The 922,746-nt window shown below is 45.2% G+C and carries 790 protein-coding genes, 14 tRNA genes, 15 rRNA genes, 2 other RNA genes, 7 pseudogenes and 13 riboswitches (1 of these 841 only partly in view); of the genes and pseudogenes, 635 read left to right on the forward strand and 193 right to left on the reverse strand.

The genetic code is table 11. The features are described 5' to 3' along the window. The 6 genes from dnaA (at position 1) to gyrB (ending at position 6,329) form a co-directional block, all read left to right on the forward strand. On the forward strand, positions 1–1,347 hold the full coding sequence (gene dnaA / locus MHI32_RS00005; RefSeq protein ID WP_036677741.1) for a chromosomal replication initiator protein DnaA: 1,347 nt from the start codon (positions 1–3) through the stop codon (positions 1,345–1,347). A gap of 197 nt (positions 1,348–1,544) precedes the next feature. Continuing rightward, entirely contained in the window at positions 1,545–2,687 is a 1,143-nt protein-coding gene (dnaN, locus tag MHI32_RS00010; RefSeq protein WP_036677739.1) for a DNA polymerase III subunit beta, read from the forward strand. 48 nt (positions 2,688–2,735) lie between these two features. After that, a complete protein-coding gene (gene yaaA, locus MHI32_RS00015; protein ID WP_036677736.1) occupies positions 2,736–2,963 on the forward strand; it encodes a S4 domain-containing protein YaaA in 228 nt (75 codons plus the stop codon). A gap of 23 nt (positions 2,964–2,986) precedes the next feature. Next, the gene (gene recF, locus MHI32_RS00020; protein ID WP_036677733.1) at positions 2,987–4,105 is read left to right on the forward strand and encodes a DNA replication/repair protein RecF; all 1,119 of its coding nucleotides are present in this window, start codon (positions 2,987–2,989) and stop codon (positions 4,103–4,105) included. A gap of 17 nt (positions 4,106–4,122) precedes the next feature. Next, positions 4,123–4,371 carry an extracellular matrix/biofilm biosynthesis regulator RemA family protein gene (locus tag MHI32_RS00025; RefSeq protein WP_036677731.1) on the forward strand — a complete coding sequence of 83 codons (249 nt, stop codon included), beginning with the start codon at positions 4,123–4,125 and terminating at the stop codon, positions 4,369–4,371. 47 nt (positions 4,372–4,418) lie between these two features. Then, the gene (gene gyrB / locus MHI32_RS00030; protein ID WP_036677726.1) at positions 4,419–6,329 is read left to right on the forward strand and encodes a DNA topoisomerase (ATP-hydrolyzing) subunit B; all 1,911 of its coding nucleotides are present in this window, start codon (positions 4,419–4,421) and stop codon (positions 6,327–6,329) included. Between the two features lie 80 nt (positions 6,330–6,409). Here gyrB and MHI32_RS00035 read toward each other — a convergent pair whose 3' ends face one another. Next, positions 6,410–7,285, reverse strand: a complete 876-nt coding sequence (locus MHI32_RS00035) for a YheC/YheD family protein (RefSeq protein ID WP_076276332.1) — start codon at positions 7,283–7,285, stop codon at positions 6,410–6,412. Positions 7,286–7,641: 356 nt separating this feature from the next. Between MHI32_RS00035 and gyrA the strand changes: the two genes are divergently transcribed. The 16 genes from gyrA (at position 7,642) to MHI32_RS00115 (ending at position 30,315) form a co-directional block, all read left to right on the forward strand. Beyond that, positions 7,642–10,206, forward strand: coding sequence for a DNA gyrase subunit A (gene gyrA, locus MHI32_RS00040; RefSeq protein ID WP_036677722.1), 2,565 nt, complete (start codon positions 7,642–7,644; stop codon positions 10,204–10,206). 256 nt (positions 10,207–10,462) lie between these two features. Next, entirely contained in the window at positions 10,463–11,560 is a 1,098-nt protein-coding gene (locus MHI32_RS00045) for an HD-GYP domain-containing protein (RefSeq protein ID WP_076124333.1), read from the forward strand. A gap of 380 nt (positions 11,561–11,940) precedes the next feature. Further along, positions 11,941–13,498, forward strand: a 16S ribosomal RNA gene (locus tag MHI32_RS00050). Between the two features lie 232 nt (positions 13,499–13,730). After that, a 23S ribosomal RNA gene (locus tag MHI32_RS00055) occupies positions 13,731–16,656 on the forward strand. Between the two features lie 127 nt (positions 16,657–16,783). Beyond that, a 5S ribosomal RNA gene (gene rrf / locus MHI32_RS00060) occupies positions 16,784–16,900 on the forward strand. Together the 16S, 23S and 5S rRNA genes form the textbook arrangement of a ribosomal RNA operon. Before the next feature lie 154 nt (positions 16,901–17,054). After that, on the forward strand, positions 17,055–18,671 hold the full coding sequence (locus tag MHI32_RS00065) for an ABC transporter substrate-binding protein (protein WP_076195273.1): 1,617 nt from the start codon (positions 17,055–17,057) through the stop codon (positions 18,669–18,671). Beyond that, on the forward strand, positions 18,668–19,657 hold the full coding sequence (locus MHI32_RS00070; RefSeq protein WP_076195271.1) for an ABC transporter permease: 990 nt from the start codon (positions 18,668–18,670) through the stop codon (positions 19,655–19,657). Before MHI32_RS00065 ends, MHI32_RS00070 begins: the two co-directional genes overlap by 4 nt. Further along, positions 19,654–20,520 carry an ABC transporter permease gene (locus MHI32_RS00075; RefSeq protein WP_139330225.1) on the forward strand — a complete coding sequence of 289 codons (867 nt, stop codon included), beginning with the start codon at positions 19,654–19,656 and terminating at the stop codon, positions 20,518–20,520. Before MHI32_RS00070 ends, MHI32_RS00075 begins: the two co-directional genes overlap by 4 nt. Next, a complete protein-coding gene (locus MHI32_RS00080; protein WP_076195269.1) occupies positions 20,520–21,284 on the forward strand; it encodes an ABC transporter ATP-binding protein in 765 nt (254 codons plus the stop codon). The genes MHI32_RS00075 and MHI32_RS00080 overlap by 1 nt, the downstream gene beginning before the upstream one ends. Next, a complete protein-coding gene (locus MHI32_RS00085; protein ID WP_076195266.1) occupies positions 21,275–22,024 on the forward strand; it encodes an ATP-binding cassette domain-containing protein in 750 nt (249 codons plus the stop codon). Before MHI32_RS00080 ends, MHI32_RS00085 begins: the two co-directional genes overlap by 10 nt. Before the next feature lie 21 nt (positions 22,025–22,045). Next, complete coding sequence (locus MHI32_RS00090; RefSeq protein ID WP_076195264.1) at positions 22,046–23,104, forward strand: aminotransferase class V-fold PLP-dependent enzyme; 1,059 nt, start codon at positions 22,046–22,048, stop codon at positions 23,102–23,104. Positions 23,105–23,106: 2 nt separating this feature from the next. After that, on the forward strand, positions 23,107–24,258 hold the full coding sequence (locus tag MHI32_RS00095) for an amidohydrolase family protein (RefSeq protein ID WP_076303492.1): 1,152 nt from the start codon (positions 23,107–23,109) through the stop codon (positions 24,256–24,258). 424 nt (positions 24,259–24,682) lie between these two features. Next, positions 24,683–26,240 (forward strand): 16S ribosomal RNA (locus tag MHI32_RS00100). A 232-nt stretch (positions 26,241–26,472) separates the two neighbouring features. Continuing rightward, positions 26,473–29,398: ribosomal RNA gene (locus MHI32_RS00105) — 23S ribosomal RNA — on the forward strand. A gap of 128 nt (positions 29,399–29,526) precedes the next feature. Beyond that, positions 29,527–29,643, forward strand: a 5S ribosomal RNA gene (rrf, locus tag MHI32_RS00110). Positions 29,644–29,901: 258 nt separating this feature from the next. Further along, the gene (locus MHI32_RS00115) at positions 29,902–30,315 is read left to right on the forward strand and encodes a hypothetical protein (protein ID WP_036678856.1); all 414 of its coding nucleotides are present in this window, start codon (positions 29,902–29,904) and stop codon (positions 30,313–30,315) included. A gap of 63 nt (positions 30,316–30,378) precedes the next feature. On the opposite strand, the gene MHI32_RS00120 is transcribed toward MHI32_RS00115, so the two are convergent. Beyond that, positions 30,379–30,903, reverse strand: a complete 525-nt coding sequence (locus MHI32_RS00120; RefSeq protein WP_076194944.1) for a hypothetical protein — start codon at positions 30,901–30,903, stop codon at positions 30,379–30,381. A 209-nt stretch (positions 30,904–31,112) separates the two neighbouring features. Here MHI32_RS00120 and MHI32_RS00125 point away from each other — a divergent pair, with 209 nt between their 5' ends. The 10 genes from MHI32_RS00125 (at position 31,113) to rsmI (ending at position 38,757) form a co-directional block, all read left to right on the forward strand. Further along, positions 31,113–31,298, forward strand: a complete 186-nt coding sequence (locus MHI32_RS00125; protein WP_036678851.1) for a sigma factor G inhibitor Gin — start codon at positions 31,113–31,115, stop codon at positions 31,296–31,298. 208 nt (positions 31,299–31,506) lie between these two features. After that, entirely contained in the window at positions 31,507–33,045 is a 1,539-nt protein-coding gene (locus MHI32_RS00130; protein WP_076194947.1) for an aminotransferase class I/II-fold pyridoxal phosphate-dependent enzyme, read from the forward strand. Further along, on the forward strand, positions 33,046–33,687 hold the full coding sequence (gene tmk / locus MHI32_RS00135; RefSeq protein WP_036678846.1) for a dTMP kinase: 642 nt from the start codon (positions 33,046–33,048) through the stop codon (positions 33,685–33,687). A gap of 126 nt (positions 33,688–33,813) precedes the next feature. After that, positions 33,814–34,143, forward strand: coding sequence for a cyclic-di-AMP receptor (locus MHI32_RS00140; RefSeq protein ID WP_036678844.1), 330 nt, complete (start codon positions 33,814–33,816; stop codon positions 34,141–34,143). A 51-nt stretch (positions 34,144–34,194) separates the two neighbouring features. Beyond that, a complete protein-coding gene (locus MHI32_RS00145; protein ID WP_036678842.1) occupies positions 34,195–34,638 on the forward strand; it encodes a YaaR family protein in 444 nt (147 codons plus the stop codon). 17 nt (positions 34,639–34,655) lie between these two features. Continuing rightward, positions 34,656–35,630 (forward strand): DNA polymerase III subunit delta', encoded by a 975-nt coding sequence (gene holB / locus MHI32_RS00150; protein ID WP_076099912.1) that lies wholly within the window; start codon positions 34,656–34,658, stop codon positions 35,628–35,630. A 139-nt stretch (positions 35,631–35,769) separates the two neighbouring features. Further along, positions 35,770–36,570, forward strand: a complete 801-nt coding sequence (locus MHI32_RS00155) for a stage 0 sporulation family protein (RefSeq protein WP_036678838.1) — start codon at positions 35,770–35,772, stop codon at positions 36,568–36,570. A gap of 30 nt (positions 36,571–36,600) precedes the next feature. Next, on the forward strand, positions 36,601–36,966 hold the full coding sequence (yabA, locus tag MHI32_RS00160; RefSeq protein ID WP_036678835.1) for a DNA replication initiation control protein YabA: 366 nt from the start codon (positions 36,601–36,603) through the stop codon (positions 36,964–36,966). 109 nt (positions 36,967–37,075) lie between these two features. Further along, a complete protein-coding gene (locus tag MHI32_RS00165) occupies positions 37,076–37,849 on the forward strand; it encodes a tRNA1(Val) (adenine(37)-N6)-methyltransferase (protein ID WP_036678833.1) in 774 nt (257 codons plus the stop codon). Continuing rightward, positions 37,846–38,757: a 16S rRNA (cytidine(1402)-2'-O)-methyltransferase gene (gene rsmI, locus MHI32_RS00170; protein ID WP_036678832.1), complete on the forward strand. Its 912-nt coding sequence runs from the start codon at positions 37,846–37,848 to the stop codon at positions 38,755–38,757. The genes MHI32_RS00165 and rsmI overlap by 4 nt, the downstream gene beginning before the upstream one ends. 419 nt (positions 38,758–39,176) lie before the next feature. On the opposite strand, the gene MHI32_RS00175 is transcribed toward rsmI, so the two are convergent. After that, a complete protein-coding gene (locus MHI32_RS00175; RefSeq protein WP_036678829.1) occupies positions 39,177–39,431 on the reverse strand; it encodes an AbrB/MazE/SpoVT family DNA-binding domain-containing protein in 255 nt (84 codons plus the stop codon). A 295-nt stretch (positions 39,432–39,726) separates the two neighbouring features. On the opposite strand from MHI32_RS00175, the gene MHI32_RS00180 reads away from it, so the two are divergent. The 13 genes from MHI32_RS00180 (at position 39,727) to MHI32_RS00240 (ending at position 52,369) form a co-directional block, all read left to right on the forward strand. Further along, positions 39,727–41,010 (forward strand): HD domain-containing protein, encoded by a 1,284-nt coding sequence (locus tag MHI32_RS00180; RefSeq protein ID WP_340011703.1) that lies wholly within the window; start codon positions 39,727–39,729, stop codon positions 41,008–41,010. 51 nt (positions 41,011–41,061) lie between these two features. After that, on the forward strand, positions 41,062–41,832 hold the full coding sequence (locus MHI32_RS00185; RefSeq protein WP_036678823.1) for a TatD family hydrolase: 771 nt from the start codon (positions 41,062–41,064) through the stop codon (positions 41,830–41,832). 198 nt (positions 41,833–42,030) lie between these two features. Then, a riboswitch (cyclic di-AMP (ydaO/yuaA leader) is annotated at positions 42,031–42,260 on the forward strand. A gap of 285 nt (positions 42,261–42,545) precedes the next feature. Further along, complete coding sequence (locus MHI32_RS00190) at positions 42,546–43,712, forward strand: 3D domain-containing protein (RefSeq protein ID WP_076105834.1); 1,167 nt, start codon at positions 42,546–42,548, stop codon at positions 43,710–43,712. 176 nt (positions 43,713–43,888) lie between these two features. Then, positions 43,889–44,440 carry a ribonuclease M5 gene (rnmV, locus tag MHI32_RS00195; RefSeq protein WP_036678817.1) on the forward strand — a complete coding sequence of 184 codons (552 nt, stop codon included), beginning with the start codon at positions 43,889–43,891 and terminating at the stop codon, positions 44,438–44,440. Further along, positions 44,437–45,321, forward strand: a complete 885-nt coding sequence (gene rsmA / locus MHI32_RS00200; protein ID WP_036678815.1) for a 16S rRNA (adenine(1518)-N(6)/adenine(1519)-N(6))-dimethyltransferase RsmA — start codon at positions 44,437–44,439, stop codon at positions 45,319–45,321. Before rnmV ends, rsmA begins: the two co-directional genes overlap by 4 nt. Before the next feature lie 164 nt (positions 45,322–45,485). Next, positions 45,486–46,388, forward strand: a complete 903-nt coding sequence (yabG, locus tag MHI32_RS00205) for a sporulation peptidase YabG (RefSeq protein ID WP_036678813.1) — start codon at positions 45,486–45,488, stop codon at positions 46,386–46,388. Between the two features lie 276 nt (positions 46,389–46,664). After that, positions 46,665–46,940 carry a Veg family protein gene (locus tag MHI32_RS00210; protein WP_019914493.1) on the forward strand — a complete coding sequence of 92 codons (276 nt, stop codon included), beginning with the start codon at positions 46,665–46,667 and terminating at the stop codon, positions 46,938–46,940. A gap of 143 nt (positions 46,941–47,083) precedes the next feature. Continuing rightward, positions 47,084–47,260 carry a small, acid-soluble spore protein, alpha/beta type gene (locus MHI32_RS00215; protein WP_036678812.1) on the forward strand — a complete coding sequence of 59 codons (177 nt, stop codon included), beginning with the start codon at positions 47,084–47,086 and terminating at the stop codon, positions 47,258–47,260. A 140-nt stretch (positions 47,261–47,400) separates the two neighbouring features. Further along, a complete protein-coding gene (ispE, locus tag MHI32_RS00220; protein ID WP_076138497.1) occupies positions 47,401–48,255 on the forward strand; it encodes a 4-(cytidine 5'-diphospho)-2-C-methyl-D-erythritol kinase in 855 nt (284 codons plus the stop codon). A gap of 75 nt (positions 48,256–48,330) precedes the next feature. Then, entirely contained in the window at positions 48,331–49,158 is an 828-nt protein-coding gene (gene purR / locus MHI32_RS00225; RefSeq protein ID WP_036678807.1) for a pur operon repressor, read from the forward strand. Positions 49,159–49,367: 209 nt separating this feature from the next. After that, positions 49,368–49,655 (forward strand): septation regulator SpoVG, encoded by a 288-nt coding sequence (gene spoVG, locus MHI32_RS00230; protein ID WP_020425826.1) that lies wholly within the window; start codon positions 49,368–49,370, stop codon positions 49,653–49,655. A gap of 272 nt (positions 49,656–49,927) precedes the next feature. Then, positions 49,928–51,328: a bifunctional UDP-N-acetylglucosamine diphosphorylase/glucosamine-1-phosphate N-acetyltransferase GlmU gene (glmU, locus tag MHI32_RS00235; protein WP_076138495.1), complete on the forward strand. Its 1,401-nt coding sequence runs from the start codon at positions 49,928–49,930 to the stop codon at positions 51,326–51,328. An 87-nt stretch (positions 51,329–51,415) separates the two neighbouring features. After that, positions 51,416–52,369, forward strand: a complete 954-nt coding sequence (locus tag MHI32_RS00240) for a ribose-phosphate diphosphokinase (protein ID WP_036678796.1) — start codon at positions 51,416–51,418, stop codon at positions 52,367–52,369. A gap of 88 nt (positions 52,370–52,457) precedes the next feature. On the opposite strand, the gene MHI32_RS00245 is transcribed toward MHI32_RS00240, so the two are convergent. Further along, positions 52,458–52,658, reverse strand: a complete 201-nt coding sequence (locus MHI32_RS00245; protein WP_036678792.1) for a hypothetical protein — start codon at positions 52,656–52,658, stop codon at positions 52,458–52,460. Between the two features lie 125 nt (positions 52,659–52,783). Between MHI32_RS00245 and pth the strand changes: the two genes are divergently transcribed. From pth to MHI32_RS00485, 48 genes are all read left to right on the forward strand, one after another. After that, entirely contained in the window at positions 52,784–53,344 is a 561-nt protein-coding gene (gene pth, locus MHI32_RS00250; protein ID WP_076130069.1) for an aminoacyl-tRNA hydrolase, read from the forward strand. Between the two features lie 84 nt (positions 53,345–53,428). Further along, positions 53,429–53,659: an anti-sigma-F factor Fin family protein gene (locus tag MHI32_RS00255; protein WP_036678789.1), complete on the forward strand. Its 231-nt coding sequence runs from the start codon at positions 53,429–53,431 to the stop codon at positions 53,657–53,659. A gap of 131 nt (positions 53,660–53,790) precedes the next feature. After that, the gene (gene mfd / locus MHI32_RS00260; RefSeq protein WP_038568019.1) at positions 53,791–57,315 is read left to right on the forward strand and encodes a transcription-repair coupling factor; all 3,525 of its coding nucleotides are present in this window, start codon (positions 53,791–53,793) and stop codon (positions 57,313–57,315) included. Continuing rightward, positions 57,302–58,342, forward strand: coding sequence for a peptidylprolyl isomerase (locus MHI32_RS00265; protein ID WP_340011708.1), 1,041 nt, complete (start codon positions 57,302–57,304; stop codon positions 58,340–58,342). The genes mfd and MHI32_RS00265 overlap by 14 nt, the downstream gene beginning before the upstream one ends. A 255-nt stretch (positions 58,343–58,597) precedes the next feature. Next, complete coding sequence (gene spoVT, locus MHI32_RS00270; protein WP_036678783.1) at positions 58,598–59,140, forward strand: stage V sporulation protein T; 543 nt, start codon at positions 58,598–58,600, stop codon at positions 59,138–59,140. A gap of 148 nt (positions 59,141–59,288) precedes the next feature. Then, positions 59,289–60,971, forward strand: a complete 1,683-nt coding sequence (locus tag MHI32_RS00275; RefSeq protein ID WP_076130071.1) for a polysaccharide biosynthesis protein — start codon at positions 59,289–59,291, stop codon at positions 60,969–60,971. A 27-nt stretch (positions 60,972–60,998) separates the two neighbouring features. After that, positions 60,999–62,498 carry a nucleoside triphosphate pyrophosphohydrolase gene (gene mazG / locus MHI32_RS00280; protein WP_076307262.1) on the forward strand — a complete coding sequence of 500 codons (1,500 nt, stop codon included), beginning with the start codon at positions 60,999–61,001 and terminating at the stop codon, positions 62,496–62,498. Between the two features lie 289 nt (positions 62,499–62,787). Further along, positions 62,788–63,060 (forward strand): HU family DNA-binding protein, encoded by a 273-nt coding sequence (locus MHI32_RS00285; protein WP_036678778.1) that lies wholly within the window; start codon positions 62,788–62,790, stop codon positions 63,058–63,060. Next, the gene (locus tag MHI32_RS00290) at positions 63,060–63,338 is read left to right on the forward strand and encodes an RNA-binding S4 domain-containing protein (RefSeq protein WP_076130073.1); all 279 of its coding nucleotides are present in this window, start codon (positions 63,060–63,062) and stop codon (positions 63,336–63,338) included. The genes MHI32_RS00285 and MHI32_RS00290 overlap by 1 nt, the downstream gene beginning before the upstream one ends. Positions 63,339–63,498: 160 nt before the next feature. Next, the gene (gene yabP / locus MHI32_RS00295; RefSeq protein WP_036678773.1) at positions 63,499–63,783 is read left to right on the forward strand and encodes a sporulation protein YabP; all 285 of its coding nucleotides are present in this window, start codon (positions 63,499–63,501) and stop codon (positions 63,781–63,783) included. Further along, the gene (gene yabQ, locus MHI32_RS00300) at positions 63,780–64,343 is read left to right on the forward strand and encodes a spore cortex biosynthesis protein YabQ (RefSeq protein ID WP_076186815.1); all 564 of its coding nucleotides are present in this window, start codon (positions 63,780–63,782) and stop codon (positions 64,341–64,343) included. Before yabP ends, yabQ begins: the two co-directional genes overlap by 4 nt. A gap of 24 nt (positions 64,344–64,367) precedes the next feature. After that, a complete protein-coding gene (locus MHI32_RS00305) occupies positions 64,368–64,703 on the forward strand; it encodes a septum formation initiator family protein (protein ID WP_076130075.1) in 336 nt (111 codons plus the stop codon). A 124-nt stretch (positions 64,704–64,827) separates the two neighbouring features. After that, positions 64,828–65,328, forward strand: coding sequence for a S1 domain-containing RNA-binding protein (locus tag MHI32_RS00310; RefSeq protein ID WP_036678766.1), 501 nt, complete (start codon positions 64,828–64,830; stop codon positions 65,326–65,328). Positions 65,329–65,671: 343 nt separating this feature from the next. Continuing rightward, entirely contained in the window at positions 65,672–68,179 is a 2,508-nt protein-coding gene (gene spoIIE, locus MHI32_RS00315) for a stage II sporulation protein E (RefSeq protein WP_340011712.1), read from the forward strand. 609 nt (positions 68,180–68,788) lie between these two features. Continuing rightward, on the forward strand, positions 68,789–69,535 hold the full coding sequence (locus tag MHI32_RS00320) for a VWA domain-containing protein (RefSeq protein WP_038568031.1): 747 nt from the start codon (positions 68,789–68,791) through the stop codon (positions 69,533–69,535). Continuing rightward, the gene (locus tag MHI32_RS00325; protein ID WP_094902328.1) at positions 69,519–70,463 is read left to right on the forward strand and encodes a serine/threonine protein kinase; all 945 of its coding nucleotides are present in this window, start codon (positions 69,519–69,521) and stop codon (positions 70,461–70,463) included. Before MHI32_RS00320 ends, MHI32_RS00325 begins: the two co-directional genes overlap by 17 nt. A gap of 36 nt (positions 70,464–70,499) precedes the next feature. Further along, positions 70,500–71,942: a tRNA lysidine(34) synthetase TilS gene (tilS, locus tag MHI32_RS00330; RefSeq protein WP_076130077.1), complete on the forward strand. Its 1,443-nt coding sequence runs from the start codon at positions 70,500–70,502 to the stop codon at positions 71,940–71,942. A gap of 46 nt (positions 71,943–71,988) precedes the next feature. Beyond that, positions 71,989–72,528 (forward strand): hypoxanthine phosphoribosyltransferase, encoded by a 540-nt coding sequence (hpt, locus tag MHI32_RS00335; RefSeq protein WP_036678757.1) that lies wholly within the window; start codon positions 71,989–71,991, stop codon positions 72,526–72,528. 109 nt (positions 72,529–72,637) lie between these two features. After that, entirely contained in the window at positions 72,638–74,692 is a 2,055-nt protein-coding gene (gene ftsH, locus MHI32_RS00340; protein ID WP_036678755.1) for an ATP-dependent zinc metalloprotease FtsH, read from the forward strand. A 259-nt stretch (positions 74,693–74,951) separates the two neighbouring features. Continuing rightward, the gene (gene nadA / locus MHI32_RS00345) at positions 74,952–75,890 is read left to right on the forward strand and encodes a quinolinate synthase NadA (RefSeq protein WP_036678753.1); all 939 of its coding nucleotides are present in this window, start codon (positions 74,952–74,954) and stop codon (positions 75,888–75,890) included. Between the two features lie 39 nt (positions 75,891–75,929). Beyond that, positions 75,930–77,546 carry an L-aspartate oxidase gene (gene nadB, locus MHI32_RS00350; protein ID WP_076130078.1) on the forward strand — a complete coding sequence of 539 codons (1,617 nt, stop codon included), beginning with the start codon at positions 75,930–75,932 and terminating at the stop codon, positions 77,544–77,546. Continuing rightward, positions 77,536–78,411 (forward strand): carboxylating nicotinate-nucleotide diphosphorylase, encoded by an 876-nt coding sequence (nadC, locus tag MHI32_RS00355; protein WP_076130079.1) that lies wholly within the window; start codon positions 77,536–77,538, stop codon positions 78,409–78,411. The genes nadB and nadC overlap by 11 nt, the downstream gene beginning before the upstream one ends. Further along, the gene (locus MHI32_RS00360) at positions 78,408–79,175 is read left to right on the forward strand and encodes a type III pantothenate kinase (protein ID WP_076305370.1); all 768 of its coding nucleotides are present in this window, start codon (positions 78,408–78,410) and stop codon (positions 79,173–79,175) included. The genes nadC and MHI32_RS00360 overlap by 4 nt, the downstream gene beginning before the upstream one ends. A 47-nt stretch (positions 79,176–79,222) precedes the next feature. Beyond that, a complete protein-coding gene (gene hslO / locus MHI32_RS00365; RefSeq protein ID WP_036678742.1) occupies positions 79,223–80,107 on the forward strand; it encodes an Hsp33 family molecular chaperone HslO in 885 nt (294 codons plus the stop codon). Between the two features lie 9 nt (positions 80,108–80,116). Next, complete coding sequence (locus MHI32_RS00370) at positions 80,117–81,061, forward strand: peptidylprolyl isomerase (protein WP_081383501.1); 945 nt, start codon at positions 80,117–80,119, stop codon at positions 81,059–81,061. Between the two features lie 141 nt (positions 81,062–81,202). Beyond that, positions 81,203–82,141 carry a cysteine synthase A gene (gene cysK / locus MHI32_RS00375; RefSeq protein ID WP_036678737.1) on the forward strand — a complete coding sequence of 313 codons (939 nt, stop codon included), beginning with the start codon at positions 81,203–81,205 and terminating at the stop codon, positions 82,139–82,141. A gap of 339 nt (positions 82,142–82,480) precedes the next feature. Continuing rightward, positions 82,481–84,094 carry an anthranilate synthase component I family protein gene (locus MHI32_RS00380; RefSeq protein WP_340011713.1) on the forward strand — a complete coding sequence of 538 codons (1,614 nt, stop codon included), beginning with the start codon at positions 82,481–82,483 and terminating at the stop codon, positions 84,092–84,094. Continuing rightward, positions 84,091–84,672, forward strand: coding sequence for an aminodeoxychorismate/anthranilate synthase component II (gene pabA / locus MHI32_RS00385; protein WP_036678733.1), 582 nt, complete (start codon positions 84,091–84,093; stop codon positions 84,670–84,672). Before MHI32_RS00380 ends, pabA begins: the two co-directional genes overlap by 4 nt. After that, complete coding sequence (locus tag MHI32_RS00390) at positions 84,669–85,550, forward strand: aminotransferase class IV (RefSeq protein WP_076130082.1); 882 nt, start codon at positions 84,669–84,671, stop codon at positions 85,548–85,550. The genes pabA and MHI32_RS00390 overlap by 4 nt, the downstream gene beginning before the upstream one ends. Next, complete coding sequence (folP, locus tag MHI32_RS00395) at positions 85,547–86,404, forward strand: dihydropteroate synthase (RefSeq protein WP_340011714.1); 858 nt, start codon at positions 85,547–85,549, stop codon at positions 86,402–86,404. Before MHI32_RS00390 ends, folP begins: the two co-directional genes overlap by 4 nt. A gap of 30 nt (positions 86,405–86,434) precedes the next feature. Then, entirely contained in the window at positions 86,435–86,797 is a 363-nt protein-coding gene (folB, locus tag MHI32_RS00400; protein WP_076138480.1) for a dihydroneopterin aldolase, read from the forward strand. 11 nt (positions 86,798–86,808) lie between these two features. Next, entirely contained in the window at positions 86,809–87,360 is a 552-nt protein-coding gene (gene folK / locus MHI32_RS00405) for a 2-amino-4-hydroxy-6-hydroxymethyldihydropteridine diphosphokinase (RefSeq protein WP_340011715.1), read from the forward strand. Then, complete coding sequence (locus tag MHI32_RS00410) at positions 87,312–87,521, forward strand: helix-turn-helix transcriptional regulator (protein WP_076099929.1); 210 nt, start codon at positions 87,312–87,314, stop codon at positions 87,519–87,521. The genes folK and MHI32_RS00410 overlap by 49 nt, the downstream gene beginning before the upstream one ends. Before the next feature lie 33 nt (positions 87,522–87,554). Beyond that, positions 87,555–88,571, forward strand: a complete 1,017-nt coding sequence (gene dusB / locus MHI32_RS00415; protein ID WP_340011716.1) for a tRNA dihydrouridine synthase DusB — start codon at positions 87,555–87,557, stop codon at positions 88,569–88,571. Between the two features lie 201 nt (positions 88,572–88,772). Then, positions 88,773–89,252: a transcription elongation factor GreA gene (gene greA / locus MHI32_RS00420; protein WP_036678719.1), complete on the forward strand. Its 480-nt coding sequence runs from the start codon at positions 88,773–88,775 to the stop codon at positions 89,250–89,252. A 248-nt stretch (positions 89,253–89,500) separates the two neighbouring features. After that, the gene (lysS, locus tag MHI32_RS00425) at positions 89,501–91,018 is read left to right on the forward strand and encodes a lysine--tRNA ligase (protein WP_038573979.1); all 1,518 of its coding nucleotides are present in this window, start codon (positions 89,501–89,503) and stop codon (positions 91,016–91,018) included. A 405-nt stretch (positions 91,019–91,423) separates the two neighbouring features. Continuing rightward, positions 91,424–92,981 (forward strand): 16S ribosomal RNA (locus MHI32_RS00430). A gap of 232 nt (positions 92,982–93,213) precedes the next feature. After that, a 23S ribosomal RNA gene (locus MHI32_RS00435) occupies positions 93,214–96,139 on the forward strand. Positions 96,140–96,267: 128 nt separating this feature from the next. Next, a 5S ribosomal RNA gene (gene rrf / locus MHI32_RS00440) occupies positions 96,268–96,384 on the forward strand. A 432-nt stretch (positions 96,385–96,816) separates the two neighbouring features. Then, the gene (guaB, locus tag MHI32_RS00445) at positions 96,817–98,274 is read left to right on the forward strand and encodes an IMP dehydrogenase (RefSeq protein WP_036679982.1); all 1,458 of its coding nucleotides are present in this window, start codon (positions 96,817–96,819) and stop codon (positions 98,272–98,274) included. Between the two features lie 125 nt (positions 98,275–98,399). Beyond that, positions 98,400–99,794, forward strand: coding sequence for a D-alanyl-D-alanine carboxypeptidase family protein (locus MHI32_RS00450; RefSeq protein ID WP_076187220.1), 1,395 nt, complete (start codon positions 98,400–98,402; stop codon positions 99,792–99,794). A 112-nt stretch (positions 99,795–99,906) separates the two neighbouring features. Continuing rightward, entirely contained in the window at positions 99,907–100,788 is an 882-nt protein-coding gene (pdxS, locus tag MHI32_RS00455; RefSeq protein WP_036679980.1) for a pyridoxal 5'-phosphate synthase lyase subunit PdxS, read from the forward strand. An 18-nt stretch (positions 100,789–100,806) separates the two neighbouring features. Then, positions 100,807–101,403, forward strand: a complete 597-nt coding sequence (gene pdxT / locus MHI32_RS00460; RefSeq protein ID WP_340011717.1) for a pyridoxal 5'-phosphate synthase glutaminase subunit PdxT — start codon at positions 100,807–100,809, stop codon at positions 101,401–101,403. Between the two features lie 74 nt (positions 101,404–101,477). Further along, complete coding sequence (gene serS / locus MHI32_RS00465) at positions 101,478–102,764, forward strand: serine--tRNA ligase (RefSeq protein WP_038568043.1); 1,287 nt, start codon at positions 101,478–101,480, stop codon at positions 102,762–102,764. Between the two features lie 67 nt (positions 102,765–102,831). After that, positions 102,832–102,920, forward strand: a tRNA-Ser gene (locus tag MHI32_RS00470). Positions 102,921–103,065: 145 nt separating this feature from the next. After that, positions 103,066–103,407 (forward strand): hypothetical protein, encoded by a 342-nt coding sequence (locus MHI32_RS00475; RefSeq protein WP_036679977.1) that lies wholly within the window; start codon positions 103,066–103,068, stop codon positions 103,405–103,407. Positions 103,408–103,418: 11 nt separating this feature from the next. Further along, entirely contained in the window at positions 103,419–103,571 is a 153-nt protein-coding gene (locus tag MHI32_RS00480; RefSeq protein WP_076138623.1) for a small acid-soluble spore protein P, read from the forward strand. A 105-nt stretch (positions 103,572–103,676) separates the two neighbouring features. Further along, positions 103,677–104,768: a hypothetical protein gene (locus tag MHI32_RS00485; protein WP_076130388.1), complete on the forward strand. Its 1,092-nt coding sequence runs from the start codon at positions 103,677–103,679 to the stop codon at positions 104,766–104,768. 104 nt (positions 104,769–104,872) lie between these two features. Here the strand turns inward: MHI32_RS00485 and MHI32_RS00490 are convergent, their stop codons facing one another. Then, positions 104,873–105,442: a GNAT family protein gene (locus MHI32_RS00490; protein WP_076187218.1), complete on the reverse strand. Its 570-nt coding sequence runs from the start codon at positions 105,440–105,442 to the stop codon at positions 104,873–104,875. Continuing rightward, positions 105,443–105,964: a tRNA adenosine(34) deaminase TadA gene (tadA, locus tag MHI32_RS00495; protein ID WP_076130386.1), complete on the reverse strand. Its 522-nt coding sequence runs from the start codon at positions 105,962–105,964 to the stop codon at positions 105,443–105,445. Between the two features lie 304 nt (positions 105,965–106,268). Between tadA and MHI32_RS00500 the strand changes: the two genes are divergently transcribed. Further along, on the forward strand, positions 106,269–108,596 hold the full coding sequence (locus MHI32_RS00500; protein WP_076280415.1) for a sensor histidine kinase: 2,328 nt from the start codon (positions 106,269–106,271) through the stop codon (positions 108,594–108,596). Next, a complete protein-coding gene (gene rluF / locus MHI32_RS00505; protein WP_036679985.1) occupies positions 108,586–109,287 on the forward strand; it encodes a 23S rRNA pseudouridine(2604) synthase RluF in 702 nt (233 codons plus the stop codon). The genes MHI32_RS00500 and rluF overlap by 11 nt, the downstream gene beginning before the upstream one ends. A gap of 113 nt (positions 109,288–109,400) precedes the next feature. Here the strand turns inward: rluF and motB are convergent, their stop codons facing one another. Together motB and motA are read right to left on the reverse strand one after the other, a co-directional pair. Further along, positions 109,401–110,216 carry a flagellar motor protein MotB gene (motB, locus tag MHI32_RS00510; protein ID WP_076130384.1) on the reverse strand — a complete coding sequence of 272 codons (816 nt, stop codon included), beginning with the start codon at positions 110,214–110,216 and terminating at the stop codon, positions 109,401–109,403. Further along, positions 110,200–111,000, reverse strand: coding sequence for a flagellar motor stator protein MotA (motA, locus tag MHI32_RS00515; protein WP_036679967.1), 801 nt, complete (start codon positions 110,998–111,000; stop codon positions 110,200–110,202). Before motA ends, motB begins: the two co-directional genes overlap by 17 nt. Before the next feature lie 206 nt (positions 111,001–111,206). On the opposite strand from motA, the gene MHI32_RS00520 reads away from it, so the two are divergent. Both MHI32_RS00520 and MHI32_RS00525 read left to right on the forward strand, forming a co-directional pair. Next, the gene (locus MHI32_RS00520) at positions 111,207–111,500 is read left to right on the forward strand and encodes a hypothetical protein (protein WP_036679966.1); all 294 of its coding nucleotides are present in this window, start codon (positions 111,207–111,209) and stop codon (positions 111,498–111,500) included. 228 nt (positions 111,501–111,728) lie between these two features. Beyond that, positions 111,729–112,016: a 4a-hydroxytetrahydrobiopterin dehydratase gene (locus MHI32_RS00525; protein WP_076130383.1), complete on the forward strand. Its 288-nt coding sequence runs from the start codon at positions 111,729–111,731 to the stop codon at positions 112,014–112,016. A gap of 81 nt (positions 112,017–112,097) precedes the next feature. On the opposite strand, the gene MHI32_RS00530 is transcribed toward MHI32_RS00525, so the two are convergent. The 6 genes from MHI32_RS00530 to MHI32_RS00555 all read right to left on the reverse strand — a co-directional run bounded on the left by MHI32_RS00530 (position 112,098) and on the right by MHI32_RS00555 (position 117,950). Next, positions 112,098–112,454: a cytochrome c gene (locus tag MHI32_RS00530; protein ID WP_036679962.1), complete on the reverse strand. Its 357-nt coding sequence runs from the start codon at positions 112,452–112,454 to the stop codon at positions 112,098–112,100. A gap of 127 nt (positions 112,455–112,581) precedes the next feature. After that, positions 112,582–113,067 carry a GNAT family N-acetyltransferase gene (locus MHI32_RS00535; protein WP_340011718.1) on the reverse strand — a complete coding sequence of 162 codons (486 nt, stop codon included), beginning with the start codon at positions 113,065–113,067 and terminating at the stop codon, positions 112,582–112,584. A gap of 189 nt (positions 113,068–113,256) precedes the next feature. Then, on the reverse strand, positions 113,257–113,709 hold the full coding sequence (locus MHI32_RS00540) for a C40 family peptidase (protein WP_232061490.1): 453 nt from the start codon (positions 113,707–113,709) through the stop codon (positions 113,257–113,259). Between the two features lie 44 nt (positions 113,710–113,753). Next, a riboswitch (cyclic di-AMP (ydaO/yuaA leader) is annotated at positions 113,754–113,896 on the reverse strand. 362 nt (positions 113,897–114,258) lie between these two features. After that, positions 114,259–114,687 carry a C40 family peptidase gene (locus MHI32_RS00545; RefSeq protein ID WP_076130394.1) on the reverse strand — a complete coding sequence of 143 codons (429 nt, stop codon included), beginning with the start codon at positions 114,685–114,687 and terminating at the stop codon, positions 114,259–114,261. Positions 114,688–114,744: 57 nt separating this feature from the next. Beyond that, positions 114,745–114,883: riboswitch (cyclic di-AMP (ydaO/yuaA leader) on the reverse strand. A gap of 218 nt (positions 114,884–115,101) precedes the next feature. Beyond that, complete coding sequence (locus MHI32_RS00550; RefSeq protein WP_076130393.1) at positions 115,102–115,932, reverse strand: hypothetical protein; 831 nt, start codon at positions 115,930–115,932, stop codon at positions 115,102–115,104. Positions 115,933–115,943: 11 nt separating this feature from the next. Continuing rightward, the gene (locus MHI32_RS00555) at positions 115,944–117,950 is read right to left on the reverse strand and encodes a M1 family metallopeptidase (RefSeq protein ID WP_340011719.1); all 2,007 of its coding nucleotides are present in this window, start codon (positions 117,948–117,950) and stop codon (positions 115,944–115,946) included. Between the two features lie 103 nt (positions 117,951–118,053). Between MHI32_RS00555 and MHI32_RS00560 the strand changes: the two genes are divergently transcribed. Next, positions 118,054–118,560 (forward strand): YwhD family protein, encoded by a 507-nt coding sequence (locus MHI32_RS00560; RefSeq protein ID WP_036679953.1) that lies wholly within the window; start codon positions 118,054–118,056, stop codon positions 118,558–118,560. Positions 118,561–118,639: 79 nt separating this feature from the next. Here MHI32_RS00560 and MHI32_RS00565 read toward each other — a convergent pair whose 3' ends face one another. Both MHI32_RS00565 and MHI32_RS00570 read right to left on the reverse strand, forming a co-directional pair. Further along, the gene (locus tag MHI32_RS00565) at positions 118,640–119,113 is read right to left on the reverse strand and encodes an AbrB/MazE/SpoVT family DNA-binding domain-containing protein (protein ID WP_038568063.1); all 474 of its coding nucleotides are present in this window, start codon (positions 119,111–119,113) and stop codon (positions 118,640–118,642) included. A 205-nt stretch (positions 119,114–119,318) separates the two neighbouring features. Further along, positions 119,319–121,385, reverse strand: a complete 2,067-nt coding sequence (locus MHI32_RS00570) for a PBP1A family penicillin-binding protein (RefSeq protein WP_340011720.1) — start codon at positions 121,383–121,385, stop codon at positions 119,319–119,321. Between the two features lie 181 nt (positions 121,386–121,566). Between MHI32_RS00570 and MHI32_RS00575 the strand changes: the two genes are divergently transcribed. The 3 genes from MHI32_RS00575 (at position 121,567) to argS (ending at position 125,497) form a co-directional block, all read left to right on the forward strand. Further along, a complete protein-coding gene (locus tag MHI32_RS00575; protein ID WP_340011721.1) occupies positions 121,567–122,745 on the forward strand; it encodes a hypothetical protein in 1,179 nt (392 codons plus the stop codon). Between the two features lie 626 nt (positions 122,746–123,371). Continuing rightward, positions 123,372–123,815 carry a DUF1934 domain-containing protein gene (locus MHI32_RS00580; protein ID WP_036679946.1) on the forward strand — a complete coding sequence of 148 codons (444 nt, stop codon included), beginning with the start codon at positions 123,372–123,374 and terminating at the stop codon, positions 123,813–123,815. Further along, complete coding sequence (argS, locus tag MHI32_RS00585) at positions 123,812–125,497, forward strand: arginine--tRNA ligase (RefSeq protein WP_036679944.1); 1,686 nt, start codon at positions 123,812–123,814, stop codon at positions 125,495–125,497. The genes MHI32_RS00580 and argS overlap by 4 nt, the downstream gene beginning before the upstream one ends. Positions 125,498–125,625: 128 nt before the next feature. Here the strand turns inward: argS and MHI32_RS00590 are convergent, their stop codons facing one another. Continuing rightward, a complete protein-coding gene (locus MHI32_RS00590; RefSeq protein WP_254857124.1) occupies positions 125,626–126,576 on the reverse strand; it encodes a S8 family peptidase in 951 nt (316 codons plus the stop codon). 676 nt (positions 126,577–127,252) lie between these two features. On the opposite strand from MHI32_RS00590, the gene rpoE reads away from it, so the two are divergent. The 35 genes from rpoE to MHI32_RS00765 all read left to right on the forward strand — a co-directional run bounded on the left by rpoE (position 127,253) and on the right by MHI32_RS00765 (position 154,912). After that, positions 127,253–127,801 carry a DNA-directed RNA polymerase subunit delta gene (rpoE, locus tag MHI32_RS00595; RefSeq protein WP_036679939.1) on the forward strand — a complete coding sequence of 183 codons (549 nt, stop codon included), beginning with the start codon at positions 127,253–127,255 and terminating at the stop codon, positions 127,799–127,801. A 325-nt stretch (positions 127,802–128,126) separates the two neighbouring features. Next, complete coding sequence (locus MHI32_RS00600; RefSeq protein ID WP_076130377.1) at positions 128,127–129,734, forward strand: CTP synthase; 1,608 nt, start codon at positions 128,127–128,129, stop codon at positions 129,732–129,734. A gap of 270 nt (positions 129,735–130,004) precedes the next feature. Then, positions 130,005–130,391, forward strand: coding sequence for a response regulator (locus tag MHI32_RS00605; protein WP_036679935.1), 387 nt, complete (start codon positions 130,005–130,007; stop codon positions 130,389–130,391). Between the two features lie 207 nt (positions 130,392–130,598). Next, positions 130,599–131,453 carry a class II fructose-1,6-bisphosphate aldolase gene (gene fba / locus MHI32_RS00610; RefSeq protein WP_036679934.1) on the forward strand — a complete coding sequence of 285 codons (855 nt, stop codon included), beginning with the start codon at positions 130,599–130,601 and terminating at the stop codon, positions 131,451–131,453. A 188-nt stretch (positions 131,454–131,641) separates the two neighbouring features. Then, positions 131,642–132,895, forward strand: coding sequence for a UDP-N-acetylglucosamine 1-carboxyvinyltransferase (locus MHI32_RS00615; RefSeq protein ID WP_036679932.1), 1,254 nt, complete (start codon positions 131,642–131,644; stop codon positions 132,893–132,895). Positions 132,896–133,059: 164 nt separating this feature from the next. Continuing rightward, positions 133,060–134,412 carry a transcription termination factor Rho gene (gene rho / locus MHI32_RS00620; RefSeq protein ID WP_036679930.1) on the forward strand — a complete coding sequence of 451 codons (1,353 nt, stop codon included), beginning with the start codon at positions 133,060–133,062 and terminating at the stop codon, positions 134,410–134,412. Between the two features lie 25 nt (positions 134,413–134,437). Beyond that, positions 134,438–135,715: a radical SAM protein gene (locus MHI32_RS00625; RefSeq protein WP_038568079.1), complete on the forward strand. Its 1,278-nt coding sequence runs from the start codon at positions 134,438–134,440 to the stop codon at positions 135,713–135,715. A gap of 121 nt (positions 135,716–135,836) precedes the next feature. After that, positions 135,837–136,034, forward strand: a complete 198-nt coding sequence (gene rpmE, locus MHI32_RS00630) for a 50S ribosomal protein L31 (RefSeq protein ID WP_036679927.1) — start codon at positions 135,837–135,839, stop codon at positions 136,032–136,034. Between the two features lie 117 nt (positions 136,035–136,151). Further along, an RNA gene (gene ffs, locus MHI32_RS00635) (signal recognition particle sRNA large type) lies at positions 136,152–136,420 on the forward strand. 137 nt (positions 136,421–136,557) lie between these two features. Beyond that, positions 136,558–138,327: a DNA polymerase III subunit gamma/tau gene (dnaX, locus tag MHI32_RS00640; RefSeq protein WP_076187199.1), complete on the forward strand. Its 1,770-nt coding sequence runs from the start codon at positions 136,558–136,560 to the stop codon at positions 138,325–138,327. 47 nt (positions 138,328–138,374) lie between these two features. After that, positions 138,375–138,686, forward strand: a complete 312-nt coding sequence (locus MHI32_RS00645) for a YbaB/EbfC family nucleoid-associated protein (protein ID WP_036679924.1) — start codon at positions 138,375–138,377, stop codon at positions 138,684–138,686. A gap of 38 nt (positions 138,687–138,724) precedes the next feature. Then, positions 138,725–139,324, forward strand: coding sequence for a recombination mediator RecR (gene recR, locus MHI32_RS00650; RefSeq protein WP_036679922.1), 600 nt, complete (start codon positions 138,725–138,727; stop codon positions 139,322–139,324). A gap of 137 nt (positions 139,325–139,461) precedes the next feature. Then, positions 139,462–139,713, forward strand: coding sequence for a DUF2508 family protein (locus MHI32_RS00655; protein WP_076187197.1), 252 nt, complete (start codon positions 139,462–139,464; stop codon positions 139,711–139,713). 33 nt (positions 139,714–139,746) lie between these two features. Next, positions 139,747–140,013: a pro-sigmaK processing inhibitor BofA family protein gene (locus MHI32_RS00660; protein WP_038568084.1), complete on the forward strand. Its 267-nt coding sequence runs from the start codon at positions 139,747–139,749 to the stop codon at positions 140,011–140,013. 302 nt (positions 140,014–140,315) lie between these two features. Beyond that, positions 140,316–141,873: ribosomal RNA gene (locus MHI32_RS00665) — 16S ribosomal RNA — on the forward strand. A 124-nt stretch (positions 141,874–141,997) separates the two neighbouring features. Then, positions 141,998–142,114 (forward strand): 5S ribosomal RNA (gene rrf / locus MHI32_RS00670). Positions 142,115–142,160: 46 nt separating this feature from the next. Continuing rightward, positions 142,161–142,237: transfer RNA gene (locus MHI32_RS00675), tRNA-Ile, on the forward strand. Positions 142,238–142,261: 24 nt separating this feature from the next. Beyond that, positions 142,262–142,337: transfer RNA gene (locus MHI32_RS00680), tRNA-Ala, on the forward strand. 169 nt (positions 142,338–142,506) lie between these two features. Further along, a 23S ribosomal RNA gene (locus MHI32_RS00685) occupies positions 142,507–145,432 on the forward strand. Positions 145,433–145,514: 82 nt separating this feature from the next. Next, positions 145,515–145,606: transfer RNA gene (locus tag MHI32_RS00690), tRNA-Ser, on the forward strand. A 30-nt stretch (positions 145,607–145,636) separates the two neighbouring features. Beyond that, positions 145,637–145,713, forward strand: a tRNA-Met gene (locus MHI32_RS00695). Positions 145,714–145,721: 8 nt separating this feature from the next. After that, a tRNA-Val gene (locus MHI32_RS00700) sits at positions 145,722–145,797 on the forward strand. A gap of 31 nt (positions 145,798–145,828) precedes the next feature. Next, positions 145,829–145,904: transfer RNA gene (locus MHI32_RS00705), tRNA-Thr, on the forward strand. 14 nt (positions 145,905–145,918) lie between these two features. Further along, a tRNA-Asp gene (locus MHI32_RS00710) sits at positions 145,919–145,996 on the forward strand. A gap of 62 nt (positions 145,997–146,058) precedes the next feature. Beyond that, positions 146,059–146,131, forward strand: a tRNA-Phe gene (locus MHI32_RS00715). 8 nt (positions 146,132–146,139) lie between these two features. Continuing rightward, positions 146,140–146,225, forward strand: a tRNA-Tyr gene (locus tag MHI32_RS00720). Positions 146,226–146,230: 5 nt separating this feature from the next. Then, positions 146,231–146,303 (forward strand) — tRNA-Lys (locus MHI32_RS00725). 149 nt (positions 146,304–146,452) lie between these two features. Beyond that, the gene (locus MHI32_RS00730) at positions 146,453–147,547 is read left to right on the forward strand and encodes a helix-turn-helix domain-containing protein (RefSeq protein WP_339189091.1); all 1,095 of its coding nucleotides are present in this window, start codon (positions 146,453–146,455) and stop codon (positions 147,545–147,547) included. 111 nt (positions 147,548–147,658) lie between these two features. After that, positions 147,659–148,780, forward strand: coding sequence for a sn-glycerol-3-phosphate ABC transporter ATP-binding protein UgpC (ugpC, locus tag MHI32_RS00735; protein ID WP_076126826.1), 1,122 nt, complete (start codon positions 147,659–147,661; stop codon positions 148,778–148,780). 210 nt (positions 148,781–148,990) lie between these two features. Then, positions 148,991–149,929, forward strand: a complete 939-nt coding sequence (gene hprK, locus MHI32_RS00740) for an HPr(Ser) kinase/phosphatase (RefSeq protein ID WP_036687047.1) — start codon at positions 148,991–148,993, stop codon at positions 149,927–149,929. 12 nt (positions 149,930–149,941) lie between these two features. After that, on the forward strand, positions 149,942–150,973 hold the full coding sequence (gene lgt / locus MHI32_RS00745; RefSeq protein WP_076126827.1) for a prolipoprotein diacylglyceryl transferase: 1,032 nt from the start codon (positions 149,942–149,944) through the stop codon (positions 150,971–150,973). A gap of 5 nt (positions 150,974–150,978) precedes the next feature. Next, on the forward strand, positions 150,979–151,635 hold the full coding sequence (gene ppaX / locus MHI32_RS00750) for a pyrophosphatase PpaX (protein WP_076126829.1): 657 nt from the start codon (positions 150,979–150,981) through the stop codon (positions 151,633–151,635). Beyond that, entirely contained in the window at positions 151,632–152,141 is a 510-nt protein-coding gene (locus MHI32_RS00755; protein ID WP_172628771.1) for an acyltransferase, read from the forward strand. The genes ppaX and MHI32_RS00755 overlap by 4 nt, the downstream gene beginning before the upstream one ends. A 293-nt stretch (positions 152,142–152,434) precedes the next feature. Further along, a complete protein-coding gene (locus MHI32_RS00760) occupies positions 152,435–153,643 on the forward strand; it encodes an acyltransferase (protein ID WP_076179137.1) in 1,209 nt (402 codons plus the stop codon). Between the two features lie 111 nt (positions 153,644–153,754). Then, positions 153,755–154,912, forward strand: a complete 1,158-nt coding sequence (locus MHI32_RS00765) for an acyltransferase (protein WP_339189093.1) — start codon at positions 153,755–153,757, stop codon at positions 154,910–154,912. 70 nt (positions 154,913–154,982) lie between these two features. Here the strand turns inward: MHI32_RS00765 and gntK are convergent, their stop codons facing one another. Beyond that, complete coding sequence (gene gntK, locus MHI32_RS00770) at positions 154,983–156,512, reverse strand: gluconokinase (protein ID WP_076303380.1); 1,530 nt, start codon at positions 156,510–156,512, stop codon at positions 154,983–154,985. A 280-nt stretch (positions 156,513–156,792) separates the two neighbouring features. Here gntK and MHI32_RS00775 point away from each other — a divergent pair, with 280 nt between their 5' ends. The 26 genes from MHI32_RS00775 (at position 156,793) to MHI32_RS00900 (ending at position 184,597) form a co-directional block, all read left to right on the forward strand. Continuing rightward, on the forward strand, positions 156,793–158,010 hold the full coding sequence (locus MHI32_RS00775; RefSeq protein ID WP_036687060.1) for an ATP phosphoribosyltransferase regulatory subunit: 1,218 nt from the start codon (positions 156,793–156,795) through the stop codon (positions 158,008–158,010). Between the two features lie 69 nt (positions 158,011–158,079). Next, on the forward strand, positions 158,080–158,718 hold the full coding sequence (hisG, locus tag MHI32_RS00780) for an ATP phosphoribosyltransferase (RefSeq protein ID WP_036687062.1): 639 nt from the start codon (positions 158,080–158,082) through the stop codon (positions 158,716–158,718). A 38-nt stretch (positions 158,719–158,756) separates the two neighbouring features. Continuing rightward, entirely contained in the window at positions 158,757–160,067 is a 1,311-nt protein-coding gene (gene hisD, locus MHI32_RS00785; protein WP_076126836.1) for a histidinol dehydrogenase, read from the forward strand. Then, complete coding sequence (hisB, locus tag MHI32_RS00790; RefSeq protein ID WP_036687073.1) at positions 160,054–160,662, forward strand: imidazoleglycerol-phosphate dehydratase HisB; 609 nt, start codon at positions 160,054–160,056, stop codon at positions 160,660–160,662. Before hisD ends, hisB begins: the two co-directional genes overlap by 14 nt. 1 nt (position 160,663) lies before the next feature. Next, positions 160,664–161,287 (forward strand): imidazole glycerol phosphate synthase subunit HisH, encoded by a 624-nt coding sequence (gene hisH, locus MHI32_RS00795; protein WP_076126837.1) that lies wholly within the window; start codon positions 160,664–160,666, stop codon positions 161,285–161,287. A gap of 42 nt (positions 161,288–161,329) precedes the next feature. Further along, a complete protein-coding gene (hisA, locus tag MHI32_RS00800) occupies positions 161,330–162,067 on the forward strand; it encodes a 1-(5-phosphoribosyl)-5-[(5-phosphoribosylamino)methylideneamino]imidazole-4-carboxamide isomerase (RefSeq protein ID WP_339189097.1) in 738 nt (245 codons plus the stop codon). Between the two features lie 1,113 nt (positions 162,068–163,180). Further along, entirely contained in the window at positions 163,181–163,939 is a 759-nt protein-coding gene (gene hisF / locus MHI32_RS00805; RefSeq protein WP_036687077.1) for an imidazole glycerol phosphate synthase subunit HisF, read from the forward strand. Beyond that, the gene (hisIE, locus tag MHI32_RS00810; RefSeq protein WP_076307320.1) at positions 163,936–164,649 is read left to right on the forward strand and encodes a bifunctional phosphoribosyl-AMP cyclohydrolase/phosphoribosyl-ATP diphosphatase HisIE; all 714 of its coding nucleotides are present in this window, start codon (positions 163,936–163,938) and stop codon (positions 164,647–164,649) included. Before hisF ends, hisIE begins: the two co-directional genes overlap by 4 nt. A gap of 14 nt (positions 164,650–164,663) precedes the next feature. Then, positions 164,664–165,491: a histidinol-phosphatase HisJ gene (gene hisJ / locus MHI32_RS00815; protein WP_076307319.1), complete on the forward strand. Its 828-nt coding sequence runs from the start codon at positions 164,664–164,666 to the stop codon at positions 165,489–165,491. A 26-nt stretch (positions 165,492–165,517) separates the two neighbouring features. Beyond that, a complete protein-coding gene (locus tag MHI32_RS00820; RefSeq protein WP_036687083.1) occupies positions 165,518–166,468 on the forward strand; it encodes a ribose-phosphate pyrophosphokinase in 951 nt (316 codons plus the stop codon). Between the two features lie 232 nt (positions 166,469–166,700). After that, on the forward strand, positions 166,701–168,440 hold the full coding sequence (locus MHI32_RS00825; protein ID WP_076277720.1) for a tetratricopeptide repeat protein: 1,740 nt from the start codon (positions 166,701–166,703) through the stop codon (positions 168,438–168,440). Positions 168,441–168,590: 150 nt separating this feature from the next. Beyond that, positions 168,591–169,544: a thioredoxin-disulfide reductase gene (gene trxB, locus MHI32_RS00830; protein WP_340011722.1), complete on the forward strand. Its 954-nt coding sequence runs from the start codon at positions 168,591–168,593 to the stop codon at positions 169,542–169,544. A 350-nt stretch (positions 169,545–169,894) separates the two neighbouring features. Then, positions 169,895–171,322: a glucuronate isomerase gene (gene uxaC / locus MHI32_RS00835; RefSeq protein ID WP_076192647.1), complete on the forward strand. Its 1,428-nt coding sequence runs from the start codon at positions 169,895–169,897 to the stop codon at positions 171,320–171,322. Positions 171,323–171,379: 57 nt separating this feature from the next. Then, a complete protein-coding gene (locus MHI32_RS00840; protein WP_076105201.1) occupies positions 171,380–172,384 on the forward strand; it encodes a LacI family DNA-binding transcriptional regulator in 1,005 nt (334 codons plus the stop codon). 157 nt (positions 172,385–172,541) lie between these two features. After that, positions 172,542–174,011, forward strand: a complete 1,470-nt coding sequence (locus MHI32_RS00845) for a tagaturonate reductase (protein ID WP_340011723.1) — start codon at positions 172,542–172,544, stop codon at positions 174,009–174,011. 33 nt (positions 174,012–174,044) lie between these two features. Beyond that, positions 174,045–175,535 (forward strand): altronate dehydratase family protein, encoded by a 1,491-nt coding sequence (locus MHI32_RS00850; protein ID WP_076219204.1) that lies wholly within the window; start codon positions 174,045–174,047, stop codon positions 175,533–175,535. Positions 175,536–175,742: 207 nt separating this feature from the next. Continuing rightward, positions 175,743–175,967, forward strand: coding sequence for a DUF1858 domain-containing protein (locus tag MHI32_RS00855; protein ID WP_076280344.1), 225 nt, complete (start codon positions 175,743–175,745; stop codon positions 175,965–175,967). A gap of 15 nt (positions 175,968–175,982) precedes the next feature. Then, positions 175,983–177,242 (forward strand): DUF438 domain-containing protein, encoded by a 1,260-nt coding sequence (locus MHI32_RS00860; RefSeq protein ID WP_339245657.1) that lies wholly within the window; start codon positions 175,983–175,985, stop codon positions 177,240–177,242. A 209-nt stretch (positions 177,243–177,451) separates the two neighbouring features. Continuing rightward, positions 177,452–178,402, forward strand: coding sequence for an ROK family glucokinase (locus MHI32_RS00865; RefSeq protein WP_036687097.1), 951 nt, complete (start codon positions 177,452–177,454; stop codon positions 178,400–178,402). 46 nt (positions 178,403–178,448) lie between these two features. Then, positions 178,449–179,348 (forward strand): RNase adapter RapZ, encoded by a 900-nt coding sequence (gene rapZ / locus MHI32_RS00870; protein WP_076126855.1) that lies wholly within the window; start codon positions 178,449–178,451, stop codon positions 179,346–179,348. Positions 179,349–179,402: 54 nt separating this feature from the next. Beyond that, positions 179,403–180,350, forward strand: a complete 948-nt coding sequence (locus MHI32_RS00875) for a YvcK family protein (RefSeq protein WP_169744815.1) — start codon at positions 179,403–179,405, stop codon at positions 180,348–180,350. 45 nt (positions 180,351–180,395) lie between these two features. Then, a complete protein-coding gene (gene whiA, locus MHI32_RS00880; protein WP_340011724.1) occupies positions 180,396–181,325 on the forward strand; it encodes a DNA-binding protein WhiA in 930 nt (309 codons plus the stop codon). 97 nt (positions 181,326–181,422) lie between these two features. After that, positions 181,423–181,692 (forward strand): HPr family phosphocarrier protein, encoded by a 270-nt coding sequence (locus MHI32_RS00885; RefSeq protein ID WP_036687106.1) that lies wholly within the window; start codon positions 181,423–181,425, stop codon positions 181,690–181,692. A gap of 169 nt (positions 181,693–181,861) precedes the next feature. Beyond that, positions 181,862–182,617, forward strand: coding sequence for an SIMPL domain-containing protein (locus MHI32_RS00890; protein ID WP_076126857.1), 756 nt, complete (start codon positions 181,862–181,864; stop codon positions 182,615–182,617). Positions 182,618–182,743: 126 nt separating this feature from the next. Then, a complete protein-coding gene (locus MHI32_RS00895; RefSeq protein ID WP_076310089.1) occupies positions 182,744–183,847 on the forward strand; it encodes a DUF4163 domain-containing protein in 1,104 nt (367 codons plus the stop codon). Between the two features lie 111 nt (positions 183,848–183,958). After that, the gene (locus MHI32_RS00900; protein WP_076186860.1) at positions 183,959–184,597 is read left to right on the forward strand and encodes a GDSL-type esterase/lipase family protein; all 639 of its coding nucleotides are present in this window, start codon (positions 183,959–183,961) and stop codon (positions 184,595–184,597) included. Positions 184,598–184,686: 89 nt separating this feature from the next. Here the strand turns inward: MHI32_RS00900 and clpP are convergent, their stop codons facing one another. Together clpP and MHI32_RS00910 are read right to left on the reverse strand one after the other, a co-directional pair. After that, positions 184,687–185,283, reverse strand: a complete 597-nt coding sequence (clpP, locus tag MHI32_RS00905; protein ID WP_036687113.1) for an ATP-dependent Clp endopeptidase proteolytic subunit ClpP — start codon at positions 185,281–185,283, stop codon at positions 184,687–184,689. A gap of 193 nt (positions 185,284–185,476) precedes the next feature. Continuing rightward, positions 185,477–185,551 (reverse strand) — tRNA-Arg (locus tag MHI32_RS00910). A gap of 268 nt (positions 185,552–185,819) precedes the next feature. On the opposite strand from MHI32_RS00910, the gene MHI32_RS00915 reads away from it, so the two are divergent. The 16 genes from MHI32_RS00915 (at position 185,820) to MHI32_RS00990 (ending at position 209,537) form a co-directional block, all read left to right on the forward strand. Further along, positions 185,820–186,872 (forward strand): sugar-binding domain-containing protein, encoded by a 1,053-nt coding sequence (locus tag MHI32_RS00915; protein WP_076126862.1) that lies wholly within the window; start codon positions 185,820–185,822, stop codon positions 186,870–186,872. A 113-nt stretch (positions 186,873–186,985) separates the two neighbouring features. Then, a complete protein-coding gene (gene gap / locus MHI32_RS00920) occupies positions 186,986–187,996 on the forward strand; it encodes a type I glyceraldehyde-3-phosphate dehydrogenase (protein ID WP_036687120.1) in 1,011 nt (336 codons plus the stop codon). A gap of 116 nt (positions 187,997–188,112) precedes the next feature. Then, complete coding sequence (locus MHI32_RS00925; protein WP_036687122.1) at positions 188,113–189,294, forward strand: phosphoglycerate kinase; 1,182 nt, start codon at positions 188,113–188,115, stop codon at positions 189,292–189,294. A 26-nt stretch (positions 189,295–189,320) separates the two neighbouring features. After that, positions 189,321–190,073: a triose-phosphate isomerase gene (gene tpiA, locus MHI32_RS00930; RefSeq protein WP_036687124.1), complete on the forward strand. Its 753-nt coding sequence runs from the start codon at positions 189,321–189,323 to the stop codon at positions 190,071–190,073. A gap of 1 nt (position 190,074) precedes the next feature. Continuing rightward, on the forward strand, positions 190,075–191,619 hold the full coding sequence (gpmI, locus tag MHI32_RS00935; RefSeq protein ID WP_076305439.1) for a 2,3-bisphosphoglycerate-independent phosphoglycerate mutase: 1,545 nt from the start codon (positions 190,075–190,077) through the stop codon (positions 191,617–191,619). A gap of 73 nt (positions 191,620–191,692) precedes the next feature. Beyond that, entirely contained in the window at positions 191,693–192,979 is a 1,287-nt protein-coding gene (gene eno, locus MHI32_RS00940; protein WP_036687130.1) for a phosphopyruvate hydratase, read from the forward strand. 231 nt (positions 192,980–193,210) lie between these two features. Beyond that, positions 193,211–193,444, forward strand: a complete 234-nt coding sequence (gene secG, locus MHI32_RS00945) for a preprotein translocase subunit SecG (RefSeq protein WP_076126868.1) — start codon at positions 193,211–193,213, stop codon at positions 193,442–193,444. A gap of 354 nt (positions 193,445–193,798) precedes the next feature. Continuing rightward, on the forward strand, positions 193,799–196,132 hold the full coding sequence (rnr, locus tag MHI32_RS00950; protein ID WP_340012688.1) for a ribonuclease R: 2,334 nt from the start codon (positions 193,799–193,801) through the stop codon (positions 196,130–196,132). A 1,289-nt stretch (positions 196,133–197,421) separates the two neighbouring features. Next, positions 197,422–197,901 carry an SsrA-binding protein SmpB gene (gene smpB, locus MHI32_RS00955; RefSeq protein WP_036687155.1) on the forward strand — a complete coding sequence of 160 codons (480 nt, stop codon included), beginning with the start codon at positions 197,422–197,424 and terminating at the stop codon, positions 197,899–197,901. A 201-nt stretch (positions 197,902–198,102) separates the two neighbouring features. Beyond that, positions 198,103–198,467: a transfer-messenger RNA gene (gene ssrA / locus MHI32_RS00960) on the forward strand. A 297-nt stretch (positions 198,468–198,764) separates the two neighbouring features. Beyond that, positions 198,765–199,127, forward strand: a complete 363-nt coding sequence (locus MHI32_RS00965; protein ID WP_340011725.1) for a hypothetical protein — start codon at positions 198,765–198,767, stop codon at positions 199,125–199,127. A gap of 404 nt (positions 199,128–199,531) precedes the next feature. Then, complete coding sequence (locus MHI32_RS00970; protein ID WP_076126891.1) at positions 199,532–199,897, forward strand: hypothetical protein; 366 nt, start codon at positions 199,532–199,534, stop codon at positions 199,895–199,897. 792 nt (positions 199,898–200,689) lie between these two features. Next, a complete protein-coding gene (locus tag MHI32_RS00975) occupies positions 200,690–206,041 on the forward strand; it encodes an S-layer homology domain-containing protein (RefSeq protein WP_340011726.1) in 5,352 nt (1,783 codons plus the stop codon). A 373-nt stretch (positions 206,042–206,414) separates the two neighbouring features. Continuing rightward, the gene (locus MHI32_RS00980; RefSeq protein ID WP_139329976.1) at positions 206,415–206,597 is read left to right on the forward strand and encodes a hypothetical protein; all 183 of its coding nucleotides are present in this window, start codon (positions 206,415–206,417) and stop codon (positions 206,595–206,597) included. A gap of 284 nt (positions 206,598–206,881) precedes the next feature. Further along, positions 206,882–208,189 (forward strand): aminoacetone oxidase family FAD-binding enzyme, encoded by a 1,308-nt coding sequence (locus tag MHI32_RS00985; protein WP_340011727.1) that lies wholly within the window; start codon positions 206,882–206,884, stop codon positions 208,187–208,189. A 31-nt stretch (positions 208,190–208,220) separates the two neighbouring features. Then, on the forward strand, positions 208,221–209,537 hold the full coding sequence (locus MHI32_RS00990) for an NAD(P)/FAD-dependent oxidoreductase (protein WP_076126895.1): 1,317 nt from the start codon (positions 208,221–208,223) through the stop codon (positions 209,535–209,537). Positions 209,538–209,699: 162 nt separating this feature from the next. On the opposite strand, the gene MHI32_RS00995 is transcribed toward MHI32_RS00990, so the two are convergent. Both MHI32_RS00995 and MHI32_RS01000 read right to left on the reverse strand, forming a co-directional pair. Next, positions 209,700–210,146 (reverse strand): YdeI/OmpD-associated family protein, encoded by a 447-nt coding sequence (locus MHI32_RS00995; RefSeq protein ID WP_340011728.1) that lies wholly within the window; start codon positions 210,144–210,146, stop codon positions 209,700–209,702. Positions 210,147–210,196: 50 nt separating this feature from the next. Beyond that, positions 210,197–210,667, reverse strand: a complete 471-nt coding sequence (locus MHI32_RS01000) for a DinB family protein (protein WP_340011729.1) — start codon at positions 210,665–210,667, stop codon at positions 210,197–210,199. 283 nt (positions 210,668–210,950) lie between these two features. Between MHI32_RS01000 and MHI32_RS01005 the strand changes: the two genes are divergently transcribed. After that, positions 210,951–211,148 (forward strand): helix-turn-helix domain-containing protein, encoded by a 198-nt coding sequence (locus MHI32_RS01005; RefSeq protein ID WP_076126901.1) that lies wholly within the window; start codon positions 210,951–210,953, stop codon positions 211,146–211,148. 82 nt (positions 211,149–211,230) lie between these two features. Here MHI32_RS01005 and MHI32_RS01010 read toward each other — a convergent pair whose 3' ends face one another. Beyond that, entirely contained in the window at positions 211,231–211,407 is a 177-nt protein-coding gene (locus MHI32_RS01010; RefSeq protein ID WP_169744731.1) for a hypothetical protein, read from the reverse strand. 345 nt (positions 211,408–211,752) lie between these two features. Here MHI32_RS01010 and MHI32_RS01015 point away from each other — a divergent pair, with 345 nt between their 5' ends. Further along, positions 211,753–213,906, forward strand: coding sequence for a pectate lyase (locus tag MHI32_RS01015; protein ID WP_340011730.1), 2,154 nt, complete (start codon positions 211,753–211,755; stop codon positions 213,904–213,906). Between the two features lie 143 nt (positions 213,907–214,049). On the opposite strand, the gene MHI32_RS01020 is transcribed toward MHI32_RS01015, so the two are convergent. The 3 genes from MHI32_RS01020 to MHI32_RS01030 all read right to left on the reverse strand — a co-directional run bounded on the left by MHI32_RS01020 (position 214,050) and on the right by MHI32_RS01030 (position 216,510). Next, the gene (locus MHI32_RS01020) at positions 214,050–214,271 is read right to left on the reverse strand and encodes a helix-turn-helix transcriptional regulator (RefSeq protein WP_076192621.1); all 222 of its coding nucleotides are present in this window, start codon (positions 214,269–214,271) and stop codon (positions 214,050–214,052) included. Between the two features lie 141 nt (positions 214,272–214,412). After that, positions 214,413–215,210 carry a WYL domain-containing protein gene (locus tag MHI32_RS01025; RefSeq protein ID WP_340011731.1) on the reverse strand — a complete coding sequence of 266 codons (798 nt, stop codon included), beginning with the start codon at positions 215,208–215,210 and terminating at the stop codon, positions 214,413–214,415. Then, complete coding sequence (locus MHI32_RS01030; RefSeq protein ID WP_340011732.1) at positions 215,197–216,510, reverse strand: WYL domain-containing protein; 1,314 nt, start codon at positions 216,508–216,510, stop codon at positions 215,197–215,199. Before MHI32_RS01030 ends, MHI32_RS01025 begins: the two co-directional genes overlap by 14 nt. Positions 216,511–216,739: 229 nt before the next feature. On the opposite strand from MHI32_RS01030, the gene MHI32_RS01035 reads away from it, so the two are divergent. The 3 genes from MHI32_RS01035 to MHI32_RS01045 are packed head-to-tail and all read left to right on the forward strand — an operon-like array spanning position 216,740 to position 221,411. After that, positions 216,740–217,531, forward strand: coding sequence for a nucleotidyltransferase domain-containing protein (locus MHI32_RS01035; RefSeq protein ID WP_340011733.1), 792 nt, complete (start codon positions 216,740–216,742; stop codon positions 217,529–217,531). A 25-nt stretch (positions 217,532–217,556) separates the two neighbouring features. After that, positions 217,557–218,822 (forward strand): class I SAM-dependent methyltransferase, encoded by a 1,266-nt coding sequence (locus MHI32_RS01040; RefSeq protein ID WP_340011734.1) that lies wholly within the window; start codon positions 217,557–217,559, stop codon positions 218,820–218,822. Positions 218,823–218,825: 3 nt separating this feature from the next. Continuing rightward, on the forward strand, positions 218,826–221,411 hold the full coding sequence (locus MHI32_RS01045) for a metallophosphoesterase (protein WP_340011735.1): 2,586 nt from the start codon (positions 218,826–218,828) through the stop codon (positions 221,409–221,411). 213 nt (positions 221,412–221,624) lie between these two features. Here MHI32_RS01045 and MHI32_RS01050 read toward each other — a convergent pair whose 3' ends face one another. The 3 genes from MHI32_RS01050 to MHI32_RS01060 form a co-directional block, all read right to left on the reverse strand. Then, positions 221,625–224,006, reverse strand: a complete 2,382-nt coding sequence (locus MHI32_RS01050) for a N,N'-diacetylchitobiose phosphorylase (protein ID WP_076306830.1) — start codon at positions 224,004–224,006, stop codon at positions 221,625–221,627. Positions 224,007–224,221: 215 nt separating this feature from the next. Next, on the reverse strand, positions 224,222–224,830 hold the full coding sequence (locus MHI32_RS01055) for a zf-HC2 domain-containing protein (RefSeq protein WP_076126916.1): 609 nt from the start codon (positions 224,828–224,830) through the stop codon (positions 224,222–224,224). Next, positions 224,827–225,309 (reverse strand): sigma-70 family RNA polymerase sigma factor, encoded by a 483-nt coding sequence (locus MHI32_RS01060; protein ID WP_036687188.1) that lies wholly within the window; start codon positions 225,307–225,309, stop codon positions 224,827–224,829. Before MHI32_RS01060 ends, MHI32_RS01055 begins: the two co-directional genes overlap by 4 nt. Before the next feature lie 205 nt (positions 225,310–225,514). Between MHI32_RS01060 and MHI32_RS01065 the strand changes: the two genes are divergently transcribed. After that, a complete protein-coding gene (locus tag MHI32_RS01065; protein WP_076126918.1) occupies positions 225,515–225,856 on the forward strand; it encodes a nitrous oxide-stimulated promoter family protein in 342 nt (113 codons plus the stop codon). A 48-nt stretch (positions 225,857–225,904) separates the two neighbouring features. Here the strand turns inward: MHI32_RS01065 and MHI32_RS01070 are convergent, their stop codons facing one another. The 5 genes from MHI32_RS01070 to guaD form a co-directional block, all read right to left on the reverse strand. After that, positions 225,905–227,056, reverse strand: coding sequence for a glycosyltransferase (locus tag MHI32_RS01070; RefSeq protein WP_076282660.1), 1,152 nt, complete (start codon positions 227,054–227,056; stop codon positions 225,905–225,907). A gap of 269 nt (positions 227,057–227,325) precedes the next feature. Continuing rightward, positions 227,326–228,405 carry a saccharopine dehydrogenase gene (locus MHI32_RS01075; protein ID WP_340011736.1) on the reverse strand — a complete coding sequence of 360 codons (1,080 nt, stop codon included), beginning with the start codon at positions 228,403–228,405 and terminating at the stop codon, positions 227,326–227,328. 94 nt (positions 228,406–228,499) lie between these two features. After that, positions 228,500–228,820 (reverse strand): metalloregulator ArsR/SmtB family transcription factor, encoded by a 321-nt coding sequence (locus MHI32_RS01080; RefSeq protein ID WP_076126921.1) that lies wholly within the window; start codon positions 228,818–228,820, stop codon positions 228,500–228,502. Between the two features lie 328 nt (positions 228,821–229,148). Further along, complete coding sequence (locus tag MHI32_RS01085; RefSeq protein WP_340011737.1) at positions 229,149–230,501, reverse strand: solute carrier family 23 protein; 1,353 nt, start codon at positions 230,499–230,501, stop codon at positions 229,149–229,151. Positions 230,502–230,539: 38 nt separating this feature from the next. Next, the gene (gene guaD / locus MHI32_RS01090) at positions 230,540–231,904 is read right to left on the reverse strand and encodes a guanine deaminase (protein WP_076279934.1); all 1,365 of its coding nucleotides are present in this window, start codon (positions 231,902–231,904) and stop codon (positions 230,540–230,542) included. Positions 231,905–232,215: 311 nt separating this feature from the next. Between guaD and MHI32_RS01095 the strand changes: the two genes are divergently transcribed. The 7 genes from MHI32_RS01095 to MHI32_RS01125 all read left to right on the forward strand — a co-directional run bounded on the left by MHI32_RS01095 (position 232,216) and on the right by MHI32_RS01125 (position 241,132). Continuing rightward, positions 232,216–232,404, forward strand: coding sequence for a hypothetical protein (locus MHI32_RS01095; RefSeq protein WP_036687195.1), 189 nt, complete (start codon positions 232,216–232,218; stop codon positions 232,402–232,404). Between the two features lie 87 nt (positions 232,405–232,491). Then, positions 232,492–233,214: a GntR family transcriptional regulator gene (locus MHI32_RS01100; RefSeq protein WP_076126926.1), complete on the forward strand. Its 723-nt coding sequence runs from the start codon at positions 232,492–232,494 to the stop codon at positions 233,212–233,214. Between the two features lie 292 nt (positions 233,215–233,506). Then, entirely contained in the window at positions 233,507–235,888 is a 2,382-nt protein-coding gene (locus MHI32_RS01105) for a phosphoketolase family protein (RefSeq protein WP_175618986.1), read from the forward strand. Between the two features lie 160 nt (positions 235,889–236,048). Then, the gene (locus MHI32_RS01110; protein ID WP_339189126.1) at positions 236,049–238,244 is read left to right on the forward strand and encodes an ABC transporter ATP-binding protein; all 2,196 of its coding nucleotides are present in this window, start codon (positions 236,049–236,051) and stop codon (positions 238,242–238,244) included. Continuing rightward, positions 238,237–238,770: a DUF1854 domain-containing protein gene (locus tag MHI32_RS01115; RefSeq protein ID WP_076126929.1), complete on the forward strand. Its 534-nt coding sequence runs from the start codon at positions 238,237–238,239 to the stop codon at positions 238,768–238,770. The genes MHI32_RS01110 and MHI32_RS01115 overlap by 8 nt, the downstream gene beginning before the upstream one ends. Positions 238,771–238,923: 153 nt before the next feature. Then, positions 238,924–240,246: an MFS transporter gene (locus tag MHI32_RS01120; RefSeq protein ID WP_339189128.1), complete on the forward strand. Its 1,323-nt coding sequence runs from the start codon at positions 238,924–238,926 to the stop codon at positions 240,244–240,246. After that, positions 240,218–241,132 (forward strand): polysaccharide deacetylase family protein, encoded by a 915-nt coding sequence (locus MHI32_RS01125; RefSeq protein ID WP_340011738.1) that lies wholly within the window; start codon positions 240,218–240,220, stop codon positions 241,130–241,132. Before MHI32_RS01120 ends, MHI32_RS01125 begins: the two co-directional genes overlap by 29 nt. A 36-nt stretch (positions 241,133–241,168) precedes the next feature. Here the strand turns inward: MHI32_RS01125 and MHI32_RS01130 are convergent, their stop codons facing one another. Continuing rightward, the gene (locus MHI32_RS01130) at positions 241,169–241,606 is read right to left on the reverse strand and encodes a hypothetical protein (RefSeq protein WP_076126935.1); all 438 of its coding nucleotides are present in this window, start codon (positions 241,604–241,606) and stop codon (positions 241,169–241,171) included. A gap of 816 nt (positions 241,607–242,422) precedes the next feature. Between MHI32_RS01130 and MHI32_RS01135 the strand changes: the two genes are divergently transcribed. The 6 genes from MHI32_RS01135 to MHI32_RS01160 all read left to right on the forward strand — a co-directional run bounded on the left by MHI32_RS01135 (position 242,423) and on the right by MHI32_RS01160 (position 255,118). Continuing rightward, entirely contained in the window at positions 242,423–246,763 is a 4,341-nt protein-coding gene (locus tag MHI32_RS01135) for a bifunctional 2',3'-cyclic-nucleotide 2'-phosphodiesterase/3'-nucleotidase (protein WP_340011739.1), read from the forward strand. Between the two features lie 227 nt (positions 246,764–246,990). Then, positions 246,991–247,074: transfer RNA gene (locus MHI32_RS01140), tRNA-Leu, on the forward strand. Between the two features lie 118 nt (positions 247,075–247,192). Beyond that, positions 247,193–248,587 carry an MATE family efflux transporter gene (locus tag MHI32_RS01145; protein ID WP_076218289.1) on the forward strand — a complete coding sequence of 465 codons (1,395 nt, stop codon included), beginning with the start codon at positions 247,193–247,195 and terminating at the stop codon, positions 248,585–248,587. Between the two features lie 165 nt (positions 248,588–248,752). After that, positions 248,753–249,853: a glycerol dehydrogenase gene (locus MHI32_RS01150; protein WP_076279938.1), complete on the forward strand. Its 1,101-nt coding sequence runs from the start codon at positions 248,753–248,755 to the stop codon at positions 249,851–249,853. A 216-nt stretch (positions 249,854–250,069) separates the two neighbouring features. Next, a complete protein-coding gene (locus MHI32_RS01155) occupies positions 250,070–250,414 on the forward strand; it encodes a hypothetical protein (protein ID WP_076179139.1) in 345 nt (114 codons plus the stop codon). Positions 250,415–250,810: 396 nt separating this feature from the next. Then, the gene (locus MHI32_RS01160) at positions 250,811–255,118 is read left to right on the forward strand and encodes a glycosyl hydrolase (protein WP_340011740.1); all 4,308 of its coding nucleotides are present in this window, start codon (positions 250,811–250,813) and stop codon (positions 255,116–255,118) included. A gap of 99 nt (positions 255,119–255,217) precedes the next feature. On the opposite strand, the gene MHI32_RS01165 is transcribed toward MHI32_RS01160, so the two are convergent. The 3 genes from MHI32_RS01165 to MHI32_RS01175 all read right to left on the reverse strand — a co-directional run bounded on the left by MHI32_RS01165 (position 255,218) and on the right by MHI32_RS01175 (position 258,761). After that, positions 255,218–255,973, reverse strand: a complete 756-nt coding sequence (locus tag MHI32_RS01165) for an SDR family oxidoreductase (RefSeq protein WP_076187062.1) — start codon at positions 255,971–255,973, stop codon at positions 255,218–255,220. A gap of 720 nt (positions 255,974–256,693) precedes the next feature. Then, positions 256,694–258,046, reverse strand: coding sequence for a HAMP domain-containing sensor histidine kinase (locus MHI32_RS01170; protein WP_340011741.1), 1,353 nt, complete (start codon positions 258,044–258,046; stop codon positions 256,694–256,696). Further along, positions 258,024–258,761 carry a response regulator transcription factor gene (locus MHI32_RS01175; RefSeq protein WP_076126944.1) on the reverse strand — a complete coding sequence of 246 codons (738 nt, stop codon included), beginning with the start codon at positions 258,759–258,761 and terminating at the stop codon, positions 258,024–258,026. The genes MHI32_RS01170 and MHI32_RS01175 overlap by 23 nt, the downstream gene beginning before the upstream one ends. Positions 258,762–258,921: 160 nt before the next feature. On the opposite strand from MHI32_RS01175, the gene MHI32_RS01180 reads away from it, so the two are divergent. Continuing rightward, entirely contained in the window at positions 258,922–259,569 is a 648-nt protein-coding gene (locus MHI32_RS01180) for a hypothetical protein (protein ID WP_340011742.1), read from the forward strand. Positions 259,570–259,664: 95 nt separating this feature from the next. On the opposite strand, the gene MHI32_RS01185 is transcribed toward MHI32_RS01180, so the two are convergent. Then, entirely contained in the window at positions 259,665–260,588 is a 924-nt protein-coding gene (locus tag MHI32_RS01185) for a DMT family transporter (protein WP_076279940.1), read from the reverse strand. 142 nt (positions 260,589–260,730) lie between these two features. Between MHI32_RS01185 and MHI32_RS01190 the strand changes: the two genes are divergently transcribed. Further along, positions 260,731–262,071, forward strand: a complete 1,341-nt coding sequence (locus tag MHI32_RS01190; RefSeq protein ID WP_340011743.1) for a PLP-dependent aminotransferase family protein — start codon at positions 260,731–260,733, stop codon at positions 262,069–262,071. A gap of 549 nt (positions 262,072–262,620) precedes the next feature. On the opposite strand, the gene MHI32_RS01195 is transcribed toward MHI32_RS01190, so the two are convergent. From MHI32_RS01195 to MHI32_RS01220, 6 genes are all read right to left on the reverse strand, one after another. Continuing rightward, entirely contained in the window at positions 262,621–263,931 is a 1,311-nt protein-coding gene (locus tag MHI32_RS01195) for a 6-phospho-beta-glucosidase (protein ID WP_076186244.1), read from the reverse strand. Between the two features lie 6 nt (positions 263,932–263,937). Further along, entirely contained in the window at positions 263,938–264,933 is a 996-nt protein-coding gene (locus MHI32_RS01200) for a BadF/BadG/BcrA/BcrD ATPase family protein (protein ID WP_076282644.1), read from the reverse strand. 30 nt (positions 264,934–264,963) lie between these two features. Then, the gene (locus MHI32_RS01205; protein ID WP_036687224.1) at positions 264,964–265,953 is read right to left on the reverse strand and encodes a LacI family DNA-binding transcriptional regulator; all 990 of its coding nucleotides are present in this window, start codon (positions 265,951–265,953) and stop codon (positions 264,964–264,966) included. Positions 265,954–266,088: 135 nt separating this feature from the next. Further along, positions 266,089–267,474: a sugar ABC transporter substrate-binding protein gene (locus tag MHI32_RS01210; protein WP_340011744.1), complete on the reverse strand. Its 1,386-nt coding sequence runs from the start codon at positions 267,472–267,474 to the stop codon at positions 266,089–266,091. Positions 267,475–267,526: 52 nt separating this feature from the next. After that, positions 267,527–268,405 carry a carbohydrate ABC transporter permease gene (locus tag MHI32_RS01215; protein WP_076305124.1) on the reverse strand — a complete coding sequence of 293 codons (879 nt, stop codon included), beginning with the start codon at positions 268,403–268,405 and terminating at the stop codon, positions 267,527–267,529. Then, the gene (locus MHI32_RS01220) at positions 268,402–269,295 is read right to left on the reverse strand and encodes a sugar ABC transporter permease (RefSeq protein WP_036687229.1); all 894 of its coding nucleotides are present in this window, start codon (positions 269,293–269,295) and stop codon (positions 268,402–268,404) included. Before MHI32_RS01220 ends, MHI32_RS01215 begins: the two co-directional genes overlap by 4 nt. A 362-nt stretch (positions 269,296–269,657) precedes the next feature. Between MHI32_RS01220 and MHI32_RS01225 the strand changes: the two genes are divergently transcribed. Next, entirely contained in the window at positions 269,658–270,455 is a 798-nt protein-coding gene (locus MHI32_RS01225) for a hypothetical protein (protein WP_076310074.1), read from the forward strand. On the opposite strand, the gene MHI32_RS01230 is transcribed toward MHI32_RS01225, so the two are convergent. The 3 genes from MHI32_RS01230 to MHI32_RS01240 are packed head-to-tail and all read right to left on the reverse strand — an operon-like array spanning position 270,450 to position 273,578. Further along, positions 270,450–271,799 (reverse strand): Mur ligase family protein, encoded by a 1,350-nt coding sequence (locus tag MHI32_RS01230; protein ID WP_340011745.1) that lies wholly within the window; start codon positions 271,797–271,799, stop codon positions 270,450–270,452. The genes MHI32_RS01225 and MHI32_RS01230 overlap by 6 nt on opposite strands. A gap of 14 nt (positions 271,800–271,813) precedes the next feature. Next, on the reverse strand, positions 271,814–272,962 hold the full coding sequence (locus MHI32_RS01235) for a hypothetical protein (RefSeq protein WP_340011746.1): 1,149 nt from the start codon (positions 272,960–272,962) through the stop codon (positions 271,814–271,816). Continuing rightward, complete coding sequence (locus tag MHI32_RS01240) at positions 272,928–273,578, reverse strand: N-formylglutamate amidohydrolase (RefSeq protein WP_076192573.1); 651 nt, start codon at positions 273,576–273,578, stop codon at positions 272,928–272,930. The genes MHI32_RS01235 and MHI32_RS01240 overlap by 35 nt, the downstream gene beginning before the upstream one ends. A 334-nt stretch (positions 273,579–273,912) precedes the next feature. Here MHI32_RS01240 and MHI32_RS01245 point away from each other — a divergent pair, with 334 nt between their 5' ends. The 4 genes from MHI32_RS01245 (at position 273,913) to MHI32_RS01260 (ending at position 278,327) form a co-directional block, all read left to right on the forward strand. Beyond that, positions 273,913–275,295 (forward strand): ABC transporter substrate-binding protein, encoded by a 1,383-nt coding sequence (locus tag MHI32_RS01245; protein WP_076126963.1) that lies wholly within the window; start codon positions 273,913–273,915, stop codon positions 275,293–275,295. A gap of 160 nt (positions 275,296–275,455) precedes the next feature. Further along, on the forward strand, positions 275,456–276,298 hold the full coding sequence (locus MHI32_RS01250) for a sugar ABC transporter permease (protein WP_036687240.1): 843 nt from the start codon (positions 275,456–275,458) through the stop codon (positions 276,296–276,298). After that, positions 276,298–277,131: a carbohydrate ABC transporter permease gene (locus MHI32_RS01255; protein WP_036687243.1), complete on the forward strand. Its 834-nt coding sequence runs from the start codon at positions 276,298–276,300 to the stop codon at positions 277,129–277,131. Before MHI32_RS01250 ends, MHI32_RS01255 begins: the two co-directional genes overlap by 1 nt. Before the next feature lie 164 nt (positions 277,132–277,295). Further along, positions 277,296–278,327, forward strand: a complete 1,032-nt coding sequence (locus MHI32_RS01260) for a LacI family DNA-binding transcriptional regulator (RefSeq protein ID WP_076126967.1) — start codon at positions 277,296–277,298, stop codon at positions 278,325–278,327. A 394-nt stretch (positions 278,328–278,721) separates the two neighbouring features. On the opposite strand, the gene MHI32_RS01265 is transcribed toward MHI32_RS01260, so the two are convergent. The 5 genes from MHI32_RS01265 to udk form a co-directional block, all read right to left on the reverse strand. After that, on the reverse strand, positions 278,722–278,952 hold the full coding sequence (locus tag MHI32_RS01265; RefSeq protein WP_254847760.1) for a hypothetical protein: 231 nt from the start codon (positions 278,950–278,952) through the stop codon (positions 278,722–278,724). A 22-nt stretch (positions 278,953–278,974) separates the two neighbouring features. Further along, on the reverse strand, positions 278,975–280,084 hold the full coding sequence (locus MHI32_RS01270; protein WP_340011747.1) for an endospore germination permease: 1,110 nt from the start codon (positions 280,082–280,084) through the stop codon (positions 278,975–278,977). Positions 280,085–280,108: 24 nt separating this feature from the next. Continuing rightward, on the reverse strand, positions 280,109–281,308 hold the full coding sequence (locus MHI32_RS01275; RefSeq protein WP_076126972.1) for a Ger(x)C family spore germination protein: 1,200 nt from the start codon (positions 281,306–281,308) through the stop codon (positions 280,109–280,111). 3 nt (positions 281,309–281,311) lie between these two features. Continuing rightward, positions 281,312–282,904 (reverse strand): spore germination protein, encoded by a 1,593-nt coding sequence (locus tag MHI32_RS01280; RefSeq protein WP_076126974.1) that lies wholly within the window; start codon positions 282,902–282,904, stop codon positions 281,312–281,314. 146 nt (positions 282,905–283,050) lie between these two features. Beyond that, the gene (gene udk, locus MHI32_RS01285; RefSeq protein ID WP_036687251.1) at positions 283,051–283,677 is read right to left on the reverse strand and encodes a uridine kinase; all 627 of its coding nucleotides are present in this window, start codon (positions 283,675–283,677) and stop codon (positions 283,051–283,053) included. Between the two features lie 157 nt (positions 283,678–283,834). Between udk and MHI32_RS01290 the strand changes: the two genes are divergently transcribed. Further along, complete coding sequence (locus MHI32_RS01290; RefSeq protein WP_076126976.1) at positions 283,835–284,935, forward strand: beta-eliminating lyase-related protein; 1,101 nt, start codon at positions 283,835–283,837, stop codon at positions 284,933–284,935. Here the strand turns inward: MHI32_RS01290 and MHI32_RS01295 are convergent. The 4 genes from MHI32_RS01295 to MHI32_RS01310 are packed head-to-tail and all read right to left on the reverse strand — an operon-like array spanning position 284,921 to position 289,961. After that, a complete protein-coding gene (locus tag MHI32_RS01295) occupies positions 284,921–286,237 on the reverse strand; it encodes a glycosyltransferase family A protein (protein ID WP_076126977.1) in 1,317 nt (438 codons plus the stop codon). The two genes, MHI32_RS01290 and MHI32_RS01295, sit on opposite strands and share 15 nt — an antisense overlap. Before the next feature lie 19 nt (positions 286,238–286,256). After that, positions 286,257–287,804 (reverse strand): sugar isomerase, encoded by a 1,548-nt coding sequence (locus tag MHI32_RS01300; protein ID WP_076126979.1) that lies wholly within the window; start codon positions 287,802–287,804, stop codon positions 286,257–286,259. Continuing rightward, positions 287,779–288,906 (reverse strand): polysaccharide pyruvyl transferase family protein, encoded by a 1,128-nt coding sequence (locus MHI32_RS01305; protein ID WP_076126981.1) that lies wholly within the window; start codon positions 288,904–288,906, stop codon positions 287,779–287,781. Before MHI32_RS01305 ends, MHI32_RS01300 begins: the two co-directional genes overlap by 26 nt. Then, positions 288,903–289,961, reverse strand: a complete 1,059-nt coding sequence (locus MHI32_RS01310; RefSeq protein WP_076126983.1) for a glycosyltransferase family A protein — start codon at positions 289,959–289,961, stop codon at positions 288,903–288,905. Before MHI32_RS01310 ends, MHI32_RS01305 begins: the two co-directional genes overlap by 4 nt. 220 nt (positions 289,962–290,181) lie before the next feature. Between MHI32_RS01310 and MHI32_RS01315 the strand changes: the two genes are divergently transcribed. The 5 genes from MHI32_RS01315 to MHI32_RS01335 all read left to right on the forward strand — a co-directional run bounded on the left by MHI32_RS01315 (position 290,182) and on the right by MHI32_RS01335 (position 295,595). After that, positions 290,182–291,408 (forward strand): Zn-dependent hydrolase, encoded by a 1,227-nt coding sequence (locus MHI32_RS01315; RefSeq protein ID WP_248549176.1) that lies wholly within the window; start codon positions 290,182–290,184, stop codon positions 291,406–291,408. Between the two features lie 281 nt (positions 291,409–291,689). Beyond that, positions 291,690–292,823: an alanine dehydrogenase gene (gene ald, locus MHI32_RS01320; RefSeq protein WP_248549175.1), complete on the forward strand. Its 1,134-nt coding sequence runs from the start codon at positions 291,690–291,692 to the stop codon at positions 292,821–292,823. Positions 292,824–293,033: 210 nt separating this feature from the next. Further along, positions 293,034–293,303 carry a hypothetical protein gene (locus MHI32_RS01325; RefSeq protein WP_280753361.1) on the forward strand — a complete coding sequence of 90 codons (270 nt, stop codon included), beginning with the start codon at positions 293,034–293,036 and terminating at the stop codon, positions 293,301–293,303. Positions 293,304–293,528: 225 nt separating this feature from the next. Further along, complete coding sequence (locus MHI32_RS01330; RefSeq protein ID WP_340011748.1) at positions 293,529–294,791, forward strand: helix-turn-helix domain-containing protein; 1,263 nt, start codon at positions 293,529–293,531, stop codon at positions 294,789–294,791. 75 nt (positions 294,792–294,866) lie between these two features. Further along, the gene (locus MHI32_RS01335; RefSeq protein WP_076186204.1) at positions 294,867–295,595 is read left to right on the forward strand and encodes a protein-glutamine gamma-glutamyltransferase; all 729 of its coding nucleotides are present in this window, start codon (positions 294,867–294,869) and stop codon (positions 295,593–295,595) included. A 155-nt stretch (positions 295,596–295,750) separates the two neighbouring features. Here the strand turns inward: MHI32_RS01335 and hflX are convergent, their stop codons facing one another. After that, positions 295,751–297,016: a GTPase HflX gene (gene hflX, locus MHI32_RS01340; RefSeq protein ID WP_076186202.1), complete on the reverse strand. Its 1,266-nt coding sequence runs from the start codon at positions 297,014–297,016 to the stop codon at positions 295,751–295,753. Positions 297,017–297,543: 527 nt separating this feature from the next. On the opposite strand from hflX, the gene MHI32_RS01345 reads away from it, so the two are divergent. Continuing rightward, complete coding sequence (locus tag MHI32_RS01345; RefSeq protein ID WP_076126993.1) at positions 297,544–298,344, forward strand: hypothetical protein; 801 nt, start codon at positions 297,544–297,546, stop codon at positions 298,342–298,344. A 50-nt stretch (positions 298,345–298,394) separates the two neighbouring features. On the opposite strand, the gene MHI32_RS01350 is transcribed toward MHI32_RS01345, so the two are convergent. Beyond that, positions 298,395–301,415, reverse strand: a complete 3,021-nt coding sequence (locus tag MHI32_RS01350) for a DEAD/DEAH box helicase (RefSeq protein WP_340011749.1) — start codon at positions 301,413–301,415, stop codon at positions 298,395–298,397. Next, entirely contained in the window at positions 301,412–303,058 is a 1,647-nt protein-coding gene (locus tag MHI32_RS01355; protein WP_076282393.1) for an SWIM zinc finger family protein, read from the reverse strand. Before MHI32_RS01355 ends, MHI32_RS01350 begins: the two co-directional genes overlap by 4 nt. A 409-nt stretch (positions 303,059–303,467) precedes the next feature. Between MHI32_RS01355 and MHI32_RS01360 the strand changes: the two genes are divergently transcribed. The 3 genes and pseudogenes from MHI32_RS01360 to MHI32_RS01370 form a co-directional block, all read left to right on the forward strand. Beyond that, positions 303,468–303,941: an Hsp20/alpha crystallin family protein gene (locus MHI32_RS01360; RefSeq protein ID WP_339189158.1), complete on the forward strand. Its 474-nt coding sequence runs from the start codon at positions 303,468–303,470 to the stop codon at positions 303,939–303,941. Between the two features lie 175 nt (positions 303,942–304,116). Then, positions 304,117–305,115, forward strand: a complete 999-nt coding sequence (locus MHI32_RS01365) for a J domain-containing protein (RefSeq protein ID WP_339189160.1) — start codon at positions 304,117–304,119, stop codon at positions 305,113–305,115. Positions 305,116–306,222: 1,107 nt separating this feature from the next. Beyond that, positions 306,223–307,893 (forward strand): annotated as a pseudogene (locus MHI32_RS01370) (AAA family ATPase); the annotation flags it as partial. 16 nt (positions 307,894–307,909) lie between these two features. On the opposite strand, the gene MHI32_RS01375 reads toward MHI32_RS01370, so the two are convergent. Both MHI32_RS01375 and MHI32_RS01380 read right to left on the reverse strand, forming a co-directional pair. Further along, positions 307,910–309,352: a recombinase family protein gene (locus tag MHI32_RS01375; protein ID WP_340011750.1), complete on the reverse strand. Its 1,443-nt coding sequence runs from the start codon at positions 309,350–309,352 to the stop codon at positions 307,910–307,912. Positions 309,353–309,422: 70 nt separating this feature from the next. Beyond that, positions 309,423–309,638, reverse strand: coding sequence for a hypothetical protein (locus MHI32_RS01380; protein ID WP_340011751.1), 216 nt, complete (start codon positions 309,636–309,638; stop codon positions 309,423–309,425). A gap of 114 nt (positions 309,639–309,752) precedes the next feature. On the opposite strand from MHI32_RS01380, the gene MHI32_RS01385 reads away from it, so the two are divergent. Further along, complete coding sequence (locus MHI32_RS01385) at positions 309,753–310,085, forward strand: LytTR family transcriptional regulator DNA-binding domain-containing protein (protein WP_340011752.1); 333 nt, start codon at positions 309,753–309,755, stop codon at positions 310,083–310,085. 632 nt (positions 310,086–310,717) lie between these two features. Here the strand turns inward: MHI32_RS01385 and MHI32_RS01390 are convergent. Continuing rightward, entirely contained in the window at positions 310,718–311,146 is a 429-nt protein-coding gene (locus MHI32_RS01390; RefSeq protein WP_340011753.1) for a helix-turn-helix transcriptional regulator, read from the reverse strand. A gap of 147 nt (positions 311,147–311,293) precedes the next feature. On the opposite strand from MHI32_RS01390, the gene MHI32_RS01395 reads away from it, so the two are divergent. The 11 genes from MHI32_RS01395 (at position 311,294) to MHI32_RS01445 (ending at position 315,999) form a co-directional block, all read left to right on the forward strand. Beyond that, positions 311,294–311,533 carry a helix-turn-helix transcriptional regulator gene (locus MHI32_RS01395; RefSeq protein WP_052414485.1) on the forward strand — a complete coding sequence of 80 codons (240 nt, stop codon included), beginning with the start codon at positions 311,294–311,296 and terminating at the stop codon, positions 311,531–311,533. Positions 311,534–311,546: 13 nt separating this feature from the next. After that, a complete protein-coding gene (locus tag MHI32_RS01400) occupies positions 311,547–312,311 on the forward strand; it encodes a BRO family protein (protein WP_340011754.1) in 765 nt (254 codons plus the stop codon). Between the two features lie 82 nt (positions 312,312–312,393). Beyond that, positions 312,394–312,525 (forward strand): hypothetical protein, encoded by a 132-nt coding sequence (locus tag MHI32_RS01405; RefSeq protein WP_256716097.1) that lies wholly within the window; start codon positions 312,394–312,396, stop codon positions 312,523–312,525. Between the two features lie 224 nt (positions 312,526–312,749). Beyond that, positions 312,750–312,974, forward strand: a complete 225-nt coding sequence (locus MHI32_RS01410; RefSeq protein WP_076308641.1) for a hypothetical protein — start codon at positions 312,750–312,752, stop codon at positions 312,972–312,974. Positions 312,975–313,017: 43 nt separating this feature from the next. Continuing rightward, on the forward strand, positions 313,018–313,221 hold the full coding sequence (locus MHI32_RS01415; RefSeq protein WP_340011755.1) for a hypothetical protein: 204 nt from the start codon (positions 313,018–313,020) through the stop codon (positions 313,219–313,221). Between the two features lie 203 nt (positions 313,222–313,424). Next, the gene (locus tag MHI32_RS01420; protein ID WP_340011756.1) at positions 313,425–314,300 is read left to right on the forward strand and encodes a YqaJ viral recombinase family protein; all 876 of its coding nucleotides are present in this window, start codon (positions 313,425–313,427) and stop codon (positions 314,298–314,300) included. A 2-nt stretch (positions 314,301–314,302) separates the two neighbouring features. Further along, complete coding sequence (gene recT / locus MHI32_RS01425) at positions 314,303–315,148, forward strand: recombination protein RecT (RefSeq protein WP_340011757.1); 846 nt, start codon at positions 314,303–314,305, stop codon at positions 315,146–315,148. A 71-nt stretch (positions 315,149–315,219) separates the two neighbouring features. Beyond that, on the forward strand, positions 315,220–315,423 hold the full coding sequence (locus MHI32_RS01430; RefSeq protein WP_340011758.1) for a hypothetical protein: 204 nt from the start codon (positions 315,220–315,222) through the stop codon (positions 315,421–315,423). Then, a complete protein-coding gene (locus MHI32_RS01435; RefSeq protein WP_340011759.1) occupies positions 315,423–315,641 on the forward strand; it encodes a zinc-finger domain-containing protein in 219 nt (72 codons plus the stop codon). Before MHI32_RS01430 ends, MHI32_RS01435 begins: the two co-directional genes overlap by 1 nt. After that, the gene (locus tag MHI32_RS01440; RefSeq protein WP_340011760.1) at positions 315,638–315,841 is read left to right on the forward strand and encodes a hypothetical protein; all 204 of its coding nucleotides are present in this window, start codon (positions 315,638–315,640) and stop codon (positions 315,839–315,841) included. The genes MHI32_RS01435 and MHI32_RS01440 overlap by 4 nt, the downstream gene beginning before the upstream one ends. Further along, positions 315,838–315,999: a hypothetical protein gene (locus MHI32_RS01445; RefSeq protein ID WP_179089667.1), complete on the forward strand. Its 162-nt coding sequence runs from the start codon at positions 315,838–315,840 to the stop codon at positions 315,997–315,999. Before MHI32_RS01440 ends, MHI32_RS01445 begins: the two co-directional genes overlap by 4 nt. Here the strand turns inward: MHI32_RS01445 and MHI32_RS01450 are convergent. Further along, positions 315,996–316,151, reverse strand: coding sequence for a toxin-antitoxin system protein (locus MHI32_RS01450; protein ID WP_143759290.1), 156 nt, complete (start codon positions 316,149–316,151; stop codon positions 315,996–315,998). The two genes, MHI32_RS01445 and MHI32_RS01450, sit on opposite strands and share 4 nt — an antisense overlap. Positions 316,152–316,272: 121 nt before the next feature. Between MHI32_RS01450 and MHI32_RS01455 the strand changes: the two genes are divergently transcribed. The 51 genes and pseudogenes from MHI32_RS01455 to MHI32_RS01705 form a co-directional block, all read left to right on the forward strand. After that, positions 316,273–316,479, forward strand: a complete 207-nt coding sequence (locus MHI32_RS01455) for a hypothetical protein (protein WP_340011761.1) — start codon at positions 316,273–316,275, stop codon at positions 316,477–316,479. 11 nt (positions 316,480–316,490) lie between these two features. Continuing rightward, the gene (locus tag MHI32_RS01460; protein ID WP_076298326.1) at positions 316,491–317,396 is read left to right on the forward strand and encodes a hypothetical protein; all 906 of its coding nucleotides are present in this window, start codon (positions 316,491–316,493) and stop codon (positions 317,394–317,396) included. After that, the gene (locus tag MHI32_RS01465; RefSeq protein ID WP_340012689.1) at positions 317,344–317,691 is read left to right on the forward strand and encodes a replicative helicase loader/inhibitor; all 348 of its coding nucleotides are present in this window, start codon (positions 317,344–317,346) and stop codon (positions 317,689–317,691) included. Before MHI32_RS01460 ends, MHI32_RS01465 begins: the two co-directional genes overlap by 53 nt. Positions 317,692–317,698: 7 nt before the next feature. Continuing rightward, a complete protein-coding gene (locus MHI32_RS01470) occupies positions 317,699–318,991 on the forward strand; it encodes a DnaB-like helicase C-terminal domain-containing protein (RefSeq protein WP_340011762.1) in 1,293 nt (430 codons plus the stop codon). Continuing rightward, positions 318,988–319,155, forward strand: coding sequence for a hypothetical protein (locus MHI32_RS01475; protein WP_340011763.1), 168 nt, complete (start codon positions 318,988–318,990; stop codon positions 319,153–319,155). Before MHI32_RS01470 ends, MHI32_RS01475 begins: the two co-directional genes overlap by 4 nt. A gap of 177 nt (positions 319,156–319,332) precedes the next feature. Then, entirely contained in the window at positions 319,333–319,770 is a 438-nt protein-coding gene (locus MHI32_RS01480) for a hypothetical protein (protein ID WP_340011764.1), read from the forward strand. A gap of 23 nt (positions 319,771–319,793) precedes the next feature. Then, positions 319,794–320,117, forward strand: coding sequence for a hypothetical protein (locus tag MHI32_RS01485; RefSeq protein ID WP_340011765.1), 324 nt, complete (start codon positions 319,794–319,796; stop codon positions 320,115–320,117). After that, positions 320,110–320,352 carry a hypothetical protein gene (locus tag MHI32_RS01490; RefSeq protein ID WP_340011766.1) on the forward strand — a complete coding sequence of 81 codons (243 nt, stop codon included), beginning with the start codon at positions 320,110–320,112 and terminating at the stop codon, positions 320,350–320,352. The genes MHI32_RS01485 and MHI32_RS01490 overlap by 8 nt, the downstream gene beginning before the upstream one ends. Continuing rightward, positions 320,349–320,681, forward strand: coding sequence for a hypothetical protein (locus MHI32_RS01495; RefSeq protein ID WP_340011767.1), 333 nt, complete (start codon positions 320,349–320,351; stop codon positions 320,679–320,681). The genes MHI32_RS01490 and MHI32_RS01495 overlap by 4 nt, the downstream gene beginning before the upstream one ends. Next, positions 320,678–320,908, forward strand: a complete 231-nt coding sequence (locus tag MHI32_RS01500) for a hypothetical protein (RefSeq protein ID WP_340011768.1) — start codon at positions 320,678–320,680, stop codon at positions 320,906–320,908. The genes MHI32_RS01495 and MHI32_RS01500 overlap by 4 nt, the downstream gene beginning before the upstream one ends. Continuing rightward, positions 320,905–321,372 carry a hypothetical protein gene (locus MHI32_RS01505; RefSeq protein ID WP_340011769.1) on the forward strand — a complete coding sequence of 156 codons (468 nt, stop codon included), beginning with the start codon at positions 320,905–320,907 and terminating at the stop codon, positions 321,370–321,372. Before MHI32_RS01500 ends, MHI32_RS01505 begins: the two co-directional genes overlap by 4 nt. A 30-nt stretch (positions 321,373–321,402) precedes the next feature. Further along, complete coding sequence (locus tag MHI32_RS01510; protein WP_076302250.1) at positions 321,403–321,651, forward strand: hypothetical protein; 249 nt, start codon at positions 321,403–321,405, stop codon at positions 321,649–321,651. A gap of 72 nt (positions 321,652–321,723) precedes the next feature. Beyond that, positions 321,724–321,870 carry a hypothetical protein gene (locus MHI32_RS01515; protein WP_179087643.1) on the forward strand — a complete coding sequence of 49 codons (147 nt, stop codon included), beginning with the start codon at positions 321,724–321,726 and terminating at the stop codon, positions 321,868–321,870. Beyond that, the gene (locus MHI32_RS01520) at positions 321,867–322,418 is read left to right on the forward strand and encodes a hypothetical protein (RefSeq protein ID WP_340011770.1); all 552 of its coding nucleotides are present in this window, start codon (positions 321,867–321,869) and stop codon (positions 322,416–322,418) included. The genes MHI32_RS01515 and MHI32_RS01520 overlap by 4 nt, the downstream gene beginning before the upstream one ends. A 2-nt stretch (positions 322,419–322,420) precedes the next feature. Further along, positions 322,421–322,621, forward strand: a complete 201-nt coding sequence (locus tag MHI32_RS01525; RefSeq protein WP_340011771.1) for a hypothetical protein — start codon at positions 322,421–322,423, stop codon at positions 322,619–322,621. A 20-nt stretch (positions 322,622–322,641) separates the two neighbouring features. Beyond that, the gene (locus MHI32_RS01530) at positions 322,642–322,860 is read left to right on the forward strand and encodes a hypothetical protein (RefSeq protein WP_340011772.1); all 219 of its coding nucleotides are present in this window, start codon (positions 322,642–322,644) and stop codon (positions 322,858–322,860) included. Beyond that, positions 322,857–323,273: a hypothetical protein gene (locus MHI32_RS01535; protein ID WP_340011773.1), complete on the forward strand. Its 417-nt coding sequence runs from the start codon at positions 322,857–322,859 to the stop codon at positions 323,271–323,273. The genes MHI32_RS01530 and MHI32_RS01535 overlap by 4 nt, the downstream gene beginning before the upstream one ends. 86 nt (positions 323,274–323,359) lie before the next feature. Continuing rightward, positions 323,360–323,542 carry a hypothetical protein gene (locus tag MHI32_RS01540; RefSeq protein WP_076189979.1) on the forward strand — a complete coding sequence of 61 codons (183 nt, stop codon included), beginning with the start codon at positions 323,360–323,362 and terminating at the stop codon, positions 323,540–323,542. A 40-nt stretch (positions 323,543–323,582) separates the two neighbouring features. Beyond that, positions 323,583–323,987 carry a YopX family protein gene (locus MHI32_RS01545; RefSeq protein ID WP_340011774.1) on the forward strand — a complete coding sequence of 135 codons (405 nt, stop codon included), beginning with the start codon at positions 323,583–323,585 and terminating at the stop codon, positions 323,985–323,987. Positions 323,988–324,526: 539 nt separating this feature from the next. Next, positions 324,527–324,871: a DUF1064 domain-containing protein gene (locus MHI32_RS01550; protein ID WP_340011775.1), complete on the forward strand. Its 345-nt coding sequence runs from the start codon at positions 324,527–324,529 to the stop codon at positions 324,869–324,871. Beyond that, positions 324,868–325,065: a hypothetical protein gene (locus tag MHI32_RS01555; RefSeq protein WP_340011776.1), complete on the forward strand. Its 198-nt coding sequence runs from the start codon at positions 324,868–324,870 to the stop codon at positions 325,063–325,065. Before MHI32_RS01550 ends, MHI32_RS01555 begins: the two co-directional genes overlap by 4 nt. A 110-nt stretch (positions 325,066–325,175) precedes the next feature. Continuing rightward, positions 325,176–326,144, forward strand: coding sequence for a hypothetical protein (locus tag MHI32_RS01560; RefSeq protein WP_340011777.1), 969 nt, complete (start codon positions 325,176–325,178; stop codon positions 326,142–326,144). 16 nt (positions 326,145–326,160) lie between these two features. Then, positions 326,161–326,310: a hypothetical protein gene (locus MHI32_RS01565; protein ID WP_340011778.1), complete on the forward strand. Its 150-nt coding sequence runs from the start codon at positions 326,161–326,163 to the stop codon at positions 326,308–326,310. 25 nt (positions 326,311–326,335) lie between these two features. Then, a complete protein-coding gene (locus MHI32_RS01570) occupies positions 326,336–326,758 on the forward strand; it encodes a hypothetical protein (RefSeq protein WP_076218545.1) in 423 nt (140 codons plus the stop codon). A 383-nt stretch (positions 326,759–327,141) separates the two neighbouring features. Then, on the forward strand, positions 327,142–327,345 hold the full coding sequence (locus MHI32_RS01575; protein WP_340011779.1) for a hypothetical protein: 204 nt from the start codon (positions 327,142–327,144) through the stop codon (positions 327,343–327,345). Positions 327,346–327,360: 15 nt separating this feature from the next. Then, entirely contained in the window at positions 327,361–327,567 is a 207-nt protein-coding gene (locus MHI32_RS01580) for a hypothetical protein (protein ID WP_076308617.1), read from the forward strand. Positions 327,568–327,582: 15 nt separating this feature from the next. Further along, positions 327,583–327,972 carry a terminase small subunit gene (locus tag MHI32_RS01585; protein WP_340011780.1) on the forward strand — a complete coding sequence of 130 codons (390 nt, stop codon included), beginning with the start codon at positions 327,583–327,585 and terminating at the stop codon, positions 327,970–327,972. Continuing rightward, complete coding sequence (locus MHI32_RS01590) at positions 327,969–329,690, forward strand: hypothetical protein (protein ID WP_340011781.1); 1,722 nt, start codon at positions 327,969–327,971, stop codon at positions 329,688–329,690. The genes MHI32_RS01585 and MHI32_RS01590 overlap by 4 nt, the downstream gene beginning before the upstream one ends. A 31-nt stretch (positions 329,691–329,721) precedes the next feature. Beyond that, positions 329,722–331,692 (forward strand): hypothetical protein, encoded by a 1,971-nt coding sequence (locus MHI32_RS01595; protein ID WP_340011782.1) that lies wholly within the window; start codon positions 329,722–329,724, stop codon positions 331,690–331,692. A gap of 269 nt (positions 331,693–331,961) precedes the next feature. Next, positions 331,962–332,093 carry a hypothetical protein gene (locus MHI32_RS01600; protein ID WP_339245898.1) on the forward strand — a complete coding sequence of 44 codons (132 nt, stop codon included), beginning with the start codon at positions 331,962–331,964 and terminating at the stop codon, positions 332,091–332,093. Positions 332,094–332,142: 49 nt separating this feature from the next. Beyond that, complete coding sequence (locus MHI32_RS01605) at positions 332,143–333,099, forward strand: hypothetical protein (RefSeq protein WP_340011783.1); 957 nt, start codon at positions 332,143–332,145, stop codon at positions 333,097–333,099. An 11-nt stretch (positions 333,100–333,110) separates the two neighbouring features. Further along, complete coding sequence (locus MHI32_RS01610) at positions 333,111–333,521, forward strand: hypothetical protein (protein WP_340011784.1); 411 nt, start codon at positions 333,111–333,113, stop codon at positions 333,519–333,521. A gap of 13 nt (positions 333,522–333,534) precedes the next feature. Next, complete coding sequence (locus MHI32_RS01615) at positions 333,535–334,545, forward strand: hypothetical protein (RefSeq protein WP_340011785.1); 1,011 nt, start codon at positions 333,535–333,537, stop codon at positions 334,543–334,545. 10 nt (positions 334,546–334,555) lie between these two features. Beyond that, positions 334,556–334,879, forward strand: coding sequence for a hypothetical protein (locus tag MHI32_RS01620; protein WP_340011786.1), 324 nt, complete (start codon positions 334,556–334,558; stop codon positions 334,877–334,879). Between the two features lie 5 nt (positions 334,880–334,884). Further along, positions 334,885–335,067 carry a hypothetical protein gene (locus MHI32_RS01625; RefSeq protein WP_339245910.1) on the forward strand — a complete coding sequence of 61 codons (183 nt, stop codon included), beginning with the start codon at positions 334,885–334,887 and terminating at the stop codon, positions 335,065–335,067. A gap of 192 nt (positions 335,068–335,259) precedes the next feature. Next, on the forward strand, positions 335,260–335,502 hold the full coding sequence (locus MHI32_RS01630) for a hypothetical protein (protein ID WP_340011787.1): 243 nt from the start codon (positions 335,260–335,262) through the stop codon (positions 335,500–335,502). An 11-nt stretch (positions 335,503–335,513) separates the two neighbouring features. After that, complete coding sequence (locus tag MHI32_RS01635; protein ID WP_340011788.1) at positions 335,514–336,125, forward strand: hypothetical protein; 612 nt, start codon at positions 335,514–335,516, stop codon at positions 336,123–336,125. A 4-nt stretch (positions 336,126–336,129) separates the two neighbouring features. Beyond that, positions 336,130–338,082 (forward strand): GDSL-type esterase/lipase family protein, encoded by a 1,953-nt coding sequence (locus MHI32_RS01640; protein WP_340011789.1) that lies wholly within the window; start codon positions 336,130–336,132, stop codon positions 338,080–338,082. A gap of 20 nt (positions 338,083–338,102) precedes the next feature. After that, positions 338,103–338,381: a hypothetical protein gene (locus MHI32_RS01645; protein ID WP_340011790.1), complete on the forward strand. Its 279-nt coding sequence runs from the start codon at positions 338,103–338,105 to the stop codon at positions 338,379–338,381. A 126-nt stretch (positions 338,382–338,507) separates the two neighbouring features. Further along, positions 338,508–339,335 carry an SGNH/GDSL hydrolase family protein gene (locus MHI32_RS01650; RefSeq protein ID WP_340011791.1) on the forward strand — a complete coding sequence of 276 codons (828 nt, stop codon included), beginning with the start codon at positions 338,508–338,510 and terminating at the stop codon, positions 339,333–339,335. An 84-nt stretch (positions 339,336–339,419) separates the two neighbouring features. Next, positions 339,420–341,228 carry a hypothetical protein gene (locus tag MHI32_RS01655; RefSeq protein ID WP_340011792.1) on the forward strand — a complete coding sequence of 603 codons (1,809 nt, stop codon included), beginning with the start codon at positions 339,420–339,422 and terminating at the stop codon, positions 341,226–341,228. 8 nt (positions 341,229–341,236) lie between these two features. Then, positions 341,237–341,797 carry a hypothetical protein gene (locus MHI32_RS01660; protein ID WP_340011793.1) on the forward strand — a complete coding sequence of 187 codons (561 nt, stop codon included), beginning with the start codon at positions 341,237–341,239 and terminating at the stop codon, positions 341,795–341,797. After that, entirely contained in the window at positions 341,794–343,203 is a 1,410-nt protein-coding gene (locus MHI32_RS01665; RefSeq protein WP_340011794.1) for a hypothetical protein, read from the forward strand. Before MHI32_RS01660 ends, MHI32_RS01665 begins: the two co-directional genes overlap by 4 nt. A gap of 10 nt (positions 343,204–343,213) precedes the next feature. After that, a complete protein-coding gene (locus MHI32_RS01670; protein ID WP_340011795.1) occupies positions 343,214–343,861 on the forward strand; it encodes a hypothetical protein in 648 nt (215 codons plus the stop codon). Positions 343,862–343,926: 65 nt separating this feature from the next. After that, positions 343,927–344,454 (forward strand): hypothetical protein, encoded by a 528-nt coding sequence (locus tag MHI32_RS01675; protein WP_076308605.1) that lies wholly within the window; start codon positions 343,927–343,929, stop codon positions 344,452–344,454. A 425-nt stretch (positions 344,455–344,879) separates the two neighbouring features. Next, positions 344,880–346,271, forward strand: coding sequence for a hypothetical protein (locus tag MHI32_RS01680; RefSeq protein ID WP_340011796.1), 1,392 nt, complete (start codon positions 344,880–344,882; stop codon positions 346,269–346,271). Positions 346,272–346,420: 149 nt separating this feature from the next. Then, complete coding sequence (locus tag MHI32_RS01685; RefSeq protein ID WP_076275586.1) at positions 346,421–346,651, forward strand: transglycosylase SLT domain-containing protein; 231 nt, start codon at positions 346,421–346,423, stop codon at positions 346,649–346,651. A 12-nt stretch (positions 346,652–346,663) separates the two neighbouring features. After that, entirely contained in the window at positions 346,664–351,322 is a 4,659-nt protein-coding gene (locus MHI32_RS01690) for a hypothetical protein (RefSeq protein WP_340011797.1), read from the forward strand. A gap of 241 nt (positions 351,323–351,563) precedes the next feature. Further along, positions 351,564–352,712 carry an N-acetylmuramoyl-L-alanine amidase gene (locus MHI32_RS01695; protein WP_340011798.1) on the forward strand — a complete coding sequence of 383 codons (1,149 nt, stop codon included), beginning with the start codon at positions 351,564–351,566 and terminating at the stop codon, positions 352,710–352,712. A gap of 2 nt (positions 352,713–352,714) precedes the next feature. Next, positions 352,715–352,984 (forward strand): holin, encoded by a 270-nt coding sequence (locus MHI32_RS01700; protein WP_076205571.1) that lies wholly within the window; start codon positions 352,715–352,717, stop codon positions 352,982–352,984. A 389-nt stretch (positions 352,985–353,373) separates the two neighbouring features. Further along, positions 353,374–354,375 (forward strand): annotated as a pseudogene (locus MHI32_RS01705) (AAA family ATPase); the annotation flags it as partial. A 57-nt stretch (positions 354,376–354,432) separates the two neighbouring features. Here MHI32_RS01705 and MHI32_RS01710 read toward each other — a convergent pair. After that, positions 354,433–356,010, reverse strand: coding sequence for a glycosyltransferase (locus tag MHI32_RS01710; protein WP_076278960.1), 1,578 nt, complete (start codon positions 356,008–356,010; stop codon positions 354,433–354,435). A gap of 435 nt (positions 356,011–356,445) precedes the next feature. Between MHI32_RS01710 and MHI32_RS01715 the strand changes: the two are divergent. The 7 genes and pseudogenes from MHI32_RS01715 to MHI32_RS01745 all read left to right on the forward strand — a co-directional run. Continuing rightward, positions 356,446–356,559: pseudogene (locus MHI32_RS01715) on the forward strand (peptidylprolyl isomerase); the annotation flags it as partial. A gap of 82 nt (positions 356,560–356,641) precedes the next feature. After that, positions 356,642–358,258: an ABC transporter substrate-binding protein gene (locus MHI32_RS01720; protein ID WP_076127005.1), complete on the forward strand. Its 1,617-nt coding sequence runs from the start codon at positions 356,642–356,644 to the stop codon at positions 358,256–358,258. Between the two features lie 69 nt (positions 358,259–358,327). After that, positions 358,328–359,278 carry an ABC transporter permease gene (locus MHI32_RS01725; RefSeq protein WP_076127007.1) on the forward strand — a complete coding sequence of 317 codons (951 nt, stop codon included), beginning with the start codon at positions 358,328–358,330 and terminating at the stop codon, positions 359,276–359,278. Between the two features lie 4 nt (positions 359,279–359,282). Further along, positions 359,283–360,128 (forward strand): ABC transporter permease, encoded by an 846-nt coding sequence (locus MHI32_RS01730; protein WP_036687295.1) that lies wholly within the window; start codon positions 359,283–359,285, stop codon positions 360,126–360,128. A 15-nt stretch (positions 360,129–360,143) separates the two neighbouring features. Continuing rightward, entirely contained in the window at positions 360,144–361,163 is a 1,020-nt protein-coding gene (locus MHI32_RS01735) for an ABC transporter ATP-binding protein (RefSeq protein WP_076127008.1), read from the forward strand. Then, positions 361,156–362,073 (forward strand): ATP-binding cassette domain-containing protein, encoded by a 918-nt coding sequence (locus MHI32_RS01740; protein WP_280753353.1) that lies wholly within the window; start codon positions 361,156–361,158, stop codon positions 362,071–362,073. Before MHI32_RS01735 ends, MHI32_RS01740 begins: the two co-directional genes overlap by 8 nt. A 33-nt stretch (positions 362,074–362,106) precedes the next feature. Beyond that, positions 362,107–362,556 (forward strand): hypothetical protein, encoded by a 450-nt coding sequence (locus tag MHI32_RS01745; protein WP_076192528.1) that lies wholly within the window; start codon positions 362,107–362,109, stop codon positions 362,554–362,556. Positions 362,557–362,649: 93 nt separating this feature from the next. Here the strand turns inward: MHI32_RS01745 and MHI32_RS01750 are convergent, their stop codons facing one another. From MHI32_RS01750 to MHI32_RS01775, 6 genes are read right to left on the reverse strand one after another with little or no spacing between them, the layout of a single operon-like run. Then, on the reverse strand, positions 362,650–363,519 hold the full coding sequence (locus tag MHI32_RS01750) for a metallophosphoesterase (RefSeq protein WP_340011799.1): 870 nt from the start codon (positions 363,517–363,519) through the stop codon (positions 362,650–362,652). A gap of 51 nt (positions 363,520–363,570) precedes the next feature. Beyond that, complete coding sequence (locus tag MHI32_RS01755; RefSeq protein WP_248549163.1) at positions 363,571–363,912, reverse strand: multidrug efflux SMR transporter; 342 nt, start codon at positions 363,910–363,912, stop codon at positions 363,571–363,573. Beyond that, entirely contained in the window at positions 363,909–364,697 is a 789-nt protein-coding gene (locus MHI32_RS01760) for an HAD family hydrolase (protein WP_076275939.1), read from the reverse strand. The genes MHI32_RS01755 and MHI32_RS01760 overlap by 4 nt, the downstream gene beginning before the upstream one ends. A gap of 15 nt (positions 364,698–364,712) precedes the next feature. Next, positions 364,713–366,059: an ABC transporter substrate-binding protein gene (locus MHI32_RS01765; protein WP_081387137.1), complete on the reverse strand. Its 1,347-nt coding sequence runs from the start codon at positions 366,057–366,059 to the stop codon at positions 364,713–364,715. 35 nt (positions 366,060–366,094) lie between these two features. After that, a complete protein-coding gene (locus MHI32_RS01770; protein ID WP_076127021.1) occupies positions 366,095–366,940 on the reverse strand; it encodes a carbohydrate ABC transporter permease in 846 nt (281 codons plus the stop codon). A gap of 25 nt (positions 366,941–366,965) precedes the next feature. Then, positions 366,966–367,847 carry a sugar ABC transporter permease gene (locus tag MHI32_RS01775; protein ID WP_076127023.1) on the reverse strand — a complete coding sequence of 294 codons (882 nt, stop codon included), beginning with the start codon at positions 367,845–367,847 and terminating at the stop codon, positions 366,966–366,968. Positions 367,848–368,066: 219 nt separating this feature from the next. On the opposite strand from MHI32_RS01775, the gene MHI32_RS01780 reads away from it, so the two are divergent. The 3 genes from MHI32_RS01780 (at position 368,067) to MHI32_RS01790 (ending at position 371,175) form a co-directional block, all read left to right on the forward strand. Beyond that, on the forward strand, positions 368,067–368,624 hold the full coding sequence (locus tag MHI32_RS01780) for a transcriptional regulator (protein ID WP_036687313.1): 558 nt from the start codon (positions 368,067–368,069) through the stop codon (positions 368,622–368,624). 209 nt (positions 368,625–368,833) lie between these two features. Further along, on the forward strand, positions 368,834–370,018 hold the full coding sequence (locus tag MHI32_RS01785; protein ID WP_081386372.1) for a polysaccharide deacetylase family protein: 1,185 nt from the start codon (positions 368,834–368,836) through the stop codon (positions 370,016–370,018). Positions 370,019–370,158: 140 nt separating this feature from the next. Beyond that, a complete protein-coding gene (locus MHI32_RS01790; protein ID WP_036687315.1) occupies positions 370,159–371,175 on the forward strand; it encodes an AI-2E family transporter in 1,017 nt (338 codons plus the stop codon). Positions 371,176–371,280: 105 nt separating this feature from the next. On the opposite strand, the gene MHI32_RS01795 is transcribed toward MHI32_RS01790, so the two are convergent. Then, on the reverse strand, positions 371,281–371,667 hold the full coding sequence (locus tag MHI32_RS01795; protein ID WP_038568262.1) for a hypothetical protein: 387 nt from the start codon (positions 371,665–371,667) through the stop codon (positions 371,281–371,283). A 256-nt stretch (positions 371,668–371,923) separates the two neighbouring features. Between MHI32_RS01795 and MHI32_RS01800 the strand changes: the two genes are divergently transcribed. From MHI32_RS01800 to MHI32_RS01840, 9 genes are all read left to right on the forward strand, one after another. Continuing rightward, positions 371,924–377,821 carry an S-layer homology domain-containing protein gene (locus MHI32_RS01800; protein WP_340011800.1) on the forward strand — a complete coding sequence of 1,966 codons (5,898 nt, stop codon included), beginning with the start codon at positions 371,924–371,926 and terminating at the stop codon, positions 377,819–377,821. Between the two features lie 406 nt (positions 377,822–378,227). Continuing rightward, positions 378,228–379,982 (forward strand): adenylate/guanylate cyclase domain-containing protein, encoded by a 1,755-nt coding sequence (locus tag MHI32_RS01805; RefSeq protein ID WP_340012690.1) that lies wholly within the window; start codon positions 378,228–378,230, stop codon positions 379,980–379,982. Next, positions 379,979–381,679 (forward strand): FecR domain-containing protein, encoded by a 1,701-nt coding sequence (locus MHI32_RS01810; protein WP_340011801.1) that lies wholly within the window; start codon positions 379,979–379,981, stop codon positions 381,677–381,679. The genes MHI32_RS01805 and MHI32_RS01810 overlap by 4 nt, the downstream gene beginning before the upstream one ends. A gap of 35 nt (positions 381,680–381,714) precedes the next feature. Beyond that, complete coding sequence (locus MHI32_RS01815) at positions 381,715–383,184, forward strand: stalk domain-containing protein (RefSeq protein ID WP_340011802.1); 1,470 nt, start codon at positions 381,715–381,717, stop codon at positions 383,182–383,184. 245 nt (positions 383,185–383,429) lie between these two features. Then, positions 383,430–383,969, forward strand: coding sequence for a MarR family transcriptional regulator (locus tag MHI32_RS01820; protein WP_076127028.1), 540 nt, complete (start codon positions 383,430–383,432; stop codon positions 383,967–383,969). Between the two features lie 25 nt (positions 383,970–383,994). Then, positions 383,995–385,449 (forward strand): aryl-sulfate sulfotransferase, encoded by a 1,455-nt coding sequence (locus MHI32_RS01825; RefSeq protein ID WP_076186164.1) that lies wholly within the window; start codon positions 383,995–383,997, stop codon positions 385,447–385,449. A gap of 22 nt (positions 385,450–385,471) precedes the next feature. Further along, positions 385,472–386,512 (forward strand): ABC transporter substrate-binding protein, encoded by a 1,041-nt coding sequence (locus MHI32_RS01830; RefSeq protein ID WP_340011803.1) that lies wholly within the window; start codon positions 385,472–385,474, stop codon positions 386,510–386,512. A 12-nt stretch (positions 386,513–386,524) separates the two neighbouring features. Beyond that, positions 386,525–387,262: an ABC transporter ATP-binding protein gene (locus tag MHI32_RS01835; protein WP_340011804.1), complete on the forward strand. Its 738-nt coding sequence runs from the start codon at positions 386,525–386,527 to the stop codon at positions 387,260–387,262. 54 nt (positions 387,263–387,316) lie between these two features. Then, positions 387,317–388,096 carry an ABC transporter permease gene (locus tag MHI32_RS01840; protein ID WP_036687327.1) on the forward strand — a complete coding sequence of 260 codons (780 nt, stop codon included), beginning with the start codon at positions 387,317–387,319 and terminating at the stop codon, positions 388,094–388,096. Positions 388,097–388,141: 45 nt separating this feature from the next. On the opposite strand, the gene MHI32_RS01845 is transcribed toward MHI32_RS01840, so the two are convergent. Beyond that, positions 388,142–388,909, reverse strand: coding sequence for a hypothetical protein (locus MHI32_RS01845; protein WP_076186158.1), 768 nt, complete (start codon positions 388,907–388,909; stop codon positions 388,142–388,144). Between the two features lie 279 nt (positions 388,910–389,188). Between MHI32_RS01845 and MHI32_RS01850 the strand changes: the two genes are divergently transcribed. The 7 genes from MHI32_RS01850 to MHI32_RS01880 all read left to right on the forward strand — a co-directional run bounded on the left by MHI32_RS01850 (position 389,189) and on the right by MHI32_RS01880 (position 394,755). After that, on the forward strand, positions 389,189–390,301 hold the full coding sequence (locus tag MHI32_RS01850) for an extracellular solute-binding protein (protein ID WP_076186156.1): 1,113 nt from the start codon (positions 389,189–389,191) through the stop codon (positions 390,299–390,301). 91 nt (positions 390,302–390,392) lie between these two features. After that, positions 390,393–391,313 carry an ABC transporter permease subunit gene (locus MHI32_RS01855; protein ID WP_076186154.1) on the forward strand — a complete coding sequence of 307 codons (921 nt, stop codon included), beginning with the start codon at positions 390,393–390,395 and terminating at the stop codon, positions 391,311–391,313. Next, the gene (locus MHI32_RS01860; protein WP_076186152.1) at positions 391,310–392,113 is read left to right on the forward strand and encodes an ABC transporter permease subunit; all 804 of its coding nucleotides are present in this window, start codon (positions 391,310–391,312) and stop codon (positions 392,111–392,113) included. The genes MHI32_RS01855 and MHI32_RS01860 overlap by 4 nt, the downstream gene beginning before the upstream one ends. After that, on the forward strand, positions 392,110–393,153 hold the full coding sequence (locus tag MHI32_RS01865) for an ABC transporter ATP-binding protein (protein ID WP_076127045.1): 1,044 nt from the start codon (positions 392,110–392,112) through the stop codon (positions 393,151–393,153). The genes MHI32_RS01860 and MHI32_RS01865 overlap by 4 nt, the downstream gene beginning before the upstream one ends. Before the next feature lie 4 nt (positions 393,154–393,157). Then, positions 393,158–394,033 (forward strand): alkaline phosphatase family protein, encoded by an 876-nt coding sequence (locus tag MHI32_RS01870; protein ID WP_340011805.1) that lies wholly within the window; start codon positions 393,158–393,160, stop codon positions 394,031–394,033. Positions 394,034–394,090: 57 nt separating this feature from the next. Further along, the gene (locus tag MHI32_RS01875; protein ID WP_036687337.1) at positions 394,091–394,408 is read left to right on the forward strand and encodes a hypothetical protein; all 318 of its coding nucleotides are present in this window, start codon (positions 394,091–394,093) and stop codon (positions 394,406–394,408) included. Between the two features lie 110 nt (positions 394,409–394,518). After that, positions 394,519–394,755, forward strand: a complete 237-nt coding sequence (locus MHI32_RS01880) for a hypothetical protein (protein ID WP_036687339.1) — start codon at positions 394,519–394,521, stop codon at positions 394,753–394,755. A 103-nt stretch (positions 394,756–394,858) separates the two neighbouring features. Here the strand turns inward: MHI32_RS01880 and MHI32_RS01885 are convergent, their stop codons facing one another. The 3 genes from MHI32_RS01885 to MHI32_RS01895 are packed head-to-tail and all read right to left on the reverse strand — an operon-like array spanning position 394,859 to position 398,218. Continuing rightward, positions 394,859–395,938, reverse strand: a complete 1,080-nt coding sequence (locus MHI32_RS01885; protein ID WP_036687341.1) for a mannose-1-phosphate guanylyltransferase — start codon at positions 395,936–395,938, stop codon at positions 394,859–394,861. Next, positions 395,931–397,037 carry a glycosyltransferase gene (locus MHI32_RS01890; RefSeq protein WP_340011806.1) on the reverse strand — a complete coding sequence of 369 codons (1,107 nt, stop codon included), beginning with the start codon at positions 397,035–397,037 and terminating at the stop codon, positions 395,931–395,933. Before MHI32_RS01890 ends, MHI32_RS01885 begins: the two co-directional genes overlap by 8 nt. Beyond that, entirely contained in the window at positions 397,037–398,218 is a 1,182-nt protein-coding gene (locus MHI32_RS01895; protein ID WP_076275948.1) for a glycosyltransferase family 4 protein, read from the reverse strand. Before MHI32_RS01895 ends, MHI32_RS01890 begins: the two co-directional genes overlap by 1 nt. A 216-nt stretch (positions 398,219–398,434) precedes the next feature. Between MHI32_RS01895 and MHI32_RS01900 the strand changes: the two genes are divergently transcribed. From MHI32_RS01900 to MHI32_RS01910, 3 genes are all read left to right on the forward strand, one after another. Beyond that, the gene (locus MHI32_RS01900) at positions 398,435–398,731 is read left to right on the forward strand and encodes a helix-turn-helix transcriptional regulator (protein ID WP_051491502.1); all 297 of its coding nucleotides are present in this window, start codon (positions 398,435–398,437) and stop codon (positions 398,729–398,731) included. Then, positions 398,697–399,641: a DUF1861 family protein gene (locus MHI32_RS01905; RefSeq protein WP_076186146.1), complete on the forward strand. Its 945-nt coding sequence runs from the start codon at positions 398,697–398,699 to the stop codon at positions 399,639–399,641. Before MHI32_RS01900 ends, MHI32_RS01905 begins: the two co-directional genes overlap by 35 nt. Before the next feature lie 87 nt (positions 399,642–399,728). Then, positions 399,729–400,313 (forward strand): 50S ribosomal protein L25, encoded by a 585-nt coding sequence (locus MHI32_RS01910; protein ID WP_076101172.1) that lies wholly within the window; start codon positions 399,729–399,731, stop codon positions 400,311–400,313. 64 nt (positions 400,314–400,377) lie between these two features. On the opposite strand, the gene MHI32_RS01915 is transcribed toward MHI32_RS01910, so the two are convergent. Continuing rightward, a complete protein-coding gene (locus MHI32_RS01915) occupies positions 400,378–402,675 on the reverse strand; it encodes a UvrD-helicase domain-containing protein (RefSeq protein WP_340011807.1) in 2,298 nt (765 codons plus the stop codon). Positions 402,676–402,967: 292 nt separating this feature from the next. On the opposite strand from MHI32_RS01915, the gene MHI32_RS01920 reads away from it, so the two are divergent. From MHI32_RS01920 to MHI32_RS01935, 4 genes are all read left to right on the forward strand, one after another. Beyond that, entirely contained in the window at positions 402,968–403,198 is a 231-nt protein-coding gene (locus tag MHI32_RS01920; protein WP_339189190.1) for a hypothetical protein, read from the forward strand. Between the two features lie 219 nt (positions 403,199–403,417). After that, positions 403,418–403,987, forward strand: a complete 570-nt coding sequence (locus MHI32_RS01925; protein WP_340011808.1) for a hypothetical protein — start codon at positions 403,418–403,420, stop codon at positions 403,985–403,987. 249 nt (positions 403,988–404,236) lie between these two features. Next, positions 404,237–405,073 (forward strand): DUF6492 family protein, encoded by an 837-nt coding sequence (locus MHI32_RS01930; RefSeq protein ID WP_076124729.1) that lies wholly within the window; start codon positions 404,237–404,239, stop codon positions 405,071–405,073. A gap of 2 nt (positions 405,074–405,075) precedes the next feature. Continuing rightward, positions 405,076–406,455: a sugar phosphate nucleotidyltransferase gene (locus tag MHI32_RS01935; RefSeq protein WP_340011809.1), complete on the forward strand. Its 1,380-nt coding sequence runs from the start codon at positions 405,076–405,078 to the stop codon at positions 406,453–406,455. A gap of 521 nt (positions 406,456–406,976) precedes the next feature. On the opposite strand, the gene MHI32_RS01940 is transcribed toward MHI32_RS01935, so the two are convergent. Then, positions 406,977–407,849 (reverse strand): Cof-type HAD-IIB family hydrolase, encoded by an 873-nt coding sequence (locus tag MHI32_RS01940; protein WP_340011810.1) that lies wholly within the window; start codon positions 407,847–407,849, stop codon positions 406,977–406,979. 305 nt (positions 407,850–408,154) lie between these two features. On the opposite strand from MHI32_RS01940, the gene MHI32_RS01945 reads away from it, so the two are divergent. Further along, the gene (locus MHI32_RS01945) at positions 408,155–409,396 is read left to right on the forward strand and encodes a DUF445 domain-containing protein (RefSeq protein WP_340011811.1); all 1,242 of its coding nucleotides are present in this window, start codon (positions 408,155–408,157) and stop codon (positions 409,394–409,396) included. Positions 409,397–409,821: 425 nt separating this feature from the next. Here MHI32_RS01945 and MHI32_RS01950 read toward each other — a convergent pair whose 3' ends face one another. Next, positions 409,822–410,961, reverse strand: a complete 1,140-nt coding sequence (locus tag MHI32_RS01950; protein ID WP_076282372.1) for a glycosyltransferase family 4 protein — start codon at positions 410,959–410,961, stop codon at positions 409,822–409,824. Positions 410,962–411,142: 181 nt separating this feature from the next. Here MHI32_RS01950 and MHI32_RS01955 point away from each other — a divergent pair, with 181 nt between their 5' ends. Continuing rightward, complete coding sequence (locus tag MHI32_RS01955; RefSeq protein WP_232061115.1) at positions 411,143–411,919, forward strand: YheC/YheD family protein; 777 nt, start codon at positions 411,143–411,145, stop codon at positions 411,917–411,919. Here MHI32_RS01955 and MHI32_RS01960 read toward each other — a convergent pair. Continuing rightward, entirely contained in the window at positions 411,912–412,727 is an 816-nt protein-coding gene (locus MHI32_RS01960; protein ID WP_076220534.1) for a hypothetical protein, read from the reverse strand. The genes MHI32_RS01955 and MHI32_RS01960 overlap by 8 nt on opposite strands. Before the next feature lie 280 nt (positions 412,728–413,007). Here MHI32_RS01960 and MHI32_RS01965 point away from each other — a divergent pair, with 280 nt between their 5' ends. From MHI32_RS01965 to yfcE, 5 genes are all read left to right on the forward strand, one after another. Beyond that, positions 413,008–415,512: a PAS domain S-box protein gene (locus MHI32_RS01965; RefSeq protein ID WP_339189200.1), complete on the forward strand. Its 2,505-nt coding sequence runs from the start codon at positions 413,008–413,010 to the stop codon at positions 415,510–415,512. Further along, complete coding sequence (locus MHI32_RS01970) at positions 415,509–416,132, forward strand: C39 family peptidase (RefSeq protein ID WP_340011812.1); 624 nt, start codon at positions 415,509–415,511, stop codon at positions 416,130–416,132. The genes MHI32_RS01965 and MHI32_RS01970 overlap by 4 nt, the downstream gene beginning before the upstream one ends. 107 nt (positions 416,133–416,239) lie before the next feature. Continuing rightward, positions 416,240–418,195, forward strand: a complete 1,956-nt coding sequence (gene pulA / locus MHI32_RS01975) for a type I pullulanase (protein ID WP_340011813.1) — start codon at positions 416,240–416,242, stop codon at positions 418,193–418,195. A gap of 249 nt (positions 418,196–418,444) precedes the next feature. Then, a complete protein-coding gene (locus tag MHI32_RS01980; protein ID WP_312151571.1) occupies positions 418,445–419,929 on the forward strand; it encodes a glutamate synthase subunit beta in 1,485 nt (494 codons plus the stop codon). A 125-nt stretch (positions 419,930–420,054) separates the two neighbouring features. Next, on the forward strand, positions 420,055–420,606 hold the full coding sequence (yfcE, locus tag MHI32_RS01985; protein WP_339189206.1) for a phosphodiesterase: 552 nt from the start codon (positions 420,055–420,057) through the stop codon (positions 420,604–420,606). Positions 420,607–420,616: 10 nt separating this feature from the next. On the opposite strand, the gene MHI32_RS01990 is transcribed toward yfcE, so the two are convergent. Beyond that, the gene (locus MHI32_RS01990) at positions 420,617–421,255 is read right to left on the reverse strand and encodes a LysE family translocator (RefSeq protein ID WP_340011814.1); all 639 of its coding nucleotides are present in this window, start codon (positions 421,253–421,255) and stop codon (positions 420,617–420,619) included. A gap of 19 nt (positions 421,256–421,274) precedes the next feature. Continuing rightward, positions 421,275–421,706 (reverse strand): Lrp/AsnC family transcriptional regulator, encoded by a 432-nt coding sequence (locus MHI32_RS01995; RefSeq protein ID WP_076124705.1) that lies wholly within the window; start codon positions 421,704–421,706, stop codon positions 421,275–421,277. A gap of 300 nt (positions 421,707–422,006) precedes the next feature. Here MHI32_RS01995 and MHI32_RS02000 point away from each other — a divergent pair, with 300 nt between their 5' ends. The 20 genes from MHI32_RS02000 (at position 422,007) to MHI32_RS02095 (ending at position 441,982) form a co-directional block, all read left to right on the forward strand. After that, positions 422,007–423,035, forward strand: a complete 1,029-nt coding sequence (locus MHI32_RS02000) for an agmatine deiminase family protein (RefSeq protein ID WP_076220272.1) — start codon at positions 422,007–422,009, stop codon at positions 423,033–423,035. Positions 423,036–423,088: 53 nt separating this feature from the next. Next, on the forward strand, positions 423,089–423,964 hold the full coding sequence (gene aguB, locus MHI32_RS02005) for an N-carbamoylputrescine amidase (protein WP_076124702.1): 876 nt from the start codon (positions 423,089–423,091) through the stop codon (positions 423,962–423,964). A gap of 229 nt (positions 423,965–424,193) precedes the next feature. Further along, complete coding sequence (locus MHI32_RS02010; RefSeq protein WP_340011815.1) at positions 424,194–425,009, forward strand: transporter substrate-binding domain-containing protein; 816 nt, start codon at positions 424,194–424,196, stop codon at positions 425,007–425,009. Positions 425,010–425,102: 93 nt separating this feature from the next. Then, positions 425,103–425,753 (forward strand): amino acid ABC transporter permease, encoded by a 651-nt coding sequence (locus MHI32_RS02015; protein WP_076124698.1) that lies wholly within the window; start codon positions 425,103–425,105, stop codon positions 425,751–425,753. A 10-nt stretch (positions 425,754–425,763) separates the two neighbouring features. Next, positions 425,764–426,486 (forward strand): amino acid ABC transporter ATP-binding protein, encoded by a 723-nt coding sequence (locus MHI32_RS02020; RefSeq protein WP_076282402.1) that lies wholly within the window; start codon positions 425,764–425,766, stop codon positions 426,484–426,486. A gap of 156 nt (positions 426,487–426,642) precedes the next feature. Continuing rightward, on the forward strand, positions 426,643–427,089 hold the full coding sequence (locus tag MHI32_RS02025) for a tellurite resistance TerB family protein (RefSeq protein ID WP_076185595.1): 447 nt from the start codon (positions 426,643–426,645) through the stop codon (positions 427,087–427,089). 124 nt (positions 427,090–427,213) lie between these two features. Continuing rightward, the gene (locus MHI32_RS02030; protein WP_076124695.1) at positions 427,214–427,810 is read left to right on the forward strand and encodes a TerD family protein; all 597 of its coding nucleotides are present in this window, start codon (positions 427,214–427,216) and stop codon (positions 427,808–427,810) included. A gap of 29 nt (positions 427,811–427,839) precedes the next feature. Continuing rightward, on the forward strand, positions 427,840–428,415 hold the full coding sequence (locus MHI32_RS02035) for a TerD family protein (protein WP_036687420.1): 576 nt from the start codon (positions 427,840–427,842) through the stop codon (positions 428,413–428,415). Positions 428,416–428,472: 57 nt separating this feature from the next. Then, complete coding sequence (locus MHI32_RS02040; RefSeq protein ID WP_036687422.1) at positions 428,473–429,054, forward strand: TerD family protein; 582 nt, start codon at positions 428,473–428,475, stop codon at positions 429,052–429,054. Between the two features lie 133 nt (positions 429,055–429,187). Further along, positions 429,188–430,468 carry a TerD family protein gene (locus MHI32_RS02045; protein WP_339189215.1) on the forward strand — a complete coding sequence of 427 codons (1,281 nt, stop codon included), beginning with the start codon at positions 429,188–429,190 and terminating at the stop codon, positions 430,466–430,468. A 27-nt stretch (positions 430,469–430,495) separates the two neighbouring features. Beyond that, positions 430,496–431,236: a TerC family protein gene (locus MHI32_RS02050; protein WP_036687425.1), complete on the forward strand. Its 741-nt coding sequence runs from the start codon at positions 430,496–430,498 to the stop codon at positions 431,234–431,236. 225 nt (positions 431,237–431,461) lie between these two features. Beyond that, entirely contained in the window at positions 431,462–432,670 is a 1,209-nt protein-coding gene (locus MHI32_RS02055) for an HpcH/HpaI aldolase/citrate lyase family protein (protein WP_232061116.1), read from the forward strand. A 76-nt stretch (positions 432,671–432,746) separates the two neighbouring features. After that, the gene (locus tag MHI32_RS02060; protein WP_076282401.1) at positions 432,747–434,057 is read left to right on the forward strand and encodes a phosphoribosyltransferase family protein; all 1,311 of its coding nucleotides are present in this window, start codon (positions 432,747–432,749) and stop codon (positions 434,055–434,057) included. Next, positions 434,038–435,189 (forward strand): cysteine protease StiP family protein, encoded by a 1,152-nt coding sequence (locus MHI32_RS02065; RefSeq protein ID WP_339189218.1) that lies wholly within the window; start codon positions 434,038–434,040, stop codon positions 435,187–435,189. The genes MHI32_RS02060 and MHI32_RS02065 overlap by 20 nt, the downstream gene beginning before the upstream one ends. After that, positions 435,186–436,019, forward strand: a complete 834-nt coding sequence (locus MHI32_RS02070; protein ID WP_076278940.1) for an HAD family hydrolase — start codon at positions 435,186–435,188, stop codon at positions 436,017–436,019. The genes MHI32_RS02065 and MHI32_RS02070 overlap by 4 nt, the downstream gene beginning before the upstream one ends. Beyond that, positions 436,016–437,071 (forward strand): ATP-grasp domain-containing protein, encoded by a 1,056-nt coding sequence (locus MHI32_RS02075; RefSeq protein ID WP_076185601.1) that lies wholly within the window; start codon positions 436,016–436,018, stop codon positions 437,069–437,071. The genes MHI32_RS02070 and MHI32_RS02075 overlap by 4 nt, the downstream gene beginning before the upstream one ends. A 34-nt stretch (positions 437,072–437,105) precedes the next feature. Then, a complete protein-coding gene (locus MHI32_RS02080; RefSeq protein ID WP_076278972.1) occupies positions 437,106–437,813 on the forward strand; it encodes a hypothetical protein in 708 nt (235 codons plus the stop codon). Positions 437,814–437,824: 11 nt separating this feature from the next. Next, entirely contained in the window at positions 437,825–438,925 is a 1,101-nt protein-coding gene (locus MHI32_RS02085) for a toxic anion resistance protein (RefSeq protein ID WP_036687432.1), read from the forward strand. 459 nt (positions 438,926–439,384) lie between these two features. Further along, positions 439,385–440,173: a formate/nitrite transporter family protein gene (locus tag MHI32_RS02090; protein WP_076124688.1), complete on the forward strand. Its 789-nt coding sequence runs from the start codon at positions 439,385–439,387 to the stop codon at positions 440,171–440,173. A gap of 192 nt (positions 440,174–440,365) precedes the next feature. Then, positions 440,366–441,982 carry an ATP-binding protein gene (locus tag MHI32_RS02095; protein WP_312150054.1) on the forward strand — a complete coding sequence of 539 codons (1,617 nt, stop codon included), beginning with the start codon at positions 440,366–440,368 and terminating at the stop codon, positions 441,980–441,982. Positions 441,983–442,072: 90 nt separating this feature from the next. Here the strand turns inward: MHI32_RS02095 and MHI32_RS02100 are convergent, their stop codons facing one another. Together MHI32_RS02100 and MHI32_RS02105 are read right to left on the reverse strand one after the other, a co-directional pair. Then, positions 442,073–444,400 (reverse strand): TPM domain-containing protein, encoded by a 2,328-nt coding sequence (locus MHI32_RS02100; protein ID WP_340011816.1) that lies wholly within the window; start codon positions 444,398–444,400, stop codon positions 442,073–442,075. A gap of 175 nt (positions 444,401–444,575) precedes the next feature. Beyond that, positions 444,576–444,719 (reverse strand): hypothetical protein, encoded by a 144-nt coding sequence (locus tag MHI32_RS02105; protein WP_167348483.1) that lies wholly within the window; start codon positions 444,717–444,719, stop codon positions 444,576–444,578. A gap of 305 nt (positions 444,720–445,024) precedes the next feature. Between MHI32_RS02105 and MHI32_RS02110 the strand changes: the two genes are divergently transcribed. Continuing rightward, on the forward strand, positions 445,025–448,147 hold the full coding sequence (locus MHI32_RS02110) for an EAL domain-containing protein (protein ID WP_076219205.1): 3,123 nt from the start codon (positions 445,025–445,027) through the stop codon (positions 448,145–448,147). 118 nt (positions 448,148–448,265) lie between these two features. Here MHI32_RS02110 and MHI32_RS02115 read toward each other — a convergent pair whose 3' ends face one another. Next, positions 448,266–449,360: a GGDEF domain-containing protein gene (locus MHI32_RS02115; protein WP_076282360.1), complete on the reverse strand. Its 1,095-nt coding sequence runs from the start codon at positions 449,358–449,360 to the stop codon at positions 448,266–448,268. A 234-nt stretch (positions 449,361–449,594) separates the two neighbouring features. Between MHI32_RS02115 and MHI32_RS02120 the strand changes: the two genes are divergently transcribed. Next, positions 449,595–451,109, forward strand: coding sequence for a methyl-accepting chemotaxis protein (locus MHI32_RS02120; RefSeq protein WP_076307959.1), 1,515 nt, complete (start codon positions 449,595–449,597; stop codon positions 451,107–451,109). Between the two features lie 75 nt (positions 451,110–451,184). Here the strand turns inward: MHI32_RS02120 and MHI32_RS02125 are convergent, their stop codons facing one another. Next, a complete protein-coding gene (locus MHI32_RS02125) occupies positions 451,185–451,700 on the reverse strand; it encodes a nucleotidyltransferase family protein (RefSeq protein ID WP_076124758.1) in 516 nt (171 codons plus the stop codon). A gap of 261 nt (positions 451,701–451,961) precedes the next feature. Here MHI32_RS02125 and MHI32_RS02130 point away from each other — a divergent pair, with 261 nt between their 5' ends. From MHI32_RS02130 to MHI32_RS02140, 3 genes are all read left to right on the forward strand, one after another. Continuing rightward, positions 451,962–453,566 carry a sensor histidine kinase gene (locus MHI32_RS02130; RefSeq protein WP_280513476.1) on the forward strand — a complete coding sequence of 535 codons (1,605 nt, stop codon included), beginning with the start codon at positions 451,962–451,964 and terminating at the stop codon, positions 453,564–453,566. Next, positions 453,563–454,291 carry a LytTR family DNA-binding domain-containing protein gene (locus MHI32_RS02135; protein WP_076134814.1) on the forward strand — a complete coding sequence of 243 codons (729 nt, stop codon included), beginning with the start codon at positions 453,563–453,565 and terminating at the stop codon, positions 454,289–454,291. Before MHI32_RS02130 ends, MHI32_RS02135 begins: the two co-directional genes overlap by 4 nt. Before the next feature lie 126 nt (positions 454,292–454,417). Next, complete coding sequence (locus MHI32_RS02140) at positions 454,418–455,674, forward strand: OFA family MFS transporter (RefSeq protein WP_139330079.1); 1,257 nt, start codon at positions 454,418–454,420, stop codon at positions 455,672–455,674. Positions 455,675–456,322: 648 nt separating this feature from the next. Here the strand turns inward: MHI32_RS02140 and MHI32_RS02145 are convergent. After that, positions 456,323–457,234 (reverse strand): helix-turn-helix domain-containing protein, encoded by a 912-nt coding sequence (locus MHI32_RS02145; protein WP_340011817.1) that lies wholly within the window; start codon positions 457,232–457,234, stop codon positions 456,323–456,325. Between the two features lie 190 nt (positions 457,235–457,424). Here MHI32_RS02145 and MHI32_RS02150 point away from each other — a divergent pair, with 190 nt between their 5' ends. From MHI32_RS02150 to MHI32_RS02230, 17 genes are all read left to right on the forward strand, one after another. Beyond that, a complete protein-coding gene (locus MHI32_RS02150) occupies positions 457,425–458,540 on the forward strand; it encodes a glycoside hydrolase family 88 protein (protein ID WP_076307957.1) in 1,116 nt (371 codons plus the stop codon). 127 nt (positions 458,541–458,667) lie between these two features. Next, a complete protein-coding gene (iolG, locus tag MHI32_RS02155; protein ID WP_340011818.1) occupies positions 458,668–459,714 on the forward strand; it encodes an inositol 2-dehydrogenase in 1,047 nt (348 codons plus the stop codon). Between the two features lie 38 nt (positions 459,715–459,752). After that, the gene (gene iolB / locus MHI32_RS02160; protein ID WP_340011819.1) at positions 459,753–460,583 is read left to right on the forward strand and encodes a 5-deoxy-glucuronate isomerase; all 831 of its coding nucleotides are present in this window, start codon (positions 459,753–459,755) and stop codon (positions 460,581–460,583) included. Between the two features lie 181 nt (positions 460,584–460,764). After that, positions 460,765–461,775, forward strand: a complete 1,011-nt coding sequence (locus tag MHI32_RS02165) for a LacI family DNA-binding transcriptional regulator (RefSeq protein ID WP_340011820.1) — start codon at positions 460,765–460,767, stop codon at positions 461,773–461,775. 261 nt (positions 461,776–462,036) lie between these two features. After that, positions 462,037–463,047, forward strand: a complete 1,011-nt coding sequence (gene iolC, locus MHI32_RS02170; RefSeq protein WP_248549135.1) for a 5-dehydro-2-deoxygluconokinase — start codon at positions 462,037–462,039, stop codon at positions 463,045–463,047. A 115-nt stretch (positions 463,048–463,162) separates the two neighbouring features. Then, positions 463,163–464,623 carry a CoA-acylating methylmalonate-semialdehyde dehydrogenase gene (locus tag MHI32_RS02175; RefSeq protein ID WP_076306530.1) on the forward strand — a complete coding sequence of 487 codons (1,461 nt, stop codon included), beginning with the start codon at positions 463,163–463,165 and terminating at the stop codon, positions 464,621–464,623. 26 nt (positions 464,624–464,649) lie between these two features. Continuing rightward, on the forward strand, positions 464,650–466,614 hold the full coding sequence (iolD, locus tag MHI32_RS02180; protein WP_340011821.1) for a 3D-(3,5/4)-trihydroxycyclohexane-1,2-dione acylhydrolase (decyclizing): 1,965 nt from the start codon (positions 464,650–464,652) through the stop codon (positions 466,612–466,614). Between the two features lie 39 nt (positions 466,615–466,653). Next, positions 466,654–467,550 carry a myo-inosose-2 dehydratase gene (gene iolE / locus MHI32_RS02185; protein ID WP_076278927.1) on the forward strand — a complete coding sequence of 299 codons (897 nt, stop codon included), beginning with the start codon at positions 466,654–466,656 and terminating at the stop codon, positions 467,548–467,550. 280 nt (positions 467,551–467,830) lie between these two features. Continuing rightward, on the forward strand, positions 467,831–470,080 hold the full coding sequence (locus tag MHI32_RS02190) for a helix-turn-helix domain-containing protein (protein WP_340011822.1): 2,250 nt from the start codon (positions 467,831–467,833) through the stop codon (positions 470,078–470,080). Positions 470,081–470,457: 377 nt separating this feature from the next. Further along, a complete protein-coding gene (locus tag MHI32_RS02195) occupies positions 470,458–472,068 on the forward strand; it encodes an extracellular solute-binding protein (RefSeq protein WP_340011823.1) in 1,611 nt (536 codons plus the stop codon). A 74-nt stretch (positions 472,069–472,142) separates the two neighbouring features. Then, entirely contained in the window at positions 472,143–473,045 is a 903-nt protein-coding gene (locus MHI32_RS02200; RefSeq protein WP_038568353.1) for an ABC transporter permease subunit, read from the forward strand. Positions 473,046–473,070: 25 nt separating this feature from the next. Next, complete coding sequence (locus MHI32_RS02205; RefSeq protein WP_038568356.1) at positions 473,071–473,943, forward strand: carbohydrate ABC transporter permease; 873 nt, start codon at positions 473,071–473,073, stop codon at positions 473,941–473,943. 34 nt (positions 473,944–473,977) lie between these two features. Further along, complete coding sequence (locus MHI32_RS02210) at positions 473,978–474,928, forward strand: TIM barrel protein (RefSeq protein ID WP_340011824.1); 951 nt, start codon at positions 473,978–473,980, stop codon at positions 474,926–474,928. Continuing rightward, positions 474,928–475,614 (forward strand): hypothetical protein, encoded by a 687-nt coding sequence (locus tag MHI32_RS02215; protein WP_340011825.1) that lies wholly within the window; start codon positions 474,928–474,930, stop codon positions 475,612–475,614. Before MHI32_RS02210 ends, MHI32_RS02215 begins: the two co-directional genes overlap by 1 nt. A 28-nt stretch (positions 475,615–475,642) precedes the next feature. Beyond that, positions 475,643–477,391, forward strand: coding sequence for a hypothetical protein (locus MHI32_RS02220; RefSeq protein WP_076192700.1), 1,749 nt, complete (start codon positions 475,643–475,645; stop codon positions 477,389–477,391). Between the two features lie 326 nt (positions 477,392–477,717). Beyond that, positions 477,718–478,326, forward strand: coding sequence for an RNA polymerase sigma factor (locus MHI32_RS02225; RefSeq protein ID WP_076192703.1), 609 nt, complete (start codon positions 477,718–477,720; stop codon positions 478,324–478,326). Beyond that, complete coding sequence (locus MHI32_RS02230; protein WP_076192705.1) at positions 478,287–479,249, forward strand: hypothetical protein; 963 nt, start codon at positions 478,287–478,289, stop codon at positions 479,247–479,249. The genes MHI32_RS02225 and MHI32_RS02230 overlap by 40 nt, the downstream gene beginning before the upstream one ends. A gap of 458 nt (positions 479,250–479,707) precedes the next feature. Here the strand turns inward: MHI32_RS02230 and odhB are convergent, their stop codons facing one another. Both odhB and MHI32_RS02240 read right to left on the reverse strand, forming a co-directional pair. Next, complete coding sequence (gene odhB / locus MHI32_RS02235) at positions 479,708–480,982, reverse strand: 2-oxoglutarate dehydrogenase complex dihydrolipoyllysine-residue succinyltransferase (protein WP_340011826.1); 1,275 nt, start codon at positions 480,980–480,982, stop codon at positions 479,708–479,710. 52 nt (positions 480,983–481,034) lie between these two features. Then, entirely contained in the window at positions 481,035–483,902 is a 2,868-nt protein-coding gene (locus tag MHI32_RS02240; protein ID WP_340011827.1) for a 2-oxoglutarate dehydrogenase E1 component, read from the reverse strand. A 470-nt stretch (positions 483,903–484,372) separates the two neighbouring features. After that, positions 484,373–484,457, forward strand: a riboswitch (cyclic di-GMP riboswitch). A 27-nt stretch (positions 484,458–484,484) separates the two neighbouring features. Between MHI32_RS02240 and MHI32_RS02245 the strand changes: the two genes are divergently transcribed. After that, the gene (locus MHI32_RS02245; protein ID WP_232061118.1) at positions 484,485–484,640 is read left to right on the forward strand and encodes an anti-repressor SinI family protein; all 156 of its coding nucleotides are present in this window, start codon (positions 484,485–484,487) and stop codon (positions 484,638–484,640) included. A gap of 107 nt (positions 484,641–484,747) precedes the next feature. Here MHI32_RS02245 and MHI32_RS02250 read toward each other — a convergent pair whose 3' ends face one another. The 8 genes from MHI32_RS02250 to MHI32_RS02285 form a co-directional block, all read right to left on the reverse strand. Next, positions 484,748–485,077 carry a helix-turn-helix domain-containing protein gene (locus MHI32_RS02250; RefSeq protein WP_340012691.1) on the reverse strand — a complete coding sequence of 110 codons (330 nt, stop codon included), beginning with the start codon at positions 485,075–485,077 and terminating at the stop codon, positions 484,748–484,750. A gap of 169 nt (positions 485,078–485,246) precedes the next feature. Further along, positions 485,247–485,855, reverse strand: coding sequence for a TasA family protein (locus MHI32_RS02255; protein ID WP_036682781.1), 609 nt, complete (start codon positions 485,853–485,855; stop codon positions 485,247–485,249). 90 nt (positions 485,856–485,945) lie between these two features. Beyond that, the gene (locus MHI32_RS02260; RefSeq protein ID WP_076124645.1) at positions 485,946–486,536 is read right to left on the reverse strand and encodes a signal peptidase I; all 591 of its coding nucleotides are present in this window, start codon (positions 486,534–486,536) and stop codon (positions 485,946–485,948) included. Position 486,537: 1 nt separating this feature from the next. Then, on the reverse strand, positions 486,538–487,713 hold the full coding sequence (locus MHI32_RS02265) for a hypothetical protein (protein ID WP_076219723.1): 1,176 nt from the start codon (positions 487,711–487,713) through the stop codon (positions 486,538–486,540). A gap of 378 nt (positions 487,714–488,091) precedes the next feature. Then, on the reverse strand, positions 488,092–489,069 hold the full coding sequence (locus tag MHI32_RS02270) for an aldo/keto reductase (RefSeq protein ID WP_076124641.1): 978 nt from the start codon (positions 489,067–489,069) through the stop codon (positions 488,092–488,094). Between the two features lie 52 nt (positions 489,070–489,121). Next, positions 489,122–489,337 (reverse strand): hypothetical protein, encoded by a 216-nt coding sequence (locus tag MHI32_RS02275; RefSeq protein ID WP_051491260.1) that lies wholly within the window; start codon positions 489,335–489,337, stop codon positions 489,122–489,124. Between the two features lie 90 nt (positions 489,338–489,427). Then, the gene (locus tag MHI32_RS02280) at positions 489,428–489,994 is read right to left on the reverse strand and encodes a PadR family transcriptional regulator (RefSeq protein ID WP_036682773.1); all 567 of its coding nucleotides are present in this window, start codon (positions 489,992–489,994) and stop codon (positions 489,428–489,430) included. A gap of 5 nt (positions 489,995–489,999) precedes the next feature. Further along, a complete protein-coding gene (locus tag MHI32_RS02285; RefSeq protein WP_036682771.1) occupies positions 490,000–491,520 on the reverse strand; it encodes an MDR family MFS transporter in 1,521 nt (506 codons plus the stop codon). A 266-nt stretch (positions 491,521–491,786) separates the two neighbouring features. Here MHI32_RS02285 and MHI32_RS02290 point away from each other — a divergent pair, with 266 nt between their 5' ends. The 9 genes from MHI32_RS02290 to MHI32_RS02330 all read left to right on the forward strand — a co-directional run bounded on the left by MHI32_RS02290 (position 491,787) and on the right by MHI32_RS02330 (position 500,067). Next, a complete protein-coding gene (locus MHI32_RS02290; RefSeq protein WP_076124636.1) occupies positions 491,787–492,134 on the forward strand; it encodes a metal-sensitive transcriptional regulator in 348 nt (115 codons plus the stop codon). A 53-nt stretch (positions 492,135–492,187) separates the two neighbouring features. Next, complete coding sequence (locus MHI32_RS02295; RefSeq protein WP_340011828.1) at positions 492,188–492,388, forward strand: copper ion binding protein; 201 nt, start codon at positions 492,188–492,190, stop codon at positions 492,386–492,388. Positions 492,389–492,501: 113 nt separating this feature from the next. Then, entirely contained in the window at positions 492,502–494,964 is a 2,463-nt protein-coding gene (locus MHI32_RS02300; RefSeq protein WP_340011829.1) for a heavy metal translocating P-type ATPase, read from the forward strand. A gap of 31 nt (positions 494,965–494,995) precedes the next feature. Next, the gene (gene nfsA, locus MHI32_RS02305; RefSeq protein WP_076185647.1) at positions 494,996–495,748 is read left to right on the forward strand and encodes an oxygen-insensitive NADPH nitroreductase; all 753 of its coding nucleotides are present in this window, start codon (positions 494,996–494,998) and stop codon (positions 495,746–495,748) included. Between the two features lie 195 nt (positions 495,749–495,943). Then, positions 495,944–496,852, forward strand: a complete 909-nt coding sequence (locus MHI32_RS02310; RefSeq protein WP_076124631.1) for an ABC transporter ATP-binding protein — start codon at positions 495,944–495,946, stop codon at positions 496,850–496,852. Between the two features lie 2 nt (positions 496,853–496,854). Next, the gene (locus MHI32_RS02315) at positions 496,855–497,589 is read left to right on the forward strand and encodes an ABC transporter permease (RefSeq protein ID WP_036682760.1); all 735 of its coding nucleotides are present in this window, start codon (positions 496,855–496,857) and stop codon (positions 497,587–497,589) included. A 4-nt stretch (positions 497,590–497,593) separates the two neighbouring features. Continuing rightward, the gene (locus tag MHI32_RS02320) at positions 497,594–498,748 is read left to right on the forward strand and encodes a sensor histidine kinase (RefSeq protein ID WP_076124630.1); all 1,155 of its coding nucleotides are present in this window, start codon (positions 497,594–497,596) and stop codon (positions 498,746–498,748) included. After that, positions 498,745–499,347, forward strand: coding sequence for a response regulator transcription factor (locus tag MHI32_RS02325; protein WP_036682756.1), 603 nt, complete (start codon positions 498,745–498,747; stop codon positions 499,345–499,347). The genes MHI32_RS02320 and MHI32_RS02325 overlap by 4 nt, the downstream gene beginning before the upstream one ends. 18 nt (positions 499,348–499,365) lie before the next feature. After that, a complete protein-coding gene (locus MHI32_RS02330) occupies positions 499,366–500,067 on the forward strand; it encodes a histidine phosphatase family protein (protein ID WP_340011830.1) in 702 nt (233 codons plus the stop codon). A gap of 521 nt (positions 500,068–500,588) precedes the next feature. On the opposite strand, the gene infC is transcribed toward MHI32_RS02330, so the two are convergent. Beyond that, positions 500,589–501,107, reverse strand: a complete 519-nt coding sequence (gene infC / locus MHI32_RS02335; RefSeq protein WP_280753311.1) for a translation initiation factor IF-3 — start codon at positions 501,105–501,107, stop codon at positions 500,589–500,591. 61 nt (positions 501,108–501,168) lie between these two features. Next, positions 501,169–502,074, reverse strand: a complete 906-nt coding sequence (locus tag MHI32_RS02340) for a LysR family transcriptional regulator (protein ID WP_076124625.1) — start codon at positions 502,072–502,074, stop codon at positions 501,169–501,171. Positions 502,075–502,184: 110 nt separating this feature from the next. Between MHI32_RS02340 and MHI32_RS02345 the strand changes: the two genes are divergently transcribed. From MHI32_RS02345 to MHI32_RS02365, 5 genes are all read left to right on the forward strand, one after another. Further along, complete coding sequence (locus tag MHI32_RS02345) at positions 502,185–502,589, forward strand: tautomerase family protein (protein WP_076124624.1); 405 nt, start codon at positions 502,185–502,187, stop codon at positions 502,587–502,589. A gap of 1 nt (position 502,590) precedes the next feature. Then, a complete protein-coding gene (locus MHI32_RS02350; protein ID WP_076124622.1) occupies positions 502,591–502,920 on the forward strand; it encodes a carboxymuconolactone decarboxylase family protein in 330 nt (109 codons plus the stop codon). Between the two features lie 84 nt (positions 502,921–503,004). Beyond that, positions 503,005–504,579, forward strand: a complete 1,575-nt coding sequence (locus MHI32_RS02355; protein ID WP_340011831.1) for a sigma-70 family RNA polymerase sigma factor — start codon at positions 503,005–503,007, stop codon at positions 504,577–504,579. 265 nt (positions 504,580–504,844) lie between these two features. After that, positions 504,845–507,235 (forward strand): ABC transporter permease, encoded by a 2,391-nt coding sequence (locus MHI32_RS02360; protein WP_280753307.1) that lies wholly within the window; start codon positions 504,845–504,847, stop codon positions 507,233–507,235. Between the two features lie 102 nt (positions 507,236–507,337). Then, a complete protein-coding gene (locus MHI32_RS02365) occupies positions 507,338–508,315 on the forward strand; it encodes a phosphotransferase (protein ID WP_076282338.1) in 978 nt (325 codons plus the stop codon). A gap of 47 nt (positions 508,316–508,362) precedes the next feature. On the opposite strand, the gene MHI32_RS02370 is transcribed toward MHI32_RS02365, so the two are convergent. After that, the gene (locus MHI32_RS02370; protein WP_076218986.1) at positions 508,363–509,256 is read right to left on the reverse strand and encodes a helix-turn-helix transcriptional regulator; all 894 of its coding nucleotides are present in this window, start codon (positions 509,254–509,256) and stop codon (positions 508,363–508,365) included. A 144-nt stretch (positions 509,257–509,400) separates the two neighbouring features. Between MHI32_RS02370 and MHI32_RS02375 the strand changes: the two genes are divergently transcribed. From MHI32_RS02375 to MHI32_RS02385, 3 genes are all read left to right on the forward strand, one after another. Continuing rightward, the gene (locus tag MHI32_RS02375) at positions 509,401–511,653 is read left to right on the forward strand and encodes a beta-L-arabinofuranosidase domain-containing protein (protein WP_340011832.1); all 2,253 of its coding nucleotides are present in this window, start codon (positions 509,401–509,403) and stop codon (positions 511,651–511,653) included. Positions 511,654–511,959: 306 nt separating this feature from the next. Continuing rightward, positions 511,960–513,675, forward strand: coding sequence for an ABC transporter ATP-binding protein (locus MHI32_RS02380; RefSeq protein ID WP_340011833.1), 1,716 nt, complete (start codon positions 511,960–511,962; stop codon positions 513,673–513,675). A gap of 35 nt (positions 513,676–513,710) precedes the next feature. Next, complete coding sequence (locus MHI32_RS02385; protein ID WP_076101239.1) at positions 513,711–514,193, forward strand: NUDIX hydrolase; 483 nt, start codon at positions 513,711–513,713, stop codon at positions 514,191–514,193. Positions 514,194–514,259: 66 nt separating this feature from the next. On the opposite strand, the gene MHI32_RS02390 is transcribed toward MHI32_RS02385, so the two are convergent. Further along, positions 514,260–515,156, reverse strand: coding sequence for a LysR family transcriptional regulator (locus tag MHI32_RS02390; protein ID WP_340011834.1), 897 nt, complete (start codon positions 515,154–515,156; stop codon positions 514,260–514,262). A gap of 339 nt (positions 515,157–515,495) precedes the next feature. On the opposite strand from MHI32_RS02390, the gene MHI32_RS02395 reads away from it, so the two are divergent. Beyond that, positions 515,496–516,167 (forward strand): O-methyltransferase, encoded by a 672-nt coding sequence (locus MHI32_RS02395; protein WP_076124611.1) that lies wholly within the window; start codon positions 515,496–515,498, stop codon positions 516,165–516,167. Between the two features lie 214 nt (positions 516,168–516,381). On the opposite strand, the gene MHI32_RS02400 is transcribed toward MHI32_RS02395, so the two are convergent. The 5 genes from MHI32_RS02400 to MHI32_RS02420 all read right to left on the reverse strand — a co-directional run bounded on the left by MHI32_RS02400 (position 516,382) and on the right by MHI32_RS02420 (position 521,844). After that, on the reverse strand, positions 516,382–518,328 hold the full coding sequence (locus MHI32_RS02400) for an ABC transporter permease (RefSeq protein ID WP_340011835.1): 1,947 nt from the start codon (positions 518,326–518,328) through the stop codon (positions 516,382–516,384). Next, positions 518,318–519,079: an ABC transporter ATP-binding protein gene (locus MHI32_RS02405; RefSeq protein WP_340011836.1), complete on the reverse strand. Its 762-nt coding sequence runs from the start codon at positions 519,077–519,079 to the stop codon at positions 518,318–518,320. The genes MHI32_RS02400 and MHI32_RS02405 overlap by 11 nt, the downstream gene beginning before the upstream one ends. A 106-nt stretch (positions 519,080–519,185) precedes the next feature. Continuing rightward, entirely contained in the window at positions 519,186–520,190 is a 1,005-nt protein-coding gene (locus MHI32_RS02410; protein ID WP_340011837.1) for a sensor histidine kinase, read from the reverse strand. Then, a complete protein-coding gene (locus MHI32_RS02415) occupies positions 520,187–520,876 on the reverse strand; it encodes a response regulator transcription factor (RefSeq protein ID WP_076124606.1) in 690 nt (229 codons plus the stop codon). The genes MHI32_RS02410 and MHI32_RS02415 overlap by 4 nt, the downstream gene beginning before the upstream one ends. A 77-nt stretch (positions 520,877–520,953) precedes the next feature. Further along, positions 520,954–521,844, reverse strand: a complete 891-nt coding sequence (locus tag MHI32_RS02420; RefSeq protein ID WP_340011838.1) for a TetR/AcrR family transcriptional regulator — start codon at positions 521,842–521,844, stop codon at positions 520,954–520,956. Between the two features lie 204 nt (positions 521,845–522,048). Between MHI32_RS02420 and MHI32_RS02425 the strand changes: the two genes are divergently transcribed. Beyond that, positions 522,049–523,572 (forward strand): DHA2 family efflux MFS transporter permease subunit, encoded by a 1,524-nt coding sequence (locus tag MHI32_RS02425; RefSeq protein ID WP_076124605.1) that lies wholly within the window; start codon positions 522,049–522,051, stop codon positions 523,570–523,572. 46 nt (positions 523,573–523,618) lie between these two features. Here the strand turns inward: MHI32_RS02425 and MHI32_RS02430 are convergent, their stop codons facing one another. After that, complete coding sequence (locus MHI32_RS02430) at positions 523,619–524,665, reverse strand: YncE family protein (RefSeq protein WP_340011839.1); 1,047 nt, start codon at positions 524,663–524,665, stop codon at positions 523,619–523,621. 185 nt (positions 524,666–524,850) lie between these two features. Here MHI32_RS02430 and MHI32_RS02435 point away from each other — a divergent pair, with 185 nt between their 5' ends. Together MHI32_RS02435 and MHI32_RS02440 are read left to right on the forward strand one after the other, a co-directional pair. Continuing rightward, a complete protein-coding gene (locus tag MHI32_RS02435; RefSeq protein ID WP_340011840.1) occupies positions 524,851–525,732 on the forward strand; it encodes a nucleotidyltransferase domain-containing protein in 882 nt (293 codons plus the stop codon). Between the two features lie 125 nt (positions 525,733–525,857). Then, entirely contained in the window at positions 525,858–526,607 is a 750-nt protein-coding gene (locus MHI32_RS02440; protein ID WP_312149627.1) for a WecB/TagA/CpsF family glycosyltransferase, read from the forward strand. A 607-nt stretch (positions 526,608–527,214) separates the two neighbouring features. Here MHI32_RS02440 and MHI32_RS02445 read toward each other — a convergent pair. From MHI32_RS02445 to MHI32_RS02475, 7 genes are all read right to left on the reverse strand, one after another. Further along, the gene (locus MHI32_RS02445) at positions 527,215–527,451 is read right to left on the reverse strand and encodes a hypothetical protein (protein ID WP_312149625.1); all 237 of its coding nucleotides are present in this window, start codon (positions 527,449–527,451) and stop codon (positions 527,215–527,217) included. A 231-nt stretch (positions 527,452–527,682) separates the two neighbouring features. Then, a complete protein-coding gene (locus tag MHI32_RS02450) occupies positions 527,683–528,516 on the reverse strand; it encodes an ABC transporter ATP-binding protein (RefSeq protein ID WP_312149659.1) in 834 nt (277 codons plus the stop codon). A gap of 34 nt (positions 528,517–528,550) precedes the next feature. Further along, positions 528,551–529,312 (reverse strand): ABC transporter permease, encoded by a 762-nt coding sequence (locus tag MHI32_RS02455; protein ID WP_036682669.1) that lies wholly within the window; start codon positions 529,310–529,312, stop codon positions 528,551–528,553. After that, complete coding sequence (locus MHI32_RS02460) at positions 529,309–529,602, reverse strand: MTH1187 family thiamine-binding protein (protein ID WP_036682688.1); 294 nt, start codon at positions 529,600–529,602, stop codon at positions 529,309–529,311. The genes MHI32_RS02455 and MHI32_RS02460 overlap by 4 nt, the downstream gene beginning before the upstream one ends. A gap of 78 nt (positions 529,603–529,680) precedes the next feature. Then, the gene (locus tag MHI32_RS02465; protein ID WP_076124596.1) at positions 529,681–530,730 is read right to left on the reverse strand and encodes an ABC transporter substrate-binding protein; all 1,050 of its coding nucleotides are present in this window, start codon (positions 530,728–530,730) and stop codon (positions 529,681–529,683) included. Positions 530,731–530,891: 161 nt separating this feature from the next. Further along, a riboswitch (TPP riboswitch) is annotated at positions 530,892–531,002 on the reverse strand. Between the two features lie 158 nt (positions 531,003–531,160). Next, on the reverse strand, positions 531,161–532,612 hold the full coding sequence (locus MHI32_RS02470; protein WP_052096734.1) for a hypothetical protein: 1,452 nt from the start codon (positions 532,610–532,612) through the stop codon (positions 531,161–531,163). 72 nt (positions 532,613–532,684) lie between these two features. Next, complete coding sequence (locus MHI32_RS02475) at positions 532,685–533,905, reverse strand: MFS transporter (RefSeq protein WP_076192749.1); 1,221 nt, start codon at positions 533,903–533,905, stop codon at positions 532,685–532,687. A gap of 160 nt (positions 533,906–534,065) precedes the next feature. Here MHI32_RS02475 and MHI32_RS02480 point away from each other — a divergent pair, with 160 nt between their 5' ends. The 7 genes from MHI32_RS02480 (at position 534,066) to MHI32_RS02510 (ending at position 539,600) form a co-directional block, all read left to right on the forward strand. Next, a complete protein-coding gene (locus MHI32_RS02480; RefSeq protein WP_036682665.1) occupies positions 534,066–534,485 on the forward strand; it encodes a pyridoxamine 5'-phosphate oxidase family protein in 420 nt (139 codons plus the stop codon). Positions 534,486–534,604: 119 nt separating this feature from the next. Continuing rightward, positions 534,605–535,279, forward strand: a complete 675-nt coding sequence (locus MHI32_RS02485) for a response regulator transcription factor (protein WP_038568445.1) — start codon at positions 534,605–534,607, stop codon at positions 535,277–535,279. Then, entirely contained in the window at positions 535,276–536,703 is a 1,428-nt protein-coding gene (locus MHI32_RS02490; protein WP_076304327.1) for a HAMP domain-containing sensor histidine kinase, read from the forward strand. Before MHI32_RS02485 ends, MHI32_RS02490 begins: the two co-directional genes overlap by 4 nt. A gap of 70 nt (positions 536,704–536,773) precedes the next feature. Next, a complete protein-coding gene (locus MHI32_RS02495) occupies positions 536,774–537,685 on the forward strand; it encodes an ABC transporter ATP-binding protein (RefSeq protein WP_076307938.1) in 912 nt (303 codons plus the stop codon). After that, on the forward strand, positions 537,682–538,398 hold the full coding sequence (locus MHI32_RS02500) for an ABC transporter permease (RefSeq protein WP_076124588.1): 717 nt from the start codon (positions 537,682–537,684) through the stop codon (positions 538,396–538,398). The genes MHI32_RS02495 and MHI32_RS02500 overlap by 4 nt, the downstream gene beginning before the upstream one ends. Before the next feature lies 1 nt (position 538,399). Then, on the forward strand, positions 538,400–539,134 hold the full coding sequence (locus MHI32_RS02505; RefSeq protein WP_076307937.1) for an ABC transporter permease: 735 nt from the start codon (positions 538,400–538,402) through the stop codon (positions 539,132–539,134). 100 nt (positions 539,135–539,234) lie between these two features. Continuing rightward, positions 539,235–539,600 (forward strand): metalloregulator ArsR/SmtB family transcription factor, encoded by a 366-nt coding sequence (locus MHI32_RS02510; RefSeq protein ID WP_036682656.1) that lies wholly within the window; start codon positions 539,235–539,237, stop codon positions 539,598–539,600. A gap of 452 nt (positions 539,601–540,052) precedes the next feature. Here MHI32_RS02510 and MHI32_RS02515 read toward each other — a convergent pair whose 3' ends face one another. Continuing rightward, positions 540,053–540,814, reverse strand: a complete 762-nt coding sequence (locus MHI32_RS02515) for a CPBP family intramembrane glutamic endopeptidase (protein ID WP_340011841.1) — start codon at positions 540,812–540,814, stop codon at positions 540,053–540,055. A gap of 264 nt (positions 540,815–541,078) precedes the next feature. On the opposite strand from MHI32_RS02515, the gene MHI32_RS02520 reads away from it, so the two are divergent. Together MHI32_RS02520 and MHI32_RS02525 are read left to right on the forward strand one after the other, a co-directional pair. After that, entirely contained in the window at positions 541,079–543,322 is a 2,244-nt protein-coding gene (locus tag MHI32_RS02520) for a heavy metal translocating P-type ATPase (RefSeq protein WP_076307936.1), read from the forward strand. Positions 543,323–543,503: 181 nt separating this feature from the next. Then, positions 543,504–545,546: a methyl-accepting chemotaxis protein gene (locus MHI32_RS02525; protein WP_340011842.1), complete on the forward strand. Its 2,043-nt coding sequence runs from the start codon at positions 543,504–543,506 to the stop codon at positions 545,544–545,546. A gap of 98 nt (positions 545,547–545,644) precedes the next feature. Here the strand turns inward: MHI32_RS02525 and MHI32_RS02530 are convergent, their stop codons facing one another. The 3 genes from MHI32_RS02530 to MHI32_RS02540 form a co-directional block, all read right to left on the reverse strand. After that, on the reverse strand, positions 545,645–546,607 hold the full coding sequence (locus tag MHI32_RS02530; protein ID WP_076124580.1) for an L-lactate dehydrogenase: 963 nt from the start codon (positions 546,605–546,607) through the stop codon (positions 545,645–545,647). Between the two features lie 400 nt (positions 546,608–547,007). After that, positions 547,008–547,508: a cytochrome c biogenesis protein CcdC gene (locus tag MHI32_RS02535; protein ID WP_036682651.1), complete on the reverse strand. Its 501-nt coding sequence runs from the start codon at positions 547,506–547,508 to the stop codon at positions 547,008–547,010. A gap of 207 nt (positions 547,509–547,715) precedes the next feature. Further along, on the reverse strand, positions 547,716–547,976 hold the full coding sequence (locus MHI32_RS02540; protein WP_036682650.1) for a GlsB/YeaQ/YmgE family stress response membrane protein: 261 nt from the start codon (positions 547,974–547,976) through the stop codon (positions 547,716–547,718). A gap of 250 nt (positions 547,977–548,226) precedes the next feature. Here MHI32_RS02540 and MHI32_RS02545 point away from each other — a divergent pair, with 250 nt between their 5' ends. Further along, complete coding sequence (locus MHI32_RS02545; protein ID WP_076304330.1) at positions 548,227–549,276, forward strand: lactonase family protein; 1,050 nt, start codon at positions 548,227–548,229, stop codon at positions 549,274–549,276. 129 nt (positions 549,277–549,405) lie between these two features. Here MHI32_RS02545 and MHI32_RS02550 read toward each other — a convergent pair whose 3' ends face one another. Continuing rightward, complete coding sequence (locus tag MHI32_RS02550; protein WP_340011843.1) at positions 549,406–551,673, reverse strand: alpha/beta hydrolase; 2,268 nt, start codon at positions 551,671–551,673, stop codon at positions 549,406–549,408. A 387-nt stretch (positions 551,674–552,060) separates the two neighbouring features. Here MHI32_RS02550 and MHI32_RS02555 point away from each other — a divergent pair, with 387 nt between their 5' ends. From MHI32_RS02555 to MHI32_RS02570, 4 genes are all read left to right on the forward strand, one after another. Next, complete coding sequence (locus MHI32_RS02555) at positions 552,061–553,188, forward strand: sulfate ABC transporter substrate-binding protein (protein WP_036682645.1); 1,128 nt, start codon at positions 552,061–552,063, stop codon at positions 553,186–553,188. Between the two features lie 93 nt (positions 553,189–553,281). Beyond that, complete coding sequence (gene cysT, locus MHI32_RS02560; protein WP_076124574.1) at positions 553,282–554,130, forward strand: sulfate ABC transporter permease subunit CysT; 849 nt, start codon at positions 553,282–553,284, stop codon at positions 554,128–554,130. A gap of 127 nt (positions 554,131–554,257) precedes the next feature. Further along, entirely contained in the window at positions 554,258–555,121 is an 864-nt protein-coding gene (gene cysW / locus MHI32_RS02565; protein ID WP_076101318.1) for a sulfate ABC transporter permease subunit CysW, read from the forward strand. Positions 555,122–555,238: 117 nt separating this feature from the next. Then, positions 555,239–555,463 (forward strand): YezD family protein, encoded by a 225-nt coding sequence (locus tag MHI32_RS02570; protein ID WP_076101319.1) that lies wholly within the window; start codon positions 555,239–555,241, stop codon positions 555,461–555,463. 721 nt (positions 555,464–556,184) lie between these two features. Here MHI32_RS02570 and MHI32_RS02575 read toward each other — a convergent pair. Further along, the gene (locus tag MHI32_RS02575) at positions 556,185–556,493 is read right to left on the reverse strand and encodes a hypothetical protein (protein WP_076134873.1); all 309 of its coding nucleotides are present in this window, start codon (positions 556,491–556,493) and stop codon (positions 556,185–556,187) included. A 179-nt stretch (positions 556,494–556,672) separates the two neighbouring features. On the opposite strand from MHI32_RS02575, the gene MHI32_RS02580 reads away from it, so the two are divergent. From MHI32_RS02580 to MHI32_RS02590, 3 genes are all read left to right on the forward strand, one after another. After that, positions 556,673–557,086: a GNAT family N-acetyltransferase gene (locus MHI32_RS02580; protein WP_081383325.1), complete on the forward strand. Its 414-nt coding sequence runs from the start codon at positions 556,673–556,675 to the stop codon at positions 557,084–557,086. Between the two features lie 230 nt (positions 557,087–557,316). After that, the gene (locus MHI32_RS02585) at positions 557,317–557,949 is read left to right on the forward strand and encodes an NAD(P)H-binding protein (RefSeq protein WP_340011844.1); all 633 of its coding nucleotides are present in this window, start codon (positions 557,317–557,319) and stop codon (positions 557,947–557,949) included. A 90-nt stretch (positions 557,950–558,039) separates the two neighbouring features. Beyond that, the gene (locus MHI32_RS02590) at positions 558,040–559,689 is read left to right on the forward strand and encodes an NAD(P)H-hydrate dehydratase (RefSeq protein WP_340011845.1); all 1,650 of its coding nucleotides are present in this window, start codon (positions 558,040–558,042) and stop codon (positions 559,687–559,689) included. Between the two features lie 16 nt (positions 559,690–559,705). On the opposite strand, the gene MHI32_RS02595 is transcribed toward MHI32_RS02590, so the two are convergent. Together MHI32_RS02595 and MHI32_RS02600 are read right to left on the reverse strand one after the other, a co-directional pair. Further along, positions 559,706–560,161 (reverse strand): hypothetical protein, encoded by a 456-nt coding sequence (locus MHI32_RS02595; RefSeq protein ID WP_076142073.1) that lies wholly within the window; start codon positions 560,159–560,161, stop codon positions 559,706–559,708. 31 nt (positions 560,162–560,192) lie between these two features. Next, the gene (locus MHI32_RS02600) at positions 560,193–561,092 is read right to left on the reverse strand and encodes an SDR family oxidoreductase (protein WP_340011846.1); all 900 of its coding nucleotides are present in this window, start codon (positions 561,090–561,092) and stop codon (positions 560,193–560,195) included. Positions 561,093–561,215: 123 nt separating this feature from the next. On the opposite strand from MHI32_RS02600, the gene MHI32_RS02605 reads away from it, so the two are divergent. The 4 genes from MHI32_RS02605 to sdaAA all read left to right on the forward strand — a co-directional run bounded on the left by MHI32_RS02605 (position 561,216) and on the right by sdaAA (position 563,954). Continuing rightward, complete coding sequence (locus MHI32_RS02605; RefSeq protein ID WP_076192767.1) at positions 561,216–561,791, forward strand: DUF4269 domain-containing protein; 576 nt, start codon at positions 561,216–561,218, stop codon at positions 561,789–561,791. 2 nt (positions 561,792–561,793) lie between these two features. Next, the gene (locus MHI32_RS02610; RefSeq protein ID WP_340011847.1) at positions 561,794–562,213 is read left to right on the forward strand and encodes a GNAT family N-acetyltransferase; all 420 of its coding nucleotides are present in this window, start codon (positions 561,794–561,796) and stop codon (positions 562,211–562,213) included. Positions 562,214–562,368: 155 nt separating this feature from the next. Beyond that, the gene (gene sdaAB, locus MHI32_RS02615; protein WP_076124558.1) at positions 562,369–563,079 is read left to right on the forward strand and encodes an L-serine ammonia-lyase, iron-sulfur-dependent subunit beta; all 711 of its coding nucleotides are present in this window, start codon (positions 562,369–562,371) and stop codon (positions 563,077–563,079) included. Further along, a complete protein-coding gene (gene sdaAA / locus MHI32_RS02620) occupies positions 563,076–563,954 on the forward strand; it encodes an L-serine ammonia-lyase, iron-sulfur-dependent, subunit alpha (protein WP_036682621.1) in 879 nt (292 codons plus the stop codon). Before sdaAB ends, sdaAA begins: the two co-directional genes overlap by 4 nt. Before the next feature lie 2 nt (positions 563,955–563,956). Here the strand turns inward: sdaAA and MHI32_RS02625 are convergent, their stop codons facing one another. Beyond that, entirely contained in the window at positions 563,957–564,259 is a 303-nt protein-coding gene (locus tag MHI32_RS02625; RefSeq protein WP_076124555.1) for a hypothetical protein, read from the reverse strand. A 62-nt stretch (positions 564,260–564,321) separates the two neighbouring features. Between MHI32_RS02625 and MHI32_RS02630 the strand changes: the two genes are divergently transcribed. Beyond that, a complete protein-coding gene (locus MHI32_RS02630; RefSeq protein ID WP_036682616.1) occupies positions 564,322–564,519 on the forward strand; it encodes a YwbE family protein in 198 nt (65 codons plus the stop codon). A gap of 73 nt (positions 564,520–564,592) precedes the next feature. On the opposite strand, the gene MHI32_RS02635 is transcribed toward MHI32_RS02630, so the two are convergent. Continuing rightward, complete coding sequence (locus MHI32_RS02635) at positions 564,593–565,315, reverse strand: HNH endonuclease signature motif containing protein (RefSeq protein WP_076185211.1); 723 nt, start codon at positions 565,313–565,315, stop codon at positions 564,593–564,595. A 366-nt stretch (positions 565,316–565,681) separates the two neighbouring features. Here MHI32_RS02635 and MHI32_RS02640 point away from each other — a divergent pair, with 366 nt between their 5' ends. From MHI32_RS02640 to MHI32_RS02690, 11 genes are all read left to right on the forward strand, one after another. Next, on the forward strand, positions 565,682–566,071 hold the full coding sequence (locus MHI32_RS02640) for a hypothetical protein (protein ID WP_249267764.1): 390 nt from the start codon (positions 565,682–565,684) through the stop codon (positions 566,069–566,071). A 52-nt stretch (positions 566,072–566,123) separates the two neighbouring features. Then, a complete protein-coding gene (locus tag MHI32_RS02645; protein ID WP_340011848.1) occupies positions 566,124–567,143 on the forward strand; it encodes a LacI family DNA-binding transcriptional regulator in 1,020 nt (339 codons plus the stop codon). Between the two features lie 394 nt (positions 567,144–567,537). Next, a complete protein-coding gene (locus MHI32_RS02650; protein WP_340011849.1) occupies positions 567,538–568,875 on the forward strand; it encodes a glycoside hydrolase family 30 protein in 1,338 nt (445 codons plus the stop codon). Positions 568,876–568,903: 28 nt separating this feature from the next. Further along, entirely contained in the window at positions 568,904–572,131 is a 3,228-nt protein-coding gene (locus MHI32_RS02655; RefSeq protein WP_340011850.1) for a cellobiose phosphorylase, read from the forward strand. Positions 572,132–572,340: 209 nt separating this feature from the next. Then, on the forward strand, positions 572,341–573,294 hold the full coding sequence (locus MHI32_RS02660; protein WP_051491255.1) for an ABC transporter permease subunit: 954 nt from the start codon (positions 572,341–572,343) through the stop codon (positions 573,292–573,294). A 17-nt stretch (positions 573,295–573,311) separates the two neighbouring features. Then, positions 573,312–574,202 (forward strand): carbohydrate ABC transporter permease, encoded by an 891-nt coding sequence (locus MHI32_RS02665; protein WP_036682603.1) that lies wholly within the window; start codon positions 573,312–573,314, stop codon positions 574,200–574,202. A 92-nt stretch (positions 574,203–574,294) separates the two neighbouring features. Beyond that, the gene (locus tag MHI32_RS02670) at positions 574,295–575,989 is read left to right on the forward strand and encodes an extracellular solute-binding protein (protein ID WP_340011851.1); all 1,695 of its coding nucleotides are present in this window, start codon (positions 574,295–574,297) and stop codon (positions 575,987–575,989) included. A 118-nt stretch (positions 575,990–576,107) separates the two neighbouring features. Further along, positions 576,108–578,018 (forward strand): histidine kinase, encoded by a 1,911-nt coding sequence (locus tag MHI32_RS02675; RefSeq protein WP_340011852.1) that lies wholly within the window; start codon positions 576,108–576,110, stop codon positions 578,016–578,018. Further along, a complete protein-coding gene (locus MHI32_RS02680; RefSeq protein WP_340011853.1) occupies positions 578,015–579,574 on the forward strand; it encodes a response regulator in 1,560 nt (519 codons plus the stop codon). The genes MHI32_RS02675 and MHI32_RS02680 overlap by 4 nt, the downstream gene beginning before the upstream one ends. Positions 579,575–579,647: 73 nt before the next feature. Beyond that, the gene (locus MHI32_RS02685) at positions 579,648–580,451 is read left to right on the forward strand and encodes an AAC(3) family N-acetyltransferase (RefSeq protein WP_340011854.1); all 804 of its coding nucleotides are present in this window, start codon (positions 579,648–579,650) and stop codon (positions 580,449–580,451) included. Between the two features lie 38 nt (positions 580,452–580,489). Beyond that, complete coding sequence (locus MHI32_RS02690; RefSeq protein ID WP_340011855.1) at positions 580,490–581,128, forward strand: histidine phosphatase family protein; 639 nt, start codon at positions 580,490–580,492, stop codon at positions 581,126–581,128. Positions 581,129–581,234: 106 nt separating this feature from the next. Here the strand turns inward: MHI32_RS02690 and MHI32_RS02695 are convergent, their stop codons facing one another. Then, positions 581,235–587,531, reverse strand: coding sequence for a 5'-nucleotidase C-terminal domain-containing protein (locus MHI32_RS02695; RefSeq protein ID WP_340011856.1), 6,297 nt, complete (start codon positions 587,529–587,531; stop codon positions 581,235–581,237). A 415-nt stretch (positions 587,532–587,946) separates the two neighbouring features. Next, positions 587,947–589,236 carry a serine--tRNA ligase gene (gene serS / locus MHI32_RS02700; protein ID WP_076124541.1) on the reverse strand — a complete coding sequence of 430 codons (1,290 nt, stop codon included), beginning with the start codon at positions 589,234–589,236 and terminating at the stop codon, positions 587,947–587,949. A gap of 401 nt (positions 589,237–589,637) precedes the next feature. Between serS (MHI32_RS02700) and ssuE the strand changes: the two genes are divergently transcribed. Continuing rightward, the gene (ssuE, locus tag MHI32_RS02705) at positions 589,638–590,186 is read left to right on the forward strand and encodes an NADPH-dependent FMN reductase (protein WP_036682586.1); all 549 of its coding nucleotides are present in this window, start codon (positions 589,638–589,640) and stop codon (positions 590,184–590,186) included. A 180-nt stretch (positions 590,187–590,366) separates the two neighbouring features. Here the strand turns inward: ssuE and MHI32_RS02710 are convergent, their stop codons facing one another. The 4 genes from MHI32_RS02710 to MHI32_RS02725 all read right to left on the reverse strand — a co-directional run bounded on the left by MHI32_RS02710 (position 590,367) and on the right by MHI32_RS02725 (position 596,569). Beyond that, positions 590,367–591,398, reverse strand: coding sequence for a ribonucleotide-diphosphate reductase subunit beta (locus MHI32_RS02710; RefSeq protein WP_036682584.1), 1,032 nt, complete (start codon positions 591,396–591,398; stop codon positions 590,367–590,369). A 284-nt stretch (positions 591,399–591,682) separates the two neighbouring features. Then, positions 591,683–594,016 (reverse strand): ribonucleoside-diphosphate reductase subunit alpha, encoded by a 2,334-nt coding sequence (locus MHI32_RS02715; protein WP_076142084.1) that lies wholly within the window; start codon positions 594,014–594,016, stop codon positions 591,683–591,685. A gap of 55 nt (positions 594,017–594,071) precedes the next feature. Continuing rightward, positions 594,072–594,587 carry an anaerobic ribonucleoside-triphosphate reductase activating protein gene (gene nrdG, locus MHI32_RS02720; protein ID WP_076124537.1) on the reverse strand — a complete coding sequence of 172 codons (516 nt, stop codon included), beginning with the start codon at positions 594,585–594,587 and terminating at the stop codon, positions 594,072–594,074. Further along, on the reverse strand, positions 594,584–596,569 hold the full coding sequence (locus tag MHI32_RS02725; protein ID WP_076124534.1) for an anaerobic ribonucleoside triphosphate reductase: 1,986 nt from the start codon (positions 596,567–596,569) through the stop codon (positions 594,584–594,586). The genes nrdG and MHI32_RS02725 overlap by 4 nt, the downstream gene beginning before the upstream one ends. A 241-nt stretch (positions 596,570–596,810) precedes the next feature. After that, positions 596,811–597,046: riboswitch (cobalamin riboswitch) on the reverse strand. Between the two features lie 378 nt (positions 597,047–597,424). Here MHI32_RS02725 and MHI32_RS02730 point away from each other — a divergent pair. The 5 genes from MHI32_RS02730 to MHI32_RS02750 all read left to right on the forward strand — a co-directional run bounded on the left by MHI32_RS02730 (position 597,425) and on the right by MHI32_RS02750 (position 599,918). Next, positions 597,425–597,733, forward strand: coding sequence for an MTH1187 family thiamine-binding protein (locus MHI32_RS02730; RefSeq protein ID WP_076124533.1), 309 nt, complete (start codon positions 597,425–597,427; stop codon positions 597,731–597,733). A gap of 92 nt (positions 597,734–597,825) precedes the next feature. After that, positions 597,826–597,897, forward strand: a tRNA-Thr gene (locus tag MHI32_RS02735). A 229-nt stretch (positions 597,898–598,126) separates the two neighbouring features. Further along, the gene (locus tag MHI32_RS02740) at positions 598,127–598,297 is read left to right on the forward strand and encodes a hypothetical protein (protein WP_340011857.1); all 171 of its coding nucleotides are present in this window, start codon (positions 598,127–598,129) and stop codon (positions 598,295–598,297) included. Positions 598,298–598,735: 438 nt separating this feature from the next. Beyond that, positions 598,736–598,915, forward strand: a complete 180-nt coding sequence (locus MHI32_RS02745) for a hypothetical protein (protein ID WP_076124531.1) — start codon at positions 598,736–598,738, stop codon at positions 598,913–598,915. Positions 598,916–599,114: 199 nt separating this feature from the next. Continuing rightward, positions 599,115–599,918 carry an undecaprenyl-diphosphate phosphatase gene (locus MHI32_RS02750; protein WP_076220559.1) on the forward strand — a complete coding sequence of 268 codons (804 nt, stop codon included), beginning with the start codon at positions 599,115–599,117 and terminating at the stop codon, positions 599,916–599,918. Between the two features lie 275 nt (positions 599,919–600,193). Here the strand turns inward: MHI32_RS02750 and MHI32_RS02755 are convergent, their stop codons facing one another. The 3 genes from MHI32_RS02755 to MHI32_RS02765 form a co-directional block, all read right to left on the reverse strand. Next, positions 600,194–600,409: a hypothetical protein gene (locus MHI32_RS02755; protein WP_076124528.1), complete on the reverse strand. Its 216-nt coding sequence runs from the start codon at positions 600,407–600,409 to the stop codon at positions 600,194–600,196. A 225-nt stretch (positions 600,410–600,634) separates the two neighbouring features. After that, complete coding sequence (locus MHI32_RS02760) at positions 600,635–600,964, reverse strand: hypothetical protein (protein WP_076124526.1); 330 nt, start codon at positions 600,962–600,964, stop codon at positions 600,635–600,637. Positions 600,965–601,843: 879 nt separating this feature from the next. Further along, positions 601,844–602,188 (reverse strand): DUF3221 domain-containing protein, encoded by a 345-nt coding sequence (locus tag MHI32_RS02765; protein WP_076124523.1) that lies wholly within the window; start codon positions 602,186–602,188, stop codon positions 601,844–601,846. A gap of 355 nt (positions 602,189–602,543) precedes the next feature. On the opposite strand from MHI32_RS02765, the gene MHI32_RS02770 reads away from it, so the two are divergent. Further along, complete coding sequence (locus MHI32_RS02770; RefSeq protein WP_076124521.1) at positions 602,544–602,957, forward strand: ASCH domain-containing protein; 414 nt, start codon at positions 602,544–602,546, stop codon at positions 602,955–602,957. Positions 602,958–603,156: 199 nt separating this feature from the next. Here MHI32_RS02770 and MHI32_RS02775 read toward each other — a convergent pair whose 3' ends face one another. Next, on the reverse strand, positions 603,157–603,549 hold the full coding sequence (locus MHI32_RS02775) for a hypothetical protein (protein ID WP_051491249.1): 393 nt from the start codon (positions 603,547–603,549) through the stop codon (positions 603,157–603,159). A 495-nt stretch (positions 603,550–604,044) separates the two neighbouring features. Further along, a riboswitch (cyclic di-GMP riboswitch) is annotated at positions 604,045–604,135 on the forward strand. Positions 604,136–604,243: 108 nt separating this feature from the next. Here MHI32_RS02775 and MHI32_RS02780 point away from each other — a divergent pair. The 10 genes from MHI32_RS02780 to MHI32_RS02825 all read left to right on the forward strand — a co-directional run bounded on the left by MHI32_RS02780 (position 604,244) and on the right by MHI32_RS02825 (position 616,030). Further along, complete coding sequence (locus MHI32_RS02780; protein WP_340011858.1) at positions 604,244–606,361, forward strand: choice-of-anchor A family protein; 2,118 nt, start codon at positions 604,244–604,246, stop codon at positions 606,359–606,361. Positions 606,362–606,510: 149 nt separating this feature from the next. After that, a complete protein-coding gene (locus MHI32_RS02785; protein WP_340012692.1) occupies positions 606,511–607,443 on the forward strand; it encodes an alpha/beta hydrolase in 933 nt (310 codons plus the stop codon). Positions 607,444–608,262: 819 nt separating this feature from the next. Further along, positions 608,263–608,652, forward strand: a complete 390-nt coding sequence (locus MHI32_RS02790) for a NusG domain II-containing protein (RefSeq protein WP_036681022.1) — start codon at positions 608,263–608,265, stop codon at positions 608,650–608,652. Then, on the forward strand, positions 608,636–609,193 hold the full coding sequence (locus tag MHI32_RS02795; RefSeq protein WP_076124520.1) for a Gx transporter family protein: 558 nt from the start codon (positions 608,636–608,638) through the stop codon (positions 609,191–609,193). The genes MHI32_RS02790 and MHI32_RS02795 overlap by 17 nt, the downstream gene beginning before the upstream one ends. Before the next feature lie 29 nt (positions 609,194–609,222). Then, the gene (locus MHI32_RS02800; RefSeq protein ID WP_076124518.1) at positions 609,223–610,077 is read left to right on the forward strand and encodes an ATP-binding cassette domain-containing protein; all 855 of its coding nucleotides are present in this window, start codon (positions 609,223–609,225) and stop codon (positions 610,075–610,077) included. Further along, complete coding sequence (locus MHI32_RS02805; RefSeq protein ID WP_076124517.1) at positions 610,068–610,970, forward strand: energy-coupling factor transporter ATPase; 903 nt, start codon at positions 610,068–610,070, stop codon at positions 610,968–610,970. Before MHI32_RS02800 ends, MHI32_RS02805 begins: the two co-directional genes overlap by 10 nt. Next, a complete protein-coding gene (locus MHI32_RS02810) occupies positions 610,963–611,754 on the forward strand; it encodes an energy-coupling factor transporter transmembrane component T (RefSeq protein WP_036681014.1) in 792 nt (263 codons plus the stop codon). Before MHI32_RS02805 ends, MHI32_RS02810 begins: the two co-directional genes overlap by 8 nt. A 43-nt stretch (positions 611,755–611,797) precedes the next feature. Beyond that, entirely contained in the window at positions 611,798–613,723 is a 1,926-nt protein-coding gene (locus MHI32_RS02815) for a U32 family peptidase (protein WP_076302343.1), read from the forward strand. Between the two features lie 97 nt (positions 613,724–613,820). Continuing rightward, a complete protein-coding gene (locus tag MHI32_RS02820) occupies positions 613,821–615,107 on the forward strand; it encodes an aspartate aminotransferase family protein (protein WP_076124513.1) in 1,287 nt (428 codons plus the stop codon). A 38-nt stretch (positions 615,108–615,145) separates the two neighbouring features. Then, positions 615,146–616,030: a UbiA-like polyprenyltransferase gene (locus tag MHI32_RS02825; RefSeq protein WP_036681005.1), complete on the forward strand. Its 885-nt coding sequence runs from the start codon at positions 615,146–615,148 to the stop codon at positions 616,028–616,030. 568 nt (positions 616,031–616,598) lie between these two features. Here MHI32_RS02825 and MHI32_RS02830 read toward each other — a convergent pair. The 4 genes from MHI32_RS02830 to MHI32_RS02845 all read right to left on the reverse strand — a co-directional run bounded on the left by MHI32_RS02830 (position 616,599) and on the right by MHI32_RS02845 (position 621,113). Beyond that, complete coding sequence (locus MHI32_RS02830; RefSeq protein WP_076124510.1) at positions 616,599–617,579, reverse strand: polyprenyl synthetase family protein; 981 nt, start codon at positions 617,577–617,579, stop codon at positions 616,599–616,601. Between the two features lie 16 nt (positions 617,580–617,595). Beyond that, complete coding sequence (locus MHI32_RS02835; protein WP_076124508.1) at positions 617,596–618,045, reverse strand: hypothetical protein; 450 nt, start codon at positions 618,043–618,045, stop codon at positions 617,596–617,598. Between the two features lie 245 nt (positions 618,046–618,290). Further along, complete coding sequence (locus MHI32_RS02840; protein WP_076124507.1) at positions 618,291–620,171, reverse strand: FAD-dependent oxidoreductase; 1,881 nt, start codon at positions 620,169–620,171, stop codon at positions 618,291–618,293. Positions 620,172–620,219: 48 nt separating this feature from the next. Next, positions 620,220–621,113: an FMN-binding protein gene (locus MHI32_RS02845; RefSeq protein ID WP_076124505.1), complete on the reverse strand. Its 894-nt coding sequence runs from the start codon at positions 621,111–621,113 to the stop codon at positions 620,220–620,222. A gap of 460 nt (positions 621,114–621,573) precedes the next feature. On the opposite strand from MHI32_RS02845, the gene MHI32_RS02850 reads away from it, so the two are divergent. The 5 genes from MHI32_RS02850 (at position 621,574) to MHI32_RS02870 (ending at position 625,888) form a co-directional block, all read left to right on the forward strand. Continuing rightward, positions 621,574–621,777, forward strand: a complete 204-nt coding sequence (locus MHI32_RS02850; RefSeq protein ID WP_036682530.1) for a CsbD family protein — start codon at positions 621,574–621,576, stop codon at positions 621,775–621,777. Positions 621,778–621,946: 169 nt separating this feature from the next. Continuing rightward, the gene (locus MHI32_RS02855) at positions 621,947–623,359 is read left to right on the forward strand and encodes an ATP-binding protein (protein ID WP_076179738.1); all 1,413 of its coding nucleotides are present in this window, start codon (positions 621,947–621,949) and stop codon (positions 623,357–623,359) included. Between the two features lie 104 nt (positions 623,360–623,463). After that, on the forward strand, positions 623,464–624,729 hold the full coding sequence (locus MHI32_RS02860) for an MFS transporter (protein ID WP_036682545.1): 1,266 nt from the start codon (positions 623,464–623,466) through the stop codon (positions 624,727–624,729). Between the two features lie 19 nt (positions 624,730–624,748). Further along, on the forward strand, positions 624,749–625,414 hold the full coding sequence (locus MHI32_RS02865) for an oxidoreductase (protein ID WP_076124502.1): 666 nt from the start codon (positions 624,749–624,751) through the stop codon (positions 625,412–625,414). A 93-nt stretch (positions 625,415–625,507) separates the two neighbouring features. Continuing rightward, on the forward strand, positions 625,508–625,888 hold the full coding sequence (locus MHI32_RS02870; RefSeq protein ID WP_036682524.1) for a RidA family protein: 381 nt from the start codon (positions 625,508–625,510) through the stop codon (positions 625,886–625,888). A 95-nt stretch (positions 625,889–625,983) separates the two neighbouring features. Here MHI32_RS02870 and MHI32_RS02875 read toward each other — a convergent pair whose 3' ends face one another. Then, the gene (locus MHI32_RS02875; RefSeq protein WP_076124500.1) at positions 625,984–626,751 is read right to left on the reverse strand and encodes a TspO/MBR family protein; all 768 of its coding nucleotides are present in this window, start codon (positions 626,749–626,751) and stop codon (positions 625,984–625,986) included. 463 nt (positions 626,752–627,214) lie between these two features. Here MHI32_RS02875 and MHI32_RS02880 point away from each other — a divergent pair, with 463 nt between their 5' ends. From MHI32_RS02880 to MHI32_RS02890, 3 genes are all read left to right on the forward strand, one after another. Continuing rightward, entirely contained in the window at positions 627,215–630,301 is a 3,087-nt protein-coding gene (locus MHI32_RS02880; protein WP_076193696.1) for a DEAD/DEAH box helicase, read from the forward strand. A gap of 33 nt (positions 630,302–630,334) precedes the next feature. Beyond that, a complete protein-coding gene (locus MHI32_RS02885) occupies positions 630,335–631,126 on the forward strand; it encodes a hypothetical protein (protein WP_076193698.1) in 792 nt (263 codons plus the stop codon). 141 nt (positions 631,127–631,267) lie between these two features. After that, positions 631,268–632,419, forward strand: coding sequence for a YCF48-related protein (locus tag MHI32_RS02890; protein WP_076282514.1), 1,152 nt, complete (start codon positions 631,268–631,270; stop codon positions 632,417–632,419). Positions 632,420–632,783: 364 nt separating this feature from the next. On the opposite strand, the gene MHI32_RS02895 is transcribed toward MHI32_RS02890, so the two are convergent. Further along, positions 632,784–633,512 carry a GTP pyrophosphokinase family protein gene (locus MHI32_RS02895; RefSeq protein WP_076218890.1) on the reverse strand — a complete coding sequence of 243 codons (729 nt, stop codon included), beginning with the start codon at positions 633,510–633,512 and terminating at the stop codon, positions 632,784–632,786. Positions 633,513–633,716: 204 nt separating this feature from the next. Between MHI32_RS02895 and MHI32_RS02900 the strand changes: the two genes are divergently transcribed. The 4 genes from MHI32_RS02900 to MHI32_RS02915 are packed head-to-tail and all read left to right on the forward strand — an operon-like array spanning position 633,717 to position 636,331. Beyond that, positions 633,717–634,508, forward strand: a complete 792-nt coding sequence (locus MHI32_RS02900; protein ID WP_076124493.1) for a zinc ribbon domain-containing protein — start codon at positions 633,717–633,719, stop codon at positions 634,506–634,508. Between the two features lie 40 nt (positions 634,509–634,548). After that, the gene (locus tag MHI32_RS02905) at positions 634,549–635,367 is read left to right on the forward strand and encodes a TrmB family transcriptional regulator (RefSeq protein WP_076124492.1); all 819 of its coding nucleotides are present in this window, start codon (positions 634,549–634,551) and stop codon (positions 635,365–635,367) included. A gap of 25 nt (positions 635,368–635,392) precedes the next feature. Further along, positions 635,393–635,695, forward strand: a complete 303-nt coding sequence (locus MHI32_RS02910) for a hypothetical protein (RefSeq protein ID WP_038568522.1) — start codon at positions 635,393–635,395, stop codon at positions 635,693–635,695. Positions 635,696–635,737: 42 nt separating this feature from the next. Further along, a complete protein-coding gene (locus MHI32_RS02915) occupies positions 635,738–636,331 on the forward strand; it encodes a xanthine phosphoribosyltransferase (protein WP_076101352.1) in 594 nt (197 codons plus the stop codon). Positions 636,332–636,444: 113 nt separating this feature from the next. Here MHI32_RS02915 and MHI32_RS02920 read toward each other — a convergent pair whose 3' ends face one another. The 3 genes from MHI32_RS02920 to MHI32_RS02930 form a co-directional block, all read right to left on the reverse strand. Then, positions 636,445–637,401: a diacylglycerol kinase family protein gene (locus MHI32_RS02920; RefSeq protein WP_052096739.1), complete on the reverse strand. Its 957-nt coding sequence runs from the start codon at positions 637,399–637,401 to the stop codon at positions 636,445–636,447. Between the two features lie 110 nt (positions 637,402–637,511). Continuing rightward, positions 637,512–637,850: a membrane protein gene (locus tag MHI32_RS02925; RefSeq protein ID WP_036682511.1), complete on the reverse strand. Its 339-nt coding sequence runs from the start codon at positions 637,848–637,850 to the stop codon at positions 637,512–637,514. A 93-nt stretch (positions 637,851–637,943) separates the two neighbouring features. Beyond that, the gene (locus tag MHI32_RS02930) at positions 637,944–638,933 is read right to left on the reverse strand and encodes a serine hydrolase (protein ID WP_076276043.1); all 990 of its coding nucleotides are present in this window, start codon (positions 638,931–638,933) and stop codon (positions 637,944–637,946) included. Positions 638,934–639,402: 469 nt separating this feature from the next. On the opposite strand from MHI32_RS02930, the gene MHI32_RS02935 reads away from it, so the two are divergent. The 7 genes from MHI32_RS02935 (at position 639,403) to MHI32_RS02965 (ending at position 645,467) form a co-directional block, all read left to right on the forward strand. Next, positions 639,403–639,591: a hypothetical protein gene (locus tag MHI32_RS02935; protein WP_019913840.1), complete on the forward strand. Its 189-nt coding sequence runs from the start codon at positions 639,403–639,405 to the stop codon at positions 639,589–639,591. Positions 639,592–639,994: 403 nt separating this feature from the next. After that, entirely contained in the window at positions 639,995–641,041 is a 1,047-nt protein-coding gene (gene coxB / locus MHI32_RS02940; protein WP_076124488.1) for a cytochrome c oxidase subunit II, read from the forward strand. A gap of 126 nt (positions 641,042–641,167) precedes the next feature. Continuing rightward, positions 641,168–643,015, forward strand: coding sequence for a cytochrome c oxidase subunit I (gene ctaD, locus MHI32_RS02945; protein WP_076124740.1), 1,848 nt, complete (start codon positions 641,168–641,170; stop codon positions 643,013–643,015). Continuing rightward, on the forward strand, positions 643,012–643,638 hold the full coding sequence (locus MHI32_RS02950) for a cytochrome (ubi)quinol oxidase subunit III (RefSeq protein ID WP_038568531.1): 627 nt from the start codon (positions 643,012–643,014) through the stop codon (positions 643,636–643,638). Before ctaD ends, MHI32_RS02950 begins: the two co-directional genes overlap by 4 nt. A gap of 5 nt (positions 643,639–643,643) precedes the next feature. Beyond that, a complete protein-coding gene (locus tag MHI32_RS02955; RefSeq protein WP_036682505.1) occupies positions 643,644–643,970 on the forward strand; it encodes a cytochrome C oxidase subunit IV family protein in 327 nt (108 codons plus the stop codon). 85 nt (positions 643,971–644,055) lie between these two features. Then, positions 644,056–644,976, forward strand: a complete 921-nt coding sequence (ctaG, locus tag MHI32_RS02960; RefSeq protein ID WP_339189351.1) for a cytochrome c oxidase assembly factor CtaG — start codon at positions 644,056–644,058, stop codon at positions 644,974–644,976. A gap of 26 nt (positions 644,977–645,002) precedes the next feature. Then, complete coding sequence (locus MHI32_RS02965) at positions 645,003–645,467, forward strand: DUF420 domain-containing protein (RefSeq protein WP_076124485.1); 465 nt, start codon at positions 645,003–645,005, stop codon at positions 645,465–645,467. 387 nt (positions 645,468–645,854) lie between these two features. Here MHI32_RS02965 and MHI32_RS02970 read toward each other — a convergent pair whose 3' ends face one another. Continuing rightward, on the reverse strand, positions 645,855–646,028 hold the full coding sequence (locus tag MHI32_RS02970) for a hypothetical protein (RefSeq protein WP_179088739.1): 174 nt from the start codon (positions 646,026–646,028) through the stop codon (positions 645,855–645,857). Positions 646,029–646,368: 340 nt separating this feature from the next. Here MHI32_RS02970 and MHI32_RS02975 point away from each other — a divergent pair, with 340 nt between their 5' ends. The 6 genes from MHI32_RS02975 to MHI32_RS03000 all read left to right on the forward strand — a co-directional run bounded on the left by MHI32_RS02975 (position 646,369) and on the right by MHI32_RS03000 (position 650,905). Beyond that, positions 646,369–647,097: a hypothetical protein gene (locus MHI32_RS02975; RefSeq protein ID WP_340011859.1), complete on the forward strand. Its 729-nt coding sequence runs from the start codon at positions 646,369–646,371 to the stop codon at positions 647,095–647,097. 61 nt (positions 647,098–647,158) lie between these two features. After that, positions 647,159–647,554 carry a GntR family transcriptional regulator gene (locus tag MHI32_RS02980; protein ID WP_076185182.1) on the forward strand — a complete coding sequence of 132 codons (396 nt, stop codon included), beginning with the start codon at positions 647,159–647,161 and terminating at the stop codon, positions 647,552–647,554. A gap of 18 nt (positions 647,555–647,572) precedes the next feature. Continuing rightward, positions 647,573–648,502 (forward strand): ABC transporter ATP-binding protein, encoded by a 930-nt coding sequence (locus MHI32_RS02985; protein WP_340011860.1) that lies wholly within the window; start codon positions 647,573–647,575, stop codon positions 648,500–648,502. Positions 648,503–648,506: 4 nt separating this feature from the next. After that, complete coding sequence (locus MHI32_RS02990) at positions 648,507–649,409, forward strand: ATP-binding cassette domain-containing protein (RefSeq protein WP_036676693.1); 903 nt, start codon at positions 648,507–648,509, stop codon at positions 649,407–649,409. Continuing rightward, entirely contained in the window at positions 649,402–650,682 is a 1,281-nt protein-coding gene (locus MHI32_RS02995; protein ID WP_076124479.1) for an ABC transporter permease, read from the forward strand. Before MHI32_RS02990 ends, MHI32_RS02995 begins: the two co-directional genes overlap by 8 nt. Positions 650,683–650,713: 31 nt before the next feature. Further along, positions 650,714–650,905: a hypothetical protein gene (locus MHI32_RS03000; protein ID WP_143762355.1), complete on the forward strand. Its 192-nt coding sequence runs from the start codon at positions 650,714–650,716 to the stop codon at positions 650,903–650,905. 459 nt (positions 650,906–651,364) lie between these two features. Here the strand turns inward: MHI32_RS03000 and MHI32_RS03005 are convergent, their stop codons facing one another. Genes MHI32_RS03005 through MHI32_RS03015 form a run of 3 tightly spaced genes read right to left on the reverse strand, consistent with a single transcriptional unit; the run spans position 651,365 to position 652,948 of the window. Next, positions 651,365–651,817, reverse strand: a complete 453-nt coding sequence (locus MHI32_RS03005; RefSeq protein WP_076185178.1) for a hypothetical protein — start codon at positions 651,815–651,817, stop codon at positions 651,365–651,367. Between the two features lie 40 nt (positions 651,818–651,857). Beyond that, entirely contained in the window at positions 651,858–652,379 is a 522-nt protein-coding gene (locus tag MHI32_RS03010; RefSeq protein ID WP_076185177.1) for a hypothetical protein, read from the reverse strand. Positions 652,380–652,393: 14 nt separating this feature from the next. Then, positions 652,394–652,948 carry a hypothetical protein gene (locus MHI32_RS03015; RefSeq protein ID WP_076124474.1) on the reverse strand — a complete coding sequence of 185 codons (555 nt, stop codon included), beginning with the start codon at positions 652,946–652,948 and terminating at the stop codon, positions 652,394–652,396. A 68-nt stretch (positions 652,949–653,016) separates the two neighbouring features. Continuing rightward, positions 653,017–653,180, reverse strand: a riboswitch (cyclic di-AMP (ydaO/yuaA leader). Between the two features lie 419 nt (positions 653,181–653,599). Continuing rightward, positions 653,600–653,789: riboswitch (cyclic di-AMP (ydaO/yuaA leader) on the forward strand. Between the two features lie 251 nt (positions 653,790–654,040). Between MHI32_RS03015 and MHI32_RS03020 the strand changes: the two genes are divergently transcribed. The 5 genes from MHI32_RS03020 to MHI32_RS03040 all read left to right on the forward strand — a co-directional run bounded on the left by MHI32_RS03020 (position 654,041) and on the right by MHI32_RS03040 (position 661,493). After that, complete coding sequence (locus tag MHI32_RS03020; RefSeq protein WP_076124472.1) at positions 654,041–654,457, forward strand: hypothetical protein; 417 nt, start codon at positions 654,041–654,043, stop codon at positions 654,455–654,457. A 216-nt stretch (positions 654,458–654,673) separates the two neighbouring features. Then, complete coding sequence (gene kdpA, locus MHI32_RS03025; RefSeq protein WP_340011861.1) at positions 654,674–656,350, forward strand: potassium-transporting ATPase subunit KdpA; 1,677 nt, start codon at positions 654,674–654,676, stop codon at positions 656,348–656,350. A 16-nt stretch (positions 656,351–656,366) separates the two neighbouring features. Then, positions 656,367–658,400, forward strand: a complete 2,034-nt coding sequence (gene kdpB, locus MHI32_RS03030; protein ID WP_076124469.1) for a potassium-transporting ATPase subunit KdpB — start codon at positions 656,367–656,369, stop codon at positions 658,398–658,400. Between the two features lie 55 nt (positions 658,401–658,455). Next, entirely contained in the window at positions 658,456–659,064 is a 609-nt protein-coding gene (gene kdpC, locus MHI32_RS03035) for a potassium-transporting ATPase subunit KdpC (RefSeq protein WP_076193779.1), read from the forward strand. Positions 659,065–659,168: 104 nt separating this feature from the next. Next, positions 659,169–661,493: a histidine kinase gene (locus tag MHI32_RS03040; RefSeq protein WP_076185175.1), complete on the forward strand. Its 2,325-nt coding sequence runs from the start codon at positions 659,169–659,171 to the stop codon at positions 661,491–661,493. A 99-nt stretch (positions 661,494–661,592) separates the two neighbouring features. Here the strand turns inward: MHI32_RS03040 and MHI32_RS03045 are convergent, their stop codons facing one another. Then, the gene (locus MHI32_RS03045) at positions 661,593–661,832 is read right to left on the reverse strand and encodes a glutaredoxin family protein (protein WP_076124465.1); all 240 of its coding nucleotides are present in this window, start codon (positions 661,830–661,832) and stop codon (positions 661,593–661,595) included. After that, a complete protein-coding gene (ytxJ, locus tag MHI32_RS03050; protein WP_340011862.1) occupies positions 661,829–662,155 on the reverse strand; it encodes a bacillithiol system redox-active protein YtxJ in 327 nt (108 codons plus the stop codon). Before ytxJ ends, MHI32_RS03045 begins: the two co-directional genes overlap by 4 nt. 228 nt (positions 662,156–662,383) lie before the next feature. On the opposite strand from ytxJ, the gene MHI32_RS03055 reads away from it, so the two are divergent. The 7 genes from MHI32_RS03055 (at position 662,384) to MHI32_RS03085 (ending at position 668,880) form a co-directional block, all read left to right on the forward strand. Next, positions 662,384–663,106 (forward strand): SDR family NAD(P)-dependent oxidoreductase, encoded by a 723-nt coding sequence (locus MHI32_RS03055; RefSeq protein WP_076124464.1) that lies wholly within the window; start codon positions 662,384–662,386, stop codon positions 663,104–663,106. A gap of 49 nt (positions 663,107–663,155) precedes the next feature. Beyond that, positions 663,156–663,791 (forward strand): ThuA domain-containing protein, encoded by a 636-nt coding sequence (locus MHI32_RS03060; protein WP_076185171.1) that lies wholly within the window; start codon positions 663,156–663,158, stop codon positions 663,789–663,791. Positions 663,792–663,936: 145 nt separating this feature from the next. Then, positions 663,937–664,329, forward strand: a complete 393-nt coding sequence (locus MHI32_RS03065; protein WP_076307920.1) for a MerR family transcriptional regulator — start codon at positions 663,937–663,939, stop codon at positions 664,327–664,329. A gap of 37 nt (positions 664,330–664,366) precedes the next feature. Continuing rightward, a complete protein-coding gene (locus MHI32_RS03070; protein ID WP_076124458.1) occupies positions 664,367–664,693 on the forward strand; it encodes a thioredoxin domain-containing protein in 327 nt (108 codons plus the stop codon). Between the two features lie 111 nt (positions 664,694–664,804). After that, positions 664,805–666,553: a spore germination protein gene (locus MHI32_RS03075; RefSeq protein ID WP_143763881.1), complete on the forward strand. Its 1,749-nt coding sequence runs from the start codon at positions 664,805–664,807 to the stop codon at positions 666,551–666,553. A 27-nt stretch (positions 666,554–666,580) separates the two neighbouring features. Further along, entirely contained in the window at positions 666,581–667,672 is a 1,092-nt protein-coding gene (locus tag MHI32_RS03080) for a GerAB/ArcD/ProY family transporter (RefSeq protein WP_076179795.1), read from the forward strand. Further along, positions 667,669–668,880: a Ger(x)C family spore germination protein gene (locus tag MHI32_RS03085; RefSeq protein ID WP_339171042.1), complete on the forward strand. Its 1,212-nt coding sequence runs from the start codon at positions 667,669–667,671 to the stop codon at positions 668,878–668,880. The genes MHI32_RS03080 and MHI32_RS03085 overlap by 4 nt, the downstream gene beginning before the upstream one ends. Before the next feature lie 28 nt (positions 668,881–668,908). On the opposite strand, the gene MHI32_RS03090 is transcribed toward MHI32_RS03085, so the two are convergent. Further along, positions 668,909–669,796: a CHAD domain-containing protein gene (locus MHI32_RS03090; RefSeq protein ID WP_340011863.1), complete on the reverse strand. Its 888-nt coding sequence runs from the start codon at positions 669,794–669,796 to the stop codon at positions 668,909–668,911. A gap of 239 nt (positions 669,797–670,035) precedes the next feature. Here MHI32_RS03090 and MHI32_RS03095 point away from each other — a divergent pair, with 239 nt between their 5' ends. Continuing rightward, the gene (locus MHI32_RS03095) at positions 670,036–670,929 is read left to right on the forward strand and encodes a hypothetical protein (RefSeq protein ID WP_340011864.1); all 894 of its coding nucleotides are present in this window, start codon (positions 670,036–670,038) and stop codon (positions 670,927–670,929) included. A gap of 102 nt (positions 670,930–671,031) precedes the next feature. On the opposite strand, the gene MHI32_RS03100 is transcribed toward MHI32_RS03095, so the two are convergent. Beyond that, the gene (locus MHI32_RS03100; RefSeq protein ID WP_340011865.1) at positions 671,032–671,811 is read right to left on the reverse strand and encodes a carbon-nitrogen family hydrolase; all 780 of its coding nucleotides are present in this window, start codon (positions 671,809–671,811) and stop codon (positions 671,032–671,034) included. Positions 671,812–671,975: 164 nt separating this feature from the next. Here MHI32_RS03100 and MHI32_RS03105 point away from each other — a divergent pair, with 164 nt between their 5' ends. From MHI32_RS03105 to MHI32_RS03140, 8 genes are all read left to right on the forward strand, one after another. Beyond that, complete coding sequence (locus MHI32_RS03105; protein ID WP_076304354.1) at positions 671,976–672,404, forward strand: MarR family transcriptional regulator; 429 nt, start codon at positions 671,976–671,978, stop codon at positions 672,402–672,404. 33 nt (positions 672,405–672,437) lie between these two features. Then, on the forward strand, positions 672,438–673,073 hold the full coding sequence (locus tag MHI32_RS03110; RefSeq protein WP_076101373.1) for a nitroreductase family protein: 636 nt from the start codon (positions 672,438–672,440) through the stop codon (positions 673,071–673,073). A 58-nt stretch (positions 673,074–673,131) separates the two neighbouring features. Continuing rightward, positions 673,132–673,425 (forward strand): putative quinol monooxygenase, encoded by a 294-nt coding sequence (locus MHI32_RS03115; protein WP_076282503.1) that lies wholly within the window; start codon positions 673,132–673,134, stop codon positions 673,423–673,425. 175 nt (positions 673,426–673,600) lie between these two features. After that, complete coding sequence (locus tag MHI32_RS03120) at positions 673,601–675,067, forward strand: phosphatidylserine/phosphatidylglycerophosphate/cardiolipin synthase family protein (RefSeq protein ID WP_340011866.1); 1,467 nt, start codon at positions 673,601–673,603, stop codon at positions 675,065–675,067. Between the two features lie 165 nt (positions 675,068–675,232). After that, positions 675,233–675,610 (forward strand): hypothetical protein, encoded by a 378-nt coding sequence (locus tag MHI32_RS03125; RefSeq protein ID WP_076279647.1) that lies wholly within the window; start codon positions 675,233–675,235, stop codon positions 675,608–675,610. 61 nt (positions 675,611–675,671) lie between these two features. After that, on the forward strand, positions 675,672–675,998 hold the full coding sequence (locus MHI32_RS03130; protein WP_036676741.1) for a metalloregulator ArsR/SmtB family transcription factor: 327 nt from the start codon (positions 675,672–675,674) through the stop codon (positions 675,996–675,998). A gap of 107 nt (positions 675,999–676,105) precedes the next feature. Beyond that, positions 676,106–677,869, forward strand: coding sequence for a SulP family inorganic anion transporter (locus tag MHI32_RS03135; RefSeq protein ID WP_340011867.1), 1,764 nt, complete (start codon positions 676,106–676,108; stop codon positions 677,867–677,869). A gap of 150 nt (positions 677,870–678,019) precedes the next feature. Next, entirely contained in the window at positions 678,020–678,715 is a 696-nt protein-coding gene (locus MHI32_RS03140) for a DUF1361 domain-containing protein (protein ID WP_038568569.1), read from the forward strand. Here the strand turns inward: MHI32_RS03140 and MHI32_RS03145 are convergent. Then, positions 678,712–679,029, reverse strand: coding sequence for an MGMT family protein (locus tag MHI32_RS03145; protein ID WP_076124439.1), 318 nt, complete (start codon positions 679,027–679,029; stop codon positions 678,712–678,714). The two genes, MHI32_RS03140 and MHI32_RS03145, sit on opposite strands and share 4 nt — an antisense overlap. Positions 679,030–679,244: 215 nt before the next feature. Here MHI32_RS03145 and MHI32_RS03150 point away from each other — a divergent pair, with 215 nt between their 5' ends. The 17 genes from MHI32_RS03150 (at position 679,245) to galU (ending at position 706,372) form a co-directional block, all read left to right on the forward strand. Beyond that, on the forward strand, positions 679,245–680,297 hold the full coding sequence (locus MHI32_RS03150; protein ID WP_076193723.1) for a LacI family DNA-binding transcriptional regulator: 1,053 nt from the start codon (positions 679,245–679,247) through the stop codon (positions 680,295–680,297). Between the two features lie 67 nt (positions 680,298–680,364). Continuing rightward, positions 680,365–682,779: a hypothetical protein gene (locus tag MHI32_RS03155; RefSeq protein ID WP_340011868.1), complete on the forward strand. Its 2,415-nt coding sequence runs from the start codon at positions 680,365–680,367 to the stop codon at positions 682,777–682,779. A 93-nt stretch (positions 682,780–682,872) separates the two neighbouring features. Next, complete coding sequence (locus MHI32_RS03160; RefSeq protein ID WP_076124434.1) at positions 682,873–684,273, forward strand: extracellular solute-binding protein; 1,401 nt, start codon at positions 682,873–682,875, stop codon at positions 684,271–684,273. Between the two features lie 34 nt (positions 684,274–684,307). Then, the gene (locus tag MHI32_RS03165; protein ID WP_081383334.1) at positions 684,308–685,285 is read left to right on the forward strand and encodes a sugar ABC transporter permease; all 978 of its coding nucleotides are present in this window, start codon (positions 684,308–684,310) and stop codon (positions 685,283–685,285) included. After that, positions 685,285–686,163, forward strand: coding sequence for a carbohydrate ABC transporter permease (locus tag MHI32_RS03170; protein ID WP_340011869.1), 879 nt, complete (start codon positions 685,285–685,287; stop codon positions 686,161–686,163). Before MHI32_RS03165 ends, MHI32_RS03170 begins: the two co-directional genes overlap by 1 nt. A 19-nt stretch (positions 686,164–686,182) precedes the next feature. Beyond that, positions 686,183–692,593 (forward strand): S-layer homology domain-containing protein, encoded by a 6,411-nt coding sequence (locus MHI32_RS03175; protein ID WP_340011870.1) that lies wholly within the window; start codon positions 686,183–686,185, stop codon positions 692,591–692,593. 2,253 nt (positions 692,594–694,846) lie between these two features. After that, positions 694,847–696,397, forward strand: a complete 1,551-nt coding sequence (locus tag MHI32_RS03180; RefSeq protein WP_217696914.1) for a spore germination protein — start codon at positions 694,847–694,849, stop codon at positions 696,395–696,397. After that, a complete protein-coding gene (locus MHI32_RS03185) occupies positions 696,394–697,548 on the forward strand; it encodes a Ger(x)C family spore germination protein (protein WP_339171077.1) in 1,155 nt (384 codons plus the stop codon). Before MHI32_RS03180 ends, MHI32_RS03185 begins: the two co-directional genes overlap by 4 nt. Positions 697,549–697,787: 239 nt before the next feature. Next, the gene (locus tag MHI32_RS03190; protein WP_340011871.1) at positions 697,788–698,900 is read left to right on the forward strand and encodes an endospore germination permease; all 1,113 of its coding nucleotides are present in this window, start codon (positions 697,788–697,790) and stop codon (positions 698,898–698,900) included. Between the two features lie 240 nt (positions 698,901–699,140). Beyond that, positions 699,141–699,602, forward strand: a complete 462-nt coding sequence (locus MHI32_RS03195) for a DJ-1/PfpI family protein (RefSeq protein ID WP_340011872.1) — start codon at positions 699,141–699,143, stop codon at positions 699,600–699,602. A gap of 81 nt (positions 699,603–699,683) precedes the next feature. Continuing rightward, positions 699,684–700,307 carry a hypothetical protein gene (locus MHI32_RS03200; RefSeq protein ID WP_076138393.1) on the forward strand — a complete coding sequence of 208 codons (624 nt, stop codon included), beginning with the start codon at positions 699,684–699,686 and terminating at the stop codon, positions 700,305–700,307. A gap of 21 nt (positions 700,308–700,328) precedes the next feature. Beyond that, complete coding sequence (locus MHI32_RS03205; protein WP_036676767.1) at positions 700,329–700,625, forward strand: antibiotic biosynthesis monooxygenase; 297 nt, start codon at positions 700,329–700,331, stop codon at positions 700,623–700,625. Positions 700,626–700,639: 14 nt separating this feature from the next. After that, a complete protein-coding gene (locus MHI32_RS03210; protein ID WP_340011873.1) occupies positions 700,640–701,458 on the forward strand; it encodes an aminoglycoside phosphotransferase family protein in 819 nt (272 codons plus the stop codon). A gap of 28 nt (positions 701,459–701,486) precedes the next feature. Continuing rightward, entirely contained in the window at positions 701,487–702,032 is a 546-nt protein-coding gene (locus MHI32_RS03215) for a DUF1697 domain-containing protein (RefSeq protein WP_076186269.1), read from the forward strand. 206 nt (positions 702,033–702,238) lie between these two features. After that, on the forward strand, positions 702,239–704,368 hold the full coding sequence (locus tag MHI32_RS03220) for a glycosyltransferase family 39 protein (protein ID WP_340011874.1): 2,130 nt from the start codon (positions 702,239–702,241) through the stop codon (positions 704,366–704,368). A 78-nt stretch (positions 704,369–704,446) separates the two neighbouring features. Continuing rightward, entirely contained in the window at positions 704,447–705,433 is a 987-nt protein-coding gene (locus tag MHI32_RS03225) for a glycosyltransferase family 2 protein (RefSeq protein ID WP_076138397.1), read from the forward strand. A gap of 18 nt (positions 705,434–705,451) precedes the next feature. Next, positions 705,452–706,372 carry a UTP--glucose-1-phosphate uridylyltransferase GalU gene (gene galU / locus MHI32_RS03230; protein ID WP_179088263.1) on the forward strand — a complete coding sequence of 307 codons (921 nt, stop codon included), beginning with the start codon at positions 705,452–705,454 and terminating at the stop codon, positions 706,370–706,372. Between the two features lie 390 nt (positions 706,373–706,762). Here galU and MHI32_RS03235 read toward each other — a convergent pair whose 3' ends face one another. The 3 genes from MHI32_RS03235 to MHI32_RS03245 all read right to left on the reverse strand — a co-directional run bounded on the left by MHI32_RS03235 (position 706,763) and on the right by MHI32_RS03245 (position 709,721). Then, positions 706,763–707,329 (reverse strand): FAD-dependent oxidoreductase, encoded by a 567-nt coding sequence (locus tag MHI32_RS03235; protein ID WP_076124415.1) that lies wholly within the window; start codon positions 707,327–707,329, stop codon positions 706,763–706,765. 128 nt (positions 707,330–707,457) lie between these two features. Further along, positions 707,458–709,041 carry a HAMP domain-containing sensor histidine kinase gene (locus tag MHI32_RS03240; RefSeq protein ID WP_076186276.1) on the reverse strand — a complete coding sequence of 528 codons (1,584 nt, stop codon included), beginning with the start codon at positions 709,039–709,041 and terminating at the stop codon, positions 707,458–707,460. Continuing rightward, a complete protein-coding gene (locus MHI32_RS03245; protein ID WP_038568592.1) occupies positions 709,038–709,721 on the reverse strand; it encodes a response regulator transcription factor in 684 nt (227 codons plus the stop codon). Before MHI32_RS03245 ends, MHI32_RS03240 begins: the two co-directional genes overlap by 4 nt. A 475-nt stretch (positions 709,722–710,196) precedes the next feature. Between MHI32_RS03245 and MHI32_RS03250 the strand changes: the two genes are divergently transcribed. From MHI32_RS03250 to MHI32_RS03260, 3 genes are all read left to right on the forward strand, one after another. Further along, positions 710,197–711,360: a glucose-1-phosphate adenylyltransferase gene (locus MHI32_RS03250; RefSeq protein WP_038568594.1), complete on the forward strand. Its 1,164-nt coding sequence runs from the start codon at positions 710,197–710,199 to the stop codon at positions 711,358–711,360. Between the two features lie 122 nt (positions 711,361–711,482). Beyond that, entirely contained in the window at positions 711,483–712,586 is a 1,104-nt protein-coding gene (glgD, locus tag MHI32_RS03255) for a glucose-1-phosphate adenylyltransferase subunit GlgD (RefSeq protein ID WP_036676786.1), read from the forward strand. Between the two features lie 100 nt (positions 712,587–712,686). Continuing rightward, positions 712,687–715,119, forward strand: a complete 2,433-nt coding sequence (locus MHI32_RS03260; RefSeq protein WP_076193750.1) for a glycogen/starch/alpha-glucan phosphorylase — start codon at positions 712,687–712,689, stop codon at positions 715,117–715,119. 86 nt (positions 715,120–715,205) lie between these two features. On the opposite strand, the gene MHI32_RS03265 is transcribed toward MHI32_RS03260, so the two are convergent. Further along, positions 715,206–715,685 carry a GAF domain-containing protein gene (locus MHI32_RS03265; RefSeq protein ID WP_036676791.1) on the reverse strand — a complete coding sequence of 160 codons (480 nt, stop codon included), beginning with the start codon at positions 715,683–715,685 and terminating at the stop codon, positions 715,206–715,208. Positions 715,686–715,913: 228 nt separating this feature from the next. Here MHI32_RS03265 and MHI32_RS03270 point away from each other — a divergent pair, with 228 nt between their 5' ends. The 4 genes from MHI32_RS03270 to MHI32_RS03285 all read left to right on the forward strand — a co-directional run bounded on the left by MHI32_RS03270 (position 715,914) and on the right by MHI32_RS03285 (position 718,921). After that, on the forward strand, positions 715,914–716,195 hold the full coding sequence (locus MHI32_RS03270; protein WP_036676794.1) for a hypothetical protein: 282 nt from the start codon (positions 715,914–715,916) through the stop codon (positions 716,193–716,195). Between the two features lie 184 nt (positions 716,196–716,379). Then, the gene (locus tag MHI32_RS03275) at positions 716,380–716,934 is read left to right on the forward strand and encodes a GNAT family protein (RefSeq protein WP_076279657.1); all 555 of its coding nucleotides are present in this window, start codon (positions 716,380–716,382) and stop codon (positions 716,932–716,934) included. A gap of 30 nt (positions 716,935–716,964) precedes the next feature. Then, the gene (locus tag MHI32_RS03280) at positions 716,965–718,473 is read left to right on the forward strand and encodes an MDR family MFS transporter (RefSeq protein ID WP_340011875.1); all 1,509 of its coding nucleotides are present in this window, start codon (positions 716,965–716,967) and stop codon (positions 718,471–718,473) included. A gap of 79 nt (positions 718,474–718,552) precedes the next feature. Continuing rightward, entirely contained in the window at positions 718,553–718,921 is a 369-nt protein-coding gene (locus MHI32_RS03285; protein WP_340011876.1) for a hypothetical protein, read from the forward strand. A 515-nt stretch (positions 718,922–719,436) separates the two neighbouring features. On the opposite strand, the gene MHI32_RS03290 is transcribed toward MHI32_RS03285, so the two are convergent. After that, positions 719,437–719,904 carry a MarR family transcriptional regulator gene (locus tag MHI32_RS03290; protein WP_036676802.1) on the reverse strand — a complete coding sequence of 156 codons (468 nt, stop codon included), beginning with the start codon at positions 719,902–719,904 and terminating at the stop codon, positions 719,437–719,439. 349 nt (positions 719,905–720,253) lie between these two features. Here MHI32_RS03290 and MHI32_RS03295 point away from each other — a divergent pair, with 349 nt between their 5' ends. The 3 genes from MHI32_RS03295 (at position 720,254) to MHI32_RS03305 (ending at position 723,753) form a co-directional block, all read left to right on the forward strand. Continuing rightward, positions 720,254–721,597, forward strand: a complete 1,344-nt coding sequence (locus MHI32_RS03295) for an MFS transporter (protein WP_340011877.1) — start codon at positions 720,254–720,256, stop codon at positions 721,595–721,597. Positions 721,598–721,756: 159 nt separating this feature from the next. Next, positions 721,757–722,497: an ABC transporter ATP-binding protein gene (locus MHI32_RS03300; protein ID WP_036676805.1), complete on the forward strand. Its 741-nt coding sequence runs from the start codon at positions 721,757–721,759 to the stop codon at positions 722,495–722,497. Then, on the forward strand, positions 722,476–723,753 hold the full coding sequence (locus MHI32_RS03305; protein ID WP_340011878.1) for an ABC transporter permease: 1,278 nt from the start codon (positions 722,476–722,478) through the stop codon (positions 723,751–723,753). The genes MHI32_RS03300 and MHI32_RS03305 overlap by 22 nt, the downstream gene beginning before the upstream one ends. 452 nt (positions 723,754–724,205) lie before the next feature. Here MHI32_RS03305 and MHI32_RS03310 read toward each other — a convergent pair whose 3' ends face one another. Then, positions 724,206–725,474: an NAD(P)/FAD-dependent oxidoreductase gene (locus MHI32_RS03310; RefSeq protein WP_076305669.1), complete on the reverse strand. Its 1,269-nt coding sequence runs from the start codon at positions 725,472–725,474 to the stop codon at positions 724,206–724,208. 394 nt (positions 725,475–725,868) lie between these two features. Here MHI32_RS03310 and MHI32_RS03315 point away from each other — a divergent pair, with 394 nt between their 5' ends. The 3 genes from MHI32_RS03315 to nadE all read left to right on the forward strand — a co-directional run bounded on the left by MHI32_RS03315 (position 725,869) and on the right by nadE (position 728,904). Then, positions 725,869–727,371 (forward strand): ATP-binding protein, encoded by a 1,503-nt coding sequence (locus tag MHI32_RS03315; protein ID WP_139330153.1) that lies wholly within the window; start codon positions 725,869–725,871, stop codon positions 727,369–727,371. Positions 727,372–727,491: 120 nt separating this feature from the next. Beyond that, positions 727,492–727,926 carry a BrxA/BrxB family bacilliredoxin gene (locus MHI32_RS03320; RefSeq protein ID WP_036676813.1) on the forward strand — a complete coding sequence of 145 codons (435 nt, stop codon included), beginning with the start codon at positions 727,492–727,494 and terminating at the stop codon, positions 727,924–727,926. 168 nt (positions 727,927–728,094) lie between these two features. Then, positions 728,095–728,904, forward strand: a complete 810-nt coding sequence (nadE, locus tag MHI32_RS03325; protein ID WP_076124401.1) for an ammonia-dependent NAD(+) synthetase — start codon at positions 728,095–728,097, stop codon at positions 728,902–728,904. 95 nt (positions 728,905–728,999) lie between these two features. On the opposite strand, the gene MHI32_RS03330 is transcribed toward nadE, so the two are convergent. After that, positions 729,000–729,827 (reverse strand): alpha/beta fold hydrolase, encoded by an 828-nt coding sequence (locus MHI32_RS03330; RefSeq protein ID WP_076124399.1) that lies wholly within the window; start codon positions 729,825–729,827, stop codon positions 729,000–729,002. 209 nt (positions 729,828–730,036) lie between these two features. Here MHI32_RS03330 and acpS point away from each other — a divergent pair, with 209 nt between their 5' ends. Then, entirely contained in the window at positions 730,037–730,435 is a 399-nt protein-coding gene (gene acpS / locus MHI32_RS03335; protein ID WP_076124398.1) for a holo-ACP synthase, read from the forward strand. A gap of 37 nt (positions 730,436–730,472) precedes the next feature. Beyond that, on the forward strand, positions 730,473–731,756 hold the full coding sequence (mutY, locus tag MHI32_RS03340; RefSeq protein WP_076124396.1) for an A/G-specific adenine glycosylase: 1,284 nt from the start codon (positions 730,473–730,475) through the stop codon (positions 731,754–731,756). A 713-nt stretch (positions 731,757–732,469) separates the two neighbouring features. Here mutY and MHI32_RS03345 read toward each other — a convergent pair. Continuing rightward, on the reverse strand, positions 732,470–733,078 hold the full coding sequence (locus tag MHI32_RS03345) for a superoxide dismutase (RefSeq protein WP_076220025.1): 609 nt from the start codon (positions 733,076–733,078) through the stop codon (positions 732,470–732,472). A gap of 482 nt (positions 733,079–733,560) precedes the next feature. On the opposite strand from MHI32_RS03345, the gene MHI32_RS03350 reads away from it, so the two are divergent. From MHI32_RS03350 to folE, 5 genes and pseudogenes are all read left to right on the forward strand, one after another. Further along, a complete protein-coding gene (locus MHI32_RS03350) occupies positions 733,561–733,980 on the forward strand; it encodes a GNAT family N-acetyltransferase (RefSeq protein WP_036676822.1) in 420 nt (139 codons plus the stop codon). Positions 733,981–734,170: 190 nt separating this feature from the next. Then, a complete protein-coding gene (gene lepB, locus MHI32_RS03355; RefSeq protein ID WP_076101394.1) occupies positions 734,171–734,779 on the forward strand; it encodes a signal peptidase I in 609 nt (202 codons plus the stop codon). 35 nt (positions 734,780–734,814) lie between these two features. Continuing rightward, positions 734,815–735,969: pseudogene (queG, locus tag MHI32_RS03360) on the forward strand (tRNA epoxyqueuosine(34) reductase QueG); the annotation flags it as partial. A 171-nt stretch (positions 735,970–736,140) separates the two neighbouring features. Continuing rightward, positions 736,141–736,392, forward strand: coding sequence for a YneF family protein (locus MHI32_RS03365; protein ID WP_036676828.1), 252 nt, complete (start codon positions 736,141–736,143; stop codon positions 736,390–736,392). Positions 736,393–736,437: 45 nt separating this feature from the next. Then, the gene (folE, locus tag MHI32_RS03370) at positions 736,438–737,031 is read left to right on the forward strand and encodes a GTP cyclohydrolase I FolE (protein WP_036676830.1); all 594 of its coding nucleotides are present in this window, start codon (positions 736,438–736,440) and stop codon (positions 737,029–737,031) included. Positions 737,032–737,149: 118 nt separating this feature from the next. Here the strand turns inward: folE and MHI32_RS03375 are convergent, their stop codons facing one another. Continuing rightward, positions 737,150–738,328 (reverse strand): Fe-Mn family superoxide dismutase, encoded by a 1,179-nt coding sequence (locus tag MHI32_RS03375; protein ID WP_076138416.1) that lies wholly within the window; start codon positions 738,326–738,328, stop codon positions 737,150–737,152. A 255-nt stretch (positions 738,329–738,583) separates the two neighbouring features. Here MHI32_RS03375 and MHI32_RS03380 point away from each other — a divergent pair, with 255 nt between their 5' ends. Continuing rightward, positions 738,584–739,960, forward strand: coding sequence for an MATE family efflux transporter (locus MHI32_RS03380; protein ID WP_340011879.1), 1,377 nt, complete (start codon positions 738,584–738,586; stop codon positions 739,958–739,960). Here MHI32_RS03380 and MHI32_RS03385 read toward each other — a convergent pair whose 3' ends face one another. Further along, positions 739,961–741,001: an alpha/beta hydrolase gene (locus tag MHI32_RS03385; protein WP_139329954.1), complete on the reverse strand. Its 1,041-nt coding sequence runs from the start codon at positions 740,999–741,001 to the stop codon at positions 739,961–739,963. A gap of 295 nt (positions 741,002–741,296) precedes the next feature. On the opposite strand from MHI32_RS03385, the gene MHI32_RS03390 reads away from it, so the two are divergent. After that, positions 741,297–742,040, forward strand: a complete 744-nt coding sequence (locus tag MHI32_RS03390; RefSeq protein WP_036676839.1) for an IclR family transcriptional regulator — start codon at positions 741,297–741,299, stop codon at positions 742,038–742,040. A 1,887-nt stretch (positions 742,041–743,927) separates the two neighbouring features. Here the strand turns inward: MHI32_RS03390 and acnA are convergent. Continuing rightward, on the reverse strand, positions 743,928–746,669 hold the full coding sequence (gene acnA / locus MHI32_RS03395; RefSeq protein ID WP_038568617.1) for an aconitate hydratase AcnA: 2,742 nt from the start codon (positions 746,667–746,669) through the stop codon (positions 743,928–743,930). Between the two features lie 450 nt (positions 746,670–747,119). On the opposite strand from acnA, the gene MHI32_RS03400 reads away from it, so the two are divergent. The 9 genes from MHI32_RS03400 (at position 747,120) to MHI32_RS03440 (ending at position 754,899) form a co-directional block, all read left to right on the forward strand. Continuing rightward, positions 747,120–748,154 carry an amidase domain-containing protein gene (locus MHI32_RS03400; protein ID WP_036679850.1) on the forward strand — a complete coding sequence of 345 codons (1,035 nt, stop codon included), beginning with the start codon at positions 747,120–747,122 and terminating at the stop codon, positions 748,152–748,154. A 20-nt stretch (positions 748,155–748,174) separates the two neighbouring features. Continuing rightward, positions 748,175–749,266, forward strand: coding sequence for a D-alanine--D-alanine ligase (locus MHI32_RS03405; RefSeq protein ID WP_076130522.1), 1,092 nt, complete (start codon positions 748,175–748,177; stop codon positions 749,264–749,266). Between the two features lie 45 nt (positions 749,267–749,311). Then, entirely contained in the window at positions 749,312–749,629 is a 318-nt protein-coding gene (locus MHI32_RS03410; RefSeq protein WP_036679853.1) for a hypothetical protein, read from the forward strand. After that, positions 749,626–750,633 (forward strand): UV DNA damage repair endonuclease UvsE, encoded by a 1,008-nt coding sequence (gene uvsE, locus MHI32_RS03415; protein ID WP_339246253.1) that lies wholly within the window; start codon positions 749,626–749,628, stop codon positions 750,631–750,633. The genes MHI32_RS03410 and uvsE overlap by 4 nt, the downstream gene beginning before the upstream one ends. Before the next feature lie 268 nt (positions 750,634–750,901). Beyond that, the gene (locus tag MHI32_RS03420) at positions 750,902–751,786 is read left to right on the forward strand and encodes an inositol monophosphatase family protein (protein ID WP_036679857.1); all 885 of its coding nucleotides are present in this window, start codon (positions 750,902–750,904) and stop codon (positions 751,784–751,786) included. Positions 751,787–751,801: 15 nt separating this feature from the next. Next, positions 751,802–752,068 (forward strand): hypothetical protein, encoded by a 267-nt coding sequence (locus MHI32_RS03425; protein WP_340011880.1) that lies wholly within the window; start codon positions 751,802–751,804, stop codon positions 752,066–752,068. Positions 752,069–752,133: 65 nt separating this feature from the next. After that, positions 752,134–753,456, forward strand: coding sequence for a stalk domain-containing protein (locus MHI32_RS03430; protein WP_340011881.1), 1,323 nt, complete (start codon positions 752,134–752,136; stop codon positions 753,454–753,456). Positions 753,457–753,557: 101 nt separating this feature from the next. Then, the gene (gene def / locus MHI32_RS03435) at positions 753,558–754,109 is read left to right on the forward strand and encodes a peptide deformylase (protein ID WP_036679906.1); all 552 of its coding nucleotides are present in this window, start codon (positions 753,558–753,560) and stop codon (positions 754,107–754,109) included. A 169-nt stretch (positions 754,110–754,278) separates the two neighbouring features. Then, positions 754,279–754,899, forward strand: a complete 621-nt coding sequence (locus MHI32_RS03440; protein ID WP_076130525.1) for a hypothetical protein — start codon at positions 754,279–754,281, stop codon at positions 754,897–754,899. Positions 754,900–755,463: 564 nt separating this feature from the next. Here the strand turns inward: MHI32_RS03440 and MHI32_RS03445 are convergent. After that, entirely contained in the window at positions 755,464–756,780 is a 1,317-nt protein-coding gene (locus tag MHI32_RS03445; protein ID WP_076305529.1) for a glutamate-1-semialdehyde 2,1-aminomutase, read from the reverse strand. 124 nt (positions 756,781–756,904) lie between these two features. Next, positions 756,905–757,951, reverse strand: coding sequence for an LCP family protein (locus MHI32_RS03450; protein ID WP_076282484.1), 1,047 nt, complete (start codon positions 757,949–757,951; stop codon positions 756,905–756,907). A gap of 105 nt (positions 757,952–758,056) precedes the next feature. On the opposite strand from MHI32_RS03450, the gene bcp reads away from it, so the two are divergent. The 4 genes from bcp (at position 758,057) to MHI32_RS03470 (ending at position 765,108) form a co-directional block, all read left to right on the forward strand. Further along, entirely contained in the window at positions 758,057–758,524 is a 468-nt protein-coding gene (bcp, locus tag MHI32_RS03455; RefSeq protein ID WP_340011882.1) for a thioredoxin-dependent thiol peroxidase, read from the forward strand. A gap of 123 nt (positions 758,525–758,647) precedes the next feature. Continuing rightward, on the forward strand, positions 758,648–762,931 hold the full coding sequence (locus tag MHI32_RS03460) for an acyl-CoA dehydratase activase-related protein (protein ID WP_340012697.1): 4,284 nt from the start codon (positions 758,648–758,650) through the stop codon (positions 762,929–762,931). Between the two features lie 216 nt (positions 762,932–763,147). Next, a complete protein-coding gene (locus MHI32_RS03465; RefSeq protein WP_076130529.1) occupies positions 763,148–763,600 on the forward strand; it encodes a MarR family transcriptional regulator in 453 nt (150 codons plus the stop codon). Next, positions 763,597–765,108, forward strand: coding sequence for a DHA2 family efflux MFS transporter permease subunit (locus MHI32_RS03470; RefSeq protein WP_076106051.1), 1,512 nt, complete (start codon positions 763,597–763,599; stop codon positions 765,106–765,108). Before MHI32_RS03465 ends, MHI32_RS03470 begins: the two co-directional genes overlap by 4 nt. 84 nt (positions 765,109–765,192) lie before the next feature. On the opposite strand, the gene MHI32_RS03475 is transcribed toward MHI32_RS03470, so the two are convergent. Both MHI32_RS03475 and MHI32_RS03480 read right to left on the reverse strand, forming a co-directional pair. After that, complete coding sequence (locus MHI32_RS03475) at positions 765,193–765,498, reverse strand: zinc ribbon domain-containing protein (RefSeq protein ID WP_052096752.1); 306 nt, start codon at positions 765,496–765,498, stop codon at positions 765,193–765,195. 95 nt (positions 765,499–765,593) lie between these two features. Next, entirely contained in the window at positions 765,594–766,535 is a 942-nt protein-coding gene (locus tag MHI32_RS03480) for a YafY family protein (protein WP_076130530.1), read from the reverse strand. A gap of 150 nt (positions 766,536–766,685) precedes the next feature. On the opposite strand from MHI32_RS03480, the gene MHI32_RS03485 reads away from it, so the two are divergent. Continuing rightward, entirely contained in the window at positions 766,686–767,948 is a 1,263-nt protein-coding gene (locus MHI32_RS03485; protein ID WP_076282482.1) for an MFS transporter, read from the forward strand. Positions 767,949–767,962: 14 nt separating this feature from the next. Here the strand turns inward: MHI32_RS03485 and MHI32_RS03490 are convergent, their stop codons facing one another. Further along, complete coding sequence (locus MHI32_RS03490; protein WP_076106058.1) at positions 767,963–768,631, reverse strand: DedA family protein; 669 nt, start codon at positions 768,629–768,631, stop codon at positions 767,963–767,965. 107 nt (positions 768,632–768,738) lie between these two features. Here MHI32_RS03490 and MHI32_RS03495 point away from each other — a divergent pair, with 107 nt between their 5' ends. The 3 genes from MHI32_RS03495 to MHI32_RS03505 all read left to right on the forward strand — a co-directional run bounded on the left by MHI32_RS03495 (position 768,739) and on the right by MHI32_RS03505 (position 773,590). Then, positions 768,739–770,112: a polysaccharide deacetylase family protein gene (locus MHI32_RS03495; RefSeq protein ID WP_340011883.1), complete on the forward strand. Its 1,374-nt coding sequence runs from the start codon at positions 768,739–768,741 to the stop codon at positions 770,110–770,112. Positions 770,113–770,244: 132 nt separating this feature from the next. Next, positions 770,245–771,603: a DUF58 domain-containing protein gene (locus MHI32_RS03500; RefSeq protein WP_340011884.1), complete on the forward strand. Its 1,359-nt coding sequence runs from the start codon at positions 770,245–770,247 to the stop codon at positions 771,601–771,603. Then, complete coding sequence (locus MHI32_RS03505; protein ID WP_340011885.1) at positions 771,572–773,590, forward strand: transglutaminase domain-containing protein; 2,019 nt, start codon at positions 771,572–771,574, stop codon at positions 773,588–773,590. The genes MHI32_RS03500 and MHI32_RS03505 overlap by 32 nt, the downstream gene beginning before the upstream one ends. 112 nt (positions 773,591–773,702) lie before the next feature. Here MHI32_RS03505 and MHI32_RS03510 read toward each other — a convergent pair whose 3' ends face one another. Further along, positions 773,703–773,891, reverse strand: coding sequence for a hypothetical protein (locus MHI32_RS03510; RefSeq protein WP_340011886.1), 189 nt, complete (start codon positions 773,889–773,891; stop codon positions 773,703–773,705). 181 nt (positions 773,892–774,072) lie between these two features. Between MHI32_RS03510 and guaA the strand changes: the two are divergent. The 18 genes and pseudogenes from guaA to MHI32_RS03600 all read left to right on the forward strand — a co-directional run bounded on the left by guaA (position 774,073) and on the right by MHI32_RS03600 (position 794,179). Then, positions 774,073–775,613: pseudogene (guaA, locus tag MHI32_RS03515) on the forward strand (glutamine-hydrolyzing GMP synthase). Positions 775,614–775,758: 145 nt separating this feature from the next. Next, positions 775,759–776,223 carry a hypothetical protein gene (locus MHI32_RS03520; RefSeq protein ID WP_076277883.1) on the forward strand — a complete coding sequence of 155 codons (465 nt, stop codon included), beginning with the start codon at positions 775,759–775,761 and terminating at the stop codon, positions 776,221–776,223. 202 nt (positions 776,224–776,425) lie between these two features. Continuing rightward, positions 776,426–776,524, forward strand: a riboswitch (purine riboswitch). 121 nt (positions 776,525–776,645) lie between these two features. Then, positions 776,646–778,046 carry an NCS2 family permease gene (locus tag MHI32_RS03525; protein ID WP_036679893.1) on the forward strand — a complete coding sequence of 467 codons (1,401 nt, stop codon included), beginning with the start codon at positions 776,646–776,648 and terminating at the stop codon, positions 778,044–778,046. A gap of 400 nt (positions 778,047–778,446) precedes the next feature. Then, on the forward strand, positions 778,447–778,971 hold the full coding sequence (locus MHI32_RS03530; protein ID WP_340011887.1) for a hypothetical protein: 525 nt from the start codon (positions 778,447–778,449) through the stop codon (positions 778,969–778,971). Beyond that, positions 778,958–779,545 (forward strand): hypothetical protein, encoded by a 588-nt coding sequence (locus MHI32_RS03535; RefSeq protein ID WP_340011888.1) that lies wholly within the window; start codon positions 778,958–778,960, stop codon positions 779,543–779,545. Before MHI32_RS03530 ends, MHI32_RS03535 begins: the two co-directional genes overlap by 14 nt. Positions 779,546–779,594: 49 nt before the next feature. Further along, positions 779,595–780,701: a glycosyltransferase 87 family protein gene (locus MHI32_RS03540; RefSeq protein ID WP_340012699.1), complete on the forward strand. Its 1,107-nt coding sequence runs from the start codon at positions 779,595–779,597 to the stop codon at positions 780,699–780,701. Then, positions 780,691–782,469, forward strand: a complete 1,779-nt coding sequence (locus tag MHI32_RS03545) for a phospholipid carrier-dependent glycosyltransferase (RefSeq protein ID WP_340011889.1) — start codon at positions 780,691–780,693, stop codon at positions 782,467–782,469. The genes MHI32_RS03540 and MHI32_RS03545 overlap by 11 nt, the downstream gene beginning before the upstream one ends. 97 nt (positions 782,470–782,566) lie before the next feature. Further along, positions 782,567–783,547 (forward strand): glycosyltransferase family 2 protein, encoded by a 981-nt coding sequence (locus MHI32_RS03550; RefSeq protein WP_038568643.1) that lies wholly within the window; start codon positions 782,567–782,569, stop codon positions 783,545–783,547. After that, positions 783,534–783,941: a GtrA family protein gene (locus tag MHI32_RS03555; protein ID WP_076130538.1), complete on the forward strand. Its 408-nt coding sequence runs from the start codon at positions 783,534–783,536 to the stop codon at positions 783,939–783,941. The genes MHI32_RS03550 and MHI32_RS03555 overlap by 14 nt, the downstream gene beginning before the upstream one ends. A gap of 102 nt (positions 783,942–784,043) precedes the next feature. Beyond that, the gene (locus tag MHI32_RS03560) at positions 784,044–784,316 is read left to right on the forward strand and encodes a hypothetical protein (RefSeq protein ID WP_340011890.1); all 273 of its coding nucleotides are present in this window, start codon (positions 784,044–784,046) and stop codon (positions 784,314–784,316) included. Positions 784,317–784,345: 29 nt separating this feature from the next. Then, complete coding sequence (locus MHI32_RS03565; protein WP_340011891.1) at positions 784,346–784,708, forward strand: class D sortase; 363 nt, start codon at positions 784,346–784,348, stop codon at positions 784,706–784,708. A gap of 113 nt (positions 784,709–784,821) precedes the next feature. Beyond that, a riboswitch (cyclic di-GMP riboswitch) is annotated at positions 784,822–784,904 on the forward strand. A 74-nt stretch (positions 784,905–784,978) separates the two neighbouring features. After that, positions 784,979–785,059: riboswitch (cyclic di-GMP riboswitch) on the forward strand. A 13-nt stretch (positions 785,060–785,072) separates the two neighbouring features. Further along, positions 785,073–785,882, forward strand: a complete 810-nt coding sequence (locus MHI32_RS03570) for a transglutaminase-like domain-containing protein (RefSeq protein ID WP_038568647.1) — start codon at positions 785,073–785,075, stop codon at positions 785,880–785,882. A 367-nt stretch (positions 785,883–786,249) separates the two neighbouring features. After that, positions 786,250–787,806, forward strand: a 16S ribosomal RNA gene (locus MHI32_RS03575). Between the two features lie 261 nt (positions 787,807–788,067). Continuing rightward, positions 788,068–790,997, forward strand: a 23S ribosomal RNA gene (locus MHI32_RS03580). A gap of 128 nt (positions 790,998–791,125) precedes the next feature. Next, positions 791,126–791,242 (forward strand): 5S ribosomal RNA (rrf, locus tag MHI32_RS03585). Between the two features lie 238 nt (positions 791,243–791,480). Further along, a complete protein-coding gene (locus tag MHI32_RS03590) occupies positions 791,481–792,233 on the forward strand; it encodes an acyl-ACP thioesterase domain-containing protein (RefSeq protein ID WP_076219763.1) in 753 nt (250 codons plus the stop codon). Positions 792,234–792,429: 196 nt separating this feature from the next. Next, positions 792,430–793,017 carry an RNA polymerase sigma factor gene (locus tag MHI32_RS03595; RefSeq protein ID WP_340011892.1) on the forward strand — a complete coding sequence of 196 codons (588 nt, stop codon included), beginning with the start codon at positions 792,430–792,432 and terminating at the stop codon, positions 793,015–793,017. Then, entirely contained in the window at positions 792,992–794,179 is a 1,188-nt protein-coding gene (locus MHI32_RS03600; RefSeq protein WP_076278145.1) for a DUF4179 domain-containing protein, read from the forward strand. Before MHI32_RS03595 ends, MHI32_RS03600 begins: the two co-directional genes overlap by 26 nt. 105 nt (positions 794,180–794,284) lie before the next feature. On the opposite strand, the gene MHI32_RS03605 is transcribed toward MHI32_RS03600, so the two are convergent. Together MHI32_RS03605 and tsaA are read right to left on the reverse strand one after the other, a co-directional pair. Beyond that, positions 794,285–795,202 (reverse strand): AraC family transcriptional regulator, encoded by a 918-nt coding sequence (locus MHI32_RS03605; RefSeq protein WP_339189441.1) that lies wholly within the window; start codon positions 795,200–795,202, stop codon positions 794,285–794,287. 50 nt (positions 795,203–795,252) lie between these two features. Next, positions 795,253–795,699 (reverse strand): tRNA (N6-threonylcarbamoyladenosine(37)-N6)-methyltransferase TrmO, encoded by a 447-nt coding sequence (tsaA, locus tag MHI32_RS03610; protein WP_076128454.1) that lies wholly within the window; start codon positions 795,697–795,699, stop codon positions 795,253–795,255. A gap of 127 nt (positions 795,700–795,826) precedes the next feature. Between tsaA and MHI32_RS03615 the strand changes: the two genes are divergently transcribed. The 18 genes from MHI32_RS03615 (at position 795,827) to ilvA (ending at position 818,039) form a co-directional block, all read left to right on the forward strand. Continuing rightward, positions 795,827–797,962 carry a DNA topoisomerase III gene (locus MHI32_RS03615; RefSeq protein ID WP_076128456.1) on the forward strand — a complete coding sequence of 712 codons (2,136 nt, stop codon included), beginning with the start codon at positions 795,827–795,829 and terminating at the stop codon, positions 797,960–797,962. 161 nt (positions 797,963–798,123) lie between these two features. Further along, the gene (locus tag MHI32_RS03620) at positions 798,124–799,347 is read left to right on the forward strand and encodes an MFS transporter (RefSeq protein ID WP_081393633.1); all 1,224 of its coding nucleotides are present in this window, start codon (positions 798,124–798,126) and stop codon (positions 799,345–799,347) included. A gap of 91 nt (positions 799,348–799,438) precedes the next feature. Further along, entirely contained in the window at positions 799,439–799,702 is a 264-nt protein-coding gene (locus MHI32_RS03625) for a DUF1294 domain-containing protein (protein ID WP_036680925.1), read from the forward strand. Positions 799,703–799,742: 40 nt separating this feature from the next. Continuing rightward, positions 799,743–800,177 (forward strand): universal stress protein, encoded by a 435-nt coding sequence (locus tag MHI32_RS03630; RefSeq protein WP_036680923.1) that lies wholly within the window; start codon positions 799,743–799,745, stop codon positions 800,175–800,177. Between the two features lie 233 nt (positions 800,178–800,410). Next, a riboswitch (purine riboswitch) is annotated at positions 800,411–800,512 on the forward strand. A 305-nt stretch (positions 800,513–800,817) separates the two neighbouring features. After that, the gene (purE, locus tag MHI32_RS03635) at positions 800,818–801,303 is read left to right on the forward strand and encodes a 5-(carboxyamino)imidazole ribonucleotide mutase (RefSeq protein WP_036680920.1); all 486 of its coding nucleotides are present in this window, start codon (positions 800,818–800,820) and stop codon (positions 801,301–801,303) included. Beyond that, positions 801,300–802,532, forward strand: coding sequence for a 5-(carboxyamino)imidazole ribonucleotide synthase (gene purK / locus MHI32_RS03640; RefSeq protein ID WP_076128458.1), 1,233 nt, complete (start codon positions 801,300–801,302; stop codon positions 802,530–802,532). The genes purE and purK overlap by 4 nt, the downstream gene beginning before the upstream one ends. A gap of 5 nt (positions 802,533–802,537) precedes the next feature. Beyond that, positions 802,538–803,833 (forward strand): adenylosuccinate lyase, encoded by a 1,296-nt coding sequence (gene purB, locus MHI32_RS03645; RefSeq protein WP_036680917.1) that lies wholly within the window; start codon positions 802,538–802,540, stop codon positions 803,831–803,833. Positions 803,834–804,111: 278 nt separating this feature from the next. Continuing rightward, positions 804,112–805,002, forward strand: a complete 891-nt coding sequence (locus MHI32_RS03650; RefSeq protein WP_076279486.1) for a phosphoribosylaminoimidazolesuccinocarboxamide synthase — start codon at positions 804,112–804,114, stop codon at positions 805,000–805,002. 124 nt (positions 805,003–805,126) lie between these two features. Then, complete coding sequence (gene purS / locus MHI32_RS03655) at positions 805,127–805,372, forward strand: phosphoribosylformylglycinamidine synthase subunit PurS (RefSeq protein ID WP_036680912.1); 246 nt, start codon at positions 805,127–805,129, stop codon at positions 805,370–805,372. A 5-nt stretch (positions 805,373–805,377) separates the two neighbouring features. Beyond that, the gene (gene purQ / locus MHI32_RS03660; protein ID WP_036680909.1) at positions 805,378–806,067 is read left to right on the forward strand and encodes a phosphoribosylformylglycinamidine synthase subunit PurQ; all 690 of its coding nucleotides are present in this window, start codon (positions 805,378–805,380) and stop codon (positions 806,065–806,067) included. Then, complete coding sequence (purL, locus tag MHI32_RS03665; protein WP_339189449.1) at positions 806,045–808,291, forward strand: phosphoribosylformylglycinamidine synthase subunit PurL; 2,247 nt, start codon at positions 806,045–806,047, stop codon at positions 808,289–808,291. The genes purQ and purL overlap by 23 nt, the downstream gene beginning before the upstream one ends. Beyond that, positions 808,276–809,772, forward strand: a complete 1,497-nt coding sequence (gene purF, locus MHI32_RS03670) for an amidophosphoribosyltransferase (protein ID WP_036680905.1) — start codon at positions 808,276–808,278, stop codon at positions 809,770–809,772. Before purL ends, purF begins: the two co-directional genes overlap by 16 nt. A 562-nt stretch (positions 809,773–810,334) precedes the next feature. Beyond that, entirely contained in the window at positions 810,335–811,375 is a 1,041-nt protein-coding gene (gene purM / locus MHI32_RS03675) for a phosphoribosylformylglycinamidine cyclo-ligase (RefSeq protein WP_076128465.1), read from the forward strand. Further along, positions 811,375–811,992 carry a phosphoribosylglycinamide formyltransferase gene (gene purN / locus MHI32_RS03680; protein WP_076128467.1) on the forward strand — a complete coding sequence of 206 codons (618 nt, stop codon included), beginning with the start codon at positions 811,375–811,377 and terminating at the stop codon, positions 811,990–811,992. Before purM ends, purN begins: the two co-directional genes overlap by 1 nt. Positions 811,993–812,198: 206 nt before the next feature. Further along, positions 812,199–813,746 carry a bifunctional phosphoribosylaminoimidazolecarboxamide formyltransferase/IMP cyclohydrolase gene (purH, locus tag MHI32_RS03685; protein ID WP_340011893.1) on the forward strand — a complete coding sequence of 516 codons (1,548 nt, stop codon included), beginning with the start codon at positions 812,199–812,201 and terminating at the stop codon, positions 813,744–813,746. 23 nt (positions 813,747–813,769) lie between these two features. Continuing rightward, positions 813,770–815,035: a phosphoribosylamine--glycine ligase gene (gene purD, locus MHI32_RS03690; protein ID WP_076142419.1), complete on the forward strand. Its 1,266-nt coding sequence runs from the start codon at positions 813,770–813,772 to the stop codon at positions 815,033–815,035. 287 nt (positions 815,036–815,322) lie between these two features. Continuing rightward, positions 815,323–816,618 (forward strand): SEC-C metal-binding domain-containing protein, encoded by a 1,296-nt coding sequence (locus MHI32_RS03695; protein ID WP_076128473.1) that lies wholly within the window; start codon positions 815,323–815,325, stop codon positions 816,616–816,618. 158 nt (positions 816,619–816,776) lie between these two features. After that, on the forward strand, positions 816,777–818,039 hold the full coding sequence (gene ilvA / locus MHI32_RS03700) for a threonine ammonia-lyase IlvA (protein ID WP_340011894.1): 1,263 nt from the start codon (positions 816,777–816,779) through the stop codon (positions 818,037–818,039). 87 nt (positions 818,040–818,126) lie between these two features. Here ilvA and MHI32_RS03705 read toward each other — a convergent pair whose 3' ends face one another. Together MHI32_RS03705 and MHI32_RS03710 are read right to left on the reverse strand one after the other, a co-directional pair. Further along, complete coding sequence (locus tag MHI32_RS03705) at positions 818,127–819,065, reverse strand: hypothetical protein (protein WP_340011895.1); 939 nt, start codon at positions 819,063–819,065, stop codon at positions 818,127–818,129. Positions 819,066–819,115: 50 nt separating this feature from the next. Beyond that, on the reverse strand, positions 819,116–819,778 hold the full coding sequence (locus tag MHI32_RS03710; RefSeq protein ID WP_076128474.1) for a DUF1129 family protein: 663 nt from the start codon (positions 819,776–819,778) through the stop codon (positions 819,116–819,118). A gap of 183 nt (positions 819,779–819,961) precedes the next feature. Here MHI32_RS03710 and MHI32_RS03715 point away from each other — a divergent pair, with 183 nt between their 5' ends. From MHI32_RS03715 to corA, 8 genes are all read left to right on the forward strand, one after another. After that, positions 819,962–820,162, forward strand: coding sequence for a hypothetical protein (locus tag MHI32_RS03715; RefSeq protein ID WP_340011896.1), 201 nt, complete (start codon positions 819,962–819,964; stop codon positions 820,160–820,162). An 818-nt stretch (positions 820,163–820,980) separates the two neighbouring features. Further along, positions 820,981–821,811, forward strand: a complete 831-nt coding sequence (locus MHI32_RS03720; RefSeq protein ID WP_076195105.1) for an alpha/beta fold hydrolase — start codon at positions 820,981–820,983, stop codon at positions 821,809–821,811. An 85-nt stretch (positions 821,812–821,896) separates the two neighbouring features. After that, positions 821,897–822,673 (forward strand): class III extradiol ring-cleavage dioxygenase, encoded by a 777-nt coding sequence (locus MHI32_RS03725; RefSeq protein WP_038568677.1) that lies wholly within the window; start codon positions 821,897–821,899, stop codon positions 822,671–822,673. 204 nt (positions 822,674–822,877) lie between these two features. Continuing rightward, positions 822,878–823,975: a DUF3048 domain-containing protein gene (locus MHI32_RS03730; RefSeq protein ID WP_076104156.1), complete on the forward strand. Its 1,098-nt coding sequence runs from the start codon at positions 822,878–822,880 to the stop codon at positions 823,973–823,975. A 202-nt stretch (positions 823,976–824,177) separates the two neighbouring features. After that, positions 824,178–824,795 carry a DUF47 family protein gene (locus tag MHI32_RS03735; RefSeq protein WP_036686871.1) on the forward strand — a complete coding sequence of 206 codons (618 nt, stop codon included), beginning with the start codon at positions 824,178–824,180 and terminating at the stop codon, positions 824,793–824,795. 13 nt (positions 824,796–824,808) lie between these two features. Continuing rightward, on the forward strand, positions 824,809–825,801 hold the full coding sequence (locus MHI32_RS03740) for an inorganic phosphate transporter (RefSeq protein WP_036686873.1): 993 nt from the start codon (positions 824,809–824,811) through the stop codon (positions 825,799–825,801). 131 nt (positions 825,802–825,932) lie between these two features. Beyond that, the gene (locus MHI32_RS03745) at positions 825,933–826,427 is read left to right on the forward strand and encodes a hypothetical protein (protein WP_340011897.1); all 495 of its coding nucleotides are present in this window, start codon (positions 825,933–825,935) and stop codon (positions 826,425–826,427) included. Positions 826,428–827,377: 950 nt separating this feature from the next. After that, a complete protein-coding gene (gene corA, locus MHI32_RS03750) occupies positions 827,378–828,337 on the forward strand; it encodes a magnesium/cobalt transporter CorA (protein ID WP_076136897.1) in 960 nt (319 codons plus the stop codon). Positions 828,338–828,419: 82 nt separating this feature from the next. Here corA and MHI32_RS03755 read toward each other — a convergent pair whose 3' ends face one another. After that, positions 828,420–828,980 (reverse strand): hypothetical protein, encoded by a 561-nt coding sequence (locus tag MHI32_RS03755; protein ID WP_038568686.1) that lies wholly within the window; start codon positions 828,978–828,980, stop codon positions 828,420–828,422. Positions 828,981–829,409: 429 nt separating this feature from the next. Here MHI32_RS03755 and MHI32_RS03760 point away from each other — a divergent pair, with 429 nt between their 5' ends. The 4 genes from MHI32_RS03760 to rlmD all read left to right on the forward strand — a co-directional run bounded on the left by MHI32_RS03760 (position 829,410) and on the right by rlmD (position 833,224). Next, the gene (locus MHI32_RS03760; protein WP_019913624.1) at positions 829,410–829,700 is read left to right on the forward strand and encodes a YerC/YecD family TrpR-related protein; all 291 of its coding nucleotides are present in this window, start codon (positions 829,410–829,412) and stop codon (positions 829,698–829,700) included. A gap of 3 nt (positions 829,701–829,703) precedes the next feature. Continuing rightward, complete coding sequence (locus MHI32_RS03765; RefSeq protein ID WP_340011898.1) at positions 829,704–830,474, forward strand: CbiX/SirB N-terminal domain-containing protein; 771 nt, start codon at positions 829,704–829,706, stop codon at positions 830,472–830,474. 230 nt (positions 830,475–830,704) lie between these two features. Continuing rightward, on the forward strand, positions 830,705–831,595 hold the full coding sequence (locus MHI32_RS03770) for a diacylglycerol kinase (RefSeq protein WP_036680719.1): 891 nt from the start codon (positions 830,705–830,707) through the stop codon (positions 831,593–831,595). 63 nt (positions 831,596–831,658) lie between these two features. Beyond that, positions 831,659–833,224 carry a 23S rRNA (uracil(1939)-C(5))-methyltransferase RlmD gene (rlmD, locus tag MHI32_RS03775; RefSeq protein WP_340011899.1) on the forward strand — a complete coding sequence of 522 codons (1,566 nt, stop codon included), beginning with the start codon at positions 831,659–831,661 and terminating at the stop codon, positions 833,222–833,224. A gap of 760 nt (positions 833,225–833,984) precedes the next feature. Here the strand turns inward: rlmD and MHI32_RS03780 are convergent. Continuing rightward, positions 833,985–835,775, reverse strand: a complete 1,791-nt coding sequence (locus tag MHI32_RS03780) for a flavocytochrome c (protein WP_340011900.1) — start codon at positions 835,773–835,775, stop codon at positions 833,985–833,987. Positions 835,776–836,047: 272 nt separating this feature from the next. Here MHI32_RS03780 and MHI32_RS03785 point away from each other — a divergent pair, with 272 nt between their 5' ends. From MHI32_RS03785 to scfB, 5 genes and pseudogenes are all read left to right on the forward strand, one after another. Beyond that, on the forward strand, positions 836,048–837,634 hold the full coding sequence (locus MHI32_RS03785; RefSeq protein ID WP_340011901.1) for a histidine kinase: 1,587 nt from the start codon (positions 836,048–836,050) through the stop codon (positions 837,632–837,634). Then, positions 837,609–838,391 (forward strand): response regulator, encoded by a 783-nt coding sequence (locus MHI32_RS03790; protein ID WP_076128491.1) that lies wholly within the window; start codon positions 837,609–837,611, stop codon positions 838,389–838,391. The genes MHI32_RS03785 and MHI32_RS03790 overlap by 26 nt, the downstream gene beginning before the upstream one ends. A 52-nt stretch (positions 838,392–838,443) precedes the next feature. Beyond that, positions 838,444–838,821: pseudogene (locus MHI32_RS03795) on the forward strand (hypothetical protein); the annotation flags it as partial. 390 nt (positions 838,822–839,211) lie between these two features. After that, a complete protein-coding gene (gene scfA, locus MHI32_RS03800) occupies positions 839,212–839,361 on the forward strand; it encodes a six-cysteine ranthipeptide SCIFF (RefSeq protein ID WP_076098734.1) in 150 nt (49 codons plus the stop codon). A 122-nt stretch (positions 839,362–839,483) separates the two neighbouring features. Beyond that, entirely contained in the window at positions 839,484–840,878 is a 1,395-nt protein-coding gene (gene scfB / locus MHI32_RS03805; RefSeq protein WP_340011902.1) for a thioether cross-link-forming SCIFF peptide maturase, read from the forward strand. Positions 840,879–841,460: 582 nt separating this feature from the next. On the opposite strand, the gene MHI32_RS03810 is transcribed toward scfB, so the two are convergent. Together MHI32_RS03810 and MHI32_RS03815 are read right to left on the reverse strand one after the other, a co-directional pair. Then, positions 841,461–842,468: a hypothetical protein gene (locus MHI32_RS03810; RefSeq protein WP_340011903.1), complete on the reverse strand. Its 1,008-nt coding sequence runs from the start codon at positions 842,466–842,468 to the stop codon at positions 841,461–841,463. Between the two features lie 917 nt (positions 842,469–843,385). Continuing rightward, complete coding sequence (locus MHI32_RS03815; protein WP_340011904.1) at positions 843,386–844,741, reverse strand: DNA cytosine methyltransferase; 1,356 nt, start codon at positions 844,739–844,741, stop codon at positions 843,386–843,388. Between the two features lie 1,389 nt (positions 844,742–846,130). Here MHI32_RS03815 and MHI32_RS03820 point away from each other — a divergent pair. Together MHI32_RS03820 and MHI32_RS03825 are read left to right on the forward strand one after the other, a co-directional pair. Beyond that, positions 846,131–846,577 (forward strand): helix-turn-helix transcriptional regulator, encoded by a 447-nt coding sequence (locus MHI32_RS03820; protein WP_340011905.1) that lies wholly within the window; start codon positions 846,131–846,133, stop codon positions 846,575–846,577. 2 nt (positions 846,578–846,579) lie between these two features. Further along, on the forward strand, positions 846,580–847,827 hold the full coding sequence (locus MHI32_RS03825; RefSeq protein WP_340011906.1) for an MvaI/BcnI family restriction endonuclease: 1,248 nt from the start codon (positions 846,580–846,582) through the stop codon (positions 847,825–847,827). 16 nt (positions 847,828–847,843) lie between these two features. On the opposite strand, the gene MHI32_RS03830 is transcribed toward MHI32_RS03825, so the two are convergent. Together MHI32_RS03830 and MHI32_RS03835 are read right to left on the reverse strand one after the other, a co-directional pair. Further along, positions 847,844–849,442, reverse strand: a complete 1,599-nt coding sequence (locus tag MHI32_RS03830; RefSeq protein ID WP_340011907.1) for a DNA cytosine methyltransferase — start codon at positions 849,440–849,442, stop codon at positions 847,844–847,846. A gap of 731 nt (positions 849,443–850,173) precedes the next feature. Further along, positions 850,174–850,422: a helix-turn-helix transcriptional regulator gene (locus MHI32_RS03835; RefSeq protein ID WP_340011908.1), complete on the reverse strand. Its 249-nt coding sequence runs from the start codon at positions 850,420–850,422 to the stop codon at positions 850,174–850,176. Between the two features lie 152 nt (positions 850,423–850,574). On the opposite strand from MHI32_RS03835, the gene MHI32_RS03840 reads away from it, so the two are divergent. From MHI32_RS03840 to MHI32_RS03895, 12 genes and pseudogenes are all read left to right on the forward strand, one after another. Beyond that, positions 850,575–851,072 (forward strand): hypothetical protein, encoded by a 498-nt coding sequence (locus MHI32_RS03840; protein WP_340011909.1) that lies wholly within the window; start codon positions 850,575–850,577, stop codon positions 851,070–851,072. 389 nt (positions 851,073–851,461) lie between these two features. Beyond that, a pseudogene (locus tag MHI32_RS03845) lies at positions 851,462–851,635 on the forward strand (nuclease-related domain-containing protein); the annotation flags it as partial. A 120-nt stretch (positions 851,636–851,755) separates the two neighbouring features. Continuing rightward, the gene (locus MHI32_RS03850) at positions 851,756–851,890 is read left to right on the forward strand and encodes a hypothetical protein (protein ID WP_340011910.1); all 135 of its coding nucleotides are present in this window, start codon (positions 851,756–851,758) and stop codon (positions 851,888–851,890) included. Positions 851,891–852,265: 375 nt separating this feature from the next. Further along, entirely contained in the window at positions 852,266–854,524 is a 2,259-nt protein-coding gene (locus MHI32_RS03855) for a DUF3578 domain-containing protein (RefSeq protein ID WP_340011911.1), read from the forward strand. Beyond that, positions 854,496–856,910, forward strand: coding sequence for a restriction endonuclease-like protein (locus MHI32_RS03860; protein WP_340011912.1), 2,415 nt, complete (start codon positions 854,496–854,498; stop codon positions 856,908–856,910). Before MHI32_RS03855 ends, MHI32_RS03860 begins: the two co-directional genes overlap by 29 nt. Before the next feature lie 623 nt (positions 856,911–857,533). Beyond that, positions 857,534–858,112, forward strand: a complete 579-nt coding sequence (locus MHI32_RS03865) for a sigma-70 family RNA polymerase sigma factor (RefSeq protein ID WP_340011913.1) — start codon at positions 857,534–857,536, stop codon at positions 858,110–858,112. Beyond that, a complete protein-coding gene (locus MHI32_RS03870) occupies positions 858,105–858,956 on the forward strand; it encodes a hypothetical protein (RefSeq protein WP_340011914.1) in 852 nt (283 codons plus the stop codon). The genes MHI32_RS03865 and MHI32_RS03870 overlap by 8 nt, the downstream gene beginning before the upstream one ends. Before the next feature lie 216 nt (positions 858,957–859,172). Next, entirely contained in the window at positions 859,173–860,285 is a 1,113-nt protein-coding gene (locus MHI32_RS03875) for a helix-turn-helix domain-containing protein (RefSeq protein WP_076282554.1), read from the forward strand. A 112-nt stretch (positions 860,286–860,397) separates the two neighbouring features. After that, positions 860,398–861,414, forward strand: coding sequence for an ABC transporter substrate-binding protein (locus MHI32_RS03880; protein WP_340011915.1), 1,017 nt, complete (start codon positions 860,398–860,400; stop codon positions 861,412–861,414). Continuing rightward, positions 861,411–862,232: an alpha/beta hydrolase-fold protein gene (locus tag MHI32_RS03885; RefSeq protein ID WP_340011916.1), complete on the forward strand. Its 822-nt coding sequence runs from the start codon at positions 861,411–861,413 to the stop codon at positions 862,230–862,232. Before MHI32_RS03880 ends, MHI32_RS03885 begins: the two co-directional genes overlap by 4 nt. 66 nt (positions 862,233–862,298) lie before the next feature. Continuing rightward, on the forward strand, positions 862,299–863,339 hold the full coding sequence (locus tag MHI32_RS03890) for an iron ABC transporter permease (RefSeq protein WP_076276960.1): 1,041 nt from the start codon (positions 862,299–862,301) through the stop codon (positions 863,337–863,339). After that, on the forward strand, positions 863,339–864,325 hold the full coding sequence (locus MHI32_RS03895) for an iron ABC transporter permease (RefSeq protein ID WP_162164281.1): 987 nt from the start codon (positions 863,339–863,341) through the stop codon (positions 864,323–864,325). The genes MHI32_RS03890 and MHI32_RS03895 overlap by 1 nt, the downstream gene beginning before the upstream one ends. A gap of 80 nt (positions 864,326–864,405) precedes the next feature. Here the strand turns inward: MHI32_RS03895 and MHI32_RS03900 are convergent, their stop codons facing one another. Then, entirely contained in the window at positions 864,406–864,945 is a 540-nt protein-coding gene (locus MHI32_RS03900) for a helix-turn-helix transcriptional regulator (protein WP_076128531.1), read from the reverse strand. 46 nt (positions 864,946–864,991) lie between these two features. Continuing rightward, the gene (locus MHI32_RS03905; protein WP_076279457.1) at positions 864,992–866,179 is read right to left on the reverse strand and encodes an ABC transporter permease; all 1,188 of its coding nucleotides are present in this window, start codon (positions 866,177–866,179) and stop codon (positions 864,992–864,994) included. A gap of 168 nt (positions 866,180–866,347) precedes the next feature. On the opposite strand from MHI32_RS03905, the gene MHI32_RS03910 reads away from it, so the two are divergent. Then, positions 866,348–867,472 carry an FAD-binding oxidoreductase gene (locus tag MHI32_RS03910; RefSeq protein WP_076128535.1) on the forward strand — a complete coding sequence of 375 codons (1,125 nt, stop codon included), beginning with the start codon at positions 866,348–866,350 and terminating at the stop codon, positions 867,470–867,472. A gap of 162 nt (positions 867,473–867,634) precedes the next feature. Here the strand turns inward: MHI32_RS03910 and MHI32_RS03915 are convergent, their stop codons facing one another. Then, complete coding sequence (locus MHI32_RS03915; RefSeq protein WP_076128537.1) at positions 867,635–868,087, reverse strand: Lrp/AsnC family transcriptional regulator; 453 nt, start codon at positions 868,085–868,087, stop codon at positions 867,635–867,637. 249 nt (positions 868,088–868,336) lie between these two features. Here MHI32_RS03915 and MHI32_RS03920 point away from each other — a divergent pair, with 249 nt between their 5' ends. Together MHI32_RS03920 and MHI32_RS03925 are read left to right on the forward strand one after the other, a co-directional pair. After that, entirely contained in the window at positions 868,337–869,869 is a 1,533-nt protein-coding gene (locus MHI32_RS03920; protein ID WP_339189550.1) for an MFS transporter, read from the forward strand. A 202-nt stretch (positions 869,870–870,071) separates the two neighbouring features. Next, complete coding sequence (locus MHI32_RS03925) at positions 870,072–871,238, forward strand: DUF4317 domain-containing protein (protein ID WP_076185135.1); 1,167 nt, start codon at positions 870,072–870,074, stop codon at positions 871,236–871,238. 73 nt (positions 871,239–871,311) lie between these two features. Here MHI32_RS03925 and MHI32_RS03930 read toward each other — a convergent pair whose 3' ends face one another. Further along, positions 871,312–871,845, reverse strand: coding sequence for an NAD(P)H-dependent oxidoreductase (locus MHI32_RS03930; protein WP_339189553.1), 534 nt, complete (start codon positions 871,843–871,845; stop codon positions 871,312–871,314). Between the two features lie 191 nt (positions 871,846–872,036). Between MHI32_RS03930 and MHI32_RS03935 the strand changes: the two genes are divergently transcribed. The 4 genes from MHI32_RS03935 to MHI32_RS03950 all read left to right on the forward strand — a co-directional run bounded on the left by MHI32_RS03935 (position 872,037) and on the right by MHI32_RS03950 (position 874,804). Continuing rightward, positions 872,037–872,402 (forward strand): helix-turn-helix domain-containing protein, encoded by a 366-nt coding sequence (locus MHI32_RS03935; protein WP_076219486.1) that lies wholly within the window; start codon positions 872,037–872,039, stop codon positions 872,400–872,402. Further along, entirely contained in the window at positions 872,384–872,953 is a 570-nt protein-coding gene (locus MHI32_RS03940; protein ID WP_076219485.1) for a hypothetical protein, read from the forward strand. The genes MHI32_RS03935 and MHI32_RS03940 overlap by 19 nt, the downstream gene beginning before the upstream one ends. Before the next feature lie 117 nt (positions 872,954–873,070). After that, positions 873,071–873,793 carry an MBL fold metallo-hydrolase gene (locus tag MHI32_RS03945; protein ID WP_076302895.1) on the forward strand — a complete coding sequence of 241 codons (723 nt, stop codon included), beginning with the start codon at positions 873,071–873,073 and terminating at the stop codon, positions 873,791–873,793. A gap of 252 nt (positions 873,794–874,045) precedes the next feature. Then, complete coding sequence (locus MHI32_RS03950; protein ID WP_076104110.1) at positions 874,046–874,804, forward strand: hypothetical protein; 759 nt, start codon at positions 874,046–874,048, stop codon at positions 874,802–874,804. 22 nt (positions 874,805–874,826) lie between these two features. Here the strand turns inward: MHI32_RS03950 and MHI32_RS03955 are convergent, their stop codons facing one another. Beyond that, complete coding sequence (locus MHI32_RS03955) at positions 874,827–875,768, reverse strand: AraC family transcriptional regulator (protein ID WP_339189558.1); 942 nt, start codon at positions 875,766–875,768, stop codon at positions 874,827–874,829. A 422-nt stretch (positions 875,769–876,190) separates the two neighbouring features. Here MHI32_RS03955 and MHI32_RS03960 point away from each other — a divergent pair, with 422 nt between their 5' ends. Continuing rightward, a complete protein-coding gene (locus MHI32_RS03960) occupies positions 876,191–877,210 on the forward strand; it encodes a glycoside hydrolase family 88 protein (RefSeq protein ID WP_076128555.1) in 1,020 nt (339 codons plus the stop codon). A 12-nt stretch (positions 877,211–877,222) separates the two neighbouring features. Further along, positions 877,223–879,385 carry a 1,3-beta-galactosyl-N-acetylhexosamine phosphorylase gene (gene gnpA, locus MHI32_RS03965; protein WP_076276968.1) on the forward strand — a complete coding sequence of 721 codons (2,163 nt, stop codon included), beginning with the start codon at positions 877,223–877,225 and terminating at the stop codon, positions 879,383–879,385. 83 nt (positions 879,386–879,468) lie between these two features. On the opposite strand, the gene MHI32_RS03970 is transcribed toward gnpA, so the two are convergent. Next, positions 879,469–880,992 (reverse strand): flavocytochrome c, encoded by a 1,524-nt coding sequence (locus MHI32_RS03970; protein ID WP_340011917.1) that lies wholly within the window; start codon positions 880,990–880,992, stop codon positions 879,469–879,471. Between the two features lie 483 nt (positions 880,993–881,475). Between MHI32_RS03970 and MHI32_RS03975 the strand changes: the two genes are divergently transcribed. The 7 genes from MHI32_RS03975 (at position 881,476) to MHI32_RS04005 (ending at position 890,697) form a co-directional block, all read left to right on the forward strand. After that, positions 881,476–882,363 carry a hypothetical protein gene (locus MHI32_RS03975; protein WP_254847754.1) on the forward strand — a complete coding sequence of 296 codons (888 nt, stop codon included), beginning with the start codon at positions 881,476–881,478 and terminating at the stop codon, positions 882,361–882,363. A gap of 141 nt (positions 882,364–882,504) precedes the next feature. Then, a complete protein-coding gene (locus MHI32_RS03980; RefSeq protein ID WP_340011918.1) occupies positions 882,505–882,894 on the forward strand; it encodes a VOC family protein in 390 nt (129 codons plus the stop codon). Positions 882,895–882,928: 34 nt separating this feature from the next. After that, complete coding sequence (locus MHI32_RS03985) at positions 882,929–883,798, forward strand: aminoglycoside phosphotransferase family protein (RefSeq protein ID WP_076185125.1); 870 nt, start codon at positions 882,929–882,931, stop codon at positions 883,796–883,798. Positions 883,799–884,470: 672 nt separating this feature from the next. Beyond that, positions 884,471–886,027 carry a glycosyltransferase family 39 protein gene (locus MHI32_RS03990; RefSeq protein ID WP_340011919.1) on the forward strand — a complete coding sequence of 519 codons (1,557 nt, stop codon included), beginning with the start codon at positions 884,471–884,473 and terminating at the stop codon, positions 886,025–886,027. A 31-nt stretch (positions 886,028–886,058) separates the two neighbouring features. After that, positions 886,059–886,307 carry a hypothetical protein gene (locus MHI32_RS03995; RefSeq protein WP_076128566.1) on the forward strand — a complete coding sequence of 83 codons (249 nt, stop codon included), beginning with the start codon at positions 886,059–886,061 and terminating at the stop codon, positions 886,305–886,307. 96 nt (positions 886,308–886,403) lie between these two features. Then, entirely contained in the window at positions 886,404–887,156 is a 753-nt protein-coding gene (gene yaaA, locus MHI32_RS04000) for a peroxide stress protein YaaA (protein ID WP_340011920.1), read from the forward strand. 175 nt (positions 887,157–887,331) lie between these two features. Continuing rightward, a complete protein-coding gene (locus tag MHI32_RS04005; protein WP_340011921.1) occupies positions 887,332–890,697 on the forward strand; it encodes a HEAT repeat domain-containing protein in 3,366 nt (1,121 codons plus the stop codon). A gap of 81 nt (positions 890,698–890,778) precedes the next feature. On the opposite strand, the gene MHI32_RS04010 is transcribed toward MHI32_RS04005, so the two are convergent. Next, positions 890,779–892,554 carry an ABC transporter ATP-binding protein gene (locus tag MHI32_RS04010; RefSeq protein ID WP_036684845.1) on the reverse strand — a complete coding sequence of 592 codons (1,776 nt, stop codon included), beginning with the start codon at positions 892,552–892,554 and terminating at the stop codon, positions 890,779–890,781. Beyond that, entirely contained in the window at positions 892,541–894,316 is a 1,776-nt protein-coding gene (locus MHI32_RS04015; RefSeq protein ID WP_076305246.1) for an ABC transporter ATP-binding protein, read from the reverse strand. The genes MHI32_RS04010 and MHI32_RS04015 overlap by 14 nt, the downstream gene beginning before the upstream one ends. A 274-nt stretch (positions 894,317–894,590) precedes the next feature. Between MHI32_RS04015 and MHI32_RS04020 the strand changes: the two genes are divergently transcribed. From MHI32_RS04020 to MHI32_RS04030, 3 genes are all read left to right on the forward strand, one after another. Then, positions 894,591–895,292 (forward strand): ABC transporter ATP-binding protein, encoded by a 702-nt coding sequence (locus MHI32_RS04020; protein WP_036684849.1) that lies wholly within the window; start codon positions 894,591–894,593, stop codon positions 895,290–895,292. A 13-nt stretch (positions 895,293–895,305) separates the two neighbouring features. Next, positions 895,306–897,951 carry an FtsX-like permease family protein gene (locus tag MHI32_RS04025; RefSeq protein ID WP_340011922.1) on the forward strand — a complete coding sequence of 882 codons (2,646 nt, stop codon included), beginning with the start codon at positions 895,306–895,308 and terminating at the stop codon, positions 897,949–897,951. A gap of 728 nt (positions 897,952–898,679) precedes the next feature. After that, entirely contained in the window at positions 898,680–899,132 is a 453-nt protein-coding gene (locus MHI32_RS04030) for a hypothetical protein (protein WP_340011923.1), read from the forward strand. 143 nt (positions 899,133–899,275) lie between these two features. Here MHI32_RS04030 and MHI32_RS04035 read toward each other — a convergent pair whose 3' ends face one another. Together MHI32_RS04035 and MHI32_RS04040 are read right to left on the reverse strand one after the other, a co-directional pair. Beyond that, entirely contained in the window at positions 899,276–899,722 is a 447-nt protein-coding gene (locus MHI32_RS04035) for a GNAT family N-acetyltransferase (RefSeq protein ID WP_076308491.1), read from the reverse strand. 21 nt (positions 899,723–899,743) lie between these two features. Then, entirely contained in the window at positions 899,744–900,733 is a 990-nt protein-coding gene (locus MHI32_RS04040; protein WP_340011924.1) for a DUF4003 family protein, read from the reverse strand. A 223-nt stretch (positions 900,734–900,956) separates the two neighbouring features. Here MHI32_RS04040 and MHI32_RS04045 point away from each other — a divergent pair, with 223 nt between their 5' ends. Next, positions 900,957–901,799: an aldo/keto reductase gene (locus MHI32_RS04045; RefSeq protein WP_340011925.1), complete on the forward strand. Its 843-nt coding sequence runs from the start codon at positions 900,957–900,959 to the stop codon at positions 901,797–901,799. Positions 901,800–901,843: 44 nt separating this feature from the next. On the opposite strand, the gene MHI32_RS04050 is transcribed toward MHI32_RS04045, so the two are convergent. Next, entirely contained in the window at positions 901,844–902,410 is a 567-nt protein-coding gene (locus tag MHI32_RS04050) for a TetR/AcrR family transcriptional regulator (protein WP_076305173.1), read from the reverse strand. A 194-nt stretch (positions 902,411–902,604) separates the two neighbouring features. Here MHI32_RS04050 and lpdA point away from each other — a divergent pair, with 194 nt between their 5' ends. From lpdA to MHI32_RS04065, 3 genes are read left to right on the forward strand one after another with little or no spacing between them, the layout of a single operon-like run. Continuing rightward, positions 902,605–903,999, forward strand: a complete 1,395-nt coding sequence (gene lpdA, locus MHI32_RS04055) for a dihydrolipoyl dehydrogenase (RefSeq protein WP_340011926.1) — start codon at positions 902,605–902,607, stop codon at positions 903,997–903,999. Continuing rightward, positions 903,996–904,625: an acetyl-CoA carboxylase biotin carboxyl carrier protein subunit gene (locus MHI32_RS04060; protein ID WP_076308495.1), complete on the forward strand. Its 630-nt coding sequence runs from the start codon at positions 903,996–903,998 to the stop codon at positions 904,623–904,625. Before lpdA ends, MHI32_RS04060 begins: the two co-directional genes overlap by 4 nt. Beyond that, positions 904,609–905,760 (forward strand): ABC transporter permease, encoded by a 1,152-nt coding sequence (locus MHI32_RS04065; RefSeq protein WP_340011927.1) that lies wholly within the window; start codon positions 904,609–904,611, stop codon positions 905,758–905,760. The genes MHI32_RS04060 and MHI32_RS04065 overlap by 17 nt, the downstream gene beginning before the upstream one ends. Before the next feature lie 20 nt (positions 905,761–905,780). Here MHI32_RS04065 and MHI32_RS04070 read toward each other — a convergent pair whose 3' ends face one another. Next, entirely contained in the window at positions 905,781–906,260 is a 480-nt protein-coding gene (locus MHI32_RS04070) for an NAD(P)H-dependent oxidoreductase (RefSeq protein WP_340012700.1), read from the reverse strand. A gap of 83 nt (positions 906,261–906,343) precedes the next feature. Between MHI32_RS04070 and MHI32_RS04075 the strand changes: the two genes are divergently transcribed. Further along, positions 906,344–906,637 carry a hypothetical protein gene (locus tag MHI32_RS04075; protein WP_340011928.1) on the forward strand — a complete coding sequence of 98 codons (294 nt, stop codon included), beginning with the start codon at positions 906,344–906,346 and terminating at the stop codon, positions 906,635–906,637. Between the two features lie 2 nt (positions 906,638–906,639). Here the strand turns inward: MHI32_RS04075 and MHI32_RS04080 are convergent, their stop codons facing one another. Continuing rightward, on the reverse strand, positions 906,640–907,578 hold the full coding sequence (locus tag MHI32_RS04080) for a YafY family protein (protein ID WP_340011929.1): 939 nt from the start codon (positions 907,576–907,578) through the stop codon (positions 906,640–906,642). 99 nt (positions 907,579–907,677) lie between these two features. On the opposite strand from MHI32_RS04080, the gene MHI32_RS04085 reads away from it, so the two are divergent. The 8 genes from MHI32_RS04085 (at position 907,678) to MHI32_RS04120 (ending at position 917,700) form a co-directional block, all read left to right on the forward strand. Beyond that, positions 907,678–908,127, forward strand: coding sequence for a VOC family protein (locus MHI32_RS04085; protein ID WP_076128596.1), 450 nt, complete (start codon positions 907,678–907,680; stop codon positions 908,125–908,127). Positions 908,128–908,367: 240 nt separating this feature from the next. Continuing rightward, positions 908,368–910,065, forward strand: a complete 1,698-nt coding sequence (locus MHI32_RS04090) for a hypothetical protein (protein WP_340011930.1) — start codon at positions 908,368–908,370, stop codon at positions 910,063–910,065. Between the two features lie 112 nt (positions 910,066–910,177). Then, positions 910,178–912,058 carry a PAS domain S-box protein gene (locus MHI32_RS04095; protein ID WP_076276980.1) on the forward strand — a complete coding sequence of 627 codons (1,881 nt, stop codon included), beginning with the start codon at positions 910,178–910,180 and terminating at the stop codon, positions 912,056–912,058. A 233-nt stretch (positions 912,059–912,291) separates the two neighbouring features. Continuing rightward, positions 912,292–912,636 carry a YojF family protein gene (locus MHI32_RS04100; RefSeq protein ID WP_076128602.1) on the forward strand — a complete coding sequence of 115 codons (345 nt, stop codon included), beginning with the start codon at positions 912,292–912,294 and terminating at the stop codon, positions 912,634–912,636. A 23-nt stretch (positions 912,637–912,659) separates the two neighbouring features. Further along, on the forward strand, positions 912,660–913,313 hold the full coding sequence (gene bshB2 / locus MHI32_RS04105; protein WP_340011931.1) for a bacillithiol biosynthesis deacetylase BshB2: 654 nt from the start codon (positions 912,660–912,662) through the stop codon (positions 913,311–913,313). Positions 913,314–913,516: 203 nt separating this feature from the next. Next, entirely contained in the window at positions 913,517–915,424 is a 1,908-nt protein-coding gene (locus MHI32_RS04110; RefSeq protein ID WP_340011932.1) for a flagellin, read from the forward strand. A gap of 165 nt (positions 915,425–915,589) precedes the next feature. Beyond that, entirely contained in the window at positions 915,590–916,963 is a 1,374-nt protein-coding gene (locus MHI32_RS04115; RefSeq protein ID WP_340011933.1) for a hypothetical protein, read from the forward strand. An 80-nt stretch (positions 916,964–917,043) separates the two neighbouring features. Next, positions 917,044–917,700 carry a SprT family zinc-dependent metalloprotease gene (locus MHI32_RS04120; protein WP_038574107.1) on the forward strand — a complete coding sequence of 219 codons (657 nt, stop codon included), beginning with the start codon at positions 917,044–917,046 and terminating at the stop codon, positions 917,698–917,700. A 57-nt stretch (positions 917,701–917,757) separates the two neighbouring features. Here the strand turns inward: MHI32_RS04120 and MHI32_RS04125 are convergent, their stop codons facing one another. Further along, positions 917,758–919,455 (reverse strand): PucR family transcriptional regulator ligand-binding domain-containing protein, encoded by a 1,698-nt coding sequence (locus MHI32_RS04125; protein WP_340011934.1) that lies wholly within the window; start codon positions 919,453–919,455, stop codon positions 917,758–917,760. A gap of 541 nt (positions 919,456–919,996) precedes the next feature. Here MHI32_RS04125 and MHI32_RS04130 point away from each other — a divergent pair. The 3 genes in view from MHI32_RS04130 to MHI32_RS04140 are tightly spaced (at most 3 nt apart) and all read left to right on the forward strand, a layout consistent with a single transcriptional unit that may run on beyond the window. Then, a complete protein-coding gene (locus tag MHI32_RS04130) occupies positions 919,997–920,707 on the forward strand; it encodes a DUF2877 domain-containing protein (RefSeq protein ID WP_340011935.1) in 711 nt (236 codons plus the stop codon). Between the two features lie 3 nt (positions 920,708–920,710). Beyond that, entirely contained in the window at positions 920,711–922,255 is a 1,545-nt protein-coding gene (gene fdrA / locus MHI32_RS04135; RefSeq protein ID WP_312148538.1) for an acyl-CoA synthetase FdrA, read from the forward strand. A gap of 1 nt (position 922,256) precedes the next feature. Continuing rightward, a protein-coding gene (locus tag MHI32_RS04140) for a DUF1116 domain-containing protein (protein ID WP_076098692.1) crosses the window boundary here: on the forward strand, positions 922,257–922,746 show its start. The gene runs 941 nt beyond the window's last position; the window shows 490 of its 1,431 coding nt (coding positions 1–490); its start codon is at positions 922,257–922,259; its stop codon lies off the right edge, out of view.

Genomic DNA, 922,746 nt, shown 5'->3' on the forward strand with positions numbered 1-922,746 from the left:
GTGGACAGCCATACTTCCGAATTATGGCAGCAAATTTTATCGATTATTCAAACCAAATTAAGCAAGCCGAGCTTTGATACCTGGTTTAAGGCTACTAAAGCGATAACCTTCAACTCCCAGGTTCTCATTATCTCGGCACCTACAACGTTTGCAGTAGAATGGCTGGAAAGTCGTTACACCAAACTGGTAGGAGCAACCGTCTACGAAGTCACAGGGAAACAAGTGGATGTAAAATTCGTGATTGAAGAAAGCAAGCCGCCTGAGCTTGTGGTTCAACAATCCGCTCCGACTCCCGTAGTATCAAGAGAAGAAGCACAAACGCATCTGCTCAATCCAAAGTACACTTTTGACACCTTTGTAATCGGCTCTGGGAACCGCTTTGCGCATGCAGCCTCACTGGCAGTAGCCGAAGCACCAGCCAAAGCATACAATCCCTTGTTTTTATACGGTGGTGTAGGTCTGGGCAAAACCCATTTGATGCACGCAATTGGGCACTATGTCCTGGAACATAACCCAAATAACAAGGTAATTTACATCTCGTCTGAGAAATTCACGAATGAATTTATCAATTCGATCCGTGATAACCGCGGTGAAAGCTTCCGTAACAAGTATCGTAATGTTGACATTTTGCTTATCGACGACATTCAATTCCTCGCTGGAAAAGAGTCTACACAGGAGGAGTTTTTCCATACTTTCAATGCGCTCCACGAAGAACGCAAGCAAATTATCATCTCCAGCGACCGACCACCAAAGGAAATTCCCACACTGGAAGAACGGCTGCGTTCCCGGTTCGAATGGGGCTTGATTACGGATATTCAACCACCAGATCTGGAGACCCGGATTGCGATTTTACGCAAAAAGGCTAAGGCAGAGAACCTTGATATCCCTAATGAGGCCATGATGTATATTGCCAACCAGATTGACACCAATATTCGTGAGCTTGAGGGTGCATTAATCCGGGTAGTGGCTTATTCTTCGCTTACCAACCAGGATGTAACCACTCATTTGGCAGCTGAAGCGCTCAAGGATATTATTCCTTCCAGTCGTCCCAAGATGATCACCATCGCTGATATTCAGCAAAAAGTCGGAGAATACTACAATTTGCGCCTTGAAGACTTCAAAGCACGCAAAAGAACCAAAGCCGTAGCGTTTCCACGTCAAATCGCAATGTATCTATCCCGTGAACTAACGGATTATTCGCTGCCTAAGATTGGTGAGGCTTTCGGAGGACGTGACCATACGACCGTAATTCATGCGCACGATAAAATTACACAGGCATTAAAGGTCGATCAGGAGTTGTACAAAGTGGTAAATAATCTTGCGGAGAAAATTAAAAATCCTTCCTAAGAGGAACAAAGAGCCTATACACAATCTATACACATGTGGGTAGGCTTAATTTTATGCTGTTTGGTGGGGTTATCCACATATTCGTCGCCCCTACTACTAATACTATTAAATAACTATAATAATTCATCATGTAAAGACGCGTAATTAACAGACTCAAATCCATCGAAATTCCCAATTTTTCAGCTAGGAGTGAAATCATGAAAATAAGCATTCTTAAAAATGAGCTCAACGAATCCATTCAACACGTATCCAAAGCTATATCCAGCAGAACAACAATCCCTATTTTGACCGGTATTAAACTGGAAGTTAGCCATCAAGGCGTCACATTAACTGCAAGTGATACCGATATTTCTATTCAATCGTTTATTCCAGCAGAGAATGACAGCCACACCATCGTGAAGATAGATCAGCCAGGAAGTGTTGTCCTTCCCGCTAAATTTTTTGTCGAGATTATTAAGAAGCTGCCCTCCAAAGAAATCCACATGGAAGTAAAAGAAGGATTCCAAACGTACATTTCTTCCGGATCCACTGAGATTCAGATGGTAGGTTTAGACCCTGAAGAATTCCCAGTGTTACCGAGCATTGAAGAGAATGACACGATCTCTCTACCAGGTGATTTGCTGAAAAATATGATTAAACAAACAGCCTTTTCTATTTCTACCCAAGAGACAACTCCGATATTAACGGGTATACTATGGAATCTGAGCGACAATGAGTTTAAGTTTACAGCGACTGACCGTCACCGCTTGGCAACAAGAGCTGCTAAACTTGAAGGCACGGAAAATGTCAATTTCGGAAATATTGTTATTGCCGGTAAAACCCTTAATGAGCTCAGCAAAATTATCCCTGACCAAAATATGCTGGTTGATATTGTCGTTGCGGATAATCAAGTTCTCTTCAAAATCGACAAAGTACTGTTTTATTCACGGATCCTAGATGGGATTTATCCTGATACTTCTAGAATTATTCCAACAACCTACAAAACAGAACTAACTTTAGATACAAAAAAATTAAGCGAATCGATTGATCGTGCTTATTTGCTGTCCCGGGAAGAAAAAACAAATATTGTTCGTATGCAGACGCTTGATCAAGGCGGTATTGAAATTTCTTCAAGCTCATCAGAGCTGGGTAAGGTTCGCGAGGAACTTGAAGTCATTGATTTCAAAGGTGAACCTCTCAAAATATCTTTCAACTCGAAATATATGCTTGATGTATTAAAGGTCATAGAGAGTGAGCAGCTCGTTATTGCATTTACAGGGATGATGAGTCCGATCATTTTGAAACCACTTGACCAAACCAATAGCTTGTATATCATTTTGCCTTACCGTACAACAAATTAATGCCAACATTCATGAACATGTGGATAAGTGGCTGAAAGGATAAAAACCATGAAAAAAATACTTATCCACAGTGGATACATTAAGCTGGACCAATTTTTGAAACTCGCAGATTGTGTATCCACAGGTGGAATGGCCAAAGCTTTATTGCAGGAAGGTCACGTATTGGTCAACGGAGAGGTAGAGGAACGGCGCGGCAGAAAACTTTATCCGGGTGACAAAATCGAAGTGCAGGATAACGGTACCTTTGAGGTTGAAGGCGGAGGAGTAAAAGAGTAGTACGCTAGGGGAGGAACCATTTCGTGTTTGTTAAAAATATCGGTCTGCAGCATTATCGGAATTACGGGCTGCTGCGTCTGGAGAGCCTGGGCGATGTGAATCTGATTCTGGGTCAGAACGCCCAAGGCAAAACAAACCTCATGGAGGCATTGTTCGTCCTGGCGATGACCAAAAGCCACCGCACCTCTAAGGACCGCGAACTTATCTCCTTCGATGCCCCCGGAGATGCAGCTCAGATCGTTGCCGAGGTGGAACGCAAGTATGGCGATCTCAAGCTGGAGCTCACCCTATCTGCCAAAGGTAAAAAAGCCAAGATCAATGGTTTGGAGCAGCGGCGCCTTAGTGAGTTTGTTGGATCTCTGAATGTGGTCATGTTTGCACCGGAAGATTTAGAGATTGTAAAAGGGACCCCTGGTATCAGACGGCGTTTTCTTGATATGGAGATCGGCCAAGTCCAGCCTAGTTATCTATTTCACCTACAGCAGTATCAAAAAATTCTCTTGCAAAGAGGTAATCTCTTAAAGCAATTATGGGGAAAAGAGGCTGCAGGGAAAGAGCTTCTGGAAATCTGGGATGCTCAACTTGTAGAGCATGGTGTTAAAATCGTCAAAAAAAGGAAACAATTCATAAAGAAGCTGCAAATATGGGCTGAAAGCATTCACCGGGGGATTACGAACGGCGGAGAAGAACTGAAATTGCTCTATGTCCCCTCTTTCGGCGATCGGGATGAGGAAGATGAAGCTGTCTTATTAGACAATTTTATGTTAAAGTTATCACAAACGAGAGAACAAGAAATCAGGCGCGGCATGACGCTGACGGGTCCCCATCGGGATGACCTGTCCTTTTTTATCAACGGAAGGGAAGCTCAGGTCTACGGTTCTCAAGGACAGCAGCGTACCACGGCTTTATCGCTTAAGCTGGCGGAAATCGAGCTGATCCATGAGGAAATCGGAGAATATCCTGTGCTGCTTCTTGATGATGTTTTATCCGAGCTTGATCCTTACCGCCAGACCCAGCTTATAGAAACCTTTCAAAGCAAGGTACAGACATTCATTACCGCTACCGGAATTGAGGGTCTGAATGCCGATAAATTAAAGGGCGCCAGCCTATTTCATGTTCATGATGGAAAAGTTGAGTTATAAAAGAGCGGAGGACGATCATGTATATTCATTTGGGCGGGGAGAAGATCATTAGGTCTTCGGAGTTAATTGCTATATTTGATATTTCGATTGAGAAATCTTCCAAGGTATCTAAGCAATTCGTTATTCACTCTGAGCAGGATAAGAAGCTTGAGCGGATTGGCGAAGAGGAAGCAAAATCTATTGTCGTAACTAAAAATATCGTGTATTACTCCCCCATCTCCTCCTCCACTCTTAAAAAAAGAGCCAAAATTTTGCTCGAAATATAACTTGCATTGGGTAACAAAGAGATAATCAGAAAGAAGTAGGTGAAGGCATGTCAATGAATCAACCGACATATGATGAGAGCCAGATTCAGGTACTGGAAGGGCTGGAAGCGGTTCGGAAACGTCCGGGCATGTATATTGGTTCGACTAGTTCTAAAGGTCTCCATCACTTGGTATGGGAGGTCGTCGATAATAGTATCGATGAGGCACTCGCAGGTTATTGTGACCGGATTCAAGTGATTATACATGAGGATAACGCGATCACTGTTATCGATAATGGACGTGGCATACCTGTAGGTGAGAATGTAAAGCTTAAGAAGTCGACGCTTGAAGTCGTAATGACCGTGCTGCATGCAGGCGGTAAATTCGGCGGTGGCGGATATAAAGTTTCCGGTGGTTTGCATGGTGTGGGTATCTCTGTAGTGAATGCCTTGTCTGAAAAGGTCCTTGTTAAGGTCAAACGTGACGGTCATATCTACCAACAGGAATATAGACGTGGTGCACCGCAGTATGATATCAAAATCGTTGGCGATTCAGATGAGACAGGAACGACTACAACCTTTCATCCGGATCCTGAAATATTTACGGAAACCACAGTTTTTGAATATTCGACACTGCTTACTCGTATTCGGGAGCTGGCTTTTCTTAACAAAGGAATCGAGCTTTCACTTCATGATGAGCGGACGGATGTCACCAACGTGTTCAAATACGAGGGTGGTATCGTTGAATATGTGAAATATTTGAATGAGAAAAAAGAAGCACTACATGAGGATCCGATCTACGTGGAAGGCTCACGCGATATGATCCAAGTTGAAGTGGCTCTCCAATATAACGATTCGTATACTGAGAACATCTACTCTTTTGCGAATAATATTAATACGCATGAGGGCGGAACGCATGAATCCGGCTTTAAAAGTGCGCTGACCCGTATCATCAACGATTATGCTCGTAAAGCGGGAGTACTAAAGGATAGCAATTCGAATCTGACTGGTGATGACGTACGTGAAGGATTGACAGCCATTATTTCTGTCAAAATTCCAGATCCACAATTCGAAGGTCAAACGAAAACTAAGCTCGGAAATAGTGAAGTGCGGGGTATCGTAGAATCACTGTTCGGAGAGAAATTACAAGAGTTCCTGGAAGAAAACCCAGCAGTGTCACGTCGCGTTCTTGAGAAATCACTTTCCGCTTCACGCGCGCGAGAAGCTGCTCGTAAGGCACGTGAGTTAACCCGTCGGAAGAGTGCGCTTGAAGTCAGTGCTCTGCCTGGTAAACTCGCCGACTGTTCATCCAAGGATGCCTCGATCAGCGAACTATACATCGTCGAAGGTGACTCAGCGGGTGGATCGGCTAAGCAAGGACGGGATCGCCATTTCCAAGCGATTCTACCGTTGCGTGGTAAGATCCTAAACGTTGAAAAAGCTCGCCTTGACCGTATTTTATCTAACGCGGAGATCCGCGCCATCATTACGGCTTTGGGCACAGGGATCAGCGATGACTTTGACTTATCGAAGGCTCGCTACCATAAAGTCGTTATTATGACCGATGCCGACGTCGATGGAGCCCATATTAGAACGCTATTATTAACGTTCTTCTATCGTTACATGCGGAAGCTAGTAGACGCGGGTTATATCTATATTGCACAGCCTCCTCTCTTTAAGATTGAGCGCAATAAGGTTATCCGCTACGCAGGCAGCGAGAAGGAACGCGATGATATTATCGCTTCTTTTGGAGAAAATGCTAAGGTTAACGTCCAACGTTACAAAGGTTTGGGAGAGATGAATGCAACCCAACTTTGGGACACAACGATGGACCCTGAGACCCGTATGATGCTCCAGGTTACGATTGAAGATGCGATGCTGGCAGATAGTATTTTTGATACACTTATGGGTGACAATGTTGAACCAAGACGTGACTTTATCCATGAGCATGCCAAGAACGTTAGATACCTTGATGTGTAAAAACAATATTTAATACAACCTCCGGCTTCTATTCCTAACGGAATGAGAACGCTGGAGGTTCTTTGATTTCAAGCTTCTTTTTAGGCTCTTGTAGATTGTTTATTGCGGGTCGAATAAGGGGATTTTCTTGCTTTTACACGTCCATAGGCTACGGCATAGCGATGTATTTTACGATAGATTGATTTATCAGGAAATAATTTGAATACAGCAATGGACGGAAGAGTGTTGACTTCCAGCAGCCACATATCCAGATGCTGATCCATGGCAATATCCAGACCAATCTCTTTGATTCCCGGATAGGCAGATTGAAGCTGTGCCGCGATTTGTATACCCAAAGCTTTTAAGTGATTGATCGTAACTAGGACTTCAGAGGGCGGCATATAATTTTTTAGCAGAGTACTTACGGAAAGGATACTGCCTCCACTGTGATAATTGGTGACGATTTTTTGAGGGGCAGCTACTCTTCCAAGCATTCCTGTTGTTTCCCATACTCCTGATGGAGTCTTTTGGGTAAGAACCCGAAGATCAAAAGGGCGGTCTTGATGACGCAGAAGGTCAATCCCTTTTTGAATCAAATAGGTTCGATTCTGAATTCGTTTCTGTAAGTTCTCATACAGCTCTTCTGGTGAGAAAAACACTTCCGCAGTCTTCCCATATCTTAAAATATACAAGATCTGTTCTTCGGGCTCTTCTTTATTAACGTTATCGAGGTCGGTACCGTGTTCAGCTTTCTGTTTGCTAGTGCTAAGAGTTACAGTACGCTGCTCAGCTCTCATTACACCGATACCATAACTTCCTCGATCTGGCTTAATATAGACCATTGTATATAACGCAAGCATCTCCTTAAGAGCATTGACATCGAATTTACGGGTATCAGGCACATATTGCAATAGAGAGTGATTTTGAAGGATGACTTTCGTTTTAGCCCATTTGCTTGGGACGCGTTGAATCTTCATTATCTTCCTCCTTATGAGTTTTGTGCAGGAATAGGTCCTTTGGGTTCCTTGTTGTAAAAAATGCAGTGGCAGCATAATCTTTGACAGCTGAAAATCAGGACAAGCTACCTAAACAATGGTATAATATAAGGATATGGGGTTATGCCTTATCGAACGATATTAGGATAATAAAACCGTGTTTCTTGTCTTTACAGTCTATGTAGTAAAGATATTTGCGGAAAGGGCAAATACCCTGATAAGCGCAAAAAGAAATCAATATTAGAAGATAAAAGGCTATCATGTTTAATTGTGCTACTTTTGTGAAAGTAATATAATTAAGGGTAGCGGTTTTTTAACTGAAGGAGGTCCAGCAACTCATGGCTGAACAAAATAACCCACAAGTCAAAGATCGGGACATTGGCGTGGAAATGCGTGAATCCTTTATGGATTACGCAATGAGCATCATTGTTAGCCGGGCTTTGCCAGATGTGCGGGACGGACTCAAGCCGGTTCACCGACGCATTTTGTTTGCGATGTCGGAGCTTGGAATGTCTGCGGATAAGCCTCATAAGAAATCTGCAAGAATCGTCGGTGAGGTTATCGGTAAGTACCACCCTCACGGTGACTCAGCTGTCTATGAAACAATGGTACGGATGGCTCAGGATTTCTCGATGCGCTATATGCTTGTAGACGGTCACGGGAACTTTGGTTCGATTGATGGTGATATGGCCGCGGCGATGCGGTACACAGAAGCCCGTCTCTCCAAGATTGCAGGCGAAATGCTTCGTGATTTGAACAAAGAGACAGTTGACTTCGCACCCAACTATGATGGTGAAGAGAATGAGCCGGTTGTATTGCCAGCCCGTTATCCGAATCTGCTCGTAAATGGGGTATCTGGTATTGCTGTAGGTATGGCTACTAATATTCCACCGCATAACCTTGGTGAAGTTATCGATGGTGTGCAGGCGATGATTAAGAATCCTGATATCACGCCAATGGAATTGATGGAGTTTATCCAAGGTCCGGATTTCCCTACGGCTGGATATATTTTGGGTCGTGAGGGCATTCGTCAGGCTTATCGTACGGGGCGTGGTTCAGTAACCATGCGTGCGAAGGCAACGATCGAAGAGAACAACGGCAAGGCTCGCATCATTGTGCATGAGCTTCCATACCAGGTTAACAAAGCAAGATTGGTTGAAAAAATCGCAGAATTAGTACGTGAGAAACGGATCGAAGGTATAACGGATCTTCGAGATGAGTCTGACCGTAACGGTATGCGTGTAGTTGTTGAGATGAGACGCGATGTTAATCCAAATGTAGTATTAAACAATCTATATAAACATACTTCTATGCAATCCACATTTGGGATCAACATGCTTGCCATCGTAAATAACGAGCCGAAAATTCTTAATCTGCGTGATGTACTTTATCATTATTTGCAGCACCAGATTGAAGTTATTCGTCGTCGTACTATATTTGATCTTAAAAAAGCTGAAGCACGCGCTCATATCTTAGAAGGTCTGCGCATTGCGCTTGATCATCTGGATGAAGTGATTGCGTTAATCCGTGCTTCACGGACAACTGATATAGCCCGCGAAGGATTAATGAGCACCTTTAGCCTCAGTTTAGAGCAGGCTCAGGCTATCCTCGATATGCGGATGCAACGTCTGACCGGTCTGGAACGGGAAAAGATCGAGAATGAATATAACGAATTGATCGTTAAAATTGCAGAGTACCGTGAAATTCTGGCTAACGAGCATCTTGTACTGGAAATCATCAGCAACGAGCTGCAGGATATCCGCGATAGATATTCTGATGAACGCCGGACAGAGATTACGGTTGGTGAAGAAAGTATCCTGGATGAAGACCTTATTCCACGTGAAGAGGTTGTTATCACTATTACACATACAGGATATATCAAACGTCTACCTGTCAGCACCTACCGCAGTCAGAAGCGCGGAGGTCGCGGAGTCATGGGGATGGACACCAAGGACCAGGATTTCGTGGAGCATCTCTTCGTGAGTAACTCTCATAACTATCTGATGTTCTTTACCGATAAGGGTAAAGTTTACCGGATTAAAGCTTATGAGATCCCAGAATTGGGCCGTACAGCCCGGGGGACGCCAATCATCAACCTGATTCAAATCGAACAAGGTGAGAAGATTAGTGCGGTAATCCAAGTGGAAGATGGCGATAGCGACAAATATTTATTCTTTGCTACCCGTGAGGGTATCGTGAAGAAGACGCCTCTTGGGGATTATAACAACATTCGTAAAGGCGGTCTTATTGCTATTAATCTTCGTGAAGAAGATTCCCTAATCGAGGTTAAGCTGACTGATGGACAGCAAAATCTCATTATCGGTACAGCTCGCGGAATGTCGATTACGTTCTCAGAGAATGATGTGCGTTCTATGGGACGTAGCGCGACTGGCGTTAAGGGCATTACGCTTGACGGTAATGACCATGTCATTGGTATGGACTGTGTCGATAAGGAGCTTGAGGTTCTGATTGTTACTACCAAGGGCTATGGTAAACGGACACCAGCCGGTGATTATCGTTCCCAGACTCGTGGCGGTAAAGGGATCAAGACCATTAATCTCACCGATAAGAATGGTCCTGTAGTGGGTCTTAAGGTCGTTAAGAAGGATGAAGACTTAATGATCATTACGACTAGCGGTACCCTGATTCGTACCAGCATGGATGGAATTTCTACTATGGGCCGTTATGCTCAAGGGGTTAAGCTGATTAACATCCGTGAGGATGACGCAGTAGCTACCCTGTGTAGAGCTGACAAGAACGAAGAGGATGAATCTGAGGAAGTGGAAGGTCTGGAAGGCTTGGAAGGGCAAGAAGGCCTGGATGGGCAAGATACAGTCGAGGAATCTGGCGATATTGATCAGCCTGAGATCCTGACTGAGGACGAAGACACTGACTTAGAATAGGTTGAATTCAAAAAAGAGCAAGGGCTTCTATTACAGAAGTTCTTGCTCTTTTTGTTGCTTTTTGAATGACCGATGCTTCAAAAAATAAAATAAATATTTTGAAAGAATAGTTTTCACTGCACTAGTGTCTTCCATTTATCCGTACTATAATTAGCCAATAGAATCCTATAAAGTACTAATTTCTCAGAAATTATCTGTCTTATCAATGTGAGGTAATGCTGGGTGTACGGCTTATAGAAATTAAGGGGCTGAGTATATGCCAAATATATTGGTTGGAGAAGTTAAAGCAGGCTCAAAGATAATAAAGGATGTAATTACACCTTTAGGGGGGACTTTATTCACTAAGGGAAAAATATTGCTCCCTCGTGATCTAGATATTTTACAGGCTTTTTTGATTGGGCAAGTGGAAATCGAAGGTGACCAAGGTGAGGCGAGTTCGGATGGAGCCAAAACAACAGCTAAGCAAGCTTCCCCTAAAGCTGGAGCCATTATCAACGAATCGATGTTGGCCAAGACTAATTCTCCTCTACATGATGAATACGATAAAATGCTCACTCTTATTAAGAACAGCTATCGATCGGTAACGGCAGCTTCACTTCCTATTTTTGAGCTTCGCAGTCAGTTAGAGACACTAATAGGTTATTTGAAGGATTATCATGTCTTGAAGTTTACACCGCGCACTTTAAAATATGAGGATTACAACTATCACAATGCTGTGTTGTCCGCGTTGACATCCTATAAAATTGCTCAGTGGTGTGGGTACCCACAAAAGGATTGGATGCAGATTGCTTTTGCAGGATTATTACATGATATCGGCAATGCAAAAGTAGACAGCTCACTTTTACAGAAACCGGAGTCACTTAACAATAGTGAAATAGAAGAGGTTCGCCGACACACTACATATGGTTATCAATTATTACGCAATGTTACAGCGATTAATGAAGGGGTAAGACTTGCCGCCTTGCAGCATCATGAGAAGATTGATGGCTCTGGTTATCCATTGAAGCTGGACGGCAGTCAGATTCATTTCTACGCTAAAGTAGTCGCAGTAGCAGATATATTCCATGCTATGACCTTAGAAAGAGCCTACAGAAGAGCACAGTCTCCTTATTTGGTACTAGAGCAGATTCTGACAGAAAGCTTCGGTAAGCTTGACCCAGTGATTGTGCAGACGTTTATACAGAAGAGTACTGATCTCTTTAATGGCACTAGAATCAAATTAAGTGATGGCCGTCATGGGGAGATTATCTTCACAGATCGCGCAAACCCTACACGTCCGATGGTTAAGATAGAGGAAACAATAGTTAATTTGATGTTGGAACGTGAATTGTATATTCAAGAAATCATTGCTTAGGGCGTAGGTACAAAGGAATAAGGCTGTGCTAGCCATTATATATTGCAGTATTGAGGCTTTTGGCAGCACAGTCTCTCATTTATCTAGTATATTTCAAAAAAACTCTTGCAATGCATCTCCATACATGATATATTCTAAGTCCGGCCAAGAAGTACACATGCCGAGCTCGAAAAAGAAGTTAAAAAAAGAGCTTGACATTAAATAGCCGAACATGATATAGTATAAGAGTTGCTGCTGAGACATTAAACGGCGCCAACGAGAACTTGATCTTTGAAAACTGAACAACGAGTGAGTAGGAAATCACGTAAGTGAAATCCAAAATTAGAGAATTAATTTTCTCGTCAGATGTTTCAAAATGAGCATATCGCTCTTTTCAATACTAATTGGAGAGTTTGATCCTGGCTCAGGACGAACGCTGGCGGCGTGCCTAATACATGCAAGTCGAGCGGAGTTGTTTTGAAAGCTTGCTTTCAAAACAACTTAGCGGCGGACGGGTGAGTAACACGTAGGCAACCTGCCCTTCAGACTGGGATAACTACCGGAAACGGTAGCTAATACCGGATAATTTCTTTTTTCTCCTGAGAGAAGAATGAAAGACGGAGCAATCTGTCACTGAGGGATGGGCCTGCGGCGCATTAGCTAGTTGGTGGGGTAACGGCCCACCAAGGCGACGATGCGTAGCCGACCTGAGAGGGTGAACGGCCACACTGGGACTGAGACACGGCCCAGACTCCTACGGGAGGCAGCAGTAGGGAATCTTCCGCAATGGGCGAAAGCCTGACGGAGCAACGCCGCGTGAGTGATGAAGGTTTTCGGATCGTAAAGCTCTGTTGCCAGGGAAGAACGTCCGGTAGAGTAACTGCTACCGGAGTGACGGTACCTGAGAAGAAAGCCCCGGCTAACTACGTGCCAGCAGCCGCGGTAATACGTAGGGGGCAAGCGTTGTCCGGAATTATTGGGCGTAAAGCGCGCGCAGGCGGCTATTTAAGTCTGGTGTTTAAACCTTGGGCTCAACCTGAGGTCGCACTGGAAACTGGGTGGCTTGAGTACAGAAGAGGAAAGTGGAATTCCACGTGTAGCGGTGAAATGCGTAGATATGTGGAGGAACACCAGTGGCGAAGGCGACTTTCTGGGCTGTAACTGACGCTGAGGCGCGAAAGCGTGGGGAGCAAACAGGATTAGATACCCTGGTAGTCCACGCCGTAAACGATGAGTGCTAGGTGTTAGGGGTTTCGATACCCTTGGTGCCGAAGTTAACACAGTAAGCACTCCGCCTGGGGAGTACGGTCGCAAGACTGAAACTCAAAGGAATTGACGGGGACCCGCACAAGCAGTGGAGTATGTGGTTTAATTCGAAGCAACGCGAAGAACCTTACCAGGTCTTGACATCCCTCTGAATCTGCTAGAGATAGCAGCGGCCTTCGGGACAGAGGAGACAGGTGGTGCATGGTTGTCGTCAGCTCGTGTCGTGAGATGTTGGGTTAAGTCCCGCAACGAGCGCAACCCTTAACTTTAGTTGCCAGCAGGTAATGCTGGGCACTCTAGAGTGACTGCCGGTGACAAACCGGAGGAAGGTGGGGATGACGTCAAATCATCATGCCCCTTATGACCTGGGCTACACACGTACTACAATGGCCGGTACAACGGGAAGCGAAGCCGCGAGGTGGAGCCAATCCCATCAAAGCCGGTCTCAGTTCGGATTGCAGGCTGCAACTCGCCTGCATGAAGTCGGAATTGCTAGTAATCGCGGATCAGCATGCCGCGGTGAATACGTTCCCGGGTCTTGTACACACCGCCCGTCACACCACGAGAGTTTACAACACCCGAAGTCGGTGGGGTAACCCGCAAGGGAGCCAGCCGCCGAAGGTGGGGTAGATGATTGGGGTGAAGTCGTAACAAGGTAGCCGTATCGGAAGGTGCGGCTGGATCACCTCCTTTCTATGGAGAATCGTTCTCTGCAATGAGGACATTCAAATCGGAAGTTTAACTTCCAAAACTCAGGTTTAGGCCTGTTACTCACTCGTTGCTCAGTTTTGAGAGTTTAAGCTCTCAAGTAAGACTTGATCCTTGAAAACTGGATACCGAAACGAATTTGCGTTTTAGAACATCTTTTAGCAACTTGTGTAAACAAGTAAATGTTATTAGTGAGATTTTTCTTCGGAAAAATCAAGGTTAAGCTAATAAGAGCACACGGAGGATGCCTAGGCGCCAGGAGCCGACGAAGGACGTGGCGAACAACGAAACTGCCTCGGGGAGCTGTAAGCAAGCTTTGATCCGGGGGTGTCCGAATGGGGAAACCCAGCTGTGGTAATTCGCAGTTACTCATTTCTGAATACATAGGAAATGTAGAGGCAGACCAGGGGAACTGAAACATCTAAGTACCCTGAGGAAGAGAAAACAATAGTGATTCCGTCAGTAGCGGCGAGCGAACGCGGAACAGCCTAAACCTAAGAGCTTGCTCTTAGGGGTTGTGGGACGTCTCACATGGAGTTACAAAGGAATATGGTAGGTGAAGAGGTCTGGAAAGGCCCGCGATAGAGGTAAAAGCCCTGTAACCTAAACTGTGTTCTCTCCGAGACGGATCCCGAGTAGTGCGGGGCACGTGAAACCCCGTATGAATCCAGCAGGACCATCTGCTAAGGCTAAATACTACCTGGCGACCGATAGTGAAACAGTACCGTGAGGGAAAGGTGAAAAGCACCCCGGAAGGGGAGTGAAATAGAACCTGAAACCGTGTGCTTACAAAAAGTCAGAGCCCTATTAATGGGTGATGGCGTGCCTTTTGTAGAATGAACCGGCGAGTTACGTTTAACATGCAAGGTTAAGCCGAGAAGGTGGAGCCGCAGCGAAAGCGAGTCTGAATAGGGCGAATTAGTATGTGGACGTAGACCCGAAACCGTGTGATCTACCCCTGTCCAGGGTGAAGGTGCGGTAACACGCACTGGAGGCCCGAACCCACGTACGTTGAAAAGTGCGGGGATGAGGTGGGGGTAGCGGAGAAATTCCAATCGAACTCGGAGATAGCTGGTTCTCCCCGAAATAGCTTTAGGGCTAGCCTCGGTATAAGAGTAGTGGAGGTAGAGCACTGATTGGGTGCGGGGTCCGCAAGGATTACCAAGCTCAGTCAAACTCCGAATGCCATATACTTATTGCCGGGAGTCAGACAGTGAGTGCTAAGATCCATTGTCAAAAGGGAAACAGCCCAGACCATCAGCTAAGGTCCCCAAGTGTGTGTTAAGTGGGAAAGGATGTGGAGTTGCACAGACAACCAGGATGTTGGCTTAGAAGCAGCCACCATTGAAAGAGTGCGTAATAGCTCACTGGTCGAGTGACTCTGCGCCGAAAATGTAACGGGGCTAAACACACCACCGAAGCTATGGCTAGATACTATGTATCTGGGGTAGGGGAGCGTTGTGTAGGGGTTGAAGGTGTACTGAAAAGAGCGCTGGACACTACACAAGTGAGAATGCCGGTATGAGTAACGAAAAGATCAGTGAGAATCTGATCCGCCGAAAGCCCAAGGTTTCCTGAGGAAGGCTCGTCCGCTCAGGGTAAGTCGGGACCTAAGGCGAGGCCGAAAGGCGTAGTCGAAGGACAACAGTTTGAAATTACTGTACCACCGTAATCCGCTATGAGCGATGGGGTGACGCAGGAGGGTAGTGACGCGGACTGATGGATGTCCGTCTAAGCAGTGAGGCTGATGTGTAGGCAAATCCGCACATCATTAAGGCTGGGCTGTGATGGGGAGCGAAAATTGTAGTAGCGAAGGTCATGATCTCACACTGCCAAGAAAAGCCTCTAGCCAGGAGAAGGTGCCCGTACCGCAAACCGACACAGGTAGGCGAGAAGAGAATTCTAAGGCGCGCGGAAGAACTCTCGTTAAGGAACTCGGCAAAATGACCCCGTAACTTCGGGAGAAGGGGTGCCCCGGTAGTGTGAATAGCACGAGGGGGCCGCAGTGAAAAGGCCCAAGCGACTGTTTAGCAAAAACACAGGTCTGTGCGAAGCCGCAAGGCGAAGTATACGGGCTGACGCCTGCCCGGTGCTGGAAGGTTAAGGGGAGTGGTTAGGGGTAACCCGAAGCTATGAACCGAAGCCCCAGTAAACGGCGGCCGTAACTATAACGGTCCTAAGGTAGCGAAATTCCTTGTCAGGTAAATTCTGACCCGCACGAATGGCGTAACGACTTGGGCGCTGTCTCAACGAGAGATCCGGTGAAATTTTAATACCTGTGAAGATGCAGGTTACCCGCGACAAGACGGAAAGACCCCATGGAGCTTTACTGCAGCTTGATATTGAATTTGGGTACGATCTGTACAGGATAGGTGGGAGCCGTAGAAATCGGAGCGCAAGCTTCGGTGGAGGCGCCGTTGGGATACCACCCTGATCGTATCTAGGTTCTAACCTAGTACCCTTATCGGGTACGGGGACCGTGTCAGGCGGGCAGTTTGACTGGGGCGGTCGCCTCCTAAAGAGTAACGGAGGCGTTCCAAGGTTCCCTCAGAATGGTTGGAAATCATTCGCAGAGTGCAAAGGCATAAGGGAGCTTGACTGCGAGACCTACAAGTCGAGCAGGGACGAAAGTCGGACTTAGTGATCCGGTGGTACCGCATGGAAGGGCCATCGCTCAACGGATAAAAGCTACCCTGGGGATAACAGGCTTATCTCCCCCAAGAGTCCACATCGACGGGGAGGTTTGGCACCTCGATGTCGGCTCATCGCATCCTGGGGCTGAAGTAGGTCCCAAGGGTTGGGCTGTTCGCCCATTAAAGCGGTACGCGAGCTGGGTTCAGAACGTCGTGAGACAGTTCGGTCCCTATCTGTCGTGGGCGCAGGAAATTTGAGAGGAGCTGTCCTTAGTACGAGAGGACCGGGATGGACGTACCGCTGGTGCACCAGTTGTTCCGCCAGGAGCATGGCTGGGTAGCTACGTACGGACGGGATAAGCGCTGAAAGCATCTAAGCGTGAAGCCCCCCTCAAGATGAGATTTCCCAATTAGTAAGACCCCTTGAAGACGACGAGGTAGATAGGTTGGAGGTGGAAGTGCAGCAATGCATGGAGCTGACCAATACTAATCGGTCGAGGGCTTATCCTATACGTAGAATGCAGATTCGTTTCGGATTCAGTTTTCAGGCATCAAGCCTGTAACACGCTTAGAAATTCATTGTCACTTCTGTGATGAACTGAATTTCACGCGGCAGCGTCTGTTTCACAGACGCATGTTTGGTGGCGATAGCGGAGGGGTTCCACGCGTACCCATCCCGAACACGACCGTTAAGCCCTCCAGCGCCGATGGTACTTGGACCGAAAGGTCCTGGGAGAGTAGGACGTTGCCAAGCACGCAAGACCACTGTTGAGTAATCGACAGTGGTCTTTTTGTTATGTATATTTACTTAAGGATTGTTGCAAATTAAATTATGTTTGACAGACTAGAGTGTTTAACCCATAATACAATTCATACTAAACATATAAGAATTATAGGGGGAGCGAATTATGTCGTACTTTAGTGTATCTATTAAGAAACCAATTCTGTTGGGGGCAATAGCAGTTTTGCTATTGATGTTAATTGCAGGGTGCTCGGGGTCTAATAATAAGGCTGATTCAAATAAAGAGGCACAGGAAAGTGCGAGTCCGGCAACTCAAAGTCCTCAAACTGCAGAACCTGCAACGGGAGGGACTTTCGTCTATGGACGACCTGCTTCTGTAACTTCGCTGGATTTGCATAATCAGATTACGTCCAACAATGCTTTTGCAATCGACAAAGTCTTTGAATCATTAGTCGCTTTTGACAGCAAAGGTGAAATTGTAGATTGGCTTGCTAAGTCACATAATATCAGTGAAGATGGTCTGACGTATACATTCGAGCTTCGTGATGGGTTGAAGTTTTCCAATGGTACGGATGTGACCGCAGAAGATGCTGTATTCTCTCTTGAGCGGCACTTGAAGGTAGGCGGCCCGCTTGCAATATCCGCAAAGGTCGACACAATCAAAGCGCAAGATAACAAAACGCTTGTTATTACACTTAAAGAGCCTTATACACCATTTATCTCGGAGCTATCTAATTTCTCAAATGGTATCCTTCCTAACAATTTCGGGGGAGTATCCGAAGAGGAATTCTTCAAGAAACCAATCGGTACGGGACCTTTTGTTGTTGAAACATGGGACACTGCTGGTGATCTGACCTTCACTAAGAATACATTCTACTGGCAAGAAGGTAAACCCTATATTGATAAGCTCGTTTATAAGCTGATTGAAGATGACAGCCAAGCGATTAACCAGCTGAAGGCTGGAGAAGTTAATGCTATTGAATCTTTGGCTCTGCAAAATGCCAATGAGATTAAAGACGGGGCTGACACTAAAGTAGTTACTAACGGTAGTTGGGTGACAGAGCAATTGTTCTTTAATACGTTGGATGAACATTTTTCTGATGTGCATGTCCGTCGCGCTCTGGCGCTGGCGCTTGATCGTGAGGGCTTGACCAAGGCGCTAACCTTTGGTTATGCACAAACAGCAAACTCATTGCTGCCAACAACGATTCCTTATAACGCAAATGATACAATCAAAGCACTGAACTTTAATATCGAAGCAGCCAAGGAGGAGCTTGCAAAATCTTCCTTCCCTAATGGCTTCACTACCAAATTACTTGTAGCATCCGGTAATAGCACAAGAGCTCAAGAGGCACAAATTATTCAGGCAGCGGGCCAAACGATCGGGATTAAGATTGAGATTGAATCGATTGAACTTGCCACTTTCCGTGAACGTTTCTTCGCATATGATTTTGCGGCAATGCTGAACAGTGGCCAAGCGGATTCCCCTGAAGCGAACTCAATTATTGCTTTCCAGACCGATCCGGAAGGCTTCAGCAAATCATATTGGACGCATTATACAAATGATGAAGTAACGAAGCTTCTATATGAGGGACAAAAAACTGCGGATGGCGATGAACGTGCACAAATCTATACTAAGCTGCTGCAGACCCTTGCTGATGAAGTTCCTTATATTCCTCTTTACTATCCAGATGTTTTAAAAGGTATTCGTTCTTCAGTTGACGGTCTCGTTGTTCTACCGAACGGCAGTGCCCGTTTCGAAGATGTCCGCATCAGCCAATGATGAATCTTAAGCAGGTGTTAAATCAACCGAAAGGAAGCAAGGGTTCTTACAACTGGCTTGTGATATCTCTTATAAAAGCATTGGCAGTGATCTTCTGCGTAATGATAGCAGTCTTTTTCATCATACGAATCGTGCCGGGAGATCCAGCAAAAATGATTTTGGGAGAATACAGCACCCCTGAGGCGCTCAAGAGTATGCATCATACTCTTGGGCTGGACCTCCCTTTATGGGAGCAATTCATCCGATTTGTGAAGACGCTGTTTACTCAAGGAGATACTGGAAACTCCATTATTATGGGGACATCAACAAGAGAGTTGATTACACAACGGGCCCCTGTTACTTTGCTGCTCATCGTGATGGCTTGTGTGTTGGCGATTTTTGTATCCCTTCTGCTCGCTACGGTAGCCGCTACGCATAAGGATAAACTGCTGGACCATTTGATACGTATTTTTCCTACAATTACTCTAGGTATGCCAATCTTCTGGGTTGGCTTACTTTTAATTTTGCTCTTTAGTGTCCGGCTTGGCTGGTTCCCTGTTGGGGGAGTAAGTGAAGGGTGGGTCGGAACCTTGCATAGTCTTGCACTTCCAGCAGTCACTGTTGCTTTTTCACAGGTTCCTACGCTTGTTCGTTCATTAAGAGCGCAGATGCTTGAAGTGTTAGAATCGGATTTTGTAGTCACCCTTAAGGCTGCGGGCATACCAAACAGGGTTATTTTATTTAAACATGTGCTGCGCAACTCTGCTCTTCCTACGTTAATGCTGCTGGGTGTGAATATTTCTTATTTAATCGGAGGCACCTTGGTCGTTGAGCAGGTATTTGGAATTAAGGGAATTGGCAGCTTATTGTTCACCTCAATTTCGAAACGGGACTTTCCGGTTATTCAAGGAATAGCACTTTACTGTGCGCTATCTGTTGTGATCATCAGTCTCTTGATTGAAATCATTTCCTGGTGGCTTGATCCCAGAACGAAAGGAAAACAATGAAAACTATAAGACTAGACTCGCGATTGTATGAAGACGGTAAGATAACAAGCGGCTTAAAGCGAATATGGAATACCCCATCACTTCTAGTGGGAATTATTATGTTTGCAGCTCTTATTCTCTTGACTGTGTTTATACCTTATATAAGTCCTTATGACCCCTCTGAGCAAAATTTGAGTGCCTTTTTACAGCCTCCGTCAGCCGAACATTGGTTGGGAACTGATCAATTAGGGCGTGATCTGTTTACCAGACTGGTTTATGCAGCGAGGACTGATTTGAAAATCATGGTCTTGGCAGAAATCATTCCCTTTTGCACAGGTGTATTTCTAGGAATGCTGGCAGGATATTACGGCAAATGGATCGATACAGTTATTACGCTGTTGTCAGATACATTCATCGCCTTTCCTTTTTATCTGATCGTTATTATCGTGGCTTTTGCAAGTGGAGCAGGAGAACGAGGCATTTATATTACTTTTATCTTTGTAGGATGGATTGTCTTTGCCCGTGTCGTCAGAGGTCTTAGTGCTTCTTTTCGTAATCAGGAATGGGTGGCGTCCGCTCAAACCTTAGGGCTACCAGGAGTGAAAATTATTTTGCGTCATCTCCTGCCGAATGTACTTCCGCAAGCCGTGGTCGTCCTTATGACAGATATGATTGGATTGCTTGTTGCCATTGTTACACTCGGGTATCTTGGTATCGGCATTACACCGCCAACTCCTGACTGGGGGACAATGATTTCAGATGGACAGCCCTTCATCACTACAGCTTGGTGGCTCTCGGCCGTTCCGGGATTTGCAGTGGTGTATACGGGGATAGCTTTGTCGCTCCTAGGTGATGGTTTGGCAGACATATGGAGGAAAAAATAATGTCTATACAACCCATTTTAGAAATAGAGGCGCTATCGCTGGCAGCTAAGTCAAATGAGAGATTGGTCAATAATGTTAGTTTTTCGCTGGGTAGAGGGGAGAGTCTGGGATTAGTAGGTGAATCGGGATCAGGAAAATCGCTTACGCTGCGTGCAATTTTAGGCTTGCTTCCAAATGGTGTTGAACAGACTGGTGGCACCATTAAAAGTGACGTAAGCAGTGCGATGGTATTTCAAGATCCAAGAGGTGCGCTTGATCCGCTCTGTACGGTTGTCAAACAACTGGCTGAAGTTGTGTATTACAGACAGAAAGTAAGCCGTAAGACTTCGCGGGTAATTGCACTGGAACTGCTCGAAAGGCTTGGTCTCCCCGATTCATTGAAGAAAAAGGACCGGTATCCGAGTCAGCTGTCAGGCGGTCAGTGTCAACGGGTAGTCATCGCTCTGGCACTGGCGTGCAAGCCAGGCATACTTCTCTGTGATGAGCCGACAACGGCACTGGACGTCACGGTTCAACGGCAAATTATTGAGACGATCACGAGCCTCCAGCATGAGCTCAGTTTTGCCATGGTATTTGTTACGCATAACCTAGCGATTGCAGCAAACTTGTGTTCACGGCTATGTGTAATGAAACAGGGACAGATTGTTGAGCAGGGCAATACCCTTGATATTTTACGAAATCCGAAAGACCCTTACACACAGATGCTGATTGATTCGGTGCTTCCTTTGCCAGAGCTTGAAGGGAGTAGAGACTCATGGAATTAGCCTTACAAATAAAAGATTTAACTGTTCATTATGGCGGCTTTACTGCACTGGATCATATCAATCTGAATCTTGAGCAGCACACCACCCTTGGGCTTGTTGGAGAATCTGGATCAGGGAAATCTACGCTGGCGCGAGTAATTGCTGGACTGATTGCCCCAAATGAGGGACAGATTCTGTTGGGAACCCAAGAATTAAAAAAGAAAAGAAGCCGTGAGCAGCACAAAACAATCCAGATGATTTTCCAAAATCCAGATGCTTCGCTAAATCCTAAACATTCGATTAGGCAAATTCTTTCCGAGCCCTTATTGTTTCATAAAATAGTGGGGCGTACAGATGTTGAACAAAGATGCAAAGAGCTTTTGAATCAAGTTCATTTAGAACAAAAGGCGTTAGACAAATTCCCGCATGAATTTTCCGGCGGCCAGCGTCAACGGATAGCGATCGCTCGTGCATTAAGTGTTGAGCCAAACATCCTGATCGCGGATGAACCTACAAGTGCGTTGGATGTATCTGTGCAGCTTAGTGTGCTCGAACTGTTCAATACGCTAAAGGCTGAGCTTAATCTCACCATGCTTTTTATTTCTCATGATCTAGGAGTAATCAATGCAATTAGCGATACGGTAGCAGTTATGCGGCAAGGAAGGCTCGTGGAGCAGAGTCCGCGGGACCAATTCTTCATCCGTCCTAAACATGAATACAGTTATGAGCTGTTGTCGGCGGTTCCGAAAATGCCAAAATAAAGTACATCAGGAGGTTTTTTTATGAACCGAGAACATAAAGGATACGTGCCACTTTCACTGGCTGAGTACAATAAGCTAACACATTTAATTTCCAAAGTCTTGTTTACTGAGCACCCTCCAGTTATTATTCCGGCTGAGGCAATCCTTGGAATCGAGGCGGTAGCCGCCGGAATAGCTGCACCCGGTCGAACCATTGTAAATATAGTAACAGGTCCTTATGGAAGTTTATTTGGAAAATGGCTTGAGCGGGGTGGAGCAACGGTTGTTGAAGTAAAGGTTCCTTTTGATGAAGTGGTCACTAGCGACCAAGTTGCTTCTGCGATTAAGGAGTTTAAACCTTGTGCCCTTTCTTTTGTTCAAGCTGAAGTGGTTACTGGAGGCTCTAATCCTGCTAAAGAAATATTTGAAATTGCAAAAGAATTCAATCTAATTACTGTGTCGGACTCCGTATCTGCGGTTGGGGGGGAGGCCCTGCTGGTGGATGAATGGTCCGTTGATTTTGCAGTTATAGGTGCGCAAAAAGCCTTAGCTGGACCCAACGGTGTTAGTGCCGTAAGTATTTCTCCACGTGGCTGGGAATTTCTTGAGTCGAATGAAAATGCTCCACGCAATTCTATCTTATCCTTGCTGGATCTGAAACCATCACTTGGAGACGCCGCGCCATTGCGGGTTGCCCCAAACATTCCTACGCTGGAGGCTAGAGCCTTGACTCAAGCTTTGACACGAATTGAAGAAGAAGGATTGGATCAAGTAATCAAACGCCATGAGCGAGCCGCAGCAGCTGCTGTAGCTGGTATTAAATCCTTGGGGCTTGAGCCTTGGCAAAAGGACAGCAGACATTATTCTACGCTGACTACAACGGTGCGGATTTCTGGAAAGCAAGAGTTGCGGATTGAGCAGCCTATAGGCATTGTGGCTCCCGGAGACGGAGAATTATTTGGCCATCTTCTACGGATCAACCATTTTGGAACGAATGCTGAGCGGCAAAGTGTGGAGAAGGCTATATCCACGCTTGCCGAACTGTTGAAACAAGACCCTGTTCAGGCATTAGCAGCTGTTCGGCTGGCATGGGGGGAATGAAGATGATTCATAAGCATCCAGAGCTGCAAACGTTCAATGACATTTTTATAGCAGGTATCGAAGGCAGACGTTTTGATGTCGTGATAAAGGATGGGCGTTTTTCATCCATTACTGAAGCGGAGCCGCATCAAGTAGAGTCAAATCTTGCAGGAACAGATCTGTGGCTAAGTCCGGGTATTATTGATCTTCATACGCATTTAGCTTGGACAGATTTTGACCACTCTGATCAATTGAAGCGCGATGCCAACGAGATCGAAATTATGCAGGCACAAGCTTTTGAAGCTACTCTTAGAACGGGTGTAACGACTGCCCGTGATGCAGGTGGGATTCTGCCGAGCACAGTGCAGCATCTTGTTCAGCAATATCAGCATCCATTAAGAGTGCAGACCAGTAGCGATATGATTGGAGCAGCAGATGCCCGTGGTCTTAAGCATTTAGAACAACGCATGGCGGAAATCTTTGCTACAGGAGCGGGTTGGATAAAAATCATGGCCACAGGCGGGCTTGGAGCACCTACCGAGAAAGTCGTTGACCCGATCTTTTCCGAAGAAGAGTTCTCGTTCATTGTTCGTAATGCACATGCCCATGATAAGAAGGTACTGGTTCATACCTGGGGCGGAGTGACGATAGACTGGTCCATCCAGGCCGGCGTGGAATCAATAGAGCATGGGATGTTTCTAACTGAGGATCAGGCAGGAAGACTTGCTAACTCGAGGGTAGCGTTTGTACCCACCACATCAATTTATCGTATTGCTGCAGACCCAAAAGGCGTTCTAGCGTTGAACCCGATCATTTGCGACCGAGCTGCCCGCGCTGCCGAATGTCATTCCAAGGCCATTCATTATGCAAAAAGAGAAGGCGTTCGTATTGGATTCGGTACAGATTATGCCACACCTGCACTACATGGCTATAACCTTCAAGAACTGGATACATTGATTGATTATGGCTTAACTCGGAGAGAAGCTTGGCAGGCTGCGACTAAAAGTGCTGCTGATATTCTGGGGAGCGGTAACGAGCTGGGACAAATTGCAGAAGGTTTTATTGCAGATGCTGTTGTTTTCAAAGCGGATCCATATGAAGCGCACAATGCGGAGGCACTTCGAAGCAATATCATTGCCGTAATTACTGGAGCGAAGGAAGCGGAATTAATCTAGAATCGTCTAAGCTTCTTCTAAAAAACAACTGTTATCTTCTGCAGTTGTTTTTTTACTTTCTAGATAATTAGATGATAAGGGGAGGTAGTTATTATAATACGATAATACATAGATGATGTTTTATGCTTTTGATTTTATATAAAAAAACTCTTGCAATGCATCTCCATACATGATATATTCTAAGTCCGGCCAAGAAGTACACATGCCGAGCTCGAAAAAGAAGTTAAAAAAAGAGCTTGACATTCAATGGCCGAACATGATATAGTATAAGAGTTGCTGCTGAGACATTAAACGGCGCCAACGAGAACTTGATCTTTGAAAACTGAACAACGAGTGAGTAGGAAATCACGCAAGTGAAATCCAAATTAGAGAATTAATTTTCTCGTCAGATGTTTCAAAATGAGCATATCGCTCTTTTCAATACTAATTGGAGAGTTTGATCCTGGCTCAGGACGAACGCTGGCGGCGTGCCTAATACATGCAAGTCGAGCGGAGTTATTTTGAAAGCTTGCTTTCAAAATAACTTAGCGGCGGACGGGTGAGTAACACGTAGGCAACCTGCCCTTCAGACTGGGATAACTACCGGAAACGGTAGCTAATACCGGATAATTTCTTTTTTCTCCTGAGAGAAGAATGAAAGACGGAGCAATCTGTCACTGAGGGATGGGCCTGCGGCGCATTAGCTAGTTGGTGGGGTAACGGCCCACCAAGGCGACGATGCGTAGCCGACCTGAGAGGGTGAACGGCCACACTGGGACTGAGACACGGCCCAGACTCCTACGGGAGGCAGCAGTAGGGAATCTTCCGCAATGGGCGAAAGCCTGACGGAGCAACGCCGCGTGAGTGATGAAGGTTTTCGGATCGTAAAGCTCTGTTGCCAGGGAAGAACGTCCGGTAGAGTAACTGCTACCGGAGTGACGGTACCTGAGAAGAAAGCCCCGGCTAACTACGTGCCAGCAGCCGCGGTAATACGTAGGGGGCAAGCGTTGTCCGGAATTATTGGGCGTAAAGCGCGCGCAGGCGGCTATTTAAGTCTGGTGTTTAAACCTTGGGCTCAACCTGAGGTCGCACTGGAAACTGGGTGGCTTGAGTACAGAAGAGGAAAGTGGAATTCCACGTGTAGCGGTGAAATGCGTAGATATGTGGAGGAACACCAGTGGCGAAGGCGACTTTCTGGGCTGTAACTGACGCTGAGGCGCGAAAGCGTGGGGAGCAAACAGGATTAGATACCCTGGTAGTCCACGCCGTAAACGATGAGTGCTAGGTGTTAGGGGTTTCGATACCCTTGGTGCCGAAGTTAACACAGTAAGCACTCCGCCTGGGGAGTACGGTCGCAAGACTGAAACTCAAAGGAATTGACGGGGACCCGCACAAGCAGTGGAGTATGTGGTTTAATTCGAAGCAACGCGAAGAACCTTACCAGGTCTTGACATCCCTCTGAATCTGCTAGAGATAGCAGCGGCCTTCGGGACAGAGGAGACAGGTGGTGCATGGTTGTCGTCAGCTCGTGTCGTGAGATGTTGGGTTAAGTCCCGCAACGAGCGCAACCCTTAACTTTAGTTGCCAGCAGGTAATGCTGGGCACTCTAGAGTGACTGCCGGTGACAAACCGGAGGAAGGTGGGGATGACGTCAAATCATCATGCCCCTTATGACCTGGGCTACACACGTACTACAATGGCCGGTACAACGGGAAGCGAAGCCGCGAGGTGGAGCCAATCCCATCAAAGCCGGTCTCAGTTCGGATTGCAGGCTGCAACTCGCCTGCATGAAGTCGGAATTGCTAGTAATCGCGGATCAGCATGCCGCGGTGAATACGTTCCCGGGTCTTGTACACACCGCCCGTCACACCACGAGAGTTTACAACACCCGAAGTCGGTGGGGTAACCCGCAAGGGAGCCAGCCGCCGAAGGTGGGGTAGATGATTGGGGTGAAGTCGTAACAAGGTAGCCGTATCGGAAGGTGCGGCTGGATCACCTCCTTTCTATGGAGAATCGTTCTCTGCAATGAGGACATTCAAATCGGAAGTTTAACTTCCAAAACTCAGGTTTAGGCCTGTTACTCACTCGTTGCTCAGTTTTGAGAGTTTAAGCTCTCAAGTAAGACTTGATCCTTGAAAACTGGATACCGAAACGAATTTGCGTTTTAGAACATCTTTTAGCAACTTGTGTAAACAAGTAAATGTTATTAGTGAGATTTTTCTTCGGAAAAATCAAGGTTAAGCTAATAAGAGCACACGGAGGATGCCTAGGCGCCAGGAGCCGACGAAGGACGTGGCGAACAACGAAACTGCCTCGGGGAGCTGTAAGCAAGCTTTGATCCGGGGGTGTCCGAATGGGGAAACCCAGCTGTGGTAATTCGCAGTTACTCATTTCTGAATACATAGGAAATGTAGAGGCAGACCAGGGGAACTGAAACATCTAAGTACCCTGAGGAAGAGAAAACAATAGTGATTCCGTCAGTAGCGGCGAGCGAACGCGGAACAGCCTAAACCTAAGAGCTTGCTCTTAGGGGTTGTGGGACGTCTCACATGGAGTTACAAAGGAATATGGTAGGTGAAGAGGTCTGGAAAGGCCCGCGATAGAGGTAAAAGCCCTGTAACCTAAACTGTATTCTCTCCGAGACGGATCCCGAGTAGTGCGGGGCACGTGAAACCCCGTATGAATCCAGCAGGACCATCTGCTAAGGCTAAATACTACCTGGCGACCGATAGTGAAACAGTACCGTGAGGGAAAGGTGAAAAGCACCCCGGAAGGGGAGTGAAATAGAACCTGAAACCGTGTGCTTACAAAAAGTCAGAGCCCTATTAATGGGTGATGGCGTGCCTTTTGTAGAATGAACCGGCGAGTTACGTTTAACATGCAAGGTTAAGCCGAGAAGGTGGAGCCGCAGCGAAAGCGAGTCTGAATAGGGCGAATTAGTATGTGGACGTAGACCCGAAACCGTGTGATCTACCCCTGTCCAGGGTGAAGGTGCGGTAACACGCACTGGAGGCCCGAACCCACGTACGTTGAAAAGTGCGGGGATGAGGTGGGGGTAGCGGAGAAATTCCAATCGAACTCGGAGATAGCTGGTTCTCCCCGAAATAGCTTTAGGGCTAGCCTCGGTATAAGAGTAGTGGAGGTAGAGCACTGATTGGGTGCGGGGTCCGCAAGGATTACCAAGCTCAGTCAAACTCCGAATGCCATATACTTATTGCCGGGAGTCAGACAGTGAGTGCTAAGATCCATTGTCAAAAGGGAAACAGCCCAGACCATCAGCTAAGGTCCCCAAGTGTGTGTTAAGTGGGAAAGGATGTGGAGTTGCACAGACAACCAGGATGTTGGCTTAGAAGCAGCCACCATTGAAAGAGTGCGTAATAGCTCACTGGTCGAGTGACTCTGCGCCGAAAATGTAACGGGGCTAAACACACCACCGAAGCTATGGCTAGATACTATGTATCTGGGGTAGGGGAGCGTTGTGTAGGGGTTGAAGGTGTACTGAAAAGAGCGCTGGACACTACACAAGTGAGAATGCCGGTATGAGTAACGAAAAGATCAGTGAGAATCTGATCCGCCGAAAGCCCAAGGTTTCCTGAGGAAGGCTCGTCCGCTCAGGGTAAGTCGGGACCTAAGGCGAGGCCGAAAGGCGTAGTCGAAGGACAACAGTTTGAAATTACTGTACCACCGTAATCCGCTATGAGCGATGGGGTGACGCAGGAGGGTAGTGACGCGGACTGATGGATGTCCGTCTAAGCAGTGAGGCTGATGTGTAGGCAAATCCGCACATCGATAAGGCTGGGCTGTGATGGGGAGCGAAAATTATAGTAGCGAAGGTCATGATCTCACACTGCCAAGAAAAGCCTCTAGCCAGGAGAAGGTGCCCGTACCGCAAACCGACACAGGTAGGCGAGAAGAGAATTCTAAGGCGCGCGGAAGAACTCTCGTTAAGGAACTCGGCAAAATGACCCCGTAACTTCGGGAGAAGGGGTGCCCCGGTAGTGTGAATAGCACGAGGGGGCCGCAGTGAAAAGGCCCAAGCGACTGTTTAGCAAAAACACAGGTCTGTGCGAAGCCGCAAGGCGAAGTATACGGGCTGACGCCTGCCCGGTGCTGGAAGGTTAAGGGGAGTGGTTAGGGGTAACCCGAAGCTATGAACCGAAGCCCCAGTAAACGGCGGCCGTAACTATAACGGTCCTAAGGTAGCGAAATTCCTTGTCAGGTAAATTCTGACCCGCACGAATGGCGTAACGACTTGGGCGCTGTCTCAACGAGAGATCCGGTGAAATTTTAATACCTGTGAAGATGCAGGTTACCCGCGACAAGACGGAAAGACCCCATGGAGCTTTACTGCAGCTTGATATTGAATTTGGGTACGATCTGTACAGGATAGGTGGGAGCCGTAGAAATCGGAGCGCAAGCTTCGGTGGAGGCGCCGTTGGGATACCACCCTGATCGTATCTAGGTTCTAACCTAGTGCCCTTACCGGGTACGGGGACCGTGTCAGGCGGGCAGTTTGACTGGGGCGGTCGCCTCCTAAAGAGTAACGGAGGCGTTCCAAGGTTCCCTCAGAATGGTTGGAAATCATTCGCAGAGTGCAAAGGCATAAGGGAGCTTGACTGCGAGACCTACAAGTCGAGCAGGGACGAAAGTCGGACTTAGTGATCCGGTGGTACCGCATGGAAGGGCCATCGCTCAACGGATAAAAGCTACCCTGGGGATAACAGGCTTATCTCCCCCAAGAGTCCACATCGACGGGGAGGTTTGGCACCTCGATGTCGGCTCATCGCATCCTGGGGCTGAAGTAGGTCCCAAGGGTTGGGCTGTTCGCCCATTAAAGCGGTACGCGAGCTGGGTTCAGAACGTCGTGAGACAGTTCGGTCCCTATCTGTCGTGGGCGCAGGAAATTTGAGAGGAGCTGTCCTTAGTACGAGAGGACCGGGATGGACGTACCGCTGGTGCACCAGTTGTTCCGCCAGGAGCATGGCTGGGTAGCTACGTACGGACGGGATAAGCGCTGAAAGCATCTAAGCGTGAAGCCCCCCTCAAGATGAGATTTCCCAATTAGTAAGACCCCTTGAAGACGACGAGGTAGATAGGTTGGAGGTGGAAGTGCAGCAATGCATGGAGCTGACCAATACTAATCGGTCGAGGGCTTATCCTATACGTAGAATGCAGATTTGTTTCGGATTCAGTTTTCAGGCATCAAGCCTGAAATACGCTTAGAAATTCATTGTCACTTCTGGTGATGAACCGAATTTCACGCGGCAGCGTCTGTTTGACAGACGCATGTTTGGTGGCGATAGCGGAGGGGTTCCACGCGTACCCATCCCGAACACGACCGTTAAGCCCTCCAGCGCCGATGGTACTTGGACCGAAGGGTCCTGGGAGAGTAGGACGTTGCCAAGCACATTAAGCCATTGTTGATTTATCAGCAGTGGCTTTTTTGTTTTTTTTGGACAAGAGTGTTATTCGAAGGGGAGTACAACATCTGAAGGGGCTGTAATTGAGTGACATTTTTGTTACCGACGCTGAGGTCGATACAAGTATAATAGATAAGTGCAAATAATAAGCAACATCTCTAATACGAAGGAACTACTCATAAATTCTAACTTTGAATTTTCTTGTGTCTTTAGATGCATTGTGGAGGTAAGGAGGATTTAAGGCATGAAACAAACGAGAATTATTAAGATATTAATTTTTTCGTGTATAGTAGCTTTAATACTGGCAGGCTGCGGTACGAAAGCCCCCAGCTGGGATGCTTTTGAGGGTGCGCTAAACGAGAAAAATTTCCCTGTGCCCCAAGAGGCGTACTCACCAGACCAGACTACGACAAACGTTGCTATGGATTATGTGCGTTATTCTTTACCTGGATTAAAGGAGAAGAACGGCATCCCAGAGGAGTATATGGATACTATTAAGGCCTGGGGATGGGTTGAACAGGAAGAGGAGAATACCGATTCATCTGGTGTTTTTCAGAAGGATGGAGTAACGGTTCATTTAACAGTGCATGATGATTATTTTATAGTTATGATTCCTAAAGAAAAGAAGGCCTTAATTAAAGGTCTTAAGACAAAATAAATAATCGCCGTCCTTTATGGATGGCGATTATTTATTTATATGCGAACACAGGTTAACTGTACTCTATTGAGAGTAATAGGAGGCATCGGATGGATTAAACTTCAGCATGCCTTCCTTGTTGCGTTGATTTATTTTGAACAGTGTATAGAGACGGGGCAATAAAAGCCACAAGTGGCAAATAATCAGGGATACTGTAAATGCCGGTGGAGACCAAAAAATAAAGAGAGCTGCAATACAAAGACCAATATAAAAATTATGTAACTGTACTTTACGGAAAATGCGGTAACTAATGTGTTGATCTGGCATGAAGCCAAGCCACGGGATTTTAAATGAGATGGACCATCTTTTTGAAATAGGATGCCCGGAGATTAGAAGTACTGAGCGTGAAATAACATATTGAACCCAGAACATAACCGGAGCAGCTATAATTAAGTAGAGAATACTCCACCAAGAAAGAAAGACTGTCTCGAGCACAAGGACCAAAAGAGGGAGCAAAATATAAACACGCAGCAGAGGTGCCGTTAGATTAATTTTTTTGATTAATTTATATTGATAGAATGTAGCAGCGCCTTTGGTGTTGGGTTCCATATAAAATAGACTAACCTCCTCACAGATTCATATGTTCTTAATATCGGCGAATGAAAGCATTTTATTAAACTATGGGCGAATATTCACCGATATAGGGGCAGCGGAATATATATAATACACGAAACGAAGGATATGAAAAAACTATGAAAAGGTTTAAAATGATAGAAGGTGTATCATACTGTTCTTAAAAGAGTCAAGGTGGGATGGTTATGGAACAGCAAACCGGGCAAGCTTGTATCATTTGTGGGCAGGAAAAAGAAGAAGGTATTGTGATTGTCTCGCATTTTATTTGTGAGGATTGTGAGGCAGAAATGATCCGTACCGAGGCAGAAGATGCTAAGTACCGTTTTTTTATTGGCCAGATGAAGAAGATCGGATTGCAAAAGAACGCTTAAGTAGAGTAACTCTGTTAATTGATGCGGATAAGAGAGCAGTCTGGATGAAAGATATAAGGGCTGCATTAGAGATATTCATATACGGCTTCCTCGTTGTTTAAGCGGGGGGAGCCGTTTTGCTGTTCAGTCAGATGCTTTTATGAGGAAACATAGGAGTTTCTGAATATTTACGTTAAAATAGAAGGAACCCTATGGGAAGGAATTTAATATGAATAAATTACAACGATGTAGGGCACCTGTATACGAAATGCTGGAGCAATATAGAATTGTGGGTAATATATCTTATCATGTGCCGGGACATAAAAATGGAGCGGCATATGACGGCGTAGAAGGCGCTGGGTTTCTAGATGAGGTCATGAAGTACGATGTTACGGAGATTACCGGTACGGATGATCTTCATCATCCTGAGGGAGTCATTAAGGAAGCACAGGAGTTGGCTGCGGATTGCTTTGGAGCAGAGGAGAGTTTTTTTCTAGTTGGCGGAAGTACGGCGGGTAACCTGGCGCTGATTCTAACGGCTTGCCCCGAGCCAGGAATGATTCTGATTCTTCAACGAAATGTGCATAAATCAGTGATTCATGGTCTTATGTTAGCTGGAGTGAGGGCTGTTTTCGTCGAGCCGCTAATTGATCCACTCAGCGGCTTGGCAGTAGCGCCGGCGGCAGAAGCTGTTGAGGCTGCACTTGCAGCCTATCCGGAAGCCGCCGCTGTATTTGTCACCATGCCCAATTACTACGGCATGGGCAGTGACCTTGCGCCCCTCGCGCGTATTTGCCACGACAGCGGTGTACCGCTGCTTGTCGATGAAGCGCATGGGGCGCATTACGGGCAGCACCCGGCACTGCCTGCCGGGGCGCTTGCTTGTGGCGCGGACGGCGTAGTGCAGTCCACGCACAAGATGCTCACTGCGATGACCATGGGCGCTATGCTGCATGTTCAAGGGCAGCGGCTCGACCGTGCCCTGCTCTCGCAGCGGCTCGCCATGGTGCAGAGCTCCAGCCCATCATATCCTATGATGGCGTCGCTTGATCTTGCCCGGCGGCTGCTGCACAGCCGGGGCAGCGATGCATTCACGGCGGGGCTGGCCGCCGTGGATGTCCTGCGGCGCGGCCTTGCCGAGCTGCCGCGCTATGGATTGGTGCAGCCGGCAGAGCCGCTGCACGACGGCACGCCGCTGCATAAGGCGGCGTACGAGACGCAGGACCCCTTCAAAGTCGTCATTTATGACGCCACCGGGGTCCTAGGCGGTTTCGAGCTGCAGCGCAGGCTCGAGGCTAAGGGCTGTGTGCCGGAGATGAGTGACGACCGGCACGTAGTGCTGCTGTTCAGCCTCGGTTCGAAGGCTGAAGATGCAGCAAGGTTATTGCAGGCGCTGCGGGAAATAGAGTCGGAGGATACATCCGAATCACCGCACACCGCTGGCATTTTAGAATCTCAAAATATTTCCACGTGGAACAATTTGAATGTTTTACAAATCTCGGTACCCGTTCCCTTCTCTTTGAAGCCGGTGTCAGCCAATGAGGTAGAAAGTATTAATCTTGAACACAGCGTGGGGAGAGTAGCTGCAGAAATGGTAATTCCCTATCCACCAGGCATTCCATTATTATATCCGGGTGAGGTCATCACAGATCAGATACAGCAAAGACTGACTGGTTTAGCTTATGGAGGCGCGAAGTTCCAGGCTTGTGCTGATCCGGTCTTACAGCGTATTAAGGTATACAACATTCAGAAGGGCGGAGAAGTATAAGTGGGCAAAGAAGGTTTCTTCATAACATTAGAAGGGGGCGAAGGCTCCGGAAAAACAACGGTACTGGGTAGAGTAGCAGCATATTTGCAGAATCGGTCCATGCCCTATCGAATTACACGTGAACCTGGAGGCATAGAAATCGCCGAAAAAATTCGCTCTATTATTCTGGATCCTGCCCATACTGCAATGGATGCACGTACAGAGGCATTGCTGTACGCTGCATCAAGAAGCCAACATCTCGCTGAAGTAGTAGAGCCAGCTCTTAGAGAAGGGCTTACAGTCCTCTGTGACCGCTTTGTAGACAGCAGTCTCGTTTATCAAGGACATGCAAGAGGATTAGGTATGGAAGAGGTGTGGAGTATTAACCGTTTTGCTATTGGAAATCGCATGCCCGATCTAACCTTTTATCTGGATGTAGACCCTGAGATTGGATTATCACGGATTGCGGCCAATCAAGATCGCGAAGTCAATCGTCTGGATATGGAGAGTCTTGCCTTTCATCAGAAGGTTCGTGAAGGTTATCATTTATTAATTAAGGCGAATCCGGAGAGAATAGTAGTTCTTGATGCAAACCGCCCTATTCATCTGGTAGAACAAGATATCGTGAGAACTCTTGAAGAGAGAGTATTAAAGGGTTTTTAGGGTGTTTTGTCTAATATAATAAGAGAAGTGGCATATAACTAAGCGTTTGCTTATGAAGTGAGGTTACTACTAAGAACACATTAAGTAGTAATACTCCATAAAACTTTTTTGGGAGGGAATGCGAAGATGAAGTTGATCATTGCAATTATCCAGGATAAAGACAGTAACCGGTTATCCAGTGAGCTAGTAAAAGCCAATTTCCGTGCTACCAAACTCGCAAGTACAGGTGGATTTCTGCGGGCGGGAAATACGACATTTATGATTGGGGTGGAAGACAGTCAGATCGAAGCTGTATTGAACGTTATCCGTAACAGCTGTAAAGTGCGTGAACAACTAGTCACTCCAGTAACTCCGATGAGTGGCACGACGGATTCCTATTTACCGCTCCCTGTTGAAGTACAGGTCGGTGGCGCTACTGTATTCGTGCTTCCTGTAGATCGTTTCGAACATTATTAAGTATAATATAAATGAGCAAGTCATTTACAAAAAAGGGGCGGTAGATAACCTTTGAAGATCAATCCGGGATATAGGCCCTTAAAGAGTGAGCTTCCAAATGCAGAAGGGGCTAATAAGCCTGTTCAGCAGAAATCGTTCTCTGACGTTTTTCAGCAGCAAGGTGAACAGAAAACCAAAGATGAACTAAACCGCCAGATCAAAGAAATACAGTCACAAGGCGACCGTTTATCTAAGTCTATGACCATTCGTGAACTCACCATTTACCGGATGATGATCAAAAGGTTTCTGGAAGAAACCGCTCGTAGAGGCGTTATACTGAAAGAGACACGTGGATGGGATAGACGTGGGCGGGGTAAGCGTTACAAGCTGCTTGAGGAAATTGATGCGGCTTTGCTATCTATGGCAGACGATCTGCTGAATAGTGAGCAGGGCCGAATAGATCTGTTGGGACGTGTTGGAGAAATTCGTGGGTTGTTAATCAACCTTTCTTTTTAAAGTTTTGGGAGGAAATTATGCCTTTTCATGATATAGTAGGCCAGGAGCATGCTAAACGGCTACTCCAAAATGCCTTGCGCAAGGATGCTGTGAGCCATGCTTATTTATTTACAGGACCAGCAGGCAGTGGACAAATGAAGACGGCGCTGATGTTTGCCCAAGCAATTTTTTGCACGGAAAGCAAGGATGACGCCTGTGGCGAATGTCTAGAGTGCCGAAAGGTTGAGCATGGAAACCATCCTGATTTGTCATTGCTGCAGCCCGACGGTGCAAGCATAAAAATAGACCAGATCCGTGAGCTGCAGCGTGTCTTTTCCTATCGATCTGAGGGTGTGAATCCAAAGGTTTATATTATAGATGGGGCAGACAAAATGACGGTACAAGCTGCCAATAGTTTGTTGAAGTTTCTGGAAGAACCGCCAGCTCCGGCAGTAGGAATCCTAATATCTGATAATAGTCGTTCTTTATTGCCGACGATTCAGTCACGGACTCAGCGGATCCCATTTAGTCCGTTAAATCCGGATATTATGCTTCAAGCGCTAGCAAGTGAGGGTGTGCCGATCCCCTTAGCTCGATGTGCAGTATCACTTAGTTCGGGACTTGATGGTTGCAGGGAACTTTTGGAACAGAATTGGTTTGCAGAAATGAGAAATCTAGTGTTACAATTAGCTAAGGAGTCCTTAAGCAAGGGCAGCTCCACGGTAGCAACTGCCGGGCAGAAGCTGTTCAAGACTGGGCTCGCTGAACATTTGGATATCCTTTTCAGCATGTTCCATCTATGGTTTAAAGATATGCTCTACTTCCTGTACCGTAAGCACGAAAGTATCGTTTTTATAGATCAGTTAGACTTTATTTCCAGGCATGCCCGTGGGCGCAGTGCGGAACAATGGGTGGCTTATATGGGATATGCTGCAGAGAGTACTAAGAAGCTGCGTTCCAATGCCAATGCCCAGTTGTGTCTGGAGCAGTTCTTAATCCGACTGGAAAGTTAAAGGATTAGCAATGATATATCCTCCGGATGTCGCTTTACCTGGAAGTATCGTTTTAGCAGACGAGGAAGGACAAGCATGGATCATCAGGGAGCGGACATGCCCATAGGTTCCTTTTACCGGCAAACAAGGGGGTTAATTTTTGTACAGCGTAGTAGGTGTCCGTTTTAAAAAAGCGGGTAAAATATATTATTTTGATCCACTTGATTTTCCGATTGAACGAGATCAATGTGTTATTGTTGAGACAGCACGTGGGGTGGAATACGGTAAGGTTGTCGTAGGCAAAAAAGAGGTGGAGGAGTCCGATGTTGTACTACCCCTCAAAAAAGTGATGCGTATTGCCGGAGAAACCGACGCACGCGTTGTTGAGGAGAACAAAAGCGCCGCTAAGGAGGCTTTTACCACCTGTTTAAATAAAATACGCGACCACGGTCTCAAAATGAAGCTCGTAGATGTAGAGTTTACTTTTGACCGTAATAAGATTATATTTTACTTTACGGCCGAAGGACGCGTTGACTTTAGAGAATTGGTTAAGGATCTGGCAAGTATTTTTCGGACCCGCATTGAGCTTCGGCAAATTGGGGTACGTGATGAAGCTAAGATGCTAGGTGGACTTGGACCTTGTGGACGAGTGCTTTGCTGCTCCTCTTGGTTAGGGGATTTTGAACCCGTATCCATAAAAATGGCCAAGGATCAGAACCTTTCACTTAATCCGACCAAGATTTCCGGACTTTGTGGACGTCTGATGTGTTGTTTGAAATTTGAGCATGACAATTATGAGAGTGTAAAGGAAGAAATGCCAGCGGTCGGCAAGATTGTCGTGACCTCATTGGGGGATGGCAAAGTAGTAGGGATCAATGCCGGAAACCGTACGGTTCATGTACAGTTGTTTGAAGTGGGCAAAGTTAAGGAACTTCCAATGGATGATGTTGTCGTCAAGTAAACCATATAAGGTTACTTTCGGGGTGGAAACTTGGAGAAGAAAAATATATTTGCACACATGCAGGATATGGAAGCGCAGATGGAAACGATGCGCGCCAATCTTGGAGAATGGAAACAGACGGTAAAAGAACTGATGGAAGCTAACCAGAGGTTAACTCTGGAGAATGAACAGCTTCGCAAAATTTTAAAGCGGGATGCACCTTTGGATCCTACCGTAGATTCTGCGGAGGCGGAAGCTCTTTTAGCTACCGGAGAGGGAACAGAAGAGGTTGTCGGGGAAGGTTATGACAACTTGGCTCGACTTTACCACGAAGGCTTTCACATCTGTAATGTTTATTTTGGACATTTACGCACGGAAGGTGACTGTCTGTTCTGTCTTTCTTTTCTTAATAAATGAGGATATCCAGCCGTAGGAGATTAATCCTACGGTTTTTTTTGAATTTTAGCCAATAGGCATATGCCTTTGAAACAAGTTTTTCTCATCAAAACCTTTAGGAGATTATTACATGACGAATTCTTTTAATGATATATCTGTCCCCTTGTTACCGACGGAGCGGGTGGATGATTTACTAACACATGACCTGCGCATTATTCAAAGTGATGAAGTATTTAGTTTTTCTATGGATGCTGTATTGCTTGCTCGTTTCGCCAGTGTTCCGCCACGTGGAAGAGTTCTAGATCTTTGTACGGGAAATGGTGTAATACCGATTTTAATGACTACCCGGACAAAAGCTTCTATAGAAGGCATTGAAATACAACCTCGTTTAGCTGATATGGCTCGTCGTAGCGTGGCTCTAAATGGCCTTCAGGATCAGGTTGTAATTCATGAAGGTGATTTGCGCGAGTTATATACTACCGCAGGACATGGTGTGTATGATGCAATAACGGTGAACCCTCCTTATATGCCGCTTAATGGCAGTGATCTGAAGCTGAACAACCATCAAGCTATGGCTCGCCATGAGATAGGCTGTACACTGGAGGAGGTCATTCAGGCTTGTGTGCGATTGGTTCGGACGGGCGGAAAGGTAAGTATGGTTCATAAACCACAACGGTTGGTTGATATTATCAGTCTTATGAGACAATATAGACTCGAGCCAAAGATTATTCGGTTTGTACATCCACGTGCCCATCTGGAGGCAAATATGGTATTAATCGAAGCTGCACGTGATGGAAAGCCTGAGGTTCGTTTACAACCACCGCTCATCGTATATAATGAGGACAATCAATACTGTCCAGAGATTATGGACATCTACTATGGTGCTAAAGAGGGTAAATCATGACGATATCATGCCAAAGCAGTTTTCAAAACAAGACTAATACCAGTACTCAGGAGACAACAGGGTCGCTTTTTCTGGTGGCTACACCTATCGGTAATCTGGAGGATATGACCTATCGTGCAGTCCGTACATTGCAGGAATGTGATATTATTGCCGCGGAAGATACGAGACAGACCCGAAAATTACTCAGCCACTTTGAGATTTCACCTTCGATGTTGTTTAGTTATCATGAGCATAATAAGGCCGCCAGTGGACCTGAGCTTGTACGCTATATAATAGAAGGAAAAAATTTGGCACTCGTCAGCGATGCCGGTTTACCAGCGATTTCTGACCCTGGAGCGGATCTTGTAGCCCTTGCAATAAGTCATGGAATTCCGGTGATTCCTATCCCTGGAGCTAACGCAGCGTTGTCAGCTTTGATCGCTTCTGGTCTATCTACGAATACGTTCACCTTTATCGGCTTTCTTCCCCGAGAGCGTAAGGACATCCGAGCAGTATTAAGTCCACTTCGTTCGGCTCAAGGCACTTTGTTGTTCTACGAATCTCCCCATCGCGTAGTTAAGACACTTGCTCATCTTCAAGAAGCATTCGGTAATCGCCAGATTGTGTTGGCACGTGAATTAACGAAAAGATATGAGGAGTTTCTACGCGGTTCGATTGAGGAATGTACACTATGGCTGGCTGAACATCCTCCGCTAGGCGAATATGTTATTGTCGTAGAAGGGGAGAGCAAGGAAGATGCAGAAATCGCAGAATCGGCGTGGTGGCGTCAGTTAAGCATTGAAGATCATGTAGCTCATTACGAAGCACAGGATGTACCACGGAAAGAGGCTATGAAAAAAGCGGCATCAGACCGGGGTGTAGCCAAACGGGATATTTATAATGCGTTGCTTGATAGAGCAGAAGAGTAAGTGTTATAGACGAATTCCTAGAATAACTAAGGATTTTCGGAGCCGTTTCGAGCTTGAGTGATTTATCTGTGGGTTAAATGTAATTTGTACAGTTATTTTTGAATTTTTTTATGTATTTGTTCGTTTAGTTGTACTTCATACAGTTATAAAGGTGGAAAGGATTGATTTCACGGAGATATAGGAAATATAAGTGTACAAAATACAATTAATTCGTTTAATGGTAAAAAGCATTTAAAATAACTGTAAGAAATACAACTAAGTATTACTAGTTCCGTCTTGAAGCACATTGCCCTTAGGGAGGGGATAACCAGGAGGGCAAACCCAGACATAAAAAATACCTCCCGCGGTCACGGGAGGTCAAGGAGATATGAAAAGGTTAGAATTAACAATTTGATTAGTTCTATTATATACTATTTAATTTAGTTTGTCACAGGGGTAGGGATGGAAGATATGCATTCATGACAAACTATTTTTCCTTTAAAGTAAGTTACGTTCTCAGCGTTGCCACAGAAAATGCAGGCAGGCTCATACTTTTTAAGCATAATCCGTTCGCCATCAACGTAAATTTCCAGTGCGTCCTTTTCGCCAATGCCAAGTGTACGGCGTAATTCAATAGGAATAACAACCCGTCCAAGTTCGTCTACTTTTCTTACAATTCCTGTTGATTTCATCATAACAATCGTTACTCCTCTCAATGTTCCAAAAACGTCATTATTCGACATTGTTCACTGTTTTATGATACTTATAATACCAACGATTCCCAAATCAGTCAACCTTTTTTCATAGGCTGAATAAGAAAATTTCCATAAGAACTTTGAATGTCCCTATAAAAATTAAGAATTACCCTGAAAGCATTTTGTCGATTTACCAAGACCAAAAATGATACTTTTCGACAAAGTACGACATAATTACTTATTATATACTGATATTAGTTAAAATCATATTAAATTATTAGAAGGAGTTGATCTCATGAAGCAGCCGCTCACGGAAGAAAAAGTTTTCAAGGATCCCGTTCATAATTATATTCACGTACAGGATACGATTATTTGGCGACTAATTAATACAAAAGAATTTCAGCGTTTACGCCGGATTCGCCAGTTAGGTACCTCATATCTCACTTTTCATGGTGCAGAGCATAGTCGTTTTTCTCATTCTTTAGGAGTATATGAAATTACACGCAGAATCATTTCGCAATTTGAGCGCAGCGGGTATAAGGATTGGATTCCTGAAGAAAGTTTGCTTACTTTGTGTGCGGCTTTGCTGCATGATTTAGGGCATGGTCCATTTTCACATTCTATAGAAGAAGCTTTTGAAATGAACCATGAGGATTGGACCTGCCGAATTATTTTGGAGGACACGGAGATCACCGAAATATTGCGTGATGTGGAGGAAGATTTTCCTCGTAAAGTAGCCTCAGTTATCTCTAAGACATATGAGCATGAAATTGTTGTCAATTTGGTTTCCAGTCCGCTGGATGCTGATCGTATGGATTATTTGCTGCGTGATGCGTACTATACAGGTGTAAACTATGGAACCATCGATATTGATCGGATTTTGAGAATGCTTCGTCCTTATAATGGGCGGATTGTAGTAAAAGAATCAGGTATGCATGCCATTGAAGATTATTTAATGTCGCGTTATCAAATGTACTGGCAGGTATATTTTCATCCGGTGACGCGCAGCTCTGAAATTATTTTGCGTCAAATCTTCCGTAGAGCTAAAGAATTGTTCCAAGAGGAGTACAAATTTCGCTTTATGATCGCTCCGCTGGAAGATCTCTTTCGAGGAGAAGTAACAGTGAAGCAATATTTAATGCTTGATGAGGCACTGGTACAGACTGCTTTTATGCAATGGACACTTGAAGAAGATGAGTTATTAAGCGACTTGTGTACCCGTTTTATTCATCGTAAACTGTATAAATATGTAGAGATCGAGAATTTGGATACAGATATGATTACGGAAATCCGCAGCAGTTTTGCGGGAGCGGGACTTAACCCAGAATATGACTTAGAGATTGATTATCCGACAGATTTGCCTTATGATGTGTTCCGTCCAGGAGCAGCCTTCGACAATAATCAAATTTTACTGCTTGATCGCAATGAGCAATTGCGGGAAATTTCAGAGGTATCGGATATTGTGCGCTCAATAAGCGGAATTCATCGTGGCAGATATCACCTATATTTCCCACAGGATAAGCTGAAAAAAGCCCTTACACAGTTGCCCTCTTCTGTAGCAGAGATTTTTGCAAAATAATACAAATATTTATGGAACTATTGATAAAAACAACAAGGAGTGAGCTTTAAAATGTATCTGTTCGACACACATACACATTTAGATGCGCCTCAATTCGACGAGGATCGCGAGGAAGTTATAGCTCGTGCAGTAGAGGCCGGAGTTAGCAAGATGATCAATATTGGATTTAATCGGGAAACGATCCCTTCAACGATGAAGCTGGCTGAATCTTATGATTATATTTATGCAGCGGTGGGCTGGCATCCACAGGATGCGATTGATATGAAAGAGGGGGACCTCGATTGGATCGCCTCTCTGTGCAGCCATGAGAAAGTGGTGGCCATCGGAGAGATTGGGTTGGATTATTATTGGGATACCTCTCCCAAGGATGTGCAGCAGGAGGTCTTCCGCAAACAAATTGGACTAGCCCGTGAACTAAAAATGCCAATCTGTATACATGACCGTGATGCCCATGAAGATGTCGTACGGATTTTACGGGAGGAAAAAGCAAATGAAATTGGTGGCGTAATGCATTCTTTCTCAGGCAGCTGGGAAACCGCAAAAATGTGTCTAGACCTAGGATTTCATTTGTCATTTGGAGGACCGATCACGTTCAAAAATGCCAGAGTGCCTAAAGAGGTGCTTGCACAGACGCCATTGGACAGATTATTGATCGAAACAGACGCTCCATATTTGACTCCACACCCCTTCCGAGGCAAGCGAAATGAGAGTGCTCATGTGAAGTTAGTAGCAGAGGCTGCGGCTGAAATTAAAGGGTTAACATGGGAAGAATTGGCTAAAATTACGTATGCGAACGCACTGGAACGATTTGGGATTGTCTGAAAACAGGAGTAAAACGGGTGAAAAATAGAGAATGGCCGATATATTAAACTTTTTTAATATAAAAACGGCTGATTATTACAATATTTTAACCATATATTTGCGTAAACGTGGTTGAATCGTCCTTTACAACATGCATCAAAACAGGATATCATCTTTTCAGTGATGTGAGCTGTTGTTATTGTGACAGCCATTGATTCATGGATCGTCTCGCTGAGTCTCCGTATGGAGAACGGGGGAACCAATATTGAACTGCCGCATGCCTGTATCTTGAATACGACTAGGAATTGCCGCAGAACAATATTTGATTTCTTCACGTGGTCTTTGGGGTGAATTTAAGGGCAACCGCCGTGAGCGGGTGACCTGAAATAGGGCGTCTCTCTTTCGTCCGAACCCGACAGCTAACCCCGTAAGCGCAAGTAAGAGAGGCAACCTCGTGCACAAACATTCCCGCGTATTCTGACATCGGAGAAGCCACGAAAGAGTCCTCAAGAGAACTCTTTTTAGGCTTCTTTATTTTTGAATAAACTGAATGTTGCCCGCATACTGTTATATAACAGGTGTAGGAGTAGCTGTGCCGAGCAGGCGATCCATGAGCAGGAGACGCTAAGTTAATACGTGCGTATCCTGTGACAATCTCAAATAGTTTCGTCAAAGAAATTCAGTCCTCATGATATACAAATTGACGACGAGGCTATGTAAGGAGGATGGAGAGAATGGGCTTATTCCAACCAGAGGTATCCCATGATTCGCAGTCATCCAGCAGGTCTTTCGCATTACGGTGGGAGCAAGTAAATACTCGCGTACTTTTACTTGCAGGTGTGATTTCAATCGCAATCGCGCTGTTAATTCTGCTGTACGTACACGGTCAAAGTAATAAACAATTAGTTTTAGTAATAGACGGGCAAACACAGACACTTGAAACGCGAGAAGCACTTCTTGGTGATGTGTTGGAGAAAGAGCAAATTTCGCTGCAGCCGCATGATGAATTATCTTTAGGTCTGAGTGATGAAATAAAAGACGGTGACCGTGTCGTTATCAATCGTGCGCAGAAATTTAGCCTTACTGCGGACGGAGCAACAAAAACGTTATATACGACCGAAGACACTATCGGTCAAGCGATTGACAAACTGGGTATCAACCTAGAAGGCTATGATAAGATTTTTCCTTCGTTAGACACCACCATCTCTGCTGACATGGAGATTAAGATCGTTCGTATCAACAAGCAAACGGTACAGCGAACAACTAACTTACCTTTCCGTGTTATTAAGACAGCAGATCCCTCCCTTACTGTGGGAACAGTTAGAGTGGCACAGGCAGGCAAACCAGGCGTCATGGTTCAGCATATTGAAAAGATCTATCAAGACGGAGAACTGGCCTCTATGCGCATGATCGGCAAGGAAGTACAAACGGTAACAAAAGATAAGATCATTGCCGTTGGTACTAAAGCACTTCCTAAGCCTACTGTAGTTGCTAAAGCTACAACAACTTCCAAATCAAGCACTACCTCCAAAACGACTAAAGTTAGCGCTAAGACTAAGAACGTCACAAGCAAGGCTGGCGTAGACTTTGAGTACAAGAAGATGATTAAGAACGTCTCCATGACAGCTTATTCGTCAGAAGAGCCAGGGATAGGTACTAAAACTGCCTCCGGAACACGCGTAACGGAAGGTCGTACAATTGCAGTAGATCCGAATGTAATTCCTATTGGCTGGTGGGTTTATATCGATGGGCTTGGATTCCGCCGTGCAGAGGATACTGGCGGTGCCATTAAAGGCAATAAAGTGGATGTCTATTATGATTCCCTGAGCCATGCTCGTAATTTCGGCCGTAAATCACGTACCGTTTATGTGATTGGACCTGTGAAACCAGAGCTTAACTAGAACTGAAGCTTTTGCAAAAAATCCTTTGATAAGCTATAGTGATGATAACCGTTAAGGAACGCTGGATGATCATTTCGTTGATCGCAGAGCAACCGCTCATCACTTATACATTCTTTAACCAAAAGAAGAGGAGCGAATCCTCTTCTTTTTGCTTTTTTTGGAAGGAGTCAAGAAATATGATTAAGGAATTAATCGTCGTTGAAGGCAAAAGCGATACCGTAGCCATTAAGCGTGCTGTAGAAGCGGATACCATTGAGACAGGCGGCTCTGCTGTAAACCGGACTGTAATTGCTAAGATCGCGCTTGCTATGGAACGTAGAGGGGTTATTATTCTTACGGACCCGGACCATGCTGGGGAGCGAATTCGTAAAATCGTTTCAGCGAAGGTGCCGGGCTGCAAGCATGCTTTTATTCCAGAGAAGGACGCAACTCGAAAAGGGGATATCGGTGTAGAGAATGCATCGCCAGAGGCGATTCGTCATGCGCTGCGTAATGTACATACCTCTTTTGAAGGAGCACCTGCTTTGATTGGTATTGATGATCTTATGGCCGCTGGAATGCTTGTACACCCTCGGGCTGCTGAAAGACGTATGGCACTTGGTAATTTGCTTGGAATCGGATATTGTAACGGCAAACAGCTGTACAAGCGGCTGGCGATGTTTGGGATTACGCGGGAGGAATTTGCCGGGGCTCTCGCCCAAATTGATCAGGGAGGCATTACTTCATGAGTGGTAGAGAGGAAATTTCGACTCCAAAACGGACCAAAGAGATTATTCAACGTTATGGATTCAAGTTCAAGAAAAGCCTGGGACAGAATTTTTTGATTGATCAGAATATTTTGGACAAGATTGTAGACGCTGCTGGACTAGATAGCGATTCTGGGGCGCTGGAGATCGGGCCGGGAATTGGAGCGCTGACGGAGCGTCTGGCACTAACAGCGGGTGCTGTAACTGCCGTAGAGATTGACCGTAGACTGATTCCAATATTAAAAGACGTACTTTCCCCCTATCCCCATGTTAAGGTTCGTAACGATGATGTCCTCAATGTGAACTTGCAGGAAATGTTCAAGGAAGATTTCACCACTGTGAACAAGGTCAGTGTGGTTGCTAACCTGCCTTATTATGTGACTACTCCGATTCTGATGAAGCTGCTCGAAGAGAAGCTTCCCCTTGATAACATCGTTGTAATGATTCAGAAGGAGGTTGCGGAGCGTATGGCTGCATCTCCAGGTGGAAAGGAATACGGAAGTCTTAGCATTGCCGTGCAGTACTACAGCGAGCCTGAGCTCGTCTGTATCGTGCCACGTACGGTATTCATCCCTCAACCTAATGTGGAGTCTGCTGTTATCCGTCTGAAGGTTAGAGAGCATCCTCCGGTAAAGGTGGAGAGTGAGAAGCATTTCTTTGAAGTGGTTCACGCTTCTTTCACACAGCGCCGCAAGACGATTGCTAACAATCTGAAGGCTCGTTACTTCCCTGAACAAGGACGTGAGCAGCTGGAGGCTTTACTCGCAGAAGCGGGTATTGAACCGACCCGTCGCGGAGAAACACTCAGTCTTGAAGAATACGCCCGCTTAAGCGGTGTTTTGCTAGCCGCTGGAATTGAATAAGCAATAGGAAACGGTTGTTGTCTTAAGGACGACAACCGTTTCTCGTAGAAATATAAGGATGTTATTCTGGTGGAGCATTATACATTCTTATATTTTAAAAATATGTTGAGTTATGAACCAACTGAGGCCTTTGCCCATACGATGGGGTAGAGGTGGTGGTTGTAATGAATTTAGGAGACTTGGTCGTTCGCAAATCTTATGGCGGTGATTTAACATTTCGTGTAGATAATATTGTGCAGGATAGAGCCGTCATTAAAGGCACAGATTTCCGCCTGTTGGCGGATTCTCCTCTGGATGACCTGGTTCAAGTGCCTCCTACCCGAATAACGGAACGGGGACAGCAAGCACAGATCAAAGCGAAGGAATCACTGACACAGCTGCGGAAGGACCGTCAGGAGCAAAGTCAGCGGAGCGGGGGAACCCTAACAGAGGGGACATGGGCTCCACCGTCCAAGGAAGCTCCTTATTTTGAAGTGCCAGGTAAAGTACTGCATCTGGATGGCGATCCGGCATATTTGAATAAGAGCCTTAGCTTATACGAGCAGCTGCGGATTCCCGCTGAAGGGCATCATGTTCATGAATCTGCAATGGCTGATACGTTATACCGGCTGTTGCCCCGTGTACGCCCAGATATTGTAGTGATCACTGGTCATGATGGGGTACTGAAGCAACAGCATACTTACGATCTGTATAGTCTGAATAGCTATAAAAATTCGCAAAACTTTATAGCTGCTATTAGGGTAGCTAGGGAGTATGAGCGGAATTTTGATGCGTTGACTATTGTTGCCGGTGCTTGTCAATCTCATTTCGAGGCCTTACTTGGAGCTGGAGCTAATTTTGCCAGTTCACCTGGTCGAATTTTGATCCATGCTCTGGATCCCGTGTATGTAGCAGCAAAATCATCCTTTACTTCCATCAGGGATACTGTAAATCTTAGCGATGTTCTGAATAATACCATCAGCGGCAATCAGGGTATTGGTGGTGTTGAGACCCGTGGCAGCTTCCGCATCGGAATGCCGCGACTGCAGAATCTGTCGGCGCTAAAAGTGACACCATCAGCCATTTAAGCGGCAGAGATAGGTCTATGGTGTCAGGAATATAGGTAATTTGAATGGGCTGAATAGAATATCCGAAAGAAAGGGTGAGCGCTGAGCTTAACCCTTTCTTTTTTTCTTTGTAATGCCTATATTACAGATAACAAGGATATTAGTCCGGCGCTGATTTCTCGCAAAAAAATTCCGTTGACAACGAAATATGCATCAACTATAATTAATTATTTATTTGCTTTGACATTGTCCTGAAAAAGTTGTATAATGGACAAGAAAAGAGGTGGTCGTCAGGTAATGGCTAATAACGCGCTGTTGGAAATCAAACGCAGTCTTGAAGCTCACGTCGGTCATAAGATCACATTGCGTGCAAACGGAGGTCGTCGTAAAACCGTTGAACGCACAGGTGTCCTGGAAGAAACGTACCCTTCTGTATTTATTGTCAAACTGGATCAGGAGCAGCAAACTTTTAAGCGAGTCTCCTATAGCTATGCCGATATACTTACTGAATCTGTGGAAATCACAGTTTGTGAAGACGATGGGCAGATGCGGATTATGTATATTAAAGCTTAATGTTTCACGAACAGTCTCCCTTGGAGGCTGTTTTTTGTTTGCGTTTTTTGGGACAAATATTTGGTGCATGATCCGTGTGCTAAGCAAGCATACTAATTGGGCAACGGGTTAATCATTTATTTTCATAAGGGAGGAATTCCGTAATGAGCCGCAGAAAACGAGGCATGATGTCGGAGGAACTGAAGACAGAGTTAGCCAAGGAGCTGGGTTTTTATGAAACCGTGGAACGTGAGGGCTGGGGTGGAATTACAACTCAAGACGCTGGCAACATGGTGAAAAAAGCGATACAGCTTGCTGAACAGGCTGCGCGGAAATCTTAAATTTTAGGCTATAAAGTGAATATTACTGAAAAAGGGTGCGTCTAAATGGCGACACCCTTTTATTATTGGACTTCATTAGAAGTTTCTCATATAATATGTTAAGTTGTTTTTACGGGAAAAGCTGAAGGTGGGTGAACGCCTTGAAAATGTATGAAAAGGCACCAGCTAAAATTAATTTGATGCTGGATGTGCTGCACAAACGTGCTGACGGTTTTCATGAGGTGGAAATGATTATGACCATGGTAGATTTAGCAGACCGCTTAGAGCTGTCTGAGCTGCCAAGGGATACTATTATAATATCAAGTCAGGCTGGTTATATTCCCCTGGACGAGAAAAATTTAGCTTTCCAGGCGGCAAGGCTTATTAAAGACCGTTATAACGTGAAGAGTGGGGTACATATCCATCTGGATAAAAGAATTCCGGTTGCGGCTGGCCTGGCTGGCGGCAGCAGTGATGCCGCAGCTACGCTACGCGGTCTAAACCGTCTGTGGCGTCTGGGTATTCCTGCACAGGAGCTACAGGAGCTTGGCGCTGAGCTGGGTTCTGATGTACCTTTCTGCGTCACAGGCGGCACAGCCTTGGCTACAGGACGAGGCGAAAAGCTGACACCAATCAATAACCCGCCACAATGCTGGGTTGTGTTGGCGAAACCACCGATCAATGTATCGACTGCAGAAGTGTATGGACGCGTTCGGAGCAATAATATAGCGGTTCATCCTTCTGCTCGAAAGATGCAGCAAGCGATAGAAGCTGGAGACTTTGGGGGCGTTTGCAACCATCTGGGCAACGTGCTTGAGGATGTTACCTTAAAGCTGCATCCAGAGGTTCAGCAGCTCAAGGAAGCGATGATAAAGCTTGGAGCAGATGGCGTACTGATGTCAGGCAGCGGACCTACCGTATTCGGGTTAGTGTCCAAGCAGTCTAAAGTAGCAAGGATTTACAACGGACTGCGAGGGTTCTGCAAGGAAGTCTACGCAGTGAGATCACTGAATTAGTCTGCTTCTCTTGTGTAAACCCGTACAAAAGTGATATATTTTTCTAAAATATTCGGTTTTGGCGAGGAGCATTCCGTGAAGAAATTAAAAAGAAGCCAACGTTTGGTAGACATGACTCAGTTTTTACTTGAGCGGCCGCATGAACTACTGCCGCTGTCTATATTTGCCGATCGCTATGGAGCGGCTAAGTCCTCCATTAGTGAAGATTTGGCAATCATAAAAGAAGTATTTGAAGGTGAAGGCATCGGAGAGCTGCAGACTTTAGCTGGTGCAGCGGGTGGAGTACGTTATATCCCGGTTATGCCTAAAGATATGGCGCTTACCTTTGTGCAGCGCTTATGTGTGCAGCTAGAGCAGACTGACCGGATATTGCCTGGCGGTTATTTGTATATGTCGGATCTACTTGGGTTGCCGTCTTTGATGGAACAGGCGGGTAAGATCATCGCAACGGCCTTTTACGGATCGGAAATCGATGTGGTGATGACCGTTGAAACGAAAGGCATTCCACTAGCCTATGCAACAGCAGCACAGCTAGGCTTGCCGGTAGTGCTTGTGCGACGTGACCATCAGGTTACAGAGGGATCAGCAGTAAGTATTAACTACGTATCAGGATCTCATAAAAGCATACACACAATGTCTCTCTCCAGACGTGCACTCAAGGAGAAATCGCGAGTACTTATCGTAGATGACTTCATGAAGGCGGGAGGGACTGTACGTGGTATGGTCGATCTGCTCGGTGAATTTAATGCCGAGGTTGCAGGGGTAGGCGTTTTAGTGGAATCAGGCGCTGTAGAGACGGAAGAGCGTCTGTTGCACGATTACGTGTCCTTGGTAAAACTAAGTGAAGTAGACTCGAAAGAGCGGAGAATTTCGGCGCATCCGGGCAACTACTTTTCCTCTTGATTAGCCATTCTCTTACATTTTCAAAAAGCGTGGAAATTGTCGAAAACGTAAGGAATATTAAGAAAACTACTCGATGTATGTCGAAAACAACATATCCCAAAAAATATATTTCTTTTTTAGGTATTTTATGGAATCAAAAAGAAGGAATTCGCTTTGCTGTGTGGAATTATACACCAAGTCTCTGATGGAAAAAGGTGGTGAACACACACATGCAAATTACGGATGTCAGACTCCGCCGCGTTAACTCTGAGGGGAGAATGAAAGCAATCGCATCCATTACCATCGATAACGAGTTTGTTGTTCATGACATTCGCGTCATCGATGGCAATAATGGGATGTTTGTTGCAATGCCCAGCAAGCGTACACCGGACGGCGAATTCCGCGATATCGCGCACCCGATCTCTTCGGGAACACGCGAGAAGATTCAATCCGCGGTTCTGGCCGAGTACGATCGCGCCGCTACGGAAGAAGAAGAAGTTATTGAAGAGGGAGCTTAGGCTTCCTCGGAAGACTGCTACCTTTTGGGTGGCGTAGGATCCGCCGTTTTTGATAAGATCACACCGACATACACTTCATGAATTAGCAGCCTGATCTTGCAAGAAAAGCTATTGCTGGTGAAGGATTTGACGACATCTTCGAAAGGCAGCGATAAATGCTTTTCTAACTTGGGGTTTATAGAAAAGAGAACCATGACTTCATGGTTCTCTTTTCTTTTTGCCCGGAATGAGATATATTCAGTAGTGAGTTCAAGAGTAGGAGGTTGGCATTCTTGAAAAGAATGGCTGTAGTACTTGCCGCAGGTCAAGGCAAGCGAATGAAATCTAAATTATATAAGGTGCTGCACCCCGTTTGCGGTAAGCCGATGGTAGGGCACGTGCTTGATACAGTAAAAGCGACCGGATGCCAGCGCACCGTTGTTGTTGTTGGGCATGGCGCAGAGAAAGTTAAGGCCTATGTAGGTGAAGGAGCGGAATACGTTCTGCAGGAAACTCAGCTCGGCACTGGCCATGCTGTCAAACAAGCAAAGGATTTACTTGCTGGCGAAGAAGGAACAACTATAGTTATTTGTGGAGACACACCACTCGTAACCACGGAGACCCTGGAAGGACTCATGGCGCTTCATGAACAGCGTAATGCGGCTGCAACCGTATTGACAGCTGTTATGGAAAAGCCTACAGGCTACGGAAGAATTATTCGTGGTGAAGATGGCGGCGTTCTGAAGATTGTAGAGCAGAAGGATTGCACTACTGAAGAAGATGCCGTTCAAGAAATCAATACAGGCACTTATTGTTTTGATAATGCTAAATTATTTGCTGCACTCGAGAAGGTAACGAACAGTAATAACCAGCAGGAGTATTATTTGACTGATGTGATTGGGATTCTTCGTTCACAAGGGGATACCGTATTAGGATATCAGACCCATGACGCAGCTGAGTCTATCGGCGTTAATGATCGTTTAGCTTTGTCCGAAGCGGAAGCCTTTATGCGTCAACGTATTAATCGTAAACACATGCTGGGCGGTGTGACCATCATTGATCCAGCCTCCACTTATATCGGAGCAGATGTAGTTATCGGATCAGATACTACGCTTTATCCAGGAACCATCCTGAAAGGGAAGACTGTAATCGGGGACAATTGTGTGATCGGACCGGCTAGTGAAATCGAAGACTGTCAGATTATGGATGATGCAACGATTAAGCAGTCCGTATTGAATCAAGCTCAAGTCGGCGCACGGACAACCGTTGGGCCTTTTGCCTATTTGCGTCCAGGCTCTGTGCTTGGAGAAGAGGTTAAGGTTGGAGATTTCGTCGAAATCAAGAATGCTACGATTGGTGACGGTTCAAAAGTGTCACATCTTAGTTATGTCGGCGACGCATCTGTAGGTAAGAATGTAAACGTCGGGTGCGGTGCGATTACCGTTAACTACGACGGGTATAATAAATTCAAGACAACAATCGCAGACGATGCCTTTATTGGCAGTAATGTTAACCTTATTGCTCCAGTTACTGTGGGCAAAGGGGCTTTTGTTGTAGCAGGTTCGACAATTACACGTTCCGTTTCCGAGAACGATCTGGCTGTAGCTAGAGTAAGACAAGAGAACAAACCGGGATATGCAGAGAAGATCCGTTCCCGTGCAAAAGCGAAGAAAGACCACTCGAGTCCATCGTAAAGCGTTGCTAAGAAGCGCCGGACGGACTTATATTTCCGCGCCGGCGCCTTTGGAAAGCTAAATTCCGTCACGGAGGGTTTATATTTTATGACTTATTGTGATTCCAAGTTAAAGATTTTCACCTGTAACTCCAATCCTAAGCTAGCTAGTCAAATTGCTGATTACATCGGGATTCCGATGGGTGAATCACACACCACAAGTTTCAGCGATGGAGAAATTCAGGTCAAGCTGTCAGAAAGCGTTCGGGGATGCCATGTTTATATTGTTCAATCCACTTGTGGCCCTGTAAATGATAACCTGATGGAGCTTTTGGTTATGGTAGATGCGCTTAAACGTGCCTCCGCAAAAAGCATCAACGTGGTTATCCCTTACTACGGATATGCCCGTCAAGATCGTAAAGCCCGTTCCCGTGACCCCATTACCGCTAAGCTGGTAGCGAATCTAATTGAAAAGGCTGGTGCTCACCGTGTAATCACGATGGATCTTCATGCCATGCAGATTCAAGGATTCTTCGATATTCCAGTGGATCACTTGCTTGGTGTACCGATTCTGGCTCAGTATTTCCGTTCCAAGCAAATCGAGAACCCAGTTGTCGTATCGCCGGACCATGGCGGTGTAGTACGTGCAAGAAAGCTTGCTGATTTCCTGAACGCTCCACTGGCTATTATAGACAAGCGTCGTCCAGAACCTAACGTCAGCGAAGTTATGAACATCATCGGTAATATCGAAGGCAAAACAGCCATCCTGATCGATGATATCATCGATACCGCTGGAACGATCGTACTTGGTGCTAATGCTTTGATGGAAGGCGGCGTGAAGGAAGTATACGCATGCTGTACACACCCAGTATTGTCTGGTCCTGCACACGAGCGTCTGGAGAATTCTCCAATCAAAGAAATTATCGTGACGGATACCATTCCAATTCGCAGCGCGAATCCAACCTCTAAGCTCAAGGTGTTGTCCGTGGCTCCACTTATGGGTGAGGCAATTATCCGCGTTCATGAAGAGTTGTCGATTAGTAAATTGTTCGAGATTGAATAAATATAAAGAATGAATAGTACAAAAGGGTTACACCTCCGTTCTCGGAGATGTAACCCTTATCGGCGTGCTACAGGTAGAACTACTGGATTTAATATCCGGGACGGGAGACAAAGGTGAATAAACTGCGGTTATAGAGTGTCCCTTGTAGCTCCACGAAAGCTTCGTCTACCGCTGTTAATACACCGATATCAATATGCACGTCGCCCTTGTATATTTCCACGGGCACAGCATATTGGATGTGGTACTGAAAATGGCGTTGATGTGTCAATAATTCGCCTTTGTGCGGCATGGGTTATCACCTGTCTTCGGAGTATAATTTCGCTCTGGTTGCACAGAGATATGTAGATTAGATCTATTGTACCAAAAACGGACTCCTCTTGCCGGAGAGCCCGAACGGAAAGGAAAGGTTCGATAATGAAATGGATTGTCGGATTGGGAAATCCCGGAACACAGTACGCGAAAACAAGGCATAATGTTGGCTTTATGGCTTTGGATGAGCTTGCTGCCCAGAACGGAATTGCCTTCAACCAGAGCAAATGTAAATCCGTCATCGGTGAAGGGGTCATTGGTGGCGTCAAAACCGTATTGATTAAGCCCATGACCTTTATGAACTTATCCGGTGAGGCCGTTCGCGCTTATATGGATTATTACAAAGTTCAACTTGAAGATATGATCGTCGTTTATGATGATTTGGATACAGAAATCGGAAAAGTCCGCTTGCGTTATCAAGGAAGCGCTGGTGGACATAATGGAATTAAATCCATCATACAGCATGTAGGAACACAGAATTTCAATCGGGTACGAATGGGTATTTCTCGTCCTGAGCCAGGTTTTGCTATTGTCGATTATGTTCTTTCTACTTTTCCTAAGAAGGAAAGCGATCCGCTTAAGCAAATGATCCTTAATACTTGTGATGCACTGGAATACAGCTTACAGCATTCATTCGAGCAGACAATGGCTAAGTTCAATGGTTAATCTGTAAACCCTGTTGTTTTTAAGGCTAAAGATGAAGCTGCCCGGACATACTGAAGGTATATAGTACCTTCAGGAGGCATATAGATGGCAATAAACTATGTTTGTAGGCACTGTAAGACATCTCTAGGCAGTATTAATAGAAGTGATGTTACAGAAATGCAGTTGGGCCTTCATTCCTTGACCCCTGCGGAGCGCAGAGATATAATAGCGTATAATTCAGAAGGTGAAATCACGGTAAAGGTTACTTGCGACTATTGCAAGGAGGCTTTAGAGAACAATCCGGAGCTTAGCCTGCTGACAAGTCCGCTTCAGTAAGGTGGAAGCGCCTGTCTCTATCGTCATCCGCAAGCCTTGGCGTTACAGCTGAGGCTTCTTTTCGATTCCAATCATAATAGGTGACGGTGGCTATGCCAACGTTAGCCTGTTTAGTAAGAGAGGTGCGCCTGTTGTTACAAGGTCTTATAGAAGCTTTTTCCAAGGATCCCGATTTCCAGTCTATCACCCATGGTGTTGCTGCAGGTATGAAAGAGCAGCTCATATCGGGGCTTACAGGTTCTGCTAGACAGATTATGCTTGCAGCATTACATGAAGAGACAACTCGTCCCTTACTTGTAGTGACTCATAATATGTTTTCGGCCCAGAAGATGGCCGATGATTTGCAGGAAGCGCTTTCTCCTGACCGGGTTCTGCTCTATCCCGCCAATGAACTAGTGGCTGCAGAAGCGGCTGTATCAAGCCCAGAGACACTGGCTCAGCGTATAGATGTGCTGACCAAATGCGCTCAGGGCTTCCGTGGTATTGTTGTAGTTCCTTACTCAGGAGTGCGTAGATTGCTGCCAGCCCCAGAGGTTATGGCAGAGGCACAAGTCACCGTTTCCCAAGATGGAACGCTTGCTCTGGATGAATTTTTGATGTCCATGATTGAAATGGGCTATGAAAGAGTAGAGCGGGTTGAAAATCGTGGTGAACTGAGCGTACGGGGTGGAATAATTGATTTTTATCCAATGACATCTCCTTTGGCTTATCGGGTTGAGTTATTTGACGATGAGGTTGATTCCATAAGAACTTTTGATCCAGTGGATCAGCGTTCTATTGATAAGGTACGTAGTGTGAAGATTACACCGGCTAAAGAGATTATAGCTAGTAGATTGCGCCAGGAATCTGCTTCTGCTGAAGCCTCAGCTATGATGGAGCGACAGTTGGAGAAGATGGCGGATCGCCAGGCGAAGCTCAGGCTGCGTGAAGAAATTGGCCGTGAGCTGGAAATGCTGCGGGAAGGTACTTATTTCCCGGAGATCTATAAATATATCAGTCTTTTATATCCTGAACGCTCTCATTTATTTGATTACATGGCCCAGGATACCATTCTTATTCTAGATGAGCCGACAAGACTGCTCGAAACGGCGAGACAGCTTGAACGGGATGAATCGGAATGGAACCTGCATTTGCTGCAAAACGGCAAATCATTGCCGGATCTAGATCTCTCTGTCGATACGGATGTTGTTATGTATCAGCGCCCGTTCCAAAGCCTGTTTATGTCAATCTTTTTACGTCAGGTTCCGCATATTCAGCCTCAGAACATTCTTGGATTTATCAGTCGTGGAATGCAGGATTTCCATGGCCAGATGAATGTGCTGAAATCGGAAATGGAGCGTTGGCAGAAGTCCGGTGTTAAGGTAATGATGCTTGCGAGCAGTGAGGAACGGATTGAACGAGTGCGCAGAGTTCTTTATGATTACGGCATTAACGAGCCGATGATTGTACAAGGAAATCTGGGTTCTGGTTTTGAGCTGCCCTCTATTCATCTAGCTGTTATAACTGAGGGAGAAATGTTCTCTCAGAAGCAGCGGAAGGCACGGAAGATCTCCAAAGGAATAGATAATGCAGAACGGATCAAGAGTTACACAGAGCTGAAAATCGGTGATTATGTCGTCCATCAGAACCATGGTATCGGAAAATATATGGGAATCGGCACGCTTGAGGTCAGCGGTATTCACCGTGATTACATGCATATTTTATATGCTGGCGGCGATAAGCTCTCAGTTCCGATTGAGCAGATTGACCTGATTCAGAAATATGTCGGTTCCGAAGATAAAGAGCCGAAAGTATATAAACTAGGCGGCAATGAATGGACACGAGTGACCAATAAGGTTCGTTCCTCCGTTCAGAATATTGCTGATGATTTGATAAAGCTATATGCTGAGCGCCAAAGTGCCGCAGGATATGGTTTTGAAAAGGATACACAGGAACAGCATGAATTTGAAGAAATGTTCCCTTACGAGGAGACCCGAGATCAGCTTCGGGCTATCGAAGAGATTAAGAAGGATATGGAACAAAACCGGCCAATGGACCGATTGCTTTGCGGTGATGTTGGGTATGGTAAGACTGAAGTGGCTATTCGGGCGGCTTTTAAATCAGCGATTGAAGGTAAACAGGTGGCGGTGCTAGTCCCGACAACGATTTTGGCTCAGCAGCATTATGAGACCTTCCGGGAACGTTTCGCTAATTACCCGCTCAATATTCAGGTCTTAAGTCGTTTCCGCAGCCGTAAAGAGCAGAACGAGACGATTAAAGGCGTTAGGGCAGGAACTGTCGACGTAGTTATCGGTACACATCGTCTGTTATCTCAGGACCTTGTATTCAAGGATCTGGGGTTATTAATTGTGGATGAAGAACAGCGTTTCGGCGTGACTCATAAAGAAAAGCTGAAAAAACTGAAAACGAATGTAGACGTTCTTACGCTGACTGCAACTCCAATTCCTCGTACGCTACATATGTCGATGCTCGGAGTGCGGGATTTGTCTGTCATTGAGACCCCGCCAGAGAACAGATTCCCTGTACAGACGTATGTAGTGGAGCATAGCCAGACCCTTACGCGGGAAGCTGTAGAGCGGGAATTAGCCCGTGGTGGTCAAGTCTATTATCTCTATAATCGTGTGCAGGGCATTCAAGAAATGGCTGCTCAAATCTCTATGCTTGTTCCTGAGGCTAGAGTTGGCATCGGACATGGTCAAATGTCGGAATCTGAGCTCGAGAAGACCATTCTCGATTTCCTTGACGGAGAATACGATGTGCTCGTCAGCACAAGTATTATTGAGACGGGCGTAGATATTCCGAACGTTAATACACTTATTGTGCATGATGCGGATAAAATGGGCTTGTCTCAGCTCTATCAGCTGCGTGGACGTGTAGGCCGGTCCAATCGGATCGCTTACGCTTATTTCACGTATCAACGGGACAAGGTGCTGACAGAGGTTGCAGAGAAACGTCTGCAGTCTATTAAGGAATTTACGGAGCTGGGCTCTGGTTTCAAAATAGCGATGCGAGATCTGTCTATTCGCGGTGCAGGTAACTTGCTGGGTGCAGAGCAGCATGGCTTTATCGCATCCGTGGGGTTTGATCTGTACTCACAAATGCTGGCGGAGGAAATTCGTAAGCGTAAGGTTACTGTGCTTGGGGAGGAAGATACATCCCTGAAAGAAGGCAATACAGTCATTGATTTGTCGATTGACGCGTATCTGCCGTCAGAGTATATTTACGACAGTATCCAAAAAATTGAAATTTATAAAAAAGTGGCGGCAGTAACCTCCTTCGATGATGCTTCCGAGCTTGAAGATGAGCTCTTGGATCGGTTCGGTGAGTTACCTGAAGCCGTGGTGAATCTACTATCGGTCGCTCGTTTGAAAGTGTATGGAAAAATGTATGGCATTGATTCCATGATTAGACGCGGAGATGATGTTACCTTGAATTTCTATGAGGGAAGTCTCGGCGCTTTAGACACAGCGAAACTCGCCAAAGTTGGAAATAGCTTCGAAAGACGTGTACAATTTGATAGGGATGCGAAAGCCAGTATCCGGGTCAAATCGAAAGATTTAAGTGATAAACAGCTGCTTGACTTGCTTGAACAGTTTCTTAAGGAAGCTAAACAGTCTTTTAAATCGAAGGGAGAACTACACAATGTCGTTAAATAAAACAAAATCATGGAAAGTGCTGCTCGTTTCATTGGCAGCGGCAGTTTCCTTTTCTATGCTAGCAGCATGTGGAAATAGTGCGGATGATAATCAAGCTGTGGCCACTTATAAAGGTGGAACGATTACACAAAAGGAATTTGCAATGGATCAAAAAATCATGAAATTTCTCTCTCCACAACAAGCGCAATATTTAGAGATCGATGCGTTTAAGGAGTCCATTCTGAAGCAAGAAGTGGGCTTTGAATATTTGGCTTCCCAAGCAACGGATGAAGCGAAAAAGCAAGCGGAGAAAGAAGCCGATACTCAAATCGCAAGCATTAAGGAACAGTTGGGCGATACCTATAAGAAGACATTGAAAGATGCTGACGTTACAGAGAAAGATATTCGTACTTATATGGAGCGTGTGCTGACAGTTTATCAGGATATGCTGCTTAAAGTGACTGATGATGAAGTTGTCAAAGAATTCGAAGCGACTAAAGGCGACTTTACGGTTGCCACACTGCGTCATGTGCTAATTGGTCTGACAGATGCAGACAACAAAGAGCGTACCAGCGAAGAAGCGCTTAAAATAGCGAAAGAAGTTAAGGCGAAGCTGGATGGCGGTGCTGATTTCGCAGCCATCGCTAAGGAATATTCTGACGATACTGGCTCTAAAGAGGCAGGCGGAGAATATAAAGATAAAGCTGTAGGCACTTATGTGGAGGAGTTTAAGAAGGCTGCTCAGACCTTGCCTCTAAATACCATCAGTGATCCTGTAGAAACTTCTTACGGTTACCACATCATCAAGGTGGAGTCCCGTACAGACAAGACTTTTGACCAGTTAACGGATGAGCAAAAAGAAGGCATTAAGAGCTCAATTGTATCCAAGAACCTAGAAACGTTCATGGAAAAGGATCTGGAAGGCATTATTGAGAACATCAATCTGCCAAAAAGCTCTGCTGCCGCCGATGAAACCGGAACAAATAGTGGAACAGAAGCCACTACAGCTCCAAGCGCATCCCCAAGTGCTACAGATGCCGCTGAATAAACATCGGTAAATATGGACAAGCTTACCTTAGAAAAGCCATCTTCACTTAAAGTGAAGATGGCTTTTTATTTCGCAGAAACGGTTGTAGAACTACCTTTATCTTGATGCAGATATTAATACATGTCAGCTTATGTATAAGGATCTGGGAAGAGATGAATACTATGGTCAGATATTACGATAAATCACTGGGATTATCCTTTCCCATAATGGACAGTAGTAAGACCATACTTCTTAAGAAAGCGGGGCACATGTGAAATGAAAGCTACTGGAATTGTTCGCCGTATTGATGACCTCGGACGCGTGGTTATTCCCAAAGAAATTAGACGTACTCTTCGTATTAGAGAAGGAGACCCACTGGAAATATTCGTCGATCGGGACGGTGAAGTCATTCTCAAGAAATATTCTCCGATTGGTGAGTTGGGTGACTTTGCAAAAGAGTACGCGGAGTCATTGTTCGAAGGTACTGGACACATTACGATGATTGCTGATCGTGACACCTTCATTGCCCTTGCAGGCGGCTCCAAAAAAGATTATTTGGAGAAACAGGTAGGAGTGCTGCTGGAGAAAGTCATGGACAGCCGTAAGACTGTGTTAGAAACCAATGAAGGCAGTTATGAAATTGCTAAAGATCATCCGGATTTGGTGTCCTCATATGTAGCCTCACCGATCATTTCCGGTGGAGATCCTATTGGTTGTGTAGTGATGGTGAGCAAGGATGATTCGGCGAAGATGGCGCAAATGGAAATAAAAATGGCCGAAACGGCTGCCGCTTTCCTGGGCAAACAAATGGAGCAGTAATCTTAATTTAGACCCCGCTTTCCTTTTGGTAAGATATACAAAGGGCAAACGGGGTTTTGTCGTTTACACAAAACCGTTTCTACTTGTGGGCATACATACGTTATAATATAGAAATTCATCCCATCAAAGTTGTAGAAGCAGGTATTATATGAAATCTAATACACAAACATCACGATTGCTGCAAGGCGCATTTATCCTTAGTGCCGCGGCCATTATCTCAAAGCTTATTGGCACACTTCAAAAAATTCCGCTGCAAAATCTAGGCGGAGATGCTGTATTTGGTATATACAACACAGTGTATCCCTTGTATACAATGCTGTTAACGGTAGCTATGCTAGGTCTGCCTGCGGCGATCTCCAAATTTGTCGCCGAAGCTTCGGCTGGGAGACGCGATGAAGAAGGCCGCCGGATTCTACTATTATCCGCGCTAATTACAGGCATCAGCGGCTTGATTATCGGCGCCATCACCTATGCAGGTGCACCCATCATTGCCGAATGGGTAGGTAACTCACATGTAATGCCTGCCTTGCGGACAAGCGCCTGGGGTCTGGCTGTTGTCCCTGTCATGTCAGCCATACGCGGGTACTTTCAGGGGCTGCATAATATGGTTCCTACAGCCGTGTCACAGATTGTAGAGCAGTCTGTACGGGTTACAGTGATGATTATTCTTCTGTTATATCTCACTTCGCAGGGAGCAGGAGCCGAGAGTATCGCTGCTGGCGCGCTGCTTGGTTCTGCCGGAGGGGGAGCCGCAGGGCTTGTAATTATGCTGCTGTACTTGAGACGTCACCGCCGGAGGGTAAAACAGGAAGCTGCTGCTGAAGTAGCTGCTGCTGTCGAAAGTCAGCGTGTAAGAGCGCTGGATGCAGGACATGGACTAGGTTCCAAACAAGGGTTTATGGGCATTAAAGCAGGTACACTGCTGGCTTATGGAATTCCCGTAATGCTAGGTGCACTGGCTATGCCTCTTATCGGTCTTGTAGATGTATTCACTGTGCCTCGACTGCTGTCGTCTGACGGAAGTGAAGTAGCTGCGATGGCCCAGTTTGGTGTGTACAATCGGGGTTTGCCACTTGTGCAGATTATAACGATGATTGCCACCTCACTGTCTGTTGTGTTCATTCCAGCTTTGGCGGAAGCGAAGTACAAGGGAGATATGAAGCTGATTGAGACCCGCTGCAGCTTGTCGCTGCGTTGGTTCTGGCTGTTAGGTCTAGCGGCCTCAGCGGGCCTTGCAGTGCTTGCTGAGCCGATTAATATGGCTCTTTACGGCGATACCGCTGGCAGCAGCACAATGACTTGGCTGGCTTTTACCGCTGTTGGCGGTACAGTCAGCATCATCTCTGCTGCGCTCCTGCAGGGCCTCGGCTACGTGCGCGCCCCGGCCCTGCACCTTTTGGCCGCCGCGCTGCTCAAGGCGGCCCTGAACCTGCTGCTGGTTCCGCAGCAGGGCATTACCGGCGCGGCCATCGCTGGCGTGGCCGCGCATTCGTTCGCAGCAGCGCTTAACGTGCTGCTGCTGTACCGCCAGGGCCATCTGCGGCTTCGCCTCGCAGATGCCCTGGCACGGCCCGCGCTGCTCACAGCGGGCCTGGCTCTTGCCGCCGCAGCTGCCAGCTGGGGCACTGGCGCCGCAGCTACGGCCGCTGGCATCGGCGGCGGACGCACCGCCAGCTTGGCGCAGAGCCTGCTCGGGGTGCTCGCAGGCTGCGTTGTCTTTGCCGTAGGTGCGGTGGTGCTGCGGCTGCTCAGCGAAAGCGAGCTTCGCCAGCTTCCGGGCATCGGCCCGTCTCTGGCGGACAAGTTCAAAAAGCTGCGTTTATTTCCATAATTAACCCGCTTAAAAGGAGGAACAGATATGAGTGCAACATTAACAGTTGTTGGTCTCGGGTCAGGTAATCCCGATCGGCTGACACTAGGAATTATAAAAAAACTGAAGGCAGCATCCGTTGTCTACGTTCGTACCCAAGAGCATCCAGTTATGGCTGCTCTCAACGAGCTTGAAATCGCCACGCAATCCTTTGATGGACTGTATGAAACATTAGCTTCGTTTCCTGAGGTTTATGCTGCAATTACTTCAAAATTGATTGAAGAGGCTCGCTCCGCCGCAGACGGTACAGATATTGTCTATGCGGTTCCGGGGCACCCCATGGTTGCAGAGTCAGCTGTTTCACAGCTGCGTCAGCGTTGCCCGGAAGAAGGAATAGAACTGCAAATATTAGGCGGGGAGAGTTTTCTGGACGAGGCGTTTGTGCGACTGGGGTTCGACCCTATTGAAGGCTTCCAGTTATTAGATGCTTCAGGCATTCGCAGCGCTCAGCTTCAACCTGAATTGCATACTCTGATTGGCCAGGTTTATGACAGCTTTACAGCTTCGGAGACAAAGTTATGTCTGATGGAGCTGTATCCGCCCGAATATGAAGTGGTGGTGGGTCATGCCCTTGGCGTGGAGAACGAAGAAAACATTGTGACTGTTCCTCTATACGAATTGGACCGGCTCGAGGGTTATGGCAATTTGTCTCTGGTCTATGTACCTGCGAATCGTGAGGAGAAGCTAAGAAATCGTACTTTCGCTCGCTTGCATGAGATTGTCGATATTTTGCGTAGTCCGGACGGTTGTCCGTGGGATCGGGAGCAGACTCATGAATCTTTGCGTAAAAATCTAATCGAAGAAACCTACGAAGTGCTTGAGACGATTGATGAGGATGACCCAGACCATATGAAAGAGGAGCTGGGCGATCTTTTGCTGCAGATCATGCTGCACTCCCAAATGGAAGAGGAGCTGGGCACGTTTGACGTATTTGACGTCATAGAAGGACTGAATGATAAGCTTATCTTCCGCCATCCCCATGTATTTGGTGACAAGAATGCGAATGATGCTGAAGAAGCTCTGATCAATTGGGAGGGCATGAAGGCAGAGGAGAAGCGGCGTAAAGGCGTGAAGCCAGAGGAATTATCCGCCCTCAGTGGGGTTCCGCGTGATTTGCCCGCTCTTATGAAGGCGTACAAGCTTCAGAAAAAAGCATCCAAGGTGGGCTTTGATTGGGACAACGCTACGGATTGCTTAGCTAAGGTTCGTGAAGAAATAGAAGAGCTGCAAGAAGCCATCGATACTGATGCAGCCGCCGAGGATCAAATTCTGGAGCTGGGCGACCTGTTATTTGCTGTTACCAATGTTGCCCGATTTATTGGCGCAGATCCGGAAGAAGCTTTAACCCGGACCAACCGCAAATTTGTGCGTCGGTTTCAGTATATCGAGCAAAGTCTGCGAGCCAAGGGTATGAGTGTAGAAGATAGTAGCTTGGAAGAGATGGAAGAGTTGTGGCAGGAGGCAAAGACTGAGGAACGAAAAGTATAGTAATTTTCTCAGACTATGTACGGTATACGGACCTTAAGATGAGGCAATGCTGTGAAAGTAGCATTCATCTCTGATTTAGATTATGGCGAGTAGTTTAATAGTGCTATAGAATAGATTCTGCGACGATTTCTGAGAAATAACTGTTTCTTTTTTTAAAAAACGACGATTCGTGGCAGGATTTTAAGATGACATCAAGAATATCATAAAGACGAAATGACGGCTTGCCCCATAATATGGCGGTGAATCTCGTTTCATTTATTTTTTCGTATCCTAGGAGGAACTTTAAATTATGAACAAGACAGATTTGGTAAACAACATTTCCGAGAAAAACGGATTGGCAAAAAAAGATGTAGAAGCAGTATTGAACGGATTCTTGGGTGAGATCACAGAAGCTTTGGCAAAAGGCGATAAAGTTCAACTGATCGGTTTCGGTACATTCGAAACTCGTAAACGTGCAGGACGTACTGGTCGCAACCCGCAAACGGGCACAACGATTGAAATTCCAGAATCAACTGTACCGGCATTTAAAGCTGGTAACAAGCTTAAAGAAGCCGTTAACTAATGCGTCTTGACAAATTCCTGAAAGTGTCCCGATTAATCAAGCGCCGTACAGTGGCCAAGGATGTGTCCGAACAAGGTCGGGTGCTGATTAACGGGCGGGAATCTAAGCCAAGTAGTGCAGTTAAGATCGGTGACGAGATTACTGTGCAATTTGGACAAAAGCTTGTAACGGTCAAAGTCGAAAAGCTAGTCGAAACGACTCGCAAGGACGAAGCCGCTGGTATGTATACTCTACTTCGGGAAGAGCCTGTTGCCAAAAGCACCGGCTTGGACTGGTAGGAGTAACATAGTTAATAGTAAAAAAGAAGGCACAACTTTTACATATTGTAGAGTTGTGCCTTCTTTTTTCTTTTTTTATCTCTCTTATTTTAGTGGATTGGAATGTTCTATAACTTCTTCTACTGCCATAGATTAGAGGTAAGAAGGAGGGGTACATGCTATGATCGAGCCAGGAAAGGTAAATAAACAGCATGATCTGCACATGCGCAGTCGTAAACAGCTAGAGTTGACGGGCGTGCAAAATGTGGAGAGCTTTGATAGCGAGGAATTTTTGCTTCGTACAGAACTCGGCCATCTCACCATTCGCGGGAATCATTTACATATCAAAAATTTAAGTCTGGAGAATGGACTGTTGTCCTTGGAGGGCAATGTACATTCCCTGATTTATCTAGATCCCGGATCGCAGGGCAAAAATAAAGGTCTACTCGGTAAGCTATTTAAATGAATCCTGCAGTTCAGTGGCTGACGCTGTTCTACATGATTTTGGCCGGGGTGACAATGGGACTGGCCTATGACAGCTACCGGGTGCTGTCGCTCAAGTTCAATTTTCCCAAATGGCTGAATGCCATGCTTGACCTGCTGTATTGGCTTTGTGCTGCTTTGTTTGTTTTTAGAATGCTCTATGCCGGAAATCAGGGGCAATTGCGATTTTATGTCTTTTTAGGTTTATTTCTAGGAATATGGATCTATTTTTTGATCTTCAGTGTTACGGTGCGGCGTTTTGTGTTAATGTTAATTCAATCGGTTCAGTATATGTGCAGATTGCTATGGAGACTTGTGGAGATTCTAATAGGTAAACCTCTTCGCTGGCTTTGGCGCCTTATTATAGGGTTGCTAGTGCTGCTAGGTCGTATTCTATTATTCATCCTTAAGCTTCTGCTGCGTCTAACGAAGCCAATTTGGGTATTACCAGTAAGGTGGATTTCTCCATGGTTATCTCGGCTTAAGCATAGCGCCTGGATCGTGAAGATTACTGGATGGATTACCAAATGGCGGAAACGCTGACCTTTGAATTAGGGGGTACGCTGCATGAACAGATTCACTGCGGAAGAGAAAAGTAATCCCAGCAAAAATTCGGCCGCAGGCGCGAAGAGAAGAAGAGTCATGTGGATTCTCTTTGTGGCAGTATTTTTTGGCTGGGCGGGTTATACTTACTTCAATCAAAGTGCGGCAATTACGGACAAGGGCGAGCAACTCGCCAAGAAACAAAAGACTAGTGAGAGTGTCACAGCATCTTTGAATCAACTGAAATATGAAGTGTCCAGACTTAATGATGATGAGTATATTGGCCAATTAGCGCGTAAATGGTACAATATCTATCCTCAAGGGGAAACTCCTATTCGAACAGAGCAATCAGAGCAATAATACTGGCTAAAAGAGGCTTTTACTCTGTTGCCTTGCTTTGCTCTTTACTGTATAATCAAATCACCGCAGACAGGATGACCTTAATATTCGTCTGTATATTTTTAAGGGAGGATCATTTTATTCTATGGCAATTGAAGTGGGCACCAAGTTAGAAGGCAAAGTGACAGGCATCACGCATTTCGGAGCATTTGTGGATCTGTCAGGAGGTGTCACAGGTCTCGTTCACATCTCGGAAATCGCCGATAATTACGTCAAGGATGTTAACGATCATCTGAAGATTAGTGATGTAGTAACCGTCAAGGTGATCAACGTCGATAAGGACGGCAAGATCGGACTTTCCATTAAGCAGGCTGTTGACAAGCCAGCATCGGAAGTACGTCCGCCTAGAGCTCCAAGACCAGAACGTCCTAGCGGCGGAGACCGTTTCGGCGGCGGTGGCGGCAGTGGTGGAGGCGGCGGTGGATTCAATCGTGAACGGGGTGGGCGTCCATTTAAGCCTGCAGCCGGTAAACCTTCATTCGAGGATAAAATGTCGCGATTCCTGAAAGACAGCGAAGAACGGATATCTTCGATTAAGAAGAACACAGAAGGAAAGCGCGGAGGCCGTGGAGCCAAACGCGTATAATCCAATACCTGTACATCATAAATAACCGCAAGGGCATTTCGCCCTTGCGGTTTTTTTGTCGTGTCATATAAACTTGCCGACAGCATCCATGTCATTCTCACATAACTCTAGGGCAATCGCTGGCGAATGACCGCCAGGCTTGCGCCTAAAACTGCACTGGAAACAAGCTTAAGGAGAAGCAACCTACTGCGCCGCAAGGGATCGATCTATTTTTTTAGGAATAATGAACAAAGGCTTTTTTGTCGGAAATTTCTTATGACTGTCCCTCCATTTCTGACAAACTTTCTCAAATGACCCGCTATATAATGAGAACCATAAATTCTTAAACGGGTGGTGTAGGGAAATGAGTAAAAGCAATGTGGTGAATTTGCCAGAGTGGACAAGAGTGGGAAGCGAAGATAAGAAGCAGAGACAAGCCTTAGGCACGCGTATTATAGCTTGGGGTCAGAAGCAGCGTTATATTCAGCTTATAACAGCGAAGAAGTGGATGCTTCTGTTAAGCTTTATGGGGTTTCTGCTAGGAAGAGCTATGATTCTGGACGAGCTGTCCCCTTTTGCTGTCGCATATTTTGCCGTCATTGTGTTTATGCGTCGAGACTCTATGTTACCTGTAGCAGGTGCTATTATAGCTGGAAGTCTCTTCACTCCGTTTCCGGGTGCCTTGGTTACTACGGCTGAACTAATTATATTTTTTCTTGTTTATAGAGGGCTTGAAAGTTTCGAACGAATAGATTTGTCTTATGCACCCCTTATGGTATTCGTATCCTCGTTTATGGTTGGCCTGTTCAAGATTGTTCTCGGACCGTCTCTTTCCTGGTACCCCTTTATGATGACAACTCTGGATGCTTTACTTGGGTTTGTTCTTACCCTTGTGTTCATTCAGGCACTTCCTCTACTAACTTACAAACAAAAGAGCAGATCGCTGAGGAACGAGGAGGTTTTATGCCTTATTATTCTGTTAGCCTCCGTAATGACAGGCCTTGTGGGCTGGACCCTTAATGGTTGGTCATTAGAGCATATATTGTCTCGTTATTTAATTCTGCTCTTTGCCATGGCGGGGGGCGCTCCCCTCGGTGCAGCTGTTGGGGTGGTGACGGGGTTGATCCTCAGCCTGGCCGATATCAGTGCTATCTATCAGATGAGTCTGCTTGCTTTCTCCGGAATGCTAGCGGGAATGATGCAGGGTGGGCGAAAGGGTGCGGTATCTATTGGCATGTTGCTAGGATCAACGATCCTTTCCGTCTATTTTACGGGTCCGGGTGATATGATGGCCTCAACATGGGAGACCTGTGCAGCAATAGTGCTGTTTCTAATAACGCCTAAGGCGATGATATCGGCGATTGCAAAATATGTACCGGGCACGTCAGATCATAGCCGATCTCAACATGAATATGCTCGCAGGGTCAGGGATCTGACTGCAGAACGGGTCACTCAATTCTCACAGGTATTCCAACAGCTCTCCAGTAGCTTTGGTCAGATTCCACGTGCTGGAGAAGTGGGCAAATCGGATCGTGAAATGGAAGATTTTATGAATACGGTCACAGAAGGAGCCTGCGCTGGCTGCATTCGCCGTACCCACTGCTGGGATGCAAAATTCTATCAGACATATAGATACATGACAGATATGATGACAACTGTTGAGGAATGCCCTGATATTACGGCTGCTCAGCTGCCACCGGAATGGAGCCGTATTTGTGGCAAAACCGGAGAAGTGCTTGAGGTCATGAAGGGACAATATGATCTCTACCAACATGATATGCGGTGGAAAAGACAAATATACGATAGTCGCCAATTTGTTGCCGAGCAGCTGTCAGGCGTGTCACAGGTTATGGAAGACTTGGCCAAGGAAATTAAGCGTGAAGGACAGGCCATGTATCGGCAGGAAGCACAAATCCGCGAGGCTCTTGAGAAATTGGGACTGTCTATTCATGGCATTGAAATTTTAAGTCTGGACCCAGGACGCGTAGAAATAGAAGTAGTGCACGCTTATAATCGCGGTTTTGATGAATGCCGTAAAATGATTGCCCCACTCCTCTCCGACATTCTGGATGAGAATATTGCTGTCATGAGTGAGACGGCGGTTCATCCCCGGGAAGGACTCTCGATGGTTACCTTTGGTTCAGCCAAAGCCTTTGAGGTAAACACGGGTGTGGCAGTTGTTTCAAAAGGTGGAGATATGCTGTCTGGCGATAGCTTCAGCACCGTAGAGCTTGGAAATGGCACTTTTGCAGTATCCATTAGTGATGGTATGGGGAATGGTGAACGGGCAAGGATGGAGAGCAGTGCCGCACTCGGCATGTTAGAAAAGCTGCTGCAATCCGGTATGGATGAAAAGCTGGCTGTAAAGTCGGTCAACTCAATTCTTTTATTACGCTCCCCTGATGAATTCTATGCTACTGTGGACATGGCTTTAATCGATCAATATTCTGCGCAGACAACGTTTATGAAGATTGCTTCAGCACCAAGCTTCATCCGGAGGGGGAGTGAGGTCATTCCAATAACCTCTAGCAATCTGCCGATAGGAATCATTAAAGATATTGATGTGGATTTAATCAGTATGCAGCTTCACCCTGGCGATATTTTAATTATGATGACCGATGGTATTTATGATGCGCCTGGATATGCCGTTAATAAGGAGATATGGATGAAACGGATGATCCAAGAGCTTGAGGGTGATGATCCTCAGGATTTAGCGGACAGCCTGTTGGAGAAAGTGATCCGTTATCAGGGCAATGAGATCCTTGATGACATGACTATTGTCGTCAGCCGTCTTGATCATTTCCATCCGGAATGGTCCAGCCTGCATATGCCGGGCATCGGCCGTATGGAGCGTCCGCGTACGGTAAGTTAGTTATTTTAGGTTTAGATTTAGATTTAGTAGGTTTTAATGTTGGGCACGCGCGAAGCGTCGTGTTGCTTGTATAGTTTAAGGCACGCGCAAGATATCGTGCTGCTTGGGGGGGCACGCGCGAAGCACCGTGTTGCTTGTATAGTTTAAAGCACGTGCAAGATATCGTGCTGCTTGGGGGCACGCGCGAAGCGTCGTGTTGCTTGTGAGTTTGTAGCACGCGTAAGGCGTCGTGCTAATGGAGGCAGTCGAGGCGAGTCCGTGATGTGTAACTCGCCGGCCTCTACTATTCTCGTTTCAATGGTCGGTTGACTTGGGGCGGAATCTGTAGATCTAAACTGTTTACTAGTGAAGGTATGGAACGGAGAGAAAGTTTGGAGCTGTAGAAGCGGAGCGTTCGCCTTTGTCCTCGGATTCCAACCGCGTGAGGCGGTTCTAATCAAGGAATCTGAGGACAACAGCGATCGAAAGCCCAAACATTTCTCGCAGTTCCACTATTCACTACCCCCCCCTATTTGATCGAAATTCCCCCACTTAATATCGACCGTTTGAAATCTCTCATTTCTGGATATGCTAGAAACAGAGGTTCAAACAAAGGGGGAGTTGAGGGTTATGAAGCAAATTATGCTCATTACTGACGGTTGTTCGAATGTAGGAGAAAGTCCGGTGTTGGCAGCGGCGCATGCCCTGCAGGAGGGAATCACCGTAAATGTGGTCGGTGTAGTTGATTATGGTACGATCGGTGAAATCGGCAGCCGGGAGATTGCTGACATTGCCAAGGCCGGGGGAGGCCTTAGCCGAATAGTCGGAACACCACAACTGGCGCAGACGATTCAGATGATGACACGCAAGACCGTGGTTCAGACGATCCAGCAGGCGGTTAATAAAGAGGTAAAAAAGATACTAGGCGACGGCTCACTGGATCAGCTGCCTCCTGTTCAACGTTCACAGGTTGTTACAGTTGTAGATGAACTGACAGAAACAACGCCGCTGCGCATTGCACTTCTTATCGATGCCAGTGCCAGTATGAAGCCTAAACTGGGTGCTGTGGAAGATGCAATCCGCGATTTGGCACTCAGTTTAGAAGCACGGGAAGGCAAGAGTGAGATCGCTGTGTTTCATTTTCCCGGAAATAACAGCAGTGAAGATGCCAAGCTTGACCTGGATTGGACGCATGACATGTCAGGTATTCGTACGCTATTCTCTAAATTACACATGAGAGGCGCAACACCGACTGGCCCAGCTATTTTCAAGGTGCTTGAACATTATCGTTATGATACACTGGATGAACATCGTGGACGCCGATTAAGCGATGACCACGACGAAAGAGAAGGGATGATTGGTGGGTATGTCGTCTAATCCGTCCTATCCTACTGGTACCTTAATTAACGGCAAATGGCGGGGTAACCGTTATGTCGTTGAGCGGATGCTGGGAAGGGGCGCGAACGGAACCGTATATCTTGTGCAAAGAGAAGGCAGACGGGAAAGGTACGCGCTAAAAATCGGATACGATACACTTGAACTTCAATCGGAGATCAATGTACTGACCTCGCTGCAATCGCGACGAAAGCGGAATGAACATCGGGCTCGTCGTGAGAATCCATTGTCTTCTTATTTTTTGGAAGCGGATGATTTTGCGAATGGGGATAATATCCCCTTCTATGTGATGAGGTATGTTGAAGGCAAACCGCTGCATCATTTTTTATCGAAAAACGGTCCCGATTGGTTAGGCCTGGTAGGTCTTGGTCTGCTTGAAAAGCTGCGCACACTTCATGAATGTGGATTTGTGTTCGGTGATTTGAAGCCCGAGAACGTCATGGTATCTAAATACGGTGAAGTGGAACTGATCGACTTTGGGGGCACAAGCCCTATTGGTCGTAGCGTGAAGCAGTTTACCGAATGGCATGATCGTGGTTTCTGGAATGCGGGCAGTCGAATCAGCGATGAGGGTTACGATCTTTTCGCATTTGCTGTGCTGTGTCTTCGTTTGCTCAATGAAGAAGGGCTCAAAAAGGCAGCCTTACAGCTGCCGCAGACGAGAAGTGTGGACGAATTATTTAAGCTGGCTAGAAATTTACCCAATAAGAAACTATCCTCCTGGATTTGTATGGCGTTAAAAGGGGGGTTCTCAGGCTCTGCGGATGCTACTGAGGTCTGGCGAAACCATATTTATAACTCGCGCAGAAAGCGCCCGGATAGTATGGACACCCCCCGGTGGTTAAAAAATGCATTCGCATTGTCTTTGTTTTTGCTCGCCTTTACGATTTATTGGGTATTCCGTTTTTGAACTCATACATATAGTTGGAGAGAGAGGGGGGCGCATATGGAGCAAATGAATGGACTGGTGGAGTCTGTATTGGAGTCAGCAGCCGAGCATGAGCTGTGGGCGCCCCATGACACCATTGTAGTCGCAGTTTCCGGCGGCCCGGATTCTGTGGCTCTTTTGCATGTTTTACATGAAATATCTTTAAAATTTATACCGCTTACCTTAATATGTGCTCATGTGAATCATGGATTTAGGCCGGAGTCGAAGGAAGAGGCAGAGCTCGTACGTGGTATGGCTGAAGAATTGGGACTGCCCTTTGAGTTTGCGGAATTCGATATTCCCTCCTTGGCTAAAGAGAGTGGACTTGGTCCTGAGGGTACTGCACGTGAGAAGCGGTACGAATTTCTGATTGATACGGCGCACCGATATGGGGCGCGTTCTGTTGCTCTGGCTCATCATGCTGATGATCAGGCAGAAACTGTAATTATGCGTCTATTACGCGGAAGTGGCTTATCTGGACTGTCGGGTATCAAGTGGAAAAGAACAGAAAAAAAGGTGGAACTCATTCGCCCATTCCTACGTATTAACAAAACAGCACTTTTAGGGTTATGCCAAAATGAAGGTTTCACTTATGCTGAGGATGCCACCAATCTGCTGACGAAATATAAGCGGAATGCCATTCGTTTGGAAGTTCTTCCTTTTCTGGAAAAGTATAATGGCAGAGTGAGGCAATCCCTCGTACAGCTTGCGGAAATTGCGGGAGCTGAAGATGAGTATATGGAAGCGTCTGCGGCAAAATGCTTTGAAGAGCTAGTTTCGGAAGGGGATGGGAAATACACCTTTAACAGAGCTTCATTTGCTGCCATACCCTCCGCTTTACAACGGCGTTTGATTAAACTAATATTAAATTATCTGTCGGCGGATTTATCTGCCCTTGATTTCCCCAAGATTGAAGCTGTACGTCGGGGAACGCTGCAGAGCTATCCCACCACCTGGAGCTTGGATTTGGGTGGAGGCCTGACTTGTGTGCGGCAATATGATAGTATCTTGTTCTCGTCCAAGCCCACGACGCCACAGGCAAGCTATACATATCGTCTGTTTTTACCGGACTCTGAGCTTAAATTGGAGGAAATAGGTAAGGTGATGTCGATGGCGGTACTGGAGAGAGAAAACTTTTTTGTACAGGGGGAGGATTATGGGAAGATGTCGGCTTGGTTTGACCGTGATGAACTGGTCTTTCCACTGACGATACGATCCCGATTGCCTGGAGATACCATAAGGATCATGGGATTAAACGGAAGCAAAAAGGTAAAAGATATTTATATTGATGATAAAATACCTGCTTCCGAACGGTCATTGATTCCCCTCGTTTGTGATGGTTTGGGCAATATCGTCTGGATTCCGGGCGTAAGACGCTCGATGCATGCCGCAGTAGGGCGGCACACGACCTCCGTACTTCTATTGTCTCTGGCAGAGCTGGATGACCACGAAGTCACGTAATGGTCGAAGTAAGTCTTTCATAGTATAACTTAGGAGGTTTCGCAAGTTGCAAAACGATATTCAAGAAGTATTGATCACCGAAGAGGAACTTCAGCAGAAAATTAAGGAGCTCGGTCGAACACTGAGCGAAGAATACGCAGGTCGTACCCCTTTAGTAATTTGTGTACTAAAAGGTGCGTTTATATTTATGGCAGATTTGGTTAAAGCCATTACAGTACCTGTTGAGATGGATTTCATGGCAGTGTCCAGCTATGGAGCATCCACCAAGTCCTCTGGAGTAGTCAAAATTATTAAGGATTTGGATGTATCGGTAGAAGGCCGCGATATCTTGATCGTTGAAGATATTATTGACAGTGGTCTTACACTCAGCTATTTAATTGAGTTGCTCCGCAACCGGAATGCTGCTACTATCTCTGTGGTTACCTTGTTTGATAAACCATCAGGCCGCACTGTTAATCTTGAAGCCAGCTACACAGGCTTCGTGTTACCTGACGAATTTGTAGTAGGCTACGGATTGGATTATGCCGAGCGGTATCGGAACCTCCCATATGTTGGAGTACTGAAACCTGAGATTTATTCCAATTGAACTAAGGACTGCCTCGATCATACGGATCGGATACCCACAACTTCCTTTATTTGAGGTGTCCCAAGAGGCTATGGTACAATAACTTGAGTGTTGTGAGAGGAGGTAGGGGATGAATCGGTTCATCCGGAATTCTGGTTTTTATTTGATTTTATTTTTAGTCGTGGTGGGTATTGTCCAGTTTGTGAGCAATGGAAATGAAGCCGCCGATTTCCCTAGATACGACGAGTTACGGCAGGAGATCAAGAACAACAATGTGAAGGATTTGACGGTTCAGTTTGAGGGTAATGCCTTTCTGGTCACAGGTGAGTATAGAGAGCTGCCTGCCGATACTAAATCGAAAAGCTTCTCCACATATATTCCTCCTACAGATGCCGCTATCAATGAACTGATTCAAGCCAGTGATGTTAATGGGATTGAATTAACTCAGAAGAAAATGGAAGGTACCAGCATTTGGCTGACATTCCTTTCTTCAATTATCCCACTGGTAATTATGTTCATCTTGTTCTTCTTCCTGTTTAACCAGGCGCAAGGTGGCGGCGGTAAAGTCATGAATTTCGGCAAGAGCAAGGCTCGGTTATATAATGAAGAGAAGAAGAAAATCAGCTTTGAGGATGTAGCAGGGGCGGACGAAGAGAAGCAAGAGCTTGTCGAAGTCGTTGAGTTCCTAAAAGATCCACGCAAATTTGCAGCTGTCGGCGCACGTATTCCTAAGGGCGTATTGCTTGTAGGTCCTCCGGGAACAGGTAAAACATTGCTTGCCCGTGCGGTAGCAGGTGAAGCTGGCGTTCCTTTCTTTAGTATTTCCGGTTCTGACTTTGTGGAAATGTTCGTGGGTGTCGGTGCTTCTCGGGTACGTGATTTGTTCGAGAATGCTAAGAAGAATGCTCCATGTATTATCTTCATTGATGAAATTGATGCTGTGGGTCGTCAGCGTGGCGCCGGTCTTGGTGGCGGACATGACGAGCGTGAACAGACGCTTAACCAATTGCTGGTTGAGATGGATGGATTCGGTGGTAACGAAGGCATTATTATTGTAGCGGCGACTAACCGCGCTGATATACTTGATCCGGCATTGCTTCGTCCAGGACGTTTTGACCGTCAAATTACGGTTGACCGTCCTGATGTGAAAGGCCGTGAAGCTGTACTTAAGGTTCACGCTCGTAACAAACCGCTTACGAAAGATGTAAGACTGGATGTTGTTGCTAAACGCACAACCGGATTCACAGGTGCTGATCTGGAGAATCTGCTGAATGAGGCAGCTTTGCTAGCTGCACGTCGTAACCGTAAAGATATTTCCATGATTGAAGTGGATGAAGCTATTGACCGTGTTATCGTAGGTACTGAGAAACGCAGCCGTGTGATCAGTGACCGCGAGAAACGTATTGTAGCTTATCATGAAGCAGGCCATACTATTGCAGGTTACTTCCTTGAGCACGCCGATATGGTGCATAAAGTTACTATTATCCCACGCGGACGTGCAGGCGGATATGTTATTATGCTTCCGAAGGAAGATCGGATGATCGTTACCAAGCAGGAGCTTTTGGATAAGGTTACTGGATTACTTGGTGGACGTGTTGCTGAAGAATTGTTTATTGGTGAGATCGGTACGGGTGCATACAGTGACTTCCAACAGGCTACGCGCATCGTGCGTGCCATGATTATGGAGTACGGTATGAGCGATAAGCTTGGACCTATGCAGTTCGGATCTTCTCAAGGTCAAGTATTCTTGGGTCGTGATATTGGGCATGAACAGAATTACAGTGACTCCATTGCTTATGAGATTGATCAGGAAATGCAGAACTTTATTACTTCGAGTTACGAACGTTGTAAAGATCTGTTGATCAAACACTCCAAAGAAATGCACTTGATTGCCAATACATTACTTGAGAAAGAAACACTTGAGCTTGATCAGATCACACAACTGATTGAACAAGGATTCCTTTCCGAGGATGGTAAACCAGAGGGTGGCGAAGGTGTTGCCCATGAAGTTGGCGAGCCTGTCATCGACAATATCGGTGATGTGCGAGTTCGCATTCAAGGCAAGCCTGAGGATGAACAGTCCACACTTCCTGACCTGTCGAAGGATATCCCGAATAACCCTGATTCTGAGGGTAATGACGGTTCCGGTGATGACAACAAAGGTGGGGGCACTAGCCTTACCTAATTGGGTCCACCATTCATATGATGTAAATTTATCCGGAGAACGTAACTGTTCTCCGGATTTTTTATTTTAATTTTTAAGGGATTCTATGCCTTAAAGCCTGTCCAGTTACATTGACAGAGGCTGGAACGTTGTGTACATTAGTGATTAATATTACTTACTATTTATATCAGCATGTTCATTTTTTCACCATGATGGCGCATGCCATTTGATAACATCATGTCGGCGAAAAGCCGCGAGGATTTAAGGGGGAGAACAATCGGTGGAAGCTCTGGCGCTTGAGCGCAAGCAGGAACAGAATCGAGAACTTCGTATACGTCTTGAACAGCTTAAAAAGGAACGAAACGCAATCATTTTAGCTCATTATTATCAACGTGATGAAATTCAGGAGGTTGCCGATTTCCGGGGCGACTCTTTTTTACTCGCTCAGAAGGCTGCAGAGACAGATGCAGAAGTTATTGTATTCTGCGGTGTTCATTTCATGGGGGAAAGTGCAAAAATTCTAGCCCCGAACAAAACCGTCCTTATTCCTGATGAACGTGCAGGCTGTCCAATGGCAGATATGGTCAATGTAGACGGTTTGCGTAAGCTAAAAGCTCAACATCCAAATGCTAAAGTAGTCACTTATATCAACTCGTCCGCCGAGATTAAAGCAGAAACCGATATTTGTTGTACCTCTGCTAATGCTGTGAAAGTAATCGAATCCCTTGACGCCGAAGAGATTATTTGGGTCCCAGATAAGAATCTTGGTCAATATGTACAAGATCAGACGGGCAAGAAGCTGATTATTTGGGAAGGCTATTGCAACACTCACGACATGTTGACCGTCAAAGATGTAGTAGAAATGAGAGCAAAATATCCAGATGCGGAATTTGTAGTTCATCCAGAGTGTCGTCCTGAAGTAGTCGCCATGGGTGACTATGTAGGCAGCACTACATCAATTCTGGAGTATTGCCGGAAATCGGATCGTAAGCAATTTATCGTTGGAACGGAAGATGGTACCGGATATCAGCTTCGTAAGGATAGTCCAGATAAAGAATTCCATTTTGCTACCAAATTTCTTGTTTGTCCTAATATGAAAGTTAATAATCTAAAAAAACTGGTGAAATGCCTGGAGACGATGAAGCCACAAATCTATGTACCGCCTGCTGTCGCCGACAAAGCCAGAACATCCCTAGAGCGCATGCTACAAGTCCGGTAGCATGCGCTACTCTTTCGTTGAAACAGGTGAAAAGCGGTCATGATTCCACAATATTTGGTTGATTTTGATCTTCGGGATATTCCTACGGTAAAGACAGATTGTATTGTTATTGGTTCAGGGATTGCCGGGTTATTCACAGCTATTAAAGCCAGTGAAGATCGGCGTGTCATAATGATCACAAAGAAATCAGTAATGGAAAGTAATACTCGCTATGCACAGGGGGGGATCGCAGCTGTTATAGCTGAGGATGATTCCCCTGCTTACCACCGGCAGGATACCTTAATGGCCGGAGCAGGTCTTTGCTCCTCAACAGCTGTCGATGCACTTGTTAATGAAGGGCCGGAAGGCGTTCATGAGTTAATTCGCTTAGGAACTCTGTTTGATAAGGAAGATGGGGTACTGGCTTTGACTCAGGAAGGTGCGCACAGCCATCGCCGTATTTTACATGCTAATGGGGATGCTACAGGTTATGAGATTGTTCGTGCATTGGCGGAACAGGTAGCCGAACATGAGAATATTGAGGTCTGGGATGATCATTATGTTATCGATCTCATCACTGAAGGTGGAGAATGTGTAGGCGCATTATTGCAACGGCCCGGTGGTGGAAGGTTGTTCCTGCAAGGGGATGCGACCATTCTGTGCTCTGGTGGAGCAGGACAATTATATCGATACACTACCAACCCAGAAGTAGCTACAGGAGATGGAGTAGCGATCGCCTATCGCGCTGGGGCTCATATACGAGATATGGAATTTATTCAATTTCATCCTACAGCACTTAGTTACCCGGGAGCTCCTAGATTTTTAATCTCCGAAGCTGTGCGTGGGGAAGGAGCAGTCTTGCGCAATATTAATGGAGAACGGTTCATGGAACGTTATCATGACCTGCTTGAGCTGGCTCCGCGGGATATTGTAGCACGAGCTATTGTAAGTGAAATGGAACATACTAAATCAACGTTCGTTTATTTGGATATTACACATGAATCTCCAGAGATGGTGAAGCATCGGTTTCCCACAATATATGAGACATGTATGGGCTATGGACTGGATATTACAAGTGATTGGATTCCAGTGGCTCCCGCTGCGCATTATATGATGGGGGGGATTAAGACCGATCTGAATGGAGAGAGCACTATCCCACGTCTGTTTGCTTGCGGAGAGGTTTCCTCCACAGGCCTGCATGGCGCTAACCGTTTAGCTAGTAATTCATTATCTGAGGCCATTGTATTCGGACAGCGTATTATTGATCGGATTCATGAGCTTTCCCCGCTGGACCGTGATGTTTTATCGGTTAACAGTAACGAGGGACGTGTAGATTCGCCAACTCAAGCTATTGTGGAACGTCGTTTGAAGCTACAGAAGGTAATGGTTCGATATGCCGGACTACGTCGTAACGAAGAGATGTTACTTAAAGGACTAGATGAATTAAAACGACAGCTGCCAATCTTTGGATCAGCTTTGTCCAAACGTGAGGAATATGAATTTGCTAATATGCTGACCTGCTGTTTGCTTGTGACAGAGTCTGCTCTGGCACGGGAAGAGAGCCGTGGGGCGCATTACCGTGAGGATTATCCGCAGCGGGATGATGATCAGTGGCGTAAGCACCTGCTTCAAATTCGCGAACTGGGAATAGTGGAGGAATTAAGCGATGATGTTTAATGGTTACAATGAAGAGCTAGTACAATCTATCAAGGCTTGGTTGCGGGAAGATGTTGGTTCCGGAGATGTAACCACGCAGATGACGATTCCAGTGGGCCATGAGTCCAAAGGGATTATTCATGCCAAGGAAGACGGGATAATTTGTGGCATCCCAATTGCAGAGTTGGTTTTTGAAATTGTGGATCCGACGCTTAGTTTTACAGCCCTTGTCGAGGAAGGTCAAGCTGTAACCAAAGGGACTGTAATTATTGAGGTTGAGGGCAGCACACATGCGATTCTAACAGGTGAGCGGCTTGCGCTTAACTTGATGCAGCGTCTTTCGGGTGTGGCATCACGTACAGCTTCTTTCGTGCAGGTGCTGGAGGGATTACCGACTCGTCTAGTGGACACACGTAAGACTACACCAGGTCACCGGATGCTAGAGAAATATGCTGTTCGTATTGGTGGAGGCTATAATCACCGTTTTGGCTTATATGATGCAGTTATGATCAAGGATAATCATATCAAAGGCGCGGGTGGTATTCGGCAGGCTGTAGGTCGTGCCCGGAAGAACATCCCGCATACGATGAGCATCGAAGTGGAGACCGAGAATTTAGAGCAAGTCGAAGAGGCGCTGGCAGCAGGTACTGATATTATAATGCTCGATAACATGTCTAACGATATGATGAAGCAAGCCGTGGCTAGGATTAAATCGAAAGCTCCGCATGTTAAGACAGAGGCTTCTGGCAATGTATCGTTAGAAACCTTACGCGGGATTGCTGAAACGGGTGTGGATGTGATTTCTGTCGGGCGCCTTACGTACTCCTTCTCCAGTCTGGATATCAGTCTAGACCTTAATGCCAAGAAGGAAGGGCCTTTGTCATGATGCTTGCTGTCGATATCGGTAATACCAATATTGTTCTCGGTGTATATAGAAAACGCGATTTGCTGCATCATTTTCGGCTAAGTACTGCGCGTCAATCGACCGTGGATGAATATGGAGTAATGATACACAATCTTTTTCACATGTCAGGTATATCTGTCAAAGACGTTGAAGGTGTAATTATATCTTCGGTTGTTCCGCCACTAGTTAAGACTATTGAGGATATGTGTATTAAATATATAGGGAAAGACCCATTGATTGTTGGACCAGGGATTAAGACGGGGCTTAACTTACGTTATGAGAATCCGCGTGAAATTGGCGCAGACCGGATTGTTAATGCAGTTGCTGCGATTGAACAATACAAATGTCCACTTGTCGTTGTTGATTTTGGTACGGCTACGACTTTTGATTGCATTGATGCAGGTGCTAATTATCTTGGTGGCGCGATTGTCCCCGGCCTAGGCATTTCAACGGAGGCATTATACCAGCGGGCATCTAAGCTGCCGCGAATTGAATTGGAGAAGCCTAAAAAGGTCATCGGGCGTAATACGGTGCACGCGATGCAGGCCGGGATTATTTTTGGCTATGCGGGTCAGGTTGAGGGCATTGTTAAACGAATTAAAGTCGAGATGAACGCTCCCGAACTGAAGGTTATTTCGACCGGAGGCCTTGCCTCGCTAATTGCGGGTGAAACGGACTGTATCGATGAAGTAAATCCTATGTTAACGCTAGAAGGATTAAGAATTATTTACGATCGTAACCAATAAAGATAAAGAAGCCTAAAAGGCGAAGAGATAGGAGGGCTATGCACCCAATGGAAAAAAAGAAGGATCGACTAATCCGCGGCACGGCTCTTAATGGTAAAGTGAGAGCGTTTGCTGTCCGCACAACTGAATTGGTTGAAGAACTGAGACGCAGACACGATACGTATCCAACGGCTACAGCCGCAATGGGACGTACAGTTACCGCTGCAGCCATGATGGGCGCTATGCTCAAGGGTAGTGAGAAGCTGAGTATTATGGTTAAAGGGAATGGACCGATCGGACAAATCGTTGCAGAATCCAATGCATTGGGAGAAGTGCGTGGTTATGTGCATAATCCTCACATTCATTTACCGAGCAATAGCATGGGGAAGCTGGATGTAGCTGGAGCGGTGGGAACTGAAGGGTTCATTGATGTTATAAAAGATTTAGGTATGAAAGAGCCGTACAGAGGTAGTATTCCTATTATCTCCGGGGAGCTTGGCGATGATTTCACCTATTATTTTGCGGTTTCTGAGCAAACTCCAGCTGCGGTCGGCCTAGGTGTACTGGTAGATACCGATGAGTCAGTAATTGTCGCTGGAGGATTTATTGTTCAGCTTCTTCCTGGTCTGACTGATGCGGAGATCACAGAGATTGAAAAAGCTGTAGGGGCGATGCCTTCTGTAACAGCGCTTCTCGATCAGGGGCTGGAGCCAGAAGAAATGCTGCGCTACCTGTTGCCGGATGCAGTGGTTATGGATGAACTGGATATTAACTTTGCTTGTCAGTGTTCGCGTGAGCGGGTAGAGCAGACATTGGTTAGCTTAGGACGGGATGAACTGGAGAGATTAATTGCAGAAGATGAACAGGCTGAAGTCGTATGCCATTTTTGCAATGAGGCTTATGTTTTCAATAAGGACGATTTACAGGTCATTTTAGAACAAGCGAATTCGTAGGGTATTGGGATGATGACGAGACAGGAACGTGCACTTCGCAATACGGTTATTATTCTAGCTGTAGCAACTTTAATGCTCGGGGGTCTATTATTCTGGAGTTTGCGCGCCATGGCCCTTCTTAAAGGAGATACAACAGACAATGAATCACCGGATGTAGCGACTGCAGGCGGACAACCGATAACGGATCAGCAGTGGATGGATGAGCTCAAAAAAAAGCATGGAGAAGAAGTGTTAATCAGTATGCTTAACCATATTGTCGTGAACATGGAAGCTAAGGCATTAGGAATTACCGTGACAGACGATGAGGTTAAGCAGGAACTGGCACGCACTATAGTTGGGTACGAATCAGAAGCGCAATATTATGCTCAAATGCAATCTCAGCTCGGATTATCTCGTCAGGAAGTGTTCGCAGAGACAGCTTATCGTCTGTCCTTACAAGCGATAGCCACGGTGGGCATTACAATCAGTGATGCCGATATAGATGCTTATTTAGAGCAAAATGCCGAGCGCTTCATTCCAAAAAAGGAAATGCAGCTTTCTATGATCAAGGTCTCATCCTATGAGAAAGGCCAGCAGGTAATGGATCGCTTGGAACAGGGTGAGGATTTCGCTGATTTGGCTAGGGAAGTGTCTATTGATGATGAGAGTCGGCAGCACGGAGGCAGCTTAGGCAAAGTAGAGGAAGATGACCCTTTTTGGCCAGAGGGAATGTTAAAGACTGCCGCTGGATTGGATGTGGGTGATATAGCCGGTCCAATCGAGACAGGGGAAGACTTCGCCATTATCCGCTTGGAGAGTATTCACTCTCCAGAAATGCCGGATCAGAAAGAAATTCGGGCGCTTGTACGTCAAGAGCTGGCTTTGGAGCAAGCCCCTCCCTTGCAGCAGGTGGAAAGCGATTTACGCAATAAATATGAGGTATCAATAAATATTGACAACAGCCTGCAAGATTGATAATATGATATTAACGTAAACCCTACCGTTTTAGTCGGAAATAACTGATGGTGGTCAACAATTTAAACTCCATACACAGAAGCATAAAGTCATAATTTACGTTCTTATATCGCATTTATCATTCTAAGGAGGTTTTTGCTCATGGCTAAAGTCGTTAACAACGTAACAGAATTGATCGGAGGTACTCCGCTCGTTCGTTTGAATCGTCTGGCACAGGAAGGCTCCGCAGATATTTATTTGAAATTGGAATATCAGAACCCGGGATCAAGCGTAAAAGACCGGATTGCAATCAGCATCGTGGAAGAAGCTGAGCGTGAAGGTCTACTGAAACCGGGAGGTACGATTGTAGAAGCTACTAGTGGTAACACTGGTATCGGCCTGGCACTTGTAGCTGCTGCTAAAGGTTATAAAGCAGTTATCGTAATGCCGGAAACAATGAGCTTGGAGCGCCGTAATCTCCTTCGCGCATATGGAGCGGAATTGGTGCTGACCCCAGGATCGGAAGGTATGAATGGTGCGGTTAAGAAAGCAGACGAAATTCTGAAAGAAAACCCAAGCTATTTCCCATCCGAGCAATTCAAGAATAAAGCGAACGTGAAGATTCACCGTGAGACTACTGGACCTGAAATTATTGACGCTATTGAATCCATCGGCGGTCCTTTGGATGCTTTTATTGCAGGTATCGGAACAGGCGGAACGATCACTGGTGCGGGTGAAGTGCTGAAAAGCCAATATCCTGATATTAAGATCTATGCTGTAGAACCTGCTGCTTCCCCAATCTTGGCTGGAGGCAAACCAGGTCCTCACAAAATCCAGGGTATCGGAGCTAACTTCATCCCTGAGATTCTGAACCAAGATATCTATGATGAAATCATCCACGTTGAGAATGATGAAGCTTTCGAAACTGCACGTCGTGTAGCTAAAGAAGAAGGCGTCTTGTCTGGTATTTCTTCAGGTGCTGCTGTATTTGCCGCTCTTAAAGTAGCTAAAGATTTAGGCCCTGGCAAAAAAGTAGTAGTCATTATCCCAAGTAACGGCGAACGTTACCTGAGCACACCACTTTACAATTTCGAAGCGTAATTGTTTGCAATAACGTAAATCTATAAGAGTCTTCATACCACTTTTTTGGTGGTGATGGAGACTCTTTTCGTTGATTTAAAAGGCATTTGGTACTTTGCATATATGGCAGGCTAGACGTGGTAATTTTATTATTGTTGAAAAAAGCTCTGGTTTTTGCAGAAAACGAAAAAATCATAATAATTTCCTATCGCTGAGGGCTTTTCAATCATGCCTTAAGTACAGTATACTGACAGGCAATATACTACTGACGATTGGACAAAACTAAGCAAATGCTTACGAAGCGAGTTTTATTGCGAAGTGATGTCTACGAAGTAATGGCTTCATAAAACTTTTAGGAGGATGGCTTTGGAAATCATAACAACCTGGAACGAGTGGGAACAATGGGCTGCTGAAGACTGGAGCATGTTTCCCTTGATTATAAAATCCCCCCGGTGCACCAACGAATTACCCGCGTCCTGGGAGCAAGCCTGGGAGTTAGCTTCCCAGTATTCTGTAGTTTTAGAAAGTGGTAAGGGTGGCCGTTATACGTACTTGGGCTTAAATCCTGTTTCGATATTGAAAGGCAAGGAGGATAACGCGGAAGTATTTAGCTTCCCTACTGAATCTTTGGAATCAGCATCAGTGGACGAGGAGAGGACACCTGAGGCAACAACACTGCATGGACAACCGCTGGAGCTACTGCAGCAATGGATGTCGGATTTTACGTCGCCTAAGTTAAAGGATGAAGATGTTCCTCCTTTCTCTGGTGGATGTATTGGATTCCTTGGTTATGATGTGGTTCGTTCTTTGGAACGATTGCCGTCTCTTGCCCAAGATGATCCTGGTTTTCCTGATTATCTTTTTATGAGGTTTGACGAGATATGGATTTATGATCACGAAGAGCATGTGCTGTATTGTGCTGTCCACGTTCCAGTTCCAGCAGACTGTGGGCTGGAGGATCTGCAAAATCTCTATCTTGGCAGTATAGAACAGGCTGGACAAATGGTAGAGCAGTGGCAGCTGATATCTTCAGCTGCAGGATTGGATGATGAGGCCGTGGGCAGCATTGAGGCCCTTACAGTTTCATCAGGAGAGTGGCCGGGCATGGCCTCGGCTTTCTCGCCTGAAAAGTTTCAGCAGGCAGTGGTGGACGTTCAGGAATACATCCGCCAAGGCGATGTCTTCCAAGTGAACCTCTCGCTGCGCCAGGAGGCGCAGCTGAAGTCCTCGCCGGAGGATGTTTACGAGTGGCTGCGCAAGCTCAACCCGTCCCCGTACATGGGGCTCTTGCGGTCGCCCGGCTTCGCGCTGTCTAGCGCTTCACCGGAGCTGCTCGTCAAGCTGCTCGGTGACAAAGTGAGCGCCCGGCCCATCGCCGGTACCCGGCGCCGGGGACTCACTCCCGCGGAGGATGCCGCCATGGAGGCGGAGCTTCGCGGGAGCGAAAAAGAGATCGCCGAGCATATCATGCTTGTCGATCTGGAACGCAACGACATCGGACGTGTCGCTGCATACGGTTCCGTCAGCGTGCCGGAGCTGATGACGGTGGAGCGCTACTCTCATGTGATGCATCTCGTTTCGCAGGTAGAGGGCCAGATTGCGCCGGATAAAGACGCTTATGCGGTTATTGCAGCTTTATTCCCGGGGGGAACCATCACAGGGGCTCCCAAGGTAAGGACAATGGAGATTATCGAAGAACTGGAGCCGGTTCGACGTGGACCCTATACAGGTTCGATGGGTTTTATTGACTATAACGGGAATATGGAATTAAATATTATTATAAGAACGCTGGCTGTAAAAGACGGGGTCGGATATATTCAGACAGGTGCCGGCATAGTGATCGATTCTGATCCCTACCGTGAATACCGTGAATGCCATAATAAAGCCAAAGCGGTAGTGAAGGCAGTACTCTGTAGTGAACTGCAGCAGGAATTGCCAGCTACCAGCGGAGCCGAAGGGGGAGTAGCACTGTGATCTTGGTCATCGATAATTATGATTCCTTTACGTATAACCTCGTACAGTATTTAGGTGAGCTTGGGGAAGAGGTTAAAGTGCACCGCAATGATGAAATTACCATCGAAGAGATTGAAAAACTGGCACCTGACCATATTCTGATTTCACCAGGCCCATGTACACCAAATGAAGCGGGAATTAGTCTGGAATTGTTGCATCATTTCAAGGGGATCATTCCGATCTTCGGCGTATGCCTTGGACATCAAGCGATTGGACAAGCATTTGGTGGCAATGTCATCCGTGCTGAGCGTTTGATGCATGGGAAGACATCGCCTATTTACCATAACGGGACCTCAGTTTTTGAAGGTCTGGAGTCTCCATTTACAGCTACCCGATATCATTCACTGATTGTAGAGCGGGAGAGTCTCCCAGATTGCTTGGAGATTACGGCTGAGACTGAAGAGGGGGAGATTATGGCATTGCGCCATAAAGAATATCCTATTGAAGGTGTGCAGTTCCACCCGGAATCTATTATTACGGATCATGGTCATACGATGCTGCGTAATTTCTTGAAACGGAGAGCCGGAGAAACGGCATGAAATATATAGGATTTAACAATGGTGTCATTGACGCCCGAGAAGCCGTGGTTTCTGCCTTGGATCACGGCTTTTTGTACGGCATTGGCTTGTTCGAAACCTTTCGGACCTATGGGGGAGTTCCCTTTTTGCTGGAGCGTCATTTGAAGCGTATGGCAGAGGGGTGCAAGGAACTGGGCATTCCATTTGAGGCAGAAGCGGCACATCTACTTGACTGGATTAAGCGCGTCATGGACAAAAATGAATTAAAAGAAGCTTATATACGCTATACCGTAACAGCCGGTGAGGATATTCTCGGATTACCTGCTGGTGATTATCAAAAGCCCAATCATTTGTTGTACATCAAAGCGCTGCCGAAAGTACCAGATAAGCTTAACAGTGAAGGCAAAGAGCTGCAGCTGTTGTCCTTGCGGCGTAATACTCCTGAGGGAACAGTGCGATTCAAGTCGCTGCATTATATGAATAACATTCTGGCTAAGCGTGAGCTTAGAGGGTATGCTTCTGCGGCAAATGGTGCTGAAGGACTAATGCTGACGGCAGAAGAATTTATTGCGGAGGGCATTGTCAGCAACATCTTTTTTATTAAAAACAACAGGCTCTATACCCCAGATCTCACCACAGGCATTCTTCCGGGAATTACCCGGGAAATGGTGCTGGAGCTGGCTCTTAGTGCAGGCCTTAGTGTTGAAGAAGGAACATATCACTGGGAGCAGTTGAAAGCTGCTGATGAAGTGTTTCTTACCAATTCCGTACAAGAAATTGTTCCTGTTACCGGGGTGTGGCACGGAGATGCAAGATTTACTATAGGTACTGGCCAGTGTGGAACAATTACTGCTGGCTTGATTTCATTATATAGAGATAGGACGGCGATTGCGAAATGAGACCAGTCCTCTTTAAGCGGACATACCGTTGTGGAAATACAGACTTGGAGTTAGGAAATCGAACATTGATTATGGGCATCCTTAATGTTACCCCTGATTCTTTTTCAGATGGAGGACTTTGGGATCATCCGGACAAAGCCGTTGAGCATGCGCTGCGTATGGCTGCAGAGGGTGCGGATATTATTGATATCGGCGGTGAATCTACTCGTCCTGGTCATCAACCGGTGGGACTTGAAGAGGAGTTAGCCCGTGTATTGCCTGTGATCGAGAGTATTCATAAGGCGGCACCTCATCTTCCGTTATCCATCGATACCTATAAAGCTGAGGTAGCCCGCCAAGCTTTAGCTGCGGGTGCTCATATCATTAATGACATATGGGGTTGTAAGGAAGATCCGGAAATGGCGGCAGTGGCCGCTGCTGCTGACTGTCCTATTATTTTGATGCATAACCGGCAGGACCGTAGTTATACGAATCTGAGTGCGGATATGTCGGCTGATCTTAAGGAAAGTATTGATCTTGCGTTAGCCGCAGGTGTTAAGCCGGCCAATATCATATTGGATCCAGGTATCGGCTTTGCTAAGGATTATAATGAAAACCTGCAGGCAATGATGCTTTTAGACGGGTTGACTGAGTTAGGCTATCCGTTGTTACTGGCGACATCCCGCAAAAAATTCATCCGCACGGTACTTGATTTGCCGTCTGATGATGTTGTGGAAGGCACCGCAGCTACAGTAGCTTTTGGTATTGCTCAGGGTTGCCAGATCGTACGTGTACATGATGTATCTCTAATTAAACGAACGGTTAAGATGTGTGATGCGATGTTGTATGCTGCACCTCCAGTGGTGCGTGAATAGCTATATTTTACGAAAAAGGGCGGATTAATCATGGATAAAATGACAATGCATCGCATGGAATATTACGGATACCACGGTGTATTTGAGGAAGAGCGTAAGCTGGGACAACGTTTTTACATTGATTTAGAGCTTGAGCTTGATTTGCAGGGTGCGGGCTTGAATGATGATTTGAATCAAACTGTGAATTATGCTGAAGTTCATGAATTAGTCAAAAATATTGTCGAAATAAAGTCTTTTAAGTTGATTGAAGCTTTGGCAGAATATATTGCATCCTCCGTACTGGACACTTATACTGTTATCAATGCAGTAACGGTTAAGGTAACTAAACCTCATCCGCCTTTCGACATTCATTTTCAGGGAGTGACTGTAGAGCTGCGCAGAACTAGAAAGTGAGAACAAGGTCCATGAATATACATTCCACCTCTGAAGAATCAGAGGCTTATATTGCTTTAGGGGCTAATTTGGGTGACCGCGAGGGCACACTGTCAGAGGCTTTGAACAGACTGGACGCTCATGATGAAATATCGGTGGTCCGCTGCTCCAAAGTTTACGAGACAGAGCCAGTAGGTTATTTAGATCAGCCGCAGTTTCTCAATATGGCAGCAGCTTTGCGAACGACACTTGCGCCCGAGTCCTTGCTGGAAGTGATGTTGGGGATTGAAACGCAGTTGGGTCGTATCCGGGATATCCGCTATGGACCGAGAACGGTAGATTTGGATTTGTTGTGGGTTGAGGGTCAGGTGCTCGATACACCACATTTAACGTTACCGCATCCACGCATGTTAGAGCGTGCTTTTGTATTGTTTCCGCTCAGTGACATCGTTCCACAGAATGAACAATCTTCCGGACTTCGCAAGCTGATTACAGCAGCGCTTCAAGACTTAGACGGGAAGGAAGGAATTCGGTTGTGGACAACAAGCGTTTGGGACGGAGGGTCAGGGCATTCCGTAAGCTAAAAGGGTATACTCAACAGGATCTTGCGGATCTTGCCGGAATTTCCTTGGCTGTGCTTGGTGCAGTCGAGAGGGGTAACAGACGATTAGAAGATCAAATTTTAGATAAAATTGCGAATGTTCTAGGGGTTACAACAGAAGAGCTTGTGGATCCCAACTCATAATTTCCAAGAATTAAAAGGCAGGAAGTGATACGAATGCTGAAGATTGGCGATATTGAGATGAAAAATCAGGTTGTTCTGGCACCTATGGCTGGCGTGTGCAATCCGGCTTTTCGTCTGATCGCTAAGGAATTTGGTACAGGTCTGGTCTGTGCGGAAATGGTAAGCGATAAGGCCATTATTCACGGAAATACACGTACTCGCGAAATGTTGTTTGTAGATGAACGGGAGAAACCGCTTAGTTTGCAGATTTTTGGCGGGGATAGAGCATCACTGGTGCAAGCAGCTAAAGTCGTTGATAAAGAAACCAATGCTGATATTATCGATATCAATATGGGATGCCCAGTGCCAAAAGTGACTAAATGTGATGCGGGAGCCCGCTGGCTTTTGAATCCCGACAAAATCTATGAAATGGTCTCTGCGGTTGTCGATGTTGTCGATAAACCGGTAACCGTGAAAATGCGGATTGGCTGGGATAGCGAGCATATTTTTGTCGAAGATAATGCGCGTGCGGTTGAACGTGCCGGGGGTAAGGCTGTCAGCGTACACGGTCGTACCCGGGAGCAGCTTTACACAGGCCATGCGGACTGGAACTACATCAAGATGGCAAAAGAAGCAGTTTCCATTCCCGTTATCGGCAACGGGGATGTTAATACACCTGAAGATGCTCGGGCTATGTTGGATCAGACTGGCTGCGATGGCGTAATGATCGGGCGTGGAGCACTAGGTAATCCTTGGATGCTGTATCGTACGATTCAATATTTGAGCACCGGCGAGCTTATGCCTGAACCTGGTTTGGATGAGAAGATTAAGGTTGCTATTCTTCATATGGATCGTCTGGTAGCTCTTAAGGGAGAAGCTGTAGCTGTCCGTGATATGCGTAAGCATATGGCTTGGTATTTAAAAGGCTTGAAGGCTGCCGCTAGAGTGAAGGATGTTCTTATGACAGAAACAAAACGCGATGGAATGGTGAGGATATTGAATGATTTTGTCGTTCAATTAAAGCATGAAGAAGAGAGCAAGGGCATTGAAATGTCTTCTTCTGCTGTATAATCGCCTTTTTTCTGCTGATATTTGAACACATCTGACTTTATATGTGGTGTCATTGACATTTTGTAGCGGTTCCAATATAATTTCACAGTATAAAATCGCCGTTACAGTAAGAGCAATGCAGCAGGGAGGGTTCTTATCCTTCTAGATTAGCATATAGTATGGTGTTTTCAATAATTGTATACGACAGGAGAATCGGTTGAGATGAGCGATAAAGAAGTCATCCTTACGCCGGACGGGCTAAAACGTCTGGAAGATGAGCTGGAGACCCTCAAATCCGTAAAACGCCGTGAGGTTGCTGAACGGATTAAGGTAGCGATTGGCTACGGAGATATCAGTGAGAACTCGGAGTATGAAGACGCGAAGAATGAGCAAGCTTTTATCGAAGGACGCGTTCTCACTTTGGAGAAGATGCTTCGCAACGCGCGTATCATCAATAGCGACGAGATCGTTACTGACGTAGTAAGTATTGGTGTTACTGTAAGTGTCGAGGATTTGGAATATGGGGACACTATGGAGTATACGATCGTAGGTACAGCAGAATCTGATCCACTGAATAACAAGATTTCCAACGAAAGTCCGGTAGGCAAAGCTATTATCGGAAAAAAAATAGGTACGGTAGTTGATGTTTCTACACCTGCAGGAGTTATTCAATATAAAATTCTCGATATCAGAATGAAGTAATATACAGACCTTAATGTCTGTAAATAGATGTGCTGCCATATGTATTAGTCATTTCACTGTACATAGGTAGATAAGGGAACATGTTTGGGAAAGCTTCCTTAGGGAAGCTTTTTTCAAATCATCCAGAAACGATAGGTAAAACAAACTGCTTATATTTTGAGCTGGAACGGGACTGTCCTCTAACTATGGAGACGGAGCCGTTTCTTCTTGTGTATATGATATTACTGAGTTATAAGGGGATGAATCGCATGACCGAGGAAATGAACAATGTGGACAATGCAGAGAACGAACTTAGTGAGCTTTTGCAGATCCGCCGTGCCAAACTGGACGAGCTAAGAGGACTTGGTATTGATCCTTTTGGCAAAAAATACGAGCGCACAGCTAACGCTGGCGATATCGTAGCTAAGTATGATGGACTTTCCAAAGAGGAATTGGACGAGCTTTCTGTTGAAGTGAGCATTGCTGGGCGTATTATGGCAAAACGCGTTATGGGTAAAGCCAGCTTTGCGCATATCCAGGACCTTAGCGGAAGAATTCAGCTTTATGTTCGTCAAGACAGCATTCCTGAAACTCAATACGCGGCGTTTAATGTTCTCGATCTGGGAGATATTATCGGCGTACGTGGAACAGTATTCAAAACCAAAACAGGCGAGACCTCCATCAAAGTGCATAATCTCGAAGTCTTGTCCAAATCCCTGCTGCCACTTCCTGAAAAATATCATGGTCTTAAAGATGTAGAACTGCGTTATCGCCAGCGCTATGTTGATTTGATTATTAATCCGGAAGTTCAACAGACCTTTATTGCCCGTTCAAGAATTATTCAATCGATGCGTCGTTATTTGGATTCACTTGGTTATCTTGAAGTTGAAACACCTACACTTCATACGATCGCCGGTGGAGCAGCTGCGCGTCCGTTTATTACTTACCACAACACACTTGAAATGCAGCTGTATATGCGGATTGCTATCGAGCTTCACTTGAAACGCCTTATCGTTGGCGGTTTGGAAAAAGTGTACGAAATCGGTCGTGTCTACCGTAACGAGGGAATGTCGACTCGTCATAATCCAGAGTTCACTATGATTGAGTTGTACGAAGCATATGCCGACTACAAGGACATCATGAATCTCACGGAGAATATGATTGCACATATTGCCCAAGAGGTATTAGGTACACAACTGCTGGATTACCAAGGCAAAGAGGTAAATCTGTCTCCAGGATGGCGTCGTGTAACTATGGTTGATGCTGTTAAAGAAGTAACCGGTGTTGATTTCAGCGTTCACATGACAGATGACGAAGCACAAGCTTTGGCAAAAGAACATCGTGTGCCTGTTGAGAAACATATGACGTTCGGTCATATCCTTAACGCTTTCTTCGAGCAATTTGTAGAGGAAACTCTAATTCAGCCAACCTTTGTAATGGGACACCCTGTTGAGATTTCACCACTTGCGAAGAAAAACGATGAGGATCCACGCTTTACCGATCGTTTTGAGCTGTTTATTGTGGGTCGTGAGCACGCTAATGCATTTAGTGAATTGAATGATCCGATTGACCAACGTCAACGCTTTGAGGCACAGATCCAGGAGAAAGAGCAAGGTAATGACGAAGCTCATGAGATGGATGATGATTTCATCCGCGCCCTGGAATATGGTATGCCGCCTACTGGCGGACTGGGAATCGGCGTAGACCGTTTGATCATGCTGCTTACCAATTCTGCATCGATTCGCGATGTATTGCTGTTTCCACATATGCGTAACCGTACTGAATAGTATCTATAGAACACAGGGCTTAAGGGAGCTGTCTAAGGGCAGTTCTCTCAGCTACTGTTGATTAGAAGTGGTGCTTTCACTTCATTGCTCCTATAGAATGTAGAGATTTAATATTAGTTTCAAAAAAACTCTTGCAATGCAACTCCATACATGATATATTCTAAGTCCGGCCAAGAAGTACACATGCCGAGCTCAAAAAGAAGTTAAAAAAAGAGCTTGACATTAAATAGCCGAACATGATATAGTATAAGAGTTGCTGCTGAGACATTAAACGGCGCCAACGAGAACTTGATCTTTGAAAACTGAACAACGAGTGAGTAGGAAATCACGTAAGTGAAATCCAAAATTAGAGAATTAATTTTCTCGTCAGATGTTTCAAAATGAGCATATCGCTCTTTTCAATACTAATTGGAGAGTTTGATCCTGGCTCAGGACGAACGCTGGCGGCGTGCCTAATACATGCAAGTCGAGCGGAGTTGTTTTGAAAGCTTGCTTTCAAAACAACTTAGCGGCGGACGGGTGAGTAACACGTAGGCAACCTGCCCTTCAGACTGGGATAACTACCGGAAACGGTAGCTAATACCGGATAATTTCTTTTTTCTCCTGAGAGAAGAATGAAAGACGGAGCAATCTGTCACTGAGGGATGGGCCTGCGGCGCATTAGCTAGTTGGTGGGGTAACGGCCCACCAAGGCGACGATGCGTAGCCGACCTGAGAGGGTGAACGGCCACACTGGGACTGAGACACGGCCCAGACTCCTACGGGAGGCAGCAGTAGGGAATCTTCCGCAATGGGCGAAAGCCTGACGGAGCAACGCCGCGTGAGTGATGAAGGTTTTCGGATCGTAAAGCTCTGTTGCCAGGGAAGAACGTCCGGTAGAGTAACTGCTACCGGAGTGACGGTACCTGAGAAGAAAGCCCCGGCTAACTACGTGCCAGCAGCCGCGGTAATACGTAGGGGGCAAGCGTTGTCCGGAATTATTGGGCGTAAAGCGCGCGCAGGCGGCTATTTAAGTCTGGTGTTTAAACCTTGGGCTCAACCTGAGGTCGCACTGGAAACTGGGTGGCTTGAGTACAGAAGAGGAAAGTGGAATTCCACGTGTAGCGGTGAAATGCGTAGATATGTGGAGGAACACCAGTGGCGAAGGCGACTTTCTGGGCTGTAACTGACGCTGAGGCGCGAAAGCGTGGGGAGCAAACAGGATTAGATACCCTGGTAGTCCACGCCGTAAACGATGAGTGCTAGGTGTTAGGGGTTTCGATACCCTTGGTGCCGAAGTTAACACAGTAAGCACTCCGCCTGGGGAGTACGGTCGCAAGACTGAAACTCAAAGGAATTGACGGGGACCCGCACAAGCAGTGGAGTATGTGGTTTAATTCGAAGCAACGCGAAGAACCTTACCAGGTCTTGACATCCCTCTGAATCCACTAGAGATAGTGGCGGCCTTCGGGACAGAGGAGACAGGTGGTGCATGGTTGTCGTCAGCTCGTGTCGTGAGATGTTGGGTTAAGTCCCGCAACGAGCGCAACCCTTAACTTTAGTTGCCAGCAGGTAATGCTGGGCACTCTAGAGTGACTGCCGGTGACAAACCGGAGGAAGGTGGGGATGACGTCAAATCATCATGCCCCTTATGACCTGGGCTACACACGTACTACAATGGCCGGTACAACGGGAAGCGAAGCCGCGAGGTGGAGCCAATCCCATCAAAGCCGGTCTCAGTTCGGATTGCAGGCTGCAACTCGCCTGCATGAAGTCGGAATTGCTAGTAATCGCGGATCAGCATGCCGCGGTGAATACGTTCCCGGGTCTTGTACACACCGCCCGTCACACCACGAGAGTTTACAACACCCGAAGTCGGTGGGGTAACCCGCAAGGGAGCCAGCCGCCGAAGGTGGGGTAGATGATTGGGGTGAAGTCGTAACAAGGTAGCCGTATCGGAAGGTGCGGCTGGATCACCTCCTTTCTATGGAGAATCGTTCTCTGCAATGAGAACATTCAAATCGGAAGCTAAGCTTCCAAAACTCAGGTTTAGGCCTGTTACTCACTCGTTGCTCAGTTTTGAGAGTTTAAGCTCTCAAGTAAGACTTGATCCTTGAAAACTGGATACCGAAACGAATTTGCGTTTTAGAACATCTTTTAGCAACTTGTGCAAACAAGTAAATGTTATTAGTGAGATTTTTCTTCGGAAGAATCAAGGTTAAGCTAATAAGAGCACACGGAGGATGCCTAGGCGCCAGGAGCCGACGAAGGACGTGGCGAACAACGAAACTGCCTCGGGGAGCTGTAAGCAAGCTTTGATCCGGGGGTGTCCGAATGGGGAAACCCAGCTGTGGTAATTCGCAGTTACTCATTTCTGAATACATAGGAAATGTAGAGGCAGACCAGGGGAACTGAAACATCTAAGTACCCTGAGGAAGAGAAAACAATAGTGATTCCGTCAGTAGCGGCGAGCGAACGCGGAACAGCCTAAACCTAAGAGCTTGCTCTTAGGGGTTGTGGGACGTCTCACATGGAGTTACAAAGGAATATGGTAGGTGAAGAGGTCTGGAAAGGCCCGCGATAGAGGTAAAAGCCCTGTAACCTAAACTGTGTTCTCTCCGAGACGGATCCCGAGTAGTGCGGGGCACGTGAAACCCCGTATGAATCCAGCAGGACCATCTGCTAAGGCTAAATACTACCTGGCGACCGATAGTGAAACAGTACCGTGAGGGAAAGGTGAAAAGCACCCCGGAAGGGGAGTGAAATAGAACCTGAAACCGTGTGCTTACAAAAAGTCAGAGCCCTATTAATGGGTGATGGCGTGCCTTTTGTAGAATGAACCGGCGAGTTACGTTTAACATGCAAGGTTAAGCCGAGAAGGTGGAGCCGCAGCGAAAGCGAGTCTGAATAGGGCGAATTAGTATGTGGACGTAGACCCGAAACCGTGTGATCTACCCCTGTCCAGGGTGAAGGTGCGGTAACACGCACTGGAGGCCCGAACCCACGTACGTTGAAAAGTGCGGGGATGAGGTGGGGGTAGCGGAGAAATTCCAATCGAACTCGGAGATAGCTGGTTCTCCCCGAAATAGCTTTAGGGCTAGCCTCGGTATAAGAGTAGTGGAGGTAGAGCACTGATTGGGTGCGGGGTCCGCAAGGATTACCAAGCTCAGTCAAACTCCGAATGCCATATACTTATTGCCGGGAGTCAGACAGTGAGTGCTAAGATCCATTGTCAAAAGGGAAACAGCCCAGACCATCAGCTAAGGTCCCCAAGTGTGTGTTAAGTGGGAAAGGATGTGGAGTTGCACAGACAACCAGGATGTTGGCTTAGAAGCAGCCACCATTGAAAGAGTGCGTAATAGCTCACTGGTCGAGTGACTCTGCGCCGAAAATGTAACGGGGCTAAACACACCACCGAAGCTATGGCTAGATACTATGTATCTGGGGTAGGGGAGCGTTGTGTAGGGGTTGAAGGTGTACTGAAAAGAGCGCTGGACACTACACAAGTGAGAATGCCGGTATGAGTAACGAAAAGATCAGTGAGAATCTGATCCGCCGAAAGCCCAAGGTTTCCTGAGGAAGGCTCGTCCGCTCAGGGTAAGTCGGGACCTAAGGCGAGGCCGAAAGGCGTAGTCGAAGGACAACAGTTTGAAATTACTGTACCACCGTAATCCGCTATGAGCGATGGGGTGACGCAGGAGGGTAGTGACGCGGACTGATGGATGTCCGTCTAAGCAGTGAGGCTGATGTGTAGGCAAATCCGCACATCATTAAGGCTGGGCTGTGATGGGGAGCGAAAATTATAGTAGCGAAGGTCATGATCTCACACTGCCAAGAAAAGCCTCTAGCCAGGAGAAGGTGCCCGTACCGCAAACCGACACAGGTAGGCGAGAAGAGAATTCTAAGGCGCGCGGAAGAACTCTCGTTAAGGAACTCGGCAAAATGACCCCGTAACTTCGGGAGAAGGGGTGCCCCGGTAGTGTGAATAGCACGAGGGGGCCGCAGTGAAAAGGCCCAAGCGACTGTTTAGCAAAAACACAGGTCTGTGCGAAGCCGCAAGGCGAAGTATACGGGCTGACGCCTGCCCGGTGCTGGAAGGTTAAGGGGAGTGGTTAGGGGTAACCCGAAGCTATGAACCGAAGCCCCAGTAAACGGCGGCCGTAACTATAACGGTCCTAAGGTAGCGAAATTCCTTGTCAGGTAAATTCTGACCCGCACGAATGGCGTAACGACTTGGGCGCTGTCTCAACGAGAGATCCGGTGAAATTTTAATACCTGTGAAGATGCAGGTTACCCGCGACAAGACGGAAAGACCCCATGGAGCTTTACTGCAGCTTGATATTGAATTTGGGTACGATCTGTACAGGATAGGTGGGAGCCGTAGAAATCGGAGCGCAAGCTTCGGTGGAGGCGCCGTTGGGATACCACCCTGATCGTATCTAGGTTCTAACCTAGTGCCCTTATCGGGTACGGGGACCGTGTCAGGCGGGCAGTTTGACTGGGGCGGTCGCCTCCTAAAGAGTAACGGAGGCGTTCCAAGGTTCCCTCAGAATGGTTGGAAATCATTCGCAGAGTGCAAAGGCATAAGGGAGCTTGACTGCGAGACCTACAAGTCGAGCAGGGACGAAAGTCGGACTTAGTGATCCGGTGGTACCGCATGGAAGGGCCATCGCTCAACGGATAAAAGCTACCCTGGGGATAACAGGCTTATCTCCCCCAAGAGTCCACATCGACGGGGAGGTTTGGCACCTCGATGTCGGCTCATCGCATCCTGGGGCTGAAGTAGGTCCCAAGGGTTGGGCTGTTCGCCCATTAAAGCGGTACGCGAGCTGGGTTCAGAACGTCGTGAGACAGTTCGGTCCCTATCTGTCGTGGGCGCAGGAAATTTGAGAGGAGCTGTCCTTAGTACGAGAGGACCGGGATGGACGTACCGCTGGTGCACCAGTTGTTCCGCCAGGAGCATGGCTGGGTAGCTACGTACGGACGGGATAAGCGCTGAAAGCATCTAAGCGTGAAGCCCCCCTCAAGATGAGATTTCCCAATTAGTAAGACCCCTTGAAGACGACGAGGTAGATAGGTTGGAGGTGGAAGTGCAGCAATGCATGGAGCTGACCAATACTAATCGGTCGAGGGCTTATCCTATACGTAGAATGCAGATTTGTTTCGGATTCAGTTTTCAGGCATCAAGCCTGAAATACGCTTAGAAATTCATTGTCACTTCTGGTGATGAACCGAATTTCACGCGGCAGCGTCTGTTTGACAGACGCATGTTTGGTGGCGATAGCGGAGGGGTTCCACGCGTACCCATCCCGAACACGACCGTTAAGCCCTCCAGCGCCGATGGTACTTGGACCGAAGGGTCCTGGGAGAGTAGGACGTTGCCAAGCACGCAAGACCACTGTTGAGTAATCGACAGTGGTCTTTTTGTTATGTAAATAAAGAATTCATTAGGCTATATTTTGAGATACTAAGATGGAGATAAGCGTGGCTTAAAAGGTGAACAGAGATGCATTGTGAATTTTTTACACACTAAATTGTCCGCCCAGCACGGACTAACGTCCAATAATTCGCTTACTCGGCGGCCGTTTTTTGAATACCTACTCTGATGATGTAATGTTCTTGACAGTCCAAATGCCCTTTGCTAAGATGGCAATAATATATTTTTGGATAAGCATCTCAAACCTTAATTGAAGATCTACACTTGTTCAGCCCCCAGATGTACAGAATTGTCTGTCGTGAATGGACTGGAGTCAAAGGTTCTTCTTTCATAAAGTTTGTAGGCGGGTATAATTTAAAACAACCGAGGAGGAATGACCCAGGTGTGGAAAGATAAGTTTGGTAAAGAAGGTCTAACTTTTGATGATGTGCTGCTGGTTCCGCGTAAATCTGAGGTACTGCCTAAAGAAGTGGATTTGACCACAGTTCTAAGTAAGAATGTGAAGTTGAATATTCCACTTATGAGTGCAGGTATGGACACAGTCACAGAAGCAGCCATGGCCATTGCAATTGCTCGTGAGGGTGGCATCGGGATTATACACAAGAATATGCCTGTAGAGCAGCAAGCGGAAGAAGTAGATCGTGTGAAGCGTTCCGAGAGCGGAGTTATTACGAATCCATTCTCACTTACGGCAGAACACATGGTATCTGATGCAGAGCTTTTAATGGGTAAATATCGCATTTCCGGAGTGCCGATTGTAGACAGTGACAATAAACTTGTCGGTATTCTGACTAATAGAGACTTACGCTTTATTCATGATTTCAATATTCAAATTAAAGAAGTTATGACACATGAGAATCTTGTAACAGCTGCTGTGGGTACAACCCTTCAGGAAGCAGAAGGTATCCTGCAACGTCATAAGATCGAGAAGCTTCCCCTTGTGGACGAGAATAATATTCTTAAGGGCCTCATCACCATTAAGGATATTGAAAAAGCTATTCAATTCCCTAACGGAGCCAAAGATGCACATGGCCGTCTACTTGTTGGAGCAGCTGTTGGTATCTCTAAAGACACCTTCGAACGTACTGCAGCATTAGTAAAAGCTGGTGTGGATCTGATTGTAGTCGATTCTGCACATGGTCACCACATTAATATTATTGAAGCGGTTCGCCAAATTCGTGAGCTATATCCTGATCTTACGATTGTTGCTGGTAACGTAGCTACAGGCGAAGCAACCCGTGAACTTATTGAAGCTGGTGCATCTGTAGTTAAAGTAGGTATTGGACCAGGATCGATCTGTACAACACGCGTTATCGCTGGTATCGGCGTACCACAGGTTACAGCCATTTATGATTGTGCGACAGTTGCTCGCGAGTACGGAATTCCTATTATCGCTGATGGCGGTATTAAGTATTCTGGGGAGATCACTAAGGCTATCGCAGCTGGTGCTCATGCTGTAATGATGGGAAGTATGTTTGCGGGTACAGAAGAAAGCCCAGGGGAATCTGAGCTTTATCAAGGCCGTAAATTTAAAGTATATCGTGGTATGGGCAGCATGAGTGCCATGAAACAAGGCAGTAAAGACCGTTATTTCCAAGATGATGATAAAAAGCTCGTTCCTGAAGGAATTGAGGGACGTATTGCTTTTAAAGGGCCTCTTTCTGACACTGTTCATCAATTGATCGGCGGATTGCGCTCAGGTATGGGCTATTGCGGTACGAAGTCATTGGAAGAACTGCGTAACGATACTTCTTTCATTCGCATCACAAGTGCTGGACTTCGTGAAAGCCACCCGCATGATGTGCAAATTACAAAAGAAGCACCAAACTATTCCGTATAATGGACTAACCGTATTATTTTTTGGACAGACAGGACTATTTCGTCCTGTCTGTCTTTTTTTGCGGGTACCCCTGTGTTAGAATAGAACAAGCTATTGATATGAGATTTAAAGGAGAGTCGTAATCATTGAAGCACAAACGAAAATTTAATGGTAAGCAAATTGTAATTAAGACAGCGACTGTAGGTCTGCTTTTAAATATGTTAATGAACCCTGTAATTCCAGCATTGGCTGAAGCGGGCAAAACTCCGGTTACAACCGAAGGTGCCGCAACTGCTACTGAAACTGCACCCAAGACCAACGCAGTTAAGATCCCTTCTGTGGAATCTCTTAACTTGGAATTGAGTTCTGCTATTCTAATAGAACCAACTACAGGCCAAGTACTTATGGCTCTAAATCCAGATACACCACTCCCACCTGCGAGTATGACCAAGATGATGACTGAATATCTTGTATCTGATGCCGTGAAAAAAGGAGACATCTCTTGGGATCAGAAAGTTATCATTCAAGAGAATGCTTCCAAACAGGTCGGATCACGAATTTTTCTGGCAGCTGGAGATGAACATACGGTTAAAGAGCTATACATAGCGATGGCTGTAGGATCGGCGAATGATGCCACGGTTGCTTTGGCAGAATTGGTATCGGGTTCAGAAGAACAATTCGTAGAACTAATGAATCAGACTGCACAGAAGATGGGCATGAAAAATACCTATTTTATTAACTCAACCGGACTTGATCGGGCAGACATGCCGAAGAAATTCCGTCCTGATCTTGATAAAGAGACTGTAATGTCAGCTAGAGATGCAGCTACTCTTGCTAAATTTATAGTTACTGACCACCCGGACTTCACTGAATTTACAACGATTCAGTCTTATAAATTCCGTGATCGGGATACAGCGCCGATCATTAACTACAACTGGATGCTGGAAGCTAACAAAAGTATCCCCAACTTTAAGGCATATGCTTATCCAGGTCTAGATGGACTGAAGACTGGCCATACCACAAATGCAGGTAACTGCTTTACCGGTACTGCTGTGCGTGATGGAATGCGTCTAATCAGTGTTGTTATGGGTGCTAACTCAGAGGCACATCGATTCACAGAAACAAAAAAAGTGCTCGACTACGGATTTAACAACTTTGAAATCAAACAGGTTGTAGCTCCGAAGGCTGTTATTGCTGGCACGGAAACAGTTCCGGTACTGAAAGGAAAGAATAAAGATGTTTCTATAGTTACTGATGAAGGAGTTTCTTTCATTGTTCCTAAGGGAACGGTTTCTCCTGAAGTTACTACAACTGTTGTAACAAATGACCCTGCAACTTTGGTTGCTCCTATAGCTCAATCCTCTAAAGTAGGTAAAGTTACCTATTCCTACAAGGCTGAAGGCATGCAAGCAGCACAGGAGAAAACAGTTAATCTGATCACAGTAGAGGAAGCTGAGAAGGCTGGCTGGTTCAAGTTGTTCCTTAGAGCGATTGGCGATTTCTTCGGTGATTTATTTTCAGGGATCAAGAACTTGTTCTAATGCAGTTTGGTGTCGAAATCAGCAGTAAATCCGAGTAAATGGGTTGTAGATTTCCCTTCATTGGGGTAAAATTACAAGTTAGATTAAGATAGATCATTCGGGGGGTTAGGACATGGAAACAGGTACATCGCGAGTTAAAAGAGGCATGGCAGAAATGCAAAAAGGCGGCGTCATTATGGACGTCATGAATGCAGAGCAAGCAAAAATTGCTGAGGCTGCTGGTGCAGTTGCTGTTATGGCTCTGGAACGCGTACCTTCTGACATTCGTGCAGCTGGCGGTGTAGCACGGATGGCCGATCCTACAATTGTAGAAGAGGTTCTCAAGGTGGTAAGTATCCCTGTTATGGCTAAGGCTCGTATCGGCCATTATGTAGAAGCGAAAGTTCTAGAATCTTTGGGTGTTGATTACTTGGATGAGAGTGAAGTTCTTACTCCTGCTGATGAAGTATTCCATATTGATAAACATGAGTTCACCGTTCCTTTTGTATGTGGAGCGAAGGATTTGGGAGAAGCACTGAGACGTATTAACGAAGGTGCCTCCATGATCCGTACAAAAGGTGAACCAGGAACAGGCAACATTGTTGAGGCCGTGCGTCACATGCGCTTTATCAACAGTCAAATCCGTAAAGTAACGAATTTGTCCAAGGACGAGCTATATAATGAAGCAAAGAACCTGGGAGTTTCCTACGAGCTGTTGCTCGAAGTACATGAGCTTGGCAAACTGCCGGTTGTTAACTTTGCCGCTGGGGGTGTAGCTACTCCTGCAGATGCTGCTCTTATGATGCATTTGGGTGCTGATGGTGTATTCGTAGGCTCGGGTATTTTTAAATCGGACAATCCTGAGAAATTTGCGCGTGCGATTGTTGAAGCCACTACACACTATACTGATTACAAACTGATTGCTGAAGTATCCAAGAACCTTGGTGCACCAATGAAGGGGATTGATATTGCAACTCTCACCCCGGCTGAACGTATGTCGGAGCGTGGCCGTTAATAGAGAGAAGGTTGTAGGATGAAGATAGGAGTATTGGCGCTGCAAGGCGCTGTTACGGAGCATATTGTTAGTATAGAGAAGACCGGTGCAGAAGGCGTGCCTATCAAGCGTGTGGAGCAGCTAGAAGAGGTTGAAGGCCTGATTATCCCCGGCGGAGAAAGTACAACGATTGGAAAGCTAATGCGGAAATATGGCTTCATAGAAGCCATCCGTGATTTTTCTGATCAGGGCAAGCCTATTTTTGGCACATGTGCGGGTATGATTGTGCTGGCCAAAAAAATTGCCGGTGGTGAACCGGGGCATTTGGAGCTGATGGATATTACCGTAGCCCGGAATGCATTCGGCCGCCAACGGGAAAGCTTTGAATGTGATCTGGAGGTTAAAGGCATTGATGAGCCGGTTCGTGCTGTGTTTATACGTGCACCGCTTATCAACGAGGTAGGACCTCGAGTTGATGTGCTTACCGTCTATAATGATGAGATTGTAACCGCGCGCGAAGGCAACTTGCTGGTGTGTTCTTTTCATCCAGAACTGACCGATGATTTCAGACTGCACCAATATTTTGCCGATATGGTAGAGGCGAATAGGGAAGTCCAACAACAAAATCGCATATAAAGAACATCCTGACTCTTTCAAAGCTGTAATCAGCATTTTGAAAGAGTTTAGGCTGTTTTCAGGAGGGAAACTTTGTGTTAGATGTAAAAATACTACGTAGTGATTACGCAAGAGTGGAAGAGGCTTTAGAAAAACGGGGCAAATCACTGGACTTAATTGCTGATTTTCCACAACTTGATTTGCGTCGACGTGAATTACTGCAAGAAACCGAAGGTCTTAAGAACCGTCGTAATACAGTTTCAGGTGAAGTAGCGAAAAAGAAAAAGAACGGCGAACCAGCAGATGATCTAATTACAGAAATGCGTACAGTGTCTGACCGGATTAAAGAGCTTGATGATGAAGTACGTGAACTGGAAGCTCAGATTGCTGATCTTACTATGAATATCCCTAATATTCCTCATGATTCAGTTCCAGTAGGGAAATCCGAGGATGATAACGTTGAATTACGCCGCTGGTCGGAGCCCAAAGAGTTCGGATTCACTCCGAAATCACATTGGGAGCTTGCGCAGCAGCTTGATATTATTGATTTTGAAGCTGCAGCAAAGGTTACAGGATCCCGGTTTGTTTTCTATAAAGGACTTGGAGCACGTCTAGAACGGGCGCTGATTAACTTTATGATGGATCTTCACAGTGGTGAGCATAACTATGAGGAAATGCTGCCGCCTTACATTGTAAACAAAGACAGCTTGTATGGTACAGGACAACTGCCTAAATTCGAAGAGGATCTGTTCAAGCTGCGGGATACCGAATACTATTTGATTCCTACAGCTGAAGTACCGGTAACGAACTACTATCGCGAAGAGATTTTGACGGCAGCTGACCTGCCTAAATACCATGTAGCTTACAGCTCTTGTTTCCGTTCTGAGGCGGGCTCGGCGGGCCGTGATACTCGCGGTTTGATTCGCCAGCATCAATTCAACAAGGTAGAGTTGGTGAAGCTCACCACCCCTGAATCCTCTTATGAGGAATTAGAAAAAATGACAGCAGACGCTGAAAGTGTGCTGCAGCTGTTGGGACTGCCTTATCGTGTACTTGGGTTATGTACGGCTGATATGGGCTTTACATCGGCTAAGACGTATGATTTGGAAGTGTGGTTGCCTGAGAGTGGGATGTACCGTGAGATCTCCTCTTGCTCAAATACAGAAGACTTCCAAGCACGCCGGGCAAATATTCGTTTCCGTAAGGATCCAAAATCGAAGCCTGAATTTGTTCATACGCTGAACGGCTCTGCTTTGGCGGTTGGACGTACGGTTGCTGCAATTCTTGAGAATTATCAGCAAGAGGATGGCAGTGTTCTGATTCCAGAATGCCTACAACCTTATATGCGCAATGTAAAATCGATACAACCAAAAACTATTTAAAGATATAGTTGCTTTTTCTTTGCATTGTATGGTACAATCCTAATGCATGTGAAATTTAAATGCATTTGGAGAGGTACCGAAGCGGTCATAACGGGGCGGTCTTGAAAACCGTTAGGGTGCAAGCCCACATGGGTTCGAATCCCATCCTCTCCGCCATTCCTTTATGAACTTAAAGAATAATTAGATAGAAACCGTTCCCTCTGGGGGACGGTTTTTTGTTTTGTTTGGTAGACCCAGTTCTATTGAGAATAAAAAGCTTCATTTCTCCGCAATGTATTAGAGAAGGAGGATGATCATAATCATGGATAGATCATTAGAAGTTGATCAGCATAAGCTTGTCTCAGCCTGGCAGGAGCGCTTGCCGGCGTTGATGGATGATGGGGATAGTTTCAGTGTGCTGGCGGATAATGGGGATCCGAATAGCTTGCTGATTCATTTTAATGCGGCAGGTCATCAAGGCTATTCGCTGGATTTTCGCTGCAAGTATGTAGATAGCAGAGAAGTGGCAGTGGATCTGCTGGATGTGGAACAGAGCGGTCTCCATATTGATGAGCGTAGTGATGCCGTACAGCAGCTGGCACAGCAATACTCACGGCAAATTCATGAATGTGCTCAGGCTCTTCAGAACTTGACCAATCCTTAGGAGGAATGAAAATGTCGAAACCAAAAAGTATCCCTGTTCCTGGGGCAGAGCCAACAAGTGGTGAGCGGAGAAAAGACCATACTCCATCAGGCCCAGAACCGCTTTCAGGTTCTAAAAAGGTGAAACAAGCGAACCATGTTGACCACCATAATCCACAAGGTTAACAAATAAAAACGTTAAGAATTTTAAAGAAGTGTTTCTTGATTTTTACAAATGGTTTATCATAGGAGGGGGAGAGATTTCTTTTACAATGGGAGAGGAGAACAATAATGAACAAAAAGTGGGGTTTGTCGGCCGCTGCATTGCTGCTTACAGCAGCAGTAATTCTGCCGGGATGTGCAAGTAAACAGGAGGCGCCAAAAGAGGCCTTAAAATCAGCCGCTACTAAAGCGACTACAATGTCATCTTATGAGATGAAGAGTAAATTCACGATCAACGATCTTACGATCGAGACTTCTGACGCTGAATCTGCTGCAATGACTACACAGGTACTTAGTATGCTTAAGAATGCTGATATTACCATTGATGGGGTATATCAAGCAGAGCCAATGCAGACAGAACTAACTATGGTTCTGAATCTGAAAGGCGATATGAGCATGAGCTTTAATGTTCCTATGGTAATGACTGCCGAGAAGTTGTATGTTAAGATTCCATCTATTCCTTTCGTACCGATTCCTGAGACAATCCTCAATAAGTTTGTAGAGGTTGATCTGAAGGCGTTGGCAGAGCAGGAGGGTGCAGAATTTAACCCAAGTACGATGGATACTCAAAAAATGCAGAAGCTGTCTAATGAAGTGGTGGACACTGTCCTAGCTGAATATGACGAAGAAAAATATTTTAACGAGATTGATCCCAAAGATGCTAATTTACCAGAAGGTGTGGAAGCTAAACAAGTCGTTCAGTTCCAAGTGACTAACGATAATGTTAAAGAAGCAATCACTATCTTGGTGAATAATGCCCTGCCAAAAATCATTGATATCGTAAGCAAGGAAGAATACAAGGATATGCTGCAGATTAAAGATGCAGATCTAGCTAAGGCTAAAGAAGAACTGACATCAGGTGAAGCTAGAACTGAATTGGATAAGGGCTTAGCTGATCTTGATAAGTACCTTACCATCAACCAGTTCCACTATAATACTGCGATCAATAAGGACGGATACGCTGTGTATCAGGATTTATTGATGGATGTTAAAGTAAATGATCCGGAAGATGGCACAAAAGTGGCCTTCTCAGTAAATGGAACGGGCCAATACAGCAAGATCAACGAAAAGCCGGTATTCAAGATTGGTATCCCTCAAGGTGATGATGTAATTACAATGGATCAACTTGGAGAAGAATTCGGTGGTTTGGGAACTTATTAATCCCAGTTCGCAAGATAAAGACCCGCATGAGGCGTATATTATACGCCCATGCGGGTCTTTTTTTAGGAAAAAAGTAGCGCTGATTCCTGCGACAATGCAGAATCCTATTTCTGTTCCTCTGTCAGCACATCTTCAGTTAAGATTGCGTAGGTTTGGTGATCCTGCCACTGTCCATTTATTTTAAGATACTGACGGGCAACCCCTTCAGGTTTAAACCCACTCTTCTCCAGGACTCTTCGGGAAGCTTCATTATGCAATAAAATAGCTGCCTGAACTCTATGTAGACCTAAGGCTCGGAAAGCATAGCCAAGGACTAATCCGACCGCTGCTGTCATATAACCTTGTCCTTGCATCCGATGATCCATTAAATATCCTAAATCAGCATATTGTGCTACACCTCGTGAGACGTTGGACAATGTGATCTGACCGATTAGCTGTCCATCCAGCAGATAAATGCCGAACATATAAGCTCTGTCCTGTAGGGCGTCCTCAATACGCTGATTGATGATCTGTTGCTGACTCTCCAGGGTAAAGAAGTGCTCATCACGTTTTGGCTCAAACGGTTCGTGGGTTACCCGGTTATTTAAACGAAGCTCCAGCAGGCTTTGTGCATCCTTAAGCTCAAGTGGAGAAATATAGATCCCTTGAGAGGTATGATATAGAGTAAGGGTCATTTAGGAGTCCTCCTTTTGTTTAATTGGCTTTTTACGTAAACGGCGAAAGAAGGAGGTGAGTAGATCTGCACATTCTTCTTGTAAAACATCCTGTATTACCTCAGTTCTATGATTAAATCGCGGCTCTTCAAGCAAGTTCATGAGGGTCCCGGCACATCCAGCTTTAGGGTCAGGCGTTCCATATACCGTGAGAGGCACTCTGGACTGCACTATTGCTCCTGCACACATCGGACAAGGTTCTAGGGTGACGTACAGCTGGCAATCCAGCAGACGCCAAGAATTCATGACATTGCTGGCCTCGCGAATGGCTACCATCTCTGCATGGGCTGTCGAATCCATTGTCGTTTCTCGTAAATTGTATCCACGTCCTATAATTTCACCATGTCGAACAATGACAGCGCCAATAGGAACCTCACCTAATGCCTCAGCTTTACGTGCTTCTGCGATCGCCTGCCTCATCCAATATTCATGAACCGCTTGTATATCTTCTGGCGATTCATTGGCTTTAATATTCAAGATCATCTTCCCTTCTTCTGTAACCATTGTACAACGAACAAATATTCGTTCTTAACAAAATGTGCATAACTCTGTGGATAACAGCCTACTTATACACATTTTTGTACACACCGGACTTTAATAATTTGTTTATATGTGCATAAGATGTGGATGGTTTCTTATATATTGTAGAGAAACACCTTTTGAATTTCAATATTTCGTGAATTAATAGGCTTGTTTTAAATGTCCTTTTCAAATGAGGGGGCAAAAGGTATGATGTTTATTATAGGCTCCGCAAGGATTTACCAGTGGATAAGAGGTGAATAACAGTTTGTCCATAAAGACAAAACTATCTGCTATTATTTTTGGAGCGGTACTGCTAATTTTAGCATTGAATCTGACATTTAACCTTTATGCCGCTCAGAATAATCTAAGAAATGAAAACGTAAATAATATGCAGATCACCGCTATGCAAATGGCTGTTTCTGTAGAACAAAGTAACTATAGCTCTAACTATGTAGAATATCAAATCGCGCATAACTTAAGAATGGCTGCCATCTTTGCCTCTAAGGAATTGGGTCCGGATTATAAGAATATAACCAACGCTCAACTTAAGGCCCTAACTTCCAAGTTGGGCGTGTCTAATATTTCAATTCTGGTAAAGACTGATAATGATATCGTGGTGACAAGGGCATCAAATCCGATTGATATTGGAATGTCCACTCAAGGTTGGGGGTACTGGTACCTTGCCCTTTTGGAGTTATTTGATAATCAGGAAGTCACTGTGGGGCAAGGTCAGTCATTGGATCATTTTTGGTCAGGCCCATTTGAATATTCAACCTACAATCCCGATTTCATTGAGAAGTGGGGTTATTATCATGATGAAGCAAGCAACTACATCATTAATCCTGTTATTCTCAATACTGCGGCAAGTGAATATATCGAAATCACCAACCCCGATCAAATTGTAGAGCGAACCAAAGAAGTTAATCCAGGGATTTTAGAGCTTACAGGATTTAATCCAACAACATTTGGTTTAGCAAGTATGGCGGGTGATGGAAGCGATGCATTTAAAAAGAAACTTGGCAACCGCCCAATTAAGTTCGGTACCTATACTTATGGTAATGTGGAGCAAGATAAAGCAGCTATTCTATTAGCTCAGCAGAAGCAGAAGCCAGTTACACTGGAGACGAAGGTACATGGGAAAAGAGTGCTCAAAAGCTTCATTCCTATTCAGAATCCTAAAATGGAGCCTTACGTAATCGGTGTAGTTTTGGATTATTCTGTGATTTCATCCGTAGTTCATGAACAATTAGCCAATTATTTGACTACGTCTCTGTTATTGCTGGCATTATTTTTGCTATGTAGTTACATACTTTCAGGTTTTATTACTCGTCCAATTCAGGCTATACTTGCCAAAGTCAATGACGTAGCGCGGGGTAAGTTCGAACCTCCATTAAAGGTAACCTCTCGTGATGAGTTAGGTCAATTAGCCTTGCGGATTAACGCTATGACTTCTCATCTTATGCAACGCACCAATCGTCTTAAGCAGACGCTGGAAGAGAACCGGGCGGTTAAGGAGCATTTGGAATCCGTAATTAACGGTACGTCGGATGCGATTCATACGTTGGATATGGAGGGACGAATCACTAGCACTAACAGAGCCTTTGAGGAGCTGTACGGATGGAGTGCAACAGAAGTGATAGGCAATATGCCATATCTTGTACCCGCGACAGCGCTTAAGCAAGAGGAAGAGCGGCTTGACGCGTTAAGAAATGGTGCAGTTCTGCCGCCGATCGAGACAGTGAGACTTAAACGGGACGGATCATTAGTTGAAGTTAGCGTTAGTACCTCGATAATTCGAGATGAAGAGGGTTATCCCCATTCCTTTATTCACGTTTCTCGTGATATGACGGAACGCAATCGAATGGAGGAGCTGCTTAGACGCTCTGAGAAACTAACTACAGTCGGCCAATTGGCCGCAGGAGTAGCTCATGAGATTCGTAACCCTCTTACCACGTTAAAAGGATTTCTACAGCTTCAACAGGAGAAGGAGCTCTTGGTTCCGCTTCATGTAGAGCTGATGTTATCCGAGCTGGAGCGGATTAATCTTATCGTCAGTGAATTTTTAATCCTGGCTAAGCCGCAAGCCGTTCATTTTCAGGAGAAAGATCTTCGCTACATATTAGGTGATGTAGTTTCTCTATTGGATAGTCAGGCTCATCTACATGATATTCAATTTAGTACGAAATTCTCTGAACAACCTGCTACTGTACATTGTGAAGAGAACCAGCTGAAGCAGGTATTTATTAATATTGTTAAAAATGCAATTGAGGCTATGCCTGAGGGTGGCGTCATTTCAATGGAACTGTGGAACTCTGTGGATTGCGTCTTTATTGTAATCAAAGATCAGGGTGAAGGGATTCCAGAGGACGTGCTGCCTAAGCTGGGTGAACCGTTCTTCACGAATAAGGAATCGGGGACTGGGCTTGGGTTAATGATTAGCCAGCGTATTATTCAGGCTCATAAGGGTCATTTGGAAATACAAAGTGAAGTTGGCCGGGGGACAACCGTTATGATTAAGCTGCCTGCAGCTGGAGGGGTTACACCTTGGCTTAACATTAAGGATGAACGGAGTGAAGAACAACGTGAGAATTAATAAATTCATCAGTGAGACAGGATACTGTTCACGCCGAGAAGCAGACAAGCTTGTGGATGCCGGCAGAGTTACGATCAACGGAGAGCCTGCTGTGCTGGGCAGTCAGGCTGTTCCGGGCGATGATGTGCGAATAGATGGTATAGCGCTTGAAACCTCAAGCCAGACGGTCTACATTGCTCTAAACAAGCCGGTTGGGATTACATCAACCACAGAACAGCATATCAAGGGGAATATTGTCGATTTTGTAGGTCATCATGAGCGTATATTCCCGATTGGTCGTCTCGATAAGGATTCGGAAGGATTAATCTTGCTTACTAATGATGGTGATATCGTTAATAAAATTTTGCGGGCGGAAGGCCGGCATGAAAAAGAATATGTGGTTACCGTGGACAGACCCATTACGCCTTCATTTATTACCGGCATGTCGAGCGGTGTGAAAATATTAGGTGAGAAGACGCTGCCCTGTGAGGTCACGCGTATTACGGAGCGTGTCTTCCGTATTATTTTGACAGAGGGCAAAAATCGCCAGATTCGTCGTATGTGCAGCGCTTTTGGCTATGAGGTGCGAAAGCTGCAACGCATTCGGATTATGAATATTCGCCTGGGGGCATTGCAAACGGGAGAATGGCGGGAGCTGTCTGCTGATGAGAAGAAAGAGCTTGGAGCTACGCTGAACTACGAGTTACTGTAGGAATGTTATTACAATGTTACAGGTCCATATAGAATGTAGTACTCGCAACAAAAAAAGAGCTGTCCGGGGTCTAAGACCTTTGGACAGCTCTTTTTATTACCTTACGAAATCACTTATTCAGCAGAGGGAACAATCCCTGTAAACTCTTTGGATTCTTGATATTTGCGAATAATGGAAACCTCTACCCGGCGATTCTTGCTTCGGCCGGTAGCTGTGTCATTATCCGAAATAGGATGATACTCGCCGTATCCAATCGCACTAAATTTGCGCGGATTTAGATTTGTGTTCTGCAGCAAAATCTTCATGAACTGAAGTGCCCGATCCGCACTCAGATCCCAGTTGGATGAATAGTTGCTATTGGAAATCGGAATATCGTCGGTGTGCCCTTGCACTACTACATCATAATCCGGGAATTGCTGCAGCATCGTTGAGATGGATTTAGCTAATTGCCGCGAATCATCCTTAACAATGGCTTGGCCAGAGGCGAACAATGCGTTATCACTGATCGTAATCATTAGCTGAGATTGATTAAGCTTCGTACTGAGCAGATCAGTTAGACCGTTGCTCTTAATATATTGATCGAATTGTTTCTTAAGCTTCTCTAAATCCTCTTGTTCCTTTTGTCGTAGCTTTGCCATTTCTGCTTCTTCAGCTTTCTTGGAAGTAGAGCTACCCATCTTATCATTTTTCCCCAGATCTTCTTGAGTTTTACTAGGCATTGCTGCCCGCTCTTCAAGAATGCCTGTACCGCCATTAAGTGCGGAACTGAAGGCTTGACTCATCTCTTCAAATTTCTTGGCATCCGTTGCGCTCATAGAATACATAACGATGAACAGAGCCACCAGAAGAGTCATGAGGTCGGAATAAGGTAACAGCCACGATTCATCGGCATGTTCTTCATGCTCTTCGTGTCTAGTCTTTTTGCTCACCTGATCCACCGTCCTTCTCATTTAACTTAACGCGTTGCGAAGGTGTTAGGAATACAGCAAGCTTCTGATTGATGGCAATAGTAGATACACCGGACTGTATGGACAAAAGACCTTCGACCATCATCATTCGAACTTCGATTTCTTGTTTGGAGAGACGTTTCAGCTTATTAGCAATAGGATGCCATAATACGTAACCTGTAAAGATACCAAGCAAAGTGGCGATGAAGGCAGCCCCGATTGCCGCAGCCAATTTATTCATATCACTCATATCAGCCAGAGCGGCGATGAGGCCGATAACCGCCCCGAGCACCCCAAGGGTAGGAGCATACATACCTGCCTGTGAGAAAATGAGCGCTCCTGCTTTATGTCTATCCTCTGTGGCGTGGATATCCTCCATGAGGACATCGCGGACAAAATCCTGATCATTTCCATCAATGATCATCCGCATGCCATTCCTGAGGAAGTTATCTTCTATTTCATCGACCTTTGATTCTAGAGCCAACAGACCTTCACGCCGTGTGATAGAAGCCCATTCCATGAACATAGTGATTAATTCGGGTTTACTGATTAATTTCTTTTTGATAAAAATCATTTTGAACAGACTTGGAATCTTTTTGACCTCGTTGAAAGGAAAGGCCATGAAAATAGACGCTGCCGTACCCACCAAGATAATAACGTAAGCAGCAGGTGTGGCCAAAGCATGAAGTGGAGCGTGCTTGAGGATCATGCCCCAGATTACAGCAACCAAACCAAAAATTAAACCAATTATTGTTGAAATTTCCATTTTGCACCTCGTCCGTGAGATTTAAGATGTGTTCCGACAATGCCGCGTATATCATCCTTGAAACAGCGGCAGGGCACTCTGTGCGAAACCGAATTAACGTATATTCTTATTTATCGACATCATTCGGTTTTTTGTGAAGTCATTTTTTCGGCTATAATGGATAAGGTAAGTAATTATTCATCTGTGAAGAAAACGGAGTGATATACGTGGGTGTAAAGCATGGTAGAGATTACGGTGAAATTCTAACAGATTTGACCGAAGCCGTCGGACGAATTTCCGATGGATATTTATTTTTTGAGATGGATCCGGACGAGTGGCAGGAACTACCCCAAGAATCAAAGCTGGAGGTATGGGAAGCATTGGCTGAGGATCTTTTCTTCGCGCTGGGTAATGAACCTATGATTGAAGTGGGGAGCGGTGTAATTATTTACGATAAGGACACGCATCGCATTAATATTTTAGTTGGCGAAGAGGATTTGGCTTCAGTGGTTTTGATTTAGGCAGAGGAGACGTCTGGACGTAATTTGCCCGTAGTTAGTAGCCCGTGTTAAAATTGATAAAGCCGAGTTATAATCGCTGGGATTTGTGAATACATTAAATCGAAAATATCGCCTTTATCCTGGCACATCCCTTGGACCTCAGAAGCTAAGGGATGTTTTGTTTAACGCCTAAGTCAAGTAAAGGGAACTGCGCACTTTACTGCAATTTTTTGTAAGGGAGGAAACGAATTGTTATTTACGGAAGAGGAACTGCGTGAGGAGATCACCAAGCTGGAGGGGTGGAAGCTGGATAATAATGTTATGGTGCGAAAATATATGTTCAGCCAATATATGAAGGGCATTGCGTTCGTTGATGAAGTAGCCACGATTTCAGAAGCCTTCGATCATCATCCACATATTACGATTGATTATAAAACAGTTACCCTGCGACTTGAATCTAATGAAGAAGATGGGATTACGGCTCTAGATCTTCGAGCGGCGCATGAATTTAATGAAGCCTTTGAAAAAAATCATTAGTTTAGCCAAAATCATAAAATAAACGCCCGTGCATAGATAGTCACCTATCTCATACACGGGCGTTTTTAGTTGCTTGATGGGTTACTTTTTCTCTGAGAGCCAGAGTGCGACGTTGGCGATCTCTTCAGGCGCTAGCTTTTCCTTAAAGGAAGGCATTTGACCACGTCCTTTAGTGACAATGCTGTAGATTTCCTCAGCGTCATGCTGGCCGCCTTCATTCTGAAGACTTGGTCCAACTCCACCTTGAAGCTGATCGCCGTGACAGGTGATACAGCTGGCTTTCACGGTTGCTTCTGCCTTTGCTGCGTCCAGTTGAACTACCGGCATCGTGGGCTTATTTTCTTCCGCTACCTCTTCTTTACCCGGAAGTGTAAACATGAGTACTACCGCAAAGGCACAGGCGGCAAAAAACAAACCGCTCATGATCCATTTCTGCATCCCAATTCGTCCCTTCTATGTAAGCTGCTCCCTACATTATAGCTTATGGTGAAGCGTTATCATAGGGTTTGTGACAAAAAAATGAACGAGAATACAATCATTCTTATGAAATATCTGGTATTTAATATCATTTGTCATAGACCATGCAATAAAAAGGTTTGTCTCCTGTAGGTGTGCGGCGTTCATACGTATCTGTAATCGTAAATCCACATTTTTGATAAGTTCGAATGGCGCGTTGGTTCCAGGTCAGGACTTCCAGATCTATCTCACGATCAGGATAACGATTCAAAGCTGTCTGGACGATGGCATCTACGAATAGTTTGCCTAAACCATGGCCGCATAGATCGGGGCGCATCCCAACTCCTAAACGAACGACTCCTTCCATCGGAAACAACTGTGCGAATCCGCACAAAACCTCTTGTTCATTTAATATGGAGACATATTGTTCCTCCCGGAGCTGCGGATCACCAAACTCGATGCCAAGAGCCTGCATCTGCTCCCACGGCATCCAGCCATAAATATTATATGGAGGCGTATAGCTCCACTTACAAATAGCTTCTCCGTGAATTGCCTCCATAGGAACTACATGAAAAGTTACCGAGGGATTTATCATAAAGTCAACGATCTCCTTTCACGAGGACATTGCTATATTACTAATTATATACAAAATGGGGGAGGTTCGACTCAGAAACTTTATATGAGAGGAATGTTTTACAAATTATGAGAGGGGTAAATAAGTAATAAGACAAAAAAACAAGCTCTCCTCCAAGAGTTACCTTGGAAAAGAGCCTATGTACGTTACTTATTGAACATCATCATTGTCTTCCGATTCAGCAGCAACCGATTGGTAAGCGTCTGTGCTCATAATGCGCTTAGCACCAACGTAGCGTTTCACGTAGTAGCTATCACTCAGAGAGCTAATCGTAACACCGCGTGAGGTAGAAGCGTGTGCGAACTTACCTTCACCGACATAAATGCCGACATGGGAGACACCTTTGCCACTTGTATTGAAGAATACAAGATCTCCGGCTCTTATATCATCACGGGAGATTGCTGTGCCCATTTGATATTGGGAACCTGATTGGTGTGGAAGGTTAATGCCAATCTTATCAAACACATACATTGTAAATCCGGAGCAATCAAATCCGTTAGTGGATATACCGCCGGATACGTATTTAGTACCGATGGCCTTGTCAATCACTTTATCCATTTTGGAATCTGCGAAAGCGCTTCCTGCTCCGATGGTGAGGATGATGGAAAAGCTTAGTACTGCTGCTGCTAACTTCTTCTTCAAAAGTGTATACCCCTTCCAAATGCCTACGAGGTTAGCTTAAGGGTTCGGTTGAAGGTCCCCTATGACCCCTCTATATAATGGAGGTCAATTCACCCAAAGTTGGTTCCCCCGTTTTCCTAATAGTTAGGAAACTCGGCTCATACTGTTGATTAGGATTAGCTTGTAATCAATACATGACAAAACCTTTGTAAATAACAACTTAATGATTACAAAAATGTTACTAAAATCTCACTGCGCTAATTGTAACAAACAGAAAGCCGCTTGGCAATCGTTTTTAACATATTAATGCAGAAAAATTGGCATTTTTACGGTAGAAAGGCATATGTAAGCGTTAATAATGACCTAATTTTTAATATAATTGCAATTTTTATCAAATAAACGTGTTTCAATTGGGCTCTATTAGTGTAAAAATATATTATGGAAAAAAGAAAAACCCGAATTTGATTACGGGAATAATCAGATTCAGGTTCATATAGTTGTAATTATGAGGTTATAGTTGTGAGGAAGGTTTCAATCGAAGGCTACAGCTTGATAAGCTGAAGTACTCATTACTCTTTTAGCGCCAACATAACGATTGGCCCAGTAGGCCTGACTGAGTGAAGTGATGGTCACTCCACGCGAAGAGGACGATTGTGCGAATTTTCCGTTTCCAACATAAATGCCGACATGGGATACTCCATTGCCAAGTGTGTTAAAGAACACTAGATCACCAGAACGCAGATTGCTTTTGGATACAGCAGTTCCAACGCTATATTGAGCTTTTGATGTACGAGGTAAAGTAAGACCCACATTCTTGAATACATATTTTGTAAATCCAGAGCAATCAAATCCGGCAGTGCTTGTACCTCCGGTTTTATAGGCAACTCCAATAGTCTTTGAGATTACAGTGTCCATCTTAGAGTCGGCAAAGGCGCTTCCTCCACCAATAGATAATGCCATTACAAGTCCTAGCGCCGCAGCGACGCATTTTTTTCTTAAATTATGTCTTTTCAAAAGATGTACTCCTTCCAAGGCCTGCGAGGTTAGCTTAAGGGTTCGGTAGAAGATTCCCTATGATCCCTGTAAAGCGAGATCAATTCACCCAAAATATGGTTCCCCCACTTCCCGGTGCAAAGGAATTAGGCGTGTTAAGCACCAAGAGAATGACGTTTCGACAGTTACACTTACGATAAATACATTTAGTTATGTAGGAATCGTTTCAATTGATTACAAAATTGTTACTAATAGCACAGGACTTATTGTAACAGAGCTTTTATGATTTTGCAAATACTCTTAAGTTATCCGTAATGAGAAAAAGTCCCAGCTCCTGAATACAGGAATTGGGACCTTTTTATTATGTCAAATAAGGTTAATTTATTGTGGAAATGCTTTGCTACACCATAGATGATATTGTGCAGAGATTCCCCACATTTTTAAGAGCGTAGAAGGTAGTGGTGAGATTTGCCGTATTATAAGTGCCGGCAGGCCGGGACAGAACAGACCCGTCAGTCCGCACACTAGCAGTAAGAGCAAGCCTCCCGCACCAAGTACAATGGAAACACCTATAGCAGGAATCAGTGACCGCAAGCAGATGAACAGTGAGGAGAACATTCCTGTACCGCCGGTGTAACCAAACTGCATATATAGAAGAAACAGGCGCACGATAAAAATATATATAAGCCATGCCAATACGTATGGTACTAAATGAAGTAACAAAGTGTAGTTAAACAAAGAGGATAAGAACAGCCCGTACATTTTTGGAGCAAGCCAGTAAAGCGGCAGCAGGGTCAGCACCCATTCGATTAGGCTAAAGACTAAGACAGGTAGTCCATAGATCTTCATGCCGGGGAAAAAGAACAGCCCGCGCTCGCCCTTTCGCTCCTGGTGCAGCTCATGCAGCAATCCTGCCCTTATGAAAGGAGAAAGCAGAAGTCGCAAGACAACAAGTCCTAGAAGCATCCATAACCAAGTGCGTATCGCAGGGTCAGTATTCAAGCTGAACTGTCCCTCGATATAATACAACAGTCTGCCCATACCGCTGCCGCCGGCGTCTTTATCTGGATAGCGCAGTAGAATTGGAATAATAGCAGATCGGATGAAACCATACATAAAGTAGCCCCAGAGCAGTCGGTAGATGAAGAGCAGAATTAAAATATAAAATTGCTCCTTCATGCTTTGCCAGCCGCGGGTTATCGATGTTCTCACAATCATTCACCTCACCAGACAAGAGTTCCGAGCACGGTTTCAAGTAGTTTAGTTACACTTAACGTCCAGCGAGAGAGCGTCTTGGGCTCTATTTCCGCCAGCCTAAAGTTGTTTAAATGTTTGCTCTCCAATAAGATGGAATGCTCAGGGTCAATCTCAGCAGAGAGAAGAGGATTATCGCTTAACAATTGAAACGTAGTCTCTGCTCCTTCACCGTTCCAGACCCGCTGCACCGAAGAGCTGTCGGCGAATGTGAATTTCACGGGAACATCAACGTAATGGCTCCCTTTATTTGAAATCTTCACTAATGATTCGTAGCTTTGAGCATCGCCGCTGTTATTTTTTTTAAAAGTAATCGTATCTACTGAGAAGTCAGGCGCACCATCACCATAAATGTAATCATCGAAATATGCCTGCCATGATTTTTTGGTTACCTTCTCAACGACTTTCTGAAAATCTGACGTAGCGGGATGCTGGAAACGGAACTTACGAGCGTAGGAGGACATGATGTTGTTCATTGCTTTGGTACCTACCTGGCGTTCGATATCTTTAAGTACAAGCTTGCCGCGGATATAAACATTTCGGCTATAGGAATCCGCCCCTGCATATTTCCACGTTTCCAGATTTAACGGCTCAGGTATAGTCACCAGGCTGGCCTGTAAAGGCAAATTAGACTTGATACCGTATTCTTGTTCCATAAGTCTGTCTTCGGCATAGGAAGTAAAGCTTTCATCCAGCCAAGCCTCTTCGAATTCATTACTGGCTACCATACCGTAGAAGTATTGATGGCCGATCTCATGAATGACGGTTCTTTCAAGTGAGGTATCTGGAGAAGAATCTGCGGCCCCAAAGGCTGTAATAAGTGTAGGATATTCCATTCCTCCCGCGCCGTTTCCCTCCTTAGGTGGGACGATAATAGACAGCGTAGAGTAGGGATAAGGGCCATACCATTTGCTGAAGTAGGTCAGGGCAGCCTTGGCAGCTTGAAGGTAACGCTCTTGTAAGTCTTTGTGCAGTGGGTCGAGATACACCTTAATTCGTACTCCAGGCACTTCCGGCGTAGAGAAAGCCTCCTCTGCTACTGTAAAATCAGGGGATGCAGCCCAAGCGAAGTCGTGGACATCATCGGCGTAGAACTGATATATTTTTTGATCTTGTTTGAGCTTGGCATTTTTTACAGGAAATCCGGTCGCAGCCACCGTATAGTTGGAAGGAACGGCAATCGTTACATTAAAGATGCCAAAATCACTGTAAAACTCAGAGGTCCCGTGATACTGATGCAGGTCCCAGCCTTCTTCTTTAACTCCGCGTGTGCCCTTAGGCTCGTATACACTAAGCTTAGGGAACCATTGCCCAGCCATAACGAAGTTACCTGAAGCACCCATGCGAGCAAAGATTTTGGGCAGCTGGACTTCATACTGAAGCTTAAGTGTTACACTTTCCCCACCATTAACAGGCTGAGGAAGATGTACCTTTAGAAGCGTCTTATCGTTGATATTGCCGTCATCAGGTTGAACATATTGCACTCTTTGCATTAGCGAAGTTCCCTCTGTCGTGCGCAGATCGGTCAGCGTCATATTTCCGAAGCCGTTCTCAGGCATGCTGTCGCCTCTGAGCGTCCCCCCGGATTCCTTCATAAAGGTGGTATCTGATGAGGCGAATGCATTTGGATACATGTGAAAATATAAATCACTTACTGGCTTTACTCCGGGGTGTGTCCAGGTTACTGTCTCAGAAGCTTTTAAGGTTTCTGTGTCAGGAACAAGCTGGACATCAATGTGATACTCGACTACCCGCTGGCTTAAAGCCTCCTCTGCCGGGACAGGCGCGCTCTCAGGCAATACCTGCTGTGGTACGGCTGCAGGCGCTGTGCCGCTGGAGGACTTGGCCTCTTTTGAAGCAAAGCTAGTAACAGAAGCTGTTGAGCTATCCCCTGAAAAGGCCCATATTCCTCCTCCCAGCAGCGCGAGGATGGCCAGGGTCGCAAAGATGATGTACTTTAATGACAGTGACTTCATAGTGTGATTCCTCCCGTGACAAGCATCTACGGGATGTATATGTTTGCAATCGCCGCATTATTAGCTAAAATTAAATTATTCGTAAGAGGAAGGGTGTGCACTCGTGGACAACATACAACCGGAGGGCAAGAAACAGATTGCCTTAAATATTGTGAACGCTAAAAGTAAACATAAAGGCTTTGGAGCAGGCTCTATAGATCTCAACAACGTTTCACCTGTCATTATTGATGGTGATGTGGCGGTTATTGATATCGGTGCCATGCATGCCAAGAGCAAGGTGGAAAAAGGAATTAAATTTTCCATGAATCGTGAAGATGTACCGAATGGAAGACAGGTTTGGGTGGTATGGGTAGCGGTAGACCGTACATTGGAAGCTCAATTTTATGGTGGAATCACAGCCTGTGAAATGTGGATTGATACAGAAGCGCGCCGCGGATGGAAAATTCTTGCCGAGCATGTCAATAAGCTGGATGCAGCTCTTAAACGCAAGATCGATGTGGCAGGGCTTGGAGCCATTGAGAAGTCGGCTCTCAAATCCCTTCTGATCTCTCATAATGAAGCATGGTGGAATGCATCCTCAGATGAGCTTAAAGCTGCACTGACTGAATAGTATAGGAGCCTCCAGAAGGGTTATCCGATATAAAAAAAGCTTCGACCTCCGGAAATAGGAGCGTCGAAGCTTTTTTAATTTATGATTTGCTTGTACTGCTAAGCTTGCGTTTGAGCTGACTCACTCTGGCTTGGCTAATCCCGAGGATTTCTGCAAGTTCTTTTTGGTTGGCATAGGGATGATCTTCAATAGCTTGTTCCAGACGTTGGCACATTTCCTCTGTCTTCGACTTTCGGATGCTGGTGTTGTGCTCTGGTGCCTCAACAACAAAATCCTCACGTGACTCTGGCAATTGAGACATGCGTTCAGGATCGACAATTTCTTTTAGACAGCTGCTACAAATAAACTGCTCTTTATAGTAGGTGACATGGTCGTGGCTTCTGCAAAATGTACACTCTGTCGAGGTGTACTTCCTAAGGACGATGATTTTTTCGTCTAAAACAAAAAATTCGATAGGATCACCAATGTCGATATTACGCGTCATACGGATTTCTGCGGGAACCACAATTCTCCCAAGACTGTCTAAACTCCGGATCATGCCTGTATCCTTCATCCCATGTCCCTCATTTACATCATTATATTTTGGTTTCTAATAACTATTATAGCAGTAATTGTGAGTTAAGAGAATGGGGTAAGCATAATAAATAAAACGGTTACATCCCTTATGCGACAAGTGATATTTGAATTTAGAAATCCTGTTGTTACTACAATATATGACTTATAAAAAAAGAAAAACCCCTTCAATATAAATGAAGAGGCTAATTCAACCACCAGCGTTTAATGTTCTTCCATAGGGAACGATTCTCTTCAGCAGGATCTACCTTGCTTTGTGTGTCATCGACAGCAGGAGCGGCGCCAGTTCCATGCAATTCGCAGTATTCGGTGGGCTCAGTTCCACTAATAAAGGTTTCCAGTTCTTTGTCGGGACATGCTGCTGTAGCAAGTTTACCGGATTGCGGATTGACGTATACGCTGACCACTCCATCTGGAATGGGGAAAATTTTTGGAGGGACATTTTCCAGCGCTTTTTCAGTAAATTGGGCGAAAATAGGAGCCGCACGCCGTCCGTCGGTAGTTGCGATGTCGCGCCCCTTGTCGTATCCAACCCAGACTGCCGTGGATAGCTCCGGGGTGAATCCTACCATCCAGCCATCTGTATCCGTAGTGCCGGTCTTGCCGGCTACCGGACGTTTGATTATGGAAGCCACACGATTGCCCGTCCCCCCAGTCTCGAATACCCCCTCCATTAAACGAGTCAGGACATAGGCAGCTGAAGGTTCTACGACGGTTACTCCTTTGGGTTGAGGTGCTTCATACAGGACCATGCCATTTGAATCGGTTATTTTTAGAATGGCTGTGGTCGGCATTTTCTGACCGCTGTTTCCAATTACAGCAAAAGCCGCAGCCATTTCAAGCGGACTGATCGGTGAAGTGCCTAGTGCCAGCGAAGGTACGCTTTGAAGTGGACTGTCAATGCCCATCTTCGCAGCCATTTCGCTCACTTTATCCGCGCCGATCTTCATAATTGTATTAACAGCATAGATATTGTCCGATGCTGCGATAGCTTGCCGCATATTAATTTCACCCAGATACTTATCCCCAAAGTTTCGGGGCTGATACGTTTTGCGGTTGTTATCATAATGAAACATCGTTGGCTGACTATTGAAGACCGAAAGTCCTGTCATCTCTTTGGAAGAGAGTGCGGCCAAATACATAATCGGCTTAAAGGAAGAACCCGGCTGGCGTGTGGTGGCCAAAGCATGATTGTACTGGTTGGTACGATAATTTTTTCCGCCGACCATTGCTTTGATGTAACCGGTGCGAGGATCGATGGATACAAGCGCAGTCTCCAGATCACTAGTTTGATCCATCTCTGTGTCAACAGCATTTTCTGCGGCATGCTGCATGTCAGGGTCAAGGGTGGTATAGACATTTAGTCCGCCTTGCTCCAGCTCATCATTACTGATGTGGAGCGATTCTATAGCCAAATTGCGGATATAATCCCGGAAATAAGGCGCAGCTACAAGCGTATCCTTTTGCCCTTGCGGCTTGAAGTTTAAGTTCTCTTGGACAGCTTGTCCGGCTTCTTCCTGAGTGATATTACCTAAATTCGCCATGACGGTCAGGATGATTCTCTGGCGGTTTTTAGCATTGTCCATGTGGTTGTATGGTGAATAATAGGTAGGTCCCTTTGGAATTCCAGCCAGCATGGTACTCTCTGCCAGGTCTAAATCAGCTGCAGATTTACCAAAATACATCCGTGAGGCTGCTTCAATGCCGTAAGCACCGTGGCCATAATAGATATTATTTAAATACATGTTCAGGATTTCATCTTTGCTGTATTTCATCTCCAGCTGCATCGTATAGACAGCTTCTTTAGCCTTGCGCGTCCACGTTTTTTCATGGGATAGGTAGAGGTTACGTGCGAGCTGTTGAGTTAGCGTACTAGCACCCTGCGACCGGTTCCCCTCTTCCAGATTGACAAGAACAGCTCGTGCCATCCCTTTCAGATCAAATCCGGAATGCTCATAAAATTTACGATCCTCGACTGCTAGTGTAGCTTCAATGAGCAGGGGAGAAATTTGACTTAATTTGACGGGTTCACGGCTGCGGCCGTCTGAGGTAAAGGTGGCAAGAACATTGCCCCGGGAGTCAAACAGCTTGGAGCGCACATCATCGCTAATCGGTGGAAGATCTTTTTGATATAGATAACCGAGCAGAGCTCCGGTGGTTAATACAAATAATATGATCAAGGCTGCCAGCAGCCGAAATAAACGCCGGAAGCGGCTTTTTCGTTTCGGTGGATTCGTTGATTCGCGTGTCATGGCACCAGACTCCTTTCTTTCATATTATGGGGAAGGATCTGGAAGGATATTCATTAGGGATATGGAGGGTAACAAATTGTTTCTATTTTGTGATTGTTTAAGGTAGATAGGGTATCCTCTCTGGCGGTATAACAGAGTAGGGATTGTGAGTAAGGGTATATACATATTAGGAGGTGTCATCATGAAATGGACGAAAAGGATTCATAAGACGACAATAACCGCCCTCTCGGCGACGCTTATTATGGTTTCAGGCTGGAGTGCACCTGTAACTTCTGTACATGCTGCACCAGCACCAGCGACTTGCGGCACGGGAGATCACGGCTTGCTACAGGCCCTGCAAAACAAGCATTCAGGCGATGTATCCACACCGCTTAGCTTTTCTGATGTTCAGTTTTTGAATGGGAATACCGGACGGGCAGCAGGTAACGGATTTATGATTGGTACCTCTGACGGAGGTTGCCATTTTCAAGAGATCTATCAAGGCCAATGGAGCTTCAAACAATTCGATTTTCCCGATAATGTACATGGCTTTGCTCTTGCTTCTGTAGAGGAGGGGCAGGCTCAATATTTAATTGGTACCTCTAACGGTGGCTCGGAGTGGAAGAGACTTTCGAACAATGCCGTCAGCTTTGAAAGAATAAATTTTATCGATAGTAAGAAAGGTTTTGCTTATGAGAGAGCCGCTACGTTTTACACCAAAGACGGGGGGCTGAGCTGGAGTAAAATTTCCACCCCACCCAATACACGAGGCGCTTATTTTAGTGACCGGAATACCGGCTGGGCGGTTGTAATCGTGCCGGGAAGCGGATATCGGGTAATGAAGACCACAGATGGAGGGGGAACTTGGAGCCTTTCATTGAAGGCGGCTTTTGCCGAGCCCGAGTTTGGACAAATCTCCGCTAAGGGAGATCAGGTCGCTGTAGTGCTCTATGGCGGTACGGGGATGAGTCAGACCTCTTACTCGCTGTATGAAAGTGCGAACAGGGGGAAAAGTTGGAATCGTGTGATCGCTCAGGAAACTGCCGGCGGCGGACCTGCACCAGGCAGTGGCAAGGCTGAATTCAATAAAGGGCCAGTCGCTGGCAAACCCGGGAACCTGCAGCTTGTGGGAAACAGCACATCTTTTTTAGTGGGATTTTCTCCAGCAGCAGAGAAAGTGGCAGTTGGACGCTCTTATAACGGCGGTAAGCAATGGACTAATCTTCCGGAGCTCGCTGGTTATGACGGGGTAATCTCCTTCACTAGTAATAAAGAGGGCTGGCTCGCCATCCGTGAGCTTGATTACTCTTCCTTGTATGTGACCAAAGACGGCGGAGCTTCATGGGAACGCAGGTTTTCTTTAAAAGTGATGACCCAATAATTCTCTTCAATAAAAAAATATAAGGGTCCGAAGTATTGTAAACATCGCAAATAGACAGCAGAGCAGCGATTCTCCGGATACTTGGAGAATCGCTGCTCTGTATTTTTTATCCTTGGTTGCTTGCTTGAATAGTACCCTTATCAGTGGCCTTATCAGATCCCTCATCCTCGGAGGGGTACGGACCCAGTTGACGTTATTTGCAAATTTTCGGCCTTTGGGATAGGGTTTCGGACTCCAGTAACACTATTGCCTAGAAAGAGGTTCAAATGGGTTGCTTTTTATGCCAATAGCGACTAAGGGGTCCGTTATCACACCGAATATGGAATCATACTGCGTTTAAGGTCATCTATGTCCGATAGGTGCTTGGTAGGTGCAAATATAATCGAAGTAAATGATATACATAGAGAATGGACGTTCAAAGTGTGCTTTTAATCATCAATATGGTAATATTTTATGTGCTTATGAAGATATGCTTGATTCTGTATTGAAATGCTTCTTTGAACTGGATTATAGTGTACAATGGGAAAGCGAAATAGGCCTTTGATTAATATAAAAATGTTTAAGCTTTGCCATTAGACGTTTTTCTTATGCAGAATGCAGAGGCTTGCAGAATGGAGGAACGTGTGATGCCTGAAATACAGTCTGACAAATATGATGTCTCTATTACGCTCGTGAGCCTTCAAGATGGTCAGCGAAATGTTATGGAAGCGAATGGAGAAGTAACATCCAAGGGACCGCATCTATATATTCAATATGAAGAATTAGAGCAGGGTCCTCGCGGAGAGGAAGTTTCTGTTCGTACAACGATAAAGATTGCAGGCAATCAACTGAAGCTAATCCGCCATGGCGGGATTCAGTCGGAGCAGAGCTTTGAAGCTGGACGGCGTCTGCCAGGATTCTACCGCTCGCCATATACGCAGTTCAATCTTTCTACGGAAACGAACAAGCTGGAAGTTGTGCGCGAAGGGCGTTCTTTAACGGTTGCCTGGGAATATGATTTGTACGTTTACGAGGAATTGACAGGAAAGTTCGCTATTAGTTTGCATATACAGGAGGAACCGAAATTATGACACATAGTAAGAATCCGTTAGAGCTTGTAAATGAACGGGTAAAAGAAGCCATCGCCGATGCGATTGTGAATGCTGGGCTGGTTGCACCGGAAGAGGTTCCGGATATTGTACTTGAAGTACCAAGAGATAAGGCGCATGGTGATTTGGCTACGAACGCTGCTATGCAGCTGACCAAAATTGCTAAACGTAATCCACGCCAGATTGCTGAAGCTATTATTGAGCATTTGGATACGAGCCGAGCTTCTATTGAGAAAGCGGAGATTGCAGGACCAGGCTTTATTAACTTTACCCTGTCTAAGAATTACTTGTACCCAATCATCAGCCTTGTTGCTGAGCAGGGGGATGACTATGGCCGTATTAATCTGGGTCAAGGTCAGAAGGTTGAAATGGAGTTCGTCAGTGCCAATCCAACGGGTAGCCTACATTTAGGGCATGCCCGTGGTGCTGCTGTCGGTGATGCGCTGTGTAATGTGCTTGATTATGCAGGTTATGAGGTGACCCGGGAATATTATATTAATGATGCCGGTAACCAAGTGGCTAATCTGTGTAAATCCATTGAAACCAGATACCTGCAGGAGCTGGGACAAGAGGCAGAAATGCCGGAAGATGGTTACCATGGTGAGGATATTAAGGGTTTTGCGAAGGAGCTTGTGGCAGAAAAGGGCGATACCTTGCTCGAGATGAGCCCTAGTGAGCGCGCTGCTTTTTTCCGGACCTATGGACTTAATAAAGAGTTGGATAAAATCAAACGTGATCTAGGTCTTTTCCGTGTAAACTTCGATATCTGGTTCAGTGAAACCTCGCTGTATGAGAACGGAGAAGTACTGCGCTCGCTGGACGAGCTCCGTGATCGTGGAGAAGTGTATGAGCAAGATGGGGCAACCTGGCTGCAAACGACAAAATACGGGGATGATAAAGACCGTGTCTTGATCAAAAATGATGGCACATATACCTACCTTACCCCGGATATTGCTTATCACAGCGATAAGTATGGCCGCGGTTACGATAAAATGATTAACATTTGGGGCGCTGATCACCATGGTTATATTCCGCGGATGAAGGCGGCAATGTCAGCCCTTGGCAATGATCCTGAGAAGCTAGTGGTTCTGATTGCTCAGATGGTCAGCCTGTTCCAGAATGGTGAAAAGGTCAAAATGTCCAAACGTACCGGCAAAGCGGTTACGATGGAAGATTTGATGGAGGAAGTAGGGATCGATGCGATTCGTTATTTCTTCACCATGCGCAGCATGGATTCTCATCTTGATTTCGATATGGATTTGGCGATCTCTACTTCTAATGAAAATCCTGTATTCTATGTTCAATATGCGCATGCGCGTATTTGCAGTATTTTCCGTCAGGCAGAGGAGCAAGGGATTTCTATCCCTGATTACGCTGAAATTGACTTCTCCAAGCTGACAGCAGTGCATGAATATGACCTGCTGCGCAAAATTGGTGAGCTCCCGGCAGAAATCGCTGTTGCGGCTGAAGGTTATGCTCCACATCGCCTCATTCGTTATGTATATGAGCTGGCTGCGATGTTCCACAGTTATTACAAAGCTGAACGTGTAATTACTGAGGATGCTGCTCAAACCGTGGCGCGTCTTGCTCTGCTGGGCGCAACACGTACTACTATTGCCAATGTACTGCGTCTTGTCGGAGTTTCTGCACCGGATCGCATGTAAATCAACAGCAAACGACAAAAAATCCGCCTTCCGGTTTTCTGGGGGGCGGATTTTTCTTTGCTGCCGTTCTTCGCACCGGCATCAGCTGCGCTAACGTCAGAGTGACCCACCCGGTGCCCGGGCGGGGTCTACACGTTCGCGGAGACCGAACGCTTCGCCCTTACTCCTGCTCTCAGCAGGCGTAGGGCATCGGCAGAGCCGCCGCCTAGGGATGCGCGGCGCTGCCCCTTACGCAGCCGCACCGGGGACGCGGTGCGGCGCAAGAGCAGCTTCAGCTCCCTTGGCGTGAGGCCCGGTCGCAGTGCGAGCAGCAGTGCGGCGGCTCCCGTGACATGCGAGGTCGCCATGGAGGTGCCGCTCATTTCTTTGTAGCCCTCCTTCAGCCAGCAGGAGGGCACGCCTTCGCCGGGCGCGTATACATCGATATATGAACCGCGATTGCTGAAGCCAGCAACCCGGTGTCTCTTATCGATGGCACCCACGGCTATCGTCTCGGGATAACGTGCGGGATAGTCCCCGCCACGTTTGCCGTCATTCCCAGAGGAGGCAATGACGGCGATTCCGGCCCGATACGCTTTTATAACCACATTGTGGAGCGCCTTGCTTCTAGTCTTCATTCCAAAGCTCATATTAATGACGTCGATTCGGTTCTGCACACACCAATCAATACCTAGCACAATATCGGATACATAGGCTGATCCACTATGATCAAAAGCCTTGACTGGATATAGCAGCGCTCGCGGCGCCACTCCCATCATTCCGCGATTCCCCCCTGCTGCCGCTAAGGTTCCGGCGATATGAGTTCCGTGCCCATTATCATCCAGCGGCAGCATTCCGCGGTGTAGTAGGTTGACTCCAGTGGCTAATGAATGCTTCAGATCGGGATGACGGTAATCCGCGCCGGTGTCAATGACGCCGATTTTGACGTGAACTCCGGTTGATTTAGACCATGCCTGAGGAGCATGAATCGCTTTCACCCCCCATGGGAGCGCTGCAATTCCGCTTTTTTCGTTAGCTATGGAATGGATTTGGATTTGCAGATCGTCTTCGACATTTAGAAGGTCTGCAAATCGGTTCATCAGCTTTCCGGCGGCAGCGGGCACGAAGAAGGCCCGAATCAGCGGAGATACCTGTACTTGCCGCAGCTCGGGCTGCTTTGCTTTTAGAGCCTTCCATTGGGAGAAAGCTCCGGCATACTGGCGGGGATCGTTGAAGGTAAGAATACGCCGCTCACCATTTTTGGGGGCAACCGATATTTCTTCAAGAAGCATGTTCCAAAATTTGTAATAGTCCATAGGTTTCGCTGTCCCTCCTCGGTGCCCTGCTGCCATATTGTATGAGCGGAGGGAGGGGTCCGAATGGGAACTTGCCCTTTTTTAAGGAAATGGGCTGCCCAGCGTGTCAAAAGACGGCGCTTTACATAAAATAAACAGAAGAGATTAAAACTCTCTTTGTAACATCCCGTAAGGAGCCGATCCTTGGCGTGGATACAGTCATGCGCGGAGGTCTTCCTCCGCCTTTTTAAATCCCATTTCTAAAAACTTTGGGTGCGGCGAACCTTGCTACAATTACATATCAACTCTTCTTGATGAAGACAGGTTTCCTGTATGGATAATAAGCAGGAGGCTTTTTCTGTTGGACGGTTCTTGCATTTGACTTGCATTTTGTTGTTAAATAGGTTTTACTTAGTTTTGTTAATGGATATTATTGAAATAAACCGTAATGTGAACAATGCGTGAGAGGAAGTGTCCTTTAGTGAGTACGCCACTCAATTTAAAGCTAGACCCTGAGAAAGTTAAAGAAATGCCAATGGTGGATCTTGCCTTTCTGGTGCTTAAAGCAGCCAATACACCGTATTATTACCGTGATCTGATGGTCGAGGTAGCCAAGTTACGCGGCATGACCGATCAAGAAAGCCAAGATACTATTGCCCAGTTATATACCGAGATTAACATTGACGGGCGTTTTGCCTGTGTCGGAACCAACCTTTGGGGACTGAAACGCTGGTATCCTCTTGAGCGCTCCGATGATCCGGTTGGTAACACTAAACGGGTGCGCATCATCAACGATGAAGACGACGATTTGGAAGATGACGATTTTGCTGATGAAGAAGAAAACTACACAGCTGAAGAAGAGGATTTCGACGCTATCGATGAAGATCGCGACGACCTCTATTCTGACGACGACAGCGAAGAAGAAGTCGACGAAGATGTCGTGATCGATGAAGATGACATAGACGAAGACGATACGGACGAAGACGATGCAGAAGATGGCGACGATGAAGATTCCGAGGATGACAAGTAAGATCAATAATCAGAAGAGTCTTGTCTGTGGCATAATTCCTCCCTTGACAGTGGGGGATCGTCAGAGTAAACTATTGCATGGGCTTATCATGTAAGTTAATAAACGTGTTTTCTAAAATAAAAAGTGCCCCGGTTCTACGGGTGTCACTTTTTTGTTTTTTTAGATGCAAAGTAGCTGTAGATTAATGGAATTTGAGGGATGACCGTTTATGTTTTCCCCGGTGAATTAAACTTTTGATTTCCCCTGTTTTGATGATAGTAAAACGGGTTACGATAAACACCATGTGCCGCTTTTATGTTTGGACTTTATTTAGGAGGGTTTTACAGTGACAAAGTATATTTTTGTAACGGGTGGCGTTGTGTCTTCCCTGGGTAAAGGCATTACCGCCGCTTCGCTGGGCAGGCTGCTCAAGAACAGAGGTCTAAAGGTAACGATTCAGAAATTTGATCCGTATCTTAACGTAGACCCTGGAACAATGAGCCCTTACCAGCACGGAGAAGTCTTCGTAACGGATGACGGTGCAGAGACTGACCTTGACCTTGGGCACTATGAACGGTTTATTGATATCAATCTGTCGAAGAACAGCAATGTGACGACAGGTAAGATCTATTCATCCGTAATCAGCAAGGAACGTCGTGGAGAGTACTTGGGTGGAACTGTACAAGTTATCCCGCATATTACGAATGAGATCAAAGAACGCGTGTTCCGCGCGGGCCGCGAGACCAACTCTGATGTTGTTATCACAGAGATCGGCGGTACTGTAGGGGATATTGAAAGTCTTCCGTTCCTGGAAGCGATTCGTCAAATCAAGAGTGATATTGGCCGGGAAAATGTGATGTATATCCACGTAACCTTGATTCCTTATATCAAGGCTGCTGGAGAAGTGAAGACGAAGCCGACACAGCATAGCGTTAAAGAGCTGCGCAGTATCGGTATTCAACCGAATGTCATCGTGTGCCGTACGGAATATGAGCTTTCTGCAGATATGAAAGCCAAAATCGCACTCTTTTGCGATATTGATGCTAATGCTGTTGTGGAATGCCGCGATGCTTCGACGTTATATGAAGTTCCATTGAACCTTCGTGATGAAGGATTGGACGAGATTGTTGTTAATCATTTGAAGCTTACAACACCTGCGCCAGATATGCGCGAATGGGAAAGTATGCTTAGCCGGATTCAGAAATTAGAGAAGACAGTAGAAATCGCAATTGTAGGTAAGTACGTAGCACTGCATGACGCTTATTTGAGCGTTGTTGAATCACTTTCACACGCAGGTTTTGCTGCGAATGCAGAGGTTAAGATCCGCTGGGTGAATGCAGAGGAAATTACGGATGAGAACGTGGACGAAATGCTGCGTGGTATTGGCGGTATTCTTGTTCCTGGTGGTTTCGGTGATCGGGGAATCGAAGGTAAAATCTCCGCTATTCGTTATGCCCGTGAGCAATTGATACCTTTCTTTGGCATTTGCCTTGGAATGCAGGTTTCTGTAATTGAATATGGCCGTTCTGTTCTTGGACTACAAGGTGCAAACAGCTCCGAAATCGATCCAAATACACAATATCCATTGATTGATTTGCTTCCTGAGCAAAAAGATATTGAAGATATGGGCGGCACTATGCGTCTTGGGTTGTATCCTTGTAAGATTATTCCGGACTCTCTGGCAATGTCTTGCTATGATGATGAACTGGTATATGAGCGTCACCGTCACCGGTATGAGTTCAACAATGCTTACCGTGACGAAATTGAAAAAGCAGGACTGGTTATCTCCGGAACTTCTCCGGATGGCCGTCTAGTTGAGATCGTAGAGCTTCCAGAGCATCCGTGGTTCCTCTCGGTTCAATTCCACCCGGAATTCACTTCACGTCCGAACCGCCCGCAACCGCTATTCCGTGAATTTGTCAAAGCCTCTTTGACGCATTCCGAGCAGCAATAATTTATACACAGACAGAAAGAACCCTCGGTTCTTAAATAGTCGAAGAGAGCCTTCATCCGAAGGCTCTCTTTTTGTATTACCCTTTAATAGAAATATTGTAACTGACATTTATTTCATTTTAGACTCTTTATTTACCCATTTTATCCAATTAGCAGGATTTGGACAGTAAAGCACGAATAATAGGTTTCGTATGGAGTAGTTTCTAAAGGGGCCGGTCGCTGTGGAGAGCGCGGTATAGTCAATCTGCCTTAATTTCTGGGAGGGTATCGTATGGAAAAGAAGAAAGTATTAATTGTCGATGATCAGAATGGGATCCGGATTCTTCTTATGGAAGTGTTCAATAGTGAGGGATATACAACATTTCAAGCGGCTAACGGAAAATTGGCATTAGACATTGTTCGCAGCGAGTCACCCGATTTGGTCTTACTCGATATGAAAATACCGGGAATGGATGGACTCGAGATTCTGAAGCATCTAAAGGAGATCAATCCGTCCATTAAGGTCATTATGATGACGGCATATGGTGAACTGGACATGATTAAGGAGGCGACCAAGCTAGGGGCGTTAATGCATTTTACAAAGCCGTTCGACATAGACGAAATGCGCGTAGCGGTAAACATGCATCTTCATAACAAGTCTGTGGATCAATGCAGTTAGAACGGTGATTTCTGTATCGGTCCTATTTCGCGTGGTGACTCCGAAGAGGATGAGTGTAATTGTTATATGGGCTGGATAAAAATCGTCCCACCGGGACATTTTTTTGTTTACCCTATTTAGTATTTGACACAGGATGTGCTATAATAAGCCTGTATGTGATGTCGGTTTAAAAACATAGCCAACCAACATTCTTAGGAGGATGAAACCATGCCATTAGTATCTATGACAGACATGTTGAACAAAGCACTTGAAGGAAAATATGCAGTAGGTCAGTACAACATTAACAACTTGGAGTGGACTCAAGCTATTCTTGGTGCCGCTGAACAAGAAAAATCACCAGTAATCCTTGGTGTATCTGAAGGCGCAGCACGCCACATGGGCGGCTTCACTACTGTTGTTAAAATGGTTGAAGGTCTAATTATTGACATGAATATCACTGTTCCTGTAGCTATCCACCTTGACCATGGATCTAGCTTTGATAAATGTAAAGCAGCAATTGATGCTGGATTTACATCCGTAATGATCGACGGTTCCCATCACCCAATCGATGAGAACATCGATATGACTAAAAAAGTCGTTGAATATGCTCACGCTAAAGGCGTTTCTGTAGAAGCTGAAGTAGGTACTGTTGGTGGACAAGAAGACGACGTTATCGGCGGCATCATGTATGCTAAGCTTGATGAGTGCGTACGTATTGTGAAAGAAACAGGTATCGACACCCTGGCTCCTGCACTTGGTTCCGTTCATGGACCTTACCATGGCGAGCCTAACCTCGGATTCAAAGAAATGGAAGAAATCCGTGACGCTACTAACATCCCAATGGTTCTTCATGGTGGTACAGGTATTCCTGAACATGACATCAAGAAAGCCATCTCCCTGGGTACTTCCAAAATCAACGTGAACACTGAGAACCAAATCGTGTTCGCAAAAGTGGTTCGCGAAGTTCTAGCTGCTAAACCTGATGCTTACGATCCACGTACATTCATCGCACCAGGCCGTGATGCAATCAAAGAAACCGTTATTGGTAAAATTCGCGAATTTGGATCCAACAACAAAGCCTAATCATTGTAGCTTCCGCCTCAGGTGGACAAGCAATTTGTTAAAGGATAGGGCTATTACTCTGTCCAGTTGAATAGTTTGATGAGGAAAGCACACCGCTTAGCCGGTGTCTTTCCATTTTCATCACTAAAAGTCCACAGCACGTATTGCCCACCCAGCTGCAATACACGTAGGGGGAAATTGATAAATCTATGGAAAAATTAATGATTGGCGGTGGACGTCCGCTAGAGGGCGTTGTAACCATCAGTGGAGCAAAGAATAGTGCCATCGCGCTTATTCCTGCGGCAATTTTGGCCGAATCTGAAGTTGTTCTGGATAATTTACCGTCCCTTAGTGATGTAGCCGTTTACTCCGAAATCTTGCAAGAGCTTGGCGCTAATGTATCCTGGTCAGGCAATCAGATGAGAATTGACCCTTCACGTATTGTATCTATTCCAATGCCCAATGGGCCGGTTAAGAAACTTAGAGCTTCGTATTATATGATGGGAGCTCTGCTTGGAAGATTCAAAGAAGCGACAATAGGTCTTCCTGGTGGCTGTAATTTTGAACCTCGTCCAATTGATCAACATATCAAGGGATTCGAGGCTTTGGGAGCAACAGTTACCAACGAACATGGTTCTATCCACTTATATGCAAAAGAGCTACGCGGTGCGAAGATTTATCTGGACGTATCAAGCGTAGGTGCCACTATAAACATCATGCTGGCGGCTTCACGAGCCAAAGGCTCTACAATTATTGAAAATGCGGCTAAAGAGCCTGAGATTATAGATGTAGCTACCCTATTGAACTCTATGGGCGCTGTTATTAAAGGCGCTGGTACAGAAACCATCCGGATCGAAGGGGTCTCGGAAATGCACGGTTGCCGTCATTCCATTATTCCCGATCGGATTCAAGCAGGAACTTATATGATTGCCGCTGCGGCTACGCGCGGTAATGTGTTGATAGATAATGTTATTCCTAAGCACTTGGAAGCCTTAACAGCCAAGCTTTTAGAGATGGGCGTGGATATTGAAGAGCTTGATGAAAGTATCCGAGTTATAGGTAGAGCTAATTATGAACATGCAGATGTTAAAGCACTGACCTATCCTGGATTTCCTACAGATTTACAATCTCCTATGACAAGTATGCTGACACAGGCAGAAGGGGTTAGTGTGCTTAGCGATTTCGTCTACAGCAACCGCTTCAAGCATGTGCCAGAGTTGGTAAGAATGGGCGCAAAGATTCGTGTTGAAGGCCGATCTGCAATTATTGAGGGCAGTAAACTTAATGCTGCTAAAGTAAAGGCAGCTGATCTGCGTGCGGGTGCAGCCCTTGTCATTGCCGGGTTAACAGTAGAAGATGGTATTACTGAAGTGACCGGCGTAGAGTATATTGATCGTGGTTATGATAATTTAGTGAGCAACCTTCGGCAACTTGGTGCTCATGTTTGGCGTGAGAATGAATAATATTAGGATATCCCGCTTGGAAGGAGTATTAATTTGCGGCCAAACCGCATATTTCCTTCCATTTGGGGTAATACTAACCTAATGAGCATTTTAATAGAATCATATTTTTGCCTAGTAGATAGACTAGGAAGAACTCATTTAAAAATTGAATAGGTGGTTATTACATGGATCTTCAAATTTCCGATCTGGAAGAAATGAAGCTGACCGAGTTATATAAGCTGGCCAAGAAATACCAGATTCCTTATTACGGACAGCTGAAGAAACGGGAACTGATCTTTGCGATCCTTCGGGCACAGGCAGAGCAGAGCGGTCTCATGTTTATGGAAGGCGTACTAGAAATTTTGCCTGAGGGCTATGGATTTCTTAGGCCGATTAACTATTTGCCCAGTGCTGAAGATATTTACATCTCAGCTTCACAAATTCGTAAGTTTGATCTCAGAAGCGGAGATCTTGTGTCTGGTAAATGTCGGACACCAAAAGAAAATGAACGATATTTTGGCCTGCTTCAAGTCAATGCAGTTAATGGCGAGAACCCTGCTAGTGCAGCGGAGCGTCTTCATTTTCCAGCATTAACACCACTTTATCCGCAAGACAAGCTACCGCTTGAAACATCCCCTACTCATTTGTCTACCCGAATAATGGATTTGCTCGCTCCTGTAGGTTTGGGGCAGCGGGGTTTGATTGTAGCACCTCCAAAAGCAGGAAAAACGCTCCTCTTAAAAGAAATTGCCAATAGTATTTCCACTAATAATCCTGAGATTGAGCTCTTTGTATTGCTGATTGATGAACGTCCTGAAGAAGTAACCGATATGCAGCGATCTGTAAAAGGCGAAGTGGTTGCATCGACGTTTGATGAGCTTCCAGAGAATCATATTAAAGTGGCTGAGCTTGTGTTGCAAAGGGCACTTCGTTTAGTTGAGCACAAGAAGGATGTAGTTATTCTTTTGGATAGCATTACGCGTCTGGCGCGTGCTTATAATCTGGTGGTTCCACCATCTGGACGTACACTTAGCGGGGGGATTGACCCGGCGGCTTTTCACCGGCCGAAGCGGTTTTTTGGTTCTGCACGGAATGTGGAAGAAGGCGGATCATTAACTATTTTGGCAACAGCATTAATAGATACTGGCTCGCGTATGGATGATATTATATATGAAGAATTTAAGGGTACCGGTAATATGGAGCTTCATTTGGACCGCAAATTGGCGGAACGCCGGATATTCCCAGCTATCGATATTCGTCGTTCAGGTACACGTCGCGAAGAAGTGCTCTTGAGCAAAGAAGAACTGGATACGATTTGGGCGATTCGCAAAAATATGAACGAGTCCTACGATTTTGTGGAGGGATTCATCAAAAAGCTGCGTGATACGAAGACTAATGCTGAGTTCTTGGCATCCTTTGACGTTGCTGGGGCAAAAACAACACCAAACGGGACTGCAAGTAACGGAGGCACCTCCAACAGCGGTACAGCTGCTCGTCGTACCACACGGGCGAAGACACCTTCAGTACCTACAACTTGAGAATTGATAATAAGAGGAGACTAACATGTATTTGGTATATGCCGACGGGCAAGGAAACGTATATGATCATCCCGAACTGTACGGGCTAGCCCGTAGTGGGGATATGATTGTTGAAATGCTGGAGGAAGAATTAATTCCATTACCAGAAGGTGCTACGCTCGTGGGCTTGCCTAGTACACGTGCTGTGGGTATGAATCCTGAGACGGGTGAAATGATGTCTTTGCCGGAAGGTTCGCAGGCTGTCGGAGCGCTGCTGCCGCAAGGCTACACTCGTCTATGTCTTCCTGGTTATGTGAAGACAGATAAGTCTTATAAGCTTCCTCTGTTTGGGTATTCGGCTGTAGTGTGGAAGGATGGCGGGTTCTATGTTGCGGCAGACCCTACCGATAATCCAGAGAAATGGAATCCACTTAATTGTGACAAAGAAGATCTTGAAGTCAGTGTTGGTGAGATGACAGCCAAATATCCTGATAACCGCCTCTATGAGCATCTTTCTAACTGTGCGCTTGGCTATGAATGCCTGACTTCCTCCAATACCTTTTTAGGGCGTTGGGAGGGCGGTGTACCCGTCTCTTATTCATGTAATGCTGGATGTTTTGGTTGTATTTCTGAGCAACCTGATGATAGCGGCTTTGTATCTCCGCAGACTCGGATGAATTTCCGGCCTACGGTCAACGAAATTTCACAAGTTATGTTGGAGCATTTAAAGACGCCTGAATCGATTATCAGCTTTGGACAAGGCTGTGAAGGGGAACCTTCCACGCAGGCAAAACTTATTATAGAAGCTATTCGTGAAGTGCGCTCGATTACTGATATGGGCTATATCAATATCAACACCAATGCGGGATTAAGCGATCATATGCGAGGAATCGTTGATGCTGGGCTCGATTTGATGCGTGTCAGCACAATCAGTGCCCTTGATGACCATTATAATGCTTATTACAAACCACGCGGTTATACATTGGCCAATGTAGAAAAATCTTTGAAATACGCTGCTTCGCAGGGGGTTTACACATCGATCAATTATCTGATCTTCCCTGGAGTGACTGATCGCGAAGAAGAGATTGAAGCGATGCTGGAGTTTGTAAGACGTACTGATCTTAAGCTTATTCAGATGCGCAATCTAAACATTGACCCGGAGAGTTATTTAGAGTTGATTCCTCCTGCCCAGGGTGAAATCCTTGGGATGAAGACGATGCTTGATATTTTCCGCGATGAACTGCCGGATGTAGTTATAGGCTCTTATACACATGTGCCACCAGCAGATATGGCGCGGGCTAAGCGGCGGGGAATCAATATTTAAGCAGCTAAAATGTAAAAATGAAACATATTGCCCAATTTGATATTTCGTGCTAAAATACCACAGTGTAATCATATAACTCTGGGTCCGCATGAGGCTTAGGGCATGAGAGGTGAAATTCAAAATGCAAGAAGCAATTCAACCAAAGTATAATGTAACTAAGGTAACCTGCGCATGTGGCAACACTTTCGAAGCTGGCTCTGTTAAACAAGAGCTTCGTGTCGAAATTTGCTCCAACTGCCATCCGTTCTTCACTGGCAAGCAGAAGTTCTTGGATGCCGGCGGTCGCGTTGATAAATTTAAGAAGAAATATGGTATCTAATTTGAACAGTCGCTTTGCGGCTTAACGGTTAGATTGAGCCCCCAGTTGTATAGCTGAGGGGCTCATTTTATGTCTTGGAGTTGATTTTTGTCCGAGCGTGAGCTATACTTATCTTCGCCGTGCTAGACGGGGAGGTAGCGGTGCCCTGTAACTCGCAATCCGCTGTAGCGAGGTTGAATTCCTGTTAGAGGTGCTATCGATGTGAGGCCTTGGTTCCTACGGGCTGTGTTGACAGTTGGGTCCTCCGCAATGAGTGCTTATGAACCTGGTCAGGTCCGGAAGGAAGCAGCCATAAGTAAGATTACTCTTGTGCCGGAGGGTGGCCTAACTCGAGCAGTCATGTAGGGTTGCCGCTTGGATCGTAGCCATCAATAACAGGTGCACGGTTTATAATTCTGTTTATCATAGCATCTTTGCCACAAGCAAAGATGCTTTTTGTTTTTGGTCAATAGCCGATGAATATAGTATAATAAATTTGCGACAAATGCCGGGAAAGCGGCAGCTTAAGAGAGGGTAATGCATAGTGGAACATATCGCGCTGTACCGTGCTTGGCGGCCGCAGTCGTTTCAAGACATGGTTGGACAACAGCACATTATCCAAACGCTGCAGAACGCAATTCGTGAACAGCGGGTTTCGCATGCCTATCTGTTCAGCGGTCCGCGGGGAACTGGTAAGACAAGTGCTGCTAAAGTCTTAGCTAAAGCGGTTAACTGTGAACGTGGGCCAGGTCCGGAACCTTGTAACGAATGTCCATCCTGCCTGCGAATCGCTGCGGGTAATGTAATGGATGTGCAGGAAATAGATGCGGCATCAAACCGGGGCGTAGAGGAGATTCGTGATCTGCGTGAGAAGGTGAAGTATGCACCTACCGAGGTGCGCCGTAAAGTGTATATCATTGATGAAGTGCATATGCTGACGACAGAAGCTTTTAATGCTCTATTAAAGACTTTGGAGGAACCGCCGTCACATGCGATGTTTATTCTTGCGACAACGGAACCTCACAAATTGCCGGCGACAATAATTTCCCGTTGTCAGCGTTTTGACTTCCGTAGAGTGGCGTTAGAAGAACAGACCGCCCATCTGACTGCTATTTGTGAGAAGGAAGGGATTACAGCGGATAACAACGCATTGCAGTATATTGCCCGTCTATCTGATGGTGGTATGCGTGATGCATTGAGCTTGCTGGATCAGATTTCATCCTTTACAGATGGTAATGTTACGTACGAGCAAGTGTTAGGAATGACAGGAGGAATTCCCTCCGAGCAATTTGCACGTCTTGCCACTGCCATATTAGAAGGTGATATGGGTCTTCTTCTGGAGCTCGTTGAGCAGCTTATGCATGAAGGTAAAAGTGCAGATAAATGCCTAGAGAATCTCATGTATTATTTCCGTGATTTATTGATGATTAAGATGGTACCCGAGGCCGATCAATTAACAGAGCGGGTGCTGAATCCTGCTGAATTTAAAGATATGGCCACCGCATTTTCTCGGGAGCGTCTATTTCAGATTGTAGATACAATCAATAAATACCTAGGTGAAATGAAATACGCAACACATCCTCAGACACTGTTTGAAGTGGCGCTGATGAAGCTTTGCAGCTTGCAGCAAGAGGTAAGTCAGAGCGCCGCATTTGCTCCGTTAGGTGAAACAAATGCCGGAGTAAGCACGAATAATTCGAGCGTTGACTCTGGTGAACTGGATCTTCTCAAAAGACAGATCGCAGCACTGGAGAAGAAGCTGGAACAGGCAATGCAATCCGGTGGTATTTCCGGAGGAGGGCGTGATGGTGCTCCTGCACCGAAATCGCACGCGGTTCCAACACCGCGGGTTTCCTCAGCCTCGAAAATGCCTCCTAACGTAGATAAGTTTATTGCTGGTAAGGATAGTCCCGATTTTGCAGCTATCTATAAACAGTGGAGCCTTGTCCTGCAGGGAGTAAAAGAGGAAAAGGTAACGGTTCATGCATGGTTTGTAGACGGTGAGCCAGTATCGATTATGGAGGATGCGGTACTTGTTGCATTCAAGAACACGATTCACCGCGATACTACTGAGAAGCCGGCAAACAGACAGGTTATTGAGAGTGTGCTTGCAGCGCGTCTAGGCAAACCTTATAGACTTGTAACCATGATGCTTCGTGACTGGAATGAAGCTGCCCAGAAGTCTGTGGGACAGACTGGCAAAGAAGAACTGCAATTGGAGCATGAACACGATACTGCAGAAGCTAAACCTGAACCTTGGATTGATGAGGCTATCCAGCTTTTTGGAGAAGACCTTGTTGTCATAAAAGAGTAATATAAACATACTAGCGCTAATTGCGCATTCCAAAGGAGAGACGATGTATGAATAATATGAACCAAATGATGAAGCAAGTTAAGAAAATGCAGGAGCAAATGCTTAAAGCTCAAGAGGAACTCGGAGGCAAGGTTATTGAGGGTTCATCAGGTGGCGGCGTAGTTACTGTTCAAGTAAACGGCCACAAAAAATTGCTGTCTATTCAAATTAAACCGGAAGCCGTTGATCCGGAAGATGTTGAAATGCTGCAAGATCTTGTAATCACTGCTGTAAATGATGCATTGACTCAAGCTGAAGAGCTTGCTAACAATGACATGGGTAAATTCACTGGTGGAATGAAGATCCCAGGCTTGTTCTAATAGCCCACTCCACTTCAGTCTAAAGGAGAATTATTAATTTGTATTATCCCGAACCGCTAGCTAAGCTGATCGATGCTTTTACGCGTTTGCCCGGGATTGGACCGAAGACAGCCGCCCGGTTAGCTTTTCATGTGCTTAACATGAAAGAGGATGAAGTCATTGATTTTGCAAAAGCGCTAGTAAGCGTCAAACGCAATCTTCACTATTGCTCGGTCTGCTGTAATATTACGGATACGGACCCATGTAAGATATGTCAGGACAAAACTAGAGATCCTTCAGTGATATGTGTGATTCAAGACTCTAAGGATTTGGTGGCTATAGAACGAACCAAGGAGTTTAATGGATATTACCATGTTCTTCAGGGTGCTATTTCACCTATGGAAGGTATCGGCCCTGATGATATTCGCCTGAAAGAATTATTGACCCGTCTGAGTGATGAGAGAGTAAGCGAGCTTATAATGGCGACTAACCCCAACATTGAGGGAGAAGCAACGGCGATGTACATTTCTCGTCTTGTTCGGCCGTTTGAGATTAAAATCACCAGGATAGCTCATGGCTTGCCTGTAGGTGGCGATCTTGAATACGCTGATGAAGTTACTTTGTCCAAAGCGTTGGAAGGCCGTCGCGAGCTATTCTAGCAGCTCTATAGTGGTATTTTTCAAAAAGGAAGCCCTCGGGTTTCCTTTTTTTTGTTCTAAGTTTGTCCCTATCCCGATATGAATGAGAATAACGAGATGTGTATTTTGCATCAAAATTATTCTGAGGAGGAATTGAAATGGGATGGTGGAGAGAGCTGTGGTGGGGAGTGGATAAGGAACAAGGCGAAAAGGAAAGTGAGGGATGGGAAACCCTCTTAGAGGTCCGTAAGGCGCATTCAGAGTGGGAGAGGGCGTACTTGATGTTCGACGAGGCGTTGGGACAGGATCAGATAGATTACGCGATATATATTTTGGAGGCTGCAGAACGTAAATATCAGATACATCTCAAACATGCAAAAAGCTTGGGGTTGAACAGCAGTCAAATATAAGGGCTTATAAATAAATGTATAAGGGGGATCTACATGCTTAGAATGATAGCTATGGGCGTATTGATATTATCCGTTATCTTATTAGGTTTAGTTGTATTTAGAAAAAAGCTGGGTTTTGGGTGGCTAAGTTTATTTGGGGTTCATTTGGTATTGGCTGCACTCGGGATATATGTAGTGAACTTCTCAGGTTTGCTCACGCAGGTGTATATCCCTTTAAACCCTGCAACTATAGGCGCAGTAACGGTTCTTGGGCTTCCTGGCGTGGTTATGTTGCTCGGATTAAGAATAATTTTATTTTAATGCTTGACGTGGCTTTGAAAAATATGATACATTAAGTCTCGCCCGTTTGGACAAGCTGTTGATTAACAACTTGCTGAAATGGTCAAGCGAAAAAAGAAATTAAAAAAATGCTTGACGAAAACAAAGGCGCTGTGATATATTATAAAGGTCGCTGCTGACAAGCAACGACGACGAAAGATGAGACATTGATCTTTGAAAACTGAACAACGAGTGAGTAGGAAATCACGTAAGTGAAATCCAAAATTAGAGAATTAATTTTCTCGTCAGATGTTTCAAAATGAGCATATCGCTCTTTTCAATACTAATTGGAGAGTTTGATCCTGGCTCAGGACGAACGCTGGCGGCGTGCCTAATACATGCAAGTCGAGCGGAGTTATTTTGAAAGCTTGCTTTCAAAATAACTTAGCGGCGGACGGGTGAGTAACACGTAGGCAACCTGCCCTTCAGACTGGGATAACTACCGGAAACGGTAGCTAATACCGGATAATTTCTTTTTTCTCCTGAGAGAAGAATGAAAGACGGAGCAATCTGTCACTGAGGGATGGGCCTGCGGCGCATTAGCTAGTTGGTGGGGTAACGGCCCACCAAGGCGACGATGCGTAGCCGACCTGAGAGGGTGAACGGCCACACTGGGACTGAGACACGGCCCAGACTCCTACGGGAGGCAGCAGTAGGGAATCTTCCGCAATGGGCGAAAGCCTGACGGAGCAACGCCGCGTGAGTGATGAAGGTTTTCGGATCGTAAAGCTCTGTTGCCAGGGAAGAACGTCCGGTAGAGTAACTGCTACCGGAGTGACGGTACCTGAGAAGAAAGCCCCGGCTAACTACGTGCCAGCAGCCGCGGTAATACGTAGGGGGCAAGCGTTGTCCGGAATTATTGGGCGTAAAGCGCGCGCAGGCGGCTATTTAAGTCTGGTGTTTAAACCTTGGGCTCAACCTGAGGTCGCACTGGAAACTGGGTGGCTTGAGTACAGAAGAGGAAAGTGGAATTCCACGTGTAGCGGTGAAATGCGTAGATATGTGGAGGAACACCAGTGGCGAAGGCGACTTTCTGGGCTGTAACTGACGCTGAGGCGCGAAAGCGTGGGGAGCAAACAGGATTAGATACCCTGGTAGTCCACGCCGTAAACGATGAGTGCTAGGTGTTAGGGGTTTCGATACCCTTGGTGCCGAAGTTAACACAGTAAGCACTCCGCCTGGGGAGTACGGTCGCAAGACTGAAACTCAAAGGAATTGACGGGGACCCGCACAAGCAGTGGAGTATGTGGTTTAATTCGAAGCAACGCGAAGAACCTTACCAGGTCTTGACATCCCTCTGAATCCGCTAGAGATAGCGGCGGCCTTCGGGACAGAGGAGACAGGTGGTGCATGGTTGTCGTCAGCTCGTGTCGTGAGATGTTGGGTTAAGTCCCGCAACGAGCGCAACCCTTAACTTTAGTTGCCAGCAAGTAATGTTGGGCACTCTAGAGTGACTGCCGGTGACAAACCGGAGGAAGGTGGGGATGACGTCAAATCATCATGCCCCTTATGACCTGGGCTACACACGTACTACAATGGCCGGTACAACGGGAAGCGAAGCCGCGAGGTGGAGCCAATCCCATCAAAGCCGGTCTCAGTTCGGATTGCAGGCTGCAACTCGCCTGCATGAAGTCGGAATTGCTAGTAATCGCGGATCAGCATGCCGCGGTGAATACGTTCCCGGGTCTTGTACACACCGCCCGTCACACCACGAGAGTTTACAACACCCGAAGTCGGTGGGGTAACCCGCAAGGGAGCCAGCCGCCGAAGGTGGGGTAGATGATTGGGGTGAAGTCGTAACAAGGTAGCCGTATCGGAAGGTGCGGCTGGATCACCTCCTTTCTATGGAGAATCGTTCTCTGCAATGAGGACATTCAAATCGGAAGCTCAGCTTCCACAATAGAACCTTCGGGTTCGAACACTCACTCGTGTTCAGTTTTGAAAGAGCAAGTCTCTTTCGTATGCGTTTGGTGGCGATAGCGGAGGGGTTCCACACGTACCCATCCCGAACACGACCGTTAAGCCCTCCAGCGCCGATGGTACTTGGACCGAAGGGTCCTGGGAGAGTAGGACGTTGCCAAGCGGACAACCAATTCATTGGTTGATTCACAATGTTATATATGTTATATGGGCTTTTAGCTCAGTTGGTTAGAGCGCACCTCTGATAAGGGTGAGGTCGGTGGTTCGAGTCCACCAAGGCCCACCATATAACATTATAGAGTAATTTTATGGGGCCATAGCTCAGCTGGGAGAGCGCCTGCCTTGCAAGCAGGAGGTCAGCGGTTCGATCCCGCTTGGCTCCACCATAAATTTTTAAATGAATAACTTTTTCAACTTGATCCTTGAAAACTGGATACCGAAACGAATTTGCGTTTTAGAACATCTTTTAGCATCTTGTGTAAACAAGTAAATGTTATTAGTGAGATGATTCCAAAGAGAATGTCATCGTATGATATTTTCCTGCGGAAAAATCAAGGTTAAGCTAATAAGAGCACACGGAGGATGCCTAGGCGCCAGGAGCCGACGAAGGACGTGGCGAACAACGAAACTGCCTCGGGGAGCTGTAAGCAAGCTTTGATCCGGGGGTGTCCGAATGGGGAAACCCAGCTGTGGTAATTCGCAGTTACTCATTTCTGAATACATAGGAAATGTAGAGGCAGACCAGGGGAACTGAAACATCTAAGTACCCTGAGGAAGAGAAAACAATAGTGATTCCGTCAGTAGCGGCGAGCGAACGCGGAACAGCCTAAACCTAAGAGCTTGCTCTTAGGGGTTGTGGGACGTCTCACATGGAGTTACAAAGGAATATGGTAGGTGAAGAGGTCTGGAAAGGCCCGCGATAGAGGTAAAAGCCCTGTAACCTAAACTGTGTTCTCTCCGAGACGGATCCCGAGTAGTGCGGGGCACGTGAAACCCCGTATGAATCCAGCAGGACCATCTGCTAAGGCTAAATACTACCTGGCGACCGATAGTGAAACAGTACCGTGAGGGAAAGGTGAAAAGCACCCCGGAAGGGGAGTGAAATAGAACCTGAAACCGTGTGCTTACAAAAAGTCAGAGCCCTATTAATGGGTGATGGCGTGCCTTTTGTAGAATGAACCGGCGAGTTACGTTTAACATGCAAGGTTAAGCCGAGAAGGTGGAGCCGCAGCGAAAGCGAGTCTGAATAGGGCGAATTAGTATGTGGACGTAGACCCGAAACCGTGTGATCTACCCCTGTCCAGGGTGAAGGTGCGGTAACACGCACTGGAGGCCCGAACCCACGTACGTTGAAAAGTGCGGGGATGAGGTGGGGGTAGCGGAGAAATTCCAATCGAACTCGGAGATAGCTGGTTCTCCCCGAAATAGCTTTAGGGCTAGCCTCGGTATAAGAGTAGTGGAGGTAGAGCACTGATTGGGTGCGGGGTCCGCAAGGATTACCAAGCTCAGTCAAACTCCGAATGCCATATACTTATTGCCGGGAGTCAGACAGTGAGTGCTAAGATCCATTGTCAAAAGGGAAACAGCCCAGACCATCAGCTAAGGTCCCCAAGTGTGTGTTAAGTGGGAAAGGATGTGGAGTTGCACAGACAACCAGGATGTTGGCTTAGAAGCAGCCACCATTGAAAGAGTGCGTAATAGCTCACTGGTCGAGTGACTCTGCGCCGAAAATGTAACGGGGCTAAACACACCACCGAAGCTATGGCTAGATACTATGTATCTGGGGTAGGGGAGCGTTGTGTAGGGGTTGAAGGTGTACTGAAAAGAGCGCTGGACACTACACAAGTGAGAATGCCGGTATGAGTAACGAAAAGATCAGTGAGAATCTGATCCGCCGAAAGCCCAAGGTTTCCTGAGGAAGGCTCGTCCGCTCAGGGTAAGTCGGGACCTAAGGCGAGGCCGAAAGGCGTAGTCGAAGGACAACAGTTTGAAATTACTGTACCACCGTAATCCGCTATGAGCGATGGGGTGACGCAGGAGGGTAGTGACGCGGACTGATGGATGTCCGTCTAAGCAGTGAGGCTGATGTGTAGGCAAATCCGCACATCATTAAGGCTGGGCTGTGATGGGGAGCGAAAATTATAGTAGCGAAGGTCATGATCTCACACTGCCAAGAAAAGCCTCTAGCCAGGAGAAGGTGCCCGTACCGCAAACCGACACAGGTAGGCGAGAAGAGAATTCTAAGGCGCGCGGAAGAACTCTCGTTAAGGAACTCGGCAAAATGACCCCGTAACTTCGGGAGAAGGGGTGCCCCGGTAGTGTGAATAGCACGAGGGGGCCGCAGTGAAAAGGCCCAAGCGACTGTTTAGCAAAAACACAGGTCTGTGCGAAGCCGCAAGGCGAAGTATACGGGCTGACGCCTGCCCGGTGCTGGAAGGTTAAGGGGAGTGGTTAGGGGTAACCCGAAGCTATGAACCGAAGCCCCAGTAAACGGCGGCCGTAACTATAACGGTCCTAAGGTAGCGAAATTCCTTGTCAGGTAAATTCTGACCCGCACGAATGGCGTAACGACTTGGGCGCTGTCTCAACGAGAGATCCGGTGAAATTTTAATACCTGTGAAGATGCAGGTTACCCGCGACAAGACGGAAAGACCCCATGGAGCTTTACTGCAGCTTGATATTGAATTTGGGTACGATCTGTACAGGATAGGTGGGAGCCGTAGAAATCGGAGCGCAAGCTTCGGTGGAGGCGCCGTTGGGATACCACCCTGATCGTATCTAGGTTCTAACCTAGTGCCCTTACCGGGTACGGGGACCGTGTCAGGCGGGCAGTTTGACTGGGGCGGTCGCCTCCTAAAGAGTAACGGAGGCGTTCCAAGGTTCCCTCAGAATGGTTGGAAATCATTCGCAGAGTGCAAAGGCATAAGGGAGCTTGACTGCGAGACCTACAAGTCGAGCAGGGACGAAAGTCGGACTTAGTGATCCGGTGGTACCGCATGGAAGGGCCATCGCTCAACGGATAAAAGCTACCCTGGGGATAACAGGCTTATCTCCCCCAAGAGTCCACATCGACGGGGAGGTTTGGCACCTCGATGTCGGCTCATCGCATCCTGGGGCTGAAGTAGGTCCCAAGGGTTGGGCTGTTCGCCCATTAAAGCGGTACGCGAGCTGGGTTCAGAACGTCGTGAGACAGTTCGGTCCCTATCTGTCGTGGGCGCAGGAAATTTGAGAGGAGCTGTCCTTAGTACGAGAGGACCGGGATGGACGTACCGCTGGTGCACCAGTTGTTCCGCCAGGAGCATGGCTGGGTAGCTACGTACGGACGGGATAAGCGCTGAAAGCATCTAAGCGTGAAGCCCCCCTCAAGATGAGATTTCCCAATTAGTAAGACCCCTTGAAGACGACGAGGTAGATAGGTTGGAGGTGGAAGTGCAGCAATGCATGGAGCTGACCAATACTAATCGGTCGAGGGCTTATCCTATACGTAGGATGCAAATTCGTTTCGGATTCAGTTTTCAGGGAGTCAAATTCCTGTTTGGATTGCTGTGGTACTGATATCGTTTGGAGAGATACCCAAGTGGCTATAAGGGGACCCTCTGCTAAGGGGTTAGACTGCGTAAGCGGTGCGTGGGTTCGAATCCCACTCTCTCCGCCATTTTCAATCCATAGCAATACTAATTATTGTGGCGGTGTAGCTCAGCTGGCTAGAGCGTACGGTTCATACCCGTGAGGTCGGGGGTTCGATCCCCTTCGCCGCTACCATAATACCTGGAGGCTTAGCTCAGCTGGGAGAGCATCTGCCTTACAAGCAGAGGGTCGGGGGTTCGATCCCCTCAGCCTCCACCATTTTCATCTTTTAGAATTGCTTTTACACCGTGCCGGTGTAGCTCAACTGGTAGAGCAACTGACTTGTAATCAGTAGGTTGGGGGTTCAAGTCCTCTCGCCGGCACCATTTTTAATTAATGCGGAACCGTGGTGTAGTTGGCCTAACATGCCTGCCTGTCACGCAGGAGACCGCGGGTTCGAATCCCGTCGGTTCCGCCATTTTTTCCACAAAATGAGTGGGAAGTGTAAGACTTTTCCGCTTAATTGTCATGTAATCTTATGGCTCGGTAGCTCAGTCGGTAGAGCAGAGGACTGAAAATCCTCGTGTCGGCGGTTCGATTCCGTCCCGAGCCACCTTTTTTGGGGGATTAGCGAAGTGGCCAAACGCATCAGACTGTAAATCTGCTCACGTACGTGTTCGGTGGTTCGAATCCATCATCCCCCACCATTTATGAGCCATTAGCTCAGTTGGTAGAGCACCTGACTTTTAATCAGGGTGTCGAAGGTTCGAGTCCTTCATGGCTCATCCCAAACAGAAAGTCACCACCTTAGGGTGGTGGCTTTTTTTGTGTTTTTATGTCGTATTATAGTAGCGCGCTGCTGTAGTGATTAACATAATATTAGAGAATATGCTAAAATAGGCGAAAAGAGCAAAAGTGGTGGAGTATGGTGACTATGGATAGCGAAACATTGCGGAAAAAGTTAGAGCAGCTCACCGGAAAGAAAACCGGAATCAAGCAGTTAGGGAGGCAACATTCAGCTTCTCTTTTTAGCCTGGGATTGGAAGCACAAGAACAGCCGGTAATCCATGAAGGTCATCTTTGGGCACCATTATATGAGACTGATGGACGTGTAACCGCTGTCTGGGTGGAATTGGATGGACTTAACTCTTTGGAAATACAATTAGTGAATTATGCAGTTCGAAACTTTGCAATTGCACTAAAAGCTACTGGGGTTAGAGAAGAAGGGGAAGCGGAGGCTCGGCAGCTGGGTATCTGGTTGAACACCGAACTGGAGCAAGAGAAAAATGACTCTGAGATACCCGATGAGATGGCTCTAAAGGGACGTTTATTCGGAGATATGGTTCCATTCCTACTTAGCAGTGAGAATGCACATAGCCCGCAGATCACTTATCGTTCCTTAATGAAGCTGCTGCGCAGCTATTTTGAGAATGAAATTCTGCTTATACCTCTTCAAGAAAAAGAATGGTTAATATTGGCCCGGAAGGAACTACTCACGGGCGGAGATGATAAGGATGAGGAAGAAGAGAGTGTAGATGAAATTCTGGCTCAGACCAGTATGGGCTTACACGAACTGATAGCCAGCGAATGGGTAGGTGTATTCCATTTGGCTGTAGCTCCGGCTATCGTTCCTGTTAAGGGATTGACGGGATCCGTGGCCTTGCTGAGGGAGACTATTGTACTCGGACGTATTTTCCAAGTGGGTGAATATATTCATTTACCTTGGGAGCTGCATTTGGAACGTTTGGTTAACAGCATTCCTGATGCACGGCGTAAACAGTTACTTGGACAGATTGGCGACTATTCTACCGTACTATCGGATAAAGAGATGCTGATGACCCTGGAGACGTTTTTTGAGATGGATTGTAATGTAAGTGAAACAGCCAAGAAGCTATATATTCATCGCAACACGCTTTTATACCGTCTGGACAAGATAAAACAGGAGACGGGTGCCGATGTGCGTAGCTTTGGGGACGCTGCTATTGTGAAGCTTACTATGCTTTTGTATAAAGTGACGAAAAGGAAATAGGTTTTTTGTGAACGTTACAAATAGCCACCGTGTCCCGTCTAGGGTAATATAAATGTACAAGGAAAAAAGAATTTTTCAATTAATCAATAATTAACTCGAGGGGGAAATACAATGGCAGGCGTACGTTTAGAGCATATTTTCAAAAAATACCCGGGTTCAGATAAAGCAACAGTAATGGATATCAATCTTGATATTAAAGATAAGGAATTTCTAGTATTGGTTGGACCATCCGGTTGCGGTAAATCCACAACTTTGCGTATGATCGCTGGTCTGGAAGAAATCTCCGAAGGTAAAATGTACATTGGCGATCGTGTAGTCAACGACGTTGCACCTAAAGACCGAGATATCGCGATGGTATTCCAATCCTACGCCCTGTATCCGCATATGAGCGTATACCAAAACATGGCTTTCGGTTTGAAACTTCGTAAAGTGAAGAAAGATGAAATCGACAAGAAAGTACGTGAAGCTGCTAGAATTCTCGATATCGAGCATTTGCTAGATCGTAAACCAAAAGCACTTTCCGGTGGTCAACGCCAACGTGTCGCTTTGGGACGCGCTATCGTACGTGATCCACAAGTCTTCTTGATGGATGAGCCTCTTTCCAACTTGGATGCTAAACTTCGTGGTCAAATGCGCGCTGAAATCACTAAACTGGTTAAACGCCTTGAAACCACTTGTATCTACGTAACGCATGACCAAACAGAAGCTATGACAATGGGTGACCGTATCGTAGTTATGTATGATGGTATCATTCAACAAGCTGCTTCCCCTGAAGAGTTGTACAATGAACCAACTAACCTGTTCGTAGCTGGATTTATCGGATCCCCTACAATGAACTTTATCAATGGTACTTTGTCCGAAGCAAACGGTTCTATCCGTTTCCGCGCTGAGAACCTTGATGTTGAAGTACCAGGCGGAAAAGCTCAAATCATCCGCAGCAAAGGCTACATTGGCAAAGAAGTAATTATGGGCGTTCGTCCAGAAGATATCCATGAAGAGCCAGTATTCTTGGAAGCTTCCCCGAACACAATCTTTACTTCATTGGTTGATGTAACTGAAAACCTTGGTCACGAAATGCTCCTTTACTTGAGCGGCCTTGGTAAATCTACTGTAATCGCTCGTGTAGATGGACGTTCCACTACTCGCGAAGGCAGCAAGCCAAAATTGGCTATCGATATGAACAAAGTTCACTTCTTCGATAAAGAATCCGAAGTTAACATTCTGTTGGGATAAGATCGCAGGATCTTTTCTCTCTTGATAAAGCCACCCGAAAGGGTGGCTTTATTGTTTAATTAGGGTCGTAATGGATAGGCGTTAAGATTGCATTCACAAGCGTTATCAATTAAGATAGCAGGAGAATTACCTCCGGAATTGTAATGAGATCGCTGTCAACCGGACGCAGTAAGCGGACATATACCGCAGGTGACGAAAGGACGAATTTACATGGCTAAGAAAGTAAAAGTATCTGAATTGGTACAACATTTTCAATTAGAGGTTATTTCCGGCCAGGAAGGTCTAAAACGACCTATTACGGTCGATGACCTGAATCGCCCTGGACTAGAGATTGCTGGTTATTTCGAATATTATCCGGAAGAACGTGTTCAATTATTAGGTAAGACAGAACTCGCATTCTTCTCCATGCTGCCTGAAGCTGAACGTAAAAGTAGGCTTCGTGGAATCTGTAATGACAATACCCCTTGTATCGTAATTACCCGTAGTTTGGATGTGCCACAGGAGTTAATTGATATAAGTAATGAAAAGGGACTTCCTGTGCTTCGTAGCTCGATGGCTACGACTATTTTCTCCAGCCGTTTGACGAGCTTCTTAGAAGGGAGATTAGCCCCTACAGCAACGATTCATGGTGTACTCTGTGATGTATATGGTGTAGGTATGCTGATTACTGGTAGTAGTGGTATTGGTAAGAGTGAGACAGCCCTTGAACTTGTAAAACGTGGACATAGACTGATCGCTGATGATGCCGTGGAAATCCGCCAGACTTCAGATAACCAGCTGCATGGTACAGCCCCTGAGTTGATCCGTCACTTGTTGGAAATTCGCGGAGTAGGTATCATTAACGTAATGACACTTTTTGGTGCGGGTGCTATCCGTAATCATAAACGGATTACACTTGTCGTTAGATTAGAGGCTTGGCAGCAAGACAAGCAGTATGACCGGCTTGGACTTGATGAGGAAACAACGCGGATTATTGATACCGATGTTCCACTTGTAACCATTCCTGTACGTCCAGGACGTAACCTTGCCGTTATTATTGAGGTTGCTGCGATGAACTATCGCCTGAAGCAAATGGGCTTTAATGCAGCCCTGCAGTTTACGAATAAGTTAACTGCAACCATATCTGAGGATATGGACGATCTCGATTAGGAGTGTGAGACAATGTTCCCATTAGCAATAGATCCTATTGTATTCTCAATTGGATCACTGCCTGTACACTGGTACGGGTTAATACTAGGGGTCGGTGCACTCGCGGGATTATTTCTTGCGATCCGCGAGGGCAAACGGTTCGGAATCCCGCAAGAATTCTTTATGGATATGCTGCTACTGGGTGTACCCTCGGCAATTATAGGGGCACGGATTTATTTTGTAGCTTTTAAATGGGACGATTATAAGCATAATCTGATAGACGTCTTTAAGATCTGGAATGGCGGCATCGCCATTTACGGCGCATTAATAGGAGCGATTATTTGCGGAATTATTTATTTCCGTTATAAGGGTTACCCTTTTTGGCGTATTGTTGATATTTGTGCACCTGGACTACTGGCGGGTCAAATGATTGGCCGCTGGGGAAACTTTGTCAACCAAGAGGCATACGGCAGCGTAGTTGAGGAATCTTTTTTACGGGATAAACTGCATTTACCTGACTTCATCGTTAATCAAATGTACATAGGAGATGCTTTTCATCATCCGACCTTCCTGTATGAATCTCTTTGGAGCTTACTAGGGATTGCGTTATTGATGGTTCTCCGTCGTCAGAAGTTTGTACGTGCTGGAGAAATCTTCATGTCTTACTTTATATGGTATTCCATCGGTCGGTTCTTCATCGAGGCTGTGCGTACTGACAGTTTAGCTTTTAACGGAAGTGCAGGACTGGCTTCGTTTATAAACGGCTTATGGAGTCCGATGGAATGGTTAGGTTTTGAACAAGGATATCTGGATCCTGCCTATGGTAATATTCGTATTTCTCAGCTGCTTTCTCTACTTATTATTGTGGCAGCTATATTGCTGATCGTTATTCGCAGAGTAACCGGAGAGCCTAAAGCACATTATTCTGACCCTATCGTATGTACTAAACCGATCCAAGCAGATACTGTAGTGCCAGAAAGCGCAGTAAATACACCGCAGAAAACTCGTCAAGGAACACAACCTGAGCAAGGACAGCCAGCGGATGGAGATAAGAAGGAGCAGTAAAACTTATGATAGAATGCGTTCTTTTTGATCTGGATGGAACGATTGTCGATACGAATGAGCTAATCATTAGCTCATTTATGTACGCGCTGAAGGACAATGGTCTGGCTCCACTGACCAGAGAAGAGATAATTCCGCATATGGGAACAACCCTTCAGCAACAGATGAGAGTATTCTCTGGACTAGAGGATGTAAATGGTACGTTAGAAAAGTCCTATCGTTCTTATAATAATGAGCATCATGATGAGTTAGTGCGTTCCTTTCCGCTTGTAAAGGAGACCATTGAGGAGCTCTCGCGTCGTGGGATCAAACTTGGGATTGTAACTACTAAGATCCGTCCAACAACGATCAAGACCCTGGAAAGGTTCGATTTACTTAAGTACATGGATACGATTGTGACTGTGAACGATGTTACTGAACCAAAGCCACATCCGGAGCCCGTACTGACAGCGGTCCACAACCTTGGTGTTGATCCTCGCAAAACCTTAATGATAGGTGACAGTGCAGTTGATATTCAATCAGCCAAAGCTGCCGGTGTATACGCTGCTGGAGTATCTTGGTCTTTGAAGGGCGAGGATACGCTCCGCAAGTATGATCCGGACTTTATCATCCATAACATGAAGGATATTATAGAAATTATGGAGCGAGGAACGAATGAATCGTGAGAAACGTAACCCGTTATCCAGTAGAAGGTCATAACTCACTTTGGTATATTTACCGTACGGTCAGCCCTTGGAAGGGTGTCCGCAACTTTATTTTTATTCAGATTGCCCGCTATTGTCCGATTCTACCGTTAAAGAATTGGATCTATCGACGGATGCTGGGGATGAAGGTTGGTAAACACACGGCTTTTGGTCTTATGGCAATGGTGGATGTGTTTTTTCCGGAGAAAATAACGGTAGGTGAGAATTCTATTATTGGTTATAACACGACGATTCTGGCGCATGAGTATCTGATCAAGGAATATCGTCTGGGCGAAGTGGTGATCGGTGAAAATGTATTGATCGGCGCGAATACAACGATTCTTCCCGGTGTAACCATTGGAGATTGGGCAGTTATAGCTGCTGGCTCCGTGGTGCACAAAAATGTGGCGGCTGGCTCTTTTGTCGGAGGCAATCCTCTGCGAGAGCTGCGCCCCTCTTCAACGGAAGAACATTCGGAACAAGTGTAAACGATGCTTTTTTAACCCTGCAGTTACATATTGCGTTTTTTTAGCGCAGGTTCTGCAGGGTTTCTTGCGTCTTAGAGAAGATTATTAAGGAAACTTTAAGTTCTTCTTAAGTTTTTAGAACAGATACATTCGATATAATTAGCGTTAGTGATAAGGCGAATCCCACGCTAGGCATTCAGCTTCAAATATCAGAATGTAAAATCAGCAGGTGCAGGCTTCCTGGTATTTTCAGTTTCCACATTCCGCTTAGCGTCTCTATGAACAACCATCATAGTAGAGAAGAGGAATATAATATGAACACTGCGAGACAGGAAAGGCTGCCCCAGCTGGATATTTTCAGAGCATTAGCGATCTTAGGCGTATTGCATGTGCATTCCTCATCTTTTGCCGCTGGAGAGCAGGCACTGCATTCCCCTTATTATTACTGGCTGAACTGGATCAACATTTTCTTTAAATTCGGTACGCCCTCATTTATTTTTCTGAGCAGCTTTGTATTGTTTTATAATTATTATGGGCGTCCTGTGACACGCAGCTTGATTATTAATTTCTACCGTCGTCGATTAAAGTATATTTTATTACCTTATCTGCTAGCCTCTATGGGCTATTACGCACTAACCTTATATGTGAACGGACGATTGACCCAGAACCTCGGTGGCAACCTGTACAGCTTTATTAGAGCGTTATTCTCAGGTTCCGCATATGCGCATTTGTATTTTGTATTTATCAGCATTCAGTTTTATTTGCTTTTTCCAGTACTGCTTAAGCTACTCCAGAGTTCCCGCTTTTTAATTAAATGGGCGGTTCCGCTCGGATTGGCACTTCAGTGGGGGTTTATTTTCTGGAATAAATACGAACTGCACATTGTTGAAAAAGGGAGCCTGGCGATCTCTTATCTGGCTTATTATATGATGGGTGCTTATATCGCAATTCACTTTGAGAAGGTGAAGACTTGGCTGATGAAGCCATGGAGGGGGCTAACTGCCAAGCAAAAAGGATGGACTGCCCTGTTAGTGAGCGGGTGGTTAATTGCAGCCTTTATCCATGTGCAGCTATGGTATGTGGCCCGCCATTTTGGGGTGTGGACGGATTCGCTGTGGTACGAGCTATTATGGAATGTCCATACGATGTTATCAGCATTGGTTCTGTTGTATGCTACATTCCTGATCTATCGTAAGGCCTCTCGCGGGATTGTTGCTTTTTTAACACGTTTGGGTGAACTCTCATTTGCGATATATTTGATTCATCCGCTATTGCTGGCGGTATATCGCAGGTTCCGATATCAGATTCCCCTAGAGTCGCTAACATATGTTTTGTTCATCTACGGAGGGCTTGTGGTCGCACTGGGAGGGAGCTGGCTTATTGTGCAGTTTGCTTTCCGGCGAGTTCCGGGTTCATGGATTATTTTTGGAAGCGTGCCTCGCTCTTTGGAATCCAGTCCGGAGGAAAAGTCAGGTTATATCTCTGAGGAACGGGCAAAGGGGTTCGTGCAGCAGGAGAAATAGCGTTAGAAGAAGGTCTGATACACGCACACGCTAAAACGTGGGGAAGTAGCCTTCATAATATTTGATTAAAAAGGCATCATTTCGATGCGGAGCTTAACAGGAGGAAAGATTATGAGACAAAAAGAAAGAATTCCGCAGCTGGATATTTTTCGGGCGATTGCTATTTTTGCAGTGCTGGCTATTCATGCTACTTCACGAACGTTGGCGGAGACACTAGGTACAAACATGTTTCATCCGTTCTTATTTATTAATAAATTCAGCCAGTTCGCCGTACCTTCATTCATATTTTTGAGTGGGTTCGTGCTCTTCTATAACTATATTGACCGTCCGCTGGGTGGCAAAACGCTAGGAAAGTTCTACACTAGAAGGCTGCTTTATATTATTGTGCCTTATGTAGTATTTTCACTGCTGTATTTTGCGTTAAAAATGAATGCCGGGAATACTTGGGGCTTACCTCCGGGGGAGATGGCTTCTAAGCTATGGAAGTATTTATGGACAGGAACGGCATATACGCATCTGTATTATATTATTATCATTATTCAGTTTTACGTGTTATTTCCGCTTATTTTGTGGTGTTTGCAAAAGGTTCGTCATCTGGCGGCTTGGGCGCCACTGATCGGGTTATTACTACAGTGGGGTTTTGTGCTGCTGAATAAATACATGACCAATCACGGGTATTGGCAGTTATCCAAGGGGAGTCTGGCGATCACTTATTTCTCGTATTTCCTGCTGGGTGCTGGGATTGCAGTGTATTACTCTTCTTTGAAAAAATGGTTAGTGCCTTCACGTGAAGGCTGGCGCGCCGGTAAAGGTCCGGTTTGGATTACGTTGTGGTTGTTATGGATTGTAGCAGGGGTTGTTCATGTTGAGCTATGGTTTAACAATTACACGAAAAAAACTGTCATCAACAGCTTATGGTATGAGGGTTTCTCTAATTTACATGCGCTGCTCTCTTGTGTGGTGCTGTTGCAAATCTCCTTCTTGCTCTATGGGGCGGGTCGTAGCTTGCTGACAAGACTTTTGGTATCTGTGGGAGCATGCTCCTTCGGAATTTATCTATTGCACCCTATGCTGCTGTATTTCTATAGAAAATTACCGTTTCACGGGGGTTCTCTTGCGTACATCGCAGCGATTGTAGGAGGATGGCTTGTTGCGCTGCTGGTTTCATGGCTGGCAGTGGCTCTCGTCTTCCGGTATGTGCCTGCGTCTTGGATTATTTTCGGATCAGGCGCACCAAAGAAAGCAAAAACAGGCTCCATAAGCGCATAGTCTACTGCTAGGTAATATAAAAGCGCCGGTCTCCCGTATATGCGGGTTGACCGGCGCTTTTATATTTTGTCTATTCTCCAGCTTGTTCCCGCTGAAACTCCGCAATAGCTTGATACTGGCTTTCCAGACTACGGTAGACGGAAATATAAATCGGCAGCAGCTGCTTGTACACTTTGGTATGTTCATCAATCGGATCATGCTGGTAAGTTGAACCGATCATGTCGAATACAACATCGAAGGAGTCCACACGGCCCGTTGCGTAAAGACCAAGCACTACTGCTCCGAGGCAGGAGCTTTCGATACTCTCCGGAATGATGACCTCTTGATCAAAAATATCAGACATCATCTGCCGCCAGACTGAGGAGCGGGCGAAGCCGCCTGTAGCCAAAATTTTGCTAGGACGCCCGATTTGCTCTTCCATAGCCAGCAGAACCATATACATATTGAAGATTACGCCTTCTAGTACCGAGCGAATCATATGCTCCTTATGGTGATTCATAGAAAGGCCGAAGAAGGAGCCACGAGCATCAGGATTCCACAGCGGTGCCCGTTCACCAGTTAAGTAAGGATGGAACAGAAGACCACCGCTACCTGCCGGAACTTGTTCCGCGATGCGCGTTAGAACCTCGTAAGGGTCAATGCCAAGACGTTTGGCGGTTTCGACTTCAGAAGCAGCGAACTCATCCCGTACCCAGCGGAACAACATACCGCCGTTATTAACGGGCCCTCCGATCACCCAATGTTTTGGGGTTAAGTTATAACAGAAGGTCCGTCCTTTAGGGTCGGTAAGCGGGTGATCCACTACGGTGCGAATCGCTCCGCTTGTTCCAATCGTAGCAGCCACTACACCGGGTTTAATCGCGCCTACGCCAAGGTTGGACAAGACACCATCACTGGCTCCTACGACAAAAGGTGTCGTGGGGAGCAGTAACAGCTCCTCTGCTAGACCGGGAAGCAGGCCTTGCATGATCTCTGTGGTGGGAACAAGCCGTGAGAGTTGATCTGGTGAAATATGGGCTATCTCCAGGGCCTCTTTATCCCACTCCAAAAGTTCAAGGTTGAGCATGCCTGTAGAAGAGGCAATGGAATGATCGATGATGTATTCGCCGAACAGCCGAGCGAATATGTATTCTTTTATAGAAATGAATTTATAGGCTTGTTGGAACAACTCAGGCTGCTCATCCCGAAGCCACATTAGCTTGGTAATCGGTGACATAGGATGAATAGGCGTTCCTGTGCGCAAGTACAACTCATGTCCGTTAAACTCGTTCTTCAGGCGAAGTGCAGACCCGGCACTACGGTTGTCAGCCCAAGTGATGCAGGCAGTAAGTGGTTTACCCAGCTGATCAATTGCAATGACACTGTGCATGGCTGAACTGAAAGAGACGAATAGGATCTTATCTGGAGATACGGCGCTTTGCCGCATGACATTAGAGAGGGTATGAAAGACTGCACGTAGGATTTGCTCTGGGTCCTGCTCCGCTATAGAAGGGGAGGGTTGATGCAAGGGATAACCCATATTCGCTTGTGCAACTATGGCTCCATTCTCCTCGAAGAGAACTGCCTTTGTACTTGTAGTACCAATATCAACGCCAATCATATAGGATTTAGTCAAGCGTTAGCCCTTCTTTCTAGGTGAAAGTATATTTTTAGAACACCAATTACAAAATTATGAAGTACAATCGTATTAGCTCATTATAGTATTCGATAAGCGGGGAGGCAAAAATAAAGAAAATGCCAAACGCTCAACTAAGGGTTTGATTGACGAAAAAGCAGTGAACATGATACGATATTGAAAATACTTTAATTTGCTACCACTTTACCATAGTAAAGTAAACATAAACAGTATCTAATGATAACTGACGAGGTGAACAATGAAGATGTCCAAACCAAAGGGATTTGAGAAGCCGTCTGGCGTTCGGGACTATCTGCCCCGGGCCGTAACGAAATTGCGCAAAATTGAGAACGATGTACTGCATTGCATGAGTCGCTGGGGATATCAGCAAATGATGACTCCAACGTTGGAATATTACGATACAGTTGGCGTGGCTAGCTCTACGTCCGACCAGAAGCTCTATAAATTACTTAACAATCGTGGTCAGGCTTTGGTGCTTCGATCAGAAATGACTGCCCCGGTTGCCCGTGTTGTTGCCTCTCTATTAAAGGATGAGCCACTGCCATTGCGTCTGTCATATCACGCGAATGTATTCCGTGCCATTGAGGAAGAAGCGGGGCGGGAAGCGGAGTTCTTCCAGACAGGTGTAGAGCTGGTAGGTGATGATTCACCTGAAGCTGATGCGGAGGTAGTTGCGCTTGCTATTTCTTCGCTGCAAGCCGCGGGTGTGAAGTCTTTTAAGATCGCTATGGGGCATGTAGGCTTTCTAAATGGGTTATTTCAAGAGGCACTTCCTGAACTGCCTGAGGCTCAAGAGGAGCTGAAAAGTCATTTGCTGGGCCGTGACTATGTTTCTTTCCGGGAGACTTTACGGCGGCTGGATCTTACAGAAGCGCAGAAGAACGAACTGGATGGGCTGCTGCGTCTGCGCGGAGGCAAGGAGATTTGTGGACAGGCGCTAGAGCTGAGCAATCATCCGCTCGCGCGTCATTCGATTGATCATTTGTGCAAGGTGTGGGAGGTGCTGGTCTCTTACGGCGTATCACAGCATGTACTGATTGATCTGACGATGATCGGGGACTTTTCCTATTATACTGGCATGACTTTTGAAGGTTATGCAGCGGAATTAGGATTTCCGGTATGCAGTGGTGGTAGATACGACAATCTGCTGCAACAGTTTGGGCGTCCGATCCCATCCACAGGATTTTCCTTAAAAACGAATCGCATCCTGGATGGTGTAACTGGAGTGGTCGAAGAGGAAGAGCTGCCTATTTTGATCCAATATGATGCGATTCGCAGAAAAGAAGGCTTGGAAGAGGCAACACGCCTGCGGTCAGAGGGTCATGCAGTCGTTACTAGACTTGCTGCAGGTCCAGAAGAGCTTGAAACGGTGAAGCGTTTGGATACGGACACGGTTGAAGCAGAGGGTGTACGGTACGGTGAGATCTATACATTCGTATCTTTTGTAAGTGAGCATGGCTGAGGATATCGCTAGTACAAAAAGCGATTAACATAAATTTTGCATGGAGATGGAAAAGGAGGCAACTTAACAATGGCACAGATATTGAAGGTGGCTATGCCAAAAGGCCGGATTTACGAAAAGGCTGCTGAGCTGTTCCGCCAGGCAGGTCTTCCGATTCCACCGGACGGTGAGGCATCACGCAAGCTTGTTATTCCGCTGCCTGAGGCAGGGATGGAGTTTATATTGGCGAAACCAGTAGATGTACCTACATATGTAGAATATGGCGTGGCGGATATTGGTATCGTGGGCAAGGATGTTTTGCTGGAGGAAGATCGTGATGTATACGAGCTGCTTGATCTTGGCATTGCCCGCTGCCGGATGTCGATCATCGGATTGCCGAACTGGCAGCCGGGAATTCAGCAGCGTGTAGCGACGAAATATCCGAATGTAGCTTCAAGGTATTTTAGGGAGCAGGGCCAACAGGTCGAGGTAGTGAAGCTGAATGGATCCATCGAGCTTGCACCACTGATTGGTCTGGCCGATCGTATTGTGGATATGGTAGAGACCGGGCAAACGCTGCGGGACAACGGATTAATCGAAATGAAGAGTATATTCGAAATTACAAGCCGCCTGGTGGCAAATCGTGTGAGCTATCGGATGAAAAATGAAGAGATACAGCAACTGTGTGACCGACTACAGGCAGTTATAGGGCAACCTAATTTGCGGTAGGCGGCAACAGATGTTAGGGGTAAAGGGAGGAACCAGCGATGAAGGTTGTGTCGAGCAAGGACTTTAAGCTAGAGCGGGAAGTGGAGTATGGTACGCCAGAGCAAAATCAGGCGGTAAAGGAAATTGTGGCCGCCATTAAAAAAGAAGGAGACACAGCGCTTCTTCGCTATACGGAGCAATTTGACCGGGTTGCACTTACGCCGAATCAACTGCGGGTAACGCCGGAAGAGCTTCAGGCAGCGTATGGCCGAGTAGAGCAATCTTTCGTATCTGCCATTCAAGCAGCTGCAGCCAATATCCGGGCGTTCCATGCCAGACAGAAACGGAATTCATGGATGGATTTGCAGCCGGATGGCACGATTCTGGGGCAGATTATTCGTCCGCTGAAGCGGGTAGGGGTATATGTACCTGGTGGCAAAGCAGCTTATCCCTCCTCGGTGCTGATGAACGTGATCCCAGCACAGATCGCGGGTGTGCCGGAGATCGTCATGGTGACTCCGCCATCCACCGGCGGTAAAGAAGGGATTGATCCTTACATCCTGGTTGCTGCTGCAGAAGCAGGTGTGAATGAAATCTACCGTGTGGGCGGAGCGCAGGCGGTAGCTGCTTTGGCTTTTGGGACGGAGAGCATAGCGCCGGTAGATAAAATATGTGGGCCCGGCAACATATACGTTGCGCTGGCTAAACGCGAGGTATATGGCGCCGTGGATATCGACAGTATCGCGGGTCCAAGCGAAATTGTCGTGCTGGCAGATGAGACCGCTGAGCCGGCTTATGTCGCAGCGGATCTGCTCTCGCAGGCCGAGCATGACGAGATGGCCTCGGCGATTCTGGTCACGCCATCGCAGAGCCTGGCGGATAACGTGGCGGCCGAAGTGGAGCGTCAGCTGCAAGAGCTGCCGCGTCAGGCGATCGCCCGTTCTTCGGTAGAGAATTACGGCGCGATCATTGTTGTGGAATCTATGGAGGAAGGGATCTCCGTAGTGAATAGACTGGCACCAGAGCATCTGGAGATTGTTGTCGAAGATCCTATGGGCCTCGTAGGCAGCATTGAGAATGCTGGAGCCATCTTCCTGGGAGCGTATAGCTCCGAGCCCGTGGGTGATTATTTTGCAGGGCCAAATCATATTATCCCAACCAATGGGACCGCACGTTTCTCGTCACCAGTGGATGTGGATGATTTTATTAAAAAATCAAGTCTGATCTATTACAGTAAGGAAGCACTCTTGCGTGATGGGAAGACCATTATAGAGCTGGCACGTCGCGAAGGCTTAGAAGGCCACGCACGAGCCATTGAGATTCGACTCAAGAACGAAGGAAAAGGTGGAGACGGATATGGAGAACAATAACGAACAGGCCCTGCGCCAAGCTGGATTAAGCCGTAAAACAAACGAGACGGATATAAAGTTGTCTCTTAACGTAGATGGAAGTGGAGTTTCAGAGCTGGAGACGGATGTTCCTTTTCTGAATCATATGTTGGATCTGTTCACGAAGCACGGACAATTTGACCTGTCTGTACAGGCGCGTGGAGACATCGAGATTGATGACCACCACACGGTTGAAGACATTGGGATCTGCCTAGGGCAGGCACTGCACGAAGCACTGGGTGATAAAAAAGGAATCAAACGTTATGCGAGTGTTTTTGTACCGATGGATGAGGCGTTGGCGCAGGTTGTGATCGATATCAGCAATCGCCCGCACTTTGAATATCGTGCAACCTATCCTTCACAGCAGGTGGGCAGCTTTTCGACGGAGCTTGTTCAGGAGTTCCTGTGGAAGTTCGCGCTCGAAGCACGGATTACGTTACATGTTATCGTACACTACGGTTCTAACACACACCACATGATTGAGGCTGTATTCAAAGCGCTTGGACGGGCGCTGGATGAAGCAACTTTGATTGATCCCCGTGTGAAGGGTGTGCCTTCTACGAAGGGAGTGCTGTAGGATGACTGTTGCAATCGTCGATTATGGCATGGGCAACCTGCACAGTGTGAGTAAGGCGGTAGAACGTCTCGGTTATGAGTGTGTAGTGACGGGTGATGCCGAGCAAATTCTCGCTGCTGATAGTGTCATTCTGCCAGGTGTCGGTGCATTTGGCGATGCGATGGGGCATTTGCGGGAGAATGGTTTGGATCTTGTCGTCAAACAGGTAGCCGCTGGAGAGCAGCCTCTGCTTGGGATCTGTCTTGGCATGCAGCTGTTGTTTAGCACCGGTGAAGAGCATGGCAGCCATGAGGGGCTAGATATTCTCTCGGGTTCAGTGGTGCGGTTCGCTCCTAGAGATGGCTATAAGGTGCCGCATATGGGGTGGAACAAGCTCAGCTTTAGACAGCCGGAGAATCCGCTTTTTGTTGGCCTTGAGGAGGGGCATGTGTATTTTGTCCACTCTTATCACGCGCTTGTAGCAAAAGAGAGTGATCTGCTGGCTGTCACGGATTATGGTTACCCAGTCACGGCTATTGTCGGGCAAGATAATGTGTTCGGTATGCAGTTCCATCCGGAAAAAAGCGGAGAGCTGGGAATCAAGCTGTTGGGTAATTTTTTGAAGATTAAGAGAGAGCGGGCGTAAGCCACGCTATAAATATAATGTAACGAAAGTGGGGAGCGCCAAATGTCTTCTTTTATTGTATATCCGGCGATTGATATCCGGGATGGAAAATGCGTCAGGCTGCAGCAGGGGGATTACAATCAGGAAACGATATACAATGATAGTCCACTAAAGGTGGCAAAATCATGGGAAGAGCAAGGTGGAAAGTTCATTCATTTGGTGGACTTAGATGGTGCGAAAGCGGGTCATCCTGTGAACGATGCGATTATCGGTGCTATTGCTGCTAATGCTAACGTTCCTGTGCAGGTGGGTGGCGGTCTTCGCAATCTTGCGGACGTAGAGAAATTGCTCGGACTTGGCGTTAGCCGCATTATTATCGGTACTGCTGCGATTAATGATCATGCTTTTACCGAAGAGGTATTGGCAAAATACGGCGATAAAGTCGCGATCGGCATTGATGCGCGCAACGGTTATGTTGCGACACACGGCTGGCTGAACACCTCTGAAGTACGTGCTGAAGCTCTTGCCAAGGAATTGGCGGCAAAAGGAGCCGAGACATTCATTTACACCGACATCTCCCGCGACGGGATGATGCAGGGACCGAACGTGGACGGTATCCTGTCCATGGCGCAGGCCAGCGGTAAAACTGTGATCGCGTCCGGCGGAGTCACCAGTCTTGATGATCTGTTGCGTCTGAACGTGCACAGCGGCAGCGGTGTAGGCGGAGCTATTGTTGGCAAGGCGTTATATACGGGCAATATTGATCTTTCTGGAGCTTTGCGAGCGCTTGGGCAGAAATAGCGTTGGGCGAGCGCGCTAATTGATGAGCGGATGAACAAAAAGACGACATGAGCTAGCCAAGGAATAGTGGATCAATGAAACAGACAGAACCAACGGTTAAAGAAATAGACTTAACAGTAACGTAGTGAACAAAAATCACTAAATCACCAAACTAATTAATAAACGAGCGAATGAACAAAAAGACAATAGATGAACTATTAAATGAGCAGTGGGTTAAAGAAATAGACGTAACAGTAAATGAGTAACTAATAATAATTAAATGAACGCCCAGAGAAGCAAACTAGCAAAAGTTAAACGAACAAACGAACAAACGAACAAACGAACAAACGAACAAACGAACAAACCAGCAAACCAGCAAAAGGGCTTAATAACAAAGCAACAAACCAACAAAAGAGCTAAAACAAACCAGCTGGCCAATAAAGCAACAAACCCAACTAGCTAATGTGTTTTCACTTTGCAAAAATCTCATCTCATTACGAATGGCATAACGACTTGAGCGCTGTTTCAACGAGGGATCCGGTGAAATTTTAATACCTGTGAAAATGGAGGTTACCCGCTAGCTAAAACCCGCTGCACAATCTGCTACAATAGGCGTAATGAGGCGGCGGGAAGGGTATTTTTCCTCGGATGATGATTTAAGTGTACTTTATACAGCTATTTTTCACATTTAGAGCTGATTAGCTAATTTAGTTGTATTTCGTGCAGCTATAACTCAGAGATGAGTTGCTTTATAAGCTTATCCCCAGATTTAGTTGTACGAAATGCAGTTAAAAGAGTAGCTTGCAAAAAGGTTGATAAAATAACTGCACGTTGTGCAACTAAATACTCGTGGGCTTGCAGGTGGCGTGAGCCCTTCCGACCACATAAGGGCCAAAACCGCGGAACATGAAGGTGTTATGGGTCAAGGAAGCGGCTACGAAGGGGTTAGCGATCATAGCACATGTTCAGCCGTGTGGGCTATGGTTCAGCCGGATGGACTATGATCCGCCATGCCTTCAATCGAGGTTTCCAAAGGGCAGGGGCCTTTGGGCTCCCCCTGGGCTAAGAGGGCTTTAGGGGGACGGACACACTTTAGGTGCTTGAAACGCTTTTTAAAGAAAGGGGGATTTCATAATGTTAGCAAAACGTATCATCCCCTGTCTTGACGTTAAGGATGGACGGGTAGTCAAAGGCGTTAACTTTGTGAATCTGCGTGATGCTGGAGATCCGGTAGAGCTAGCGGCGCTGTATGACCGCGAGGGCGCAGATGAGCTTGTGTTTCTCGATATATCGGCTTCCGTAGAAGGTAGAGCAACGATGATCGAGGTTGTGCGGCAGACCGCTGGTGAGATTGCCATTCCTTTTACAGTGGGTGGAGGGATCTCTACAACTGATGATATGAAAAGGATTCTTCGTGCAGGCGCAGACAAAATCGGCATTAATACGGCAGCCATCACTAATCCTCAGTTAATTTTGGACGGTGCTCGCCGATTTGGCTCCCAGTGTATTGTAGTAGCGATAGATGCTAAATATAATGAGGCTTTTGGTGAATGGGAAGTGTACACTCATGGCGGGCGTAAGCCCACCGGCATCCGTGCTCTGGCTTGGGCTAAAGAGGCTGAGAAGCTGGGCGCAGGTGAGATTTTGCTCACTAGCATGGATGCAGATGGCACAAAAGACGGCTTCGACCTGAAGCTAACCTCGGCAGTATGCGATTTGCTCAGTATTCCTGTGATTGCTTCTGGCGGCGCTGGGAAGAAGGAGCATTTTTACGATGTATTTACGGAAGGGAAAGCCGATGCGGGACTTGCGGCGACCATTTTTCACTATAAAGAGATTGCAATTAATGATTTAAAGGCAGATTTGAAGCAAAAAGGGGTAGAAATCCGATGAGCGAAACACAAAACAATACCACATTAAGCCAAAAAGAAGCTCTGGCAGGCATTCTCTGGAATGAAGCGGGTCTGGTGCCTGCCGTTGTTCAGGATGCTAGCAGTTTAGAGGTACTGATGGTTGCTTATATGAACTCCGAATCGTTACAGCTCTCACTGGAGAGTGGCCAGACTTGGTTTTGGAGCCGCTCGCGCAGCGAACTTTGGCATAAAGGCGGAACCTCAGGCAACACACAAGCTATTACCTCCATATCCTATGATTGTGATAGCGACACACTACTCGTGAAGGTTGTTCCTGAAGGACCAGCTTGCCATACTGGAGCTACGTCATGCTTTTTCCGTGAGATTCCTTTGAATAACCCAACAACGGATGCTTCGAAATCAGTGTCTAGTCTGACGGATGGTGAGCGTTTTGCTGTTCTTGGTGAGCTGGAGCGTGTGATTGCTGAACGGGAAGTGGAACGCCCGGAAGGCGCGTATACCACTTATCTGTTTGATAAAGGCGTGGATAAGATCCTCAAAAAGGTAGGCGAGGAAGCTTCCGAGACCATAATTGCCGCCAAAAATAAAGATAACGCCGAGCTGCGCCTTGAGGTCAGTGATCTGATCTATCATCTGTTGGTATTGCTGCAAGAGCGCAAGCTTCCACTGGATGAGATTATGGAAGAGTTGAGTACCCGTCACGAACGCCCACGCCGGGATCAGTACTAAGGGAGGACTGAGTGATGCATATTGATTACCACACGCATCATGAACGCTGTGGCCATGCCGTGGGTAAGCTTGAGGAGTATGTACAGCGCGGGATAGAGCTTGGACTTCAGCAGCTGGGATTATCCGACCACTTGCCGCTCATCCACGTAGATCCCGCCAGCTATTATCCAGAAATGGCTATGCCAATGGCTGAGCTGCCTCGTTATGTGGAGGAATGTCTAACCTTAAAGGAGCGTTACCGTGGAGTCATAGATCTGCGGGTGGGGCTGGAAGCCGATTATATCGAAGGCTATGAAGAGCAAATTCGCGAGATTTTGTCGCCGTATCCATGGGATTATCTTATAGGTTCTGTACATTTTCTTGGGGAGTGGGATATTACGGATCACCGCCAGGTTCATGGTTGGGAAAGCAGAGATGCGCTAGAGGTGTATCGTCTTTATTACGATGCGGTAAAGAAGTCAGCGTTATCGGGATTATATGATATTATAGGACATATGGATGTTATTAAACGGTTCGGTTATGGTCCACAAACACCGGAGGGCAAGGCTGAGGTGAGGGCGCTAGAGCTAGAGACCTTAAAGGTTATAGCGGATAGCGGAATCGCCATGGAGCTGAATGCTTCCGGACTTACGAAGCCTTGCGCTGAGATGTTCCCGGCGGAGCATCTGCTACAGGAGGCCCTAAAGCTCGGCATACCGCTGACATTAGGCTCTGATGCACATGATCCTACCAAGCTGGGGGACGGGCTGCAAGAGGCGCGTAGTATGCTTTGGCACACTGGTTTTCGTGAGCTGGCTATATTTGAGGGACGCCGCCGTACCACTGTTCAGTTCAAACTATAATAATTTATAATCCGCAGGAGGGTATTATGCATCATCAACAATTACGTATTTTTTCCGGTTCGTCGAATCCAAAGTTAGCGGCTGATATTGCGGAGCGACTTGGTGTTGAATTGGGGCAGATAAAGCTGACCCGCTTCATGAGCGGCGAGATTTACGTGCATTACGAAGAAAGCATCCGGAACTGCGACGTATTTTTGGTGCAATCCCTTTCGCATCCCATTAATGAGATGTTCGTGGAGCTGCTGGTGATGATAGATGCTGCCAAACGGGCTTCAGCTCGTACAGTGAACATTATTGTGCCGTATTATGGATATGCTCGGCAGGAGCGGAAGTCCGCACCCCGTGAGCCGATCTCGGCTAAGATGGTGGCTGATGTGCTGACGACCGCTGGAGCAACCCGCGTAATCACCATCGATTTGCACGCAGCGGCGATTCAAGGCTTTTTCAACATTCCGGTCGATCATCTGACTGCACTCGATTTGATCAGCAGCCATTTGAAAGCCAAGGCAATGTCTGATCTGGTCATTGTTTCCCCGGATGCAGGGCGTGCGTCTATGGCTGAGAAGCTGGCGAATAAGCTGGATTCACCTTTTGCCATTATGATCAAGAAGCGCCCAGCCCATAATGAATCGGTAATCACTCATGTCATTGGTGATGTCGAGGGACGGACACCTATCATTATTGAGGATCTGATCGATACTGGGACGACCATTGTGAATGTGGTAGAAGGTCTGAAGGAGAGAGGTGCGAAGGACAGTATTGTCTGCGCGACGCACGGATTATTCTCAGGGCCCGCGCTACAGCGGCTTGACCATCCTTCTATTCAGGAAGTGGTTACGACAGATTCTATTGCACTACCTGATGACCATTCAAGTCGGTTTACAGTATTATCTGTTGCACCGATGCTTGCTCAGGCCACACACATCATCCTCGAGGGTGGTTCGATCGATAAGCTATTTAGAGACGCGGGAATTTAATTCCCCGTCTTTTTTATTTTTTGTCAAAAAAGATGTTGTAAGCAGAGTGGTAGAGTCTTTCTCAACTTGAGATTCTCGCTGTCACATGTGGTATACTGTGTGGAGATACCCGCGCCCAATAAGGGAACGGAATAGCGATTAAGGATGGAGCTCCGGCATACCCCATAGGGCGCCGCCCTCCTATTTTTCGTTAGTATAAGGAAGCTTCTTATAAGGGAGGTGCCTTGCTTCCATGATTGAGAGAACTTCAGAGTATGAACTGGGGAATGATAATGTGATTCCTGTAACTCTGAATGCCAATTTTTTCTTTGAAAGAGCCGTTCGGTCCTTGGATCGCTTTCAATATGATAAGGCATTAAAGAATTTTCGCAAAGCTGTAGAGTACGAGCCGGAGAATCCGGTCAATCATTGCAACGTGGCTGGCGTATTATCAGAAATGGGTAATTATGAAGCGTCCAACGACATTTTAACCCATGTACTGGAGAATATTGATCCGGCAATGACGGAATGTTATTTCTATATGGCTAACAACTTCGCCAATATGGAAAGCTATGAGGAGGCAGAACGCTCACTCGTCACTTATCTCGAAGAAGATGTGAACGGTGAATTTCTGGCCGAATCGGAAGAATTGATGGAGCTGCTGCAATATGAGCTGGACCGTCCTGCTCCACTTATCCGGATTAGAAGCCGGGAAGGTGTAATAGAGCATGAGCGAGCCCGAGCACTGTTGGAGGAGGGCAAGTTTACACAAGCCGTCACTTTGCTTGAAGAGATTGTGAGCAATACGCCTGACTTCCTGGCGGCACATAACAACCTAGCCCTAGCGTATTTTTATATGGGTCGTTTTACCAAAGCTAAGGAATGTATTATGCGGGTGCTGGAGCTGGATTCCGGGAATTTGCATGCACTCTGTAACTTAGCGATCTTCCTTCAGTATGAAGGTGACCGCGGGCAACTGGATGGATTGTTACACCTTCTGGAGACCACCATTCCGTTTCATCAGGAGCATCTGTTCAAAATGGCCACCACCATGGGGATTCTGGGACGCCATAGAACCGCCTATGGCCATTTTAGACGTCTGTTGAAGGATGAAGAGGTCGGTGGCGACGCCAGTCTCTATCATTACTGTGCGGCAGCTGCCAGCAATAGTGGCCTGTATACAGAAGCCCAACGCTGCTGGCAGAAGGCGGCTAAGCTCGATCCGGAATCGGCTGTGCCGAGATTTTTTCTGGCTCAGCTGCAGCAGGCGCAGGGGGAAGGTAAAACGCTGTCGCTGGTCAGCTACAACTATCAGCTTCCTTTTCAGGAGCAGCTGAAGCTGTGGAAGGACAACAAGGGCAGCTTTACCGAAGAGGTGCGGAACAATCCGCTGCTTCGCTCTTCCTTCTTCTGGGCGCTCCGCTACGGGGATGCCAATACGAAGCTTCAGGTTACAGAAGCTCTGCGGTGGATCGAAGATGAAGAGATGTCCGAAATTCTGCAAGGACTTCTAAAGCAGCAGCCCTTGCAGGAAGAAAAGCTGCAAGAAGCGGCACTTCTTAGTCTGCAGCGGCTGATTGGAAGTGTTCCTGAAGAGAATGTGCTTCAGGAAGTCAAAGAAACCTCTTCCCCGCGTCTGAAGGGACTGCCGGAATGGAGAGAGGATTGGCAGAAAGTTATCGACCAGACCCTTAGTATGATGGATCGAAGATATGATGCAATCCACAAAAAAGATGCTGAATTACTGTGGAAGCAATTTCTGAGCAGCCTTTATCCGGATGTTCCGTTTATCCGTCATGCGAATGGCTGGTGTGCTGCCTTAGAATATCTAATTGCTAAAACGCATAACCTGCCGGTCACCTACCGTGAAGTAGCCCAGCGTTACAATGTTTCCGTTTCTATGGTCAGTCGTTATGCTCGGCGCATAGATGAGGAATGTAGTTTCGAGGGAAGTGTGAGCGACAGCCTTCCGCCATTTACCGAGAATATCTAAATCGATCATGTAGTATTTCGTAGAAACGGAGCCCTTTTTATATGTCTTGCGTAACGCTAATGTTCCTTATAGGGGCACCGAAGGCGGCTATGCTTGCCAAAAAAGGGCCCGTTTCTTCTAAATAAACCCTATTGTGAGGAGGCCACTGTTATGTACAAAACGATTGTAATCGGAACAGGCCCAGCCGGGCTTACTGCTGCAATTTATTTGGCACGTGCCAACCTAAACCCACTTGTGATTGAAGGTATGCAACCAGGTGGACAACTGACAACGACAACAGAAGTCGAGAACTTCCCAGGCTTTCCTGAAGGAATTCTAGGCCCGGATTTAATGGACAACATGCGCAAGCAGGCTGAACGTTTTGGGGCTGAATTTAAGAATGGTTGGGTGGATTCAGTTGATTTTTCACAGCGTCCATTTAAAGTGACTGTAGATGGATTGGGAGTATTAGAGGCGGAGTCAGTGATCATCTCAACCGGCGCATCTGCCAGATATTTAGGAATCCCCGGGGAGCAGGAGAATGTGGGCCGTGGGGTCAGCACTTGTGCTACTTGTGACGGATTCTTTTTCCGTGGCAAAAAGATTATTGTCGTCGGTGGTGGAGATTCTGCGATGGAAGAAGCCAGCTTTTTAACCCGATTCGCTTCCAATGTAACATTGGTTCACCGTCGTGATGAGCTTAGAGCTTCGAAGATTATGCAGGCTCGCGCACGGGATAACAGTAAGGTATCGTGGGCTCTTAACCGTACACCGCTTGAGGTTACAACCGACGAGTCTGGCGTTAAGGGGCTGACGGTTCGCAACAATGAGACGGGAATTGATGAACTCATCGAAGCGGACGGAGTGTTTGTCGCGATCGGGCACACGCCGAACACCGGATTTTTAGGGGGGCAAATTACGACCGATACCAACGGCTACATTGTGGTCAACCCTGGAACGACAGAAACGAACATCCCGGGCGTATTCGCTTGTGGCGACGTGCAGGATACCCGTTATCGTCAGGCAATTTCCGCAGCGGGATCTGGCTGTATGGCAGCAATGGATGCTGAGAAGTACCTAGAGGGCACGACGGTGCATGACTGGAGCGAAACACTGGATAGTTAATTTTGCGAGAAATCGTAGTCGATGACATATAAGCAGGTTATCCTTTTTCTAAAGGGTTGCCTGCTTTTTTCAATATTGGCGGGGCCGTGTCCAGATATTAAATATGTTGTTTATTTATTACCGCTCGGAAGTTAAAATAACTGTAACAATGTCTTTATAAAAAGACTTGCGCATTTTAAAAATACGTTTACAATGAAGATATAATGTTAACGTGAACAATTTACACAAACCCTATTATAAACAATAATTTTAAGTTTAAAATATTTATTAAGAAATCGACCGATTGAATAAATGTTCACGTTAAACTTTGTGTAACTCCCATTCGAACTTAAAGGAGAGCAGCAAACCTCATGAGTAAAAAATTCATGGATGAGAACTTCCTATTGTCGAGCGAGACCGCAATTAAGCTGTTTCATCATCATGCGAAAGACATGCCCATTATCGATTATCATTGCCACCTCAGTCCAAAAGAAATTTATGAGAACAAAACGTTCAACAATATCACCGAAGCTTGGCTGTATGGCGACCATTATAAATGGAGAGTGATGCGCGCTAACGGTATAGAAGAGAAATTCATTACTGGCGATGCCAGTGATTATGATAAATTTTTAGCTTGGGCTAGAACGGTTCCGATGATTATCGGGAATCCGCTATACCATTGGACGCATCTGGAGCTGCAACGTTTCTTCGGTGTATATGAGTTGCTGAATGAAGCTAACGCACCAAAAATTTGGGATGAAGTGAATAGACAGTTACAGGGTGAAGGATACGGAGCAAGAGATTTGATCATTAAATCGAAGGTGACTACGGTTTGTACTACCGATGATCCTGTAGATAATCTGGAATATCATGAGAAAATCAGTAATCTGAGTGGATTCAATGCTAGCGTTGTGCCGGGATTCCGGCCAGATAAAGCGCTTGAAATCAACCGTCCTACCTTCCAGCCTTGGGTAGCTCAGCTAAGCGAAGTTTCGGGAATGGCTGTTAAGAATTACGGACAGTTTCTTGCAGCATTGGAGAGCAGAGTGAGATTCTTCCACGCCAGAGCCGGCCGTGTATCTGACCATGCTTTGGATGCGGTAATGTTTGAGCCTACTACCTTGGAGGAAGCTACAGCTATATTCGCTAAAGCACTTTATGAAGGCACTGTAAGTGAGAGTGAAGAAAAGAAATATAAAGGATTCACGCTAGTATTCCTCGGCAAATTGTATAACGAGCTGGATTGGGCGATGCAATTCCATATTCATGCGCTACGGAATAACAACAGCGTAATGTTCGGACGTCTCGGACCTGACACGGGTTATGATTCTATCAATGACGGCGTGATTGCTAAGCCTTTGGCGGGTCTGCTCGATGCGCTGGATCGTGAGAATGCGTTGCCTAAGACCATTTTGTACTCATTGAACCCTAATGATAATCATGTTATTGCCAGTCTAATGGGTAGCTTCCAGGGCGGCGGTATTCCAGGGAAGATTCAATTCGGAACCGCATGGTGGTACAACGATAATAAAGACGGCATGCTGGAACAGATGAAGACACTTGCTAATCTAGGCGTACTTAGCCAATTTGTTGGGATGTTAACAGACTCCAGAAGCTTTTTATCGTATACCAGACATGAGTACTTTAGAAGAATCTTGTGTGATCTAGTAGGCTCTTGGGTAGAAGCTGGAGAAGCCCCGGATGATATGGAGTTACTGGGCAGTATGATTGAGAACATCTGTTACAATAACGCTGATCATTATTTTAATTTCTCGAAACAGGCATTGGTGACTAGGTAATCGTTATGATATCCTTACATGGAAGAGCCAAACCCGTTTAATAAGGAAGGTTGACCCATGGCACCTACAATCAAGGATATCGCCAAATTGGCGAATGTATCGCATACAACTGTATCGAGAGCACTTAACAATAGTCCACTAATTAAAGAGGTCACACGTAAAAAAATTGCCGAGATCGCTGCGCAAGTGGGTTACGTCCCTAATTACAATGCCAAAAGCCTTGTGATGCAGCGATCCTATACCATTGGTCTGTTCTTCACGAGTATTGCCAACGGCACAACTTCTGGTTTCTTCTCTGATACGATTCGTGGTGTAAATAGGGTCATAGATGTAGAGTACAATCTGTTCATCCGTGGGATCGACGATTATGCGGATTACTCCTCTATTCATCGCAAACGTTTTGATGGAATTATTCTAATGAGCCAGAGTGAAGCAGATAATAAATTCATTTACCATGTTGTCCAGCAAGGCATTCCAATCGTTGTGCTGAACCGGGAAATTGATGACCGTTCCATTATCAACATCATCTCGAACGACCGGGAAGGTGCTTATAATGCAGGCAAATACCTGATCGAAAACGGGCATCAAGACATTGCAATTATTGAAGGTGTCGAGGGCTTTAAATCCACACAGGAACGCAGAGATGGCTTTATAAAAGCTTTGATTGACCATAATATCCCTGTTCGTAATGACTACATGATAAGCGGTAGTTATGATATGCAAAGTGGATATGAGGCGATGGGCAAGCTGCTGGATCTCGAGAAGCCACCGACTGCTGTATTTTGCTCCAATGATGATATGGCGATCGGGGCTATGAAAGGCGTGTTTGAGCGAGGGCTGCAGGTGCCAAATGATATCTCTGTTGTTGGTTTTGACGACATTGGGTTTTCACTTTTTGCCAATCCTTCACTCACCACGGTCAAACGTCCTATTGAGAAGATTAGTGAGCAAGGCGCTCGCCAGCTGTTAAGCTTGGTCAAGGAACCCTCAGAAAAAGACGGGCGGATCTCGATCGAGACAGAGCTTATTGCCAGAGAATCAGTCAGGAAGTTGCAGAAGTAGAGGCTGCGCATAGCAGCCTGATCCTTTACCTTCGTAAAGGATTGCTATCTAAAATTTTCACGTGTGCATATATTTAATGAATTAGTAATATAAATATGATTTTGTATAGTTTATTTAATAAGTTTATCGTGTGCATTTACTATTAGGAGGCGTTAATATGAAAAGATTAAATAGTGATAATTGGACAGCTTACAAGCAGTATCCTGAGAAGGTTCTACAATTTGGCGAAGGCAATTTCATGCGCGCCTTTGTAGATTGGCAGATTCATACCATGAATCAAAAAACGGATTTCAATGGTGGAGTGGTTGTTGTACAGCCATTGGCTAACGGACTGGCAGAAATGCTGAATGATCAGGATGGGCTGTATACCCTTTATCTGCAAGGCATTAAAGACGGAGCGGCTGTAAAAGAACACGAGGTAATTAATTGTATTACGCGGACGCTTAATCCCTATTCACAGCATGAGGAGTATATGAAGCTGGCTGAGAACCCTGAGCTGCGCTTTATCGTGTCTAATACTACTGAAGCGGGAATTGCTTTTGAAGCTGGCGACAAGTTAACCGATACGCCGCAGAGTAGTTTCCCAGGCAAGCTGACGGCCTTATTGTACAAACGTTATCAAATTTTTAATGGGGAGGCTTCTAAAGGTTTTATCATCATTCCATGCGAGCTGATTGACCGGAATGGTGATGAACTCAAAAAGGTTATTTTGAAATATGCTGAGCTGTGGAATCTTGGAGAAGGTTTTGTGAACTGGTTGAATGAAGCTAATACCTTCTGCTGCAGTCTGGTGGACCGCATTGTTCCCGGTTATCCAAGAGACAGCATTGCCGAGATTACAGAAGAGCTGGGTTATGAGGATAAGCTGGTCGTTGTCGGCGAGCAATTCCATCTTTGGGTGATTGAAGGACCACAGTGGATTAAAAAGGAGTTTCCGGCTGAACTAGCAGGTCTTAATGTGCTGGTGGTGGATGACATGGCCCCTTATCGGACTCGTAAAGTGAGGATTTTAAACGGAGCTCATACAGCTATGACACCAGTAGCGTATTTGTACGGTATTGATACGGTTGCTGAAGCCATTGAGCACGAAGAGGTTGGGGCGTACGTGAAGTCCTTAATCTATGATGAGATTATTCCAACGCTGGATCTGCCGGCAGAGGAATTGAATTCTTTTGCAGACGCGGTATTAGAAAGATTCCTGAACCCTTATGTGCAGCATTACTTGATGAGCATTTCCCTTAATTCTATATCGAAGTTTAAGACAAGAGATCTGCCTTCTTTACTGCAATATGTAGAGGCCAAAGGACAATTGCCTGAAAAGCTTGTCTTCTCATTGAGCGCATTAATTGCCTTCTATAGAGGACGCAGAGGGGAAGAAAACATTCAACTGGCTGATGATGCGGATATTTTGGAATGGTTCGCCTCCTTATGGGGAGGATGGGATGGCACAGACACCGGGCTGCGCGCACTGGCCGTCGAAGTACTTGCCGCAACCAATCGCTGGGGCTGTGATCTGAATGAAGTGGCTGGACTTACTGACAAGGTGACAGAAGGACTGATTGGGATTGAGAAAAATGGCATGAAGCAAGCCTTAAAAGCGTTCGTGAAGAGACCGGCACACAACTAATACCCTGGAGGTGACAATGATATGATCAAGACGATGAAAGAAGTATTGCAGATTAATGAGGCTGATAATGTCGCTGTTGCACTAAAAGACTATAAAGCAGGCGACACCATTGTGATTGGTTCAAAAGAGATTAAAATTACTGAAGATATCGCTAGAGGCCATAAAATTGCACTATCCAGCATTAGCGAAGGTGAAAACGTATTGAAATATGGTTACCCCATTGGTCATGCTATAGCGTCTATCGCGCCGGGGCAGTGGGTGCATACCCATAACACTAAGACAAACCTAACAGGGGTAGAGGAATATACCTTTGAGCAGAAGCTGACGCCGAATCCTTTTGCAGCGGAGAATTTGACCTTTAAGGGGTATCGCCGCTTTGATGGATCTGTAGGTATCCGCAATGAGCTCTGGATCGTCCCTACTGTTGGTTGTGTGAATGGAGTGGCGGAGCAGATCATCAATATTTTCAAAGCAGAGGTTGGAGATATCGCACCTTTCGATAACGTGCTCGTGCTTAAGCATAACTACGGTTGCTCCCAGCTGGGCGATGATCATGACAATACACGTACGATTCTGGCTAACGCGGTTAAACACCCGAATGCGGGCGGCGTGCTTGTGCTCGGATTGGGCTGTGAGAATAACAATTTGCATATTTTTAAAGACATGCTGGGCAGCTATGATGAGGATCGTGTGCGTTTCCTTGTCTCCCAGGAGGTTGGGAATGAGATTGAAGAAGGCGTGAAGCTGCTGAAGGAAATCTACAATAATGTACAAGGTGATCAACGGGAAGAGGTATCACTCTCCGAGCTGAAGATCGGTCTGAAATGTGGAGGCTCCGACGGGTTATCCGGTATTACTGCGAATCCGCTCCTTGGACGTCTGTCTGATTATATGGCTGCTCAAGGCGGGACCACTGTACTGACAGAAGTGCCTGAAATGTTTGGTGCCGAAAAAATTCTAATGGAACGTGCTGCGGACGAAACTATTTTCAACAAAATTGTCGATCTCATTAATGACTTTAAGCAGTATTTTATGGACTATAAACAGCCGGTATATGAAAATCCTTCTCCAGGGAATAAAGCCGGAGGAATTACTACGCTTGAGGATAAATCATTGGGTTGTACTCAAAAATCCGGGAACGCTACAGTTATGGATGTCCTCAAGTACGGGGAGCTTATCACTAATAAAGGCTTAAATCTCCTTAACGCACCTGGCAATGATCTTGTGGCTTCCTCTGCACTGGCTGCTGCTGGCTGCCAATTGGTGATCTTTACGACCGGGCGGGGAACACCATTTGGTACATTCGTGCCTACGATGAAAGTATCTACCAATACCCCATTGTATGAAGGCAAACGTCATTGGATCGATTTTAATGCAGGTGTGTTGGTGGAAGATGGTTCTCCAGATGAGGTCCTGCGCAGCTTCATAAACTATATTATTGCGGTGGCCAGCGGTGAATGGGTTAATAATGAAAAGAATAATTTCCGTGAGATCTCCATATTCAAAACAGGAGTAACGCTATAATAAATCATTAATTAATGACAAATCAGGCTGTCTCTTATGCTTTTTAAGCGTAGGGGGCAGTTTTTTTAGGTTCACAGCATACATAATCCGTCTTAAAAAGAACGATAATTGCTTTCTTTTGAATTAGTGATTGCAATCACAATGGTCCTGTACGGCCTGTGCTAATCTTTTATTGAGAATAGTTCTCACATAAAGGAGAAGAGTCAGATGGAAAAAGTGCTGAGTTTGGATGAATCTATATTCGAGATGGTATCACGGCATCCGGAGGTCATCGAGATTATGGTAGAGCTGGGCTTTAAGGATATTGCCAAGCCTGGCATGCTGCAGACTGCTGGCCGTTTCATGACCTTATCCAAAGGAATTAAGCTGAAAAAAATGGATCTCGAGCACGTGAAGCAAACTTTTGAACGTCATGGTTTCGAGATTATTTAATAAAGGAGTGTTAATATGAGCGAACTGATTAACAACCGTGAAGTTGATGTGCCGGAACAGACTCGTCGCCAGGCTATGCTTAAGGAGATTATTAAAGAGCTGCATGCAGGGAAAAGTGTAGAAGAGGTTAAGGCGCGATTCGCCGAAGCTGTGGGTGATGTTACCGTAGCGGAGATTTCCGCGATGGAGCATTCATTAATGACCGAAGAAGGAATTCCGGTATCCGAGGTCCAACGTCTTTGTTCGGTGCATACAGCCATCTTTAAAGGCTCTATTGAGCAAATTCACCGCTCGTCCCAGCCCGAGGAGCAGCCAGGCCATCCAGTACACACCTTCAAATTGGAGAATCGTGAGATCGAAAAACTTGTTAACTTCCGCATGGATCTGCACGCAACAAAGTTTCAAAAGAATGATAGTGAGGAACTGATCTTCAAATTGTTGGAGGATCTTAGCTTGCTGCTGGATCTTGATAAACACTATAGCCGAAAAGAAAATCTGCTGTTCCCATACCTCGAAAAATACGGCATTTATGGCCCAACCAAGGTAATGTGGGGAGTGGATGATAATATCCGCCGTATGATTAAAGAGGCAAAAGCTGCGCTCAGCACTTATAGCGGAAACGCAGCAGAAATAGGCATTCAGCTTGAGGAGATCATCAAGGAAGTTAATGAAATGATCTTTAAGGAAGAAAATATTCTATTGCCCATGGCCCTGGACAAACTGACGGAAGATGAATGGGTCAAAATCGCCCGGGAGAGTGATGAGATCGGGTTCTGCCTAACCGCACCGGAGCAGGAGTGGATCCCTGAGCGGGCCGCTGAGCCGGACGGCACAGTGCTGGAAGAAACAGAAGGAGCTACGCCGCAAGGCGGGTTCATCCGTTTTGAGACAGGGTTGTTGTCACTGCATCAGCTGGAGACCGTACTCAACCATCTTCCTGTAGATCTAACCTTCATTGATGAGAATGATGTTGTCCGATATTTTTCACACGGGAAGGAACGTATCTTTGCCCGAACTAAAGCGGTTATCGGCCGTACAGTACAGAACTGTCATCCCCCGCAAAGTGTTCATGTGGTAGAGAAGCTTTTGGAAGACTTTAAGGCAGGCCGTAAGGATGCTGAAGACTTCTGGATCAATATCAAGGATAAGTTTATCTACATCCGTTACTTCGCTGTACGAGACGAGTCAGGCCAATATATGGGCACGCTAGAGTTCACACAGAATATCGCTCCAATCCGAGCATTAGAGGGCCAAAAGCGCATTTTATCAGAATAAATCGGTGCGTTGGGTTATTTTCCAGATAATAATATAGGTACAAGACTCTCTTACTTAGGCGTAAGGGGGTCTTTTTAGAATATAATAGAGTATACTCTTAAAATAAGGAATTCCCGGGTGTGTTGTCTTTCCTTGACCACAGAGAGGGCTTCTATTATAGTTGGTACTTAGGATTAACTATTTTAGTATAAAAAAAGGTGGCTTGTTACATGTCTGAGAATATCTACGTTGGCGTGGATTTGGGTGGAACTGCAATTAAGGTTGGAATCTGTAATGCTGAAGGTACCCTGCTACATACTTATGAGGGACCTACAGGAACTGCAGAGGGTGTCGATACTGTTATCGATAATATCGAGAAGTATGTACGCCAAATTGTGGAGGATTCCCCGTACTCTTGGGATCAGCTTGCAGGTGTAGGAGCGGGTGTAGCCGGGTTCACAAATATTCGTGAAGGAATCATCATCCTTGCGCCTAACATAGGATTTAGAGATGTGCCGATCCGTTCCATTTTGGAAGATCGTTGGAACAAGCCTGTCAAAATAGACAATGATGCGAATGTGGCTGCACTGGGCGAAGCTTGGAGCGGTGCGGGACGTGGCGTTGATAACTGTGTCTGCTATACGCTTGGAACAGGTGTCGGTGGCGGAATCATTATTAATGGAAAGATTTATCAAGGCTTTGCGGGATTAGCTGGTGAGCTTGGTCATATCACAGTAGTGCCGGATCTGGAAGCTATTCAATGCGGCTGTGGCAACATGGGCTGTCTGGAAACCGTTTCCTCCGCTACAGGTATTATCCGCATGGCTAATGATGCAGTAGCTCGTGGCGATCGCACTTCCCTCTCTATGGTAGAGAAGATTGCTGCGAAAGAAGTCTTTGATGCGGCTAAGGCTGGCGATGAAGTAGCTATCCGTATAGTGAATCGTGCAGCATACTATCTGGGTAAATCCATGGCTTCTGTTGCGGCTGTGCTTAACCCTGAAGTATTTATCGTTGGCGGCGGTGTGTCTAAGGCTGGAGATATTCTATTTGATGAGGTTCGTCGTGTGTTTGCGAAATTGACACCGGCTCCGCTTCAAACTGGTGTTTCGATTATTCCAGCTGAGCTTGGCAATGACGCAGGTATTGTTGGGGCTGCCGGCCTTTTGCTGCGTTCTTAAAAGACGGGAAGTATTCATATACTAAATCTAGGGAGGGGACGCTTTTATGACCGAATTGGACAATACCCCAACGGCTGGAGCCACCCTGATTATTATTACGGGAATGTCAGGTGCGGGGAAGACAATTGCTGTACAGAGTCTGGAAGACCTAGGGTTCTTCTGTGTCGATAATTTACCACCGGTGCTGATTCCCAAGTTCGCAGAGCTAATTGAACAATCAAAGGGTAAGATTGCCAAGGTAGCCCTTGTAATTGACCTGCGTGGTCGAGAATTCTTCACTGCTTTGTCTGAGTCTCTTGCCTATATCAAGGATGAGTCAACCATTGGCTGTGAGATCTTGTTTTTGGATGCTACAGATTCAGTACTTGTTCAGCGTTACAAGGAAAGTCGACGTCATCATCCATTAGCACCTAAGGGGCTGCCGCTTGATGGTATCAAGCTAGAACGTAAGATGCTTGAAGAATTGAAAAATTCAGCTACGTTATGTTTAGATACCAGCAGTATGAAGCCCGTACAGCTTAAGGAGAAGATCGTTTCACGGTTTTCGCATCTAGGAAAAAGTACGCTTTCCGTCAATATTACATCCTTCGGATTTAAGTACGGTATTCCTATTGATGCAGATCTTGTCTTCGATGTCCGCTTCTTGCCTAACCCACATTATGTGGACCATCTGCGGCCTAAAACCGGCCAGGACAGTGAAGTCTACGATTATGTAATGAAGTGGCCTGAAACACAGGTGTTCCTGACCAAACTGCTCGATATGCTTCATTTTCTAATTCCGCAATATCGTAAGGAAGGTAAGTCCCAGATTATCATTGGCATTGGCTGTACGGGAGGTAAACACCGTTCCGTAGCCATTTCCGAGTATTTGGGTAAAATGCTGGGCGTTAGCGAGACGGAATCCGTAACCGTTAGTCATCGGGATTCCGAGCGTGATCGGCACTAGAGAGAAGGGGTCATAGTGGCTGAAGAACAAAGACAGCGTCCACGTATCGTCGTTATGGGCGGTGGCACGGGGTTATCTGTTATGCTTCGTGGTTTAAAAGAGAAGCCATTAGATATTACTGCTATTGTTACCGTTGCCGATGATGGGGGAAGCTCTGGTATTTTACGCAGTGAACTGCAAATGCCTCCTCCTGGGGACATCCGCAACGTATTGACAGCTATGGCTGATGTTGAGCCGCTCATGGCAGAGATTATGAGATACCGTTTCAACACGGGTGAGGGACTAGCTGGTCATAGTCTCGGCAACTTGATTCTTGCTGCGCTCACGGATATATCCGGCGATTTCGTTACGGCTGTACGGGAGCTTAGTCGATTATTCGCTGTTCGCGGCCGGGTATTGCCTGCGGCCGGTGAAGCTGTAATCCTGCATGCAGAAATGTCGGACGGCACGATTATCACGGGGGAGTCTAAAATCCCTGAAGCTGGCGGGATCATCAGACGAGTGTCCTTGGAGCCGCCAGATGTAGAACCGTTGCCCGAAGCGCTTGAGGCGATTCGGAATGCAGATGCGATCCTGCTGGGTCCTGGCAGTCTGTATACGAGCATTCTTCCCAACCTGCTTGTTCCGAAACTGGCAGAAGCGGTTGTATCTTCGAATGCTATCAAAATTTTCGTCTGCAACGTAATGACTCAGCCGGGTGAAACGGATAACTATACCGTCAGCGACCATCTTCAAGCTGTATATGATCATATCGGGATCGATTTATTCGATTATGTTATTGTTAATGACGGTGAGATTCCGGAACAGGTCCAGACGAAGTACGCCGAGAAGGGCGCGCGCCCGGTGCAGCTTGATAAAGAAGCGCTGGATGGCAATGGATACAAGGTTATAGCCGATAAACTGGTTTTATTCCGAACTTATTTGAGACATGATACCGATAAGCTTAGTCATCACATTTATCAGCTTGTGCAGGATTGGATAAACAGAAACCCTAGGGTATAACTTATAGATGAGAACGAAGTACTTATCAAGAAAGAGGTGAGACCCTTGTCTTTTGCGGCCCTTACCAAAAAAGAGCTGACGATGGTGGAGAGTGAACCCTGCTGCGAGAAGGCGGAAATGTCAGCGCTTATCCGTATGAATGGATCTGTGCAGCTTTCAAGCAAAAAGGTTATTCTCGACATTTCGACGGAGAACGCCGCGATTGCAAGGCGGGTATATTCTTTACTTAAGAAATATTACCAGGTCCATATTGAGCTACTCGTGCGTAAAAAAATGCGTTTGAAGAAAAATAACGTCTATATCGTCAGAATCCCAAACCGTGTACAAGAGATCCTAAAGGATCTTAGAATTGTGTCGGAAGGATTTATTTTTACCGATGGTATTGATGATGAGATTGTTGGGAATAACTGCTGCAAGCGTGCTTATTTGCGCGGTGCCTTTCTGGCTGGCGGATCGGTTAATAATCCGGAAGGCTCCTCCTACCATTTGGAGATTTCCTCGATGTATGAGGAACATTGTAAAGCATTAGTGGATCTGGCTGGGGAATTCCACCTAAACGCACGCTGTATTGAACGTAAAAAAGGGTTCATTCTTTACATTAAAGAAGGCGAGAAGATTATTGAATTCTTAAGTTTGATTGGAGCGCATCAGGCGCTGTTCAAATTTGAGGATGTAAGAATTATGCGCGATATGCGTAATTCCGTGAATCGGATCGTGAACTGCGAGACCGCAAATCTCAACAAAACAATAAGTGCTGCGGTGCGGCAGATTGAGAATATCAAGCTGTTGCAGCGAGAAGTGGGACTGGAGAATTTGCCGGATAAACTGCGTGAAGTAGCAGAAATTCGAATGGCGCATCCAGATATCAACCTCAAGGAGGTTGGTGAAATGCTCAAAGGTACAGTCAGTAAGTCGGGAGTAAATCATCGGCTTCGTAAGATTGATGAGCTGGCGGACAAGGTTCGAGGCGGCTAATTACTTTTTTTCTAGTGTGGTTTACGTTATAATGATATAATAATATAAAATTAATGTGAAACTTTTGGGGAGAACTCAATTAGGGGGTAAGCGTTTCATGACAAAGCACCCGGTAGTTGTTCGGTTGAAGACAGGGCTTCATGCCCGACCGGCAGCATTGTTTGTGCAAGAAGCTAACAAGTTTTCGTCGGAGATTTTCGTGGAAAAAGATGATAAAAAAGTAAATGCTAAAAGTATTATGGGGATTATGAGCCTCGCTATCAGTTCCGGCACGGAGATTTACATTAGCGCGGACGGTGCGGATGCCGATCAAGCTGTAAACGCTTTGACAAGTCTGGTCAGCAAAGAAGAGCTTGAGAACCAATAATAGGAAGACAACATCGTTTCTGCTAGGAAGACTTTATTTATCGCATGACCAAAAGCCCTTCGGGGCTTTTTTTAATACCAAAAAATAGATGGAGAACGTGCAACATTTACCAAAATGACTCGTCTAGAGGATAATAACAAATCACAAGAAATGAAAGGGGCTGGCAAATATGAAAGGTTTATTGAAGAAAATTGGTTCAGTGATGATCGTAGGGAGTTTGTTAATTGGAGGGATCAGCATGAGTGGTGTTTTCCAAGGTCCTGCAAAGGCTTACGCAGATGAAGTGCAGAAAAATGTCGTTAGTGTAGTAGGTAAAGGCGAATTGTCCCTCAAGCCGGATATCGTATACTTGTCCATCGGTGTGGATACTACAGCCACAACTGCGCAAGAAGCGCAGAAGACCAATGCCGCTAAAATTCAGAAGATTATGACTTTACTGAAGAATACTTGGAAAATTGCAGATAAAGATATTCAAAGCACGCAGTTTTATGTGCAACCCAATTATAGTTACAGCGAAAAAGAAGGACAGCAAGTGAAGGGGTACAACGCCAATCATACGCTGTTAGTGTCTTATAGAGATCTGACCAAGGTTGGTGAATTGCTGGACGCTGCATCTGCGGCAGGGGCGAATAATATCGGAAATGCACGTTTTTCTGTGGAAGATACTTCTGCATTTGAAGCTCAGGTGATTGAAAAAGCGATGGCGAATGCAGATGTTAAAGCAGGGGCTATTGCTAAGGCAGCTAAACGCAGCTTGGGTCAAGTGATCACGGTCAGCCAAAATGATGGCGATATCACTCCGGTTTATTTTGAACAGAATCTAAAAATGAATATGGCTGCAGCAGATGCTGGTGCAAGCACATCCGTGCAACCCGGAGTAGTTAAAGTTACAACTCAGCTGAGCGTAATGTATGAATTGAAATAGTATCAGAACAAGGTGAATGCAGAGAGGAGAGGTGTCTTCCACTAGTAATAGTGGGGGGGCGCCTCTTTTTTTGTGTAAGTTCTCTACGATTCTGTTTAATAAATTGGAAAGGAGAGGAAAAATAAGATGATGAATATTATTTCAAAAGAATCAGCGCGCAAATGGGGCATAGGTCTGATGTCAGCAGGTTTATTGTTTGTTGGAGGCCTACTGCCCAGCGAAACGGGTTATGCAGCAGCTAGTAAAACGGAGAATAAAGCTATTGATTCGCGTATCGTTTTAAAGGCAAACGGGATAAATTCGTTGCAGGAAGGTATTTTGAAGGAAGGACTGGCCTGGATTCCCCTAACTTTTATGCGAGATGTGTTGGGATTACCGCTTGTGTATGATAAGAAGGAAAATGCGTACATGATTGGAAAAGGATCGACCAAGGCCAAGTTGATGTTATCCAGCTACGGTACTTCTGTGTGGGTGAACAACTATTTCATTCGAGAGTATGAAGGGAAGTTAATTAATAATCGCCTCTATGTTCCATCAGGATTGTTAAATGATTATATGGGTTATAAGGTAGATTGGAGTCGGGCCGCCAGTAGGCTGAATGTGGTGAACAGACCGCAGAACGCGCTAACGGTAACCACGGAAACTTATGCTAAAGATCGGGCAGAAGCTTTTATTCAGCTTGATTATCCGAAGATCAGTGGATTGGGCAACTCCAGTGCGCAACAAGCTATTAATAATACTTTGAAGGAAAGTGTTATGAAATTCGCGGCGGGTGCAGAACAGGATATCTCCGATCGAGATGGAGCAGAGCCCAAATACACCTATGATTCAGGTTATGTAGTGACCTACAATCAGAATGGTGTGATCAGCATAGTGATGCATCAGTATAGTGATACGGGCGGCGCCCATGGAATGACTAACCGTGAAGCCTTCACCTTCTCGCTTAAGGATGGTAAACGTCTACTGTTGGGCGACCTGTTTGGAGCTAATCCAAACTACAAAAAACAGCTGAATGCAAAGCTGAGCAAGCTGCTGAAGGCAGAGGATAGTTATTTGGGAGGATTCAACGGATTGAATACGGAGAAATATTTCTATCTGAAGGACGACAAGGTTGTTCTGTTCTTCCAATTATATGAGTACACAGCGTATGCTGCAGGCTTCCCTGAGTATACTTTTAGTTTCAAAGAGCTTTTGCCGGATGGCAGTAGCCCGTTTGCTGGCATAAAATAAATGGAAATGCTTCGTCTCCGCTAATGTCGGCACAAGACATCTCCCCCTTACCAGAGTTGTCTCTTGTTCATATGCTAAAGGGAGTAACTAGTTTATGAACGGGGGAGAGCTATGGGCTACCAATATACTGCAATTGGCGATTCCTTGACGACTGGATTTGGTGCTCTGCCAGGTAACGGTTTTGTACCGGTGTACCGTAGAATGGCAGAAGGGAGACTGCGGACTACTGTAGCCTCTACGAATTTAGGCGTGAACGGAATGACTACTTCAGAGCTGGAGCAGCGGCTGCGCGGAAATTCCATGATGCGTGAGGCCGTTCGAGTAGCCGATATCATCACTGTGTCTATCGGTGGTAATGATTTGATTCACGCGGCCAAATCAGCAGCAAGACAGCAAGGCAACTTATCCGCAGAACTGCGCAGATCGCTTCAGGAATGCAAACAAAATTTCTCTGCAATTATGAATATCCTTATACAATTGAAGGCGAGGACGCGTAGACCTTTTATCATTAGAATTGTGGGATTATATAACCCCTATCCTCAGGTGGTTGGTGCGACAGAGTGGGTCAGGCAGTTTAATCAATACGCAGCACAGTACAGCAGCCGAGTATGTGGATTTGCTTCGATTTACAGTGAGTTCGCAGGAAATGAGAGAGGGCTGTTATCCATTGATCATTTGCATCCGAATGGCCGGGGTTATCGCGTAATTGCCGAGAAGCTGGATGCGCTAGGTTATGGCGGGCTGGCTTAATTGGATTTAGGTCTTCTATAAAATATAAAGAGGCTGTGCTCTAACCATAACGGATAGAGCACAGCCTCTTTATATTTTTACTTTATAGCTTACACACCGCTAGGCAATGTCTTCTCGATTACTTTATCTACGATACCGTATTCAGCCGCGTCTGCAGCAGTCATGAAGTAGTCGCGATCTGTATCCTTCTCAATACGTTCTAGAGGTTGACCCGTACGTTCTGCTAGAATACGGTTCAGCTTATCGCGCAATTTAAGGATGCGGCGGGCACGGATTTCAATGTCCGTTGCTTGACCTTGAGCACCACCCAAAGGCTGGTGGATCATGATCTCGCTGTTAGGCAGTGCGAAGCGTTTGCCTTTGGCGCCAGCGTTTAGCAGGAAAGCTCCCATGGAAGCTGCCATACCCACACAGATGGTGGAAACGTCTGGTTTAATGTACTGCATTGTATCAAAAATAGCCATACCTGCAGTAATGGAACCGCCTGGGCTATTCACGTAAAGGTGAATGTCCTTGTCAGGATCTTCGGCAGCCAAGAACAGCATTTGTGCGATGATAGAATTGGCTACCACGTCATTAACCTCCGTTCCAAGGAAAATGATGCGGTCCTTCAGCAGGCGGGAATAGATGTCATAAGCGCGCTCGCCGCGGTTGCTCTGTTCTACTACCATAGGAATATAACTCACGTGGAAAACCTCCTTGATATTGGTTCTTCAAATGTATTCATTTTTACTCTTGCCGTATTACCCACATGATAAACAAATTCAAACAAAAAGTCAAAGAAAGTCAAACTTATATTCAAAAAAAAGAGCCGACAAGCGGCTCTTTGGTTAAGTAGTAGTATAGGCACTACTAAATTATGTGCAAAAATGAAATTAATGGCGCGCCCGCCAAGAATCGAACTTGGATCTCAGGCTTCGGAGGCCTACGTCATATCCATTGGACCACGGGCGCAACAAAAATGATTATAATACAATTTTTACACAATTGCAATGTAATATTAATACTGGACAAGCGCTCTAGGGACAGGCATCGGGCGCTATATCTTTTTCTGACCTTATTAATGTATAAGAAGACAAGCGCTTGAGAATTCTACTCTCGGAAGACTTGCGCTTCGAGCAATATTTGGTTAGAATATGGGTGGGACTTAAAAAGTTTACCCGGGACGTTTTGAGACCATGAACAAGGGAATAGAGGAAGACGAAGTTGCAGGAGTGAAAGTATGCGTAATTTATTAGATATCCAAAAGCAGCTTCTGCCTGATCTCATGGAAACCCTTAAGAGACGGTACACGATTCTTCATCAGATCATGCTGTCCGATATTATTGGGCGCAGAACGCTAGCCGCTTCGCTAGATATGACTGAGCGGGTACTGCGTGCCGAGACGGATCTTCTGAAATCGCAAGGGCTTATTGAGATCGAGAGTGTTGGCATGCGCATTAGCGCTGCTGGACGTAGACTGCTTGATTTGCTAGAGCCGGTTGTTAAGAGCCTATTTGGTCTGGATGAGCTGGAAGAGAAAATTCGAGCAACGTATGGTCTGGATAAAGTTATTGTAGTACCGGGTGATTGTGAGTCATCGCCGTTCACCAAACGAGAGCTTGGCCGAGCGGGTGCGAAAGCGCTGCTGAGTATACTTCGCGCAGATGATACAGTTGCCGTCACAGGTGGATCGACGCTTGCCGATATGGCTGATCAACTGGCACCGCCGTTGTCCCTTTCCTATAAGAACGCTTGGTTTGTTCCGGCGCGTGGAGGATTAGGAGAGAGTATGGAGATTCAAGCCAACACGATTGCCTCAACAATGGCAAAGCGGGTTGGAGCCAACTACCGGTTGTTGCATGTCCCTGATTTGCTTAGCGGGGATGCATACCAATCGCTGGCACTTGACTCTAATATTGGAGAGATTGTACAAACCATCCGTAGTTCGCGTATTATTGTACATGGGATTGGGGATGCCATTGAAATGACCCGCCGCCGCAAACTGGACGAGGCTACAGTCTCGGAAATCCAGGGTGAAGGGGCAGTGGCCGAATCTTTTGGCTATTATTTCAATGAAGAGGGTCAGGTTGTCCATACCATGCTTACGATGGGTCTACGTCTAGAAGATATTATCCGGACAGAGAAAGTCATCGGTATTGCAGGAGGCAAACCCAAGGCCAAAGCCATTCATGCCATGCTGCGTTTCGGGCAGGAGAATATTCTCGTCACGGACGAGGCTGCTGCAGTAGAAATAGGCAAGGAAATTGACAATCAACTACAGCTATCTTCGTAGTTTTTAGATTGCAGGCAATAACATACTTCTTGCATCATACTTAACATTGTTGTCATGACAGACCTCACCGTCTGTTTTGAATAAATAAAACGAATTCTAGGAGGAACTATTCAATGAGTGTAAAAGTTGGAATTAACGGTTTTGGACGTATTGGACGCCTTGCTTTCCGCCGTATTCAAAATGTAGAAGGTATCGAAGTGGTAGCAATCAACGACTTGACTGACGCTAAGATGCTTGCTCATTTGCTTAAATATGATACAACTCAAGGTAAATTCCAAGGTGATGTTGAAGTGCATGATGGCTTCTTCAAAGTCAATGGTAAAGAAGTTAAGGTTCTTGCTAACCGCAACCCTGAAGAATTGCCATGGGGCGACCTAGGCGTTGATATCGTACTTGAGTGCACAGGTTTCTTCACAACTAAAGAAGCAGCTGAAAAACACTTGAAAGGTGGAGCTAAGAAAGTAGTTATCTCCGCTCCAGCTACTGGCGACATGAAAACTGTCGTTTACAACGTTAACGATGACATTCTTGATGGTACTGAAACTGTTATTTCCGGCGCATCTTGCACAACTAACTGCCTAGCTCCAATGGCAAAAGTACTGAACGACAAGTTCGGTATCGTTGAAGGCTTGATGACTACAATTCATGCTTACACTGGCGACCAAAACACTTTGGATGCTCCACATGCTAAAGGTGACTTCAGACGCGCTCGTGCAGCAGCTGAGAACATCATTCCTAACACTACTGGTGCTGCTAAAGCAATCGGTCTGGTTATTCCAGAACTTAAAGGTAAATTGGATGGTGCAGCTCAACGTGTTCCAGTTGCAACTGGTTCCCTGACTGAACTTGTAACTGTTCTTGATAAGAGCGTTACTGTTGAAGAAATCAACGCAGCAATGAAAGCAGCTTCCGATCCAGACACTTATGGTTACACTGAAGATGAAATCGTATCTTCCGACATCAAAGGTATGACTTTCGGATCCCTGTTCGATGCTACACAAACTAAAGTATTGACTGTTGGCGACAAACAACTGGTTAAAACTGTTGCTTGGTATGACAATGAAATGTCCTACACTGCACAATTGGTTCGTACTTTGGAGAAATTCGCTAAAATCGCTAAGTAATTGACTTGATATAAGCAACATCTATAGAGCGGAAACAGAAATTCCTTGTTTCCGCTCTTTCTAAATGTATTTCTTGTTTCCTGCTAGAAACAATTTTGGGTGTGGAGGAATTAATCATGAACAAAAAAAGCGTCCGTGATGTAGAAGTAAAGGGTAAGCGCGTATTTGTACGCGTGGATTTCAACGTACCTGTAGAAGACGGTAAAATTACTGATGATACTCGTATTCGCGAAACACTTCCAACCATTAAATATTTGATCGAGAACGGTGCAAAGATCATTCTTGCGAGTCATATGGGTCGTCCTAAAGGCGAATTCGTAGATTCCATGCGTTTGACTACTGCTGCTGAACGTCTGTCCGAGCTCCTTGGCAAACCCGTAGCTAAAGCTGACGAAGCAATTGGCGAAGCTGTAAAAGCAAAAATCGCTGAGCTAGGCGAAGGCGACGTACTTGTACTTGAGAATGTTCGCTTCTACCCAGGTGAAGAGAAAAACGATCCTGAACTGGCTAAACAATTCGCTGAATTGGCTGATTTGTTTGTTAATGATGCGTTTGGTGCGGCTCACCGTGCACATGCATCGACAGAAGGTATCGCTCATTTCTTACCAGCTGTATCCGGTCTTTTGATGGAGAAAGAATTGTCCGTTCTTGGTAAAGCTCTTTCTAACCCAGAACGTCCTTTCACTGCGATCATCGGTGGTTCGAAAGTTAAAGACAAGATTGATGTTATTGATAACTTGTTGTCTTTGGCTGATAACGTCCTGATCGGCGGTGGATTGTCTTATACATTCACTAAAGCACAAGGCTTTGAAATCGGTAAATCACTAGTAGACAACGACAAACTTGACGTTGCTCTTGGATTCATCGAAAAAGCAAAAGCACTTGGTAAAAACTTCATGCTTCCTGTTGATGTTGTTGTTGCTGATAAATTTGGTGCTGACGCTAACACTAAGATCGTTGATTACAATGAAATCCCAGAAGGTTGGGAAGGACTTGATATCGGACCTAAGACTCGTGAACTTTATGCCGATATTATCAAGAACTCCAAGCTGGTTGTCTGGAATGGACCTATGGGCGTATTCGAAATCGATAAATTCGCTGAAGGTACACTTGCAGTAGCAAAAGCTTGTGCAACTACTGAAGGTTACACTGTTATTGGTGGCGGAGATTCCGCAGCAGCAGCAGAGAAATTCCACCTGGCTGATCAAATGGATCATATCTCCACTGGTGGCGGTGCATCCCTTGAGTTCATGGAAGGCAAGGCGCTTCCTGGCGTAGAAGCACTGAACGATAAGTAAGACCTAAGAAGGAGGCAACATAAGTCATGAGAACACCTATTATTGCAGGTAACTGGAAAATGTTCAAAACAGTTCCTGAAGCAGAAAGCTTTATTGCTGAAATTAAAGGCAAAGCAGAAGTAGAAGGCGTTGAGACTGTAATCTGCGCTCCATTTACTAACCTGCCTGCACTTGTAGCAGCTGCAAAAGGTACTAACATCAAGATTGGTGCACAAAACCTACACTTTGAAGATAACGGTGCTTACACAGGCGAGATCAGTGGTGTAATGCTAAGTGATCTTGGTGTGGACTATGTTATCATTGGCCACTCTGAGCGTCGTGCTTATTTTGGCGAAACGGATGAAATCGTGAATAAGAAAATGCATGCTGCATTCCGTCACGGAATTACTCCTATCGTATGTGTTGGCGAAAAGCTCGAAGAGCGTGAAGCTGATCAAACTAAAGCAGTATGTAAAGTACAAACTGAAGCTGCATTCCAAGGTCTTAGTGCCGAGCAAGCAGCAAAAGTTGTTATTGCATACGAACCTATCTGGGCTATTGGCACAGGTAAATCTTCCACTTCCCAAGATGCTAATGAAGTTATTGCTTACATCCGCAGTCTTGTAAAAGATCTGTATGATGCAGCAACAGCTGAAGCTGTTCGTATTCAATACGGCGGCAGCGTGAAGCCTGAGAATGTAACTGAGTACATGGGCCAAAGCGACATCGATGGTGCGCTTGTTGGCGGTGCCAGCTTACAACCGGATTCCTTCGTTCAATTGGTTGAGGGGGCGAAGTAAGATGTCAGCTCCAAAACCCGTAGCTTTGATCATCATGGATGGTTTTGGTTTGCGTGGAACGACAGAAGGTAATGCCGTTGCTCAAGCCAACAAACCTAACTATGACCGTTACCTGAAACAATATCCTAACACTACACTCACTGCTTGCGGTGAAGCTGTAGGCCTTCCGGAAGGGCAAATGGGCAACTCCGAAGTAGGGCATTTGAATATTGGTGCAGGCCGGATCGTTTATCAGGATTTGACTCGTATCGATAAATCGATTCGCGAGGGTGAGTTCTTCGATAACGAAACCCTGGTTAGCGCAGTTAGAAATGCTAAGAACACTGGCAAAAAGCTTCACCTTTATGCGCTTGTATCCGACGGAGGGGTACATAGCCATATTAACCACCTGTTTGCTATGCTTGACCTGGCTAAAAAAGAAGATATGCATGAAGTGTATATCCATGCTTTTATGGACGGTCGTGACGTAGCTCCTGATAGTGGGAAGAAGTTTGTCCAAGATCTAGTAGCTAAAATCGAAGAGGTTGGCGTGGGTACAATTGCAACGGTGTCCGGACGTTATTACGCCATGGATCGTGATAAACGTTGGGAACGTGTAGAGAAAGCCTACCGTGCTATGGTTTATGGTGAAGGCCCTAAATACACGGATGCTGTGCAAGCCATCACTTCATCTTATGAAAACTCGGTATTTGATGAATTCGTTGAACCTAGTGTAATTGTAAACAGTGAAGGCAAACCTGTAACGGCAGTAGAGAGCGGCGATTCCGTCGTATTCCTCAACTTCCGTCCTGACCGTGCTATTCAATTGTCACAAGTGTTCACGAATCAAGATTTCCGCGGTTTCGATCGTGGTCCTTTGTTCCCGCAAAACCTGCACTTCGTATGCCTAACTACTTTCAGCGAAACGGTACAAGGTTATGTAGCCTATTCACCGAAGAACCTGGATAACACATTGGGTGAAGTGCTTGTTCAACAAAACAAGAAGCAACTGCGCATCGCGGAAACTGAGAAATATCCGCATGTAACCTTCTTCTTTAGCGGTGGACGTGACGAGGAGCTTCCTGGTGAAACTCGGATCTTAATCAACTCTCCTAAAGTGGCAACCTATGATCTTCAACCTGAGATGAGCGCATACGAAGTGGCTGCAGCCTGCGTAGCGGAAATCGAAGCGGAAAGACAGGATGCTATCATTCTTAACTTTGCCAATCCTGATATGGTTGGACACTCCGGCATGCTGGAACCAACAATCAAGGCTGTAGAAGTGACGGATGAGTGTGTAGGTAAAGTAGTGGATGCGGTTGTTGCCAAAGGTGGCGTTGCCATTATTATCGCTGACCATGGTAATGCAGATATGGTATTTGACGAGAACGGTCGCCCGTTCACAGCTCATACAACCAATCCTGTTCCGTTCATCGTGACTACTGAGAATGTTGTATTGCGTGAATCCGGTATTCTTGCAGACGTAGCACCAACAATCCTAGATTTGATGGGACTTCCGCAACCTGCGGAAATGACCGGACAATCCATGATTGCTAGCCGTAAGTAAGGTAAGGTATAACGCCTTTGATTTTAAGCTATACAAGTAAGACCAAAACAATGTTAAAAGGAGATTAACTTACATGACTATTATTTCTGATGTATATGCTCGCGAAGTCCTTGACTCCCGTGGTAACCCTACTGTAGAGGTTGACGTTTATCTGGAATCCGGTGCTAAAGGCCGCGCTATCGTTCCTTCCGGCGCTTCCACTGGTGCTCACGAAGCTGTAGAACTTCGTGATGGCGACAAATCCCGTTACATGGGTAAAGGCGTTCTGAAAGCTGTTGAGAACGTAAATGAAATCATCGCTCCAGAAGTTATCGGTATGGACGCTCTTGACCAAGTGGGCATCGACAAATTGATGATTACTTTGGACGGAACTCCTAACAAAGGTAAATTGGGCGCTAACGCAATCCTAGCTGTATCCATGGCAGTAGCTCGTGCAGCTGCAGCAGCTTTGGATATTCCTTTGTACGTATACCTGGGCGGATTCAACGCTAAAACTCTACCAGTACCAATGATGAACATCATCAATGGTGGTGAGCATGCGGACAACAACATCGACGTTCAAGAGTTCATGGTTCTTCCTGTAGGAGCTCCAAGCTTCAAAGAAGCTCTTCGCACAGGTGCTGAAATCTTCCACAACTTGAAATCCGTACTTCAATCCAAAGGCCTGAACACAGCTGTAGGTGACGAAGGTGGTTTCGCACCGAACCTTGGTTCGAATGAAGAAGCAATCACTACAATCATCGAAGCTATTGAAAAAGCTGGTTACAAACCAGGTGTTGACGTATTCTTGGGTATGGACGTTGCTTCCACTGAGTTCTACAAAGACGGTAAATACACCCTTGCTGGCGAAGGTAAATCTTACACTTCCGCTGAGTATGTTGACCTTCTTGCTTCATGGGTTGAAAAATATCCTATCATCACAATCGAAGACGGTATGTCCGAAGACGACTGGGATGGCTGGAAATTGCTTACTGAAAAATTGGGCGACAAAGTCCAATTGGTTGGTGACGACTTGTTCGTAACTAACACTGAGCGTCTTGCAACAGGTATCGAAAAAGGTATCGGTAACTCCATCTTGGTTAAGGTTAACCAAATTGGTACATTGACTGAAACTTTTGATGCTATCGAAATGGCTAAACGTGCTGGTTACACAGCAGTTATCTCCCACCGTTCCGGTGAATCCGAAGATAGCACAATCGCTGATATCGCTGTTGCGACTAATGCTGGTCAAATCAAAACAGGTGCTCCTTCCCGTACAGACCGTGTTGCTAAATACAACCAATTGCTTCGCATCGAAGATGAGTTGGGTGAATTGGCTCAATACAACGGCCTGAAATCCTTCTACAACCTTAAAAGATAATCTGCTTTTATAGCAGACTTCGAAGACCCGCCGTTATGGCGGGTCTTTTTTATGATTTGAAGAAGATAGACTTTAATAGGTTTATCCTTATCTTGCAAGAAAAGCTACGACTTAACAGTCTAAGCTGTTGTATTACCGACAGCGCTATGATAAAATAAGAATACTGTTTATGTATCGTGATAACCTAAATTACCATAGATAGTGATGCTTAGGCGTAGGAGGTGGAAGTGAATGGATATCTTTTTGAAAGTTGTGCTCCTGATTTTTTCCGTCGGTCTTATTGCGGTCGTTCTTCTGCAAAAGGGGAAAAGCGCGGGTCTTTCCGGTGCCATCTCTGGCGGTGCTGAGCATCTCTTTGGTAAAACAAAAGCTCGTGGTATGGAGCTTGTACTACAACGTGTAACTGTTGGACTTGCTGCTGGTTTCTTCATCATGGCGATTCTAGCTGCTATTCTAATCGACTAAAAGATCTACCGTAAGCCCTCGCTCTGTTCTAAATGGAATAGAGCGGAGGCTTTTTTGTTATATTAAAAGGAGTTAAAAAGCACCTAAGGGTGCTTTTCTTTTCATATTCGCAAAGAAAAAGGCTGGATCGATAGGAAGTAAATCTGAAATTGGCATGGATGTATTTCAGCAGTTAAAGGAAATTTTGTACTGTGTTAACCTTTGGATGACAGTAACAGGGATGCGCAGGATTGATTTCGTGTATACTAGGGTATGAAGTAGTAAAGGTAAAATTTACTTGGCATTACTGCAGGGCAGGACAAGATATACATATTTGCCAGCGGCTTGAAGCCGCGGAGGGCTGGGGTGACGAACATGATAACACAAGAAATATTACTCGATTTCATGCGGGAAACTGCATATAAACCAATGACTTATGAAGAGCTGGTGAGTCATTTTGCTCTAGAGGATAGTGAAGGGTTTAAAAAGTTCGAGGAGCTGCTGATTGAATTAGAGCAGGATGGAAGAATTGTATTAACCCGTACTGCACGTTATGGCGTGCCAGAACGGATGGATTTGCTGCGTGGACGTTTACAAGCACATGCGAAGGGTTTTGCTTTTTTAATCCCGGATGATCGTGATCATCCTGACGTATATATCCATGCAAATGATCTTAAGGGAGCTATGAATGGCGATATCGTTCTGATTCGTATTACCTCTAAAAGTCCGTCCGGCGGACGTATGGAAGGCGAAGTAGTACGTATTGTAAAACGTGGCGTGTTGCAGACGGTAGGTGTTTTCCAAAACCTGGAGACCTATGGCTTTGTGCTGCCTGATGACAAGCGGATTAATCGTGATATTTTTATTCCGAAGCAATCCTTTAAAGGTGCTGTAGATGGTCAAAAGGTCGTTGTGCGTATTGTGAGTTATCCGGAAGGCCGAGCAGCGGCAGAGGGTGAAATTATTGAAATTCTCGGACATAAGGATGATCCGGGTGTTGATATTCTTTCCATTATCCGCAAACATCAATTGCCTGAAGCATTTCCAGCTGAAGTGATGGATGAAGCCGATAGTGCTCCTGATTCAATTACAGAAGAGGAGATTGCGGAGCAAGGAAGACGCGACCTGCGCGGGCTGAACATTGTTACGATTGATGGCGAAGATGCTAAGGATTTGGATGATGCGGTAAACGTACAGCGCTTGGAGAATGGACATTACAAGCTGGGCGTCCATATAGCAGACGTAGGTTATTATGTGCGTGAAGGCTCTGAGCTGGATAAAGAAGCCTATGACCGCGGTTGTAGTGTGTATTTGGTAGACCGGGTTATTCCGATGTTGCCGCACCGTCTATCGAACGGGATTTGCAGCTTGAATCCACAGGTAGACCGGTTAACAATGTCCTGTGAAATGGAATTTAACGAGCAAATGAAGGTTGTGAAGCACGATGTCTTTACGAGCGTGATTCGCACCAAAGAGAGAATGACTTACTCCAATGTTCGTAAAATTCTCGAAGATGAAGATCCAGAGCTGCTGGAACGTTATAGTCCACTAATTGATGATTTCCGCCTCATGAAAGAATTGGCGATGAAGCTGCGCGATGCGCGGATGCGCCGGGGTGCGGTTGATTTTGATTTTGAAGAGAGCAAAATCATCGTCGACGAGAACGGCAAGGCTGTAGATATCGTGAAGCGTGAACGTTCTGTAGCGGAGCAGATTATCGAGGAGTTTATGCTGGCGGCAAATGAAACGGTTGCTGAGCATTTCCACTGGTTGAAGGTTCCGTTCCTTTACCGGATTCACGAAGATCCAGATCCAGAGAAGCTGCAGAATTTCATGGCTTTTGCGGCCAATTTCGGATATCACGTCAAGGGCCGTGGCAATTCGGTTCATCCACGTGCTTTGCAGGATCTGTTGGAGCAAATCCAAGGCACAAAGGAACAGACGGTCATCAGTACGATGATGCTGCGTTCCATGAAGCAGGCAAAGTATGATGCGGAGAGCACGGGCCATTTCGGACTGGCTGCGGAATACTATTCTCACTTTACTTCTCCAATTCGCCGGTACCCCGATCTGGTCATTCACCGCGTAATGCGTGAAGTGATTGAGAATGGAGGGGCACTGACCCAGAAACGGCATGATTATTTGTCTAGCCGGATGCCTGACATTGCTCAGCAGTCCTCGGAACGCGAGCGTGTGGCGGTAGAAGCTGAACGCGATACGGAGCAACTGAAGAAAGCAGAATACATGCAGGATAAAGTAGGCGAGGAATTCGAGGCTATGGTCAGCAGTGTGACCAGCTTCGGAATGTTCATCGAGCTGGATAATACCGTCGAAGGTCTTATTCGTCTCAGTGCAATGAGCGACGATTATTATCACTTCGACGAAGGTCATATGGCGCTCATTGGCGAGCGCACATCGCGTGTGTTCCGCATTGGTGACGAGGTAAAGATCCGAGTCGCCAAAGTAAATATGGATGACCACACGATCGATTTCGAGTTGGTCGACATGAAGCCACGCGCGCCAGGCGAGCACCGCGGCGGTGGCTTTGCAGGCGGCCGCGGAGGCAAGGGCGGCCGTTCGGGCGGCGGCTTCATTAAGCCGGCCGGGGGCAAAGGTGCCGCGGGCAAGGGACGCGGCGGTAAAGGCAAGCCGCGGCGCTGCTGCAGGCGCGGGCAAGGGCAAGCCGGGCGCAGCTGTGCGCGCCGGTGAAGGGCCGCGCGAAGCGGCCGGTGTTGGCGCAGCGGGCGGACGCGGTAAGCGGAAGCGCGGGCGCGAGGCCGGCGAGGATGCGAGCCGGGTAGTTGCTGCGCCGGGCGCAGAGCGCGGAGGCGAAGCCGGCGGCAACGCAGGCGCGCCGCGTGAGCGCAGCGGCGGGCGAGGCCGCGGCGGAGACACCGGCGGTGCCGGTGGTGGACGCGGCATCAGCTTCGGCTTTGGCTCCGGCAAAGGCGGATACGGCGCTCCTGCGTCCGACGCCTCCGGCGGCGAGTCGCGGGGCGTGGACGGCAGCACGAAGTTCCGCAGCCGCGAGGATCGCGGGGGAACTTTGGCGGTGGAGAAGGCCGTAACGGCGCTCCTACAGGCAAAGGCCGCCGCAAAAAGAAAACCAAAGGCGGCGTGTTCATCGGCCAGTCCGTGACACCAGGCAACGTAGAGACGTCTGAGCAAGTTACTTCTAAACGAAGTGACAATAATGGCGGCGCTCCAGAAGGAGCACCACGTAAGCGTAAAAAGAAATAAATGACGGTTATGCGTTGCGTAACTCTATAACGATACTAAGCACCGTCCCTCTTGGGGGCGGTGCTTTTTAACTCATAACAGGCTTGGTTAATTGCATTATGTGCAGTTAAATTTGGGTTATGTAGTAAAAGTGGTAGCTAATTGCATTTTGTACATCTAAATCTGATGAGTTACCTCTAATTGGTCTGATTTCGCTTTTTTAGCTGCAGAAAGTGCAACTAATTAGTTTTTTGGCGGTGACAAGGCTTAAATAGTTGCACGAAATACATTTATATATAGAACAACGTAGGTGATAGCAAGTGAATAGGTAGAGGATAGGTACAGTATAGGATTGCACAGTATAGGTAAAAGCAGCACTATTTGAATAGGCGTCGAATAGATGTATATCCAAGTAGGGGGAAGCGGATAATTGAGAACAAATAGGTAATAAGTAAATAGGGTATATGGATATAGATATGTGGAGATTAGTGGATAACTATCTGTTAATTAAGGCGCACAAGTAAAAGGGTAACTTCGCTATTTGCTGAAAAACTCCAGATCAACTCAGCTTAATGCTTTTTTGTAACAAATGCTAGATATTGGGTAATGTTACTGACAACTATATGACAAATTAGGTGAGGTATATTTGGTTGAAGGTTCCTTGCGCTCACTTGATTCCATTTGTTACAATATAGATCAGACGTTCGATGGCTGTGTCGTTTAAGATTAGACAGACATGGTTACTTTAACTTATGAATATGATTCAAGGAGTGATTCTCATGGGTAAAAAAGCAGACGGGAAAGTACTCGCCCAGAATAAGAAAGCTTCCCATGATTATTTTATCGAGGATACTTATGAAGCTGGCTTGGTGCTGACGGGTACAGAGATCAAGTCGCTGCGTAATGGCCGCGCTAATATTGGAGATGCTTTTGCTACGATTCGCAATGGTGAGATTCAGATTCACAACATGCATATCAGCCCTTTTGAACAAGGTAACCGTGCCAATCCTACTGATCCCACACGCACACGTAAATTGTTAATGCATAAGGAGCAAATTCATAAACTGCTGGGCTTGTCCAAGCGAGATGGATTTACGATTGTGCCACTTAAGATTTATGTGCGGAATGGCTATGCGAAGCTGCTGATTGGTCTTGGTAAAGGTAAAAAAGAGTATGACAAACGTGACTCGGCTGCCAAGCGAGATGCTCAACGTGATATCCAGCGTGTACTGCGTGATAAGCAAAAGATCGCCAGATAATCTGGGAGAACTAGACGATTCAAAGGAGTTCCAGTTTCAACCTTCAATTCCTTTAACCCACGTGTTAAAGTGTTGATAAATGTGCTATACTGAGTAAGTAAGTTAGTTATTGCTTCGTTACAGTTTTCTTGAATAAGAAGCTGTAGATTGGATCTCTCTTGCTTGGAAGATCCGCTTGATCCGAAGCGCCCTTTTTAATGAGGGGCCGTTCTTGGATTCGACGGGGGTAGTTCGAGCATGAGTAGCGAGTAGTGGGGACGCGTCCGCTTCATCAACGCTAAAGCCTATTAAACGGCAAACAACAAAACAACTACGCTTTCGCAGCCTAAGAAACTGTGTGCGTGCTTCTACTCTGCATCGCCCATGTGACAGGGATAGGGGCTAACAAATAGTGGGATACGCTGTCTCATCTCCGCCTGCGGTGAGCTGAAGAAGACAATCAGGCTGACCCAACGTATAGCCGGTTACGGGGCGATACTCGGGTGACATCAAAACTGTGACTACACTCGTAGAAGCTTATGTGCCGTTATCTTCGGACAGGGGTTCGACTCCCCTCGGCTCCATATGGAGTATTAGAAAAAGCGACCTTTAGGGGTCGCTTTTTTGTATCCTCATAATTAAAGTTAGGCAATGCTTTTTAATGATTTCAGCCAATTCCTCAAATGTGTACTTGTGGTTTATCATGTCTACTATGAGGTCTCGGAATGTTTGGTATGCATATTTTTAAACTGCAAAAGATTTCTCTACCACCACGAATACCGTCCGCATGAGGATGGTTCCCATACTATTGTTAACGATACCCTTTTGCAAAGTTTCTTTGTTATAATTATTATAATAATCTCTTCATTGGCTGGTGATTATGAATGAGTGAAAAATTTTGGTTAGTAGTACAGTATCCTCTAAAAAGTGAAAAAGGAAGCCAACGTGATAACTGGTTAAGAGATAAAGTAATGGAATACCTGGACATATCTCTAATAGATGCTAACTTAGGTTGTGTTGATGGCTTTGATATGGGCAAATGCATTTCCGACCCAAAAAAATATGCTCTTAATATATTTTGTATCATTACGGAAGAAGAACGTAGTATAGCCTTGATAAAGAGAGTGTTAAAAGATAGCAGGTTTGATTATACTCGTATTAAAATTGCTACAATGCCCTATGGAAAAGAAGAAACATATAGTCTTAAATTTTCCTATAAAAAGGGTGTTACCGATTTTTCGCTATAGCACAGTTTTGACTTTAGAATTACAACTACACCGTAAACAATTTTCTGGTGGGAGTCATGAATTTTGTGACATCAAAACTGTAATTACACTCATAGAAGCTTATGTACCGTTATCTTCGGTCAGGGTTCGACTCCCCTCAGTCCCATAAGAAAACCCGCTGAAATAGCGGTTTTTTTGCTGTTTAGTGATTGAATTGTAGACGAATGCAGACAAGGAATTATGGGGAACTAAAAGTATTTATTTTTGTAGACATGTTGTCTACACCTAAAATTAGATCATTCACTTTGAAGTTAATATTTAGTGGCACATTTTCCGAAACTACATCTATAAGAGCTCGAACTGATATAAGATTAGATTATGGCATTAAGCACTTAAAAGCAAAAATATTCGGGGGAATTACTATTATGAGTTTCACTATTGATTATGTTAAAAATAAAAACAGAATTATTGTAACATCGGACGGTATGGAAGTTGAGGATGCCTTTGCGTACGCAGAACAATTTCCGAAGATACTGAAGAAAACTAAGCGAGGGTTTACAGGTATGACTGTAATCACTGGTGGTCTGGTATTTAAGCAAGAGGTGATGGCAATTCTTGCTCCAACTGGTGAAGATGCTGTGAAAGCTGGAATGTCCACAAAACACAAATGGGTGTATGTTGCGCCTACGGCGTTCTACAAAACGCAAATGAATCGTATGTTTAAAGATATTGCAAACTTGTACGAATCGATAGAAGAAGCTGAAGCGTATCTTGATTCCGCAGGGAATTAGCAACTTCTAAAAATTAAAAGGATCCAGCCATCATCTGTAGCGCCAAAGGTACTTTCTGCGTATTGAAGAAGCACTGTGAAAAACCGATATATTCAGGATTAACTTATATAAATGGATCACTATACTAAGGAGTTATTCCTATGACCAGTCTCCTTAATCAGAATGACTTATCAAATATTGGTTAGAATGCTTCTAGGATGACATCAAAACTGTAAGTAGACTCGTAGAAGCTTATGTGTCATTATCTTCGAACAGGGGTTCGACTCCCCTCGGCTCCATTTGAAAGACCCGCTGATTGATATTATCCCCTTCAAGTAGACACTCAAAAAAACCTTCATGTTATCATGTAGGCTTGAGTGCCACTTGGAGGGGATATTTTTTATGGCTAAAAAAGGTCAAACATTTCAGAAGTATACAGAGGAATTCAAATTAAAGGCGGTCAGAGCGTATTAAGAGGGTTCATCGAGCTATAAGGAGGTAGCTGAACGAGAAGGGATACGTAACTGTTCTCAACTGATTGAACACACATGAGGCCAGTTTTTTCGTTCTCTAAAGTATACCTAAATAGGATGAATAATAACTGGTTAAATTTACAAATTTGTCATGTGACAATAGTGATGACAGCAGTAACTATTCTCTCAAATGCTGGAATTATATAATGGATAGATTACATAGACAAGATAGGCTTCGTAAGGCTATTGTCTATAAATTTTTATTTTGTATTATTTATTTATAATGTAATTATATTACATAAAGTATTATATTGATATTTATATGAAATGGGGAGAAACATTGAGAGAAAGAATTCTAACTCTATTCATGACGATTGCTATTCTATTCACGACAATCACACCCGGGTTGGTACCGAGTGCTGAAGCAGCAGGAGGCACAGTTACAAAGACCTATACAGCAACTGCTGATACGATGCAATTAAATGGTCAAGCGGAATATAACGGAATCTATGATAATGACGGAGATGGTTATCTATATGTCGGCATGAGCAATAATGACGGCTTCGTCAATGTGCGCAATAGAATGGCCGCATCTTTCAATTTAGGTGCTCCAGAAGGGACCATTGTATCAGCAGAGCTGGTTGTGACGGTTGCTACTGTATTAAGAGTCCCGAATCACACGCTGTACATGGAGGCAAGGGGCTCTGCTGCGAATAGTTTGGACCATAGTTTTAATGGTACCTTCCCCTTCGTAGATGTGAATAGCCCTTTTTCAGATAAATTTACGGCGAAAAGCACTGCGGAAGTGCCGATGGGCACTTATCTTCAGGATCAATCGATTACTTTCAATGTTAAGAGTGCTGTCGATGCCTTTACGGGTGGTTCTGATCGCACAGTAACTTTTACACTTAACGGCAATGAAGCAGATGCAGACAGCGGGAGATTTTTATTGTATTCCTTAGAAGCTTCGAATGCTGCATTTCGCCCGAAGCTAGTCGTTACTTATGAGACCGGACCGACGAATACCCCGCCTACGGGCTCTTTCAAAATTGCGGAGGGAACAGCGACAAGCGCCAGCACAGTCAATCTATCCGTAACAGGTTCAGATCCTGATGCAGGTGATAGTGTTACCCATATGAGATTTGCGAATAGCGTTGCTAATTTATCGGCGGCATCTTGGTTGCCTTTCAGCAATACAGCAACATTCAGTCTAAGTGGAGGGGATGGGGCGAAGAACATCTATATGCAGGTGAGAGATTCCAACAATGCGATATCTGCCAGTTCTTCTCAGATCATTCTATTGGATCAGACAGCACCAACAGGTGCACTGATTATTAATGATGGTGCTGCATGGACGAAATCAGAGATGGTCACTTTAAAAGGAACCTATACGGATGGAAGCGGCTCAGGAGTTGAGCAGGTGCGTCTCTCCAATGTTAATGGGACTTGGCAGACCAGCTGGTTCAGTATCGCTGATCTGAACGGGAGGTCATGGGTCCTTCCGGCTGGACAGGGAGTCAAAAACGTATATGTACAATATAAAGATAGAGTTGGTAATTCGAGCAACTCAACTATTAGTAGTACAATTACAGTAGATACAATAGCTCCTGTTATTACAAATGTAGTGAATAACATAGTATATAATAGCAAAGTTAATCCTCTATTTTATGAAGGCAGCGGATTGCTTAATGGGAGTCCCTATACCAGTGGTACAGACATCACCCAGGATGGAACGTATACACTGATCGTCACCGATCAAGCAGGCAATAGTGCGACGGTGGTTTTCAAGGTTGATACGATAGCACCTACCGTAACGGGAATAGCGAATGGTGTAATATACAACACAATCAAAACGATTACCTTTAACAAAGGAACCGCGACTTTAAACGGAGCTGCTTTTGTTAGTGGTGCACAGGTTTCACAAGATGGTGTGTATACCCTGATTGTAACGGATACAGCAGGCAATGTAACAACGATTAACTTTGAGATAGACACAACAGCACCTAAAATTAAAGGGGTAAGCGAGGGCGGGGTTTATAAGTCGGTAACTCCCAGTTTTAATGAAGGAACAGCGCAGCTGAATGGAACTGCTTATATGAGCGGTACAAGGATTGATCAGGATGGTGTGTATACGCTGGTTGTAACCGATACAGTAGGTAATGTAACAACGGTTAACTTTGAGATCGAAAATGTGGCGCCAATTGTTACGGGAGTAATGGAGGGCGGAATTTATATATCGGTAGTTCCTAGTTTTAATGAAGGGACAGCGCAATTGAATGGAACTACTTATACAAGCGGTACAAAGATTGATCAGGATGGTGTGTATACGCTGGTTGTAACCGATGCAGCAGGCAACGTCACGATGGTGAAATTCATCATTGACAGAACCGCTCCAACCGTCACCGGCGTTGTTTACGGGGTGAGCTACAACACCGACAGAACGATCACTTTTAACGAAGGTACGGCAACGTTGAACGGAGATCCATTCGCAAGTGGCGAGACCGTTTCCGCTGAAGGCGACTATACACTCATTGTGACCGATGCGGTGGGCAACGTTACGACAGTCAGCTTTACGATCCACAAAACCGGCCCAACCGTTAATGGGGTTGTTTACGGATCGAGTTATAATACCGACAGAATGATCACGTTTAACACGGGAATCGCAACGTTGAACGGCGATTCCTTTGCTAGCGGATCTGAAGTCAGTGCCGAGGGCGACTACACACTCATCGTAACGGACGCGATGGGCAACGTCACAACCATTGCATTCACGATCGATAAAACAGTCCCGATCATTAGCGGTGTGACCGACGGCTCTATCTATAACACGAACCAATCGATTACGTTCAATGAAGGTACGGCGACCTTGAACGGAGATCCATTTGCAAGTGGCGCAACCATTTTCGCCGAAGGTGACTATACGCTTGTGGTGACGGATGAGGCGGGTAACGTTACGACGGCCAACTTCATCATTGACAGAACCGCTCCAACCGTCACCGGCGTTGTTTACGGGGTGAGCTACAACACCGACAGAACGATCACTTTTAACGAAGGTACGGCAACGTTGAACGGAGATCCATTCGCAAGTGGCGAGACCGTTTCCGCTGAAGGCAACTATACACTCATTGTGACCGATGCGGTGGGCAACGTTACGACAGTCAGCTTTACGATCCACAAAACCGGCCCAACCGTTAATGGGGTTGTTTACGGATCGAGTTATAATACCGACAGAATGATCACGTTTAACACGGGAATCGCAACGTTGAACGGCGATTCCTTTGCTAGCGGATCTGAAGTCAGTGCCGAGGGCGACTACACACTCATCGTAACGGACGCGATGGGCAACGTCACAACCATTGCATTCACGATCGATAAAACAGTCCCGATCATTAGCGGTGTGACCGACGGCTCTATCTATAACACGAACCAATCGATTACGTTCAATGAAGGTACGGCGACCTTGAACGGAGATCCATTTGCAAGTGGCGCAACCATTTTCGCCGAAGGTGACTATACGCTTGTGGTGACGGATGAGGCGGGTAACGTTACGACGGCCAACTTCATCATTGACAGAACCGCTCCAACCGTCACCGGCGTTGTTTACGGGGTGAGCTACAACACCGACAGAACGATCACTTTTAACGAAGGTACGGCAACGTTGAACGGAGATCCATTCGCAAGTGGCGAGACCGTTTCCGCTGAAGGCAACTATACACTCATTGTGACCGATGCGGTGGGCAACGTTACGACAGTCAGCTTTACGATCCACAAAACCGGCCCAACCGTTAATGGGGTTGTTTACGGATCGAGTTATAATACCGACAGAATGATCACGTTTAACACGGGAATCGCAACATTGAACGGAGATCCCTTTGCTAGCGGATTTGAAGTCAGTGCCGAGGGCGACTACACACTCATCGTAACGGACGCGATGGGCAACGTTACAACCATTGCATTCACGATCGATAAAACGGTCCCGATCATTAGCGGTGTGACCGACGGCTCTATCTATAACACGAATCAATCGATTACGTTCAATGAAGGTACGGCGACCTTGAACGGAGATCCATTCGCAAGTGGCGCAACGGTTTTTGCCGAAGGTGACTATACGCTTGTGGTGACGGATGAGGCGGGTAACGTCACAATGATTTCTTTCACAATTGATCGAACAAACCCGATTATAACCGGTCTAACTGTAGGAATAAGCAACTACACCAGTCCGTTGACGATTGGATTTAATGAAGGTACCGCTACATTAAACGGTCAGCCCTTCACAACCGGAACGAGAGTTATATCTTCTGGCAACTACACGCTAGTCGTCATCGATGAAGCAGGAAATCAGACGATTGCCACGTTTACGCTGAATATCTCGACTCCTGAATCCGGTTCAGGTTCAAGCTCAGACCCAAGTACAAGCTCAAGTACAAGCCCAATTCCAAGCTTAGGGCTAGAGATCGAGATCAATGGAGTTAAACAGAAGGATTTAGCCAAAGAAACAACTGCTGTTATGAACGGAAAGAAAGTGACAACGGTAACCATCGACGAGAAGAAATTATCGCGTTACCTCGATTCCTTACCCGATAAGCCAGTCATTAACATACCGGTCCATAATGATTCAGATCGTGTTCTTCTGCTCTTAAACGGTCAGCTTATCACAACACTGAATGACCGAAACGCAGTTATTCTAATTCAAACGGAGCTTGGTTCCTATCTTCTAGCTGCCAACCGGATCGATTGGAGTCTTGTCACGAAGCGTTTCGGTTCGGAGGATGCACTGCGAAACATGGTGATTCAAGTCGAGATTACCAATGTACCAGAAAGCGATATCGTGCAACTTGCTAATAGTATAGGGAAGGCAAGACTCTTGTCGCCGCCGATTGATTTCAACATCACAGCAGCACATGGCGGTAAGACGATTGAGCTCAACAAGTTTCTTAGCTATGTCGAGCGGACGATTGTCATTCCCAATTCAGCAGATGATCACAATAAAAATATAACGGGGATTACGATGACGAAGGATGGAAACATCGTGCCGGTACCTACCCGAATGATGAGGGAGAACGGCAAGACCTTTGCTGTCATTTATAGCCTGACAAATAGCGTCTATGCCGTTATAGAGAATGACAAAACCTTTGCGGATATTCAGAATCATTGGGCGAAGTATGATATCGAACAAGTAGCGTCCAAGCTGATCGTCCAAGGTGTCACTGAATCGAGCTTTCAACCGAACAAGCAAATTACCCGAGCTGAGTTCACGGCGATGTTGGTCCGGGCTCTCGGATTACACACGGTTGATCAGCCTACTAGCTTTACTGACGTCAACAGCGGGCAATGGTATTACGAAACGGTCTCCATTGCGGAAGGCTACGGGTTAGTTACGGCAAGTAACAACAGCCAGTACACTCCCAACGAGAAGCTAAGCCGAGAAGAAGCAATGGTGTTGCTGGGGAAAGCCATGAAGCTTGCTGGGATGGATACAGCGATTTCCGATAGCGAAGCCGCTCAACAGCTTAGCACATTCAAAGACCATCATTTGCTCGACTTGTCTGCAAGAGCGGCAGCTGCACTTAACGTTAAATACGGAATTATCATAGGCAATCAAGGACAGCTTACGCCGAACAATGTCATTACACGTGCCGAAGCTACCGTCATTTTACAACGCTTGCTCGAAGCGGCCAAACTGAGTTCGTAACAGCAAGAACCTTCAACCACAAGCTAAGTGGTTGAAGGTTCTTTTTTGTGTATATTTAGAGGAACTCGTCATGCATTACCTCGTGATCACCCATTACAAACTCCTGCTCAGCCGTTATTTGCCCCTTCTAGATTTGATCGTACTTGCGAAGTTTGTAATTAACCGCTTCGAACGCTTCGTCTAGGTCTTGTTGTCGTTGCAACTCTTTTTTATGCTACTCAAGGATCGCCTTTCTTTATAGGAGAGTTTGTTTTCCTTGAATGGCTAAATCAGTGTAATAAAGATGCTTCCAAAGGCAAAGTTACGGATATGTCTACCGCAAGCTCTTATGCAGTGAATCTAATTAAAGATGAAGCAGAAGCTAGTATTATCAATGGGAAGAAGAATGGCGTATTTGATCCGCTGGGCAATGCCACACGCGCATCGATACGCTGACCAAGGAATGATCTTAAACTATGCTACCTCGCCGAACATCCGAATCATCACACGGCGGCGAATTGTGGATTTGTACAGCCATGGCTCGGCTCCATATGGAGTACTATTGAAGACACCATGAAAGGTGTCTTTTTTCATATTTTCAGAATATGATCTGGACTATGCGTGGCGGTTCAAAAAAATGAGTATCTTGCTAGATCCAGTATCTTTCGTATGTGGAATTAAAGATTGCAGTGAAGAAGGTGTGAAGAAAAATTTAAGGTTCTATATAGGGATAAAAAAGGCAAACCTAGGATAGGAAGAGTTAATAGGGAGATATAAATGAAAACCAGTATACTTATGCTATAATTTAATAAAGTGACTCTGTGTTTTAGAAAAATTGGATAAAGGATGCATTGACCAACCATGTATGAGAATCAGACTTCTATGCACCACAAGCTGTTTATTATCGGCGCAGGTGCTGCCGGACTAATGGCCGCCGTTACTGCGCGTGATATGGGTATCGATACTGCCATTCTGGAGGGTAACGACCGGATTGGAAAGAAGATATTAATGACAGGTGATGGCCGCTGTAACATTACGAATGAATCCACTGCGACGGGTACGGATGAAGCAATTGCTTTATCGCACAAGTATCACAGTAATCAGGCCGGATTTCCACTTGCGGTATTGCAGCAATTTGGCATCCGTCAGACTATAGATTTTTTCTCCTTACTCGGGCTTCCACTTACAAGATTGAAGGAGGGCTTGATGTATCCAATGTCGCTGCAGGCAGCAGCGGTGCTGGATATTTTCCAGCTTGCGCTGGAGGATCGGAATGTTCCGGTATACCTCAATAACAAAGTGTTGGATGTTACTGTTTCGAAGAATCATCCGCGCTTCAAGATAAAATGCCAAACGGAGACAGAGGAGGAGGTTGTTTATACTAGCGACTATCTACTTCTATCTGCGGGTGGCCTTGCCGGTCCAAATGCGGGAAAAGAACCTCCTGGGTATACACTTGCCGAACGTCTGGGGCACACCCTGATTGAGCCTTTGCCGGCCATTGTGCAATTGAAGCTGCAATATCCGAATATGAGGGCACTGTCCACTATCAAATCTCAGGGACAAGCCCATATCATTGTGAACGGTAAAGTCATCTGCAGTGAACAGGGTGAAATTGCCTTCACGGATTATGGTATTACCGGCCCGCCAATTCTTCAGCTAAGCAGGAAGGCTGCGTATCATCTTGCAAGAGGAGAACAGGTAACATTGTCGGTTGATCTGATGCCGGGCCGCACGGAGGAAGAGTTAGTTGAGTTTTTAGAAAGGCTCTGGGAGACCTTTGGACACCGGACGGTTGCGGATTCTCTCGTTGGCATCTTTAACAAGAAGCTTGTTACGGTCCTACTCAAGGAGACCGGCTTAGATCAGCAACCACAGCTGCTTTGCCAGGCTCTGTCGTTGAAAACTAAGGGGAAATTTTATCAAATCTTGAAGCGTTGGGAATTTAAAGTGACGGATACCAATGGCTTTACGAATGCGCAAGTGACAGCCGGCGGCATTGATACGTCGGAACTCATCGAAGGAACGCTGGAATCCAAGCTGGTGCCTGGGCTGTATTTGGCTGGCGAAGTGATGGATGTCGACGGAGATTTCGGCGGCTATAACCTGCAATGGGCCTGGAGTTCCGGATATGTGGCCGCCATGGCGCTAGCTAAGTCAATTCAATAAATTTATTAGGAAAAGGGATGCATCAATTAACATGTATAAGGATCAGACTTCTAAGCACCACGAGCTGTTCATTATCGGTGGGGGTGCTGCAGGTCTAATGGCTGCAGTTACAGCGAGGGATCAAGGTATTGATACAGCAATTATTGAAAGCAATGACCGGCTTGGGAAGAAAATAATAACGACGGGTAACGGGCGTTGCAACATTACGAACCAATCCACCGCCACCGGTACGGATGAAGCGGCCGCTTTATCACGCAAGTATCACAGTAATCAGGAAGGATTCCCAATACATGTATTGCGGCAATTCGGTGTCCGCCAAACGATCGAATTTTTCTCCTCACTCGGGCTTCCTTTTGTAAGCTTGGAGAATGGCCGGATGTATCCGATGTCGCTGCAGGCGGCTTCTGTGCCGGGTGTATTTAAGCTGGCGCTGGAGGATCGGAATGTTCCCGTATATTATAAACATAAAGTGTTGGATGTTACCGTTTCGGCGGGACATCCGCGGTTCGCGATAACCTGCCAGACGGAGACAGAGGAACAGGTTGTGTATACCAGCGACTATCTTTTTCTATGTGCAGGCGGCCTTACCGCTCCCAAAACGGGAACGGACGGCTCCGGTTATACGCTTGTCCAACGCCTGGGGCACACCCTGATCAACCCGGTGCCAGGCATTGTACAATTGAAGCTGGATTATCCGTATTTGAAGGAACTATCGGGCATCAAATTTGAGGGAGAGGCCCATGTTATCGTAAACAATGAAGTCATCCGCACTGAGTCTGGTGAGATTCTTTTTACGGACTATGGTATCTCGGGCCCGCCCATACTTCAGCTCAGCAGAAAGGCTGCGTATAATCTCGGAATAGGAGAATCGGTGACATTGTCGGTTGATTTAATGCCGGAGCGCACGGAGGAAGAGTTAATTGATTTTCTGGAGATCCACTGGGGGATCTTCGGACACCGGACGGTTGCCGATTCTTTTGTGGGCATCGTCAGCAAGAAACTGATTCCAGTTCTGCTGAAGGAGGCTGGAATTGATCAACAGCCGCACTTGCTTTGTATGGATTTATCATGGAAAACCAAGAAAATATTTTATCGAATCTTGAAGCATTGGGAATTTAAAGTGACCGATACCAATAGCTTCACGAATGCACAAACAACAGCCGGTGGCATCGATACGACGGAGCTAATCGAAGGAACGTTAGAATCTAAGTTAGTCCCTGGGCTGTATTTGGCAGGTGAAGTGATGGATGTGGATGGAGATTGCGGCGGCTATAACCTGCAATGGGCTTGGAGCTCCGGCTACGCCGCTGCTATGGCGCTTGCTAATCGACGTGCCAGCACCACGTAAGGGGGCAGAGGTTTGCTGTAACAAGTCTGGTTTTAGTAATGTGAAAGCGATGAGGATTGTTTCTCATCGCTTTTTTGTGATTTTTTAAAGTTTTGTGCTCATTTTATTCGTTGCTTAACTCTGATGTCTTCATTTTACCTCAACTTTATTGTCGTCCCTTTATTAATCCTTAAGTTTATCAATTAGAGCTAGTATTCGTCTATTTTTTGTATCTTCCTTTTTAGCAAGCTCAATATAATTAATCTGCTCTCGTTTAATGTAATCAGGCTGGTTTAGAAATGTATTCAGCATGTGGTACTCTTCAAGGTTTGTAGTAATGTAATCAGGCACAATCAGTTTACGATTTTCCTCGCATTTCTTAAGTATTATATGTAATGTATCACCGAGCTCTTTTTGTAATGCTCTTCGAATAAATTCGTTATAAACAAAATAATGCCCATTCTTTGACAGCAATAAAGTATGGTCAAATTTGTACCCGTCAACAGAGATTTGAATAGGTACTTTACCATTAGTATTGAATATCTCCCTTACTGAATAGGGGAAATAGACTACTTTCCATTTCATTTTACCTTCCAGCAGCTTTATCTCACTATCAAATTCATAAACCATATTAAATAACACTCCTCGGGTAAAGAAGCTGATTTCGGTCACTCATTTTATCATAGCCACTTTGCTGTTTCTAGGTGATTCGAATTCAATATGCTGTTGCAATAACCTATATGATGTTGAACATGCCTTATCTGCATGAGGATAACATCAGTTTTAGTTATTTCTTCGTATAGTACACATGGTTCCAATAATCTGCCGTCAGTAAGTTCAGCAAAAAAATTACGAGCCACACTCAATATCTCCTCTAGGTACGTCGTCATTTCCTCCTTAGTAGGGTAGTCAGAGCACTCCTTATCTAAGTCTTCTGTTATATCTTTACCGAAGTCAGGTATCGTGAATTCTTCATCCTTCTGCTGCCTAAACCAAAATTTCATGCTGGTTGTAGCGTGGAATATATGCTTCCAGTATTTATGCTTGGCATTCTTCCAAAAATGATCAGGACATACTTCGATAAGATTCTTCAACATTTCTACGGTTGGATCAAACTGTCTTCTTAAAACAGCCACCATCTTATCACTCATGTTCATCAACTCACTTCTTGAATTTTAGAATCTTAACTTTATTCTTGTTCTCAGCAACCAAAACCTTCCATTTTACGATGGTGCATTTGGAAAATTTGTGAAACATACTCAATCACAAACCCAACTGTTACGGGATTTTCCGTTCTTTGAACATCTTGATGATGAATAATTAGCTGAAATTGCTAAGGTATGTGGCGAGCGTACTTATATAAAAGGAGAGTCCATCTTTTTTGAGGGTGAAGAGGGAGAGGAGCACTATCTGGTTCTATCTGGAGTTGCTCACGTGTTGTTGCGTCTAACAGAACAGCACGGAGTGCCCTCTGATAAAGGTGTTCTAATCGATTTGAAATTAACGCATCAACACCTGGCGGATATGACAGGAACGGCGCGTGAGACCGTGACAAAATCATTGCTTGGATTACAGGATGAGCAGTTGATACGTATTGATCAGAGGAAAATACATTATGATGCGGCTCCATAGGTAGTAAAAGAAAAGACACCTTGAAGGGTGTCTTTTTACGTTATTGCAGCTTGAAAAAAAGATGCCAACATTATCCCCGACTTTAATGAAAGTTCCCGGTTTCATTTTCCGTGAATTTGCCGTCGCTGTCATGCTGGGATTGCTTGCGGCGATCATTACGGGCTTGTTGCTGCTGTTGGGCTTCCAGGCTGTTTACGGGCGTGGCTTCCAAATCTTTTACAGTGTTGATCAGATTCTTGTCTGGTTTATTTGCGCTCAATTGAAAATTCCTCCTTGTTTACCTAATGGTTGTGAATTTTATTATGTGCTGGCTACTGTGTGGCTATTCGTGTTGTATGATCACAATCCATTCGCTGTCCTATAATCATTAGCTCAGAACACGGTTAGATAGGGGAGATATGAGTAAATGATTGTTTCGGAACCTTTTTTAGTTTTGATATGTTGAACGTGTTCTGGTTCCAGAATTTGTATTATTTTCGAAGGGATACAGGGGCTAGATGCAGGATCTCTTTCTAAATATTTAGGAGGTGAAAAGAGAAACTTCATTTTTTTGCAAGCGGTTACAAGGATATCTGCAACAAATTTAAAATCGGGAGGAAATAAAATGAAAAAAAGAGTTGCAAAGGTAACCAGTATTGTTGTGTTGTTTTCTCTTGCTCTTTCTTTAATAGTAGGTGGATGGACAAATACGGTGGTGCATGCTGCTGGTCTTGCGGTAACAGGCAGTGGAGGCTGGAATGAAACGGCATATGTGGAATGGTCACCTGTAAGCAATGTGACAGGGTATAACGTTTATGTAAAATTGGCAAGTGCAGCGGATTCTGGGTATCAACAAATTAATAATGAGTTAATCCGCAAATATCCTTCCTACTGGAGAGCGGATGCTGTAGGGCTTGCAGCCGGAAATTATGTGATGAAAGTTGAAGCTACGTTGTCAGGGGGTGGGACGGTAAGTGCGGTTTCAAATCCGCTATCCGTAACGTCATATGACCGTTCTGGGTTTGCTTTTTCGACTAGTTCGCAATATGGTACAGGATCAGGGGCTTATAATGAGAATGGAACCCTCAAGAATGGTGCTCAAGTGCTGTATATAACATCTCAGAATGCGCAAACCGTAACGCTTGGTGTAAAAATCAACAGCTCCGGCGCTGTACAAACAGGGGTTGGCCTGGGCGGTATTTTGGCACTGAGACAAAAAGGCTATGATACCACTCCACTTGCGATCCGAATTATCGGAAAAGTTACAGCTGCTGATCTGAGTGGACAGCTTAACAGCAGTGGGTATCTTGAAGTCAAAGGTAAAAACAATTATTCGGAAATGAATATTACTATTGAAGGTATCGGAAATGATGCTTACGCATACGGTTGGGGAATGCTTCTAAGATATGTAGGTAATGTGGAAGTAAGAAACCTGGGTGTAATGTTATTCCCCGACGATGGCATTTCAATGGATTCTGGCAATATGAATGTCTGGGTGCATAATAATGATATTTTTTATGGAGCTGCTGGAGGCGATGCAGACCAAGCCAAGGGCGACGGTTCCACAGACCTTAAAAATGGATCCAACTATATTACAATCTCTTACAACCATTACTGGGATTCCGGAAAATCTTCGCTAGTTGGTTTGAGTGAGCCGGCTGAATTTTTTGTTACCTTCCACCACAACTGGTTTGACCATTCGGACTCCCGTCATCCGCGGATTAGAGTGGCATCCGTCCATATCTATAACAACTTTTTCGATGGTATCTCCAAATACGGTGTGGGTGTTACTACAGGTGCTTCAGCTTTTGTAGAATCTAATTATTTTAGACATGCTAAGTTTCCAATGATGATCTCCTTACAAGGTACAGATGCTTTAGGGGAGGGCACATTCTCAGGCGAAAATGGAGGTGTGATTAAAGCCTATAACAATCTTATTGTAGAGGCTTCAAGTCTCATCTATGCGAATTCAAACACAGGGACAGCTGCTGCTAATGTTACCTCATTTGATGCTTACTTAGCTTCGTCAAGAAATGAAACCGTCCCAAGCTCATACAAAGCATTAAAAGGCGGAACAGCCTATAACAACTTCGACACGAGCGTAAATACAGGAGTGAACGTATCTAATATTGATAACGTAAGCAATGTTGAACAGATTGTTATGGCAAAAGCCGGACGTCTGAATGGCGGAGACTTCACATGGGAATTTAATGATTCAGTGGATGACGTTTCGTATGCGTTGAATACAGCGCTGATGTCTGCAATCAGAAGCTACACAACGGGACTTGTCTCTGTAGGGGGGAATTCAAACCCAACGAATCCGACTCCGACTCCATCAGTAACACCTACGCCAACAGTAACTCCTGTGCCAACAGCGACCCCAGCTCCAACAGCAACTCCTGTACCAACGGCGACTCCAGCACCGACAACAACGCCAGTGCCGACAGCGGGAGCAACCGTTCACAACTTTACTGTGGATGGAACAACAAGCAGCTTCTTCAATATCCAAGGCAATCTCTCAACAAGTAAGGGAACTGTGGCCTATCAGGGTTTAACCCTAACCCAATGTCTAAAAATCGAGAGTGCAACTAGCATTCAATTCACTGCTGCTAAAGCTTCAACGCTAACCCTAGTGTTCAACACAGAGGGAACGAAAATCAAAGTGGATGGAACAAGTTATCCTATAACCAATGGCATTGCCACTGTCTCTCTAGCCGCAGGTGCACATACCATTACAAAAGATAGTACGGCGAATCTATACTATATGAAGCTGGAATAGGGGAATGGCTGCCTCTACTTTAATATGGAGTATCAGAAAAGCAGAAAAGCGACCTGTAGGGGGCGCTTTTCTTTGCTTTTTCTTATGATCTTATTACTTGAGTTATTGTCGATTCAAAAACTATTAATTTTGTGTTGATTTGATTAATCTTTATCATCAACCAAATCAATAATCTCACGAATATCCTCAATATTTAAAGCTTCTGCAATTTTGCCTATATGACTAAAGTTAATATTCTCCCTTTTTCCATTAGCTAACTCACTTAATGCGGCATGTCGGACATCGGATATTCTGGATAATTCTCGTAGGGAAATCTTATGTTTTTTGGTCAATTCTGAATTTTTCACTATAACTCTCTTTCCCACTTCTAATCCCCTCACTAACTCTCAGTTTTTAAGAAAGCTGCTGTAAGTAAAGTAAAAGACATCTTAACCGTGTCTTTTACTTTACTATATAAGCACGTTTCAGCACTTCAGGATAGTTGACCAGCTTATACTAATTCTCGGTTATTCCCCATACCGGTCAATCGCCATAGCTGCGGATTTCAGCATGCGCCGCTTAAGATGCTCACCCTCGACGATTTTTACGCGGAGGCCAAGAAAACGGATTTTGGACAATAGGAATTCGCTATCGTCTCTCATGTAGATGACTTTGATTCGATAGATACCCGAATTTTCATCAAAGGACACGGATTTATCAAAACAGGAAAAGGCGTACAGAATTCGTGACAGCTCAGCATTAAAGGTGGGGATGACTTGAATACATGCACATTCCTTCTGATCCTCTAATAATCGCATTATCCTTGCTTTTAAATCATTAATCCGTTTGGCAGGGAAGGGAGCTACTTCAACAGAAATAATGTTTTTTAGTTTAGTGGACATAAGAGAACGTTGCCGGGTGCTGTACCATTGCAGATACCACTCCCGCTTATACATGTTGTATTCCAGCTTGTGAGGGAACCCGGCTTGGTCAGTTCGTTGGCCTCCATGCTTAATATGGAAAGTAATAAGGATCGCTTGATTCTGCATGATTATACGGCGGAGTGTACGAAGCATTGGATGATAGACCTGCCGCTCTTTGCTTTTAGCTTTCTCCATAATAATTTGCCGCACTTCTGTGGACGCTTCTGCCTCCAATATGGCGTTCAATTTACTTAAGGTATCCAGTGTAAAAGCTGCTTCTGAGGCCGGGTGCATTAACATGGTTTTCAGCCAGGAACGTTTCTGGGAGGTCAGCGCTAATGAACCCACTTCGTCGAGGCGTGAAATGATTTGGAAGTTAAATATTTTCTCAAATGGATTCATAATAGCTGTGAATCTCCTTCCACTCCGCGATAAATTGCTTACGCAGCCAAGGGGGTTCTAATACCTCGCAGCTCGAGCCAAAGCTTCGTAACCACGGCTTAATTTCATAAATTCCATTCACTATGATCTCATAAAGGAATGTAGAATCGGACTCTTCCGTAATTTCTCCCCACTGTCCCTGCGCTTCAACCCGCTCCCGAATAAAATTAACACCTGGGCGATTGGGGTTATAAAATCTCGCCACCACTTTAATTGCACGGGTGGTATCTATAACCCAGCTGTTTGTCATCTGCTCTTCCAGATTGCTGAGTTTCTGAGCAAACTCTGCTTCTTCCACAGTGTCGCCCTCCTCAATTTGAGTAAGGCCCTCCATTCGGAATTTCATGATGCCCATACGTGAATTATGTCCGATTAAATACCAGCGCCCATATTGATGGTCATAGATGACGCGGAGCGGAAGAACAGTTTCTGTGACGCCCCTTGTTTCCCGCTCAAAGAGAGGATTGGTATTTTGAGAGGCGTAGTTTTTGCCCTTTTTAGGGGATAGATATAGAAACTTGATTTTTTTTCGCTGCTGAATCGCTGCAAATATCGTATATAGGTGTGCCTCATCAAGAATACGTGAATGATAATTATATTTGTATCTATGGGTTTCCGTAGCTTCGAGGGTATAACCCCGCTTCCGCAGGACCTTTTTTAAGGTGTCGCGCAGCAGATAACCTTGCACAGACGGAGTCTGCGTGTTGGCGATGACATCAACATAGTCGTAAAGATCCAAGAGCTGATCGCCGGATAATTGATCAATCAGATCGTTAGCAGCCTTGTATCGATAAGGGCGGCCTTCGTTTACACGAAGAATAACGCCAACTTCCTCAAGGTATTTCAGATCTCCACGGATGGTTTTCTCATCGGGCATTGGATAATCGGTTGGCATTTGCTCACTGCACACATCCTGTAGATCTTTAGCCGTTAGCTCCTGAGTCTGGAGCGCAGTTAATAGTAGAGTAAGCCGGATGCTCTCCGTTTCCTTAAGCGACTTCGCCCGGAACAAGAACAGGAGCAGCGGGTCGGCAGATTCATAGTAGTTATAGCGGAGCCACTCAGAGAGTTCTGTTCCTTGTTCTGTAGGCAGATCCTGTTGTAAGACGGTCACCATGCCCTTCAGGTTGCGCAGCGTTTTGTCATAGGTATGTACAGAAATGCCGAGACGATCGGCGAATTGTTGTCTGCTGTAAGCTCCCCCCGCTAAAGAGAGCATGCGAAGAAATTGAATCTCCTTGTCAAAACTTTCCCGGGCCATTTGTATCCCTCCAGCCTGTAGCGAATCCATAAGAAATAGTAGTACTCATTATATTAAGCACCAGAGTTGAATAAAATGGAAGTATTTTTGGCCGCCGCCATACTTCCGCCCTGTTCGTTACAGGGAAGATGAGCGAAGATAGATCCATGAAGCCAAAGCAATTCTGATGAGGCGTTCGAATAGTAACAAGGGTAGAGAATAGGGTAGTAACCGATCTGGAGGGATGAAGATGGATCCTATAAACAAGCTTATCCGTGAGCAGCTGGAACAGATTGAACAGGAGGAGCAAGTTACAATATTGTATGCCTGCGAATCAGGCAGCCGGGCGTGGGGATTCCCATCGCAGGACAGTGATTATGATGTGAGATTTATTTATCTGCATAAACCAGAATGGTATCTATCTATTTTTGATAAGCGGGATGTGATCGAGCGTCCTATTAACAATATGCTTGATATCAATGGATGGGATTTGCGGAAAGCACTGAATTTATTTCGCAAGTCTAATCCACCGCTGCTGGAGTGGCTGCAATCACCCATTCAATATGCAGAAAAGTACAGTACAGCAGAGAAGCTTAGAAGCATCTCCCCGTACACATTTTCGCCGAAGTCTTGTATGTACCATTACTTAAACATGGCAAGAGGGAACTACCGTGATTATTTGCAAGGCGAACAGGTCAAGATCAAAAAGTACTTTTATGTACTTCGTCCCGTTCTAGCCTGTGAATGGACTCACCGATATGGAGAGATGCCGCCGATGGAGTTCGATGTACTGGTAGATCGGCTTATTCCGCAGGATGAAGAGCTGTGGCAGGTGATTCAGCAATTGCTGGCACGAAAAAAATCCGGTGAGGAACTAGACTACGAGCCGCAGCTAACCGCGATTAACGATTATTTAGAAGAACAGTTCCAAGTGTTGGATAAGGTGGCGGCGTCCTTGAATGCTAAGGAGAACAACAGAGATCATCAGCTGGATGCTCTATTTCGAGAAGCTTTACAGGAAGTATGGGGACGGGCCCTATAGAAAGATTGATAGGAGGAAGATGGTAGTGGCTATTGTACAACTGAAATCTACGAATCCAAAATTCACTTTTTTAATTAAAAAAAATCCAGTGACAGGTATGCAGCTTCGTCCGGTTCGTCAGGGATTGGCTTATGGATGGTATTCTGATGAGGCAACTTATAACGTTTATTTTAAGGACGCAGATAACGATATATCCTACAAGCAGAACGGAAGCGAGAGCTTTGAGTATCTAAATGTCTCCCGGTTTAATACACCTCTATTTCCGCTTAATACGGTCAATGAGTTTTTCTCTACACCCTTCAAAGCCCAGGATGAACGGGATGCGGAAGGATATGAGCATTCTTTTTTCATCAATATGGTTCAGGTTGAGCGGATACACTATATTGAATTTTTCCAAAAGCATTTAAAGGGATATACCTTCTCCTTGCAGCATCAGGCACATAAGAGCTATTCCCTGACGATTACCACACATAAAAGCTTGTATCACCTCTTACATGTTGTTGGTGTGCTGTCCTTGTTCTTATCCATATTTGGGGATGAGTACATAGATATTTCGGATGCTATTTTGGATAAATATATCCGCAGCCTTAACGTCATTGATGCACCTTTTTATATAAGAAGTCTATTTGCAAGGAATTTCCTTACCTCTAAGGAACGGTTCAAGCGATATAAAGCCTCCATCGAACAAACAGACCAGTATACTATTGGGCTGGAGTATGGCGGTACTGCGATGCAGCGGCGTACTTTTATTTCGAGTGTGCTTCCATTCAATAAGCCGATTCTGGACATCGGCTGCGGAGAAGGTTTCTATGCAATTCCGTTTGCCGGAAAAATAGAGAGCACCTATTATGCGGTAGATATAGCCGAGGCGTTGCTGGAGGTTGTGAATCGGAAAGCGAAAGCTAAGGACATTGATAACATTGCAACCTTTGGCTCACTGGACCATTTTCTGGAGTCGTACAATGGGGAGCAGGTTGATGTGATTCTAACAGAAGTTGTAGAGCACATGAGTGAGGGTGAAGCGGCAGAGCTTATTCAGCAAATAATCGGTAATGTGAATTTTCAACAGCTTATTGTGACGACACCGAATGCTGATTTCAATCGTTACTATGAGCTGGAAGGATTCCGGCATGAAGATCACAAGTGGGAAATGGGACAGGAAGCGTTCGGGCAATGGGTTTTGGATACGGTTCAAGGTTTAGCAGTCGAGGTTGAATATTTGATGGTTGGTGACCGGGTTGGCGAGATCCGTACGACGCAATGCGCTATTGTGCGAAGAAAGGAGGAATAGGCAATGGAAATTCAAACACGTGTACACACCATATTTCTGCTTGTAGGAGCAACGGAATGCGGGAAGTCAACTTTTGCTAAAGAAGTTCTGATCCCGCAGTTAAAACTAGAGGATGCTTCTAAAGGGTTACGTACGAATGTGCAGTATTTATCCTCGGATAGTATCCGCCAGGAGATATTGGGCTACGACTATGATAAGTATGATCAGGTTATGCTGGAGGCGAGTTCGCATACCTTTCAATTATTGTTTGAGAGATTGAAGTTAGTCACTTCTTTTCCGATTAATGCGGAGTTTGTGGTGATGGATACCATTGGGCTATCCGAAGATTACCGTAGTAAAGTCCGTGAGATCGCCGGGCAAAATAATTATAATCTGGAGGTTATTCTGTTTGATTACCGCAAACGGGAGGATTACTACGTCTCGGAGCGCTCGAAGAAGCTGATCTCCAATCATTTAAACCGGCTGAGAAAAGAAGTCCTGCCTGTTCTGTCACGGGAAGGTTACAACAAGATTCATAAAGTGCGTGCTAAAGATTTTATTCTCGAGGGTGAAGGGATACCTAACCCGGACTACCGGGTGATTATACAGGATTGGGATACTTACACATCTACGGTACTTCTACAAGCACAAGAGTATATTGTGGTTGGGGATGTTCATGAGTGCGTCGAAGAGCTTCAGGGACTATTACGTAATTACGGCTACAGGGTGCACGAAGGTAAGTTAAGTGCAACAGATAAGCTCAGTAACACACGAGTCATTCTTGCTGGTGACTGGATTGATAAGGGCAAAAAGACACGGGAGACGATTGAGTTCTTATTTGATAACCGCGAGCATTTCCTATTTGTTATGGGCAATCACGAGAACTTTGTATACAAGTACGTAAAGGGTGAGATTCAAGGAACCGATCCGGAACTGCTAAGAACGTACTTTGATTCCACCCAAGTGCTTAAGGAGGATACCGCGCTTTTTAGTAAATTTTCGGCTTTAGTGGAGCAATCTCAGCCCTTTTACCGCTATATAGGTATGCAAGGTCCTTCTTTTTATGTTACTCATGCTCCTTGCCGTAATAAGTACATTGGTAAGCTGGATACGAATTCACTACGCCATCAGCGTAACTTTCGGCTGGATCGTGAGGTTTCCTTTGAGGAACAGCTTGATTTCCTAAAGCAAGAGGCTGTGAGTAATCACCCCTTTCATCTCTTCGGACATATTGCAGCCAAGCAGACTTTTCGGATCAAAAACAAACTCCACCTCGACACAGGGAGTGCGCAGGGTAATGAACTAACTTCTGTTCGCATGTCGTTTAAACCTTTCTATAAAAGTCAAAAATCGCATGTGACTACGGTGCACGAAGAGCTACCTATCCTGTTCCGGGAACAGCAAACCGTATCCTTGTTAGAGCTTGATTACGAGTCTGTGCGCAGACTGCAGTATTCCTCGCAGAACCGGGTCAACTTCATCTCCGGGACGATGTCACCTGCGGATAAGGATATGGCTGCCGGTGAGCTTGAGTCTCTGCGAAAAGGGTTGGATTATTTTGCCGAGCGTCGTATATCTGAAGTCGTCCTGCAGCCTAAATATATGGGATCACGCTGTAGTGTGTACCTTTACCGGGATATAGAGCAGTGTTACGCAATTAGCCGGAACGGCTACAAGGTTAAGGCGGTCGATCTGACGCCTATCTACGAACAACTGCTGCATAGATTCGGAACCTATATGGCTGAGCAGGGGATCCGTGTGCTTTTACTGGATGGCGAGCTGCTGCCTTGGAAAGCGCTGGGGGATGGGTTAATTGAGCGTCAGTTCCGGCCGATTAGCAAGGCGCTGGAGACAGAGCTGGATTTCTTAAGACAATATGGATTTGAGGAGTCACTGGGTAAACTGATACAGGATTTTGAAGCAAGCGGGTTTGAACAAGACCAGCACCATATGTCGAAAGAGGCGCTTAACAACAACTATGGGTCTCATGTTTATCAGACTTTTAAGTATGTCCGTGACATAAGAGAATCGTATGCAGATCTTGACCAGCGTGAGGAAGCTTACAGAGTATACAAGCAGCAACTGGAGTTGTATGCGGGTGATGCAGAATTAGCGTACAAACCTTTTGCAATCCTGAAGGAAGTACTGGAGAATGGTGCTGAACGGGTACCTGACGGTAAAACCTCCGAATTATACAGGTTCTTAAATGATGATGAATCTCTGGTTTTGGACTTGAAAGAGCCTGATGCCTACATCAGAGCAGAGGAGTATTTCGCAAAGATAACGGTAGAGAAACATATGGAGGGAATTGTAATCAAACCGGAGCAAGAACAGCAGGGGGTAGTCCCATACATGAAGGTCCGCAATCCGGGCTACCTGTCGATCATCTACGGGTACGACTACAAGTTTCCACATAAGTATGCCAAGCTGATGAAACAGAAGAATATCGCTCCTAAGCTTCGGACGTCCTTAATCGAACACCGGCTGGGCAGACAAATGCTAGAAGTGAAGCTGGATGAGATCTCGTCTGACAACGAGGACTACAAGCAAATTGCAGCAAACCTGTTATTCGAGGTAACGAAAGAGAAAGAGATCGACCCGAGGTTGTAGAGGATTGTTACAGGCGAAGAAACTTGGTTTGCCAATTATGAGAATGAGTTCAGGCTGTCGGGAAGGTCCCGGCAGTCTTTTTTTCGTCAATTGTATCCAGCTCAATCGCGGTCATAGAGCCGGAAGGCAAGTGTACAAGCCTCGTTCTAATTGTAAAAACAGGAGGACGCACCTTATCGGTCCGTCCTCCTATCTATTCCTCATAAATACGCCTTAACCCATAATAACGAGCACGTTGTTTTCTGGCGCCATTTTGGCCACCGGGATCAGGTTGCCTTGAATTTCTTCACCGTTAATAACGATATGGGTAACCCCTTTTTGTACACCCTTCTTGTTCTCCACCTGGATGTGCAGCTTCTTCCCACGGAATTCCCGGACCATGGAAAAGTCTGTCCAGCCGGAAGGAACACATGGGTTGAGGCGAAGGCCATCAAATTGCGGTTGAACCCCCATAATGCCTTCCACCAAGGAGACCATCACGGTTGAAGCGGTGCCGGTCAGCCAGTGGACATGCGCCCGGCCCTGATATGGGCTGTCCTTGGACTCGACAAACTGGCCATGTACATAAGGCTCGAGTTTACGGATTTCAGCCTTATCGTTCATGCTGGCCGGACTGCAATTCAGGAAGTATTCGAACGCGCGCCCACCGTTGCCGATCATGGTTTCCGCCAGAATGAGCCATCCCTGCGGCTGGCTGAAGATGCCGCCGTTTTCCTTAGTTGAGGCGTTGAAAAGAGCCATCAACGCTACTGGCAAACCGTATTCACGGAACGGAGGGTAGAATAACATAGTGCCGTAATCGGTCCGCAGATTCTCATACACTTTGTCCATGGCGAGCTTCGCCTGATCCGGGCGGGCTGCACCGCTTAATACGGCCCAGCTTTGCGGATTGAGCCAGATCTTGGCTTCATCATTTTCCCAGGAGCCGATGGTATAGTTGTCTTCGGTAAATCCGCGGACGAATTGATCGTTCTCCCAAGCGTGTTTTTGAATGTTATCGTCCAGCTCATCAAGCAGGCCCTGCGCCCACTGAATATCTTCAGGCTTGTTCTTATTTTGTGCGATTTCCATGAATACCTTGAATGCCATATACAGCTGGAATGCGACGAACAACGACTCACCCTTGGCTCCAAGCCGTAGGCAATCGTTCCAGTCGGCATGAAGCCCAACCGGCATGCCGTGTGCGCCCATACGATCCAGACTGAACTGAAGTGCCTGGCGCAAATGCTCGTACACTGTGCCCTCGCCTTTATCCGAATAAGGGATTATTTCATCTGTGAAATCCCAGTTGCCACTTTCATTCAAGTATTTAATGACGGTTGGGAACAGCCATAAAGCGTCATCGGCCCGATAATGGGGGTGACCGGTTTCCCGCACGTATTCTGGATCATCCGGTGTGCCCTCATGCCCAGGATTGTGATCAAATTTCACCAACGGAAGTCCACCGCCGTTGGAAACCTGGGCGGATATCATCAGTCTTAGACGTTCAAGGGCCATCTCATGATCCAGATGAATGATGCCTTGAATATCCTGCACGGTATCCCGATATCCGAGTCCATTACGAAGACCGGAGTATTGGAAGGAGGCTGCACGTGACCAGATGAAAGTGATAAAGCATTGATATGCATTCCAAGTGTTGATCATGTTGTTCAGGTTATCGCTTGGTGTCTGGACTTGGAAGCGGTTAAGTTTGCTGTGCCAGAATGCTTTTAACTCTTCGAGTTCTTTATCTACCACGGACAAGTCCTTATAATGGCTGAGAATTTCGGAAGCGCCTTTCTCATCATACTGTCCCAGTAGAAATACGATTTCTTTCTCTTCTCCCGGCTGTAAATCTACGTTAATCTGCAGGGCCCCGCAGGAGTTAGTATTGTAGTTTAATGAATTGGAGCATTGGCCGTTCTCAACAGAGGCCGGATTGCCATAACTGCGGTAATCGCCTAGGAACGTATCCCGGTCACCGTCATAAGCGGTAACTTCTGCACCTGCAGCGCCGAAGAATCTCCAGGTTTGTTCTTCGGGGGTGTTTTCATTGATGACTTGAAGGATCATATTATTTTTATAGTAGGTCCGTGAAATAAACAGAGTGTACTGAAGGTTGACGGTATCCTGCTCATAGTTGTTATTGTTGGTTAATTCAACAAATCCGAAGAGAGCCAGCTTGCGTGCTTTGGAGCCATCATTGCGCACCTTCATGCGCCACACCTCATAGGTTTTGTTCAGTGGTACATAATATAATGATTCTGTATGGATGTTATCGTAGTCCGAGACAATGTTCGTGTATCCGGTTCCATGATGGCATACCGACTTATATTGCTCCAGATCTTTACCCACTGGCTGCCAAGAGCCGGACCAATAATCCCCGTTCTCCAAATCTCTCACGTAAATATAGCGTCCGGGCTCGTCCTTAGAGTTGAAGTGGTAGCGGATATGCCGCCCATTTGCGCCAGACTTTACAAAGCTATAGCCGCCTGCGTTACCTGAGATGATTGCACCGTATTCCGGCGAGCCGAGGTAATTCGCCCAAGGGGCAGGCGTATTCGGCTTGGTAATGAGGTATTCCTTGTTTTTTCCATCAAAATAACCATATTGCATGACCATTCCTCCTATTAAGTGGTTAATGGGCCGATCTATAAACGCGCGTTCACAAAGAGGTGAAATATCCATGTGTAATTTTATTATAAGATACTTTTAGTAAATCGATAACCCTATATTTTAGCGAAAAAACGAACAAAAATGCTAACTTTTTTAGTAGGGTGTAAAGCGAAAGACACCTTAAAAGGTGTCTTTTTTTATTTTAGCGGCAATGTCTACTCCACTAAAACACCATTAACAAACGTCATAGTTTTATCTTTGAATTCAAGAATAAACTTGTTTGGAAAATCTAGATCGGTATGAATCTCCGTCCCCAACATAACTTTTTTGCCTACATCATCAAAGGGATTATGAAGTAAACCTCTAGGCGTATACCTAGTTTCAGAACCGATTACATTATTATTCTCATCGCGGATAAATTTGGTTTTTCCTGAGAACACGAGGTCCTTGCCATTTTCCAAAGTTAGATGAACTTCCAAACGATCCTTTGTTTTCTGATAATCTATGACTACATCTTTAGAGGATACAGGGAAACCGATAACAAAAAGTCCAATAAGGGCTGTAGCCAGTATGAGTACCGATAAGACGGAAAAAATGAGAGTTTTTATATTCTTTTTTTTCACTTTTTTAAAATAATTGAGTTTGTTAACTTCCTCTTTATCAATAATAGGCACACTTAGATTTGCTGTGGCGGTCATTTCATTATAGGATTGAAGGCAGCTTTCACAGGATTGCAGGTGTTTTTCGATTTCTTCGTTACTATGTACAGAGGTTAGCTTTTCAATATAGGAAGGTAATAAATCCTGAATGATCTCGCATTTCATGAAGATCTTCCTTTCATTAATTTTTGTTTTCCACGGTAAAAGGTAACTCTTGCCCAGGTCTCATCTCTGCCAAGAATTTCGCCAATTTCCCGAAAACTGAATTCTCCGGTCAAACGCAGATATAATACTTCTTTGGTGTTTGGATCAAGTAAATGAAGTTGTTTAAATAAATCCATTTTGTCCTGAGCAAAAATGAACTGGGATTCTGTTGAATTTGCGTTAGCCAAAGGAGCGTCTTCTAATTCCTCAGACTTCCGCTTGCGCTGCTTGTCCAGCTCCTGATACCACACATGTTTAGCAATTTGACAAAGCCAAACGTATACTTTGCAGGTTCCATCGTATTTATCTATCGATTTTATAGCTCTATAAAAAGTTTCTTGGGTGATTTCTTCTGCCAGCAAGTGATTATGACAAAAGCTAAATACGAATTTATATACTTGGGTTGAATATTCCCTGTATAATTGCTCGTTGTCCTGCATCCATTCACCTCCTCAAGTTATATATCCGTAAAAAGCTATAAACGTTACAAGTTTTTTAAAAATAAATTTGATTTATAAAATAATCGCTTTCAACCCCGGTATGTGAGGGAATTAAGGAGGTTCAGCGTTAAGGCTGGTTTCACAGTTGGTTTACCCTTTATAATTACATGAGATCTTATTGTACAAGTTACAAGGGGGTTCATATATGATAACAAAGGTAAACCGGCAGTTAAATGAGGGTCCTAAAATTCTAAAAGAACAAGAGCTTGTTACCAAAATGATTCGTATATATTGTAAGAAAAAACATCATCATAAAGGCTTTTGTGAGGAATGTCAGGAATTAAACGAGTATGCGCTGAAGAGGTTAGCCTATTGTAAGTTTGGTGAAGAGAAAACAGCTTGTGCCAAATGTCCTGTTCATTGTTACAAACCGGATTATCGCCAAAGAATTAAAGGGGTTATGCGTTTTTCTGGTCCGTGGATGCTGCTCTATCACCCCATTGAGTCGATTAGGCATATTCCGCTACCTAATAAATTGAGAAAATAAGTAAAAACCGGACATCATTTGATGCCCGGTTTAATGTATTTTTAGGTATTATTCTCCCAGCTTTTCAGCCTTCACCAAAATCTCTCGCAAAACACGGGCAACCCGGCTTTTTCTCCTCTTTACTTTTACACTTATCCGTCTTAACGACTCTTGGTATACGGCGGTATCATTGGGTTCATAGAGCTGTTTGGCGGCAATCCGTAACGTCCTTCTCATTAATATTGCTGATGAACGTGTTGACTTCGTTCGGTATCCTCTGCGCAAGACCCGTATAGTATGTTTGTATTTCTCCAGGTCTTCGTTTGGAGGAACAAGGGCGAACAGATTTAGGGAAGAGTCATTGAACCCGTAGCTTTTGAACATGATTTTTAGATTCTCAATATTTATGAGATTTCCTCTGAAGTGGGTTGGATGTTCTTGGTGAACGCCGACAACTTCTTTGATGCTGTGAAAAGGGATTTTTAATCGATGCAGTCGATACCCAAGATCCCAATCTTCGAGTCCATAGAGGATAAACTGTTCATTAAAACCTCCAGCCCGAGTTAATTGGCTGCGTCTTATGGACACACAACGTGTGACGAGTAACATCCAAGGGGCTACATCTGTGCTGGCAAATTGCTTTTTAGTATTTGGAGGAACTCTTGAGGCAAAGGTGACTTTTGATAACGTCTCCGTCTGCTGAAGGATATCATTGGGTGTGATTATTGGGATGATTTCAGTCGCTGATTCGAAGTCAGGATTCCATAAGTTAGAAGGCGAAAGTGTATTACGGCAATGTTCTTTTTCTTCAGGAGAAAAGTCTGGGTAGTAGTGGGTATAAGCGTCATCCCATGAGTGTGGAATACCTGAAATTATCGACTTAGGATATTTACGGTGATACTGGTTTACGATCCTAATGAATTCAGGGAATACCAGAAAATCAGCATCGCAGAAGATGACGTATTTCCCTTTTGCCTGACTCAGCCCCAGATTTCTTACGGCAGAACGGCCGCGTTGTTCCTGCTGAGCGACATAAATAAGCGGATAAGAAGTTTGAAAGCTTTCGACCATTTCCTTAGTACCATCTGTAGAACCGTCATCTGCGACGATCACCTCGAACCGATCCTTCGGATAGGTCTGTGTCTCGAATGAAGTGAGTGTAAGTAGCAGCTGCTGAAGTCGGTTATAGGTTGGAATTATGATGCTGTAACGGATAGCCAGAATGATCACCCCCACCATTTAATAAAAGCCCTTGAATAGGATAAATAATAACAATATATTCAGGGACTTTAGCCTGGTCTAGTCAAGCGCCTTTAAGGGTGGAAATAGGCAGGGGACAGGGTTTAGCACGAATCAAAGATTTTATATTTTTGTGAACTTACCTAGCTCCGTCTCATCTCTATTGTAAAGAACCCGCTATATTAGCGGGTTCTTTACTGTCTGTGCGCTTAATTGTAGTAGACAGAATGCTCGGTATATGTGAAGTGCTATTAGTGAGATATAAGAACCCCATATTGTTTAAAAAAGTTGGTGATTTCAGAGATGTCCATCCGTTCATCAGGTAGATCTTCTGGATAATAAATGCCTGGGACCCATGGTTCTTCCTTTGATATCCGCAATAGCTTTTCTGCTTGGACAGCAGCTCCCAAAGCGGTAAGATGAGTCTGACCAAGCGGGTCAGAAATCGCTATTGTCCGTTCAACCCAGTGCCCATTATGATCCAGACCCTTTAGATGAATAAGGATATGATGTGCACTGCCAGTACCAGGATTGTAGAGCAGTCTTCGTCTAAGCGAACGGAATCGGTCTCCGCTGATCATCTTCCATATTCCGCTGTTAACTAGTCCGACAAGGATGGAGGTGGAGGCTTTGCTGTCGAAGGAGATGCGGAAGCTGGCGGAGTCGATATGCTCAGCTGTTGGCAAGGTGACATGATCTGGGGTGTCAAGCCGATAGCATTTTGCTGTATATCCATCTGGAAATTGGACTTTGATGGGGTCAGTCATTGGAATTACAAGACGTTTTCCCCCCCGTTCTGTAATATGGAATGGAATGGTCATACGATCCATGTACGCCGCGGAGTCGGGTCCTGCTTTGTCACGTAGAGAGTACAACGCGTGAATATCAACGGCGACGTTTTGAAGTGTGGCCGAGTGCAGCATGGCGAACAGCGAAGCAGTTCCCGCCATCCATCCCGAAGAAAGCACGATAGGAGCATAGAGGTCTGTTTTTTCTAACTTTGTGATTGATTGTTGGAATATCTCTGTCCAGCGAGTAAGATCGATCAGTGGGATTTTTCTTCTAACTGCAGACATAAGTAGCCGATCCTGCAGATCGTTGACGGAATTGATGATTAGCGATACATTATCGCCTGCATAAAGCAGTGGATCATCCGCATTATTATCAACTACGACTGTTTGTACCCGTGTGGACTCAAAAGGTGCTGCTTTTTGCGGTGACCTTCCTCCCAATATAATCTCGAGATCGGGATGTCGATCGTGTAATATTTGAGCAATTTGTCTGCCGACGGCACCGTATCCTCCTACAATAAGTACCTTTTTCCTATGCATATCTGCAACCTCCGTTTAAATGTTTATATGTTTAAGTTATTTGACATATCGCTTAAAAAAATAGGAATGACAAGTGCTAGTCAGGTTAATGGCATTAGCACTGGCATTCCTCTTCAACGAAATGGACAAGTTGTTTCATAAGCGCTATCGCTTCGTCAAACTCAAGTCTGTAGAACATTTCCGTGCCCTTCTTCTGAACCTTAAGCAGCCCTGCTTGCCGTAATATTTTCAGATGATGAGAGACTGTAGGCCGGGACATGGGGATATGCTCTGCAATTTGGCTCACATTCATACTCTCTTTGTCGATCAGCAATGCAATGATTTGCTGACGAATAGGATCTCCCAAGCCTTGGAAATAGGGGCTTAAATTCTCGAAAATATGAATCGCCTTCTGATTACTATTAGATTCGTTCATAACTCCCTCCGTTATAATGTTTAATTGTTTAAACGTATCATAATATATTTCAGGGAATAATTCAATGCGTTGATAATCTCCGTTATTTTGGAGGAATCCTAGTTTATTAAATATAATCAAGGGACATATGGATATTTGTATTAAAATTGTGAGGTCATATGGTAAGGCGGTTTTATGGATGAACTCAAGTAAAAAGTAATCATGTCCTTAAACAAAAGACACCTCGATGGGTGTCTTTTGTTTAAGGAATTCCAGAAGGTAGCATACAAAGCTCGGCTTATTCGCGGGGATAAAAAAGGATCAATAAGAGGCTGCTCCTTTTTATGTTCTATTTTCCACTAGGTAATAATTTATTCAATAATATTGCTGCCAATGAAGCAGCTAGGATAGGTGAGCCTAATAAATACTGTACGAATGTAGGCAAAGAGTTCAAGTAGTCACCAGGAATGAGTACCAAAGCCAAGGTGATGATCATTGGTAAGGCAATAATGTACATTTCTTTTTCGCCGATGGTTACATTTTTCATTACTTGCACACCATTAATTGCGATGATGCCGCAGATGATGGCGAAGACGCCGCCGATTACAGCGGATGGAATGGAAGAGATCAAAGCGGCGAGTTTACCGGAACAACCAAAGAGGACAAACCATCCTCCTACAGCGAGAAAGACCCGGCGGCTGGCAACACCTGTAATGGAGATGATCCCTGCATTAGTTGAATAACCTGTAACAGGAGTCGAACCGAGCACAGACGCAATAAGACAGCCAATTCCTTCTCCAATTACGCCGCGGTTAATATTTTTGTCTGTCAAAGGTTTATTGATTACATTGCTGACCGCAAACCAGGTGCCTGTTGTTTCAGCCAGCAGCACGATATAAATAATAACCATGGTGATAATAGCTGAAAAATTGAAGGAAAAGCCGAAATCAACAAAAGCGATCCGCGGCATGCTAAACCACTTGGCACTACTTATCGCTGAGAAATCTAAAACGCCCATAATATTAGCCGAAATACATCCGACTACTAACGCCATCATTACGGAAAGAATTCGGAAGACAGATCCTTTATTACGGAACAAAGTACCGAGAACCACAAAAATAAGCAGTGTAGCACCTGAAATAAGGGCTAATAATACATTTTGATTAATTGAAGCCCCAGAGGCTCCGTAGATATTATCTCTGATCGCAACAGGCAATAAAGATAGACCTACAATGAAAATGATTGTGCCACCTACGATAGGCGGAATAAAGGTTTTAACGATTTTATTAAAAATCCCCGCATAACCCAAAATAATAACCAGGCTGGCCCCGATTAAGCTGGCACCTAACACGGAGCTCCAACCGAGCTCTCCGCCACCACTAGCTGCATAAATACTGACGATCGCACCCAGCGGAACATAAGAAGGACCTTGAGCGATAGGCAGCTTCATACAGAAATAGGTTTGCACAATCGTTGCAAGTCCTGCGGCAATAAAGGTGGATTGGATTAACGCGCTGGACTGATTGGGCTGTAAGCCGATTAACATCGCAATAAGGAATGGCACTACATAGACATCCATAGCCAATACATGTTGAAAGCCGAGAATGACGGATTTACTAAATGAAACTTTTTCATCGGGTAGGACAGTTAGTAGCTGTGATTCCAAATGTGCTTGCTCTTGTACGTTTACTTGTGTTTTCACTCCGATGCCCACCTTAAGTTTTCTAGTTTAATTAATCTTTAACGCGAATGAACTTTTTCACCCTGTACCCAGACTTCACGGATATTTTCAGGTCTAGCCAGATACATTATCTTTTGAAAAATATCTTGCAAATCTTCATTCTCATCAAAGACGGGCAATTTCGCCGAGGGTACTTTCGTATCGATTATTTGAACATCCCATGCATAACCTTCTAGTAACCGGCCGATAGGTAAGCTTAAGCTTTCTCCGCCGCCAGCGGTAGCAAGATAAAAGGATTCATGGATCGTAATTCGTGATCCCGGTACTCCGCGGTTTTGTGCAGAAAGTGAGGGATTCACACCATCCTCCAGCATTCTTGAAGACATTACGGCTTGTCTAATGTTGTCGAAGAGACTAGGTGAAAAACCTCCGGAAATATCAGAGCCTAAACCAATCTCAACGCCTTTGGCATGGAAGTCAGCGATCGGAATGACACTATTGGCAAAATACGCGTTGGATATCGGACAATGCGCAATAGCTGTTCCTGTCTCTGCAAACAAATTCACATCATTTTCATCTAAAAAATTACAATGAGCCATGACAGATTTATCACTGAGCAGACCAAAATCATGCAAGGCAAAAGCATCGTTCTTTTGGAATCGTTCTTGCACATAACCGTGCGCCCAATCACTTTCACTACAGTGCGATTGCACATACGTATCATATTTAGCGGCAAGTTCTCCCAAGCCTTGTAAAGCCTCATTAGTGCAGCTTGGAATGAACCTTGGTGTCACTACTGGATAAACGCCTTGTTTAGTAGATTTAGCGAGTTCTTGTACAGCTAGTATAAATTCTTCCGTATCCACTAGTGCGGTGTGGGTGTCGGAGTCGCGGTAATTCTCAGGATTTCCCTGCGGATCGTCCATAACCACTTTTCCAACGAGTCCACGTTGTCCTTTTTCCGCACATATTTTAGCCAATAATAGACTGGCCTCTTTATGCACCGTTGCAAAATAAAGTGCTGTAGTGGTTCCGTTTGCGAGCAAAGTACCAACCACGTCATCGTAGACTTTTTTTGCAAAAGCCAGGTCCGAAAATTTAGACTCCAGTGGGAAGGTATAAGTATTTAGCCAATCATAGAGCGGGATATCTAATGCAGTTCCAGATTGAGCCCATTGTGGCGCGTGGACATGCAGATCGATAAAGCCGGGCAAAAAATACTGGCCCTCGGCTAATACATGAAAATTGTCCTGACCTTGATAAGCATCAAGCAAGGGTTGATAGTCGGCGTGCTCCGGTGCAACGATCATTTCTATCATCCCATCCGAATTGATACAGAAGAGATGATCCTTTAAAATTTGAATTTCTTTTGGGGATAGGCTAGAAAATGAAGTGCCTAGGAATATTTGCATATAATTTCTCATGATTTCCGCCTTAATGTTCGTCTTTTGGTGTGCATTCGTTATTATAATCCGTGAAAAAGGATAAGTCCAGACCAAAAGTCGAATAAAGGCGTAATTGACGGATAGGAGGAACTGAGGAATTGAAAGCGAATATGACGCATAGACGTCACGTTCGCTAGGCTAGAATACAGAAAAAGATAGAGGGAAGTAAAAAATGCTGATCGGCTTCGATTTCTTTACGGTTATAGGAAATGAATGCGGTTACTATCTTGTGATATAATAGATGAAATCGATCAATAGTTTGAGAAAATTGGATTAGGAGTGTTGCCTGGATGAGAAGATACAACATTTGGCGCCCGTTGATGTTAATTATTGTTGCTGTACTTACAAAAAGCTTGGTCACTAACCTGTGCATTTTGTTTGGTATGCAGGCTGAATCAGCAAGTAGTATGGGGACGCTGGGCATGGTCATTGCCGGTTTAGTGATGTACAATCGCATGACAAATCGCCGACGTAAATAAGCTGGCCGGATAGATTATAAACGTCTGGTTATTATGTTATAGTAAAGATTGAAATAAAACTTGTATCGACCTGAAAAGGAGTACTTCATGACACAGTTTGTCTACAAACAAATTATTGATGACTTAAAAATGAAAATTTTTGCTGGGCAGTTTCCCGATATGAAATTACCGGATGAACGAACGCTTAGTGAAACTTATCAAGTGAGTCGTAGTTCTATTAAAAGTGCTCTGACTAAAATGGCAAATGCCGGCATTATTTTTAAAAAGCGTGGCTCAGGGACATTTATAAATCCTTTATACATAAAAAATGAATCTATTTTTAACTACGAAGGCTCTAATTTAGGTGTCACCGACAATTTTCAAATGAATGGGAAGAAGCCAAAGATTAAAGTTTTGAAATTTGAGGTCATTCCACCAACGGAAGAACTACAGCGGGATCTGTTTTTAGGCCCTCATGATTTTGTTTACAAAATCATTCGCTTACGTCTTTTTGATGATGAACCCTTTATGATTGAAACGGGTTATATCCCAATCAAAATCGTGCAGAATTTAAATCAGACCATTATTGAAGGATCTATCTTTAATTATTTGGAGGATTCACGAAATCTGGCGGTAACCAAATCCTTTTTATCGATATCCGCAGAACCCTCTGAGGCTACGGATCAAGAGCTGCTGCATTTGCAGGCAAATGAGCCAGTAAGCATTATGGAAGGGATTTTCTTTTTAGATAATGGCACGCCATTTGAATTCTCCCATATGCGCTTCCACTATAAATACTTAAAATTTAATACCTTTGTGTCCGTTCATTAAAGTAAGACTGGGGAATTTTTCTCGGTCTTATTTTTTTTGTTTTGCGCAAAATAGATGAAGGATAAGGAGCAAATACCCCCGCAAACTTCAGTCCATATTTTTACATATATATTAATATTGACGTATTTTTACAGACAATTGACACTGTATTTCATACTATGTTCATATTTTCACAAAATTGGACCGTATCATTTGTTGAAAAGGTTGAATTAATTTTTCGCGGCGGTATGATGTACTTGTGGAAGAAATTACGGCAATGTAGACACAGAAAAAATTTTGGGGAGTGGAAGAAATGGTATTATCCATGGATGTTGATTACTCATCAAAAACTTATTTAGAGAAGCTTGATGCATACTGGCGCGCAACTAACTACATCTCTGTAGGTCAACTGTATTTGAAAGATAATCCGTTGTTAAGAGAACCGCTGAAAGAAGCAGACGTAAAGATTAAGCCCATTGGACACTGGGGAACTATTCCAGGCCAGAACTTTATTTATGCCCATTTGAATCGGGTCATTACTAAATATGATTTGAATATGTTCTACATCGAGGGCCCTGGTCATGGCGGTCAGGTTATGGTTTCGAACTCCTATCTCGATGGTAGCTATACTGAAATTTATCCGGAAATCACACAAGATATCCCAGGCCTGAAGAAATTGTTCAAACAATTCTCTTTCCCAGGTGGAGTTGCTTCCCATGCTGCCCCTGAAACACCTGGATCGATCCACGAAGGTGGCGAATTAGGTTATTCTCTATCCCATGGTGTAGGTGCAATTCTGGATAATCCAGATTTAATCTCCGCTGTTGTTATTGGTGATGGAGAGGCTGAAACTGGCCCATTAGCGGCTTCATGGTTCTCCAACCGGTTCATCAATCCAGTTACTGATGGTGCAGTTCTGCCGATCTTGCACTTAAATGGTTTCAAAATCAGTAACCCAACGATTCTGTCTCGTCAATCCAAAGAAGAAATTACTGCATACTTTAAAGGTATGGGTTGGGAACCGTTCTTCGTTGAAGGCGAAAATCCTGATCTAATGCATCCGGAAATGGCTAAGGTGCTTGATACCATCGTTGAAAGAATTGAAGCGATTCAAAAGAATGCACGTGACAACAATGACCTGACGCGTCCGGTTTGGCCAATGTTGGTCTTCCGTTCTCCTAAGGGCTGGACGGGTCCAAAGCAATGGGATGGTGTTCCGAATGAGAACTCTTTCCGTGCCCATCAGGTGCCGATTCCAGTGGATCAAAAAAATATGAAGCATGCTCCAGCGTTATTGGAGTGGATGAACAGCTACAGACCAGAAGAATTATTTGATGACAATGGTCGTCTGAACGCTGAACTTGCTGAGATTCTGCCAACTGGCGACAGACGTATGGGAATGAACCCAGTTACTAATGCTGGCAACCAAATTAAAGATCTAAACTTACCGAATTTCCGTAAGTTCGCACTTGATAATTCCAAACCAGGTGAAGTAATAGCACAAGATATGGCCGTTCTGGGTAAATACATGAAAGATGTTATCTCTCTGAACGAAGAGAACCGCAATTTCAGAATTTTCGGACCGGATGAAACAATGTCCAATCGTCTGGGACCTGTCTTTGAAGTGACGAAACGTCAATGGTTGGATCAAGTGATTGAGCCGAATGACGAATTCCTAGCTTCTTATGGCCGTGTTATCGATTCCCAATTGTCTGAACATCAGGCAGAAGGTTTGCTTGAAGGTTACGTATTGACAGGTCGCCATGGTTTCTTTGCAAGCTATGAAGCTTTCTTGCGTGTCGTGGATTCGATGATTACTCAGCATTTCAAATGGCTGCGTAAAGCAACAGATCAAAGCTGGCGTGCGGATATTCCATCATTGAATGTGGTAGCAACTTCAACTGTATTCCAGCAAGACCACAATGGTTACACTCACCAAGATCCAGGTTTGCTAGGTCACTTGGCTGATAAAAAACCAGAATTTATCCGTGAGTATTTGCCGGCTGATGCCAACTCCTTGCTGGCTGTCTTTGACACCGTCTTAAATGACCGTCAAAAAATTAACTTGATTGTTTCTTCCAAACATCCTCGTCCACAATGGTTCAGTGCGGATGAAGCACAAGAGCTGGTGGATAAAGGACTGAAGATTATTGACTGGGCAAGCACCGATCAAGGTGGAGAGCCTGATGTTGTCTTTGCTTCTGCAGGTACAGAACCAACTATCGAAAGCTTGGCTGCCATCTCTATCCTGCATGAAAAACTGCCGAACCTTAAAATTAGATATATCAACGTGGTAGACTTGTTGAAACTGAGAAGTCAAAAATTAGATCCGCGTGGCTTATCTGACGAAGAGTTTGATCAATTTTTCACAAAAGATAAACCAGTTATCTTCGCTTTCCATGGATATGAAGGTCTGATTAAAGACTTGTTCTTTGATCGCCATAACCATAACCTGCACGTACACGGATACCGCGAGAATGGCGATATCACAACACCATTCGATATGCGCGTATTGAATCAAATGGACCGCTTTGACTTGGCGAAGGAAGCTGTTCTGAGCTTGCCTAATGCTAACGACTATAAAGCGATCGCAGATGAAATGGATGCTATCGTTAAGAAACATCACCAATTCATTCGTGAAGAGGGTATTGATTTGCCAGAAGTAGAGAACTGGGTATGGAAAGCTTTGAAATAAGCGTATAGCCAGTACCATAGGAAGTAATACAAAAAGACACCTTTAGAGGTGTCTTTTTATTTGTTTAAATAACCATACAAAACAATTATAATCATTTTTTCATCTTTACCACTGTAAATATATGTGAGTAAATAGGTGGGTAAAGAAAGGGGAGAAATGTATGACATCTATTGATAAACTTCCCAAGTCTATAGAAATACAGCTTACAGAACAACCTTTATTTCACTCTGTATCTGATTTAATGAAAGATGGGCAATTCGGTGAGCAGTGGCTTGTATTGACTGAGAAGGAGATTTCCGTTTGGGGAACGGACGGGAAACTGGTCTCAAAGCTTCTAGTCTCGAATATTACTGATGCCCGGGTAGTAGGCGGGGTAGGCGGCGGATCGTTGCTTGTGGATACCCAAGAGGGGCCTATTATACTTATACGTTATACAGCATCACTTACCTCTATATTTGGTTTTGCTTCTAAATTAATTGGCGCTGTAGCTAAAGGCGAGGAACGGCCAACCGCTTCTGAAAAAGAGTTTCCAAGAAATTGTCCAAAATGCCGCAATCCGCTGCCGGAAGATTCACAAGCTTGTCCGGTGTGCAAGAGTAACGGCAAGGTTCTATTTCGGATGTTGAGTTACGCTAAGCCTTATAAGATCCAAATGATCGCCGCGGCGATTATGTTGATTTTTACTACATTGGTAGAGCTTGTTCCACCATTTTTGACGAAGATGATCGTTGATAATGTGTTGACAGAAAAGGATATGGGCTCAACGCTTCTATGGATTGTGATCGGGCTAGCAGCCACATCCTTAGTAATTACTTTAATGCAGACGCTACGTGGACTTATAGGGGTATGGATTGGTTCCAAAATCATGGGTGATCTTCGTCATGATGTGTATCATTCCTTGATGAAATTATCTTTATCTTTTTTCGACCGAAGACAATCTTCGCAATTTATTGGACGGGTGAATAATGATTCAGAGGCGATGCGGCAATTTATGACTGACGGTGTAATCTGGGTCTCGGGTGAATCGCTGCGGGTAATCGCTATTTTCACTATTATGTTCAGTATGGATTGGAAGCTAACGCTGCTTGCTATGCTGCCTATGCCGCTTATGGTGGTGCTGTCGACCGTGTTATGGCCGATGATTGGCAGACGTTGGTACCAGCAGTGGAGATCTATTTTTAGATTAAACGCTTTGGTTGGCGATTCTTTGCAGGGGATTCGTGTAGTCAAAGCATTCGGTCAGGAAACAACAGAGATGTCACGTTATACAGTCGCCAATAAGGAGCTGGTTCGGCATAATATTCGGATCGAAGGCTTATGGCAGGGGATGTTTCCTGCTTTTGCGTTGGTTGCTGGTGTGGGTACGTTATTAATTTGGTTTTATGGCGGGAAAACGGTGCTACAGGGCCAATTATCCATCGGTACGCTAATCGCTTTGGTGACCTACCTTGGGATGCTTCTCGGACCTTTGCAGTGGGTGAGCCAAATGATCAACTGGGCCAGCCATGCGATTTCAGCAGCAGATCGGGTCTTTGAAATTATGGATACACCGTCAGATGTGCCTGATACTGTGAATCCAGCAGCCATCGGCCGCGTAAACGGTGAGGTTGAGTTTAAGCGGGTTACTTATGGATACGAAAAACATCATCCTGTGCTCAAGAACGTGGATTTAAAAGTGGGTGCGGGCGAGATGATTGGTCTGGTCGGACATTCAGGTGCCGGTAAGTCGACGTTCATTAATATGATCTGTCGCTTCTATGATACAGATGAGGGAACCATTACCATCGATGGTGTGGACATCCGAAATATCAGCCAGTCAGATCTGCGTAGTCAGATCGGTGTAGTGCTGCAGGAGACGTTTCTATTCGACGGAACGATTGCTGAGAATATTGCCTATTCTAAACCGGACGCTACGGAATTAGAAATCATGCGCGCTGCAAAAATTGCCAACGCCCATGATTTTATCGTTCAATTGCCGGATGGCTATGATACAAGAGTTGGGGAACGTGGCCATAAATTGTCCGGTGGAGAGAAGCAGCGAGTGTCTATTGCTCGAGCAATAATTCACGATCCGCGAATTCTAATCCTAGATGAAGCAACAGCTTCTGTAGATACAGTGACCGAGCGGCAAATTCAAGAAGCGATCTCGCGACTGGTAAAAGGCAGAACGACATTCGCGATTGCCCATCGATTATCCACGCTAAGAAATGCGAACCGTCTTGTAGTGCTTGAACGCGGGAAGATCATTGAAGTGGGTACACATGAGGAATTGCTTGCTGCAGAAGGTGCTTACTTCAAGCTAGTTGAGGCACAGAAGGAAATGTCGCAGATTAAGGGGGTTGAGATGCATGAGTGATTCGAATCTTGTTAACGGGGAATTGAATCCTAAAGATCCCTATGAGATTAACATTCTTGAACCGGGTGCAATCTCTTTTAGCCGCAGTCAAGGTGGCGTGTTTCAAGGAGTAGTGGAGGGTCAAGTCTATGAGGAATTAATTCTTTTTCGTATATTTCCATTCCAATATACCACGGAGTATATTTCAGTTCGTAACTCCAAGAGTGAGGAGATCGGAGTCATTCGTGACATTGATCAGCTCGATGAAGAAAGTCGGGTGGAAGTGGACACAGAGCTCCGGCTGCGGTATTTTCTTCCGGTTGTAACCCGCATTGATTCTATTAAGCAAAAAGCGGATATGTGGATTTGGGAGCTGCAAACGAATCTGGGCCAGACCCGGATCGTTATGCGGAACCTGCACGAGCATATGCAGTATCCAAGTCATAAACGAATCATTCTTACGGATATCAATGGAAAAAGATGCGAAATCCGTGATTATCTAGCCCTGGATGTTCAGAGCCGAAGCAAGCTGAAGGATGTTTTATAGTCTAGTTATGAAAAAGCTCCGCAGCCATTTGTTGATGGCCTGCGGGGCCTCTTTTTTTATCCGTAGTTTCTGCTAAGGAAAAATTTGATGGCGTTCTCTCTTCGGTATGGTAATATATTACAACCGGATCTTTACCATAGGGGAGGTATGTGAGTGAAGCATAAATGGATCAATTCGCCGTACACCTTTGCTTTAGGGATGTTTGCGATGATGGTTCCCAGTCAGGCATTTAGTTCATTTTACAGTTACTTTTATGTTGAAAAATTAGGATTGGGCATTGGACTTGCTACATTAGCCAGAACCATCTTTCTGATCTGGGATGCGGTAAACAATCCGTTATTCGGCTATTGGTCAGATCGCACAGATACTCGTTTGGGTCGACGCAGACCATGGGTGTTTGGCTCAATTCCGTTATTCATGCTGGCATTTGTACTGGTTTTCTCCCCTCCCGGCGGATTATCTGAAAATGGATTGTTCACTTGGTTTCTAGTCACACTTATTTTCTATGAGGCTGTTGCCACTGTGTTATGGGTGAATTATGGAGCGTTACTCCCGGAGCTCTTCCATGGAGACCGTATTCGGGCAAAAGCCTCCGCGATTCAGCAAGGCTATCAAGTTGTAGCTTTGTTAATCGGTACTGCCTTAACTCCAATTATTTTTGCAGCTATTGGTTTCTCTAATATGGCTATAGTGTATGCCTGTCTCTTTGGAGTGTTTATGTTTTTATGTATGATGAATGTCCAAGAAAAGAAGGAGCTCACAGAGCAGGAACCCTTGAAGTTGATTCCGGCTTTTCGGGAGACCATTCGGAATAAAAAGTTTTGGGTGTTTAATATTTCGAACTCTTTTGCCCAAACGGTGAATGGACTTGTAAGCTCGATGATCCCTTTTTATGCAAAATATGTACTTCATATCTCCGAGGCTCAGGTATCGATTTTACTCGCAGCTGTTTTTGTTTCGGTCATTCCATTAGTATTCGTGTGGTACTGGATGATTCGTAAGATGGACGGGGTCAAGGCGTGGCGGTTATCACTGATCTTATATGCGTTATCGGTAATTCCGTTATGGTTTGGTTATGACCTCTTAAGTGGCGTGGCTGCTGGCGTAGTTGTCGGTTTCGGATTAGCCGGATTTCTAGTAACCCCAGCAATAGTAGGTGGCAAGATTATTGATGAGGATGCGGAAAAAACAGGTCTGAGAAGAGAAGGAATCTACACGGCTGTAAGCGGATTCATCACTCGTTCAAGCGGGTTAATCTCTGCGTTAGCTTTTTTCATTGTAGGTATGATCTTTGGCTATCAAGGCGGCGATGATCCAGGGTCCAATCCTGAAGCGACATTTAGGTATTTAATAAGTGTGGTGCCATTATGTCTGTTGGCCATAGCTGTTGTCATATCCTTCACAATGAAATTTACATTTATGGACTCTTTGAGAGGTGAGGCTGACTATGAACAAAAAATTAATCATCAATTGTGATGATTTTGGGCAAAGTCCCCCCATGAATCAGGCGATTAAACATCTGCTGGAAGAGGAAAAGGTATCCTCAGCAACGATTATAGCGGTGGCCCCTGGGTTTGAGGAGGCAGCTGCATGGTGTAGTCGCAGGCAACAACGGAATGTGGGACTTCACTTGACGATGACTAGTGAATTTGAGGCTTTGCGCTGGGCGAGCCTGACGGGAGAGGCTTCTCTTCATGACGAGAGCGGACATCAATATAGGACGGTAAAAGAGTTCGAACAGGGGGCGCAGACAAAAGCCGTACTAAAGGAGATAGATGCGCAGTACGAGCGAGTGAAACAGTCGGGAATAGTGATTAGCCATGTAGACAACCACATGGGTAGTTTATACGGAATGGAAACAGGACGCAGCTTGCTACCGCAGACGTTGTGGAAAATTTCGCGCTGGGGATTGCCCTCACGATTCTTCAGATACATCCATGCTGAGGATCCGCTTTTGGCATCGCTGAAAAATATTGAACGACCAGTTGCCCTTGGAGCAGGGCTGGCGGATACGTTTGGGGTGCCGATTCCCGACTATTTGCTATCGCATCCTTTTGGTGTAGAGGAAGGCGAGACGTATGAAAGGTTTAAAAGATCTATTATTGCTAAGCTGTATTCGTTGCCGGATGGCGTTAGTGAGACCTATATTCATCCCGGGATAGACGATCCATGGATGCAAGCAAATATTCCGCACTGGAGTAAGCGAGTTTGGGAGTATAAGTTGCCCTTTGATGATGATTTTACCTATGCCCTCAGTGATGCTAAGGTTGAATTGACGAATTATCGTTATGTACAGGAGCATCTAAAACGTCCACGGTTAAGATCTGCAGGCAGATTGTTAAAGAACCTGATAAGATTATGAGCAAAAATAAAAGACACCTTGAGGGGTGTCTTTTGATTATCCCATTAATCCTTTTAGCCCGTTAAGGAAGGGGGAAATAGATTTAATCATATTGTAGCCCATCTTCATAACCGGCATAGTTTTTTGTACCATTCCAATAAAGTTGCCGATTCCCCCGAACCCGCCAAATCCGCCAAAACCACCGCCTCCAGAACTGGCAGCCCCTGCTCCTGCGGAGCCTAGAGCGCCTCCACCCATTCCGAAAAGTGAGCCGAATAAGGGCATTAATCCTGATACGTTTGCTTTCCGGGAGCGGGAAGAAGAGTGTTTTTTTGATTTTCTGTGTTTGTTTTTACGTGGTTTGGAAAGGGTCAGTCCATTCTTATCGAGGCCGGTTATCCATCCTATATACGTACGTCCATCATGTAACGTAATGCACACGGGTCTACCTTTCAGCTGTTCAGCACGTTTGCGAATCTTCGTTGTATTTGCCATTTGTGGATCACCTCATTGGTCTATTTACTTCTATATTACTCAGATATTTTTGTGTTGCTTGTGCTAGTTCATCATAAAAAAATATTTGGGTGAAAGAGCTACCACTTGTGTTGATGCCCATAATAATTCATTACACTCATATAATTTAATGTGCGATAAATAAATTATGGAGGGGTGAAAACTTGATATCAGCATGGATTGGGAGTATTACTTTTTTGGGAGCAGTGATTCTTTATATACTGCTGTCTCTGGGATTGCCTTATGGGGAATTTGCAATGGGAGGAAGGCATAGAATTATGCCTCCACAAATGAGAGTCGCGTGTGGAGTTTCAGTAGTGATACAGCTAATTGCCATCCTGTACTTATTGCAGGCAGGGAATGTGATCTCTATTGGATTACCTTTTGATAGAAGGGTATGTTATTTTTTTGCCGTCTATTTAATGCTTAATACTATAATGAACTTATTGTCGAGGAGCATGAAAGAAAAACTTGTGATGACACCCTTATCTTTAATAACTGCAATCTGTTTTGGGATTACTGCTATGAATGGGTAAAAAGTAGTGCCGGACATAGATTCGACTTTTCTAGACTTTATATAGGATTGTTTTTAGGACACATCTGGTGAAGATGTGTTCTTTTTGCATCTATTGACTCTTGACCTATAAAAACGGATTCATAAGTCTAGGTCTTTCTTCTTATGTTATTATATTTAACATTGTTTTATATTATTTTTACAATTATATGATAATTGGTTATGTTTGTGTGATATAATATCACAGAAATTATGTGAAAATGATAGGGAGGACTAATATTATTATGGGATGGAAGACACGATGGAATAAGCCGATTGCTTCTGTATTAGCAACTGCAGTGCTTTCTTTGCAGGTGTTTGGAGGTATTGGTTTGGGTGCAGCTTGGGGTACAGATAAAGCTGAAGCAGCATCCGCAGCCACAGCCAAACTCCGGCTGATGAGCACGACGGACGTGCACACCAATGTCTACGGCTGGGACTATTTTAAGAATGCGGCTTCAGTAACTGTCGGTCTTGACCGCACAGCAAGCTTGGTGAAACAAGCCAAAAGTGAAGAACCCAACACCCTCCTGCTCGACAATGGGGACTTGATTCAAGGAACTCCGCTAGGTACTTATGTGGCGAAGGAATCGGATCTGAAGGATCCTACTAATGTTACTGATATCCATCCGATGATTGCAGCCATGAACGCTATGGGATATGATGCTGCGACTTTTGGTAATCATGAATTCAATTATGGATTACAATTTTTAGATCGTACGATAAACGGTAGCGCTGGTAATGAGATGACTACTGGAGCCAATTTTGATTATGTGAATGCCAATATATATAAAATGGATGGCGTTACAAATGCTTATCAACCTTATGTTATTATTCCTAAGAAAGTAACGGATAGTAACGGCGATGAGCAGACGATTCAAGTTGGTCTAATCGGCCTAGTTACTCCTCAAATCATGGAGTGGGACAAGGTTAATCTGGAAGGCAAAGTTGTCGTTGAAGATATTGCTAAAACGGCAGAAAAATTTGTTCCTGAAATGAAAGCTAAGGGAGCAGATATTATTGTTGCTATGGCCCATACGGGGTTTGATGTTAACGCCGTTGTTGGAGACGGTTCTGAGAATGATATTAACGCTTTGAGTAAGGTTCCTGATATTGATGCGATTACGTTCTCTCATACGCATAAGGTATTCCCAACAGGGAATAACGATACGTTGGACGCGTCGTTCAAAGATCCTGTTACTAAACAACCGTATGCAAACGAAAAGGCTGTGATCGATAATGTGAATGGCCACATTAACGGTACGCCTGCTGTACAAGCTGGTTACGGCGGAGCTTATTTGGGTCTAATCGATCTGAACATTGTATACGATGGTAGTGACTGGACGGTAGACAAGCAAAGTTCAAAAGCTTCTGCTCGTTCTATTTATAAGACAGAGAATAAAGTGAATATACCACTGGTTGAGCCTGATGCAGCTGTAGATGCAGCTGTTGCAGCAGCACATGAGGCTACTATTGCTTATACTGGACAAAAGCTTGGTGTTACAACAGCTCCGATGAACAGCTATTTCGCAATGGTTCAGGATGATCCTACGGTTCAACTTGTTACGTATGCACAAAAGTGGTACGTTCAGAATTATATTGATATCAATGTTCCTCAATATAAGGACCTTGCCATTCTTAGTGTTGGTGCTCCTTTTAAAGCAGGACGCAACGGACCTGATGAGTACACCAGTATTGATAAGGGTGACTTGACTATTCGTAGCGCAAGTGACCTGTATTTATACGATAATACCCTTAAAGCAATCAAAGTTAAGGGTACTGTTGTAAAAGAATGGCTGGAAATGAGTGCGGGCGCATTTAACCGCATCAAACCAGGGATCTCGACTCCGCAGTCTCTGTTGAATACGAAATTTTCAGTTTTTAACTTCGATGTAATCGATGGGGTTCAATATAAAATCGATGTGACGAAAAACGCGAAGTACAATCCGGATGGTACGATTAATGATGCTTCTTCGAGTCGTGTAACGGATGTCACTTACAATGATCAACCTTTAGATCTAGATCAGGATTTCATTGTTGTTACTAATAATTACCGCGCAAGTGGTGGCGGGAACTTCCCGGGTGTTAAAGGTGCAGAGCTGGTTGTAGACTCTCAAGATGAGAATCGTCAGGTTCTGATGGACTACATCAGTGAAGCTGGTACGATTGATCCAACTGCTGATGGTAACTGGTCCTTGGCACCTATCAAAGGCAATGTGAATGTTACATTTACAACAACACCTAAAGCGGCAAATGTACTCCCAGCGAACATTTCCGATACTGGACAGCAAGATAATAAGGGCTTTGGAATTTTCAAGCTAGATCTAAGTGTGAAGACACCTGCACCGACGGAAGATGTGGAGGTTCACCTTCTTGGAATTAATGACTTCCATGGTCAACTCGACACTGTTTCTACAGTGAACAATAAGTCTGTAGGCACAGCAGCTTATCTCGCGACTTATTTGAAAGCAACTCGTGCAAAATATGAGAACTCATTACTCTTCCATAATGGTGACTCCGTTGGAGCATCCGCTCCAGTATCGTCCCTTGAGCGCGATGAGCCGACTCATGCTTGGATGAACATGATGAAATTTGATGTGGGTTCTCTTGGTAATCACGAATTTGACCAAGGTGTTGATGCACTGATGACACAGCTTTATGGTGGTATCGACCCTAAGGATAATAAAGTTAACCATGCTGGATCTGATTTTGATTATGTTAATGCGAATGCAGTGGATGCCAAAACTGGCGAGCCAATTATTAATCCTTATGTAATCAAAGAAGTAGGCGGTGTGAAGATCGGCTTTATTGGTCTTGTAACGAAATCCACACCAAGCAAGGTGGCACCTTCCGGTACGGCTGGCGTGCATTTCCTCACGCCTGAAGAGGAAGTGGCGGCTGTTGAGAAATACGCTAAGGAGCTTCAATCTAAAGGTGTTGAGACGATTATCGTGCTTGCACATGATCCTGCAACAACCAAAGATGGTGTGACTACAGGTGAAGCGGCTGATCTAGCCAATGCGCTTCCTGCGGAATCCCCTGTTGATGTTATCGTTGCTGGTGATAACCATGCACTTGCAAATGGAACAGTAAACGGCAAGCTGATTGTACAAGCTTATTCTTACGGTACAGCATTTGAGGATATCAAGTTGATCATTGATCCTAAAACAGGTGATGTGAAGGACAAGTCTGCTGTGGTAACTTCCACCTTCCATGATGGGGTAACCCCAGATCCGGAAAGTGTGGCACTGGTTAATGCTTACCTTGAGAAGCATCCTGAGCTCACTCAACCAGTGGGTACAACGGACGGAACTATCACTCGTACCGATGCTTACAATAATGAGGCTGCACTTGGTAATCTGATTGCTGACTCTATGCGTAATGCTGACTTCGGCGATGGTGCAAAAGCTGCCGATTTCGCCTTTATGAATCCAGGCGGTATCCGTGCGGACCTTCCGAAAGGTCCTGTAACCTTCGGCGATCTGGCTAAAATTCAGCCATTCGGCAACACGCTTGTGAAGCTGACACTAACCGGAGCGCAAATCAAAACATTGCTGCAACAGCAATGGAATGTAAAAGCTGATGGAACACCAGATATCAAAACGCTGCAAATTTCCGGACTGAAATATACAGCGAATATGTATCTGCCAGTAGCCGATCGTATTGCGAGCCTCACACTAACTGATGGAACACCAATTAATCCTACGCAGAAATATACAGCAGTAGTAAATAACTTTATGGCTGCGGGTGGAGATAACTACAAGGTTCTGACTCAAGCTAGTGATTCATTGGCTGGACCTATTGATTTGGACGTGTTCTACGACTACATTGTAAAAACGTTTAATGGCAAAGAGATTAAAGCAGCCATTGAAGGTCGTATTATTAATAAATTAAAGGCTGATTCGGGATCAGGCAGTGGCAGCGGAGGCGGTTCTACCGGTGTAACTCCAACGCCTACTCCAACCGCGAAACCAACAGCAACACCAGCACCATCAACAGCACCAACGGCAACACCTGCACCAACTACTGCGCCAGCAGCAAACTTCAAGGATCTGGGCAAGGTAGCTTGGGCGCAAGAAGCTATTGAAGCATTGGCTGCTAAGGGCATTCTGAAAGGTCTGGATGCAAATACTTTTGCGCCAACCAAAACAGTGACTAGAGCAGAGTTCGTTACGATGCTGGTACGCGCACTGAATCTTACGGGTTCAGCAACAACCAGTTCGTTCAACGATGTTAAACAAGGAGTTTGGTACACGGATTCTATCGCCCTTGCGGTGAAGGCTGGACTTGTACAAGGCTCTGGAAATGGCAAATTTGAACCGGGTCGTGAAGTGACTCGTGAAGAGATGGCCATTATGGTTGCTAACGCACTGAAAGACAAACTACAGCCGATTGATAAAAATGCAGCATTGGGTAAGTTTGCAGACAAATCCAGTATTGCTCCTTATGCACAAGAGGCTATCGCACAGCTAACTCAATTGGGAATCGTCAACGGTGTTGATGGTGGGAAATTTGCACCTAAGGGTATAGCTAATCGCGCTCAAGCAGCGGTTATCATCTATCGCATGCTTGGACAAGCATCATAATTCTATTGTTCTAACTAAAAGTGTATCGATGATCCTCTTGAGGGCATCGATACACTTTTTTTAAATATAAGAAAGTATAAGTGACACCAATACTCTTATAGTCTTCCCTTAAACGCTTACTGCCCTTACAAAGACACCGAAGGCGCTTTTACTTGTTAAATTTGTTGTTGCTCTTTCTGTGAAATCATGTTAACTTATATTCTGCACTGTATTTTTTTATATCTTGTGCGGTCGTGGCGGAATTGGCAGACGCGCACGGTTCAGGTCCGTGTGGGCTAACCCCCGTGGAGGTTCGAGTCCTCTCGACCGCATACCTAAGTGCATATAAACAGGCAATACTTTTGAATCGCTCTTCAACCTGAAGAGCCTTTTTCTATTTATACGCATAATTCAATTTGACAAACTCTATGTAAAAGAAGTGAAGCAAAGATGGAGCCTAATGTAGGTGTAAATACGAAGCAAAGTGTGCGGTTTCTAGAAAAGTATTTCTCTGGTGAATCGATAGATTATCGTCAGATGATTGCTTTATTCATCCCTATCCTAGTGGATCAGGCCTTTGTGGTGGGTCTTAATCTAGTGAATACAGCTATGATAAGCTCGTCTGGTGTGGCAGCTATCAGTGCGGTCAATATGATAGATTCTCTTAATATTTTTCTCATTAGTGTGTTTATTGCCGTCTCAACAGGTGGGACGGTTGTTGTTGCGCAGTATAAAGGGAGCGGCAATGACCTCATGGTGTCAAAAGCTACGGCAGGTGCTACGTCATCTGTTTCGCTGATGGCATTTGCTATTGGGATGTTCGGAATTCTTTTTCACAATCCGCTGTTGAATTTACTATTTGGAGCGGCCTCACCGGAGGTTATGGAGAACGCCCGAATATATTTAATCGGGAGCTGTATCTCTTATCTTGGTATAGCTGTTGTGGAAGCGGTATGTGGTGCTCTTCGTGGAATTGGTAGAACGAGGGCCTCGCTTGTACTTTCGCTAATTATGAATTTAACTTATGTCTTATTGAATCTCGTCTTTATTAACCTGTTGCATATGGGTGTTCTGGGGATGACCATTTCTATAAATATAGCTAGATACCTGGGGGCGTTCTGCGCACTTTATTATCTATTCCGATTGGACAACGATCTGCATATCCGTATTCGCGATCTTGTAGCGGTTAAGCTGTCTATGCTGAAAAAAATAATGTTCATCGGGATGCCGTTTGCGGCAGAGCAGATGTTCTTTAATGGTGGTAAAATTCTGACTCAGATCTTCATCGTTAGTCTGGGTACGTATGCACTTGCGACTAATGCGATTGCCTCCTCCTTTGCAGGGATTATGCAAATCCCGGGGAATGCGTTGTCCTTGACGATTATTACAGTGGTGGGACAATGTATGGGAAGCAATAATGTTAAGGATGCTCGAAAATTTATTAAATCATTCCTTGTCGCCTCTTCTCTTTCCCTGGTGGTGATGGGGTTGCTGATTATGCCTTTTTTCAATCCATTAGTGTCTATGTTCCATCCTCCTGCTGAGATTGTGGGTGATATCTTCCTGATTGTGCTCATCAATACGATTGCGCAAATTCCGTTATGGTCTATAAGCTTTATTACGCCTTCGGCGCTTAGAGCGGCAGGGGATTCCAAATTCACCTCTATGGTTTCGATGCTTACGATGTGGCTGTTCCGTGTAGTGCTCGGATACATCTTAGGTATTGTTCTGAACTTTGGTATACTCGGCGTTTGGCTGGCGATGAATTGTGAGTGGGGGATCAGAGGTTTGATTTTCCTGCGGCGATTTATGGGCAAGAAATGGGTTCAGCATCGTGTTATATAATAGATATAAAAAAATCAAAGGACGCCCTGAGGGGTGTCTTTTTTTGCATGCTCTGATGAGTGCCTTTGGAGAATGCAGCTTGAGTATTTCTTGGGAAGCGGGGTAATAATATGTAGGAATTGCGTCTTTATGCTTACTAAAACACACAACAAGGAGTCTTGCACAATGTCACATTTCGTTAGATCCGTTACTTCACCAAAGAAATTTATCTCCGGCCATAACTTACTGTCAGATCTGAATGAGTATATTAAGGCGTTTGGCGATCATGCCTATGTGATCTGTGATGAGTTCATTTTGGAACGTGCTAAGAAAGAGGCGGGAAGTTCCATCGAAGGTGCGGGGAATAAGGCTACTTTTGAAAAATTCAATTATGAATGTACTCAGGAAGAGATTGATCGTAATCGGGAACTTGCCCGTAAAGCTGGGGCGAATATCATCGTCGGTATCGGTGGAGGTAAAACACTGGACACCGCCAAAGCTACTGCGTATTATGAGAAGCTGCCTGTAGTTATTTTTCCGACGATTGCATCTACTGATGCACCATGTACAGCGCTGGCTGTCATTTATAATAAAGATGGTTCATTTGATCAATACTTATTCCTCCCAAGTAATCCGGATGTGGTCTTGGCGGATACAGCGATTTTAGCTTCAGCGCCTTCCCGTTTTTTCGCAGCTGGAATTGGCGACGCACTGGCTACTTATTTTGAAGCCCGTGCTTGTTATGCCTCTAATGGCGACAATCTCGTACTCATGAAACCTTCTACAACGGGTCTAGGTATATCAAGACTTTGTTATGAAGCTCTACTTAAGAATGCGGTAAAAGCAAAACGTGCGGTTGATCAGAAGCTCTATACACGCGCGGTGGAGGAGACCATTGAAGCGACAATTTATCTAAGTGGTGTGGGTGCTGAATCTGGTGGTCTGGCTGCCGCGCATGCTATTCATAATGGGATGACAGCCGTTCCTTCACTACACAAAGCTCAGCATGGTGAAAAGGTTACGTTTGGTCTTTTAGCCCAGCTAGTACTGGAAAATGCCTCAAATGAGGAGCTGGAAACTGTCATTAAGCTTATCAAGGATGTAGATCTTCCGCTAACCCTCGCCGATCTGGGGTGCACGGAATTTATCGAATCCGAATGGCGCCAAGTTGCTGAAGCTGCTTGTGCAGAAGGAGACACAATGGGCAATATGCCGTTCCCGGTTACTCCGGAAGATGTGTACAATGCGATAGTGGTGGCGAACTCGCTGGCAGAGTCTTATAAATAACTAGCACAACTAATATGTAGTGATAATGAAGGCGCCCTTGGGGGTGCCTTTTGTTTTTATATAGGTTAAGCTGTTGAAGTAGAGTAGGGGTAAAATTATGCTTATAGGTATCGGCTTCGGCATACTTAATCACGGGATAGGGTGCCTACGGAAACGAGATTATTGCTAATCGCCCCGTTGCTGTGCCAATATCACTCTATGTAATAAGGAGGAAAGATGAGAAAAAAACATTTAGGTTATCTAGTCCTTATTATCATAATTATTGGAGCGGTAATAATAGCAGTAATTCACGGAAATTCGGAGCGTCAGAACAAGCAGGCAGCAGGAAGCCTTGGAATGGATTATGTGCGCAAAGAGTACACGGAAAGTGCGTCGCTGAGAGTTGCAACGATTTGCAAACCCTTATTTGGAGGGTCGGGTTATCAGGTAGTGCTCGAGGATTCAAGTGGGCAATCGTATTATGTCATTATCGTTCTCGGAACTACACGTAATCTTGTCACTATGGACGATCTGACGAAAGAGGTGCGGGAAGGTACAACTGTGTTTCCGTGCCACCAATAAAACATGATAAATGAATCGGATCTCATCTATATGATTATTGGGAGGCACTCCTGCGGGGTGTCTGTTTTTGTTATATTAAATTGAATTTTGTTATTTATTTTCGGAATTACTAACATTAATACTAACGTAAACAATAAAATAATTATAACAAAAGGGAATATTTAGATTGTTTTATGCCAATGTAACCGCTATAATCTTGCATATACCGAAATATCTAACGAAATTAAAATATTTTGTTAGTGTTTGTTATTAATAACGAAGCTGAGTATGTGGAGGTGAATAGTTAGCGAGTAGGTCTGTAATTGTCTTCTATAAGGACAGATAGTTATTGGGTTCATAACAGCTGGTTGGCTATTCTTATTATCAAATCCATTCATTTTCGAAGGAGAATTAGGAATGAAAAAAGCGAAAAAGTGGCTGGGGAGTATACTTGCCTGTGCAATGATAATGTCTCCTTTCCCCTCTGTAATTTCTGCAGCAGCAGCGCCATCGACTGTGGGATTCGGTGATACACAGGGTCACTGGGCACAACAAAATATTGCGAAGTGGGTAGAAAATGGCGTATTAAACGGGTATCAGGATGGTTCTTTTCATCCCAATGAAGGAATTACAAGAGCTGAGTTTGCTACGATCTTGAATAAGGTATTTGGTTTCTATATGAAGTCAGATCAATCTTTTTCTGATGTAAAAGCGACCGATTGGTATGCAGATCAGCTTTCGTTGGCACGATATGCTGGGTATTATGAAGGATACTCAGAGAATAAAGCACAAGCTACTGATTATATAACGCGTCAGGATGCGGTGACGATGTTGGCTCGGATATTTACTCTTCAAGCCACTGAAAGCGCTTCATCTATGAGCGGATTTAGTGATTCCGCTCAGATTCAGGCTTATGCTAAGGATGCAGTTCATGCGCTCTCAGGTTTGATTACAGGGTATGAGGATGGAACCTTTAAGCCGCTTGGAAGGATCACCCGTGCCGAAGTTATAACGTTAATTAATAAAATAGTGAAGAGTTATTACTCGCAATCTGGAAGCTTTGAAGGAGGAATAGTTTCTGGGAATGTAGTCGTTAATCAGGATGGTGTTGTGTTAAAAAATGCAACGATAAACGGAAACCTGTATCTAACTGCTGGGATCGGTAACGGCGAAGTGACCCTTGAGGGTATTAAGGTTACTGGCACCACATTTATTGCAGGTGGCGGGGTAAACTCCATTCTTATTAAAAATAGCTCATTAGGCAAAGTAAATATAAATCGTAAAGAGGGTGAGGTTCGTGTCCTCACGAGTGGTACAACCCAAATTTCTCAGCTAACGGTAGATAGTCTAGCAAGGCTGGAGTTTGGAACAGGGACAATGATCACCACGGGAATTCTAAATAGAACTGTGGGGCTGATCCTAGGTGAAGGCGCATCGATTGCTAATCTAAACGTAGCTGTCAAAGCGACTGGAACCACCCTTTCCGGTCAGGGCGACATTGCAAAAGCGGACGTTAAAGCAACAGGAGTAACGTTGAACGGTAAGTCCATTGCTCCTGGCACAATTGTCATTATCAAAGGCAATCAAGGTCCTGTAGCAACGGCTACCCCAGCGCCTACCTCGGCATCAGGCTCATCAACAACGCCGGCAGGTCCGACTAATCCAACCGCGGCACCTACAGCGACACCAATACCAACGGAAACACCGACACCAACAGCGACACCGACAGCAACAGCAACACCGACACCGACAGACCCGACGGGTCCTGTGGGACGTATCGAGAATTTAGCGGATGTTGATGCAAGTAGTGAGACTAAATCGCTATTCGCCTATTTACAGGATATCCGCGGCAGTGAGATCTTGTTTGGACATCAGCATGCTACTACAGAAGGACTTTCTATTACTGAAAAGGACGGAACGCAGTCTGAGGTCGAGAATGCAGTAGGTGACCTTCCGGGGCTGTTCGGCTGGGATACGCTTAGTCTTGAAGGTTTTGAGAAACCAGGCGATCTAGGCGCAACCCAGCTGGAGAATCGTGATAAATTAATCGGCGTGATGAAATCTGCTTATGAAAAAGGCGGCGTGCTTACATTAAGCTCGCATATGCCGAACTTCGTCACAGGAAAGGACTTTTATGACACCAAAGGGAATGTGCTTACGCATATATTACCCGGCGGTGACAAACATGCGGAATTTAATGCATTCCTGGATATGATTGCGGACTTTGCAAATAACTTAAAAGATGATGATGGTAAAGCTATTCCAGTCATTTTCCGTCCATTCCACGAGCAAAATGGTGGCTGGTTCTGGTGGGGTGCGCCTTACCGTACGAAGGAGCAGTATGCTGAAATTTATCGTTATACCGTTGAATACTTAAGGGACAAAAAAGATGTGCATAACTTCTTATATGCGTTCTCACCGGGAAGTCCATTTAACGGCACAGATGCGACATTCCTTGAGACGTATCCGGGAGATGACTATGTCGATATCCTTGGCTTCGATAATTATTATGACGGAACCACTGAGGGTTGGTTTGATTCAGTCGTGAAGGATGCTAAGCTGATCTCGAAGCTGGCGGATGGTAAGGGAAAAATTGCAGCATTTACTGAGTTCGGTTATTCGGGTGTGAAGCCAACTGGAACGAAGGACCTGAAATTCTTTACCAAGCTAATCGCTGCACTGCAGTCTGATCCGGATGCTAAACGGATGGCGTACATGCAGACTTGGGCGAATTTCAATACAGATTCTATCTTTGTCCCTTATAGAAATGCTCCAAACGGGCTAGGGGATCATGAACTGCTCCCTGATTTTGTAGACTATTATAATGATCCGTATACAAGCTTCAGCCATGAAGTGGCTATTGCGGATGCGTATTCGAAACAGGTAACTACAGAAACCGAGCAACCTTTTTTACACATTGCCTCACCAACGGCAAACCAAACAGTGCCCACGACAAAAGCATCGACCCTTCGTGTTCGTGTGTTGAATCAGGATGTGGATAAAGTAACCTACCTGATTGGGGATGACACAACAGAGTACAGCATGGCAGCTGACGCAGAAGGTTTCTATTACTTGGCAGATTGGACACCAGGTGTAGCCTTCGACGAATCTGGCGTGATGCTTACTGTTAAGTCCTATGCAAAGGATGGTTCTGTACTTTCACAAACGATCCAAATCTTTGTAAGTGACGTAGAGGGCAATGGGGACCCCTTAATTGTAGATACTTTTGAGAATTACAAAGGGAATGATGAATTACTTCGTGCGGCATTAAGTCCTGCGGGTGATCTAAATACGATCTCACTTGATGCGGACCATAAAAATGATGGCAAGTATGGCCTGAGATTCGATTATAATGTGGATGGCCAGGGGTATACAGGTCGTACCAAAAACATGAATAATGCCGACTGGTCGGACGCCAACAAATTGAAGCTCTGGATTGCACCTGATGGCAGCGACCACAAGCTTGTTATTCAGGTCAATGCAAGCGGCATTTCTTTTGAAGCTTATCCTTCACTGGCAGGTACGACACCTGGCTTGGTGGAAATTCCATTCAGCCAGTTCGCTCCAGCGCCATGGGATACAGGAAATGCCGGTAAAGTAATCACTAAAGAGAACCTTAAGGACATTCGGGCAGTGTCTATCTACGTAAATAAAAAGGACATAGTAGCAAGTACGTCTGGTACGCTGTACTTCGACGATATTGCAGCGTTTAATGATGGAACGGGTGGCGTTCCTAATGGGGGCGAAGGCCCTGGCAGCACGCCAGAACAGGCGAAGCTGTTGTATGGTTTCGAAAAAGATACTCAGGACTGGACAGTAGAGCAAAATAATGCGAGTGCAAGCGCGGCAGTGATCTCGACTGATGAGGCTGCTGAGGGAACTCATTCGTTAAGCACCTTGTTCTCACTTGATTCAGATGGAGCTTTTGAGCTCAGCAAAAATGGCAGTCTGGATCTGAGCGCGGTTGATAAATTAAGCGCACAAATTAAACTGTCGAACGGAACAGCGGATGCACGTTTGTATATTAAGACGGGATCAACCTGGTCTTGGGCTGACAGTGGAGCTGTGAAAGTAGATTCGAGCGGATTTACTACGGTTTCGCTCAACTTGGCAGGTATTGCAGATCTTAATAGTGTAAAAGCCATAGGTATCAAGCTCGAGGGATTCAGTGGTACGGGAACTTCTACGCTGTATCTGGATGATGTTCGGACCCTGAAGAATGGTACCGCACCTGAAGCTGTCGTCTATGGCTTCGAGGACAATACACTGCAAGGCTTCAGCATCAATGTGGATGAAAATAATAAATATAATACAGCGCTGGCTCAGAATCTATCGGTGAGCAATGCTGTGTATGCTGAGGGAACTCATTCGATGCAAGCGGACTTAACATTGAATGGAGGGCAATTCCAGCTGCGTCGTATGGTGGTTACCAACTTAGCGAATGCATCAACAATTACGCTTAAAATCAAGGTTGTACCTATTGATGCAAGCGATGTTAGCGGTGTAATGGCTCAGCTGTTCACTCAAAGTGGCTCAAGCTGGGGAACATGGACTGCTTCTACGGCTACACCAGTAGATGCCAATGGATTTACTACAATAACACTGGATATCAGCAAGGTAGCGGATCGTAATTTGACCCAAGCGATTGGCGTTCAAGTCATGACCACAGCAACTGATCCAGTAGGTAGTGCTACCGTATATGTGGACGAAATCACGATTAAATAGAAAGTAGTAAAGCTGGAAGCGAACATTTTACGATGTTCACTTCCGGCTTATTTATTTAGCATCAAATTTATTCATTTTAAGTCGAGTATCTGCTTGAAATTAACGAAGCTTAATAGACCCGCCATCTACCATGATAGTCTGGCCCGTAATATAATCGGAATCTTCACTCGCTAGGAATACCGCAACACGCCCGATATCACTTTCCAGTTCACCCAATCTTCTCAAAGGGATTTTGGAAATCATGTTTTGGTAATACTCAGGGTTTGCTTCTGCCCATTCAATCATGCCAGGGGAATTAGCAATTGGAGCAATGATGTTTACGTTGATTCCAAATGGACCAAATTCATTAGCGGCTACCCGGGTAATTCCACGGATGGCTTCTTTTGCGGCAGCATATGTTCCTTGATTGGTATCCCCGTTGAGGCCAGCGCCCGATGCAAAATTAATAATTTTACCTTGTGCTTCTTTTAAATACGGTAGTGCTGCTTGCATGAAATAGAAGGTTGGATAGAAGCCTGTATCAAAAGATAAATCGAAATCAGCCTGTGTAGTTTCTTCGATAGATTTCATTCTGGATGCGTGGGCATTGTTTACTAAAATATCTATTTTTCCGAATTTATCAGCTACTTGTTTAACAAGGTGAGCTATTTTATCGTGTTCCTTGAGGTTCGCTTGAATAAAGATAGATTCAGGTTGATATTCTTGTAATTCTTTAATTGTTTCTTTGCCGGTTTCTTCATTGAGGTCAATAATAGCTACCTTAGCGCCTTCTTTTACAAAAGCCAAGGCCATCCCTTTACCAATACCGCCTGCTCCACCAGTAATAATAGCTACTTTTCCTGTAAGTCTGCTCATGTTGGTATCTCCTTTTTGTGAAAAAATGTAGTATCTAACTCTTATCAGAGGTAAGGTGTAATTGTTACTTCGACTATATATTACCCAAAATAGTAGCTATATTTACCATGAAGTAGAAACGGCATCATTTACCAAGATGAATATAGAGGGTGATGATGAATAATACAGCATCTGATGAGGCCTATTCCAGCTCTTATGTACTTGTTGAGCGATTGAATTAAGCGGCGCACCAAGTGATGAGCATTGATGATTCATGTGACGCACCAAGTGATGCTGCAAGTGATGCAATAAGTGAAGTATTTTTAGAGTAATTAGGGAATTTCTCCCTGGAATTCAGAGATTTCTGTTCATCAGACTTATAGTTAGGGAAAAATTACCTGATTTTCGGCCGATTTAGTAACTAATTAAGAAATCCCCCTAATTATTAGGGAGGAATTCCCTGATTTCGTTCATTTAGAGCGAATATCGGCTATTTTCAGGGAGTTTTTCCTTAATTAGTTTAAACCCTACCGCAAGCCGTACGAAAAACTCACCTAATATATCGTCTACCGCCCACCGCCCACCATCCAACCGCCCAACCCAATATCAGAGAACGCTACGCGTGGTATATGGTCATATGGCACAGTAAAATCCATTACTTTTCTTTTCAATTCCATTCCATAAAAAAGAAGCTGCCCCCAAGTAGAATTCACTACTTTTGAGACAGCCTCTTATGGATATTTATAAAGGAAACCCCATCGAGATTACCGCACCGCCATTTCTTCGGTTGCCTGCGCTGATCTGACCTCCACAACGCTCGATGATTGCGCGGGAAATAGCCAGTCCAAGTCCGGATTCTCCGTCTTTTCCTTTTACAAACCGATGGAAGAGATAGGGAAGCAGATCGTCCGAAATTCCAGGACCATCGTCACTTACGGATAACAGAGCCCGGCCCTCCTTGACCGAAACATGGATATAGATATGTTGGTTAGCATAACGTGTTGCATTGGATACTACATTAAGAAGCGCCTGTAGCAGCTTATCCCTATCCGCACGGATCGTAAGAGAATCTTGATGATCGTGGGAGATATGGAGGGTTAATTCTTTTTTCATTAATAGAGGGTTCATTCTTTCGATGGTTTCTGTCAGTAGATCTTTTAAACAAATTTCCGTAGGCTTGAATATATCTTCCTCGCTGTCCAGCTTCGCAAGTAAAGTCATTTCGGACACGAGCTTCTTCAAGCGGCTGCTTTCGCTCATGATAATGTCTAGCCCTTTTACTACATTCTCACCTTCAAAAACACCATCCTTAATCCCTTCAGCGTAGCCGGAAATGGACATTAAGGGAGTTTTTAATTCATGAGACGCATTCTGGAAAAATTGTTTCTGCACATGGTTGAAACGATTTAATTCATCTGCCATGTCATATACCGATTGAGCGACAGATCCAAGCTCTCCACCAGCTTTAATTAATTTAACATCTGAGAAGTGCCGTTCTTTGACTTTGCGGAGTTCTTGTTGCAGCCTCATTAGAGGTTGAATCAGCTTCTTGGTGATAAATAGGCCAAATAGGAACATAAATGCTCCCGCTGCGCTGAAAACGATCAGCAGTCTTTTGAGCAAAGCTTGTTCAATAGCAGTGACTGCGCTCATAGGGGTTAGTAGAGTTAGCGTGCCTATAGGTGTAGCCTTCACTTCAGTAATATACCGTGTATCTGTTCCATTCCAAATGTTCTGGAGCTCAGTGGCTTGGCCTGTGACACTCTTGGCATCATAGTTTATTGCAATTGAACTCATCTCTGATGATGTGGACAAGACTTTTCCTGTCTCATCGCTAAGAATGGCTTCGACGCCTGCAGTGCTTAGAGAAGGTAAGGTCACCGGCAGAGCTTCCAGCTGAGTGCCAATCTCCCCGATGTATTTACTTTCTTCAGTCAATGTAACTGACATCGCCGCACCAATGGTTCTTAAATCCTCTTTTTGTGTTCCGACAAAATGGTTGAGTAGTACAAAATGGATCACGACTGCAGTAATAGATAGTAGCAATACCAATGCAATACTAAAGGCTAAATTAATCTGATGTGCTAGTTTCATTCGTATGCTCACCCCCATCTGTTCTCATGCGGTATCCGTGTCCCCATACAGCCTCAATGGGCAAATGCTCCAGTTTTTTGCGCATCCGTTTAATGAGATGATCCACGGCGCGATCACTTCCAAAATAGTCGTCTCCCCACACATAGCTCAGCAGCTCATCTCTTGTAAATGCCCGGTTAGGGGCATCAGCGAATACTTTTAGCATGGTGAATTCCTTGCTGGTCAAGTCTACCTCTTCACCACACCAGAATACACGTCTTTCTTCCGGCAATAGTAGAAGCTGGTCGATTTCAAGACGGGTGGAAGTGGTCTGACTATTCAATTTTTCGGCCTGATTACTCATTTTGTACCAGCGTTGAAGCTGCCGTTTGATCCGGGCGACTAATTCACGAGGGCTGAACGGCTTGACTAGATAATCGTCACTGCCAAGCTCCAATCCTAATATTTTATCCACTTCATTATCTCTTGCGGAGATCATAATGATCGGTACTTCGGCTTCGTTACGAATCCTTTTACAGAACTCATAACCATCCATGCCGGGGAGCATAACGTCGAGTACCCACATATCCGGGGGGCTAGTCTGCCACAAGGTCCATGCTTCCTCAGCGCTGCCAAGGCCGATGGTGTGGTAGTTTTCTTTTTGTAAATAAGCTTCAACAAGATTGCGTATATGTTCATCATCGTCGACTACGGCAATGAGATATGGATTATTCATTTCGGGTTACCTCCAGATTATTCTCCTACAAGTATATCAATCCAGAGGTGGGTAGGGGCGGCTGCCATTGTTTTTCCACAAATTAACCAATGTTCTGCCACACCCATTATGTAAGCTTGGTCTTGTAAGATCATTCGAATCGACGAGGAGTGTTGTATTTATGAATCAACAGATGTTATTTAAAAAGTTAGCGCTGTCCGCCCTGCTAGTGTCCGCCGTTGCTGCACCGTCTGCAACGAACGCAGCAAGTGGAGCGCAAGACGGAAACACGAAAACAACGGCTGCAGCCGTGGTTACTGCTGCCTCTAAAGGAACAATTGCCACTAAAGTAACCACTATTGATTGGGTAAATCCCCTAGAGTTGGCTAAGACCTACGCACCTAATACCCAAGAAGATTGGAAGAACACCTTGGATCAGTATTATAAGGTTGCTGGATTTAGTATAACCGCACTTGCCGAGCTTGTGCCTGCGGAACTGGTGGAGGGAGTTCAATTATCTAAAGAAATACTATCCACCGAAGCTCTACCTGCAGGATATATTGAAGCTGGTCGTAACCTTGAAGTAGTACCTGTAGTCGATGATATGCAGGTAGATAGCAATATCACTACTTCAATTAAAGCTGTAGACGCGACTTCAATTGCTATTTCCATTCCAGATCTTAGCGACGCGGATAAAGCTTTTTTCAAAGCCCAAGATGATCTGAATAGTGCCGCTAAATCCAAAGATGCGACTGTGATCAAGGAAGCTTTAGCTAATCTGTTGGACCAATATAAAGAGAAGATCAAGGAGCTTGAAACAGCCAAATAACGGCGATTAGCGAGGCTTGATACAGAATAGAGATACTGAAAAGGGTAAGATAAAAGACACCTCGCGGGGTGTCTTTTTAATATGCATATCAATCTTCACGCTTTGCCTTTGGCCCTTACTTGCTTCCGCCAGTTCACACCGATCACCCCGGCGATGATCATCACTGTACCGGTCCAATGGTACCATTCCAGTTGCTCATTCAGCAGAAGTACACCACCGAGAATAGAGACAACTGTTGAAAGACTGCCGAAAATGCTCACGCGTGAAGCTTCCATCCGTGATAAAGCATAGTTGGAGAGGAAGGAGGTTACGAGGGAGGAGAGTACGCCGAGATAGAGCATGGAGAATATAAATTTTGGCTCTTGAAAAGGTGTGAAATACTGACCCAAGGTTCCTGCCGAACCATGCTTAATGATCGACAGTCCATTAAAAAATATAAATCCGAACAAAGTAATCATATAGGTAAGTTCTTTGGGACTCCAAGTACGTGTCAGCTTTCGAGCTGCAACATTATAACCAGCAAGGGATAAAGCTGAGATTAGGATGAGTAAGACGCCCCAAAGACTAGAAGAAGAGATACTCAAACCTGGAATGGCAAAGATAAGAATAATGCCTGCAACTGAGATTAATGTAGAGATCTTTTGGAAGCTGCTCGTGGTTTCCTTCAAGAACATCGCCGCCAAAAGGATGGTGAAGATGGGCATTGTCGCCTGAATAATACCCGCTACAGCGGAAGTTGTATACAAAAGTCCATACGCCTGAAGGGTGAAATATAACGCTGGATACATTAAAGCCAGTGGGATTATCACTGCGGCCTTGGATATTCCAAACTTCACCCGCCCCCACCCTGGAAAAGTAAATAAAGAAGCGGCAAGGAAAGATAACGTGAAGCGATGAGCTAGCGTATCAAAAGGATCCGAGACGGTTAGGGCCATTTTTACAAATATAAAGGAAAACCCGACGATAATAGCATTCATGACAGCTGCTGCTATCGCTTTTTGAGTAGAAGATGTATTCATTAGTAAAGACCTCCAAAGTGTTGCGCGCATTTAGGTACCGGTCCTGTTCTGCTCTTTATTCTAAGGCTAGAGTAGCTGTGCTACAATGTAATTATTATTCATCTGTACCGGTACAGAATAAGCTTGGAGGAAGGTGAAAGGGATGTATAAGTATTCGGAGTTAATCAACGAGCTGGAAGCGCAAATTGCCGAGGATACGTATCGTGAGGGAGATAAATTACCGTCTATCCGGGAGTTGTCCTTACGTTATGGATGTAGTAAAAGTACGGTTATTCGCGCGTTGCAGGATCTTCAGGACAAACATTTAATCTATGCCGCCTCAAAAAGTGGTTATTATGTCATGAAACGAAGCGGACAGCGAAAAGACGAAGGTGCACATTGGATCGATTTTACGGTGTCTGCACCCGACCCGGATATTTTTCCGTATCTGGATTTCCAACATTGTATTAATAAAGCGATTGATATGTACCGCAATGACTTGTTCATCTATGGAACGCCGCAGGGGCTTCCTTCTCTTATTCGTGAAATGCAGCGGCATCTGGCTTCTTATCAGGTATTTGCCAATCCGGATCAGATTTTTATTACCTCAGGTGTGCAGCAGGCGCTTGGCGTATTGACCCGAATTCCTTTTCCGAATGGCAGGCAGCGAGTGCTAATTGAGCAGCCGGGTTATCCGCTTTTTATGGAATATCTGAAGACGTATGGCATTGAGACAGAGGGAATAAAGCGTTCGGATGCTGGGGTGGACTTGATTGAATTAGAGCGGTTATTTAAGACAGGCCAGTTCAAGTTCTTTTATACCGTCCCGCGATTTCATAATCCGCTCGGCGTCTCCTATACCCGTACCCAGAAGAAGGCGATTGCTCAGCTAGCAGCTAAATACGATGTGTATATCGTTGAAGATGACTACATGGCGGACTTGGAGCAGGATGCAAAAGAGGATCCGATCTACGCTTATGACGATGCTTCCCATGTGATCTATTTAAAAAGCTTTTCCAAAATTATATTTCCGGGTCTACGTGTCGGTGTCGCTGTACTACCAGCGGTCCTGTGTGACTCTTTTAACCGATTCAAAAGACTGATGGATATAGATAGCTCTATGCTGTCTCAGGCTGCCCTGGAGTTGTATCTGAAAAGCGGAATGTTCGAGCGCCACCGAAAAAAGATGCGTTCCTGCTACGAAAAAAGATCCACGCTGCTCCATGAATCGATTATGAGAGAGTTAGATACAGCGACAGCACAGCATTATTCCTACCATCCAACCGGCCAGCTTAGTGTGCATACGTATCTGAAGCTTAGTGACAGCATAAAGACAGAACAGATGATCAAACGTCTGCAAAAAAAGTTCATTCGCATCGAAATGGCGGACAGCGGGTATCTGCCCTCTTTTAATAAAGAGAAGATTCTAAAGCTCAATGTATCCAGTGTAAAAGAGCCGGATATTCGCTCTGGCATTGAACAGGTAATGCAAGAAATACGCTGAGAGCGCAGTAATAAATGAGTGGATGATAATGGTGGAAATGCTGGGAGTCCATTGGAGTAGAAATAAAAAAGCGTTCCTCCAGTAACAGGGATCGTTTTTTGGCGTTGTGGGTCGTTGGCAAATCTGGCAGCAGTGAACTGATGGACAGCAGATCTCATTATCGGTACAACTCGCAGTAATCTCTGGTTCTTCTATAAATATCCGAACACATTTTCTGTGCAATCTTCGGCCGAGTCATGCGGACCCAGATAACGTTATTTGCTAGTTTTTAGCCTTTGGAGCAGGTTTTCGGACACCAGCGCCGCTATACAATTAGAAAGGGGTTACATTGGGTGGTTTTCATGCTAATAACGGCTATGGGGTCCGCTAGCACTCTAAAAATGTGAAAAAGCCGCTTTTAAGGTCAGCTGTGTCCGATAGCGAATTCGCTAAGTGCAAATTACCAAGATGCTTTATTCATTTTTGCTTCGGTAGCGAGTATCAGCAACAAGCGCAAAAAAAGAGACCGGGTTCGGTCTCTTTTAGTTATTTCTCGATAGGAGGTATGAATTAATTCGCAAAAAAGTTCGGCAGGAACTCTTTATTAGCTTCCAGCATTTCGTCCAGCATCCGAATCGCTACGTCCACGGACGGAACAAGCGGGTGATGTGCGAGCGCCTGAAGGGCAAGGGCGCGGTCTCCGGTTACAGCGGCGTCAATCGCCAGCTGTTCATAGGTTTTGACAGCATGAATGAGTCCTTTAGCCATGGTTGGAATTTTGGTCAGTGGCAGAGGTAACGGGCCGTTTTTGGTGACCACGCAGTTCACCTCAATGCTGGCGTCATCTGGCAGGAAGTCCAATATGCCATGGTTTGCGACATTTAGGGTCTGAATGTCGTTTGATCCGTTATGAAGCGATCTCATGAGATTAACAGCTGCTTCTGAGTAAAAAGCACCGCCGCGCTGTTCCAGCTGCTTCGGCTTCTCGCTTAGCTCTAGATTGCCATAAAGCTCGAAGAGCTCTTCTTCTACACGTTTGACGACTTCAGCACGGTTAATGCCTTGCTTATGGGAGTCCATCTGCTCTTCGAGCATGGCATCGGTCATATAGAAATATTTTAAATAGTATGAGGGCAGTGCATGAAGGGATTGCAGGAATTCCGGGTTCCATTCTCTTGCCGGTACGTTCTTAGCGCTGTAGCTGGTTGTATCTGCAAGCATATCATCCAGCTTGTCTTCACCTTCAACATCGATACGAGTAATCCAGTGCAAGTGGTTGAGGCCCACAAATTCGGCATATACGCGGTCTGCTGCTACATTATATTTGGCAGAGACTTGCTTGATCAGGCCGATAGGTGCGTTGCACAGGCCAATACTTTTTACCTTAGAGTATTTCAGAACGGCTTCGGTGACCATCCCAGCAGGGTTAGTGAAATTGAGCAGCCATGCGTTGGGAGCCAGTTCCTCGATATCACGGCATACATCCAGAATAACAGGGATGGTGCGCAGTGCTTTCATCATTCCCCCAGGACCTGTTGTTTCTTGGCCAATAACGCCATATTTGAGCGGAATCGACTCATCACGAGCACGGGCATCAAGCATGCCGACACGCATCTGAGTGCTGACGAAATCGGCGCCTTCGATCGCTTTACGGCGGTCTGTTGTCAGGTGAACCTCAATCGGAAGGCCGGATTTCTCCACCATACGTTTTGCCAAGTTACCTACAATATTCAGCTTGCGAAGACCAGGCTCAATATCTACAAGCCATAATTCGCGCACGGGAAGTTCTTTATAGTGAAGAATGAATCCCTCTACTAATTCTGGGGTATACGAAGAACCTCCACCGATAACTGCAATCTTTAATCCTTGGTTAGCTGCCAAGATTAATCACTCCTGTCTTGTAGTTTGTTTGATCGATTCATAATCCTGAAATTTCCGCATCTTCTCATATACTTCACTACTAATGGTCAACCCATCTTGATCCATAGCTGACCATACTGCACCGACTACAGGCTCTGTGGCAAGGGTAACCACTGTTGCCTGAGGGGCTGCAGCGTGTACAGCTTTCTCGATAGGCTGGCGAATCCAACCGCGATCCCCTCGGGTTAGCAGACTTCCTGCCAGCACCACATCGAAGGTCTCCTGCTCCATGCCTAGCTTGTGAATGATAGCTGCCGCAGACTTCCCTAGTTCAACCCCTTGCCGATGTAAAATCTCCAGCGCTACGGCATCTCCTTCAGCTGCTGCTTCAAAGAGCAGGCGGGTAACATTTACTGGGACTTTTTTCCAATGATCAAGGAAATCGTGAAACATATGCCCAACTTCCTCATAACCTAACATTTTTAGCAGTAAGCCTGTTAATAGGGTGGGCTGTTCCCGGCCGTCCCAAGCTCGGATAACGGAACGAAACACCTCAATATTGAGTGCGCCACCCCCGCCAAAATCACCGTACATATAGTCAAAGCCGCCGCATTGATAATGCTCTCCCTGCAGGTTTCTGCCTGCTGAATTGGTGCCGGTGCCGCAGATGAGCGCGACACCATATGGGCGATTCGTTCCGGCGCGTAGACCGATCATAGTGTCACAGTTAATGGTGTATTTGGTGAATCCTATCTGGCGTATCATCGGATGGAGAATAGCATAGTCGGCCTCGCGATCAGCACCGGCAAGTCCGAGATAGGTATGCTGGATGTCTTCCAACCGGAGTCCGGCTTCAGCCAGCGCCCCGAATGTGGCCTCTTGAATACTGTTGGCGGCCTCAAGGGCGCCTGTCTGGTGGTTGCCGTTACCACTCTTGCCTTTGCCAAGAACATTGCCATGTTCATCGCTTAGCAGAGCATAGGTTTTCGTGCCTCCCCCATCGATCCCCAAGTAGTAAGTCAATGGTCGTCACTCCTAGTGTATAAATTTAATCTACTCAGCTCCGGTAGATTCACGTACGATAAGTTCAGGATCAATCCGCATCCCGGCTCCACGTTTCATCTTTCCGGAGATGCGTTTGAGCAGCATATCCGCGGCTGCCAGCCCGATTTTGTCTGCAGGCTGACGTATTGTTGTCAGATGTGGATGAAGCTGTGAAGCAATATAATGATCGTCATAGCCGACCACTGCCACCTCTTCGGGTACCTGAATGCCCGCTTCCATCAGGGCATTGATGACTCCAAGCGCGATATTGTCATCCCCGGCGAAGACGGCGGTGGGCAGCTTTCCTTCCTTCAGCCAACGTTTGCAGGTATCGTATCCCATCCCAATATCGAAATCACCAGGCACGATCTCAAAGGGGGCCAGTCCTTGTTCCTGAAGCGCCTGTAGAAATCCACTGCGCCGCTCCCGCGTACTCCGGAACATTTCCTGACCGCAGAGATGGGCGATTGAAGTGTGTCCCAGCTCCAGCAGATGACGCGTAGCTGCGTATCCCCCCTTGAAGTTGTCGATCGTGATGGAGTAGGTATCATTTTCGGGCTTCTGATTATCTATCAGCACATAAGGAATACCCCGCCGTTTTAACTCCACAATATAATTGTCCTCTTCCATCGGAGAGAGCAGAATTAAACCGTCTACACGATCCTCCTGAATTAAATAATGGCTATCATCCGATTCGATGCCTGTTGAGATGGATATGGCTAAAAAATAACCATGCATCGCTAATATTTCATTCAGCTCTTTGACCACTGCGTCAAAAAAGGAATCTTGCAGGGTAGTGACAATAATGCCGATAATTCCCGTCTTACCGCTTGCCAGACTGCGTGCCGCAGCATTAGGGCGGTAATCCAGCTCTTTAATTGCCTCCAGCACCTTTTGGCGATTATTCTCGCGTACCGATTCGGCCCCATTTAACACCCGGGATACGGTTACAACGGATAATCCGGATTTTTTGGCTACATCAAAAATACTAACTTTCATCTTTAATTCTCCTCACGGCAGATTTTCCGATCCTGTTTTCTACTTTCAGTATACAGGGTTGGCAGACTGTCCGCTAAACGTATGATTTCACGCAGGTATACCGTCCCTAAAGGGGGCGGTATACCTGCCAAACAGTTATCGCTGAATGATCTCTGTAACCTTCTTCTGAATCGTCGCCATCACCTCTTCAACCGTCTTATGTCCAGTTTCTACTGGCTGCAATTCATTAATGAACATGTCATTAATTTGCGAGTAGTTGGTGATTAAGTGGTTATAGGATTCGAAGCCGTAGTTAACAGCACCCTCGTAGACATTTTTGATATCCTGTGGATCGATACCTTCAAAATGTTTATAGTAAGCTTCTGCAGCTTCGGTGTTGACTGGTGGGTTACCGCCACTAAGCTCAATGGATTTCTCTTGCACTTCGCTTGTGATCAGGTATTTGATCCATTCAAAAGCTTCCTTCGGATGTTTGGAGTCCTTCAAGATCAGCAGCGGATCGACATAAAGGGTGCTGCGTACCTTTTCGTTTCCTCCCCATGGTACAGCGGCTACGCCAATTTTGAAGGGGAAGTCATTTGCACCTGCAAGGTTCCATGAGCCTCCGATAGACATGCCGATTTTACCAGCAACAAAGGGATCGCCGTTCTGTCCAGCTACACTTTTGCTCCATTCGGAAGAAGGAGAGACTTTATCCTTAAAGACAAGATCAAAAAGCTTGTTGTAGGCAGCGATCACTTCAGGGGAGTCAAAATAAGTCTCGGAAGGCACGCCGCCATTAGTCCATGTATCTTCTGAGTAAGGCTCCGCTCCAAAATATAACGGCCGCATATCGCGTTCGGACCAAGTGAAGTCTACGCCATATTGAGTTTTGGCGATATCATCGGATACAAGCGTCATTTGTTTAGCTTCGTCGACCATTTTTTCAAACGTCCAGCTCTTATCTTCATAATCGCTTGTTGGATAAGTCAGTTTGGCCGCATCAAACATGTCTTTGTTATAGAGCATTAAGGTGACATACATATTGACCGGAATGCCGTAAGTGTGATCTTTAACCTTGTAGATACCCATTAGATTCTCTGGGATACTATAATCCTCTGCCTTGAAACCATCCTCTTTCATAAGGTCGGTCATATCGAACAACATACCCTTATTGTAGTATTCTGCGAAACCTCCATACCCCCAGTGACTTGTCACGTCGGGCGATTTGCCGCCGGCAATTAGCGTTTGCAGCTTGCTGTCGAACTGCTCATAAGGCGCTTTTTCCACTTTCACTTTAATATTCGGATGCAGCTTCTCGAAATCAGGGATTAATTTTTCGACAAATGTGCGGTCTTCTGAATCTATTGTGTAATGGGTAATCGTTACCGTTTCTGCTTTGCCTCCAGAATTAGTAGAGTCAACGTTTCCTCCAGATAGGGCGTTACCCGCCGATTTGCCGCCGCTACAGCCTGATAAGGCTAGAACAACGAGCATGGTTGCTGCAAGTAAAAGCGCAATACTTTTCCTGTTCTTGTTCATTAGCTAAACCCTCCATGATTTCAAGTATATTTGGCCGCCGGATGGCGGATTATTACTTAATCCCTGTAAGTACAATCCCTTCGACGAACTGTTTCTGGGCTACAGCAAACAGCGTAACGATTGGGACCATAGCTAGAACTGAAGCAACCATTAGCAGATGCCAAGGTGGAATGCGGAACCTCGATGAGGTAAGAGAAGCCATCCCGACGGGTAGCGTGAACTTATCTGATGAGCTTAAGTAAAGCACTGGCGTAAGCAGATCATTCCAGTTGTAGATAAAAGCAAAGATAGCTACGGTTGCAAGTGCAGGTTTGGAGAGTGGGATTGCTATGGTAGCCCACATCCGTATTTCACCACAGCCATCAATGCGTCCGGCATCAAACAGCTCTTCAGGCAATGTGGAGAAGAATTGGCGCAGCAGAAAAATATTATAGGCTGAGCCGAAGAAAGCAGGCACGATCAGGGGTAAAAAGGTATCTATCCAGTTCATTTGCGAAAAGAGTACAAATTGCGGAATCATAATGGCCGGATAGGGTAACATCATGGTGCTCAGCAGCAGGATGAACCACACCTGATTACCTGTACCTCTGAATCTGGCGAATCCATAGGCAACCAGCGCCGAAGAAATCAAGGTTCCCACAACACTAAAGCCGGCGATAATCAGACTGTTTTTATAAAGAGTACCGAACTGCAGGGTATCAAATATTTCTGTGTAATTGCTCCACTGCCAGCTCTCCGGAAGAAAGGTGGGTGGGAACTTCAGCATCTCGCGTTTGGACTTAAGTGAAGTGGAGACCATGAAGAACAAAGGAAGCAGCATCAGAAATGTTGTAACTACTAGAGTAATAAAGCTGAAAATCTTAACAGGCTCCGCTTTCCGGCGGCGGTTTGTTCCTTTAGTCCGGGGGCTTAGCGCTCTGACTGTACTCATTTGCGTCCGCCTCCTTCATAGTGAACATAACGGTTAGACAATTTCATAATAAGTGCGGTGCACAGCATAACTACGATAAGGAGCACCCATGCCAAGGCTGAGGAATAACCGGCACGATATTCTTTGAAAGCGCTGGTGTAGAGATTATAGACATAGAACCAGGTAGAGTAATTCGGCCCCCCTTGAGTCATGACAAAAGCTTGGGTAAAGACTTGGAAGGAATCAATCAGTCCCATAATCAGTTGGAAGAGCAGCACGGGAGAGATCATCGGTAAGGTAATGTTCAGGAAGATTCTGAAGCGCCCGGCACCGTCAAGGTTAGCGGCTTCGATCAAGCTAGCCGGTACGCCTTGCAGACCTGCGAGGAATAAAATCATTCCTGAGCCTGCTGTCCAGAAGGTCATGATGATTAAGGCATATAGAGCAGTGTCTGGGTTCATCAGCCAAGCTGGTCCATGAATGCCGAACCAGGAAAGGATGTAATTGAAGAGCCCGATCTGCGGGTTGAAGATCCAGTACCACAGCAGGGACATGGCCACGCCGGATACCATGCTTGGGAAATACATTGCTGTTCTGAAAAAGCCGCGCAAAGGAATGGTCTGGTGGAGCAATAGCGCAAAGCCAAGACCGAGTGCAAGCTGGATAGGTACACCGATGAAGGTATATCTCAGCGTGACAACCACCGATTTCCAGAACAGGTCATTGTGAAACATCTCTGTGTAGTTAGCGAGCCCGATAAATTTAGGTGGGTGTATGATGTCATAATCAGTAAAGCTGAAGTAAAGCGATGATAAGATAGGATAAAGGGCGAATACTAGGAAGCCGATAATCCAAGGAGAAATGAACAGATACATATAGAACGTCTGCCGCCTGTTCTCGCGATTGATCATGACACACCAACCTCTCGTTTTAAAAGTATAAGCGCTTTAACTTTTGATCATGCTAACACTATTATTTAGCAATAATACTAGGTACCTAGAGATTAAAGTTTAACCGCTTTAACTTTTTGTTTCGCTTTAATAAGCTTATCATAGAGGATGATCTCTAAATAATCAACACTTATTTTAACTATAAAAGCGCTGTCAGTCATTAAACGTAACATACAGTCTGTCGTTTTTGTGAAAAAGGGACCTGAAATAAGATTAGGGAGATTGATGTGTTAACTATTATAACGTAATATTATTATTTTTTATTAATATTTCTCATGCTATGATTAGGTTTGGTCATATTTTGTTAGAAATGAGGAAACTGAATGACGACTAGACCTTACTTAAAAATGATCCAGCATTCTGTTACAGCCTCAGGGATTAGCTTTGAGGAAATTACACCGAATTTCGTATATAGAGCGACAGATGGAGTGAAATCATTTGTGATGGTAGACGCTGAGATCGGACTAAACAACAGTGCTTCTACGATCATTGCCATGAGTAAATCTCTAACTTATGATGTTTTGCATAAGGCGAATATCCCAGCCGTAGAACATATTTATTTGCCGCATCCAGACTCCAAATTTAGCAATTTGAATCCTTATCCATTGGCTGAGCGTTATTTCCAAGCGTGCAATGGGGAGGTAGTTATGAAGCAGGATAACGGGGCGCAGGGCAATCATGTGTACAAAATCAATGAGATAGCCGATCTGCATGAAAAGCTGGATTTATTATTTTCTTTACAGCTTAATGGGGCAATAGGTCCTTATTATGAAGCGGAGATTGAGTATAGAATTGTAACTTTTAATCATCAGGCGCGTGTATTCCTTGGCAAAAAAAGAGTTCGTTCGTGGAAGCATAATTTGATTAACGGAGCTGTTACGATTGAGGTGAAAGATCAGGCCAAACAAGAGGCGCTGGCGGAGCTTGCCTCCTGGACCTCTAAAGCGCTGGGCCTTGATTTCTGCTCAGTAGATATCTTAGAGACAAATCAAGGCTTGATGGTGATTGAGGTCAACCATAAGGTGATGTTAGATGAATATTGTAAGCAAAATCCAAGTGAAGTACCTGGCCTCTCAGACCTTTACAGGGAAGTTATTCTTCAGCGTATGAATCAGTTATAAGCCGATATTCAGCAGCGATTGCCCGAATAATCTTTTGGCATTTCCGATTAGAGTTTGCGTACCCACGATTACAATAATCTCCGAAGGTGATTGTTCTTTAACATACGTAAGAGCATCCTCTAAATAAGGGAATTCGGAACTTTTTTCGAGAAAACTTTTAGCGATAAGCAGGGCATCCGTTGGGAAAATTAGATGGCTTATATCGGGTTTGGTTACGATTAGTTGATCCGAGACTGTACTCATGACTTCGATGACCCCTGTGTAATCTTTATCCTTAGGGACACCGATGATGGATGTGACGGTACGGCTGCGCTCAGGATTCACTAATTGAATAAGTTCAGCCAGATAGCTTGCAGAATCTCTATGAATAGCTCCGTCAATAATCGTCAGTGGGTCATGATAGATAACTTCACAACGCCCCGGCCATTGTAATTGTTCAAAACAGTGATGTACGATCTTCTGATCAAGGGGTCCCCCTGTAATCTCTTCACAAAGTGCGACTGCGCTGGCAGCATTGACCGCTTGAAACTGTCCCAATAGCGGAAGGGTCAAGGCTGGATAAACGGCTGGCTTCGTCCGGACATCAAAAGTAGTTCCGACAGAAGTGGTTGTGATAGATTCAGCTAAAAACTGTTCTTCATAATATTGCACAGGGTTGGAGGAGAGGTTGTCCTTCATGATCGCAAGAACGTCGGATTTCTGTTTGCTAACATAGACGTTTGTTGTGTTGTTTTTGACAATCCCCAGCTTGTGCAGTGTAATGCTGTTCAGATCAGGTCCCAAATGGGCTACATGCTCTTCCATAATCGGGGTAATGACAGCCCAGTCATTGCTCAGGACATTGGTGTCATCAAACCTTCCTCCTCTACCGCATTCAATCACATTGATATCTGTACCCTTCTCCTTAAAGTACAAAGCCGCAATAGCCAAAGCAACCCCAACCGGACCTTGATATTCATCAGCAGCAAGCTGCTCTTCGATCTGGTGGAAGCCCCCGCGAATTACATTACCTAATCGCACAAAATCTTCTGTGGCTATTGCCTGCCCATTGATCCGGATTCTTTCGTTGAAATCTACCAGGTGAGGGGAGGTGAATAACCCCACTTTATAACCCAAGTGACTTAACAGAGAGGAAATAAATCTAGAGGTGGAGCCCTTACCTTTACTGCCTGTGATCAGTATGTATTTTTGATTGCGATCCGGACTTCCGACTGCATCCAGTAATGCTCTGGTTAACTCCGGTTTTCTAACTTCTTCATCCAAAGTTTCTGTAATGTTGTTAATGGCCCTTAGGTAAGAGCTGTAGATCATATCTTCTACTTGGGATTGTGAAGTGAATTCCACGGAAATCCCTCCATTTAATTAATTTTGGCGCGTTCCTCAGATAGTGTTGTGTAGATGATAATCGGAAGTAACACAAGAGAAATGATGACGGTCAGAGCGATGCTCCAGTTCAAATCCTTATATAGCTGTACTATGGTGAACAACAAAGCGATAACAGGTAAGACTAGTTTATTTAAGTGCTTTAGGAATAAGGAGTACATACTTCTTTTTACGGTAACTGATGTGCCGATGCTTGGGATTTCTAACTCGTTACGCGATAAGGCGGTGATCCCGATAAATAAGTGGCTGTCGATAAATTTAAGCTGCTCATTATCCGCATGAAGCTTGACTGACTGGGCAATATGCTCCGTATCGATGTCTAAGATGGGGATGGTGATTTGTTTGGAATTATAGGAGATCACGATCTGATCTGTTTCTTCCATGCCTAGCAGTTTTCTAACATTCGGATGAATTCTGCATAAATTCTGGTGCTCATCAAAAGGGTAAGGATGACCCACTCTGAGGGTGAGCTCTCTTTTGCCAATAAAAAAGTTCCCTAATGCACTTAAGGGCCGTTGGATCAGTTGATTTATAAGTTTATGTATGCCTGGCTTGGGTTGAGAACGCGTCCTAGCGCGAGTAATGATTAATGGGTCATGCCCCTCGGAATAGGTTTCAAGCAATAACATAATGTATCTGTTGAAGTAAAGGGTATTCGGTTTGGCTGTGCTATCTTCTCGTAAAGTTAGGTTTACCCGGAAGCCATTTTTGGGATTGATAAGTTCTACTTGATTCGTATATTTACGGACGAGTGCTGGACAGGCTTTTACATAGGGTTTGGCAATCTCGTCCACTTTAGGAATTCCCCGAAGAACTGTGTCGTATTCTGGCTTCGTTATTGTTAATCCTGTAGTCAGGCAGTCCCCGAGCTTGTCCTTTGCCCGCTTGGATAATTGGATTGTACCTCTTGGCACCTCATCTGCCGATAAAATTAAACAGCTGACTTTGACACCATTCTCTGCTGTAAGATCAACGAAGATATGCTGCACTAAACCTAATTCCTTTAACTCTTCGGAGTTCATTGTGATTTCTTCACGAGGTTGAAGGCTTTGTTTGTCTAGAATAGTAAAGGTTTGCTCGATAATAATGTCAGACACCGCCCAATAGTTTAATGATTTGTTCAAGGGAATGAATGGTTTTTTGGAATAAATCAAACGCATTCGGGTTACGATAATTTCGATTAATTTCAATTTGAATACTTTGAACTAACAATTCCTTAGCGCAATATGAAGTAATCGTTCCAGGATGGGATGCAGAAAATGTATGATTTTGTCGAACATTGGTAATACCATTATTGTTAAAGATGCCTATGACGTCATTTAAATTATTCTCTCGTATAGAGGTTCCGTACAGTGTCCCTAGGTCAATATCAAACTCTCGAAGTTTGGAAGCTCCGTGCAGATCGATCACAAACTGAATGCGATGTTCTTTGACAAGCGCTCGTAGCGCAGCCTTATATTCTCCACCTAAGATGTAATTTGGGTCTTCTTTGGAAAAGCTATTCGAATAAATACAGTAGCAATTGGTGAGCTTTTGTAACAAGAGGGCAAGGGAGCCTGTATACATGTCAGCTGGTTTTACAGCATGTTCTCGAAAATGATTAATGGCATGTGGAGCTGAGACAAGTACAGGAAGGGAGCCTTCTACAATCGAGTAGGAGGGATCTACCCCGATATCGCCAAAATAATTATTATTGGAGAATTGTAGCTCATACTGTTCGATCAGAGATAAAATATGCAATCACCTATTCATAGTTATTTAATGGGGCGTTAACCATTAGTATGTCCTAAGCATTCACCATTCATGAATAAGGATGAATCTATTATAACGCTTGCAAGGTTTGCCGTGGGCAGTTTTTCCATAAAATGATTCTAAAAGATTGGCTATTGAAAAGTTCAAAATGGTGTGCTAATATTTCAATTGAAAACGTTACCGATAAGGATACCGAGAAGGATACCAAAAAAGTAGGCTGGGGATTACTTAAGCAAATGAAAACGCTGACATAATTTTCACTAACAGCATCGGAACGTCTTCATGCGAAGTAATCTAATAAAAAGTACGAGGGGGAAGAAGAATGAAGAATATCAAAAAATATTTAGGGCTCATGTTAGTAATGTCTATGGTTGTTGTCTTAGCGGCAGGATGTGGAAATAAAGAAAATAATTCTGCATCCAATGATGGAAACGCTACATCTGGTAAAAAAGGGTCAGTTTATTTCTTGAACTTCAAACCTGAGATTGCAGAAATATATGAAAAGATCGCTAAGGATTACGAAGCAGAAACAGGAGTTAAGGTAAAAGTCGTAACGGCTGCTGCGGGTACTTACGAAACTAAATTGAAATCCGAAATCTCCAAGTCTGAAGCGCCAACTATTTTCCAAATTAACGGACCTGTTGGTTTTCAATCCTGGAAAGATTACACCTTGGATTTGAAAGATACTAAGCTTTACAGCTATCTGTCCGACAAAAGCTTGGCTGTAACTGAAGGTGAAGGCGTGTATGGTATCCCTTACGTAGTTGAAGGATACGGCATTATCTACAACGACGCAATTATGAAGAAATACTTCGCTTTGGCTGATAAAGCGGTATCGATCTCCTCCACAACTGAGATCAATAACTTCGACACTTTGAAAGCAGTAGTAGAAGATATGACGGCTAAAAAAGACCAACTGGGCATTAAAGGTGTATTCGCCTCCACTTCCCTCGCTGCTGGTGAGCAATGGAGATGGCAGACTCACCTTGCAAACTTGCCGCTGTACTATGAATTCAAAGACAATACTGAGTTTGACAACACCGTTCTTGCGGGTCTAGCTTCTAAAGAAGTTGAATTCAAATACAACGATAAATTTAAAAACATCTTCGATCTGTACATCAAGAACTCTGTAACTAAAGAATCCTTGCTGGGTAGTAAATCCGTAGCTGACTCCATGGCTGAATTTGCACTTGGTAACGCAGCTATGGTTCAAAATGGTAACTGGGCTTGGTCACAAATCAACGATGTTGACGGTAACGTAGTTAAAGCTGAAGAAATCAAATTCTTGCCTATCTACACAGGTATGGAAGGCGAAGAAAAACAAGGTTTGGCTGTAGGTACAGAAAACTATTTCGCAATCAACAGCAAAGTATCTGCTGAGAACCAACAAGCTTCTATCGCTTTCCTGGAATGGTTGTTCTCCAGTGAAAAAGGTAAAGCTTATGTAACTAACGATCTAGGTTTCATCGCACCATTCAATACCTTTGAAGACAGCGAAAAACCAGCAGATCCACTTGCTAAAGAAGTATCTGCTTGGATGGAAAAAGATCTTACTTCTGTAGCTTGGACATTCGCAGCATTCCCAAGTGAAGAATTCAAAAACGTCTTTGGTGATGCGCTCTTGCAATACGCTCAAGGAAACAAAACTTGGGATGAAGTTGTAACCATCTTCAAGGACACTTGGAAGGCTGAAAAAGCAAAATAATAAATGCATGGAAAGATGCTTGAATAACTCTCAGTTGTCATACAGATAAAAGCTTAGTGCCACTGGGCTCCCTCGGGATTCAGTGGCACTAAGCAACAATTGGAGTGGATCTTGCTACATCTGTTTCATCATTTTCCATACTGAGATAGGAGAAGACTCCATGGAAAAATCGATAAAAAAATATTTTGCTCTTTTTGCATTACCGACCATAATAGCCTTTGGAATTGCCTTTGTGATCCCTTTTCTTTTGGGTATATATTTGTCTTTTACAGAGTTTACTACAGTCAATGATGCAACATGGATAGGGTTTGGCAATTACGCTAAAGCTTTTTCGAATCAAGAGTTTCTAAATGCATTAGGTTTCACCGTTAAATTCACAGTTTTATCTGTTCTTACTATTAATGTGTTCGCCTTCATCTTGGCGATGTTATTAACTAGAAAGCTAAAAGGAACCAACGTATTTAGAACGATCTTCTTTATGCCTAACTTGATAGGCGGTATCGTATTAGGATACATCTGGCAGTTGATTTTTAATGGGATTTTGTACAAATTTGGTGTCACTTTGACCTCTGATGCAACGTATGGATTTTGGGGACTAATCGTTCTTATGAATTGGCAATTGATAGGGTACATGATGATTATCTATGTTGCAGGTATTCAGAATGTTCCTAAAGATATAGTAGAAGCCGCAAGAATTGATGGAGCTTCACGTTCTAAGATTTTGCGTAATGTGACTATTCCACTCGTAATGCCGTCCATTACTATTTGTTTATTCTTAACCTTATCTAATTCATTTAAATTGTTTGACCAGAACTTAGCGTTGACCGCTGGTGCTCCTTCTAAGCAGACCTCCATGTTAGCACTGGACATCTACAATACATTCTACGGAAAATCAGGATGGGAAGGTGTCGGTCAAGCGAAAGCCGTCGTATTCTTTGCTTTAGTAGCCTTAATCGCCTTAATACAACTTGTCATTACTAGAAGAAAGGAGGTTGAGAACTAATGCAAAAGACTAGAGCAAAAGATTACTCTATATTCACCATTTTGTTGGTCTTGGCCATTGCGTTCTTATCTCCTATTTTTATTGTTCTGATGAACTCCTTCAAGGGTAAGTTCTACATTAGTGATACGCCGTTCTTATTCCCTAATGAGACTACGTTTGTTGGTTTAAAGAACTATACTAGTGGTGTAGCAAAGATTGATTTCTTCAGTGCCTTCGGAATGTCCTTGTTTATTACGGTATGCTCGGTGGCTGTGATCGTGTTATTTACTTCCATGACTGCATGGTACATTACCCGGGTGAAGTCCAAATTCACAGGCATGATGTATTATGCGTTTGTATTCTCGATGATCGTGCCTTTCCAAATGGTTATGTTCACAATGACTAAGACTGCAAACGTGCTGCATCTCGACAATCCGATTGGGATTATCTTAATCTATTTAGGGTTTGGATCAGGGCTATCTGTGTTTATGTTTAGCGGATTTGTGAAGTCTATCCCGCTTGAGGTTGAAGAAGCGGTAATGATTGATGGCTGTAATCCACCTCAGGCCTTCTTTAAAGTGGTATTGCCCATCCTGAAACCTATTGCTGTAACTGTAGCTATCCTTAATGTAATGTGGGTATGGAACGACTTCCTATTGCCAGACCTGCTGATTGGTACAGAGTATAAAACGATTCCTATTGCGATCCAGTACCTAAAAGGTGGATACGGATCGATTGACATGGGAGCTATGATGGCGATGCTGGTCTTAGCTATTGTGCCAATCATCATTTTCTACCTGACTTGTCAAAAGTACATCATCGAAGGTGTCGTTGCAGGTGCGGTTAAGGGTTAAGCTTGATCTACCTCGTTAAATAAATTAATATTCATGTAAGAAGCGAGTAGGGTGTTTTTCTTGGTGGGTGACCATCAGGAATCCCCTGCTTTCTTATTTTGACTATGAAGTTGAATAAGGATTAAGGAGTTTGATAGATACTAACAAGTAAAGGATAGATAGAAATGGAGAGACTGACTATTATAGACATCGCCAAATTATGCGGTGTTGGCGTGACTACTGTATCAAGGGCTATTAACAATCATCCGGATATTAATGAAGAAACAAAAGCGATGGTTATGAGGGTTATCAAAGAAAATCATTATGTCCCGAACAACAGTGCAAGAAATTTAAAACGTTCTGATTCGAAAACGATTGCAGTATTGATTAAAGGGATATCCAATCCATTTTTTAGCCCGATGATCAAAGTGTTCGAAAAAGAGATTCAACGCAAGAAATACTCCTTCATCCTACAACGAGTTGATGAGAATCAAGATGAGATCGAAGTGGCGATTGAGCTGGAGAAAGAAAAAAGGCTGAAGGGAATTGTCTTTTTAGGAGGTTTATTCTCACACTCTCAAGAGAAATTACAGCAACTAACGGTTCCATTTGTCCTTAGTACGATCGGAATGACGGAAGAGTTTGATTTGAGCGACTATTCTTCTGTATCTGTAGATGACTTTAATGAGAGCTATAAGATTGTGGACTATTTATGTAATCTGGGGCATGAGAAAATCGCAGTCATTACTGCACCAGAAGAAGATGTAAGTATCGGTAAGTTAAGATATGAAGGTTATAAAAGGGCTTTAGCTGATCATGGAATCGCTTATAATGAACGGCTAGTGCGGCGGATGAAAGAGGATATCGACAGTTACAGTATGGAAAATGGGTATGCGGTTACAAAAGAATTGCTAGAGTTAGGTGAAGAGTTCACCGCTATTTTTACCTTATCAGATAGTATGGCTATCGGCGCCTGTAAGGCAATATTTGAAGCGGGCAAGCAAGTCCCGGAAGATTACTCTGTGGCTGGTTATGACGGATTGGATATTTCCTTCTATTATAATCCTTCTATTACTACCATCAAACAGCCGGTAGTGGAGATTGCGGAAGCGACGATTAAGATTCTTTTTGATCTCATCAATAAGAAGGTTAAGCATGCGCATCAGATTTTCCCGGCAGAATTAATAGTTAGAGAATCTACAAGGTCTTTATTGTAGTTTCAACAAGTGAGTATGTTTAAGTTTATTTACGAATCGGGGTGGGGAGATAGAACCGCAAGAGATTAAACCTAACGATATCAACAGCATCACACGGTTTCTCACCGCATTTGGTGATCCTACTCGGATTCGGATTGTTACGTTATTAGGGAATAAAGGTCGGCTGAATGTTGGGGAAATTGCAGGTGAATTCGAAATAAGCAGGCCAGCGATTTCACATCATCTCAAAATCTTACGGGATGCCCGCATTGTTGACCATAAAAAGAGAGGCCAGGAAGTCTATTACTGGCTGGCGCGTGAACGGCTAGCAACAAACTTTAGGGCGCTTGCTGATTTGGCAATGTCGTTTAATCATGGGGACTAAGCCATCTCAAGGGAATGGTTCAGTCCCATTTTAGGATAACCAGGCATTTACCATATCGGAGACGGGTTTATAGATAAATATCATCCATCCCAATGGGTTAGAGACCGAAATATGTAACGCATTAATAAGACTGAAGAAAGTTCCCAGCAACAGAAGAAATGAGAAAACCCACATCTCCTTGATTAATTTTTTCCTCCACATCAGGGGAACTTCAATGGCTGCTATAACGGCTACAACTATGAGAATCACTACTATACCCAATATTCACAACCTCCCAAACCATCTAGTTTCGAGATATTAAGTCTTTGCTCAGTGCTCTTCTGAACATTACTACGCTTAACAAAACCAGGGGTAGAAATAACCCAAAGGTTATAACATAATATACCCAATAATTATCAAAAATTTCGCCGTAATAAGTGTAATTTGGGGCTATAAGAGGTGCTAGTGCGACCAAAATTAACCCTGTCGGTAAGGATAACACTCGATACTCCTTCAATTTTAATAATTGGGACAACCCCAGAATAAAAGCATAGAAATACAAAGTTACTTTTATAAAGAAAGTTAACATCCACTGTAGAGCTATCATGGCTTCCACCCGCTCAAAGATTCCACCAACAGATATGCGCCTTGCGATGTTATAGCTGGGATATATATCTCTGGCCGTCAGATCCGGACCTAAGACCAGTATGGAGACGATGAGCGTTACGAAAATTACAGTCCCCCCTAGGAGGGTGCCTTGTAAAAAACTCCTTGTTATCTTTTGTTGTTTATCTACATAAGGAAGTATCATTAGAAAGACGACTGGTTCTAAAAAGGTGTAGGCCGTAATGGGAATAGTCCCTCTCAGTACTGGCTTTATTCCATCTTCCAGAATGGGGAATATTCTGATAATTTCCATCTGAGGAACAATTGCGACCGTCAGGATCAGAAATAGGATAACGACCATTGGAGTGAAGACTTCTCCCGCTCGTCCGATAACCTCAATACCGAGTCGTGTTGCCATAATTACGATAAGTATAAATAAGAGCAGAATGGCCGGGATAGGAGTTCCAGGCAACATTTCTGAAATCACAAAATCACTGATCTCCCTCATACTTCCAGCGATAACTATAAGAAAAAACAATAAAGTCATAAGCGATAGAATAGTCCCAAGCCATTTTCCGAAGACCTTTTGAATTGCCTCAATAAGCGTTAATTTGGGATATAACTTTGCGAACTTGCTGTACATATAGTTGGCCAGCAAACCTAATGCCATTCCAATTAAAGCTGAAATCCAGGCGTTTTGTGTGGCGTAGTGTGTGGATGAAGAAGGGATTATAAGGATGGAATCCCCAATAGTAAGGAGCATAACCAGTAAGGTTAGCTGGCGAGTACTTATTTTTCCCTTTTCCAACATGGTTTTGTTCACTCCAATTCATCACTTCGCCTCTTCTAGGAAAGAGTTAGTCACTTTCCCTAACAGGCGAATCTTAATATCCATCTTTACGCTTACTGGAAGGTTAACAAAGGTCTCATCCCAATTGTTTCGCAGTTTCTTCCACGCCTGCGGGTTAGAACGATGGATGATTTCGCCGAATCCAAAAATATCACTTTTGTATTCAGTTTGTACCTTTTTAATTGTAGCTTCGAATAGATTTATTACTTTTTTATTGGCGATTTGTTCTAATTGAGTGATGGTCTTTGGGTCCCTTAGATCAAGATTTCTGCATTGTACCTCTCCTAAATCTGATTCTAAATGCTGCTCAATAGTGATTTCTGGTTTGCCACTATGGATGCTGCCTTTCATTTTGGAACGGGCTTCAAATACATCAAGTGAAACCTTTTTACCTTCGGGACATTGGATATAGAAAACAGTGCTCCTTACTTTATTGGTTAAATAGTTATACACTTTTGATTCCTCTGGATTTAGCCAACCAATCAATTTGTCCTCCTTGAATATGGCCAATCCGGAGTATTTCAATTCCGTTGGAGAGTCTACCGTTTCAACATTCTTCGGAGTTTCTCCTTCATCTACACTTCCATCGATGACAACACCTGTTAAGACTGGATTTTTACCTTTACTCACAAGTTCTGTAATTAGGGTTCCTAATGTCACAGTAGATGTAGGTGCCCAATTTTTCTCAGAGGTTTCCAGACTGGAAAACAATCGCACGGCAGGAATCTTTTCAAGACTGGTTAATATTTTCAACGCATCTTCTGCCCTCGCATCCTTTGCTACCACTATAAAATAATCATTTCGCGTATCGTTGTCTCTTGACATGAAATCAAGAACATCGCTGATTCCCTCTTTAGCCAAATCCTCGCCAAGGACTAGGATTCGTAAATGAGAGATATAAATTTTACGTGGACTAACGGTTGTGATTTTTCTAAGGGCTTCATATACGGTATTTCCCGTCGCTTTATAAAGGTTGACTGGTGCCTGAGGAGAGCCCCCCTTTGAGCCAGCGATTTGACTGGGTAAGACCACTTGCGCAGAAACTTGATATTGATCTCCGATTTTATCGATACCTATTCCTACAGCAATCGCAAGATCATTTAATTCTCGGCGGCTCCAGCAACCTGTTACAAATATTTGCATGAGAATAAGAACACAAATCAGAAGCGATCTTCGTTTCATGAATTATTCCTCCGTGAGATCTCCCGGTTTCTCCGGTGGTGAACTCTTTTCCCGAACGATATTTTTTTTATTGATAAGTCTAGGGCGGGTAAACATAGCCCAATGCGGCATTCGGAAAAAGGTGTCCTTTTGATCGGCGAGATTATAGGGAGCAAACGGGCTCAAATAAGGAATTCCAAAGGAACGTAAGCTGCACATGTGAAGAACTATCGCAATAACGCCGATAATGATCCCAAACAATCCAAAGGATGCAGCAAGGAACATCATTGGGAAACGGAGCATTCTGATGGTCAGGGCAAGATCGAAGGATGGCAGCACAAAGCTGGAGATAGCAGTAATAGCGACGACAATAAGCATGGCAGCAGAAACAATGCCGGCATCAACTGCCGCAGTCCCAATCACTAGGGTGCCTACAATGGATACAGATTGGGCTATGGTTTGAGGCATTCGTACACTCGCTTCTCGTATAATCTCAAAGGCAAGCTCCATTAAGAGTGCTTCAATAAATGCTGGAAGCGGCACGCCCTCCCGTTGTGCGGCTAGACTGATCAGCAGGGTTGTGGGCAGCATCTCCTGATGAAAGGTAGTAATAGCTACATACAAAGATGGGGCAAGTAGTGAAATGAAAATACTGAAGTATCGAAGCATTCGTACTAAGGTGCTAACATCGGCACGTTGATAATAATCTTCCGCCGTCTGCATGAAGGAAACAAATAAGGTAGGCACCGTCATTACTATAGGAGTCCCATCTACTAATATGGCTACTTTTCCTTCCATAAGAGCAGCTGCTATAACGTCAGGACGTTCCGTATGATGGATCGTTGGAAATGGGGTATAGGTTTCATCCTCGATTAATTCTTCGATATAGCCACTTTCCAGGATCCCGTCAATGTCGATCCGATCTAAACGTGAGTGTACTTCTTGCAGAATCTCATCACTAACAATGCCATTGATATACATGAGGGCTACGTCTGTCTGTGTTACACGTCCAATTTGCTGTGTTTCTAACCAAAGATTGGGGTCTTTTATTTTCCGCCGGATTAATGCGGTATTCGTGCGTAAGCTTTCTGTGAAGGCTTCCTTAGGTCCACGAATCACCGTTTCAGTGGCACTTTCCGTTACGCCACGGTCTTTCCAGTCACGCATGCCTATGGTGAACCCTTTGGTATATCCATTAAGTAAGAGGATCACATCTCCGGATAATAGAGAGGTGAATAAAGAATTGAACTCCGTCGCATCTTTAATATCCCCTACAGTGAGCATGTGATCTTTTAATAATTGATAGTTGGCTGTTTGTGTATCAAGACTTGGATCTGGAAGTTCTAAGATTAGTGATTCCAGAATGAAATCCTGAATAGCTTTACTATCCGCCAATCCATCTGTATAGAAAATAGCTGCTTTGATCTGGTGTTTGGAACCAATAAAGAATTCTCTAATCACGAGATCTGTACTATTGCCGAGTGTTGTTTTTATATATTGAATATTATCTTGAAGTTTTTCTTTAATGGGTTCCTTGGGTAATTCTTTAGTGGGGTTAGGGTGCCCTAATGAAGGGTTCTTAAAAACTTTTGTTATTGTTCTGTTCAGAAATCCCATAGTTGTTATCCCTCTTCCGCTGGTGCTGTAAATATAGCTATTACCATAATGAGGTGGGATTATTCTGAACCATGGATGGGTCAACGCATATCAAAAAAGCCGCAGAGAGATTCTCTGCAGCTAGCTAGAAGCGCTTAATTAAGACTTTAAGACGTCCAATCGTTATATAGATGCTTCTCCGTTAGGATGGACAACAACTGAATACCAACCTCATTATGGCCACCTTCAGGGATGATCAGGTCAGCGTATTTTTTGGATGGCTCGATAAAAGCTTCATGCATGGGTTTAACTGTACTCAAATATTGATGATGGATCGACTGGATGCTCCGTCCACGTTCTTCAATATCTCTAAGGACCCGGCGGAGAATGCGTACATCAGGATCGGCATCCACGAATACCTTGATGTCGAGCATTTCACGGAGATTCTCGTCAGAAAGGACGTGGAGTCCCTCGATGATTACAATATTGTTTGGCTTCAGTTCTACCGTCTCTGTAGTGGAGCGGGCATGGACTGTAAAGTCATACACGGGAGCGAATGCGGTCTGTTCTTCGCGCAGAGATTTAAGATGCTCAATGAGCAGCTCGTTATCGAAAGCGAAAGGATGATCGTAATTAATGGATTCACGTTCAGCAAAGCTGAGATGTGAGTGATCCTTATAGTAGTTATCTTGAGATATGAAAGTTACCTTTCCCGTTCCAAGACGGTCAATGACGGAGCGGGCTACGGTTGTTTTTCCCGAGCCGGTGCCGCCGGCGATACCAATAATGAGCATGTGATTCAATAACCCTCCCTAAGATTGCCGTTGCAATTCCAATATTGTAGCACAGCGCTCATGTTTTTTCACCTTAGATCGGGTAAAATTAAGATGGGATTTTTGGAAATTCGTCTATATTAGGGACAAGGCAAATCCGGAAGGGGTTATCCAACGAATGAACGGAAAAAAAACCGTACAAGAGGCTTTTAATGAAACGGCCTATCGAATCGCAGGGAATGGGAATAGAGATGTGCAAGTGTTGAAGGAAGCCTTGGCAGCCGTAGAGAACAGTACGGCATCTGATATTTATGGAACGGGCGAAGTGATTGAAGATTTCCAGACGAAAATGGCGAATATCCTGGGCAAAGAAACCGCGGTTTTCTTTCCGAGCGGAACGATGGCGCAGCAAATCGCTTTAAGAATTTGGTGCGATGAAAAAGAGGTGAAAAAGGTAGCCTATCATCCCTTATGTCACTTGGAGATCCATGAGCAGGATGGCCTGAAGGAATTACATCATATTGAGCCTATCTTGCTTGCGGACAAGAACCGATTAATCACTTTGGAGGATGTGGCGAACCTAAAGGAGGATATCGCCTGTCTGTTACTGGAATTACCCCAGCGCGAGATTGGTGGTCAGCTGCCAGAGTACACGGAGCTTGAAGCTATTTCTGCTCATTGCCGTGCACGCGGCATTAAATTGCATTTGGATGGGGCAAGATTATTTGAGATCCTTCCGTATTACGGGAAGTCAGCAGCTGAAATTTCTGCACTCTTTGATAGTGTGTATATATCCTTTTATAAAGGAATTGGAGGAATCGCTGGGGCAATTCTTGCAGGCAGTGAAGATTTTACGAAGCAATCAAAGATATGGAAACGGCGGCATGGTGGAGACTTAATCAGCTTATATCCGTACATCATTTCTTCTGATTATTATTACCAGCAAAGAGAAGGCAACATGCAGCAGTATTATGAAGGTGCAAAGGAGCTTGCTGCTTGGGTTAATCAATGTCACGACGTAACCACTCTGCCCGCTCAACCTGTCTCCAATATGTTTCACATGCATTTTCAAATGTCTAAGGAACAAATTGAACCGATTCTGTCAGCGGTGTATGAGGCGACAGGAATCGGTTTAAGCGCGGGTATAAGAGCTACCGGGGAACATGCTTCTTATTGTGAGATCAGCATTGGAGATAAGTATGCCGACATCCCAAAAGAAAAACTTAAAGAGTTTTTTCTGCTGCTCGATAAGCTAATGAGCGAATCATCTGCCGAGTAGCGTACGGAGTAAGGAGATTCGTAATAATTGTTTTTTAATAAGCTTCATGCGAAACTCATTTTTCAATTGATTGTAGATCAGCGGGCAATGGTTAAGCGCCCAATGGTACATGAATTTAAAGTCTGTAGCGTCTTTTGCAGAATTTAATAAATAGTATGAGATCGTATCGTAAGCATTGTGGTTGAACCATTCCGTCATTTCCTGTGCGTTATATCCATATTTCTGCACGGCCATATTCTTAATGAGTTTCTTTTCTTCCAGATTCTCAATTAAAAATCCTTGGCTCAGATTAAAGGTGATATTGTTCCCGTGTATTCTGTACACGCCAGCAATCACATCAATGAAGCCCGCATCACCTACCAGCAGGGAACGCAAATAGATGGAAGCATCGTTGACCATATTCATATCTAGGATATCCATAGCCATTAAGGCCTCTCGTTTAAAGACAGTAGTTAAAGTAGAGGCGGGTTTTGGATATCCTTTTTTCTCGAAATTCATGAAATAATCGCGTTTCTTAATAATGCTGCTAAGCTGCAGATTGGAGATTTTTAGTTGTTTGGCTTTGGAATACTCCAGAAACACATTCGCAGCTACAAATGATATTTCGGGATGAAGGAGATGGAAGCGGACAGCTTTACTGAAATAATTCATGTCGATCAGATAATCATCATCATCGAGAAAAAGAACATATTCCCCATCACCATGTGCAGCAAAAGCTTTTCGACGATTATTTCCAGGTCCGCTATTGGTAGCATTGCGCATGTAAATGACCCGTGGCTCCGCCCCAAAGTGTTGCTGCATTAACTCTTTCGTGCCATCTGTAGAACAATCATCAATCACTGTAATCTCTTTATTGGGATAGTCCTGCATTAAGATACTTTGGATCGCTTGATATAGGAATTCTTTTCTATTATAGGTGGTGATAATGACACTGATCTTGGGAGAATCGGATAAGGATTGGACTGCTGGGTAGGAAATTTCCGTATCCGAAATGCGGCTTTCCATTTTAACCAACCCCTGAATTAAACCTGCGATATCACTGGCAACAATGTTGAATTGTTCAGACAGATAGAATTTCAAAGTATCCTCTGAAGCCCTCCCAGTCAGAAAGGCATGAATAACCTCAGATAAGGTTTCCAGATAAGGTTTGATTTGTACATTTTGTTCTTGATCTATGATCTGGCGGCATCTTTGCAATAGTTCTGTATCCTCTATTTGGATGGTGGGTGAATGGTTTATTTCATCATTTAGGTCGTTTAGAAAGACGTAACAGGCTTGCTGCAAAACCTCGCTATGATCCATTTCCAGTCCTCCTGTTGTGTTATTTGGATAAACCACTTACCTCAGGCTGAGCGTTAATTTTATTTTTGAGTTTGTATCGATACTTTTTGAGATGTTCCCATGTATAGAGGAAGACTTCCCGTTCCATTAAAGAGCCGATTACAAAATATACAGGCAAGATCACTAGTCCTAGAAGTACACCCCAGATCATAAGCCCCAGATAGGAATGGATCGGGATGTCGATGGCAGTTGTGATGAGAATAATGCCTACAAAAACTACTGCATTCGTAAGCCATCTTCTAAAAGTGACCCATGGACTGCGGTCCAGCAAATGTTTGCTGGCATAAATCACAATATCTATGGAGCGGTATAGGAGGGCAACTATCGTTCCCATCAGTACACCGTAAATTCCCATGAAGATTACGAAGACAACAGAAGCCACCAGATTAATGGCGGATTCCAGAATGGAACGGTTTTGTGTTTTTTTGAAATGTCCAGCGATGGTAATCACATTATTGGAAGACGTTCTGGCATTGGTTAATAATTTGATGACTACGAACAAGACCGGCAGCCACATATCAATGTAATTTACGTCGTTTACCCCAGCGGTATACAATTTCATAAAGGGTAAAATCAAAATGTAAGCCACCGTTAAAATCGAGAAGATAAGCCCCATAAAATACACTTCGTAAGCATCATAAAATTTAATAAATGCTTCTTTACTCTCATGGTAGCTTTGCCCGAGGGCAGCCTTCACACTTCCGTTTATGGTCTGGACGATATTATCCACGATCGTAAAAATCATATTGTACATAACATAGATACTGACGATTTTTAGATTCGTAAAGATAGTTAATATAAGTACGTCAGTATTTCTAAACACCAAATAGGAGATTTCATGGACTAATACGGAATTCTTTTGACCAATGGCTTCATAGTCTGGTTTAAGATTCAGGTTGATCCACTTGTAATTCTTATTCATATAAATATAGAAAGCGATGATTTGAAGTAAAGTTAAGATAAAATAGGAAGCTTGAACCGCAATAATGTCCACACCTTGCAGTAATAACAGAATCCGGATCAGGCTGTTCATAATATTAGCCACAGTGACAATGGAAGTCTCTACATAGCTTTTTCCCTCCGCAGCGAGCAGGACCTTGAATTTCCCCTGAAAATAATAATTGATTGCTCCGCCCATCCCCGTAAGCAAAATAATGACCATAATCGATAATTTATCGATCTCAGACGAGATCACTAGCGGGTACACGATGGCGAGTAGCAGTACGGCGAAGAAATAGTAAATACCTGTTTTTTTATAATAGCTGGAGGTGGCAGCCAGAATAGAGTTGATATTGTTTTTATTATCCGAAGCTACCGGCTTGTAAAGTGCTTGGATCGAGGCCGCCCCAACACCTGCTTCCAGCAGCGCCAAATAACTAATAATCTGCACAATCGAAGCGATCAACCCATTGGCCTCAGAGCCATAGTTGACCATTATCAGTCTGGGTATAAAAAAACCGAGGATAATCGTGATGAGTTGACTTCCCAGTCCAAAGGATAAGTTAAGAATGCTCCGCTTGGCTTTCATAACGAATCCCCCTTTCGTAAAGCGGTAAATACGTATCTAGATGCTCGAAATGTCTTTCGGCTTGTTTTGCTTGCAGTGTGACATCCATAGAGCAGGTGATCATACTTTCAAAAATCTGTGCAGGCTGGACCTGTTCCAGCGTGTTGAAATCGGCATACAGACCTGTGAATCCAACATCTTCCATTACATTGACCATTTTTTTGCTGTAGGCTACAGGGAATACCGGTTTATTAAATACCCAGCCCAGAATCATTGCATGGAATCTTGAAGCCACAATAGAACTGGCATTAGCTAACACGGACAACACTTCTTCCATGTTCGTTTTATATAAATGCACTTGAATAGCATCCTTGTAGGAGGGACCGATAAGGCGCTGAATCTCTTCAATCGCCAGTTGATCGCCTTCGTGTTCGCAAAATGACATGAAATGAACCGCGTAACCTTTTTCAATGAAATAAATTGCGAGTTCTTTCATTTTTTCATAATAGAGGTTGTCAAAACCGTTCAGACCTTTCGCAGAAGGTTTAATAACGGATAAGACGATGTAATCCTCCGGTTCGTTTGGAATATCTGGCGGGTCTAGCTGAAAAATAATATCTGGGGCTAAGCGGACATTATCCAGATCCTTAAATAAATCATAAGAGTACTGTTCTCTGAAACATATATCTGTATAATCCTTGAAAATCCGCTTGTGCTCATCATAGTATTCTTGATTTGTAAAAGGGCCAAAATTAGATCCTAACAGATAGTAAGGCTTATTTTGATTACGAATGACTTCTGCATTCTTGAAATGCTCTGCCCAGTGGTCTGCTTCCATGAAAATTGAGCCGCCGATATGAACGACGCCATCTGAGTGATCTGCCAGATATTTGTGAGCCACATTATGTATCTTTAGCTTCCTGCAAATATAGCCAATGCCTCTTAGAAGAAGGGAATCGGAAGGATACACTTTGAGGTTAGGGAGCTCTTTGAAACATTGTTTATAGAGGCGTGGTGCGCAAATTCTGAATTTGGTATCCGGATATCTTTCGCACAGCACCTTAATGAATAGATCATCGCCCAGATTAAATTCGGTATAGGCGTATATCAGCATCTTTTTCATATTCTAGATTCCTTTCGGGTTCCGTTCCCTTTAAGTAGGTTTCGCTTGAACCGGGATAAGCCTCTCTCCACAGAGATGAATCTGTGATATAGAAGCGGGGAGATTAAAAATGTTCTGATATAAAGGGTTAATCTGCGATTATCTCCTCTATAACGTCTTATGAGTTCATCCATTTCTTGATTGAGCTTGGGATAGGTATGGTTGATGTCACGAAGTAATTCCTGAATGCTTACCCCTTCCGTACCATTTAGACAGGTTTTGAGGTTGAAAAAGTAGTTCTCAATCAGCTCACGGTTCATTAACAAAGGGGAGATCGTGTCTAGTTCAGCAAAGGGATAGGTTTTGAAATATTCATCCACCCTTTTGAAAGCATCCACTACATCGAATTTATTCACGTTATAGCTGTTGGAGATGGAGGAGTTTCTCTGTAAATAAAATGATAGTATATCCGGGATTGAGATGACTCTGGCCGCTCTGGACAAGGCTTTGTAGATGAACTCTTGATCCTCTCCATTCACACAGCGTTCTGTATAACCTAACCCGTGGAGAAGTAAGAATTCTCGCTTATAAGCGATACTCCCTGTCCATATTCGCAAGCTTTTGTTCACGAAAATCCGCGCCAGTGCTTCACTTCCCGTCACGTCGCTGAAATCAGAGGTACAGCTTAATAGAGTTTCTCTGCCTTCTGAGACATGATTATAACCCCAGCAAATAATCTCGGGTTGTTCATCTTGAGTATAAGAATGAATGGTTGAGACCAAGTCTGCGGAGACATAATCATCTCCATCGACAAAAAGAACATAATTACCTGTGGCTTCAGCTAAACCCCTATTTCTAGCCGCGCTTACTCCATGATTCTCCGTTCGAATGACTTTACAGAAAAGGGCGGGATTACGCGAAAGAATCTTTTCTATAACGTTGTAAGTGTTATCCGTAGAACCATCATCTACGATGATGACTTCGAAATGCGGATCGCTTTGGTCAAGCAGTGAATTAAACATAGGGGTTATATACTGCTCTATATTGTATACCGGGATCACAAGGCTTAGATTCATGGGCTCGCTCCTTTCCTGTGGAAAACTGGATGATAAGCTATCTTAAGCTTACCCCTCGTATGAAAAGATTGTATATACTACTTTAGTTTACTTATTGCTGGCTCTACTCGTTGTAGCATCATGTGAATAATAGTTATTACAATATGTAAAATGAAAATATTATGGTTTGGTTTAATATAGATAGAAAGCCAACAAAACGTTCGAAGCGGAGGGATCTGGGATGCAGCTGCAAAAAATATTCGTGAACGGTGAGAGACTGAAGAATACAATCGAGGCATTTGCCGATTATGGGCGTACAGATAAAAATGGCGTGACCCGATTATCGCTGACGGAAGAGGATCTTAAAGTTCGGGATTATTTTCGTGCCTGTTGTGAAGAGCTCGGAATGTCTGTGAAGATGGATGATATGGGGACGATGTATGCCACACTGGCAGGCGAAACTTCCGGGCCTCCGATTGTGATTGGCTCGCATATGGATACTGTGAAAAAAGGGGGCAGATTCGATGGCGTCCTAGGGGTTATCGCGGGTCTAGAGGTGGTGCGGACGCTTGTAGATTACGGGATTAAGCCGAAGTTTCCGGTGACGATTATGAATTTTACGAATGAAGAGGGGGCACGTTTTGAGCCATCGATGATGGCCTCTGGTGTGTTGTCCGGAAAGTTTGATAAAAGTGTCATGTTGAACAAAAAAGATCCAGCAGGCATCACCTTTGGTGAAGCGCTGGAGAAGAGTGGATATAAGGGAGAAATGAGCAATCGTATCACCGAAGCCACCGCTTATTTGGAGCTTCATATCGAGCAAGGGCCTGTTCTTGAAAAAGAGGAGCTGACGATTGGGCTGGTTGACTGTGTAGTTGGTATGGCCTGTTACGAGATTGAGGTGACGGGAGAATCCGATCATGCGGGCACAACCCCTATGGCGATGCGCAAAGATGCTTTGTTTGCTGCCACAGATCTGATTATTGAGCTGCGGAGCAAGCTGGGGGCGCTCGATTCCGAGCTTGTGTATACCATGGGCAGAATGAATGTGCTACCTAATATCCATACCGTCATTCCCAATAAAGTGATTTTCACCATTGAAGCCAGACATAAAGAGATGGAGATTGTGCGTGAAGTGGAAGCCATTATCAACGGTTTGCCAGAGCAACTGCTGGATTGTGAAGTAAGCAAGACTAAGCTTTGGGGCCGAGATACGGTGTGGTTTGATCAGAATGTGTGTGATTTGGTGGAGCAAGCGGCTCAAACCTTGGGTTATTCCAGTCGAAAGATCGCAAGTGGTGCAGGGCATGACGCACAATTCGTAGCCAGCTTTCTGCCATCCGCAATGGTGTTCGTGCCTAGCGTGAAGGGTAAAAGCCATTGTGAAGAGGAACTAACCTCCTATGAAGACTGCGAAAAAGGGGTAAATGTGGTGTTAGAAACAGTGATGTTGTTATTATCAAGATAGTTAATGTCACTTAATATAACATCATGCGATATGGTAGTCGCTTTAATTTCATACAAAATCGTCAAAAAGGCACTCTATAGGGTGTCTTTTTTTATGAGATAATAAAGATGGTTGTGTTGAGTACCAAAGTGGTTAAAGATTAATGGGCAGTTAAGTCTGATCCTTTGTGTAAAAACACAATCATGGTAGATAATATTTTAATTTTTTAACAAAATGGGAATGCTAATCATATGTTATCATTCTTTACATAAGGGATCTACATTAGATGGGAGAGATGAATGATGATTATCGGAGTACCTAAAGAAATTAAAAACAATGAAAATCGTGTTGCCATAACCCCTGCGGGTGTAGTTAGTTTAATTACTGAAGGTCATCAAGTGCTCGTAGAAGCTGGAGCCGGTGTGGGCAGCGGATTTCCTAACGAAGAGTATGTCTCTGCCGGAGCACAACTGATTGAGGATGCAGCAAAAGTCTGGAGCTCCGCTGAAATGGTGATGAAGGTAAAAGAACCATTGGCAACTGAGTACCCCTATTTCCGTCCAGGCCTTATTCTATTTACGTATCTTCATCTTGCACCAGAGCCTGCCTTGGCTGCTGCGCTTAAAGACAAAGGCGTCTTTGCGATCGGATATGAGACGGTTGTTCATGGACGCACCTTGCCGCTGTTAACACCGATGAGTGAAGTAGCTGGCCGGATGTCCGTCCAATTGGGAGCGCAGTTCCTGCAAAAGAACTACGGCGGACAAGGTATTCTTCTTTCCGGTGTTCCTGGCGTTAGCCGAGGTAAAGTGAGTATTATTGGCGGCGGTGTAGTAGGTACTAATGCAGCTAAGATGGCTATTGGTTTAGGCGCAGATGTTACGATAGTTGACCTCAGTGCGGAGAGACTACGTCAATTAGACGATATTTTTGGAGCACAAATCAATACGTTGATCTCTAACCCTTATAATATTGCCAAAGCAGTGGCTGAAGCGGATCTGCTGGTAGGTGCCGTGTTAATTCCGGGTGCCAAAGCACCGAAACTGGTTACTGAAGAAATGGTCAAGACTATGAAGCCGGGATCAGTGATCGTTGACGTGGCCATTGACCAAGGTGGCATTGTAGAAACCATCGACAGAGTGACGACACATGATAATCCGGTGTTTGTGAAACACGGCGTGCTGCATTATTCCGTGGCTAATATGCCGGGTGCTGTCCCTAAGACCTCAACTATTGCCTTAACAAATGTTACAGTTCCATATGCCCTGCAAATTGCCAATAAAGGTGTGTTCAAGGCGATTCAGGATAATGACGGCCTAAGAAGCGGCGTGAATGTAGCTAATGGCAGAATCACCTGCCAAGCTGTTGCCGAAGCGTTGGGTGAGACACCTTATTCGGTTGAGCAAGCCATGGAGCAGACATTCACATTGATCTAAAATAGACACGTTCCATAATGGAATGAGCCAAACAGCAAGCTCTCTGCGGGGAGCTTGCTGTTTGGCGTTTCTTGCGGTGGAGACCGGGTGGAAGTTGGTCAGTACGGCGTTAAAGTAAATAGATTGCGTTTCAGTGTAATTAGATGCAGTAGATGTTTGCTCGTGCGGTGCTATGGTGGATAGATTACGTAGTGAAGTTGGATGGATAGGGTGAAAGCTTTGATGAGAGATGTTTTAGGGAAATTCTCCCTAAAAAAACGCGAAAATAGCTTAAAAATGCTGTTATTAGGGAATTCCTCCCTAAAAAACGAGGAATACGCCTGTTTATACGCAAAACAGAAGAAAATCAGGGAGTATATCCCCAATTATGATCGTGTGATGCTTAAAGTGCAGAATATTAGGGAGAATTTCCCTAATTATGATCATGTGATGATTAAAACACAGAATTTCCGGGGGTTATTCCCTAAAAACCACTTATAACATTTGGTAATCACCAACAACTATTAAACCTTCCCAAATACCCCGACAAAACTCTCAACAAAACCCCCGCCAAACATCCCCGTCCCAAACACCTTCCTCAACAAGCCGATCTCGCCCCTCACCTAAACCAGCTATTTATCTTATAGTCAGCTAGGGGGATGCATACTATAATGAAATCACTCTAGAGTACAGGATTTGGTTATTCTTCAGGTGGGAGTGAAGCTAGTGACAGATAAGGATCCATTATTTGATCGTTTCTTCGACAGTATGGAATCATTGGCAGATGCGATAAGTGAATCGCTCCAGTCTCAAGTTACCATTGAGGACAGCAATCATCATGTGATTGGCTACAGCTCGCATGAATTTGAGAGTGACTCCGCGCGGATTTCAACGATTATCGGGAAGCGTGTACCTAACACTGTGATTATTGGCTTGCGCAAAAAAGGGATTATGCAGCAGCTGGAGAGCGCGGTACATCCCATTCGAATTCCTGCAGTGCTGGAGGTGGGACTTGGTCCCCGGCTGGCCATTTGTATCAAACATCAGAAGGAAATTCTCGGGTACATTTGGGTAGTAGATACAGGCAACCTGGTAGAAGGGCATGCCGAAAATATCGTTGAGAAGGCGGCAGGTATCGTAGGCCGTTATTTACTTAAGCAGCGAGGCTGGAAAACGAAGCAGGACAAAACGCATGAGGACTTTTTCTGGAAGCTGATTACCTCCCACTACGACAACGAAGCAAATATTAAAAAGGATGCGGAATTTTGGTCCATTCTTTTGCCGGAAAAATATTATATTAGCGTGTTTGAAAGTGACAAGGTAATCGATGATCATTTAATACTCCGGTTTCGGCAGGTTATGGCATCTTATTCCGGACTGCAATTACTATTTCTGACGGCTGAGCATAATCGGCTGATTATTTTGTTTTCCTTCAGCTTTGTGATCGAGGGGGCGGGTGGATTATCTTCATTCCTGCATAAAACAATGGAGGATATGTATAAGAGTGAAGGCTGCACACTGGCTGCTGGCTGTAGTCTCGATTACACTGAATATATGTCCGCGGCTATTGCCTATTGGGAAGCGGTGTCCATTGTGGAGATCAAAAAGCTGCTGCCTTTTCATGGGCGGGAGTTGCTATTGTACGAGGAAATTGGATTTTGGGCATATATACCGGTTATTATGGAGCAAAAGCGCAGTCGAATTCGTAAAAGCCCGTTGCTATATCCGCTAAAAGAACATGATCGCGAGCATAAAAGTGATTTTCTCAAAACCATCGCTGTCTATTTATCATTAAGCGGCAATTTAAAGGAATCCGCGGCTTTTTTACATATACACACTAATACATTGCTTTATAGATTAAACCGAATTGCAGAGATTACGGGCAAAAGCTTGAAGGATACGGGTTATCGCACTTCTATTTTCCTGGATATTTTGACGGAAGAGACACGGCAGCTTAACCAGTGGTTCGTGGATGCCAGGGAATCATGAGAATTAAGCACCAACCCGGTGACGAACACGTACAATAACCTATATTTAGAACCTATAACATTGGAGGGACTAAGCATGGTGAAGGAAGTTCGTTCACCCGATGCCCTTGACTTTGAGCGCAAAATGAGAGAAAGCATCGTGGAATCGGCTGAAGCTTTAAATGAAAGTGGAGTGGATTTTGCAACATTTGATGATTCCCGCTGCAATCCGCAGTTTTGGACACGTACAGAGATTGGTGGGCTTCAGCTGAACGCTGGCGTAGAGCCCACAGTGGGGATTAAAGATATTTTTCGGAATGGTCATTTATATGCCTTTGAATGCGCGACAGCCATGGTCATTGTTATGTATCGGGCGACGATTGAAGCTATAGGTGAAGAAGCGTTTAATAAGTATTTCAAGGACTTGTTCTTATGGGACTGGAATTATGACGAGAATTTACGCTTAATCACAAACTACAACAAGGAACTAACGCAGCGTGGAGACGTTGTATATTTCAAGAATCCCGATCATGCTCCGAGCAAGCCAGAATGGCAGGGCGAGAATGCAATTAAACTCGAAAATGATCTGTTCTACGGCCATGGCATAGGGATTACTACTGGAGAGATTATCATAGACTCTCTGAATCAGGAAAGAGTATATGGGAGTGATATCTCGGCCTATTTAACGGATGAATCGGTGCATCCAGACTTTAATTACTTACAGCGGTTATCTGCAGGAACGGTTTTACCGGCAGCCAACAATAGAAGCTTCCGATACACTGTATGTTCAAGAATAGGGTCTAGAAACTATATTTATAAGATCTAGCGTCTGCCTATTTTATACTTACTGAGCAATGCAAAGAGAGGGCTCTTTTGTATTGTTCATTTTTTATTCACAAAAGAAAGGGATAGAGCTTCAGATAACTCTGAAAACTCTATCCCTCTTTTTTAATTAAGGATTACCACGTCGTTTCTAATTTGTTATAGCTCAATAAAATCGTTGCGGAATTTCTCAAAATCAGATTTTCTGCATTCCAGCTCAAGGCGTGTGCCTGTTTCTTCATAGCTAGTAGATTGAACATGGGCGTGTTCATTGAAATAAGAGACTACATTACCCCGATCAAATGGAACCAGAATCTCACACTGGACATAGTCCGTAAAAACATGGCTGCGGATCAGAGCGGTAAGTTCAGCCATTCCGCTATTTTTCTTGGCGGAAAGGTAGACATTGTCACCTTCAATTTGCGGGTAAGGCAAATCAGTCAGATCAGCTTTATTATAGGCATAGATCGTTGGAATCTGGTCAGCGCCGAGTGCTTTGAGCGTCTCATCTGTAACCGCCATATGCTGTTGATGCTGCGGATCGGAAATATCGACTACGTGAATCAATAAGTCCGCTTCGGTAACCTCTTCAAGAGTGGAGCGGAACGCTTTGACCAGATGATGGGGAAGCTGGCTGACGAATCCGACAGTATCTGTTAATAAAAAGGTTTTGTGATCAGGCAGCTCAATGCTGCGAACCGATGTCTCTAGTGTAGCGAACAGCATATCCTTGGCGAATACTTGTTTATGGGAACCCGGATGGTAAGTCTCTACCATGACATTCATTAAGCTGGATTTTCCGGTGTTCGTATAGCCTACCAGGCAGACGACGGGAACTTCATTTTTATGCCGTTGTTTCCGCTGGATTTGACGTCTTGCTACTTGTTGTTGCAGTTCAACCTGTAAAGCAGTAATCCGCTCTTCAATTCTTCTGCGGTCCAGCTCTAGCTTGGTTTCACCAGCACCTCTGTTTTTAAGTCCAGCTCCGCCACCTTGTCTGCCCAGCGACTCACGAAGACCTGTGAGGCGCGGCAGCATATATTGCAGCTTGGCTACTTCAACTTGCAGCTGGGCTTCCTTGGTCTTCGCTCTTTCCGCAAAAATATTCAAGATCAGAATGGTCCGGTCAATGACCTGACGATCCAGTGCGGACTCCAAATTGCGGATCTGTGAAGGTGACAGTTCGTCGTTAAAAATAACAATAGGAGCATCGTGTGCTTCTAAAAGTGCCGATAATTCCTCGATTTTACCTGTCCCGATATAATGGGAGGGGTTAATTCGACTTGCCTTTTGACTAAGCTCTCCTACGACTTCAAGGTCACAGGCAACTGCCAGATTGCTCAGCTCTTCCATCGAATAGGCGAAATTCGTTTCGTTCTGAAGCTGGACACCGACTATAATTGCTTTTTCTCGTATTTGTTCCATATATTTATTCATCCTCCAATAGTAAATAATAAACGCAAAAAAACACAGGCAATCTGCCTGTGCTTACGGTTCGTTAGAGGACGTCAGAGTTAGGGCCTTCCATAGGTAGAATGAATTAAACAACAGTCCAGTCGCAGGGAAGAGGCACTTTGACCCCTTGCGAGCAGCAGTTGGCTAATCGGCTTCTATGGATGTTCAATTCTTAAAGGAATGGAGGTGAAGAGAATCCTCCCTACACGCTGTTGTTAAATTATCGGGTTACCTTTAGAAATGGGTAGACCAATCCTGAGTCCTCTGCACATGGGCAGAGCTTTAGCGCTATTCAATTAGCCGCGCAAAGTTCTAACTCGGATAAAGTCTATCACACGTAACCCTCCGTTCATAAAAAGTTAAGTCGAGTTTACCACATTCGTTATTTAGTGGCAAATCTCTATTTATGCTCTGGAACATCTCTTGTATTTTAATTACACCCAATAATTCTAAACAATGTTTACATATCATATATGAATTGATATATAGGAGGTGTGATGACATTGCCTGTTCTGTCCACAAACACCATTATTAATTTACCAGTCGACGGTACTCGGCCAATAGATCAAGTAGTGATCAAAGTTGTCAACAATGGATCGGCTGGCGCGTTTTGTTATATTACGGGCTTATCCAATAGTGTCAGTCCCCAGGCCATTTTTGTTGAAGAGTTATTTGAGCTGCAATATCAGGAGACCTTAAGCAAGACCTATGTCATGGTAGAGGATTTATTCCAATTTAATTTTGTATATTCACAGGAGCAGATGAAGATTCAGGTTTTCCTTGTTGATGCGGACGGTGTATGGACGGCCGTTGATCTTGAAGTGTTTCAAGTGAGCCGAATAACTTCGGAAATACGTGATAACGTGACCGTTACATCGACTGACTTTGCAGCAATCAGCTTCATGAGGCGTCCTGGCTTTGCTATTCCACAAGGTCTTGCGGCTGAGATTCGACCGGCAGCTTTAGATGTTATGTCCAAAAGACCTGTGCGATATATGGTCGTTGCAGGCGGGACCCTTGATGGGGCCTTCGAGAATTATCCTACACCGACTACAAATATTCCTGTCACGGACACGGCGCTGCTAGTGAACTATACCTGCACTACGGTCACGGGTGGAAAAGTTATTATGCAAGGTACAGGATCAGGGATTTCTGGGGCGTATGCGAATCTGGCGGTCAATTTACTTAATGAGCGACTCTCATACGAGTTCCATGATGAACCTGTCACATTGGTGGTAAACTCCCTCTCGGGCGGGGACGATCTCGCAGTTACCTTTAAAATGTCCGAGCAATGGTAATTATTCTTGTGAAAAAGGAACATTCGCATTTACGCGAATGTTCCTTTTTGCTAGTCATTTAAGTCACGACGCAAGGTGAAGAGATCTTTCAGAGCCTCTGTGGACAGCTCGGTAATCCAGCCTTCCGAGCTGGAGATCACATTATCGCTGAGCTGCTGTTTATTCTCCAGCATCTCATCAATCCGTTCTTCGAGTGTGCCCAGGGCGATGAACTTATGCACCTGCACATCACGAGTCTGGCCCATGCGGTAAGCGCGGTCAGTTGCTTGATTCTCCACCGCTGGATTCCACCAGCGGTCGAAGTGGAATACGTGATTGGCTGCAGTTAAGTTCAGGCCAACTCCCCCAGCTTTGAGTGAAAGGATGAATACATTCGGCTGATCAGACGGCGATGTGTCTGGGCGTGTAGACCCATCTTCCGCCGAAGGGGCTGGTGTCTGAAACCGCTCGATCATGCGGTCGCGCGCCTGTTTGGAGGTACTTCCGTTCAAATAAAGGACGGGTTCGCCCAGCTCCTGCTGGAGAACCGCCTGAAGCATTTTTCCCATACCCACATATTGAGTAAAAATCAGGCAGCGCTCGTCTTCCGCGCGCAGCTCCTTAACCATGTCCAGCAGTCTTTCCAGTTTGGAGGAACGGTTAATAAGAAAGCTGGTATCCAGTTTATTGTCCGTATCAAGTTCAGGGATAGCTTCTTTTGTCACAAGCATCGGGTGATCGCATAGCTGCTTAAGCCCGGTCAGAGCCCCGAGAATTGCCCCTTTGCGCTCAATGCCTTCCAGCTTCTTCATCCGTTCCAACAGTCCGTTTACGGTTTGATCGTAAAGCGCCGCTTGTTCGGCTGTCAGATGAACATAGGTTTTCATTTCATTTTTATCAGGTAGATCGAGCTGTATATTAGGGTCTTTTTTCTTGCGGCGCAGCATGAAGGGTTTTACTAGATTTTGTAGGTCCGCTGTACGTTTCGCGTCGCGTTCCTTCTCAATAGCATTCGTGAATCGGTCATTAAAAGACTTGGCGCTGCCCAGATAACCTGGGGTTATAAAATCATAAATGGACCACAGCTCGGATAATCTGTTCTCTATCGGCGTCCCTGTTAAGGCGACCCGGTGAAGAGCTGGAAAACTACGTACAGCTGCGGATTGTTTGGTTTGGGCATTTTTGATATTTTGAGCTTCATCCAGGCAGATCGTCGCCCAAGTGAATTCCTTCAGCAGCTCTTGGTCAAGCGCAGCAGTCGCATAAGAGGTCAGTACCACATCGGCTTGCGAAGCTGCGCCATAGAAGAATCCCGCGTCCAGACGGCGGCTTCCGTAATGAAGCATAACATTCAACGAAGGCGCGAAGCGTTGCAGCTCCTTCTGCCAATTGCCTAACACAGAGGTCGGGCAGATGATCAATGAAGGCCAGCCTGGTGGGTCGGTCTGCCGCCGGGCTGAGCTTGCATCCGTGTTTTCTTGGATGTGTAGCAGATAGGCGATGAGCTGTACTGTTTTGCCTAGTCCCATATCATCGGCTAGACAGGCCCCCAGCCCAAAGCGGCGCAGAAAGGTCAGCCAAGCGAATCCTTCATGCTGATAGGTGCGCAGCTCCGCCTTAAGGCCTGCGGGTACGGGCGGCTTAGGCCATTCTGAGCGCTGGCCCAGCTGACCGATAAGGCTGATCAAATGCTCGTTCAGCTCTACCTCCAGACGCAGACGCGCGGCATCCTCTTGCAGCTGCTCTTCCGTAGCTTCAGCGTCTGCCTCTTCACCAGCTCCTAGCAAGTGGAGCTGAAGCACGTCTTGGAAGGACAAGCCTTGCGACTTGTCCATTCCCGCCATGGCTCTTTGGATTTGCGCCAGCAGAGCCGGATCGAGTGAGACCCATTTGCCCTTGAAGCGGACGAGCCGTTCCCCTCTTGCGACCAGCTCGGCAAATTCGGCTTCAGTGAGATCCGCATCGCCGATGGAGATTCGCCAATCGAAATCGATGATCGAATCGAGACCGAACAGCGACTCGCCGCCGCTGCGTTTGTCTTCGCCGGAGCTGATCTTCGCTCGCAGGCGCGGCTTTTTCCGGCTGGCGGCTTCCCACCACGCCGGCAGCAGCACTTGCCAGCCTGCTTCCAGCAGCCGCTGGCTCTCGGCCGTCAAGAACCGCCAGGCGATGGCATCGCTCAGCGGTTCGGCCAGCACATCGCCGCCCGCCGCGAAGCGCTCGGGCGGCAGACTGCCGCGGAGGCGCTCCAGCCATCCCGCGGCCCGTTCATGCACGTGAGCCGACCACGCGGTCGGCCACAAGCCGTACGGCTCGCCGTTATCGGCGAGCCTGATGGGAACAAGCGCGGATTCATCGCGCTTGTCCTGAAGGATCAGCTGCAGCCGCCAATAGGATTCATCCTCATCGGGCTCCAGCAGCTGTAGAGCGGGCCGGAAAGGCGCGGTGTCCGCCTTCCAGCCAATGGCGATAAGCCACGCGGCGGTATCCATGCCCGCTGCAAGTGCTCCGCTTCTATCGAAGAGAAGCGGGAATTCGCTGCGGAGGTCGCCGGCCTCGGCCTCCGTGCTGTAATAGCGCTGCGATACGGCGGCAGAGAACGCCGCACGTAATCCACGGCTAAATTCGCTGCTGCCATTTAGCGCCTCAAGGGCTCCCTTAGCAGTGTCACTGTCCACTGCCACCTGCGCAAGAGCCCCCTCGTCCCAAGTCCATTGCAGCCTCCCGGCGCGGTAGGCGGAGATGTCGGGAATATACTGTTTATGCTCCAGACATATAGCCAGAAGTGGCGCCAGTTCTGTGAGGTGGGCGGCATCGCCCTCCCAGCTCCATTCGATATGCGCCAAAAGCTTCTGCTCGGCAAAGAAGGGGATGACCTGCTCAGCAGGAAGAATCACTAGCTCCACGCCTTCGCCAGCGGGCTGCACGGTTAACTCCGTACCATAAAAAGACGCCTCATGCCAGGCGAAAAGCCGCTGCTTAAGCTGCAAGCCCGGCACGAGATCTTCGCGCTCATTCATTCCAAATATTAAAGCATCGCCATACTGGCTTAATGCAAGCCGGATGGTCAGCGTGCGTAAATGCATGTTCATGGTATTAGCTTTCCTTTCCGAAGCTCCTCTTGCAGCGCACGGAGCCTGCTATGCCTAATGGCGAAGGCAGTGAGGAACTCTTCCCAGCGTTCTTCTTGTTTCAGCTTTTTATACAGCTTGGATAATCGTTTCAATAATTTCACAGCCGCTTTGTAGCTATGTCTGTTCTTATCCAGCACGAATCTTTCGGCGGCCTGATGGTAAAAGGGCAGCAGAACCTCAGGTGCATTCTTTTCCACCGGTTGGAGGTCTTTGACACGAAATTCGGAGGGCTGTTTACCGATGGACAGCTGATAATCCATCCAGGTCTGCCATTTCTCATAGGTGATTAGCTTCTCTTCATAGACTTCGCCAGAGATAGGTAACATGGTGGCTAGTGTATCCCACATTTGTGGCTCAGCTTCAGGCAGGTGGCGAACAGCTTCTTCCCAACTGGTTGAATAGCTATTGAGATTATAGAGTCTGCTGCTCAGCAGTGGACCGATCTGAACAAGCCAACCCACCAACCGGGACCAGTCCCCTGCATCCAGCAGCGGAGAGGTGAAGCTCATGAGCTCATCGGGATGGAGACCCGGGCGCTCGGCAGCCTTATTCAGTAAGTCCCAAGCCTTCTGGTCATCCATCAGATAGTAATACATGCGGCTCTGAGCTAACAGCCAAGCATGTTGTGACAGGGAAGCGCCTAATTCACCTTCTGCTTGCTGCAGCTGTTCGATTTCATTCAGGTAAAGCTTAGTTCCACCTGTATTCGGATAAATCCAATTTCTCCACAGCAGATCATAGCTAAGAGAAAAAGAGGGTTGATCCCGTGAGCGATCCCGTGACTCCGTCAACATCTCGCGCCGCAGATAAGATAGAGTATCGATGACGTATGGCCATAGATCCTGCTCTTGCTCGGGGGACAGCGGAAGTGTCTTTTTTAAAAGACCTGTGATTACTTCCTGTAGCTCTGAGACTGCTACCTGTGTGTAATAACCAAGAGAAGGGGCGTAAGCGGCCTGACCGACGGATTGCGTGGAAGGCTTAGCGAGCTTTTCCAACAGATAAAGATGAGCATGCAGAGTGAACAGCTTCTCCGTTTCCGGAAGCATTTTTGGTTTGAATTTATTAATTGCAGACAAGGCCCGACTCACATATTCAGGATTTCGGGTAGTATGGGCTAGAGGGGAGATACAGAATTCAAAATACTCCCGCCACTCCATTATTTTTCCGCTAGCGATGCGGTTGGCCATCTCTTTCATTTGCTGCTGACGAGTTGCATCGGCTCCAATAGAAGTACTTGTTGCTGTACTTGATATTTTAGGCAAAAAGGATGCAGCTTTAGCGTTAGCCAAAACCTGTACAGATCTATTCTGCTGTTCGGCATAATTCAACAGCACGGCAGCCATATGCTTGCAATGACCTGATACTGGACAATTACAATGACAATTGGTGAAGCCGTCGAGATCAATGGTGACGCGGTAATCCTCTCTACCTTCAACTAGAGCGTTAATCTTACGAGGCTCCGTCATAGTAAACGGCTGCACTCGATTTTGTTTATAATATTGGAACCCCCGCTTGAGGGTAAGATCATCGAAATAATAGGCGACATTTTGGATGAGCTTACTCCACTGCGTATCATCCATAGGATAGGTTGGTTGCATACAATTGGTCTCCTGTAACGAAAATGGTCTTTAGTTGTCTTTCATTATATCACTTCTGCTGGCTTCATCTTTAAATCGTTAAATTTTGATAGATCGTAAGAAAACTCTGTTTAAAAGCTGGCGTGAAGATGATTAGAAGCTAATGGCTTGTATTGAACGGAAGGTCTGAACATATAATAATCGTACTGCAAGTTGGATCATGATTATATAGGTGTCATTTACGAAAGATCAAACAAAGGTCAAAATTGGTCAAATAAATAAAAAGAACTAATTTCGTTGTGGAAAATCAGCTAATTCGCCTGAATTTGAGCGATAATCGGCTTAAATCGGTTTTGTTATTCCTCGGGTAGGGGACTATAATAAGGTCATAGGTCAAATAAAGTCAAAGTCAATGAGAGGAGAATGGATAATGTTTGATATGGTTCCTTTTGGTAAACGTAGAGATGATGCTTTTGGTGTGCTGGCTAAGTCTTTGAATGATGTTTTTAATGATGATTTTTTTGCACCGATTAAGAGCTCCACGATGTCCTTCAGAACAGATATTCATGAGAGTGAGCAGGCTTACCTGATTGAAGCTGAACTTCCTGGTTTGAAAAAAGAAGAAATCGACATTGATTATGCCAGTCCTTATTTGACGATTAAAGCGGTACGTAAGGAAGAAAATGCCGAGGAGAACAAGGAACATCAGATTGTACGCAGAGAACGTCGATATGGTGAATATGTGCGCAGATTCTATGTTCAAGATATTGCCGAGGAAGAAATTCGCGCGTCTTTGAAAGATGGAGTGCTGAAGCTGGAAGTTCCCAAACGGCAAAAAATGCAAGGTAAACGCATCGAGATTCAAGACGGAGATTCTAATTCTACGGGTTCGCAGTCTGAATAAGCATAAATTAAGCGGAATGAACTTCCGCTCAGTCTTTTAGAGATGGCAGCGGGCTTTTAATATAGTGTTATGAATAGAAGGCGCATTGTAGTGGAGGATTCCGGCTATGGTGCGTCTTTTCTCGGAGTGCAATGGTGGTCAATATGAGAATAGGGATGGAAAGGAGGAAGCGCGAGTGGCTAGTAAAAGCTATTATGATGCATTGGGTGTGAGCAAAAAAGCTACTAAACAGGAAATTAAAAAGGCTTATCAGAAGCTTGCCAAGAAGTGGCATCCCGATGTTAACAAAGCCCCTGAGGCAGAGGCGAAATTCAAAGAAGCAGCTGAAGCCTATGAAGTGCTTGGTAATGAGGATAAACGGAAACTCTATGATGAAGAGCTGCTTTATGGAGCTCAACGTGGCAGAGCTAGTGGAGGGGCGGCGAATGGAGCCTCCTCTTGGGATTCAAACTTTGGTGGAAGTGGAAGCTGGAACGGTGGAACTTATTCAACAGGAGGTTCTGGTATTTCGGAGGAAGATTTATTCGGGATGTTTTTTGGGAATCGGGGCTCTGCGGATCGGGCTGGCTTTGATTTTTTCTCGGGAAGTGGAACGGGGCGTGCGAATGGCAATCCGTGGGGCGAGGCCCGTAGTACCATGCAGGCGCAGCTGGATATTACCTTGGAGCAGGCTTATAAAGGTACCACTGTAAGAGTACAGGTCAGTGACAAAACGGTGGATGTGAACATTCCGCCTAGATCCTATGAGGGTACAATTATTAAAATCGCGGGAAACACTCCGGGTGGCGACGTGCTGCTGGCACTTCATATTCTTCCTCATGATATTTATGAGATTCGCGATGGCGACTTATATGGCATGGTTGAAATCGCTCCTTGGCAAGCGGTATTGGGTGGAGAAGTGAAGGTTCCATTACCGGGGGGCGGCGCCGTGAAATTGAAGATTCCAGCAGGAATTCAGAGCGGCAAAACGCTACGTATCCCCGGCAAGGGCTTAAAACGTGAGAATGGTGCGAACGGCGATATTTTATTTGGAATTGAGATTGTTATCCCTGAACCTATCAGCGAAGCGGAGAAAAATCTCTACCGAAAGCTGGCAGACTCCAGCCCTTTCGAAGCCAGAGCTAAACGTCAAAGCACTGGCACCCAGCGGCAGAAGGCGAAAGTGGGTAATTAATAGATAGGTAGAAGAGGTAGAGGTGAGGTGATTTCACTCGTTTGTGATCAACTCTGGTTGGTGAATAAGGTGATTTGAATGCTAGTTGCAGAACAGTAACTTATTTAGCCACTAACTATAAATGAACGTTTCGCTCAAACGGTGAAAGTCGGCACTATGGTGGGAAAAGAGAGTCAAAAGAGAGTCAAAAGAGAGTCAAAAGTGCTTTCGAAAGTGCCTTCGAGAGTGCCAAACTGGGATCGATGGTCGAAAAGAAAGGCAAAAATGCCTTAGAAAGCGCTGAATTAAGCTCGTTGGTCGAAAAGAAAGGCAAAAGTGCCTTCGAAAGTGCCGAATTAGGCTCGATGTGCGAAAAAAGAAGCAAAAATGCCTTAGAAAGTACTGGCGAGGGCTCATTGGTCGAAAAGAGAGGCAAAAGTGCCTTAGAATGCGCTGAATGAGGCTCGATGTGCGAAAAGAGAAGCAAAAGTGTCTTCGAAAGTGCCGAATGGGGCTCGTAGGTCGAAAAGAACGGTATAAATCCCGTAGAATGAGTGCAAACCGACTAGTTACTCGAAAAGAACGGTAAAAATCCCGTAGAATGAGCGCAAACCAGCTAGTTACTCGAAAAGAGCGGCAAAAATCCCGTAGAATGAGCGCAAACCAACTAGTTACTCGAAAAGAACAGTATAAATCCCGCAGAATGAGTGCAAACCACCTAGTTACTCGAAAAGAACGGTAAAAATCCCGCAGAATGAGCGCAAACCAACTAGTTACTCGAAAAGAACGGTAAAAATCCCGTAGAATGAGTGCAAGCCAACTAGTTACTCGAAAAGAACGGTAAAAATCCCGTAGAATGAGTGCAAGCCAGCTAGTTACTCGAAAAGAGCGGCAAAAATCCCGTAGAATGAGTGCAAACCAGCTAGTTACTCGAAAAGAACGGTAAAAATCCCGTAGAATGAGTGCAAACCAGCTAGTTACTCGAAAAGAACGGTAAAAATCCCGTAGAATGAGTGCAAACCAGCCAGTTACTCGAAATAAGCGGGATAAATCCCACTAAATTAACCTATCCCCGGCCCAAAAGGCCGATTTAATATAATCACTCTTAAATAGAAAGGTGAGAGAGCTATGGATTTCAATAAATTAACTCAAAAGCTGCAGGAAGCAGTAGCTGCGGCGCAGTCGCTGGCATCAGACAGCGGTCATCAGGAGATCGATAATCTCCATCTGTTAAAAGCGTTGCTTCAGCAGCAAGAAGGATTGCTGCCAAGATTGCTGCAAAAGATGAATATCCCTGTGGCTGAGCTGATGCGCAGCACAGATGAACTGCTTCAACGCAAGCCGAGCATCAGCGGGTCAGGAGCAAGCACGGTAAGGCGTTACGCCTCGCAATCGCTGATTCATCTGCTGGAGCAGGCGGAGAAGGAAGCGGCGAAGATGCAGGATGAGTTTGTTTCTGTGGAGCATGCGGTGCTGGCCATGGTGTCAGATTCGAGCGGGGAGAATCGTGAGCTAAGGGATCTTTTTGTCCGCCGTGGGCTGACCCGTGAGAAGCTGATGTCGGTGCTTGCTGAGATTCGTGGACATCAGCGGGTAACCAGCCGGGAGCCAGAAGCTACTTATGAGGTGCTGGAGAAATACGGCCGTGATCTTGTAGCAGAGGTTCGCGCGGGCAAGATTGATCCAGTCATTGGTCGTGATGGCGAGATCCGCCGGGTAATCCGGATTTTGTCCCGTAAAACGAAAAATAATCCTGTGCTGATCGGTGAACCAGGTGTAGGGAAAACAGCCATTGTGGAAGGCTTGGCCCACCGGATCGTGCGCAAAGACGTACCAGAGGGGCTGAAGGATAAGACGATTTTTTCACTGGATATGAGTTCACTTGTGGCAGGCGCGAAGTTCCGTGGTGAATTCGAAGAACGCCTGCAGGCGGTATTGAGGGAGGTTCGCGAAAGTAACGGCCGCATTATTCTTTTTATTGATGAGCTGCATACGATTGTGGGCGCAGGTAAAACCGAAGGCTCGATGGATGCGGGCAATATGCTGAAGCCGATGTTGGCCCGGGGTGAGCTGCACTGTATCGGTGCCACAACGCTCGATGAATATCGCAAATATATAGAGAAGGACCCTGCGCTGGAGCGCCGTTTCCAACAGGTGCTCGTGAGCGAACCCGATGTAGAGGATACGATCTCCATTTTGCGTGGTCTGAAGGAGCGGTTTGAAGTTCACCACGGGGTCAAAATCCATGACAGCGCACTGGTAGCCGCAGGGGTATTGTCCAATCGTTATATTACGGATCGATTTTTACCGGATAAGGCGATTGACCTAGTGGACGAGGCTTGCGCCATGATCCGCACAGAGATAGACTCCATGCCGGGTGAGATGGATGAAGTGACCCGCCGCCTGATGCAGATGGAGATTGAAGAAGCAGCGCTAAAAAAAGAAACCGATGACGCCAGCAAACGCCGTCTCGAAATATTGCAGCGCGAGCTCGCTGACCTGAAGGAGAAGCAGCTAGGAATGACGGCGCGCTGGGAGAAAGAGAAGTCGGCCATCCAAGGGATTCGCGACCTCAAAAAACGGCTGGAGCAAGCACGTAAGGATCTGGTCGATGCACAGGAGGAATATGATCTTAATAAGTCAGCCGAACTGAGCTACGGCATTATTCCTGATCTGGAGCGTCAGCTGAAAACAGCGGAAGAAGCGGCACAGCAGGATCAGGATACAAGATTACTACGTGAGGCTGTTACTGAAGAGGAAATTGCAGATATTGTCTCCCGCTGGACCGGCGTGCCCGTCAACTCGTAACTACTGTTTATGCCAGTATTATTTCCGAAATTCTCCAGTTACTCCCCTCTTTAATGATAGAAATCTTTTTGAATAACGCCTGCATGATATCTTTCCGTGTACGTTGTGAATATAACTCCCAATTATCTTTAATCTCATTAATCGTCTTGATCGCACGTTCAGGTGTTAAATGACTAACAACCTCTTTAGGAATTGTGGATAACTTTGCTTCAAGTTCGGTAATCCTGAGCATTTCTTCCTGCATACGTTTGCTGAAATCAGCATACGGCATGTTTCCATCCCCATAAGCAAGCTGCCATCTTTCGCGGCGATCTTCACTGGATCGTATCGCCTTTCTGATTTCTTCTTCTTCACTCTTTGTTTTTTTAGGGACGTGCTTTCTATTGTATTCATCACTTATGATATAAGTAGATTTAAACACGAGTGCTGTTAATTTTTTTTCTGACAACCCACCTTGATCGCACATACCAAATCTGGATTTATTACCGCATACATAATGTCGGTTTTTATTCTCGGTCCGATTATCCGTTACTCCCGTGTAAGAATACCCACACTTCCCACACTTTAAAATCCCTCCGAAAACATATTCTTGCGTGTTTTGTGAGATTGTTCCTTCTCGACGGCGATTAAGTACCGTTTGCGCCTGTTCGAATAACTCTTCGGAAACAATAGGATCATGCTGACCGTCTCTTACGATCGCATCGTCGTCTTTTTTGAACTTATTGTGCACTTTTCCGCAATAATGTTTATTTTCTAGTGTTAATAGAACCTTGCTATGATCCCAACGTGAGCCTTTATTTCTGCGTATGCCATGTTCGTTAAGGTATTTTGCTATCATGGTAGAACCGTCACCGGCTGCGTATCTTTCAAAAATAAATCGAACCCACTCAGCTTCATCCTCTTTAATCAGCAATCTACCATCATCCTGCCGCCGATATCCATAAAGATCCACTGTGATGTTGTGCAATCCCTTCTCAGCACGTTTACGCATACCTTTTGTTACTTCTTCACCCAAGTTCTCGCGGAACATCTGAGCGAATATGCCTAGCAAATACACGAACATTCGCCCCATCGGGTTTGAAGTATCAATCTGTTCAGATAGGCTGATCAATTTAACGTTTTTGGCGTTTACTAATTCAACAAGATCATAGAGGTCTGATATGTTACGAGTTAACCTATCTAGCTTGTGAATGATAACGGTATCAAACATTCCTGACTCTAAATCTCGAATTAACTCTTGCACACCTGGTCGCTTAAGATTTTTTGCTGACACTCCAGGATCGCTATATAATTTAATTAACTGCATATTATTAGAATTAACATATTCAATCAATTGGTCATGTTGAGCTTCTAATGAGTATCCTTCTGAACTTTGTTTCTCCGTAGATACCCTTGTGTATATTGCAACTTTTGTTTTACTTAACGGGGTACCGTCTGCTTTGACTACCATGTTATCACTCCTTGTCTGTATTGTAGGGTAGGGGTAGAAAAAAGACCATACCTAGTTAGGTACAGTCCTATTAAAATCTGATTTGATCTAATCCCCAGTAGTAGTACAAAAACCAAACAATAACACCAAATGCAATTATTTTTGGCAAGTGATTATTTATACGTCCACATAATTGAAAATATTTAGGGAATTTATCTTTAAGTCTATTTGCTGAATATGCCCAAATCAAATACAAAATAGCAATCATAACAAAAGGTAAAACGAAGTGGATAAAAAATTCTCCCATTATAAGTCTCCTTTTTACATTCTAAATTAACTTTATTTTACTGTCATATTTTGTGCAATGAATTTATTAGAAATCTCCCTTACGATTATCAAAAACATCCTAGGGAGCGCATAAATGAAATTAATAGTAGTGAAACTCAACGATAGGGTCGGTGATAATAGCGACTTTGTCGAGATCGATATCAATGAAGTTAATTATTTTGATCTATGGAAGAAAGACAGTAATTCCGATAAAGTCCTCGCATTTCATACCTCTGAGGGGTCTTTTCTTGCGTTATCAACTCTAAAAGAAGCTCATTCAGCATATTGTGAATACGGCTTTGAGTTATATGACCGATCAACTGGCGTAAATACTCAGAGAGTTAAGGAAGCGAAACAACATAAAAGCGGTTCAATTGTAGAGTTTCACGATGGAAGCACTGTGATTGTACGGAAAAAAATATATTAACAGAAAAGTCAATACCCTTTAACCCCCTTTAAGGTAGGGGTGTTGTGCCAAAATTCGACAGCATTTCCTATCATATGTTGTTATAATTTGTTCATAAACCAACGTGGAAGATTAACTTATGTATTTGCGAATGATGAAGTACCATTTAAGTGGTACTGTTACCCGAGAGTAGCTATTGCCACTCCGCTATCGCCATTCCCATACAAAAAGATCATCAATCTTGCAGTTAAGGTAATAGGCAATGACAGCAGCTCTTTGTATCGAGATATTATCCATTCGTAGGTGTACAATATCCGACACTCTCTGTTTGCTTAACCCAGTCTTATCTGCTAACCATTGTTGGTTTTTACCTATCTTTTTGAGTAAGTATGGAATGCGACAGCTGACGGGTACTAACTCCATCATACTGCCACCTTATATTTTTTTATCAAAAATGCGAACATTAGTTCCTAGACTTCCAGTAATGTGGTATATTTATAAAACATTACTGAACCTAACGCTAAGGGGTGCTTCTATGGATAAAATCACGATGGACATTACGCGAACTACATTAGAAGAGGTGGGAGTCCGACCGGATTACATAGTAAACTGTATCGCAATGATGAACCCCGTCATTGTTAAACCTGAGTATGTTAAAGCTTATCTCCTTCTACACCCTGAACGGCAGACACTTGTTTCTTCATAGAACGTTCAGCCCTGACCAGCGCTATGAATCTTCTTACATCGTCATCATCTAACTTTATACCATCTACAATGAAATCCATTTTACTCATAATTTCTTCATCTGTAAGATCTAAAGAATCAATTAAAACCCGGGATGGCTCTGACAAAATCTGTTCTGGGTTGTCCGTTCTTCCTAATAAGTAATCAATCGAGACAGAGAAGAAATCCGCAATTAACTCCAAACGTTCTCTCTTAGGTAATTCCCCTCTTGTTTCATACCTCCTTAGTGATGAAGATGGAATATCCAATGCTCCAGATAATTGATCCTGGGACAAATTCTTTTGTTTTCTGAGTTCTTTGAGCCTATGTTTGAACTCATTTTCCATATTTGACACCATCCTTTTAGTCCTCCTTATATTGTAGTTTAAAATGTTCATAAAATAAACGTTCAGTAATTGATCTAAAACCTATTGACATGTTCAATTATTGAACGTATAATCAAATCAAGAAGTTCAGTAATTGAACAGAAAGTGTGGTGAACAATCATGACAGAAAAAGAACTAAAACCTTTGCCAAACCTAATAAACTCAAGAATTGAAAAGGGTTTAACCCAAGAAAAGCTGGCAAAGAAAGCGAAAGTTTCAAGACCGTTATTGTGCAATATCGAACGGGGATACGCTTTACCTTCATTACCGGTGGCATACAGAATTGCAAAAGCATTGGACAAGCCTATGGAACATCTTTTTTTTAATAAGAATGTTCAAAAATTGAACAAACCTGCCTAAGGAGTGATTTTGCATGAATAAACTACAACAATTTATGTATGGAAATCAAGAATTACGCAGCACATTAATTGACGGTCAACCTTACTTTGCAGCAAAAGATGTATGTGATGTTTTAGAACTTACTAACCCAACAGTATCCATCCAAAGATTAGACGCAGACGAGGTGACTAAGTTGAACTTAGGGGGCTTGTATGGAGAAACAAATTTCGTCAACGAACCCGGTCTTTATTCTCTAATCCTCGGCAGTCGTAAACCAGAAGCAAAACAATTCAAACGTTGGATCACACACGATGTTATTCCTAGTATTCGCAAATCAGGCGGTTATATGATACCGCAGACAATGCCAGAGACACTACGGTTACTAGCTGCTGAAATGGAAAAGAACCAAGCTATCGAAGCAGAAAATAAACAACTCGCAATTGAAGCTGCTGAAAAAGATCAAAAGTTAAAAGAACAGGCTACACCAGTAGCGATATACAACTTAGCAATCTCAGCTCACAATACCATGTCAATGCAAGAGGTGGCTAAGTCCTTAGGAACTGGAAGAACAAAGCTTTACCAAATCCTAAGAGAAGAAGGAATAATCATGAAAAACTCTACATTACCATACCAACGGTTTATTGATGCAGGATATTTCAAAGTTACCGAGAGACCTAGAGCCAGCGGCGATGTAATTGTAAATGATCCGGCCACACGCGTTACAGCAAAAGGATTTGATTATATTGCAAGATTACTGAAAAGAAGATCAGAAACAGAGCAATTAAAGAAGGAAGCATAACATATTTTTTCACATTAATAACAATTCAATTTTACACAACTAATAACCTTCTGAATAAGAAGATTTTTCCAAGGAGGACAACATGGAAAAGACAAATATCGAGCAATTTCAGAGAGTGAAACTAAATGTTAACAACTTATCCCCAGAATTGATACTGCGAATGAGCAATGAGGTAGAACAGGCAAAGTTAAAGGAGGAGAAGAAAGTTGGCTAAAAAACTCGATGATATCACAAACCGCAGACTGACACTGGTAATTCCATTCAAGCGACCGGACAAGCCCAAGCGTGAAACGCGCATATTCACACCAACCTGTGGGTGCGGCGCCGAAGCAGAGTATGAAGTCTACGACAGCTTACAGCCACACTGCAAAAGTTGCACTCAGGAAGCCATGACCAGCACCATAAAGCCATTTGTGAGACCGATCGGAGGGTTTGACGATGCAAGTTGAATACATCGTTGATACCAAGTGTGGACGCCACTTTAGCTGGTCAGCAGTAGACTATGACAGTCTGTTGAGAGATTTACACTATCGCGGATACACACCAACCTTCATCAAGCCCCTGACAGAATACGAAGCTGAAATACTCGCCAAGGAAGCGCAAGAGGATCTGATGCATCAATTCCGTGTGGAGTTAGAAAGAGAGCTGAAAGAATCTGCTTAAAACGGTAGCCGACATTTTAGAGCATTACAAAGGAGAGAGTGAAATGATTAGAGTTTCTGGGGATGTAAAGCTGAGAGTTCCATATGTACTTGATATTGATATGACAGAGGATAAATGGGACGCATTATCTGAGAGAGAACAAAACGAAATTATTGACGGAATGATCGGTCATTCAGAAATGGAAAGTGCGGAGTTGGACGATTGCGATGTATGGGATGTTGTAGAGATTTCTAATGGTGAATCATGATAGCGCCTCGCCTGAAATTCCTTGAACTAGCCAAGATAGCCAACGGACGCGGAACGTTAACCGACACATTAAAGCGCGTGTATCTACTGAACTATGTAAGGGAAGTGCGCAAAGAAAAGTCCGCTGCAGCAACAGCGGACCGAGAAAGACTCTTTGAAAATTAATGTACGTCCATTTTAGCACGAATTAGGGAGGAATGACAGATGCAAGCGATTCGTTTGGTGGGTACCAAGGACATGGAACATGACGAATGGTTAGAGTGGCGGCGAAGTGGCATAGGTGGTTCTGATGTGGCTGCTATCTGTGGCTTGAGCCGTTATAAATCAGCTTTGGAGGTCTACTTAGACAAAATCGGAGAGATACCACCTATCGCAGATAACCCAAAAATGAAGGCTGGACGCATCCTCGAACCAGTTGTAGCTGATTGGTTTGAAGAAGAAACCGGAATTCGTGTTCAAAAGCAAAATTACATCTTCCAACACAAAGATCATCCTTGCATGCTTGCGAACATTGACCGTTGGGTTCCAGGAGAGAATGCCGGGCTTGAAATAAAAAACACTGGAGAATATTCGCGGAATCACTGGTTTGACGGGAACTCGGAAGTCATACCAACTGAGTACCAATTACAAGCTAACCACTACATGGCTGTTACTGGCGCTGACAAGTGGTATGTAGCTGTACTAATAGGTGGTTGGGATTTTCAATGGCGTGTAATTGAACGTGATGAAAATCTGATTAACAACCTTATCTCGATAGAAGAAAACTTTTGGAATTTCCATGTGAAGGCAAAGGTTCTACCGGAAGTTAAGGCACAAGACACCAACCTGATGAATTACATGTTCCCTCGTAGCGCCTCTACAAGCGTCAATATAAGCGAAGTCTACTATGACCTTGTAAATAGACTACTAGTTACAAAGACAGCCTTAAAACAGGCTGAGGAAGACCATGAGGACGTGAAAAACAAAGTTAAACAGTTGATGGGTGAAAATGAGCTAGCCATATGGAAAGATGAAAAACTTTGTTCTTGGAAAACAAACGCACGCGGTAGTCGCGTATTCAAAATATTAGGAGGAAATTAACAATGAATATGACAAAAACGCCAACGAATCAAAGTGGATTAGCAGGAACGTTATCAAATATAGCTACAGGTGCTCCAACCAAAGGAAAAACCATCAATGACCTATTTGAACAAATGAAGCCAGCTATTGCACAGGCTATTCCTAAACACCTTACTCCTGATCGTCTCCTTCGAATCGCTACAACCAGTATCCGTACTAACCCTAAACTAAAGGTTTGCTCACCTGAAAGTCTTCTAGGAGCCGTTATGCAATGTGCTCAGCTAGGTCTTGAACCTTCTATCTTAGGTCACGCATACCTCATTCCTTATAAGAACAAAGGCGTAGACGAATGCCAGTTCCAGATTGGTTACAAAGGACTAATTGAGCTAGCACGCCGCACCGGACAGATTAGCAGCATCATGGCGCAGGCAGTTCACCAGAATGATGAATTTGAATATGAGTACGGAATTAATGAGAAGTTGAGACACGTTCCAGCCGATGGTGATCGTGGTCCCGTAGTGAAATATTACTCTTATGCCAAGTTCAAGGATGGCGGTTACTCCTTCATGGTTATGAGCCGAAATGACATCGTGATTCACCGGGATAAATTCAGTAAGGCTAAGAACTTTGGACCATGGGTTGACCACTTTGACGAGATGGCTAAGAAGACAGTTCTTAAATCTCTAATGAAATATATGCCAATCAGCGTTGAATTCCAACGTGCTGTGGATCAGGACGAAACAACAAAATATTTTGATTCTTCTGCTGAAAATATGAGCGAAATTGTAGATGTTACAGATTGGAAGGATGTTACTGAGGAAACGACAGATACATCAGTTGATCCTAATCAGGCAGAGCTACCCTTCTAACGGAGGGGTAGTAGTTAACGGAGTTTACGAAGACGCCCACGTGCGCGTGGAGTTATAAGGAGGAAGCATAGATGATTGGATATGCAAATGAAGTTAAAACGATGTTGGTGAATGAAGTTGGCGGTACACCATTTGATTCTACCTTGAACTTAAAAATCAAAGAACTTGGAGAACTTGGATATGTTGAAATAGTCGATATCCAGTTTAGGGCAAATCCAGATATTGAAGGTGTTATATGGTATAACGCCCTTGTTATCTATAAAGAGGAAGTGTGATGGAACGTGAAACTGTTATCCAACAAATGGACAAGCACCTAGAAGTCTGCAAAACGTGCTCATTGAAACTCGACAAGCGATGGGCTCGCCCGTCCTATAACCGGTTGCAGAAACATTGCAACGAGAAGTGTCCCACAGGCAAGGAGCTACAAAAGATTGCCGATGATCTCGATCAGATTGTGAAGGATAAACGCAAAAAGAAGGGGATGAGCGCATGACCAGTACAGATTATGAAAAGTTGGCTCGACGTGAGATAGCGGAGAACGGCAATGTATCACCTTCACTTGCTATCAAGATGCTGATTCATATGAAGTCTCTTGAAACTCCAAGAGTGCAGATTGATAAGCGGCTGCTGGATCGGAGCTATGGAATTCCAAAGGGATTCAAGCCTTATATAGAAAGGGAAGTGAGCGCATGAAAGCTCAGATTGCAATGTGGAAAGAGTTCATCACCGTATATACCACAGCCTTAGCAGAGGCAGAGAAATACGGTGATGTGGGCGGAATTGAGTGGAATAAGCACATGATCCACTTTTACACGGAGAAGATTGATGAAGCTGAGAAGTTGAGCGCTTAATCTTTTTTCTTCTCATTCATATAGTTGCGAAGGATGACGTTAATCATTGAGCTTACGGAACGATCATCCTTCACAGCTTCTGAACTTACAAACTCAAAAACCTCAACATCTAACGTGATTGATAACTTTTCTTTATTGGTTTGTCTCACCATATAAATACACCTCAAAAAAATTATAGCATTTTATCCGATATCTCAAACATTTATCTTGCAAAGTAGGATAAAGTAGGATAAAGTAAGATTATCAGATAGCGAACGAGAAAGGATGGACAACATGGACACCAAAACAAGGTTTTACTATCACGAATGGACGAGCACGGAGGACGCGCGTTTGACCACAATCATGCTCGATGGTATGCGTGACCGTAAGAAGGTGCTTGAACTGTTCTGCGAAGCGTCAGACCAGCTACAACGCACCGCTAAATCCTGTCAGAACCGTTGGTATGAGATCCGCGCGGCTAAAAATTCGAAAGCTGTTTAGGCGGTGATCATATGGACGGGTGGATAAAGCTTCACCGGAAGATCAGAGAGAACCCAGTATTCAATGACATGAATTTATTCCGGTTATGGATGATTTGTCTCACTGAAGCTACACATAAAGAACGTGATCAAATGATAGGAAAGCAGATCGTGAAGTTGTTTCCAGGTGAGTTTGTCACAGGCCGTTTTGACCTCGCTGAAATGTACAATCGTGGGTTAAAGAAGAAAGAACAAAAACCTCCAACTACGATATGGAGATGGCTAGAAAATTTAGAAAAGCACGAATTTGTGGTCATCAAATCGAACAACAAATTCTCAGTAGTAGCAGTGGTTAAATGGTTGGAATATCAAACTGATGGTCAACAGAATGGTCAACAAGTGGTCAACAACTGGTCAACAGATGGTCAACAAGTGGTCACAAACAAGAATGATAAGAATGATAAAAAGGTAAAGAGTAATAGTCCTAAACAAGTTTATGACGAAGACAGTCTTCCGTTTCGGACAGCTAATTATCTTTATACAAACATTTTGAAACATAAGCCGGACTTAAAACAACCTAACCTCCAAACATGGGCAAATGACATGAGGAAGTTAATAGATATAGACAACAGAGAGCCAGCAGAGATTGGAAGAGTGATTGAGTGGGCTACAAAGGATTCATTTTGGCAATCAAACATTTTATCTGCTTCTAAACTCAGAGAGAAATGGGACACGCTCACCGCGCAAATGAAAAATAAGACCGTAAGCATGTTTCCGACCCAGTATCAAAGTAAAGCAGATAAAGACGCTCAACAACGAGAAGAGCTTAAACGTGAAATTGTAGGAGGAATGACGCTTGAAGACATTGGAAAAGCAAGAAGCATTATTGATATTACTCCAAATCAAAACAGCTTACCCCAATTTCAACCTAGACAATGACACAAAGAACCTATGGACACAGTTTCTGATGGAAACTGATGCAGAAACAGCAGCGCATAACCTGAGAGACCATATCAAACAGAGTAAGTTTCAACCAACCATCCATGAAATTGTTAAGCCGAACGAAGAAGTCATATTCAAACGACGAAAGCAACTGGCTATCCAGCAAGAAAAGGAAAACGAGGATCGAATGAGACTGGCAGTTCCGCCACCGTGGAAAACGTTAGGCATCACGAAAAGTGAGTATGAAGATCAGATAATTGCTGAGATGGCATTAGGTAAAGGCGATGAGTAAGACTCACGTGGATCGAAATGCCGAAGCTGCGGTACTGGGAGCCATACTGTTAAAGCCTGAACTTCTAGAAGATACGATACTTACGGAAGACTCATTTTGTCTAGATGATCTAAAGCTCATATTTAAAACCATGCTACACCTAAGAGAGCAGCAGAAGCCCATAGACACAATCAACATTGTGCATTGCCTGAGTAACGAACAAATCAGCTTCATAGGGGGTACGCGCGTCTTCTTGGACTTGGTAAACCACGCTGGATCACCTGATTACTTTTTATCGCACGAAACTATTGTCAGAGAAAATGAGTTCCTGAGAGACGCTGAACAGATTTACTCAGACATTAATTTAGAGTCACTAAAGTTCAATGATCCGAAAGAGTACACGGCTCACCTCCAAGAGGCCATAGAAAAGCTTGAGTCAAAGATTATCAAGGAAAACACCACAGAGTCAGTCAGCAAGATGCTTGAGGATTATGACGAAACCATATTTGAACGACAAAAGAACGGTCATGTCCCAGGTTATCCGATCATATCAGATCATTTTGACATGAAAGTTGGCGGCGCTAAGAAACAGGATCTAATCATCATAGGTGCTAGACCATCAGTAGGTAAGACTGCATTTGCAACAAACATAGCAAGGAGAGCAGCTGGATCTAAAAAAGTGGATGCCGTGGAATTTATCAGTATCGAAATGAAAAAAACTGACATACTGGACCGGATTATTTCAGGACACTCCCGTATCGAGGGGAAAAACATAGAAAACGGGTATCTGACCACAGAAGAATGGAGCCGTTACACGCATGGAAGCATCTTCTTACGTCAACAAAATATCTTGATTAACGATAAATCACACCAAACAGTTGAAAACATCGTGAGAGAGATTAAGGCGCTGAAGAAATTGCACAAAGATATTGTTGTAATTATCGACTATCTGCAAGAAATACAAACGGAACGAAAGTTTCAGTCTAGGCGCGAAGAAGTCACATACATCACCAGAAGGTTGAAACAAGCAGCTAGAGATAATGATTGCCCAGTGATTTGCATCAGCTCATTAAAACGGGGAGAAAAGCGTCCTACGATGGCAGATTTGAAAGAATCAGGAGACATTGAATTCGCGGCAGACCTAATTATCTTGCTCCACAGGGATGATTACTTTGAAAAGACAGTTGAGAACACCACCACATATAGCGTGATGGAAGTGATTGTAGACAAGAATCGCAAAGGTTGGACAGGCGTGCATGAGATGGTTTATGAGCGCAATCTAAGTAACTTTTTAGAAATGGATAGGAGGGCAACAGCATGAACAAATGGGAGATTTACGAATACCTGAAGAAATGTGGCTACAGTGACAAGATGATTCCAAGTGCTAAATCTTTGAAAATGAGGTTCCCCAATGCAGATCGTGAAGAAATACTGGAGGGCATAGAAGAATATAAGGCGGCAAAGTGGTTACGTAAGGGAGCTTAAAGAAACACAATCTTAACGAAAGGAGCGTAACCCATGAGAATCCTATGTAGACTATTCGGCCACAAGTACGACTACAACATGCGGAGATGGCACAAACGGTGTAAGCGGTGTGGGAAGAGTTCGGTGTATAGGAACGACAATTAAGCGCCATTACGGGGCGTATAGAAGGTTGAGAGGGTGGTAAAAGTGAAAGGTGCAAATGAATATTACGGACTAATTAAAATGGCTAGAGAAAGAAGACTTGGAGATTTAGAAAAAACAAGATTGGGATATGTACTTCACGGTGGGGATGGTGAGTGCTATCGAAACGGAAATGTCCTATATGTAACTGCTTCACATGCTAGAGGGAAAACATTCTTCATCTACCTGATTGACGAAAACAGTAATCTGTTCAAAGTTTATGGCGTTACGGGCGGTAATCCTGGATGGACAGAAACTTATGGGTGGCTACACAAAGGGACTTGGGTAAAGCCGATTCTACAATACTTCCGGAATCTTGAAGGTGAAATTGTTGAACATGACGAGAAAATCGAACAGAAAAAAAGAGAAAAAGAACGCGAACAAAATAAGGGAATCGGCGAACAAATCAATAAATTCAACGCAATGTTTAGGTAAATAAGGGTGAGAGGGTGAAGGGAATGGGAGAATTAGACGGATACACAATTCAGGTGATGAGAGAGGCAGCACAAAATCAGGCTGAATATTACGAGAATATGAACAGACCGAGCTATATTTTTAAACCTTCGTTAACAGTAGATGGGAATCAATGGTGTGCTTTGTTCGGAGAAAATCTTCAAGATGGCGTTGCTGGTTTCGGAGACACACCAGAAGATGCGTATAGAGATTTTGATAACAATTGGCGTAACTCTAAAGTGAAGTATTTGCGCGTCAGCGCCACCGACCTGACCGAATCACCCAGCGTAGCGGCAGCCGAAACAGGTATAGGGGGTTCCTATGAGTAAACTAACAGTCATTGAACAAGCAAAAGATTATCTGGTGTTAAGCCAAAAGCGCATGGTATACGATGAATCGACTCATATCATAGGCAGCCTACTTTCTCTCCTAGAAGAAAAGGACAAAGCCCTAGCGTTCTACTCAGACGAGAATAGGACATTTGAAGAAATCAGTGATGATGGCGGATTTATCGCCCGTAAAGCCCTTAATACATCATCTAACAACGAAGGAGAGACGATATGACACCAGAACAGATAGAAGAGATCAAATACATGCTTAGCATGACAAAAGAGCAATGTGAAAGCTTTGTTGATGCAGGAGAGTATAGCGACCAAGATTTTATTGACCTTTATGCAGCGAGCAAGGAGTTGCTGGCTGCTCTAGAAGAGTCAAAACAAGACGAAAGCCGTCTTCAAACAGCAATTGACTGGTGGGATAACTACAGTCGGGATAAAAGTGAAGAGTTGGCAGAGGCACAGCAGACCATAGCCCGACAACAAAAGGTGATTGATTGGTATGAGAGTGGTGGAAGCATGGGTGAATTGGTTGAGGAAGGGAGCGACAAGGCATGAGCCAAGAAAAGCCAATCGTAATAACGGTTTTGGTCAAGGGCGGTGGATACGACACTATAGGTATCCTGCCAAGTATGATCGGACCATTAGCAGAAGCAATTCGCAATAAAGGGTATGAGGTTGCTCATCTGCCTAGTAAGTCAATAGAGGTTGAAGGCATCCTAATAACGGGAAAAGGGATCGGTGAGCGAGTTATCATGCTCGGAATGGAGGGAGCTAAGTCATGACACAGGTAAAGGATAAGACAGACCAGAAGCTTAACCGGGCGCTGGCGGAGTTGATGGGATGGAGAGTTATTCAAAGCCATACCGCCGAAACAGGTGGAGGAGCACCTTATTATCAGCTCGTAGCTCCGGGATTCGGAGGACGCCACTACCGGGAACCTGAAGATACATGGAAATATGTCCCTGACTACTGCACAGACCCTGCTGCCTCTCTAGAGGTACAGACAGCAGCAATAAAGGAAAATTACATCAAGTATGTATCTACTCTCTGCGATATATTGGACGGCGAATCGGACGAGATGTCTGGCGAATTATCACCGGAAGCCGTAGCTGATATGCTCACCGCCAGCCCCAGAGAGAGGGCAGAGGCGGCATATATCACGCTACAGGATGTTGAGCAACAGATGATATCAGAACCATGTTGTCTAGTTGGTCGTTGTCAAGAGTGCGATCCAATTACAGAGTAGACGCATATAGCGAAGGAGAGTTGATAGATTATGGAAATGAGTATTGAAGAAAAATTGAAACAAGTTTGCAAAGAAAACGGAGAAATCCAAATTGAGAACATTACGATGTCTCTTATGCTTGTTGATGTTGTACTACCTTATGATACATCTTCTGTAGAAATCGAACTTGAAGGAAATACAGATTCTGAGATTATTGAATCCTTTATTGAAAAAGTTAATGGTCGTATTGATGACATGATAAACGAACTTAATAACTGCAAGCTTGCCACACAAGACTAATGTTGCACAGTACGAAGATACAGGGACAGAGAGGGTTAATAGCCCTCCTATCCCACAAGGGGGATATAAGAGATGAAAAACGGAGATTATGTTAGGCATCAAAATTACGGTGACGGAGTTATATTCCTACTTAGAAACAGAACTGCACTCGTAGATTTTGACGAGCATGGTCTTGTAAGTGTTGCATTGAATTCCATTGAGGAGGTAAACCCCCAATGACACAAAGGGACTGGCAAAAGGATATGGATATGTGCGAGGCAGCGCGAGAAACAGAAAATGGTCTCACTGCATTCAGGGAATTAGGCGTAGGCGGTCCTATGATGGCAACCTACTGGCTCCAAGAAGCCAAGATTTACAAACAATCATACGAAGGAACGTTAACGGCTTATGAAGCTGAGAAAGCCCGTGCAGACGCAGCAGAAGCACGAGAACAACAATTAAAAGAGGCGGTACAGCTTGCGGTTAACGATCTCGAACTATGGAGTGACAAAATACTGGCGGCGAAAGTTGTGTTAGGACAATTGCAACGCACGTTATCCACCCTTTACCCAGATACCCCAGCACCCACACCAGAGATCAAACAACAATTTTCCGCAAGACCATTAGATGAATGGCATGAAGAAATGGGAGATATGCTGTGGTGGATGTTCCCGATTCAGGAACCGCCATATTGCGGCAATCCACTGGATTCCGATTGGTCTGATTGTTATACGCACTGGACACCATTCGTGATTCCAGCAGACCCAGCACCCAAGGAGGGAAGATAGCGTTGAATTTGGAACTCAGGGCAATTAAGCAAAGTGAAGAATTGAAGACGGCGGATGGCTACAACAAACACATTCATTGTGATGGCAGCAGGGAACATGTACTCAGTTATTCAAGTAAAGGAATCCATTGCAGCCAGAATAACTGTGTTGTGAATCGAAATAACCAAGAGAACATATCTGATTGGATATTTATTAAACGTTGAGAAAGGAGGGCGTATAGATCATGGATGAACGGGATGGTGAATTTTTAAAGGCTCTTGGCGAAGCTTGGAGCTTCATAAAGGGAGACGGTAGTTTTACAGGCAATGAACTAAAGCGATGGAGCAATAACCTAGACGCTGATTTGAGTAGGCAGGTATTACGAGCAATCATTCAGACAGCTTGGAGCGATTATGGAGGAAAGACTCACAAAGGGCATGTTGAGGAAGGAGATAACCAATGACACTCACAAGGGAAGAGATACTGGCGCTGGACCCGATTGAACTTGGTCCAGCGGTAGCAGAACATATATTTCAGGCGAAAGTGATCGGTAAGGAAAACTTTCCTGAGCTACGGCTGCTGATAGGCTGGTTCGGGAAAGAAGCTTGGAAGCCAATGAAGGGCACATGGCACAATGCAGAATGGAGAAATTCAGAGGAAAAGGCTTGGCTGGATTGCCCACGGTTCGGTGAAGACATATCCGCAGCATGGGAAGTATTAAACAAAGTAATCGAAATGGGAATGGAGATAAACGTAGGCTTCTACAAGAAATGGGATTGTGATCTTGATTACCGTGGCACACAGTGGAATGAGCAAGCAGACACAGCACCAGAAGCAATATGTAAGACTGCTCTATTAGCAGTACTGGGCTTATAACGGCCGTAAGGCCTCCGATTCGACCGCATTACTTAGCGACAGCGGAGGCCGCAGGGCTGGATGAACTTATAAGGGGGCTGAGACACATGTCTAAGCATGACATTGTATACGTTTTGATTAACACGCTGCATGGAAAAGTAGAAATGGCAACGCAAAACGATTCTGAGGCATGGGCATTTTATCGGGATATGAAGGGAATTCGTATACAAGTGTTCATGAACATGAATCTGATTGCAAGTATAGAGCCTGCAGTATCAGCACTGGATTAATTTAGGGGGCTGAGACCCCAATCAAAGGAGACGATACACGATGGGCAGAGAGATTAAGGTGAAGGCGTGGGACGAAGAACTCAAATTGATGTATGACGGTGACAAGATAGAATCCCGTGATGACCTGCAGGCCTATTTATCCTATGGCGAATTAGTCATATTCCGGATCACGAACGGAGAATATACCCAACTAACAAATCTGCAGTGTACCGGACTACCGGACAAAAACGGCAAGGTGATATATGACGGAGACATACTTCAGGTGCCGGACCTTTACGAGACTCCTGAAAATACAAGCACGACTTACCACACGGACGTAATCGACTTTGAAGAATACGGTTGGAGATTAGGCGGAAGTCAGTTGTGTGAGGATTACCAATACATTTCATATGAATGCGAAGTAGTGGGCAACATCTACGAGAATCCAGAACTAATAGAGGTATAAGGGGGAGAAGAGGATATGAGCATTCCAAGTCAAGGACACGGCGAAGTAGTGCTGATGCAATGTGAGGGAGGCTACGTGCAATTGAGGGACGATTTAACCCGGTTCTGGTGCGCATGTGGTCAGCCTGCAGTTGCTTGGTCTGATGAGGTCCTATCGCAGTATAACTTCAAATGCATCAAGTGCAATCATCAGGCCGAAGGCCATCGAGTCAGACCGAATAATCCCAGTGATAACGGGGGCCGGATAAGGTTAACATAATCTGCTCCCCATAAAGAGAGGAACAAGACACTAATACAATCCGAAAGCGAGGTAATCAATTATGAGTAGTGGTATCAAACGTCATCGTCGTATATCCCCTATGCCAGTAGTATCCTCATTCCCGCCACCAAACAGAGCTACAGTCCATAGTGATCCGGTAGAATATACGCTCACCCCGGAACAACTGGCCGAAGTGATAGAAAAGTACGGACCACCGAAAATGAAGCTACGGGAGGCACCGAGGAGCCACTACATGAGCGGTAAGAAAGGAGGGAAGAAGAATGAAAAGCAAGTACGGGGCGAGAAAGACGCAAGTTGACGAGATAGTTTTCGATTCACGCGCTGAAGCCAAGAGGTACCGTGAATTAATGCTCCTGAAACGCGCTGGTGAGGTCATAGAGGTCGAGTTACAGCCATCATACGTATTAATGCCCGGATTCAAGCACAAAGCCACAGGCAAGCGCGTACAGCCTATCACGTACAAAGCAGACTTTTTAGTAACTTATGCAGATGGTCATCAAGAGATCGAGGATGTGAAAGGGATGAAGACTCCTGTCTACTCACTTAAGAAAAAGTTGTTCATGCACGCTTATCCAGACTTACAGATACGAGAGATAAGCGCATGATGGCGGCATGGATCAACATAGGAACCAGTTACGAGCTTGTGAGCGAATACGGAGCCCGTGTAGGCACGTTAATAACGCTGGACAAGCAAATACATCACCGTAACTTAAAGTCGCTGTATGAGCCTCCTATTGGCTTTAGAGTAGATAAGTATAAATTCATCGAAAAGAGACTCGTGAAGAGAAAATCAGCATGAAATAAAGTTGAAGAAAAACGAAGAAATCAAGAGATAATAGTACAATAATGGTAGTAAATATAGTATAATATAGGTAATATCAAAACATTTGGACGAAAAGAGGGGTATTCGTGGAAATATCGGAATTTCAAACTAAAATTGAGCAGTTGCAATATGAGTTGAACATCGAGAATCAGCGCGGCGGACTAAAGGATGCAGCTAAGGTTGAGCGGTTGGAAGCGCAAATTGCGGAACTGACCGCAGAACTGGAAAAGCCAGAGGTGGATCCGGTAATTGCCCGTGGAGAAGAAGAAATTGCACTTTTCGGAGTTCCCCTTGGCGCATACTTCGCAACTATTGCAGATCATGTGGCTGTGAGATCAGTGGTTATACCAGCGTTTCGACAATTAATCAATGAAAAGAAAGATCTCGAAGATGGATATCACAAGCTTAGCGAGTCTTCAGAGGCAGAGTCACAAAGGCTGAATGAAGTTATCGAAGCAAGAGATACAGAAATAGCGACCCTTAAAGCAGCATTATATGAGTCTAAATTGCAGGCGGAAGATAACGCCTCAAAACGTGACAATGTATATAGTGAACTGCTTGAAGCCAAGAAAACGATTGATGAATTGAATGCCAAGATTGCTGCATCTACTGTAACCAAAGAGCAGATCAGAACAAATCTTGATGGTGCGGCAGTAGTCAAAAAGGTGAAACGTGTCATTTACGACGTGGTTTACATGGGAAAATGGAATGAGAAGTTCACTGCAAAATATGCTGATACAGATGAATCATTTGAGGATTATACCTTATACAAAGACACAAAATATCAGGAGGTACAAGCCGAAGAGGCTGCCACATTTCGGACTGAGTTTCTCGCCAAGCAAGAACAAGAACGTAATCATGAGGATATGGCACAACATAGCAGTGTGGAGGACGAGCCAGTAACGGTTCCAGCCTTTCGTGATGAAGATACCAACAGCGCAACCAGTGGAGTGGATCAGGCAGACGCTAGTAGCGAAGTGGCAGGATCGAGTGTTGAAAAAAGACTTGAAGCGCTTGAGTTAGCGGTATTTGGATCAGTGAGGGATGCAGCCTAACGGCTGCTTTTCTCTCATGAAGATCGGCGATAGAGTGCGTCATAAGTCGGGTAGTAAGGGCACGGTGAAGAGGATTTCAGATCCATGGATATTCGTTGCGTTGGATGGAATGAACGTAGCTATACCTTACAGTGTGAGTAGTCTGGAAGTAATCGAAGAGGAATAAAAAGTTATCTATAGGGGGGATATACATGAGTTGGAAGGAATCGTACAACGACATTTGCAGCGAACTCCGAATCGTGCAGATCCACGAAATGGAGATCAGACGACGGGTAGAGTTGGCACACAGTGTAATGTCCAGCGGTAAAATACAGTCGTCAGGTAGTTACTGCCACATACCTTTCGACAAAGGGGTCGAGAAGTTTAATGAGGCAGTAATAGAATTAGAAATCGTTCAATTGGAAGTTGATCGTATACAAGGAATCAAGAACGCCATGGAACAAGAGATGGTGAAGTTTGAAGGACTGGCAAATGTAGTAATGTACAAACGTATTGTTGAGAACAAAACATACCGTGATATGGCGCCAGAGTTGGGATATAGTGAAGGTTACTTGCGTAGGTACATGAGCCAAAGAGGTAACAAAGAGGTAACACAAAGTACAAAAGCATCGTGATATTATGTAAGTATGAGGAATTGGCATTCGGTAGCGCGCGAACCGCCCCTAAGTGCTGATTCCTCGTCACTTTCATTCACTAATGTTCACTCCTTACTGAGCGTCGATTGCTACGGGTCGGCGCTACTTTTTTAGCAACAACCACACACTACGAAGGTGACAGACTCGCTCCTAGTGGTGGTGTGGAATTGTATATAGATGCGAATGCATCAAACGTAAGAGTGACGGTTATCGCCGTTGCTCTTTTTGTTTTTCTCCGGTTCGACCGAATACGCTTAACGAAGTGGAGGCCGTATAAGAGTGTCCAAAGACATTAGATACCTATACATCACACTAATACTCATGTACATCATAACAGCCTATTGTATGCGAGGTGGTAGTGTATGAACCTACAAGAGCTTACTCATAAACGTGCACTGTTAATGAATGAGATAGCTAAGGTAGATGATGAGATCATAAAGGCTAGGCAAGAGGTGTATAAGAATATGCTTCGCAGGACGTATGTGGATTGTCTTAGTAGATCAGGTGTGACGCACTCAACGAGTTATATTAGTGATGCAGTGAATGATGAGGTAAATCAAGCATAGATGGAGGTGAGGTAGATGGAAACTACAGCATTAGGAGATATAGAAGGATACCAGCATATACGCGTCAAGGCAGAAGGAACGGACTTAAGAGAGGTATCTAACTGTTTCTTCAAAGAGTTGATGAATGTTGTCGAAGGAAAAAACATTATCTGGAGAACAACACCGACAGCTATTGAAACAGAAGATGGCTATAAGATATCTGCAAGAGTACACGTCAAATAAATGGGGGTGAAGACAATGGCAGATCTAAGACCACAGATCATGATATTTGTTACCGAGTATCTGAAGAATGGCAACAACGCAACACAGGCTGCCATTTCAGCAGGATACAGTGAGAAAACGGCATACAGTCAGGGCAGTCGGTTGTTGAAGAGTGTTGAAGTTCAACAATATCTCAACAAAACTGAACAGAATCTTAACAGGGACTTGCGACAAATCTTTGCAGAAGACGCTGTTGAGGCTTACAAAGTGCTGAAAGAGATCATGTTGAAGCCTGAAGCAATGGACAAAGATAGGATAGCAGCAGCAAAGGATATTCTAGATCGTGGTGGGTATAAACCAGTTGAACAGATCGTTGCAGATGTGAAGACTTCATTCGAGGATCAACTAAGGGAACTGATTGAATGAACGCGCTAAAAGTATTGAAGGACAGTTACAAGACGTACTTTGAGAGATGCTTAAAGATCCGCAACAAAGAAGCGCAGATAGTACCATTCATAACCAACGCAGCGCAAGACAGGCTCATTAAGATCATAGAGGATTGGAAAACTGCTGAACCGGATGAGTCAAAGAGACGGTCTTTATACATCATTATCCTTAAAGCGCGTCAGCTAGGCTTTAGTACAGCAACAGAAGCAGTATTCTTCCATGACCTAAACTTCAGCTTTAACAAAGTGGCTATGATCGTATCGTTTGATGAAGATTCAGCGGTAACAATCAATGACATGTCCGATAGGTTCTACAAATACTTACCACAGGTGATCAAACCGAAGCGCCGACCATCCAGAGGTAAAGGCATCCTGATGGAGAACCCACGCTTTGACGATTCCAAAGAGATTAGCAAAGACAATGATCCGGGTTTGCAGAACAAATTCCTTGTAGAGACAGCTAAGAACCTGAATGCTGGATCATCGTACACGATTAACTATCTGCACATATCTGAGTTAGCTAAATGGGATAAACCTGAAGAGACAATGACCTCTATCATGCAATCTGTACCAGACTATGGAGCTATAACGATTGTAGAGTCTACAGCAAAGGGTATGAACTTCTTCAGTGAACTGTGGGATAACGCAGAGCGCGGAAACAACAACTTTGTACCTCTGTTCGTAGCGTGGTTTGAGAACCCGAGGTACAGAGCACCGTACACGGGTTTTGAGCTCACGCCGTATGAACGAGACATCCAAGATACGTATAAGCTTGACTTGGATCAGCTACAGTGGCGTAGGAACACTATGAAAGACAAGCTCAACGGCGATGAAAGTCTGTTCAAACAAGAGTACCCGTGTAATGCAATGGAAGCCTTCCTTACTACTGGTACACCAGTTTTCAACAATGAGATTGTCATTAAACGCATAAGAGAGTTGGAGTTAAATCCAATTGGTGAGCGTGGAAACTTGAAGTATATGGGTGACAAGGAAAGAAAGATTACCTTCGTACCAGATGAGCGCGGTTGGCTCACGGTATTTAAGCATCCAGAACCCGGTAAACACTACATTAGCGGCAATGACGTTGCCCAAGGTGTGGAAGGTGGAGACTTTGATGCCGCACCTATATTGGACAATGCCACGCTGGAACAAGTAGCAACCTTCCATGGTCACTTAGATGTGGACTTGTATGCAGAGGAACTATACAAGCTTGGCATGTACTACAACAAGGCTCTATTAGGCACTGAGGTCAACTTTAACCCGGGCACAGTGTTACAACTGGAGAAGATGAACTATCCAAGGCTGTACATGAGACAGAACATGAATACGATCAGTAAGGACGTACAAAACTCTTTTGGCTGGCACACTAGTATGACCAACCGTAATGCCATCATATCTGAGTTAGTAGAGTACGTGAGAGAGCACACACACTTGATTAAGGACGTGTGGTTCCTTAAGGAGTGCTTAAAGTTCGTTAAGAACAAGCAAGGTAGACCAGAAGCTATGCCGGGAGAGCATGATGATAGAGTGCTGGCTTATGCTATTACACTAGCTATCAGAGGACAGCAGTCCACAAGCACACCAAAGGAACAGCCAAGCATAAAGGACTTGCCTCTGGATCTACAAGAGGATTACGCAAAGGCTTCACCGGATATGAAAAAGTATCTCGCTGATAAATGGGGATTGAAAGTAGGTTGATGAGATGGGCATAAAGGATGTGATAAAGAAGATGAAAAAGACTGTGGTCAAGGTACAACGTCCTAAGAAGCTGATAAAGTGGCAGGAACGCTTAGAGGCAGCTAAGAGTGGGCAAGACTTGTCTTTGATGGATAAGCGAGAGTTTTTATATTTAGGTGACAGACACGTTGAGAAAAACATTAACAGTGTAAACCAGCCAAAGAAACAATCAAATAATATCTGGAACATCGGCTTTGAATTCATCGAGTCACAGGTAAACAACCAGATCCCAATGCCTACGGTTAAGAGTAAGCGTGAGGGATTCGATACCCAAGCAGCTATGATAGCGGACAGTATATCCAATGACATTAAAGAGTCAGATATTGAAGCGATAAACGACAGGAACGAACGCATCACGCCTCTTCAGGGGTTTTCGATCATTGAGGTCGCGTGGAACCCTAACTTTAAGCACCATCTGTACCGTGGAGAGATTGAGCTCATTGGTAGACATCCGAAACAACTGGTCACACAGCCTAAGGTATACAACTTACAGAAGATGGATTACTTTTTTATCCTCTCAGATGTAACAAAAGACTATGTACAGCGGCGTTATAAGAAGGATTTGTCTGGTGAGGAAGAACAGTATCCAGAGAATACACGCCTATTTGACACAGACCAGAACTCCAGTGGATCAGCAACATCCGCCCAGGACACAGAGGAAGAACCATTAACAGAAATCGTGTGCTGGTATAAGGACGAAGACGGGGATATATGCAAGTATGTGTGGATTAATGATACTGAGCTTGAAGATTTACCTAAGTTCTTCTACCGCAGAAATAAAGATGGCACATACATGGAAACTGAAATTTTAGATCGTGACATCGTAGATGTGGATGGCAGGCCGATTGCCTATAAGGGCGAAAAAGTGCCAATGTTTATACCATCCCGATATCCGGTGAGTGTACGCATCAACGTTCCACGAAACTTTCACTTTGGTGGACAGAGTGACCTTGATGTTATTGGAGATCAGCAAGATTCCATCAAGCGAGTCGTACACAAGATGGAAGAGAAGATCATCAAAGGCGGTTCACTCATTAAAGCCCTAGAGGATCATGACAGACTCAAAATCACGGATGAAATATACCAAATCATCAGAGGTACGCAACAACAGTTAGCAGCCATTGACACGCTTGACCTTACTGCTGACATAAGCAAGGACTTATTGTACTGCCAAGAGCAATATAGAATCGCTCAGAGCATGCTAGGGATCACAAATAGCTTCCAAGGTAAAGAAGATGTTACGGCCACTAGCGGTAAGGCTAAGCAGATACAAGTACAGCAAGCATCCGGACGGCTTAACTCCAAAATGTTTAATAAGAACGTTCATTTCAAGGAGTTATTCGAAATCATATTCGAACATAAGATTGCCTTCTATGATGAGATACGACCATATCTGGCACAGGATATTGAGGGTAATGATTCCTTTGGTGAGTTTGATAAATACCTGTTACTACAACGAGATAAGCGCGGAAACCTTTACTGGAACACAGATTTCCTCATTGGCACAGATGGCGTATATGGACTACCGAAGGACCCAATGTTCATGTATGAGCAGACTATGGCGTTATTCAGTGCTCAGGCAATTGATGTGCAGCAGTTATGGACCATCCTAGAAGGTTTACAGTTCCCGGCAGCGAGTCGGATCAAGCAACAATGGTCTGAAAAGATGAATCAGCAGGAACAAATGGCTCAGATGGAGCAGATGATAACTGAGCTTCAACAGCAGATTGAGCAAATGGGCGGTGAGAATCAGCGATTACAAGGGGCATTGGAACAAACTTCACAGAGCAATGTACAGGCTGAGGCGGATGCTATGCAAGCAGCTAACGAAGGACAGCGACAACAGTATGAGCAGCAGCGCCAACAGGAAGACAGTGCACATCAGAAGGCTATGGATATAGCTAAATTACAAGTTGAGGCATCGAAGGTATCTCAGACAGGTAGACAGAAGGAATCAGCATGAAGATAAACCTTACTGTTGAAAATTTGATTGATTTTATGGCCGTTTATTCATGTTGTGATACAAGACAATTCGTATATAAAAATGAACTACAGAAGTCAACAGAGGTGCTATGCACGGAATGTGAAACTCCAGTAATGTTTCGTGGTTCAAACGGGTTATGGTATTACGCTGGTAACAAAGTATTTGAATAAATCAGGACGCTCCTAGTCGTAGGACGTCCTTTTTCATGCCGATTTTCGGGCTAACTTATCTTAAAGGTGGTGAGCAACATGGCTAATAATGGCGGCGGAGGTTACAAGGTTCCGAACTCATCTAGTGGAGTAGTTAAGGCACCGAACGCAATTATCAAGAATCAAGGTTCACCAAAGAAAACAACTGGTGGAGATTTGAGAGCAAAGTAACAACAATCGCAGGGTGGGCTGTAGCAACAACCACAGAAGGAGTGACCTTATGAATAAAATAAGCAGAAAAACGGTAGAAGTCGCTGACCTACCTAGACGATATCCGATGAATCTCCAACTGTTCTCAGAAGACGGAACGCCATCTTTGGAGGATAGTCCAGAGTATCAATCAGACATGAACGAGTTTGATAGCAAAATGCAAAGATTCATGTCTGATAGGGAATCGCCTACAAATGATGAACCAACTGAAACTGTAGAGGACTCTGAACAAGCAGAAACGCCGGAGGTCGCTGAACCGGAAGAGAAACCTAAACAGGACTCAGAGACGAATAAAGCTTTCCAAGAGATGCGCAAACAATTAGATGCGGAGAAAGCGCGCGCCGCAGAAGTTGAAGCAAGAGCAAAGAAAGCAGATGAGCTCATCGCCAAACAGTATGGTGAGAGTCATGGAATATATACCGTAGAACAATATGAACAACGGTTACAGGAAGAGGAAGAACGCGCCAACATTGAACGTTATGAGGGTGCAGGGTTAACGCCTGAAGAAATTCAGATGTTGAAAGAATATCCGCAACTCAAGCAATCGACTACAGCTGAACAAGAAGCTAAACGTAACCAAGAGGCTGAACAAGGATGGGTAGAGCTGTTCGAAAAGTTTCCCGACCTTGGAAAAGCGGTGGCAGATCAGAATCAAGAAGCAGTTGACTTGTTCTACAACGACAAGATGAAAAAGGAAATGGAACGCGGAGCTTCACCTTTAGCTGCTTACTTAAGTGCAAACTTTGACGCGGTATTAGAGAGCCGCCTAAAGAACGTACAGGAAGCCGCAAAGCAGGAAGCACTGGATAAGCTCAACAGTAAAGAACACTTAGCCCCTAATGCTTCAACGGGTGGAGAAGTTGACCATGTAGAGATTGATGATGAAACTATGAGGGCTTATAGAGCCCTGAACAAAGGTAAAAGCGATGCGCAAATACGTGCATGGCATAAAAAACACGCTAAATAGGAGGCAATAACATGGCAAACGCACCAGGATTTAGACCGAAGATGCGCCCAGGGATGGGTGAACTTCCTTTCGAATATTTACTTTTAACCGATGCAGAAGGTGCAACACTTGGCGAGGGTCTTGTGTTGACTAGTGGACGTTTGACGAAAGCAGGTCCAACAGTGAAACCTCAGTTTGTCTCAGTACGCACCCAAACGGCTGAAACAACATCTGTTACACCACTCCCTGTATGGCGCGTAGACGCGTTGCAAGAGTGGACAACACAATCTACAGCGACGGTTTCCGCAACGCTTAAAGGCGCTAAGGTGACGCTACACACGGACGGTATGAAGGTTACTGCAACGACAGCAAGTGGCGTATTTGAGATTGACGATACTGATGGAGCTACCACGACATCCAATGTCAGTGGACGCTTTGTATAAGGGGGCTAACTAGATGATATTTTCTAAAGCAGCAGGACTAAATGATTCTGTGTTCGGCAAGTCGCAGGATCCAATTAAAATGATGTTGACCGATCAGAAGGAGGCATTCGAGTCTGAGTCCGTCATTGATAAAATCTTCTGCATGGATGAGACAGGTAACTTTGCTGAGAAGTACACTTACGAAACATCTTTAGGTGACTTTGAAGCAGTGGGAGAACAAGGTGCTTATCCTGAATCTTCTTTCCAAGAAGGGTTTTCCGCAATTGTCGAACCAGATGAATGGAAACTTCAATTTTCCGTTACTCAAACGATGATTGAAGATGCCAAGATGGGTAAAGTAAAGCAAAAAGCTTATGGATTTATGAAATCATATCACCGTGGCCGTGAAAAGTTTGGTCTTGGTATTCTAAACAATGGTACAAGTTCCTCTATGCTGTTTGGTAACAACAATAAACAGTTTGATATTCGCGGTGCTGACAAGAAAGCCTTATTTGCTACAGATCACCCGTCAATCACAGGTGGTTACGGCGCTCAGTCCAACTACATCTCCAACCCGTTCTCCTACGATTCCCTTTGCCTAGCAGAAGAATCTATGCAGTACATTCGTAACGACGATGGCGAGATCATGGACATTAGTCCTGACACGATCATCATCCCATCTAAGGCGCGCATTAAGAAGTTGGTTTTTGATGCGATCGGCGCTGAAGAAGGATCTCCAAACACAGCTAATAACTCCTTCAACTTCCAATATGGTCGTTGGAATGTAATCATGACTCCTTACCTTAACAACACTGCAGGGATCACTGCTGGTACTGATACTTGGTATTTGGCTGACTCTAAGTGGATGGAAATGTACGAAGGATTGATCTTCCTTGATCGTATTCCTTTGAACGTTCGTTCATATGTGGATGAAAAAACCGATGCTAACATTATCAAGGGGCGCGCACGTTGGGTGGCTAAACCTAACAGATGGAACGGAATTTTGAAGGCAGATCCGGGACTTTCCGGAACACTGTTAACATAGGAGGGATCATATGCCAGCAAGCTCAGGAACAACTAGCTTTACAGCACTGGCACTTGGTGACAATGATCTATTTACAGGCGTACTTAACGGTACGTCTGTTTTTGATCCTGCATCACTTGCGACATATACCGGAACAGCATCCAGCGCTATTACAGTTACTGGTGCAGCACTAGGAGACTTCGTAATCGTGACTGCGCCATATAATTTGGCTGGAATCATTGCAAGCGGCACTGTTAGCGCTGCAAACACAGTCGTTATTACACTATTCAACGCCTCAGCCGCAACGATTGACCTTGCATCTGGTGTATGGAAAATAAAGGTGCTGAAGGGGTGACGCATATGGAACAGCGTAGCACTTGGGGCAATGCTGTTGGCAACACTTCGAGAAAAAAGAATAAACTCCCCTTCAGAGGATTCCAAAAAGAAACTGATGATATGAACGAATCACAACGTAAAGGTGTCCAAGTCTGGAATGAAATGGTCACTAGGTTGATTGAAGTTGGAGAGATGAAGGACAAGTAGAAGGGGGCTATAGGCTCCCTTTTTTTACTTTAGGAGGGATAAGATGTTAGTACCTATTGAACTATTAGAATCTCAAATTAGTCGAACAGAACATCAATTACTGATGCATCTGATCATTGAACAAAAGGAAACGAATAAGTTACTTCAACAATTGGTAAAACCACAACCAACAAACCGAAAGGCGGTAAATAAATGACCGGACGTGTAGTAGTTGAACCATTTTCACGAGCTGTACCCGTTACAAAGAGTGACACAACTTTAATCGCGCCATCTAGGGGTATCATGGCATCTGGAGGAACGGAATTAGCTATTGCATTTCAAGATGGAAGTACCGTAATACTCACTAATATTACTCCTGGATACATTTACCCAGTGTCAGCAGTAAAGGTATTGGCTACCGGAACCACAGCAACAGATATTATCGCATTTTATTAAGGCGGTGACTCATGCTAATACAAGAAATTGTTGAAGAAATCATAGAGAAACTGCCAGAGAATAATGTGCCTGTTGTCTCTATCTTACGCAAAGTCACACAAACAAGAGATAGACTTATGCGCAATGTGAGCTCGTCACAGGCTCAATCAGAGGTATTGACTCAAGCTTTTGACGTGACTGTTGGGAATGGGTTGTTTGACCTTATATGCCCTCCTAGTAACATCACAGAAGTTGTAATACGTAAATCAATCTACAATAATCAACCGTTCATGGATGATCCTTCTGATTGGCTAAGAGTACCATTGAAACCCTTTAATGATCAGGAACGTGGACCATATTACTACTTAGTCGCGGGACAAATAGGGATATTTCCTCCACCTGCTTATGACATCTTTTATGGATTTAAAATGTTCTATACTCCTGCTATTGGTGAACTAACAATGGATGATCTAAATAGTGGCAGTGGATTTGATCCTGATTTTGATATGTTGCTGGTGTACGGTGTTTTACGAGACTTAATGCCAGAAAATGAAAGTTTTGAGGTTCGGTATCAGCAAATATATAACGAGTACCGAAGAGCGACAAACGATTACGTACACTTTGTTGTACAGGAAAGTTGGTGATACCATGACAAATCGTTATCCTTGGAAAACAAACACCAGTCAAAACACTGCAGATCAAGACGATCCGCGCTATGAGACTCCGGGCGGTGCACAGTATAAAGCAGATAGGGCTGAACAGAATGCAAAAGATTATTCAGATCAGAAGCTAAACACTTTTAAAAACGCACCAGAACTTGATATACAAAACGGCGCTATTGTCACAAGACATCTTAGAGACGAAGTTGTAACTACACCTAAACTGGCACAAAAAGCTGTAAATTTATCTAAAGTTGATGATCCAGTACTTGATGCGAAAAACCATAAGTACAGTGGTAAAGTTAACGCCCAAACCGTCAAAGAAGCCATAGACATTCAGGATGATCGTATTCAATATTTTATTGATAACAGCGGAACCAGCGTGGCAGAATTAATTGATGCAAGACAACCAGTTTCTGGAACTCCATTTCCTAATGTAAAGAAGAGATTGGACTCTTCAGACAAATGGAACTATGGATTTTTCCAATCTAAGCTGAGAACTACAACTAAAATAAATTTATACGGAACTTCAATCACTGCTGGCGTGGGTTCTACAGGATTCAGTATACCAGCTGATAACCCGATTATTTTCGACAACGGAACAGATGTATATAGGGAATCGAACTACACATGTCCGTGCTGGGCAAACTTTTTGAGAAATTATATCAATGCGAACTATCCTAATATTGTTTTTAGAAACAAGGGTATAGGCGGTATTAGTGCAAGGTATGTAAATACTGGTAATAACAAAAGCTTTTTATTTGATGAAACAGAGGACGTAGCTTTTGTTATGTTCGGGATGAATGATAGAGGTTTAGGTGACTTTGAAACTAATATCAGATCAATTCTGTCTTACGTTAATGCCCGAGCTAAATGCATGATTGTTATGATTGAAAATCCCGTATTAAATGATAACCCATCCATCAACGTTGAAATGAGAACGGTAAACGACACTATTATTAGAGTGTGTGAAGACAACGGTTATTTTTACATTTCCCATTATGTAGACATGCTGAAATATATTTCGGATACTGGAACTCCTTTCGAAACATTACTGCAAACCACTGGATCACATCCTGTAGATCCGGGATATCAGTTTATGTGGAACAACATTCAGAATAAGCTTAAATTCACTAGTGATCAAAACTCCTTTAGGGATCGCGTGAAAACATCGTACTACCCATTCAATACACACAATTACAGCACTCCAATTACAGAATATCCTTTTGGGATGTCATATGAACAAATATCATCTGCCATTTCAACTGATTTCCCAGAGGGTAAGCCGGGAGTGTTAACTACTTATAGAGCAAAAGATGATAATGACTATTCATATCAAGAGTACAAGGTATTTAGAAGTAATAGTAAATACATCCGTTTTTCTGAGTTTGGTGTGTTTAAGAAATTCGTAGCTATTGGAAACATTGAATTAGCTCTTAATTTCGCAAGTGGAGAAAAGCCTATAACTGATTATCCGTGGGGTATATCTTATTCACCAATGCAAAGTTCATCTACTGGAATTTACGGGTTGCCTGATAATGCCGGGGGTACAGTTGTGACCTATCGCACTCAGGAGACGAGTCCGTATAACTACCAAATGTTCTACCAGTACGGAACGAATTTGATATTTTCCCGTTACGCACTAACAAACACCACATGGAGTGCTTGGAAATGCATGAACCCAATAACTGGCATCACACGCACGTTTGGCTTTAATGCTCCTATTAACTCAATGACCTTAAGCGGCCTAACTGCTACGATACCAACAGCAGATACCACTAAAAACTCATATGTTGTTTCTCCTAAAAGTGTGTTGGATACATCTCTATTCTTTAGTTACTCCGTATTAGGAACAACTTTATATGTGAGGTTGTTCAATGCAAGCGGCACAGCGATCACTCCCGGGAATTTAGAGTTTGATGTGACGATTACAAGAAAATAATGCCGAAAGAAGGTAGACGAATGGCGCTTTCTATGAGAAGTGAATTGGAATCCGGGATCATATTAGAAGAATCTTATGTGCGGATACAAAATTTAAGCGGAAATAAGAACATTATTTCTATTGATGTAGGGGTGTTTGGATCACAAACATTATGCGAGGAAGGGAAACCACCTATAAGCTTTATGAACTACTTTTTCACACCAAATAGTGAGGATTCTGCACTTAGATGGGATAAACAAGCTTATGAATATCTAAAGAATCTACCTGAGTTTGAAAATGCAACAGACGTACTCGAATAGAATTAATTTAAGCATGTTAGTGTCTGTGATGATTAAATATAGAAGGAAAGTCATGGAATATCCAGCCATATTTGTATATGATGTTTCTATTCGTACTAATATATAAATTTAGTTGGAGGGTTTTCCGTGGGAAGAAGTTTTATCCAAATTTCCGAGATATTGCTCAAAAGGGTTTTGCAAAAGACCATATGGAAGAATGAAAAGTTTATGCGTAATTTATTTGTTAAGAAATATACCCGTATTAAAAACAATGTAGTGGTTAAGCAAGGTGAAAAAGATAGCTTGTTACATCAAAAACTAGTATCAAACTCAGTATGTAATATTAAACTTATCGGAGATAGTTTAACTTATGGAGTTGGTGTCTGGACATATCATAAACGGGGAGACTCCTCTTTGATTATCGCAGTTGACAATGAGGAATTTCGTGAATCTCCGAAAAGTATACACACTTGGTCAAATTACTTTAGAGAGTACATCAGTGAAAACTTTTCATCTGTTTCTTTTCAAAACTATGGTCTGCCTGGTAAATCAGGAAAGTGGATTAATTTGCATAGAGAATCCTTAGTGAATGATTCAGAGGATGTTGTATTTATCATGGTTGGTACTAATGATAGATGGGATTGTTCTTCTGTATCTGAATTCGAAAAGAACTTAGAGGAATTACTTATTTATGTTAATAGTAGGTGTAAGTTGATGTATGTGTTTAGTCCGCCGCCAGTTGCAAACGGAGAAGAACATTTGAATTTTGGAATGCGGGAAGTTAATGAAGTAGTTAAAAAAGTGTGTGAAAAACATGATTATAATTTTCTGTCTCATTATGAGAATATGTTGCAATATTCTCATAACGAAGGTATCCCATTATTTAGTTTGTTTGAAAAGAACGGGTCGCATCCAATAGATCTAGGATATATAAAAATGTGGGAATATGTGAAGGTCAGATTAAACTTAATCTGATTACGTCTTAGTGTATTATCGGACCATACTGCGCACTACTGAGCCCTCAACTGAGGGCTATTTGCATTAGAAAGGAGGCTTACCATGACACTGCCATGGCGCGGAACCACGCCGGAGATTGCGAGCGAGGATGATTCGAGGTATGAGACGCCGGGAGGCGCACAGAACAAGGTTGATATATCTCAGCAATACTTACTGCATCTGCTAAAGCTTGCGGTTACAGGGCTTAGTAATGGTTCAGAAGCGGCAATTGCAAGGTATAGTACACCGTATGACATTACGTATGATTGGTTGAAGGATCGGCTGGATGCTGCAGACGAACGGGATATAAGCGTTGATAAAAATTTAGGGTCTGGATCCGTAAATGTTAAGAGCCCTCCGATTCCATTAAATGCAGCAATTGGTGATAATGTTGCTGATGATGGAACTGCTATCCAGAATATTGTTAACTATGGGATGTCTGTAGGAAAGAATATCTATTTTCCTACAGGAGCGTACAAAACCAGTGCCACTATCACCATGGATAGAAATGTGGAAGGTCAGCAGGAACGTATCAGTTTATATGGAGATGGCGCAGGGTTATCTATCTTCAACTACACCGGATCAGACGTTTTCCTAGATATGATTGGGTCGTTAATACCTAACCAGACATTAATCAGCAGTGCAGGTTTATCATCGTACCAAAATATACGTGACTTGGGTTTTAGTGGGAATAATTACTTAGGAACAGCGATCAGAACATCAAACAACAACCATTTCAAAATGACGAACGTGAAGATCTTTGGTTTCGATTTTGGTATGCACATGATCGATATGGAGCAAAGCATGTTTGAAAACGTAAGTATATCATGGTGCCAAAAAGGGATGTTGTTCGAACAAAAAACGCCATTTAATTCCTATAGCACAAGACCTAACATTCTCAACTTTTATGGATGTATTGTAGGTGCTTGTTTGCAGTATGGAATCCATACAAAAGGCGGGACTGAGTTCAACTTTATTGGTGGAATGATTGCTAACAATGGATATAATAACCCAAATAACATGAGTGATTTTTCATGGGGAATAAAGGTTGAAGATGCAGGATATCAAGGTGGGGTTGCTTGCAATCTTATAGGTGTATATTTCGAGGATAACGCTGGAAAATCAGATGTGTGGTTCCAAAATAACGCAAATGAAACCCCAATCATCAATGATTCTGTTTATAACGTGCAAGGATGCAGTTTTAATCGCGCAAACAATTTATACTTCTCTAAGAATAACATCTTATGTACTTTTTCTAGTGGTGCAGGAGTTCAAAAACTGTGCTTAATGGGTTCAAGTTTTAAGTATTACGGATCATATGTACAAAATGTTGGTAGAAAAAACATTGAATTTGATGGATCTGTATTAACCGCGACGAGAGAAAACTTTGAGTCCATTGGTTGCATATTCAAATCTAGCATAGAGGGAATGGTAGTTAACACAATCGCTAAACCATTCATCGAAGCATCTAAGACGACTCTGCAATCCATTACAAGCGGTTCTTGGCAGAAATGGCAGCTAAACACGGTATCCATCCAAAAAAATGGTGACATGTCTTTGAATACTTCAACCAACGTTGTTAATATCGCTGAATCTGGTGTGTATTCCTTGAGTGCTAATGTTATATTTTCAGCAAATGCTACAGGAAAAAGAGGTATTAGAATCGTACATTCTGTTTACGGGGTACTATCAAATGTATACGTAGACGCAGAAACGACACAGTTTGATTTAACGGTGTCCACAACGAGGGTTTTATCTACAACTGGTAGTGTTTATGTGGAAGTGTACCAATCAAGCGGATCTGGTTTAAACATAAATGGTGCTGATAGTTCTTATACAGTGCTTAATGTAACGAAAATCCAAGATATGTAGGTGGTAAAATGAACTTACAACAAATCATCAACGAAGCTGACCTACTGGTACCAAACGAAGTGCCTATATCCGACAAGGTAATGTGGCTGAACGCACTCAACCAAGACTTTTTCAACGTAGTCAAAATACCACGGGTGATATCACTCAACCCATTAGTAGATCAGGCCACATACACACTATCAGCTGAAGTAAGGCTGAAGAATATTGACCTTCTAACTGTGGGGCTAATCAAGTATAAGGAGCTACTACCCATCGCGCCTAACCCGTTACAGAACACATATACATTCGACGACAGCACATATACTCTAACTTTGCGTCCTGCACCGTATAGCAGCGGTTTGCAGGGCGTTTTACGTTACAGTAGGATTGCTACAACCAACTTTACTCCAAGCGACCTGAGCGCGGTTCCAGAGGCTCCTGAGGAGTATCATTGGAGCTTTATACCGGGGCTTGCATCCTTCTTAGCAAGTGCGGTTGACGACGATGTTAAATCTAGCCGGTATGAAGCACAGTACAAGACTGCATGGAACAAAGCGGCCCAAAACTACGTTGGGAGTGTTGCACAATGAGTAGGCTGATTCAGTACGAAATACCAGAGCTACGCGGACCACTACCAGGTATTCAGGAGCCTATCAGCATCCGGCAGTGGCAGGGACTGAATACCTTCGATCCTTACAGCATTGCCGAGTCACAACTTACCGACATGTCCAATATGAGCACAAGTGATTACCCTGCCCTCTCAGTGAGGTCGGGGTTTTCTGTTTTAGGTACGTTTGGCAGCAGAATATTAGGAATGGGCGCGTGGAAGAGTGAGCTGCATGTAATCGCCAACGATGGGGGCTGGCATCGATGGAACGGCAGCACATGGACCACTTTGCTCACTGGTCTTGATACGTCCGCTGAGTGGTCGTTTACGGTGTTCCAAGGTGATGAGTGGGCTGATATTAACCTAATCGGTGTAAACGGTATTGTTGCTAAGCGCTACGATGGATCAACAGTCTTTGATCTTGCAGGAGTCCCAGCAGGAGCTAAACATATAACTACCTACGAGAATCGCATGTGGGTTGCTTTTAAAAACGAAATACGCGCCTGTGCCCTAGATCAACCGGAGAAATGGGATCTATTTGAAGGTACTGATGAGGATAGCTACGGCAGGGTGATTGAAAGCACGCGTGGTGAAAATGTAAACATGCTGAATGGCAGTCTTACAAAGCTAACCATAGGGATGCCTAACAGCCTACACGAACTATATGGCGGCGTACCTTCAAGCTTCGTCACAAAGCTCATTACCGACAACGTTGGAGTGTTAAATAACAAATCTGTTTCGGCACAAGATGGTATCATGCGCATCATCGACCAGAGGGCTATATACGATTACGCTGGCGGCAACCTTCCTAATCAGGAGTTTTCGCAGATTGTGGGTGGTTATCTGAATTCGATGGATGCTAATACATCTTCTGGATCAGACCCGGATCTGATGTATTTTCGCACACATACCAATGAAATCATGGTTTATGACTCGCGTACAGGTGTAGGCTGCTGGAGTAGATGGACTAACATTGATCCCACGTTCTTCCTGCTGCTGGATGATGTTATGTACATCGGGGATAGCTTGGGACGTGTACTGAAGCTAGGTTCATCTCCAAACGATGCTGGATCGCCTGTAAGCTGGTCATTCACCACCAAGCCATTTACCAACCCTACTATGTCACAACGTCAACGGTGGCTTAAATTGTGGCTGTACGCCGAGATTCCAGTAGGAACAACCATTAACATCTTCTTATCTACCACAAAGGACGGAAATGACTTCACCCTTGTACACACCGTTACTGGATCAGGTTCAAAGGTTGAGCGCATTATCATCCCGGTGCGTAGCGTAGTTCTCGAAAATACAGTCAGAGTTAAGATATCCGGCACTGGACCAGCGAAGATACACGAATTAGTTCGTCAAATCAGACAGCTATCACTATTTTAGGAGGCTTATCATGGGTATATGGAAAATGTCCCAACTAAAAGCACCACCACAAACTAACGATGCAGGAGAACTGCGCGAGTATATTAAATACTTTTCAAATCAGATAGCTATCATGCTGAAGGATCTTGATTTTACTTTGAATGGAGATATCAATTTTCAAAATGTGAAAGCTAAGTCCATCACCGCTGACCGTATGGATGTCCAAGAATTGTCTGCAATAACAGCTAATCTAGGGCACATCGTAGCTGGACTTATAGAGTCGGTGCAGATATTTGGATCCTATGTAGCTACTCGTAACGGCGCTTTTCCTCGGGCAGAACTTAATAACACGGGTGATTTGTTGGCGGTTTATACGGATGCGGATAATTCACTTACAATAGAGCCGGGGATAACGAATGAGCCGACAATAACATTTCGTAATAGCGGAGCACCTTCGTTAATATTAGGCCCAACGTTTGGATTTTCGGGGATACTTGCTTCACTGAGCTTATTAGTGGGGACTCAAAATGGATCTTTGCAGCTTGAATGCGGAACGGGACCTTTAGATAATGTAACCGTTCCTAGTTGGAGCAAATTTAATAATGCGTCAACTGGATTGTCATTACAAGACGAATTAGACTCTATTAGAGCTGAATTAGCTGGGAAAGCTGATATTTAACACTCTGTATAAATTCCTATTGTGATGGTACAATTAGGAAAAACTGTTACGGAGGTTGTCGAATCATGAAAAAGATAATTACAGGAGCAATTGCAGGGGCGCTTTTGCTAACAAGTGTATCAGTATTTGCAGATAGCGCTAGTTTAGTAGGGAAAAAAGTTCAGGGATTGTTCACAGTTGAACAAAATGGAACCAAAATAGCAGACGCTGTTATCATTGATGGTGTTGCATATGCTCCAGTAAGAGCAGTTTCTCAAGCTGCAGGTGTTCAATTAACGGTAGAAGGGAAGAAAATCATAATGAAAGAGTCTGAATCAGAGACAACAAAAGCTGAACCAGTGGCAACGGCGATACCAGAACCTACGCCAGTAGCACCTACTGCAACACCGATGATTGATAAATCAGTAGTAACTAAATTAAATATTTTGAACGGAAAGATTATGTCATTGTCTGCAAATATAGCCTTAACTGAAGCTCAGTTAAAGGACGATCCAAATAACTCGGATTTGAAAAAGAAAGTTGAAGATGCTAAGGCACAATACAATACCCTAAAAGCTGAGTATGACCAATTAAAGGCTGAATCAGGGCTGTAATGGGTGAATTTTGGCTAGCGATGCTATATCTTTTTTTAATGTGTGCCGCATTACTTGTAGTGGTTATCCTTTTGCAATTAGCGGCTAAGAAGATATACCATCATACATTGAAAAAGCACGGAGAATCGTCAATATTCCTCAGAAAGTTTTACGAAATAGATTCTTGGGAACTTATGTGTATATTTATTGTGATTTCATTTGTTATCTACTATTTTGTAAAATAACCAGTGCATGACGAACATTGAAATTCAAAGTCCGTTGAACTGACCGCATAACGGATTTTATACAACAATAGTTACAATTAAACTCAATCTACTTGACAGCATGAAGTATCATTAGCATCACAAGTAATAGAACATACATTCAAGGGCGTCCAGCTAATCTGGCGCCCTTTTTATATACACTCTCACTCAAGGAGGTCTACTATGGCACAGAGTATGTTCAATCTCGATACGATCCGCAAGGCTAAGCAGTCCTATAAGGCTAATCCAACGACAGCGCCTAGCACAAGCTCACGCGTTAACCCTGTTCAAGCGATGTCACAGGCTACGAGCTTAGTGCCAACAAAGACTATGACACCTACTACAGCTGCAAGTGCCGCACAGAAGATGGTAGCGGCAACAACTACACCATCACGCACAGAGCAGACACTTGGCAACATATCTAGTGCTGTGAACACACCATTTACCTATGATGCTGAATCAGACCCAGCTTATCAGGCAGCTGTTAAGGCAGCACAGCAAAACTTAGCAGTGAATCAGAAAAACACTAACGCTCAACTCAGAGCCACAGGGCAAGGTAAATCCTCTTACTCCGAGACGGTAGCGAACCAATTGGCGAATCAAACCACTGAAAATATAGCGAATAACATTTTGCCGCAGTACGCGCAGCAAGCGTATGGAAGATACCAGGACAACATAGCTAATCAAGGGAACTTATACGGCCTACAATATCAGCAAGACGTTACCACGCCTCAGAATGAAGCACAGCTTACAGGTAACTATCTACCTCCTGAAGCCAAGACAGCAATTAATAACCTATTGGGGCTTAAAACCCAAGCAGAGACGGAGGGTATCACCGCTGGAGAACGTTCTGTACTCAGTACAGAGGCTGATAAATTACGCTCACAACTTAAGTCACTTGGTATTGATCCAAGCTTCTACGGGGCTGATAAGACAGCAGCACAAGCTAGTTCAAACAATCCGGGTATCCGTACTCTTGCTGGACAGTCGCAGGACTTATCTGCTCAGGCTCAAGCATTAGCTAAACAGGAACAAGAATACAACCAAGGCATTACAAACGCGCAGCTCACCGGGACAATGCCAGACGGATCCAAGACAACTGCCGAGCAACAGCGTCAGCTCACCAATCTTTGGACGGTGGCAGAACAAACAGGATCTATCCCTGATGGATTAGCTACTATGTATGGACTACCTAAAGGTACAGAGACGCTTGCAGCTAAACAATTCGCTCAACAGTTAGCGATTAGTCAACAGAATGCAGATACTTCCGCTGGTGGTCTTGCACTCAGTCGTGACAACGCTGCATGGGATCAACAAACATCGATCATTGATGCAGAAGCAAAAGCACAGCAAGCCGCAGCTAAAACTATGACACCGCAGGATTATGCGAAGACTTACGTTAATCCAATTGCTAAACGTGATTCTAAAGGAGCTGTAACCAATAAGAATGACGTAATTGCTGCAATCGGCGCGTCTGGTTATGACGATGAGAAGATTGACACACTTCTGAGACAATACGGAATCACGGATACTGATGTTAAGGCATATCAAAAGGCTTATAACTTGGGGGAGTAAATAGCCCCCAGGCTAGTGGGGCTTATACAAATTACTACAAAGCTGAAAAAGATGCCAAAGCGAATCCTCAGAACTATGCTACAGCTAAAAGCGCGGTATCTTCTGCCATAACTGCTGGCGGATATCCGGCTAACTGGATTAACGATGTTTTGGAGTTGGTAGCTAGAGAGTCAAGCTTTAATTCTAACGCTAAGAATCCTAAGTCAACAGCAGCAGGATTATTCCAATTCCTTGATGGCACACGTAAGAACTACGGTGGAAATAGCGTTAATTGGTCAGATCCTTATGAACAAGCCAAAGCAGGTCTTAAATACATTAAAGATAGATACGGAACGCCTCAAAAAGCACTGGAATTTTGGGATAAAAATAAATGGTATTAAGGCGGTGTAACGATGGGAAAGTATGACGAACTACGTAAAATAGCAGCGCAACCAACATCACAACGCACCGCTGACAATATCGAAGCGTACAGAGCGGCAGTTACTCCGGTTCCTGCTGCTTCTGAACCTACAGATCTAGGCACGAAATACGATTTCTTACGTAATCCGCAAAAATATGTTGAACAGAATAAACTACTTTCTGAACAACAGGCATCACAAGCCGCGGCAGATAAGAAGGCGATCACTAGTCAAGTGCTCACAGACACCTTAAACAGTGTGATGAAGCCTACAAACACCAAAACCGAAACAAAGAAAACAGTAGACTTCAAACAAGATCAAGCGAACCAAAAGGCGGCGGAAACAGCGTCCCCTAATCTGTTCGCAGGAAAAACACTGGCTCCAGTTACACCTAATATCACCAATGACATTAGTTCTACGTTGCAGGGTAAAGTTCCAGCAGCTTCTCTATTGCAGCAAACAGGAAAAGGTCCTGCTAACGCTTCTCAAATACCGGGATCTTCTCAATATGAGATCAATAAAAAATCTATTTATGAAGATGATGTGCCTAATGCTGTTAAGACTTACGCAAACGTAATGAACTACATCACCAACGGAAACCCAATTGGTACAGCAATCACGCGTTCATTCCAAGGAAACTCAGGCGCTACAATGCGTGATTCTACAGGAAGTAAAGCGGTAGACAAGGTTACTGACATCATCAATGACTTTGTAACACCTCTGCTTACGCCTACTGGCGCTCCTGTAGGGCAGGGGATCATTGGTAGTTCTTATGACGCGACAGCTAAAGCGCTCAGTGGCAAGGCTGGTCAGACGTTCTTGAAAGGTGCTAGTAAGGTTATTCCGGGTTCTGCTAATGTCGCTAAAGTTGCAGCTACAGAGGCTCTTGCTGGTGGCATACAAGGTGCAGAGTTTGGATTGATGAATGGACAAGATAGTGGTAATGAAATCGCCCGTAACGCGCTTGCAGGTGTTGCTATTGGTGGTGTTCTTGGTGGTGCAGGTGCAGCAGTTGGAGAACTTGGAACATCTTTGCTTAGTCGTTTTCGTAAAAGTGGTATCCCTGAATCTGAAATTGCAGAAATCGCACCTGAACTACTTGCTTTACCCGAAGCTAACCCTAGAACCGTGCGCAAGCAGTTAGCAGGAGAGATCAAAACAACTCCATCTGGTGACACAATATCGACTCCGTACACCTTCCGTTTAAACGAAGCAACGCCTGAAACGGCAGCGGCCACAGCGAATCGTCAAGCGATGAAAAACTACGATCCGATAGAACTTAGTACAAAGTACGCCCAAGACGTTATCGACGAATATAAAACACTGAAAGAAACGAATGCCAAGAAAATTAGCAACAAGAAACTTTACGAACAAGCTAGACAAAACGTAGACGCTAGGCGTGTTACAGACGATCCGATTGTAGAGAGTAAGCTTAAGGACACCAATATAAAAGCAACGGAACCAGCGCCATATACAGAGCCTGTGATCCGCAATCCAGTGCAAGAGTTGTCCCGGGAGCAGCAGATACAAAACAAAGTGAACGCAGGGGAGTTTTTGCCGCAGGAAGATATTGATTTCTTGCTCAGCGGTAAGTATGACAAGTCGAAGGCTTTCCCTGATGAAACACCAACGACTTCAACATATGTTAAACCAAAATCAGAACTTGTTCCCAAAACGGAGATTAAGCCAGCTAAACCAAAGGCAAAGCTTAAACCAGTGAACAAAGAGGTAGCAGCAACTACAGAAGTGGCAGCCACTAAGACTCCTAAAAAGAAAGTAGTTGGCGAACGCGGTTTCTCTCAAACGCTTAAAAACTCTGAGAAGACACCGGAAGGATTCACAACTAAACTCGACACGAAGTATGAGCCGACCACTAACCGTGGGGATTTGGCTAAAGCAGAGGAACGTTTAAAGGATCGTGCAGATGCTACAAGATTCATCCTTGAGGATACTAATGGTGGTATGACTTCTGAACAATCCATAACAGCCCAACGATTAATAGACACGCATATTAAAGAAGGGAATATCCAAGCAGCTGAGAAAATGGCAGATGCATTGTTGAAAGAATCAACACGCAGTGCACAGTTTCTACAGTCGTTGTCAACTTACAACAAACTTTCTCCAGAAGGCGTTTATATGGTGGCTAAACGTTACGCCAATAAGATCAATGAAACCTCTTCTAAGATCGCTAAAAAGGCTGAGGTTACAGCACAAATGGCTGATGATCTCCAAGGTTTGGCTACTATCAATCAGAAAATGACAGGCGTAAAAGACTTATCCAACGACGCTGTAGACATTCTTAAACGTGCTAAGGCAGGCGAAACGTTGACGGATGCTGAGACTTCCGTTATTCAGAAGTTCGTTGAAGAGTCCAAACAGTTCATAAAAGAGTCTGGTAAGGAATACAAACCTAAAGCGCCTAAGATTCCAAAGGATAAAAAGGTCAAAGATAACGTTATGAAGTTCCTTGATGCGCAGGAAGCAGCGGCAAAAGAACGCCTGAGAGCCAAAGGGGTTCGCGTTAGTTCGACTCCACTTGATATCTGGGCAGATTACGCAGTGATTGGCGCCGCTAAGATGGGTAGAAACATTATCAACTTTGCAGATTGGTCAGCGCAGATGGTTAAGGACTTAGGCGAAGACATTCGGCCACAACTTAAGTTTCTTTATGAGAAATCACGTGAAGTATATGATCTATCCAACAAAAAAGTGACTTCTCAGTCCGTAGCATCTGCTGAACGATTAACACAAAAGTTAATCAACTCCAAGCAATTGAGTGAACATGAAGCGAATTCACTGCTTAAACTGGCTTCTCAAGTAGATGAATTGTCGGGTGAAGCGAAAAGAGTAGCTTCCCAAGATTTACAGGTGATTCTGCAAAGCTTGGATAACCCATCACTTGGTAAGAAAATATCAAGCGCTCAAACACAGGCTCAACTTCTCAATCCTAAAACACAGGTTCGAAACGTGTTAGGTAATGAGTTGTTTTATCGTTTGGAGAGAATCAGCAAGTACGTTTCCACGCCAATCGACATTGCGCGTTCAAAAATTACCGGATCTGATCGGACGGTGACATTCAGAACACACAATCAAGGGAAGTATTGGGAGAACTTTATTGAAGGCGGATCCGCAGGTTGGAGAGGCGTTAACATCAACGGTATAGAGACTCAGTACGACTTAGCAAGTCCAGCATTCAAAGGAAAATACAACCCTTTGAAATACACCGAAAAGGCATTAGGAGCCGCGCTGAGAAGCTTTGATAACGCTGCTTACTCCAGAGCCATGAATAAGACACTAGGAGAACTTGGAACGCTGGACGCAATTAACAGTGGCGTTAAACCAAGCAAAGAGTATGTACAAGAGTTTATCCGTAATGCAGATGAAAACATAAATAAAATTGCTTCTGAGTATGGTAAGTACGCTACGTTCCAAGATAATAACGCACTAGCTACTGGGTTTACCAAATTTAAAAGAGGTCTTAATTTCGGTAAAGACTTTGGTCTCGGTGATCTGATTATCAAATACCCTAAAACTCCAGGCGCTTTGCTCATGAGGGCTTTAGAATACAGTCCTGCAGGATTCCTGAGAACCATAGGTATGATTGCAAAACCTATGTATAAAAATGGAGTAGAAAGTAATCCGCGAGCAGTAGTAGAAGGTTTATCCCGAGCAATTGTTGGTTCTGGCGGTCTGAGTATGCTCGGTTACTTCTTGATGGATAATAAAATCCTAACAGGAACAGCTAGTGGTGATAAAGATATTCGATCACTCCAAGCACAAACAGGAAAAGGGGCTTATCAAGTCAACTTATCTGCTCTGTATCGCTTCGTTAAATCAGGGTTTAATGAAGAAGATGCAAAGATTAAAGAAGGAGATAAGCTGTACAATTACGATTGGATGCAGCCTGTATCGGTAGCTATAGCACTTGGAGCAAATGTAAAAGGAAATATTGAAGGAAGATCAAAAAAGGGAGTCGGTTCATCTGCTGCTGGACTGATTTATGACAGTACGGCGGGTGCAGTGAATACCATGGCTGAACAATCGTTATTAAAGGGAGTACAGGATGCTTTGTCCGGTTACACAGGTCAAACGACTACAGATAAGATCGTAAGCATAGTCGCGGATCTGCCATCTTCGTTCGTGCCAACGCTATCCAATCAAATCAAACAGTCCGGAGACAACACAAAGCGCGAAACGTATTCTCCTTCAACTGGAGAAAAGGTATTGAATACTGTTAAAGCGAAGGTTCCCGGTCTTGCTGAGACACTGCCGAAGAAGTACGACACATTGGGTCAAGAACAAACACACTATCAAGATGGAAATGCCTTCAATATCTTTGCGAATCCGGGATTTCCAGCCAACTATAAGCTTTCCGATGAAGCTCGTAAAATAGTAGACCTTATCGCTGCTACTGGTGACGAAACACTAGCTCCGCGTGTGCCAGGTAAGACAATCAACGGCGTGAAACTGACAGGAAAAGAGTACTCCAGATTCTCACAACTCCAAGGGGAGGAAACCAAACGTCTCGTATCTGAACTTGATACATCAATGAGCTTAGATGATCAATCTAAGGCAATGGAGAAGATCCTAAAAGAAGCTGCTAAGTCCGCCAAGGAAAAGATGGTCAATGAATTCCCAAGGTTGGGTGATTAAATGATTGAATATGATGAAAGCGAACTAAGACAATCAGCAGTATCGGAGGATCTACTATATCTGATACTGCTTTTTCATGGCCCTGAAGTTAAGGATCTCTTTTTATACGGCGGTGAAACTATTGTGGAGTGTACTCGAGACGCTGTATGAAATTGCTTATTACCTATTAAAAAACATGGAGTCTCTCAAGTGGGAGGCTCTTTTGTTTTACCTGTTCTACCTATTCGGGAAACGGTCAGGAATGAAGATGTTTAAGAGATTCCTAACTGCACACTTTCCATATCTGGCAGATGAAAATGAGGACTGGCGAAGATGGGCAACAAACCAAATCGAATTTTTAGGTGGGCGAAAATGGCAGCCGACGAAATTGTATGGTCGTACGAAACAATTAAAGAGACTGGATCGGAAGAGCTCAACTACATTATCGAACTTATCACAGGGGGCAGAAGCCCCGGAAAGGCTGTTCAACATGAACAAGATACTAATAGCAACCGATGATGGACATGGAATGGAAACGGCCGGGAAACGTACACCGCTATTTCCAGATGGTACTTATATGAAGGAAAACGAATTTAATCGTGCAGTTATAGATAAGCTTAACGTCCATTTGAAGCGTAATAACTTCGATGTGATCCATGTATCTGCAGGAGATACGGACGTACCGCTTAAAACCCGTACGGACCTAGCCAACAACAAAATCTCCAACGGGTTCGGGCGTAAAGCAGATGCTATCGTATCCGTACATGCTAACGCAGCAGGCAACACTTGGAACAGTATGGTAAAAGGTATCGAAATCTACTACCGCGCTGGATCAAAAGAAGGCAAGAAGCTCGCGCAGGATGTACAGGAGTATCTTGTAAAAGGCACTCCATTGATCAATCGCGGACTTAAGACATCTAACTTACACATTACTCGTGAAGCTGATATGCCTGGCATACTTGTTGAAGGTGCGTTCATGGACAATCCAGACGAAGCGAAACTACTGATGTCCGATGCCTACCGTGAGGAATGTGCAGAAGAGATCGCACGCGGCTTTTGCCAATACTTCGGCCGCCAGTACATCGAGGTATCCAAACCTGTAGTGCTTCCGTCCGGAATGTTTCCGGTGGAGATCATCATCGGTCAAACTTCACTGTTGGGGCTGCTGATTGAAGGACGCAGCTGGATACCTGTACGTGATTCTTTCAATGCTTTGGGAATTAACACATGGCTGTTCGATAAAAAATCAATCGTTGTAAACGGAAATGTGCTTGAGACGAAGATCATCAATGGTTCCAGCTATATTAAATCAATTGACTTACAGAGTCTTGGATTAGTTAAGAGTGTGTTCCTTGATCCCGATGCAGTAAATACCAAACGTGTACTCATTTACCCTAAGGAGGCTGTTTAACCATGAATGACATGCTGAATCAAGTAATGGTGTTTGCTTCGGTGCTGGCTGCAATCGTATTGGCGTTCCTGCAGTTGGTTAAGACTACCGTCAGCGTACCTAAGAACCTAATTCCTATCATCGGTCTTGTGATCGGTCTGTTGGCTGGATACCTCGGTTACATCTTTACTGACCTTGAAACTGTTCCGAGACTATGGGCAGGTGCATTCGCCGGGCTATCATCTACAGGGATCTTTGAACTGGTGAAGAACAATCCCGGTCACACCAAGTAACGACTAAAAGCCCTTGCCTAGCGCAGGGGCTATTTTTGTTTATAATGGTGGTAAGGAGTGATTACATGCCTATACAACCAACTCTCATAACTATACCAATGGCTGAACATGTTTCTTCATATATACTCAATCGCGGCGGCTGGTCCGACTGTACACCTCATAAAATACTCGAACGTGCAACAAACTACGAAGAACTACATAAATGGATGAGCATCGCAACAAAATCCCCGAGAACCCCATTTCCGACTAAACCAAAACAATCAGATGTATTCTACGTGGTCCACGAAGGAATTTCATATTGTTACATTTACATAAATGGAGAATGGAAACTAGTTGATGCCGCACCTACATGGTTGCGGTAATTCCATGATATGTGTAATAGTTATGTATGGACCGGCGTTCCGGTTAGCCGACTGGTAGAAGGTGAGCGGGATAAGCTCCTGCGTCTGGAGGATACGCTGCATGAACGGGTAGTGGGCCAAGACGAAGCTGTCAGCTTGGTGGCCGATGCAGTGCTTCGGGCAAGAGCGGGAATCAAAGATCCGAATCGCCCGATTGGCTCATTCCTGTTCCTTGGCCCGACGGGTGTAGGGAAGACTGAGCTCGCTAAGTCGCTTGCGGTATCTCTTTTTGACCGCGAAGATGGCATGATCCGTATAGATATGTCGGAGTATATGGAAAAGCATAGTGTCTCCCGCCTAGTCGGTGCACCTCCAGGATATGTTGGATATGAGGAAGGCGGGCAGCTTACGGAAGCTGTGCGGCGTCAGCCTTATACTGTAGTGCTGCTCGATGAAGTGGAGAAGGCGCATCCCGATGTGTTTAACATTCTGTTGCAGCTGCTTGATGATGGACGGCTGACTGATTCACAGGGCCGAATGGTTGACTTCAAGAATACAATCATCATTATGACTTCCAATATCGGTTCACCCCATCTGATTCAAGGCACCGATGAAAACGGTCAGCTCACGGAAGCTGCCAAGGATAGAGTGATGAAGGAACTGAGTGGTCATTTCCGTCCAGAGTTCCTGAACCGGGTGGATGACATTGTAATGTTCAAGCCGCTGACACTGGGTGAGATCGAGAAAATTGTGGACAAACTGGTGGATGGATTGCGTCTACGTCTGGCAGAACGGGAGATCGGACTGGCATTAACTGAATCGGCGGTGCGTTTTATCGCTAAGGAAGGTTTTGATCCTGTGTATGGGGCAAGACCGTTGAAAAGATTTATCCAGCGCAGCTTGGAGACACGTGTGGCGCGTGCGATTATTGCTGGTGAAGCCGCAGAGGGATCAGTTATTCAGGTGGATGAATCCGGCAACGAGCTGACAGTAACCATTCTGAAGCCAGAAGTCGATGGACCAGAGAGTTCTGAATTGAGTTCTGAATAAAAAAAGGGCGTTCACAAAACCCTAATGGTTTTGTGAACGCCCTTTTTATTGTAAGCCTCATTCCACCCAAGGGATTAGATGAGGCTGTTCATCCAAGATGGACATGTACTGCTCTTTCCAGCCGTATTTGCCGTCGGGGTCGAGGAGCATATAACGCAGATATTTTTCCAGCCGGAACTCGGCTTTGGACCAACCGAGATGCTTGAGCCGCAGATTGCTTAGCTGATGAGACAGCTCAAAGATATTTTCCGGGAATCGCCCACAGTGCTGTGGGGATTCATTCCATACATAGTTGAAGTCTTCTTTATAGCGAAGCAAAAAAGGGCGGTAGTTCAGATGAGAGCGCCAGTAGGTATCCTCCCTGTAATGGTTCGCGTTCCATAAATCGTAAAGGCGGAAGCAGAACAGATCGACCCCATCTGCATACAGCAAGGAATCTATATTTTCTGCAAAGCTGGCTTCAAAGATCTCATCCGCGTCCAGACTCAGAATCCACTCGGGATTTGTCTTTAGGACTTCCTCCCACTGCTGTTTTCGCAGCTCAATTTCATTGCTGAACTTGGATTCGGTATTATGCACGAGACGAACGGGAATGCCTTCAAGTGCTTCCAGACAGACAGCTGCTGTATTGTCGGTGCTGCCGTCATCAATAATGACAGCTTCATCGATATATTTGCGGTGTTCCTCCAGAACCTGTCGCAGGAAGCGCCCGCTTTCATTTTTTACAACCATGGTAAGGGTTAGCTTGGGACGCTTTTTGGTTATAGGAGCAGCTGCAACCTCATTGGAATTTTCCTCGATGGGTGTGGGTGCCGATTCAGCTTTTACCCCTGTTGTTTCTCTGATAAAATCTTCAACCTTGTTCAAATCACTATCTCTGTACAAATGAAGGGCAGGATAATGGGTGTCAACAAATAGCGGAATGCCAAGGGCCGCGGCACGAATACAGAAATGGCGATCCTCGCCCCAGTATGATATGTTCCGGATCTGATTGTAGCTCACCCCGGCTTTTATCGCATGCTGGCTAATCAATGTACAAGCGCCGAGACCCCCCACTTCATAGATTCCAGGATTGCGGAGTTTGGCTATGAATTCATGAAATCTGCGGTTGATCTCCTCGGGTTGCAGTTTTTCGCCGGGAAGTATCTCCCACTGATTATATTCGTCATGCATCCAGACCTGCGGCTGAAACATGGTATCTGGCTGCCACTGTGTCCAAAATACCTCTGAAATAATATCTTTGTTCGTCCCTATTAGATGACTTAGCGTATCGGGGTGGAGGATGAGGTCTGAGTCGATCAGGAACAGGTAGTCGTAGTTCAGGGTTTGCGCTCGGTTTATCATGAGGTTTTTGAAGTTGGCGACTTTCCAGACTAAATCAGAATTCCAATAGTGAGTCGTATCATTGCGAATGTACGCATCGTTAAAGCCGGAGCTTTGAATAAAAATATGCTCGCCCTTGCTTTTAAATTCCTGGAGCAGCCGGCTGGATTCCTCATCATCATTGTCATCAATCAGATGGAAATCCAGTTCGATTTGCTCGATATTCAAGCGCAGCAGGGAATTCAGAAATTCCCGTAATACATTGGGCTTTTGATGGATCGGGCTGCCGATTAATACGCGTGTCTTATTCATTGCGGCCTCCTTGGGGGACTCTCCCTTTCTTCCGAGAGGTATAGGTATGTTCTCAATATATTTACAGTGAGAGAGTAATAATCCTTATTTCGCAAAGTTCTTATAGTAAATGAGAAATGAGAGTTGGATAAATTGAACTTTTTAGATATATTAATTTTGATGAATCTGCTGTACAATTACCGGATAATTAGATAAGAATGCAGCCAGATGAGCACAGGAATGAGACTATGGATAAATCACCACTAAAAGTTCAGTAGTTAATCAATCTGTTACTGGCCATGAATCCTCGTGCGGATGTGTTCTGGGATGATGGAAAGGGTGAATACCGACCTCTGCTGAATGAGGATGCTGAGGAAATTGATTGTACCGGAAGAGACAGCGAAGACTGAAGCTCATATTGGTGGCTGAACAGAGTTTGATTATTGCGACCCTTGGCATACTGTATTCGGAAGAGTCATTTCAGGTATGGACCCTGTGGATACTTTAAGGCGTGGGGATGTCATGAAAAAGGTCGAAATTATCAGTTCCCTCAATATTACATTAATGTGAAATGCTATCCATTGTAATTCCTAGTATCCCGATATACAATATAAAAACAAACAAAGACAATATAGACACGGGGGAGAAACTTATGCGTAGAGGATTATCTGGAGTTATTACTTTGGTTTTGTTAACATTTTTGATTAGCGCGTGCTCCGGGGGAAATAACGCCGCTTCGACAAATACAAATCAGACGCCTACGGCTACTGAAGGATCGACAGCAAGCACTGAACCAAAAGATGGCGGCAACTTAATTATTGGGGTCGCTGCAGATCCTGTCATTCTAAATCCGAACTATGCAGGTGATCGTGTCAGTCTGACGATTGACCAAGCGCTCTACGCGCCATTGTTCCAAGTGAATAACGGAGAGAAGACCTTCTACTTGGCAGACAGCCTGACACTTTCCGAAGATAACCTGACTTATACATTGAAACTGAAAAGTGGACTAACTTGGCATGACGGAGAAAAGCTTACAGCTGACGATGTCGTGTTCACGATTGATAGCATCCTCGATGAGAAGCAAAACAGCATGCTGAGAGCGAACTTATTCATCGGTGATAAACCCGTTAAGGCAGTTAAGGTGGATGATCTGACTGTAGAGTTCAAGCTTCCGCAGGTCAGCCCAGCTTTTGAAGCTACACTAGTGCAAGTATTTCCGATTCCAAAGCATATTTTTGAGAATGAGACGGATCTAGAGAAAAGCACCAAGAATGCTGCTCCGGTTGGATCTGGCCCATTTAAATTTAAAGAATATAAAGCAGGCGAATATGTTACACTCGAGAGATTTGATAACTACTTTGGCGGCAAACCACATCTTGATTCTATAACGTACCGGATTGCTAAAGATACGAATGCTGCGAATCTCGCACTTCAGAATGGTGAGATCAACATTAAGTATCTAGATCCACAGGATGTTGGAACGATTGAGGCTTCGAACAATTTCGAAATCCTGCCTTATAGTGAAGGCCGATTGTCCTACCTGTTGTTCAATGCAAACAGTGATAGAGGTGCTCTTGCTAAAAAAGAAGTTCGTCAAGCCTTGTCTTTAGCCCTAAATCGTGATGAAATCATTCAGGCTGCTTATACTTCTAACGAGTATGCAGACCCGGCGAAGTCCTTTTTGACTCCGGATGCATTGTTCTATACTAATGACGTACCTTCTTTTGATAATGATGTAGAAAAAGCCAAAGAGCTTCTGCAATCGGCAGGGGTTAGCGATCTGAAATTGAGATTGATTGTATCGAGCGGTAATAAAGCTCAGGAAGCCATTTCACTATACGTGCAGCAAAAGCTAAAGGCCATTGGCGCTGAAGTTGAACTGCAAAATATGGATGCCTCGGCATATGGCCAGAAATTCAGTGATATGAATTCAACAGATTTTGAACTTGCGATTGCAGGTTATATTATGGGTTACGATCCTGATGCTTACAGAATTTTGTATACTTCTACTGCAGACTCTAACTACTCGCATTATAATAATGCTGAAGTCGATAAGTTGTTCAATGATGGTGCAGGAGAAGCAGATGTAACTAAACGTGGTGAGATCTATAAGAAGATCCAAGAGATCATTGCTGACGATGCACCGATTTATCCAATTGCTAATACTAAGACTATTGTAGCTGTCTCCAAGAACTACGGCGGTCTAGAAGAAGCAGTCTTGAAGCCTGTCGTTATTTTTGAAGATTTATCGAAAATCTACCTTAAATAAGAACGGGAAAAAATAAGCTGGTCAATCCAGCTTATTTTTTTACCGATATAGAACTGGGAGAATATACGTATGAGACAACTTATCGTCCGAAGATTACTGCAAACCCTGCCGATGCTGTTTTTTGTCTCGGTTGTGTGCTTTGCGATGATTAAGCTGGCTCCGGGGGATCCGGTACTATCCTTCGTTACGCCGAATATGCACGCGGATGATATTGAGCGCATCCGGCATAACCTTGGGCTGGATAAGCCAGCCTACATTCAATATTTTATATGGATCAAAGAAGTACTGCAGGGCAATTTCGGTTATTCCCTTGTGAATCATCAGCCTGTATTGGAGCAAATTCTAGAACGTTTACCTGCAACAGCAGGTTTGATGGGCAGTGCAATCGGCTTAGCCGTTCTGTTGGCGATCCCGATGGGTCTGCTTGCTGGAGCTAACCGGAACCGCTGGGTGGATAAAGTAATTAATTTTTTATCCTATATCGGAATTTCAGTGCCTTTATTTTGGCTGGCCATCTTACTTATGTACTTATTCGCAATTAAGCTGCACCTGCTGCCTATTATGGGGATGCGAACCATTGGTGTGGAATCAGCGGTTGATGTATTGAAGCATGGTATTTTGCCTTGCGCCGTATTGGCGTTTGGATTTCTGGCCGGTTACGTACGATACATCCGCTCTAGTACGATTGGACAGCTAAAAGAAGAATATGTGCAGATTCAATATGCTTTTGGATCCAGCAAGACAACGATTCTGTTCCGTCACGTGCTTAAGCATGTACTGTTGCCAGTAATTACATTGCTCGGAATGTCGATGGGTGATCTGGTGGCGGGTGCAATTGTAACGGAGACGGTATTTTCATGGCCGGGTATTGGCTCTTTAGGGATGACTGCGGTTAAAGGGATGGATTATCCCGTAATTATGGGAATAACTTTGTTCTCTTCTTTAATGCTGATCATCGGCAATCTGGTCGCGGATATTCTATATAGCTTCGTGGACCCACGAATTAAATTAACGAGGTGACCTCATGAATCGCAGTAAATGGAAAAGTGTTGGAGATGAGCTATTTACGAATAAATTGGGTGTCGCAGCCCTCATTACTTTAATCGTCTTCACACTAGGCTCTATATTTGCTTTTTTATCCGGACATGATCCGAATGCAATGGATGTTTTGGCACGTTTGAAAGCACCCGGGGCGGATCATTGGTTTGGTACGGATGATTACGGCCGGGATTATTTTGCCCGAGCTTTGTATGGTGGCCGGGTATCTTTGCTAGTTGGTTTTGCTTCAATGATCATTGCCACGGGTATAGGTGTGACGGTGGGCGTAATCAGTGGATATTTTGGCGGATGGATTGATAATCTATTGATGCGGATGCTTGATGTAGTGATGTCCATTCCATCTTTCCTTGTGCTGCTGCTGCTCAGCGTATTTTTGAAGCCGAGTGTAGGAAACATCATTTTAATCATTGCTCTATTAATGTGGATGAACATTGCCCGTGTGATTCGTGCGGAGACGATGACGATTAAAGAACGGGAATATGTACTATATGCAAAAGCTTCCGGCCAGAGCAACTTTGGAATTATCTGGCGTCATATTCTTCCGGGGCTAGTACCTGTTGTGATTGTAGGTGCGACGAATAATATCGCTTCCGCGATTATGATGGAGTCGTCCCTAAGCTTCCTTGGGTTCGGGGTACAACCTCCGAATGCCACTTGGGGCAGTATGCTTAACAATGCGCAGGGATATATCGCTCAGGCCCCTTATTTGGCATTGTTCCCGGGGTTATTGATACTATTAACGGTTCTGAGCTTTAATGTTCTGGGCGATATTTTGCGGGTTGGCTTTGAACCGAAGCTGATCCGAAGATAGGAGTGTGAAGACATCATGACGGAACGGCTATTGTCTGTTGAGAATTTGAAGGTTTCCTTCCAAACTCGGGATGGAGAGAATCAGGCAGTTCGTGGCGTTAGCTTTCATATAGATGCTGGAGAAACGGTAGGGATTGTTGGTGAATCCGGAAGCGGGAAAAGTGTAACTGCGAAGGCGATTATGTCGTTGATTACACCTCCGGGTAAAATTATCGCTGGAAATATTAATTTTCGTGGTGACAATTTATCTAACCTTTCGGAAAAAGAGTGGAGAAAACTGCGCGGTAACCGCATAGCGATGGTGTTTCAGGACCCCATGACTTCTCTTAATCCTGTGAAAAAAATCGGCCAGCAGCTTACGGAGGTCATCCGGCGGCATCGCGGCTTAAATAAGGAAGCAGCGTTTAAAGAGGCAGCAAGTATCCTGCGGCAGGTGGGCATTAATAATCCTGAGCAGCGGCTGCAGCAGTATCCGCATGAATTCAGCGGCGGGATGCGGCAGCGGGTCATGATCGCTATGGCTCTTTCCTGCCAGCCAGAGCTATTGATTGCGGATGAGCCGACAACTGCGCTTGATGTAACAATACAGGCCCAAATTCTTGATCTTTTTAAAGAGCTAAAAAATAATACCAGTACAGCTATAGCACTGATCACTCATGATTTGGGTGTGGTGGCTCAGGTATGTACACGGGTTATCGTAATGTATGGTGGACTAGTGATGGAGGAAGGTACGGTGGAGGATATTTTTTATCGCCCACAGCATCCTTACACGAAAGGTCTGCTTCGCTCCATTCCGAAACGTGACGGCAAATCGCGTGAACGTCTAATTCCAATCGAAGGCACACCTCCGGATTTGTTGAATCCTCCTTCTGGCTGTCCCTTTATGGAACGTTGCCCTAATGCTTTTGCCCGTTGCAGCGAACGTCCTCCGGTAATCGAATTATCGCCCGGTCACCGTTCGATGTGCTGGTTAGCAGATGGTGTGCAGGAGACTCCAGCTGTAGCTGGCGTTGAAGGGAGCGGTTCGGTTGAGTGACAATAAGATTCTAGTGGACGTAAATAATCTCAAAAAACATTTCTCCAAAGGCAAGGATATGTGGGGACGCGATACATCGGTGCTTAAGGCAGTAGATGGCGTAAGCTTTCAGATTCGTCAGGGAGAGACCTTTGGGCTGGTTGGAGAGTCGGGAAGCGGCAAGTCCACGGTTGGACGCTGCTTGCTGCGCTTATATGACTACACAGACGGTGAAGTGTCTTTTGACGGGCAGCCGCTGAGCAAGCTTGGAGAGAAGCAGCTAAAACCTTTTCGCAGACGCATTCAGTCGATCTTCCAAGATCCCTATTCATCACTTAATCCAAGCTTAAGTGTGCTTGATCTGATCAGTGAGCCGATGAAAATCCACGGCATCCACGAAGGTGAAGAACGCAAAGAAGCTGTTGCGGCATTGCTGGAAAAGGTAGGTTTAAAAAGAGAACATCTCTACCGCTTCCCGCATGAATTCAGTGGTGGCCAACGCCAGCGGATTTCGATTGCCAGAGCATTGTCCGTAAGACCTGAGTTTGTCGTGTGTGATGAACCGATCTCAGCGCTGGACGTGTCTGTCCAGGCTCAGGTAGTGAACATGCTGGAGGATTTGCAGTCCGAATTCGGCTTGACCTATCTCTTTGTCGCACATGATCTGTCGATGGTACGGCATATTTCTGACCGGATCGGCGTGATGTATGGCGGTCGTCTAGTAGAGGTAGCCGAAAGTGATGAGCTGTACGAGAATCCTATTCATCCTTATACAAAGGCGCTGCTGTCTTCCATCTTGGAGACGGATCCCCGGCGGGCCAATCAGAGAATTATTTTAGACGGATATTCGCAAGAGTATGGCAGAGCTGAGACTTCCACACTACAGGAAGTAAGTCCGGGCCATTATGTTGCTTATGATTTTACGGTATGATTAGACTCTATATATAGATTGGGAGGGATCAGAATGTCAGAGAACTTAAACCGGGTAAAGTTATCCCAGTGGGATGCGTTATTGGTGGAATCACTCCGCTCCTTGGGGTGGTCTGATGAGGATATTCTTCGTAAAGTGGCAGAGGGCGATTTGCCCGTTGACAAGAGCGAATACCAATTTGATTATAAGCAGCTGACTACGTTGCAGTCAGAGCAGCCGGAGTTGTTCGGGCAAGCGGTGAAGACAGGCTATCAGATTAAATACAACACGATTCGTGGGATTCGCAGCTGGATATGGGTAGCTCTGGGCAAAGAAGCGGCTCTGGAGCTTGAGGAAGGTAAGGAAGCCGCTGAGGTGGCTTTAACCTTGGCCGAGAAGGAACGTTTGGCTTCTGTGTTATCCTTCGGTTGGCAGATCGAGAGCGATACGAAGGCAGCGGTTGGAGATACAGCTGTCTACCGGATTGCACCGATTGGACGTTAAGCTGAATAGCTACAGTAAAAAACGATTGTTGCGGGGAAGGAATCCCTGTGCACAATCGTTTTTTTGTTATATTTCTCGCTTAAATGCTTATCTTTAATATACGCTTACCGCTGGGTAAAATACCTCATAGTGTGCAGCCTCAATCCAGCTTCCTGTCTTAAAATCTCTGCCCCGGACAAGCACTTTATCGCTATACACTTCTACATAGAAGCCTTGGCTGCCCTCTTTATGTTTATCTTCATTAGTCCAAAGATAGGCGACAGAAGCAGCATTAAACATCGTTGCGATCTCTCCATCGCCAGGGAACATAGTGTTGTCTACCTCCAGCTCCCAATGGGTATGTCCAGTGAATAACAAGGTCTGAGGGTATCTCGACAGGATTTCTTTTAATTCCTTATCTTGTGTGACACCATACCAATCTTGCGATTCCAGCGATCCGGCTACGGTGTCTTTAAGCGGTTGATGCAGGAAGAGAAAGATAGGCTGATCTGGTGAAGCTTCTTCTCCAAGCTTATGCTCCAGCCAATCAAGCTGTTCAGAAGAAAGATCACAGAATTTGGGCAATCCTTGTTCTGTCCCTAGCATAATAAAATGATAGCCATTGACCCAGTGATCATGATAGGGTCCGGACATTCCGGTCTGTGACGTATACATTCCTAAACGTGATTCCCAATTTCCGAGGCCCACATCATGATTGCCTAAGGTAAAGGTAATCCCGGGCAGTTCGGTTTTGTATTGTTTGAGGATACGAAGCATTTCTTCGTATTCAGCAGGGAAGCCGTGGTCTGTGACATCACCGATATGCATAATCCCGCTGCTGCCTTCCCCATGCGCTGCTATATCACGGAGAGCCAGCTCGAAGTTAAGATTGTACTCATGATTGCGGTCAGCAGTGACATGGGTATCCGTAATGATCTGAAAGGTGATAACTGGTTTATCTTCAGGTGATGTGTTCGTACTCATGTTTGGGCATCCTCCTTCATCTATGAACCTATCCAATACTGTTGCTGTTCGCTAATGCGTCTTGCCGCTAATATTCAGTCCTATGATCCCGACAATGATGACGGCTATCCAAAGTAGTGAGGATAGGGTTAGCTTTTCTTCAAAGAACAGGGTTCCTATGAAGGAAATCAGGATGATTCCCGCTCCTGACCATATCGCATAAGCTACGCCTACCTTAATAGAGGTGAGAGCATAATTCAGGGAGGTGAAGCTGGCTCCATAGAACAGGAACATAAGCACGGAAGGCCAGAGCTGGGTGAACCCTTGAGATATTTTCATTGAGAGGGTCCCTGAGAGTTCGAACACAATAGCCAGCGCCAGAAACATCCATGCCCATATTCCTTCTATTCTCACAGGGAAGTAACCTCAATTCTGAGCTCAGCATAAGATTGTACAATGAGATCTGCATCCGGGAGAATATGTGTTGAAGCACTAGTACCGTCGCTTTCTGCTAGGCCGATAGCTACCTGTACACCCGCTGCTTTAGCCATTCGCATATCCCCGTTAGTATCGCCGATAACCGCTGTGTACGCGGGTTCCACGGCTAACCTTTTGCAGGCAAGCTGCACCATGTCGGGGAAAGGTTTACCCTGATCCACAAGATCTGTTCCAATTACCTCGGAGAAATAATGCCGTATGCCCAGCCATTGGAGATGTTTGTCTGCGGCCTCTGTTTCATCTGCGGTCACCACGGCGAGAGGAATGCCTGCACTCACACACTCATCAAGAAAACGATGAAGTCCCGGAAGGGAGTGAACGGGGCGTTTCTCTTCTAACCTAACATCCGCTTCGAGACGGCATTGATGGACAAGCTCCATGGACTCCGCCCAAGATAAACCTTGCAGATAACCCTGCCATGACAGAATGGCATAAAGATCACTCATAGTCCCCATAGCCAGCGGTCCGTTGCGATCATAATCGGTAATGCTCCCCTGGGCATTGTGTACAGTTCCCATTAATGCAGGGAGCTGCTCTTCTGCAATCTGTAGCCCTCTTTGTCTCATATACTTCGTGAATCTCTCTAAAAAACATTCGCCCCAGCTGCCCCAGAGGGATACGAACTGGAGCAGCGTACCATCCTTATCGAATAGAATAGCTGCTACAGCGTATCTGCCTTGTGGCGTGATGAGCTCAGACATGAAGTCCACCGCCCTTTATTTTAATTTATCAAGCGCTGCTTGTGCCGTTTCTTGTGCTTCCTTAAGTGCTTGTGCTGCTGGGATATTCTCAATCTGCACCTTATCTGCGGCGATTGTCAACGCATCGTTAATTTTGCCGCCAGTTGGGTCTTGGAAAGGTGCAGAACCATGAGAAGCTTGCATCAATGGAACCTTAATCTGAGGATTGCTTTCGCTGAATGACACAAACGCCGGGTCTTGCAATGCGGATTGGCGCACCGAAATATATCCCGTATTAATGGACCAGGACGCAGTATTCTCAGCATTCGTGAAGTAGGTTAGCCATTTCATAGCTGCTTCCTTTTCACTGTCGCTGGCTTTGGATAGAATGCCGGCCATAAGGGCTTGGGCTACGGGTTTGCCCTCACCGATCCCTGCCCAGCCTGGCTGCTCCATAGCCGAAACAATGCTGAAGTCCAAGTCGCCCTGATCGCCGCTGGAGCCGGTGTAGCCTGCGGCTTGACCCTTCATTACATCGTCAATCGTCTTGTACCAATACTCCCAGCCTTGACCGCCGGAATGAATCCGCATGATCTTATCCTCGTGAATCCACTTGCGGAACAAATCCCAGGTTTCAATCCACTCTTTAGAGTCGACCATAACTTGTTTTCCATCCTCACTAAGGATAGTGCCTCCTTTGCTGAGTACGGCATCAATCATGTTCCCTGAACCCCACATAGGCTCCCAGCCATAAAGGGTGGTTTTGCCGCCGTCCTTCACTGTCATTTTCGCAGCTGCGGCAGCCAGATCTTCCCAAGTCTTTAGTGTGCTCGCATCAATTCCATTCTTCTCAAAAACATCTTTGCGATAGTACATGACCTGCGTTGTTCCATACATCGGCAGGAAGTATTGCTTACCATCAACCTGGCCCTGATTTAGAAAGGTTTGGACAAAATCCTCTTTATTAAAATCTGGCTGCAGTGCCATAAGCTCGTCTATCGGAGCGAAATATCCTTTACGGGCCCAATCTACATTGGAGGAGAGAGCAGCCGCAGGTACTTTTCCTGTAGCGATAGCTGCTTGCAGCTTCTGTTCGGTTTCCGTGTAGTCTGCCTGCGCGATACCTTTGACGATGACCTCTTGCTGAGAGGTATTAAATTTCTGAATCAGGGCCTCCATATTCTCACCAAGCTTGCCGCCGAGACCATACCAGAATTCAATCGTTACCGGTGCATTTTGTGTGGGTGCAGCCTCTGTGGAGGGGGAGGAAGAAGCTCCATTCGCCGCTGTAACATTGCCTGTATTCGCATTTCCTCCGCAAGCTGTTAACATTGTAAATCCGGCAACCAAAGACAGGGTGGACAGTCTCTTCAATACGTTCATCATCATTCTCCTCTTATTAAAATAGAATTGTTAGCTTATCCTTTGCTGGAACCAGCGGTCATATTGACACTTTGCATGATCGTTTTCTGAGCTAGTAGAAATACTAGCAGCAACGGGGCGATGGTGAATGCGCTAGCGGCCATGATCAGCGGCCATTTTAATCCGTAGGCACCTCCTTGAGTAAAGAAACTACGCAGACCCGCCGAGACTAGCTGTAGATTCGGGTCTTTGGTGATCAGCATCGGCCAGAAATAGTTATTGTACTGATCAATGAAGGTGATTAGGGCTAGCACAGCAAAGGAAGAACGTGTAATGGGGACAAGAATGGTCCACAGAATCCGCATATGTGAGGAACCGTCCACTTCTCCAGCCTCCACCAGCTCATGGGGAACCTGAAGGAAGGCTTGGCGAATTAGAAAGATGGAGAAGACACTTACACAGTTGGATAGAATTAATCCGGCATATGAATCCAGTAGATGGAGCTGGGACAATACCAAATATCCGGGAAGATAAACAGCGGTGGCTGGAACCATATAGCCGAAAAGAATAACGCCTGAGAACAGCCCTCTGAAGCGGAATTTCATATGCGTAAGCGCATAGGCCATCATCCCGGAATTTATGACCTGCAGAATAACAATCGACACAGCGACAAATATGCTATTGCCCATATATCTGAAGAAAGGGGCTTCGTGCCAGGCGGCTGAAAAATTACTCCACAGCGCATCCTTAGGCCAGATTGTGGGCGGAGACTGCCAGATTTCATCATTGGTTTTTAAGGCGCTGGTGACCATCCAATAGAAGGGGAAGGCCATGATCAGTGCAATAGCTGTAAAAAATAGATGGCGGGTCAGCTTGCCCACGCGTACGATCGTTGCATTCATCAGTCGTTCTCCTTTACAGCAGTTGTTATTGATAATGGGTTGTCCGTTTACTAACCTCTAGCGAGACTACGGATAGCAGCATACATATAAATACCAGAACCATTGCGACACTAGAGGCTTCTCCAATCTGAAAGGCTTCAAAGGCAGACTGATAATACATATAGAGCAAGGTGCGTGTTGATCCTGAGGGTCCACCTTGCGTAAGTACGTTAATCTGGTCGTAAGCCTGTAACGCCCCGATGATCTGTACGATGAACAGAAACAGTGTCGTTGGCGAGATTAGCGGTAAAGTAATACGGCTGAATTTTTGAACAGCATTTGCTCCATCCAGTTGAGCTGCTTCCAGCAGATCCGTAGGGACATTGCGTAGTGCCACCAAGTAAAAAATCATCGCCCAGCCTACCGATTTCCATATTGTCACGAGCAGAACGCCAAGCAGCGCCCATTTAGGGTCTTGAAGCCAACCGATTTTTTCTAGACCTAAGAGGTCAAGTACAGTATTGGCAAGGCCGATTTCGGGTTCATAGATCCAGGACCAGACAATGGATACAGCCACGGTCGGCGTGACCCAAGGGGAGAACAGCAATACCTGATAGAGGGTGGACCCTTTCAGCTTCCCGTTCATCAGGAGTGCTAGTCCAAGTCCGATCAGAATAACGGGCAGCACACTTCCGGCACAGAATAACAGAGTCACTCTAAGTGCTTTATAGAAGGCAGGATTGCTGAACAGATCCAGATAGTTGGTTAGTCCGACAAAGGTTTTCTCAGGGCTCATGAAGTCCCATTCCGTAAAGCTGAGATAAAATACATAAAGTAATGGCGCTAGCCAAAATACAACGAATGGAATCATTGCCGGCAAGGTGAAGAGCACCGGTTTCAACTCCCCTATAAATCTCGAACGTTTCATTATTCTGTCGATACCCCATTCCATCTTCTGTTTTTTGCGGTATAATTCTGAGGAAAGCTCTTCCGTTCAAAAAAAATTGTACACTCATCGAGCGGCTGCGTGGTCAAGTGGACGTAAAGATCGATGCGAGATTATGTAAAAAATTAAGAGATTAGCGCAGGTAGTTGCTATTTTGTGTAAAATAGAAGGGTAGATTCTAAGTGGAATGAAGGTGCAGCTATGAAACAGGTAGCCTTTGGTGAAGAGAATAAAGACTTATCTCCACGCGAGCAGCTGCTGCGTCCGATGATCGATGCGATTGCTCAGACGATGGACCTATATGGTGCGAATTATTCATTCGGGCAGCTGTATGGAATTATGTTCTTTGAAGACCGTCCGATGACGCTTGAAGAGATGAAGAATGTGATGAATATGAGCAAGAGTAATATGAGCTATGGAGTCCGTTCTTTGATGGCCTCCAAGATGGTCACTAAGCTGGAGGAGAAGCGGGACCGAAAGGATCTGTATGCAGTGGAAACAGATTTCTTTCAGACCTTTAAGAACTTTTTTGGGATGAAGCTACAGCGGGAGATTGATGTCATGAAGCAAGCCTTGGACGTTGTCATTCCTGAGCTGGAGGGACTGGTTCAAGCCGTGGATACGTCTGAGGAGGAGCGGCAATTCTGCCTGAAGGATCTGGAGAAGCTGGAGCATGCCGTTCAATATTATCATTGGCTGCAGCAGTTCGTGGACGAGCTTGGGGAAGAGAATTACTTCGCAGATAAGAGAAGGTCCTAGACCGTCTACAATCACATATAGATGTACATAATTGTATATAGATCTCCATTTTGCGGGGTGTTCCTTAAGCCGGTTCAGGCTTGAGGTTCGCCCTCTTTTTTATGATAAAGAAACAAAAATAAGAAGAAAATGTAACCAATAGCAGGTGGAACTTCCATAAAATATATAGTTACATAGGGACAAGAAATGTTGTTAAGGAGATTCTGAGATTGAAAACAAAAAAATATATGCTGCTTGTTGTCATAGTTCTACTGCTGAGCCTTGCTGCTATTTTGAATACACAACGTGAACCTTCAACAATAACTATTAACGTAAATGGTCAAATGATAAAGACGATAGCTGCCAACCCAGCCTCGCCTGATGATCTTATGATCCCGAAGGCGGTAGCTGAACAGGCACTAAATACACAAATCGGCTGGCAGAAATCCGGACCTCTTCCAAAAGGTATTTACTACAGAGATCAGGTGGCTGTGCTGATGTATCATCATCTTTCTGAAAAGCCCATGCCACAGTTTCCTTGGGTGTTATCGGTTGATCGGTTTGATGATCAAATGAATCTGCTGAAGCAGGAAGGTTTTCATGTGATCACCATGGCGGAATACCGCGAATTTATGCTGAATAACGGCGCAGTTCCGGACAATGCAGTGCTGCTGACCTTTGATGATGGATATGAGAGTTTCTATAAATTGGCGTTCCCCGTTTTGCAAAAATACGGATATACAGCCGTTAATTTTGTTATCGTATCTACAATAGATCACCCAGATCCGAATAGCGTACCGAAGCTCACTTGGGAGCAAATGCGGGAAATGAAGCATGCTGGGATGGCATTTTATAGTCATACCTATGATTTGCACCATTATGGGGTTGTCGATGCCGAGGGCGGGCAGCGGCCAGCTGCAAGTGCCTTATTATATGTTGATGATGAGAACAGGAATGAGATGAATGTCGAATACTACAGCAGAGTTACACGTGATCTGGCTAAGGCGGAGCAAAGGCTGAAGGAAGAATTGGGCAATACGGATTCGGCGATTGCTTTTCCTTATGGGTCCTACAATGACAGATTGCTGGCTGTTTGTGATTCGCTAGGGATTTCGCTGACCTTCAAAATTGAGGATGGGATTAACACTAGAGCGGATCGGAATGCCGCACGAATTAACGGGGGAAGTGAGACACTTACCGCTGCGTTGACGCTTGATCAGATGAAGCATATCGATTTGCCTATGGAATTGACCTTGAACAACCAAAAGGTGAATATGGTAAGGAATTCTCCTGAAATGAGGAAGGGAACCTTGATGGTTCCATTTCATCAATTATGCAAAGATCTGCATATAGATATGAAATATGATCCGAAACGCCGAATCGTTGAATTGACTCATATGGATGCAGGAGCATGAAAAGTGCCACTTTTATTGATGAAGAGATTACAAAAAGTGAGTAAATTCGTCATTTTAGGCGAATCACTAGTTGCTATAAGTGAATTCCTTACTGTAGACTATAAACAGAGTACTAATTGGTAAGCGAATGGAGAGAACTGATGGAATTGTTTAAGCGTTATTACGCAAATTTAACGGTCCGGCGTTTTTTGATTTTAGGATTGGTTGCTCTACTGCTATTCAGTATTAGAGATATGCTTAATTTGGTACTGTTGACGTTTTTGATTGCGTATGTAATGAATAGCTTTCAAGTGCTGCTCACGAAGCGCATTAACAAATATGTAGCAGTTAACAGCAAAGTGATTATTGTCATTCTATACCTTGCCTTAATCGCTGTAATTGTCATAACCCTCGTTAATTATCTGCCTAAGGTTTTCATACAGATTAAACAGTTAACGAATTTTTTGACCAATTTGACCCCTGAGAACATCCCGCAGAATGATATTGTGCAGTATATATTCGCCCAGCTTAAGGATTTGAACTATCAGTCGTATATGAAAGACGGTATTGAATATGTCTTGAAAATAAGCAATTGGGGCACCAGCTTTGTTTTATCAACCATTTTGAGCTTTGTGTTTATACTTGAGAAGAACAGGATCGTTAGTTTCACTTCCCGCCTTAAAGAGAGCAAAATCTCTTGGTTCTATGTAGAGCTTGAGTATTTTGGCAGAAAATTTATCTCCTCTTTCGGAAAAGTGATCGAAGCACAAATTCTGATCGCGTTGTTTAATACATGCTTTACGGTGATCGGACTCTGGATTTTAGGTTTTCCTTACCTTTTCGCATTATCCATTATGATCTTCTTACTTAGTTTAATTCCGGTTGTAGGTTTTGTTATCTCGCTAATCCCACTTTGTATTATTGGTTACAATATTGGTGGCCTAGTCATGACTATCTATGTACTGGCAATGATTGCCGTGCTTCATTTTGTAGAAGGCTACTTCCTAAATCCTAAACTGATGTCATCCAAAATGAATTTGCCTATGTTCTATACGTTTATCGTGTTGTTATTCTCTGAGCATTATCTCGGGGTTTGGGGTCTGATTCTGGGGATTCCGATCTTTGTATTCTTCCTTGATATTCTGGAGATTAACAGAGAGAACAAGATAGGGACTTAGGGATTCTGTTATAAAATAAGTATTAAATATACAAAACCCGGCTAAATGGAAGATCCATTTAGCCGGGTTTTTTGTGTATGTTACAGCGTCGCTGTATGTATTCCCTTAACCGAAGGAAGTATGGACACTATCTGAAACGATGTCCCTCAGCTCCGCTTTATATGCCGCATACTGCTCGGTTGTTATGCTTCCAGCGGCTAACCGTGAATCCAATTGATCCGTTAGCTGGGCAACCTGTAGATCGATTACAGCTTCAATATCTTGGCCTTGTTCTGATGCAATATCTTGAAGTGACTTACCGTCATATATGGCCTCGTATAGATCCTCGTCCGTTGGCTGGTTAAGTACCTCCAATAATTCGTCTTGATCCGCGACCTCTGCCGTGGACCATTTTACAGGCGAACTTGCATTAGCGGTAAGACTAGTCCAAGCATTTCCGAAAGACATCACTACAACTACCGTTCCGACTATGATCACTCTTTTTATATCCATTAGAGTCCTCTTTTCTTGTTCTGCAATAACTTATCTTGCTTAAGCATCCGTCTAAAGTATCGTTTAAAATGGGTTCTAACTAGTTATATTGTAACCCGCGAAGCTGAACTGAAGCTTAAGCAATATTAAAAATAACCTAAAGATTTAACACGGCTATGATATAGCGATAATACACCGCAGGTATACTTTCCAGATGAGCTTCATTGCATATTTATGCATTGAATCACAATCAAACAAATGGGGAGTGTTCGGAGTTTTGAGAATAACAGCAAAAGCTAAACGTTTATTTTCCAGCATAATTGCCAGCAGTTTGATGTTGGGAATCATGGCTCCAGCAGGATATGCCGAAGAGCAGCAGCTGGAGACGGAGCAGACATCTTCCGAATTAGAGGCGCATTTTGATGAACAGGTTGAGCTCGACACGCTTTTAAGTCAACCGACTGTAATGGCAGAGGTGTACGCGGTACCTAATAATCCAGGAGCGCTACTGATTACAGAAGTTGTTCCGGATACTAAAAATGTAAAAGGGACAGATGGAACCTCTGTAGATGGTTACGAGTTTGTTGAGGTCTACAATAATACGGACAAGCCGGTTAATTTTAAGGATTATTATTTCTTTTATAATGACAAAGATACATGGGCACCTAATGGTGATGCTGTAATACCGGCGCATGGAAATATTGTTTTCTGGATTATGAACGGCAATAATCTGAATGTTCCTACGGAGGATTTCATCAAAAACTTTAATCCTTCTGCAGCTTTGCAGGAAGGAGTGAATCTGTTCCGGATCAACGGTGGCGGGGGGATGGCTAACACTTCTGCGCGTAATTTACAAATTAAAAGCAAAGCAGGAGATACGCTAATTGTTTCTGCTTCCTATGGAAAAGAACAGGTGAAGGAGAATAACGGGATCTTCTATCAATACTTGCAAGCAGATAGCTCCGTTATGAACCTCATGGTGAATTCGGGAACGGTTGTGGCTACGCCTGGAACCGTAGAGGCAGAACAAGTGCCTGAGCTAGTTCCTGGGAACAAGCAGCCAGTGATTGAACATATTGCACAGAGTAGTGTCGATCCAGCCGATCTCCCTATCAGTGCGAAGATTACTAATCTGGAAAGCGGGGCAGATGGATCACTGCCTGTAGTGAAGCTACAGTATGGCTCTCCTTCTCAGGCGAAAGATACGGTAATCACCATGACTTCAAAAGGTGGGGATGAATATGCGGCAATGATTCCTGCAGCTGCGCTGGAAGAGCCGGAGCTGCATTACAGCATCCGCGTTAATAATGTGACAGAGAGTTATTCTGTTCATGTGAACCTGCCGGCGTTCGATTCGAATAATGTGCCGCCGTTGTTAATCACAGAGCTGCTGCCGAATTCGACGAATGTAAAAGGAACGAGCAGCGACGCTTTTGAATTCATTGAGATCTATAACAATACTGATGCACCTGTTAATTTCAAGGACTACAAGGTCTATTATCGTTATCCTGATAAAGGTAACGCTTCCGATGTGAAGTGGCCTTCGACGCCAGAGAACTTTCTGATTCCTGCACAGCAGTCCGTGGTGTTCTGGGTTATTAATAGTGCCAATAGTACTTACACTGCTAATGATTTCAATACAGAATTCAACACAAACTTAATTGAAGGCACCAATCTCTTTTTGATCAAAAGCGATGGTATGGCGAACTCTGGCCGCCGGGCAGTCGTAATCAAGAGCAATACGGAGAAGGAGATTTCCTCTGCGTATTATGATGCTGACCTCACCTACGATGGTGGAGCTAAAGGTGATGACACCAAAGAGAATAAAGCCCTTCTATATAAGTATCCTGTGAATGGGCTGAGCAAAATGCTCAAGATCAGTACGGGGTCAGCCGTTCCGTCACCAGGCCAGACGGATGTAACACAACTTCCAAACACACCGATCCATGTGGAGCCGGATACAGAGAAACCAACAGTAGAAGATCTGACCGGCGTAACGGAGATTGATCAGTCGCTGGGTCTCGATTTGAAGGCTTTTGCTGATGACAATAAAGCTGTTACTTCTGTGGAAGTTAGAGTGTCTTCGGACAAGCAGCCGGAGGCTGTTAGCCACAATCTATCCCAAGACTTCAACGACAGCTTGTATCACTTTAAATTGACCTCTGCGGATTTGATTGGCAGAAATGAAATCCAGTATTACTTTGTTGTTTCTGATGGAACGAATGAAACACAATCTCCAGTAATGAAAGTAAAAGTTACAGGAGGACAGGATCAATCACCCCTTCGTTTGAATGTGAAGGAAGGGCAGTTGATCAATGGCTCCGTGACCGTAAAGGGAACCTCTGCCACCGCTAAGGCTGATGTCTTAGGCTTGAGCATTGACAGTAAGTTACTGGGCAATAACGAGGCATATAATGCACTGGAGAATGATGCCTACTTTGTATTTGAAGCTAAAAATGTGGACTATTATTTTAAAAATGCGATCACGATGGGACCGGAAGAACTAGGAGATGCCAGTATTCTGTATACCTTTATGGACCCGATTACTACGTATACTACATTGACTTTTCCTATTTCTTCTGCCGCTTTAAAAAAGGGTACGGATAATGTGATTTACATTCGGGCGGGCTCTAAATCATCTCCATTTGATCCTCGTCCTGAGGAGAATAAGGATGATTTTGAAGTAAAAAATGTTCGTCTCCTGCTGGCAGATGGTACCGAAATTTGGGACCCGGCTTATGCAGAACGTGATAAGGAAATCAAGATGGGGGACAGCGCAGGTAAGCATGAATCCCTCGGCTTCCAGTTTGATCTAAAAGCGGATTTGTTCCGTTCAAAGGCGTACAACTGGAATACTAAGGAAGCAACTGACGGAGAACATAAAGTAACGCTTACCGAAGGTGGAACGAAAGTATCATCAAACGTAATTGTCGACAACACGCCACCATCCATCAAAGCATCAATAGAAGAAGGACAAACTTACCGTGGCAATTTTGAAATTGCTGCTGAAGTTAAGGATACTTATGCGGGTGTAGATAAGGTCAGCGTGAAGCTGGATGGTAATGTTATTGAACTGCCCTATGCTACTTCATCCGGGAAGTTATCGGCTGGGGAGCATACGCTTTCTATCATAGCCTTAGATAGGATTGGCAATCAGGCAGAAAAGGTCATTACATTCCATGTACCGAATGAGAATCCATTTGCGCCACTGCTTATTTCTCCTACAAACTGGGAGACCGCTGTAGGTACTAATCCGACTTTAAAGGTTAAGGTTGAAGATCCTAATCAGGATAAGATAAACGTTACCTTCTTTAGAGGATTTAAGTACGATGCTAACCATCCGGAGCAAGGCTTTGCTGGATTTATAAACGCATCCGATACAGAGCCGCCGAAACAATCCGTACCTGCGGGCGAACAAGCGCTTAGCAGTGATGACTACAGTAAAATAAGTGCGGTGGACGGACAATATTTAATTAATGATGCTGTCGATCAATTCCCTTATCAGCGTTATGAAATTAAGCTGGATGAGTCGGTTAAGGCGTCAGATCGTGTAGATATTGAATGGAAAGGGAATTCGTTGCCGGGACGTAAAGTAAGTCTCTACGCATGGAGTCCAACTCAACAAAAATGGGTACAGCTGGATCATTTAATCGCTGGAACAGAGGATTTTGAGCTGAAATCCACGGTTACAGCTGGAGAATATGCTAATGGAAATAGCATTGCAGTAATGGTTCAGGACGAAATTGCTTCGGTGGCTAAGACAGCACCAACAGTAACACAAGATACGTATGACTTTTCTTTTGTATGGATGTCTGATACACAGTATTATTCACAGAGCTACCCTTACATTTACCGTAAAAATGTAGAATGGATAGCTGACAACAAAGAGAGCTTGAACCTGAAGTATGTTATTCATACAGGAGATATCGTGGATAAATCCTATCAGGAGTATGAGTGGAAGGAAGCTGACCGGGACATGAAGGTTCTGGAGGAAGCTAACATTCCTTATGGTGTTCTTGCGGGTAATCATGACGTAGGCCATCAAACCGGGGATTACACGAAATTCTGGGAGTATTTTGGAGAGTGGAGATTCAAGAATATGCCGACCTTCGGTGGCTCTTATGACAACAACAGGGGCCATTACGATTTAGTGTCTGCGAACGGAAATGATTTTGTTATTGTATACATGGGCTGGGGATTGGCTGAGGAAGAAATTGAATGGATGAATGAGATCGTTGCCCGTTATCCAGAGCGTAAAGCGATTCTTTGTCTCCATGAATACTTGCTGGTTTCTAATAACCGTGCACCTATTGCAGATAAGATTTTTGAGATGGTTGTGAAACCTAACAAAAACGTAATCGCAGCACTGTCCGGCCATTATCATGATGCTGAGCTTAAGGTAGACGAGCTGGATGATAACGGTGACGGTATTCCAGACCGCAGTGTCTATCAAATGCTGGCAGATTACCAAGGCGCTGAAGAAGGGGGACTCGGCTATATCCGTCTGCTTCAGTTCGATGTTGCTAATAACAAACTTCGCGTGAAGACTTATTCGCCTTATTTGGATGATTATAACTACTATGATGAAGACGAATATCCAGGCAAAGATGAGTTCGTTCTGGATCTGGATTTACAGCCTGTGACTAAACGTGTGGCTACCGACTATATCGGAGTCAAGGTTTACAGCGACCAGGAAATTGCGGCCAATCCACAAGTAGAGAGTGGCGCGGAGACTCAGGTCACTTGGAGTAAGCTGAATCCGGATAGCTACTACCAATGGTATACAAAGGTTGAGGATGATCACTCCGGTAGTGTGCTTTCAGATATCTGGGGCTTTTACACTGGAAAAGAGGATGTGATGCCGACACCAGAGGTGACACCAACACCAACACCGACACCAGGGGTAACGCCGACACCAGAGGTATCGCCATCGCCAGAAGTGACGCCGACACCAGCACCAGAGGTGACAACGGCACCTCCGGTAGTTTCACCAGTGCCAACAGTGACTCCAACGCCTACAGCCACACCTGGAGCGGGAAAGGGAAACATTGAACTGGCATTAGGAAGTAATGGGACGTATACAGCTGATCCGTCAGCCTTGAAGAAACTGATAGAGGAAGCTGCTACAGGGGGAAGCCTAAAGATTAGCGCAGGCGGAGCAACCTCGGCTCAAGATCAGATTAGAATTGCTCTTGATGCAGCCGCTGTTCAACAGGCTGTCGATAAGAAGTTGAATTTGAATATTGTTTCATCTAACGTTACCTTGAGCGTACCAACAAGCTCCTTACCAGCCATTCCGGCAGGCAGTGATATGCTGCTACTAAGCATTGATACGAGTATGATATCTGTACAGGCCAATGACGCTGGAATGAGTCCATTCAGAGCTAACGTTACGCTGAACCTCAGTACATCTGCAGGAGGCAAAGAAACGGCTATCCACCAGCTTAAAGGTGCTGTTACGATTACCTTGACGCTGACTAAGGAACAGCTTGCTAAGCTTGATACAGATTTTGCGGGTGTCTATTATGTAAATGGCAGCACGTTGGAATATTTGGGTGGAGTGTTTAAGGATAATACCGTTACCTTCACAACAAATCACTTTTCCTCCTTTGCGGTACTGGAATACCATAAGCAATTTAGGGATACTGCTGGTCACTGGGCAGAGTCGTATATTTCCAAGCTGACGGCTAAGCATGTGATTAAAGGGATCGACGATACGCATTATGGACCACAGGCGAATGTAACACGTGCAGATTTTGTTACACTGGCCGTTCGTTCTCTCGGATTGGATGAAGCAAATGGGGCTATCGTACAGAGTGCTTTTGCAGATGTATCTAAAGATGCTTATTATGCACAGTCGATAGACAAAGCTGTCCAGCTTGGATTGATCCAAGGCAGTGATGGCAAGTTCCGACCTAAAGATGCGATTACTCGTGAGGAGGCGGCAGTTGTCCTGCAGAAACTGATGCAGTATAAAGCAGGATTGCAAGCTTCCGTTGCTGCTGCTGCAAGCTTTAAGGATATGAATAGTGTATCTGAGTGGGCGAAGCAAGCGGTAATTGATTTGCAAGCAAAGGGAATCCTTGACGGCAAGGTCGACAATAACTTTGACCCTCGTGGCAAAGTGACCCGTGCTGAAATCGCAAAACTGTTATATGGAATAATCAAATTATAAGATAGGTTGGCAAAGGCAGGCAGAGGTGACTCAGGCCTGCTTTTTGTCTTTTTTGCGTGTAGTCTCCTTTTTCTTCTATGTAAAAAGGAAATTTCCACTATTCATATGATTTTTCATATATAATATTTTTGAATTAATTTTAAATTTTCAGAATCTTTCAAAATAAAAGTAAATTGCAAGGGAAGCTGGCATTGTCTCTTCTCTAGTACCGTTTTTGTTAGCAGTAATTTAGCTCTTTACGGCACTTCTTCCGCTTGGCGCAGGGCTTGGCATTCATTTATGGGTGCTTGTACTCCTCATCCTGTTATTCACTGACCCCTTCTTCTTTACGTATCAATATCCAACATACTGACCGCTGGCTTGGACTCATTCCATAATACATAGATTGGAGATACCGACTTTGAGAATGAAGTTAGCACATATCCTCCTTTTGCTTACTGCGGTTTTTGCGTTCCTTCTGTATCGGGGAAGCCTTGATTCCATCGATCAGCAGTTACAAGATCGTGTGATGCAGCACGAGAGAGATGTGGATACTACGATTGCTATCATCGGGATTGACGATCAGAGCTTGGAGGACTTCGGCAGCTGGCCATGGAGCAGAAATGTTCATGCCCAGCTCTTGGATACACTCTCCGAGGGCCATCCTGCAGTGATCGGCTTTGACCTCACATTCCCAGTGGGCTCGGAGGATCCGGAGGCAGATGCTGAATTCGCTGCGGCTGTCGCACGAGCGGGGAATGTAGTCCTGCCTGTATATGGCACGTTTGCCCCAAATACTGAGCAGGGGAAGATCGAAGCGTTGGAGTTATCCCAGCCGTTTGAGGCTTTAAGAGAGGCAGCGGCTGCGACCGCCCATATCAATACCATTACCGACATGGACCATGTGGTGCGTAAAGCTCTTTTTTCTTTTGACTATGAAGGTAAACCTACTAACAGCTTGTCATGGACACTCTATCAGAAATATCGAGAGGCGATGGGGGGGACTGCGGATCCGCAGAAGCTACCTTTAGATAAGTTTGGGCGCTTCTATATCCCCTATTCAGGCGGCAAGGGTGATTTTGAAGAGATTCCCTATTCGGCGGTGCTTAACGGGGAGGTTTCTCCATCCTATTTTGAGAATAGAATTGTGCTTATCGGGCCGTATGCTACAGGGTTTAAGGATGACTTTCTAACCCCAATCAGCGGTAAAAACACGTTATACGGCGTGGAAATACATGCGAATATTATTCAATCGCTGCTGGACAATAATTATAAACGCGTGCTGGATTGGAAGTGGAACGAAGTAGTTTTGTTACTAGCTGCACTCCTGGCATATCTACTATTCCGTAAAGTAAAGATGCTATATTCCTACGCTGTCATTGCGGTCATTATTGCACTCCTTATTTTTGCAGGTCGTTATTTCTATGATCAGGGAATGGTGATTTCACTAGGTTATGTGATTCCGTTTCTAATTATTAGCTGCATTGTTGTGATAGGGTTTCAATATTTAGAAGAACTGATGGAGAAACGTAGGGTTACGGATATCTTTGGCCGATATGTTGCCCCGCAAGTTGTGGATCAAATTCTTAAGAAGGGTCAAGAAGGATTGAAGCTGGGGGGGAGCCGCAGAGAGCTAACCTTGTTGTTCGTGGATATTCGCGGGTTTACTCCGTTGTCGGAGGCTGCTGAACCTGAGGAGATTGTGGAGATTTTGAATGAGTATCTGGATCTCACCGCAGGTTGTATTTTTAAGTATGATGGCACATTGGACAAGTTTATCGGGGATGCCACGATGGCGATTTTTAATGCTCCATTGCTGCTGGAGGATCATCCGATGCAAGCGGTGAAGGCGGCGTGGGCGATGAAGGAAGGCTCGGCTGCAGTGGAACAAAAGCTGTTCGAGCGTTTTGGCTTAGTCGTGAAATTCGGCATTGGGGTGCACACTGGCCCAGCTGTATTCGGGAATATTGGCTCAAAGACACGGATGGATTATACAGCGATTGGAGACACCGTCAACACGGCGGCCCGTCTGGAAAGCAATGCGAAGCCTGGACAAATCCTCATTAGTGAAGCTACCTACGCTTTTGTAAAAGATAGAGTATCAGCTGTTTCATTAGGAGAGATCAAGGTAAAGGGCAAGGAGCAGGGAATCAGTGTCTATGAATTGGAGGGATTGAGATGAAGTCGTTAAAGCTTACACTGGCATTTATTCTTTTGTTCAGTATTCTTTGGCCAGCGGTTGTCACAGAGGCGAAGGATAGCGTCAAAGTGGGGAAAATAACTGCGGTCTCAGGCAAGTCAGAGGTGAAGAAAAGCGGAGGAACCAAGAAATTTAATGCTTTCAAAGGGATGGCGATTACGCAAGGCGATACGATTATAACAGGCTCGGACGGACAAATCAGCCTCGACCTTGATGCCAACAAAGAAGTTACGATCGGAGCAAACACTACGCTTACCATCAGCCAACTAGTCGAAAGTGCCAAAGCGCTGGGCGGTAAGACAAGTCTGAAGCTTCAAAATGGGCAGGTCCTGATCAAGGTGAAAAAGAAGCTGGAGGGTGACTCCCGGTTTGAGATTGAGACCCCGACGGCTATTATGGGCGTTATGGGCACAGAGTTTTTTGTTAGCGTTAATAGCCAAGGCAATGTAGTCCTTAATGGTGGGGCAGGAATTAACGGCGATTATTTGGGAGTTCTGGAAGGAACAGTTCATGTAGTTTCGCCTGTAGATGCTACTCTTTCTCAATTAATAGGAGCCTCCCAACAGCTTATTATAGAGAATCAACAATGGATACAGGGGCACTTGTCTCTGAATGTATTGCCGCAATTTGCGTTAGAGCAGCATTTGGAATATCTGAACGAAGAAGGGAAATTAACCGAAGCAATAAAAGATCAGTTCGATCGACTATTTGAGCAAATAAAAGCTACTATGCCTGTCCACCCACCTATACCATCAATTCCACCTAAGATTAACTATGATCTATCTAGTCGGGCTCCCTTAGATATAACGAAACCAACACCACCGATGCCGACGCCAACACCGGAACCAACGCCGAAACCGACGCCAACACCGGAACCAACGCCGAAACCGATGCCAACACCGGAACCAACAGCAACGCCAACACCGGAATCAACAGCAACACCAACGCCGGAACCGACAGCAACGCCGACGCCCAATCCGCTTGACGCGCCTGAGCTGAACCAGCAGGAATTTAGAGAACATATCTATGACTATCTCGTCCGTGATAATGAGATTGCTTTGCCGTTTACGGCACCTTTAGCCTTTAATATCGCAGATGACTCTAATCCTAATGCTGCGAGGGATGGGGTGAGTGTTACTTTGAATCAGAGTGCGGACACGCTCGATTTAGGAGAGGTATACATTCGAGAGAATGAGCTTATCATTCAACTGCGGCAATCACTTCCTTATAAGTCATTCGTTCAAATCAAGGTTAACGGTGGTTTGTTAAAGAATGCCCTTACCGGGGGGCAGGTACAGGAAGAGGATCAACAGATAGCAGACGGCGGGTTTTACTTTGAAGGAGAGATCACTCCGAGTTATTTTAATCATACGGGTCCTATAGGTGAAGATGAAGCACCGGAATTTATCATCCATTCGCTAGGTTATGATGTAGGGGAGATTAGATATCGTTATGAATATGATCTTGGAGATCCATTACCACTAGAAGATACGGATTATGTACTGGATCGGAATGATGAGAATACCTTTGTGCTTAAACTTACTCCAGAATTTTTGAATAGACTAACTCCCGAACCTTATAACGTTATCATTCCTCTGGTGAGGATTGAAGATACTGAAGACGGCCCTGTACAGGTAATAGTAGACACGCTTAAGATCAGCTTATCTTTGTTATTTTAAAGGCGCAATAACCTTCGGGAGGAGAAAATAACGTTATGAAAAAAGAACTCATCTCCATCGCTTGCGGAATTATGCTTATAAGCGCAGCCCTACCTAATATCGTAGCCGCAGAGGTATTGCAGCCCATAAGTGGTGACATTCAAGGGAGTATAGTCCAGAATGTTTCGTCTAATGTTGGACTCTCTCTTAAGCAGCCATTGGGAGTAGCAACAGTGCCTGGCAGCAATGACCTTATTATTGTGCAGTCAGCAAGCGGTACAATTAGCAAGTGGAGTAACGGAACCCTACAGACGATAGCGGGAAAAGGTAACACTGGGTATAGTGATGGGCAGTCGGCAGAGGCCTTGTTTAATCATCCGACGTACACCGCCGCTGACAGTAAAGGTAATATCTATATCAGTGATACCGACAACCATGTGATTCGCAAAATAGAGGGAGGCACAGTCTACACCTTTGCAGGAACGGGAGTCGCCGGGTATAAGGATGGACAACCAAACGCGGCGCAGTTTAGCTCTCCGGGTGGCCTAGCCATAGACAGCAATAATAACTTATATGTAGCGGACACACTTAATCATGTGATTCGTAAAGTTACTCCAGATGGGGTCGTTACTACATTTGCGGGTCAGCAGGGGAATGATGGTGCTTATCTGGATGGAGCGGTAGCTTCGGCAAAATTCAATGAGCCAGTGGGTCTTACGTTTGATGAGTCCGGTAATCTCTATGTAGCTGATAGCGGAAATCAGATGATCCGGTTGATTAAAGGCAGTAAGGTTGAGACCTTTGCAGGCAAATCAACCACAGTTGACCCTGTGACTGGCTATATGGCTGGAGGATTCCAGAATGGAGACCGACTGTCTGCTCTATTCAATCGTCCACGGGGACTGGCTTATGCTGATGGAGTACTGCTGATTGCTGATAGTCTGAATCATCGGGTTCGGGCTATTCAGAAGGACGGCAAGGTCATTACAGTCGCAGGACAAAGTACCGCGGGAGATCGGGTCGGAGCTTTGGACGATGTAATGTTTAATCAACCTTCCGGTATCGCTCTTGTGTCCGGGAAGCTGTATGTGACGGACACGTTAAATAACAAATTGAAGGTATTAGATCTCGATGTACAGGCCCTTAAGCCACTGCGTAGTGAAGCTGATCTGCTTGATGCCGTTCCGCTGCTGCCAGCAGGTAAAAACATGCAAGTATGGTTGGACGGAGTGCAAGTGAAATTAAATACCTCTAATCTGCCACTTCAGGAGTCGGGTAAAATATATTTACCAGTTAGAGCGTTATTTAGCTCATGGGGAGCGGACATTAGCTGGAACGTGGTCAACAAGGAAACCGTGATTAGCAAGGGGGATTGGACACTTTCCCTTAAGCCTGACGCAAGTCAGAAGGTACAGATCCTAAAAGGTACTTTATACGTGGCAGCCGATTATCTGCCGACCATTTCATCTTTTATGCAGGTATACGATGAGGACAGTCACGCAATTGTGCTGGAAAGTGGTCTATAAGCTTCCGAGTTGGAGGACACCTTTGAAGGTGTTCTTTTTTTGAATATATAAAATACTTACTTGACAGGTAGGAATAAAGGGGTATATGATATCACCAATACTTAAACAGTAATTAAATGAACAGTGAAATAATTCAACTGAGCTGATTGGACCACCAAAGGCTCCCGTACTTTTCCCTTGTCAGGGGTAGGTGCTGGGAGTCTTTTTTTATGGGCTGATTGGGAGAAAGCAGAGGTTAGTAAGCCATGAATGAACAATATTGGAGACAGCTGGAGGAGACAGATTGGGCATTTCGCAAGGCGGTTCGCAGATTCGTGAAAGAGCGGGATAAAGTCGCCGTAGCAGGTATCTCCTTACCAGGCATGCTGATTCTGCACAAAATCATTCGCGATGGTGAACAAAGGCTAGGAGACTTAGCGGATGAACTAGACTTCACCTCAGGTGCGATTACCGCATTGAGCGATAAGCTTGAGGCGGGTGGATATACCGTGCGCAGACGTAAAGAAGGCGATCGTAGAACGGTAATGCTGGATATTACGGATAAAGGCCGCAAGCTGGCGGAGCAGAACAGCAACATCGGAGAACGATGTATTTCGCTTTTGTTTGAGGGGTTTACGGAGGAGGAATTGGCGCAGCAAAATGACTTTTATCAGCGGATCATTAGCAATTTGGAAGGATTCTCGGATATCCTGCTGAAGCTCGCCAAGGAGAATGCAGAGACCTCTCCAACCCTTGAACAGAAGCCACGAACAACCACCAAAAAAAGTAATTATCTTAGCTACTAAAAATTGAACGTAGGAGAGATGAACGATGGGACATTCAACCATTTATCCAACTGGAGCAACCGTATATAACCCTAACAAAGCCTGGAGTGGCTATACCGTATTTCAAGCTGGTGAAGAAGGTGTTGTACTGATTGATATGAACGGTAAAGAGGTGCATTTATGGAAGGGGCTGCTTGGATTTCCGGCTAAAATCTTCCCGGGTGGTTATGTGCTGGGCAGCACAGGAAGAAGAGATCCTAAATTCGGAATACAGGATAATGTAGATCTGGTACAGGTGGACTGGGATGGGAACATCGTGTGGAAATATAACAGCTATGAACATATAGAAGATCCGGGTTATGAACCCCTCTGGTATGCCCGCCAACATCATGACTATCAGCGCGAAGGCAATCCGGTCGGATATTTTGCACCGGGGCTTGAACCCAAGGTAGACAGTGGAAAAACGCTAATTCTTGCTCATAAAAACATCTACAATCCTCAAATCTCCGACAAACAATTGCTTGATGACACGATCCTTGAGGTGGACTGGGAGGGGAATATCGTCTGGGAGTGGGCTCCAAATGAACATTTTGATGAGCTAGGCTTTGATGAAGCGGCCAAAAATGTACTATTTCGTGATCCTAACTCACGCTCTTTCGGAAATCTAGGTGGTGGTGTTGGAGACTGGCTGCATATCAATTCGGCTTCTTATGTAGGACCCAATAAGTTTTACGATGCAGGGGATGAGCGTTTCCATCCGGATAACGTGATCTGGGATGCGCGTGAAGCAAATATTATTGCGATCACGGATAAGCGTACCGGAGCCATCGTTTGGAGAATCGGTCCGGATTACTCGCTGCCAGAAGTGAAGCATATCGACTGGATCATTGGCCAGCATCATGCGCACATCATTCCGAAAGGTTTGCCGGGAGAAGGCAACTTACTTGTATTCGATAACGGGGGCTGGGGCGGTTATGGTCTTCCAAATCCATCTTCTCCTTTTGGGCAAAAAAATGCACTCCGCGACCACTCACGAATTCTGGAGATTAATCCCGTAACCCTTGAGATTGAGTGGCAATATACAGCGGCAGAAGCAGGTTTCTCTGTCCCAACCGATTCTTATAAATTCTACAGTCCATATATCAGCTCAGCTCAACGGCTTCCGAATGGCAACACCTTAATTACAGAAGGTTCTAACGGCAGACTCTTTGAGGTTACGCCAGAACATGAACTGGTATGGGAATATATTTCGCCATTTACGGACTCCAGAAATACCAACATGGTCTATCGTTCCTACCGTGTGCCTTATGCATGGGTACCACAGCTGGAAACGCCAGTTGAACAAGCGATTGAGCCAATAGACGTAACGCAGTTCAGAGTCCCGGGGTCTGCACCTAAAGGATCGGATTCTGTGGTAAGTGTGGCGACAACCCTGCCATTTGTTGAAGGAGCTGCTTGTGTGGCGACGACGGATGAAGGCAGCAGCCGCAAGGTAAATTAACAAATTTGAGGAGATGTGTCGGTTGAAAAAATCATGGATCAGCTCAAGCTTTCTGCTCTTATCTTTATCAGTGGTTATCCTTTTATCGGGCTGCAGCTCCAAGGGCGACGCGGCTGCCTCTAATGCCGCTAAAGAGGGAGCGGCGAACAGCAAAGCAGAGACATTAAAGATAAAAATTGCTGACATCAATACGAATCCCACTTTTCGGGTGGCACTAGATAAAGGCATCTTTGCCAAACACGGGATTGACGCTGAACTGGTCAACTTTGGTTCCCCTGCGGAAGGTGTAAATGCCCTTTTTATTAAACAGGTGGATGTGGCTTTCGGGGCAGACTTCCCCTTGCTGAACGCAGTGGCGAAGGGCGATTATGCTATTATCGCCTCGGCGGGATTAGCGACTGATGAAGCGTCCACTGAATGGAAATTGTTCGTACAGGACGATATTCAGAAGGCTGAAGACTTGAAGGGGAAGAAGCTGAGTTTCATACGCGGTACCTTCATTCCGTACCTTTGGGATGAATATTTGAAAGAGCATAATGCTGCTCTCAGTGATGTGGAGTTGATAGGACAGGGTGCCTTTGATGAAGCTTATATCGCTTTGAAGCAAGGTGCTGTGGATGGAGCATGGTTTTATGGTTCGGTTCTGAATGATAAGCTCTACGCGCTTAAAGGTGTTCATGAACTGACAGATATGTCTAAAACCACGGTTCGATTGGGGATGGGGATTGTAACGGGAAATGATTTTGCGACTAAGAATCCGCAAGGTATAGCGAATTTCCTAGCAGCGGTGAATGAAGCCGGAGCCTATGCTCAGGCTCACCCAGATGAGGTTGCTGATCTGATGTATAAGGAAGTGAAGCAGCCTAAGGAATCAACGATAAAAGATCTGCCGAATAATCCGTGGGCACTAGGATTTACTCAAGCAGCGTATGACAGTTTGACCAAGCAAAAGAAATATATGGTCGACAACGGAATCATTGAGAAGGATTTTGATCTGGATAGTAAACTGAATCTCGAGCCGCTGGAGAAGGCATTGCCAGAAGAGGTTACGTACAAGAAATAGGGGGAGTTCAGCATGTCATTATCTGCTAAGCAGCATACCATTCATATTGAGCAGCTCCGTAAAAGCTACAGTGAACCGACTGCTGGGGACGTTCACTACATTATAAAAGATGTAGATCTCGTAATTAAAGGTGGCGAATTCTTCGTTCTGCTCGGGCCGAGTGGTTGCGGGAAATCAACACTGCTGAATATGATCGCCGGCTTTGTCTCCAAATCCGGTGGGCATCTACGGGTGGATAATGTAGAGGTGAATAAGCCCGGCAGAGATCGGGCGGTTGTGTTCCAGCAGGCTGATTCCTCCTTATTCCCTTGGTTAACCGTTCGTCAGAATGTGGAGTTCGGATTGCGGATGAAGAAAATCGCAAAGGTGGAACGGCATACAATATCGGATAGGTTCATCGGGCTTGTTGGGCTGAACGGGCATGAGGAGAAGTTCCCGAAGGAGCTGTCTGGGGGTATGAAGCAGCGTGTTCAGCTGGCTCGGGTGCTGGCGAATGATCCAGCGATTCTGCTGATGGATGAGCCATTTGGTGCACTGGATGCGATGACGCGCCGAACGATGCAGAAGGAATTGGTCAATATTTGGCGCCAGACACATAAGACGGTGATTTTTGTAACTCATGATATTCAGGAGGCGTTATTGCTGGGAGAACGAATTGGTATTATGTCAGTAGGACCGTCCTCTAATATTACGGATATTTATGACAATACACTGCCGTATCCGCGGGACGTAACCTCACCGGAATTCTAATCGTTATACAATCAAATTCAAGGTCATTTCGAAGAATAGGATAGGGTGAGACAGATGAGGAAATGGGTGGAGAAGAAGTGGGTTTCCGTAACCCTTCTATGGATTACCGCGCTCTGCGTCTGGCAGCTTGGAGCTGTAATCTATGGCCCCGATGTGATCCCCGGACCATGGAGTACACTTAAAGGCGGACGGGAGCTGCTGGAAGACGGAACCTTGCTGCAATATATCGGGATTAGCTTTTACCGGGTGCTCATTGGTTGGGTACTCGGCAGTTTACTGGCGATTCCCGTAGGACTAATCATTGGGAAGGTGAACTTGATCCGTATTTTTGCGGAGCCTTTCCTGAACTTTATCCGTTTTATCCCGCCGATTGCATTCATTACTTTGTTCCTAGTATGGTTTGGTATTGGGGAGCAGTCGAAGATTGCGTTAATTATGTACGCTACCTTTTTTATCGTGGTGCTGAATACTTTAACCGGTGTGATGTCCGTGGAAGAGGACAAAATCCGCTCAGCCCGCAGTATGGGCGCCAGTGAGTGGCAAATTCTGATTCATGTGGTCGTTCCGGCGACGATCCCTTATATTTTTACGGGTATCCGGTTAGCGATGGGCACCTCATATATGGCGATTATCGGCGCGGAAATGATTGCTTCGAACGAAGGTGTAGGTTATCTGATCTGGAATTCCCGGTTGTTTTTCCGTACGGATTGGATCTTTGTCGGGTTATTCTGCCTTGGCTTTATGGGCTTCTTTACGGATCGGCTTTTTGGCTGGTTCGGTAAGAAGGTGCTTTACAGATACGGTGTTGTCAGTGTGGCAGCGCGTAGACGGTAGTTATATTCATACATGTAAAACTGCCTGGAAATGTCGGGCGGTTTTTTACTTGGACTGAAGTTTATACGAATATTTTTTGTCATTGTAAGTAAATTGGATGGAATCCAGTGATGAGGGATTAAGAGAATAATCATTTATTTTTTCTTTGTTGCCAGTCAAAAGATTATAAATATAAACTTCGTAACTATAGCTACCATCTGCATTTCCAGGAAGTATGGAAACCGATAGATAAAGTTTTTCTTTTTCATTAACTGCATAACTATAAAATTTACCTCCAGATGAATGGAATTGAGCAATTTCTTTATTAGATGTTGGATCGTCTACCTTCATCACCCAAGCTTGTTCTCGTATCGGCTGAGCGCCATCAGTGAAAATGGAAAAGGTATGATAGAGGATATAATCATCTAATCCAAAAACGCCGCTAACCACCAGAACAGCATCGCCATCATTTAAAGGTAACGTCAATAGCTTCTTGGACTTTTCTACAGCTAGTGATTTTTCATTAGGAGAACTTAAATAGAAAGTGAATGGCTCTGTTGGAAAATAAAATGGATTTGCTTCTGTTCCAGGGGCAATGTTCATTTTTGGGGCTGGCAACCATACGATACCGGCAGAGGTTTTGACAGCGTAGTTGTATTGTTCTGTATTCTGATCACGTAATGGGAGGGTGTAAAGATCACTGTTTATTTGAATGATTTTATTACTTGTATCTGGCGTGTTATTTTTAGGAGGAGTAGCTGCATTGTTGCAAGCTGAGATAAGCAAAGTACATAGAAATAAACCTGTTACCATCTGAATTTTTGTAAACGGCATTTTTCAAGCTCCTCTGAGGGTCATTTCTTATTATGAATAAATACTACTATACATCAGTAAAGTTCTATTTTAGTGTAATTAATGTAATTATTTTCATAAAAACATTTCTAAGGGAAACGGCGGTCATCTAAAAAAGACGACAGGTCGTTTCTTTTTATTTACAAATATTCCTATTCTCCTTAATGCCGCGAAAATAGTACACGCCTATACTGCAATTGGGTGCCTAACAGTTGGAGCATAAAGAGCCCGCAAATAAGAAATAGGAGTGAAGGGGAAATCATGAAAAAAGGGATCAACAATCAATTATCGATGGGTCTAATGTTATCCTTGCTCGTCCTGTTGCTTGCTGCTTGTGGAAATTCGGCCAAGGCTGAAGAAACAACGAATGGAAAGGCTGGCACCAAAGAATTAAGTCTGACTGAGATCGAGAGTAAAGCTAAAGAAGAGGGCAGTATCATCAGTGTAGGAATGCCGGATTCCTGGGCGAACTGGAAAGATACATGGAGTGATATGAACAGTAAGTATGGTCTTACACATTCGGATACCGATATGTCGAGCGCGGAGGAAATTGCCAAGTTTGATGCGGAAAAAGACAAACCAACGGCCGACATCGGAGATGTGGGGATTGCGTTTGGCTCGGTTGCCGTGGATAAAGGGGTAACCCAGCCTTATAAAACATCCTACTGGGATGAAATCCCCGATTGGGCTAAGGATAAGGACGGGAATTGGATCGTCGGCTATCAAGGCACCATTTCTTTTCTGACTAACACTAAGCTCGTGGCGAATCCACCGAAGAGCTGGGAAGATCTGAAGAACGGTAACTACAAAATCATCGTTGGTGATGTAACCAAGGCTGCTCAAGCACAGATGGCTGTATTGGCCGCAGCGATTGCCTTTGGTGGCGACGAGTCGAACATTGAACCGGGGATTGCTTTTTTCGAGGATTTAGCTAAAAACGGACGTCTCTCCAATGCAGAAGCTTCCCTTGCCAACATTGAAAAAGGGGAAGTAGAAGTTACCCTGCTCTGGGATTTCAACGCTTTGAACTATAGAGACCAGATCAACAAAGATGGCTTCGCAGTAGCCATTCCCCAGGAAGGCAGTGTCGTGAGCGGGTATGCCACGATCATCAACAAATATGCGCCGCATCCTAACGCGGCGAAGCTTACACGTCAATACATCCTTAGCGATGAAGGACAGATTAATCTTGCCAAAGGTTACGCTCGTCCGATCCGTGACAGTGTAACGTTGCCGGATGATGTTGCAGCTAAGCTGTTGCCAAAAGAAGAATACGTCAACGCTAAGCCTGTTGGTGATTACAAGGTATGGGAAGAGACGGCAAAAACCATTCCTCAATTGTGGCAGGAACGTGTGCTTGTGCATTTGAATTAGTATTCATTTCTCCCTAAAAAAGAAGCAGGGCGCCTTCGTCATGATGCCGTAAGGCGCCTTTGTTCTATTCCCGCGACAAGGAGCGAGTAAGATGAAACAAAGAAGCCGCGGTGTGATCCTGGCACTTATTCCATTTGCACTAATGGTGTTAGCCTTTCAACTGGTACCTATACTATCCATGTTGACGGGAAGCTTTCGCACAGCGGACGGAACGGGATTTACGTTAGGCAATTATCTGCATGCGTTGCAAAGTGCCTATTACATGCAGGCGATTAAGAACAGTCTGCTAATCTCCATAACCTCAAGTCTGATAGGGATCATTGTCGGACTTTTTTGTGCTTATTGCATTACCCGGTTTACCCCGAGAGTACGCGATAGACTTCTGATGCTGTCGAATATGACCTCTAACTTCGCAGGTGTTCCGCTGGCTTTTGCTTATATCATTTTGCTCGGAAATAATGGGGTGTTTACACTCTTATTTAAACAGTGGGGCTGGAGTGTTTTTGCCGATTTTGATCTATATAGCTGGTCAGGTCTAATACTGGTGTATGTATACTTTCAGGTTCCGTTAGCCTTACTGCTTTTGTACCCGTCCTTTTACGGAATTCGTGAGCAGTGGAGAGAGGCAGCGTCCTTACTGGGGGCTGGGCCTTGGCAGTTCTGGAAGACGATAGGCCTGCCTATTCTAACTCCGGCGATCTTCGGCACACTTGGAATTCTTTTTGCTAATGCAATGGGGGCTTATGCCACGGCTTACGCATTGGTTGGCGGAAATTACAATCTGTTGGCGGTACGTATCGGTTCACTGGTTGCCGGAGATGTGGTTACACAGCCACAAATGGGGAGTACGCTTGCTGTTCTGCTTGGTCTGACTACGATTTTGGCGGTTTATCTGAACCATTTAATGGTGCGGCGTGCAGAGAGGTTCGGAACGAAAGCACTCAGTAAACCGGATGTGAAAATCAAAGCTTCCCGGCGTTTATGGACAGCTCGTGAGGAGGTAGGGCAATGAATATACGTAAAGCAGGCTTTGCTCCACGCACCTTCATGCTGCTGCTCATGGTGTATTTGCTGCTTCCTCTTTTGGCAACGGGTATTTATGCTTTTGCACAAGATTGGCAGAATACCTTGCTGCCCCGAGCTTGGACGCTGAATTGGTTTGGGGAAATGTTTGAGGATATTCGCTTTCTGGAGGCGCTTTGGACCTCGCTTTATTTATGCCTGATCAGCGTGGTGCTGAGTCTAGCCGTGATGCTGCCAGCTGTTTTTGTCATCACCCTCTATTTTCCGCGTTGGGAGAGCTTTATGAAAGGTATTGTTGTTTTACCTTATGCGGTGCCTGGTGTTGTGGCTGCGGTAGGTCTTATTCGTACCTATTCCTCTGGTCCTTTTGATATCGCTGGAACAGCGTATTTATTGGTGGGCGCATATTTTGTGGTCATCCTTCCCTATATGTATCAGGGCATTCGCAATAGTCTGTTAACGGTTAATGCCGTAGAACTGCTGCATGCTGCGGAGCTGCTTGGTGCCCGCCGAAGAACGGCCTTCGTGAATGTGATTTTGCCTAATATATGGCCTGGGGTTATCGTCTCTACACTGTTATCATTTTCAGTTCTATTCGGCGAATTTGTCCTTACGAACATGTTAGTTGGCGGACATATTCAGACGATTCAGGTATATCTATATCAAAGGGTTGGTGAAAGTGGACATTTAGCCAGCGCGATTGCGATCTCTTATTTTCTGTTTATTCTAATTCTTTCGATGGTACTCATGAAGCTCGGTAAAAAGATGGGAGGGGGCGTTAAGGGATGAATGATTATCTAAAGCTGCAGGGTGTACGCAAAATGTTTGGGAATACCTGTGTGTTAGACAATGTTGATTTGGAGATCCGTGAAGGTGAACTTGTGACACTGCTAGGCCCCTCCGGTTGTGGAAAAAGCACATTGCTACGCTGCATAGCCGGTCTTTCAGAGCTGGATGGCGGCAGAATTCTTTTGGAAAATAAAGATCTGGGAAGTTTGCCGCCCCGTAAGCGCGAGGTAGGAATGGTGTTTCAGTCTTATGCCTTGTTCCCCAATCTGACGGTGAGCCAAAATATCGAGTATGGAATGAAAATGCGGGGATTATCGAAATCAGCCCGCCATCATCGCTGCGCGGAATTGCTGGCATTGGTCGATCTGGAGGATAAACGGGATGTATATCCGCAGTCCCTCTCCGGTGGACAGCAGCAGCGGGTAGCGCTGGCTCGTTCTCTAGCGGTGCAGCCCAAAGTATTGCTGCTGGATGAACCCTTAAGCGCACTAGATGCTAAGATACGCAAGAATTTACGTGCAGAAATTCGTGATATCCAAAAAAGGTTTAACATGACGACACTATTCGTGACACATGATCAGGAGGAAGCGCTGATTCTTTCTGACCGCATCTGTATTATGAACGGTGGCCGGATTGTGCAGGATGGCACACCTGAGGGGTTGTACTCCGCACCACGAACAGAGTTCGTTGCCCGGTTTATGGGCAGTTACAATGTATTGACCCGATCAGAAGTGATGACGTTGTTCCGGGGGATAGATAGCACGCAGGACCGCTTTGCTATTCGGCCTGAGGCGGTTACGCTGCTGCATGAGGGTGCGGGACTTCACGAGGTTGCTGCCGGAGTGCAACTGGTGGATGGCATCATTAAATCTGTCTCCGTGTTGGGCAATATTATTAGGTGTACGGTAGAGGTGGAAGACATTTGCTTAACGGTTGATCTTTTAAATGACGGACGCTGGCTGAGGCTGGTGGAAGGGGCTAACGTCACCTTGGCTCTGAACCCTTCTGAGCTGCTGCATCTGGAACGAGAGGGAGCGTAATAAGATGACTGAAATGAACAATAAACTTATTGTGGTAGTGTTGGACGGACTTAGATATGAGGCCGCACGTGAATATATGGGGTATATGGAGCATCTGGTGGAGCAGGGGAAAATATCATGTCACCGAGTGAAATCGGAATTGCCCAGTCTGTCACGCCCGCTTTATGAAGTGCTCTTGACGGGGACACCTGTGTCCAAAAATGGAATTACGGCTAACCATATTGTGAGACCAAGCCATGAAGAGAGCGTATTCCATCTCGCAGTGGCCGCTAATTTGCGCACAGCTGCTGTCGCCTATCATTGGGTCAGTGAGCTTTATAATTCGGCCCCTTTTGATCCGCTGGCTGATCGCCATCAGCACAATGTGATGAAGCCCATTCAGCATGGCAGCTTTTATTTCGAGGATCACTATCCCGACAGTCATGTGTTTGCCGACGCTGTGTATTTACGGAGTGCCTATGATCCGCATTTCCTATACATTCACTCCATGAATATAGATGACGCCGGGCATCGTTATGGCGGAGAGAGTAAAGAATATGAGCTTTCAGTGCGTAATGCCGACGGTCTGCTGGCCACTGTTTTGCCTATTTGGATGGAACAGGGCTATAAGATTATGATTACGGCAGATCACGGAATGAACGCAAATGGGTACCACGGCGGGATAACCCCTTCCGAGCGAAATGTGCCATTATATACGTTTGGGGTAGATGTATTATCTTCAGAAAAAGAGGAAGAAATGCTGCCACAGCTGCGAATGGCTCCTTTAATGTGCCACTGTTTGGGGCTGGCCCCTTCAGCAGCAATGAGTAAGGAGGGCTTGCCTCCACTTGTGCAGAAGCAATCTCATGACAAAGTGGAAGAACCTTTGCCGTTGGTATGAAATAAAATAATTAGCACGAGAAAAATCATATATTTTACCCAATTAGGAGGTTGTCTATTGAGCGCTTCTAAAGCTATGAAATGGATTACGGGTTCCTGTGAAATTATTTTGGCAATTCCAATTCTGGGTGCTGCTATTGTTATTGGCACGGGGTATTCCGTTCTGGGGTTGATGTTTATCCTACATGTGATTACATTGATTTTATCTTCAAGAGACCGTGAGTCTATCTACGGTTCAGTGCTAGGAATTATAACTTCTTTATTGGCATGGATTCCTTTTGTGGGCTGGTTCTTGCACTTAATTACTGGGATTCTGTTGATGGTGAGTGGAGGACAGAAGTCCCGTTATCCGTCGAACCATATCTATCCACAATGATGTAAAATGACTTCAATACAGCCCAATTCGGACGTTTGTCCGGTTGGGCTGTATTCATGTTATAATGAGGGCACATTTTAGCAGTAAGCACAGAGAGGAGGCGCATCCATATGGAAATAACCGCACAAGAAGTAGCAGAATGGATGGTGAAGGAGATTCGTTTTACGGGTACCTTGCATCAGACGGCGGCGATTGAATATGTGAAAGAGAATTTTGGAGAACAATTTGTATTTGTGAATGAGAACGGCAATGCCTCACTCTCCAAAGAAGTGAAGAAAGCTTTCCGGAAACTCCATGGCGGGAGAATTGCTTGGGATCGAGACGGGTTCTTGTGGGCTTGGACCTAGGTTTGGCGCTTAAAAAAATTTATAAACTGTTCAACTTATATAATGAGATAAAAAACGGACCATGCATGTATTGCAATGGCCCGTCTTTTTGCATTCCTTTTTGTTAGATATATTCTGTCATTCCCTGTTCCTTTAGAAGCTCCACGATATCTTTGACTGACTGCGCTTTATCCTTGGGACAGATTAATAGTGCATCCCCAGTATCCGCAATGATGAACCCGTCTACACCAATGGTCGTGATCAGTCTGCCATTTCCATAGATGATTGAATTATGGGTATCTATCCCCACATGATTTGCTTTTATAATGTTGCCTGCATCATCCGGAGGGAAGATTGAACCCAGTGCATCCCAGCTGCCAATATCATTCCAGCCAAACTGCCCGGAAAGCACGACAACTTCATCAGAGCGTTCTAAAATGCCGTAATCAATCGAAATATTCTGAAGCGTTGGATAGATGGCATTAATAACTTCCTCTTCCTGATCTGTACCCAAACAATCACTGATGGGCAGCATGGTTTTGTAGAGTCGAGGTAGATAACGTTTGAAATTATCAATAATGACAGAGGTCTGCCAAATAAAAATCCCACTATTCCATAGATAATTACCGGATGCCAGATAACTCTGTGCATTCTGAAAGTTTGGTTTCTCTACAAATTCATCTACATCATATACAGCCACTGGGCTTGTCGCAATTGGCGTCTTATCAAAGGCAATATAGCCGTAGCCAGTAGATGGGAAAGTAGGCTTGATTCCGATGGTTACTATTTTGTCTGACTCCATGGCAACAGTACAGGCTTCGTCTAGTGTAAGACGGAATTGTTCCTCATCCGTTATATAGTGATCGGAAGGCAGGACGACCATTAAGGAATTGCCATGAGATTTCTCTATAGATAATGCTGCAAAAAGAATGCTAGCGGCTGTATTTCGCGCCACAGGTTCAATTAGAATATTAGCTTTGAGAACGCTGCTGTGCATAATACTCTCCAACAATACTGCTTGGGTACGATTAGTAACGATAACTGTATTCTCCTGAGGAATAATCCCTTTGAAGCGTTCAATCGTATCGTTTAGCATAATGTCGTTGCCACTAATATTCAGCAGCTGCTTTGGGATTTCTTGTCTGGACAGGGGCCAAAACCGTGTTCCGCCCCCGCCGGCTAGGATCGTAGCATATTTATTCATGATGCATCACCAACCGGGCAATTGTGAAGGATATAATGCTCTCCGAGCCTTGGTTCAGGTTGAGCCCCGCGGCATGGATGCCGTCATAACAAGCACCAGTCTGCGGATCGATCAGAGGGATTCCCAAGGAATTATGCCCTAGATACCAGTTGTAGCATAATTCTGCTTGCGTAAGATAGGCGGGGTCCTCAAGAACAACAGCTGCTTCCCGGCAGGCCAGCAGCATCTCGCAGGCTTCAATGGGCTGTTCATCATAGGGTGCAGCCAGCCCATCACGCAGCAGCCAGCCATGGCTGCCGATCGGTTTATAGTAACCTTTGCTGGAGAAGGTGGTGGAAGCTAGGAAATCCAGGCTTTCCTTGGCGGTCTCCCGCAGGTCTTTATTCCCGGAGATCAGGAAGGCCCGAAGCAGAGCCCAGGGCAGCATGGAATTGCCATAAGTGATGCTGTCCTCGAACCAATTCCAGCCGTGTCCCTTATAGCGGGTATATTGATTATGCAGCCGAACCGCAATATTTTCGATCAGACTCTCAATGGTTGCCCTTGGCAGAAAGGCGGCTTCTTCGGTCGTGTTTTCAGTATGCGGGTATGGAAAAGCATAACCTAATGAGCCCGGTGCTTCGGTAAGATAACTTAGGCCGATGATGGCATAGGCTCCAGCCCGAGGTGAGCCCAAGGCTTCCAGATGCGGCAGTGCCTGATCGATCAAATACCGGCAGGTATTCATCAGGTTATCGGGCAGGGAAGCAGCATGCGACAAGGCGAACCCGAGTGCCCACAAGGTACGTCCCTGGCAATCTTCAGAACCTTTATCCTCTATAAAGGAGCGGTTATAATCCATGAAATTGCGAAAATTGCCGTCCGCTGTCTGGGAATGATAGATAAAAGAGATATACGTATGAATGAGATCGAGTGCCACGGCATCCCGGGAATTCTCGTACATTAAGACCGCAGCAATCAGGGCGCGGGCGTTATCATCGGTAGTGTAGCCCTTGGAACGGTCCGGAACCCCAAACTTGGTATGCTGAAAGATTCCTGTATCGTCCGTGATTCTGCGCAGATAGCCTGGTTTAGCCTGTACTGTGGTGGAGGTTTCCATTAAATCACGCTCCGATCAGCTGACGCCGAGCTCTGGATATGGCTGTGGAACAAGGCGGCATAGATTTTGGCGATTTCGTTCCAGCGCATAGTGAGCCCGAGCTTCAACGTACGGTCTTCCATCGTTTGCACCAGGGCGGGGCTATTCAGCAAGCGCAAAATGCAGGCTTCCAAGGAAGCAGAATCATGAAAATCAGCCAGTAGACCGCGGCCTTCTGCCAACATTTCCTGGGCGTAGCGGTATGGGGTCGACACGATGACCCGGCCATAACCGACTCCGTAGGCCAGGGTGCCGCTGACGGCCTGATCCTTACCCAGATAAGGAGTCACATAAATATCTGACATGACCAAGGACTCTATTACTTCTTCTTGGGTCAGCAACTTATCGACGAATTGGACATTGTCCTGCAGGTCAAACATTTCTACGAGGTCCGTCAGTTTCTGGCGGTAAACTTCGCCGGATTCCAGCTTGACGACCGGATGGGTCTTGCCCCAGACAATGTAAAGTGCTTCGGGATGTCGCTTGACCACGCCGCGCATAGCTTCGATGCTGTATTCAATCCCTTTGCCGGGACTGAGGAAGCCGAAGGTGGAGAGGATTTTGCGGTCTGGATAACCGTATTGTGCTTTGAGGCTGGAGCGTGAAGCTGTGCTCACTTGAGGGACACCGTGATGGATGAATGTAATTTTGGAAACTGGGATCTCATAAATAGTAGATAAATCAGTAAGGGTTGATTCCGCCATCGTCACGACCTGCACGCTACGCTCGGCCAGACATCGGATGATCTGATGCTGCTTAGGGGAGGGCTTGGTCAACACTGTGTGAAAAACAACAACATACGGAATGTTCAAACGTTCGACAAAGGGCAGCAGGTATTCACCGCTTTCTCCGCCGTAGATGCCAAATTCATGTTGGATGACCAACAAATCGGTATCGGAATTGTTGAGGAAATCGGCCGTATCTATATAATCTGCGTAATTATGCTGGTCGATCTGCCGTATTACCTGCTGATCGTAAGCGTAGGTTTCATTGTTGTTTATGGCAATAATCCGGGGCGGGTTGAAGCCGGGAAGGTGGATAAGTTCATCTAGCAGATCCTGTGTGAACGTGGCGATACCGCACTCTCGCGGCAGACTGGTTCCCAGGAACACGATGTTGTGATTACGGACTGTATTTTTCATTCAAAGAGCCTCCCTAATGGTCTTGCGATTGGTCTGGATACAAAAAAAGAAAATAAAGAAGACTCTATTTTCTGAATAGGGAAAGGTATTTGGTTTTCTGAAATTAGAAATGTTGCAAATTATTTCCTAATCCCACTGTAACATGACCGTTTTATCTTGTCAATTCGATTGACGCCTTGGGGTTAGTGCGGATATATTATTGGAGGAGGTGTAGGAATGCCAGTCATACGCAGTAAACTGAGTGAGGTCATGGAGAGGCATGATCCGAAATTATCGATCCGCAAGCTTGCTAAAGAGATCAATTACCATTTTGATTCGGTACGCCGAATGTATAAGAATGAGATGGTGCAGTATCCAAGGGATCTGTTGCTAAAATTATGTGTATACTTTAATGTCCAGCCCGGCGAGCTGATTGCCATGGATGCGGAAGACAACGATTGGGTGATCGATCGTTCAAATGATTACGAGGAGGACGGCGATGACAAGGAACCCGGCACGGACAGCCACCTGTAAGCAGCTTCTGGATACATATCATGCCGGACGCGGTACAACCACTGTAAATAAAATGACGTTCACGGGTGTTGGGCACCGGGATGTCTATAATATAACCGCCCCGTTTATGTATAACGGGGAAGAGGTACTAATGGGAAGAGTTGAGGAACGGGACAGTGAGTTCTCTCAAGTCTTCTTTTTTACATGCCATGATGGGGTTTGGAGACCTCGTGCGCATACGCATACGTACAATTTACAGGACCCGTGCTGGACCCGGATCAGGGGGGAACTTATTGTGGGCGGGGTGGAAGTGATTACGGCAGCGGATGATCCGCACCGGATTGTCTCCTGGGTGACCCAGTTCTACCGGGGATATCACATCGATTCTTTGACCCACTTTTCTTCAGGTCCCGGCACGATGAAGGATATCCGGCTTATCGAGCTTGATAATGGCAGTGTAGGCGTATTTACCCGGCCGCAGGGCGAGCGGGGTGGGCGGGGGCAGATTGGGTTCACAGTGATTCCTTCGCTGGACGAACTAAATGAGCAGACCTTCATTGATGCCGAGGTTTTACAGGATCAATTCGTGCCCGAAGAGTGGGGGGGAGCCAATGAAGCTCATCTGCTGCGGGGTGGAATGGTGGGCGTATTGGGCCACATTGCTTGCTTCGATAGTGCCGGAAACAAACACTATTATGCCATGGCTTTTTCGCTGAATCCTGAGACTTATAAGGCAACTCCTGTCAAAATAATAGCAGTCCGCAGTGATTTTCCGGCGGGTCCGGGCAAGCGCAAGGAACTGGAGGATGTCATCTTCAGTGGTGGCTTGAAACGTCTTGGAGGAGGCCGGGCGGTATTGTCTGTAGGGGTGAGTGATGCAGAAGCGTATCAGATTGAAATCGCTGACCCATTTGACGAATATGAATCCTAGTGTTCTTCCAGTAAGTTTGACTAGATTATATGGTCATGTTACACTTGGTGTGACAAGAATTTATGGTCAAAGAGAGCGGGAAACCCAATGAATAAGTTTATTCAATTCAACACACGTAAGACTGACACCAAGTCCAACATCAATCAGGCGCGTAAGCAAGGACGTATTCCGGCTGTATTATATGGTATTGGTAAAGAGACTCTGACGTTGGAAGTGAATGAAAAAGAACTTCTGGACATTCTCAAAAAGAATCCGCGCGCAATTCTGCAAGGTAAGGTATCGGAAGAGCTAGAGGTTCCGGTCGTGGTTCAGAACATTCAGAAGGATACCCTGTCCGGCAAAATTCTGCATATTGATTTTCAACATGTAAATATGAAAAAGAGCATGGACAGCAAGGTGACTATTCATTTTGCAGGTGAAGCCGTAGGGATTAAAGCAGGCGGCACGCTTCAGGTTGAAATTTATGAAGTGGAAGTTCGCTGTATGCCTGAAGATCTTCCTACCTCCATGGAAGTGGATATCAGCGGACTGGATATTGGCGACCAGTTGCTCGTCTCTGATCTGATCTTCAAGGACGGTATTGAAGTGTTGACCGAACCGTCAACCGTAATGATCCAGATCAAGACTGTGCATGAAGAAGAGGAAGAAGAAGCGGTAGTAACTCCAGCTTAAACATATATTTTTATAAAAAAGGCAAGTTTCCAGGGAAGAGGAAACTTGCTTTTTTTGCGTTGAATCATACAGGAACTTCTCGTTGGTCCTTTGCCATAGGGGAACTACATAACGGGCAGGGCTTTGAGGTTAAATGATCCTCAGCTCCGCCCGCTTTCATGCGTGTCCAGCCAGGACAGGTACTGCTTGTACAATTCCATACCGCAACGACATGGGTTCTTGTCGCAGTTGTCCGGCTGGTAGGTAAGGATCTTGTTGTCACTGTTCTGCTCACCGTAGTCGTTGCTGTGGAAGAAACGGCAGAGCGGAAGGCTGATAACATGAAGCGGGAGACCTCTGCTTTTTTGCCTCGATGCCTCGCAGGTGAACTGATAAATAGCTCTTCCCGGGCTCTAGTAACAGCTACGTAAGCCAGTCTTCGCTCCTCTTCCAGGGCAGCCAAGCTTGAACTTCCACTATTTGCAGCGGCCAGCTTGCGGTCCTTGAGCCGGTCGCCCTCCAGGGCGGAGCTATGCGGGAGAATTCCTTCAGAGGCTCCAATCAAAAAGACCACAGGAAACTCTAATCCCTTGGATTTGTGAATGGTCATAAGCGCGATCCGATTCCCTTGTTCTTTGGTGCCCGGCTGACGATTATGTTCATTACGTTCCGTAACATTATCTATGAAATCCAAAAAGGCAGGAATACTATCAAATCGCTCTGCAGACGATTCTAGTTCATCTAGCATTTCTTTTAACGTTTCGCGATGCAAGGTTGCTTGATGCCGCTCATTCGCTTCGATGAAATAATCATAGAATTGCGTGCGGACCTGGCGAATCGCTTGGACTGGGGTTAACTCGCGCATATTGCGAATTAGATCCAGCCGCTCTCTAAGCTTAGTGCCCTTGAAATCCTCCATGCCGGGCATGGACAACAGATGGATTAGTGGGCCTTGCTTTGGTTGTCTAGCTTCCATCTGCCGGATGTGATTCATACCTTTTTCACGGTTCATATAAAGAGTAGGCAGGATGTTCTCCATAGCCGCAAAATTCCGCCGATTCACGGAGAGACGCATATGATCCACGACCGGGGAAATTAGCCAGTGTTCGTACAGTAATTGCCCTTCTCCATAATCAATATAGGGAATATCGCGTAAAAGAAGTAATTCCAGAACGGCCCGGTTGCTGCTGGACGCTCTATATAACATGGCGAAGTCGCTATATTCTCTTTTGCCGCTCGAAACCTCGTTTAAAATATGCTCAACCATCTGCTCAGCTTCCTCGTCTGCTGTCTGGGGACGCATATACCGGGGCTGACTCCCGCTCCCTTTGGCAGCTTGCAGGGTTTTGGAACGCCGGCGCGTATTGTGCCGGATAATACCGTTGCCGAGTCCGACTATAGCTGGACCAGAACGGTAATTAATATCAAGTGTAATAACCCTTGCTCCCGGGTACAGCTTCTCGAATTCCAGAATGAATTCACTGCGTGCCCCGTTGAAGGAATAAATCGTCTGGTCATCGTCGCCAACCACCATCAGATTATGCTGCGGGTGAGCAATCATTTTGACTAATTCGTATTGCAGGGCATTGGTATCCTGAAACTCATCCACCATCACGTATAGATATCTCATCTGCAATTCCTGTAAAAGCGTAGGACGCTCCTTCAGCATCCGATAGGCGATTAAGAGGACATCATCGAAGTCGATTTTAAAATTGTCTAGTTTCCATTGTTCGTAGATTTCCAGAATGGATTTCATTTCTTTTTCAGCGGTGGTTCCTTCAGGCAAGCCTTCTACGGTACCCATGTTCATCTTGCAGGAAGAGAGCAGGGAGAGTAGCGTTTCCGGTGGATAGGCATCTTTAGGTAGCCCTAGCTCACGCATGATTTGTTTCAACAGGATGTGCTGGCGCCGCGTCTCACTGAAAATCTCTTGCTGCAATCCTTGTCTGCGCAAGAAAAATAAGAAAAAGGAATGAAACGTGCGGGCCTGCAGCCGCGCGACGTCCGCTGGGCCTACTCCCGGTAATAGGGCGATCCGTTCGCGCATTTCCGCCGCAGCTTTACTCGAAAAAGTCAGCAATAGCAGCTGACTTGGCGAGACACCGCGCACGGACAACAAATAACCGGTTCGGCAGATCAGAACCGAGGTTTTGCCGGAGCCTGCGCCGGCCAGTGTTAGAAGCGGCCCTTTATGATGCCGTACCGCAGAAATCTGCGGACGATTGAGCAGGATGCCGCCTTCTTCCAGCCTGCGAAAATAAGCGGAGTCCTCATCCTCCCGCTTCACCAGTTCTTGGCTTGTCTGCGCTGAGGCCACAGCCGCTTGCGGGATCCGCTCACCAGTAGCTCCCAGTGGGATATTATGAAATAAAAGCTTATTCAATAGATTCACCTTCATTATTTCTGTATAGAGTGGTCTCAACAAATCTAGTTCTATGATGTTTGAGTTCATCTTAAAATGTGCCGAAAATTTAGCCAATCTACAATATACCATCCCAGGCTTTTTACTGCACAGGAAAAGTGTTGGATATTGAGCCAGTAAAAATATGGGGATTGGTGTGGGAGTGGGACACAACGGTGGTATAAATCCCGTAGATAGGCTGGAATGTGACTGCGTGGGCGGAATGTACGGTATAAATCCCACAGATAGGCTGGAATGTGGCTGCGTGGACTGAATGTACGGTATAAATCCCGTAGATTGGATGGATTGTGGCTGCGTAGGCGGAATGTACGGTATAAATCCCGTAGATTGGATGGATTGTGGCTGCGTGGGCGGAATGTACGGTATAAATCCCGTAGATTGGATGGAAAGTGGCTGCGTGGGCGGGATGTACGGTATAAATCCCGTAGATAAGCTGGGATGTGGCTGCGTGGGCGAAATGTACGGTATAAATCCCGTAGATTAGCTGGAATGTGGCTGCGTGAGCGGAATGTACGGTAAAAATCCCGTAGATTAGCTGGAATATGGCTGCGTGGGCGGAATGTACGGTATAAATCCCGTAGATTGGATGGAAAGTGACTACGTGGGCGGAATGTACGGTATAAATCCCGTAGATTGGATGGAAAGTGGCTGCGTGGGCGGAATGTACGGTATAAATCCCGTAGATTAGCTGGATCGTGGCTGCGTGGGCGGAATGTACGGTATAAATCCCGTAGATTGGATGGAAAGTGGCTGCGTGGGCGGAATGAGGGGCAAAAACGCCCTAGAAAAGGGCAAATCCGCCACCGTAAGCGAAAAGAGAGGCATATATGCCCTAGAAAGAAGCAGAAGAGGAGTTGGGACATGGAAGAGAGGCAAAAATGCCCTAAATAAGGGCAAATCCGCCTCCATAAGCAAAAAGAGAGGCATATATGCCCTAGAAATGAGCAGAAGAGGAGCAGCGACGTGGAAGAGAGGCAAAAAAGCCCTAAATAAGGGCAAATCCACCCCCATAAGCGAAAAGAGAGGCATATATGCCCTAGAAAGAAGCAGAAGAGGAGTTGGGACATGGAAGAGAGGCAAAAATGCCCTAAATAAGGGCAAATCCGCCTCCATAAGCAAAAAGAGAGGCATATATGCCCTAGAAATGAGCAGAAGAGGAGCAGCGACGTGGAAGAGAGGCAAAAAAGCCCTAAATAAGGGCAAATCCGCCTCCGTAAGCGAAAAGAGAGGCATATATGCCCTAGAAATGAGCAGAAGAGGAGCTGCGACGTAGAAGAGGGGCAAAAATGCCCTAGAAAAGGGCAAATCCGCCTCCATAAGCGAAAAGAGAGGCATATTTGCCCCAGTAAAGGGCGCCGGGTGCAGGTCTGCTTCTATTTTTAAAATATAAAAATTTCTGCCCCGCACATCGCAGGCTTGTCCAGCGCACATTTGCCACTCTCCTGAACAATTCTGTGATGCCCATTCCCTTTTCCTATCATGCTCATATCCTAAAGCAAAAACATGATATGGAGATGACCCTATGCCCTCGCCCAGTAAGGCCCGCATCAGACATGCCGTTACTATAGATGTACTGATTCCCGCGATTGAAAAAGATTTACAGACCCTTCCCCATGTGATTGACGCTGTTAGAAAGCAGGTTAAGCATCCCATCGGCCGGATATTAATTGTTGCTCCCAAAAAGAAACGGATGATTGAGTTCTGCCGCACAAAAGGCTGTACCTTTATTGACGAGAATACGGTGCTGCCGATTACGAAAAAAGACATTCATTACCGCTCACGCACCTGGGAACGTTCCGGCTGGCTATTCCAACAGCTGCTGAAGCTGAATGGCGACAAGCTCTGCACGGCGGATTATTTTTTGGTCATTGATGCGGATACCGTTCTGATCACCCCCCACCATTTTCGGGCGAATGGCAAGACACTCTTTTACAGCCGGAACTGGAGCCAACCACAGTATTTTGTAACCTATAAGAAACTCATGGGCCGCAAGGTGACCGCAAAATCATCATTTGTGACCCATTATATGCTGTTTGAACGCAGTCAATTGGCCCAAATGAAAAGAGAGATAGAAGCAAAACACCAAATGCCCTGGTATCGAGCTATTTTACACAGTATGAACCGCTCCAAGCAATTTGCCTTTTCCGAATTCGAAACCTATGCCAATTACCTGTATTCGAAGAATCGCGAGGGAATGAAAATTCAAAAAGCGCGTAATAAAGGTCTCCATATGAATGCAGGACAGCTATCCAAGCAGAAAGTGAATCAGCTGGCTGAGAAGTATAGATCATTGTCTTTTCATAAACGAAAGGGGTATGTGAGAACACCGGGGGCTAAATCCAGCGCAGGGGGGCGATAGGGTTGCAGATCGTACTCCTTTCAGGGGGATCGGGGAAGCGGTTGTGGCCGCTATCAAATGAGATCAGGTCAAAAGCTTTTTTAAGGCTGCTTCCAACAGAAGCTGGCGGTATGGAGTCGATGATCGAGCGGGTATGCAGAGGGCTGGAAGAGGTAGGTTTGTTGGATTCAAGCTGCATAGTGACTCATCGCAGTCAGGTGGAGATTACTCGCAAATCCGTTGGTGCTCAAGTCCCTTTATTAGCGGAGCCGCAGAAACGGGGGACTTTTACTGCAGTAGCTCTGGCGGCAAGTTATCTGCATTCTGTGAAGGGTATGGACTCAAAAGAGATCGTAGTGGTCATTCCGGTGGATTCGTATGTGGAGACTTCTTTTTTTAAACAGCTTCATCAATTTCCAAGTGTGCTTGCCGAATCACAAGCGGACATTGCTTTAATTGGTGTTTTACCTGAATTTCCTTCTACACAGTTCGGTTATATTCTGCCGGGTGAAGGGTCTGGGGTAGGGGGGACGTCTTTTTTAAATGTTAAGCAGTTTGCGGAGAAACCGAACGAATCGACAGCCGCCGAGTTCATTTCTCAGGGAGGACTGTGGAATTGCGGCGTGTTTTCCTGCTCATTAGGGTACCTGCTCTCAAGTATGGTGGAACGGGATCTTCCAGTAGATTACATGGAGTTTATGGAGCATTATGATCAATTGCCAGAACGAAGCTTTGACTATGAGGTGCTAGAACACACGCGGCGTGCGATAGTCATCCCCTATATTGGGGTGTGGGCGGATATTGGCAGCTGGGATGCACTTGTTCCCCATTTGCAAGGAAGAGTAATTGGCAGTGGGAGTATTTCTGAGGATTCAAAAGGTACCCATTTGATCAACGAACTCTCTTGTCCTGTGCATATCATCGGCGCTCCTGGTTTAATCGTGGCGTCGGGGCCAGATGGCATTTTGGTTGCTGGGATAGAGCAGGCAAAACGAATTAAGCAGAAGCTGGAGGGCCCTGCAGCGAAGCCGATGATTGAAGAAAAACGCTGGGGCACCTCACGCATTTTGGACTTCTCTCGTACGGCGGCAGGTATTGAGGTTACGACCTCTAAAATAACTATTTTGGCAGGCGAGCACACCAGCTACCATTTTCATCGGCATACTAAAGAAGTTTGGTCTTTTCTTTCTGGGAATGGAGAATACCGGATGAATGGCCATCTTCATGCGGTTGCCGCCGGGGACACGGTCACGGTACCTGCTGGTACGAAGCATGGACTGCGGGCCATTACAGCGCTCGAATTGATTATTATTGAACTGTTGGAATTTCCTGAGGTGGATGACTACGTACGAGTGTCTGCCGAATGGGAGGGGGAGGACAGCTTCCTTGATGATTTGGGATGAATGGAAAGGTAGTTCGCTTTAACCTGGGGCAGCTATAGATATGGATAGATTGACCGGCTGAAGTGAAATAGATGTATTCAGTGCAACTATTTCGTGGAGTAGCGAATGTCTTGCGATTTAGATGTAGTTTGTACAGTTAAAAATCGCGAATTTTTGCGTTTTGAATAGATTTGCTGAATATAAGTGTACAGAGTGCAATTAAATCCGAATTAGCGCCTAAAAGAGGGCATTTAACTGTACGAAGTACAACTAATTCTTGAGAGGGACGGGGGATGCAATAGGCAAGCCACAGTAAGCTACAGGAAAGCGATAAGTAAGCTATAGGTAAGCCACAGTAAGCTACAGGAAAGCGATAAGTAAGCTATAGGCAAGCCACAAGTAAGCTATAGGCACGCCACAACCTAAACCTAAACCTAAAGTGTAAATGAGAGACCCCTACCCAGCAAAAATAAACCCACAAATAGCACCGTGAGCAGAACTGCCCACGGTGCTATTTGTGCATCCGCTGCTTTATGCAGAAATTATTTTTTAGAATTTCTTTTCAAAAGATGCTCAATTCCTGCCGCGACTCCGTCTTCCTCATTACTGGTGGTGATGAATTCCGCCATTTCCTTAAGAATTGGCGCTGCGTTAGCCATAGCAATCCGGTAGCCGGCCTTCTCGAACATCGGCTGATCGTTATAACTGTCGCCCATGACAGCTACATCCGCTAGCGGGATACCATAATGGTCAGCAAGCATGGTTACACCGGAGCCTTTGTTGGCCTCTTCATGGTTAATCTCAATATTATTTACATGGGAGGCGGTAATAATTAAGCCCGGAATAGCTGCGAAGCGGGTGGAAGCTTCCTTGAGCAGCTCTCGGTTTAGAGAAAAAGCCAATGTTTTATAAATAACATTTTCCTCCTTGCTCCACACCTCTTCCATACTCTCCACATAGGTAACCGCTGCTTGTTGAAACTGTTGATCGATCATTGCTTTCAGCAGCCAGCTGACTTCTTCAGGAACTTCTTCATCGCTTAGTGCAGATAATTTCTCTAACCGTACACGTTTGTTCAGCTCTACATAAACGTTATCCTCAGTGTATACCTCGTAATACAAGTCCGGAATTTCGTTCATCCAGCGCAGAGCGGGAATGATGTCTGCTTTATTCAGCGGCGTGCTTGCCGCGAGGGTGCGATCAAATAATGTGACGACTGCGCCATTTAGACTGACTACAGGACATTCCAGATCCGCTAGCCGAAGCTGACGTTCTGCATCCATAAAAGAGCGGCCTGTGGCAATGATAACAATGTGACCTAGTTTCTGAGCTTTTATAATAGCTTCGCGGTTTTTTGGACTGATGTTTCCTTCTTCGTTCAGTAATGTTCCATCCATATCTAAAGCAATCAGCATATTGTATGAGCTCCTTTTCCAGGTAAAGTGGTACTTTTTAAGGGGTATTGAAACGTTACTTGTATCTTATCATTAATATTCTGAAAACCAAAAACCATTTTCATGCAACTGTACAATAATGAACGTCCAACAAGAGATAAGAGGTTTTTACAGTATATTTTTAGATAATAGTTCAGTCGTGGTACAATAGTTATCAAACTAACCGACTAGCCGAATCTATCGTCAGCTTATGTTCGTGGAACGTGACCGACGGTATTTTTCCTGTGTAAGGACATCGGCAGCTGCTTATGTAAAGGGGACTATTTATGAGATCCAAAAACTTAGCCACCATGTCACTCGCCTTTATGGCATGTGGGTTTCTGCTTACACTGTTTCTACCTGAAAACCTAGCCGTGATTCTACTGAGAGGTGGTTTCGAAGCCGGTTTGGTAGGGGGGATTGCCGACTGGTTCGCGGTAACGGCGCTGTTCCGCCATCCGATGGGGCTACGTATTCCACACACCTCACTACTGCTCAAGAATCGCGATAAGATCATCCAATCACTAATCACCGCGATGGAGACTGAGCTTCTTAACAAGCAAAGCATTGAGAACAAGCTGCGTAAGTTTGGCTTTATATCAATGGGCTCCAAGCTACTGACAAAGTTCTTTAGTAAAAAGAAGGCAAGAGTACAAATATTGGAGCAGCTTGGCGAATTCGTGTCTCGTCTTCCGGTAGAGAAGGCCGTACCGTTTCTGCAAAAGGCAGCCTCCGAATATGTTCGTGAAGCTGAGCTTGGCGTTGCGGCTGATAAAATAGTTACTAAGTTAATGAATGACGGTAAAGATGTAGCTGCTCTGGACTATGCGCTGGAAGGGGTATCTACTTGGAGCGGACGTCCTGAAACGAAGGCTATGCTGGGCAAGATTGCCAGCGAGAAATTAGCTGAAGTGAAGCTTGGCGGACTTAAAGGTATGGCTTTTCAGGCTTTTGTCGGGTTTATGGATGCAGATATGCTTGGTGAAATGCTGCAAGGTATGTTGCAGTCCGGTATCCGCGATTTTCGGGAAGAGGATAGCCCATACCGTGAAGAGATTATCCGCGAGATTCGAGTGGCCCTGTTCCAGATTGTTAATGACGAGGCTAGACTGGCTTCATTAAAAGAATGGGCACTGAATGAGCTTGAAGGCGAAGCAGCAACCGAATTCCTGCATGCGCAATTGGAGAACATTCGCAGCAAAGCAATTTCCCTATTGGAGGAAGATCGGGCGGCTGGCGGACGCAAGCTGTTCACGTTATATACCCTGCTTGTACGTCGTATTGGCAAGGAACAAGAATGGATCAGCAGCTGGGAAGAGCGGATTCGCGCTTCGCTAATTGCCTTTGTAGAGGCTAACCACTACAGAATAGGTCTTTTGGTAAAAGAGAATCTGGACAGCATGGATGACGCTAGTCTAGTGAATATGCTGGAAGATAAAGTGGGTAAAGACCTGCAATGGATTCGTGTGAACGGAGCTTTATGCGGGTTTGTCGTAGGGCTTGTGCTTACAGTTATTCAATTGATTTGAATGAAACTTACTATTTATTGTAAAATAAGGAATAAAGAAGAGCAGCGATTCTCCCGTGAGGGAGGATCGCTGCTTTTTGTTGTTGCTCATGGCCTGTCTGCATCGTGGAGTAATAATCCTCCTCTGAGGCTTATGGACCGATATGACGTTATTTGTTAGTTCTTGGCTCTTGGAACATGCTTGCGGACTCCACTGGCGTTATTCCTATGGATGACGTTCATATGGGGCATTTTTCATGCCAATAGGGGTTATAGGGTCCTTAGCATTGCAAATGAGGGATAAAGCTGCGTTTGGGGTCAGCTGTGTCCGATAGCTACCTTGTATGCGCATATGTTACCTAATTCATACGGAGATTGGTGTTTAGCTCAAGCAAGCTCAAAAAGAAAGGGACCCAGCAGCCAGTTGATGGCTTACTTTGGGTGAGTCTACAATTGCATTCCATCTGCAAGAGTTCTGTACCCTTGCTGTGGTGTTGCAGAAGCTTGATACAGCTGTTCTAAATGGTTTGCGGTTCGCTGCCAATTGAAGGCTTCAAGCGCATCTGCTCTCCCTTGTGATCCGATGGTAACTGCCAATTGTGGATGGCGGGCTATTCGCAGCAAATGCCGGGCAAAGGGTAAAGCCTCGCGATATCGTTCTACCAGATAACCGTTATGGCCAGAGGCGACAATCTCTCGTATGCCCCCATTATTAGAAGCGATAACAGGTAGACCGGAGGCCATAGCTTCTACATTAACAAGGCCGAAGGATTCATGATTCTGGGAAGGGCATACAAAGCAGTCTGCCGCCTGATAAAGGGTGTGTATATTCTCATGAGCCACATTTCCTAGAAAAGTAACAGACACTCTCAGTCGCCGTGCAAGGAGCTTCAACTGCCGTATGTACGACGGTTTGCCTTTGCCGGCGATGACCAGATGAGCGGGGAGGTGTTTGTTTAAATGCGACATAGCACGTATTAATATAGGCACCCCTTTGCGGGGGATAACCCGACCCACGAACAAAACGGTAAAGGTCTGCGGGAGTCTGTAGAAACTACGAAGCTGTTGTTTTTCAGATATCTGCACAGGGGTAAACCGGTCAAGATCAGCTCCCAATAAGACAATATGAATCCCTGTGGTCAGTTTCGGGAAGCGGCGATCCAATCTTCGCTGTAAGGAGTGGCTGTTGGCAATGATCAGATCCGCTTTTGCCAAGGCATTGGCCACTTTATCTGTACCCGGTGTGAAGGTAAGCGAGTGCAGGAACAGAAATACCGGGATATGAGGAAGCTGCTTCTTTACAGCAGACATAAGATGGGGGCGATTATCAACCTGAATGATGTCAAAGGATTCTTTCTGAATGTATTCTAATACCGAAGTAAGATAATGGGCTGGGGTGCTTGCAGGCAATCGGATAATTCTGACCTGCTCCAATATAGTGGCAGCAGGTAGTCCAGGTACCTTCCGACTTACAATGGTTACCTTATGTCTCTCCGCCAGTCTTCTGGCAATGGCCCAAATGCAGATTTCTACAGAACCGTCTCCCGGAACTGGGAACTGCTCCGGTGCAATGATACAAATGTGCATGGTTCACGCCTCCTTTTATCCGCTAATGGATATCCTCTTCCACCATATGCAACACAGTAAACAGTAGATACATCCGAAAGCGGAGAGGGCGTTTCACTCATGCCATTTGTACAGTTGCAGCATAAAATACTAAGGCTTACTAAGGCCGTGATTATTTTTTGAGGGACAGGGGAGAGGACAGTTGGGAAAGAAGTTAAAGTCTGCATTGACCAGCAAATGGATTAAAACCAAGGTGCTCATGCGAAGCGCTGAAATTTCACCGTTGATTCCCGAAACGATAAAATTCAGTAAAGTCAATCTGAAAGCTATGCTGCTGAAATATGGAATGGTTTATGTTAAACCGGAATACGGTACCTATGGCAATGGTGTGATGAAGGTTGAGCAGAGTAGAGAGGCTCATGGAACAGAATATAAGTACCAAAGTGGAACAAGACTCAAAACCTTTAGAACCTTCGACGCCTTCCATTTATCTTTAAAGAAAGCAACGCGTGGACGTAGTTACCTGATCCAGAGAGGAATAGTTTTGCTAAAGCACGGGAAACACCGCTTTGATATCCGTGTGATGGTCCAGCTCAGCCCGCAGGGCAAATGGGAAACTACCGGTCTGATCGGTCGGGTAGCTGAGAAAGGTAAGATTGTTACCAACTATCATAGCGGCGGCAAACTAACTGCTATGGAAAAGCTGCTGTCTCCTTATCTAAACGAAGCTCAGCAAGCGCAAATGCTTAAGATCCTGAGAAAGCTAGGAGAAGATACCGGACGTTTCTACCATAAGAAATATCCTGGGTTTAGACAGATTGGTGTCGATGTAGGATTGGATAGATCCATGACGCCTTGGATTATTGAAGTGAATACTAGTCCGGACCCGTATATTTTTAAACATCTTTCTGATAAAAGCATGTACCGCAAAGTAATGGCTTACCGCAGAGCGAATGAGAAGAAAAAGTCCGTTAAATGATCTGTTTCCTCGTATTTGCAATGACAGCAGAAATCTTTTGTTCTAATTCTATGATTTTTTGCTTGTGTGTTGCGATTTGGCGGTAACCGGAGACGAGTGAGGACAGAGACTGAGTGGTTAATGTAAGGTTTTGCTTGCGAATCGCTGCTTTGAAGTCACTCCAATCTGCGGAAATCCGTTTATTCAATGAGGTGACTACGCTTTTGTTTGATTTAATTGAGACCTGTGGACTATCAATGCCAGACAAGGTTTTGCGGGCATAGGTTATCTTTCGGGTACGTGTCTGTTTCGCTGCATTCAACTGATTCTGTCTGTCGCTAATTTCTTTGCGTGCCAACTGAACCAGGATCTTCATAGCATCACCTTGGGCTTGTAATACGGTATTCAAAGTCTTGTTTTTAAGACCCTTGGCGATCTTGATACGCTTATTAAGCGCATTGTACTGGTCGAATAAGGGCTGATAGTGCTGTTTGCAGCTCTTAACGGTAGCCTCCAGTTGAGCTACGGTTTCTAAATCAATCTCTTTAATTTGCTTACGTACTGCAATCAGTGTTTGCTCATTATTATAGTGAAGGGTTCGGATCTGCTCCTCACGATTATTGTATTGCATCTTTAAAGTAGATAAATCATTGTACAGATTAGTCATCTTTATCCTTGTAGGACCGTCGGCAGTCGCAGCTGTTAGATCAAAAGCCGCTTGAATAGAGGGTGTTAATTCAGTCGTTGCTGCAGCAAAAGCTTCCGTTGATGTGCTTAACGATAGCAGGATCACCAGTAGTAGTAAGGGGAATGACTTTAGTGCGTTCATTAATTCGCTCCTCCTTTTGTCCGTATCCCTGAAGACAACAAAAAAGCACCCGTAGCAAAGGCAAAAGCCTTTATTACGGGTGCTTCCATCGTAATAGGTCACGAACGATATATTTATTCTTAAATATAAGTTGTTTATTTGCTAGCGTCAATAATTTAAATTTAAATATTTACAATTTAAAATAATGCACTAGACATTTCTTTCCCCAGTTCTCTTATCGTATACTGACATAAGAAGGTATGAGAGCTTTAGCACTAGCAACAAAGGAGGTCTGGCTTAAATGGGCAGCTCGGTAGAATTTAACGCAATTCTGGATCATGCATTTATGAGGTCTCCAGAAGGAATGGCCGTACTGTTTTCGAATAACGGCGATTTCAACTGGATAAAAGTCAATCCGGCTTTTTGCAATCTACTTGGCTTTACGGAGGCCGAGTTTCTTGCCGGGGCTCTTTTTACAGAATCGGAAAATAGAGAGGCACATTCAAAAGAGCTCTCCTATAGATTAGTAATGGACGAGCTTCAGAAATCGCCAGCGGGCAGCTGGAAGAAGGAACATTGTTTTTTAAACAAAGAAGGTCAACCCGTTTGCCTGTCTCTCATGTTCTCTGGATTAGGAGCAGAAGAAGGACAAGCCCCTTCGTATATTATAGTATACGCCGAGGATATTACGGAACTAAAGATCGCAGCTCAGGAAACGGTGGATCATCGGGATCAGCAGCAGCAAATGGAAGAACAAATTCGCCAAAGTGAACGCAATTATAGATTGATGTCTGAGAATTCGCTGGATTTAATCTCGCGTCATGCGGTCAAAGACAGTGTTTTCTTATATTGTTCTTCGGCTAGCCGTACCCTGCTTGGTTATGAACCTGAAGAGATGGTTGGGACAAGCGCCTATAATTATCTTCACCCCGATGATCTAGTTATGATGCAAGGTTTAATGGAGCAGAGCCGCAGCTCTGGCGTTATTCCGGCTGTAGCTTACCGCTACCGCCATAAGAATGGCACCTATGTCTGGTTCGAGTCGAGCAGTCGTTATACCTATGATGATGAGGGAAATGTCTTGGAGATTATAGCGATTGGGCGGGAAATTACGGAGCGCAAGCAGTTCGAGTTCAAGCTTAAGGAGAGCGAGCAACGGTATAAATCATTGTTTGAATACAATCCATCTGCTGTGTACTCTATGAATTTGCATGGAGACTATTTGACTGCCAATGCGAATTTGGAGAAGTTGACCGGGTATTCGCTGGAGGAACTGATCGGAATGTACTTTGGCCCCATTGTGCATGAGAAGGACATAGAGAAGACGTTGTATCATTTTAACTTAGCCGCCCAGGGTTATCCTCAAAGCTATGATCTAACGCTTATTCATAAAGACGGACACTTTGTAGAAATTAATACTACCAATATTCCGATCATTGTAGATGACCAAGTAGTGGGTGTGTATGGGATTTCCCGTGATATTACAGAGCGCATCCGTTATACAGAACAAATTGAGAAGCTTAGCAATGAGTATACCCTTATTTTAAATGCGGTTTCAGAAGGCATCTTTGGACTCGATATGGAGGAGAAGGTGACGTTCATTAACCCTGCAGGTTTGCAAATGCTGGACTATGAACATGATGAAATTATGGGCCATCCTTATTTGGATCATATTCAGCAAATAGCGCTTGATGGGAGCCATTATCGGCCGCAGGAATCTCCACTGATGAAGGCTATTAAGTCAGGTGTATCTTATCAGAGTAAAGATGCGGTCTTGTGGCGTAAGGACGGTTCTAGCTTTCTTGCGGAGTACCAGGTAACCCCTCTATTTGATAAAGGGGAGCCGAAGGGTGTTGTTGTAGTGTTTCGGGACATCACGGATGAGAAGGAAATCATTCGGGCGAAGGAATCCGCAGAAAAAGCAGACCAGGCTAAGTCTGAGTTCTTAGCTATTATGAGCCATGAAATCCGTACGCCGATGAACGGAATTGTAGGGATGACGGATCTCCTGGCGGAGACGGAGCTTGATGAAGAACAGCTTGGATATACTGACATTATTAAGGAGAGCAGCAGCTCGCTCCTATCTATTTTGAATGAAATACTGGATTACAGCAAAATTGAAGCCGGAAAAATGATGATTGTAAATGAGCCCGTGCAGCTTCAAGCCGTATTGGACAGCGTAATCGATCTATTTACAGCTAAGGCTTTGGAGAAAAATATTCAGTTATCATGCAGCATGGCACCTGGAGTCCCGCCACTGATTATGGGCGATGCCGGGCGGTTGCGTCAGATATTGGTCAATCTGGTCAGCAATGCAATCAAGTTTACAGATCGGGGCAGTATCAGTATTTACGTAGAGCAGAAGCTGTCCGCAGATCAAAAGAAATTAACTTTGAAATTTAATGTTAGGGATACGGGGATTGGCATTCCTCTAGAGAAGCAGCATCGGCTGTTTCAGTCCTTTTATCAGCTGCATTCCTCGTTTAATCGCAAATATGGCGGGACCGGATTGGGGCTGGCGATTTGTAAAAAGCTCGTTGAGCTGATGGGCGGAGCTATCGCTGTAGAGAGCAGTGAAGGAGAGGGCTCTAATTTCTATTTCACGCTGCAGATTAATCCTGATAGTAGTAAATCTGAGATAAATGTGGAAGATACAGTGCAAACAGAAGAACGGGAGACAACAATGGAAGGGGCAGCAGCTGCAGAAGGAGAATTGGATGCCGGTGCAAATGTAATTCTACTTCCGGAGGCAACTCCACATTGTACTCCTAAGTCTAGCCCTTTAAGAGGGGATCTATCCGAATGAAGCATGGACAGCCTCGGATTAGCAAGAAACTGCCTGCGGAGCCATATACACAGTGGGAGGTTGGGGTCGAATCCCCGTCCTCTGCATGTGGCCCAGCTACGATGGCAGCGTTAGCGGAGTATTGGAACACCCATTTAGGAGCGGACTTTATTCGGGGCAAAGGTCATTTTCCTTCCAAAGCCGCTCATATTAATTACATATACAGCCATCACGGTGGAAGACCTTGGGGGATGAGTGTGCGCCGTTTTACCAAAGGACTGAAGAACTATATCCATTCAGTGATTTTACCTAAGGATCAGCAAAAGTTACTTATTACTACGTTTAATGATTTTGAAGTATATAAAACAGAAATTGATGCCGGCCGGCCTGTGGCTGTTAAATTAGATAAGTGGTTTCGTCTGCGGTGGAGAGGTGAGTTTACTTACGATTACCATTGGGTACTAGGTATAGGATATGAGGGATTTGAGGACGGAGAGCGTGCTACCCTGATTGTCCACGATAATGGTGTGCGGTACAAGGACGGTAGAGTCACTCTAGGGAAAGAACGGCGTATTCCGTATTTTGCGAATAAAGACATTATTACGATGGTCGGGCTAGATATTGACGATGCATCGAGGTAGAGGGATTGTCCTGACAAAATAGCTTGAAAAATTTGAGTCCAAACGTTTGCACTACTTAGACGATCATACTATAATCCAGTTAATAACTGGAAAAGGGGATAGGTGCTTTGTCCGTACAAAGGGAAATGAAGGAACCCATTTATTATGGGGATCCTGCGGCTACTAGAGGGATTTCCGTGTTTGCTCAGGAGTTTGATCAGTTATTCAGCTATGATGGGGACGATCTTGGCCTAACGTACTCACCGGGGAGTTCAGCTTTTTGTTTATGGGCGCCCACCGCTCAAGAAGCGGAGCTGGTACTCTATAATTCATGGCAGGGAGCAGCAGAGTGTAAGTATTCTATGATCCGTGATGTCCGGGGAACGTGGAGAATTACAGTTGACGGTGTTTTAGATGGCAAGTTCTATACCTACCGAGTACGTCTTGGAGAACAGTGGAATGAGGCGGTTGATCCTTATGCACGTGCTGTAGGAGTGAACGGTGATAGGGGAGCTATTTTAGATTTACGCAAAACAGATCCGGAACGGTGGACGGAAGATAAGCCACCCTTGGATGATCCTGTGGATGCCATCATTTATGAGCTTCATTTGCGTGACTTATCCATTCATCCAGCAAGCGGTATGACCCATAAAGGACAATATCTTGCTTTGGCGGAAGAAGGAACCCGCGGACCGGAGGGTATTCTCACTGGACTCGATCATATCGCGAACCTCGGTGTAACCCATGTGCAGCTATTGCCTGTCTATGATTATTCTACAGAGAGTGTAGATGAGACGAGGCTGGATGAACCGCATTATAACTGGGGTTATGATCCGAAGAATTATAATGTGCCAGAAGGCTCCTATGCTACAGATCCATATGTGCCTGGACTGCGTATCCGGGAACTAAAAACAATGATTCAAGCACTTCATGATCGCGGTCTCCGCGTCATTATGGATGTGGTTTACAACCATGTGTACGATGGCTATCGCGTGAATTTCACCAAGCTGGTTCCCGGCTATTATTTGCGTTACAAGCAAGACGGAAGCCTGTCGGATGGCTCTGGCTGCGGGAATGACGTGGCTTCAGAACGCTTGATGATGTCCAGCTTCATCGTGGAATCCGTAGTTTATTGGGCCAAAGAATACCATATCGATGGTTTTCGTTTTGACCTGATGGGCTTGATTGACCTCAACACGATGGATGAAATCCGGCGTCGTCTGGATGGGATTGACCCGTCCATCATGACGATTGGTGAAGGTTGGATGATGGGGACAGAGTTGCCGATGGAGCGGCTCGCTCATCAGAAGAATGCTGCACTTCTGCCGGGAATCGGACATTTTAATGATGATTTCCGGGATGCCATTAAAGGGAATATTTTTCTGCATGATCAACCGGGCTTCATCAGCGGAATGATGGGATTGGAGCTTGCGATAAAGGCAGGGGTCGCGGGAGGCATTGCTTATGCCCCAGGCATTGGACAATTTGCCGTGGAGCCTCAGCAAACCGTCAATTATGTGGAATGTCATGATAATCATACGTTATGGGATAAAATATTACTGTCCACACAAGGGCAGACGGACAAACAGCGCCAATCTATGCATAGGTTAGCTTCTGCGATAGTGTTCATGAGTCAGGGAATCCCCTTTGTCCATGCGGGTCAGGAATTTATGCGCACGAAAAACGGGGTAGAGAACAGCTATAAATCCTCGGTGAAGATCAACCAATTGGATTGGGAACTGTGCGCTGCTCATCAAGATGATGTGGTTTATCTGAAGCAGCTAATTGCCTTGCGTAAAGCACATCCGGCTTTCCGTATGCGAACGGCAGATGACATTCGGAATCATCTAGTATTTGAAAAAGCACCGGTAAGTTCGGTAGCGTATACATTGCGTGGCCATGCTGGAGGCGATGCGGCGAAGCATATCTATGTGCTTTTTAATGCTAATGTAGAACAGACGGCTTTGGTTCTGCCACAGCTTGGTGCATGGAAAACAATTTTTGGAGCCGATCTTGTGCAGAATCTGACGGGTAATAAGCTAACTGTAAGCGGGATTGGAATGGTAGTGCTGACGGCGGACTAGATGTTTTTTACAGATAATTCTTCAAAAGCATGCAGTGTATTGTGCTCAATGAGTGCAGTACACTGCGTGCTTTTTTGTGTGGAACTTTCTTTTGAATGGATGCTCTTATTTTACATAAAAAGGTGACATTACTCATTTTCGTTAAAGATATGGGGTGCTAATATTAAGGCATTTACTTTGGCGCTTTAGAGTGGCATAACAGCAGAAAGTGACAGAGAGTACTTTTCTTTGGTAGAGAGGATGAAAGAGATGGGGAAAGCAACCGGATTTTTAGAGTTTGAACGACAGACACCCTCCGAGTGTGAGGCATTGGAGCGAATTAAGAATTGGAATGAATTCTCGATACCTATGGATGAAGAAAAGCTGCGCGAGCAAGGGGCGCGTTGTATGGATTGCGGTACGCCATTTTGTCATGTAGGACGCCTGTTGTCTGGTATGGCTTCCGGCTGCCCTTTGCACAACTTGATTCCTGAATGGAACGATATGGTCTATCGTGGAAATTGGGAGATAGCGCTGAAACGTCTGCATAAGACTAACAACTTTCCTGAATTTACAGGCCGTGTCTGTCCCGCTCCTTGCGAAGGCTCTTGTACGGTAGGGATGAATGGCAAACCTGTCACCATTAAATCTATTGAGAAGTCGATTGTAGATAGAGGTTTTGCAGAAGGCTGGATTGTGCCTGAGCCGCCGCTTCATCGCACGGGTAAAAAGGTAGCTGTAGTGGGTTCAGGTCCGGCGGGGCTTGCCTGTGCGGCACAGCTTAATAAGGCAGGACATACGGTGACTGTGTATGAACGGGCGGACCGGATTGGCGGTCTGCTTACCTATGGTATTCCCAACATGAAGCTGGATAAAAAGACTGTACAGCGCCGGGTGGATCTGCTTGCAGCTGAGGGCATTACCTTCGTAACTCGAACAGAGATCGGCCGAGATCTCCCAGCATCACAGCTCAAGGCAGAGCATGATGCTGTAGTACTGTGTGGTGGATCTACACAGGCACGTGATCTGCTGATAGAAGGACGCGATTTGCGTGGGATTCATCAAGCTATGGAGTTTTTAACGCTGAATACAAAGAGCCTACTGGATTCAGGGCTTGCCGATGGGGAATATTTATCAGCAGCAGGTAAGGATGTAGTTGTAATCGGCGGTGGGGATACTGGAACAGACTGTGTAGCCACTTCGATCCGTCACGGCTGCCGCAGTGTGACTCAGCTTGAGATTATGCCACAGGCGCCGCTGACACGTCAGTCTAACAATCCTTGGCCGGAATGGCCAAAGGTGCTTAAAGTGGACTATGGTCAGCAGGAGGCCGCTTCACTGTATCAAGAAGATCCGCGCCGTTATCTGGTTTCGACGAAACGGTTTGTCGGCGATGAGTGTGGGCAAGTGCAGGAGCTGCGTACAGTGCGCATTGAATGGACTCATAATGAACAGGGACGAATGGTACCGGTCGAAGTGCCGGGCAGTGAGGAGACCCTGCAAGCGCAGCTGGTATTACTGGCTTTGGGATTCACAGGACCCGAAGAAACTATACTGGGCGAGCTTGGGGTGAAACGCGATGAGCGGGGGAACGCCAAAGCAGAGTTCGGAGCACAAGTAACCAATGTAGAAGGTGTGTTCACAGCAGGCGATATGCGGCGCGGGCAAAGCCTTGTAGTCTGGGCTATTGACGAAGGGCGTCAGACTGCGCGCGAAGTAGACCGCTTTTTGATGGGATCCTCGAATTTACCGTGAGTGTTAAGATATAGCGAACAGGGCGTTCCTTTGGGGACGTCCGCTTTGCGTTGTGGTATGTTCAAGGTTAAGATTATTGTCTAAGCGCATATTTAATTAAGTTAAGTTGAAAAGGAGAATACATGATGAAGTTAATGTTTATTTCCGACATTCACGGATCTTTATTTTGGCTGGAACGGGCTTTGGAAAAGGTGGAAGAAGAGCAGCCGGACAGTCTTATTATTCTAGGAGACTTTTTATATCATGGTCCAAGAAATCCGCTGCCGAAGGACTATAACCCACAAGAGGTTGCTAATAAGCTTAATGCATATAACAAAAACAAGCCGATAACCGCAGTACGTGGAAACTGTGACGCCGAGGTAGACCAAATGCTGCTGGAATTCCCGATGATGGGCGATTATGTAATGCTTTTGCACGAAGGCAGACGGATTTACGCTACACATGGTCATGGCTTTAGCATTGAGCATTTGCCGGCGCTTTCCGAGAAGGATATTTTTATTCAGGGACATACCCATATACCAGTTGCCGATGTAAAAGAGGGAGTGTATGTACTGAATCCCGGCTCCATATCGCTGCCTAAAGAGAATAATCCGAATTCCTATGCTATTCTAGAGGGCGGGCAATTTATCGTTAAGGATTTTGAAGGCAATGTGGTAAAAAAGATTACCGTATGGTGAGAGATATCGTTTAAAGGAACTCCTGAAGATTGAGAGATTGAATAAGGGAGACAACGCCGAAAGACAACATTACCAATCCGGACAGTTTGTTGAACATGAGCTGTTTCGAACGCCCTGACATTATGTTGATTCTGAACAAAGCGGTGCTCCCTGTCAAACCCATCCACCATAATGCGGAACCCAGAAAGACGCCGCTAACTAGAAACGGCATATTGGAGCTGCTATGAGACAGAAGGACGCCAGATGCGCTGAATATGCCAAGGAAAAAAATAATCGTCATGGGATTGGACAGCGTCAGCAACAGCGTTACTATGTATGAATTCAGTGAGCTTTTTGGGGAATTGGGTGCTGTGCTGTCTGTGTCTGGGGGTTCTAACAGCGACTTCATGCCAAGATAACAAATAAACAACCCGCCCAAGGCTTGCAGTACCGTTTTATAATCAACCAAAAAAGCGGTGAGGGCGGATAAGCCGAATCCGGCGATACTACCATAAACTGCGTCAGCTGTGGCCGCTCCCAAGCCGCAGCATAGGCCAGTTTTGAAACCTGAGCTTAAGGTTTTCTTGATGCATAAGATGCTGATAGGACCTAAAGGAGCCGCAATAGAAAGCCCCAGCAGCATTCCTTTTGCCATCCACTCCCAAGGCATAAGGCTTCACTCCTTTTATCTATTCTTCTTTTAACGTGGACAAAATAAATACGGTATTTGATCTTACAATGTCATGATTGGCCTTGAGTGTATGCGTTATAAAACCCTCCAATTCGGATAAATCCGGTAGACCCACCTTCAAGAGATAGTCGTATTCCCCCGAGATATGATGACATTCCAGTACTAGCGGCGATTGAATAATGGTTGTGCGGAAGTGTTGGGTTTCAACTGAGCCGTGCAGCTGCACGAAAATATATACCAATAGGGTTTGTCCTATTGCCTTACGGTTTAACTTGACCGTGAATTGATCAATCACTCCGTTATTCTCCAGTTTACGAATTCTTTCAGTGATGGAAGGCACGGATAAATGAACGATTTTACTGATTTCGGAACTGGTCATGCGGCCGTTGCTTTTCAGTAATTCCAAGATTTGAAGATCGATGTCATCCATTGCAACCCACTCCTTTAAGCTAATTATATAAAATCCATTAGAAATGAAAATGGAATCACTAAAATAAGTAAAATTATTAAATGATATCCTGATTTATATTAAAATAATTAAATTTAGCTTCGTTGTTACGGATGAAAACTTAAATTTTTTAACTGTAAAATGGGGGCTGCGAACAAAAAAATTCCTTCCAACATTATTAATGTCCCAGGGAATTGAGCACTAGAACATATTATTGTATGATGAGGAAGGAGTTTTAAGGGTAGGACTGGCTCCAAATATATTAGTAAAGGTAGTTAACACATGAATCCTAAAGATTTGAACTATACAATGCCACCGGAATGGGGCAAGCATGAACGTACTTTTATCTCCTGGCCGGTGCAGGAATCTATGTGTTTCCCGGATAACCACGAGTCAGTGTGCCAAGGTTATGCTGACATTATCACAGCCATCGCCGAGTTTGAACCAATCACGGTCATTGTGAACCCGGAGGATGTGGAGCGGGTAGAGCATTTGGTCGGCGGACCGAATGTAACGCTGCTGCCTATTGCGCATAGCGATGCTTGGCTGCGTGATAACGGACCTACCTTTATTGTTAATAAAGAAGGACAAATGGCAGGTGTGAACTGGAAGTTTAATGCTTGGGGCGGTAAATATTCACCTTGGGATCTGGATGACGAAGTGGCTCCGAAGATTCTGGAGCATGCGCAGATCACCCGTTTTGATGCACCGCTTGTGATGGAGGGTGGCTCGATTCATACGGATGGAGAAGGCACTTTGCTTACTACAGAAGAGTGTCTGCTTAACCTAAACCGCAACCCGGAGCTGAAGCGCGAAGAGATCGAAGAGTACGTGCGGAACTATACAGGTACAGAAGCTATTATCTGGCTGAGACGTGGCCTTAGTGGCGATGAAACCGATGGTCATGTCGATAATATTGCTTGTTTTGCTGCACCAGGCAAAGTTATTATCCAGGTCTGTGAGGACCCGCAGGATGAGAACTATGAGATTACGCAAGAGAATCTGCGTATTCTGGAGAACGCTACAGATGCCAAAGGGCGTAAGCTGGAGATTATCAAGATTCAGCAGCCACCACGGGTCGATCATGACGGCAGTCGTCTGACGCTCAGTTATTTGAACTTTTATTTCGTGAACGGCGGAATTATCTTGCCTGTGTTTGGGGGTACCGCGACAGAAACGGATACACTTGCTGAGAAAGTACTGGCTGGTTTGTTCCCGGATCGCAAGATTCGTACAGTTAACGGAATGGCCGTTATCACCGAAGGCGGAAATGTCCACTGCACTACGCAGCAAATGCCTGCACAGCTATAATTGAAGGAAACTAGACGTCCAAAGGGACATTTATATACAAGGAGGACAGATACTTGAGAAATGTAAAAGTAGCTGCGACACAAATGAGTTGTTCCAGCAATATTGAGGAGAATATCAGCAAAGCCGAGACATTGGTCAGAGAAGCGGCAGCACAGGGTGCGCAAATTATTTTGCTCCAGGAGCTGTTTGAGACCCCGTATTTCTGTCAAAAAGAGAAAGCTGATTATTACGCATACGCAACAGAGCTTGAGCATAACAAGGCGATTAATCATTTCAAAGCAGTAGCCAAGGAGCTGCAAGTGGTACTGCCGATTAGTTTTTATGAGAAAAAGAATTACGCGCGTTACAACTCACTTGCTGTAATTGATGCTGATGGAACGGTGCTGGGCAAATACCGCAAGAGTCATATTCCAGATGGCCCAGGTTATGAAGAAAAGTTCTACTTTAATCCGGGAGATACTGGCTTTAAGGTATGGAACACTCGTTATGCCAAGATTGGTGTAGGCATCTGCTGGGATCAATGGTATCCAGAAGCGGCTAGAGTAATGAGCCTGATGGGAGCAGAAATTCTGTTCTATCCAACGGCTATTGGGTCTGAACCGCAGGATGGATCGATCGATTCCAAGGATCATTGGCAGACCTGTATGCTTGGACATGCAGCTGCGAATCTTATTCCAGTCGTGGCTTCCAACCGTATTGGTGAGGAAATTGATGAGGATTCGAGCATTAATTTCTACGGCTCATCGTTCATTGCAGGTCCTCAGGGCAATAAAATCGTTGAGGCTGGACGTGAGGAGCAAACCGTGCTGGTAAGCGAATTCGATCTGGATGCTTTGGAAGTTGGCCGGATCGAGTGGGGAATCTTCCGTGACCGCCGGCCGGATCTGTATAAATTGATCGGTTCTTATGATGGAGATATCACACTTTAATAGGTTTAAAGTTAAATATGCTAAAGGCATTGCTAGAGAGAATAGGATCTCTGGCAGTGCCTTTTTCTGTTTGATGGTATTTTTTTTGAGAGTGATGTACGCATAAAACGTATAAAATAATAATATTGTGTTATATAACCTTACATTATTTAGAAAAGTTAATTGTCATGAATCCTTTAATCTGTTAAAATCTCTTTAAGTTATTTCCGAAAATAGGGGGAATGGGGATATGAAAATAAAAAGTCGTTTTTTAATGTTAGTTTTTATATCATTTGTGGTGGTTGCATTGGTAGGTTGTGGAGCAAATAACAGTAAAGCTGGTAACGAATCCTCAGCGGAGAAAATTAAGTTTGCCAGTGATGCCAGCTACGCTCCTATGGAGTATATGGACACGGATAAAATCAAAGGATTCGACATCGATTTCATTAAGGCAGTTATGGAAGAAGCGGGAATAGACTATGGCGTAACGAACACAGGCTGGGAAACGATGCTGCAAAGTGTGAAGCAGGGAACGGAGTATCAAGCAGGGCTATCTTCAGTATCGATTACGGATGAACGTAAAGAAACCTATGACTATTCCATCCCTTATTTCGAATCTACCAATATGATTATGGTTAAAGAAGGCAGCGACATCAAAAACGCACTTGACCTTAAAGATAAAGTAGTTGCAATACAAGGGGCCACAACTGCAGATGACCTGATGAGCGGAATAATGGGTGTCGACAACCCTAACTTGAAACGTTTTGACAGCAATGCGGTGGCATTGATGGAACTGAATGGCGGCGGAGCCGATGCGGTTGTAGCGGATATTGCTATTGTACGTGAGTACATGAAAAACAATCCTAAGCAGAAGCTGGTGGGGATTGTAGACACAGAGAACTTCGGAGCGGAATATTACGGCATTCTTTACCCTAAGGGCAGTGAGTTAAAAGCGAAACTGGATCCGGCTATTAAGAAGGTATTGGAAAACGGAAAGTACACGGAAATCTACAAAACTTGGTTCGGCGAAGAACCTAACCTGGATAGCTTATTGAACGCAAAATAAGGAAAAAACCTAATAAGCATGCGTAATGATAGCTATTGCGCATGCTTATTTTTTTAAAGAGAGATGACATAAAGAAGAGAAGGGGAGAGTCCTATGGATTTTAGAATGGACATTATCATTCATTATTTGCCCGTCCTTTTAAAAGGGACACTGCTGACTATTGGTATTTCTGTAGTTTCTATTTTATTTGGCTCTATTTTGGGACTGGGGATCGGATTTGGCAAAATGGCCCCAAAATGGTATTTGCGCTGGCCTTTTCATTCATATATCAATTTTTTTCGAGGAACACCACTGTATGTGCAGATTCTGATTGTTCACTTTGGAGTGATTCCCCCGCTTTACGGCAAAACCAATGCTCTAATTACTGCGTTTGTTGCTCTGTCGCTTAATTCGGCTGCTTATTCGGCTGAGATTTTTCGGGCAGGCATTCAGTCGGTTGATCGTGGGCAACGGGAAGCGGCTATTTCACTGGGGATGACTAGTCGGCAAGCGATGAGATTTATTATTTTACCGCAAGCGATCAAACGGATGGTTCCGGCTTTTGGTAACGAGTTTATTGTGCTTGTGAAAGACTCCTCTCTTCTGGCTTTGGTGGCTGCACCGGAAATAATGTATTGGACCAACACGATGAAAGGGCAATATTTGCGGATATGGGAGCCTTATTTGACAGCGGCACTTATTTATTTCATTCTTACCTATTCTCTTAGCAAGCTGCTGAATTACGTTGAACGGAGGCTGAAATAGGATGGAGCCTATGATTTCAGTACGGAACTTACATAAATCATTTGGAACAAATACGGTGCTGGCCGACATAAGTATCGATATTTTCAGTCAAGAGGTAGTGGTGATTATTGGACCGTCCGGATCGGGTAAATCCACCTTTTTGCGTTGCCTTAATTTACTGGAGCAGCCGCAGGCCGGCGAGATTGTAATTGAAGGCACTTCTTTGATGGCGGCGAGTACGAAGATTAACGATATCCGTACAGAGCTTGGGATGGTGTTTCAGCAGTTTAATCTATTTCCTCATATGAGGGTTATAGAAAACATTATGCTGGCGCCGGTTCAGGTGCGTAAATGGTCTCCGGATAAAGCGCGGCAAAAAGCGCTGGAGCTGCTGCGAAAAGTAGGTCTAAGTGAAAAAGCAGAGATGTATCCAGCCTCATTGTCTGGGGGTCAGGCTCAGCGGGTAGCGATTGCAAGGGCGCTGGCTATGGAGCCCCAAATTATGCTCTTTGACGAACCAACCTCAGCGCTTGACCCGGAGATGGTGGGGGAAGTGCTGGCGGTGATGAAGGAACTGGCCCGTGAGGGGATGACGATGGTCGTGGTGACACATGAAATGGGCTTTGCGCGTGAGGTGGGGGATCGGGTGCTGTTCATGGAACAAGGTGAGATTGTGGAAGAAGGAAGTCCGGAGCAGCTGTTCGGAAATCCTATGCAAGAACGGACACGATCCTTTCTATCAAAGGTGCTGTAATTTAGTGGAAAGTAGAATCTTGTTATTTTATCAGGTATATTAGAAGAGTAACGGTTAATTCAGGGATTTATATGCAAAATCTGTCGGAACGTGGAGAGGAGGCTCTGGGGATATCTTTTGTTATCATAATCTTGCAGTGATAGAGGGAGAAATACGATGAGCACATTTAAAAACTGGTTAAACACAACCAAAAACGGACTAACAGATCAAGTGAAAAAATTCAAAAATAAAGACTTCATGAACGCGATAGTTGCAGGCTGCGCTTTGGTTGCTGCGGCTGACGGTAAAATAGAAGATGCAGAGAAGAATAAAATGGTCGGCTATATAAATCTAAGTAATGAATTGAAGGTATTTGACATGAGAGATGTCATTGCTCAATTCAACCATTATGTTAGTAACTTCGAGTTCTCTCCGGAAATAGGGAAACAAGAGGCTTTGAAAGCGATCGCTAAGTTTAGCGGCAAACCAGAAGCGGGCCGTCTGATCGTGGGCGTATGCTCGGCAATTGGATCAGCTGATGGTGATTTTGATGATTATGAAAAAGCAGTTGTGCGGAATATTTGTGGTGTCTTAGGATTAAACCCTAGCGAATTCAGTTTATAAATTAGGTGAAGTCATAGATAAAAGTTCGTTGAAACGTAATTTATTCTTTATCGTATCACTGATATAACACCTAAAAGCTAGACTAACAGATAATGATTTTTATCGGAAACGGAGGTACGTTGATTTGGCTGGAATTAATCTGGTAAAAGGTCAAAAGATTGATTTGACTAAAGGTAATGCGGGCTTGTCCAATGTAATTGTGGGCTTAGGCTGGGATCCAATTGAAGCCTCGCGGGGATTCTTTGGAGTCAAGAAACAGGCGAATGTCGACTGTGATGCCTCAGCACTGCTATTAAATGAGGATGGTAAGCTAACTAAGAAGGGTAACCTGATCTGCTTCCACAACAAGCAAAGTCCTTGCAACTCGGTCATTCATTCCGGAGATAATCTGACGGGTGAAGGCGACGGAGATGACGAGCAAATCATGGTTAATTTGAAAGCCATTCCTGCCGATGTTCACAAGGTTCTGGTTGTCGTTAACATTTACGATGCGGTGAATCGCAAACAGGATTTTGGAATGATCAAATCAGCGTATATTCGGGTAATAAATGCTGCCGGGAATAGTGAATTGATTAAATTCAACTTGTCAGACAACTACACAGGTTTTACGGCACTTATTTGTGGAGAGCTTTACCGCCAAGGTGGAGAATGGAAGTTCGCTGCAATTGGTGAAGGCAGCCACGCCGCTCATATCAATCAACTTGCAGAACGCTACGTATAATCCAAATATAAGAAAAGAGGTATGTAATCATGGCAATTAATCTATCCAAAGGTCAAAAAATCGATTTAACGAAAACAAACCCAGGTCTATCCAAAATCACAGTAGGTCTTGGTTGGGACACTAATAAATATGACGGCGGAAAAGATTTCGATTTGGACGTATCCGTCTTTTTGACCAATGCTAGTGGTAAAGTTGATAAAGAAACCAACTTCATTTTCTTCAATAACAAGCAAAATGAGAATGCTTCTGTTGTTCATACCGGAGATAACCGTACAGGTGAAGGCGATGGTGATGATGAGCAGGTTCAAGTGGATCTTCAGAACATCCCTGCTGATGTAGACAAAGTAGCTTTTACTATTACAATTTATGATGCTGAAGCAAGAAGCCAAAACTTTGGACAAGTCTCCCGTTCCTACGTACGTATCGTAAACGATCTGAACAATGAAGAATTGATTCGTTTCGACCTAGGTGAGGATTTCTCTATTGAAACTGGTGTTGTTGTAGGCGAATTGTATCGTAACGGTGCAGAATGGAAGTTCAATGCTATCGGCAGTGGCTACAAAGACGGCTTGAGCGGTTTGACTCGCGACTACGGCCTGCAATAAATTTCATTCTGCATGCTAAAGATGAATTGAATTCATAAATGAAAGAAGGTTTTGTCAGTGACGATCAGTCTCTCTAAAGGACAACGGATTGATCTTACCAAGACTAATCCGGGTTTGACGAAGGTAGTAGTAGGATTGGGCTGGGATACTAATAAGTATAGCGGCGGCCAAGATTTTGACCTTGATGCCTCAGCCTTTTTACTGCATGAAGATGGTAAGGCCAAGGGCTCCGATGATTTTGTATTCTACAACAATCCTTCGGGTGGCGCAGGTTCCTTGACTCATACGGGGGATAACCGTACAGGTGAGGGTGACGGAGATGACGAGCAGATTGTTGTTGATTTCAGCAAAATCCCTGCTCATATTCAGCGCATCGGAATAACGGTAACGATCTATGATTATGAAACTCGGGCACAAAACTTTGGACAGGTTTCCAATGCTTTTGTACGTGTAGTAGATGCTTCTAATGATCGTGAAGTGCTTCGCTTCGATTTAGGTGAAGACTTTTCAACTGAAACAGCTGTTGTATTCTGTGAGTTCTACCGCAATGGTGCGGATTGGAAGTTCCAGGCGATTGGAAGTGGCTTTGCCGGCGGTCTAAGCGCTTTATGCAGAAACTATGGACTGGACGCGCAATAACATCCAAGTGGGCGGGGTCATTACCGATCCTGCCCTTTTTCTAAATATTTAGAGCAGTACAGACTCCACTTTGTGGGGTTCTTTTTTACAAAATTATTAGTTGGTTTACTCCATTTATAAAGGTGGCGTAAGAATGAGTGTTAACGTAGTCAAAGGGCAAAAAGCTGATCTGACCAAAGGCAATGCTGGACTTCATTCTATAATCGTAGAGATCGGCTGGAATGCTCCGGCTGCTCTGGAGATTGATAGCTCTGCTTTCCTGCTTGGATCAGAGGGTAAAGTAAGTAAAGACGAGGATTTAATATTTTATAATAATCCAGCCACATCTTATATTAGGTATAAGGATGTGCCAGGATTCAATGACCGCAAGCAATTCGAAGTTCAATTGGATAAGATTCCTTCCGATGTGATGAAGATTGCCTTTACGCTTACCATTTATGATGGGGAGAAAAGGGGTCAAAGTTTTGGGCAAGTTAGTCAGGCCTATTTTCGGATTCTCAATCAAGTGACAGGTGCGGAACTGCTCCGATGTGATCTCGACAATCTTTTCTCCGTGGAAACGGCCATTGTGGTAGGGGAATTATATAGATATAACAGTGAATGGAAGTTCAGTGCCATTGCAGCGGGGTTTGCCGGAGGTTTGAAAGAGATATGCAGCAACTTCGGTATTGAAGCGAATGAGGAGCCTGCTCCTGCTGCTCCACAGCCGGAGGTTAAGCCGCAGATTCCACCACAAATCTTCGCAACGCCGCCTGCGCAGCCAGTGAAACGTGAAGAAAGCTCTCCACCCACACCTCCGCCTTCGCCAATGAATCTCAACTTGAAGAAAATCGAGCTGAAGAAAAAAGGCGATTCCATCAATTTGAAAAAATCAGCCAGTGGTGATTTAGGGGAAGTGTTGATTAATCTCAACTGGAACCAGAAACAGGGCGGACTCTTTAGTCGTAAAAATGGCGTAGATCTAGATCTTGCTTGTCTGTATGAACTGAAGAATGGCAGTAAAGGAGTGGTACAAGCGTTGGGCAATGCCTTTGGCTCATTGAATCAACCTCCTTATGTCATGCTTGATGGGGATGATCGGACAGGCTCCGTAACTACTGGTGAGAATTTGCGTATAAATGGTATCAAAATTTCCGAGATTGAACGCATTCTAGTGTTTTCCTTTATTTATAAAGGGGTAACCAACTGGTCGGAGGCCGATGGGGTTGTCACCATCAAACAAGGCGGAGGACCTGATATCATTGTAAATTTGGACGAGCATAACAACCATAAAGGGATGTGTGCCATTGCGTTATTCCGGAATGTAAGCAATGAAACATTTAGTGTTGAACGGCTGGTGCAATATTACAGTGGTCATCGTGAGATGGATGAAGCCTATGGCTGGGGGCTGCGCTGGGTTGCGGGCAGCAAATAATCGATTTTACCGGAGGCGCAAAGTGTAATGGATTGGTTCGCAGATTTTTTTAGAAATATTAGTGAGAATTACGGGCATTTTTTCTCATGGAGTGATGTAGTAGGTACACTCTCTGATCCTGTGAGCTGGGGGATTATCGGGAGCTTAATTCTACTAGAAGGTTTGCTCTCTGCAGATAATGCACTTGTGCTTGCCGTTATGGTTAAGCATCTACCTAAGGAGCAGCAGAAAAAGGCGCTTTTCTACGGTATCTTAGGGGCTTATTTGTTCAGATTCCTGGCCATTGGACTAGGGACATTTCTTATTAAGTTTACTTTGGTTAAGGTTCTTGGTGCACTGTATCTCTTTTATATCGCATATAAAGGTTTATTTAAGGGCAGTGGCGAAGAGCATACGGAGAATAAAGGCACTTCTTTTTGGAAGACGGTTCTCCTTGTTGAATTAATGGATATTGCTTTCAGTATTGACAGTGTTATTGCAGCATTTGGACTTAGTGATCAGGTTTGGGTTCTCTTTATGGGTGGTATCTTAGGGGTTCTGATGATGCGCGGAGTGGCGCAGGTATTCTTGAAGCTTATTGATAAATTCCCTGAATTGGAACAGGCAGCTTTCCTGCTTATCGCCATTATTGCGGGTAAGATGCTAGCGGGTGCTTTTGGTTTTGAATTGCCGCATGTCGTATTCTTTACAATCCTTATAGCGGTATTCGTGGGTACGATCCTCTATAGTGCTAGACGTAAGAAAAAAGATGCCCATAAAAGTGCATGATTAAAAAAGTAATTGCACCATAGAGAAGTCGGAGCCGATCATGCAAGAATAGAAACGCCTGCTTCTTTCAGGTAATCGTATATGTTATAGCGTAGGCCTTCACTTATATTTGAGAGAGCCAAGATGCCATCCCCAAGGGAGAGTATTGCCGGTTCTGACACTCTCTATGAGGAGAGGTCTACGCTTGTTTTGCTTGGCTTCGCAAAACTATAAGGGGGAACCGATTTGAGATACTTCGATTACCTGACGAAAGAACAAGAAATCTCTTTGTTTTACACTCCGCCTATCTCATTTGATCATACCACGAACAAGGAACTGCTAGCCTACGCTGTCGGCGCTGCCCTCTATATGCCGGCTACCCGTGCAAGTGTTGCAGAAGACATCATTAAGCTCAAGAATGCAGGTCTAGTGACGGTTATTATAGATCTGGAGGACGCAATCGGAGATGACCAGGTTGACAATGCAGAGGAGTCTATTATCCAGCATCTTATTTACCTAGCTGCTTACGCAGAAAATGAGCTGGATTCATCGAACAGCCTCCCGCTTCTTTTTATACGAGTACGTAACCCGGACCAACTCCGGCAAATGATTTTCCGCTTGGGATCCTTGGTAACGATGTTAACAGGGTTTGTATTTCCTAAGTTCTCTGTGGACAATGGAATTCAATATTTTGAAACGTTAGCTGAGTACAACAATACGCGTGGTTATAATGATCCTGTGCTTTACGGGATGCCAATCTTGGAAACTGCACCTATTATTTATCGGGAAAGTCGAGTGGACAGTCTGCTATCTATCCGTGATTTACTCCGTAATTACCGTGAGCTTGTCCTAAACGTCAGAATTGGGGCAACGGATTTCTCCAGCCTGTTCGGACTGCGTCGCAGTCCTGATGTTAGTATTTATGATCTTACTCCTATCCGTGACTGTATCTCGGACATTATCAATGTGTTTGGGCGGGTTGAAGAGGGATATGTGATCTCAGGACCTGTCTGGGAGTATTTTGCGAATAAAGGTCATCGAGTTCTCCGGCCGCAGCTACGGCAGACGCCATTTGAGGATACTTACGGCAAAAACGGCCGTGATATGCGGAATAGCTATATCTCGAGCAGTGTGGATGGGCTAATTCGTGAGGTTATTTTGGATAAAGAGAATGGAATTGTGGGTAAGACGATTATCCATCCTTCTCATCTCAGACCTGTTCAGGCGATGTATACAGTGATGCATGAGGAATACGTCGACGCTTTAAGCATTGTAGAAAGTAATGATGGCAGTCTGGGCGTGTTTAAGAGTCAATATTTTAATAAAATGAACGAAATTAAGCCCCATCTGAATTGGGCAAGACGAATTTTACTACGATCTCAAATATACGGGGTGTTACATGAACAACAGCATTTTGTCGGATTATTACCCGAAAACGAATTTACGCACGTATAACATAGTCGAGAACCTGCAAGTGAATGTAACCGAAACCTTTAACCCCTTTCATATGCCTCTGGATTCTTTATTTTCTATGGCGGCGCGAATTAATAAAAAACGAACTTTTCTGTTTGTCAGTAAGGTGCTTGGCAAGCATATCCCCGTCGATCCGTATACTTCACTTCTAAGCGGAGCAGCGTTGGCGCTGCTGTTATATCAAGAGATGAACGGCGATTCCGTGGATAGTGATCGTATGACAAAGTTATTGGATATGGCGGTTCATGGGCTGATTCATCCTGAATTTGCTAAGGAAGCCTATCAACATTTACTAGCGGCCCGGCTGGTTTTGCCCAAGCCTGTGGTTTTTATTGGATTCGCAGAAACGGCAACTGCACTGGGTCACAGTGTGTACAACATCTTTGCTGAGCAGGCATCCTATATTCATACTACGCGTGAGCATATTCCTGATTTGGAGTCTGTTGTAAGTTTTGTAGAAGAGCATTCCCATGCAGTTGATCATCTATGTTATGCCTTGGATACCGAACTCTTATCTGGGACAGAGCCCATTATATTGGTAGATGACGAGATTACGACCGGGAAAACCGCGATCAATACAATTCGAGATATTCAGTCAAAATTCCCGCGGGAGGAATATGTGGTAGTCTCTCTTCTGGATTGGAGAAGCGGCAGCAATCTTCAACACTATAGTGAGCTTGAGCAGGAGCTGGGGATTCGCATTAAGTCGTTATGTCTGCTGCAAGGGAATATTGAAGTGATAGGTTCACCGGTGTTTAATAAGGATACTGAGCAGCTGGATAGAGAGGCCATTTCTGAGTGTGAGGTTGTAACTACTTATGCTCAAGATGGAATGGAACGACTGGAGGTATCCTCTATCGATTCCTATGGTGAGATCAACACAGCGCCGTATATGAAATATAGTGGACGGTTCGGAATGGAGTCACAGGATAATCTGGAGCTTGATCAGGGTGTGAAACGAATAGCTGAGCAGCTGCGGCAATTGCGTAGAGGACCGAAAGCCTTGGTAATGGGTGTAGGAGAATTTATGTATCTTCCGATGAGAGTGGCAGCGGAAATGGGGGAAGGGATTGCTTACCAGTCTTCCACTAGAAGTCCAATTCACCCTGAGCGTCGGCCGGATTATGGGGTACATAGTGCTGCTGCGTATCCTTCAGCTGGTGACCCGGAAATCACAAACTTTATTTATAATATAGCTCCTGGTCAATACGATGATATATTTGTGCTGATTGAGCGTGATGTACCGCATGAGCGTATGAAACCTATGCTTGATATACTGAAGAAACTGGCCCGCCATAAAGTGCATCTTATTGTACTGACCTCGGAAAGAAGAAGTGGAGGCCCTACCTATGAAGGGAACAGTAACTGAAAAAATTCTAAACAGAAGTATAGCCGAACCGGTTCCGCTAGGCAGCTATTCTCCGTCAGATGTTATATTTTTGCTTAAGGATCTGAGCGATGTTTCACTGGAGCGGGCGACTGACGAAAGAGAGGCCGCCATTCAATCAGGTGTACACTACTCTGAGATGCTGCCCGTGGAATATCAGCCTACTGAGCAGTATATTGAGTTATTTCACGAGACGCTGGAGCAATCTGCGGAGAAGGTCGCTCTAGCAGTAGCGGTAGTCTCTGAGATGATTGTCGCTCAAAGGGGACTTGATACGGTGTTAGTCTCTTTGGCAAGAGCGGGAACACCAATTGGTGTACTGATTAAGCGTTATATCCAAGAGCGATATGGTGCTGATCTGCCGCATTATAGTATCTCTATCATTCGGGGCAAGGGGATTGATGAGAACGCAATCCTTTATATTCTGCAAAAGCACGGGCTTGACGCTGATTTGCAGTTTGTCGACGGATGGACGGGGAAAGGGGCTATTCGCCAGGTATTGATTGAAGCGTGCAACAGCCTGTATGAGAAATATGGCATTCGGCTAAATGATGACCTGGCCGTATTGGCTGATCCCGGGAACTGTTCAGGCACGTTCGGGACTAGAGAGGATTATCTTATTCCTAGTGCATGCCTCAATTCTACAGTGTCAGGACTGATGAGCCGGACAGTGCTGCGCGATGATTTAATCGGTCCGGAAGAATTCCATGGGGCTAAATTCTACAAGGAATGGCTCGATACGGATGTATCCAATGTATTCATTGCGGCGATCTGCCCGTATTTCTCCTCCGTTGCGGAAAAAGCACAAGCGATTGCTGAACAGATGCAGCAATCGTCGCCAGAAATTACATGGCAGGGCCTGCGTGATATTCAGAGTATTCAAGAAGTGTTCGGCATAGATAACATCAATTTGGTCAAGCCCGGAGTCGGAGAAACTACCCGAGTGCTGCTGCGCAGAGTACCGTGGAAGATTCTTGTCGATACTATGGATAATCCAAATCTTCGTCATATTATTCTCTTAGCAGAGGATAGAGGGGTTCCAGTAGAAGTATTCCCTGGACTCACCTACTCCTGTTGCGGGATTATTAAGCCGCTGAGAGGTGAGACGGAATGATCTATGCCAGTGATTTGGACCGAACGTTAATCTATTCCTTAAATGCAATCGGTGTCCCGGAGAATACTCCGGGCCTGGTTCCTGCGGAGGTTGTGGATGGTAAGACGGTTTCATACATTTCGCAAAAAGCATTGGCTGATCTGATGGAGCTTACTTCCCGTATTATCTTTATGCCCGTTACAACACGTACCATAGCGCAGTATAAGCGTATTAATCTGTTTCAAGACACGATTATTCCAGACTACGCGATTACTAGTAATGGCGGGAATATTCTGATTGGTGGCGAAGTAGATAAGAGCTGGAGAGCTTCGGTGGGCAGGCTTGTTCAAAATGAATCGGCTGCGGCAGAAGAAGTTAGAATGCACGTTAGGTCTGTAGTGCACGAGGAATGGATCATTAGTGAGCGGTATTGTGATGATTTATTTTATACTTTTGTAGTAGTGCGTGATTTATTACCTATGGATGAGATCACGAATCTGGCAGAGCAATTATACGATTTGGGCTGGCGGATATCCTTACAAGGACGCAAGCTATATGTCGTTCCTGCCGCTGTGAATAAAAGTGATGCGATTGTTCATGTGCGCCGGACGGTTCGGTCAGAACCGATGGTAGCATCGGGAGATTCCTTGTTGGATAAGAGTTTACTAGAAAGTGCGGACTATGCGATTGCTCCTTGTCATGGAGAAATATTTGCAGAGCAGCAGAGTGGTCTTGTAAAATCAAGGTATCCCTTTACGAAGCAAGCGGGTGTTTTTGCTGGTGATGAAATTCTACAGTATGTAAACATGATCTATAATAACTTAACCGTATTGGGAGTTGGGCCACTATGAAAAAGGTAAACATTTATTTCAATCGCTGGTTTTCCGTCGCTTACCATTATATGAATCTCATCCGCAATAATGAGGATGGCGTTCCTGTACAAATCTTCGCCACGCATCCTGATATTCACCATATGTCCCTTCAAGGTGCTGATGTTGCTGGGACTGAACCAGCACTGACTGGAATAGAATATGTTCAATTCTGCGTGGATTTCTGTCGCCGCAATGAGATCGATATCTTCATTCCACGGTTACATATGCTGGATATAGCTTTGCATGCTGCTATGTTTGATGCGATTGGCACCAAGGTTCTGGTCTGTAGAGATTTGGACTTATTGGAGACCATCATGGATAAGGGGAAGTTCTACGAAAGTGTTAAGGAAACAGGGATTATGACAATTCCTGATTATCATGTGGTGAGTACAGCAGAGCAGTTCAAAGAGGCTTATCATGATCTTGTAGCCAAAGGACACCACGTATGCTTTAAACCCACGGAGACAGAGGGAGGCCTTGGCTTCCGTATCATTGATAACACACGTAGTCCTTTACAGGAGCTGTTTGGTCATGTAACTCCGCTGATATCCTTCGATGAGGCCTATCGTATTCTGGGAAGTGAACCTACATTCCCTGAACTTATGGTGATGGAATTGCTGGAAGGTTATGAATACAGTATAGATTGCTTGTCAGATGAGAATGGCAGGCTGTTAGCGGCTGTACCCCGTCGTAAAGCTGGCGGTCGTCTGCGGCTGATGGAGCATATTCCGGAGCTGGAGGAGATCGCTTCCCGGGTAGCAGAGGTATATAAAATACCTTTCAATTTCAATATTCAAATGAAGTATAGTGGTGGAATTCCTAAACTGCTGGAGATTAACCCCCGGATGTCTGGAGGTCTTCATATTTCTTGTCTGTCTGGAATTAACTTTCCATACCTGGCTGTCAAAAGTGCACTCGGCGGAGAGGTCCAGCCTGCGGAGTTCGGCGATAATGTGCTTGCCAGCCATGTAGAGCAGCCGCTAATTATGAAAATAAACGGCGAATCCGTAATTCCGGATCCCGTGAATTGAGCGTTCGCAATCTCGCTCACAAGAGGTGAGAAAAATTAAATTTAAATCGAAAATATTGCTGTATGCCGGTATTGGCTATGTTGTCGCTGTATTAACGAGTTCTTTTTTGCCTGAGTTACTCTCCTTGCTGTTGCCTGTAGCGGGTGCAGCGGTAGGGGTTCTTGCAACGAGAAGTCCAAGAACCAACCTTCCGGCTGAGGTGCTGCCAGCAGGTCCAGAGACGGTGCCTGTTGCTCCAGCTCCCTCTGCAAATGCTCCGCAATTACCTAGTGTGGCAAATAATGCTGCACCAGGTAATCCGGGCAATAGTGGTAGAACTGAGGCCGAACCAACGAAGATTGGACCGGAATTTGCTCCAGTAGTTGAGTACCTTAGCATTCTGGAAGATATGATTATCTCCGAGGGGCAGAAGGATACACTGGACAATGAAATTGTCGAGAAATCACTGGCGCTTTTTGCGAGACTTCAACGTGTAATTCCGCTGCTGCAGGAGCTCAATAATGGCGATATTAATCATACGGTCCGCAGATTGATTCTGAAGGATTTAAATGGTGTGATTAACCCATTTTTGCGCCTAAGTGGTGAAGCGAAGACGAAGAATCGGAGAACGCTGCTGAACGGTCTAAGAGATGTTGATTCCAAAATATCGGATATTGCTTCGACGATCGAACATAAAGACCTGATGGAACTTCAGACGAAGGCGGAACTGATTCATCAGCGGTATAGCAGTTCCGAATTATAGGAGGGAAACCCATGTCCACGCAGTTGATCCAATTAAAAAAAGAAGATGAACAAAAGGTAGTCGAAGAAGCCGCACAATTGATCGAGAAGGTATCCCAGACAGATACAGTCACGTTGGATTCTTTAATGGATGATATCGGGAAGCTTGGGGTGAAGACGCAGGAAAAAGCAGGCCAAACGCTCAAGCTGCTGGATCGTCCGGTAAATGACCTGATGTCCGGTAAGCGTGTTGAAGTGCCTAACATGATTATGAAGCTGCGGAATGAGTGTGAAAATCTGCAACAGAGTAAGAATGTTAGCTTTTTCGGCAAAATGCTGCGGAAGAGTCCGATGAAGAACTATGTGTACAAATATCAGTCTGTCCGCACAAATATTGATGCGATTGTTACTGGTCTACGCGACGGCAGAGATACCCTCGAAGAGAGTATTGTAAATATGCGCCAGCTGAAACGTACCTCTATGGAGGAGATCTATAACCTTCAAACCAAAATTGCCTTCGGCAATAAGCTAAAAGAGCTGTTCGAGGTGGAGATTGCGAAGCCTGAGAATGAGTTCCGTAAAGCTTATCTGGAGCGTGGTCTGCGTAAAGTGATGGTTCGTATTCAGTCCATGACAGAGATGATTCTGCTCTACAATCAAGCGATTGCTGCTACAGATATCATCAATGACAATAATGATAAACTGATCGATTCCGTAAATAATGCGATTGATAAAACTTCTAATCTGATTACAGTGTCGGCAATGATTGCGATGTCGCTGGCCGATCAGGAGAATGTTATCAACGCTGTAGAAGCAACAAATAAGACGATTGAAGATCAGTTTAAAGAAAATGCACGCTTGCTGCGTACGACTACAGAAAAAACGACCGAGCTTCTATCCAAACCTTCCATGTCTATGGAAGCCGTGAATCAAGCGATCGGCGATCTGCTTAGCGCATTGGATACTTCGGAACAGTCAAACCGTCGTATTATCGAAAGCTGCCAGGATTATACATCCAAAATGACGACGATCAATACCCAACTGGGCAATCGTCTAGGACTCAATGAAGCGGACAAGCCTGAGGCGCTGAAACAAGGTGAAGCAGAGAGCCAACTGAGCAGCTTCTTGAACTAATTGTTTTTAAAAAAAGTTCATAAAAATATAGCAGAGCAGTGATTCTTCATTTCTGGGGGTTCGCTGCTCTGCTTTTTTTTGGATATGAAGTAGCTTACTTCAACTACATAGGCGTAAACGTGATCTAATCAAATGATGTTTACTGTAGCCAAACATAAAGCCCTATTCAAATACATAAGTTGTCACAAGACTACATGTGGAGGAAGTGGGGATAGGCTATGGTTTTAGGCTGTTTGATACTCGTGCTTATCATCGTCGCCAGCAGTGAAAAAGCAGAAGCCATTGCTAAAATGAATGAAGACAATTAGCAAGAGGTAGCTTCGCTTCCCCGTAAGTATTCAGGGATTTTTTGCCGCGAGTTGGTTCAAGTAATTTCCAGCGGGTTATTGGGTATAATAACGCAAGGCTGTCGATTAGCCCATAATCAGCTGGAAATACCAAAATCCCTAAGGAGGTCACATGGAGAACGAGGCACTGCTTCAGGTTGAACAATTAGCACTTAAGAAACAGAAGATATTCCGGCAAAGCGTAATGCGCTATATTGCCAGAGCCATGCTGGCCAGTATGTTTATCGGATTCGGTGTAATTGTAGCATTTAAGACAGGCAACTATTTCTTTATGGAGCAATCCCCCTTTGCATATCCAATGGCTGCGATTACTTTCGGAGCGGCTATTATTCTAATTTCTTTTGGTGGTGGCGATTTATTCACCGGAGATACTTTTTATTACACATACACGGCACTAAGACGGAAAATGAAATGGTCTGAGGTTGTCCGCATGTGGATCATGAGTTATATCGGTAATATTCTTGGGGCTGCCGTTTTTGCCTTGCTGATTTTTTTGACAGGACTGTTCTATAGCTCAGATGTAAACGGTTTTTTGCTATATGTAGTGGAGCATAAGATGGAAGCCCCGGCAGGTCAGCTTTTCTTTCGGGCTATTCTTTGTAACTGGCTCGTTTGTATGGCTTTTTTTATACCGATGAATATGAAAGGCGATGGGGCCAAAATGTTCGCCATGGTCTTATTCGTATTCTGTTTTTTCATCTCCGGCTATGAACATAGTATTGCCAATATGTGTACCTTTGCGATTGCGCTAGTACTTGATCATCCCGGAACGGTATCGTGGTATGGCGTGGTGCATAACCTTGTCCCCGTTACGATCGGCAATTTAATTGGCGGTGGCGTACTGATGGGGGTAATGTATTATTATGTGAATAAACCTTTTTTGGATGATACTAAGCATTAACAGAAAAATAGAAAATAATAATCCTCCAAAACTTCGCTCTTGTATAGGGGTGGAGTTTTTTTGTGCAGAAAGTTATTTTTTAACATTGGGATTATTTGATTTTTAAGGATTGAAAAGGATTAGAGGGAGAGAGGTAGAATACATAATTATGCAATGCAAAATTGAAGATTCATACAGAATGGGGTAAGGGCTTTGGATGAGACAACAGGGATACTGACGGATGAGACCATTATTAAGGCTTCCAATCAGCATTGTATTGACCAAGGAATTGATCCTGAGCAACCGCCTGTCTTTGCAAAGGGATATTCTACTGATGAATTGGGGGCACAGCTTAGCGCATATAGTGAAGTGATTGAGGTTATCGAATTTTTTGTCAAAAAATTTCTTTCCTCAGTCAAAGGGAACCCGATCCTAGTTACGATTTCGGATGATGCAGGTTATCTATTGGCGTTCCAAGGAGATGCGACGATTATTGATCTCGTAGGACAGGTAGGCATCAAAGAAGGCGTGCAGATGAATAAAGAGGTGGGTACCAATTCAATCGCTTTAGCCCTTGAATATCAGAGGCCATTCCAGCTGACAGGACGAGACCATTTCCATCATATTTTGCATCATTTAGTATGCTGTACAGCTCCATTTTATAAAGAAAATGGGCAAGAAATTTTAGGTACAATTTCATTTATGGCAGATATAGATGTAGCCCATCCCCATTTGCTGCCTCTGCTCTGTACGATGGCTGACTCGATTGAACGTGAGATTTTGTTGCGGAGAGGGAATTCTCAGCTGCAATTATTAAATCGGATTTTGCTAGAGACCAATTACTTAGGGGTAATCATAACAGATCAATTCGGAACAGTCGTGAATATAAATGAGAACGGTTTAGCTATGCTTCATTTGGGTGGTGAGCATCAAGAGTCTGTTGTTGGAACTAGTGTCTTTGAAATTAGGAATGTGGGCGCATACTTTCAACATGTCATCATACATCATGTCGCATGTGCCGGGTTAGAAGTGATTCAGGAGAAAAACGGGTTGTTCGAGCATTATATGTTAGATGTACTACCCGTTTACGATGCGAATGGTTACTTAGCGCGTGTGATTGGAAGTTTGCGCAACATCACGGAGATGAAAAGAACGGAAGAAGTGCTGCGCAATACAGAAAAGCTAGTGGTCGCAGGACAACTGGCTATGAGCATTGCACATGAGATCCGCAATCCCCTGACTACGGTGAAAGGGATGCTTCAACTGGCTAATAAAGATTCACGACTGCTGCATTATGATCTCATTATGTCTGAAGTGGAAAGAATGAATCTTATTGTGAGCGAGTTTCTTATTCTGGGTAAACCGCAGGCTGCGCATTATATGACTGAACAATGTAGCACGATCCTGCTGGAAGTATTGAATATCTTCGCGATTCAGGTGGAAATGAATAATATAGTGTTAAATACAAAGATCCATTATGATGCTGAGATCGAATGTGACCGCAATCAGATTAAGCAGATTTTCCTCAATATCCTAAGAAATTCAATGGAAGCTTTGCCTTTTGGCGGGAGCATTACAGTGACTCTTGATGTGAAGGATGAATTTCAGGTGATTACCTTCACCGATAATGGAGAGGGGATGAATAAGGAAGTTCTGGATAAATTAGGAGAGCCTTTTCACACGACTAGAGGCGATGGGAATGGACTTGGCTTCATGATTGTCAAAAAAATCGTGACTGCCCACAGAGGATATGTGGCAATAGCTAGTGAAGAGGGAGTAGGCACGGCCGTTACAATTTATCTTCCGATGGCACATTCATACCACAAATAAAACAGCAATAATTCATAATTAAAAAGACTCTTCCGCCCATATAAGCGAAAGAGTCTTTTTGTATATCCATTTGCATCTAATGGTGAGGAATTACCACTTAGAGCCACCCGATGAATTTCCACCGGATTTGCCGCCGCCACCGCCCCAAGAAGAGCCGCCGGAGGATTTGCCTCCACTGCCGCCACCGCCCCAAGAAGAGCCGCCGGAGGATTTGCCTCCACTGCCGCCACCACCCCAGGAAGAGCCGCCGGAGGAACGTCCCCCACCGAATCCGCCTGAAGAAGGAGGACCAGAGGACATCCGTTTACGGGCTTGTGCACGCCGCTGTTGCTCTCTCATCATGGCTAGCTGGGCAAGCCGTTCTTCCTCTTCTTTTTGGCGAACGATTCGGTTCGCTTCATTCACAAAGGAAGTGATCTGAGCGTCATAAGCGCGGCCAATCGATTCCAATTCCTCCAGGTTGTAAGGCCGGGATGACAACCGTTGCTCCAACTGGCTATATTCCGGTAGTAAGGATAACTCAAAGCGGATTCTGGAAGATAAGCCTCTGCTGTGCAGCATTCGCTGGGTCGTCTCTACCCGACTTTGTCCTTCGGAGAAGAGACGTTGTACTTTATCCAGTCTTTCATTTAATGTATTTAGACTTTCAGAGACGCCGTCATATTGCCGGCCAGCTTCATCCTGCAAGGACAGCAAGCGCTCCAGCGCATCGTGGGCCTTGTCATATTCGCCCCGTTCATCACTGGTCCAGTTCTCAATTTGTGCCACTTCACCTGCGCCTTCCCGAAGACGTGTGCTCCACTCCGTCAGAATGTTCTCTACGGTAGCTACATGCTGTTCTTCGAAATGTACACGTGCTTCTGTAATTCGGGCCTGCAGCTCGTCTCGCCGCTGCTTCAAGTGGCTCCATGTGGTGCGGAATGTCTCTAGATCTCTGCGGTTATTCTGCCGCAGCAGTGCTTGCTGCTCTGTCATAGCAACAGCTTCATCCAGAAGCAGATCTAGACTGGCGCCGATTCTGCGCACCTCATCCATATCTCCTATACGCAGCGGCGCTTCAAGAGTCAACGATTCTACGCGGGCCTGCTCCAGGTGGTCATATGGCTTAACCTTCATATTGTGCAGTGAATTCTGTTCAATGATCCCGGTGATTTTGGCACGTGCCGCAGCTAATACCGTAGGAAATTTGTTTAGCTTATCATCATAGAGATCAACATCCTTCAGATCCTGTTCGATTTTTTCCTGACGTTCTTGTGCATCCTCGGTAACCTCTTGTGCAGCAATGGGATCAAAAAGCTCCAATTGGTCTGCCTTAGCAGTTTCCTCCGCAAGCTCCTTAAGTTCCTCTACAATTTCTTGAAGCTCATATCCGGTTTCTTTAACTGCACCTTGCAGCTGTTCTTCAAGCTCTGGCGTATCCTCTTTCAGCTCTGTAATACGCTGTTTGACATTGCGGTCAGCTTCGTTAATGACAGCAATGTGTTTCTCTTCCTCTTCAAGCGCTGTGCGGAAGGCAGCTTCGGTCTGCTGCAATTGTTTCACGGCTGTCTTGAGGGCAGCCAAACGATAAAATGCTGGCTGAACGCCTTGACCTTCGCTTTGTAGTGCGGAGATTTCAACGAGCTTGGCGGACAGCCGCTTGGAAATACCTTCGACTAGCTCTCCCGTCTTCCCTTGAACGATCCCTTGAAAAGGGTTTAGCGATTCCAGTGCCCGATTTGCCTGGACCATTAAATTAGATAACTGTTTCTGTTGCTCGCTAAGCTGCTTGCGTCGACGCAGACCTGTAACCATTACAAAGAGTAGAAGGAGGATTAGAAGGGCTCCGATAAGAATCGCTGCAATCATAAACATGGAGCTGCTGGAGCGGTTTACATCATTCCCGACCCCGGCTGCGCTCCCGCTTCCTGCGGTTCCTCCAGTATTGCCGGCACGATCTCCGATGGAATGGATGGCATTAATCAAAGCCTTTGTCCCGCCAGCGAAGTCCCCTTTTTGGGCATAAGGAATGAAATAGGTGTCGAGCAGTTTTTGGATGGCTGAACTTCCCGAGGACCCTCCCTGATTCTTAGACCAAGTATTTAACGAGCTTTGAAAGCCTGGATTTAAGAAATTTAGCTCAATGGACTGGTCACCAGCGGAGATCAGCAGTAGAAGATCCCGCGTGGACAGTTTCCACGAGTCGTAAACCTTGTCTGCATACTTATCAGCTGGAGTACCGTCTGTGGAATCTACAGTGAGTACATGGATGGTCATGAGTTCTCCAGTGGCGGTAGCAGAAATAGACGCGGCTTCTGCGGAACTGAACATTTCAGCGTTATCGGTAACAAATCCCTGCTGTGCAGGAATTCCAGCGGCGTATGCACCAGGTACCCATAACAGGCTGAGCATTAAGAATAAAGCTATATACTTTTTCAAGCTGACACGCTCCGATCTGAAGGACTTTTTATTCAATATATTATGCTGATAATTATACTATATCATTAACCATCAGGTGACCTGGAGATACTCCAATTATTATATAGTTATGTCTGCATACCAACAAAAAAAGCCATGCCCCTAAATAAGGGAACATGGCGTATAATCGGAAGCATTATCTTGTCGGCAGACAGAGAATGTATTGCAATCTGGATTTAATTTCTTTTTGCCATTTCAAATCTCCAACTTTAACGGCAAGATTGAGCAGATCCAGATAATCGTCAACCTGTAATGTTGTTCGGGTAGAGGTAACGTTCATGGGTGATCAGTCTCCTTTTAACTTAAATATAGTAAATTGAAATTATTAACGCTTATAATAATGATAATCATTATCAACGTTTATCGTTATTGCTATTATCCACATTTTCTATGTAAAAAGCAATATAAAAATCAAGACTTCGTAACTTTTATCATTTACAAATAAAAGAGTCCATCGAAAGATGGGGATTTGCGTATAATGTGTGGTTTTAGGAAAGAATTAGCAGGAATCTTACCATATTTTGTCGAATACTTTTTAGAATAATGCTTTAAATTCTAAATTTTAGCAAAAAGGGGAATTGGGCAATGAAGCGGTGCACAATGTTGCTTCTGATTATTTTTCTGCTTTTGCTCGTACCTCCTACAGCCGCTCACGCCGAAAGAGAGGATATAAGGTACCAAGTAGAACTGGAATATCCACCTTATAAATATGTAGAAAACGGGTATTTGACCGGGTTTGATATTAATTTGAGCACGATGATTTTTGAGAAGCAGGATTACCTTATTCACTACAGTACTGGGCAATGGGATGAAGTATACAGTCGGCTGATTCAAGGAGATATTGAGATAGCAGGTCTTATGGCAATTACGGAGTCGCGTAACCAAGAGGTGTTATTTTCAGATCCAGTTATTAAGAATTATATTTCCATCTATGCAAGGCGAGAGCTTGAGGATGAGATCGATTTAAAGACGTTGGGAAGTTATAAGATTGGGTTAGGGAATGGACAGTATTCTGCAACCGTGCTGAACAGCAAGGTGGGGATTACAAATTACATAGAATATGCAACGACTCCTGAAGCTTTGAAGGCTTTAGAAAAGGGGGAAATCGACCTTCTATTTGAGAATCAGGAAGTGATTGATTATCTGATTGCTGAACAGAAATTGAAGGGGAGTATTATCAAAAAAATGAGCAATCTCTACCCTAGGGATGTCGCTTTTGCAATAAGTAAATCCTCTCCGGAGCTAGTGACTTATGTTAACGAGAGATTGGATCGCCTGCATCGTTCAGGTGCTTTTGAAGAGCTGTATCAGCACTATTTCTTCGTTCATTCAGATTATTATAAAGTTATGATGCGCAATAGATTTATTGTGGGAGCCATTATTCTGCTCGGCCTTCTGATCATTAGTGCGGTTTTGCTAAAAATGTATATTAATCACTTACGGCGGGCGGTTTATTCGGAACAGCAATTTTTTGAAGATGTAATAGAGCATAGCGGTATGGTGGTTTGGGCTGTGCAGGCGGATAAAAAGGTAGTTCGGTTTAACAATTACGCTGAGCGAATGACGGGCCTATGCGAGAATGAAGTAGTGGGCAAAAACATTGAGGATATAGAGGGGCTGACAGGCAGTACGGCGGCTATTCGGAATCTGTTGGAAAGGGCCGTACAGCTTGACTATGTTGATAATATCGAGCATAAACTTCCAGACAATTCGCCAGCAGCGCGGTATTTTTCATTTCGGACCACCTTGTTGAAAGGATTGGATAAGCAGGCAGCTGATATTTTTGTGCTTGTAGGAGTGGATATCGATGAGCGCAAACAAAATGAGCTAAGGCTTCAGCAAAGTTATGAGGAACTGGAAGCTACTTACGAAGAGCTGTCAGCGACAGAGGTCGAGCTACAGGAGCAATTTGCTAAGCTGCAAGTAGGTGAACGACGGTTCAGTCTCGCGACAGAGGGTTCTGGTGCATACATGTGGGAGCTTGATTGGGAGACAGGACTGTATAATCTATCGGATCGCTGGTACAAGCTCATGGGCTATACGGAGGATGAAATCAATTCCTTCGAAAATGGGGTGCTTAGTATTATTCATCCCGATGACCAGCCATCATCCCAAAAGGCAAGACATGATCATCTGGCAGGTTTAACACCTATCTACGAGACGGAATACCGCATGCGGACCAAAGATAATCAGTTCGTCTGGTTTGAGGTAAGTGGTAAAGCTATCGTTGATCCAAAGAATGAAGTTGTGTTATTTATCGGTTCGCTGATTGATATTAGTAAGCGCAAGCAGGTAGAGCTAAAGCTGAGCAACAGTTATCAGGAGCTTGAGGCAACCTATGAACAGCTTACAGCCACACAGCAGGAGCTTGTAGAGCAATACGATATGCTGGTGGAGAATCAAAAACACATGCATCGTCTAGCTTATGTGGATGAGCTTAGTAATCTACCCAACCGTGTATGTCTACTGGAATCTATGGAGAAATATCTGCAATGCTCAGGAGGCAAGGCGGCGCTGTTGTTCGTAGATACCGATAATTTTAAATACATCAATGATACCTTAGGGCATAAATCCGGTGATGTTCTTATTCAGAAGGCTAGCAAAAGGCTGCAGTCGGTGGTGCGGGAAGGAGATATGCTCTCTCGGCTCGGCGGGGATGAATTCGTGATTTTTATTAAGGATATAGAAAACCACGAGGATGTGTTAGACCTGGCGGAGCGGATCATGAGAGCGTTCAGGCAGTCCTTTTTAATCGGAGAGAGTTATTTGTACGTTTCCGTAAGCATCGGAATTTCCTTTTATCCGGAAGATGGGGAGACCACCGAGCAAATCTTAAAAAATGCGGATGTCGCTATGTACCGGGCAAAAGAGGATGGTAAGGGGACTTATGTGGTATATGACAAATCTATGCATACTGCGTTTAATGAACGGATGAATATAGAGAAACATTTGCGCAGTGCCATGAATAATAATGAGTTTGAGTTATATTATCAACCGCAGGTGGATATCCAGTCTGGATTAATCTCTGGTTTTGAGGCTTTAATTCGCTGGAATAGTCCAACGCTGGGCTTTGTATCTCCACTTTCCTTTATCAAAATCGCCGAGGATTCCAGGCTGATTATTTATATTGGAGAATGGGTGCTTAGGGAATCGTGCATCTTTATGAAGGGCATTCAAGATCGTATGGGCATTCCTTACAAGATATCAGTTAACATTTCCATTATTCAACTATTGCAGGATGATTTCGTCGAGATGGTGCAGGAAAGTCTGGCTGAAAGTGGGCTAAAGCCTAGTTGTCTTGAACTGGAAATCACCGAGTCTATTTTTATGGAATCGTTTGAGAGTATCGTGAATAAGCTTCAATTCCTCAAATCCCAAGGCATTCGTATTGCGCTGGATGATTTCGGAACGGGATACTCATCTCTTAGTTATTTGCAGCAATTGCCGATTTCTACGCTTAAAATGGATAAAACCTTTATCGATTCGCTTTCGGAAAAAGCTTACAGCCAGTCTTTTGTGCAGACCATTATACAGCTGGGCCACAATATGGGGCTGGAGGTCGTTGCGGAGGGAGTGGAAGAGATCAGCCAGCTGGATTTCCTCAGAAAATCGGGCTGCGATAAGGTACAGGGATATCTGGTTAGCAGACCTGTTCCGAAGCAGGAAGTGGTGGAGCTTTTGGAACCGCAGAAGCGTTACGGAATATAGCAGTGGATACACAGCCCTCATCTCAAGGTGGGGGTTTTTGGTATGAAATGCTTCTGAAATTAAGGCTTTGCAAAAAAAACAAGCTCCGACAGATAAACAGTGTCTGTGGAGCTTGTCACTAGCTGATGACAATTTTGTTCTTCCCGGTGTTTTTAGCTTCGTAAAGTGCATCATCAGCCTGCTGAAAAGTAGAATTTTTGGAGTCTGCACCTGTGTAATCATGCATCCCGATACTGACGGTTATGCTTTTCCCTTCCATTTCGGCAAAAGGGGTATCGGCGACTTTGGCTAGAATCTGTTGCATGATTTCATAGGATTGTTCAAAGGTTTTGGTTGTCAGAATGACAATGAATTCCTCGCCCCCGTACCGCGCGGCGAAATCATCAGGACCGATATACTCGAGCAGGATCGCTGCGACTTTTTGTAATACGATATCTCCAACGGAGTGTCCATAGCAATCATTTACTTTTTTGAAATTATCGATATCCATAACGGCAAGCTGCATGGAGAATGGATTACTCTGCTGATGCTCGATTAGCCAACCCAAATATTCGTGAAAAGTCTTGTGATTATACAGATCAGTCAGGGGATCTATCTTAGATAGACGATCCATGATTATATTCTGAATGCGTAATTCCTGTTCTGACTTGACGGAGTTCTGCAGGGATTGCATCAAATCACGTCCACGAACGATTACTGCAAAACCTGCCAAAGCAGTGCCTGCAAAAATAAGAGCGATAATGATTGTTTGGGTGATCGGGAAGTACTCGTGAATGGATGTCTTGGTGAATAAAATGATCGTGTACAGTAGAGAAATAGCAGAAGTGGCTATCATATAACTGCTCTTCAGATAGATCATCGAGACTAGTAGCGGGAACAGCATAATTAATGATTTAACATGCAACTCATCGCTGAGATTGACGATAATCAAAACCGCAAATAGATGGCTTGCAACCGTAATGGCGAGTTGGGCCCAGCGAGGCCTCCATCTATAGATTACTTCTAGAATAATGATCAAACTCACTATGATGGAATCAGAAATCAACGAGTGCTCAATATAATCGTTCCTGGTTGGGGTTTCCGGACGCTGGCTCCATAAGGATAGAGAAACAATGAACTGAATACTTAAATACACAATCAGGATGATCCAGAATGAATTGAGAAGCACACGATTCCAATAGGTCTGACGAGGAGTTTGAGGTGTGGCGCGCATAATGTGATCCTCTTTTCCAGTGGCAATATGCTTATATATTCGACAATAAGCTCAGGTTTCCTCTTGATGGCTTTCTTGGAAGCGGGAGATCAACAAGCATCTTTATAAGGGGAGATTGCCTGGCCCGGGGAATGATTGATCGAAAAGGAATACTATAGAAAGTATTTCCTTTAATTAACTCTGCTGATATAATGTTAGAATACATAACATCAATCGAGTGGAGTGGAAGTAAAGATGCAGATCCGTCGAAACCAGATTTTCGTAGTCGTCCTGTTGCTTCTTGTCAGTGTGTACAGCTTATTGATTGATATGCTCTGGATGCATAAGCTGGTGATTATTCTGCTTATGGGTTCTCTAGGATGGTTCTCGCTGAATACATCCCGCTACGGTTATCGCAAAGAAGCGCTGCTGAAGGATTCACAGAACAAAGTGGAGCTTCTTGGCAATGAGATTGTAGTTACCTCGGATCGGCTGCATGGTGCGCTTGAAGAAATCAGCCGCCATACAGAGCAGCTGCAGCAGACAGCAGATTATTCACACGCGTATGAAACGGATTTAAGGATTCGCAGCAATGAAGCTAAAGCCAATATTGAAGGGGCCTATCAGACGATGGGCGGTGTAGCCTCAGTTACAGCACATATCGAAGAATTGACGGAAAAACTAGGCTCGAATATGCAATATGCTCGGCAAGGAATGACAGCAATGGTAGATTCCCTGAGCATTGCAGATGTGGTGATGAAGGATCTGCAAACACAGAGTGGGGACATGTTAGCTAAGTTTACTGCCCTGAGTAATCATATTGCGATGGTAGAGGAGATCAATACATTGATTAACTCCATTGTGAATGAGACCTCGTTGCTCGCGCTGAATGCTTCTATTGAAGCGGCCCGGGCCGGTGAACAGGGCCGCGGATTTGCAGTAGTGGCCAGCCGGATTCGGCAGCTGGCTGATCAAAGCAAGAGCTCGGTAGACCGCTCCTCAGGCATCTTGCTTGACATTAATAATGGAGTACAGCAGGTGCTGGAATCCGTTACGAAAGAGCAAGTCTCAGTGGAGCGTGGGGTGAACGAGGTCGGCACGGTTAAGCTTCGACTCGATGATATCGCGTCGAGAGTAGATGAAGTAGGCAGCGCCGTGACGGAAACAATCGATGCTGCCGCGAAGCAGGGCAAGCTGATTGTAGAAGTGACAACGGAGCTGAGCGGTGCGGTGGCTATCGTGAATGAGACGATTGCCAATGTAGACCTTACGCTTGAGCAGGTGACACGGCAGCGGGACCAGATTGGGCAGCTGAACGAAGTCAGCGCCAATCTGTTAGCGGAGTCGCAATCCTTGCAGCAATCGGTTACTAGCATTGCGGGCAGAGCGGAAATTGAGATGAGCCAATATGCAGCCCGGCTTCAGGAAATGCAGAGTCTCTTGGAGACAATTTCCGCCAAGGAAGAACTTTACGCTCCAGATACTGAAGTTCATCAAGGTGTTTTGAACGCTTACATTAAGAAAATTCCAGATGTACAAGCCATTTGGTCCAATCGGACGGATGGAACCTTTATCTACTCCGAGCCAGCGGCTGGCCTGTTGAATGCTAAGCGGCGTGATTGGTGGAATGGGGCCATGAATGAAGGTGAATATGTCTCTAAACCTTATGTATCCGCGATTACGAAACGTTCTTGTATTACATTATCTAGAGCAATCCGGAATCGTCAGGGAGATGTAGTAGGCGTGGTTGGTATTGATTTAGCGGTGTAATAAAACAACAGCAGCAAGCCCTTCTGTAGCAGAGGCTTGCTGTCTTTTTTATTCCGATGCTAACACAACTTAGCTTTAGGTAGCGCTGACCTGCAATTGCTTCCACGTTGCCTGCCAGTTTTTTTGTGCAATTCGTTTTTCATAAATAGGGAGTAAGTTCGGATTATTGTTGAAATGAGGGGTAGCCCGTAACACTACATTAATAACATCTGCAATCCCATGCGGAGCGGTTAGGATAACTTTACCGTATTCATCTAAGGAAAGCCCAAGCGCTGTAGCTGTTTCCGGAAACTTGGAGATGGCATCTACAGATGACGTATAGGGCGCAAGGTTGTTAATGGTATGCATTCTTGCTTCATTCTTAACGGACCATGGCACATGGGGATTTAAATTTCTTAGTTTTGCCTCCCATTGCTTTTCCACTTCCTCATGAAGATTGCTGCCGTCATAATAAATAACATCAATATCTGGCAAAGGGGTCCGCTCTTCAAAGCCATGTAAGGTATCCCAGATTTTTGAACGTACAAACCCAGCACAAACCCACCAGTCAGGTAACTGTAGCGATCTGGCATTTTCTAAAATATCCATCATCCAGGGATCATTATGTACAAGCTGAATGATATCTGCCTCGTGTTCTATCTTGTGCAAACTGCCACCTCCGAATATTCATGCTTCCAATCTGTTAATATCATACAACAAGAGTTTCAATAGAGGTATAAAGGGACAGGCTGAATGGACAGAGGCATGAACTATCTTTATAATGAATCGACATCGAGACCTTTGGAGGCGGTGACCGTGCAATATACGTTTACTATATTACTGCAATTGTTGGAAAGAGCTGCGTTATTGCTGATGTGTCTGTTTGTATTGACTCGTCTGCCGCGGTTTAAAGAGGTTTTTCAAAAAGGGAGTTACGCTCCGCAAGAGCTTGCTATTGCAACGATGATCTTCAGCTTATTTGCCATTTTCGGCACTTATAGCGGGATTAATGTGGAAGGTTCGCTTGTGAATGTGAGAATTATCGCCATCGTATCTGGCGGGATTTTGTTCGGGCCATGGGTTGGACTTATAACAGGCATCATCTCAGGGGTTCACCGTTTTCTGATTGATATCGGAGGGGTAACCTCTCTTCCTTGTCTGATTACGAGTATCACCGCGGGCATAGTGTCTGGGATAATCTATCGCCGCACCTCTGGTGAACGTCGCTGGATAGCAGGGATTTTGGCGGGAATGGCCTGTGAGGCACTGACGATGCTGCTCATTCTAGCGATGGCTCAGCCGATGTCGCTGGGTGTGGATATCGTGTCCAAGATCGCTTTTCCGATGATTATGAGCCAGATTAGTGTCGGCCTGATTGTTGTGCTAGTGCAGAGCGTGGAAGGTGAGAAGGAACGGATCGCGGCTAAGCAGTCCAAGCTGGCGCTTGATATTGCCAATAAGACCTTGCCGTATTTTCGCAATATTAATCAGGAGTCGCTGCACACCATCTGCCAGATCATCAAAGAGGATATTGGTGCAGACGCTGTAGCGATTACGGATACTCGGTTTATTCGTGCCTATGTTGGCGTGGGTGAGGAGGATTATGAGACAACTAACGATATTATCAGTGAGGAAACTAAAGTAACGTTGTCCAGTGGTGAAATTACCATCCGTAACGATGATAGTGATTACGTGAATCCGCAGATCAAGTCGCTGATCATTATTCCTTTGAAGGAAAAGGGTGAGGTGACGGGAGCGCTCAAAATCTATTACACCAAAGCCCACAAGATTACCTACTCGCTTCAAGCTATGGCCGTGGGTCTGTCGCAAATGATCTCTACCTTGATGGAAGTGTCGCGGGTGGAAGGCATTAAGGAAATGGCGAACAAAGCGGAGCTGAAGGCACTGCAGACCAGCATTAACCCGCATTTTTTGTTCAATGCACTGAATGCGATTGCGTCCTCGATTCGAATTAATCCGGATAAGGCACGCGAGCTGATTGTGAATCTGTCCGGTTATATGAGATACAATCTGGAGCTTACCGATGAATTCATTGATATCAAACGAGAGCTACAGCAGGTCCAGCAATACGTAGAGATCGAAAAGGCGCGTTTTGGAAGCCGGCTTAACGTGCTTTATGATATTGATGAGGTTCAGGTTCGGATTCCGAGTCTGATCATTCAGCCGCTTGTAGAAAATGCGATTATACATGGCATACTGAAGGTAAGAGGGACAGGAACAGTAACGATTTCTGTAAAAGACCACGGGGATACCGTACGGGTAGGCATTCGCGATACCGGAGCTGGCATCAGCGAGGAAACGATAGAGAAGGTCTATACTGGCGATATGCCGGAGAATAAAATCGGGCTGTTTAATGTACACCAACGGGTAAAGCTGATCTATGGGACTGGACTTACCATTCAGAGATTGGATAAAGGGACGAACATCTTTTTTGATGTTAAAAAGGAGGACCAATGAGAGCGATCATTGTAGAAGATGAAGAGCTGGCAAGACAGGAGCTGGCTTATTTAATAGAGACGCACAGCGGGATCGATATAACGGCACAGTTTGAAGATGGGCTGGACGCGCTTAAATTTTTGCAGAGTGATACGATAGATGTGATTTTTCTGGATATTAATATTCCTTCCATCGATGGGGTACTGTTGGCACAAAATATCAGTAGATTCTCGGTAAAACCCTACATAGTGTTCATCACTGCGTATAAGGAGCATGCCGCTGAGGCGTTTGAGATTGAAGCTTTTGACTATATTCTTAAGCCTTATAGCGAGGTACGCATCAAAGCCATGCTGCACAAGCTGGAAAATGCGTTTGCCAGCCGTGGACGACAGGGGGAAGAAGAGCGTAATCCGGTCAGTGACAAGGTTAATCTGTGGAAAAATGAAAAGATTATCGTAGTGAATGCCGACGATATTTATTACGCCTCCGCGCAGGAAAAAAGTACAAGTGTGATGACTAAAGGTGAGGAATACAGCATGGCACTTAGTATTAGCGATTTCTTTCAGCGGCTGCCGCAGGATCGTTTTTTTCGCTGCCATCGTTCCTATATTGTTAACCTGTCCAAGATCAAGGAAATCATCCCGTGGTTCAACAATACGTATTTGCTGCGCCTGCATGATTTAGGTTTTGAAGTGCCGGTAAGTCGTAGTAAGGTAAAGGAATTCAGGCAGATTATGCGCTTATAAATGCAATTCATTCTTCATTTCCGTCATCTCATGCCGGATTTCTCTCAACATCGGCTGGTTTAGCTACAATAAAGAGGCGATAGAAGCTCTTGTAGCAGACAACGAGAGAGAAAGAAGGAAACGACCATGACTACGACAATGGACAGCAAAAGCACCAAACGGTGGCTAATCGTATTAGGTACAGTAATTATGCAAATGGGCCTAGGTACCATCTATACATGGAGTTTATTTAATGCGCATCTGGTAACAAAATTTGGCTGGGAGCTTAACTCCGTTTCGATTACTTTTTCTATAACGAGCTTTGCACTCGCTTTCGCGACTTTGTTCGCAGGGAAGCTGCAGGATCGTTTCGGGCTTCGCCGTTTGACTGCTACTGCTGGGATTGTGCTCGGACTAGGATTGATTCTTAGCTCTCAAGCCAATTCACTCTTCATGTTCTATTTATTGGTTGGGGTGATCGTTGGTTTTGCGGATGGGACAGCTTATATCACTTCATTATCTAATTTAATTAAATGGTTTCCGAATAATAAAGGTTTAATCTCCGGCGTGTCCGTTGGTGCTTATGGAACGGGGAGTTTGATCTTTAAATATATTAACGGCGGGTTGATTGACTCAGTGGGTGTGTCTAATACATTTATGTATTGGGGTTTGATTGTTATGGGCATGATTGTAATCGGTTCCTTGCTCGTAAGAGAAGCTCCGGTTCAAGCGGCCCCAGCACCAGCGGGTTCAACGACAGCTACAGTAATGAGTTCACCGAAAGACTATACGGTCAAAGAAATGCTGCGGACAAAAGAAGCTTATCTGCTATTTATCATCTTTTTCACCGCCTGTATGTGTGGTCTGTATTTGATCGGTATTGTAAAAGATATCGGCGTGCAGCTGGCTGGACTTGATGTACAGACAGCAGCTAGTGCGGTGGCTATGATTGCGATCTTTAATACAGCGGGACGTTTAATTCTGGGTGCTTTATCTGACAAAATGAGTCGCTTGAAGCTGGTAGGCGCATCGCTTGCTGTAACTGCGGCGGCTATGCTGACCCTCAGCTACGCGACCCTGAATTTCGGACTTTTCTTCACTTGTGTAGCAGCCATTGCGTTCTGCTTTGGCGGGAATATCACGGTGTTCCCCGCCATTGTCAGCGACTTCTTCGGACTGAAAAATCACAGTAAGAACTACGGAATTGTTTACCAAGGTTTTGGTATTGGTGCCCTTTCCGGTTCGTTTATCGCCGTCTTCCTAGGCGGATTTAAACCAACCTTTGTTATCTTTGGCCTCTTGTGCCTGCTGGCCTGCATCATCGCGATTTCTCTGAAACCGCCAGTGGCGAAGTCGAAAGAGAAAAAAGCGCTGCGTCTCAAAGCAACGGAACGTACGGCTTAAGATGTAATTGAAGCTAGAACCAGGCAGTGATTCTCCCGTTAGTGGAGAATCGCTGCCTGGTTTTTTTGATTTGTGGTGGCTTGCTGAGCTGTGACTTGTTTGGGCGGATTATCTTCAATTGGGAGAAGGAGTTTTGATGGGATCTGAGAAGTAACTGCATTCTGTGCAACTATTCCGTATGAAATAGTGAATCTTCGGATTTTAGCTGTATTCTGTACAACTAAAAACTCGAGATGTAGCTTAAAGGCGAAAAAACCAAGGAAATAGTTGCACCAAATACAGCTATATCTAATGGTGGCGTGATGCGTGAAAAAATAGTTGTATGAAATACAGTTAAATGTGACTACCCTTGCCCCAGCACCAGCACCAGCACCAGCACCAGCACCAGCACCAGCACCAGCACCAGCCCCAGCACCAGCACCAGCACCAGCACCAGCACCAGCACCAGCCCCAGCCCCAGCACCTACACCAGTACCTGCATCTATACCAACATGTGTGTGCTTGCACCATCGCTTTTGCTATCCCTTTCCCTTCGGCTCTCTTTTGCGTCTAAACATTGCCTCTGTTACTGCTCAATATAGTTACTTAGAGGGTGGATAGCTTTGTCGGACGCACAGCGGATTTTTTGTAACTAGGTAAGCAAGTACATCAATAGGAAAATGTGGTCGAAGCAGTGTTGGATATGGCCTGATTCTTGCGGAACTCGGATGGGGACATCCCGCTAAGTTTATTGAATATGCGGTTGAACTGGGAGAAGCTGTTGAATCCGGATTGCCCGGCGATCTCGGAAATCTTCAGGCGGGTGTAGATCAGCAATTGCTGGGCATTACGGACCCGGGTCATCTGAATATATTCTGTCAGCGTGGAGCCGGTAATTAACTTAAATTGGTGTGATAAATAATAGGAGCTGATAAAGAACTCTTTAGCGAGGAAATCAAGGGACAACTCGCTGTTGTAATGGCTATGGATGTATGCGGTGATCGAGTAGATTTTTTGCATAATGGCATTTCCAATCTCCTCTGGGACATAGCTGTTCTGGTCTCTACGCTGGTATAAAGCACAGAGAAACTGTTGGAAAAGGCTGTGAATCAGTACTGGATTTAACGGTGAAGTGCTGTGTGATAAGGTGAAGATAGCGTTAAGAGGATCAAATACGGCTTTGCGCAACTCTTTTGGCAAACGGTAGATCGGTATTTCTTCCCAAAATGAGAGAAACATACTTTTGTAAGCGTTCTCTAAACCGGGTATATCTTTGGGCATGGCGAAGTTTATGATCAGCCGCTTAAACGACGGCCCTTCCGGATATTGTGTCTTATGCATCCGATAAGGACGCAGGAGCACGATGTCATACTGCTGGAGGGCGCAGACATTCCCATCGATAATATGAGTGGCTCGGGAATCCATTAAGATATGAATCTCGTAAAAATCATGAAAATGCTGAAACTCCATATTGATATCGTGAGAACGCTGGTCATAATCAAAATAATAAAAAAGGGGATCTACGGGCGTGTTGATACGTACGCTATACCCTTGTTCGTACAGTAAGTCGCTTTCAAGCAAATGCTCTCACCGCCTTATTCTGTAATATGCACTTATTATAGGTTCAGAAAAGCAAGATTTGCAATATATGAGGGTTATTACAGCAAATATAAAGTAGTTTTTGTATGGAATGGTTTGATATATTACGGGTGAATGGAACTACCCAACATGAGGGAAGACCCAAAATAGCAGGTGAAGGGGCGGGAAACAGATGAACAACAGCCGGATTAGTAAAGTTGAGATCATTGAAAAGCTGAACCGCGTGACGGATAAGCTGCTGAAGCTGGAGCGGCCGGAAAACGAAGCCGAACTGCAAAATTTAGGGGAGGATGCGGGACGACGGGGGTATTTTGCCCGTGATTTTGGCATGGAGGAATGGGATTGGCCGCAGGGAGTGGGGCTTTACGGACTTCAAAAGCTTGAGCAGCATTTCAAGGATGAGCGTTATCAAGAATATGCCAAGCTTTGGATGAGCAAGCAACTGGGCAAGGGACTGCCGAGCCGGAATATCAATACAACAGCGCCGTTGCTGTCATTAATGGAACTGAAGGAAGCGGAGGAATTAAGCCTGGAATGGGTGCAGTGGTTGATGCATGGCCTGCCGCGGACGGAGGAGTCTGGTTATCAGCATGTCACAACAGGAGCGAGCAAGGATGAAGTTACGCTCAATGATAATGAAATCTGGATTGATACGTTATTTATGGCTATTTTGTTCACGGCAAAAATGGGTGTGAAATACGATAATTCCGCATGGCGGCAAGCGTCGCTTTACCAACTGTTGCTGCATATCAAATACCTTTATGATAAAAAGACGGGGTTGTTTTTTCATGGCTGGCATTTTGGCGGCCGGCATAATTTCAGTGAAGCCTTCTGGTGCCGGGGCAATAGCTGGTTTACACTCGGCCTGCCTGAATACCTGGAGTTGATGGGGTCGTATCTGGACAGTGGAGTGTTTGAATATCTTCAACAGATCCTGAACGCACAGGCAACAGCTTTATTAGCCTGCCAGAGCGGAGACGGATTATGGCATACGCTGCTGGACGACTCTAGCAGTTATACTGAAACGTCAGGCTCAGCAGCTATCGCAGCGGGTATTTTGCATAGCGTACGCAGGGGGTTGTTGCCGGAATCGTATGCAGATCATGCCCTGAAAGCGATCCGGGCGGTGCTGGACAGAATTGACGATGAAGGCACGGTGCTTGGTGTATCCGGCGGCACTCCGATTGGTGCTGCAAAAGAAGATTATAAGGAAATCATTATTGCCCCTATGGCCTACGGGCAGGCCATGGTTTTAGTCGCACTAGGTGAAGCGTTACATTACTGTTGAGGAGGAGTAGATAGCTAAGGAGAGAGTTAAAAAAGCTGGAGAAATATTTGCTTGTAACTTCACTTGTGCTTGGAGTATACTATTTTCGGGATGGTTAAGCGCTTACCTCAAAGGAGGATAAGCAAACATGGTAAATCCGATCGTAGTTGGCATTATTGGGGCAGGCAGAATTGGCCGGCTTCATGCAGATAATCTGCGTGTGATGCCGTCGTTTAAGTTGAAATCCATTGCGGAGGCTGTGGTAAGTGAGGAATTGCTGGTCTGGGCAGAGAGCCGGAATCTTGGCTCTGCATTTGTGAATGGGCAAGACATTCTGAATGACCCTGAAATCGAGGCTGTGTTTATCTGCACACCTACGGATACCCACGCCTCTTGGATTGAGCTAGCAGCCCGGGCTGGAAAACATATTTTCTGTGAAAAGCCGATCAGCCTGTCGTCAGAGTTTACCCACCAGGCACTGAAGATAGTGGAGGATGAGGGTGTATTGCTACAGGTCGGCTTCAACCGGCGAATGGACCCTAGCTTCCGCAAACTTAAGCAACTGGTTCAATCAGGAGAGCTAGGCAGTCCACATATTGTGAAGATCACATCACGTGATCCGCAGCCTCCGGGTGAGGCTTATGTGCGGTCTTCCGGCGGGATGTTTATGGATATGACGATTCACGATTTTGATATGGCCCGTTATCTGATGGGTGAGGAAGTAACAGAAGTTTATACCCGAGGTGCTAATCTCGTTGATCCGGTGTTTGGGCGCTGCGATGATGTGGATACAGCTGTCATCACGCTGACCTTTGCCAGTGGCGCAATCTGCGTCATTGATAACAGCCGTAAGGCTGTATATGGTTATGATCAACGCGTGGAGGTGTTCGGTTCCTGCGGCTCAGCCACCGCCGACAACTGCCGTCCAACAACTGTAGAGGTTTCAACCGCTGCTTCGGTCACACGCGATCAGCCGCTTCATTTCTTTCTCGAGCGGTATAACCAAGCTTTCGTAGAAGAGGTTGCCGCGTTTGCCCGGGCACTCCGCCTGCAGGAGCCTATCATTTGCAGCGGGCTTGACGGGCAACAGGCGGAACGGATTGCCGAAGCCGCTAAGGAATCCTATCTTACCGGGCTTCCGGTCAAGTTGTCTTCTTGTGCCGGAGAGGGAATATCGGCGACACAAGCTTTGTAAGCGGATGCAGATGCTGAAGATGGGGGAGGTCTGTGAAGATGTCCAATCTAATCATAAAAGCCGGAGCACCCGGCAAAGATGGACTTGTAGCGGCAGTTAGCAAGGAGAGCGCTGGATGGGAATATGTCGGTTTTGAAGTGTACCAGCTGCAGGTTGGGGATACGCTGAGCCGCAGCGCGGAAGGGAATGAAATCTGTCTGGTGCTGCTGGCGGGCAAGGCGGATGTGAGAGCAGGCGCCCAGTTGTTCGCCGGGATCGGTGAACGTATGTCTGTATTTGAGGATTTGCCGCCGTATGCGGTGTATATTCCGGCGGGAGGGCATTATGAAGTTACGGCCTTGACGGAGCTGGAACTTGCGGTTTGCCTTGCTCCAGGAACGGGTAAATATGCGCCGCGTTTGATCGCTCCGTGCGATACTGTGGCCGAAGCCCGCGGTTCTGGCAGTATGTCACGGCGAGTGGTCAACATTTTGCCTGAGCAGAGTGAAGCCGAGAGCCTGCTGGTCGTGGAAGTACGTACGGGTAGCGGCAATTGGTCCAGCTATCCTCCGCACAAGCATGACTGTGACAATCTACCTGCTGAGTCTTACCTGGAAGAGACATACTACCACCGGGTTAACCCGGCTCATGGTTTTGTAGTGCAGCGGGTGTATAATGACGATCGCAGCCTTGATGAGACGATGGCCGTGTCTGACCGCAGTATTGTATTGGTTCCGGAGGGCTATCATCCTGTATCGGCTCCGCCGGGTTATGATTCTTATTATCTCAATGTGATGGCAGGTCCGGTCCGCACATGGGTTTTTCATAATGATCCGGAACATGAATGGCTGTTCGAGATGCAGCAACACCAGAAGGATAAGAAGAAATAGTGTAGCAGCACGCACGAAAAGGGGGCTTCCGCAAGGCGGAGGCTCCTTCTTTGTGTCGATGTATTGACCAAATGATCGCCACAGTAACAGAGTCTCTTGCACCGCTGAATAGACACTGTCAGAAGAGTTCCTTATAATCTAGGTATAGGATTGTACGAACGTAAAGGCGGGCTCACTAACGATGAAACCTACGATATATGATGTGGCACGGGAAGCGGGAGTCTCCATCGCTACGGTGTCCAAGGTGTTGAACAAGAACGGGAGAATTAGCGATAAGACACGGGAGAAGGTTCATCGGATCATGGAGGAGCTGAATTACCAGCCGAGTCTGGTGGCCTCTGCGCTGACGAGTCGCCGAACGGGAACGATCGGGCTGATGATTCCCGATATTTCCAACCCTTTTTTTGCTGAGGCGGCCCGAGGTATTGAGGATTTTGCTCAGGAGCAGGGAAGCGACTTGATTGTATGCAGTACTGACCGGGATGATGAGAAGGCGGCCCGGTATATCTCACTGCTCCTGCGTAAACGGGTGGACGGTATAATCATTGCTTCTCATACAGGGAATCCAGATATGGTCCGCCGCCTGCTGGCTGATCACGTACCGCTTGTGTTATTTTCGGCTGATATCCGGATGATGGAGAGCAACAGCGTCACGGTAGATGACTATAAGGGAGGCTATCAGGCGACAGAATATCTGTTGTCCCTGGGCCATCGCAGGCTCGGCATTATCTCTGACAATTTACCGGGGAGTAAGCTGCGCGTGGAAGGCTTTATGGATGCGCTCAAGGCAGCGGGTGTTGGCTTTGACAATCCGGCTAATCTCACGCATACTTCAGCCACGCTGGAGAACGGCCGCAAAGCGGCTGCCGCGATGCTGGTTCAGGCGCAGGAAGACCGGCCGACCGCCATATTCGCCTGCAACGATCTGCTCGCGATTGGGATATTGAAGGAGGCGCGCAGCGCAGGCTTGTCAATACCCCGTGATCTGTCCGTGGTGGGTTTTGACAATACAATGCTGGCTGAAATTTGCCATCCCACCTTGACCAGCATTGCTCAGCCTCTGCGTGAGATGACGGAACAGGCGATGATTCTGCTGAACCAATCTATCGACAATCCCGATAGTCCTAAGCGCAAGATCATGCTGATGCCGGAACTGATAGTCCGCCATTCCACCGGACCGGCACCGCATTAGGAAGACACAAACTCTACAAACGGAGTAAGAACGCCGACTCCTATCTGAAGACCTGTACCTCGCTTAGCGGTGAGGGACAGGTCTTTTCTTTGTTTTTTATTGGTACATGGGTTCAGATCCCAACTTCGTTTAAGTTCAGGATTGCCAAACTCCAATTTCTAAACTATACTAATGGAAATTAGGTTAAGCGCTTAACCCATCCCCGATGTTGTTGTATCTCATTAATCCATTTTACTGAAGTTTTCTCAAGGAGGCGTCATAATGAACGGTTTACAGTTCGATCCTGCACGACCGCTGGATTTAATCGCTGTCGGTCGGCTCTGTATTGACTTGAACGCTAATGAAACCGGAAGACCAATGGAAGAGACACTGACGTTTACCAAATATGTCGGCGGCTCTCCCGCCAATATCGTAATTGGGGCAGCGCGGCTAGGGATGCGCACTGGCTTTATCGGTAAGATTTCCGATGATCAGATGGGCCGTTTTATCCGAACTTATCTGCAACGGAATGGCATTGACGATAGCCAGGTGCGCGTTGACCAGACCGGTGCAGTGACTGGGCTTGCTTTTACTGAAATAAAGAGTCCTCAGGAGTGCAGCATTCTGATGTACCGGGATCATGTGGCTGATTTGCTGCTGAGTACGGAGGAGATCTCGGAAGAGTATATTCGGAAGTCCAAGGCACTGCTGATCTCAGGTACTGCACTGGCACAAAGTCCGTCCCGTGAGGCTGTGTTTGTCGCTTTGGAGTTCGCCCGCAAGCACAATGTTACTGTATTTTTTGATCTGGATTATCGCCCCTATACTTGGAAGTCAGCCGCAGAAACAGCGGTCTATTATAATCTGGCAGCTGAGAAATGCGATTGTATCATTGGTACCCGTGAGGAATTTAATATGATGGAGAGCCTGTACAATGTGACAGATGCAGATGACGAAGCAACAGTTAACCGCTGGTTCTCGCACCAAGCAAAGCTGGTCGTTATCAAGCGTGGCGGGAGTGGTTCAATCTCCTACACGGCGGATGGGCAGAAGCATCGGAGTGGTATTTTTCCCGCTAAAGTATTGAAGACATTTGGAGCCGGAGATTCTTACGCCTCAGCCTTCATTCACAGTCTAATGCGGGGAGAAAGCGTCGGTGAGGCCATGCGCCGCGGCAGCGCGTCGGCATCCATTGTCATCTCCCGCCACAGCTGTTCGGATGCCATGCCAACCTTGGATGAATTGGAAGCGTTTTTATTGTCTAACGAGGAAATCACTTCAGGTGCAGAGTAAGTAGGCGGAGGTTGGAGAGATCACAACTCAAACAACTCCAGATCGTATAGCTATGCAAGATTAGATTAGATTACATTCGCGGGATCGCATTAATAGAGATGAAGGAGTGAGTAGAATGGCACAGCAAACCGTGCAAGTGCTGAACAACTATATTGACGGGCAGTGGGTTGAGGCGGCTGTGGAGAAGACAGAAACGGTATACAATCCAGCGTCTGGTGAGGAGATGGCAAGGGTTCCGCTGTCCAGCAGAGTCGATGTTGATCGGGCAGTGGCGGCGGCAAAGGCGGCTTTTGCAGGCTGGTCCAAGACACCGGTGCCGCGCAGAGCGCGGATCTTGTTCAAATATCAGCAGCTGCTGGTGGACCATTGGGATGAACTGGCGAAGACGATCACGCTGGAGAATGGAAAAAGCTTCAAAGAGGCCTACGGAGAGGTGCAGCGCGGCATTGAGTGTGTGGAATTTGCGGCAGGTGCGCCGACGCTGATGATGGGCCGGCAGTTGCCCGACATCGCGACAGGCATCGAGTCTGGGATGTATCGCTATCCCATCGGTGTAGTCGGCGGGATTACACCGTTTAATTTTCCGATGATGGTGCCTTGCTGGATGTTCCCGTTGGCCATCGCCTGTGGGAATACCTTTGTGCTGAAGCCCTCCGAACGCACACCGCTGCTGGCAGCGCGTTTGGTCGAATTGCTAGAGGAAGCCGGGCTTCCGAAAGGTGTGCTCAATCTGGTTAACGGTGCACATGAGGTGGTAAACGGCCTGCTGGAGCATCCTGATGTGAAGGCGATTTCCTTCGTTGGCTCACAGCCGGTGGCCGAATATGTCTACAAGAAGGGAACGGCGTGTTTGAAGCGGGTTCAGGCGTTGGCAGGGGCGAAAAATCATTCTATTGTGTTGGCAGACGCGAACCTTGAGGCTTCAGCAACACAGATTGTCAACGCAGCCTTCGGCTCGGCGGGAGAGCGCTGTATGGCTTGCTCCGTGGTAACGGTGCAGGAAGAGGTTGCTGATGAGCTGATCTCCATCCTCCTGCGTGAATGTGAGCAGATGACCATCGGCAATGGTTTGGACGACGACACGTTTCTTGGGCCGGTTATCCGCCAAAGTCATAAAGACAAAACGGTCGCTTATATTGAACAAGGCATGGCCGAGGGCGCTAAGTTGCTAAGAGACGGCCGGGCGGATGCTGCGGTGCAGGGACAGGGTTATTTTATCGGCCCAACGTTGTTTGATGGAGTGACCCGGGAAATGAAAATCTGGCAGGAGGAAATTTTCGCGCCTGTCCTGGCAGTGATCCGTGTCAAGGATGTAGAAGAGGCGATTGAAATTGCCAATACCTCTCGTTTTGCCAACGGGGCTTGTATTTTTACGAATGACGGCGGGAAAGTGCGCTATTTCCGGGAAAATATCGAGTCAGGCATGTTGGGTGTCAATGTTGGAGTGCCAGCCCCGATGGCCTTTTTCCCTTTCTCCGGCTGGAAGGATTCCTTCTATGGCGATCTGCATGCGAATGGAAGCGACGGGGTTGAATTTTATACACGCAAAAAAGTCGTCACTGCCCGCTGGCAGTAACAAAAACGGCGAAAGGGAGGTTTCACGTGGATACGATTAGATTAACGACGGCGCAGGCGCTGGTGAAATTTCTGAACCAGCAATATGTGGACTTTGGCAATGGACCGGAGCGTTTTGTACACGGTATATTCACCGTTTTCGGCCATGGCAATGTACTTGGACTGGGGCAGGCACTTCAGGAAGCGCCGGGTGAGATGACGGTCTATCAGGGGAGGAATGAGCAAGGAATGGTGCATGCGGCGACTGCCTTTGCCAAGCAGAGCCGCAGACGGCGAATCATGGCCTGCACCGCTTCGGTAGGACCGGGTTCAGCTAATATGCTGACAGCCGCTGCCACTGCGACGGCGAATCAGATTCCCGTGCTGCTGCTCCCCGGCGATACCTTTGCCACCCGTCAACCGGATCCGGTACTTCAGCAAATGGAGCACACCTACAATCTGTCGATAACGGTCAACGATGCCTTCAAAGCGGTGAGCAAATATTGGGACCGGATTTATCGGCCAGAGCAGCTGATGACAGCATTGCTGAACGCGATGCGTGTGCTGACTGATCAGGCAGATACCGGGGCAGTCACGATTGCGCTGCCGCAGGATGTGCAAGGGGAGGCCTGGGACTATCCACTTGAGTTCTTCCGCAAGCGCATCCACCGGATCGTTTCCCGTACTCCGCATCCGGATGAGCTTGCTGCGGCAGCTGATCTTATTGCCAGCAAACAGCGACCTCTGCTGGTCTGTGGGGGTGGAGTCCGGTATGCGGATGCAGGAATGGAATTACGTGCGTTTGCGGAGAAATTCGCCATCCCATTCGGTGAGACGCAAGCTGGAAAAAGCGCCGTGGCAAGCGACTGTGCCTACAATCTCGGTGGCATAGGAGTTACCGGGAATGGCTGTGCCAATGCGCTGGCCACAGAAGCGGATCTGGTGATCGGTGTGGGTACCCGGTTTACGGACTTCACGACAGGTTCGAAGAGTTTGTTCGCCCATCCCGAGGTGGAGTTCCTGACAATTAACGCTTCCCTTTACCATGCCTCCAAGCTGGATGCGCTGGCTGTGGTCTGTGATGCTGCCGAAGGTCTTAGAGCGCTGTCTACTACGTTGGAGGAGCGCGGTTACCGCACCGCTTATACAGATGAAATTGTAGTGGCAAAAAAGGCATGGGAAGTGGAAAGAAAACGTCTATCTGACGTGGAGTATACGGTGAATCAGGAGGCAGATCGTCCAGATCTTTCTTCAGTTTCCTTCATGCCGGAAGTTGCCGGACATCTTGACGAGAAGCTATCTGAATATGCGACGAAGTTGAACACTTCGCTGGCGCAAACACAGGTACTCGGGATCCTCAATGAATATCTTCCGAAAGACGCCATTGTGATAGGGGCCGCAGGCAGCTTACCGGGCGACATGCAGCGGATGTGGAATTCCACTGTGCCGGATACTTACCATATGGAATATGGCTTTTCGTGTATGGGGTATGAAATCTCCGGTGCACTCGGTGTGAAATTGGCGGAGCCGGACCGGGAGGTATATGCATTGGTGGGCGATGGCAGCTATCAAATGCTGCATTCGGAACTAGTGACGAGCCTTCAGGAGAACAAGAAGATCAACGTCATTCTGCTGGATAACATGGGGTTCGGCTGCATCAACAACCTGCAGATGGAGCAAGGACTGGATAGCATGGCGACTGAATTCCGCTACCGGGGCCCGGAAGGTCAGCTGAGCGGCGAACTGATAGGCATAGATTATGCAGCAAGTGCCGCGGGATATGGAGTGAAGACCTTTCGTGCGTCAACGGTTGAGCAGCTGCGTGACGCTTTGAGGGAGGCTCAGCTGCAGGATCGTTCCACCCTAATTGACATTAAGGTGCTGCCCAAGACAATGACACATGGTTACGGAGCCTGGTGGAATGTTGGTGTTCCAGAAGTATCCGGCAGTGAAGCCGTTCGGGCTGCCCACGAGCAGAAGCTTGAACAGCTTGGAAAGGCCCGCAGTTATTAGTATTAGTAATACTGTGAAACGGAAGGGGTAGAATCGATGATGTTCAAAGAACATGCGGTCAAGCTGGCGATTGCTCCTATCGCTTGGACTAATGATGATATGCCTGAACTGGGAAAAGACAATACCTTTGAACAGTGCATTAGCGAAATGGCGCTTGCCGGGTTTCAGGGAAGCGAGGTGGGCAACAAGTATCCACGCTCTCCGGAACGGCTGCGCCGGGCACTTGAGCTTCGTGGACTTGAGATTGCCAGCGCTTGGTTCAGCGCGTATCTGACTATGCGGCCATATGAGGAGACAGTGGAGGCTTTTTGCGCGCATCGTGATTTTTTATATGAGATGGGTGCGAAGGTGATTGTCGTCTCAGAGCAAGGACGGAGTATTCAGGGACAAATGGATACGCCGCTGTTTGCTAATAAACCTGTATTCACAGAAGCGGAGTGGGCCGCACTTGCCGATGGACTGGGTGGGCTTGGCCGGCTGGCTGCTGAAAAAGGTATGGCGCTTGTATACCATCATCATATGGGGACAGGGGTGCAGACTGGGGCCGAAATTGCTAAGCTAATGGAGCTCACGGAACCGGAAGAGGTGTCTCTGCTGTTCGATACCGGTCATCTAGCTTTTGCCGGTGAGAATCCCTTAGAGGTGTTGCGCATCCACTTACCTCGGATTAAACATGTCCATTTAAAGGATATACGTCCGGAGGTTGTTCAGCGTGTGCTGCGGGATCAGCTCAGTTTTCTCCAGGCTGTAAAAGCGGGCGCATTCACCGTACCTGGCGATGGATGTATATCCTTTGCGGATATTTTCAGCGAATTGGCAAGTTACTCTTATACGGGATGGTTTGTAGTGGAAGCGGAGCAGGATCCGGCACTTGCCGATCCGCTGGAATATGCGATCAAGGCGCGCCGTTATATCAGAGATCTGAGTGGTTTATAGGCCGAGGAGGGCTACCACTTGGTGCTTGGCGCTGCTCGGACAGATTTATATGCGGGGGTTCACGGCTATGGCTGTGCGCACCTCGCCTTTTTAATGAGCAGGTATAAAATACGAATGGCTTCGTTGGTCGGGCTCATGTTGTATGTGTTATAATGGCAGCAAATTAGGCGGAAGAGTTTCCATTTCCATGATGGTGCAGCCAAATATCTATGAACTACTCGTGCATTAACGGCTGAACCGTGGCCGGGTATCCTAACGGTTGTACAGAGGGGGTTATCTATTGTTCCGTTCCTGGTATCGCCGATTGCTGCTGTCCTATTTTCCTATTTTTTTGCTTACTGTGACGATACTGATTTTTGCCTCTTTTGTATTTATTAATGATATTTCACGAATGGAAACTAAAAAAGCGGACCGTATCACCGCCAGTTATCTTATGGATAATGTGGACCGAACGATCAAGGAAGCTGAACTGGCAGTGCTGGAGGCTGCTGAACGCAGCGATGCTTATAAACGTTATTTTAACAATCAAGGCCAGATTGATATGGCGACCGTCTACGCTGTTGCCCAGAATCTACGCAACCTGACGCGTGAATCGCCCTATATTCAGTCCATCTATCTTTATGACAAGAGAAATGAAAGCGTTTTAACAGAAACTGGATTAAAGGACCTTTCAGGATTTGTAGACGAGGATTGGATTGGCCGCATCACCTCCGGCTCTTTATCGGAAGGCTGGCAGCCTGTTAGGGAATACAAAGATGAATTTCAGCGCACGTCTATACGTGTGCTTACCATAAATAAAGGTATGCCGCTGCCCTTCGGTTCGGAGGGAGTGCTCGTAATTAATCTCAAAATGAGCGGAATGGAACAGATCGTCGACGGTATGGTCAATGAACAGTTGTCCTTTCTGACCATCTTTGGCGCAGATGGACAGGTGGTCTATCAGGCGCATTCGGACAGTGAGGGTGCCAAGAATGGGAAGCAGTTGAACACTTTATATATGGAAAGGCTTGGCTGGACGTTTACCAGCGGGATCAAAACGGGCAGTCTATTCAGCTGGGTGTCAGTGATTTCTTACCTTTGGGTAGCTATTGCCTTAGGTACGGTTGTGTGCGCGATTTTTTACCTGATCTATGTTACGCGGCGGAACTATAAGCCAATTCAGGTGATTATGAACCGGATTGAAGGTCATCAAATTCGCAAGCTGGACCAATCCAGCGACAGACCGGACGAAATGATGCTCATTGACGGAGTGCTGGAAGATCTAATCAACCATATGACGGATTATGATAAGAAAAGCAGAGAGAATTTGCTGTTACAGCGCAGCAAGCTTTTCAACGATCTCTTGCAAAGCGAGCGGTTGGACAATGTCGTTCAGCGGATGGAAGAGCTGTCGCCGCTCTCCGGAGCTCATTCCACAACCCGCTTTATGGTTGTGCTAAGCGAAATCAACCGCTACGACAAGGTTTTTCAAGATCGGTATACAAGGGGCGATCAGAACACGCTTAAATTTGCCCTGATGAATGTCTTTCAAGAATTGGCGCGGAGTGCGGAATTGCAAGCTTGGGCGGAGTGGATAGGGACTGACCGGGCGGCAATTCTCTTCCTGACCACAGGAAGTGATGAAGAGATGGCAGAGAAAATCCGTGTGTTCGCTGAGGACTGCCGCACCTGGGTGGAGCAGAACTTGCGCCTCTCCTTAAGTTTCGCTATCGGGCCAGTGGCGGCTGGGCCAGGGGAGATCCGGGATTCCTATGCGGCAGCGGAGAATGTGATGCAGCACAAGCTTTTAATGCACGAAGACATCGCTTTAACGGAATTTGGAGAAACGCGCCAGCCGCTTCTTGAGACATTCAAGTATCTACAAATGATTGCCGAGTTTGTTAAGCAGTTCCGGATGTCGAGCGGCCAATGGCGGGAACTGCTGGAAGGTGTTTTTGATGGTTTTAAACAGGATTATTTACAAGATGATGATATCCGCTCTCTAATTCAGGCCATGCTACAGATGCTGAGCCGGGAAGTGGCTGTCATGTCTGAGCAGCTGCAGGATGAGCTGTCAGCAGAAAATGCGGAGAAGCAACTGAAGCGGCTGGAAGAGGCAGAATCCATAGATGAAATGAAGGGGATTTTGTTTGAGTATTTGACTGATTTATTCCGCACTTATGTTTCTGTCAGTGAAACTAAAAGCTACCGGGCGATGGTAACCGAGATGAAGAATTATATTGAAGAGAATTTTACAAATCCCGATCTTTCCCTAAAGCATTTGAGCGACCGGTTTCAGGTATCCGGCAAATATGCCAGCTATCTATTTAAAACAGAATTTAAAATGAAATTTGTTGATTTTCTTACAGAGCTACGCATGAAGGAAGCCGAAAAGCTTTTAGTGGAAACGGAATGTTCGCTGCAGGATATCGCACTTCAGGTGGGGTATGCGAATGCAATTACATTCGGCAGGGTATTCAAACGAGTATTAGGAATCACGCCGGGTGACTACCGTTCTTTAAAGCGCGGGCGCGGGACCTCCAGACTATAGGCTGCCGACTTTATTAATCTAATAGCATGTGAACAATAGTTTTTATAACCGCATCTGTGCACGCTAACCTCTATGATGAGGGCGCGAACACCGATGCGGTCTTTATTTTCACACTTTTGAAAGCGGTTTATTCTACGAAAATGGTTGTATGGATAAACCGGAAGTCCGATTTTGCTGGGATATGAGCATCCGAAAGAGGTTTATTGTCAGACTGCCGGAATTCATGAAATACTGTGGGCATCCAGAACAACAAGCGACCCAGTAGCACGGCAGTAAAAAGCATCACGTGATATGGATTCCGCTGGGGATGGATAGAGTTAAGGCTAGGGGATCATAAATACACCATTAAAGCCTGCAAGGGCGAAGGGGATGGAAAAATGACAGTGAACGTACATCAAGGAGTTCTGAAGAAAGCAATCGGGATCGGATTAACCGCAATAATGGGCGTTTCTCTGCTAGCAGGCTGTTCCAATGATTCTAAAAACAACACAGCATCCGAGGGTGCCCCAGCCGGCGAAAGTGCCAAGCGCGTTACATTAAAGGTGGAAGTGTTTGACCGCGGCAACAGCCCAGCCCCTCATACCATTACCAATAACTACTTAACTAAACTAGTGCAGGAAAAGTTCGGAGATCCGAATAACATTGATGTAGAATTTGTACCTATCCAGCGTTCTGAGGAAGTTACCAAGCTGAATGTTTTGATGGCGAGCAATACGGATGTGCCCGATATCGTATTTACGTATGATTCCAGTGTGTTTTATCGGTATGCCCAGCAAGGTGGCTTGACTGATGTCGGAGAAATTCTCGATGAATATGGCCCGAATCTGAAAAAGTTTATTGGCGAGGATACGCTGGCGTTCGGCCAGCTTGAAGGTCAGCAGTATGCGATCCCTGGTAAACGGGCGATCACAGGCCGTTATAGCTCCTACATCCGTCAGGATTGGTTAGATAAATTAGGATTGCCTGTGCCAACGACGACCGATGAGCTGTACACTACTTTGAAAGCGTTTAAAGAAAAGGATCCGGGCAATCTCGGCAGCAAAAACATCCCGATGGGCATGGCACTGGCACCAGCCCAATTCGAGACGTTGATTTTCTCTTTCATGAAGCCGATCAGCGGCGATCTGACCTACAGCCAACGTTATGAGCTGCCGCTGCATGAGGGCTTTAAGGATGCCCTGCAATTTCTTAATAAGCTCTACAATGAAGGGATGATCAGTAAGGACTTCAGTCTGGACGAGGATAAAACACAGTTGGCCAAGGATATCCAGAACGGCAATGTAGGCTACTGGTCGGAGGATGTGGATGTCTTGTTCTATGCCGATGGTACCCTGGATAATCTCTACAAAAATGTAGAGGGAAGCAAGGTGCTGCCGGTAGACGTCTTAACCAACGCCAACGTTGATAACAAGCACATTAAATCCCGGTATGCCTCCAACGGCATGTACATCATGATTCCGAAGAGTAGTAAACGCGCCGTGGAAGCCGTTAAGTATCTTGATTGGATGGCTTCGGATAATAATCTGATTGCTATCCAAAATGGCGTTGAAGGTGAAAACTACGACCTGGTAGACGGTATTCCAGTGGCCAAAACAGATGTTTCCCAGGAGTTCGCCGATCGTCTATTTAATGCTGGCGACATGGCCATTATCTCCAACGGCAAAAACATCGGTGATCAGGCCACTAATGAAAAAGCATGGGCGCTGGGCTTTCCGGAACGTAACCGGGAGATGCTGACTCAATCTATCGCTATCGCCAACGCTGACACGGTGGGGCCGCTCGTCTTCGGCAAGCCGATAGAAGCGGAATCGCAATATGGCACAACGCTCAAAGATAAGCTCAACGTAATTATTGTAAAGACGGCAATGGCCAAACCAGAGCAGTTTGAAGCGGTTTACGAGCAGGAAATGAAAGATTACATGACTTTGGGCGGAACCAAGCTGAAAGAGGAACTGGAGAAGTCGTTTAAGGAACTTTCGGCTCAATAAACAAATATATAGTGAAAACCGGGGGGAGATGGTGCTGCGCTCCACCCGGTTTTTCTCCTTAGGAGGAAAACGACTTGAGCAAAGCGACATACTTTAGACGGTATTGGCAATTGTACGCGCTGCTTTCGCTGCCTATTATTTATTTCCTGATCTTCCGCTATGGTCCGATGTATGGTGTGCAGATTGCTTTTAAGGATTTCAATTTGTTTCAGGGGATTGGAGGCAGCGAGTGGATTGGCTTTGATGCGTTCCGCGAGGTTTTTGGAATGAGAGAGTTCTACACCACCTTGCGCAATACCTTTATGCTGAATTTTCTGGATTTACTTGTCTCTTTTCCGGCTCCGATTATCCTGGCGATTATGCTGTTCGAAATTCGTTCGGTGTGGTTCAAGAAAATATCGCAGACGATTTTGTATATCCCCCACTTTATTTCCTGGGTGATCATCGGGGGGATCGTATATCAATTGTTCGGCAACCAGTCCGGTATGGTGAACGGTGTGCTGGAGAGCTTAGGCCTTACTCCCATCCCGTTTCTGACTGAAAAAAATCCGTGGCTGATCACTTATTTATTCACAGGCGTCTGGCAAAGTGCCGGTTGGGGGACTATCCTTTATCTGGCGGCGTTAACCGGTGTCAACCGAGAGCTGTTTGAAGCTGCTGAAGTGGATGGAGCGACAAGGCTGAAGAAAATCCGCTACATTACGCTTCCCAGCATAAAACCAACCATCGTGACGCTGCTTATCCTCAATCTGGGAAAGATGGTCAGCATCGGCTTTGACCGCCCTTACATTATCGGTAACACTGCTGTGCGTGAGTATTCTGATGTGCTCAGTACCTTTGTGTACCGGGTGGGTCTAGAATCCGGACAATATACGTTGGCTACTGTAGTCGGATTGTTCCAGGCCGTGGTGGGACTGGTGTTTATTTTTGGCTCCAACTATATTTCGAAAAAAGTGACCGGAGACGGTATTTTATGATAAAGAAAGAAGGAGGCGGAGTGCTATGAGTGAACGTACCTCAAACCGGATATTCGATATCGTCAATATAACGTTTGTTGCCTTGTTCGTTTTGTTCTGCTTGGCTCCGTTTTTGCATGTGATTGCCGTGTCGCTTAGTTCCAACCGGGCAATTACTTCTGGAGAAGTAACGATCTTCCCCATTGAATTGAACTGGAATGCATACATTAATGTTTTTTCCAATAATGCGATGATCCGCTCTCTTGTCTTTACGGTTATTCTGACGTTTGCCACAACGGTGCTGTGTATGCTTTTCACTGTCGCAGCAGCTTATCCGCTGACCAAAAGAAAATTGAAGGGCCGTAAATTTTTTATGTATCTGATCGTTATCACTATGTTTTTCAGCGGCGGTATTATTCCTGAATATTTGTTGATCCGTGATTTGCATTTGATTAATTCGGTCTGGTCGCTTATCCTGCCAGGTCTGGTCAGCCCCTTTAACCTGATTATCCTGATCTCCTTTTTCAATAACATCCCTGCCAGCCTGGAGGAATCGGCCGAAATCGATGGCAGTTCCCATCTTCGTACCCTGATGAGTATTATATTGCCGCTATCCATGCCGGTTATGGCCACATTGGCGCTTTTCTACGCAGTGGGAAGGTGGAACGGCTTTCAGGATTCTTTGATGTATATCAATAATCCGGATTTGTATCCGCTTCAGCTCAAGCTGTTCCAGATGGTGCAGAACAACATGGTATCCGAACTGACACAAATGGAAGGTGCCAACCGGACCCCACTGACACCAGAGAGCCTAAAAGCGGCCACCGTTATCTTTGCAACAGTACCGATCCTTGCCGTATATCCATGGCTGCAGAAATATTTTGTCAGCGGTGTAATGCTTGGTGCCGTAAAAGGTTGAACCGTAAGCTGTAACAAGGGAGGAGAACATAATTATGGAGGACAAAGGCATATTTTCGTTCTCAACTTGCTGGAACATTAAGCGTCATTCCATCGGCAGTGAAATGCTGCGGGAAATCCGCGATCTGGGCTTTCAGCGAGTGGAGCTGAACTATAATGTGACTAAGGAAATGCTGGAAACGATCGAGCCGATGCTTGAGCGGGGGGAGATGGGGATCTCCAGTGTCCACAACACCTTCCCGCATGTGCAGGACTCCGATTATGGCACAGATTCCGTGCTGCTAGGTTTTGAGGATGAGGAGAAGCGGCAGCGGGCGATTGAGCTGCTGATTGGCTCGGCTAAGTACGCTCAGCGTTACGGAGGAGAAGCTGTTGTTGTGCATCCCGGTGAGGTACCCTTTCCAAATGATATCAGCAAAGAGCTGGAGCAGATTTATAACGGAGAGGGTAGAGATTCTAACGCTTATCGCAGCAAATGGGCGGAACTGATGGAGCGGCGGGAAGCCTATAGCGCCGGCTATGTGCAGAAAATTATTGAAAGCCTAGATGAAGTATGTAACCGGGCAGTTTCTGAGGGGCTAAACGTACGCTTTGGTATCGAAACACGTTCCAAACCGCAGCAGATTCCGACGCTTGCGGAAGCCAAAACGATTATTAAGGCGCTAAAAGGAGCACCTGTGGGCATATGGTATGACACCGGGCATGCCATTATGATGGACCGTTTGGGTTTGTACGACAGTGTGGCGGAAATGGAAGGTCTGATGGATGATATTGTAGGTGTTCACATTCATGAGACCATCGGTCTGTCTGATCACTGGTGCCCTTATGTAAACAGCGGGAATATGGAATTCTATGATGCTTATCTGCCGATGATTGAACGGGCGTGGGTCAAGGTGTATGAGCTGAAGGCAGCTTGCCAGCCGGAAGAAATTGCTGAAAGTCATCGGCTGCTTATGGCCAAGTTGGCGCGTAGAGGGCAGGTCTGATGTTGAACGATGAAGACCGTAGGTTAGCTATGAAGTATGCTCCGCGCTTATTATTCGATCAGAACGAGCCATTTTTTCCGGTACGTCTCGGTATAACGGTGTTGCGGCAGGAGGAGGAGTCTCCTTCCTTCCGGCGCCGTCTAGCTGTGAACCATCCGGATGTGTTGACCGTTGTAGAATACGCGATTTATTACGATTATGATATTCAGCATTTATATGATCTGGAGCATGTGTGGGTTTATATCGGTAGAGACGGGGAAGTGGTGGATGCCGAAGCGAGCTTTCACGGGAAATTCCTTAAAGCGCTGCTGCGCGGGGGCAGCAATCTAAGCGGGACACGGGTAGATCTATATGTCCAACCCGGCAAGCATGCTCTTGCCCCGTTCCCTGAAGTCTTTGAGCTGTTACCGGGATTCGCATCCAGTACACAGGATAGAGCAGGTGCGGAGGGTCTGATTTATGGCGACTTTTTTCACGGCATTCTGGCGTCCGATGGAGAAACTGACCGTCTTGTCCACCGTTATCTGCAAACCTGCCGGTTCACGCCTTCCCTGTCCTATTCGTGCTGGGAATATGCGGACCGGGAGGAATTGTTCGTTTCTTGGAATCAACTGTTCACGGAAATTCCTGACCGTATCCGACAAGAGCTGGCGCGGCTTCAGCTCCTGTTACCACCCAGACATTGAGCAGATTGTTAACATGGAGGGAAGTATAATGTATAAGCAACTGGTAGCCAGTAATGATAGAGCGGCAGTGGAGGGATTATCCCGGCAGGTGCTTGATCCGACGAGCCGCTATTATGGAGGGACAATAGATCCGGGTACTGGCGTTGCCTGGGTTAATCATACGACCGGCACACCAACCGATATGTGTTATTGGGGAGCGGCTCTGGTTAACCCGGATTCCGCATTCTACCGTGATGAGCTGCTGCTGGCCCGCCTGCTGCTGGCGACGGAGTTCGTGCTGCGTGCACAACATGAGGATGGCTCGATCTCTCCGGGCTGGACGAACTATCATTCTCCCCCGGATACAGCCTTTGTCATCGTCGGCTATGCTCAGCTATACCAACTGTTGGCGTCGCAGGATTGGGCGCCACTGCAACAGGTGCTTGATAATATGCTATTGTTTCTTAAGCGAACTATTCCCGTCATGCTTACAGGGGGCTGTCACACGCCGAACCACCGTTGGGTATTGTGTGCAGCACTGGGATTTCTGCATGAACTGTTCGGACTGGAGGAGGCTGTCCAACGGGCGGAACAGTGGTTGGCGGAAGGGATGGATATTACACCTGATGGAGAATGGACGGAGCGCAGCAACGGTATTTATAGTGCGGTCAGCGACATCATGCTGATTCATGCCGCTCGTCTGCTGGATCGGCCGCAGTTGCTGGAGCCAGTTCGTCTGAATTTACACATGATGGTCTATTTGGTGCATCCTAAGGGCGAAGTTGTGACCGATTATTCTGGGCGCCAGGATCTGGGGAGCTTTCACGACCTGTCTCCATATTATTTACCGTACGCTATTCTGGCCCGTTCCGATAAGGAGCCATTGTTTGCGGGGATGGCCGAATGGGCAGGCAGAGCACTGGAAAATCCGGGGGTCTGCTCTGTCAACGTACTTGTACGTATGCTGCTGGAGCCGGAGCTTCAGCAACCTTTTGAAGATTCGGCAGCTCTGCCTGTAAAATATGAGAAAATACTGAACGGCGATTTTCCGCGACACGGCTATCTGCAGGATATGGAGAAGTCCGGCCATCAAGGGCGAATTTACCACAGCCGGCTGCATACTGATTTCGGAGCACCGGTTGCGCGTTACAGGGACGGGAACACTAGCGTGACCTTAATCACGGAGACGCCGTCTTTTTTTGCACTCCGTCACGGTGCTGTCAGGCTGCTTGCAGTGCAGCTGGCTTCTTACTTTAATCCGGGATATGTCCCGATGCAGAAAATGATCAAACTACCTGACGGATACCACCTGTCAGGAGAACAAAAGAAGGGTTATTACGGTCCTGTAGAAGGTGAACTGCTTCCGCAAACATCTGGGGAGCCGGTAAGCCCTTGGTATCTGCTACCGCATCAGAGCCGCGCACTTACGCATGAACAGACATTCCGTGTGGAGACGGAGGTTCAACGCACGGACAGAGGGTGGACCCTCCGGTTGCATGCTGAGGAACCTACAGAGGTTATGACTCAGCTGTCTTTTATTTTTGGACGGGAAGGATGTTTCACATCGGGTGAATTGCAGGCTGTCGGAGAGGACCATTATCTCTGGAACGGCGGTAACCTCCGCTATAGTTGTGAAGAGGACTGGATTGAACTGTCAGGGGGCGAGCTTGGACATCTGGCGGCTACGGTGCGTGAGGCGAAGCTGCAGGATAACTGCAAGGCGGTGTTGGTCAATTTTATGACTCCGTTCGATAAGACGATTACGATCACTCTATCTCCTTCCATGATAAGAGAGTAACCTTTGCAACAATTTACAATTTAGCAGACGTTGACGTTACACCTCAGTCTTAGAATAATAAGCCTTATTAAAAAACCTTCCATTAGAAGCAAACCTGGAGTTATCAGGTCTAATGGGAGGTTTTGTTATGCATCTGCTAAGCATAGACTCACCAGATTTTAACCGTGCATAATGGTATAAGTAAGAAATCCGGGGACACCAGCCGTCAGTGATTCAAACATTCTCCGAAGCCGTGACTGTCAGCTTTTATAAAATTTCCTTTAGTTTGGTTTACATAGGCACTTTTTTCGGTGGTCAAGTGTTATAGAGATATAAGGGTTAAGGAGGTGCTTACATCGCCACAGGATTCGCTAGACTCGACAGAGTTGGAAGAGCTAATCGTTAGGATTCAAAAGGGAGATTCCGAGCAGTATGCTTTAATTGTCAGGTCATTCCAAAAGCCGATCTATCGATATTGCTATCGTTTGTTAGAAAACAAGCAGGATGCGGAGGACGCGGTTCAGGATATTTTGGTAAAGGGTTATCAATCTATCCGGCAATACAAATCGCAAATGCATTTCTCGGCATGGCTCTATCGTATCGCATATCATCATTGCTTAAATCTGCTGCGCAGGCGTCGTCTGCATAAGCAAGTCATGCGTATTTTTCGTCCGGAAGTACTGTCTGCAAGTCCTGAACAGGAGCTGGATGCTCGGTTGTATAGTCCTTCATTGTCTGCGGCTTTAGCGGGATTGTCGCTTGAGGAGAGAAACATGCTTATTCTGCGGGTGTTTGAAGAACAAACTTATGCAGAGATAAGTGAGATTCTAGGGGTCAGTCCCAATGCGCTAACTAAAAGAATGAATCGGATCAAGCTAAAGGTTCAGGAAGCTATGAAGTCAGAGGAGGAGATCACATGGAAAGAAACAAAATCAGCAATGAATACCAAGATATAATTTATGCCTCGGTGGGCAATGAACTTTTGGATGAGGTAGATGTAGAAGATAAGGTCATGGGGCGTATTACTGGCATAACAGGTCGAAAGCGATCGTTCTCGCTGAGGGTGATGAATAAAACAACGGCAGTGGCCAGTATGTTAACGCTGTTTCTGCTGATTTCTGTGACTGCGTATGCTGCGTCTGAATATATCCAAATCCGCAATAGTGAAGGAGTAGTGAAGGTCCAACATGTTGCGCCGACTGAATCTGCAGAAAGGGCTTCTTATGATAAATATGCGCAGCAAGCAGAAGAGTTCGCTAAACCGGGTGAATTGATCGCTTATCTTGTGAAAAATAAAGCAGGTGCAGCAGGCTTGGCGACAGAATTGCAGTTTAAGTATAAAGAGCAGCGGATAGATGCGTATTCTGATTTTTTAAAAGAAATCAAAAGAACAGGGGCGCCAATGCTTCCCGAAACGGCAGCGGGGTACGCTTTTAAATATGGTGTAATCCATCCTAATTCTCCGACTACGGATACAGCTAAGCTAGGTACTTTGTATAAGGAAACATTAAATGATCTTACCGCTCAGGCAAATAAGGACAAGGGGACCCGCAATTTGTTTATGAAGGCTATACCGTGGTCCGAGCCAGGGGGGCTAAGTGTAACATATTCGAAGAACAATGCTTTTATAGGGATCTCAGCAACGCTCATGCATGGCGGCAAGGTTTTCGTGGAACAAACGCCTGAGAATCAAGCTAATAAGCTCACAGTTGCAGGGACAGAAGTTATCTATAACAAGGTAGTAAGGGAAGAGGTCAGCTATGATTATCTGAACTGGTATAACGAGAAGCAGGATGCGTATTATACACTCACCAGCTATGGAGATACGATTTTGACCCAGGAGCAATTTTTACAGCTGGCTGAGGAGCTATTGAAGTAGAGTTTTGAAGTTTGAAGTTTGAAGTTTGAAGTTAGTAGTTCGTAGTTCGTAGTTCGTAGTTCGTAGTTCGTAGTTCGTAGTTAGTAGTTAGTAGTTAGTAGTGCGTAGTGCGTAGTGCGTAGTATGTAGTGTGTAGTTTGAAGGTGCATGCGCTAAGTTAGTTGTATTATGTGCAATTAAAGTTCACCAATAGCTGTATATAGGCCCTTTAGTTGTACTTGATGCAGCTATTACTGGTTAGATTAGTGGAAATAGACGTTTTTACGGATTTTAGTTGTAGAGAATGCAATTAGAGAAGAGGCTATGAGCGGATCAGAAATAAATAAGTGTATAAAATACAGTTAAATCGTATGCAGGGAAGGCAGCAATTGGATCCAGATATAAAAGAAGGTATCCCCAAAGCGAGAGCGTAGGGATACCTTCTTAATATTCTTATATCTTCGAAAATTCGAAGAGCGTTAGCCTTCTAGCAGTAGTGCTTCCGGATCTTCCAGCAATTCCTTCACTTTGACCAGGAAGCTTACCGCTTCAGAGCCGTCAACGATCCGGTGATCATAGGAAAGGGCGATGTACATCATTGGACGGTTTACGGTTCTTTCTTCGTCCAGCGCGATCGGACGCAATTGGATCTTATGCATCCCTAGAATACCCACCTGTGGTGTATTCAGAATCGGTGTCGATAACAAGGAGCCGAATACGCCACCGTTGGTGATGGTGAATGTTCCGCCTTGCAGCTCGGAGAGGCTGAGCGTATTGGCACGTGCTTTGGAAGCGAGCTCGCCAATCTGGCGCTCGATTTCCGGGAAGCTGAGCCGATCCGCATCACGGACTACGGGAACTACAAGTCCTTCTTTCGCTGCAACAGCAATACCGATGTCGTAGAATTTCTTAACGACCAGATCTTCACCGTCGATTTCGGCGTTCAGCAGTGGATAGGTTTTAAGCGCACCGATCACGGCTTTGGTGAAGAAGGACATGAAGCCTAGTCCAACTTCATGTTTTTCTTTAAATGCATCCTTGCGGCGCTTGCGGATGTCGAGGATCGCTGTCATGTCCACCTCGTTGAAGGTGGTAAGCATGGCCGCGGTCTGCTGCGCTTCGACCAAGCGGCTGGCAATCGTGAGCCGTCTGCGCGACATGCGCTTGCGCTCCACGTTTTTGCCCTCGTCCGGCGTGGCTTTGCCCGCTGCCGGCTTCGCTGGTTCCGGCTTGCCTTGCGGCGCCGGAGCTACCGGTGCAGCGGCCTGCGGCGCTGCTGCACCATGACCGGACACATCGGCCTGACCAATCCGGCCGATAGGATCACGGGCGCTAACCTCGCCGAGGTCGATGCCGCGCTCCCGTGCCAGCTTGCGTGCGCCCGGCGATGCCAAGGCAGCGTGGCTGTCGCCACCTGCTGCAGGCACTTCGGGCGCAGCGGCTTCTACTGCGTTGCCGCCTGCCGGAGCCGCTTTAGGCGCTTCGGCTTCGCTTTCAGCGGCCCGCGGCGTACTGCCGCTTGCGGCTCCAATGATGCCGATGGCTTCGCCAACGGCTACGTTCTCGCCCGCTTGACGCAGGATGGTGGAGATGACACCCTCCACCTCTGCACTAATTTCCAGATTGACTTTATCCGTTTCCAGCTCAGCAAGCACGTCGCCTTGACCTACCGTGTCGCCTTCTTTAACCAGCCATTTGTAGATGGTTCCTTCGGATATGGATTCTCCCAGATCGGGTACTAAGATTTCTGACACAGGCCGTTTCCTCCCCAAACATAATGGTTTACGCTATTGTGATACCGTCCTCTTAAGAGGACGGTACAGCCGCTTGTACGTTCGAATTTGATTTTAGGGCTTCTGTTACAATTCTACGTTGTTCGAAGCTATGCACATCTGCATAACCACTGGCCGGGCTGGAACGTTCCGGACGGCCGATATATCTTACGCCGGCATTTTTCGGTGCGATGGCGCGTAACCGAGGCTCACTATAGCTCCAGCCGCCCATATTTTTCGGCTCTTCTTGCACCCAGACAATTTCCTGAAGGGAGCTGAAGGAGTTTAAATGTTCGCTTAGCTCCTGTTCCGGGAACGGATAAAGCTGCTCTAGGCGAAGAACATGCAGCCATGACCAATCCTTATCCGGTGCTGCTTCCAGTTCTGTTTGGATGTCGATAGCGACTTTACCGCTGCAGACTACGAGCCGTTTAACTTCATTTGGTTTCTGGCCAAGCAAAGATTCCGCTAATACAGGCTTGAATTGTCCTGAAGCCAGCTCGGTTCCGGCAGAAGTGCTGCGCGTATTCCGAATGAGACTTTTCGGCGTCATAATGACTAGCGGTCTAGCATCTTCCTGCCCGCATAACGCTGCTTGGCGCCGCAGCAGATGGAAATATTGCGAAGCGGTAGTCAGGTTAGCGACCGTCCAGTTCTCCTCAGCGGATAGCTGCAAGAACCGTTCCAGCCTACCGCTGGAGTGCTCAGGTCCCTGTCCTTCGTAGCCATGCGGCAGCATGATGACGAGATTGCTGCGCTGTGTCCATTTTGCGCGTCCAGCGGCAATGAACTGGTCAAAAATAACCTGACCCGCATTGGCGAAATCACCATACTGTGCTTCCCAGATTACGAAGGTTTCCGGTGCAAACACATTATAACCATATTCAAAGCCTAATACTGATGCCTCTGACAGTGGACTGTTATATACGCCAAAGGAGGCACGGGAATCGCTTAGCTGATGCAGCGGAGAGAATAAATCTCCTGTTTTACTGTCGTGCAGCACCAGATGGCGATGTGCGAAGGTTCCGCGCTGGGCATCTTGACCGCTCAGTCGGATGGGCGTTCCATTTTTCAGAATGGTAGCGAAGGCTAATGTTTCAGCCAGTGCCCAGTCGACCTTTTCACCCTCATTCAGTGCATCTTTACGACGTTGTAAAATGCGCTCCAGCTTCGGATAAACCTGGAATCCAGCAGGAACCGTCAACAGTTCACGATTGATCTCCTGCAGGCTGGAGATGGATACCGCTGTAGTGTTTGCCGCTGCGCGGTCCGTTTGTAGAGGAATGAAGGCTTTGGGTTCTTTTTTCTTATGATTGCCTTCCTTCATATTATCGTACGCACGCTGCAATACGCTTTCTGCTTCAGCATTCATCTTTTGTACGTCTTCGGCGGTAAGAACCTTTTCGTTTTTCAGTCTCTCTGCATAAACCTTGTAGACGGTTGGATGATTGCGAACCTTACCGTAGACAATAGGTTGTGTGGTTTCAGGATCATCCATTTCGTTGTGACCATGACGGCGGTAGCCGATGAGATCAATTACGAAATCTTTTTTGAATTGATGGCGGTATGCGCTAGCTAAACGTACAGCTGCTACGCAGGCCTCTGGGTCATCAGCGTTGACATGGACTATTGGGATTTCATACCCTTTGGCGATGTCACTCGCATAATGCGTAGAACGGGAATCTTCACTTTCAGTCGTAAAACCAATTCGGTTATTAACAATGATATGGATCGTCCCACCATTTTGATAACCTTGAAGTTTGCCGATATTAAGCGTTTCTGCAACAATTCCTTCACCTGGAAAAGCAGCATCGCCATGCATCAGCACCGCCATAGCTTTACTGGTATCAATCTTCGGCAGTCCTGCAGTGCTCCGATCTTCTTGTGCGGCACGAGTGAAACCTTCCACGACCGGATTGACGAATTCCAAGTGACTTGGGTTATTCGCTAGTGTTATTCTTGTGCGTACGGTTTCTCCTTCACGGACAGCACGGTCTGCACCGAGATGGTATTTCACATCACCTGTCCAACCATAGTTAATGCCTGTGGAGCCTTCGGAAGGGAAAAGCTCCTTGTTCGGAGAATGATGAAACTCTGAAAATATGATATCATAAGGTTTGCCCAAAATATGTGCAAGAACGTTGAGGCGGCCGCGATGCGCCATGCCCATCAAAATATGCTCCGCACCGTCATGTGCAGCAGCACGTACGATTTCATCTAACATCGGCACAAGAGCATCATTGCCTTCAAGACTGAAACGCTTCTGACCTACAAAAGTCTTGTGGAGGAAGGTTTCAAATTGCTCTACCTGAATCAGGCGGTTCAGGAGCTCTTTGCGTTCTGTATTATTTAGGGGTGCTGGTGAGCTGGTGGATTCTGCCTGTCTATTTAGCCATTGCAGTTCTTTTTCTTCATGCACATGCCCGAATTCATAGGCGATAGTCTTGGTGTATGCCTGACGCATACGTTGCACGGCATCCCATCCGGTATGCACATCATTCGGCGCATTTTCCCATATAAGCGTGGCAGGCAGTGCGATCAGGTCTTCGCGGGTCAGCCCATAGGTTTCAAGCTCAAGATATTTTGCCATGGGATTCTGATCGCGTACCAGCGGATCAATTTCAGCGGCCATATGGCCATATATACGAATATTGGCGATTAGCTTGGAAGCTCTTACTGCTTTTCTAAGCCATTCGGTGTCTCCCGAGATGCGCGGCTGAGGAGCCGGTTCGCTATCCGGAGTTAGGGGAGGAGGTCCCGAATTTGTAAAAAGCTCGCGATAATTATTTTCTACGGTGGAGGGATCTTTCACAAACTGTTCATATCTTTCTTGAATGTAGCCTAAATTGGGTCCGTAATACTTACTCCAAATGGATTCGTTATAGGGCTCTTTGGCTGCCATGAATACATCCTCCTTAACGGATGAACTCCATACGTGACATTTTGTGTCAACGCTTACTGGAGCTGTGATGATTGCGGTTTCATTTCTCATCTTATTGTGCTACTTTCGGCCACTGTAATCAATTCATTCTTTCGTCCAATACGTTCGCAAAATGGTATGGGTTAGCTTGTTCTAATGAAAAGAAGGGTGTTTCTTCTCATTACCCATTCTAAAGGCCTATTAAAATGATTCTATTATCCTTATTTTTAACTATTAGGTCAGTAAATATTTATTTTGCTAGTACAATTTATTTTATGTAACGGACGAGTATCGTGATAATCGGACAAGATCTTTGAAAAAAAATCTTTTATTTTTCGTTTTTAAAATAGAAAGTAACCAGGAATCGACACACTTTTCCGCTTTCTTTTTGTATAATGTTATTGCAGATAGTAATTTTATAGTTTTTTAAGTAGATCCTTTCGTGAAAAGGGTCCAGTAAAAGGTAAACTTGCCGAAAGGCAGGGGCACAAAGTCGCGGGTCTAAGGTAGAGATACTATGACAGCCGGATTGCCTGGGGACGTAAAATCTTAGGGGGAGATTTTTTGGAAAAGTCCAACCAGGGTAGCAACAGAGAACAGCAGTTTATTGATCTGGATCAAGAGTGGGTACATTTATTATTAGCAGCTAAGAAGGCTGGCATTAAGGCAGATGAAATCCGCCAGTTCTTTCATGAGAAAACTGTGCAGATCGTGCAGTAATACATTAGAGGGGTTACATATCGAAAAAGGGCACAGCGGTTCTTCGCTGTGTCCTTTTTCGATATGATTTAGTAGAAGAGAGGATCATACCAGATTAGTAGGAAGTATTAATCCTTTTGATCGAGCTTCCATTTCTGATAGTCCAGAAATTCTTTGAATTCGCGTTTGCTAATGCCTGAGTCCATAGCTTCCTGCACCAATCGGAACCATTCCGAATCTAAATGTGATTCCTCTGCATCATTGGGTACTCCATAGAGTAGGGCATGAATGGATACCTGAAGCGCGTCAGCGATTTTTTCGATAAACTGGATGGATGGATTGGATTGGATGTTTCTCTCCACGTTGCTAAGATACGACTTAGCCACATCTGCTCTGTCCGCAAGCTCAGATAGGGAGAAACCCTTGTCTAGGCGGAGCTGCTGGATACGTTGGCCCATATTCTGTGGCACTATGCTGACGCCCCTCCGTAATTTTTGTTATTAGTATAGCAAATATCAATAAATCGGACAAAGTTTATTGTAAAGAGAAGAGCAGCAATCTGCTTATCCGTGGCCGGATTCAGGATCTGCTGCTCTTCGAGTATTTTATTAAATTACTTTATTGATCTTAGTAGTCTTTTTTCGCACCTTGTTTAGCTACGAAATCCCAAGTCAGTGTTAAGCTATCGCCTTGGAAAATATTTTGATCTTGGTTATTTTCCACAAATTCGAATTGGACGGAGAAGCTGTCGTTGGTACCGGCTTTAATACCGGATGCTTCGGTAAAGAGTTGATCCCAACCTGTATTTTTTACGAGATCCGGATGCTGACTTTTTAAAGCAGCAAGTGTAGTCTCATAAACTACATTTTCAGGAGAGACGATAGGTACTCCTTTATCATTATTTCTAAGGAATTTAACTTTAATGAACTCGGCTAAATCCAGGTAGTTATCTCCTTTAGCATCCGTGATTTGAGTCGATGTATTCAGAATAATAGATCCGATATCGAGCGAACCATCGTTTTTCAATTTGAAGGATTTAGTTACAGTATCACCTGGTTTCAGGTTAGGAATATTAACGATGACAGAAGGGTCGGAGTTCAGATCGAGCGTGCCCGCTGCGAATGTAGCTGTGCTTTGCGCAGTGTCGCTAAAGTATGCGAAGGTTCCTCCGCCGATTAATGATAAACCCAGTGCTGCAGATGCTACGCCAAGACCCAATGTTTTCTTGATACCCATAATAAAATTCCTCCTCAAATTTGTGTTTGAATTTTTTATAAAATTTATATATTGTATCTTCCGGTTCGTAAGCGGAAGTGGACAATCAACTTAGGGCTGTGTTTCTGTTGGGGGCGGTGAGGCTGGCAGTAGGGCAGCATTTTTCTTTTCTAATGCAGCTACAGCCTTCCAAGAGGTATACAGAGCATAGAGCAGAAGCATCAAGCCAGGCACGATCATGAGGACTACACTTCCAGCTTTGGAAACCGCGAAATTCATAGCGTAACCGACATAGGGTACAGTGACCCCGGTATACTGAGCTACAACATTCACAGAACTGGTAGGGTTCATGTCGGGCGCGTCGTTGTTATCGCCTTTAGTGCGATAAACAGCTTCACCAGTAGCGTTATTGACGGTCGCTTCTACAATCCGGTGAGTAATGAGCAGATTATCTTCATTCCTAAAGGTGATGACATCGCCTGGTTTGAAACGATTCATATCCCCTCCGGGTTTTAATGCGACAATTGAGCCTGTCTGAATTCCTGGTTCCATCGATCCTGAGAGTACGGTTTTGATCTCATATCCGAAGAAAGCAGGTTCACCGCCGGAGGCCTTGGATAACACTACGGCTGCCACCAGCAGAATAAAGATCACAAGCATTAAGCTCGATAGGGTATTATTGATAATTTTTTTAATTCGCATCTTATTCTCCACCTTTCTCAGGTTGAGGGTCCGAAGGAGCTTGGGTTGCTACCGGCGGGGTAGTCGTACTGTCTTCCGCCTTTGGCGTCTCTTGTGGAGCCTCTTGCTGAGGGACATCTTTTGGAATTGTGAGCTCTTCGTCAATTTCCGGCTTTACCGGATCAGTGGCTGGGGCTTCAGGTTGTTCTTTATTTGGGGCTTCCGGAGCAGTTTCGCCTGATGTTGGAGGGGTTGCCTCAGCTTTCGCTTTATCCTCGGCTTCTTGTTGCTTTTTCTCCTCAGCCAAACGTTCTTCTTCTTTTTTCGCTTCTTCTTCTTTCTTTGCTTGCTCTTCTTCTAGCCGAGCTTTTTCAAGCTCTTCTAGTTTTTGCTCGCGAGTCTGACTGATCAATTGGAGTTTATCTTGAAGGGTAGTGATACCTGAGGTTGCCGATTCTTTATGGTTAGTCAATTCGGTATTTAGAGCTTCATAAGATGAGGTGAGGTCGCTAGAGATCACGCCGTCTGGTTGAGTGAAGGTAATCAGGAATGGCAGTGGCTGTGGGAACTCTCCTTCGCGTAATTCAAGTTGTCCATAAACATCACTGGTAACTACCGAAGCGAATGGAAGACCAACATCGTGTATGGAGGTTAGGTAACTAATAACTCCATTTAAGGAAGCATTCAAGGATTCCGAGATCACACCGCTTTGATTCAGGCTGCTTTGTAAATCTCTGAAAAATTGCTCGTCCTTGATTTCTAGACAGTTGGAATCTAGAGAAGTCATATATCCTCCTATCTGGAAGAGTAAGGCTGCTGCTGCACTTAGCTCATTGTGGATTTGATTCCAAATTTGGCTGTTAGCCGCCAGTTGCTCGTTAACGCTATCTATTTGGGATTGAAGCGCCGCTATTTGCGAAGAAATCTCTTCTGCAGCGACATCAAGCTCTTCCAGCGACATCCCTTCTATTCCCGAAACGTCCGAGTAGTTAGCTGATGAGGAAAAGGGCTGTAGTGATTCTTTTAAAGTGAGCGCTCGATTAACATGCTCTTTGAACTCTGTAAGCAGTGCCTTGATCGAATTCGGAAATACTTCGCAAAAGCTAATCGTGCTAGTGGTTTGCGTAGCGGCTCCAAAGCCTCCATAGGTACCACCAACTTGCTGCGAGGTATATAGAAATAAGACGGAGACAGCCATTCCTGATTGCAGTATACGTAATCCGATTTTCCTGTTTCTTCTAGGTCTTCTCCTTGCTGATCTGGGTCTCAGAGGAATACCTCCCCTCAATGTCTGTTTCTTTGGTTCGTTATTATCGTTCTTTATTAAGAACAACTTCTGTAATGAATCATACATGGAATAAATCAAAAAGAAAACTGCCAATAACGCGCATTTGTACTCTATAAAGAACGAAAATGATAATTTATCTCTAAATAACTCCATATATCGCTCGATTACTAAATATATTCGCAATAAAGAACGATAGTTAGAGTGATTCGCAAAAAAATACCCGGCTCGCAGTAGTAACGCGAGCCGGGCATAAGCGGAGTAATGAAGTTGAGAATATAAATGTATATGTTACGGAAGTTTTGAACCGCGTGAACTAACATACAGGTCATACCATTCCTTACGGCTAAGCTCCAGCTTGTCCGCATCGGCACAGGCAGTAATACGCTTCGGATTCACAGTTCCAATAACAGGCTGAATGGCAGCTGGATGTGTCATTAGCCAAGCCAGTACAATGGCTTCGGGTGTTGTTCCTTTTTCATCTGCAAGCTGTTGGACCATAGCTGCTGTTTGGACGATATTCTCCGGTTGATCCTCTAATGAACGCCCGCTAAATAGACCTTGGGCGAGTGGCCCCCAGGCTTGAAGCTGAATGTTCTCCATTCGACAATGTTCAAGGGTTCCCTCAGGAAAGATAATATCCTTCCAGGGTTCACGATTTACACTGATTCCAGCATCCACCCAGCTGATCTTAGCCAAGCTCATATGCAGCTGGTTTACGATAAAAGGTTCATCGCAATAAGTCTGCAGCAGCTTGATCTGAGCGGCGCTCATATTGGAAACCCCGAAATGACGAACCTTACCAGCGGCCTTCAGTTGATGTAATGCGGAGGCTACTTCTTCGGGATCCATTAAGGGATCAGGTCTATGCAGTAGAAGAATATCAATGTATTCGGTCCCAAGTCGTGACAATATTCCATCTACACTGTTCAGAATATGTTGGCCAGAGAAATCAAACGTATTAGTGCTGTCTCCAGGCTCCATTAGCTTAATTCCACATTTAGATTGAATTATGATTTCTTCACGTAGTCTTGGACGATCCTTAAAAATCTGACCGAATACCTTCTCCGCCTTCCCACGAGTATAGATATCTGCATGATCAAACATGTTGATGCCGATGGAAAGGGCGGCATCAACCGCTTCATGTCCCTGTTTAACATTCTCCGCAGTAATTGGCTCATGGTCCCAGTCACCGCCTAGCCCCATGCAGCCTAAAGCAATGCGGCTTGCGGGAATCCCGCGCTTGTTTAAAGGTAACGCTTTCAACAATGTGATTCCTCCTTGGAAATTATGATTGCGTACTTGTAGATATTGTACACTCTCAGAAGCCCGTATGGTATTTTTTGTCGCTGGAAGAGCGGTGTTTGGTCTCTTCTTTATTCTTTTCTTCTTGCTTTTCCAGCGTCAAATCTTCCATCGGAATCGGGTCTACATTCTGCTCACTTTCATGAAGATCGAATAGACTTTCTTTTTCTGTTGGATATTGTTCCGGGTGATCCCGTTTGTCACTATTCAGCTGATGTTTTTCTTGGGTCATTTTTACCGCCTCGCCTTTCTTTGAGATTTAATGGCTATTGTGCTCGTTAATAAACGTATTTTGACTCCCTTAAACAGAAAAAAGAGGCCATTAGGCCTCTAAATTCAACGGTGTCCCTATGTCTTTTAGCTTGCGCGCTACAACATCATCGTATAGGCGCTGCAGCCATTTCAGCTCAGTCAGGGTGTGCTCATATGTACCGTACATTAGATGCAGGGCAGAACGAGGCACGATGGAGATATGCTCCTCGTATACCTGATAAGCCAGATTAACCTGATGTTCTGTTTCCCGGAGGCGTTCCTCGAGCAGCTTCTCAACCTTGCTCTGATCGATATGACGGGACATAGCCAGGGCCATATACATCGGATGATAGAAGGGTTCGTTTTTCTTAATCTGTTGCAGGATAAGCTGTTCGAATAAAGCTTTACCTTGCTCCGTTATGGCATAGATTGTTTTGTCCGGCCGATCACTGCTGCGGATGACCTCTAAAGCTTCTATATAACCATCTTGTGCAAGCTTATCCACAGCATAATAGAGTGATCCCATCTGCAGCTTGGTGATCCGGTCCATGGAACGTTCCTTCATCACTAATGTGATTTCATAGGGATGCATGTTCCGCTCCAGCAGTAAACCTAAAATGGCTAATTTCATGGACATAATGGTTACCTTTTGCCCTCTGACGCCTGAACAGCTTTAGCAGGAATGGTAAGACGGTCTTTTGGCATGAGCAGTACAAAGACTAGACCGAGCACTGCAGGAATCAAAGCCCACATAAAGGTTTGTGCAATAGAGGTGGATAACGCACTTGATATTTTTTCTAATATTTCAGCAGGGATCTTTGCTCTTGCTTCAGGTGTTAACGCAGCGCGTGGATCTCCGAAAGCTGCTGACTGTTCACTACCGCCAAAAGCATCGCTTAGACTGTTAGTAAAGCTATTCCGCTGAATAATCCCGAAGATCGTAATTCCCAGCGTCATTCCAAGGGAGCGCATGAAGGTACTGGTTGATGTTGCCGACCCCCGTTGGCGCATATCGAAATTATGGATAGCTGCCATGCTCAGCACGGAGAAGGAAAAGCCTACGCCGAACCCAGTCAGAGCCATAAATACATTAAGCATGAGGCGGGAGGTATCTGGTGATAAAGTGCTTAGGCTGTAGACCCCTGCGACAAAGCAGACTGCGGATAGGATCATAATGTTGCGGAAGCTGGTTTTTGTTGTAAGCAGCCCCCCGGTCTGACTGCCAACGACCGTACCGATCATCATCGGCATAAGGATCAGCCCTGAGTTCGTAGCTGAGCCGCCAAATACACCCTGCACAAAGATAGGAATGTAAATAGTAGCTACGATAAAAGCAGAGCCATAAAATAGGCTGGTCACGCTGCTTGTTGCAAACAACCGTTTGCGGAACATAGCGAACGAGATCACAGGTTCAGCAGCTACTCTCTCAATAAGGATAAACGCCAGCAAGAGAACAGCAAAACCTACGAATAAGCCAAGGATGGCACTGGAATCCCAAGCATATTGATTACCACCAAGTTCCAGAGCGAACATTAGGCAGATAATCGCACCAACCAGAGTGAAGGCTCCGCCCCAGTCAATGCGCTGTTTAGCGTGGGAGATCGACTCCTTATAAGAAGTTGCAATCAGGAACAGTGCAATAATTCCTAGCGGCAGGTTAATGTAGAATACCCACTGCCAACCAACATAGTCGGTAATATAGGCACCGAGTAAAGGTCCAAGTACACTGGAGATTCCGAAGACGGCTCCAAAGAGACCGGTCAATTTTCCTCTTTTTTCAGGCGGGTAAATGTCGAAAACGATGGTGAAGGCGATTGGCATTAGTGCACCGCCGCCGATCCCTTGAATGGCACGGTAAATACTGAGCTGTGTGATACTGGTGGCAGTACCGCACAAAGCCGAGCCAATCAGGAATACAATCAATCCGAAAATGAAGAAACGTTTACGTCCATACATATCAGAGAGCTTGCCGAAGATAGGGGTTCCGGCCATTACCATTACCATGTAAGCGGAGGTTACCCATACGATTTTATCCAGACCACCAAGATCTGAGACTATCGTTCCCATAGCTGAAGCTACAATGGTATTGTCCATTGCGGACATAAGAATACCAAGCAGCAGGCCAACCACTACGAGTTTAAGATTACTTTCTTTAGTATGCATGCTTCGCAGCTCCTTTTTCTTAATAGTGATAGTGATAGTTCTGTTCGAAAAATGTTCATAATTAGAAGCAAAATTTATTATATTCAAATTTGAATAGGGAGGCAATAGTTTTTTTAAAAAAATAGAGATGTATAGCCAACCGTAGAAGAATACGGCGGTAATATAGGGACAAACTACCCGTGGAGATCATCTGTGGATGAATTAGGAATGCCTCTTGACATACCCTACGGGGGTATATTATATTATAACCAAGGAGGCTGATTCTTATGTCTACTGCCAAGAAAGAGCAAGCTGCAGAATCCTGCGACATAAATTGTCATTCTTCATCATCAGGAGAACGAAAAAGTCATCATTCGGCAGAATTCAAGAATAACTTGAATACGCGCCTCAACCGGATTGAAGGCCAGATCCGCGGGGTAAAGGGTATGATTGAGCGGGATACCTATTGTGATGATGTACTCAACCAGCTCGCAGCGGTACAGGCGGCGTTAAATGGTGTCGGTAAGATGCTGTTAGAAGGACATATGAAAAGTTGCATTGTTGAGCGAATCGAAGCTGGCGAACATGAGGTTATCGACGAGCTCCTAATTACGGTTAACAAATTAATGAAATAATAAGCTAATGCTTCTAGAGCATAGCTTCACAACATTTATTGGAGGTTATATTAATGTCAAACGCTACATTAAACGTTGAAGGAATGTCTTGTGGTCACTGTGTTAACTCCGTAGAGAAAGCCGTAGGCAATCTTGGAGCCACAGCTAACGTTGATCTTGCTGCTAAGAAAGTTTCTGTCGAGTATGATGAGAACAAAGTAAGCCTTGGTGCGATTAAAGAAGCAATTGTAGATCAAGGGTATGACGTAGTTTAATTTGAAGCACAGTAATAAGGCTTGGAGTGATATGGGGAAGCTACCCAAAGCTCCAATGCCTTTTCTTTTAGAAATTATCATACCCTACAGGGGTATGTGGAGGCGTGGAAATCATGGATAAAACCAAAACAACAGCTTCACCAACCGAACAGCAGGCAACTGTACAGATTACAGGCATGACCTGTTCCGCTTGTGCAACCCGAATTGAGAAGGGTTTGTCCCGGATGGACGGCGTATCTCGTGCGAATGTGAATCTAGCCTTGGAACAGGCTACAGTTGGATTTGATCCGACAGTATCAGGGTTGCCACAAATTGAGGATAAAATCCGTTCTCTTGGTTATGACACTATTAAAGAATCTGCGGATTTTGATATATCGGGGATGACCTGTGCTGCGTGTTCCTCACGGATTGAAAAAGTGTTGAGCCGTACACCGGGTATAGCAGCAGTTAATGTGAATTTAGCGCTGGAAACAGCACATGTAGAATATACACCCGGTAATATCAGTCCAAGGGAGATCATGGAGAAGGTAAGCAGTATCGGCTATAAAGCTTCTCTTAAAGAAGACCGCAAGGATCATGTGGATCGTCGTGGAAAAGAAATTCAGCATAAAAAGTGGAGATGGATCATTTCTGCAATTCTTTCGTTCCCATTGTTATGGGCGATGGCTGGTCATTTCTCCTTCACCGGCTGGATTCCAACACCGGATATATTTATGAATCCTTGGTTCCAGCTTGTACTGGCTACCCCTGTGCAATTTATCATCGGTTGGCAGTTCTACGTCGGTGCTTATAAAGCCCTTCGTAACCGGAGTGCCAATATGGATGTGTTGGTCGTATTAGGGACGTCGGCAGCTTATTTCTACAGTCTTTATCTGACCATTGATTCCTTAAGCATGAAGGGAATGAATCATACTGTAGAAATGTATTATGAGACGAGTGCTGTACTCATTACACTTATCCTTGTCGGTAAATGGTTTGAGGCGCTGGCGAAAGGCCGTTCCTCTGACGCAATCAAAAGCTTAATGGGTCTTCAGGCAAAAACCGCCCTCGTAATTCGGGATGGGCAAGAAATGAATATCCCGACAGATGAAGTTATTCCTGGTGATATTGTATTGGTGAAGCCCGGAACAAAGGTACCTGTGGATGGTGAAGTTGTCGAGGGGTCTTCTTCTGTGGATGAGTCGATGTTGACCGGAGAAAGTATTCCTGTGGAGAAAAAACCAGGGGATACCGTGATCGGTGCCACTATGAATAAGAACGGTATCTTGAGAATCAAAGCCAATAAAGTGGGTCGCGACACTGCGCTGGCTCAAATTATCCGAGTAGTGGAGGAAGCTCAAGGCTCCAAAGCTCCGATTCAGCGGATTGCCGATGTAATCTCAGGGATTTTTGTGCCGATTGTTGTGGGTATTGCCGTAATAACTTTTCTGATCTGGTATTTCTGGGCAGCCCCTGGCCAGTTCGCTGATGCCCTCGAAAAAGCCATTGCAGTGCTCGTAATCGCTTGTCCATGTGCGCTAGGTCTGGCAACGCCAACCTCCATTATGGCAGGATCGGGCCGGGCAGCAGAGCTTGGAATCCTCTTCAAGGGCGGGGAGCATTTAGAGGGAGCGCAAGGGATTCAGACCGTTGTGCTAGATAAAACAGGTACAGTGACGAATGGTAAACCCGTGCTTACCGATGTTGTGACTACTACTGGAATTGCAGCTTATGGAAAAGAAAACGCGGAAAACCGTTTGTTAGCTTTAACTGCAGCTGCTGAAAAGCTATCTGAGCATCCACTTGCGGAAGCTATTGTTGCTGGCGCTGCTGATAGAGGTTTGGCTTTGCCTACTGCTGAGCAGTTTGATAATGTGCCCGGACGTGGAATTATGGCCGTTGTCTCCGATCAGCAGGTTATGGTAGGCACGCGGCGGATGATGGAAGATCATCAGCTTGATATCACAGAATGGACTCCAATTATGAAGAAGCTGGAGGAGTCGGGAAAGACAGCTATGCTAGTAGCGGTAGAGAGTGAAATCGCTGGGATTGTGGCCGTTGCTGATACGATTAAACCGACCTCAAAAGCGGCTGTAGCCGCGCTCCATGATATGGGTATTGAAGTCGTAATGATCACTGGTGACAATAAAATTACAGCTGAGGCTATTGCGAAGCAGGCAGGGATCGAGAAAGTGTTAGCAGAGGTTCTGCCAGAGGGCAAAGCTGAAGAGGTTCGCAAGCTCCAACAGAATGGGACTAAGGTTGCCATGGTTGGGGATGGGATCAACGATGCTCCGGCACTGGCTACTGCCGATACGGGTATGGCGATTGGGACAGGAACGGATATAGCTATGGAAGCAGCTGATATTACGCTGATGCGCGGGGATCTGAAGAGTATTCCTGATGCCATCATGATGAGCCGCAAAACGATGAGAAATATTAAACAAAATTTGTTCTGGGCGCTTGCTTACAATACAATAGGAATACCGATTGCTGCACTTGGGTTTCTAGCCCCATGGCTGGCAGGAGCTGCGATGGCATTTAGCTCCGTGTCTGTTGTTTTGAATGCACTTCGGCTACAGCGGGTAAAGCTGTAATATCACCATCACTATTTAGGGAGTGGCCACAGTGCAAGTGAATAACGATACAATTTCTCTGTTAATGAAACATGCATCTGTCCGCAAGTTTCAGGATAAGCCAGTAAGTGAAGATCAGCTTAGCGCTATTATTGGAGCAGCTCAGATGGCTTCAACCTCAAGCAATGTTCAGGCTTATAGTGTTATTGCAGTTACTGACCCGGCACTAAAGACGGAGCTTGCGGGACTAGCGGGCAATCAGGCTTATATAGAACAATGCCCAGTGTTTTTGGTCTGGTGCGCTGATCTGTATCGGCTGCGCGAGGTGACCAAACCTCATTTGCAGGGAGAGACTTCTTATGAAGATTCTGCTGAGAACCTGATTGTTGCTACCGTTGATGTTGCGCTTGCTGCACAGAATGCTGCAGTGGCTGCGGAGTCACTAGGACTTGGAATTGTATATATCGGTGGAATCCGTAACCGGATCGCGGAGGTATCGGAATTGCTGGGACTGCCTGAATTGGTCTATCCGCTATTTGGGATGTGTGTAGGTTATCCTGACGGAGCTTCGGGCCTGCGTCCGCGGCTTCCACTAGAGGCTGTTCTGCATCGTAATCGCTACAATGCGGAAACCACTGTGGAGCAGGTCAAAACTTACGATAAAGTCTCCTCAGACTATATGCGTGAGCGGACCCACGGCGCCAAAGACACCCCTTGGTCGGCCATTATGGCGGAGCGATTGTCACAGCCAGCACGGCTGCATATGAAGGAGTTTCTGCTGGAAAAAGGATTCCTCCGGAGGTAACTAAACTTTCTTCACCTAAAGAGGCTGCCTTATTAGTAGTTTATTCTACTGATAGGGCAGCCTCTTTTTTTTATTCGAAGCCAGGAAGGTGACAGTTGTCATCTTAAAGAAATGACAGTCCATACTAATGTCATGTCTTCTTTTTCCATATGATTGAAATAGATCAAACGCATTCGGAAGCGGAGGGATTACGTTATGGATAATATTATAGAAATGCACGGGGTCAGCAAAATATATAAGGATAAAAAGGCCGTAGATAATATCAGCTTTAACATTGCTAAAGGTTCGATTACAGCTATTCTGGGACCGAACGGAGCGGGGAAAACAACGGCATTAGGCATGCTGCTGGGGCTAATAGAGCCTACCGAGGGTACAGTGGAGTTGTTCGGTCATCATCCGAAGGATAAAGCAGTACGTGAAAAGACTGGAGCGATGCTGCAGGAGGTAAGTGTAATGGATCGGCTAAAGGTGCGGGAGATCATTGATCTGATCCGCAGCTATTATCCAAAGCCTATGGATATGGAGTTTCTAATTAAGGCTACTGGACTTGCGCCAGCCGATTTGAATAGATACGCCGAGAAGCTCTCGGGCGGTCAAAAGCGTAGTTTGGGCTTTGCGCTAGCCCTCGCGGGTAATCCGGAGCTGATCTTTTTCGATGAACCTACAGTCGGACTTGATATTACTTCCCGGCGGCGGTTCTGGGAAACGGTTCGTGGACTTGCGGAGCAAGGAAAAACGATTGTGTTCACGACCCATTATTTGCAGGAAGCAGAAGATATCGCGGATCGTATTCTATTATTCAGTAAAGGACACTTAGTTGCGGACGGAAGTCCAGATGAGATTAAATCGCGGATTGTGAAGCGTTCCGTGTCCTTCCTGCCTGTGGGTGATCGCTCGCAATTGCGCAGAAACCTGCTAGACCTAGCTGCTATAGAGGATTGTTATGAAAAAGATGGCCGCATTCACGTGACCACAGAGGATACAGATGAGGCGCTTAAAGCGATTTTTGTGGCTGGACTTCCTGTGAAAGATGTTCGAATTGATCAGGGACGTTTGGATGAGGCTTTTGAACAATTGACCATGAACCAAGAGGAGGCTGTCTAACCATGAGACTAATTACTGTACAGTGTAAAGCGGAAATGCTGCGGATCATCCGTAATCCCTATTATGTGTTCTGGTCTTTGCTCATGCCCATCATGTTCTATTTCATCTTCACCCGGGTGGTCAATACAGGTAGCGATGACCTAACGTGGCGTGCTCATTATTTAATGTCTATGGCGACCTTCAGTGTAATGGGCTCAGCCATTATGACGCTTGGCATCCGGTTGGTGCAAGAACGAACACAAGGCTGGACCACCTTTATTCGGATTACACCGCTGCCGGGATCGATCTATTTTTTCGGAAAAATGTTCGGACAGACGATGATGCATCTGTTTTCGGTCATTTGTATTTTTATCGCAGGCTATTTAATCAATGGCGTCTCTTTATCCGCAGGTCAATGGGTGCTTAGCGGGCTGTGGATCCTGATCGGTTCTCTACCATTTTTAGCGATTGGTACGCTTGTAGGTGCTATGAAACGGGTGGATACAGCCAGTGGAGTCAGCAACGTGATTTATATGGCTCTTGCTGTAGCAGGAGGCATGTGGATGCCGATTGAGATACTGCCACGATTAATGCAGCGGATTGGTCATTGGTTGCCTTCCTATAACTATGGGAATGGAGCCTGGGAGATCGTTCGTGGATCAGCTCCGACGTGGAGTAATGTCTTGATTTTACTCGGATATTTGGTAGTTTTTATGTTACTATCGGTCTATATTCGAAAAAAACAGGAAGCGGTGTGAATGAATGGCTGAGCGTGCGAAGTTCCGGTTATTTCCACAAAAACAGGGTTTTTTCCCTTTTGTATGGGCTGTTTATCTGGTTTTGCCCATCCTGAATTTGCGCGGGGAGACTGGAATGAAGCTCATCCTGGGCGGGATTATGATAGCGGTGTTTGCCATCAGCTATCGCCAGCTGTATTGGGTGCGGGGTGGAGTGTTTAATGTTTGGTTATTTATTCAAATGTTAATCATCGTGGTGCTTAGTTTGTTCTATACCCCCTATAATCTGTACATGGGCTTTTTCACCGCAAATTTTATCGCATATTATACGGAGAATAAAGGGTTCAAAATTGCATTTGCTTCTTTTGTGATCATGATCCTTTCGGTGCTGGTCTTAGTGGGTCGTGAGATGGAGTGGGGTAGCGTGATGTTTTTAGCTCCGTTTATTATTATTATGTTGATTAGTCCGTTCGGAGTGAGGTCCATGAATCGGAATCAGAAGCTGGAGAAAGAGCTGGATCAAGCCAATGAGGTGATTAAAGAGCTGGTGAAGCGTGAGGAACGAATGCGAATCGCCCGTGACCTGCATGATACCCTTGGTCATACCTTGTCCTTGATTACGTTAAAGAGCCAACTCGTAGAGAAGCTGGTGACGAAAAATACGGAGCGAGCCCAAGAGGAGGCGCGGGAAATTCAGCGCACTTCACGGGCTGCGCTCCGTCAAGTACGTGAGCTAGTGTCGGAAATGCGTGCGGTCTCAGTAGCAGAGGAACTGGCTGAAGCTGGAGAGATGCTGCGGACGGCAGAGATCGCCTTAGAAGTGGAAGGGGATATCTCTCTGGAGGGGGTATCCGATCTGACGCAAAATATCCTCAGCCTCTGTATCAAAGAAGCAGTGACTAATATCGTAAAGCATAGTAGAGCGGACAAATGCTTCATAGGAGTGGCAAAGCTGGCTGGAGAAGTGCGAATTACCGTTAAGGATAACGGCATTGGTCTACAGCATGGGGAGAGAGGGAATGGTGGGCTTAGCGATGGAAATGGCATGAAGGGAATGGCAGAGCGTCTATCCCTGATTGATGGCTCCCTGTCGCTAAGCTCAGCTGAGGGTCAGGGAGCTACGCTGATCGTTACCATCCCGCTAATCGTAAAAGATGCACAAGGGGGTGAGACTGCATGATAAGCATTGTTATAGCGGAGGACCAACGTCTGCTTCGGGGAGCGATGGCTTCTTTGCTGGATCTTGAAGACGATATCGAAGTAGTCGGAGAAGCTTGTGATGGGGCGGAGGCGTTAGCTTTAATCGACAAGCTTCAGCCAGATGTCTGTCTCATGGACATTGAAATGCCGTTCAAGAGCGGGCTGGAGGTTGCAGAAATATTGCGGAGTAAGGGTTGTCCGACCCGAATTATTATTTTGACCACCTTTGCCCGTCCAGGGTATTTTGAGCGTGGAGTAAAGGCTGGTATTCAAGGGTATTTGTTGAAGGACGAGCCTGTAGATAAGCTAGCTGAATCTATTCGTCGTGTCATGGCTGGACATCGAGAGGTATCTCCTGAGTTAGTCTTCGGCAGTCTGCGGGAGGAGAATCCATTAACAGCACGGGAGCGCGAGATTTTAAAACTGGCTGGAGAAGGGCAAACCGCGAGCGAGATAGCCTTTTCGCTGCATCTGTCTTATGGCACTGTCCGCAATTACATCTCTGAAATACTCAATAAGCTGGAAGTGAAAAGCCGGATTGAGGCGGTACGGCTGGCGGAAGAAAAAGGCTGGATTTGAGGGGAGGAGGGCATTGTTATGCAAATATTTCTGATTCGTCATGGTGATCCGGACTATTCCATAGATGATCTAACGGAATTCGGGCATCAGGAAGCAGCGGCATTGGGAAAACGCATGGGATCTATCGGACTGGATGAATTATATGCTTCACCATTGGGTAGAGCACAGACAACAGCAAGTTATGTGGCCAAAGAGACGGGACTTGTAATTCAGACAGAACCTTGGACTTGTGAATTGGATTGGACAGGGGTTATGTTGGATGGACAAATGGCGCCTATATGGGATAGTCCCGGAGAACATATTAGTGAACTATCGAGTGGAAAAAGAGAATGGTCTGATCAAACAGATCATTGGTTAAAACAAGAGGAATACAAATTGCGGTTTAGCGAACTACAAGCGGCTTCAGATCAATTCTTGCTTCGCCACCACTATAAAAGAGAAGATGGCCTATATCGTATCCTCGAGCCTTCTACCAAGAAGATTGGAGTTGTGTGTCATGGTGGCTTTGGCCTTGCATGGCTAGCCCATTTATTGCAGATTCCTTTAGCCTTGGCTTGGTCCGTATTTTGGCTTGCTCCAAGCTCGGTAACGACGATCTTGTTTGAAGAGCGCAGCGAGCACTATGCAGTTCCCAGATGTATTGGATTGGGAGATGTCTCCCACCTCTATGCTGGGGGTATGAACTATCGCCCAAGGGGATTAATGGGTAATCATGTTTAAGGTGACTGATTAAGAGCGAGCAAGAACATTGTCTATGAAGTGAAAAGCCATCCTGTAGAGGATGGCCTTTTTTAATAATACAAGAAAGTATAAGTTTGGCACGATACATTATCCTTCTATTTCTCGCATAAACGCTTACCGTCCTTTAGGGGCACCGAAGGCGCTTTTGCTTGCATATAAGAATCATGCCCCTTGCCCAGTTCCTGATTTCCACTTGCTATTGTGCTAACGGACTTAGATGCAGCTATTTGTACATTTTAAGCCTTTTGGAGGAAGTTGCGGACTCGAGAGATCTTATTTTCCATAAATGGAGGGAATATCGTGCTATTTTAGTGATATAAAGTCTCTGAAGTCCGTTAGCATCCCAGAACAGCGAAATAGTTACGAATAAGGGCTGTGGTGTCCAAACGCAATTCTGAATTCTGCTCGCAATTAAGCTACATTTGCTGATAGCAGCAGCTTTTTCATGAAATGGTCTACTAATTTTGGTTTTGAGCCTAAATTATCTGAAATTCCACTCTTCACCGTGGATTTAATTTCACCTGTGAACCTTTGCCGCCTGTCTGGATGCCGGTATCTTTGACTCCGACTTCCTTGAGGTCAGCTACGAGGCGTTCTAGTACCGTCTTTGCGGCAGCAGCTTCCTTCGCACCGGATGCTTTGACAACTAATTGCACCGGCTTGCCGGAGCGTAGATGCTTCTCGGCCTGACGGAGCTTCGTATCGTAGTCATGCTCTTCAATATGAGCAGTGAAGCGGAGCTCTTTGGCCTTCTCCTTGCTGCCGCCCTTTGCAGCTGAGCCACCACTGGCCTTGCGTGCTGAGGCTGCTTCTTTCTGTGCGGCCGCTTTTGCTTTGCCCTTTGCAGTTAGGCTGCAGGGCGGTGGGCTGCTCATTAGCGAGGTGCATACCAGATCAGCTCCTGCTGATCTGGCCATGGCCAGCGCCTCTTCCCGTGAGACGATACCCAGCTTCTCACCCCTAAGTCCTGTAAGAACTACTTCGGATGCTCTGATTTGTTCATTGATTAATACTGCCACTTCTATGAATCCTCCCCTGATAACGATGATAAAGCTATCATATATGGAACTAGCTTGAGGTTCAAATGTGGAGCGTAGGATTAGCATTACTAATCCTCTCAATTTCTTCTTTTATGATTTGTAGGATTAGTTCTTTAGATGATGTTGCTAGATATTCTCGGTTGCGCCGCTGCAATATACCCACTTGAATGAACGGCTCGCTTAGTTCAACATCTATTTTTACGATATCTGTCATTAAAGCTGTCGAATCAAGCACTACCCCCACCCCAGGGTTCTTTCTTACAAAATGAGGAATAGCAGAAATTTGGCTTATGGTGGATAAAGTGGGCTTTGATTCGAATCTCGAAAATTGCTTAGCTAACCGAAGGTAATATAAGCAAGTGCGTCCTCCAGCTATAATTGGATATTCAAGAATTTCTCGAAATGAAATATCGTCTCGTCCGTTTAAAGGATGATTTTCATCTACTATAAAAGCGATTTTCTCGTGATAAAGCGGTTCGAAATAAAAGAAAGACAGGTCGGACGGCTCACCGCAGATGGCGAAATCCAGTTCTCTTTGTAGAACAAGTTGTGAGAGGGAATCAGTGTTACCCTGAATGAAGTTACATGCCATCTTTGGTTTTTGCTCCTGAAACTTTCGCAAGGCGTTCGGTAGGACGGATTCCATCATGGATTCAATGCTTCCGATATGAAGTGTACCAATTTCGTCATGCTGTAAAGCTTTGGTGAGTTCTGTTACATAGTTCCAATGTTGAATAAGGTTATCGATTTCCCCTGCAAAAACTTGCCCGGCACTTGTCAGTTCTACTTCCCAGCCTCTGTGAAAGAGTTGTATGCCCAGTTCTTTTTCAAGTCGTTGAATTTGGTTGGTAATAGTAGACTGTGCATAATTCAACTTCTCTGCAGCGCGTGAGAAAGTGCCTTCTTGAAGAATGGTCTTAAAAGCCATCAGTTCTTTTAGATCCATCGATTGTCACCTCTATCGGTATAATTGATTAAGATTATTATCTTATTCAATTATATAAATCAAAATACTGAGAGTACAATAAAAGAATTCCAAAGAAGGAGTGAATTATAATGCCATTCATTAGAGTCAGTTATCTGGAGCAACAATACGACACTCATCAGCTAGAAGGAATATGCAGAGCGATTATGAGCGCGTTAATTCAGCATTTCCATGTACCGGAGGATGATATGTTTCAGGTTTTTCATGCGCATAAAGCGGGGGAATTTTTTTATAGTAAAGATTATTTAAATATTGAACGAAGCGACGGACTGATATATATCCAAGTTACGCTAAAATCCGGAAGATCAACGGAACAGAAGAAAAGCTTTTACGCGAGGCTAGCCGAGGAATTATCGATGACGCTAAACATCAGAAAAGAAGATATATTCATTGTGCTCGTCGATACGGAATTCGAAGATTGGTCGTTTGGTAACGGTGTTGCTCAAATGCTACAACCTCCGGTTAGGGAGGTGTAATATGGCGCATCAGAAAATCGTCACAAATGTACGGGAATCGTTAGGGGAGTTCGCTCCGGCATTCGTCGACTACTCGGAAAATGTGTTATTTGGGGACTTATGGAGACGTGAGCAATTATCACTTCGGGATCGTAGCATGATTACGATTTCTGCCTTGGTGATGGGGGGCATGACGGAACAACTCCCCTATCATCTGCACTTGGCTTTAGAGAACGGCTTACAACTTGAAGAAATCGTGGAGGCCATCACCCACCTTTCTTTTTATGTAGGTTGGCCGCGAGCCTCTTCAGCTCTAGAAGTTGCAAAGGATGTAATAGGAAAAAATAAATAACGTCTGACTTTTCAATCCCATCCGTAACCTTTAGGAACTTCATTGGCACTTGTATATAATACGGAAGAAGGGAGCGGAGGACAGATGCTTCAGTATATCGAAGAGGCTAAACAAGGAGACCGACAAGCTTTTGAACAGATTGTTAAGCACTTTACACCGATGGCCAATGCAGTTGCGTTCGAAAAGCTGCGTGACTATCAATTAGCGGAAGATGCTGTGCAGGAAGCTTTCACAGAAGCCTTTTTGCATTTGAATAAATTACGAGCAGTAGAGGCATTCCCGGGCTGGTTTAAAGCTATTGTGGTGCGGCAATGTTATCGCATCTTGCGAAGAAAGCAGCATCCTGCATTACCCTACGAGGAAGCTGCGCAAGCGACAGAATCTTCATTTTCTATAGCAGATATTATTGAGAAAAAGGAAACCCAACGGCTGGTTCACGAGTCTATAGCTGCATTAACGTCCAATATGCGGATTGCCGTTCAATTATATTATTTTCAAGGCTACTCACTACAAGAGATTGCTGACTTTCTGGGGACTTCGGTTTCGGTGTTGAAGAAGCGACTTTTTGATGCCCGCCGCAAGCTGAAAGGTGCATTGCCTGTAGCAGATGTTCTTTCCGTATTCAACCATTTGTACGAAGGGGGAAAAGCTGTGCTTCACATTGTAAATGGAGATGTAGTGGGAGAGAAGCTGCGGCAAGGAATCGTGAAAGGTGATGTACTAGTGTGGAGAGAGGTATATTCGCATGGGCCGGTATTTTTGGATCCTGCCGATGGAGATAACCGCGCTGTTCGAGCGCAATATTTGGAACAAACGATGGGGATTCCGCAGAGGGAATTTATCGCCAATAGTGAGAGGCAAGAGAAGATTTTAGCTGATTTCCATAAATATGAAGAAGTGGTGTTATGGTTCGAGCATGACCTTTTCGATCAGACGATGCTCAGTTATTTACTCCATTGGTTCTCGAAGCAGATAATGTTAACCACCAAGCTAAGCTTACTATGCATTGGAGAGTATCCGGGAATAAAGTTATTTCGAGGACTTGGACAACTTTCTATAGAGCAGATGGAAACATTATCAGGCACATGGAAGCTAATCGGAGCCAAAGAATTAGAAGCAGGTCAAGCACTCTGGGAAGCCTATGTATCACCGAATCCAGAATTGCTGCAACAACGATTAACTACAGATACATCGGCTTTACCCTTTGCACATGACGCCTTCCGGGCGCATTTATCGCGCTTTCCTTCTACTACAAACGGACTTGGCATCGTAGAACAAATCACGCTGGAGATGATCCGTGAGGGAATAAAATCACCCTATGAGCTGTTCAAAAATGTGGGTGATAAGCTTAACATCTTAGGAATGGGCGACCTGCAATATTGGCATATCCTAAGAAAGATGGTACAAGGCACGTACCCTTTGCTACAAACCCATGGATGCAATGAGTTCCCTGTTTATAACGATTCAGTAATGCAATTTAAAGACTGTGAGCTTGTATTAACAGAGCTAGGTAAGAGTGTAATAGCTGGAAACGAAGACTGGGTGCAGAAGAATGGCAGCGATGAGTGGTTTGGAGGTGTACATCTGCAAGGATTGACTCCGCGCTGGCGGTGGAATCCGTTGGTCGGTGCGCTTCAGGAGAGAAGTGCCGAGGCGTAATTTATTAATCTAAATGTTTGCTACACAAGGCATATTGAGCATAAAAAGACTTCCGCTAATTTGGAGATACTCAAACGCTCCAGAGGGGGAAGTCTTTTTTGTTGTATCCATATATTATATGAATAGTAAATATAGTATATATTATCTATTTAAAGGGTGATTGATCTTTGTTGGAGAATATTATCTATAGAATAAATAGTGAAAGTATTCACTTGATGATGCAAAGGGAGGAATATTTGTTATACGATAGGAGGATGATGTATCAATGTCCATACAGAATAAAACAGCAATGATAAGAATTGCAAAAGCAAATTTAAAAGCGGAAAAAACCAAAAATTACTTTGTAGGCAGTGTGATAGCTTTAGCTGCGTTTTTATTAACTGTTGTAATGACCTTTGGTTATAATTCTTTTACTAACCTACAACATGAGTCGAATTTCCAGGCTTTATTCTATAATCTCAATAACAATGAAATCTCACGATTGAAAGAAATAGAGGGAATTAATAAAATCGGACTCTATAAGGAAATAGGCAGAGAGAAAAAAGAAGAACGCTTATTGTCCATTCTCTACACGGATCAAGCCATGATGGATTTATCAAATGCCAATATCGTTCTGGGGAAGTTCCCTACAAAAGAAAATGAAATTGCAATAGAAAAAGACTTTCAGTTATCCGATGATCGAAGCCTGGGGCTTGGCGATTCTATTTCTTTGCAATTTAGAAACAATGCCAGCAAAGAATTTCAAACCAGCCAATTTGTGATTTCTGGAATTCTGCAAACAACCGCATCAGGTAACGAGAATCGAATCGGCTACAATGCTCTGGTATCAAGCGCGTTCGTTGAGGCAGATCCATTTATTTCCAAAGAGGATTTCTCCGCGGCAATTAGCATCAACAACAGCAGCAGTTATTCCAACGAGGAACTGAAGTCAAAAATCAAAGAAATAGGGCAGCGAATGGGTATCTCTGAGAGAAATATTCAGATCAATAATGTAAATGTGGACAGTAATAATCTGTCAGGAAGCACTGTGATATCCATCCTGTCTATCATGCTGATCATCGCACTGGCTTGTTGGCTAGTTATCTACAATATCTTTTATATTTCAATTACTAAGCGAATTAAACAATACGGACAACTTAGAGCAATCGGTGCAACAAAAAAGCAGATAAAACAGCTAGTTCTATATGAAGGGAAAAATCTTTCAAGAAAATATATCCCTATTGGAGTTATCTTAGGATGTTTAATGAGCTGGATTTTAAGTGGCTTTCACTGGAATGCAGTTCCAAGTTTTTCACTTGCCTTTTTAGCCGGTTTGCTCACCAAAGTAACAGTTAGAGCTTCATTAAACGCACCATCTAAATTCGCATCAAGAATCTCTCCTATAACAGCGATTAGACATGTAGATGCCGATGTTAATACAAAAAAGGAGAAAAGAAACTCGAAAAGACTCACACCATTTTCTTTAGCTGCATTGAACTTATCAAGAAGCAGGAAAAAGACGGTGTTAACTTTGCTGTCTCTTTTTTTAAGCGGAACGCTATTTGTTTCCTTGGGGACATTATTAAACTCGGTCGATCCAATCTCAAAAGCAGAGAAATATTTTCCGAATCATGGTCGGTTTGATATTCAAATTAATAATGAGTTGTATTCTGAAACAACCTCATTAAGTGATCTTCAGACGGAAGGGCAACTATCTACTTCTTTAAAAAATAAAATCCTAGCTATAAATGAAGTTGAGGACGTAATCGAACATCAGTATATTGAAGCTGCTATCGAAGGAATAAAAACGGATGATGGGGCCGCGATAGTCAGTATTGAGAATATCCCTACGTTAAACAACGAAAGATGGAGTAGTCATTTGGCTGAGGGGAAGATCCCAGATGTTGATTCGTCGGATGCATCCTACATTCTCCTTAACAGCGCCAGTAGTGACTTAGATTATTACGGGGCTCATTACGCTGTCGGTGATCATATTTCATTCATAATTGCTAATGATCAGGAGAAGGTTAAACATGATTTTGAGATCATTGGAGATATTACGGATAAGAATTCAGGAACTTCATTTTATCTTCCACCCAAAGTAATGCAAACTGTAGCCCCTTTTAATAGCAATAAGAGCTACGAAGTTATTACTATGGATAAATCGAATGAAGAGTTAATAAAGAGTGAGTTAGAGGGTGTGATTCTCAATGAGGATACACTCAAATTATTGTCTTTTTCCGAAGTTGTGGAATCCAATAGAATTGCTTTTAGAACTATCACTATTTCAGTGTATAGTTTTATGGTTTTTATAGCAGTATTCAGTATGATCAATCTCTTGAACACCATAATCACCACTATTTCTGCAAGAAAAGGGGAGCTAGGCCTTATGCAAGCCATAGGAATGAGCCGAAAACAATTAATGGCTATGTTAACCTATGAAACAGGATTTTTAGTGGTTGGAAGCTTTACGATGGCTCTTTTTACGGGCAATCTAATGGGATACATGATAAGTAAGAGTGCAGGGAATATGGGGGGGCTTTCCTACATTCAATACCAATTCCCTTGGAGTGCTATTTTCCTGTATTTCTTGGTTATTTTACTTGTCCAGACTGGTATGGTTCAGTTTGTTAGACGATCAATATCGAAGCAGAGCATTATAGAGCAATTAAATTAACGATGCGGAAAGTTTAGCTATATTTAATAAATCCCTCGCCTTTATACGGGCCAAACGTGAAAATAAATAGTGAGTAGCAATTAACGTTGAAGGGTGATTTATATGCTGAAACTGCCGGTGTATCATTCCGTAATTTCTTCCCATGCCATAGTACCCGTAATTAATGATCTTTATGAAATCGGGGATGTTTTGGAGTGTAGTTTTTATGAGAACGGACTTAATGATACCTATTTACTAAAGACCTCTATTGATAAATACATTCTTAGGATCTATAAAGCTCATTGGCGAAATAAACATGAGATTGATTTTGAACTGGAGTTATTGAATCACTTAAATAAGAAGAATATCCCTGTATCGGCTCCGGTAATCAGCAGGGAGGGTGGTTACCTAATTGAGCTGGAGGCTCCTGAAGGAATACGTTACGCAGTTCTGTTTACTTTTGCAAAAGGCAATTATTCCGATGAAAAAGCTAGCTGTGAATTATACGGTGAACAAGTGGCTAAGATGCATCTGGCTATGGATGATTTCGAATGTGGGCAGCAAAGATTTACGCTTAATCTGGATCATCTGCTTCAAGAACCGCTTCAATCGATTCGCAAGCCTTTATCCCACAGGCAAGAGGATATCGATTATCTAGAATCTTTGTCGGAAGTATTGGCAAATAGCATAGCTGAAATCTCATCAGAGCTGGATTGGGGGGCATGTCATGGTGATCTTCATGGAGCGAACGTACATTTCTACGAGGATACCCTGACTCATTTCGACTTTGATTGCGGAGGTTTTGGCTGGAGGGCCTATGATGTTTCCGTGTTTCTGTGGTCAAGGGTTAGAGGGAAAGAACGAGAGCATTTTGACAATGAACAATGGACTGTTTTCCTGGATTCATACCAAAAGCATAAAGTATTATCTGAGAACGATTTAAAGGCAATCCCTATATTTGTTGCTATCCGGGAGATATGGTTGATGGGTCTGCACACAGGGAACGCACAGGTTTGGAGTTGTGGGTGGCAAAACGATCATTACTTCAATACTAATCTGCAATTCCTACGTAATTGGTGTGAAGTTCATTCTATCCAATAGACAATACCCAAACAAGAAGCCACTCCATATTTAGGGGTGGCTTTACTTCAGTCATTATTCATAAACGTCTTATGATAAGCGTTACGATATTGGGTGGGTGTCATGTTTTCGTATTTTCGGAAGAGGCGCATGAAATATTTATCGTCGGTGAATCCCGTCTCTGTCGCGATGTCCCTCACGCTTAATGCGGTTCTGGTTAGTAGCTCCTTCGCTTTAGTCACACGTACTGAATGGATATATTCTAATGGCCCCATGGAGGTATGCTGTTTAAATAGCCGAGCTAGATAGTCCTTGTTGTAATTGAATTTATCCGCGATGATGGCCACGGTAAGCGGTTCGCTTGCATGTATCCTTGTCCACTCAGCTATTTTGACGAAGGTGACATCTTGCTGTGCGCGGATCAGCTTACTGGCGAACGGCTGAAGTGCATGCTCAGACAGCTCAATTAAAAGCGAGGTCAGCAAATAATTAACGCTGGAATAGGTTAAATACCCCGAGTTGGCCACATGAAGGATTTGATTCGCTAGAATATGAATCCGGTCACTATGTTGGATTTTTATGATTTGGGGCAGATATAGATCATGTACGGACCATAAGCGCTGTGTGCGCGAAAAGATTTCTTCTGCCTCAGGCTTCATTTCCTCCTCACTCAGTAATAACCCCTCGGTTGTCAGTTCGAAATGAAACCAATAAAACTTAACCCCGGGTCGTGACTCTCTATAGCCGACATGTGTGCGATTAGGCATGAGCAGAAGAGCTTCGTCGGGGCCTACTTCAAATTGTTTGTTCTCCTCACTCAAATATACCGTTTCGTTCACGCCAATGATTAGTTCGTAGTTCCCCATAACACGCTCCACATGCTTCCATGGTGTTTCTGAGATAAATTCACCTGCCGCTGTAAAATGAACAGGTGCATCTGCATTTATTTTTAAATAGCTCATGCGGTCCTCCTAGTATTCATAAGTCGGGTTTGTCCACTATTTGTACGACTGGTCTACCGACAAATCAACGTTCCGGTGTTATCTTATGGATACAAATATACACTTGTCATCTAACCCTGACAAGATTGCGAGGGAGCGATTTCATTGAAGACGCAAGCTTTTGATCTACAGAACGTACGAATTGATTCAGGTCCACTTCTCCATGCGATGGAGTTAAATACTGATTATTTACTTAAGCTTGAGGCAGATCGGCTTCTGTCGCGTTTTCGCGAATATGCTGGCTTAGAGCCTAAGGCTGCTCACTACGAGGGCTGGGAATCTCAGGGTATTAGCGGCCATACGTTAGGCCATTATATTTCTGGATGTGCGTTAATGTATGCCTCTACGGGAAATGAAGAGCTGCTACAACGCGTGAATTATGTAGTAGATGAATTAGAGCTATGTCAGGATGCGCATGGCAATGGCTTTATTTCCGGCATTCCTCGTGGCAAGGAGTTATTTGAGGAAGTGAAGGCAGGCGACATTCGCTCACAGGGCTTTGACCTCAACGGAGGTTGGGTGCCGCTTTACACGATGCATAAGCTGTTTGCAGGTCTTCGCGATGCTTATCGATTGGCCGGCAATCAGAAGGCGCTCGTTATTGAAACGAAGCTGGGGCTGTGGCTTGAGGATATTTTTGCAGGGCTGAGTAAAGATCAGATCCAAGAGGTGCTGCGTTGTGAGTTTGGCGGCATGAATGAAGCGCTGACGGATTTGGCAGAGGATTCCGGAGAAGATCGTTTCCTCGCGTTAGCGGAAAGCTTTTATCATGGGGAAGTGCTTAATGATCTGGCCGTAGAAAAAGATACCCTAGCTGGAAGACATGCTAATACACAGATTCCAAAAATCATCGGAGCTGCTAGACAATATGAGGTAACTGGGCAGGAGCATTATGCAGGTATTTCCCGCTTCTTCTGGGATCGGGTCGTGAATCATCATTCTTATGTGATCGGCGGCAACAGCTATAATGAGCATTTTGGTGAACCGGATAAGTTAAATGATCGATTGGGTGAAGGTTCATGTGAGACATGCAACACGTACAACATGCTGAAGCTGACTAAGCATATGTTCCAATGGGATGCGTATGCAGCGTATGCGGATTACTACGAACGTGCGATGTATAACCACATCTTAGCCTCTCAGGAGCCGGTAGATGGCCGGGTATGTTACTTCGTATCTCTCGAGATGGGTGGACATAAATCGTTTAATTCGCAGTTCGAAAGCTTTACGTGTTGTGTAGGTTCGGGAATGGAAAGCCATTCTATGTATGGCTCGGCGATATACTTCCATAGTGCAGATGAGCTTTATGTCAATCAGTACGTACCTTCTACAGTGGCTTGGAAAGAGCAAGGCATTAGCTTGCAGCAAGAGACCAGGTTCCCGGCAGAGGGACAAGGTATACTGCGGATCAGTGCAGCACAGCCAACGAAATTCACATTAAAGCTAAGATATCCTTACTGGGCTGAGCAAGGGATGAGTGTTAGCGTAAATGGTGAAGATGTTCAAGTAAATGTAGGCAAATCTAACTACTTTACTTTGGATAGAGAGTGGCAGGATGGAGACGTTGTCGAATACGATATTCCGATGTCGGTGAGAATCGAGACGATGCCGGATAATCCGAACCGAGTTGCATTCCTTTACGGGCCACTTGTGCTCGCAGGTGATTTTGGGCCTATAAATGCAGAGACCAATAGCGATCGCGCCCTTGCTTCCGTATTAATCGGAGATCGGGACACACTGACGGACAACCTCATCCAATCTAATGTGAGCAATAATGTGTTCCGGATGAAAGGTTTAGGGTATACAGGGGATCATGAGCTTCGTCCGTTCTACCCTATGCATGATCATCGTTATTCCGTGTATTGGGATTTGTTCACACCGGAAGAGTGGAAGCTGGCAGAGGCTGAATATCGCGAAGCTGTGGAGAATAACTTGCTGCTTGAGCAGTTAACTGTCGATTCGGTACAACCTGCTGAAATGCAGCCTGAACGCGATCATAATTTCACAGGTGAATTTGTAGGCTTAGGTAAAATCCACAATCGCAAGTATCGGGACAGCTGGATCAATGGCTGGTTCTCCTTCACGATGGAAGTTTTGCCGGATAAGCAAGTGGATTTGGTGGTCACGTATCTGAAGTCGAACGATACTTCGCTGGCATTTGATATTTTGGCGGATGGGGAGCAACTTGGTGTAGGCACTCTTGAGTCTGAGGAGATGAATAAGCTGGAGACGATTCGCTATGAACTCCCGCAGCCGATCACGAGCGGCAAATCAGCAGTTACGATCAAGTTTGCTTCTCATGAAGGACATAAGGTTGGCCAAGTGGCCGGACTACGTATCGTTAAACGTAATTCTTGAATAAAAAGGCTTACAGAATTATAATAGGGTCAATTCTTTTAATTGAGGTGAAATGGATGTCTTTCCGTACCGTTACAAGGAACTAGTTATCGGGCTGGGTGAAACGCGTACCAGCTATCAAGGGGGGAGTCTACCCTTTTGATTACAACTAACTAGAGCTTTGAACGGTGCCATGGGCAGCTATTTTTGTAGAGCCAGGCACTTAACCTATCTAACTTAGAAAACCGTTTATTTGTGGATGGTTTTTTACAGTGGGATAGGGGCGCCTGGCTTTTTTGCATTCAATTAAAAGAGGGGATAAATGATATGTTAAAAAAGAGTCTAGCTCATCTAAAGTGGTGGGTATGTGGTTATATTTTATTGGGTTTTGCCATTCAGCTGTTAAGTAGTTTAGGGGTTGTTGTCTTTCAAAAAATATTAGATAAGGCCACGGTAATCAACAGTTTTGGTGAAATATCCACATTAATTATGGTGTATGGGTTTCTGCTAGCTGGGGTGGCGATCCTGAATTATATAGACGAATACCCGAGTGTGTTTTTATCGAACAGCATCACGGAGCGGTTAAAGATTCTTGCACTGTCCAAAATATCAAAAATGGATTATCAAGCGTATCAGGATATGGGAACAGGGCAGATGATTAAGGTGATCGAGAACGGGGCAGCGGCTGGAAACAGCATTATTTTTTCTTTTTTTCTCAAAACATTACATGAGTTGTTACCTACTCTTCTATTCAGTCTAGTCTTTATCAGCTTCTATGATCTAAGGATCATGTTAGTGATTGCAGCTGGCTACGTGGTTGTCTTTCTGATAACAAATCTGTTGTTGAAATTTCTGTATGCCATGAAGGCTGCCATTCTCCAAGAGCAAGAAAAGATGTCCAGATTCTCTATCCGCGGGTTTATGGAATTGGTCGTCTTTAGAACCAACAAGAGATATGAGAAAGAGATCGATAAATTAAGCCAGACTGCACGCACTATCATTCATAAAAATGCTCAGCTAAAAATGATCCATGAAGCTTTTTTTGCTATATTCGAGTTATTTGTCACGATCATTAAAGTTGTTGTCCTGATTTATGGTGTGAAAAGCATTGTCACAGGCGAGACCTCCCTTGGTATTGTGGTCGCATTGTTTATGTTCATCGATAAAATTTATACCCCAATTGCCATCTTTAATGTTTTATTTGTAGATTACAGACTGAATAAAGTGACCTACAGAAGATTCGAGGAATTTATTGCTGCCCCAGAAGATAAGAACTTGGAATCCGGAGAAGCCATCACTGAGCTCCAAGGCAATATTGAGTTTAGGAAGGTGTCCTTTACTTATGGGAATGTGCAGATACTGAATAGCCTGTCTTTTTCGCTTACGCGAGGAACTTCTGTTGCTATTGTCGGATTAAGTGGAGGCGGGAAATCTACGCTGATTAAATTGATTGTGGGGTTATTAAAAAAGGGCGAAGGTGAACTCTTACTGGACGGTAAGGATATCGATGAGATTCGTTTGAATAGCTACTATGATCATATTTCCTATCTATCCCAAGATACGCCGATTTTTGATGCTACGATAAGGGATAATATTGTATTTGATGAGGATACTCTGTCCGATGAAGAGCTATATGAGATTCTGGGAAAAGTTCATTTGCAGGAAAAAGTAAGCCATTTACCGGATCGCTTGGATACTTTGGTGGGCGAAAAAGGTCTCAAATTATCAGGAGGCGAAAGACAGCGATTAGCGTTTGCCAGAGTCATTGCCCAAAAAAGAAATATTCTAATTCTGGATGAGCCCGTGTCAGCGCTTGATAATATCACTGAGCAAAGTCTTGTGGAGACGATTTTGAATGAATTTAAGGACAAAACTATCATCATTGTGGCCCACAGGCTTAATTTTATAAAAGACGTTGATAAGATATTGGTAGTGGATCAAGGATCAATTGTTGGGGAAGGGAAGTTTGATGATTTAATAGAACAGTGCGAAGCTTTTAAAGCGTTATGGAGTAGAAAAATATCGTTTACAGATTATCGATAAATTGCTAGACTCTTCTAAAAAAAGAGGTGCTATCTATGGCTTGGCCAACACATATTGTAGCGGTGGGTGGAATTGCAATAAATGAAGAGGGAGATATTCTTTTAGTAAAAACACATCATGGTGGCTGGGTATTTCCTGGAGGACAAGTGGAAGTTGGAGAAAACCTAATGGATGCACTAATTCGCGAGATTAAAGAGGAAAGTGGAATAGATGTTGTTGTTTCTCAATTGATTGGCGTGTATTCGAATACAGGTATGCATAAATGGTATGACGGTGAGACGGATGTTCCTACCAAGGTCATGTTAGACTTTATCTGCAAGCCCGTGGGTGGAGAATTAAGTACTTCGGAGGAAACATCTGAAGTGATGTGGGTAGCCAAGGAGAAGGTGCTGGATCTGATTTCTGCAGCGGCTATTCGTACCCGCTATCAAGCTTATTTGGATTTCGACGGAAATACTAGGTACATGGATTATGTAACTGGAGGTGCGTTTGAAGTTAAATTGGATCGGACGGTGTAAAAAAAGAAGCTTTGAGGCTTTCCCGAAAGGGAAGGCCTCTTTTGTTGGGAATGAGCAATCATTCCGCTATATCGTATAAGGATTGTGTCGAATCATCTCAATTAAATTCACTGCGGCTGCTGATAAGGGCTCATTTTTACGTGTACAGATCGCAATGGTATTTTTCAGATGGACGCCTTCTACATATACTCGGCACAATTCTCCACGCTCTACATATTTGCGTACGACTAATGAAGAAACGAAGTTTGCACCATATCCGGCGATAACGGCTTTGATGGCTTCATGTAGTCCATTAAATTGCAAAGAGATGATAGGAGCGGGTGTGTTGTATGTGCGGCATAAAGATAATAATCGCTCCCGCGTTGAACTCCCTTCTTCACGCATAACGAAGGGTTCCTTCATCATTTTGGATAGAGAAACTTGCTGATTGGCATAACGATGATCGGGTGCGACTACAAACCATAACTCGTCCTGAAATAACTCCTCTGTCTGGATTGTATCTGGATAAGCCTCGGCGATTCCTCCATAAATAGCTATATCCACATCTACATTTAACAGCTGCTTGAGGGCATCACTTGAGTTGGTAGTGGTGATCATCATCTCCACTTGTTCATATTGCTGCTTAAACTTTGCAATCCAGGTAGGAATGAGAAAGTGAGCAGGCAAATACGTTGCGGCTAGACGGATACATCCGTTACTGCCGTTAACATAATCTTGAGCGAATTGCTCAATTTGTTGTTCTACGGCGAACAGTCGCTTGGCGAGTAGAGTAAGCTCTTCCCCTGCATCCGTTAAAGCAATTCCTCTGCCTTGAGGTTTAAATAGGGCAAAGGACAGTTCCTTTTCGAACTTCTTAATCTGCGCAGTGATGGCAGGCTGACTTATATTTAAAATTTCTGAAGCACGTGTCACACTGCCTGCCGATGCGATTACATGGAATAAGCGTAAGGCATGTAGGTTCATGGTTAAACTCCCATTCTTCGATTCATATATTAAATATATAAATTAAATATAAAGATATATTATATTTATGATTATAACTGATTTACAATACAGATATAAAGATGAACTTGGAAAGATGAGATTAGGGAAAGGAATAATGGAGAGGAGGTTTGGAACTTTAGGAGCGTAGCGATCGCCTTTGTCTCCGGATTTCAACCATGAACAGTGTTTAAATTGAAGAAATCTGGAGACAACAGCGACCGGAAGTCTAAACACTCCTCGTAGTTACGAACGATCCCTAAATGTGGAAATTATAAGTTCATTTAAACCAAAATCAATACTAAAGGAGAAGTGATAAATATGTATCAAACGACTACTTGGGATAAAGTCGATCAGTATATTACAGAGCGCCTGATTCCACAGGACGTTGTGTTGGAAGAAGTGTTGGTCACCAATCAACAGGCAGGGTTGCCGCCCTTTGATGTTTCGCCTAGTCAGGGGAAATTCCTCAATCTACTGGTGCAAATGAAAGGTGCACGCCGGATTTTGGAGATTGGCACCTTGGGCGGGTACAGTACGATTTGGATGGCAAGAGCCCTGCCGTCTGACGGACAGATAGTTACCTTGGAGCTGGATCCCATTCATGCGCAGGTAGCTAAAGCTAATCTTTCGCTTGCCGAGGTGGATCATCTGGTAGAGCTTCGTGTAGGGGATGCATTAGAGCAACTGTCTCAGATGAAACAAGAGGGCGTTGAACCCTTCGACTTTATTTTTATAGATGCCGATAAACCGAATAATCCTAACTATTTAAAGTGGGCGCTGCAATTCTCCCAGCCCGGAACGGTGATCCTTGGAGATAATGTGATTCGTGAAGGCGAGGTCATTAATGAGAATAGCGAAGACGCTCGTGTAGTAGGCGTACGGGAATTTTATGATCTGTTGGCTGAAGAGTCTAGAATTTCGGCTACTGCCATTCAGACGGTGGGAAGCAAAGGTTATGATGGATTTGTATTGGGGATTGTGAATAGCTGAGGGATTCGACAGATCCTCTGAGCGTTACGGACCCCGTTGGCGTTATTTGCGAATTTTTAGCCTATAGAGCAGGGTTTCGGACTCCAGTGACGCTATTACTTAGAAAGAGGTTCATCTGTGTCCGATAGATGCCGGTGCCTCCTACCTGTAAATGATATCAAATCAAACAAAGGTGTCCCTAAGCCATGATGGCTTTTGGAACACCTTTGTTATTTTAAAGCGCCTCTTTAATTACCTTTTTGTAATAGAAGACGGACAATATTGCAAAGATCGAATACAAAGCAGTGTATAACAGCATCACCAGAATCATCGGTGTCCAAAGCTCTGTGCCGAATAAGAACCAGCCGGATTTAACGGCGAAGTAGCTGTGAAGCAGACCTATGACTAATGGAATACCGAAGTTGAACAATTGCTTCATCTGTATACCTCTGAGCAAATCACCTTGCGTGAACCCAAGCTTTCTCAGAATGGTGTAGTTAGGTTTTTCATTTTCACTTTCATCCATTTGTTTAAAGTATAGAATACATCCGGAGGTAATCAAGAAGGTTAACCCCAGAAAAGCAACGATAAACATAATGAGTCCCATATTTTGTTTTTGACCTTTTATCGACTCTAATTGAGAGTCTTGTTTGTTTTTCTCATCAAATTTCAAGGTCTTGAAAAGTTCATTTGCCTGTTCAACGCTTGCCCGGACTTTCATATCAATCCCGATATTAAGGGAGGATCCCCTTTGAAGGGCAGGATCTAAATCCTTCTTTAAGCGCTTAAAGATCGATTCGTCTACAACCGCAACCGGTAAGCCACCACCTGTGTAATACCCTGAAATGGGACTTTCGATATCTAATCTTTTATAATCCTGTGGAAAAACCTCATGTAACCCTTTGAGTTCAATCGCACCTTTATCTTTCATAGTAACAAAATTATCCAGTGCACTGCTTGATTTCGTAAAATAAGCTTTATCTGGAGTTAGATCAACGTCTTCAAGTGCATTTTCACTTATGATCGCCAGGGTCATAATATTTGAAAACATATTGTCTCCGTCCGGTTTTTTAACAAGAATCTCTTCAACATCTACATCGATCTGAAGGACTTGGGTCCTTCTTTCTGTAAATACTAAATCATTTGCCGTTAGGATCTTTGTAAATTGTTCAGCCTCTTGGGCATTCGTGAATACAAAATCCGTTGGGACATATTGCTTGGAAGTTTTCTCAGCAGAGTAAAAGGAAATGTAGCTAAGGGATAATAAACCCAGGGCTAGTGCCGATACCGTTGTGATGATGGTCAATAATACGGCATTGGATTTCATGCGAAACATAATGGAGGAAAGAGATAGAACCTCTCTAATGTTCAGATAGCCGTTTTTCCGCTTACGAATGATATGAAAAATAAAACTTACCGAGCCTTTATAAAATAGATAGGTCCCAATAATGACGGATCCCAAAATAGTAATCATGGATATAGCCAATTGATTCATTGAGGTTACGTCGTCGGTAAGTAATTTAGAGGAGAGCACATAGCCCAGTAGGATTAGGCCAATTCCGACAATCCCTATGATCATTTCAAAGAAGGATAACTTTTTCACTGTACCTTCTGTTGTTGAGGTCACCCGGAACAAGGATAAGATACTTTGTCTTTTAATAAATCCATAATTCATCAGCATGATCAAAAGATAAATCACACAGAATACGATCAATGTCTGAATCAAAGCTTCGATAGAGAAATGAAGGGAGGCTATAGCATCGACCCCCATTATTTTAAATAAGATCATGAGGATCAATTTTGAGATAGAAAAGCCTACTAATATCCCTAGGATCAAGGAACCGAAATATAGGATAAAGTTCTCTGCCGAAAGAATGCGGAAAATTTTATTTTTGGTCATTCCAATTAACTGAAATAAGCCAATTTCTTTGCCGCGTCGTTTGATAAAGATCGTATTAGCATACAACAGGAAAATAGAGACAATTACAACTAGTAAAACCGAGGCAGCCGTGATGGCTGCGCCCCCTTTGATAGAGCTTTCCAGCTCATCCATCGAGGGATCATATTGCAAGGTGACAAAGGCGAAATATAAGGCCACACTAAAAACTAGCGCAAACACGTATAGGTAGTAATTTCGGATGTTTTTTCGCAGATTTCGAATCATTAATACATTAATGCTCATTCTGCACACCGCCTAATACACCCTGTGTTTTTATAATGTCATTGAAGAAAACTTGTCTTGATTGTTCTCCTTTATTTAGTTGCGTATAGATTTTTCCATCTTTTATAAAAATAACTCTACTACAATAACTGGCAGCCACTGGATCATGTGTAACCATAACGATGGTTGCTCTTCGTTTTTGATTGAGTTCAATTAGCTTATTTAATAAATCAGAAGCGGATTTAGAATCCAGCGCCCCGGTAGGCTCATCAGCAAAAATAATACTTGGATCATGAATGAAGGCACGAGCTGCTGAGGTACGTTGTTTTTGACCGCCAGAGATTTCATTGGGGTACTTATTTTTTAATTCCAAAATCCCCAATTCCTTTGCGAGACTTTCGAATTTCTGATTGGCGGCTTTCTTGGGTGTATTGGTAATGGATAGTGGCAGCAGGATGTTCTCCTTTACCGTCAGCGTGTCCAAGAGATTATATTCTTGAAAAATAAAACCTAAATGATTCTTGCGAAATTCAGCGAGCTGCTTCTCTTTCATATTGGAGATTTCATTGCCCTCGATGGTAATAGATCCGTTACTGATTTTGTCGATCGACGAGAGTACGTTGAGTAGGGTGGTTTTACCTGAACCGGAAGGCCCCATGATGCCAACGAATTCGCCTTCTTCTATACGAATATCGAGTCCGCTTAACACGGATTGTTTGTTTAATTTATTGCCATAGCTTTTATGAATTTTAGTAGCTTCTAGAATTGCCATAATGATTCACTCCTTCGTTTCTTCTTGTATAGCTTTATTATAAAAAAGTTTATTGTTCTTATCCTGCGATTGCCCGAACAAAATATAAAAGCATGTGACATTGTTGTCACATGCTTGAGATTTTAACGAATTCATTTTTGAGTGGGAAGGTTAGCGTAAATGTTGATCCCGCTCCGAGCTTGGATTGAACCCCGATGATGATGAGTAAGGATTGAGCTGCTTTCTGAGCTAAATATAAGCCCATGCCTGTGGCGGCATTGTCGCGATGTACAGTAGTGGAAGTAAACCCTCTGTCGAAGATGCGCGGCAGGTCCTTCGGATCTATCCCGCGCCCGCAATCCTTCACCTCAAGAACGATATGTTCAGTTTGCTGGTAGCTATTCACTGTAATATCAGAAGCCTCACTATATTTTACGGCGTTGGTTAGGAGTTGTCTGAGGATAAAAGCCAGCCATTTAGCATCACTAAGCACTTCAGCAGCTTCTAAGTTCAACTCAAAGCCGATTCCCTTCTGAATACACCAAGATTGTAATGTCTTAATCTCACTAAAAATAAGCGTTTCTATATCGATTTGCTCCATGTACAGGTCGTTTTCAATAAATGGTATCCGTCTTTGATGGAGCTGCTGATCCAGCAGCAGGTGAATACGCAGCCACTCATAGGTCAAGTGCCCCTTCATAACATCATCTTCTATACGCTCAATCATTAGATGCATTGCGGTCAGTGGAGTCTTTACTTCATGAATCCAGGATAACAGCTCATCCTTCTCTTGCTCCAAATTCATTAAATTGTCTGAAGCAGTCCGCTTTAACAATTTCACTTGGTTGGTGATGCTCTCTTCGATGATTTTCTCAAAAGGACTTTCGGCAAGAGCGATGCTTGTCAGATCGAGATCATCGTCCCGCTCATTTAAGCTTTTATAAAATCTGGTTTCCTTAGGATAGCGAATGACTAGAAAAATTACGAAAAAAATCATCGATAAAGAGACCAGATAGAGCACTGAAGACAGGGGGATGGTCGGGTCCATAAAGGTGATAAAGAGCATAAATAGATGTACAAAGAGAAAAAGCAAAATCCAACCGAGTCTTTCGAGCAGGTACTTTTTAATCATAGAGAATCCTCTTCAATGGCTACGTACCCTTGTCCAACCTTCGTCTCAATAAACGCCCCTAATTCAAGCTCGTCGAGCTTTTTGCGCAGCCTATTTACGTTGACGGTAAGGGTGTTATCGCTAATAAAGCGCTTATCGTCCCATAAGCTATTAATTAATTCCTCGCGGGTGACAATTTTATTCTTTTTCTCAATGAGCAATTTCAATATGAAAATCTCATTTTTGGTAAGCTCAATCGTTCCCGTGTCGTTGGTCACTGAATTCCGCTCATAATCGACGGTAGCTCCGCACCACGTTTTGAGTTCAATGTTATCCGTATTGTAATTGTACACACGCCGGAGAATGGCTTGCACCTTGGCAATGAGTACATCGAAATGGAAGGGCTTTTGGATATAATCATCGGCTCCCAGCTGCATGGACATCACCATATCTGTCGGATGATCCCGAGAGGATAAGAAGATAATCGGCAGATTAGAGTGAGAGCGAATCATTCTGCACCAATGAAATCCATCGAATTTGGGTAATTGGATATCAATTATCACTAAATCAGGTTTGATTTCCGTGAATTCCTGCGTAACATTGTTGAAATCTTGAATGCCATATACATCATAAGACCACTGCGTAAGCCGTTCTTTGATCTCATTAAACAGCGTTGTATCATCTTCGATTAATAAAAGCTTGAACAAATCGGTCACCACACTTTTAGTTTCGTGCCTTGCGTTTAGAATACGCTTAAATGATTGAAGCCATACTTTGATTGTGCTTAGAGCATTGCAGATAACACTGTCTGATAATGTGCAAATTCCTTCGTTTCATTAAACTGAGGGCACATTTTCAAGGAGAGCAGGGCGCTTTCGATTAAGAACTCTCTTGGTTCCTTGTTGTTCATGATCTCTTCTTGGATAAAATATAACAGCTTCAGTGCATTGGACAGGCTAGGATCATCGGCGGCGAATGATTTATCAATGATTTTTTTTAAGCTTACGGTCGCAAACGATAGATCATTATTAAAAAAATCAGTGTATTCAGCAACAGGCAATAGTTTCCCTACATGATCGGGGGAGATAAGCTGGATTCCTTTTTCGCTTACATCCTCAACAATCGTCTGGATAAGAGTAGTGCAATAATTAATGATTTGTTGAGAGGTAATGACTTCGTTCATGGCACTGTTAATTTGCAGCATATTTTGCAAGATGCCTGTAAAAATGATGGCTCCATCCAGTAGATAGGGTTTTTTATCTTCAGAAAATATATGCAGTAACCGTTCATGCACCCAGGTTAATAAGGTGAATTTAGTTTTTTTGATGAACGTAATTAAGTCCGGATCATTGGAGACCAGGGCATCTTCAACCAGCTGCAACAATTTATTTTTCTTATTGATTTTCATAACCAGTTGAACTTGTTTAGCGAATATATCAATGTCAGAGGGGTCCTGGCCAATGAGCAGGCCATTTCTGCCTTCTTCCAGCTGGTCATGAATAGAGGTGAATACAGCTTTAAAGAGATCCCCCTTGGAAGGGAAATAATTATAAAAAGATCCTTTGGAGATCCGGCTGTGATTCAGAATGTCCTGTATGGATGTGGCGTGGTAGCCTTTTTCAATAAATAATTCATGTGCTTTTTGAATCACTTGCTCTTTCCGTTTATTTATCATCTTAGGTGCCCCTTTAAGCTGGACTCTTTTGTGCAAAAAAACACTTCACGTAGAATAGACTAGCTTATATTTCCACTTAATACAATTTAGTTTTTAAATGAATTCTGACTTGCCAAGCAGTAAATATAAGAGTAATATATTCTACATTGTAACATAAGTTCAAAATTGAACCGACGGTATGATTATAGAATGGAGGATTCCAAAATGAAAACGAAAGAAAGTAAAGCGTCCTATGGGATTTTGGCAATCCTTATGATTGGTGCATTTGTTGCTTTACTGAGTAATACCTTGCTCAATATAGCTTTACCATCGATTATGAAGGATTTTGATGTCAGTGCCTCAACGGTACAGTGGTTATCGACGGGTTATATGTTAGTGAACGGGATCATGATTCCTTCAACGGCCTTTTTAATTCAAAAGTATACAGCCAGACGATTATTCCTAATCGCCATTGGATTATTTGCAATAGGGACCTTCATTGGAGGCTTTGCTCCAAGTTTCCCTGTATTATTGATTGCGAGAATGGTCCAAGCCTCAGGGGCCGCGATTATGATGCCATTATTAATGAATGTATTGTTCACCACATTTCCACCTGAAAAACGTGGCTCGGCCATGGGGATGTTTGGTTTGGTTATGATTTTTGCACCAGCCATTGGTCCTACACTCTCAGGATGGATTATTCAGCATTATGAATGGCCTGTGCTGTTCTTTATGATTGCACCGATCGCCGTATTGGTGTTCATTCTTGCCTTCTTCAAACTGCATGATCCTAAAAAAGATGTGGCTATTAAAATTGATATTCTATCCGTAGTTCTATCAGCGATTGGGTTCGGGGGTCTTCTATACGGCTTCAGTTCCGCTGGGAATAAAGGATGGGATGATCCAATGGTCTACTCCACCCTTATTATCGGGGTTATTGGTTTAGTGATATTCATTATGCGCCAGATGAAGATGAAGGAGCCTATGCTTAACTTCAGAGTGTACAAATATCCGATGTTCGCTTTATCCTCAGCGATTTCGATTACACTGAATATGGCGATGTTCTCAGCCATGATGTTAATGCCGATTTACCTGCAAAATATTAGAGGTATTTCACCTCTGGATTCGGGACTCCTAATGTTGCCTGGTGCGTTGATTATGGGGGTTATGTCTCCAATCACAGGTAAATTGTTCGATAAATTCGGCGGCAAAGTCTTGGCGTTAATCGGTCTGGCTATCGTAGTGATCAGTACGTATTTCTTTAGTGATCTAACTGAGACAACGAAATATTCGACACTTATGATTTTGTATTCTGTGAGAATGTTCGGGATTTCAATGGTTATGATGCCTGTGATGACCAATGGTCTGAACTCCATCCCGGCTAAATATACACCACATGGTACAGCCATGAACAGTACGATTCAGCAAGTCTCCGGGGCGATTGGCGGGGCGCTGCTTGTAACGATTATGTCTAACAGTACCACATCACATGTCAAAGATATGGTAGCTGAAGCTGTGAGTAAATTAACGGCTAAGCCTTCTGCAGAGCAATTGCTTGGCATTCAAAACCAAGTCATCGCAAAAGCAACGATCGAAGGAATTAATGATGCGTTCTTAGTGTCAGTAGGCGTTGCCATTATTGCCTTTATCCTAGCTTTCTTCATAAAAAGAGGGATACAGCCTAAGGATACAGAAACAGTCGAGGAAAAAGTGGCTGTTAAACAAGTTTCATCCGCTAGATCGATGTAATTTGATATGTAGAAAGACGCTCACCTATGGTGGGCGTCTTTTTGTCTTAATTAAAAATAGAACTCTGAGTGAGTCTTGGTCCATCTTGAATGACCGTTATGGAGTCGTTTCCACCTACATAAATTCTATTTGTGAGCGGGTTTAGCACAGTGCTGCCTGATACGGAGGAGAATCTTGCGAGCCGTTTAAACGTGGTGGCGTTATAAACGGACATATGATTCTTATCAAAATTACCAACAAATAAATGATTTGTATTCGGGTTGATAATCGTGTTGGAGGAGGTAGGCAACACCTTTGTGGTTATAATTTTGTTGTTGCGCCCATCTATGACAAACAGCCTGCCCTTACCCTCCACTTGTGCACTTGAGACATAAATACGATTCGTCAGCGGATTTATAACGACCTCACTTTGCAAACGTCCCAGCTGTACATTACGCAACAATTTATTGGTTCGGCCATTGATCACAGAAAGAAACCGGCTCAAGTTATTAGCGACATAAATACGATTGGTAATTTTATTAAGTGCTGGCGCTATCACGGGGTTACTTCCGACTTTTATTGTCGCAATGATCGCCTGTGTAGTTCCGTTAATGACGGTGACGCTATCATTTACTGTATTGGTCACATAGACACGGTTGGTAAGCTCATTGATAACAATTCTGGAGGGGCGTCCACCGAGTTCAATCTTTTTACGGACCTGATTTGTTTTCCCGTCTATGACGAATAGGGTTCCGAATGCGCTAGTTACATAAATCAGATTGGTTCGAACATTTACTCCGATATTGTCTGGGAATCGGCCTACTTTGACAGTTTTGATTACCTGGTTTGTCCGCCCGTTTATGACAGATACGTTTTCGTCACGGAAGTTAGGTACATAAATCCGGTTGGTTTGGGGGTTGATTCCGAGCTGAGACGGCAGTCTTCCTACAGGGATCCGAGCGATAATGCGATTAGTTCTGCCCTCCAATACCCCGATAGTTCCAGCCTCGGTGTCTGGGTTTACAAAGTATACTCGATTCGTGACGACATTTACTTTTATATCTCCGATCGGTCCGGCAGAGCGGACTGTAGCAATCACTTTTGGCTGCGCCATGCTTTTACCCCTTTCCAAGTAAATAGATACTTCATTATATTTAGGCTTAGGCAAAAGGGTACTTCATTTATCCTTGCAAGATATATATTAGGAGTGTAGAATGGTACTCCATTATCCAAATATTAGGTTAGGTGTAAGCGTTTTATTTTTTGAGAAATTGAGATTGATTGGAGGTTGGGGTTGAAATGGTGAAATCAGTGTTGTCGGATATTTTATTAACACCTGATAAGATGCAGGTTCATAGCGAATTATTAGAGAAAATTGGGCAGTATATCACACAAGAAATTCTAAATCATCCGTTAATGAAAGAGGAGAGTCAGCGGGTAAGTATTCTCCTTGATGGATCGACCGCACTTGGTGTGGTGGATGAGCAGTCGGATGTGGATGTAATCATTATTTGTCAGGACGAGTATTATAGCAGCATTAATCATCGGTTCGAGCAAGCGGGGCTGATCCCGGAGCAAAGTAGTTTTTTTATGGATTTACGACTTCCCAGCGGCAAGACCGGACATTACACACTGCATAAAATATCAGAAATCAAAGCGGCGTTAATGAGCGGAAATATGGAATGGCTGTGGAATGCTTCTATTTCTTATATCTACTATGACCGATTGGATGTAAAGTCACTTTTTGATGCCTATGTGCCCCTCCAACCTGGAGTCCTAATGAGATTTCGTAAGAATTCATACATACAGTTACGAAGTTATGCCAAAAGCTTAGATAATCCTGTAGTGCGTGGCGACGCCTTTCCTATTTTATTTTTAGCGGTTTCTCTTTATAAAGAAGCATTACGCTGTGCCATTACTATTGAAGGTTACCCCTACCCCTATGACAAATGGCTGGTACCTGTAGCCAAACAAACGGCTGTCGGCCGAAAGATTATGGAGTGTGCGGGCGATTTTTGGAGTTTTATTAGAGATGATGAATCCTTTGCTCCTATGTACCAAGAGGATAATAACTTTGTCAAAATGGAAAAACGATTCCGGAAGATACTTGTAGAGGATTTCCGCATGCGGGGGATCGATGAACCTTGGTTAGTAGAGTGGTGGAAGTTTATGGAGGAGTGAGTGGAGCTATAGGGTGTTTGGGTGAGTAGAGTAGCTGTGGTGATTAAGTAACTTAAATGACTCCCCTTCCTCCTCTTGATTATGGTAAGGTATATTGAAGTGGAATTTTAGTGAGAGGTGATTATATGGACGGGACAGTTTCAATATTAGGAGTTCCCTTTTCAAAACTAACACTACATGAGACAACACTTCATCTAACAAAACATATTCAATCTGGGGAATCGAAACTTTTCCATTTGATCACGGCTAACCCGGAAATTACGATAACAAGTCAATCGGACGAGCTGCTACGAACCATACTTCAAGAAGCGGATTTAATCACTCCTGACGGGATTGGCATTGTGATGGCATCAAAAAGAAAAGGCGATCCTATTGCTGAGAGGGTAACTGGATATGAGCTGCTTCTTGAGCTTTTGGAGCAAGGAAATAGCTTGGGCTGGAGTTTTTATTTCTTGGGAACAGATGAGCTTACCAGCTGTAGAGCGGTCGAAAAGATCACGGAGTTATATCCGAATGTGAAGATTGCAGGAAGACATAATGGTTTTCTTACCAAGGAAGAGGAGCCTGCCATTGTAGCAGAAATACAGCGCGCACAGCCAGATTTCCTGATCGTTGCGATGGGTGCGCCATACTCTGACAAATGGGTATATAAGCACAAACAGGAGCTTGCGCAGGTAAAAGTTGTTTTTGGCGTGGGGGGCAGCTTGGATGTAATAGCGGGAAAAGTTACTCCTGCACCAGCGCTATGGAAAAAACTCAATCTGGAGTGGTTGCATCGACTTTTGTTCGCTCCCGTTGCGAAGGGACAAAAGTCGCGATGGCGCAGACAGGCAGTGCTGCCCAAATTCGTGTTCCGAGCTATGATTAGGAAATGAAGAAAAGGCCTCGTTTATGGGGGCCTTTTTTAGGTTCGGTTGGTGGGAGAGGAGGAGGGGGCAGATGTGAGAGTAGGAAGTAAGGAGTAGGGGGAAGAGTAAGAGAGATTAGTGGGAGTAAGGTGAGGAGTATGAGCAAGAGTGAGTAGTCAGTAGTGGAATTGAGGAAGGAGTAGGAGTAAAAGTGAGTAGTGGGAGTATGTGTAAGAGTAGTGAGTAGAATGTAAGTGCGACTATAGCTGTGACCTTTAAACAAATTAATAATAATAAACAACACCGATTCTGGTTGATGCCATAGCCTCGTATTTATTCAAACTAAAAGCTAAAGAGGAACAATAAGGGCAAAAATGCCCTAGATCGGGTGCAATACAACCCGAAGTGGCAAAAGAAAGGCAAAAATGCCCTGGATCGGGCGCAATACAGCCCTAAGGGGCAAAAGAAAGGCAAAAATGCCCTAGATCGGGTGCAATTCAACCCGAAGTGGCAAAAGAAAGGCAAAAATGCCCTAGAATCGGTGCAATACAGCCCGAAGAGGCAAAAGAAAGGCAAAAATGCCCTTGAATCGTTGCATTTCAGCCCGAAGTGGCAAAACAAGGGCAAAAATGCCCTAGATCGGGTGCAATACAGCCCGACGAAGCAAATCAACGGTATAAATCCCGCAGAATGAGCCAAATCCGGCCCGACGAAGTGAATCAACGGTATAAATCCCGCAGAATGAGCCAAATCCGGCCTGAAGCAGCAAATCAACGGTATAAATCCCGTAGACTGAGCCGAGTCCGGCCTGAAGCAGCAAATCAACGGTATAAATCCCGTAGACTGAGCCGAATCCGGCCTGAAGCAGCAAATCAACGGTATAAATCCCGTAGAATGTCCCCAGCCCGCCCGGTTACTATCCATTACCAACAGGGAGTCGGTTTTCGCCACACATTTAATGTGATCCCTACTATGATGAGTGAAATTTGTTTAATTGAGCAGATACATCCGCGTTAATTGAAAATAGGGTAGGAGTTTATCGCTGCAAAATAAAAAAACTGACACCGCTATACCAGCGATATCAGTTTACAGAGCTTAGCGATTAAGCTAGCGGCTGCCTATTTTTAGCTTGTTCCTCTCGCATCCACTGTGACAACTGGCGTTTGAGCTTAAGGAACTCGGGAGAGTCCGTAATCTCATCACGGCGTGGCCGCGGAAACGGCACATCGACTGTATGCAGAATGGAGCCGGGGCGGCCGGAAAATACATAGATACGATTAGAGAGCAGCAACGCTTCTTCGATGTTGTGAGTAATGAACAGCACAGAGCGGCGATTCTCTTCCCACAGCTCAAGCAGCCAGCGCTGCATTTCACTGCGAGTTAGTGCATCCAGTGCGCTGAAAGGTTCATCCAGCAACATTAGCTCCTGAGGAGCGAGCAATGCTCTGAGAAAAGCTGCACGCTGCTGCATCCCGCCAGACAGCATATGCGGATAAGCATGTTCGAACCCGCTTAACCCAACCTTGGCTAGCCACTGGCGCGCTTCCTCGCGGGCTCCATCCCGCAGTGCGCCCTTGATCTCCCCAGCAAGCAGCACATTATCCTCAATCGTACGCCAAGGAAAAAGCGCAGGCTGCTGCGGCATATAACTAATTTCACCGCGTTGACCTGTAACGGCCTTACCGTTCATGAGGATCGTGCCTGCATCGGGTTTCACAAGGCCTCCAATCATATGGAATAAGGTGCTTTTTCCGCAGCCGGAAGGACCAACGATCGAAACGAACTCTTGTTGCTCTACCTTGAGAGAGACATTATTCAGAACTTTCGTCTCACGGCGACGATGGGAAAAAGATTTGGAGATGCCGCTCACTTCAAGGGCGGGTGCCACGGTATGAGCTTCAGGAGAGCTTATGACTTCTGTTGTTCTGTGTTGCATTTGCGTCGCTTGAGACATACAGGCATCTTCCTTTCTATGAGTTACGGCGCGGCTTCCAGCGAACCAGCCATTTTTCCAGCAATGCAATAATAGCAAAGAGTACAAGACTTAAAAGTACAATAATAACAATAGCGACAAACATCCGATCCGTACGATATGCGGATTTCTGCAGGAGCATATAATAACCAATACCTTTATCCGCGCCAATCCACTCAGCGACCACGGCGCCCATAACCGCATAAGTAGCAGATATTTTTACGCCGGAAAATAGTGCCGGGATAGAAGAGGGCAGCTCCAGCTTGGTGAAGATTTGCCACTTGCTTGCGCCAGCCATTTTCATATAATTCATCATGACCTGATCACTTTGGGCCAGACCGCCCATCGCAGCGACAGCTACCGGGAAGAAACATACTAGTGTAATCAGCACGATTTTGGGCAAAAGACCAAAGCCGAACCAGATAATGAGCAGGGGTCCGAGCGCGATGGAGGGAACATTTTGACTCAGAATAATAAGTGGATAAAAAGCCCGTCTAGCCCAAGGCAAAAGATGCAAAAGCAAAGCAACGATCAGGCCTACCCCCGTACCAATGGGAAAACCAATTAAAGTGAGCCGCAGCGTAGCCATCGTATGAGCCCAAAGACCAGAAGCGTTACTGGTGGATTCACGGGCAATATCAGCTGGACTCGGCAGAATCCAGGATTCAATATGAAATACAGATACAGATAGCTGCCATACGGTTAAAAAGAAGACGACCGCCACAAGGGGCGGCCATATTAGCTTCCAGGTCGATCTCACGGCCGATATTTCTCCGTCAGTTTATCCATGCTGATTCCGTTAGGATTATGAGCGATTTTGATCTGCGAAATTACGCTTGGACTGCCTGCTTCGATCAACGCCTCCTGCATCTGACGCACAACCTCCAGCAGCTCGCTAAGCTCACCTTCCATTGTGGTTTCCAGCGGATTCACTTGATGTTTAACACCGGATTTCTGAATGACCTCAATCGCTTTATCTACGTATGGGATGGAATCCTCATTGTTCGGAGTTTTTGGAATTACTTGAATGCTTAGTAGGGTGTTAGCCACAATAATCAATCCTCTCATTTTATAAGGTAAGTTCAAAAAGCCAACTTTGATAACGAAGTAATTCATTACAATTGTTGTTTACTCCGCCGGTAAAAAATCATTACTGAATGCACTAGCAGCATCCAGCGGTTTATCCAGCAACTTCAGATCATACATCCAGTCGCCGTAATTTTGCCAGACCTCGGTTTTTTGCTCGCCCCAGCGGGCAGCATCGTCCTTGTATTTTGGGCTAAGCCATTTTTGGCTAGCTAGGACAAGGTCGGCGTCCAGGTCAGGAACGGCCTTCGATAACATACCGGCAGCCTCTTCCGGATGATCTATGGCATATTGATAACCTTTTGATGTGGCTTTCATGAAGGCCTTCACCAGATCAGGATGATCTGCAATTTGCTTCTCACTCGTCGTCAGCACAGGCGTGTAATAATCGAGCTGCGGCGCATAATCCTTTAAGTACAGCATATCCAATGGCTCGCCACGCAACTCAGCCTCAACACCAGTCCAAGCGTAGAAAATCCAGGCGAAATCAATGTCACGTTTGACGGCGGTAAAATAATCAGCTTCACCGATACTGATCAGCTTCACCTTTTTCACATCGCCACCTTCAGGATCCATGATGGCTTTCATGGCTGCTTCTTCGGCCGGTGAGCCCCAGCCTCCGTAGGTTTTACCTTCGAAATCCTTTGGTGATTTAATATTGCGATCTACTGGAGCGGCGAATCCCGACGTATTATGCTGAATAATAGCTGCTATCGAGACAAGGGGTACGCCTTGTAGACGGGCTAGTGTTAATCCTTCTTGGGCGCTGATGCCAAATGCAGCTTCGCCAGAAGTAACCATAGTATCAGAACCCGCTGCGCCTGGCTGAACGATCTCGACGTCCAGACCTTCTTCAGCGTAGTAACCAAGATCCTTAGCTACGTATAGACCGGTATGATTCGTGTTCGGTGTCCAGTCGAGTGCGACTTTAACTTTGGTGAGCTCTTTTGGAGCATCCGTCCCAGCCGCAGCAGTTGGATCAGTAGCATTTGCTTTGTTTCCGGCTGTATTCCCATTGTTGCTGCCGCATCCGGCAATGGCAAGAATGAGTACACAGGTGAGGCACAACGTAAGTGCTTTTTTAAGGTGCATGTCTTCTTCTCTCCTTAAAGGTTACAAGAATCCCGTCTTCACAACATGAACCGTAAAGTGTAGTATGTACGTTTTTCTACATCTTTTAGTGATCTTACAAAAAAAGCGCCCCGAGTGATCGGGACGCTGGCTTGGCGCAAGGTTAGTTAAGGTCACAGGGACCAGAACCAATTGGCGATTCCTACGCTGGCATTATCCAGATCAGGTATAAGGGTCAGTATCTTGTGGGATACAATCTCAGCCGGCCAATTCCAGCACCCCTGGTTCTATGAAGTTAACGGGTATTTCTATGTGCAATATAAGTAAGTATAAGTTTTGTACCCATACTTTATATCTTATATTTCTCGCATACGGTGTATTATAGACGGCTGTACTCGGAATGTCTAGTAGTGCACTCCTGAATTTTTCCAATCCAGTAGTTTCTTTTTTGCTAGTCTAGATCTTTATATTTTTTGCGGTGACGCCGTTTAAGCTCACTAACCAGCGCCCCTAGCGTGAGGACAACGCTGATCAGAATCCCGCTCATGATCACGAAGAGGGCAAGAAATTCAAAGGGAGAATAACCAATCATTTTACTCCATTGAATCTTTCCATCCAGATCGTCAATGACCTGATTCATGCCGTAAATCCCGCTTACTACCGTAAATACAGTAAGAATCATCAGCAGATTATCCCGTCGCTTGGATTGAAACTTATCCTGATACTGAAACAGGTCATTTAAAGTTTCTTTCACTTCCTCGAACAAAGCGTCGTTTCCGTATACTTTACGCAGCTGAAGAAATATCTCCCGGCCCTGCGACTGGGAAATCAACTCCAAGAAGTAGAACTTTGCCGAGAACTTATTAATGGAGTAGATTAGATTGTCTATTTCCTCATAATCATGATTAATCCGAAGTCGGGAGTGCATATTGGCTAGCTTTAGCAGAACGATTTTGTGGAAAATATTGAGTAAAAATCCGTAATAATATTGCCCGTACATCTGGTTGGCTAGACTAACAGCAATCTCCTGTTCAGCGCGGGTCATGCAGCAAAAGGTCTGCTCATTCATCATATAATACGTGTCTGGACCCCAGCGATTATAGGAGTGTTCATGACAATAGTTCGCAATATATGCTGGATCGCTGGCACTGGCATAGGGCTTTCCGTTCAGATCAATTCCATCAAGCTGTGAGGCACGATAGCGCAGATTTACACTAATCTCATCAGAGCTTTCTTCATTCTGAAAGCCATAAAAAGCTTGCACCTGCATTCTTTCATCTACGAAAAAAGGAAGGGTCTCGAAATAAGCCCCATTGATATCCGATTGATCCAGATATGGCTCCAGTCCATCCACCAAATTTCGGAAGACAAAATCCTCTACCATCTCATAGGTCTGTTCCCCGCAATGAATATAAGTGTAATCATCCTGTATGAAGGTATTCTCTAGCGCACGGAAACGATCCGCGAATTCTAGGGCAATACTAAAGGGAATTGAATCCCCCTCCAGTTGGACACGTATCGTCACGAATCCAAGCTGAAAAGGACATATGAATATATCCGTCGAGAGAATTTTGAAAAATATAGATTGCTGCGGAATCTCCAGAATGCAGTCGAGATTATTTACTCTGGAAAAACGGCGAAACGAGTCGGCATCCTTCCTGCGTGGAAAAAGGACATGTGCAGCAAACGGTAAATAGGTGCGCTCCATTCGTTCATGGGAAACACAGTAGCCATCTCCGTAGTAGGCAGCTTCAAGCTCTTTATTATCCAGAAAAAAACGTGTGAAGCCGTCGTCCTGTAATTGCTGGATAAGCTGCTTAGAATCGCCCTTTTTTATAGAAAAGGGAAATATAAACTGCATGAGCGCAGTATGTAACAAAGGCTCAGTTGAAGACTCATTCATTCATCGTCCATCCTTGTGCTCAGAATATGCTTATAGATCACATTACCCTAAAAGGATAACGTTGATACTGTTCTAAATACGGGAACTCTTTCCTTTCACCGCTTGCATGGATTGGAACCTCCATGCGGCAATGCTTAGCAGAAACAAGAAGGCGGCAAAAGCGGCCAGTAATCCGGCTGTTTGTGCCACTTCTAAATGGTCCATAGACCAGCCCATAAACAGAGGTAGCAAAGCACCGCCAACACCTCCGGAAGCAATCATAATGCTGGGTGTTGACTCTTCGGTGCCAGGCAGCATTTTGCTGGAGAAGACTAAAGCAATGGAGAAAATACCGGACATAAACAGCCCCAGAAGCAGGATTACAATGAAAGCAGCCATTCGATTGTCAGTGAACGGAAAGAGTGTCAGCAGTAACAAGGTTAGTAAACAGCTGCTGAGAATGTACACGCGGTAAGATATTTTTTCGGCAATTACACCCGCAAACAATCTTCCTGTAGACATCGCCAGCCAAAAGAAAGTGACTGTCAGTGCTGCGGCAGACTCCGTCATCCCTAGCTTGGCAATAAAGATAGCCGGCATAAAGTTGACTAAACTCATCTCTGTGCCTACATAAAGAAAAAAGAAAACGATGAAGATCCCTAACAGAATCCATTGCTTACCTTTATACGGAAATTTTTTGTTAGAACGTGAGCTTGAGGATTGCGAATTGTCTGCTCCTTGGACAGAGGCGCGTTCATCCAGCATTCGTTGTAGATTACCGAAATGCCCTCTTGTCCAGAGGATAAGAGAAATTAAGGAGAAGGCAGCGACGATTAGAAAGGCCAATCTCCACGCTCCGGCAGCAATGAGCGGACTGGCGATAAGCGGCATCACGAGTGCGCCTATCCCGAATAGCACTTCAAGCCGGCTCATTGCAATAGCAGTTCCTTCGGTTACAGCACCAATAATAATGGTGCCGATAACAGCTTCGATCATCCCGAAACCAAAACCTGCGGCAACAGCGATAACATACATCCAGCCCCAAGGCGGTAGAAAGGCGTAGGCAATTTCTGCAACTAGTAGAAGACTGGTGGCAATGAGGATGCCTCCACGTTTACCGAAGCGGCGATTAAGCAGGGGAGAGACCAACACGCCTGCTAAAAAACCAGCGAATTGACTAAAGATTAATTCACCGCCAGCACTATAATTTTGATCATAATGTTGCAGTAGAACGGGCAGAATAGATCCCAGCACAACATGTGCCAGACCGATAACGAAGTAGGAAAGACAGCCGATCCAAATCAGTTTTTTCACGAAGTAAGCTCCTTATCTTGAAGTAGTTTATGAAGTAAGGTCGGATTCAATGTGAACCTGAAGGGTACATTATAATAAGCACCATTGTTATGATAAATCCAAACGGTGAGCTTGGATATATAAACTTTTGTTTACATGCTTGAAGGGAGAGATTTACGTAATGGATAACAAACAACTGGAGCAACTCATTATTAAAGCATTGGATGACAACAAGTTCGGTTCCTTTGGTACGATCGAAGAAGGAAATAAGCCGAAAGTACGTTATATGGCCATTTTCCATGAGGGTTTGAAGATTTATTTGGCTACAAATCGCAAAACTCATAAAGTGGAGGAGTTATCCGATAATCCGAATGCTTTTGTACTGCTTGGCTATGAGGCAGGCGGAAGCAAAGATGTGCTGGAGATTGAAGCAACTGCTACCGTGTCTAAGGATGAAGGCTTGCGCTCCAAGGTATGGAATAAAGAGCTGGAGCCATGGTTTACAGGACCTGATGATCCTAATTATGTAATTCTGGAGCTTACTCCAACACGTATTGAGTATGTAGGCAGCAATAAAGAGCATGGAGTATGGCAGCCGTAAGCTATAGCGTTGAATTGATCAAACAGCCCTCCTATCCCATATGGGGTAGGAGGGCTGTTTGATGTGTTATAATGACTTCAACTTTTTAGGTATTCATATCGGGGAGGAGCTAAAGCTACATGAGCGTTACTCTGTTATATATTGAAGATGATCGTGAAATTGGCAGTGTAGTGTCTGCTGATTTAAGCGAAAGAGGATATAGTGTCCGCTGGTTACGGAGCGGCGAAGGAGCGATGGAAGAAGCCGGCGCCTGCCAACTGGCTATTCTCGATGTTATGCTACCAGGTCTGGACGGGTTTACGATCGGGCAACGTTTGAAACGTTCTTACCCTAAGCTGCCCATTTTGATGCTCTCCGCCCGGACCTCGATTGATGATAAGCTGCAAGGTTTGGAGTTCGCAGATGATTATTTGACCAAGCCCTTTCATCCGGATGAATTGGCCGCTCGAATCGAGGTGCTGCTCCGAAGGAATGGGGCATCGGTTCAGGATTCACTCACACTTAAACATCTAGTCGTATATGAAGGGGATAACCGCGTGATGAATGCTCAGACTCAGGAAGAAATCATGCTTACAGGTAAGCAATTTCAGATTTTTTCCTATTTGCTGCGTCATCTTAACCAAATTATGACGAAGGAGCAGATCTACGAGGCCGTTTGGGGTGAGGCTTATATCGAAGGAGATAAAACTCTAATGGTACATATTCGTTATTTGCGTGAAAAGCTGGAGCTTGATCCGGGTAATCCGGAAATTATCGAAACTGTCCGTGGGATCGGCTACCGGGTAAGAGCATGAGAGGATTAGAGCGCATTCGCAAGAAACGTAATTCCTCTTTGTTATCAGGGTATTTGCTAATTATCGTATCTGCACTGCTATTTATCCCTGTGGTCCTTCCGTTGTCTTTTGTTGGCTACAATATCCTTAACGAAGTGACCAAAGGTGCCTCGCCTGTAGATACATCCCTGTATTCGAATATTGCACCGCTGGAGACTATGTGGCATAAAGAGGCACTTCACTTAGAAAGTGCCTCTTCGGAAGCCATAAATCAGCGGCTGCATGAATTGAGTCGAAAATACACTGAGGCTACTATGTTTTGGGTAGACGGGCAGGGAAAAACCCAGTTGATTCTCACGCCTGAAGAAGGGGATAAGGATAAGATTTACCCTGAAGTTCCTGATCAGTGGACTGCGGCTGAGGCTATTTCATTTATGAAAGAAAGTACGAATCGTGATCCTTTAGCCATCGTTGCTTTCGTGGGGGACAAAGTGGAGGCAGACAAGGGATTTATGGTGATGCAAATTCCAAGCAAGCTGCTGAACAAAGGGGCTTATGGGGGATTAGGGGCTTGGGCTTGGTATAACTTTGTGTTATTTACCCTTTTTGGAGGGTTCGCTCTGGTTTCATGGATGTTCTTTAGAAAAATTCGCAAACGGCTGCTGCAACTGCAAACCGCGATGACGATCACAGGCCCGGATAGAATGCCTAAGTCTATAGTGACAGGAAAACTGGACGAGATCGGTCGCTTGGAGGAAGCTTTTAATACGATGGTAACTAAACTGGATGAAAGCCGACGCAGGGAAATAGAAGAGGAAGAGTTGCGTAAGCGTCTAGTCTCGAATTTATCTCACGATTTACGCACACCCCTAACCGTCATTCGCAGCCATATCCATGTTATGACCAAAGAGGATCTGACCTCAAAAGGTAAGCAGTCCTTACAGCTTATGGATGAGCGTATTGCGGATCTTAGCGTCCTGATCGAGAATCTTTTATCTTACAATCTGCTCAATAGTGGACGGGTAACCTTAAAGCTGGAACGTAAAGATGTTTTACGCTTGTTACGGGAAAGTGCGGCTGCTTGGTACCCCGTATGGGAAAAAGAGGGCTTCGATATTGATATTAACCTGGAAGCCGAACCGCTATTCTGGAGGGTGGATGAGGTCTGGTTCCGCCGTATTCTCGATAATTTGTATCAAAACATTGTACGACATGCCAGCAGCGGGCATTATGTCGGGATCTCAACGGAGCAACGTAATGAACAACGTGCCATAATTATTGCGGATCATGGTCGAGGCATTCAGAGTCCATCCGATTACAAGGGGGCAGGTTTGGGATTGTCTATCGTCGATCTTTTGATGAAGCATATGGAGCTGGAATGGGTTGTGGAGAGCACAGGCAAAGGCACTTCTATTGTAATCTTTGATCCGCGTCGTGAAATTTAAACAAAACTTAAACTTGGCACTTCCTTGTTCTTAACCTTGGGACGTTATGCTGTATACCGAGGTGAAGAACATGGAAGAAACAGTGATTAAAACTAAGGATTTATTGAAAAAATATCGTGGCCGGGCTGCGGTAGAAAATTTGAATTTAAATATCCGTAAGGGAGAGATTTATGGTTTTCTGGGTCCTAACGGAGCTGGCAAAACTACAACAATCCGTATGCTGCTTGGCCTAATTACACCGACATCTGGAAAAATTGAAGTGTTCGGCCAGGATCTTCGGAAGAATAAGATGCAAATTTTACGGAAGGTAGGGTCGCTTGTCGAATCCCCCTCGTATTATGGGCATCTGAGTGCTGTGGACAATCTCGAAGCGATCCGCCGCATTCTGGATGTTCCGAAGTCACGAATCGCTGAAGTGCTAGATATTGTTTCTCTAACCGGGGAAGAGAGACGTCCGGTCAAAGGGTTCTCCCTCGGGATGAAGCAGAGACTCGGTATCGCAGCTGCCTTGCTAGGGAATCCAGAGCTGCTTATTCTGGACGAGCCAACGAACGGACTCGACCCGTCAGGGATTCAGGAAATTCGTGGGCTTATCAAACGTTTGCCACAGGAACAAGGAATTACGGTTGTAGTATCCAGTCACCTGCTTAGTGAAATTGAACAAATGGCAGATACCGTGGGTATTATTCGCCAAGGGCAAATGGTATACCAAGATACAATAGCTAATCTGCAACAACAGGCTGCTGGCGAGATACGCCTTGCGGTTTCGGAACCAGAGTCTGCGTTACGTCTCGCTGGAGGCCGGGGGTATGAAGGGACACTACAAGAGCAAAAACTGATTTTTTCAAGAATGAACGATGCAAGAGTAGCGCTGCTAGTCAAGGCTTTGGTAGAGAATGGGCACGCTGTCTATCGTGTAGAGGAGCGGAGACAATCGCTTGAGGACTTCTTCCTACAGGTTGTGGGAGGCGGGGAATCATGATGTGGCGGGCGTTGTCAGCGGATTGGCTTAAAATCCGCGGCAAAGGAATTTGGTTTCTAGTGTTTCTAGGACCGATTGGTCTAGTAGCCATGCAGGGCCTTAACTTTGGCCTTCGTTATGATTATCTGCGTCAGCAGTATAGCGCGGATTTATGGGGAGGACTTCTGGATAATGTGTCCGGGTTTGTGCCCACAGCTCTTTTTCTGGGAGGCACTTTAGTATGCTCGTTGATTGCAAATGTCGAACATCAGATGAGTTCATGGAAGCAGCTCTTGGCACTGCCTATCTCTCGTACCTCAGTGTTTATGGCTAAGTTAATGCTCTGTCTGCTGCTAGTGGCAGTTTCCTGCTTGTTGCTCTCAGTGGGGATAGTTGTTTTAGGGCTTATTTTGGGCTTCAAAGCGGATCTTATTCCTTATGTGGATGTAGTGCGGATTGGCTTTATGTCCTATATTGCGGCTCTGCCGGTCATCGCGCTACAGCTGTGGCTTTCCCTGGCTAATCGTAATCAGACACTGCCAGTTGCCCTGGGGATCACATTATCTTTGACGTCATTTTTCTCCATGTTCCTTTCGGAGTGGGTGCCTTTAACATGGCCATATTTGGCGTGGGACTCCTCTAATCGCCTTTTGTTCAGCGGTGCGGGTCTGCTGCTGGGAATGCTGGTGTTTTTGCCGGGTGCAGTGCATTTCGCTCGAAAGGATGTGGATTAAGATGATGTCATTTTGGAGAGTATTGTCCTCAGAGCGATTAAAAATGTCTAAATCATATGTTTGGCTTTTAGTCATAGGAAGTCCGGTTTTATCACTGGTTCCCGGATTGTTATCGGATAATCAAGGTGAGAAGATGTCTTGGGAGCTGCTGTTAAGTGTGATGTCAATGATGCATGCTTTGCTGTTTCTGCCTGTGCTTTCAGGCATTTTTGCGGCCCTGATCTGTCGTTATGAGCATCATGACGGTGGTTGGAAGCTATTGTTGTCTCTGCCTGTAACCCGGTTGTCGGTGTATCTCTCAAAATATGTGATGATCATCGGATTGCTGGCTGCTGTGCAAGTAACGTTCCTCGTTATGGTGCTGGGAATGGGCTTGTTCCAAGGGGCTCCAGATCCAATCCCTTGGGCTCTACTGCTAAAATCAGTATTTGGCGGCTTTGTAGCCTGTCTACCTCTCGCCGCATTGCAGCTGGCGATCTCGCAAAGCTGGAGCAGTTTTGGCGCACCGCTGGCGCTGAATGTGAGTCTGACCATTCCCAATATACTGATCGCTAATTCTTCAACCTACGGCCCCTATTATCCTTGGGTACAGCCGTTGTTGGCCATGAGTCATTATGGTGATGACGGATTTGGTGCCTTTAATCTGCCTTTAGAGACACTGATGATGATAGTGGGAGGAAGCTTGATTGTCTTTTTTGCCGCAGGACTAATCTCCTTTTATCGTAAAGCAGTCTAATTCACAATCAGAGGCTATAAACTCCTCCTCAATGGACATCCCGTGCTGTTTTTCTTATAATTAAAGAATATAATTAGCTAAGATGGAGGAGGGCGAGAGCATGGAGCCAACGGCATTAGAGGACTGCGACAATACATGCAAGGGTTCAGAGCTTGAACCGGAATCCATTGCATTGATCCTGCCAGACCGTGGGATTACTGATAAAATGGCAGAAATGTTCAAAGCGTTGGGTGATCCAACACGAGTGCGGCTCATTTACGCTTTGTCACAGCAAGAATTATGTGTACATGATTTGTCCGTGATCCTTGATATGGGCCAATCTGCGATATCCCATCAGCTCCGTTATTTACGGAATCTACGGATCGTGAAGCGGCGTAAAGAGGGGAAAACGGTATTCTATTCGCTGAACGATGCGCATGTGGAGCAGATCTTTTTGCAGACCCACGAGCATGTCCGACACGAATAGCTAGTTGCAAAAAAAGAGGGACTCCAGCAGCCATTGAATGGCTTTTGGGAGTCCCTCTTTTTATTATGCCGACGAGTCCCAACCATCCACTACGGCTTACGGACCCAGCTGACGTTATTTGCACAATAATCGCTTTTTGAGCAGAGTTGCGGACCTCAGTGCAGTTATTCTTTAGAAAGAGGTCTTATTTTGCTCTTTTTCATGCCAATAGCGCCTATGGGGTCCGATAATATGCTAAACCGGGGATAATACTGCTTTTAGTGTCAATTGGGTCCGTTAGCTGTGTGGTTTGCGACAAATATTGCTCTAATGAAGCTAAGTGGCATCTCAGCTTAACTAACTAGCATCTCAACTAAACTAAGTAGCATCCCAATTAAACCAGGCTGCATAGGGGTTAACCAATGCGTTTAAATCCACTGAAGCCTTGTATTTCGAAGTAAGGATTTAGCTTATTAGCTGGCTTGATTTAGGTTCTTCGTTAGGTTTGGTTTTCTAAAGGACAACACTAGCCAGACACATTGCACAGCAAGCACTAGCAGGATAAATAGATCGATTCCCATGTATTCACTCGTATTATCGTTGCCCACAAACTGAATTAAATTATGTATAAAGTGAAAGGATATCAGCGGAAGAATATTATTATTGTTTAGCATCAACAAGGCTAGCGCAAAACCGATCAGAAGCGCATATACGAGTTGTAGAAGAATTTGTGTGATATCTGTGCTGGATAATGCATTAAGTAAGTGGGTAATAGAGAAAAGAATACTTGAAGTGATCACTGCTGTTTTAGCCCCTTTAGGAAGCAAGGTCTTAAAAATCAAACCGCGATAGATACTTTCCTCCACAAAAGCGACCAGCAGGGTGAAGAAGATAAAGAACAGTACCTCAGATGCACTGATCTCACGAAATCCCTTAAAGGATATGGTAATCAGGACCACTACTAGCGGGGCATAATAGATCCAGTTGCCCGAGGATATGGTGTTTAGAGGTCGGAAGCCAAGCGTGCTCCATTTGCGCTTAACTGTAAAGTAGATGATGAGTACAAGCGCGATTGGGATGAAGGAGATAAGTACAGGGGCGGTGTACGCAAGTTCCTTAATTGTTGCGTAAGCCCCAGCGGCAGTTACGGCTACAAGTAATAACACTTCGATAATAACTACACTCCAAATAGGGTGTTTCTGTGAAAAAGAAGACGTTTTGGCTAGCTTTGACATGTTCTAAATTCATCCCTTCTGTGTAAATCATTTGCCCATCGAGCTTCATTGATAATGGGGTCATTCGTATGTAAGAAACTTACTTTGGGTCATACATGATTTTACATATTTTCACGTAAAGGTCAATTGATTTAATTTTTAAGATAATGTAGAAAAATGGTGTATATCGCGTATTGACCTTGAAATATAAAGGGAATATAATAGGGCTAAGATAACATATGAACAAGTGCTCATATATGGTTTTTATTTGAGGAGATGTGCCGTATGGATACAATGCAAGGAAAATTAAAACGTCAGTGGGAATTAGAAGGCTTGGATTGCGCCAATTGCGCGATGAAAATTGAAGATAAGGTGAAGAAGATTGAAGGTGTATCGTCTTGTTCCGTTAATTTTGTAACAAAAACAATGACGTTGGAAACTGCCGCAGGGTATGAGGAGTCAGCGATTGTAGAAGCGAAGAAGACGGTGAAGGCACTTGAGCCCCACGTAAATGTGAAAGAGAAGGTTGGGGGCAATCACAAGGCGCGCAATAGTGGCGCTCATGAACATACGCATGATCACGAGCATGGTCATGAGCACGGCCATCAAGCTGCTGGACATCATCATGGTCATGAGGATGCTGAAGGTCATGGTCATACTCACGAGCACGGGGAAGGTGATACACGCAAAATATTGCTGCGGTTAGGCGCTGGTGGAATTCTGGCTCTAGCTGGGATATTCCTGCCCGTGAATGGAGTAGTTGAATTGCTGATCTTTTTGGCAGCCTATCTTATCGTGGGTGGTGAAGTTGTCTGGCAGGCGGTTAAGAACATCATCCGTGGCCAGGTGTTTGATGAGAATTTCCTGATGGCTCTGGCAACTATCGGTGCATTTGCGATTGGTGAGTATCCAGAGGGCGTGGCAGTAATGCTGTTTTACCAGATTGGAGAACTGTTCCAAGGTCTGGCTGTGAATCGTTCACGCCGATCTATTACGGCACTTATGGATATTCGCCCCGAGTTTGCCTATCTCAAGCTTGGAAATGATCTGAAGAAGGTCTCACCTGAGGAAGTAGCCATCGGAGATTTGATTGTTGTTAAACCCGGTGAGAAGGTACCCCTTGACGGAACAATACTTGAAGGTAACGCCATGATGGACACATCTGCACTTACTGGAGAGTCGGTACCACGATCAGCTGGTCCAGGAAGTGCGGTGTTAAGTGGTTTTATTAACCGGAACGGCGTAATTACTGTGCAAGTTACTCAGACCTTTGGAGAATCGGCCGTATCCAAAATACTGGAGCTAGTGCAGAATGCATCAAGCAACAAAGCTAAAACCGAGAACTTTATTACTAAATTTGCACGTGCCTACACGCCTGTAGTAGTGATCACAGCAGTCCTGCTGGCCGTCGTTCCTCCACTGCTGATCAGTGGTGCAACTTTTTCGGATTGGATTTACCGTGCACTTGTATTCCTCGTAATCTCTTGTCCTTGTGCGCTTGTGGTCTCGATTCCACTGGGATTCTTCGGAGGGATTGGTGCAGCTTCACGCAGCGGTATTCTGATTAAGGGAAGTAACTACCTGGAAGCCCTAAATGATGTGAAGGTAGTTGTCTTTGATAAAACGGGAACGTTGACCAAGGGACAGTTTAAGGTGACAGGAATTTATCCGTCGGGTGGCAAATCTAAGGATGAATTACTGCGGACAGCCGCTTATGCGGAGAGCCATTCCAATCACCCGATCGCTGAGTCGATTCGGACGGCTTATGGTGAACAGATTTCTAAGGAAGCTATCTCGAATTACAATGAAATCTCTGGTCATGGTATCGAAGTAACTATCGAAGGCAAGACCGTATTTGCAGGTAACGCACGTCTGATGGAGCGTGAGGGAATTGCTTATGAGGTCCCAGAGCAGAGCGGTACAGTTGTTCACATAGCGGTAGATCATCAATATGAAGGTTATCTGGTGATCGCTGATGAAGTGAAGGAGGACTCACTGCAGGCCATTCAGCGCCTCAAAAAGCTGGGAATACGCAAGACGGTGATGCTGACAGGTGATGCTTCCGCCGTAGCTGAAGATGTAGGGAAGCAGTTAGGGGTAGATGAGGTACACGCAGAGCTTTTACCACAGCATAAGGTAGAGGCCATCGAGAAGCTGGATCGTGATAAGTCTCCACGCGAGAAGATTATTTTTGTCGGAGACGGAATTAATGATACTCCTGTACTGGCTAGAGCCGATGTCGGGATCGCTATGGGAGGACTTGGTTCCGACGCTGCCATTGAAGCAGCAGATATTGTAATTATGACCGATGAGCCTTCGAAGATTGCTGTAGCTATCGGAATTGCCAAGCGTACTCGAGCCATCGTATGGCAAAATATTATTTTTGCTTTAGGTGTAAAAGCTATATTCCTTCTGCTCGGTGCATTTGGGATTGCCACGATGTGGGAGGCTGTATTCTCAGATGTAGGGGTAACCGTACTTGCCGTACTGAACAGTATTCGAGCTTTAAAAGTGCAAGACGAGGGTTAAGAATCTTTGGTGTATTAAATAAATGATTTCAACAAAAGTAAGCTTTAGGATTCCGGTTTTAAGGGTCTTAGGGCTTATTTTTTTTATTCTCCAGCAAAGAATTTGTCTATTTTTGCCGATATAGAAGATATATCCACATCAGGAGATATTATAACAAATGGAGTGAGGAGGCTATTTCATCGTGAATGAAAATGAAATGAAAGGAAACAAGATGAAAAAAATGAGAAAAAATGTAACGAAGAGAAAAGCGACGTCAATTCAACTTAAGTGGTCATCTGTTATATTAGCTATTGCAATCGTGCCGCTCATGGTAGCGACCATATTTTTACTTGATTATTTCGGCAATGTCACACGCACAGACAGTGAGCAAATGGCGCAGGACACCATTAATACGAACACATTCCGGATGGATGAGTGGCTATCCAACAAAACCTCGTCCGTAAAGGATCTGGTGTCCCAGCATCCTGAGTTCGATTTTACAAATCCGGCAAGTATCTTCCCTGTGATAGAAGTGCTGGAGGAAAGTGACAGTGAGACAGAAGGTTACAGTGTCATTAGTAAAGACGGCCAGTTAACCAATATGATGAACATGACCGCAAATGTAGCAGATGCGAGCTATTTCTTGAAAGCGAAAGAAACACATGCGCCTGTGTTGGGGGAAATGTCCTATCTGGAGCAGCTTGATAAATATATCATTCCAATCGTAGTTCCTGTCATGGATAAGGATAAGCAATTTATGGGAGGTATTGTCTTCTCAATTACTCCTGAAGTTCTTGCCCAAATGAGTAATGAAATTACTATGGCGGATACCGGATTTGGATATGTAATCTCAAATGATGGCATGTATTATACATATCCAGACGTCAGTCGTATGGGCAAAAAAATTACCGATTTCGCTAAAGAGCCGGCTCTTCAGAAGGTCGTTGACAAGATTTTAAGCAATAAAGAGGGGTCTGAAACTTATAAGGGCGAAGATGGTAAGAAAGTCATTACATACTTTAAGACAATTCCAGATACCGATCTAAAGCTTCTTGTAACAGTGCCGGAGAAAGAGGTTTTTGCCAAAGTGACCTCTGCACAAAGAACAGCAATGTTCATCTTACTGGCAGTTATACTTGTCATAATTTTTGTTTCACTGTACCTTACTCGTCTTATCGTTAGACCCATTAAAGCTATTTCCTCGACTATGAAAAAGGTGGCAGAGGGTCATCTGAATGAGAGGGTTAAAGTGCAGTCCGGAGATGAGATCGGCGAGATGAGTCAAAATATCAATGATATGATTGAGACACTCTCCGGTATTGTCAACAAGATTGATACAACAGTAGTGGAGGTTGCTTATTCCTCAGAAGGAATGCTGAAATCGGCTCAACGTTCGTCCTATACTTCAGCAGAGGTTGCTACAGTTATCCAAGAAGTAGCTCAAGGAATGGAAGAGCAATTTAGAGGCTCCGAGCAATCCGCAAGAGCAACGGAAGAGATGGCTGTAGGTTTACAACGTATTGCTGAGTCCTCTGCAGCGGTATCAGATCAGGCTGAGACAGTCAACTCAGAAGTAGAGAGTGGCTATTTGGAAATTCAATCTACACTGCAACAGATGGCTGTTATCAGTTCCACAGCTAATCAGACTGCCGAGATGATTGGGAAATTAAGTGAGCAATCGGAACAAATCGGACAAATTGTGGATGTAATTTCTGAGATATCCAATCAGACAAGCTTATTATCTTTGAATGCTTCTATTGAGGCTGCCAGAGCTGGAGAACATGGTCGTGGCTTCGGTGTAGTTGCGAATGAGGTGAAGAAGTTAGCAGAGCGGACAAACAGCTCCATCATTAGTATAGTGGAGCTAATCGGCGGCATTCAGTCTTCAACAACAAGTGCAGCGGATTCCATGAAGAAGAGTATTGAGGAAATTGGCGATGGAATGGGGAAAATGCAAAACGTCGGTGTTTCCTTTGATCATATCCGTTCTTCGATCCGTGAAGTATCGTCGCAAATACAGGATGTGTCAGCAATTAATGAAGAGATGTCAGCCGGCACGGAAGAAATAACGGCTTCTATATCCGATATGCTCGGAATAGCTAAAGAATCTGCTGAGAATGCTCAGGCGGTCTCCTTAGCTTCAGCGGAGCAGACAGAGATTATGAAGGATGTCGTGTCCTCCGCGGAATCACTTAATGAAGTGATGTCTGTGCTGAAAGAAGAAATCGAAAAGTTTAAAAAGTAGGAGATAAACTGAGATTCATCTCCTAATAATACAAAAATCGCTCTCTGGGAGCTGGCGGGTGATCTCACCCATTCCCAAAGTAGCGATTTTTTTACGAATTAAACGCTGTCTTCCAGCTGTAGGCTCTCGATGCCTGCACGTACAATGTTGCAGGAGTGGTTCAATTTCTGGGTTTCCTCTGTATTTAAATTAAGCTCCAGCAGCTCTTGAATCCCAGTGTTGCCTATGATGGCGGGCACGCCCGTGCATACACCGCTATGTCCGTACTCTCCATCCAGAATGGCCGATACGGCGATAATTTTGTGCTCATCATTCAGGATCGAACGGGTAATGTAGGCAAGTGCGCTGCCAATCCCGAAATGTGTGGAGCCTTTACGGGTGAAAATTTCCCAGCCGGCATCTTTTGTCTTGCGGGAGATATCCTCCAGATCCAAATGCGGGAACCGCTCGCGATGCTGATCTAAAATTTGCAGAATAGGCTTGCCGCCAATTGTTACATGGGACCAAGCTACAAATTGGGATTCGCCATGTTCACCTAAGGCGTAGCCATTAACACTGCGCGGGTCAATGGAGAACACATCGGAGAGCAGGGTTTTTAGGCGCGACGAGTCAATGGAGGTCCCGGTACCAATAATTCTGTGGCGAGGCAGACCTGATATTTTCCAGACCATATAAGTGACAATATCGACCGGATTAGCGGCGACTACGAATATTCCATCAAATCCCCCAGCCATGATGTTGGTAATGATTTCTCGAGTAATAACCGCAGAGGCTTCCAATACGTCAAGTCGGGTCTGCCCGGCTGTTGGATTAGCACCAGCGGTTAAGATAACGACATCCATTTTTGCACAATCGCTATAGGTTCCGGCATACACCTTTGTGCGTGTGCTTGTGAAATCCATACAGTGCGAGAGATCAAGTGCTTGTGCCATAGCCCGATCATAGGTGCGGTCGATCATCATAATTTCGTCGCAAATGGCCTGATTAACCATGGAGTAAGCACAGCTTGAACCCACCATTCCGGCCCCGACGATGGCTACTTTTCTCGATTTACTTTTCAATTGCCTTGTCCTCACTCTCTAAAAGTTATACGCAGTATAGGCTTCCAAATGATATTTATTTCAGCATTAAGGTCTTTTGGAAGCTTATCGTTAGGTATGCTTATAGTTTAACGTATCCCTTCGCAAGTTACCTGACATCGGACTTGCAAAGATTATATTTTTTCTGTTTAATGCTGAATAGGTGACATGATGAGTTAGTTATTTCAGGAGATCTATCCCTATAGTGTATGTAAAGTGCTTAAAGAGGATGTAATAAGAGGATGGCTAATTGATGTCAGAAAAGGGTGGAAAGTAGAAAAAAGCAGAGGAGAACATAAGCTTGAGTTACAAGAGGTAAGAAGTCATCTCAAGGATATCGGGTAAGAACCCTGAGATGGCTTCTTAGGATTATTATTGATAATCATGGCTGCGGCAGCAGACTTCCCGAGGAGGTCATAGCCTTATAACGCTTGAACATAAAAAATCTCCAATGAACAATCATGCCGAAGGCTAAAATAAAGAACAAACCACCGGACTGTGGAATAGACACATAACGGTTAATAAATTCATGGAGTAAAGTGCGGACTAGAAGAAGTCCGAGCAGGATAAACGCAAAGCTCTTGGAGCGTTGAGCGTAAATTTGTCCATCACGTTGTTCAAAGTGGGTGCTGCGTATAAGAGGATACGCGAAGATGAACCAGCCAATCAAAAAGGCGACTGCCGCCCACCATAATGGGAATCTGACCGCAGGTGCCACAAACATGGCAAAACCCGTCGACATACCGAGAGGTGGAATCCATATTTTTCGAATAGTAACCGGACGTGCGCTTGCTTTTAGACGAATGAAAATAACCATCAGCGCCATGAACAAAGCCCCTAATGTGGAGCCAATATGTAGAAGCGAGGGGTTTATGTTACCCATGATACACGACCTCTCTATGATTTCAGTCACTTGTATCTTCATTATAACAGAAAAACGATGGCAAAACATTGAAGTGTATTGGCTCCATCCCCGCAACAATTCCAGCAGAGGAATTTTTTCTTAAAGGAACGATACATACAAAAATCCCCGCCAGAGCATACTCTGACGAGGATTTATTGATGTGAATATTATTATCTCAGCCCAGACTTACGAACGGCTGCGTCCACTTGTCGAGCGAAGAATAAGGCTCACGATAAAGATCAGCACAACGGCACCGATCAAAGAAGGGAAGAAGTAGAAATCACTTACTTTAGGTCCCCAGCTTCCCAGAAGCACGCCACCCAGCCATGAACCGATAATACCAGCGATGATATTACCGATAACACCACCAGGAATATCTCTGCCCATAATCAGACCAGCCAACCAACCAATAACCCCACCAACGATTAACATCCATAGAAAACTCATGTTACTTCAACTCCTTCGTTTTGTTGTTTGCGATGTCTACTATTAACCTTTGTGACCATCTTTAAACCACATGGAAAAACTTACTTCTTCCGGAATGGTTAGGAAGTATGCTCTAAATGCAGTTTCGATAATGTATTACAACTATAAACATGCTATAGTGAAAAAATATTATAAAATTATGAGTAAACCCCTATTAGTAAAGGGTAAGTAAGAAGTAATACAATACATAAAAGATAAAGGAGCCACTATTATGGAACGGGCTAATGAGGCATTGTTTTATGTAGGAACGTATAACTCTGAGAACGAGAAGGCGATTCAGTTATGTGCGCTTAGTCTTTTGTCGGGGGAAATGAGAATTCTTGAGGGTACCGAGGGAATTGAAAATCCATCATTTTTAGCTGTGAATAAAGCAGGCAGCGTGTTGTATGCAGTTAGTGAGAAGGATCAAGGTGAGGTTTACGCATATGCAATTGATCCTGCAACTAAAGCGTTGAAATCACTTGGAAGTCGTCCTACGGAAGGTGGCGCTCCTTGTTATGTCTCCATTAGTCCTAAGGAAGATTACATATTCGTCTCCAATTACTCGGGAGGCAATGTTAATGCTTTTCCTGTAAATGAAGATGGTTCGCTTCAAGAGATGTCCGACCAAGTAAAACATGTGGGTTCAGGCATTCGTGAAGACCGTCAGGAGGCTCCGCATCCGCACTCTGTCATTCCGGACGCAAGTGGTAGACATGTGCTGGTGTGCGATTTGGGACTGGATCAAATTGTGATCTATCGCCCTGAAGAGGGCAAACTGGTAAAACATCGTGAGCTTAATCTGCCACCTGGTTCAGGTCCACGTCATCTGGCGGTGCATCCCTCTGGACAATGGATCTACCTGGCGAATGAACTGAATTGTACAGTAACGGCATTTGCTAATGATGAACAGGATGCAAATCTAAATGTTTTACAGCATCTTAGCACGCTTCCTGATAATTATACTGCCGGTAGTGACGATACAGCTTCCGATATTCATGTCTCCCCTTGTGGCAGATTCCTGTATGTCTCCAATCGGGGACAAGACAGTATCGCCCTGTTCCATATCGATGAATTAACGGGTCTGCTTGAAGCAGTGGATTGGCAGGGTACCGGCGGGCGTACTCCGCGTAACTTTGCAATTATTGGGGATAAGCTGCTTGCTGCTAATCAGAATAGTGATAATATTACCTCGTTCTCCATCGATAGTGAGAGTGGCAGATTAATCCCTACAGGAAATGAATTGGAAATGAAGTCACCTGTTTGTGTGCAAGCGTTGTAGGCTGAGACTAGGTTATTGTATGTCGTAAAAATAAGGGCTATTCCCGTAAACCATTCATTTTTTCGTGAGTGGAGGTTGGGAATAGCCCTATTTTGCAAATGAAGACCTAAGGATAATAGCAAGTGATTTTTAAAATGTATTTCGGATACCTAAATCGTAAAAACCGATGTCATCCAGCATGATCCGGTCGCCTTCTTCATCAAGATAGAAGGTGATTTCCGTCAGATTGTCAGGATCCAGCTCTGGTTCTTCCTCTTGAAATTGTTCGAACGGCATCTCGTAGGTTTGAAATACAGCTTCGGAAAGGTCACCGTATTTGCCATCGTTTATCCGCTCTTCAAGCCATGGGAATAACGTGAACTGAGTTTGTGGAAGCGGCAGTATGTCCATTACTTCATCCAGCGTCAAGCGGGCTGAGGTATCATTATGGTCAGTTAACTCCACCTCAACCTTTGGAGGTAGTGGAACATCCATTTCTTCACTAATGTCACCATTCAGATTTGCCATAGAGAACGTAAGGCCATCTGCCCCTAAAAGAGCAGTTTCAGTACGGACACTGTCGTTAAGCTTAATGTTGTAATAAGCTTCTTCGTTTTTGCTGGCTGTGCGTTCAAGGACAACACCATAGGTGGCTTTGCTTTTTGACTCCCGGTCTTTAGCCAGCTCTTCTGACCAAGAAACACCCGATGCTTCTGCTGTTCCTAGTTCTACTGTGTTTTTGTTACGGTCATCGTCGAATGTGGCTACAGGACGATATCCCCCGCTTTGGAATCGATTGTAGTAGGCGGTATCTGGTAACCACTTCAGCCCGCTGCGATAATCCCGGAACAAGCTTTGGTATTCCTCTTTTTTATGCAAGGTGGTCTCCAAGAAAGCTGATACATAGACCTTAGCGATTTGCCGTTGTTTGTCTGCATCTATGATTTGTGCCCGATTTAAAAAGAGTCCAGCTGGCAAGGTCTGATCATACCCGCCCCAATCGCTGTTGAATTGACTGTGATTGGCGTCCGCAATATACAGCGAGCTTTTGAAAGCAGACGATCCTTGGGAATAGGAGGTACGTATATACTGCCGATCACCATAGAAATCATGTACATCTCCATCGCGGGCTCCCTGCAGGGTCAAATAATTGATGTCTTTGAGACGGGCTTGCTGGTCATCTATCGTTTTGTCCGTTGGTGCAAGCGCGATTACAGAGGTTATATTAAAGCGATTAACTGCCGCCATCACCGGATCATCCTTGAACCAACGAGTGGCATCCGCGGCCATAGCTACGGCTTGTCCTCCGCGGCTATGGCCGAGCAGGGCGGTTTTTGTGAAATCTATTTTCTGATAAAAAGGACTGCCCGGATCATCTGAAAAATCTGCTAGCTGCTCTAAATGTTTCAGTAGGATCCAAGTCCGTACTTTAAAATCATTGTCCGGAATACCGGACCAAGCAGAATAATTCAGAAAATTCTCATCGAGCGAGATCGCGATAAATCCCCGGCTTGCCAATAGTTCGCCAAGATAAGCGTACCCGCCATCAGAGTAATCTTCCATCATATGATTGCCGTGCACCATCAGTACTACTGGATATGGGCCTTCGCCTTCTGGCATCCATACGCGACCATTCAAGGGAAGTGCCTTATAATCGAAACCCCAGAATAAAGTGCGCAGCTTTGACCAATCCTTAATATAAGCAGAAGCATCGGCCGTAGAGGATATCAAGCTTGTATCCTTACCGTATTCGGCACGATGTAGATCGGTACCACTGGCATAGGTGAAGGTCTGATAAGCTAGATTACCTGGTTTTCCCGGATCGGAGGCTGTAAGTGGAACAACTTCCGTATCGTTGATGTCGACCGACTCTGAAATAGGCAGTTCTTGCACTCCGCTTGCCAGCGCAAGTGGGGAAAAAGTCACTGCCACTGTTAGCAGAAGTCCTAATGTTATTCTTTTGCTGCGGAGCAGGCCAATGGCTAATCCGCCTAGTGCTCCTAGCAGTGCAAGCACGACCGCAATGACAACCGCAGCCTCAATTTCAAAATCTGCATAATATAAGATTAGTAGAATAGCTCCAAAATCACTCAATACACAGCCTGCGAATAATCTTGGGATACGCAGTCCGGTCAACGCTAGCAGAACAGCCAAGATATTGCCGGAAATCGCCAGCAGGACAGTGCCTGCACCTGCAGCAAGAGCGATATCGGTAGGTTTACCTAATCCAGTAGGAATGCCTAACACGGCAGTACTAAAGGCTAAAAAGCATACTATCCACAGACCGGCTATAGCTGTTCTCCAAACTGCTGTATCGTAACGGTAGGTTCCCCTAATTCTTCGTCCAATTTCTTGAGCCATACGTCTGTGGAGCCGCGGTTTCAACGGCGCAGGGACGTACTCTAAATCCATACCCATGACTCTCTCCCCTGACATAAAGCGGTAATTTCTCTTAACCCATAAGCTGTAGCAATAATATTACTTTATAGCATCAATAACAAGTGGATCTTACAGGAACCGACCCCATAGCTTGTATGGTGTGGTGTGTGTGAGTTTTCTTTGACATAGGCTGGAAAAAAAGGTTTGACACAGTTAAAGGGTTTCAGTATTATATCCATATAAACCAACTAAGTAGATAGGAATAATTGAAGAAAGTTCTTACCGTACGAACGGAGGAACGCCTGCATTAGGCTCGCAGACACGGTCTTAGGACCGGTTTGACCTGCCATACGTAGGCTTTCCTCCGTTCTTTTTGTGTTACCCAAGGGTTTGTCTGGTACGAAAAAACATGGGGGAGTGGAAAAGATGAAGAAAAAGATGAATAAAGGGCTTCTTGTAGGGTTTAGCTTGTTGCTGACGGCAGGGCTTACTGCTGCTTGCGGCAGCAATAACAATAACGGCAATAGTGCTAGTCCGGCAACAGACGCACCAGCAACAACCAATTCAGCGGAGGCCACAAATGCGGCTGAAGCCACCAAAACTCCATCTAAAGATCCAGTAGAACTACTGAACGTATCTTATGACCCTACTCGCGAATTGTACGAGAATTATAATAAAGCTTTTGCTGCCTATTGGGAGAAAGAAACAGGACAGAAGGTCACCATTAAACAATCCCACGGTGGATCGGGGAAACAAAGCCGTGCTGTGCTTGATGGCCTGGAAGCGGATGTTGTGACATTAGCACTTGGTTATGATATTGATGCCTTGCAGGAAAAGGGACTGATCAACGAGGGCTGGCAAAGTAAATTCGATCATAACAGCTCGCCTTACACCTCGACTATCGTGTTCCTTGTACGCAAAGGGAATCCGAAAGGAATCAAGGATTGGCCAGATCTGCTCAAAGAGGGCGTAGAGGTTATTACACCAAACCCGAAAACATCAGGTGGAGCACGCTGGAACTACTTGGCGGCTTGGGGTTATGCACTAGACCAGAACAATAACGATGAGGCTAAGGCTGAGGAATTTGTAAAAGAACTGTTCAAGCATGTGCCAGTGCTGGATACCGGCGCGCGTGGATCTACGACAACGTTTGTGGAACGTGGAATTGGTGATGTGCTGATCGCATGGGAGAATGAAGCCTATTTATCCGTGGAAGAGCTGGGACCAGACAAATTTGATATCGTGAATCCTTCGGAGAGCATTCTGGCTGAACCGCCAGTAGCTATAGTAGATAAGGTTGTGGACAAAAGAGACACGCGTGAGGTATCCGAGGCGTACCTGAAGTATCTCTATAGTGAAGAGGGACAAAAAATCGCGGCTGAGAACTATTACCGTCCTACATTAGATAGTGTGAAAGAAGAATACAAAGATAAGTTCCCGGAAATCAAGCTGTTTACATTGGCTGACAAATTCGGAACCTGGAAAGAAACGCAAGAGAAGCATTTTAATGATGGCGGGATCTTTGACAAGATTTATGTGCCGGGTGCCAAATAACAGATGAATGAAATGCAGGATATGATCATTGAGATTTGTCCCGGTAGGGGCTGATCGGCTAAAAGGCCGAAGGCGAGAAAGGATGAATAGGGGATGAATGTCACCACTACGGCTGCACCAGCAGCAACGCGGCGCAAAATACTGCCCGGCTTCGGGCTGACGATGGGCTACAGTGTTTTATACCTGAGTCTAGTGGTTCTACTGCCACTTTCGGCGCTACTGTTCAATTCTACAGGTCTGAGCTGGGCGAAATTCTGGGATGTAGCTACGGACCCGCGGGTATTAGCTTCGTATCGTGTGAGCCTGTCGACAGCTGCTGCGGCTGCTTTTGTAGATGCAATTCTAGGTCTTTTGCTGGCGTGGGTACTGGTACGTTATGAATTTCCGGGCAAAAGAATATTTGATGCGCTGATCGATCTCCCGTTTGCCTTGCCGACAGCTGTAGCTGGTGTCTCCTTGACGGCGCTCTATGCAGGCAATGGCTGGATTGGGTCTTGGCTTGAGCCGCTGGGATTAAAGGTGGCATTCACTCCGCTCGGGATTACCTTGGCTTTGATGTTCATCGGCATACCGTTCGTTGTCCGGACGGTGCAGCCGGTGCTGGAGGATTTGGACAGAGATATGGAGGAGGCTTCGGCAACCCTTGGCGCAGGCCGCTGGAGAACCTTTCGTTCAGTAGTTCTGCCTGAGCTGTTTCCGCCACTGCTAACAGGTTTTGCTCTAGCTTTTGCTCGGGGCATCGGTGAATTCGGCTCCGTCGTGTTCATCTCCGGTAACATGCCGATGAGGACGGAGATTGCTCCGCTGCTTATTATGTCTAAACTGGAGCAATATGATTATGCCGGAGCTACCGCCGTAGCCCTGCTATTGCTCCTCATCTCTTTCTTAATGTTACTTGTTATTAACACACTTCAGCGCTGGGTTCGTAAGACTTCTCGTTGAGGTAATTGCCATGACAGCAGACGTCCGAACATGTTCAAACTTACTCGGAGACACTCGATATCTGCCGTTGATATTGAATATTTCAAGCTATCTTGTCTTCGTAAAACCCTTTAAAGGAGGAATAATTTTGGCCGGTACCGTCCCTCTCCATACCCCCCGGCTACAAAAGAATGCGTCCTCGTCCGCGACAACGGAAACCCCAATTGTAAAATGGGTGTTGATCGGAGCGGCTGGGCTAGTCCTTTTTTGGCTGATTGCTCTGCCATTAGTTGTTGTGTTAACCGAGGCACTTAAGAAGGGCTGGGACGTATATATTGCTGCCCTGACTGATCCGGATGCCCGCTCAGCGCTGCGATTGACGCTGCTTGTTGCGGCGATAACTGTGCCTCTGAATACCTTTTTTGGTGTAACAGCGGCGTGGGCTGTAACCAAGTTCCGTTTCCGCGGCAAAGGGTTTCTGATCACCTTGATTGATCTCCCTTTTGCAGTCTCGCCAGTCATCGGCGGCCTAATCTTTGTACTCGTCTTCGGAGCAAACGGATGGTTTGGCCCTTGGCTGAGCGCCCATGATATTAAGATCGTATTTGCGCTTCCGGGTATCGTGCTAGCCACGTTGTTTGTGACGTTTCCTTTTGTAGCGCGTGAGTTAATCCCGCTGATGGAGGATCAGGGTACACAGGAGGAAGAAGCGGCAATTACACTCGGCGCACATGGGTGGCAAATCTTTTTCAGAGTCACGCTGCCTAATATTAAATGGGGGTTACTATACGGCATTATTTTGTGTAATGCGCGGGCCATGGGTGAGTTTGGTGCGGTTTCTGTGGTGTCCGGGCACATCCGTGGGGAGACGAATACGCTGCCGCTGCATGTTGAGATTTTGTACAACGAATATCAATTTTCAGCATCTTTTGCAGTAGCTTCTTTGCTCCTGTTATTGGCTTTGGTAACGATGATTATTAAAAGCTGGTTGTCGCGAAAAAATGCCCATTGACATGACTTTTAGTTCCATGCTAAGTTAATTCATAGTATACTGGTTGGTAATAACGGAATTGAGGAAAAAAGGAATTTAGGCGGATATAATCCTTTGGTGAGAAAGGGAGGCTAGAGAATGGCTAAACCGCTGAAAGTGGACGATTTATGGCTTACGCGGATTGCAGGACTTCTGGATGATATGGAATTTGGCTCATTGCATATTGTGGTTCATGAAGGTCAGATTGTTCAGATGGAGCGTACGGAACGCAAACGGTTTGAGAATAGCAGTGGCAACGCAAATGGACGTTATATTGGTGAAAGCGGCAGCCGGCGGGCCGATTCTCAATCGGCGGGACGTTGATTCAATCTCTGGGCAATCATAAAGGTATATATCATCTTTTTGGATAAAAGATTATGGAGTTGTCACATAAGCCACGAAATGGCTGCTGGGGCAACTCCTTTTTCTTCGTATGCTTGATATTTGGCACGTATGACGCACCATATGACGCACCCCATCGGACTCAGTTGACGCTAAACGCAGTATTATGCCACATTTGCCCCGCTAACGGACCGCATAGCCGCTATTGGCATAAAAAACACCACATATGGGCCTGATTCTAAGCAATAATGTCCCTGGAGTCCGAAACCACGCTCCAAAAGCTGAAAAGGTGCAAATAACGTCATCTGGGTCCCTAGGTCGCAGGAATGATGATTGTTGAAGCAGACCGCCTACCAGTAAGAACACAGCAAGATGTCATCCGGGTTCGTAGGTCGCCGGAAATGATGAGTGTTGAAGCAGATCGCTCATGAGTAAGAACACAGCAATATGTCATCTGGGTCCGTAGGTCGCCGGAATGATGAGTGTTGAAGCAAACCGCCCATGAGTAAGAACACGGCAATATGTCATCTGGGTCCGTAGGTCGCAGGGAATGATGACTATTGAAGCAGACTGCCTACCAATAAGAACACAGCAAGATGTCATCCGGGTTCGTAGGTCGCAGAGGATGATCTGTCTTTTTACGACTTTTACAAATGATTCGGCCCGTGGGATAGCTACATATTTTGATGACGCAGTACGTTTGTTAATAACGAGGGGCTTGGCGTGAGGCGGATACGCCCTCCATCAACAGGATGAACGCAGTAATGGCGTGCATAATCCAACCAACGATCGGAACAAAAGCTAAAATCGAGGTGATAATGCCCAGAACGTTACCCATGAATGGTTTATGTTCTCTTTGCAGCACAACAACGGCTACAGCATGAAGCAAAAAGGCAATGGCCAAAGGGACCCAACCATTAGCAATGATAAAGAGTCCGCCAATCAACGGCAGAGCCAGAAAAGCTTCATAAAGGCATGTTCCCCATTTAAACAGCTTGGCTACAGGAGACATAATGCTTCACCCACCCTTTTAAAAATATTGTTACAGATACTATTCCACACAGTCAGTAAAGGAATTCAAGAATATAATGCTTATCCCTCAGTTTCAAAAACATCCCTAGCAGTGAGCCTTGCCTGTGAACCATGCAGTCGTATATAGTGGGAACAGCAATGCTGAACGGAGGAGTGCGGATGGAAACAACTAGTAAGCTTGATATACGCCATGAACAGCCTTCAGTGGAACAGTATTTGGCGCTGAGAAAAGAAGCTGGGCTGAGTGAAATGAGTGTGGAAGGTGCAGCGATCGGTTTGCCTCGTTCTATTTTTGCGGTAACTTTGTATGAGGAGAATAACCTAATCGGGATGGGGCGGGTGATTGGCGATGGGGGATGCTTTTTTCAGGTCACAGATATTGCGGTCAAGCCTTCACATCAAGGACGAGGTTTGGGAAAGCTGATCATGCGGGAAATTAGAGAGTTCCTTAATACTGTACCTGACAAGGCTTATGTAAGTCTGATTGCAGATGGAGAAGCCTCGAAGCTCTATGCACAATATGGATTTGAATCGGTTATGCCACGTTCTCAGGGAATGTTTTTGCGTCGCTAAGCTAAGGCAAATTCATGCTGCTTTTTTAGTAGAGAGTGCCCCTTGTATTGGTTAAGGGGTTTTTGGTCTGGAAGTGGAGTAGTAGGCGCCATCTGGTTTCGATCGGATTTGAGCGGATAAATAATGTTTAAAGGCTGTAAGGGAAAGCTATTCAGATGAGCATCAAAAAAATAATTGAGCAGAAGGCTGCACGATAATGGTCTTGCTCGTAGAATGTGAGGAACAACAAGATGGATGTTGTAATATTGGGCGCTTCAGGAACGATTGGAAAGGCAATTGTACAGGAGGCATTAAAAAGAAAACACGAAGTAACAGCTGCGGTACGCAATCCAGAGTCAGTAACTCTCGAACACGAGCGTTTACATGTCACAACGGTGGATATTCTTGATCCGGCTTCAGTAGCAGCTGCGGTCCGTGGCCATGAAGAGGTAATTAGTGCTTATGGACCAGGAGCGGGCCACGAGCTGGATCTGATTACGGCGGCAAAAGCGTTGGTGGAGGGTATGCAGACGGCAGGGTTAAATCGGCTGTTGGTTGTTGGAGGTGCAGGTAGCTTAAAGACTGAAACTGGAGAGCTGCTGATGAATACACCGGATTTTCCGGAAGAGTTTAAACCAGTTGCAGAGGCGCATGCGCAGGCTTATGAGATTTACAAAAATACAGAATTGGATTATACGTATCTCAGTCCTGCTGCGGTAGTTCATCCAGGTCGTCGTACAGGTCATTTCCGCATCGGATTGGACCGTCTTATTCTAGATGAGAATGGTGAAAGCAAGATTAGTGTGGAGGATTTCGCTGTAGCTATGGTGGACGAGCTGGAGGAAGGGAATTTTAGTCGGGCCAGATTTACTGTCGCTTACTGATATCTGACTTGCGCCGGACTTGCGCTCGGGATTGTACTTGGAATTGCGTGTGAAGCTTTGGAACGGTAGATAGCGGAAAGGGGCTAAATCATGTATCTGGTAACTGCTGAGCAAATGAGGCAGCTGGACAGCGAAACCATCCAGCAGCTGGGGATTCCAGCGATTGCGCTGATGGAGAATGCGGGAAGAGTTATCGCAGAGGAGATCATCGCGCTTTGCCGGGAGAGAGGCGGGGCAGGCTGCAGGAATGCAGCCAAAGGGAACGATGCCGGGCTAAAGCAGGCCGCGCTGGGTGACCTAGGCAAGGCATTTAAGGTCAGCTCAGATCATGCGCTGACGCTTGCCTCCGCCGCCGCCGAGCGATGGTTCATCCTCGTCGGCAAAGGCAACAACGGCGGCGATGGCCTCGCCGCCGCACGGTACCTTCGCGAGACCGGCATCGCCGTCACGCTCGTCTATGCGGTGCCGCCGGAGTCGCTCTCCGGCGAGGCCGCCCTGCAGCGCGATGCGGCTGCAGTCATGGGCCTGCCTGCCGTAGTATACGGCAGGGATCGGCTGGACCTTGCCGAGTGCAGCGGCATCCTGGATGCGCTGCTCGGCACCGGCGGCGCGGGAGCCCCGCGCGGCGCCTATGCGGAGCTGATTGCCGCAGCGAACAGCAGCGGCAAGGTCATTGTGTCCGCGGACATCCCCAGTGGTCTGAACGCGGACACAGGAGAGACGCATGAGCCTTGCATTCATGCGTCAGTGACGGTATGCCTCGCGTTTCTCAAGCGAGGCCTCCTGCAATACCCCGGTGCAGGCGCAGCGGGGTATGTCAAGGTACGGGCCATCGGCATTCCGACTGCTCTGGCTCTTAACAGCGGTGTGCAGACTCATCTGCTGACACCGGAAGTGCTGCATGCCCATCTGGGTGTCGATCTGGCCCGGCGGCGGTCGCCAGAAGGCCATAAGGGAACTTATGGGCATGTACTCCTTGCTGCCGGCACCTTACGGATGAGCGGCGCCGGACTACTGGCAGCCCGTGCTGCGCTGCGCACGGGCTGCGGACTGGTGACGTGGGCGCTTCCTAAGAAGCTGTTACCTTCCGTCATCGGTGTTGTTCCTGAACTCATGCTGGCTGATGTAGGTGGCAGTGAAGAGGGAAACTGGGAGGCTGAGACCGCGTCCGAGCTACTGAAGTTAAGCGAAGAGCGAGATGTAATCGCTGTGGGACCAGGTCTTGGACGGTTCCCGGGTGATACAGATTGGCTTCGCAGTCTTTGGGAAGGCAGTGATTGCCCGCTGGTTATCGATGCGGATGCTTTAAATATTCTGGCTGACTCCGATTATAAGAGTTGGGCGCGGCGCCGTCATTCTGTAATTCTGACACCTCACCCAGGCGAAATGGCTCGCCTGGCTAACCTAACTACGGCTGAGGTCCAACGTGACCGAATCGGTCTGGCTATGGACTATGCCAAGGAGCATGGGGTTACGCTTGTGTTAAAAGGAGCACATACCGTGATAGCAACTCCTGAAGGGCAAGCTTATGTAAATACCACAGGCCATCCCGGCATGGGCACTGGTGGAGCTGGTGATGTGCTAACGGGCATGATTTCCAGCCTGCTGGCTCAGGGACTTCATGCTACGCAGGCAGCAGCTTTTGGGGTATACCTGCACGGATTAGCAGGAGAGGGAGCAGCCCGTCAGCGGAATAATCCGGCGGCTATTATTGCCGGAGATATCATTGAAGCGCTTTGAGTGTCCCTAATAAGGCTTATGACAGCAGTAAGCAGAGCAGTGGCAGAAATAGGGCGAATACTGGCAGCAACAGAGGAAACCTTTCTACACCAAGCTGGGTCACTCTGAGAAGGAGTAGTCCAAGGACTCCACCCAGACCCCATAGCAGATACTCTGCACCTTGTTCCGCTGCCAGCCATAGACCTGCACCAAAACCTGTGACGACATATACAGCAAGGGGCAGGATAGGGGATTTGGAGCGCAGAATACGCAGCAGTACATCTGCTACTAACGCCGCAGGCAATCCATAAGCATAAATGGCATAAGGAATCGATAGTGGCCAGCCTTCAGGAATTCCATCGGATTGTGGAAATCCAAGCATAAGTAAGGTAATAAGGACGTAAGTTAGCCCTGCGCAGGCTAATTTGGTTAATGCGTACATGCCACTGCTTAGGCGGACAGAAGAGATATCATAATCATTTATCTTATTCATTTGATATACATTCCTCTCGTGGTGTAATGCATCAGCTGGTGACCATGTCTCCACCATTGACATGAATACATGTCCCGGTAACATACGAAGAATCCGGTCCCGCTAAATAAAGATAGGCTCCTGCTAACTCATATGGCTGTGCGGCACGTTTAAAGGGTGTATCCGTCCCAAATACACTAACCTCATCTGCAGAGTAGCTGGAGGGAATTAGTGGTGTCCATACGGGTCCGGGAGCTACGCTATTGACACGAATGCCAGAGTCTACGAGTGATAAGGCTAAAGAGCGGGTAAAGGAGACGATCGCACCTTTAGTTGAGGAATAATCTATAAGCTCTTTATTTCCTTGATAGGCAGTAATGGAAGCAGTGTTGATGATGGCTGCGCCTTTTTTTAGATGTGGAAGTGCGGCTTGTGTCAGGTAAAAGAATGGAAATATATTCGTCTGAAACGTTTGGTAGAGCTGTGCTTCCGTGATATCCAGAATACTTTTTTGCGGATACTGGACACCATGATTGTTGACGAGGATGTCCAGCTTGCCAAAAGTGCGAAGGGTATGCTCCACAGCCTTGAAGCAGTTTTCCTTATGGCGTAAATCAACTTCGATCCGCAAACAACGTTGCCCTAATTCTTCAATTCGCCGCTGAGTGACCTCTGCATCTGAAGCTTCGTATAAATAAGCTATAGCGACATCCGCGCCTTCCTTTGCAAAAGCAATGGCCGCCGCTTTACCAATTCCGCTGTCGCCTCCGGTGATGAGTGCAATTTTTCCTTTTAGCTTTCCACTGCCGGTGATCTCCGGATTTTCACTGATGGGGCGAGGATTCATTAGACTCTCTAGACCAGGCTGACGGTCTTGGTGCTGTGGGGGAAACGCAATAGGCTGTTCCATACATATCGTTTGTTCCCCATAATAGGGGTAGGTGGGGTTCATTTTTACATACACTCCTCCTTGCCTTCTATCTTCCGTATATTTCTATGCATGCGCCTAGAAAAGCGTGCGCTATTATCCGGTCCTGCCTGTGTTAATACCTAGTCGAGGGAGCGTTTGTCAGAGATGAATGATTGGCAAAACATAGATTATCTGAATCGTGGAACTCCAGTGCAAAAAGAGGTCTATACCCTGTTAAGAAAATTAAATATTATGAGTTTGCTGGCCGACTATAACCCGGTGCTGGTTGGCACAGTGCCGCTTGGAATTCAGGTGAAGGGCAGCGATCTGGATATTATTTGTGAGGTGCATGATTCCGTAAAGTTTACGGACATTGTTAGTCGATATTTCGGAACCATGGATGAGTTTACTAGTGTATCGCGTGTGGTTGATGGGGTCCCACGAACGAAAATTAACTTTATGGCCGGTGGCTGGCCTATAGAACTGTTTGGGCAGCCGCGACCCACAGCTCTGCAGAATGGTTACTTACATATGATCATTGAAGCGGAAATTCTAGCTCAGCTGGATAATGATTTTCGCCAGCAGATCATTACAATGAAAACAAACGGGTGGAAGACCGAACCTGCCTTCGCGCAAGTGCTGGGCTTGGAAGGTGACCCTTATGAAGCGCTGCTGATGCTGGAAAAGCTTCCGCGGAGTGCTCTTTATGCTTTTTGTCATTCTATACAAGCGAGGGGATAGACATGAATTATCGAGAGATGATTGCGGATGATTATGAAGCTGCCCACCAGCTATGGGAAAATACAGAGGGAATGGGACTTAGCGAAGCGGATTCGAGATTGGAGATTGCGCGTTATCTGGAGCGTAATGCTGGCTTCAGCCAGATCTGCGAGAATGAAGACGACCGGATTGTAGGAACTGCATTGTGTGGACATGATGGGCGAAGAGGTTATATGTATCATGTTGCAGTTAGTAATGACTGCCGAGGCATGGGCATCGGGCGTGAGCTTGTAAAGCGTTGCCTCGGTAATTTACATGCAGCTGGTATCGCAAAATGTCATCTGATGGTGATTGGAACCAATGAACAAGGAAGAGGATTCTGGGAAGGGATAGACTGGCAGTATAGAGGTGGAATTATGTTATACTCCCAGGATATCTTGTGATACATAAGATGCGAAATGAAAATACTATCTAAGTAAAATATCATTAGATTAGAAGTGGATATATCACAGCAAATGTAACGGTGAACTCCGACTGCCAGTGCAGTATACTATATATGAGTTTGATAATTGCCTATTTTGCAGGCAGGAGGTCTTTTATGCGTTTTAAAGATGTGTTTTCAATTATTGGTCCGGCCATGGTCGGGCCTTCAAGCTCGCATACAGCCGGTGCGGCACGGATCGGAAGAGCTGCAAGGCAGGTGCTGGGTGAAGTGCCGCGTGTGGCAGAAGTGACGTTTTTTGGTTCTTTTGCAGCTACTTATCAGGGCCATGGCACAGACAGGGCTATTGTCGGAGGACTTTTGGATTACGCTACCGATGATCATCGGTTACCCGACTCTCTGGAGTTAGCGGCTGAAGCTGGGATGGACGTATCTTTTGAGCAAGGAACGGGATTGTTTCCTCATCCTAACACAGTTAAACTGCATCTTATCGGACAAGAGACAGGAAGTGAGCTGACTTTAACGGGGACATCCATCGGTGGTGGAAACATTGAGATCGTCGATGTGGATGGTTTTGGAGTAAAGCTTACGGGAATGTATCCGACGGTATTGATTCATCATATGGATTATTTAGGTGTTCTGGCGAGTGTTACAGAAGTGATGCGTAACGGACAATTTAATATAGGGCATATGTCTCTGGATCGGAAGAATCGCAGCGGTGCAGCCTTAACGGTACTGGAGCTGGATGAAGCTGCTACTCCAGAGCTTATTGAAGCGCTTAAAGCGCTCACTGCAGTGAAATCGGTGAAATTGGTTAATTTAAACGAAGGTAAGCAAGATGAGAAGGGGAAGGAAAGCTTAACATGAATTTTCAAACACTTAGCCAACTGGCTGTATTATGTGAGGAACGTGGCCTCACCATTGGAGCCCTTATGCTTGAAGAGCAAAGCGCGGAATCTGGACGTTCCAGTGAACAGGAATTTGCCACTATGCGTGAATATTATGGGGTGATGAAAGAGGCTGTTCATCGTGGGATGCATGAAGATACCACTTCGCGCAGCGGCCTTACGGGAATGGATGCCCAACGTGTAGGAGCCTATAACGCAGCAGATGAACCATGCCTAGGTGGACCCGCTGGTCAAGCAATGGCCTATGCCTTGGCTGTGTCCGAGGTTAATGCCTCAATGGGCCGCATAATTGCTACACCTACCGCAGGTTCATGCGGAATTATTCCGGGTGTATTTCTCAGCTGCCAGGAACGGTTTGGCTGGGATGATGACTATATGGTTTCCGGTTTGTTCGCTGCAGGAGCGATCGGTTATGTCATTGCCAACAATTCGTTTGTATCTGGTGCAGAGGGTGGCTGTCAGGCGGAGGTCGGGTCGGCCATCGGGATGGCGGCAGGAGCTTTAACCGAACTGCGTGGAGGAACGCCTGCACAAGCAGTGCATGCTGTTGGACTGGCGCTTAAGAACACCTTAGGACTGATTTGTGATCCGGTGGGAGGACTTGTAGAGATTCCTTGTATCGTTAGAAACGGATTCGGTGCAGTGACCGCGCTCGCCGCCGCCGATATGGCACTGGCTGGCGTACGTAGCGTGATTCCTTCAGATGAAGTAATCAAGGTCATGCTTGAGGTAGGCTCAGCTATGCCAGAAAAACACCGCGAGACCGCAGGTGGCGGATTAGCACAGACACCTACCGGCCGCAAGATCATGCAGGATTTACGTAAAAAGAAGTGATTTTAGAGCATTTTGAAACGTTCCAACTGTTCCCATAATCCTTCCTTCCGAAGGATTTCTGCTTGTTTGGGTCCCAAAAGGTCAAAGTGGGGGAATGGCGAACGATTATGAATATATTTAGCCGGCAGTCCATTTTCCTCACACCAATATGTTAGTCTGGTCAGGTCACTACAGCCGACCTTGGTGACAGTAGTCATGCCGGGAAAACGCGGGTCTAGCCAGTAATGGGTTAAGAAAGCGATCTCTCCTGCGGAGACAGCCTTTTTCCAGCGGGTTAATTCTTCTCTGTTGATGCCGAAGGCCATTACGTCTCCTCCTTATGTAGTATAGTTGACAACATTATAACCCATTGAAAGGGGATTACATCATGAACGGACAGGTAAGAGCCGATATTCGTCCTGGGCTTGAAGTGGATATTGTGCTTAAGCAGGATCAGCCGACGGGTAAGCTAACACATGGAACGGTAAAGGATATTCTCACGAACTCACCTCGACATCCGCATGGCATCAAGGTGCGTTTAACCAGTGGACAGGTAGGACGAGTTAAGAATATTGTTGCTAACTAACAACAATAAACTTTACCTTTGATTTTTATAAAAAAGCGCCCCTAATCAACAGAGATTGGGGCGCTTTTCTTTTTTATCTGCTCATAAAATCCTCAACGGACTGATCGGCTTTGGTCTGATTACATAACGTACAAGCGCAAACGCAATTATCCGGAGTAGTATGGCCACCTTTAGCACGGGGGAGCAAGTGATCTATAGTGTCTCCATAGGAGCCACAGAAGTAGCAAGTATAGTTGTCTCTGGTCAATATATAAGCACGGAAATCCTTATTGCTGTAAATCCGGCGGATGGTTCGGCGATTCACTACGATAGCGGCATGTTCTCTGACTAGAGTAACTGCAAGCTCGTAGTCAATTTCCTGATGCCAGCGCCGTCCTTTATCACTGTGGCCACGCATTAGAATTTTCCCTTTGGCAGAGGGAATCAATTGCGTTGGATCTTCGGGACTCAGTTTCGCGCCTTGAGAATGAGAATGTTTCCTTCGTTGTTCCAAGCCCCGTATGCGCTGATTTGGGTTGGATTGCGGTGAAGAAGCAACCGTGGAAGAAGGCTTTCCTTGTTTGGAGCGTTCCTTGACAGCCAAAGAAGGGGATTGAATGGTATCAGGTTGTACTGGAATGGGACCTGCTGCAAGAGTGAGATCTATGTTTTGTCGTTGTTTGCGGCACTCCCGACAAGCGCCACGGCGAGACTGACCTTTGGAGCGTTTGCCGGTACGTTTACGAAATTCAGAGAGCGGCTTCTGTTGCTGGCAATAGGTACATTGTTTGGTGGATAAAAGATGGGTATCGTTCATAGATATGTTAGGTTCAGCGCAACTTAGCGCCCGTCCTGTCTCCTTGTTTTTTAGGATCCAATGTATTTTATTTATTAGATTCAGTCGGCAGGGTTAACATTTCGTTCTAATCTTAGTATAGCGTAAAATACAATCGTTCACATCGCACTCAAAAAAAGCTTAAATACGGCTTTTTGTGTGATATCTGTCTTGGTGACATTCAGGAAAAACATGTAAAATCGAAAAGAGCTGTAAGGAATGCTCTACTTTTTAAACATGGGAAGGGGTACTGAAATGAAGCCAACCAAAAGAAGGCCGTTTACGGTAACATTGCTTTATATTTTTCATATATTTTTGGGGGTTGGAGCGTTAGCAGGAGGCGGGTCAATGGTCATAGATCCTAGTGGTGATCTGATACACATACCCACATCTATGCTGGAAAGATCGCCATTTTCAGATTTTTTAATTCCGGGTATTTTGCTATTCATCGTATTTGGTATCCTGCCCATGCTCGTGTTATATGGGTTGATCAAGAGACCAGAATGGCATTGGGTGAATACTTTGAATCCCTTTAAGAAATTATATAGCTTCTGGGCATTGTCCCTATATATCGGCTTTGGTCTAATTATTTGGATTATGGTACAGACGTATATGCTCGACAGTGTGGTAATCATACATCTGGTCTATATGAGTCTAGGGCTTTTGATCCAAGCTGTTACGCTGCTTCCTTCCGTGCAAAGTTACTTTTTGCTGGACGGCGGTACCGAAAGACGTTAAAATTGCAGTGAACAGAAGGTATTTCATTAGTCTGGGCAAGGAGTGAACCGGATTGACAACTATATACGATATTGCCAAAAGAACCGGTTACTCTCCTACAACGGTATCCAAGGCGTTTAATAATTATTCCGATGTACGGGAGAAGACTCGCCAGGAAATTTTCCGGGTTGCCCAAGAAATGGGATATTTGCCGAATTCCCATGCCCGTACACTGACTACTAAGAAATCATGGACCATCGGTGTATTATTTGTAGAGAATACGGGATTTGGTATTCGCCATCCCTTTTTTAGCGCTGTGATTGAGAGCTTTAAGAAGGTTGCTGTGGATAAGGGGTATGCCCTCATGTTTATTTCCAAGGATGTTGGGGGTAAACAAAGCGGGTATTTGGAGAATTGCCGAATCCGTGGTGTAGATGGTGTTGTCGTTTTCTTGTCTGATTACGAGGACCCCTATTTCCGTGAGCTGCTAGAGAGTGATATTCCTACTGTGATTCTGGATTTTGAGACTACGCAGTCGCATACGGTATGTTCGGATAATACGGCTGGAGCTCAGCTTGCGATAGAGTATTTAGTTTCTTTGGGTCATCGCAAGATTGCTCATATTTCCGGGGGGATGAACACTTTTCCCGGTAAAACTCGGGAGTTAGGGTATAAGAACGCTATGAAGCAGCAGGGGCTTGAAGTGCCGGAGTCCTATGTTGTGAATGGAGCTTTTTATTCTCGTGAAAGTGGTTATAACGCGATGCTGGAGCTTCTTAAGCTACCTGATCGGCCAACCGCTGTTTTTGCTTCGGGTGACATGTTAGCTTTAGGGGCTATTATGGCGGCAAAAGATAGTGGACTTTCCGTACCGCGGGACCTTTCAGTTGTGGGTTACGATGATATTGATCTAGCTGAGTATGTTACACCTGCATTGACAACCATTCGTCAGGATACGGCACTTTTAGGAAGCCGGGCAGCGGACATTCTTTTAGCATCGATTGAAGGGAAACAGTTGGATAAGGAAGCGGTTTTAGTTCCGGTAGAAGTGATCGAACGGGAATCCTGTGCACCTCCGGCTAGCGGGGATTAGGGCTGTATCAAATTCCATAACTACAGAGAGCGGGCTGCTATCCACAGGATAAATCTTGACGTAGAGAAAAGAGTCCTGATAAAGTAGAGGACATCATAGCTTGAATTTTTTCTATGCGGTATTTGCTACAGCGTATTCAGAGGAATAGGGCTATAATGGGCATATTGTTATGCCGCTTTTTACCTGCTCTCGTTAGATCATTTTTTTTCGTTATAATCGAAACCGGTTTCGATTATAGGTTTCGAATTGAGATGAAATCAAAATTTACCGAGGGCTTCCTTGAATTTTCTCAAACGTTTCAGTGGCCCATCGCTCCGAACCCTAACATCGGATGGTGATCCAGTAAAGGCAGTGCTTGTTGTTAGTAACAAAACAATTAGAGGAGATGGATGAAATGGCAAAAGTTCAAACTGTAGTAACTGCAAAAGATACAGGGGAACGCTTAACTCCGAAAGAGGCAATTGTTTTTAGCACAAGAGTAGATTCTGGATCTGCCGATGTAGAGCTTAGGCCAGAGCAGGAGTTCCAAAAGATGATCGGATTTGGCGGCGCTTTCACAGAAGCTGCGGCCTATACGTTGTCACGGCTCAGTCCTGAGAACCGGGCAGAGGTTATTCACCGCTATTTTCATCCGGTAGAGGGATTAGGCTATAACATGGGTCGTGTTCATATCCATAGCTGTGACTTTGCTCTTGGAAATTATACTTATGTCGCTGATCATGATACGGAGCTGGCTACCTTTGATATCTCTCATGATCATAAGTGGGTGCTTCCGCTGATTAAGGATGCAATGCAGGTAAAAGGCGGACCGTTCACGATGTTGGCGTCTCCTTGGAGCCCTCCGGCATGGATGAAAACAAATGGTGAAATGAATAATGGAGGATCACTCAAGCCAGAATACGCTGAAGTTTGGGCACGCTATTATACCAAATTTATCGAAGCTTATGGGAAGGAAGGCGTACCTATTTGGGCGGTTTCCGTGCAAAATGAGCCGGCTGCTGTTCAAGTCTGGGATTCTTGCATTTATAGTGCGGAAGAGGAACGCGATTTTGTTAAAAATCATCTCGGTCCAGTGATGCAGCAGGCAGGCCATTCCGATGTGAACATTGTCATCTGGGATCATAACCGCGATATTATGGTCGAACGTGCTTCGGTCGTGTTGTCTGATCCTGAAGCTGCACAATATGTGTGGGGTACAGGCATCCACTGGTATGGTGGTGAGGAGTTCGACAAGGTAGAAAAGGTACATGATCTATTTCCTGACAAACATCTATTGTTCACTGAGGGCTGTCAAGAGGGCGGCGTCAAGCTTGGCGAATGGTTTACAGGTGAACGTTACGGCAGAAATATGATTGGGGATCTCAATGCATGGACAGAAGGGTACCTGGACTGGAACCTGGTACTGGATGAGACCGGCGGGCCCAATCATGTAGGGAATCTCTGTGATGCCCCAATTATTGCAGATACAACAACAGACGAATTGCACTATAACAGCTCTTATTATTATATCGGGCATTTCAGTAAATTTATCGCGCCAGGTGCGGTACGGATTGGCTTTACTTCTGAAGCGGAAGGAATCCTATCCACAGCATTCCGTAATCCGGACGGCAGCATTGCTGTCATATTGATGAATGAGAGCGAAGAAGTTCGCACAGTAACCCTGGGGCTTGGCGAAGAGATTGCCAACTGCGAGCTATCCCCTCATTCTATCGTAACGCATCTGATTTCATAAATAAGTAACAGTTTAGGAGGACATTAACGTGAGTAATTATTATTTCCAATCAGGTAACTTTGTAATGGAGCAGTTTGATACAGGAAAGCCTTTCTCTAGTTTCCTGCCAGGTCTTGCAGGTCTTAAGGGAATTCCAATGTGGACTTTTTATGTAAACCGGGGGCAAGCGATTTGCAGCTTTGGGGTACGCGACAAGAACTCGCCAATCATGGAATTCTCTCCAGCAAATATCTCTTATAAAGACGTAGGAACCACCGGATTCCGAACCTTTATTAAAATAAAAGGCGAGCAAGAGATTTATGAGCCATTTCAATCGGCACGTCCAGATCCTGCCGCCAAGCGGATCATGACCATTTTGCCTAACGGACTGACCCTTGAAGAAAGCCATGCCGGGCATGGGCTGAAGACGACTGTACACTATTTCAATCTGCCTAATGACGATTATGCCGCGTTGGTACGTCGGGTGGAAATTGAGAATATCGGTGGCAAAGAGATTGAGCTGGAGCTGATGGATGGTCTGCCTGAGATTTTGCCTTACGGAGTAGAAAACAGCGGCTACAAGGAGATTGGTAACCTGCTGCGCAGCTGGATGGACGTATACAATCTGGAGAACGGTATTCCGTTCTATAAGCTGCGTTCCAGCACCAATGATAGTGCACAGGTTAGTGAAATCACAAATGGACATTTCTATCTGTCGTTTACTGGAGATGGAGAAAAAGTCGCACCAATCGTTGATTTCGAACTTATTTTCGGCGGCAATACCTCTCTTACTTACCCAGACCGCTTTGCGGGATTAACGCTTTCAGAGCTGAGTGAGCTTCCACAATATCCAGTCAATAAGGTTCCTTGCGGCTTCAGTGGTGTGGCTAGACGTTTGGCACCCGGCAGCAGCTTGACCCTGAATACTTTGGTTGGGCATGTAAATGACATCGACAAAATCAATAAAAAGGCGGAGCGGTTATGCCGGGATGAATATATCCTGTCCAAATCCAAGGAAGCCGCAGGTCTGACAGAGGAATTAACAGAAGACATTGCCACGCACACTTCATCGGCTGTATTTGATGCTTATTGCCGTCAGTCCTATCTCGATAACTTCCTGCGCGGAGGCTATCCTTTTATTTTTGACAATGGCGGAGATGGCTTTGTAGTTCATTTATATTCCCGCAAGCATGGCGATTTGGAGCGCGACTATAACTTCTTCTCACTTGCCCCAGAATACTATTCACAGGGGAACGGTAACTTCCGCGACATGAATCAGAACCGCCGGAATGATGTGTTTTTTAATCCGAAGGTGGGCAGCTTCAACATCAAAATGTTCTATAGCTTGATTCAAGCAGATGGCTACAACCCACTAAGTGTTCAAGGAACAACCTTTGAAGTGAAGCCAGACAGCAAAGCGAAGGCTGCGGAATGGATCGGAGAAGCGGCTGCGGATCATCAAGCTGAGCTTGTTAAGCTATGCAACAGCCGGTTCACCCCAGGCAGCCTGATCAATTACATTGCGGATCAAAACGTTACGCTGAAGGTTAGTGAGCAGGAGTTTCTGTCGGGTATGCTGGCTCTTTCACAGCAAAACATTGAGGCTGCTTTTGGCGAAGGCTTCTGGTCTGATCACTGGACATATAATTTGGATCTCGTAGTAGGTTATTTGGACATTTTCCCTGACAAGAAGCAGGAGCTTTTATTTGGGGATAGTACTTATGCGTTCTATGACAGCCCAGCATATGTGCTGCCCCGTAGTGAGAAGTATGTAATTAGTGACGGAAAAGCCCGGCAATATGGCGCCCTCCTTGAGGATGAGGAGAAGCTGCATAAGCTGAAATGGAAAGCTGGAGATACCCATTGGCTGCGTACCAAAGGTGGGCAAGGTGCTATTTACCACACCAATCTGTTCGTGAAGATGTTGTCTCTTGCTTTGAATAAATTTGCTACGCTTGACCCTTACGGCATGGGTGTGGAGATGGAAGGCAACAAGCCGGGCTGGAACGATGCTATGAACGGTCTGCCGGGATTGTTTGGCTCCGGAATGAGTGAGACATTTGAGCTGAAGCGTACTGTAGTCTTTTTGCTGGATGTGCTGAACGGTGCTGAGAATGTACAGGGAGCTGTAAAGCTGCCAGAAGAAATCGCGGAGCTGCTTGAAGCGGTATATCACGCGGTAACTGCTGTCCTAGCAGGAGAAGTGGAACAATTAGACTATTGGGATACAGTAGCTTCAGCCCGTGAAGCTTATAGAGCAAGTATCCGGTTTGGAATTACGGGTGCTGAAACTGAAGTAACCTTGGAACACATCCGCGAAGCCCTTTCCAAGTTCCAGGTTAAAATTGATGAGGGGATCAACAAGGCGGTAGAAATGGGCAATGGACTTACCCCAACCTATTTCCGTTTTGAAGCGGAGAAATTCCATCAGGTAACAGATGCTGAGGGTCAGCCAGTCATTAGCGGATACGGATTGCCAAAGGCTGTGGTAGAGGAGTTTAAGGCTTATGCCTTGCCTTATTTCCTTGAAGGACCTACCCGCTGGTTGAAGACGATGAAGAATCCGGTGCAGGCAAAAGAAATCTATAATCTGATTAAGCAAACAGAGCTGTATGATCAGGCAACATCTATGTATCAGACCTCTGTTAGTCTAGATGGTGAATCGCATGAAATCGGACGGATGAGAGCCTTCACACCAGGCTGGCTAGAACGGGAGTCTAACTTCCTGCACATGTCCTATAAGTATTTGCTTGAGCTGCTGAAGGGCGGGCTGTATGAGGAATTCTACGGCGAGCTGAAGACGTCGCTGGTGCCATTCCTTGATCCTGCTGTTTATGGACGCAGTACACTGGAGAATTCATCATTTATCGCAACTGGAGGCAATCCTGATCCAAATAACCATGGTAGGGGGTTCGTAGCGAGACTTAGTGGATCGACCGCGGAATTCTTAAGCATGTGGAGAACAATGATGGCTGGAAGCCATGTTTTCAGAATGGAGGATGGAGCGCTTACGCTGTCTCTCGATCCGGTATTGCCAGGATGGCTGTTTGATGAAGAGGGCAAACTGTCTTTCACTTTCCTAGGGAATACGGAGGTAATCTATTCTAATCCAAAACGTGAAAATACCTTTGGCGAGAAGAAGGTTAGCATTCAATCTTTGATGCTTGTATACCGCAATGGAACTGTGACTAAAATATCTGGAGCGTTCGTGCGCGGTGCAGAGGCAGAGGCTCTGCGGCGTGGAGAAATTGCACAAATTCAAGCAGTATTAGCATAAAAATAGAGGGGCGAGCTGCGGCTCGCCCTTAAATTTTCACTCAATCCGAAAAATGGTACCTATAATCCGAAATTCAAAGCCTTACGGAGACAGGCAAAAGCAAATACAATGGATACATAAACATTGTAAGCGCTTTAGATTAAATACAGATATAGAGCCTGGAGGTCCAAAGGATGGAGAACAAAAAAAGCATGGAAGTAAGCTCAGCGATGAAGCCGTTAATTCCTGGCAATTTCGAAACCGGTAAAGTAAATCGGAGCCCGCTTTGGAAGAGGTTCATTGCCCAGCGTCATTTGCAGACAATGGCTCTACTCGGCATTGCGTGGATGATAATCTTTAACTACATTCCCATGTATGGAATTATCATTGCTTTTAAAGATTACAACATCGTTAAAACGATTGCAGAAGCCCCATGGGTGGGACTTACACATTTCAAAGAGTTCATGGATGATGACAATCTCTCGAATGTAATTAAAAATACGCTCGGCATCAGCTTGTTTAAGCTAATTATCGGATTTCCATTGCCAATAATATTTGCTCTATTTCTGAATGAAGTTCGTTCAATGAAATTCAAGAAGACCATACAGACGATTTCGTATTTGCCCCACTTTCTCTCATGGGTGGTACTCGGAGGGATTTTGGCTACATGGCTTGCTGATGTAGGAATTATCAATAACATTTTGCTAGCGCTTCATCTGATTGATCAGCCAATTACATACTTGGCTGAGCCTGGTTACTTCTGGACAATTATTATCTCCTCTGATATCTGGAAAGAACTTGGATGGTCAGCGATTATCTATTTAGCAGCAATTTCCGGTGTATCTCCTGAAATGTACGAGGCGGCGACAATCGACGGCGCGGGCAGATTTCAGAAGATGTGGTATGTTACCTTGCCGGCGATTAAATCGACAATCAGCATTCTCTTCATTCTCGCGGTCAGCGGAGTGCTGAACTCCAACTTTGATCAGATTCTGGTCCTGCGCAACTCACTGAATGATAGTGCAAGTAATGTAATTGATTACTATGTGTACTATACAGGGATTCTCTCAGGCCGCTTCTCTTACTCAACTGCAGTTGGATTGTTAAAATCGGTTATCGCTCTAATATTGCTGCTGATTGCCAACCAAGTATCTAAAAAAATCAACGATACATCGTTGTTCTAGGATAAGGAGGACCATATATGTTTGCACTTAAGCGTAAAACCAAGGGCGAGGCCCTGTTCGATATCATCAATAACCTCATCATGTTATGTATCTGCTTCATAACGCTTTACCCGATCTGGTACGTATTGGTTAACGCCTTCAATAACGGTAATGACGCCATGCGGGGAGGAATCTACTGGTGGCCGCGGATGTTCAGCTTTGAGAATTTCGAGGCCGTGTTTGCCAGCCCCGGCATCATGCAGGCGATGTGGGTTACTGTCGCCAAAACACTTTTGGGTACTGTACTGCATGTATTTTTCACAGCGATGGTAGCTTATGCATTCTCCAGAAAAAACCTCATTGGCGGTAAGTTCTACATGCTGATGGGTACAGTGACTCTCTTTTTTGGCGGGGGACTCATTCCTACCTTCCTGCTGATGAAGGACCTTCACCTATTGGAGAATTTCCTAGTCTATATTATTCCGGTTATGTTTAGCTTCTTTGATCTTATTATCTTCATGACCTTCTTCCGGGAGATTCCCGATGGGCTGGAAGAAGCGGCACGGATTGACGGTGCTAATGATTGGTCCATCTTTCTAAGAATCGTACTTCCAGTATCCATGCCTGTAATTGCTACCATTGCGCTGTTCCATGGCGTGTATCAGTGGAATGATTACTTCACGGGTATGATCTATATCAATAATACTGATCTGCAGCCGATTCAAACGTATTTGTTCCGGGTCGTCGCACAATCGAGCTCTAGTCAAATGATGGTCGCTGTACAAGGCAGCAGCGTTACGAGAAGCGTAACGTCACAGTCCATTAAGCTGGCGACGATGGTAGTGACCACACTGCCGATAGTATTCGTGTATCCGTTCCTGCAGCGTTATTTCGTTAAAGGGATGATGATCGGCTCCATTAAGGGCTGATGTCTAGCAGTGATAACTCCTCCGGTTGCCTACAGCTGTAGGCACTGGGGTTGAGCTTATAATTAACATTCATAGAAAAGGGGTAAACAAGCATGGGCATGAAACGTAAGCCAAAAGCAATGGGAGTTCTGCTTCTCGCAATAATGATGTCATTGTCAGCCGCAGGCTGCTCCAGCGGGAATAATGCTGGCAAGAATGCCGAAGGTAATGCTAACAGCGCTAAAGCTACTAATATGGAGGCAAGTGCTGAACCGACTGCTGCTGCATTATCAGCAGATGAACCGGGATGGAAGATTGATACTTCACCCATTACATTTGACTGGTACCTGAACTTCTCATGGTTCCCTAATAAATGGGGCGTGGACCCAACCTCCCAATATGTAACTAAGAAGACCGGAGTTGATATTAATTTCATCGTTCCGGCTGGTAACGAGAATGAGAAGCTTAACACGCTGATTGCATCCGGTAAATTGCCTGATTTCATCACTTTGGGCTTCTGGGAAGATGCGATTAAGAAAATGGTCGAAGGTGAACTTGTTCTTCCATTGAACAAACTTGCTGATGAATATGATCCGTACTTCTTTAAAGTATCCGATGCTGATAAGCTGGGCTGGTATACACAAGAAGACGGCAATGTGTATGGCTATCCTAACTCTTCTTCCTCTCCTGCCGACTATGAGAAATATGGAGAAAATTACGTATCCAACCAAGTATTCGCTGTCCGCAAGGATATGTATGAAGCTATTGGAAGTCCAGATATGCGCACACCAGAAGGTTTCTTGAATGCGCTTAAATTAGCGAAAGAGAAATTCCCTGACGTAAATGGACAGCCGCTTATTCCACTTGGTTTGCATGAATTTACCGAGAACGGTAACGATTCTTTGGAAGGTTACCTGCAGAACTTCTTGGCAATCCCAAGAGAAAAAGATGGCAAGGTATATGCTCGTGAAACTGATCCTGAATATATCCGCTGGATGAAGGCACTTCGTCAAGCGAATCAAGACGGTCTGCTGGCTAAAGATATCTTTATCGACAAACGCCCACAAATGGAAGAAAAAATTGCCCAAGGCCGTTATTTCGCAATGCTGTATCAACGTACAGACTTTGCAGCACAACTAGGAACGATTTACCAACAGGATCCAACTAAAACGTATATCGCTGTTGACGGACCTTCCAATACGAACTTGGATAAACCAACCCTTGATGGCCCTGGTATCTCCGGTTGGACGGTAACACTGATCTCCAAAGATGTTAAGGATAAAGCACGTGCTATCCGCTTCCTCAGCTACTTGAACAGTGAAGAAGGCAACAAAGACTTGTTCTTAGGCGAAAAAGGTGTCAGCTACGATACGATTGATGGAAAAGATCAATTTAAACCAGAAGTGTTTGATTTGATGAATAAAGACCGTTCGACGTTTGATAAGCAAATCGGATCTTCCTTTACATTCTGGATGCTGCAAAATACGAATATCACAGACCAATGGGCTCCTAAATCGGTAGAACCATTTAAGCAATTGGAAGATTGGACTAGAGGTAAATCCATAGGCTCCTCGGAGTTCCAACAAATCGAACCAACAGGAAACTCTCCTGAAGGTATCATCGCTTCGAAGCTGAAACAGCTGCGCGGTAAAACTATGCCGAAATTGCTCATGGCTTCCTCCGATGCGGAATTCGATAAGATTTGGAATGAGTATTTAGAGAAGAGAAAGAAGGAAGGCGAAGATGTATTTGATGCCTACCAACAAAAGAAATATGAAGAGAATAAAGTGAAGCTGTCCATAAAATAAAAAGTATGACCCAAAATGCCCGCTAACTGCGGGCTTTTGGGTTATTTTCGAATTATAATAAGGAATAGATATTAAGTATTTGAATATTCACTATTTTAGCGAGGTGGACAGGACAGAAGTGTATAAAGTGAATAGGCGAGATCGAACCAGAGCATTATGGCATTCTTTTAGTTATTGGTGGGGGCGAAGATCACTTCAGAGCCGTTTAATTGCAGCTTATGTTTTTATTGTTTTAGGCCCGTGTATGCTGGTTTCTGTCTACTCCTATAAAGCCATTAATAATACCTATCTCCGCGATGCTGTCGAGAAAAATGATTATTTGTCGCAAATGGAGAAGCTGCATATTCATAATCAGATCGAAGCGATGGAACGGGCGGCGCAAATGGCTTATTCTGATGCCGAAGTAGAAAAATTCTTAGCGAATGAAACCGAACCGCAGCTAGTAGATTTGGTTGATTTTAATACAAATGCTTATGTAAATATGACTCGTATTCAATTTAATAATCCGAATATTGAGCATTTAAGACTGTATTCGAGAAGTAATAAGGTGCATGAAATTTGGCCGATTATCTTTCGCGAAGAGCGGGTTTCTTCCACCCCATGGTTTCAGAAAGCGCTTCAATTGAAGGGGCAGGAATACTGGTCTTTTCAGAAAAATGATCCGGATTTGATGCAGAGATACTCGGGAGCACCGACGGAGAGTCTGCCAAAGGTTTCTTTGCTGCGTGAGAAGAGTCGGCCAGCAGACAATCATATCGGCATGGTGCAGGTGGATATGCTGCTTAGTCGGTTTACACCCAAGACGTATACAGATGTACGGGATAATCAGACCCAGATGTTCCTTGTGGATAGTGAGCTGCAGCTTTTTACCAGGCCGGACAATTCTTTTTTGCAGGATAATCTAGAGATGGCTGATATGATTGCAGAACGGTATAAGCAGTTCCGGGAAACTGGCGAATGGGACAGTAATTACTCGGAGAATGGTAAATCGTTTTTGTTAATTAACACTCCGCTAGAACGAATTGATGCTTATTTGTTAAATGTAGTGTCAATGGAGGGAGTGATGAAGGATATCTCCCGCACGCGCAACTTAATCATTGGAGCCAATGTTGGTTTTATTACTTTACTAACGCTGATCGCTTATGTGACAAACGCCTTTATTCTAAAAAATCTGCGTAGATTGACCGAAACAATGAAAAAAGTGCGTAGAGGTGAAGCGTACACTGGAATAATGATCCGTGGTGGAGGGGAAGTCGGTGAGCTTGCCCATCATTTCTCCAAGCTGATGAACACCATCAATACGTTGGTGGCTCAGGCAGTGAGCAAGCAGGCGTTGTCTAAAGAGGCTGAGCTGCGTACGCTGCATAACCAGATTGACGCACATTTTTTATATAATACGCTGGAAAATATAAAAATGCTGGCTGAAATTGAGAACCAGCGAACGATCTCGGACGCACTGACCTCGCTGGGTGGGATGATGCGCTATAATTTTAAATGGTCCGGAGAGTATGTGAAGCTGCGGGATGAAGTCCGCCACATTGAAAATTACATTGAAGTGATGAATATTCGTTTTGAATATCCGGTTAAGTTAGTGCTTCATATTGAACCTCGATATTTGGAGCTGGAGGTGCTGAAAATGTCACTGCAGCCTATTGTAGAGAACAGTGTTAAGCATGCTTGGTGCGACGAGAAAGAGAATTTACAGGACCCGAACATCCATATTCATATTTCGGAAACGGAAGGTGATATTTGCATAGAGCTTCGTGATAATGGCATCGGCTTAACTCCAGAGCGTTTGGTTGCTTTGAACGAGGCGATTTATGCGAAAGATGAGCGCCGTGAGAGTGCTTCAGAACAGAGGGATGTTGACCGCCGAACAGGTGGTATTGGACTGAGAAATGTACATCAGCGACTGCAAATCTTTTATGGTGATGAATATGGGCTTGTAGTACAGAGTGAAGCAGGGAGTTGGACGATGGTACGTCTGACCTTGCCGAAAGTTCTTTTGACAGGAGAAAAACAACTATGAAGAAGCTACTGATCATTGATGATGAAAAGAATATCCGTTACGGTCTCAAGACTATGATAGAAAGAGAATTTCCGTCCGTGTATACCATCACAATGGCGAGTAATGGCGCAGAGGGTTTCGAGATATTTAAGACCGAAGGTGCAGATATTATTATTACAGATATACGTATGCCAGTGATGGATGGAATTACGCTGTTGGAGCAGATATCTAAGGTAACAAGTGGTGAGAAAAGCCCAGCAGTGCTGATCTTAAGCGGGTATGATGATTTCGAATATGCCAAAAGCGCGATTCGTTATCGCGTGAAGGATTACTTGCTGAAGCCGATTCGCCGAGATGAGTTGTTCGAAATTTTGAAGAATATCGATAAGGAACAGGAAGAACAGGATCTCAGCGCAAGGCAGCTGGAACAGGAAACGGAACACTTCCGCAGGGAACTGCGGTCCAGTCGTTTACGGGGACTGCTAATGCAGCAGGAGGTTCCGCTGGAGCGTGAGCAGCAAGAGTGGCTAAGTGATCTGCAAGCACCTTTTACAGTTGGTGTGTTGAATTACTATTACAATGACGGAACAAGAATGAAGTCGGGGGATGTTCAGGGACTGGCGGAACGATTGATCGGACCGCTTGAAAAGTTTTTCTCGGAAATCACAACGGATTGGGATGGCAAATTAGTCTTGATCGGGAGCAGAAAACAGGATTTTATAGAGCTGTCCAGACAAACTGAAGCTAAGGAAATAAAGGGATTATCGATTGGGATTAGCAGCGAAGGAGAAAGTCTTGAGGACCTCCGTTCCTGTTATAAGGAAGCATGTCGGGCACTGCAATATACTTTTTTATATCCGCAACTGAGTTTGTTGGATTATGGGGATGTTGGCCAGGGACGGTCTAATTTTCCCTTACCGAAGGAGGAGCTTCGCAAGCTTCTCAATATGCTGGGAACAGAACGCGAGAAGGAGATGAAGCATCTTCTATCTGTGATTTTTCAAACTGAGCATTTGAAGGAACTGGACCTAGCTTATCTGGAGTCCGTGGGACAGAATGTAAACGAACTGGTGTTGGATGAAGTCTTTAGGGTGCATGGCGAAGCCTCAGTAGAGGTATTGAAGCTGTATCGCACGGTAGGCAATATGTACAACTATCGTCATTTCCACGAATATTATCGTGCGCTGGAGAACTTACTCTTGAGTGTGAATGAATACATTGCAGGCGTAAGGTCTGCGCATACCGAGCATGCGGATATGGAAGAGGCACTGAGCTATATTGAAGCCAACTATGCCCGTCCACTGAATATGGCTATGGTCAGCAATCATGTGTCCCTGAATTATTCTTATTTTAGCGAAGCCTTTAAGGCATATACCGGTGAGAATTTTGTTATTTATTTAAAAAAGGTCCGTATCCGTCACGCTAAAGAGCTATTGGCAAAAGGCTGCAGTAAGCTCGCAACAGTCTCAGAAGAGGTAGGCTTCGAGAACAGTAAACAATTTGCCCGTGTTTTTAAAGAGCTGGAGGGGATTTCCCCAGGTGATTATAGAGCGAAAATATTATCCGAAGAGTGTTGAGGCTATTGAAGATGCATTTAGAAGCGGCCCTCCTATATAATGGATTTGAGAAGATTCATTGGAGGAATGAAGGGTGGAAGAAATACAAGGCAATTTGATTACGGTTCAGACATTAGCAGCGGATTTTCGTCGACTGGGCGTTAAGGCGGGCATGACGATTTTATTGCATTCTTCTTTTAAATCGTTAGGCCAATGGGTAGCCGGGGGCCCGGTCGCTGTTATTTTGGCATTGGAGGAGGTCCTCGGAGAATCTGGCACGCTAGTAATGCCCACACATTCCAGTGACCTGACTGATCCCGCAGGCTGGAGCAACCCACCGGTGCCGGAGGCGTGGTGGCAGAGTATCCGCGAGCAGATGCCGCCTTATGATCCAGACCTGACCCAACTTAGAGGAATGGGGGTTATTCCGGACTGCTTCCGTAAACAAAAAGGAGTAAAACGCAGTGACCATCCGATACATTCGTTTGCCGCTTGGGGCAAGCATAGAGACGAAATTATGTATGGTCATTCGCTTGAAATGGGCCTGGGGGAAGATTCTCCGCTGGCTCGGATTTACGATTTGGGCGGACATGTACTGTTGCTGGGTGTTGGCAATCTTAATAATACTTCCCTGCATCTTGCCGAATGCCGCGCATCTTATGCTGGCAAGAAGGAAACCCTTGGCGGGGCGCCCATTATGGTGGATGGAGTTAGGCAGTGGGTGGAATTTAAGGAGCTGGATTGGGATTCTGACGATTTCGTTCAGCTGGCAGATCAGTTTGGACAAGAGACGAGACTTATTACATATGGACAGGTTGCTTCCGCAACCGCTCAATTGATTCCGCAACGGGAAATCGTTGATTATGCAGTGAACTGGATGGAACAGAACAGGAAGTAAAACCTCATTGGATAGGGGAAACGGAAGGAGAAGCTGGCATGAGTACAACAACGATATTTTTAACCCGGCATGGTCAGACGGAATGGAACGTGCAGCATCGGATGCAGGGACATATGGATTCTGAACTAACAGCGCTTGGTGTACAACAGGCTGAATGGCTGAGCCGGGGGATGCACACTGAACAGCTGGATGTCATCTATGCAAGCCCCAGCCCAAGGGCGCTGCGCACAGCTGAAATTATTCGAGGAGAGCGGAGTACTCCGCTTAAGACCTCTGAGGCGTTCAAAGAGATTGGCATGGGGGTATGGGAAGGCCGTGATTCTACTGAGCTGGAGAGCGAGTATTCGGAGCAGCATCGCAATTTCTGGCAAGACCCTGAGCAGTTTAAAGTGGAGGGTAGTGAGACCTTCGCAGAGGTGCAGGCACGGGCGCTGGGTAAGCTTCAGGAAATTCTCGTTGACCATCAAGGTGAGACCATTCTTATTGTCACACATACAGTAGTGATTAAGCTGTTAATGGCCTATTTTGAGGGCAGAGCGTTGCCTAAGCTCTGGGATCTGCCTTACATTTATCCGACCTGCTTATGCAGGGTTGATTTTACGGATGGTGTGCCGGAAATCCTGCTGCATGGGGATACGAGCCATTACGAAGAGAGTGAAGCTGGGATGGAATCATAACACTTCCTACAGATCAGATTGGGTTTATAAAAAAAGGCGGTTCCTCGGGTGCATTACGCACTCGAAGAACCGCCTTTTTGACTTCAGAGCTGGAGATCAGCTTTTGCTAGTTGATAAACTGGAGAGATTTCAATGTCTTCTCCAGCATCGTAACCGCTTCGGCACGAGTTGCCAGCTTCTGTGGAGCAAAGGATCCATCTGTTGCTCCTTGGATAATTCCCTCAGCAGCGATTTCTGCTACTGCTGCTTGGGACCAAGCTGGAATGCTTGCTGCGTCACTGAATTTAGCCAGTGCTGCAGGATCGGCATTTAAGGTTTTCCCTGTGTACTTGATGGCTTTCGCTAATACCGAGGCCATTTCCTGACGAGTGATTGGGCTACCCGGCTTAAAGCTGCCATCGGTATAACCGGAAATCAATCCGGCTTCTGCTGCGGTGCGAATAGCATCAGCATACCAAGCACTTGAGTTTACATCTTTAAATGTGGTCTCACCATTAGCTGTCGCAAGTCCCAGAGAACGCGTAATTAATGCGGCGAACTCAGCACGTGTGATCGACTGTGAAGGAGAGAACGTATCGTTGCTTGTTCCGCTGACAATTAGTTTGGTAGCTAAGAGATCAATGGATGATTTAGCCCAGTGTCCGTTAGTATCTGCGAACGTTTTGGAAGACTTAACAACGGTGTAGTAGCTGTTGCTGTTCCGTTTAATCGTAACGTCCGTTGTTCCATCTGCTTTAGGAACAAAGATAGCAGGCACGAAGGAGATCTTACCTGAAGCAGGATCGAAGACCACTGCCGTTGCGTTATTTGAATTTAAGACGGCAGGTACATTGATCGTGCGCTTCACGTAAGTGCTGCCGAAATTGTTCAACTGCACACTCTTAGTTCCGGCTTGTGCTGAAACGCTGAATTCGATTACTGGAGCAGCTAAAGTAGCATTACCTAGCTGTGAGGCTATAGCTTGGTTTGTGCTGCTTAGTGTTCCCGAATTCGCTACTAGAATGGATACCGTAATTGTAAAGTCGCTGGTGCCTAATTGAGCGGCAAGTGCTGCGCTGTTTACAACACGGAGTGGCAAGGAATAAGAAGCACCATCCGTAGTAAAGGTAAGAACTGTGTTAGGTTGTGCTGCTGCTTGTTTTACAAGCACACTGCCTGGAAGCACTACTTGAGCGCCGCCTGTAGTGGCTTTAACCGGAATAACCAGCTCTTGGCTACCCGTTGGCAGTTCAGCAAGTTGTTTGGTTAGATCAGCAGCATCAATTGTTGTTACTTGTGCTGAAGCAATTGGAGCCACAGTTGGAGCAACAGTTGGTGATGGTGTAGCTGTTGGTACTGTTGGAGCCGATGTTGGTACTGATGTTGGTACTGAAGTTGGTACTGAAGTTGGATCTGGTGTTGGTACTGGTGTTGGGTCTGGTGTCGGAGTTGGATTTGTCTCCGGCAGTGGTGCACCTTTTAGATCAACAATCCGGCCTTCAACGGCGGAAGTGTTCGCAGTGACCGTTCCAACCTTCTGCAGATACTTCGTAAATACATCAAAGTCCGGTAGGTACAGCAGATTCACGCGGCCTTCTTTATAGGCCTTTTCAAGTGAAGTATAGAAATCTCCACCCTTAGCTGTGAAAGCATTAGTAGCTACTTCATAAGATGCTTTTAGATCTAGAGGAACGTATTTATCCCCGTTTTTCACTTCAATACGCAATACACGTTCGTTCACAGGTTTCGTAGAGTCGTAATAGAATTTCAACCCTGCAACGTGTGGGAAACGTCCGTCTGCTGCCGGCGTTTTGGAAACCCCGTTCTCCATAGCATCCTTAATTTCTTGTCCAGTCAAAGTGATCGTAACCAGATCGTTGTTGAATGGAAGTACACCGAGTACTTCGCCTTGTGTGATCGGTCCTTCGTTGATGGATTCGCGAATACCGCCGCCGTTTTGCAAGGCGATTACGGCATTAGTGCCCGCTTTTTGAGCTGCATAAAGCATGCCATCGGCAATCAGGTTACCAAGATTAGTTTCCTTTGTGCGCACATTATCACGAACGCCGTTTAGAACAACCTCTGAATTTCCTACTACCTCATTGGTTAGTTCTTGAATCCCCGGCTTATACTCGGTATCCAGGATCTTTTTAGCTTCAGGGTCCTCTGCGATAACGTAGTTAGTACCGTTTTTAGCATCGATGGAGATTAATTGGTCTTTCCAATCGGTCAGTACGCCATCTTTGTTAAATTTAACTTCAAGTTGGCCAAGGAAAAGACCTTTTTCACCAGTTTGTACAATTAGCTTCGGTGCTTTTGGATCGGTGTTATCAACAACGGCTTGATTCAGTTGCGTGTGGCTGTGACCCCCAACGATAATATCAATGCCGTTAACGGCTTTGGCTAGCTTGAGATCTTCTTCATAGCCAAGGTGAGAGAGAACAATGATCTTGTTAACTTTCTCTTTTTCAAGCATAGCGACCGTTGCTTCCGCTTTAGCGAAGGCATTCTCAAAGGTCACTTTACCTGGTGAAGCAATGTTCGCCGTATCTTCTGTCGTCAGACCCATGATACCGACCTGTTGGCCGTCTACTTCTTTGATCAGCGCAGGGTAGATGGTTCCAGCATTACCTGACCGGCCGATTTCATTGGTGAACATTTTGCTAAGAATATCATCCGCTGAGAAGTTCACATTGGAGGAGACAAATGGGAACTTTGCGTTGCCGATGAATTTGGACAGTACATCTGAATCTTTATCAAACTCATGATTACCGAAAGTCATAGCATCATATTTAACCAGATTCATAAAGGCCAGATCTGCTTGACCCAGATACTTATTGAAGTAAAGCGTTCCGGAGAACACATCACCTGCGTCTACAAGAATAGGATTCTCTGTAGTCGCCTTGGCATCTTTGATTGCTGTTACACGGCGCAAGATGTTGTTTGGCGAGCTGACAGTATCTAATCCTGCATGTGTATCATTGGTGTGCAGAATGGTTAGTGGGAAGTCTTCAGCAGTATTAAAATCAATCTGTGCCAAAACCGCATCATGATCGGATACCCGACCGTTCGATGGTGAGAAGTCGGCATTTAGATGAACGACATCTACTTTAGAAGAAGCCGTTAGATTTTTACTGACAAGAATATGATCTAGCACTTGAGAGTTTCCATCATAGGTGTACGTATACTGCTCATTTAAAGGTAATGTATCGATCAAATTGTCTAGTTCTGTACCTTTTAAGAGGGTTGCAGTTTTAGTAAATTGGAAATCATTCAAATCGCCAAGAGCTACGATGTTGGCTTTAGGATTTGCAGTCAGAACCTCTTTGACAAATCCGTTTACGACCGCCGCGATTTTATGGCGTTGTGTTTCACTGGACAATACAGGGGGCTGAACGTTTCCGAAAGGACCGGTATCGCCGCCTTTTGAATTGAAATGGTTAGCGATCACAATTACTGTTTCGCCACCGAATACGAACTGTGCAGCAAGGGGTTTACGTGAACTTGCAAAGGCAGAGTTTGTTGGATCAATTCGTCCTGGATTGTAGGTCAATTGATCTGCCGCTGCGTTATATCCAACGGATTGTGTAGCTGTACCTTTTTGTCCGCTCACACTGTCCGCAAGCTGTACTCTTGCTGGATTGTACAGGAATCCTACGCGAATGTTTCCGCCTGGGGCACCGCCATCCATATTGTTCTCCGGAGCGATATCTGTGTATTTATATACAGGACCGCCAGCGGTTTCAATAGCCTTAATCAATTCGGCTGCACTTGCTTCAGTGATACCATTATTGGCTTCACCATTGCTGTCCTGCATTTCGACAACGCCGATAATGTCAGGTTTTTTCATATTGTTTGTGATGGAGTCGGCTAGTTTCTGGATTTTTGTTGCTCCGACACCCGGGTAGAAGTTTTCAATGTTGTACGATGCGATCAACAACTTACTATCATTGACTTCAAGAGTAGTTGTTTCTTGCTTAAAGGTACTTGGAGTGATGGCTGGAAGCTTACCGTTTTCCGGAATCACTTTGAAGTTACCGTTGTTGTATCCGATGACGCCAGTTACATCTCCCGCGAACTTATCTCCGGTGATGACTTCTTTACCCGGATTTCCGTAAGCAATGATGAGGCGCTGAGGATTGTATTGGTTGTATTCTTTGAGAACTAATCCACCAGCTGGTGTGATGACATCAGGTGTTTCATTTTCTACTCTTGTAGGGATGTTATACAGCATGGAATTTCCGCTACCACTTGTCCAGTAAGGACTGATAATCGTAGGGGTAGGGAGCTTGACGAGCATACCTTCTAACGATTCGTAGAAATCAATTGCATCTTCATTAGGCTCAAAATCAGCCATGCCGTCATTGTCAATTATGGAAGACGGAATGGCTCTCCCGCCTTTACCAAGTACGACAGGCTCTGGCACAGTATAACTTGAAGAGGAGTCTACTTTTATTGAAGTCATAGTAATTTGAGTAGAGGTTAAATTACTTGCGTTACCTTCGTTGTATTCGGAAACAGCTCCACTAACTTGGACTAAATCTCCAATTTGAGGCTTAAGGGATGAATTAGTGCTGTATACAAAAATACCTTCCGAAGTGTTTACATTATCGTCTGGCTGAGGGTCTTGCATAAAGAAACCTCTATAAGCGCCAGTGGCGAAGGTGTACCCATATTGGGTAACGATGCCTTCTACATCGGAAACGTTCTGACCTGCATACTCAGAAGTATGAGATTCTCCTTGAATATCATGTATACGAGGGAGTTCAGATGCTTTATATGCAAAGGTATAAACCTTACTTGTCTTGCCATCTGCTACGACAATTGCATGGATGGTAAGATCTTGATTAACTGTAATCGGATCTGAATAAAGCTTACTTGCTGTTGTTGGTTCAGTTCCGTTGGTCGTGTAGTAAATCTGTGCTCCAAGAGTAGGGCTGGATAGGGTCACAGAACTTCCTTTGATGATGCGACCTGCGCCAGGGCTGGCCATAACGGAAAAAGTTTCTTCCACCAAAGCATTTTCATTAAGTGGAATGAATTGATAAGTCGTACTATATTGCTCGATAACTCCAGTGATATTGTCAAAGGTTTTACCCTTAACTAGTTTAGGCAGGGTTGAAAAAATTGTGAATTGTTGTCCACCTTGGCTAGCAGTCACCGTGCTGCCATTTACATTGTCTATGGTCACATTATTCATAGTTACCAGCTGAGCTTCGTGGCTTTCGCCGTTCGCGGCAGACAAGTCGGTTGCTGTAATCAATTTTGGTGCAGGCACCCCAACATTTTGTGCAGCTACATTGTATTGAAGTCCACTTTGGAATTTGATTTCTTGCAGGTTGCTGTAGATATCCATTGTGCCGCTTACTTCAACACGATCTCCAACGTTTGCGAACTCTGGGAAACCATAAAGTACGATCCCGCCGGATTCATCCTGAATATACATTTTTGCTGCATTAATGTGAGTTACGATACCTTCTGTTAAAATATTCTGACCTTTACTAGCAAGGCGTGCTGTTGCAACAACTGTTTTGGCCAGAATAGTGTAATCAAAAGTCGATATAGGGCTGTCTGGCATATTTGGTTCTGAAGCATACGCTTTAATCGTAGTGTCCTCAGTTAAGGTAATAGGCCCTGTGTAAGGTTGGAAATTAGTTGAACCACCTGATCCATAAACAGCTGCATAGACGGATGCTCCAACCGTTGGAGAATTCAAAGATATTTCTGTACCAGCCGGCCAGGCATTAGGGGCTGGTAAAGCTACTGCGGAACTAGCAGTTTCCGGTACTTCAGGGAACGTACCGTAGGTGCTGTTCCGTGGACTTGGTGCTTGGACAACAAAATCCGTAGAGTTGTTATCCGTATCTAGACCGCGGCTGTCTGCTGGTGCACCAGCCGCAGCTTTACGGATAGCGGCTGTCGTATTGGAGAGAGCAGCGGTCGCACTTCCCTCGACATTTGTAGCTGTTCCGTAGCCAACTAAATCAATTGTTGTACCTGATTTATCAACGAGGTCGACTTTGCCGTTTGTACCACTCATAGCAAGGATTCCCTTGCTAACATCAGGAGTAGGCAAGTCGGTAGCTCCTCCCGTTCCAGCGGCCTCCTCAATAAGGAAGTATCCATTTGCCGGGATGGTTCCATTTAAGTCTGTTCCGCTACTAAAGGTTCCGGCCGCTGAGGTATAGCGAACTTTCCATCCAGTCAAATCTACTGGATGATTTGTAGGATTGTATAATTCAATAAAATCATTTTTAAATTCCGCTCCGCCGTTTCCACCACCACCATAGACCTGCGAGATAACAATATTGCTATTATCCGGTGCTGCCTCGGCGGTCTGGACAGCTGGTAACACACTGCCGGCAACCATTAACATTGCCAGTCCAGTAGCGAACCATTTCCTTACTCTTGAAGAAATAATCATTTGGATAAGTCATTCTCCCCTCGAATCTTTTATTTACAACCTATTAAATCTTAGCATTCAAATGTAAAATGAAAGGTTGTCTTTCATGAATATAAATTAAAGTTTGCATCAATTAAATCTAAAAATTGAAATGTTGTGATTTTAGTATAAAAACAGTGCATAAATACAATATTAATTATAAATTTAGTATTTTTATGGTTAATAGATCACCGATATTTTAATTTTATGTTATATATATTGTTGAATTTATTATGGATTGCGACAAATTTATTCTAGAGTTTTGTTAATTTTTACATAGGGAAAACAATAGTGATTAGAATTATATAGAATGTATCGGAACAAAAATAATGCCCCTCCAACTTCTTATCGAGAAGTGGAAGGGCATTATTAATTTTAAATCTACTTGGACAACACATCACTGCTGGTGCGGAAGCTCAAGCCGTTCAATTCCATCCATATATTTACGCAGTGCCTGCGGAATGTAAATGGATCCATCCTCCAGTTGATGATTCTCCAGCAGCGGAATTAGGATCCTTGGTGTAGCCACTGCGGTGTTGTTTAGGGTGTGGCAGTATTGCAGCTTACCGTCGGCATCCCGGTAACGAATGCCCGAACGACGAGCTTGGAAATCGAGCAGGTTGGAAGCCGAGTGTGTCTCTCCGTATGCCTCTCTGCTTGGCATCCAAGTCTCGATGTCATACTGCTTATGTGTCTTCAGGGACATATCTCCTGTGCAGACAGACATGATCCGATAGGGAAGTTCCAAGAGCTGTAGAATATGCTCTGCATTCGCAAGAATCTCCTGCAGCATGCCCTCTGAGACGCCCTCATCATTCCGACATAAGATAACTTGTTCAATTTTTGAGAATTGATGAACACGGTACAGGCCACGCACGTCTCGTCCCGCCGATCCTACCTCACGGCGGAAGCAGGCCGACATTCCGGCGAGTCGCATTGGCGAATCCAGTTCGACAATCTCATCGCTATACAGCGAGACAAGCGACACCTCCGATGTGCCTACCAGCCAGCGATTGTCTCCGTTTAGCTCATAGGTCTGATCCATCCCGCCGGGGAAGAAGCCCGTACGTTCCAGCGCTTCCGGACGGACAATCACGGGAACATCCATCACCGTGAACCCGCGGGCAGTTAGTACATCAATGGCCAGCCGCTGTACAGCGAGATGTAACAACAACCCTGCACCCTTCAGCACATAGCTGCGTGGGCCGCCTGCTTTGACGCCACGGGGGATATCGATGATATTGTGGAGCTCGCCTAGCTCTACATGATCACGCGGTTTAAAGCCGAATTCCGGCAACGTTCCGGTTCGTCGCAGTTCTACATTATCTTTATCATCATGGCCAATCGGTGTATCCTGAGATACAGGGTTTGGTGCGAGCAGCATGAGTTCTCCACAGCGCCGGTCTGCCTCAGTTAGTTCTGCCTCATAGAGATTCAGGCGGTTGTTTAGTTCTCTTACTTGTTCTTTAACTGCTTCTCCTGCCACGCTGTCACCCTGTCGTAAAAGTCGTTCAACCTCTTTGGTCAGCCCGTTACGCTGGGCTCTCAACTGTTCCGTATCTTGGCGCAATTCGCGCCGTTTCTCATCCCATTCCAGCAGTTCATCCAGTGGGAAGTCGACTCTTTTCCAAGCCGTAATGTTTCTTACAAGTTCCTGATTGTCTTTGATCCAGTTCATATCCAGCATACCGTTTCGCTCCTTTTTGGTTAAAAAAACGCAAAAAACGCCCTCATCCATGGGACGAGGAGCGTCAGCTCGCGGTGCCACCCAGGTTGATCGAATCTCCTTAACTGCAGGAACAATCCGACCCTCTTTGGTCTTCGCGATAACGGGCGAAACCCGGTGAACTTAGGGAGTTGTTGTAGACTCCGGTCGCAGACGCCTCACGGTTGGATGCCGATCATTGGCCTGATTGTTGGATTTAATATTGTTGCTTAGTATAACGTAAGAGTAGGAGGAGCGCAAGTGGTTATGGTTTGACAAAAATATCAATTCTACGTTAGGATTAGTATTAATTTAAAGTAATTTTGTCGGGATAATAAATAAAGCAGTGTGAGCTGCTTAAGTGGGATGGAAGAGGTGGAAAAGTGGCTAAAATTGTTGTGATTAACGGAACGCCTTCCCTGGTATCGCGTATCAATGCAGCTATAGAATATGCGGAGGCCAGCTTAACCAATCAGGGCTTCGAGGTTGAGCGTATTAACGTAGCAGAACTACCAGCGGAGGATTTGATTCACACTAAGTTTGAAAGTGAGTCTATCGTCAAAGCCAATGGCCTTGTAGCGGAAGCTGATGCGGTAATTGTGGTTAGCCCGGTTTATAAAGCTTCTTATACAGGCGTGTTGAAGACCTTTTTAGATCTGGTTCCACAAAAGGGATTGGCCGGAAAAGTTGTACTCCCGCTGTTCATGGGCGGCAGTCTTGCACATCTGCTCACAATTGATTACGCATTGAAACCTGTGTTGTCTGTACTGGGCGCGCGTTACATTCTTGGCGGCGTCTATGCCGTGGATTCTCAAGTGGTTCGTAATGATCACGGAGTGGTAGAGCTTGCTGAGGAGCTGAAGCTGCGCCTGAACGATGCATTAGATGAGCTTGCAGAAGAAACTACACATCGTGTGGAACGCAAGGCATAAGACTAAGTAGCAAGCCTTCTGTGCTTAGTGCTAATAACAAACGTATAAGCGTCTCTTTCATCCCTGATACCAGGGGAGAGGGGCGCTTTTTGCATTATATAAGCTATAGCAAAAAGGCCATCTCACTAAGAAAGTAGAGAATGGCCTCTTTTTTATATAGGGATCGTTATATATCCGGTCTTACAAATCGTCGAATCCGTTATCGTCGCCAACCTTACCATAGTTGCGGGACTTAGCTTCGAAGAAGTCAGTTTTGGTAGCATTAAGCGCATCATCGGAGAAGGGTTTGATCCAAGGCATACAGTTAACGTCAACACCTTGATAAGCTTTTTCCATACCCATCAAAGTCAGACGTTTGTTCGCTGTATATTTGATGTAGTCGCTAAGCTCGTTAAGATCAATACCACGCACGTTAGTAAGTGTGTAATAAGCCCAGTTGGTTTCGAGCTCTACCGCGCGGTCGATGGTACGGTATACGTAATCCATGTTTTCTTTGGTGTTCAGCTCAGGGAAGTCTACAAGCAGCTGCTTAAATACTTCTGCGAAGAAGTAGCAGTGCTGATTCTCGTCACGTTGAATATAAGAGATCATTTGGCTAGTCGCCATCATCTTCTGGTCACGGGCCAGATTGTAGAAGAAGGCGAAAGTACTGTAGAAGAAAATCCCTTCCAAGATGAGATCTGCTACCAGCGCATGGAAAAAGGTCTGTCTCGTAGGGTTATCACGGAACTCTTGATAAATATCAGAGATAAACTGATTACGTTCCAGCAGGACAGGATCTTTTTTCCAATATTCAAAAATTTCCTTCTGCTCACTCTCCGACACGATAGAGGAAAGAACATAGGAATAGGATTGGTTATGCACCACTTCTTGCTGCCCGATAATAGCGGAGATAGCTTCCAAAGAGGAATCGGTGAAATAACGCTTCACGTCGCTCACGAACATCGTCTGCATCGAATCCAGCACAGCGAGTAGGGAGATATTAATCTTAAATACGCGTTGTTCCTCGGCATCCAGCATCGGGAATTGTTGCGCATCCTTGGACATTGGAATTTCATCCGCGATCCAGTGATTAAGCAGCAGTACCTTATACAGCTTGTACATATGAGGCATGCGAATATCATTCCAGTTCAGAATACCTGAGCATTCACCGTCGATAATGCGTGTGGATTGGTTAGGTGCTTCAGTATTAAAAATCTTTTGTAATTGCATTTCTTATCCCTCCATTTTTTGCGCGGGTAATCTTTCTTGGTGTCTTGTTCATAGAAAGATGGTGATGGAGTAACGGAGAGGAAGTTTGGAGCTGTAGGAGCGTCAGCGTTCGCCCGAAAGCTTTCCGTAGGAAAGCTCGCATCGAAAGCATATGCTGTCATCGGATGTCATCCGCTAATAGCGGTAAAGATCAAGACCTCTGATGACAACAGCGGCCGGAAGCCCAAACATTCCTCGCAGTTACGAAATTCATCATCGTTTTTCTATTTAGGGCACTAAGATAATTAGCTAGCGCAAGATTCACACTCTTCTATAGTCAAAGCACGGCTACGCACATAATAAGTTGATTTCAAGCCGCCCTTCCAGGCATTCAGATGCAGTTCCAGGAACTCGGTAGCCTTGATGTCAGGACGGACATACAGGTTGAAGCTTTGGCCTTGATCGACGTGACGCTGGCGAGCAGAAGCCATGCGGATCGACCAGTTTTGGTCAATCGTAAATGCTGTCTTATAGTACCAGATCGTTTTGTCGGACAGATCCGGTGCTGGGTTAGCAATCTTATAAGTTGTTTTTTCTTCATAGGAAAGCAGTTCATACAGCGGATCAATGCTGGCGGTGGAGCCGGCAATAATCGATGTAGATCCATTCGGCGCAATGGCGAACATCCAAGCGTTACGTACGCCGTCCTTAGCTACTTCTTCTTGCAGCTCGCGCCATTGCTCAGTCGTTACATATTTACCTTCTTGCTCACCGCTAACATACCCGCGGGAAGTGAAGTATGCGCCAGTCTCCCAATCGGATCCAGCAAATTTCGGATAACGGCCTTTTTCACGGGCAAGCTCCATGCTCGAACGAACCAACAGGTAGTTGATATGTTCATATAAATGATTGTTATATTCTACGGCTTCATCGGATTCCCAACGAATGCCCTTGAGTGCCAATAGGTGATGCAGGCCGAATGTGCCGAGACCTACTGCGCGGTACTGGCTGTTCGTGTATTGTGCCTGCAGAACTTCAATATTATTAATGTCGATTACGTTATCAAGCATACGAACTTGGATCGGAACAAGTCTTTCTAATACGCCAGCTGGAATCGCCCGTGCTAAGTGAATCGAATTCAGGTTGCAGACTACGAAGTCGCCAGGGATTTTGGAAATAACGATCCGGGTCTGGCCATCTTTAGTTACTAATTCTTCTTGCTCAATAACTGTTGCAGACTGATTCTGCATAATTTCTGTACACAGGTTGGAGGAGAAAACCATACCTTGATGACGGTTTGGGTTAGTCCGGTTCACGGTATCGCGGTAGAACATGTACGGTGTACCTGTTTCTAGCTGTGATTTCATAATCCGTTTCATGATGTCGATCGCAGGAACAGTGATCCGGGATAATTCCAGGTTCGCTGTAGCCTCAGCATATTTTTCACGGAAAGTACCTTTGCCAAGCTCTTCATCGTAGAAATCTTCCAATCCTAGTGGACGGCCATTTTTATCTGTCCAGCCCATGACCTTTTTCACTTCGTGAGGGCAGAAGAGGTTCCAATGGCTGCGCGATTCTACAGCTTCCATGAACAGGTCAGGTAGGGAGACGCCATGGAACACGTCATGTGCACGCATGCGCTCGTCACCGTTGTTCAGCTTAAGATCGAGGAAAGCGAGAATATCTTTATGGAATACATCAAGATAAACAGCTACAGCACCTTTACGTGTGCCCAACTGGTCTACGCTGACTGCTGTATTGTTCAACTGGCGAATCCAAGGGATTACGCCGGAGCTTGTGTTCTTGTGGCCACGGATATCCGAACCACGTGCTCGTACTTTTCCAAGGTAAACGCCGATGCCGCCACCCATTTTGCTTAGACGTGCTACGTCTGTATTGGAGTCAAAGATACCCTCTAGGGAATCGTCTACAGTATCAATAAAGCAGCTGGATAGCTGTCCAGCGACCTTTTTGCCGGCATTGGACATTGTAGGTGTAGCAGCAGTCATATAGATGTTGCTCATAGCCCAATAAGCTTCTTTTACAAGCTCAAGACGTTTCTCAGCTGGCTCACGGTGCATCAGGTACATAGCAATAATCATATAACGTTCTTGTGGAAGCTCCATTACACGGCCGTCAAAATCATGCGCCAAATAACGGTCGGATAGCGTAAGCAGACCGATATAGTCAAACAAAAGGTCGCGTGTATAATCGATACACCCGCCTAGTTCGATAATTTGTTCTTTGGTGTAATGACTTAGAAGTTCTTCGCGATAGATTCCTTTTTTCACGAGATCCGTAATTAGTGGATACAATTCACCGTAAGGCTCTTCTGGATAAGCTTTGTAGCGGCGATGGACGGCAGCTTTTTTATAAAGGGTAGTCAGAAGGGCGCGGGCAGCTGCGAACTTCCAGTTAGGCTCTTCTTTTGTTACAAGCTCTAGAGCGCTCATGGTGAAGGCGTTGCTGATTTCTTCTCCGCTTACCGAGTCACGACGCAGTTTGGAATTCACTCCACGCAGCAAAGTTTCTTTATTTAGTTGATCGAGACCTTCCAGAATACGGTCAGCGTAGACGGAAAGACGGTTCTCATCAAAAGCCAGTTGGCGATTATCCGGTTTTACTACGAATTGCGGCATGGTTAGTTCATCCCTTCTTATTTCAAATTAATTTTCAATATCAAAAATTGATATATTATAGCGCAGCAGGCTGCCACAGAAAGACCTCCGAGCCGTTCATGCTGGCCGGAATGTCGATAATGCGTTGGTTGGAGCTTCCCCGGTAGAGAAGCGTAGTATCTTTCAGTTCTTCTACAAATCTTCCATCTATTAACACCTGACACTGTTTAAGTAGATTCCACTCCGGCGTACCGGGAAGGGCTGTAAGTTCTTCGTACGTATAACCACTGTAAATCCAGATTGAGAACCCTGGCAGTACAGTGCGAAGCTCATGAATGAACCCCAGCAACTCTTCTGCTGAGAAAAAAGGATCGCCGCCTGCCAGTGTCAGACCATCCAGCAAAGGGTTAGCGGCGATTTCTGCGATGATTTCATGTTGTCGTTCTAAGGTGAAGACTTCTCCATATTTAAAGTTCCATGTCTCGGGATTAAAACATCCCGGGCAACGATGGCGGCAGCCGCTGAGAAAGAGGACGGCCCGCATGCCCTCTCCCTCGTTAATCGACTCCGGATAGTAACCGCAAATATTCATAGATGCTTAACGCGATCCCGAACTTCAGCTTGTTTGGCGGCATTAAAGCGGGTCTGATAGTCGCCGGTTAAATAACCTGTAACTCTGCGCAAACGGCGGATGTGCACGTCATTCTCATTTGCGTTGCAGGAAGGACAGTTTGTCCCAATTACGCCTTCGTATCCACAGCTGGAGCAGCGGTCAATCGGATGGTTAATGCTGAAATAACTGACCTGTTGTTCGAGCGCATATTTAATGATTTTGATAAAAGCCGATGGGTTGTTGCGGGCATTGCCGTTTAATTCGACATAAGAAATAGCCCCGGCATTGCAGTATTCATGGAAAGGAGCTTCCAAGCTGATCTTCTGAGCAGCACCCAGATCGAAGTATACAGGGATGTGAAAAGAGTTCGTATAATATTCACGGTCGGTTACGCCCGGAATGGAACCCAGTACCTTGCGGTCAACTTTGGTGAATTTACCGGACAAACCTTCTGCTGGAGTAGCGAACAGGGTGATGTTAAGATCCAGTTCCTCACTTTTCCGATCGCAATAGTCCCGCATATGACGCACGATAGCCAGCGCCTTGGCATGAACTTCCATATCCTCGCCATGGTGTTTGCCGTACATAGCTTTCATACATTCCGCCATACCGATGAAGCCAAGAGACAGACTGCCATGCTTCAGCAGATCGCCTACAGTGTCATCGGGTGCAAGATGTTCGCCGCCTTCCCAAACGCCTTCTCGCATCATGAAATCGGAAGCTTTAGCTTTTTGTGCGGTTTGGATGTGGAAGCGATGGAGAAGTCCTTCCAGCGCAATATCCATATAATGATTTAGATCTTCATAGAAGCCAGCTTCATCTGCGACGGTACGTCTGCCTGTTACTGTGCCGTGTGCCAGACCTAGCCGAACCAGATTTAGTGTATTAAAGGAAAGGTTGCCCTTCCCAGAGCAATGATTACGCCCAAAACGGTCACCGAGCACTCGGGTTCGGCAGCCCATTGTAGCGAACTCCGTATCAGGATCACTTGAATCATAATACTGCAAGTTGAGCGGAGCGTCCAGATTAGCGAAGTTTGGATATAGTCTGCGCGCAGAACATTCAGCTGCTTTTAGGAACAGTTCATAGTTAGGATCGCCTTGCTGTTGATTGATTCCTTGCTTGCATTTGAAGATTTGAATCGGGAACACTGGTGTTTCTCCGCTGCCAAGTCCGTTCATAGTTGCGGTTAGCAGAGAACTGATCACAAGCTGACCTTCTGGTGAAGTACAAGTACCGTAGTTGATGCTGGTAAACGGTATTTGTCCACCGGATCGGCTGGACATGGTATTCAGATTATGTACCATACTTTCAGCCGCTTGCAGGGTTTCGATTTCGGTTTCCTTTAGTGCAAAACGGAACGCTCTTGGATATGACTCCGCCAGATCGGTCCGGCTCATCGTAATCTCGCCCAAAGATTCGTCAGCTTGTCCTTCTTCAAAATAATCCAGACCCTTGCGGAACAGCTTGGCGAAGGATTTGGTTACATAAGGTGCCAGATCGTAATCGAGTTTATTGGCGGATACACCACCATATTGAGCATTTTGCTGGGATTGGAAAATAATCGCTACCAGAGACATAGCTGTCATTATTGAGTTCGGAGGACGAACGCTGCCGTTGCCGGTATTGAAACCTTCACGGAGAAGTTTATCAAACGGGATAAAAATACAGTTCGTCGTTCCAATCGCGTATTGATCCAGATCATGCACATAGACGACATTGTCATCAATAGCCTGCACTAGCTGTGGCGGCATCGTAAAATTGCGGGCGTACCATTTTGAATATTCACTGCCGAACTTGCTCATTTTACCGGAGAAACTCTCTCCATTCAAATTGGCATTCTCGCGCAATAGGTCCATATCCCGACTGTCGATAATATCCCGGCCTAAATCAATGAGCTCTTCTAAAAGAACTTCCCGTGCATTTTCTACTCCATTAAATTGTCTCTCCAACAACGTCATTGTACAGCTCTCCTCTCAGTATAAAAGAAAAACATCTATCATCAAATCCATATATCCATAAGAAGTTGGACTGCTATAAGCAGTCGTATATTTGTTCAGATTACATAAAAAAAGCATCCCCTACCCGAGGATGGCAGAAAATGCCCGATGCGTTATGTAAATATCCACACGGATATTTGCAGAGGTCTCTACGTAGATGACCGCATGCGGACACCATCCCTGTTTCTCGCAGGCATCAATAGTTGGTGTCGTCGAAACAGGTAGGTCTCCTGGCTTCCGTGGGATCTCTCGGCGCCTTCCCAAGGGTGTTCCTAACCCTCAGTGGCATTTGCCGGGAGATGTGGATTCTCAAGCTTCCCAGAAGCTTAAGAAGGCCATCCGGTTACAGTGGCGGGACCGCAGCGGATTCTCACCGCGCTTCCCTATTAAGCTCTAAATCCGGTTAAGGATCAAAGCGCCTGTCTCCACTATATTTTGTTGTCGTTAGATAAAAATAACCCAAGATGTTGTGTTTGTAAACAGTTTTTTAGAAAACCCGCGCGGGGAGCGGGTTCTTTAAAAGTACTCCACAAATGATCCACAGGCTGTCCATAAGTAATCCACAATTGATCCACAGGGAGATGCGAAATGATTCATAAATTGTCCGAAAAGATGCCACAAAGAGTCCATAAATATAGTGCAGATGACCCTAGAATTTGCTCATGAGAAAATACCCTTAGCCCAAAGTCATATTTTGGAGTAATCAGAAGAAATAGAAGAGATAAGGGAGGATAATCTTGCTTAGTTTGTGACAGAGCGGTGGAATTGTTACAATGGAAGGAGACAGCTACTATAAAATTTCGAGGAGGTATTCTCATGCCTATTGCTGAAGTTACAGTTATTCCAATTGGAACAGGCAGTACCAGTCTTAGCAGCTATGTTGCGGATATGCAGCGGGTGCTGAAGACAGTAGAAGGGATTACTTATGAACTTACGTCCATGGGGACGATCATCGAAGGGCCTCTGCAACGCATTTTTGCCGCGGTAGAAGCTTTGCATGAGTCTCCTTTTTCCGCAGGTGCAGAACGTGTCTCTACCTCACTTAAAATAGACGACCGCCGCGATAAACCCTCTACTAGCCGTGGAAAGTTAGAGTCTGTGGAGCGTAAGCTACAGGTGGATTAGCAGTTTAGAAGGGCGGAAAACAGGGAGAATAGGCTTGCGTTTCTGGCTGAAAGTTGTATAATATTTTTTGTTTGGCAGAAAAACAGCGTTAAGCTGGTGTAGCTCAGGGGTAGAGCAACGCACTCGTAATGCGTAGGCCGGGGGTTCAATTCCCTTCACCAGCATCCTTACAAAGTCGATAGTGGCGCGTGTTCCCGGGTTTTTGGAACTGCGCCTTTTTTTGTACAAGCATCAACTTCTAACATTCTTCTAACCTTTAGTCGAGTAAAGTGGGTGTCTCGTCAATTTTCTCCACTTCTTTTCGGGTTCCTAGAATAGAATCTCCGATACATCGGGGCACAGCTTCCTGCAAGTTGGGGAGAACATGTGAATAAGTATCCAGGGTGATATTTATTGATGAATGGCCTAATCTTTCCTGAAGTCGAATATGATGGACAGCCCCTGCCGTTCCCTGTTCTTCTGGAGAAACGTATCAAGGAAGATAAGACATGGCGCGAAATCGCTAATGAAAACGGTATGACTAGTGGTCACTGTCGAGCAGATGGAAGGTGTGGCGCAAGCTGACAGCAATCAGAATGAAGAATGGTGGAGGAGGAGCAGCATAAGCTGCTTTTCTCTTGCGGGGGCAGATCGGTTAGATGGTAATTACTATAAAAATAAAAAAGACACCACAAGGTGTCTTAGTACAGATACTTTTCGCTCGAATTTCACGAGCTCGTCAGTGAACTGAGTTCATAAGCAAGACTGGCTACGGCTAACAGATGAAGAGATAAAGTAATATCAATGTTAAAATGTGCGGTAATATTAATTTTCATAGATAACCACGCTCCTAAAGTATAAATACACATAAAGAAAACTTTATAAAGCGCTTGGCCTGCCATCATCAGTGCCAGGTAGCCATCCTGTACAGACGCCTTAGCGTTTCGACAATAACATTATACTTAATATTTTGTGTTTTGCAAAAAAAGGACCCCCAATTCTTGGTCGGGGTGGCGGTTCTGTGTGGTTTCTCAGCGCTTTGGAATCATGATGGTCATTGAGGCTCCACGCACGCGGCTGCAGAATGATCAAATGGAAGTTACGTTTCGGTATTCATATCTGCTGCATGCTCTGAAATTGATTATCCAAAATAACGGGCAGCAAGTTCAGAAGGTTAACGGATTTTTTATTGATACAGGTTGAATTTAATGTTTGATACTGTTGTTATGCTAACGGGAAAGGATAGTTTAATAAAGGAGTTACTTAAGATTGGAATAATGAGCAATGTGACAATTATGTCATTCTGAATTGAATATTGTTAGGTTAATCGATGGGGAAGTTTACTTGTCTCCCTTATACTGGAAATTAAATGATTTTATTTCCGAAAGGGGACAATGCACTAATGACTGATGTAATTAAAGCAATAATACTTGGCATAATAGAGGGCTTAACTGAATTTTTACCAGTATCATCTACTGGACATCTTATTCTAGCAGGCGATTTGCTTAGCTTTGAGGGAGATGCTGCAATAACTTTTAAAATTGTTATTCAGTTGGGTGCAGTGATGGCAGTTTTAATTCTTTATTGGAAAAGGTATTTGGAGATTGGGGTTAATATGATTAGAATGGATTTTTCCAAAAGCAAAGGATTAAATGTCATTCATATGATTTTGGCTATGTTACCAGCATTAACCCTATATCTTCTCTTCAAGGACACAATAAAAAGCCAATTATTTGGCCCAACCCCTGTTTTGATAGGTCTAGTTGTTGGTGGCGTGTTGATGATCATTGCAGCGCGGAATAGGCGGACTGAAACCGCTGATACTATCGATGGGATTAATTATAAACAGGCTTTCGGAATTGGTCTGTTTCAATGCTTGGCGTTATGGCCGGGATTTTCGAGATCAGGTTCGACGATTTCAGGTGGCCTGTTGCTTGGCACTAGCCAAAAAGCCGCTGCAGATTTTACATTCCTTATTTCTGTGCCTGTTATGTTTGGTGCAAGCTTGTTGGATTTGTACGATAGTCGTGATTTGCTGAGTTCTGACGATTTGCTTCTAATGTTAATTGGCTTTGCGACATCCTTTCTTGTGGCAATGATTGCAGTAGTGACGTTCATCAAACTGATTAAGAGACTTCGATTGGAGTGGTTTGCTCTATACCGGTTTGTTTTAGCAGCTCTCTTCTATTTAATTGTCATACAGTAATTGGATTAGTCAATATGAACATCATGGGAAAGAAGCTTTTAAAAAGGCTATACATCATATCCTGCACAGATTTAACTAGAGGTTAAAACAAGGGGAAATCACCAAACAAGACAAAGCTCAAGTAGTCTATGAACTAAGGAATGAATTTTCGGTGTAAGCACTTCTACAGCTAGCCATTATCCCTCGTTTGTTTCTTCTACCATTAATATCACAAAGTGATTTTACAAGTGTTTGGGAATATGAAAATCCCCACCAGTTTAAGGTGGGGATTTTGCTTACCAAGTATTATAGTTCGACTGATACTTAACATGTTTGTTCTCATAGCTCTCATTTGGGTAATCACGTCTGACAGACTGCAAGTAGCCTGAAATTGCAAATGCTGCAATAAGCCCTCCTATAATTCCTGTGATTAAGCTGAATGTTGAAAATCCGAATGTGGCAACTACTCCAATGGAAGACAATGCTACAAGCAATAGACTGAATATTTTCATCTTTATACACACCTTCATTTTGTATATATAGTAATTTGGAAATTAAGATTGATACGTTACCTTGTTTGATCGGTTTCGATAAAAATAATAAAAATTCAGCAAATCTTTAGACGGGCTTCATACTTATTTAAGCTAAGAGGATTATAGTAATTACATAACCCCCTTATAATATAGATCTAGACCCTGCCGGAAGTTGGTGGGGTCACTTTTTTGCACAGAGTAATTTTATAAATATGGTTGCCCAATATAGAAGAGAAACAAGAAATATAAAATGTAGAGAATGGGTAGCTTTATTTTTAATTTCTTGCAGGAATTTTTGAATTTTTCTGAGGTCTTGGACAGATTCTTCATCACATATCCATAAATGAGGAATTGTCCAATAACAAAGAAAATGAGCTTAAGGGGAAAGTTGCCCATTTTTATCTCAGTGAAAATAATAGTGAATGTGACACTCACAAAGGTTAGTGATACAACTTTTAAAAACTGTTCATAACGATCTTGTGGTTCTTTGATAGGATCCTGCTGCCCCCATTTTCTCTCATCAATTTCTGTCATGGTAAACCTCCAATCTACTGAATGTTATTAGTATTTCACCAGATTGAGATGCTTTTTGAACAGGGAGAATTAATTGGGAAACCATTATGAGTATAGTTGTCTGTTGCATCTTGTTGAAGGCTTACTTGTTGTGGAGATAGTACACTTGAATTTGATTGATTTGCTGATGCGAAAGGAGCAATTGCGGTAGTCAATAAAGCGATTGATAAAACTACGATTAGTTTTTTCATACTTTGATAATCCTCACATATGAAGTGTTTACTTACATGGATAATAGTAAATTTAATGGTTAATGATGTATATGAGCTATAAGATCGATTTGAAAAATGAGATGTTTTGTAAGTTTTTATAAATAAACGTCGAATATTATAATAAGAGAGTTTTATTGGTGTAGATGACCTAGGACTAATTAATTGTGATGAATTTTAAAAATACGAAACCCGCCGATGCATGTCTCGCGGGTTTGTGCTGATCCTGTATCTTCAAGTAGATCCTTCGTGTTATTAGGTACATTGCCAACAACTGTAGGGACTTTATAAGCTCCTATAGTTGTTACATGGTAAGGTTTCAGTAATTCCAACAAAGAGTAAATTCCCAAATGCTTGGGATTATGCCCACTGGCTTCGGTAGGTGAGCTTTTTTTGTTTACAGAATGTTCCAGAATTATTATATTCAGATTATGTAAATGTTTCGTCCGGAAGAGATTATTCATAGTATATGTTCGGAAGGGTATTTCTGCTTCAGGAATTCCCGTAACAGAGATGTTGAGAGTATATAATGTTCCATATTATATACTCTGATTTCTCCTTAAATCTACACAAAGAAGCGCCATCCCTTTTGGAGACGCCGCTTCTTTATAGTAGATTCTATTCTTTTTGCTCAATTCTTGATTTTGGTGATCTTTTTGGCGGTAACTTGTGCAGGGAATGAATCATCACTTACTTCAAAAAACACTTTAATCTCATCGCCTTTTTTATATTTAGAAGGTGCAACTTTATTTACCCAAATGGCTTGAGAGTACTCATTAGATTCGAGAATTTCCTTGTATTCCTTGTTCAAGTCTTCTTCTTTTAATTCAGAAATTACTAAAATTCTTTTATTTTCTACATCTATTGTGTGTACAATTCCTTTCAAAACTTCATCATTCTTACTACAGGCGGTGACTAATAACAAAAAAACAAAAATAAGAGTCCATTTAATAGTAGTACGTGGTTTTTGAATCATGGACCTTCCCCTCCAGTGGTTACGACATTAGTTTAAAATCGGTTGCACAGGCATAGCAGTTAGTACATTACCAATATAAGAATATACAGCAGCCTTTCCATTATGACGACCTTTATTGATTCTGGGGAGTTACAGGTGAATGTCTGTAGTATTGATATTTTCATAAGAACTTTTGTTTGTATATAATAAAAATAAATGTTCTTATTTTAGAGGCGATCAATGATGGAAATGAGTATCGACCAAACGGTTGGGATTATTTAATTTATCAGGTCAAGGTGAGCAAGATTACACAACGCGAGATCGAGATCCGTGCATCCGTGACAAACGTCCAACATAAACGAAGGGGATAAATATCATGCGGTGTATAACAATACGGCAGCCTTGGGCGACCTTAATTGCTCTTGGTGAAAAAGAGTTTGAAACTCGTTCATGGAGAACAGCCTACCGCGGCGAGTTAGGCATCCATGCCGGAGTGAGGATTGACAAAAAGATTTGTGAACAGGAACCGTACAAATCAGTATTGGCGAAACATGGCTATACAGCGAATAATTTGCCGACAGGAGCTATTATTGCTACAGGTCAGCTCGCGGGATGTTATGTGGTTACTCCAGAGGTGGATTTAAGGGAATGGATCAATGGGAATGAATATGATTTTGGCGACTATAGTGAAGGACGGTTTGCCTGGAAGCTTGAACGGGTTCATCCATTAAGCCATCCAATTCCAGCTAAAGGTCGGCTAAGCTTGTGGGAGCACTCTAATCACTTCTGAACGGCGAACAATATTTTTAATGTAATTTTTATGTGCCTATCAGCTATTTTTCAGGTTCGAGGTATATATTAGAGACACCAAACACCCCCCAGTGTTTTGTGGTATATCTCTCTCAGGTCTTGCCAACTCCCATGGTAAGGCCTATTTTTTTGTTCACTAATTGATTGGGGGGAGAGAGCGCAGCGGCTTCTATACAGCTTTACTTAATCTGGTACTGTTCTTCGTAACTCTTAAAAGATGAAATATCCAGCCCTAGGTATCTGCGCATATGGATGGCAGCCTGAGCCGCAACAATGTCATTCAACAGCAGCATTCGTTCATGATAGCCACGACATATATACTTGGCTTCAATTCCAGTATTAAGTCTGTTTTGCTCATACACCTTGATTCCCCGTCTTCTCATTTCTGCACGAACATCCCTTAGATCTGTTGTAGCTACTGCAGCAGCTGTTCCAAGCACCTCCAGATAAGGGGCGGGTGTTCGTAAGTGTGTAGATAAAATGGCGGAGTCCCGTTCGAAAGCTGATAAAATCATCGGAAGCAATAAATAAGATTTCACCAGCATGTTGTCCCTGCTTTCTGCTCTATGCATGAATCTCATCACCTCTAATAGGAACGTATATTCGTATTCTACCCCGATATTCCAAAAATAATCAATGGTATTTCTAAACAGCTTATCCAATGTGATTAAATTCACAACTTAATAACGAAGAATAAATTATATTAAAAATTGTAATAATAAAAATTAATGTATCGAACGCAAATAAAGGAGAATTATGATGGAAAAAGAGGGCAGCCTCCAGCGTGGATTGTTTTTTGGTTTAATTTTGAGTGTTCCCTTATGGATATCCATATTGGGCTATATACAGTTACTTTAAAATTTAATGAAAAACCTTATGCGAAGCGCCTTTAGGCGCTTTTTTTGTGTGGTACTAATGCGGGGAATTATCGAAAGGAATTGATTGACAATTGTGGGTGTCGGGAGCTAAACTGTTATTAATTCAAAAGTATTAAAAGTCATAGACTGTTATTGGATAGAATGCTTCAGCTACCAGTTCTGGACTTGCAGTGTAATACATATATATAGTCATGATAATAGCAAACCGTCTGAAAGGGCGGGACGCAAAGTCCAGGAGTCTAAAGTGTCTTAAAGGCACAATGACCGTCCGACTGCCATGAGAAGGGAATTTCACTTCTTTTTGGCGGTCTTTTTTGTTGTTAGGTCCTTTAGAGTTTCTGGTAATTATTCTGATTAATATAAATCATAGTTTTAGGAGGTGTGCCATTTGAAAAGAAGAATAAAACCGTTACTCTCGCTTGTATTAGCTGGGATTTTGACGGTAGGTAGTGGGCTTTCCTCATTAGGAGCTGGAGTTGCTGGAGCTAGTAGTTCTTCTACATTGGGAATTGCAGCGGTCTACAACGTGTTTATTCTAGGGGATATAACAACAGTTTCGGATACGGAAGGAAGGTTTGCTGCTGGAGGTAACGTTAACTTAACCAACTATAGTGTTGGAGATAGGTTGACCGCTGCAGAGGTTTCCCTGACTGACACACTTGTTGTTGGAGGGCATCTTACTTTCAACGGAGGTACTGTTTATGGGAATATCGTGCACGGGGGAGATTTTTCAGGGAATGTAACGCTCCTCAAGGGTGGTACAAAAAGACAGGGGAGTACGATTGACTTTTCAGCCGTAGGTCAGTCTTTGAAGGACAAATCAGCAGAACTTGCAGCATTGCCGGCGAATGGAACAACAGTGTACCAATATGGCAGCCTTACCCTGACAGGTACAGATCCTGCGGTCAATGTTTTTAATGTTTCAGGAGATAACGTCTCTAATACCTACGGAATTACAATAAATGTTCCTTCAGGATCTACTGCAATTATTAATATTGATGGTTCTAACGTAAAAATGAAAAACTTCGGATTTCTACCTAATAACGTGTTGAACAGCAAGAAAATTTTGCTTAACTTTAGCCAAGCTGCGTATCTTGATATGGCAGGCATAGGTGTAATGGGAAGCATACTTGCCCCCTATGCTCATGTTGATTTTATTAATGGTCAGATTAACGGTACTTTAGTGGCGGCTTCACTCAAAGGTACTGGTGGTGGTGAATTTCACCACTATCCATACGATGGTGATGAACCTGGACCAACACCAACGCCAACGCCAACGCCGACAGTGACGCCGACACCAACAGTGACACCAACGCCAACGCCGACAGTGACGCCGACACCAACAGTGACACCAACGCCAACGCCGACAGTGACACCAACGCCGACAGTGACACCAACGCCGACACCGACAGTGACACCAACACCAACGCCGACGCCGACAGTGACGCCGACACCAACGCCGACAGTGACGCCAACACCGACACCAACGCCGACAGTGACACCAATACCAACACCAACACCAACGCCGACGCCGACACCAATACCGACACCAACGCCGACAGTGACACCAACACCGACGCCAACGCCGACACCGACACCAACACCAACGCCGACGCCGACACCGACACCAACGTCGACGCCGACACCAACACCGACACCAACACCGACGCCGACAGTGACACCAACGCCGACGCCAACACCAACGCCAACACCGACGCCGACACCGACACCAACGTCGACACCAACACCGACACCGACACCAACGCCAACACCGACAGTGACACCAACACCGACGCCGACAGTGACACCAACGCCGACACCGACGCCGACGCCGACGCCGACAGTGACACCAACGCCGACGCCGACAGTGACACCAACACCGACACCAACACCAACGCCGACAGTGACACCAACGCCAACGCCGACGCCGACGCCGACACCAACGCCAACACCAACGCCGACACCAACACCAACACCGACGCCGACAGTGACGCCGACACCAACACCAACGCCGACAGTGACACCAACACCAACGCCGACGGTAACGCCTGAGGCAACACCGACACCGACGGTAACGCCTGAGGCAACACCAACACCGACGGTAACGCCTGAAGCAACACCAACGTCGACACCAGAGACTTCGGTGTTCCCGACACCAACGCCATCATCCGTAATTGGCACTATAGTTCTTGCAGAAGATCCCGTGCCGCTTGGACCTGTAGCTTCGCCGACACCAGCGCCAGTACCAACACCGTCGAATAGCACAGAAGTACTTGTTGATGATGATGAGATCCCATTAGGTCCGGTACCGGCAGTGACACCAACGCCAACACCAACACCTGATGAAATCATCGTAGTGGACGATACGATCCCATTAGGAAAGCCACCTGTGAAGGAATTGCCAAAAACGGGTGAATCAAGTCCTGCACCTTACTACGTAGCAGGTTTAGGTTTTGCACTTATCGGATTATTAATGAGAACCAAGTTCTCCAAAAAGAATAAATAATAAAGGGTAGATCAACATAGAGTCGCTTTCGGGAGTGTTCCGATGGCGGCTCTATTTGTATGTCATGATTGCGATAGTTTGGTGCATTCTAAGTAGATGGTATACTCTTGTTGGAAAAGAAATGAAGAGGGGATGGCGAAGGCGAATTGATATGGTTCATTATTAGCGCTGTAATCATCATAGGGATTCTAATCTATGTGGGATTTTTCTTCTATGGTATTGCTATTAAACGAGCGCCAAAGGTATTTCTAAGTAATAATCCTAATCTGAAGGCTGATCCTCCGGTTGCCGGAGCTTCTTGGGGGGAGGGGAAGGATTGGGTCTCTCGCCAGAGCTTCGAGAATATTGAGATCGTATCTGCAGATGGACTTAAATTAAGAGGTTACTTACTCCAATCTAATCGTGCTGCGGGACGCACAGCCATTCTAGCCCACGGTTATTCAGGTAAAGCAAAGGATATGGGGGCGTACGCCAAAATCTACTACGAGAACTTAGGCTTTAACATCCTAATTCCCGATGCAAGAGGGCATGGAGATAGCGCAGGGGATTACATTGGTTTTGGTTGGCCGGAACGAAAAGATTATTTGCAATGGATTGAATACATGATTAAAAAGACTGGGCCTAGTGCTCAAATTGTGCTTCACGGTGTCTCTATGGGTGGTGCTACAGTGCTAATGACCTCAGGGGAAGATCTTCCGCCGCAGGTAAAAGCTATTGTTGCGGACTGCGCTTATACCTCAGTAAAAGCACAATTATCTTACCAACTACGACGAATGTATCGCTTGCCAAGTTTCCCTTTCGTTCAAAGTGCAAGTCTAATCACCCGCTTGAAGGCGGGGTATGGCTTTGGTGAAGCCTCTGCATTAAAACAAGTGCGGAAAGCGAAGGCTCCGATTCTTTTTATTCATGGGGATGCGGATAACTTTGTACCTTTTGCTATGATGAATGAATTGTATGAGGCATGCCAGAGTCCAAAAGAGAGGCTCATAGTACCGCAAGCGGGGCATGGATTGTCTTATGATACGGATAAGGAGGGGTATATAGATGTAGTAACAGCTTTTGTAAGTCGATATGTAAAATAAGTCCTGAACGTAGACAGCGCCCGATATCCGCTAGGTAGCGGTTATCGGGCGCCTATATTTTTCCACACATGACGTAGTCCTTGAATAAGGATCGTACCGTCATGCTTTCTCGTTATATTCATCCCCCGCCGTTCGTGAGTAACGGGTGTCTTAATTCCTTGTTATTTCCAGCAGCCGTGTGGCGAGAATAATCCTTCCAATACGACAAAAGCCCTACCTCTCTTTTGCCCTTGCGGCTCCATTGACCGCGCCAGTGTGAATCGGAATGCTATATTTCGAATTTAATCTCATAAAAAGGAAGAGTACTGCAAGAAAACATAAAGCCTCTTTGTCCAAAATGCCGATGTGTATAATAGTCGGCCTGACATCTTCTTGGTGGGGATATTCAATATATCGAAAAACAAATACCATATAAATATAACACACTATTGTTTAAAAGGCAAATATAATAATGAATTCCAAGATAAGGTTTATTTGATTCTAGAGAGGAACAAACCTCGATAAGGGGCGCTTAGATTTTGAAAGTAACTTAAATTGGGTTAATTGTGAATTATTCCGGAAAAGCTAGTAAACCAGAGGAGATGGGCGATCTCGGTGCAAATGGGCTAAAATGTAAGTTGGATATTTTTGCAAACGCTACAAACTTCAACTGAAAATGCCAGAGACGAATGGGTTGTGTCTGCTGGGGTTATTTTGCGTGCCTATTTTGTGAACAGCTCTCTAAAACTGACAATAAACTCCAACATTGATTGAAGGATTGAGGGTAGACCGTTATAATTAATAAGTCTGGATTTTAATTAAAAAATAAGGGAGATTTTTATGAAACGCGCAGATGTGTGGCTGATTTCCATCGTATTGATTGCTGCGCTCGCTTTTCTCGTACCGAGATGGTTTTCGGACAATGATGACAAAGGTGGGGCCGGTAAAAATCTCATAGCCAATGTAACGGTGGACGGTGAGTTATTTAAAACGGTAAAGCTTACAAAAGAAGAACAAACCATTGAGGTCCGCACGGAACGCGGCTATAACATTTTGAAGGTGCATGATTACGGGATTGAAATGTACGATGCCGATTGCGCTGATAAAGTTTGCCTAGGTTTTGGTTTTATTACCCTGCCCAAACAGACGATTGTCTGTCTACCGCATAGAGTATTAGTCGAAATCACCAGTGCGTCGGGGGAGGATGATATAGATGCCTATGTCCAGTAGTGAATCTGCAACAGCTTTAAAAAGAACAGTGATTATTGCGATTTTCGCCGCAGTGGCAGTAGTGTTAAGTTTAATAGAGGCACAGATTCCGTTATCCGGAATGGGACTGGTGCCGGGTGCTAAGCTCGGACTGGCCAACATTATGATTTTGACTTGTATTTACTTTTTACGTGGACGGGATGCTTTGCTGCTTGTCATCCTCAAAACACTGCTTACTGCATTTCTGCTAGGTACCTTCTCAAGCTTGCTGTTTAGTTTATTTGGTTCACTTTTTAGCTTTGTTGTTATGTTTGTGCTGATGCTGATTAGTGGCAAAGGTAAGAGTATAAGCTTGATCGGAATTAGTATAGCCGGTGGGATTGCGCATAATATCGGTCAGCTGCTGGCAGCTTCTATGGTATTTGCATCACTTAGTATTTTTTATTATCTTCCCATGCTGCTGATCACTGGGGTAGTAACAGGAATTGCCGTGGGCTATGCAGTCCGTTATTTGGTGGCGTCATTGTCAAAAATATCGCTGTTTGAAGAATTTTTGGACTGATTAGTCACATCAGCGGAAGGATGACTAACATGAATGAATCATACGAAGGTCAAGACTTAGAGGGAGAGGGACAAGCAGTCATCTCTCTGGATGGGGTATCGTTTGGCTATGATCCCGAGCATCCGATTCTTCAAAATATAACGTTATCTATCTCTCAAGGACAATGGGTCAGCTTGGTTGGTCCTAATGGCTGCGGGAAGTCTACGTTGGTCAAGCTGCTCAATGCTCTGCTGCCTAAGGGGGCTGGTGAGATTGTGGTTAGTGGCATGCTGCTTAGTGAGGAAACGATCGGAAGCATTCGGCAATGTATCGGAATGGTGTTCCAAAATCCGGATAATCAGTTTATTGGAGCCACTGTAGAGGAAGATATCCTATTCGGCCTGGAAGGGCTTTGTTTGCCGTACGAAGAGATGGCTGAACGTTTGCGCTCCTATACGACGAGACTAGGAATAAATCATCTGTTGTCCAAGCATCCGGGTGAGCTGTCGGGAGGTCAAAAGCAGCGTGTTGCTATCGCTTCCATTCTTGCTATGGAACCAGGCATCGTCATTTTTGACGAGGCCTCTTCTATGTTGGATGAAGGAAGCAGAAATGACCTTCTCGGTATTCTGCAGGATATGCGGGCAGAAGGGAAGTACACGATCCTCATGATTACACATGATGCAGATGAGATTTTGGCATCGGATAGGGTGCTTGCGCTGCATGGAGGTGGTTTGGCTGCAGATGTTACACCGGCGGAGTTGTTCCGGAACGAGGAGCTTCTGGAAAAATGCCATCTGCGTGAACCTTATCCTTGGCGCCTTGCACGCGAGCTGCAGAACCAGGGTATTCATGTGGATGTTCCGACCAGTGAAAAGGAGCTTATAGACACGTTATGGCCATAGAATTACAGCAAGTAAGTTACACCTACGCTGACCGAAGCCTCTGGAAGCTGACGGCGCTCCGGGACATTAACCTCAGTGTACCCATTGGCTCGATGGTTGGTATTGCGGGGGCGACGGGCTCAGGTAAATCGACGCTGCTGCAATTGTTTAACGGGATACTGAAACCAACCGAGGGTACGGTAAAAGTGCTTGATGTAACTATTCAGGCTGGTGAGAAGTCACCTAAGCTAATGCCACTGCGCCGCCGAGTCGGATTGGTATTTCAATTTCCGGAGCAGCAGATGTTCGAAGATACGGTCGAGAAGGATCTCATTTTCGGTCCCCTTAATTTCGGCATGAGTCTCGAAGAGGCAAAGTCACGTGCACGTCAGGCCATGTCAGATATGGGGCTGGATCTCGCACTGCTAGAGCGGAATCCTTTCCAATTGAGCGGTGGACAAATGCGTAAGGCGGCTATCGCTTCCGTGCTAGCTATGGACCCTGAGGTCATCGTTCTGGATGAGCCCACGGCAACGCTTGATCCCATTAGCCGTGCAGAGTTAATCAGCTTGCTGGAGAGATTATGTCGTGAGCAGGGCAGAACGATCATTATCGTCACGCATCGGATGGATGAGTTATTGCCCTATGCAGACAGCTGGGTTGTACTTAAAGAGGGCAGCACGGCGTTTCAGGGCAGTGTAAAGGCGCTTGCAGATGATCCTTCAATTCTGGAACAGTGTGGTTTGACGGTTCCGCAGTCCCTTCGTTACTGGCGTGCAGTTGCTGATCATTTAGGTCTTGTGGATGAAGCCCCCCGCTTGACGGCTGAGAGTCTGGCAGAGCTTATAGCTTCGCTGCCAGCGGAATCAATAAGCACTGGTAAGCCCGATGGAAAGAGGGATGACCATGAATGAGAAACTGATCTTAGGTAGGAGTATTGAGACCGGTTCGTGGGTGCACAAACTGGATGCTCGTGCCAAAATCACTGGCATGCTATTATACGTAGCTGTTATCCTGCTCTCACGTTCGTGGATGGCCATGGCTGTGCTGGCTATTTTTTCGATAGCCGTTATGGCTTCAACGCGGATTCCGCTTAAATACTTCCTGAAAGCAGCTAAGCCTTTACGTTATTTAATGTTGTTTATCTTTATTGTGCAGGTGGTGTCTGTAAAGACAGGGGAGGTAGTGCTGACTCTTGGTTCCTGGTCTATCTATGAGGGAGGGCTAAGATTAGGGGCATTTTCGGTCATCCGCATGTTCTTTCTTATCACCTTTACAGCGCTTCTGACCTTCACAACAACGCCGGGGAAGCTGAATCAAGGGCTGGAGGGGATCTTGACACCCTTCAAAAAGCTTGGCTTATCCCCTGACCGTATCACGCTGATGATCAGCATTTCACTTCGTTTCATTCCTACGATTCTAGATGAATCGCAGATCATAATGAAAGCGCAGGCCTCAAGGGGAGCCGATCTGAAAGAGCTGCCTTTGAAGGAAAAGGGACGGATGTTAGTCTCCCTGCTGGTCCCGATTATCGCCAGTGCCTTTAGGCGTGCTCAGGATCTGGTGTATTCCATGGAAGCCCGCGGTTTTCGCATGGATGCTCCCCGCAGTCGGTATCACCGCCTAAGGTGGGGCAAATTCGATACTGTTTTTATTGGGATGTTTGTGGTCATGGGAATTGCAGTAGCTTTGTTATAATACTCATTCCCTATTAGTAGTATCAACTTGGGAGGGAACTTGAATGGCACGTTATTTTAACGGTAGAGAAGTCGAATTACTCGCACCCGCAGGAACGTTTGAGATTTTCAAGGAAGTGATCCAATCACGGTGTGATGCAGTTTATTTTGGTGGACCTGTATTGAATATGAGAATGATGCGTAAAGGTTATAACCTTACTCATGAAGAGATCGTAGAGGCACTTGATATCGCACACCGTCTAGACAAAAAAGTGTATATCACTGTGAATAATCTTTTTAGTGAGGAAGATGTGGAGGAAGCTAGAGAATACTTGCGTTTCCTTGATGGTGCTCGGCCAGATGCCTTGATTGTTCAGGATATGGCAGTGTTGGAGCTTATTCGGGAGATGGAGCTTAACCTTCCTATTCACTCTTCCGTAATGATGAATGTTCACAACCTGGAGATGATCTATGCGCTGCGTGATCTGGGTGTAACTCGTGTAGTTACCTCGCGGGAAATGGACCTGCAGACAGCTAAGCTGCTTGGTCAGCGGAGTGGTATGGAGCTGGAATATTTTATTCACGGGGATATGTGCTCTGTGCATGGTGCAAATTGTTACTTCAGTTCCCATGTTTTTGGCATGAGCAGCAACCGGGGAAAATGTATGAAGCCTTGCCGCTGGGATTATCGGGTTAAAAAAGACGGATATGTATATCCTGCTGAATATCCACTGGCTGTCAAAGATATGTTTATGTATGAGCATCTTCCGGAATTGATTGAATCAGGTATTACTTCCTTCAAAATAGAAGGCCGTATGCGTGATAAGGATTTTATGGTGATGCTGGCGAATAGCTACGGCGAAGCCATTGACCGATATATCGATGATCCGATTGGCTTTGATCGTACGGTTGATACTAAAGAGCTGTACAACAACCGCAAGCGTGACTTTTCGACAGCTTATGCTTTTGGTAAACCAGGGTTAGCTAACATTAACCGTCGTTATGAAGGCACGGGCAAATTCTATAGCACTGGAAAAGTATTTAGCACCCCAACCGCAGAACGTGAGCTATCTGAAAAACGTGTAGAGGAATTGCGGGAACGTTTGGCGCAAGAAAAGAAACCAATGGCAACAAAAGCTAAGCTGGCTGTACGTGTGAATAATATGGAACAGGCGCGCGTAGTATTGGAGCTGGGTGTGGATAGTTTATACTTGCCGGGGGATGTATTTGAACCGGACAGACCTTTTACAAAACGTGATATTAAGGAACTTGGTGAGCTAAAAGGCGATAGCAAAATCTATTTAGGGTTGCCACGCATGATGACCGAGCTGCATTTTGATCAATATGATCAATTGCTTGGTGGAGAACGCTTGCCGATCGACGGTATAATCGTTACTAATTTGGGAGCGATTCGCAGATACAGTTCTACAGGTTATCCGTTAATTGGAGATGGTAGTTTAAATGTCTACAATCATCTTTCAGCCCAATTATATGCAAAATTAGGTTTAACTCAGCTTTCGGTTTCACCGGAAATGACGCTGGAGCACTTTGCTACCTTTGCCTCGCGTTGTGACACGCCTTTGGAAGTTGTTGTACATGGTACACCTGCACTAATGTATATGGAACATGACCTTTATGAGAATACTGAAGTAATGGAGCCTATCGCTGAAGAGGATAATCAATATGTGCACAATAATGTATTGGTTCTAAAAACAGACAAAGGTGAAAATCCGGTATATCGTGATCAGCACGGCCGTTGCCATCTTTTGTTCGCGAAAGAGCTCTGCTATTTACCGTTGCTTGGTGAGATGATTGATCTAGGCATATCTAGTTTCCGTATTGAAGGAGCGACATATAGCGCTCAGCAGTTGCGTGAAATTATAATTTCTTATCAACAAGCTATGAATCGTACTGAAGTAAAAGATGATATGCTAGGTGGTCTTGAGCCCATTTATGCGGGTTATACTCTAGGTTCGCTGCAATTTAACTAATTCTATTTTTTGGGGCAAAATACCGTCTGCTAGTAAGAAGAATGCACAGTACTCTATGAATAAGTTACTATTTTCACAAGAAGAGAGGGAATCAATCATGGAACAACAAGAATTCATCGGAAGAGAAGCCGTAGCGGCAAAGCGTAAGCAATATTTCTATCCGTGTACACAGCATTTTTACCGCGATGCGCCTCAGCTTGTGCGAGGTTCGATGCAGTTTGTGTATGATGAAAATGGCAAACAATATACAGATTTCTTCGCAGGTGTATCTGTAGTTGCCTGTGGGCACTGCAATCCAGCCATAACTGAACGTACGATTGAGCAACTGCAGCAGCTGCAGCATACGTCTACGATCTATTTAACTCAGCCAAATGTGGATTTGGCTGAACGTCTGGAAGAGGTTATGCCAGGCGGTCTACGCCGAACCTTTTTCGTGAACAGCGGCTCAGAGGCTAATGAAGGCGCACTGCTGCTCGCTCGGATGTATACAGGACGCAAGGGGTTCATTGCACTGGAAAGTGGTCTACACGGCCGTACCAATCTAACTATGAGCGTGACAGGTCTGCCGATGTGGCGTACCGATAAATACTTGGATCATGACGTTGAGTTTATTCCTCGCCCATATCATCCAGAACTATCTCTAGAGGAAGCCGCTGCACTATCCCTGGAATCTCTGGAGCGAGTGCTTGAGGAGAAGGGGAATACTATCGCCGCAATGATCGTAGAGCCAATCCAAGGCAATGGTGGTATGATTATGCCAACGCCAACCTATTTCAGTGAGGTCAAAATGTTGCTGGAGAGATACGGCGTGCTTCTGATCGCTGATGAAATTCAAACTGGATTTGGTCGTACAGGCAAAATATTTGCTATGGAGCATTTTGACGTAGTGCCCGATATTATAAGTATGGCCAAGGCACTGGGGAATGGAATTCCGGTGGCAGCCTTTGCGACAACGGATGAGATTGCACTCGCGCTGAACCGTCCGTCGGCTTCAACCTTTGGAGGCAATCCGGTATCTGCTGCAACGGCGCTGGCTGTGCTTGATTATATTCGCGATGAACGGCTTCCTGAACGCTCAGTGCTGCTCGGAGAACGATTGAAAGCAGGGCTAAAGACCCTTCAAGACCGTTATCCTTCGCTTATTGTGGATGTACGGGGAATTGGGCTTATGTTGGGAGCGGAGCTTGCTGGTGAGGATGCAGAAGGCTCTGCGGCGCTTACAGATCAAGTACTGGAAGCGATGAAAGACAGAGGATACCTGATCGGCAAAAATGGCATAGGACGCAACGTACTAGCCTTTCAACCGCCGATGATTATTACGGAAGAGGATATCGACGGGCTGCTTTACAACCTGAATGAAGTCCTTGCGGAGCTTAATGACTAATATAATGAATTTCAAGTAGCGAAGAAAGAGGAAAACGAATGGCTATTCTAAACATTTTTAAAACTGCAGGCCTAAAGCTTAAAATGTTCAGTGAACTGGTGATGTTCTCTCATACGCTTTTTTCGCTGCCGTTTGCCATTATCTCGATGGTGTGGGCTGCTGGGGGCTGGCCATCAGGGCATGTGATGATCTGGGGTCTGATTGCATTGATCGGTGCCCGTAATGGCGCTAATGCATTCAATCGGCTGGCAGACCGTACGTTTGATGAACAGAATCCTCGTACGGCACATCGGCATTTGCCACAACGGTTATTGGCAGAAAAAGAAGTGGTTGTCTTTGTTATTGTCAATTATGCCATCTTTATTGTGGCTTCAGGCATGCTGAACTTGCTCTGCCTGCTCTTATCGCCGGTAGCAATCGTGTTAATATCGACTTATTCTTATACAAAACGTTTTACCTTTCTAAGCCATTTATATTTAGGCTTTGTTATTGCTTCCGCACCGATTGGTGCATGGTTTGCCGTAACCGGAAATATCGCATTTACCCCGTTTGTGATCGGGACGGTAGTTATGCTCTGGATTGCCGGATTTGATATTATCTACGGCACTCAGGACATTGAATTTGACCGGCGGCATGGGTTATGGTCTATTCCGAGCTTCTTTGGATTAGAGAATGCGCTGCGTATCGCCAAAGGTCTACACTTCATTATGATTATGCTGCTATTATTTCTATACGTATGGCAGGATCTCGGATGGATGTATTTAGTTGGGATTGGTATCGCTACATTGCTCCTGATGACCGAGCATAAGATTATAAAGCCTTCGAATCGTAAGCTGATGAAGGTGGCTTCTTATAATCTAAATCAGGTAATCAGCATAGTGATATTATTGTGTACGCTGATTGATTTTTTCTATGTTAGTTAGGGAGCTGGCTTTGGTGAGCCGGCTGGCTGAGCATTTGGCACATTGCCCTCAAACTAACAACAAAAGACAATAGCCTACCCAAAAGGGGTAAGCAAGGAGATCGGAAAGCTGGCTACGCTAGCTTTCCTTTTTTGTGTTGACTCGGGTCCCCGCTCTGCAAGGGGGAAGCTACGAGTTGAATGCAAAGATTAGGGAAAACCTCCCTAATCTTATTGAGTTTTTTATCCTTTGACTCTGTTTTAGGGAATTTCTCCCTGAAAAATAGCTGGTTACTCTTAAAAGCATGCTAAAGTGGACTTTATTAGGGAGCAATTCCCTAATATCGTGGTTTTCGAACGATTATTAGCTAATTTTAGGGAGGTTTTCCCTAATTAATCCGATGGAGTAGAATGACTGAATTAGCTCATGTGCGCTACGCTGCGTTTGCGTGTTTAGCTTGTCCTGTTGAAGCGGAAAAATAGCAGTTGAATTGCGACAAGATCAATAAAATGATGTGTCTAAATCAAAAAAACGGATACCCCCAAGTGAATGGGAGGTATCCGTTTTTATTTGTATTAGATCGTACGCTTTAGCGATCACGGTCCGCAAAATATTGCAGCAACGTTTCCAGATCAGCATGCGCAGGGTAGGAGGAGAGCTGCTGCACAATAGCTGCAGCTTTATCCAGATAGTTCTGGCTGACCCGTTCAGCGCGAGCGAGGGCATCGCTATTGTTAATTAGGGTGAGCACATGTGCTACTTCAGCGTCGGAAGAATCCGGGCCGATTGCACGGATCACAGGCGAGAGCTTAGGGTCCTGCAAGGCGTACAGCACTGGCAGGGTGACCTGACCATGTCGCAGGTCGCTACCGGCAGGTTTGCCTAGGACATCGGCGGACTGTGTGAAATCTAGCAGGTCATCTTGTATCTGAAAGGACATCCCTAAGGCTTCTCCAAAATTATAAAGGAGATTGGCAACTTCTTCGGTGCTTTCAGTGGACAGTGCACCAACCCGCAAGCAGGTTGCCATAAGAAGAGCGGTTTTGTTTAAGGATTTCTCCAAATACTGATCCATTGTAATTTCATAATCAAAAGCATGTTCCATTTGCTGATATTCACCCAGACACAGCTGAGCGGTGGCTACAGAGGATAAGTCATGAACGTATCTGTTTTTATCTCCTGTATATTTGCTCAGCAGCTCGATGACCCGAGCGGACATGTAATTACCAACATGTACTGCTGACAATGTACCCGTCTTAATATGTAAGGCGGGTACGCCCCGCCGTAACTCAGAACGGTCAATGATATCATCATGAATTAATGAGGCGGCATGAATAAATTCAGCAGCAGCAGCTAATTGAAGCGCTCTGCGACCGGTATCCTTACGGCCAAACCGACTGCCAACAATGACCATGAGGGGACGAAGGCGTTTACCACCGGAATTTATAAGCTCTAGAACACTTTGCGCGAGCTGAGATTTCTTAGGTACATCTTTATCACGCGTCACAAGGTTTACGATTTCGCGGTTGATTTCATTTATGTCTATATTTAAGGCCTCATGCAGCTTCATTTATGGATCCCACCTGTCAAATGGCTTTGCTTGTGCGACTACGCTGTCTGCACTCTTGAATCAAGAACTCTTCGATTCCAGTAGCTGGATCATGTTCCGCGAAGTCTCCATTTGACCGTCTAATCTGCATTTTTTTGATCGAAGGAGCTAGATAAGCAACTAAGTCGAGCTCACGGCATTTCACCGCAAACTGCAGGTAAAAGCTATACAAATAATCTCCATCCAAAATGTTGCGTGTAAGGTCGGGATGATGTGGGATACATTCCATATGGCGCTCTGCTGCCAAAGTGAGAATAGTGTAAATACCCAGCAAATTGACTTTGCGGCTGTATTCCAGATCATGGCGTTCCAGTACCGAGATTAGCTGTTCACATGCAGCCGGAGAGGGCTGAAGCTCAATTCCGGCAATAGGTGACATTTCAGTATGCAACAACCGGAGGGTATCTTCTATGAGTTGTTTGTTCACAAGATTCTCTCCTTCTTGTCGGTTTTGCCGGAAGAAACCATACCCCGATCATCCCTACAAAACCATTCATTCAAGAAAAAACCACCATTTCCTAGGATTAGGAAGGTTATTTTCTTCTTGTAAATAAGGAGAGTAATGTGTCCTAGGGACACATTACTCTGAAGTATATCCATATTTAACCCTAATAAAATACAATTTGCACATATGTTCTATATGATAAATTACACAAATTCAGGGTTTTATTATCAGTCGGTGTATAGATACCATCGTCTGACGAGCGGAATTCTCTTCCACTGTTTCTTAAGCCAAGGAAGTACATAGTAGTCTAGACCAAGTGTGCTTCCCGATCCGCCGATGCAGGCAATACCAGCAGCAACGTACCATAACATTTCTGTCGAGGCCATTTTGGTTGACCAAATCATGACCGACATGCCTACGGTCGCTATAGAAGCAAGTGCTGTGAAGAGACCAACGATGAGCATAATACCGAAGACGATTTCTGCACATACCATACCGATTTGGAACCATTTCGCGAGGAAAGTATAACTTCCGTCGTTGTTGTAGAACATCAAATCCATGAACCAGTTTGTAATGTTGTATACGAAGTTAGGTACAGGCAACGCTTCAACTGCTTCTTTTGCAGTGGATACTGCTGAAGCTGCAGATTGTGCATCTACGGTGTCTTTAACTGCATCTACTGCAACACTGGCTGCTGATGAAGCATCCGTTGCAAAAGGAGCAGCTGGAATCAAGAAAATCTTATCTGGATCTTTCCAAATCTTTTGGATCTTCTCAATACCTTCGTATAACCACATACCCCCAAGTAGAACACGAAGTGGAACGAGCCAGAAATTAGGTGAACGTTTGGAGAAGTGACCACCCAAGAAGCTCTTGCGGTTCTCAACATGGAAGAATTCATGCATCATATATGTCCATACTTTATTGAATCCGACAACCTGAGACAGGTAGAACATATTAATAAAGTGTTTGGATAGCATTGCCATGAATCCAGTAAGCATAAAGAACTTACCTGGCAGACCAACGTTAGCTACGCCGTAGCGGCTACCAATGGAGACCATTGTACCGTGGAAACCTGGTTTGTAAGCTTTTTTAGCAGTGTTCTGAATGTCGGCGGCAATGTTGCCAGCAACAATCGGAGCGGCTTGTTCAGCGTTCTCAACCATTTGTGGTACAGGACGAGTTTCACCTTCAGGAATGTAGAAAATGTTGTCCCCTACTACGTAGACGTTCTTATGATCTACACTTTCCAGGTTCTCATTCGTAACAATCCGTTTGCGGCCTTGTTGTTGAACTTCAAGTCCACCAACGATTTCGGAGCCTTCAACACCAGCAGTCCAAACAATTGTTTGGGAATCGACGACGTTTTTCTCACCAAGGGCAACACTACCATTGCCTACTTCGGTGATTTTAGCGCCAGTAACGATTTCCACGTTCAGCTTACGAAGGCGAGCTTCAGCTTTTTGAATCAGCTTATCTGGAAGGATAGGCAGAATCTTCGGAGCCATATCAGCCACAATCAATCTTACTTCGGATGGGTCGATAAAGAACTCCTTGCATAATTCCTCGCGTTGTTCAGCCATTTCACCAACCAGCTCGACACCAGTAAAGCCGGCACCGATAATAACGAAGGTCAGCATAGCACGGCGTACAGCTGGATTTTTCTCCATAGCCGCTTTGGTATACATATCGCGGATTTGGCGTTTCAATGCTACCGCATCATCGTAAGACCAGAAGGAGAAGGTGTTTTCTTCTGCGCCTGGAATGCCGAAGAAGGTTGGTTTGCTACCTGTGCCGATTACAAGGTAATCGTAAGCGTAGGTAGCTTTATCGGACTTAAGTTTTCTGCTTTTGAAATCGATATTGCTGATCTCATCAAGAACAACATCTACTTTAAGGCCCGCAAAAATTTTCTTAAGATCGATCTTGATTGAATCCTCTGGAGCACGGTTCGCGGCAACCTCATGCAGCTCAGTCAATAGAGTGTGATATGGATTCCGGTCGATCAGTGTAATTTCAACATCTTTGTTTTTCTTAAATTTCTTTGCCAGTTTCTTAGCCGTGAGTACGCCGCCGTAGCCGCCGCCCAAAATGACTATTTTCTTCAAGAGAAATTCACCTCATTCGTCTGATTAGCTGCAGAAGGTCCTGCGAAATTATTTCGCGCCTTCGAGTGCTTTTTCTGCAAGTGTAAAATATTCACCAACATGAATACTCACGCCGGAAATTGCATCAGTTTTGCCTTCAGCATCAAGCGTTGGAGCAGTACCTTTGTTTTCAAGGAAGTATTTTTCAGCCAAAGCGATTTCTTCATGCCATTCAGCAGAAGCGCCGCCAGCTTTCATACCATATTTACCATCAACGGAGAATTGCTTCTTGTCATCGCCAGCAGCATTCAAACCACTGAATTTAACAGCTACAACATTACCGTTAGCAACAGTCAGGTCAACAGTGGATTTCCAACCGGATTCAGCGTCCATTTCGCCTTCAGCATGGTAGCCTCCGTCTTTATATTGACCAGCTTCTACTGGACCAGCAGCAAGAGCAGCTTGAGCAGCTTTTACAAAGTCAGATACGTGTACGGATACACCAGAGATGGCATCAGTTTTCCCCTCAGCATCAAAAGTTATAGCTGCTGGATCTTGTTTTTCGATCAGGAATTCTTCAGCTTTAGCTGCTTGCTCGTGCCATTCAGAAGAAGCACCGCCAGCTTTCATGCCATATTTACCATCTTCAGAAACCTTTTTCTTCAGGTCGCCTGCAGTGTTAACGTTAAAGGCATCCCAGTCAGCTTTAGTGATCTTTCCACCTTCTACAGTTAAGAGTGCAAAATATTGCCAGCCAGTTTTAGCATCAACGTCAGCAGTACCGTAGTAAACTCCGTCTTTGTACTGTCCAGCTTCAGTTCCAGCGTTACCGGAATTTGTTGCAGGAGCAGTTGTTTCAGCTGGTGCGTTAGTAGGGGCTGCGGCGTTGTCTGTGTTGTTACCACAACCTGCGAGCAATCCAAGGATAAGTGCGCTCGACAAGATAACAGAAGCTTTTTTCATTTCAAATGACCTCCAAAAATATAGTTTAAAATATATATATTAAAATGTAAAACATTTTAATAGTCGAGCGAAGTGATAAAAATCACTTTATAAATGATATTTGTCACTTTAATCTCATACCTTATTACCCTTTTGTAACAGTATCATGACTTATATCGGCATAGATTAGAAAAAAATTTAATGATGTTGTTTTATCTCCGATGGCATTCTAGCATATGGAGTAGGAAAACATTTGTGAAATAAATCACTTAAAAAATTAAATATTTAATTTATATCTGGATTATATCAAATTTTAAAAGATTTGAATACATAAATTAAAAAATATATGTGACAGAATACGACTTAATTTGCTAATGCCATGAATGGCGGAAAGATTCATAGCGAATGGGGAAGGGTAAGTAAAGGTAACACGGGATAACGATCCTACCCTAATTAATTCAGCTAAGGAGATGAGCTTATAATGGACAACAATGTATTTAAAGGGAAATGGAAACAGCTCAAAGGCGAGGCCAAGAAGCAATGGGGCAAGCTTACAGATGATGATCTTGACGTAATTGATGGTGAAAAGGATAAATTAGTAGGTAAACTACAAGAACGTTATGGACACACGAAAGAAGACGCGGAAAAAGAGTACCAAACTTGGGGACGTTCCTACCGCGATTAATTCGTTACTAGTGACGTCTATAATAAAATTCCAGAAGAAGAGCGCAAATCGCATCTGATTTGCGCTCTTCTTCTGCGTCCGTGGGCGGTTAGTTATCGAATAGGGCTTTAGTATGGTAGTATTATGAGATGAAAGTTGTAATTTATTTTGCCAAGGTGGGAGTGAATCTATGGGTTATCTTAAAATATTTTTTGGAAACACCGCGATGCTAATAGCTGTAGCCTATTTGGCTAATCTTATATATAAAAGCACCATTTCAAATGCAAGTGTAAGAATAAAGAAAGTAAGCTGGGTATTACTGGCCATCTTTGCCGGGTGGATTAGTACTCTTTTTGGATATAGGCTGGATGAGCATGTGATTTTTGATTTACGTTTTGTGCCACTTATTATTTCAACGCTGGCTTATCCGCATCCTTTCATTCTTGTTTTGATTGGTATAGGAACAGGTCTTACACGGTTAACTTTTGGAGTAAATGAGGCAGCAATGGCTGGTACAATTAATTTGTCCATTCTAGGATTTGTTTGTGCTGCGCTTAGCTACTGGGTCAGACGATCTAGCTTATGCATAGTGAACAAAGGTTTGATCGTGATTCTAGTCGTAAATGTAATGAATGCAATCAACATTATGGTGTTTGGTGTGATTCCCGCCCCAGAGTACATAAGAGAGATTATGCCGATTACTTTCCCTGCAGGGTTGATTCTAAGTGTTCTATTCTCCTTAATTATTCGTGACTTTCAATTAGGACTCTTACGGAATGTGCAGATTCAGCGTGCTAATGAACAACTGTCTGCCCAGACGGAGGAGCTGCATAAGAATAAGATAGCGCTTGAAGAACGTGCCGATCAGTTAATGATGGCTTCGCAATTTAAATCCGAATTTCTGGCCAATATGTCTCATGAGCTTCGAACACCACTGAATAGCATCATTAATTTATCGCAATTAATTGAAGACAATGATAATTCTCTTACGGAAGCAGAAATGAGTGAGTATGCAGCCATTATCCGCCGTTCTGGTGAAGAATTATTGATGATAATTGGCGATATATTAGATCTCTCCAAAGTGGAAGCAGGTCGATTAGATATTATAAATGAAGATTTAAGTGTTATTGAGATCCCAGAGATCCTGGCTATGCAATTCGCTGTCACGGCTAAACAAAAGGAACTGGAATTTACTATTGCTATGGAAGAAAATATCCCGCAAATGATTCATTCCGATCCACAGCGGATTCAGCAGATCCTGCGTAATTTGCTCTCTAATGCTTTTAAATTTACAAAGTCTGGCCATGTCGCACTCCGTATTCGTCAAGAGGAACGTGGGGAAAGAGCTATTGTGAAGCATTGGATTGTATTTGAGGTAGAAGATAGTGGGATAGGTATTGCACCAGAGAAGCATGCCATGATCTTTGAAGCCTTCCAACAGGCGGATAGAACAATTAGTCGAAAATATGGCGGAACAGGATTAGGACTTTCTATTAGTAATGATTTGGCCAGACTGCTCGGAGGGTTCATTACTTTAGAAAGTGAGGAGGGTAAAGGGAGTCGTTTTTCGCTTTATTTACCCCTCGAATTCATAGAAGAGTAAGCTCCAATATTATTTGTTAATTTGGCGTATTGACAGTAGATTGATGCGGAGTAGAATGAAGCAAATGCCGCATCAAAGGAGTGTTACCCCTTTCTATGAACAACATGGAAACTAAGCACACAGTTACTAGTTCAAAGCGTGTCCGTAAAACCTCAGTACATCGCAGGAATTTGCGCATTGCTACCTGGGAAGGTGTGCCATCGACCATTTTCCAGGTCCTGCTGCAAGGGCAGTTTCTAACAGGATTCCTGCTATATTTAGGAGCCACTTCAAGTCAAATTGGATTTGTGCTAGCGCTTACCACTTTGGTTAACGTGATGCAGATCGGGGTAGCTTTTTTGATTCAGAAGCTGCCAAGCCGCAAATGGGCTATGGTTACTTTTATCGGCCTGCATAGGATACTTTGGAGTTCTACGGGGCTAATTCCGTTTATTTTTCCTAAAGAGTATTGGGTCATGGCTTTTATAGCCTTATATACTACTGCTTTTATTGCCAATACGGCGGGTGGTGTGCTGTGGAGCTCTGTGATCAGCGATCTTGTTCCGGCACGTGTGCGTGGACGCTATTTTGGGATTCGTAATACGTTCCTGAATGCACTCGGTAGTCTGGTAATGTATGGTGGGGGTATCGTTTTGGATCGTTATCCCGGGAGCCATGGCTTTTTGATTCTTTATATTGTTGTGTGGATCTTCGCGATCTCTAACGTCGTTGTATTCTTTTTTTATCCCGACGTGCCTTTCGAGAAATCGGAAGAACATAAATTTTTACCGATGTTTAAGAAACCGCTTAAAGATACTTTATTTATGAAGTCTACTTTGTTTCTGGCCGCCTGGTTGCTGCTGCAGAATTTAACTGTTCCGCTATACTCGTATGTCATGTTGCAGTTACTTCATATAAATTATGAAACGTTATCACTGCTTAATGTGTCCCAGACTCTTTTTATGATGGCTAGTTTCTACGTTTGGGGTAATCTAAATGCAAAATATAGCAATAAACGTCTGTTGTTCTTTACGTTGCCGATTATTGCCTTGTCCTCGTTGATGTGGGGACTCTTGTCTGTGTTGCCGATGCTGTTGGTGTTGTTTGCCGCTCATATTGTTTTTGGTGTAGGTGTAGGCGGTTTCAACCAGCTGGCCTTTAATTTTATTATTGGAGACACGCCGAAAAAAGAACGGCCTATGTATATGGCGACCTATGCGGCGCTTACGGGTTTATCATCCTTTTTTGGTCCGCTTATTGGGGGACAGCTGTATGAAAAAATTGCCCACTGGCCGCAATGGACCCAAGTATACGGTATGCAGTTGGTAGTGGGAACGCTTATGATCGCTCTTGCCTTCCTGCTGGGCCGTCGTATTCTAAAGGACGAATAGAAGTAAAGGGGACTATTCCATGTTAAGGATTGCGTTGGTATTAGGGGCTACTGGATTAGTAGGGAAAGCGGTTACGGAGGAATTGCTGAATCGTGAAGGATGGGGTGAGGTGAGAGTGCTTGTACGGACTCCATTAGCTTTAGAACATCCTAAGCTTAAGCAAATCGTTGTGGATTGGGAGAGCCTGGCGGAGTATAGCGATTCGTTCGAAGGCGTTCATTCCATCTTCTGTTGCCTCGGGACTACGATCAAGAAGGCAGGTTCACAAGAGCAGTTCGAACGTGTCGATCTGGATTATCCGCTTGCAGCTGCTGCTATTGCGAGAGATCACGGTGTTAAACAGTTCTTGGTTGTTTCATCCATGGGGGCAGATGCCAAATCGCGCAATTTCTACAGTCGGACTAAGGGGAGAGCAGAGGAAGCGTTAAGCAAAATCGGTTTTCAAGGGCTGCATTTGTTTCGGCCATCCTTGCTGCTGGGTCATCGTGAGGAATTCAGACTGGGAGAACGCGTCGCGGCTAGATTGATGAAAGCACTGGAGTTTGTGATGGTTGGCAAAGCGGCTAAATATCGTGCCATACCTGGTGTAACTGTGGCGAGAGCTATGGTTAACATTGCCTCTGCTGACACGCATGGTTTGCATATCTACACGAATGAAGTAATACATGTGATTGGAAAACGTTAAGTTTTTCGGGCTGCTAATAAATTTGCATTACGGTGAGAACAGGACTTACAATGGACAATAAATGATCAGCGTTTAATGGAGAGGGGTAACAAGATGAGTAAAAAACAAGTAGCTACTACAAAAGCACCAGGAGCCATTGGTCCTTATAGTCAAGCCATTACCACCGGTAGTTGGGTATACACTTCAGGACAACTGGGCCTTAATCCCGAGACAGGGAATTTGGCTGAGGGCGTTCAGGAACAAGCTCGTCAAGCACTTAGCAATGTACAAGCTATTCTTGAGGAAGCTGGTGCATCACTGGATCATGTAGTGAAGACCACCGTATTCCTAAAAGATATGAATGATTTTGCAGCAGTTAACGAGGTTTACAGCACTTTCTTTAAAGAACCTTATCCTGCCCGCAGTGCCATTGAGGTTGCTCGACTTCCCAAAGACGGACTTGTTGAGATCGAAGCGGTAGCACGTAAGAAATAAATATGATTTCGCACTTCTAGATTATTCTACAAAAAAAAGGCGGGTTAAGGAGGATCACCTTCTTAGCCTGCCTTTTTATATTATCAAGAGGACAATCAGTATCTGCTGTATCTTCTGCGGCGTGGTGTGAGCAATAGCCAAATGCTGTAGAGCAGCAGAAGACCTGCCGTTACTGTGCCCGTTACAAAGACTGCATTAGCTTCTCTATGTTCCAAGGCGATCGCGATGAAAGCCCATACGAAGACCAGAGGATAGATGCTGTCTCGGTTAGGATAGCTGACTAACACCGCAAGCAGTGTCCCCACGCAGAGCATGATCACGGCCCAGGTTATCCCGCTAAGTCCAAACCCATCCCAATGATTTTTCTCCAGAACAACGCTAACATTCACGATAGTCGCCACAGAGATCCAGCCAAGGTATATACTAAAGGGTAGCTTGATCAGCCATTTCTCACCTGAAGTAGGATTTGCGATCTGGCGCGTTCGGCGATAGATAACAATGATGGAAATTAACATTAACACCATGGCAATCAAAGAAAGCTCGATATATAAATACTGCCAGAGGAAAAGCCAGCTCATATTAAAAACACAGCTCAGGATAAACCAGAACGAAATAGCTCGTACAGAATCCCTAGAACTTGTATAGGAGCGGAATTGATAAATAACGAAACCGGCTAACAAGAGGTAGATCAGCGACCAAATGGAGAATGCGTAGCCAGCAGGAGTCATGTAAGTCTTATATTTGTCAGAGATTTCTCCTGTACTGTTTCCGCCCAAAGGCAAGGTTACCGCCAGCACATTTACGATAATTACACCCACAAAGAATACGAGGTTCCACCATTTATAAGGATTATAACGTCTCAAATAATTCACTCCCTAGCTTTTTTAATAGGGTGTTGCTTATTTAGAATATACCCCTTTTTGGCCTAATTAAGACTATAAAAAGAAAAGAAGTGACTAGTGAGTCATAACATTCTTGGATAGCAGGGCAGTAGTGCGGGGTATTTTAAATGAATCAAATTACTGGGTGTTTCTATATCCTTCAACTTTATTTCATAAAAATCTACAGAAAATATGCAGAAATGTTTTTAAATCAGCGCTTTTTCGTATAAGATGAAGAGATGAAGATTCAAGAAAATATAAGTTTTGTCCTAGTTCTTTATCCTTATATTTACCGCAGGACCGCATTCCCTCTCTAAAAGAGGATGAAGCGACTTCTACTTGTATAGCTTCAAAATTTATTTCTCGCGGAAAAGGTTGCAGTTACCCTTCCTGATGGTATGGGGCTGGTTCTTTTTTTGCTTGCTTAAAAGACAGGAGATCACCGATGACTAAGCATCTGTATGCAATATGGTTAGGGGACGTTTTATTTTGCTTCTCTGGCGAAACTTCGGAGCCGAAGGTTGACGCTTGGACTCGCGTAGTGAAGCGGATGGAGCTACAGGGAGGAGTGCGTCCTTTTGCAACTGCTGCTCTGCGTCTGGCAGAAGTGAAATATCCGGCTCCCCCTGTAGAGGGGAAGCCAGCCCGGCGCGGATTGCCCGGACGAACGTTCGAAGGGCTCGCCTTGGTTCCTAGCGATGCATTTCAACTGCTTCTGGCATGGGATGAGACGTTATGCCGAGAACAGGGAGTGGAGCCAGGCGGCGAACTGCGTTACTGGGCAGCAGCGGCACGTTTTGCGCTGGAGCTGATGGGTACTGGCGGGATTACGCCGGGTGCCTTGCCACCACGCCCTGTGGGCTCACGTCGCCGTGGCGGCGAACAGGCGGCGACGGTCTGCTGGTCGCCAGCTTTCCGAAAGCAGGAGGACAAAGAGATCTTTCTGCAGCTGGCAGCATCCATGCCTGTTCTTGCACTAGGAACGCATATCGCAGAGGCAGGGGATTTATCCTCTCGTGATGAGGCTGGAGCATATGTGCTTTACTCCTTTATGCAGGCTGTAATGACTGCTGAGATAAAAAAAGTAATTGCGGGCATTGAAAGTGAGTTAACCCCTTATAAAGCGAATTATCGCCGGGGTTATTCCCCTTTAACTGAACTGTGGTGGAATAGCCTTCTCACGGGAAGCCGAGATATACCCGTGCAAGGAACTCCGGCAGAGGTGACAGACCTTTTGGTCACTGTGAACGAGACCGCTGGCAGCGATGTGCCACATTCAGAACCAGAGGAAGCACGGAGCGGGCAGCTGGGTCTTGGGTTACGGCTGGAGCCGCCAGAAGACAATAATGAAGTGTGGCGGTTAACCTTCTGGGCGGAGAACAAGGAAGAAGGGGAATTCTGGTTTCCCGCCAAATCGATCTGGAGCAGTAAGGAACGAGAGTTTACGTTATGGGGTAAACGCTATCGCAATATCCAGCAGCAGCTGCTTATAGCGCTGGGCCGGGCTGCGAAGATATCGCCGGATATTCAGCGCGCTCTTGCTAAGCCTGCGCCTACGGGGGCGGATTTGGAACCGGAGCGTCTTTATTTCTTTTTGAAGGAGACGGTGCAGCAGCTGCGCGATCGGGGAATAACGGTGCAGATGCCTTCGCGCTGGAGCCGTGAGGGACGCCGCCGCATTGGCATGAAGATGAAAATGCAGCCGGGCGTGAACGGGGGCGATAGTCCGGCGCCCGCAGCTCTGGGTATGGAAGAGCTGATCTCGTTCCGTATTGAGGCCTCGCTTGGAGATAGTACGATTAGTGAGGAAGAATTAAATGCATTAGTAGAGGCCGGTGTACCTTTTGTACGTTTCCGCGGGGAATGGATCGAGATAGATCCTAAAGAAATCCGCCAGGTTCTTAGATATATGAAACGCCATGAAAACGGAGAAATGACTGCCGCGGATTGGATGCGCCTAGAAGCCGAGGATGGTGAGGATCGGCTCTGGAAAGGAATGTCCGTCACTGGGATGGAGACATCCGGGCTGTTGGCATCACTTATGCGCGGAGATGTATTACGTAATCTTCCGGTGCGTCCCGTACCTGAAGGTCTGCATGGAACTTTAAGACCTTATCAGGAGCGGGGTTATCAATGGCTGGCCGAGCTCAGTGGTCTGGGTTTTGGGGTATGTCTCGCCGATGATATGGGTCTAGGTAAAACGGTGCAGGTTATCACCTGCCTGCTGGACCGGGCGTTAAGTGCTCCCCGTGAAGAGAAGCAGGAGCCGGTGCTGATTCTCTGCCCAACTTCGCTTCTTGGCAACTGGCAGCGGGAGCTGCAGCGCTTTGCTCCTTCGCTTAATGTACACATACATCATGGTGGACGCCGTGTTCGGGGAGATAGCTTCTTAGAACTGGCAACCAGTCATGATATCGTACTGACGACCTATCACTTGGCAGGGCGTGACAGCGAGGATTTAGCCAATGTCCAGTGGTCAACAGTAGTGCTGGATGAAGCTCAATATATTAAAAATCACCGGACGAAGCAGGCACAGAGTGTGATGAAATTATCGGCACCGCATCGCATAGCTATGACAGGTACTCCGGTAGAGAACAGACTTGGCGAGTTATGGTCTATTTTCCACTTTTTAAACCCGGGCTATTTAGGAACCTATCATTCCTTCCGGCAGCGTTATGTGTCTGGTGAAGGTGGGGAACGCCTGCGGGAGCTACATCGCTTGGTATCCCCATTCCTGTTGCGGCGTCTGAAGAGTGACCCGGATATTTCTAAGGATTTACCGGAGAAGCTGGAGCTGAAGTCTTATTGCCCGCTGACCGAGACCCAAGCTGCCCTGTATCAGGGTGTCGTGGATGAAATGCTCGGTGTGATCGGGGAGAGCAGTGGTATGGCTCGCCGTGGACTGGTGTTATCCTCTCTGACGAAGCTGAAGCAGATTTGCGATCATCCTCAGCTATTCCGGAAAGAAGAAGGACGGAGTCCACGCAATGAACATTCCGGTAAAATGGAGGTTATGTTCGAGGTGCTGGACAGTGTCGCTGAAGTTGGCGAATCTGTGTTGATCTTTACGCAATACGTAGCGATGGGTGAGCTGCTGGTGAGCAAGCTTACTAAGCGTTATGGTACATCGCCGCTGTTCCTTCATGGGGGGATTCCAAAACGGGAGCGGGACGAGATGGTGCATGATTTTCAAGAGGGCAAGGGGCCAGCCTTCTTCGTGTTATCTCTTAAAGCGGGCGGAGTAGGTTTGAACCTAACCCGGGCCAATCATGTTATTCATTACGATCGCTGGTGGAATCCGGCAGTGGAGAATCAGGCGACAGACCGGGCTTTCCGAATTGGGCAGGATAAGAACGTACAAGTTCATAAGCTGATTTGCCAAGGAACGCTGGAGGAACGTATTGACGAATTAATTGAGCGGAAGAAAAGCCTTTCGGAGCAGGTTGTTGGTTCTGGTGAAACATGGTTGACCGAGATGTCTAATCATGAACTGAAGGAGCTTATTGAACTGCAGGATCAGGATTGGATGTAAAGAAAGACATGAGCAATACGGAGGGATCGAACAATGAGTGAACTGTTAGAGATGCGGCTGGAAGTTGTGCCTGGATTAGTAAAAGCAGCATGGACGGCTTCGCCCGGGAAAGTGACGGGAGGGTCGCGGGCAAAAGGTGAATGGAATGTCGGTACTTCTGCTGTTCCTCAGGGACAAAGAACGGAGCAACCTCTCTCTCTGAAGGTTCCAGTATGGCATGCTGCCCGTAGAAAAGAAATATTGCGGCGTCTGGCGCTAAGTCCGGATGAGGTATTTGCTTTGCTGCAAGGGAGATTGACGGGTGGGCTGGCGGAACTGGAGCTTCTGCCTACAGATACAGAGCTGGAGCAAGCCCTCTTTGAGGGGGAAGGGTTAGAGAACCAGGCGGAGACTCTGCAGCTTATAAAAGAACGACTTGCTGAAGAGCCGCTGCTGGCGCTTTCTCTGAGAGGATTTACTAAGGGAGAACTCCTGGATGGAATATTTGCCCTTTGGGCTGAAAGTGATATAGCTGCCGATGATTCTGAGACAGAGGCAGCCCCAGCTAGTGAGCTTGCAACAGAATTAGCACGGCTAGAGCGCAAGGGCCCCGCAATTTCTTCTGGGGAATGGCTTGCAGAAGCGGCTGCTGAAGGTTCGCTTCACCAGCCGGGACCGCAGTTCCATGAGATTACGGCTAGGCCATTTCCCTCATCGCCGGTAGTAGCAGCGGTAACGGAAGACTGGGGAGCTTTGCTGCCTCAGACACCTAAGGCTCTAGAAGGCCTAACTTTGATTATGAATCGAGTAGCAGAAGCTGCTGCCCGTCGTGCAAGTAAGGCGTAGTCAAACAGCAGTGGAGTTTAGAGAAGCCGCTTCCTATCTGAGGAGGCGGCTTCTTCTTTGTGTAAAGCTTCTGTAACCTTTTACTATTAAACTCTGTCTATGATTATAGAATAGAAGGAAATGGAAAAAGGAGGGTTTCATTTGAGACTATATGCCGTTTTTGCCCCGATAATCATTGCTGGGTTATTTCTGCAATCCTACATGGTAAATGATAATCTTGGTTTAGATTCGAGTATGGGGATAAATACCGCTGAGCTGAAGACGGATATGAATTCTTTGCAGGGGTATCCTGCTAAATTTAGCATGAATGACATAAAGCATGGGTGGGGAATAGATAAGACTGGATTATGGACTACGAACGATGGAGGAAGTAGTTGGTACCATCCGGACAGCAATATTGTTCCTATTCCACAAGAAACAGGCATCTTTGCCGCAGCAAGCTTTTTCCTGAATGCCACAAATGGCTGGATTATAAGTAGTCATGGTATAGGGCAACCTGTCCTGATCTATCATACCTCTGATCAGGGCCAGACCTGGAAGGAGACAAAACTTCCCGTCACGGAGGATTGGGAGCAAGGATACAGTGGCGGTTTTATTCATTTTATCGATGTGAATAACGGGTATGTGCTGCTGGATTCAGAACCTGGTCTCGGGATGATGGAGAAATCCTTGTATCGCACGGCTGATGGCGGGAACAGCTGGAAGCGAATCGGAAATCTAACGGAGAGTATTAAAGCCTATCCAACAGGGATAACCTTTCAGGATTCCCAGAATGGCTGGATCACCTCCAGCAACCATGGGCAAGAATACATTTTAACATTCAGAACTACGGATGGCGGGAAGAGCTGGAAGCCGGAGCAATTAAAGAAGCCAGCTGCTCTGGCAGCCTTTACTTACAGTAATAGTTATCCGCCTAAATTCTCAGGCAAAGACAATATGAAAGGCATCCTGCCGCTGGAGATCGTTGACGATGGGATTCGAAGTATGGTGTTTTACACAAGTGATAACGGAGGCAGGACATGGAAGCTTGGCCCTCAATTGCTCGGTACTGAGGCAGCGAGAACAACATGGCTGAACGCTCGTGAAGGTTGGGCTTTGCAGGAGGGCGGCAAACTGGTGGCGACTGTCAACGGGGGTGTAAGCTGGAGGTTGATTGCGACATCACAGCTATTCGCGAAGGCAGAAAACATTCAGTTCGTTACGCCGAAAAACGGTTGGTTGGCGGGTCCAGGATTTCTAAAGACCACTACAGATGGCGGCGTTACATGGAAGCCTTTGGTTAGTAAGCCTTGAGGCTGAATACAGCGGAACGCCGGGTCATGATTAGCCGTTGGTTGAGGTTTAGGGACTCAGGAGGCGTTATTCACACATTTATCGCCTATCCAGTATGTTTTCGGACTCCAGTGCAGCTATCCTATATAGGAGGGCGCAGATCCGGAGTTTTTTATGCCGTTAGCGACTTTGGGGTCCGTTAGTATGCAAAATGGAGGATTATTTTGCGAATAAGATAGGCTGTGTCCGATAGCACCTTGCTTCGGCGGCGAAGGGTAACGATCAAACGGCCTAATCGATTAAAAAGAAGGGGGTGTCCCAGCAGCCATTGTCATGGCTTATGAGACATCCCCTTAATTTTTGAGAAATGTAGAAATATGAAAGCTTAAACCTGCCCGCCGGCAGGGGATTCCCCTTCTGCAAGTTCCAGAATCTCGCGGCGTAGGCGCAGCATTTTTTGATCCAGTTCATCGGCGGCGCGTGCGGCATCCTTCAATTCTTCCGCAACATGCGAAGGAAGCTGCTTATCGAATTTATAATACAGAATATGTTCCATACTTGCCCAGAAGTCCATGGCTAGGGTTCGCAGCTGTATTTCGGCTTTGACCCAGCGTGTTCCTTCCAGCAGGACGAGCGGAATTGCGACGATAAGATGCAGGCTTTGATACCCATTCGGCTTGGGATGGGCTATATAATCTTTGATCTCCAATACGCGAATGTCTTCGCGTGTGCTGAGGTGATCAACCAGACGGTAAATATCTTTAACAAAAGCACATACAATCCGCATACCTGCAATATCGTGAATGTGCTGCTCCATATTTTCCAAGTTGAACTCGAAACCTTTGCGCTCCATCTTTTGAAGGATGCTCTTGGGTTCTTTAATTCGGCATTTAACATGCTCGATGGGACTGAAGCCGTCACGGACCTGCCATTCCGTTTTGATCACATCGATTTTATTCTCAAGATCGTTTAGTGCATGGCGATAGAGTGCTGGCAGAGACTTGAACTCATTGATAAGATTTGTGAAATCCTCGTTATCTTGCCAATGTTGCAGATCCTTAACGTGTACCTGCATCTGTTTTAGCGTAAGCTGTGTGCTGTCATGTTCTTCCACTGAAACTCTCCCAATTTCGTTATTTGTGATTAATTCTATTTTAACCGATGTAGAACCCCTGACGCAAAATAACGTCTGAAATCAGGGAAAATAAGAATTTATAGGAACATTCTCCGCTAAATCGCGTATTAAAGCACATTAATGAATCTGTTCGATACATTTGGTATGATAGAAACACGTATCGCTGGAGAGGGAGGAACTGTAATGAGTTTTATGAAACGAATCAAAGATAGTGCGAGCCGGGTTACCGAAAAAGCACAAAGCTCTGTTGAGATCGGCAAGCTGAACGGGCTTATTTCCGATATTGAACGTGAGATGGAAGTGGAATTCACGAAAATGGGCAGGCTTTTTTATGAAGGGTATCGCTCTAAGGATATGTCTGTAGCTGAAGGCAAAATGGTAGAACTGGCACGGACCTGTTCCAAGCTTCAGGAAAAAATTGAAGTCCAACGCGCAAGAATTGCTGAACTGAAAAATGAACGGTTATGTTCTTGTGGCAATGTTGTGGCGCTCGATGCAAATTTTTGTCCAAAGTGTGGAAGTAAGCTGGAGGAGCTAACCACATCAAGAAAGATTCCGTCACCGCCGGTATTCGTCAAAACTGTGGATGAGGACGAAGAGGATGAGGATCAATACTATGGTGCGGATGAGCTAACGGATGAAGAGAAGGAGATTGCAATGAAGCTCCATCCGCAAAGTGTGGTGTATTCTGAGATCCTGCCTTCAGAGGATGATGAGCTGCCATTGGAGGAATATGCGGCGAACGAACATGACATTGAACGGGATCGCAGACATGCTGATCAGCTGGAACGGGAAAGACAAAGACAGCTTGAGCTGGATCGTCGCATCCGCGATTGGAACGCGAATGAACATCAGGAGGAGACCGCAGTCACCCAGGACAGTGGTGTTCGTGATATGATTAAGTGTCAAATCTGTCGGAATGAATTGCCAAAGGGCTCCTTATGGTGTCCACGTTGTGGATCGGAGCAAATATAGTACAGATATCAGTCAGCTTAGGGCTTAGGGGGACAACAAGATGGAACAGCTGCTGCTGCATCTGCGCAATCTGGGCTTCACGGAGATGGAGTCCAAAATCATGGTCGAGCTTGCGACTAAAGGTCAGGCTTCTGGCTATGAGGTTGCCAAACAGCTCGGAGTTTCAAGATCAAATGTGTATGCGGCGCTTCAGCGCCTAACACAGCAGGGATATGTACGATGTGGTGAAGGAGAGCCTGCGCGGTATAGTGTTCTTAATCCGGAGGAGCTGGCGACGATGATCTCGGGAAGAGTTCAAGCTTCGCTGGCTTATATGGAAAGTGAGATGCCTCGCGGGGGACCTGTTAGTCCTTCTTTTTATAATGTAGAGGGCGACCGCAATGTAATGGGGGCGCTGATTCGCCAGCTTAACATGGCAGAGCAGGAGATTGTAGTGGATATGTGGCGCGAGGAAGCGTCGCTTCTGCGGAGCGAACTTGAACAGGCCGAACTGCGTGGCGTTAGGCTTTTATGGGCTTTTGACGGTGGCAATGCTGCTGCTGCCTCTTACCCAGTATGGCCGTCATTCGGAAAAAATTCGCAGCGGGCGGATGGACGGAAGTTCTCATTTGTGATTGACCGGAGCTGGTGTATGTTGGGGATGCGTTATGATGATGGATCCGCGCAAGCAGTGGTAACAGAGCACCCGGTGTTAGTGGAGCTGCTGTTGAATCATTTTACACAGGAAATGGTCTTGTTCGAGCTGGAGCAGGATATGGGCGCAGAATTAGTAGAGCGTTATGGAGAACGTTACAGCAAAATTCATAGCAAATATGTTATGTATGATCAAGGCGATGATGGGGAAGAACAGGCGCAGTAGTTATTATCATAGGGAGGTGAGAAGCATGGAATGTATCGTTCATTTTGAAGTGGTGCACAATGATGGTCCTAAAAAATTGCGTGGACTGTTGTTTCTGGATAAGGGAGCATCTCCTGGAGAAGCAGAATTAGTCGAAATGTTTAAGGATATGAATTTTAACGTGAGACTGGAAGACCGCGAAAAATTGATTTTTAAACCGGTAAATCCGGGGGATTTCTTGGAGATTCGAATTACGGGTTATGATAACGGTCAGGAAAAGAGCAAGGATGATCATAATTTAAAATCGATCGTTGGAAATTTATTGCCTCAGAAGCCGACAGGTCTGTAATGTGGGGAGAATGGATTCAATGATGGGAGAAGGAGGAGCACTATGGAGCTGTTGAGACAAAAAGTGTTGAAAGAAGGTATTGTACTCGGGCAAGGAGTGCTCAAGGTGGATTCTTTTCTGAATCATCAGATGGACCCCTTCCTGATGCGTGAGGTTGGCCGTGAGTTTATCCGCCGGTTCGCTGGCGAAGAAATTACGAAGGTGCTGACTATAGAATCCTCGGGGATTGCTCCGGGGATTATGACAGCATTAGAGCTGGAGGTTCCGCTGATTTTTGCCCGTAAGCAGAAATCGCTGACGCTGACAGAAGACATTTACGTGGAGAAGGTCTACTCCTTCACGAAGAAAGAAACGAATGAAATTACCGTTTCGAAGAAATTCATTGCTCCCGGAGAACGGGTGCTGATTGTTGATGATTTCTTGGCGAATGGTGAAGCCGCCTTCGGACTTGCCCGTATTGTTGAGCAGGCGGGGGGAAGTGTGGTTGGAATTGGTATTGTGATCGAAAAAGCGTTCCAGCCAGGGAATCGGCTGCTGCAGGAAGCGGGATATCGCGTAGAGTCACTTGTGCGTATTGCTTCACTGGAGGACGGAAGAGTCACTTTCGTGGAAGACGAGGAAGAGCCTCTTGTTTGAGGCTTTTGGAATGCATTCTCACACAAAAGCTATAGGATATACAAAACAGCAAGCGACTTGGTAATGAACCAGTCGCTTGCTGTTTTTTGTGTGTATGGTATGCACGGGTCAGGTTACCCGTTGCTGCCGCATGCCGCTGCAGTGTCGACGGGCAGCTGTACGCTGTCCGCCGCCAGCGGCGATAGCACCCGCAGCGCCCCCGGCTCGCAGCGAACGGCCAGCGGCCCTTTGCCGAGGCTCTCGCCGTCGCCGATCGCAGGCCGGGCCTCGGCAAAGCCCACAGCTACGCTACGTCCGCGCAGCATAGACACGAAGGGCAACGCCACATGCTTGCCCTTCAGTACCGTGGGGAACAACCGCAGCAACTGCCCGCGGCTGCACCCATGTACGACGCAGACGTCAAGCTGGCCGTCATCGGCCTTTGCCTGCGGGCAGATCAAAAGCCCGCCGCCGTAGCTGGGCAGGTTGCAGATCGAGACCAGCCATGCCTTCTCGAAGGCGTGCTCCGTACCGTCGCAGACTACGCTTACCCGGCAGGGCTTGAACGTCATCAGCGTATGCAATATGCCGATGATATACGCGAGCTGGCCTGCTCCAATGGCATTGCACAGCCTTTTGTATCGGCTGGCATTCACATTCTCGGCCACTTGAGCATCAAAGCCATTGGCAACGGCTGTTACGGTCAGTCCGTTTGCTCCTGAAAGCAGGTCTGCTTCGATATACCGCTCGCTAAGGGCGGCCTCCAGCGCGGCTTCTATGGAAAGTGGAATGCCAAACCCCCGGGCGGTGTCGTTGCCGGAGCCGGCAGGAATCACGCCCATGGGGATATCTTTGCCGCAAAGTGCACCCAAAATGCTATGGAGCGTGCCGTCACCGCCGATTACAATCACGGCTTTCCAATCCTCGCGATGCTTTAGTGTATTTAAAACAAGGGCTTCTGCACCCTCTACGCTGTGCGTAAACAAGGACATGAAAGGCAGCGAACGCTCCTTCATGAGCGCCTCTACAGTATGCCAGGTCCGGCCGCCTGCTCCCCCGCCGGAACGCGGGTTTATGATAAATAGATACATATGATTTCCTCCAGCCTGTAGAATTCCATTGATGCCCTTTCTACATTGTAAGGAGTGGATGGGCAAAAGGGAATACTTTTCAGCGATCAGAGGGGCTGCTTTTTGGGGGATTACAGATGGCGAATCTGACTTTCTGCGATATCACCTGCCCAAGGGAGTTTATACCACCTGCCACTTAAGGCATGGTAGATCATTAACAGCCACACCCCAAAGCTGCAAAGAGAGACGAGGGCACTCATCAAGGGACCGAGGAATGGGACCAATCCGGTTAGAACGTGGAGGATCATCAGCACCCCGAAGGTAATCAGTGATTGCAGCGAATGGAACAGCACAAAGCGGCTGCGTTTCTCCAATGCGAGAAAGACGACGCCGCCGAGAAAAGGGAAAAAGTAACACAACGCGCCCGCTATATTATCGGGCAATCCGGTGGATGATTTAAAAGGGGACAATGGGCTCACTCTCCTTCTGCTTGGAGAAGAAGGGGCTTGATTGTTCGAATCCTTCTTCCTTACAAGCCTATGACTTGTCAGGAAAAAGTATGTTTAGCTCATTGAAGGGAGAACATACTTTTCAAGCAGCCTGCGAGGGTTCTTCCAGTTGTTTGTCTTGCTCTCTGCTGTAAAGACCACTACAGCATCCAGATTGGGAAAGAGCAGAATCTGCTGCCCGCCATGCCCGTGGGCGAGCTTGTAGGGCTGCCCGCTCATCGTACCGATCCAAAACTGATATCCGTAATCACCAAACGCTGGATATCCCTTAGCTTGAGCGGTAAGTGCATCCTGCAACCAATGTTCTGGGATGATTTGCTGCTCTGCAAACACTCCATTATTCAGCAGGCAGATTCCGAATTTAGCCATATCCCGAGACGTTAGGTGCAAACCGATATGACCCATGCTATGTCCTTCGGGGCTAGGTAACCAAGCGGTATTAGCCATTCGGAGTGGAGTGAATAAATGCTGTGCTGCATAGGAAAATGCATCAAGACCTGTAGATTCACTAATCATTATCGAGATTAGATGTGAGTCGATGCTTCGATATTGGAACTGGCCGATTTGTTCTGGAATAATGTTCAAGCTAAGGCCAAAGGAACCCCAGCGGCGGCTGCGATGGAGGTTCCGAACAAGCGGTTCACCAAGCTTCTTCCCTGTGATCCAGCTAAAACCGGAAGTCATGGTAAGAAGATGACGGAGTGTAATTTTTGAGAGATGTGGGGAGTGAAGGTATGGAATATGCTTGCGAAGGACCTCGGACACAGAAATATGGAGATCAGGCATCTCTCCACGGCCGATAGCGATTCCCGTAAGGACACTGACAAAACTTTTGGTGGCAGAACGGAGATCATTTAATGCTCCAGCATGATGGTCGTTATAATAACGTTCGAAGATAAGTTTTCCATGACGCACAATAAGCATGCTATGCATCTTGGGGTATTCTTTTAGGATAGCTTGATGGGCTTGTTCAAGACCCTCCCTGCGTGTATCGGTGTCTTCTGGCGTTGCGGTAGTCATTAGGGGAATTACAGGCTGGGCCATAAAGATCTCCTTCTCATTTGTTGATAAATACAATTTCGCTTGCTGTATAGGTTATTGTATTTTAACCAGTTTGGAGACATCTGACTTACGAAGACAGCTGTAAAAAATAATATTTTCCAAATAGTACATTTTACAAGGAAAGGTGGAAGTTAATCCGGAATATGATACAATATAACGATAAGGCCCGAAAGGAGTGATTCAGTAAGTGGCTCTTCGGGTAATAAAAGTGTCAAGGAGCTATCGTTCATCAGGCGTCCTTACTCTCAGCCCAAATCACGACGAACCTGCTTCACCGGCAAGGCGGTGTCTCAAAGGCTAGATTTAGCTTTAGATTCCACGTTTTGACGGATAGTGCAAGCCACGTATGTGTACTGGATACTTCACTTGCATTCGAGGTTACGGCGTACTTTTCATCATGCATTCTCTACAACGGAGCATTCATTTTCAATGTTTTGGGAGGGAACTGATCATGGCAAGTAAAGGTCATAACGAAGTCAAGGAAAGTCTACGGGAAATGACACGCATTTTCCGGCCCAAAGATCCCAAGAAATTCGTAAAGGAGTACGTCCGAAAGTATCGGATTACAGGAGGCTATGAAGAAGAACTGACCATGGTCGTGGAACACGAGTTGGTACGGATGAATTCATCCGTCTCCTAGCTAACAGATACGTTTGTCACTTGCTTAACTTTAGACATCATTTTGAGTAATAACATCCACGAGGATTCTTATAAACCGTGCCCGAGCGACTTTTGTTGCTGGAATCGGTTTTTTTTGTATGCCCATTTACGAATAAGGAAAAGTCTTCCTCATAGAATAGTCAAATGAATTAATAGACACACTTTAAATTGAATGCGCTTTCTTTATTATTTTTTATTTGTTTGCGTTTTCATAAAATGCTATAAAATCCAGATGGGACAAGGGTTTATTGTGTGGAAAATTACAATGTGAACTAGTTGTGAACGATTGACAAAACTTTCCCTTAAACTTATATTAATAGTGATTGTTATAATTGACAGAAAAAAACAGGAATCTACGAAATCGGGAAAAGCGGGGTAGATCAATGATGAAAACGTGGCAGGCTGTAAAGCGACTCCTTCCCATGACCGCTATGTTTGGACTCTTTCTTGCCGGGTGCGGTCGTGAGGACTTGTCAGTACTCAGACCACAGGGACCTGCAGCAGACAGATCTTACGGATTAATGGAGCTGTCGATCAGCATTATGATCGTGGTGTTGCTGATTGTCTTTACGATTGCAGCTTATGTACTGATCCGCTTCCGCAGAAGACCGGGTCAGAATGAAATCCCTGAGCAGGTTGAGGGCAGTATGAAACTTGAGATTCTCTGGACAGTCATTCCGCTCATCCTTGTTGTAGTACTGGCCGTGCCAACGGTTAAAGCTGTGTTTGCCGCTGGAGATGATCATTCCAATGACAAGAATGCGATCAAGGTTAAAGTAACCGGCCACCAATACTGGTGGGAGTTTGAGTATACCGACTATAAGGTAACTACAGCGCAGGACCTGATTATTCCGGTGGGCAAAGATATCGCCTTTGAACTGGAAACTAAAGATGTGCTGCACTCCTTCTGGGTCCCTTCTCTTTCCGGTAAAATCGATACCAACCCAGCTGGAACGATTAACCGCTTTAGCTTTAGTGCGCCTAATGAAGGCGTTTACCGTGGGAAATGTGCGGAGCTATGTGGACCTTCTCATGGATTGATGGAATTTAAGGTGAAATCAGTTAGTGAACAAGAGTTTCAAAAGTGGATTGATTCGATGAAAGCACCTGTAGCTGTGCTGCCAGAGGATCCTGCTTTAGCTGAGAAGTTCAAAGCGGCATGTCTGACTTGCCACGCTGTAGGCGATCAAGGGATTAATAATGCGCCGAACTTGACCGGAATTGGTTCTCGGGAATCGATTGCTGGAATTCTGCTCAACGACGACACGAGGGAAGATGGTGCGCCGATTGAAGAGAATCTCAAAACCTGGCTGCACGACCCGCAATCCGTAAAACCAGGCAATCTGATGCCTAACCCCAAAGATCTGGGCCTGAGTGATGCTGAGATTGATGGCATTGCAGAGTATCTGGCCAACTATAAGCTGGACTAATGCCTTAGCCTAAAGGCGGGCGGAACTTTCGAAAAGGGGGGACGAACTTTGGCTCAAGCAGCGCATACCTTGAATTCATCCAAGCCTCTGGGGCACGGCCACAGTGTGAAGCGCCATACAGGACTTATGGATTGGCTAACAACCGTCGATCACAAAAAAATCGCGATTTTGTACCTATGGGCCGGAGGATTATTTTTTGGCATCGGGGGAATTGAAGCGCTTCTGATTCGTTGGCAGCTCATCAAGCCGATGAATAACTTTTTGGATGCACAAACGTTTAATGAACTCATAACCATGCATGGTACGACGATGATCTTCCTCGGCGTCATGCCAGTCATCTTCGCACTCATGAATGCCGTCATTCCGCTACAGATCGGTGCACGTGACGTAGCCTTTCCTTTTCTAAATGCACTTGGTTTCTGGACCTTCCTGTTCGGCGGGATTCTACTGAATCTTAGCTGGGTTATGGGTGGTGCTCCTGATGCCGGGTGGACCGCCTACACCCCACTATCTACGAGTACATACAGCACTACACACGGTGTAGACTTCTATACGATCGGCTTGCAAATTGCCGGATTAGGGACCCTCATCGGGGGGATTAACTTTCTAGCCACGATCATTACGATGCGTGCGCCGGGAATGACCTATATGCGGATGCCGATGTTCGCCTGGACTACATTTATTACTTCCGCCATTATTTTGTTTGCTTTTCCAGCAATAACAGTGGGTTTAGTACTACTGACATTCGACCGGATTTTAGGAGCCAATTTCTTCGAAGTCGGAGCCGGAGGAAGTCCAGTGCTATGGCAGCATATCTTCTGGATATTTGGTCACCCGGAAGTGTATATTCTCATTCTGCCTGCCTTCGGGATTATTTCCGAGGTCATCCCAACCTTTTCGCGTAAAAGACTGTTCGGATATAGCTCCATGGTGTTTGCAACCATCTTGATCGCCTTCTTAGGTTTTATGGTTTGGGCTCACCACATGTTCACAACTGGACTTGGACCTGTAGCTAACGCGTTGTTCTCCGTATCAACGATGTTAATTGCGGTTCCAACTGGGATTAAAATTTTTAACTGGTTGTTCACGATGTGGGGCGGACAAGTACGTTTCACAACCCCTAACCTGTTCGCTGTAGGATTTATTCCTACATTTACTATGGGGGGAGTTACTGGAGTGATGCTGGCGTCCGCACCTGCTGACTTTCAGTTCCATGATACGTATTTTGTTGTAGCGCATTTCCACTATGTTATTGTAGGTGGTTTGGTGCTTGGCCTGTTCGCAGGTCTGCACTACTGGTGGCCAAAAATGTTCGGAAGGATGCTGAGTGAGACGCTGGGCAAGTGGACTTTCTGGACGTTTATCATCGGATTCCATCTGACCTTTTTTGTACAGCATTTCCTTGGGCTTATGGGGATGCAGCGCCGCGTATTTACTTATTTACCAAATCAGCAATTTGATTTGCTAAATCTAGTCAGTACCATTGGTGCAGGACTTATGGGTGTTGGTATGATTATTTTCTTGGTGAACATCTTCCTGACTTCCAGAAAACCAGCGGATGCAGGCAATGATCCGTGGGAGGATGGACGTACATTGGAATGGACCATTCCTTCACCGCCGCCAGAATATAACTTCAAGCAAACACCTCTTATTCGGGGGATTGATGCCTTCTGGAAAGAAAAAGTAGCAGGGAATAAAGGCATGACACCAGCAGAGCCGGTGGGCTCAATTCATATGCCGTCAGCAACGATTTTACCGTTTACGATGTCTATCGGAATTTTTATCGCTGGGCTTGGCTTTATGTTTAGCCGTGATGAATTCGGCAATGCTTTTATGAGCTTCCTGTTTAATAATTATATCGTTACAGCCATCGGTCTTATTATTACATTTGGATCCATGCTGATGCGTTCGCTGTATGATGATCACGGATGGCATATTGAACCTGAAGAGCTGGAAGGAAGTGAGCGGACATGACAACGGCACATGCAGAAGCTTCTAAGGATACCTTTCCGCACGAGCCGGAAAAAGCTACGCTCGAAGGACGCAACAAGGTTCTTGCCTTTTGGCTGTTTCTAGGCGGCGAAGCGGTATTGTTCGGCACGTTGTTCGCTACTTTCCTCGCACTGCGTAATCAGACGAATGAGGGGCCTTCGGCGAATGAACTGTTTCACCTGCCGCTTGTAGCCGCTGCAACATTCATCCTGCTGGTAAGCAGTCTGACGAGTGTATTCGCTATTCAAGCGATGCACAGAAATCGGCCGGCACTGCTACGGAATTGGCTTTTAGTTACTGTAGGTTTAGGTTTAGGTTTCCTGGTTTTGGAGATCTATGAGTTTACTCAATATGTAAGACACGAAGAATTCGGAATGACCACAAGTGCATTCAGCTCGGCATTCTACACACTGGTAGGATTTCATGGTGCGCACGTAGCTTTCGGGATCGCTTGGATCTCCATCTTGATCGGGCAGCTCGCCCGCAAGGGGTTAACGGTAGTTACTGCACCAAAAGTGTATGTGTCAGCCATGTACTGGCATTTTATCGATGTAGTATGGGTCTTCATCTTTACGGTTGTATACCTACTCGGAAAGGTGGGCTAGGCACTATGACGACGGATCAGCATATGCCAGATAGCGGCGGGTATAAGCAACGTCATCGGCATGAAGGACCACAGAAACATATTGTTGTCTTTATTTTCTCCATTGTCTTAACATTGATTGCTTTCGCTGCTGTAGCGGCTGGGGGCGTAAATGCAACCTTTGCGATTATTTTGCTGCTGGTAATGGCTGTTCTTCAGGTTATTGTGCAGATGGGCTTCTGGATGCATCTAAAAGATAAAGGGCATCTTCTGCCGATTCTCTTCATGCTGGGCGGCTTCTTTATCGCTGGGACCTGTATTGTTATGTCGCTGTATTGGGTTTGGTGGAATTAACGGACGATAATGAAAGAGGTGGGCTGCGATGCCCCCTCTTTTTGATGTTTAGATATATGAATTCCTGCGCTAGGAGGTTGGGATTATGCTGGGATTAGAATACTTTAGTTTTGCTGAACTATGGAGTCCGCTTTTTCTAGCGGTAATGCTGCTGCTGACAGCAGGTTATTTTGTGTGGATTGGTCCGATTGCTGGGCGTTCTGCCGATTCATTATCGGTGCCATTTTGGCGTAGAGCGTTATTTGTCTGTGGGATGCTTGCCCTTTACCTGGCACAAGGAGGACCCATTAGCCTTTTAGGGCATATGATGTTTTCCTTCCACATGGTCAGTATGGCCTTGTCTTATCTGGTAGCGGTGCCGCTGATTATGCTTGGAATTCCAGATTTTATCTGGCGCAGGATACTAAAGGTGAATCCGCTTCGGCGGTTATCTTTTTTAGCTCATCCGGTAGTAGCTGCTCTATTGTTTAACGGGCTTTTTTCCTTGTACCATATTCCTGTTATTCATGATTATGTGATGCTGCATTTTACTGTTCATCGTATTTATTACATTGTTTTGTTCCTGACTTCTGCTTTAATGTGGTGGACACTGATTAATCCGCTGCCGGAACATCGTATGGCGAGTGGGCTTGGGAAGATTGGGTTTATTTTTCTGAACATGGTATTGCTGACGCCAGCTTGCGGGCTGATTATATTTGCCGATCATCCGCTCTACGCCACTTACAGTGATCCAGAGACTTGGGCGCGTGCTATGGGCTATTGTATCTCGGGTGACCCCTCTGTTTTACTTCAGAATTTTGGAGGTCCTGCATTCTTTGAAGTGATGTCGCCGAAGGTGGATCAACAGGTAGGAGGCATCGCGATGAAGTTCATTCAGGAATTTATTTTTGCCTCTATGCTTGCTTATGTGTTCTATCATTGGTATAAAAAAGAGAACGGACAAGACGACGATGAATTGTCGACGCCATCCTCAACACTTCAGGAGAGCAACTTGAACCGTGCATAACTGGTAGACTGCCGAGGGGGAGAATCATGGATATTTTCACAGTGTTTCCGACTATTAGTACGTCATTCATCGTGATCAGCGCGGTGCTGGTGGCTATAGGTTGGTGGCTCATTATCAAGGGCAAACGCGAGGCGCATAAGAAAACGATGATTGCTGCCGCTATCGCTGCGCTGCTGTTTTTTATTGTTTACGTATCGAGAACGTTGTTTGTGGGAAATACCTCATGGGGTGGACCGGATGAACTGAAGACAATTTATCAAGTGTTTTTGATCTTCCATATCGTTCTGGCAACCGTAGCTGCGGTATTCGGACTTACTACGTTAACTCTTGGTTTCAAGGCGAAGTATTCCAAGCACCGTAAGTGGGGCAGAGTGACATCGATAATTTGGTTTATCACAGCGATTACAGGCGTTATGGTGTACGTGCTGTTGTATGTTTTGTATCCAGGTGGACATACCAAGCCGGTGTGGGAAGTTATTTTGGGAGCGTAAAATAAGTGCTTGAATAGAGCACAGAGTTTAGTGCGTTGAGCGAATGAACAGCACTAGAGTAGCAGAACCGTAAATAGTTATGAAATAAGCCTATATATCTGCATGTTCCTGAGTAGGGATTGCGGGTGATGGGCTTATTTTGGTTTGTAGAGCTTCGGGATCTGTCCCGAAACTGAACGAAGTTAGCTCGAAAAAGACGCAATTAGGGAAAACCTCCCTGATAATGCACGAAATTAGCTAAAAAAGGCCATAATTAGGGAAATCCTCCCTGAAAGTGAATGGATTTAGCTCAATAACGGAGTAATAGCTGAATTTTTGGGGAGGATTTCCCTAAAAACTAATAATCTAAGCTCGGTTGGGCAGATTTTAGGGAGTTTTTCCCTAATGTTAATCCGCCCGGCAGTCGCCCATATCCCATACTTGAAACTGCACTAGCAGCCGAAACGGTATCCCACACCCGAAACCTGAACCAGTCAGCAGCCGAATCAGCACCCCGCCCCCGATACCGCACCATCCGCCATACCCGCCTCCCTCAACACACATCACACCAACACGTTGCATAGAAGCAAGAGTGAGCTCTTACTACTTCATTTCCAGAATGAATTATCTAATAAACTCCATTATCCCAGTTACATTCGCCCCGTAGCATTCTGCCTCAATTCCCCTTCATTGTATTTAATCTCAATAAATAAGCGTTACCTAACGTTTGAGAGTGTCTTCATAAGCTTGAAGTATGAGGTTGCCCAAACCTCCTATTTCTTTTGAATAATTTCCAGTTACAGGATTGACAATGAAAAACCAAGGTCATATACTGTGTATATAGATATATACAGTAAGCACAGGGATATGAACACCTGCTTCTGCTAGACGCTGAAGACATTGTAAAGCGAGGTTAGCATTAATGAGAACATTAAAAGATTCATGGTTTATGTTGCGCTCTGATTTTCGCGGAGACAAATTAAAAATATTAGGGACCCTCGTGATAACAGTTGTTTTTATGAGTTATCTTGGTGGACTGACTAGCCTGATAGCAAATGATGTACTAGGTGAGCAGGATCGGACGATGCTAGCGGATTTCTTATTTCTCTCCTTTATCCCCTTATTGGGATTAACATTCTCTCGCCGCTCCATGAAATATTGGAGTGAAGACTCTTACACAAAAATGTTGGTTTACTTACGAACTTTACCGATCCCAGCTGCAGTAATATTATCGCGGAGGAAACTTCAGGGTGTGGGCTCCTTTACTCTAAATGGTACGTTATTCTTCGTTATTATTTACTTGTTAGGAGAGAATTTCCGGGCAGAGCTGACGGTTCCTTCGTACATAGCTTTTGCGATTACTTGGCTCGGCTTCGGATTCATGGTCTCAGGTCTATATATTTTTATTGAATATCTTTTTAGCGGCAAAGCTTATCTATGGCTAACATTGCTTATCGTAGTTTTATCGTGGGCAACATCGTTCTTAGTTACACTGGGCGGAGGCAGTTTGTTCTTATACAGTATCTCCTATTCGAAGGAGTGGGGGCTGTTATCTCCGATCATGTGGGGGTCACTTCTGCTGGGAACAATATCTGTGCAGTTATTCTCTAAATGGACTATACATCGGCTGAAAAGTCGCAATCTCATATAAAAAATCGGAAATGGCAAGGACTGCGCTCTAGCACGCTAGAGTGGAAGGCGAGGTGTAAATAATGTGGATACCGGTACAAATCAACGAAAATAGTGCAGAGCCCCTCTATCATCAAATAGAGACTCAGCTTAGATCATTAATCATTAGCGGAGTCATTACAGAAGGTACGCTGCTGCCCTCGATTCGTGAGTTCGCAGGAGATCTGAAATGCAGTGTAATTACCGTGCGGCGGGTATATCAGGATCTGGAGAACGAAGGTTTGCTGCGAACGCGACAAGGAACGGGTACCTTTGTATCCCATGTAGGTGACGGAGCCATGGAAGAATATAAACGTGAAACGGTTGGCAAAGCACTTGAGAGTGCAGTGGATATCGGCCGATCGGTACATTGCAGCAAGGATGAAATTGAACAGATTTTTATGGAGATTATAGAACGCAAGTATAGAGAAAAGGATTGAGAGGGGGCGCTTACTCATATGGTACAGATGGCTATAGAATTGCGGAATGTACTTAAACGGCGGCGAAACAAGACGATAGGGCCACTGACCCTGAATCTGCCTAAAGGATATATTACAGCTTTGGTAGGTCAGAATGGATCTGGCAAAAGTACGCTGCTGAATCTGCTGATGCAGCTGACTAATCCAGAGGAAGGCGAGATATATTGGTTCGAGAACAGGTATGATAGCGGGTTGTCTCTGGAGCTTCGTCAGACCATTGCCTATGTTCCTGAAACGTCAATTACTGAGGAGAACCACTGGAATGCAGAGGAGGCAGCTCGATTTCGGAAGTATTGGTATCCAAATTGGGACGATCAGTATTTTCACGAGCTGATGGATCGCTTTGAGGTTCCGTATCGTATGAGACTTTCGAAGATGTCTAAAGGGGAGCGCCGGAAATTCGAAATTGCTGTAGCACTTGCGGCACGGCCAAGTCTGCTGCTATTGGATGAACCTTCATCGGGTCTTGATCCTTTTGCCTGGAAGATTATGATCGAGACACTTCGTAAATATATGGATGAGCACAACGCAACGATTATCATCTCCACACACATTGTGGATGAGGTGCGACGGCTGGCGGATTATATCGTCCTTATGCATCGGGGAGAACTGCTGGGTATGGCTGAAAAAGACAGTCTGTTCGGTGCTTGGACCGAGGTTTGGGTGAATGCTGCGGATGAAGAGGAGCTTGCGGAGTTATCGGCTGAGTTGCCAGGAGGCTTGCACTTTACCATGGATACACCGGGTGTAGCTTCTTTTATCATAGAACAATTTTCTGAAAACGAGAAACGCATTCATGACTTGGGCGTAAAGGTTATCAAGAGCCGCAGTTTGGAGCTGGACGAAATATTAAGTTTATGGACACAGGGTCATCGTCCTATTCTAATTGACCACAAGAGAGGGGACTAGAGAAATGGAAGCCTTAAAGCTGGAAAGTGTAGTTAAGCAATATGGAGAAAAAACCGCAGTAAACGGAATTAACCTAACCGTAGGTAAAGGGGAAATTTACGGATTACTGGGGGCGAACGGCGCGGGGAAAACAACCACGATGCGTATGGTGCTCGGCCTAATCTACCCTGATGAGGGCAAGATTTTGTATAACGGAAAACCTTTCAACAGTGAACTGCAGCAACTTATGGGTTATCTGCCCGAAGAACGTGGACTATATCCTAAGGTGAAGATCAGCGATCAAATCGTTTACTTGGCCCGCCTGCGTGGGATGTCAGCTAGTGATGCAGATAAGAGCTTGCGCTATTGGCTGGATCGATTCGAGGTTCCGGATTATTACAATAAAAAAATAGAAGAGCTTTCCAAAGGAAATCAGCAAAAAATGGGCTTTATCGCCGCTGTCGTTCATAAGCCGCAGATTCTGATTCTAGATGAAGCTTTCAGCGGGCTGGATCCAGTAAACGTGGAGCTGCTGAAAGATACGGTCAAAGAATTACGTGATTCGGGAACAAGTATCCTCTTCTCTACGCACCGGATGGAGCATGTGGAAGAGCTATGCCGTAACATTACGATTCTCGATCGATCCAATACGGTCGTTCAAGGGGATATCCGCACGATCAAGAATGGCTACCCGCGGGAAGAAGTATTGCTGCGTACAGCTAATGAGGTAAAAGGTCTGGAGTCCATCGCAGGTGTTACAGCAGTTAAACGGCTGGAGCGTGGGTATCTGTTATCGATCAGTGAGATCGGTGCAGCACAGCGTATTTTACAGCAGGCGATAGCACAGGGTGAAGTGGAGCATTTTGAAATCAAGGAACCTACGTTAAACCAAATCTTTATCAGAGCGGTGGGTGAATCTAATGAATAAGATGGGGACAATTATCGGCTTTACCTTTAAAAATAAAGTTAGAACGAAATCATTTATGATTACTACTTTGATTCTAGTATTATTGCTCAGCATAGGGATGAATCTTCCCTATATCATCGATCAGTTTAAGGGTGATTCGGCCAAAAGTGAAGTTACTCAAATTGCTGTGATTGCTGAAGAGGGAAATCAGGTTGCAGAATTGTTGAAGGCTTATACTGCGCCAGAGGGCATGCCACAGGCTAAGATAGTACAATATGCTTCTGCGGAGGATGCCGAGTTAAAGAAAGCATTAGATGAAGAGACCGTAGAAGGTTATGTTACTTTTGCGGAACCTACTGGTGAAGGGCTTCCACCCGTTACTTATCATAGTAATGATGGGGAACTAAACGGAGATGTGCAAGTTTATCTCCAAAATGCACTTCAGCAAGCAAACACACAATTCATCGTTGGCGACAAGCTGACCTCTGAACAGATTGCTGCAATGTCAACGCCTGTGCAGATTACTACACAACAGCTTAACGCAGGCGGTGGCAGTGAAAGCTCTCAGGAGGACACTCCAGCCATTAACTACATTATCGTATATGCCATGCTTATGTTGTTCTTTATGTCCATTATGATGACAGGCAACATGATTGCCGCAGAGATAACTTCTGAGAAAAGCTCGCGGATTATGGAGATTCTGATTACAAGTGCCTCACCTTTAGCGCAAATGTTCGGTAAAGTTATCGGTGTTTTCCTAGTAGGAATATTGCAAATTGGGATCTTTGTCGCAGCGATCGTCGTCAATTTGACGCTCCCGCATAATGCGACTGTATTGGCTGATTTTGATCTCGATTTAGGCCAGCTCAATATTAACTTGCTGCTCTATGGATTTGTCTTGTACGTATTAGGTTACTTCCTCTATGCCTTGATGTATGCGGCTGTAGGTTCGATTGTCAGCCGTACGGAGGATCTCGGTCAGGCGGTAATGCCAATCATGATGTTAGGCTTCGTAGCGTTCTATGTTCCACTGTTCAGTATCTCCAATGCAGATACTCTAGTGGTTAAGATAGCGAGTTATGTGCCTTTCACCTCACCATTGACGATGCTGCTCCGAATTGGTGTCGGCGAGGTGGCGATCTGGCAAGTCATTGTATCGCTGCTGATCCTGCTTGTGACTACCTTCATCTTCGGATGGCTGGCAGCCAAGATCTATCGTACCGGCGTACTGATGTACGGCAAACGCCCAAGTATTAAAGAAATCAGAAAAGCAATGAAAGCTTACAAGATCTAAGAAGACCTCATATAACTTTTAAGGAGTGCTAATGATGTCTACAAGCGAACAATATACCATTATGCTTTTAATGAGTTCGGTATCGCTGGCTACGGTTAGTAGAATGCTTCCGGATGGCTCCACTTTTATGGATTTCGTTCAAGGCGTATTGACTGGTGTTGCTATAGTGGGGATGTTGGCAGGATTGTGGATGTACGGTAAGGCGCGTAAGAGTAAAGTGTAATAGTAGGAACTGAATTTTCGGGGGTATCCTAACAACCATTTATGGTTGTTGGGATATCCCCGTTTTTGAGTTGGCAATCTCTTTGTATACGAGCTGATATAGCTAACGGACCCAGCAGCACTTAAATGCAACAATCATCGAGATTTAGCAAGATATCGGACACTATAGTCGCTATTGGCATGAAAAATGGTGAATTAGTAGCTCTTTTAACCAAATAGTTGCACTGGAGTCCGATACTATGCTCAAAAGGCGATAAACGTGTAAGTAACGTCATCTGGGTCCGTAAGCCTTGGTGGAAGATGATTAGGGCTTGCTTTAAGACGATCCAAGACGTTCATCGCTCGGGATTTCTACTGGAGTCCGAACGCCGGCCATATTTGTGGAAAAGCTTCAATTAAAGGCTCCTGAGTCCGTTAGATGCTTCATGCGCTTAAAGATTGTCTGAATTCTAGTCAGTGACTAAATTATAGAAAGATTTGCGCTCGTTAGTATATCCGTTTGGGTGGTCATCTGCTCCCGTACAGCTCTAAGCTGTGTTTTCAGTGCGGGAACACTTTTTTGCAGAATAATGCTTATTTGAGAAAGAGGCAGCTTTAGACCGTACCACATGACCTTCACAAGCTGTTCCTCCCAAGGTAATGCCTTAGCCGATAGAAGCGAGCGCCGGGCAAAAGAATCAGCACACTGGCGAATACAAGTGCGGTAAGCGTGGATAGAGAATAACTGAGGATCGAAATCATCCTGACGATATATTTTATGAAGCTCTGTGAAGGTGCGGATAGTAATCTTGTCTGCCTCATTAGATTGTTCTAACAACATGGAACTAAGTACGTAGACTTCATTAGTATACTTTTGAACACACTCTGCAAATTTAGTACTGTAGGTGGACTCGGGAGGTAAGGGGTCAGGCATGGTGAACACGATCCTTTCAGATTGAGAGATTTGCTTGAATCTATAATATAGAAAAGTAAGAGATGGATTTATTGATGAGATCGGCGGTGTCTGGTTCCGGGCAACTGTGTTTCTGCTGGGAGGCACTGGATAAAGCTTTGGAAGGTTTGTAGTAGAGCCGTTCACTTCTGGAATTGCTCCCCCCTGCTGCAACACTGTACAGACGCCCTTGCTGAATATGCCCTGCCAAGGATTTACCCTGGAGCTTGGCCTTTAAATCCTGCAAAGCACCCTGAACTAGCTCAAGCTTAACCTGCTCCCAATCTGAACCTTCGCGACGGACCTTATCCAGCGCTTCCTCAAGACGGCAATGACAGATAGCCCGTAAAAAAGAACTCCATTTAATGAGATCGAAATTTTTGGTGTTGGCAGAGATCAGACAAGCCCCCCAACTGCAGCCTCCCTTACAGGTGAGCTTCAGAATACCATAACGGCAGCCTTCAGCCCCTTCCATTCCATAGTGAATAGGCTCGGGTTCATCCAATACAAATACTTCAATGCGGGATAGTCTGCGCTGGTCCATAGTAGGGTTCCTCCTTAGATTTCCAAAAGCTTTAAGTCTACATGATGAGTGACACTAGCCTTTTCTACACAAGCGAGCATTTCCATTTTATTCTCACAGACTGCGGTATGCTCTAGCCATAGTCGGAACTTCTCTTTTCGTATAACAGATAGATGTAAGGGAAAGGTGCTGCGGGATCTCAAGACATACCAACCGGCGCTTACATCTTTCCAAGGCTCCTTGAAGGCTGTAAACCACGGGAGCTTTTGGTGTGATGACCAATCCTGCTGCTGCTGTTGTTCTCGAATTTTTTTATATATCTCATATACAATCTTAGAGTCTAAACAGTCTTTACAAGAAGAAGGTGTGCTGAACTGGCGAAGGGCTTGGATCTGGTTCTGGCCAAATGCATAGCCTACAATGTACCTGTGATTATGTTCTTCGAACCACAAGGCCCCGAAACAAACGTAATTTAGACTTATCGGCTCAAGCAGCCCTTGATGTATCCCTAAATAATAGTGCTTCAAAACATTCACCCCATCCAGCGTGCTATCACCTAATAAGCTCAGGTAACGCAAAAACCGCAGCAAGAGGAGGACCTCTGCTGCGGTTTTGGATTACAGGCAGATATACCTGGGCCAAAGCGTGGCGGATCAAGGGTCTCTCTCTTTACGCTTACGAGGTTAGCTGTCGGATTCGGACGGTGAGAGTCGCCCTACCTATTGAGACTTATGCAGTCTCCTTTGGATTCACCCCAAGTAGGCCAGGTGGCCTGATGGTTCCCCCGTTCCCTGCAATGCAGGAACTCAGCGTTGATTGTTTTTCATGAATTGGATTCAACCCGAATCATACTCTTTTCAAGATTTTCTGTAAAAAACGGAAAATGTTCTTTTAGAGCAATTTTAACCATATCCTGCCGACTACGACTGAAAAACGAGGTAAATAGGTATTTATGGCGTGTTATCGCGCCTCTTTCTCGTTCAGCCTCAGCTTCTTGCGTTTCTACCTATAATGGGAATTTGCAGTATTTTCGCTCTAAAAAGGTGAATAAAATCACATGGGTTATAGATAGCGATTAAACGCTCCAAACTCGAGTAAACAAGAGATATAGAGAGATTAGATATCAAGTAAGCGCTATCTAATGGGAAAATAGTTTTTAATTTGCATTATTTTGGCATCATTCAGGTTTTACAAGTCTTCGTGCATAAGAGTATGATTACTCCTGTTTCAACGACAATCGAATATTTGATCCGCTTAATTTCCGATAAGGAAAGCGGGGGAACCAACAATCGGCAGCCGATGTGAGAGTCGGAAGCCGATTATGGGGTGAATCCTGTAGAGGGTGTGAGTGAGCTCGCATCTATACAGGTAGGGCGACTCTCACCGCCCGAATCCGACAGCTAACCTCGTAAGCGTATGGAGAGAGGATGAGTGCAATGTGACCGCTAGCGAGCCACAGAGGAGATCCTTTGTGGCTTTTTGCTGTGCTCTTAGAAGCAAAGCATTTATGGAGGCCTCCCCTAAGAGGTCGCTAAATTCATCATTAGCGGTATTTGTAAGGCAGCGTCTAATGACGTGACACAACCGAGCTTTAGGTTGTGCCCGAAAATGACGATAGGTCAACATCCTTTCGGAGATTTTCGTTGCCTCCTTGTTGTAAATGAGCAGGAGGAGAAAAAAAGATGACGGATCAGAATGAATATGTGCTTGTATGTGCGCCTACAAAGGCGGGAGAACATTTCATTAAACTTCTGAAGTTCAGGGGTATTAAGATGGCGGGATTAACCAACAATGTGGCTGAGAAAGCTTTACTTGAGGAGCTCGGGATTGAGCAGGTTATTCTTGTGGATACCCGCCATCAGAGCACTTGGTTTCGCCCATCGTTCCCGGTAGGCAGGGTATATCTGTTTGAGAGCAGCTTTCCGCTTTGCTGCCGCTATATTCAGATGTGCCGTACCTGGACGACACAGCCGATTTTTGTGATTACAAGTTCAATAAATCCTAGATTGGTCTATAAAAGACTTGGGGCGAGCTATGTAATCTATTCCCATAGTGGTGATGCTGATTTTCTAATCGATAGATCACCTCATCAAGGATAATGGAAGGAGTGCGGAAGATATGATGGATCTGTATATGGTGGCTTCGTTAGCTGTAATTTACGGGTTATTTTATGGCTTTATGCGCTGGTGCGCAGGTGTAGTTGAGGATACGGGGAGGGATAAGCTGTGATTCTAGTAATCGCTGTTACCCTACTGTTGTTTATATATCTGGTTTACGCGTTGATTCATCCTGAGAAATTTTAAGGAGGGGCATTCATGGGCATTTTGCAAATAGTTGTCGTAATTGTAATTCTCATCTTGCTGGTCAAGCCGATGGGAACGTATTTATATCATGTATTTTCTAACGAACCGAATCGTACGGATCGCTGGTTTGCAGGCACAGAGAAAGGTATTTATAAGCTGATCGGCCTGAAAAAACGGGACGGAATGTCCTGGAAGAAGTACGCACTCAGCTTTGTTTTAACTAATATCGTACTGGTTGCTTTCAGTTATATTTTTCTAAGATTACAGCGGGGATTGCCGCTGAACCCGAATGGAATTGCCGATATGGAACAGACGCTTTCATTCAATACGGTGATCAGCTTTATGACCAATACGAACCTGCAGCATTATAGCGGGGAGACGGGACTATCGTATTTTTCACAAATGGCAGTCATCACGATGATGATGTTCACGTCTGCAGCGAGCGGATTTTCTGTTGCGGTTGCTTTTGTCAGAGGGATTACAGGACAGAAATCAGTCGGGAACTTTTTCGAGGACTTCGTAAAAGCACATATTCGTGTATTCATTCCATTAGCTCTGCTAGTTTCATTGGTGCTGGTAGGATTGCATGTGCCACAAACGCTCAAGCCATCGCTTGAGGTCACTACACTTGAAGGCCAGACGCAACAAATCGCTATCGGTCCAGTCGCTTCTTTGGAATCAATTAAACACTTAGGTACGAATGGTGGCGGCTTCTTCGGAGCCAATTCAGCACATCCTTTTGAGAACCCTAATCCACTTACGAACGTTCTGGAGATTCTCTCTATGTGGATGCTGCCAGCCTCTTTGCCATATATGTACGGGTTGTTCGCTAAGAACAAACGTCAGGGCTGGGTGATTTTCACAGCAATGATGACCTTGTTCGTACTACTGCTGGGATTGAATTATTATGCGGAAACCAAAGGCAATCCAGCTATCAATGCGCTGGGGATCGAGTCTTCGCAAGGCAGCATGGAAGGTAAAGAGGTACGTTTTGGTATCCCGCAATCTTCGCTGTTCACTTCGGTAACAACGGCAGCTACGACAGGTAGTGTTAACAATATGCATGATACGCTGACACCGCTGGGTGGCATTACCCCTCTGGCCCTAATGATGCTCAACAACGTCTTCGGGGGAAAAGGTGTCGGACTAATCAATATGCTGATGTATGCCATCATGGGTGTCTTCTTATGTGGACTAATGGTTGGCAGAACACCAGAGTTTCTCGGGCGAAAGATAGAAGCCAAGGAGATGAAGCTAATTGCGATTGCTATCCTTGTGCATCCATTCATTATCCTTGTACCAACAGCAGGTGCGTTCTTAACGGACTTGGGCAACGGTTCCATCACGAATCCCGGATTCCATGGACTTAGCCAAGTGTTATATGAATATGTCTCTTCTGCCGCGAACAATGGTTCAGGATTTGAAGGGCTTGCGGACAACACCACCTTTTGGAATGTTACAACCGCAATCGTAATGCTGCTTGGCCGTTATGTCTCTATAATCGCGATGCTGGCAGTTGCAGGCTCACTGATCCAGAAGAAGCCAGTTCCTGAGACGATTGGCACATTCCGCACAGACAATGGTCTGTTCACCGGAATTCTGATTGGTACCGTAGTAATTATCGGGGCTCTGACGTTTCTGCCAGTCATTGTGCTCGGCCCGATTGCAGAATATTTGACCTTACGGTAGGAAGAGGGAGAACAAGATGAGTACTGTAAAAAGAAAAAAGCTGCTGACGGGACCCATACTCCTAAGCGCTGTAAAGGATAGCTTTATTAAGCTTAACCCGGTGACGTTAATTAAAAATCCGGTCATGTTCGTAGTCGAAATCGGTACGATTATTGTATTGCTTATGGTACTGGCCCCCGGATATTTTAATGCAGAGAAATCGGTAGGCTTCAATATCACAGTGTTGTTCATTCTGCTATTCACAGTGCTGTTTGCCAACTTCGCTGAAGCGCTGGCTGAAGGCCGCGGGAAAGCCCAGGCGGATTCACTCAAGAAAACGAAACAGGATATCACAGCTAACAAACTCGTTGGAGGGTCTGTGAAGACCGTTTCTTCTTCCGAGCTTCGTAAAGGAGATATTGTCATCGTCAGTCAGGGAGAACTTATCCCTGGCGATGGTGAAGTAATTGAAGGGCTGGCCTCCGTAGATGAATCTGCAATTACAGGTGAATCTGCACCTGTTATTAAGGAAGCCGGCGGAGATTTTGGCTCAGTCACTGGCGGCACCCGGGTAGTCAGTGATGAGATTAAAGTCAAAATTACCAGTGATCCCGGTGAGTCATTCCTGGATCGGATGATCTCCCTCGTTGAAGGGGCGAAACGTCAAAAGACACCCAATGAAATTGCACTAAATACACTCTTGATCAGTCTGACGTTGATTTTCCTGATTGTAGTAGTGACCTTGCGGCCAATTGCGACTTATCTGGGCGTTGATCTAGATATTCCTGTTATGATCGCCTTGCTGGTCTGTCTGATCCCGACCACAATCGGGGGCCTACTCTCCGCTATCGGGATAGCAGGGATGGACCGCGTCACACAGTTTAATGTCCTTGCTATGTCAGGGAAGGCCGTTGAAGCTGCCGGCGACATTAATACAATGATTCTAGATAAGACAGGTACGATTACTTTCGGAAACCGGATGGCGAGTGATTTTGTGCCTGTTGGAGATGAAACGGAAGCTGAGCTTACGGCTTGGGCAGCTATTAGTTCGCTAAAGGATGAGACTCCGGAAGGACGTTCGGTTATTGAGCTGGCTAAGAAGCTGGAGCGCAGCTATGACAGCAAACTTGCTGAAGGCGGAGAGTTCGTAGAGTTTAAGGCTGAGACCCGGATGAGTGGTATAGATCTACTTGATGGACGATCTGTTCGTAAAGGGGCAGTCGATTCCGTGAAGAAATGGGTACAGTCGAAGGGCGGAGTCATTCCCGCGAACCTCGACAGTAATTCCGATGCTATCGCTCGGATGGGGGGGACCCCGCTTGCTGTTGCGGTAGACAACCGGATTTATGGACTTATTTACTTAAAGGATACGGTTAAGCCAGGCATGAAAGAGCGGTTTGATGAGCTGCGAAAAATGGGAATCAAGACTATCATGTGTACAGGGGACAATCCGCTGACCGCAGCTACTATTGCCCGTGAAGCAGGGGTAGATGATTTTATTGCAGAGAGTACACCTGAGGATAAAATAGCGGTTATCCGCCGTGAGCAGAACGAAGGCAAGCTGGTGGCAATGACTGGTGATGGTACGAATGACGCACCTGCCCTTGCCCAAGCTGATGTGGGCTTAGCGATGAACAGTGGGACTACAGCCGCTAAGGAAGCAGCAAACATGGTTGATCTGGACTCCGATCCCTCGAAGATCATTGAGGTTGTAGCTATTGGTAAACAGCTACTGATGACGCGGGGCGCGTTGACAACGTTCAGTATTGCGAATGATATCGCTAAATACTTCGCAATTATTCCGGCAATGTTCATGCTCGCCATTCCTGAAATGGAAGCCCTGAATGTCATGGGATTGGGTTCACCTAGCTCGGCAATTATATCTGCATTAATATTTAATGCGATTATTATTCCGCTGCTGATCCCATTGGCTATGAAAGGTGTCTCGTATAAAGCGATGAGTTCTACGAAGCTGCTGGGACGTAATATTTTTATCTATGGTTTAGGTGGAGTAGTCGTTCCTTTTGCGGGCATCAAGCTTATTGATTTGCTCGTAAGTGTATGGATTTAACAACGGATTGACTAATCATTGAAAGGGTGAGAGCATCGTGAATAACAGAAAATCGATTGCGGACGCTGAAGAACAGTTGTCATCATCGAAGGGTGCTAATTTCTTTATTATATTACGGCTATGTCTAGTGTTTATTGTTCTTTGCGGAGTGATTTATCCTCTGACTACTACAGCGATTGCTCAAGTTCTGATGCCATCGCAAGCGAACGGCAGTCAGTTGAAGAATGACGCTGGAGTAGTTGTGGGCTCAGAACTCATCGGGCAAAGCTTTACGGACCCGGCATTATTCCATGGCCGTGTATCCAGCATTGATTATAAAGCGGAAGCCTCAGGCTCCAATAACTACGGCCCATCCAACCCGGATATGCTGCAGCGGACGAAGGATTCCATTACACAGTGGCAGCTGGATAATCCGGATGTGCCTGTAAACAAGCTGCCGGTTGATTTAGTAACCAACTCGGGTTCAGGTCTTGATCCGCATATCACTCCTGCGTCGGCAATTGTGCAGATTCCCCGGATCAGTAATTTGACTGGGATTCCAGCCGCGCAGCTGGAAGAGCTAGTGAATAAGCAGACCGAAGGTCGTGATCTAGGGCTGTTTGGTGAAAAGCGGGTAAATGTTCTGAAGCTGAACATGGAGCTGCAGAAATTAACGAACAAATAAATATAGCTAATATCCCTGCCCGATTGTTCAAACTGGGTCAGGGATATCTTGCTTTCTGGCATAGAAGAGTGAATGGATGAACGGGTTATTAAGGAGTGGTCTTGATGGGAACATATCGGAGGAAGACGCCGGAGGAACTGCTGCTCTCTATTTATGAGCTGCATCGTGGACGCCTGAAGATCTATATAGGTCCGGTCAGTGGATCAGGCAAGACCTATCAGATGCTGCGTGAGGGTCAGGCGCTGAAAGCACAGGGCATCGATGTTGTAATCTGTGCGGTTTCAACCAACCAAAGTCCAGAAACAAGGGATCAGCTGGGTGACTTGGAACGGATTCCAAGTATTCATTGGTTTCAGAAGGAGATCGAGAAGAAGGATCTGGACGTGGAGGCCATTGTGGCGCGTAATCCAGAGGTTGTACTGACCGATGGATTGGCTCATCATAATCGCGAGGGTGCGGAGAGATCAACTAGGCTGGAGGATATCAAATATTTATTGGGCTGTGGAATTAGTGTCATCACAACTGTAAACGTATACGAGCTGGAGGGCGCAGCAGATCTTGCGCGGAAGTGGACGGGGATTGAGGTGGAATATTCCTTGCCTGCGGAAGTGCTCACCCTTGCAGATGATATCGTTCTAATTGATGTGACTCCGGAAAAGATACTTCAACGTTTGTCCGAAGGACATTTGGGCAAGAAGCAGCGGACTTCGCTTTTTAACAAAGGGAATCTAAGCAAGCTGCGGGAGCTGGCGCTGAGAATGGTTGCGGAGGATGTTAATGGTTCGCTGGAGAAGCATCGGGAGGAGCAAGGATTGCTGGGGGCTTCGGGGATTGCCGAAAAAGTGTTGGTGTCCGCACAGTATTATTGGAATGGCTCGATTCATATCCGCCGTGGGCAGCAAATCGCTAAACGGTTAAACGGAGATCTGGCGGTGGTATCCTTCTGGAAGCAGGGCCTGACGCCCTCTAAGGAAGCAGCAACCTTCAAGCGATCCCTATGGAAGCTGACTGAGAAGATTGGGGCCTCGATGGAGGAGATTTCTTTTCGCTCGAAGAGGGAGATTCCGGGACTTCTAGTGAAATACGCCATCCAGCATAATATTACCCGTATCGTTATGGGTCACTCTAAGCAAACGGCGTGGCAGGAGCTGTGGAAGGGTTCGATTGCTAACTCATTGTTAAAGCAAATCCGTGGAGTAGATGTGTTTTTCGTGGCTGATCGTGCTGAGCGTGAGGGAGAACGTGTTCTTCCTACCCGGCAGAGCCGAAATGAGCGGAAAGCTGATGCCTATCACAGATTAAGCACTCAGGAAGTAAAGGATAAAATCGATGCGATTCGTGGGGGCACATTTAAAGTGTACATTGGTGCTGCTCCCGGGGTGGGCAAGACTTATAAGATGCTGCGAGAAGGAAATGATCTCTTAAAGAGAGGGATCGATGTTGTTATTGGACTACTAGAAACGCATGGACGTAAAGAAACCCTTGAACAGATCGGTGATCTGGAGATCCTTCCGCGACTGAGCATTGACTATCGGGGGACTGTCCTTGAGGAAATGGATACGGCAGCTATTATTAAGCGTAATCCGGAGGTCGTACTGGTAGATGAACTGGCACATACCAATATGCCGGGCAGCAAGCATAAGAAGCGGTATATGGATGTTATGGAGTTATTGGATGCGGGGATCTCTGTAATCTCCACAGTGAATGTTCAGCATTTAGAAAGCTTGAATGATGCGGTAGAACAAATTACCGGAGTTAGAGTTAGAGAGACTTTCCCGGACAGCATTCTGCAACGGGCCGACGAAGTTGAACTTATCGATGTATCCCCCAAAACACTGCAAGAGCGGATGAAGGATGGAAAAATATATGCGATGACCAAAGTGGATCAGGCGCTGGGTGCTTTTTTCAAAATCGGCAATCTAATCGCCCTCCGTGAACTGGCGCTGCGGGAAATTGCTGATGATGTGGATGAACGTCTGGAGGCCTGGGAACGTGTCGGGTCGCTGCGGGGACCTTGGCGGCGGCAGGAAGTGATCTATGTGTGCATCACCTTAGGAGATCATGCGGAACGTCTGATTCGGCGCGGTTTTCGGATTGCCTATCGTCTAAAAGCTTGCTGGTATGTTACGTACGTACAGGAATATAAGCAGAGCGGGCCTTCTTACGATAAACGAATTAATGATTTGAAAGAATTGACGGAACGACTGGGTGGAACGTTTAAGATGATTCCTAACGTGCTCCCGGCACGAGTGTCTTCCTTGCTGCTTGAAAGGTCTCAAGCCTTACAGAGCACACAGATTATTATCGGCCAGTCCCAACGCTCATGGGTGCGCAAATGGCTACGCGGGGATGTCACTAAACAGATTTTGCGTTCGGCCAGAAATGTAGATGTACTGGTCGTGGCAAATCTTATGCGTGAGGAACCCTAAGCTTTAGAACAATGAAAAAAAGGGATTCCTTGCCGAGTGGCTGCTGGAATCCCCTTTTTTGTAAGCATATATCAAGTGCTAAATAATTAAACGAATGAATTACTGAGCAGCTTCGAGAAGTGCTTTCAGCTCGGGAAGATTGAATCCTTTGGTGGCGTGATCCCCTGCTACAGTAACAGGAACACCCATGAAACCAAGCTTTTCGACTTCCTCTTGATAGACGGTGCTAGTCATAACATCTCTTACTTCAAAAGGGATACCTTGCTCCGTAAGATATTGTTTGACCAGATTACAGTCGCTGCAGCCTGCTGTTGAATAAACAATCACTTGCTGGCTCATTGGTTCACAGCCTCTTTGATAGCATCTCTTGTGATCTTCCAGTGGGTAGTGTTCCAGCGGACCTCAGTATCCTCAAGCAGGAAGAGCTGTGGAGATTCATGCTTAATCCCGAAATCCTCGGCAATTTGATTGGAAACTGGACGATCCTCGATGACTAGAACTACTGCTGCTGCAGTATCCGCATCCTTTAGATAAGCCTGGAATTCTTCATTAGCTTTGGCGCTAATCGGGCAGGTAGTGCTGTGTTTGAACAGCAGCTTCTTGCCAGGTTTAGCCACATACTGCTCAAGATCTTCCAATGTATGAAGTTGTTGAATAGACATAGATATCACCCTCCTGGGATCGTTATTTTACTAACCATTGTGTTGTTAACAACCTGTAATCATGATTGTAACATATATTAAATTTAAAACAAAAAGGATTCTGGAGCAGCTAATCCAAGGATGACCAAATTCTCATTTTAGCGCGTTGAAAAAAAGGGGACGGCATGCTAAGGTGAAAGGAAGACAACTTGCTTCAATAATCCTTACTAGGTAGGAGTGTTGATAAGAATGAACAGAGTTGCATGTGTGACTGGAGCTGATCGGGGTCTCGGATTGTCTCTTGTGCACTCTCTTTTAGAGAAACAGTTCTCAGTATTTGCTGGACAATACATGAGAGATACAGATGAATTGAAAGCGCTTAAAGAGGAGTATCCGGAACAGCTGGAACTTATTCCACTCGATATTGGTAGTAAGGACAGTGTAAAGCAGGCAGCAAGGGCTATCGCCAGCAGAACGGGGCATGTTGATATTCTTATTAATAATGCCGGAATTATTCATTCCGCAGATGATGCTACGATGCTGGTGGATATGGATGATGAGGGCATGGCGGAGATTTATAATGTGAATACACTAGGCGCGTTGAGAGTCAGCAATGCACTTATGGGACTTTTATTACAAAGTAAGGATAAATTGATTGTTAATATTTCTTCGGAAGCGGGCAGCATTGGCAGAAATAAACGTATTAATATGTACGGCTACTGCATGTCTAAGGCGGCTCTCAATATGCAATCCTCCCTGATGCACAATCATCTAAAGACGCTTGGGGGTCAAGTGATGGTGTTTCACCCCGGCTGGATGAAGACTTATATGCATGGCGAAAAAAATGAGCAAGCGGATATTTCACCCGATGTGTCTGCAGACCAGATTATAAGTCAGGTTATGGAGTATAAAAAGCATCTAGGGGATGAGCCGGCCTATCTTGACGTGGATGGAAATACATGGCCTTGGTAGATGGGCTTCCCGTAATCAAAAAAACTACACGAAGAAAGGCGATGATAGGATGTCTACACTAAAAGCACTGGCACTCGGAAGTTATTCGGAGGTTAAATATCACCCATTTGCGGGAGTAGACCGGGAGATTGAGCAGATCCTTGCCAATGACCTGCAGGTATTCTCCTCGGAGGATTATGGGCTGCTTAATAAAGAAACATTATCTGACTACAAGCTGGTGATCTCTTATACCGAATTCTCCGATGATAAAATACCGGCGGAACAAAGCAGCGCATTGCTCTCCTATGTGGCTAACGGTGGTGGATTACTAGTGGTACATAACGGAATCTCCTTACAGCGTAATCAGGAGCTAGGCGCTATGCTGGGAGCGCATTTCACTCATCATCCAGAATTCACTTCGCTCCAGATGTCCATACCGGCACGGGAGCATCCCATTATGCAGGGGATCGAAGAATTTGTGATCGATGATGAGCCTTATTATTTTGAGCAGCATCCCTATTTCGAAACAACTGTGCTTATGGAATATCCTCATGATGGGGCAATGAGACAGGCAGCTTGGTGCCATGAATTTGGTCTAGGCCGGGTTGTTTATTTAATGCCTGGTCATCATTTGCCGTCATTTTCCGTAGAGCCCTTTCGCCAGATGATTCTTAGAGGTGGACTTTGGGCGGCAGGATTATTATAGGATATAAGCGGATATACCTGTTGTAAAATAAAACACGAGTCCAACTGCGGGTTAGCCGCGGTTGGATTTTTTTTGTTGACTCTAACATTGGTGTCAGGGTTTATACTGGTGTAGAACAATTCTCATGAACCCCGGGGAGAATGCTATGAAAATAGGTGAGCTTGCTAAACTGACGGGCGTAAGCGTCCGTTCACTTCGTTACTATGAGAGTCAAGGATTAATCTCGCCGATCCGTCAGGCCAACGGATATCGGGAGTATTCTTCACTTGCTGTAGAGACGGTAGAAACGATTAAACTATATTTGAACCTGGGTCTGTCGACAGAGCAGATCGCGGGCTTTCTACATTGTGTCTTGAAGAACAAAGAAGCTTTCTGCGCAGAAGTGATGCCACTATACCGCAGTAAATTGGAAGATATTGAACGTCAGCTTGTAGAGCTGAATCAGATCAAGAGGAATTTGGAAGAACGAATGGCATCTATTCTGCAGGAGCAGGATGAGAGCAAGTTGAGAACGTGTCCACTGGAGAACTTGGAATAGTACTGCTGGTGTTGAAAAATATGAGGAGGAATGGCAAATGTCTATTATAAATGCCGATAGTGCGGATTGGGTGCGGTCAGAAATACGTGGTGGAGGAACGGTACTGGTGGATTATGGTGCGCCATGGTGCCCCCCTTGTAAGGTGCTGCTGCCTGTTCTGGAAGATCTTCACCAGGAATATGGAGACGATGTTTCTATTGTTAAGGTGAATTGTGATGAACTGCCGGATTTGGCTGGAGAAGCGGGTGTTATGGGGATGCCTACAGTCATTGTATATAAAGAGGGGCAGCCCGTGGAAAAGCTGGTCGGTCTGCGTCCGAAAGCAGCCTACCAAGGCATACTGAACAAGGTTCTTCAAGCATAAGGCGATAATTTTAAAGATGAAATTAGGGAGACTCCATATTGTGGGGTCTTTTTTGCGTGCATGATTTACCCATCTTCGGTAAAAAATACGAACACAGTTATAAAGGAGGTGATGAGGGTGTGGAATATTATTCTAGAGATAATTCCTAAATGGAGTGTGATTTTCCAAGCTATTATGATCTTTTTCGTTCCGTTTATTCTAATCCGGATGATGAGTTGGGCTAATGTAAAGGAAGATACGATAAGTACTAGAGCAAAAAAAGCTGCCGGCAGCATAGGTGGTGGGGTTCCTTACGGAGAAGCATCTCTAGGTTCTAGCAATACGAAAAAGGTTACTAAGGCGGACGATTCCGTTGGAATCAGTGAAGAATCTCCTACAGGAGCAAGCTATAGCGGTCAATTTAGGGAGGATTTGCAAAGATTTAAAGAGATGAGCACAGATATGCATGATGTGAGTTTTCGGGAGTTGCGTATCGGAGGTATAAAGCTGCAAGCGGCCCTTATATTTGTAGATGGACTGACAGATAAAGATAAAATGGATCGCAATATTCTGAAGCCTTTAATGGATGCCTATAAGGTTTTTAAGGATCCCCATACGATACCGGAAGCAAAGGATCTAAAAGATATTCTCATTCATGAGATCGTGCTTATTTCGGAAGTTGAGTTTACGGATAATGTGAAGCTCTCCCTTCAAAAGGTATTGTTCGGCTCTGTAGTGCTGTTAGTAGAAGGGATACCGGAGGCTATTGTGCTCAGCACCCCGAAGGGGAACACAAGAGGGATAGAGGAGCCTGAATCAGAAGCTGTCTTGCGGGGATCTCGAAGCGGGTTTAATGAGACGTTAAGTGATAACACGGCATTACTGCGCCGACATGGGCAGAGCACAGAGCTAGCCATGATTTCTTTTACTGTAGGAAAGAGGATGAAGAAGGATCTGGTTCTAACTTATATCAAAGATATCGCGAATGATGAACTTGTCGAAGAAGTTAAACGAAGAATTAGGACGATTGATATAGATGATGTGCAAGAATCTGGTTATGTGGAGCAATTAATCGAAGATAATAGCTTCACTCCATTCCAGCAGATTCAGAATACGGAAAGACCTGACCGCGTAATGGCAGCGTTATTGGAAGGGAGAGTAGCTATCCTGCTGGATGGCACACCCTTTGCCTTGATCATGCCCGTGTCCTTCGGGATGCTGTTGCAATCCCCAGAGGATTATTACGATCGGTGGATGGTGGGGTCGTTGGTGCGCTTACTGCGTTTTCTCGCCGCATTGATATCAATGTTTGCACCGGCACTATATATTTCCTTCCTCTCCTTTCAGCCGGGATTGATTCCGACAAAGTTAGCCATTTCAATCATCAGCTCCCGCCAAGGTGTACCTTTTTCGGTATTAATCGAAGCTTTGATTATGGAGACCTCAATCGAAATATTACGGGAGGCTGGACTCCGGCTACCTAAACCTATCGGTCCCGCGATGGGGATTGTTGGCGGTCTAATCATCGGCCAAGCCGCAGTAGAAGCGGGAATTGTGAGTCCAATTCTAGTCATCGTTGTTTCAGTTACAGCAATCTCCTCCTTCACCATCCCTATGTATAGTGCGGGAATGACGCTGCGTATGCTCCGTTTTATAGCGATGTTTTCTGCAGCAGTCTTTGGATTATATGGAGTTGTGTTATTTTTCCTTTTCCTGAGTGCCCATTTAATCAAGCTAAAAAGCTTCGGCATGCCTTATCTTGGCATGTTTATACCGTATAAGATTAAGGATTGGAAAGATTTTATATTCCGTATGCCACTGCAATTTCTAACAGGCCGCCCTACGCTGTTGAAGCCGAAGGACCCCCGACGCAAAGGGTGAGAGATCGAAGTAAAGGAGGAAGCGAATATGAGTACCGAGGTGAAGGACCGAATTACTGCTGTTCAAGCGACGATCATACTAGCCAATTATACTATTGCGGCAGGGATACTTACACTTCCTCGGACGATTGTAGAGGCTAGTGAAACTCCAGACGTGTGGATCTCCGTTTTTTTAGGGGGAGTAATTACCTTTTTAACAGGTTTAATTATAGTGAAACTTAGCCAACGGTTTCCAGGTCAAACTATTTTTCAATTTAGCGGGAAAATCATTGGCAAGCCACTTGGAGTGATGCTCTCTATATTAGTGATTGTTTATTTTCTGTGTATAGCCAGTTTTGAAGCACGTTCCGTACAGGAAGTGACCTCTTTTTTTCTGTTGGAGGGAACCCCTCCTTGGGCTATTGTTGCTGTGTTTATTTGGATAGCCTTCTATTTATGCAGAGGAGGACTTAATGCTATCACTAGCATGTGTAGGTTGATTGTTCCGATTACTTGGACAGTTTTTGTTGGAGTATGCTTGCTTAGTATTGAAGTTTTCGATATCGATAATTTGCGGCCTTTCCTTGGAGATGGTTTAGGACCGGTATGGAAGGGCATCAGGCCAACCATTCTGACTTTTACTGCTGGTGAAGCGATGCTGTTCGTTGTTGCTTTTATGGATAAGCCACAAAAAGCAGTAAAGGTAATTATTGCTGGATCATGTATATCAACGTTCTTTTATCTTTTAGCTGTTGTAATGACTATTGGTGCGTTTTCTATAGATGGAGTGGTCACAAGAACTTGGCCATTTCTTGATCTAGTGAGAAGCTTTGAGGTGAATTATCTTATTTTTGAGAGGTTTGAATCGCTGCTACTGGTAATTTGGATTATGCAAATTTTCTGCACCTTCTGCATCACTATTTATGCTGCTGCTTTGGGAGTTTCTCAAATATTTCATAAACGATTTAATAGCTGCTTATTGGCTATACTTCCAGTAGCCTATGTAGTTTCCAGAATGCCACCAAATGTGAATGCTCTATTTGCATTAGGAACAGTCGTAGGTAATTGGATGATCGTTTTATTTGGATTAATTCCATTGCCGCTGTTGATCATCGCACATTTCCGGAGGGCGGCTTCATGAAAAAATGGAGAGTGTCGATTACATTTCTTATAGTATGTATTCTGTTGACCGGTTGCTGGAGCAGTACACCAGTTGAGGAGTTAAGTATGGAGATTGGCGTTGCCCTAGACAGTGCGGAGGAGACAGGGGATGAGGAGGCAACACAGCAAGGAGGTGGGGGAAATCCCATGCCTGCCCAAATAATGAGTACCTATCAGTTTACGATTCCTCAAGGCTCAGGAGGGTCAGGTATGAAGTCTGGGGCTTCCCCATCCTCAACCAGAAATTACTATAACATGAGTGAAGTAAGTGATTCTATGTTTGAAGCATTACGGGCACTTTCACTGCGTACTAGACGTACTCCAATCGGACATCACCTTAAGGTCATTGTGATCGGTGAGAAGCTTGCACGCTCTACCAAGTTTTCTGAGTTAATTGATTTCTTTAGCAGGGATAACGATATCCGTCCCAGTGTTCTACTATATGTCAGCAAGGGAAAAGCCAGAGATGTATTGGAAAATGCGCTGCCGGGCCAAACCCCGTCATTTGTATTAGAGGGGATTTTTGTGAATAGAAGTCGGAGCACGAGGATATGGGAGCCGGTTTCAATAGCTAAAGTGGCGGGTCCTTTGCATGGTAAAAGAAGTTTCATGTTGCAGAATGTAATTTCTTTAGAAAAAGAGAAGGAGACAAAGCTGGATGGAGCAGGCGTAATTAAAGGGAAAACGGGAAAGCTCGTTGGTTTTTTAGATGCATCGGAGCTGGAAGGTATGGTTTGGCTGACTGGAAAGGGAGAGGGGGGTGCTCTCAAAGCATACGACCCGTCTAACAATAAGCTCATTACCTATGAAATCAAATCTCTGGGTAGTAAGTATAAAGCTAATGTGAAGGATGGGAAGATCTCTTTTCATGTGAAAATAGAATCTACGGGGAGATATGGTGAGGCTTTTGCCAAGAGTGCAAAGAAGTTACATGACGGCATTGTAAAGGAGGATAAAGCAGTGCTAGAGAAGCATGTCTTAGACATGCTTCAGGTCACTGTGAAAAAAATGCAGAAGGAGCTGCATACAGAGGTTGCAGGTTTCGGCAACGCTTTGCGTATTCAACATCCAGCCGTATGGCGGAGCGTAGAGGATAACTGGGATGAAACCTTTAGTGAGATTCCGATTACCTATGAAGTGAAACTGAATATTGAAGAGTATGGTGCATCAGATACAACGGCTGAATAGAAAGGACCATTTGCAATGTTGTATGGAGCTACTTCGTTTGTGTCTGGATAGGAATGACATCATTATGATGCAGTGCATCGAGCACTTCATCCTTTAATTGCGACGTGAAGGCATTCCATGCTTTTTTACCGATGTCCAGATCTTCACGTCCAATAGCATTCAGTGTTTCCAGCCATAGACGTTTGTCGTTAATCAGCCCAAGTTGATCTTGAATCTCCTTATAGATCTCCTCATGCGCATGGAATTTCTGATTTAATGCAAAATCGGCTGCACTCGCGGTATAACGCAGTTCCTTAGCAGCGATTCTTAGCTGGTGCAAAGCGTCGAAGGCTTCTTTAGATTCGGCATTGTCTTCATGGAAAATAGCTTTACAGGTTTTTTTCTTCTGCTCATAAGCGATCTCAAGCTCACGCATAACAACGTTAACATTCTTTTTGGCGGCTAGGGCTTCAAGCTGCTCGCTTAGGAAGGTCTTCCACTTTTCCTCGAGGTCTTCATTAATTAGTTCAGGCAGCTCCTTAGCGAGCTTCTTGCGGTAAGTTTTGCGCTTGTCCTTTTGGTACGCAATCACTGCCTTTAACAGGTCTGCAGTTTTGGAATCTCCGTTCTCCTTCGCCTGCTTGCGCTTGTTCTTGAAAGATTCTATTAGAACATCTGCATCTCGCACTTTACCTAATCTCTTTTGCGCTTTTTTGAAAATAGGGTACAGGCCTGAAGTGTGCCGCGGATCAAGAATGGATAATAGACTTAGCAGCTTACGGCAGTTCACTCTTGCCTGGTGGATATCTTCATCAGCGAATTTATTTAATGCGTCATGGCTGTAATCCCAAAAGTTGATATAAAGGTGGTTAAGGGCTTGTTCCCATTGCTTTGTTTTGGTTAGCTGTCGTTCTTTGGTCAGCTTGTCTCCTGTCATGCAGCATCACTCCTTAACGTTTGGGATAGCATGAATTTAGGGCTTCCCCTATTATGCTCTGGGGTAAGTCCATTTACTATAAGAATAGCGTTATCATAACCTCATTTCAATTCTCTACTCACAGCATGGAGACAGATCGGTTACAATATTACTATCATTATTTATACGGATAGGCTTGGATCCTTAGCTGGTAGAGAATAGCAGGTCTCGTGGCTCATATTCGGGAAAGAGGGGCTTTGGTGGATACTCGTGAGTATGATTCAATATTTAGTAAACTTCCTTCAGAAATGGGGCTCTTTCAACATCTGAGTGCAAGGGATGAGAGCAAAGGTATAGAAATAGATAGCTTAGAGGATATGTTGGTCCCGTTCGCTTTTGAGGAAACCTTATGCCGGGATGTTGGAGCGGGCATTATACCTCCTAGCTTGCATCTGTGGAGTCATTCTGGTGGTGTAGCGCTTGGACTTCGGGACAGTAAGCTACCGTGTGCAGCTCAGGCGATGCTCACGCTTGAGGCGCAAGGGATTAGAACGGCGGTTAGGCATTCCGGCGGGGCTGCGGTGCCTCTGGATGCAGGGATCATTAATGTTTCTCTAGTTCTGCCCAAAGGACGTGGAAAGCTGGACTTTCATGATGACTTTAAGCTCTTGGCTGCTTTGATCACGGAAGCGGTTGCTATAAGTCATCCACAGGCTGCGGCGCAAATTGAGGCTGGTGAGATTGTTGGTTCTTACTGCCCTGGTGATTTCGATCTGGCCATTGGGGGGCGGAAGTTTTGTGGTATTGCTCAGCGTAGGCAGAACAATGCTTATTTTGTACATGCATTTGTTGTAGTTTCTGGCTCGGGACAAGAACGCGGTGAACAAATTCGTAATTTCTATGCGCAAGCCTCCGGAGGAGACTCCTCACTATCATATCCACGGGTTCGTCCAGAGACGATTGCTGGACTGGGTGAACTTGGTGGACCTGAAGTGGCGAAAGTGTTTGTGGAGGGGATTATTCAGGCTTTAATTCGTCGTGGAGTCTCTCTTAGAGCATCCCGCATTTTGCAGCAAGAGACAGGATACAGCTTGGACTATGATGATCCACGTGTGCTCGATGCAACGCGGGTGCTGCGCGAGCGGTATTCCTGAGGGCTGAGCATGGGTTGGAGTCTGTTAAAAAAGGACGTAACGGAAAGCTGGATAATGCCAGCCTACGTAACGTCTTTTTTAATATTCAACAATGACGCTCTTTTAATTATACAACTCAGGACGTCTGTCCGAAAAAATCGGAAATTGTTTCCTAATCTCACGCACCTGATGTAAATCGATCTCTCCGGTTAGAATTTCTTCCTCTTCAGAAGCCTCACACACAATATCTCCCCAAGGATCAATAATCATTGAATGCCCAGCAAAGATATTGGCAGGATCGCTGCCTGCACGGTTGCAGGCTACAACATAACATTGATTCTCAATGGCCCGGCTGATCAACAGCGCCCGCCAGTGGGACAATCTGGGCAGTGGCCATTCAGCGCAGACGAACAGGATTTCCGCCCCTTGTGCGGTATGGGCGCGAACCCACTCCGGAAACCGGATATCATAACAGATTAGCCCTGCACATAACGTATTGTCTAATGTAAATAGTCCTTTGGCTTCTCCCGGCTGCAGATACAAATGTTCGTCCATCAGCTGGAACAAATGCAGCTTGCTGTATTGTCCGACGAGCTCACCTGATCGATTAAATACATACATACGATTGGTTACACCAGTATCATTTCGGCTAGCGACAGAACCAGCGATGATATTAATGCTGTATTGTTTAGCCAAGCTGGAGATAAATGCCTTGGTAATTTCTCCTTCCGGATCGCCAATATCTTCTAAGCGAGTTAGATCATAACCAGTGGTCCATAGCTCAGGGAGAATCAGACAATCAGGGGCTGCGGAAGCAGCTTCACTTATTTTTTGGGCTACGGCAGCATAATTCATAGCGGGATTGCCAAATGCTATATCCAGCTGAATCAGGGATATTCTCATAGGTATCCTCCTCTTTTATTCAAGCGTATAGCACCGGATGAGGATAAGCAATGTTGATTTTTTAAAAATGATTTGATATATTAGTTGACGGGTCAATGATTATGCGTTAGTATAATTTCATACAAAACAATTGCATGCAATTAAATATAGAAAGGAGGTATATTTTGACGGAGTACTGTCCTGAGGAAGAACATATATTTGAACTGCTGCAGGCCTTAAACAAAGGAATCTCTCCAAAATTCGAACGTTGTGCAGGGATCAGTCCCACACGGCTTCGCCTCCTGCATGAACTGTTTCGGGTAGATGAAGTCAGCCAAATCAGTCTGCAAAAGGAAATGGATATTGATGCGGCAGCCGTCACACGTCATCTGAAGGGATTGGAAGAGAGTGGCATGATCGCTCGCCGCAATAACCCAGCCGATAACAGGGTCACATTGGTCTCATTAACCGATCAAGGTCGGGAAAGAATGGTTAAATATAGCGAAGAGAAAAGGCGGTTTATCGCTACTCTTCTAACAGGTTTTAACGATCAGGAGCGAGCAGTGCTCATTGATATGCTCAATCGTCTGCAATCTAATATCATTCTGTTGTAACTTACAAAACACACTCAAAGGAGAATTAAACATATGAACGCTACACAAACAAATGATTTTCAAGAAATTATTACAGGACGCCGCTCTATCCGCAAATATGATCCATCCGTTAAAATCAGCAAAGAAGAAATGACACAGATCCTTACCGAAGCTACACTTGCTCCATCTTCAGTGAACATGCAGCCTTGGCGTTTTCTGGTCATTGAAAGTGACGAAGCTAAAGCTACCTTAGCGCCTCTCGCTCGTTTTAATAACGTACAAGTAGAGACTTCTGCGGCTATGATTGCCATCTTTGGTGATCTGAACAACTTCGATTACGCTGAAGAAATTTACGGTACGGCTGTTGAACGTGGACTTATGCCTGCTGAAGTAAAAGAAAATCAATTAACCAGATTATCCGCTCATTTCGCTAACCTGCCACGGGAAATTAACAGAGACACCGTGCTTATCGATGGCGCACTTGTTGCTATGCAGCTGATGCTGGTTGCTCGTGCACATGGTTACGATACAAACCCAATTGGTGGATTTGAAAAAGACCAAATCGCTGAAGCGTTTGGTATGGAAAAAGATCGTTATGTTCCTGTAATGCTGCTCTCCATTGGTAAAGCTGTTGATGCAGGTTACCCCTCTGTTCGTCTGCCTATCGATAAAGTTGCTGAGTGGAAATAATTATAAAGTTAGTAAGCCAACACGCTAACATTAACACTAATCTTAGGAGGAATATACAATGATCATTATTCATGCTGTACTTAAAGTTAATCCAGAGCGTCGTGAACAGTTTTTGACGGAGTCTAAAGCATTACTGACTGCTACTCATGCTGAAGAGGGTAACCTTTCTTATGAGCTATATGAGAATGCTGGAGAAGCCAACTCATTTATTATGATTGAGCAATGGCGTGATGCTGAAGCAGTATCCAGCCACAATACGAGCGCTCATTTCACTGCTTTCTCAGCTAAAGCTGGCGAATTCTTGGCTGCTCCTCTAGATGTTAAAGTATTTAGCGCAGAACAGGTAAAATAAGCTGTCTCGATTCTTAGCGAATTTTGTTTAAACCTTAACAGGGATGATCTATAGCCATAAAGGCTGTGGGGCATCCCTGTTTTGCATTTCACCCCGTTTATAAAAAGGAGATCTAGGGTATCTATCCTTACCTTGATTCAAAGGCATGCAATATAAACGATGGGGGACTTTACATATGAAGACACAGAGAAATATGATTGATTTCTTGAATTATTATCTATCCGGCGGATCGCTTGCCCGTATTATGGGTGTAGCAGGAGAAGAGGTGGAGCGTAAGCTTGAGGGGATAGACCTAGAGGCTGCCAGAGCCTATCGTCAGACGCTTGGCGGGGTCATTACGACAAGTCAGCAGCTATTCCAGCTTCCTGGATTTAGTCCAAGCTTACTGGAACAACTTACTGAAGTATTGGGCAGACTAGACTCAGGCAAGCTAAAGGTTCTGGCTCCGCAGACTACGTGGAATAATCAAGTAACACCTTACGTAAATGGTCCAGAGTGTCTAGGAATGATATTAGAGGAGATCAGAAAAGCGCAGCATTATATCCACCTGTCTGTCATGCTTTTTTTTAATGATCGCTCGGGCAATCTGGTTGCAGATGAACTATTTTATGCTCTTAAGCGTGGCGTTAAGGTAAGGGTTATGGTCAATTACACATTGACGGCTTTGGGGTACGGAAATAATCTGGAGTACGGCCAGTTCTCCAAGATTGCTGATCAGCTCGAGAATGCAGGCGCCAAGCTGTTGAATACCTTCAATTCGTATTATTCAGCTATGGAATGGCGGGTGAAACGAAAGGCGCTGGAGCAAGAGGGAGTGCCGGAAAGTATCCTGTTTCTGCAGGATAAAGTGCAAGAGGATGTTGAGGTCACAGGACTGAATGTCATCGATCATCGGAAGTTTATGGTCATAGATGGGGTAACCTCGATTATAGGCAGTGTAAATATTGGTGACCAATATACGTATGAGACCCCAGTGCAGGCATCCTCTGCAATGAGTATAGATGGACATCCACAGGGGATTCCTAGTAAAGAGGCTGAGTGGCATGATGGCTGCTTCCGGATTCGTGGCGCTGCAGCGCAGCCTTTGAATGCGATGTTCTATTCTCGCTGGCTGCTTCTAGGCGGAGATCATTTTGATGTGAATGATGTCTTTTATTATCCGGATGTGGATTATCATTTTGGTGAGGAAGAATGTACGCTGTTAGCAAGCTTTCCAGGTAACCCGGTTAACCTGATTCAACAATATTATCTGGATTTAATTACTTACGCGGCTGAAGAGACTATCATCGTGAATCCTTATTTGATTGATCAGGATTTTTGGGATCGGCTCGGGCTGCTTGGTCCAGAATGCTCGTGTAATTTGAACATTTGTAACCCGCTGGAGGTTAATGATCATCCTACAAATCGCGCGGCGGTAAGAGGCAATATGTATATGCCGTTTATTAACGGTGTTTCCTTCTATGACTACAGTGCCACCGGTCGATTTTCCCATTGGAAAATTACCTATGATCATAGATCACAAGCCGTTTTTCATGGTTCATATAATATCAACGAAAGAAGTGCCTGCCACGATTTTGAGCTGGGAATGCTGGTTAAAAGGGGAGGCCTTTGCAGAGCAGATAAAGTCTATGATCGATTATGACCTGAGTGTCTCGCGGAAGATTACCAGTAAAAGTGAGTTCTTTAAGCATCCTTGGTTACACCCTAGTACTTATCTGAATAAGGCAACCCAGAATTATACTTGATAAATTGGGCTAATTCTCATGATATAATGATCGTTATAAATCATTAGGGTGGAGTATGGGCTATGCAAATCAAAATTACAAAAAGTGGTTTGAAAAAGGACGAGGTATTTTTTCTCACAGAATTTGGGGAGGGCCGGGGAATCTGGTGTGGTGCTCCTGTGAATCCAGGGGCAGAAATGGATGTGGAATTGGAGCTTTCGGAGCTGCTTATGAGGTGGGTGGATATCCATCCTGTGCCTGCAGGTGAGTTCAACATCAGGCTCGAACAGGATAGGGTTATTTTTACGGGCGTGTTGGAGAATATTGAAGAAGATGGCACAGGATTTTTACGAATAGGTGAAGGGTTAGTGATGTTCGAGTGTCTCGGTGAACCTATGGCACTGGGTGTGTTCGTAGAATTGCAGGTCCGTGATGTGCGAATCTATCCCTTCAGTATTTGACGCTTCTTAGGGACTAAGATAACATTAGATTCAGAAAGTTAAGCATGAGGAGTAGAAAGCTATGAACACCGAAATTCAGCAATTTAAGACCGAATTCTTCAAGGCGCTGGCTCATCCGATGCGTATTCGTATTCTGGAGCTGCTTAGCGAAGGTGAGAAGAATGTGAATGAACTGCAGGCTATTCTCGGCTCGGAAGGTTCTGCTGTATCCCAGCAGCTAGCTGTTTTACGCGCCAAAAATGTAGTAACCAGTGTGAAAGAAGGCACCACAGTCATTTATGCCTTACGTGATCCTCTGATCAAGGACCTTCTGGTCGTGGCCAAACAAATATTTGATAACCATCTCGTGAATACCATTTCATTGCTGGAAGGCATGCGCGGCGAGTGAAAATGGAATAGATTAACGTTATTTTGGCGTTGACAACAGTCGCGTCCTAGAGTAATGTTCTTCTTATATTCAAATAATCAGATATTTAAAGAAAAGAAGGTTTGAACATGACAGGGCGGGGTCGTTATAAAGGCTACAACATGAACGCTTTTCGCAAGGATTTGATATCAGGGACAATCGTCGGGGTTATTGCCATTCCTTTAGGGATGGCATTTGCTATTGCTTCTGGTGTAAAGCCGGAATATGGCATTTATACGACAATCGTTGCCGGCATATGTATTTCATTGTTCGGGGGATCGAAATTTCAGATTGGTGGACCGACAGGTGCATTTATTCCTATCTTGTTCGCCATTGGGATGCAGTATGGTTATGAGAACCTGCTGTTAGCGGGGATGATGGCGGGGGTTATTTTAGTCCTCATGGGATTGTTAAGGCTGGGTGTACTGATTAAATTTATTCCGAAGCCGGTCACGATTGGTTTCACAGCAGGAATAGCGGTTATTATCTTCACCGGACAGATTGCTAACTTCCTTGGGTTAAGGGATATTGAACGGCACGAGAGCTTTGTAGATAACATGAAAGAAATTGGACTTCATCTATCGACGATCAATGGATATAGTATCCTGACCGCCGCGATTTGCCTGGCCGTTGTTATCCTAGCGATTCGCTTCGCTCCGAAGGTGCCGGGTTCATTGGTCGGTCTTCTTTGTGCGACTGTCATAGCAGCGTTATTTTTTAGCGGTAAGGTGACTACGATTGGTTTGGCCTATGGGAATATCCCTAATACACTGCCAAGCTTCCGTTTTCCGACCATTACCTGGGAGCGGATTATACTGCTGATTCGTCCGGCCTTTATCATCGCGATGTTGGGTGCTATTGAATCCTTATTGTCAGCTGTCGTAGCTGATGGGATGACGGGCAGCCGCCATAACAGCAACCGTGAACTGATTGGTCAGGGAATCGCCAATATTGCAGCTCCATTGTTTGGAGGAATTCCAGCCACGGGTGCCATTGCCAGAACCGCCACAAATATCAAAAGCGGCGCAGTTTCTCCGATCTCAGGGATCGTTCATGGGGTAGTGGTATTCCTAATTCTTCTGTTGTTTGCACCCTATGCTTCTAGTATTCCGTTGGCAGCGATGGCTCCTATCTTGATGGTAGTAGCTTGGAATATGAGTGAGCGTAAACAATTTTTTCATTTGCTTAAAATCAAAACAGGTGATTCTTTGGTGTTATTCATCACCTTCTTGTTGACGATATTTGCAGATTTAACGCTGGCCGTAGAGGTGGGATTGATTCTTGCGGTGATTTTGTTTGTGAAACGGATGGGAGAGGTTCATCTGGTATCCAAAGTATTGCCTGATCCTAATTCCGTCAAGGTAGGAGCACATATGGTAACGGAGAGTCATGATTGTCCGCAGATCGGGATTTATACCGTGGAAGGGCCGCTGTTTTTTGGCGCTGCGTATAGATTTGATGACACCATGCCGGGTTATGGCTCCGATCAGCCGAAAATTATATTAATGCGGATGGGAAAAGTGCCATTCATGGATACTACGGGCGAATCCAATCTGGCGGAGCTGGTGCGGCATCTCCATGCTGTTGGAGGGAAACTGATGATCTCAGGTGTTCAGCCGCAGCCGCTTGAGCTACTTAAGAGAACCGGGCTATATGACAAAATAGGAGAGGCACAGTTCTATCATCATACCGGTGAAGCGATCAATGAAGCTCTTAGCAGTATTAATCACAATAAATGTATCGGATGCAGTCATGCGGCGTTTAGGGAGTGTACGGCATTATCCTGTCAGGAGGATGCAGGTGGACTACGAGGTCTGACAGGACGCAAGAAGCCAGCATTGCCTCTGAACTAATCAGCGGTACTTGAGCTTAATAAATAAAGTCGGCCTGGGCGCTATTCTTGCGTCTGGGCTTTTGTATTAAAATTGGACTTCGGAATTCTGAATTTGTACAATTAGGTATAAGTTTAATGTAATCAATATCGATAAGGAGAATATAAGCTCATGAAGGAATTGAATTATCCGAAGGTGTTTATGCTCTTGGCGGGATTGTCTGTCGCTACATTGGCGGTATATCGTGTAGTGTCACTTCAGACGGATTCGTTTTACGGTTTTTTAATTTGGAATTTGTTCTTAGCTTGGATTCCATTTTTATTCTCCATGGCTGCTTATGAGCTAGACAAAAGGAAGATAGGCGGTCTATTACTTCTTCCTTTGGGTGTCGCGTGGCTGCTGTTCTTTCCCAACGCGCCTTATCTCATGACTGACCTGGTGCATTTAACGGTAAGAAAAAGTAGATATATCGTGGAGGGAGCCATTCAGAATCGCTACTGGTATGACTTGGTCACTCTTTTATTGTTCACCTGGAGTGGATGGTTGACCGGTTTTTTCTCATTGTATCAGTTCCAGACGGTCATTTATCGTAAAAGCAACCTGCTGTGGTCATGGGTATTCGTGCTTGCGGCATGTATGCTCGGGGGATATGGTGTACTGCTTGGCCGAGTCTACAGACTCAATAGCTGGGACGTCCTGACGGACAGGCATCAGTTGTATCAACTTGTTCTGGATAGCCTGAATCTCCAGTCCGTATTTTTCAGCTTGTTCATTGCCTTTGTCCTGCTGGTCATTTACGCGACGATGTATTGTCTACTCAATGCCCTTGGCACAGGAGAAAGACGAAGAGTTACCAGAGGGTACTAATCGGCACACTCCGGCTCAAACTGGAATTGCTTCAGATCTACCACACCTTTTTCATTAAAACTAACTCCCTCTCCCTGTAGATAGAGCCTCTGGAGGGAGTTAGACTCATCCTCAGTTAGTGCGATCATTCCCTTAGCATTAATGACCCGATGCCAGGGCAGCTTATATTTTTTGCTCATGGAATGAAGGATGCGAACGACCTGCCTCGCTCCTCTTGGGCTGCCTGCCGCGCGGGCAACTCCTCCGTAAGTCATCACTTTACCTTCTGGTATAGACTGTATGATATGAATAACTCTCTCAGTAAATGGTGTCATAGCAAGCTCAAGCTCCTATATCTTATTTTTATCCAATGAACAACAGATAAATCAATTCTAAACGAAACGGGGGACGAACAGGAGGATTTTTTGAGAATAGCAAAAAAGGGGTTGCAAAGCAATAAATACGCGTGGTATATTTTAACTGTAAAAATAATCTAAACGTTTAACAACGTGATTAAAAGAGTTCCCATAATAAGATAGGAGAAGGTGTAATGAGGAAAACCAGCATTAAAGACATAGCCGCAAAGGCTAATGTTTCGATTGCTACAGTCTCCTATGTGCTTAATGGTACCCGCAATGTACGTTCCGATACAAGGGAACGAGTTGTTGCAGCCATTGAGGAGTTGAATTATAAGCCGAATGCTATTGCGAAGAGTCTCAAACTCAACCGTACGAATACAATAGGTGTTATTGCAGAAGATGTGACGGTATTTAACACCCCCGATATTATCGATGGAATTAATGATTTTGGAGATCGTAATGATTTGCATATTTTACTGGTGAATCTTCGTTTGGACAAGCGTATCGGCCGTAACTTCTCGAATACGGAAGACTATCGAAAGTATGCCGCTAATGCGGTTGCCGAACTGCTCAGTAATCAAGTGGATGGGATTATTTATATCGGTGTTCATCCCCGTGATTTAACGGGTTTAATCGATACGGAAGGTAAGCCTATTGTGTATACCTACTCTTACACACAGGACGATATCTCTATCCAGTATAATGATGAGCAAGCTGCTTACCAAGCCATGTCCTACTTGGTTAACCAAGGACATAGCAGAATTGCTGTAATCAGTGGTTTGATGGATTCAATCCCTTCCAGATTAAGACTGAACGGTTATTACAAGGCCGTTACTGAATATCAATTACCGTTCGATCCACTGTTAATTAAGATGGGAGACTGGGAGAGGGAATCAGGGTATCGTCTTACCTCCGAGTTGCTCGCTTTGCCGGAGCCTCCAACCGCGATTCTTTCCATGAATGATGTAATGGTTGTAGGTATTTTGCAGGCGGCAGAGGAAAAAGGGTTTAAAATACCGGATGATCTGTCGGTTGTCGGTTTTGATAATCGTGAATTCAGTGATTACTTACGCCCGCGTATAACAACAATGGGACTTCCGCTACATGAGATGGGCTATCAAGCTATTGAGGTTTTGTTCAATTTAATCAAGGGGACGAAGATGGATTCACTGACCATGCCGGAGTGCCGGTTGATCGAACGTGATTCTGTGGCTACGTTAAAAAATGCTGTGAGACAAAAATAAGTTTCACAGCTCCTTTTTCCTCATAAATCTAAACGTTTAACTTAAAATATTGAAGAGGTGCTAGGCAATGACGATTCTAGGCAACGAAAATTTCAGGATGGAGCTAAGCGACCGCGGAGCACTTCAGTCTCTGATATTACAGGGCGACCCTAGTGAAATGAACTGGGTAGTTGATCCGTCTTATTTGGAAGAGGCAGGTTATGCGGATACAGATAAGCTATTCGGAGAATGGACAATAGAGCTAGACGGCAATATCATAAAAAGCACTGATCTGTTGCCCAAAATCACGCCAGAAGGAAAAAACCGTGTATTTGTGGATTTTGAAGGCGCGCCGATTGCAATCAGACTTACATATTCTTTGGAAGATGAGCGACTAAGATGGACTATTGAAGCTACGAACCGCTCAACACAGTCTGTAAGAATTAATGGACTTCATGTGTGGTTTTCGTTCGCTTATATCATGTACAGAGATGAAAATGTGCAGCGCAATATGAGTCAGTCCTGTGCAGTATTCCCCCATCTTGGTGGAGATTTCGCTAAAATTGCTGCCATTCGACGGAGCAACGAAGCACCACATCTGGGTGTTTATGGTGTTCAGGGCAGAACAGTAACCCTAGGTACTTATTGTAGTTATAAGAATCGTTTTCTTGAGCAGGTTTCCCCTTCTTTGGATGGTCTGCTGTATCATCGGCTATCGTTGGTGGAGGACGGATCATCTATGACCGAATCTGCAGCTGCCGACTGGATATATGGTGGCGCTTACAGTCCGCTGGATCTTGACGCTGGAGAAACCTCCAGCTGGGAATACATATTCCATCCCTGTCAGAATCGAGATGATTTCTATAGGCAGGGTATGGCCTATGGACATCCGCGCTGGAGCTATACGCCTGTATTAACCCGGGGAGGAAGGTTCGAAGCTGTTGTTGATCTGCCGCAGGGCCAGGCTCTACGTGAGCTGCGTTTGTATAGCACTTCACCGGCAACGGAGCTGATCCGCCAGGAGAATATTACGAACGAAGCTGTACGGTTGGAGTCAGGCAGCAGCTATAACATATCTTTACAGCGTTTGGAGCCGGGAGAACATAAGCTGGAGCTGGGGCTAGAAGATGGACGGACCGATATCCTGGTCTGGAATGTACTGGAGTCGATTGACCGGATTCTGGAAAAGAGAGCCGAGTGGTTGGTAAATAACAACTTTGGAGGGACAGGTGAGGCTGAGAGGCCATATGCCTTCCGTCCGCTATCGAATCAGGGAGAATCGCTGGGTAAGGTTGCTTTTCTTCTGATGAAGAATAGCATGGCCAAGGCTGTCCCCGAACAAGTAGCTAAGGCCGAGATTGCCGCAGTATTGGATGTGAAGGAGCATTGGTTTGAAGGCGGAGATTTCAATCATCCGCGTCCCTTGTATGGAGAATTCTACCGCATTTATGATCTGGATTATATTGGGCATGTCTTTTATCTATTGTCACGAATGGATGGTTCATTACTTAAAATTCATTCTCCTAGAGAATATCTACAATGGGCTGCCGAAATCATGTGCCTTCGCCTAGACCCTGATCGGCATAGTGGGCAGCGCGAGCAGGATGAGAGCCGTCTAAATGGTATATTTGTGCTCTATATTCTTGATTTATTAGAGGCACTGAAGCAGAGCGGTCTTTCAGAAGAGTATAAACGTCTACTTACCTTATGGGAGCAATTTGGCAGAAATCTGGAGACAGGGATACAGCAGTATGAGGGAGCTATAACGGAGCATTTTTACGATAATGCAGGATTTGGTCCTACCTGTGAAACATTGTGTCACCTTGGAAATAAAGAGGAGGCTCAGCGTTATGGGCAACTAATTTTGGCAAATATCGGATTCAGCAATGATTACAGAGTGCAGAATCCGGATCGCTGGTGGGAAGCTTTGTCGTATATGATTCATTCCCTTTGGGGTGGATTGGTAGCAGGAGCATCCCGGGTTGCCTATGAATTCCTTGGAGACCCTGAATATTTGGAAGCCGCTTACCGTTCTACGATGGCAGTATTCAATTGTTACGATTGGAATGTACGCTCTACTCCACGCCGTTTGTTGCCTGGAGAGGCAGCCTCTACATATAGTGTGGCAGCTCCTAACCTGAACATGCCAGAATTGTCGCGAAACCGTTTTGGGCAATCCGTATTTGTGGGGGCAAGTGATTCCTTGTTTGCTTCGCTGTTCTCGGGTGTGACAGGAGATGATTGGGATATGGGGGAGGAGCTAGTGGCCTATCTAATGGGCTTCGGGACAACCACATATTTGTACAGGGATCCACGCGGAAAGATGCGCTGTATTAACGGTTATATTGAAGAAGACTCGGAGGGCTGGATCGTAACAAGTTACGCTGCATATCCGTCAAAATATGTGCTGCTTGAGGATAAGCTCGAATATCGCACAACTGAGGGGATACTAGAGCCTCGCGTAAGACTGGCAGGCGGAGGAATATTCAGCCCTTGTCTGTAATCGCTAAGAATGACAAACCATGATGATTTTAGGCTAAAGCTTTAAATGCTTGGCTTGAAATAAATAGATATGAAAAAAAGGGAGGCAACAAACATGAAGTTTGGAAAACGTACTCTAGTTCTATCTTTAGCATCAATGATGGTTTTTTCCGCACTGGCAGGCTGTTCGGGCGATTCCAACAACGCGGCTCCAAAGGCATCTGAAGGGTCTGGAGCAGCCAACAAAGAAACTACGCCTGATAAAGATGTAACCTTGGAATTATTGTATTGGGGTGATGATGTACAGAAAAAGCTGGTAGAAGCGGCAGCAGAAAAATATACAGCCGACACCGGAGTGAAAATCAATGCACAAGTACTTCCAGCAGATGGCTCCTTTGATACATTTATTCAGACCCGGCTCGAATCCGGTGAACTTCCAGATATCAGTTATATGGGTGAAGGCGATATCCAAAAGTACAATGAAATGGGAATTATCGAAGATATCAGCGATTTATTAGCGGACGGAAGCATTCCTGAAAAACTATCAGCGATTACAATCCATTCACCTGAGCAAAAAGTGATCGGAGTCGGCCTATCCAACCAGTTGGAGCTGCTTTACTATAGCAAGTCCAAATTTGATGCAGCAGGTCTTGAATATCCACCCTCCAAAGTTGAAAATGCGTGGGATTGGGATACATTCGTGACAAACGCGAAAAAGCTAACGACAGATACTAAAGGAAAAACAGCGGCAGATGAAGGCTTTGATGCTGCTCTGACCGAGAACTACGGGCTTGGTATGACAGCGGGACGGGAGTTCCACCACTTCTGGGCAGCTTATGCCAACGGTGGCGGGATTGTTTCCCCGGATGGAAAGGAGTTTCAATGGGATTCTCCCAAAACAGTTGATGCCATCCAGAAGCTAGCTGATCTCGTTAACAAAGACAAGGTTGCATCCGCTTTCAATTACACTTGGAATTCTGGAATTGGTTCTGCGGTAGACGCTTTGAGTGGTGGTTATGCCATGGCAATCAGCGGCTCTTGGGATCTAGCTAATATCAAAGGTAATGAAGATATCGGCGTTGGCGTTCTGCCTAAGATGGAAAAGGCAGTAACGATGAACTGTGGTGCTCCGCTTGTTGTGTACAATACATCGAAGCACATTGAGGAAGCCAAGAAATTCTATGCTTACATGGTCAACCCTGAGAACAGCCTGGAGCTGCTGAAGAGTGGTGCGTGGTTGCCGAACCAGGCAGATTGGTATACCGATCCTACCTTGGTTGAAAAGTGGACCTCCGATCTTCCTGAAAGCGCAAAAGAAACTATCCTTAGTTATTCCACAACGAAAGACTCTATCGCACAATGGCCTGCATATTACGTTCCTGCCTACCTCAAGATGAATACTGAATATGAGAAATCTATTGATCAGGCGTTGGCAGGTAAGAAAAGTGTTAAAGAAGTCTATGACGCGATCATGCCAGCGATCAAGCAGTTGTTCGAGAGCGGCAAGGTTTCCTAATTAGAGCTTATATTTGAAAAGAGGGCTATTGCTTATGAACCCAGAGAGCAAAACCGAAACGGCTGCGGTCTATGTTAAAAAGCATGCCAGAGGTGTCACCAAAGAGGCGGTGGCTGGATATTTGTTTGCAGCACCGGCCATTATTGGATTTTTGGTATTGACGCTTTATCCGATGTTGGCCAGTTTGTTTTACAGCTTTCATAAAATAACGATTATGAGCGGAAGCCAAGTTATGGAGTGGATTGGACTGGATAATTTCCGGTACATATTCACCAATACCAGCTCCGAATTCAAAAAATCCATAACGGTAACCTTGATTTATGCCTTCATTAATGTGGCGCTTGTAATCACCTTTTGTCTGATTGTTGCACTCTTATTGAACCGTAAATTTATCGGCAGAAACTTGATGCGGGCTATATTCTTTCTGCCGTCTGTAGTTCCGATGCTGGCGACAACAATTGTGTGGCAGATGCTTCTACAGAACCAAGCCAAGGGTGGATTGCTTAACTGGATTTTATTGCAGATAGGAATAGCCCCTGTTGATTTCCTGACAGATCCCATCCGTATTTTTGAGACATTGTTTATCATGAGCTTGTGGACCTGTGGTGGGACGATTGTTGTGTTCATCGCTACGCTGCAGGATGTTCCGGGAGAATTGCTGGAAGCTATCGAGATGGACGGGGGAAATGCTTGGCACAAGTTCCTCAAAGTAACCTATCCGACGATCAAGCCTGTCCTCTTTTTCCAATTGATTATGTGCATGATGACCTCTATCCAGATTTATACGCAAAGTGTGGTGTTGTCCAGAAATGGTGCACCCGATCGGATGACTTATTTTATCAACGTTATGATCTATGACCATTCATTTGTTCAGGTAGGGATGCGCGGTTTGGCGTCTGCTGAGGCATGGGTCGTCTTCCTAATCACTATGGCCATTACTGGTGTGCTGTTCTACTTCCAGGGCGCATTTAAAAGGGACGATTCGATGGGCAAAAGAAAGAAGGCGAGATAATGGCGGCTACCGCAATTATGAATTATACAAGTATCCAGAAAAAAAAGAAAAGAGCTAAAGCCATCAATACCGGGCTGATTCTGCTCTCCTGTATACTCGCAGTGGTGTTTGCTTTTCCGCTTTATTGGCTGCTGCGAGGTGCCTTCGTGAGCCATACAGAAATACTGGCGCGGCCGCCTGTGTTTTTCCCCGAGTCACTAAATGTCGATAATTTTCGGCTTGGATTGGAACGTATTCAGTTCCTGCGGCAGCTCTGGAATTCAGTTTCGATTGTAGTTCCTTATGTGATCGGGACGGTGCTGACGACAAGCTTTGCTGGGTATGCCTTTGCTAAGCTGAACTTTCCGCTGCGCGGGATGTGGTTCTTGCTGGTCATCAGTACGATGATGCTGCCTAGTGCCGTAACCCTGCTGCCACAATATTCTCTGTACACTTCTTTGGGACTGGCTGGCAAACCTGCTCTTATTATTCCGGCCTTTTTCTGTGCAGGCGGCAACGCGTATTTTGTCTTTTTGCTCCGGCAATTTTTCATGACGATTCCGCTAGAACTCAGTGAAGCTGCCAAGATTGACGGTGCGGGTTACTTCCGTATCTACTCCCGCATCATGCTGCCGCTTATACGTCCCGCAATGATTGTTGTGGCGTTGTTCAGCTTTATCAACTGTTGGAATGAATTTTTCTACACCATGATTTATTTAAAGACTGAAGCAGATTATACGCTGCCTATGGGCTTGTATATTGTGAACGGGATGCGCATTCCGAACTATGAACAGGTCATGGCGCTGGCGCTCGTCGTTACAGCTCCTTGTCTAGTATTTTTCTTGATCGGCAACAAATATTTTGTTGAGGGCATTACATTAACAGGAATCAAGGGATAAAAAGGAGGAATTCATCCAAATGACAAGTCATAAATGGCCCAGAAGAGCTTCTGTAGCGGCATTATGCGCGGCTGTGGTATTAAATGCAGGGATTGTTCCCGTATCGGCTAACTACACGACTGATTTCTATCATGAAGGTGTAGGCACCGATTACGGGCAGGCGAAGTGGAAGGATAATTCTATTGTTAAGGAAGGCGTTAATTTCAGCGATGTCACCGTCGGAGAAATGATGCAGGCAATTGAAGCTTTTGATTTTGAGGCTTTTGCAAAAGATAATTCCGATTTGCCTTGGCTTGACGCCTTGCTAGTTAACGAAGGTGTCATTCCGGATGATGTCAACGACGAAGTTAGCGCCAATACTCTGTTCAGCCGGGGAAGCGCTTTGTACATGAAGACTCAGGATAATACCAAGCTGGGTTTTGTGGGAACAGTGCATTACGCGGATACTTTGAACAAGGACACGATGTATAGCATCACCCTTTCTACAGGAGACTTGGCGGAACAGAAAAATGTGCGGAAGAACTACCCGAGTCATGAGAATCAGACCTACACAAGCGGAGGCCTGGAGATTAACCAGCGGAAATTTATTTCCAGCTATAACAGTGCTGTAACGCTGCTTCAATTGAAGAATCCTACAGCCAGCGATATAACGTTGACGATAAAGGTTATATCACCTTTTGTCTCAGCGGCTGAGGGTGATGAGCTGGTGGGTTACAGAGTGGCTGCTCCGCTAATGATAGGCAAAGCTGGGCAAAAGGTAGTTGAAGCAATGTCCTACGTGGATGTTCACCTGAGCGGAAACGGCATGAGTCCTTCCGGAAATGAACTGGTTAAAGAGATTACAGTGCCCGCCGGTGGCTCCGTTGACCAAAAGGTAGTCATGGGTTGGCTCGCGGATGAAATACCAGGCTCAAAGCTGCATTATGAGAGCTTTAAGGCTGCTGACAGCAATGATACAGCCTTCTCCGCACAGGTGCGGGAGTACAACGAGTGGTGGGCAGAGAACATTCCATATATCGATGTTCCCGATGAGAATGTGAAGAAGGTACTTTATTATCGTTGGTGGTGTAACCGCTTTAATTTGCTGGATGCCAACATTCCGGGCAATGACTGGCAGTTCCCGATGAACATGGAGGGCGTTCTCGGCTACAACAACGGGATTACGGTCAGTGTACCTTGGGCGATGCAGGATCTGAAATGGCTGCGTGATCCTTCCTACTTGTATGGAACCTGGCTGGCTCAAGGGGAATATTCCGAGAATAAGAACTATAAAAATAATCCCGGACGTCCTAACATCTGGACTTGGGATATGATGCAGAACACGTCGCAAGTAGGCTGGGATGCTTACAAGATTTACGGTGGTGGTCAGGAAATATTGAAGAAGTTCGCTGATTTTTCCGCCACTGATGTTACCGGCACACTTGAACATTTTAAAGGCACTAATCCAAATCTTGTTTATTATAACCATGGTCCGATTACAGGTAATGACGGAGATACCGTATCCATGCACTGGAATGGCAGTGGTAACTATGCCCGGCTGGATGGCTCTTCTACTACCTACGCCAATGCAGTGGCAACAGCGAAGATGTACGAGCAGCTTGGGGATACTGCGGGTGCAGCTAAAATGAACACTGTGGCGCAGAATATTAAGAATTCAATTCTGAATGAGATGTGGTACGACAAGGCTGACTTTGATGGTGACGGTGTGGCAGATACGAATGGTACAGGCAGCTTTTTGCACAAAAAAGTTGTGGGTGGTACCGATGTATTCAACCCTTGGCGGGATAATAACATGTTTGTCTTTAACTTTGGTGTAGTACCAACTGAAGGTGAAGAAGGATATGAGGCGAAATATTTATCCCAGTTGTCTGATTACGCAGATCCGAATTATTATCCGATCTTTCCTTTCTTTACAGCGGATCAGAACAGCATTATGAAGCGGGTGGAAGATTTCAAGAATGGCAAGACGGATGCCTTCGGTACAGACCAGTTCGCATGGTGTAACTTCGGCAACTATATTAATACCGTTCGTGCCTCTCTGCGCTATTATCCTATAGATAACATCAATAGTGACGTTTACAAAACACTGTTTGATTGGGGCGCTTGGTTGCATACAGTGGAGCCGGGCAATACGGACCACCTGGACTCTAATGAATTTTTCTGGCTGGAGGATTACTTCTTCGGCACGCCATGGACAAAAGACAATCCTCCTAACCCTAGTGGAGATATGGTACGGGCATGGATTCACCACGATACGCTTGGCATGATGAATTACACTGTGGTTGAAGATATGGCGGGTATTCAACCACGGACAGATGACAAGATCGAGCTATGGCCGATTAATGTTGATTATGACTATTTTGCTGTAGATAACGTGCGTTATCATGATGCTAACTTATCTATCGTATGGCAGGATCCTGCTAAATACAGCGACAATCCTCATTATCAAGGTATTCCAGCAGGTTATTCGCTCTTCATTAATGATGAACTCGTAATGACAACTAACGAAATGTCCCATCTGATTTATGATACAGCTACTGGTAAGGTGGAAAAACCTTCAGGTGATGTAACTGGGGCTGTTGGCGATAACTCGAAGACACAGGTGTTATATGAAAAAGGCAGTGCTACGACACTTGCTGCGGCAGATCAAACATCCCTAGCTAGCAATGAGAAGACTGTCGATATGTTTAATAAAGCAGGCGTAGATATTGTTAATGACGGTACGAATCTGGCTGTTGCTTCAGGCACTACTGTTGAATCGACTTATATCAAGAGCGGTTCGAACATCCGCAACCTGGCGGACAATTCGACAATCGCATCGATTAATCATACCTCAAACACAGCTTTATTCGGAGGTTCGCCGAATTCCGTCGATACGGTTACGTTCAAATTTGATGGAGTCCAGGCTGTGGACAATGTAAAAGTCTATTTCTATAATGACCGGCTTCTGAACGGTTATGGTACACCACAGACATTCGGTGTCGAATATCAGGATGCTGATGGAAGCTGGAAACCAGTGGAGGGGCAATTCCGCTATCCGGAGTATATTGCTTCCAACTATAACAATGTAGAGTTCCAAAAGGTTAACACTGCAGCGATTCGCATTCATGTGACGCATTCGCTGGAACTTGCGACCGCCATCAAGGAGATTCAGATCTACAACAATAATCTGGAGGTTAAGGCGGCTGCCAATCAGGCACCAAAGGTTTATCTAGAAACACCATTGAAGGTTGAGCAAAATGTGCCTCTGACGATTATGCCGCAAATCGTTGATGATGGATTGCCAAGTGGCAAGCTGACTTATACCTGGGAGAAGATTTCAGGTGAAGGAGAAGTAGAGGAGACAGGGCTTGATAAGGCCATGCTGCAAGCAACCTTTAAGGCGACTGGTGAATATGAATACCGTCTGACTGTTAGCGATGGGGAACTTGAAACTGTCGTGAAGGTTCCAGTCACCGTATTTGTAGCTACTGCAGAACTGACAGAGATGATCGCGAAGTTTGCGGATCGGGATTCCGGCAGACTTGTCCGGAACAAGGATGATTTTACTGCGGCAACATGGCAAGAGCTGCAAGCTGCACTGACTGCTGCCAAGGCATTGCTGGCTCAGGGAGAATATACACTGGAAGAGATCAAAGTGGCAACGGATCAAATGCGGATGGCGGTGGATAACCTTAGATACAGAAATGCTGCCCTTTTGGCTACGCCTAGTGCCTCTTACACTTCGGCATGGGAGTCTGTGTATGGCGTTAATGATGGTTATATCCCTTATACTTCAGCAAGTATTTACAATAGCGAAGCAGAAACTCAGTATGGGAACTGGGGCGGTCCCGGTGAAAGCCACTGGCTACAACTGACCTGGAAAGAGCCCGTGACTTTGTCAGGCAGCTCCGTGTACTTCTATGATGATGAAGGCGGTGTACAGGTACCGGGAGATTACAGCTTCGAATATTGGGATAAGGATGCCGGAAAATACTTACCGGTAACGGGCCTGAGCGAGAAAGGCAAAGCAAGAAATGCATTTAACGAGGTAACCTTTGACGAGGTGAAGACGGATAAACTCCGTTTGATTCTTAATAAGCAGTCCACTAGTATTTGGACAGGCGTTAAGGAATGGCGGGCAATTTCGTCTAAGCCAGAAGGAGAAGTTCCTGCTCCCGGCGACCATGGTGCGATTGTAAGCATTGAACAGATTGCGGTGAGTACGACAGTTAACGTCGTACCTAATCTTCCAGCTAAGGTTACGGTAACTTACGCCGATAAAACGACAGGCTTGGCAAGTGTGGTATGGGAGGAAATTCCCCTTAACAAACTCACCATTGCTACAGACTTCACTATATTTGGTAAAGTGGCGGGCACAGATATTGCTGCCAGCTGCCGCATCAGTGTGAGGTACGATAAATCTAAACTTAAAGCAGCCATTGATACAGCGGAAGATCCTTCGGTAAATGAAGAGAATTATACCGGAACGCCTGAGCAATGGGAGGCACTACGCATTGCACTAGAGGCTGCTAAAGCCACTTATGCAAATGACGGTGCTACCGATGGTGATATTAATGTGGCATATTCCAATTTGAAAAATGCCTTTGAAGCCTTACAGCCTGTCGAAGCTCATGATGCAACGATCAGCGGAATCACAATTCCGGACGGATCTATTGATCAGGTAGCCAAAGAAATTATTTTACCGGATACGACTACACTTGATGAGCTGAAGGAAGGACTTACTGTTCCGGTAGGGGTTACCTTCGCTGTGTATGAACCCGATAGCATTACTATTGCGGGAGAAATTCAAACGGGTTACAAGGTCATTGTGACGGCACTGGATAAAACAACGACCAGAACGTATACCTTAACATTAGTTTCTGTAAATCCACCTCTCATAACGGCAGCCTTGGAGGAGAAGCTTAGAGCAATAGAGGCTCTGGATAAGAGCCTTTATGTAGAGGAGAGCTGGAATACTCTTGAGAAAGAGGTAGCACGTGCAGTGATGTTGCTGGAGAGTGGAACTGCTACTCAGGCAGACATTGATGAGGCATTAAGTCAGCTTACTGCGGCGGTTGCGGGCCTGAAGTTGCTTTCAGAAGCTACGCCAACACCTACGCCAACATCAACACCTGCACCGACAACGACACCAACGCCAACGGCAACACCTGCACCGACAGCGACACCAACGTCAACGCCGAAATCAACAGAGGCACCGGGTACTTATGTGCCGGTAGCCACGGCAAAACCTTCGCCTAGCGCGTCTGCGACAGCTGCCCCTGCTGTAAGCAATGGTAAAATCATTGTCCAGATGGTTATCGGAGCAGATGGAAAAGCATTGGCTGAACTCACTGCCGCAGATGTTGAAAAGGCAGCAAAGGATGCAAAGGATGGTATGCTGTCCATTGTCGTGAATCCTACCGGAAACGCGAAACAAATTGTAGTTGAGCTGCCACTGCAGTCACTGGCAGCGGCGGGGAATGTTAAATCCCTCAAGATTGATACAGGAACAGCAAGCATAATGCTGCCGGAAAGTTTCCTGAAGACTTACAAAGATGCTAAGAACAGCAAACTTAAGCTTATTGTGGGCACTGGAGATATATCCGGATTGCCACTTTCGGTAAGCAGTCAGATGAATGCAGGTACAATTAAAGACATCAGTCTTAGCGTAGATGGTGTGGTTATTCCAGGCGATGTACTGAAGACATCGGGGATCAAGCTGGCACTTCCTTATACGCTGAAGTCTGGTGAGAAAGCTCATAAAGTAGTGGTTTATTACTTGAACAGTAATCAGCAACTAGAGACCGTTAAGAACGGAAGATTTAATACAGGAACACAGATGCTTGAGTTAAATTTGCAACAGCTTGGCAGTTATGTAGTGGTTCACTCGAATGTTTCATTCAAAGATACCGCTACAGCTAATTGGGCGGTAAACAGCATTGAAGCACTCGCAGCACGAGGCGCAATCCAAGGGATGGATGCTGAACACTTTAATCCAAGTGGAAATGTGACCCGTGCAGAATTCATCAAAATATTGATGAACGCTTTTGATTTACTAGATGAGACGGCTGTAAGCACATTTACAGACGTTAAGGATGGGGCATGGTATGCCAGTCCGATTGCGAGCGCTCAAAAGCTCGGTATTGTTAGAGGCAAAGCGGATGGCAACTTTGGTGCAAGCGAGGAGATTACTCGTCAGGAAATGGCGGTCATGATTTATCGTTTGGCTCAGACGATTAATATCCCATTGACCGACGGAACAAAGGCTTCTGGTGAAGCATTCTCTGATGTGAACCAGTTGTCTGCGGATGCAGCCAAAGCTGTAGAAGCGATGCGTATTAGTGGAATTATTAACGGTATGACATCCAACCAATTTGGACCAAACGGCAAGGCTACAAGAGCGCAAGCAGCGACCGTGATCTTCCGCCTGTTTGAGCAGCTTCAATAATCGTGCAGCAATACAAGATATAAAAAATCATGCAGCAATGCAAGATATAAAAAAGACGCAGGTGTCCCGTAGTCATGATCATGACTACTGGGGCATCTGTTTTTTTGTTGCCCGTCGTATGTCCAAAACGCCAGCTTTATTAGTTCAAAGCTGCTAGCTTAAAGGTGCCAGTGCCAAACTACTAGAACAAGATGCCGACCCCAAACCTAATCTCATGCTCGTATCCACCACGCTCTTAAAACAAACTTTGCTTCATGGTATGTAATTTGCACGCAAGAGATCGCTAACGGACCCAGTAGCCCCTAAATGCAGCATTAATCGACTTTTGGCGTACTATCGGACCCTATAGTCACTATTGGCATGAAAACCGCCCAATTTGAGCCACTTTTGATGAAATAGCTGCACTGGAGTCCGAAACTGTGCCCAAAAGGCGATAAATGAGCAAATAACGCCTCCTTAGTCCTTAAGCACCTGATGATGTACTGGGTGTTATTGTGCTAGGTCCGTAAGTCCCCAGAGATGAGTGTACTTCGGCGGTAACGGACCCAGTAGTCCCTAAACGCAGCATTTATCGACTTTTGGCGTGCTATCGGACCCCATAGTCGCTATTGGCATGAAAAACGCCTGATTTGAGCCACTTTTGCTGAGATAGCTGCATTGGAGTCCGAAACTGTGTGCAAAAGGCGATAAATGAGCAAATAACGCCTCTTGAGTCCTTAAGCGTCTGTGGATGTATGCGATGTTATCTTCCTAGATCCGTAAGCGCCTGATGATGTGTGGGGTGTTATCGTGTTAGGTCCGTAAGTCCCCAGAAATGAGTGTGATTCGGCGGTAACGGACCCAGTAGCCCCTAAACGTTGCATTTATCGACTTTTGGTGTGCTATCGGACCCTATAGTTGCTATTGGTATAAAAAACGCCCAATTTGAGCCACTTTTGATGAAATAGCTGCGCTGGAGTCCGAAACTGTGCCCAAAAGGCGATAAATATGCAAATAACGTCTCCTGAGTCCGAAAGCGCCTGATGATATGTTGGGTGTTTTTGTGCTAGGTCAGTAAGCCCCAAAGGATGAGTGTGATTCAATGCTAACGGACTCAGTAGCCCCTAAACGTTGCATTTATCGACTTTTGGTGTGCTATCGGACGCTATAGTTGCTATTGGTATGAAAAACGCCCGATTTGAGCCACTTTGGATGAAATAGCTGCACTGGAGTCCGAAAATGTGCCCAAAAGGCGATAAATGAGAAAATAACGCCTCCTGAGTCCTTAAGCTCCTGAGGATGTACTCGGTATTAGGTGTTATCGTGGCCGAGTCCGAAAGCGCCTGATGTGTGTTGGGTGTTATTGTGTTAGGTCCGTAAGTCCCCAGAGATGAGTGGGATACGGCGGTAACGGACCCAGTAGCCCCTAAACGTTGCATTTATCGACTTTTGGTGTGCTATCGGACCCTATAGTCACTATTGGCATGAAAAACGCCCCATTTGTGCCACTTTGGATGAAATAGCTGCGCTGGAGTCCGAAACTGTACCCAAAAGACGATAATTGAGCAAATAACACCTCCTGAGTCCGCAAGCGCTTGAGGATACATTCGGTGTTATCGTGGCCGAGTCCGAAAGCGCCTGATGTGTGTTGGGTGTTATTGTGTTAGGTCCGTAAGTCCCCAGAAATGAGTGTGATTTGGCGGCAACGGACCCAGTAGCCCCTAAACGTTGCATTTATCGACTTTTGGCGTGCTATCGGACCCTATAGTCGCTATTGGCATAAAAATCGCCCGATCAGAGCCACTTTGGATGAAATAGCTGCACTGGAGTCCGAAACTGTGCCCAAAAGGCGATAATTGAGCAAATAACGCCTTCTGAGTCCTTAAGCGCCAGTGGATGTACTCGTTGTTATCGCCCTAGATCCGTAAACGCCTGAGGATGTATAAGGTGTTATCGTGGCTGAATCAGTAAGCGCCAGAGGATGTAGGCGGTGTTATCGTGGCTGAGTCCGAAAGCGCCTGATGATATGTTGGGTGTTTTTGTGCTAGGTCAGTAAGCCCCAAAGGATGAGTGTGATTCAATGCTAACGGACTCAAGAGTCGTTATTTGCATGAACTTAAGGGATGATTAGGTTTCGGAGACCGAAAAGAATCCAGTATATGGAGTATACCTGCTTCTTTCTTGTTGATCCCTTTTTAGCATAATTTTGGAGGATAAAAGGGGGAGATGCAGGGGATAATTTCTAGGAAACCTATTGTGACAGGAGTGACTACTGTGGAGAAACAATCAGCACAGGGGATCAGTAACAACTCTCAAAATAACGATAAGTCTGAGCAGACTCTAAGTACGTCACTGGATGATATGTTGAGTCTGTTTCGGCAAATCTTTAATAATGATGGAACGCTTAGGATAAGAGTGCTAAATAATATTCATAGTGACGGCATCCGCTGCGGATTAGTTTATGTTGACGGGATGGTTGACAGGGAAATGATTCAGTATGGGGTGATCAAGCCCCTAATGAAATTTGATTTTACGGAAATGGATAGTGGGAATAGAGCTGAACTGATGGAGAAAATCCGGACGATGGTTATTAATATTAGCGATGTAGTCTGCTCTACGAGTTTGGATGAGATGGTTAGCGCGGTCGTAGCTGGAAAAACATTATTTCTGATGGATGGTTTTGCGGGTGCGCTAAACATTAGTGCACAGGGGTGGGAAACTAAGGCTATCGCAGAGCCTGTGACGGAAAAAAGCGTCAAGGGTCCACGAGAAGGTTTTACAGAGTCACTGCTTGTAAACTTGACTCTCATTCGCCGAAGAGTGCAAAGTCCGGACTTAAAGTTGATTTATGGCCAGATCGGGGTCCGCTCCAAAACAGAAACTTGTATTTGTTATATTGAAGGTTTGGCCTCACCGGATGTTGTTAAAGAGCTGCAGAACCGAATTCAGCAGGTGGACATAGATGTTGTTTTGGATACATCTATTCTTTCGGAGCTTATTCGAGATGAACCTTTTTCACCCTTTGAAATGACGGGAAGCACAGAACGTCCTGATTCTGTAGTAAGCAAAATTATGGAGGGGAGAGTTGCCTTATTAATGGAAGGCAGCCCTTATGCAATGACAGTGCCCTATTTGTTTGTGGAGAATTTTCAGGCCAGTGCTGATTATTATATTAACTATTACTTTGGTTCGTTTAACCGAATGATAAGGGTACTTGGAGCTTTTTTGTCTATTAGTATTCCTGCTTTGTACGTAGCTTTAGTTACCTATAGTCAGGAAATGATTCCTACCATGTTGTTACTTAGTATTTCAACGTCGAGAGTAGCCGTTCCTTTTCCGACTGTGGTCGAGGTTTTGTTCATGCTAACGATTTTTGAAATTCTGCGAGAGGCAGGAGAACGAATACCGACCTACATTGGTCAGGCGATTAGCATCGTAGGTGCGCTTGTGTTGGGTCAGGCGGCTGTGGAAGCAAGAATAGTTAGCGCACCTATGATTATTGTAGTGGGTTTAACAGGAATTATGGCTTTGCTTAACCCTACACTGACGGGTCCTCTAATCGTGGTAAGATCGCTTTTACTATTGGCTACCTTCTTTCTGGGGTTATACGGGTATTTCTTAGGTGTGATCGGTTTAGTTATTCATTTGATGAGTTTACGTTCCTTTGGAGTTCAATACATGCTTGGAGTAGGTTCTATTCGCCCGCAGGATATTAAGGATACAGCTATAAGGGCGCCGTGGTGGCACATGTATTTACGTCCGGCGATGATTGGAGCACGTAACCGAAAGAGAAAAGCGGCAAATAAAGTAAGGAATCGGTCATGAATAAAATTAAAAAAGGGTTGCTAGCTTGTATATCGCTATTACTTCTGGTCAGTATCTTGGGCTGTTGGGATTACGCCGAAATTGAAGATAGGGCGGTTGTAGCAGGCATTGGCATCGATAAAGATTCTGACGGAAAGCTGTTAGCAACGGTCGAAATCGTGGATACGAAAGAGGGGATGAAATCCAGTCAAGCGGGTTATAAGATGGTCAGTCTTTCAGGTAAAACGTTATTTGAAATTGTGCGAGGTATGATTTCAATTACGGGAAAGAAATTATTTTGGAGCCATTCCAAGGCGATCATTATTAGTGAGGAAGTAGCCAAGGAAGGGGTTGTAAAAGTGATTGATTGGTATAACAGAGATACAGAAACTCGATCAGATGTATACGTGTTTGTTTCTAAAGAGAAGACGGCTCAGGAAGTAATTAATTTAAATAGCTCAACAGAAACTATTATGTCTTATGGTCTTGCTCAGCAGATGGCAATTGAACAAAATGTAAGTACGGCCCCGGTTGTGGAGATTTGGGACTTCATTGAAAAGCTGGAGACGCCCGGGGATTGTGCTATAGCTCCTCTTATTTATATTCACGAGAAAAATGGCCAGAAAAATCCGCGTGTCAGCGGTACAGCTATCTTCAGAATGGATAAAATGATAGGCAAGCTGAGTGGCGAAGAGACCAAATTCATGTTGTTTATTAAAGATAAGATAAAGGGTGGGGTGTTAACCGTGAATAACGAAAAGGGAGCCCCCGACTTCACACTTGAGATCTTTTCTAATAAAACAAAAGTAAAGCCTGTTTGGATAAACGGTAAACTCCAATTACAGGTAAATATGGTCACGCATACCGGGCTTGATGAGGTAATGACTACTGAAGGATTCACTAGTCTGAATAGTAAAAATGTTATAGAGAAGCGTGCCGCTAAGGAATTACAGGAGAATACTCTCTCTGTAATTAAAAAGGTGCAGCAGGAATATCATTCCGATATTTTTGGATTCGGAGAGATTATCTTTGAGAATATGCCTAAGACCTGGACCAAGCTCGATAAAGATTGGGAACGAGAATTCTCTAGTCTAGATGTGGTTGTAAATTCAACAGTTATTATTGAGAGCAGTGCTCAGAACTCAAGGTCTATACAGATCCATCAAGAATAGGTGATTAAATTGGCTGTTATCGTTGTGATGATATACTTTTTTGTTGTATTGATAGATCCTTACGGACTGTTAAAGCAAGGAATGAAACGGGATTTTTATGTGTGTACTACACTATGTCTGCTTTCTTTCTGTATAGCTTTTGCATTGGCCATGAAATGGCAGCTTCCTAGTCCTTCACCTTTAATTGTGAGTTGGATCAGCAAGTTATTCTAGTTACAAGCCCAAGAGGAGATTTAAGCATGAAAAAAGAGATCATACCCACAGGGCATTCTATAAGTATTGTTGTTCTATTTATTATTGGAACTTCACTATTCATGGGACTGCCGGGAAAATCGGGCAACAGTAGCTGGATTGCTCTACTTTTAGCCATATCATTAACGGTTCCCCTGCTGTTTATGTACGCCAGATTTCATGTTCTTTTTCCGGGTAAGAATCTATTTGATATATTGATCATCGTATTTGGATCTATCTTTGGGAGAGTAGTGTCCTGTCTATATATATGGTATGCACTGCATATGGGGGCACTTGTTCTACGGAATTTTGGGGAGTTTAGTAAAACGGTTGCCTTGACAGAGACGCCTATGATTGCACCTATGTTATGCGTGGGTCTGTTATGTATTTGGGTGGTTAAGGCAGGGATTGAGGTGATTGGGAGATGTGCTAAGCTATTTCTATTGCTTCTTTTAGCGGAGATTCTGTTTATTGAAATCTTAGCCATTCCCAAGCTTAAGTATCACTATTTGAAGCCTTTTCTTGACAGTGGATGGTCACCGATATTTGCAGATACAATTGGATCATTTACTTTTCCTTTTGCTGAAATTGTTCTTTTTATGGGCGTATTTAGTCATTTGCCGGCAAAAGACTCAGCCAAAAAGATTCTGCTAAGCGGATTGCTGATTTCTGGTGTGGTGATTTTGCTCGTTTCTCTGCGGAATTTGCTGATTCTCAATCCTGATATTGTTCAAAGCTTATACTTCCCCTCGTATGTTGCGGTTAGTAGGATTAATATAGGGGATTTTTTGACCCGAATGGAGGCATCATCAGCACTTGGATTTGTAATCACGATATTCATAAAGGCCAGCTTATGTTTATATGTGGCTAGTGTTGGAGTCGCTAAGTTGTTCAAACTGAAGAGCTACCGATCCGTTGTGCTTCAGCTGGGATTGATTATGGTTTATTTCTCACAATTTATCTTTAAGGATATTATGGAGATGCAGCATTTTGCCTATACTATTTATCCAATATATGCGCTTCCTTTCCAGGTGATTATTCCGTTGATATTATGGATTTGCGCTGAAATTGTTGTGAGCCGAGATAAAAATAAACAGATAGCGCCGCAGTCGCAGCAATAGCTCTAAATAGGAGGATACAGGTGTCTCGTGAGCCATAAAAAGTGGCTGTTGGGATGCTTGTGTCCTTTTTGTTATGAGTAATTAGGTGAAATCCCACATTCGGAATCTTAGCGGAGCGCATAGTTGTTATTGATTAGCGTCCTCTGAGTCCGTAAGTTTCAGGAGAGGGCGATGATGCTATAATGATAGATACATAGAATAGAGGTTACTTTTTTTGAGAACAGGGGAGCTGATCCATCATTGAATACATATATTCTTATATATGATAGCTTTGTGCAGTTTGAGGTTACATTGGCAGCTTATTTTATGAAAACAAAGGGTGAGGTTTATACCTTAGGTTTGGAAGATAAGGCGTTAATCTCCTGCGAGGGTTTTTCTGTGAATCCATCCGTATTGGTTGAAAATGTGGACGTTAGCACCATAGATTTATTGATTATCCCTGGTGGGGAAACAGATAATTTAATAGGGCAGGAGGCTCTATTAGATTTAATCAGAAGCCTGAATGGAGCAGGCAAAGTCATCGCGGGCATTTGCGGTGGGGTATCCATTCTTAAGGCAGCCGGAGTACTGGATGGTAAGGTTTATGTGGACAATGAATCTGGCGTATCTAACGTCGTTGTCGATGGAACAATCATTACCGCTAAGCCGAATGGATATGTAGATTTTGCGCTTGAAATTGGGGCGAGTAATGAGTATCTATAAAGATGAGGCAGATTTGCAAGAAACGATAGATTTCTTTAAACATTTTAAATCCGTTTAAGGAGTAGAAGAGGGGAAACATGTATGAACGTTAGCAATATCATTATGTCCTCTTATTGGGGTAGAGAGGTTAAACATAAATATATCACCCAAGGGTCCAAAGCGCTGGCTGTTATTTTTCCGGGTAAAAATTATTCAGCTGATCGCTCTCTGCTGGATTATGCGGCTAAAGCTGCCCGGGAGCATAATTGTGATGTTCTGCTTTTAGAATATGGTTACCAGAGTGCTAGGGTGGATTTCAAGCGTGAAGAAATGAGTATTATCATTGAGGAATGTAAAGCCGTGATTGCTTCTCTGCCGGATTATAAGAGGTTTCTTTTTATAAGTAAAAGCATGGGAGCTGTTATTGCAGGTAGAATAGCTGAAGAGCTAGAAATACAGAAGAAGACGTCTCATCTATATATCACCCCGTTGCCTGAGGCGGTGCCGCTGATTCAGCGGAGTCGGGGGACTGTAATTTATGGTGGCAGTGACCCCTTATTTGGTGAAGAGCATTCGGGTGAAATTAGTGGGCTGAATCATTTGAAGGTGTATAGAATCGATGATGCCAATCATTCGCTGGAGGTAGGCAGTGTCAACGAGTCACTAGCAATACTGCTGGTCATCATTAATTTCTATCATGAATTTTTCCGGGATGCTTTAAATTAATAACTTTAGGAGATGATGAGTGTGATTTTGGAAGCTGCGATGCTGCAAGTGAAGCCTGGTTTGACTACTGAATTTGAGCAAAGCTTCAAGGAGGCATCAAGCTTAATCTCCTCGATAGAAGGTTATATGGGCCATGAATTACAACATTGCTTGGAGGATGATCATAAGTATCTGTTGCTGGTGAAGTGGAGAACGCTTGAAGACCACACTGTTGGATTTAGAGAATCCAGCCAATATCAGGAATGGAAAGCACTCCTTCACCATTACTACGACCCATTTCCGGTAGTTGAGCATTTTACCCGCATTAATCTGGACTAAATGGAGGATACCGAATGAAGGCCAAGCTTGTTGGGGAAGGCAGAACAGCGGAGATCTGGCAGCATGACGATCAGAGGATTCTTAAATTGTACCGGGAGGATATAGCAGAGCAACACGTCAGCCGGGAATATAAAATCAGCCAGTTTGTACATGCGCGGGGTGTTCGGACCCCTCAGCCTTTTGAGCTTATTTCTGAACAGAATCGACAAGGTATCGTTTTTCAACAAATTCAGGGTCCCTCTTTACTAAAGGTGATGGGTGAGAAGCCTTGGAAAGTTACCCAATATGCCAGGCTGATGGCGGGGCTTCATTGTGATTTACATAAGCTTGAAACTACAGAGGAAATCGGCCAGCAAAAGGATATGCTGAAAAGTCAGATCATGGTTGCCCCTATGCTGAGCGAAGAGGAAAAATCCGTCATTTTGAAGTATCTGGAGAAGCTGCCGGAAGGCACTCGTTTATGTCATGGGGATTTTCATCCCGACAATGTGCTTATGGATGAACAGCTCTGGGTGATCGACTGGATGACGGGTGTAGTGGGAGAACCTGCTGGAGATGCTGCGCGTTCCGTAGTGATGTTCAGTTTGGGAGCTATGCCTCCGGGAGCTTCGGCCTTCTCCAAATTAATGTTAAGTTTTATAAGAAAAAGATTAACTAAGGGATACATTCAAGAGTATCTCAGATTATCAGGACACACTTATGAGGACGTAGACCGCTGGATTTTGCCAATCGCTGCCGCACGTCTGGTGGAGGGGCTTTCGCCTCCAGAGAAGGAGCTGCTGGTAAAAGAAGTTCGTAAACGTCTACACACCTTAGCCGCAGAGGTAAGCTGATCATGGCACAAAAACGGAGGCGTATTCTATGACTACCTATATAGCGCTGCTGCGTGGAATTAACGTCGGCGGGAACAAAATTATTAAAATGTTGGACCTGAAGGCGATGTTTCAGTCTCTTGGATTTGCAAATGTACGAACGTATATTCAGAGTGGAAATGTCGTTTTTGAGAGTGATGAAGGTTCGGTAAGCCTGCTTAGAGGAGTCATTGAACGTCAGATTCATGAGGTTTTTGGATTCGAGGTCTCTGTTATTATCCGTACTTTAGCAGAAATGGAGAATGTGATCGCTAACGATCCCTTTCAGCTGTCCGAGCCAGAGGAATTCAAAAGATGGTATGTTACTTTTTTACCAGCCGAGCCTTCAGGGGAAGCATTGGATAAACTGTGCACTTATGAGAATGGACCGGATAAAGTGCGTTTTGTCGGCAGAGAGATGTATATATTATATGAGGTCAGTGTGAGCCAATCATCGCTTTTTAAAGTCCCTTTTGACAAAATACTCGGGATGCCCATTACCGCACGCAACTGGAACACGGTGAATAAGCTTGTTGCCATAGGCAAGATGGAATAACATAGTTTGGATTGAACAGGGTACCGAAAGGCTCCACATTGTGGGGTCTTTTTTGCGTTCCGGCAGCCTCATTTATTCAGCAAACATTCAGCTTGCACTCATTGAGAGTTAAGGTATGGATGAAATAATACACCTACGGAAAGCTTGGGCCGGAGTTACAGAACTGCCGGCATATAGAATGATCAAGGGATAGGAGTGAAATGGAGATGAGTTTTGCTAGAAAAATAAGCTCGGATCTTATACTGTGGCTCATTTTAATACTCGCTGCTTTTTTGTACGGTTATGGAGTTTGGAATGACCACTATGTGAATACATACTACACCACTGCCGTGGGAAGTATGCTGCAAAACTTTCATAATTTCTTCTTCGCTTCACTCGACTCTGCAGGTTCAGTCACGGTGGATAAACCACCGGTCACCTTTTGGATTCAGACTCTTAGCGCACTCATTTTCGGGCTGCATGGCTGGAGTGTAATTTTACCTCAGGCGCTTGGGGGCGTGGGCTCCGTGTTGCTCGTATACCTTCTGGTAAAACCTACCTTTGGTAAAGCAGCAGCTCGTTTAGCAGCGCTGGCCATGGCAACAACTCCAGTAGCGGCGGCTGTTAGCCGGACGAATAACATTGATGCTTTGTTAGTATTCACGTTACTGTTGGCGGTTTGGTTTTTATTTAAAGGAACGAAGAGTAATAAGCTGGGCAGTCTCCTTGCCGCATTCGCTTTAATCGGTGTTGGGTTTAATGAGAAGATGTTGCAGGCTTATATGGTATTGCCGGCTTTTTATCTCTTTTATGTCTTGGCTGCGAAAGTGAACTGGAAGCGAAAAACTGGAGTATTAGCGGCCTCGACAGCTATATTACTCGTGGTCTCGTTATCCTGGGCAGTGATAGTGGATTCGATTCCCGCTAGTAAACGACCTTATATCGGCAGCAGCGGTACTAACTCCGTGCTCAATCTTGCCTTTGGTTATAATGGTGTCGCCCGATTGACGGGTGATCGGGGGACAGGTGGTGTCGGAGGTGGAATGCCTTCAATGAATGGTGGTGAGATGCCGAACATGAATGGCGAGATGCCAGCTATGAACGGTGAAAGACCCGCTATGAACGGGGCAGATGCTGAAAATGGTACGGATAGCGGACGTGGATCATTTTCGGGTCGGCAAGGTATGAATTCAACCTCAGACAGTCAAAATGGCGCCGATGATGGAGGTTCTCCAGGGCAACCACCCGGCGGTGGAACAGATAATCAAAACCGGCAATTTGGTGGTGAAGGTGGGGGTCAAGGACAACGCGGCGGCATGAATGGCGGCGGAGGTGGAATGTTCAATACTGGAACCGCAGGTCCACTGCGCCTGTTCCAATCAGAGCTGTCAGGTCAGGCAAGCTGGATGCTGCCTTTTGTATTGTTTGGTTGTATTGGATTATTCGCTAATCTGCGGAGAAGGAACTTTACGCAAGGGCATAAAGAAGCTCTATTCTGGTTAGCATGGCTGGTGCCGGTGATGGGATTCTTCAGTATTGCGGGATTCTTCCATCAATATTATCTGGTGATGATGGCTCCGCCGATAGCCGCGCTGGTCGGTGCAGGCTGGTCAAAGCTCTGGAGTCTGTATCGTGAGCACTCTGGTTGGCTGTCATGGCTATTGCCAGTTGCGACGCTGGTTACAGCAGTTTTTCAATGGTACATTATTCATCCTTATGACGATACGATTGGCAGGGGCTGGTCGATTGGCATTCTGGCTGCCGGTATAGTTGTTTCTTTGGTGCTGGTCGTTCTTAAAGGCAAGCAGAAGCCATTTGTTTTCTCGGCAAGTATTGTTGCTGTACTAGTATTGTTAATTGGCCCGCTCTACTGGGCAGCTACCCCAATTACTTATGGCCTGAATAGCCAAACCCCTGAAGCAGGACCAGGGAGCAGTGAGAGCAGAGGAGGAATGGGCGGCAATTCTAGCAACTTTGGGCGTAATAGCGCCACAAGTGCGAACGAGAGTCTGTTGTCCTATCTGGAGGAAAATAATACTGGGGAGCCTTATCTGTTTGCCGTATTGGATTATGGCACAGCAGCTCCTTATATCGTCGATAAGGGGGCATCGGTTGTTATTCTGAACGGTTTTTCCAATTCGGACACAGTATATACCACAGATACCCTAGAGGCGTTAGTAAAGAGTGGAAAGGTGAAATACTTCCTGCTGAGCAGCGGCGGTATGGGGGGGGGACGTGGAGGGAACTCTACGCTATCTACCTGGATTACCGACAATGGTACAGAGGTTCCAGCAGCGGATTGGGCAGGAAACGATGCTGGTAACAGCGGAACGTTATACAAAGTTACAGTTAACTAGTTCAGTGTTTTAGAGTACGAAGCGTGCTAATACATTTGCAGGCACGCTTCAGCATTCAAATTAAAGGAGGAGCTGCTCATGAGCATCAACGTGCGCTATTCCATTATTATACCGATGTTTAATGAAGAGGCAGTCATTCAGGAAACGTATCGCCGTATTAAAAAAGTGATGGCAATGACGGAGGAAGTGTATGAGCTGATCTTCGTGAATGACGGCAGCACCGACAACTGTGCCCAGATGATCGAGGAATATAGCTACTGGGATGAGAGTGTGAAGCTGATCGATTTGTCACGTAACTTCGGACATCAGATCGCTATTACTGCCGGAATGGACTATGCCCTTGGGGATGCAGTTGTCATTATTGATGCTGATTTGCAAGACCCGCCTGAGCTGATCTTGGACATGATTGCGGAATGGAAGAAGGGGTATGAAGTTGTATATGCTAAACGGGTGAAGCGTAATGGTGAATCCTTATTCAAAAAGTGGACGGCCAGCCTCTTTTATAGAATTCTGCGTTATTCAACCGATATTTCTATCCCTGTTGATACGGGTGATTTTCGGCTTATAGATCGTAGGGTCTGCGAAGAGCTCAAACGTCTACCGGAGAAAAACCGTTTCGTGCGCGGACTGGTCAGCTGGGTTGGTTTCCGTCAGAAGGCGATTGAATATGAACGGGATGAACGTCTGGCGGGGGAAACTAAATATCCACTAAAACGTATGATCAAGCTCTCTTTGGACGGAATCACCTCCTTTTCCTATAAGCCGCTGAAGCTGGCAGGATATTTGGGCGCACTGCTGTCGGCTTCTGGTTTTCTGTACCTTATGTATGTTTTGTACCTGGTGATTTTTACAGACTCAGTTGTTAAGGGCTGGGCTTCGATGATTGGAATTACGCTGACCTTCAACGGATTTGTACTCATTATGCTAGGAATACTAGGTGAATATGTCGGCCGGATTTATGACGAAACTAAGGGACGTCCGCTTTATATTGTCCAAGAGTTCTATGAAGGTAAGGGGCAGCAAAAGAACATTCGTGAGCACCCTGTGACCCATCTCCGTAAATAAACTGCAAGGGAGGGATTCATGATGAAGATTAGAAAAGCTGTCATTCCCGCCGCGGGCTTAGGCACTCGTTTCCTGCCTGCCACTAAGGCTCAGCCAAAAGAAATGCTGCCCATTGTGGATAAACCAGCGATTCAATATATCGTAGAAGAAGCCGTCCGCTCTGGTATTGAAAGTATTATCATCGTGACCGGCCGCAATAAGAAGTCGATTGAAGATCATTTTGATAAATCGGTGGAGCTGGAGCAGACGCTTTTGGAAAAAGGGAAAGAGGATCTACTTCGTGAAGTCCAGCTAATCAGTGAGCTAGCGAGCATCCATTACATTAGGCAAAAAGAGCCGCTGGGACTAGGCCATGCCATCCTTTGTGCGGAACAATTTATCGGTGATGAACCTTTTGCTGTTTTGCTTGGTGACGATATTATGGTTTCGGAGGACCCGGCGCTGCTGCAGATGATGAGATTGTATGAGCAAGAGGAGCAGACTATCGTCGGTGTGCAGCAGGTGCCACGGCAGGAGGTTAACAAATATGGGATTATAGCCTCCAGCGGCTCACTAAATGGAGTTCATGAAGTAAAAGGACTGGTAGAGAAGCCCTCGCCTGAAACAGCTCCTTCAGAATACGCCATTATGGGGCGATACATTTTGGAGCCTACGATATTCTCAGTACTGGCTAACCTCGAACGTGGAGCGGGCGGGGAATATCAACTGACGGATGCTTTGCACGAGGTATGCCGGCAAGAAGGATTGCTGGCGCTGGATTTAATCGGCAAACGTTATGATATTGGTGATAAATTTGGTTACATTAAAGCCACGCTGGAGGTAGGTTTGATGCGGGAGGATTTGCTCCCATTATTGGTTCCGTATTTGCAGGAGCTGGCTGCTAGTCTTAAGGGAAGAGAAGAAGAAGTGGATTCCTTGCATTGGAGTATACACAGTTGAGGGAAAGGAACTGTTTCAAACGATCATAACATCGGCTTTGGCGGTGGGATGAGGTTTTGAAGCAGTTTTTTTGCGTGTGGTGTTCAAAGGACGGTGAGGGACGAGCAAATAAGTGTACTTTATACAATTAAAAGTATGGGGGGACAGCTGCAAATCGATTTAGTTGCACTTGATACATCTATATCTTCACATTTTAACTAGAATGCTCATTTAGTTTGTTTTTAGTTGCATAAAATACACTTAAAACAGCCGTGTGGGTGTTATTGCATGAAATAGCTGCATCAAGTGCAGTTATTTTTAAATTTCGTAACTTGGTTCTCCTGGGTGACGAAAAAATCCGAAAGACCGATTCCTAAGAATCATCCTCCGGATTTATGTTTTGAGTATAGATTAAGCTTTCAGCACATCATGATCAACGTAACGCGTACCATTTAACTCGCTAATTACATTAATAGCTACCTTCGCACCATCGCCTGCGGTAATAATGGCATGTACACTTACTCCAGCAACAGTACCAGCAGCCCAAATACCTGCGATATTCGTTTTGCCTTCAGCATCAACGGCTACTACAGTTTTGATTCTTGGCTCTGTACCATCCTTAGTCTCCACACCAGCTTTGGCAGCTAGATCTGTAAGGGCGCCTGTGGCAAGAATGACATGTTTTGCTTCATAGATAATTCCATCTTCAGTTTCAATGACAAAACCATTGCCGCTGGAGGTGAGGTTGATAGCCTGTTCGGAAACCAGCTCAGCGCCAAATTTAACGGCTTGCTTATGCCCGGTTTCGACCAGCTCAGGACCACCTACTTCGGAAATTCCATAAAAGTTCTCAAACCAACCTCTGCGGGTCATGCCCTTATCGTTGTCGATCAGCAGCGTTTTTTTGCCCGCCTTGGCGGCGAACAGGGCTGCGCTTGCACCGGCAGGACCGGCGCCAATTACGGCGATTTCGTACATGTATTTACCTCCTAAAAGTTTTGTGGAGCGATGCTCCTTAGAATGGACTACATAGCAAAACTGGCAACGAAAGCATACGCTTAAGTTTTGTGGAGCGACGCTCCAGTTCCTCTTAATTATAACGGTTGTTACTCTTCCTTGGCTAATCCTTCCTCGCAAGGCAGGCTAACCGTAAACGTTGTCCCCTCGCCAACGGTGCTATTTACACTAATCTTGCCGTGATGTGCCTCGACAATAGATTTTGTGATGGAGAGACCCAACCCTGATCCGCCGTATTTACGTGTGCGAGAGGAGTCACTGCGGTAGAATCGATCAAAGATATGTGGGATGTGCTCTCCGGGAATTCCGTAGCCATTATCCCGCACGCTTAATAGAGCTTGATTTCCTTCCGCTTGCAAAGAGAGATGAATGCTCCCTGTCGTGGCATTGGTATGCTGAACTGCATTGTGGAACAGATTCAGAATCACCTGCTTGAGCTTATAGGGATCATATTTACCACGGATGCCATAGGAGATATCAAATGTAACTTTACGTTGATCCGCGAGCAAAAGCAGATGCGGCTTCATTTCGTGAATTACCTCGCTGAGAATCAGATCAGTCATCTGCAGCTGTGGAGCTCCATCCATTCGAGCGAGCAGTAGCAGATCCTCGACCAGCTTGTTGATCCGTTTCGATTCACCATGCATGCTTCGCAACGAGTTATATAACTGTTCTTTATTATCGGCGGCGCCCCGCAGCAAGACCTCAAGAAAACCGTGTATTGAGGTAAGCGGAGTTCTAAGCTCGTGGGAAGCATCGGCAGCGAACCTGCGCATCTGCTCTTTGGCCTCCCGTTCATTATGAAAGGATATTTCGAGACGTTCGAGCATACCATTGAATGAATGAGCAAGCTTGTCGATCTCGGCTTGTCCTTGGTCAACTGGAAACCGAATGTCCAAATTACCGGCATTAATGATCTCAGCCGATTCTCCCATATTAGATAGAGGAACTAACGTCTTTCGCAGGGCCGGTAAGTATAGGAATAATCCAGTCAATAAAGCAATCACTGACAAACCTGCGTAGATCAGCAGCTGCTGCATTATCACATCCGTCAATGGCCCCGTGCTCACACTCATTTGCAGCAGCAATCTAGTATTTCCAGGCCTATAAAGATTCATGAATATGGCTAGATGTTCAGTGCCGTCTTCAGCTTGGATGAGCTTGTAATTTCCTGTCGCCCTATCCGTGGTGTGAATCAGCAGCGCATCGTATTGCTCATTGGTCAGCCTGGGTGCTGCTATATCTGAGAGGGTTAATTGCTGTAAATCCCTGAAGGTGCCATCCGAGCTGTACATGGCGAGAGTTGTATGGGCATCAAGCAGAAGCGGGCGCCGGTTCTCGCCAGTTCGCAGCCCACTTGGCATTTTATTCATGTCTTCTCTTTCCAACGGGAAATTGCTGTTAAACTCGTTGTTCGTGTCATTTATGCCTGTGCTATCCTCGTCATAGGAATTAAAAAAGTTAAAAAACATCTCACGGGGGACAGAACGTATTTGCGCTTCCATAGACTCGGCTCTATTGCTGTATATAAAATCTCGCATAAGGATATATTGTAAGACTCCAATTAGCAGCAGCAATCCTGATAGAATAAGCAGCGATGTGGCAAGCAGCTGTTTACGCAAGGAACGTGGTGCAGGCAGTCTGCGAAGCCATCTGAAGATGGGAGTGCTCATAGATCCACCCGGTAGCCTGCGCCCCGCAGGGTACGGATAATACGGTGCTCCTTATCTCCGAGCTTCTCACGAAGCGAACGGATATAGACCTCAACAATATTTTCCTCACCGCCAAAATCATAGCCCCACACTTTATCAAGAATCATAGGCTTGCTGAGTACAAGGCCGTGATTGATAACGAGATACTGTAATAACTCGTATTCCGTAGGGGAGAGTTCAAGTACTTCCTCCCTGAAGCGAATTTCCTTTCGCCGACTGTCAATTCGGAAAGGACCGCAGCGGACCTCACCTAGCAGCCCCGGAAACTGATTCCGCAGCCGCGCTTGGATCCGCGCTAGTAATTCATCAAAGCTGAAGGGCTTGACCATATAGTCGTCAGCACCAATAGATAGTCCTTTTACGCGATCATCCACTTCGTCTTTTGCAGTAAGCATGATGACAGCTACCTCTGTCTCTTCTGAGCGCAGATAGTGACATACCTCGAATCCATCCATACCCGGCATCATCACATCCAGGATAGCTACATGGGGCTTGAATTCAGCTGCAATCGAAATGGCGCTTAGCCCGTCCGACGCGGTTCGTACTTCAAAACCTTCGTTAAGGAGACCCAGCTCCAGGAACTGTAATATATGAGGCTCATCATCTACGAGCAGAAGTCGAACTCCTTGTACTGCTTTCATCATAGGTTCCTCCAAATCGGTGATAGATAGCTTCATTATGCCATATCCGGTTGAATGTTTGCTGAAGACCGAATGATTCTTTTTCTAGAATAAATGAGTGAATTTCTTTCACATGGCTTTAAATTGGTTAATCTAGTTATAAGGAATATTAACGTGTTTAATGACAAACAGGGTTAAAAATTCCGGATTTTCGGAATTGCGATAAAGGGTTTTGACGAAGAATATAGAACACTTTACAATAAGGATAATCTCCTGATTCAGGCTCCTGATTTTGGAGAATGCTCTCCCTATTTTAGGTTAGATCATCCGAACGTGTAAAATTTCCTTCCTCGTTTTTTCAACTTTGTCATCTTCCTATCAAGGCTCATTTCTTTCTGGTGTATTTCTTTTCTAATTCACTTCTTTTTGGAATTCTGTTCATTCATCCTAGGTTTGCTGAACTTTATATTACCCATAAGTCAAGGGAGGCTTTTCCATGAAGAAAAAAGAAATGGTAGCCATGCTATTGGCTGGAGGCCAAGGCAAAAGATTGAAAGGTTTAACCAAATCGCTTGCCAAGCCCGCTGTCTATTTTGGGGGCACTTATCGGATCATCGACTTTCCTTTAAGTAACTGCTCCAACTCGGGTATTGATACTGTCGGTGTATTGACACAGTATGAGCCACTTATACTACATTCTTACATCGGAGTAGGCAGTGATTGGGATTTGAACCGTAAGAATGGTGGAGTATTCGTATTGCCACCGCATGAACGTGAGAATGGAAGCAGCTGGTATCGGGGAACAGCCGATGCGATTTATCGAAATCTTAAATTTGTAGATCAGTTCGACCCCGAGCATGTTCTTATTCTATCCGGTGATCACATTTATAAAATGGATTATCATGCTATGCTGCAATACCACAAGGAGAGAAACGCAGATTGCACGATTTCTGTGATTGACGTTCCGCTGGAGGAAGCAAGTCGATTTGGAATCTTAAATACGGAGGACGATCTGAAAATTTACGAATTTGAAGAGAAGCCTGCACAGCCAAAAAGCACGCTAGCTTCTATGGGTGTGTACATCTTTAAATGGGAAATTCTCCGCAAGCATTTACTGGAGGACGGAGAGAATATAGGGTCATCTCACGATTTTGGTAAGGATATCATTCCTTTGATGCTGGAAGACGGGAACTCTTTATTTGCGTACCCTTTTGAAGGGTATTGGAGAGACGTTGGTACGGTAGCAAGCCTGTGGGAAGCGAATATGGATTTACTGAGCGATAATCCACCGCTTAATCTAAATGATCCCAGCTGGCGCATATTTACACGCAATCCGAATCAACCTGCTCAATATGTCGCACCTGGGGCGAAAGTGTCAGGATGCATTATTAATGAAGGCTGCATTGTGCATGGTGAAGTGAAGCACTCGGTTCTTTTTTATGGCGTAGAAGTAGGTGAAGGCAGTGTGATTACGGACTCCGTAATTATGCCTAAGGTTAAGATTGGTAAGAACGTACGCATTCATAAAGCGATTATTAGTGAAAATACGGTAATCGACGATTATATGGAAATAGGCATCGAGCGGGAGAACGAGAACGAAATTCTGCTGATCGACAATAAAAGCAAAAAACGTAAATCAGCTGTGGCCAAAACCATATAATCAAGCTAAAACGCCTTCGGCGTCCTTCTAGGGACGGTAAGCGTTTATGCGAGATTTATAAGGATAAAGTATATAGTGAAACTTATACTTTCTTATAAATTATAAGAGGACGGTGGATTCCGATGAAGCAACTCATGGGTGTAATTAATCTGGATCATGAACTCGATAAATTAAATGAACTCACTTATTTCCGCTGTGGTGCAGCCGTACCTTTTGCCAGTCGTTATCGGTTGATAGATTTCGTGCTTTCCAATATGATGCGTGCGGATCTGGAGAGCGTGGGCCTGTTTGTTCGCCGTAAATACCGTTCTTTAATGGACCATTTGGGTGACGGGAAATCTTGGGATATGAATCGCAAGCATGGGGGACTATTTATTTTGCCTCCGGACTGGAATGATCCCACCGATACTTCTCTTGGCGACCTTCAGCATTATCATAATAATCTGGATCTTTTTAAACGGGGATCTGCTAAATATATTGTGTTTTCCGGCAGCCAGCATATTAATACTATCGATCTCCAGGACTTGTACAGCTACCATTTGGAGAAGGGTGCCGATGTTACAGTAGTATACAAAAAAATAGAGCAATTACAGCCAGAGCATGAGTTATGCCAGCGTATTGAAGTGGACGAAGAGAATAATGTGACCAATATCCATCATGAGAAGGATCATCCCAATTTATATCTCGATATCTTCATTATGGAGAAAAAACTGTTCCTGGAGCAGGTGGAACATTGCATTGCACATGGGGAGAGTTACTTTTTCCGTGATGTGATCCAGAAAAACCGCCATAAATTCAAAATCGCTGCTTATGAGTATCATGGCTATCATGCCGTAATTAATTCATTGGAAAGCTATTATAAGAATAGTCTGGAGCTGCTTCAGCAGGAGAATTACTTTAGTCTGTTCAAAGAAAGTCCAGTGCAGACGAAGATTAAATATGAGGCTCCTACCCGATATTTAGAGAGCGCAAATGTCAGCAATTCACTGGTGGCTAACGGCTGCATTATAGCTGGAACGGTGGAGAACAGCGTGATCTTTCGTGGGGTTCAGGTACGTAAAGGAGCGAAGATCATCAACTCTGTAATTATGCAGAAGTGCATTATAGAGGAAGATGCTGTTATTGAGAATGTGATCATGGATAAGGACGTACATTTAAGTAAGAATCGAATTCTCGTCGGGGATAGTAAACGTCCATTTGTGATCGCCAAGAGCAGCAAAATATAAACCAACTGGATTAGATGAAACGAAACAGTATAACCTATCTGATCTACAGGCATAGTCTAATGCATCCCTAAAAAAAGCTTTTGTCAGGAGGAACCTGCTGTTGTTTAACGATAAAGAAACTTTCAAACAGGTGTTTCGCGAGACGCTCATCAGTAAATTGGGCAAACCTTTGGAGGAAGCCTCGAATGCTGATGTCTATAAAATATTAGGCAACATGATTCGCGAGAATGCCGGGAAAAATTGGGCGGATACCAATCAAAAGTATAAGACGGATAAGGATAAGCAGGTATACTATTTTTCTATGGAGTTTCTGATCGGAAGACTTCTGGGGAACAATCTGCTGAATATGGGCGTGCTGGAGGTCGTGCGTGAGGGATTGGCCGATCTTGGTTTCTCGCTGCAGGATATAGAGGAGGTAGAAGCCGACGCTGGGCTTGGCAATGGAGGACTTGGACGTCTAGCTGCTTGTTTCTTGGATTCACTGGCCTCCCTGCAATATGCGGGGCATGGTTGCGGCATACGTTATAAATACGGCCTGTTCGAGCAGAAAATCGTTGACGGGTATCAGGTGGAACTGCCCGATTACTGGCTGCAAAATGATAATGTATGGGAAGTGCGTCGTGAAGACAAGCAGGTAGAAGTAAGGTTCTGGGGCGTGATTGAGACTCGCGAGGAGAACGGGCGTCTTGTCTTTGAGCATAGTCAATATGAGGCCGTTCGTGCAGTTCCGTATGATGTGCCTATCATTGGTGCAGATCGGCGGCATGTGAATACACTGCGCAACTGGAGCGCGGAGTCCATCACCCAGCCTACCAGAACCTTTGGCTCTTTTGCCGGATCAGACTATCATAAATTTCTGGAATATAAGCGTTCCGTAGAATCCATCTCGGAGTTCCTGTATCCGGATGACTCTCAATACGAAGGCAAGCTGTTGCGGTTGAAGCAGCAATACTTCCTCTGCAGCGCTGGCCTGCAAAGTATTCTGCGAACCTTTGGAAAGCTTGGACTCCCTATACAATCGCTGCCCGACAAGGTTGCACTTCATATCAATGATACACATCCGACGCTTGTAATTCCTGAATTGCTGCGGATTCTGATGGATGTACATGGATTAGGATGGGATGAAGCGTGGAGTATTACAACTCGTATGGTGTCCTATACAAATCATACGATCTTGAGCGAAGCCCTGGAGAAATGGCCTATTCAAATGGTCAGGGACTTGCTTCCACGTATTTTTCTTATTATTGAAGAGATCAATGCCCGCTTCTGCGGCGAGCTGATGAGTCGTTATCCCGGTGATCAGGACCGGATTTCACAGATGGCAATTATTCATGACGATCAGGTTCGCATGGCTCATCTGGCGATTGTGGCGAGCCATAGTGTCAATGGGGTAGCAGCGCTGCATACAGAAATATTGATGAAACGCGAAATGCGGCTCTTTAATGAAATGTACCCGCACCGCTTCAATAATAAGACGAATGGGATTACTCACCGGCGTTGGCTGATGCATGCCAATCCGGATCTGGCTAACCTTATCAATCAATCGATAGGAACCCGCTGGATGAGCCATCCGCAAGAGATGATTGGCTTGATTAAATATTGTGAGGATGCTTCCTTTCAGGAACAAGTAGCCAGCATTAAACGGCGGAATAAGCTCAAGTTGGCTGAATACATTTACAGCAAGCATTCAGTACATGTAGACCCCGACTCTATCTTTGATGTTCAGGTGAAGCGCCTGCATGCTTATAAGCGGCAGCTGCTAAATATTTTGCATATTCTGCATATGTACAACCAAATCAAAGATAATCCTTCGATGGATATGGTACCGCGCACGTTTATATTCGGAGCAAAGGCGGCACCAAGCTATCATTTGGCGAAGCGAATTATCAAGCTGATCAATACTGTGGCGGAGGCTGTCAACAAAGATCCGGATGTTAAAGGCAAGATTCGTATCTTTTTCCTTGAGAATTATTCGGTATCTTTGGCCGAGAAGATCATTCCTGCTGCGGATATTAGTGAACAGATTTCTACAGCGAGTAAAGAGGCTTCCGGTACGGGGAATATGAAGTTTATGATGAACGGTGCATTAACCGTAGGTACGATGGACGGTGCTAACGTGGAAATGCATGAGATGGTAGGGGACAACAATATGTTCCTGTTCGGTCTTCGTGCTGAGCAGGTAATGGATTATTATCAGCATGGCGGCTATCACGCACGTGATATCTACAATGGGGATAGCCGTGTGAAGGAAGTATTGGATCAGTTGGTTAATCCGGGACCTATATGCTGTCATGGTGCGGAGTTTGAGACCATTTTCCATTCTCTTTTGGATAATAACGATGAATTCTTTGTGCTTAAGGATTTCGCAAGTTATGTCGAGACTCATGTCGAGATTGACCGGGCATACCGCAACCGTCAGGAGTGGCTGAAAAAGTCTATTATAAATATTGGTCATTCCGGTAAATTCTCAAGTGATAACACGATTAGCCGCTACGCCGCGGAGATTTGGAATATCAGTCCGGTACGGCTATAGGCTCAACAAGAATAGGCTGTCTTATAAGTAGGAGATTCCTACAAATGAGACAGCCTATTTCTTATGCTCTATAGGGCAGAGCTGCTTTAGATAACTTCCGATACCAGGGCTGCGAACCGCTCCAGGAACCGGCGTTCCTCATCATCAAAACGATCTTTCAGCGGACTGTCGATATCGAGTACGCCAAGCAAACGATCATCCTTGATCAGCGGGACAACAATTTCGCTGTTTGAAGCGGCGTCACAGGCGATATGTCCCGGGAATGCATGCACATCTCCAACTACTAACGTGCGTCGTTCCGCAGCAGCCGTTCCGCAGACTCCACGAGACAACGGGATGCGGATGCAGGCAGGAAGACCTTGGAAAGGCCCGAGCACAAGCTCCTTGCCATCAAATAAATAAAAACCGGCCCAATTCGTATCCGGCATAGCGTGTTTAAGCAGTGCCGAAGCATTGGCCAGGTTGGCCGTAGCACTTGGTTCGTCCTTTACTAATGCTTCTAGTTGGATTAGAACCGCTTCAAACTGCTCGTTGCGTGTTCCATCGTAAGGCATAGCTTGAAACATGAAGCATCACCTTCCTGTACTTTAAATTCAAATATGAACTCATAACTGTAATTATCAACATAGTACAGCTAGACATAATACGTCAAGCGACAATACCAATCTGTAACAATATGGAATGTTCCTTGAAGTCCATGAAATGCGGAACAGCCACAATAATGTTTCCGGGGATCGGTCAGAGGGTAATGCTAGTATAAATACCGAAGGCTATATAGCCGGAAGAGGTGGAATATGCGCGCTGATGTACAGAACTTGTTCATAGGAATTCATATGCTTTATTGTGCACGGGATAAAGATGTGACGATCTCAGAGATGCTGCTCGGACTTGAAGATCTGGGGTATCGTGTAGGAGAACGCGAAGTGAAACAGGAATTGGAAAAGCTGACACTGGACAACTTTCTGACTGCCCATACCGAAGGGTACAGTATTACGGGGACTGGAATTGAAGAGTTCAAGGATATTCGAGCCAAACTTCAGGTGTTATGCAGTGAAGTTATTCATGAAGCGGAATGAAATCATTGTAGTTAAGTTGAATAAAAAGCGTCTGTATTTAGGGAGTGTTTGCTCCCTGCTGCAGACGTCTTTTTACGTTAACGCGTAGAATTTGTTCTTTTCAATGTTAAAGAATTTAGAACTTTTATCTTAAGGATATACTCTTGAATGATGTATAATTGATAAGTTGAAGGGGGGCAGAGACTTGTATATCTGCAATGGAGTGATACCCACACTGGTCGGCAGTAGAGTGAAGCTGTGTGCTATGACTACTGAACATGCTTCAGCATTGTATCAGATCTGGTCTCATCCAGAGGTCACCCGCTGGCTGGGGGCTCCAGCATTATCCTCTATCGAAGAGACTAAGCAACTGATTGCATTTTTATCACAGATGGCTCAGGAAGAGGACAGCTTACGCTGGAGTATTGTAGGACCCGGAGGTGAAGTTATAGGGAGCTGCGGGTATAACTATTGGCAGTTACAGGGAGCTTACCGCGGGGAAATTGGCTGCGATCTGGCGCCTGCCTTTTGGGGGCTTGGATATATGAAAGAAGCGCTTGGTTTAGTGCTCAACTTCGGCTTCAATAGGATGGGGCTGAATCGGATAGAAGCGCTGTGTCATCCTGATAATAATCGTGCGGAGAGGCTGGTTCAAACGCTCGGCTTTCAGAAGGAAGGTATACTGCGTCAATATCGTCAAACACCTTCTGGCTTTCAGGATGTGACTCTACATGCGCTTCTGCGTGGGGAATGGCAATGATTTGATTACATAAAGAGAGGGTTTGGAACATTGAAGTCAACAGGGGATTTAGAACGTAAATTAATACTGATAGGGGTGCTGCTAGCTACCTTTTTGGCTGCGATTGAAGGAACGGTAACAGGACCAGCGGGTCCAGCTATCGTAGGTGAATTTCAGGGAATGCAGTGGCTTAGCTGGATATTCACTTCTTATTTGCTGGCAATGGCTATTACTACTCCTATTTTCGGCAAAATCAGTGACCTCTTTGGACGCAAGCCGGTGTTCATGTGGGGGGCAGCTGTTTTTTTATTAGGCTCATTATTATGCGGTATTTCGCAAAGTATGGAGCAGCTGATCCTGTTCCGGGCAATACAGGGGATTGGCGCGGGTGCGCTCATTCCAATGACCTTTACCATTATCGGGGATATTTACAGTATTGAAGAGAGAGCGAAGACACAAGGATTACTTAGCTCTGTATGGGGGATTTCCTCTTTGGTAGGCCCTCTTCTTGGAGGATATGTTGTAGATTACCTAAGCTGGCGCTGGGTATTTGTCTTTAATCTGCCATTTGGTTTACTAGCAATGGTATTTATTGCCCGTTATTTGAAGGAAGAAAAGGTACGCCGGAAAGCACAAATTGATGTGGCAGGGGGGCTGCTGTTCGCTGCTGGTATGGGCGCATTACTCTTCGGTCTCTCCACAGGAGGACAGAATCTGGAGTGGACATCCCCACTGCTAATTGCAACTCTAAGTGTGGCTGTTATCCTGCTAGTCTTATTTTTCTTTGTGGAGCGTCGTGCTCCTGAACCTATGTTGCCGCTGGGTCTATTCTCGAACCGCAATATCGCAGTATCTACAGGCGCTAACCTGCTGGTAAGCACATTAATTATTGGGCTTTCTACGTATGTGCCATTATGGGTGCAGGGTGTATCCGGAAAAAGCGCCGCCATCTCAGGTTTGCTACTGGCGCCGATGTCGGTAGGCTGGATGTTTGGTTCGATCGCCGGAGGGCGGATGATTCTAAAAGCAGGTTCGCGTCGAACCGCAATGCTTGGATTGATTATGATCGCTGCCGGGGCTATTGGTCTGGCTTTCTTAACAGGGGAGTCTTCACAGCTGCTGCTCTTATGCTTGATGCTGGTCTGTGGAGTTGGCTTTGGGTATTCTTCTACAGTCTTTACGATTATCGCGCAGTCCTCTGTTGCGTATGAGCAACGGGGAGCATCTACAGCGCTTAATGCGTTCACGCGTTCTTTAGGACAGACTGTTGGGGTGGCTATTTTTGGTTCCTGGCTGAACTTGAATATTGATAAGCTGTTAAGAAAACAACCAGATTCGAACATCTCAGGAGATGATATTAATAAGCTGCTTGGATCACATGCAGGAACCAACCTGTCTGGGGAAGTATCAAACAGTCTGCGTGATGCTCTTGAAGGTGGTCTTCATTCATTATTTATCGTAATGGCAGTTTTCGCTGTTTTGTCGCTGATAATTTCCTGGGGTTTGCGCAAGGGTGTGCCTTCAGTAGAGGATGCTTCATCGTCCTTGAAAAAGGCATAACTTAAAGGTAAATAGCGTTAAAATGTGCTTGATCCATACGAATTGACTTCCTGGAGTGGCGTACGGAGTGACGCATGGAATGACGCAGGGACTGACACATGGAATGACGCAGGGACTGACACATGGAATGACGCAGGGACTGACACATGGAATAGCGGACGGAGAGACACATGGAATGACGCATGGACTAACGGACGGAGTAGCACATGGAATGACGTATGGAGTGACACATGGAATCACGCACGGAGTGGCGAGCGTAATAACACGCGAGATTGACTTGAACTTTAGAGTAGAGCGTCGGTGGAAGCAGTGGAAGCAATCGTTAGGCAAATTTAGTTGTATTTTGTACAACTATAATCCTGCCGTTAACTCTTCAATGGATATAGCTGTATTTAGTACATCTATTTTCTTGATTTACTCGCCTAGGGGTACTTTTTCTGGTTTTTAATTGTACAGAATACACTTAAAGTTAGAATAATCCGATTTGCATACGAAATAGCTGTATAGAATGCAGTTATTCCTTTAGCTACTGCTCAGGTTCCCATCAAGATCGGGCGCTGAAAATATAGCGGGTTATATCAAAAGTGGATTTTACTGAGAGTGGTAGTTACGGTCAGCTAGAAGGGACGTCCAATCGGAAGTGTGCTTGCAAGTCATGCGAATAAGGATGATGATGATCCGAGGTTTGCCAAAAGCGGACCTCAAGGTCCGTCTTCGGCATCGACTTACTGCCCTAACTGATCAGTTCCCAACTAATGTTCGGCTAACGGAGGCTGTAAAAAGGCACTCAAATTTTGCTCAGAGGGGTCATAAGGACTTATATCATCTGCTCAAGTAAGCCGGCGCAGAACAAAAAAACCAATAGGCGATTCTCAAATAAATCGGAGAATCGCCTATTGGTTTTCTTTTTACCATTAACAGAAATCAAGAATAGCTTGTCTGTAACACATAAATAAGCGACTCTTACTTACGAGGAAGAGGGGATAGCTTCTCAGCTTGTAGACCCATCTTTTTGAGCAGAACAATCATTTGTTCCTTCTCATCATCATTCAGACCGCTGAAAGCAAGATGCAGGCGTTCTGAATATTTCGGATACATCTCATTCATGAGACGTTCACCTTCCGTAGTCAGCTCCGCAAAAATCACACGGCGGTCGCTCGGACAAGGCTTACGCTGCAAATAGCCGCGTTCCTCAAGCTTATCGATTACATAAGTAACGTTGCCACTTTGCAGCAGCAGCTTGGCGCCAATTTGTTGAATGGGTTGTGGTCCCTTATAATACAACACTTCCATAACGGCAAAGGCAGTCGGATTAAAACCTTCAATTTTGCTGCCGGTAACAGCATGTTCATTAATGCTCTTAAAAGACTTGGCAAATACCCGGTACAAATGTAGTGTTAATTGCGTATCACGTTCGTAAGATTGTATCATGCTTCTCCACCCTCTATCGTTAATCATGTGTGAACTCATCGCACAGTTTGCAATCAATAGTCATTAGTGCACGGGTTACCTGTGCAACGAACCTTGAGATAACCTTAGAATACGTGAAAGAGCGAATGAAGAACATGTGATTTGTCACAATGAGCACACTTTTAATTATTAAAAATCAAACAATTTTTTGAATACGATAAAAACGAAGGTTTTTTTGATTTCAGTCTTTGAAAGGATAAGAATTTCAGTCTTAGGTTCAAGCGCTATTTACGCCTTCAGACGGATGATTGATGTTCTCCAATATTTTACTATTACTTCATCGAGAAATAGTAACGGGGAGTGAAGTAAGATGGAGGAACAGCTGGCTCATGATTCAAAAGAAGGAAAGCTGACGGCGAATAAGCCCTTTATGCTGCTTATTGCCGCACAGCTTGTATCGAATGTGGGAGACTGGTTGCATATCCTAGCACTACTGACAATGGTAGGTTTTAAATGGAATGCTACACCGTGGGAAATTACGGCTATATCTTTATGTATGGCTGTGCCGTTGCTCTTAGGAGGGCCGTTTGCAGGTTATTTAAGTGATCGTTTTAACCGCAAGGCGCTGATGATTGGTTCGGATCTAGCTCGTGCCGGAATCGTTGTTTGTTTGGTATTTGCAGGTTCTCTCTGGCAGGTATATGTCCTGCTGGTGGCTAAAGGGATCATGGATGTACTCTTTTCACCAGCCAAAAGCGGAAAGCTCAAGGAGCTTGTCCCTGCGGCCCAGATGGATAAAGCCATGGCGCTTAGCTCATCTATTGAACAAATAACCAAAATTGTAGGTCCTGCTCTAGGTGGACTGCTGGTTGCCGCATTTGGTATTGCCGCTTGTTATGTGATTGACTCGGCTACCTTCATTTTATCGGCGGTCATCTTAATAGGACTGCCGCGTGCGGCTGCACTGAAGAAAGATGCAGCAGAGGATAGCACAGGGGAGAATGGTGCTCGGAAGTCTTTTCGCCAAGAAATGTCGGCGGGTCTGCAGGTGATCGCGGGAATGCCTGTAGTACTTTGCGGGATTGCTATGCTGGTGCTAGTGCTGCTAATGCTACAAATTGGTGATTCGCAGATTGTAACATTATTCCGGGAAATTCCGGGTGTGAACGGTGATCTGCTGGGTTGGTGTGTGGCAGCCAGTGGTCTTGGCACCTTACTGTCAGCCCTGCTTGTAAGCCGTATAGGCAGTGGTAAACATACGCTCGTCTTTATGGGATTGGGAGCTGTAATTATGGGGGTTGTTTTCTCAAGTGCAGGAATTGTAACTGCCAACGGTCAGGCTGGATTATGGATGAACATCGCTTTATTTGGTTCTTTTATGTTTGCTGGTGTGGGAGCAGGCCTTGCATTCATTCCCTTCAATTCTATGCTGCAACAGCGGACCCCTGCGGAATACACGGGCCGTGTATTTGGAACTATAGGCAGTCTAACAAGTGCGGCTGTTATCTTGGGACCTGTGGCCGGTGGGGCTTTAGTTACAGCGTCAGGACCTGTCCCGGCTTTCATTCTCTCTGGTTTGCTTACAGCCCTGCTCGGAGTGTTACTGTTAATGCTGCGTGGTAAAATCGAGCGTAGAGATGAAGTGGCAATTAAACGTGAAGAAGAAATTTCAGCAACAAATAACCTAGAGCTTCTCGGACAGACCTCTCTTTAATGGGAGGTTTCTTTTTAAATATGAGAGTAGTTCTCTGAGCTGTGAAAAAATCAGTTTGCTTCCTTGGAGAAAGTATATATAGTACGATTAGAGAAGCTATCTTTCTGGATTGGAATTTCGATAATAATATTCATTAGAAATATTTAGGAGTTGGCGAATATGGAGAATGTAGAAATAACAGGGGATACCGAGAGCGACGAAGAGATTGTACTCGATGTTGAGATCGATGAAGCAGGCTATGAAGCAGGTGCCCCATGCATATTCGATATTTCATTTCAGGTGCGGCGTGGACAGCTGCTCGGACTGATCGGACCAAACGGTGCGGGAAAAAGTACTACAATCAAAACACTGCTCGGTTTGCTTAAGAATACCAAAGCTAAGGTCTCCTTTAATGGAGTTAATAAATCCTATGCTTATGTACCGGAGCAGCCGGTGTTTTATGAGGACCTGACCTTATGGGAGCACTTAGATTTGGCTGCTGCTGCTTATGGACTAAAATATGAGCAGTTTCAAGAAACGGCGGAGAGGTTACTGAAGCAGTTCGGCATGAATCATGTCCGTGATGATCTTCCAGCTGGCTTCTCTAAGGGTATGAAACAGAAAATGATGCTGATGCTTGGCTTTTTGGTGCAGCCGGATGTTTATATTGTGGACGAGCCTTTTATCGGCTTGGATCCTCGGGCCACTAAAGATTTCCTGCGGCTGCTGGAAGCGGAGCGGCAGCGCGGAGCTGGTGTATTAATGTCTACGCATGTATTGGATACTGCTGAGAAAATTTGCGATGATTTTGTGCTGATCTCGGGTGGCAGGGTTGCCGCTGCAGGAACGCTCGAAGATATACGTGATTATGCTGGGTTGCCGGAGGCGTCGTTGTTTGATTGCTTCGACGAACTGACATGAGTAAGCAGAAGCAGCGAGGGTTTGCTTTTCCTACCTCCAAAAAGCTATTCTGGCGGCGATTATTTTCTCATTGGCGTGAGCAATCTGCTATTATTCGTACGGCTGCCGATTGGACTGTGCTGTTATATATACTGATTCCCGGGGGATTTCTGGGAGGACGGTTATATTACGGGTTCTGGAACGAGGCATTGCCAGCTTGGAGTGGAGATTTGCCGTTTATGCTGATTCCTTCATTATTTGTGCTCCTGCTCTGTAGAGGGGGACTGGTGCTATTATTGCAGGAAGGCGATCTATTATTTCTAAGACAACGGCAGCGATGGATAAATACGATCATGTTCCGCGGGTTGCTGTACAGCCTGATCGTAACATCGTTGAAGTTCTGTGCAGCTTTTGTGCTGTTATTACCTTTTCTGGTTCGGGGATATGGAATGCTGTCATCGGAGGTATGGGCGCTGTTCGCTCTGACTTTGACATGTAGCTGGTGCATTAAATTACTTGGGCATATTGTAAAAGTACAAAAGCAAGGCTGGCGGCGCTGGCTGTGGCTGATTCTGGCCATCTCCGTTCCTTGTGGGATTTATTTCCGTGCAGCTACGTTTTGGAACAACAGTCCAGTTTTTATGCTGCTGATTGCGGCACTCTTTGCAGTCGTAGCGGTAATCGCTCTTCAGCGGCGTATAGTGATGCGTGGGACGTTCATGAACGATGTGCGTGAAGATTATAAGCAGCGGATGAAAATAGCGGCCCTATTACTCCGCGGCGTACTGGATAAGCCACGTCCGACCCGCCATAAGCCGTGGATTTTCCGGAAATCACAGCCTTTGCTAAAATCAAAAACTGCCGAGAGCCGTTTCTCTGCGGCAGCGATTAAGGCCCTTGTACGGAATCCTGCCCATTTAAAGCTCTACTTATCGTTTACTGCTGTGTCCCTTCTAGCGATATTTATCATTCCTTCAGGGTTCAAATGGCTGGGCTTTATAGTTTTAGTTTCTCTCATGACCAATTGGCTGTTGTCGTTCTGGTCGTTATTCGTGGGAGATGATTACATCGGAATTCTGCCGTTTACGAAGGAACAAAAAGCCGAAGCGGGGCTGCGTGCGGTCCCTATCTTACTGCTTCCTTTTTCAATCATTTGTTCTGCGCTGATCTGTATTTCCTTATACGGATGGTTTGGGATTATTCTGTTCATCCCGCTAGGTTATATCGTTGCACTGTTTAGCTCAAGAATATTTGGAACTTTTCGCTTAGCGAAATAAAGATATAAATAGAACGGAAGAGTGCCCCATAAGCCGTGAAAAGGCTGCTGGGGCACTCTTCTTTTTTTGTCTTGATTCGATCTATTGCAGCACGCACGTACGTACGAGGTACCTAGCTAGCCTATGGGACACAGCTGCCCCTAAACATACTATTTTTCCACTTTTGGGATGCTAACGGACTCCATAGTTGCTATTGCCATGAAAAACACCATATATGAGCCTCGTTATAATGAATAGCGTCGTTGGAGTCCGAAACACTGCCCATAAGGTGATAAATTCGCCAATAACGTCATCTGGGTCCGAAGCCGCAGTAGCTGATTAGGACAGACGCTCCACATAGCAGCTGAGGAACCCAAAACAGAGGAGCGATTCTCCAATTAATGAGAGAATCGCGCAGACCGCCATTTTCAAAGTAGTAAGCTGCTTGGAGGATATTCACGTTGCATTAGAGATTATCCCAGTCGAATGTCAGCAGCGTGCTTGCCTGCTGTATATCCTGTTGAGAAGGCCGCTGTTATATTGTAGCCTCCTGTATAGCCATGGATATCGAGTACCTCGCCGCAGAAGAATAACCCCGGCATAAGCTTCGATTCCATTCTTTTGGGATCGATCTCCTTCAGGTTTACCCCGCCCCCGGTAACAAAGGCCTCGGATAGGGAACGGGTGCCATGCACATAAACCGGCATGCGTTTTAAAATCCCAGCCAACAGAAGCAATCCATTCTTGGAGACGTGATGACCGGTTGTATCCCCATCTAAGTCAGCTTTAGTCAGCAAGAGGGGGATGAGACGCTCTGGCAACAGCCCTTTTAGCGAATTGCGGATTGCTTTCTTTGTCTCCTGATCCAGCTTATCCTGCAACATAGATTCTACTTCCTGTGCGTTCAGATCAGGGAAGAGATCGATGGACATCTCCACCGTATCTGTGCCGGATTTACGTTGGACCTGTCTCAGAAATTGGCTGCACCGCAGTGCAATGGGTCCTGATAATCCAAAATGGGTGAATATCATATCTCCTCGATGAGAGATGACCTTCTTTCCTTTAGGATTCCACACAGTGAGGGCTACATCACGTAGCGACAGGCCTTGCAGCTCGCCGGACTTAATCCATTCTTCCCGTGAAAGAATCGGCACCTCTGTCGGAAACAGCTCGGTGATCGTGTGCCCTGCGGCTTCTGCCCAAGGGTAGCCATCTCCAGTGGAGCCGGTCTGTGGTACAGACTTGCCTCCGGTGGCGATGATAACAGCTGTGCAGGCGATCGTCTTGCCCGAGCTCAGCTGGACTCCCTTAACAGCCCCTTCGTTATAGATTATTCTTGAGACGGGACTGTCGGTCATAATCTGCACGCCTAGACTCCGTACTTTGCTAATTAAGGCAGATACGACACTAGAGGCCTTATCGGAAACGGGAAACATCCGCCCGTTATCTTCTTCTTTTAATGCAATGCCTAAACCTTCAAAAAAGGCGATGATATCCTGGTTATTAAAATGGTCGAAGGCACTATACAAAAAACGCCCGTTTCCTGGAATATGGGCGATTAGCTCGTCTCTTTCCTTGACGTTGGTAACATTGCAGCGTCCGCCACCGGATATTCCGAGCTTTCGGCCTAGTTTTGCTCCCTTGTCGATTAGCAGAACGGATGCCCCGTGTTCTGCAGCGGCCACGCTTGCCATTAGACCCGAAGGGCCGCCCCCAATGACGATCACATCGTAATTGCTCATGAAATTTTACTCCTTTACATGTTAAGACACGGAAGCGATTTCCGCGGGTATTCCTAACGGAATCATACCATTCTGATTCACATGTAACCAGTCTTGTCCAATCATTAGGTGATTATCGTTGTCAGGAGAGTAATCCTGTGCTTTAATCTAAGCATGTAGGGTAATTTGTCCATTTTGGGGTGTGATTGTAATTATTGGTGCGGTTAAGGATATCTTATTGCAAATATCGGCAGCATGCTCCTTTCTTTTTCTTTTTCAATGGTGGGTGGACCGTAGATTTGTGACTCGGAAAAAGGGGAAGCTCCCAAATGATCAGACCTTTTTAATTTTGGCGTGTACGTTTAGTCTTATCCTGTGCTCTCTTCTTTCGACAACTCTGTTTGGTGTAGCCTATTTGAATTTAGGATTAATCCCTGCGTATATTGGTATTTTATATGGAACTACCCGTTCGGGCATTTTGCTGTCCATTTTCTTGCTTATCTGCAATGTAATCATCGCGGAGCCTACAGGAATCAGTAACGTGATATTGAATTCAGGGGTTTTATTATATCCGCTACTGTTTGGACTGGCCAAACCTTTTAAGAAAGGTACAGTAGTTGAGAAGATCGGTATGTTATGGATGATTCTTTGTCCAAGCATGCTATTTATTGCGTTAGTCCCGATTATAGGCGGGGAAAATATATATGAATCAAATTCCGTACAAGCATTTCTAATTACGGTGTATCTGTTTTTTACCATCGCGCTAGGTGGTGTTTTTGTATATTTTGTTGAGATGGTTAGAAGTAGATTGCGGGATAAAGTACAAATGGAGAGTATCAGTGAAAGTTTCCAGTGGGAGTCCGAGAAGCTGCAGCAGATTACCAATGTAGTCCCTCTGAGTATTATGTCTCTGGATGAACACGGAGTTGTAACTGATCTTAATGATTGTATGTTAGGAATGATGAGGACTCATTATCCCAATTTGCGAAAAGAGGATATTATTGACGAACCGGTAAAAAAGTTTTTTCACAGCTCAGTGGATACACAGGCCTATATGCGGGTAAGTGATAATATCCGCTCTAAACGGCGTTCCAGTGAAAAAATGATTCATGAGTCGCGCATCTATCAGATTTATTCAGCGCCGTTAATGCATAAGAGCTCAGGGGTAACAAGTGGTGCTGTAATTATTGTGCAGGATATGACCAATGAGGAAAAACTACGTGTAGAGCTGGATCATGTGGAACGTTTGAGCTTGGTCGGGCAGATGGCTGCTGGAATTACCCATGAGATTCGTAATCCTATGGCGGTAGTTCGGGGTTTTTTGCAGCTGATGAGAGAAAAGAGTGCTCAAGAATTGGATTCTTATTATCAGATTGTGATGGAAGAGCTGGACCGCGCTAATAGTATTATTAATGATTTTTTATCCTTGGCACAGAGCCGGGTTTCTGATAAAGAGAAGGTGCTGCTGCACCATATTATAGAAGAAGTTAGTCCATTGCTGTGGGCTGATGCTAATCTTCGCGGTCAAAGTGTGGAACTGAAGCTGAGCCCATCACTGCATGAATTGGAGCTAAATGTCCGGGAAATCAAGCAGCTTATTCTCAATTTAGGACGTAATGGTATGGAGGCTATGGGACCCAAGGGGGTGCTGACGCTGGAGACACGCAGTACTCATGATAAAGTGGAGTTGATTGTCACCGATAGCGGCGTTGGTATGTCAGAAAGTCAACGCGAGAAGCTGTTTTTACCCTTTTTTACGACGAAAATTCAGGGAACAGGTCTAGGCTTATCCTTGTGTCTTAGTATTGTGGAGCGGCATAACGGTAAAATAAATGTAGAGTCTGTAGAAGGAGAGGGCACGGTATTTACGATCTCCTTCCCATTGAATAAGGAGGAACCCAGCGAGGTTCGCTCTTAGATTGAATCACCCTCTACAGCATCTCTTGCTTTCACAGAGTATGAATGTATAATAAAGTTAGTAAGTACTGCTGTAATATTATCTGACAAACAGTTGAAAAGTGAAGGAGAGTGCAGAGAAATGTCCATGTCTTTTAATCAATATATGAGAGATTCAATTCAGCCTATGCGTGATGACCTGACAAGTATCGGGTTTCAGGAGCTTATGACTCCAGAAGAGGTGGAAGCTACTCTTCCAACCGCAAAAGGAACATCGCTTGTAGTCGTAAATTCGGTCTGTGGTTGTGCTGCTGGACAATGTCGTCCAGGTGTAGCTCAGGCTTTGCAAAATGAAATCACTCCGGATCACTTGTTCACAGTGTTTGCAGGTCAAGAGAAAGAAGCTACTGCTAAAGCACGTGAATATTTTGCTCCTTATCCGCCATCCTCACCTTCCATCGCACTGATGAAGGATGGAGAACTCGTTCACTTTATTGAACGTCATGGCGTAGAAGATCGTTCGGCTGCTGAAATTGCTGCTGAATTGAAAGAAGTCTTCAATCGTTTGTGCCAGTAAAAACAGTTATTCCATATAATCTCGCATCAGCCGGCAAATCGGCTGCATGCGGGATTTTTCAAAATATAAGAGCAATAATGGGATAGAATATGCTTAGAAGCATGAGCTTCGTTTGGGTGGATATTTTGATGGATATGGAACCATTTCTGATGGAACGAGGTGTGTTTGGTGAGTTTACAGAAGGAAATTATTGCGGATCTTGGCGTGAAGCCAACGATTGATGTAGAGGTTGAGGCACGCAAACGGGTTGATTTCTTAAAGTCGTACGTGCTGAACGCAGGGGCTAAAGGATTATTGATCGCCATTAGTGGTGGAGTGGACAGTGCGGTAGCCGCGGGTCTTTGTAAACAGGCTACGGACGAGCTGTCGGCAGAAAAAGGCACAGAGTATATGACGCTTGGAGTATTCCAGCCTTATGGGGTTCAGGAAGATATTCAGCACAGCTACGATGTTGCCAAAGCTTTTAATCTGACTCATACTGTGGAGACCAACATTGAGGAAGCGGTAAATGAAATTGCCCTTGAAGTTGAGCATGGTCTGAAATCAATAGGCCAACACCGCCATATGACGCATCAAGGCAAAGGAAATGTTAAAGCCAGAACACGTATGGTTATGCAATATGCACTCGCTTTTGAGAACAATCTAATTGTAGTAGGAACGGATCATGCTTCTGAAGCGATTACTGGCTTCTACACGAAGTGGGGCGATGGCGCTGTAGATATTACACCACTATCCACACTTAATAAACGTCAGGTACGTCAATTGGCTGCACATATCGGTGTGCCTGCGGATATTGTCACAAAAGCACCTACGGCGGGCTTATGGCCGGGTCAGACGGATGAAACCGAGCTGGGCATTACTTATGACGATAACAGCGACTATCTGGAAGGTAAACAGGTTAACCCTGAAGTAGCTGAGAAGCTTGAGAATTATTACCGGAGAACGGCACATAAGCGTAATGTTATTCCGGGGATTTAGAATAGGTTGAACTAGAAATCGCCACGGGTCTGCGTAGCAGCAGAGCTCGTGGCGGTTTTTGTGAGTTGGATAGCTGGATAGACTAAGAAGAATAATTATTCTGTAAGCGTAAGTGTCTGATCGATAAAATTAGTTGTCGCAGCAATCGCGAACTCTAATTGCGGAGTCGTGCCAGCAAAAGGATGCACAGTGTTGAACGTATGATTACCCTCAGGAACCTGCACCCAGCTAATATCTGGCCGAAGTTTGATGAGATGCTCAGATCCTTGGCGGAGATGTACTCCATCTTGACTGCCTTGAATAAGGACAACTGGGAAGGACGCTTTCTGTATGCGTTCAAGGATGTTATAGCGTTCTTTGTTGTTCTCCATGTCTTCTAAAATTACAGCATCCAGCGGCATTTGTTGGCCAGTACGTCCATTAAGGACATAGGTTCTTCCTGTTTCCTTCATCTGCTGCTTTTGTTCTTCCGTCAGCAAATCGAGTTTCGTAACCCCGTTCCAGGAGATTACTCCGCTGATCTCATTGGGATGATCAAGCGTGTAGACCAAACAAATTCCCCCTCCGAGACTGTGGCCGAGAAGGAATAACGGCAGGCTGCCGAATTTCGGGTGTTGACTAAGATAGGACAACAGGATTTCCATGTCCTTCAAGCTGCGGCGATAGGTGTTGCGGGCGAACTTCTCAAGCTCAGTGAAATGCAGCAGATCTTCCCCGATGCCAGCATGAGAGAAGTTAAAAGTAATTACTTCATGCTCTTGGCTGAGAGTTGTGGCTATGTAAGGAAACATTCCCCAATCTTTAAAACCTTTGTAGCCATGGGCTATAACTATAACGCTTTTGGCTTTGCCTTGGGCTGGGAAGTGTGAGCAGCGGAGAACAGCTCCGTCTCCGGCAGGTATTTCAAAATTACGATGATTCATAGGGTAATCCCCTCTCCATATATAAAAATGAAGTAAATCAGCTAGTCTATCGTGAAGTCGCTAAATAGTCTTATTAGACTTAGAGCGCATTTTCTTTTAAGATAGCAGAAAGAATCTTGCAGGACTATTACTTTTAATAATACTTCATATGATTGATCATACCATTATTGAAGCAAAATGGGATACACGTCCATAAGGAGCGTGAAGTGTTGATTTACGGAATCGGACATGATGTGTTAGAAATTGAACGAATCTCAGAGGTAATAAATAGAGGACTGGGTAAGAAATTTAACCAGCGGGTCTTAACAGAGCAAGAATATCAACTTGCTGAAGAGCGAAGCGGGAGGTTGGCTGAGTTCGTAGCCGGACGTTTTGCTGCCAAGGAAGCAGTTGTGAAGGCTTTAGGCTGTGGCATCGGCAATGTAGTTGGGTTTCAGGATATTGAGATATTGCCTGATGCTAAAGGAAAACCAGAGGTAACTTTATCGTGTGAAGCTTGGAGCAGACTAGATCTGCCAAATGGACAGAGGTACACCATTCATCTTACGATAACACATGGTCGTGATTTGGCTTCGGCTTTTGCTGTCGTGGAAGGGCCAGGTTCATAAATTGAACCCTGATTATAGAAGGGCAAGGAGCGTTATAATGACACAACAAGATCTACAAGTTCAAGACGAACAGGAGTTGCGGGAGGCTAAGCAATATTTCAGCTATCATTTGCTGGAGTGGTATCAAGGGCAGAAACGGGATTTGCCTTGGCGTCGGCACCGCAATCCTTATTATATTTGGATTTCTGAAATAATGCTGCAGCAGACAAGGGTGGATACGGTAATCCCGTATTTCAATCGGTTTATCGAAAGGTTTCCTACCGTGGAGTCGCTCGCCGATGCACCAGAAGAGGACGTGCTTAAGTGCTGGGAAGGCTTAGGTTATTATTCTCGTGCTCGCAATATACAGCATGCGGCCAAACAGGTCAAAGAGCTGTATGGCGGGCAGGTGCCGAATGATCGCGAGGCTGTGTTCAGTTTAAAGGGAGTGGGACCTTATACGGCAGGGGCTATCCTTAGCATTGCGTTCAATCGGCCGGAGCCAGCGGTCGACGGCAATGTGATGCGGGTGTTGTCCCGATACTTCCTGATAGAGGATGATATCGCCAAGGGACCCACCCGCGTAAAAATGGAGCGCCTGGCAGCTGAACTGATCCCGGAGGGGGAAGCGGCATCTTTTAATCAGGCGCTGATGGAGCTTGGGGCACTCGTATGCACTCCTAAATCACCGCGCTGCTTAACCTGCCCGGTGATGGAGCATTGCGCCGCGCGCCTGGCGGGCTGCGAGACCTCGCTGCCCGTCAAGACCAAGGCCAAGCCGCCGCGCCCTGAGGAGCGGCTGGCGGCCTTAATCGAGGGCCGCGGTGCCCACGCGGGCCAAGTACTCATCCGGCAGCGGCCACAAAGCGGGCTGTTAGCCCGCATGTGGGAGCTGCCGCACTGGCCGGCACCGCCTGTGGAAGGCGGCGCCAAAGGCGCGCGGCTGCCGGAAGCGGCGGCGCTGGACCGGCTGCGCCGGTCACTGCGGGAGGCCGGGATCTCTGCCCGGCCTGAGAAGCACTGGATGGCTGCTGAGCATATCTTCAGCCATATCGTGTGGACGCTGCAGGTGTACCGCTGCAGCGAAGAGGACGCCCTTCCGCTGCCGATAGCGGCAGAAGGACGGGCGGTGTACAACGCGGATGCGGACTTATTCTCGGGGATCGACAGCAGCATGCCTATCGAGAGATTTGAGGACGGGACCGCTAGTCCAGAGGATGGCGGAGCAGTGCGCTGGATCAGCCGCGAAGACATGGCTAACTATGCGTTCCCTAACGTTTTTCTGAAGCTACTGAACCTTTATTTTGATGAGCAGGAAGAGCGGGCGAAGCTAGAGAAGTAGGAGATTCGCCGTGTTGCGTTGCTAAAGTGCTAAATGTACAAAACCTGAGTTTGATGTATGCACCTAAGTAGGGTCGTATGCACCTAAGTAGGGTCGTATGCGCCTAAGTAGGGTCGTATGCTTCAGTCTCTTCGTAGCAAATATTTGTTTATTTGGTTCAGATTAGTTCAGTCTTGTTCCAACTAAATTCTTCTGGTGTTCTATGGCTACGAGAGTGGTAAAGATTTAATTAGGGAATTCTTCCCTGAAAATAGGTCGATTTGGCTTGTAATTGATCATTTTAGGGAAAACCTCCCTAATAATTGGGGAAATATCGGTTTTATGCCCAAAACGGATGATTTTTAGGGAGTATTTCCCTAATTACTCGTGTTTATGGAGTATATCGCAGAATTTTAGGGAGTTATTCCCTAATCTATTGCTCAGCGACTCCAAACGCAGATTCTCGTAAGCCGAGTATAGATTTATTGCGATTTATTGCGATCTCTTCCGATTTATTCTCATCTATACCGATCTATTCTGATCTATACCGATCCAGCGCATCCATTTAAGCGACGCAAGGGGCGTGAAATGCGGTGTCTGGGAGGATCTCAATCAATCAATCTTTATCTTTATCTCTCTATATCTCCAACCTAAACAAAGAAGGTATCCCTTAGCCTATTCGGCTCTGAGATACCTTCTTTTTTAGTTAAATGGCATAAGCCAAATGGAATTTCTTATTTTGCGCTTTCGTAACGTTTGCTAACTTCTTCCCAGTTTACTACGTTCCAGAACGCTTTGATGTAATCAGGGCGTTTGTTTTGGTAGTTCAGGTAGTAAGCGTGCTCCCATACATCCAGTCCGAGGATTGGAGTAGCGCCTTCGCTGATTGGGTTGTCTTGGTTAGGTGTGCTTGTTACTGCCAGTTTGCCATCTTTAACAACTAGCCAAGCCCAGCCGCTGCCGAAACGAGTAGTTGCTGCTGCTGCGAAATCTTCTTTGAATTTTTCGAATCCGCCCAGTTCTTTATCGATAGCTTCAGCCAATGCGCCAGTTGGTGCGCCGCCGCCGTTTGGTCCGATAACTTCCCAGAACAAAGTGTGGTTAGCGTGTCCGCCACCATTGTTGCGAACAGCAGTACGGATAGCTTCAGGTACAGCGTTCAGATCTGTAAGAAGCTCTTCAATGCTTTTGCTTTGCAATTCAGGTGCTTTTTCCAAAGCTGCATTCAGATTAGTTACATATGTGTTATGGTGTCTGTCATGGTGAATTTCCATCGTCAATGCGTCGATGTGTGGTTCGAGTGCGTTGTTCGGATAAGGAAGTGCCGGTAATTGAAATGCCATGGAAAAATCCCTCCTGAGTTATATTAGAATTTTGTTATAGATAAAGAATTCTGGCGAACTAACGTCAAAATCCTTTATTGTAAATATGTACTATAGGGTTTCGCCCAATAGGATACTTTAATTAAACCGTATCTAGACCAATAATGCAACACTAAACAAACATAAATGTTTATAAAGTATAATTGGAGAGGGAAAGGGTTTTACAATTGTATTTAGAATGTTAAAATAAATAGTCCCTAACCTATAGACATATATCCTTATTAATACCCTTTTAATGAAGAAATGAACCCCATCCGAAATGTAAACGCTTGATATTAAGCGCTTTCAAAAGAAAAATGATGATATCACGAGAAAAGTGTGCTTTAATAGATTTAAAAGCAGGTATTCCTCGATATTTGATGCTTTTTTTTATTTTCTCTATGTTAAGGGAACCCCTTCTTTTTGTTAAATTCATAAGCCATAGACAAGGGAGATTTTAAAGAATGCACGTTCGTTCCTTTCAATTAAGCGACGTTAGCCCTGTGACTGATTTGCTGCAAACCGCATTATCGGAAGAGTGTTTCGAGAACACTATCGAGCCTTTCTCCAGGCAGCTTTCTTGGGATTCAGATCTCATTGTAGTTGCGGAAGATGAAGAAGAAATTGTTGGAGCACTGATTGGTACAATTGAGAAAAACCACGGTTGTTATTTCCGGATTGCTGTACATCCTGATTATCGCCGCAGAGGAGTCGGTAGAAGTCTGGTATCAGCTATGGAATCCAGGTTTCAAGCTCGTAAAGTCAGTGGTATCTATGTAGCCGTCGATGAGCATAATTCTTTTGCTTTGCCGTTGTATGAAGCTATGGGATATAGCGAGAATCAAATCTTCAAATCTGTCCGGAAGCTGAGCATTGTTGGGTAATTTTGATCACTCAGCTGCGAAAGCGGAAACATTTTCTAGAAAAAAGAACTATAGCTGACGATATAGTCTGTTTCATTCATACTCGAGCGTATTTTCCAGAAGTCCATTGCTAATGGCTGGGAGATATGCTTTTTTATTGTTATAATATCTGCAAGTATAGACTTCAATTATTGAGAACAGAGGTGACATATTGAATCAGGAGCCCCAAGTAGATTACACGAGAAATAGGAAACAAAGACATAGATCCTCCAGATCCAAGACTACCCTGGGCGGTCGTTTGGTCTCGGAAATGAAGGATTGGCTGCTTACAGCTGTGATTGTTTTTGCTGTGATGTCTGTTCTTAATGTTTTTGTGTTCAATATATCAACGGTTAAAGGTCAGTCTATGCAGCCAACGCTCTGGGAGGGTGAGAGGCTCTTCATTAATAAAATTTCATTGCTCTTCGTAAATCCAAAGCATGGTGATGTTGTCATTCTTCATGATCCAAGTACCGGACCTAGTCATAAGGAGTATTTAGTGAAGCGAGTGATTGGCATACCTGGAGATATCATAGAGGTACGGAATCATCAGTTATACGTGAATGGAAAAATAGTGAATGAGCCCTATATCGATACTGAGATTGAAGATCCGGATTTTGCAGCGTTAACCGTGGAAAGTGGCAATTATTTTGTAATGGGCGATAACCGTCATGCTTCAGCCAGCAAGGACAGCCGTTACTTCGGCTCTATTTCACAGGATATGATTGTCGGCAGGGCTGATTATATATGGTGGCCTCTGTCAAAACTGAATAGATTATAAGAAAGTCAGCGAAGATATGAAAGGAGAAGGCGGAAATGACCAATACATTTCAGTCATCGTATGCTCCCCCGCCTTCCAAGTGGGCACAGCTTAAAGCAGAGATTCAGGAGGCTGCGACATCACTCGGTATTGATGATATCGGGTTTACAACAGCAGAACCTTTTTTATATTTAAAAAATATACTGCAAGACCACCGGGACAAAGGATATGAATCTGGCTTCGAGGAACCCGATCTGGATAAAAGGACAGTTCCAGCATTGTCTTCTGGAGACAAGCCGTTATCTATTATTTCGATTGCAGTGGCTTACCCTTCTAAAATGGAGAACCCTCCTAAATCTGAGCCGGGTGCACGTAGAGGCATCCTCGCCCGGGCATCTTGGGGCAGGGATTATCACCATGTGCTGAGGGAAGCCTTAAGTAAGCTAGAGGAATTTATTCACGAGCGTGTACCAGAGGCTGTGCTGGAAAGTATGGTGGACACTGGTGTTCTAGTAGATAGAGCGGTAGCGGAAAGAGCGGGAATAGGCTTCAGCGGCAAAAACTGTTCTATCATCTCGCCCAAATGGGGATCTTGGATTTATCTTGGGGAAATGGTTACGAACATTCCTTTTGCTCCGGATGAACCTGTTGAAGAAGGCTGCGGGGAGTGTACCAAGTGTATTGATGCTTGTCCGACCGGAGCGCTGGTGGGTCCGGGTCAGCTTAACGCACAGGCTTGTATTTCTTTTTTGACGCAGACTAAAGGGTTCCTCAGCGAGGAGTATATGACCAAGATCGGCAATCGTCTATACGGCTGTGATACTTGCCAGATTGTATGTCCCAAGAATAGAGGTAAGAACTGGAATCATCGCCCTCAGATGCAACCTGATCCTGAAATTGTGAAGCCGCTGCTGCTGCCGATCCTTGATCTTAGCAATCGTGAGTTCAAAGAGAAATTCGGCAATAGCTCAGCAGCCTGGAGAGGCAAAAAGCCGATGCAGCGAAATGCGATCATTGCCCTAGGCAATTTTAAGGAAGCCGGGGCTGTGCCAAAGCTATCAGAGATTGTTCTGAAAGAGCCGCGGCCAGAGATGCGGGGCACTGCTGCTTGGGCGCTTGGACGTATTGGCGGTGATGAGGCTCTAGCGGCTGTAGAAGCGGGTTTAGAGCGCGAGGAGGATAGCACGGTGAGGGAAATGCTAAGCCGGGCGCAGGATGTGCTCCTTACTGGGAAGAAGGCACGGGAGGACAGCGATATTAATGGAGGAAAAAGTTCATAGACAGGTTGCATATTGCCAATTGCTGTCCAGTTCCCGAAATGCTATGATAGATTCGCGTGCCATATGGCGATGCAGACAATAGAGTGTAGAGGTGGGCTTTAGATGAGTATCGCATTACCTATTATTACATTGGTCGTAGGTCTCATCGGTGGTTTTTTCATCGGTGTATATTATCTGCGCAAACAAATGACAAACATGCAGAATGATCCTGAAATGCTGCAAAAGGTTGCAAAGCAAATGGGTTATAACCTGAACGGGAAGCAAATGCAGCGTGCCCAGCAAATGATGAAGACTCAGGGACAGCCAGGTGCGCGCCCAGGAGCAGCTAAAGGGAATAAACGTAGAAGTAAGTAACCGGGTCCGGATAACATGTATACGGGTGCGGAAGGGGGAGACATCATGGGGAACATCAAGGAATATGTGAACGGTAAAGTTGCAGAGAACCGTGAGCAAATCGAGTATCACGTTGAGAAAATATTAGAATTAATCGGTGAAGATACCGGCCGCGAGGGACTGCTGGAAACACCGGCACGTGTTACGCGGATGTACGAGGAGATATTCGGCGGTTATTCGATAGATCCCCGCGAGGCGCTCGGCGTTACTTTTGATGAGTCTCATGAAGAGCTAGTGATCGTTAAGGATATCGTCTATTACAGCCAATGTGAACACCACATGGCTCCTTTCTTTGGTAAAGTGCATATAGGATACATTCCGAGCGGACGTATTGCTGGACTCAGCAAATTAGCTCGGCTTGTTGAAGCAGTAAGCCGGCGTCTACAGGTTCAAGAACGCATTACGGCGCAAATTGCTGATATTATGACGGAGGTGCTAGGCCCCCACGGTGTTATGGTTGTTGTGGAGGGAGAACATCTGTGTATGTGTGCACGCGGAGTGAAGAAGCCAGGCAGCAAAACGGTAACTATGGCTACTAGAGGGGTCTTCCGTGAGGATGCCGCCGCTCGTGCGGAGTTTCTAAGCTTGATTAAGGAATAAATATCGGGGTGCATACCTCGAAATTGGAAGGACCCATCGTTCACGTAATGTGAATGATGGGTCCTTTTTGGTCAGGGTGTGGGAATAAGAGTGATGTTCACTGTGAATTGAAATAATATCAAAAAGGCTTCCAGGCCAGTTTACTGGCAGCAGCATAACGTTCTGAGACGTAAGGCCAGTTAACGACCTTCCACCAATCCTCAATATAATCGGCCCGATTATTCTGATGTTTAAGGTAATAGGCATGCTCCCATACATCCAGAGCCAGTAACGGAACCACGTCCCATTGTGACAGGTTCTGATGTTTCTCCGCAGTCAAAATCTCCAGTCTATGACTGCGTGGACTCCAGACGAGAATAGCCCAGCCGCCACCTTCAACCTTATTCGCAGCTTCTGTGAACTGTTTCTTGAAGCTGTCATAGCTGCCGAAGCTTTGTTCAATGGCTTCCAGTAAGGCTCCAGTTGGACGCCCGCCACCTTGTGGAGACATTACGTTCCAGAATATTGTATGGAGATAGTGGCCTGCCCCATTAAAGGCTAGCTCCCGCTCCCAATGCTTAACGAGATCGAAATCTCCTTTCTTGCGAGCCTCAGCTAGCTTGTTCTCTGCTTTATTTAGTCCATCTACATAACTTTGATGGTGTTTATCGTGATGAATCCGCATGGTTTTCTCATCGATGTATGGTTCCAGCGCATTATAAGCATAAGGCAATGGAGGCAGCGTATGTCCGCCAATTGGCACAGCACTCATTTCACGAATATCAAGGATAGTATCTGTAGAAGGAATAAGTCCCTCATTCCGCGTGACATTGTCCTCTTCTGTTCTTACGACATAGTCGGCTGCTGTATAATCTCTCATAATTTGCGTGAGCTGTCCGGGCGAGCTCAGAGTGTGCAGTACGGCAAGGAAATACTCTGATTCGCGAATAATATGCAGGATCACAGTGGTTGCAAGGGGGACGGCTTTGACGGCTGCGCTACTTTCCATAATGGCAAAAAGCTGCCGAACAAATTCTTGGGATTGGGTACAGGAGATATGCAGCAGTTTTTCTGTTTCCGCAGTGAGTTCAGCCTGACTTGGTGGAGAAGCAGAGAGGGCAGAATTCAATAACTGCTGAGCGGCCATCTCTGTGGCACCGAAGACCACTGCCCATTCATCCAGCAGTTTAACATAGGGTTCCTCCAGGTTAGGTACGATTGCTTTGATAACCTCGGTATGCTCTTTCTCTTGTGTTTTCCAGAATACGATTTCTTCTAAAATACGTACTGGCAGCATCGGCCCGTATACATATAACATTCCAAGAAAACCTCCCGTGATATGTCTTCATCAGTCCATTATATGTGTGCTCATGATAGCTTATGAAGAGCATAAGAACGCGATAATAATATCGTTGACAACTGTTTGATATGGTGAAATAATACAGGAAAATAAAGGCAATGATACCGAAAGGTACAACCTCGCGAAAAGGAGGGTGTACCTTTTTTTGTCGTGTGGACCGATTAATGAAATCCTATGGGGTAGTAGAAAAACTTTGAGAAATGAGATGAGGGTATGAACAAGCTTGAGAAGAAGCAATTTTATAATCAGCTGTTAAAATTAGCGGTACCGATATCCCTCCAAAGTCTAGTCATGGCGGTGCTGTATTTAGTAGATCAATTGATGGTAGGGCAGCTTGGGGGTGTAGCAATCGCTTCGGTTGGGATGGCTAGTAAAATCTATAGCGTGATTTCAGTGGTGCTGGCGGGTCTTGCTACGGGTCTTGCTATATACGCGGCTCAATATTGGGGGAGTAAAGACCGAAAGAGCATCACACCACTACTGGGATTAAGTCTTGGAATTGGCCTGATCTTGTCGGGTTCATTTACGATATTTGTTTTTATTAACCCTCGGCTATGTCTGTCTATTTTTACAACGGATAAAGAAGTGTTGGAGAATGGGTACATTTTTCTGAAAATCGTTGCCCTCAGTTATATTCCAACGATGTTGACGATGCTCTATTCGGCGGTTCTACGAAGTTCAGGACATGTAAAGTATCCAATGATTGTTAGCATAGCTGCTGTAGGAATGAATATTATTTTAAACTATGCGCTTATTTTTGGGCATTGGGGATTTCCAGCGCTTGGACTTGCAGGTGCGGCATATGCAACGTTAATCTCACGTATAGTCGAAAGTGCTTTGATTGTCGGAGCCATATATCGTGGAAAGCTGCCGGGTGCCGGGGGTATTAAGGAACTCAGTTCGTTTTCGAAAGCGCTGTGCATACCTTTTTTAAGAACGATAGCACCTATTGTTTTAACGGAATTGGTTTGGGTCTTAGGGGAGGCTTGTTATTCCGTAATATATAGCCGTATGGGCACAGCGGAGATGACCGCTATGACAGTGACCTTTCCGCTGCAGGGGTTGACGATTGGGCTTCTGGCAGGGCTTTCTGGTGCAGCTGGCATTATGGTCGGACATAAGCTGGGAGAGAATAATAATGCAGGTGCTTTTCAGTATGCTCGTTTTTTTGTTCGAATAGGAGTAGGAATTTCATTGCTGCTTGGTGTTCTTATTGCTGTTCTTGCCCCGCTCTACGTCTCAGCCTTTAACTTAACAGTGGAAGAGCGCCGAATGGCCACTTCCGTTATCTGCTTTTTTGCTCTTTTTTTATGGATAAAGGTGGGCAATATGATGATTGCGGGAGGGATCCTGCAGAGTGGTGGCGATAGTAAATTCGTCTTTATTATGGAAGCCTCCACAACTTGGTTGCTTGGGGTGCCTCTAGGGCTACTGTTGTCATGGGGATGGAAACAGCCTCTTCCCTGGGTATACTTCTTTCTGTCCCTGGAAGAGGCTGTTCGATTGGTTATAGGTTACGTGCGTTTTCGCCGTGGTAAATGGTTGAAGCAGCTGACCCATCAGGGGACAGAGGCGGATTGTAGTGCTTAACTAGTTACTTGCCATCGCCGGCTGGTTGCCATTGTAGGTTTTGGCTAGTTGAACATTTCCTAAGAAAGCAGAGACTCGCCGCAAATACTCACGCGGGTGCTCACGGAACAGCAATTCATGATGGCTGCCCTCTACGACCCAGGAATCTGAGAACGGATTGCTTTGGTTCGCGGCCAGCTTTTCGGCAATAGGATAAGGAGCTTTATCATCTTCGGTTCCATGCATGAGTAGAATAGGGAAAGGATAATCTTCGGATTTGACCTTCGCATAAGGAATTTGATTCAGCCCCGTACCGTTTAGAACTGGGAACAGCATTTCCATAATCGCCAGGGAAGGCTGGCGGGGCAGATCAATATTTTGCTTAATATTATGATACAGCGTATCTGGCTCTAACAAAAAGGTGCTGTCCAGAATCATCGCGTCAATGTCCTCTGATACTAATCCTGTTTGCAGTGCTGTGCCTGCTCCCATGGAGAAGCCCCATACCACTAACTCCTCAGCTCCACGTTCCTTAGCAAAATCAATAGCGCCTAGAAGCTGCTGGGATTCTTTTTTACCTCCGGTTGCAATATCCTTGTTGCCTTGGGCAGCAAAGCCGTAATCAAACATCACGACATTGAAATTCAGACTGTGTGCATAGTGAGCGAGATCGTACATAGGTACCCAAGATTCTTCCCGGTTGGCGCCATAGCCATGGCTGAACACGATAGTTTTGGTAGCCCCTTCGGAGGGAATATACCAGCCGCTCATCATCCGACTTCCATCTTTAGCTGGAAACGTCACATCCTCGTATGCGAGACCTTTGGCCTGCATGGGATTGGAATACAGAGGTGCGACCGTTGGATTAGATAATACCCAGGCGATATAGCCATGAAGTGAGACAAAGCAGAAGGCTAAGAAGAAAAAAATAGATAATAGCAGTGCAACGATAATATGCTTCACACGAATCATCCGCAGCGATAGCCGGGACGAACTGCCTTGTTTAGGTAGTTTAGGTCGACGGGAGACGGTTGTGCCGGTTTGGCGAGTTGCCAGATCCATATGGTCCCCTCCTAGAATGATGTGAGTACTAGTGCCTAGAAGAATTTGTAAAAATGATTCTAAAGCATCAGTAGATAATTTAATATGTTAATCGTATGAAAAAGCCCTTACAAAGTCAATGAATTAGACGCTTTTGTAATGTAACTGTAAAGTGCGGCCCAACCTTTTCCGGCACATTTTTGGCACAACTCCGGCGGAGTGAATATACTGGACTTTCCATAGAGTTTTGCACTAAGATAGAGTTAGTTATAATGTAACCGAGTTTCATTTGATGAAACACGAGGGGGAGATTGTCATGGAGGACCGAAAGCTTACAGTGCGTGCGGTAGAACGTGCGCTTGATATATTGCTTTGTTTTACGCAGGACAGAGATTTAGGGTTGACGGAGATCGCTTCAAAGATTGATTTACATAAAAGTACCGTCCATCGGCTGCTGGCAACCTTGGAGGAAAAGGGCTTTCTCATTCGTAATCCGGCCACTGAGAAATACAGTTTGGGTATACGAATTTGGGAATTATCTACGCATTTGCCTGCTTTTGATGAGTCAGCCGCGGTATTATTGCCGTCAATGGAACGGCTGCGGGATCGGCTAGGGGAGACTGTTAGTTTATACTTACGCGACGGCATAGAACGTGTGCGGATTCAGGCGGTTCAGAGCCAGCAGGCCATCCGGCGAGTGGCGCAGATCGGTGCGAGATTGCCTTTATCTGTGGGCGCATCAAGTAAAGTGCTGGCAGCCTATGCTCCTCCAGAGGTGCTGAAAGAATTGCTGGAGAGTTCGGGATGGCCGGACTACGTTGAGAAGGATGTCTATCAAGAGCAGCTTAATGACATTATCCGGCTCGGATATGCCACCAGTTTTGAGGAACGCGAGCCCGGCGCGGCCGCGGTGGCGGTGCCTGTTACGGGCCGCAGTGGAAATGTGATCGCGGCGTTATCGCTGTCCGGCCCAGTTAGTCGCCTATCCCGAGATACGCTAGTGGAATATGCCGCGGTACTGAAGGAAGCGGCTAGTGAAATGGGCATGATGATTCCTTAATTCGCTGGCTGAGACATACCTTGTTAAACAGCGAAGCAGCGATCTCTCCGTTACTGGAGGATCGCTGCTTTGCTGTTTTTGGGGAGGGACTTAGCCGATTGTGGGTAAGTGGCTGATGGCTGATGGGTGAATGATGGGTAACTGATGAGTGACTGATGGGTGAATGATGAGTGAATGATGACTGACTGACGAGTGGCTGATGAGTGAATGATGGGTAACTGACGGCTGACTGATGGGTAATCAACAGCTAACTGACGGCTAGCTAATGGCTAACGGCTCCCCTACCTTGCGTTGGTTTGGTGAGCTTCAGTGAATATACGTTTCTTTGGAATCCTCAGTAACTCGTAATGCTGAGGCTCGAGCGTTTGAACCCCGGGTCTAGATAGGCGGAAAGGCAGAGCCACAGAGAGGGGAGGCTAGAATCCACGAATGCACGAACCCAGGAACCTAGGAATGCAGAAACCCACGAACTCACCGAACACAGAAACCCACGAACTCACGAGCCCAGGAACCTGGGTTCCCGCGAACGTGCAAACCCGCGAACCTAGGAACACAGAAACCCACGAACCCACGAACCCAGGAACCCGGGTTCCCGCGAACGTGCAAACCCGCGAACCTAGGAACACAGAAACCCACGAACTCATGAACCTAGGAACGCAGAAACCCACGAACTCACCGAACCTAGGAACACAGAAACCCACGAACTCATGAACCCACGAACCCACGAACCCACGAACCCACGAACCCACGAACCCACGAACCCACGTATCTCATAACTCGTACACAAGTAATCTCAGGTTGTTATTTAGATCTTTCCTGAGCTTCCGGACTCAGAAGACGCTATTTGCCCATTTAAAGCCTTTTGGGCAGAGTTTCGGACTCCAGTGCAGCTATTCGACCAAATGAGCTCCTGTAGCGGGTTTTTTAGGCCAATAGCGACTATGGAGTCCGATCGCACGCCAAAAGTCGGATAATCGAGGTAATAGGGTCATCTGAGTCCGATAGCATGGAATCCTAGCGTCCCCTGAGGCTTCCGGACTCAGAAGACGCTATTTGCCCATTTAAAGCCTTTTGGGCAGAGTTTCGGACTCCAGTGCAGCTATTAAGCAAAAATGGGCTCATTCAGCGTGTTTTTCATGCCAATAGCGACTATGGAGTCCGATCGCACGCCAAAAGTCGGATAATCGAGCGTATAGGGTCATCTGGGTCCGATAGCGCCGAATTCTAAGCGTCCCCTGAGACGTGCGGACTCAGGGGACGCTATTTGCGAATTGACAGCCATTTTGGCGTAGTTTCGGACCCCAGTGCAGCTATTCGGCAAAAATGGGCTCCTGTAGCGTGTTTTTCATGCCAATAGGGTCTATGGAGTCCGATCGCACGCCAAAAGTCGGATAATCGAGCGTATAGAGTCATCTGAGTCCGATAGCGCGGAATCCTAAGCGTCCCCTGGGCGTGCGGACTCAGGGGACGCTATTTGCGAATTGACAGCCATTTTGGCGTAGTTTCGGACCCTAGTGCAGCTATTCGACCAAAACGGGAACCTTTAGTATGTTTTTCATGCCAATAGCGACTATGGAGTCCGATCGCGCGCCAAAAGTCGGATAATCGAGCGTATAGGGTCATCTGAGTCCGATCCCACGCCAAAAGTCGGATAATCGAGCGAATAGAGTCATCTGAGTCCGATAGCATGGAATCCTAGGCGTCCCCTGAGGCGCGCGGAATCCTAAATGTCCCCTGAGCCTCACGCAGCAATGGTGAAGATTCCAAAGACAACAGACAGAAGCACCCTACCCGCCGCAAATTGGCTGCTGGAACCACCCCATAAAAAAGGGACTGCTCACAGCCACTCATGGCCGTGAAACAGTCCCTTTTTAAGTTACTTTAAATCTATTCTACCGACACCGCGGAAGAGTCTGTAGCATCTGCCAGCATCTGGCGAAGAACAGTCTGCAGGATACCGCCGTTGCGATAGTAATCAATATCGACTGTACTGTCGAGTCGTGCAATGACAGGGAAATCGAATTGTGTGCCGTCTTCACGGGTAGCCGTGACAGTTAGCTCTTGACTTGGTGCCACGTTGTTATCGAGACCAGTAATGTTGAAGGTCTCGCGTCCTGTCAGTCCCAAGCTGCTCCAGCCGTGGCCTTCTTGGAATTGAAGTGGGAGTACACCCATACCGACCAGATTGCTGCGGTGAATCCGCTCAAAGCTCTCAGCGATAACTGCTTTAACGCCAAGTAGAAGCGTACCCTTAGCCGCCCAGTCACGTGAGCTTCCTGTACCGTACTCCTTACCAGCGATGACGATCAGATTTTGTCCAGCATCCTGATAGAGCATGGAAGCATCATAGATGGACATAACCTCGTCGCTTGGCAAGAAGGTAGTAACGCCGCCTTCTGTACCAGGAGCTACTGCGTTACGAATCCGAATGTTAGCGAACGTACCGCGCATCATGACTTCGTGATTTCCGCGGCGTGAGCCGTAGGAGTTGAAGTCTGCACGTTCTACACCATGATCGCGCAAATATTCGCCAGCAGGACCAGAGGTAGAGATATTACCCGCTGGTGAGATATGGTCGGTTGTTACGGAATCAGCAAGCAGCGCTAGAACGCGTGCATCTTTGATATCCTTAATGTCTCCCAGACCGTCTGCCAGATGTTCGAAGAATGGCGGATTCTGGATGTACGTGGAATTATCATCCCACTCATACAGCTCGCCTTGCGGAACAGGAATCGAATTCCAACGTTCGTTAGCGGTGAATACATTTTCGTATTTGCTACGGAACATCTCCGGACTAAGGGAGAGACCAATGGCTTCACGAATTTCAGCAGTGGTTGGCCAGATATCTTTCAGGAATACTGGCTCACCTTGCGGATCAAATCCAAGTGGCTCAGTTTGCAAATCGATATTTACTGTACCAGCCAGTGCGTAAGCAACTACGAGCGGCGGTGAAGCCAAGTAGTTTGCTTTTACCTGAGCATGTACGCGGCCTTCAAAGTTCCGGTTACCGGAGATGACTGCGGCTACGGTCATGTCATTGTCAGTAATGGCTTGACTAACTTCTTCAGGCAATGGACCGGAGTTACCGATACAAGTGGCACAGCCATAACCAGCCAAGTAGAAGCCCAATGCTTCGAGTGGTTTCAGCAAGTCTGCTTTTTGCAGGTATTCAGTAACCACCAAGGATCCTGGTGTCAAGCTGCTCTTAACGTAAGCTGGTTTGGTCAGACCACGTTCCACAGCTTTTTTCGCCAAAAGACCTGCTCCAAGCATAACGCTAGGGTTGGAAGTATTCGTACAGCTAGTAATAGCTGCGATTACGACTGCGCCTGTGCTGAGCTTGCTGGTAGTATCATTTTTGTGCTGTACTTCTACGACTTGAGCGATTTTCTCATCGCTGAGACCATAACCGCCTTTGTCTACAGGTGTACGGATAATACCTTCGAAATTTTCCTTCATATGCGTAAGTTCGATCCGGTCTTGTGGACGTTTTGGTCCAGCCAAGCTAGGAACGACAGAAGCTAAGTCAAGCTCAATCACATCGCTGAACTCAGGGTCTGGCGTATCCGAGGTACGGAACATCCCTTGTGCTTTGTAATAAGATTCAACCAACGCCACCAGATCATCCGGACGGCCCGTGCTGCGAAGATAAGCGAGTGTCTCGTCATCTACAGGGAAGAAACCGATAGTTGCTCCGTATTCTGGCGCCATGTTGGCAACAGTTGCCCGGTCAGCCAGACTGATGTTAGCAAGGCCAGGTCCGTAGAATTCGACGAATTTGCCGACTACACCCTTTTTACGCAACATTTCAGTTACTGTCAGTGCCAAATCCGTTGCTGTAGCTCCTTCGATAAGGCTGCCTGTAAGCTTGAAGCCCACTACATCAGGTGTAACAAAATAGAGCGGTTGTCCAAGCATTCCTGCTTCAGCCTCAATACCGCCTACACCCCAGCCCACAACACCCAGACCATTGATCATCGTGGTATGGGAATCCGTTCCTACAAGGGAATCTGGATAAACGACAGTTTCACCATCGATAGTTTTAGTAGTGGCAACGGAAGCTAAATACTCTAGATTTACCTGGTGCACGATACCTGTTGCTGGTGGAACTGCACGGAAGTTGTTAAAAGCTGTCTGTGCCCAACGAAGGAAACGGTAACGCTCCTCGTTGCGTTCGAACTCAACGTTCATATTGTATTCCAAGGCGTCTGCTGTACCGAAAGCATCAACCATGACAGAGTGGTCAATTACAAGGTCAACCGGGACAAGCGGATTGATCTGTTTAGGATCTCCTCCGGCTTTTTTTACAGTATCACGCATAGCTGCGAGATCCACGACTACCGGAACTCCGGTGAAATCCTGAAGCACGATACGAGCAGGGATAAATGGAATTTCTTTATTACGGTCAATGTCACCTGACCAATCGGCCAGTTGTTTCACATGTTCTTCAGTAATTGCCCGTCCGTCAAACTGACGTACAGCAGCCTCTAGTAGGACTTTGATCGAAAAAGGCAGGGAAGAAATAGAGCCCAATCCTTGTTCCTCAAGGGACTTCAGATCATAATAGCGATAAGATTTGCCGCCTGATTCCAGGGTCCGAGCCAATGAAAAATGATCCTTGCTTGGCATATATGCGCCTCCTTGTTTCGTCTAATGAAACCCAATTTCAAATTGCTTCTAGCTTAATTATAACGGTTACAAAGTGGGGAGTAAAGTTTTTTTTCCTACATCTAAAGCCCGAATTATGCCTGAGAAAATGCCAAGCTACCCTTCCATTGTTATATTGTATCGTTTCGGGATATTCTTTTTACCTCAAAAAGAGCCATTTAAAGGAGATAATACGAAAGAATTCACCGGAATCCTTGGTTTTACTTAATTATTAGGCGAAATACACACTGAATTTCCCTTCCTCAGTCATTAGGTGATAGGGTCCTCGTTGTCGATGTTGGATTGAGATGTCGGACTTGGGGTTAGAGTTTTTGCCTGAAACATCCTTAACTATTCAACCGATCTGTATAGCGGCCTGTTTCCTTTCATATACATAGAACAGCAGTTAAAAGGGAAAGAAGGGGCGCGAGTATAATGGAACAACAGTGGAAGCAAAGTCTTTATGTATATGTTGATCAAGTGAATAAGGCCAGGGTGGAGCCTAAGTCATCATCGCATACCGTTTCCGTATCCGTTAAGGATCCGCGTTTTCTGGTAGAACAAGGGGAGCGTTCAAGACGTCTTGCGGAGTGGTATAAAGAACGTGGGATAACTCCTTTGCGCGGAGAGACAGGGGTTAAGACTTTGCGGACCGTCCGGCAGACTCCGACCGAGGTAGTAGCAGAGGTTACACTGCATAGTGCGCTTTATTATGAAAAAGGCGGCGTTAACCACCGCGAGGATATTATCGAGCTGGAGCGGCTAACCTTTGTACGGGACGGTGGGGGCTGGGAGATTGCTGGTGTGGAACGAAGTGTCCCTGAAAGAAATACGGTTCATCGGGCAGAGGTAGAGCTATCGGGCAGACTATCCAAATGGGGAGAGGCTTTGCCGGCACCGCTGCCATCACAGCCCCTGCTTAACCGGAATGTTCTCGGAGAAATTGCGGGTTCAAGAGAGGTTCGTTATAACCGTGAAGAAGCTGTGGCGTATGCCGACCGCTGGTGGAAAGACGGCAATCCGGAGTTCGAAACCTTCGAGGTGGATTGCACAAATTATGTCTCCCAATGTCTCTTTGCAGGGGGAGCACCTATCAACTATACTGGTAAAAGAGAAACGGGCTGGTGGTACAAAGGTTACCAAGGCAAACAAGAATGGTGGAGCTATAGCTGGGCTGTGTCAGACAGTCTGCAACGCTATTTGAGCGGAAGTCGGAGCAGTGGCTTGCGTGCGGAAGTCATGGAGCGGCCGGAGCAATTGATGCTGGGCGATATCATTCAATATGACTGGGATGGCAACGGGCAGTATCAGCACAGCACAATCGTCACAGCTTTTGATGCAGGAGGTATGCCGCTTGTGAATGCACGTACCGTTAGCAGCCGTCATCGCTATTGGGACTATCGTGATTCCTACGCATGGACTGATCAAACGAAATACCGTTTTTTTCATATTAACGACTACTTATAGTACAGAAAGAGGTTAAGGGAATGGGGAACGCAAAACTAACCGTAGGGCTGGTGTACGGGGGCAAATCAGGAGAACATGAGGTATCGCTACAGACGGCTTTTGCCGTGATGAACTCATTTGATTATGATAAATATGAGATTATACCTTTTTACATTTCAAAACAGGGATTGTGGAAGGTTGGAGAGAAGTTATCAGCTCCTTACAGCCAAGTGGAGCAGCTCAAGCTTGCAGAAGCGACCGAAGATATGGGCACAGCCCTGAACGTGGTATTTAGTGGATTATCGGGTGCTGACCAAACAGTGGACGTAATGTTCCCGCTGTTGCACGGCACGTATGGTGAGGACGGAACGATTCAAGGGTTGTTCGAAATGGCGAATATTCCTTACATCGGTGCTGGTGTTCTTGCCTCTTCGGCAGGTATGGATAAGGTGGTCATGAAGAAGCTGTTCGCTGATGCCGGTCTGGATCAATGCGAGTTTTGTTATTTCAACATCAGCGCTTGGAAAAGAAAACGTCATGAGTTGATTGTTGGTGTAGAGGATAAACTGGGATATCCGGTATTCGTGAAGCCTGCCAATCTAGGCTCAAGTGTAGGTATTTCTAAGGCTGCCGATAAGGATAGTCTTGTAAAAGCCATTGATTTTGCTTTCCGCTATGATACCAAAGTTATTATTGAGGAGTTTGTGGATGCGCGTGAGGTAGAGGTTGGCGTGCTTGGAAATGATGAACCAGAAGCCTCTGTTCCGGGTGAAATCGTTTCTTCTGGTGAATATTATGATTACGCAGCCAAATATACGGACGGCAAATCGCAAATGATGATTCCTGCACCAGTGGATTCTGAAGTGGCCGATCGTTTGCGGGAGTCCGCGATAGTTGCTTTTCGAGCGATTGAGGGCAGTGGAATTACCCGGGCAGACTTCTTCTTGCGAAAATCAGATGGTAAAATTCTAATTAACGAAGTGAACACGATGCCTGGTTTCACTCCTTACAGCATGTATCCGCTATTGTGGCGTGAGACGGGTGTATCTTATAGAGCTCTGTTAGACCGAATGATTGAGTTAGCCTTGGAGCGCTATAATTTTAAACAAGGTCTTAAGTACGACAACGAGTAATAGAAGCTATAGCGGGAATATCCCGACTGGAAGGAGAGAAGAAACATGGGTTTTCAAACAGAATTCAACTCCGTCTGCAAATTCAAGAGTGAACAAGAGCTGTACGAGCTGCTGGAATATGGGCGCACCAAAATGGTGAAACAAGGCTTTCGTGTGTATCCGACGGGTCAAAAGGTTATTGCTTACACCCCTGAGAACGTAGCTGTAGCCATTGTCAAAATTTCAGCCTCGATTGCAGAAATTAATTTTCAAGGGCATGAGGTTACCGCGGTAGAGATGGAGCTTGTGCGTAAGCTGAATGAAGAAGAGTCCAGAGTGCAGACGGCTTTGGCTGAGGAAATGTTTTTTGGAGCACAGGGATGATTGTCCGCTTCGGATATGTAGCGATGTCCACCGTTATCAAAGACTGCTCCCCATCTAAGACAATGACGATGGCCTCTTTTAAGAAGCTGGATGACCGTGAAGCGGCACTTCGGCGTTTGGAGAACATCGCTAGAATGAATCTGCATAATACGCTGCGGTTGATGAAGCATAATGTGGCTTCGGACATCATGGTGTACCGCCTCACTTCCAAAATCATTCCTTTGGCGACGCATCCGGATTTGCAGGACTGGAATCCGTTTGCGGCGCTCGCCGAGGAATTTGCGGAAGTGGGCCAATATGTGAAAAAGCACGGGCTGCGTGTTTCTTTTCATCCAGATCACTTTACAGTACTTAGTACACCCCGTCCGGAGGTGCTGATAAACTCCGTACGGGATTTGCAGTACCATGTGGACATGCTGGTTGCTATGGGGCTTCCTGCCATGGCGAAGAACAATATCCATATTGGCGGAGCTTATGGGGACAAGCCTGTAGCGGCGAAGCGATTCGAGGAGCATTTCCGCGCGCTGCCGGCAGCGCTGCAGGAGCGTATAACGCTGGAGAATGACGATAAGACATTTACAGCTCCGGAGACACTGGCAGTCAGTCAGAGCGTAGGATTACCGATGGTGCTGGATATTCACCACCAATGGGTGAATAATGAAGGAGAGCTCCCTTGGGAGCTGTGGCCTGACATTTTGCAGACATGGCAAAGCGAGCTAGCACAGAAGGACGTTCCTTCTGGAGAGCTTTTGCCGCCTAAGATTCATGTATCCAGTCCGCGCAGCCCGTCTGATCCGCGCAGCCATGCGGATGGCGTGGAACCTGCGCCTTTGCTGGCTTTTCTGAAACGTATTGCCGCAGATACGCCTGCTGTCGATGTTATGATTGAGGCGAAACTAAAAGATGGCGCGTTATTTGGATTGATGGAGGCTATGAAGGAGCTGGCTGAGGCTGGTAACGGAATTTCCTTATTAAATGGGGCAAGCGTGAATATTGAACCTTAAACAATGAAAATAAGGAGATAGGTCCCGAATACGGGTCCTATCATGACTTGATATGTAACTTGAAATAGGGTACGTTGAATGAAACTTTAATCGCTTATCGTCTTTATATGGACCTAGGGCATTTATGCTCGCAGGTGAGAATTGGGTCCTCTTTTGGCGGAACTTTGGGAACTTGGGGAACGTTTTGACGTATTGCACGGTATTGTGAATAGGATTGCTTTAGAATTAAAGCCATTGGCGATTATGTTCAAGAAAGTGGAGTGAAGATATGAGTCCTTTAAATCCAGAGGGTAAGAATGAACGTGAACCCTATGTAGTAACAAGCAAGGGACATACGGCGGTGGCCATTAATGCGGCTGCCAAAGCAGGAGAATGGATAAAGAGCAGACAGGGTCTCGTGAAGGAGCTGAATACAAAAACTTCAGCACAAGATCTGGTTACGGAAGTTGATAAAGGCGTTGAGCAAATGATTCGCAGGCTGATCCTGACACATTTTCCCGACCATGCCATTCTCGGGGAAGAAGGGGTTTCCCCGGGAGCAGCAGCGGCTACCGCTGCATTGGAAGAAGCTCGTGAGCATGAATATTTGTGGATTGTAGATCCTGTAGATGGTACGACTAATTTCGTACACGGATTTCCTTTTTACTGTGTCTCCATAGCATTGGTGATTCGCGGTGAACTAACTGTAGGCGTTATTTATGATCCGACTCGTGATGAAATGTTCGTCGCTGAAAAAGGAAAGGGAGCTTACATGCACGGTGTCCCTACCTCGGTCTCTACGGAGACTGATTTTGGGGACAGCCTGATTGCTATGGGCTTTCCGCCGGATCGTGAGTTTGCACAACCTGTGAATATGGCCGGACTGCAAAGTATTCTTCCGCAGATTCGTGGTATTCGTGCCGGAGGCGCGGCTGCTCTACATTTAGCTTATGTGGCGGCAGGCCGTGTAGATGGCTATTGGGAAGTGGGCTTAAGCCCTTGGGACTGTGCAGCAGGAGTACTGCTTGTACTTGAATCAGGAGGCAAGATTACGGATACCCTAGGACGTTCATATGATATTGGTACACGCCATGTAGTAGCAAGTAATGGCCACATTCACGAATATTTGGTTTCGTCACTGAAGAATGCTGAAGCAACAGGATATAAGCTTTAGGGAGGACGATACAGCATGAGTGAGAAGGATGATTTGGAACGCAAGCTGAGCGAAATTTTGGTAGATGGTGAGATGGAACAAGGCGATCGTACGGCTAAGGAAATCCGGGAAATCTCACCTAAATATGAAATTCGTATTCAGACTACGCTCGATCCTATTGTGGAAGAAACATTACGTTATCGTAAGATTGGATATGAGCTGGATGACCGTTATGATAAATATCTGGAGCGTGCAGGGCAGAAGTTAGAGTCAGATGAAGATTCAGACAATAATAGCCAGTGATTTGCGAGGGCGGTTTCCTGAATATAGGAGGCCGCTCTTTTGCGTTGCTATACTGGGATGGTAGAATGGAATTAGAACAATTTGGGAGGGATACGATGCTAGGCAATTGGAAAAAAATTTGGGCAGCTGGCATAAGCAGCCTTCTTTTGTTATCTGCGCTGATTAGCGTAGGAGCAGGCACGGCAAATGCGGCTGACACGACTGCAATACAAGACTCTGGGCAAGATGTCTTTCGCATCGTAGCTCTAGGTGATTCCATTACTGCTGGCTACGAGCCAGGAATGACGGACGTGAATACTAAGCCATACGGCTATGCGGAGAGATTGCTTGAGCAGGGCTGGTATCATGGCAGAAGTACACTTACTAATTATGGTATTCTAGGGCTGACTACGGCCGGATTACGTAATTACACAGGAGCGATCAAGGATGGTTCAGTGATTACTGTTGAAGGAGTTCAGGCAGGTCTCCCAGATCCACGAATAGAGCAGTTCGTGAAGCTAACTCCGCAGATCGCAGCAGAGCTTAAGGAAGCTGATCTGATTACCATTACGATTGGTGGGAATGATGTAAGCAGTCTGTTCTTGCAGTTCAAGGAGCTGACGGATGCGGATTTCCAAACACAGCTGGACCAGCGGCTAGCGGATTATCAAACAAATGTGAAGGCAGTGCTGGAGAATATTCGTGCGGTAAGTCCGCAAACGACGATTATACTGGCCGATCAATATCAGCCTGCCCCTAAGGTTGCGCTTGGTCAAATGTACAACAGATTAATGACGGCAGCGGGCAAATTTACGGAAGCAGCGGATAGTGTAGCTGCAAGCGTGAACCAAGAGGGAGCGAAGGTGCTTGTAGCTCATGTTGCGGCTAAGTTTGCCGGGGTAGAAGGCTCGCTGACACATATTATTGGAGCAGGGCAAACTGATTTTCACCCGACGCAGCTTGGATACGAGACTATTGCTAAGGTCTTTGCGGAGTTACAATGGGGAGAGTATCGCGTTCCTACTGTAGCTACAATGGCTACTGCATCGGTACCGATGTCGATTGTAGTGAAGGGCGTGGAGTTGAATACACCCAATAAGCCTATCCTTAAAAATGGGCAGAACTTTTTGGCGCTAAAAGATATTCTAAATGCCGTGGGCGCAAGCGGGAAGTGGGATAACAAAACCTCCAGCGCTACCATCGTGTATGGTGGAAGAACCGTTGTGATCACCATTGGCTCGAAATTTATTAAGGTGAATGGAGAGAACGTGGCTATTGATACTCCAGCTTTTCTGCAAAAGGTAGGCAAGGAGGACAAAACCTACTTACCCCTTGCCGCTTTGGCGACAGGACTTGGATTCGATGTTAATTACAGCAGCAAACTGCGAACTGCTTTCATAAATCCATAAAGCTGCATACTATACATCATAAGAAATTAAATTAAGCCCGTAAGGAAAAGGTGGATGGAATATTGTCTAGTTCAAAATATAATGCTGAATATATCATCACCATGGATGATATAGTGCGGGAGGGTCATCCCGTACTTCGTACCGTAGCACAACCAGTGGAGCTTCCATTACAGGCGGAAGATCGTGAGGCTTTGCAATGTATGCTTCAATTTCTGAAGAACAGTCAGGACCCGGAGATTTCCGAAGAATATAAGCTGCGCTCTGGCGTAGGTCTGTCGGCGAATCAAATCGGACTGGAGAAGCGTATGTTCGCGATGTATCTTACAGACGAGAGAGGGCGGGCTGTAGAGCATGCTTGGGTTAACCCTAAGATCATAAGCCACTCCTTGTCTATGGTGTACTTACCAGAAAGCGAGGGCTGTCTGTCCGTTGATCGTCCCGTGCATGGCTTTGTACCTCGGTATGAAACCGTGAAGGTGAAGGGTTATGATCTGGAGGGCAAGGAGGTTGTCCTTAAATTTAAGGGCTACCAAGCTATCATCATCCAGCATGAAATAGACCATCTCGATGGGATTATGTTCTATGACCGAATTAACAAGGAGAACCCGTTTAAGCTGCCTCAGGGCGTGGAGATCCGGAACTTATATGAGTAGGAGAGTAACTCTGAATTAAAAAGCGGGCGACCTTACAGCGTAAAGCTGATGGTCGCTTTTTTTTTACCTATCGGCAAGATTATGATATTTCAAATATTTTACAAATGAATCGGAAGGATGTACCCTTACAATTAATAGATTTAAATTAGTAATAAGAGGAGGACCTTAAATGAACTGGAGCAGAATGCCAATTAGAGGATTCGCCAACGAATACAATGATGAGGTTAAAAAGATTGATGAGCAGATTTTGAGTCTGATTCAGGAACGTAAAGCTATAACAGGCAAGAAACGATTATCCCCTGATAGTAAGCTACTTGAGGAATGGGTAACTAGATTTGAGATGAACACTACTCAGATTGTGCAGCATTTGCATCTTATGAATGAAACTGTACCCAGAAGACAATATTGGGAGGAGCCTGGTTTATTGCTGGGAGTGCTTCCGATTGTGAAGCGGACGGTCGTTGAAGAATGTGAATATATACTTACGCATGCTATGCAGTATGAAGCCTTCAGCATAGTTACTGTGGAAATCAAATATTTAAAAGAAGCTGTAGGACATATCCATCTTCGAACGGCTTTAACGCTTGAAGTGGTGGGTGAGAATGAATATGAAGTGCAGCCGCATGGTGGTCATGGAGGTGGAGCGCATACACAAATGCAATTCTTGGTCGCCCCAACGCTGCCGGAGCATCTGGAGGGTGTAGAGTTTTCACTGGTACCTGGGAGCGAGCAAATGTTAAGACCGTTAATGACTGAGATTACGTTGGACAAGCAGGTGGATTTTACATGAGAGCAGTAGAATATTTGGATTTCCAAACGCTGTTAGCGGATGAAATCCATAGATAAAAGTGGTCACTATCGCTCACACTCTTACAAAACGCTTCTTTCTTTAACCCCTAGACTATATACGGTGTGTTTCTGCTTTTTGCGGTGTGAGCTACAGAGTTATTAGGGAAAACTCCCTGAAAATAACCTATATTCTCTGTAAATGAACAGAATTAGGGATTTCCTCCCTAAAAAATGGGGTAAGTTCTTTGTTTTCCGCTAAATCAGCTAAATTATAGGGAGGGTTTCCCTAATTATCTATTCAAGCTCCCTAACCCTTGTACTAAACTCCGGGAAGGTCCGGCGATACCTGTTACGTAGCCTAGAGAAATTGACGCTTGAGAACGGCTGGCTTAAGCTTGCCACAAGCTACAGAGGCAGGCCGTGGATGAGTAAAAATGCAGAGCAGCGATCCTCCAATATAGGAGAATCGCTGCTCTTTTAACATTTGCGGTTTATGGGACTGGGACAGCTCCTTAATCTATTCAGCTTTTTTTAGCTTATGAAGCACTGCCGTTTCAAAACAATCTTATTTCTCAGCCGCCATAGCGCGGAAGGATTCTTCAGCTGCGACAAGTGTAGCATCAATATCTGCATCAGTATGTGCTGTGGTCAGGAACCAAGCTTCGTATTTCGAAGGGGCAAGGTTAATGCCACGGTTCAGCATATGCCGGAAGAAGCTGGCGAACAATTCGCCGTCTGTATCCTGAGCCTCGTCATAATTCGTAACCGGATGATTACAGAAATGAGTGGAAAACGAACCACGGATGCGGTTGATTGTCAGTGGAATGCCATGACGGTCTGCAGATGCTTGAAGTCCATCGGCGAGGCGGATTGCAAGCCGATCCATTTCTTCGTATACACCCTCTGCACTCAGAACCTCTAAACAAGCAATCCCTGCAGAGATAGACGCAGGATTGCCCGCCATTGTGCCGGCTTGATATGCCGGTCCAAGTGGAGCTACCTGTTCCATAACATGCTTGCGGCCGCCGTAAGCGCCGATAGGCAGGCCGCCACCGATGATTTTGCCAAGTGCAGTAAGGTCAGGAGTAATGTCCTCATGATTATCCAGCCCCGCATAGGTTTGTGTAGAACCATAATGGAAGCGGAAGGCAGTAATGACTTCGTCATAAATAACAAGGGAGCCATTATCGTGAGCCAGCTTGCAAAGTCCTTCGAGGAAACCAGGCTTAGGCATCACCATGCCGAAATTCCCCACAATCGGTTCAACCATAACAGCTGCGACATCTTCGCCCCATTTCTCCAGCGCCTCTTTTAGGCTGTCCAGATCATTAAAAGGAACGGTGATTACTTCCTGGGCGATACTGCTTGGAACACCGGCACTGTCTGGAATGCCAAGTGTAGAAGGTCCGGATCCTGCTGCTACGAGCACCAGATCAGAGTGGCCGTGGTAACAGCCAGCGAATTTTACGATTTTGCTGCGTTTTGTATAGGCACGGGCTACACGGATCGTTGTCATAACCGCTTCGGTTCCGGAATTGACGAAACGTACTTTATCCATAGATGGAATGGCTTCTTTTAGCATTTTAGCAAGTTTAATTTCGAGCTGGGTTGGGGTTCCGTAAAGAACACCATTTTCTGCTGCTGTAGTAATTGCTTTGGTAATATGAGGGTGGGCATGGCCGGTAATGATCGGTCCATAGGCTTGGAGATAATCGATATATTCATTGCCGTCTTCATCCCAGAAGTGAGATCCACTGGCGCGTTTCATAAATACAGGTGCTCCGCCGCCAACGGCTTTGAAGGAGCGGGAAGGGCTATTTACACCTCCAACGATATGCTGGAGGGCTTCGTGATAAAGTTGTTCAGATGTGGAACGATTCATAATGTGATCATCCTTTCGATTGTTGGTGCTCAAGGGAACGGGCGAACAACGGTGTTTTCCGTTGTCCGCCCGTATTATACCAAGTCACAGCTTTGTGTACATGTGAACTTTGCTTGTCAGGCCCTTAATGGGTCCCGGCAGAACTGCTATTGGAGGTGTTCTCCGATGTAGGGGTTGGTGTTGGCTCAGGACCGTTTATGGTATCTTGTATAAATTCTTTTAGCTTCTTTTCGCTACGAATTCCGATAACCTGTGATCCGTCACTTGTAGTCTCCTCAGTGAGCAGATCCATTGGCGGAATTTGCTCACTGCCACCCATACTGCTATTATACCCTACGCTTGCCAGCTTCCACATATCATTAACTGACATATTGGTTTCAATATAAGGCGTAACCTGCGACAGGATATTTGGCAGCTTGACAATGGAGGTGGTGCTGATCAGCTTATCAGCCACAGCCTTGAGAAAACCGCGTTGGCGCTCGGTTCGAGTGAAATCGGAGGTAGCGTCATGCCGAAAGCGAACATATTGTAACGCCATGTTGCCGTCAAGATGCTGATATCCTTTTTTTAGATCAATATCATATTCCGGACCGTCTGCAACGGTTTTGTAGACCATATCTTTTTCGACTTCATAATCCACACCCCCAACGGCATCAACCAGCTTGATGAATCCTTGGAAGTCCGTGTAGACATAATATTGAATTGGGATACCGAGCAGATCGCTGACGGTCTGCATCGCAGTATTAGGTCCATAAATAATCGCTGTATTAATACGTTTCTCGCCATGATCTGGAATCGGAACGTACGTATCTCTCAGTATTGAAAATACACTGATTTTCTTCTTCACAGGGTCAAGAGAAGCGACGAGCATTGTATCTGAACGGGGGATTTCCCCTTTCTTCACACCTCGGGCATCTACACCCATTAATAGGATATTAACAGGCTCTGTACCTTCCCACTTAGGAGGCTCAGGGGTGTCGACATCAACGGTCTCTGCATTTTGAAAAGGGGAATCTTCAGTATTCGACATGCTACCAAGCTCATTGTAAATGGTTGTAATGTAGAAAATGGCCCCACCGATAATAAGGAGGAGTATAATGGCCAGCGTCCAAAGCAGCGGTTTCTTTTTTGACTTACCAGTCTTTGCGTGCCTTTTCTTTCTAGGTGGCATTTCTCGTTCTTCCTTTCGCATTCACGTTGACTACATTATAATTTCTTTTGGGGATACGTGCAATTTAGGAATAATTCCCCAATCTTAAGAAGGAGTGGATATATCTTGATCGAAGTAGCTATTGGACAAAAAGTACCCAATTTCACCCTTCCCTCTTCCAATGGGCATGAGGTTAGTTTGAGTGATTTCTTGGGCCGAAAGGTCATCTTATATTTTTACCCTAAAAATATGACACCAGCCTGCACGCAGGAGGCCTGCGAATTTCGTGACGCTTTTGATCAAATCACGGCGGTGGGTGCGGTTGTTCTGGGCATTAGTCCGGACTCTTTGGCATCACACGCTAAATTTACAGAGAAGCATAGTTTGCCCTTTCCACTGCTGTCTGATGAGGATCATAAGGTAAGTGAAATGTTCGGCGTATGGCAGCTCAAGAAACTTTACGGCAAAGAATTTATGGGAATTGTGCGATCTACTTTTCTGATTGATGAGCAGAGGATATTAGTGGAAGAATGGCGGAAGGTACGGGTAAAAGGGCATGTCGCAAACACGATAGCAGGAATAAGCGAATCATAAATTTTACTAATTACTTTTTATTGATGTCTATTACATTTTTAACAGCTTATATAAGGTGTTGTCATGATATAGTTTCCTCATAATTGCTTCAAATTTGGAGCAAGAAGAGGTGGTGGAGTGATAATGCTGCATATTGGGCTTGATATCGGATCAACTACTGCTAAATTAGTTGTCATAGAGCGGGACATCATTGTTTATCAAGACTATGTAAGACATTATAGCGATATTAAAAAAGCGGCCCTCTCTCTTCTGTCTGATGTACGTGACAGATTCCCAGAGAGGGGAGCTAGGCTTACTGTAAGCGGTTCCTCGGGTTTGTCTTTATCCAAATTAGGTGGAGTTCCCTTTATTCAGGAGGTGATAGCCTGCACGAAGGCGATCAGTGTGCTGATTCCGGAATGTGACACGGCGATTGAACTGGGTGGAGAGGACGCTAAGATAATATATCTTCGGGGCGGCATTGAGCAGCGTATGAATACAGCCTGCGCGGGCGGAACGGGAGCGTTCATCGATCAGATGGCAGCGCTGCTGCAGACCGATCCGGCAGGCTTAAATGTTTTGGCGGAGAAGCATGAGCGAATCTATCCTATAGCTTCACGCTGTGGTGTATTTGCCAAAAGCGATGTACAGCCGCTGCTTAATGAAGGAGCACGCCGGGAGGATGTGGCGGCTTCGATCTTCCAGAGTATCGTTAATCAGACGATTAGCGGTCTTGCTTGTGGACGTCCGATTCGAGGACGGGTGGCTTTTCTTGGCGGCCCGCTGACCTTCCTGCCTGCCTTGCGGCAGCGGTTTGCGGAAACGCTGGAGCTGGCGGCGGAGGATATCCTGTTCCCGGAACGCTCACAGTATTTCGTGGCGATTGGAGCTGCGCTCTCCGAAGCTGATCCAGTCGTATTGCCACTTTCAAGCTGGATCACGCGAATTGCGGCGGTTGATTTTACTGCGGATCGAGCTGCGGATGCTGAATTGCCTCCGCTTTTTGAGAATGCCGCTGAGCTTGCAGAATTTCGGCTTCGTCACGGCAAAGCCTCTGCAGCGAGATCAGATTTAGCCTTATATCGTGGACCTTGTTATCTAGGAATTGATGCCGGCTCAACCACAACTAAACTCGTGTTAACCGGTTCGGCTGACGAAATTCTCTATACCTTTTATGGCAGCAACAAAGGCAACCCGCTGCATTCGGTCAGCGATGCACTGAAGGAGATCTACCGGGTTCTGCCTGAAGGCTGCCATATCGCAGGATCATATGTGACAGGGTACGGTGAGGGGTTAATCAAGGCCGCTCTGCGGACAGATGGCGGAGAAGTAGAGACTGTTGCACACTACAAGGCAGCTTCCAAGTTCATGCCAGAAGTAGATTTCATACTGGATATCGGTGGTCAGGACATGAAGTGCATCAAAATCCGTGGCGGTGCTATCGACAGCCTTATGCTCAATGAAGCTTGTTCAGCCGGTTGTGGCTCTTTTCTGGAGAGCTTTGCCTCTGCCCTCGGACTTGGGATCGAGGAATTTGCCAAAACTGCACTCGAAGCGACTCAGCCTGTTAATTTGGGCTCGCGCTGCACGGTGTTCATGAACTCTAAGGTCAAGCAGGTTCAGAAGGAGGGCGCATCATTAGCGGATTTATCGGCGGGTCTTGCCTACTCTGTGATCAAGAATGCTCTGCAAAAGGTAATTAAAATCCGCAATCCGGAGGACTTAGGGCGAAATATCATCGTTCAGGGCGGTACCTTCTATAATGAAGCTGTATTGCGCGCCTTTGAGTCCTTGACGGGGCGGACGGTGGTTAGACCGGATATAGCTGGCGTAATGGGAGCTTACGGCTGTGCACTGATTGCGCGTGAGCAAGCAGGGGTTAACGGATCCAGTACGCTGCTTGGAGCAGAGGAGCTTGCCAGCTTTAAATATGAGGTCTCCTCAGGCCGCTGTGGCCGCTGTGGGAATAACTGTGCGCTGACGATCAGTCGTTTTCCGGATAAGAGCTTTTATGTGACCGGCAATCGCTGCGAACGCGGCGCAGGAGTCAAAAAAGAGAAAAATGTCCTGCCGAATCTGATGCAGTATAAATATGAACGGTTTTTTGAGTACGAGAGTTTACCGGAAACAGGGGCATGGCGGGGGACCGTCGGGATTCCGCGTACCATGAATATGTTTGAGAATTACCCGTTCTGGCACACTTTTTTCACCAAACTGGGCTATCGGGTGATTCTCTCCCCTAAATCAAGCAAGAAGCTTTTCGAAAGCGGAATGGATACGATTCCTTCAGAATCGATATGTTATCCTGCGAAGATGGCGCATGGACATGTGCAAAGCCTGATCGGTAAAGGTGTCGATTTTATTTTTTATCCAGCGGTGGTGTATGAGAAAAAAGAAGATGAAGCTGCGGATAATCACTTCAATTGTCCAGTGGTCGCCTCTTATCCCGAAGTCATTCGCAACAATATGGATGGGTTAAAGGACAATGGAATCAAGCTTGTCAGTCCATTCCTGACCTTCGATGATATTTCTGCGCTGACCAAAGGGCTGGTGAAGACATTTACCAGCATTCCGCGAGAAGAGATTGCGTCCGCGGTGCAGGCGGGACTTACAGAGGCTGATAACGCCAAAGGTGATGTGCGTACCAAAGGGGAAGAGACCCTTGTGTACCTAGCTGATACTGGAACCAAAGGAATCCTGCTCTGTGGACACCCTTATCATGCCGATCCTGAGATTAATCACGGGATAGCGGATATGATAACCGGGATGGGACTCGTCGTGCTGACAGAAGATTCTGTCTGCCATCTGGACCACAGCGAAGGGGATGTGGCTGTTGTTAATCAGTGGACCTACCATGCCCGGATGTACCGTGCAGCCCGCCTTGCTGCAGTCCGCTCGGATCTGGAGCTTGTTCAATTGACTTCCTTCGGCTGTGGGATCGATGCGATCACTTGTGATGCCGTACAGGATATTATGGAAAGACATAACAAGGTATATACATTGATCAAAATCGATGAGATCAGCAATCTTGGTGCAGCGCGCATTCGGCTTCGTTCATTGCTGGCGGCAATGCGTGAGCGTGAAAAAGGTAAGGTAGTGCCGCAAAAGCCGCCAAAAGTGCAGGCTAATGTGTTATTTACAAAGGAAATGAAAGAGACCTATACCATTCTTGCGCCACAGATGTCGCCTATTCATTTTGAATTGTTTGAGCAGGTGTTTCGCGATGCCGGATACCGCCTGAAGATACTTGAGACGACCGGACCCGAAGAGACAGAAGAAGGTCTGAGATACGTTAATAATGATGCGTGTTATCCGGCAATTGTGACGATTGGCCAGATTCTGTCGGCGCTGAAAAGTGGGGAATACGATCCGGATCGTACTGCTGTGATTATGTCACAGACGGGTGGCGGCTGCCGGGCTACGAATTATATTTCTTTGCTGCGCAAAGCCTTAAAGGATTCAGACCTTGAACAAATTCCGGTGATTTCACTCAACGCTTCAGGGATGGAGAATCAGCCGGGTTTCCGTATCAGTCTTAAGCTGGCGAATCGGTTGATAGCTGCCGCTTGTTATGGTGATCTTATGATGCGGATGTTAAATCACTTTAGGCCGCATGAGGTTGTTTCAGGAAGTGCGGAAGTTCTATTCCGCAAAGGGATGGAGCGTTGCAAGGCAATCTTATCCAACTTTTCATTCCGAGAATACAAACGCCTGATTCGTGAGATTGTTGCAGAGTTCTGCAAGCTGCCCGTTACAGGTATTACTAAACCAAGAGTAGGCATTGTCGGTGAGATCCTGATCAAATTCCATCCGGATGCCAATAACCGCATTATAGAGATGATCGAGGCAGAGGGCGGGGAAGCGGTAATGCCGGACTTCCTGGATTTCATTTTCTATTGTGTATATAATCCGATCTACAAAGCTGAGCAATTCGGCAAAAGCAAACGGCTCGGCTATATCAATCCCATGCTGATCTCTTATCTGGAAATTTACCGTAAGCCGATTAAGGTTGCCTTTGAGGATGCGGGGCTGGCTAAAGGACGGGAGAATATTTATGGTCTTGCCGAGAAGGCCAGCCGACTGGTGTCCGTAGGGAATCAGATGGGTGAGGGCTGGTTTTTAACCGCAGAAATGATGGATTTGTTGGATAATGGTGTGAACAACATCGCCTGTATTCAACCGTTCGCGTGCCTGCCCAACCATATCACCGGGCGTGGGATGATTAAAGGTCTTAAGGAATTATATCCGGGTGCAAATATCGTGGCGATTGACTATGATGCTGGAGTTAGCGTAGTCAACCAAGCGAATCGGATTAAGCTGATGATGTCAATTGCCAGCAGCCAGGAAGAGACTAAGCCATCTAATTTAAAACTGCAGGATAAGCCTCAGCAGCAGACTTTACCTGAAAGTTCATACAGCTTAACCTGAGCATTGTTCAGACGAAAAAGCGGGCCAAGGATCTACCTTGGTTCGCTTTTTTTATGCTTTGTGCACTTATGTATGATTTTCATGTTTTTCCTGCAATATAAAATTAACTTTCAGAAAGTTACAGCAAAATATTGACCGAAATTTAGTTAAGGTGTAAAATAGTACGCATGCGAACTATTAGATGGTCTAACTAATTAATTCTTTGGAGGTGAAGATTTGGAAGATAAGGAGCAGCAATTAGATGATATATTCTCCTCTTTTCGCCGGATTAGCCATGCATTTCAGCAGTTGCTGTGGAAGGATGCTGAAGAGCTGGACATCACACCAACACAGTTGATGGTTCTCCGCAAAATATCTGCAAATCCCGATATTGGCATTACAGATCTTGCCGAGCTATTACATTTGGGGAACAGTGCAGCGAGCGGAGTAGTGGACCGGATGGTGAAAGCCGATTTGATCACAAGACAGCGCTCTGAGGTAGATCGGCGTATATACAACTTGGCGATTACTGAAAAGGGCAGAGAGATCAGGGAAAGAAGTAAGCAATCGCTCAGAAGACACTTACTTCCACTATCCAATATACCTGCCGAGGATGCAGGCGAATTACTTAGGATTCATACCGAAATCATTCAGATCTTAGAGCAGGGGAGAGACAAACAGAATTTATGAGTACAATTACAGGTAACGCTGCAGCGGCAACTAAGGGAATACGTAGAGGACCGATTATTGCAGCGCTCTTAATAGGTGCATTTGTCGCACTTTTGAACCAAACACTTCTTAATGTGGCATTGCCGAGCATAATGGACGATCTAAAAATCGCAACGAATACGGCACAGTGGCTAACAACGGGATTTATGCTCGTGAACGGTGTGCTGATACCGATTAGTGCGTTTCTGGTGGAAAAGTTTACGACCCGCCAGCTATTCATCACCGCGATGTCACTTTTTTCGTTAGGTACACTTGTCTGTGGAATCGGAACAGGCTTTGAAATGATCATGGTCGGCAGAGTCATTCAGGCGGTTGGCGCAGGGATTTTGATGCCGTTAATGAATATTGTGTTTCTTCGCATCTTCCCAATTGAAGAGCGGGGAAAAGCGATGGGGCTAATGGCGGTAGCCATGATTTTTGCTCCAGCTGTAGGTCCAACGTTGTCAGGGTGGGTAGTTCAGAACTATTCTTGGCGCGTATTGTTCTTTATCGTTCTTCCGCTGGCTATTCTTTCTACCTTGCTAGGTATGAAAACAATGCAAAATGTAGGGCAAACAACTTCTCCGAAGCTGGATAAAACGGGTGTTATCCTGTCTACCATTGGTTTTGGGGGATTGTTGTACGGCTTCAGTGATGCTGGAACCGATGGTTGGGGAAGTGCAACAGTCATTACCTGCCTCATTGTGGGTGTGATTGCACTGGCTTTATTCGTATGGAGAGAGCTTAAGGCTGAGACACCACTGCTTGAGTTCCGGATTTTCAGATACAATATGTATTCACTCACGACATTAATCAATATCATCATTACGATGGCTTTATATTCGGGTATGATTTTGCTGCCGATTTATTTGCAGACGATCCGTGGCTTTACGCCAATGGAGTCCGGTCTTATGCTGTTGCCGGGAGCCATTCTAATGGGAATTATGTCTCCAATCACGGGGATTATATTTGATAAAATCGGGGCAAGATGGCTGTCTGTGGTAGGCCTGATTATTACAGTAATTACGACCTGGCAATTCAGCCAGCTTACAGACAGTACGACGTATACTCATATGATTATTACTTACACGGTTCGGATGTTAGGCATGTCGATGTTATCGATGCCGATTGTAACGGCTGGACTTAACCAGCTTCCACAGCGTTTAAGCTCGCATGGTACAGCAATGTCGAATACGTTGCGGACGGTCGGAGGCGCGCTGGGAATGGCGTTGTTCGTCAGTCTAATGACCAATAAGACGAAGAGCACAATCACTGATACGCTTATGAGCGGAACGGTTTCGTTAAACGATAAAGCAGCGATGCTTAAGCTTACGCAAGAGGCTACAATTAGCGGGGTTACGCATGCCTTTAACATTGCTACCTGGATCACTGTAGTTGCTTTGGTATTGGCTTTCTTTATTAAAAAGACTTCACCGCAGCCAGACTTCCTGAAGACGGAAGAAGTGCAGCCACAGCAGGACAATCAATAAAAAACTGGGTTAACAAAGAATGGAAAAAGGAGCGTCCTACGAACTGTTATGGTTCCGTAGGGCGCTTCTTTTGTTGTGATGCTATTAGTTAGCTGGAGACACAGCTGCAGGATCGCTCCAACGTTTCAGATGTGGCAGCTGCTCCGCGAGAAGTTTACGGGCAACATTCTCATCCATTCCTTCTTCGACCATATAGCCTGTACAAATGTCAGCCATTTCTTGCAACGTGATGTTAGGCTGTTTGAATGCGCCATTCTCATAGCAGTACACGCAGTAATCTTCGATCTTGTTGCCATTCTGGTCCGTTCCAAGCAATTCCGCCGTAGGCATTGGCATCCCACAGCTTTGACAAATTTTAAGATCTCCTTGCTCTACATGTTCATGTCCCATATTTAACACTCCTTTAAAGGTATGCAAGCTCTCGAGCGCCCGCTTTAAGTTCAGTATAGAACAATAAACCTGACGACATTCCGTCAGGTTTATTGTTAGGTTGTATATTTTGCTGCTATGCCTGCTGCAAGCTGCCCCAGCTTTTGCCGAATATGCGGTGGCTCTAAGATTTCTACATGCATCCCGAAGCTTAGCAGGAAACCATACAGCCATCCATCCTCAGGATAGTTGATGGTAACCTTGTAACCTCCATTACCGTCGGGCAGTAGCTCGGTAGAATCAAACCGCTCTTCCGCTAGATGTTTGCTTTCAGCCTTAAACTGCAAAACGATGGGTGTTGCTGTTGTTACGGTTGATCTCTGATACTCGTTGCTCCAAGGCAGCTCGCTTGCATCCACATCTTTTGCAATAAAAACTTGGGTATTCTTAACGAGCTCTTTCATGCGCAACAGCTTAAATAGACGGAAATCCTGACGATTGAGACAAAATCCATATAAGTACCATGCTTGCCCCTTTAGCACTAAAGTATAGGGCTCTACCGAACGCTGGCTTGTCTGACCCGCAGCATCCACATAATCAAAGTTTACGGTCACGCTTTCCTCAAGTGCTTCTTTTAGAGTGGCAAGCTTTTCTTCCAGAATACGTTGAAGACCCCATGGGGAGAAGTCGATGATGAGCTGAGTCGTTTTGCTGCGGAAGGCGGCGGATTGGGAGGGCGGGATTACGCTGCTGATTTTTTCCATGAGCAGAGTATGTTCATTTCCTCCATAAGACGAGACGCTCTGCAGAGCCGTGAAAATATCCGCCAGCTCACGATCCGTCAAAACATTGCGGTCCAGCCGGTATCCTTCCATAAGCCCGATCCCACCGTTCGCTCCCTGATAGGTGACGATAGGAATTCCGGCTCCATTAATGCTTTCAATATCACGATAAATCGTGCGCACAGATACCTCGAACATATCGGCTAGCTCCTTCGCCTGAATTAGGCGGCGGTTCATTAGCAGGATAACGATAGAGAGCAATCGATCTATTTTCAAAAGACAATTCCTTCTTTCCCGGAGATTTCCGTGAAGTAATGCTGTATTTCATCTTAGCAAATCCTTGAAAATAAAGCATTGTCATAAATTAATGATTCGATTAATATCTAATTAGATATGTGTATAAATAGATGAAATGAGGTTTATTTTATGAATAATCACTCAGCTGTTGCGATGTTTAGGAGTCATAAGGGATATTCACGATTGTTCACAGCCGGCTTGATCAATGGAATTGGTGATCGTTTTACTAGCGTTGCAGTACTAGCGCTGGTTCTGCAGTTGACGGGATCAGGCATGGCGGTAGGGATTTCGTTAGGTGTGAGACTGTTTCCTTATTTATTTCTGGCCCCGCTTGGAGGCATACTTAGCAGCAAAATTCCACGCAAATATATCATGATAGCTACAGATATGCTGAGGGTCCCAGTAGCCTTAGCCTTTTTATGGGTGGATGGGGAGGAGAAGCTGTGGTTGTTATATATGGCAAGTTTTTTGCTGGCAGCGGGTGAAGCCATTTACAGCCCTGTTCGTAGGTCCACTATCCCCTTGCTCGTCACCAAAGATTCTCTGCTGACCGTCAACGGACTAGAGCAGTTAATGAGCGGCTGCGTGCTGATCCTTGGAGCGTTCAGTGGAGGGGTGGTGTCGATGTGGTTTGGTCCGGAGGCAGCGTTCATTATGAATGCAGTGTCTTTTTTAATCGCAGCGATGTTAATTTACGGTATCGATTTTCCACAACATTCGGAAATGGCGACGGTGGCTAAGAAGGCTACATATTCTCCTGAGGGGGACTTAGAAAAATCCGATAAAGAAGCACAATACGGTCGGCTGTGTGCTCTGGGAATGGTAATTGGCGGAAGCTTAACGTTGCAGGTCATTTTCGGTTATGAGCTGTTGGTGCCGTTGCTAAATGGTCTGGATAATGTACTGATCAGTGTCTATGCGATACAGGTATTTCACGCGGGGGATATTGGAGTGGGGGCATTTTATGCGGCGCTTGGCATCGGTCTTAGCCTTAGTTTTTTTACCTCACGTTATTTAAAAAAGGGGCTGCTGATTGTAGCCATCGGAGGGCTTTTACTAGAAGGTGTGTTACTCATGGGCATCAGTGTCAGCAATCATTTTGCGGCAGCATTTATGTTATACATCCTGCTGTCATTTGCCGGGGGGACGGGGAATGCCTGTCTGGATACGCTCGTTATGCAGGAAACCCCATCTGCTATGCAGCCCTTTGTGTTTGGACTCCTGTCTGCAGTAGGAAATACGCTGCTGGGATTATCTATGCTGTTCGCCGGGTGGCTATTAGAAGGGGTGGAACCAAGAATGGTAGGGTTTGCTGGGGGAGCGGGATTTGCCATAGTTGCGCTTTTACTCGCAGGATACGCGGGGGTACGCAGCAAGAAAAAACGTACTTAAAAAGGGCGGTGGCTTCACCGTCCCTTGGAAGTTTTTTTAACCTGAGTCTGTAGCTTTATGGCAGCTTTGCGCGGGAACAGGCGGATGCTTATCTTTTTGCGATAGCGATACAGGATTACAAGGGCAGCTATAGCTACACCGCCAGAGATAATCCATAGTGCATATAACTCGAATAAATGGAAAATACCCATCCACTGCGGACCAAATACCCGTCCTATGCCAAGAAACAGCACTACCCAGAATAACGCTCCACTATAAGCGTAGAGGGCGAATTTACGGAAGGGCAGCGCAACTATACCAGCAAAATAGCCGGTAAAGTGACGAACGCCTGGAATAAAATATCCGATGGAAATAAGAATACTGCCGTATTTCTCGAACCATTTTTGCGTTTTATCCAGCTTGGCAGGGGAGAACAGCAACCACTTTCCGTATCGCTGGATGAAGGGCATTCCGGCTTTTAAGCCGACAAAATAGGTGAGGGTCATCCCGGCTGTGGTCCCAGCAAACGCCACTAGAATCAACGTTATGAAATCAAGTCTTCCCGTATAGGAAAGAAAACCTGCAAAAGCCATGGTAGTTTCTCCGGGAAACGGCAAGGCAACGAATTCGAGCAGCAATCCAAAAAACAATACGCTATATCCATATTTGCTGAATAATTCTTGTATAAAGTTCAGCATTTCCATAAGATTCTCACTCTCCAAGGGGCAGTTGCCTTATTCTATTTTGAAGCTTGTCTTCATACAATCTACCAAATGGCTTTTGAGCCAATAGAATGCTGGAGGTAGAGAAGATGAAAGGTAACAAAAACACTCACGGCCGCCGAAACTTGATAAGCGGATTGCTTGTTATGGTTGTAATCGTCATCGTAATGCTGGGATGGAACGCAGGGGAGAGTGTAGATTCTTGGATGAATCGTTCATTACAGTCCGCAAGTGCGGAGTCTGTCTCTGTTAAGAATAATCTCCCGTTAGTGGCGATGCAAGAATTGCCTCCTAAAGCAGAGTCCATTGTGACTGCTTCTCCAGAAGTTAAATTGAATTCCAGTACGGCACAAGTATCCAAGGTGTCGACAACATATTCAGCAATTACGGCCGCAAAGAAAGCTTCAAAAACGGTCTATATTACATTTGACGACGGACCGAGTGACAATACCTTCAACGTTCTAAAAATTTTACAGCAGCAAGGTGTGAAGGCGACCTTTTTTGTCCTTGGTAATCAAGCGAAAAGCCATCCAGAGCTAATTAATGCCATATGGGAACAAGGACATGCTATTGGCAATCATACCTATAATCATAATTACCATGATTTATATAGTGGATTCACTGAATTTTGGAGCCAGATTAAAAAGACCGAAGAAATTGTTCGGGGCATTACAGGGGTTCGCCCACAACTTATCCGCGCCCCGGGCGGAACCTTTGATCACTTTGATAATACCTACTTCAATTTGTTGAAGCAAGCCGGTTATATCGTTACGGATTGGACGGTGGACAGCGGGGATTCTAAACGCAAAGGGGTACCGGCGTCAGAAATCTTAAAAGAGTCAACTGCAGATCTGAAGTCCTCTCGGGTTATTCTTCTGCTGCATGATGGCGGCGGCCATCAGGAGAGTGTTAAAGCACTGCCTGATATTATTGCGCGTTATAAGGCTGCTGGGTACAGCTTTGGCCTTTTAGATGAGACGGTGGAGCCTGTACAATTCAGAGTCTCCTCAAAAGCAAATAGCTTGGGCAGAGTGAAACCTTCGGAAGCTTGGATCACCTCGAATATCATACCGAATGCAGAGCTGTTTGCGCCCGGCAAACCTTTGGTGCTGGAGGTTGGAAAGCTGGAGACGAAGCTGGCGCCAGGTGAATATGCTCTGCAAAAAGGGAAATATATGGTGCCACTTCGCGCTGTGATCGAACGGCTGGGAGGGCAGATTAATTGGGATGCGGGCAGTCGCAGTGGGAAGATTGCCTGGAACGGCAAAGATATCATCGCGGATGTGGCGAACAAGGAACTCCTGTTAAATCTTCCCGATCATGTTCAAAAGATAAACGGTGCCAGTGTGGAGATGATTGGCGGTTCTATCTGGGTATCGCTGCGTGAGCTGCTGGAGACAGCCGATCATCCTCCTTTAAATATAAGCGTGACGGAAGGTGAGCGCCGGGTAATAGCCTTCTGAGATTTAGCGCTCAGGCAGTTTTTTTAAAAGAAAAAAACAATGTCTGGGCACCCTTTTTCATGGGAAGAATAGATAGTAATAAGTTCCTCAGCTGGGAACAAGTCTAGACCCAAAGGAAGGGTGTTCGTTCCATTGTCCTCTTCAAAAAAAGTAGAACACAAATTAAATAACAAGACTGAAAGAGTTAGAAGCTATCCGCGTAGCCGTAGTGCGTTGGCTGAATGGCTGCGGATGCTGACTGTGGCTGGAATTATAGGTGTTTTATATGCATGGCGCGGAGGCGCATCACTCTTATTTCTGCTGATCGCTGTAGGCGTTATCATGGTTGGCGGACTGATTGTTCAACTTTCAGGTCCACGGGCGATAAAGATTGAACGGACAATCACTCCAGTAAGACCGATAGCTGGAAGTACACTGCTTGTGAAGGTACGGGTGAATTTCTCTGCCCGGCTTCCACTGCCATGGCTGACTATCGCTGATTTTTGGAGGGATAGAGGACATCACAAGCTACTGTTTCCGGGATTCAGACGCTCTTTTGAATACACCTACCTTCTTGAGAATATGCCGCGGGGACATCATCATTTGCAGGGCTGTAGAGTAACTTGGGGAGATTTGCCCGGCTGGTTCACAGGCCGATCTGAGCCTGCTGAAGAGCATAGCGTTAAAGTGCTGCCAGCCCCCCTATATTATGGCGGAGCAGTCCCGGATAGCGGCTTTATTAGCGGTAATTCGCTCTATTCCAGAAGGGGAAGAAGCAGCAATGATGAGACCATGGAATCGCGGGATTATGAGCCCGGTGATCCGCTTAGCCGAATTCATTGGAAGAACAGCGCCCGGCTAGGAAATCTGCAGAGCAAAGTTCCAGAGCGTGAAAAGGCAAGAATGAGCTGTATCGTGTTGGCTAATGATCCCAAAAGCTATGAGATTCCAGCCAATGCACTTACACCTCGTGGCAGTCGGGAGGAGCAGCCTCCGGTATTTGAGAAGGCAGTGTCAACGGCGATGGGGCTGATGCTCTTTGCTGAGCAGTCAGGTGCTTATGTCCAGTTATTTAGCGGAGGCTGGCCGGAAGGAATGGCTAGGCATGAAGGACTGGGTAAAATCCCAGGGAGAGTGCTGGATATTCTAACTGATATTTCTCCGAATGGAACAAGAACCCTGTCCGAGCTGTTGGAGGATGCTTCTAGAGGCTGGATTCCGGGAATGACCGTTGCTATAGTGACCGGAAGATTAGAGGAACAATCCGCTAAGGTTATCGCTAAATTCTTAGTGCAAGGTGTAAAAGTTGAGCTCTATTATGCTTGGGATCAGCCAGCTCCGCTGCCTGCTGAGGTAATGCTGCAGGAGATCCGCCAGCCTGTGCGGGGAACGGTCGGGGATAGTCTGGGTCGTCTGGGAGCACGGATGTTTTGTCTGGATGATGCATTGCCAGCTTACAGGCTCAGGGAGGTAGAGTACCATGAATCATCCGGAAAACCAACGCTACGGTAAGCGGATACCGGGTGACACAAGCTTCTCTATGAATGAGCACAGTGGGAAGGAACCAAAGCAGCTCCATTTGGAAAAACTGGAGAACAGTCATGCCGGTAAACAGAGAAAGATACCTCTGTATTATCGCATGCTGTTCTCTTTGGCTATTTTGGGGCTGTTTTTAGAATGGCTGCTCCCTTTATATAGAACGACTTCATTGGAAGATACTGCTAGATTGCTGCAGATTCTGATGATTTCTGCTGCCGTGCTGTTGATGTGGGGAATCCTTCAGATTCCCGGGTGGCTATTGCTAAGTATCCAATGTTTGATGATCGGCACAGCTTGGCTATATCTATGCAGCGAGAGCGTAGGGACAGGATGGCTGGGCATTTATGCAGTAGAAATTCCAAATGATCTGATTTTGCTCTTTTCCGGGCATGTTTCTCAGCTAAGCGAGATCAGCAGACTTTTGATTTTGATTGTTGGCTGGGGGCTGCTGGTATCTTCGGTGCAGCAGCTTGCACTTTTCAGAGGTAGTACGCTGCTGTTTACAGCGGTGACCCTCATTTATCTATTAGTTCTGGATATTGGCTTTGGCGTTAATACGACAACGGATGTTGTAATATCAGTCGGGCTTATTGTATGGATGCAAGCAATGAGTGGTTTGCTCCGTCTGCGGGAACGGGTGGGCAGCATTCACCTGCCGTATGCCCGATGGGGAGTTTTGGCATTAGCAACTGCTATATTCGTCATGATGACAGCATGGTTTGGTGGGCAGGTATATGAAGTACGACCGCCTAACCAAACTACACTCCAGTCAACCTTTGAAAAGCTGCAGGAATGGGCTTCGGGCCATATGCCGGAAGATAATGAGGCTATACCTGCAGGAACAACAGGGTATAGTACAAATGATGGAGAACTGGGTGCTCCATTATTACGCAATACCGAGCCAGTCTTCACAGCATTGACCAGCCAGCGTACCTATTGGCGCGGGGAGAGCATTGCCTATTATGACGGTCGCCGTTGGATCAGAGGTGGTGAGGAGTTTACTCCGCTTAACTTGTCCAGCCTGCCTCAGATTCCGGCGACGGTAACCACCACTAATGGGGGGCGGACTTTGCAACAGCGGATACAATTTGCTATTCCCTCTTCCGGTGGAATTCCTGTATTCAATGCGGGTACCCTAACAGATGTTGAGACAGTTCAACTATCCAATGGCAGCCAGCTTGGTTATGTTCTGGCGAATAAGGACAGGGATACCTTTCGTCTGCCAGATTCGGTGGGGTCAACTCGGATCACTGAGTATATAGTTGATTCTATACTTCCCGAGAGTAATCCAGTACTGCTGCGCGGGTTGGGTGACGCTGATCCACAAGAAATAAAGAATAAATACTTGCAACTGCCTGATTTATTACCTGAGCGAGTGAAAGCTCTGGCAGAGAAGCTCACAGCTTCCTCGGGCAACCGATATGATTCCGCAACCGCCATTCGGGATTATTTGCAAAACGGGTATTCTTACACGCTGGATACCATGGTTCCGCCAGCTGGGGCTGATTTTGTGGATCATTTCCTGTTTGAGACCAAACAGGGTTACTGTGTGCATTTTGCCACAGCGATGACCGTATTGCTGCGAAGCACAGGTATTCCAGCGCGGTATGTTCAAGGCTACGGACCTGGAACCCAGCAGGAGGAAGCCATGCCGGCGAAGTATTTAGTCACCCAAGGGGATGCGCATGCTTGGGTAGAGGTTTATTTTGCCGGCGCAGGTTGGGTTCCTTTCGATCCGACGCCGGGTCCTGCGCTTGCGGCTGGCTTCCCTGCGCCGGCACGGCCAGCGGCCGCAGCAGTCGCACCGCAAGCAACGCGCAGCGCGGAACTGCCCGCCCTGCCGCTGGCGGGCGGGCCCTTTTCAGCGCCGCTCGCTGCCGCGGCGCTGCTTCCCGCCGCCGCTTGGCGCTGGCGGCGCAGCCGGCTCTGCTGCTGGCCGCGCGTCGCGGCAGCAGCTTGAGCCGTGAGAGGCAGCTGCGCGCGGCCTCTCTGGCTTGGCACGGGCTGGCGGAGCGGTTTGGACCGCCGCCGCCCGGCGTTACTGGCAGGGAGTATGTGGACTCCCTGCGGATTTACGATGCCGGACTAGATGTAGCCGTCCGGCAGTTTGTCCGCCAGTGGGAGACCCTGGCGTACGCGCCAGCTTCGGCCTCCACAGCCGTGATCTCTGCCCGCGACAATCCCGTAGACTCCGCTCCCGCCCTTGGCGGCGAACCTGCGGCTTCTGATACGGCCGCGTTTATTCGCGAATGTCTGCTCATTACCTTCCGTTTAACATAAACGGCTAATAACGCTTAGATCCGCTATCTAATTTATGCCATAGCAAGGAAGGTTCTGCATGAAGTTTTATCACTCTCTGATTATGAGAGGCGTGTCCTCCTTTCCTTGACGATGAGAATTAACCATGAGTATAATGAATCCAATAATCAAGGGAGGCACGTAATGAACAAGCCAAATGAAATTATCGTCGTTCTCGATTTTGGGGGACAATACAACCAACTTATCGCGCGCAGAATTCGGGATCTGGGAGTATACAGCGAACTTTTGCCGTACAATACGCCAGTTGACAAGATTAAAGCACTTTCGCCTAAAGGAATTGTCTTCTCCGGCGGACCTAGCAGTGTATACGCTGAAGATGCACCACACGTAGATCCGGCTATTTATGATCTAGGAGTGCCGATCTTCGGTATTTGTTATGGTATGCAGCTGATGGCTCATCAGCTTGATGGTAAAGTAGAACGTTCGGCTAAACGGGAATATGGTAAAGCTGATGTTGACTTTGCAGAAGGAACTGCTTTAGTTGCAGGATTGGAGAACCGCCAGACTGTATGGATGAGCCACGGTGACCATGTAGTTGAGCTTCCAACAGGCTTCAAGCTGGATGCAGGTACAGAAAGTGCTCCAATTGCAGCAATGAGCAACGCGGAGCGCAAACTGTTCGCTGTGCAATTCCACCCAGAAGTACGTCACTCCGTTCAAGGTAACGAGATGATCTCGAACTTCTTATACCAAGTTTGTGGTTGCGACGGCAAATGGACAATGGAATCGTTTATCGATGAAGCCGTTCAAGATATTCGCAATCAAGTCGGAGATAAAAAAGTACTCTGCGCTCTTAGTGGCGGAGTGGATTCTTCCGTTGTGGCTATGCTTATCCACCGTGCAATCGGAGATCAATTGACCTGTATGTTTATTGACCACGGCCTTCTGCGTAAAGGTGAAGCAGAAAGCGTTATGGAGACTTTCGTAGGCAAATTCGATATTCATGTAGTGAAAATCGATGCACGCGATCGCTTCATGAGCAAACTTGCAGGTGTTGAAGACCCTGAGCAAAAACGTAAAATCATTGGTAACGAGTTTATCTACTGCTTCGACGAAGAGTCAGCTAAGCTCGGAGATTTTTCATTCCTTGCACAAGGTACGCTTTATACGGATATCGTTGAGAGTGGAACAGCTACAGCGCAAACCATTAAATCCCACCACAATGTGGGCGGCCTGCCAGAAGATATGAAATTCAGCTTGATCGAGCCGCTAAACACCTTGTTTAAGGATGAAGTTCGTAAACTCGGTGAAGAGCTGGGTATGCCACGTGCGATCGTATGGCGTCAGCCTTTCCCATATCTAAGGTCTTTGCTATTCGTGTCTTGGGTGAAGTAACAGAGGACAAGCTTACCATCGTTCGTGATTCTGACTACATTCTGCAAGAAGAAATTGCTAAAGCGGGATTAGACCGTGAAATTTGGCAATACTTCACTGCCCTGCCTAACATGAAGAGTGTCGGAGTTATGGGTGATGCTCGTACGTATTCCTACACAGTAGGTGTTCGTGCAGTAACTTCCATCGATGGCATGACCGCTGACTGGGCACGTATCCCATGGGATGTTCTTGAGAAAATCTCTGTACGTATTGTCAACGAAGTTGAGAATGTAAACCGCGTAGTGTATGACATTACTTCGAAACCACCTGCAACGATTGAGTGGGAATAGCATATAGCAATAAGAAACCTGCAGCTCCTTATTTATTAAGGGACAGCAGGTTTTTTTATTAACCGTGAAGCTTGTGACGAACCCTATATAGCAACTTTAGAGAATGTGATAAACTGGGAAAAATAAACTTACAGGAGCCATTAGAATGGGATTCTCACTTATTGGAACACTAATAGCTATGGTTATTCTTGCCCCAAGTTTACTGATGATTAAGTTTCCGCCCGATCTTGTTCCCAGCGGTTTAAAAGATGCCGGCATCGTCTACACTCTTTTGGAGAGAGTAGGGCAGTTGGGATGTATAGCCATTCTTGCGATTTCAAAGGATAACTTCGAAAATGTAGAATTCGGGATCTGGGCTGCACTTATCTTTGTGTTTATCACGATTTATTACGGTTTATGGATTCGTTATATGGTTAAGGGACAGCAATTCAGATTATTATGGGCTCCATTATTGTTTCTTCCGATTCCCATGGCAGTTCTCCCTGTTTGTGCATTTGGATTTGCGGCTATATGGGGCAGATCTTTCTGGTTGGGTATTGCAGTGATTTGTTTAGCTATAGGGCATTTTGCTAATTCTTGGCATAGCTATCAGTATTCCAAAGGCCAATAAGCTAGGGAACATCGAAATTGTTTTATAGGGAAAAATACCCATTTGATAAGTCTTTTGATAGTTAATAAGCTGCATGATTTAAAGGATTTTGGGGTTGAAGTTAAAGATAAAAATGTATGAATTACGAACAATAGAAAAAATAAAGTCGAAAATGTTCGCTTTTTTCATTGACAACTTATGTGATGTCCACCTAAAATGATAAAGCACAACAACATAATTCTTTCGTATATTTCCGGGAATAGGCCTTAAGTTTCTACGAGGTCACCGTAATGACCTTACTACGATTAAGAAGAGCTGAGCAACCCGTATTGTCCTGAATCTAGGGCTATAGTCATGGGTGCTACTCTTTTTTCGAGCCGGTGTCGATCAGATACCGGCTTTTTGTTGCTGTCAGCCACAACATACCTTAGGGGGAGAACAATTTGAATCGGTTTTTCAAGTTGAAAGAGAACGGCACTACAGTACGTACAGAGATAATGGCCGGCTTGACTACGTTCATGGCCATGGCTTACATCCTGTCGGTTAATCCGAGCACATTAACAGCATTTGGCCGCATCGATATGGGCTGGTACTCTGTATTTCTAGCGACTGCGCTGGCAGCAGGTATTTTCACCATTGCAATGGGCGTGTTTATAAACTTTCCAGTAGCATTGGCACCAGGTATGGGACTTAATGCATACTTTGCTTCCGTAATTTTGTCTTCTGCAACCTCAGAACATCCATTCACTTGGCAAATGGGTCTGACCGCAGTATTTATTTCCGGTTTGATCTTCATCCTGCTTACGGTTACCCGAGTGCGGCAGATCTTACTGACAGCCATTCCTGACAGCTTAAAGCATGCCATTACCGTAGGTATCGGGATGTTCATTACAATCCTTGGGCTTAAGAACAGTGGTTTGATGACGATTGGTGTCGAAGCTGGTAAAGATATTTCCGCCAATACATTCACAGATGTCCTATCCTTTGAAACAATCATTCATATGGGTAGTCTAGAGAACACTGATGTACAGTTGGTAATTATCGGATTGCTTCTTATTTCCATCCTGATGGTACTGCAAGTTAAAGGTGCGATTTTATTCGGTATCTTGGGTACAACCCTCGCGGGTATACTGATGGGTGTAGTTGATTTTGGCTCTTTGTCCAGTCCAACAACTCCTTGGGTGCCTGACCTGACGCAATTGAACTTTTTCGAATTTGACTGGGATGGTATCCTGCACACCGGTATTGTTTCAGCAATCGCAACATTCACTTTTGTAGAATTGTTCGATACATTTGGTACACTTGTAGGTACTGCTCAACGCGCTGGTATTATGGACAACCCTGAAGAAGGTAACAAACGTGTAGGTAATGCAATGTTTGTCGATGCCATCGCTGTAGCTGGTGGTGCGGCATTGGGTACTTCCACTACTACTGCTTTTGTAGAAAGCGCGGCAGGTGTTGCTGAAGGTGGACGTACAGGTCTTACAGCTGTAACAACGGGTGTGTGCTTCTTGCTTGCGTTATTCCTTGCACCAATAGTGGCTCTGATCCCTGGATCTGCTACAGCCGCAGCATTGATTGTCGTAGGTGTGCTCATGGCACAATCGATTCGCGAAATTGATTTTCAAGATATGGTTGTTGCGATTCCAGCGTTCCTTACTCTAGTAATCATGCCTTTCACTTATAATATTGCTAATGGTATTTCCTTTGGTATCGTAACTTATGTAATCCTTGCTTGTGTAGCTAACCTTGCTGGCAAGAAAAAATACGATATTCACTGGATGATGTGGGTACTTGCTATTCTGATTATTCTCCGTTATGTATTTCTTGGTAGTGCGGGCTAACTCATATATAGCATACAGATGTGCATTCAAAGGCTCCTTCATAACTGAGGGGGCCCTTTTTTTATATTTTTGTTGGCACTTTACCATTCAGCCTAGTCTATGTTTCTAGCTTTTCATCATCTATGATTTAGATTATATTGTTGAAGAGGTGATGTTCAGGACGAGGCAGCCTTGGCATTAGAGTCCAATTTGTTCCCTCCTTGATCCTGATCTCTGTTTATTTTGTACTGAAAATACTTCAAACCCCTAGATGGTCCTATGGTCTTACCATTTTGTTAGTTCTCTCGCTTTATGCTGATAGAATGGCCTGTTTTTTTGCTCCGGTATTTGCTTTAGCCACTGCGATTCTTCTATTCTATATAAGAGTCTATATAAGAAACTTGAAGCTTAGAGCGATCCTATGGAATGGAATATTGTGGATGGAAGGGTCTGCGATCCAGATAAGGTTAACATACCCTATATTTATATGCTCTTTTATGAGAAAATCAATCCAAATGATTTCTTAGCAACGGTGAAATACACTAATTCGGGAGTTGTTTTTCAGAAGGGATATGCTTTTGGCTGGACTAAGATGAATATAGGACGAGGTGAGGTTGGGACGATGATCAAGAGTACACGTGCGGCCGTAATGACTGTATTGATGCTGTTATTGTTTGTGCTTCCTGTAACAAGCATTTATGCAGAGGGGAATCTATTGCAGAACCCTTACTTTGAGGAGGGGGAGATGATGCGCCTTCTAACTGGACTAAGGATATGTGGATTTCAGGAGATAATTCAGGCCTACTTTCAATCCAATCGGAGGAAGTTCATTCCGGCAGCAAGGCGGCAGTCATTGAGAATATCGAGCCCAATCATTCGAAATGGGTGCAGACGATTGAGGCTACGCCGAATAGTTATTATAAAATCTCTGGATGGATCAAAGTAGTAAGTACAGCAGGGGAGGGAATGGGCGCCAACATTCTTGCCGTTGGAGTAGGCGGGGGTATCCCAGCGTAACTGATACGGCAGGTGAATGGCAGTATCTTGAATATATCGGCCAGACAGGACCGGAGCAGAAGTCATTTGGCATAGGTGCAAGTCTGGGCGGCTACTCTAGCTTGATTCAAGGTAAGGCTTATTTTGATGATTTTGCTGTAGAAAAATTAGACGCGGCTCCTGAAGGGGCTAACGTCATTTCGCTGGATAGTTCAGCGGTTAGTCCAGATGCCGGCGACAAAAAGGCAGACACTCCACATAAAGTATCTCCAACTAAGATGTTGCTGATCTCAGCGCTGTTTAGCGTGTTTTTTGCAGTGCTTTATACTAAGGCATTCCGTAGTGAGAAGCTTATGAAGCAGCCTGAGAATATTTATTCCAAATGGCTGAGCATTGCCATCGGAATTGCTTTTATCCTGAGAGTGTGGATTGGTCTTACCGCGCAAGGATATCAGAATGATATGAATACCTTTATTTCTTGGGGACAGCGTATGGTGGATTTAGGCTACAGGCAAATTTTATGAAGAAGGTTATTTTGCCGATTATCCTCCTTACTATTTGTACATATTGTACGTGCTTAGCGCCATTCGTGGCGTTTTAGGATTCACTCAGGGCTCAGGTGGAGAGAATTTGCTCTTCAAGCTCCCTGCGATCCTTTCTGATTTGGTACTCGGCTACTTCATTTATCAAATGTCACGCAAAAAACTCGGCACAGGAATAGCTTTCGGCTTAATGTTGTTGTTTCTGTTTAATCCAGCGGTACTTATTAATTCAGCGGCTTGGGGACAAGCAGATTCATTCTTTTTGATCTTCCTGCTGCTCAGTATCCATGGCGCTGCGAACAAAAAGTTTGTCCGCTCCGCAATTTTGTTTGCCTTAGCGACGCTAATTAAACCGCAAGCGTTGATATTCACGCCGGTATTGTTGTTTGCTTTTTATCATCACCGCGCTTGGAAGCAGCTTGGATTCGGAGCTTTGTATGGATTAGGGATCTTCGGATTGCTTGCGGCACCGTTTTTCTGGAATAACGGAGGTCTGGTAGGGATTATTGATCTTTACAAGAGTACGTTATCTTCCTATCCGTATTCTTCAGTGAATGCATTTAATCTGTATGCACTGACTGATCCGATGTGGTCATCCCTTGATCTAACCTGGCTTGGCATTCCATACCGTGTATGGGGCTTCATATTTATTTTAGTGGCTGTAGCTGTTGCGGCATTTTATTCCTTTAAAAAGGATCGCTTGGATCTGACCAAATCCTATTTTATCGGGATGGTGCTTATAGTAGTGGTCTTTGTGCTTGGCACCAAAATGCATGAACGTTATATGTTCCCTGCTCTTATTCTTTGTTTGTTTACTTATATAGAAAGTCGGGACCGCCGCTTTTTATCGCTATTTCTCGGATTCAGCTTAACGCAATACATCAATGTGGCGTACACCTTATCCCACCTGAATGCAGATGTTAGCCCGGGTGCAGACGGAATCGTATTAGTGACTGCTATAGCTAATCTAGCATTGCTGCTTTATATGCTGAATATCGGATACGATGTGTATGTCCGCAAGGGAATAAAACCTCTTCCAGCGCCAATTACACCGGAAGAACAGTATGAAGAAGATTTGAGAGTTGTCGGGCAAATTAAACCGCATCAGAAGGGAGGGCGATTTAACGATGAAGTTTAAGCGTATAGATTGGATATGCATAATAGCTATCACGGCCGTTTACGCAGCGCTTGCTTTATATAATCTTGGCTCTACTAAATCTCCAGAGACCTTATGGGAGCCTGCTGCCAGTGGTGAAAGCTTCTATGTAGATTTGGGGCAGAGTAAACCATTGGAACGGGTCAATATCTTTGGTGGCGTGGGAACGGGTAAGTTCAAGCTGGAATTCAGCGACAATCCTGAGGTCTGGAGCAGTCCGATGGATGTCAGTGAGGATGTCGGGAATGTCTTCATCTGGAAAAGCCAACCCCTGAACGTTACAGCGAGATATGTGAAGTTAACAGTTACCTCTCCAGGTTTCACTTTGAACGAAATGGCCTTTTATGAGCAGGGGGTAGAAAGAATCCCCCTTCTTATTGCCGGTGTGACACCAGATGCTAACGCAGTACCTAAAAGAGGAGCAGCGGCCAATCTCTTTGACGAGCAGGCGCTCATTCCGGAATATTCTAACTTTATGAATAGTACTTATTTTGACGAGATCTATCATGCGCGAACAGCTTATGAATATACGCACGGGATTGTGCCTTACGAGAATACGCATCCACCGCTTGGCAAGCTGTTAATTGCCATAGGTATGGAGCTGTTCGGGGTCAATCCATTCGGCTGGCGTATTATCGGAACCTTTTTCGGAGTTGCCATGTTACCTCTTATATATGTAATGGCGCTGCGTTTGTTTAAGAAAAGCAAATACGCCGCCCTCGCGGCGGGATTGTTTGCGCTGGATTTCATGCATTTCACACAGACAAGAATCTCCACGATTGACGTATACGGAGTGTTCTTCATTATGTTGATGTTCTATTTTATGCAGCGGTATTACACAATGAATTTCTACAAGCAGCCTTTAAGAAAAACATTAATTCCGTTATTCTGGTCTGGCTTATTCTTCGGAATCGGCGTAGCTTCGAAATGGATTGTGCTCTATGGAGGAGCAGGGCTGGCCATTATGCTGGCTATCTCCCTTTTTGAACGCTACAGAGAATACCAAGCCTCCGGACGCCTGCTGGCAGAGGGGAAGATTAAAGACAAGGAATTGCTGGGCACCTGTCGTGAAGCAGTAGATTCTTTTTGGAAAAAGACTATTATTACGTTGGCTAGTTGTATCGGGTTCTTTGTAATTATTCCAGTAATTATTTATAGCTTATCTTTTGTACCGGGGTTATCTGCATCAGCAGAGGGCTTCACTATAAAAGGTTTGATTGATTCCCAAAAGAATATGTACAACTACCACAGCCAGCTTGTAGCTACACATCCTTTTGCTTCCTCATGGTGGCAATGGCCGTTTATGAAGAGACCGGTCTGGTTCTTTAGCGGTGGTGAAGGTTTGCCGGAAGGTCAGGTCAGCAGTATAGTGACTATGGGGAATCCTCTTATCTGGTGGACGGGTATTTTTGCAATGTTGGCAACACTGTGGATTACGCTGAAACGTAAAGATAAGAATCTCTACATGATCTGGATTGCCTTCTTCTCGCAATATGTTCCGTGGATGCTTGTCCCAAGAGAAACATTTATTTACCATTATTTTGCTATGGTGCCATTTATGATTCTTGGTATTGTATATATAATGAAGTTGCTGGATACTAAATTCCCTGAGGCCCGTTACGTACAGTATGTCTATGTAGCTGTTGCTTTGCTGCTCTTTATCGCTTTCTACCCGGTACTGTCAGGGATGCAGGTCAGTGGAGATTACGTGAAAGATATGCTGCGTTGGTTCCCTACTTGGGTTTTCTAGGATTTAATAAAAATCTATAAAATAAGTTTATGCATGCAGCGTTATTATGAAGTGTAGATGGATGTAACGCTCCAAAAAGCTTGTAGGAGGAATAAAGGTGAAAGCCAGATATAGTGTGATTGTACCCATGTTCAATGAGGAGCAAGTAATTAGCCATACTTATGAACGTTTGAAAAAAGTAATGGACGAGTGCGGCGATACTTATGAGCTGGTCTTCGTCAATGACGGCAGTCGTGATCGTTCCGCCCAGATGATTCGGGAGATCTGTGAACGAGACGAGCATGTCAAGCTGATTGACTTCTCGCGTAATTTCGGACATCAGGTAGCGATTACAGCTGGCATGGACTATGCCGAAGGTCAAGCGGTTGTTGTTATTGACGCTGATCTTCAGGATCCTCCGGAGGTCATTTTGCAAATGATCGAGAAGTGGAAAGAGGGCTACGACGTTGTATATGCGAAACGCCTGAAGCGCCACGGAGAAACGATGTTCAAAAAGGTCACCGCGAAGCTTTTTTACCGCCTGCTCAGCAGTATGACAAGTGTGGATATTCCTACGGATACAGGCGATTTCCGTCTTATTGACCGTAAGGTATGTGATGTCCTGCGGGGACTTAAAGAAAAGAACCGCTATGTCAGAGGTTTGGTGAGCTGGGTTGGCTTCAAGCAGACTATGGTGGAATATGAACGGGAAGAACGTTTTGCCGGAGAAACCAAATATCCGCTGAAGAAAATGATTCGTTTTGCGTTAGATGGCATCACCTCTTTTTCACATAAGCCGCTTAAGATTGCTACGTATATTGGATTCTTCCTTTCATTCTCTAGCTTTCTCTATTTATTTTTCGTCTTGTTTCAAAAGATATTTTTTACCTCCTGGACGGTTCCGGGCTGGGCTTCCATTGTAGGCGTTAATCTGCTCTTTAACGGTATCGTTCTGATGCTGTTGGGTGTGATTGGGGAGTATATCGGACGGATTTATGACGAGTCTAAAGATAGACCGCTATATATTGTTAGTGAGACTAAAGGCTACCAGAACGAAGAACAACTGGACCGCCGGAAGGACCACAATGATGTCAGATAAGAACTTGCGCGCTGCATTCATACAGTTCCTCAAATTTAATGCCGTAGGTTTGCTCAATACGCTTATTGATTTTGTGATTTTTACATTGTTGAATTCACTAGGGATGGTATACGCATTGGCGCAGGTGATCTCCTATAGTGCAGGCACGGCGAATAGCTTTATTTTGAATAAAAAAGTAACCTTTCGTGATCGCAACCGGGGGAATAAAGAAGGCTTCGACCGCGTGCAGCTGGTCAAGTTTATCGTGCTGAATCTGGTAGTGCTCGGAATATCACTGCTGCTAATGCATCTGTTGACAGACAAACTAGGTATTCAAGTCTTGATCTCCAAGGTGCTGGTTACCTTTATCACGGTGATCATCAATTTCTTTGGAAGTCGTAAATGGGTATTTTAAACATTAATTTCAGGCAGAAGGAGTTGCTATGCTTAAAGGCAAGTAGCTGTTTCTGCTTGATTTGTATATAACCATAGAAACAATATACGGAGGTGAATAACATTGCGTAAATTCTCCTATTTACTCATACTGGCTGGGATACTTATCATGTTATATCCGACAGCTAACGAATGGTACAACGACAGGCAGCAGGAGAAGTTATTAGAAACGGCTGAACTAAGCACTGCCGATAGTACTCCCCAGCCAGATCTGAAGAGCAGGTATGCTGAAGTTACTCAGCTGTTAGCAGAGGAATCGGTTCTGGATGCCCGGCACAGCCCCAACCCCAAGAGACAGAAAAGCCTGAACCGGAGATTGAAGTCGGTGGCAAAGTAATCGCACTAATTGAAATCGATAAGATTGATTTGAAGCTGCCTGTATTAGAAGGGGCTACAAAAGCTAATATGAAACATGCTGCAGCCCATATGAAAGAAACGGCACCCCTTGGAGAGATCGGGAATGCTGCAATCGCGGCGCATCGGGCTAGAACTACGGGGCGTTTGTTTAACAGATTGAATGAGGTTGTTGTGGGGGATGTTATCACGGTAAAGACTAGTGATCAGGTGTTTAACTATGAGGTATACGATATTTCTGTTGTAGATCCGAGTGATGTCTCCGTTCTTGACGGGAATGACAAGGATAAGATTCTTACTCTGATTACATGTGATCCGCTAGTGAATCCAACGCATCGGCTGATTGTTCATGCCAAATTAACAAAAGGAGAATAGTGAATGACAAGAAAACACAAATACCGGGAGATATTTATAAAATAATGGGTAATCTAGTAAATTAGGTCTTGTTCACAACTATAAATATGATAGTATTATACTATGAAAGCTAAACACGATAACGGCAAACCTTCCGAAAGGTAGGGACGCAAAGCTAAAGGGCCTTTTCCCGAAAGGATGGCAGCCAGCTACCGAATGAAGAGGCTTTTTTTGTTTGTTTCAAATGGATTCTATCAATTATATCTAGTAAAGCTAGAACAGATAGAGCTTATACGATAACGGCAAACCTATCGAAAGGTAGGGACGCAAAGCTAAAGGGCCTTCCCGAAAGGATGGCAGCCAGCTACCGAAAGGAGTTTTATCCGTGAAAAAGGTTTATTTTATGCTGGTGGCGTTATTCGTCCTAATGACTTCAGTTCCGGTAAGTACAGCTCAAGCTGCAAGTGCAGATGCCAGCTGGTTGATTACATCCAAAGTGGCTCAAGGTGTTATTGGTATTAACTATGATATTCCGAAAGATAAAAGAATCAAACTCATGATCACCAAAGATAACAGCAGCTATACATATAACTTGTATGCTTCTGGACAAGCTGAGGACTTCCCTTTGCAACAAGGAAATGGGACTTATAAGGTTTCTGTTCTGGAGAACACAACCGGCAATAAATACAAAGCATTATATTCCGAAGTAGTAGACGTAACCATGAGTGACTCGAATTCCGTATATTTGGGCTCCGTACAGAATGTGAAATGGAGTTCTTCTGATAAAGCGATTGTCAAAGCTAAACAATTAGTACAAGGCAAAACAACAGACGAAGAGAAAGTTAAAGCGATCTATAACTATGTAGTTGCGAATGTACAATATGATTACTCTCTTGCTAATAGTGTAACTACTGATTATATTCCAAGCATCGATAAGACATTGACTACTAAAAAAGGGATTTGCTATGATTACGCTTCTCTTTTTGCCGCAATGCTGCGGAGTGTAGATGTTCCTGCTAAGTTGGTAATGGGGAATACAAGCTACGTTACGCAATATCATGCATGGAACGAAGTGTTGCTTAATGGGAAGTGGGTTACCATTGATACTACAGTGGATGCAGGACTTGCAAAGAGTGATAAGAAAACCGATTTAATTAAAGCCTCAAGCAAATATACTGCGGCAAAATACTATTAAGTTCGTCGCTAGAAACATAACTCTATTAAATAAACAACTGGCTTAATTATTAAGCTAGTTGTTTATTTTTATATTAGGGGTTGCTTTTCTATTAATAGTTGGGGTATTATAGGTAAGCGTTGTTAGACAGCGTACAGGCGATATAGACGAGGCTGATAAAAAGCTTCGAAAAATAAAGCTTGCATTTCTGAAAACAACATGATATATTATAAGAGTTGCTGCTGAGACATTAAACGGCGCCAACGAGAACTTGATCTTTGAAAACTGAACAACGAGTGAGTAGGAAATCACGTAAGTGAAATCCAAAATTAGAGAATTAATTTTCTCGTCAGATGTTTCAAAATGAGCATATCGCTCTTTTCAATACTAATTGGAGAGTTTGATCCTGGCTCAGGACGAACGCTGGCGGCGTGCCTAATACATGCAAGTCGAGCGGAGTCACTTTGAAAGCTTGCTTTCAAAGTGACTTAGCGGCGGACGGGTGAGTAACACGTAGGCAACCTGCCCTTCAGACTGGGATAACTACCGGAAACGGTAGCTAATACCGGATAATTTCTTTTTTCTCCTGAGAGAAGAATGAAAGACGGAGCAATCTGTCACTGAGGGATGGGCCTGCGGCGCATTAGCTAGTTGGTGGGGTAACGGCCCACCAAGGCGACGATGCGTAGCCGACCTGAGAGGGTGAACGGCCACACTGGGACTGAGACACGGCCCAGACTCCTACGGGAGGCAGCAGTAGGGAATCTTCCGCAATGGGCGAAAGCCTGACGGAGCAACGCCGCGTGAGTGATGAAGGTTTTCGGATCGTAAAGCTCTGTTGCCAGGAAGAACGTCCGGTAGAGTAACTGCTACCGGAGTGACGGTACCTGAGAAGAAAGCCCCGGCTAACTACGTGCCAGCAGCCGCGGTAATACGTAGGGGGCAAGCGTTGTCCGGAATTATTGGGCGTAAAGCGCGCGCAGGCGGCTATTTAAGTCTGGTGTTTAAACCTTGGGCTCAACCTGAGGTCGCACTGGAAACTGGGTGGCTTGAGTACAGAAGAGGAAAGTGGAATTCCACGTGTAGCGGTGAAATGCGTAGATATGTGGAGGAACACCAGTGGCGAAGGCGACTTTCTGGGCTGTAACTGACGCTGAGGCGCGAAAGCGTGGGGAGCAAACAGGATTAGATACCCTGGTAGTCCACGCCGTAAACGATGAGTGCTAGGTGTTAGGGGTTTCGATACCCTTGGTGCCGAAGTTAACACAGTAAGCACTCCGCCTTGGGAGTACGGTCGCAAGACTGAAACTCAAAGGAATTGACGGGGACCCGCACAAGCAGTGGAGTATGTGGTTTAATTCGAAGCAACGCGAAGAACCTTACCAGGCCTTGACATCCCTCTGAATCCACTAGAGATAGTGGCGGCCTTCGGGACAGAGGAGACAGGTGGTGCATGGTTGTCGTCAGCTCGTGTCGTGAGATGTTGGGTTAAGTCCCGCAACGAGCGCAACCCTTAACTTTAGTTGCCAGCAGGTAATGCTGGGCACTCTAGAGTGACTGCCGGTGACAAACCGGAGGAAGGTGGGGATGACGTCAAATCATCATGCCCCTTATGACCTGGGCTACACACGTACTACAATGGCCGGTACAACGGGAAGCGAAGCCGCGAGGTGGAGCCAATCCCATCAAAGCCGGTCTCAGTTCGGATTGCAGGCTGCAACTCGCCTGCATGAAGTCGGAATTGCTAGTAATCGCGGATCAGCATGCCGCGGTGAATACGTTCCCGGGTCTTGTACACACCGCCCGTCACACCACGAGAGTTTACAACACCCGAAGTCGGTGGGGTAACCCGCAAGGGAGCCAGCCGCCGAAGGTGGGGTAGATGATTGGGGTGAAGTCGTAACAAGGTAGCCGTATCGGAAGGTGCGGCTGGATCACCTCCTTTCTATGGAGAATCGTTCTCTGCAATGAGAACATTCAAATCGGAAGCTCAGCTTCCAAAACTCAGGTTTAGGCCTGTTACTCACTCGTTGCTCAGTTTTGAGAGTTTAAGCTCTCAGTAAGACTTGATCCTTGAAAACTGGATACCGAAACGAATTTGCGTTTTAGAACATCTTTTAGCAACTTGTGCAAACAAGTAAATGTTATTAGTGAGATAATTCCAAAGAGAATGTCATCGTATGATATTTTCCTGCGGAAAAATCAAGGTTAAGCTAATAAGAGCACACGGAGGATGCCTAGGCGCCAGGAGCCGACGAAGGACGTGGCGAACAACGAAACTGCCTCGGGGAGCTGTAAGCAAGCTTTGATCCGGGGGTGTCCGAATGGGGAAACCCAGCTGTGGTAATTCGCAGTTACTCATACCTGAATACATAGGGTGTGTAGAGGCAGACCAGGGGAACTGAAACATCTAAGTACCCTGAGGAAGAGAAAACAATAGTGATTCCGTCAGTAGCGGCGAGCGAACGCGGAACAGCCTAAACCTAAGAGCTTGCTCTTAGGGGTTGTGGGACGTCTCACATGGAGTTACAAAGGAATATGGTAGGTGAAGAGGTCTGGAAAGGCCCGCGATAGAGGTAAAAGCCCTGTAGCCTAAACTGTATTCTCTCCGAGACGGATCCCGAGTAGTGCGGGGCACGTGAAACCCCGTATGAATCCAGCAGGACCATCTGCTAAGGCTAAATACTACCTTATGGCGACCGATAGTGAAACAGTACCGTGAGGGAAAGGTGAAAAGCACCCCGGAAGGGGAGTGAAATAGAACCTGAAACCGTGTGCTTACAAAAAGTCAGAGCCTTATTAATGGGTGATGGCGTGCCTTTTGTAGAATGAACCGGCGAGTTACGTTTAACATGCAAGGTTAAGCCGAGAAGGTGGAGCCGCAGCGAAAGCGAGTCTGAATAGGGCGACTTAGTATGTGGACGTAGACCCGAAACCGTGTGATCTACCCCTGTCCAGGGTGAAGGTGCGGTAACACGCACTGGAGGCCCGAACCCACGTACGTTGAAAAGTGCGGGGATGAGGTGGGGGTAGCGGAGAAATTCCAATCGAACTCGGAGATAGCTGGTTCTCCCCGAAATAGCTTTAGGGCTAGCCTCGGTATAAGAGTAGTGGAGGTAGAGCACTGATTGGGTGCGGGGTCCGCAAGGATTACCAAGCTCAGTCAAACTCCGAATGCCATATACTTATTGCCGGGAGTCAGACAGTGAGTGCTAAGATCCATTGTCAAAAGGGAAACAGCCCAGACCATCAGCTAAGGTCCCCAAGTGTGTGTTAAGTGGGAAAGGATGTGGAGTTGCACAGACAATAAGGATGTTGGCTTAGAAGCAGCCACCATTGAAAGAGTGCGTAATAGCTCACTGGTCGAGTGACTCTGCGCCGAAAATGTAACGGGGCTAAACACACCACCGAAGCTATGGCTAGATGCTTTGCATCTGGGGTAGGGGAGCGTTGTGTAGGGGTTGAAGGTGTACTGAAAAGAGCGCTGGACACTACACAAGTGAGAATGCCGGTATGAGTAACGAAAAGATCAGTGAGAATCTGATCCGCCGAAAGCCCAAGGTTTCCTGAGGAAGGCTCGTCCGCTCAGGGTAAGTCGGGACCTAAGGCGAGGCCGAAAGGCGTAGTCGAAGGACAACAGTTTGAAATTACTGTACCACCGTAATCCGCTATGAGCGATGGGGTGACGCAGGAGGGTAGTGACGCGGACTGATGGATGTCCGTCTAAGCAGTGAGGCTGATGTGTAGGCAAATCCGCACATCGTTAAGGCTGGGCTGTGATGGGGAGCGAAAATTATAGTAGCGAAGGTCATGATCTCACACTGCCAAGAAAAGCCTCTAGCCAAGGAGAAAGGTGCCCGTACCGCAAACCGACACAGGTAGGCGAGAAGAGAATTCTAAGGCGCGCGGAAGAACTCTCGTTAAGGAACTCGGCAAAATGACCCCGTAACTTCGGGAGAAGGGGTGCCCCGGTAGTGTGAATAGCACGAGGGGGCCGCAGTGAAAAGGCCCAAGCGACTGTTTAGCAAAAACACAGGTCTGTGCGAAGCCGTAAGGCGAAGTATACGGGCTGACGCCTGCCCGGTGCTGGAAGGTTAAGGGGAGTGGTTAGGGGTAACCCGAAGCTATGAACCGAAGCCCCAGTAAACGGCGGCCGTAACTATAACGGTCCTAAGGTAGCGAAATTCCTTGTCAGGTAAATTCTGACCCGCACGAATGGCGTAACGACTTGGGCGCTGTCTCAACGAGAGATCCGGTGAAATTTTAATACCTGTGAAGATGCAGGTTACCCGCGACAAGACGGAAAGACCCCATGGAGCTTTACTGCAGCTTGATATTGAATTTGGGTACGATCTGTACAGGATAGGTGGGAGCCGTAGAAATCGGAGCGCAAGCTTCGGTGGAGGCGCCGTTGGGATACCACCCTGATCGTATCTAGGTTCTAACCTAGTGCCCTAATCGGGTACGGGGACCGTGTCAGGCGGGCAGTTTGACTGGGGCGGTCGCCTCCTAAAGAGTAACGGAGGCGTTCCAAGGTTCCCTCAGAATGGTTGGAAATCATTCGCAGAGTGCAAAGGCATAAGGGAGCTTGACTGCGAGACCTACAAGTCGAGCAGGGACGAAAGTCGGACTTAGTGATCCGGTGGTACCGCATGGAAGGGCCATCGCTCAACGGATAAAAGCTACCCTGGGATAACAGGCTTATCTCCCCCAAGAGTCCACATCGACGGGGAGGTTTGGCACCTCGATGTCGGCTCATCGCATCCTGTGGGCTGAAGTAGGTCCCAAGGGTTGGGCTGTTCGCCCATTAAAGCGGTACGCGAGCTGGGTTCAGAACGTCGTGAGACAGTTCGGTCCCTATCTGTCGTGGGCGCAGGAAATTTGAGAGGAGCTGTCCTTAGTACGAGAGGACCGGGATGGACGTACCGCTGGTGCACCAGTTGTTCCGCCAGGAGCATGGCTGGGTAGCTACGTACGGACGGGATAAGCGCTGAAAGCATCTAAGCGTGAAGCCCCCTCAAGATGAGATTTCCCAATTAGTAAGACCCCTTGAAGACGACGAGGTAGATAGGTTGGAGGTGGAAGTGCAGCAATGCATGGAGCTGACCAATACTAATCGGTCGAGGGCTTATCCTATACGTAGAATGCAGATTTGTTTCGGATTCAGTTTTCAGGCATCAAGCCTGTAACACGCTTAGAAATTCATTCTCACTTCTGGTGATGAACCGAATTTCACGCGGCAGCGTCTGTTTCACAGATGCATGTTTGGTGGCGATAGCGGAGGGGTTCCACGCGTACCCATCCCGAACACGACCGTTAAGCCCTCCAGCGCCGATGGTACTTGGACCGAAGGGTCCTGGGAGAGTAGGACGTTGCCAAGCACACGAAGCCATTGTTGATTTATCAACAATGGCTTTTTTGTTCCCTTTATCGCTTAATTTAAATAATGTGGATAAGTTATGGGGAATTAACGAAATTATAAAAGTTACTAACATGTGGATGAAATAATAAAATATATTCAAAAATGAAAGTAGTCCCCAATTTATGTGGATAGAGCAGTGGTATATGTGGATACTTCAAGTAAATGCAAGGATATTTTGCATGGCAGGAGGATAAACAATGGACAACAGTAGCAATCTTGTGTGGATAGAAGATTTTTCTGTACATGCGAGCGACACGGATTATCGTTCGCAGGGTAAGTTATCCTTTATTCTGGATATCATGCAATGTGCGGCAGACTTCGCAGTGGGTAATTTGGGGATAAGTGTGGAAGAAATTCTGAATGCAGGAATGGGCTGGATGATGATTACGTTAGATCTTGATTTTAAGCGTATTCCCCGCCCGAATGATGTGCTTAGCGTACATACCTGGAGTAAAGGAACTAAAGGGGCACTGTGGCAACGGGATTATCGTATTTTCGATGCAGATCATATAGAAATCGCCACAGCACGATCCATATGGGCTTTAGTAGATATTGAGAAGAGAAAGATACTTAGACCGAATGCCCTTCCAGTTCAGGTTAAGCACTATAATGGCGATTCAGTAGGCGATATGCCTGTTAAGGTAACAATCCCTTCTGATATTACTATGGAAGAAGCTTATCGGTATCAGGTAAGATATAGTGGGCTGGACAGCAACGGACATTTGAATAATGCCCGATACGGGGATTTATGTTGTGATGCGCTCACTTTAGCGGAATGGGATAATGCAGAGTTTACACGCTTCCGGATTACTTATCTACAAGAAGCTAAGTTTGGGGATGAACTGACTATTTTACGTTCAGCTGTAACGGATGATGGTATATATGTACGCGGTCAGAATAGTGATACTGTATATTTTGAAGCATGTATAGCGTTAAAAAGTGTCCAATAGTACGAATAAGTAAGTGATTTATAAATATGGAATATTATTATAAAAGCGATTTCTCCGAACATCAATCGGGGCAGTCGCTTTTTTTATTGAAAACGGATGATGTTTCTAACATATTTGGAAAATTTTTTTGAGCCTGTCACAATTAAAGGGATCACATTCGTTATATAGTTGTAGTCAATAACAAGGAGGTGATTCTTTGGAACGTCGCAGCCCCGGGGTCCAAGTGAATCAAACAATAATTGAAGAGGCTATCGATCAGGTTCTTGCGGGTAACCGCGAAGCCTATAGAACTATAATACAAGCCTATGAAAGAAAGATTTATACGTATTGCTATTATATTTTGAGAAGTCATGAAGAAGCAGAGGATGCTGTGCAAGATATATTTGTAAAAGTGTATCAGGAACTCAGACGTTATGAGAAACGAGTTTCTTTTAGTGCATGGCTGTATAAAGTGGCCTATCATCATTGTCTGGATCAGGTTCGCAAACGCAAGCGAAGAAACCGTCTGTTGTCGCTATATAAAGAGCAGCAGCCCAAACCCTATTATAATCCTAACGATGAGGAGCCATTGCAGAAGTTATTTATGGATGACCTGACAGCCGAAGAGAGCAATCTCCTGATTCTTAAGGTGGTTGAGCAGTACAGCTTTGAAGAAATGGGTCAGATTATGGATTGTAATTCAGCTACTTTACGCAAGAAATTTGAACGTCTACGCAAAAAATTAGTCCGGCAAAGAATGAATGAAGGAGGCAGCCCTCATGGAGAAATGGCAAGATCCAACTGAAAGTCAGAAGATGGAGCACATTCGTCAAACATTCCAAAATCATGAAATGCCGGTAGACAGTTTCAGCGATTCAATTATGAAGCGGATAGGAGACGAGGGAATGGAAAAACGAGCATCAAGAAAGAATGGAAATAAGTTTCTGAAAAAATCATTGGTGGCTGCCTCGGCAGCAGCAGTGTTGGGTGCGGGGATAATCGGTAGCGGATTTGTATCCCCGGTCATGGCTGAAACATTGAAGCAGATTCCTGTTGTAGGAAGTATTTTTAAGGGGATTGACGATAAAGGTCTAAATGCTGCTGAGGAAAAAGGATTATCTACTGCCCCTAACCAAAGCGTTACCCATGATGGAGTGACCTTAAAGGTTACCGATGCCTATTATGACGGCTCGCGGTTGGCTTTTGCGATTGAACGGGAAGGCATTGATAATGATAAGATGATGGCTGAGATGATTATTGAACCGATTGAGTTCGATCCATCGCTAACAGAACAACATGCGAAAGTGACAATGAACCAGTCCGAAAAAGGGTTGTTGGGTTCAGCAGAAGTGAAATTGCCGAATGGGAAAAAACTGGAGAGCCAAATGTCATCTTTTGGTGATGTTGAGGGAAAAAAGAATGCTATTTTATACGATTACAGAAATCTAAATAATATAGAGGCTTTGGGGGATGAATTTGAATTAAGCATCAGTGTGCCGGTTACACAAATTGCAGAGCCTTTTGTAATCAAGGTGCCGGTGAAAAAAGTAACGGAAGGAATTATCAAGCTTGATCTGAACCAAACAAAAGAGGCAGAAGAATTCAGTTATACGATTACCAAGCTGGAATTAACTCCAGCCACAAGCAGATTACAGCTCAGCGAAGAAGGTAAAGCGCCAACTGTGAAAGAAAAGGATGGATACACAACCTCTGAAATGTTCTATGAAATTGTTGATGAACTAGGTAATGCGTTCTCATCGGGTGGGTCATTTAACTTGCCAGCTATAGTCTATCCTTTGGTAGACAAAGATTTCATACCGTTCGCGCAAACACCAAAGACAATTACAGTTAAGCCGTTTACTTACTCCATTGATGAAAATCATAAAGCATTAAGGGATGAAGAAGGAAAACAAGTTAAACATTATTATCCGGAGCTTGAACAAACGATTCAGGTGGAGCAAAAGTAACTATTAATCCCATAAGCAAAAAAGCCCGTGTCTGCATAGCAGATACGGGCTTTTTGTTAAAAAATGAGAATTTATAAGCTGAAAAACTATAATATCTTTATATTTCTAAGAGTAACGGTTGTCATCTATAAAAGACGACAACGTAGTCTCTTCTTGTAAAAATTCTAATGGAATGTAGATTTCACTCACCGAGTTTTCGTTATCTGGTCCAAGGTACAATTCACCATAATATTCCAATTCAAATGGAATGGACATCCTGTATTCTGTTTTCGGCAGCCAGATTCCGTAGATATATTTATAGGTAGAAGGGATATCACAAGAGCGGCCTTTATGGATGAATTTCAGATAACGTATGGGTGGTAAGATCTGAAGGGGGAAAGTCTGATTGTGGTCTGCTTTTATAGGACTAAGCTCGCAGGCACACATGATCGAAAACCCATTACTCTCATAGTCATCTGGCCAGAAGCCAAGCTGATAATATTTTTCAGGCTGTATTCTATCCGATATAGTGGCTACCTTATTGAAAAGCAAAGGCCAAGTATCAGAAATGACGGAGAAGTCTAGGTCTACTTTAACTACGGGTCCTTGAAGTATAATTTCTCCGAAATCAACGAGCTGAAGGGAGAGATCACTATCAGAAAGGACTTGAAGTAGATCCTGTTCATATAGTCTAGGGAGCAAAGGGAGTTTCGTTTCAGTAAGTCTTTTTCGAACAAGAGAGGGAGTCGTGTGCAGCATTCTTTTGAAGGCACGCGTAAAGGTCTCATAGTTACTAAAGTTATAGTCTAAGGAGATGTCTTGGAGTGAACGTTCTGGCATTCGATGAATGTCTAAGGCTGCTTCAGTGATTTTGCGTCTGGCTATATAGTCGCCGGGTGCTATCCCAGTGACTGCTTGAAATAGACGGGTGAAATGATAAAGGGAGTATCCCATTTCTTTGGAGAGGACAGCTACAGGAAGAAACGTGGTTAAGCGATCCTCAATGAGATCTAAGGCTTGAATGATTAGTTGGCGATTGTTCAAGAGATGTCCTCCCATAACAGTTAATAGAAATGGTGTCTAGCACGATTACTTCAATGATTTGCTGTCCAGTCGCCCCAAGCAGCAGCCCAATCGGGAACAGTCACTTCCATTACGCGATCTGCACTAGGAAAATAGGCTTTGATGTCGAGAACCGGTGTGCCCGGATAGGCATCAAGCCCGGCCACCTCTACTATTCCAGAGTCTACATCGACAGACAGGATTGCTGCTACACTTAGCCCAATCGGATTAGGGCGAATAGGGGAACGGGAAGCGAATACTCCAGTTAAGGTCGCATCATAAGGAGGCTGAATCTGTGTAGTCTGCCGGAAATGATCCTCTGCAAACTCATGCAGCCACCAAAGTACTTGGCAATGACTAAACTGAGATAAACCTTTAAGCGCTGGTCTGAATTCCGGGTTGATTTCAAGCCGCAAATTATGTGCTGTACCTCTAACCGATCCTATAGATAATATATTATAGCTTTCTTGTTCATTCATTGACTATGACTCCTTTCGGGTATCAGATATGATCTAGTGTATAACAGAGGCATACGGTAAAGCCTGACGATATTTGCTAACATTCATTTAATGCTATAATGAAATTTGATGTGGAAAGGGGAGCATTATGAAGACACTAGTATTGGCGGAGAAGCCGTCTGTTGCACGCGAGATTGCACGGGTCATGGGATGCAATAATAAACAGAAGAGTTATATTGAAGGTCCAAAATATGTGGTTACCTGGGCGCTGGGTCATTTGGTCGGCCTGGCAGAGCCAGAGGATTATAATAAAAAGTTTGCAACTTGGGCCTTGGAGGATCTGCCGATTTTGCCGGAGAAGACCAAGCTGAAGGTGCTGCGGGAGACCAACCAGCAATATAAAGCTGTCCAGCACCTAATGAAGCGTCAGGACATTGAGGAGCTTATTGTTGCTACAGATGCTGCCCGTGAAGGGGAGCTGCTGGCTCGTTGGATTATGAATATGGCAGGGTGGAAAAAGCCATTCCGGCGGTTATGGATATCCTCGCAGACTGATAAGGCAATTAAAGAGGGATTTGCAAAACTCCGTCCGGGCCGGGAATTTGATCGGTTGTATGAATCTGCACGTTGCCGCGCAGAGGCGGATTGGATGATTGGACTGAATGTCACAAGAGCTTTGACCTGTAAGTTCGGTTCGCCGCTCTCAGCAGGACGGGTACAAACGCCGACATTAGGGATGATCATGGATCGTGAACAGGAGATTACGGGTTTCCGTTCCGTCGATTTTGAGACGCTGACTGCTGATTTTGGGGATTTCCAAGCGGCATGGCGGGCCAGTAACGGTGATGGTCGAATATTCGAAAAGGATAAGACAGCCAGCTTAAAGGATAAGCTTACAGGACGCAGCGGCCGTATTATTAAGGTACAGAAGAGTGAGAAAAGTGAACCTCATCCACTGGCTTATGATCTGACTGAACTGCAGCGTGATGCGAACCGGAAGTTCGGCTTCTCCGCGAAGCAGACCTCCAGTGTGCTGCAGCGGTTATATGAGCAGCATAAACTTGTCACATACCCGCGTACGGACAGTCGTTACTTAACTTCAGATATGACGGGCACACTCAAGGAAAGACTGGATAGTGTTGCGGTCGGTCCATATGCAGCGTTAGCACGTCCATTGCTGCGCAAGCAGCTGCCGATTACGAAGCGAATCGTGGATGACAGTAAAGTCAGTGATCACCACGCTATTATTCCTACAGAACAGACCGTATTGTTAAATGGTCTGAGTACTGAAGAACGTAAGTTGTATGATCTGATTGTGCGGCGTTTTATAAGCTTGTTCTATCCGCCAGCTCGTTATGATGCGGTAGCTGTAACCGTCAATGTGGAAGGCGAAAGCTTCCATGTCAAAGGGACGACAGTAAAAGATGCCGGCTGGCGCGAAGTATACGGCGGGGATATGAGTAGTGATGACGAGGAGGAATCTGCGGACGAGCCGGCAGCGGGCAGTGTAAAGCTGCCTGAGCTGCGCGAAGGGGCTACTGTCACGATTGGCCGCTGTATGGTGCGTGCTGGCCGAACACAGGCACCGAAGCGTTATAATGAAGCTTCGCTGTTGACGCAAATGGAGAAGCACGGCCTCGGAACCCCGGCTACACGCGCGGATATTATTGAGAAGCTGGTAAGCTCCGATACGATTGAGCGGCAAGGTAATCTCCTGCATCCGACAGGAAAAGGTAAGCAGTTAATCGAGCTGGTATCCACTCAGCTACGAACCCCGGATCTAACCGCACGTTGGGAAGCTGAGCTGGAGAAAATAGCGCGTGGTCAAGGCAAACCGGAGCTCTTTTTACAAGGTATCCGCAGTATGGCACAGGAATTGGTAACAGGTGTGAAAACTAGCGGAGCAGAATATAAGCCGCATAATGTCTCTAACAGTCATTGTCCGGAATGCGGTACAAGACTGCTCGAGAAGAAGGGCAAACGAGGGAAGCTGCTGGTGTGTCCTGCAGATAATTGTGGTTACACCCGTGCAGGTGAGAAAAGACTATCGAATCGCCGCTGCCCACAGTGCCATAAGAAAATGGAGCTTAAAGAGGGTAAAGCAGGCATGTTCGTACAATGTCTAGGCTGTGGAATCACAGAGACCTTAGATAAGGATCACAAGCATGTTAATAAACGTGAACAGCAAAAGCTGGTGCAGCAATACAGCAAGCAGGAAAGCATTGGTTCTAACCTTGGGGAACTGCTGAAAGCAGCGCTTGAAGGACAAAAGAAGGATAAGTAGTAGGAATCATCGGATGGTTAGCTTCAATTAAAACGAATGATTAGAATAATGAAGGCTGCTGAGTGTGCTCAGCAGTCTTTTTTCTATCCTAGTAAGTTTATGTGGTCTACGGATAGGCTTTGAATTAGAATGGTAAGCAAATGAGTGGAGCAGGTGATTAGGTGGCAGCTGAGCAGCAGGCGAATCCGTTGAAAGCGGCAGATCGCCCACAGGGGCAAGGAAGCAGCAGGTTTTTCTTTTTGGTTATTGTATTTATGTTTTGGTTCTCTTCTTATATTTATGTGCCGGTGCTTTCACCATATGTTGAGCATTTGGGAGCATCGTATTTTATGGTGGGCATGGTGCTTGGGATATATGGGTTAATGCAGATCCTATTCCGTATACCCATTGGCATCGGTTCAGATTATTTAAATAGGCGGCGGCCGTTTATCTATCTGGGATTGATTGCGAGTGGAGTCAGCTGTTTTCTTTTTATGTGGGGAGCACAGCCGGGTTGGGCGTTGGCAGCACGTGCGGTATCCGGGATAGCAGCATCGGCATGGGTTGTGTACTCTGTGATGTTCGCAGGTTATTTTCCAAAAGAGGAAGCTGGAAAAGCGATGGGCATGCTGCAATTCACTACAGTAATCGCCCAATTGACCAGCATGATGATCAGCGGCTATATGGTAGAGCATTGGGGCTGGAATGCCCCCTTCCTGATTGGTGGAATTGTAGCTATTGCGGCACTAATACTTGCGCTTCGGTTACCGGAACAAAAGCAGGAAAAACGGCAAAATGCCATACAGATCAAGGAACTGGCTGGTGTCGTAAAGGAACCTCTGCTGGTAAGAGTATCACTGTTGTCTGTGCTGGCGCACTGTGTGCTATTTATAACGATGTTCGGATATACTCCGAACCAGGCGCTGAATATCGGAGCAAGCAAAGAAAGCTTGGGCTGGCTAACACTCGCTTTTATGATTCCGCATGCCATCGCAACGCTCTACGGCTCACGTCTGTTTGGAGGGCTGCTGGGTGATAGAGGGAAGCTTATGCTAGGCTTTGCGGGAAGCGCACTGTTTACGCTGCTCATTCCTTCTATGCCGACGTTAGCGGCGCTTTGTCTGACTCAGGTGGGGAATGGTTTTATGCAGGGACTTATTTTTCCGCTGCTGTTGAGTAAATCCGTATCAGAAATAGATCCTTTTAAACGGGCTACAGCTATGGGCTTCTATCAGGCCGTTTATGCGATAGGGATGTCAGCAGGGCCATTCGTAGCAGGTTGGATGAGCTCTGTATATGGCTTGACCGGAGGATTCTGGTTAGGTGGAATTGCGGCGGTGTTGGCTACAATTTTATCCTGGGTATGGATGAAGGATACGAAGCAGAAGCAGCTAAAAGAAACTTAACAGACTTGGCAGAGCGTGTAAGGATGATTGGTTTTTTGTGCAAAAGGGGAATATAATAGAGATAGGAAGCAAGGAGGAGGAGCCCGGGAGAATGGTCAAGGTTGTAATGTTGTGGTTTGTGGTAATTAATATTATCGGGTATGTAGTGATGTCCGAGGACAAGAACAAAGCCCGCAAAAGGCGGGAACGTGTACCTGAGAAAACACTTTTTCTGCTGGCAGCCATGGGCGGTGCACTAGGTGTGCTGATTGCCATGTACCGTAAGCGCCACAAGACGCGTCATACATCCTTCAGGATCGGAATTCCGCTTCTGCTGCTGCTGAATATTTTTTTGTACAGCTATTTTTTAAGATAATAGTCTTTAGGATTACAAACTAGAAAAAGAGGTGGCGTACATGTTATTCTCTAAAATTTTGCTAGCCTATGACGGTTCAAAGGCTTCTAATCAAGCATTGGAGCGCGCAATTGAACTCGCTAAAGTCACACCAGGTTCTATATTGCATGTCGTACACGCATTTGAATTCCCAAGATTTTTTATCGGAGAAGCTCTTGCACCACTACCAGCTTCAGTAAATAAAGAATATTATGATTTGGCAGTGCAGACAACCGAGGAAGTGAAGGGACGCCTTGAGGCTGAAGGCCTGAATGCTGAGGTTGAGCTTTTACAAGGATCTCCTGCGGAAGTGATTTTGAAATATGCTAAGGAAAATGCTATAGACATCATAGTTATCGGCAGCCGCGGGCTTGGCGGTATACGTGAATTTGTTCTGGGCAGTGTCAGCCATAATGTAGTACAAAGCGCTCGTATTCCAGTGCTGGTTGTAAAATAATATAGAGTTCAAAGGGACGCTGATAGCGTTCCTTTTTTTCAATTTAAGGCTGTACAGGTCTTAATCTGGAGCTTAAACACCATAGAGCGCTAGAGGTAGGAGCGTACGGAAAGAAGTACTTCTTCACAAAATATAAGGTTGTTGAGAATTTAAATTCGCCCAAAAGCGAACATTTATTATGGTGATTTTACCAATGTTCGTGTTTGAGTTGACATCATGTGTAGGGGATTGTTAAACTGATGTCATGAAGAGCTCGTATAAAACCGGGAATATGGCCCGGAAGTTTCTACCCGGGAACCGTAAATTACCGGACTACGAGGAAATAGGATGCTAGAATGCGATAATGCAGTCCAGATAATGGAGTGAAGCATTGTGCAGCTTTGCGCGCTTAATGCCAGTTTGGTGAGAGGCAAGCGGGAGTGTTTTTTCCTAATTCCTTTACTAGTCCGATCCTCCCGCAGCAAAATGCGTCTGGACATCGGGCTTTTTTAATATAAGGAATAAGTTACACGTAATACATCAACCTTATATTATTAAGGAAAACGATAGTCATCCCTGAAGGACGAGAATGTAGTCTCTGCTTGTTCGGATTTACAAGATAAAGATATCTCATACTAGTGATTGGAAGGTAGGTCGAATCATGTCTGTGCAGGTAGCTGTCATCATGGGTAGTAAGTCGGATTGGGATACGATGGAGCACGCTTGTGGGGTGCTGGAAGAGCTGGGTTTGTCTTATGAGAAGAAGGTAGTATCCGCGCACCGTACACCGGACTTGATGTTCCGCTATGCGGAGGAAGCCGCTGGCCGCGGTATTCGTGTGATTATTGCAGGAGCAGGCGGCGCCGCACATTTACCGGGTATGGTGGCTGCAAAGACGATCCTGCCAGTGATTGGTGTGCCCGTGCAGTCGAAAGCACTTAATGGGCTGGATTCGCTGCTCTCCATCGTGCAGATGCCTGGAGGCATACCGGTAGCAACAGTAGCTATTGGTAAAGCAGGCGCTGTAAATGCAGGCCTGCTGGCCGCACAGATCATCGGAGCGTTCGACCCTGAAGTGCAGCAGCGTGTGCAGCTGCGTCGGGATGCGATCCGCGATGAAGTATTGGAAAGCAGCGACAGCTTATGAGGCCGGAGGAGCTGAAGCTGCAGGAGGCTGGCGGCGCAGCTTCGCCAGCTGCACAAGCGTCCGGTGCGGACACCGTCCGGACGCTGCTGCCCGGCTCGACCGTCGGCGTGCTCGGCGGCGGGCAGCTCGGGCGCATGATGGCGCTGGCCGGCAGCGCCATGGGGTACCGCTTCGTGGCGCTGGATCCTGCGCCGGATGCGCCTAGCGGTCAAGTTACGCCGCAGATTACGGCGGCGTATAACGACCGGGACGCGGCGCGGGAGCTGGCCCGCCGCTCGGACGTCATCACGTACGAGTTCGAGAACGTCGACGCGGGCGTAGCAGCGCTGCTGGCGGAAGAATCGTACGTGCCGCAGGGCAGCGCGCTGCTGTATACCACGCAGCATCGGCTGCGCGAAAAATCCGCCATCGAGGCGGCGGGCGTTCCGGTCGCCCCGTACCGGAAGGTGGACAGCCTTGCGGAGCTAAAAGAGGCGGCGGCTGAACTTGGACTACCTTGTGTGCTCAAGACAGCCACAGGCGGTTATGACGGCAAGGGTCAAGCTGTGATTCGTCAGGAAGAAGAGCTGGAAGAAGCTTTTCGGCAGGTTGCACCCGGTGAGGTGATTCCGGAGCTAGTGCTTGAGAAGTTTGTAGCTTTTCAATGCGAAATATCCGTTGTTGCTGCACGTAGTGCATCTGGGGAGGTCAAAAGCTTCCCGCCTTCTGAGAACATTCATGTAAATAATATTTTGCATCTGTCCATTGTGCCTGCAAGAGTGTCAGCGGACATTCAGCGCAGAGCTTGCGAGCTGGCTGAGACTTTAATCGCAGGCCTGAATGCGGTTGGACTGCTTGCCGTGGAAATGTTCGTCACAGCGGACGGTGAATTGTTCGTCAATGAGCTGGCACCAAGACCGCATAATTCCGGCCATTACACCATGGATGCTTGCGTGACCTCACAGTTCGAGCAGCATGTCCGGGCGATTTGTAATCTGCCGCTGGGCGATACAACGCTTTTGACACCTGTAGTTATGGTAAATGTATTAGGTCAGCATTTGGATGGTGCGATTAAAGCGACCTGTACACATGAGGAAAAAGATAATAAGCTGGGTATTGTACCTAAGCTTCATATATATGGCAAGACTGAGAGTAAGACTGGTCGTAAGATGGGTCATATCAATCTGCTGTGCAAGGATACCGGAGACGGCCTATCCTGGGTGGAGCAATCTAAACTTTGGAGGAACTAAAGAATATGATCGAACGTTACAGCAGACCCGAGATGCGGGCCATTTGGACTGAGGAGAATAAATTCAAAGCGTGGCTGGAAGTGGAAATATGCGCTTGTGAAGCATGGGCGGAGCTGGGAGTCATCCCACATGAAGACGCTGCTAAGCTGCGTAAGGATGCTAAATTCGACATCGCACGTATTGATGAAATCGAACAGGAAACACGTCATGACGTAATCGCCTTTACTCGTGCGGTTTCCGAAAGCCTTGGCGCAGAACGCAAATGGGTACACTACGGCCTTACTTCCACAGATGTGGTGGATACAGCACTGGGTTACTTGCTGCGTCAAGCGAATGAGATTCTAGAGAAGGATATTATTAACTTCATTGAGATCCTTAAAGATAAAGCTATTGCTTATAAAGATACACCGATGATGGGCCGTACACATGGGGTTCATGCTGAGCCAACTACTTTTGGTCTGAAAATGGCATTGTGGTACGAAGAAATGAAACGTAACCTGGAGCGTTTCCGCCATGCTGCGAACGGTGTGCAATTTGGCAAAATCTCCGGAGCCGTTGGTACGTATGCCAACATCGATCCATTCGTAGAAGAATTTGTCTGCCGTAAGCTGGGTACAAGCCCTGCACCGATCTCGACACAAACTCTACAGCGCGACCGTCACGCTGAATATATGGCAGCTCTTGCTCTGGTAGCAACCTCGCTAGATAAATTCGCTACCGAAATCCGCGCTCTGCAAAAGAGTGAGATTCGCGAAGTAGAAGAAGCTTTTGCCAAAGGTCAAAAGGGTTCATCTGCTATGCCGCATAAACGGAATCCTATTGGCTGCGAGAATATTTCCGGTCTGTCCCGCGTGATTCGCGGACATATGGTTACAGCTTACGAGAACGTGCCGCTCTGGCATGAACGCGATATCTCGCACTCTTCAGTGGAGCGTATCATCCTTCCGGATGCAACAATGCTATTGAACTACATGCTGAACCGTTTCGGAAACATCGTGAAGAACCTGACTGTATTCCCAGAGAATATGAAGCGTAACATGAACCGTACCTTCGGCGTTCCTTTCTCTGGCCGGATCTTAACCAAGCTGATTGATAAAGGCTTCAGCCGCGAGCAAGCATACGACACTGTTCAACCACGTGCGATGCAAGCTTGGGAAGAGCAAAAGCAGTTCCGTGATATCGTGGAAGCTACACCTGAAATCACTAATGTCCTCACCCCAGAAGAGATTGAAGATGCATTTAACCCTTCTTGGCACCTTAAGCATGTGGATACCATCTTCCGCAAGCTAGAACTTATCTAAGAAAAGATAAGTTAGTGGTGAACTAAGGAGCTAGGAATAGTACGAGCGGTTAAGGTTGTGCAGAATTGAAATGCAACTGGTCGATAAGGAACGGAGAGAAATTTTGGAACTGTAGAAGCGTTAGCGTTCGCCTTTATCCTCGGATTTCTACCACGTGCAGTGGTTCAAATCAGGAAATCTGAGGATAACAGCGATCGGAAGTCCAAACATTCCTCGGAGTTACGCCTTTGAGACCAATTAGTTATTAGGAAGATCATTAGTTCAAGGGAGGAAAGGTCATGACATCATCGGCCGTATCCACAGCCGTGGAACTCATCAATGCGCCGCTGCTCTACAAAGGGAAGGTTCGTGAGCTATACGATTTAGGGGAAAATGTACTGATCGTAGTTACGGATCGGATATCTGCTTTTGACTATGTGCTGGACCCGGCGGTCCCTGAAAAGGGCAATGTGCTTAACCGTCTGAGTGCGTTCTGGTTCGGACAGACTAAAGAGCTGATGGAGAATCATGTCGTTCATATCGATGTGGATCTGCTCGGCGACGTAGTTAAGGACAAAGAGGCTCTCAGAAACCGTGTCATGGTGGTACGCAAAGCGGAGCGTATTGATATCGAATGCGTAGTGCGTGGATGCATCACTGGCGGCGGCTGGAGACAGTATCAAGAAACCGGCAAGGTAAATGGTATTGAACTTCCTGCTAACCTCCGCAAAAACGCGCTGCTGGCAGAACCGATTTTTACTCCTGCGGCTAAAAATGATGTAGGTCACGATGAGGATATTCCGTTTGAGAAAATGCAGGAATTAATCGGAGCTGATCTGGCGCTTGAGCTGCAGGAAAAGAGCTTAAAGCTGTTCGCTTTTGCTAGAGAGTATTGTGCTGAGCGTGGGATCATTCTTGCGGACTGCAAATTCGAATTCGGCTTGTTGGACGGTAAGGTGATTCTGATCGATGAGATTTTTACACCGGATGCTTCCCGCTTCTGGGCTAAGGATAAATACGCGCTTGATATTGAAATTGATAGTATGGATAAAGAGCCTGTTCGTACGTATCTATCTGCATCTTCCTGGGACAAGAATAGTAAACCTGATCCGCTCCCACTGGAAGTAGTAGAAGAAACTACACGGCGTTATCTGGACATTTATCATCGTCTTACTGGCAAGTCTTTATAGTTCAACATAGTGTGTGCACTCATGGGAATAAATTCAGTATATATTTTTGAAGCTAAATGTACTCATTGTAGAATTTCAGTTTCAGAGGGTATGCTCATTAAAATTTAGGAGGAACTACAAGCATATGTTAAAAGCGACGGTATATGTCACCATAAAGAAAAGCGTTCTTGATCCACAAGGGGTAGCAGTACAAGGAGCACTTCATTCGGTAGGCTTCCAAGAAGTTGAAAGCTTGCGTATCGGGAAATATATGGAGCTGACTTTGGATACGGATAACCGTGCTGAAGCGGAAGTGCGTCTCAAGGAAATGTGCGAAAAGCTACTTGCCAACACGGTGATCGAGGATTACCGCTACGAATTGGAGGACTAAACGACATGAAATTTGCTGTACTTGTCTTCCCAGGCTCCAACTGTGATATTGATTGCTACAAGGCGGTAGAGGACAGTCTCGGCGAACCAGTCGATTATGTGTGGCATACAGCGACGGATTTGTCGGCGTATGATTGCATTTTGGTTCCAGGCGGATTCTCATATGGTGATTACCTGCGCTGTGGCGCGATTTCGAGATTTGCTCCTGTTATGGCGGAAGTTGCTAAAGCAGCAGAGCAAGGGAAATACGTGCTAGGCATTTGCAATGGGTTCCAAATTCTTACTGAGGCTGGTTTGCTGCCAGGTGCGCTTCGCCGCAACATGTCGATGAAGTTCCGCTGTCACGATACAGTGCTTAAGGTTGTTAATAATGAAACCCCATTTACTATTGACTATGCTAAAGATGAAGAAATCATTATCCCAATCGCACACGGTGAAGGCAACTACTACTGTGATGACGAGACTTTAGCAGAGCTGAAAGCTAACAATCAGATCGTGTTTACCTATAGCGATAACCCTAACGGCTCCGTAGCCGATATTGCGGGTGTTAGTAACGTACAAGGGAATGTGGTTGGCATGATGCCTCACCCTGAGCGCGCGGCTAATAGTTTACTTGGTTCAGAAGATGGCAAAAGAATGTTTACATCCATACTGAAGACTTGGAGGGATCGTCATGACGCAGCAAGTATCCGTTAAGGAACCGACCGCAGAACAGATTGCGGAGCAGAAAATTTACAGCCAGTTCGGTGTGTCGGACAGCGAATATGAGCTGATCAAGTCTTTTATGGGACGTTTGCCGAACTATACTGAAATCGGCGTATTCAGCGTAATGTGGTCGGAGCACTGTGCCTATAAGAACTCCAAACCCCTCCTGAAACGTTTCCCAATTTCCGGACCACGTGTCCTGATGGGACCTGGCGAGGGCGCAGGGATTGTAGATATCGGTGACAACCAAGCGGTTGTTTTCAAAATCGAAAGTCATAACCACCCTTCAGCGGTAGAACCTTTCCAAGGTGCGGCAACGGGTGTCGGCGGGATCATTCGTGATATTTTCTCCATGGGCTCCAGACCTATCGCAATCCTCAATTCACTACGTTTCGGGAAGCTGGAAAGTGATCGAGTGAAGTATTTGTTCGAGCATGTTGTGTCTGGTATTGCCGGTTATGGTAACTGTATCGGGATTCCAACGGTTGGCGGCGAAATCATGTTCGATGATAGCTATGACGGTAACCCGCTTGTTAACGCAATGTGTGTCGGTCTAATTGATCATGACAAAATCCAACGTGGTGTAGCTAAGGGTGTAGGCAACCCTGTCTTCTATGTAGGCCCTCCTACAGGACGTGATGGAATTCATGGTGCTACTTTTGCATCGGTAGAGCTTAGTGAGGAATCAGAAGCTAAACGTACCGCTGTACAAGTCGGCGATCCATTTATGGAAAAGCTCGTTATGGAATCTTGTCTAGAACTGATCGACAGCGGCATCGTTATCGGGATTCAGGATATGGGTGCAGCGGGTCTTACATGCTCTAGTGCGGAGATGGCAAGTAAAGCAGGCAACGGTCTGGAGCTGTATCTTGATCAGGTGCCACAACGTGAAGAGGGCATGACGCCTTACGAAATGATGCTTTCAGAATCACAAGAACGGATGTTGTTCGTCGTTGAGCCGAAGGATGAGGCCCAGGCACAAGAGATTTTTGACCGCTGGGGTGTTATCTGCTGTAAAGTCGGTAAAGTTACGGATGATGGCCGCTTGAAATTGTATCATCACGGCGAGGTTGTTGGTGACATGCCAGTAACGGCGCTCGTGGATGAGTGTCCAGTATATAACAAACCTTCTGAGGTTCCTGCTTATTATATTGCGAATGAAAAGGTAGATACCCTTCGTTATGAGGAAGTTACGGATCTGGGCGGTGCATTGCGTACAGTACTTGGATCACCAACCGTAGCAAGTAAAGCATGGGTATACAATCAATACGATTACATGGTGCGGACGAGCACAGCTGTACGTCCTGGATCTGACGCGGCTGTAGTTACCATTCATGGTACTCGTAAAGGACTTGCGATGACTACAGACTGTAATGGCCGTTATGTTCATCTTGATCCTGAAGTGGGTGGACGTATTGCAGTCAGCGAAGCGGCACGTAACATCGTTTGTTCCGGTGCTGAACCGCTGGCTATTACGGATAATCTGAACTTTGGAAATCCTGAGAAGCCTGATGTGTTCTGGCAAATGGAGCGTGCGGTTGATGGTATGGCTGAAGCATGTCGTGTGCTGGATACTCCGGTTATCGGTGGTAATGTCAGTCTTTATAACGAAAATACTACGGGTTCCATCTATCCAACGCCGGTTGTCGGCATGGTTGGTTTAGTAGCGGACACGGATCATATTACGACTCAAGGGTTCAAGCAAGAAGGCGATTCCATCCTTCTGCTGGGAGTGACCAAGGCTGAGCTGGGCGGCAGTGAATTCCAATATGCTGTTCATGGTGTGACCGAAGGTCGTCCTCCGGCTTTGGATTTGGCTACTGAGAAAAAACTGCTGAACGTAGTCCTTACCTCAATTCGTGGCGGTCTGGTGCGTTCCGCGCATGACTTGTCCGAAGGTGGACTTGCTGTAGCGCTTGCAGAGAGCTGTATCAGCGGTGGAATCGGAGCGAACGTTGAGCTTTCAGCTAACGGTCTTAGATCTGATGTAGCATTGTTTAGCGAAAGCCAATCACGCATTGTGCTGACAGCCGCTCCTGAACGTGCGGAAGAGCTGAAAGCAGCGATTGCAGCCAGCGGTGTTCCCGTGGAGATCATCGGAACTGTAGGTGGAGACAGACTGCGCGTAAATCTGGACGGTGTGTCCGCACTAGATGAAGCTGTAGCAGAATTGAAATTCGTTTGGGAGGATGCTATTCCATGTCTTATGAAATAAAGACCGGGAAAGAGCAGGAGACTCCTATCCTGTGGACTGGTGACTTTTACAATGAAGGAACGGGCTCGGGAGATATTTTTGACACATTAAAAGAAGAATGCGGCGTTTTCGGGGTCTTCGGACACCCGGAAGCGGCGTCCATGTCTTATTACGGCTTACACGCCTTACAACACCGTGGAGAAGAAAGTGCGGGAATCTGCGTAGCAGACGGTCGCGATTTCAACTATCACCGCGGGATGGGGTTAGTAAAAGAAGTATTCGACAAGGACAAAATTGCCTCATTGGTTGGAGATATGTCCATTGGGCATGTACGTTATTCCACTAGTGGAGACAGTCGCTTAACCAATGCGCAGCCACTGGTATTTAAATATCGTGACGGCGATTTGGCGATTGCTACGAACGGCAACATAGTAAATGAACCGTTGATCCGCAAACAGCTGGAGCAAAGCGGATCGATCTTTCAAACTACGAGTGATACAGAAGTGCTGGCGCATCTGATTGCCCGTTCGCCAAAGGATTTTGTTGAAGCGGCAAAAGATGCGCTGCAGCAGCTCGTTGGCGGGTTTGCTTTTCTGCTTATGACAAATGATAAGTTAATTGTCGCTTCAGATTCCCATGGCTTGCGTCCGCTAGTGATGGGACGGATTGGTGAAGCTTATATTTTTGCTTCCGAGTCCTGCGCATTAGAGGTCATTGGGGCACAGCTGGTTCGAGATATTGAGCCGGGCGAACTGCTTGTCCTCGACAAAAACGGCCTCTTAGAGGACCGTTTTACCGAACCCAAACGTAAAGCGCTGTGCGCGATGGAGTATATTTACTTCTCACGCCCAGACAGTGATATGAACGGCTCTAACCTGCACTCCGCCCGTAAGCGGATGGGTAGCCGCATGGCACTGGAAGCTTTTGTCGATGCTGATCTCGTAACCGGTGTGCCGGATTCCAGTATTTCAGCAGCCATCGGGTATGCCGAGCAAACGGGAATTCCTTATGAGCTTGGGCTCATTAAGAATAAGTACACTGGACGGACCTTCATCCAGCCGAGCCAAGAACTGCGTGAGCAAGGTGTGAAGATGAAGCTGAGCGCCGTGCGCAGCGTAGTTGATGGCAAACGTGTCGTTATGATCGATGATTCTATCGTTCGTGGCACGACCTCACGCCGAATCGTCAATCTGCTTAGGGAAGCGGGAGCTGTTGAAGTGCATGTGCGGATTACTTCGCCACCGTTCAAGAATCCTTGCTTCTACGGCATTGATACACCAGACCGCCGCGACCTCATCGCGTCCTACAAGACCATTGAGGAAATGTGCGAAGAGATCAACGCCGATTCCTTGGCATTTTTGTCGCCGGAAGGCTTAATCTCTTCCATTGGTGGACACAACAAAGACGACTACAAAGGCGGACTTTGCCTTTCTTGCTTTGATAATGATTACCCGACGCAGGTGGATTTTGGCGGGGCAGAGAAAGATGGCTGCTCGTGTTGACATCCCCCTAAGTCCCCCTTTCAAAGGGGGATTCCGAAGGGCTCTGCCCTCCGGCCACCCGAAAGCTCGGCGGTAGGAGTTAGGTTATAACTTGCTAAGAAGACTTGGGTACGAGTGCTCGCTTTGTCCCTGTGTGCTGCGCACGGACGGGACACGCTTTACGGCGCTCCGCCCCCCGGCTGCATCCGCCGCCGGGACTGGCTCGCCAAGCTTCCCTCTGTTTGCTTCGCAAATACGAGGGCCGCTTGTCTCGCATAAGGAGGTGCATGGCGCAGCTCATGTACCGAGGTCTTGAGGTCCGTGTGCAAGGCGCGCACTGCGGCTTGCAGTAGGGACAAACCGGTGGTTGGAGGGAGTTATGGAGAGGAAGTTTGGAACTGTAGAAGCGTAGCGTTCGCCTTTATGGTTGGATTTCTACCGCGAAGAGCGGTTCGAATCAGGAAATCCAACCATAACAGCGATCGGAAGTCCAAACATTCCTCGCAATAACTCCCCTACAACCACCCAAAAGCCGAATGCGCCCAAACGCGCTCTAAACTATTAAAAGATGAGGTGTCCAATAGTGTCGGAAGCTTATAAAAACGCCGGAGTGGATATTGCGGCTGGTAATGAAGCGGTAGAACGCATGAAAAAGCACGTAAAACGTACTTACCGTCCAGAAGTAATGACGGATCTTGGTGGGTTCGGAGCGCTGTTTGGCCTCAATAAAGATAAATATGAAGAGCCAGTGCTTGTATCGGGAACCGATGGTGTAGGCACAAAGCTCAAAATCGCGTTCGCGGCAGATCGCCATGACACGATTGGCATCGACGCTGTAGCTATGTGCGTGAACGACATTGTAGTGCAAGGCGCAGAGCCACTCTTTTTCCTCGACTATCTGGCTTGCGACAAAGTGGTGCCGGAGAAAATTGAGGCTATCGTAGCTGGAATCGCTGAAGGCTGTCACCAAGCGGGTTGTGCACTGATTGGCGGCGAAACGGCTGAGATGCCGGGTATGTATTCAGCAGGTGAATATGATATCGCTGGATTCACAGTGGGCGTAGCTGACAAAGCGAAGCTGGTAACAGGCGCTAACATCGCTGCTGGCGACACAGTGATTGGTCTGGCTTCCAGTGGTGTGCACAGCAATGGCTTCTCGCTGGTGCGTAAGCTTTTGCTTGAGCAAGAGGGTTATGGTCTGAATGACGTGCTTCCTGAGCTTGGCGCTCCGCTGGCGGATGTACTCCTTGCACCAACTAAGATTTATGTGAAGCCTTTGCTGGCACTGCTGGAGCAGCTTCCGGTAAAAGGTATGGCTCACATTACGGGTGGCGGATTCATCGAGAATATCCCACGCGTATTGCCTGATAATGTAGATGTGGAGATCAATTACGGATCGTGGCCGATTCTGCCAATCTTCGGGTTGATGCAGAACAAAGGTAACGTAAGCAACCGTGATATGTTCACTACTTTTAATATGGGAATTGGTCTTGTTCTGGTAGTTAGCGCTGCTGATGGAGAACGCGCTCTTGAACTGCTTAAAGCTAGCGGAGAAGAGGCGTATATCATTGGGAAAGTAACAGAAGGGGAACGCAAAGTAACCTTTACTGGAGCTGAAGTGTGATGCAATCAAGTCGAATCGCTGTTTTTGCTTCGGGGCAGGGCAGCAATTTTGCAGCACTGATCGAGGCACAGAAAGCAGGTTTGCTTGGAGACGGCAGGATTGAATTGCTTGTCTCGGACAAGCCGGAAGCGCCTGTAGCACAACGTGCGGAGGATGCGGGAATTCCCGCCCTCCTGCTGCGGCCAAAAGACTTCGCCAGCCGTGAACTCTACGAAGCAGAGATTGTAGCAGAGCTTCAGCGGCGGGAAATCGGGCTGGTTGTGCTGGCAGGGTATATGCGCCTCATTACACCAGTGCTTTTAACGCCGTATGCGGGTCGGATTATTAACATTCACCCATCGCTGCTGCCTGCTTTTGCCGGAAAGGATGCGATCGGACAAGCGCTGGATTATGGCGTGAAGCTGACGGGAGTCACTGTGCATTTTGTCGATGGAGGTATGGATACCGGGCCGGTTATTGCTCAGCGTAGCGTAGTTGTGTTGGATAACGACACGGCAGATTCATTGGCGGAACGGATTCATAAGGTTGAGTATGAGTTGTATCCTGAAGTGGTTGGCGCTTTTGCCAGCGGGAAAGTGGAACTGAGTGGAAGAAAGACGATTATCCGCGAAAAGTAAGCCACACTGTAGCCATTCGAAGTTTTGGATCGACATTTGGTGACAGGCGGAGAGATTTCAGGGTATTTCTCGGGAAATATTGCATAAGCGGCATTATGTGTCGTGTAGTAGGTAATAGAGTCAGATTCTTTCTTATAGTAATTTCCCAAGCTTTTAGATGTCATCACATTAAATCGCACGTACAACCCGAAGGAGGACTATTCAAAGTGAGTATCAAAAGAGCGCTAGTTAGCGTATCGGATAAACAAGGTATCGTGGATTTTTGCCGCGAGTTGTCTGCATTAGGCGTAGAGATTATTTCCACAGGTGGAACAAGCACGCTTTTGGCTAAGGAAGGTGTTCCAGTCATCGGTATTTCCGATGTTACAGGATTCCCGGAAATCATGGATGGACGTGTCAAAACCTTGCACCCGGCTGTACACAGCGGATTGCTAGCGGTTCGTGACAATGAGGAACACACGCGTCAAATGAAAGAGCTTGGTCTGGACTACATTGATCTGGTAGTAGTAAATCTGTATCCGTTCGCGGAAACCATTGCTAAACCGGATGTATCGTATGAAGAAGCCATCGAGAATATCGATATCGGCGGACCGACGATGCTGCGTTCTGCGGCGAAGAACCATGCTTTTGTAAGTGTAGTGGTAGATGCTAACGACTATGCTACAGTGCTTGAAGAGGTTCGCGCAGGTGGAGATACAACGCTGGAAACACGCAAACGTCTTGCGGCAAAAGTGTTCCGTCATACGGCGGCTTACGATGCCTTAATTTCCGATTATTTGGCTAATGTTACTGGCGAACCGCTTCCTGAGCGCTACACCGTGACTTATGAGAAAATTCAGGATCTGCGCTATGGCGAGAATCCGCATCAAAAAGCGGCTTTCTATCGCAAGCCTTTGGCTGCGGGGGATACTCTTACAGCAGCTGAGCAATTGCATGGCAAAGAATTATCCTACAACAATATCAACGATGCTAACGCAGCGCTGCAAATCGTGAAAGAATTTGAAGAACCTGCTGTCGTAGCCATTAAACATATGAATCCTTGTGGTGTAGGTGTCGGTGAAAGTGTATACGAAGCTTATCAAAAAGCTTACAACGCAGACCCAACCTCTATCTTTGGCGGAATTGTAGCCGCTAACCGGATTATCGATGCAGACACTGCTAATCTGCTGAAAGAGATTTTCCTCGAAATCGTATTGGCGCCAGGGTTTACAGATGAAGCACTGGAAATCCTTACGAAGAAAAAGAACCTGCGTTTGCTCAAAATCGGCAATCTCAGCACGGCTAACGCGCGTAAGAGCAGCTTCGTAGTTACCTCTATTGATGGAGGAATGGTTGTACAGGAGAGCGATGTGCATTCTGTGAACCCGGATGATCTGCAAGTTGTTACGGACCGTAAGCCAACCGAAGAAGAATTGAAACAGCTGTTGTTCGGCTGGAAGGTAGTTAAGCATGTGAAATCTAATGCGATTGTATTAGCGGCGGATGATATGACAGTTGGCGTAGGTGCAGGGCAAATGAACCGCGTTGGCGCGGCAAAAATTGCGATTGAACAAGCTGGCGAGAAGTCCAAAGGATCAGTCCTTGCCTCTGACGCCTTCTTCCCAATGGGAGATACACTTGAAATGGCAGCCAAAGCAGGCATTACCGCAGTTATTCAGCCAGGCGGCTCCATTAAAGATGAAGAATCGATCAAGGTCGCGAATGAGTATGGAATTGCTATGGTCTTCACAGGCGTCCGTCATTTCAAACACTAGAACGCTGGGAGGATTTTATTCTAATGGATATTTTAGTGGTTGGCGGCGGCGGCCGGGAGCATGCGATTATTTGGAGCCTGTCCCAAAGCCCAAAGGTTGGTAAAATCTATTGCGCACCCGGCAACGCCGGGATCGCGCAGCTAGCAGAATGTGTGCCTATCGGTGTGTTTGAGTTCGACCGTCTGACGGCTTTTGCAAAAGAGAAGGAAGTAGGTCTTGTTGTAATCGGACCGGATGATCCGTTAGCAGGGGGCATTGTGGATGCTTTTGAAGCACAGGCTATTCCTGTGTTTGGTCCGCGCAAGAATGCAGCTGAGATCGAAGGCAGCAAAACCTTTATGAAGGATCTTTTGCACAAATATAATATTCCGACAGCAGCCTATGAAAAATTTGATGGCTATGAAGCTGCACTGGCTTACTTACGCGAGCAACCGCTGCCGATCGTAATCAAGGCAGATGGGCTTGCCGCAGGAAAAGGCGTGACCGTTGCCTATTCACGGGAAGAGGCAGAGCAGGCACTAGCTGATATTATGGTAACGAAAGTGTTTGGTGAGGCTGGCGCTCAGGTTGTCATTGAAGAGTTCCTAGCGGGTCAGGAAATGTCGATTTTGGCTTTTGTTGATGGAGAGACAGTTCGTCCGATGGCTGCCGCTCAGGATCATAAGCCCGCTTACGATGGAGATAAAGGTCCTAATACCGGTGGAATGGGTACCTATTCGCCTCTGCCGCATATCGACGAGGCGATTATCCAAGAAGCGATTGAGACCATCATTAAGCCAACAGCCAAGGCTATGGTAGCTGAAGGCCGTTCTTTCAGCGGCGTTTTGTTCGCAGGGCTGATGATTTCTCCAGAAGGTAAACCAAAGACCATCGAATTTAATGCCCGGTTTGGGGATCCGGAGACACAGGTCGTGCTGCCTAGATTGAAGAGCGACTTGTTAGAAATCTTTTTGGCAGTAACCGAGGGCAGACTTGCGGATATCGACATTGAATGGAGCGACGAAGCAGCGGTGTGCGTGGTTCTCGCTTCTGGAGGATATCCAGGCTCTTATCCTAAGGGAGTGCCGATCGAAGGGCTTGAGGACAGCCAAGGAGGGCTGATCTTCCATGCCGGTACAGCACGGGGGGCAGATGGCAGCTGGGTAACGAACGGCGGACGGGTCTTAGGCGTGGTTGGCCTGGGTGCTACGATTGCCGAAGCTCGTTCAGCAGCCTATGCTAGGGCTGAAGGAATCTCTTTTTCCGGGAAACAGAATCGCAGCGACATCGCTATGAAGGCTCTAGTATAAGGATAAAGCACTGTATCTAGCAATTTTTTGCGCTTTAAGTCCTAAAAAAGGACTGACAAGTGATAGAAGAAGTGCTATAATACTACACGTACGGGGGAAAATGTGCGGATATATACAGATAAGGGCCTTTCCGATCATGGGAAGGCCCTTTTAAATCGGAGTCCTTCAGACTTTGTGCAGTAACCTTATAAAGGATGCCTCGTGCCTGAAAATGTTGATACTTATAGTGCATACTAGCGATACGCTTATGGCGAATGGCTACTCACAGATTTAAGGGGGAATTCGTTTTGAGTAAGATTGGAAGAAATGATATGTGTCCTTGCGGAAGCGGGAAAAAATATAAGAAATGCTGCCTAGGGAAAGAAACTTCTGCAGTGGAATCCATCATGCGACTGGTAACAACGGAAGAATCCGCTGCTACTGTGGCTGTGGCCGAGAAACCAGAAGCGGCAGCAATTCCTGAAGCTAAGCTTACCCTAACTACGCTCAAAAAAAAGGTGTCACGTGATCTGAAATGGGAGCATCCGGCGCATGAACAATTGGCTCTGCATCTTATTGAGACCATGAGAGACAGCTATGACCGGGAGCTAATCTGGGAAGGTCTGGTTCTATGGAATGGTTATTCCCGTCACATCAAGCCTGCAGTGAAGAAAATGGGCTCCTTCTGCGCGGCTATCGAATTTATCTTGTCTGAGGAATATGGTTTCCTTCAAACTCAAGCTGATCTAGCGATCAAACATGAGGTTACTGCACCTACCATCTCCAGAAAAGTTAAAGAGATGCTTAATTATATCGAACAGTACGGCATGGGCGGGGCAGAGGAAGAATTACTTTTGCTCAACGTTTCAGGCACTCCGAAGGATCAGGAACAGGCTTTGCTGCAAAAAGCAATGGAAACTAAAGCATCCAATCGCCGGATCCAGCTAGCAGAAGCGGCATTGGAAGTTTATCCGGACAGTCCGGACGCCTATCTCATTTTGGCTGAGGAAGCCGAGAATGAAGCAGATGCCCGTGCTTATCTGAAAGCAGGGATGGAAGCGGGTGCGCGTGAGCTTGGAGAAGCCTTTTTCACTGAGAACAAAGGACATTTCTGGGGTCTTTACGAGACACGTTCGTACATTCGAATTTGCAAAAGCTACGCTGACTCCTGCTGGTTTAGCGGAAATGCAGAAGAAGCACAAAAGACGCTGGAGCACATTCTAGAATTGAACCCAGAAGATAACACAGGTGCACGTTACCTTCTAACGGCAACGTACCTTTACACTAATAAGCTTAAGAAGACCGAGAAGGTACTGGAGAAGTTCGGCAAGGATGCAGCAGCAACAGTAGCATATGACCGTATGGTTTTAGAATATAAGAAGAACGGGATTACTTCCCAGCTCAAAATGCTCTACCGCGTGGCGAAGAATGTGAACAAGCATGTGCCGGATTATCTGTTAGGTATCAAAAGATTGCCGCATAACCTGCCTGATTTTGTAGGCGTGGGTGACGCTAACGAGGCTATCGAATATGTTATTGTACATTCACGTTTGTGGACAAGCTTACCAGACCTGGTGAAGTGGATGCTGAAGCAACAGGACTAGTAGGTTTCATAGCGTAGGGATAGCAAATATTAGTAAGAGACTATAGGGTTCCTTTAGTCTCTTTTTCTTTATCACTGATTAGGATGCTTGAAAAAATGTCCTCGGGAGAGTATGTTACAAGAAGTAGAATAACAGATAGATAGTGAGGCGAGAGGGTTATGAGAGAAGAGGAAGACCGAATCGTAGGAATGGAAGATATTGTGCGGGCTCATCACGTACTGCGTGAAGTCATAATCCGGACACCCCTACAACGTGATGCTGTGCTGTCAGCCAAGTATGATTGTGATGTGTATTTGAAGCGCGAGGATTTGCAGATTGTACGTTCTTTCAAAATCCGCGGAGCTTATAATATGATTCGTAGTTTGTCAGCAGAAGATAGAGCAAAAGGGATTGTCTGTGCGAGTGCGGGCAACCATGCACAAGGCGTAGCCTATTCCTGTAAGGCGCTTGGAATTAAAGGCAAGGTCTACATGCCAAGCACTACGCCTAACCAGAAGGTTAAGCAGGTGCGGCGGTTTGGCGGTGAGTTTGTTGAGGTCATTCTGAAGGGAGATACCTTTGATGACGCTTATGATGAAGCACTGCAAGCTTGTATAGATCATGGGATGACGTTGATCCATCCCTTTGATGAGCCACGAATCATTGCGGGCAACGGCACCATTGCAATGGAAGTGATGGAGAGTCTGGACAACCCTGCAGACTTTATGTTCGTAACCATTGGTGGAGGCGGTCTGGCAGCGGGTATAGCCACCTATGTGAAGACAGTTAGTCCTTCTACCAAGTTGATTGGTGTGGAGCCACTCGGAGCAGCTTCTATGACGGAAGCGATTAAGCTTGGAGAAGTGGTGACTCTAAAGGAAATTAATAAGTTCGTGGACGGAGCGGCTGTAAAACGTGTTGGCGGATTGACGTACGATATTTGTTCCCGTCATCTGGATGACATCGTGATGGTGCCTGAAGGTAAAGCTTGTACCACGATTCTGGAACTATATAACGAGAATGCCATAGTGGTTGAGCCAGCAGGTTCGCTGCCTATCGCAGCGCTTGATCAATATCGTGATCAAATCCGCGGCAAAACAGTTGTCTGTATCATAAGCGGCGGCAACAACGATATTGACCGGATGCAGGAGATCAAAGAGCGTTCATTGATTTACGAAGGCTTAAAACACTATTTCATGGTGAACTTCCCGCAACGTGCAGGTGCGCTGCGTGAGTTCTTGGGCGAAATCCTTGGACCTTACGATGATATTACCCGTTTCGAGTATATCAAGAAGCATGATAAAGAAAATGGTCCCGCGCTTGTGGGCATTGAATTATTGTCAACGGATGCCTACGAACCTCTCATCGAACGGATGCAGCAGAAGGGCGTCGATTATGTAGAGATCAATAAGGATTCTAATCTCTTTAACATCCTTATTTAAGGCTCGCATCCACTTCATAATCACGTTAATGAACATAAACAAGCCCGTCCCTATTCATTTCAGGGACGGGCTTTTGTGGTTTCTTTATTAGAGAGGTAACGAAGTCTTACGATATTGCTCGACCTCATCGGTCAATTTATAGCTATTATCTTTCATTAATTTCATGAAGCTATCCAGCTTTTGTAGAAATGGGCTGCTGTCATTATTTTTGGTCAGAATACTGGAGTAAGCCTTTTGCGCCTCCAAATCCATTTCCAGATTGTCATAATGGAAGAGAGGAGTGTTATTCTGGCCGTAAAACGTATTATTCACATACATAGTGTACAAGGCTTTTACAGCAGAAATTCGGTTTGATTTCGGATGATTTTGAATGAATTGCTCTTGAGATAAAGCTCTGGCTGCTACCTCAGTCCAGGCGATAACTAGCCCGTTGTCCTTGGAAGAGGGCAGATCCGATTCGGTGGCCATAATGGTAATATAAGCGCTGATATCATTGGTGACGTATAGCTTGTACTTGCGGTAAGCCCCATAATCGATCACCGGGAAAAAAGTACCCTCAGCTGTCTCCAGCTTATATCCGCTTTCGCTGGCACTTTTCAGCAGTGTACGCAGCTGGAGATCATCAGTAATAGCAGCAAGAGAAGACATGCTGGCGCCTGCTTTATAAATGGCGGTGAGCTTCCGCTGGACAGCATTGGTACTGAATTTACTTTCCCAGGCTTGCAGCGCAGCTTTATGCAGATTCTCAAGCTTCAGGGTCAGCATTGTTGCACGATACGACCCTACCGCATACATATTGGAGTTCAAATATTTTATGGCTTCGGGTAACTTGTCAGAGGTAGATAACAGCGGTAATGCAGCTTTATAGACAGCCTCTGCATGATTATTGCTAGCTGCTTGAGGAATTGCCTTAGCGCCTTCCCCAGGAGGGCTGGTAGCACCTTCGGCGTGAATAGCACTGGGCACTATGCCTAGCCCTAAGGCTATAGCTAGAACGGAGTAGAGAATATGATGCTTCTTAATCATGGAAGTTTCCCCCTATCTATCGGATGGAATAATGTTTTCAGCCTAGGTATTTATTTTTTGAAAAATATAAATTTCAGTCCCAACCCCCCAATGATGCACAGAATTAAACTTACCCACGGGGATATTGTAATGACCGGAAATAACCGATCGAGGAACATACCGATAAATACAGCAGCTACTGCGATGCCAATATAGATGCCAAGGCTTTTTATATCAAAAGGTTTGGCACTGGGTGCATCGCTTTCCGACAAGGAAGACATCCATTTCATAATGAGTTCAATTAAGATAATGGAGCCTACTCCCACAGCGAGCAGGGTGAAAAGGCTGATCTGTCCGAACATTCCAGGTGAATCGTCAGTCCATTGGAAGAAGAGTCCACCGATTGCCAATATCCCAAAAAGACAGGTCAGAGCTGCGCAGGGAATCATCAAGTAATAGTTCCATTTACTGCGCACCGGGCGCCCGGGAACACTGTCTATGATTTCTTTAAAATAATCGTGCGGATTCTCGCCGAATACTTGCTTGGCATTTTTCCCTTTACGTTGTTCCTTCAACAGCAGCTTGGCCGCATCCAGCAAAAGTTCCTCTCCGCGCAGAGGGTCAATTCGACTGGCTCGCACCGCAAGGATCATATCTTCTAAATAGGAGCGATTGAAGGGCGTCAACTGCTCACGCAGGGCGTTATTTTCCTTAATCATATCTTTCACTTTCATAATTTGGATGTAAACCTCCAGTGTTGTTAATCGGTATAGTCTTTAACCTAGAGTATACGTTTGCATGACAGGTCTACGCAAGGACAACCATTTCTATGGCGATATGCATAATCCTTTTAGAAGAGTGAACACTGATAATGTTGTTGCTTGATCAATATAGCATTGGGAAAGGTTGGGAGCTTTATGGAACATGAGAATAAGAAAGAACAGGGAAGATCCATGAGCAACGGTTTCGAGCCTACGCCCAATAATTCAATGGGGGATTGGGGCGGCTCCGATGGATTCAGCATGTGGGATTCCGCAGAAGATGCTCCCGAGGGCTTGCTTAAGGATTGGGAAGGCAGCCATGAAACCCATGAGATGTTTAACGACAGCTACGATTGATTAACAACCCTGGTCATTCATCTCGAAAAAACAACAGAGCAGCGATCCACCGATACTGGGGATCGCTGCTCTTTGTTTTTTGGTGGGGTTCTGAAACCCCGGAACCCCGGAACTCCGGAACCCCGGAACCCCGGAACCCCGGAACCCCGGAACTCCAGAACTCCAGAACTCCAGAACTCCAGAACTCCAGAACTCCAGAACTCCAGAACTCCAGAACCCGGAACCCCGGAACCCCGGAACCCCGGAACTCCGGGAACCCCGGGAACTCCAGAGCTCCCAGACCCCCGGTTGTCGTAGCATCCACCATCTTTCGGACTCAGATGACGTTATTAGCCAAATTATGGCCTTTTCAGCACAGTTGCGGACCCCAGTGACGCTATTGCTCGAAAAGTAGCTCTTATTTGCTGTTTTATAGGGTGATAGCGACTATGGGGTCCGATAGAATTCAAAAAGTGTGCTAAATCTGCGAATAGGGTCTTCTGAGTCCGCTGGAGCTACTGAGTCCGATAGAGCAGCCGAGTCTGCTGGAGCTACTGAATCCGATAGAGCTGCTGAATCCCGGATTGGCGATTTCAATCCACTCGACGTGGGAGCCCTAGAGTCATGTTCATATCTTACGGGACACCCTATTTGTCGCGCAGACTCTAATGCCCAAATACTCCGTGCGTTTATTAAGAATTGTCCCCTTGCTGTTGACAATATGAACGAAATCTTTATAATTAGATTATAATTCATACTAAGTTAATCGGAATTCTAATAAATTAAAATAAATTAAATTATAAATATAAATATAAATATAATTATAGGAGGATGCGGCAATGGAACGGAATATTGTAATCCGGCATAACGGAGAAGAATTGACGGCGAGCATACATTACCCGAACAAAGAGAAGGGAACCTCTTCGCGTTGCAAGGATAGACTGCCATTAGCCGTGATCTGCCACGGATTTGTGGGGAATCGGATTGGCGTAGACCGGATTTTTGTGAAGGCGGCTCGTGAGCTGGCACAAGAGGGATATATGGTTATTCGTTTTGATTATGTGGGCTGCGGCGAGAGCAGCGGGAATTATGGCGGCGAAGATATGGAATCGATGATCGCTCAGACTAGAGCGGTGCTTGATTACGGAATTAGCTCTGCTGATGTGGACCCACAGCGCGTGACGCTGATTGGCCATAGCCTGGGTGGCGCGGTGGCGCTGCTGACAAGTATTCGCGATCGCCGCGTGAAGAATCTCGTGTTATGGGCCTCTGTTGGTTATCCTTTCAATGATATTGTGAAAATTGTAGGGCGGGAGGCGTATGATCGTGCTGTGAAGAATGGATCAGCCGATTATGTGGGCTACTCGTTTACGCCGGTATATTTTAATTCTTTGGCGGCTTTTCAGCCCTTCCAAGAAGCGAGCAAATTTAGCGGCGATGTACTGGTCATTCATGGCACCTCTGATGATGTCATTCCGGTGGATTACGCTTTTCTTTATCAGAAGCTGTTCTGGACACGTCCCGAAGGACGTTGCGATAAAGAGATCATTTTTCAAGGGGATCACACCTTTTCTTCTGGACCGGCGCAGCAGCAGCTGCTTAAGCGGACTATAGAATGGATGAACGAACAAGAGCATCTGCAGACAGAGTGGCAGAATTGGATGATTTAGGAGAAGGTTTTTATTCGCATTAACTTGCAATAAGCGGTAAAATAAAGATGCACACCATATACTGGGTTATGGAGGTTGGCATCCTATGAAATTACCGTCATTTTTTATTGCGCACGGTTCTCCGCTCCTCGCACTGGAGGATAACGAGTATACCCGTTTTCTGGAGCGGCTTGGTCAAGAACTTGAAGCGCCACGCGGTATAGTAGTTTTCTCAGCGCATTGGGATAGCCCTGAACAGCTACTTACCGTTGATGAACTGCACGAGACACAGCATGACTTCTACGGATTCCCTGAAGAAGTTTACACGCTGACCTATCCGGCCCCGGGCGATCCGGCCCTAACAAGACGGATTTCTGAGCTCTTCAAGGATAACAATCTATCACATCAGCCCGTTCTGGGGCGAGGACTCGATCATGGAGTCTGGGTGATACTGAAAAAAATGTTCCCGAACGCCGACATTCCGGTAGTTGCTTTATCCGTCGATTCCCTGCGCTCTCCCAAGGAGCAGTACAATATCGGGCGGATGTTAGCACCGCTTCGTGACGAAGGCATACTGCTGATTGGAAGCGGTGGACTTGTTCACAACTTGCGGATGCTAAGTGAAAGTGAGCAGCCTGAGGATTGGGCACTTGAATTCGATGCCTGGATTGCCAAGGGACTAGAAGCCTGGGATTTGCCTTCACTTTTTGCGTATGAGAAAAAAGCTCCACATGTACGCGATGCGGTTCCTTCTTATGGAAGAGAGCATTTTGCACCTCTCTTTTACGCGATGGGAACAGCGGATGGCAGCAGGAAGGCAGAGCGGATTTTTCAGGCTTATCAGTATGGGACATTAAGTCTTAATTGCTGGAAGCTAGACTAACTGAATGAATAAGAGACCCGCAGGGTGCAGCCCCAATGGCTGTACCCTTTTTTTAATATGAGAATTTATCTATTCCATGCTATAAAATTTCCTTATGCTCGCTATGAAAAAAGGGAGAAGGTGATCAAGACAAATGGGACTGACTGTGATTAAATGGAAGGAATCAGTGAGTTTCATAAAACGTTTAGGAGGAACTACAAGCTTATGAAAGTAAATTGCTCTTCTTCCCGTCTGTTATCTGCCATTGTATTGACCACCCTATTGCTCTCCGCTTGCGGAACACAGAGTGCAAATAATGAGATCACCCCGACACAGCAGCCTACCGCAGAGCCCACGCCTATCGAAACGATTCAACCCTCACCTACTATTGATCCCGCTGCTGAGCTCGTATCCGGATTAACAGGTCTTCCAGTTTCTGAAGACAGTCTTCCACGTCCCTTGGCCGTAATGATAAATAATGCTCCTGCCGCCCGGCCGCAATCGGGGGTTAGTGAAGCAGATATTTTGTATGAGATTCTTGCCGAAGGTGGCATTACGCGTTTGATTGGTATTTTTCAGAGCCATACAGGTGTGGTGAAAATCGGACCGATTCGCAGCATCCGCCCCTATCTGCTGGATATTGGCGAGAGCTACGGTGGTGTGACGGTGCATGCAGGAGGAAGTCCGGCAGCTTACGCCATTTTGCAAAAAGAGAAAAAAGAAGATATGGACGAGATCGGCCGTGCCGGAGCTTATTTTTGGCGGGATAAAGCGCGAAAAGCACCTCATAACCTGTACAGCAACGCAGCCAAACTGCGGGAAGGTGCCGAGAAGCTTGGGTTTGCGCAAAGTGTGAAGGTACCCGGGTATCTTTTTAACAATCCAGATTACATACCGGCGGACGGAGAGAAAGCCGCTGAATTTAGCATAAACTATCTGCTCAAAAGTTATAAAGTTGACTATAAATATGATCCTAAACGTCAGACCTATCAGCGTTATGTGAATGACAAACCTCATTTGGATCTAAATAACGATAATCCGGTGGAAGCGGCCAATGTGATGGTTATTGGAGCCGATCATAAAGTGCTTGATGATGTCGGAAGACTTCAGATTGATGTGGAGCTTGGCGGGGAAGCGTTGCTTTTTCAGCGGGGACAGGTCACCAAAGGCAGATGGTCGCGTGAACCAGGGGATGTGATCCGCTTTGTGAGGGATGGAAAAGAAGAGCTGATGTATCCAGGAATTACCCATATTTTGGTGGTCCCTAATGCACCTTCATTTAGCAGTCATGTGGTATATGGCGGGGCGGATGGTACAACATAAGAAAGTCGGAATATCCAGTGTTATACAGATTTGTGTTCGGAATAATGGGTATGTGTTAATAGAGTGTAAAAAAGTTCATTTCTATAGCTTCTATACCTTGTACGGATATGATAAGATAACAAGGGTTGTCATTCATTTTCATGCTTTTTACATATGAGTGGCTCTGTATTCACGGTAATTTTATGTAAAGGGGTTTAAAACAATGAAGTTGAGAAAAAAGGACATATTCTTTGAGACGCTGGAAAATATGGCCGATACTATTGTCCAAGCTGCAGATTATTTTGCTCAGAATATCACTGATCTCCGGAATAATGTCGATAATTTCGCTGCAGAGATGAAAAAGTACGAATCCCAATGTGATACTTACACGCACACCGTCATCAAAGAATTGAACAAGACGTTTATTACGCCGCTTGAACGTGACGACATTATGGACTTGATCACAAGCATGGATGATGTCATCGATGGTCTGGAGGCATCCGCCTCACGTTTCTATATGTACAACCTTCTTGACCCGGATGAATACATTGTGCAATTCGCCGAAATTCTTCGCCAGTGTGCTTATGAAATCCAAAAAGCGGTTCATTTGCTCTCCCAGAAGAAGCTGCTTGCGATTCGTGAATATACAATCCGTCTAAATGACCTTGAGAATCAAGGGGACGAAGTGCTGCGTATTTGTACTAAGGTCCTGTTCGAAACTGTAAAAGACCCGATTGAGCTGATTAAACGCAAGGAACTGTATGAGCGGCTCGAGACCACTACAGACAAATGTGAAGATGTAGCCAACATGTTGGAATCGATCATCATGCGCAACTCATAAGGGGTACTAGAATATGGAAACATCTATATGGATTCTTGGAATTGTTATATTTCTCGCGCTTGCGTTTGACTTTATCAATGGATTCCATGATACGGCCAACGCAATTGCTACCTCTGTCTCAACACGTGCCTTAAAACCGCGAACAGCAATTATTATGGCAGCACTGATGAACTTTGTTGGGGCCTTGATGTTTACAGGTGTGGCCAAAAAAATCGGCGGAAGTATCACCGACCCGACCTTGCTTGAAAATGGGTTGGATATCATAATAGCCACGCTGATTGCTTCGATTATTTGGAATTTGATTACTTGGTGGCTCGGAATTCCATCCTCATCGTCTCATGCACTGATCGGCGCTTTAGCGGGTGCAGTATACGTGGGGGCAGGCTCAGCACACATCAATTGGGGCGGGTTTGTGGAAATTGTCGAAGGACTGATTTTCTCCCCAATCATTGCGTTTGTTATTGGTTATATTATCATGACCATCCTGAAATGGATCTTTGCTAAGCGTAGTCCACATACGGTCAACAAGGGCTTCCGCTCTATGCAGGTCCTTACGGCAGCGTTACAGTCGTTCACACATGGTACGAATGATGCGCAAAAAGCGATGGGGATCATTACTTTTGCACTCGTTACCTCAGGACGTCAAGAAACTATGGATGTTATCCCTTTGTGGGTTAAGATAGCTGCAGCTACGGCTATGGCGCTCGGTACCTCCATCGGTGGTTGGAAGATTATTAAGACTATGGGTACGAAGATTTTCAAAATCGAACCTATTAACGGTTTCGCGGCTGATATTTCCGCGGCATCTGTTATTTTCTCAGCAACGCTGCTGCATTTGCCAGTAAGCTCAACGCATGCGATCACATCAGCGATCCTTGGGGTAGGCTCTGCCAAACGTTTCTCTGCAGTGAAATGGGGAGTAGCCGGACGTATTGTGGTCACTTGGTTCATCACGATTCCAATCAGTGCGGTATTAGCAGGTCTGATTTTCAAAATCATTTTTTAAACACCCTTTAATAAAGATGTCAGTTAGCCATTGGGCTGCGGACATCTTTTTTTGTTGTTTGGACATGAGGAGAGTGAAGAATATACGGTATAAATCCCGTAGAAATGACGAAGTTTGGCGCTGGAGGGGGAATGTACGGTATAAATCCCGTAGAAATGACGAAGTTTGGCGCTGGAGGGGGAATGTACGGTACAAATCCCGTAGAAATGGCGGAGTTTGGCGTTGGAGGGGGAATGTACGGTATAAATCCCGTAGAAATGACGGAGTTTGGCGCTGGAGGGAGAAAGAACGGTATAAATCCCGCAGAAGTGACGAAGTTTGGCGATGGATGGGGAATGTACGGTATAAATCCCGTAGAAATGTCTGAATTCGGCGTTGGAGGGAGAAAGTACGGTATAAATCCCGTAGAAGTGGCGAAGTTTGGCGTTGGAGGGGGAATGTACGGTACAAATCCCGTAGAAGTGACGAAGTTTGGCGTCGGAGGGGGAATGTACGGTATATATCCCGTAGAATTTACGAAATTCGAGGATGGTGACAAAAAGAAGAGCATAATTGCCCTAGAATTGGAGACACTTCGTCGAAGAAGCAGAAATAAAGGCATAAATGCCTTAGAATGGGTGAACTAGCGTCGAAGAAGCAGAAAGAAAGGCATAAATGCCTTAGAATTAGTGGAATAGCGTCGAAGAAGCAAAAAGAAAGGCATAAATGCCTTAGAATGACGGAACCTGACTTGTATGAGGTTGGACCAGCCCAACTTAACACATTTCAAGGGAACCCAGCGCACCTAAATCCAGTCCATCGTAACGTAACCTAGCCCAAATTAAATCAGCACTGTCCAACTTGTCTCATTTCAGCAGAATCCAGCGCACCGAAGTCCAGCCCTGCACAAAGTAACCTAGCCCAAATTAACTCAGCATAGTCTAACTTACCTCATTTCAGCAGAATCGAGCACATCGAAGTCCAGCCCTGCACAAAGTAACCTAACACAAATTAACTCAACAGCCTAACGTAATACATTTCAACGGAATCCAGTGCACCCAACCCAACCCAACCCAACCTTTACCTTTCTCCCTGCTTTTCTGCCGTCGAAGAATATCGCCTTATTTCCATTATCCCGCCCGCACTCAACTTGAACTTTACAGGCAAGGATTGCATCCCAATCCCACAAATCACTATCAGCCCCAAAGTAAACCATATGTTACTTACGTTAAATGAACGCGAGGCGATGAACTCAAACTTTTGCGAAATCAAGGTCAGTCTGCTTACGATCGAAGGGTTGTTTACCATCCCTAATGAGCACTTTTTCACCAACTAATTAGTAAAAATAGCGATAGTAATTTACAGCTATGAATTCATCTCACTCATAAACCCGATACCGACAGCAGAGAATAAGGACAGCTCGCCCCCAGCGCAACCAACCTTACACAAATGAATCGAGCATTAACGAACGACGAAGCACCAAATGTTTCTTAGTCTAGCTTGAGCGGTGCTGCTGGTTATGTTTTTTGCTTTTTGGAAGAGTTGTCTTCTTGCTGTACAATAGAGGCGTGGAAGAAGATGAAGCGGAGGAACATTTATGATACGTACACTTGTTGTCACACATAAAGGTGAGGTGCTGACAGAGATCCCTCTGCAAAATATCCGGCTGGAGGATTATGCTTGGATATGGGCAGATTTTGCTACGCCTACGCCAGAAGAAACGCTTTTGCTGGATCAATATTTTCATTTTCACCCCTTAGCGATAGAGGATTGTATGCATGTGTTGCAGCGGCCAAAGCTGGATCATTATGAGAATGTGCAGTTTTTTGTGCTGCATGCACTGAATGAGCGGACGTTGGATGCTGAGGAGGTTGACCTATTTTTAAGCGCGAACTTTCTTGTCTCCTATCACCATCAGGAAAAAGCAGAGATGAATGAAGCGTGGGAACAGGTGAAGAGCGAAATACATAGTCGAAAAGGCTGGTCGGGTGGGCCGATGGCAGCTGCATATACGGTGATGGACAAGCTGGTGGATAAATATTTTCCATGTCTCTACAGTTTAGAGGACGAGCTTGCGGATCTGGAGAGCAGCGGCAGCAGTGAGTCGGTGGAGGAATTGATGAGCCAGGTGTTTGGCGTGCGCGGAAGACTCCTCAAAATGCGGCGGACGATTGTGCCGATGCGCGACTTGATGTACCGGATCGTGAATTCACAGCATGTCCAGAGCAATGGCGAGGAACGGATTTATTTTGGCGACATTTATGACCATCTGCTAAAACTCTCCGATATGATTGAGGCTGATCGGGAAATGACAGCGGATTTGCGTGACAGCTACATTTCACTCAATTCCAACCGGATGAATTCGATTATGAAAACACTAACGGTAATCACCACCGTATTCATGCCGCTGACGCTTATCGCCGGGATCTACGGGATGAACTTTGTGAAGATGCCTGAACTAGAGTGGAAGTATGGTTATTTTGGTGTGCTGCTGTTTATGCTGGTGGTTGGTTTTGGGATGTTCCGATGGTTTCGACGGAGTGGCTGGTTTAAGTAAAAATAGAGCAGAAGCGCTAACAGCAAATCTCTTTCCTGCGAGAATTGCTGTTTTTCTGATACATAGCTAGAAAACGTCACCGCTATTTGCGGCGACGTTTTCCGGTGGAAGAAGTAGAGCGCCGGCGAGTAGTTGTAGTAGATTTGCGACGGGGTGAGGTGGAGCGCTTTTTTTTGCGGCGATTAGGACTGTACAGGGCGGCATCCTCTTCGGCGGCTAGTGCGCCTGCTGCGCCTTTGTTTTTACCGAAGCTACCCATGAACAGCTTAACCATTGGAGCCATCTGCTGGAAGCCGGACATCACCTTTTGTACTTTACCCATAGAGTTTACGATCCCGTCAATGCCGCCCATACGATCGATGATGCCTTTGATTTGCTCCATATTCCCACCAATTCCGCCACCGCCGCCTAAGCCGCTGAGCAGTCCGGCAAGCCCGCCGCTTGCCTTTGTTGCAGCTTCAGCTGCAGGGAGCGCTAGCGCAGTTTCGGTGGCAGCTTCTGCTCCTAAAGCAGGAAGGATTCCGGTCTCACCTGGGAGAGCTGAGGGCGCATATGAGCTGAGGCCAGGATAGGCAGAGGCATTATACGAATCGCTCAGTGAACGCTGATTCCGGCGGGAATGATTATAGTAATGATCAGGCATAATATCACATTCCTTTGTTAGTGGTCTGCTATACTGTATGTCATGGGCGAACATACGGTATAGACGAATGCCCGGGTAATAGGGATAGGAGCGGAAAAGGGCGTATGCCTATAAACAGGTTAAAGTAGTGAAGAAACCGTGTACGAGCTTGATTTTCGGCGCTTTTGTAGTACTATAGTGTAGGCGATAATTCTTATGTAGAGAAAAATACTTGTATTGGGGTACATAAATGGTGTGCGCGTGGGGTGGACGTTTGTCCATCATTTTCGTTCTTTACAGCGTGAAATCGTTAATGCTTGAAAAATGCGCTCCAGTGCAATATAGTAAAGGCAGGATAGTGACATTAGGTTGATGTTTCCGGAGCTAGTTTTGTACGGAGCTTAATCAGAGAAACTAATGCTGATAGAACTTTTAGGGGATGAAAAATTGATGCAACTTAAGAAGTTAAATGATAAAAGTATAGACCAATTATTTGAAGCCATTTTAACATTAAAGAATATGGAAGAATGTTATGTTTTCTTTGATGATTTGTGCACCGTGAACGAGATTCAATCGCTGTCGCAACGACTGGAAGTAGCACGTATGCTCGGCAAAGGTTCGACCTACAATCAGATCGAAGCAGAGACAGGAGCAAGCACGGCTACTATTTCTCGTGTAAAACGTTGCCTGAACTACGGAAATGATGGTTATAAATTAACGCTGGAACGTTTGGGACGCTAATTTATGGTACCGGGCGTACTTATTATCAGTCACGGCTCCCGCGACGAGGTTTGGGTGTCGATTGTGGAAGAGGCCGTAAGCGAATTATCGCTAGATGAAGAGATGCCAGTGGTGGTCTCTTTTTTAGAGCTGGTAGAGGGCCGTCTGATTCAAGATGGAATAAATGAACTGGAACATGCAGGGGTCACAGATATAATTGTGATCCCATTGTTCGTTTCCTCGGGTAGCACACATGTCGATGAAATAGAATATGCACTAGGGGCTAAACCTGCACCTGAACGTGAGACCGATTTAGAGCCGTTCCACGTGAAGGCTAAGGTTCACTATGGTTATCCTGTCGACGATGACCCGGACATCGCTGTGATGATCTGGGACAAGCTCCGTAAGCTGTCTACGGAACCGGAACGTGAGACAATTCTGCTAGTGGGTCACGGCAGCATCTATGAGGGCTTCCGCCAGCGTTGGCAGCAGGGCATCTCTTCACTGGCAGGACGTGTACGTGAGGTGAGCGGCGTAGCAGCTGCCGATTACGGTCTGCTGAATCCGGACAGTGTAAGAAGCAAAGTGGAGTATTGGCAGGAGCAGGGTCACGAGGTTTTGGTGGCGCCGCTTTTTTTGAGTGAAGGTTATTTCACTAAACATGTGGTTCCGAACAGACTTAAAGGGTTAACCTATAAGTATTCTGGCCAGACGCTTTTGCCGCACCCGCTTCTTCCGCATTGGATTGAGAGACAGGTAGAGACACTCCTCGAACAGATTCGAAAAAAGAGTTAAAAAGCTTCCTTTTTAGCCCACTTAATCATGAAAAATAGTGCCCATTTCCGTGGATAATACGGGATTTGCTGCATAGACATATATATAGTTATTTTTGCCTAATAAGGTGTCGTGAATTGTTGTATAATGGAATATTTACGATAAATGTCCTCTGACATTGATTGTAGTGGTCCGAATTAGGTATAATCAATTAGGTTATTCTATTATAAAAAACAGGTGGCGTTCCGGTAATGAAAACTGCGAGATTGATTTATAATCCCACTTCTGGACGGGAAGAAATGAAGAAGCGGCTCGCCGACATTTTGGACCGGCTGGATACGGGTGGCATTGAAGCCTCCTGCCATGCAACGACCGGAGAAGGCGATGCTATGTTAGCTGCTGCGGATGCAGTAGAGCGCGGTTATGATCTAATCATAGCAGCCGGTGGGGATGGCACTTTAAATGAGGTTATCAATGGTATGGCGGAGAAACCTAATCTCCCCCCGCTTGGCGTATTGCCACTTGGGACTACCAATGATTTTGCACGTGCGATGGGGATCCCGAAGAATTGGGAAGATTCCGTTGATTTGATCCTTCGTCAAGAGTCGCGTCCGATTGATATCGGTAAAGCCAATGATCGTTATTTCATTAATATAGCAGGCGGTGGCAGTCTAACCGAACTGACCTATGAAGTTCCCAGTAAGCTGAAGACCATGATAGGGCAGCTTGCGTACTATTTAAAAGGTATTGAAAAAATGGTCAGCCTATCTCCTCAGGAACTAATCATTCGTGCCAATGGGCAGGAGGTTATTCATGATGAGTTCATGCTGTTCCTGATTGCAAATACGAATTCTGTCGGCGGCTTTGAAAAACTTGCCCCCGGCGCTCGAATCGATGACGGTCTGTTAGATGTTATTGCGGTTAAAAAATGCAACCTGGCAGAGTTTGTCCGTTTGGTTAGATTGGCCCTTCGTGGCGAGCATTTGCAGGATAAAAAGGTTGTGTATTTCCGTACAGATGCAATGGATGTAATCTCTCCAGGGCATGTCCAATTGAACTTGGATGGAGAACTTGGCGGAGAGCTGCCGGGTCGTTTTCGGATTTTACCGCAGCATCTGCGGATTTTTGCTCAGAATAATTAGGGTTGTTTGAAAGTAAGAGTGGGATTATACAGCGATGATAATGAAAGAAGTGAACAATAAATAATGAGTAAACACCGCAGTGGACGCAGCACCAGCCGCCCAGCCGGCAAGGCGCCTGTCGCCGGACTGCCTGTGAATAAAAATGATGAGGTTATGCTCGATATTATCGGCATGACCCATGAAGGTGAAGGGGTAGGCCGCGTAGAAGGCTTTACCCTTTTTGTGCAGGGAGCCCTTCCCGGAGAGAAAGTCCGGGCAAGGGTGCTCAAGACCAAAAAGCAGTATGGCTACGCCAAACTGCTGAATATAGTAGAAGCGAGCAGCGCCCGCATCGCGGCGCCTTGCGAGATCTATGACCAATGCGGCGGCTGCCAACTGCAGCATATGGACTACACTGCTCAGCTGGCGTGGAAACGGCAGCTGGTGGTGGACAACCTGGAGCGGATTGGGAAGCTTCGGGTGAGTGGTGGCGGGGATAGCGGAAAGAGCAAAGAGAATGAAGCTGTTGAGAGTCAGACGGACAGTGCCAACTATGGCGGCATTGCAGATGGTACGACTGATGGCGCTGGAGTAGCTCATACAGATGGCATTCTTGTCCGCCCGACACTCGGCATGGACGAGCCTTGGCGTTACCGCAACAAGGCTCAGGTACCAATTGGTGTAACCGAAGGCGGTCTTGTAGGAGGCTTCTATGCACGCGGAAGTCACCGTATCATCGATATGGAAACCTGCTTAATCCAGCATGAGGATAATGATGACGTTGTGCGCAAGGTGAAAGACATCGGCAGAGAACTTGGCATCTCTGCTTATAGTGAAGAAACCGGTCGTGGCCTGCTGCGCCATGTCGTCGTGAAGAAAGCTTTCCGTACCGGTGAAATGATGGTTGTCCTCGTAACCAACGGCCGCGACATCCCACACCTGGACGCCTGGCTCGGCAGCATCCGCGAACAGCTGCCAGATGTAGTCAGCATCTGCCAGAACGTCAACACTCAGCGTACGAATGTCATCTTCGGTGGCGAAACCCGCGTCCTGTGGGGCAGAGACGTCATCTATGACTACATCGGCGATGTACAGTTCGCTATCTCAGCGCGTTCGTTCTATCAAGTGAACCCGGCACAGACTGAGGTGTTGTACGGTAAAACCGTTGAATATGCCGGACTAACTGGCAACGAAACGGTTATTGATGCCTATTGCGGCATCGGTACGATCTCCCTCTTCCTGGCACAGCACGCAGCCAAGGTATATGGAGTAGAGATTGTGCCTGAGGCAATTGAGGATGCTCGGGCGAATGCGAAGTTAAATGAGATGAAGAATGTAGTGTTCGAGGTTGGTGCCTCTGAGGATGTAATCCCTAACTGGAAAGAGCAGGGGATTACGGCAGATGTTATCGTGGTCGATCCACCGCGTAAGGGCTGCGATCCGCGGTTGTTAGAGACGATTCTGGCTATGAAGCCGGAGCGTGTGGTGTATGTGTCGTGTAATCCATCGACACTGGCAAGAGACTTGCGGGTGCTCGAAGATGGCGGATACAAGACAGTGGAGGTAACTCCGGTGGACATGTTCCCGCATACGGTGCATGTGGAGTCGGTGGCTTTGTTGGTGAGGGATGTAACAGAAGAATGTAAATGAAAACAAGGCGAAGTCGAGAGCGCAGCTGCAGCAAGAGTATGCAATGACCAGTCATATTCGCCCGGAAACTTCGGACACTGAAGTATTACGAAACGCCGAGCAGAGGATAATATCATAAAATATATTTGTAAAAATTTTGGCGAGTAACATAAAACGTCTATTTTTTGTGGACGAGCGCGGGGAATTAAATTTTATCAGGGATTTCCCTGAAGCGTTCGCCAACCACATATCTGCATAATAAAGCTCTTACGAAGTAGGTCTATGCCTATTATCCGTGAGGGCTCTTTCTCATTTATTAATGATCCTGCAAAAAGTCAGCCCCATATGGAACCTTCGAGGGTACCATATGGGGCTCTTTTTGTTTCCGCAAATTGCGGAAGCATGGCGCAGGGACAAGTTCCTGCGCTTTTTCACATTCAGTTAAAGGAGAGAAATGCAATGAAAGCAAAAAACAAAGTGGAATAATATTCCTTTTTTTGGAACGATAAAAGAGCAGCGAGTTAGACGAGCGTAGCCCCTAGGCTCCACCATAAAAAAATCGTGAAGATCATCGTGGTCACACTTTTGATCACAGTGCTTATTTTTTTCATGCCGATGACACGAATACATAGCAAACCGCCCTGTTCGCATTGTTGCTAACAGGGCGGTTTGCTATGTCATAGAGGGCAGCTTGAAAGTTAGAGTCAACCTGCACTTTACGAACTATCTTGCACGTTTTTAAGGCTAACTTATTAATAGAGCAGTTACACAAAAAATAAGATTACTCTGCTACAACTTGTTTGCCTGCAATCCGGCCGAATGTGAAGATATCAGCGATGGCATTACCGCCAAGACGGTTTGTACCATGAATGACCCCTGTTACTTCACCTGCAGCGAACAACCCAGGGATGACTTCGCCTTTTTCATTCAAAACGCGAGTCTTCTCGTCGATCACCAAGCCGCCCATTGTATGGTGAACGGAGGGTACAGCTTTTTCGATGTAGTAAGGGCCTTTTTCAAGAGATTTCAATCCACCGCGATGTTTGAAATCAAGGTCTTTACCTGTTTTCGCATAATCATTTACTTTATTAATCGTTTCTTTCAAAGTGTTCACGTCAATTTTAAAGAAATCAGCGGCCTCTTCAATCGTATCGGCTTTAAAGAGCAAGCCTTGTTTAACGAGTTGATCGTATTCGTCTTGATGAACTTCGATCGTTTTACCGATATCCTCAATGCCTTGATTCCATAATTGATACGTATATCCACCCGTTTGGGCAAGAATTGCTTTAGAAATAACGTCACGACGTTCTAATTCCTCAACGAAGCGCTTGCCTTCTTGGTTAATCAGGATTGCACCATCGAAGCGGGAGTCTGCAACCAGAGAAATAACACCTGTCTCGGGATTACAGATTGGATACGTTTGAATACTCTCCATGTTTGTCAGTTTGGCGCCAATCGTTTCTGCCATAACGATACCGTCACCTGTAGATCCTGGTGTATCGGTAGTCATATATTTTTCATCCATTGTAGGGTTATACTTCTTACGCATCTCTACATTGGATCCAAAACCACCGGTAGTGATGATGACGCCTTTGTTCGCATGGAATGTGATCTTGTCGCCAGTACCCGAAGTCGCAGTTACACCTGTTACTTTGCCGCTTTCGTCCTTCAGCAAGGTTTCGGCTTTCATATTCGTTTTGATCGTGATTTGATCAGCGTCTGTTTTGGCTTTTAACTTAGTAATCAATTCAACACCTGTATGACCTACAGGAATCAACGCACGTTTTCTGGAATGGCCACCAAATTGGAACAGATGATCAGGTAAGAACTCTACCTTGATATCATCGCGCAGCCATTCGGCAGATGCTAGAGCATTGTCGGCAAGAATACGAACCATCTTTGGATCCCCGAGATTGTCTCCGCCTTTCATCGTATCATTATAGAACAAGTCAGCCGTGTCATCTGTGATGCCAAGAGCACGTTCAACCCAGTTGTCAGGCGCATTCATCTCACCACCGGAGATCAATGTGTTGCCGCCAACAGCTGGCATTTTCTCGAGCAGAACTACATTAGCTCCAGCGCTCTTCGCTTCGATAGCCGCACTAAAGCCAGCACCCCCGGCACCGATGACGACAACATCATAGGTTTGCTCGACTTCTTCTTTGTCTTTGCTTCCACTGACTGCAGCGCCAGCGACAAGGGTAAGTCCAGACTTCGTAATTGCATCTTGAATGGCTTCGAGATATCCTTTGCTTGTAACTGTAGATCCGCTAATGGCATCAACTTTTGCGCTGTTAGTTGCCATGACATCTTGCTTGAGCTGCGTATAAACAGGTTCTGCAAGTACTTCATTTTCCTTATGCTCTGTCACTTTAATGTCAGTGATCTTGTTATCTAATAAGGAAACTTGTACTTTGATATCGCCATGTTTACCTTGCCCAACTCCTTCAAAGACTTGAACTCCGTTTGCATCTGCAGCGGGTGCTGCATCTTTACCGCCGCAGGCAGCAAGCGTGAACATAAGACTGAGGACTAGTAGAATAGATAACAGCTTTTTCGTGTGAGTTCGCATAATATCTCCTTCATTCTGTTGTGGATTGGTTACATACACTAGGGAGAGGAAGATTTGCTAGGCAAATCCTTTATCTCTAGCCTAGACATGAATGTTATTTCATGTGAAAATATGCACAAGACCTATTATAGATTTAGTACAGCATTATGTATTTGCACAGATTAGTGTTTTTTTGTCTTTTTCGGGCATGTAAGAGACGGATATTGTGAAGGGCTATGATTACAATGAAATCAATTCACTTAAAAATCACGTTAATCGCAGGAGGCTGCTTCTTGCTGCTGTTCGTTGCATTGCTTGTAACAATATATTTGGAGATGAACCATACGGTTGTCCCTTTGAATAAGAACTTAACGCAGCAAGTGGTTACTGCACGCAGCGACCAGATTGATTATTGGTTTAATCAGCGCATTGGAGAGATAGACATGCTTGCTTCTCTAGCTTCGGACCATCAGTGGACACGAGATGAATTGCTGCAAGAGTTCGATAAGTTCGAGGCGAAGAAGCAAGTAGAGTACGAATCCATACGCGTGGTGGATATTCACGGAAATTCCTGGTCAGCAAGAGACAAGCCTTTTTCGATACTAAACCGACCCTACTATCGAAAACTGCTGAATTCAGATTCCAATTATGTGGTGAGCAATCCGATCGTATCCAAAGCGAATGCAGCCGAAATCGTCGTCATTCTTTATCGCGTGAATCCATCGGTGAATGATGAGGTAGCTTATATTGCCGCAGCCGTCTCCGTCAAGAAGATGAGGGAGATTGCTCAAGATGTAATGCTATATGACCAGTCAGGCCAGCTTATCGTCGATTGCAGAGAGCTGGGTGAAGAAGATGGAGCGGAGGATACAGCAGATAAGAAGAACATGAGTGTATTTGAGGCTCCAATTCAAAATGTGGAAGGCTGGAAGTTAGTACTCAAAGTACCGAATTCAAGTCTATCGTTAGCGGTGATCAAAACCCAGCGGACTGCATTGCTGGTAGGCGTTCTTATCGGTAGTGCGTTTATCGTCTTTCTGGTGCTGCTTGCTTCTTCCATTATTCGTCCAATTCAGTCGCTTCGCCAGGTAATGGAAAATGTGCAGAACGGCAACCAAACCATACGAGCAGATGTTACGCGCTCGGATGAGATCGGCGATCTTGGACGAAGCTTCAATGACATGCTTGTTCAATTATACGCTGTGGAGCAGGACCGAAAGGAGATGGAACTCAGACTGATTCATGAGCAGATCAAGCCGCACTTTTTATACAACACATTGGATACGATCCAGTGGATGGCAACGGAACATGGAGCAGACAATGTGGTGGAGATGGTGGAAGCGCTTAGCGCGTATTTCCGATTAGGGCTTGGCACAGGCAGTCCATACATTCTGCTTGATCAGGAGTTGTACCATGTCGAGAGTTATCTTCATATTCAAGGTGTGCGATATGAGGAGATTCTGGACTACGAGCTTCGATATGATGAAAAGCTTGATCAGTGCCAAGTCGTTCGCTTCATGCTGCAGCCTTTGGTGGAAAATGCGATTTATCACGGGATTAAGCCACTTGGGGATCAAAAGTGCAAAATTTCGATTACAGCATATAAACAGGCCGATTATTTGGTCATTAAGGTTGAAAATAATGGGGTTATGATTCCGGAAGAGAAGCTTGAGCAGATAAATCAAGCCCTTCTTGATGATACATATGATCGTTCTGCCACAGGCTTTGGGCTATACAGTGTAAACCATCGCATTCGACTAGCTTACGGAGTGCCATATGGCCTTGCAGTGAAGAGCGAAGATGGCATTACCGTTATGGTCATTCGAATACCTTTGGACGGGGAGTGGAATGAAGATGTGGAAGATTGTCATCGTCGATGATGAAACGATCATTCGCAAAGGCTTGCGACAATACATTGAGGAGAGTCCGTATCTTTTTGAGGTTGCAGGAGAAGCGAAAAGTGCAAACGAAGCATTGAATATGGTGGAGGAAGCCCCACCACATGTATGTCTTGTGGACATCAACATGCCGAATATGAATGGGCTCGATCTGATGAATATATTGCGCGAACGCTGCCCGTCGGTTCTGGTTGTCATCATCAGCGGGTACGATAACTTTGAATATGCGCGTCAAGCCGTGCAACTGCAAGCATTCGATTATGTATTGAAACCTGTGCCGAAGAGTGATCTGAACAAGCTGCTTCATCGGATCGATGAGCATCTTCAGGTAAAATATCCTTTGCATTCACATGAAGACAGGGTGGATAAGGAGCGGGAGCTTCCCGGGTATACAGGGGATGGAACAGTGCTTATCCAAAAAGTGACCGAGTATATTGACAGTCATTATCAGGATCCGGAGCTGTCTATTACTCGAGTAGCAGCGCTATTTCATATCAACCAAACCTATCTTAGCAAGCGTATGAAGCAAGAAATCGGTGCTTCATTCCTTGACTATGTCACCGAGCTTCGGATATCGAAGGCGAAGGAGATTCTGGATGACGTAATGCCGAATATCAAAATCGGGGATCTGGCCGTGAAGGTAGGGTATAAGAGCCAGTACTATTTTAGTCGTGTGTTCAAAAATAGAGTCGGCTCAAGCCCCTTAGAGTACAAAAAGCATCCGTTCGGTTATGGATAGGAGGGTTATTCTCGTCCCTCTGCAGCACGCCATAGATGTTATGCTCGGTTCAGATCTTCAAATTCCTATCAGCCATGAAGAAATTGAAGCGGTTAGAAAAGATAGTAAGGGGATCATCCCGGAGGATCGGCTAATAGTCATTGCAAGAAGCAGAAAAATATCAGAACTTGCAAAGGAACTTTTGTCAGCTCAGGCATTATTAAGTAAATCGAACTTTATTGTTATAGCTACTAAGTATTTATCTATTTCCATAGAGGAGAGCTTAGAAAGCGACGATATCTTATTGAATATTCTAGCCTTATTGGACCGACGAGTTGGGAAAAAGCGGATTTTAAACATGAGCGAGAAGATGAAGTTAAAGCATCCAATTGTGCAATATTTTTATGAACTAAGGCGTCAAGAGCAGATAAACTGTCTGGAAGTGTCTTAGGGCTCCTCATATAAGTTTGTTCACATTGTCCACCCACGTATGTGGAGAGTGTCGCTCTACTGGTAAGGAAGGATACAGTGCTATGAAATCCTTATATTTATTGGACTTTACGGACAAGTATGAGAAAAAATGTTGTTAAAGAGATGGCATCATTGCCGTCTCTTTTTTGTTTCACTTTTTTAGCATTGCTCTGACTCTGGTTCCCGCTGCCGCATCCTACGATCACAAGCATGAAAGACTGCACGAAAATTAGTGTTGATGCTTATGTTTAACCCCTCTCTGCTCTGCTAGGTGACAGGCATCATAGACGTACCTGCGTGATGTTGCTACGATGTTCCATGGAAATTAAGTGAAAGTGATCACAAGAAATTACAGAAGGAGTTATTTATCGTGAAAAGAATCGTAACACTGAGCACCCGCAAACTGATGGATACCGCAAAACACGGCGGATGCGGCGCATGCCAGACCTCTTGCCAGTCCGCTTGTAAAACTTCCTGCGGCGTTGCAAACCAGAAGTGTGAAAATGCAATGAACAGATAGGATTCGGAATTTTACCGCCCATTGCTCTGCTGATGGGCGGCTATTTTTAAGAAATGGATACTATCCCTAAAGGATGGCGAAGCCGTTTCTACTTGTGTGCAAAAGGAGCTTGATTAGTAAGTATGATTCATCAATATAAACTAAACGGATACAATATCGTGCTCGATACCTATAGTGGCTCGGTGCATGTTGTTGATGACCTAGCATATGAAATTATAGCGCTTTATGAGAAAACTTCTGTCGACAAAATCGTGACAACGCTGTTGGATAAATATAAAGATGATTCCAGCATTTCCGAGAGCGACATTCGAGAAACCATCGCGGATATCGAGGAGCTTATAAATGATGGACAGCTCTTTACAAAAGATGAGTATGAGAACCTCTCGCTCGATTTAAAAAAACGGAAAACTTATGTTAAGGCACTCTGCCTCAATGTTGCGCATACCTGTAATTTGTCATGCGACTATTGCTTCGCTAGCCAGGGGAAATACAACGGAGATCGAGCAATCATGAGCTATGAGGTTGGACAAAAAGCTATCGATTACCTGCTTGAAAACTCAGGTCATCATCGAAACCTGGACATTGACTTTTTCGGCGGGGAACCACTTTTAGCCTGGAAAGTGGTTAAACAGATCGTAGCTTATGCAAGAAGCAAAGAACAAGAATACAAAAAGAAGTTCCGCTTCACCTTCACGACGAACGGGATGCTGCTGAACGATGAGGTCACCGAGTTTTTAAATCAGGAAATGTACAATGTCGTATTAAGCCTGGATGGAAGAAAAGAGGTTCATGACCGGCTTCGCCAAACGGTTAACGGAAAAGGCAGCTATGATCATATTCTTCCGAAGTTCCAGGAATTCGTTCGTAAGCGCGGAGACCAAGAGTACTATGTACGAGGAACTTACACTCGTAACAATGTCGATTTCACCAACGATATATTTCATATCGCAGACCTTGGTTTTGACAAAATTTCGATGGAACCGGTCATCTGTGATCCAAAGGAGCCCTATGCACTTACCGAGGAGGACCTGCCGGAGATATACAACCAGTACGAAATTCTCGCGAAGGAAATGATCGGTCGCGGTGAACAAGGCAAGGGTTTTACCTTTTATCACTACATGCTAGACCTCTCGGAAGGACCTTGCATCCAGAAGAGAATCACTGGCTGTGGGTCAGGAACCGAATATCTTGCCGTCACCCCTTGGGGAGAGCTTTTTCCTTGCCACCAGTTCGTAGGGGATGAAGAGTATAGCATGGGGAACCTCTGGGATGGCATCACACAACCTGAGCTGCAATGTCAATTCCAAGAGAGCAACTGCTACTCGAAGCCGGAATGCAAGGACTGCTGGGCTAAACTCTACTGCAGCGGTGGTTGTCCAGCCAATGCACTGCACGCGACGGGTTCCCTGGTCGGAACCTATGATTTCAGCTGTGACGTCTTCCGCAAAAGAGTCGAATGTTCCATGATGGTGAAGGTGGATGAATCTATTAGAGCGATGGAAGGGCAATCTAACTAATTAAAATAACGGGTGAATATACTATGACCGAGAAATAGACACTTCAAAATAAGGTGTTATTTCTCGGTTTTTTTACCTGAATGCAGATAGTACTCCAACAAAGTTCGCGGCAATTATCGTATGCGGTTTGGGAATGGAGTTTGGGAAAGGGAAGATAGCATTTGCAGATGTAGCAGCGAATAGCTGGAATTCAAGGGTTGTTGAAACGGCATCCGAATATGGTTTGATACCGGTTTTGAGGTTGGGACATATTAGCCGGATGCTCCAATCACATACGAGCAAGACTGGAAAAGTGGATGTGACAAGCATACTCGCGACCTTTACAGAGCCGGCAACATAGGTGTTTGGGCTGAGGAGCTGAAAATGAATCCGCTTTTTTGTTAGATAGGGCTTCGTAAAGATTTGATTGGAGAAGGACTGGCCAATGCGTATTTTAGCAAACGATGTCACTAAGGACTAAAAAAAGAATAATATTTCATTTTTTTAAAATTATTATTTTATTAAAATGCTTTAATAAACGATTTATTACTCTATAACTAGAGAACAAATTGCTTATTTATATGTTACTATATTTTTTAATTATCATAATTTCGGCAAAAGATCAATTAATTTTGTGAAGATTAATTTTGGCACCTTAATTGTAGATGTAGCCCCACCGCCCATTCCTCTACCACCGGGTTGAGTAACCCAACTACACCCTTTTAATAACTCGGAAAATTTAATTCCCCACCATTCAATGTGTACAGATGTTGTATCATCTATTTCTTCAACAACAAAAAGTGCATCCATATTATTACTTATCGAAACAAAGTAGGATAATTTGGCAAAGGTACCATCATCTAATCCAAACCATTCTCCGACAGAATTATCATCTTTAACACTAGCTTTACTTTTGAATTCTAAAGGGTACGCTTTCCCGGTTTTACTAACTATAAAAAAGTCTAAATCATTATTGGACACCAGATATTTTCTTTGTAAGAAATATCTAGAATACTCCTTCCAAAATAATTCCGAAACTATACCTGTACTTGTCCATGGTAAAACAGCTCTATTTAATCTACCTGACGCATACGATCTCAACCCTCTTAAACCTACTCTCGATGGAAAATTTCCCATAACATCGGTTACTGGAACGTTGATAAGTCCATCCTTATGAACTTTTTTAAATACTAGATCGTAGGTTGTAGGATAGCTTCCCGCAGATGGTGATTGGAAAGTTACCTCTAACGCTGGCGTTATAGGTACATCAATATCGGCAAAATACACATGCATTCCAGCTTGTCTGAAGTAGCTATGTGCAATTACTTGAGCAGTTAATGAATGTCGAGATATAGCTCCTGTCCATGAGAATTCATTGAAATTGGGGATTATTACTATCCGATTATTCGTAGGAATGGAAACGATAGTATTCTTACTTGGTGTAATAATCCATCCTCCGGGGATAATATAGTCATATAGAGGTAATACACTAGCTGTATTTAAATAAGATATAAATCTAATTTCCGCTAAAACACCTTTTGTTTTATTTTCTGTGATTGAAGACCATTGAGTTTCGAGAAAATTTAATGCTGTATTAAGATTTGCAGGCATAGATTTCTACCCTCCATTTTATTTTAATATATCCGAAGCCAATCCAATAGTATAATGTGAAATATCCTCAAATCTTTAATTGGAGTATACGTTAATAAAAGAAGCGATTTTTTGCGAGAGGATTACTTATAAATTCGTTTGCGATAAATTACCTTGTGGTGTATGTACGAAGGGTTTCTCGAATCTTGTTTCCATATTGTAATTAATAGATTAATCTATACTTTAAAAAGTACACAAATATACATGTACAGTTGGGAATGTATCAAAAAGCATATATAAGAAGAACTATTAATAAAGTAATACAGTCTCTAGAATATTACGAAATACCTATCCGTCCTTATATGCTATAAGGTTTAGCGGATATGATTGAGGTTTAAGCGGATGGGCAGTTGAGTATTCATTTAAGTTTGCGGTCTCCGCTTTTAAGCTAGTTTGCGGTCTCCGCTTTTAAGCTAGTTTGCACTGAGTAATATATAATACATGTAGAATCTATAGCTTAAATAGTGAATAAATTTCTTACTACGTAATAAACTCCTACAATATACAAAGAATACTTTATCTCGCTCAATATATCAAATTCCTTGCTCTTCTTCTCTTCTCAAGAGTCTCATTGAATTCTCCGCTGGGAGAACAAGTTCGTCCTCTCAGAAGTCATCAACCAGAAAAGACCGTAAGGGAAAGTGGTTTTGAAAAAAATCAGTTAATATACTCAATAAATTGGATAATAGAAAAAGCCGTTTAGGAAGTGGGATAATCTCACCCTCTAAACGGCCTATAAATTTTATGCTGACAAGGTTCAGATGGAAGAAGTTAAGACCATCCGACTGAATTATTGGTATAAAGAAATTAATCAATGGTGCTCAAGAGCTTGCTGTTTTTTTCAAGATGGAACTCAAATTTGAGGAACTTATTTATAATTATGAAAGTTGATAAACTGGCTGATATAGCTCTAGAGCTTTCATTATCTCTAGAGCTATAGCTCTAGCTAATAGAGGAGGGACAGCATTACCAACTTGAGAATATTGAGGAACCTCAATCTTCCGTCTTGGACCACCAGTAGTTCTTTTACCTAAAAATTCAAAACTATCATCAAATGACTGGATTCTAGCCATTTCCCTGACAGTCGGAATACGATCTTCAAAGGGAGTTAAGTAGTCATCTGGTAAAGTGACCATTGTAGGTGCGACACTATTTCTATTTAATCTGAATCGATTACTTTTTTTTGTTAGCAATATATCTAGAAACTCATCACTAATATTACCGGTTTTAAACAGATTAATAATTTCTGTATTTGTATAGTCGGCTAGTTTGGATTCGCAATGACTTAATAATGAAGGGAAGTGGCTAAGATCTATTCCTTCATATCTAATTCTTCTTATTAGTGCTGCAGATGATTCCCCTTCTCGAAACAGAGAAAACCTCTCCGTTATTATCTCATTATGTTTTGCTAGATCGTGATTATAAACCTCACTATTGTATTCAACTGATTTTCCGGAAGTTGTCCTTGTACGACCTCTTTGAGATTCGATTTGATATTTTGATGACTTTTTTAATGTGAGTTTACTATTCTGATTTACAATAAGATCACTAATAGCGTCCAAAACAGTGATCTTATCTGTCTCGTTAGGAGTAGTTGGTATTGGATATGCTGGTGGGTGAACGGTGTTTAGGTAACCTATAAAAATAACTCTACGTCTTCTTTGCGGTACCCCAAAGTTAGAAGAATCTAATACTTGTGGAGTAAGAGTATTGTATCCAATTTCATCGAATTCATTTCTAAGTATTTCAGGAACTAAACTATTATTTGGATACACCCTACCGTTTACTCCAATAAAACCATCAAGTCGTGTATCATTAAAACCTTCAACATTCTCCATAACAACATAGCTTGGTCTCAAGTCATTAATAATTCTTAGATACTCTTTAAATAGCATATTACGTGGATCATCTTTTTTTCTTTGTCCGGCACGACTAAATCCTTGACATGGTGGTCCTCCAAAAATAACATCTATCTTTGGTAATGATTTATTTTCAAACATTTTAAGTTGCTGAATTGAATTTATGATTTCGCTAGAGGGTAGTTCACGAATATCAGCCCTTTTAAAGAAGGTGTTCACGCCTTGAATAAGACCCAGTTGATCGTGTCTATTTCTATAAGTTTTTTCTACATCTTCGTTGATATCACTTGAAAATAGAATATGAAATCCTGCTTGTAAAATGCCTTCGCTCATTCCTCCAGCACCACAAAATAGATCAATAGCATTTGGTTTCATATAATGCACCTCTTCATTCAAACTAGATTAACTTTATTATAATTGAATTTGAGCAAAAAGTCCGGGGTTTTTACGAATATATGTTCTTATTTTAGACGTTAGCTTTATAAATCCGTAGATAGATTTCAAAAAATATTAAACAATGTCGTAAATGAATACTATAGCTGTTAAAATGGAACTCATACAACAGGAAAAATAAGGTGGCGAAAATGAATCCATACTTCTTACCAAATGAGGAAGAATAAAAGAAAATTCAATTGCTTCAACAATACTGTAGGAATGAATTTGCGTTAATTAGACTGACTTCAACAATGCTTGAAAAAAGTATCATTGATGCTTCAGATCCTTTAAGAACGATTCTAAGAGAATATGATATTGTTAATTATGACAATCTTCCTCAGGTAACAGAATATAAAATCTTGAAGGATTCACATGTATGTTTGAACTCTAATATTGTTAATATGAAAACTAGTTTTTACAGACCAACTACCAAGCATGGGGATCGAGAATTTGGACATACAGTTTTAAAAAAAATATATTTCATCCGGATGATCTTGAGATTGATAGCGTCACAAAAATGCTGGTTGTCAGACAATCAGCATTTTTACATGTGGTGAAAGATTTCTGACAGACGTTTCATCCAATGAATGATAGCATCTAGAGAATATGTAACCTGTTTATCTTATATGGGAGAATCAATAATGAAAACTATGTTACGCCTTTATTATGAGGACGATACAAACTACCATTCGACTTTTTTTGATTTGTTACATGGGGATACAGAGACGAAGCAGACCAAAGATCTCTTGTACCTAATTTAAGTGATCCTAACTTTATACAGCTGTTTTAAATGAAATTGACCGTATGGCAAAATATAAGTACCTAGAATTTAAGCAGGAAATTGATTTTGTTCAAGTAGACGCAGATATGTTATCAGCTTGAGTGTGAATTCTTTATGAATAGTCTGATTTGTCAATCGAAAATAAGTTGCAATTAAACAAGATATAACCATCTCTTTTGATTGAATAAAGAGACTGTGAAAAAAACAACAAAAGAAAAGCATTGGATGAGAAAAACTCAACGGTTTTTCATCCAGTGCTTTTTTATTTGATTTTGCTTGCTGAATGTCCATTTTTTTGAGAATAGAAGCGAACTTCTAAAGAGTGGTCTTAAATTAGGCATGGCTCTTTCCTCCAGACAGGAGGCTATATTTTACCGGAGGGCTGGCTCACTCACAACCGGAATGATGACTCTATTTCATCGCAATATTCATGCAGGTTCTTTTTTATGTAAACCAAAATATATACCAGATGATATGTCCCTTTTAGCATAATTTTTATCTGGCTAGTGAAGGTAAGATAAAAATAAAAACCTGAAAGAGATGTGGGTATGAAAGTATTTGGAGAGAATATAAAGAACGCTCGCTACTATCGTGCTCTTTCCCAGAATGAATTATCGAAAAAATCCGGTATCAGTAGATCTTCTTTATCAATGATTGAGAATAGTAAGATTGATATTTACTTTGAAACTGCTAAAAGACTTGCAGAATCACTAAATATTAGTTTAACTCAATTATTATCTCGAAGTTTTAGTGATGGGAAAATAATAACCTTTATTGAAGATGATTTTCTATTAATTTTTTCTCAAAATGTAAAAAGTCTATTAAAGAAAAAAAATAAATACCAGACATATCTATATGCATCTACTACCCTAAGTCCTTCAACGATTAATGAGATCTTGAATCAAAAAGTAAGTCCTAAATTATCATCACTTTATCAGATTGCAGATGCGCTAGATACAACTGTTAGTGAGCTAATTACTAGAAGAGAGGGATAAAAATGATTTTTACGCCATACGATGACGAAATCAAAGTGATAAATAATATTCACAAACATAACAATAACGAATATACCTTGTTAAGACTAACATCGACAATGATTGAAAAGAATAACATTGATGCAAATGCACTCTTTCGAGATTTACTCTTTAATAAAAACGTAGTTGATTATGAGAATCTTGCTAATGGAGCTAAAAATGGTGTTATAACCACAGCTATATTTTTATGTAATGATATGCAGCTAGAAACAAAAATGAATTTTTATCGAGTTGCTAATAACCGTGGTGATCGAAGATTTTCAATTTACGGAATTAGTAAACTTCTTTCTAATCGAAAAGTTAATGTAGGGGATTTATTATACCTTACTGTAACAGTGGGCCCAAACCCAACAGTTGTAATTATCAATGTAACGAATAATATTCCAACAGAATTTGAGTTAAAGCAAGTTTTTGGCATAGATGATATTGCCGATTCTGCAAGTAGATTGATTCCTTTAGTTAAAAAAATTGCACAGGCAGGATATCATCAAAATTCTAAAGGTAGTGGTAAATTCTCACCTAAAGACGCAGGTGATACCCTTGAATCATTGCTGGGGATAAAAACAAATAATAGCCCAGAAGCAGATTTTGAAGGGAAAATTGAAATTAAGACAAAATCCGCTAAAACGTTAGATACATTGTTCACCCTTCGACCGCAGTTTGATGGAACTACTATAGCAAAATATGAAATAAAGGATAAAAATAGAGTTTCAGCATTTGCTAGATACTATGGGTATGAATCTGATAAACACTTAGGGTATAAGAGCCTTTATATTACGATTGGTTCAAAGGAGGCCCCACAAAATGCCCAAGGTTTTTATTTATGTGTCAATGAAGAAGAAAGGAAAATTGAATTATGGGGGAAAGATCCAAATTCTAATAAAGTAGAAATCACAGCGTTTTGGAATTTCTCAGATTTGCAGAATGAATTATATAGAAAGCATCCAGCAACTCTATGGGTAACAGTTAATCAACGAATGATAGAAGGGACAGCTGAGTTTAATTATACCGAGGCAGAATTGTCTAGGTCCCCTCAATTTACAACATTTCTCGCCCTGATTAAATCCGGGGGAATTACCTATGATTGGAGAGGTTATATATCACCTGATGGAGCTTACAAAGGGAAAAATCATGGGAATGCTTGGCGAATTAGAGGAAAGTATAGATGCTATCTATTTGGCAACATCGAGAAAATAGAATTATTAGAATAAAAACTAAACAGGGAGCTTAGGCTCTCTGTTTAGTTTTTATGTTTAAATTAGATTTTTCTTCACCTAATTTGATTGCTTTCATAGCTTCTGTTGCAATTGCCTTTGCTAATAAAGGTGGAACAGCATTACCAACTTGCGTAAATTGTGGAGTTTCTTTTGCTCGCATACTTCCACCAGTAGTTCGTTTACCTAAAAACTCAAAGCTATCGTCAAAAGACTGCAATCTTGCCATTTCTCTAACAGTTAAAATCCTATTGAAAAATGGATGGATATAATCATCGGGTAATGTAACCATGGTTGGGGCTACACTCTGTGAATTAAGTCTTGTCCGAATTCCTTTTCTTGTAAATATTGCATCAGCCATTAAATTATTAATGTCGCCCCTAATAAATAAGTTATTAAGAGTATCTGCATCATAACGCTTATTTAATTCGTGTTTAACATTGTCCATGAATTCATGAGCATTTTCAATAGTGGTGTTAAGTCTACGGCTTAGAGAACTTATGGCTGTTTTAAAATCAATATCAAAAGTATGATTTTGTTCAATCATACTAATCTGTGATAATTGTTTACTAGTATGGTTTAACCACAGTTTTGTAATCTTTATTGACTTGTGATAATCATATTTTTGCAGAGTCTTTTGAATAATCTCAGCATTTTGCTCGCTATTAACTTGATAAAGTGTTTCATAGAATAATTCCGGAGCTACTTCTAACAGATTTATTCCTTCTTCTTTTAACCTAGTCAACGCTCTTTTTCTATTTTCACCTTGTTTATAAAGGGAAAATCTTTGTATCACAGATTGGTCATGACTAGAAGTTTCCATATTGGTGATTTTGGTTCTTTTAACGGGTTTCTTTATAATTACATTCGGTGTCCTTCCCAAAAGTGATTCATTAGAGTATTGGGTAGAATAATTGCTACTTTTATAAAGATCACCAAGAGCATCGTGAACCGTAACCATACTTTCCTGAGGTTCAGGGTACGAAATCGGATAGGTTCCATTTCTATAAGCAAGAAAAATTGCTCTATTTCTTTGTTGAGGAACTCCATAGTTTGCAGCATTTAAAACCTGCATATCTAGGACTTGGTATCCAAGACCTTCAAGTTCAGTTCGAAGAATAAATGGAACTAGATTTTGCCCAGTATAAATGCGACCATCCTCTAAAATACTTGGAAAGTCTAACATCAGCAAATCTAAAATACCCTTCACATTTTCCATTACGACATATTTTGGCTTCACATCTTTAATTATTCTAAGATATTCGTGAAAAAGCATATTTCTTGGATCACTGGAATCACGTTTTCCCAGACGGCTAAATCCTTGGCAAGGAGGGCCTCCAAACATCACATCAATTTTACCGGGAGAAAAAATATTTCCGTATTTCAAAGAATTTATTTTATCAAAGATAAAGTTTGAAGAAAGATCTCTAATATCAGCTAACTCAAAATAAGTATCTCTTCCGTGTACTAAGCCAAGCTGTTCGTGACGATTCATATACGTTTCTTGTACCATGGGACTTTTGTCACTGGAAAAAACAATATCAAAGCCCGCTTGTAAGATTCCCTCGCTGAATCCGCCTGCGCCACAGAAGAGGTCAATTGCATATGGCATGGCTGTCCACCCTTCATAACACTTAATGTTGACATTATAGCAAAAAAAAAATATCAAGTCCAGGACTTTTTACAGGAAATTTTAAGCGGACTTATTGTCAAATACAAATATAAAATGTGTAGGTAAAAAAAGTTTGTTTAAAGTAATGAATTTATAAACCCCACCCGAATTATCTCGAGGCTACTGAAAAGTCCGATTACTAATTTGACTTAAGATTATACATTAAAGGAGTAAGTTTATCTAAAGGCAATATTTGGACTTCCGGTCGCTTTCGTCTCCAGATATCCTGATTTTTACCGCTGTTAGCGTCATAAAGTAAGTTAAAACAACAGGATCGATTTCCTCTAAGTGTAATTCATATTAGTTTGGTACGAAATAACGAATGGAATTACACTCTCTTTATTAAGAGGGTATTATTATTTCTTCAATAAGAGAGTAGAGTTACAACCATAAGACATCTAGATTGGGTTAAGCTAAATTAATGTCTCAATTATTGATACGTAAAAACCAAAACTAGCAGTTTTAACCTAAGGTAAGGAAAAGTAAGAGTATTTTTTTGTTTAGAGGTTCTACTCTCTACCTAACACGATGGTTGTCGCCTACAGACGAGCCTAAGAATGCTAAGATGGGGCCATAGTTACTTCGATTCTCCACCTTCTGAACGTAATAGATTTATGCACTTATACTTGATTGCCAAATTTTTCAGCACGATAGTCATCCCCATCATCCCTTCACTCACCCTCACCTAACAACTCCCCAACAGAAACCTCCAACGCTTTCGCAACGGCAACCACCTCGTAATCCTGCACAAGTCTATTTTGACCTTCCAATCTTGATAAACTAGTTGGGCTGATGTCTAAACCAAAGGTTTGTAATTTGGCGAGGAATTCCTTTTGCTTCATTCGCTTAGCTTTACGAATTGTTACAACTCGGGTTCCAATGATGTTTTTGTCACCCGGGGGCTCTTTGCGATGTCTCATTTTGGTGTCACCTCACAATTTAACCAAATTGTATGCGAGATATGCATTGTTTTAATGCGAATATCGAATTAAAATAAAATAAACCGATATGCGCATTAAAATTTCTACACATCTTCTACAAACATAGCTTTACCATGAAGGAGGGGGGGGTAATGCAACATCTGATGCACAAATATGAGGAGGAAAAGCGCAAGCTGAATGAACTCGGCCAACAATCACTGGAGCAGGGGATTCCCTTAAGCAGCAATGAAGCGGTTCAGGTCCAGAGCCGTAAGTTGGATGAACTCATTAATCGGATGTATCAAGAGAAAAGCGGACATGCAGCGTCATTTTGTTTGAACTTTTGTCTTGGAGAGGAGATGGTGAGCATTCCGGCATGGTTTTTACAGACGATTCAAGGTCGATTGGATGAGGTAACTGCACAGATTGAGCATCAATCCGAATCTAGACATGCTTTCGAAGAAGAGAGTGATGCTTTCCTAGCATTGTTTGCCTCTATGGACGTTGCACGTATGCCGGAGTTTGAGGATTGGGAGGATAAGCTTCAATTAAAACAAGCAGTTCTCAATGAACGTCTATATCTACAAGGACTTAAGGATGGCGTGCAACTTGCAAATGTTTTTGTTGCCCCTGCAGTAGTCTCAGACTGAGTCATGTCCTGTTGAGTCTGCCGTAAAAAGTACATAAGTTTCGGACTCAAAAGGTATAAACGAATACTCTATTTTTGGACTGTCCATTCGACAGTCTATTTTCTTTTGTGTATTTTTTGGTAAATAATGAATCTTTCAATGCGCTTCATTTAAAAAGCGAGTAGGCTTCCATTCATAATCTGAATAAAGGGTTATATTCCCATATTGTCGAATAACCATACATATTGTAAATCCAGATGATACGAAGGATCTACTATGCTGAAGGCTCTATTTTCTCTTTTCAAAAGATCCGATTCTAAGCCGCGACATGCTGTGCGCAGCACACAAAACTCCATGTCGAAACCGAAGGTTGCTCCCACACGAATTGGAGGGCTAGACCGTATTGCTTATTTGTCATTGAGACGAAAAACTACAATGGAGAAATTAAAGGTGGGCGAACAGATCAACAATGGTCAGTGAGCAATCGTTACAAGATGTATAATCCGCTGAAGCAAAACTATGGACATATTAAGGCCATCAAGAGCCAGATACAAAGTATAGCTTCAGTGAAATTTATCTCTATGGTTTCATTCACGATGAGATGTCGCTTCAGTATTAATCCGGATCTTCGGAAAATCCTCCCGGACGAACTGGTTGTCTATGATGTGGAAATAAGTGAGTTTATTTCTAGGAAGCTGATCAGTTTGAAAACAGGAACTCCTGAACCTTCTATCTCTCCGGTGCAAATACAAACGATTTATGAGCATTTGCTTAAGGCAAATATAACAGATGCGGAGATTCACAAGCTTCATGTGAACAAAATTAACAACAGGGGCTGATTTTAATGCCGATCTACAACAAACTTGTTCGTGACAAAACCCCTAAATTTTCCGAAGGTCCGGTAAGGACTACAATTGCATAACGTTAGAGAAAGAATTTTATATTTCCGAACTAAAAAGGAAGCCTCGAGAAGAGGTAGAAGAGAATACCCGCGCCGCCGATGATACAGAGGGGGGAAGAGCTGGCTGATATACTTGAGGTGGTCCATTGCTCTTGCTCAAATACATAAGAATCTACCAGCTGATTTAGAGAAAGAACGTGCAAAAAAAGCAGAGGAACGTGAAGGTTTTAAAGAGCGAAATTTTCTAATTGAAGTAACTTTAATCAAACTTTAAGTAACTACTGTAATCATACAATCTTATTGGGGGATCAACATGTCGTTACCAGAATCTATAACTCAAATTTTTAGGAGAAAACAAAAATCATACAAGATGGTACTCATCTTATCCTTAATTGAAGAGTTGAAGTCTATCAATCAGGAGAGAGCTTCTTATGATAAAGTGAAGAATCGATTTCTTGCTTATTATATACAGCAACAAGATCTTGGGCATAGAGTAGATGAGACACCTATTCGCTATCACGCCCGATGGAATGAATTAACGAAAGGGCAACTTAATTCTATTTTAACGACACCTGTTAAGGTTCTTTCAGAGGTTATATTTGTTGATACAGAAGATAATTCGATTGGTTTTTTTTCTGAGATAAAGAATCAACTCGGGGAGGCTGGCCTAGACCAGTTGAAGAAGCTAGCAAAAGAAGAACTACATAAGTATAATACTGCAATGCAACAATTTTCTCTGAAAAATCACCTAGAGAATATTATGGCCCAATACGTTCTGGCCAAAAGAGAACCCTTTAAAGATCATTCATTGGGCACACTATTAAGAAAGACGATTCCTTCTGAGCTAAGGGCTTTGCCTTTCCTGAATGAGGAGCACTATAAGATTCAAGGCTCCATTGGACAGGGGAAATGGTCAGATGTGCCTTGGTTTTCAATATTAGATAAACGAATTACTAGTACCACTCAAAGCGGTGAATATGTCGTCTATCTTTTTGCCGAAAATATGAGTGCCGTGTATCTAACACTTGCCCAAGGAGTAACAACTGCACCGAAGGAGAAGGGTAGCAAGGATAAGTATGCCTATCTACGCAATAAAACCCAAGAAATACGTGAGCTCATTCCACTCGCAAATATGAATAAGGACGAAAACATTCAGCTCCTGGGCCACGGTCGAGGGAATGATTATCAGGCATCTACAGTTGCTTATATAAAATATGAACGTGGTAAAGTGCCGTCGGATGAGAAATTGATACAGGATCTACAGAACGTAATGGAAGATTATCGAATCTATGTAGAAGATCACATACTTAATGAAACGGCAAGCACCATGGAGGTAGAGCCAGTGACAGAGTATATGGAATCGGTACCTGAGCCAATTAACGACGTCGAAATCCCCTCTATCCTCCAACAAATCCAATCTCACATCCGTCGCAAAGGTTTCTTCTTCCCTGAGCACCTTATCGAGAATTTTTACCTCTCGCTAAAGACTAAGCCTTTTGTCATTCTGGCAGGCATATCCGGAACAGGGAAGACTCGGTTGGTGAAGCTGTTTGCAGAAGCTCTTGGTGCAACGGGGAATAACGGACAGTTTACCTTGATCCCAGTGCGGCCGGATTGGAGTGATCCTGCGGATCTGCTGGGGTACAAGGATCTTTCGGGCAGGTTCAAACCGGGTCCGCTTATGGAAGTATTAGTAGAGGCGCGGAAGCCGGAGAATGGACATAAGCCATATTTTATCTGTATGGATGAGATGAATCTGGCGCGGGTAGAGCATTATTTCAGTGACCTGTTAAGTGTGCTGGAAACGCAGGACTGGCAGGAGGGGAAGATCCAGACACAGGATCTCATATCTTCTACCATGCTGGATACGCCTGAGGATCAAGTGAAGTTTGGCAGCCTCGGTATCCCGGAGAATGTGTTCTTAATCGGGACTGTGAACATGGACGAAACGACACATCCTTTTAGCAAAAAGGTACTGGACCGAGCCAACACACTGGAGTTCAATTACATCAATCTGCAGCAGTATCCGGACATGAGTGAGCAGGAAGAGACGGAAGATCCCGCTGATCTTGCCGAACTGAATCATCTTTTTCTGCGCTCCGATTATTTGCAGCTAGTGGATGCCTATGATGCCAACAAAGAGCTAGTTGTCCGGACGACAGAGAGATTGGTTATGATCAATGCTTTGCTTGAGGATGTCCATGCTCATGTAGGTTTCCGGGTACGCGATGCGATTTGCTTCTATATGATCTATAACGAACGGTACAAGCTGATGAATGAGGAAGAAGCTTTTGACTGGCAACTGCTGCAAAAGATACTGCCGCGCATTCAAGGGAGCCATTCTTCGGTTCGCCGGGTATTGTTGAACTTGATGAAAGGGGCTCTTGGTACAGGATCTGGTGTGACGGTAAATATTGAAGATCTTATGGACAATGATGCTTCTCCACTCTACCTGAAATGGGCTGCTGGACAAACTCCACCTACGGCCAAACATCCACAAAGTGCTCGGAAATTGGCTTTTATGCTTAGGAGGCTAGAGGAAGATGGATTCACCTCATACTGGCTCTCTTAATCAGGCGGTAGAATTGCTCCGTGTAGAAACGGAGCTTTTTACGCTTTTTCTTCAAGGACGGCCTTATCATCCTACGGTGGAGACCTTGCGGCTTCATCGTTCATCTAGTCAGGAATGGGTGGGTGCGCAGCTAGGGATTTTTTGCTCCGAACGGCTTGGTAATGTTCAGATTAAAGTCTTTTCCCCTGAAGCCCATGGGATGGTGGACTGGCAGCAGAGGGAGTCTGTTTTTCCTTGTTTTTATGAGACACAGTCGTATGAGCTGGTGATTCAGAAGAAGACCGCTGCTAACCTATCTTTTTATCATGAAAATGTGCTGCTTCGGCAGGCAATTAAGCCTCTAGGTGAGACTATTCTTGCGGGTGTTCTGAACTTTGGGAATGAGGTAGGTTTGACGGAGTGGGAGATCCGCAGTTCGGGACAGGCTTTGCTGCGGGTAGAGATGGAGATCTTTCCCTCTAAAATGGATTACAAGCTGGATTACCAGAATATTTTAAATGAAGTGAATGAGCATATTTATAACTTGGCTTTTGATTTTTTGCGCAAAACCTACCAACTAACAGGCTTGCGGGAGACGCAGCATCAGAGCCTGACGGAGTTTTTCACCATACTTCAGCATGTGTTTAGACAGCTCTTGGATGCCGTTGAGCGGATTAACAAGAATCCCCATTACGCTCTGCTTCAGGACTGCCGACTAGTGGATGCCAATCGGGTCAAAAAGGCAGGAAGAGAGAACATCCGCGAGCTCGCGAAGCATCCCGAACGATTAAGAGAAGACATGAACCATGGATTCTTGACCATCGGCAGCCGAAATTACACAGCCACACATTTAATGGAGACACGAAGACGCCTCGCCTATGATACTAATGAGAACCGGTTCATCCGCTGGATGCTGGAACGCATTCATGGAAAGCTGAAAGAGCTCAAGGGTCGCTGGAAGATTAAAAACCGAACCCCAGATCCATTACTTATAAAAAGGTTAGACAACATGCTCACTCAACTAGAGCGGGTGCTCAAGATGGATTTTTTGCGTGAGGCTGGAGTAATGAGGCAGATGTCCGTTACACTGGTGCTGCAGATGGCCCATGGATACCGCGAGGTCTATCGCTGTTATCTAATGCTGCTCAAAGGCTTGTCGATCCAAGGTGATCTGCTGCGACTGTCTATGAAGGATGTCGCGCAGCTCTATGAATACTGGTGCTTCCTCAAGTTGAATCAGCTTCTGGGTCAGAAGTATAAGCTGGTGAAGCAGGATATTATTAAGGTGAATCGGAATGGTATTTTTGTTACACTTGACCGCTCGCAGAGCGCTAAGATGGTGTACGAGAATCCAGTTAACGGAGAGCAGTTCATCCTGTATTATAATGCGATTCCTAGCTCGGATAAGGCACCGACGCTCAATCAGCGTCCGGATAATGTGCTGACACTGAAGAAGAAGGATGCTGGCAAAATCAAAGAGTATAAGTATGTTTTTGATGCGAAATACCGATTAAATCCGGCTTATGAAGGGACTTCCTATCACCGCACTTATAGGCAGCCTGGTCCTGAAGAGGATGACATCAACACCATGCACCGCTATCGGGACGCCATAGTATATCAGGAGAAAGATTCGGGAGAATACGAACGAAGCATGTTTGGCGCCTATGTTTTATTCCCCTACCCGGATGAGGAGCGGTATAAGAGCCACCGATTCTACAAAAGCATCGAGCTATTGAATATTGGCGCTTTGCCATTCCTACCGAATTCTACAAGCCTAGTGGAGCGATTCTTGGATGAGATTATTCAGGATAGTCCGGAAAAAGCTTATGAACGCTCGACTCGTCCGCGCGGCACGAAAGAATACTATGCCAACCAACTCGCGGGTAAAAATGTTCTTGTTGGTTCTGTCCGGGGACCCGAACAAGTGGAAGTGGCGCTGCAGAAAGCTTTTTATCACATGCCGTTAAGGAATCTTGCAAATCAGAAGATCCTAACGCAAATTGAATACGTAGCGATGTGCCAATCCCGCAAAAAGTTCATTGATCCTGCAAAAACGGGGATTCACTGGGTAGGGAAAGTAGCGGATTGGAAGGTGCTGCGGCGTAATGAGATTAAAGAGGTTCCTTGTCGCTCGGGTACTGAAGAAGATCTGTATGTACGATTTACGGTTGAGGAATGGAAAGCAATTACGTCTCCTATCATGCTAGGTGGTCAAAGAATACAAACGGTGCTCTATACGAGTAAATATATTCTGGATCGTGCCTTGGAAATCGCGGAGCTTCGCTTAGAAACGGAGGGAGATCTTCGTGAATGGCGTGAGAAACGCCGAAGAGGCAGAGTGAAGGTGAAGTTGGATCATGACCAGTATGTGGACTTGGGAAAGGTTGTTGAAGTTCGGAATATTTAAGGCTAGTGAACATGAAGTAAGGTTATTGTCCTGCCAATCTTTCAAGCTTCCCGCTGGATAATGGCAGGATTTTTTATATTGAGCAAATATAGAGCATCCTGTTAATAGAGTATACTTGGAATGAACATGTTATGATAACAGTTTTATAGAAAGATATCACCTAGAAAAGCTTACGGATGCGCTGGATGTACAAGTGTGATGTATTGATCCTGAAAATCTTGAAGTTCATAAATTATGAAATTAATTGTACCGCAGAGATTCTCCCCTTTTTCACCTCATATATATCCACCTCGTAACTCTAGTAACAACACTTTCGCGGATTACACTCTTTTACCGCCATTGTTTCGTCCACTTGCCTATAAGCTCGCCGAAACATCGGCTGATCTTGTTCATAATAGAATTTCCCTTATCCCACAAATTCGGCTCGAAGTTGCTGTATGTTCTATTGAATGAATGTTGAAAAAAGCCTCTGGCTTCCGCGTTTTTTCCCACCCTCCCACAATAATCAAAAGATTTGTTAATGGTTTGGGCGTTTCTCCGTATTAACATATGTAAGTTTCTTCACAACAAATTGCGCAATTTGTTTAGCTTTTCGATGAAGGTGAGGTGGAAGGAGGGTGGAGATGGAGGTTATCCAGGGTAAAGTGGAGCGTTACATGAATAACGAAAGATCACGTGAAGCTATCATGTCCAAAGAGGAATTTACCCGGATGTATGATACGTACTACCAACGTGTTTACAAATATATCTGTTATCGGATTAATAACCACCACGCGGCAGAGGACATATGCAGTCAGGTGTTTGAGACGGTGATGTGTAAGTATTACAGCTTTTCAGAAGAAAAATCGAATTTTGAGGTTTGGCTGTTTGCCATTGTAAGGAACGCTGTGACGGATTACTTCCGGGGGCAGAAGAAAAGAAGCTACACCTCACTAGATTCTTTGCTGGAGCTCATATTTCCCAAGCCGTCTCCGGAGGAACTGGCGATTCGTGAGGATAATAATCAAGCACTGTTCAAGGCGCTCTCCAAGCTACGTGAGAAGGAACGAAATATCATTGCAATGAAATATGGGGCTGGGCTGAAAAATTCCGAAATTGCACAGATCATGGGAGTTAGTGAGTCCAATATCGGTGTCGTAGTATATAGAAGCTTGAAAAAACTGCATATTTCCTTAAAGGCAGGAGGGTTCAAAAATGAATAAGAAAGATGATCTCACCAAATTCAGCAAAACCATAGAACTGCTTGAGAATGCCGAACAAGGCAGCACTACCGCCAAAGAAAGAATCTATAACCGCTTGATATACAAATTGGACCATGGGGCACTTAACCCCCAATCAGAGATAAAGGACGGGATAACGATGAAAAAAAGCAGCTGGAGAAATGCAATAGTGATTGGCAGTGCAGTAATTTGTCTGGGTGGAGCTTTCTCTGCAACCTCCTATGCACAGGATATGTTCCAATCGATTATGGCAAAGTTTGAAGTGGGAAATCTCGAAATCACACAATACGATAAGGAAATCCCATCGGCAACACAGTCAATGACTCCATCTGAAGATGCCCAAGGTGGGGAGAATGCGGTCATTGAATTGCCGGTTGCAGCTAAGTTGAGCCTAGATGAAGCACGTGCAGCACTTGGCATGAACTTCCCGGCACCCGATTGGATGGGAGACTATGAGTTTGTGAATTGTGTTCTTCAGGGGACCAGCATGGTTGAAGTGCAGTATAACTCCGGTGAGAATGCTGTGAATTTTCTAATCTCCAAGGGCGGGGACAATGGGATCAGCACTACGGAAGAAGTGAAGACAGAAGTAATTAACGGGACTAAGGTTTATTATGCAAATGGAATTGTGATTTGGGAAGAGGATGGCTATACAGTAGAGTTGTATTCCCAAGTAGACTTTGACCAAGCTACACTAGGGAAAATCATTGATAGCTTTAACATTGGTGCGCCTGTTCAGCCTTTAGAGCAAGGTCAAGTGAAGGAGAACTTGCAAAAGAATGGCGCAGCAGTTGCAGCTCCGGCTCCGGCTGTAGATTCAAAATAAAAGACTTACTCTGGGCAGCAGCAGCAGCCTATAGTTACACACAGAAGACGCGAGGGGATTAGTCCCCTGAGCGTCTTCTTTTTTGAGCACACTTTTATAGAACGTTCCCCAACCATTGCCACCCCCCAAAAACAAAAGTATAATTGATAATGATTATCAATTAATGAATGAATAAAGAGTTAAGTGCATTTATATAAGCAGTAAAGAGGTGACAGAATGCAAAAACAATCGCAGAAGACAGATTTAACTGAGGTTAGAAAATATATAGAAGAGAATTTCACGAAGCACTTGTCTTTAGCACATTTAGCTAATCTTTCTGGCCTTAGCTCCAGTTATTTTTCCTCAGCGTTCAAACAGGAATATATACAAAGTCCAATGGAGTTCGTTACCCAGCTGCGGATTCAAAAGGCAAAACAATTATTGCAAAAGGAAGATGTTCGCTTAAAGTTTATAGCAGAGGCTGTTGGATATAGTGATGAGTTTTATTTTAGCCGAGTGTTCAAAAAGGTTGAAGGGATCTCGCCAACGATGTATTCCAGCCAGCAAAAATCTCATATCGGTGTTGTAACTGGGAACATGATGGGGTATTTACATGCGGCAGGAGTCATTCCGTTTGCTGCACCCTTAAGTGCAAAGTGGACACCGTACTACTATAATTTGTGGGCGCAAGAAATCGAGCATAAGGTAACCTTGACACAAAACAAAAATTATTGCAGCCCCAATGAGCTATTGCATTTGCCAATTGATCTGCTTATTTCTCCCAAAGATTTGTCGTCAGAGCTGGTAAAACGGATAGAGGATCATTTTCCAATCTATTGGCTGGATGATAAGCAAGATTGTTTAGTAGCCTTAACTGAACTTGCTGCCCGACTAAATAAACAAGAAGAAGCGAAACAGTGGATCACACAGTATAGGGCAAGATTGGAAGACGTTCGGCGCAGGTTAGACTGGACCTCTACACCACCTAAAGTTCTAGTTATACGTATCTATCAGCAGCAAATCTTTGCTTATTGTAATACAGGCATTCAGCATCTTTTATTTCAGGATTTGGGAGCGGAATCTAGTTATGAGCAGCCCGGTCTATATAATGCAGAGATTACTTTTGAAGAGTTAAGTAGATTGAAGGTGGATAAGTTGTTTACGATTATTTGCCCCGATGATGAGTCACGAGCAACTTGGCATCATTTGCAGAGAGATGTTGGGTTTAGACAGTTAGAGGCTATCGAACAGGGACAAATCTATGTTATTCACTCCGATCCTTGGTTTGAATACTCTCCTGTGGCTTTAAAACGAATGCTAGAGGAAGTTGCAGTAATGATGATACCTTGAAAATGTACATGTCTAATCATAAGATGTTACATGGTCAATGCGTCCTATCTCTTATACACTCAATACTGAGAATGATTATTATTGAGAATATAGGAAAGAGGGAAGGTCTATCATGAAGGGGTTTAATACAAAAACAATAAGTTATGTTGTAATGGTTGCTTTATTATCCATTCTACTGACAGCTTGCGGCGGCAATAATACAGCTGATCAGCAAGCAACAGATACTCCAGAAACAACCAGTGAAACGAGTGCAACTGCAACGGATGAACCCGCTGTACAAGAACCGGAAGTAGCGGCTAGAGATGCGTTTGTAGTAACAGACCAAGTAGGCAATACAGTAAACATCCCGGGGACTGTACAAAAGGTGTATGCCCCTGGTCTGGAGGATTACTTAGTTACCCTTGGTGTAACCCCAGTAGCCCAATGGTCCACGGGTGAAAGACCGCAGCAGTATCTACAGGATACGTTAAGTGGTGTAAAAGAAATCAGCTTCGCTAATGGTGTTCCCTCTCCAGAATCTGTAGTAGATTTGGAGCCGGAATTAATTATATTCCCCACTGCTTTTTATGCACAAAATGGTGTTTATGAAAACTACTCGCAAATTGCTCCAACTTACGTGTTTAAGAATGCACTCGGCAATGTAGTGGAGGCCACAGAAACGATTGCGAAATTGCTAGGTTTAGAGGATAAAGCAACAGAAGCTATTGCTGCTTACGATACAAAGCTAGAAGCAACTAAAGCACAGTTAGCCAGCGTTTCTGCCGGTAAAAAAGCAATTTATATTAATGCGAATGCCCGTGCAATCTTTTTAGTGGGTAACTTCCATTACGGGGGTTATGTGCTGAGTGAGCTAGACTTTGCTCAAAGTGCTCTTGTAGAAGGAGAAATGTCCGCTGATATTTCGCTGGAAATGTTGTCTGATTTAGACGCTGATTATATCTTTATTAACGATAATGATGGTCTGGGAGATGCTTTCCTGGCAGACATTAAAGCTAGTCCTTTATGGAAGGCGCTGCCTGCAGTTCAAGCAGGTAAAGTGTTCGAGGTGGATGGCGATCACTGGAGATCCAGTGGATTAATTGCTTATCAAAAAACGATGGACGATATTGTAGCGTTCCTGCTGCCATGATTATCAAACCGTACGTAAAACCAAACTATGAAACGATGCTGATCACGAGTAAAGCTAATCATAAGGACTATGAAATTTTTATTGCCAAACCTTTGGATGAGCCTGCAAAAGATGGCTACGGTGTCATTTATGTTCTTGACGGTAATGGTCTTTTTGAAACCGCTGCTGAAATCACCCGATTGCTGACGCGTAAGCCTAAAGGCTATCCACCCGCGATTGTTGTTGGCATTGGTTATCCTGGAGGTGAGGCGTTTGATACCGTGCGTCGAACCTATGATTTAACCATGCCAGCCGAGCTCGCGAATTTACCGAAACGTCCCAACGGGGAGCCTTGGCCTGAATTTGGCGGGGCAGATGAGCTGCTAGCTTTTTTTGAAAAAGAGTTAGTGCCAGCCATTGCCCAGCGGTTCGTTATCAATAAGCAGAAGCAAGCATTGTTTGGTCATTCCTTTGGCGGATTATTCGTTCTGCATGCGTTGTTTACACAACCCACCTTGTTCTCACATTATATTGCAAGTAGTGCTTCCATCTGGTGGAATGATTACGCACTTTTAAAGGAATATGAGAGTTTTAAAGCTGATTTACACAGCAATACACTAAGTCAGTTACCTAAAACGCTTATGATTGCCGGTGGAGAAGAGCTGGATTATATGGTCAAGGATAGCTTGGATTTATGTAACAGCATGATGGCCTTACACCTTCCAAGCTTTGAAGTAAGCTGGGCATTGCTTGAGCAAGAGGAGCATGTGAGTGTAATCTCGGGTGCGATTAGTCGGGCCGTCAAATTTTTGCTCACCACATCCTCTGACTTGCGTTAGAAATCATATTATTTTGCATCTGAGCTGGCCCTTGGCTGGCTCTTTTTGTAAAGTGAAGGGAAAGGGTTGGAAACATTGGCCGCAAATGTTCAGAAATCATCACTAGCAGGAGAAAAAAAGTTCTCCTTTTTATTATTGCTAATCCTCATGCTCCTCCTATTAATAGGCGTATTAGTACTTGCTATGGCCCTTGGCGCGAAAAAAATACCCTTCGCAGATGTATTCATGTCGATCATCGCTTTTGATGATAAGGCGTCTACTCATCAGGTGATCCAGTCGATTCGTTTACCCCGGGTACTTGCCGCTATGGCAACAGGCGCTGGATTTGCAGTAAGTGGAGCGATTATTCAAGGGATTAGTCGCAATCCTTTAGCCGATTCGGGGATTCTTGGATTAAATGCTGGGGCAGGGGTCACGTTAGTTATTGCTATGGTTTTCCTGCCGACGATTTCATTCACAGGTACACTTTGGCTCTGTATTCTAGGTGCGGGATTGGGAGCGGGTTTAGTCTTTAGTGTTGGTTTATTAAGTAAACGAGGCATGACGCCTATTCGGCTTGTATTGGCGGGTGCTGCCATCTCTGCTATGCTAACTGCCCTAAGTGAAGGAATAAGTATCTTTTTTTCAGTGGCTCAGCAGGTGGCTTTTTGGTATGGAGGAGGTTTAAGTGGCATTAGCATGGCCCATCTACAGCAAATGTTGCCGTGGATGCTTCTTGCGCTATTACTTGCCATCGTAATTTCAAAGTCGATTACTATACTTTCTGTAGGGGATGAGACAGCGGAAGGGTTAGGCGTTAATATAAAACTTATCAAAAATCTTTCGCTTTTAGCCGCATTTATGTTAGCTGGGATTTCATGTGCTTTAGCCGGATCTGTAAGCTTTGTGGGCTTAATTGCTCCGCATTTGGTACGTTACATAGTGGGTGTGGATTATCGTTATATTATTCCATTATCCGCAATTCTGGGAGCCATCCTTGTTGTGCTTGCTGATTTAGTGGCACGTATCGTAAATGCCCCTTATGAAATCCCTGTAGGTGCTGTAATTGCGGTTATTGGTGTTCCGTTCTTTCTATATTTGGCACGTAAAGAAAGGCGGGAACTATAGTGAAGCTAAGATGGAAATTTATAATTATAGCAATCATTTTACTGCTAGGCTTTATATATAGTGTATCTACTGGTCAAAGCAGCTTAAGCTTACAAGAGTTATGGCAAACCGTATTGGGAAATGGAACACCGAGGCAGGAGCTTGTACTTTTTCAGTTCCGTATTCCACGTATGATCTTGGGTTTTCTAGTAGGTGGCGCGTTGGCAATAGCAGGAATGCTGCTGCAAGCTATAAGCCGAAATGCTTTGGCCGACCCGGGCATACTGGGGATAAATGCTGGTGCTGGATTATCCATGATGTTATTTTTACTCTTACAAAATAGTTCAACCGGCTTACATACGTATGTTCAGCCACTGTATGCTTTATTGGGCGGATTTATCGTTGTCGCTCTATTATTTATGCTTTCCTATGATCGCAATCAAGGCATTATTCCCATTCGATTAATTTATACTGGTATTGCTGTTGCGGCTGCGATTAGTGCATTTATGATTGTGTTAACCTTCGTACTAGATCCTTCGCAATATCAGATGATTAAGGTGTGGCTGGCAGGGAACATAGGGAATAGTAATTGGAGTCACGTGTATGCTATGCTGCCTTGGTTACTTCTTATTGTGCCTTTATTAATTCGGAATCATCTTATATTGGATGTACTAAGGCTTAACGATCCTGTAGTCATTAGTTTAGGGGTATCTCTAAATAAATATCGTGTTTGGTTTTTAGTGTGTAGTGTCTTATTGGCGGCACCAGCGGTTGCCGTTAGTGGAAGTATTGGATTCGTAGGTTTAGTAGTTCCACATTTAGTTAGACGACTCTTTCGTGGTCATAAAATAATGATTCCCGCGTGTTTATTAATCGGTGGCGGATTAGTTGTTATTGCAGATGCGCTTGGTAAAATGGTAGTAGCCAATACTGAAATACCAGCAGGAGTAATCGTGGCTTTAATCGGTGCTCCATACTTTTTATATTTATTAATTAAAAGTGAATAACTGAAAAAAGCTATTGTGTGATTGATGCTGGAAATAAAAAAAGAATGCCTTGATTATGCAATAATCCAAGGCATTCTTTTTTATATCGTTTTCGTTTTCAGCTTTTCTAAAAGAACTTTCCACCAGTGTATAGATTGCTCAAGTTGAGAAGCGTAGTAGCTTTCCATGAAATCTACACTTTCACGAGTGGAGCTATCTACATCTATTTGCTGGTAGATTTGATTTAATTGATCTTTTTTTATAAGTGACTGTTCAATTTTCTTCTCGATAATCGGGATCACTTTATCAGTCTCTACAAAACGAAGATTCACAAGAGCGACAATCATATCTGAAATAGATTCTGCATCTTCTATTACCTTATAAATTTTGAGCGGGAGCTGCTTGCGCCCTTTATCGGTAATGGAAAACACCTGTTTGTCTGGACGATGTTCTTCTTTGATAATCTCTACCTGTTCAACTAAGCCCTGTTTCGTAAGAGATTCAAAGTGATAATATAGTTTGCTTTCAGATAGATTGAGCAATTTATCAAAAGGAATAGGGGTGGATAGTTCTTTTTTTAATTTATAAGGATAATTATTTTCATCCATTAACTTACTTAAGATATAAATTTGAATTGACATCGCAGAACCCACTCCTAATTGTTGGCTAAACTCTATCTTACCAAACCTAGGCGGTTATTTCAGCTGTATTTTTAACTTCAACGGGCAGTATAGTTTCTTTAGTCACAGGTACAGGTTTATGAACAAACCGGACGATTACAATGTTAATCATCATAGCCCCGGCAAATACGCCTGCTAATCCCCATAAGAAGGGGGCTGGACTAATGGAACCAAACATTTGTGCCAAATAAGCTTGCACAGAATAATACATCGGGGTGATGCGGCCGAACCAATCGTATGGTGTATACATCATATCACGAGGCATGGTAGCACCATTGGCGATGGTTTGCATGAGCAGGATTGGAATATTTAAGACCATACCGCCTTCGCCAACTAGGAAGACCATAATCGCACACACGTTGAATGCAGCCATATACATTAGAATTTGCTGAGCAGCAACTGGTAACAGTAAGGATAGGTCTACATCTGCAACAGAGAAGGCAATGGTTAAAGCAACGACTGTTGATAATACAGCGATTAATAAAGCTGTGAATTGAACGAACATAAACAGTTTTGTCTTGCTTGCTTTCCCGCGGTTCGCTTTAAAAGAAGCAACTAATTGCATGGAGGCAATCATTGCCCCAACATAACCAGCCATAGTTAAGAACATAGGTAACATGTTGTTGTGCATGCCGTCCGGAACATCATTGATGACAACATAATTCCCGACATAGCTATTTTCAATTTGTGTAGCCATTGCGGTGGCTTGTTCTTCTGGTACGTTAAAGTTCATTAACACACCTTTTGCGGTTTGCTCTGAGAAGTTCGCGCTTAATTGTTTGTTAATTTCTCCTACCACGGAAGACATGGCTGAAGATACCATGGTGGCAGAAGCTTCGTTGACTGTGAAATCAATACTTGCGGATACCTTACCGCTTTGAATGTTGGCTGAAAATTCTTCTGGAATATGGACAACTAGAGCTAACTTATTATGTTCTAATTCATCCATCGCTTTTTTATTCGATACATCGGTTTTTATCGTTTTGAATGGTAAGCTCTCCGAGAACTGACTCGAAATCTGAGCCCCATATTGACCTGCATCATCATTGACAATAGCAATTTTTAAATCATCCATGTTCCCTGGAAGTGCTGTATACCCTGGTAAGAAAATACCAAGCATCGCAATGGCATAGAACACACCCATAAAAATAGAACCAATGGCCCCTTTGGACTTCAAAAACTGTGAAAACTTCAACTGTATTCCTTCTTTCTTCTGAATAACACTTTTATTTTAGTACTTCAATTAAAGTACTTTTAACTGAGTGAAATTTATAGTACGATAATTCATTAGAAATGTCAAATTTAAGATACAATGGGTAAGTAGTGAATGATAAAAAAATGAATAACTGAAGGGACTTCGAACATGAACAAGGTTATTGTAATTGGTGCAGGCATATTAGGGGCTTCAGCAGCTTATCAGCTAAGTAAGTTAGGTGCTGAGGTCATCATTATAGATCGTAAGGATGTTGGACAAGCAACGGATGCAGCAGCAGGGATTATTTGTCCATGGTTGTCTCAACGCAGAAACAAAGCATGGTATCGTCTTGCTAAAGCGGGAGCAAGCTTTTATCCGGCACTTATTCAAGAGTTGGAAGAGGCTGGAGAAACCGAGACTGGATACGCAAAAGTTGGAGCGATATGTATCCATGAGGATTTGAAAAAGTTACTCGCGATGAAAGAAAGAGCGGAGCTGCGCAGAGAGGACGCCCCTGAAATAGGGGAACTTACGATGCTGACGGATCTTGAAGCGCAAGAGAAGTTTCCATTATTGTCGGAAGGTTATCATGCGCTTCATGTATCCGGTGCAGCAAGAGTGAACGGACGTGAATTACGTGATGCTTTGCTAAGGGCTGCTCAGCGTAATGGTGCGCAAATGATTGAGGGCGATGCTATTTTAGAACATGATGAACATGAAATTAAAGGGGTTAGTGTAGGAGAACAGACATTCACAGCGGATGAAGTGATTGTGTGCGCAGGGGCTTGGTCTAACGCTTTGCTTCATCCGCTTGGGATCATGCTTCAGGTGCGTTATCAAAAAGCTCAAATTATGCATTTGAAGCTTGCTCAACAAGCGAGTACAGAGCAATGGCCTGTGGTAATGCCGCCTACAGATCAATATATACTCGCATTTGCGGATCAAAATATCGTGGTAGGTGCTACTCACGAAAATGATGTCGTAGGTTATGATACTGCTGTAACCGCAGGAGGAATGCAAGAAATTCTAAATAAAGGTCTGCAAACGGCTTCCGGTCTTGCGGATTGTAGCCTAAATGAGATAAGAGTAGGGTTCCGTCCATTTACAGCAGATTTTCTTCCCGTGTTGGGCAGGGTTCAAGGATGGAATAAACTAATTGTTGCTAATGGACTAGGGTCATCCGGATTAACGATGGGACCCTTTCTTGGTGAGCAGCTGGCCAAGCTGGCCATGAATCAACAGGTAGATATTCAGCTTGAAGACTATGCATTAGAGCATGCGATAAATGAGTAGTAAAAAAGGAGGTCAGCGATTCGATCCGCTAAAGTGCCACCATACGTATTCCTTAAAACGACAGAGATGTCGTTTTTTTAAACTAAACATTTATTCCTGCTTATTGTAAGACGCTCTTAATAAAGCTACTTCTCTGTAAACTCGTTGTCCTTCTGCTTGGCATTAGTCTACTTTAGATGCCTCTTCGAGAGAATGAATGAGAAATCTATGATCTATCGGTGAAGACATAACAATCAGGATCGTATAGGTTCCATACTTATCACATTGATTGCCAAACTCTTCAAGAGCATGTGTAGATTCGGTCACTACTTTTAATAAATAGCTGTGTTCTCCACTTATACGGTGGCACTCGGCAACTTGGGGAGAGGCATGGACAAAGTCAAGAAATGCCAGGCAGTCTCTAGTCCGAAACAACATATAGGCTGCCGTATTTTTCCCGATTTTTTCAGGGGAGATGATGGTGCGATATTCCTCAATGATTCCTTTCTCTTCCATTCTTCTAACTCGTTCCGTAACCGCAGGTTGAGACAGACCTACGGATTTCCCCAGTTCTGTCATTGAAATCCTCGCTTGATTTTGAAGATAGAAGAGAATTTGTTTGTCTACATGATCCACTTTGGATGGCCTCCTTTATATTTAAGGTAATTCATTAAAACTCCTTTAATTACTTTGTTAAATCATCATAATTGATTGATTATAATATGTAAAATGAATAATTTACATTATATAATATGACTCTCACCAAAATGATGATCTACACTTGGAAAGTTAGAGAGGATGGCTACCATTGAGAAAATTTGATTTAAATAAGGTAGGTACAGAAGATTTACAGGCACGTATTGATGAGTCTGGAGGAAACTCCCAATGAGACTCTCCCACTCCCGCAAAAATATAATCACATTAGCTGCTATATGTTTGTCCGCATTGATGTTTGGCCTCGAAATTTCCAGTGTGCCTGTGATACTGCCTACCCTGGAAAAGGTACTGCACGGTAGCCTCAAGGATATGCAATGGATTATGAACGCCTACACCATTGCCTGTGCGACAGTTCTGATGGCTGTTGGAACGCTGGCTGACCGGTATGGAAGGAGGCGTATTTTTATTATCAGCCTTATCTTGTTCGGTATTACATCTTTGATTTGTGGCTTGGCGCAAAGCACATCGGTTCTGATCGCCAGCCGGTTCCTTCAAGGCGTGGGTGCTGGCGCGATGCAGATTTGCCAGATAGCCATTCTTTCACATCGGTTTCAGAAAGGAGAAGAACGCAGCAAAGCCTTTAGCACATGGGGGATCGTGTTTGGTATCGGTCTCGGTTTTGGACCTATCATTGGCGGTATGATCGTGGCTGTATTGAACTGGCATTGGGTTTTTCTGGTCCATGTCCCGCTGACCCTTTTTACTTTGATCCTTGTCTTCAGCGGCGTGGAGGAGTCCAGCGATCCACAGGCAAAAAAGCTGGACATTATCGGCATCGTCACGCTTTCGTTGACGGTTTTTGGCCTGGTCTATTTTATCACACAAGGGTCGGAACTTGGTTTTAGAGGTACAGCATCCCTCAGCATCCTTGTTGCAGTGGCAATAAGTTTCATAGTATTTCTATTTGCGGAGAAGCACAGTGCTCATCCAATGTTCGACTTTTCCGTATTCAAGATACGTAATTTTTCTGGTGCTCTCCTTGGCTCCGTCGGGATGAATTTCAGTTTTTGGCCATTCATGATCTATCTTCCAATTTATTTCCAGAGCGGGCTTGATTACGACATCGTAAGTGCCGGGTTGTCTGTTCTGGCTTATGCACTGCCCACCCTGGTAATTCCGCCTCTGGCAGAGCGATTTTCGCTCCGCTACCAACCGCGCATAGTTATCCCATTGGGTCTATTCGTTATCGGCTTGGGCTTCATTTTGATGAAGTATGGCAGCAGCGGTGATCACGCCAGCTGGTTGACTATGCTCCCCGGCTCTCTGTTGGCTGGTATTGGGCTGGGATTAACCAACACGCCTGTCACCAACACGACTACCGGCTCGGTACCTAGTACTCGTGCAGGTATGGCTTCCGGCATAGACATGAGTGCCAGATTAATCAGTCTAGCCATCAACATTGCCGTAATGGGCTTCATTTTACAGGAAGGCATCTTTTCTTATTTGAAGAAAGCTTTTCCTGAGACTGTCGATGTTTTACAATTGCGATCTTTGGCCGAAAAAACAGCTGCCGGAAACACTTCGTCTCTCCATCAGGGTTTTCCAGAACTATCCTCACTGGATGCATCTGGAGCTATCGTCCATGCCTCGCTTGTACACGGCTTTGGTTTGGTGATGCTCTATGGCGGTATTGGTGTCTGGGTGTTGGCCGCGATCAGTTTTATAATTTTTGGACCCAAGAGAGCATTGTTGCAAAAGTAGAGAGTGAAGACTATCGCGCCCACAAGCGATTCGTGAGTCTCAACTGATTAAGCCGCCTAGTATTATCACGTAAAGTCGTTGTATTATTGCTTTGGAACAAAACTGAAAAGAAGTAACGTTAAAAACCCCTTCTAGCGAAGCTTTTTTTTATCCTTTATACTGAAAAGACCAATTAATCTTCCTAGGAGTTGTCTAACGAATCATGATAAAGAAAGAAGTCGCGCATATACGCAAGCAATTTAAGCTGGATCACGATTTAATGAGTATTTACGATATTCTCAACGTGTATATTATGAAGGAAAGCAACGAGATCTATCATTGGGAGCGCCAGCCATTTGGAATGGTGGACAGAGAGAAGCAGGAGCTGTATATGGGCAATTTCAAAAAACTCCTGACCGGTGAACTGGATCAGAAATTGTTCGAGTTGAAATTTCAAGCGGAAGCGGAGGAGCCAGCGCAGGTGATGCTTCATCAAGCTTTGGTGACAGGGGATCCGGATGAATGGCAGGACCTGATGCTGCTGTTGGTGGACAGAATGATGGCGGATACTCATTATGAACGGGATACGGTGATCACTTTCGTTCGCGGACAGTATTTCCGCCCGACTAAAGATAGAAACGATGAAGCCGAGGAAAGTGAGAAAAACGAATTATTCGCGCATCCTTTTATCCTATGCAGCGTGAATTCCACGGAGAAACAACGGAAAGCTCTCTTGTTTGATTACGTGGAGCGGGAGTTCAAGTACAATGTCATTGTAGATCCGATCGTCAAGTTAAGCACACCGGAGCAAGGTTTCTTTTACCCAAGTGTGACGGACAATTATTCCGATGTGAACCGCATTCTGTATTGTACGGGGAAATCGAACTTTCCAGATCCGCATTTTGTCGGAGAGGTCTTGAATGCCGAAAGATCCATGACGGCCCTGGAAGAGAGAGCTATATTCGAAGACATCGTGAAGGAAGTGGCGGGCGAACAGCTTGATGCAACCACTCTCGCACAGGTGTACGAGGAGATCCATCAGGTCATCGAAACCAACGACGATAAGGAAGAACCTCCAAAGCTCGATTATAGAGATCTGGAACGTGTACTGACGGTAAGTGGCGTAGAGAACGTGACAATGGAAAAAGTGGAACGGGCGTTTGAAACGATCGTTGACGATAAGCATTATGAGATGAAGGCGAGCAGCGTGATGCCGAAATTCACTACTAAATCGATTAAGATCGATACAAAGGTAGCTACGATTTCGGTCAGCCCGCAGGATTTAAAATATGTGAAGCAAGTGAATTATCATGGGAGACGCTGCATTTTGATTGAGGTTGACGAAGATGCCGTGATCGAAGGCTTCACACTTACTACAGAGAATCTTTAGACCGCTTCAACAATGCTATGGGCTATCCTTAAAGTCTTTGAACAAGACTAAGGATAGCCCAATTTGTTTTGTATCAAATACGGTGATTAAAGATATATTCGATATATTCTTTTGCGCTAGTATTAATTTCTTCATCGCTGGCTTGAAATGAAGCTCCAAAAACAGCAAAGTACGGTAGGGCTTCTGCGCCTACATGTTTGGCACTGGCTTTAAAGGGTGCGATCACTGCGTCTACGGTAAAAGAAACAGAGCCCGCTGGCTGATAATTTTCTTTTTTATCACCGATGGATAGGGCCAACCCTAACTTTTTCCCGTTAAGCTTGTTCCCGTTTGATCCATAAGCCCATCCGTAAGCCAACACATCATCAAACCATTTTTTTAATAGCGGCGGATAACTGTACCAATACAACGGGAATTGAAAGATCACATGGTCATAAGCTTCCATTTGATTCTGCTCTCTAGAAACATCAATATTCCAGTCAGGATACTCTTTATAAATCTCATGAAGGGTAATATCGTTGGGATATAATAGCAGTTCTTCTTTCCAGCACTGGTTGACCCTCGAATTCTCAAGGTTCGGATGCGCCAAAATCACTAGTGTTTTCATGATGAATCTCCATTCTCAGGCCTATATTATTTATGAATATTATTATTATCTTGCAGGTTGTAAAAAAAGAAAATACACACAATAAAGTAAGATGGTTACTTCGAGGTGTGTACTGGACTCCGAAAAAAATATATGCAACAATGAAGTTTTGAGTAAGCTTAATTTGATCAGCATGAACGAGGTGTTATTCTATGAAACAATATCATTTAGGGATAGAGGCAACACTAGAAATCATCGGCGGAAAGTGGAAAGCTTTGATCATTTGCTTTTTGATGTCCGGTACCAAAAGAACAAGTGAATTACAGCGTAATATTCAAGGCATCTCACAAAAGGTTCTGATCCAGCAGCTTCGTGAACTTGAGAGGGATGGGCTTGTCAAAAGATTCGTGTACCAGCAGATGCCGCCAAAAGTTGAATACAGCCTCACGGAATATGGCGTTACAGCCAATAAGATCGTGGATGTTATGTGTTCTTGGGGGAAAGAAAATATAAAAATAAGACAAGGACGAGGAGAAGAGATCGTCTTGTTGGAGGATACATGTCCTGGAGCAAATTAAAGCAACAACTGGAGAGTTTTCTATGTCCCGCGTTATCCGGCAAGGTTGAATATCGCGCAAGCAGCTACCGTTATTTACCTGATAAATCAGGGAGCTGTTATATTTCGGTAGATAAAAAGAACGTACTCAATATGAATGATAGAACTAGCTCAATCAGATGGTATCAGACGGAGCAGGAGATTAAGAATGATTCAGAACTCCAAATTCCAATCCACCCTGAAGACATCGAAGCGGTTAGAAAAGATAGTAAAGGGATCATCCCGGAGGATCGTCTAATAGTCATTGCAAGAAGCAGAAAGATATCAGAAATTGCAAAGGAGCTTTTATCAGCACAGACCTCATTAAGTAAATCGAATTTTATCGTTATAGCTAATAAGTTTCTATCTACTTCTATAGAGGAAAGCATAGAGAGCGATGATATCTTATTGAATATTCTGGCTTTAGTGGACAGACGGGTTGGGAAAAAGCGAATTTTAAACATGAGCGAGAAGATGCAGTTAAAGCATCCGATTGTGCAATATTTTTATGAACTACGGCGTAGTACATTGTGAATATAACTAAACTCTCCCTTGCCCAATGGGACCTGCTTCATCCATTATAAATAGGTAATCATCTCCTCCATAGAGCGTAACTTTAGCCTGTATCCATAAAGGAGAGGAACCCATAGGATGGAACTCAAAAAAATAAATGACTCTATTTATTATTTGGAAAGTGTCCGAGAAACAGACAGACCTGTTTTGGGATATGTTGTAGGTGACAGCTTTTCAATTATGATTGATTGTGGTAATTCAAAATCGCATTTAGATGCCTTTATAAAGTGTTTAGATGATAACAATCTGCCACGTCCCAAATATGCTTTGATCACGCACTGGCATTGGGATCATACCTTTGGTATGCATGCTTTTGACGGGGAAACTATAGTCTCTTCAGCAACGAATGAGGCACTAAAGCGCCTGAAAGAATGGGAATGGGATGAAGAAGCTGTGGTAAAACGCTTAGAGACCAAAGAAGAAATAGCATTCGCCTATAACTGTATGAAAAAAGAATATGATACGTTTGATAAGATTAAGGTTAGCACAGGAAATATTATGTTCGAGAATGCTTTAACGCTGGATTTAGGGGGCACCACTTGCCAGATTATAAAGGTAGGAGGGCCACATGAAGACGATTCTTGTGTTGTATATATAAAAGAAGCGGGAGTATTATTCGCAGGCGATGCACATAGCGGGGATTATTATCATGGAGAAGGTAAAATTGATCCGATAAAAATGAAAGAATATATTGAGCTTTTATCGACTCTTTCATTTACTACGTATATCCCGGGGCACGACGCCCCTATGAGCAAGGAACAAATCATTCCCTTGTTAAATAGATTTTGTGAGGTAAAGTAAAGGCTAGCCTTACCACATAACAGCTTATTTTATTAGGCGACTTGTTAGGTATGAATTCGGTAGTGTACCGGACGCATGCCTTTTTGTTGTGCTTGATGGGGCAGTTCAGAGGGGGGGCTTATTTGCGTTTATTGGGAAGCAGCGTTACGATTAACCATAAGCAGCCTTGCTTCAGACCCCTTCCGAGCTATTAGAAATCTTAGACGAATTATACATCGATGGCTGGGGACTTGTACAGAAAGGGAAACAGAAATGGATAAGAAAATAAGCGTAGAGAATCTAAAACTGACACCACAAAATGATACTTATTATATTGCTTGGAGTATCGGAGTCGATAAGAAGTATAAAAAGCATATGAAAAAAGAAATAAAGAGCCAACTCACAGACGTTCTAGGATCCATGACTCAAAATAATGCTGTGGAGGATATTTCAGTTTACAGTCATAACAAAACAGCCGAAAAACATGGAGAATTCATTATATGGGATTATCTTATCCTAATGCAGATCAAGGAAAAGGAAGATGCCGAAATCATTTTACCTAACTTAAAAAATGTGAATATACCTTTCGTGCTCGAAACAATCCGTATGGAGTTACTTGTAACCACACCAAACAGCACGTACCCTACACCAGGGGAAGGCGCGCGAAAACGGCATGTAAAGCCATTTTATGCAATTGAATATGTCGATGTTCAGCCTAATCATTTAGATGAATTCCGAGACATAATGATTAACAATAACGGACCGGCAATGAAGTACATAATGGAGGAAGCGAGATGGTGTCATAATTTTTATGCATTAGAAACGCTGACTGTCTTCTATCATAATTCAAGTTATCCTACTTGGAATCAGATTCATGTCATAGGTTTGTATTTGGAATCAATTTTTCTATATAAAAAAGATTTCTCAAAAGGGCTGGCACTGACCCACAGCATTTCATTTGAAGAAAACTTTGCGCAGTTAAAGAAGATAAGAACCATGTTATATAAAACGATCGGGAGAAAGATGATCTAGAATAGACCAATGGATAAATGGATCATACCCACCCCGTAAATTCCAATATAGACGCTTTAGCGGATTGTGCTTCGGATTGTGCGCCTTTACGCCATTGTTTAGGTGACTCGCCCATAAGCTTGGAGAAACATCGGTTGAAGCTGGATATGGACTGAAAACCTACTTGCTCAGAGATGGAGAGAATGGAATCATCCGTACTTTTTAACTGCTTGCAGGCCTCTTCAATACGGGTACTGTTTAGGAAGTCGAGAGGTGCGGACCCCATAATCTCATGGAATTTCCTGCGAAAATGAGTAGTACTTAGGTGGCACAGATCAGCTAAAAAATCGATAGTAATTGGCATCATGTAGTTTTTAGTGATGTATTCCAGAACGGGTGAGATGACAAAATCGCCCTTCAGGCTATGCTCTGTTTCTTGATCAACCAAGGGTTCATTCCGGGAATGAATTCTAAGGAGCTCTATATAAAGCGATAACAATAAGCCGTAGGCACTTTCTTGATAGTAAGGATTTTTTTGTTTCAATTCCTCCACGGCCGATGTCGCAAGGGTATAAACCTTGGGATGTTCCTCTTTATTCAAAATACAGTTTGTTCCCTTAATTGCCCACAGATTCGGCTCAAAGTTGCTGTAAGCGCTTTTGAAGGATTGCTGAAAAAGATCCTCAGGCGAAAAAAAGATATAAGACCACAGACTGGCTTCATTCGGCGAACTATAAGTTGTATGAGGGAGATACCTAGGGATGAAGGTCACATCTCCGGCTTTAAAAGGCACAGATTCTCCTTTGATCTCCATGATGCCGCTATCCGAATGGCAAATGCCAATCTCCAAATGATTATGGAAATGCAGATGTTCACTTTTAATATCAGAAATCTTCCAACGTTCACCGCTTAACAGCAAGATAGGAAAGTTTATCGGTAAGCTGTAGTGGCGGTATTCAATGACGGGCTTCTTTTTTCTGGGCATATTCTCAATACTCCCATTCTTATTACGTAGGTTGAGTAGATTATAGGTTAACGTTATATCAAATTCAACTATATAAAGAGATCTTGATATTATACAATTTGAGGAAAAGTGGCGGAGGAGAATCTTGGAACTTTAGGGGCGTAGCGTCCGCCTTTGTCTCCGGATTTCAACCGCTAATAGCGTTACAAATCAAGAAATTCTTACGACAACAGCGGCCGGAAGTCCAAATATTCTCTGTAGTCACGGCTAATTCCAAGATATAGCGAACAAAAGTTAATGGTTGAAATTGCACAGTTTAGTTATGAATATGCTTAGAATAAGACTATTTTACTACTTACAATAGAGTTAGTAAAGCGTTTACAATATGGACGGACAGCTCTCAAGCGCCTTTGGGGGCGTGTGCGAAAGAGAGGAGAAACAAGATGCTTCAATTAACTTATGACAGAGAAGAGATTTTAAGGGTCATCGACAAAGTGGTCAGAAAAACAATGGCGATGGATTTAACATGGGACTGGCCTTGTGGTGTAGCTTATTATGGGGTAACCAGAGCTTATGAAACTACAGGAAATAAAGAGTATTTGGATATGCTTGTCCAGTGGGCAGATGAATATATCGAGCTGGGTCTGCCGGATTGGACGGTAAATACCTGTGCCATGGGCCATATGCTGATCACTTTGTATGAGGAAACAGGCAATCAGAAATATTGGGATATTGTGATGAGCAAAGTAGATTATCTGCAGAACAATGCGCTTAGATTCGGAGATCATGTGTTGCAGCATACCGTCTCTATTTCTAATGATTTTCCAGAACAGGCATGGGCGGATACCTTGTTTATGGCGGCATTTTTCCTGCTCCGTGTAGGAAGCAAATTAAAGGATCAGGAAATGATTCAAGATGCCTTGAATCAATATTATTGGCATATCAAATACCTGCAAGATCCTAGCAGCGGGTTTTGGTACCATGGCTACAATAATGTGAAGCAGGATCACATGTCTGGACTATTCTGGGGCAGAGCGAATGCTTGGGGCGCATACACCATGTCGCAAGTTAAAAAGCTTTTGAAAGAATGGTATCTGTATCCGCAGTGTATGGACGTGGAGTGTTCGCTGCGCGATCAGCTGGCCGCACTCAAGCTGGTGCAAACGGAGAACGGCCTGTGGCGGACAGTACTCGATGACGAGGAGTCTTATGAAGAAGTATCCGCGTCTTGCGGCATTGCGGCTGCTATGATCAATAACGGCAATCCGCTGCATACCAAATATGTGCAAAAGGCCCTGAAAGGTATTTTGAACAATATCAGCGAAGATGGACGGGTACTGGGTGTCTCTGGCGGAACAGCGGTTATGAAGGATCGGGAAGGATACCGCAATATTCCAAAAGACTGGATTCAAGGCTGGGGGCAAGGCTTAGCATTAGCTTTTCTATCCGATATGCTTAAGTAGGAGGGATCCAAGTTGTCCAAACAAACAACGGGGGCCTTTACACTGCCGGGAGAATCCGGTTATGAGGCATTGACCCTGGAATTAGCTGAACGTTGGGGTGCCGATGTCATCCGTGACAGTGACGGCACACAGTTGTCCGATGAGATTATCAACGCAGGATACGGCATTTATTCTACAATCTGCATCATCAGAGATCATAACGAATGGGCGTCCCAGAATTCAGACAAGCTGCAGCAGAGCTTTTTAATAACTAATCCGAAGGTAGCGGTACAAGATTATTTATCCATCTATCTGATGGAGGATTTTTTTGCTGAACAATTCCGAGTGAATGATTCCAAAGAGGCGTTTAAGTACTGGCAGGTTTTTGACCGAACGACGGGCGAAGAGGTTCCAAGAGAACTGTGGAATTATGAGCGGGAATCGGGAAATGTAGTCATTACTGGAATAACGCCTTGGCATAAATACACAGTCAGCTTCATGGTCTACCGGATTTGGGAAGAGATCTCCATGTACAATCACACCACGAATCACTGGGAAAAAGAGCATCTGATGCAGATTGATCCCATCTATGTAGAAACGCAAAAATATTTACTCCATTGGATTGAAGATTGGTGTCGTAAGCATAAGGAAACAACAGTGGTTCGGTTCACCTCCCTCTTTTATAATTTCGCCTGGATCTGGGGCAGTGATGAGCGCAATCGCCATTTGTTCTCGGACTGGGGTTCATATGATTTTACGGTAAGCTCAAGGGCGCTTGATCTGTTTGCCAAGAAATATGGGTATTCGCTCACGGCCGAGGATTTTGTGAATGGTGGGAAATATCGGGTCAGTCATATCCCGGCGCAGCAGCGGAAGCTGGACTATATGGCATTTATCAATGATTTTGTCATCGAATTTGGTAAGCAATTAATTGATATTGTGCATAAGCACGATAAGCTGGCGTATGTCTTCTATGATGATAGTTGGGTTGGCATGGAGCCTTACAATGACCGTTTTGAGGAGTTTGGTTTTGACGGGATGATTAAATGTGTGTTCTCAGGGTATGAGGCAAGGCTTTGCTCTGGTGTAAAAGTAGATACCCATGAGATTCGGCTGCATCCCTATTTATTTCCGGTTGGATTGGGAGGGCTTCCTACGTTTATGGAGGGAGGTAACCCTACGCTCGATGCCAAAAAGTATTGGATTAATATCCGGCGCGCCTTGCTCAGAGAGCCTATAGATCGGATTGGACTGGGCGGATATTTGCATCTTGTAGAGCCTTATCCGGATTTTTGTGATTATATCGAAAAGATCGCGGATGAATTCAGAGAAATTAAAGAGCTGCATCATAAAGGCAAACCGTATCACATTAAGACGAAGGTAGCCATTTTGCACGCTTGGGGCAAATTGAGATCGTGGACCTTGTCCGGGCATTTCCATGAAACGTATATGCATGATCTGATTCATATCAACGAGGCTTTGTCCGGGTTGCCGGTTGAGGTGCAGTTCATTGATTTTGAAGATATCCGTAAGGGAGTATTACAAGAGTGTGATGTAGTGATCAATGCCGGCTCGGCAGGTTCAGCATGGAGTGGTGGAGAATATTGGAGTGACCATAAGTGCGTGGACTTACTGACAGAATGGGTTTATGAGGGCGGTACTTTTATAGGTATCAATCAGCCTTCGGCGCTTGATGGTTATGACAGCTTTTTCAGAATGGCACATGTGCTTGGTCTGGATGAGGATACAGGCTCCAAGGTAGCTCATGGAAGATGGACATTTGAGGCTAGAGATGAGCAAGGTTTAGTGCCTGAAGGAGCCAGCATAACACCTAAAAATAACATCTATCTTACGGATGGCTCAGCAGCGGTATTGTGTGAAAAGAGTGGGATGATAACATTGTCCACCCATGCCTTTGGTAAAGGAACGGGGATCTACCTGCCTTCTTTCACCTTAAGCTTTGAAAATACAAGATTGCTGTTAAATGTGATCCGTTTTGCCGGCAATGAGTTAAAGGAAACAAAGTATATTACGGATAATTTATATACAGAGTGTGCTTATTATCCAGAAAGTAAAATACTCGTCGTGATTAACAATAGCGACCAGCTTCAAAAAACTACGATCGATACGGAATATGGACAACAAACCCTGGAATTAGATCCGTTTGATACTATTATCCGAACTATTGGCGATTAATCCCATTAAAAAAGCTCAAGCCAGCGGCTAACTTGCCGATGCTTGAGCTTTTTGCTGTGAGGCCTATAGTATCTGTTATCTACTTATTTTGCTTTTATGAATTCAGCAGATTTGATCCCAGCTTGACGACCAAAAATAATGATTTCGGCAACAGAGTTACCGCCAATCCGGTTTTGTCCGTGTAAGCCGCCTGTAACTTCGCCTGCCGCAAACAGACCAGGGATAGCTTCACCATCTTTATTTAGAACCTCTGTGTTCGTATTGATCTTCACGCCACCCATGGTGTAGTGAATCCCAGGAGCAATTTTAATAGCGTAGAAAGGACCAGTGGACAGGTCATTGTCCATTCCTGTAGTTCTGCCAAATTCGGCATCCTTTTTATTCTTAACGGCGCTGTTCCAAGTATCAAGCGTTGTTGCCAGCTTATCCTCTGGAACACCGATTTCTTTGGCCAAAGCTTCGATGGAATCCGCCTGAATCACGAAGCCCATTTTGTCATATTGTTCAATAGCCTTCACACGGGATTTAACACCGGAATCAAAGACCAGCGTAGCTGCTTTATTAGGCAGTGTATTGATGGAAGCTGTTACTTTATCACGGGTATCCAATTCATTGGTGAACCGTGTACCTTCACTGGAAACAAGGATAGCGCCTTCCCCACGAACAGCTTCGCCGATGAGGTAGGATTTTTCTTGCTGCACAGTCGGGTGAACTTGGATTTGATCCATATCGACGGTTGTGCCGCCGAGTTTCTCAATCATCTTGATGCCGTCCCCGGTACTGCCGATTTGGTTAGTAGTAACGTAGCCTTCCAAGTCAGGTCTTACTTCGGAGATCAAATCCATATTGGCACCGAATCCGCCAGTGGTTACAACGACAGCATCTGCCGTAATTGTTTTTTCCTCTGTTTGGTTAAAGAGGACTTTGACGCCATTTACTTTGCCATCTTTTTCAGTGATTTCTTTGACATCAGCATTCACGAAAAGAGGGATTTCTTTCTCTTGTACGTTTTTCACTAAACCTTTGACAAGGTATTGTCCCACAGCAGAGCCATCTTCAGGACGGTGTGTACGTTTTTCGTTCATGCCGCCTGTAATGGTGATATTGTTCAAGCGGATTCCGATGGAATCCAGCCAATCGATCGCACTCGCGGAATTATCAACGAAGAAACGAAGCATTTCTTTGTCGTTAGTGTCATGGCCACCTTTTAATGACTCTTCATAAAATAAATCATTGCTGTCTTCAATGTTTTGTTCTTTTTGGAATTTCGTTTCAGAAGCGTTCATCCCCGAAGAGGATTTGGTTGTGTTCCCGCCGGCAACCGGCATTTTTTCCAAAATAACAGGGTTCATGCCTTTCTCTTTGGCCTCAAGCGCCGCGGACATTCCCGCACCACCCGCACCGACAATGATGATATCATATTTATCTTTTAATTGATCAAATGGTGTGTAGCTTGCTTCAGATGCCCCGGAGACGGCTTCAACTTCTTTTTTCTCGTTGTTATTACTCTTGCTCTCGTTCACCTTGTCGTTTCCATTACCGCAACCTGCGGTAACGAGCATGACAGAGAGGACGAGACTCAGAGCACCAGCTGCTTTCTTTTTCATTGTTAACCCTCCACTTTTATATTTCTCTATTAAGATGTACCAAAAGAACCCGACATAAAAGAAAGGAAGTATCAGAGGGAGTTGGAAGTGGAGAAGCGCGCGCGTCGCTGTTATTCTCCTAACTTCAAATCTTCTACGGTTACGTCCACAGTTTCCATCGTTATTCTCTTTAGTTCATCTTCTTATTAAGTATACCATCAATCATGACTATTAGTGAAAGTTTTCACAAATTATACAAGTCGTCTATTCTAACATAGGGTAACGAAATATTGAGCGGATTAGGCGGAAAATGGACCATAAACCATATAACTAGAAGATTTGGCGTGAGATTTTCTCACTGTAGAAGTGGTAACTGTCACGGATTAGTAAAGCGGTTTTTGTTTTTCTGGATTTTTAAATGGTAAAATGAGAGTATTGCCTACTAGTCAATCCGGAAAGACTAACATGAGACATAGAAACAAATTCTAATTAATAGGTGAGAATATGGAATTTAATAATGTAATAAAAGAAAAAGTAAAAGAAGATAACTATAAAGTGTTTGCTTTACTAAGCCGCTATTTGAATAATACCCCCGACTTTATTAACAAAGAAGAAATTGAAGAAATCGTAAACTGTGGTGTATCTTATGAATACGCTTTTGGTTTAATGCTGGCTGCTGCTTTTGGGATGGATACGGTTGATAATGTTGATGATAAGGAATTGTTCAACCAATATTTTAGCAATATGCTTCATAAGCTTGATGCAAATGAATATTATGACAATCCATATTATAAAAATATCAAGATACCAACTATAAAGATTAATAATAGTGAATTAAAATATGAAAAATATAAACCTTTTGAAGGTTTTGTTTGCAATGATATCATCCGGACAGAAGAGGGAAGACAAATTCCTCAGGTTGGTTTTTTTCAAACTGAATTCATGTTCCCGGCTGTCTTGGAGAATGAAAGAATCTGGATGACGATCACACCAAATGAAATAGAAACAATGAAAGAAGCTGTTGATAAAGCGTTTGGGAATGTTCTTACATTTGGGCTTGGACTTGGCTATTATGCTTATATGGTTTCTGAAAAAGTTAATGTTGAAAGCATAACGGTTGTTGAAAAAAATCAAGATGTCATTGATTTATTTAATAAATATGTACTGCCACAATTCAGTAATGCTCACAAGATCAGGCTTATCCAAGCAGATGCTTTCGAATATGCAGAACAACATATGTCTAAGGAAAAATATGATTTTGTATTTACGGATTTATGGCATGATGTTTCTGATGGAATGGATATGTATTTAAAAATGAAAAAGTTTGAAAAGGAAAGCCCGGATACTGTATTTATGTACTGGATAGAACAATCTATTTTATGTTATTTGTAAAAATACTTTTGCCCAGTAACTAAGCTCTGTAGAGTTTCTACAGGGCTTTTTATTATTTTATAGTTCATTTCATAATTTTTAAGCCTATGTTACTATTTCTATAACCGTAAAAGGAATATTTTAGAATAGTAGGTGTATTTTATGGAAATCGGCGCGATCACTTTTTTTGTGAAAGACATGGAAAAGATGGTTACCTTTTATCGTGACGTCATGAAGATAGCTATAGAATGGGATGGTGGCGTATTTACCGGGGTTCAACTGAAGAGTGGTGTATTCTTTAATTTGTGTCAGCGGGATGCACTGAATATGTCACAGCTAACCTATCCCAGAGGGATAAACGGGACTATGGAAATTTCATTTGGCGTTCCCTCACCTGAGGACGTTGACAAGGAATTTGAGCGTATGGTAAAGGCAGGAGCGACTCCTGTAAAAGAACCTATTTCGCAGCCCTATGGGTTGCGTGAATCTGTTGTAGCTGACCCAGAAGGAAATTTGCTTGAGATCGTAGCGGGCATTCCAGAAGAATCATAGAGTCTATACAATCATGCGAAAGGAAGACCCATTTTTGAAAACTCCTATATCTATCATAAATTGGCTAGAGCACAACGAAATCATAAACGACTTATTAAATCAGGAAGACAGCTTAACTGCGCATACAATGGATCAAGGATTTGAAGCTGAGGTCATGAGGATTAATTCTGATCAAGAGAGCTATGTACTGAAAACATGGAATAAGGAATCCAGACCGGATGTCCAGTTTCAATATCGTTTATTGGATGTTCTATCCGAACGAGGAGTAGCCGTCTCTAAACCAGTGGGCTGGGGAATCAATCCGGAGGGACATAAGGTGTTGTTAACAAGTTTTGACGGAACCCCTATTCATAAAATGAATACCAGGAAAATGAAGGAACTCGCAAGCCTATTAGCAAAAATACATAAAATTCGCGTTGAAGAGATTGGAAATATACAACTGCCAAAATACGATTTCATCGGCTACTTTTTCCCTGAAGCTAAAGAACAATCTGATATTTATAATGTATTGACTTCTCTGGTTGAGCAAACTCCAATGAAGCAAGACTGTATCATTCATGGGGATTTTCATATCGGAAATATAGTGGAGGATAAAGAGCGATATACCATAATCGATTGGACGAACGGCCAGTTGGGAGACTCTAGATATGATTTTGCCTGGTCACTTATTCTGCTGAAAATATATATCTCCGAGCGTTATGCTGATGTGTTCCGATCTGCTTATCTTTTGGGAAATGATATAGATCAGGAAGAACTTGAAATCTTTGAAGCCTGGGCATGTCTACGGTGGATTTTGCTGAATAGAAGAGGTAGCACACCGAAAGGGCCTAATACAACGAAAAGAGTGAAAGGCTTAATCGCTAATAATCGGTTTTTAAAAAAGATGGATAGTAAATTGTTCTGATGTACGCAAGGATGGATGGATTTTCTGGGAGATTGGAAATGTAATGTAACACCGTACATTATTACGTTATTAAATTATTTGTGGTATATTAAAGGTAGAAAAGACGTAAAATGCAAAGAGAGCCGTGCTGTAACACGACTCCCAAGGCAATAGCCGCTTTTAAGGGCGGTAGGCTTCAGCAAATAGGACACGACAGATAGACCGCATGCCTTTGTGAGTGGGCGGTCTATTTGCGTTTATTGGACAGCAGCGCTACGATAAGCGAACCAAAGGTTAGCATAAGCATCATTGCTTCAAACACTGTCACAAGGCATCCCTCCCTTCGGTGAGAGGTAGCCGACCGACCCTTTAAGCCTATTCTATTTGCTCCACCAGTATAGCATAATCGTTTGAAAGAGAATTAAGACTCTTGTCATAATACTCCCTAGGATTGGAGTGGTTTTCCATTTCCTCTCTTTGTCTCCGCAACTCTCTCCATTTTGAAACTTCCGTATCACATTTGCGACTTTTTGATTCCCAATTGTAGGACGTACCTCTCTTTCTAAATCTCTTCTTTGCGAATTCCCAAATATCCGATTTTCATTGGATTTTCAGTTTGGGTGTTTATAATGCTTTTTATGAATCGGGGCAGCGGATTGTAAAGGGCTTTCGATTGCGCAAAGGAGGTTTTCCATGATAAGAGGAATTCAAAAAACATTGTATCTCATACTTGCATTCTTTATCGGTCTTTTTATCGCATCCTCCTTTTTTATTAGGGCGAAATATAATTATTTCGTATATGGGGACACGCCAATTTTGGAGAGACAACAGCTGGGTCTTTTTATTCTAGTGATCGCAGTGGTGCTGGCATTAAGCGTTATTTTGTATAAAATGTGCCTGAAGCTTAATAAGTACAGTTGGAAAATAGTCATTCCAGCCACACTGCTGTTTTCTTTTGCAATCCAGATGGTGATTATCTTTCTGTTTCCACGCTTGCCGACGGATGATTCACAGACAGTCCTTTCATTGGCACTCGACATGCTGTACAGGAATGATTATTCGTCGTTTGACACGAACGGCTATCTGCATATGTTTCCGTTTAATTTTTCGATCGTTTTATATTTAAAGACGTTGTTGTTGATCTTTCCGGATAATTATCTGGTAATCAAAATATTTAATATTCTGTTTACACTCTTAACCTCATTAATGATTTACATGCTGTATAAAGAGCTCAATTATAAGTCTAAGGATAGGGATTATGGCATCCTCGTGTTTGCTGCAACCTATATCCCTTCATTGTTTATGAGTAATTTTATCTATAACGATGTGATCGCTACCGCCTTTCTGACAAGTGCTTTATATTTTGCCATAAGATTTATTAAAAGAAGGTCCATTAAGGATATTCTCTTCGCAGCTCTCTTACTGGCAATAGGCAACTATTTCCGCAGTATCGGTGTTATTTTTCTGATTACCGTGGTGGCGGGTCTTTTATTTAACATACGTTCTATCGGGATGAAAAAGGTTTTTAGCGCTTTGGTTATCACGGCCATATTGTTTAATGTTCCCGGCTGGACGCAAAATGCTGTGCTGCAGGCGACGAATGTTGCAGATGAACCGATGAACGAAAATTCCGCACCTGTCTACATGTGGCTGAATATGGGGATCAATCTGGAGACGTTTGGGTTCTGGGACAACCGGGAGAGCTACGCTATCTATCAGCAGGATGCAAATTATAATAAGGCAGAAAGTACGGAGTTATTTAAAGAAGAAATCAGTAATAAACTCTCCGAGGCGGGCCTAAGTGACTTAGTGAAGATGTATTATAAAAAAATCGTTTGGACCTGGACGGAAGGAACCTACCAGATGGAACGATATGGGCTCGGAAATGACGGATCATCCAGTAACGGGGGAAGAATGGGCTTTGTCATGGACCGTTATAGCTACACTAATGCTGCTACGGATTTGTTTAAGGCAGACTCCAATTATAGAAGCGGAATGTTGTGGCTGCTGTATGTTCTGAATTTTCTGATGTATGTATTTATACTCGTTCGCTTAATGGGTGGAATAAGAGCCAAAAGATTTGAAGAGACCTCTTTGATTCTTGTGGTGCTGGGCTTTATCGGATTCTATCTTTTATGGGAGATCAAATCCCGGTATATTTACCCGGTGTATCCGCTGCTGATCGTATTATCCTACATGGGTTTTAAGGACGTATACGATTATATGTTAAAAAGATATTTTCCACGTTAACTATGTTCGCTCGGAAAGAGGGGATTCAAAGATGCGGATCAAGCGATATTTCGCTTTGCTCATAGCAGTGCTAAGTTGTTCCATGGTGCTCGTCTCCTGCGATGCTATTACCGCACAGAAGATAACGAGTACTGACTCCGGGTCAAGAGCGAACGGGGGACAGGGCTTCACCGGCGGGCGGGGGAAAGATGGGGGCGGATCTCCCAACATGAAGGGTGGAACAAGGAGAAACGGCAACCCAGGTACAGATGGCGGTGGCGCACAAAGTGGGCGGCAGTGAACAAATTTCATGAACTTGCCCCAAGCCTACGAAGATTAAGTGTGATAGGATAAGGTTACATTTAAATTCCCCGCGGGGGTAAGAAAAGGGAGCACCATGAGAATCATTATATCGCCTGCCAAGAAGATGAAGATGGATACGGATTTCTTGGATTGCCGCCAGATGCCGCAATTCATAAGCGAGTCGCAGACTCTTCTGGCCTTATTACAAAAGTTGAATTATGAAGAAGCCAAATCGTTATGGAAATGCAATGATGCCATCGCCACGCTGAATGTGGAGCGGATTCGGGATATGGATGTAACACGGGATCTTACACCGGCTATCTTTTCTTATGAGGGTATCCAGTACCAGTACATGGCACCCGGGGTACTTCAAATGGAGGAGCTGGAATATCTTCAGCAGCATTTACGGATATTGTCCGGATTCTATGGAATCGTCCGGCCATTTGACGGCGTTGTGCCGTACAGGCTGGAGATGCAGGCAAAGCTTAGCGGACCTGGTTTCAAGTCTATCTACGAGTTCTGGAACAGGAAGCTGGCAGATCAGCTGTTTTCGGAGACTGACATCATTCTGAATCTGGCCTCTAAGGAGTACAGCAAGTGCATCTCCCCTTACATTGGCGGGAATGTTCGAATGGTTAGTTGTGTATTCGGGCAGGAGATCGGCGGTAAGGTAGTAGAGAGAGCGACCCTGGTCAAGATGGCCAGAGGTGAAATGGTACGCTTCATGGCTGAGCGGCAAATCAGCTGTGTGGAGGATATCAAAGGCTTCGACGGATTTGATTTCAGCTATGCTGATGAGCTGTCGGATGAGCGTACGTATGTGTTTATTCAGAAAAAGAATGACTAGAGCAAGCAGTACATGATGGGTAATTCTGAAGGGGGTTGAATAACCTGCTTCAGGGTTACCTTTATTTTTTGGTCAACGAAACCAGATGCTGAATTCTAGTTTTTTTAAAGGGGATAGATTAGGGTATAGAGAATAAAGTTCGGGTGGAATAAGAACAGGTTAACGAGGAGGACTTATGATTTTCAAAAGAGATCCATTGGATAAACAGAGCTTACTTAAAGAATTGGATTCGCTAGGTTATTCCGACAGAATCAAGAAAGTAGCAATCCTAGGCCGTGATCATCTCGGATCTGTCCAGTACTCCCAATTACTAGCCTCTTTGCTGGAGGATGGCGTTTATGAAGCACGACTTGCCTTAATCGGCGCCATTGCAACACAAGATGCTGCTATTATTCTATCAGCACTGCGGCATCCCAAGGCAAGTATCAGAAATACGGCTGCGGGTCTTTTGGCAAAGGTGGCTTTGGATGCTGATATTGAACATGAGCTCCCTCATTTATCCCATGATTGCCGCCGTAAGGTTCTGCACAGTATTTCACAGATTAACCGTCAGGAATTGGCGGAACGTTTATTGCCTATGGTGTACGCCCGGTGGGGGGCGGAGGAAGCCGCGATTATATTGCCGGCCTGTTATTCGGCAACGGTAAGTAAATGGCTTGCTGATATCGGATATGCCATAAAAGACTGGAAGAAATTATCCAGCCGACATCTTAACGTAGTAGCAGAATACTTTGCAACAACACTGGAAAGCACACCACTTAGGGAAAAAGGCTATGTCTGGTGGAGATTCTCATCAGCTCTGGAGATCCTATGCAATCTGCAGGCAGATTTGGTGCTGGAGTGTGCGCTGAACCATGGACCTATGGGCATCATACATCCTGCGTTAAAAGAACAGCTTGGCACGCTTGTACGCCAAAATCCTAATAAGGTATATCAGCTGTTAACACGAACGGAGTCGCGGAGCGATCTGATTTCTTATGGTGTTCCTGAAGCTGTTCTTAAAAGGAAAAAATATTTATCCATGGATCAATGGATGGAGATAGCGAAACTACTCGCAGATCACCCTATGCACATAGCAAAGCTGCTTCAGAATATTGCACCCTCTAACCGCAAGGTCATTTTCGATGCTGTGTATGAAGAAGATAAACGCAATGAACGCATTTTTCCGGAAAGATTACTATATGTATTACCACATGTCTTGCGTGACAAGGAAGCCACCCGGATGCTTGGCCTTCGTGAAATCAATGATGACCGGGAGAGAACAGTCAGATTTACTGCTTGCCGTTCTATTCTTCATTCAAGAGCGGGACTTGAACAAGCAACACAGGTATCCAGTGCAGACGAACGTGCCACGGCGCTTATGCAGCTGATCAGAAGTACCGTTCTGTCGAGACAGGGCATGAATGAAACTTTGGTGTACCTGGGCCGGATTAAAAATGATCAGGATCCTGTCCGGGGCGCTGTGTTTAAAGAGCTATCGGAAAGTCCTGCGTCTGTGTTCACGGATGCCCATGTACAAGAGCTTACTTTGCTTGTTGATAGTGTTATAGAGGCCAGAGATACTTCATATGGTACAAAATTTTCCGTTCAACAACTGGCGTTTGCTATTCTCCGGCATAACGCATTACATCCTCACGGTGAGCTGTTTAAGTTTTCTTTAAATACGATTCAGAAATTGGCCAAGCAGAATGGGCAGCTTTCCCTTCCATCCTTGGAGAAGAATTTACCCCGGGGAGTAGAAGAGATTATCTTCGACGAAATTTATACATTAGCTGTACAGGCCAACAAAAGAGAAGACTACAATCTGGTATTAAGCCTAGCTAGCTCATTCGGTAAAAGAGGTTACGGCATCATAAAACTTCAGAATCTGTTAAAGGAAGCAACGAAGGCAAAGGCGGATTCTACAGCCATACAAGCGGCCAGATACTGGCTTGCGCCTCGTACAACGCGTGATGCCAGAGTTAAGGAATTATTAGTTTTAGATAAATCGTATATTACGATCCATGAAGTGTTCCAGCATCTGCATCTGAAGCGTCAGGAATGGCTCGATCCTTTTATTTCAGGAGCTGTCATTAAGGGCAAGTTCCTATCAGGCAAAACTATCTATCTTGTGCCGGCCGCGGATGGATTCTACAGATGGCTGCCACGTCAGCAACAAGCTTTAAGTGTCTTATTAGAAAAAATTGCATACGATGCCAAACGTAATCTTTGGGAGCGTGCAAGCGTTATTAAGATCATGGCAAGCATGCCTGATCTCGGTTCGGATAGGTTACTTGGGCTTATGCAGGATAAGGAAGTAACTGTAGTAGAAGCTGCACTTCATGCCTTTTCGCTTATGGAAGAACCGGAGAAGGCACTTCCCGTTCTGCTGGAGAATCTGGATGGGGACCGGGCCCGTGTAGCCATGTACTCGATACCCAGATGCATCCGCAGGGTGAATCCGGTGTTACTGGTTACCATGCTGAAAGAGCTTCTGAATCGGGATAAGCTGAAGATCACTGTCAGAAAAGAAGCCATCCGCTTACTGGGCGCTTATAGAAGCGATGACAGCCTTCCGCTATTGATGAATGAGTTCGAGAAACCCAATGCACACAAGGATGTAATCATAGCCATAGGGCATGCTGCGAAACAGCTTTTAGATGATGAACGCGCTTGGGATATGTTAAGTACAATGGCTTCTTCATCAGAAAATGACATCGCAGGAAGTTTATTATCTCAACAGCCTAATGCTCTTCCGCTAGACTTTAGACCACGTTATCTAGGATTAATCCTTGAAATTGCAAGGCACCAAGATGCGTATATTGGCAGATATGCTTTCATTTCTATGATGCGGTGGACAAATGGAAATGAAGGGATTGTTGCAGCTGCCACCGCTCGGTCTATTACGGATTTGGAAGACAGCACTAGATGGGAAACTGCTATGAACACGCTGGTAGAAACCTGTCGCGATGGTAAGATCAATGAGGTTGTAGTTGGTGTATGTCAGAGACTGGTTAGTGCAGCGATAAGGGATGAATGGAACGCCACTGCCAAAAGAGATTTGCCTCATCGGCAACGTCTACTGAAATTAGTCAACCAGCTGATAGCTTTGCCAAAAATCACCCGGATGCACCTTATCCCTTTGTATACGGATCTGATTGACTGTCTGGCATCTGATGAGACCTTACAGCAAGCTGTGATGAAATTGTATATAGCAGCAATAGATTGGAATAATGTGAAGGAATCCGCCAATTATCTGAATCGGATCGTTACCACTATTTCAAATCAACCCCAGCTATTAAGCGATGTTTATAAGCAGGTCGCGTATAATTTAGAAGAGAGCACGGGATACTGGAGTCCGGAAACTTTATTGGAAATTGTAGATGTTCTAGGGTCTGAGAGCCAATATGAATCTCAGTATATTGGACTTTCGTTGCTTGAAGTTGCCGGAAGTGCTCTATTATGGAGTCCAGAGCCTGCAGAGCGTCTGCGGTTGTACAGAAATCACACGAACCTTGCGGTTCGCTCGCTTGCGCTAAATATTTGGACAGCGATAGATTAGTTTTTGATATTTTTTGAAAATAATAAAACATCAAAAAGCTCAGGCTGCAAATCGGCCTGAGCTCTTTTGATGTTTATTCGATTAAGCTTCCATCTTCTGTGCTGTGTAGAGGCGGTAGTAAAGGCCCCGCTGTGCGATAAGCTCATCATGTGAGCCGCTTTCCGCAATGCCTTTGTTAGATACGTACATAATACGATCGCAGTTTTTTACAGTGGAGAGGCGATGCGCGATAATGAACGAGGTGCGTCCCTTAAGCAGTTCATTTAGCCCTTTTTGCAATAAGCGCTCAGTCTTCGCATCAATGGAAGAAGTGGCTTCATCCAAGATGAGAATGCGCGGATCTGCCAAAAGTGTTCTTGCGAACGAAATGAGCTGCCGCTGTCCTTGAGACAGCTTGGAGCCACGTTCATTGACCTCTGTCATGTAGCCTTGATCGAATTCACGGATGAATTCGTCGGCGCAAACGGCCTTTGCAGCGGCGATTACTTCTTCTTCGGTTGCATCCAGTCGGCCGTACCGAATATTGTCCAGAATAGTACCGGAGAAGATGAAGCTATCCTGTAACATAATCCCCATCTGGCTGCGAAGAGATTTTAACGTCACCTGTGAGATATCCTGGCCGTCGATCAGAATCTGACCACTGGAAATGTTATAAAAGCGTGAGATCAGATTGACGACGGTTGTTTTGCCCGCACCTGTGGGTCCTACCAGCGCGATGCTTTCTCCCGCTTTGACCTTGAAGGAGATATTCTCCAGAATATTAAGCCCCGGGTCATAGGCGAAAGTTACATCGTCGAAGGTCACATGGCCCTGTACAGATGGCAGTGTTTTGGCATCCGGGATATCACTGACGGTAACCGGTTCATCCAGCGTTTCGAAGATACGCTCAAGATAGGCAACGGCGTTGATGAAGTTATTGTACAGGTTCGAAAGATTCAGAATCGGCTGCCAGAAGCGGGCAGCGTAGCTGCTCATCGCCAGAATGACACCGAGGGTCATGTCTTGAGGACTCAGTGTTAGTAGGCCTACAAGGAAAATCAATGATGTAACGATTGTAGACAAGTTGTCTACAGAGAACGGAATAAGTAAGTTGTAACGTTGAGCCTTCATCCATTCTTTACGGAAATTACCCGCGAGACGTGTGAAGATTCCTTCGTTACGTTGTTCCCGGGAGAACATTTGTGTCACACCAATACCGCTAATGCTCTCTTGCAGATAGGCGTTCAGGTTGGAGCTTTTGTTGGACACTGCTTGCCATGCCCGGCGTTGCCGGGTTTTGATCAGCAGCATGATGCCAAGGAAGACTGGCAGTCCGGCAAGGATGACAAATGAGAGTCGTACATCGACAGCGAACATGAAGGCTGCGATAAAGAGCAAATTCACGATTTCTAGAATAAAGTTGATAATCCCGTTGGACAACACATCTGAAACGGCGTTGACGTAGTTTACGACCCGGATAAGGATCTTGCCCTGTGGACGGTCGTCATAATATTTGAAAGGCAATTCTTGCAGATGCTTAAACAAATCCGTTCGGATGTCAAAAATAATATCCTGCCCAACACTCGTCATGATGCGCGAGCGTATCGTAGCCAGATAAACGCTGACCACGATGGTCACAAGCATCAGTGCAGCCCAACCCAGCAGTGCAAGCTTCTCTTTTGCCGGAATGGTCACGTCGATGACATGTTGCATGATCAGCGGAGCCGACAGTGAAATGGCTGCTGAAAGTGCACTGAGCACGAACGCAACAATCATTGGGGTTTTCTTTCGTTTGATATATACCATCGCACGCCGGAAGTGTTTTATATTAAACGGCGATTCAAGATTTTCATCGACGTCAAATTTATTCCTTGCCACTTGCGGTCACCTGCCTTCCAATACCCTCGTTCTGCAGTTTAAACACTTCGTAATAGTAACCACGTTTCGCTAGCAGTTCAGTGTGTGTCCCTTCCTCAACTAGCTTCCCGCCATCCAGAATGAGAATACGGTCGGCTTGCGAGGTAGTAGATACACGCTGCGCAATAATAATTTTCGTACAAGGATAGTCCAGTTCACGTAGACTTTTTTGGATATGCTCCTCCGTCTCAAGGTCGACCGCAGAGGTCGTATCATCGAGAATCAGAATAGGACGGTGTACCGCCAAAGCACGCGCTAAGGCAATACGCTGCTTTTGCCCCCCCGACAGTCCGACTCCGCGTTCCCCGACAACGGTATCATAACCTTCAGGCATTTTGGTAATGAAGTCGTGTGCGGCTGCGAGCTCTGCATAACCCATTGCATCTTCTTCCGGAAGATCAGGATCGCCATAGGCGATGTTTCCATCAATGGTATCAGAGAACAAGAGTACATCTTGGGTCGCCATGCCGATATTTCCACGAAGTTCATCAAGCTCCAGCTGCCGAACATCAACACCGTCTACGAGTACGCGCCCTTCAGCTACATCGTAGAAGCGAGGGATGAGGTTGATGATTGTTGTTTTGCCTGATCCTGTCGCGCCCATGATTGCTACAGTTTCACCGGGTTCAACGGTAAAGCTAATATCGTCCAGTACGATAGCGCTATCATATTTGAAGCGGACATGATCGAATTCAATACGGCCTTCATAACGGCGTTTGTCAGTGATAGTATGCTCGTTAACAATATTTGGCCGGGCATAATAGATATCTACGATTTTGGACAAGCTCGCAAAAAAGCGCTGAATGTCGTTGATAATGATACCGATGTTGCGCATAGGGTTGGATATAGCCCAAATAAGTGAAGAGAAGGCCATAAACTCACCGAAGGTGATCCGGCCGTTCATAAGGAACAAACCACCAACCAACATAAGGATTACGTTGAAGCCCTGAGCGAAGGATTCCAGATAAGGAAAATAATCAAGCCATACAAGGGCAGCCTTTTTGTTCGCTGTAGAATAGTTGACATTCTTCTCTGTGAATTTTTCGACCTCGAATTCCTCACGGGCAAAAGCCTTGACCACACGGTTGCCTGAGATATTCTCCTGTGTAGTCGTGTTAAGCTGGGACAGCCGTTCACGCAAGTCAATATACATAGGACGGACGCGTTTAGCGAATATGTAAGCCACGATAAAAATGGGCGGTGACAGGATAAGCATCCACAGCGTCAGTTCCGCATCTATGGTGAAAAAATAGATAACGGCGGCAAGGAAGATCGTTAGCGATTCAATGATCGTCTTAAAAATCCAGGCCATAGAGTGACGGACCATGTCCAGATCGCCTGTCATCTTGGTCATGAGATCGCCGGTACGATTATGATCGTAGTATTTTCTGTCCTGTCCCTGAATTTTGTTGTACAAATAAATGCGGACATTGTACATCATATTTTGCGAGGATATCTCGTACTGCATGGTCGTGAAATATGCGAGACCTGTGCGCAGTAGAGAAAATCCGATCATGCCCAGACAGAGCATAATCAATAATTGCCGTTCTTGTGTAAGATTCTGCAGGGCGTTGTCACCGGCTATAAACGTATCGACAATGCGCTGACTGATGTACGGATTCACGATTGTAAGACTTGAGCCCACCACCGAAAGGCAGAGTGCCAGAATGTATCGCGTCCGGTTTCCCTCTAGGTTCTGCCATAGCCATTTCAGTTCGAACATCTGATCACCTGTTTCTGATTGTTCTTGTTCTTTCACTCTTGCCTGAAAAGAGTAAATAAAACAAAGTGATTATAACATTATCAAATGACTAAGTATCGTTTACGGTAAAATTTCCTTGTTACATTATTGTTACAAAAAAATGAACTTATTAATGATGTGAATTTCACCTTGTGTAATGAGGGTTTGCCATTCGGGCTTGGGCGTTCTAATTATGATAAACTGAGACAATGTAGAGTAATTAGACTTAGTTCGGATAGGGACAGGAGGAAGAGGAATGAGTTTTGTTGCTGTAAAAGGGGAGTACAAGCGTTACAAGATGGGCGAGAATGTGATTGTCGCGAATGACGGGATTGATTTTGAGATAAAAAAAGGTGAATTTGCCGTGATCGTCGGCCCAAGTGGTGCGGGTAAATCTACGGTGCTTAATATTCTGGGTGGCATGGATTCCGCCGATGAAGGTCAGGTCATTGTGGATGGCATTGATATCGCCAAGTTTAGTGCCAAGGAGCTGACAGGCTACCGCCGAAATGACGTAGGTTTTGTATTTCAGTTCTATAATCTAGTACCTAATCTGACCACACTGGAAAATGTTGAGCTTGCTTCGCAGATTTCCCCGCGTGCACTAGATGCACGTAAGGTGCTGGAGGATGTGGGTCTGGGCGCGCGGTTAGATAATTTCCCGGCTCAGTTGTCCGGTGGTGAGCAACAACGTGTCGCTATCGCCAGAGCGTTGGCTAAACAGCCGAAGCTGCTGCTCTGCGACGAGCCGACAGGGGCGCTTGATTATAACACCGGCAAGCAGGTGCTGAAGCTGCTGCAGGATACTTGTCGTAACACCGGGACAACGGTCATCGTAATTACACATAATCTGGCGATCGCTCCGATGGCTGACAGGGTTATAGAGATTAACAACGCTAAGGTACGGAAGATGGTGATCAATCCTTCGCCGGTATCCGTTGACGATATTGAATGGTAAGGAGAAGGCATCTATGAAAAAGCGAGCATTGTGGAAAGATATTTTTCGTGAAATTGGGCATACCAAAGCCCGGTTTATTTCGATTTTTGCAATTATTATGTTAGGCGTCAGCTTTTTTGCCGGAATCAAGGCTACTGGGCCAGATATGTTGAATACAGCTGGAACCTTTTACAAAGAGCAGCGCTTGATGGATCTGAAGGTGCAGACTAACTACGGCCTGACCGAAGACAACATCGGGTTACTCAGAAATGTACAGGGGATCGATGAGATTCAGCCGAGCTATAGTGCAGATGTATTCATAGGTGATAATGCCTTAATACTTAAAGTCAATTCTTACAACACGGATAAACCACTTAATCAATACCGTATTATTGAAGGCCATCTACCGGAGCATTCCGGTGAAATCGTGCTGGACGATAAGCTAGCGGAAGAATATGCGTTGGGTGACAAGGTATCTTTTAGTGGAAACGGTACGGATGCGGAGCTGTCGAACAGCTTCGAAAGACTGGAGTATACTGTAGTTGGCTTTGTTAGAAGTCCACAGTTTATTGAGCAAAGTACCCGGGGCACCAGTGGGATCGGCAAAGGTACGGCGGATGCGTTCGCCGCGATCCCGGAGTCAGATTTCAAGCTTCCGGTGTATACGGAAGCCTATCTGTCCTTTAAGGATACAGCCGGAGTGAAGGCTTATTCGCCGGAGTATGAAGATCTGATCGAACAGCATACCCATGCTGTAGAGCAGGCGATGTCCGGCGTGCCGGAAGCACGGCTTGCTGAACTGCGTGCGGAAGGCGAGAAAGAGCTTTCTGGTGGCCGCGCAAAGGTGGCCGCCGCCGAGCAGCAGCTTGCGGATTTGCAGCGCCAGCCGGAGGAAGTGCAGCAGGAACAGGCTGCAAGTATAAAGGCAATTGCTGCCGGACTTGCTTCTGCCAAGGAGGAATTGGCGGCAGGGGAGCAAAAGCTTGCAGAGCTGGAGCAGCTTAAGGTCTACGTTACTGACCGAAGCGCTAATCCGGGATATGCCGAATATAAAGATAACGCTGATCGGTTGTCGGCGATTGCCAGTGCGTTTCCTGTGTTCTTTTTCCTGATTGCTGCGCTGGTCAGCTTGACGACCATGACACGGATGGTTGAGGAGCATCGCCTGCAGATCGGGACACTGAAAGCACTTGGTTATGGCAACCGCGACATTATGGCCAAATTTCTGGTCTATGGTACGCTTGCCAGTCTGGCGGCTTCAATTGCGGGTCTTGCGGTTGGTTTTACCCTGTTTCCGGGTATTATCTACGATGCGTATAGTGCAATCTATAATTTACCGGATATCACGAAGAACTTCTATCTTTCGTATTCGATCATATCCGTTATCGTAGCGTTAATATGTACTACGTTGACGGCGTGGATTGCTTCACGGGTAGAACTGCGCAGCAATGCTTCCGTATTGATGCGTCCGAAGGCACCAAAGAGTGGCCAGCGTATTTTACTGGAGCGGATCACTTTTATATGGAAGAGATTGAGCTTTGTCCAAAAGGTTACCGCACGGAATCTATTCCGCTATAAGCAGCGGATGTTCATGACTGTATTCGGCGTGGCTGGCTGTACAGCGCTGATCCTGACGGGATTTGGTCTCAAGGATTCAATTGGCAGCATCGCCGGGTCGCAGTTCGGCACGATTATGAAATATGATGCACTTGTGGCGCTGCATGAAGATGTGTCTGCCGATGTGCTAAAAGCCTACGACCAACTAATCACTGGTGAATCTGCAGTAACTGGGACGCTGAGTGTGGCGCAAGAACGGATGACCGCACATGCTAGTGGTGTAAATGATCAAGAGGTTCATCTGTTCGTTCCTACCTCCGTTGACTCTCTATCCGATTTCGTGGAGTTGCGGGATCGAAAAAGTGGAGAAGAGCGGATGCTTACGGATGATGGGGCTATTATCTCAGAGAAGCTGGCTAAGCTGTATGGGCTGGAGTCTGGTGATAAATTGACCGTGGTGGACAAAGATAATGAGACGTTCGAGATTGAGGTCGCGGCGATTACAGAGAATTATGTAATGCACTATGTTTATATGACACCGGCATATTATGCTTCTGTGTTCGGAGAAAAACCGCTATTCAATACAGAACTGCTGAACTACACCGCACATGATAAAACATGGGAAGACAAATTTGGTGAGAAGCTGACGGCTAATGAGGGCGTCGCTGCCATCAGCTTTTCCAGCAGTGTAGGCTCCGCCTTCGATGAGACTATGAAGAGTATGGACGTTGTAACCTTGGTGCTCATTGTTTCAGCGGCGGCATTGGCTTTTGTCGTCCTCTACAATTTGACCAATATCAATGTGTCCGAGCGGATCCGGGAGCTGTCAACCATTAAGGTACTGGGCTTCTACGACAAGGAAGTAACCATGTATATTTACCGCGAAAATATGCTGCTTAGCCTACTCGGTATTGTGGCTGGATCGGGTCTCGGCATAGTGCTGCATAGCTTCGTCCTGAAGACGGCCGAGCTGGATGCGACGATGTTCGCTCCGATCATCAAGTGGCCAAGTTATATTTATGCGGCGCTCCTAACCCTATTGTTCTCCGGTATAGTCATGGCGTTCATGCATATTAAGCTCAAACGAATCCATATGATAGAGGCTTTGAAGTCGGTGGAATAGCATCTAAAAATGCCAGAGCTGCGGCTCTTTCTATGAAATAGCTTCACTGGAGTCCGAAACTATGCCTCAAAGGCGATAAATGAGCAAATAGCGTCCTCTGGGTCCGTAAGCAACAGGGGATGGTTAGGAACCGACGCTATCGTTCGCTATCGTTCGCTATCGATACCATCCGATGATTTCTGACGATATTGGATGCTATCTGAATCTATGCCTGACGCTATAGGACGCTATCGGACCCAGATGACCTTAAACGCCGGATTATCCGCCATTTGGAATGTTATCGGACTCCATAGCAGCTATTGGCATAAAAAACGCCAGAAATGAGGCTCTTTCTATAGAATAGCGACACTGGAGTCCGAAACTATGCTTCTAAGGCGATAAACGTGCAAATAGCGCCCCCTGGGTCCGTAAGTAACTGGAGATGGTTAGGACCCGAAGATATCGGAGCCATCAGCTGCCATCCGACGTTTTCTGACGATATTGGATGCTATCTGAAACTATGCCTGACGCTATCGGACGCTATCGGACCCAGATGACCTTAAACGCCGGATTATCCCCCATTTGGGATGTTATCGGACTCCATAGCAGCTATTGGCATAAAAAACGCCAGAAATGAGGCTCTTTCTATAGAATAGCGACACTGGAGTCCGAAACTATGCCTCAAAGGTGATAAATGAGCAAATAGCGTCATCTGAGTCCGGAAGCACAGAGAGCTTTGATTTGGCGATGTGCATGAGGGTATATGCGTAGATTTAGAAGTGGTTGCAGAAGTAGAAGTAGAAGTAGAAGTAGAAGTAGAAGTAGAAGTAGAAGTAGAAGTAGAAGTAGAAGTAGAAGTAGAAGTAGAAGTAGAAGTAGAAGTAGAAGTAGAAGTAGAAGTAGAAGTAGAAGTAGAAGTAGAAGTAGAAGTAGAAGTAGAAGTAGAAGTAGAAGTAGAAGTAGAAGTAGAAGCAGAAGCAGAAGCAGAAGCAGCAGCAGCAGTAGCAGTAGCAGCAGTAGCAGTAGCAGCAGCAGCAGCAGAAGCAGTAGAAGTAGAAGTAGCTGTAGCAGTAGAAGTAGAAGTAGAAGTAGCTGTAGCAGTAGAAGTAAATGTAGATGAAGAAGTAGAAGTAGATGCAGATGTAGATGTAGATGCAGAAGTAGATACAGCTGAACCGAATACTCGGAGCCGTTTCGCCTAGCTCCTCCTATCCGCTCCTAGCTTCGCCAACCTAAACTGCAGACAACTAAACAACAGAGCTGCGTTCTCAAACGAGAGAATCGCTGCTCTGTTGTCTTTTTACAATATTAAAATGCATTGAACTGTCTCCTGCATAGGAAAAAGCTACTTAAGCGACATGTGCAGGATAGGAAAAGGATTACCTTGTTCGTCGAGTGCTGAACGCTCAAAAACCTGAAATCCCATATGCTCATAGAAACCTAAAGCTTGGGGATTTTGCTCATTCACATCCACGAGGTGTACGGCGAGTTTCTGCATGACATAAGCTACTAGCGCTTTTCCAACCCCTTTTCCCATTGCAGTAGGTTCTACGAACAGCATTTCAATCTTTTTATTCTGAACCCCTATGAAGCCAAGCAACTGTTCCTCATCATCTGTAAAAGCAAACAAATCGCTTATGCCCTCAAGCGCCTGCGTGACCAGCGGCCGCAAAGCATCAATATCCTGCTCGGATAGAAAAAGATGAGTATGCCGCACGGATGATTCCCAAATGTTCAGTAGACGGTTTAACAATTCTTCATTTCTAGTTGTGAAGATTTTTATTGAGTCCATATCTTTCCCTCACGATTCAATCTAATTCGAAGAAGAAGCTGCAGCCGCAGCTGATGCAGCCGCTGCCCCGGCAAGAGCAGCCTGTTGCGCAATTACAATATTGGTAATGTTGGTAGAAAGCATCGTAGTTAATACGCCGTTTTGCACATCCTCCACAGATCTGAAGGCTACCAGTGCAGAAGACAAGAGCAGTAATTCCTGCTTGCCAATAGACCAGTTCCCGAAGCCCTTTTTTATACGCAAAAATTCGTAAGTCTCCGAGACATCAGTAACGATGTCCTCCTTGTTGCAAGGGAGCAGGGATAACACGCCCAGTGAGGAGAGGGTATATTCCTTGTCTAGCCGGATACCCTGTGCACGAAATGCATCTCTTAATGCCAATACACGGTCCGCTGCTTGAGGGGCTTCTTCCCCAAGAACCAATACCTGGGTCAGGGCTTGCACACTGTTGCCTGACATAAACTCGGGCTTAAGCGTTACATAGAGCTGCTCCATGCGGTCCACGCCACTCTCAACATCGATATCGGAAAGACCAAGCATCGCGGAGAAGATATAATCGTCCTGTCCGGTAAGGAAACGATGTTTTGCCTTCATACTATCGTAAAATAGCTTTGCCCGTTCTACCGTACGCTGATATTGATCCGATGTTTCATTAGCAGCGATTTGATAGGCAGCAACGACGAGATAATCAGAGGCTCTGAATTTGGCTTCCTTCATTAAATCATACACGGCAAGTGTGTTTGCAAGCAGAGTTTCCTTCTCGTCAGAAAGAGAGAGCAGGGCAGCAATGCTGATCACCGAAGTCCCTCTAAATTGAGAGAAAATCCCGGTACTCTCCTTAATTAGCTCATAGCTGGCACGGATGGCTTCGTCATCTGCAACTTTGTCTTCTACAGCATACAATAGTGCCGCTAACCGATTAACCATTGCATTTTGCCATGGGAAAGCTTTTTTGATCCTCTGAGCGTTGTCTGCGAACAATTCAAGCCTAGCTGGATATTGCTCCTTCATTGGATACACCTCTTATCTCTACTTTTAATTCATAACATTACGAAAATCCTGTGTTGTAGATTCATTTTACTATAAAAAATAAATCGGATGCCCACGAAAGCGGCTTACTAATAGGCTAGAGGTTGTTCAGGTGACCCGATGATTGAGTTTACTATGAGAATGTTATAATAATTATAAGATGGATCGACAGAGGTTTAAATGACAACAAAGGAGAAGAGCGACGATGACTGAGAGAATACCTGAAATCGTATTGAACGATGGAGTGAAGGTGCCTGCGATTGGTTTTGGTACCTACGCGTTAAACGGAACTGAGGGAGCACAAAACATCACTAAGGCGATTGATGTTGGCTATCGTCTGATCGACACTGCGTTTAATTATGAGAACGAGGGTGCTGTAGGCCAGGCTGTTCGGCAAAGTTCTGTGCCTAGGGAAGAGCTACTCATTACTTCCAAACTGCCAGGACGCCATCACTCTTATAAAGAAGCGTTGTCTACTATACAGGAGTCTTTATTCAGAGCCGGATTGGATTACTATGATTTCTATCTCATCCACTGGCCTAACCCTAGAGTGAATTTATATGTTGAGGCCTGGCAGGCGATGATCGAGGCACGTAAGCAAGGGTTGATTCGCTCCATCGGTGTATGTAACTTTTTGCCGGAGCATATTGAACGTTTGATACAAGAAACTGGTGTAGCGCCGAGTATGAATCAGATTGAGCTGCATCCTCACTTTAATCAGGAAGAGCAACGTGCATGGAACAGAGAGCATGGGGTAGTGATTGAATCGTGGAGTCCATTGGGACGGGCTAGCAGCATACTGGAAAATGAGAAAATAGCGGAAATAGGCAAGGTTCATAATAAATCGATATCGCAAGTTATCTTACGTTGGCATATACAGCTTGGGGCTATTCCCATTCCAAAGGCTTCTTCTCTAGAGCATCAGCGTGATAACCTGAATATTTTTGATTTTGAATTATCGGAAGCTGAGATGACCGTTATTTCCGGATTAACCTCGCCAACAGGTCGCATAGCTGATCAAGATCCCGCATCGTATGAAGAATTTTAATAAATTTAACTACAACACGCCATTTATTGGCGTGTTTTTTTATATTAGACTCTTACTAGCGCTTTGGCATACTGTTTGCCAGATGAGAGTAGGTTGTCGCTCAGTTCAGGATCTTTAACCGTCCGTGCAAGAACAAGGGAGCCAACCATAGTACTGAACAGTGCGCTACCTTTGGACGCGTCAATTCCTGCCAGATCAGAGATAAAAGCAATCATCCGTTCCAGTTCCTGCGTGAATACCTGCCGAACTTCTTCTGAGGAACGGGATATTTCGCTAGAAAGGGCAGGGATAATGCAGCCCATCTCCATTTTGTCGCGGTGATACGGACTTAAATAATAATCAATGACAGCATCGATTTTGGGGTTCTGCTCTTCCTGGTCAGCGACCTTCTGCAGAAGTGCGATGGTATCGCTGATGGCATACCGGCAGGCTTCCGCTACAAGCTGTTCTTTGTTGTCAAAATGGGAATAAAACCCCCCATGAGTTAATCCGGCCCCCTTCATAATGAACGGAACGCTTACATCGTGAATACCGTTGGTGCGAAAAGCCTGAGCAGCACTTTCAACGATTTTATTTCGAACTTTTATTTTATGACCTTTGGGATACGGCATTGTAATCACTCCACAGCTTCATAGTTCTACTTTTAAAATATTATAGGCGTCATAATAAAGCCTGTCAATTTAGCGATTCTGAGAAAGTTAGCTTGTGAAAGGCGAGGCAAGGTTATTGACTGTTTTAAAATATGATGGTAATAATATATTACGTTCATCATATTTTAAAACAGTTCAACAGGAGGTATCAGGAGATGAGTAAGTTTGAAGCCGTAGAAACATTGGTCATTGGATCAGGTCCGGGAGGTTATGTGGCGGCGCTGCGATCTGCACAGCTTGGGATGAAAACAGCGATTGTTGAACGCAACCAGCTTGGCGGAGTCTGCACGCATGTTGGATGTATCCCATCCAAAGCATTAATTGCTGAATCACATCGCTATGATTTGCTCAGTCCTTTTAATTTTGCAGATGCGTCAGCATCTTTTAAAAATGCTCAGGATTTTAAACAAGGAGTTGTGAATAAGCAGGCAGGTGGAGTCAGTTATTTATTAAAGACTGCTGGGGTGAGCATTTTCGAAGGAGAGGCTAGCTTGGTGGATGAACATACAGCTATCATCAGTCAGTCTGGACAGGAGCAAACCTTATCCTTTAAAAACGCTATCCTGGCTACAGGATCTCGTCCGATTGAGCTGCCAGCCTTTCCTGTTGGCGGACGTATTTTGTCTTCCACAGAAGCGCTGTCGCTCCCTGAGATTCCAACTAGCCTAGTAGTTATAGGTGGGGGCTATATTGGTGTCGAGCTGGGGCAGATGTATGCCAAATTCGGAACAAAGGTAACGATTCTGGAAGGGGGAGAACAAGTGCTGCCTGGATTTGAGGCGGAGCTTGTGAGCCCTGTTGGAAAGCAGCTGAAAGCCGATGGTATGAAAATTATTACCGGAGCGACAGCTGTGAACGTAGTAGAGAGTGCAGATACCATTACACTGCATTATTTAAAAAATCAGGAACAGCAGCATGTTACAGCGGAATATGTGTTAGTTACTGTGGGCAGAAAACCAAATACAGACGGCAATTTAGGACTAGATCGCATAGGCTTGCCAGTGACGAGTAGGGGATTGATTGCGACGGACGAACAGTGCAGAACAGCTATCCCACATATTTTTGCAATTGGAGATATTACGGCAGGCCCGACTCTCGCTCACAAGGCATCCTACGAAGCCAAGATTGCGGCAGAGGCCATTGCAGGTCTCTCCTCCGAAGTTGATTATCGAGCCATCCCGCTCGTTGTTTTTTCGCACCCAGAGCTGGCCAGTGTCGGCTTAAGTGAAACAGAAGCAAAGACAAAAGGCATTTCGCTGGTTATTGGCAAATCCTCCTTTGGGATTAACGGGAGAGCCTTGGCCTTGAGGGAGACGGAAGGTTTCGTCAAGCTTGTAGCGGACCTAAATTCAGGAGTCGTAGTGGGTGCACAAATCGTTGGAGTAGAGGCATCCACACTCGTGTCGGAGCTTGCTCTTGCTATTGAGATGGGAGCCACTGTGGAGGACTTGGCGATGACCATTCACCCTCATCCCACATTGGGAGAAGTAATTATGGAGGCTGCTGAAAATGCAGTTAAAAAAATGGTGATGAAAGAGAGTGGAAAATGAAGATAAAAGCAGGGCTATATATAGGAATTGCGATTGTGCTGATTGTTGGAGGGGCGCTTCTTGCTGTAAAAGGAAAGGATGCAGTCAGTCAGGCTGAGAGCAGGAAACAAGGGATTCTGGATGCGGAGCAGAAGACAATATTTTATCAGAATAGTCCAGGGTCAATTGTCGAGGTCGGTGTGGCTGCAGGTGATTCTATAAAACAGGGAGAGGTGCTGTTTAAGGTTAAATCTGCTGAAGGAGAAACGGATGTAGTTGCGCCGGAGGACGGATCAGTCAACAAGATTATTGTAAAGCCGGGAGATCTAGTCCAGCTAGGAATGCCAATGGCGGTTTTGCAAAAAAACAACTTTTATACAGATCTCTACATACAAGAAAGTGAAATCCAAAAGCTAGAGGTGAATCAAAGTATTGGCGTTCATTTTCCATATTTGGAGCACCCAACGGAGGTGACAGGTGTAATTACATCTATCGCAGCCGCGCCTCAATTTGCGAGCTTACGTATGTCACGTGAAAAAGGGCAAGCCGATTTAAGCATGTTTCTTGTCCGTGTAACTATGGATGGGAATGCTGATTTGCTTCCGGGGATGACAGCGGAGGTGAAGCTCGATGAAGTCACTGATTGACGAATGGAAGTACGTGGTGGGCAGTAAGTATTTACGCCTGATTTTTATAGGTCCGCTTATTGCGGCCCTATTTTTTGGCTTAATGTTCTCGAAGAACCAAATCAGCGAATCGCATGTTGTTGTCATTGATGAGGATCACAGTTCGTATTCACGACAGCTGATCTCAAAGATAAATGCCTCTCCATATATGAACGTAACAAATGTGTACTCCAGCCGCCTGAACCCAGAGACGTTACTAGCAAATGAGCAGGCTGTAGCGGTCATCATGCTTCCCAAAGAGTTGGGGCAACATCAGCAGCAGGGGATATCAACGAATATTGGCATCTTAATGGATAATACAATGCCATCAGGGTTAACCAGCATCCGGACTGCGATTCAGGAAGTCATTCAGACAGAAAATGTGACTCTTTCTATGACCCGGTTCCTCCAAAAGGGGATGGATGCCGAAACCTCTAAAGGGCTTGCTTCTCCGTTATCTCTCCAGCAGCGGATGTTGTTTAACCCGACCACAAGTTATGTGGGTTTTATGGTCATTGGATTTGTGAATATTGTGGTGCTGATGATTACAACAAGCGCAGCGGGTTCAATTGTCCCTCGGTTGCGGCAGGAGGGGAAACTCTTTGCAAACGGGAAGTCTCCTTGGCAGATTTGGGTTCGCAGTGTACCTTACGCTGTTTTGACCACTATTTCGCTGCTCCTATGTTATGGCTTATTAAAGCAGGTGGGGGGAATGCGCTTTGAAGCAGCGCCTTATCTGTTTATTATTCCACTGTTTGTATATGCCTTTGCCTTGTCGCTTATGGGTCTGTTGATTGGTTATACTGCCAAAGACGTATCCAAAGTTAATTTACGAACCAATTTCGTGTTGTATCCGTCGTTTCTTGCTACTGGAATCCAGCTGAGTCCACTTGCCTTTCCAGAGTTCTTTCAAATTTCCGCATGGGTATTACCTATGAACTGGCTTAATCGCCTCATACGTGGAATGGCTTTTCGGAATGGGGCGCTAACAGCCTACAGTCAGGAGCTGGGGGCGCTGCTGATTATTATCGGCGTTGTATCCTTATTCATTGGATTGCTGGTGCTTAGGGAGATGAAGAAACCAGAGATTCAGTTCTCAGAATCAGTCAGCGCTTGAGTAATTTGATCTAGTCTAGTTTAGTCCAGTCGTGCAAACCGTTGTTCTGTTTTATCAAGATGTTTCACCCGCTCTTCTAAGCTGCGATCTGACATCCCGGCATAATTATACCAACGAAGATTCTTACGTATTCTCATTTTGCGAAAGGTGCCTCTGAATAGAATTTTGGTGATGGGGTTGCCAAAAATCCAGCGATAAAAGAAGTCGGGCGTGTTCATTACGGTCAGCAGGGACACTCCTTTAATATTCGGGAGCAAGCATTTGAAGGGCCGCCCAGGTTTAGTTTCTTCGTAGACAATGCCTTTTGCGAATACCTTATCAAGAAAACCTTTGGTAAGAGCGGGCATGGCTTCCCACCATATAGGGAAAATGAAGACAATATGATCCGCTGCTATAAGACGCTGCTGATAATTGGCGACTAGCGGGTCGGGGGTTCTCTTTTGCCGCCAAGCAGTGAGTTCTTTGTGCGACATGACGGGATCAAATCCATCGGCATGCAGATCGTATTCGCACGGAGTTTCTCCCCGATAATAAAAAAGAAGTGCTTTTTCTTACAACACCTCTAGGGAAAGAAATATTCGATTTGCATTTAGCCCTACATAAGCAGATGAATAAAGGGATAAACCGGTTTCTACAGAGATATAACCCAGATGAATTGTTATTTATAATCCAAGCCTTCGAGGATACTTTGGAAGCGTCATGGGTTCATTCGGAATCGGTTGCTGAAAAAGAACCATTAACTGCCGGAGCATCTCTTGAGCCAGTGGAAAACGATGAAAGGAGTCAAATCGTAGACATGCTGAACCAACTGGATACGCGTAACCTCAAAAAGGCTAAGGCAGTTCTACAAGCTATGTTTTTTACCCCTTTTGCTTAGCTTTATATTTTTTGATAGTGATTTAGGAGTTGCTCTAATTTATCTTTGATTATTTGTTTTAAGGCTTCAGGTTTCACGGATGTAACAGCATGACCATATCGCATAAAATAATTAGCCAAGAAATCCTCTTCACCTGGATTATAGAATCCCTTAATGACTGTTTTCGGACCAATTTCTATTTTCATAGAAGGATAATGCTCTTTATAAAAAATATCCTTTGCTTGTTCCGCAATCTCAACTTCAAAGTCCATACTTTTCGCAGAATGATAGATTTCTAATGAACGACTAAGAAGTTCTTCTATAGAATAACGAGTTTTGTTTTCCTTTTCTTCAATGAAGGTTATTCGATCACATCTAAAAACTCTATATGTATTCGTCGTAAGCTCTATTCCAGTGGCATACCATTGACCAAACTTAGCGGAAATCCTAAAGAATTGAACAGGGTAGCTTTTTGTTTGGTTTTCTTTTGTATATGCAATGTTACAGGCACTCTCATTTAGAATACTTGCTAGGATTTTATCTAAAAAACGGCTGACATGCTTATGCTGATACATTTCGAATTGCAGGACCTTTTTCATTTTGTGAATTTGGTTGATTTGTGTACTCGATAGACAGTGCTCAAACTTTTCGTTTAGCTTGTTAACACTTAAATGAAAGGGTGTAGATTGATAAGATTCTAATGTCAGCATGGCAAAATACAGCGCATAGACTTCATCTATCGTGAAAATAATAGGGGATAACAATCTGTTTTTTAAAAGTCCATAACGTCCGTGTCTTCCATGTTCCGCGAAAATAGGCATACCTAATTGTTCTAATGAACTAATATCGCGTAGAGCTGTACTTTTTGAAATAGCGTATTTATCCATGAGATCACTTAAATTAAAGAATTCTCGATTGTTTAAGTACCTCATCATGTCATTTAACCGTTCTGATTTTTTCATATATAAAACTCCTTATAAAGGTGTCATGTTTTGATGCCTTTATATAGGATAATAAGTTTAAGGCCAGATATCAAATATATAAAAGGAGAGATTTATACTATGAGTACAACACTAGAAGTAGCTATTTTTTTATCGATGAATGGAAGAGCTAAGGAAGCTATAGAATTTTACAAAGAACATTTTAACGCAGAGGAATTGCTACGTGTCACCTATCAACAACTAGCAGAGCGTGACAGCTCCATACAGCTTACGGATGAAAATAAGGATTATATTACTCACTCTGTCCTGTTAATCGGAAAAACAAAAATAATGATAGCAGAAGATACAATGAATACGAATGAGAAATATACAGTGGGCAATAACACTTCATTATGTATTCAAAGTGCTGACTTAGAGGGGATTGAAGGTTTTTATAAAAGCTTAATCACAGACGAGCGCGTGAAAATTATTGCTCCTTTATCTAGCAATGTGTTTAGCAAAGCCTACGGTATCATTGAAGATCCCTTTGGTATTCAAATCCAACTCATGTTTGATGAAAGATTACATTAAAAAAGCTTCCTGCTTCTAAAGCAAACTAAGTTTAATATTCAGCCGACTAAATTTCAGGTGTATTGTCCTGAGTTTGGCCGGCTTTTTTCTTGAGAGACGGGTTGTCCCAACCAAACGATAGAACGCAGATCGCGAGACTGTGCAGATTGTGCTTTTTACGTTCATTTCAAAATTAAGGCGGCACAGCAAATTACCGATAAATATAATAGCTAATGATTATATCTAATGGAGGAAAGACGGATGAAGAGGATTTTTAGTATATTGCTGATGTTATTACTGGTTACACCAGCACTCGGCACTACAACCTTTGCGAGCAATACGGTGAAGGCTAAGGTAACCGAGAGCAGTACATATTTTGATGGAGAACAGCGGAACCTGAATGGGTTCAACATATCGAATAACAATTATTTCAGACTACGCGATTTGGCAGAGTATTTCTCGGGAACGAGCAGCCAGTTTGATATCACTTGGAATAAAGCGAACAATGCGATTGAGATCATAACTGGACAAGCTTATACGCCCGAAAAGAAAACAACAAGTAACTATTATAGCCGCAATAAAAATTATGCTGCTACGCTTTCAAGCTCTAAGGTGCTAGTCAACGGACAGTTACAGTCTATTACGGCGTACAATATTGATGATAACAATTATTTTCAGTTGAGAGATTTGGCGGGTAAAATCCCGTTCGATATTGAATTTGACGTTCAGTCTGACCGCATATCGTTATTTTCCAAAATCCCAGATCATGCTTACCGGGTAAAGACGGCGGCTGTAGCTGAGAGTAACGGGGAATCTTCTTATTTTCCTAGATGGAAAAGTACGGCCTCTTCTTATCTTGTGAATAATAAGGATGGGACTGTAAGTGTTATTGAGGCGAACAAAGAGTTTACGATTGAAACGTACAATGAGAAGTACGAACTAACAGGCAATAAGAGCATTCCTTTTGAGCTTCCGGTGTTTGGTGGATTCTTTAGTGGGGAGAAGTATAACTATATTGCTTTTGGCCAAGAGAACCGCGAAGAGAATGATAGCAAGGAAGTCATTCGTATTGTCCGTTATGATAAAAGCTTCAATAGAGTAGACAGTGTCTCCATAAAGGGTGGGGAGAGCTATACCGTTAGCCCTTTTGATTCAGGCTCCGGCAGGATGGCTGAAGCTGGAGATACGCTTGTATTTCACACTTCACGTACAAGATACACGACAGAAGATAAATTAAATCATCAATCCCAGCTTACCATTATTGTAAATACTAAAACCATGACCGTGACCAATGATCTGGGAAGATTCCAGAAGAATCATGTCAGTCACTCTTTTGACCAATATGTATTGTTTGATGGTACTGCGCATGTTCTAGTCGATCATGGCGACGCTTATCCCCGTTCGATTGTTCTGAATAAAGGAGACGGAGCCAGTTATAACGAAGTGGATTTATTTAATATTCCCGGCAAAATCGGAGCGAACGCGACGGGTGTTTCTATAGGCGGATTTGAGATGTCCCCGGCGAACTATATAGTCGCTATGAATTCGGTAGATCATTCCCTAGTCAAAGAGTATACATCTTTTGAGATGGTGGGTTTAGAAACGGACCAAAGGGATGTCATGCTTAGTGTGTTGCCCAAGTCCAACCTGAGCAGTAATTCGGTGAATCACATTACCTTGGCTAAATATGTAGGCACGAACCTGATCGCGTCCATCCCTAAGCTAGTAAAAATCACAGACGACAAAATGATGGTGCTGTGGCAGGAGTTTGATAAAGAGAATCATCCGGGTGATCTGAAATATGTTCTTATAGATGGAGCGGGAAAAGCTACTAGCGACATCCAAACGATCAAGCATTTTGCCTTATCAGAGTGCAATCCTATTATTAGTGGGGACAAAATCATTTGGTATACGAACAATAAAGGATCCAGAGTGTTCTATTCGATCCCGTTAAATTAACGGATTCAATTAATAACAAAGTGGGTAAATTAGACTATAAGCTATAAATAGGACCTTCTAAATAGAAGGTCTATTTTTTCACGCAAAAATCACATCATCCATGGAGGTCGCTATGCATCGCGTAAATCTAAACCAGGAACAATTCAACCAACAGGTGATTAATCACGCCTCCTTTGGGATCGCCCTTTTATCGCCAAATGGTTTGATTCTGACCGTAAACCCGGCCTTTGAGCAGACTTTTGGTTATTCCACTGAAGAGTTTGAGGGTATGCGGTTAGAAGACCTTTCTCACCCCGAGGATTTCGGCAACCTTCATGATTTAAAAGCAGTTTTGGGTGAGGAAACAGAAGTGCAGATGGAAAAGCAGTTTATCACAAAAAATGGAGATTATATTTGGGGACAGCTCACGCTCCACCTATTCAGCGACGAGTCGAACCAGCCAGCATACTTCATTTGCCAAATCGTTAACATTACAAAGCAAAAGGAATCCGAGCAACGCCTTCAGGAGTCTGTTGAACGGTATACGTCGCTTAAAAAATATAACCATGACGCCGTCATTTCCTTTGACCTTGACGGTCGAATCATTAACACCAATAGTATGGCGGAAAAGATAACGGGCTATGCCATCGAGTCCGAGTTGATCGGGATGAAGCTTGCGAGTCTGATTGGAGAAGAGAATGTCCAGCGCATTCTGGAAAGAGCCCTTTACGATAATACAGTTGAGCAGTATATCAATAAGCTTGTCACTAAGGACAGCGAAGTCGTTGAAGTGCTCACCAGTATTGCACCTATTTATGTGAACAATCATAATATCGGATTTTATCTTATATGCAAGGACATTTCCGAGCAAAGGCAATTGTCGCTAGCTAAGGAAGCCGCAGAATCCACGAATAGAGCTAAAAGTGAGTTCCTGGCTATGATGAGCCATGAAATTCGCACTCCCATGAACGGGGTGATCGGCATGACTGATATTCTGCTTGAAACAGAGCTTAATGAAGAACAACGTGAATATGTAGAAATCATTCGCAAAAGCGGAGGAATCCTGCTCAATATAATTAATGATATCCTTGATCTTTCAAAAATTGAGGCAGGCCGCAGCGAGCTACAAGAGGATACATTCGATCTGCGAACTTGCCTCAAGGACAGCTTTTCTGTTATTGCAATAAAAGCTGAACAAAAACATCTGGAGCTCACCAGCATCATAAATCATGATGTTCCTGACTTTATTTACGGTGACGAGGAACGCTTGAAGCAGGTGTTCTTGAACCTGCTAGGGAATGCTGTGAAATTCACACCCGCGGGCAGCATATCGGTAAAAGTGAGGCTTGTAAAGGATGATCCCTTCCTGCTGGCCTTTACGGTAACCGATACTGGCATTGGAATTGATCCTGATCGACTTACTGATATTTTTGAACCGTTTGAGCAGGTGGATAGCTTTATGATGCGGAGACATGAAGGCACGGGTCTTGGCCTTGCCATCAGCCGCAGAATTGTCGAAATGATGGGTGGTGAGATCTATGCGGAGAGTGACGGCAAGAGCGGTACGTCGGTTACCTTCACAATCAGGCCCAAGAAATCAGTGGTAATTCCTAGCCAAGAGGCTAACATTAACAAGCTTCATACCGCACGTGAGGCAAGAATTTTACTTGCTGAAGACAACTCTATCAATGCGCTAGTGCTGACCAAAATACTCGAAAAAATGGGTCACAGTGTTATCGCCGTCACAAACGGCATAGATGCGGTTGAAGCAGCACGGAAAGAACCCTTTGATCTTATTTTATTGGATCTTCACATGCCCATTATGAACGGTATAGAGGCTATGAAGATGTTAAGAGATGAGCATCAAGAGAAATGTCCGCCCATCATCGCGGTCACGGCTAATGCTTTGAAGGGTGACCGTGAAAATTGTCTAGCTGCCGGAATGGACGAGTATATCAGCAAGCCTGTAAAGCGTGAAGTCATCATAAAGATGTTAGATCAGTTTGTGATCTAATATAAACAGCATAACCTCTCAGTGATATTATCCCCTTCAGGTGAACAGTAAAAAGCCAGTCCATTACTGTTACACTTGGAGGGGATCGCTCTATCCATTGAATTACATAGCATTGCACGTTATACTTTGAAAAGAAATACGGACCCGCTTATCATATAACAGATCCGTCCTTCTATAAGGTATGGATCTTATTTTTTGTATGTATATATTCAGTCAGAGACGGAGGCGCAACATTGCAGCTAATCAATCAATCAGAAGTACAAGATAGGATCGACCTGCTTAAAGATCAGGATCTGTATATCCATCTTGAGATGACAACGGGAGCCTACGCTGCCCATTTAGATAGTTCGAAGCATCCAGCCGCTACTTTTATTACCAATGCTGTTATTCGATATTCCCATGGTTCGATTTCCGGCAACGGTCCTTATCGGGTCGGCTTAAAAATGTCGCAGGGCTGGGTTTACTCGGAAGGGCTAACTCACTATGAAGAGAGTGAGACAGGCAGATTGATTATGGCTGGACATGATGCTCAAGGCAAACTGATCGTATCGTTACAATTAAGCCGAGAGCCGTTCTAATGGAAGAGGAGATGAAGAGTTCTGTGGAAAAACATATTCTTGTTATTTTGCCACATCCGGATGATGAGGCCTTCGGTATATCAGGTACCCTTGCCAAACATATACAAAGTGGGACCCAAGTTACCTACGCATGCCTAACGCTTGGAGAAATGGGCCGAAATATGGGCATCCCGCCCTTTGCGAATCGGGTAACCCTCCCGGAAATACGTAAGAAGGAGCTGGAGGAATCCTGCGAGGCTATTGGCATACAGGATTTAAGAATGCTTGGTTTTCACGACAAGACGATAGAATTCGAAGATCAAGTCTTGCTCGATGGGCAGATTGATGCGCTCTTGAAAGAGCTTAAACCTTCGCTGATCATCACTTTCTATCCTGGGTACAGCGTTCATCCTGATCACGATGCTACTGGAGCCGCAGTGATCCGAACCGTTGCAAGACTTCCGAAGGAAGAAAGACCTCCTGTTCACTGTATAGCTTTTGCTAATAATATTGTAGAGATTGGGGAGCCAAAGGTTATCAATGATGTGAGAGATTTCCTCAAGCACAAGATGGCGTCCATTCAGGCGCATCGTTCCCAATTCCAAGCTGCTGAGCTGTTGGGCAGCAAACCTTTAAATGATAAAGAGATCCAAGCTCGTTTTGGAACAGAACATTTCTGGATTTATCCGTTTGAATGATAATGATCTAGTCAGAATTTTAGCGGTGATCTGTTGTCGGTGCTTAACCGGTGATAGATCGCCGTTTTTGTATGTGAATATTCAACTTTTCAGCGGGGGACGGTGGGAATTTAAGGCGAGGCCTTAAGACACGGGTAATTTGACCTAAAAAATTACTAAGGACTATCCGATATAGAAGATACTAACAATTGAAAGGTGATTAAATGCGAATCGGTCACAACATCACGTCTTTAAATAGTTTGAACAGATTAAATAAAAATAATAAATCTATTACAAGTTCACTAGAGAGGTTATCTTCTGGACTTCGGATAAATATAGCGGCAGATGATGCTGCAGGATTAGCAATTTCTGAGAAAATGAGAGCACAGATTCGTGGATTGTCTCAGGCAGCAAGGAATACACAGGATGGTATTTCACTAATTCAGACTGCTGAGAGTGGACTTGGAACTATACAAGATCCTAATCTGCTAAGATTACGGGAGCTTGCAATACAGGCTTCAAATGATACCTTAACAAATTTTGATCGAACATTGATTCAAAAAGAAGTTGAGCAGATAAAGCTTGGGATAAATGATATTGCTAATAACACTCAATTTAATGGAATTCATTTATTGAATAATGACCTCGAAGTAAACACGAATATTACCCCAGTACAGGGCAATATAAGTACGAACTGGACCGCTAACATACCTGCCAGAGATTTATCTAAGACTTCAGATGGAGGTTACGTCGGAATAAGAATTCCCGGTAATAATCCCTTCAAATTAGATAGTATGGGTAATCTGGTTTGGTCACAAGCAATTCCTAATATGGATGTGTATAGTATTAAGGAATCTAGTGATGGTGGTTATATTTTATTAGGAAATGATTTCTCAGCAGGGGCAATTTCCGATCAAAGGATAAATATAATTAAATGGGATGCGAATTTGAATGAGCAGTGGAGTACAGGGGTATCTGGTGTCTACTCCATTATGGGGAATGAAGTAATTGAGACTAGTGACGGTTCCTTTATTGTGGCAGGGACGGGTTCCGGTATTCAAAATTGGGATGGCCTTATGGCTAAATTTAATAGTAGTGGTGTGCAACAATCCACCTCGATAGTGGGTTCTTCACAATCCAATCCTGTTGGCTATGGAAGCGAAGAATTTAATTCTATTATTGAAACTGCTGACGGCGGTTATTTGGCTATTGGTTCATCAAGTCTCCAACTAAACGGTTCTTATACCGATAAGTCAAGCTGGGTTGTGAAATATGATAGTAACTTAAATCCGTTATGGGACACACGAGTCGGTGCTGCTGGGGATGATGAAGGTTACCGGGCCATCGCAACCAGTGATGGAGGGGCCATAATTGTTGGTTCTTATAACGACTCTACTAAAACTAGTGGATTAATCTATAAACTAGACAGTAGTGGAAACGTATTGTGGGAGAAGAATATCTCAAATGAAACTTCCAACTCCAGTCAACTTACAAGCATTACAGAAATGAAAGATGGGAATTACATCGTTGGAGGAATAGTAGATAATAATTATCGTCTTTCCATCTTTGATCCACAGGGTAATGAATTGGCTAATGTTAATCTAAATGGTGGGGGCTCTACGGATAGACTAAATAACATTATTAGTAATGATGACGGAAGTTACACTTTTTCAACTACAACTGGGATAACCAATTTCAATGTATCTTACGGATCAAACCCTGGTACCACATATGATTACAAAACAGTAAATCTTCAGGTGGGAGCAAACTCTGGGAATAACTTCGCTGTTAAATTAACAGATGCTAGAACTACTGCTCTGGGAATTGCGGATATAGATCTTTCAACTAGACAAGGTGCCGAATTAGCGATTTCGAAAATAGACAAAGCTATAAATACCGTTTCATCCAGGCGTTCAATGTACGGCGCGTATCAAAATGCATTAGAACATATCCATAATAACCTAACCAATTACGAAGTAAACTTAACAGCAGCTGAATCACGAATAAGAGATGCGGATATGGCAAAGGAAATGATGAAGCTTACCAAATACAATGTCTTATCTCAAGCATCGCAAGCGATGTTGGCTCAAGCTAATCAACAGCCTCAAGGCGTGTTAGAGTTGTTAAAATAGGGCTATACATACAGTCTATGCATTTCAGTGCATAGGCTTTTTTTAGAATCTATGATGATCTAAGAAATGATTTACAAAAAAATTTCCAGAGACTATTATATTTCTATGCGTAATATTTTCCTTTTTTAACTAGATTATTGTAAGAATTTATCTTTGGAGGTTCAAATGAAAAAGCACGACAAAATCATTTCCTTCATCTTCATGTTCATTATGATGGTGACGGCTATTTTCTGGGTAAACTCGACCACTAGTTGGTCTATGATGGGTACCCTTGCTTCCGTGGCCTGTTTCGTACTTTTTGTATTATTGGGACTCCGCACTATACCTGTTTTGACAGATTTTGTTCTGACAAATCCAGCGCCTGAAGTAACTCTGGAAAATAAAATACGGGACAGAAAGCAGGCTTGGCTATATATTATCGGCTGGGTTGTGGCTAGTAGGGTCTTGCTTATGATTATCGGGTATATATTTTTGATCATACAGAATGGCTATTCCGGTGGTTTGTTTAGCAAAATAGCTGAGACCTGGCATATATCGGGGATCGACGCTTCACATTATTTGGGCATCGCGGAGAATTGGTATGTGACGGAGGGAGATCCGAAATACCATATTGTGTTTTTTCCTTTTTTTCCAAATCTAATTAAAGTAGTTCAGGTATTTGTAGGGAATTATCTCGTCGCTGGATTCATCGTTTCTAATATTTGCTCGCTTGTCGCTGCCTTGGTCGCCTATGAGCTTGCCGCACTAGACATGCATCGAAAGAGTGCTATGCGAGTAGTAAAGTATATTTTTATATTTCCGGCTGCGTTCTTTTTCTTCATCCCAATGACCGAATCTTTATTTCTGGCCTTATCGCTGTTGTGTTTATATTTTGTGAGAAAAAAAGAATGGCTCATCGGATGTTTATGCGGTGCACTTGCAGCGTATACGCGTTCTCCAGGGGTACTGTTGATTGTACCGGTTGCGATTGAATTTGCACGGGAACTTATCGGGAATTATAAATTACTAGAGAAAAAAGCGTTTATACATAAACTGACCACCGCCATTGGCTGTCTTGCTATCATATCGATGGGTTTGCTGGCTTATCTTTACATCAACTACTATGTTACGGGAAATGCTTTTCAGTTCAGTATTTACCAGAGGGAGCATTGGTCACAGAAGTTCTATCTCTTTTTCGATACCGTAAGATATCAGATGGAATATGCGGTGGGCACCTTTAAAAGTGGAGATAGCCGTTCTTTTCTCGGCATGTGGCTGCCTAATTTAATCGCTATATTCTCAGCACTAATTATCATGTTTATGGGAGCAAGAAAACTACGGCCATCCTACACTGCTTATTTTATCGTGTATTTTGCTTTCGTAGTGGGAGCTACCTGGCTGCTGTCAGCCCCGCGTTATTTGCTTGTTGCATTTCCGCTAGCTTTTGCTGCCGTTGCGCTCACTAATGAAAAGCCGAAGGATGTTGCACTCACTGTTATATCTGTTGTGGGTAGTATACTGTACTTGGCAATGTTTGTAGCGGGATATCCGGTGTATTGAGGAATCGTGTTAAAATAGGAGAACGCCTAGGTGCGTTCTTCTTTTTTATTGCGAATAATCTTATAGAAACGATGGTGGGTATGAAGATTGATTACGACAATCAGGTGATCGAGTTTAATGTTCAATATGGAAACGGGAAAAAAATCTCCATTCATATAGATTCGTCAGGGCGCATAACACTCAAGGTACCTAAGAAAACATCTGAAGAGACGATTAAAAGTGTGGTTGAGCGTAATGGAAAAATGATTGTGGAGAAGCTGCAAAGTCTCGAAGCGGCTCGTGAAACGCCAAAGATGATCAGAGCGTACGAAGATGAAGGAAAGTTCCTGTATCTAGGCAAATATTATTCTCTGCATGAGCTTATAGAGACAGCGGAGCTAAGTGAAGAACAACTTCAGTTAAAGCTGAAAAAGTTCTATTTCTCTAGCTGCAAGAAGCTTATAGGAGAGCGGATCACTAGGTACCAGACGCAGCTTAGAGTAAAACCTAAGAGTATCGAGATTGTAGAGTCCAGGACCAAATGGGGAAGCTGCAGCTCCGATAAAAAGCTAACCTTTAACTATCGTCTGGCCATGGCTCCCGTGGAGGTTATCGATTATGTGATCATCCATGAGTTATGTCATTTGCTGCATATGAACCATGATCGCTCCTTTTGGCGACGGGTTGGAAGCCTAATGCCGGATTATAAGGAGAAGGAAGAATATTTAGCAAGATATGGACGGGCTATGACGTTATGAAAAAAGGGTATTCCAGTGCAACTAGAGTAATGGTTGCCGGGAATACCCTTCGTTATTTTAACCCCTTTGCAGCAATCGATAGAGGTTAAGTGCCAGTTGAATCTCGAATAGCTCATCTGAGTTTTTCAGATCTATATTTAGCAAATCTTTGATTTTATCAATCCGGTAAATAAAGGTGTTGCGGTGAATAAACATCGCTTTGGCGGCTTCGGTTACATTCTGATTGTACATAAAATAATACTCCAAGGTAGACATGAATCTCGTGTTCATCGTCTGGTCATGTTCATGGATGCCTCCCAGAACTTTGTTAAAGAATGTCTCCATTTCCGTAGGCTTAATATTGGAATCCAAAAAATGATAGACAGAATAATCCTCGAAGTGAGCAATGCTCCGGCTGTCTTTATTAAACCGCTGCATGAGCCGCATAGCTTCCTGGGCCTCGAAGAAGCTTCGATGGAGCGAAGCAAGTGTCTTATACTGACTGCCAATGCCGATGAGAAAATGATTTTTAGTCATTTCCTGAGCCAGCAATTGCAGCACCTCTTGAGCAAAGGCTTTCGTATCGCTTACGGAAATTGGCGGTTTATTTTCATTTTTTCCGATCAAGATGATAATTTGCTGATTGCGATAGTAACAGATTAGCTCTCCACCTGCATTACTGGACAAGCCATAGATCAAATTGACACATTTTTTGACCATATGCTCCATTTCGTATTTTCTATAAACCATGTCCGTGTAGTTTTCCAGCTGTGTAGCTTCAATATGGATAACTGTACAGTAATACGAATAGTTAACTTTAAGCCCATGCATAGCAGATAGGGAATGCAGTGTTTCTGTTGAAGTAATATTGCCAGCTAATAAGTCGTCGAAGAAGTCCTGCCTAATTTTATGCTTTACCTCTTCGATTTCCTTGGCTTTGATCCGGTCCAGTGCAAGCATCGTGGATACATGCTCTAACGCGGTGTAGTCAAATTCAACCAGCTTGCGTACCGTTTGCAGAACGACGATATACGCGTAAGCGTTACTGGATACAGAAACCGGCATAATGCAGCACTTGTACGGCTGTCCCTGAGAATAGTAGGTGCGTTTGATGGATTTTTTGATTTCAGTAATATACTTTGGGAAAGCTACCGTGAACTCTGGTGGAAAAACAGGCCTGTTCTTCACCAGTGGCAGGAATTCCTGAAGTGGAGATGGGTTATCCTTATGATCTGTATAGCAGAGTAGGTTCCAGTCTCTATCTAATATAAGAACAGGGTTATGGATCGTGTCGGACAATTCCGCCGATATTTGCTCAATACCGCCTCCTTCGAGTGCGATTTTGAACAGCGCATTATGAAGGTCGAGCGAGCGTCGGTTCACAGCATCGTAATCCGCGTTGGTCTTTTCGTTAATGATCGCAATGACTCTGGACAAGGTGTATTCAAAAGGGAGCTCCAGTAGCGGGAGTCCATGCTTATCAGCAAGCTCAATCATATTCTGCGGGATAGCATCGAAATATCGCTTCATTTTGATGCAGAGTCCTGCACAGTTATTCTCCACCAGCTCATGAATAAATTTGTTCTGCAGCTCCGTGCTGTCTTTGAAGATATATCCGGTGGATAAAAGCAGCTCGTTCGAGGTCAGCCAGTCAAATACGTCCGGATTCTCGATGATATTAACTACGGAGATTTGATTGTTTAGACCAGAATGCCCCGCAACGATCTTTATGCCTTCGATGGATTTGATTTGTAAGATATCTTTTATCGTTAGCATCAATTCACACCTCTCATCTTCGCCCATTGTGCAATGTGCATAGTGATTACTTGTTGTTTTTAGTGTTCTTGTATGATGACCCCCAGTGTACGGAGGACTACAATAAGGGTGTCAGGTAACGTTTATCCGTTAAACTGTGATATATTTCACAAAAATATCCTTTTTCACACAGAAAGCAGCTCAATCTTCATCATTCTTGGAATTTTATGAACTGAGTGTAACATCTTCTATCATTCATCATCAACCGTTACGGTTTTTTTATGAGAACGCTTTCTATATAGGATAACCTGACAGTAAGTGACCAAACCATTATCTACTTCCTTCTCAAGGGGGCGATCAAACGGAGCATTCTCAGAGCAAGTGTACCTCTTATTTAAAAGCTGGGATATCCAGTGATAGCGCGTTCTTTCATCGGATTCGAGAATCAAGATTTTTCGGAAATGTACACAGCATATTTGAGCGGACGATAAATGTAAGGTGCAAGGCAACTGATGAATTATATACCATTGCGAGCAGTAAGGTAGATAATGCGCCTAATACTTTGATTACAGAGGTTAGTAGTTTTTCGGTTCTTGGACTGGTTGTGGGAGATGAAGTTTTTGCGGAGAATGATCAATTATATATCGGCACTAAGCTTTCAATATCGATCAAGCAACTGACAGTTTGGCAGAGCTCTTTATCTATTTTTCCCATAGAAGTAAAGACGCTAAGAGATAATTTGGCTGCGGCAAAAGCTTATATCAATAGCTATGGAAAACCAGGCGGTATGAAGCAGTTTGCGGGTTCTAGCAGCTTTGAGAGAGAAACGATGCGGCTGCTGGAAGAGCGATCTTCAGGTCTTCTGAATGCCTTGGCGAATGACAGCATGGAAGAGGCTACTCATTATGCAATTCGACTAATGGGATTAGGCCCAGGGCTGACTCCGTCGGGAGATGATTTTTTAGTTGGATTGTTTGCTGTGATCCATCTGCCTCAGAGTCCTATTAGTAAATATCAGCCGTGGTGCAGGGAAGTCGTGAACGAAGCAGCTGAATTAACGAATCAAATAAGCTATATGGCTCTGAAAAAAGCGGCTTGGGGTCAGGTGAGAGAGTCAATGGGTCAGTTGCTGCATTCGCTCATGTATGAGAGTAAGGAAAATATGCTTCTTGGCTTATCGGCAGTGCTGGATTTAGGTTCTTCTTCCGGAACAGATATTGCCTTGGGGATCATTAGCGGTTTGGATCTTAATCTAGAACAACGTTGGAGGTAAGATATGTCGACTAAAATAGTAATTAAAAGGAACACATACTTTGATTCCGTCTCGCTCATGTCGTTGTCGACCAAAGCGAATCAAATAGAGGGTGTCGAACAAGCTTTTATCGCAATGGCTACTCAAATGAATAAAGAGGTATTAGCGAATGTAGGGCTGATAACCCCTGAGCTAGAGGAAGCTAAGAATAGTGACCTGATGATCGTAATCAAAGCAGCATCCCCTGAGCTGGCTGAAGTTGCCTTTGAAGCAATCGAAGAGCTGTTTATTAAAAAAGACAGTGCAGTTGGCGGTACAGCGCTTAAATATCCAACAATTGAGTCGGCAGTGAAGAATATGACAGCAGCTAATCTTGCAGTGATTTCAGTCAACGGAGCGTTTGCAGCCAGAGAAGCAAGAAAAGCGCTGGAGAATAATCTCCATGTCATGATGTTCAGTGACAACGTAAGCGTAGAAGACGAAATTGAATTAAAAAAAATAGCACATGAGCGTGGATTGCTGATGATGGGGCCGGATTGCGGAACCGCGATCATTGGAAATATGGCATTATGTTTTGCTAATAAGGTTCGCAAAGGCAATATCGGCATCGTGGGTGCATCCGGCACAGGAAGTCAGGAAATCAGCGTGCGGATTCACGATTTTGGCGGAGGCATCTCACAGTTGATTGGCACAGGCGGCAGAGACCTAAGTGAACGTGTCGGCGGAGTAATGATGCTTGATGCTATGAAAGCGCTTAACGAAGACGAAGCCACTAAGGTCATTGTGTTGATTTCCAAGCCACCCGCCAAAAGTGTGGAACAAAAAGTGCTGAATGAAATCAAAAATATGCATAAGCCTGTCGTGGTCTGCTTTATCGGAGGAACGGAGGAAGCTGTTCTGGAAGCAGGTGGACATTTTGCCAAAACAACTAAAGAGGCCGCGCTAAAGGCGGTAATTCTATCCGGCATTGATGAGAGCCAAATTGACAAGCATCCGCTAAACCTTCCGCTGATTGAGGAGATTAAGGTCAAGCTGAAGCCAGAACAGAAGTATATTCGCGGGTTATTCTGCGGCGGTACTTTATGTGATGAAGCAATGTATCTAGCGATGGAGAAATACGACGATGTCTATAGCAACATTCCAAAAGATCCGGAATATCAGCTGGGTGATATCCATATCAGCCAAGCGCATACGTTTATTGACTTTGGGGATGATGGGTTCACTAACGGCAAACCACATCCGATGATTGATCCTTCTTCACGGATTGCCAGATTCAAGCAGGAAGCAAAGGACCCGGCGGTGGGCGTGATCATTATGGATTTTGTATTAGGCTATGGATCGCATGAGGATCCAGTAGGTGTTATGGTGCCTGCAATTATTGAGGCTAAGCAAGCAGCGGAACAAGAAGGCAGACATTTGGAGATTGTCGGCTATGTACTTGGAACCGATCTGGATACACCTTCCGTCCAAGAACAGCTTGATAAGTTGGTATCCGCGGGCGTTACCTATGCAAGCAGTAATACGAATGCAGGACTTCTTGCCAGAGGTTTTGTAGAGAAGGGAGTATAACATGAGCAGAATCAATGAGTTATTTAAGAGTGAACTTCACGTTATCAATGTCGGCCTAGAAATGTTCAAGGATGATATCCTGAAGCAAAAAGGCAACGTAACCCATCTGGAATGGAAGCCACCTGGTGGAGGTAAGCCCGAATTAATTGCCGCACTGGATGCGTTAGAGCAAGAGGGGATTGCTGCAAAGATTGAGGCTGCCAACAAGCTGGCTGTAGAGCGAATCGTGAATTCACAACCGGTATTGGTTGGTTTTGATCAAGCGATCAATGTCGTACCAGGGATGACTAAGACTACGATATTACATGCAGGGCCTCCGATTACCTGGGATAAGATGAGTGGTCCCATGAAAGGTGCAGTTACCGGCGCTTTGGTCTTTGAGGGCTTGGCGAAGGATCTGGATGAAGCTGCCGAACTAGCGGCATCAGGTGAGATTACGTTCTCCCCTTGTCACGAGCATAATTGTGTGGGTTCCATGGCAGGGGTAACCT

It is taken from the genome of Paenibacillus sp. FSL H7-0690 (genome assembly GCF_037980415.1).
GTDB classification, from domain to species: Bacteria; Bacillota; Bacilli; order Paenibacillales; family Paenibacillaceae; genus Paenibacillus_AQ; species Paenibacillus_AQ odorifer.

Bases quoted from the DNA above. Each gene is read 5' to 3' on its own strand.
- dnaN (WP_036677739.1), top strand. From the start codon at position 1,545: ATGAAAATAAGCATTCTTAAAAATGAGCTCAACGAATCCATTCAACAC.
- yaaA (WP_036677736.1), top strand. From the start codon at position 2,736: ATGAAAAAAATACTTATCCACAGTGGATACATTAAGCTGGACCAATTT.
- MHI32_RS00025 (WP_036677731.1), top strand. From the start codon at position 4,123: ATGTATATTCATTTGGGCGGGGAGAAGATCATTAGGTCTTCGGAGTTA.
- gyrB (WP_036677726.1), top strand. From the start codon at position 4,419: ATGTCAATGAATCAACCGACATATGATGAGAGCCAGATTCAGGTACTG.
- MHI32_RS00035 (WP_076276332.1), bottom strand. From the start codon at position 7,285: ATGAAGATTCAACGCGTCCCAAGCAAATGGGCTAAAACGAAAGTCATC.
- gyrA (WP_036677722.1), top strand. From the start codon at position 7,642: ATGGCTGAACAAAATAACCCACAAGTCAAAGATCGGGACATTGGCGTG.
- MHI32_RS00045 (WP_076124333.1), top strand. From the start codon at position 10,463: ATGCCAAATATATTGGTTGGAGAAGTTAAAGCAGGCTCAAAGATAATA.
- MHI32_RS00065 (WP_076195273.1), top strand. From the start codon at position 17,055: ATGTCGTACTTTAGTGTATCTATTAAGAAACCAATTCTGTTGGGGGCA.
- MHI32_RS00070 (WP_076195271.1), top strand. From the start codon at position 18,668: ATGATGAATCTTAAGCAGGTGTTAAATCAACCGAAAGGAAGCAAGGGT.
- MHI32_RS00075 (WP_139330225.1), top strand. From the start codon at position 19,654: ATGAAAACTATAAGACTAGACTCGCGATTGTATGAAGACGGTAAGATA.
- MHI32_RS00080 (WP_076195269.1), top strand. From the start codon at position 20,520: ATGTCTATACAACCCATTTTAGAAATAGAGGCGCTATCGCTGGCAGCT.
- MHI32_RS00085 (WP_076195266.1), top strand. From the start codon at position 21,275: ATGGAATTAGCCTTACAAATAAAAGATTTAACTGTTCATTATGGCGGC.
- MHI32_RS00090 (WP_076195264.1), top strand. From the start codon at position 22,046: ATGAACCGAGAACATAAAGGATACGTGCCACTTTCACTGGCTGAGTAC.
- MHI32_RS00095 (WP_076303492.1), top strand. From the start codon at position 23,107: ATGATTCATAAGCATCCAGAGCTGCAAACGTTCAATGACATTTTTATA.
- MHI32_RS00115 (WP_036678856.1), top strand. From the start codon at position 29,902: ATGAAACAAACGAGAATTATTAAGATATTAATTTTTTCGTGTATAGTA.
- MHI32_RS00120 (WP_076194944.1), bottom strand. From the start codon at position 30,903: ATGGAACCCAACACCAAAGGCGCTGCTACATTCTATCAATATAAATTA.
- MHI32_RS00125 (WP_036678851.1), top strand. From the start codon at position 31,113: ATGGAACAGCAAACCGGGCAAGCTTGTATCATTTGTGGGCAGGAAAAA.
- MHI32_RS00130 (WP_076194947.1), top strand. From the start codon at position 31,507: ATGAATAAATTACAACGATGTAGGGCACCTGTATACGAAATGCTGGAG.
- MHI32_RS00140 (WP_036678844.1), top strand. From the start codon at position 33,814: ATGAAGTTGATCATTGCAATTATCCAGGATAAAGACAGTAACCGGTTA.
- holB (WP_076099912.1), top strand. From the start codon at position 34,656: ATGCCTTTTCATGATATAGTAGGCCAGGAGCATGCTAAACGGCTACTC.
- MHI32_RS00165 (WP_036678833.1), top strand. From the start codon at position 37,076: ATGACGAATTCTTTTAATGATATATCTGTCCCCTTGTTACCGACGGAG.
- rsmI (WP_036678832.1), top strand. From the start codon at position 37,846: ATGACGATATCATGCCAAAGCAGTTTTCAAAACAAGACTAATACCAGT.
- MHI32_RS00175 (WP_036678829.1), bottom strand. From the start codon at position 39,431: ATGATGAAATCAACAGGAATTGTAAGAAAAGTAGACGAACTTGGACGG.
- MHI32_RS00180 (WP_340011703.1), top strand. From the start codon at position 39,727: ATGAAGCAGCCGCTCACGGAAGAAAAAGTTTTCAAGGATCCCGTTCAT.
- MHI32_RS00185 (WP_036678823.1), top strand. From the start codon at position 41,062: ATGTATCTGTTCGACACACATACACATTTAGATGCGCCTCAATTCGAC.
- MHI32_RS00190 (WP_076105834.1), top strand. From the start codon at position 42,546: ATGGGCTTATTCCAACCAGAGGTATCCCATGATTCGCAGTCATCCAGC.
- rnmV (WP_036678817.1), top strand. From the start codon at position 43,889: ATGATTAAGGAATTAATCGTCGTTGAAGGCAAAAGCGATACCGTAGCC.
- rsmA (WP_036678815.1), top strand. From the start codon at position 44,437: ATGAGTGGTAGAGAGGAAATTTCGACTCCAAAACGGACCAAAGAGATT.
- yabG (WP_036678813.1), top strand. From the start codon at position 45,486: ATGAATTTAGGAGACTTGGTCGTTCGCAAATCTTATGGCGGTGATTTA.
- MHI32_RS00210 (WP_019914493.1), top strand. From the start codon at position 46,665: ATGGCTAATAACGCGCTGTTGGAAATCAAACGCAGTCTTGAAGCTCAC.
- MHI32_RS00215 (WP_036678812.1), top strand. From the start codon at position 47,084: ATGAGCCGCAGAAAACGAGGCATGATGTCGGAGGAACTGAAGACAGAG.
- spoVG (WP_020425826.1), top strand. From the start codon at position 49,368: ATGCAAATTACGGATGTCAGACTCCGCCGCGTTAACTCTGAGGGGAGA.
- MHI32_RS00240 (WP_036678796.1), top strand. From the start codon at position 51,416: ATGACTTATTGTGATTCCAAGTTAAAGATTTTCACCTGTAACTCCAAT.
- MHI32_RS00245 (WP_036678792.1), bottom strand. From the start codon at position 52,658: ATGCCGCACAAAGGCGAATTATTGACACATCAACGCCATTTTCAGTAC.
- pth (WP_076130069.1), top strand. From the start codon at position 52,784: ATGAAATGGATTGTCGGATTGGGAAATCCCGGAACACAGTACGCGAAA.
- MHI32_RS00255 (WP_036678789.1), top strand. From the start codon at position 53,429: ATGGCAATAAACTATGTTTGTAGGCACTGTAAGACATCTCTAGGCAGT.
- MHI32_RS00265 (WP_340011708.1), top strand. From the start codon at position 57,302: ATGTCGTTAAATAAAACAAAATCATGGAAAGTGCTGCTCGTTTCATTG.
- spoVT (WP_036678783.1), top strand. From the start codon at position 58,598: ATGAAAGCTACTGGAATTGTTCGCCGTATTGATGACCTCGGACGCGTG.
- MHI32_RS00275 (WP_076130071.1), top strand. From the start codon at position 59,289: ATGAAATCTAATACACAAACATCACGATTGCTGCAAGGCGCATTTATC.
- mazG (WP_076307262.1), top strand. From the start codon at position 60,999: ATGAGTGCAACATTAACAGTTGTTGGTCTCGGGTCAGGTAATCCCGAT.
- MHI32_RS00285 (WP_036678778.1), top strand. From the start codon at position 62,788: ATGAACAAGACAGATTTGGTAAACAACATTTCCGAGAAAAACGGATTG.
- MHI32_RS00290 (WP_076130073.1), top strand. From the start codon at position 63,060: ATGCGTCTTGACAAATTCCTGAAAGTGTCCCGATTAATCAAGCGCCGT.
- yabP (WP_036678773.1), top strand. From the start codon at position 63,499: ATGATCGAGCCAGGAAAGGTAAATAAACAGCATGATCTGCACATGCGC.
- yabQ (WP_076186815.1), top strand. From the start codon at position 63,780: ATGAATCCTGCAGTTCAGTGGCTGACGCTGTTCTACATGATTTTGGCC.
- MHI32_RS00305 (WP_076130075.1), top strand. From the start codon at position 64,368: ATGAACAGATTCACTGCGGAAGAGAAAAGTAATCCCAGCAAAAATTCG.
- MHI32_RS00310 (WP_036678766.1), top strand. From the start codon at position 64,828: ATGGCAATTGAAGTGGGCACCAAGTTAGAAGGCAAAGTGACAGGCATC.
- spoIIE (WP_340011712.1), top strand. From the start codon at position 65,672: ATGAGTAAAAGCAATGTGGTGAATTTGCCAGAGTGGACAAGAGTGGGA.
- MHI32_RS00320 (WP_038568031.1), top strand. From the start codon at position 68,789: ATGAAGCAAATTATGCTCATTACTGACGGTTGTTCGAATGTAGGAGAA.
- tilS (WP_076130077.1), top strand. From the start codon at position 70,500: ATGGAGCAAATGAATGGACTGGTGGAGTCTGTATTGGAGTCAGCAGCC.
- ftsH (WP_036678755.1), top strand. From the start codon at position 72,638: ATGAATCGGTTCATCCGGAATTCTGGTTTTTATTTGATTTTATTTTTA.
- nadB (WP_076130078.1), top strand. From the start codon at position 75,930: ATGATTCCACAATATTTGGTTGATTTTGATCTTCGGGATATTCCTACG.
- nadC (WP_076130079.1), top strand. From the start codon at position 77,536: ATGATGTTTAATGGTTACAATGAAGAGCTAGTACAATCTATCAAGGCT.
- MHI32_RS00360 (WP_076305370.1), top strand. From the start codon at position 78,408: ATGATGCTTGCTGTCGATATCGGTAATACCAATATTGTTCTCGGTGTA.
- hslO (WP_036678742.1), top strand. From the start codon at position 79,223: ATGGAAAAAAAGAAGGATCGACTAATCCGCGGCACGGCTCTTAATGGT.
- MHI32_RS00370 (WP_081383501.1), top strand. From the start codon at position 80,117: ATGATGACGAGACAGGAACGTGCACTTCGCAATACGGTTATTATTCTA.
- cysK (WP_036678737.1), top strand. From the start codon at position 81,203: ATGGCTAAAGTCGTTAACAACGTAACAGAATTGATCGGAGGTACTCCG.
- MHI32_RS00380 (WP_340011713.1), top strand. From the start codon at position 82,481: ATGGCTTTGGAAATCATAACAACCTGGAACGAGTGGGAACAATGGGCT.
- MHI32_RS00390 (WP_076130082.1), top strand. From the start codon at position 84,669: ATGAAATATATAGGATTTAACAATGGTGTCATTGACGCCCGAGAAGCC.
- folP (WP_340011714.1), top strand. From the start codon at position 85,547: ATGAGACCAGTCCTCTTTAAGCGGACATACCGTTGTGGAAATACAGAC.
- folB (WP_076138480.1), top strand. From the start codon at position 86,435: ATGGATAAAATGACAATGCATCGCATGGAATATTACGGATACCACGGT.
- folK (WP_340011715.1), top strand. From the start codon at position 86,809: ATGAATATACATTCCACCTCTGAAGAATCAGAGGCTTATATTGCTTTA.
- dusB (WP_340011716.1), top strand. From the start codon at position 87,555: ATGCTGAAGATTGGCGATATTGAGATGAAAAATCAGGTTGTTCTGGCA.
- greA (WP_036678719.1), top strand. From the start codon at position 88,773: ATGAGCGATAAAGAAGTCATCCTTACGCCGGACGGGCTAAAACGTCTG.
- lysS (WP_038573979.1), top strand. From the start codon at position 89,501: ATGACCGAGGAAATGAACAATGTGGACAATGCAGAGAACGAACTTAGT.
- pdxS (WP_036679980.1), top strand. From the start codon at position 99,907: ATGGAAACAGGTACATCGCGAGTTAAAAGAGGCATGGCAGAAATGCAA.
- pdxT (WP_340011717.1), top strand. From the start codon at position 100,807: ATGAAGATAGGAGTATTGGCGCTGCAAGGCGCTGTTACGGAGCATATT.
- MHI32_RS00475 (WP_036679977.1), top strand. From the start codon at position 103,066: ATGGATAGATCATTAGAAGTTGATCAGCATAAGCTTGTCTCAGCCTGG.
- MHI32_RS00480 (WP_076138623.1), top strand. From the start codon at position 103,419: ATGTCGAAACCAAAAAGTATCCCTGTTCCTGGGGCAGAGCCAACAAGT.
- MHI32_RS00485 (WP_076130388.1), top strand. From the start codon at position 103,677: ATGAACAAAAAGTGGGGTTTGTCGGCCGCTGCATTGCTGCTTACAGCA.
- MHI32_RS00490 (WP_076187218.1), bottom strand. From the start codon at position 105,442: ATGACCCTTACTCTATATCATACCTCTCAAGGGATCTATATTTCTCCA.
- tadA (WP_076130386.1), bottom strand. From the start codon at position 105,964: ATGATCTTGAATATTAAAGCCAATGAATCGCCAGAAGATATACAAGCG.
- motA (WP_036679967.1), bottom strand. From the start codon at position 111,000: ATGGAAATTTCAACAATAATTGGTTTAATTTTTGGTTTGGTTGCTGTA.
- MHI32_RS00530 (WP_036679962.1), bottom strand. From the start codon at position 112,454: ATGCAGAAATGGATCATGAGCGGTTTGTTTTTTGCCGCCTGTGCCTTT.
- MHI32_RS00535 (WP_340011718.1), bottom strand. From the start codon at position 113,067: ATGATAAATCCCTCGGTAACTTTTCATGTAGTTCCTATGGAGGCAATT.
- MHI32_RS00545 (WP_076130394.1), bottom strand. From the start codon at position 114,687: ATGGCATTATCTATTGGTGGAGGAAGCGCCTTTGCCGACTCTAAGATG.
- MHI32_RS00555 (WP_340011719.1), bottom strand. From the start codon at position 117,950: ATGAAGTCACTGTCATTAAAGTACATCATCTTTGCGACCCTGGCCATC.
- MHI32_RS00565 (WP_038568063.1), bottom strand. From the start codon at position 119,113: ATGAAGGATACAGGCATGATCCGGAGTTTAGACAGTCTTGGGAGAATT.
- MHI32_RS00570 (WP_340011720.1), bottom strand. From the start codon at position 121,385: ATGACACGCGAATCAACGAATCCACCGAAACGAAAAAGCCGCTTCCGG.
- MHI32_RS00575 (WP_340011721.1), top strand. From the start codon at position 121,567: ATGAAATGGACGAAAAGGATTCATAAGACGACAATAACCGCCCTCTCG.
- MHI32_RS00580 (WP_036679946.1), top strand. From the start codon at position 123,372: ATGCCTGAAATACAGTCTGACAAATATGATGTCTCTATTACGCTCGTG.
- argS (WP_036679944.1), top strand. From the start codon at position 123,812: ATGACACATAGTAAGAATCCGTTAGAGCTTGTAAATGAACGGGTAAAA.
- MHI32_RS00590 (WP_254857124.1), bottom strand. From the start codon at position 126,576: ATGAACCGATTTGCAGACCTTCTAAATGTCGAAGACGATCTGCAAATC.
- MHI32_RS00605 (WP_036679935.1), top strand. From the start codon at position 130,005: ATGGAAAAGAAGAAAGTATTAATTGTCGATGATCAGAATGGGATCCGG.
- fba (WP_036679934.1), top strand. From the start codon at position 130,599: ATGCCATTAGTATCTATGACAGACATGTTGAACAAAGCACTTGAAGGA.
- MHI32_RS00615 (WP_036679932.1), top strand. From the start codon at position 131,642: ATGGAAAAATTAATGATTGGCGGTGGACGTCCGCTAGAGGGCGTTGTA.
- rho (WP_036679930.1), top strand. From the start codon at position 133,060: ATGGATCTTCAAATTTCCGATCTGGAAGAAATGAAGCTGACCGAGTTA.
- MHI32_RS00625 (WP_038568079.1), top strand. From the start codon at position 134,438: ATGTATTTGGTATATGCCGACGGGCAAGGAAACGTATATGATCATCCC.
- rpmE (WP_036679927.1), top strand. From the start codon at position 135,837: ATGCAAGAAGCAATTCAACCAAAGTATAATGTAACTAAGGTAACCTGC.
- MHI32_RS00645 (WP_036679924.1), top strand. From the start codon at position 138,375: ATGAATAATATGAACCAAATGATGAAGCAAGTTAAGAAAATGCAGGAG.
- MHI32_RS00655 (WP_076187197.1), top strand. From the start codon at position 139,462: ATGGGATGGTGGAGAGAGCTGTGGTGGGGAGTGGATAAGGAACAAGGC.
- MHI32_RS00660 (WP_038568084.1), top strand. From the start codon at position 139,747: ATGCTTAGAATGATAGCTATGGGCGTATTGATATTATCCGTTATCTTA.
- MHI32_RS00730 (WP_339189091.1), top strand. From the start codon at position 146,453: ATGGATAGCGAAACATTGCGGAAAAAGTTAGAGCAGCTCACCGGAAAG.
- ugpC (WP_076126826.1), top strand. From the start codon at position 147,659: ATGGCAGGCGTACGTTTAGAGCATATTTTCAAAAAATACCCGGGTTCA.
- hprK (WP_036687047.1), top strand. From the start codon at position 148,991: ATGGCTAAGAAAGTAAAAGTATCTGAATTGGTACAACATTTTCAATTA.
- lgt (WP_076126827.1), top strand. From the start codon at position 149,942: ATGTTCCCATTAGCAATAGATCCTATTGTATTCTCAATTGGATCACTG.
- ppaX (WP_076126829.1), top strand. From the start codon at position 150,979: ATGATAGAATGCGTTCTTTTTGATCTGGATGGAACGATTGTCGATACG.
- MHI32_RS00760 (WP_076179137.1), top strand. From the start codon at position 152,435: ATGAACACTGCGAGACAGGAAAGGCTGCCCCAGCTGGATATTTTCAGA.
- MHI32_RS00765 (WP_339189093.1), top strand. From the start codon at position 153,755: ATGAGACAAAAAGAAAGAATTCCGCAGCTGGATATTTTTCGGGCGATT.
- gntK (WP_076303380.1), bottom strand. From the start codon at position 156,512: ATGATTGGCGTTGATATTGGTACTACAAGTACAAAGGCAGTTCTCTTC.
- MHI32_RS00775 (WP_036687060.1), top strand. From the start codon at position 156,793: ATGTCCAAACCAAAGGGATTTGAGAAGCCGTCTGGCGTTCGGGACTAT.
- hisG (WP_036687062.1), top strand. From the start codon at position 158,080: ATGGCACAGATATTGAAGGTGGCTATGCCAAAAGGCCGGATTTACGAA.
- hisD (WP_076126836.1), top strand. From the start codon at position 158,757: ATGAAGGTTGTGTCGAGCAAGGACTTTAAGCTAGAGCGGGAAGTGGAG.
- hisB (WP_036687073.1), top strand. From the start codon at position 160,054: ATGGAGAACAATAACGAACAGGCCCTGCGCCAAGCTGGATTAAGCCGT.
- hisH (WP_076126837.1), top strand. From the start codon at position 160,664: ATGACTGTTGCAATCGTCGATTATGGCATGGGCAACCTGCACAGTGTG.
- hisA (WP_339189097.1), top strand. From the start codon at position 161,330: ATGTCTTCTTTTATTGTATATCCGGCGATTGATATCCGGGATGGAAAA.
- hisF (WP_036687077.1), top strand. From the start codon at position 163,181: ATGTTAGCAAAACGTATCATCCCCTGTCTTGACGTTAAGGATGGACGG.
- hisIE (WP_076307320.1), top strand. From the start codon at position 163,936: ATGAGCGAAACACAAAACAATACCACATTAAGCCAAAAAGAAGCTCTG.
- hisJ (WP_076307319.1), top strand. From the start codon at position 164,664: ATGCATATTGATTACCACACGCATCATGAACGCTGTGGCCATGCCGTG.
- MHI32_RS00820 (WP_036687083.1), top strand. From the start codon at position 165,518: ATGCATCATCAACAATTACGTATTTTTTCCGGTTCGTCGAATCCAAAG.
- MHI32_RS00825 (WP_076277720.1), top strand. From the start codon at position 166,701: ATGATTGAGAGAACTTCAGAGTATGAACTGGGGAATGATAATGTGATT.
- trxB (WP_340011722.1), top strand. From the start codon at position 168,591: ATGTACAAAACGATTGTAATCGGAACAGGCCCAGCCGGGCTTACTGCT.
- uxaC (WP_076192647.1), top strand. From the start codon at position 169,895: ATGAGTAAAAAATTCATGGATGAGAACTTCCTATTGTCGAGCGAGACC.
- MHI32_RS00840 (WP_076105201.1), top strand. From the start codon at position 171,380: ATGGCACCTACAATCAAGGATATCGCCAAATTGGCGAATGTATCGCAT.
- MHI32_RS00845 (WP_340011723.1), top strand. From the start codon at position 172,542: ATGAAAAGATTAAATAGTGATAATTGGACAGCTTACAAGCAGTATCCT.
- MHI32_RS00850 (WP_076219204.1), top strand. From the start codon at position 174,045: ATGAAAGAAGTATTGCAGATTAATGAGGCTGATAATGTCGCTGTTGCA.
- MHI32_RS00855 (WP_076280344.1), top strand. From the start codon at position 175,743: ATGGAAAAAGTGCTGAGTTTGGATGAATCTATATTCGAGATGGTATCA.
- MHI32_RS00860 (WP_339245657.1), top strand. From the start codon at position 175,983: ATGAGCGAACTGATTAACAACCGTGAAGTTGATGTGCCGGAACAGACT.
- MHI32_RS00865 (WP_036687097.1), top strand. From the start codon at position 177,452: ATGTCTGAGAATATCTACGTTGGCGTGGATTTGGGTGGAACTGCAATT.
- rapZ (WP_076126855.1), top strand. From the start codon at position 178,449: ATGACCGAATTGGACAATACCCCAACGGCTGGAGCCACCCTGATTATT.
- MHI32_RS00875 (WP_169744815.1), top strand. From the start codon at position 179,403: ATGGGCGGTGGCACGGGGTTATCTGTTATGCTTCGTGGTTTAAAAGAG.
- MHI32_RS00885 (WP_036687106.1), top strand. From the start codon at position 181,423: ATGACAAAGCACCCGGTAGTTGTTCGGTTGAAGACAGGGCTTCATGCC.
- MHI32_RS00890 (WP_076126857.1), top strand. From the start codon at position 181,862: ATGAAAGGTTTATTGAAGAAAATTGGTTCAGTGATGATCGTAGGGAGT.
- MHI32_RS00895 (WP_076310089.1), top strand. From the start codon at position 182,744: ATGATGAATATTATTTCAAAAGAATCAGCGCGCAAATGGGGCATAGGT.
- MHI32_RS00900 (WP_076186860.1), top strand. From the start codon at position 183,959: ATGGGCTACCAATATACTGCAATTGGCGATTCCTTGACGACTGGATTT.
- MHI32_RS00915 (WP_076126862.1), top strand. From the start codon at position 185,820: ATGCGTAATTTATTAGATATCCAAAAGCAGCTTCTGCCTGATCTCATG.
- gap (WP_036687120.1), top strand. From the start codon at position 186,986: ATGAGTGTAAAAGTTGGAATTAACGGTTTTGGACGTATTGGACGCCTT.
- MHI32_RS00925 (WP_036687122.1), top strand. From the start codon at position 188,113: ATGAACAAAAAAAGCGTCCGTGATGTAGAAGTAAAGGGTAAGCGCGTA.
- tpiA (WP_036687124.1), top strand. From the start codon at position 189,321: ATGAGAACACCTATTATTGCAGGTAACTGGAAAATGTTCAAAACAGTT.
- gpmI (WP_076305439.1), top strand. From the start codon at position 190,075: ATGTCAGCTCCAAAACCCGTAGCTTTGATCATCATGGATGGTTTTGGT.
- eno (WP_036687130.1), top strand. From the start codon at position 191,693: ATGACTATTATTTCTGATGTATATGCTCGCGAAGTCCTTGACTCCCGT.
- secG (WP_076126868.1), top strand. From the start codon at position 193,211: ATGGATATCTTTTTGAAAGTTGTGCTCCTGATTTTTTCCGTCGGTCTT.
- rnr (WP_340012688.1), top strand. From the start codon at position 193,799: ATGATAACACAAGAAATATTACTCGATTTCATGCGGGAAACTGCATAT.
- smpB (WP_036687155.1), top strand. From the start codon at position 197,422: ATGGGTAAAAAAGCAGACGGGAAAGTACTCGCCCAGAATAAGAAAGCT.
- MHI32_RS00965 (WP_340011725.1), top strand. From the start codon at position 198,765: ATGAGTGAAAAATTTTGGTTAGTAGTACAGTATCCTCTAAAAAGTGAA.
- MHI32_RS00970 (WP_076126891.1), top strand. From the start codon at position 199,532: ATGAGTTTCACTATTGATTATGTTAAAAATAAAAACAGAATTATTGTA.
- MHI32_RS00980 (WP_139329976.1), top strand. From the start codon at position 206,415: ATGGGAAGAAGAATGGCGTATTTGATCCGCTGGGCAATGCCACACGCG.
- MHI32_RS00985 (WP_340011727.1), top strand. From the start codon at position 206,882: ATGTATGAGAATCAGACTTCTATGCACCACAAGCTGTTTATTATCGGC.
- MHI32_RS00990 (WP_076126895.1), top strand. From the start codon at position 208,221: ATGTATAAGGATCAGACTTCTAAGCACCACGAGCTGTTCATTATCGGT.
- MHI32_RS00995 (WP_340011728.1), bottom strand. From the start codon at position 210,146: ATGGTTTATGAATTTGATAGTGAGATAAAGCTGCTGGAAGGTAAAATG.
- MHI32_RS01000 (WP_340011729.1), bottom strand. From the start codon at position 210,667: ATGAGTGATAAGATGGTGGCTGTTTTAAGAAGACAGTTTGATCCAACC.
- MHI32_RS01015 (WP_340011730.1), top strand. From the start codon at position 211,753: ATGAAAAAAAGAGTTGCAAAGGTAACCAGTATTGTTGTGTTGTTTTCT.
- MHI32_RS01025 (WP_340011731.1), bottom strand. From the start codon at position 215,210: ATGAATCCATTTGAGAAAATATTTAACTTCCAAATCATTTCACGCCTC.
- MHI32_RS01030 (WP_340011732.1), bottom strand. From the start codon at position 216,510: ATGGCCCGGGAAAGTTTTGACAAGGAGATTCAATTTCTTCGCATGCTC.
- MHI32_RS01035 (WP_340011733.1), top strand. From the start codon at position 216,740: ATGGATCCTATAAACAAGCTTATCCGTGAGCAGCTGGAACAGATTGAA.
- MHI32_RS01045 (WP_340011735.1), top strand. From the start codon at position 218,826: ATGGAAATTCAAACACGTGTACACACCATATTTCTGCTTGTAGGAGCA.
- MHI32_RS01050 (WP_076306830.1), bottom strand. From the start codon at position 224,006: ATGCAATATGGTTATTTTGATGGAAAAAACAAGGAATACCTCATTACC.
- MHI32_RS01055 (WP_076126916.1), bottom strand. From the start codon at position 224,830: ATGAAATGCGAGATCATTCAGGATTTATTACCTTCCTATATTGAAAAG.
- MHI32_RS01060 (WP_036687188.1), bottom strand. From the start codon at position 225,309: ATGCAGGACAACGAGCAATTATACAGGGAATATTCAACCCAAGTATAT.
- MHI32_RS01065 (WP_076126918.1), top strand. From the start codon at position 225,515: ATGATAACAAAGGTAAACCGGCAGTTAAATGAGGGTCCTAAAATTCTA.
- MHI32_RS01075 (WP_340011736.1), bottom strand. From the start codon at position 228,405: ATGCATAGGAAAAAGGTACTTATTGTAGGAGGATACGGTGCCGTCGGC.
- MHI32_RS01080 (WP_076126921.1), bottom strand. From the start codon at position 228,820: ATGAACGAATCTAATAGTAATCAGAAGGCGATTCATATTTTCGAGAAT.
- guaD (WP_076279934.1), bottom strand. From the start codon at position 231,904: ATGAGAAATTATATGCAAATATTCCTAGGCACTTCATTTTCTAGCCTA.
- MHI32_RS01095 (WP_036687195.1), top strand. From the start codon at position 232,216: ATGAGAAGATACAACATTTGGCGCCCGTTGATGTTAATTATTGTTGCT.
- MHI32_RS01100 (WP_076126926.1), top strand. From the start codon at position 232,492: ATGACACAGTTTGTCTACAAACAAATTATTGATGACTTAAAAATGAAA.
- MHI32_RS01105 (WP_175618986.1), top strand. From the start codon at position 233,507: ATGGTATTATCCATGGATGTTGATTACTCATCAAAAACTTATTTAGAG.
- MHI32_RS01110 (WP_339189126.1), top strand. From the start codon at position 236,049: ATGACATCTATTGATAAACTTCCCAAGTCTATAGAAATACAGCTTACA.
- MHI32_RS01115 (WP_076126929.1), top strand. From the start codon at position 238,237: ATGAGTGATTCGAATCTTGTTAACGGGGAATTGAATCCTAAAGATCCC.
- MHI32_RS01125 (WP_340011738.1), top strand. From the start codon at position 240,218: ATGAACAAAAAATTAATCATCAATTGTGATGATTTTGGGCAAAGTCCC.
- MHI32_RS01130 (WP_076126935.1), bottom strand. From the start codon at position 241,606: ATGGCAAATACAACGAAGATTCGCAAACGTGCTGAACAGCTGAAAGGT.
- MHI32_RS01135 (WP_340011739.1), top strand. From the start codon at position 242,423: ATGGGATGGAAGACACGATGGAATAAGCCGATTGCTTCTGTATTAGCA.
- MHI32_RS01145 (WP_076218289.1), top strand. From the start codon at position 247,193: ATGGAGCCTAATGTAGGTGTAAATACGAAGCAAAGTGTGCGGTTTCTA.
- MHI32_RS01150 (WP_076279938.1), top strand. From the start codon at position 248,753: ATGTCACATTTCGTTAGATCCGTTACTTCACCAAAGAAATTTATCTCC.
- MHI32_RS01155 (WP_076179139.1), top strand. From the start codon at position 250,070: ATGAGAAAAAAACATTTAGGTTATCTAGTCCTTATTATCATAATTATT.
- MHI32_RS01160 (WP_340011740.1), top strand. From the start codon at position 250,811: ATGAAAAAAGCGAAAAAGTGGCTGGGGAGTATACTTGCCTGTGCAATG.
- MHI32_RS01165 (WP_076187062.1), bottom strand. From the start codon at position 255,973: ATGAGCAGACTTACAGGAAAAGTAGCTATTATTACTGGTGGAGCAGGC.
- MHI32_RS01170 (WP_340011741.1), bottom strand. From the start codon at position 258,046: ATGAAACTAGCACATCAGATTAATTTAGCCTTTAGTATTGCATTGGTA.
- MHI32_RS01175 (WP_076126944.1), bottom strand. From the start codon at position 258,761: ATGAATAATCCATATCTCATTGCCGTAGTCGACGATGATGAACATATA.
- MHI32_RS01180 (WP_340011742.1), top strand. From the start codon at position 258,922: ATGAATCAACAGATGTTATTTAAAAAGTTAGCGCTGTCCGCCCTGCTA.
- MHI32_RS01185 (WP_076279940.1), bottom strand. From the start codon at position 260,588: ATGAATACATCTTCTACTCAAAAAGCGATAGCAGCAGCTGTCATGAAT.
- MHI32_RS01190 (WP_340011743.1), top strand. From the start codon at position 260,731: ATGTATAAGTATTCGGAGTTAATCAACGAGCTGGAAGCGCAAATTGCC.
- MHI32_RS01205 (WP_036687224.1), bottom strand. From the start codon at position 265,953: ATGAAAGTTAGTATTTTTGATGTAGCCAAAAAATCCGGATTATCCGTT.
- MHI32_RS01210 (WP_340011744.1), bottom strand. From the start codon at position 267,474: ATGAACAAGAACAGGAAAAGTATTGCGCTTTTACTTGCAGCAACCATG.
- MHI32_RS01215 (WP_076305124.1), bottom strand. From the start codon at position 268,405: ATGAGTACAGTCAGAGCGCTAAGCCCCCGGACTAAAGGAACAAACCGC.
- MHI32_RS01220 (WP_036687229.1), bottom strand. From the start codon at position 269,295: ATGATCAATCGCGAGAACAGGCGGCAGACGTTCTATATGTATCTGTTC.
- MHI32_RS01225 (WP_076310074.1), top strand. From the start codon at position 269,658: ATGACGACTAGACCTTACTTAAAAATGATCCAGCATTCTGTTACAGCC.
- MHI32_RS01245 (WP_076126963.1), top strand. From the start codon at position 273,913: ATGAAGAATATCAAAAAATATTTAGGGCTCATGTTAGTAATGTCTATG.
- MHI32_RS01250 (WP_036687240.1), top strand. From the start codon at position 275,456: ATGGAAAAATCGATAAAAAAATATTTTGCTCTTTTTGCATTACCGACC.
- MHI32_RS01255 (WP_036687243.1), top strand. From the start codon at position 276,298: ATGCAAAAGACTAGAGCAAAAGATTACTCTATATTCACCATTTTGTTG.
- MHI32_RS01260 (WP_076126967.1), top strand. From the start codon at position 277,296: ATGGAGAGACTGACTATTATAGACATCGCCAAATTATGCGGTGTTGGC.
- MHI32_RS01275 (WP_076126972.1), bottom strand. From the start codon at position 281,308: ATGAAACGAAGATCGCTTCTGATTTGTGTTCTTATTCTCATGCAAATA.
- MHI32_RS01280 (WP_076126974.1), bottom strand. From the start codon at position 282,904: ATGGGATTTCTGAACAGAACAATAACAAAAGTTTTTAAGAACCCTTCA.
- udk (WP_036687251.1), bottom strand. From the start codon at position 283,677: ATGCTCATTATTGGTATCGCCGGCGGCACCGGCTCGGGAAAAACAACC.
- MHI32_RS01290 (WP_076126976.1), top strand. From the start codon at position 283,835: ATGAACGGAAAAAAAACCGTACAAGAGGCTTTTAATGAAACGGCCTAT.
- MHI32_RS01295 (WP_076126977.1), bottom strand. From the start codon at position 286,237: ATGGATCATAGCGAGGTTTTGCAGCAAGCCTGTTACGTCTTTCTAAAC.
- MHI32_RS01300 (WP_076126979.1), bottom strand. From the start codon at position 287,804: ATGAAAGCCAAGCGGAGCATTCTTAACTTATCCTTTGGACTGGGAAGT.
- MHI32_RS01305 (WP_076126981.1), bottom strand. From the start codon at position 288,906: ATGAAAAAGATGCTGATATACGCCTATACCGAATTTAATCTGGGCGAT.
- MHI32_RS01310 (WP_076126983.1), bottom strand. From the start codon at position 289,961: ATGAATCTAAGCCTTGTGATCCCGGTATACAATATAGAGCAGTATATA.
- MHI32_RS01315 (WP_248549176.1), top strand. From the start codon at position 290,182: ATGCAGCTGCAAAAAATATTCGTGAACGGTGAGAGACTGAAGAATACA.
- ald (WP_248549175.1), top strand. From the start codon at position 291,690: ATGATTATCGGAGTACCTAAAGAAATTAAAAACAATGAAAATCGTGTT.
- MHI32_RS01335 (WP_076186204.1), top strand. From the start codon at position 294,867: ATGGTGAAGGAAGTTCGTTCACCCGATGCCCTTGACTTTGAGCGCAAA.
- hflX (WP_076186202.1), bottom strand. From the start codon at position 297,016: ATGGAACAAATACGAGAAAAAGCAATTATAGTCGGTGTCCAGCTTCAG.
- MHI32_RS01345 (WP_076126993.1), top strand. From the start codon at position 297,544: ATGACATTGCCTGTTCTGTCCACAAACACCATTATTAATTTACCAGTC.
- MHI32_RS01350 (WP_340011749.1), bottom strand. From the start codon at position 301,415: ATGAACATGCATTTACGCACGCTGACCATCCGGCTTGCATTAAGCCAG.
- MHI32_RS01355 (WP_076282393.1), bottom strand. From the start codon at position 303,058: ATGCAACCAACCTATCCTATGGATGATACGCAGTGGAGTAAGCTCATC.
- MHI32_RS01360 (WP_339189158.1), top strand. From the start codon at position 303,468: ATGTTTGATATGGTTCCTTTTGGTAAACGTAGAGATGATGCTTTTGGT.
- MHI32_RS01375 (WP_340011750.1), bottom strand. From the start codon at position 309,352: ATGGTAGTCAAAGCAGACGGTACCCCGTTAAGTAAAACAAAAGTTGCA.
- MHI32_RS01380 (WP_340011751.1), bottom strand. From the start codon at position 309,638: ATGGGAGAATTTTTTATCCACTTCGTTTTACCTTTTGTTATGATTGCT.
- MHI32_RS01385 (WP_340011752.1), top strand. From the start codon at position 309,753: ATGAAATTAATAGTAGTGAAACTCAACGATAGGGTCGGTGATAATAGC.
- MHI32_RS01390 (WP_340011753.1), bottom strand. From the start codon at position 311,146: ATGGTGTCAAATATGGAAAATGAGTTCAAACATAGGCTCAAAGAACTC.
- MHI32_RS01395 (WP_052414485.1), top strand. From the start codon at position 311,294: ATGACAGAAAAAGAACTAAAACCTTTGCCAAACCTAATAAACTCAAGA.
- MHI32_RS01400 (WP_340011754.1), top strand. From the start codon at position 311,547: ATGAATAAACTACAACAATTTATGTATGGAAATCAAGAATTACGCAGC.
- MHI32_RS01405 (WP_256716097.1), top strand. From the start codon at position 312,394: ATGGAAAAGACAAATATCGAGCAATTTCAGAGAGTGAAACTAAATGTT.
- MHI32_RS01410 (WP_076308641.1), top strand. From the start codon at position 312,750: ATGCAAGTTGAATACATCGTTGATACCAAGTGTGGACGCCACTTTAGC.
- MHI32_RS01415 (WP_340011755.1), top strand. From the start codon at position 313,018: ATGATTAGAGTTTCTGGGGATGTAAAGCTGAGAGTTCCATATGTACTT.
- MHI32_RS01420 (WP_340011756.1), top strand. From the start codon at position 313,425: ATGCAAGCGATTCGTTTGGTGGGTACCAAGGACATGGAACATGACGAA.
- recT (WP_340011757.1), top strand. From the start codon at position 314,303: ATGAATATGACAAAAACGCCAACGAATCAAAGTGGATTAGCAGGAACG.
- MHI32_RS01430 (WP_340011758.1), top strand. From the start codon at position 315,220: ATGATTGGATATGCAAATGAAGTTAAAACGATGTTGGTGAATGAAGTT.
- MHI32_RS01435 (WP_340011759.1), top strand. From the start codon at position 315,423: ATGGAACGTGAAACTGTTATCCAACAAATGGACAAGCACCTAGAAGTC.
- MHI32_RS01440 (WP_340011760.1), top strand. From the start codon at position 315,638: ATGACCAGTACAGATTATGAAAAGTTGGCTCGACGTGAGATAGCGGAG.
- MHI32_RS01445 (WP_179089667.1), top strand. From the start codon at position 315,838: ATGAAAGCTCAGATTGCAATGTGGAAAGAGTTCATCACCGTATATACC.
- MHI32_RS01450 (WP_143759290.1), bottom strand. From the start codon at position 316,151: ATGGTGAGACAAACCAATAAAGAAAAGTTATCAATCACGTTAGATGTT.
- MHI32_RS01455 (WP_340011761.1), top strand. From the start codon at position 316,273: ATGGACACCAAAACAAGGTTTTACTATCACGAATGGACGAGCACGGAG.
- MHI32_RS01460 (WP_076298326.1), top strand. From the start codon at position 316,491: ATGGACGGGTGGATAAAGCTTCACCGGAAGATCAGAGAGAACCCAGTA.
- MHI32_RS01475 (WP_340011763.1), top strand. From the start codon at position 318,988: ATGAACAAATGGGAGATTTACGAATACCTGAAGAAATGTGGCTACAGT.
- MHI32_RS01485 (WP_340011765.1), top strand. From the start codon at position 319,794: ATGGGAGAATTAGACGGATACACAATTCAGGTGATGAGAGAGGCAGCA.
- MHI32_RS01490 (WP_340011766.1), top strand. From the start codon at position 320,110: ATGAGTAAACTAACAGTCATTGAACAAGCAAAAGATTATCTGGTGTTA.
- MHI32_RS01495 (WP_340011767.1), top strand. From the start codon at position 320,349: ATGACACCAGAACAGATAGAAGAGATCAAATACATGCTTAGCATGACA.
- MHI32_RS01500 (WP_340011768.1), top strand. From the start codon at position 320,678: ATGAGCCAAGAAAAGCCAATCGTAATAACGGTTTTGGTCAAGGGCGGT.
- MHI32_RS01505 (WP_340011769.1), top strand. From the start codon at position 320,905: ATGACACAGGTAAAGGATAAGACAGACCAGAAGCTTAACCGGGCGCTG.
- MHI32_RS01510 (WP_076302250.1), top strand. From the start codon at position 321,403: ATGGAAATGAGTATTGAAGAAAAATTGAAACAAGTTTGCAAAGAAAAC.
- MHI32_RS01515 (WP_179087643.1), top strand. From the start codon at position 321,724: ATGAAAAACGGAGATTATGTTAGGCATCAAAATTACGGTGACGGAGTT.
- MHI32_RS01520 (WP_340011770.1), top strand. From the start codon at position 321,867: ATGACACAAAGGGACTGGCAAAAGGATATGGATATGTGCGAGGCAGCG.
- MHI32_RS01530 (WP_340011772.1), top strand. From the start codon at position 322,642: ATGGATGAACGGGATGGTGAATTTTTAAAGGCTCTTGGCGAAGCTTGG.
- MHI32_RS01535 (WP_340011773.1), top strand. From the start codon at position 322,857: ATGACACTCACAAGGGAAGAGATACTGGCGCTGGACCCGATTGAACTT.
- MHI32_RS01540 (WP_076189979.1), top strand. From the start codon at position 323,360: ATGTCTAAGCATGACATTGTATACGTTTTGATTAACACGCTGCATGGA.
- MHI32_RS01545 (WP_340011774.1), top strand. From the start codon at position 323,583: ATGGGCAGAGAGATTAAGGTGAAGGCGTGGGACGAAGAACTCAAATTG.
- MHI32_RS01550 (WP_340011775.1), top strand. From the start codon at position 324,527: ATGAAAAGCAAGTACGGGGCGAGAAAGACGCAAGTTGACGAGATAGTT.
- MHI32_RS01555 (WP_340011776.1), top strand. From the start codon at position 324,868: ATGATGGCGGCATGGATCAACATAGGAACCAGTTACGAGCTTGTGAGC.
- MHI32_RS01565 (WP_340011778.1), top strand. From the start codon at position 326,161: ATGAAGATCGGCGATAGAGTGCGTCATAAGTCGGGTAGTAAGGGCACG.
- MHI32_RS01570 (WP_076218545.1), top strand. From the start codon at position 326,336: ATGAGTTGGAAGGAATCGTACAACGACATTTGCAGCGAACTCCGAATC.
- MHI32_RS01575 (WP_340011779.1), top strand. From the start codon at position 327,142: ATGAACCTACAAGAGCTTACTCATAAACGTGCACTGTTAATGAATGAG.
- MHI32_RS01580 (WP_076308617.1), top strand. From the start codon at position 327,361: ATGGAAACTACAGCATTAGGAGATATAGAAGGATACCAGCATATACGC.
- MHI32_RS01585 (WP_340011780.1), top strand. From the start codon at position 327,583: ATGGCAGATCTAAGACCACAGATCATGATATTTGTTACCGAGTATCTG.
- MHI32_RS01590 (WP_340011781.1), top strand. From the start codon at position 327,969: ATGAACGCGCTAAAAGTATTGAAGGACAGTTACAAGACGTACTTTGAG.
- MHI32_RS01595 (WP_340011782.1), top strand. From the start codon at position 329,722: ATGAAAAAGACTGTGGTCAAGGTACAACGTCCTAAGAAGCTGATAAAG.
- MHI32_RS01600 (WP_339245898.1), top strand. From the start codon at position 331,962: ATGGCTAATAATGGCGGCGGAGGTTACAAGGTTCCGAACTCATCTAGT.
- MHI32_RS01605 (WP_340011783.1), top strand. From the start codon at position 332,143: ATGAATAAAATAAGCAGAAAAACGGTAGAAGTCGCTGACCTACCTAGA.
- MHI32_RS01610 (WP_340011784.1), top strand. From the start codon at position 333,111: ATGGCAAACGCACCAGGATTTAGACCGAAGATGCGCCCAGGGATGGGT.
- MHI32_RS01615 (WP_340011785.1), top strand. From the start codon at position 333,535: ATGATATTTTCTAAAGCAGCAGGACTAAATGATTCTGTGTTCGGCAAG.
- MHI32_RS01620 (WP_340011786.1), top strand. From the start codon at position 334,556: ATGCCAGCAAGCTCAGGAACAACTAGCTTTACAGCACTGGCACTTGGT.
- MHI32_RS01625 (WP_339245910.1), top strand. From the start codon at position 334,885: ATGGAACAGCGTAGCACTTGGGGCAATGCTGTTGGCAACACTTCGAGA.
- MHI32_RS01630 (WP_340011787.1), top strand. From the start codon at position 335,260: ATGACCGGACGTGTAGTAGTTGAACCATTTTCACGAGCTGTACCCGTT.
- MHI32_RS01635 (WP_340011788.1), top strand. From the start codon at position 335,514: ATGCTAATACAAGAAATTGTTGAAGAAATCATAGAGAAACTGCCAGAG.
- MHI32_RS01640 (WP_340011789.1), top strand. From the start codon at position 336,130: ATGACAAATCGTTATCCTTGGAAAACAAACACCAGTCAAAACACTGCA.
- MHI32_RS01645 (WP_340011790.1), top strand. From the start codon at position 338,103: ATGGCGCTTTCTATGAGAAGTGAATTGGAATCCGGGATCATATTAGAA.
- MHI32_RS01655 (WP_340011792.1), top strand. From the start codon at position 339,420: ATGACACTGCCATGGCGCGGAACCACGCCGGAGATTGCGAGCGAGGAT.
- MHI32_RS01660 (WP_340011793.1), top strand. From the start codon at position 341,237: ATGAACTTACAACAAATCATCAACGAAGCTGACCTACTGGTACCAAAC.
- MHI32_RS01665 (WP_340011794.1), top strand. From the start codon at position 341,794: ATGAGTAGGCTGATTCAGTACGAAATACCAGAGCTACGCGGACCACTA.
- MHI32_RS01670 (WP_340011795.1), top strand. From the start codon at position 343,214: ATGGGTATATGGAAAATGTCCCAACTAAAAGCACCACCACAAACTAAC.
- MHI32_RS01675 (WP_076308605.1), top strand. From the start codon at position 343,927: ATGAAAAAGATAATTACAGGAGCAATTGCAGGGGCGCTTTTGCTAACA.
- MHI32_RS01680 (WP_340011796.1), top strand. From the start codon at position 344,880: ATGGCACAGAGTATGTTCAATCTCGATACGATCCGCAAGGCTAAGCAG.
- MHI32_RS01690 (WP_340011797.1), top strand. From the start codon at position 346,664: ATGGGAAAGTATGACGAACTACGTAAAATAGCAGCGCAACCAACATCA.
- MHI32_RS01695 (WP_340011798.1), top strand. From the start codon at position 351,564: ATGAAGATGTTTAAGAGATTCCTAACTGCACACTTTCCATATCTGGCA.
- MHI32_RS01700 (WP_076205571.1), top strand. From the start codon at position 352,715: ATGAATGACATGCTGAATCAAGTAATGGTGTTTGCTTCGGTGCTGGCT.
- MHI32_RS01710 (WP_076278960.1), bottom strand. From the start codon at position 356,010: ATGAATAAGACACGCGTATTAATCGGCAGCCCGATCCATCAAAAGCCC.
- MHI32_RS01720 (WP_076127005.1), top strand. From the start codon at position 356,642: ATGCGTAGAGGATTATCTGGAGTTATTACTTTGGTTTTGTTAACATTT.
- MHI32_RS01725 (WP_076127007.1), top strand. From the start codon at position 358,328: ATGAGACAACTTATCGTCCGAAGATTACTGCAAACCCTGCCGATGCTG.
- MHI32_RS01730 (WP_036687295.1), top strand. From the start codon at position 359,283: ATGAATCGCAGTAAATGGAAAAGTGTTGGAGATGAGCTATTTACGAAT.
- MHI32_RS01735 (WP_076127008.1), top strand. From the start codon at position 360,144: ATGACGGAACGGCTATTGTCTGTTGAGAATTTGAAGGTTTCCTTCCAA.
- MHI32_RS01745 (WP_076192528.1), top strand. From the start codon at position 362,107: ATGTCAGAGAACTTAAACCGGGTAAAGTTATCCCAGTGGGATGCGTTA.
- MHI32_RS01750 (WP_340011799.1), bottom strand. From the start codon at position 363,519: ATGAGTACGAACACATCACCTGAAGATAAACCAGTTATCACCTTTCAG.
- MHI32_RS01760 (WP_076275939.1), bottom strand. From the start codon at position 364,697: ATGTCTGAGCTCATCACGCCACAAGGCAGATACGCTGTAGCAGCTATT.
- MHI32_RS01765 (WP_081387137.1), bottom strand. From the start codon at position 366,059: ATGAACGTATTGAAGAGACTGTCCACCCTGTCTTTGGTTGCCGGATTT.
- MHI32_RS01770 (WP_076127021.1), bottom strand. From the start codon at position 366,940: ATGAATGCAACGATCGTACGCGTGGGCAAGCTGACCCGCCATCTATTT.
- MHI32_RS01775 (WP_076127023.1), bottom strand. From the start codon at position 367,847: ATGAAACGTTCGAGATTTATAGGGGAGTTGAAACCGGTGCTCTTCACC.
- MHI32_RS01780 (WP_036687313.1), top strand. From the start codon at position 368,067: ATGAAACAGGTAGCCTTTGGTGAAGAGAATAAAGACTTATCTCCACGC.
- MHI32_RS01790 (WP_036687315.1), top strand. From the start codon at position 370,159: ATGGAATTGTTTAAGCGTTATTACGCAAATTTAACGGTCCGGCGTTTT.
- MHI32_RS01795 (WP_038568262.1), bottom strand. From the start codon at position 371,667: ATGGATATAAAAAGAGTGATCATAGTCGGAACGGTAGTTGTAGTGATG.
- MHI32_RS01805 (WP_340012690.1), top strand. From the start codon at position 378,228: ATGAAGTTAGCACATATCCTCCTTTTGCTTACTGCGGTTTTTGCGTTC.
- MHI32_RS01810 (WP_340011801.1), top strand. From the start codon at position 379,979: ATGAAGTCGTTAAAGCTTACACTGGCATTTATTCTTTTGTTCAGTATT.
- MHI32_RS01815 (WP_340011802.1), top strand. From the start codon at position 381,715: ATGAAAAAAGAACTCATCTCCATCGCTTGCGGAATTATGCTTATAAGC.
- MHI32_RS01820 (WP_076127028.1), top strand. From the start codon at position 383,430: ATGAATGAACAATATTGGAGACAGCTGGAGGAGACAGATTGGGCATTT.
- MHI32_RS01825 (WP_076186164.1), top strand. From the start codon at position 383,995: ATGGGACATTCAACCATTTATCCAACTGGAGCAACCGTATATAACCCT.
- MHI32_RS01835 (WP_340011804.1), top strand. From the start codon at position 386,525: ATGTCATTATCTGCTAAGCAGCATACCATTCATATTGAGCAGCTCCGT.
- MHI32_RS01840 (WP_036687327.1), top strand. From the start codon at position 387,317: ATGAGGAAATGGGTGGAGAAGAAGTGGGTTTCCGTAACCCTTCTATGG.
- MHI32_RS01845 (WP_076186158.1), bottom strand. From the start codon at position 388,909: ATGCCGTTTACAAAAATTCAGATGGTAACAGGTTTATTTCTATGTACT.
- MHI32_RS01850 (WP_076186156.1), top strand. From the start codon at position 389,189: ATGAAAAAAGGGATCAACAATCAATTATCGATGGGTCTAATGTTATCC.
- MHI32_RS01855 (WP_076186154.1), top strand. From the start codon at position 390,393: ATGAAACAAAGAAGCCGCGGTGTGATCCTGGCACTTATTCCATTTGCA.
- MHI32_RS01860 (WP_076186152.1), top strand. From the start codon at position 391,310: ATGAATATACGTAAAGCAGGCTTTGCTCCACGCACCTTCATGCTGCTG.
- MHI32_RS01865 (WP_076127045.1), top strand. From the start codon at position 392,110: ATGAATGATTATCTAAAGCTGCAGGGTGTACGCAAAATGTTTGGGAAT.
- MHI32_RS01870 (WP_340011805.1), top strand. From the start codon at position 393,158: ATGACTGAAATGAACAATAAACTTATTGTGGTAGTGTTGGACGGACTT.
- MHI32_RS01880 (WP_036687339.1), top strand. From the start codon at position 394,519: ATGGAAATAACCGCACAAGAAGTAGCAGAATGGATGGTGAAGGAGATT.
- MHI32_RS01885 (WP_036687341.1), bottom strand. From the start codon at position 395,938: ATGAATAAATATGCTACGATCCTAGCCGGCGGGGGCGGAACACGGTTT.
- MHI32_RS01890 (WP_340011806.1), bottom strand. From the start codon at position 397,037: ATGGAAACCTCCACCACAGTACAGGCTAAACCAGGCTATCTGCGCAGA.
- MHI32_RS01895 (WP_076275948.1), bottom strand. From the start codon at position 398,218: ATGAAAAATACAGTCCGTAATCACAACATCGTGTTCCTGGGAACCAGT.
- MHI32_RS01900 (WP_051491502.1), top strand. From the start codon at position 398,435: ATGCCAGTCATACGCAGTAAACTGAGTGAGGTCATGGAGAGGCATGAT.
- MHI32_RS01905 (WP_076186146.1), top strand. From the start codon at position 398,697: ATGACAAGGAACCCGGCACGGACAGCCACCTGTAAGCAGCTTCTGGAT.
- MHI32_RS01910 (WP_076101172.1), top strand. From the start codon at position 399,729: ATGAATAAGTTTATTCAATTCAACACACGTAAGACTGACACCAAGTCC.
- MHI32_RS01920 (WP_339189190.1), top strand. From the start codon at position 402,968: ATGTACGGTATAAATCCCGTAGATTGGATGGATTGTGGCTGCGTAGGC.
- MHI32_RS01930 (WP_076124729.1), top strand. From the start codon at position 404,237: ATGCCCTCGCCCAGTAAGGCCCGCATCAGACATGCCGTTACTATAGAT.
- MHI32_RS01940 (WP_340011810.1), bottom strand. From the start codon at position 407,849: ATGCTGATTGCTTTAGATATGGATGGAACATTACTGAACGAAGAAGGA.
- MHI32_RS01945 (WP_340011811.1), top strand. From the start codon at position 408,155: ATGAGATCCAAAAACTTAGCCACCATGTCACTCGCCTTTATGGCATGT.
- MHI32_RS01950 (WP_076282372.1), bottom strand. From the start codon at position 410,961: ATGCACATTTGTATCATTGCACCGGAGCAGTTCCCAGTTCCGGGAGAC.
- MHI32_RS01960 (WP_076220534.1), bottom strand. From the start codon at position 412,727: ATGAACGCACTAAAGTCATTCCCCTTACTACTACTGGTGATCCTGCTA.
- MHI32_RS01965 (WP_339189200.1), top strand. From the start codon at position 413,008: ATGGGCAGCTCGGTAGAATTTAACGCAATTCTGGATCATGCATTTATG.
- MHI32_RS01970 (WP_340011812.1), top strand. From the start codon at position 415,509: ATGAAGCATGGACAGCCTCGGATTAGCAAGAAACTGCCTGCGGAGCCA.
- MHI32_RS01980 (WP_312151571.1), top strand. From the start codon at position 418,445: ATGGGGAAAGCAACCGGATTTTTAGAGTTTGAACGACAGACACCCTCC.
- yfcE (WP_339189206.1), top strand. From the start codon at position 420,055: ATGAAGTTAATGTTTATTTCCGACATTCACGGATCTTTATTTTGGCTG.
- MHI32_RS01990 (WP_340011814.1), bottom strand. From the start codon at position 421,255: ATGCCTTGGGAGTGGATGGCAAAAGGAATGCTGCTGGGGCTTTCTATT.
- MHI32_RS01995 (WP_076124705.1), bottom strand. From the start codon at position 421,706: ATGGATGACATCGATCTTCAAATCTTGGAATTACTGAAAAGCAACGGC.
- MHI32_RS02000 (WP_076220272.1), top strand. From the start codon at position 422,007: ATGAATCCTAAAGATTTGAACTATACAATGCCACCGGAATGGGGCAAG.
- MHI32_RS02010 (WP_340011815.1), top strand. From the start codon at position 424,194: ATGAAAATAAAAAGTCGTTTTTTAATGTTAGTTTTTATATCATTTGTG.
- MHI32_RS02015 (WP_076124698.1), top strand. From the start codon at position 425,103: ATGGATTTTAGAATGGACATTATCATTCATTATTTGCCCGTCCTTTTA.
- MHI32_RS02020 (WP_076282402.1), top strand. From the start codon at position 425,764: ATGATTTCAGTACGGAACTTACATAAATCATTTGGAACAAATACGGTG.
- MHI32_RS02025 (WP_076185595.1), top strand. From the start codon at position 426,643: ATGAGCACATTTAAAAACTGGTTAAACACAACCAAAAACGGACTAACA.
- MHI32_RS02035 (WP_036687420.1), top strand. From the start codon at position 427,840: ATGGCAATTAATCTATCCAAAGGTCAAAAAATCGATTTAACGAAAACA.
- MHI32_RS02045 (WP_339189215.1), top strand. From the start codon at position 429,188: ATGAGTGTTAACGTAGTCAAAGGGCAAAAAGCTGATCTGACCAAAGGC.
- MHI32_RS02050 (WP_036687425.1), top strand. From the start codon at position 430,496: ATGGATTGGTTCGCAGATTTTTTTAGAAATATTAGTGAGAATTACGGG.
- MHI32_RS02060 (WP_076282401.1), top strand. From the start codon at position 432,747: ATGGCGGCGCGAATTAATAAAAAACGAACTTTTCTGTTTGTCAGTAAG.
- MHI32_RS02065 (WP_339189218.1), top strand. From the start codon at position 434,038: ATGAAGGGAACAGTAACTGAAAAAATTCTAAACAGAAGTATAGCCGAA.
- MHI32_RS02070 (WP_076278940.1), top strand. From the start codon at position 435,186: ATGATCTATGCCAGTGATTTGGACCGAACGTTAATCTATTCCTTAAAT.
- MHI32_RS02075 (WP_076185601.1), top strand. From the start codon at position 436,016: ATGAAAAAGGTAAACATTTATTTCAATCGCTGGTTTTCCGTCGCTTAC.
- MHI32_RS02085 (WP_036687432.1), top strand. From the start codon at position 437,825: ATGTCCACGCAGTTGATCCAATTAAAAAAAGAAGATGAACAAAAGGTA.
- MHI32_RS02090 (WP_076124688.1), top strand. From the start codon at position 439,385: ATGGAGAACGAGGCACTGCTTCAGGTTGAACAATTAGCACTTAAGAAA.
- MHI32_RS02105 (WP_167348483.1), bottom strand. From the start codon at position 444,719: ATGAACGTTACCTCTACCCGAACAACATTACAGGTTGACGATTATCTG.
- MHI32_RS02110 (WP_076219205.1), top strand. From the start codon at position 445,025: ATGAAGCGGTGCACAATGTTGCTTCTGATTATTTTTCTGCTTTTGCTC.
- MHI32_RS02115 (WP_076282360.1), bottom strand. From the start codon at position 449,360: ATGCGCGCCACACCTCAAACTCCTCGTCAGACCTATTGGAATCGTGTG.
- MHI32_RS02120 (WP_076307959.1), top strand. From the start codon at position 449,595: ATGCAGATCCGTCGAAACCAGATTTTCGTAGTCGTCCTGTTGCTTCTT.
- MHI32_RS02125 (WP_076124758.1), bottom strand. From the start codon at position 451,700: ATGATGGATATTTTAGAAAATGCCAGATCGCTACAGTTACCTGACTGG.
- MHI32_RS02130 (WP_280513476.1), top strand. From the start codon at position 451,962: ATGTGTCTGTTTGTATTGACTCGTCTGCCGCGGTTTAAAGAGGTTTTT.
- MHI32_RS02135 (WP_076134814.1), top strand. From the start codon at position 453,563: ATGAGAGCGATCATTGTAGAAGATGAAGAGCTGGCAAGACAGGAGCTG.
- MHI32_RS02140 (WP_139330079.1), top strand. From the start codon at position 454,418: ATGACTACGACAATGGACAGCAAAAGCACCAAACGGTGGCTAATCGTA.
- MHI32_RS02150 (WP_076307957.1), top strand. From the start codon at position 457,425: ATGAACAACAGCCGGATTAGTAAAGTTGAGATCATTGAAAAGCTGAAC.
- iolG (WP_340011818.1), top strand. From the start codon at position 458,668: ATGGTAAATCCGATCGTAGTTGGCATTATTGGGGCAGGCAGAATTGGC.
- iolB (WP_340011819.1), top strand. From the start codon at position 459,753: ATGTCCAATCTAATCATAAAAGCCGGAGCACCCGGCAAAGATGGACTT.
- MHI32_RS02165 (WP_340011820.1), top strand. From the start codon at position 460,765: ATGAAACCTACGATATATGATGTGGCACGGGAAGCGGGAGTCTCCATC.
- iolC (WP_248549135.1), top strand. From the start codon at position 462,037: ATGAACGGTTTACAGTTCGATCCTGCACGACCGCTGGATTTAATCGCT.
- MHI32_RS02175 (WP_076306530.1), top strand. From the start codon at position 463,163: ATGGCACAGCAAACCGTGCAAGTGCTGAACAACTATATTGACGGGCAG.
- iolE (WP_076278927.1), top strand. From the start codon at position 466,654: ATGTTCAAAGAACATGCGGTCAAGCTGGCGATTGCTCCTATCGCTTGG.
- MHI32_RS02195 (WP_340011823.1), top strand. From the start codon at position 470,458: ATGACAGTGAACGTACATCAAGGAGTTCTGAAGAAAGCAATCGGGATC.
- MHI32_RS02205 (WP_038568356.1), top strand. From the start codon at position 473,071: ATGAGTGAACGTACCTCAAACCGGATATTCGATATCGTCAATATAACG.
- MHI32_RS02210 (WP_340011824.1), top strand. From the start codon at position 473,978: ATGGAGGACAAAGGCATATTTTCGTTCTCAACTTGCTGGAACATTAAG.
- MHI32_RS02215 (WP_340011825.1), top strand. From the start codon at position 474,928: ATGTTGAACGATGAAGACCGTAGGTTAGCTATGAAGTATGCTCCGCGC.
- MHI32_RS02220 (WP_076192700.1), top strand. From the start codon at position 475,643: ATGTATAAGCAACTGGTAGCCAGTAATGATAGAGCGGCAGTGGAGGGA.
- MHI32_RS02230 (WP_076192705.1), top strand. From the start codon at position 478,287: ATGGAAAGAAACAAAATCAGCAATGAATACCAAGATATAATTTATGCC.
- MHI32_RS02240 (WP_340011827.1), bottom strand. From the start codon at position 483,902: ATGGCAGCCAAAGAGCCCTATAACGAATCCATTTGGAGTAAGTATTAC.
- MHI32_RS02250 (WP_340012691.1), bottom strand. From the start codon at position 485,077: ATGGGCCAACGTATCCAGCAGCTCCGCCTAGACAAGGGTTTCTCCCTA.
- MHI32_RS02255 (WP_036682781.1), bottom strand. From the start codon at position 485,855: ATGGGTATCAAGAAAACATTGGGTCTTGGCGTAGCATCTGCAGCACTG.
- MHI32_RS02260 (WP_076124645.1), bottom strand. From the start codon at position 486,536: ATGCGAATTAAAAAAATTATCAATAATACCCTATCGAGCTTAATGCTT.
- MHI32_RS02265 (WP_076219723.1), bottom strand. From the start codon at position 487,713: ATGGCTGTCTCCGTCTTATTTCTATATACCTCGCAGCAAGTTGGTGGT.
- MHI32_RS02275 (WP_051491260.1), bottom strand. From the start codon at position 489,337: ATGACCCAAGAAAAACATCAGCTGAATAGTGACAAACGGGATCACCCG.
- MHI32_RS02280 (WP_036682773.1), bottom strand. From the start codon at position 489,994: ATGTCCATGAAATTAGCCATTTTAGGTTTACTGCTGGAGCGGAACATG.
- MHI32_RS02285 (WP_036682771.1), bottom strand. From the start codon at position 491,520: ATGCATACTAAAGAAAGTAATCTTAAACTCGTAGTGGTTGGCCTGCTG.
- MHI32_RS02290 (WP_076124636.1), top strand. From the start codon at position 491,787: ATGTCTACTGCCAAGAAAGAGCAAGCTGCAGAATCCTGCGACATAAAT.
- MHI32_RS02295 (WP_340011828.1), top strand. From the start codon at position 492,188: ATGTCAAACGCTACATTAAACGTTGAAGGAATGTCTTGTGGTCACTGT.
- MHI32_RS02300 (WP_340011829.1), top strand. From the start codon at position 492,502: ATGGATAAAACCAAAACAACAGCTTCACCAACCGAACAGCAGGCAACT.
- MHI32_RS02310 (WP_076124631.1), top strand. From the start codon at position 495,944: ATGGATAATATTATAGAAATGCACGGGGTCAGCAAAATATATAAGGAT.
- MHI32_RS02315 (WP_036682760.1), top strand. From the start codon at position 496,855: ATGAGACTAATTACTGTACAGTGTAAAGCGGAAATGCTGCGGATCATC.
- MHI32_RS02320 (WP_076124630.1), top strand. From the start codon at position 497,594: ATGGCTGAGCGTGCGAAGTTCCGGTTATTTCCACAAAAACAGGGTTTT.
- MHI32_RS02325 (WP_036682756.1), top strand. From the start codon at position 498,745: ATGATAAGCATTGTTATAGCGGAGGACCAACGTCTGCTTCGGGGAGCG.
- MHI32_RS02330 (WP_340011830.1), top strand. From the start codon at position 499,366: ATGCAAATATTTCTGATTCGTCATGGTGATCCGGACTATTCCATAGAT.
- MHI32_RS02340 (WP_076124625.1), bottom strand. From the start codon at position 502,074: ATGGATCTAAAAGAACTGATGGCTTTTAAGACCATTCTTCAAGAAGGC.
- MHI32_RS02345 (WP_076124624.1), top strand. From the start codon at position 502,185: ATGCCATTCATTAGAGTCAGTTATCTGGAGCAACAATACGACACTCAT.
- MHI32_RS02350 (WP_076124622.1), top strand. From the start codon at position 502,591: ATGGCGCATCAGAAAATCGTCACAAATGTACGGGAATCGTTAGGGGAG.
- MHI32_RS02355 (WP_340011831.1), top strand. From the start codon at position 503,005: ATGCTTCAGTATATCGAAGAGGCTAAACAAGGAGACCGACAAGCTTTT.
- MHI32_RS02360 (WP_280753307.1), top strand. From the start codon at position 504,845: ATGTCCATACAGAATAAAACAGCAATGATAAGAATTGCAAAAGCAAAT.
- MHI32_RS02365 (WP_076282338.1), top strand. From the start codon at position 507,338: ATGCTGAAACTGCCGGTGTATCATTCCGTAATTTCTTCCCATGCCATA.
- MHI32_RS02370 (WP_076218986.1), bottom strand. From the start codon at position 509,256: ATGAGCTATTTAAAAATAAATGCAGATGCACCTGTTCATTTTACAGCG.
- MHI32_RS02380 (WP_340011833.1), top strand. From the start codon at position 511,960: ATGTTAAAAAAGAGTCTAGCTCATCTAAAGTGGTGGGTATGTGGTTAT.
- MHI32_RS02385 (WP_076101239.1), top strand. From the start codon at position 513,711: ATGGCTTGGCCAACACATATTGTAGCGGTGGGTGGAATTGCAATAAAT.
- MHI32_RS02390 (WP_340011834.1), bottom strand. From the start codon at position 515,156: ATGAACCTACATGCCTTACGCTTATTCCATGTAATCGCATCGGCAGGC.
- MHI32_RS02395 (WP_076124611.1), top strand. From the start codon at position 515,496: ATGTATCAAACGACTACTTGGGATAAAGTCGATCAGTATATTACAGAG.
- MHI32_RS02400 (WP_340011835.1), bottom strand. From the start codon at position 518,328: ATGAGCATTAATGTATTAATGATTCGAAATCTGCGAAAAAACATCCGA.
- MHI32_RS02405 (WP_340011836.1), bottom strand. From the start codon at position 519,079: ATGGCAATTCTAGAAGCTACTAAAATTCATAAAAGCTATGGCAATAAA.
- MHI32_RS02410 (WP_340011837.1), bottom strand. From the start codon at position 520,190: ATGATTAAAAAGTACCTGCTCGAAAGACTCGGTTGGATTTTGCTTTTT.
- MHI32_RS02420 (WP_340011838.1), bottom strand. From the start codon at position 521,844: ATGATAAATAAACGGAAAGAGCAAGTGATTCAAAAAGCACATGAATTA.
- MHI32_RS02425 (WP_076124605.1), top strand. From the start codon at position 522,049: ATGAAAACGAAAGAAAGTAAAGCGTCCTATGGGATTTTGGCAATCCTT.
- MHI32_RS02430 (WP_340011839.1), bottom strand. From the start codon at position 524,665: ATGGCGCAGCCAAAAGTGATTGCTACAGTCCGCTCTGCCGGACCGATC.
- MHI32_RS02435 (WP_340011840.1), top strand. From the start codon at position 524,851: ATGGTGAAATCAGTGTTGTCGGATATTTTATTAACACCTGATAAGATG.
- MHI32_RS02440 (WP_312149627.1), top strand. From the start codon at position 525,858: ATGGACGGGACAGTTTCAATATTAGGAGTTCCCTTTTCAAAACTAACA.
- MHI32_RS02450 (WP_312149659.1), bottom strand. From the start codon at position 528,516: ATGCAACACAGAACAACAGAAGTCATAAGCTCTCCTGAAGCTCATACC.
- MHI32_RS02465 (WP_076124596.1), bottom strand. From the start codon at position 530,730: ATGCACCTTAAAAAAGCACTTACGTTGTGCCTCACCTGTGTACTCATT.
- MHI32_RS02470 (WP_052096734.1), bottom strand. From the start codon at position 532,612: ATGAATGAGTCTTCAACTGAGCCTTTGTTACATACTGCGCTCATGCAG.
- MHI32_RS02480 (WP_036682665.1), top strand. From the start codon at position 534,066: ATGGATAACAAACAACTGGAGCAACTCATTATTAAAGCATTGGATGAC.
- MHI32_RS02485 (WP_038568445.1), top strand. From the start codon at position 534,605: ATGAGCGTTACTCTGTTATATATTGAAGATGATCGTGAAATTGGCAGT.
- MHI32_RS02490 (WP_076304327.1), top strand. From the start codon at position 535,276: ATGAGAGGATTAGAGCGCATTCGCAAGAAACGTAATTCCTCTTTGTTA.
- MHI32_RS02495 (WP_076307938.1), top strand. From the start codon at position 536,774: ATGGAAGAAACAGTGATTAAAACTAAGGATTTATTGAAAAAATATCGT.
- MHI32_RS02500 (WP_076124588.1), top strand. From the start codon at position 537,682: ATGATGTGGCGGGCGTTGTCAGCGGATTGGCTTAAAATCCGCGGCAAA.
- MHI32_RS02505 (WP_076307937.1), top strand. From the start codon at position 538,400: ATGATGTCATTTTGGAGAGTATTGTCCTCAGAGCGATTAAAAATGTCT.
- MHI32_RS02510 (WP_036682656.1), top strand. From the start codon at position 539,235: ATGGAGCCAACGGCATTAGAGGACTGCGACAATACATGCAAGGGTTCA.
- MHI32_RS02515 (WP_340011841.1), bottom strand. From the start codon at position 540,814: ATGTCAAAGCTAGCCAAAACGTCTTCTTTTTCACAGAAACACCCTATT.
- MHI32_RS02520 (WP_076307936.1), top strand. From the start codon at position 541,079: ATGGATACAATGCAAGGAAAATTAAAACGTCAGTGGGAATTAGAAGGC.
- MHI32_RS02535 (WP_036682651.1), bottom strand. From the start codon at position 547,508: ATGGGTAACATAAACCCCTCGCTTCTACATATTGGCTCCACATTAGGG.
- MHI32_RS02540 (WP_036682650.1), bottom strand. From the start codon at position 547,976: ATGAGTTTTCTATGGATGTTAATCGTTGGTGGGGTTATTGGTTGGTTG.
- MHI32_RS02545 (WP_076304330.1), top strand. From the start codon at position 548,227: ATGGAACGGGCTAATGAGGCATTGTTTTATGTAGGAACGTATAACTCT.
- MHI32_RS02550 (WP_340011843.1), bottom strand. From the start codon at position 551,673: ATGGGTATGGATTTAGAGTACGTCCCTGCGCCGTTGAAACCGCGGCTC.
- MHI32_RS02555 (WP_036682645.1), top strand. From the start codon at position 552,061: ATGAAGAAAAAGATGAATAAAGGGCTTCTTGTAGGGTTTAGCTTGTTG.
- cysT (WP_076124574.1), top strand. From the start codon at position 553,282: ATGAATGTCACCACTACGGCTGCACCAGCAGCAACGCGGCGCAAAATA.
- MHI32_RS02570 (WP_076101319.1), top strand. From the start codon at position 555,239: ATGGCTAAACCGCTGAAAGTGGACGATTTATGGCTTACGCGGATTGCA.
- MHI32_RS02575 (WP_076134873.1), bottom strand. From the start codon at position 556,493: ATGTCTCCTGTAGCCAAGCTGTTTAAATGGGGAACATGCCTTTATGAA.
- MHI32_RS02580 (WP_081383325.1), top strand. From the start codon at position 556,673: ATGGAAACAACTAGTAAGCTTGATATACGCCATGAACAGCCTTCAGTG.
- MHI32_RS02585 (WP_340011844.1), top strand. From the start codon at position 557,317: ATGGATGTTGTAATATTGGGCGCTTCAGGAACGATTGGAAAGGCAATT.
- MHI32_RS02590 (WP_340011845.1), top strand. From the start codon at position 558,040: ATGTATCTGGTAACTGCTGAGCAAATGAGGCAGCTGGACAGCGAAACC.
- MHI32_RS02595 (WP_076142073.1), bottom strand. From the start codon at position 560,161: ATGAATAAGATAAATGATTATGATATCTCTTCTGTCCGCCTAAGCAGT.
- MHI32_RS02600 (WP_340011846.1), bottom strand. From the start codon at position 561,092: ATGAACCCCACCTACCCCTATTATGGGGAACAAACGATATGTATGGAA.
- MHI32_RS02605 (WP_076192767.1), top strand. From the start codon at position 561,216: ATGAATGATTGGCAAAACATAGATTATCTGAATCGTGGAACTCCAGTG.
- MHI32_RS02610 (WP_340011847.1), top strand. From the start codon at position 561,794: ATGAATTATCGAGAGATGATTGCGGATGATTATGAAGCTGCCCACCAG.
- sdaAB (WP_076124558.1), top strand. From the start codon at position 562,369: ATGCGTTTTAAAGATGTGTTTTCAATTATTGGTCCGGCCATGGTCGGG.
- sdaAA (WP_036682621.1), top strand. From the start codon at position 563,076: ATGAATTTTCAAACACTTAGCCAACTGGCTGTATTATGTGAGGAACGT.
- MHI32_RS02625 (WP_076124555.1), bottom strand. From the start codon at position 564,259: ATGGCCTTCGGCATCAACAGAGAAGAATTAACCCGCTGGAAAAAGGCT.
- MHI32_RS02630 (WP_036682616.1), top strand. From the start codon at position 564,322: ATGAACGGACAGGTAAGAGCCGATATTCGTCCTGGGCTTGAAGTGGAT.
- MHI32_RS02635 (WP_076185211.1), bottom strand. From the start codon at position 565,315: ATGAACGATACCCATCTTTTATCCACCAAACAATGTACCTATTGCCAG.
- MHI32_RS02640 (WP_249267764.1), top strand. From the start codon at position 565,682: ATGGTCATAGATCCTAGTGGTGATCTGATACACATACCCACATCTATG.
- MHI32_RS02650 (WP_340011849.1), top strand. From the start codon at position 567,538: ATGGCAAAAGTTCAAACTGTAGTAACTGCAAAAGATACAGGGGAACGC.
- MHI32_RS02660 (WP_051491255.1), top strand. From the start codon at position 572,341: ATGAAGCCGTTAATTCCTGGCAATTTCGAAACCGGTAAAGTAAATCGG.
- MHI32_RS02665 (WP_036682603.1), top strand. From the start codon at position 573,312: ATGTTTGCACTTAAGCGTAAAACCAAGGGCGAGGCCCTGTTCGATATC.
- MHI32_RS02670 (WP_340011851.1), top strand. From the start codon at position 574,295: ATGGGCATGAAACGTAAGCCAAAAGCAATGGGAGTTCTGCTTCTCGCA.
- MHI32_RS02680 (WP_340011853.1), top strand. From the start codon at position 578,015: ATGAAGAAGCTACTGATCATTGATGATGAAAAGAATATCCGTTACGGT.
- MHI32_RS02690 (WP_340011855.1), top strand. From the start codon at position 580,490: ATGAGTACAACAACGATATTTTTAACCCGGCATGGTCAGACGGAATGG.
- MHI32_RS02695 (WP_340011856.1), bottom strand. From the start codon at position 587,531: ATGATTATTTCTTCAAGAGTAAGGAAATGGTTCGCTACTGGACTGGCA.
- serS (WP_076124541.1), bottom strand. From the start codon at position 589,236: ATGCTGGATATGAACTGGATCAAAGACAATCAGGAACTTGTAAGAAAC.
- MHI32_RS02710 (WP_036682584.1), bottom strand. From the start codon at position 591,398: ATGCAATTACAAAAGATTTTTAATACTGAAGCACCTAACCAATCCACA.
- MHI32_RS02715 (WP_076142084.1), bottom strand. From the start codon at position 594,016: ATGCCGCAATTCGTAGTAAAACCGGATAATCGCCAACTGGCTTTTGAT.
- nrdG (WP_076124537.1), bottom strand. From the start codon at position 594,587: ATGAATATTTGCGGTTACTATCCGGAGTCGATTAACGAGGGAGAGGGC.
- MHI32_RS02725 (WP_076124534.1), bottom strand. From the start codon at position 596,569: ATGACGTTGTTGGAGAGACAATTTAATGGAGTAGAAAATGCACGGGAA.
- MHI32_RS02730 (WP_076124533.1), top strand. From the start codon at position 597,425: ATGCCTATTGCTGAAGTTACAGTTATTCCAATTGGAACAGGCAGTACC.
- MHI32_RS02750 (WP_076220559.1), top strand. From the start codon at position 599,115: ATGACTGATGTAATTAAAGCAATAATACTTGGCATAATAGAGGGCTTA.
- MHI32_RS02755 (WP_076124528.1), bottom strand. From the start codon at position 600,409: ATGAAAATATTCAGTCTATTGCTTGTAGCATTGTCTTCCATTGGAGTA.
- MHI32_RS02760 (WP_076124526.1), bottom strand. From the start codon at position 600,964: ATGACAGAAATTGATGAGAGAAAATGGGGGCAGCAGGATCCTATCAAA.
- MHI32_RS02765 (WP_076124523.1), bottom strand. From the start codon at position 602,188: ATGATTCAAAAACCACGTACTACTATTAAATGGACTCTTATTTTTGTT.
- MHI32_RS02770 (WP_076124521.1), top strand. From the start codon at position 602,544: ATGCGGTGTATAACAATACGGCAGCCTTGGGCGACCTTAATTGCTCTT.
- MHI32_RS02775 (WP_051491249.1), bottom strand. From the start codon at position 603,549: ATGCATAGAGCAGAAAGCAGGGACAACATGCTGGTGAAATCTTATTTA.
- MHI32_RS02790 (WP_036681022.1), top strand. From the start codon at position 608,263: ATGAAACGCGCAGATGTGTGGCTGATTTCCATCGTATTGATTGCTGCG.
- MHI32_RS02795 (WP_076124520.1), top strand. From the start codon at position 608,636: ATGCCTATGTCCAGTAGTGAATCTGCAACAGCTTTAAAAAGAACAGTG.
- MHI32_RS02800 (WP_076124518.1), top strand. From the start codon at position 609,223: ATGAATGAATCATACGAAGGTCAAGACTTAGAGGGAGAGGGACAAGCA.
- MHI32_RS02805 (WP_076124517.1), top strand. From the start codon at position 610,068: ATGGCCATAGAATTACAGCAAGTAAGTTACACCTACGCTGACCGAAGC.
- MHI32_RS02810 (WP_036681014.1), top strand. From the start codon at position 610,963: ATGAATGAGAAACTGATCTTAGGTAGGAGTATTGAGACCGGTTCGTGG.
- MHI32_RS02815 (WP_076302343.1), top strand. From the start codon at position 611,798: ATGGCACGTTATTTTAACGGTAGAGAAGTCGAATTACTCGCACCCGCA.
- MHI32_RS02820 (WP_076124513.1), top strand. From the start codon at position 613,821: ATGGAACAACAAGAATTCATCGGAAGAGAAGCCGTAGCGGCAAAGCGT.
- MHI32_RS02825 (WP_036681005.1), top strand. From the start codon at position 615,146: ATGGCTATTCTAAACATTTTTAAAACTGCAGGCCTAAAGCTTAAAATG.
- MHI32_RS02830 (WP_076124510.1), bottom strand. From the start codon at position 617,579: ATGAAGCTGCATGAGGCCTTAAATATAGACATAAATGAAATCAACCGC.
- MHI32_RS02845 (WP_076124505.1), bottom strand. From the start codon at position 621,113: ATGAAAAAAGCTTCTGTTATCTTGTCGAGCGCACTTATCCTTGGATTG.
- MHI32_RS02850 (WP_036682530.1), top strand. From the start codon at position 621,574: ATGGACAACAATGTATTTAAAGGGAAATGGAAACAGCTCAAAGGCGAG.
- MHI32_RS02855 (WP_076179738.1), top strand. From the start codon at position 621,947: ATGGGTTATCTTAAAATATTTTTTGGAAACACCGCGATGCTAATAGCT.
- MHI32_RS02860 (WP_036682545.1), top strand. From the start codon at position 623,464: ATGGAAACTAAGCACACAGTTACTAGTTCAAAGCGTGTCCGTAAAACC.
- MHI32_RS02865 (WP_076124502.1), top strand. From the start codon at position 624,749: ATGTTAAGGATTGCGTTGGTATTAGGGGCTACTGGATTAGTAGGGAAA.
- MHI32_RS02870 (WP_036682524.1), top strand. From the start codon at position 625,508: ATGAGTAAAAAACAAGTAGCTACTACAAAAGCACCAGGAGCCATTGGT.
- MHI32_RS02880 (WP_076193696.1), top strand. From the start codon at position 627,215: ATGACTAAGCATCTGTATGCAATATGGTTAGGGGACGTTTTATTTTGC.
- MHI32_RS02885 (WP_076193698.1), top strand. From the start codon at position 630,335: ATGAGTGAACTGTTAGAGATGCGGCTGGAAGTTGTGCCTGGATTAGTA.
- MHI32_RS02900 (WP_076124493.1), top strand. From the start codon at position 633,717: ATGAGTTTTATGAAACGAATCAAAGATAGTGCGAGCCGGGTTACCGAA.
- MHI32_RS02905 (WP_076124492.1), top strand. From the start codon at position 634,549: ATGGAACAGCTGCTGCTGCATCTGCGCAATCTGGGCTTCACGGAGATG.
- MHI32_RS02910 (WP_038568522.1), top strand. From the start codon at position 635,393: ATGGAATGTATCGTTCATTTTGAAGTGGTGCACAATGATGGTCCTAAA.
- MHI32_RS02915 (WP_076101352.1), top strand. From the start codon at position 635,738: ATGGAGCTGTTGAGACAAAAAGTGTTGAAAGAAGGTATTGTACTCGGG.
- MHI32_RS02920 (WP_052096739.1), bottom strand. From the start codon at position 637,401: ATGTATCTATTTATCATAAACCCGCGTTCCGGCGGGGGAGCAGGCGGC.
- MHI32_RS02930 (WP_076276043.1), bottom strand. From the start codon at position 638,933: ATGGCCCAGCCTGTAATTCCCCTAATGACTACCGCAACGCCAGAAGAC.
- MHI32_RS02935 (WP_019913840.1), top strand. From the start codon at position 639,403: ATGGCAAGTAAAGGTCATAACGAAGTCAAGGAAAGTCTACGGGAAATG.
- coxB (WP_076124488.1), top strand. From the start codon at position 639,995: ATGATGAAAACGTGGCAGGCTGTAAAGCGACTCCTTCCCATGACCGCT.
- ctaD (WP_076124740.1), top strand. From the start codon at position 641,168: ATGGATTGGCTAACAACCGTCGATCACAAAAAAATCGCGATTTTGTAC.
- MHI32_RS02950 (WP_038568531.1), top strand. From the start codon at position 643,012: ATGACAACGGCACATGCAGAAGCTTCTAAGGATACCTTTCCGCACGAG.
- MHI32_RS02955 (WP_036682505.1), top strand. From the start codon at position 643,644: ATGACGACGGATCAGCATATGCCAGATAGCGGCGGGTATAAGCAACGT.
- ctaG (WP_339189351.1), top strand. From the start codon at position 644,056: ATGCTGGGATTAGAATACTTTAGTTTTGCTGAACTATGGAGTCCGCTT.
- MHI32_RS02965 (WP_076124485.1), top strand. From the start codon at position 645,003: ATGGATATTTTCACAGTGTTTCCGACTATTAGTACGTCATTCATCGTG.
- MHI32_RS02970 (WP_179088739.1), bottom strand. From the start codon at position 646,028: ATGCAACGTGTTGGTGTGATGTGTGTTGAGGGAGGCGGGTATGGCGGA.
- MHI32_RS02975 (WP_340011859.1), top strand. From the start codon at position 646,369: ATGAGAACATTAAAAGATTCATGGTTTATGTTGCGCTCTGATTTTCGC.
- MHI32_RS02980 (WP_076185182.1), top strand. From the start codon at position 647,159: ATGTGGATACCGGTACAAATCAACGAAAATAGTGCAGAGCCCCTCTAT.
- MHI32_RS02985 (WP_340011860.1), top strand. From the start codon at position 647,573: ATGGTACAGATGGCTATAGAATTGCGGAATGTACTTAAACGGCGGCGA.
- MHI32_RS02990 (WP_036676693.1), top strand. From the start codon at position 648,507: ATGGAAGCCTTAAAGCTGGAAAGTGTAGTTAAGCAATATGGAGAAAAA.
- MHI32_RS02995 (WP_076124479.1), top strand. From the start codon at position 649,402: ATGAATAAGATGGGGACAATTATCGGCTTTACCTTTAAAAATAAAGTT.
- MHI32_RS03000 (WP_143762355.1), top strand. From the start codon at position 650,714: ATGATGTCTACAAGCGAACAATATACCATTATGCTTTTAATGAGTTCG.
- MHI32_RS03005 (WP_076185178.1), bottom strand. From the start codon at position 651,817: ATGCCTGACCCCTTACCTCCCGAGTCCACCTACAGTACTAAATTTGCA.
- MHI32_RS03010 (WP_076185177.1), bottom strand. From the start codon at position 652,379: ATGGACCAGCGCAGACTATCCCGCATTGAAGTATTTGTATTGGATGAA.
- MHI32_RS03020 (WP_076124472.1), top strand. From the start codon at position 654,041: ATGACGGATCAGAATGAATATGTGCTTGTATGTGCGCCTACAAAGGCG.
- kdpA (WP_340011861.1), top strand. From the start codon at position 654,674: ATGGGCATTTTGCAAATAGTTGTCGTAATTGTAATTCTCATCTTGCTG.
- kdpB (WP_076124469.1), top strand. From the start codon at position 656,367: ATGAGTACTGTAAAAAGAAAAAAGCTGCTGACGGGACCCATACTCCTA.
- MHI32_RS03040 (WP_076185175.1), top strand. From the start codon at position 659,169: ATGGGAACATATCGGAGGAAGACGCCGGAGGAACTGCTGCTCTCTATT.
- MHI32_RS03045 (WP_076124465.1), bottom strand. From the start codon at position 661,832: ATGAGCCAGCAAGTGATTGTTTATTCAACAGCAGGCTGCAGCGACTGT.
- ytxJ (WP_340011862.1), bottom strand. From the start codon at position 662,155: ATGTCTATTCAACAACTTCATACATTGGAAGATCTTGAGCAGTATGTG.
- MHI32_RS03055 (WP_076124464.1), top strand. From the start codon at position 662,384: ATGAACAGAGTTGCATGTGTGACTGGAGCTGATCGGGGTCTCGGATTG.
- MHI32_RS03060 (WP_076185171.1), top strand. From the start codon at position 663,156: ATGTCTACACTAAAAGCACTGGCACTCGGAAGTTATTCGGAGGTTAAA.
- MHI32_RS03065 (WP_076307920.1), top strand. From the start codon at position 663,937: ATGAAAATAGGTGAGCTTGCTAAACTGACGGGCGTAAGCGTCCGTTCA.
- MHI32_RS03070 (WP_076124458.1), top strand. From the start codon at position 664,367: ATGTCTATTATAAATGCCGATAGTGCGGATTGGGTGCGGTCAGAAATA.
- MHI32_RS03075 (WP_143763881.1), top strand. From the start codon at position 664,805: ATGAGGGTGTGGAATATTATTCTAGAGATAATTCCTAAATGGAGTGTG.
- MHI32_RS03080 (WP_076179795.1), top strand. From the start codon at position 666,581: ATGAGTACCGAGGTGAAGGACCGAATTACTGCTGTTCAAGCGACGATC.
- MHI32_RS03085 (WP_339171042.1), top strand. From the start codon at position 667,669: ATGAAAAAATGGAGAGTGTCGATTACATTTCTTATAGTATGTATTCTG.
- MHI32_RS03090 (WP_340011863.1), bottom strand. From the start codon at position 669,796: ATGACAGGAGACAAGCTGACCAAAGAACGACAGCTAACCAAAACAAAG.
- MHI32_RS03100 (WP_340011865.1), bottom strand. From the start codon at position 671,811: ATGAGAATATCCCTGATTCAGCTGGATATAGCATTTGGCAATCCCGCT.
- MHI32_RS03110 (WP_076101373.1), top strand. From the start codon at position 672,438: ATGAACGCTACACAAACAAATGATTTTCAAGAAATTATTACAGGACGC.
- MHI32_RS03115 (WP_076282503.1), top strand. From the start codon at position 673,132: ATGATCATTATTCATGCTGTACTTAAAGTTAATCCAGAGCGTCGTGAA.
- MHI32_RS03120 (WP_340011866.1), top strand. From the start codon at position 673,601: ATGAAGACACAGAGAAATATGATTGATTTCTTGAATTATTATCTATCC.
- MHI32_RS03125 (WP_076279647.1), top strand. From the start codon at position 675,233: ATGCAAATCAAAATTACAAAAAGTGGTTTGAAAAAGGACGAGGTATTT.
- MHI32_RS03130 (WP_036676741.1), top strand. From the start codon at position 675,672: ATGAACACCGAAATTCAGCAATTTAAGACCGAATTCTTCAAGGCGCTG.
- MHI32_RS03135 (WP_340011867.1), top strand. From the start codon at position 676,106: ATGACAGGGCGGGGTCGTTATAAAGGCTACAACATGAACGCTTTTCGC.
- MHI32_RS03140 (WP_038568569.1), top strand. From the start codon at position 678,020: ATGAAGGAATTGAATTATCCGAAGGTGTTTATGCTCTTGGCGGGATTG.
- MHI32_RS03145 (WP_076124439.1), bottom strand. From the start codon at position 679,029: ATGACACCATTTACTGAGAGAGTTATTCATATCATACAGTCTATACCA.
- MHI32_RS03150 (WP_076193723.1), top strand. From the start codon at position 679,245: ATGAGGAAAACCAGCATTAAAGACATAGCCGCAAAGGCTAATGTTTCG.
- MHI32_RS03155 (WP_340011868.1), top strand. From the start codon at position 680,365: ATGACGATTCTAGGCAACGAAAATTTCAGGATGGAGCTAAGCGACCGC.
- MHI32_RS03160 (WP_076124434.1), top strand. From the start codon at position 682,873: ATGAAGTTTGGAAAACGTACTCTAGTTCTATCTTTAGCATCAATGATG.
- MHI32_RS03165 (WP_081383334.1), top strand. From the start codon at position 684,308: ATGAACCCAGAGAGCAAAACCGAAACGGCTGCGGTCTATGTTAAAAAG.
- MHI32_RS03170 (WP_340011869.1), top strand. From the start codon at position 685,285: ATGGCGGCTACCGCAATTATGAATTATACAAGTATCCAGAAAAAAAAG.
- MHI32_RS03175 (WP_340011870.1), top strand. From the start codon at position 686,183: ATGACAAGTCATAAATGGCCCAGAAGAGCTTCTGTAGCGGCATTATGC.
- MHI32_RS03185 (WP_339171077.1), top strand. From the start codon at position 696,394: ATGAATAAAATTAAAAAAGGGTTGCTAGCTTGTATATCGCTATTACTT.
- MHI32_RS03190 (WP_340011871.1), top strand. From the start codon at position 697,788: ATGAAAAAAGAGATCATACCCACAGGGCATTCTATAAGTATTGTTGTT.
- MHI32_RS03200 (WP_076138393.1), top strand. From the start codon at position 699,684: ATGAACGTTAGCAATATCATTATGTCCTCTTATTGGGGTAGAGAGGTT.
- MHI32_RS03210 (WP_340011873.1), top strand. From the start codon at position 700,640: ATGAAGGCCAAGCTTGTTGGGGAAGGCAGAACAGCGGAGATCTGGCAG.
- MHI32_RS03215 (WP_076186269.1), top strand. From the start codon at position 701,487: ATGACTACCTATATAGCGCTGCTGCGTGGAATTAACGTCGGCGGGAAC.
- MHI32_RS03220 (WP_340011874.1), top strand. From the start codon at position 702,239: ATGAGTTTTGCTAGAAAAATAAGCTCGGATCTTATACTGTGGCTCATT.
- MHI32_RS03225 (WP_076138397.1), top strand. From the start codon at position 704,447: ATGAGCATCAACGTGCGCTATTCCATTATTATACCGATGTTTAATGAA.
- galU (WP_179088263.1), top strand. From the start codon at position 705,452: ATGATGAAGATTAGAAAAGCTGTCATTCCCGCCGCGGGCTTAGGCACT.
- MHI32_RS03235 (WP_076124415.1), bottom strand. From the start codon at position 707,329: ATGTACGAAATCGCCGTAATTGGCGCCGGTCCTGCCGGTGCAAGCGCA.
- MHI32_RS03240 (WP_076186276.1), bottom strand. From the start codon at position 709,041: ATGAGCACTCCCATCTTCAGATGGCTTCGCAGACTGCCTGCACCACGT.
- MHI32_RS03245 (WP_038568592.1), bottom strand. From the start codon at position 709,721: ATGAAAGCAGTACAAGGAGTTCGACTTCTGCTCGTAGATGATGAGCCT.
- MHI32_RS03250 (WP_038568594.1), top strand. From the start codon at position 710,197: ATGAAGAAAAAAGAAATGGTAGCCATGCTATTGGCTGGAGGCCAAGGC.
- glgD (WP_036676786.1), top strand. From the start codon at position 711,483: ATGAAGCAACTCATGGGTGTAATTAATCTGGATCATGAACTCGATAAA.
- MHI32_RS03265 (WP_036676791.1), bottom strand. From the start codon at position 715,685: ATGTTTCAAGCTATGCCTTACGATGGAACACGCAACGAGCAGTTTGAA.
- MHI32_RS03270 (WP_036676794.1), top strand. From the start codon at position 715,914: ATGCGCGCTGATGTACAGAACTTGTTCATAGGAATTCATATGCTTTAT.
- MHI32_RS03285 (WP_340011876.1), top strand. From the start codon at position 718,553: ATGACGCAGGGACTGACACATGGAATGACGCAGGGACTGACACATGGA.
- MHI32_RS03290 (WP_036676802.1), bottom strand. From the start codon at position 719,904: ATGATACAATCTTACGAACGTGATACGCAATTAACACTACATTTGTAC.
- MHI32_RS03295 (WP_340011877.1), top strand. From the start codon at position 720,254: ATGGAGGAACAGCTGGCTCATGATTCAAAAGAAGGAAAGCTGACGGCG.
- MHI32_RS03300 (WP_036676805.1), top strand. From the start codon at position 721,757: ATGGAGAATGTAGAAATAACAGGGGATACCGAGAGCGACGAAGAGATT.
- MHI32_RS03310 (WP_076305669.1), bottom strand. From the start codon at position 725,474: ATGAGCAATTACGATGTGATCGTCATTGGGGGCGGCCCTTCGGGTCTA.
- MHI32_RS03320 (WP_036676813.1), top strand. From the start codon at position 727,492: ATGTCCATGTCTTTTAATCAATATATGAGAGATTCAATTCAGCCTATG.
- MHI32_RS03330 (WP_076124399.1), bottom strand. From the start codon at position 729,827: ATGAATCATCGTAATTTTGAAATACCTGCCGGAGACGGAGCTGTTCTC.
- mutY (WP_076124396.1), top strand. From the start codon at position 730,473: ATGACACAACAAGATCTACAAGTTCAAGACGAACAGGAGTTGCGGGAG.
- MHI32_RS03345 (WP_076220025.1), bottom strand. From the start codon at position 733,078: ATGGCATTTCAATTACCGGCACTTCCTTATCCGAACAACGCACTCGAA.
- MHI32_RS03350 (WP_036676822.1), top strand. From the start codon at position 733,561: ATGCACGTTCGTTCCTTTCAATTAAGCGACGTTAGCCCTGTGACTGAT.
- MHI32_RS03365 (WP_036676828.1), top strand. From the start codon at position 736,141: ATGAGTATCGCATTACCTATTATTACATTGGTCGTAGGTCTCATCGGT.
- folE (WP_036676830.1), top strand. From the start codon at position 736,438: ATGGGGAACATCAAGGAATATGTGAACGGTAAAGTTGCAGAGAACCGT.
- MHI32_RS03375 (WP_076138416.1), bottom strand. From the start codon at position 738,328: ATGTTATATGTATACGGGCCGATGCTGCCAGTACGTATTTTAGAAGAA.
- MHI32_RS03380 (WP_340011879.1), top strand. From the start codon at position 738,584: ATGAACAAGCTTGAGAAGAAGCAATTTTATAATCAGCTGTTAAAATTA.
- MHI32_RS03385 (WP_139329954.1), bottom strand. From the start codon at position 741,001: ATGGATCTGGCAACTCGCCAAACCGGCACAACCGTCTCCCGTCGACCT.
- MHI32_RS03390 (WP_036676839.1), top strand. From the start codon at position 741,297: ATGGAGGACCGAAAGCTTACAGTGCGTGCGGTAGAACGTGCGCTTGAT.
- acnA (WP_038568617.1), bottom strand. From the start codon at position 746,669: ATGCCAAGCAAGGATCATTTTTCATTGGCTCGGACCCTGGAATCAGGC.
- MHI32_RS03405 (WP_076130522.1), top strand. From the start codon at position 748,175: ATGGGGAACGCAAAACTAACCGTAGGGCTGGTGTACGGGGGCAAATCA.
- MHI32_RS03410 (WP_036679853.1), top strand. From the start codon at position 749,312: ATGGGTTTTCAAACAGAATTCAACTCCGTCTGCAAATTCAAGAGTGAA.
- uvsE (WP_339246253.1), top strand. From the start codon at position 749,626: ATGATTGTCCGCTTCGGATATGTAGCGATGTCCACCGTTATCAAAGAC.
- MHI32_RS03420 (WP_036679857.1), top strand. From the start codon at position 750,902: ATGAGTCCTTTAAATCCAGAGGGTAAGAATGAACGTGAACCCTATGTA.
- MHI32_RS03425 (WP_340011880.1), top strand. From the start codon at position 751,802: ATGAGTGAGAAGGATGATTTGGAACGCAAGCTGAGCGAAATTTTGGTA.
- MHI32_RS03430 (WP_340011881.1), top strand. From the start codon at position 752,134: ATGGAATTAGAACAATTTGGGAGGGATACGATGCTAGGCAATTGGAAA.
- def (WP_036679906.1), top strand. From the start codon at position 753,558: ATGGATGATATAGTGCGGGAGGGTCATCCCGTACTTCGTACCGTAGCA.
- MHI32_RS03440 (WP_076130525.1), top strand. From the start codon at position 754,279: ATGAACTGGAGCAGAATGCCAATTAGAGGATTCGCCAACGAATACAAT.
- MHI32_RS03445 (WP_076305529.1), bottom strand. From the start codon at position 756,780: ATGAATCGTTCCACATCTGAACAACTTTATCACGAAGCCCTCCAGCAT.
- MHI32_RS03450 (WP_076282484.1), bottom strand. From the start codon at position 757,951: ATGCCACCTAGAAAGAAAAGGCACGCAAAGACTGGTAAGTCAAAAAAG.
- MHI32_RS03460 (WP_340012697.1), top strand. From the start codon at position 758,648: ATGCTGCATATTGGGCTTGATATCGGATCAACTACTGCTAAATTAGTT.
- MHI32_RS03470 (WP_076106051.1), top strand. From the start codon at position 763,597: ATGAGTACAATTACAGGTAACGCTGCAGCGGCAACTAAGGGAATACGT.
- MHI32_RS03475 (WP_052096752.1), bottom strand. From the start codon at position 765,498: ATGGGACATGAACATGTAGAGCAAGGAGATCTTAAAATTTGTCAAAGC.
- MHI32_RS03485 (WP_076282482.1), top strand. From the start codon at position 766,686: ATGAATAATCACTCAGCTGTTGCGATGTTTAGGAGTCATAAGGGATAT.
- MHI32_RS03490 (WP_076106058.1), bottom strand. From the start codon at position 768,631: ATGGAAATGCTGAACTTTATACAAGAATTATTCAGCAAATATGGATAT.
- MHI32_RS03495 (WP_340011883.1), top strand. From the start codon at position 768,739: ATGAAAGGTAACAAAAACACTCACGGCCGCCGAAACTTGATAAGCGGA.
- MHI32_RS03505 (WP_340011885.1), top strand. From the start codon at position 771,572: ATGAATCATCCGGAAAACCAACGCTACGGTAAGCGGATACCGGGTGAC.
- MHI32_RS03510 (WP_340011886.1), bottom strand. From the start codon at position 773,891: ATGAGCAGACATTCGCGAATAAACGCGGCCGTATCAGAAGCCGCAGGT.
- MHI32_RS03520 (WP_076277883.1), top strand. From the start codon at position 775,759: ATGGGATTCTCACTTATTGGAACACTAATAGCTATGGTTATTCTTGCC.
- MHI32_RS03530 (WP_340011887.1), top strand. From the start codon at position 778,447: ATGGAATGGAATATTGTGGATGGAAGGGTCTGCGATCCAGATAAGGTT.
- MHI32_RS03535 (WP_340011888.1), top strand. From the start codon at position 778,958: ATGGATCAAAGTAGTAAGTACAGCAGGGGAGGGAATGGGCGCCAACAT.
- MHI32_RS03545 (WP_340011889.1), top strand. From the start codon at position 780,691: ATGAAGTTTAAGCGTATAGATTGGATATGCATAATAGCTATCACGGCC.
- MHI32_RS03555 (WP_076130538.1), top strand. From the start codon at position 783,534: ATGATGTCAGATAAGAACTTGCGCGCTGCATTCATACAGTTCCTCAAA.
- MHI32_RS03590 (WP_076219763.1), top strand. From the start codon at position 791,481: ATGGACAACAGTAGCAATCTTGTGTGGATAGAAGATTTTTCTGTACAT.
- MHI32_RS03600 (WP_076278145.1), top strand. From the start codon at position 792,992: ATGGAGAAATGGCAAGATCCAACTGAAAGTCAGAAGATGGAGCACATT.
- tsaA (WP_076128454.1), bottom strand. From the start codon at position 795,699: ATGAATGAACAAGAAAGCTATAATATATTATCTATAGGATCGGTTAGA.
- MHI32_RS03615 (WP_076128456.1), top strand. From the start codon at position 795,827: ATGAAGACACTAGTATTGGCGGAGAAGCCGTCTGTTGCACGCGAGATT.
- MHI32_RS03625 (WP_036680925.1), top strand. From the start codon at position 799,439: ATGGTCAAGGTTGTAATGTTGTGGTTTGTGGTAATTAATATTATCGGG.
- MHI32_RS03630 (WP_036680923.1), top strand. From the start codon at position 799,743: ATGTTATTCTCTAAAATTTTGCTAGCCTATGACGGTTCAAAGGCTTCT.
- purE (WP_036680920.1), top strand. From the start codon at position 800,818: ATGTCTGTGCAGGTAGCTGTCATCATGGGTAGTAAGTCGGATTGGGAT.
- purK (WP_076128458.1), top strand. From the start codon at position 801,300: ATGAGGCCGGAGGAGCTGAAGCTGCAGGAGGCTGGCGGCGCAGCTTCG.
- purB (WP_036680917.1), top strand. From the start codon at position 802,538: ATGATCGAACGTTACAGCAGACCCGAGATGCGGGCCATTTGGACTGAG.
- MHI32_RS03650 (WP_076279486.1), top strand. From the start codon at position 804,112: ATGACATCATCGGCCGTATCCACAGCCGTGGAACTCATCAATGCGCCG.
- purS (WP_036680912.1), top strand. From the start codon at position 805,127: ATGTTAAAAGCGACGGTATATGTCACCATAAAGAAAAGCGTTCTTGAT.
- purQ (WP_036680909.1), top strand. From the start codon at position 805,378: ATGAAATTTGCTGTACTTGTCTTCCCAGGCTCCAACTGTGATATTGAT.
- purL (WP_339189449.1), top strand. From the start codon at position 806,045: ATGACGCAGCAAGTATCCGTTAAGGAACCGACCGCAGAACAGATTGCG.
- purF (WP_036680905.1), top strand. From the start codon at position 808,276: ATGTCTTATGAAATAAAGACCGGGAAAGAGCAGGAGACTCCTATCCTG.
- purN (WP_076128467.1), top strand. From the start codon at position 811,375: ATGCAATCAAGTCGAATCGCTGTTTTTGCTTCGGGGCAGGGCAGCAAT.
- purD (WP_076142419.1), top strand. From the start codon at position 813,770: ATGGATATTTTAGTGGTTGGCGGCGGCGGCCGGGAGCATGCGATTATT.
- ilvA (WP_340011894.1), top strand. From the start codon at position 816,777: ATGAGAGAAGAGGAAGACCGAATCGTAGGAATGGAAGATATTGTGCGG.
- MHI32_RS03705 (WP_340011895.1), bottom strand. From the start codon at position 819,065: ATGATTAAGAAGCATCATATTCTCTACTCCGTTCTAGCTATAGCCTTA.
- MHI32_RS03710 (WP_076128474.1), bottom strand. From the start codon at position 819,778: ATGAAAGTGAAAGATATGATTAAGGAAAATAACGCCCTGCGTGAGCAG.
- MHI32_RS03715 (WP_340011896.1), top strand. From the start codon at position 819,962: ATGGAACATGAGAATAAGAAAGAACAGGGAAGATCCATGAGCAACGGT.
- MHI32_RS03720 (WP_076195105.1), top strand. From the start codon at position 820,981: ATGGAACGGAATATTGTAATCCGGCATAACGGAGAAGAATTGACGGCG.
- MHI32_RS03725 (WP_038568677.1), top strand. From the start codon at position 821,897: ATGAAATTACCGTCATTTTTTATTGCGCACGGTTCTCCGCTCCTCGCA.
- MHI32_RS03730 (WP_076104156.1), top strand. From the start codon at position 822,878: ATGAAAGTAAATTGCTCTTCTTCCCGTCTGTTATCTGCCATTGTATTG.
- MHI32_RS03735 (WP_036686871.1), top strand. From the start codon at position 824,178: ATGAAGTTGAGAAAAAAGGACATATTCTTTGAGACGCTGGAAAATATG.
- MHI32_RS03740 (WP_036686873.1), top strand. From the start codon at position 824,809: ATGGAAACATCTATATGGATTCTTGGAATTGTTATATTTCTCGCGCTT.
- MHI32_RS03745 (WP_340011897.1), top strand. From the start codon at position 825,933: ATGTACGGTATAAATCCCGTAGAAATGACGAAGTTTGGCGCTGGAGGG.
- corA (WP_076136897.1), top strand. From the start codon at position 827,378: ATGATACGTACACTTGTTGTCACACATAAAGGTGAGGTGCTGACAGAG.
- MHI32_RS03755 (WP_038568686.1), bottom strand. From the start codon at position 828,980: ATGCCTGATCATTACTATAATCATTCCCGCCGGAATCAGCGTTCACTG.
- MHI32_RS03760 (WP_019913624.1), top strand. From the start codon at position 829,410: ATGCAACTTAAGAAGTTAAATGATAAAAGTATAGACCAATTATTTGAA.
- MHI32_RS03765 (WP_340011898.1), top strand. From the start codon at position 829,704: ATGGTACCGGGCGTACTTATTATCAGTCACGGCTCCCGCGACGAGGTT.
- MHI32_RS03770 (WP_036680719.1), top strand. From the start codon at position 830,705: ATGAAAACTGCGAGATTGATTTATAATCCCACTTCTGGACGGGAAGAA.
- rlmD (WP_340011899.1), top strand. From the start codon at position 831,659: ATGAGTAAACACCGCAGTGGACGCAGCACCAGCCGCCCAGCCGGCAAG.
- MHI32_RS03780 (WP_340011900.1), bottom strand. From the start codon at position 835,775: ATGCGAACTCACACGAAAAAGCTGTTATCTATTCTACTAGTCCTCAGT.
- MHI32_RS03790 (WP_076128491.1), top strand. From the start codon at position 837,609: ATGTGGAAGATTGTCATCGTCGATGATGAAACGATCATTCGCAAAGGC.
- scfB (WP_340011902.1), top strand. From the start codon at position 839,484: ATGATTCATCAATATAAACTAAACGGATACAATATCGTGCTCGATACC.
- MHI32_RS03810 (WP_340011903.1), bottom strand. From the start codon at position 842,468: ATGCCTGCAAATCTTAATACAGCATTAAATTTTCTCGAAACTCAATGG.
- MHI32_RS03815 (WP_340011904.1), bottom strand. From the start codon at position 844,741: ATGAAACCAAATGCTATTGATCTATTTTGTGGTGCTGGAGGAATGAGC.
- MHI32_RS03820 (WP_340011905.1), top strand. From the start codon at position 846,131: ATGAAAGTATTTGGAGAGAATATAAAGAACGCTCGCTACTATCGTGCT.
- MHI32_RS03825 (WP_340011906.1), top strand. From the start codon at position 846,580: ATGATTTTTACGCCATACGATGACGAAATCAAAGTGATAAATAATATT.
- MHI32_RS03830 (WP_340011907.1), bottom strand. From the start codon at position 849,442: ATGCCATATGCAATTGACCTCTTCTGTGGCGCAGGCGGATTCAGCGAG.
- MHI32_RS03835 (WP_340011908.1), bottom strand. From the start codon at position 850,422: ATGAGACATCGCAAAGAGCCCCCGGGTGACAAAAACATCATTGGAACC.
- MHI32_RS03840 (WP_340011909.1), top strand. From the start codon at position 850,575: ATGCAACATCTGATGCACAAATATGAGGAGGAAAAGCGCAAGCTGAAT.
- MHI32_RS03855 (WP_340011911.1), top strand. From the start codon at position 852,266: ATGTCGTTACCAGAATCTATAACTCAAATTTTTAGGAGAAAACAAAAA.
- MHI32_RS03860 (WP_340011912.1), top strand. From the start codon at position 854,496: ATGGATTCACCTCATACTGGCTCTCTTAATCAGGCGGTAGAATTGCTC.
- MHI32_RS03865 (WP_340011913.1), top strand. From the start codon at position 857,534: ATGGAGGTTATCCAGGGTAAAGTGGAGCGTTACATGAATAACGAAAGA.
- MHI32_RS03870 (WP_340011914.1), top strand. From the start codon at position 858,105: ATGAATAAGAAAGATGATCTCACCAAATTCAGCAAAACCATAGAACTG.
- MHI32_RS03875 (WP_076282554.1), top strand. From the start codon at position 859,173: ATGCAAAAACAATCGCAGAAGACAGATTTAACTGAGGTTAGAAAATAT.
- MHI32_RS03880 (WP_340011915.1), top strand. From the start codon at position 860,398: ATGAAGGGGTTTAATACAAAAACAATAAGTTATGTTGTAATGGTTGCT.
- MHI32_RS03885 (WP_340011916.1), top strand. From the start codon at position 861,411: ATGATTATCAAACCGTACGTAAAACCAAACTATGAAACGATGCTGATC.
- MHI32_RS03900 (WP_076128531.1), bottom strand. From the start codon at position 864,945: ATGTCAATTCAAATTTATATCTTAAGTAAGTTAATGGATGAAAATAAT.
- MHI32_RS03910 (WP_076128535.1), top strand. From the start codon at position 866,348: ATGAACAAGGTTATTGTAATTGGTGCAGGCATATTAGGGGCTTCAGCA.
- MHI32_RS03920 (WP_339189550.1), top strand. From the start codon at position 868,337: ATGAGACTCTCCCACTCCCGCAAAAATATAATCACATTAGCTGCTATA.
- MHI32_RS03925 (WP_076185135.1), top strand. From the start codon at position 870,072: ATGATAAAGAAAGAAGTCGCGCATATACGCAAGCAATTTAAGCTGGAT.
- MHI32_RS03930 (WP_339189553.1), bottom strand. From the start codon at position 871,845: ATGAAAACACTAGTGATTTTGGCGCATCCGAACCTTGAGAATTCGAGG.
- MHI32_RS03935 (WP_076219486.1), top strand. From the start codon at position 872,037: ATGAAACAATATCATTTAGGGATAGAGGCAACACTAGAAATCATCGGC.
- MHI32_RS03940 (WP_076219485.1), top strand. From the start codon at position 872,384: ATGTCCTGGAGCAAATTAAAGCAACAACTGGAGAGTTTTCTATGTCCC.
- MHI32_RS03945 (WP_076302895.1), top strand. From the start codon at position 873,071: ATGGAACTCAAAAAAATAAATGACTCTATTTATTATTTGGAAAGTGTC.
- MHI32_RS03950 (WP_076104110.1), top strand. From the start codon at position 874,046: ATGGATAAGAAAATAAGCGTAGAGAATCTAAAACTGACACCACAAAAT.
- MHI32_RS03955 (WP_339189558.1), bottom strand. From the start codon at position 875,768: ATGCCCAGAAAAAAGAAGCCCGTCATTGAATACCGCCACTACAGCTTA.
- MHI32_RS03960 (WP_076128555.1), top strand. From the start codon at position 876,191: ATGCTTCAATTAACTTATGACAGAGAAGAGATTTTAAGGGTCATCGAC.
- MHI32_RS03970 (WP_340011917.1), bottom strand. From the start codon at position 880,992: ATGAAAAAGAAAGCAGCTGGTGCTCTGAGTCTCGTCCTCTCTGTCATG.
- MHI32_RS03975 (WP_254847754.1), top strand. From the start codon at position 881,476: ATGGAATTTAATAATGTAATAAAAGAAAAAGTAAAAGAAGATAACTAT.
- MHI32_RS03980 (WP_340011918.1), top strand. From the start codon at position 882,505: ATGGAAATCGGCGCGATCACTTTTTTTGTGAAAGACATGGAAAAGATG.
- MHI32_RS03990 (WP_340011919.1), top strand. From the start codon at position 884,471: ATGATAAGAGGAATTCAAAAAACATTGTATCTCATACTTGCATTCTTT.
- MHI32_RS03995 (WP_076128566.1), top strand. From the start codon at position 886,059: ATGCGGATCAAGCGATATTTCGCTTTGCTCATAGCAGTGCTAAGTTGT.
- yaaA (WP_340011920.1), top strand. From the start codon at position 886,404: ATGAGAATCATTATATCGCCTGCCAAGAAGATGAAGATGGATACGGAT.
- MHI32_RS04005 (WP_340011921.1), top strand. From the start codon at position 887,332: ATGATTTTCAAAAGAGATCCATTGGATAAACAGAGCTTACTTAAAGAA.
- MHI32_RS04015 (WP_076305246.1), bottom strand. From the start codon at position 894,316: ATGTTCGAACTGAAATGGCTATGGCAGAACCTAGAGGGAAACCGGACG.
- MHI32_RS04020 (WP_036684849.1), top strand. From the start codon at position 894,591: ATGAGTTTTGTTGCTGTAAAAGGGGAGTACAAGCGTTACAAGATGGGC.
- MHI32_RS04025 (WP_340011922.1), top strand. From the start codon at position 895,306: ATGAAAAAGCGAGCATTGTGGAAAGATATTTTTCGTGAAATTGGGCAT.
- MHI32_RS04035 (WP_076308491.1), bottom strand. From the start codon at position 899,722: ATGGACTCAATAAAAATCTTCACAACTAGAAATGAAGAATTGTTAAAC.
- MHI32_RS04040 (WP_340011924.1), bottom strand. From the start codon at position 900,733: ATGAAGGAGCAATATCCAGCTAGGCTTGAATTGTTCGCAGACAACGCT.
- MHI32_RS04045 (WP_340011925.1), top strand. From the start codon at position 900,957: ATGACTGAGAGAATACCTGAAATCGTATTGAACGATGGAGTGAAGGTG.
- MHI32_RS04050 (WP_076305173.1), bottom strand. From the start codon at position 902,410: ATGCCGTATCCCAAAGGTCATAAAATAAAAGTTCGAAATAAAATCGTT.
- lpdA (WP_340011926.1), top strand. From the start codon at position 902,605: ATGAGTAAGTTTGAAGCCGTAGAAACATTGGTCATTGGATCAGGTCCG.
- MHI32_RS04060 (WP_076308495.1), top strand. From the start codon at position 903,996: ATGAAGATAAAAGCAGGGCTATATATAGGAATTGCGATTGTGCTGATT.
- MHI32_RS04065 (WP_340011927.1), top strand. From the start codon at position 904,609: ATGAAGTCACTGATTGACGAATGGAAGTACGTGGTGGGCAGTAAGTAT.
- MHI32_RS04080 (WP_340011929.1), bottom strand. From the start codon at position 907,578: ATGAAAAAATCAGAACGGTTAAATGACATGATGAGGTACTTAAACAAT.
- MHI32_RS04085 (WP_076128596.1), top strand. From the start codon at position 907,678: ATGAGTACAACACTAGAAGTAGCTATTTTTTTATCGATGAATGGAAGA.
- MHI32_RS04090 (WP_340011930.1), top strand. From the start codon at position 908,368: ATGAAGAGGATTTTTAGTATATTGCTGATGTTATTACTGGTTACACCA.
- MHI32_RS04095 (WP_076276980.1), top strand. From the start codon at position 910,178: ATGCATCGCGTAAATCTAAACCAGGAACAATTCAACCAACAGGTGATT.
- MHI32_RS04110 (WP_340011932.1), top strand. From the start codon at position 913,517: ATGCGAATCGGTCACAACATCACGTCTTTAAATAGTTTGAACAGATTA.
- MHI32_RS04115 (WP_340011933.1), top strand. From the start codon at position 915,590: ATGAAAAAGCACGACAAAATCATTTCCTTCATCTTCATGTTCATTATG.
- MHI32_RS04120 (WP_038574107.1), top strand. From the start codon at position 917,044: ATGAAGATTGATTACGACAATCAGGTGATCGAGTTTAATGTTCAATAT.
- MHI32_RS04125 (WP_340011934.1), bottom strand. From the start codon at position 919,455: ATGCTAACGATAAAAGATATCTTACAAATCAAATCCATCGAAGGCATA.
- fdrA (WP_312148538.1), top strand. From the start codon at position 920,711: ATGTCGACTAAAATAGTAATTAAAAGGAACACATACTTTGATTCCGTC.